We start from the raw sequence: 915,171 nt of genomic DNA, 5'->3' as shown, positions 1-915,171 counted from the left end.
CGAGACGCGGCTCGCCCGCGCCGACCGCACCCCGGCCCGCAACCGCCTCGCGGGCGTGCGCGACGTCGTCGAGCCCGTCATCACGTGGGAGACGCCCGCCTCGCTCGTGGAGCACGGGCGTGACGCCGCGACGGAGATCCTCGGCCAGTGGGTGCCCGACTCGGAGCGCCCGACGGCGATCTTCGCCCACTCCGACCTGCTCGCGGCCGGCGCCGTCATCGCGGCCCGCGAGCTGGGGCTGCGCGTCCCCGAGGACGTCTCGATCGCGGGCTTCGACGGTCTGGACCTGCCGTGGCTGTCCCCGACGTCCTCACGAGCGTCAGCCAGCCGCTGCGCGAGAAGGGCGCGGCGCTCGGCCGCGCCGTCGTCGGGCTGCTGGCCGGCGACGAGCCCACCGTCCAGACGCTGCCGGTGAGCCTCGTCCCGGGGACGACGACGGGGCCGGCACCGCGCGCGTGAGCGCGTGGCACCGGCCCCGGGTCGGTGTGTCCTAGAGGCCGTGCTTCTCGAGGCGGACGACCGCCTGGGCCTTGCCCAGCACGCGGGCGCCCTCGTGCATGACCGTCAGGTCGATGCGCGCGGTGCGCGCCTCGGCGTCCAGCGCGCCGACGGCGGCCGAGACCTCGACGGCGACGACGTCGGCGGCCGGCACCGGGATCGGGCGCGTGAAGCGCGTCTGGTAGTCGACGACGCGGCCCGGGTCGCCGGCCCACTCCTCGACGACGCCGACGGCCGAGCCCATCGTGAGCATGCCGTGCACGATGACGTCCGGGAGGCCGACGCCCGTGGCGAACGCCTCGTCCCAGTGGATGCGGTTGAAGTCGCCGCTGGCCCCGGCGTAGCGCACCAGGCGCGGCCGGTCGAAGTGCAGGGTCGCGGTGGCGACGACGTCGCCGACGGCGAGGTCCTCGAACGACGGGGTGCTCACTTGCCCTCCCCACGGACCGCGAGGGTCGAGGTCACGGTGGAGACCGGCTCGCCCGCGACGGTGCGGATCTCGCAGCGGGTGGTCACCATGGCGATGCCTGCACGGTGGGTGACGGCGTCCACGTGCAGCACCGTCACGAGCTCGTCGCCGGCGACGATCGGTCGGTGGTGCGTGAAGCGCTCGTCGGCGTGGACGACGCGCGAGAAGTCGATGCGGGCGGCCGGGTCCTGGACGTACTGCGCCTCGGCGGCCTGCGCGACCACGACGGCGAACGTGGCCGGCGCGACGACGTCCGGATAGCCGAGACCCCGCGCCACCTCGGGGTCGAGGTGGGCGGGGTGCCGGGCACCGACGGCCGCCGCGAACTCTCGGAGCTTCTCCCGGCCGACCTGGTACGGGGCGGTGGCGGGGTACTCGCGACCGGCGAAGCCGGTGTCAGGCAGCGTGTCAGTCATGTTCTGTTGTGCGCGTGCGCCGCTGGGTCAGCGGGTCTCGCGGTGCGCCGTGTGCTTGCCGCAACGCGGGCAGAACTTCGCCAGCTCCAGGCGGTCCGGGTTGTTGCGGCGGTTCTTCTTGGTGATGTAGTTCCGCTCCTTGCAGTCCACGCAGGCGAGCGTGATCTTCGGACGGACGTCAGCGCTCTTGGCAGCCATGGTGAGTCACCTCTCGCGCCCCCGGAAGACGCCACGTGCAAATCGGAGTCGGCCACGACGCCGGTGGTCGTGCCGTCGGGCCACGAGGCCCATGGAACTGAAGTGGTAGCGAGGGCGGGGCTCGAACCCGCGACCTCACGATTATGAGTCGTGCGCTCTGACCAGCTGAGCTACCCCGCCACAAACGTGACTTAACGCGAGGCCACCGTCCGTCATTCCGGATGGCGGCCCCGCGTCGTGATCACAGAGCCCCGAAAGGGAATTGAACCCTTGACCTTCTCCTTACCATGGAGATGCTCTGCCGACTGAGCTATCGGGGCAGCGGGAGAGACTCTACACGCGATCCGGCGGGCTGCGAAATCGGCTCCGTCACGCGCCTGGCGGCTGTGACGGGCGCCTCGTCCGCCCCGTGGACCGGGTGTGGAGGCTCCCCCACGGCGAAGGGCCCGACCGTCGGGCCGGACCCTTCGCACTGGTGCCAGGTGAGGGATTCGAACCCCCGAAGCTTTCGCGTCTGATTTACAGTCAAACGTTACCGCATCTTCGACCAGCACTGACGCTAGATCGCTCGGTGAGGTTGCCACCGATCAGGCAAATAAGTACGGTGAGACTGCTGCATGGATTGCTGACACCGCAGGAGGTCTCATGACGAAGGAACGCCGGGTCGAGTACGGGACAGGCAGCATCTACCAGCGCTCCTCCGACCACCGCTGGATGGGTGCGATCGGCGCCGGCACCACCATCCGTGGCACGCAACGGCGCATCACCGTGTCCGCCAAGTGCACCTGCAAGGGCGGCTGCCGCGGCGAGAAGTGCGGCGGCTACACCGCCGTCAAGAGGAAGCTCGCGACGAAACGACGCGAAATCGAGACGCACGGCACACCTACCGAGGGTGTTCGCGCCGGGACCACCATCAAGGCGTGGTCCGCCGACTGGCTCGCCGAGCACAGGAAGCATGCCCGCCCGAAGTACTACTCCACCGACGCGTCGTTCGTGCGGCACTGGATCATCCCCACGATCGGCACCCGGCGCTTGACCGACCTCACCCCTGCCGACGTCCGGGACGTGACCCGCGCTGTGACCGCGGGCGGCCGCTCCACCACCACCGCGTCCGGCGTCCAGGGCTGCCTGCTGCGGATGCTGCGCTCCGCCGTCGCCGAAGGCCACCTCGTGCCGCAGCGCGTCTTCCTGACCAAGGCCCCGAAGCTCGCCGTGTCCGACCGGGACGCGATCCCCAACGAGGAGGCGAAGCGGATCCTCGCCCACGCGTCCACCCTCGCCGGCGGGTCACGCTGGGTCGCCGCCCTCCTCAACGGGATGCGGCAGGGCGAGTGCCTCGGCCTGACGTGGGACCGCGTCGACTTCGACAAGGGCGTCCTCGACGTCGACTGGCAGCTGCAGGCCCTGCCCTACGAGCACGGCTGCGACGGAGGCGACGACAGCCCGTCGTGCGGGCGCAAGCCGTCCGGGTGCCCCGCCCGCGCGTTCCGCGTCCCGGACGGGTATGAGGCGCGCCAACTGCACCTGGCCCAGCACCTCGTGCGGCCCAAGTCGCAAGCGGGGTGGCGCATCATCCCGCTCACCCCGTGGATGGAAGCCGCGCTGCGCGAGTGGAAGCCGAACGCGCCCGCCAACCCCTGGGGGCTCGTGTGGCCCTCCACGCATGTCACTGCGTCCGGCAAGTCCCGGGTGCGGCCGCAGAGCTCGACCCGGGACCGTGATGCCTGGTACGCCATCCTCGAGGCGCTCGACATCGAGCACGACGCCGGCCGTGCGTACCTGGTCCACGAGATGCGGCACACGACCGCGAACCTGCTCCTTGAGGCTGGTGTCGACCCGGAGGTCATCAAGGCGATCATGGGTCACTCGTCGATCGTCACGAGCCGCGGGTACATGCACGCGAACCAGGAGATGAAGCGGGCGGCGTTGGCGAAGTCGTCGAGTCTGCTGCTGACCGACGGCACCGAGGCCGCCTGACGTACCGCCCAGTGAACGAAGAGGGCCCCGAACCATTAACCGAGAGTTAATGGTTCGGGGCCCTCTTCGTCGTCTCCTACTGCTTGCTCGTGCGGATCGACCGCACCCGCTCCATGAACGTCGCCGCAGCCGCGGTCAGCGCCTCTGTGAGCTCGCCCGGAGCCAGGTCGGTGTAGTCGCCGGCCTTCAGCGGCAGCTGGAGTTGGCCGTCCGTCGACACGGCCTCAGATGCGTTGGGGATCTTGCCCCCGTCGACGATCCGGTTGATCGCCCCGACCGGCCAGCCAAGCCACTGCTCAAGGCGGGACAGGGACTTCGCGCGAGGCCACTTCTTCCCCCGCAGGAAGTCGAGCACGGTGACGTCCGCCAGGCCGGCTGCCTGCGCGGCCGCCGTCGGCGTGAAGTCGCGTTCGCTGATCGCGGTCCGGACGGCCTCGATGGCCCTCAGCTCTGCGGGGGTGCGGTCGATGCCCTCGGACATGGGTGGTCCCTCAGTTTCATTCGGTTACTCCAGTTGCGCTCATCGTGTCACCTGCTCGGAGATACGGGTACACGAGCACCGTAGGCCCCTGTTGTGGCGTGTCGGAACCCCCTTGCCTCGCGTCGGTGCGCTGCCGACGGGGTGAAGTTCGATGTTCGACTCCCCTCTTACTGGACGTTACCGAGTGTCGGTGGCATCATTGTGCGTGTTGGAGCACCGAGAGATTCGGTCAAGTTCAGCCACACAGGAGGCCACCCATGGCACTGGAGACCGACAAGGTCATCTGGTCCGTCCAGGAGTTCGCCGCCGCCGTGGGCCTGTCCCCACAGGGCGTGCGCGACCTCATCTTCGCGGGCCGCATCAAGGCCAAGCGGCACAACCCCGACCTGGCGCTGCGGTCGAAGTACGCGATCACCACGTCGCCGGTCGAGTACCGCGACTCCCTCGTCGACGCCTGACTCACCCACCCACAGCAGCGGGCCGCCACCCCAGATCCACCACAGATCAAGTCGGGATGACGGCCCACCACTAGCCCCGGAGTGTATCGAATGACCACGTACGAGACCTGGCTTTCCCGCCAGGAGGAAGCCCGGCACCGCCCCGAGCCTGAGCCGACGTGCCTCGTCTGCGAGACCGCCGTCGGCGTCGCCTACGACGTCGACCTGTCCGCGAGCCTGTGCGACGAGCACGACCGCGAGTTCAGTGCCTGGGCCGACGAGAACCCCGGCGCCTACTACGAGGACTGGCCGGTCATCGCGCCGGCGTCGTTCGTCGCCCCGAACGCCGAGCTCGACTCCGTGCTGCCTGCCGACGGCGCCATCGCCGAGGGGTACGCGTCCGCCCACGGTGCCGGGGTTGCCATCGTCGGCGCCGTCATCATGGCCTGCCTCGCTGGCGGGTTCATCGCCCTGCTGTCCATGCCCGCCGGCACGGTCGGTCAGGCCGTCGTCGGGTGGGGCCTCATCGGCTCCGGGCTCGCACTCCTCGCCCGCATCATCAAGACGGGCGCCCTCCAGTGAAGGGCATCCGTGACGCCCTGCGGGCGAACCTCGCGCGGATCGTCGACCGATCCGGGCACTCCCAGGACTGGGTGGCGAAGGCCATGCAGGAGCGCGGGCACAAGTGGCACCAGACCACCGTCTACAAGGTCCTCAACGGGCGACGGAAGGTCGAGGTCACTGAGGCTCTCGACCTGGCCGACGTGCTGGGGGTCACGCTCGGTGCACTGCTCGGGCGGCAGCCGCAGGACACGGCGTCCGAGTACCGCAAGGGCTACACCGACGGCCACAACGCCGCCACCTCCGAGCTCGTGGCGTTCCTCGCGAAGCAGATCGGCGAGGGGGCGTGATGACCGCCATCGACACCCGCCCGGTCCCCCCGAAGCCGGGCACCGACGCGTGGGCGCGGATCTTCACCGCGTCCAAGGCGGCCGCGATCCTCGGCCTGTCCCCGTGGGAGTCGCCCCGGTCCATCTGGCACAAGATGCGCGGCGACGTCCCGTCCGACGACGGGAAGAACACCGACGTCAAGAGCCGCGGCCACTACCTCGAAGACGGCCTCATCTCGTGGTGGCAGGACCGGCACCCGGAACTCAAGCGGGTCCGCCGCCAGTGGTTCGCCGAGCTCGGGGCGTGGGCTGCTGCGACACCGGATGCGGCAGCCTGGACGGTGCAGCGCCCGCGCGACGGGCGTGCACCTGCCGTCGTCATGGACGCGAAGACGTCCCGCAACGACGACGAGTGGGGGGTGCCGGGCACCGACGAGGTGCCCGCGTACTACGCCGCCCAGCTGCAGTGGCAGATGCATGTCACCGGGGCTCAGCGCGCGTACATCGCCCTGCTGACGACCCGCCTCGACTTCCGCGAGTACGTCATCGACTACGACCCGGACACCGCGAAGGCGCTCGCGCGGATCGCGTACGAGTTCTACCTGTCCACCCTCGACGAGCAGGCGGCACCGCCGCTCGACGACCACGTCGCGACGTTCGACACGCTCAAGCGGCTCCACCCGGACATCGAGGCCGACTCGCAGGTGGAGATCCCCGAGGACATGGCACGCGCGTTCGTCGACGCGCAGGCCGCGAAGAAGGCGGCAGAGGCCGCGGAGCGGGCCGCGAAGTCGGCGGTGCTCGACGCGATGGGAGACACCCGCCTCGCCGTGTACGGCGGGCAGGTCGTCGCGAGGCGGCAGGGCAACAAGACCAGCGTCTCCCTGGTCGGGGTCGCGAAGTCCATCGAACCGAAGGAGTGAGCATGTCTACCGAGATCACCACCCGTGGCCCGTCATCGGACCTTGCCATCGCGGACGGGCAGACGTTCTTCACCGACAAGCAGATCGGCGCCCTGCGGCAGCTTGGCGTGCAGGATGCGTCGAACGCCGACCTGGCCGTGTTCTTCCACCAGTCGACCAGGACGGGCCTGGACCCGTTCGCCCGACAGATCTACATGATCGGCCGCAACCAGAAGAACCCTCGCACGAACCAGTGGGAGACGAAGTACACCATCCAGACGGGCATCGACGGGTACCGGCTCATCGCCCGCCGAGTCGTCGACTCCCGCGGGGAGACCCTCGAGTACGAGGACACCGTCTGGTGCGGCGAGGACGGCGAGTGGAAGGACGTGTGGCTGTCGCAGCAGCCGCCGGCAGCGGCGAAGGTGACGGTGCTGCGCAACGGGAAGCGGTTCTCCGCGATCGCGCTGTGGCGCGAGTACGTGCAGACGAACCGTGACGGCGGCCCGAACAGCATGTGGGGTCGTATGGGGTCCGGCCAGCTCGCGAAGTGCGCCGAGGCGCTGTCGCTGCGCAAGGCGTTCCCGCAGGACCTGTCCGGCATCTACACCGCCGAGGAGATGGGGCAGGCGGACAACGTCCAGGCGCCGCACGTGCAGGCCTCGCCGACGCCGGCGCCTGCCCAGGGGAACCCGCGGTCGGGGTCGTCGAAGCTCGCAGCTGCGGTGGCCGCGCACCCGGCCGCGCAGGGCGAGGAGATCGTCGACGCCGAGGTCATCGAGCACCCGATCACCCCGGCGCAGAAGGCCGCCATCACCCGCCTGATGAAGCGGGAGGGCCTGACGAAGAACGCCATGCTGACCCTCGCTGAGGACGTCACCGGGCGCGAGATCACCGGCGCGAACGACCTCACGGAGGACGAGGCGATCGCGGTCGTCATGCGGCTCGAGAACCCGCCGACGGCACCGGAGCAGGTCGACCTGCCCGAGGACGTGTTCGGTGGGCGCGAGCCGCAGACGGCGGCGTCGTGATGGGCAAGTACCCGCACGACGACGGCGACTGCCACGGCACACGCTGCGAGGACTGCGGCTGCTGCATGCACACCACGACCGTCTGCCTCGGCAGCGCGCGTGACGGCGAGCGGTGCCGCAACACCTACTGCGGGTGCTCCGAGTGATCCCGATGGCGCCCACACCCATCGAGTACGGGCGGATGGTCGAGCGGAATCGCCGCGCGGCTGTCGTCCTCGCCCGCACCGAGCACGACCTCATCGAGGCGGCGGCTGAGCGGCGCCGGGCCCGGGTCGAGGAGACCCGCACCGCCCTGCGCCGTCAGGCCCGTACCGAGACCGCGGCGCTGATCGCTGAGGCGACCGCGCTGCTCCCCCAGATCGTCGCCGCCCACGGCGACACCCCGACCTTGCAGGCCGCCCGGTGCGCGGCCATGCAGGACTGACCCCGGAAGGAATCACCATGGCTGGAGAGACCGTCGTCACGGTCGTCGGCAACCTGACCGCTGACCCGGAGCTGCGCTTTACGAGCTCGGGTGCTGGTGTCGCGTCGTTCACCGTCGCGTCGACCCCTCGCACGTTCGACAAGAACGCGAACGAGTGGCGCGACGGCGACGCGCTGTTCCTGCGGTGCTCGGTGTGGCGCGAGGCGGCGGAGAACGTCGCCGAGTCCCTGAGCAAGGGCATGCGCGTGATCGTGCAGGGACGTCTGACGCAGCGTTCGTACGAGACGCAGCAGGGTGAGAAGCGCACCGTCGTCGAGATGCAGGTGGACGAGGTCGGGCCGGCGCTGAGGTACGCGACGGCGAAGGTGACACGCGCGCAGCGGCAGGACGGTGGCGGGCAGCGCCAGCAGCGCGGCGGTGGACGGCAGCAGGACGACCCGTGGGCGACGGACGGGCGCCCGTAGGGCGGCGGCCAGTTCAACGACGAGCCGCCGTTCTGACCATGACCGACACGATCCAGATCGCGCCCTACACGTACACCTGCACGGGGTGCGGCGCGCAGTTCCACGGCTTCACCGAGGCCCGCGCCCGGAACGACTTCCACCAGCACGTCCAGGCGAAGCACCCGCGTGCGCTCGTCGTCGTTATCCCGCCGACTGCGGACGGTACGAAGTGACCGCGCCAACCACCTCCCGACCAGCAGTGGACGTGGCAGCGATCGGAGCCCGCTACCAGCGCGCCTTGGACGCCAAGCCGTCCAAGGGCGAGTACACGCAGAAGGGCATCGACGCGCTCACGGACTCCGTGTGCGACGTGCCCGATCTGCTCGCCGTCATCCAGCGGGTGCGCGACCTGGCCGCCGAGTGGGAGCGCGACGCCGTCGTGCTCAGCAAGGAGGACAACCTCTCGTACGCCAACTGCACGGCCCTCGACGCCCGGGCCCTGCGTGAGGCGCTGGGGGTCGACTCGTGAGCTACGACGTCTCGTTCCGCCGACCGACCGTGGAGCCGCACCAGGACTGCAGGGCGCACCACGTCGACCCGGCAACCGCGCCCGACCTCGCCTGGCACAACCACACCTCGAACACCGCGGGTGTGTGGCGTGCCGTTGGCCTCGACCTGACCCTCTTCGACCGTCGACCGGCGGGAGCCCTGATCGCCCCGCTCGACGACGCCATCACGAGGATCGCCGCCGACCCGTGCGCGTTCGACCGGCACGTCCGCGGTGGCGGGTCGTGGGGAACCGTCGAGTCCACGCTCGGCTTCCTCCGCGCCCTGCGTGCATCCGCCGAGGAGTACCCGGCTTCGACCGTGGAGGTGTCCTCGTGACCGCCACGAGCGAGCCACGGTACGGCGCTGGCTCGGCGATCCCGACCGACGTCGGGTACGTCGACGCCAGCGCCCCGCAGCGCATCCAGCTCCGCCGCACGCGCGGCTGGCGCAAGCCCGAGGGCGCGATCAAGGTCGACCGGACCACCGTGTGGGGCAACCCTTTCAAGGTCGGCGCCGTCGCGCCTGCCGCGAACTGGCCCGAGAGTGACCCGCGGTTCAGCAGGGACGGCAACCACACGGTCGCCGACGCCGAGGAGGCTGTGGACCTGTTCCGGGAGATGGTTCGCCGGGGTGGCTGGTACCTGTGCCGCTCCTATGGGAAGCCCGACGGCCAGATCCTCACGGTTGGGCCCATGTGGCAGCCCTGGGAGCCAGCGGCTCGCCTTGCCGGGCACGATCTCGCCTGCTGGTGCCCGCTGCCAGAGCCTGGCGAGCCCGACCACTGTCACGCGGCGGTCCTGCTGGCCATCGCCAACGGGGGTGCGTCATGAGCCGCGCGTTCGAGGCCCGCTACCCCGGCCGCTGCACGGACTGTGGCGGGGCGATTGAGCGCGGGCAGATGATCCGCTACTCGGCCGGCGACTCCAACACCATCGCCGTCGGTGGATTCGTCCATGACGGCTGCGAGGACGCCGACCCGGAGCAACCACCGGTCATCTGCACGACGTGCTGGCTTACGAAGCCGTGCGACTGCGAGGCCGGCGCATGACCGCGCTCGACGTCGACCTGACGCTCACGCTCACGTGCGCCGCCGACGGGTGCGCCCGACCAGCCGTGGTCTCCGGGGTGACCATCTGCCCTGGGGCCCACGGCCCGGCCCCGGTCTGCGGGGGACACCAGGCCGCACTGCTCGCCGCATGGCTGGACGTCCTCCTCGACCCGGACGGGCTCATCGTCTGCGACGAGCACGAGGTCATCCTCCCCGTGCCGCCCGTGCAGTGGCGTGACCTCTGATGGCCGTCACCGGAACCGAGGTCAAGAAGGCGCTCGCCCTCCGCCACGAGGTCGATGCGATGCTCGCCGACCCGGACCTGACCGGGGACCTGCTGCTCGTCGCGCTCATCCTCGTGGCCCTGCTGCACGACCCGGCCCGGAAGCGTGGCGTGTCCTGGCGGCAGATCGCCGAACGGGCAGGCATGGACGTCAACCAGCGGCTCAGGTTCATCATCGCCCGCGACGTCCCCCGCTACGAGCCGCCCAACGGTAACGGCTGCACGGCCGCGATGATCCGCCGTGACGGACCCTGCGGGAAGCGCACACACGCCTCGGGCTACACGATCGACCCGCTCACTGGTGTGCGGACACCGTGGGGTCGCTGCACCCGCCACTACAGCATCCCCGACGAGCGAGCCCGAGCGGCCACGTTCCAGGCGTGGGAGGCGAACGGGAGGCCCGAGCCGCCGGCGAACGCGGGCGGCATCCTGCCCCGCTACTTCGACACGGACTGGATGGCCGTGTGGGCGTGGGCCGCCCCGTACCGCAAGCCGCTACCCGACGGGAAGCCTCCCACACCACCGAAGCCCGTCCTGCGACTCATCCGCGGCGGTGCGGCATGAGCACCACGACCGACGAGCTCGCGCACCTCGACGTCGACCTGGACGAGACCGTGCCGTGCTCCGTCGTCGACTGCGACCACGACGCCGACTGGGCGCTCTACCTCCACGACTGCCGCCACACCCTGCCCACCTGCACCGCATGCCGCGACTACCTGAGCCAGATCGCGGGCCTCATCGACGGCCCGTTCATCACTCACAAGCCTGCCTGCCCCGCCCACAACTACCACTGGACCTGGAGACCGCTGTGACGATCGCCGCGAACTTCGCACCCCCGAACCGCACCGAGCAGACCCTCCGCAGCGGCCCCGACGAACGCGCCGCCTACACCGCCGAAGTCGGAGCCACCCGCGTCCGCGCCGACCTGCACGCCCTGCTCGGCAAGCTCAAGGACCAGCGCACCATCAAGGCCAACCAGCGTGTCGCCGGCGACCTCGCCGTGCAGGACCACGCCCGGTGGCTCGCCGGGCAGAAGGCGTACGAGATGCACGTCAAGGCGTGGCTTGCCGACCTCGACGAGGCCCACCCCGTCGTTGTCCGGGACGTGGACGAGCAGCACGCCCGCCGCAGGGCCGCGCTCACCCACCACATCCACACCATCGACACCCTGGCCCTCGCCATCCACACCTACCTCGAAGACGAGGACGCGTCCGAGGACATCCTCGAGGACGCCCTCGACGCCACCCTGTGGATGGGCGCCGACCGACCAGCCGTGCCGCTCCGCGACGCCATCGCCCAGGGCCTCCTGCCGCACACCCCAGGGCGGTGACCCGTGACCGTCGACCTGTTCACCGCCACCGAGCCGGCCAAGGCGCCGGACCGCAAACTCGACGCACACGCGGTGCAGGAGATGCTGCGCCGCCACTACCTGCCCGACAACCGGCCCGCGTCGGGCGCGTTCGTCACGGAGATCCAGGCGCCCGAGGGCTCCCGTCGCGCCGACGCCCTGTGGGTGCCGCTCACGATCGCCGGCGGGTACGAGATCGTCGGACACGAGATCAAGGTGTCGCGCTCCGACGTCCTCGCCGAGCTCGCCGACCCGACGAAGGCTGAACCGTGGGCGAAGCACTGCACCCGCTGGTGGCTCACCGTGTCAGACCCCGCCCTGGTCGCCGGGCTCGACATCCCCGAGGCGTGGGGCATCATGGCGCCCCCGTCCGGCCGCCGAACCCGCACCATGACCGTGATCCGGCAGGCTCCCCGCCTCCACCCGGCCGACACCGGACCTGCGTTCCGGCGCATCCTGGCCGCGACTCACTACCGCACCCAGGACCGCATCGGGGAACTCGAACGTGAGCGCGACTACCAGAAGCACCTCGTCGAGTCGGCCGAGGCACGCGCACAGAAGGCGGCCGATCGTGCCGCCGAAGCGGGCGCCGCCTGGTCGTCACCGCACACCGACCGCATCCGCGCGATCGTCCGCGCCGTCGAGAAGGCGTCCGACGACTGGGCTGGTGGCTGGTTCTCGATCGGCGACGGCGTCCACCACGACCTGAGCGACTCGATGATCGTCGACGGCATCGTCGACTACGCCCGCACCCGCAGCCTGGCCCGACACATGCAGGACGACCTGCGCCGACTCGCAGCACGGTCCAAGGAGACGATCGAGTCGATTGCGCAGACGGCCGCCAAGGTCGCCGCAGAGGCCGCCGAGGTGTCGCGCTGATGGCCCGCGAGTACGCCCAGCTCCGCCCCGCGATGTGGTCGGACGACGACTACACCGACCTGTCGTTCGGCGCGCAGTGGCTCTACGAGTACCTGCTCACCTCGCCGACCCTGACGTTCGCCGGCGTCGCGGACTGGCGTCCCGGACGGATCGCGACGAAGGCGAAGGGACTCACGGCCGACCTCGTCCGGACGTTCGCGGCTGAGCTCGAGGTCGGGCAGTTCATCCTCATCGACCACGAGAACGAGGAGGTCCTGATCAGGTCGTTCGCGAAGCACGACGGGCTGCTCAAGCATCCCAAGATGGCCGTCGCATTCGCGAAGGCCGTCGAGGCGATGGAGTCCAAGGCCCTCCGCCAGGTCCTCATCGGGCAGTTGGTGCGCCTGTCGAAGACGTTCCCGGACTGGGCGGCCTGGCGGGTCGACAAGGTGTCCGAGCTCCTCGATCGGCGTTCCCTGTCGTTCGAGGAGGGGCACGCGGTCCTGTCCGTTTCGGCACCGGTTTACCCATCGGTTTTGCCAACGGTTTCGGCATCGGTTTCCCCGAACACGATGGCACCTGGTTCCACACCGGTTTCCACACCCCGAACACCAGCACCTACACCAGCACCTCTACACCAGGCACCGAAGACTTCGTCTTCGGGGTCGCGGCTGACGCCGCTCCGACGACGACGCGGAAGCCTGCGGCATCGAAGGGCACCCGCCTCCCTGAGCCGTTCACGATCACCCCGGAGATGGTCGCCTGGGCGCAGAAGGAGTGCCCGGGCGTGGACGGACGCCGGGCCACGGCCGCGTTCATCGACTACTGGCGGGCCCAGCCAGGGCAGAAGGGCGTCAAGCTCGACTGGGTGGCGACGTGGCGGAACTGGCTGCGACGCGAGACCGAAACCGGAGGGACCCGCCCGGCCCAGCAGCAGTCCGTAGCCCCTCGCGTGCCCCACGTGTCCGAGGTCGACACGTACGGTTTCGGACCCGGGATCCGCTGCCACCACGGCACGACGTTCCACGACCCAGAGTGCGAGGAGTGCGATGCGGAGCAGGCGGCCCGACGTGCGGCCAGGAAGGCCGGTGGCATGTGGCCGTGATGACCGCGGACCACGCCCTGATCGGGCTGGCCCTCCTGCACGCTGACGTCGCCGACGACATCGCCGTCGACCCGGACGACTTCACCGACCCGCGGTGCTCGGCCGTGTGGGCCACGATCCGCGGGCTGCGCGGCCTAGGGAAGCCGACCGACCCGATCACTGTCCTGGACGCGCTGCCCGGGGACGTGCGCGGCGTCGACGGCGTCTGGCTGGCCGAGGCGGTCGCCGCCGCCCCAGTCCGGGCATCGGCGGAGCATCACGCGTCCCTCGTCCTGGAAGCGGCGACCCGGCGGCGCCTCGTCGAGACCGCGGGCCGGATCCGGCAAGGCGTCGAGGAGAAGATCCCTGCCGCCGACCTCGTCGAGATGGCCCGCGGGTGGATCGACACCACGACCCGTGACGTGTCCGCCGGCGGGTACCTGGCGGACATCCTCGGAGACTTCGTCGACCAGCTCGAAACCCAGCCGAAGGTGGTCCCGACCCCGTGGGCTGACCTGAACCACCTGATCGGCGGGTGGCGGCCGGGCTGCATGTACGTCATCGGCGCCCGACCCGGTGCGGGCAAGACCCTGATGGCCGTCCAGGCCGCTCTCGGGCTCGCCGCGACCGGGCACGTCGCCCTGAACAACCTCGAGATGTCCCGCCACGAGGTCATGGCCCGCATCGTCGCGCAGACCGCCCTGGTGAACCTGGGAGCGATCATCGACCACCGGCTCACCGAGGACGACTGGGCGAAGGTCGCCCGCGTCGTGCCCGACGTCAACGCTCTCCCGCTGTCGATCGACGACAACCCGAGGGTCTCGACAACAGACGTCCGATCCCATGCGCGCACCGTCGCCCGCCGCGGCCACCTCGCCGGCGTCGTCGTGGACTACATCCAGCTCATGCGCGATCCCTCCGGTGGGAAGCGCATGCGGTCCGAGGTCGTCGCCGAGTTCTCGCGCGACCTGAAGATCCTCGCCAAGGAGCTCCACGTGCCGGTCCTCGTCCTCGCCCAGCTGAACCGTGGGCCGATGGCCAGGGCTGGCGCGAAGCCGATGATGTCTGACCTGAAGGAGTCCGGGGCCCTGGAGCAGGACGCCGACGTCGTCATCCTGCTCTCGGAGAACCCGGACCACCCGGAGGAGACGCTGACGATCGTCGACAAGAACCGGTGGGGCGCCAAGGGCGACTTCCTACTGCTCAAGCGCGGCCACTACGCGCGCCTGGACAACTTCCAGCGCTGACCCGACCGCCGTCGGGAAGCTCACCGGGGCGGCTGGCATGTCGCTGAGGCTTCACCCACTGACACCGCAGGTTCGAGGTTGCATCGTTCGGTGACACTCGGTAACGTGAGGGTTGTTGCACCAACCCACCACAGATCACCGGAGTGAACCACCATGAACGAGTCCCCGACGTACGGCAAGACGATCCTGCGGGCCCTGCAGGGCAAGCACGTCTACGGCGGCACCGTCCCCGCCGCGACCGTCGCCAAGCGCCGCGCCGCGAACCGCGCCGCCCGCCGCTCCCGCGCCATCAACCGCGGCCGCTGACCATGGCCACCACGACCCGGCCGCAGCACCGTGGCCGCCACCTCGCCCCCATGACGGGGGCGCAGGAGGTGGCCGACCAGCAGGCGTACACCGCCTACCTCAACGCCGAGAGCGCGACTGCACGCGGTGCCCACCACCACACCGCGCTCCACCTCGAGGTGCGTGCCGCGCGAAACGCGTTCGAGACGACGTTCCACGGCCGCATGGCCCTCAACGAGCGCGCCCGGCGCGCCGAGCAGCGGCGCTGGCAGGACGGGGAGGCGGCCTGATGGGCGACGACTACTGGGCCCCGCGTGATGTCGCCGCCCGCGCCATCTGCCTGCAGAGGAAGTACCGGCGCCCGCACACCAACGCGTTCGACATCCTCACCGTCGCCGCTGACCTCCTCGCCGAGCGCGCCGCCGACTACCTGGCCCTCGAGATCGACAGCGATGACGAGGACTACAAGGCCACCGCGCTCAACACCGCCCGCGCGCACACCGCAGCCCGCGAGCTCGTCCTCGCGTCCCGGCGCCGCCTGATCGCCCGCCAGCGCCGAACCAAGGTCGTGGCCGAGTGAGCGGCGTCGGGCGGCACCACGACCCGGCAAACCCATCCATGGGGTTCGGGTACGCCTCCACGATCGACGGCGCCGAACCCGCCGTGCGGGGTTCGGGCCGCCACGCCGCCGCGCCCTGCACCGGAGACGACACGTGGACGGTCGACATGTGGCGGCACATCGCCACCACCCGGGACACCTACCCGACGACGGCGGACACCGCCCAGTACTGGGCCGACTTCGCCGTGTTCAAGCGGGGCGTGTCCCGCGCACTCGACGAGATCGCCCGCCGCGAGTTCGAGACCTGGCTCTGGCCGCAGATCACAGACCTCGGAGGAACCCGATGACCTACCAGACGATCACCGTCACCACCCAGGCCGACCTGGACGCCGCGCTGAAGGAGCACGGCGCCGACTGGCGGACCACGATCCTGATCGACTCCCCCACGGGGGTGTGGCTGAAGATCAGCTCGTCCGGCTCGGCCACCGTCCGGGCGTCCGGCTCGGCCACCGTCCGGGCGTCCGGCTCGGCCACCGTCCGGGCGTCCGGCTCGGCCACCGTCGAGGCGTTCGACTCGGCCACCGTCCGGGCGTCCGGCTCGGCCACCGTCGAGGCGTTCGACTCGGCCACCGTCGAGGCGTTCGACTCGGCCACCGTCCGGGCGTTCGACTCGGCCACCGTCCGGGCGTTCGGCTCGGCCACCGTCCGGGCGTCCGGCTCGGCCACCGTCGAGGCGTTCGGCTCGGCCACCGTCCGGGCGTCCGGCTCGGCCACCGTCGAGGCGTTCGACTCGGCCACCGTCGAGGCGTTCGACTCGGCCACCGTCCGGGCGTTCGACTCGGCCACCGTCCGGGCGTTCGGCTCGGCCACCGTCCGGGCGTCCGGCTCGGCCACCGTCGAGGCGTTCGACTCGGCCACCGTCCGGGCGTCCGGCTCGGCCACCGTCGAGGCGTTCGACTCGGCCACCGTCGAGGCGTTCGACTCGGCCACCGTCCGGGCGTTCGACTCGGCCACCGTCGAGGCGACGCCCTACGTGGCCGTGCACCTGCACTCCGCGCGCGTCACCCTCACCGGCGGCGTTGTCATCGACGTCACCGGGCTCGACCTCACCGACCCGCAGACCTGGGTCGACTACACGGGCGCCGAGGTGATCGATGACCGCGTGGTGCTCTACAAGGCCGTCGACGACGAGCTGCGCGCCGGGCACTCCTACCGCCTCACCGCGTACCCGGTCGGCGAGGACGTCACCGCCCCTGACTGGCGCGACGACCACGGGTGCGGGTACGGACTCCACGCGTCCCCGCACCCCCACCAGGCGCTCGCCCACTACGGCGACGCCAAGCGGATGCTGCGCGTCACCGTCCCGCTCGCCGACCTGCGCCCCATCCCCGGCGGCACCGCCAAGGCCAAGGCCGCCACGGTGCACGTCCTCGACGAGGTGTCGCTCGACGGCGAGCCGCTGAGTGGTGTCCGATGAGCCACCTGCCCGAGACCGCCTACGACGGCCACCGCGCCGAGCACGTCCACCACGCTGGGCAGATCGCGAACGGCACCCGCGTCACCGTCCTGGACGCGCAGGGCACACCGTGCGGGTCTGGCGTCGTCACCTCCTATGACCCGGACGACCGCCGCTACCGGATCTCCCTCGACAGCGGGTACGAGACGTACCGGTACTGGGACGGGTTCCTGCCCGCCTCCCCTGACTGCGTCACCTGGTCCCGCGCCGACACCCGCCGACCAGCCGCGGGCCCAGCGAGCCTCCCGCCGATCGGCGCGCACGAGACCCTCCACCGCGTCCCCGCGCACCGGGTCGCTGTCGGCCCGACCGGGCGGCGCAGCATCGTCGAGCTCGACGCTGTCGAGTCCGCCGTCAAGGCAGTCCTCGACGCGGCTGGTCCGCTCGTGACCGACCTCCTCGTCATGGACGGCCCGAAGGCCATCGACCTCGATGCCTGGCCGGCCGCCCGCGCCCTCATCGACGCCCACCGCGCACTGACGGCGGTGCAGGGATGAGCGCCCCTCAGATCGGCGACACCGTCGCATTCGAGCAGCACCACGGCATCACCCTCACCGGCACCGTCATGGCCGAGGAGCTGCGCGGAATGTCCCGGTGGCTCGAGGTCGACGTCGACGGCGGGTTCCACTTCCACCCCGCGGCGCGGCTGAGGGTCGTGACCCCGGCCGCCAGGGCGGTGCCCTCCCCTGCCCTGGCGGCCGGCACCAGCCAGGACCAGCCGGTCGGTGAGGTCCCGCCCGGGCTGGAGCACCTCATCACCAAGGCCGTGGGTCGCGCCAGCGTCGCCGCCCTCGCGTTCGTCGAGGCGTTCCGTGTGTCTGGCCTCGACCCGGTGTCCATCACCGCGCTCGTCGACGCCGCCAACGCCTGGGAGCGGGCCCGCTGATGGCCCAGCGACACAGCGACCCCGACGAGCGCGCCTACTTCCTCGCCGCACTCGAAGAGGACGTCAGCCCCCTCATCCCCGGCCGGCCGCTCCCCACACGGGCGCCCGTCACCAACACCGAACCCCGCACCGGAGGTACGAAGTGATCCCCCAGCACGGCAAGTCCACCCACCCCGACGTGCTCGCGGCCGTCGATCTCTGGTGGTCCGAGCGGAAGCGCGGCCACGACCAGGTCCTCGCGTTCGCCGCGAAGTACTCCGACGCGGAGAAGCCCAGCGCCTATGCCGGCGTCCGCATCGACTGGTTCAACGCCGACGGCATCACCGGGCCCATCAAGCCCGGCAACGGCCAGTGGAAGGTCAACGGACACGGGTACGCCCCGTACAAGTCGAACCCGGTCAACAAGGAGTTCGAGGCGACGTTCGTCAAGCTGCCCGCCATCCCGGGGCTTCCGGCGATCATGTTCTCCGCGGACCAGAGCCACTTCCTGTACCCGCGCGCGTTCGTCTGGGACGGCGCCGCCTACTACAGCCTCCCGCAGCCCGCCCATCACGACGAGGGCGATACCGAGCGGACCGCCGACTACTGGACCGAGATCCTCGCGTCCGAGTACCACCGCGCCCACGAGTTCTACACCGGCAAGGCGGTGGCGGCATGACCCGCTACTTCGAGTACCGCGGCGGCGCAGTCGTCCCCGTGCCCGACGGGTCCAACCTCGCCTACGAGTACGACATGGGCCAGCGGCGCGACCACACCGAGGTCAAGATCGCCCCGCTTGACGCCATCGTCATCAGCCGCAAGGACCTCCCGCCGGTCGAGTACATCGACGGTGGCGAGCAGGTGCACGCCAACACCTACGTCGAGTCGTCCGAGAACCCCGCTCAGCTGCGCGAGTACGCCATCGCTCTTCTGGCGATGGCCGACCATGTCGAGAAGCACCCGCCCGTGGACGAGGAGCAGGTCAAGGCGCTTTCGACCTTGCTCTGGGGCATGTCGCTGACCGCTGATGCCACGGTGCTCGCCCGCCGCCTCGTCGAGCGCGGCGTCCGCGTGGAGGTGACCGTGTGACGCACCTCGACGACATCCTCGACCCAATCGACCTCGAGCAGGCGATCGACGGCGGGTTCGTGCGGGAGCGCACCCACCCTGACGACCCGGCGCTGCGGATCCTGAACTACACCGAGCGCGCCCAGTACGAGAACGTGTGGACGCCCGCGACCCGCAACTGCCGGGGACTGATCCACCGCGACGGGTACGTCGTCGCCCGCCCCTGGGCAAAGTTCTTCAACTACGGGCAGCACCCCGACAAGGCGCTCGACCTGCAGGCCCCCGTGCAGGTGACCGACAAGATGGACGGCTCCCTCGGGATCCTCTACTGGGCGCCCGACGGCGAGCCGGCGATCGCCACCCGCGGGTCGTTCGCCTCCGAGCAGGCGATCCATGCGACACAGCTGCTGCGCACGAAGTACGCAGACTGGCAGCCGTCCGATCCGTGGTCGACGTACCTGTTCGAGATCGTGTACCCCGAGAACCGGATCGTCGTCGACTACGGGCAGCGGGACGACCTCGTCCTCCTCGGCGCGGTGGACATCGAGACCGGAGCCGACGCCTGGCTTCCCAACACCGAGCCCGACTGGCCCGGCCCCCGCACCACAGTCTTTCCTGCGGAGACCCTGGCCGACGCGCTCGCCATGCCGCCGCGCCCGAACGCAGAGGGAGTCGTCGTCCTGTTCGAGGGCGACATGCGCGTGAAGGTCAAGCAGGACGACTACCTCGCCCTGCACCGCATCATCACCGGCCTGTCCGAGCGCTCCGTGTGGGAACACCTCGCCAGCAACGGCGGCACGTACACCGGTCTGCTCGAGTCGATCCCCGACGAGTTCCATGGGTGGGTCACCGACAAGGCCGAGGCGCTGCGCGACCGGCACGCGATCGCATTCGGTGCCGCCCAGGCCCGGCACGAGGAGATCCTCGACGTCCTCGGTGACGGTTTCGAGCGCCGCGAGTACGCCGCCGCGGCCGCCGAGTCTCCGCACCGTGCGCTGCTGTTCCAGCTCCTCGACGGCCGCGACCCCTCCCCTGCCATCTGGAAGACCCTCCGCCCCGTCGGCGCCACGCCGATGCGCCCATCCTCCGAGGAGACGGCATGACCACCCTCGCCATCACCCGCGGGTACCCAGGCTCCGGCAAGACAACCCGCGCCCTGCAGTGGGTCAACGCGAAGCCCTCCGACCGGGCCCGCGTCAACCGTGACGACCTGCGCCACGCCCTGTACGGCAGGCACACCGGACTCACCTACGAGCAGGAGCAGGCCGTCACCAAGGCGCAGCACGCCGCCACCGAGGCGCTCCTGCGCACCGGACGCGACGTCGTCATCGACGACACCAACCTGCGCCTCCGTAACGCCCGCTCCTGGGCTGACCTCGCGGTCCGGCTCAGCGTCGACTTCGAGGTCTGGGACATCACCACCACTGTCGACGAGGCCATCGCCCGCGACGAGCACCGCGGCATGACCGGGCACCGCAACGTCGGCGCCGACGTCATCAGCAACTTCGCCGGGCGCTACCCACAGCCCTGGCCTGAGGTGAAGCCCACCCCGCGGCAGCCTGACGACGCGCCGGCGCGCTACGTGCCCGACCCGAACAAGCCTGAGGCGATCATCGTCGACCTCGACGGCACCCTCGCCCGCAACGTCACCGGCCGGGAGTTCTACGGTGTCGGCCTCGACCGCGTGTACGAGGACGACGTCGTTGCCAACGTGCGCCTGGCGGTCGCCCGCCTCTCGGACGGGCCTGACGAGCCCGTGCACATCGTGTTCATGTCCGGGCGCAACGAGCGCGCCCGCGCCGAGACCACGCGCTGGCTCCTGGACAAGACCGGCTGGAACCCGGCCGGCGACCCGACCGTGCATCTGTTCATGCGCGCCGACGGCGACACGCGCCCCGACTACATCGTGAAGGCCGAGCTCTTCGACCACCACGTACGCGAGACGTTCCACGTCCTGTGGGCGCTCGACGACCGCGACCAGGTCGTCAAGCTCTGGCGCGCCATGGGCCTCACCTGCTTCCAGGTCGCGGAGGGGACGTTCTGATGACCCACGAGATCACCGTCGATGTCGACCGCCGCCTCTCCCCCCACGGCCGGCAGGAGGCAGCAGAGTGAACGCCGAGTACCGCGCACTTCTGGAGCGCAAGGCGCAGGCGGCCGACACCGGCGGGTTCGAGCCAGCCAACCTTCCCGACCACCTGTTCGGCTTCCAGCGGGCCCTGGTCGAGTGGGCGGTGCACTCTGGCCGCGGCGCCATCTTCGCGGACTGCGGCCTGGGGAAGACTCCGATGGAGCTCGCCTGGGCAGAGCAGGTGCATAGGCACACTGGGCGCCCCGTGCTGCTGCTGACCCCGCTGGCTGTCGGGTTTCAGGTCATGGGCGAGGCGGAGAAGTTCGGTCACGACGCCGGACTCTCCCGGTCCGGTCGAGTCGCCGCGGCGATCACGGTCACGAACTACGAGCAGCTCGTTGCGGGGAAGTTCGACCCGTCCGACTTCGCAGGCGTCGTCGCGGATGAGTCGTCCGCGATCAAGGCTTTCGATGGGGTGACCCGGGCCGCTGTCACCGAGTTCATGCGCCGCATCCCGTACCGGCTGCTCGGCACCGCCACAGCGGCACCGAACGACTGGACTGAGCTCGGCACCTCGTCGGAGTCGCTCGGCCGACTCGGGTACGTCGACATGCTGTCGAGGTTCTTCGTGAACAACCAGCGCACGACGACGAACCGGGCTAGGTTCGCGGCCGCCGGACGGGACGTCGGTTGGCGACTCAAGGGCCACGCTGCGGAGCCGTTCTGGCGGTGGGTCTCTTCATGGGCCCGCGCCGTTCGCCGCCCCTCGGACATCGGCTTCGACGACGACGGGTACGTGCTGCCCGAGCTGCTAGAGCGGCAGACCGTCATCGAGGCGACCCACCCCCGCGAAGGCACGCTGTTTGACGTGCCGGCATCGGGTCTGGCTGAGGAACGTGAAGAGACCCGCCGCACCCTGACCGAACGCTGCGAAACCGCGGCCGCCACACTCGAGCACACCGACCGCGCGGTCGCATGGTGCCACCTCAACGACGAGTCCCACCTGCTCACGCAACTGATCGACGGAGCGGTGGAGGTCGCCGGAGCCGACAGCCCAGGCGAGAAGGAGGACAAGCTCGCCGCGTTCACGCGCGGAGAGATCCGTGTCCTGGTCACGAAGCCGTCAATCGGAGCGTGGGGCCTGAACTGGCAGCACGCCCACCGGATGACGTACTTCCCCAGCCACTCGTACGAGCAGTACTACCAGGCCGTACGCCGCATGTGGCGCTTCGGTCAGACCAGCCCTGTCTACGTCGACGTCATCACCACGACCGGCGGACAGAAGGCGCTGGCGAACCTGCAGCGGAAGGCGACACAGGCCGACGGCATGTTTGCCGCCCTCATCGAACACATGAACGGCGCCCGCGACGTCGCCCGCCACACCTACGACCAGCCTCTGGAGATCCCGTCATGGGTGCACTGAACCAGCGCGTTACCGACCGGTACGCGATCTACAACGCCGACTGCATGGACGTCCTCGCCGCCCTGCCAGACGAGTCCGTGCACGGGTCGATCTACTCCCCGCCGTTCGCCGGGCTGTACCACTACAGCAGCGACGACCGGGACTTCTCCAACGCCCGCGACTACGACGAGTTCCGCGAGATGTACGGCTACCTCGTCGCGGAGAAGCTGCGCGTGACTATGCCGGGGCGAACCACCGGGGTCCACGCCGCCGTCGTCCCGACAGGGAACACCGGCAAGGACGCCCTCACCGACTTCCCCGGTGACGTCATCCGCATCCACCAGGCCGCCGGCTGGCAGTTCGTCGCCCGCCACGTCATCTGGAAGGAACCCCTCGCGGTCCGCAACCGAACCATGGCGAAGAACCTGGCACACAAGACCATCGTCACCGACTCCTCGTACGGCGGTGTCGCAGCGCCCGACGAGCTGCTGATCTTCCGCAAGCCAGGCGACTCCGTCGTACCACTCGAACACCTACACGGGTTCGAGAACGGGTACGCCGGCGCAGAACCGATACCGTCCGACCTCCTCAAGTACCGAGGGTGGGACGGAGACCAGAAGTCCAACCGCTACTCCCACTGGATCTGGCGCCGCTACGCGTCAAGCGTGTGGGACGACGTGCGCATCGACCGCGTCCTGCCATTCCGTGACGCCCGTGACGAGGACGACGAGAAGCACGTCCACCCGCTGCAGCTTGACGTCATCGAGCGATACCTCGACATGCGCACCCTTCCCGGCGAGCGTGTCCTGACCCCGTTCATGGGTGTCGGGTCCGAGGTCTACTCCACCGTGCGCATGGGCCGGTACGGGATCGGCGCTGAGCTCAAGCCGTCCTACTTCACACAGGCGATCCGCAACCTTGCGGCCGTGGACGAGGACATCGACATGCAGGAGAACGACCTCGGCCTGTTCGATCTGGGCACTTCCGACCCTGCCGGCGACTACGAGGGAGGCGCAGCATGACCGCCAACCTCACGCTCACGGACCTGTTCTGCGGCGCCGGCGGCAGCTCGACGGGCGCCGTGGCGGTCCCAGGGGTGACCGTCCGCCTGGCCGCGAACCACTGGGCGCGGGCCATCGAGACGCACAACACGAACCACCCCGACACCGACCACCTGCAGGCCGACATCTCGAACACCGACCCCCGGTACGTGCCCCACACGGACATGCTCTGGGCGTCACCCGAGTGCACCAACCACTCGCGGGCCAAGGGCCGCAAGATCGCCGCGCAGCCGGACCTGTTCGGCGAGACGATCTCCGAGGACGCCGTACGACGCTCCCGCGCCACCATGTGGGACGTCGTCCGCTTCACCGAGGCGCACCGGTACCGGGCCGTCATCGTGGAGAACGTCGTCGAGGTCGCCGACTGGGGTGACGACGGCACCGCCCGGGGCGGCCTGTTCGACGCGTGGCTCCTCGCGATGCGCAACCTCGGCTACCAGCACCGCGTCATCTCGCTCAACTCGATGCACGCGCAGCGCCTCGGTCTGCCCGCACCGCAGTCCCGCGACCGGGTCTACATCGTGTTCTGGCGCCGCGGCGAGCGGGCCCCGGACTTCGAGCAGATGCTCCGCCCGCAGGCGTGGTGCCCCACCTGCGAACGCGTCGTGGAGGCGCGGCAGTGGTGGAAGAAGGGCGACGGCCGCCGACCAGGCCGGTACCGGGCCCAGTACCTGTACCGCTGCCCGAACACGGCGTGCCGCAACCAGGTCGTCGAGCCGGCGTGGCTGCCCGCCTCGAGCATCATCGACTGGTCGAACCTGGGTGTGCGCATCGGTGACCGGGACAAGCCGCTGTCGCCGAAGACGATGCGTCGCATCGAGGTGGGGATCGAACGGTACTGGCAGCCGTTGACGGTCGAGATGGTCAACGGGTACGACGCTGCAGACCCGAAGCACCCGGGGTTCGGGGACCCGTCGTCCTACTACCGGGCGTGGCCGACGTCGGACGTGCTGCGCACCATCCCGGCGACGGACGGCACCAAGGCGATCGCCACACACCCGATGCTGGTGCCGGTTGAGGGACGGGCTGCGGAGGATCGGGCACGGTCCATGCTGTACCCGTCGCGGGCCATGACGACCCGCTCGGAGACGGGCATCGTCTACCCGCCGTTCATCGCCGAGCTGCGCGGTGGCGGGTCGACCGCGCGTCGTGCATCTGACGCGTTGGCTACGGTCACGGCGTCGGGCAACCACCACGCGCTTGTCATGACCAACACGCACAGCAACCGGGCCAGACCGGCGTGGGAAGCGGCGCCGACGATGACGACTGCCGGCGGCGGCGGCCACGCGCTCATCACCCCGTCGGGCGGTACATGGAACGAGGACGCCCGATCAGCCGCAGGCCCCATGCCGACGATGCTGACCCGGGAGGCGTACGGGCTGATCCACCGCAACAACGGCGGTGGCCCCGAGATGACCACACCGGCGCGCGAGCCGATACGCACCGTCACGACCGCCGGCCACCAGTCGGTCCTCACCGCCGACCGCCCCACCGTCGACGTCAACGACGTCTACTTCCGCATGCTCGAGCCCTCGGAGATCAAGCAGGCGATGGCGTTCCCCGCGGACTACGTGATGGTCGGCACCCGACGTGAGCAGGTCAAGCTCTCCGGGAACGCAGTCACCCCGCCGGCGGCTCGCGACCTGATCGCGACGGTCGTCGAGGCCATCACAGACGAGGCGGTGGCCGCATGACCCGGGAGCGTCTGCCGCGGATGAACGTGTGGCCGGCCGACTTCCAGCCGCGCCGCTGGCTGACGGACGACGAGGCCGCCCAGGCTGCGTGCGCGCAGGCTGACCCGGATGCGTGGTTCCCGGAGCGGGGAGGTTCCACACAGGAGCCGAAGCGACTCTGCGCGACCTGCCCGATCCGCCTGGCGTGCCTCACAGTCGGTCTGACGCGGCGGGAGCCGCACGGGATCTACGGCGGCACGACAGTCAAGGAGCGGACTTCCATGCTGAAGCGATCCGCGCTGGACTCACCAGGACTTCCAACTGAGTCGGCCGGACTGACTTCCGAACGCTCCCCATTGGTTGCTGGTAGTTGCTGAATCTCCAACTAGGTCAGCAATGCACGTGCAGTTCAGAGCGTTTAAACGCATTCCGTGTTGCTAGCAATGAGGAGCCAGCAACCTGAGTCCCTGCTTGGAGGTCCCAGCTTCGAGGTTCGCAAGTCCCAACCGATCTGCGTCCAGTCGGAGCTCCCTGGGACCAACTCGCTTGACTCCACCCCGCTCCAACTGGCCAGACGCTGCGTTCGCTGAGTTCGGAGACAGTTGAAGCGGATTGGTCAGGAGCAGTCCGGTTGAATCCAGTTCCGGCTCGCCGCACGCGCCATTGCGGTCGCTGCCGGGACGGCGACGAGGGGCGGGAGCCGGCGGGTGATGGGCCGCTCCGTGGGAGGCGTTCACGAGCACGTGAATGTCGCGCTACGATTCTTGTCGTCAGACAGGAATGGCGGCCTGCGACCTCGGTGAGTCTTGGCGGAAACACGAGGTGCGCAGGCCGCCCCTAGCAACCGGAAGTTGGTCACCAGCAACATGCACCAGCACTCTACAGGGTGTGCGATCCGAGGCACCTTCGAGTCCCTCACCGTCAGGGACCACGAGCGGCGTGACGCGCTCATCGCGATCGCCCTCACCAGCGATGCCGACGCCGAGACCCGCTGCAAGGTGGCGCTCGCGATCCTCTTCAGCGCCACTGGCGACGAGCCGATCCCGCTGATGTAGGCGCCCCTGGACAGATGGTCGGGTCGGGCAGCAGTGACTGCTGCCCGACCCGACCATCCCGAGGGGAGCCGTCTGCGATCGCGATGACGGACCCCCGTCACAGCAGCGGAGCAAGGCTCTCCGAGCGGGTGAAGATCCGCTGATCTCGCCTACTGCCATCAGTGTGGTATCTAGCGCCCAGATCGTCCGGAAGCGGACCTGCCGCGCCAGCGAACGGACGAAATCGAACTCCTGTTCGATGCGAGGTCCGCCAGGCACCCCCAAAGGGGGCGCACCTGCTGGCATACGATCGCTGGGCACCAGCAAGAGAGCGACCCTCACTCAGACGCTCCCGCCAAGAAGGTATGAGTGAGGGCCGCACATGAAACCAGAGAGGTTTAGCCGATTGTCACACATCCACGCCAATGACGGCGACGTCACCGTGACCACCGTGCGGTCGCTCGCGACCCGCGCCTACCCATCCGTCAAGAACGACGACCGCAGCTGGTCACCATCCCAGATCGACACCTACACGACCATCGAGCACAAGCTCGGGGCAACGTTCGTGCACGTCAGGCTCAACGACGACCGGACGCTCATCCTGCCCATCGACGAGGCCACCACCCTGCGTGACAACATCACGCTGTCCCTCGCCGACGCCGCCGCACTGGACGCCGCCGCTGGCACCGCGGGCGCGAGGGTCTCGCCGATCGCGGCCTGACCCAGCCAACACGAAGACCCCGACCCGGCGCCGTAGTGGGCGTCCGGGTCGGGGTCTTCTGGCGTGGCAGCGGAGCCATACCAGCCTCCCATGGGGCGAGCGCGCGTAGGCCTGGTACCTGCTCATTCAGTTCACTCGTGCATGCCTCGGGGCCAGGCTGGTGGCGGGCGGGGCCTGATCTGGACCATGCTCCGAAACTAACCCCCGTCACCGAACTTCTACCAGCAAAACATGGGGTGAAACTCGGTAACGTTCGGTAGTATGAGGGTGTGACCGCACGAACCACCCTCGACGCCCTAGCAGACGCTGCCACCGCCGTCGACCACGCCACCGAGCAGCTGCGACAGTCACGCGCACGCCGAGACCACCACCTCCTGCGCGCCCACGCCGCCGGCCACACCCGGCAGGAACTCTCCGAAGCCGGACACCTGTCCCAGCCCGGCGTGCAGAAGATCCTTGCCGCCGCCGGAGCGACCAACCCGGCACTGACACGCAAGCCCAAGGCCGCCTGAATGGGTGCCGTCGCCGCCGGCTGGGTCGTCGCCACCGTCGCGCTCGCCCTCCTGACCTGGTACGCCGTCTGGGACGAACGGACCCGCCGGTGAACCGGGCCGAGTACGCGGCCGCTGTCGCGAAGGACATGCCCGAGAAGGTCCTGCAGGCGCACGTCGAAGCGCTCATGCGTGAGACGTCGTGGCGGTTCTTCCACGCCGCCGACAACCGCCCGAACGCGCGCGGCCACGTCCAGCGCATCAACGCCGGATGGCCCGACCTGTTCGCTGTCCACGTCCGCCAGGGCCGCCGCATCGCGATCGAGCTCAAGCGGCAGAACGGGCGGGTGTCCGACGACCAGAAGGCGTGGCTTGCCGACCTCGAGGCCGTTGGCATTGAAGTGCACGTGTTCCGACCGGACGACCTGCTGTCCGGCCGCATTCTCGCCGCGCTCGCACCGCGGATCACCACCGAGACGAAGGAATGACCATGACGAACCTGACGCACATCTTCGGCGCGTCCGACGACCTGATCGAGGTCGAGGGCGAGATCTCCGACGAGCTGTACCCGCGCCTGCGCGACGCGATCCCCGACACCGTGTCCGTCGGCCTCGCTGACGGCCGTGAGGTGCTCATCAACGTCGAGTACGGCTACGACGGCATCTGGCGGCTCACCCCGACCACCCACGTCGACCTCGTGACGATCACCGCGGCGCGCGGTGACGGCGAGCCCGACGACGTCGACGGCTGCCCCGGCTACTCCGACAAGGCCAGCATCGCCGGCGCCACGTCCGTGCACCTGCTCTCCCAGGAGGGAGCCCGGTGAGCACCCCCGCCATCACCCTGTTCGACCACAACGACGCCCTGTGCGCGGCCTGGCGCGAGGCCTTCGCCGACGTGCCCGACGTGACCGTCGCGCACACCAGCCTCACTGACCTGCCCGCACACGACGTCCTCGTCACCGCGGGGAACTCCCACGCGATCATGGACGGCGGCCTCGACCTCGCCGTGCGTGACCTCCTCGGCCAGCACGTGCAGGACCGGGTGCAGTGGCAGGCGGCGGCCAGCCTCGGCGGGACCATCCCCGTCGGCGCGTGCGTCACCGTGCGCACCGGGCATGAGCGCTTCCCGTGGCTGGTCTACGCACCGACCATGCGGACCCCGCAGACCATCCCGCCGTCGAACGTGCTCCTCGCGACGCTCGCCGTGCTCACCAACCCGTACGACGACGCCCAGCACACGATCGCGATCCCCGGCCTTGGCGCCGGTGCGGGCGGTCTCGCACCCGATGTCGTCGCCCGGACCATGCGCACTGCCTGGGACCTCACGCGAGGTGCCCGATGACCTGGCCCAGCATCGCCCTGATCACGTACCTCGCCCTCAGTGCGCTGATCGTCATCGCCGGCGTCGGCAAGCCGCGGGAGCCGATCACGCCCGGCCTCGCGGTCGGCACCGTCGTGACCACCGCAGCGCTGATCACCCTGGTGGTGATCGCATGAACACCACCGACGACCTGCGGGCGATCCGCGAGCACCTGGCATCCGGCGGACTGGCAGGGCAGGTGCGCCGCCTGATCGATGTCCTGATCGCCGAGCGCGAGGTGGCCGAGCAGATGGAGCGCTACGCCCAGGATCACCGCTCGGAGCCCACCCCGACCCCCGACCAGTCGTCGTCTGCCGCGCCCGCGCAGGGGACGCCGCTGGAGCGGGCCATCGAGCGAGTGCGGCTCTACTACGCCACCGAGGAGGGCATGCTCATCGGGGACGCCGGGGCGGCTCGCAGCATCCTGGCCGCCGCGCTGTCTGACGTCGAGGGGATGCGCGCCGTCATGCGCCGCCACCCCGTGCTGACCGTCCTGCCGAGCGGGCCGGGCTGCAACTGCGGGGCGCCGTGGGACGAGTCCGTGGACCGAGCGCCGACGTTCTGGTTCGCGGCTCACCAGGTCGAGATGCTCCGCGCGCACCTGATGGACGGTGCCCGATGACCGCCGAGCGCATCACGAGCGCGGCCGAGACGCCCGCCGAGATGTCCATCGAGGGCACGTGGCTCGTGGAGGCGGTCGACGGCTGTACCTGTGGTGTCGGTCCTCACGGCTACTACGGCGCCCATGAGCCGGGCTGCGGGAGCGTGCCGCTGGTGAACCTCGCCACCCTCGCCGGGTGGACCGACCTGCTCGCGGGGGCCGAGGCGCGCGGGGCACGGGAGGCGACGCGCGAGGCCAGCGCGCTGCTGCGGCGGTGGGAGTCCACCCCGGCACTGCGCCGCGGGACCGCTGCCCGTGAGCTGCGCGCCGCACTGCCGCGCACCACCCAGACCGGAGGCACCGATGACTGAGCAGACCCCGCTGGACCTGGACGCGCTGCCCGTGGGGAGCGTGGTGCTCGACCGGACCGGTGTCGCGTGGCAGCAGGTGGACACGGAGGCCGGACCACGGTGGGCCGATGCGACCGGTGAGCCCGGTCGCGTCAGCGGGACCCTGCTCGGACGCAAGGGCGGGCCGCTGAGGCTCCTGGGTGATGTGGCCGAGGCGGAGGCGCGCGGGGCACGGGCGGCGGCCGAGCGGATCGCGCAGGCGATCGAGGCCGTCCCCCACGGGCACCGCGCCCTGTACCCGGCCGCGCACTTCGCCAAGATCGCCCGCACCACCGGAGGCACTGATGACTGAGCAGACGACCCCGCTGGACCTGGACGCGATCACCGAGCGGGTGGACGACCTCACCTGGGCATTCGATGAGGAAACCCGTGACCTGAGGGCCGAGGTGCGCCGCCTGACCGCCGCGCTGGCAGAGGCGCGGGCAGCGCGATCCGCGTGGCAGGAGGCTGTCGCACGCATCGGAGAGAGGCGCGGCATCGCATGGGAAATCGAGCGTGCCCGTGCCGAGCGCGCGGAGGCGGCGCTGGCGGAGGTCGCGGCGCTGGCGGCGACCCATGACCGGGGTCGGGGAGGGTGCGTGTGCGACCTGTGCGCCGTCATCGCCCGTGCCGAGCAGACGGAGACCGACCGATGAGCGCGCCCCGACCAGCCTGCCCACACTGCGGCAGCGAGCAGGGCTACCCGACGATGCCCACGCTCATGGGCCACCCGGTCTTCATCTGCGCCTGGTGCAAGCGGGTCGCGCTGGCGTCGGAGTGGGTTGGGTCCGAGCAGACGGAGGCCGACCGTGGCGAGTGACTGGACGCCCACCGACGAGCAGGTGGAGGCGGCGGCACGGGCGGTGTGCCGGGACAAGTACACCACCTGGGACGAATGTGAGATGAGGGGCGCGCACCGACGTGATGCCCGTGCCACCCTGCTCGCTGTCGGCCCCGCCATCCGGGCGCAGGCGTGGCGGGAGGCGGCGGCGTCGGCGCGCGCGTACTCGAACCTCGGGTTCGTGGGCGACTTCCTCGACGCCCGCGCCGACGCCGAGGAGGCCAGCGATGCCCGCGCCTGAGTCCATCACCGACCCGGACGAGATCGACACCCTGCCGCCCGGGTCCATCATCCTGATCCGCCGCCCCGACGGCTTGGACCGCGTGTTCCGGCTCGACGGCGCCGACTGGGTCGGGCTCAGCGAGTGGGGCCACTGGCAGCCCCTCGACCGCGACTGGCTGGTCTGGCCGACCTGGTTGATCTGGCACCCCGACTATGCGACCGGCGAGGGGGCCCGCGATGCCCACTGACCCCTGGACGTGCGGCACCTGCGGCCGCCAGCACCCCGTCCCGTCCCTCGCCCGCGACTGCGAGACCAACCACCACACCGAGAGCGAGGCCGCCCTCATGGACAGCACCCGCGGTCGGGCACCTCACGGATGGGGCGCCTGATGGCCCGGTGTGCGGCGATGTCGAAGCAGTCCGGGGAGCAGTGCAAACGTGCCGCGATCGTGGGCGGGGTGACGTGCAGCATCCACGGGTCGGGCACGAAGGCGGCGAGGGCGGCTGCGGCGCGTCGGGTCGAGGAGGCGAAGGCGGCCGAGGTGGTCCGCACGCTTGGCCTGCCGGTGGACATCACGCCCACGGATGCGCTGCTTGAGGAGGTGCGGTGGACGGCCGGTCACGTGCAGTGGCTGCGCGCCAAAGTGCAGGAGCTCGACGAGTCGCAGCGTGACGGTGACGACGGCGAGCACCAGCTCGTGTGGGGCACCACGAAGGTGAAGACCGGTGGAGACGACTTCGGTACCACGCAGGAGGCGAAGCCGTCGATCTGGTACGTCCTGTACGAGGCGGAGCGCAAGCACCTCGTGGCCGTGTGCTCGGCCGCGCTCAAGGCTGGCGTCGAGGAGCGGAAGGTGCGGCTCGCAGAGCAGCAGGGTGACCTCGTCGCGTTGGTCATCCGCCGGATCCTCGACGCACTGGACCTGACCCCGGAGCAGCAGGCCCTCGTGCCGCAGGTCGTCCCGGCGCAGCTGCGACTCATCGCCGGAGGTGCCGCATGAGGGTCGTCATGGTCGTCGCGGGCCTCTACTGCGCCGTCGTCGCCGGGGCCCGCATCTTCGACCACCGCGAGTCCGGGGTGCGTCTCGCGTCCGGGCTCATCATCCTCGCGATCGGCTACGTCGTCCTGGCTGGTGCGGCGTGAGGTGGGTTCTCGCCGCCCTGGCCGCCGCGTGGCGCAACCGGCACCACCGTCGCATCTGGCGCCGAGCCCACCGCGTGCTGCGGCAGGTCGCACGCCCCGCACGGCATGACCATGCCGCCCCGCACCACCGACACCAGAGCGGTGAACGGCCTGTGACCCCCTACGTCGCCCAGGTGGCCGAAGCCGCCCACCAGCTCACGCTCCTTGGCGGTCCGGACGCGGTCGTCGAGGCGGAAGACCTGGCCCGCACACGCAACATCTCCATCCTCGACGCGCTCCACCACGTCCGTGACCGCATCACCTCCGCACCCATCACCACGACGACGAAGGGCGACAGCCTGTGAACCAGCACCGCTCGATGCAGCCCTGCACGGTCGACGGCTGCGACCGCGATGTGCCGGATACGACCTATGCCTGCGAGGTCTGCGGCGCCCGCCTGACCGAGCTGCTCGCCGCGCTCGGCGATACCCGCGAACCCGACGTCCGCGTGCTGACGTACCCGCACAAGCCGCACCACGAACACTGCCCCGACTGCGACCTCCCCCTCGAGCAGCGCCGCACCCTGGGCCACCCCGACCTCAACCCGCTGCGCCGCACCGGCCCCGCCCGCATCCGACCAGGCCTCCTGTCCGACGCCGAGGACCGCATCGCGCACGGGCAGACCGTGACCGTCGGCGAACGCGACGGCATGACCACCGACGCCGGACCCGTCACCCTGCCCTACCGGTACACCCCGGCCGAAGCCAGGTGGGAGCTGCTGAACACGCTCACCAGCGTGGCCGACGACATCGCCCGCAGGCGCGGCCTGTTCCGCCCCCTGAACACCCCACAGGCCCTGACCGGGTTCCTCACCGGCAACATCGGCTGGATGCGCGCCCAGCCCGACGGCGGCGACCTCATCGGCGAACTCCTCGACGCCATCACCCACATGAAGCACGCCATCGACGTGCCCGCCTCCACGCGTTACGCCGGGCCCTGCACCGCCGACGTCGAGTACGTCGAGGAGCACCAGGAACGCCCTCTCGCACAGATCGGGAACGTCACCACCCTCACCACCCGCCCCTGCACCGGCGAGCTCTACGCCCGCCCCGGAGCCACCCAGGTCGACTGCCCCGACTGCGGCGCCACCTACCAGGTCGCCGACCGCCGCGCCTGGCTCCTCGACCAGATCGCCGACCGCCTCCTACCCGCCCGCGACATGGCCCAGGCCGTCCATGGCCTCATCGGCGTCGACGTCACCGCCACCACCCTCGACAACAACATCCGCGGGTGGAAGCACACCGGAAGGCTCACCGCCCGCGGCCTCACCCGAGACGGGCGCCCCACCTACCGCATCGGCGACGTCATCGCCCTCGTCATCAACTCCGCCAAGCGCCGCCCCCGCAGCAAGACCGCCTGAGGAGACCCCGTGAGCACCACCAAGACCAGCCCGGTCAAGACCGTCTACCGTCTCTCGACCGACGAGAAGCCCGGCCACTACCTGCCCTGGCTTCAGGAGCACGCAGAGCAGTTAGCGCGCCGCGGCGTGAACATCGAGCAGATCAGCGTCAACGGGTTCTTCTTGTACGAGCGCGAGGACGGCACGATCTCGATGACTTTCCGCGAGTTCGTCCTGTCCGAGAACGGCCACCGCATGCTCGACACGCACGAGCAGGACGGGTGGTTCTACGGCCCGCACGCGCGCTACGTCGCCCGGCCGCGCGGCGGGTTCATCGCCAAGTCACTCCCGCCGTCAGCCGTCGTCGTCCCACCGGATGACGTCCCCGCCGACGTGGAAAACCCGTACTCTGGACCGTCGCTGGCATGAACACGTCAGCCGCGCCGACGTCGATGACTTCCGAGCGGGCAGAGCTCGAACGCCTCGAGCGGGCACACTTCCACGACGGCACCGCGACCCGTGAGGACGTGGAGCGGGCGCGGGCCGCGTACATCGCCACGTACCGGCCGATGTCACTCAGCGCTGACATCGGGTCGAATGTCAGCGATCGGCTACACCAGGTCCACAACCACGGGCCCGAGGATGCGGCGGGGCTCGCGTGCCACGAGCTCCGCATGCCCGACGGGACGCTGCGCGGCCAGTGCATGCGCCCGACCACCAGGGAAGGATGACCGCTGTGCCGTCGTACATCATCAAGGCCGACCCGGACACCGACCTGTTCGTCGAGTGGTCCACCGTGGTTGAAGCGCCCACCCGGTGGGGCACCCGCGCGCAACTGGAGGCCGCCGGGTTCGACGCTGACCGCCTCGACCGCGCCGCCACCAAGGGTTCGTCCTGCCGGGGCGACATCGCTGACTGGTACGTGTGGGGTGAGGGGTTCATCTACCAGCAGCAGGGGTGGCTGCCGCGCGCTCGCCTCGCCGCGCTCGTCGAGCGACTCGGCAGCGATGAGCACGCCAACGTGACCGACCTGCTCGACCCGTTCGGCGACGGGGAAGGATGAGCGCCATGACGCTGACCGAGTTCCTGCTGGCCCGCATCGACGAACACCAAGAGCGATGCCAGGCGATGCTCGACCCAGGACACCCCATCAAGGCCCTCGTCTCGCAGCAGACGATCCGTTCGTCCCTCGACGCCCTAGCGGAGACGCGACGGATCGCGACGGCACACGCCGAAGGAACACAGGGCACGTTCTCCGACTCCCACGCGGCGGGGAGTTGCTGGCCGAGGACTGCGTCGCACGGCAGTGTCAACGGGCCCTGCGAAGTCCTGCGGCGCCTCGCCGAGCCCTACGCCGACCACCCGGACTACGACGAGGCGTGGCGACCCAGCAGGTCACAAACCCGGGAACGTCAGAGGTAGGCCCTACCCTCGCCGGCATGATCATCGCGTACTCCGCTCGCCCCATCCCGGCCGCGGACCTCAACGACAGCTTCATCGGTAGGCCGCTCGCGATCGAGGTCGACGGCCTCGCCCACTACGTGCGCCTCGACGGCATCCAGGAGCGCCCCAACGGCATCGTCCGCCTGTTCGTAGGCGTGCCCGTCGGCCCGGCCGGTGAGACGTGGCTTGACCTGCCACGCATGCACGACACGTACTACGACCAGAACAACGACCGCGCGAACTGACATGGCCGCCGCAGCGTTCATCATCTCGGTACTGGCCCTCGGTGTCGCCGCATGGGCCCTGCTCTACTCGCACCGGCAGGCCGTCGCCGCCGAGCGGTCCGCGGACGCCGACGAGCGGGCCGTGGCGCTCGCCGAGGCTCAGGCTGAGCGGTACGCCCCACCCTGGGCCCTTCAATGGGAGAACGGCGACGCCTACGTGCTGACCAACGAGAGCGACGAGGCGGCGCACGACGTCCGCATCGACCTTGCCGACCTTCAGTTGCTCCGCGGAGAACTTGAGCACGCGCAGATTGGCCCCCGATCGGGCATGAAGCTCATCGTCGTACGCACCTGGGGCACTGACGACACCGCGACCGTCACCTGGTCGCGCACGCCCGGCGGTCCGCGGCTCGAGTGGAGTCACCCGTTCCCGCGCAAGCCGAGGTAGGCGTGTCGGTGGGCGCACCTACCGTGTTACGTGCACGAACCACCGAACCGAACGGAGACACCATGGCTGCCACCGTCGTCCTCCCGGCCGACCCCGACGTCAAGCACGAGACCGCCACGCACGCGCAGGTCAAGGACGGACACCTCCACCTCTACCGCGGCAACCCGACCTCGGACCTCGCGGCCTATGCCGTCGCGATCTACGCGCCGAACGCTTGGATCTCGGTCACGGTCGAGAAGAACCCCCGAACCTGATCTGGGGAGCAACGTTGCGTTGCCTTGCTTCGTTGCAGGTAACCCCACCAACGCGGTAGATTCCTACAGTCACCAGAGGTAGGTCAGGCCCAGGAACCCCAACGTTCCTGGGCCTTCCTCATGCCCGGAGGAGGCACGCCATGGACTGCCCGACCTGCGGCAAGCCCACCACCCGCACACACTGCACGAGCCCGGCCTGCCCGTGGCGGCGGTGCACCACCTGCAAGACCGAGATCGACGCGGGCGGACACACCATCCCCCAGCACGCCTGAACGAAGTCGAGGCACACCGTGTCCCTCGACTTCCTGCTTCACGCCGCCGCCGCGTTCGAACCCAAGCCGGACCCGTACCCGACACCGGGTGCGCTTGCGCAGGCCGTTACCCCGGGCACGATCCAGACCCCCGCACTCGACGTCATCGACCAGGCGCTCGTCGATGTCGAGGCCGGGAAGATCGACCGGCTCATCATCTCGATGCCCCCGCAGGAGGGGAAGAGCACCCGCGTCACGAAGACCGGGCCGCTGTGGTTCCTGACCCGCAACCCCGACCGGCGCGTCGTCGTCGCGTCGTACGCCGAGTCCCTCGCCCAGGAGTTCGGGCGTGACATCCGCCGCTTCATCACCGACAACTCCGGCGCCGACGGGTCCCTCGACCTGGGCCTGCGCATCGCACCCGATAACGGTGCCGTTACCGCCTGGCAGCTCGCCGGTCGCCGCGGCGGTGTCCGCTCCGTCGGTATCGCCGGTGGCCTCACCGGACGCCCCGCCGACGTCCTGTTCATCGACGACCCGATTTCCAACATGGAGCAGGCCGAGTCCCCGACCTACCGGGAGCGGGCCTGGTCGTTCTGGACGTCGGTCGGCCGCACACGCCTCGCCCCAGGCGCACCAGTCATCCTGATCCTGACCCGCTGGCATCACGACGACCTCGCCGGCCGCCTCATCGCATCCGAGGAAGGGCACCGCTGGCGGGTCGTCAACATCCCCGCACAGGCCGACTACGACCCTGATGCTGGGGAGAGCGACCCCCTCGGACGTCAGCCCGGCGAGTGGATGGAGTCGGCCCGCCGCGAAGAGAGGTCCGGTCGGCAACGGTCCGCTGAGGACTGGGAACGCACCCGCCGCGAGGTCGGGCCCCGCGTGTGGAACGCGCTCTACCAGGGCCGCCCCACCGCGGACAAGGGGAACCTGTTCCCGAAGGACTGGGCCCGCTACGACCAGCCCCTGTGGATCGAACAGGACGATGGGTCCCGGTGGCTGCCCGGCACCGGGAACGAGGTCGCCATCTCGGCCGACTTCACGTTCAAGGACAAGCCGACGTCGGACTACGTCGTCCTACAGGTGTGGGCGCGCATCGGCGTCCACGTGTACCTGCTCGACCAGGTCCGCGCCCGCATGAACTTCAACGACTCCGTCGCGGCGATGAAGACTCTCGCGGCCAGGTGGCCACAAGCGACCGCGAAGTTCGTCGAGGACAAGGCCAACGGGCCCGCCGTCATCAACGCCCTGCAAGCCACGATGCCCGGCCTCATCCCGATCGAACCGCAGGGCTCGAAGTACGCGCGAGCGTCCGCCATCTCGCCCCTCGCGCACTCCCGCAACATCGTGCTCCCCGACGTCGCCCTGGCGGCGTGGGTGGACGAGCTCACCGAGGAAGCCAAGGCATTCCCAGCCGGCGCGCACGACGACCAGGTCGACGCGATGTCGCAGGCCGTCAACCAGCTGCTCCTCCTGCCGATCCTCGAAGAGCACGACGACACGACTACCGGTGAAGACCTGATCGACGACGACCCGCACACCTGGATGGGCGGCTACTGAGAGGTGGTGGGGTCGTGGGCCTCGTCAACACTGTGCGCCGCACCTTGCGCCTGACCGAGTCCGCGTCGACGTCGACCGCGCTCGTCCGTGCGACGGCCGCCGAGGCGAACATCGAACTCCTGTCCGAGGCGATCGCCGAGCTCGAACTGTCCCTGGAAGACCAGGGGTGGGAGCGGCTCACCGCGCAGGCCGTCGACCAGTTCTCCCGTGAGGGTCTGCAGCGTGCGGTCGTCGTGTCCCGCACCATGGCGGTCATCGACCCGCTGATCTCCGCGGGCCTGACGTTGCGGCACGCGTACATCTGGGGGCAGGGCGTCAACGTCCAGGCCAGGGCGCAGGGCGGTGATGATGGCGAGCAGGACGTCAACGCGGTCGTGCAGGCCTTCTGGGATGACCCGGGGACCCGGCGGTCCCTGTCCGGGGACCAGGCGCACGAGATCCTCGAGAAGGCGGCCGGCACGGACGGCAACGTCTTCCACCTGCTGTTCACGAACCCGCGCACGGGGAAGGTGCAACCGCGCACGATCCCGTTCGACGAGGTCACCGACATCCTGTACGACCCGCAGGACCGGGCCACGCCCTGGTACTACCGGCGGCAGTGGGTGCAGCAGACCCTGCAGGCGGGTGGCACCACAAAGTGGCAGACGCAGGTGGCGTGGTACCCGGCCGTCGGGTACATGCCCCGCCCCGCCGACCGGATGCGCACCATCAACGGCGCCCCCGTCATGTGGGACGCCCCGATCGTGCACACGAAGGTCAACGCGCAGCAGGGCTGGGACTTCGGTGTCGGAGACGTGTACCCGGCGCTGCGGTTCGCGCGCCTGTACAAGGACTTCCTCGTCGACTGGGCCACCCTCGTCAAGGCGCTGTCCCAGTTCGCGTTCCGGATGACGGCGAAGTCGAAGGGCCGCGCCCAGCAGGCACGCCAGGCGTTGGCCCGCCGCCCCCAAGCGCACATCCCGGGCAACGAGAACAGCGTCGGCGCGACCGCTGTCATGACCGAAGACCAGACCCTCGAAGCGATCCCGAAGACGGGCGCGACGATCGACTCCGAGTCGGGCCGGCCCCTCGCGTCCATGGTCGCGTCCGCGCTCGGGCTGCCCGTCACCATGCTGCTCGGCGACCCCGGAGCCACCGGAGCCCGCGCCACCGCGGAGACCCTGGACGAACCCACCCGCCTGCGTCTCGTCGCCCGCCAGTCCGTGTGGACGGAGACGATCCGCACCATCGTGCAGTACGTCATCCTGCAGGCCGTCAAGGCGCCGCAGGGCCCGCTGCGTGGGCGTGTCGAGCGTGACGACCAGACCGGGTACGAGTCCGTCATCCTCGATGGCGACACCGACGCCACGGTCGAGATCGACTGGCCGTCGCTCGAGAAGACGCCGCTGAACGCGATCGTCGAGGCCATCGCGAAGGCGGACGACACGGGCAAGCTGCCGCCGCTGGTGATCGTGAAGTTGCTGCTGCAGGCGCTCGGGGTGAAGGACGCTGACGAGATCCTCGACGACCTAACGGATGAGGACGGGAACTGGGTGGACCCGTACCGCGAGGTTGGGGCCCAGGTCGGGCAGGCGGCTGTGAACGCGTTCCGGCGCGGGCAGGACCCGACAGCGATGACCGCCCGGACTGAGCCGCCGACCGCGGCCGACCATACGGAGCAGAATGCCTGACGTCGTGCAGGGCCGCCGTCTCCCGGACGTGCAGTGGCCGAACCTTCCCGACCAGGTCGAGATCGTTGAGGGCCCCGACGGGAACCCCGTCGAGGCTGGCCTCACGCCCGGCGACTACTGGAAGTGCGTCGGGCTCGACCTCGGGGACAGGTACCCGACGAACCTGACCCGCACCGTCTGGCAGTTCTACAGCCCGGACGGCCACGGCATCGGCACCCTGATCTCGCACACGGTGCGGGAGAACGCCGACGGCACGATCACGGTCGCACCCGGCGACGGGTCCTCGAACTCTGTTCTGCACCACGGCGGCGCTGCGGGGAGCACGTGGCACGGGTACGTCGACCACGGCGTCTGGAAGCCCTGCTGACGTGCCGGTCACCGACCGCACCGTGCGCCTGTCCCGGCAGGCGCGCACGGCCCTCGACACCATCGTCGACCAGGCCACCCGCGACCTCGTCGTCGCCTGGGCCACCGCCTGGGACGAGATCGCGCAGACCTGGCAGGCGGCCGTCGACGACCTGATCGCCTACCAGCAGCAGACCGGGGTGTGGCCGCCCGCATGGCGCATCGCCCGCGCCGAACGCGCCCAGGCCGCCCTGCAGGCTGCCGCGAAGGCCCTCGTCGGCGTGTCTGACGCTGCCGGGGCGCGCATCACCCAGGACCTCGACAACCTCACCGCCGCGGCCGCCGACTGGGAAGCCCGGATCATCGCCTCCCAGATGCCGCCCAAGCCCGTCGCTGGCGACATGGGCGTGGCGGCGACGTTCAACCGGGTCGACCCGAACTCGCTGACCGCGATCGTGGAGCGCACCACCGGGCAGGTCACCGCGCTGACGTACCCGCTCGCCGTCGACGCCGTCACCGCGATGAACCGGGAGCTCATCCGCGGCATCGCCGTCGGCGACAACCCGCGCACCGCGGCCGCCCGCATGCTCGCCCGCGTCGAGGGCGGCTTCAACGGTGGCCTCGCCCGCGCCATGACGATCGCGCGCACCGAGATGCTCGACGCGCACCGCGAAGCGTCCCGGGTGCAGCGGGGCGCGAACACGGACGTGCTCGCCGGGTGGCGGTGGCTGGCGACGCTCGACCGCCGCACCTGCCCTTCCTGCCTCGCGCAGCACGGCACTCTGCACGCCGTCGACGAGCAGGGCCCGACCGATCACCAGAACGGGCGTTGCACGGCTGTCCCGGAGACGAAGTCGTGGCGGCAGCTCGGGTTCGACATCGACGAACCGCCGTCCACACTGCCGGACGCTCGCGCCTGGTTCGACAGCCTGCCCGAGACTGAGCAGGCCAAGATCATGGGCCCCGGCCGTCTCGACCTGCTGCGCACGGGCCGGATCGGCTGGGCCGACCTATCCACCCGCACCAGCACCCCCGGGTGGCGGGACTCGCACCACGTGCGCAGCCTTCGCGACCTGCAGGGGCTCGCCGGCGCCGCTGACGGGTCCGGCGGCGGGTCCGGATCCTGGGTCACCCGGGCCGGGTCGCCCGACGACCTGCCCGACCGGTACCGCGACCCCAGCATCCCGTTCACCCGGTCGACACGGCCGCGGGCCGACATCATCGCGGCATCCCATGCACTCGGGAAGCACGCCTACGACGCCCCGCCTACGGAGCGGACGCACTACTTCCCACAAGGCTGGTTCGGGGACGGCGACGACGACGTCTTCGCCGTCCAAGCACTCATGGACCGTGTCACCTACGTCGCCGAGCCCGCATGGGACGACCGGGGCAGGCTCCGCTTCGACGCGTGGATCGGCGGGGTCCTCGTCCGCGTACCTGCACGCCCTGACGCCGACGGCGTGTGGCTCCTGCGGACCGCGTTCCCGCTCCGGGGTGAAGGCGTGCGTCAGCACGTCAACGGGCGCTACACGGACGTACCATGACGGGTATGCGCTACTACGACGATCGTGAAGAGGAGATGCGGCCGCTCATCGCCGAGCTGGCCACCCTCGTCACGGACGACGGCGCAGCGGAGATGCTCGCCTACGGTGAGGTGCAGTTGGCGTTGGAGGACTACCTGGCCGCCGCTGCGCAGGACCGGGTTCCCGTACCTGCCGACCTGATCGAGCGGGTCCGTGCCATCGGTGAAGACCTCGTCCGCCCGGACCTGGTCATCCGCCAAGCCGCCTGACGACGCCGATCCGCGTTCGTCTAGTGGCAGGACCCCCGCCTTTGGAGCGGGTCACCGAGGTTCGAATCCTCGACGCGGAGCCACACATTCCAACGCGCGTGCCGCTAGACTGACGTCAGCAGCACGAATGCACAAGGCCCCGATCACCGCTGGTGACGGGGCCTTTCGCATGCCCGGGGTCAGCGCAGCGGCTCGACCATCACGCCCGCGCAGTTGACGCACTCGTACTCCACGACCGTCTCCCCCGCGCGCAGCACGACACCCACCAGCCTCCAGGCGTGCCCGGCGCAGTCGTCATCGTCGTCTTGACCCATCCCCCGATTGTCCACCTCAGGGAGGTGCCATGTCCCGCACGCTCCTGCACGAGTCCACCTCCCTCGTCGAGGCGGCCAAGCCGACCGACGGGCCGGGTCGTCTGCGCGTCAAGGTCATCGACGCCGGCACCGGCTCGTCCGGCGTGTACACGGAGGCGCTGCTCAAGCAGGCCGCGAAGGACAGGGTGTTCCACGCTGGCCTGCACTGCTACATCGACCACCCGTCGGAGTCGGAGCAGTGGGAGCGCCCGGAGCGGTCCATCAAGGACCTTGCCGGTGTCCTCGCCACTGACGCCGTGTTCGAGAACGGTGGCCTGTACGCCGACGTGAAGGTGTTCTCCGCCTGGCGCAAGCCCATCGCGGACATGGCCGAGTCCATCGGCATGAGCATCCGCGCGCAGGCCGAGGTCGGGTCCACCGATGACAACGGGCGCCCCGTGTTCTCGAAGATCCTGTCCGCCGAGTCGGTCGACTTCGTCACCCACGCGGGCCGCGGCGGCGCCGTCCTGTCCGTCCTGGAGTCGGCGCGCGTGCAGGAGGCCCGCAACGTGGGCCAGTGGATCGAGTCGCGCATCCACCGCGACTTCACCGTACTGGCCGACGACATGGCCGGTGAGGGGCGCCTGACCCGCGAGGAGCGCATCGCCCTGTCGTCCGCGATCGGGGATGCCCTGGCCGCGTTCGTGAGCAAGATCGAGGACGCTGCCCCGCAGCTCTACTCCCGCGACCTGTGGGCGGAGCCGGGCACCGCGACCGCCGCAGAGGCTGCCGTGGCTGAGGCGTCTGCGGAGCAGCGTGGCGAAGAACTGCGGATCCTCGTGAAGGACGCGCACAAGGCCGGCCCCGACGAGTACGTGTGGCTCATCGACTACGACGAGACCGCCTGCATTGCCCTGTTCTCCCACGAGACGAAGGCCGGTGTCCGCGTCATGCGGCAGGGCTACACGCTGACCGGCGACGTCGCCACAGCCCTGACCGGAGATCCCGTCGAGGTGCGCCGCGTCATCACCTACGAGCCCGTCACCGAGGCCGCCACGACCGCTGTCGAGGCCGTGCAGGTGAGCGAGTCCGCCACCACCCAGACCACCGACACCACCCCGGTGCCGGCCCGCGAAGCCGCGCCCGCGGCCGAGCCCCACCCGCCCGCCGTGGAGGCGGGAACCAACCCGCCCCACAAGAAGGAGGAGGCCCCCATGCCTCAGATCCCGGTTGACGAGGCTCGGCTGACGAGCCTCCAGGAGAAGGCCGAGCGTGTCCCCGCGCTCGAGGCCGCCAAGGAGGCCGCCGACAAGCGTGCCGAGGCCGCCGAGTCCGAGCGTGACGAGTACAAGCGTCGCGCCACCCAGGCCGAGGCGAAGGCCAAGGCTGACCGCTTCGCCCGCAACCTCATCGGCGAGGCCAACAAGGACCTCGTGCCCGCGTCCGTCGAGCTCATCCTCACCGAGGCCATGCGCGACGACCTGCCCCTCAACGAGGACGGCAGCCTCGACACCGACAAGTTCGCCGGCGTCGTCAACGAGTCCCGCAAGGCGCACGAGACGTTCCTCGCGACCGTCGCCGAGGAGTCCGGCCTGGGCACCGTCCGCGGTCTCGGCGCCACCCAGGCGGCCGTCGTGAGCGAGGCCGACTTCGACAAGGCCGTGGCTCGCGCCTTCGGCCGGAAGGACCAGTGACCCCATGGCCAAGAACATCACGTTCCGGGACGTCGACTCCCTGACCCTGCCCGTGCCGTCTGGCACCCTCTCCGGGGCCCCTGTCGCCGTCGGCGGCATCGCCGGTGTCGCCCTCACCTCCCGTGACACGGCGGGCAACGCGACCGTCCTGATCTCTCCGTCGCACGTCGCCGAGGTCACCACCGCGGACGCTGTCGCCTCCGTCGGTCTGGCCATCTACGTGACCTCCGCCGGTGTGGTCACGACCACCGCCACCAGCAACACGCTGCTCGGCTACGCGCTCGCCACCAAGGGCGGCACCTCCGGCATCGTCCCCGTCCTGTTCGCCTGACCCCGGAAAGGAGTCACACCCATGAGCGTCACCATGGACGCCCCGCAGATCCTGACCGGGGCCGCCGCCGAGGCCGTCGCCTCGGAGAACCTCAACGCGGGCGGCTTCCGTAAGCCCGCCGTCCGCGACTTCACCAAGCTGGTGGAGACCGCCAACCTGTGGCACGACTTCCTCCACGGCTCGATCCGTGAGTCGAAGCGCGCCGGCCTGTACATCCAGGAGAACATCACCACGTCCGACCTGCCGTACCTGCTCGGTGCGGTCCTGGACCGTGAGCTCCTGAACAAGTACGAGGAGTACCCCACGGTCTGGCAGGGCTTCGCGACGAAGTCGCTCGTGAGGGACTTCAAGCCGAAGAAGCTCAACGACCTCCTCGGCGGTCGCGCGATCCTCGACGTCGTCGGTGAGGGCGCCCCGTACAAGCGGGTCCCCCTGTCGGACGCCGAGTACTCCCTGTCCGTCGCGAAGCGCGGCAACATCATCCCGGTCACGTTCGAGGACCTCGTCAACGACGACCTGGACGCGCTGCGCAACCTGCCCGACCGACAGGCATCGGCGGCCCGCTTCACCGAGGACTACGTCGCCACCTCCGCGATCGTGGACGCGGCGGGCTCCAAGACCGCGTTCTTCGTCACGGTCGGCACGGACAAGCTCACCGCGGCGAACATCGCGAAGGCGGTCTCGACGGTCACGGCCCGCAAGGACTCGGAGGGTCTGCCGGTCATCCTGCCGAAGCTCGTCCTCATGGTCCCCCCGGCCCTGCAGATCACGGCCCTGGAGATCCTCAACGCGGTCGAGATCGAGGTCTCCGCGGACTCGACGGCGGCCGCCCCGCGCGGCGCCAAGACCGTGCGTGCGTCGAACTACCTCAAGGCCATGGTGACCCTCGTGGTCAACCCGTGGCTGACGGTCATCGACAAGTCCGCCAACGCCGGGTCGACGTGGTACCTGCTGCCCGACCCGAGCGGCCCGCGTCCGGCTGTCGCTGTCGGCTTCCTGCGTGGTCACGAGACCCCGGACCTGCGCGTGAAGGCTGACACCGGCCAGCGCATCGGCGGCGGCGCCATCAGCCCCGAGGACGGGTCGTTCGACGACGACTCGATCGAGTACCGCGTCCGCCACGTGACCGGCTCGACGACCGTCGACCCGCTCGGCGCGTACGCGTCCAACGGCTCGAACTGACGGGCAGGAGGAGGAGACGTGGCCTACACGACGAACGCCGGCTGGCTGCGTCTCCTCCTCGCTGACGTCGGTGCGTCGCAGGTACTCGCCGACGACCAGGTCGGCGGGTACCTCGGCGCGTACGGTCTCAACCCGGAAACAGACGTCACGGTGCGCGGGGACGTGCGCCGTGCCGCCGCAGACGCGCTCGACGCGATCGCTACCAGCGAGTCCCTCATCGGGAAGGTCGTCCGCACCGCGGACGGCCTGTCGACTGACGGGACGAAGGTGGCCGCGGACCTGCGCGCGCACGCCGCCCGCATGCGCGACCTCGCTGTGCGTGACGACGACCAGCAGGGCATCGACGACGGCGGGTTCCTCGGCATCGCCGAGTTCGAGCCCTACCCCTGGTAGCCGGAGATGCCGTTCGACACCACCCGCCCCGTGCACCCGGACTGGGCGGCCCACCACATGCCCGTCAGTGAGGGCTCACTGAACTGCACTGTGAGCGTCACTGATGGGAGCACTGGCGGCGGCTGGGACCCCGTGAGCGGGCCCCTCCCCGACGCACCGGTGGTCGTCTACACCGGGCGCGCCCGCGTCACGTACAAGCCAGTGCGGGCTGAGGACCGGGACGCCGCCGGGCAGCAGGTCACCGTGCGCGACGTCATCGTCGCCGTCCCCCGGGACGCCTGCCCCGAGCTCGCTGCCACCGCCCGCATCACGGTCACCGCCGTCGACGGCAACGCGCCCGCCACCCTGGCCGGTCGTGTGCTGGCCGTGCAGTCCACCGCCTGGTCCTCCCACGCGCTCGAGCAGGTCATCACCTGCACCGACGACCAGAGCAACCAGGGGGCGTGATGGGCTTCGACGTGCGCGGCATCCGCCGCATGGCCGCCGACCTGCGTGACGTCGCCGAGCAGGCTGGCCCCGTCGTCGAGCTCGTAGTCCGCAAGACGGCGCTCGACGTCGAGCGTGATGCGAAGACCCTCGCCCCCGTCGACACCGGCAACCTGCGCGCGTCCATCTCCATGGACGTCGAAGCGACCGACTCGACAGTGTCCGCCGAGATCGGCCCCACCGCGAGCTACGGCCTCTTCCTTGAAGTCGGCACCTCCCGCATGGCGCCACGCCCGTTCATGGGCCCGGCCCTGGACCGGAACGCGCCCGCGTTCGACGCCGCCATGGCGCAGATCGTGGACCGGTTCCAGTGACCTCCCCCGAGGCCCTGCACGCCGCCCTGGTGGCCCGGCTGCGCACGATCGCGTCGTTGCAGGTGTTCGAGTTCCAGGTGCCGGACAAGCCAGCCGCCGACGGGCAGGGCCGCGTGTACCCGTACGCGATCGTGTGGCCCGGCGCCGGCACACCCGGCGCCGAGAGCAGCATCACCGGCGCCGCCGGTGAGCGCTGGGCGGCCACCGTGAACGTCGCCGCCGGTGACCCCGCCTGGGTGCTGCCCGCGACCCGCCTCGTCCGGGCGACCCTCTCGATGGTCGAGCTCGCCCCTGGGGTGACGCTCACCGAGGTCCCGCTCGGCGCCGTCATCACCAAGGACCCCGACACCACGCCGCTGCGCTGGTTCCTGCCCACCCAGTGGGCCGCGCTCACCCCCTGAGCACCCCTCCCTGATCCACCCCCACGGCACCCGGCCGTCGGGGGCCATCGCCATGCCCCCAAGGAGGACCCGATGGCGAAGCACACCCCCACCCCGGCCGGGTTCCAGCCCATCGAGGTCACCCCGGTCACCCAGGTCGGCTTCAAGCCGATCGAGGTCTCCCCCGTCCCCGCGCCCGCGGAGCCGAAGCCGGTCGCCCCGGCGCCCGTCCCCACCCCGCCCAAGCCCGCCAAGCCGGCGGAGAAGGAGGCCTGACGGTGCCCTGGTCCCAGACCTGGACACCGAACGACTCCACCGTCTGCACCATCTCGTGGTGCGGGCGCAGGGCCTCAGTCCGCGGACTGTGCAAGGCCCACAACGCGCGAGTCCGGGCCGGGTTCGATCCTCGCGTTCCGGCGTCCGAAGCCCGCTTCTTCATCCACGTCACCGAACAGGACGACGGCTGCTGGGCATTCGATCACGTGGACCCGCGAACTGGCTACGCAACGTTCCGCCAGCAGCGGGCACACCGCTGGGCCTACGAGTTCTTCCACGGGCCCATTCCCGACGGTTTGCACCTGGACCACCTGTGCGCGAACCGCCGTTGCGTGAACCCGGATCACCTGGACCCGGTCACGGTCGCCGTCAACAACCGGCGGCAGAAGGCGTCGCTCGACACGTGCAAGCACGGGCACCCGTGGACGCCGAGCAACACGTACATCCATCCGCAGCGAGGCCACCGGCAGTGTCGTGCTTGCCGGGCCAACGCTTCGAGGCGCCAGCGGCGCCTTTCCCTCTCGAGGAGTTGATCCCCTTGGCACGAATCGTCGACCTTGGCGTCACCCAGTACACGTGGGTTCCCGGCGTGGCCGGGCTCACGACCCCGTCCGCGCCGCTCCTGACGGACCTGGCCGCGGTCGGTGCGAAGAACATTTCGCAGTACGTCGTCACCACGACCGACGTGAACCCCGACCCGTCCGACACCGTCAACGAGCGCGCCATCACCGATGTGTCCAACGCGGTCGTCCCGACCGTCGGGAACTACCACGGCTCGCTGGTGCTCTTCCGCGACTTCGCCGCTGGCATCCCCACCGTGGACGACCCCATGGCCATGTTCGACAAGGGCGCCTACGGGTGGCTCGTGCGCCGGCTCGGGAAGGCCGCCACGGTTGCCCTGGCCGCGTCCGACATCGTCGATGTCTTCCTGTTCCTCGTGGACAACGTCACCAAGACGGGTGGGCAGGGCGACGGCTACCTCAAGGCGAACATCACCCTCCTGCAGCAGGGGCAGTTCTACACCGACGTGGTCGTGGCGTCCGGCTCCTGACAGACCCCCGGCGGCGCGCGCACACGGGGTCACGCGCCGCCGGGCACCACCCCAACCCCGTGCCCTCCATCCCCGTAGGAGAACCCCCGTGCCTTCCGAGAAGTCCATCACCGACGACGCCGCCCCCACCGGGCAGGACCACGCCGTGGCCGCGCCAGCGTTCGACCTCGACTCGTGGATCAGCGGTCTCGCCCCCACCGAGCGGTCCGTCGACATCTACGGCAACACGCAGGTTTTCGGCGAGGCCGAGCACCTCAAGCGGGAGCTCGCTACCCTCGAAGCCGACCAGGCTGCCGGGATCGACGAGCAGTCCATCGTCACCGACGCCCGCGTGCAGGAGATCCTCGACCGTCTCGGCGTGCTGTGGGAAGTCCAGCAGGCGTCCAAGACAACCTGGTACGTGACCGCGCTCGACGGGGAGACCGTCAAGGCGATCAACAAGGCGCACCCGGTCCCAGACTCCCTGCCGGAGCCGGAGGCCCCGTCGAAGGGTGTACCGCCCGCCGTCCGCGGACAGTACGAGAAGGCGCACGCCGACTGGGCGAAGAAGAACCCCAAGCACGAGGAGAAGCGGGCGGCCGCGCTCAACGAACGCAACCTCGCACAGGTCGCCGCGGCCGTCGTCCGCATCGAGGACCGGCACGGCAACGTCGTCGCCGACCACGTCACCGTCGCCCAGCTCAAGGCGATCGAGGCGAAGCCGCACGGCCCCCTGCAGGTCGGCCGGCTCCTGCAGGCGGCCGCGCAGGCGAAGTTCGGTGAGCCGGTGATCGACGCCCCTTTCTCCTCGGCTACGTCCAGGAGCGGCCGGGTCTGATCCTCTCCCTCGAGACGGCGCGGGCGTGGCAGGTGCGCCCCACCGTGTACCTCGGAGTGGCGGAGCCGGGCGGGGCATGGCTGGACCGGGACCGGGCCCTGGCCGAGGTGCTGCTGCTGTACGAGCGGTCGGCGTGCCCCGGCTGCGGAATGCCGAAGAACAGTGCGTGGGATCCGCGCTCCGAGGGCGAGTTCACCGTAGAGCGGCACACCTGCCAGGCGTGTGCGGAGAAGGACAGGGTGTCGTCGGCGTCGAAGGACACGCCCGGCCAGTACCTGACCGTGCACCCCTACCGGGACGGTGACGTCACGGCTGCGCAGACGTCAGCCACGACGGCGATGCAGGCCCACGACAGGACCGCCGCCGCGCAGCACGCCGAGGCGCACCGGCGGGCTGCCAGCGAGAAGGCGGTCTAGTCGGGCCCCGGCCAGGGCACCTCAGTACTTCTTCGGGTCCTTCGAGGCGACGTAGCTCGCCCCATCGAGGTAAGTGCACCAGAGGTGATGGGCCGAGTAGTCACGTCCGAGCCGGAGCCTGCTGCAACCCACCCACGTGCAGATCTCGACCGTCGAACCACCAATGTCCATGACGGTCTCGATCGCAGGCATCAGGTCCGTGTCGCGGGAGGCCAGGATCAGGACGTCGGCTGACTTCTCGATGCCGGCCCGCACGAAGTCGATCGCGAGCTTGACGTCGACACCCTTCTCGCGGGCCCGGTTGTTCGGCCAGTCCCTCGGGTATCGCAGCGGCCGGTTGAACATGGCGACGCGAGGATCCCGGGACCACTCCGCGCTCTGTGCCTTGTTCCACGCGGCCGGGTCCGGCTCATGAGTCGAGCTCGGCTGTCCGCGGTACACGTGGATGCGCTCGAGCGTGCCCGTGCGCCCCTTGGCAGCTCGCGCTGCCATGAGTGCGTCACCGAACCTGCCGGGGTGGATGAGCGTCGTGTGCGCCGGGGTCCCGGGCGGGGCGAACGCCTCGCCGACGGACAGGTGGACGTTCTGGTAGTCCATGAACAGGTGCACGCGCGGCTCTGACACGTCGCCTCCGGGAAAGAAAAAGCCCCGCCAGGCCCGGAGGACGGCGGGGAACTATGTGAGGACCGTACGCAGGAGGCGCCTTACGCGTCAACCGTGAGGCGTCCGCTGAGGCGCGAATCACGCCGTTTCACCCGCCCACCGCCGGCGTGCCGGTCTTCACCTCACGGCCGGTGGCCTCAGCCCACGCAAGCATGCCAGCCGCGCTCACCTGTCGCGGGGGTCGAACTCCTCGACCGCGGTATCGACCGCCCGTCCCGCTTCGATCGCCCACTGCATGACGTCGGCGGTGCGCCAGACCTTGCCCATCTTGAGTTCAGCCACAGGGGCCGGGAAGTCGGGCCGGCCAGTGAGTTGGTAGGTGCGCTGTTTGGACACGCCAAGTAGGGCGGTCACCTCTGCGCTTCCCATGAACTCCTGCATGATTCCATGCTACAGGACAGCGTGCAGTTGACAGTTGTGCAGTAGTGATGTTGACTCTTGTGCAGTCCCTCACCGAGGGCGGCCCCACCCGGTGTTCGTACGAACGCCCGTTCGTGACCGGATCGACACTCGATCTGCCCGGATTCACCCGGGGTGCCCGTACGGCCTGGTGTAGCGTTGGAGCCATAAACACCGGCCCCGCTCGCAGCCACCGACCCCACGTCACCGGCTGTGATGGGCCGGTTTTCTTTTCGCCTGAAGGTCTACGTGGACTACACCAAGCCGCACAAGAACTACGCCGAGCAGGTGCAGCTGCTCACTGACCGGGGCCTGGAGGTCTCAGACCGCGCGGTCGCAGTTCGCGCGCTCAAGCGGCTCGGCTACTACCGGCTCTCCGCCTACACCTACCCGCTGCGCCGCCCGTCAGAGGACGGTCAGGGGCGCGCACCCGAGTTCGTCGACGGTGCCAGGCTCGACGACGCGCTCACCCTCTGCGACTTCGATGATCGCCTTCGGGCAACCCTGCTGTCAGGGCTCCAGAAGCTCGAGGTGGCGATGCGGGCCCAGGTCGGCTACCAGCTCGGCAAGACACACCCATTCGGCCACCTGGACCCTAAGCACCTCGACACGGCGCGGTGCCAGAAGCCGCCGGCGCGCCGGGGGCCGAACGATGAACGGGACGCGCACGCCACGTGGCTGGACCGCTACGAGCAGCTCCGCAGCGAGTCCAAGAACGAGGACTACGTCCGACACTTCATCCTGACCTACGACGGGCAGATCCCGGTCTGGGTCGCGACCGAGTTCATGACCTTCGGATGCCTGACCGCACTGTACGACCTGGTCTCCGATCGTGACGCTGCCGCGATCGCGAGGAACGTCGCGGTCAAGAACCGTGACGTCGTCTACGGGTGGCTCAAGGCCCTCAACGTGCTGCGGAACCACTGCGCCCACAACGCCCGTATCTGGAACCGCAAGACCATCTACCCGCCGAAGCGACCCGGGACGGCCTTTCTGCCCGAGCGGCTGGCTCACCTGAGCACGGCGGACAACAACCGTGTCTACTTCCTCGCAGCGATCTGTGCGCACTTCCTGATCGAGCTCGACCCCAGCACTGGGTGGCCCCGCCAGTTCCGGGAGACGATGCGCAAGTTCCGTCCGGTGCACGGCATGACCGCCGAGAACACCATGGGGTTCCCCGCGGACTGGGAGTCCCTGGACATCTGGCGCTACCAGCCCGAGTGAACGACCAACGCAAGCGTTTGCGCCAGGCCAGTCGCTGCCAACGAGGTAGCCGCCCCTGAGGCCGCCCACCGATCGGGCGCTCACCAGCGGGCCGCGCACGAACGGGCCGTGTGGAAGCCGCGCTCACCGGTCGCGCGGGTCGAACTCCTCGACGGTGTCGTCCACCACACGTCCCGTGGCTACCGCCCATGCCATGACATCGTCTTCGAGCCACACCTTGCCCATCGCAAGGGTGTCAACGGGCTCGGGGAAGTCGCGCCGGGCCGAGATCTGCGACGCGCGCTGACGAGAGACGAGCAGCAGATCAGCGATCTCCTTGACACCCATGAGCTTCACGCTAGACAGCGTAGCGCAACGCCACCCCTTGACGTTGTTGCGCTACATGAGCAATACTCAGGGTGTCCTCGAGACGGGGGCGGCCCCGCCCGGTGTTCGAGCACCGGGCAGGGCCTCGGAGCACCACCTGACTGGCCCAGGAGCACACCGTGAAGACGATTGTCCCATCCCCGATCCCCTGCACGACCCTCAGCGACGGCTTCACCGCAGACGGCGTCACCTACACCGCGCAGCGCGGGTTCGTCACCGACCTGTACCCCGCCGAGCAGGCCCACGACGGCACCTGGGAGCAGGCCACCATCGAGACCTACGGTGCGACCGAGGCCGACGGCACCACCCGCGTGCGCGTCCTCCTCAGCGAGACCCCCACCCTCGAGCTCACCCAGACGCAGGCCGTCATCCTCGCCACCCACCTCCTCGCCACCCTCACCGAGCAGGGCATCACCATCCAGCACGGCGGCACCCTGTGAACGCCGCGGTGCAGCAGTTCAACTTCCACGGCGCTGGCGTCCGCATCATCACCGACGAGAACGGTGACCCCTGGTTCGTCGCCGCCGACGTCACCCCGCTCCTCGGGTACAACCACAACCCGAGCGCGATCCGACGCCTCGACGAAGACGAGTACCGGCAGGTGCCGTTTTCGCAGGTCAGCCCCAATGTACGTCAGGAGCCGGGGCGGCCGCCGCACCGCCCGATGACCGTCGTCACCGAGGCTGGCCTCTACTCGCTGATCCTGTGGAGCGAGAAGCCCGAGGCGGTCCGCTTCAAGCGCTGGGTGACGCACGAGGTGCTGCCCGCGATCCGCAAGACCGGGTCGTACGCGGTCCCGCAGACCCGCGAGCAGCAGCTCGCCGCCGCCATGCTCGTCGCCCAGCAGGTCCTCGACGAGCAGCAGGCACTCATCAAGGTCCTCGAACCCGCCGCGACCGCGTGGAACGTCCTCGCGTCCACCGACGGCGACTACTCCCTGCGGGACGCCGCGCAGATCCTGTCGCGAGACCATGGCATCGACACCGGGCAGAACCGCCTCAAGCGGCAGATGCAGGACCTCGGCTGGCTCGACAAGCGTGGCATCCCCTACCAGCGGCACGTCGACCTTGGACGCCTCCGCTCCCGCATCCGCTACTACGACAACCCCCGATCCGGGGAACGCACCCTCGCAGACCCGCAGGTCCGCATCACCCCCAAGGGCCTCGAAGGGCTCCGGGTCGCGCTCGCCACCGGGCAAGGTGTCCTCGCCCTAACCTCATCCACCAACGCGGTCAGCAGGTAGTCTGTCGACACAGGTTCAGCATGACGAAGGGCCAGAGGTTCATCCTCTGGCCCTTAGTCATGTCACGGCACTGCGGACTTGGGCCTCAGCCGAGGTACGACGCAACCCAGGCGCCGTCATCCTCCTCGACGAGGCATGTCAGCGGCCTGTTCGCATCGATGTCAACGATCCGGTACTCGAATCGACCGGGGTCGGGTTCGCCCACATACGTGCGGAAGAGCGTCGTGCCCGGTGGGTACTTGTACGCGGCCTGTTCCTCGCACGCGCGACCCGCAGCCTCACGGTCCTGCCCATGCTGGTTAACACCCACCCCGGCAGCCACGAGAAGCACCAACGTGATCGCTGCGCTGATGACGACGCCGCGGCGCGCCCACAACGGTCGCCTCTCTTCTGCCACGAGCCCATTCACTGACTGACCATCGCGCACCAGCGTGACATCTGCATAGCGACCTCGGGGGTGATTCTGTGACGACTCGCTCCTACGCCGTCCGTCTCGAAGCCGAGTACCAGGCCCTCGTCCAGGGGTTCAACGAGGGCGCGAAGGCGGCCGACAAGCTCGCCGACAAGGTCGAGCATGCGGGGCAGCGGGTCGAGCGTGCGCAGAAGGCGCAGGCCGACGCGGCCGGGCGTCTCCGCACCGCTGAGCAGCAGCTCGCGCAGGCACGGCAGAAGGGTGCCGCTGACTCGGCGCAGGTCGTCGCTGCGGAGGAGCGGTCGGCGAAGGCACGTCGTGACCTCGACCAGGCGACGAAGGACGTTGCCGCGGCGGAGGCGGCGCACCGGTCCGCGCAGGCGGCAAACGAACAGGCCACCGCCCGGCAGACCACCGCCGTCGGGAAGCTCACCGGGGCGGTCGACACGAACCGGGAGGCGATCGACCGGGCCGGGACCACCCTGGCGGCGTTCGGCGCAATCACCACTGCAACCGTGGGCGCGACCGTCGCCGCGGCCGTGCAGTGGGAGTCGGCATGGACCGGCGTCACCAAGACGCTGCCCAACGGCGCCGACCTCAAGGCCACCGAGGATGGGTTGCGGAGCCTGGCCAAGACCCTCCCATCGACGCACGAGGAGATCGCTGCCGTCGCAGAGGCGGCCGGCCAGCTCGGCGTAGCAGCCGACTCGATCGTGCCGTTCACGAAGGTCATGATCGACCTGGGTGAGACGACGAACCTCACCGCCGACGAGGCAGCCACCTCGATCGCGCAGCTGATGAACGTCATGCGGACAGCGCCTGACGAGGTCGACAACCTCGGCGCCTCCCTCGTAGCCCTCGGGAACAACGGCGCCTCCACGGAGCGCGACATCATCCAGATGGCCCAGCGCATCGCCGGCGCAGGCGAGATCGTCGGGATGTCCGAAGGCGATGTCATGGGGCTCGCCAACGCGCTCGCCTCGGTGGGTATCGAGGTCGAGGCCGGCGGCTCAGCCATCTCCGCCGTCATGACCGACATCGCCACGGTCGTGTCAACCAACTCGAGCAACCTCACCACCTGGGCTGCTGTCGCGGGGATGTCTGCGTCAGACTTTGCCGCAGCGTGGCGTGACGATCCTGCTGACGCTCTCGCAGCGTTCGTTGAGGGCCTTGGCAAGATGCAGGCCGCCGGTCAGGACGTGTTCACCACGCTGTCCGACCTGGGGCAGAAGGACATCCGCGTATCGCGAGCCCTGCTGTCCATGGCGACCTCCGGCGACCTGCTGCGCAAGTCCATCGAGCTCGGCAACCAGGCCTGGGAGGACAACACCGCCCTCCTCGCCGAGGCAAACAAGCGGTACGACACGGCCTCCGCGAAGATGGAGATCGCCCGCAACTCGATCCAGGACTCTGCCATCACAGTCGGGCAAGAGTTCCTGCCAGCCCTGGCGCGTGGCGCTGAAGCTGTCGCCGGGCTGGCGAACGCGTTCTCTGACCTCCCGGACTGGGCGCAGCAGGCCGTTGGCGGCCTCGGCGGCATCGTCGGTGCTGCTGCACTCGTGGCCGGCGGGCTCCTGGTCGTGGCACCGCGCGCGGTCGACACCGTCAAGGCGTTCAAGCAGCTGCGGGACATCTCTCCTGGTGTCGCATCTGGGCTTGGGAAGGTCGGCAAGGCCGCCACCGTTGCGGGCGCTGCGCTCGTCGCGCTCGAGGTGCTCGACACGATCGGGTCGACGTCCGAGAAGGCCGCGGCCGGGATGGAGCAGACCACTGCGGCGGTGCTTGAGGGCGCTGACGGGTACGACCGCCTCTTCGCTGCGATAGATGCCGGGCGGCGCGAAAGCAAGACGTGGGACTGGGGGCAGTTGTTCTCCTCGCGCGGGGACCAGGCAACTGAGATCAACACCCTGGCTGACGCGATCGACCGCCTGGTCAACCCATCCATGAAGCAGAAGATCGGCGACTGGGCCGAGAGCGTCCCAGTGCTGAGCAGCATCGTGTCAGTCAACGATGGGAAGAACGCTGCGGCCCAGTTCACCGCAGTTGGTGAGGCCCTCGCGTTCATGGTCGAGCAGGGTCACGCCGACGAGGCGGCAGCCCAGTTCAAGTACCTCTCGGACCGGTGGACTGCGGCGGGCGGCAGTCTTGATGACCTCAACGCGCGCATGCCCGCCTACGCCACCGCCCTCGCCGGCGTGGACAACGAGCAGACGCTCGCCGCCAAGTCCGCCCAGGGCGTTGCCGACGGTGTCGGGCAGGTCGGGCAGATGTCCGATGAGGCTATCGAGGCGCTTGAGAAGTGGCGCGAGATGGTGTCCGGGGCCAGCACCTCATTCCGCGACCTGGGCGGGGCGTGGCAGGCCGCGATCGACCAGCAGCGCACCTTTGCCGAAGAGGCCGCGGAAAAGACGAAGACGACGAAGGACTCCTGGGAGGACTTCTACGACGGCGTCTCCGTCTCGGCGGATCAGTGGATCGAGCAGCTGCAGAAGCAGGCCGAGGCGCAAGCCAGGTGGCGGGACAACGTCCTGACGGCGTCACAGCAGGTGCGTGACGAGCTGCCGGCGAACATGGCCGCCGCAGCAGACGCGATGATCGATGACCTGATCGCACGCGGCCCCGAGGGTGCCGCGATGCTCGAGTCGTTTGTCACCGCGGGCCCTGAGCGGCGCGCGAAGATCGTCGAGACCTGGCAGCAGATGGGCCAGGACATCACCGGCGCTCTGGAGAACATCCGATCACCCCAGATCACCGTCGAGGCGAACACCGATCTGGCCACCGAGCAGACCACCGCGCTGCTCGGGGTCATCGACTCTGCCACCGGTACCGTCACGGTGTACGGCAACGGAGCCCCCGTGCTTGCCGAGCTCGGAGACGTGACGACCAAGGTCGACGAGGCATCGGGGACGGTCACGATCTTCGGTGAGGACGGGCAGGCGCTGACGACGCTGTCTGGGTACGTCGCCACAGTCGATGGTGCTGACGGCACCGTACAGATCCGAGGCAACGACGAGAACGGCCGGTCGGTAGTCGTCGGGCTGAAGAACTGGGTCACGCAGCAGAGCGCGACGATCACCGTCGATGCGTCAACGACCAAGGCACAGTCTGCGCTCGACCGTGTGATCGCATCGAACTCGGGGCGCACCATCACCGTCGGCACCCGGGTCATCGGTCCTGGTGCGGCTACAGGGATGCGGCTGCCTGCATTCGCTGGTGGTGGCCGGTTCCCCGGTGTCGCGCCGGCGAACCCCGCGTCGGACAACCTCCTCGGAGTCGACGAGACGGGCATGCCGCGCGTGCGGGTCCGGTCCCGCGAATGGGTCGTCAACGAGCCGGCCGCGGACTACTACGGCGACGCGATCATGGGAGCGATGAACTCCCGCGCCGTGCCGCGAGACCTGTTCTCGGCGCTTCCGGGCCTCGCGGCTGGTGGCGGCATCTACACGACGTTCGGGATGCCGTCCCTCGACGGTAAGGACGCCGCGTACTGGCGTGACGCGTTCATGGACTTCCCCGACCGGTACCGGCTCCTCGACCAGATCAACACCATGCAGGCCGACCTGGGCGGTCTGAGCGGGCTGGCACGCTCCGCATCCGAGCAGGAGATCGCTGAGGCGAAGACGAAGCTGTCCGAGGCGGAGTACGCGGCCACGATCGCGGGCGGCAACCCGGGCTACTGGGACGGGGTCGTCGCAGCACAGGACGTGCAGAAGAGCGCCCGCCGCGGTGACTACACCGACCAGGCCACATCGGGCCTCTCGGGTGCGTACGGGCTCGTCGATACCCTGTATTCCGAGTCGAGGAACGCTGGCCTGTCCACGTCGGGCAAGCAGGCGCTGACCGGTGCGGCGTCCGCTGCGGAGGCCCAGTTCGCTTCGCTGTATGGGCAGCTCGACCAGGTCAACGCGGCGATCGAGAAGCAGCGTGACCTGATCGGTGACCTGCAGCAGGCGTACGACCAGGCGAAGTCGGCGATCTCGGGTGCGTTCGACCTGCAGGGTGTGGCCCGGCAGCAGGACCAGCTCGTCGCCGCGGCGCAGACGGCGCGGGAGAGGGCCGACAGCCTGAAGAACGACTACGTGTACGACGCGCACACGAACGACCAGGGTGAGACGTACTACACGTCACGCCTGTCGGACCAGGCGGTGCAGGCAGAGACGGACGCGCAGGCTGCTGAGACGGCTGCCGCGGGCGCCGGCACGGGCACGTCGTACCTGCTCGCAGCCCAGCAGTACGCGGCGAACGTACGGTCGCTGGCCGGGAAGATCGACACACTGGTGCGGCGCGGGGTGCCGCAGCGGGTCATCTCCGAGATCCTCGGCATGGGCATCGACGGTGGCGCGCTTGACGCGGCAGACGCGATCGCGTCCTTGTCGGACCAGCAGTTGGGGCAGTTGACGACGGCGTACTCCGACATCGACCGGTACTCGGGGCAGATCGGGCAGTCCGTCACGGCGACCATGTACACGGGTGGGCTCGCGGCCGCGAACACGGGCCTGCTGTCGTTGACGGGGCAGCAGGCGTCGCTCGAGGGACAGATCACTGCCGTTGGGCAGCAGATCTCCGACCTGCTCGCGGACGTGTTCGGGGTGCCGCGGCGTGCTGATGGTGGTGCCGTGTGGCCGGGGCAGACGTTCCTGACGGGTGAGCGGGGGGTCGAGCTCGCGGTGCTTGGTGCGTCCGGACCGCAGTACGCCCGCTTCACCAAGCCCGGGTACGTGCTCGACGCGGCCACGACCCGCAACCTCGCCAAGGCGACGGCCGTCGGTCTCGGGGTCGGAGGTACCGGCGGGTCCGTCACCCAGGTGACGAAGACCTACCAGGCCAACGTCAACACCTTGCAGGCCACGCCGGCGCAGGTGCTCGCCGCGGTCCGGCAGGCCGAACTACAGGACGTGATGCCATGACCTACTTCGTCCTCGCGTCAGTGCTGTCCCGCCCGGTGCCCACGGCGCCGCTGGCGTCCGACCAGCGGAAGTTCTGGCTGGAGTCGTGGGATGGGACGGTGACGATCCCGATCACGACGTCGCGGGTGTGGTTCGGTCCGCTTGATGGGTCGACTGGCCTGGACGTGGCTCCCACGCAGGTGCTCACCGCGGTGCAGCCCGGTGTGGCCGGGTCGATGGTCACGGACGTGCTCACCCTCGAGCGGCCCGTCGTGCTGGCCCTCGACCTGCGCACGACGTCGAAGGCCGAGCAGGACGAGCAGATGGCGTTCCTGCGCGACCTTGTGAACCCGTCCGCGGGAATGACCAGGGACGGGAACTTCCGGCTCCTGTGCGCGTCCCCGGCCGGGGTGCGACGCCTGGGCCTGGCCTACCAGTCGGGGCTGGAAGGTGACGGGAAGGAGACCACCACGTTCCAGCGAGTCGTGCTGAACTGTGTGGCCCCGCAGCCGTTCGCCGAGGACCTGAACGACCAGTCCGTGCCGTTCCAGATCGCGCCGGACACGATGCCTGGCATCGGCGCGAACTGGGGGTCGGTCGGACTGGCGACCACCACCGTCCTGTCTGAGGACACCCCGGTGCAGATGCAGTCCGCGACCCCTGTCTATCCGACGCTGACGCTCAAGGGCCCGGCGACATCCATCCTCATCGAGGGCGACAACGGGCTGCGCGTCGACATCCCCACGGCCCTGTCCGCCGGCGACACCTTCGTGATGGTCACTGACCCGCGCCGCAAGTCGATCCGCCTGAACGGCGCCCCGGCGGCGGGGAAGGTCGCCCGCGGGAGTAGGACCCCCGCGTTCAACCTGGGGACGACACTGATCTCCGTAACGGCCCCCGGGGCGACCAACGCGACTACTCTTACCTTGGGGTGGCGTGGGCTCCACGGGAGCCTCTCCTAGAGCGAGTCCGACACGCCGCCCCTTCGCGCATCTTCCCTCGACCACCCGCCGCGACACCTCGGGTGAGACTCCCGGGGAGGTGTCATGGCTCTGTGGGAGGTCTGGCCGCGCAACGCGGACCTCACCCGAACCGAGGACCCGGTCACTGGGTGGGACCAGTTGACGTTGGTCGAGCGGGACTCACTGCCCCACACGTGGACGATCACAGCCCCCACCGCGGAGGCCACCGCCTTCCTAGGTGGCGGCGGGTGCATCCTCGACCGGGACGGGCAGCAGATCGTGTCCGGGCGGCTGACCGGCGCGACCGGCGACCTGGTCACCGCGACCCTCACCTTCGAGGGTGACAAGGCCCGCTACTGGGACCGGCTCGCGTGGCCCGTCCCCACCCACGCCCTCACCTCGACGCCGTCGAACTTCGGCGCCGCGTACGACACCCGGTCTGGTGCCCGGGAGACGGTGCTGCTGGCGTACCTGGCCGCCAACCTGGGTGCCACCGCGCTGACCTCGCGCCGCATGACCGACGTGACCCTGCCAGCGTCCCTCGGTCGGGGTGGGTCCACGCAGATCAGCGCCCGAATGGACATCCTCGGCGACCTCGTGACCAAACTCGCTGAGAACGGCGGCCTGATCCTCGACCTGGCACATGACGAGTCCACCGGAACGCCCCGCCTGCTCGCCACCGTGACCGCCCGAACCGACAGGTCAGCCGACGTCGTCTTCGGCGACCCCCACTCAGCGCTGGCGACCTCGTTCGTGTCGAACCTGCGGTGGTCGATCCAGCGACCCGAGTACACCGACGCGGTCCTGTTCGCGGCCGGCGACCAGTCCGCCCGCACCGCGGCGCTCTTCCAGGACGCGGACGCGATCGCCGACTGGGCCATGCACCGTGAGGGCCTGGTCGACTACTCGATCAGCAGCAACACCACCGAGATTACCGAGCGGGCGACCACGGCCCTCGCAGACGCCGCCCCCCCAGTCCAGGTCACGTTCGACGCCGACCAGAACGGCGACCTGACCTACCGCGTCGACTACCAGCTCGGCGACGCGCTCGGCTTCGAACTACCCGGCGGGCTCGACGCGCTCATCCTCGACAACTGCCTCCGCGAAGCGACCACGACCGTGACAGCAGCCCAGGCCGAGCAGGTGCGCCTCACGATCGGCACCCCCGGAGCGGGTGCCACCGGCACCCAGTCCGCACGCATCCTGCGCGCCGCACTGCGGCGCATCACCAACCTGGAGAGGACCCGCTGATGGCTACAGGTGTGGAGGCGTCAGGCCCGATCACGGGGCAGCCGTGGACCGAAGGCATGCTGCGGATTCAGATCGGCACCGAGGCTGGCATCGTCGGTGACACCAACGGGAGCGCGTACTCCCTGACCCTGCCAACGGGGTCGGACGTGGCTGAGCTCGGGTCGACGACGCTGGAATCGGCTGCGGTGGTGGCCGGGTTCGCGCACTGGGTACCGCAGGGGTCAACGCAGTCGGTCACGATCCCCGCGGCGACGAACGGCACGAACGGCCGCACGGACATTGTCGCCCTGAAGTACGACCCATCGCTTGGTGGGACGAGCCCTGGCCCGGTGCGGGTGGTCTGCGTCGCCGGGGTGGAGGGGTCGGCAGACCTGCCCACGATCGACGAGGGACGTCCCGGGGTGGAGTTCCTGCCGCTGTGGGCCGTGACCCGCAGGGCCGGGCAGTCACTGAACCAGGCATCGAAGGTGGACCTGCGCCGGTGGACGGGCCCGAACCTGTACACGCCTGCCGGTGCAGCCCTGCCGACCGATGTGCCGTTGGGCACGCAGGTGCACCGCGACCCGGCGGAGAAGTTCGTGCGGGTGCTGTCCGGATCAAGTCCGACGTGGGCACGCCTGGCCGTCGCTGCAGCCGACCTCGCCCCGGCGCTGAAGGCTGCGATCAACGCCGCCTGCCCGGTCGGCATGGAGGCCGAGTTCCACACGGTGCCGACGGGGTGGCTGGAGAAGAACGGGCAGGCTGTGTCGCGCACGACGTACCCGGAGCTGTTCGCGATCTACGGCACGACGTACGGCGCCGGGGACGGGTCGTCGACGTTCAACCTCCCCAACGCGGGAGGGCGCTCGAGCGTGGGCCTCGACACCTCCCAGACCGAGTTCAACACGGTCGGGAAGACGGGCGGCGCGAAGACGCACACGCTCAACTCCACCGAGATCCCCGGCCACACGCACGCGATCAACCACGACCACGGCGCCGTCACCACGTCCACGGAAGGCTCCCACCAGCACGGGCAAGTCGTGGTGGCTGGCAACCCCGCCGTGATCAACACGAGGTGGAACTACGTCGGCGAAGGCTGGGGAGCGACTTATGCGCAGCCCGGTGTCCTCACCGACCCCGCCGGCAGTCACAGCCACACCGTCGACCTGCCCAACTTCACTGGCGCGTCCGGGTCGACTGGTGGCGGCGCCGCGCACAACAACCTGCCGCCCTACATGGTGCGACGCCTCTGCGTGCGCGCCCTACCCCTGCTGCCATGACCGGCCCGGACGCAGTCCACGACGCCCTCCGGGTCACCACGGACGTCTCCCGCCTCGCCGAGTCCGTCCAAGCCCTCGCGGTCCAGGTTGCGGAGAACAACGCGATCCTGCGCACCTCCATGGAGAACCTGACCCGCCGCGTCGAGAACACCGAGGAAGACGTGGAAGACCTCCAGGCAGCCGACACGAAGCTGCGTGAGGAGCTCGCCGCGCTGGCCCTGACCGTCTCGAGCACCGCTGGCCTGCTGGCCGCCACCATCAAGGTCGCCCTGTGGGCGCTGGGTGCGATCGCCACCGTCGGTGGCATCGGCCTCGCCTGGGCGCTCCCGCACATCGCCTGGTCCTGAGCAGGCACCACACCCCGTTGGCCCGTCCAGAGTGGCGGGCCTTTCGCATGCCCGAAGGAGCCCACCATGGTCACCACCACGATCAGGATCAAGAACCGCGGCAAGGTCGTGCTCAGCAGCTTCGACATCATCGGCATCCACACCATGGAGGCCCCGGAGCTTCCGCAGACCGCGGAGAACGTCGCCCGATACTTCGACAGCCAGCAGGCCGACGCGCACTGGTGCACCGACTGCGACTCGCGGGTGCGGGTCATCGAGGACCAGTACGTGGCCTGGACGATGCCCGGCGTCAACTCCCGCTCGCGCAACATCGAGATCGCCGGGTATGCCCGCCAGACCCCGGAGGACTGGGCGGATGCCTACTCGCTCGCCGCGCTCGAGGTCACTGCCCTGTGCGCGGCCGAGTGGGTCATCGAGGGCGGCATCCCGATCCGGCACCTGACCGACGAGCAGATCCGCGCCGGCCAGAAGGGCTTCGCCGGGCACGTCGACGTCAACCGCGTCTACAAGAAGTCGACGCACTGGGACCCGGGCCCCGCGTTCCCCTGGGACTACTTCCTGGGCCGGGTCGCCGCGCACGTCGCCCAGCTCCGCGGGTCGACTCAGCCGGGCACGGTGCCGGTCGCGCAGGCCCCGACGCCGTCGTGGGACAACCGCGGCTACTCCCAGGAGTGGATCGCTGCGCAGCAGGCCAAGCTCATCCGGCTCGGGTACGACCTCGGCGCCGATGGCGCCGACGGCAAGCGCGGCCCGAAGACGATCGCGGCCACCACCGCGTTCCAGGCGTCGCACGGTCTCACCGTCGACGGCATCCCTGGCCCGGACACCGCGAAGGCCCTCGATGCCGCACTCGACGTACCCGCCCCGCTGTGCCGGCGGAGCCGCGCAACGCGGACGGGTCGGTGCGCCTCGACGAGGACGGCAAGCGCGGCCCGAAGACGATCGCCCGCTGGCAGGAGGTCATGGCCACCCCGATCGACGGTGTCATCGACGGTGAGGACTCGGCGCTCATCAAGGCCGACCAGCGCTTCCTCAACGGGGTCGTCGCCGCAGTGCACATCCGGGACCTGACTGGGAGGCCTGCCCTCGATATCGATGGCGACGAGGGTCCCAAGACCGTCAAGGTCCGTCAGTTCTGGCTCTACAACACCCAGGCCCCCGCCATCCTCGGCCGGGGCGCGCGCGTCGAGGACTTCGACGGCGAAGCCGGCCCGGAGACCACCAACCTGCACCAGCACGCCCTCAACCTCGCCACCGCCCGCTCGGGCCGGTACTGACAGGAGGAACCCACCATGTCTGACCGCATCGTCTCCCTGCTGCGCACCTACGTCCCCAAGGCGTGGGGCCTGGTCGTCGGCGCGCTCCTCGCCTGGCTCGGCATCCATGCCCCGTGGGCCGTCCACGTGCTCGACAGCCTAGGCATCGACCTGACGTCCCCCGCAGCCGTCCTCGTCGTCGTTGCCGGGTCTGAGTCGGCCTGGTACGCGATCTGGCGTGCGCTCGAGCCGCGTCTTCCCGACTGGATGACCCGCATCGTCCTCGGCTCCGCGAAGCCCCCGATTTACACGCCGCCCGAGGCCTGACATGGCAACCCCCGACGGCGCAGCACGCCATGAGTGTGAGGAGTGCGGCGCCGAGTACCGGTCCCAGAAGGCAGCCGAGCAGTGCGCTGTCTGGGACGTCGAGACCGACTTCTTCGACTAGGAGCCGACCATGGCGCAGTGGACGATCAACACAGCGATCGTGCTCAACCAGGCGACTGGGCAGGTTGCGATCAACCTCGCTGGGCAGCGCATCCAGGTGGTAGTGCGGGGCACCACCACCGCTTACCCGATCATCGAGACGGGGTCGCTGGACCCAATCCCGTCGTCGCTGCTGACGGTGTCCCCGATCGGTACGCTGCCGCCGTTCATCATCGAGACGGACACCCCGGAGGACCTGTACCTCGACTGGCGTGATCCCGGGTCGACACTCCAGGGAGGGATCGGCTTCGAGGAGGTCATGCGGGAGGTGGCGCTCGCGGCGCGGAACGCTGCGAGCGTGGCGAGCTCGGATGCGGAGGTGTCGCGCGCCGCGGCGCAGGCCGCGCAGGCCGGTCTTGCCGGTGCCGTCGACGCGGTGACTGCGACAGCTCTCGCGACGGTCTCGGGCGCTGTGGGCGGCATCCCCGCGCAGGTCGGTGCAGCCGTCACCGCGCAGGTGACTCCGATCGCGGCGGCCGCGCAGGCATCTGCGACCGCAGCGGCGGCTGCGCAGGTCGCGGCTGAGGGCGCGTCCTCGGCTGCAGCGGCATCGGCCGTGGGCGTGGTGCGCACCGTCAACGGCGCCTACCCGGACGCATCCGGCAACGTCACGGTCGCGACTGGGACGGGCGGGAGCGGGTCGGGCGGTGCGGTGACCTCAGTGGCCGGGAAGACAGGCGCTGTAGCGCTCGTCAAGGGCGACGTCGGTCTTGGTCAGGTCGACAACACATCCGACGCCGCCAAGCCCGTGAGCACCGCGCAGGCTGCTGCGCTGGCGGGCAAGGCGTCGGTCGTGCACACGCACACGGTCTCTGACGTGACCGGGCTGCAGGCGGCGCTCGACTCGAAGGCCGGGGTCAACAACCCCGTCAACGCGTCCCAGGTGAACGCGGGCACGGGTGTGATCTCGCCCGCCCGGCTGGGCTCCGGAACCCCCGGCGCGGGGGTGTTCCTGCGGGGTGATGGCACCTGGGCTACTCCGCCGGCGGGCGGAGGCACGGGCGGCGGTGGGGCGGTCGACTCCGTCAACGGCAAGACCGGCACCGTCAGCCTCGACGCGGGCGATGTGGGTGCACTGCCCACCTCGACCGTCTACGTGGCATCGGTCGCCGGGCGTACCGGCACCGTGATCCTCGGCGCGGCAGACGTCGGCCTAGGGTCCGTCAACAACACGTCCGACGCCGCCAAGCCCGTGAGCACCGCGCAGGCTGCTGCGCTGGCGGGCAAGGCCGACGACACCGCGGTGCTCCACAAGTCCGGGGCGGAGACGGTGGCCGGCGTCAAGACGTTCGCGGCAGCACCTGTCGTGCCTGACGGCGCATTCCCTGTGGCGAAGACCGCTGGGCTGCAGGCGGCGCTTGACGCAAAGGTCGGGGGCACCGGCATCACTGCGATCACCTCGATCACGCAGGCCGCCTACGACGCCCTCAGTTCCAAGAGCCCGACGACGCTCTACGTGATCGTGGCGAGCTGATGACGTCGATCCTCAACGTCGTCGCCCACCAGGACGACGACCTGTACTTCCTGTCGCCGGACATCCTGCACGACGTCGACCAGGCCGGGACCACAACCCCGATCGGCACCCTGTACCTCACCGCTGGAAACGCCGGCCTGACGTGGGCGTCAGGGTATGCGCAGTCGCGCGAGAACGGCGTGCGCGCCGCGTGGGCGCAGATGGCCGGTGTCGCCAACACCTGGACGACGTCGACGGTCACCCTCGCGGGCAAGGCCGTCACGGTCTCCGCGCTGGCGGGCACGCAGATCAAGCTCGTGTTCGTGCGCCTGCCCGACGGCGGCGAGCCGACCGTGCCGGGCGAGCCGGACACCGCGTCCGCGTACCTCATGCGGCTGTGGACGGGAGCGACCGCCTCGGTCGTGTCCCTCGACGGCGCCAACGAGTACACGCGGGCCGGGCTGATCGCGCTGATCGCCGCGGCAATCGACTACTACGGCGCGACCGTCATCCGGCACCTGAACCACCTGGCGCCCTACGGCATCGACCACGTCGACCACGTCGCGTCCGCGAAGTTCGCGTCGGCGGGCGCGGACGCCGCGTCCACGACCCCGGCCCGGCAGGGGTACATGGGGTACGGGCAGGAGGTCGGGCCCGTCAATGTCTCCGGGGCCGACTACACCCGCAAGATGTCGGCGGCGTCGACCTATGTGCCGTTCGACACGCAGTTCAGCCAGGTGCTCACGCAGTACATCAGTCACCAGCGGCCCGTGCTCGAAGCGCCCACCGCGATCCCCGCTCCGGGCGCGCCAGAGATCACGGCGTTCACCCAGGCGCAGCGCAACGCCCTGGTCGTGCAGGACGACGACGCGCGCGTGCTCGGCACCGCGTTCTACATCGACGGGGGCGCCGAGCCGCTGCTCGCGACCGCTGCGGCGTGCTGGCTGCCGTCCGGGTACCTGCACGGGCCGGCACGCCACTACGCCGCCTTGATGACCGCGTCGTCGCCGTCGGCGACACTGCCCGACACCTACCTCGCCGGCGGCACGGTGGCGTCCGTGACCCCCGGGTCTCTGGCGAGGATCGCGTTCGAGCGGCCCGTGCTGCTCGAGCCCGGCCGCATCTACTGGGTGACGTGGTTCTTCCCGCAGGGCGGGTACCCGTCCGCAGCGGACTTCTTCGCCACGTCGGATGCAGTCTCGGCGGCCGAGCCGCGCCTGCACGTCCCCGGCGCTCACACCGACACCGGCGACACCTACGTCACCGTCCCACCCAACGGCCAGTACAGGTACACCGACTCCGCGCTCTACGCGACACCCGGCGTCGACAACTCCTACGGGCCGATCTCGACCTGGTACGGCGTCGAGCCGGTCCTGATGTCCGCCGTGGCCGCCTCGGCGCCGCACGCCGTCGGCAACAACCACGTCAGCGGGTTCGCTCTCGGCTCAGCGATCGTGCCACGCCTCTATCTCGGCGCGACCAAGATCTACGGCGCCTGACCTAACCCGACATCGCCCCCGCTCACCCGCACGGGTGAGCGGGGGCGCTTCTTCGTGCCCGGACTTCACCCGGGACGGACGGGGATCTGGGTGTGACGATTGGTGGGCGGGCCATCGCGTGCGATGCCGTCCACTCAGAGCGCTACGGGACCGCGGTCAGGGTGGGCGGCATCGTCACGTCCGGTGGTCAGCGGCGCCAGACGTTGACGTGCTCGACGCGCAGGAGCGGAGCGCCCTCGGGGCCCTTGACATAGGATGGCACCCAGGTTGGCCGGCGCAACGACCGGCCTGGGCCTGCTGTCGCCAGTGCCCGCGCACGACCCACCGGTGGTGGTAGGTGCGGCTGGGCTCGGCGCCGTCGTCGTCCTCCCGGTAGGTCTGCATGCGGCGCAGGTCGATGATCGACACGGTCGGGGCGGGCTGCCCGGCACGTCGGGCGGCACGGGCGGCACGGCCGTTCGGGGTGACCTCACGTGGGGCGGAGACGGTGGGCTGCTGCATCAGTGTCCACGTCGCGCCGAGCACCGTGCACATCACCGCGGCGCTCCCGCTGGATGTCGCCGACGCCGATCTGAACTGCGCCACACTTCTTTCTCGCACACCTGTTCGAGTACCGTGGGGAAGATGACCGGAGAGGGCCGAGGACTGCGCGAGCCGACACCGGGGCGACCGGGGTACGCGGCCGAGTACCTGCCCGCTCCCAGCCCGCTCAACCAGCGCCCTGTGCCGTCGACCGTCTCGGTGCGACCGCAGGGGCACATCTACTGCATCGTGCGACTGGAGTGGGACGGCTGGGACGAGATGGTGCCCGGGTGGGCGATCCGCTGGACCGACACCCTGGTCCTCGTCATGATCCCGCCGCCCGGGGCCCCCTCGAGCACGCGCGAGCTGCTCCTGTGGGTCGACGCCGACGACGTCTACCGCACCATCCCCCGCCGGCCAGTGCCCTGGCGCGGGCCCGACGGCGCCGAGCAGCACGACGGCCCGCCGTCGGTACGCGACGACGCCTGAGCGCCCGTCGACGGGGTCAGAGCCGGTCGTGCTCGCCGGTCTGCGCGAGGCCGGTCAGGAGGCGGTCGGCGGAGGCTCGGGTCACGAGCCATCGGTGGGTCGTGCCGCGCTCGATGCCGTCGAGCTCGCCGAGGTCCTCGAGGTGCGCGATCGCGCGAGCCTCGAGGTCGACGGCGTCGATGTCGTGCTCGGCCGCCCAGAGGGTCACCCACTCGTGCAGCGGGCGCAGGTCGACGGCCATCACGGCACCCGGTAGACGACGGTCGCGCCCGGGCGCACCGCGAGCACGCGCCCGACGGCGGCGCGGTGCCACGCCGCCGGGTAGCCGGCCACGTCCGGGGTGCCGATCGCATCCGCGTCCGCGTCCGTCCGGTACGTGACCAGCAGCGGGTCGGGCAGCGCGTCGACGTCGGCCAGGAGCGCTTCGACGAGCACGTCGTGCCGGGCGGTCAGGAGCTCGACGGCGAGGCGGACGCCGTCGGGCACCGGCCACTCCCCCGACTCCCAGCGGTGCACGGACCGCTCGGCGACGTCGAGGTGGTCGGCCAGCCACCGGGTCGTCAGGCCGAGGCGCTCGCGGGTGCAGCGCAGGGCCGCACCGGTCATGGGGTCGCGCTCGAGCGCGCGGGGCTCGGTCATCGGGTCTCCTTCGTCTGGGTCTTCCAGTCGGTGAGCAGCGCAGCCTCCCGCGCCTTCCAGCCGTCGTCCCACGCGGCGGCGGCGCGGGTGACGAGGTCGTGTGCCTCGGCGGTGGCGCCGCGCCTGAGGTAGTACGCCGCGGTGCGCAGCGCGAGCGCGGCACGGAAGCTGGCCTTGTCCTCGCTTCCGGTGGCCCACGCGTCGCGGATGAACGCGACGTCGCTGGGGATGTGATGGGTGCGGATGGCGTGCAGCTCGGCCGACGTGTACGGGCGGGTGTCGATGTCGCTCATGGTGGGTCACCTGGTGCTGTGCAAGGTCGGTGGGGGCGGCCCCGCCCGGAGGCGGGGCCGCCGTGCGATCAGGACCTGATCGCGATGCCGAGCGCGAACTCGCGGCGCCGGGTGTCCTCGCCGCGCATGTACGCGAACTGCAGGACGTCGGCGGCCTCGTGCGAGTACTCGGGCACCCACTGCTTGACGACGGCGGCGATCTCGTGCTCCTCGCACACGATCGCGGTGCCGTCCTCGACCTTGATGATCATCAGCATCTGGTGTTCCTCCCCTCTATGGGATCCGGTCTGGCCTCGTGCCTGACCTCGTACCCACAGTCTATGTCAGGAAGTCGGACATTGGCAGACCTGGGGCTCCATCGAGCGGGTGAAATCCGAGCGGCCTCTGCGCCACCCTGACTGACCGGCCAGACCCGCGGCGCCAGCGGCCCCATGCCTGCGCGCGAGGACGCGCACGTCGCCCTGGGGAGATTGCTGACAGGATTGCTGAAGTAGGCAGATCGGCCTACGCGCGGCACCTGGGAACGCAAGAACCCCGGGTCACCGTTGCTGCTGGTGATCCGGGGTTCCGGCCTTGCTGGTGCCAGGTGAGGGATTCGAACCCCCGAAGCTTTCGCGTCTGATTTACAGTCAGATCCCATTGGCCGCTCGGGCAACCTGGCGTGGTTGGTGCGTGCCCCGCACAGCAGGGCGGGAGCAACCATAGCGCGGGGTCGGCCTGCGCGTGAAATCGCGGCGCGGTGACGGCTACGGTGGACGCCAGATGCCCGTACACCTACCCCGTGAGGAGACCCCCGTGGCTGACTCGTCGTTCGACATCGTCTCCAAGGTCGACCGTCAGGAGGTCGACAACGCCCTCAACCAGGCCGTCAAGGAGATCGCGCAGCGCTACGACTTCAAGAACGTCGGCGCCTCGATCGCCTGGAGCGGCGAGTCGATCCTCATGATCGCCAACTCGGCCGAGCGCGTGCTGGCGATCCTCGACGTCTTCGAGACCAAGCTCGTCAAGCGCGGCATCAGCCTCAAGTCGCTCGACGCCGGCGACAAGGAGCCCAAGCTCTCGGGCAAGGAGTACCGCCTGGCCGCCTCCATCAAGGAGGGCCTGAGCAGCGAGAACGCGAAGAAGATCACCAAGATCATCCGCGACGAGGGCCCCAAGGCCGTCAAGACGCAGATCACGGGCGACGAGGTGCGCGTCACGTCCAAGTCCCGTGACGACCTCCAGACCGTCATCGCGCTGCTCAAGGGCGCCGACCTGGACGTCGCCCTGCAGTTCACCAACTACCGGTGACGGACGCGCGCCCGGCGACGCTCCCCCGCCTCGTCGCCACCGACCTGGACGGCACGCTGCTGCGCCACGACGGCACGCTGTCGGCGCGCACCCGCGAGACGCTGGCCGCCGCCGAGGCGGCCGGCGTCGAGGTCCTCTTCGTCACCGCCCGCCCGCCGCGCTGGCTCGGCCCGCTGGCCGACGTCGTCGGCGGGCACGGGCGCGTGGTGTGCCTCGGCGGCGCGGCTGTGTGGGAGCTGGACACGGACCGGGCGCTCGACGTCTGCGGGTTCGCGGACGACGACGCCGCCGCGCTCGTCGCCGACCTGCGGGCCGCCGTGCCCGGCGTCGCGTTCGTGCTCGAGCGCGTCGACGGCCCCACCTTCGACGACGTCTACGCGGGCGTCGAGGCGCTCGAGCGGATCCACCCCGCGTGGCTGCGGCCGCACGTCGAGGAGACGTTCTTCGTGGGCGCGCCGCCCGTCGGCAAGCTGCTCGCCATGACGGACGCCGACCTGCGCGCCGCCCGCGCGTCCGGCCCCGTGACCGCGCCGCGCGTCTCGACGGCCGCGCAGGAGGAGTTCTTCGCCGTCGTGCGCGACGTCGTCGGCGACCGGGCCGAGCTGCACTACTCGGGCGGCGGCGGGCTCGCCGAGCTGCTCGCGCCGGGCGTGAGCAAGGAGACCGCGCTGGCGCGCTGGTGCGCCCGCGAGGGCATCGACGCCGCCGACGTGTGGGCGTTCGGCGACATGCCGAACGACCTGCCCATGCTGCGCTGGGCTGGGGTCGGCCACGCCGTCGCCAACGCCCACCCGGACGTCCTGGCGACCGCGGACGCCGTCGTCGCGTCCAACGACGACGACGGCGTGGCACGCGCCCTGGAGGCCGCGCTCTCGGCCTAGTAGCGCGGGATCCCGCCCTCGCCGAGGCCCGTGCCGCCCGCCATGCCCTCGAGGCGGCGGATGCGCTCGGCCATGGGCGGGTGGGTCGAGAACAGCTTGGCCATGCCGGCGCCGCGGAACGGGTTGGCGAACATCAGGTGGCTGACGTTCTCGAGCTCGCGCGTCTGCGGCAGCGGGGCCGCCGCGGTGCCCTGGTCGAGCTTGCGCAGCGCCGACGCCAGCGCCATCGGGTCACCCGTGAGCTTCGCCCCGTCCTCGTCCGCGTCGTACTCGCGCGTGCGGGAGATGGCGAGCTGGATGAGCGTCGCCGCGATCGGGGCCAGGATGACCATCGCCAGGCCTGCCAGCGGGTTGCCGCCGCCCTCGCGCCGGTCGCCGCCCCCACCGAAGAACATGAAGAACTGCGCCAGCGACGTGATCACGCCGGCCAGGGCCGAGGCCACCGACGAGGTGAGGATGTCGCGGTTGTAGACGTGCATGAGCTCGTGGCCCAGCACCCCGCGCAGCTCGCGCTCCGTGAGGAGGGTCAGGATGCCCTCGGTGCAGCAGACCGCCGCGTTCTTCGGGTTGCGGCCCGTCGCGAACGCGTTCGGGGCCCGCGTCGGGGAGATGTACAGCCGGGGCATCGGCTGCCGCGCCGCCGTCGACAGCTCGCGCACGATGCGGAACATCTCCGGCGCCTCGAGCTCGGTGACCGGATAGGCGTGCATCGCCCGGATCGCGATCTTGTCCGAGTTCCAGTAGCCCACGAACGTCATCACGAGGCCGATGACCGTGAACAGCCACAGGAACCGCGGCGTCCCGCCGCCCATGAGCCAGCCCAGGCCGAGGACCACGGCCCACATCACGCCGAACAGCGCCGCCGTCTTCACGCCGTTGAAGTGCTGCCTCTGGCCCATCGGTCCTTCTTCCTTCGGTGGTGCACCTGCGTGAGGAGAACGCAAAGGGGGCGACGACGGTTCCCACCGTCGTCGCCCCCTATCGTCCTGCGTCGGGGCCGCTGGCGCCGATCAGGCGTCCGTGCGCCGCTTCGCGACGGCGATCATCTCCTCGCGCGGCACCACCTTGATGCGCTCGCGGCCGTGCGGCTCGCCGAGCTCCTGCTCGTGCGCGTCCAGCAGCTCGAACTCGTGCCACTCGACGAAGTCGACGCCACGCTCGGCGAGGAAGTCGAGCACCGCCTGCGGGTCGCCGTGCGCGGCCGTCCGGCCGCCGGCCAGGTCGCCCGTGGCGACGTCGCCGCCGTCGCCGACGCCCGTGACGTCCTCGACCAGGTGGCGGATCGTCTCGGACGCGTCGGACTTGGTGTGGCCGATGAGACCCACCGGGCCGCGCTTGATCCAGCCGGTGGTGTACACGCCGGGCAGGTGGTCGCCCACCATGTCGACGACGCGGCCCTCGCGGTTGGAGATGACGCCCCGGTCCTGGTCGAACGGGATCTCGGGCAGCGGCGAGCCGAAGTAGCCGACGGCGCGGTAGACGGCTTCGACGGGCCAGTCGTGGAACTCGCCGGTGCCCTTGGCGGTGCCGTCGCCCTGGAGCGCGGTGCGCTCGGTGCGCAGGGCCTCCACCTTGCCGTCGCCGAGGATGGCGGCCGGCTGGTGCAGGAAGTGCAGGTGGATGCGGCGGCTCGCGGTCTGCGACGCCGGGTCCGTCAGGGTCCAGTCCGTGAGGGTCTTGACGACCTGCTTGGTCTGGTTCGACGACTCGATCGCGGCCATCGAGCCCTCGTCGAAGTCGTAGTCCTCGGGGTAGACGACGACGTCGACGTCGGGGACGTGGCCGAGCTCGCGCAGCTCGAGCGGCGAGAACTTGACCTGGGCGGGGCCGCGGCGCGCGAACACGTGCACGTCCGTGACCGGCGAGGCCTTGAGGCCCTCGTAGACGTTGGCCGGGATGTCGGTGGGCAGCATGTCGTCGGCGTGCTTGGCGAGCACGCGGGCGACGTCGAGCGCGACGTTGCCCGCGCCGAGCACCGCGACGGTCGTGGCCTCGAGCGGCCAGGTGCGCGGCACGTCGGGGTGGCCGTCGTACCAGGAGACGAAGTCGGCGGCGCCGTAGGAGCCCTTGAGGTCCACGCCCGGCAGCGGGAGCGGGGCGTCCTTGATGGAGCCGGTCGAGAAGATCACGGCGTCGTAGAACTGGCGCAGGTCCTCGAGCTTGACGTCCACGCCGTAGTCGACGTTGGCGAGCAGGCGCACGTCGCCGCGGGCGAGCACCTTGTGCAGCGCCACGATGATCTGCTTGATCCGCGGGTGGTCCGGGGCGACGCCGTAGCGCACGAGGCCGAACGGCGCGGGCAGGCGCTCGTACAGGTCGATCGAGACGTCCAGGTCGGTCTTCGACAGGATGTCGGCGGCGTAGATGCCGGCGGGGCCGGCGCCGACGATCGCGACGCGCAAGGGGCGGGTGCTGGTCACAGCAGGGGATCCTCCCGGATCGGGGGCGGTGCAGGCGCGAGGCGCCCGGAGGTGCTTCTCGGCCTCCCAGTTTACGGCCGACCCGGTCGGGCCCCACAGGAAGTGGACACTTGTCCCAGGATCTGGACAGGACGTTCACGCATCGGTCTCGCGACCTGGTCATCAAGGCTGGGCCTATCGCTGCGCAAGGCGGCGTGTGTCTGTGGACGGCGGCGGCGCGGCGGCGCGCGCCGCCCTACCCTCAGGAACCATGCCCGCTCCCGGCTCGACCCTCACGCGCACGCGCTGGTCCGCGCGGGTCGCCGCGGAGGTCGCGCCGCACCGCAGGGCCGTCGCCGCGCTCGCCGTCGTCGGCGTCACCTGGGCGCTCTGGGCCTCCGGGCCGGGGTGGGCGACGCCCGCCTACGTCGTCGTCGGGCTGGCCGGGGCGGCCCATGCGGTGGTCGACGCCCGGACGCACCGGTTGCCCGACGCGGTCACGCTCCCGGCCCTCGCGCTCACCGCGGGGCTGCTGGCGCTGGCCGCGGCGGCGGGCGGCGACGGCGGGCGGCTCGTGCGGGCGCTCGCCGGCGGGGCGGTGCTGGGCGGCGCCTACCTGCTGCTGCACCTGGCGCAGCGGCGCGGGCTCGGGCTCGGCGACGTCAAGCTCGCCGTGCTCCTCGGGCTGCCCGCCGGGTGGGCCGGCTGGGACGCCGTGTGGTGGACGGGCGTGCTGCCCTTCCTGCTGGGCGGCCTCGCGGCCGTCGCGCTCGTCGTCGCGCGGCGCGCGACCCTGGCGACGGCGATCGCGTTCGGGCCGTGGATGCTGCTGGGCGCGGCGGTCACGCTGGCGCTCGCGCGGGCGTAGCCGGCCACCGCTCTGCTCGGCGGCGTCGCGGCGCTCACCGCGAACCTGTCAGCGGCGGGCCGCGACCGCCCCGTAACGCCGGCGGAGCGCGCGCGTGAGCAGGACGACGGACAGCGCCAGGCACGCGAGGCCGACCAGCGCGACCACGACCCGCAGGCCCGTCGGCACGCCCGGGTACACGAACACCACGCCGGCGAGGTGCGCGACGCCCAGCGGCAGCGTCGCGACGAACGTGCCGCCCTGGACGAACCAGCCCGCGTGGTACGCCTTCACGACCCGGCAGGTGAAGGCAGTTCGGCGTACGGGGAGGCATGACATCGCCAGACCGCGGCCGTCGGGTCCGGGCACATGGAACATGAGCGTGTCCGACGGGCGCGCCCAGGACGTGCCCGTGAGCTTCTCCGCCCGATACGCCGGGTCGAGCGAGCGCACGAACGCCGTCGTCGCCAGCAGGGCCGTCGACCAGGCCAGGAGCGGGACGTGGAAGAGCGCGAGCGTTCCGGCCGAGGGTGCGTAGAGGACGACGAGGACGACCGTCAAGAGCACCGCGAGCGCCGGACCTTGAGACGTCGACACGGTGTGCACGAGCTCGTCCCACGGAGGCAGCCCGGAGTCCACCGCCTCGGTGCCCTCGATGGCCAGGAGCAGGAACACGAAGACGTGCAGCCCGACGACGAAGGCGAAGCAGACCCAGAAGAAGGCCGCGTAGAGCAGGTAGCCGACCGGCCGCAGCGCCACGGCCACGGCCGACGGCGTCGTCCCGTCAGCCGTCTGCGGCGCAGCCAGCCACAGCGGCTGGCTCGGGTTCGGGTCCCAGGGTTTCATCACACCTCCGCGACCGCCGGAGCGGGATGCTGGTTCGAGTCGATGACCGCGTCGAGCGTCCCACGGCTCAGAACGCGGAGTCCGCGATGTCGCGCAGCACCTGCTCGTCGAGGCCCGGCCCGCCCGACGCGACGACGCCGACCCCGTCGTTGACGCCCACGACCACGGTGTAGACCTTGCCGTCCACGCCCGTGCCCGAGAAGACGTACCGGTCCGCGCTCGCGTCGAGCTCGACGGTGTCGGTCATGACGTGCGAGATCGCCGCCGCCTGCTCCTGGAGGAAGGAGGCGTCGGCATCGGCCTGGACCGAGACGGTCACCTGCGGGTCCTGGCCCGCCGGGGTCTGCCACAGGCCGTCGTAGGCGTCCGACGGGTGCTTCTCCATGCCCCGCAGGACGTCGACCATGACGGAGTCGTCGTCGGTGTAGACCGTCGTCGTCTCCGGGGTGTCGGCGTCGTCGGCCGTGTCGGCCGCATGGGCGTCGTCCGCCGGCTCGGCGTCGGCCGCCCTGGCGTCCGAGGGCTCGATCGAGTCCACGACGTGCTGGAGCACCCCGCCGGAGACGCCGGGACCCGCGGACATGACGACGCCCGTCGTGCCGCGCACCGCGACGATGCCCGTGTACTCGTCGCCGTCGACGCCGGTGCCGCTGAAGGTCGCGGAGCCGTCGTCGCCCTCCGTCGACTCGAAGCCCTTGAACGTGGTGCCCAGCGACGCGAGCTGGTCGGCCACGAAGCCGGAGGCGTCGGCGTCGGTGGCGATCCCGATGGACACCCGGGACGTGCCCGTCCGGCTCTGCCAGAAGGTGGAGAAGCCCGCAGGCGCGTTCGCCTCCGTCATGCCGTCCAGGATGTCCAGCTGCACGCCGTCGGCCTCCACCGGGGTGTAGTCCGGGATCTCCACGACGTCGCCGATCTGCGCCGAGCAGCCGGCGAGCGCCAGGGCTGCGAGCGCCGCGGCGGCGGTCGTCCTGAACGTCGTCCTCACGTGTCCCCTCATCGTTCGAACAGGCGCGCGCCGGCCCAGTCCGCGCGGGGGCGCCACCCGTGGTTCCGGAGCGTGGTGAGCACCGGGACCTTGGCGTCGGCCGGGCGGATCGAGACGGCGCCGACCCACGACGTGCGGGGGCCGTCGAGGCCCTGCGTCGTCGTCCCGACGGAGCCGGCCGGGGTCATCACCACGTGCAGCGTCATCTGCCCGGCCGTCTTGCCGACCGTGCCCTTCCAGTCCCAGTCGGCGCGCGGCGGCCAGACGCCCTCCTCGTGCCGCGCCTGCGACGTGTACTCGAGGAAGCGGTACCGCGCCCTGGCCGCGTCGAGCCTGACGACCATCTTCCAGTTGGTGACGTACGACCCCTGGGTGAAGAGCGTCTTCCAGCGCAGCTCCTCGACGCGCCACCGGACCGTGACGACCGCGCCGTCGGGCGTCGGCTCGGCGCCGATCTCGAAGGGCAGGTCCGGGTCGTTGAGGTCGTCCAGCGCGGCCAGCACGGCGTCCAGCGGGGCGGGCGCGGCCGGGGTCGCGATGACGCCGGCCGCCGTCGCCCGCGGGCGGCGTACGGCCTGCGCCAGGCCCGTGCGGACACCGGTCACGGCGACGACGACGGCCCCCGCGACGGCGAGGCCCCACAGGGCGAACGCCGCCGGGGTGCTCCCGAAGAGGTAGGCCAACGTGCCGCCGACGGCGCCGGCCAGGACGGTGCCGTGCAGGACGCGGTACGAGCTCTGGGTCATGCGGTCACGCCTCGACCGTCACGGAGTCCTGGATCGTGCGGATCCACGGCCAGACGACGTCCACCTGCGTGCCGCGGGCGGTGCCGGTCACCTGGACGAGGTCCCGCACCCCGTCGTGCTCGACGACGGCGAGCCGCACCGCCTGAGCGACGGTGCCCGCGGTGGCGTCCGCCCAGGCGCACTCGAGGCGGAACCCCGGGTGCCCGGCTACCTCGGCGGCCTCGCGGCCCGCCTCCTCGTACCCGTCGAGCCCCGCGAGGTGGGCCGTCATGGCGGCGACGGTCGACTCGAGCGTCTGCCCGTCCGCCATCCGGGTGAGGACGACGACGACGTTGGGGCGGAACTTTCCCTCCTCGACGTCGGCGGCGAGGGCGAGGTGCGCGTTCGCGACCCGGAGGGGCGACCACCCCTCGGGGCAGTCGATCGTCACCGCGGGCAGCCCCGGGAACTGCGGGCTGGGGTACGCGAGCTTCATGCGTGCTGTCCTTCCAGTGGTTCCGTGCCGGTCCGGCGCGCCGGACGGCACACGGTAGCGCCGATCACCACGGCGTCAGGTCGAGGTCCGGCAGGAGGTCGCCGAGGTCGTCGGCGAGGCCCTCGATCGCCGCGACGGTGTCCTTGGGCGAGAAGTCGACGGAGAACGAGATCCCGCCGCCGAGCCCGAGCGCCGCGCCGAGCTCGACGTCGAGCTCCGTCTTGTCCCAGCCGAGCGCGAGGTCGGCGCTCGCCTTCACGCCGACGCCGGCGTACCCGGAGACCTCGGCCCCGCCGGTCACGCCCAGGACCGTCGCCGAGGCCTCCGCTGACGCCTCGGCCCCGGCGAACGCCTCGACGCCCGCCTCCATGCCGACGCCGTCCGGGCCCACCGTGAGGGTGCCGTCGGCCGTGGCGCGCGCCCCGACGAACGCCGCGGCCGTGCCCGCCACGGCGGCGTAGTCGTTGCCGACCGAGGCCGACGCCTCGCCGCCCGCGCCGACGGCGACCTCGACGCTGCCCTCGGCGACGAGGTTGCCCTCCTCGTCCACGCCGGCGGAGGCCTCGCCGTCCACGCGGCCCCCGTACCAGCCGCTCGCCTCCGCTGCGCCGAGCCCGCCGGCGAACGTGGTGCTCGCCGAGCCCTGGTCGCCGAGGAACTGCCAGGAGCCCTCGACCTCGCCGAGCGTGACGCCGACGTCGATCTTGTCGTCGATCCGGTCCGGCTGGCCGTCGCCGTCGTCGTCCTCGTCGCGGAAGTCGGGGACGCCGTCGTGGTCCGTGTCGTCCGTGTCGGTGACGCCGTCGCCGTCCTTGTCCGGGTCGACGTCGTCCGTGACGCCGTCGCCGTCCTGGTCAGAGCTCTCCGGGCGGGGCAGGACGGTGTCGCCGTCGAACCCGCCCGTGCCGGAGCCGGGCGGCTCGTCGGCACCGCCCGCCGTGCCGCCGTCCACGCCGCTGGCCTTCTCCTGCGCGGTCGCCTCGTCGCGCAGCTGCCGGGCGGCGTCGGCGAACGCCTTCGCGACGGACAGGAGCGCGGGGCGGTGCGCGGTGTCCCACGCGCTGCGGTACCGGGCGGCGTCCGCGCCGTCCCAGCCCGACGCCGCGATGCGCCGGCCGACGCCGCGCGCGTCGTCCTCGAGCCCCTCGCCCGCGCGCTCGATCGCCGCCGCGAGCCGGCGCAGCTCGGCGGGGTCCGCCCCGAGCCTGGTGGTCATCGATCCCCTCCGAGATCCGTGTCGTCGTCGCCGCACCGCGGGTGCGGGGCCCCTGCGCCCCGCACCCGCGGTGCCGCGGTCCGCGGGGTCGCGGACGGGACGGGACAGGACGGGTCAGTGGGACGTCTTGTCCTGGTCGTCCGCGTTGGTCTTCGCCAGGTGGCCGAAGTCCTGGAGCGCGGCGGCGACCTGCTTGAGGGCGGCGCGGTGCGTCTGCTCCCACTCGCCGCGGAAGCGCTCCGCGTCGGCGCCCTTCCAGAACACGCCGTGCAGCTGCTGGGTGATCTTCTGGCTGATCGTCGTGAGCTCGTCGGCGTCCGTCTGCAGGCTCCTCGCCAGCGCCCGGACCTCGGTCGTGATCATGCCGAGCTTGTTGCTCATCGCTGTCTCCTTCGGTGGTCGGTACGTGTCGGGCGGCGTCGGTCAGTGCGACGTCTGCGTCTGCTGGGTGAGCTCGCGGTGCGCCGACCGGGCGATCTCCTCGAGCGCGTGCGCGACACGCTGCAGCTTCTTCGCGTGGTCCGAGTCCCAGTCGCTCTTGAAGCGCTCGGCGTCCGGGCCGTCCCACGTCGTCGAGCGGACCAGGCTCGACAGGTGGGCCTGGATCTCCTCGATCCGCTTGGCCTTGCTGTTCAGCAGCGCCACGAGCTGCTTCATGTCCTCCGGGTTCATGCCCAGGTAGCCGCTCACCGGCGTCTCCTCTCGTTCCCGGTGCCCCCTGCGGGCACCTGTCGGCCGTGCTGCGGACATGCAACCAGAGGGGTTGCCGCCCGGTCGATGGGGAGCACTCCCCATCTCGGAAAAGGCACTATTCGGGCAGGGCCACCTGCACCTTGCGCGGCCGCCCGCCCGCCACGAGGAAGCCGCGCCCGGGCGGGAGGTCGGCGCGCCGGAGGCGTCCGAGGCCCGTGTTGAGCAGCGCGTCGCCGTCGAGCTCCCCGGGGACCAGCAGCAGGCCCGCGCGCCCCGCCTTGAAGGGCTGCGCGAGCGTCCACGACTGCCCCCACGTCGACGTCTCCGCCTCCCCGACGACGAGCAGGTCCGCGCGCACCGCGGCCCGCACGAACCGGTCGAGCGGCCCCTCGGCGGCCGAGTCCGTGAAGTCCGTCAGGCCCTCGACGAGCACCGTGAGCGTGCCCGGCGCGTACGTGCCCGCCTCGACGTCGGAGCGCAGGTCGCGCACCAGGTCGGCGACGTCGTCCTCGCCGTACGCGCTGCGGTCCCAGGCGCCGAGCCCCGCGAGCGGCGTGCGCCGCAGCGCGACGTGGACGAGCGGGCCGCGCCCCGCGCGCGCGAGGGCCCGGGCCATGGTGGCCAGCGCCGTCGTCCTGCCCGACGCCGGGGGGCCGGCGAGCAGGAGCGTGCCGCGCCGCGGCAGGCCCACCGGGGCGACGTCGAGGTCGTCGAGCGCGAACGCGGCGCCGCCGCCCGCCGTGGGCGGGAGGTCGTCGAGCGCGAACGCGTCGGGCAGGCGGCGCAGGCCGGGAGCGGGCCGCACGCCCAGGCGCTCCATCGTCTGGCGCAGGCTCGTCGCGGCCCGGGCCTGGAGCGCGACGTTCGCGTCGCCGCCCAGCACGGCCACCTGCAGCTCGTCGCCGTCGACGACGGCGCGCCCGGGCGGCGACGTGACGCCCAGGACGTCCGCGGGCTCGCCGAGGGAGGCGTACTCGTCCGTGGTGGCGAGGCGGTGCACGAGGCGCTTCTGGATGGTCGAGCCGAGCGACGCCGGCACGGCCGACGCGCGGTCTCCCGCGACGACGAGGTGCACGCCCACCTGGCGGCCGTCCGTGGCGACCTGCGTGAGCTGGCCCCACGCGGGGCCCCACTCGTACGCCTCGCGGAACGGCCCGACGCCGTCGACGAGCAGCAGGATGCGGGGCTCGTCCGGCGCGTCCGCGAGGCGCCGGTACGCGCCGATGCTGTCGGCCCGCACGGCCGCGTACCGCGCGGACCGCTCCTCGACGACGTCCGAGATCAGGCGCAGCACGCGCCCGACCATCTCCTCGTCGTCGCCCGAGACGACCGCGCCGACGTGCGGGAGCTCCTCGAGCATCCGCAGGCCGTTCGCGCCGAAGTCCAGCGCGTACACGTGGACGGGCCCGCCGCGGGCCGTGATCGCCGCCGAGACGGCGATCGTGCGCAGCGTCGTCGACTTGCCCGAGCCGCCCGTGCCGAACACGGCGAGGTTGCCGTCGCGGTCCGGCTCGTAGAAGTACGTCGGCTGGGCCTGCGAGCGTGGGTCGTCCAGGACGCCCAGGAGCAGCTGGTCGTCGGTGCGCGGGTTGGGCAGCAGCGCCAGGTCGTACGTGGGAGCGAGCTCGTCGAGCCACGGCCGGCGCGGCTCGGGCACGCCCGCCGAGCGGGCGGCCTGCGAGACGGTGGCGACGACGCGCGCGATGTCGTTGGGGCCCGGGTCGCGGACCTCCTCGACGTCGCCCGCGGGCACGTCCCAGCGCGCGTTGGTGCCAAAGCTCATCTCCTCGACGTCGACGCGCGGCCGGTCGGGCCGGTCGAGGGTCCAGCCGCCCGCGTACCCCGTCTGGAACGGGGTGACGCGGCCGGGGCCCGTCTTGGCGGCGCCGCGGCCCGGGATCGACGGGTCGAAGTGGGCGGCCATCGGCAGGCCCAGCACGTCGGCGGAGTCGGACTCGTCGGCCATGCGCAGCGCGATGCGCAGGTTGGTGTTGGCACGCAGGTTGTCCTTGATGACGCCCGCGGGGCGCTGCGTGGCCAGGATGAGGTGCAGGCCCAGCGAGCGCCCGCGCTGCGCGACGTCGACGACGCCGTCCACGAACTCGGGCACCTCGCCCGCCAGGGCGGCGAACTCGTCGACGACGATGACGAGGCTCGGCGGCGCCTCGGGGTCGCCCGTGCGCTCGAGCGAGGCGAGGTCCTTGGCCTTCTTCCGGTTCAGCAGGTGCTCGCGGTACCGCAGCTCGGCGCGCAGCGACGTCAGCGCCCGGCGCACCAGGTGCGGCGAGAGGTCGGTCACGAGGCCGACCGTGTGCGGCAGGTGCACGCAGTCGGCGAACGCGGCGCCGCCCTTGTAGTCGACGAGCAGGAACGTGACCCGGTCGGGGCTGTGCGCGGCGGCCATGCCGAGCACCCACGACTGGAGGAACTCCGACTTGCCCGCGCCGGTGGTGCCGCCGACGAGCGCGTGCGGGCCCTGCGTGCGCAGGTCCAGGTGGAACGGCTCGACGCCGTTGTGGCCCACGAGCGCGCGCAGGTCCGTGGCCGTCCTGCGGCGCTGCGGCGGCGTGCCGTCGCGGGGCGTGAGCGACCCGTTCTCCTTCCAGCGCTCGACGACGGACGCGGCCTCGTCGCGCAGCGCGGTGCCCGTGAGCGCCAGGTAGGACACGGACCGGGGCAGGTCGGAGTCGTCCTCGACCGGGGCGCCGACGTCGATGACGGGGGCCATGAGCCGGGCGACCTCGTGCGCGGTGGGCAGGTCGACGGTCTCGCACACGACGGGGTAGGTGAGGCGGCCCTCGCGGACCTCGCCCGTGGTGCCCGTCGCGGCGTCCTGGACGAGCACGAAGGTGCGGCAGCACGCGGGCAGCTGCTCGACGGTGGGGGCGACCCACAGCACGTGGACCCCGGCGTCGGGGCCGCGCTCGGCCAGGCGGGTCAGGCGGGCCCGGTCCACGGGGGCGTCGTCCTCGACCAGGACGACGACGCTGGGCAGCACGGGCGCGGGCAGGTCGGCGGGCTTGTCCTCGTCGACCGGGCCGCGCGGCGCCGCCCGCTCCTCGAGGCTCGCGCCGCGGGCCTGGACGAGGTCCTCGAGGCGCGCGAGCAGCGCGAGGGCCGTCCCCGGGTTGTCGGCGAGGTGGTGCGACGAGCCGAGCGGGCTGTGCGGGGAGCCGGTGTGGGGCGCCCACTCGAGCCACTCCCAGCTGGTGCGCGAGCGCGGGGAGGTGACGGCCGCGACGACGAGCTCGGCGGGCGAGTGCAGCGCGACGAGCTGGAGCAGGGCCGCGCGGCCCACGGCGTCGGCGGCGGCGTCGGGCCCGGCGATGCCGAAGCCGCCTGCGACGCGCAGGCGCGCGACGACGGGGACGTCCGTGATCGTGGCGGCCTGCGCCTGCAGCTGGTCGATGCGGCGCCAGAACTCGGGCAGCGTGTCGTTCTCGGCGGGGCCCTCGACCGTGGTGCGCGACGGGGCCGCGCCCAGGCCCGTGCGGACCGTGAGGAACGCGGGGTGCTCGGGGCGGTGCGTCCACATGAGGCCGCCCAGGCGGCGCACGGCGTCCAGCGCCTCGGCGACCGACGGCGCCTCGGCGAGCCGCACGGCCCGCTCGACGGCGTGCGTGCGTGCGATCGTCTCGGACAGCGCGTCGGCGGACGCCCGGAACGCCTCGGACTCCGTGCGGAAGCGGCGCTTCTCGGTGATGAGCGTGTCCGCGTACATCGCGACCATGAGCACGGGGCTCAGCGCCATGAAGACGACCGAGGTGACGCTGCGCGTGATCGCGAACAGGACCCCGCCCAGGATGAGGGGGGCGACCATCGCGAGCCACGGCAGGTGCATCGCCTGCATGGGCTGGGGCGGCTTCGGCGCGCGCAGCGTGCGCTCCGGGAACCGGGCCACCACGCGCGGCGACCGGTTGAGCTCCACGACGGGGCTGGTGGGCGCGATGCTCGTGCTGCGGTGCAGGGCCACCACGGCGAACGTCGTGTCCCCCGCGCCGACGACGTCGGACGACGTGACGACGGCCCGCGTCATGCGCGCGCCGCCCATCGTCAGGCCGTTGGCGGAGCCGAGGTCCCAGACCTCGACCGCGTCGCCCACCGTGATGCGCGCATGCCGCTTGGACACGAGCGGGTCCTCCAGGCGCACGTCCATGCCGCGGTCGCGGCCCAGGTAGCTCGTGCCGGCGGGCAGCGGGAACTCCTTGCCGGCGTCCGGCCCACCGAGCACGCGCAGCACCGCGACGGCCGCGCCGCGCGCCTGGCCGGGCGCCTCGAACTGCTCCGAGACGCGCACGATCGAGACGGCGGTGCCGGAGCGCAGGCCCGCGGTGACCAGGTCGCTCGACGGCGGCAGGACGCGCGGCTGACCGCCGTCGGCTGACGGCTCGACCTGGAGCGTGAGGCGGTCGGGCACGGGCGAGCCGGCGCGGACCGGGTCGCCGCCGAACAGCGCGACGGCGACGTCCTGCACCGAGGCGGTCGCGTCGGCGGTGACGGCGACGTCAGCGACGCTCACGTCGGGGCGGGTCAGGGTGAGCTTGATGCGCAACGGGCTTCCTCGGGCGCTCGGCGGTCGGGTGGGGCGGGGTCGGGGCTCGTCAGCCGTCGTCGGCGACGTCGAGCAGCGGGAGGTCCTCGAGCGTGACGATGCGGGACGTGACCGCGTACTCGACCAGCCGCGCGCGGCGGTTGGTGGCGAGCGCGCCCGGGCCGCCGCGCAGGCCCTTGACGCCCAGGCGGTCGAGCTTGTCGCACACGTTGTCGAGCTTGCGGTTGAACCGGGTGGCCGCCCAGCCCAGCCGCTGCGCCGCGGCGGCCGACGACGGGATCTCCGAGAGGCTCGTCCCCTCGCGGCGCAGCATCGGCTCCGCGAGCGCGAGGATGAGCTGCTTCTGGCTCACCGTGAAGACCGCGGCGCCGATCGTCGTCTCGCCGGCGGGCGTGTCGTCGCGGCCCACCGTCTGGTAGGGCGCGCCCTCGAGGTGCACCTTGAGCTCGTACGTCGTCGGGCCTGCGGTGAAGACGATCGACGTCGTCGGCACGACGAGCGGCAGGCGGTTGCCCGGTGAGAGCCACGACTGCACGCCGCCGCCCGCCTGGCTCACCGTCGCCGACAGCATCGTGCCGACGTTCGACAGCCACCACATGCCGGCCTCGAACGTGAAGCGCAGGAACCGGCGGTGCAGGTACGGGTTGTCGTCGACGTCGAGGTCGGCGTCGCGGCCCACGTCGAACGGCTCGGCCGGGTCGGGCCGGAACCACTCGCCGCAGAACTCGACGGCGAGGCGCGGAAGGTCCGTCTCGGTCACGGGACGTCCCCGCACGCCTGCTGCGGCTCGTACGAGAACCGCCCGTCGCGCACGACGACGACCTCGACGCACACCTGGCCCGGCGCGGTCGCCTCGACCGTGACCGACGAGCCGTCGACGGGCTGGTAGGGCGCGTCCCCGGTGAGCGACAGCTGCCGCCAGGCGAACGTGTCGCCGTCGGCCGCCTGCTCCGGCGCCTGCCACGTGAACGTGAGCCGGCGCCCGTCCGGGGCGCCCGCGGTCAGCCCGACGACGGGTGGCACGAGGGTCCCGAGGTTGTCCTGCGGGACCGTCCGCGACGTCGGGGTGTCATCGGCGGGGGTGGTGGGATCGGCTTCGCCGTGCAGCAGCGACGCGCCGACGACGACGGCCACCGCGACGAGCGCGACGGCCCCGACGACGGCCGGCCGGCGGCGGGCCGGGGCTGCCTCGGGTGCGGGCGGCGCCTCCGTCTCCGGTGCGGCGTCGCGGTGGACGGTCTCCTCGATGCGCGCGTCCCAGCCCGCCACCACGGGAGCGAGCGTCGGCACGTACGACGACGCGACCGGGCGGGCGGGGGCTCCGATCTGAGGTGCTCCGGTCTGCGCGGCTGGGACCTGGCCGGCTGGGACCTGGCCGGCTGGGACCTGGTCGGCTGGGACCTGGCCGGCTCCCGGGGCGAACCCGCTCGGTCCCCGGCGGGTGGGCGCGGGCAGCGGCGGCGCCTGCGCCTCGATCGCGACGACGCTGCGCAGGCGGGTGCCGGGCTCGTCGTCGGCCTCGTCGGCCTCGTCGTCGGCCTTGACCTGGCCGGAGTCGTCGAGGATGTCGACGGGCGTGACGCCGAGCCGGAGCTCGTTCTGCACGTGCTGGAGCGCGCGGGCGAACGCGAGCACGGTCGCGTACCGCGACGTCGCCGTCTTGGCCAGGGCGGTGGCGAGGATGCGTTCGAGCGACACGGGCACGTCGGAGCGGCCCACGGGCGCGAGCCGGGCGCTCTCGATGCGCGCGACCAGGTCGGCCGTCGAGTTCGACCCGCCCGGCACCTCGAACGGCGAGCGTCCAGCGAGCAGCGTGTACAGCGTCGCGGCCAGGCCCCACACGTCCGTCGCGACGCCGGTGCGCGGCGGGTCGAGGAACGCCTCGGGCGGCGACCACGGGATGGACATGCCCTCGGCGCGCGTCGCGTCGTCGAGCGTGGACGAGATGCCGAAGTCCGTGAGCGCCGGGTGCCCGTACTCCGTGACGAGGATGTTCGCGGGCTTGATGTCGCGGTGGATGATCCCCGCGCGGTGGGCCGTCTCGACGGCGCCCGCCACCTGGATGGTGACGCGCAGGGCCTCCGCCACGGAGAAGCGCTCGGTGCGGTAGCGCGACCCCAGGTTGGGGCGCGAGCAGTACTCCATGGCCAGGTACGGGCGGCCGTCGGCGGCGATGTCGGCCCCGTACATCGTGACGATCGACGGGTGGCTCGACAGCGTCGCCATGAGGTCGGCCTCGGCCTCGAACGCCGCCGCCTGGCTCGCGCTGCGCTCCGAGAGCAGCACCTTGACCGCGACGCGACGGCGCGGGCGCAGCTGCTGGTAGAGGAAGACGTCGGAGAAGCCGCCCGACCCGATGACCGAGACGTACTCGAAGCCGTCGATGTGCGGCGGCGCCGACGGTGCCCGCTTGCTGCTCACCAGATCTCCTCGAAGCTCAGGGTGGCCCCGTCGCCGAGGTCGACGACGTCGCCGTCGACGACGAGGGTCGCCTCGCCGGGGTGCAGCCGCTGCGGCGACTGCCCGCCCCGGTGCAGCACCGTGCCGTTGGTGGTCGCGAGGTCCGTCACGAGCACGTGCCAGCCCTCGAGCCGCACCTCGACGTGCGAGCGCGACACGTCCTGGTTCGGGCTTGCGACCGTCACGAGGCGCGGCATCTCCCCCGCCGTCGACCGCGGCGTGCGGGGCCGGCGCCCGACGACGAGCGGGCGGTCGAGCGCGAGCGCCGGCCCGCCGGCGACCTGCACGCGGCCCAGCGCCGGGCGCGGCGCCGGGCCGGCGTCGCCCTCGAGCGGCTCGCCGCACGCACGGCAGGCCTCCCGGGAGGGCGGGTTGGCGTGACGACCCCGCGCGCACGTGCGGGCGAGCACCTGCGGGCCTGTCGCGACGGGCTGTGCGGGGGTGGCAGGTTCGGGTGCGGCGCCCGCGCGCAGCCCGGCGAGGGCGGAGGACATGACGGTGTGGCCGTCGTGGTCGAGGGCGGCGGCGTCGGGCGGTGCGGGCGACGGGCTGTCGCCCCACGAGCGCGGGACGCCCGCGATGAGACCCGGCGTCCCGGCGTCCGCCGCGGGCGGGGCGGGGAGCGGCACGGCGAGCGGTGCGGGTGCTGCGGGCAGCGGGGCCGCGACGGCCTCGGGCTCGTCGTCCTCCTCGTCCGGGCGGACCGCCGCGTCCTCGACCGACCGCATCACGGTCTCGCCCCACAGGTGCGCGTAGCCGTCGTCGGCGACGTCGACCGGACCCGCCTGGGTCGCCTCGAGCGCGGCGGCCGGGGCCCGAGCAGGATCGGGGAGCGGCTCCGTCCCGACCACGGGTCCGGGCGCCCGGGACGCGTCGGGATCGTCGCGCCCGTCGGCCCGCCTGGCGTCGGCCCTTCCGGCGTCGGCCCGCCCGGCGTCGAGCCTCCCGGCGTCGACCCTTCCGGCGTCGAGCCGCCGCCCGGCGTCGTCCCGCCCGGCGTGGGCCTCCTGCGCACCGGGCCCCGGGGGCGTGCGCAGTCCGGGCGCGCCGGGCTCCGTCTCGGCGGCGGGCAGGACCGTCTCGACCTCGGGCACCGACAGCGCGACCGGCGTCGACGCCGTGGCACGGGAGCCCCGGCCGGGCAGCGGCCACGGCGGTGCCGGCTCCGGGGCGCTCGCCGGCGTCGGGGCGCTCGCCGGGGCCGGGGCGCTCGCCGGGGCCGGGGCCGGGGCCACAGTCGTCGAGCGAACCCGCGCGGCCCCGCCCGCGACCACCTCGAGCGCGACCTCGCTCGCCCGGACGACGCCCTCGACGAGCGGCAGGGCCGCGTCGTCGGCGAGGACCTCGCCCGCCGCGCGCGCCCGCACGCCCAGGACCAGCGCCGACACCCCCGTGACCCGCCGCTCGTGCCACGTGCTGACGTCCTCCCCGTCGACGACGACGTCGCTGGACACGGTGCTGAGCACGGCCCGCACGCGCCCGCGGACCAGCACGTGCGCGGCGCCGTCGTCGGCGACCGTGACGGCGGCGAACGGTGGGAGCGTCGTCAGGCTCGCGCCGGGCAGCCCGGCGAGCGCGTCGAGCACGGCCGTGACCGCGGAGGCGGCCGTGAGGCCGTCCCAGACCCGGCGGGCGGCCCCGGCGGGCTCGTCGGCGAGCAGCACGGTCGTGCGCCCGCGGCGCACCACCGTCGCGTCCGCGCCCGTGTAGCAGGCCACGGCGTCCGTCGTCGGCGTCACCGCTCTCCCCCCGTCAGCACCGCGCCGCGCGGGCGCGTGTCCTCGTCCGTCAGCCCGACGACGCGGTGCGGCGCCGTGCGCGCCGCGTCGCCCTCGCCGGCCGTCGCCACGTCGACGACGACGACGGTGATGTTGTCGCGGCCGCCCGCGGCGAGCGCCTCGCCCACGAGCCGGTCGGCGGCCGCCTGCGCGTCGGCCTCGTCCAGCAGCACACGGGCGATCCGCGCGTCGTCGAGCTCGCCGGTCAGTCCGTCGGAGCACACGAGCACGCGGTCGTGCTCGCCGACGGGCACGAACCAGAAGTCGGCGGGCGTCGGGGCGCCGGGGCCGAGCGCCCGCGTCACGACGTGCCGCCGCGGGTGCGTGCGCGTCTCGTGCGGCGTGATGAGGCCCGCCTCGACGAGCTCCTGGACCTCGGAGTGGTCGACGCTCACCTGCTCGAGCTCGCCGTCGGTCAGCAGGTAGGTGCGCGAGTCGCCCAGGTTGACCACGAGCCAGTACGGCACGCCGTCCTGCTCCGCGAGCACGACGCCGGACACCGTGGTGCCCGCCTCCTTGCCGGGAGCCGTCGCGATGGCCGCCACGCGGGCGTGCGCGTCGGCGAGCAGCCGCTCGACGCCCGTGGCGCCGCCGCCCTCGAGCGCGTCCTGGATGCCCGCGCGCAGGGGCGCGAGCGCCGCGATCGCCGTGCTGCTCGCGACCTCGCCCGCCTCGTGCCCGCCCATGCCGTCGGCCACGAGGAACGCGAAGCCGTCCGCGAGGAAGAAGTCCTCGTTGAGCCTCCGTCGCGCGCCCGTGTGCGTGGCGCTCCCCCAGCGCAGGGCGACCGTGTCCAGCCCGCTCACAGCGCCTCCGGGTGCACGACGATCCGCGCGTCGCCGACGTGCAGCGTGGCTCCGGCCGTGACGCGCACGCGCGCGCCCGGGGCCGCCACCTGGGGCGACCGGCCCGGCACGGACACGACCGTCCCGTTCGTCGACCCGCGGTCGACCACCCACAGGCCGCCCGGGTCCGGGTGCAGCTCGGCGTGGGTCTTGGAGACCGACCGGGTCGGGTCCGGCACGGTGAGGACGTCCCAGGGCTCGCCCGTCGGCGCCTGCGGGTTGCGTCCCAGCAGCGTGCGGCCCGTGACGGCGTACCGCTCGCCGGTGGCGAGCTCGAGCACGAGCACGCGGGCACGCGCGGGTGCCATGCGGGTCTCGCCGTCGACGTCGTCGTCGTCGTCGACGTCCGACGACGCGGCGGCGGACGGGGAGACGGGTCCGGACGCGGAGGCTGGAACCGGGGCGGGCGCGGACGCCGGGGCTGGGACCGGGGCGGGCGCCGGGACCGCAGCCGGAGCCGGAGCCGAGGGCGACGACGCCGTCGCCGCCCTGCCCGGGACCCCGGTGATCAGGCCGGGCGTCACCGTCCCTGCGGCAGGAGCCGCCGTCGGGAAGCCCCACGGGTCCGGCGAAGCCGCGGCCGGAAGGTGCCCGCCGGCGGGCACCGGTCCGGCGGACGACACGGCCGGCGCAGGCACGGCCGGCGCAGGCCGCCCAGGCGCTCCCGCGCCCCAGCCCGTCGGCGCTGGCACCCCGGCAGGCCCCGCGAACGCCGTCGGGTCCACCGGCGCCGTCCACGGTCCCCGGTGCCGCAGCACCACGGAGCGGACGGCCTTGTCGTGCCAGCCCTGGTGGCGCGAGCCCGCGTCGAAGGCGGGGCTGAGCAGCACGACGACCTGGAGGATCCCGGCGCCGAGGCCCGACGCCCCGACGATCAGCCACCTCAGCAGCGAGCGCCCCACCCCGATCGGGCGCAGGGTCTCGGCGTCGACAGTGCGCAGGCCCAGCACCAGCCCGCCGAGCGAGCGCCCGGTGCGCCCCTCGACGACGACGAGCGCGAGCCAGCACGCGAGGGCGAGCACGGCGGCGAGGACGTAGGTGCGCTGGACCTGCGCGAAGATCTGGTCCGCCTCGGCCTGCGTGACCGTGCGGATCTCGCCGTTCAGCGGTACACCGGCGCCGACGAGCCCCACGAGCACCACGACGAGCGGCACGACCGCGAGCGCGGCCGCGTCGACGACGTACGCGGCGAACCGGCGCCCGGTCCCGCCGTACCGGGGTTCGACGGAGGGCACCGGCGCGGGGGGTGCGTAGCCGCGCACCGTCGCGACGGCATGCTCGGGCTGCGTCGTGCCCGTGTGCACGGGGACGACGTTGCCCGCCCCCGGACCCGGGCCGGGCCCCGGCGCAGCAGGCCCGGCCGTGGCCGCGAGCGCCGCCGCGGGCGCAGGCCCCGCCGCGGCCGCGCCGTCCTCCGTCCCCGTGCGCGGGAACGCGGCGCCGCACACGGCGCACCAGGCCGCCCCGGCCGCCTGCGCGCTGCCGCACGCGGTGCACGTCAGCTGCGTCATCGGCTCTTCCTCCTCCACGGGGTCACCTGCGGGAGCCGCAGCGCCGGCAGGGCGCGGCCCCACCGCACCGACCGCAGCGACAGCGCCGCACGCAGCCGCGCGCGCCGGGTGACGCTGCCGGCCATGCTCCCGACGACGGCGTCGACGTCCTGCCAGTACGCCTCGACCTGCTCGGGCGTCGGGTCGACGCCGCCGAACACCGTCGCGTCGGCCCGGTGGGCGAGGGCGACGTGCCCGTGGTCGCCGAGCGCGTCGACGAGCGTGCCGGCGGTCTCGCGACGCGTGGAGCCGGCGGGCACGGCCGTGCCGAGGTCGGTGGCCCGGTCGACGACCTCGCGCCAGCCGCCGCTCACGCGGTCGGCGTAGGGGCCCGTGGTCCGGCGCCGCGTGCGGCGTCGGGACTTGTAGGCCAGGACGGCGACGACGGGCGCCGCGACGACCACGAGCGGCACGCCCACCGAGACGGCGATGAGCCCGGCGAGCCGCCAGTCGAAGCCCTGGGCGTCCTGGTCCTGGCCGTCGTCGTCCTTGACGTCCCCGGGGACGTCGTCGGCCGGCTCTTCCGGCGGCTGCGGGTCCTGCAGCACCGGCGGCTTGGGCACCTTCTCGCTCTTGGGCTCGGGCTTGATCTTGTTGTCCTGGTCCGGGACGGCGTCGATCGGCACCCAGCCGTAGCCCTCGAACGGCACCTCGGCCCAGGCGTGGACGTCGCCGCCGACGACGGTCCACGGCTCGCCGTCCGTGCGCTGGTCCTTCTCCGGGTCGACGTAGAAGCCCATCGTGACGCGGGCCGGGATGCCGGCCTCGCGGGCCATGAGGACGAGCGCGACGGCGAACTGCTCGTCGTCGCCCACCATCTCGTCGCCCTCGAGCAGGGTGTCGATGCGCTCGACCGAGTGGCCGGGGCGCGACGGCGCCTGGTTCTCCAGGCCGCTCGAGTAGATGCCGGAGGCCACGAGGCCGTCGCGCAGCGCGAAGAGGCGCTTGACCGGGTCGGTCTCCTCGCCCATGAACTGCGCGGCCTTCGACCTCGCGGACGCCGGGACGAGCTGGTCGTCGAGCGGCGGCTCGGGCGTGTCGGTCAGGATCCGCCCGGCGAGCAGGTCGGCCTCGGCGGGCTGCGGCACGAGCTGCGCCCGGAGACGGTAGGTGTCGCCCTCGCGCAGGCCGGACGTCGTCAGCGCGGTGCGCGTGACCGCGTCGTAGTACGTGCCGTCGAGCAGCTCGCCCGCGCGCGCCCCGGTCCAGGTGATGCCCGTCAGCGCCCCGGCCGCGGGCACCCACGGCCCGCTGTAGCCGAGGATCTGGACGTCGAGCGGCGTGCTCGGCGACCTGTCGGGCGTCGCGATCTCGTCGCCCGCGCGCGTGTACGTGCCCGAGCCGGGCTGGTCGCTCGAGGCGTCGAAGACGACGCCGTCGTACGTGTCGAGCGTGGCCAGGCGGACGCGCTGGCCCGCGGGGAGCCCGTCGATGCGCAGCAGCTCGGTCTCGCGGTCGTCGTTGGCGTACCGCCGGAACGCGGTGAGCGGGCTGACGAAGTCGTGCACGTCGAGCGGCGGCACGACGACCTCGCGCAGCACCGTGCGCGGCTGCTCCGGCAGCACCGCGGGCGCGGCGAACGCCGCCGCCACGGCGCCCAGGCCCAGGATGGTCGCGCCCGTGCGGAACCGGTACCAGCGCAGGCGGCGCGACGCGGCCGCGGAGGCCTCCGTCGTGACGGTGTGCTGCCCCACACGGTTCTCGACGACGCGCAGCGCGCCCCACAGCAGCCCGACGACGCCGACGACGAGGCCCTGCGGGACCGGGCGGGCGACGTCGACGGTGCCGAGCAGGATCACGGCGACGAGCCCCGCGCCCACGGGCACGAGCGCCCACGCCGCGAGCCGCGCCCGCCACGCGACCGTCCCGGCGGCGACGGCGACGGCGTAGAGCACGAGGAACGGCACGAGCGCGAGGTCGGGGAACGAGTGCAGGGGCGGGACGGTGGTGACGAACTCCTTCCACCCGTGCACCGCGCCGAGCGCGAGCCCGCGCACCGTGCCGAGCGTCGGCACGACGCCGGACCGCGTGGTGGACGGCAGCGCGAGCGGCCCGCCGACGGCCAGGTAGGCGACGACGACGGCCACCGCCGTCGTGAGCACGGACCAGCGGCGCGCGGCCGCGAGCCAGGAGACCAGCAGGCCGAGCACCGCACCGCCCGCGGCCGGGAGCCAGAAGCCCGCCGAGCCCCACACGGGGCCGAAGCCCACCGCGACCGCGGCGAGCAGCACGGCGAGCACGGCGGCGTCGACGGCGCCCGCCCCGGTCAGGGCGCGCGGGCGGGTCGGCCCGGACCGCGCCGCGGGCCGGGGGCACCGGTCGTCGTCGTGCCGCTGACGCCGCGCACGCGCCGCGACGCGCGCGTCGTGCCGCGGGCAGCGCTCCCGGCGCTCGTCCCGGTACCCGTCTCCGTACCCGTCTCCATGGTCGTGGGAGTGCTCATGCGTCGGCCAGCCGTCGCATCGCCAGGGGCAGCTCGCCGAGGCTGCCGAGCGTGAGGACGGTCAGCTCCGCGATGCTGTGCTTGCTCATCACGGCGCCCGGCACGCACTGCAGGGCCATGACCGAGACGTCCTGCGGCAGCCGGGCGGACGCGGCGCGCAGCTCCGCCGGCGGGACGCCGCTGCCGACGACGAACGCGACGACGGAGGCGTCGGCGACGGTCGCCGCGGCGACGCGGGCGACGTCGGCCAGCCGCGCCTTCGACGGCGAGAGCTCCACGCGGGCGAGGTCGTCGAGCAGGCGCGTGCGGTGGTCGCCCCGCAGCGAGCCGCTGTTGACGAGCACGGTCACGCCGCGGTCCTCCTTGATGGCCTGGAGGCCGAGCGAGCCGCAGACGCTCACCGCGAGCTCGAACTCCTCGCCGTCGGCGTAGTCGGCCGTGCGCGTCGAGAGCATCACCGCGAGGTGCGAGCGGCGGGTCTCCTCGAACTGGCGGACCATGAGCTGGCCCGTGCGGGCCGTCGTCTTCCAGTGGATGTGGCGGCGGTCGTCGCCCGGGACGTAGTCGCGCAGGGCGTGGAACGAGACGTCGGAGCTCGAGATGTCCTGCGTCGCACGCCCTTCGAGGTCCTTGAGGAAGCCCGTCGACGAGCCGGCGAGGCTCTTGACCACCGGGTGCACGAAGAGCTCCTGCGGCTGCGACCACGTCACGGCGCGGCGCAGCAGGCCGAGCGGGTCGGCACGCACCGAGCGGACCGGGCCGACCACGATGACCGAGCGGCGGCGCGTGGGGATCGTGAAGACCTCCTCGTGCTCGGCGCCGGGCCGCAGGCGCGGCACGGGGAACGCCGCGGAGCCCAGCCCCACGGGCACCTCCATGACCGACGGCAGCAGCGCCCGCGCCGAGGCGTTGCCCACGACGAGCCGCCCGACGGCGCGGTCCCCCACGGTGACCCGCCGCGTCGCGAGGCCGAGGTCGACCGTGTACCGGAACGTGCCGAGCACGAACACGACGGCCGCGGCGAGGCTCGCGGTGAGCAGCACCGCGACGACCAGCACCTCCAGCCACGAGTACGCGAGCCCCGCGGCCCACGCCGCGAGCGCGACGACGACGGCGGCGACGCCGTACGGGCTGACGACCGCGCCGACCGGCTCCCACCCGCGGCGCGCCGCCGCGGCGAGGACGCCTCCGGCCCGCCTGGCCGACCGCGCCGGCGCGGCGGCCCGTCCGAGCACGCGCGCGAACGGCGCCGGCAGCGCGCGGCGTCCCGTCCGCAGACGCGACGCCCGGACCCCCTCGCTCATACGCGGGCCTTCTCCTGGGGCGCGGCCACCGTCGAGACGATGCGACCGAGCACGGCGTCGGCGGTCGCGCCGGCGAACTCGGCCTCGGGGTCGAGCGTGAAGCGGTGCGCCCACACGGGGTGCACGAGCTCCTTGACGTCGTCCGGGAGCACGTAGTGGCGCCCGTGCGCGGCCGCCCACACCTTCGCGCAGCGCACGAGCGCGAGCGCGCCGCGCACGGAGACACCGACACGGACCTCGGGCGCCTCGCGCGTCTCCTCCGCGAGCTGCGAGACGTACTCGAGCACGGCGGTGTCGACGTACGTGGACGCCGCGAGGTCGGCCATCTCGGCGAGGGCCTGCGTCGTGACGATCGGCGTGAGCGCCGTGGAGCGGTCGCGCACGGCGGAGCCCGAGAGGATCTCGACGGTCGACGCCCGGTCGGGGTAGCCCACCGACGTCTTCATCAGGAACCGGTCGAGCTGCGCCTCCGGCAGGCGGTAGGTGCCGGCCTGCTCGATGGGGTTCTGCGTGGCGATGACCATGAACGGGCGGCCCACGGAGTGGGGCACGCCGTCGACCGTGACGCGGCCCTCCTCCATGACCTCCAGCAGCGCCGACTGCGTCTTCGGCGAGGCGCGGTTGATCTCGTCGGCCAGCACGATCGACGCGAACACGGGGCCCTGGTGGAAGTCGAAGCGGCCGGTCTTCTGGTCGTAGATCGTCACGCCCGTGACGTCGGAGGGCAGCAGGTCCGGCGTGAACTGGATGCGCGTGTTCGTGCCCTGGACGCTCGCCGCCATGGCGCGCGCCAGCGACGTCTTGCCCGTGCCGGGGGCGTCCTCGAGCAGCAGGTGCCCCTCGGCGAGCATGCAGGTGAACGCGAGACGCACCACGTCGGCCTTGCCGAGCAGCGCTTGGCCGACGTTGCCGACGAGGCGGTCGAAGGTCTGCGCGAACCAGGTGGCCTGCTCCGCGGTCATGGTCGTGCTCATCTGTGCGTCCTCCGGGGTCGTGGTCATGGTCACCAGCGCAGGCGGTTCGAGGAGATGGAGTTCTGGGTGCCGTCGAACTTGCGGACGACGACCCAGTAGTCCTCGTTGCCCGACAGCCCCATGCAGGGCGTGAAGCTGACCGCACCGCTCGCGTTCGTCGTCTCCCCGGCGTTGTAGCCGGACCAGGCCGGTTCGAACTGACGTGAGTCCGCGTTCATCCCGGGCGGCACGGCGGAGTCCCAGTGCTCGGTGGTCCAGCAGCCCCAGTAGACGGTGGCGTTCGGCTGCGCGTTCGACACGTGCACGGTGATGTCCCAGCAGGTCCCCGTGCCCGGCCGGAAGCAGTTCCGGTTCGCGTCCTGGCTGCCGCCCCGCGTGATCGACACCTGCATGTCGTTCGGGTTCGGGTCGGTCTTGCCGGTCACGTAGCCCGACCACGGTCCCGGACCGGCGTCGTTGACCGCGCGCACGCGCACCTTGAACGTCTGGTCGTACCCGGTGCCGACGTCGAGCGAGCCGCCGACGCCGCCCGACGAGACCGCGCCGTTGACGTCCCACTCGTACGAGCGGAGCGTCGAGCCGCCGTCGCTCGACGGGGCGGACGTGGTGAACCGGCCCGTCGTGGTCCCGGTCCGCCCGTAGGCGAGGCCCGGTGCCGTCGGGGTCGTGTACGGCGTGACCGCGGTCGGTGTCGCCGTCCACGCCGTGCTGCAGATGTTGTCGTTGCAGGCCACGACCTCGAACGTGTACGCCGTGCCGTTCGTCAGGCCGGTCCACACGAAGGAGGTGTCCGAGGCGTTCCGGGTCGCGGTCGTGCCCGCGACCCGCACCTTGTAGTACCCGCCGGTGCCGTGGAACGCGGCTGCGCTCAGCCCGGGCCAGCTCACGGTCGCCTGGCCCGACGTCGAGCCCGCGACGATCTTCGCGCTCGCGCCGGCCACCTTGTCGGGCGTGCCGTACGCGGGCACGGCCGCCGAGCGGGGCGAGGCCGGCGACGTCCCCGCCTTGTTCGTGGCGGTCACGGTGAAGGTGTAGCTCTTGAGGTCCTGGAGGCCGGTGAACGTGTAGGTCGTCGCCGTGCCCAGCACGGCGCCCGAGGTGCCGACGGCGGGCGTCTGGGCGGCGACGGTGCTCCCGTCGTAGGCGGTCACCTGGTAGCCCTTGATCGCGTCCCCGTTGGTCGCGGGCGCGACCCACGTGACCTTGACCTGCCCGCCGAGCGACGTGTTCGCGTTGGTCGCCGTCGGCGTCGCCGGGGCGGCCGGCGGGGCGGCCGGCACCATGGGCGCCGACTCCGCGCTCCACTCGGACGGGTCGGGCGCCGCGTTCTTGGCCCGGACCCGCACGGTGTAGCCCGTGCCGTTCTCCAGCCCGGTCCACGTGGTCGACGTCCCCGTGACGCACGGCTTCTGCACCGCGCCGGACGCCGGGGCGGGCGAGATCTCCAGGTCCACGCACTGGATGGCCGACCGGTCCGTGTACGTCTTGTTGACCCACGTGATGGTCAGGCTCTTGTCGCCGAAGGCGAGCACGGGCGGCGCCGGGGCGTCGGGCGCCTCGTCGGGGCGCGCCTCGGCCGAGGCGGGCGACGAGCTCGACGTGCCGACGTCGTTCGTCGCCGTCACGGTGAACGTGTAGGTCACGTCGTTGGTGAGCCCATCGATGGTGCACGTGGTCGCGGCGCACTCGCGCGTGTCGCCCTTGCTGCTCGTCAGGGTGTAGCCGGTGATGGGCGACCCGTTGTCGACGGGCGGCTCCCAGGAGAGCACCACGGTCTTCGAGCGCACCTCCTCGACGACGGGCGCGCGCGGCGCCTCGGGGCGGCCGAGCACCGTGAGCTGGACGCGGCCCTCGACCTCGCGGTCGGGGTCCTTCGTCGCGTCCTGCACGCGGTAGCGCACCACCATGCGGCCGACGAAGTCCTGGTCGGGCGTGACGACCACCTTGTCGCCCTCGGTCCGCACGGTCCCGACGCCGGTCTCGACGGCGGCAGACAGGAGCGTCAGGTCCTTGCCCGGGAACGGGTTGGCGTCGTTGGCGAGCACGGGGACCGTGACGGCCTTGCCCTGGTGGGCGTCGTCGACGGTGTCGTCGTTCGCGACGACGAGCGGGCGCGTGGACGCCACGACCGTGACGCCCACCTGGGCGTCGACGGGTGCCGTGACGCCGTCGGAGATGCGCACGGGCACCTGGAGCTGGCTGCCCTTGGGCAGGGCCACGTCGGCCTGCGCGGTCACGCGCGTGCCCGCGACCGTCGTCGTCAGGCCGTCCACGGCCCCGGTGACCTCGACGGACAGCGGGTCGCCGTCGGGGTCGGACGCGAACCGGGCGACGTCGACCGTCGCCTCCTCCCCGGGGGCGACCTCGATGACCGGCCGCCCCGTGAGCACGGGCGGCAGGTTGGCGGGGGCCACGACCGTCATGGGGACGGTCAGCACGGCCCGGCGCCCGTCGACGTCGTCGGCGCTCGTGCCGTCGGTGACCTCGAGGTTGAGCGTGGCCGGGCCCACGTGATCCGCGGGCGGGGTGTAGGTCAGGTGCGTCGCGTCCTGGACCTGGACGGCGCCAGGGACGGCCTTGACCTCGTTCTCGTCGACGAGGCGCGCGGTGCGCCCGGCCGCGACGACGACGACGTCCGCGAGGTCGAGCGGCAGGTCCTTGCCCTGCTCGACGCGCAGGTCGAGGCCGTCGCGCAGGCGCGGGGCGACGCCGTCGCGCGGCACCCGGACGAACGCACGCGCGGTCAGCCCGTCGGCGTCGGTCACGGTGTAGGTGAGCACCTGCGAGCGCGGGGTCAGCGGCACGACGAGGGCACCGGCGTCCGTGACGTGGACGCCCGCGGCCTTCGCGGCGTCGTCGACCGTGACCGTCAGGTCCTCGGCGGTGCCGTCCGGGTCGGCGTCGTTCGCCAGGACGTCGACCGTCACCTCGGCGCCCGTGACGTCCGTGCTCGTCACGACGTCGTCGTGCGCGACGGGGGCGAGCAGCGGCGCCTCGGGGTCGACGTCCACGGTCACGGCGCCCGTCGCGCGGGCCGCGAAGGTGTCCTCGACGCCGTAGAACATCGTGTGGACCCCGGCGTCTCCGGGCACCTTGACGACGAGCCTGCCGTCGACCACCTGGGGGTCGAGCTCCGAGCCGCCCTCGACGGACCCGGGCACGAGGCCGACGCGGTCGCCGTCGGGGTCCGAGTCGTTGGCCACGGCGTCGATCGCGACCGTGCGGCCCGGCCGCACGCGCACGGCGTCGTCGACGGCCACGGGCGGCTGGTTCGTCCCGGACGGCCGCGCGATGCCGACGCGCACCGTGCCGATCGCCGTCGCGCCGCGCGTGTCGACGGCGCGGTACGTGAAGGTGTCGACGCCGGCGGCCGTCGCGTCGGCGGTGTACTCGACGAGGCCGTCGACGACGGTCGCCGTGCCCAGGCTCGCCGTCGAGGCGATCTGGTCGACGGTCACGAGGTCGCCGTCGGGGTCGGAGCCCTCGAGCGGCGGGGTGATCCGCACGGTGCCGCCGGCGATGACGCGCGCGGTGGCGTCGGGCAGCAGCGGGGCCGCGTTCTCCTCGCCGCCGAGGACCCGGACCGTGACCTGGGCCGCGTCCTTCTGCCCGTTGGGGTCGACGACCTCGTAGACGAGGTGGGCCGTGCCCGCGGTGGCGGCCGCCTTGAAGCGCACGGTGTCCTGCGCGACGAACGCCTCGCCCAGCTCCTCCTCCGGCTGCTCGACGAGCTCGGGGGCGAGCGCGAGCTCCAGGCCGTCCGGGTGGGTGTCGTTGGCCAGCACGCGGGCCGTGACGACGTCGCCCGTGTGCACGGTGACCTCGTCCGGCTGGGCGTCCGGCGGCCGCAGGCGGTCGGGCTCGGGGATGGGGACGACGCGCAGCTCACCCGTGGCGACGCGCTCGCCGTTGGAGACGGTGTACGTCACGGTGACCGGGCCGGTCAGGCGCCGCGTCTCGGTCACGCGCAGCACCTGGTGGGCCAGCACGGCGACCGTGATCCCGGCGTCGGGCGGCACCTGGACGCTCTGGACCACGAGCACGCCGCCCGCGGGGTCGGTGTCGTTGGCCAGCACGTCGACGAGCGCCCGGCCGCCCGCGGGCAGCAGCACCTGGTCGCCGACGGCGACCGGGTCGCCGCCCGCGCCCGGCGGGGCGACGACGTCGACGCGCACCAGCCCCGTCGACGCCGACGGGCCGTCGCTGACCTGGTAGGTCAGGCCGTACGAGCCCGGCTCCGGGCTGACGAACCGGAACGTGCCCGTCGCGTAGTTCGGCGTGACGGTCGCGGGCGCCTGCTCCGCCACGGAGACCAGGCGCAGCGGGTCGCCGTTGGGGTCGGTGTCGTTGAGCAGCGGCTCGACGGTGACGGCCTGGCCGGCCAGCACGGTGACGTGGTCCTGGCCCGGCACGGGCGGCACCTGCTCGGCGACGACGTCGACCAGCAGCCTGCCCTGCACGGTGAGGCCGCGGTCGTCGGAGACCGTGACGTCGACGATCTTGCGGCCCGTCGCGCCGCCGCCGTCGCGCAGCGTCACGGTGCCGTCGGGGCGGAACCGCACCTCGTCGGCGGCGTCTCCCGTCGTCGCGCTGTCGAGCACGATCGAGTCGCCGTCGGGGTCGCGGAAGTACGGCAGCACGTCGATCGTGGCGGTGCCGCCGCGGCCGACCGTGAGCACGGGCTCGCCCGTCTGCACCGGCGGGTCGTTCTCCTGCGGTGGCACGACGCGCAGCTGCACGGTGCTCTGCGCGGTGCCGCCCGCGCGCCCGTCGGAGACGGTGTAGCCGAACGACACGACCCCCGCCGCGTCGGCGGGCACCTGCGCCTGGAGCGCCGCGCCGCCCAGCACCGGCACCACGGGCACCGCGTCCGGGGCCTGGTCCACCGTGGCGGTGATGACGTCGCCGTCGGGGTCGGAGTCGTTGCGCAGCACGTCGAGCACGGTCGAGCGGCCCGCGCGGACCCCGAGGTCGTCGGGGTTGGCGACCGGCGGACGGTTGGGCTGGGACCGGTCCGCGACGAGCTGGTCCACCAGCTCGGGCGTCGTCTGGTCCGACTCGGACTCCTCGCCCTCCGCGTCCTTCGGCGTCGTCTGGTCCCAGTCGTCGACCAGCTCGTAGTCCGACGCCGCCATCCACAGGGTGCCGGCGGCGAGGTCGTTGAGCACGATCGCGTGCCGGTTGACGCGGTAGGCGAGGCGGGAGTCGGCCCCGAGGCCGTCGAGCCGCTTGTCGACGTCGTCGCCGCTGCCCTCGCAGTCGCGCAGCACCTGGCCGGTCTGCGACCAGGCGCCGTACGAGCAGCCGTCGAGGCGCACGGGGGCCGCGGGCAGGCCGCTCGCCCGGCGCACCTGCGGGTCGCCGCCGCCGGCCGGCGCCGAGACGAGCCCCGACGGCGTCGCGACGAGGACGACATCGTCGTCGAGGGACGGCTGCTGGAGCTGCGCCTCGGCGGCGTCGTCGATCGTGACGGTCGTGCCGCCCGGCAGCAGCAGCGTGCCGGCGGTGCGGTCGAGCACGACGGCCCGGTCCCCCGCGGCCGAGACCTGGAGGTCGTGGCCCGCGGCGGCGTCCAGCCCCGACCGCTCGGGCTCGCGCGGCGTGCCCGTCGACGTGGTCGGGACGCGGTAGAGCGCGCCGTCGTCGCCCGGGACGGCGACGAGCACGGTGCCCGCGCGGGACACCGCGAGGGCGGTGGCGCCGTCGGCGTCGAGCACAGGGTCGAGCTCGTCGGCGTCGAAGCTCGCCGCGGAGGCGAACGGGAGCACCCACAGCTTGCCGTCGTCGCGGTCGAGGATCGCCACGGTCTCGCCGCCGGCCACGACGAGCGCGTGCTCGGGCGCCACGATCGCCGGGCCGAGGGCCAGGTGCACGGGGTCGACCGACGACGCCGACGCCGTGCTCGGCTCGAGCATGAGCACCTGCTGCGCGTCCTGCTGGAGCTCGAACGTCGAGGAGCTCGCCAGCAGGGTGCCGTCGAGGGCCTGCGACTGGGTGTTGAAGCGGCCGAGGAGGCCCGCGGAGGCGTTGCTGACCCACACGCCCGAGTCGTTGAGCTCCACCTCGGCCTGGGCCTCGCCGTCCCAGAGCACGGCAGCAGCTACCAGCCCGGCCACGGCGACGGCGAGCGCCGTCGACGCCGCCACCGTCTTGCGAGCCCCGGTCCCTGCACCCGGCGTTGCCATGCGCCCCCCTGTTGGCGCGGGGCGATCGTCCCCGCGGCACGCCACAGGGTAGCCGGGGCACCGGATATGTCCGAACTGCCTGGTAGAACGCTCGAAATGCGGACAGCGCGGGCAGAGACCGGGCTGTCCGCCCGGTCGGGGTCAGGCGGCGCGGTGCGCCAGGGCCGTCGCGAACGCCTCCAGCGCCTCGCGCACGGGACCCTCGGGCAGCGGGGCGAGCTCGGCCGCCGCCTCCCGCGCATACCGCGCGGCGAGCTCGCGCGTCTCGGTCAGCACGTCGTGCGCGCGCAGCCGCCCGACGACGTCGGCCAGCGTCTCGTCGCTCGTCAGGTCGCCGTCGAGCGCGGCGAGCAGCGCCGCGTCGGCGGCGGACGCCTCGCCGCGGGCGACGCGCCGGCGCAGCAGCAGCACCGGCATCGTCGGCACCTTCTCGCGCAGGTCCGTGCCCGGCGTCTTGCCCGACTCGTCGCCCGTGGAGGCGAGGTCCAGCACGTCGTCGGCGAGCTGGAACGCGATGCCGACCTTCTCGCCGTACCCGGCCACGATCTCGACCTGCTCGTCCGGCGCCCCGCCGAACCACGCGCCGAACCGCGCGGACGTCGCCAGCAGCGACGCCGTCTTGTCCGCCAGGACCTGGAGGTAGTGCGCGACGGCGTCCTCGTCCCCGGCGGGACCGGTGGTCTCGTGGAGCTGGCCCAGGCACAGGCGCTCGAACGTGGCCGACTGGAGCAGCACCGCCTCGGGGCCGAGGCTCGCGACGCGCGACGAGGCCCGCGCGAACAGCAGGTCGCCGACGAGGATCGCCACCGAGTTGCCCCACACCGAGTGCACACTCGGCGCCCCGCGCCGCAGCGGCGCGGAGTCCATGACGTCGTCGTGGTAGAGCGACGCGAGGTGCGTCAGCTCGACGACGATGGCGGCGTCCACCAGCTCGGGCCGCGCCCCGTCGCCCAGCTCCCCGGTGAGGAGCGTGAGGAACGGGCGCAGCCGCTTGCCGCCGGCCGCGACGAGGTGCCGGGCGACGTCGTCGGCCAGCGGGTCCGCGATCGCGACCGCGTCGGCGAGCGCGGCCTCGACGGCGGCCATCCGCTCGGCAAGCCGCGCCGCCAGAGCCGGGTCGGACAGCGGGAAGGCCAGCGCGGAGGACGCGGAGGTGGAACCTGTGGGACTCACGGGACGAACTTAACCGCCCCGGCGGCCAGATCGAGAACCCACGACGGCAGCACGCCGAGCAGGATGACGCCGATCGCGCACAGCGTCACCACGACCGTCGCCGGACCCCACCCGGTCATGACCGTCACGACCGCCCGGGCCACGGGCCGGGCCTGCGTGAGCGTGCCCGTCCCCTCGCCCGGGACGGGCGCCGCGGCGCCGCCGTCGTGGCCTTCCACCGCCGCGTCGGCCGCCGGTGTCAGAACCATGAGCACGATGATCCGCACGTAGAAGAACACGGCCACGGCGGAGGCGATCACGCCCGCGAGCGCCAGGGGCCACGCCCCGGCGTCGACGGCCGCGGAGAACACCTGGAACTTCCCGATGAAGCCGGCGGTGAGCGGGATGCCCGCCATCGACAGCAGGAAGAGCGCGAACGCCGCGGTGAGCCACGGCGCCTTGCGGCCGATGCCCGCCCACTGGGCGAGGTGCGTCGCCTCGCCCAGGATGACGGCGTCCGCCTCGCCCGCGCCCGTGGCGAGGCGCTCGCGCACCAGGCCCACCACCGCGAACGCGCCGACGGTCGCCAGGCCGTAGGCCAGCAGGTAGAACAGCACCGCGCCCGCGCCCGGCTCGGCGAAGCCGACGAGGGCCACGAGGACGAAGCCCGCGTGGGCGATCGACGAGTACGCGAGCAGGCGCTTGATGTCCGTCTGCACCACGCCGACGATCGTGCCGATCGCCATCGTGAGGAGCGCGACGGCCCACAGCAGCACCTGGACCTCGTGCCGGGTGGGGGCGTCGAAGCCCTGGCCCAGGTAGAAGAGCACGCGCACGAGGGCGCCGAAGGCGGCGGCCTTGGTGCAGGCCGCCATGAAGCCCGTGACCGGCGTCGGCGCGCCCGTGTAGACGTCGGGCGTCCATGTGTGGAACGGGGCAGCGCCCACCTTGAACAGCAGCCCGGCGCTGACGAGCAGGATGCCCGTGACGGCCAGCACGTGCAGGCCCTGGAGCGGGGTGTCGCCGCGGCCCGCGAGGGCGTCCGCGATGACCGGCAGGTGTACGGAGCCCGCGAAGCCGTACAGCAGCGCGATGCCGAAGATCGTCAGCGCGGAGGCGAACGCGCCCAGCAGGAAGTACTTGAACGCCGCCTCCTGGCTGAGCAGGCGACGCCGCCGCGCCGTGGCGCACAGCACGTAGAGCGGCAGGCTCAGCACCTCGAGGGCGATGAACAGGATGATCAGGTCGTCCGTGGCGGCGAACAGCAGCATGCCGCCCGTGGAGAACAGCGTGAGCGGGAAGACCTCCGTCTGCTGGAGGCCCGCGCGGCGGGCCTCCTCCTCGTACCGGCTGCCCGGCACGGCGGCGGCCGTGGGCGCGAACGCGTCCTGGCCGCTGCTGCGGTCCGCCATGACGAGCACGGCGAGGAACGCGAGGATCGCGACGATCCCTTGGATGCCGAGCCCGAAGGGCGTCAGGTCGTAGCTGTCGCCGACGACGAGGAGCGCGTGGTCGTGCACGGTCTCCCACAGCAGCGCGACGGCGACGACGGCCCCGGCCAGCGCGCCGAGCGACAGCACGAGCTGCACCGTGCGGCGGGCCCGCGCCGGCACGAACGCCTCGACGAGCACGCCGACGACGCCGGCACCCAGCACGATCAGCACGGGCGAGACGGCCGCCCAGTCGATGTGGGGCGGGATGAAGTCGTTCACGCCGCGACCTCCTCAGGAGTCGTCGATGCGGGGGCCGCGCCCAGCACGGGGGGCGGGTCGTCGTGGCCGACCTGCTCGATCGTCGTCGACGCGGGGGCGTCGACATAGCGCAGGCCGAGGCTGGGCACGAAGCCGAGCAGGAGCAGCAGCGCCACGAGCACGCCGGCGACGGTGCGCTCGCGCGCGTCGAGGTCCCGGGCGTCCGCGACGCTCGGGGCGACCGCCCCGGTGAACATGCGCTGGTAGGTCAGCAGCACGTAGACCGCGGCGAGCACGACCGCCGGGACGGCGACGACCGCCGCCCACTGCACGGCCGAGAACACCCCGAGGAACACGAGGATCTCGGAGACGAACGTCGACAGGCCGGGCAGCGACGCGAGGCTCAGGCCCGCGACGAGGAACGTGCCGCCCAGGACGGGCGCGACGAGCCGCAGGCCGCCGTAGTCGGCGATCCGCTGGCTGCGCTCCGGGTGCCGCGCGATCGCGAACCCCGCGACGAGGAACATCGCCCCGGTGGAGATGCCGTGGTTGAGCATCATGAGGCTCGACCCGGCGGTGCCCGTCGAGGTGAACGTGAAGATGCCCAGGATGATGAACCCGAAGTGGGACACCGAGGTGTAGCCGACCAGGCGCAGCAGGTCGGTCTGCCCGATGGCGAGGATCGCGCCGTACAGGATCGAGACCACCGCGAGGATCACCACGAACGGCGCGGCCCAGCGCGACGCCTCCGGGAACAGCGGCAGGCACAGCGTGAGCATCCCGAACGTGCCCACCTTGTCCAGCACGCTGATCAGCAGGGTCGACGTGCCCGGGGTCGCGTTCTCGGCGACGTCGGGCAGCCACGAGTGCACCGGCACCATGGGCGCCTTGATGGCGAACGCGAGGAAGAACGCGGCGAACATCAGGCGGCCCGCGGTGGTGCCGAGGTCCAGGCCGGTGAGGTTCTCGGTGAGGAACGTCTGCGGCCCGCGGTCCGCGGCCGGCACCTGCAGGTACAGGGCGATGACGGCCACGAGCATGACGAGGCCGCCGGCGAGCGAGTAGATGAGGAACTTCACCGCGGCGTAGCGACGCTGCGCGCCCTGCCCGAACCCGCCGATGAGGAAGTAGACGGGGATGAGCATGGCCTCGAACAGCACGTAGAAGAAGAAGACGTCCCGCGCCGCGAACACGGCGACCATGAACGACTGCAGCACCAGTACGACGGCCAGGTACTTGCGCAGGCGGCCGAGGTCCCCGCCCTGCTCCTTCCACGCCGCGAGGATCACGAGCGGCACGAGGCCCACGGACAGGCCCACGAGCAGCAGCCCGACGCCGTCGACGCCGACGGCGTAGCTCGCGCCGATGCTCGGGATCCACGAGTGCGTCTCGAGCAGCTGGTGCTCGGCGGCCCGCGCGGTGTCGAACGCGACGAACGCGCCGACGGCCAGGCCGACCTCGACCAGGGAGCCGAGGAGGGCCACGGTGCGGGCCTGCCCGGCGCTGCCGGTCGCGCCCGCGCGCCCACGGCCGGTCAGCGCGGTGGCCAGCGCGGCCAGGAGCGGCCACACGATGAGGGCGGTCAACCAGGGGAACATCGTCGTCGTCCTTCCTCAGCCGGCCAGGGCCCACACGACGGCGGCGACCACGAGCAGGCCTCCGAGCGACGTGGCCGCATAGGTCCGGACGTAACCGTTCTGGGCCTTGCGCAGCACGTCGCCCGCCCTGCGCACGCCGGAGGCGAGCTGCAGGGCCGAGGCGTCCACCGCGGCGCGGTCGGCGTAGACGAGGGTGCGCGTGACCACCTGGCCGGGCAGCATCGCCACGGCCTCGTTGACGGGGTCCTGGTACAGGTCCCGGCGCGCGGCGCGCACCAGCACGTTCGACCGCGGCGCCTCGACGGGCACGGCCGCGATCGCGTACTGGCGGAACGCGAGCCAGACGCCCAGCGCGACGAGCAGCAGCGTTAGCGTCATGAGCACGGGGACCGGCAGCACCGGCTCGTGGTGCTCGGCGTGGCCCGTGACCGGCTCCAGCCAGGTGGTGAAGCGGCTGCCCAGGGTCAGGAACCCGCCCAGGGCCACGGAGCCGATCGCCAGGACGATCATGGGCCACGTCATGAGCGCGGGCGCCTCGTGCGGGTGCGGCTCGTGACCGTCCGCGGTGGCGGCCCAGCGGCGCCGGCCCGCGAAGGTCATGAAGAACAGGCGCGACATGTAGAAGGCCGTGATGCCCGCGCCGACGAGCGTGACGATGCCGAAGACCCACGGCCGCCAGCCCTCGCCCACGAACGCGGCCTCGATGATCTTGTCCTTCGACCAGAAGCCCGAGAACGGCGGCACGCCCAGGATGGCGAGCCAGCCCAGGCCCATCGTGACCGCCGTGACCGGCAGCGCGCGCGACAGCCCGCCGAACCGGCGCATGTCCACCGAGTCGTCCATGGCGTGCATGACAGAGCCGGCGCCGAGGAACAGCCCGGCCTTGAAGAAGCCGTGCGTCACCAGGTGGAAGATCGCGAACGCGTAGCCGACCGGGCCGAGGCCCGCGGCGAGCATCATGTAGCCGATCTGGCTCATGGTCGACGCCGCCAGGGCCTTCTTGATGTCGTCCTTCGCGCAGCCGACGACGGCCCCGAAGACCAGGGTGACCGCGCCGACGATGACGACGACGAGCTGGGCCGTGGGGGCGGCCTCGAGGATCGCGTGGCTGCGCACCAGCAGGTACACGCCCGCGGTCACCATGGTGGCCGCGTGGATGAGCGCCGACACCGGCGTCGGACCGGCCATGGCGTCGCCGAGCCATGCCTGGAGCGGGAACTGCGCCGACTTGCCGCACGCGGCCAGCAGGAGCATGAGCCCGATGGCGGTGGCCGCGCCCTGCTGGAGGCCGCTCGCCCCGCCGAGCACGTCCTCGAACGAGACCGAGCCGAACTGCCAGACCATGAGCATCATCGCCACGATGAGGCCCATGTCGCCCACGCGGTTCATCACGAAGGCCTTCTTGCCGGCCACCGAGTTCTCGATCCTGTGGTCCCAGAACCCGATGAGCAGGAACGAGGCCAGGCCCACGCCCTCCCAGCCGACGAACAGCAGCAGGAACGAGTCGGCGAGGACGAGCAGCAGCATCGCCGCGACGAACAGGTTGAGGTAGGCGAAGAACCGCCGCCGGTCCTTGTCGTGCTCCATGTAGGCCACGGAGTACACGTGGATGAGCGTGCCCACGAACGTCACGAGCAGCACGAACGTCAGCGACAACGGGTCGACCCGGAACGCCGCGTCGAGGGTCAGGGGGCCCGCCTCGATCCACGTGCCGAGCGAGGTCACGTGGACGCGGTCGTCGGCCGCCTGCCCCAGCAGGCCGAGCAGCAGCGCCAGCCCGACGCCGAAGCTCGCAGTCGAGGCGAGCACGCCGAGCCAGTGCCCCCAGCGGTCCAGGCGGCGCCCGCCCAGCAGCAGGACCGCGGCCCCGACCAGCGGGAACCCGACGAGCCAGGGTGCGAGACCCAAGGTCTGCATGGTCGTACTCCCCCTCAGCCGTTCAGAAGATTGACGTCGTCGACCGAGGCCGAGCGGCGGGTACGGAAGATCGTCACGATGATCGCGAGGCCCACGACCACCTCGGCGGCGGCCACGACCATGACGAAGAAGGCGAGCACCTGCCCCGTGAGGTCGCCGTGGATGCGCGCGAAGGTGACGAACGCCAGGTTGGTCGCGTTGAGCATGAGCTCGATGCCCATGAACACGACGATGGCGTTGCGGCGCAGCAGCACCGTGGTCGCCCCGATGGCGAACAGGATCACCGCGAGGATCAGGTAGTTGGTGACGGGCATCAGTCCCGCGCCTCCTCGTCGTCGCCGGGCACGGGGGGTGCCACCACGTCGTCGCTCTCGAGCGACTCCAGCAGCTCGCCGCTGGTGTCGGCCTCGGCCGTGGCGACGGCGGGCAGGCCCAGGCGGGCCCGCAGGGTCTCCTCGGCGCCGAGCACCTCGGCGGCCGTGCGCTGCTGGCCGCGGATGCGCAGCACGCGGGGCACCGAGTGCTCCAGGGGGTGCCCGTCAGGCCCGAGCGCGGGGGTGTCCATCGCGTTGTTCTGCGCGTAGACGCCCGGGGCCGGCAGCGGCGTGAGGATCGTGCCCTCGGCCAGCCCGGCGACGCGCTCGGCCGCCATCGTGCGCTGCGTGCGGCGGGCGCCCAGGCGCTGCCGGTGCGTGAGCACCAGGCCCGCGAGCGCCGCGGTCACCAGCAGGACGCCGATGACCTCCATGCCGATGACGTACTTGCCGAACAGGATGCCGGCCAGCCCGGTGGGGTTGGTCTGCGCGTTGGCCAGGTCGAGCCCGATGGCGGCGGGCAGGTCGCTGGCGGAGACGACGCCGAGCAGCACGACGAGCAGGCCGAGGCCGAACAGGACGCCGATCCAGCGCTGCCCCTGATGGTCTCCGTGAGGGAGTCCGCCGCGTCGACGCCGACGAGCATGAGCACGAAGAGGAAGAGCATCATGACCGCGCCGGTGTAGACGACCACCTGCACGATGCCGAGGAACGGCGCCTCGTTGGCCACGTAGAGGATCGCCAGGCTGATCATCACGAACACGACGCACATGGCGGCGTGCACGGCGCGCTTGGCGAACAGCAGGCCGAGCGCGGCGATCACCATGAGCGGGGCGATGATGCCGAAGAGGGCGGCCTCGCCGCCGGTCGTCGTCATCGGATGCCTCCGTTTCCTGTCTGGCCGGGTCCGGCGGTCGCGGCCGCGCGGGCGGTGGACCCGGCCGCGTCGAGCGCGGCCGAGAGCGGGCCGCCCGGCGTGTCGTGGGTGAGCTCGCCGGCGTGCCCGCCGCGGGCGGCCTCCCGGGTGGCCGTGGCCTTGGTGGCCGGCGGGCGCAGCGTGTGCACGGTCGGCGCGGGCGCGGGGCGTGTGCCCTCGACGACCGCGGTGGCCGCCTCGAGGGTCGCGTCGTCGGGGCGGTGCTCGCGCACCCAGGCCACCTGGTCCGCCGTGGGCGCGGTGACCTTGCCCTGGTAGTAGTCGGTGTCCGTGGTGCCCGTGACCATGGGGTGCGGGCCCGCGAGGGCGCCCTCGGCCACGGGGGCCAGCAGGTCCTGCTTCTCGTAGATCATCCCGGCGCGCGTGGGGCCGGCGAGCTCGAAGTCGTTCGACATCGTCAGGGCGCGCGTGGGGCACGCCTCGACGCAGAGCCCGCAGAAGATGCAGCGCAGGTAGTTGATCTGGTAGACGCGGCCGTACCGCTCGCCGGGGCTGACCTGCCCGCCCCCGGTCTCGACGAGGACGTCGGCGTTGTCGGCGCCCTCGACGTAGATGGCGTCGGCGGGGCACGCCCAGGCGCACAGCTCGCAGCCGATGCACTTCTCGAGGCCGTCGGCGTACCGGTTGAGCTGGTGGCGGCCGTGGTAGCGCTTCGCGGGCGGCACCTTCTCGAAGGGGTACTGCTCGGTGACCGTCGGGCGGAACATCGAGCCGAGCGTCACGCCGAACCCCGCGACGGGGGCGAGCAGCTTGCCGATCGGCCCCTTCGCCTGGGGCCGCAGCGGCTGGTAGTCGCTCATCGGGTTCCCTCCTCGGGGGCTGCGGACGCGTCGTCCGACACGACGGTGGCGTCCACGGTGACGGGCCGGCGGTGGGCGCGCGGCGACGGCGGGAGGGTCTGGCCCGGCAGCGGGGGCACGGGGTAGCCGTGGGCGTGCGCGTCGAACGCCACCGTCGCCGGCTCCTCGGGTCTGCGCTTCTCGGGCCAGAACGTGATCAGGGCGACGAGCACGAGCCCGACGACGACGAGCACGGTGACGAGCGAGCCCGTCCCCACGCCCTCGCCGAGGCGCACGTACTGGAGCACGGCGAGCAGCACCAGCCAGCCCAGCGCGACCGGGATGAGCACCTTCCAGCCGAACACCATGAACTGGTCGTAGCGCAGGCGCAGCAGCGTGCCGCGCACCCACACGAACACGAACATCAGGATCCAGACCTTGGCCAGGAACCAGAGGATCGGCCACCAGCCCTCGTTGAGCATGCCGTCGTTGATCGCGCTGAGCGGCCAGGGGGCACGCCACCCGCCGAGGAAGAGCGTGGCGCACACGGCCGAGACGTTGAGCATGTTGATGTACTCCGCCAGGAAGAACCAGGCGAACTTCATCGACGAGTACTCGGTCATGTAGCCGGACACGAGCTCGCCCTCGGCCTCGGGGAGGTCGAACGGCAGGCGGTTGGTCTCGCCGATCATCGAGATGACGTAGACGACGAACGCCGGCAGCAGCGGGATGAAGAACCACCGCGTGGTCTGCTGCTCGACGATCATCGACGTCGACATCGAGCCCGACAGGATGAACACCGAGACGAGCGAGAGGCCCATGGCCAGCTCGTAGGAGATCACCTGCGCGGTGGAGCGCACCGAGCCGAGCAGCGGGTACGTCGAGCCCGACGACCAGCCGCCGAGCACGATGCCGTAGACGCCCACCGAGGCGCAGGCCAGCACGTACAGCACCGCGACGGGGAAGTCGGTGAGCTGCGCCGGCGTCGACCAGTCGGTCCAGGGCAGCCGCACCGACGGCCCGAACGGCACGACGGCGAACACCAGCAGCGAGCAGAACACCGAGATCATCGGCGCGAGCAGGTAGACGATCCGGTCGGCCGCGGTGACGTTCATGTCCTCCTTGAGCAGGAGCTTCATGGCGTCGGCGAGGGACTGGAGCAGGCCGAACGGGCCGTGCACGTTCGGGCCGGGGCGCACCTGCATGCGGCCGACGACCTTGCGCTCGAACCAGATGGCGATGAGCACGCTGACCAGCAGGAACACGAGGATGAGGACGGCCTTGACGAGGAACGTCCAACCGTTGTCGTTGCTGAAGTCCGCGTGGACCCCGGGGATCATGCGGCACCTCCGTGCGAAGCGGCCGATCCGGCCTGGACCGTCACGACGTCGCCGGGAGCGACGCCGAGCGTGTCGTGGACGCGGCAGCCCTTGCTGGCCAGCGGCAGCCAGACGACGTGGTCGACCATCTCGGTGACGATCACGGGCAGCGTCAGCGACCCGCGGTCGGTGGAGACGGTGACCTCGTCGCCGTCGAACACGTCGACGGCCGCCGCGGTGGCCGCGCTCATCCGGGCGATCGGCCGCTTCGCGGTGCCGGCCAGGTGCGGCTCGCCGTCCTGGAGGGCGCCGTCGTCGAGCAGCAGGTGCCACGAGGCGAGGACGGCGGTGCCGGGCTCGATGCGCGGCACGGCCTCCGCCGTCGCGGTGGGCGCGGGGACGCGGTCGCCGGCCCACGGGCCGAGCTCGGGCGCGGGGTCGAAGGGCGCACCGGCCCACTCGGCGAGCTGCGCGAGCACGCGGTGGTCGGGCAGCGCGGCCGACTCGAGCGCCTGCGGGAAGGAGCGCACGCGGCCCTCCCAGCTCACCCAGGCGCCGGCCCGCTCGACGGGCGGGGCGACGGGCAGGACGACGTCGGCGATCTCGGTCACCTCGGACGCCCGGACCTCGAGGCTCACCACGAAGCCCGCCCTGGCGAGGGCGCGGCGGGCGGCCGCCGGGTCGGGGAGGTCGGCGAGCTCGAGGCCGCCCACCAGGGCGCCGCCGAGCGTGCCGGCCTCGAGGTCCTGGAGGATGCCGGCCAGGTCGCGGCCGGGGCCGGCGGGCAGCGAGGCCTCGTCGACGCCCCACGCCGCGGCCACCTCGGCCCGCGCGCGGGCGTCGGCGAGCGGGCGACCGCCGGGCAGCAGGCCCGGCAGCAGGCCGGCCTCGACGCCGCCGCGCTCTCCCGCGCGACGCGGCACCCAGGCCAGGCGGGCACCGGTCGCCGCGGCCAGGGCCAGCGCCGCGGTGTACGCGCCGGGGGCGCCGGCGAGGCGCTCGCCCACGAGGATCACGGCGCCCGGCTCGGCGAGCCCGGCCGCCGCGTCGGCGATGGCCTGCGCGTCGTCGGCCGGCAGGTCGGCCGGCAGCAGGTCGCCGGTCGCCTTGGCGGCGACGGCGCCGAGCCACTCGGCCTCGCGGCCGGGGGCGGACGCGAGCAGCGTGCCGTGCAGGCGCTCGAGGCCGCGGCTGGCGAAGGGCGCGAGTCCCAGGACGCGCAGGCCGCCCTGGCGGACCGCCTTGCGCAGCCGCAGGAAGAGGTAGCCGCCCTCCTCCTCCGGCTCCAGGCCGGCGAGCAGCACGAGCGGCGCCTTCTCCAGGTCGCCGAAGGTGACGCCGATGCCGGTGCCGGCGACGGCGTGGCCGAGGAACGCGGCCTCCTCCGCGGAGTGCACGCGGGCGCGCTGGTCGACGTCGTCGGTGCCGAGCACGGTGCGGGCGAACCGGGACCAGGCGTGCGCGTCCTCGAGCGTGAGGCGGCCGCCGGGCAGGACGCCGACGCCGCCCTGCTCCTTCGCCGCGGCGAGGCCCTCGGCCGCGAGCTCCAGGGCCTCGACCCAGGAGGCCGGGCGCAGCGCGCTCGTCCCGTCCGCGTCGGCCTCCCGGACGAGGGGGGTGGTGATGCGGTCGGGGGCCGACTGCCACTGGAACGCGAAGCGGTCCTTGTCGGTGATCCACTCCTCGTTGACCACGGGGTCCTCCCCCGCGAGGCGCCGCATCACGGTGCCGCGGCGGTGGTCGACGCGGATCGCCGCGCCCGACGAGTCGTGCTCCGAGACGCCCGGCGTCGAGACGAGGTCGAACGGGCGGGCCCGGAACCGGTACGAGGCGTTGGTGAGCGCTCCCACCGGGCAGATCTGGATGGTGTTGCCCGAGAAGTACGACGCGAACGGGATGCCGTCCGGCGTCTGCGCGCCCTCGAAGGCGGTCGCCTCGGCGACCACGCCACCCTCGCTCGCGAAGCCGAGCACGTCGACGTCGAACCGGCCGATCTGCTGGGCCGCGCCGCGCTTCTGCAGGGCGATGAACGCGTCGCCCGCGATCTCGTCGCTGAAGCGCGTGCAGCGCTGGCACAGGACGCAGCGCTCGCGGTCGAGCAGGATCTCGGTCGACACCGGGATGGGCTTCTCGAACACGCGCTTGACGTCGATGAACCGCGACTCGGGGCGGCCGTTTGTCATGGCCTGGTTCTGCAGGGGGCACTCGCCGCCCTTGTCGCAGACGGGACAGTCGAGGGGGTGGTTCATGAGCAGCAGCTCCATGACCCCCTCCTGCGCCTTGTCGGCGACGGGCGACGTCGACGCCGTCTTGACGGCCATGCCCGCGGTCGACTCGAGCGTGCAGGACGCCTGCGGCTTGGGCATCGGGCGCATGCTGCCGTCGGGGCCGGGCGTGGCCACCTCGACGAGGCACTGCCGGCACGCGCCGACGGGCTCGAGCAGCGGGTGGTCGCAGAACCGCGGGATCTCGATGCCGAGCTGCTCGGCCGCCCGGATCACCAGGGTGCCCCGGGGCACGGTGACCTGGATGCCGTCGATGGTGAGCGTGACCGTCTCCACCGGGGCGGGGGCGCCCGTGGTCGTGTCCGCGGTCGCAGTCATCAGTGGCCTCCCGCCGCTCCGGCCAGCAGGCCGGTCCTCTGCTTGGGCGTGTAGTCGAAGAGCGCCGACCGCACCGGGTCGAAGGGGCACCCGTGGTTGTCGATGTGCGCCTGGTACTCGTCACGGAACAGCTCGATCGAGCTGGTCACGGGTGAGGTGGCGCCGTCGCCCAGCGCGCAGAACGCGCGGCCGAGGATGTTGTCGCACAGGTCGACCATGAGGTCGATGTCCGCGTCGACGCCGCCGCCGTTCTCGACCCGGGCCAGCACCTGCTTGAGCCAGAAGGTGCCCTCGCGGCACGGGGTGCACTTGCCGCACGACTCGTGCGCGTAGAAGTCCATCCACCGGCTCACGGCGCGCACCACGCACGTGGTCTCGTCGAAGATCTGGAGGGCGCGCGTGCCGAGCATCGACTTGGCCGCTCCGACCGACTCGTAGTCGAGCGGCACGTCGAGGTGGGCGTCGGTGAACATCGGGGTGGACGAGCCGCCCGGCGTCCAGAACTTGATCCGGTGCCCCTCGCGGATGCCGCCCGCCATGTCCAGCAGCTCGCGCAGCGTGATGCCGAGCGGGGCCTCGTACTGGCCGGGCCTCGTCACGTGGCCGCTCAGCGAGAACAGGCCCATGCCCTGCGACTTCTCGGTGCCCATGCTCGCGAACCACGCGGCGCCGTTGCGCATGATCGCGGGGACCGAGGCGATCGACTCGACGTTGTTGACCACCGTGGGCCGGGCGTAGAGGCCCTCGACGGCGGGGAACGGCGGCTTGAGGCGCGGCTGGCCGCGGCGGCCCTCGAGCGAGTCGAGCAGCGCCGTCTCCTCGCCGCAGATGTAGGCGCCCGCCCCGGCGTGCACGGTGACGTCGAGGTCGTAGCCGCTGCCCAGGATGTTCTTGCCCAGGTAGCCGGCGTCGTACGCCTCCTGCACCGCGTTCAGCAGACGGCGGTAGACGTGGAGCACCTCGCCGCGCACATACACGAACGCGTGGTGGCAGTTGATCGCGACGCTCGTGATCGCCACGCCCTCGACGAGGTGCTGCGGGCTGGCCATCATCAGCGGGATGTCCTTGCAGGTGCCCGGCTCGGACTCGTCCGCGTTGACCACGAGGTAGCGCGGCTTGCCGTCGTCGGGGGGCAGGAAGCTCCACTTGAGGCCCGTCGGGAAGCCTGCGCCGCCGCGGCCGCGCAGGCCGGACTCCTTGACGGCGGTGACGATGTCGGCCGGGTTCATGGTCAGGGCCTTGCGCAGGCCCGCGTACCCGTCGGCCGTGGCGACGTACGTCTCCAGCGACCAGGAGCGGTCCTTGTCCCAGGTGTCCGTGAGGACGGGGGTCAGGGGTGTCACTTCGACCCTCCCTTGTCGGTGGGAGTGAGGGGCTTGCGCTCGGCGCTCGAGCCGGGCTCGCCCGCGGCGGGCGTGCCCTCGCCCGCGGCGGGCGTGCCCTCGGCGGTGCCGTCCGCGCCCGCGGCGGCGGCCAGGGGCGCGGGGGCCGTCCAGCCGTTCTCACGGGCCACCTTCAGGCCGGCCAGCGTGGGCGCGCCCGCGAGGCCGCCCTCGTTCGCGCGCCCGTCGGGGAACCCGGCGAGCACGCGGCTCATCGCCTTGAACGAGCAGACGCTGTGCGCGCCGCGGGTCGGTGCGACGGGCATGCCCGCCTGGAGGTCGTCCACGACCGCCGTCGCCGACTCCGGCGTCTGGTTGTCGAAGAACTCCCAGTTGACCATCATCACCGGCGCGTAGTCGCAGGCCGCGTTGCACTCGACGCGCTCGAGGGTGATCGCGCCGTCGTCAGTGGTCTCGTCGTGCCCGACGCCGAGGTGCTCGCTCAGCTCGTCGAAGATCGCGTCCCCGCCCATGATCGCGCAGAGCGTGTTGGTGCAGACGCCCACCGTGTAGGTGCCGTTGGGGTGCCGCTTGTACTGCGTGTAGAACGTGGCGACCGCGCTGACCTCGGCCGGCGTCAGCTCCAGCCGCTCGGCGCAGAACCGGATGCCGTCCGGGCTGACGTAGCCGTCCACCGACTGCACCAGGTGCAGCATCGGCAGCAGCCCCGACCGCGGGTCGGGGTAGCGCGCGACGATGGCCTCGGCGTCAGACCTCAGGGACGCGAGAGTCGAAGCGTCGTACGTCATCGGTCCACACCTCCGAGCACGGGGTCCAGGGACGCGACGGAGACGACGACGTCGGCCACCTGGCCGCCCTCGCACATCACCGACACGGCCTGGAGGTTGTTGAACGACGGGTCGCGGAAGTGCGCCCGGTACGGCCGCGTGCCGCCGTCGGACACGACGTGGACGCCGAGCTCCCCGCGGGGGTGCTCCACGGTCTGCCACACCTGCCCGGCCGGGACGCGGAAGCCCTCGGTCACGATCTTGAAGTGGTGGATCAGGGCCTCCATCGAGGTGCCCATGATCGTCTTGATGTGCTCGAGCGAGTTGCCCTGGCCGTCGCCGCCGACGGCGAGCTGGGCGGGCCAGGCGATCTTCTTGTCGGCGACCATGACGGGCTCTCCGGTCGTGGCGTCCAGGCGCTCGAGGGTCTGCTCGACGATCTTGAGCGACTGGTAGCACTCCTCGATGCGCAGCACGACGCGGTCATAGCAGTCGGCGTTGTCGGAGACGGGGACGTCGAAGTCGTACGTCTCGTAGCCGCAGTACGGGAACGCCTTGCGCACGTCGTACGGCAGGCCCGCGGAGCGGAGCACCGGGCCGGTGATCCCCAGGGCCATGCAGCCGGCGAGGTTGAGCGACCCCGTGCCGACCAGGCGGGCCTTGAAGATCGGGTTGGCCAGCATGAGGTCGCCGAGCTGGCGCAGGTAGTGCTTGACCTGCGGGACGGCCTTGCGCACCTGGTCGGTGGTGCCCTCGGGCACGTCCTGCGCGACGCCGCCGGGGCGGACGTACGCGTGGTTCATGCGCAGGCCCGTCACCGCCTCGAAGACCCGCAGGATCTCCTCGCGCGCCGTGAACGCGATGGTCATCACCGTGGTGGCGCCCATCTCGTTGCCGGCCGTGCCGAGGCACACCAGGTGGGAGGCGATGCGGTTGAGCTCCATCATCAGCACGCGGATGACGGACGCCCGCGCCGGCACGTCGTCGGTGATGCCGAGCAGCTTCTCGACGCCCAGGCAGAACGCGGTCTCCTGAAAGAACGGGGCCAGGTAGTCCATCCGGGTGCAGAACGTGGTGCCCTGCGTCCAGGTGCGGAACTCCATGTTCTTCTCGATGCCGGTGTGCAGGTAGCCGACGCCCGCGCGGGCCTCGGTGACCGTCTCGCCGTCGATCTCGAGCATGAGGCGCAGCACGCCGTGCGTGGACGGGTGCTGCGGGCCCATGTTGACGACGATGCGCTCCTCGCCGACGACCTCGCGGGCGATCTCGTCCCAGTCGCCGCCCGAGGCCTCGAAGAACGCCGCGCCGGCGGGCATGGCCTCGTCGGCCGGCCGGGTGGCGTGGAAGGTGCTCATGCGTAGCTCCGTCGCGTGTCGGGGGGCGGCACCGTCGCGCCCTTGTACTCCACCGGGATGCCGCCGAGCGGGTAGTCCTTGCGCTGCGGGTGGCCCGGCCAGTCGTCGGGCATCTCGATGCGGGCCAGGCCCGGGTGCCCGTCGAAGACGATGCCGAAGAAGTCGAACGTCTCGCGCTCGTGCCAGTCGTTCGTCGGGTACACCGACGTCGTCGACGGGATGCGCGGGTCGGCGTCGGGCGTGGCGACCTCGAGGCGCAGGCGGCGGCCGTGCGTCACCGAGGTGAGGTGGTAGACGGCGTGCAGCTCGCGGCCGGCGTCGTCGGGGTAGTGGACGCCGCTGACGCCGAGCGAGAGCTCGAAGCGCAGGTCCTGGTCGTCGCGCAGCGCGCGGACGACCGTGAGGAGGTGCTCGCGCGCGACCCACAAGGTCAGCTCGTCGCGGTCGACGACGACGCGCTCGACCGCCTGGCCGAACTCGTCGCCGAGGATCTCCGCGAGGACGTCGACCGCCTCGTCGAACCAGCCGCCGTAGGGGCGCTCGCTCGCGCCGGGGAACCGGACGGGGGCGACGAGGCCGCCGTAGCCGGACGTGTCGCCCGAGCCGCCCGTGCCGAACATGCCCTCGCGGGTGCCGAACACCTCGCCCTGGGGGCGGGACCCGAGGGGTGCCGCGGCGTCGCGCGGGACGACGGCGTCGTCGCTGCGCGGGGTGTCGCTCATCGCAGCAGCCCCTTGAGCTCGAACGTCGGGGTGGCCTCGAGCGCCGCCGCCTCGGCGGCCGCGGCGGCCTCCTTGCGGTTGACGCCCAGCGGCGAGTCCGCGATCTGCTGGTGCAGCGCGAGGATCGCGTTGATGAGCATCTCGGGCCGCGGCGGGCAGCCGGGCAGGTAGATGTCCACCGGCACGATGTGGTCGACGCCCTGGACGATCGCGTAGTTGTTGAACATGCCGCCGCTCGACGCGCACACGCCCATGGAGAGCACCCACTTGGGCTCGCTCATCTGGTCGTAGACCTGCCGGACGACGGGGGCCATCTTCTGGCTCACGCGGCCGGCGACGATCATGAGGTCGGCCTGGCGCGGCGAGGCGCGGAACACCTCCATGCCGAACCGCGACAGGTCGAACCGGGACGCGCCCGCGGCCATCATCTCGATCGCGCAGCACGCCAGGCCGAACGTCACCGGCCACAGCGACGCCTTGCGGAGGTACCCCGCGAGGTCCTCGATCGTCGTCAGGAGGAAACCTGACGGAGCTTCTTCGATCCCCATGTCCCCTTACAGCCTTTCAGACCCAGTCGAACCCGCCGCGCCGCCACTCGTACACGAACGGCACGGTGATCAGCGCGAGGAACACGAGCATCGCGACGAGGCCGAAGCCGGCCAGCCACGCGAAGCTCACGGCCCACGGGTAGAGGAAGACGACCTCGATGTCGAAGACGATGAAGGTCATCGCGACGAGGTAGTACTTGACGGGCAGCCGCCCGCCGCCGACGGCGTGCGGGGTGGGCATGATGCCGCACTCGTAGGCCTCGAGCTTGGCGCGGTTGTAGCGCTTCGGGCCGATGACGGCCGACGCGCCCACACCGCCGAGCGCCAGCACGGCGGCCACGGCCATGAGGACCAGCACCGGGACGTACGGGTTGGTCATCCCTGCTCCTCCTGCCTCATGCTTCGATCACTTCCTTGAGATCGTGCTGTGACGTCCGGGCGCTCGGCACCCGGGCTCTAGGCCGCCGGTGCCACCCGGGCCAGCGCGGCGATGAGCCGGTCGACCCAGTCCCCGCCGCGGGGCTCGTAGCAGTCCGACAGCAGCTTCACCACAAACTGCATGACGACCGGGACCGGCAGCGCGTAGCGCGTGCCGAACCGCATGATCGCCGGGTGCTCGATGAGCCGGACGAACGCCCGGCCCAGCGTGTAGTAGCCGCCGAGGTCGGCGCGCATGCGCTCGGCGTAGCCGCCGAGCACCGCCTCGCGGGCCGCGTCGGTGGTGCGCGTGCGGGCCTGGGCGATCGCGTCGGCCGCGACCCGTCCCGCCTGGAGCGCGTACGCGATGCCCTCGCCGTTGAAGGGGCTGACCATGCCGCCGGCGTCGCCGACCAGGGTCGTCCCGTCGCGGTACAGGGGCGTGCGGTTGAACCCCATGGGCAGCGCCGCCCCGCGGATCGGCCCCACCTGGTTCTCGGGCGTGAAGCCCCAGTCCTCGGGGGTGTTCTGCGTCCACTGCTGGAGCAGGGCCTTGTAGTCGTGCCCGACGGCGGACTGCCGCGCGGGCGTGCTCGACACCGAGCCCAGGCCCACGTTCACGGTGCCGTCGCCGAGCGCGAAGATCCAGCCGTAGCCGGGCAGCAGGTCGGACTTCCCCGGGGCGCCCGACCAGAGCTCGAGGTGGGACTCCATCCAGGCGTCCTCGTGGCGGGCCGTGCCCTCCGACCGGAAGTACGTCCGGTAGGCGGTGCCCAGGGGGCGGTCGTCGCGCCGCGTGATGCCGAGCGCCGTCGCGAAGCGGGAGCTGACGCCGTCGGCGGCGACGACGACGGGGGCGCGGTAGACGACGTCGCGCCTGTCGGCGGTCTGGGCGCGGACGCCGACCGTGCGGCCGCTGCGCTCGTCGAGCAGCGGGCCCGTGACCTTGGTGCGCTCGAGCAGCTTGGCGCCGCTGCGCTGCGCGTGCTGGGCGAGCCGGTGGTCGAGCGTCGCGCGGGCCATGGCCGAGCCGTAGCCGGGGAACGCCGTGACGTCGGGCCAGGGCAGCTCCCACGAGCGGCGGCCGGCGAAGACGCGCAGGCCCTCGTTGCGGATCCAGCCGTCGGCGGGGTCGAGGTCGACGCCCATGCGGGCCAGCTCGGCGACCGCGCGGGGGGTCAGGCCGTCGCCGCAGATCTTGTCGCGCGGGAAGGCGGACTTCTCCAGCAGCAGCACGTCCAGGCCGGCAGAGGCGCACCAGTGGGCGGTCGAGGAACCAGCGGGACCTGCGCCCACGACGATCACGTCGGCGTCGTCGCGCGAGCCTGCGCGCACCGCTCCCACCTCCTCGGACGTCCTCGTCGACCGGTCCTTTGTGAACCGGTTCACGAGAGCCTCGGTCACCTTAGCCATTCGACGCCCACCTGGGAAGCGGTAGCCGCCACGCACCGTGCACCACTCTCGTGGATCGTACGTTTCAGCACGTCAGGCCACCTGGGCTGGCCCCGCGTGTCTCTGGCTGCGCGGTGCGGCGCGGCAGGTCAGGAGGGCTTGCTCGCGCGGTGCAGGGCGACGATGCCGCCCGAGAGGTTGCGGTAGGCGACGTGCTCCCAGCCGGCCTCGATCATGAGGTGCGCGAGGCCCGTCTGGTCGGGCCACGAGCGGATCGACTCGGCGAGGTACTCGTACGAGCCCCTGTCGCGCGTGACGGCGCCCGCCACCACCGGCAGCGCCCGCATCAGGTACTCCTGGTACACGGTGCGGAACGGCCCCCAGGTCGGCGTGGAGAACTCGCACACGACGATCCTGCCCCCCGGCCGGACGACGCGCAGCATCTCCGTCAGCCCGCCCAGGGTGTCCACGACGTTGCGCAGCCCGAACGAGATCGTCACGGCGTCGAACGAGCCGTCGGCGAACGGCAGCGCCGTCGCGTCGCCCGCCACGAAGGGCAGGTCAGGGCGGCGGCGCTTGCCCACCGAGAGCATCCCGAACGAGATGTCGGACGGGACGACGTACGCGCCGTCGAGCTCGAACGGCTCGCTGGAGGTTCCGGTGCCCGCGGCGAGGTCGAGCACCTTCTCGCCCGGGAGCGCCGCGACGGACTCCCGCACGACCTGGCGCCACCGCCGGTCCTGCCCGAGCGAGACGAGGTCGTTGACGAGGTCGTAGCGCTCGGCGATCCCGTCGAACATCGACGCGACCTCGGCGGGCTTCTTCTCCAGGGATGCGCGGGCCATGCCGCAATGCTCGCACGCCTCCTGCGCGGGACTACGCTGGACGGCGATGTCCGCAACCGCTGTCCCCCCGCCCGCCGGTCGTCCGGCCGGCCGGCGCGACGACGTCGCGCCCGGGTCCCAGACCAGACCCCTCGTCGTCCGGACCGCCGCGATCGACCTGCCCGACGGCGGCCTGACCACGCTCGTCGACCTCCTGCCCGACGCGAAGCCGCTGGCGTGGGTGCGCCGCGGCGACGGCATCGTCGGCTGGGGCGAGGCGCTGCGCGTCACGACCGGCGGCGAGACGCGCTTCGCCGACGCCGACGCCGCGTGGCAGGCCGTGCTCGAGCGCGCCGTCGTCCGCGACGACGTGCGGCTCCCGGGCACGGGCCCGGTCGCGTTCGGCTCGTTCGCGTTCGACGCCACGTCCGCCGACGGCGGCGTGCTCGTCGTCCCGCGCGTCGTCGTCGGGCGGCGCGGGGACCGCGCGTGGATCACCACGATCTCCTCCGGGCTGGGAGCGGCCCCCACCACGGCGCTGCTCGACCCCGCGCACCGCACGCCCGTCACCGGGCCGGGCGCCGTCACGGAGGCCGACGGGGCGGTCGCCGCCGCCGACTGGCCCGCGATCGTCGCCGACGCCGTCGCGCGCATCCAGGCAGGCCGCCTCGAGAAGGTGGTGCTGGCCCGCGACGTCGTCGCGACGACGGGGCGAGCGCTCGACCCGCGCTGGCTGCTGGGCCGCCTCGCGGCCGCGTACGAGACGACGTGGACGTTCTCCGTCGGGGGCATGGTGGGCGCGACGCCCGAGCTGCTGGTGCGCTCCGAGAAGGGCCTCGTGGCCTCGCGCGTGCTCGCCGGGACGATCCGCCGCGAGCCTGGGATGACCGACGACGACGCGCTGCTGCGGGCCGCCCACCTCGCCCGCTCGTCCAAGGACCTCGAGGAGCACGAGCACGCCGTCGTCTCCGTCGCGCGGGCCCTGGAGCCCTTCTGCACGTCGATGAACGTGCCCGAGCAGCCGTTCGTGCTGCACCTGCCCAACGTCATGCACCTGGCGTCCGACGTCACGGGCGTGCTCGACCGGCCCGCCGACCGGCCCGGGCCGTCGTCGCTGGCGCTGGCGGCGGCGCTGCACCCGTCGGCGGCCGTGTGCGGGACGCCGACGGCGCCCGCGCGCGAGCTCATCCGCCAGATCGAGGGCATGGACCGCGGCCGCTACGCCGGCCCGGTGGGCTGGACGGGCTCCGACGGCGACGGCGAGTGGGGCATCGCCCTGCGCTCCGCGCGGCTCGACGACACAGACCCGCGCCGCGTGCGGCTCTTCGCGGGCTGCGGCGTCGTGGCGGCGTCGGACCCGGCGGCGGAGCTGGCGGAGTCCGAGGCGAAGCTGGTCCCGATGCGCTGGGCGCTGCGGGGCTGACCCCGGCCGCCTACGCCGGGGCGACCTCCGGGGCGGGGGCCGCAGCGGGGGCCGGTGACGGGACCTGCGCCGAGGCAGGGGCCTCCGTGCGCTCCAGGTCCAGGAGCTTGCGGCGCTGGCGGAACCACGCCAGAGCGACCGGGGTCAGGGCGCCGAACCAGGCCAGCGGGGCGGCCCACGCGACGCCGAGGAACCCGAGGTGCCCCACCAGGAAGAGCGCCGCCGCAGCGCGCATGACGAGCTCGAGGGCGCCCGCGATGGTCGGCACCGTGGACAGGCCCATGCCCTGCACCACGTTACGCAGCACGAACAGCAGGGCGAGCACCGGGTAGAGGCCGCCGCTGACCAGGAAGAACGTCCGCCCCATCGCCATGACCTCGGGCTGGTCCGGCCCGACGAACAGGCCGATGACCGGCTGCGAGAACGCCACGAGCACCGCGCCGAGCACCAGCGCGACGCCCGCCGCGACGAGGCTCGTGCGGAAGGTCGCGACGCGGATGCGGGCCCACTCCCGCGCGCCGCGGTTCTGCGCCGCGAAGGTCACCATCGCGACCCCGAACGAGTTGAGCGGGGCGACGGCGAGCTGGTCGACGCGCGACGCCGCGGTGAAGGCCCCGACGGCCGTGGCGCCCAGGCCGTTGACCGACAGCTGGAGCACCAGCGCGCCCACGGCGATGACGGACATCTGGAAGCCCATGGGCAGGCCCGTGCGCAGCGGGTCGCGCAGGGCGTAGCGCCCGGCGACCCAGTCCTCGCGCGTCAGGTGCAGGGCGGGCATCCGGCGCACCACGAGCACCACGCACGCGGTGACGGCGGACGCCTGCGCGAGGATCGTCGCGGCGGCCGCGCCGGCGACCCCCCAGTGGAACACCCCGACGAGCACCGCCACGAGGATCGCGTTGAGCACCGACGACGCGATGAGGAAGTACAGCGGCGTCTTGGAGTCGCCGAGCGCGCGGATGGTCGCGGACAGGAAGTTGAACGCGACGGTCACGCTCGCACCGGCGAACGTCACCGCGAGGTAGACGGCGGACTGGTCGATGATCTCGGGCGGGGTGTTGAGCAGGCTCAGCAGGTCGCGGGCGAACACGACGCCGAGGGTCGTGACGACCGCGGCGATCGCGGCCGAGACGTACGCCCCGGCCGCGACGTAGCGCCGCACGCCGGCCATGTCTCCCGCGCCGAACGCGCGGGCCACGGGGATCGCGAGGCCCGCCGACGCGCCCCACGAGAACCCGATGAGCAGGAACATGAGGCTGCCCGACGCGCCCACGGCCGCGAGCGCGTCGAGCCCCAGCAGGCGGCCGACGACGGCGGCGTCGGTGAAGACGTAGACCTGCTGGAAGACGTTGCCGACCAGCAGGGGGACGGTGAAGGCGAGGATGAGGCGCGTCGGCGGCCCGACGGTGAGGTTCTGCACGGTGGCCCGTCTGTCTCAGCGGGCGGCGTCCGCGCCCGTCAAATCGATTCGACAAGACCATCGTACGCCGCAGGAGCCGTCGTGCCACTGCGTTTTCGGTGAGGTTGCCCGCGACGCGCCGGCCAGCCGCTCAGCTCGCCCAGACCCGCTCGTGGAACCCCGCCCACTCCTGCTGGTCCGACGTCGCACCCAGCAGCCCGACGGTGGGCCGCACCGCCGCGAGGACCAGCGACGTCAGGGTGCGCGGCGGGTCGTCGGCGTCGACCGTGAAGGTGCTGCCGTCCGGGCCCGACGCCGTCAGCGACGTGATGTACATCGTCGCGCGCCCGTCCATGGTGACGTGGTCGGCCGTGGTGTCGGTGCCGCCCGACCGGTCGTCCGCGCCTGCGAAGGTGCGCAGCCGGAAACCGGTGACCTTCACATGGTCGGCCACGAGCTTGAGCGCGTTGCGGCGCTCGTCCGACCCCGGGCGCACCGGCACCGAGACGAGCGCGACCGCCCGGATCCCGGCGATCTCCAGGTCGGTCGCCGTGAGCTCGGCGGGGACGGCATAGACGTCGGCGTCCTCGTTCCCGCCGAGCACCACGGGCAGCCCCTCGTCGGCGGGCAGCGGGACGTCCTGCGGGACGTCGACCGTCAGGCCCGGGGCCGCCGCTGCCGCCGCGGGGTCGCCCGCGGCACTGTCGCCCGCAGCACCGTCGCCCGCGCCGGCGCCGCCAGCGGGGGCTCCGGCTGCGCCGTCGATCACGTCGCCGACGCCGCCGACCGCGTCGCCGACCGCGTCCCCGACGCCGCCGACCACGCCCCGACGGCGTCTCCGATCGCGTCCCCGACACCGCCCACGTCAGACGGCGAGGGCGTCGGCGTGCTCTCGGGAGCGGCCGACCCCGACGGGGAGGCCGACGGAGACGGCGACGCCGTCGTCGGCACGTCGCACAGGATGAACCCGAGCAGGCACGGGCCCTCGCCGGGAACCCCGCCGGCGAGGCCGCCCGCGACGAGGACGACCGACAGCGCGGCAGCGGTGGACCGCCGCAGGGACGGGTCCGGCTGGGGTCCGTCGTCGAACAGCAGGAACGGGTCGCCGTCCTCCGGCGGGGGTGCCGCCGCCGGAGCGGGCGGCGCCTCGGCGTCCGCCCGCTCCAGCCACGAGACCACGACGATCGAGCCCACGATCCCGGCGACCGCCCCCACGCCGAGACCGCCCAGGTTCACCGCGACCAGCGAGTACACCGACAGCGCCAGCGTGATCACGCCGTAGAAGACGTGGTGGACGGGCTGGACCATGGCCAGCGCCCCGGCGAGCACCATCACGACCGGGATGATCGTCGTCTGCAGGCCGGGGACCCCCAGCTGCAGCACCATCCCGCCCACGGCGATGTCGAGGCGCGCGGACAGGAAGAGCTCGAGGCCAGCCAGGATCGTCAGCGACGCACCCCAGAAGGGGCGCCCCCGCCGCCACCGACGAAACCGCTCCATCAGGGGCACTCCTCGCCGGCCAGGTTGATGCCGAGCTCGAGGTCGGTCAGCGTGAACGTGGCCGCCTGGGTGCTGTAGGCGACCTGGTGAAGGTTGTCGATCGTCACCTTCGTGGAGTCCATCGCGAAGTCGTTGACGTTGCCCCGCGCGGCGGTCACGACGGTCGAGGCGTCGACGCCGATGCGGATGTTCTCGAACCTCGCGGTGCCCGACAGGTTGTCCATGCCGATCTGCAGCCCGTCGGCCTCGGCCGGGCGCCCCGGCTTGGTGCCGGCGTGGATCAGCAGGCTCGGCCCGAAGGGCGTCTTGATCGACTGGCACAGGTTGGTGAGCGTGGCGTGGCCGATGTTGGCGATCGCGACGGGGTGCTGCTTGGTCTTGTCGGTCTCCAGGGCGACCCCGGCGTACTGCGAGAAGTCGGTGCCCTCGAGCTTGTCGGCACTGATCGTGAACTCCTGGCCGGAGACCGACATGGACACCTGGACGACACCCTGTGCCACGGCCGTCCCGGTGAAGGCCAAGGCCGCGACGGTCGGGACCGTCACGAGCAGGACGCGCCCTCCGCGCGTCCGGGTGAGCGAGCTGAGCTTCATCTGAACCCCACATTCCCCACGGGCGACGCCGATGTCGCCGGACAGTGGCCGAACGTAGACCGTTACTGACGGTGCGTCAATAGATTGTTGACGCTCCCTCAACAACCGCCCGACGGCACGGCGGCGGCCTATGCTCACCCCATGCCCCCGGCACTCCAGGGCCCGTCGGGCCGCGCGCCACGCACGCGGCTGAGCCCTGTCGAGCGCCGCCGGCAGCTCCTGGCCCTCGGCGTCGACCGGCTCGCCGGCTCCCCGCTCGAGGCGATCACGGTCGAGGACCTGGCCGGGGCCGCCGGCGTCTCCCCGGCCTGGTGTTCCACTACTTCGGCACCCGCCAGGGCCTGCACCTGGAGATCGTGCGCACCGCGCGCGACGCGATGCTGCACGCCACCGACCCGGACCCCGCGCTGCCCGCCCGCGAGCGCCTGCGTGACGTGCTCGCGCGGTTCGTGACGTTCGTCCAGGATCACGACGCGACGTTCTACTCCGTGGTGCGCGGCGCGTCGTCGGGCGACCCGCGCGTGCGCGAGACCGTCCAGCACGCGCGCGACGTGCTCACGCGGCACGCGACGGCCATCGTCGTCGAGCTCGGTGTGACGCCGTCGCCCCTGGTCGACGTCGCCGTCCGCTCGTGGATCTCGCTCGCCGAGCAGGCGCTCGTGGACGCCGCGGCCGACGCCGCGATCCCGTCCGAGGAGCTCGTCGCGTTCCTGGAGCGCAGCGCGTACGCGACGGTGGCCGCGGCCGCCGGGACGACGACGGGGCCCGGCGTCGTCTGACGCCGGGCCCCGTCGCTGTCACGCGGTCAGTTGCCGCCGAACAGCCAGTCCCACAGGCCGCCGCCCTGGGTCGAGCCGTCGCCCGACCCCTGGTTCGGCTGGTCGCCCTGGTTCGGGGCCTGCGGCTGTTGCGGCTGCTGCGGCTCCTGCTGCTGCGACGACTCGTCGCGCACGGCGAGGGTCACGTCGACCTGGATCGCCTTGCCGTCGCGCACCACGGTCAGGGTGACCTTCTGGCCCGCCTGGTGCTCGCGGACGAAGCCCGTCAGCGCCGAGGCGCCGTTGACCGGCTGGTCGCCGATCGCGACGATGACGTCGCCCGTCTGGAGGCCGGCGGCGGCCGCGGGCGAGCCCGCCACGACGTTCATGACCTGGCCGCCGCGGCGCGTGACGCCGTCGGCGGTGGCGGTGCCGTCCTGCATGCTCACGCCGATGAACGCGTGCTCCGCGGAGCCGTTCGCGATGAGCTGGCTGCTGACGTTCTTGGCGAGGTTCACCGGGATGGCGAACCCGAGGCCGATCGAGCCGGACTGGCCGCTGCCCGTCAGGCCGCCGCTCGAGAGGCTCGCGATCGACGACGTGATGCCGATGACCTGGCCCTGCGCGTTGAACAGCGGGCCGCCCGAGTTGCCGGGGTTGATGGCCGCGTCGATCTGGATCGCGTTGGTGGTCACGGGCTCCTGCGTGTTCTCGCCCTGCGCGGACACGGGGCGGTCGAGCGCGGAGATGATGCCCGTCGTCGCGGTGTTGGCCAGGCCGAGCGGGTTGCCGACGGCGAGCACCGGGGCGCCGACGGTCAGCGTGTCCGAGTCGCCGAGGGCCACGGGGCGCAGGCCGCTCGGCGGGTTCTCCAGCTTGACGACGGCGAGGTCGGTGGTCGGGTCGGTGCCGACGATGTCGGCGTCGAAGATGCGGCCGTCGGACAGCGTGACCTGGACCTTGTTGTCCTGGGCGCCCGAGACGACGTGGTTGTTCGTCAGGACGTGGCCGTCGGTGTCGAGGATGAGGCCCGAGCCGAGCGAGGTGCCCTGCTGGCTGCTCGTCTGGATCGAGACGACCGACTGCGCGACGGCGGCCGTGACCGCCTCCCAGTCCGGGTTCGTCACGGTCGAGTCCTTGACCGGGGCGGTGTCGACGCGGCCCGGGTCGCCGATCTGCTCGATCGACGCCGTCCGCGTGCCGTCGTTCATCGCGTTGACGGCGAGGGCGGTGCCACCGCTGGCCAGGATCGCCGCGATGGCGGCCGCGCTGACCACGGGGACCCAGCCGCGCGGCTTGCGCTCCCGGCGCCCGGACGGCGTGCCGGGCTCGCCCGGCTCGCCGGGCGAGCCTGCCGACGCCGTGGCGTACGGGTTGCCGAAGGCCGCGCCCTGCGGGGCCGGCGGCTGCTGCGCACCCTGCTGCGGGTACGGGGCACGCGGCGGCACGGGGGCCGTGTGCTGCTGCGGGTGCTGCCCGTACGGGGCGTAGCCGTAGTGCTGGGCGTACTGGCCGTACTGCGGCTGCGTGCGCTGGCCGTACTGCTGCGGGTAGGGCGCCGTGGCCTGCTGCTGCGGGTGGAGCTCCTGCGTCACCTGGGCCTGCGGGTGGGGCGCGCTCACGGTCTGGACGGGCTGCGGCAGCTCGGGCACGGGGGCGGCCTGCGGCGCAGGGGCGGCCTGCTGCGCAGGGGCGGCCTGCGGCGCGGGGGCGGCCTGCGGCTGCGGCGCGGCGGCCGGGGTCGCCTCGCCGGCGGGGCGGCCGGGGTCGCGAGTGCGGCCGGGGTCGTGGTCTCGGACCCAGCGGCCGACCCTTCGGGGGCGGCGGGCTGGTCGTGGTTCTCGGTGCTCATGGTGTTGGCCTCCTCGATCTCCTGCTGACCCGAGATAACACCATCAGACTGGCGCGGTTCTGGATCGTGCCTGTGAGTTTCCTGCGGATCGCTCACCGTGATGGCGCGTCCTGCACGGGGGCCACCGCGGCACGGGCCGCGGCGACGATCTCCTGGTGCAGCGCCCGCGACTCCGCCAGTCTTCCCGCCCGGGGCACGCGCACCTCGACGACGTCGACGCCGGGACCCGGCGCGGCGAGCGCCGCGCGCAGCCCGGCCAGGTCCGTGACCAGCCGGTATCCGGCACCGTACCCGGCGCACAACGGGCCGAGGTCGACGCCGTGCGGCGTGCCGAAGACGCGCTCGAACGTGCGGCCCCCGGCGTCGGACGCCGCGGCGAGCTCGCCGTGCTCGAGCGTCGCGAAGATCGAGCCGCCGTCGTCGTTGACGACGACGACCTGGAGGTCGGCCGCGGGTTCCAGCGGGCCGTGCAGGAGGCCGCCGACGTCGTGCAGGAACGTGAGGTCGCCCAGCAGGGCGCGCGTGCGCCGCCCGCCGGCGAGCGCGACGCCGTAGGCGGCGGACACGGTCCCGTCGATGCCCGCGAGGCCCCGGTGGGCGAGCACCGTGCCGGGCTCGCCGTCGAGCCCGAGGACGAGGTCGAGGTCGCGCACCGGGTTGGAGGAGCCGACGACGAGGACGTCGTCGGGTCCGGTCGCGGCGGCGACCGCACGGGCGACGGCGAGCGCGGCGAAGGGCGCCGCGCCGAGGGGGATGTCGCGGGTCGAGGTCTCCTCGTCGACGACGACGGCGGCCGCGCGCGAGGCGGCGAGCCAGCGGTCCAGGAAGCCACGGTCCGCCGACGCGCCCGGCTCGAACCACCGCGCGTGCAGCGCGTCGACCACGCGCTCGGCGTTGCGCGGCGCGTCGGTCCAGGGCGCGCCGCCCGGGGCGACGACGGTGACGGCGACGTCGGGCCGCCCGAGCAGCCGCTGCACGGGGCGGGACAGCGTCGGCCGGCCCAGCACCACGACGTGCTCGACCTCGCGGGAGAGCTCGTCGACGCCCAGCACCGACCGGTACGCACGGACCGCGTTCGGCCCGCCGCACGCGCCCGAGGAGGGCTCGGCGAGCAGGGGCCAGCCCTGCGCCTCGGCGAGCGCCCGCGCGGCGGGCCCGGCGCCGTCGCCGGCGACGACGAGCGTGCGGGCAGGGTCGCCGTACAGCGCGGGGTCCGCGCCGGGCCCGGGAGCGGGCGGCGCGACGGTGCGGCGGGTCCCGGCGGGCCACGGCGCCGCGACGGCCGGGATCGTCGGGTGCAGCGGGTGCAGCGGGTGCAGCGGGTCGCGGTACGCGAGGTTGAGGTGGACCGGGCCCGGGTTCCGGTCGCGCAGCCCGAGGGCCGCCGCGAGCGCCCGTCCCGTCGTCGCGAGCAGGTCGCGGACCTCGCCGTCGCGGCCGTCGGGGGCGGGGACGTCGGCGGCGTAGCGCACGGCCGTTCCGAAGAGGCCGACCTGGTCGGTGGTCTGGGACGCGCCGGTGCCGCGCAGCTCGTGCGGCCGGTCGGCGGTGAGCAGCACGAGCGGGACGCCCGTGTGGTGCGCCTCGAGCACGGCCGGGTGCAGGTTCGCGACGGCGGTGCCCGACGTCGTGACGACGGCGACGGGGCGCGGGCCCACCACGGGGGCGCCGGCAGGGCTCGACGCCTCGTCGGCCGACGGCCCGCGGTCCTCGCGCAGCGCCCCGCCGCGCGCGAGCCCCAGCGCCAGGAACCCGGCCGCGCGCTCGTCGATGCGCACGTGGAGCCGCACGGTCCCGGCGTCGGCGGCCTCGGCGAGGGCGTAGGCGAGGGGCGCCGAGCGCGACCCGGGGGCGAGCACGACGTCGCGCACGCCCTGCAGGCCCAGCTCGAGGACGAGCGCCCGGGCGGCCGTGACCGCGGGCGCCTCCGTGCCGCTCACCGCGCCCCCTCCCGGTCCGCGGACGGCACGGCCGGGGCCGCGTCGAGCAGCGCGCCGAGCCGCGCGGCGCGGTCGTGCCAGCGGGCGCGCACCGCGTCGGAGGGCGCGGCACCGGCGAGGGCGGCGGCGTCCGGCTCCAGGCGCGGGTCGCCGGCGGGGAGCACGGGCAGCGCCCCGTCGACGGGCAGCAGCGGGTCGGCGACGACGTCGTGGGCGAAGAGCTGCGACGTCGCGAGCCCGCACGCGTACGGCAGCTCGGGCAGCGCGGCCGCGAGCGCCACCCCGGCCGCGAGGCCGACGGAGGACTCCAGCGCGGACGACACGACGACGGGCAGACCGACCTGCTCGGCGAGGTCGAGGCAGGCGCGCACGCCGCCGAGCGGCTGCACCTTGAGCACGACGACGTCGGCGGCGTCGAGCGCGACGACGCGCAACGGGTCGGACGCGCGGCGGATCGACTCGTCGGCGGCGACGGGCACGTCGACGAGCCGGCGCAGCGCGGCGAGCTCCTCGACGGTGGCGCAGGGCTGCTCGGCGTACTCCAGCCCGCCGGCGGCGGCGTCGATCTCGCGCAGGTGCGCGACGGCCTCGGCGACGGTCCAGCCGCCGTTGGCGTCCACGCGGATGCGGCCGACGCCGGGGCCGTAGAGCTCGGCGAAGGCCTCGCGGACCGCGGCGACGCGCTCCACCTCGGCCGCGACGGGCTCGAGCTCGCCCGGGCGCGACCCGTCGACGGCGTGCAGGGAGGCGCCGCCGGGCAGGGAGCGCTGGGCGACCTTGACCTTCGCGGTGCGGCACCCGCCGGAGGCGAGCACGATGGCGCGCGCCTGCTCGGGCCCGACGGCGGGCACGGTCACGTTGACGGGGACGGCGGAGCGCACGGGGGCGGGCCAGCCGACGTCGGCGGCCTCGCGCGCGCAGCGCAGCCAGGGGGCGGACTCGGCGTCGTCGTAGTCCCAGAAGGGGCTCAGCTCGCCCCAGCCGGCGTCGCCGCGGAGCAGCACGCCGTCGCGCGTGTCGAGGCCGCGGAACCGGGTCCGCAGCGGCGTCGACCAGACGACGGGCGAGGGCACAGGACCGCGAGTCACGGTGCCAGCGTACGGGCCGGGGTCAGCGGACCGTCCCCGCGTGCGACCGGGGGCGCGCGTCAGTCGGTGAACTCGCACAGCCAGGGGTGGAAGTCCAGCGTGCCGATCACGCGCGGGTGGTCGTCCTCGGTCGCGCGCCCTCGGACCTGGGCGGCATAGGTGTACAGATCATGCGAGAGGTCCCGATCGATCACTGCCGAGTCGAGCACCTCGCGGGTCAGCAGGTTGCTCATGTGTCTATCGTCACTCCCCGGCGCCCGCCGAACCCGCTCCTGACGCGAAAATGCCCTTGTGAATGTCGTCACAAGGCGGTGGTCGCGCGGCCCGACCGTAGGCTGGCCCTCGTGAGCAGCCCCCTCCCGCCCCGCGTGTCCGAGACCTTCGACCCCGCCCGCTGGCGGCTCGTGGCGGGCTTCGAGGACCTCACGGACCTCACGTACCACCGGGGCGTCGAGCGCGCCGACGACGGGTCCGTGACGCGCGACCTGCCCGTGGTCCGCGTCGCGTTCCACCGCCCCGAGGTGCGCAACGCGTTCCGCCCCCACACGGTCGACGAGCTCTACCGCGTGCTCGACCACGCCCGCATGACGTCCGACGTCGGCACGGTGCTGCTCACGGGCAACGGCCCCTCGGAGCGCGACGGCGGCTGGGCGTTCTGCTCGGGCGGCGACCAGCGCATCCGCGGCCGGTCGGGCTACCAGTACACGACGGCCCCGGACGGCGGTGGTGAGGTCGAGACGCGCGACGCCGTCGATCCCGCCCGCGCCGGGCGGCTGCACATCCTCGAGGTGCAGCGCCTCATCCGCACCATGCCCAAGGTCGTCATCGCCGTCGTCGACGGCTGGGCCGCGGGCGGCGGGCACTCGCTGCACGTCGTCGCCGACCTGTCGATCGCGTGCCGCGACCACGCCCGCTTCAAGCAGACCGACGCGAACGTCGGCTCGTTCGACGGCGGCTACGGGTCGGCCTACCTGGCCCGCCAGGTGGGCCAGAAGCGCGCCCGCGAGATCTTCTTCCTCGCCCGCGAGTACTCCGCCGACGACGCCGAGCGCTGGGGCGCCGTCAACGAGGTCGCCGAGCACGCCGACGTCGAGGAGCTCGCGCTGGAGCACGCGGCCATCATCGCCACGAAGTCACCGCAGGCGATCCGCATGCTGAAGTTCGCGTTCAACCTGGCCGACGACGGCCTCATGGGCCAGCAGGTCTTCGCCGGCGAGGCCACGCGCCTGGCGTACCTGACCGACGAGGCCGTCGAGGGGCGCGACGCGTTCCTGGAGAAGCGCGACCCGGACTGGAGCCGGTTCCCGTACGCCTTCTGACCTCGGGGTCAGGGGGCGACCGTCCAGGTCCCCGTGCTCTTGGGGACGAGCTGCACCCACGTGTTCCCGGGCTGGAGCGTGATCGGCGACCCGTCGGCGGCCGTCAGCAGCAGCGGGGCGTCGACCGCGGGCTTGGACCAGTGGACGGGGACGGTCTTGCCCGCGCTGGCGACGAAGCCCTCGCCGGAGTCGACCATCTTCGTCTCCAGCACGGCGGTGCCCGACGGGTCGACGGTGCCGGTGTCGACCTGGTTCACCGTGAGCGCGACCACGTTCGTCGCGGCCAGGCGCACGCCGGCCGACGAGACGGACGGGGTGTCGCCGTCGCTGCGCTGCCACGTGCCCGACGCCGCGTCCCAGCTCCACTTCGTGCGCTGCATGCGCGAGAAGGTGATGTCCAGCAGCGACGCCGGCGTGCCGGCGGTCTCCGCGGACGACGGCTCGCCCGGCTTCGCGAACGCGAACTGGGCGGGCGGCGGCACCTTGCGGTCGTCGCGGGCCTGCCCGAGGAACGTCTGGATGTTGCCGACGACGTTGTGCGGCGCACGCCGCGACCGGTCGCGGGAGAACCCGCCGTTCCCGGCGTCCATCGACACGATCTGGACGCCCGCGTCCCTGACCTCGTTGACGAACCGCGCCTGGCCGCCCGAGAAGGCCAGGAGGCCGCCCAGCGGGGCCACGATGCCGGCGTCCATGGGCCGCACGGAGCGCACGGGCTCCACCGTGTCGGGCAGCTGCGACTGGTAGACGGCCACGAAGCGGGTGATGCCGCCCTCGACGGTCTGCTCCCACACCGTGTCGGCCTTCTCCAGGCCCGTCAGCGGGCGTGCCTCGCGCGCGTTCTCCACCTTGACGGCGAGCGCCGGGCGCTGCGCGACCTCCGCGGTCTCCACACCCGTGAGCGGCCACACGACCGGCTCGGCGGGCACCACCGGCTCCGGCGGGGCGACGCGTGTCGCGTCGGGGCTCGGGGTGGCCGTCACGGTCACGGCGGCGGGCTCGTCGGCCGAGCACGCGCTCAGGGTGAGCGCCAGGGCCAGCACCCCGCTCAGGGCTGCCAGGGGTCGCCTCGTCATCAAGATCCTCCTCGGTTGGCGCCACCCTATGCGGTGCGACCGGCGCCGCCCGTGCACGCCGTGACACTTACCCTGATCGGCGTGGAACACGCGCCTCTGCCCGCCAGCGTCGGGACGATCGCGCGCCAGCTGCGCGGCGCGCTCGACGGCGGGCCGGCACTCGCCCCGCTCGCCCGGCTGCACGCCGGCGACCTCCCGGACGGCACCGCCGTCGTGGTGCGGACGTCCGGCTCGACGGGCACGCCGCGCGAGGTCGCGCTCACCGCCGCGGCCCTGCGCGCGTCCGCGACGGCCACGCACGAGCGGCTCGGCGGCCCCGGCCGCTGGGTGCTGTCGCTGCCCGCCACGCACGTGGCCGGCGTCCAGGTGGTCATGCGCTCGCTGCTCGCCGCCGACGCCGGAGTCCCGACGCCCCTCGTCGCCGCGGAGCCCGGCGCGCGCTTCACGCCGGACGGCCTCGCCGCCCTGCTCGCGCCGGCGCTCGTCGACGACGCGCCCGTCCACGTCTCCCTGGTCCCCACGCAGCTGCACCGCGTGCTCGCGGCCGCCGACGACGGGGCGCCCGCAGGGCTCGAGGCCCTGGCCCGGTGCGGCTCGGTGCTGCTGGGCGGCGCAGCGACGCCGCCCCCGCTCCTGGCCCGCGCGCTCGCGCTCGGCGTGCCCGTGGTGCGCACGTACGGCATGTCCGAGACGGCGGGCGGCTGCGTCTACGACGGCGTCCCGCTGACGGGGGTCCGCCTGCGCCTCGCCGCCGCGGGCGGCCCCGGCGTCGTGGAGATCGCCGGCCCGACGCTCGCCGCCTGCTACGTCGGCGACCCCGACGCGACGGCCGCCGTGTTCCGCACCGACGACGACGGCACCCGCTGGTTCCGCACGTCCGACCTCGGCACGCTCGACGCCGGGGTGCTCGCCGTGCTCGGCCGGGCCGACGACGTCGTCGTCACGGGCGGGGTCAACGTCGCCCCGGCGGCCGTCGAGGCGGTGCTGGCCGAGGTGCTCCCGGGGGTGCTCGGGGTGCGGGGCGCCGAGGTCTGCGTCGTCGGCGTACCCGACGCCGAGTGGGGGCAGGCGCTCGTCGCCGTCGTCGCGACGCAGGACGCGCCGAGCGGGGCGTTCGCGCCGCTGCCCCCCGAGGTGCTGGCCCCGGTGCGCGCCGCCGTCGCGGCTAGGCTGGGGGCGCCGTCGGCCCCGCGACGGGTCTACGTCACCGGCTCCCTGCCGCTGCGCGGCCCCGGCAAGGTCGACCGCCGGGCGGTCGCCGAGGCTGCCGCCGCGCACTGACGCGGCGCGCCACCGGGGCCGCCCGCCCCCGCACGACGACGCACGAGGAGCACCACCACCATGGCCACCCCTGCCGAGTGGGTCGCCGGGGCCCGCCCCCGCACCCTGCCCGCCGCCGCCTCGCCCGTGCTCGTGGGCTCCGGGGCCGCGGCCCTCGCCGGCGGGTTCTCGGCAGGCCGGGCGCTGCTCGCCCTCGGCGTGGCGCTCGCGCTCCAGGTGGGCGTCAACTACGCCAACGACTACTCCGACGGCGTGCGCGGCACCGACCTCGACCGCGTCGGCCCGCTGCGCCTGACGGCGTCGGGCCTGGCCCGGCCGGGGCACGTCAAGGCGGCCGCGTTCGCGGCGTTCGGCGTCGCGGCCGTGCTCGGCCTGCTGCTGACGTGGCTGAGCGGCCAGTGGTGGCTGCTCGCCGTCGGCGCGGCCGCGATCGTGGCAGCCTGGTACTACACGGGCGGCAAGCGCCCGTACGGGTACGCGGGGCTGGGCGAGGTGGGCGTCTTCGTGTTCTTCGGCCTCGTGGCCACGCTGGGCACCACGTTCACGCAGGCCGGGCGCGTCACCGGCCCGTCGGTGCTCGGCGCCGTCGGCGTCGGGCTCATCGCGTGCGCGCTGCTCATGGTCAACAACCTGCGCGACATCCCCACCGACGTCGTCGCGGGCAAGCGCACGCTGGCCGTGCGGCTGGGGGACGCGCGGGCGCGCCAGGCGTACGTGACGATGCTCGGGGTGCCGCTGCTGCTCGGCGCCCTGGCCGGGATCTGGTCGCCCTGGGCGCTCGGGGTGCTGCTGCTCAGCCTGCCGGCGGTGCTGCTGTCGCTGCCCGTCCTGGCGGGCGCCCGCGGCAAGCTGCTGGTCCCGGTCCTGGCGGGCACGGGCATGTACGAGCTGGCCTACGGGGTCCTGCTGGCGGTCGGCCTGGCGCTGGGCGCCTGACCCGGGTCGCCGCGGGCGTCAGCTCGCGGCCTCGTCCTCCGCCGCCTCGTCCTCGGCCACCGCGCGGGAGAACGCGGTCTGGTGCTTCGTGCGGGACGCCACGCGCTGCGCGATCCAGGCGGCGCTCGCGTCGCGCTGCCGGCGCAGCAGCAGGTAGCTCACCAGCGCGGCGACGACGACGGCGACGACGCCCGCGAGCAGCGGGTCCGCACCGGCCGCCCACACGACGACGAACACGACCGCGAGGAGCGCGAGCCGCCAGAGGGAGTACACGACGAGTGGCACGGAACCAGGGTAAGCGCCCCCCACGGGGCTCCCGGACCGGCCTACGCTGTGGACATGCCCCGCGTGATCCTCACCCTCGCCATCATCGGCCTCGCCGTCTACGCGCTGGCCGACCTCGCCGGCGCGCGCAAGGAGGAGACGGGCGGGCTGCCCAAGTGGCTGTGGGCGGTGCTGATCGTGGTGGTGCCCGTGATCGGCGGGCTCGCGTGGATCATCTTCCGGCGCGCGTCCGGCCCCGCGGCGGCACCGCAGGGCGGGCGGGGCCGGCAGAGCAGCGGCCCGCGCCGCGAGGGCCCCCTCGCACCCGACGACGACCCCGAGTTCCTGTGGCGCCTCAAGCAGCAGGCGGAGCGGGAGCGCCGCCGCCGCGAGGGCCGCACCGGCGACCCGGGCGACCCGACGCACTGAGCCGCCCCGGGCTCGCGGAGACGGCCGCGGACGGTCAGAGCCCTGAGTAGCTGTGCTTGCCGTTGAACACCAGGTTCACGCCCGTGAAGTTCCACAGCACGCACGCGAACCCGACGACGACGAACCACGCCGCGCGCGAGCCCGACCAGCCGCGCGTCGTGCGCGCGTGCAGGTAGGCGGCGTAGACGACCCAGATCACGAACGACCAGGTCTCCTTGGGGTCCCAGCCCCAGTAGCGGCCCCAGGCGTGCTCGGCCCAGATGGCCCCGCCGATGATGGTGAAGGTCCACAGCACGAACCCGACGGCGTTGAGGCGGAAGCTCAGCGCCTCGAGCGACGCGGGCGCGGGCACGCGGTCGAGCCAGTGCCAGGTGCCCAGCCAGCCGGAGCCGGCGTCGCGCGCGGTGCGCAGCAGCTGGAGCACCGAGGCCGTGAAGGCCACCGTGAACACGCCTGTCGCGGTGATCGCGACACCCACGTGCAGCACGAGCCAGTAGGACTGGAGCGCCGGCTGCACGCCCATCGCGGCGATGTAGAAGACGTTGAGCCCGAGCGTGAGGAACACGGCGGCGAGGCCCGTGACGAACGCCCCGAGGAACCTCACGTCGCGGCGCGCGTTGACGACGAGGAACACCGCGACCGCCACGAACGACCCGACGAGCGTGAACTCGTACATGTTCGCCCACGGGGTGCGGCCCGCGGCGATGCCGCGGGTCACGATCCCCGCGAGCAGCAGCAGCGCGCCGAGCGACGTCGTGGACATGGCGATGCCGGCGGCCCGACGACGCGGGGGCGCGGTGGGGAGGTCGGCCTGCGCGCGCGGGGCGGCGTCCTGCGACGCCCCGACGAGAGCGGGCTCGGCGACGCGGTGCTCGGCGCGCACGTCGGTGCGACGGGCGAGGTCGACGGCGAAGGCGACGAGCGCGATCGTCAGCGACACGAGCGCGCCCCAGACGAGCAGCGTGGACAGCTCGCCGATCTGCGCGGTGGTCATCGGGGATCCTCCTGGTGGTGCAGGTCCGTGGCGGCGGGGGTGGTGTCCCCGGGCGGGTCGGTGGTGGCGGCGGCGCCGGTGTCGGTGGCGGTGGCGGCGTCGGTGGCGGCGTCGGGCAGGCCGGGGACGGCCGCGAGGGCGCGGTCGACCTCGCCCTGCAGCCCGGCGTCGTCGCCGCGCGCGAGGCCGGCGAGCTCGACGCGCGTGCCGCCCTCGGGCATGGCCCAGGCGCGCAGCCAGACGCGGCGGCGCGGCGTGAAGAGCGAGACGCCCAGCCCGGCGAGGGCGAGCAGCGCGAAGGTCAGCACCCAGACGAGCGACGGGTCGTAGCGCAGGTCGAGCGCGACGTAGCGCGGCACCTCGGCGCCGAGCGAGATGGTGCCGAGCCCGTCGGGCAGGTCGACGGTCTGGCCAGGCTGGAGCAGCACCTGGGAGCGCGTGCCGTCGTCGTCGGTCGCCGCCGTCATCGACGCCGTGTCGAGCTTGTACACGTTCTGCGGCACGCCGCCGTCGAGCCCGAGGTCGCCCGTCCACACCTGGAGCACGAGCATGGGGTTGTTCGGCTGCGGGAACACCGAGCGGGCGTTGCCGGCGTCGTCGACGACGGCGGTGGGCAGGAAGTAGCCCGTCAGGCCGATCTGCTCCAGGCCCTTGCTCACGTCGGGCACCTTGATGACGCCGCGCGAGGTGTACATCGTGTCCTGCGGGATGAACGGCACGCGCCCGGAGAACGCGACCTCGCCCTGGGCGTCGCGGACCGTGACCTCGGGCGCGAAGCCGTTGCCCTGGAGGTAGATCTTGGCGCCGTCGATCGTCAGCGGATGGTTGACCTTGATGGTCGTCCTCTCCGGAGCGGCGCCGTCCGCGCCGCTCACCGTGACGTGCGCGGTGAAGTCGCGGGCCTGCGCGAACGCGACGGTGTCGCTGGCGAACTCCGAGGTGAACGAGTCGAGCGTGAGCGAGAACGGCCGCAGCTCCTCGGCCCGGAACCACGCGCCCTTGTCGAACGTGTCGTAGTCGACGACGGCGTTGGCGAACCCGCGCCCCTCGGTGACGATGGCCTGCCCGCGGTAGTGGAAGAGCTGCCCGAGCGCGACCGAGACGAGCAGGCCGAGCAGCGCGACGTGGAAGACGAGGTTGCCGCTCTCGCGCAGGTACCCGCGCTCGGCGGCGAGCGTCCGGGCGGCGGGCCGCCGCGTCGTCGCTTCCTCGTGCCCGACGTCGACGCGGAACGTGCGCCCGCGCCGCAGCCGTCCCGCCACGGCGGCGACGACGTCGTCGGGCGACGCCGGCGTCGTGCCGGACGCCTGCGCCGGGAAGCGCGTGAAGCGCGCGGGCGTGCGCGGCGGGCGGCCGCGCAGGTTGCGGGCGTGCTGCGCCGCGCGCGGCAGGATGCACCCGACGAGCGAGACGAACAGCAGCAGGTAGATCGCGCTGAACCACGGCGACGTGTAGACGCCGAAGAACCCGAACCGGTCGAGCCACTGGCCGCTCGTGGGGTGGTCGCCCAGGTACTGGAGCACCTTGTCGGGGTTGGGGCCGCGCTGCGGCAGGATCGAGCCGGGCACCGCGGCCACGGCGAGCAGCATGAGGAGCAGCAGGGCGACGCGCATCGACGTGAGCTGGCGCCAGGTCCAGCGCAGCCAGCCGACGACGCCGAGCGCCGGGAGCCGCGGCTGACCGCCCTCGCCGGGCACGCCCGCCGGGACCTCGTGCTCGACCGGGGCCGCGACGAACTCGTCGGCGATCCCCTCGGGCCGGTACTGCGTCCGCTCGCTCATCAGACCACCGTCTCCCAGCCGCCGATCCAGCCCTGGATCGCCCGGATCACCGCGCCCCACAGCCCCGTGACGAGCGCGAGCCCGATGAGCACGAGCAGCCCGCCGCCCAGGCGCAGCATCGCCAGCCGGTGCCGGCGCAGGAACCCGAGCATGCGCTGCGAGGACTGCAGCCCCAGCGCGACCAGCAGGAACGGCACGCCGAGCCCCAGACAGTACGCGACGCCGAGCGCGACGCCGCGCCCCACGGACGCCTGGTCGAGCGAGAGGGCCGTGATGGCGGTGAGGGTCGGGCCGATGCACGGCGTCCAGCCCAGGCCGAACACGACGCCCAGCAGCGGGGCACCCCACAGCCCGGCGCGCGGGCTCACGTGGAAGCGCCGCTCGCGCTGGAGGAACGGGATGCCGCCCAGGAACGCGAGCCCCATGAGCAGGACGACGACGCCGAGCACGCGCGTGAGGGTGTCCTCCCACTGCACGAGCCGCGACCCGACGGCCCCGGCCGCGCCCATGAAGGCGACGAACACGACGGTGAACCCGGCGACGAACAGGGCGACCCCGCCCAGCACGCGGCCCCGGCCGACGCGGCGCGACGCCGTTCCCCCGACCGACGACGCCGCCATGCCGCTGACGTACCCGACGTAGCCGGGCACGAGCGGCAGGACGCACGGCGACGCGAACGACACCAGGCCGGCGAGGATCGCCACCGGGACGGCGAGCAGCATCGACCCGGAGAAGGCGGTGGTCTGGAAGGCCTCGCCCATCAGCCGGCCGCCGGGGTGGCCGTGCCGGCGGGGCCCTGCTCTGCGAGGAGGTCGTCGACCAGGGCCTTCATCGTCGACGCGTCCGCCTTGCCGATGACGCGTGCGGCCACGCGGTGCTCCTGGTCGAGCACCACCGAGGTGGGCACGGCCTGGAGCGCGACGACGCCCGACAGCTTCGCGATGACGGAGCCGTTCGCGTCGGCGATCGACGGGTAGGGCACGTCGAACGTCCGCTCGAACGCCTGGGCGGCGCCGGCGTCGTCCTGCGTGTTGATGCCGAGCACGCGCACGCCGTCGGCGGCGCGGCCGTTGGCGAGCGCGACGAGGTCGGGCGCCTCGGCCCGGCACGGCGCGCACCCGGCGTACCAGGTGTTGACGACGACGACGTCGCCGGCCCAGTCGGCCGTGCTGACGGGGTTGCCCGCGAAGTCCGTGCCGGCGATGGTGACGGGGTCCTCGCGGTCCCCCGGCGCCCACTCGCGCACCGACCCGTCGCCGGGGACGAACCCGGTGTCGACGGCGTCGCCCGCGCCCGAGTCCTGGGCGCAGCCGGCCATGAGCAGCGAGGCAGCGAGAAGCATCCCGGTGGCCGCGGCCACCCGACGACGGACGGCGTTCACTTGACCGACCACGCTCCCTTGCTCAGGGACGTCGCGAGGTGCCCGGCCGGTTCGGAGTACTCGATGCCGACGAGCTCGTCGTCGTCGAAGTGCAGGCTGGTCAGGGAGCACAGCGTGCACTGGCGCTTGCGGGGGTCGTGCCACAGCCGACGGTCCTCGTACCCGAGGCGCGTGACCCAGATGGGCAGCTGGTGGCTGACGAGGACGACCTCGTGCCCGGCGTGCGCCGCGCGGGCGTCCGCGACGGCAGCCTGCACGCGGTCGGCCTGCTCGCGGTACGGCTCGCCCCACGACGGCGTGAGCGGGTTGCGCAGCAGCGGCCACCAGCGCGGGTTGAGCAGCTGCCAGGGCTTGGCCCCGATCGTCGTGCCCTCGAACCGGTTGCCGGCCTCGACGAGCCGCTCGTCGGTGCCCGTGGCGAGCTTGAACGCCGCGGCGATCGGCGCGGCCGTCTCCTGCGCGCGCTGCAGCGGGGAGGCGATCACGCCGACGACGTCGCGGCCCTGCTCGGTGAGCGCCGCCGCGACGATCCGGGCCATCTCGTGGCCGCGCTCGGACAGGTGGTAGCCCGGGATGCGGCCGTAGAGCACGCGGCCCGGGTTGTGCACCTCGCCATGGCGCAGCAGATGGACGGTGGTGGTCACCATGGCGCCAGTGTCCCACGCGCCACTGAGCGTTCAGCCGGCGCCAGTCGCTGTGAGACCAGGGTCACGCGGCGCCTCAGCCGAGGGCGCGCCTGGCCTCCCGGGCCACCTTGGCCATCGCCCGCCCGAGCACCTCGAACTCCTCGGGCGTGAGCACGTCCACCATGTACCGGCGCACCGCCTCGACGTGGTGGGGTGCCGAGGCGACGAGCAGGTCCCACCCGGCGTCGGTCATCACGCAGTTGACGCCGCGCCGGTCGCCGGGCACGGGCTCGCGCCGCACGAGGCCGCGCCGCTCCATCCGGTCGACGGTGTGGGTGAGGCGGGAGCGGGACAGCGCGAGGCAGTCGGCGAGCTCCGACATGCGCAGGGTGCGGCCCGGCGCCTCGGACAGCTGGACCATGAGGTGGTACTCGCCGAGGCTGAGGGGGACGCCGTCGTCGTGGGCGCGGTCGAGCGCGTCCACGAACCGCGCGGTCCCCTCGAGGTAGGCGCGCCACCATCGTTGCTGGTCGTCGCTGAGCCAGCGAGGCTCTGTCATGGGAATACGCTACCGAACCGGATGGTTACACGTTCAACCAGGCTGGTAGTTGAGGATTCAACTGTGCCTGGCCCGATCATGCCGATCGACACGCTGACCGACCAGACCAGGAGAACCACCATGGCCACGCCGCTCCCCACCGACCTCACCGCCGGCACCTACGTCATCGACGCCGCGCACTCGACCGCCTCGTTCCAGGTCCGCCACGCGGGCATCGCCAAGGTCCGCGGCACCATCGCGATCACGTCGGGCGCCATCACGGTCGGTGACGACCTCGAGGCCTCGTCGGTGACCGCCGTCCTCGACCCCGCCTCGGTCAGCACGGGCGACGCCAACCGCGACAACCACCTCAAGTCGGCCGACTTCTGGGACGCCGCCACGAAGCCGGAGTGGTCCTTCGCGTCGACGACCGTCAAGGTCGCGGGCAACGAGATCCTGGTCGTGGGCGACCTGACCATCAACGGCGTGACCCGCCAGGTCGAGCTCCCCACCGAGTTCACCGGCACCGCCACCGACCCGTTCGGCAACGCGCGCGCCGGCTTCGAGTCCGAGCTCGAGATCTCGCGCGCCGACTACGGCCTGACCTGGAACGCCGCGCTGGAGACCGGCGGCTTCCTGGTGGGCGACAAGGTCAAGATCGCCCTCGACGTCTCGACGATCAAGCAGGCCTGACACCCGCGACCCCCCGTTTCACCGTCGTACTTTCTTGCGTTCTGCCGTTCAGAACGCAAGAAAGTACGACGGTGAAACGGGGGGTTCGGCGTTCGGCGTCAGTGCGTCGCCGCGCGGGCCGCCGCGTGGAACGCCAGGATCTGCAGCTCGCCCGCCACGTCCACCGACCGCACGACGGCGGTGTCGGGCAGCTGGAGCGCCACGGGCGCGAAGGACAGGATCTCGTGCACGCCGGCCGCGACGACGCGCTCGGCGACCGATTGCGCGGCCGGGCCGGGCGTCGCGATGACCACCATCGTCACGGACTCCCGCTCGAGCACCGCCTCCAGCGCGTCCAGCGGCTCCACGGCCAGCCCGCCGGACGGGCGCGAGCCCACGACGGCCGGGGACACGTCGAGCAGCGCCACGACCTCGAAGCCGCGCTTGGTGTACCCGGAGTAGTTCGCCAGGGCCTGGCCCAGGTTGCCGATGCCGATGATCGCGAGCCGGTGCGTCGTCTCCAGGCCCAGGGCGCCCGCGATGACGGAGCACAGCGAGCCGACGTCGTACCCGACGCCGCGCGTGCCGAACGAGCCCAGGTACGACAGGTCCTTGCGCAGCTGCGCCGAGCCGACGCCCGACGCCTCCGCGAGCTCCGTCGACGACGTCGTGCTCACGCCCGACGCCTGGAGATCGCGCAACGCGCGCAGATAGTGCGGCAGGCGCGCCACCGTCGCCGCCGGCACCGCTGCCTCGCCGGTCTCGATCACCGCATCCTCCTGTCCGCCGCGGGCCCGTGCGTCGTCATCGGCGCCCCGCGAGCCGCCGCGCCAGCCGGTCGCCGTCGACCTGCCAGAACCCCTGCTGGACGCCGTCGACCTCGACGACGGGCACGTAGTCGCCGTACCGGTCACGCAGGGTAGCGGAATCAGGCCCGGCGTCGACGTCGACCTCACACCACGTCTCACCGGCCGCCTCGCACACCCGGGCCACGACGGCGCGTGCGTCGTCGCACAGGTGACAGCCCGCGCGGGTGAACAGGACCACCCGGGCGGTGAGCGTCGGCGGCCTGTCCACAGCCACAGCGTACGCGCGCGGATAAGGTGGGCGGCATGTCCGACGCTCCAGGGGTCACGCCGCGCCGGCAGGCGGCCGCGTTCTTCGACGTCGACAACACCGTCATCCGCGGCGCCAGCGCGTACCACCTGGCCAGGGCGCTCTACCAGCGCAAGTTCTTCGGCACGGCCGACCTCGTGCGGTTCGGGATCATCCAGGCGCGCTACCTGCTGTTCGGGGAGTCCAAGGACCAGATCGACCAGGTGCGCTCGCGCGCGCTGAGCCTGATCGCGGGCCGCTCCGTCGCCGAGATCACCGCCGTCGGCGAAGAGGTCTACGACACCGTCCTCGAGCTGCGCATCTTCCCCGGCACCAAGAAGCTCATCGACCAGCACCTCGCCGCGGGCGACCAGGTGTGGCTCGTCACGGCCACGCCCGTGGAGATCGGCCGCCTCATCGCGCTGCGCGTGGGCGCCACGGGCTGTCTGGGGACGGTCGCGGAGCACAAGGACGGGTACTACACGGGACGCCTGCTGGGCGACCTCATGCACGGCGCCGTCAAGGCCGACTCGGTGCGCCGGCTGGCCGAGCGGGAGGACCTCGACCTCGAGGCGTCCTACGCGTACGGCGACTCGCTCAACGACCTGCCGATGATGGCCGCCGTCGGGCACCCCTGCCCGATCAACCCGGACCGGCGCCTGCGCCGTCACGCACGCGACGTCGGCTGGCCCATCCGAGAGTTCCGCGGCCGGGGCCACCGCGTGGCCGGGCGCAGCGTCCGGACGGCGTCGTGGGCGGGCGCGGCGTGGGTGTTCGGGCTCGTGGTCCGGGCCGTGCGGCGCCAGCTGCGCAAGCGCCTGGAGCGGTAGCCGCCCCGCAAAGCACGAGGCCCGGCCTCCCTCGGGGAGCCGGGCCTCGGTACGTCACTTCTTGTTACGACGCTGGTGGCGCGTCTTGCGAAGCAGCTTGCGGTGCTTCTTCTTCGCCATACGCTTGCGGCGCTTCTTGATGACGGAGCCCATGTGGCCCTCCCGAGTGCGAGTTGGTCGGTGGAACAGCCGGTTGGTCCACCGACCAACACGAGAAAAGTCCGTCCCCCAGGATACCCGACGCCGCGCGTGCGTCGAAACGGCGGCGTCGAGGACGTCGTCGCGGCGGCACGTCTCGCATCGTGAGCACCGCTCGGCATTGTCGAGCATCACGCTCAACAAGCCGTACGGTCGCGGCATGCCCAGGGCCCCCCGACACCGCTCCCGCCGGTGAGCACCATGCCGGACGACACCCTGCCCGACGACACCCTGCCCGACAGCACCCTGCTCTGGTACATCCCGAACCAGACCCACCCGGGCCACCGGGGCGAGCCCGCCGTCGCGGAGCACAACGGCCTCGACCACCTCACCGAGCACGCCCGTGCCCTCGAGGACGACGGCTGGGACGGGGCCCTGCTCGGCACGAGCTGGGGCCGCCCGGACACCTTCACGGTGGCGACGGCGCTCGCCGCCCGGACGACGACGTTCCGCCCGCTGATCGCGGTGCGCCCGGGCTACTGGCGGCCGGCGCACCTCGCGGCGTCGGCCGCGACGCTGGACCACCTCACGGGCGGGCGCGTCGACGTCAACATCGTCTCGGGGCAGGACGACCTCGCCGCGTACGGCGACGCCGAGGGCGACCCGGCGCACCGCTACGCGCGCACCAGGGAGTTCCTCCAGATCGTCCGCCGGCTGTGGACGCAGGACGAGGTCACCTACGAGGGGGAGCACTTCTCCGTGCGGGGCTCCCGGCTCGGCATCCGGCCCGCCGACGTCGCAGGGCGGCGCCACCCGCGGCTGTACTTCGGCGGGGCGTCCGACGCCGCCCAGCGGGTCGCGGCCACCGAGGCCGACGTGCAGCTCTTCTGGGGCGAGCCGCTCGACGACGTCGCGGAGCGCATCGCGCGGCTGCGGGCGCTCGCGCTGGAGCTGGGCCGCGAGCACGACCCGCTCGAGTTCGGGCTGCGCGTCACCACGGTGGTCCGGGACACCACCGAGGAGGCCTGGGACGCGGCCGAGGCGAAGGTGGCCCAGATGGCGGCGGCCGCCGGCGCCCAGCCGAGCGCCGGGCACCGGCCGGCCGCCGTCGGGCAGCAGCGCCTGCTGGACCTCGCGGCCCGCGGCGAGGTGCTCGACGGCAACCTCTACACGACGCCCGGCCGGTTCGGCGGCGAGGGCGCGGCGACGACATGGCTCGTCGGGTCCCCTCAGGACGTGGCCGCGTCGCTGCGGCGGTACCAGGACCTCGGGGTGACGCACTTCGTGCTGTCCGACACCCCGTACCTCGAGGAGATCCGGCGGCAGGGCCGCCAGCTCCTGCCGCTGCTGCGGGGCTGAGGCCGCGCCTCAGTCGTGGTACGGGTCCAGGCCCCACAGCGGGAACACGGCCTTCCGCGCCGCGAGCACGGCGCGGTCGACGTCGTCCGCGGGGTCGTAGCCCGTCGCCCAGCGGCGCCAGTCGGCAGTCTCGATGCCCAGGTAGCGGGCCGCGGAGAGCCCCGAGACCTGCGCGACGTGCTCGCGCCACGCGGGCGGCAGCGGCTGGGCGAGGTCCAGCGGCGCGTGCAGCGCCTCCGCGAGCAGCGACGACCACACGAGCGGCACGACGTCGACCACGGCGTACCCGCCCCCGCCGAGCGCCACCCACCGGCCGTCGGCCAGCTCGTGCGCGAGGTCGTGCAGCACGCGGGCGGCCTGCCGCAGCGCGTCGACCCCCACGCGCAGGTCGCTCAGCGGGTCGCGCGCGTGCGCGTCGGCCCCGTGCTGGGACACGATCACCTGCGGCCGGAACTCGCGCAGCAGCGCGGGCACGACGGCGTCGAACGCCCGCAGCCAGCCCGCCGACGTCGTGCGCGGGGGCAGCGGGACGTTCGCGGCGAACCCCTCGGCGCCCGGCCCCCCGACGTCGGACGCGCGGCCCGTGCCCGGGAAGAGCGTCGAGCCGTCCTGGTGGACCGAGACCGTCAGCACGCGCGGGTCGTCCCAGAACTCGGCCTCGACGCCGTCGCCGTGGTGCGCGTCGAGGTCCACGTAGGCGACGCGCTCCGCCCCGGCGTCGAGCAGGCGGCGGATCGCGGCGGCGGCGTCGTTGTAGATGCAGAAGCCCGAGGCGACGCCCCGGTGCGCGTGGTGCATGCCGCCGGCGATGTTGAGGCCGTGCAGCACGCGGCCGTCCCAGACGGCGTCGGCGACGTCGACGGAGCCGGCCACGAGCCGGGCCGCGGCGTCGTGCATGCCGGGGAACACCGGGTCGTCCTCCGTGCCCAGGCCGCGCTCCGGGGCGGGCGTGCCCGCGGCCGCCGCGCGGACGGCGGCGACGTAGTCGGCGTCGTGCACGGTCTCCAGCACGACGTCGGGGGCGGGCGGCACGGAGACGACCTCGAGGTCGCGGGACGTGAGCAGCCCGAGCTCGTCGGCCAGGCGCATCGTCAGGTCCAGCCGGGCGGGCGACATCGGGTGCCCTGGTCCGAAGTCGTAGCGCAGCAGCGCTGGGCTCCAGACGAGACGGGCGAGAGGCATGCCCGTCACGGTATCTGACGTTGTGCCAGAGTTGGCCGAGCGTCCCGGACGACGAGGTGAGGAGGCACGCATGGCCGCAGCGCAGGGCAGCCTGCTCGGGCTGCGCGAGCTCGTCGACCGTGTCGCGCGCCGCTCCCCCGCCCGCCTGGCCGTCGCGGTGTTCCTCGGGGTCTGCGCCGTCTTCACCGTGCTGCTCGCGGCGCCGTGGGCCACCGCGTCCGGGCGGGCCGCGCCGTTCGTCGACGCGCTGTTCACCGCCGTCTCCGCGGTCTGCGTGACGGGCCTGACCGTCGTCGACACCGGGACGTACTGGTCCACGTGGGGACTGGTCGTGATCATGCTCGCCATCAAGGTGGGCGGCTTCGGCGTCATGACGCTCGCGTCGATCCTGGGCCTCGCGGTGTCGCGCCGCATCGGGCTGACGCAGCGCATGCTCACGGCGTCGGAGACCAAGACGGACCGCCTGGGCGAGGTCGGCTCGCTCGTGCGCGTGGTCATCGTGACGACGACGTCGCTCGAGCTCGTCGTGGCGGTGATGCTCCTGCCGCGGTTCCTCGTGCTGCACGAGGGCCTCGGCACCGCCGTCTGGCACTCGCTCTTCTACGGCATCTCGTCGTTCAACAACGCCGGGTTCGTCCCGACGCCGGAGGGCCTGACGCCGCACGTCGGCGACTGGCTGCTCGACCTGCCGATCATCCTCGGCGTGTTCGTCGGCGCGCTCGGCTTCCCCGTGGTGCTCAACGTCATGAACACCCAGCGTCGCCGGCACCGGCACTGGGCGCGCTGGTCGCTGCACACCAAGCTGACGATCGTCACGTCGCTCGCGCTCGTGGTGCTCGGATGGCTGCTCATGGCGGCCATGGAGTGGCGCAACCCGGCGACGTTCGGGCCGCTGGCCACGCACGAGAAGGTGCTGGCCTCGCTCTTCGCGGGCGTCATGCCGCGCTCGGCGGGGTTCGCCGCCGTCGACGTCGGGGCCATGCACGAGGGCACGTGGGTCATCACGGACGCGCTCATGTTCGTGGGCGGCGGCTCCGCGTCGACCGGTGGCGGCATCAAGGTGACGACGCTCGCCGTCATGCTGCTCGCCATCCGCGCCGAGGCCCGCGGCGACCGCGACATCGAGGCGTTCGGCCGCCGCATCCCGCCGGACACGCTGCGCGTCGCGATCGCCGTGGTGTTCCTCGGCGCGACGGCGGTGCTCGTCGCGACGCTGGGCCTCATGCAGGTCTCGGGCCTGCCGCTCGACCGCGTGCTGTTCGAGGTCATCTCGGCGTTCGCGACGTGCGGCCTGTCCACGGGCATCACGCCCGGCCTGCCCGACGCCGGCAAGTACCTGCTGTGCGCGCTCATGTTCGTGGGGCGCACGGGCACGATGACGTTCGCCGCGGCGCTCGCGCTGCGCGACCGGCGTCGGATCGTCCGGTTCCCCGAGGAACGCCCCATCATCGGTTAGTCACCCGGAAGGAGAGGTTGTGCCGGACAGGACCAAGAAGGAGCCCGAGCGCGACGCGGGCGTGCTCGTCATCGGGCTCGGCCGCTTCGGCTCGGCCATCGCGACGACGCTCGACCGGCTGGGCCAGGACGTGCTCGCCGTCGAGCGGGACGAGACGCGCGTGGCCCAGTGGTCGGGCCGCCTGCCGCTCGTGCAGGCCGACGTCACCAACCCGGAGGCGCTCGACCAGATCGGCGCGCGCGACTTCGGCGTCGCCGTCGTCGGCATCGGATCGTCGCTGGAGGCCTCGGTGCTGGTGACGGCCAACCTCGTCGACCTGGGCACGCCGCAGATCTGGGCCAAGGCCGTGACGTCCGAGCACGGGCGGATCCTGCAGCGCATCGGCGCGCACCACGTCGTCTTCCCGGAGTCCGACGCCGGGGCGCGCGTCGCGCACCTGGTCAGCGGCAAGATGCTCGACTACATCCAGGTCGAGGACGACTTCACGATCGTCAAGATGCGCCCGCCCAAGGAGATGCAGGGCTTCACCCTCGCGCAGTCGGACGTGCGGCGCCGCTACGGCGTGACCGTCATCGGCGTGAAGTCCCCGGGCCGGGAGTTCGTCTACGCGACCCCGGAGACGCGCGTGGCGGCGTCGGACATCATCGTGTGCAGCGGCCAGGAGGAGGTCCTGGAACGCTTCGCGGCAAGGCCGTGAGCGACTGATCGTCGGTTCGGGGTCTGATCGTCGGTCGCTTCCGACGATCAGAACCCCAACCGACGATCAGACTGGGTCCCCTACTCCGTGCGGCGGCGCAGCGTCAGGACGCCTAGTGCTACCGCGGCCACGATCCACACCGCGATCACGCCGATCGCGCCGCGCACGTCCGCCCAGCCCGCGCCCGCCGCGAGCTGCTGGAGCGACTCGACCGCGTACGTCAGCGGCAGGACGCGGCTGATCCACTCCAGCACATGCGGCATCTCGTCGCGGGGCATGAGGATCCCGCACGTGATGAGCTGCGGGATGATCACCGCGGGCATCATCTGCACGGCCTGGAACTCCGTGCGGGCCACGGCCGACGCCGCCAGGCCCAGCGTGCACCCCAGCACCGCGTCGAGCAGCGCGACGAGCAGCACCAGCCCCAGCGGGCCGGCCACGTCCATCCCGACGAGCAGCGCGAAGCCGACGACGACGACGGCCTGCACGGTCGCGAGCGCCCCGAACGCGATCGCGTACCCGGCGACGAGGTCGCCCTTGCCGAGCGGTGTGGTCATGAGGCGCTCGAGGGTGCCGCTGGACCGCTCACGCTGCATCGTCACGCTCGTGACGAGGAACATCACGAACAGGGGGAAGAACCCGACGAGCACGGGCCCGAACTGGTCGAGCACCGGGGTGCCGTCGAACATCCAGGCCACGAGGCCGACGATGAGGCACGGCAGCAGGATGATGAGCGCGATGGTGCGGCGGTCGTGCCGCAGCTGGGACAGCACGCGGCCGGCGGTGGCGAGGGTGAGGCTCATCGCGCGGCCGCCTTGTCGATGAGGGCGAGGAAGGCCTGCTCGGCGTCGGGCGCGCCGGTCTCCGCGAGCAGCGCGGCCGGGGTCGTGTCGGCCACGAGCACGCCCTGCCGCAGGAGCAGCAGCCGGTCGCAGCGCGTGGCCTCGTCCATGACGTGGCTGGAGACGAGCAGCGTCCGGCCCTGCCCGGCGAGGCGGTGGAACATCGCCCACAGGTCGCGCCGCAGCACGGGGTCGAGGCCCACCGTGGGTTCGTCGAGCACGAGCAGCTCGGGGTCGCCCACGAGGGCCGCGGCGAGCGAGACGCGCGAGCGCTCGCCACCGCTGAGGGAGAGGACCTGCTGCTTCTCGTGCCCGCCGAGGTCGACGGCGTCGACGGCCTGGGCGACGGCGGCGGTCGCCGCGGCCCCGCGCAGCCCGGCGAGCACCGCGAAGTGCCGCAGGTTCTCGACGACCGACAGGTCGGTGTAGACCGACGCCGCCTGGGTCACGTAGCCGACGCGGTGGCGCAGCGCGGCGTCGCCCGCAGGCATGCCGAGCACGGTGAGCTCGCCGGTCACGTTGGCCTGGACGCCGACGACCGCGCGCATGAGCGTCGTCTTGCCGGAGCCCGACGGCCCGAGCAGGCCGACCACCTGCCCGGCGGGGACGTCGAGGTCGAGGCCCTCGAGGATGGTCGTGCCGCCGCGGACGACGCGGAGGCCGCGGACCCGGACCGCGGCCGAGTTATTCGCCATGCGAGGAATTCTGCTCCTGCCCCGGCACCACGGCAAGAGGCACGCCGTCGAGGCTGCCCACGAGGTACCGCTCGAGCGTCGGCCCCACGAGCTCGGCCACCCGGGCGGCCGGCAGCGACGCGATCGGCTCGACGCCGACGACGTACCGCGCGAGAAGGACGCCCACCATCTGCGTCGCCGCCAGGGAGGCCCGCAGCCGCGCGCTGCCCGGGTCGAGCCGCGCGGCGAGCGGGCCTAGCACCTCCGCGCCCAGGAACTGCGGCAGCAGCGCCCTCCGCGCCGGGTCCGCGAGCGCCACCGGGAGGGCCATGCGGATGCCCGCCCCGCCGTCGTCGGCGTCCCAGACCTCCAGGACGTGCCGGACGAGCCGCGCCCCGATGCCGTCGAGCGGGCCGTCCACGGCCGCGCGGGCGACAGCGCCCGGGTCGACGTCGGACAGGCCGATCGCCGCGGCGAACAGCCGCGACTTGTCCCCGAACCAGTGCCGCACCGTGCCCGGGTCGACGCCCGCCCGCCGCGCCACCCCGCGGATCGAGGCGGCGTCGTACCCCTGCGCGAGGAACTCGGCGCGCGCGGCCAGGACGATCTCGCCGCGGGTGTCGTGCCCCGCGGGCCGCCGCCCACGCCGTGCCACGGACTCGTCTGTCACCAGGCCATTCAACCGCGGCGGGCCCCCGCGTTCAGGCCTTCCCGAGGCGCAGCATCGTCCAGCTCACGGGCGGCAGCGTGGCCGTCGCCCGGCCGTCCGCCACCGCCGCGGAGTCGTTCGTGCGCGGCAGCACCGACGTCGCGTCGTCGGCCGTCGCCGACCACGTGTGGTCCGGGTTCGACAGCGTGACGGCCTCGACGACGCGCAGCCCGGCGAACCCGCGCAGCGCGACGTCGAGCGCGAGCGGCTCGTCGAGCGAGCGGTTGACGGCGAAGACGACGACCTCGCCCGTGGCGGCGTCGTGCGTCACGGTCGCGTCGACGAGCGGCACATCGCCGTACTTCGTCGTCGTCGTCGCCGGCGCGTCGACGGCGACGCGGAGGACCGAGCCGGCGGCGTGCCGGGCCGTCAGGGCGAACGGGTGGAAGATCGTCTGCTTCCACGCCCGGCCGCCGGGCTCGGTCATGATCGGGGCGATGACGTTGACGAGCTGGGCCTGCGACGCGGCGTGGACGCGGTCGGTGTGCCGCAGCAGCGAGATGAGCAGGTTGCCGACGACGACGGCGTCGGCGACGTCGTAGACGTCCTCGAGGAGGCGGGGCGCCACGGGCCACTCGTCGTCCACGGCCTTCGGTGCGGTGGCCTCGGAGTCCTCGCCGCCGGTGCCCATGTACCAGACGTTCCACTCGTCGAACGAGACGGCGATGCGCTTGTCGTGCTTGCCGGCAGCCCGGACGGCGTCGGCGGTGGCAACGACGTCGTCGATGAAGCGGTCCATGTCGACGGCCGACGCCAGGAACGAGGCCGTGTCGCCGTCGACGGGCCAGTAGTAGGCGTGCGCGGAGACAAGGTCGACCTGGTCGTAGGCCTCGGTGAGCACGGTGTTCTCCCACGCCCCGAACGTCGCCATGCCACGGCCCGACGACCCGCAGGCGACGAGCTCGATGGTCGGGTCGACCTGGCGCATCGCGCGCGCGGTCTCCGCGGCGAGGCGGCCGTACTCGTGGGCCGTCTTGTGCCCGGTCTGCCAGGGGCCGTCCATCTCGTTGCCCAGGCACCAGAGCTTGATGCGGTACGGCTCCTCGCGGCCGTTGGCGCGGCGCAGGTCGGAGAAGTGGGTGCCGCCGGGCACGTTGCAGTACTCGAGCAGGTCGAGGGCCTCCTGCACCCCGCGGGTGCCGAGGTTGACCGCCATCATCGGCTCGACGCCGGTCTTCTCGGCCCAGCGCAGGAACTCGTCGAGGCCCACCCAGTTGGGCTCGGTCGAGTGCCATGCGAGGTCGAGGCGGCGGGGCCGGTCCGCGACCGGGCCGATGCCGTCCTCCCACCGGTAGGCGGAGACGAAGTTGCCGCCCGGGTAGCGCACCGTGGTCACGCCGAGCTCGCGCACCAGGTCGACGACGTCGCCGCGGAACCCGTCGGCGTCGGCGGTCGGGTGGGCGGGGTCGTGGATGCCCGTGTAGACGCAGCGGCCGAGGTGCTCCACGAACGAGCCGAAGGTGCGCGGGCGGACGGGGCCGACGACGAAGGCGGGGTCGACGGTGACGGTGGCGTGCAGCATGGGGTCTCCTCGGGGGTCGGGCGGGTCAGAGACCCTGGGCGAGCCGGTAGTACGCCTTGTTCCAGTTGACCTGGTCCTTGAACCCGCGGCGCGTGGTGTCCTCGTCGATGACGAGCAGCTCGACGCGCGCGATCTCGGCGAAGACCTCGAACGCCTCGACGCCCGCCGCCGTCGACATCACGGTGTGGTGGGCGCCGCCCGCGGTCAGCCATGCCTCGGCCGACACCTCGAACGACGGTCGCGGCTTCCACACCGCGCGAGCCACGGGCAGGTGCGGCAGGTCGGCCGGGGGCGTGACGACGTCGACGACGTTCGCGGTGAGCCGGAAGCGGTCGCGCATGTCCGCGAGGGAGACGACGACGGCACCCGAGACGGCGTCGGCGTTGAACACCATGCGGACCGGGTCCTCCTTGCCGCCGATGCCGAGCGGGTGGATCTCGACGCGCGGCTTCGTCGTCGTCAGCGACGGGCAGATCTCGAGCATGTGCGCGCCGAGGATCAGCTCCTCACCCGGGGTCAGGTCGTAGGTGTAGTCCTCCATGAGGGAGGCGCCGCCGGGCAGGCCCTCGCCCATGACCTTGGCCGCGCGGACCAGCACGGCCGTCTTCCAGTCGCCCTCGGCGCCGAAGCCGTAGCCCTTGCCCATGAGGCGCTGGACGGCCAGGCCGGGGAGCTGGCGCAGGTCGCCGAGGTCCTCGAAGTTGGTGGTGAAGGCCTTCGCGCCCACGCGCGTAAGGAAGGACTCCAGGGCGATCTCCTGGCGGGCCGCGTAGCGCAGCGACTCGTGCCGCTCGCCGCCCGCCCGCAGCTCGGGCACGACGTCGTACAGCTCCTCGTACTCCGCCACGAGCGCGTCCACGGCGTCGTCGGCGACCTCGTCGACAGCAGCGACCAGGTCGTTGACGCCCCACGTGTTGACCGAGACGCCGAAGCGCAGCTCGGCCTCGGTCTTGTCGCCCTCGGTGACCGCGACGTTGCGCATGTTGTCACCGAAGCGGACGAGCGTGAGCTCGTGGGTGGCGGCCCACCCGGCCGCGCCGCGCACCCAGGTGCCGACGCGGCGCTGCACGGCGGGGTTCGACACGTGACCGACGACCGTCGTCCGGGAGACCCCCAGGCGCGCGGCCAGGTACGCGTACTCGCGGTCGCCGTGCGCGGCCTGGTTGAGGTTCATGAAGTCGAAGTCGATGGTGTCCCAGGGCAGCGCGACGTTGGCCTGCGTGTGCAGGTGCAGCAGCGGCTTGCGCAGCGCGTCGAGGCCCGCGATCCACATCTTCGCGGGGCTGAAGGTGTGCATCCACGTGACGACGCCGAGCACGCGGTCGTCCGCGTTGGCGTCCAGCATCGCGCGGCGGATCGACGCCGAGTCCTTGAGGACCGGCTTCCACACGATCGTCGCGGGCACGTCGGCGGCGGCGTCCAGGGCGGCGGCCACCTCCTGCGACTGCGCGGCGACCTGCTCCAGCGTCTCGGGGCCGTAGAGGTCCTGCGAGCCGGTGAAGAACCAGATCTCGCGGTCGGCGTAAGGCTTCGTCACTTCTGTCTCCTTGGGTGCGGGCAGCGTCAGTGCTGGCCGTAGACGTTCTGGTAGCGGTGGTAGAGCGAGTCGATCGCGTCCTGCGGGATGGGGATCAGGTCGCCGCCCTGCTTCGCGACGTGCACCGCGCGGGCGACCTCCTCCAGCAGCACGGCGGCCTTCACCGCGGACCTCGCGTCGCGTCCCACGGTGAACGGCCCGTGGTTCTGCATGAGCACCGCGGGGCTGCGGTGACCGTCGAGGGTCTCGACGATGCCGCGGCCGATCGAGTCGTCGCCGATGATCGCGAACGGCCCGACAGGGACGGGCCCGCCGAACTCGTCGGCCATCATCGTCAGCACGCAGGGGATCTCCTCGCCGCGGGCCGCCCAGGCGGCCGCGTACGTCGAGTGCGTGTGCACGACGCCGCCGACGTGGTCCATGTGCCGGTACACGTAGGCGTGCGCGGCGGTGTCCGACGACGGCGAGCGCGCCCCCTCGACGAGGTTCCCGTCGAGGTCGCACACGACCATGGCGTCGGCGTCGAGGTCGTCGTACCTCACGCCCGACGGCTTGATGACGAGGTAGTCACCGACCCTCTCGGAGACGTTGCCCGCGGTCCACACGACGAGCTCCCAGCGGGGCAGCTCGGCGTGCAGGGCGGCGACACGCGCCTTGGCCGCGTCGACCGCAGCCCGCATCGACGTGGGAACGCTCATCTTCGGGTCCTCCGAGGTTCAGTGGATGGCGCCGACGGCGGCGCGCTGGATGGCCAGTCCGGCCGAGTACGTCTCGAGGTAGGCCTCGAGGCCCGCGACGTCGCGCGGGTCGGGCTGGGCCACCACGGTCTGCGCGTCGGCGAACACCTGCTCGTCGAGCCACGCGGCGAGGGGGCGGGTCTCCCCCGCGGCGACGGCCGCCGTGTAGGCCGCCAGGACGGCGATGCCCCAGGAGCCGCCCTCGCCCGCGGTCGACGCGACGGCGACCGGCGCCCTCACCGCGGCCGCCAGCAGGCTCTGCGCCACACCCTGCGTGCGGAACAGGCCGCCGTGCGCGAGCAGCGAGTCGACCGCCACCCCCTCGGCGGCGAGCGTCCGCATGCCGAGCGCCAGCGTGCCGAAGATCGAGTAGACCTGCGTGCGCGCGAAGTTCGCGAGCGTCAGGCGCGAGCCCGGGGTGCGGACGACCAGCGGCCGGCCCTCGTCGAGGCCGGTGATCGTCTCGCCTGACAGGTAGTTGTAGGCGAGCACGCCGCCGCCGTCCGGCTCGCCCTCCAGCGCTGCGGCGAGCAGCGCGGCGAAGACGGCGTCGTCGCCGACGTCGGAGCCGATCGCCGTGGCGAACTCGCCGAACACCCCGGCCCACGCGCCGAGCTCGGACGAGCCGTTGTTGCAGTGCACCATCGCGACGGGGTCGCCCGCGGGCGTGGTGACGACGTCGATCTCCTCGTGCACCTGCGCGAGCGCCCGCTCGAGCACGACCATCGCGAAGATGCTCGTCCCGGCCGAGACGTTCCCGGTGCGGGGCGCGACGGCGTTCGTGGCGACCATGCCGGTGCCGGCGTCGCCCTCCGGCGGGCAGAGCGGGACGCCGGCGGCGAGCGTGCCGGTGGGGTCGAGCAGCGCGGCGCCCGCGGGGGTCAGGTGCCCCGCCGTCGCGCCGGCGGGCAGCACGTCGGGCAGCAGCGCGCGCAGCGGGGTGGCGAAGCCGTGACCGGCGGCGAGGCCGTCGAACGTGGCGAGCATGGCGCCGTCGTAGGAGCCCGTGGCCGGGTCGATCGGGAACATGCCGGAGGCGTCGCCGACGCCGAGCACGCGCTCCCCCGTCAGCAGCCAGTGCACGTACCCGGCGAGCGTCGTCAGATGGGCGATCTGCCCGACGTGCTCCTCGCCGTCGAGCACCGCCTGGTAGAGGTGGGCGGCCGACCAGCGCAGGGGCACGTTGAACCCGAGGGCCGCGGTCAGCTCGGCGGCGGCCGGTCCCGTCGAGGTGTTGCGCCACGTGCGGAACGGGACCAGCAGCCGGTCGTCGGCGTCGAAGGCCAGGTAGCCGTGCATCATCGCCGAGACGCCCAGCGCGCCCACCGTCGTCAGCGGCACCCCGTAGCGCTGCCGGACGTCGGCGCCGAGGGCGGCGAACGCACCGGCCAGGCCCTCGCGGACGGCGTCGAGCGAGTAGGTCCACACCCGGTCGACGAACTGGTTCTCCCACGTGTGGGAGCCCACGGCGAGCGTCGCCGCACCCGGTCCGACGAGGCAGGCTTTGATGTTCGTCGAGCCGAGCTCGACACCCAGGGTCGTGTGGCCGGCGACGACGGCGGCGGCGGCGCTCTGAACGGTGATCACTCCGGAATGTTAGCGTTCACACGACCGTCTGACACGATCCTTCGGGCGTCCTGACCGGAACTGACCGTCGTCGCCATCGTCGCTTGCACCCTTCCTGGGGCGCGGCACGTCGCCGCGGCATCGTGCGGCCGCTCGGCCGGAGCGCACGGGCCCGGCACGACCCCGCGGGTCGCGCCGGGCCGGGACGGCTCAGGTGCGGCGCCGGACCGCGGTCACGGCGCGCTGGATGAGCACGAAGACGAGCAGGACCCCGCCGGTGATGATCGTCGTCCACGCCGGCGGGATGGTGCCGTCGCGCGTGATGAGCACGTTCATCAGACCCAGCACGAGAGCACCCACCACGGACCCGAGCACGAACCCGGCGCCGCCGGTCAGCAGGGTGCCGCCGATCACCGCCGCGGCGATCGCCTGCATCTCCCAGCCCTCGCCGATGATGTTCTGCCCCACGCCGATGCGCGTGGTGTAGACCACCGACGCCAGGCCGGCCAGCGTGCCGCTCAGGGTGTACAGCCACAGCTTCGTCCGGTTGACCGGCAGGCCCATGAGCAGGGCGGACTGCTCGGAGCCGCCGATGGCGTAGGCGGTGCGGCCCAGGCGCGTGCGGTGCAGCAGGAAGAAGACCCCGGCGACGACCAGCAGAGCGATGATGACTCCGGCCGTGGTCTCCAGGTCGTTCACCTTCGGCCCGTCGACGATCGTGATCGTCTCGGCCAGCACCCGGATCGACGCGTCCGGGTCGAGCTGCTCGGCGTCCGTGGACAGGATCGCGGCGAGCCCGCGGGCCAGGAACATCGACGACAGCGTCGCGATGAACGGCTGGACGTTGAAGTACTGGATCAGGATGCCGGAGAACAGCCCGAAGGCGGACCCGATGAGAACCATGAGCCCGACGGCGAGCCACGGGTCCAGCCCCGCGTTCACCGACATGACGCCCGCGACCGACGTGAGAGCCACCACGGCACCGACGGACAGGTCGATCCCGCCGGTCAGGATCACCATCGTCAGACCCGCGGCGAGGATGATGATGTGCGCGTTGTTGATGAACAGGTTCGAGAGCGTGGAGTACTGGACGATCCGGCCGTAGGCGGACTCCCCGTACGCCAGCATGCCGACGAAGATGACGAGCGACGCCAAGGTCGGCAGCGTCGACGGGTTGGTCGTCAGCTTCTGCACGAGCCGGCGGCGGGTGCCGAGGCGGGCCGCGGACCGGTCGACGACGGATGCGGGTTGGACGCTCATACCGTCACGCTCCCCTTCACGGGCTCAGCGGCAGTCTCGACGGCGGTGCGCCGACGCCGTCGGGCGAACAGGCCGCGCACGCGCTGCGACTGGAGCAGGCAGAGCACGACGATGACCACGGCCTTGAACGCCGGCGTCGCGGCGCCGGAGACGCCGAGGAAGAGGACGGTCTTGTCGAGGGTGGCGATCAGCAGGGCACCGACCAGGGCCCCGCGGATCGAGAACTTGCCGCCCGCGAGCGACGTCCCGCCCACGACCACCGCGAGGATCGCGTCCAGCTCGGCCTGGTAGCCCGTCTTGGACACGTCGACCACCATCACCGAGCCGACGGAGAAGACGCCGGCGAGCGCCGCCAGCACGCCCGAGACGACGTAGACCGTCAGGAGGATCCCGGCGGGGCGGATGCCGGCCATCCAGGCCGCCTTCGGGTTGATGCCGATCGCCTCGACCACGAGGCCGAACGCGGACCGGCGCACCCACAGGCCGACGATCCCGACGACGGCGAGCGCGACGAGGAACACCACCGGGAACCCCAGCACGGTGCCGTTGACGAGCCACTTGAACGGGGCGTTGGTGGCCGAGGTGTTCTGGCCGTCGGTGATCACCTTGGCGATGCCCCGGCCGGCCATCATCATGACCAGCGTCGTGATGAACGGCTGGAGCTTGACGTAGGTGACGAGCAGGCCGTTGACCGCGCCGATCGCCCCGCCGGTGAGGATCGCGAGGAGGACGGCGACCGCGGCGTCGCCCGCGGACGTCGGGTTCGCCGCCGAGAGGAGCTGCAGCGACGCGGCGCCGCCCGCCACCATCGACGAGCCGACCGACAGGTCGATGCCGCGGGTCGCGATGACGAGAGCCATGCCGGTCGCGATGAGCATGGTCGGCGCGGCCCAGCGGACGATGTCGAGGAGGTTGCCCACCAGACGCCCGGTGGAGTCCACGTAGTCGATCGCGAGGTAGCCCGGGTCCTTGAGGAGGTTGAGGCAGAGCAGCACGATGATGGCCACCACGCCCCAGAACCACTGGTTCCGGTAGAGCTTGAAGACCGCGCCCGCCGCGATGAACGCGGCGAACAGGACCAGCCCGACGACCAGGCTCATGCTGCCGCTCCCTCGACGTTGTGGGTGGCGATCGTCTCGACGATGGACTCGACGGTGACGTCGGGCCCGGCGACGAGCTCGGCGATCTTCTCGCGGTCCTTGAGCACGACGATGCGGTCGCACAGACGCACCACCTCCTCGAGCTCCGAGGAGATGAAGATGACCGCCGTCCCTTGCTCGGCCAGCCTGACGACGGCTGCCTGGATCTCCGCCTTGGCGCCGATGTCGATGCCGCGGGTGGGCTCGTCCAGGATGAGCAGCTCCGGGTGGGTGGCCAGCCAGCGGCCCAGGAGCACCTTCTGCTGGTTGCCCCCGGAGAGGTTCTTGACCATGCGGTGCGGGTCGGCCGGGCGGACGTTCAGCTCCCGGACGTACGTGCCGACGATCGCGTCGGCGTCCTTGCCCGGCAGCGGCCGCATCCAGCCGCGTCCCGCCTGGACGGCGAGGACGAGGTTCTCGTGGACCGAGAGGTCGCCGACGATCCCCTCGTCGCGCCGGTTCTCCGTCGAGTAGGCGATGCCTGCGGACAGGCCCGCGATCGGCGAGCCGAGCGAGACCGGCTCGCCCTTGACCTCGATCGTCCCCGTGTCCGCCTTGTCGGCCCCGTAGAGCAGGCGCGCGAGCTCCGTCCGACCCGAGCCGAGCAGGCCCGCGAACCCGACGATCTCGCCGGGGTAGACGTCCACGTCGGTCGGCGCGATGACTCCCCGCTTGCCGACGCCGCGCGCTGCCAGGAGCGGGACGGCGCCCTCGGCGCGCTCCGGGCTCTGCCGGTTCGAGCCCAGGCCCGCGAGGGTGCCGAGCTCCTTGCCGATCATGAGCGAGATGAGCTCGTTGCGGGGCAGGTCCTTGGCGAGGTGCTCGCCGATGTACCGGCCGTTGCGCAGCACCGTGATGCGGTCGCTGACGGCGTACACCTGGTCGAGGAAGTGCGAGACGAACAGGATCGCGACGCCCTGGTCGCGCAGCCGGCGGACGACCCCGAACAGGGTCTCCACCTCGTTGGCGTCCAGCGACGACGTCGGCTCGTCGAGGACGAGCACCTTGGAGTCGAGCACCATGGCCCGGCTGAGCGCCACGAGCTGCTGCATGGCGATCGACAGCGTCGACAGCGGCTGCCTCGTGTCGAGGTGGCCCAGCCCCATGCTCTCGAGCGCCTCGGCCGCGGCGGCGTGCGTGGCCTTCCAGCTCACGCCGAGGACCCCTCGCACCTCGTGCCCCAGCATCACGTTCTCGCCGATGCTGAGGTTCGTCACCAGGTTGACCTCCTGGTAGACGGTGGAGATCCCCGCGCGCTGCGCGTCCGCCGTGCCGCCGAGCCGGGTCTCGACGCCGGAGACCGTGATGGTCCCGGAGTCGATGGCGTACACCCCGGTGAGCGCCTTGATCAGCGTCGACTTCCCGGCGCCGTTCTCGCCCATGAGGGTGTGCACCTCACCGGGGAACAGCCGGAAGTCGACGTCGTCCAGCGCCTTGACGCCGGGGAAGGTGATCGAGATGCCCCGCATCTCGACGACGGGCTCGCTCGCCTCGTCCATGGTCGTGCCTCCGCTTGCCGTCAGGTCGTTCCGTCGGTGCGGGGCGCACCCGTGGGCACGCCCCGCACCGATGAGCAGGTGGTCACGGGCAGAACCCGTGACGACGGCTCAGTACTTGCGGTCCGGAAGGGCCGCCTTGGCGGCCTCGGGCGAGTCGAAGGTCGTGGAGGTGACCTCGATGGAGGACGGCTGGTCCTCACCGGCCAGCGCCTTCTTGACGGCGTCCAGGAGCTGGTCGCCGAACAGCGGGTTGTACTCGGCGACGAAGGAGAGGCGACCCTCCGACAGCGCCGTCATCGCGTTCTTCGTGCCGTCGATCGTGGCGATGAGGACGCCGTCGGGACCGACGGTCTTGCCCGCCTCGAGCACGGCCTCGGAGGCGCCCAGGCCCATCTCGTCGTTCTGGGCGAAGACGAACTTGAGGTCGGGGTTCGACTTCAGGAACGTCTCCGTGACGGACTTGCCCTCGTCGACGGCCCAGTTGGCGGTCTGCGCGCCGACCTTGACCCACTCGGGGTGCTTGCTGATGACCTCGTCGAAGCCCTGGTTGCGCTCGTCGACGACGCCGACGCCCGCCGGGCCCTCGATCGTGATGTACTCGCCGCCCTCAGGGTGGTTGTCGACCAGCCAGTTGGCGATGTTCGCCGCCACGGCGACGTTGTTCGGCGCGAGGCGCGTCACGTAGAGCGAGGTGTCGTCCGGCTCGATGCCGCGGTCGACGAGGATCACGGGGATCTCCGCCTCCTGGGCCCGCTGGAGCGAGTCCTCCCAGCCCGTGGCCTCGGTCGCCGACAGCAGGATCAGGTCCACGCCCTCGTCGACGAACGCGGTGAACGCGTCGATCTGCGACTTCTGGTCGAGGTTGGCGGCCGGCGCGTACTTCAGGTCGAAGCCGGCCTCCTTGGTGAACGTGTCCTGGACGTTCTGCTCGTTGGCGTTGCGCCAGGCGCCCTCCGGCCCGACGGCCACGAACCCGATGGTGGTCAGGTCGCCGTCCCCGCCGGCGTCGCCCGAGCCGCCGGCGTCGTCACCGTTCCCACCACCGCAGGCCGCCAGCGCCGCCATCGTGAACGCGGCGACGGCAGCGATGCCGGCATGGCGCATTCCCCCAGTAACCATTGCTCCTCCTTGAGACATGGACGTTCAGCGGGGCCCGTCCCGACCCCGACAACGGCCTCGACGCCGTTGTGCCGTCAGCGATGTTAGCGATCACATGACGGCGTGGCGAGACCTCGGGATCACCGTTCGGTAACAACCTCGGCCCGGAAAAGCTCGCTCACGGGGCGTGCGCGGAGGCACGGACCGCGCCGGACGAGCGAGCGGACGCCGACGGTCCGCGCGCGATGTGTTAGCGGTAACACGACGCAGGGCCCAGCGGCGTCGTCAGCGCGGGCGGGGCACCCCGGTGCTGGCCCGCAGGACGAGCTCCGGCTCGATGCGCGCCGGCACCAGGACGCCGCCGTCGACCGCCGTCAGCAACAGCCCCAGCGCGTGGCCGCCGAGCGCCGCGAAAGGCTGGCGCACGGTGCTCAGCGGCGGGATGAAGTGTGCCGCCCCGTCGACGTCGTCGAACCCGACGACGGACACGTCACGGGGGACCACCACGCCCTGCTCCCAGAACGCGCGCAGCATGCCCAGCGCGAGCTGGTCGTTGCCGGCGAACACGGCGGTAGGCCCGGAGCCGGAGCGCACCTGCTCCGCCAGGCGCAGCCCGATCGTGTACCCGTCGCTGGCGGACCACGAGGCAGGGATCGGCTCGGGCACCGGCGCGCCGTGCGCCAGCAGCGCCTCACGCCACCCGGTGAGGCGCTCGACGGCGTCGAACCAGTCGAGCGGACCGCTGACGTGCTCGACGGTGCGGTGCCCGAGCCCCAGCAGATGGTTGACCGCGAGCCTCGCCCCCAGGCGCTGGTCCACCGAGACCGGGATCGTGGACACGCCCTCGACCTGCTCACGGGCGGCCACGAGGATCACCGGGACGGGCGCCTGGAACTGGTCGACGGCCTCCGCCACCGCGGACTGCGGGGCGACGACGAGGATCCCCTCCACCGCCTGGTCCATGAAGTGGTCGAGGACTCGTCGCATCGTCGGGGCGTCGTAGCTGGAGAGCGTGGCGACCGACGTGAAGTAGCCGCGCTCCCGCGCCGCCTCTTCGATGGCGATGACCGTGCTCGCCGGGCCGTACAGCCCCGACCCCGGCGTCACCACGCCGACCGTGCTGGACCGCGCCGTCACCAGGGCTCGGGCGGCGACGTTGCGGCGGTACCCCAGCTCGCTGATCACGGCCAGGACGCGTGCGCGCGTCTCGTCGCGGACGCTCGGGTGGTCGTTGAGGACTCGCGAGACCGTCTGGTGCGAGACCCCGGCGCGGGCTGCGACGTCCGCCATCGACGGGCGACGCCGGCGGGCCGTCATGGTGCGACCGCGGCCGGGAGCGCGTCCGTGTGAGTCACAGCCCGCATCGTACGCGGAACGCGTCTGCGCACGTGGGGGCGGGGCGTCCTGTCGGCTCCGGCCCGTGGACGTGCCGCAACGGCACCCCGCCGGCTCAGGCCTCCAGCTCGGCCGCGATCTCGTTCGTGCGGTCGCGGGCCGCCTCGACGGCGGCGATGAACGCCGCGCGCACGCCGGCCGCGTCGAGCGCCCGCAGGCCCTGCACGGTGGTGCCGCCCGGCGACGTCACGCGCTCGCGCGCGAGCGCCGGGTGCTCGCCCGTCTCGGCGACGAGGCGCGCCGAGCCGAGCATGGTCTGCACGGCGAGGCGCGTGGCCAGCTCGCGCGACAGCCCGACCGCGACGCCCGCCTCGGCGAGCGCGTCGAGCACGTAGAACATGTAGGCGGGCCCGGAGCCCGCCAGGGCGCCCGCCGCGGCCTGGTACGCCTCGGGCACCTCGACGGCGTCGCCCGTGCCCGACAGGATCGCCAGCACCGTGGCGACGTCGGCGGCGGACGCGTGCGTGCCGGCGCTGACGGCGCTCATCCCGGCGCCGATGGCGGCGGGCGTGTTGGGCATGACCCGCACGACCGGCTGCCCGGCGGGCAGCCGGTCCTCGAAGAACGCGGCCGAGAGCCCGGCCGCCACGGACACGACGACGGCGTGCGGGGCGAGCGCGTCGCCGACGCTCGCGAGGAGCCCCGCGACGTCCTTCGGCTTCACGGCGACGACGACGACGTCGGCGTCGCGGACGGCCTCGACGTTGTCGAGGATGCCGCGCACGCCGTGCCTCTCGGCGACCTCGGCGACCCGCCCCGCGCGGCGTCCGGTGGCGACGACGTGGGCCGGGACGACGCCCGCGCGCAGCGACCCGGCGAGCACCGCCTCGCCCATGTTGCCGGTGCCGAGCAGCGCGATACGGGTGTTCTCGAGGTTCACAGGCGCAACGGTAGCCCGCTCAGAGCGGGTACTCGGCGTAGAAGTCCTCGAGCTGGTCGGCCGGCCCCTCGGCGCGGATCACGACCGTCCCGTTGCGCCACCAGATGACCGCGCCGTCCCCCGCGGGGAAGAGCGCGTAGGTGCCCGTCACCGTGCCGTCGACCGTGACGTCGCCCGTGTTGGCGGCCGTGCCGGCGGCGGCGACCTGCGCGTCCGCGAACGACTGCGCCATGGCGTCGTCGGCCCACTGGCCCACCTGGACGGTGATCGTCGCGGCGTCGGAACCGACGGCGTCCGCGTACGTGACGGTCCAGGCCTCGGTCGCGTGGTGGTCGTCCTGCCACTCCGGGAGGTCCTGGATGCCCTGCTGCGTGAACTGCCGGACGACGTCCGGGAGAGCGCCCGTGAGGGCGGTCTGCTCGCCCGTGCGCTCCGCCGGGGTCGTGGTCGGCGTGGGCGCCGGCGCCGTGATGGTCACGGTGGGGGTCGGCAGCGGCTCGGGGACGGCGTACCCGGGCCACACGAACGCGGTCAGGGCCGCGACGCCGAGCACGAGCACGCCGGCCGCCACCGCGACGGCGATGCGCCGGCGGCGGAACACCGCGGCCGAGGGCCGGTTGCCGCGCATCGCCGCGCGGGACCTCGGCTGCTGATGGTCGACGGACATCCCGTGCCTCCCTGGTCGGTTGGCGGCAGCCTAGCCAGCCTGGGCGCCGACGCCGCGGAGGCGTGTCGGGGGCGGCCCATACGGTGCTGTCGTGAGCACCACGACGACGTCGCGCGGCCGGTCGGCCGCCGCCAAGGCCGCCCGCCCCGCGTTCCGCTGCACCGAGTGCGGCTGGGCGACCGCCAAGTGGGCCGGGCGCTGCGGCGAGTGCCAGGCCTGGGGCACCGTGGCCGAGGACGGCCCGGCCGCCGCCGGGCCGCGCACCGTGGCCGTGGCCCCCGTGCGGTCGGCGGCCCTGCCGATCGCGGAGATCGACGTCGACGCTGCCAAGGCCACACCCACGGGCGTCGGCGAGCTCGACCGGGTGCTGGGCGGCGGGCTCGTGCCCGGGGCCGTCGTGCTGCTCGCGGGCGAGCCCGGTGTCGGCAAGTCGACGCTGCTCCTCGAGACGGCGTCGAGGTTCGCGCGCGGCACCGACGCCGGCGGCCCGCGCACCGTGCTGTACGTGACCGGCGAGGAGTCGGCCGGGCAGGTGCGCCTGCGGGCCGAGCGCGTCCGCGCGCTGGCCCCGACGCTGCTGCTCGCGGCCGAGACCGACCTCGGGACCGTGCTGGGCCACGTCGAGGCCACGGCCCCGGCGCTCCTCGTCGTCGACTCGGTGCAGACCGTCGCGTCGGCGGAGGTCGACGGCATCGCCGGCGGCGTCTCGCAGGTGCGGGAGGTCGCGGCCGCGCTCATCGCCGTCGCCAAGGAGCGGCAGGTGCCCGTGCTGCTCGTCGGCCACGTCACCAAGGACGGCACCGTGGCCGGCCCGCGCACGCTGGAGCACCTCGTCGACGTCGTGTGCCAGTTCGAGGGCGACCGGCACTCACGGCTGCGCATGGTGCGGGCCGTGAAGAACCGGTTCGGGCCCACCGACGAGGTCGGCTGCTTCGAGCTGACGGAGACGGGCATCACCGGGCTGACCGACCCGTCCGGGCTGTTCCTGTCCCACCTCGGGGCGGGCGTCCCCGGGTCGTGCGTGACCGTCACGCTCGAGGGCCGGCGCCCGCTCGCCCTGGAGATCCAGTCGCTCGTCGCGCCCTCCGCGCTGCCGAACCCGCGCCGCACCACCAACGGGCTCGAGTCCTCGCGGCTCGCGCAGATCCTCGCGGTGCTGCACCGGCACGCGTCGCTGCGCCTCGCCGACCAGGACGTGTACCTGTCCACCGTGGGCGGCGCCCGGGCGACCGAGCCCGCGGCCGACCTCGCGGCCGCGCTCGCCATCGTCTCCGCCCGCACGGGCGACGCCGTGCCCGCCGGGACCGTCGCGTTCGGGGAGGTGGGGCTCGCCGGGGACGTGCGCCCCGTGTCCGGCATCGACCGCCGGCTCTCCGAGGCGGCCCGGCTCGGGTTCGTCCGCGCGGTCGTCCCGCCCGGCACGCGCGCGGGGCTCTCGGCCCGCACGGCGCCCGGCATCGAGCTCCTCGATGCCGCCCACGTCGCCGAGGCGATCGACGCCGTCGCGCTCGGCCGGTCCGACCGCTGACGCCGACCGGCGCCAGCCACCGGACCGGACACGCGCATTCCCCTGCCCATACGGACTCTTGACCTCTAGGATTCTCCCGTGGCATCCACCCCCGCACACCGCGACGACCTGCTGCGAGAGACTCTCGCCGCCGTCGCACCCGGAACCGAGCTCCGCGACGGCCTCGAGCGCATCCTGCGCGGCCGCACCGGCGCGCTCATCGTGCTGGGCCTCGACCGCGAGGTCGAGGAGATGTGCTCCGGCGGCTTCGTCCTCGACGTCGCCTTCTCCGCCACGCGCCTGCGCGAGCTGTCCAAGATGGACGGCGCCGTCGTCCTCGACCGCGACGCGACCCGCATCCGCCGCGCCGCCGTGCAGCTGCTGCCCGACCCGACCATCGAGACCTCGGAGTCCGGCACGCGGCACCGCACCGCCGAGCGCGTCGCCAAGCAGAGCGGGTTCCCCGTCATCTCCGTGTCCCAGTCCATGCGCATCGTCGCGCTCTACGTCGGCGACGCCCGCCACGTCCTCGAGGACTCCGACACCATCATGGGCCGCGCCAACCAGGCCCTCGCGACGCTCGAGCGCTACCGCTCCCGCCTCGACGAGGTCTCCGGCACGCTGTCCGCCCTCGAGATCGAGGACCTCGTCACGGTCCGCGACGTCTGCTCCGTGGTGCAGCGCCTCGAGATGGTGCGCCGCATCTCCGAGGAGATCGACGGCTACGTCATCGAGCTCGGCGTCGACGGCCGCCTGCTCGCCCTCCAGCTCGACGAGCTCATCGGCGGCATCGGCTCCGACCGCGAGTTCGTGGTGCGCGACTACGTCGAGCTCGACCGCGCCGGCAAGTCGTTCGTCGACGTGCAGGCCGACCTGTCCAGCCTCGACTCCAGCCAGCTGCTCGACCTCGGCCAGATCGGCCGCGTGCTCGACCTGCCCGGGGCCGGGCTGGCGCTCGACGCCGCCGTGGCACCGCACGGGTACCGGCTCCTGTCGAAGGTGCCGCGCCTGCCCGGGGCGATCATCGACCGGCTCGTGGCGCACTTCGGCGGCCTGCAGAAGCTGCTCGCCGCCTCCGTGGACGATCTCATGGCGGTCGACGGCGTCGGCGAGCAGCGGGCCCGGGCGGTACGCGAGGGGCTGTCGCGTCTGGCGGAGTCCTCGATCCTCGAGCGGTACGTCTGACGCTGCTCGCTCCGGCTTGCCGCGGCCCGTGTGGCTTGGTCCGCGGAGGGACCGCCGTCGTGCGCGCGGTCCCGTTCACGCGCCCCAGGGGGCGCTCCACTTCGGGAGAGACAGGACCGCGCGCACGACGGCGGTCCCTCCGCTCCCTGCATCGGCTTGCGTCCGGCTCGCTCGGGTCGTTTCTCCGGGCCTTCGCGGTCTTGCGGTCAGTCGGCGATCTGGGCGGCGGGAGGCTCGTCCGCACCGGCCTCGGCGTCGGCGGGTGGGGCGTCCGTCGGAGGGGTGTCCGCGGGGGCGGCGTGTCGGCGGGCGGAGCCGTCGTGTCCGTCGGCGCGGCGGGCGTCTCCGTGACGGGCGGGGGTGTCGGCTCGGGCGGGGGCGGCGGGGCCTCGACCGTGATCGTCACCGGCGTGCTGGTCGCCCCCGGCACGTTCGGCATGACCAGCTGTGCCGTGAACTCGCCCGGTGCGACCGTCCCCTGTCCCGTCGTGCAGGATCCCGCCGCCGACGGCCTGCCGTTCCAGCGCATCGAGTCCTGCCGGACGTCGCCGGGGCCCAGCAGCAGGTCGCGCGTCGTCGCCCCGCAGTGCGCGCTCGACCAGACGGTCGCGCCCGCGGCGTCCGTGATCACGAGCTGGCGGGAGGCGTCGCCGCCGTTCACCAGGCACGGGCGGCGGCCCGAGTTGGTGATCGACAGGTCGAAGCTGACCAGGGCGCCGGGCTGCACGCTCGTCGCGTCGGGCCTCGCCACGAGCGTGAGGCTCGTCGCAGGGCACACCTGGCTCGGCCCGCCGACGGCCGCCGGCTCGGGCGCGGCCACCTTGTCGGCGCCGAGCGGCGGCACCGGGTCGGGCCACGCGTCGCGCACCCAGCCGACGCCCTGCCCGATGCCGTAGCCGGTCAGCCAGCCCACGCCCACGAGCAGCGCGACCACGACGACCGGCATGGCGGGGAACCGCCGCTGCGGCTGCGCGGGACGGCGCGGCGCCGGGCGCTGGCCTGGACCTCCGGGACGCGCGCCGGTCCTCGGCCTGGGGGCGGGTGCTCCGGGCGCCTGGAGGCGGTTCGCCGAGACGACCCGCTGACCGCTCTTCGCGCCCGTTGCGCGCGGAGCCGAGCGCGCGCCCGACGACGGCTTCGCCCCGGACTGCCGCGGCGCCTGCGCCGCGCCGGACGGACGGCCCGCCGCTCCGGACTGCCGCGCACCGGGCTTCGCCCCCGACGGACGCGGCGCCGACGCGGCGCCCTGCTGCTGCGCGGGCTGGGCCGTCTGCTGACGCGTCGCCGAGGCGCCACCGCTGCCGTGCTGGCGCGGCTGCGTCGCGCCGGCCGGGCGCTGAGCCGGCGTCGACCCGCCCCGGCCCGCTCCACCCTGACCGGCCGCGCGCTGACCGGCCGCGCGCTGACCGGACGCGTTCTGGCCGGCTCCGGCGTGGCCGGTCCCGCGCTGGCCCGTCCCGTGCCCGGTCCCGTGCGCGCCGGCGCCGCGCGGGGTGCGCTCGCGGTCTGCGGGTGCCACGGAACCTCCGGTCGTCAAGGGGGACGCGCACAACGTACGACGCCTCCGGCGTCGGGCCGGGGAGCCGCGCCGCCAGGCACGATGCCCCGGCGCGGCGCCCGGTTACGGTGTGCCCGTGCGTGAGTCCGAGGAGCTGGTCACCCGCGTCGTCCTCTGGTTCGACGACGCCCGACGGGACCTGCCCTGGCGAGCGCCCGACCGCACCCCGTGGGGCGTGCTGGTCAGCGAGGTGATGCTGCAGCAGACGCCCGTCGTGCGGGTCGAGCCGGCGTGGCGCGCCTGGCTGGAGCGGTGGCCGACGCCGGCGGACCTCGCCGCGGCGAGCACGGCGGACGTGCTGCGCGCCTGGGACCGCCTCGGCTACCCGCGCCGCGCGCTGCGCCTCCAGGAGTGCGCCCGTGCGCTGGTCGAGCGGCACGGCGGCGCGGTGCCCGACGACGAGACGGCGCTGCGTGCCCTGCCCGGCGTCGGCGAGTACACGGCGGCGGCCGTCCGGGCGTTCGCGTTCGGCCGGCGCTCCGTCGTCGTCGACACGAACGTGCGCCGCGTCCTGGCGCGGGCGGTCGGCGGCGTCGCGCTGCCCGCCCCGCACCCGACGGCGGCCGAGCGCGCGACGGCCACCGCCGTCGTGCCGGCGGACGACGCCGAGGCGGCCGCCTGGGCGGCCGCCTCGATGGAGCTCGGGGCGCTCGTGTGCACGGCGCGGTCGCCACGCTGCGGCGAGTGCCCGGTGCGCGACCTGTGCGCCTGGCGACGGGCCGGCTTCCCCGACGACGAGCATGCGCACCGCCGGAGGACCCAGGCCTGGCACGGCACCGACCGGCAGTGCCGCGGTCGCATCCTGGCCGTGCTCCGCGCGGCCCACGCCCCGGTCGCGCACGAGGAGCTCGACGGCGCGGGCACCGACGACGCGCAGGTCGAGCGCTGCCTCGGCTCGCTCGTCGTGGACGGGCTCGTGGCCCGTCGGCCGGACGGGCGGTACGCGCTCCCGACCGGCTGACCGGCCGCCTGCAGACCGCCGCCCGGGCCACGGCCACAGCAGGTCACGGCCGCAGCAGGTCCCAGCCGGCGCCGGTCTCGGGCGCCGTGGAGCAGGCCGCGGGGTGGGGCCCCGCGGCGTCGTGTCAGTCCTGCGGCCTCCACAGGAGGACGGCCTGCAGGCCGGCGATGACCACCAGCGCTGCGACCAGACCGAGAACCACGAAGACCTGCGCACCCACACCCGCCTGTGTCTCCGCGAGATCGCTGTACGTCGCCAGCGCGCCGACCGCGTGCACCATCGTGATCACCTTCCGAGCATCGTCGCCAGGAACGTCAGAACGTCTGCGTTCGCCTCGATTGTCCCAGGCGAGGCGCCCCGGGATCCAGGCGCTGACCCGGAACGAACGGCGGAACTGCGCGGAACCGAGCCTGCGGGCGCCGCGTCAGAGCGTCAGCAGCATCCGGGTGTTGCCCAGCGTGTTGGGCTTCACCCGCGCGAGGTCGAGGAACTCGGCGACGCCGTCGTCGTGCGAGCGCAGCAGCTCGGCGTAGACGTCGAACGGGACGGGCGTGCCCTCGATCTCCTCGAAGCCCTGGCGGCGGAAGAAGTCGACCTCGAAGGTGAGGCAGAACAGCCGGCTCAGGCCCATCGCGTGCGCCCGCTCGACGAGGGCGTTCACGAGCTGGTGCCCCACGCCGGTGCCCAGGTGCTCGGGCGCGACGGCCAGCGTGCGGATCTCGGCGAGGTCGTCCCACATGACGTGCAGGGCCCCGCAGCCGACGACGACGCCGTCGACCTCCGCGACGAGGAACTCCTGCACGGCCTCGAAGTACCCCACGAGCTCCTTGGCGAGCAGGATGCGGCGCTCCGCGTAAGGCTCGACGAGGGCCCGGATCCGCCGGACGTCGGAGGGGAGGGCGGGCCGGATCGTCGCTTGCACGGCGTTCACTGTACGGCTGCGCTGCAGCGATCCGGTTGCGGAGGCACTCGGCCGGTGTGACGTTAGCAACGTCAACGAGCGAAAGGGTCCCCCACATGGCCACGAACCGGCTCACCGCCGACTCCAGGGAGCAGGCCCTCGCGGCGCTCGAGGCGTCCACGTCGTCGGCGGGCGAGCTCGACGTCCTCGTCGTCGGCGGCGGCGTCACGGGCGCGGGCATCGCGCTCGACGCCGTCACGCGCGGCCTGTCGACGGCGATCGTCGAGGCGCAGGACTGGGCGTCCGGCACCTCCAGCCGCAGCTCCAAGCTCGTGCACGGCGGCCTGCGCTACCTGCAGATGCTCGACTTCCACCTGGTGCACGAGGCCCTCACCGAGCGCGACCTGCTCATCAACCACCTCGCCCCGCACCTCGTCCGGCCGGTCGCGTTCCTGTACCCGCTGGAGCACCGCGTCTGGGAGCGCGCGTACGTCGGCGCGGGCATCGCGCTGTACGACACGCTCGCGTCGCTGGCCCCGGGCAGGCGCGCGATGCCGATCCACCGGCACCTGACGCGCAGCCAGATGGCCAAGAAGTTCCCCGACCTCGCGCACGACGCCGCGATCGGCGCGGTCCAGTACTGGGACGCCTCCGTCGACGACGCCCGCCTGGTCACCACCCTCGTGCGCACGGCCGCGGGGTACGGCGCCCACGCCGCCGCGCGCACCCAGGTCGTCGAGCTGACGCAGACGGCGACCGGGACGGTCAACGGCGCCGTCGTCGTCGACCTCGAGACGGGCAAGCGCATCACGGTGCGCGCGCGCTCCGTCATCAACGCCACCGGCGTGTGGACCGAGAAGACGGAGGCGCTCGCGGGCAGCGAGGGCGGCCTGCGCGTGCTCGCCTCGAAGGGCATCCACATCGTGGTGCCGCGCGAGCGCATCCGCGGCAAGGTCGGCCTGATCCTGCAGACCGAGAAGTCGGTGCTGTTCATCATCCCGTGGTCGCGCTACTGGGTCATCGGCACCACCGACACCCCGTGGGTCGAGGACCTGCGCGACCCCGTCGCGTCGGCGGCCGACATCGACTACGTCATCGAGCACGCCAACGCGGTGCTCGCCCACCCGCTCACGCGCGACGACGTCATCGGCACGTACGCGGGGCTGCGCCCGCTCCTCCAGCCCGGCACCAAGGAGGGCACGAGCAGCGCGAAGGTGAGCCGCGAGCACACCGTCGCGAACCCGAGCCCCGGCCTGTCCGTCATCGCCGGCGGCAAGCTGACCACCTACCGGATCATGGCGAAGGACGCCGTCGACCACGCCATCGGGCAGCGCGCCGCCGCCCTGCCCTCGATCACCAACACGATCCCCCTCGTGGGCGCCGTCGGCCTCCAGGCCGTGCAGCGGCAGGCGCGCGCCTGGGCCAAGCGGTACGGGTGGACGCCGCCCATGGTGGACCACCTGCTGCACCGCTACGGCTCCGACCTCGCCGAGCTCGTCGAGCTGTGCGAGGCGGACCCGTCGCTCGCGGCGCCGCTCGAGCACGCCCCCGCGTACCTGCGCGCCGAGATCCACTTCGCGGTCACCCACGAGGGTGCCCTGCACCTCGAGGACGTGCTGCTGCACCGCACGCGCCTCGTCTACGAGGTCTCCGACGCCGGCCTGGCCGCGCTGCCGGAGATCGTCGACGTCGTCGCACCCCTGCTGGGCTGGGACGACGCCACCAAGGAGTCCGAGGCCGCGGCCTATCGCGCGCGGATCGACGCCTACGACACCGCGGCCACGCTGCCCGACGACGCCTCCGCACAGGCGGCCCGCCTCACGGTGGACGACGTCGCCGGGATGGTGCCGCTGGAATCTGACTGAAAGGAACGACGATGCTCCTGGACGCATTCTGGTCGGAGGTCATCGGCACGGCGACACTGATCCTGCTCGGTGCCGGCGTGGTCGCGAACGTGATCCTCCCCAAGAACAAGGGCTTCGGCCCGGACTGGCTCCTCATCAACTTCGGATGGGGTTTCGCAGTCTTCGCCGGTGTCTACGCGGCGTTCAAGTCCGGCGCCCACCTCAACCCCGCCGTGACGACGGGCCTGTGGGTGGCGGACCTGCCCTTCTTCTCGGGCGACGCCGGCACGATCGAGCCCACCTTCGGGCACGCCCTGGTCTACTACGCCGGCGAGCTGCTCGGCGCCTTCATCGGCGCGATCCTGGCCTTCCTCGCCTACAAGAAGCACTTCGACGAGGACGCCGACCCGGGGACCAAGCTCGCCGTGTTCTCCACCGGGCCCGCCATCCGCTCCTACGGCTGGAACCTGGTCACGGAGGCCCTGGGCACGTTCGTGCTGGTCTTCTGGGTCATCGTGGCCGGCAAGACGCCGTCCGAGCTCGGCCCGCTCGCCGTGTCGCTCATCGTGGTGGGCATCGGCGCCTCGCTCGGTGGTCCCACCGGGTACGCCATCAACCCCGCCCGTGACCTCGGCCCGCGCATCGCGCACTTCGTCCTGCCGATCCCGGGCAAGGGCTCGTCCGACTGGGGCTACTCGTGGGTGCCTGTCGTCGGGCCGCTCGTGGGCTCGGTCCTGGCGGGGCTGCTCGGCTCGGCCCTCATCTGACCCGCCCCGACATGCTGGACCTGACGAAGGAGACACATCCCCATGCCTGACTACGTACTCGCCATCGACCAGGGCACCACGAGCTCGCGGGCGATGGTCTTCGACCACAGCGGGAAGGTCGTCTCGACCGGCCAGCTCGAGCACGACCAGATCTTCCCGCAGCCCGGCTGGGTCGAGCACAACCCGGACCAGATCTGGAACAACGTGCGCGAGGCCGTGGGGCTGGCCCTGACCCGCGCGAACGTCACCTACACCGACATCGCCGCGGTGGGCATCACCAACCAGCGCGAGACGGCGGTGGTCTGGGACAAGACGACGGGCAAGCCGGTCTACAACGCGATCGTCTGGCAGGACACCCGCACCCAGCCCATCGTCGAGGAGCTCGGCGGCGCGGCCGGCGCCGACAAGTACAAGGCGATCGTCGGCCTGCCGCTGGCCACCTACTTCTCCGGCCCCAAGGTCAAGTGGATCCTCGACAACGTGCCCGGCACGCGCGAGGCCGCGGAGCGCGGCGACCTGCTGTTCGGCAACACCGACGCGTGGGTGCTGTGGAACATGACCGGCGGCGTCGACGGCGGCGTGCACGTCACGGACGTCACCAACGCCTCCCGCACGATGCTCATGGACCTCGACACGCTCTCGTGGCGCGAGGACATCGCCGCCGACATGGGCATCCCCCTGTCGATGCTGCCGGAGATCCGTTCCTCGTCCGAGGTGTACGGGCCCGGTCGTCCCGGCGGCCTGCTGCCGGGCGTGCCGATCGCGGGCATCCTCGGCGACCAGCAGGCGGCCACGTTCGGACAGGCGTGCTTCGAGGTCGGCACGGCCAAGAACACCTACGGCACCGGCAACTTCATGCTCCTCAACACGGGCACGGAGAAGGTCCCCTCGAAGAACGGGCTGCTGACCACGGTCTGCTACAAGATCGGCGACCAGGAGGCCCGGTACGCGCTCGAGGGCTCCATCGCCGTCACCGGGTCGCTCGTGCAGTGGCTCCGCGACAACCTCGGCATCCTCTCGGACGCGCCCGACGTCGAGTGGATGGCCCGGAAGGTCGAGAACAACGGCGGGGCGTACTTCGTCCCGGCGTTCTCCGGGCTCTTCGCCCCTACTGGCGGCCGGACGCCCGCGGTGCGCTCGTCGGGCTCACCCGGTACGTCAACAAGAACCACATCGCGCGCGCGGCCCTGGAGGCCGTGGCGTTCCAGACGCGCGAGGTGCTGGAGGCCATGCGTGCCGACTCCGGCGTCGAGCTCACCGAGCTCAAGGTCGACGGCGGCATGGTGGCCAACGAGCTGCTCATGCAGTTCCAGGCCGACCAGCTCGGCGTGGACGTCGTGCGGCCCGTCGTCGCCGAGACGACGGCGCTCGGCGCCGCCTACGCGGCCGGCATCGCCGTCGGGTTCTGGTCCGGCGAGCCGGACGTGACCGCGAACTGGGCCGAGGACCGGCGCTGGACGCCGTCCATGGAGCAGGGCGAGCGGGAGCGGCTGTACCGGCAGTGGAAGAAGGCGGTCACCAAGACGTTCGACTGGGTGGACGCCGACACGCAGTAGCGGGTCCCCTCGACGGCGGTCCCCTGCGGAGACGTTCCGCGGCGGGGCCGTCGTCGTGCGTCACCGCCGCGGAGCGCTGGGGCCCGGGCCGCGGGCCGCGTCAGGGGACGGGCGCGTGGATGGCGTCGACGAGCGCGGAGAGCTCGGGGACGTCGGACGCCTCGGTGAGCGCGTCCTCGAGCACGCGGTCGTGCGTCGGCCGGGCGTGGTCGAGCAGGGCGTGACCCGCCGCGGTGAGCTCGGTGTAGATCCCCCGGCGGTCGTCGACGCACAGGATGCGCGTGAGCAGGCCACGATCCTCCAGCCGGGTGACGAGCCGGGTGGTGGCGCTGCTGGAGAGGGCCGCGGCGCGCGCGAGCTGCTGCATCCGCATGTGCCAGCCGTCCTGGCGGCTGAGGGCGTCGAGCACCGTGAACTCGACGACGGAGAGCTCGTGCGCGGCCTGGAGCTCGCGTTCGAGCCTGGTCTCGATGAGCCCGTGGAGCGCGACGAGCGTGCGCCAGCCGCGCGCCCGGACCTCCACGGCATCGTCGGCGATACCCATGCGCCCTCCTCACTGCCGAGCGTCAGCCTACCAGACTTGCGCGCATAACGAGCGCGTGCAACTATCTCGTTGCGTCTGCAACTAGTGCACACGCGGCCCAGTACCCATCACTCGGAGGATCCCTCATGCCCGCTGCTCTCTACGCGCTGGCACTCGGCGGGTTCGGGATCGGTCTGACGGAGTTCGTCATCATGGGGCTGCTGCCCGAGGTGGCGTCGGACTTCGGCGTGACCGAGACCGTCGCCGGCTACCTCATCTCCGGCTACGCCCTCTCGGTCGCCGTCGGGGGCGTCGCGCTCACGGCGCTGCTGGGACGGGTCGACCGGAAGAAGGCCCTGCTCGGGCTCCTGCTCCTGTTCATCGCCGGGAACCTGATCTCGGCCGTCGCGCCCGGTTACGGGCTCATGCTCGCGGGCCGCGTCGTCGCCGCGCTGTGCCACGGCGCGTTCTTCGGCATCGGCGCGGTCGTCGCCACCGACCTGGTCCCCGAGAACCGCCGGGCCGCGGCCATCTCCATGATGTTCGCCGGCCTGACGATCGCCAACGTCGCGGGCGTCCCGCTCGGCACCTTCCTCGGCCAGGCCGCCGGCTGGCGCTCGACGTTCTGGGCCATCACCGCCATCGGCGTCGTCGCGTTCGTCGGCATCCTCGCCCTCGTCCGGCCGACCCCCGTGGCGCGCGGCGGGCACGGCGTCCTGGCCGAGTTCCGCATCTTCCGCAGCGGGCAGGTGTGGCTCTCCATGCTGGTGACCGTGCTCGGCTACGGCGGCATGTTCGGCGCCTTCACCTACATCGCCTTCACCCTCACCGAGGTGGGCGGCTTCGACGCCTCGGCCGTGCCCTGGCTGCTCGTGCTGTTCGGCGTCGGCCTGTTCGCCGGCAACCTCCTCGGCGGACGCTTCGCCGACCGCAACCTCGTCGCCACGCTCGTCGTGCTCATGTCGGCCCTCACCGTCATCCTCGCCGGGTTCGCCCTGACGGCATCCTCGCACGTGGCCACCCTGGTGGCGCTCGTGCTCATGGGCGGCTTCGGGTTCGCCACCGTGCCCGGGCTCCAGATGCGGATCATGAACCACGCCTCCGACGCGGCGACCCTCGCCTCCGGAGCCAACATCGCCGCGTTCAACATCGGCAACGCCTTCGGCGCCTGGGTCGGCGGCCTCACGCTCGCCGCCGGGCTCGGGTACACGTCGCCGCTGTGGGCCGGTGCCGCCGTCACGCTCGCCGGGCTCGTCGCCTACCTCGTCGCGGCCCGCGTCCGCGGTGGCGAGCTCGCCACCGCCACGCCGGTGCCGGCCCTCTGACCCTCTCGTCCCACCACCGACCACCGCAGTCCCTCCACCGACCACCGCAGTCGCTCCACCATCGCAAAGGAACCTCGTGCCCGTCATCCCCGAGATCACCCTCAACAACGGCGTCGTCATGCCCCAGCTCGGCTTCGGCGTCTTCCAGGTGCCCGACGACCAGGCGCAGCGCGCGGTCGAGACCGCGCTCGAGGCCGGCTACCGCAGCATCGACACCGCCGCCGTCTACGGCAACGAGCAGGGCGTGGGCCGTGCCCTCGCCGCGACCGGCCTCGCGCGCGACGAGGTCTTCGTCACCACCAAGCTCTGGGTCGACGACCTCGGCCGCGACCGCGCCCGCCCCGCCCTGGAGGCCAGCCTCGACCGCCTCGGCCTCGAGCGTGTCGACCTCTACCTCGTCCACTGGCCGGCACCGGCGACCGACGCCTACCTCGACACCTGGCAGGGCCTCGAGGCGCTCGCCGCCGCCGGCACCGCCCGCGCGATCGGCGTGTCCAACTTCCTGCCGGAGCACCTCGACCGCGTCGTCGCCCTGGGCGGGACCGTGCCGGCGGTCAACCAGGTCGAGCTCCACCCCGCGCTCCAGAACCGTGACACCGTCGCCGCGAACGCCCGGCACGGCATCGCGACCGAGGCCTGGAGCCCGCTCGCGCAGGGCGCGGTGCTCGACGAGCCCGCTGTCACCCGGGCCGCGGCACGGCACGCCGTCTCGTCCGCCCAGGTCGTCATCCGCTGGCACCTCCAGCACGGCACCGTCGTCATCCCCAAGTCCGTCACGCCGGCCCGCATCGCGAGCAACCTCGACGTCTTCGGCTTCGAGCTCGACCCGGCCGAGGTCGCCGCGATCGACGCCCTCGACCGCAACGGGCGCACCGGCCCCCACCCGGCCCGCTTCCACGGGTGATCCCGGCGTGGGTGCGGGCGGCCGGCCCGCACCCACGACCGCCGTCGGACGGGCACCGCGGGTAGCCTCCGAGTGAGACGTGGTGTCTCACGTGAGACGTCCCGACGCCCCGCGGGCTGCCGACCGTAGACTGGTCGGCCCCCGGCGACGGTTCGCTCGCCTCCGTGCTCGAGAAGGACGACCGCGCGTGCCCACGCTGTCCCCCCTGCTCGCCGGTGATCGCGCGGCGACCCCGCGCACCCTGGTCGAGCTCCTGGCCGCGACGGCGGCCGCCCACCCCGACGCCCCCGCCATCGACGACGGCGTCCGCGCCTGGTCGTACGCCGAGGTGGTCGCCGAGGTGACGGCCCGTGCGAGGGCGCTCGCCGACGCCGGCGTGCGCCGCGGCGACCGCGTCGGCGTGCGGGCGACGTCGGGCCGCGCGGACCTGTACCTCGCGATCCTCGCCGTGCTGCACGCGGGCGCCGCCTACGTGCCCGTCGACCGTGACGACCCGGAGGAGCGCGCCGAGCTCGTGTTCGGCGAGGCGGGCGTGGTCGCCGTCGTCGGCGACGACGGAGCGATCGACGTCCCGACGGCGGCTCCCCCGGCGGCCCGGGTCGCCGGCGCGCCCGGGCTCGACGACGTCGCCTGGATCATCTTCACGTCCGGGTCCACCGGCGTGCCCAAGGGCGTGGCCGTCACGCACCGCAGCGCGGCCGCGTTCGTCGACGCCGAGGCGCGCCTCTTCCTCCAGGCAGACCCGCTGGGACCGGGCGACCGCGTGCTCGCCGGGCTGTCGGTCGCGTTCGACGCGAGCTGCGAGGAGATGTGGCTGGCCTGGCGGCACGGCGCCTGCCTCGTGCCCGCGGACCGCGCGCTCGTGCGCACCGGCCTGGACCTGGGCCCGTGGGTGGCCGCGCAGGGCATCACCGCGATCTCCACGGTGCCGACCCTGGCGGGCCTGCTGCCCGCGGCGGACCTGGCGAGGGTCCGCCTGCTGATCTTCGGCGGCGAGTCCGTGCCGCCCGAGCTCGCGACGCGCCTCGCCGCGGACGGGCGCGAGGTGTGGAACACGTACGGCCCGACGGAGGCGACCGTCGTCGCGTGCGCCGCGATCCTCGACGGCGTCGGGCCCGTGCGCATCGGGCTGCCGCTCGACGGGTGGGACCTCGTCGTCGTCGACGAGGCGGGCGAGCCGGTGCCCGAGGGTGCGGCGGGCGAGCTCGTCATCGGCGGCGTCGGGCTGGGGCGCTACCTCGACCCCGCCAAGGACGCCGAGAAGTACGCGCCGCTGCCGTCGCTCGGCTGGGAACGCGCGTACCGGTCCGGCGACCTCGTCGTGAACGACCCCGCGGGCCTGCTGTTCCTGGGGCGCGCCGACGACCAGGTCAAGGTGGGCGGGCGGCGCATCGAGCTCGGCGAGCTCGACGCGGCCCTGCTCGCGTCGCCGCAGGTCGAGGCCGCGGCCGCGGCCGTGCGCACCACCGCAGCCGGCAACAAGGTCATCGTCGGGTACGTCGTCCCGTCGCACGCGCCGTCGTTCGACGCCGCCGCGCTCACCGCCCACCTGCGCGAGGTGCTGCCCGCCGCGCTCGTGCCGCTGCTCGGCGTCGTCGGGGAGATCCCCACGCGCACGAGCGGCAAGGTGGACCGTGACGCGCTGCCGTGGCCGCTCCCCGGCGTGGCCACCCCGTCGGACGACGACGTCGCCGCCCTCGCCGACCCCGTCCAGGAGTGGGTGGCCGAGGTGTGGGGCCGCGTGCTCGGCGTCCCGCCGACGTCGGCCGACGACGACTTCTTCGACCTCGGCGGCGGCTCGCTGACCGCGGCGCAGGTGGTCTCGGCCGTGCGCGAGCGCTACCCGCTCGCCACGGTCGCCGACCTGTACGCCAACCCGACCGTCGCGGACCTCGCGACGTTCCTCCAGGTGACGTACGGCGCCGGGGACGACGACGCCGCCGCGCCCCCGCCCGGCACGCCGACCCCCCGAGGGACCCAGGCCTTCCAGGTGGTGGCCTTGATCCTGCTCCGGCTCGTGGCGGGGCTGCGGTGGGCCACGTGGGCCGCCATCGTCGTCGGGCTGCTGCGGCTCCCGGGGGACGCGTGGCTCGGGCCCGGCGCCGAGCGCGTGCTCGCGTCGCTGCCCGCGGTGTCGTGGCCGTGGCTTGTGGTCGCCTGGCTGCTGCTCGTCGCGGCGCCTGGCCGCCTCGCGCTCGCCGCGGGCGCCGCCCGGCTGCTGCTGCGCGGCGTCGGGCCGGGCGACCACCCGCGCGGCGGCTCGGCGCACCGGCGGCTGTGGCTCGCCGAGCAGCTCGTCGAGGCGCTCGGCGGCATCACGGTGGCCGCGGCCCCGCTCGTCGGCCTCTACGCCCGCGCGCTCGGCGCCCGCATCGGGCGCGGCGTCGACCTGCACACGCTGCCGCCCGTCACCGGGCTGCTCACCGTCGGCGACCGTGCCGCGGTCGAGCCCGAGGTCGACCTGTCCGGGCACTGGCTCGAGGGCGACGTGCTGCACGTGGGCCGCGTCGTCGTCGGGGCGGACGCCACCGTCGGGGCACGCAGCGTGCTGCTGCCCGGGGCGCACGTCGGGCGCGGCACGGACATCGCGGCGGGCTCCGCCGTCGTCGGCGGCACCGGGACGAACGAGTACTGGGAGGGGTCGCCCGCGACCCGCCGCCGCAGCGAGGTCAAGCACCCGTGGCCCGACGAGCGGCCCGCGCGCGGCGGAGGCTGGGTGCTCGCCTACCAGGCCGGCGGCGTGCTGCTGGGACTCCAGCCGGTGCTCGCGCTCGCGGCCGGCGTACTGGTGTTGCTGGGCGGCGCCGGCGACGCGGCGACCCCGGCGGACGCGCTGCGCTCGGCGGCGGCGTGGCTGCCCGTCGCGATCCTCGCCGCGTTCGCGGCCTACGCGGTGCTCACCGTGGTGCTCGTGCGGCTGCTCGCGCTCGGCATGCGCGCCGGGTTCCACCCCGTGCGCAGCCGGACGGGCTGGCAGGCGTGGTGCACCGAGCGCGTCATGGACGCCGCCCGCACCGTGCTGTTCCCGCTGTACTCGAGCATCGCCACACCCGCGTGGCTGCGTCTGCTCGGCGCGCGCATGGGCCGCCACGTCGAGGCGTCCACCGTGGTGGGCATCCCGACGATGATGGAGGCCTCCGACGGCGCGTTCCTCGCCGACGACACCATGGTGGCCCCCTACGAGCTGGGCGGCGGCTGGCTGCGCGTCGCCCCGGCCAAGGTGGGCCGGCGCGCGTTCCTCGGCAACTCGGGCATCACGGCGCCGGGCCGCTCGGTGCCCAAGAACGGGCTCGTCGCGGTGCTGTCCGCGGCCCCGCACAAGGCCAAGAAGGGCTCGTCGTGGATCGGCAGCCCGCCCGTGCTGCTCCCCCGCACCGTCGGCGGGTCCGACGACGAGGGCCTCACCTACGAGCCGCCCGCCCGGCTGCGCTGGGCGCGCGGTGGGGTCGAGGTGCTGCGGCTGACGGCCACGGTCGTCTCCGGGGCGCTCGGCGCGGGCGTCGTCGTCGCGGTGCTGGAGGTCGCACACCTGGGCGGCTGGGGGCTCGGCGCGCTGGCCGCCGGCGGGGCCCTCGTCGTCGCCGCCCTCGTCGCGGCCGCCGTGACGACGGGCGCGAAGCGGCTGCTCGTGGGCCGGTTCGACGCGTCCGAGCACCCGCTGTGGAGCTCGTTCGTGTGGCGCAACGAGCTGGCCGACACGTTCACCGAGGTGGTCGCCGCGCCGTGGTTCACCAACCACGTGCTCGGCACGCCCGTCCTCACGGCCTGGCTGCGCACCATGGGCGCGCACATCGGCCGCGGCGTCTGGCTCGAGACGTACTGGCTGCCGGAGGGCGACCTCGTCACGCTCGACGACGGCGCCGCCGTCGGCCGCGGGACGGTGCTCCAGACGCACCTGTTCCACGACCGCGTCATGTCGCTCGACGGCGTGCGCGTCGAGGCAGGTGCCACCGTGGGGCCGCACTCCGTGGTGCTGCCCGCCGCCCGGCTCGGCGCGGGCACCGTCGCGGGCCCGGCGTCGCTCGTCATGCGCGGCGAGGTGCTGCCGCAGGGGTCGCGCTGGCAGGGCAACCCGGTCGCGCCCTGGGCGGCCCGGCCCACTGCCCGGGATCGGTAGAGTCACCGGCCATGCCGCACCGTCGTGACCCGGACCCCTATCTTCCGAACCACGGCTCGGCGGACTACGTCGTCGAGCACTACGCGCTGGACCTGCGCTACCGCGTCGAGCCCAACCGGCTGGAGGGCACGGCGCGCCTCGGCGTGCGCGCCGTCGAGGCGTGCACCGACCTGCGGCTCGACCTCATCGGGCTGCGGGTCGCGCGCGTGGAGGTCGGCGGGAGGCCGGCGAAGTTCGCGGCCAACAAGCGGTCGATGCGGGTGCGCCTGCCGCGACCGCTCGCCCCAGGTGCCACGGCCACGGTCGCGATCACGTACGCGGGCAACCCCCGCCCGGGCCGGGGCCCGTGGGGCGAGACCGGCTGGGAGGAGCTGGGCGAGGGCGTGCTGGTCGCCGGGCAGCCCGACGGCGCCCCCACCTGGTTCCCGTGCAACGACCGGCTGGGGCCGAAGTCCACGATCGACCTCACGCTGACCACCGACGCCCCGTACACCGTGGTGGCGAACGCGCCGGTCGCCAAGGTCACGCGCCGGGCGGGGACGCGCACGTGGGTGTTCCAGCGGACCGAGCCGCTCAACGTCTATCTGGCGACGGTGCAGATCGGGCGGTACGACGTCGTCCCGCTCGACGTCGTACCCCGCGACGAGACACCCCGCGACGAGGCACCTCGCAGCGGGGCGCCGGCGACGTCGTCCGGCGCCCGCGCCACCCCGCTCGTGCAGGTGGCGCGCCCCGCCCCGCAGGCCGCCGCCGTCGCGCACGACCTCGACCGGCACGGCGCGCTCCTCGCCGTCTTCGAGGAGCTCTTCGGCCCGTACCCGTTCGCCGCGTACACCGTCGTCGTCACGCCCGACGAGCTCGAGATCCCGCTCGAGGCGCACGGCACGGCCGTGTTCGGCGCCAACCACCTGGACGGGTCGAAGCCCGAGGACCGGCTCGTGGCGCACGAGCTCGCCCACCAGTGGTTCGGCAACTCGGTGACGGCCGCGCGCTGGAGCGACATCTGGCTGCACGAGGGCTTCGCCTGCTACGCCGAGTGGCTGTGGTCGGAGCGGTCGGGCGGGCCGTCGGCGGCCGAGCACGCGGCCGAGCACCACGCGCGGCTGGCTGGGCTCCCCCAGGACCTGCTGCTTACCGACCCCGGGCCCGACCTGATGTTCGACGACCGCACCTACAAGCGCGGCGCCCTGACCCTGCACGCGCTGCGCACGGTCGTGGGCGACGACCGCTTCTTCGGCCTGCTGCACGCCTGGACCGAGCGGTTCCGCCACGGCACCGCGACGACGTCGGACTTCCGCGCGCTGGTCGCGGAGCGCTGCGGCGCCGCGGCCGCGGGCGCCCTGACCCCGTGGCTGGACGCCCGCCCCCTGCCGGCGCTCCCGGCCTGATCAGCCGAGGCCGCGGACGCGGCGGGAGCACTCATCCCACGATCCCCGCTGCGACCAGCAGCGCATCCATGGCCCTGCCCGACCGCACGGCCCGCTCAGGCGTGACCGGCTCGTGTCCGTACCCTGCCTGGGTCTTCATGCCGAGCAGGACGTCCAGGTCATAAGCATCGAGGAGGTCGGCCTGACCGCCAGCGAGGGCGTGCACGATCTCGGCAGCCTCAGCGAACTGCCGGGCCTTGGCGAGGCGACCCCTGCGGGCGTGCTGGTCGGTGGAGACCGTGCGCGGGCTCATGCGATCCTCCTGGCGGTGCGGATCTGGCGGCTCAGCCACGCGGACGGTCCGGCAAACGCGATGCCCTCCCTGGCGATGTCCTCCAGGACCGGCTCGACGAGGCCGTCGTCCGTCGGGGCCACACCGGCTGTGACCTCGGATCGCGACATCACCAGCGGGCGGACGTCGTTGCCGGTCCACCGGCGGGCAGCGAGGGCCAGGTCTGCGACCTGCTCGTCCCACTGGTCAGCCCTGGAAGCCTCAGGGCGGACCAGGAACAGGTCGATGTCGGAGTCGGAACGCATCTCTCCCCGAGCGGCCGAACCGAAGATCGCCGCATAGGTCGGCGCCGGCGTCCATGCGGCCACCGTCTGGGTCAAGCGGACGATCAGCGTCTCTCGCAGCCGAGCGAGCGCGACGATCGGCTCGGCGGCGAGATGCTCGTTGTTGAGGCGGTACGTGTAGGCGTTGCCCGCCCGGTCCGCGATGACGGTCCCCTCGTCGACCAGCCGGTTGAGGGCCTTGCGGATGCCGTCGACCGAGCCGCCGGGAACCAGGCGGGACACCTGCCCCGGCGTGAAGGCCGCGGAGGCGCGAGCCAGCACCGTCAGCACGTCGCCGTCGAGCGTCGGCGTGACGACCGCCATCGGGCGCTGAATCCTCATGACGTCGAGGATAGTCCACGAACGTCGAAAATAGTCGACGGAGGCTCGGGGCATCCCGGACGCGTCCATCGTCATGCGGCCGGATGCATGGCCTGCCTCGTGGGCCTGAGCGCGACCGCGCACACCCACGACGCGGGCAGCCCGAGCCCATCGCTCCGTTCCTCGGTCCACGCTCCCGGGACCGGCGCGACGCCCGGGCCGTCCCAGCCGAGCAGCCGCGGCTCGCCGTCGCCCGGGAGGCTCAGCGTGACCGCCGACGGCGGCACGTGCAGCCCGTGCCCGGTGGCCTTGAGCAGGGCCTCCTTGCGCACCCACGTGCGCGTGAGGGACTCGGCGTCGAGCGGGTGCCCGGCCGCGCGCTCGGCGTCGGACAGCAGGACGTCCGCGACCGGGTGCGCGGCCACGGCGGCGACGTCCTCGACGTCCACGCCCACCGGCCCGCGGGCGGCGGCGGCCACCAGCCGGCGCCGCGTGTGCGCGAGGCTGACGTGCACGCCCACCGCGAGCGCCGCCGCGACCTCGGGCTTGCCGTGCTCGGTGGACCCGCACACGCGGCACCGCCGCACGAGCGCGACGGGCTCGCCGACGTCGACGCCGGCCTCGCACAGCACGGCGACCAGCAGGGCCGAGCGGCGCGCCGCGTCCAGCAAGGCCGAGCGCGGCGCCGCGTCCAGCGGAGACGAGCGCCGCGCCGCGGCGGGCGGGCCGCCGTCATCGTCGGGAACCTCCAGCACGCGCAGGACGATCACGCCCCCTCCTTGGGCGCGTGCCGGTCCAGGAACGCGAACAGCTCCGCGTCCTCGACGCCCGGGAACCGCCCGCGGGGCAGCGCAGCGAGGATCTGCTGGTGCATGCGGGCGCTCGGCCACGCGGCGCCGGACCAGCGGTCGGCGAGGTCGGCCGGCGGGCGCTGGCAGCAGGCCGGGTCCGGGCACGTGGAGGTGCGGCGCTCGCGGGTGTCACGACCGCGGAACCACTTGGCGTCCGCGTACGGCACGCCGAGCGTGACGGAGAAGCCGCCGGCGTCGTCGGGACCCTGCGTCCCCATGGCGACGGAGTCCCAGAACGTGCCCGCGGGCGTGTCGATGTACTGGTAGTGCTCGGTGGCGCGGTCGCGGCGCTCGAACACGGCGCGCGCGGCCCACTTGCGGCACACGAGCTGGCCCTCGATCGCCCCGGTGACGTCCTGCGGCAGCGGCATGCCGTCGTTGGCGTACCCGCGGAACAGGGCGCCGTCGGCGCCCACGCGTAGGAAGTGCAGGGGCATGGCGAGGTGCACGGTGGCGAGGTTGGTCAGGCGCATCGCGGCGGCCTCGTGCGTGACGCCGAACGCGTCCCGGAAGTCCTCGACGGCGAGGTCCTTCTCGCGCTTGCGCTCGGCGAGGAACGTCGTCGACGCGGTGAGCGGCATGAGCGCGGCGGCCGCGAAGTACGTGATCTCGACGCGCTGCCGCAGGAACTCGCCGTACGAGCGCGGGCGCTCGTGGCCGAGCACGCGGTGCGCGACCGCCTGGAGGGCGAGCGAGCGCAGGCCGTGCCCGCCGGGCGTGGAGGCCTGCGGCAGGTAGATGCGGCCGTTCTTGAGGTCGGTGACGGTGCGGGCCGAGCGGGGCAGGTCGGCGACGTGCAGGATCCTGAAGCCGAGCGCCTCGGCCACGCGCGCGACCGTGCGGTGGGACACGGCCCCGCCGCCCGGGTACCCGGCCCGCGTGACGAGCTGCTCGGCCACGGTCTCGATCTCGGGGAAGTAGTTGCCGCGCTCCTGACGGCCGAGCCGCAGCTCGGTGTTGGCCCGCCGCGCCTCCTCCGGGGTCGCGATGGCCTCCTCCTCACGCCGGGCCAGCTCGGCGTGCAGGCCGACGAGCTGCTCGAGCACCGGCATGGGCAGCTTCTGCGACGGCCTGACCTGCGGCAGCCCGAGCTCCCCGAAGAGCGGGCCGCGCTGCGCGCGCTCCAGCGCGATCTCGAGGGCGGCCCGCCGGTCGGGCGCCTCGGCGGCGAGCAGCTCGCCGACGTCGACGCCCAGCGCCTCCGCGAGCTGGCGCAGCAGGGAGAGCCGGGGCTCACGCTTGCCGTTCTCGATGAGCGAGAGCAGCGACGGCGCCGCACCCACGGCCGCGCCCAGCGCGTCGAGGGTCAGGCCGCGGCGCGTGCGCAGGTGGCGGACGCGGCGGCCGAGCGTCAGCAGGTCGGGAACGTCGGGCATCTCTTCACGATACGTCAAGATCCGCTGATCTTGACAAGAGTTTCGGTGGAAATCGCGCCTCTGGTTGCGGAATCGTCGAAGACGTCCAGCCATGGTCCTACCCCGGAGGGTCCTTCTCATGTCGACCACGATCGACCACCACGCCAGCACCACCGCCCGCGCCGTCGTCGTCCCCACCGACGGCACCGTCGAGGCGTGGGTCGCGGAGGTCGCCGCCCTCACCCAGCCGGACGACGTCGTCTGGTGCGACGGGTCGGAGGTCGAGAAGCAGCGGCTGCTGGACGAGATGGTCGACGCGGGCACCCTCGTCAGGCTCGCGAAGCGCGAACGCTCGTACCTCGCCCGCTCGCACCCCTCCGACGTCGCGCGCGTCGAGTCGCGCACGTTCATCTGCTCGGAGCGCCAGGAGGACGCCGGCCCCACCAACAACTGGCGCGACCCGCGCCTCATGGGCCGCGAGCTGCACGCCGTCTTCGCGGGCTCGATGCGCGGCCGCACCCTGTACGTGGTGCCGTTCTCGATGGGTCCGCTGGGCGGCCCGATCTCGCAGGTCGGCGTCGAGATCACCGACTCGCCCTACGTCGTCGCGTCCATGCACGTCATGACGCGCGTCTCGCGCGACGTGCTGGCCCTCATCGACGCCGGGCACGAGTGGGTGCCCGCCGTGCACAGCGTGGGCGCTCCCCTCGGACCCACGGACACCGACGTCGCGTGGCCGTGCAACGACACCAAGTACATCGCCCACTTCCCCGAGTCCCGCGAGGTCTGGTCGTACGGCTCCGGCTACGGCGGCAACGCGCTGCTGGGCAAGAAGTGCTTCGCGCTGCGCATCGCCTCCGTGATGGGCCGCGACGAGGGCTGGCTCGCGGAGCACATGCTGCTCGTCCGCGTCACCGCCCCCACGGGCCGCCGCTACCACCTCGCGGCCGCGTTCCCCAGCGCGTGCGGCAAGACGAACCTCGCGATGCTCCAGCCCACGCTCCCCGGCTGGTCGGTGGAGACGCTCGGCGACGACATCGTGTGGATGCGTCCCGACGACGACGGCGCGCTGCGCGCCATCAACCCTGAGGCGGGCTTCTTCGGCGTCGCGCCCGGCACCGGCGTGGACACGAACCCCACCGCGATCGCCACGCTCGAGCACGACGTCATCTTCACCAACGTGGCCCTCACCGACGACGGCGACGTCTGGTGGGAGGGGCTGACGCCGGAGGCTCCCGAGCACCTGGTCGACTGGACGGGCGCCGACTGGACCCCGGGCTCGGGACGCCCGGCGGCCCACCCCAACTCGCGCTTCACGGTCGCCGCCGCACAGTGCCCGTCGATCGCGCCCGACTGGGACGACCCGGCCGGCGTGCCCGTCGACGCGATCGTCTTCGGCGGTCGGCGGGCCACGAACGTGCCGCTCGTGACGCAGGCGTTCGGCTGGGACCACGGCGTGTTCCTCGGCGCGACCATCAGCTCCGAGCGCACCGCCGCGGCCGAGGGGACCGTCGGCGAGCTGCGCCGCGACCCGTTCGCGATGATGCCGTTCTGCGGCTACGCCATGCCCGACCACTGGGCCCACTGGCTGACCATGGGCGACCGGCTGAACCCCGCCCGCCTGCCCGCGGTCTTCCAGGTCAACTGGTTCCGCAAGGGCGCCGGCGGCCGCTGGCTGTGGCCGGGCTTCGGCGAGAACTCGCGCGTGGTCGCGTGGATCGCCGAGCAGGTCGACGCCGCCCACCACGTCCGGCCCGACGCCGGCGCCGTCGACTCGCCCCTCGGGCGGGTGCCGGCCCCCGGCGCCCTCGACGTCGACGGCCTGGGGCTGCCGGCCGCCGACCTCGCCGAGCTGTTCCACGTGGACCGGGCCGCCTGGCGGCACGAGGCCGACCTCACGGAGGCGTTCTTCGCCGAGCTCGGGCACGTGCCGGACCGGGTGCGGGCCCAGCTCGACGCGCTGCGGGCCCGCCTGACGCCCTGACGCGGGCGAGGTGCCCGGGGCGTGCGCGCGATCCTCCCCGGGGCGTGCGCGATGCTGTGCGCGTGACTCTCCCCGGCATCCTCGGCCGCGACCCCGAGCTCGCGCGGCTCGACGACCTCGTCGCCGGCCGCGGCCGGGGCGCGCTGCTCGTCCTCGGCGACCCCGGCTCCGGCAAGACGACGCTGCTCGAGCACGCCGCCGCCGCGGCCCGCGCCCAGGGCCAGCGCGTCCTCGTCGCCACCGGCACCGCGCAGGAGCACGACGCCGACCACGCCTGCCTGCACCGCGTGCTCCGCCCGCTGCTCGGCCGGGTCGCCGCCCTCCCGGCCGGGCAGCGCGCGGCCGTCGAGTCCGCGTTCGGCCTGACCGACGCGCCGCCCGACGCCGGCGGCGACGCCCTCCGCCTCGCCCTCGGCGTCCTCACGCTGCTGTCCGACGCCGCCGAGGACGCCCGGGTGCTCGTCGTCGTCGACGACCTGCACTGGGCCGACGCCGCGAGCGTGCGCATCCTCGACTTCGTCGCTGCCCGCCTCGAGGGCGAGCGGGTCGCGCTGCTCGGCGCCGCACGGCCCACGGCGCGCGACACCCACCACGTGGCGACCATCGAGCTCGGCCCGCTCGCCCCCGAGGCCGCGCGCGCCGTGATCGACCTGCTGCCCGACGCGCCGCGCGGCGAGCACCGCCGCCGCGTCCTCGCGCACGCGGAGGGCAACCCGCTCGCGCTCGTCGAGCTCACGCGCGCCGGGTCGCTGCCCGTCGACGACGCCGCGCCCGCCCCGCTGACGGCCCGGCTCGAGCGGGCGTTCGCGGCGCGCACCCAGCTGCTGCCGGCACGCACGCGCGAGGCGCTGCTGCTCGCGGCGGCCGCGGGGCCGGACGACCTGGCCGCCGTCGTCGCGCACCAGGACCTCGCCGACTGGGCGCCCGCGGAGGTCGCGGGCCTCGTGCGGGTCGGCGGGGCGGCGCCGCTCGCGTTCCGGCACTCGCTCGTGCGCTCCGCCGTCTACCAGGGCGCCACCGGCGTCGAGCGCGCGGCCGTGCACCGCCGGCTCGCGACGCTCGTCGCGGCCGACCCCGACCGCTTCGCCTGGCACACGGCCGCCGCCACGGCGGGGCCCGACGCCGAGGTCGCCGCCCTCCTCGACAGCACGGCCGAGCGCGCCCGTGCCCGCGGCGGCTGGGCCGGCGCCGCCCGCGCCCTCGAGCGGGCCGCCCAGCTCACGGCCGACCCCGCCGCGGCCACCGAGCGCCTCGTGCGCGCGGCCACCGCGGCCATGTACGCCGGGCAGCACCGGTGGGTCGAGGACCTCATGGCTGCCGCGCGGCCGCTCGCGGTCGGGCCGCAGCGCTCCCTGGTCGACTCGCTCTCGGCCTGGGCGCTGTCCCAGACCTTCCGCCACGCCGACGCCGTCGACCTCGCGCTGAGCGCCGTGCGCGAGCCCGTCGCGGGCCTCGGCCCGCTCGTCTCCGCGGCGGTGGCCGCCTACCAGGCCGGCGACCCGCGGCTCGCCGCGCGCACCGCCCGCGCCCTCGACGACCTCGCCCCCGGCGCCGACGACCCCGCCGCGCTCTGGATCCGCGCCTCGACCGACCCGCTCGGCCAAGCCGTGCCCACGGGCGCCGCGATCGACGCCCTGCTGGCCGCCGTCGACGGGGTCGCCGCCCGGCTCGGGCACCTCGCGCTCAACGCCACCTCGGGCACGGCGTACGTCGTCGACCACCCGCGCGCCGTCGACATCACCGCGGCGTTCCTGCACCTGCTCGGGCAGCCCGGCACGAGCGGTGTCAACGCCCTCGTCGCCAACACGGCCGGCGCCGTCCTCGTCGACGCCGGCCGCTGGGACGAGGCGTGGTCGCGCATGACGGAGGCCGTCTCCGTCGCGGAGGCGACGGGCGGCGAGCTGGTCGCGCGGCAGGCCGGCGCCAACCTCGCCCACCTCGCCGCGCTGCGCGGCGACCCCGAGGCCGCCGACCTCGCGACACGGGCGCTCGCAGGCGTCGACCCGGACGTCACGCGTGCCGTCGGGGTGCGCGCCCGGTGGGCGCTCGGCCTCGCGGCGGCCGGTGCCGGCGACTGGGAGCGCGCCTACCAGCACCTGCGCCTCCTGCTCGACGACGGACGGCCCGCGCACCCGCACCTCGCGCTGTACGCGCTGCCCGACCTCGTCGCGGCCGCCCTGCGCACGGGCCGTCCGGCCGAGGCCCGTGCCGCCGCCCACGCGCTCGGCACCGCCGTCGGGCCCGGGACGTCGGTGCGGCTGCACGCCCTCGCCGCGCACGCCGCCGGGCTCGTCGCACCCGACGGCGCCGCCGAGCGCCTCTTCCGCGCGGCGCTCGACGGGCTGCACGGCGAGCCGTTCGAGCGCGCCCGGGCGCGGGCCGACCTCGGTGCGTGGCTGCGGCGTCGGCGGCGGATCTCGGAGGCGCGCGAGGAGCTGGCGCTCGCCGCCGAGACCGCGGCGCGGCTCGGTGCCCGCCCGCTGGCCGCGTTCGTCGCGGGAGAGCTGCGCGCCGCGGGCGTGCGCGAGGCGGACGCCGCCCCGGACGCGCTCGAGGACCTCTCGGCGCAGCAGCGCCAGATCGTGCGGATGGCGGCCTCGGGCCTGACGAACCGGCAGATCGGCGAGCGGCTCTACCTGTCCCCGCGCACCGTCGGCTTCCACCTCCACCAGGTGTTCCCACGGCTCGGCGTCACGTCGCGCACGCAGCTGCGCGACGTCGTCGGCGCCCGACCGGTCACCTGACGGATACCGGCGGCCGGCGGCGTCGCCGCAGGCTGGGGGCTACCCGGCCGCGCCGCGGCCCCCGACGGAAGGACGTCCCATGCCCTACATCACCACGCCCGACGGGATCGACCTCTTCTACAAGGACTGGGGCAGCGGCAGCCCCGTCGTCTTCAGCCACGGCTGGCCCCTCGGCGCGGACGCGTGGGACCGCCAGCTCAAGGCGGTCGCCGACGCCGGCTTCCGCGGCATCGCGCACGACCGCCGCGGCCACGGCCGCTCGACGCAGACCGCGACGGGCAACGACATGGACCACTACGCCGACGACCTCGCCGCCCTGCTCGAGGCGCTCGACCTCACCGACGTCGTCCTCGTGGGCCACTCCACGGGCGGCGGCGAGGTCGCCCGCTACCTGGGCCGCCACGGCTCGGCGCGCGTGCGCAAGGCCGTGCTGCTCGGCGCCGTGCCGCCGCTCATGCTCCAGACGCCGGAGAACCCCGAGGGCACGCCGCTCGCCGTGTTCGACGACATCCGCGCCGGCGTGCTGAGCGACCGGTCGCAGTTCTACCAGGACCTGTCAGTGCCGTTCTACGGCGGCAACCGCGAGGGCTCGACCCTCACGCAGGGCGTGCGCGACCAGTTCTGGCGCCTGTCGATGCAGGCCGGCCTGGCCCCGGCGTACGACTGCGTCGCGCAGTTCTCGGCCGTCGACTACACGGCCGACCTCGAGAAGATCGACGTCCCCGTGCTGGTCGCGCACGGCGACGACGACCAGATCGTGCCGATCGCCGCGGCCGCGCTCAAGACGGCCCGGATCGTCAAGGACGCCACCCTCAAGGTCTACGCGGGCGCCCCGCACGGGCTGCACGGCGCCTACGAGGAGGAGTTCACGAAGGACCTCGTCGACTGGATCGGCTGAACCGCGCCGGGGTGGGGCCGGACGGCCCCACCCCGCCGGGTCAGACCAGCTCGTCCTCGCGCTCCTCGGCGGTCGTCTCGGCGGTCATCCTGGTCCGCACCGGGCTCACCCACGTGCCCTTGCCGCTGTACCCGAGCACGCCGCGCACGGCCGGGACCAGCGTCGTCGCGACGGTGATGGCGTTCATCTGCCAGTACCAGACCATGTACGCGGGGGCGAACAGCAGGTATCTGAGCTTCGCTCCGTGGTTGTCGAGCGCGAGCGCGGCGACGAGCTGCCACCACCCTACGAGCGAGATGACGGCCGAGAACACCAGCACGATGTCGACCGTGTGGAAGAGGTCCTCGGTGTTCCCGGTGACGATCGACAGCACGAGCCGCGCCGCGAGCCAGAGGCTGAACAGCAGGTAGTAGAGGCTCCAGACGATCGACCCGGTCTGGTCGAGCAGCAGGACCACCTTGGGCACGTTCCGCAGGGGGTGCCGCACCACGCGCCCGACGTTGGTCAGCCACGACTCCGTGCCGCCCTTGGCCCACCGTCTGCGCTGGTGGTACAGCATGGTGAGCGTGTTGGGCACGTTCATGTAGAACATGATGTCCGGCGCGAAGTCGGCCTTCCAGCCCGCGTACTGCTGGTCCCAGCAGATCGAGATGTCCTCCGTCGCCCGGTCCTGCCGGAACAGCCCGACGTCGTACAGCGCGTCCCTGCGGTACATCGTGTTCGCGCCCGAGTAGGCGTACATGCTGCCCAGCACGCCGATCTGCGACCGCTTGATGATGCCGACGATGCTGGAGAACTCGACCGTCTGGGACTTCTCCACGAGCAGCGAGCGGTTCTGGACGTCCATGTTGGCGGTGACGGCGCCGATGTTCTGCCCGGCTGGGCTCAGGAAGTAGTTCAGGTACTTCCACAGCGCGTCGCGCTCGGGCACGGTGTCGGCGTCGTTCGACAGGATGTACTCCCCGCGCGCGAACGCGACCCCGATGTTGAACGCGTGCGCCTTGCCCTGGTTCGCCTCGATGCGCAGCACCCGCAGCCTCGGGTACCTCAGGGACAGGCGCTCGAGGATGTCCGGCGTCGTGTCCTTCGACCCGTCGTCGCAGACCAGCACCTCGTAGTTGTGGTAGTCGAGGTCGTTCATGAGGTAGTCGATGGTCTCCTCGATCATCACCTCCTCGTTGTGCGCGGGGATCATGATCGTGACGAACGGCTCGTCCTGCGGCGCCATCCGCACGAAGTCCTGCTGCCGAAACTTGCCGACGTAGAAGAACCGGTAGAACAGGCCGCCGACGGTCCACGCGACCGCACCCAGGATCGGGTAGAGCGAGAGCACCACCGCGGCGGGGCGCCACCAGAGCTCGTAGCCCCAGGCCAGGAAAGCACTCACTCGGTCACCTCCGGCCCGGCGTCCGTCAGGTCGCCGAGCAGCTCGTGGACGAACCCTGTCGGCAGGTTCTGCTCCGGTGCCACGGCGTAGTAGCGGGCCGAGCGCCGGAAGTCCTCGTCACCGAACCGGTCGTGGTACATCGCCTCGAGCGCCGCCTTGCGGCGTGCCGCCCCCGCCGCGTCGTACGTCGTGCGCTCCGGGTAGACCTTCCGCTCGCGGTGGTTGTTGCGCAGCAGCAGGGCGGTGCTGGACAGCAGGACGACGACGACGACGACGATCGCCACCGCCCGCGCCAGGAACCGGACGAGCTCCTCCCCGTCCTCGTACGCGCCGTGGTAGAGCGCGGACCAGATCGGCGCGTCGGGCGCCACGGAGTTGGCGAGCACCGCGACCGGGTACAGCAGCACCACCCAGAGCACGAGGATCATGAGCGTCTCGCGCACCTTGAGCCGCCCGTGGCCGCGCGCGAAGTAGCGGTCCTCGACGAAGGTCTTGGCGGCGCCGTGCTCCTGCTGCTCGCTCACGGCTGGCCTCCCTCGGTCGGGTGGCCCGCAAGCCGCTCCCGTTCCCGCGAGGCCGTCGTCTCGGCCGGGACGAGGTTGCGGTAGTGCGCCGAGCCCCGGAGCTCGGCGTCGAGCATGTAGACGGCGGACTCGAGGAACGTCGCCTGACCGGCGTCGAAGAACCGCAGGAGCATCGACACCATGCGCGGCGACAGGTACCGGTCCGGGATCCGGCCCTCGGAGAGCGTGGGCTCGGCAAGGATCCGCCGCGCGGCCGCGTCGGCGGCCGCGACCTCGCGCGCGTGCAGGCCGCGCGGCCCCCGCGCCGCCTGGTCGCGCACCCCGGCGAACAGCCGTGTCGACCCCAGCCCGGCGGCCGCGACCCACCCGACGACGAGGAGGAACACCGACGCCACGAGGACGCCCGCCGTCCGGGCGGGGAACTGGTGCAGGTGCGCGAACCCTGCCTCCGAGGCGAGGAAGTACGCCCAGACCAGCACGGGAAGGACCAGCGCCACACCGAACGACCACGCCGTCCAGCGACGCCGCGCCTGGCGCTCGAGCTCCCGCGCCGCCTCGTTGCGGCGGTAGCGGTTCGCCTCCAGCCGGCGCAGCGCGTCCAGGGCGTCGACGCAGTACGCCCGGTCCTTGCTCCCGGCAGCTCCCCCGGTCACCGGACGATCACCTCAGCGGGTCCTGTGCGCGCACGACGTCGGCGAGGACGTTCATGATCCCGGCCGGGTTGCGGAACCCGTGCCTGAAGTAGAAGTCCGTGAACTCGAGGTCCTCGACCGTGCGCCCCTGCTCGATCGCGAGCGACACGAGGTCCGCGTATGCGCTGATGCCGTCCGCCGTCCCGCGCAGCTGGATCCCCAGGATCTTGTGGGTGCCGCGCTCGTACGTCAGCCACGCCTTGTAGAACTTGTCCGACGCGAGGTAGTCGTTCCGGACGAACGCCACGGCGGAGTCGTACCCCTCGTACAGCGCCCGCCGGTGGTTGATGCCCGACGTGCACAGCGTCCGCTCCCCGATGTTGAGGTTGTAGGTCGCCTGGGACGGGCCGATCCGGCGCCGGGGCCCCGCGAGGTTGACCGCGGCGACCTCGCCCTGGCGCAGGGCGTCGCTCGCATGCGGGATGTACACGGGCTCGGCCACGTGCGACACGCGCGTCGTCGCGCAGTCCCCGACGGCGAACACGTCCGGCACGGACGTCCGCATGTAGTCGTCGACGACGATCGCGCCGCGGTCACCCAGCGTGACCTGGGACCCGACCAGCATCGTGTTCGGCCGGAACCCGGTGGCGTAGATGATGCCGTCCGCCGTGAACACCTCCCCGGACCGCGTGGTGACGGCGGCGACGGCACGCCCGTCGACCGTCCGCTCGCTGATGTCGACGATGAGCGCGGACGTGTGGACCTCGACGCCCGCCTCCAGGAGCGCCGCCTGGACCTCGGCGGCGACGTCGTCGTCGAGATACCGGTTGAGGATCGACGACGACGCCTGGACGAGCGTCGTGGCGATGCGACTGTCTGACATCACCTTCGCCATCTCGATGCCGATCGCACCGCCGCCGATGACGATGACGCGCCGGGCCGTGGCCATGAGCTCCTTGATCCGCACGGCGTCCGCGTAGCTCTTGACGACGAGGAGCTTGTCGCCGTACTCGCCGGCGGCGAGCGGGATCGACGGGTACGACCCCGTCGCCAGGACGAGCCTGTCGTACGTGTCGTCCAGCACCTCGTCGCTGCCGTTCACGACGTACCGCAGGGTCTTGGCCGCGGTGTCGACGCCGCGGACGACGGTCTCGGTGCGGACCTCGACGCCCTTGGCCCGCAGCTCGTGCTCCGTGGTCGAGCTGCTGAGCACCAGGAAGTCGCGAGAACCGCGCAGGTAGTGCGGGATCGACTGGGCGACGAACCCGACCACGCCCTGCTTCTCGTACAGGACCACCTGGGCGTCCGGGAACTCCTCCCTGGCCCGCAGCGCACAGGCGATCCCCGCGTGGGACCCACCGACGATGACGACGCGCAAAGCGACCCCCTGGCGACAATGCTCGGGACGCCGTCACCGCCGGCCGGCGGTGACGAGGTGGCCGAGTCTCACACGGCGGCCCCGTCCGCTGCTCCGTTCGGTGCGCGCTGGCGCGGACCGACCCATCACCGACCCGGCGCGGGCCATAGGGTTCGACCATGAGCGCAGGTTTGCTGGGGCTGCTGGACGACGTCGCCGCCATCGCGAAGGCGGCGGCCGCCTCGCTCGACGACGTCACCGCAGCCGCCGGGAAGGCCACCGCGAAGGCCGCCGGCGTCGTCATCGACGACACCGCCGTGACCCCCCAGTTCGTCACGGGCGTCACCCCGGACCGCGAGCTGCCCATCGTCAAGAAGATCGCGCTCGGGTCCATCCGCAACAAGCTGCTCATCATCCTGCCGGTGGCGCTGCTGCTGTCGTGGGTGGCCCCGTGGGCGCTCGCGCCCATCCTCATGCTGGGCGGTCTCTACCTGTCCTACGAGGGCGCCGAGAAGATCTGGGAGCGGATCCGCGGGCACGAGGTCGCGCACGAGGAACCAGGCGCCGTCGACACGTCCGCGCCCGTGGCCACGCAGGGCTTCGCCGCCGAGAAGACCCTGATCAGCGGTGCCGTCCGCACCGACCTCATCCTCTCGGCCGAGATCATGGTCATCTCGCTCAACGAGGTGGCCCACGAGACGTTCTGGGACCGGCTCGTCATCCTCGTCATCGTCGCGCTCGTCATCACGGCCGGCGTGTACGGCGTCGTCGGGCTCATCGTGAAGATGGACGACATCGGCCTCGCCCTGTCCCGGCGCCGCTCGCGCGGTGTGCAGGCCCTGGGCCGCGGCCTCGTCGTCGGGATGCCGAAGATCCTCGGCTTCATCGCCACCGTCGGGACGGTCGCCATGCTCTGGGTGGGCGGCCACATCCTGCTCAACGGCGTCCACGAGCTCGGGTGGACCGCCCCCTACGCGTGGGTCGAGCACGTCGCCGAGAACATCCATCACGCCGTCGCCGGCGTCGGCGGCGCCCTCGGCTGGCTCTTCGACACGCTCGTCTCCGCCGTCGTCGGGCTCGCCGTCGGCGCCGTCGTCATCGCCGTGATCCACGTGCTCCCGTTCGGCCCGAAGCACCACGCGCCGTCCGCCGACGACGACGCGGCGCACGCATGAACCCGCACGACGACGCGCCCGCGGCGCCCGGCGAGGCGTTCGCGCACATCGTCTACTTCGAGCCGCGCATCGCCGGCAACACCGGGTCCGCGATCCGGCTCGCCGCCGTCACGGGCGCGCGGCTGCACCTCGTCGAGCCGCTCGGCTTCGACCTCGAGGAGTCCAAGCTGCGCCGCGCCGGGCTCGACTACCACGACCTCGCCGTGCTCTCGGTGCACGCCTCGTTCGACGCCGCGATGGATGCGCTGCCCGGCCGCCGCGTCTTCGCGTTCGAGGTGGGCGCCGCGACGTCGTACGCCGACGTGGCCTACGCGCCCGGCGACGTGCTGCTCTTCGGCCCGGAGCCCACCGGGCTGCCGCCGGAGGTGCTCGACCACCCGCGCGTCACCGAGCGCGTCGTGCTGCCGATGCTGCCGGGGCGCCGCTCGCTCAACCTCACCAACGCCGCCTCGATCGCCACCTACGAGGCGTGGCGGCAGCTCGGGTTCCCGGGCGCACCCTAGGGCGCGTCAGGACAGCAGCCAGAGCGCCGCGCACGCCAGCAGCTCCTGGTGGCTCGGCGACTCGTACGACCGCGCGTCGTGGCCGAGCGCGCTGTAGACCGTGCGGCCGCCGTGCGCCTCCGTCACCCACAGCGCCGGGTGCGGCTCGCCGTCGTCGTCGTGCACCCACCCCAGCACCTGCGACCCCGGGGCGACGCGCAGGTTGCAGTAGCGCTCGTCGAACGCGGACACCGCGCCGAGGCCGGCGGTCAGCGGGTGCACGCCCGTCGCGAGCGTCAGGCGCATCGGGCCGATCTCCGGGTGGCCGCTCACACCCTCGACCCAGCGGCCGCCCAGCAGCTCCTCGAACCGCTCCTCGCCGGGCAGCGCCAGCGCCGTCTGGTGCACCGCCAGGATGCGGCCACCCGCCCTCGCCCACGCCTCGACGGTGTCGTAGGTGCCAGCCCAGTCCTCCTCGGCACCGTCGATCGCCGCCTCGACGTACCCAGGCATCGGGCCGCCGATGTTGAGCACCAGCAGGTCGACGTCGTCCAGGTCCACGAGCACGCCGAGGAACGCCGAACGGACCATGACGTCGACGTCGCCGAGGGCGGCCATGACGTTCGCGAGCTCGTGCGACGTCGCCGCGTGGTCGTGCCACGAGTCCTCGTGCCGGCCACGGCCGGTGAGGATGACGACCCTCGTCCGCTCGCTCATGACACCAGGCCCAGCCACGCGCGCGGGCCCACCTGGGTGACGCGCGTGCTCGCGACCCGGGCGGCGCGGGCCGTCGCCGCGGGGAGGTCCTCGCCCTCGGCGAGAGCGACGGTGAGGGCGCCGTGGAAGGCGTCACCGGCCCCCAGGGTGTCCCGGGCCTGGACCGGGGGGACGGTGACGTAGCCGGTGGTCTCGTCTTTGGCCTCGTCTGGAGCGAGGGCCGGTTGCGTCCGCAGGGCGACGTCGCCTGGAGCGAGGGCCGGTTGCGTCCGCAGGGCGACGTCGCCTGGAGCGAGGGCCGGTTGCGTCCGCAGGGCGGCGTCGCCTGGAGCGAGGGCCGGTTGCGTCCGCAGGGCGGCGTCGCCTGGAGCGAGGGTCGGTTGCGTCCGCGGAGGGACAGACGTCGTGCGCGCGGTCCCGTTCACGCGCCCCAGGGGGCGCTCCACTTCGGGAGAGATAGGACCGCGCGTACGACGTCTGTCCCTCCGCTCCGTCGTCTCCGTTGCGTCTGCCGGCGCGTTCCTCCGCTCTGTTCCGTCCGCCGCGTCCGGCGGCGTGGACGGCCGCTCCGTGGTGTCTGTTGTGTCTGTCTGCGGGTCGGGTGCTTCCTGGTGGTGCGTGGTCGCGTGGTGGCGGGTGTGCCACTCGATGGGGCGGGGGCCGTGCGTGATGACGACGGCGGTGGCGCCCATCGCCAGGGCGGCCTCGGCGACGCGGGTGTCGGAGTGGGTCGGGATGCGGAAGTCGGCGCTGAGGGCGGCGACGTCGGCCTGCGGGACGAGGTCCTCGAAGACGGGACGCCAGCGGCCCGCGTCGAGGACGACCCGCGGGCGCGGCGGCGTCGTCGTGACGTGGGCGAGGACGGCCCGGGCGATGCTCGGGTGGTGGCCGTCGAGGAGGACGGCGTCCGGACGGGGCAGGGCGGCGAGCGCGTCCGGCGTCGGCGCGGGGGCGACGGCGAGCGCGCCGTCGGGGCTGACGACCGAGCGGTCTCCGGTGGCGTCGTCGACCAGGACGGCGGAGACCGCGAGCGCGAAGCCGGGGGCCGCGGTGTCGAGGATCTCGACGCCGTGCGCCTCGAGGTCGGCGCGCGCGGCCGCGGCGACGGGGCCCTGGCCGAGGGCGGTGACGAGGACGGCGCGTGCACCGAGCGCGGCGGCCGTGACCGCGGCGTTGGCGGCAGGGCCGCCGGCGGCGACGTCCTGGCGCGTCGCGGTGACCTTCTCGTTCCGCGTGGGCGGCACGACGGCGCGGTGGACGACGTCGAGCGTCGTCAGCCCGGCGAACCAGCACACGACCATGGGCCGTCTCCTTCCTCCCCTCGTCCTCCGCAACCTCCCTTTCGATGTCGTACTTCCTTGCGCTTCGGCGGCCGGAACGCAAGGAGGTACGACATCGAAAGGTGGGGTGGTCAGCGGCCGGTGCCGTGGACGGCGTACGGCTCGATCGCCGCGATCTCGTCGGCCGTGAGGGCCGGTGCGGCCAGGGCGCCCACCGTGTCCTCGAGCTGGGCGACGCTCGACGCGCCGACCAGGGCCGAGGTGACGCGGTTGTCGCGCAGCACCCAGGAGACGGCGAGCTGGGCCAGGGTCTGGTTGCGGCCCCGGGCGATCTCGTCGAGGGCGCGGGCGCGCTCCAGGTAGGTCTCCGAGAGGTTCGACGCCGACAGGAACGGGCTGTCGGGGCGCGCAGCACGCGAGCCGGCCGGGGCCGAGCCCGACAGGTAGCGGCCCGTGAGCAGGCCCTGCTGGAGCGGGCTGAACACGATGGTCCCGACGCCGAGGTCCTCGACGACGTCGAGCAGCGACTCCGACTGCTGGCCGTCGTAGCCGTCCACCAGGGAGGCGTTCTCGACGTGGCGGTTGAACATCGAGTAGCTCGGCTGGTGGATCAGCAGGGGGGCGCCCAGGTCGTCGAGGATCTGCGCGGCCTCGCGCGTGCGCGCGGCCGAGTAGTTGGAGACGCCGACGTACAGCGCCTTGCCGCTGTGGACCGCCGCCGCGAGCGCCCCCATGGTCTCCTCCAGCGGCGTCGCCGGGTCGGGGCGGTGGTGGTAGAAGATGTCGACGTAGTCGAGGCCCATGCGCTCGAGCGACGCGTCGAGGCTGCTCAGCAGGTACTTGCGGCTGCCGTGGTCGCCGTACGGGCCCGGCAGCATGTCGTAGCCGGCCTTGGTCGAGACGATCAGCTCGTCGCGGTACGGGTGCAGGTCCTTGTCGAAGATCCGGCCGAAGTTCTCCTCGGCACTGCCGTAGGGCGGGCCGTAGTTGTTCGCCAGGTCGAAGTGCGTGATCCCGAGGTCGAACGCCCGGCGCGCGACGTCGCGCTGCGTCTGGAACGGGGTCGTGTCGCCGAAGTTGTGCCACAGGCCCAGCGACAGCGCGGGCAGGTCGAGCCCGGAGCGGCCGGTGCGGCGGTAGGTCATGGACGCGTAGCGATCCTCGGCGGCGAGGTAGCGGGATGCGATCGGCATGGGGCCAGCCTCTCAGCCTTCGCCGGGTTCGCGCGACGCCACTGTGGCCTCGGCGTCGGACCCCACCGCGGCGGCCGCGCCCGGCTCGGCCTGGGCGCCCGCCTCCGCCGCGGCCTCGGCGTCGGCGATCGCCCGGTTGGTGACGACGAGCAGCCCGAGGGCCGTCAGGGCCGAGAGCGACGCCGCGACGACGAACACCGGGCGCAGCCCGAACGCCTGCCCGATCACGCCGCCGAGGAACGCCCCGACGGGCTGGAGTCCCCAGGCGAGCAGGCGGTAGCAGGCGTTGGTGCGGCCCAGGAGCGCGTCGGGGGTGACCTGCTGCCGCAGCGAGACGGCGATGACGTTCCACACCATGACCCCGAGCCCCGAGACCAGGAAGACCGCCCCGACGACCCACGGGTTCGTGGTGACGGCCGGGGTTCCTGCCATGACCGTGAAGGTCACGACGCCGAACGCGAGCGAGGCCGCACGCCCGAACGTCGCGGCCACGCGCGTCGCGAGCAGCGACCCCAGCACGGCCCCGACCGACGTCGTGGCGAGCAGGATGCCGTAGGTCGCGTCGGTCAGCCCCAGGGGCGACGACGGCCCGACGGCGAACAGCACGAACACCGCGAACACCATGCTCGACGCGAGGTTCGCCAGGCCCGTCATGGCCGCGAGCGTCCGCAGCACGCGGTGCCGTGCCAGGTAGCGCAGGCCCTCGCCGATGTCCGCGCGCACCGTCGTCGTCGGGCCGGTGCGGGCGACGCGGAACTCGCCGCGCACGCTCGCGAGTGCGACCACCGCGAGCGCCCACAGCGCCGCGGGCGCGCCGAGCGCGAGAGCGGCGGCGACGCCGACCAGCAGGCCGCCGAGCGGCGGCCCGGCGAACTGGTTGGCGACCATCTCGACGCCGTAGAGCCGCGCGTTGGCGCGGGGCAGGTCGGGGCGGCGCACCACCTGCGGCAGGATCGACTGGCTGCTCGTGTCGTAGAGCACCTCGGCGATCCCAGCCAGCAGCGCGGCCGCGTAGAGCAGCGCGATGGACTCGACGCCGGCCGCCAGCACGACGGCCAGCAGGCCCGCGACGAGGGCGCGCGCGCCGTTGGCGGCGAGCATGATGCGCCGGCGGTCGAGCCGGTCGGCGAGCGCGCCGGCGGGCAGCGAGAGCAGCAGCCACGGCAGCGTCATGGCGACGCCGAGCCCGCCGAGCGCGAGGGGCGAGTCGGTGAACCGCACGGCGACGAGCGGCACCGCGACCTTGGAGACGCCGTCGGCGAGGTTGGACAGCCCGGTGGCGGTCAGCACCCGCACGAAGCGGGGACCGAGCGGTGCCGTGTCATGTCGACCCATGCCCCCAACATCCCCGAACGCCCGACCCGCACCAAACCTGCCGGTCCCCCGTGTCGCGTTCGACCCGCTCCCCCCGCCCGAACCGGCCCCGCCCCACCCGCGCCGCGCCAGCCGCGCCGCGCCAGCCCGCCTGCGACGCCTCCGACGCCCGCGACGCCCGATCGGAACGTGGGTTCGGGATCGGAACGTGCTTTGCGATGCACGTTCCGATCCCGAACCCACGTTCCGATCGCTGGGCCGATCCCCGTTCGGCCGCGCGGGTCCCGTCAGGGGGCCGGCGGGATCGGGAAGTTGGAGCGGAACAGGCACTCCGGGTCCCACTGCGCCTTCAGCGCGCGGAGGCGGTCCAGCGTGCGGCCCGGGAACGCGTCCGCCAGCCGCTCGGGGCGGGTGTCGGTGTCGAACGACAGGTACAGGCCGTCGGCGTGCGGGCCCATCACCTCGTCCCAGAGCGGGTCGAGCCGCGGCTGCGACGAACCCATGGCCGTGAGCAGGAAGTTCTGGTGCCGGTGCGCGTAGGCGGTGGCGTCCGGGGCGACGTCGTGCGCCGCGCCACCGGTGGCCCGCACCTGCAGGAAGTACGCCTCGCCCGACCAGGCGACCTTCTCGAAGGAGCGCGCGACGTCGTCCGTCAGGTGGGTGACGAGCGTGGACCGGACCGCGGGGTCTCCCCCGCCCGCGTGGTGCTTCTCGGCGGGCTGCACGACGCCGGTGTACGGCAGCAGGTATGCCTGGTGCTGGAGGAGTGGCCCGGTGTCGGCGAGGGCTTCGAGCTGGGTGATCGCGGCGTCGGTGTCGTCCCCGGCCCACACGGTCATGAGCTGGGCGACGGGCTGCTGCCCGCGTCGGGCGGGCGACAGGATGAGGAACGAGGTCAGCTCGCGCGGGGCGGCCTCGACGACGGCTCCCCACCGCTGGAGCAGCCCGGCGGCGTCGGCGGCGTCGAGCGTCATCTGGGAGTAGACGACGTCGCCGAGCGCCCCCGCCTCGAGCTCGAAGGAGGTAACGACGCCGAGGTTGGCCCCGGCGCCGCGCAGCCCCCAGAACAGCTCGGGGTTCTCGTCGGCCGAGGCGCGCACGAGGCGCCCGTCGGCGGTGACGACGTCGGCGGCGACGACGTGGTCGATCGTCAGGCCCTGCGACCGGCCGAGCAGGCCGATGCCGGCCGTCGTCGCGAGACCGCCGACGCCGACGCCGCCGTAGTCGCCCGACGTGATGGCCCAGCCGTGCGGCTGGAGCGCGGCGGCGACCTCGCCCCACGTCGCCCCGGCCCCGACGCGCACGCGGCGCGTCGCCTCGTCGAGCACCTCGATGCCGTTCAGCGCGCCGAGGTCGACGACGACGCCGCCGTCGTTGGTGGACCGCCCGCTGATGCCGTGCCCGCCGGACCGCACGCCGAGCTCGACGCCGCGGTGGCCGGCGTCGGCCGGGCCCGCGCTGGCCCCGCCGGCCCCGCCGACCCCTCCGGCCCCGCCGACCCCGCCGACCCCGCCGGCGCCGCGGCCCGCGCCGGCCTGGGCGCGCGCAAATCCGATCGCCTCCGCGACCTCCTCGGCGTCGCGCGGCCGCAGCACCAGGCCGGGGGCGCCCGAGCGCAGGTAGTTGTGCCGGAGCCCGGCGTAGGCCTTGTCCCCCGGCTCGACCGCCCGGTGCTGTAACGACCGCGGGACGTCGTCGTACGCGATGCCCTCGCGCCGCAGCGCGACGGCGGCGGCGCCGCGGCGCGACGCGGCGGGCACGGTGCCGCGCGACGCGCGCTCGGCGGCGACGGCCTCGCGCACGGCGGGCGCGACCTCCTGGCCGAAGCGGCGGATGGTGTCGGGGTCGTCGCCCATGGCGATGAACGTGCCGACGCCGTCCTCGAGCGCGAGACGCACGAGCTCGTCGACCCACTGCTCGGTGCCCCCGGCGGGGGCGGCCAGGTTGAGCAGGCGGCGGATCTCGGCGGGCTCGCGCCCGGCGGCAAGGGCCGCCTCGTCGATGACGGCGTTGCCGCGGGCCAGATCGCCGTCCTTGAGGTAGGGCGCGGACGGCAGCCAGCCGTCCGCCTTCGCCCCGACGAGCCGCAGCATGCGCGGCTTGTACGCGCCGAGCCAGACGGGGACGTCGTGCGCGGGCGCGGGCCCACGCTTGGCGCCGACGACGCGGTGGTGCTCGCCCTCGACGCGCACGGCCCGGCGGTCGGCGGTGTCCCACAGCTCACGGACGACGTCGATGGCCTCGCTCAGCGCGTCGACCGACTCGCCGGGCGTCAGGCGCGTGCCGCCCATGGCGACGATCGGGTCCCAGAAGCCGCCGGCGCCGAGCGCGAGGGCCGCGCGGCCGCCGCTGAGCAGGTCGAGCGACGCGACCGCCCGGGCGAGCACGGCCGGCGGCCGCAGCGGCAGGTTGAGCACGTTGCCGGACACGGTGATGCGCTCGGTGGCCGCGGCCACCCAGGTCAGCAGGGTCCACGTGTCGAGGAACGCGGGCTGGTAGGGGTGGTCCTGGAACGTCGCGAGGTCGAGGCCGACCTCCTCGCTGAGCTGCGCGAGCCGGACGGGCTGCCGCGGGTCCTGGTGGGTGGGCGTGATGAAGCTGCCGAAGGCCAGGTCGTGGCCGTAGTCCGTCATGCCCGCGTCAACGGGTACCCCCGGGTGGTTTGTTCCGGGTCAGTCGGCCTCGGAGGCGAGGCCCGTCTGCGCGTAGAAGCCCCAGATGTGGTCGTGCGCGAGCTTCTCGGCCTGACCGGCGTCGCGCCCGACGACGGCGGCGAGCAGCGCCTGGTGCTCGGTGCACAGCCGGCCGCTCAGGGGGGCCCAGGACTCGATGCGCTCGACGCCCGCGGTGACGTAGTCGCCGACGGCCGTGCGCAGGCCGCCGAGGATCGCCTCGACGAGCTGGTTGCCGCCCAGCTGCACGAGCGCGAGGTGGAACTGCTGGTCGAGCTGCACGAACTCCGCGGCCGTGAGGTCCGGGTCGTCCATCTCCGCGAGCAGGCGCTCGATCTCACCCAGGTCCGTCTCGGGGTCGAAGCGCGCGGCGGCCTGGCCCACGGCCCACGTCTCGAGGGCGGCACGCGTCGCGACGACGTCGCGGACGGGCAGCGTGCCGGACGCGATGTGCAGGCGGACGGCGGCGCCGAGCCCCGCGGCGGGTCGGTCGACGACGGTCGCGCCGGCGTCCGGGCCGGAGCCGACGGCCGTGCGGACGATGCCCATGGCCTCCAGCACGCGCACGGCCTCCCGGACCGACGGGCGCGAGACGCCCATCTGCTCGGCCAGGGCTCGCTCGCCGGGCAGTCGCTCACCGAGGGCCCACGCGCCGGTGCGCAGGTTCTCCTCGATCTGGGCCAGGACTCGCTCGTGGGTACGCACCACCCAAGTCTAGTGCTGTGGACGGACCACACGGGGGGACCACGGCGCTGGCCGATGCGGCCTGCCACGCGTCGGCGGGCACCCGCGCCGTGCCCGACAATGGCGGGCGTGACCACCCCGCCGCCCTCTGCCGTCCCGCACCCGCGCGTCCGCGTGGTGCTGCTGACTGGCCCGTCGGGCAGCGGCAAGACGGCGCTGACGCGCCGGCTGGGCCTGCCCGTGGTGCGGCTCGACGACTTCTACCTGGACGGCGACCACCCCGACCTGCCGCACCGGTTCGGCATCGTCGACTGGGACGACCCGCGCTCGTGGGACGGCGCGGGCGCGCTGGCAGCCCTGTGCACGCTCGCGGCCGAGGGCCGCACCCCGGTGCCCGTCTACGACATCCCCTCCAACTCCCGCACGGGGACGGGTCTTGTCGATTCGGCGGGCTGTCCTGTGGTGATCGCAGAGGGGATCTTTGCCGCGCAGCTCGTCGCGGCGTGCCGCGAGGCGGGCATCCTGGCCGACGCGATCTGCCTGCACCGCCCCCGCGTGGTGACGTTCTGGTTCCGGCTGCTGCGCGATGTCGCCGAGGCGCGCAAGCCCATCCCCACGCTGATCCGCCGCGGGTGGGCCCTCATGCAGGCCGAGCCGGCCCTGGTCCGGGGGTGGGTGGCCCTGGGCTGCCGGGCGGACTCCGTCGCCGAGGCGGAGGCCGCGATCCGGGCCCTGGCAAGTCAAGATTCCACCAAGTCGTCATAGAGAGTTAACCTCTGCGACACAGGCACCACATCGGCGCCGCTGACCCTGGCACCAAGGAGGTGATCCCGTGTCCCTGAACTCGTCCCCGCACGGGCTGCGCGTGCTCTCGCTCTACGAAGGCTTCTTCTCGGGCGGCGCGCGGCAGCTGCACTCGACCGTCGTCGCCGGCCTCCATGCCGGCGGCAGGCAGCGGCACGCGGCCCTCTCGATCCACTCCGAGGTCCGCCGGGAGGCCACGCTCCAGCGCATGGCCGACGACCAGCGCTTCCGGCTCCTGCGCTCGGCGGGCGTGCACGTGAGCAGCCTGGGCCGGTCCACCGACGACGGGCTCGACCCGCGCACGTTCTCGCCGCGGGAGCTGCACCACGCCGCGCTCGAGGTCCGCGCCGCGCACGTCGTCATGTCGCTCAAGGAGCAGCCGCTGCGCCTGACGAACGCGCTCGACGTCGACCGTCCGGTCGTCGCGTGCCTGCACCGCTCCGACCCGGAGCACCAGGGCACCGCCCTGGACGACCTGCTGCTCGCCGCCGGCGAGGGCCGGCTGGCCGCGGTCGTGTGCTGCGCGGAGTCGACCCGCGACGCGTACGCCGCCGCGGGTGTCCCCCGGTCGCTGCTGCGCGTCGTGCCCAACGGCATCAACCTCGCCCGGTTCCGGCCCGTCTCCGACGCCCGGCGCCGCGCGCTGCGCGGCGGGTTCGGCCTGCCCGTCGACGCGCACGTCGTCGTCTTCGCCGCCCGCTTCGACACGATGAAGAACCCCGGGCTGTTCGTCGCCGCCGCCCGGCAGTACCTCGAGCGCGACCCCGCCGGGCACGTGGTCATGTGCGGCGCCGGTATGTCCGACGCCAACCCGGACCTCGTCGTCGAGCTCGGCCTCGCGTTCGGCGACCGCCCGGACCTGCTCGCCCGCGTCCACGCCCTCGGCGTGCGCCCGGACATGGAGCTCGTCTACGCGACGGCCGACGTCGTGGCCCTCACGTCGGTGTTCGGCGAGGCGGCGCCCCTGTGCCTCATCGAGGGCGCGATGTGCGGGGCGATCCCCGTGACGACGCCCGTGGGCGACTCGGCGCGCATCGTCGAGGGCATCGGGTTCGTCACCGGCTTCGACGCCGCGGAGATCGCGGCGACGTGGATCGAGGCGACCGCCCGCCGCGGCGAGCTCGCGGGCGCGCTGACCGCCGCCCGCCCGCGGTTCAGCCACGTCCGCATGCTCACCGGGTACGCGACCGTGCTCGAGACGGTGCACCGCGGCGCGGGCGCCCAGCTCGCGCCGGTCTGACGCCGCCGGACGGCCCGACGACGTCAGCGCGGCGCCGGCCCGGTCGAGTCGCGCACGCTCAGCGTGCCCGGCAGCACCGTGACCTCGCGGGCGCCGGGGGCGCCGCCCAGCCGCGCGACGAGCAGGTCGGTCGCGCTGCGCCCCACCTCGCGCAGGTCGGACCCGACACTCGTCAACGGCGGCGACGCGAGCGCCGCCAGGTACGTGTCGTCCCAGCCGACCACCGACAGGTCCTCCGGAACGCGCAGCCCGCGCTCGCGCACGGCCCGCACGAGCCCGACGGCGACGACGTCGTTGAACGTGATCGCAGCGGTGGCCCCCGACTCGGCCACGGCGACGGCGGCCGCGGCCCCGCCCGCGACGGTCGGCGGGTAGTGCCCGAGCGCGACGACGTCGGCGCCCGTGGCGGCCGCCTCGCGCAGCGCGCCGCGGCGCCGGGCGTCGGACCACGAGCTGGCCGGCCCGCCCACGTACGCGATGCGGCGGTGGCCGAGCCCGCGCAGGTGCTCGAGCGCCAGCCGCATGCCGCCGTCCGTGTCGGTGACGACGGCGAGCGGCCCGTCCTGGTTGACCACGACGACGGGCCGCGGCCCGATCACGTCGACGTCGGCGTCGATGGCCCGCGGCGAGGCGAGGATGACGCCGTCGGTCTGGTGGACGAGGTGGCGCAGCAGGTCGACCTCGGCGGCCGGGTCTTCGTCGGAGTCGACCACGAACACGCCCAGCCCGTGCTCCCGGGCGCGCTCGGCGACACCCTTGGCGACGGCGGCGAAGTAGGGGTTCGCGAGGTCGGGGACCAGCAGGCCGAGGGCGCCCTTGCGTCCCGCGCGGAGGCTGGCCGCGGCGCGGTTGGGCTGGTAGCCGAGCTGCTCGGCGATGGCGGCGACGCGGTCGCGCGTGCCGGCCGCGACCATGCCGGGGGCCGACAGGGCGCGCGAGACCGTCGAGATCGAGACCCCCGCCGCGGCCGCGACGTCACGCACCGTGACCACCAGCACCTCCCGTTCGTCGCCCGGCCGTGCCCTGCGCGCCGTGACAGCGGTCCGATCCGCTGCCCACCGGGGCCGCCGTATGTGGCTGCCATTATGCTGCAAACGTTCTCAGACAGCGGCTGACCGCCGCGCCCCCACCCCCGAGGAGCACAACGACGTGAGCACCCCCGCGCCGGTCGCCGACCCCGCCGTCCACCCCGCCTGGCTGCCCGACGCCGCGTTCGCGCCGCTCGGCTCGCGCCGCATCGCCGTCGAGATCCCGGCGCGCGACTGGTCCACCCTCTCCGCGCAGGTCGCCCAGACCGTCCGGGCCGAGGTGGCCGCGGCCGTCGCGACGCACGGCGGCGCCGTCGTCGACGCGTCGGACGCCCCCGACGTCGCCCTCGTCGTCATCGCCCACAACGACCAGGACCCCGAGGCGTTCACGGTCGCGCACGGCGGCGGCGTCACGCGCGTGACGGCGGCGGACCCGCGCGGCCTGCTCTACGGGCTGTTCCACCTGGTGCGCCTGGGCGAGGCCGCCTTCGACGGCTCCGCGATCGGCGAGGACGTCGAGCGGCACGCGCCCGCCACCGCGCTGCGCATGCTCGATCACTGGGACAACATCGCCGTCCACCCGGTCATGGGCCAGGTGGAGCGCGGCTACTCGGGCGGCTCGATCTTCTACCGCGACGGCGTGGTCCGCGAGGACCTCACGCGCGTGGCCCGGTACGCGCGGCTGCTCGCGGCGTCGGGCATCAACCACGTCGCCGTCAACAACGTCAACGTCGGCCCGCTCGAGACGCGCCTGCTGGGCGACCTGCTGCCCGACGTCGTCCGCATCGCCGACGTGTTCCGCCCCTACGGCATCCAGACGCACGTCTCGGTGTCGTGGGCCGCGCCCGGGCGCCTGGGCGGCTTGGAGACGTCGGACCCGTTCGACGCCGGCGTGCAGCAGTGGTGGGCCGACGCCGCCGACCGCGTCTGGGCCGCGATCCCCGACTTCGGCGGGTTCGTCATCAAGGCCGACTCCGAGGGCCAGCCCGGCCCGTTCGTCTACGGCCGCACGCACGCCGACGGCGCGAACATGCTCGCGGCGGCCGTCGCGAAGCACGGCGGCCTGATCCACTGGCGGGCCTTCGTCTACAACCACGAGCAGAACTGGCGCGACCGCAAGACCGACCGCGCCAAGGCCGCGTATCAGCACTTCGCCCCGTACGACGGCACGTTCGCCGAGAACGTGGTCGTGCAGATCAAGCACGGGCCGCTCGACTTCCAGGTGCGCGAGGCGACGTCGCCGGCCATCGCCGCGATGCCGAACACCCGCGTCGCGGCCGAGTTCCAGGTGACCACCGAGTACCTGGGCCACCAGAAGCACGCCGTCTACCTGGGCCGCATGTGGAGCGAGCTGCTGTCGTTCCCCTACTGGGGCGAGGGCTCGGCCACGATGGCGGACATCGCGACGGGCCGCGGCCCGGGAGGTCGCGCGGGCGGCTTCGCCGCCGTCTCCAACGTGGGCGACGACGTCTTCTGGACCGGGCACCCGTTCTCGCAGGCGAACCTCTACGCGTGGGGCCGCCTCACGTGGGACCCGACCGCCGACCCGATCGCGATCCTCGACGAGTGGATCGGCCTGACCTTCCCGGGTCTGTCCGCCGCCGGTCGCCAGGTGGTGCACGCGATCCTCGACGAGTCGTGGGAGACGTACGAGATGTACACGGCCCCGCTCGGCGTGTGCTTCATGGTCTACCCGCACAGCCACTACGGACCCTCACCCGACGGCTACGAGTACACCCCGTGGGGCACGTACCACTTCGCCGACCGCGACGGCATCGGCGTCGACCGCACCGTGGCGACCGGCTCGGGCTACACCGCCCAGTACCCGGCCCCGTGGGCGTCGGTCTACGAGTCGCTCGACACGGTGCCCGACGAGCTCGTGCTCTTCTTCCACCACGTGCCGTACACGCACGTGCTGCGCTCGGGCAAGACCGTGATCCAGCACGTGTACGACACGCACTTCGAGGGCCTGGAGCGCGTCGAGGCCTCGATCGCCGCGTGGGAGGCGGCCGCGGCGGAGTTCCCCGCCGACGTCGCCGGCCGGGTCACGGAGCGGTTCGCCGAGCAGCTCGGCTCGACGACCGACTGGCGCGACATCGTCAACACGTACTTCCTGCGGAAGTCCGGCCTCCCGGACGAGCAGGGCCGCCGGATCTACTGAGATGTAGGTGCCGCACACGACACCGCCGCCCGTCAGCAGCTGCTGGACGGGCGGCGGTGTCGTGTGCGGTGCGAGGACTACTTCTTGGCCGCCTGGTAGGCCGTGTTGTAGTCGTCGACGATCTGCGAGCCGCCGAGGCCGTCGAGCTGGCTGACGAACGCGTCCCAGTCGCTCAGCGGCTTCTCACCGGTGATGAACGAGGCGATGCCCGTCTGCGCGGCGTCGTGGACCTGGGTCTCCAGGAGGGCCAGGGCCTCACGGGTGTCCGCGTCCATCGGGGTCGGCGGGTTCGCCGGACGCAGGTCCGAGCCGTCGATGATGGTCTTGGTCCAGCCACGGATCTCGTCGTTCATGGTCGACTGGACCAGGTCGGCGGTCGAACCGGTGCCGGCCATGAACACGCCGTTGTAGAAGCCGAAGTCGGCCTGGAGCTTCTTGGCGCCGTCCGGGTTCTGGTTGTTGCCGTTGATGTCGGCGTTGAGCACGCGGGCGCCCGAGGCGTCCTTGGTGAAGGTGTTGGCGTCGCCCCACACGGCGAACTCGATGCCCTCGTCGGAGAAGTACAGCCAGTCGACGAACTGCAGCAGCGCCTTGAAGTACGGCTTCTCGGCGACGTCGGCGTTGAGCACGACACCCTGGGCGAGACGCGAGCCGGCGATCACGTTCCCGGCGGGGCCGCCGGGGATGACCATGAGGTGCGTGTTGATCGTCTTGCCGGTGTCAGCGGCCTTCTTGCGGATGTCGTTCGTGATGCCCTGCGTGTTGCAGGAGATCGTGGCCGACTCGCCGTTGAGGAACTTGGCGTTCGCGGTGTCGTCGTCCTGCGTGATCTGCGGGTCGAGCAGGCCGTCGGAGACCAGGCCGGCCAGGTAGGTGACCATGTCCTTGGTGCCGGCCGACGTGGCCGTCAGCTCGAACTTGCCGTCCTTCTTGTTGAACGACGTCGGCGCGTAGCCCCAGCCGCCCACGGTGTTGAAGGTCGGGCCCATGGTCTGCATGAGGGCGCCCAGCGGGCCCCAGTTCGACGAGGTGTTCCAGCGCTCGGACATCGCGAACTTGATGGTCGGGTTGGCGTCCTTGACCTTCTTCAGGTCAGCGGCGAACTCGTCCCACGTCTTCGGGTCCTCCGTGATGCCGGCGGCCTTCCACATGTCGTCGTTCGGGCACACGGTGTACTGGACGTCCGGGACCTCGCGCAGGCCGGGCAGCAGGTAGAACTTGCCGTCGGACTGGCGCAGGGCGTCGAGCTCGCCCGACAGGCCCCACTTCTCGACCTTGTCCGAGAAGTTCGGCATGTACTGGAGGTAGTCGGAGACCGGCAGGAGCGCACCGGAGGCGACGAACTGCGACTCCTGGCCCGGGTACATGACCGAGGTGATGTCCGGGAAGTCGCCGGCGCCGAAGAGCAGCGCGCGCTTGTTGTCCCAGTCGGACAGCGGGATGTCGGTGCGGGTGAACGAGACGTTCTGGTTCGCCTTGAGCGCGGTGAAGAACTCCCAGTCCTCCTTCACCGGGTAGTTCGGGTGGTCGCGGTACATCAGCGAGAAGTCCACGGGCTCGGTGGCCTTGAAGGTCGTGCCGACCTTGAAGTCCTCCATGGCGCCGACGGACTGCTCCGGCTTGATGAGCTCCTCGGCCGAGGGCGACGCGGCGGGCGTGTCGTTCGCCGCGGCGTCGTTGTCCCCGCCGGACGAGCAGGCGGTCAGGGCCAGGGCGAGAGTGGCGACCGTCGCCACCGCAGCCGAGCTCCTGCGGATGTTCTTCATGGTTCTCCTTCGTTGGAACGTCGTTGTCCGACGTGGGCGTCCTCGCCCGGGGAAATGGGTTCCGTCAGCCCTTGACGGAACCGAGCATCACGCCCGAGACGAAGTACTTCTGGACGAACGGGTAGACGCAGACGATCGGCAGGACGGTGAGCAGCATGGTCACCGACTGGATGTTCTGGCCGATCTGCACGGCGTCGTTCGCGTTACCCGCGATGTCCACGGATCCCGTGGCGCCGGCGATGAGGTTTCGCAGGTACATCATCACGGGGAACTTGGTCTTGTCGTCGAGGTAGAGGAAGGCGCCGAACCAGCTGTTCCACGCACCGACGGCATAGAAGAGGGTCATGGTCGCCAGGACGGCCTTCGACAGCGGCATCACGACGCGGAAGAACACGCCGTAGGTGGACAGGCCGTCGAGCGACGCGGCTTCCTCGAGCTCCGTGGGGAAGTTCTCGAAGAACGACTTCATCACCAGCAGGTTGAACACGCTCAGCGCACCGGGCAGGACGATCGCCCAGATGGTGTTGCGCATGTGCAGCCACTGCGTGACCAGGATGTAGTTCGGGATCAGGCCGCCGCCGAAGAACATCGTGAACACGGCGATGCCGACGAAGAACCCGCGGCCGCGCAGGTTCGGGCGGCTGATCGCGTAGGCGAACGTCGTCGTGATCGCCATGGCGATCACGGTGCCGAGCACCGTGTACACGAGCGTGTTGCGGTAGTTCAGCCAGAACATCGGGTCGGTCAGCACGAAGTGGAACGTCGTCGTCGTGAAGCCGCGAGGCCACAGGTTGACGTGCCCGGCGGCGATCTCGCCGTCGGACGAGAACGCCTTGGCGACCAGGTTGACGAACGGGTAGATCGTCACCAGCGAGAGCAGCGTCAGGAAGATCGTGTTGAAGACGCGGAACGCGACCGTGCCCGGCGTGGGCTTGATCTGCGTGAGCGAGGAACGGACATGCGCGATGTCCGGGGCGGTGTCAAAGTCGGTCACCACAGCGAAGATCCCACCAGTCGGCGCGACGTGAAGTTCGCGGAAAGAACGAGGACAAGGCCGATCACTGCCTCGAAGAGGCCGATGGCCGTCGCGTACGAGTACTGGCCGGAGTTGACGCCCACCCGGAAGAGGTACGTGGTGATCACGTCGGCGGTCGAGTAGATGGTGGGGTTCTGCAGGAGGTAGACCTTCTCGAACCCGACGGCCATGAACGAGCCGATGTTGAGGATGAGCAGCACCATGATCGTCGGGCGGATACCCGGGAGCGTGATGTGCCAGGTCTGCTTCCACCGGTTGGCGCCGTCGATCCGGGCGGCCTCGTAGAGCTGGTCGTCGATCGTGGTCAGCGCGGCGAGGTAGAGGATCGTTCCCCAGCCCACCGTCTGCCAGGCCTCGGAGACGATGTAGACCGAGCGGAACCACTCCGGCTTCTGCATGAACGTGATCGGCTCGACGTGGAAGAAGTGCAGGATCTGGTTGATCGTGCCGTCGGCGTTGGTGAGCTGGAACACGATGCCCGCGACGATCACGATCGACAGGAAGTGCGGCAGGTACGTGACCGTCTGCACCGTGCGCTTGAACTTGCGCGAGCGGACCTCGTTGAGGAGGAGCGCGAGGATGATCGGCAGCGGGAACCCGATGAGCAGCCACAGGCCGCCCAGGATCACGGTGTTCCAGAAGACGGTCCAGAACTGGCCGTTCGTCAGGAACATCTCGAAGTAGTGGAAGCCGCTCCACTCCTCGCCGAGGGGGCTGCCGCCCGGCCGGAACTTCCGGAACGCGATGATGTTTCCGAACATCGGCGCGTACCGGAACACCAGCAGGAACAGGATCGGCACCACCACGAAGGTGTACAGCCGCCAGTCCCGGCGCAGGGCGGTGCCCCACGTGTTCGTGTTGCGGAGCTTCTGCTCCACTCGGTGCCCGGGACCTGCGCCGGCGGCAGCGAGGCTCGTCCCCGAGCTCACCCCCGTCGTCGCGAGGTCGACCACCTCGTTCTGATGCGCCACTCTGCACTCCACCTCGGTCACGGCATCGTGAGCCTGGATTTCGAAACTTGCGATCAACGGGTTCGATCGCTTGCGAGGCCAGACGTTAGCCCCGTGGCCGAATCTGCGTCAACGCGTGGCGCCTCCCGGCCCGGTCACGGGCGTATAACGATTTCGAAGGCCCTGATCAGGGCGCGTATCGCTCGAAAGTTCGTCGCTCGGTGTACCGTGTGCCCTCGAAAGTTGCGAACCAAGGAAGACGATGACGTCACTCACGCTGGAACCTCCGCCGGACCGCGGGGCGACCATCGCGCAGATCGCGCAGGAGCTCGGGGTCTCCGTGCCCACGGTGTCGAAGGTGCTCAACGGGCGCTCCGACGTCGCGGCCGAGACGCGCGCCCGCGTCGAGGAAGCACTCGAGCGCCACCACTACCAGCGCCGCAAGGCGGCGCCCCCGCAGGCCGGCACGGGGCTGATCGACCTCGTGTTCCACCGGCTCGGCTCGTCGTGGTCGATGGAGATCATCCGCGGCGTCGAGGACACCGCGGCCGCGGGCCGCCTGAGCGTGATCCTGTCCGAGCTCGGCGGCGTCCACCGCCTCCCCCGGACGTGGCTCGACGCGACGCTGCTGCGACCGCCGCTGGGCGTCCTCACCGTGTCGTCGCGCCTGACGCCCGCGCAGCAGCGCCAGCTCGAACGTCGCGGCATCCCGTTCGTCGTCATCGACACCGACGGCGAGCCGACGCCGGACGTCCACACCGTCGGCTCCGACAACTGGAACGGCGGCCTCATCGCCACCCGGCACCTGCTGGCCCTCGGCCACCGGCGCATCGCCGCCGTGAGCGGCCCGGCCGACATGCTGTGCTCGCGCGCGCGCCTCGACGGTTTCCGGTCCGCGCACGCCGAGGCCGGCGTGGCGATGGACGACGACCTCATCCTGCCCGGCAACTTCTACGTCGAGTCGGGGTACCGCGCCGCCCACGACCTGCTCACGCGCGCCGACCGCCCGACGGCGATCTTCGCGGGCTCGGACATGGCCGCGCTCGGCGTGCTGCGCGCGGCCCACGAGCTGGGCCTCAACGTCCCCCGCGACGTCTCCGTCGTCGGCTACGACGACCTGTCGCTCGCCGCGTGGGCGACGCCGGCCCTCACGACGGTGCGCCAGCCGCTCGCCGAGATGGGCGCGATGGCCACGGGCATGCTCATCGACCTCATCGAGGGGCGGCAGCCCTCGACGCGGCGCATCAACCTCGCGACCGAGCTCGTGGTGCGGGAGTCGACGACGGCGCCCGCCTGACGACCGGCCCGCCGCGGCGAAGGTCAAGGGATGGCACGCGTTGCGCCAAAGGGCGTCGTCGAACGGGTGCCCGAACGTACCGTTCACGTCATGAAGAACCGCACCCTCTCCCGCATCAGCGCCGCTGCTCTTGCGGGGCTGCTCGCGGTCGTCCCGGTGGGCGGGGCGGTCGCGGCGGCCCCCGCAGCCGCCGCCGACGTCGCGGCCGTCGTCGCCGTCGCCGTCGCCGAGACCGAGCCCGTCCCGGGCGAGGTGGACGCCGAGCCCGCCGCCGAGGACACCGGCATCGTGCCCGGCGGTGACGGCGTCGGAGAGGACGTCGAGTCCGAGGACGAGGCCGACTTCGCGGGCAGCCTGCTGCTCGTCGGCATCGTCGCGTTCAGCTCGCTCGTCTCGATCGGCGTCGCGGGCTTCCTGCTCTTCCGCAGGCCGCCGGTCCGCAACCAGGCGACCTGAGCCGCGACCACGCGGCCCCGCCGCGTGGTGGGATGGGGCCATGACCTCCCGCAACCCGAAGTCCGTCCTGTTCGTCGGCGGCAGCGGCATCATCAGCCACGCGAGCGTCGCTCGCGCCGTCGAGCAGGGCCACCGCGTCACGCTGCTCAACCGCGGCAAGTCCTCCCAGCGCCCCCTGCCCGACGACGTCGAGACCCTCGTCGCCGACGCCACCGACCACGACGCCGTGGACGCCGTGCTGGCCGGGCGCGACTTCGACGTCGTCGCCCAGTTCCGCGCGTTCGGCACCGACCACGTGGCCCGCGACGTCGCGCGCTTCACCGGCCGGACCGGCCAGTACGTGTTCATCTCCAGCGCGTCGGCGTACCAGAAGCCCGTCGGACGCCTGCCCATCACGGAGTCGACGCCGCTGGTCAACCCGTTCTGGCAGTACTCGCGCGACAAGATCGCGTGCGAGGACCTGCTGGTCCGCGAGCTGCGCGAGAACGGGTTCCCGGCCACGATCGTGCGCCCGTCGCACACGTACGACCGCACGCTCATCCCCACCCTGGGCGGCTGGACCGACGTCGCCCGCCTGCGCGCGGGCAAGCCCGTCGTCGTGCACGGGGACGGCACCACGCAGTGGACGCTGACGCACACGGAGGACTTCGCGGTCGGCTTCGTCGGCCTGCTCGGCAACCCGCTCGCCGTCGGCGACACCTTCCAGATCACGGGCACGCACGCTCCTACCTGGGACCAGATCTACACGTGGCTGGCGGCCGCGGCCGGCGTCGACGCCCCGGACCTCGTGCACGTCGCGAGCGAGACGATCGACCGCGTGCTGCCCGAGGACGGCCCGGGCCTGCTGGGCGACAAGGCGCACTCCGTGGTGTTCGACTGCTCGAAGGTCACGGCGCTCGTGCCCGAGTTCGGCACGACGATCACGTACGACGAGGCCGCGTTCGAGCAGGTCGCCTGGTACGACGCCCACCCGGAGGCGCAGCGGGTCGACGCGCGGCAGGACGCCGGCTTCGACCGGCTCGTCGCCCACGCCCGCTCGGTCTGAGCGGGGCGCGGTGCACCTCGTCCTGCTCGACCTCGACGGCACCCTCATGGACTCGGCGCCCGGCATCACGGCGTCGGCGGCCCATGCCTACCGCCGGCTCGGCCTGCCGGTGCCGGACGCCGCGGCCCTCCGGTCGTTCGTCGGCCCGCCGATCGGCGACTCGCTGCTCGCGCACGGCGTCCCGGCCGCCCGCGTGCCGGAGGGCATCGCGGCGTACCGCGAGATGTTCCGCGAGACGGGCATGTGGGACAACGCCGTGTTCGACGGGATCCCCGCCCAGCTGGAGCGGCTCCGCGCGGCGGGCTGCACGCTCGCCGTCGCGACGTCGAAGCCCGAGGTGTTCGCGGTGCCGATCGCGGAGCGGTTCGGCCTGGCCCCGCTGGTCGACGCCGTCTTCGGCGCCCCGCTCGACGAGAGCGGCTCGAAGGCGCAGGTGATCGGCACGGCGCTCGCGGCGCTCGGCTGGTCGGGCGGCCCGGCACTCATGGTCGGCGACCGCGTGTACGACGTCGTCGGCGCGCGCGAGCACGGCATCCGCACGCTCGGGGTCTCGTGGGGCTACCCGACGGGCGACGAGCTCGCGCAGGCGGGCGCGGTGCGGGTCATCGACCACGTCGCGGACCTCGCCGAGACCGCCCTCGAGCTGCTGGGCCGCTAGGACGGACGCCGGGGCGGCAGGCCCCTCGGGAGGGACCTGCCGCCCCGGGCGCGCGTCACTTGAGGTTCGGCTCGACCTGGGTCGTGTAGATCTGCTCGAGCTTGCCCTTGAGGTCCGTCATCGCGTCCTTGACGGGCACCTGCTGGGTGGCGATCGACTGGATCGCGCTGTTCATGGCCTGGTCGCCACCGGGCAGGAACACGCGGGCCCAGTCCTGCGAGCGCGTCGCGTCCGCCTGGTCGATGGCGACGCCGATGACCGGCTTCGCCGCGCGCAGCGCGGTCGTGTCGGCCGACTTGTCCACGGGGATGTAGCCCGTGGCGCCCGAGAACTTCACGGTGTTCTCCGGGTTCGTCAGGAACGCGATGAACTCGGCGGCCGCGAGCTGGTTCGCGGCCGGGATGCCCTTCGGGATCGCGACGCCGGTGCCGCCCGTGGGGCTGACGCCGTCGGACGCGGCGGGGCCGCCGGGCAGCGGCGCGGCACCGAGCTCGAACGGGTTGCCCGCGGAGTCGAGCGTCTTCTGGATGCCCGCGAAGGAGCCCGACGACGCGATCGTGGCCGACGTACCACCCGCGGCGAGGTCCGCGCCCGCGTCCTTGGCGGCCTGCGCGGCCCACTTGTCCGTGTAGATCGAGTCCTGGAGGAACTGCAGCGCCTCGACCGACTTCGCGGAGTCCGCGGTGACGTCGAACGAGTCCTTCGCCGACCAGGAGCCGCCCCAGCCCCACAGGAGGTCCTGGGCGATCCAGCCCGCGTAGCCGGCGATGTCCGGCCACTCGAAGGCTGGCTTGCCCCCGTTGACGGCGGCCAGCTTCGGGGCCCACTCGGCGAACTCCTGCCAGGTGGCCGGGCCGCGGTCGGGCAGGCCGGCGGCCGCCCACTGCGCCTTGTTGTAGTAGAAGAGCGGCGTCGAGCGGGCGAACGGCACGGCCCACTGCTCGCCGTCGTACTGGTAGTCGCCGTAGAAGACCGGCAGGTAGTCGTCGGTGTCGGCCTTGGCGGCCTCGAGCGCGTTGCCGAGCGGGATGATCTGGTCGTTCAGGTAGTAGCGGTACCACCAGACGTCCGAGAGCGTGAGCACGTCGGGCAGGCCGCCGCCGGCCTGCGCGGCCTGGAACTTCTGGGCGACGTCCTCGTAGCTCGCGGCCGGGACGAGCTCGACCTCGATGCCGGTCTTCGCGGTGAACGCGTCGATGATCTCCTGGGTGACGTCGCCCGACCCGCCGGGGTTGGATGACCAGAAGGTGATCTTCTTGGCCGGCGTCACGCCGGTGAAGTCCGGGCCGCCGGTCGCGGCGGAGGGGCTGGTCGACGCGTCGTCGGAGGCGGCGCCCACGCTGGGGCCCGAGCAGGCGGCGAGCGCGAGCGAGGCCACCGTGACCGCGGCCGCGGCCGCGACGGCGGAGAAGCGGGTTCGCTTCATGGGGATTCTCTTTCCCTTCGGATGGGTGGTGCTGAGGAGAGGAGGCGCGCTACCGCACCGCACCCTGGGTGAGGCCGGCCACGATGTAGCGCTGGAGGAAGGCGAACAGGATCAGGACGGGCACGATGACCACGACGGCGCCGGCCATGAGGACGGGATAGGCGCTGACGTCCCCCTCGCTGTTGCGCAGCAGGGTGAGGCCCACGGGGAGGGTCATCATGCGGGCGGAGCTCGTCACGACGAGCGGCCAGAGGTAGTCGTTCCACTCGTTCACGACCGTCACGAGCGCGACGGTCGCGATCGTCGGCGTGCTGACCGGGACGATGACGCGGAAGAGCCGGGTCAGGTGCCCCGCGCCGTCCATCTCGGCCGCCTCGACGAGCTCCTTGGGCAGGGAGAGGAACTGCTGGCGGAGCAGGAACGTGCCGAAGGCCGTGCCGAGCCCGGGCAGGATGATGCCCCAGTACGTGTTGACGCCACCGAGCGCCGCGATGAGCGTGTAGTTGGGGATGAGCGAGACCTGCGCGGGCACCATGAGCGCCACGAGGATCACCGCGAAGATGAACCGCTTGAACGGGAACTGCACGAACACGAGCGCGTAGGCGGTCGTGAGCGCGAGCAGCACCTTGATGGTCGCGCCCACCACGGTGACGATCGTCGAGTTCAGGAAGAGCTGCCGGAAGTCGATCTGGTCCGACGCCGTCGTGTACGCGTCGAGCGACGGGTGGGCGGGGAACAGGACCAGGCGCTGGGTGACCACCTCGCCGGGCGTCTTGAGCGAGCCGATGACCATCCAGACGAGCGGCAGCGCCACGATGAGGGTCGCGACCACGAGCGGCAGGTAGCCGCCCGCCAGGTCGGTCAGCAGGCGGCGGCCGCGCGGCGCCCGCCGTCCCGCGACGGGGAGGGTTGCGGTCACGAGTAGTGCACCCGCCTCTCGAGGAAGCGGACCTGCAGCAGGGTGACCGCGACGAGGATGACGAACAGGACCGTCGCGAGGGCCGAGGAGTAGCCGCCGCGGTTGTAGCCACCGAAGGCCTGCAGGTAGACGTCGTACATCAGGGTCGTCGTGCCGGGGTTGAGCGGCGTCATGATCCGGATGAGGTCGAACGACTGCAGCGAGCTGAGGATCGTCGTGATGAGCAGGAAGAACGTCGTGGGCGACAGCAGCGGCAGGGTGATCCGCCAGAACCGGCGCCAGGAGCCGGCGCCGTCGAGCGCGGCGGCCTCCAGCACGTCGCCGGGCACCGACTGGAGCCCGGCGAGGTAGATGACCGCGCAGTAGCCCAGGTTCTTCCAGACGAAGACGATGCACACCATCGCGAGCGCCGGCCCCGGCTGGAGGAACCACTGCGGCATGTGGACGTGGAGCCTGCCCAGGACGTTGGACAGCACGCCCACGGTCGGGTCGAAGATGAACACCCACACGAGCCCCACGCCCACGCCCGAGAGCACGAACGGCGCGAACACGGCGCTGCGCGCGAACGTCGTCCCGACGAGCCGCCGGTTCAGCGCGAGCGCGAGCAGGAGGCCGAGCAGCATCGACCCGCCGACCGTGAACACGGTGAACAGGAGCGTCGTCCACAGCACGCGCCCGCCCTCGCCCGTGAAGAACTCGACGAAGTTGCCGAGGCCGACGAAGCGGGCCGTCCTGTTGCCCAGCGTCCACTCGAGCGTGGAGTACTGGAGGTTCTGCACGACGGGCCGCCAGCAGAAGGCGACGATGAGTGCGACGTTGGGCCCGGCGAGGAGCAGGAAGACCCAGAGGTCCCTGCGCCGCCGCGGGCTGCGCCAGAGCGCGAGCGGGTCGCGCCGCCCGGGGCGGGACGTGCGCGGCTCCCGGGCCCGGGGCCAGGCGCCGTCGACGCGCGCCTGAGCGGTCGCCGTTCCTGATGACATGCCGGTCACCCTAGGGACGGGCGATGACGAGACATGGCCGCAGGCTGTCGCCCAGGTAAACAGTGGGACAAGACTTCACGGGAGGTCCCCGTGACGCCTCCCCACCCCCGCAGACCGGGCCGCGGACCGGGCCGCGGACCGGGCCGAGCACCAGGCCGCGGACCGGCCCGCGCCCGTCAGCGGTAGCGGTAGAGCCGCACCCGCTGCACCGTGAACCGGCCCGGCTCCAGGCGCACGTGGCGGCCCTGGTGGGTCTGGTCGCCGTTCAGGTGCCGCAGCCGCTGCCACGACCCGTCGGCGGCGTAGCGGCCCTCCTCGCACGCGAGGATGCCGACGGTGTCCCCGCCGCCGGGCAGGTCGTGGAACGTGAGCGTGACGCCGATGCCGGCGACGACGAGCTCGTCGCGCCCGGTGCGGATCACGATCGCCGCGGCGGGCAGCCGGGTGGTGCCGGCGGCCTGACCGGTCTCGTTGATGACGCCGTCCGCGAGCGAGGGTGCGGGCACGCGCTCGTAGGTCGCCTCGAGCACGACGTCGTCGAGCCGCACGCGGTGCGGGGAGCGCATGTCGTCCGTGGGCGGCAGGAGCCCGGTCGTCGACCCGTCGCCGGCGTGCTCCGCGAGGAGCGGGGAGAGCTGCGCGACGACGTCGTACGCCCCCGCGAGCATGGCGGCCTCGTTCCCGGCGACGGACTCGATGCCGAAGGGCGAGAACCCGATCGCGGCGTGCCTGCCGAACGCGTACAGCGCGTTGGCGGCGGCGTCGACGGACCGCAGCGCCTCGGGGACGAACAGCGGGTTGCCGGACTCGACGTACGCGTCGGCCCAGTGCGCGAAGTCCGGGAAGTAGATGTCGGGAGCGATGAGGTCGAGCGCCGGGGCGCCCGCCCGCCAGACGTCGGCGAGGTGCGGCAGCGGGCCGGCGCTCGGGTACTGCCCCGGCTGCGCGCCCGGGCGCACCAGCGCCGCGTTGGTGTACATCGGCAGGTCGAGCTCGGCCTTCCCGGCCGCGGCGACGACGTCGACGTAGCGGGCGAAGTGCCACGCCTGGAAGATCTCCTCCGTGGCCGCGGAGTCGCCGAAGACCGTGGTCCACGTGCCCTCCTCGTGGCCCCCGGCGGCCTGCCACCGGGCGGCCAGCGCCGACCCGAGCGTGGCCCGGTGCTCCACGAGGTGGCTCATGAGCGGCTCGGGCACGGGGGCCTCGAACGCGGCGACGGCCTCGGGAGTGTGGTCGCGCGCCTCGGGGATCATGCCGATCTCGTTCTCGACCTGCACCATCACCACGGTCGACTCCTCGTCGACGTCGCGCAGGTGCGCCATGAGCGCGGCGAAGGCGCGCGCGTCGGCGTCCCGGTTGGCGGGGCTGAACGGGGACAGGATCTCGAGGGCCGCGCCGCGCGGCGTGCGCGCCCGCGGGAACCGCTCCACGTCACTCTTGACCCAGCCGGGCGCGTAGCACGACATGGAGTTCTTCCACGACCCGAACCAGAGCAGCACGAGCCGCATGCCGTGGGCGCGGGCGTCCTCGACGAGCTCGTCGACGGTGGTCCAGTCGAACCGGCCCTCGGCCGGCTCGACGAGCTCCCAGTACACGGGTGCGACCACGGCGTTGAGGCCCATCGCCTCCAGCCGCTCCCAGAACGGGGCGAGGTAGGACCGCTCGGCGGACGAGTTGCCGAGCTCACCGCCTCGGATCCAGAAGGGCTTCTCGTCGACGACCAGCAGGGTGGCGGAGCCGCGTCGCTCCAGGCGGGGCAGTGAGGTGGTCACGCGCGGGATCCTACGACGAAGGCCCCGGTCCCCCGACAAGGGGACCGGGGCCTTCGAGGCCGTGAGGTCAGGCGCCGGCCTGCAGCTCGCCCGACGGCGGCAGGTCGCTGGAGCCCGAGCGCGGCACGTCCGTGCCCGACGGCACACCCACCGCGACCGGCTCCTTGCCGGACGGCTTGGGCTTGCCCTCGAACGTGAACTCGCCGAGGATCCCTTCGCCCTGGCCGTCGACCACGACGATCTCGCCCGGCTTGAGGTCGCCGAACAGGATCTTCTCCGACAGCGTGTCCTCGATCTCGCGCTGGATCGCGCGCTTCAGAGGACGGGCGCCGAGGACCGGGTCGTAGCCCTTCTCCGCGAGCAGGTTCTTGGCCGCGGGCGTGAGCTCGATGGCCATGTCCTTGTCGCGCAGACGCTTGTCCAGCTTGGCGATCTCGAGGTCGACGATCTCGACGATCTCCTTCTGGGTGAGCTGCGGGAACACGACGACGTCGTCGACGCGGTTGAGGAACTCGGGGCGGAAGTGCTGCTTGAGCTCCTCGTTGACCTTCGCCTTCATGCGCTCGTAGGAGGTCACCAGGTCGCCGCCGGCCTGGAAGCCGGTCTGGACGCCCTTGGCGATGTCCCGCGTGCCGAGGTTCGTGGTCATGATGATGACGGTGTTCTTGAAGTCCACCACGCGACCCTGCGAGTCGGTGAGGCGGCCGTCCTCGAGCACCTGCAGCAGCGAGTTGAAGATGTCGGCGTGGGCCTTCTCCACCTCGTCGAACAGGACGACGGAGAACGGACGACGGCGCACCTTCTCGGTGAGCTGGCCACCCTCGTCGTAGCCGACGTAGCCGGGGGCGAGCCGAACAGGCGCGAGACCGTGTGCTTCTCCGAGAACTCGGACATGTCGAGCTGGATGAGCGCGTCCTCGTCCCCGAACAGGAACTCTGCGAGCGCCTTGGCCAGCTCCGTCTTCCCGACGCCCGTGGGGCCGGCGAAGATGAACGAGCCACCGGGACGCTTCGGGTCCTTCAGGCCGGCCCGCGTGCGGCGGATCGCCTGCGACAGCGCCTTGATCGCGGCCTCCTGGCCGACGACGCGCTTGTGCAGCTCCTCCTCCATGCGCAGCAGGCGGCCCGACTCCTCCTCGGTGAGCTTGACGACCGGGATGCCGGTCGACATCGCCAGCACCTCGGCGACGAGCTCCTCGTCCACCGTGGCGACCGAGTCGAGGTCGCCCGACTTCCAGGCGCGCTCGCGGTCGGCCCGCTTGGCGGTGAGCTGCTTCTCCTTGTCGCGCAGGCCGGCGGCCTTCTCGAAGTCCTGCTCGTCGATCGCCGACTCCTTCTCGCGGCGCGCCTCGGCGATCTCCTCGTCCAGGGTCTTGAGCTCGGGCGGCGCCGTCATGCGGCGGATGCGCAGGCGGGCACCGGCCTCGTCGATCAGGTCGATCGCCTTGTCGGGCAGGAACCGGTCGTTGATGTACCGGTCGGCCAGGGTGGCGGCCGTGACCAGGGCACCGTCGGTGATGGACACGCGGTGGTGCGCCTCGTAGCGGTCGCGCAGGCCCTTGAGGATCTCGATGGCGTGCTGCAGCGACGGCTCGGCCACCTGGATCGGCTGGAAGCGGCGCTCCAGGGCCGGGTCCTTCTCGACGTACTTGCGGTACTCGTCGAGCGTGGTCGCGCCGATGGTCTGCAGCTCGCCGCGGGCGAGCATCGGCTTGAGGATCGACGCGGCGTCGATCGCGCCCTCGGCGGCACCCGCACCCACGAGGGTGTGGATCTCGTCGATGAACAGGATGATGTCGCCGCGCGTGCGGATCTCCTTGAGCACCTTCTTGAGGCGCTCCTCGAAGTCGCCGCGGTAGCGCGAGCCCGCCACGAGGGCGCCCAGGTCGAGCGTGTAGAGCTGCTTGTCCTTGAGCGTCTCGGGCACGTCGCCGCGCACGATGTCCTGCGCCAGGCCCTCGACGACGGCCGTCTTGCCGACGCCGGGCTCGCCGATCAGCACCGGGTTGTTCTTGGTGCGGCGCGACAGCACCTGCATGACGCGCTCGATCTCCTTGCCGCGGCCGATGACCGGGTCGAGCTTGCCCTCGCGGGCGGCCTGCGTCAGGTTGCGGCCGAACTGGTCGAGCACCGCGGAGCCGGAGGGCTGGCCCTCGGCGGGGCCGCCGGCGGCGACCGGCTCCTTGCCCTGGTAGCCGCTCAGCAGCTGGATGACCTGCTGGCGGACCTTGTTCAGGTCGGCGCCCATCTTGGTCAGGACCTGGGCGGCGACGCCCTCACCCTCGCGGATGAGGCCGAGCAGGATGTGCTCGGTGCCGATGTAGTTGTGGCCGAGCTGCAGCGCCTCGCGCAGGGACAGCTCCAGCACCTTCTTGGCGCGCGGGGTGAAGGGGATGTGCCCCTGCGGCGCCTGCTGGCCCTCGCCGATGATCTCGGTGACCTGGGAGCGCACGCCGTCGAGCGAGATGCCCAGCGACTCCAGCGCCTTCGCGGCGACACCCTCACCCTCGTGGATGAGGCCGAGCAGGATGTGCTCGGTGCCGATGTAGTTGTGGTTGAGCATCCGCGCCTCTTCCTGGGCGAGGACGACCACCCGGCGGGCACGGTCGGTAAAGCGTTCGAACATGGGCTGCTCCTTACACGGGCCTGCAGTCGACTCTATGCGCTCCCAACTCGCCGACCCCTCGAGATGTGCCCATGTTCGCCGCAGGCGTGACGGCTGACACCGTGGTGCCCCACGCGCGGCGCGCCCCGTTGGACAGCCACCGGGTCGCGTTGCACGCTCACACCAGGACGTACCGGGACGTCGCCAGCACAGCAAGGGGGAGCCATGGACCGCTCATGGGAGGAGCTCGTCGCGAGGTTCGTGCGCCTGTCCGGCGTCGTCGCCGAGATCGACGACCCCCTGACCTGGGGCCTCGACCTCGAGGAGGAGACCGTCACGGGCGACGAGCACCCGGACGACCCGACGTCGCAGCGCTTCCTGCGCGCGTACCGCACGTACGACGGCGAGACCCTCGAGGTCGAGACGCTGCACACCCCCTGCCCGGAGTCGATGGTCGACGACGTCGTGCGGGCCGCGGCGTCGGGTGCGCTCGCCGCGCCCCTGCACGCCGACCTGCGCTCCCCCGACTTCGCCGAGGAGTTCGACGACTACCGCAGCGCGATGCGCGCCGTCGTCGAGGCCGTCGACGCGGTGCCTCTCGAGCAGGCCGCGTTCCGGCTCGGCGGGGCCGAGATGCCGTGCACGCGCGTCGTCGTCAAGGGGGTCGCGGCGGTCTACGTGCCCGTCGGCGACCGTGCCGTCGTCGTCGCCGGGTCGGCGGACCTGCTCGGCTGCGTCGACGTCGTCATGCGGCCCGTGCGGAGCCTGCTGCAGCAGGCGGACGACGCCTGAGACGATCGCGCGGCGCCGACCGGGCGAAGTCCGGCGCAACGGACGACGGACTCTGCCGCCGGGCTCCACGGGCGCTCTATAGTGCGGCGCATGACGCCCCTCGCGGGGCGCCCCGAGGATGGGAGACGTGTCGATGCACGGTGTCGTGGTCGGTGTGAGCGGGTCGGCGGAGTCCGACGTCGCGCTGGACTGGGCCCTGGCCGAGGCCGCCTCCCGGCACGTGCCGCTGACGGCGATCATGGCGTGGACCGGGCCGCGCGGCGTGCAGCCGCACGAGTACCAGGACCGGCTGGACCGCTGCCGGGAGGACCTGCTCGCCCTCCTCGACGCGTCCGTGCGCCGGACCGGCCTCACGGACGTCGAGGCCACCGCGGCCGTCGCCGAGGGCGACGCCGCGGAGTCGCTCGTCGCCGCCGCCCAGGACGTCGAGATGCTCGTCCTGGGCCGCCGCCGCCTCGGGCGGTTCGGCCGGCTCGTGCTCGGCTCGGTCTCGTCCGAGGTGGTCGAGCGCGCCGACGTCCCCGTCACCGTGGTGCGCACCCCGTCCGACGACGACGGGACCGACGCCGACGCCGAGGGGGCGACCCGCGTCGTCGTCGGCGTCGACACGTCGGGATCGTCGATGCTGGCGCTCCAGCACGCCGCGGAGGTCGCCGAGCGCACGGGCGCCGTGCTGGAGGCGCTCTTCGCGTGGCAGATCACCACGCTCGCCCCGCTGCCCGGCTCGTGGGGCTGGGCCCTCCCCTCGACGACTACGAGGCGTTCGCCGCCGACCGGCTCGACGACGCCATCGAGGCGGCCGGCGTCGTCCTGCCGCCGGAGCAGCTCGTCCGGTCGGTCGTGCACAAGTCCCCCGCCGCGGCGCTCGTCGAGGCGTCGACGGCGGCCGGGCGCGTCGTCGTCGGCGCGCGAGGGCTCGGCGGGTTCGACCGGCTGCTGCTCGGGTCGGTCAGCCGGCAGGTGCTCGAGTACGCGGCCTGCCCCGTCACCGTGGTGCGCTGACGCGGCCGTGACCACCGTCGCCGGCCTGGTCCTCACGCCGGGCGCCGGCGCGTCCCGCGACCACCACACCCTCGTCGCGGTCGAGGGGGCGGTGGCGCCGCTCCCCGTGCTGCGGCTCGACTTCCCCTACCGGACGGCAGGGAAGCGCATGCCCGACCGGGCGCCCGTGGCGGTCGGGCACGTGCGCGACGCCGCGGCGGCGTGGTCGACGGAGCTCGGCACGACGACGTCGGGCCTCGTGCTGGGCGGCCGCTCCTACGGCGGGCGCATGTGCTCGATGGCCGTGGCCGAAGGGCTGCCGGCTGCGGGCCTGGTGCTGCTGAGCTACCCGCTGCACCCGCCGGGCAGGCCGGACCGGCTCCGCGTGGCGCACCTGCCCGCCCTCGAGGTGCCGGTGCTGTTCGTCTCCGGTGACCGCGACCCCTTCGGCACGCCGGAGGAGCTCGCGCAGCACGCGGCGACGATCCCGGGTCCGGTCACGCTCGTGACGCTGCCGGGCGCGCACGACGTGCGCGGGCGCGACGGCGAGGTGGCCGCGGCCGTGGCGGCCTGGCTCGCCGCCCTCTGACCGACCTGCCGCCCGGACCTACCTGCCGCCCGCCGGCTCCTTCGGGTACTCGGCCGGGCGCTTCTCCAGCTCGATCGCGATCTCGCGGCGGTTCGCGAGCACCTCGGCGCGCTGCTCGTCGCGCTGCCGCAGCGCGTCGGCCTGCTGCTCCGGGGTGAGGTGGTCCCAGTAGAGGAGCCCGTCGAGGTGCTGGGCCTCGTGGATGAAGCAGCGGGCCAGGTAGCCCGTCGCCTCGAGCTCCACGGGCGCACCGTGCTGGTCGACGCCGCGGATCGTGGCCCCTCCCGGCCGCTCGAGCGGCACGTACGCACCCGGCACGGAGAGGCAGCCCTCGTCCTCGGTCTCCGTCTCGGCTTCCAGGTCCATCTCGAGCACCGGGTTGACGACGGCGCCGACGTGACGGTCGCCCTGGTCGTCGGTGAGGTCGTAGACGAACACGCGCAGGTCGACGCCCACCTGCGGGGCCGCGAGGCCCACGCCCTCGGCCACGTCCATCGTGGCGAACATGTCGTCGATCAGGCGGGCCAGCTCCGGGGTGCCGAGCTCCGTCACCGTCCGCGCGGGCGTGTGCAGCACGGGCTCGCCGATCTCCGTGATGCGCAGGTCGTGGCCGCGCTGCGACTCGGGCGCGTAGGCCGGGTAGTCGTCCACGCGCTCGCCGAGCAGGAAGGTCGCGGGCTTGCGCCGAAAGATCCGAGCCATGGTGACGAGGGTAGTGCGGCGCCCGGCGTCAGACGCCTCGCGCGCCGCCCGCGGCGTCCCTGCCCGCGGCGTCCCTGCCCGCTGCCTCCCTGCCCGATGCCTCCCTGCCCGCGGCGGCGATGTCGGCGCCGAGCCGCGGGAGCACGCCGAGCACGCGCGTGGTGATGACCCACACCACGGCGGCGACCGGGAGGATCGCAGCCGCTACCCACAGGCGCAGGTCGGACGGCACGGCGTCGCGCACGACCTGCGCGCGCGGCACGCCGCCGACGTCGGCGGGCAGCCACTCGGTCATGAGCTTCGCGACGAGCGTGCCGGGCTCGAACGGCCCCACCGACGTCGCGAGCAGCAGCGCGACGACGGTCAGCAGCAGCGCGAACGGCCAGGCGAAGATGCGCGACTCGCTGTCCAGGATGTCGGCCGCGGCGCGCATCGACTCGACGACGAACCCCACCGCGAGCACCACGAGCAGGACGCCGAGCTGCGCGGCCAGCAGGTCGTCGAGCACCGACGTCTCCAGGTCGGCGGACCGCCGGGCCGGCAGCCCGAACGACAGGGCCACGAGCCCGGCGATGAGCGAGAGCAGCGTGATCGTCGAGGTGAACCCCGAGATGCGCTCGAACGAGTCCCGCGTCGCCCGGCTCACGGAGCGCGACGCGCGCCGCGGCGGCTCGCGGTACACGACCAGCACCCCGAGCCCGGCGAGCAGGATCGCGAGCAGCCACGCGACGGCCGTCGCGCTGATCGCCGCGAGCGCCGCCGACGCGAGCAGCGGCCCGAAGGTGGTCGCGTCGCGGTCGTCGGCCATGCGGATGCCGAGCAGGGGGACCAGGCCGACGAGCGCGAGGAGCACCAGGCGAGCCACGAGCGGGACGACGAACGTGCCGAGGTCGCTCGCGTCGACCTCCGGGTCGCGCGCGCGGATGGTCGCCACCTCTTGCCGCAGGGCGGCACGCAGGTCCCCGCTCCAGCGCCGCGCGGTCATGGGCTGCTCCTGTGGTCGTCCGTCCGCCGATGGCTGAGCCGAGGGTATGACGACGCCGCGGGAGCGTCGCGACGACCGTCTCCGCGCGTCCGCCGGGGCCTGCGGCCGGCGCCGCGCTCGTCGCGCACGCGGGGCACGTGGCGCCCGGCGCACTCGGAACGACGAACCTCGACCTGGCGGCGGCGCCGGCTGGCACGGAGTCGCCGGGCGCTCTCGGAGCGACGGATTGCGGCCAACGCCCCCGCCGGGCCGCCCGCGGGCGGTGCACTGGGAGCGACCCGCACCACGGCGAAAGGCCGGACCGATGCTGCAGAAGCTGTTCTACGAGGGACCCGTCGCGACGACCGTCGAGTCGTACGCCGAGCGGATCGACTTCGCCCGCACGATGACGGTGGTCGCGAGCGTGCTCCTCGCCGTGATGACCACCGTGTTCGTGTGGTCCGCGACGACCGTGTTCCCGCTGGCCGACGGCACGCACGGCCTGCTCGCGACGGCGATCGTCGCGATCAAGGGGGTGGCGGGCGCCGTCATCGTGGGCGACGTCGTCTTCCTGGCGACGTCGCTGCGCGACTGGCGGCGCCTGTCGCGCGAGCTCACGGCGTTCCGCGGCCGCTGACGGGCGTCGCGGCTCGGCGGCTCGTCCCCGTATCGGAACGTGGGTTCCGTATCGGAACGTGCGATGCGATGCACGCTCCGATACGGAACCCACGTTCCGATCGCTCGTGCCGCTCACCTGCCGCCCGCCGGCGGCGGTGGCGCATACGCCAGAAGGCCCGGAATCCAAGGGATTCCGGGCCTTCTGCCTGAGCCGCCCAGGAGAATCGAACTCCTGACCTATTCATTACGAGTGAATCGCTCTGCCGACTGAGCTAGGGCGGCGTGCTGGTCCGTGGCCTTGCAGCCCGGGCAGCGACGACTAGGTTACCCGACGACGGGCGTGGTTCCCAAACTCGATCCACATCCCGCCAGCCGACGGCGCTGACCTGCGCGGACGCGTCAGCAGCGCAGCCCGTCGGCGGGCACGACGCCGTCCACGAAGAAGCTGTCCACGGCGTCGAGCACGCAGTCGTTGGAGCGGGCGTAGGCGGTGTGGCCCTCGCCGTCGTACGTGACCAGCACGCCCGAGTCGAGCGTCTTCGCGAGGCCCTCGGCCCACGCGTACGGCGTCGCCGGGTCGTGCGTGGTGCCGATGACGACGATGGGCGGGGCGCCCGTCGCGTGGAGGTCGAACTCCTGCGCGACGACGGGCACCGGCCAGTCGCGGCACACGAGGCCCGTGAAGCCGAAGAACGTGCCGACCGTGGGGGCGGTCTTCTCGATGTCGGCGAGCTGCGCGCGCATCTCGGCGACGTCGGTGGTGCCCCGCGAGTCGAGGCAGCCGACGGCACGGAACCCCTCGGCGGAGTTCGAGGAGAAGGTCCCGTCGTCGGCGCGGTCGTTGTAGAAGTCGGCGAGGTACAGCAAGGTGTCGGCCGTGCCCTGGGTGAGGACCTCGTCGAGCGCCTGCGTGAGGCTGGGCCACGACTCCTGCGCGTACAGCGTCACGGCGATGCCGTAGAACGCGAGGTTCCGGGTGACGCGTCGACTGCCGCTCGTCGGGTACGGGTCGGTGAGCGCGCGGTCGAGCACGTGGCGCACGGTGCGCATGCCGTCGTCGACGTCGCCCTTCAGCGGGCAGCCGTCGCCGCCCTGGCAGTCCGCGACGTAGTTGCGCAGCGCCTGCTCGAAGCCGGCGGCCTGGCCGGCCGAGATCTGGTCGGCGTCGAGCGTGGTGTCGATGGCGCCGTCGAGCACCATGGCGCCCACGCGGTCCGGGAAGAGGCCCGCGTACGTGGCGCCGAGCTGGGTGCCGTAGGAGAAGCCCAGGTAGTTGAGCCGGCCCTCGCCGAGCACGGAGCGCAGCAGGTCCATGTCCCGGGCGGCCGACTGCGTGTCGACGTTGGCGAGCAGCTCGCCCGTGTTCTTCTCGCACGCCGCGCCCCAGGCGGCGTACTCGGCCGCCATCGCCTCCAGGCCCTCGTCGGTGGTGGTGTCGAAGTCCTTGGCGAGCGAGACGTCCTTGCGCGCGTCGTCGAAGCACGTCACCCGCGTCGACCCGCCGACGCCGCGCGGGTCGAACCCGACGACGTCGTAGGCCTCGCGCAGGCGCTCGCCGAACGTCGGCCACGCGTAGCCGACGTAGTCGACGCCGGAGCCGCCGGGGCCGCCCGGGTTGACCAGCAGCGCGCCCTGCCGGTCGCCCGTCGCGCGGTGCCGCTTGAGCGCGAGGTCGATGGTGCCGGCTGCGGCGTCGTGCCAGGACAGCGGCGCCTTGACGGTCGCGCAGTCGAAGCCGTCGCCGCAGTCCGCCCAGTCGACCGCCTGCGCGTAGAGGTCCTCGAAGCCCTGCGGCGCGCCCTCGGCCGACGCCGTGGGGGACGCGGCCGGCGCCGCCGGCGGCTCCGCACCCGGGTCCGCGGCCGTGCATCCGGCTGCCAGCGCGACGACGGTGGCGGCCGAGACGAGGGTGCGCGCGAGGGCGGGGCGAGACTTCACCCGGCCAACCTACCGGGCCTCCCGGCGCGCCCTGACACCGCCCTGGCGCTGAGCGGGCGCCTGCGGGCGCCTAGCCCTGGGGCCGCAGCGCGACCGCCATCGCCTCGAGCGCGAGCAGCGGCGCCACGTTCCCCTCGAGCCTCTCGCGTGCGACGCCGATGGCGTCCATGCGCCGCACCGTCTGCTCCGGGGTGGAGTCTGCGGCGAGCGCGCGCACCACGGCCAGGTCGGCCGGGTCGAGCCCGTTGACGAGGTCGACGTCGGCGCCGAGCTGGACGACCAGCACGTCGCGGTAGAGCGAGAGCAGGTCCACCATCGACCGGTCGAGCACGTCGCGCTGGCGGCGCGTGGCCCGCCGCTTCTGGTCGTCCTCGAGCTGTTTGACCTGGCTGCGCAGGCGCGGCGGCAGCGTCTCACCCTCGCCCGCGCCCAGGGCACGCAGCAGCTCGGCACGCTCGACGGCGTCGCGCTCGACCGTCGACGCCGTCGCCTCCGCCTTGGCGACGTCGACCAGCTCGCCCGCGGCGAGCACCGCGTCGCCGACGCCGCGGATCCGGCGGGCGACGTCGAGCACCGCGCTGCGACGTCGTCGGGCGTCGGGGTCGCGGGCCAGGCGGCGCGCGAGGCCCACGTGGGACTGCGCGGCGCGCGCGGCCGCGAGCGCGACGGCGGCGTCGGCGCCGTCGCGGCGCACCACGAGGTCGGCGACGGCCTCGGGCGGCGGGACGCGCAGCGGCACGGCCCGGCAGCGCGAGCGGATGGTGGGCAGCACGTCCTGGACGCTGGGGGCGCACAGCACCCAGACGGTGTGCGGCGGCGGCTCCTCGATGGCCTTGAGCAGCACGTTCGTGGTGCGCTCGACCATGCGGTCGGCGTCCTCGACGAGGATGACGCGGTACCGGCCGAGCGACGGCGTGCGCGCGGCGGTGCCGATGAGGCCGCGCACCTCTTCGATGCGGATGGTCACCTGGTCGGTGGCGACGACGGTGAGGTCGGGGTGGGTGCCGGCGAGCGTCGTCGTGCACTGGTGGCACGTGCCGCAGCCGCCGCCGGCGCCGTCGTTCCCGGTGCACTGGAGCGCGGCGGCGAAGGCGCGGGCCGCGACCGAGCGGCCGCTGCCGGGCGGGCCCGTGAGCAGCCAGGCGTGCGTCATGGAGCGCTGGTCGGCGACCGCGCGCCGGAGCACGTCCACGGCGGCCTCCTGGCCGACGACCTCGTCCCAGACGGTCATGCGCCGGCGTCCCGCGGGGCGGCCTCGACGGCGTCGGGGACCGCGAGGCGCTCGGCGACGGCTGCCCGGACCGCCGCCTGGATCTCCTCGACCGTGCCGCGGGCGTCGACGACGGCCCACCGGGCCGGGTCCGCGGCGGCCCGGCGGAGGTACGCGTCGCGGGTGCGCTGCCGGAACGCGTCGTCGACCCGCTCGAGGCGGTCGAGGTCGCGGGCCATGCGGGCGCGCGACGTCTCGAGGTCGACATCGAGCAGGACGGTCACGTCGGGCAGGAGCCCCTGGACGGCCCAGAGCGAGAGGTCCTCGACCTCCTGCTCCGAGAGCTCGCGACCGCCGGACTGGTAGGCGACGGACGAGTCGAGGTAGCGGTCCGTGACGACGACGGCGCCGCGTTCCAGCGCGGGGCGCACGAGGGAGGCGACGTGGTGGGCCCGGTCGGCGGCGTAGAGGAGGGCCTCGGTGCGCGGGTCCATGTCCTCGCTGTGGAGCACGAGGCGGCGGACCTCGAGGCCCAGCGTGGTGCCCCCGGGCTCGCGCGTCACGACGACCTCGCGACCCGTCGCCGCACCGAGCCAGTCGCCCAGGAGGCGCGCCTGCGTCGTCTTGCCGCTGCCGTCGCCGCCCTCGAACGAGACGAAGTACCCCGGGTTGCTCACGGCCTCCACCCTAGCCGCGGGCGCCGACACGCCCTGTGGTCAGACCAAGAGTGGCCAGCATCACAGCCGGTGTCGCGACCCTCCGTGTCGCGCACGGGGCCCGGCGGTCCAGACTGGAGGCGGTACCGAACCCCGAGCACTGGAGGTCCACCGTGTCGCTGAACGTCACCGAGCTCACCGAGGCAGAGTCCTGGGAGTTCCTCGGCCTGCAGGACGTGGGTCGTCTCGCGACCGCCGCCGCGAGCGAGCCGGAGATCTTCCCGGTCAACTACGCCGCCTCGAACGGCCGCATCTTCGTGCGCACGGCCCCCGGGTCGAAGCTCGCCGAGGTCGCCGTCAACGGCAAGGTGGCCTTCGAGGTCGACCAGCTCGGGCCGGAGCTCGCGTACTCCGTCGTCGTCAAGGGCTCGGCCGAGATCCTCGAGCACGACGACGACCTGGTCGACGCCGAGCACACAGGCCTCATGACCTACCAGGAGAACGAGGACGCCCCGAAGAACGTGTGGCTGCGCATCAGCGTCTCGGAGGTCTCGGGCCGCCGGTTCGTCAGGGTTGCCTGAGTCTTGCGGTGGTTGAGCCTGCCAGCACAGGCTCAACCACCGACGCCCGTCACTCCCCGGGGTAGACGACCCCCAGGTCGGCGCGGACGCCGTCCATGAGCTCCATGATCTCCAGGGTGTCGCTCCACGGGTGGCGGGCGGACTGGACGTCCCCGGCGGTGATCCGCCGGGCCACCTCGGCCGCCTCGTAGGCCTTGCCCTCGCCGCGCGGTGACTCGAAGGTCGTCACGGTGCCGTCGGCGGCGTGGATGGTGATGTCGGCCGGCGTGAAGAAGTCGCGCGGGATCTCGATGCGCCCGGTGCTGCCCACGATGGTCGCGGCGTGGGGTCCCGCGGACCGCGACGACGTGTGCAGGAGCGCGTGCCGCCCGCCCGGCCAGGTGGCGAGGATCGCGACGGCGTCGTCGACGCCGGTGGGGGCGAGGGTGCCGCGCACGACGACCTCGTCGGGGCGCCCGAGCAGGTCGTGGGCGAACGCGAGCGGGTAGACGCCCAGGTCCAGCAGCGCGCCGCCGGCGAGGTTCGGGTCGAGGATCCGGTGCGTGGGGTCGTACGGGAAGGCGACGTCGAAGTCGGCCTGGATCGAGACGACCTCGCCGATGTCGCCGCGCGCGATCGCGGCGCGCAGGGCGGCGACATGCGGCAGGAAGCGCGTCCACATGGCCTCCATGCAGAACACCCCGGCCTCGCGCGCGGCGTCGATCAGCTCGCGCGCCTCGGCGGCGTTGCGCGTGATCGGCTTCTCCACGAGCACGTGCTTGCCCGCGCGGATCGCGGTGAGCGCGTGCGCGAGGTGGTGCGAGTGCGGCGTCGCGACGTAGACGACGTCGACGTCGGGGTCGGCGACGAGCTCCTCGTAGGAGCCGTGGGCCCGCGCGCCGGGCGCGTGCTGGTCAGCGAAGTCCTGCGCCTTGGCGACGTCGCGGGAGCCGACGGCGGTGATGGTCGAGCGCGTGCGCGCGAGCACGCCGTCCGCGAACGACGAGGCGATGCCGCCGGCGCCGAGGATGCCCCAGCGCACCGCGGGCGCGTCCAGGAGGTCGGGCACGGTGCCGTCGAGGTCGGCGGCGGTCAGACGCGGGGCGAAGGCGGAGGGCTCGGGCATGCGCAGAACGTACCGCGTCGCGGTGAGACGGGATGAGCCAGGACTTGTTGTCACGCTGACCCGAAGTGATAGGCTGTGTTCTGGTCTGAATGACTTTAACTCACGCCGAAGCCTCGGCGAACAGTCGGAGGGGACATGAACGGGATCGGCCTCGCCGTGTCCACCGTCATCTTCGCGCTCCGGCCGCACCCCGAGACCGGGCGCCCCGTGCTCTCGATCCCGCTCGTCAGGCGCACGCGCGCGCCGTTCGAAGGGCTGTGGTGTCTGCCCGGCGGCTGGGTCGACCCCGCCGAGAGCCTCGCGACGTCGGCCGGCCGCACGCTCGTCGAGACCACCGGGGTGCGCCCCTCCTACCTGGAGCAGCTCTACACGTTCGGCGCCCCCGACCGCTCGCCCGGCGACCGCGTGGTCAGCGTCGTCTACTGGGCCCTCGTGCGGCCAGACCAGATCGGTGAGCGCCCTCCGTCAAGCAAGGGTCCTGCCTTCGACGCCGAGAACGTCGCCTGGTTCGTCGCCGACTCCCTGGGGTCGCCGCGCGGGAGCGACGGGCTGCACCTCGCGTTCGACCACGACGCCGTCGTCGCCTACGCCCTGTGGCGGCTGCGCACCAAGGTCGAGTACTCGGCCATCGCCCAGGGGTTCCTGGGCTCCACCTTCACGTTGAGCGAGCTCCGCCAGGTCCACGAGGCCGTGCTGGACCGCGAGCTCGACCCCGCAAACTTCCGCCGCCAGGTGGAGGGCTCCGGCACCATCGTCGCTACCGGGGAGCACGTCTTGGGCGGGCGGCACCGGCCGCCCCGGCTGTACCGCTACGACACGTCGGCGCCCCTCGTGGACAACGGTCCCCTGGGCGAACTCACTCCCGGAGAGATGTCATGACCTCGGTGAACCTCCAGATCGTCGCCACCCCTGGGGCGACGTGCGACCCCGACCTCGCCGCGGGGCCGTGGGACTTCGACACCGTGCCCGGCTACGGCCCGGGTGCGTCGCTCGACGACGTCGCGCCCCCGTCGGCCCCCGGCAGGGCACGCTCCCGGCCGAGTACCGCGAGGCGAGCGACGCCGAGCTGCACGCCCGCATCGTGGCCGCGCGCGAGACGCTCGGCTCCCGCGTCGTCGTGCTGGGGCACTTCTACCAGCGCGACGAGATCGTGCAGCACGCCGACTTCCTGGGCGACTCGTTCCAGCTCGCCAACGCGGCCCAGACCGCCCCCGACGCCGAGACCATCGTGTTCTGCGGCGTGCACTTCATGGCCGAGACGGCGGACATCCTCGCGAAGCCCGACCAGGCCGTCGTCCTGCCCAACCTCGCCGCAGGCTGCTCGATGGCGGACATGGCCGACATCGACTCCGTCGAGGCCGCCTGGGCCGAGCTGTCGGCGCTCTACGGCGAGGAGCCGGACGAGGACGGCCGCGTGCCCGTCATCCCCGTGACCTACATGAACTCCGCCGCCGACCTCAAGGCGTTCTGCGGCCGCCACGGCGGCATCGTCTGCACGTCGTCGAACGCCGAGACGGTGCTGGAGTGGGCGTTCGAGCGCGGGCAGCGCGTGCTGTTCTTCCCCGACCAGCACCTGGGCCGCAACACGGCCAAGAAGATGGGCGTGCCGCTGGAGCAGATGCCGCTGTGGAACCCGCGCAAGCCGCTCGGCGGGTCCTCCGAGCAGGAGCTGCTGGACGCCCGCGTCATCCTCTGGCACGGGTTCTGCTCCGTCCACAAGCGGTTCACCGTCTCGCAGATCGAGGCCGCGCGGGCCGAGCACCCGGGCGTCCGCGTCATCGTGCACCCCGAGTGCCCCGCCCCGTCGTCGACGCCGCGGACGAGGCCGGGTCCACCGACTACATCCGCAAGGCCGTGGCCGCCGCGACCGAGCCGACGACGTTCGCCATCGGCACCGAGATCAACATGGTCAACAGGCTCGCCGCCGAGTACCCGCAGCACACGATCTTCTGCCTCGACCCCGTCGTGTGCCCGTGCTCGACCATGTACCGCATCCACCCCGGCTACCTCGCCTGGGTGCTGGAGGAGCTCGTCTCCGGTCGCGTGGTCAACCAGGTCACGGTGCCCGACGACGTCGCCGCCGACGCCAAGGTGGCCCTGGAGCGCATGCTCGCCGCGAAGCCGAAGGCCGCCTGATGCGCGTCGCCCTCACCCCACCCGCCTCCTCGCTTCGCTCTGGGGGCGGGCGGGGACCCCGAGTGATCGTCGTCGGCTCCGGTGCCGCCGGGCTGCTTGCCGCCTACCGGGCGGCCTCGCGCGGGCACGACGTCGTCCTCGTGACCAAGGCGGACCTGCCCGAGTCGAACACGCGCTACGCGCAGGGCGGCGTCGCGGCGGTGACGTCCCCCGACGACTCGATCGAGTCCCACGTCGCCGACACCCTCGTCGCCGGGGCCGGGCTGTGCGACGTCGAGGCCGTGCGCCTGCTGTGCACCGAGGGCCCCGACCGCGTGCGCGACCTGCTCGCGCTCGGCCTCGAGCTCGACCGCGTCGACGGTCCGGGCTCGCCGTTGGCCCGGGGGCGCGAGGCCGCGCACTCCGCGCACCGCGTCCTGCACTCGCACGGCGACTCGACCGGCCTGTCCCTCGAGATCGCGCTCATCGACGCGGTGCGGTCGGTGCCCCTCGAGGTGCACGAGCACACGTTCCTGCGCGACCTGGTGGTCGCGGAGACGGAGCTGCCCGGCAGTTCGTCGACTGTCCGTGCGCTCGGGGCACGGACAGTCGACGAACTGCCGGGCAGTCGCGTGGAGGCCCCGGCGGGCGCCGTGTCGTCGGCGTCGACGTCGTCCACGCCGACGGGACGTCGTCGACGCTGCGGGCCGACGCCGTCGTGCTCGCCACGGGCGGCGCCGGGCAGCTCTTCACGCACACCACGAACCCCGACGTGACCACGGGCGACGGCGTGGCCGCCGCCCTGCGCGCCGGTGCGGTCGTCGCGGACCTGGAGTTCTACCAGTTCCACCCGACGGCGCTGGCCGTGCCGGGCACGCCCCTGATCTCCGAGGCCGTGCGCGGCGAGGGCGCCGTGCTGCGTGACGCCGCCGGGCGGCGCTTCATGCTCGACGTGCACCCCGACGCGGAGCTCGCGCCGCGCGACGTCGTCGCCCGCGGGATCGCCGCCGCGATGGCGGCGCAGGGCGGGGAGCCGGTCGTGCTGGACGCGACCGCGCTCGGTGCCGAGCGCATGACCCGCCGTTTCCCAGGCATCACGACGACGCTGGCGCGGCACGGGTTCTCCTGGGACGCGCCGGTCCCCGTCACCCCGGCCGCGCACTACTGGATGGGCGGCATCCGCACCGACCTGTCCGGGCGGACGTCGCTGCCGGGGCTGTTCGCGGTCGGCGAGGCCGCGTGCACCGGCGTGCACGGGGCCAACCGGCTCGCGTCCAACTCGCTGCTGGAGGCGCTGGTCTTCGGGTGGCGCGCGGGCGCGGCGATCGAGGACGCGCAGTGGCCCGCGGCCGCCCCGGCCCGCACGCTGCCCGACCACGACGTGCGCCGCGGGCCGGAGCCCGCGCTGCGCGGCACGTTCCGGCCCCACCGGCACACCCCTCAGGTGGACCGCGACGCGCTGCAGGCGCTCATGTGGGAGCGAGCGGGCCTCGTGCGAGACGCCGCCGGGCTACGCGACGCGCTCGCGGGACTCGCGGCGCTCCCGGCGCCCGCCGAGCCCGCGGCGCCCGCGGCGCCCGCGGCGCCCGAGCAGATCGTCGGTCTGGGTTCTGATCGTCGGTCTGAACCGACGAGCAGAGCACAGACCGACGATTCGATGACGGTGGCCGCCGGCGTGCGGGCGCTCGAGGATCGGAACCTTGTCGAGCTCGGGCGCGCCGTCGTCGCCGCTGCGCTCGCGCGGACCGAGTCGCGCGGCGGGCACGCCCGTTCCGACTTCCCGCAGACCGACCCCGCCCTGGCCGTCTCGACCGGCTGGCGTCTGCCCGAGCACGCGCTCGTCCCTGTCCTCCCGGCCGCGGAGAAGGTGTCCGCATGAGCCGGGCCGCCGCTCTCTCCGGCGCCGCTCACCCTCGCCCCGTCGCGCGCACCACCCGCCCGACCACCCACTCGACCGGCCGCCCGACCACCCGCTCGACGGGCCGGCCGACCACGCGCCCGACCACCCGCTCGACCACCGGAGGCCACGCATGACCCCGCTCAGCGCCGTCGACGACATCCTCACGCGCGCCCTCGCCGAGGACGCGCCCTGGGGCGACCTCACCAGCGAGGTGTTCCTCCCCGCCGGAGCCCGCGCACGGGCCGCGCTCGTGGCGCGCGAGCCGGGCGTGCTCAGCGGCCTGACGGTGTTCGCGCGGACGTTCACGCTGCTCGACGCCGACGCGTCGGTCGAGCTCAAGGCCGCCGACGGCGACCGCTTCGAGACCGGCGACGTCCTCGCCGTCGTCTCCGGGGACGCGCGGGCCGTGCTGCGCGCCGAGCGCATCGGCCTCAACCTGGTCCAGCGCCTGTCCGGCATCGCGACGGCGACGGCCCGCTACGTCGCGGCCGCGGCCGGGACGGGCGCCCGCGTCGTCGACACCCGCAAGACGACGCCCGGCCTGCGCGTGCTGGAGCGGGCCGCGGTGCGCGACGGCGGCGGGCACAACCACCGCTTCTCGCTGTCGGACGCCGTGCTGGCGAAGGACAACCATCTGGCCGTGCTGGCCGCGGCGGGGGTGAGCGTCGGGGACGCCATCCGGGCGGCCCGGGCGAGGCTGCCGCACACCGCGACCATCGAGGTCGAGGTGGACCGGCTCGACCAGGTCGAGGAGGTCGTCGCCGCCGGGGTCACCACGATCATGCTCGACAACTTCTCGAACGACGACCTGCGTGCGGGCATCGAGATCGTCGCGGGCCGAGCGGTCGTCGAGGCCTCGGGCGGCATCACGCTCGACACCGTCCGCGGCGTCGCCGAGACCGGCGTCGACGTCATCTCGGTCGGTGCGCTGACCCACGGGGTCCGGTCGCTCGACCTGGGCCTCGACATGGACGTCACCGGGGCGCCGAGCGGGCGGTAGCCCGCTCGGCGCCCCGGGGGATGGGGGGACACCATGATCTACGCCGACACCGCCGCGACCACCCCCGTGCGCCGCGAGGTGCTCGAGGCGATGTGGCCGTACCTGACCGGGGAGTTCGGCAACCCGTCCTCGACGCACGAGCTCGGGCACCGGGCATCGTCGGCGCTCGCCGACGCGCGTGCCGCCGTCGCACGGGCGTTCGGCGCCCGGCCCGGCGAGGTCACCTTCACGAGCGGCGGCACCGAGGCGGACAACCTCGCGGTCAAGGGCCTCGCGCTCGCCGCGACCGACCCTGCGCGTGGCGCCCGCGCTCGCGCCCGCCACCTGGTCACGACGGCGATCGAGCACGAGGCCGTCCTGGAGTCCGCCGACTTCCTGCGCCGCCGGCACGGGTTCGAGGTGACCTTCGTCGACCTCGCACCCGACGGCACCGTCACCCCGGACGCCCTGCGCGCCGCGCTCCGCACAGAACCCGGGGCGGGCACCGCCCTCGTGACGATCCACCACGCCAACAACGAGGTCGGCACGGTCCAGGACGTCCGGGCGCTCGCCGCGGTGGCCCACGAGACGGGCGCGCTGTTCCACACCGACGCCGTCCAGGCCGCGGGCTGGCTGGACGTGTCGTTGCGAGACGCCGACGCCGTCTCGGTCTCGGGCCACAAGCTCGGCGCCCCCAAGGGCGTCGGCGCGCTGCTGCTCCGGGCCGGCGTCCCGATCGAGCCGCTGATCCACGGCGGCGGCCAGGAGCGCGGCCGCCGCTCGGGCACCGAGAACGTCGCGTTCGCCGTCGGGCTCGCTGCCGCCGTCGGCGCGCTGCCTGCGCTGCGCGCCCGGGCCGACGACGTCGCGACCTCCCGCGACGCGCTCGTCGCGGGCGTGCTCGGCCGCATCCCGACGGCGATCCTCACCGGCGCCGACCCGCGGCGGGGGGCCCACCCCACGCACGCGGACCTGCGCCCTGCGGCAGCCCCCGACGTCGCGGACCCCCGGCCCACGACCCACGGTGACCCTCGTCCGCAGCCGCACATGGCCGACGCCGACGCGGCTCCGCGCCGGGCCACCGCCGATGCGTCGACGTCCAGCCGCCTTCCTGGCCACGCGAGCTTCTGCTTCCCCGGCACGAGCGGCGAGGCCGTGCTCCTGGAGCTCGAGCGGTCCGGGGTGATCACCTCGTCGGGCTCCGCCTGCGCTGCGGGCCGCGACGAGCCGTCGCACGTGCTCCTCGCCCTGGGGGTCCCTCCGGAGGTCGCGCAGACGTCGGTCCGCTTCACGTTCGACGCCCCGTTCGACGCCGACCCGCTGGTCGAGGCGGTCGTCGCCGCGACGACGGCGCTGGGCCGCCTGGGCGCGTGACCGCTGGGCCGCCTGGAGCCGCCTGGGCGCCTGACCGCTATGCCGACGGCGGGAGGTACGCCGGCCGGACGTCGGTGTGCACGAAGTCGTCGCCGACGAACAGGAGCGGTTGGTCCGCGACCGCTGCCAGGGCGTACGCGTAGCAGTCGCCGAGGTTGAGGCGAGCCGGGTGGCCGCTGGCCCGGCCGTAGTCGCGGTAGGCCTGCCGCGCCACCTCGGCATGCCGCGCCGTGAAGTCGGCCACCTCGACCTCCGCCGACCGCAGGAGGTTCTGCGCGGCGCGGGCCTCGTCCACCCCGCCGCGGTGCTCGAGCACGGCCTGCAGCTCGACGAGCGTGGGGCGGCGATCATCACCTCCCGCGCGGTCGCGAGGATCTCTGCGAGGGCGTCCGCCGCGGGCTCCCGGGCCACGATCGCGACGACCGCTGAGGTGTGGACGATCACCGGAGCAGGCCGTTCTCGTCGTACAGCGCCTCGTCTGCCTCCTGGCGGACATGGAGCGGTACGTGCACGGTGGCCGCGATCTGCGCTCGGACCAGGTCGATCCGGGCGCGCCTGGCCGCGACCCGGTCCGCCTCCGTCTGGTCCGCGTCCTTCGCGGTCAGCTCCCGCAGGTACCGCACCACCGCCTCCTCGACCGCGCTCGTCTGGGACAGCCCCGTCCGCTCGGCGAGCTCACGGACGAGCGCGTGCGTGCGCTCGTTCTTGATGTTCAGGCTCACGAGACCAGTTTCTACCCTAGGTAGACTACGTGTCTACCCTCGGTGTGCCTCTCCAGAACGGCGAGGTGGCTCGCTGTCGCGTCCGCGTCGCACCGACGGACCCAGGTACGGCGTCGCTGCGGAACACTGAGTGCCCCTGATCGTCGTGATCAGGGACACTCAGCGTTCCGCGGTCCTGGTGTCAGCAGCTGACGAGCGGCACGGAGCCCGGTCCGCAGAGCGGCGGCTGCGCGGCAGGTGCCGAGTCGCGCGGACCCTGCTCCACAAGGGTGTAGGTGAGGGGACGGGAGCCGTCCTGCTCGGTCGCCCTCCACTCGAGGAGCATGCCGGTGGTCGGGTCGAGCGTCATCGTGGTGACGTACCAGTCGGGGAACTTCACCTCGACCGCGGTCCCCTGCCGGCCAAGCGCGTCCGTCCGACCGCCCAGCAGGGTCACCTCGTCGATCCCGGCAAGGACCGTCCACAGCGCTCGCCGGAGCTCGGGCCGGGCGGGGCTGCCGAAGAGCAGCCACTGAACTGAGTCGAAGAGGTCGTAGTTGCGCCCGTGCCCGGAGCTGGGCGTCGCCGCCAGGAGCGCAGCACGAAGCTGCACGGGGTCGGTCGGTAGCGCGTCGAGCTCGTCCCAGGTGAAACCGCTGAACGTCCTGGCGGCCGGGGTTCCCGTGTCGTCGATGGTGTAGTTCTCGAACCTGACGTCGGCGGGGTCGATGGTCGTGCGCCCGTCCTCGACGGCCTTGAACGCCGCCCCCTGCTCGTCGCGCATGACGCCTCGCTCACGCGAGCTCCAGTCCTCCCGCTGATAGGTGATCGGCACGAACTCTCCGCTTCCGGGCTTCCTCTCGAAGTGGTCGGTGATCTGCCAGTGCACGTACCAGTACTCTCCGGTCGCCTGCGGCTGCAGCGCCGCGGCGTCGGCGGCCTGGAGCAGCACGACATCGGCCGACGCGCTGGTGGGGCGAAGATCGCGACACCGACGACGGCGACCGCCGTGGCCGCGGCCGCGGCGAGCCGCGTCGTGAGCGTCCCAGGCAGCCGCCGGGAGCGCGCGGCGGCGCCGCGCGGCGCCGCCTCGATCCGGGCGAGCAGCGCCTCGGAGCGGATCGCCTCGGCGTGGGTGAGGCCGACGGCGGGGACCGGGTCGGCGGCGGCGACGCGCCGCAGGACCGGGTCGGTGAGCGGGGTGTTCATGACTGTCCTCCGTGGCTGAAGGCGGGTGCGGATGTGGCGACGGCCCGCGGGTCGGGGTCCGGGTCGAGCACGACGCCGTCGAGGAGCTTTGCGAGACGCCGCCGGGCGCGGCTGAGACGGACCGAGAAGGCCGCCCGGGTGCAGCCGAGCACGGTGGCCGCCTCGGCCCCGGTGAGCCCGTCCCAGGCGACGAGCGCGATGGCCTCGCGGTCGGCGTCGGGCAGCCGACCCCAGGCGAGGCGCAGGTCGAGCGCGGCCAGCCCGTCGACGGGGTCGCCGTCGGGAACCCAGGGCGCGGCCCGCAGCTCCAGGCGGCCCCGGCGGCCCGAGGCCCGCACGTGGTTGGCCGCGACGTTGCGTGCGACGCCGAACAGCCAGGGGCGCACGTCGTGCGGGACGGTGTCCCAGCGGTCCCACGCGATCGCGAAGACCTCGGCGACGAGGTCCTCGGCGTCCGACGGCTGGACCCGCCGGCGGACGAAGGCGAGCACACCGGGGTAGTGCGCGCGGAAGGCGTCCCCGAAGTCGGGGCGAGGCGGCTGACCCGGTGTCATGGCTGGCTCGTTGCTCTCATGCCCACACATGGTCGGCGGGGCGCGAAGTGCAACAGGCAGGCTCGCGGAGGCCGGTGTCAGCGTGGCGCTGCGGTGACACCGTGGGGACGCGCAGCAGGGCCCCCGGCGTCAGCGGCGCGGCGTGCGCGCCTCCACCAGCACGGCGACTCCCCCGGCCGCTGCGAGCCACAGCACCCAGTACCAGGCGGGGATGCGCGCCACGTCGTCGAACACGACCCAGCCGACCAGGTACGCGGTGCCGAGCGCCACCGCGCCGAGCGCCCACCAGCCGATCCGCAGCGCCCGCTCGCGCGGCGTCGGGACCGCCTCCCCGCGCACGACGTCGGGGTCGACCTGTCGCATCGAAGGCATCGGCTCGCTCACGAGCCGACCATCCCAGCCGCGCGTCCGCGCCGCAAGAGCCCGTCGCCCGGCCTCATGGGCCCCGCCTGCGTGGCGTGAGCCACGTCGTCGTGCCGGGGCGCCACTCGCAGCGCGGCCCGCACGGCTCTGGGCGAGCATGGTGGGCATGGATCCGGCCCGCGGGAGACACTCCCAGCCCGACGCTCCCGCCGAGCAGCCCCCCGCGCAGGCCTCGGCCCGGGACCTCGTCAAGACGTACGGGTCCGGCGAGACCGAGGTGCGTGCCCTCGACGGCGTCTCCGTCGACTTCGCGCAGGGCCGGCTCACCGCGATCATGGGGCCGTCCGGGTCGGGGAAGTCCACGCTCATGCACTGCATGGCCGGGCTCGACACGCCGACGTCGGGCACCGTGGTGGTCGACGGCGTCGAGATCTCGTCGATGAGCCAGCGCGCGCTCACGCGGCTGCGCCGGACCCGGGTCGGGTTCGTGTTCCAGGCCTACAACCTGGTGCCCACGCTCACGGCCGAGGAGAACATCACGCTCCCGCTCGACATCGCGCGCGCCCCGGTGGACCGCGAGTGGTTCGACGCCGTGGTCGACGCCGTCGGGATGCGCGCGCGGCTGCACCACCGGCCGAACGCGCTGTCGGGCGGCGAGCAGCAGCGCGTCGCGTGCGCCCGGGCGCTCGTGAGCCGCCCGTCCGTCGTGTTCGCCGACGAGCCCACCGGGAACCTCGACTCGAAGAGCTCGCGCGAGGTGCTGACGTTCCTGCGGCAGTCGGTGGACGAGCTCGGGCAGACCGTCGTCATGGTCACGCACGACCCGCGCGCCGCCGCGTACGCGCACCGCGTGCTGCTGCTCGGCGACGGGCGCATCACGGCCGACCTCGCGAACCCGGGCCGCGAGGAGATCCTCGCCGCCGTCGGCGCGGAGGACGACGACGAGCCGCGGCCCGCGACCGGCCGGTACGCCGCGGTGCCCGCGCCGGCCACCGGGCCCCTCGCCGTCGTCGGCGACCCGCTCGGGGTGGTGCGGGGACCGTCGCGGGCGCGTCGCGCGCGCGACGCCGGGGAGCCCCCGGCATGATCCGCGTCGCCCTGCGCGGCGTCCGCGAGCACCTCGTCCGGTTCGGCCTGTCGGTGCTGGCCGTCGCCCTCGGGGTGGCGTTCGTCGTCGGGACGTTCGCGTTCCGCGGCATGCTGTCCTCGACGTTCCAGGAGATCATCGCCACGTCCGTGAGCGCCGACGTGTACGTGCGCGGCGCGCAGGCCGTCGCGTCGGACCCCACGGCGGCGGGCGGGTCCTCGACGTCGTCGACGGGCTTCGGGCAGCAGCGCAACCCCGTCCCGGCGTCGCTCGCGGACGCCGTGAGCGCCGTCGACGGCGTCGACCGGGCGCTGCCGGACTACTCGGGTCCCGTCGTGCTCGTGGGCGCGGACGGCACTGCCGTCGTGACCCAGGGCCCACCCTCGCTCGCCTTCGGCATCGACCCGGAGTTCCCCACGGCCCACCTCACCGCGGGCACGTGGCCCGGCCCGGGCGAGCTGGTGCTCGAGACGGGCGCGGTGCGGGCCTCGGGCCTCGCCGTCGGCGACACGGCCACGGTCGTGCTCGGCGACGCCCCGCGGCAGCTCACGGTCTCGGGCACGTTCGCGATCGACGCCGCCGCCGCGGGCGCGGTGCTCGTGGGCGTCGACGCCGACACGGCCCGCCAGACCTTCGCGCCCGACGGCCAGGTGCCGCAGATCGCCGTGTACGCGGAGCCCGGGCAGTCCCCGCGGGACCTGGCCGAGCGCGTCGCGGAGGTGCTGCCCGCCGACGCGCACGCCGAGTCGGTCACGGGCGACGTCGTGCGCGCCGAGGCCGAGGAGTCGGTCCAGCAGCTCCTCGGCTTCCTCCAGACGTTCCTCCTGATCTTCGCCGCGATCGCGCTCGTGGTGGGCACGTTCATCATCACCAACGCGTTCGCCATGGCCGTGCGGGAGCGGCAGCGCGAGAACGCCCTGCTACGGGCCGTGGGCGCCTCGCCCGCGCAGGTGTTCGGCCTGGTGCTCGCGCAGGCGCTCGCCGTGGGGCTCGTCGGGTCGGCGGCCGGCGTCGGGCTCGGGCTGCTGCTCGTGCGCGGCATCCGCCTGGTGCTGGACCGCCTGGGCATGCCGTTCGCGGGCAGCGTGCCGCTCTCCGGAGCGCAGCTCGCCGCGGCCATCGCGCTGGGCACCGTCCTGTGCCTGGTCGCGGCGGCGGTCCCGGCGCGCCGCGCCGCGCTGGTCCCGCCCGTCCAGGCGATGCGCGACGACGTCGCCCCCGAGCGCGGGGTGCGCCTGCGGGCCCTGGCCGGCGTGGTCGTCGCACTGGTCGGCGGCGGGCTGCTGTACCTGGCGTCCCGCCTCGGGTCCCGGCTGGGCGACCGCCTCACGGGTTGGCGCTGGGTCGACGACCTCAGCCCGCGCTGGGTGCTCGGGTTCGGCGCGGGGCTGCTGCTGCTCGGCGTGCTGGTCGGCTCCCCCGCCGTCGCGCGCTGGGTGCTGCGGGCGCTCGGCGCCCCCGCCGCATGGCTCCTCAAGCCCCTGGGCGGGCTCGCCCGCGGCAACGTGACCCGCAACCCGCGCCGCACCGCCGCGACGGCCGGCGCGCTGACCATCGGCATGGCCCTCGTGGCGTGCACGGGCGTCATCGCCGCCTCGACCGAGGCGTCCGTGCGCACCGTGGTGCACACCGAGCTCAGCGCCCCGCTGCTGGTCGACTCGGCCACGTTCCGCGTCCCCGCCGACGCCGTCGCCGCCGTCCAGGCGGTGCCCGGCATCGGCGCGACGGAGGTGGTGCGCCTGGCCAGCACGGCGGCGACGTCGTCCGACGACGATGCGACGCACGCCATCCCCGTCGCCGGCGTCTCCACCTCGTTCTTCGTCGACGCGGTCAACGCCGAGAAGCTCCAGGGCGACCCGACGACGGCGCTCGTCGGCGGCAAGGCGGCCGTCGTGCGCCGCACCGCGCGCGACCTAGGCGTGCAGGTGGGCGACGAGCTGACGCTCGGGCTGGGCGACCAGACGCGCACCGTGCAGGTGGGCGCGGTGTTCGAGAGCCAGGTCGTCGGCACCGGCGTGCTGCTGCGCAACGACCTGTTCGACTCCGTCGTGCCGCCGTCGCAGGAGAGCGTGCGGGCGATCTACGCCAACCCCGCCGACGGCACCGACGTCGAGACCCTGCGTGCCGACCTGCGCGAGGCCGTCAGGCCGTTCCTGGTGCTGACGGTGCGCGACCGCGACGAGACGGCGTCGGCCGTCGCCGACCAGGTCGACCAGGCCATCGCGATCCTCTACGCGCTGCTCGCGCTGTCGATCGTCATCGCGCTGCTGGGGATCGTGAACACGCTCGCGCTCTCGGTCATCGAGCGGACGCGCGAGATCGGGCTCCTGCGGGCCGTGGGGCTCGGGCGGTTCCAGCTCGCCGTGGTGATCGCGCTCGAGTCGGTGCTCATCGCCGTCTACGGCACGGTGCTGGGTGTCGCCACGGGCATCGCCGTGGCCGCCGCCCTGCCCGGAGTGCTGGCCGACGAGGGCCTGTCGCGCCTCGCGATCCCCTGGGGGCAGGTGCTGCTGGTGCTCGGCATCGCCGTCGTCATCGGGCTCGTCGCGTCGATCGGGCCTGCCGTGCGGGCGGCCCGGCTGCCGGTGCTCGACGCCGTGACGGTCGACTGAGGGTCGCCCGCTACTTCGCCGCCGTCCGCTTGCGGGGGGTCGCGGCCTTGCGCGTCGTCGTGGTCCGCTTCTTGGCGGGGCCCGCGGCGCGCTTCTCGGCCAGCAGCTCGATCGCGCGCTCGGGCGTGATCGACTCGGGCGTGAGGTCGCGCGGCAGGGTCCGGTTGGTCTCGCCGTCGGTCACGTAGGCGCCGAACCTGCCGTCCTTGACCACGATGGGCTTGCCCGACGTCGGGTCGTCGCCCAGCTCGCGCAGCGGCGGCTGCGCGGCACCGCGGGCGCCGCGGCGCTTGGGCTCGGCGTAGATCTTCAGCGCCTCGTCGAGCGTCACCGTGAAGAGCATCGACTCGGACGCGATGGTGCGCGAGTCCGTGCCCTTCTTGAGGTAGGGGCCGTAGCGGCCGTTCTGCGCGGTGATCTCGGCGCCGTCGGCCGGGTCGACGCCGACGACGCGCGGCAGCGACAGCAGCCTCAGCGCGTCGTCGAGCGTGATGGTCGCGAGGTCCATGTCCTTGAAGAGGGAGCCCGTGCGCGGCTTGGGGAGGGCGGCGAGCGCCTTCTTCTTCGCGGCGGCGCTCAGGCCCTCCGCGAGCTCCGGCTCGGGCAGCACCTCGGTGACGTACGGGCCGTAGCGGCCTGCCTTGGCCACGATCTCGTTGCCGGAGACCGGGTCGGTGCCGAGCGAGCGGCCGTCGTCGCCGCCCGCGGCCAGCAGCTCGCGGGCCCTCTCCACGGTCAGCTCGTCGGGCGCGAGGTCGTCGGGCACCGACGCGCGCGGCGGGTTCGTGCCCTCGGGGACCTCGGCGGCCAGGTCCTCCACGTACGGGCCGTAGCGGCCGACGCGCACGCGCAGGCCCTCGCCGATCTCGATGGAGTTGATGACGACGGGGTCGATCTCGCCGAGGTTCTCGACGAGGTCCTTCAGGCCGCCACCGGCCGGCGCGTCGGCCCCGTCGGCCCCCGCGGGCGAGCCGCCGCCGAAGTAGAACTCCTCCAGCCAGGCGACGCGCTCGCGCTCCCCGGCGGCGATCTCGTCGAGGTCCTGCTCCATCTCGGCCGTGAACCGGTAGTCCACAAGCGAGCCGAAGTGGTCCTCGAGCAGCTTCGTCACGGCGAACGCGAGCCAGGTGGGGACGAGCGCCTGCCCGGACGAGCGCACGTAGCCGCGGTCCTGGATGGTCGAGATGGTCGACGCGTACGTCGACGGGCGCCCGATGCCCAGCTCCTCGAGAGCCTTGACCAGCGAGGCCTCGGTGAAGCGCGACGGCGGCGTCGTCGCGTGCCCGTCGGCGGCCAGGTCGCGCGCGTCGAGCGCGTCGCCCTCGGCCATGCGCGGCAGGCGCGCGTCCTTGCCGGACGACGCCGCACCGGCGTCGTCGGACTCCGTGTCGGTGCTCTCCTCGTAGGCGGCGAGGAACCCGCGGAACGTGATGACGGTGCCGGACGCCGAGAACACGGCGTCCTTCCCGGCGTGCGCGCCCGCGGCCGCGGAGAGCGGCGCGGCGAGCCGCACGGACGCCGTCGAGCCCTTGGCGTCCGCCATCTGCGAGGCGACCGTGCGCTTCCAGATGAGCTCGTAGAGGCGGAACTGGTCGCCGGACAGCTCGCGGGCCACCTGGGCGGGGGTGCGGAACGAGTCGCCCGCGGGACGGATGGCCTCGTGCGCCTCCTGCGCGCCCTGGTTCTTGGCCTGGTACAGGCGGGGCGCGCCCGGCACGAACTCGGGCCCGTACAGCTCCGCGGCCTGCCGGCGGGCGGCGTCGATCGCCTCGGCGCTCAGCGACGGCGAGTCCGTACGCATGTAGGTGATGTAGCCGTTCTCGTACAGCGACTGCGCGACGCTCATCGTGATGCGGGCGTTCATGCGCAGCTTGCGCGACGCCTCCTGCTGGAGCGTCGACGTCGTGAAGGGCGCGGCGGGCTTGCGCGTGTACGGCTTCGTCTCGAGCGACCGCACCGCGAAGGCCGCGTCCGCGAGCCCGGCGACGACGGCGTGCGCCGTCGCCTCGTCCAGGTGCACGACGCCGGTGCGGACCTTGAGGCGCCCGCGGTCGTCGAAGTCGCGGCCCGACGCGACGCGCTCGGCGCCCACACCCGACAGGCGGGCCGTGAACGACACCCCGGCGTCGTCGCCGGACTCGGGCGCGAACGCGCCGGTGACGTCCCAGTACGACGCGACGACGAACGCCATGCGCTCGCGCTCCCGCTCGACGATGAGGCGCGTGGCGACGGACTGCACGCGGCCGGCCGACAGGCCCTGGCGGACCTTGCGCCACAGCACGGGCGACACCTCGTAGCCGTAGAGGCGGTCGAGGATGCGGCGCGTCTCCTGCGCGTCGACGAGGTTCGTGTCCAGGTCGCGCGTCGAGGTCAGGGCCCGCTGGATCGCCTCGCGCGTGATCTCGTGGAACACCATGCGGCGCACGGGCACCTTGGGCTTGAGCTCCTGGATGAGGTGCCACGCGATGGCTTCGCCCTCGCGGTCCTCGTCGGTGGCGAGGTAGAGCTCGTCGGCGTCCTTGAGGAGCTTCTTGAGGTCGCGGACCTTGGCCTTCTTGTCCGCGTAGACGACGTAGTACGGCTCGAAGCCGTTGCCGACGTCGACGCTGAACTTGCCGAACGGGCCCTTCTTCATCTCGGCCGGCATGTCGGACGGCTGCGCCAGGTCACGGATGTGGCCGACGCTGGCCTCCACCTCGTACCCGGCACCGAGGTAGCCGGCGATCTTGCGAGCCTTGGTGGGCGACTCGACGATCACAAGCTTGGTTGGCATCCGTCCCTGCTCTCCACAGTCGATGTGCGGTGCTGTGCGCTGCCGCTCGTCGGGGCACCTTACCCGCGGCGGCGGGTACCTGCCTCAGTGGCGCGGTCGCGACGTCGCCTGCCGTACGAGCAGCAGGGCCGCGAAGACGAGCGCCGTCGCCGCGACGACGCCGGCGACGCCGCCCGCGTACGCGGTGACGTCCCCCTCGAAGGGTACGTTCCGCACGCCCGTGCCCAGGTCGACGAGCGCGACGCCGGCGACGGACGCGGCGGCCAGCCCGCCGAGGGCCAGGAGCCCGGCGGTCGCGTACGAGCCCGGCGTCGCCTGGGTGTCCCCGGGCCGCACGGGCTCGTCGAGCGTCGAGCGCGATCCCAGCGCGCAGACGGCCGCACCCCACACGGCCACGACCAGCACGGCCGCGACGACGTCGGAGGGGCGGTGCCACTGGCCGATGAGCGTCGAGACGCCCGTGGCGGCCGTCCACGCGGCGCCGAGCACGGCGACGACGGGGCGCCACGCGCGCGGCACGGCGACCAGGAGCGCGACCGCGACGGACGCGGCCACCGTCGTGTGGCCCGACGGGAGGGAGTTGTGGCCGGTCCAGCCCGGCAGCAGGTGGGGCCGGTCGTAGACGGCGTACTTGAGCAGCTGGGTCGTCGCGTTGGACCCCGCGACCAGCACGGCGACCTGGGCCGCGAGCACCCAGCGGCGCCGCACCAGGCAGATCGTCATCGCGGTCAGGATGCCCAGCACCACGAACGAGACGGAGACGACGTCGAGCAGCGGCTCGGCGAGCGACCACAGGCGGTGCTGGCCGTGCTGGGCGCCGAGGCGCGCGAGGTCGTCGACCCGCTGACCCGTCTCCCCGGCGACGAAGACGCGCCACGTGAGGTGGACGCCCGCGGCGGCGACCAGCGCGAAGAGCGCCGCGACCACGCGCGGCGCGGTGCGGGGCGCACCTGCCGTCGCGGGCGCGGAGACCTGCGGCGCGGTCCGGGGGCGTCGATCATGGCGTCCACGGTAGCGGTGCGATGTGAGGGGTCCGTGACCGTGAGGGTCGGGGCGCGCGGCGAGAGGGCGCGCGGGGACCGGGTGCGACGGCGAGCGCGCCGGGTCGCCGTCAGGCCGGGCGCAGGAACCCGTCGCGCACCAGGCCGCGCACGGCGGGCAGCAGTTCCGCCCGCACCGCCGCGGCGTCGACGTCGAAGAGCGCCGCGATCGCCCCGGCGATCTGCCCGACCGCGAGCTCGCCGTCGCACGCACCGACCAGCGCGGCGAGCGCCGTCGAGGCGTGCACGCCGCGACCGAGCCCGTCGCCCTGCCGGATGACGACGACGTTGGGGTCGGGCATGCCGGGCGTGAGGTACCGCTCCTCGGTGACGTCGGGCGCGACCTCGAGGTGGGCGTCGAGCAGGTCGGCGTCGGAGCGGGCGGCGAGCCAGGCGTGCGCCGCGAGCGAGGCGGCGAGGTGCGCGCCGAGCGGCTGGCGGACGGAGCCCGTGTGCTCCTCGGTGCGGCGCAGCGTCGCGGCGCCCTCGGGACGCCGCAGCGTGACGATGCCGAAGCCGATCGCCTCGACGTCGCGCGAGGCGAAGTCGTCCAGCCACGCCCCGTAGGCGGCCGCCCAGCCGGCCGGGTCGCGGTCCGGGGTGGTGCCGCCGTCGCGGATCCACGTCTCGGCGTACTCGGCCGGGTCGAGCAGCTCGCGCTGGATGACCCAGCCGTCGAGGCCGCTCGCGTCGAGCCAGGCCCCCACGCGGTCCTGCCACGGCTCGCCGCGGCGGTGCTCCCAGTTGCCCAGGAGCTGCGCGGTGCCACCGGGGGCGAGGACCGCGCCGACGTGCGTGACGAGGTCGCGCACCAGGTCGTCGCCCGCGCGGCCGCCGTCGCGGTACTCGAAGTCGCCGAGCGCGTCGTGCACCGCACGGCCCGCGGCGCCGGAGTGCGGCGTGATGACGAAGGGCGGGTTGCTCACGACGAGGTCGAACCGCTCCCCCGCGACCGGCTCCAGCATCGACCCGAGCCGCAGGTCGAAGGCGCCGGAGTCGCCGAGGTTGAGGCCCGCGTTGAGGCGCGCGAACGCGAGCGCCCGCGCGGAGATGTCCGTCCCGACGACGCTGCCCGCGTGCCGGTGCGCGTGCAGCGCCTGGATGCCGCAGCCCGTCCCGAGGTCCAGCACCCGGCCCACCGGGTCACGCATGGTCACCTGGGCGAGCGTCAGCGACGCCCCGCCCGCGCCGAGCACGTGGTCGGTGGCGATGGCGCCGCCGCGGGCGAGCTCGCCGAGGTCGGACGCGAGCCACCACGACACGTCGCCGGAGGCGTCCGTCGCGGTGTAGGGCGCGAGGTCGACGGCGGCGCGCACGGCGTCGTCGTCGCCCGCGCCGGCCGCGACGGCGAGCCCGGCCCGCAGCAGCCCGTCGGTCCCGGTGGCCGGGAGGGCGGCGTCGAGCGCGGCGCGCGGCACCTGCCCGCCGAGCAGGAAGAGGCGCGCGAGCGTGGCACGCGGGTCCCAGCCGGCCGGGGCGCTGCCGCCGACGGCGGCCTCGACGGCCCGCCGGGCGGGTACCGCCTGCTCGCGGTACAGGGCCTGCGTGGCGAGGTCCCCGAAGAGGTCGGCGACGCCGTCGACGGTGAAGGAGGCGGCGGCGAGGTCGCCGCGCAGCGCGGCGAGCGCGGCGTCGGACGCGGCCGGGGCGGGGGTGCTCATCCGGCCTGGCAGTCGGCCGAGACGAACACGGTGATCCGGCTCTGGGCCGTCGTCGCGCGCTGGAGGTCCTCGGCGGAGACCGCGCCGGCGAGCGCCGTCTGGACGGCGGCGGCGTCGGTCACGTCGACGTCCGCGAACGCCGCGTTGACGCGCGAGAGGTAGTCGGCCATGGCCGCCCAGTCGTCGGCGACGGCGTCGGGCGCCGTCACGCTCGCCATCGACTCGGCCGCGACGCGGAAGCTGTCGACGAACGCGCGGGGGTGGTCGGGGCTGAGGTTCACGAGCGCCTGGTTGGTCGCGCTCCACGCGGCCTGGAGCGCGGAGCACTCGCCGGTCACCTCGGACCCGGCGGGCGGCTCGGCCGGCTCGGACTCCTCGGGGGACGGCGAAGCCGGCGCCTCGACGCTGCCGCCGTCCGACTCGGGGACCACGGCGTCGGGCGCGACGACGACGGACGTCGCCTCGGGCGCGGGGGCCACCGACGGCTCGGAGTCGGCCGCGCCGAACGGCCCGCTGCAGCCGGCGAGCAGCGCGGCGGTCAGTGCCGTCGCGGCCGCGAGGCGCGCGCGGGCGCGGCGGCGGGGCGGGGTCGGCTGGACGGACGGCACGTCTCCATCGTGACTCACGGGAGGCCGGAGGCGGTAATCGTGAGCGCCGCGACGTCGCGTCGCGGCACGGGCGCCTCAGCCCGTGCACCCGCTCTTGAGGTACGCGGTCACGCGGGCGGACGCGGCCGTCACGGCCGGCGTGTCCAGGCCCGCGAGCGCCGTGCCGACGGCCGCGGTGACCGCTGCGCCGTCGGCCGGGTCGACGGGCTCGACCGCCGCGGCCACCGTGCCCAGGTAGGTCGCGACGAGGTCCCAGTCCGCGGCCGCTCCGGACGGTGCGACGACGCCGTCGAGCGCGTCGCGCGCGCCCAGGAAGCCGGTGCGCAGGGAGGCAGGGTCGTCCGCCGTCATGCCCACCTGGCTCGCGGCCGCGTTGGTCCAGGCGGCCTGGATGGCCGCGCACTGCTGCGGCGTGGGCGGGGGCACGTCGGACGTGGCCCCGGCCTCCCGCACCAGGCCGCTGACCGCGTTCGCGCCGACACCCGCGGCCAGGCCGACGACGACGGCCGCGACCAGGGCGAGACGGCGGTCCAGCAGGCGCGGGACGGCGAGGCGACGCCGGGGGGCGCGCTTCGGCGCGGAGGGGGCCGGTTCCGGACCGGGTGCGTCGGCGGCAGGGGCGCCGGGCACCGGGCCGAAGGGCGAGGCCGACACGGGACGGAACGGGGAGGCGGGCCGCTGCTGCGGCGCGTCGGGCAGCGAGGCGGCGGGGCGTTCCGGAGGCGCTTCCACCGTCGTCGGGAAGGGCGAGTCGGACGCCGCCCCGAACGGCGCGACGGCGTCCGCACGTCCGAGAGCCGGCGCACCTGCCATGGCGGCTGGGGAGACGGCTGCGGGCTCGCTCGGCGAGCCCGCTCGCACCGGTCCCAGGAAGTCGCGGAACGAGAACGGCCCGCCCGGCGCGGGCGCGGGTCGGGCTGCATCCACGCTGGTCGCGGCGTCGTCCGCGGGGTCCGACACGGGGGTCCACTGCGACGCCTGAGGCCGTCGCACGCTGCGACGCGTACGCCCCCCGGACGCGGGCGACGTCGCAGTTCCACTCATGGCCGGGAAGGGTAGCGCGGCCACCGGCTGCGGATGAAGTCCCCTACTCGTGGCCGCCTGCTTGACCGGAGGGGCTCGAGGCGCGATTCTCCGCGCGTGACGTCCGTGACGACTGGCCTGTGGGTCGACCCTGAGCACGACCCTCGCACCACCGGCGCCGAGCCCGTGGGCGAGAAGGAGACGGTGTGGGAGTACCTGTGCCGCTACCGGATGACCTTGGTGATGAAGTGCGAGGGTCTCGACTCCGCGCAGCTCGCCCGCCGCTCGGTGCCGCCGTCGTCGCTGTCGCTGCTGGGGATCGTGCGGCACCTCGCCGACGTCGAGCACCACTGGTTCCAGCGGGTGCTGAACGGGCAGCAGACGCCGGGGCCGTTCGAGCTGCCGGGCGTGCCGGACCACGACTTCGACGCCGCGCTGCCCACGGACGCGTGCGTGACCGAGGCCTGGGGTGAGTGGCACCAGGCGGTCGACGCGTCCGACGACGTGTTCTGGTCGCTCGACATGGACCGGGAGGTCCCCTACCAGGACGGCACCGTCGAGGTGCGCGACATCCTCATCCACATGGTCGAGGAGTACGCCCGTCACATGGGCCACGTGGACCTGCTGCGCGAGTGCATCGACGGCCGCACCGGCCTCTGAGGCCGCACCCGCGCGACCCCAGACCACCCGTTCAGACCAGACCCGTTCAGACGACGAAGCCCGGGGCTCACCACGCCCCGGGCTTCGTCGCGTGCAGGGTCAGCCGCGCAGGGCTGCCGCGGCCTCGGCCTCCGCCTCGGCGGCCGCGACGGACTCCTGGTCGGCGCGGGCCGCGCGCAGGCGGCTCGCGATGACCGCGCCGAACGCGATGGCCGCGGCCACGCAGGCCAGGCCGATGCGCAGCCAGTGGTTGGCGTCGTCGGGGACGGACATGGCGACGACGGCGGGTGCGATGAGCACCGCGACCAGGTTCATGACCTTGATGAGCGGGTTGATCGCGGGGCCCGCGGTGTCCTTGAACGGGTCGCCGACGGTGTCGCCGATGACGGTCGCGGCGTGCGCCTCGGAACCCTTGCCGCCGTGCGCGCCGTCCTCGACGATCTTCTTCGCGTTGTCCCAGGCGCCGCCCGAGTTGGCCAGGAAGATCGCCATGAGGACGCCCGCGCCGATGGCGCCGGCGAGGAACCCGGCGAGCGGCCCGACGCCGAGGCCGAAACCGACGGCGATGGGCGCGAAGGCCGCGAGCAGGCCGGGGGTGGCGAGCTCGCGCAGCGAGTCCCGGGTGCAGATGTCGACGACCTTGCCGTACTCGGGCCGCTCCTCGTACGTCATGATCCCGGGGTGCTCGCGGAACTGGCGGCGCACCTCGTAGACGATCGCGCCCGCGGCGCGCGTCACGGCGTCGACCGCGAGACCGCTGAACAGGAACACCGTCGCCGCGCCCAGGATGACGCCGACGAGCGTGACGGGCGAGATGATCTCGAAGCTCAGCATGGCGTTGACCAGGCCGCTGCCGCGGTGGCCGACCTCGCCCAGCGCGCGCTCCACGGCGTCGGCGTACGAGCCGAAGAGCGCGGTCGCGGCGAGCACCGCCGTCGCGATGGCGATGCCCTTGGTGATGGCCTTCGTGGTGTTGCCGACGGCGTCGAGGTCGGTGAGGGCCTTGGCGCCCTCCTCGTCGACGTCGCCGGACATCTCGGCGATGCCCTGCGCGTTGTCGGACACGGGCCCGAAGGTGTCCATGGCGACGATGACGCCCACGGTCGTCAGCAGGCCGCAGCCCGCCAGCGCGATGAGGAACAGCGCGAGCCACACCGAGCCGCCCGCGAGCAGGAACGCCGCGCAGATCGCCGCCGCGATGATGCCCGCGGTGTACACGGCCGACTCGAAGCCCACGCCGATGCCCGAGAGCACCACGGTGGCCGCACCGGTCCGGGACGTGGCCGCCACGTGCAGCGTCGGCTTCGACGTCGTGCCCGTGAAGTAGCCCGTGATCCACAGGATCACGCCCGCGAGCACGACGCCGATGACGACGGCGAGGGCCGCGTCGAGGCGCGGGTCTGCGGAGATCGCGTTCATCTCGCCCAGCTCGGCGGTGCCGTTGAGCTGGTCGAACGACCCCGGCAGGTAGACGTAGGCCGCGATCGCCGAGAGCACCGCGCCGGCGGCGGCCGAGAGGTAGAAGCCGCGGTTGATCGCCTTGAGGCCGTTCTCGTTGCCGCGCACGCGCGTGACGAGCACGCCCAGCAGGGCGACGAACGCGCCGATCGCGGTGACCATGAGCGGGAACACCATGCCCCGCTCGCCCATCGCGGCCTTGCCAAGGATGAGCGCGGCGACGAGGGTCACGGCGTAGGACTCGAAGAGGTCCGCGGCCATGCCGGCGCAGTCGCCGACGTTGTCGCCCACGTTGTCGGCGATGGTGGCGGCGTTGCGCGGGTCGTCCTCGGGGATGCCCTTCTCGACCTTGCCCACGAGGTCGGCGCCGACGTCGGCCGCCTTGGTGAAGATGCCGCCGCCGACACGCATGAACATGGCGAGCAGCGCGGCGCCGAAGCCGAAGCCCTCCAGCACGACGGGCGCGTTCTCGCGGTACACGAGCACCACCAGCGCGGCGCCCAGCAGGCCCAGGCCCACCACGGACATGCCGACGACGCCGCCCGTGCGGAACGCGATGCGCGCGCCCTCGTTGCGCCCGCCGCGCTGCGCGGCCGCCGCCGCGACGCGCACGTTGGCCCGCACCGCCAGCCACATGCCCAGGTAGCCGATCGCGGCGGAGAAGGCCGCGCCGACGAGGAAGGCGATCGAGCGCCCGAGCCGCACGCCGCCGTCGCCCGGCAGCAGGAACAGCAGCGCGAACACGACCACCGCGAACAGGGCCAGGGTGCGGAACTGACGGTTGAGGTAGGCGGCCGCGCCCTCCTGCACCGCCTTGGCGATCTCCCGCATCGAGGGCGTGCCCTCGTCGGCGGCGAGAACCTGCCGCCGCAGCACAAAGGCGCAGGCCAGCGCGGCCAGCGCGATCACGGCGATCACCGCGACGATCGCGATGCTCCCGGTTCCGAGCTCAAGCATCCGTCCTCCTTGACGACGCCCCGTGGCTGAGGCGGGAAAGGCCCCGCCGGCGCCGTTGACGGCGGGATGCGGGGAGTGTACCCACAATGTGACGGTCGTCACGAGGGCCCCCTGACCGTCCCACCCAACCATTCCCGGCGCCCGAGCGTTGGATGGGCGAGGAGAGGGGGCGCGCGGCAGGCCGAGGACCTCACGGTCCCGCAGCGGGCTGACCGTCGCCACGACCGGGTGCAAGACTGCAGGCATGCCCAGCACCCCCGTCCCCGCCGAGGCCCGAGCCCACACCGAGGACCTGGGGGTGTTCGTCCAGGCGTCGCCGTCGTCGTTCCACGCCGCCGCGGAGATCGCCCGCCGGGCCGTCGCGGCGGGGTTCACGACGTTGGCGGAGACCGATGCCTGGCCCGTGGTGCCGGGCGGCCGCTACGTCGTCGTCCGCGACGGGTCGGCGGTGGCGTTCGCGCTCCCCGACGACGCCGCGGCGACGACGCCGTTCACGATCCTCGGCACGCACACCGACTCCCCCGGCTTCAAGCTCAAGCCGCGCCCGACGACGGGCGGCCACGGCTTCTGGCAGGCGGGCGTCGAGGTGTACGGCGGGCCGCTGCTCAACTCGTGGCTCGACCGTGAGCTCGAGCTCGCCGGGCGGCTCGTGCTGCTCGACGGCACCGAGCACCTGGTGCGCACCGGGCCGCTGCTGCGGCTGCCGCAGCTCGCGATCCACCTCGACCGGTCGGCCAACGACGGCCTCACGCTCGACAAGCAGCGCCACACGCAGCCCGTGTGGGGGCTGGGCTCGGTCGACGACGCCGACCTGCTCGCCGCGCTCGCGCCCGCCGGCGTCGACCCGGCGGCCATCGGCGGGTACGACGTCGTCGTCGCAGACACGCAGGCACCGCGGGCGTTCGGGGCGGGCGGGGCGCTCTGGGCCTCCGGACGGCTGGACAACCTGCTCTCGACGCACGCGGCGCTCACCGCGCTGCTGTCCCTCGGCACGCCGACCGGGACGATCGCCGTCGTCGCCGCGTTCGACCACGAGGAGATCGGGTCCGAGTCGCGCTCCGGGGCCGCCGGGCCGCTCCTGCAGGACGTGCTCACGCGCGTCTGCGCGGCGCTCGGCGCCACGGCCGACGAGCGCGGGCGGGCGTTCGCCGCATCCTTCCACGTCTCCTCCGACGTCGGCCACGGCGTGCACCCCAACTACCCCGAGCGGCACGACCCCGCCAACCAGCCGCGCGTCGGCGGCGGCCCGATCCTCAAGATCAACGCCAACCAGCGCTACTCGACCGACGCGCACGGGGCCGCCCGCTGGGCCGCCGCCTGCGCCGCGGCGGGCGTGCCCTCCCAGGAGTTCGTGTCCAACAACGCGATCCCCTGCGGCTCGACCATCGGGCCCATCACCGCGACCCGCCTCGGGATCCGGACCGTCGACGTCGGGGTCCCGATCCTGTCGATGCACTCGGCGCGCGAGCTGACCGCCGTCGTCGACCCCTGGTACCTGTCACGGGCGATGGCGGCGGTGCTGCGGGCAGCGGACGCCGCGGACCGGGCCTGACGCGCCCCTTGACCGGCACCCCAGGTGCCGGACCGCCGCGCGCACCGGGGCGCGGACGCAGCCGGTGTCAGCACCGGTCCGTGTGCGCGGTGCCCCGTGTCAGCGCCGCTCGGCGCGATCGCGAACACCGCGCAGCATCCGCTGCGTCATCAGGAAGCTGACCGGCTGCACCGCCTCGACGAGCGCGCGTGATCCTGGCCCGTGCGGCACATACCGCTCGCGGACCAGCAGGCGGGTGCCCGTGCCGACGCGACGAAGCACGAACGACCACGTGAAGTCGTAGGGCGCCGCACCCGCGCCCGGGAGCTCGTCGGACCCCCGGAGCACCAGATGCCGGTCCTGCTCGAGGTCCGCCACCTGGAGCACGACACCGTCGGCGAGCAGCACCGGGTCGCCGACGGCGAGGTCCTGCCAGCGGTCCTCGACGGTGTCCGCGCTGTGGATGTCGAGGCCGATCATCCGCTCGAGCGCGTCGTAGGAGTAGAAGCCCCCGCGGCAGTAACCCAGCTGCACGAGCCAGGGCCACACGTCGCGCGGCGGGGCGTCGACGCCGATGCCCCGCGTGGCGACCACCCGAGCGTCCGGCAGCAGGTCGTCCCCCGGCAGGGCGGTGTCGGCCTCACCGGCCAGGGTGCCCCACGTCTGGGTCATGCGCCGCGTGAGCAGCGCGGCCCCGACGACGACGCCCGCGACGACGAGGGCGCGTACGCTCCGGCGGACCGGGCAGGTCTGAGAGGTGCGAGCCATCCCCCGATCGTGTCCGACGATCGGACACTCCACCAGGGTCGGTGGTCCTGCGAGGATGGCCCCGTGTCCGACGACGCCCCCCACCCGCTGCTCGACGTGCTCCTCGCGGGCGGTGCGCGGGCGGACCGGCTGACCCACGTGCGGACGCTCCCCGCCCGCGAGGGCGTGACCGCGGACTGGCCCGCGTGGGCCGACCCCGCCCTGGTCGCGGGATACCAGACGCTCGGCGTCGCGCGACCCTGGGTGCACCAGGCCGACGCCGCCTCCGCCGCATGGTCCGGACGGCACGTCGCCCTCGCGACGTCCACCGGGTCCGGCAAGTCGCTCGCGTTCTGGCTCCCCGGCCTCACCGCCGTCGGGCGGACCCTGCCGGCGCAGCAGCGCGGCACCGTGCTCTACCTGTCCCCCACCAAGGCGCTCGCGGCGGACCAGCTCGCCGCGCTCGAGCGCGTGCTCGCGGCGATGCCGTCCGACGCCGGACGCACGCTGCGGGTGACCACGTGCGACGGCGACACCCCCACGGACGAGCGGCGCTGGGTGCAGGACTACGCCGACGTCGTCCTCACCAACCCCGACTTCCTGCACTTCTCGCTGCTGCCGAACCACCGGCGGTGGTCGCGGTTCCTGCGGGCGCTGCGGTACGTCGTCGTCGACGAGGGGCACACGTACCGCGGGGTGTTCGGGGCGCACGTGTCGCTGGTGCTGCGGCGGCTGACCCGGCTCGTGGAGCACCACCGCGGCGGCTCCCTCACCTTCGTCGTCGCGAGCGCCACGTCGGCCGAGCCCGCCGCGAGCGCCGCCCGCCTGCTCGGCGTCGGTCCCGACGACGTCGAGGCGGTCACCGACGACGCGTCGCCGTCGGGACGCCGGACGGTGGCGCTGTGGCAGCCGCCGGAGATCGCGTCCTTCGCGTTCACGCGGGCCGACCCCGACGCCGAGGACCCGTGGGCGCTGCCCGACCCGCTCGACGCCGCGCACGAGGAGACCGAGCAGACCGCCGTCGTCACCACCGACGGCGCGGGCGAGCACCCGCGACGGTCCGCGACGGCCGAGGTGGCCGACCTGCTCGCCGACCTGGCCGCGGCCGGGGCGCGGACCCTCGCGTTCACGCGGTCGCGGCGTGGCGCGGAGTCGGTGGCGCAGGCGACGCGGGACCACCTGCGGCCGGTGTCGACGGACCTGTCCCGGCGGATCGCCGCCTACCGGGGCGGGTACCTGCCGGAGGAGCGTCGCGAGCTGGAGCAGGCGATCCGCACGGGGGCGCTGCTGGGCCTGGCGACGACGAACGCGCTCGAGCTCGGCGTCGACATCTCCGGGCTGGACGCCGTGCTCATCGCCGGCTGGCCGGGCACGCGCATGTCGCTGTGGCAGCAGGCCGGGCGGGCGGGGCGCGCAGGCGCCGACGGGCTGGTCGCGTTCGTCGCCCGCGAGGATCCGCTCGACACCTACCTCGTGACCCACCCGGAGGCGGTGTTCGACGCCCCGCTCGAGGCGACCGTGTTCGACCCGTCCAACCGGTACGTGCTCGCCCCCCAGCTGTGCGTCGCTGCGCAGGAGGTGCCGCTGCGCGCGGACGACCTCGCCCGGTTCGGCGACCCGGACCACGTGCGGGCGGTGCTCGACGAGCTCGTCGACGGCGGGGCGCTGCGTCGTCGGCCGTCGGGCTGGTACTGGACGCACGCTCAGCCCGCGGCATCGCTCGCGGACCTGCGCGGCTCCGGCGGGCGGCCCGTCCGCGTGGTCGAGGCGACCACGGGACGCCTTCTCGGCACGGTCGACGCCGGGTCCGCGGACGGGCAGGTGCACGACGGCGCGGTGTACGTGCACCAGGGCACGACGTTCGTGGTCGACCACCTGGACCTCACCGACCGGGTCGCGCTCGTCGTGCGACGGGACGTCGACCACGGGACGTGGTCGCGCGAGGTGATGACGATCGCGATCGAGGAACCGCACCCGGCGCTGCCGGCCGACGACGACGCGCATGCAGCCGGTCCCCGCACCGGCCCTGGCCGTGGCCCCGACGCCGCGACGAACGGGGCAGGCCCGTCCGGTGGCAGCACGGTGACCCGCCCCCTCGCCGACACGAGACGCTCCCGGGCCTGGGGTCCGGTCACCTGGGGCCTCGGCCCGGTCGAGGTCACGAGCCAGGTCATCAGCTTCGAGCGGCGCCGGCTGCCCGACCTGCAGGTGCTCGGCACCGAGCCGCTCGACCTGCCCGAGCGTTCGCTCGCGACGACGGCGGTGTGGTGGTCCGTCCCCGCGTTCGTGCTGCGCGCGGCGGGGCTGGACCCCGACGTCGTGCCTGGTGCGCTGCACGCCGCGGAGCACGCGTCGATCGGCCTGCTGCCCCTGCTCGCCACGTGCGACCGCTGGGACCTGGGCGGCGTCTCCACCGACCTGCACCCGGACACGGGCGAGGCGACCGTGTTCGTCTACGACGCCTACCCCGGCGGGGCGGGCTTCGCCGAACGCGGCTACGAGCTGGGCGCCACGTGGCTGCGCGCGACGCGTGACGCCATCGCCGCCTGCCCCTGCGACCACGGCTGCCCCGCGTGTGTGCAGTCCCCCAAGTGCGGGAACTACAACTCGCCCCTCGACAAGGCCGCGGCCGTCACGTTGCTCGACACGGTGCTGAGTCACGCGCCCCAGGACGGGCGCGTCTCCGCCGCAGCTCGCCGCCCTCATGGTCGATGACGACTCCGTTCGTGCGGGCAGGGTGCGGCTGATGTCGACGGTCTCCCCACGACCGACGATGCGGCCTGTGGACGCTGTGACGCCTGGCCTCGGACACGACGGGGAGGCTCAGCTGACGGGCGTTCCCCGATCTGGCTCGGGACGCGGACCTGCGCGGGCCGTCGCGGTGGCGTCGCGGGTGGCCCAGCCGGGCAGGCCCGCCGTCGGCCGGGCGACCGTCACGTCGACGACCCCGGCCCCCTCGACGACGCACCCCGCGAGCGTCCCTCCGTTGCGTTCGACGGCGTCGCGCGCGGTCGGGCACGGCTCAAAGCCGTCGCGGAGCGCCGTCGCCGCCGCCAGGGCACCGAGGTCGGCCGCGGCCTGCGCGGTCCCTCGTGCCTGCTGCGCCGCGCCGAGCGCCGCCAGCGCCAGCCCGGCCAGGAGGACGACGGCGGCGACCCCGAGGAGCAGCACCGTCCCCGCACCGCGTTCCGCGTCGCGGTTCCCGCTGGCCGCCTGACCGGAGGTCGCGGCCGTCACGGCTCCACCCACGCCGTCGCCGTGCCGGTCGCCCGGAGCGGCACGTGGGTGAACCACCCGCCGCCGACCGGCTTCGAGACCGCCACCTCGACCCACTCGCCGTCGCGTTCCAGCCGCACCCCGCAGCCGTCGCCGCACACCTTGCCGACCGTCGTGCGGACCTCGCCCTCGTCCTGGCCGATCGCCACGCCGCGCGCTCCGGCACGGGCCGCGTCCAGCGCGCGGAGCTGCGCACCGGACGCGGCCGCGATGGTGAGCACCGCGACGAGCAGCAGGACGACCACCGGCAGCCCGACGGCCAGCTCGGCCGTCACCGCGCCGCGTTCCCTCGCCGCTGTCGTCATGGCGGTGTCACACCACCGACAGCGCGGTCTGGATGATGCCCTCGAGCAGTCCCTTGACCATGTCGCCCTTGAGGATCACCACCAGCAGCCCCGCCAGCCCGACCGCGGCCAGCGTCGCGATCGCGTACTCGGCCGTCGCCATGCCGGCCTCGTGGTCGGTGAGCGACGACGCCTCGGTCTCCTGCACCAGCTCCTGCCTCATGCCAACCCCTCTCGTCTGCGCCCGACGTTCGTCGAGACGCCCCTGCACCGCGGCACTCACCGCGATGCGCCCGACGTCGCGGCGGTCGCCACGACGTGCCTCCTGCCCGGCCGACAACCGGGTCGTCCCTGAAGCGAGCGGTCACCCGGCGAGCACCCCGCTCCCGAGCGCCAGCAGCACCGGGGCGAGCCCCACCAGCACGAACGCCGGGAGGAAGCACGTTCCGAGCGGCAGCACCAGCCGCACACCCAGCCGTCCCGCCGCCGTGCGGCCGGCGTCGCGGCGCGCCCGCAGCAGCTCGTCGCCCGCGGCGCTGAGCGCCTCGCCCGGTGCCGCGCCCTCCTCCCACGTGGGCCGCAGCGCCCGCGCCACCACGTCGAGCCGCGACGGCGCGTCCGCCCACGCGGCGGTCCACGGCGCGCCGAGCCGGAGAGCCGCCGCGACCGGTGCGAGCACCGCACCGTCCACACCGCCGACGGCGTCTGCCACCGCGGCGAGCGCCCGCGGGATCCCCGCTCCCGCCCGCAGCGCAGCGCCGACGAGCTCGAGCACCACGGTCGGGTCGACGAGCTCTGCGGCCTCGGGCTCACGCCGGGAGGGTGTCGCGCGCGCGAGCGCCGCACGTCGCCGCCGACCGGTCCACGCCTCCAGCGCCCACGGAGCCACGGCGACCAGCGCCAGCGCGGCGATCACGGTTCCGCCCCGGCACGCCGTGCGACGGCGACCAGCCGTCCCGTCCACCAGCGGCCGACGGCGGCGAGCGCGAGCCCCGCGGTGACGGCGGCTGTCCCCGCACCGCCGTCGGTCGCGACCGCCACGGGGTCGGCGCCCAGCGTCCAGCCGAGCAGGGCACCCGCCGCGGGCAGCCACAGCAGCACCCGGGCGGTGGTCCGCGGGCCGGCCAGCGCGGCCTCGCGCTCTGCGGCGGCCTCGGCCTGCGCCACGAGCGCGTCGGACACCGCCTCCAGCACGCGGCCGAGCGGGGCCCCGACGGTCAGTGCGAGACGCGTCGCGGCGCACACGGCCCGCGCAGGTCCCTCCCCGACGACGGTAGCCAGCGCCCCGACCTCGGGCACCCCGAGCGCGTCGACCGGCACGCCGGCGGCGCGCGTCCACGCGGCACCGGGCGGGGCGCCCGCCCGCAAGAGCGCGGAGACCTGGGCGACCACGACCCGCACGCGGACACCGTCCTCCGGCCGCCGCCACGGCAGCGCCTGGAGACCTCGCCGCACGCCGCCCCACGCGCCGGCGGGTCGTCGCGCACCGAGGACCCGCAGCGCGCCGCGCCCACCGGGCGCGAGCGCCGCCGCCACGGCGACTCCTACGGCGACGCCGGTGACCATGGCCGCAGCGGCCCCGCTCACGCGACCCACCTCGCGAGGAGCCCGTCCCAGCCGTCCGGGTCCGTGACCGTCGCCGCACCCGACCCGTCCCACCGCGCGACCTCCCGCACCGCGAACCCGCCACCATCGCGTGCGGCCAGGCCACCGCGCTCCACCGCACCACGGCCTGCGACCACCGCACCGCGCCCGACCACCCCGACCGCCTCGACGAACCGCCGCCCGCCCGCCCGCCGCACGTGGAGCACGACGTCCACCGCCGCGACGGCCTGCGCGGCGACGGCGTCGCGGGACATCCCGGCGAGCGCCGCGAGCGCCTCCAGGCGCGCGGGCACGTGCTCGACGGCGTTGGCGTGCAGGGTCGCGAGGCCGCCGTCGTGCCCCGTGTTGAGCGCGAGCAGCACCTCGCGCACCTCCGCGCCGCGGCACTCGCCGACGACGATGCGGTCGGGCCGCATGCGCAGCGCGGCCCGGACGAGCTCGGTCAGCCCGACGGCCCCGGCGCCCTCGACGTTGGCCCGCCGCGTCACGAGCGGGACCACATGCGGGTGCGCGGGCGCGAGCTCCCGGGCCTCCTCGACGGTCACGACGCGCTCGTCGGGCGGCACGAGGCCGAGGAGCGCGGCGAGCAGCGTCGTCTTGCCGGTGCCCGTCCCGCCGCTGATCAGGACGTTCGCGCGACCCGCGACCAGCCCGCGCAGCAGCGCGTCCCACCCGGGGGCCAGCGACCCGCCCGCCGCCAGGTCGGCGAGCCCGAGCCCCGACTGCCGCAGGACGCGCAGCGAGATCGCCGCGCCGGCCGGGACGAGCGGCTCGACGACCGCGTGCAGCCGGGTCCCGTCCGGGAGCCGCCCGTCGCACACGGGTGCCGCGTCGTCGAGCCGCTGCCCGGCGAGCGCCGCGAGCCGCACCGCGAGCGCGCGGGTCGCGCCGGGCGTCCCGAGGTCGACGTCGGTGCGCTCGAGCCCGCGGCCGCGGTCGACCCAGACCTCGCGCGGGCCGTTGACGACGACGTCGGTGACGTCCGGCAGCTCGAGCAGGGGTTGCAGCGGACCGGCCCCGGCGAGCTCGGCCCGCGCCGCCCGCGTGAGCTCGCGCAGCGCGGCCGACCCGAGCACTCGCCCGCTGGCCGTGAGCGCCGCACCGACGGCGGCGTCGTCGATCTCCCGGTCCGCGAGGCGCCCGCGCACGTCGGCGAGCAGCCCGGCGTCGAGCCCGGTCACGACGCGCTCCCTCGGGGGAGCACCGCGGCGCGGACCGCACCCGACCAGGCATCACCCGCCCGACCACGCCCACGTCCAGCCCCAGCGCCGCGCCGATCCACCACAGCTCGCCAGTCCCCCGCCGTCCGCCCGTCCAGCGCCGTTCGCCCGTCCACCACCCGGGCGAGGTCCCCCGCCAGCCGCCCGAGCCGCGTCCCGCGCCCGACCCGCGGCCCCTCGCCGCGCTCGACCGCCGCCGCCAGCCCCCGGTCGTGCCCGACCTCGGCGACGACCTCCAGCCCGGTCAGCTCCTCGAGGTCCCCCGCGGGCGACCCTCCGGTCTGCGTCCGGCGCGCGACGATCCGTCTCCGCCCGCCCGTGACCTCGGCGAGCGCCCGCGCGACCGCCACGGCGCCCGAGGCACCGACGACGTCGGTTCCCGCCACGAGGAGCACGTCGTCGGCGTCGGCGAGCAGCGCCCGGGCCGCGGCCGTCCACGCCCCCGGCCGCGGGAGGTCCAGCACGACGGCCTCGCCCACCCGGAGCAGCGCCGCGCACACGTCGAGCACGACGTCGTCGTCGGGACCGGTCGGCGCGTGCCGCGTGCCGGAGAGCACCGGGACGCTGCCCCACCGGGGCAGCGCGGCGAGCAGGCCGCGGCCGTCGACGTCGCCGCGCGCGTCGACGAGCTCGGGCCAGCGGGCGCCGGGCTCGTCCTCGATCCCGAGCAGGACGTCGACGCCGGGGCCGCCGGCGTCGAGGTCGAGCAGCACGCCACGCCCGGACGCGCGCCGCAGCCCGTGCGCGAGCGCGGCGGCGACACAGGACGTCCCGGCGCCGCCGGTGGCGCCGACGACGGCGACCAGAGGAGAGTTCATGCCGCCACCCTGACCGCGGGCGGCAGCCTCGCGGCGCGGGTCCGCGGGGCCTGTGCACAACCGCGCGCGGCCCCCTCCTGGGGGCCGTGCCCCGGGCTCCTACACCCGGGCGGCGACCGCCCCCAGCTCCCGCTCGCGCCGCAGCGCGGGGACGAAGCAGACCGCCCCGAGCACCGAGAACGCCCCGCCGAGCACCATCGCCACCGGCGTCGACACGCTCTGGGCCGTCCACCCGAGCGCCGGCGAGGCCACCGCGAACGACGCGAAGCCGAGCATCGACGCCATCGACAGGACTGTCGACCGGTTGCTCGCGGCGGCCTCGCGGTGCAGCAGCGCCTCGTACACGGGCCCGCCCGACCCGTGCAGCCCGTAGGTCACCAGGTAGGCCGCGACGAGCGCGACCGGCCCGGCCACGAGCCCCATCCACACCGCGCCGAGGCCGTTGAGCACGCGAGAGGCGAGCGCCGTCCTCGCCACCCCGAACCGGCCCGACGCCAGCCCCGCGAGCCCGGCGCCCGCCGCGAACACGGCCCAGCCCACCGCGGCGACGACGCCCATGAGCGCGCCCGCGCGCTGCGTGGACCCCAGCACCTCCCCGAGCCGCAGCGGCATGAGCGACTCGAACACGACCATCGCAGCCGCCCAGAACACCTCGACCAGCAGCAGCCCCCGCAGCACGCGGTTGTCGCGCGCGAGCCGCAGCCCGTCGGCGACGACCCGCGGCGCCCGCCGTGCCTCGCGCAGCGCCGCGCCCCAGCCCCGCCGGGGCCGCTCGGCGGCCGGCACCGGGCCCCCGCCCGTCGCCGCCGCCCCGCCACGCCGGGGCACGTCCGCGTCCTCCCGCAGCAGCGTCGCCGTCGCCACCAGGTGCACGACGGCGAGCACGGCGTAGACGACGTAGGGGAACGTGAGCGCGGACCACGCCACCACCGGGTGCCACCACACGAGCCCGCCCGAGACGAGCGCGCCGAGGGCGATGGAGACGCCGAGCACCGCGCTCGACTGCGAGAGCGTGCGGTCGACGTCGGCGCCCGGGTGGGTGCGGTGCACCGTGTCGACGAACCAGGCCGTCAGCGGCCCGGAGTCGAGCGCCCGGAACACGCCCGTGACGACGGCCCCGACGGCGAAGGCGACCGCCGAGTGCGCGGTCGCGTAGAGCACCGGCACCGCCACCTGCAGCGCCGCGGCGGTCACGAGGAGCGGCTTGCGTCCCATCGCGTCGGCGATGCCCGACGTCGGCAGCTCCAGCAGGAACACGACGATCCCGGCGAACGACATGTTCGTCAGCGCCTGCCCCACGGACAGCCCTCGCTCGACCATGAGCAGCACCGTCACGCTGACCACGAGCCCGATCGGGAACCACCGGGTGACGGTGAGGGTCAGGAAGACGCGGCGGGCGGCCTCGACGGTCACGGCTCGTCCTCGGTGGGCGGCGCGAGCTCCGCGTCGAGCGGCATCGAGGTGCGGTACAGGGCGATGCGTCGCGCCCGCGGGTCGCCGGCGCCCGCCTCGTGGTAGCGGAGCACCACCGCCTCGATCTCCGCCTTGAGCGCCACGAGCTGCTCCGGCGTGACGGTCACCCAGGTGTCCTCGAGCCCGAGGGCGTCCTGCCAGGCCGCCGGCCAGGTGTCGGCGACGTCGATCCAGTCGTTGAAGCGCTGGTCGTAGGTGCGCTGGTACTCCCGCTCGAGCCAGCTCATCGCGGTGCGGGCGTCCTCGTCGTCGGCGAACGCGCTGTTGCGCCAGCCGTGGCTCTCGGTGCTCGCCGCCCACAGCCGCTCCTTGCCGCGCCCGCGGCCCGTGTCGACGACGAGGCCGACGCCCTCGAGCCGCCGCAGGTGGTAGCTCGTGGCGCCGGAGTTGGTGCGCAGCGCGGCGGCGAGCGCGGTCGCCGTGGCAGGCCCGCCGCGGCGCAGCTGGGAGAGCAGCCGGGAGCGCAGCGGGTGGGCGAGCACCTTCACGGACTCGGCGGTGAGCTCGACGTGACGGATCTCCATCTCGGCACCGTACGCCCGCACATTTTCTGTGCACAAGAGTTATGCACCCTCGGACCGTGCCTCCGCTAGGCTCGCCACCGTGACCCGCGTCGCCGCCTTCTTCGACCTCGACAAGACGATCATCGCTACGAGCGCCTCGGCCGCCCTCTCGCGCCCGTTCTACGAGGGCGGCCTGGTCACGCGCGGCGACGTCCTGCGCTCCGCGTACGCGCACTTCCTGTTCGTGGTGGGCTCCGCCGACGCCGACCAGACCGAGCGCATGCGCAAGCACCTCTCCGAGCTCGCCGCCGGGTGGGACGTCGAGAAGGTCCGCCAGATCGTCGCCGAGACCGTCCACGACGTCATCGACCCGTACGTCTACGCCGAGGCCGTCGACCTCATCGCCGAGCACCACGAGCTGGGCCACGACGTCGTCGTCGTCTCGGCGTCGGGCGCCGAGCTCGTCGAGCCGATCGCCGCGGTGCTCGGCGCCGACCACACGATCGCCACCCGTATGAAGGTCTCCGAGGGCCGGTACACGGGCGAGATGGACTTCTACGCGTACGGCGAGAACAAGGCGGTCGCCATCCGCGAGCTCGCTGAGAGGTACGGCTACGACCTCGAGCGCTCGTACGCCTACACGGACTCGATCACCGACGCCCCGATGCTCGACGCCGTCGGGCACGGCTTCGCCGTCAACCCGGACCGCACGCTGCGCCGGCTCGCCGCCGAGCGCGGCTGGGGAACGCTCCAGTTCACACGCCCCGTGGCCCTGCGTACCGCGCTGCGCCCGCCGACGCCGGTGCTCGCCGTGCTGGGCGCCGCCGCGGTCGCGGTCGTCGCGTTCTGCGTGTGGCGCAGCGTCCGCCGCCGCTGACCGATCACGCCGACCGACCACGTTGACCGATCACACCGTGCCACGGTGGCTTGCGGTTCCCCGCACCCGGGCGTTCCATGGAGTCACAGCAAGAACTCGGCAGGGCACGGAACCCACGCCAAGGTAGTCCGCTTCTCAGGACACTCCGGCGGGCCAGGTCCCGTGACGGAGCAGGACATCGGCGCCTGCTACCCGTGCCCCCCGGCGAGCGCGGCACCCGGTCGACAAAGACTCCCGGGTGCCGCAATCGTGTCCGCTTACCGCCACGCCCCCCGCTCGTACTGCTTCGCCCACGCGACGTCGCCGCCGAGCTCGTGCGCCGCGCGCAGCGGCCAGTGCGGGTCGCGCAGCGCCTCCCGGCCGACCAGCACGGCGTCGGCCGCGCCGTCGCGCAGGATCGTCTCCGCCTGGAGTGCCGACGTGACCAGCCCGACGGCCGCCGTCGGCAGCCCCGAGACGTCCCGCACGCGCCGCGCGTGCGGCACCTGGTAGCCGGGTCCCACGGGGACCGTCGCGGGCACGAGCCCGCCGGTCGAGACGTCGACCAGGTCGACGTCGAGCCCCTTGAGCACGCCGGCGACGTCGTCGGCCTCGAGGCCGCCGGGCGTCCAGTCGGTCGCCGAGACGCGCACGAGCAGCGGCTTGCCGTCGGGCCACACCTCGCGCACGGCGGCCACGGACTCGACGAGGAGCCGCGCCCGGTTCTCGGGCGTGCCGCCGTAGGCGTCCGTGCGATGGTTCGTGAGCGGCGAGAGGAACTGGTGCAGCAGGTAGCCGTGCGCGGCGTGCAGCTCGACGACGTCGAACCCGGCGGCGTGCGCGCGGCGGGCCGCGGCGGCGAACTGCTCCGGCACGTCGGCCACCTGCGCCGGCGTCATCGCGGCGGGCGCCGCGTACCCCGGGAAGGCCAGGTCGGTGGGCCCGAGCGTCGTCCACCCGCCCTCCGCGGCGGGCACCGAGCCCTGCACGGGCGACCACGGCCGGAACGTGGACGCCTTGCGCCCCGCGTGGGCGAGCTGCACGCCGACGGCCGCGCCCTGCGCGCGCACGAAGTCCGTGACGCGCCGCCACGCGGTCACCTGGTCGTCGTTCCACAGCCCGGCGTCATGCGGCGTGATGCGCCCCTCCGGCGCGACGGCGGTCGCCTCGGCGAGCAGCAGCCCGAACCCGCCGACGGCACGGGCGCCCAGGTGCGCGAGGTGCCAGTCGCCGACGACGCCGTCGACGGCCGAGTACTGGCACATCGGCGCCAGCCAGGCACGGTTCGGGACGGTCAGGTCGCGCAGCCGGTACGGCTCGAGGAGGAGGGTCACCCGACCGACCCTAGGTCGGAGCCCTGGGGGCGCGGACGTGCTCACGGTGTGATCTCGGCCTGTGAGCGCGGTCACGTCGTGGGTCTACACTCACGACCGCGGCTCCGCAACGGAGCGGTGCCGCGCCCGCAACGACGCTGGAGGACTCCGTTGACCACGAAGCCTGAGGCCCCGAGCCTCGAGAACCTGCTGCACGAGACGCGGGCGTTCCCGCCGGCCTCCGCGTTCGCCGCCCAGGCCAACGCCCAGGCCTCGCTGTACGACGAGGCCGCGGCCGACCGGCTGGGGTTCTGGGCCACGCAGGCCCGCGAGCTCGTCTCCTGGCACACCCCGTTCACGCAGACGCTCGACTGGTCCGACGCCCCCGTCGCCCGCTGGTTCGCCGACGGCACGCTCAACGCCGCCTACAACGCCGTCGACCGGCACGTCGAGGCCGGGCGCGGCGACCGCGTCGCCATCCACTTCGAGGGCGAGCCGGGCGACACCCGCACCGTCACCTACGCCGACCTCCAGCGCGACGTCGCCCGTGCCGCCAACGCGCTCAACGCGCTCGGCGTGAGCAAGGGCGACCGCGTCGTCATCTACCTGCCCATGCTCGTCGAGTCGGTCGTCGCGATGCTGGCGTGCGCGCGCATCGGCGCCGCCCACTCCGTCGTCTTCGGCGGCTTCTCCGCCGACGCCCTGCGCAGCCGCATCGCCGACGCCGAGGCCACCCTGGTCATCACCGCCGACGGCGGCTACCGCCGTGGCGCCCCCTCCGCGCTCAAGCCGGCGGTCGACGAGGCGCTCGCCGGGGAGGGCACCGACACGGTCCGGCACGTGCTCGTCGTGCGCCGCACCGGCCAGGAGACCGCCTGGACGCCGGGTCGCGACATCTGGTGGCACGACGCCCTGGAGTCCGCCGACACCTTCCACGAGCCCGTGTGGGTCGACGCCGAGCACCCGTTGTTCATCCTCTACACCTCCGGCACCACGGGGAAGCCCAAGGGCATCCTCCACACCACGGGCGGCTACCTCACCCAGGCCGCCTACACCCACAGATACGTCTTCGACCTCAAGGACGACGACGTCTACTGGTGCACCGCCGACATCGGCTGGGTCACCGGCCACTCCTACGTCGTCTACGGCCCGCTGACCAACGGCGCCACGCAGGTCATCTACGAGGGCACCCCCGACACCCCGCACCGCGGCCGCTGGTGGGAGCTCGTCGAGAAGTACGGCGTCTCCATCCTCTACACGGCCCCCACCGCGATCCGCACCTGCATGAAGTGGGGCGAGGACATCCCCGCCGCCTTCGACCTGTCCTCGCTGCGCCTGCTCGGCTCGGTGGGCGAGCCCATCAACCCCGAGGCGTGGATGTGGTACCGCCGCGTCATCGGCGGCGACACCGCCCCCATCGTCGACACCTGGTGGCAGACGGAGACCGGCGCCATCATGATCAGCCCGCTCCCGGGCGTCACCGCCACCAAGCCGGGCTCGGCCCAGGTGCCGCTCCCCGGCATCGCCGCCGACGTCGTCGACGACGAGGCGCACCCCGTGCCCGACGGCGGGGGCGGCTACCTGGTGCTCACCGAGCCGTGGCCGGCGATGCTGCGCGGCATCTGGGGCGACCGCCAGCGGTACGAGGACACGTACTGGTCGCGCTTCCGCGGCATCTACTTCGCGGGCGACGGCGCCAAGAAGGACGACGACGGCGACATCTGGCTGCTCGGCCGCGTCGACGACGTCATGAACGTCTCCGGCCACCGCCTGTCGACCACGGAGATCGAGTCGGCGCTCGTGTCGCACGACATCGTGGCCGAGGCCGCCGTCGTGGGCGCGTCCGACGACATGACGGGCCAGGCCGTCGTCGCGTTCGTCATCCTGCGCGGCGAGCACGCCGACCGGGCGTCCACCCCGGAGGGTGCGGAGGCCGTGCAGCAGGAGCTGCGCAACCACGTGGCCAAGGAGATCGGGCCCATCGCGAAGCCGAAGCGCATCCTCGTCGTGCCGGAGCTGCCGAAGACCCGCTCGGGAAAGATCATGCGCCGCCTGCTGCGCGACGTCGCCGAGAACCGCACGGTCGGGGACGCCACCACGCTCGCCGACTCCTCGGTGATGGAGCTGATCTCGGCCGGGCTCTCGGCGGGGAGGTCCCCGGAGGACTGACTGGCGTCTCCGGGGGACGACCCGTCGGTGATGATGGGAGCGTGCGCATGCCCTCCCCCCTGTCGATCGGTCCCCTGAGCCCTCCCGACGTCGACGGCGTCCGGGCGCTGGCCGCGGCGTCGGCGGCCGCCGACGGCGTCGAGCCCCTGTCCGAGCAGCCCCTGCTGCGGCTCGGGGTCGACGAGGGGTGGCTGACGCACGCCGTCGCGCGGTCGAAGGCCGGGCAGGTCGTCGGGTACGTGCAGGTCGACCGGGGCGGGGAGGACGCGAGCGCCGAGCTCGTCGTGCACCCCGAGCACCGGCGCGGCGGCGTCGGGCGGCTGCTGCTGCGCACGGCCGAGCGGGACGCGACCCTGCCGCAGTTCGGCGGGACGGCCGGGCACCACGGGAAGCGGCTGCGCGTCTGGGCGCACGGGAACCTGGGGCCCGCGCGGGCGTTCGCGGCACGGGCCGGCTACGTCGTCGTGCGCGAGCTGCTGTTCCTGGCCAGGCCCCTCCCGGGGGCGGCCGAGCCGGCGGGAGCGGCCGTGCCGCCCGGGTACCGCGTGCGCACCTTCGAGCCGGGGCGGGACGACGACGCCTGGGTGGCGCTCAACGCGCGGGCGTTCGCCGCGCACCCCGAGCAGGGCCGCCTCACGGTCGCCGACCTGCACGACCGGATGGCCGAGCCGTGGTTCGACGCGGCCGGGTTCTTCCTCGTCGAGGACGCCGACGGAGGCCTCGCGGCGTCGCTGTGGACGAAGGTCGAGGGCGGGGACGGGGAGATCTACGCCGTCGGCGTCGACCCCGACCACCAGGGCCGCGGGCTCGGCCGGGCGCTGACGTCGACCGCGCTGGAGCACCTCGCGGGGCGCGCGACCCGGGCGACCCTCTACGTCGACGGCGACAACTCCGCCGCGCTCGCCGTGTACGACCGCGCCGGGTTCGCGCGCGCGGCGGTCGACGTGCAGTACGGACCGTCGAACGGTGCGATCATCTAGCCCATGGACACCCCGGAGACGGAGACGCGTGCCCGTGACGAGCACGGTCGGTTCGCCCGCGTGATCGACCCGGAGCTCGCAGCCCACATCGCCGAGCACATCGCCGAGGACGGGGACACGGACCACGCGCCCACCAGCCCCGAGCGGGCCCCCCTGCCGGACGACCGGTTCGCCGACCGGGAGCTGAGCTGGCTCGCGTTCAACGAGCGCGTGCTGGAGCTCGCCGAGGACCCCGATCTGCCGCTCCTGGAGCGCCTGCGGTTCCTCGCGATCTTCGCGTCGAACCTGGACGAGTTCTTCATGGTGCGCGTCGCGGGCCTCAAGCGCCGCATCGCGATCGGCATCGCCGTCACGGCGGCGTCGGGCCAGTCGCCGCACCAGGTGCTCGAGGGCATCGGCGCGGCCGCCCACAAGCTCATGGACCGGCACGCGCAGGTGTTCCGCACCGACGTGCAGCCCGCGCTGGCGCGCGAGGGCATCACGATCGTCCACTGGGACGACCTGGAGACGCGCGAGCAGGACCGCCTGCACAAGTTCTTCCGCAAGCAGATCTTCCCCGTGCTGACACCGCTCGCGGTGGACCCCGCGCACCCGTTCCCGTACATCTCCGGCCTGTCGCTCAACCTGGCCGTGCTGGTGCGCAACCCGCTGACGGGCAAGGAGCACTTCGCCCGCGTCAAGGTGCCGCCGCTGCTGCCGCGCTTCATCGCGGTGGACGAGCGCGGCCGCCCCAGCGACCCGGCGTCCGGCGGCGCGGCCCAGCGCCCGACGTCGTTCGTGCCGCTGGAGGAGGTCATCGGCCAGCACCTCGACCACCTGTTCCCGGGCATGGAGGTCGTCGAGTCGCACACGTTCCGCGTGACGCGCAACGAGGACGTCGAGGTCGAGGAGGACGACGCCGAGAACCTCCTCAAGGCCATGGAGAAGGAGCTGCTGCGCCGCCGCTTCGGCCCGCCCGTGCGCCTCGAGCTCGCCGAGGGCATCAGCCCCCGCATCCGCGACCTGCTGGTGCGCGAGCTGGACGTCGTCGAGGACGAGGTCTACGAGCTGCCCGCCCCGCTGGACCTGACCGGCCTGAACATCGTCGCCGACGTCGAGCGCCCGGCGCTGCACTTCCCGCCGTTCGTGCCGACGACCCACCGCCAGCTCGCCGAGGTGGAGTCCGCGACACCCACGAACGTGTTCGCGGCGATCAAGCGCCGCGACGTGCTGCTGCACCACCCGTACGACTCGTTCTCGACGTCAGTGCAGACGTTCCTGGAGCAGGCTGCCGCCGACCCGCGGGTGCTGGCGATCAAGCAGACGCTCTACCGCACGTCGGGCGACTCCCCCATCGTCGACGCCCTCATCGACGCCGCCGAGGCCGGCAAGCAGGTGCTCGCGCTCGTCGAGATCAAGGCACGCTTCGACGAGCAGGCCAACATCTCGTGGGCGCGCAAGCTCGAGGAGGCCGGCGTCCACGTCGTCTACGGCATCGTCGGCCTGAAGACCCACGCGAAGCTGAGCCTCGTGGTGCGCCAGGAGTCCGACGGGCTGCGCCGCTACTGCCACGTCGGGACGGGCAACTACCACCCCAAGACCGCGCGGCTCTACACGGACCACGGCCTGCTGACGTGCGACCCCGACGTCGGCCAGGACCTGACCCGCCTGTTCAACCAGCTGTCCGGGTACGCGCCGCAGTCGCGGTTCCACCGCCTGCTCGTGGCCCCGCGCTCCGTGCGCGCCGGCCTCATCGAGCGCATCGAGCGCGAGGCGGACGCCGCACGGGCCGGCCACGAGGCGTGGGTCAAGCTCAAGGTCAACTCCGCCGTCGACGAGGCCACGATCGACGCGCTGTACCGGGCCTCGCAGGCCGGCGTGCAGGTCGACCTGGTGGTGCGCGGCATCTGCGCGATCCGGCCGGGCGTGCCCGGGCTGAGCGAGAACATCCGGGTCCGGTCCGTGCTCGGCCGGTTCCTCGAGCACAGCCGCATCTTCGCGTTCGCGAACTCCGTCGGCCCGGCGATCGGCGAGGGTCCCGAGTCGGGGCCCGAGGTGTTCATCGGCTCGGCCGACCTCATGCACCGCAACCTCGACCGCCGCGTCGAGGCGCTCGTGCGCATCACCGACGAGGGGCACGCCACCGAGCTGCTCGACCTGCTCGAGGTCTCGACGGCCGACACGACGTCGTCGTGGCACCTGGGCCCGGACGGCACCTGGACGCGGCACCACAAGGACGCCGACGGCAAGCCGCTCGCCGACCTCCAGGCCGTGCTCGTGAGGCGGCACCGCCGTCGGAGGGAGTCCGCGCGGTGACCGCGCGGGTCCCGGCCGTCCGCACGGCGGGCGGGCTGGTCTGGCGCGTGCGCGACGGGAGGCTCCAGGTGCTGCTGGTGCACCGGCCGCGCTACGACGACTGGTCGTGGCCCAAGGGGAAGCTCGAGAACGGCGAGTCGCACCAGGCGGCGGGCGCGCGCGAGATCGCCGAGGAGACGGGCAAGCCCGTGGTGCTGGGCGTCCCGCTGCCGAGCATGCGCTACCGCATGCCGGACGGGCGCTGGAAGACGGTCAGCTACTGGGCCGCGCGCCGGTCGCGGACGGTGGACGACTTCGCCGCCCTGGCGGCCCGCCACCCCGTCCCGCGGGCGTCCGTCGACGAGATCGACCGCGTGCGGTGGTTCGACGCCGACGCCGCGGCCCAGCGCCTCACGCGGCGCACCGACCGCAAGCCGCTCGTCGCGCTCGTCGAGGAGTTCACGCAGGGGCGCCTGCCCACGCACTCCGTCGTCGTCGCGCGGCACGGCAAGGCCATGGCCCGGGCCACGTGGCCGGGCGACGAGGCGACGCGACCGCTCACCCCGATCGGCCACGCGCACGCGGCCGCCATCGTCCCGGTGCTCGCCTCCTACGGCGTGACGCGCGTGGTCAGCTCCCGGTGGGAGCGCTGCGCGGCGACCGTGGCCCCCTACGTGACGGCCGCCCGGCTCAAGCCCTGGTACTCCGAGCACCTCACCGAGTCCGACCACGAGCGCTCCCCCGCGCGCGTCGCCGCCACGGTGCGCGAGCTGCTGGAGTCGCCGTCGTCGGCGGTGCTGTGCACGCACCGGCCCGTGCTGCCCACGGTGCTGGACGTGCTGGGGCAGCACTCACGCCGCGCGGTGGCCGACCGCCTGCCGTCCGCGGACCCGTTCCTCGAGCCGGGCGAGCTGCTGGTCGCGCACGTGGCGTCGACGAGCAAGGGGCCGCGCGTCGTGGCCGTGGAGCACGTCGTCCCGCCGCTGAGCTGACGCCCTGCGCCGGCTCCCCGTGCGGCCGGCGGACGTCACCACAGGGTGATGAGCCACGTGGCCAGCGCCGACACCGCGGCCGCGGCCGGGATGGTCAGCACCCACGCGACGGCGATGTTCTTCGCGACGCCCCAGCGCACGGCAGAGACCCGGCGTGTCGCGCCGACGCCCATGATCGCCGAGGTGATGGTGTGCGTCGTCGACACGGGGGCGTGCAGCACGAACGCGTTGGCGTAGAGCACGACGGCGGACACGCACTCGGCCACGAAGCCGCGCGCCGGGTCCAGCTCGATGATGCGGCGGCCGAGCGTGCGCATGATGCGCCACCCGCCGGAGTAGGTGCCTGCGGAGATCGCGGCGGCCGCGCACAGCTTCACCCACAGCGGGATGCCGGTGTCGGGGTTCGCCCAGCCGATCGACAGCAGCGCGAGGTAGATGACGCCCATGGTCTTCTGCGCGTCCTGGAGGCCGTGACCCAGGGCCATCGCGGCCGCCGACGCCGTCTGCGCGATCCGGAACTGACGGTGCGTCCGTGCGGGCGCGGCCTTCCGGAACGCCCACAGCAGCCCGATCATCACCGCGAACGCCAGGCCGAAGCCGAGCAGCGGCGAGATCACCATGGGGAGCACGACCCGCTGGACGATCTGGTCCCAGAAGACCGGCAGCCCGCCCGCCAGGCCGGCGCCCACGAGCCCCCCGATGAGCGAGTGCGTCGACGACGACGGCAGGCCGAACCACCACGTGACGAGGTTCCACGTGATCGCGCCGAGCAGCGCGCACAGCACCACGGTCAGCTCGGTCGTCGTGGACGCGTGGCCGAGGTCCACGATCGAGCGCGCGATCGTCTCGGCCACCGCCGTGCCCAGGAGCGCTCCCGCGAAGTTCATGACGGCGGCCATGCCGAGCGCGACGCGGGGCGTCAGGGCCCGGGTCGAGACCGAGGTCGCGATGGCGTTCGCCGCGTCGTGGAAGCCGTTCGTGTAGTCGAACCCGAGGGCGAGCGCCACGACGAGGACGACGAGCGCAACCTCCACCGGTCAGGACTCCTTGTTCGTCTGGTCGGCCTGATGCGGCACTCCGCTCCGGCGAGTGCCTCGTCCCTCGGCTCTCACCTCCGCTGCGCGCCGCATCAGGACTCCTTGAGCGCGATGGTCTCGACCAGCGTGGCCACGCGCTCGAAGCCGTCGCACGCCTCCTCGAGGACGTCGACGACCTCCTTGAGCTTGATGAGCGCGATGGCGTCGGTCGCGTTGTCGAAGAGCTCGGCGACGAGCTGGCGGTGCAGCTTGTCGGCCTGGTTCTCCAGCCGGTGGATCTCGACCCAGTAGCTGCTGAGCTCCTCCATGGTGCGCAGCCGGGGCATGGCCTCCGCGGTGAGCTCGGCGCAGCGCTGGAGCACCTGGACGACGGCGGAGACGCGCGCCGGCAGCTCGGCCAGCTTGTAGAGCACGATGAGGTCGCACGCCTCCTCCATCGCATCGACGACGTCGTCGAGCGCGTTGGCGAGCGCGTAGATGTCGTCACGGTCGAACGGCGTGACGAAGGTCTGGTTGAGCCGCTTGGTGATGGCGTGCGCGGCGTCGTCGGCGGCGTGCTCCGCCTCGACGAACCGGTCCGCGATGGCCTTGCGCTCCACCCGGTCGGCACCCAGCAGCTCGGCGAGCAGGCCCGTCCCCGTGACGATGTGCCCGGCGAGCTCCGTGAACAGATCGAAGTAGGTGGTGTCGCGCGGGGTGAGTCGCAGGCGCACGTCGGGACTCCTGAGGTGGGTGAACGCGATGCGAACACAGGGTAGACGCCGGGGGCGGCGTCGCCACCATCAGGTGGCACTGAAAAGCGACGTCGGACCGGGAGCGCCTCTCGGCGCGTGGCCGCTCGTAGCGGCTGAAGATGGAGCCCGGGGCTGCCGCGGCCCGACGCCGCGTGGTGAAGTCTAGTCCAGCGCGCCGGTGCGCCAGTACCCCGCCGCCTTCTCGAGCTCCTCGGCCGTCCGCAGGAGACCGGCTCCGCCGCGCGTGAGGCGGTCGGCGCCGTCCGGGTCGGCGGCCTCGCGGGCGTCGGCGTCGAACGCGGCGCCCGTGGCGAGGATGCGGCAGAAGGACGCGGCCCGCTCGAGCGCGACGGCGAGGTCGCCGGCGTACACCCCGGACAGGACGGCGTCCGCGAGCGCCCGCAGGTCCTCCGGCCCGGGCGGGGCGGCGACGCCGGCGACGGCCTCGTGCACGGGCGCGGCGCCGACCCCGAGCCGGTAGCGCAGGGCGACGGTCTGCGGGTCGCGGCGCACCCACTCGCGCAGCACGTAGAGCCGCCAGAGCGCCCCGGGGAGGGAGACGGGGGCGGCGTCGGCCCACAGGGCGGCGACGGCGTCGAGCCCCTCGGTCTCCACGAGGTGCACGAGCCGCTCGACGAGCGCGGGGTCCTCGGCGGCGCGCGCCCGGTGCACGACGGCGCGGGCCGTGGTGTGGGCCACCTCGTCGCGCAGCGCGGGGTCGGACGCGCCGACGAGCTCCTCCGCGTCGCGGGGGTCGAGCCGGGCCGGGCGCCGGAATCTGCCTTCGCTCATGGGCCCAGTGTCTCTCTCCTCACAGCCCGCCGAAAATAGTTGCTTGGTGCAAGCAACAGGCATATGGTTGCGTTCAGCAACCAAGGAGTGTCATGAGCATCCACGAACCGCTCGCTCCGGTCGCCCCGTCATCCCCCGCAGAGACGCTCTACTCCGCCCTGGAGGAGCTCGGTCGCGCCCAGCGCGAGGCCTCTGCGCTGATCGCGCGACGACTGGACTGGCCCCGCGCCGGGGTCGGTGTCCTCCGCCTGCTCGCCGTGTGCGGGCCAGCGCAGCTCACCGACGTCGCCGCGAAGCTGCGCGTCGACCCGTCGGTGGCGAGCCGCCAGGTCGGCCAGCTCGTCGACGCCGGCTACGTGCGCCGCACCGTGGACGCCGACGACCGCCGGGCCCGCGTGCTGGAGCTGACCGACGAGGGCCACGACCTCGCCGACCAGCTCACCGCCCAGTTCGCCCGGCTGTTCCAGGAGACGTTCGTCGGCTGGACCGACGAGGACCTCCTGGACACCTCCGACCGGATCCGTCGCGTCGCCGCGGCGATCTCCACCACCCGCACCCTGAGCCACGAAGAAGAAGGCACCCACTGATGTCAACCACCACACCGGACGTCGCGCGCAGCGCCGCCGGGATGACGCACCGGGAGACCCTCGAGGCTCTCTCCGGGATCATCCTCGGCATGTTCGTCGCGCTGCTCGCGGCGACCATCACGTCGTCGTCGATGCCGCGCATCGTCTCCGACCTCGGCGGCTCGCAGAGCTCGTACACCTGGGTCGTCACGGCCACCCTGCTCGCCCAGACGGTCTCGACGCCGCTGTGGGGCAAGTTCGCCGACCTCTTCGGCCGCAAGCTGCTCGTGCAGATCGCGCTCGTCATCACCGTGCTGTCCGCCGCCGCGGCCGGCTTCTCGCAGGACATCGGCACGCTCATCGCCTGCCGCGCCGTCCAGGGCCTCGGCGCCGGCGGCCTCATGGCGCTGGCGACCATCCTCATCGCCGACATCGTCTCGCCCCGCGAGCGCGGCCGGTACATGGGCCTCATGGGCGGCGTCATGGCCGTCTCGCAGGTCGGTGGCCCGCTGCTCGGCGGCGTCCTGACCGACTCGGTCGGCTGGCGCTGGAACTTCTTCGTCGGCATCCCGTTCGCCGTCGCCGCGATCATCGTGCTGCAGAAGACGCTGCACCTGCCGCAGCGCCCGCGCCGCGTCGCCAAGATCGACTACTGGGGCGCCGCGCTCATCACCGTGGGCGTCTCGCTGATCCTCGTGTGGGTCACCTTCGCCGCGTCGGGCAGCTACGCGTGGCTGTCGTGGCAGACGTACCTGATGGTCGGCGTCGCCGTCGCCTCGCTGGTCGCCGCGGTGCTCGTCGAGCGCGTGGTCGCCGAGCCGATCATCCCGCTGCACCTGTTCCAGAACCGCACGTTCGTGCTCGCCGTCGTCGGCTCGATCGCCGTGGGCGTCGCGATGTTCGGCACCGCCGTGTTCCTGTCGCAGTACCTGCAGATCTCGCGCGGCAAGACGCCGACCGAGTCCGGTCTGCTGACCATCCCGATGGTCGTCGGCACCATGCTCGCCGGCGTCGTGCTCGGCCGGATCATCTCCCAGACCGGCCGCTACAAGGCGATCATGGTCGGCGGTGGCGTCGTGCTCATCGGCGCCCTGGTCGGCATGGGCACCATCGACGCGCACACGAGCTTCGTGCTCATCGGCGTCTACCTGTTCGCGCTCGGCATCTCGGTCGGTGCGCTCATGCAGAACCTGGTGCTCGCGGTGCAGAACACGCTCGACGTCAAGGAGATGGGCTCCGGCACCTCCACGGTCGCGTTCTTCCGCTCGCTCGGCGGCGCCGTCGGCGTCTCCGCGCTGGGCGCGGTGCTCGCCACCACGGTCAAGGACGACATCGTCCACGGCCTCTCGAAGCTCGGCGTCCCGCTGGACGCGATGGGCGTCGGCGGCACCGTGCCGAACATCGCCACGCTGCCGACCCCGATCGCCCGGGTCGTGGAGGACGCCTATGCGGACGGCATCTCGGAGATCTTCCTCATCGCCGTGCCGATGGCCGTCATCGCGCTGATCTGCGTGATCTTCCTCAAGGAGGTCCCGCTGGGGAAGCGCTCGGGCATCCAGATGGCGCTCGAGGACCAGGACGGCACCGAGCGTGCGCAGGTCGCCGCCGCCGCCGAGGCCGACGTCCTCGGCGAGGAGATCGCCGCGGAGGTCGCCGCCCAGCGCGCCGCCCGCTGACCGGCACGTCCCTGCACCACCGACGGCGAGGCACCTCCACGAGGTGCCTCGCCGTCGGTGTGTCTGCCACGCACTTCCTGGTCGGACGCCCGTGCACGGGCCATGATGTGCTGCATGACGCACGCGACCGCGGCTCCCGACCCCGCGACCGACCCCATCAGCGCTCTCGAGCTCGAGCTGCGCATCCTGGTGCGCCGCGCGGCGTCGACGGCGGCGCAGACGGCCCTGCGGGTGCACCCGGGGCTCGACGCGAGCGCCTACCCGCTGCTCGCGCACATCGCCCTGTACCCGGGCACGCGCGGCTCGGACCTCGCGGCCCAGTTCGGCGTCGGGCGCGCGACGATGTCCCGCCAGCTGTCCAAGCTGGCCGGGCTCGGCCTCATCCACCGCGAGGTGGACCCGGACGACACGCGCGGCCAGCTCATCACGCTCACCGCCGACGGACAGGCGCGGTTCCTCGCCGCGCGCGACGGACGCCGCGACGCCCTGAGCCACGCCCTCGAGGACTGGTCCCCGGACGACGTCGCCCAGCTGGCGACGCTGCTGCGCCGCTACTCGGAGGACTGGGTCCGCTGGCGAGACGAAAACCCGTACGCCTAACGGTGGGCCCACGCGTAGGCCCGAGCGTGCTGATCGTCGGTTCGGGGTCTGATCGTCGATCGCTTGCGACGATCAGACCCCGAACCGACGATCAGAAGCGCTCGTGGCCGCCCTACGCCGTCTCGAACGTCAGGCTGATCGAGTTCATGCAGAAGCGGTCGCCCGTCGGGGTCTGCGGGGCGTCGTCGAACACGTGGCCCAGGTGGCTGCCGCAGCGCGCGCAGCGCACCTCGGTGCGGACCATGCCGTGGCTGCGGTCCTCGAGGAGCTCCACGCGGTCGCCCGCGAGCGGGCTGTAGAAGCTCGGCCAGCCGCAGTGGGAGTCGAACTTGGTCTCGCTGCGGAACAGCTCGTTGCCGCACGCGCGACACCGGTAGACGCCCACGCGCTTCTCGTCGAGGAGCTCACCCGTCCAGGCGCGCTCCGTGCCCGCCTTGCGCAGGACGGCGTACTCCTGCGGGTCCAGCTCGTCCTGCCACTGCTCGTCGGTCTTGGTGACCTCGTAGTTGCTCATCTGGCACCTCCGCCCCGGGAAACCCCGCGCTGGGCAGGGGTGTTCCCGCCGCGCTGCACCGTCTCGCGGCCCGGGGCCGCGACCGGCGCCGCGGCGCCCTGGGGGCGTCCGGCCCGACGACGACGGGCCTGCCCGCCCGGCGCCGACGACGCCGCCGCGCGCGGCGTCTCCCCCGCGGGCTGCGCAGGGCGCGACCCCTGCTGCGGGGCCCGGACCGGCCGGCTCGCAGCGGCCCGGCGCGGCTGCGGCTCGCGCGCCTGCCCGTGGTGCGCGCCGCGCGCCTCGCCGGGCTGGGCGCCGCGCACCTGACCCTGCTGGGCGTCCCGCGCCTGGCCCCGCTGCGCGCCGCGCGCCTGACCCTGCTGGGCACCGCGCGTCTGGCCCTCCTGCGACTCGCGCGACCGGCGCGGGCGCTCCTCGACGGGCTGGCCCGGGACCGGCTTGCGCGAGCGGACCGGCTGCTCCCCGCGCGTCGCCGCGGCGCGTGCCTGCTGGGCGCGCGTCGCGTCGGCGCGGGCGCGCGCCTCGCGGATCTCCGGCGTGACGACGGGGGCCGCGACCTCACCCACGAGGGCCGTCACCACGGCGTCGCCGGGGGTGACCTTCTGCGGCGGCGCGGTGATCTTCGCCTTGCGGGTCAGGTCCGCTACGTCGCCGCGCTGCTCGGGCAGCATGATCGTGACGACGTCGCCGCCCGAGCCCGCGCGGGCCGTGCGGCCGGAGCGGTGCAGGTACGCCTTGTGCTCGGCCGGCGGGTCGACGTGCACCACGAGCTCGACGTCGTCGACGTGGATGCCGCGCGCGGCGATGTCGGTGGCGACCAGCACCTTGACCTCGCCCGACGTGAAGGCGGCGAGGTTGCGCTCGCGCGCGCCCTGGCCGAGGTTGCCGTGCAGGTCGACGGCGGGGACGCCGTCGAGCGTGAGCTGCTTGGCGAGCTTCTTGGCCTGGTGCTTGGTGCGCGTGAACAGCACGCGGCGGCCCGTGCCGGCGGCGAGCTGGCGCACCACGTCGCGCTTGGCGCCGGCGTCCGCGACGGCGAGCACGTGGTGCGTCATCTGCGGCGGGGGCGCGGCGGCCTCGTCGACCGAGTGCGTCACCGGCTGGTGCAGGTAGCGCTTGACCAGCACGTCGACGCCGTTGTCGAGCGTCGCGGAGAACAGCAGGCGCTGGCCCTGCTTCGGCGTCTTGTCCAGGAGGCGCTTGACCCCGGGCAGGAAGCCGAGGTCGGCCATGTGGTCGGCCTCGTCGAGCACCGTGATCTCGATGCCGTCGAGCGTGAGCACCTTCTGGTTGAGGAGATCCTCGAGGCGGCCGGGGCACGCGACGAGGATGTCCACACCGGCGTCGAGCGCGGCGACCTGACGGGACTGCGCGACGCCGCCGAACACCGTCGTCGTGCGCAGGCCCATGGCCTGGGCGAGCGGCGACGTCGTCGCGTCGATCTGGAGTGCGAGCTCGCGCGTCGGGGCAAGGATCAGCGCGCGCGGGCGGCGCGGCACGCGGCGCGGCGTGCGTCCGGAGCCCGCCGCCGGGGCGGCCAGGCGCGTGACGACCGGCAGCGCGAACGCGACCGTCTTGCCGGAACCGGTGCGGCCGCGGCCGAGCACGTCCCTGCCGGCGAGGGAGTCCGGCAGCGAGGCCGCCTGGATCGGGAACGGAGAGGTGATGCCGCGCTCCGCGAGGGAGGCGACGACAGGCGTGGGCAGACCGAGGTCGGAGAAGTTCATGGTGCCTTTCGGGGCGTTCTCGCCGCGCGAGACCCGGGAGCGGACACCGGTCACCACGACGTCGGCGCCGCGTGGTCACGGCGCGCAAGGCTGCCATTTTCTCACGGGACCGTGGTTGCATGTGCGCCGTGAGCTTCGACAGCGTCGGCGACGTCTTCACGCGCATCTGGCAGGCCGCCACCACGCCCGTGCCCGCGCCCGCCCAGGCCGTGGTGCTGGCGATGGCCCTCGCGGCGCTCGCCGTCGTCGTCGTGACGCCCGTGTGGCGCGTGGCCCGGCACGTGATCACCATCGCGCACGAGGGCGCGCACGCCCTCGTGGCCACCCTCACGGGGCGGCGGCTGGACGCGATCCGGCTGCACTCGGACACGTCCGGGCTGACGATCTCGGCGGGGCGGCCGCGCGGGTTCGGCATGGTCGCGACGACGTTCGCGGGGTACGTGGGCCCGGGGCTCGTCGGGCTGGGCGCCGCGCGGCTGCTGCGCGAGGGCTACGCCGTCGGGCTGCTGTGGCTGCTCGTGGCCCTGCTGGCGCTCCTGCTGCTCAAGATCCGCAACCTGTTCGGGCTGTGGTCGGTGCTCGTGGCGGGCGTCGCGCTCGTGCTCGTCTCGTGGTTCCTGAGCGAGCCGGTGCAGTCGGCGGTCGCCTACGCGGTGACGTGGTTCCTGCTCGTCGGGTCGGTGCGGCCCGTGCTCGAGCTCCAGACGCAGCGGTTCCGGCGCAAGGCCCGGCAGTCCGACGCCGACCAGCTCGCGCGGCTCACGGGGCTGCCCGGGCTGTTCTGGGTGGGCGTGTTCCTGCTGGTGACGCTGGGCGCGCTCGTGCTGGGCGCGTGGTGGATCGTCGTCCCGTGACCGGTCGGCGGGTGCGGGGCCTATGCCCGTGACGCGTGCAGCACGAGGTTGTCCGGCGCCCGCGTCGGTCCGCCGGGCCGCTGGAGGCACGTGAGGACGACGAGACGTACGTCGCCGTCGTCGCGCACCCCCCAGATCGACGCGTCCCGTTCCGCGGCCTCCTTGGGAACGACCTCGACCGTGTCGACGACGTACAGGTCGCCGTCGACGTACAGGCGATCGCCGGGCGCGGCGAGGACCTCCCCGGAGCTTGCGGCGAACGCGTTGCCCGGGGCGCGTCCGCCGCGGACGGCGTGCATGGCGACGATCCGAGGCCGGCCGCCGGCACCGTCGGCCGCCGGGGCGGGGTCGCGGACGACGAACGCGTCGGTGAGCGTGGGCGGGTTGAGCACCGAGCCGTCCACGCTCATCCACACCAGTGGGACGTCCAGGCCGTGGTCCGGGGCGACGAAGCGGCCACCCGTGGGCTCCACGGCCGCCGCCTCAAGGTCCGGGGGCAGGTCGAGCTCGACGCGCCGGCCGTCGAGGTCGCGCAGGGTCGTGGCGGCGTCGGGCCGCAGGTGCTGCTCCCAGAGAGTGAGGCCCGCGCCGGCCAGCGAGAGCGCGAGCACCGCCACGAGGACGAGGCGAAGGACGCGACGCACTGGCCACCTCCAGGATCGGTCGGTACGGGCGACGCGCACGGGGCCGCCGCGGGAAAGGCCCCGGCGGGGAGGTGCTCACGGACGAGCCGCGAGCACCTCCCCGACGGGGCCAGGTGCGTCAGTCGCGCGAGGCGACCTCACGACGACGCAGGACCATCAGGCTCACCAGGGCCGTCAGCCCGAGCCCGCCGAGCGCGGCGAGCACCCAGCCGTTGCCGCCGAGGGCGGTGCCGCCCGTCTCGGCGCTGACACCCGGGAGGGTGGGCGCCGGGGTGGCCGGAGCCGGCGGCGTCGGGTCCGGGGTCTCGCCCGGCACGTACACCGCGCTCATGACCCGGATCGTCGTGCCGTCGTGGTCGTCCTCGTCCTGCTCGCCCACGGACTGGTTGATCTCCATGTCGACCCACCGCACGCTCACCGCGTCGAACGGGACCCGGTGGTCGGCCGTGCCCGGGACCGAGTCGACGTCCTCGACGAGGCCACCCGGCGTCGACTCCACCCAGGAGCCCAGGACGCCGTCGTGGACCTCGGCGAGCGGGGTCGCCTCGGCGCGCGACGTCATCCCGACGCCGTCCGAGAAGGCGAACGCCACCGGTGCGACGACCTGCTCCGTCACGACGGGCTCCTCGTGGACCCAGCCGCTGAAGGCCGCGATCTCGGTGAACGTCCGCACCTCACGGAACGGACGTCCGGCGTCGTCGAACTGGTCCTCCAGCGTGTCGTCGTCCTGCAGCTCGGACGTCACACGCTGGAACGCGTGCATCGTCTGGTACTGGCCCGGTGCGAGCACGATGCCCTCGTCGAAGGACAGGTACGCGTCACCGGAGTCGCCGATCTCCCACTCGGCCAAGGTGTCGTCGTGCCCTGGCACCGCGGCAGAGCTGGTGAGCTCGAGGCCCGGGTACATGTACTTGACCATCCGGTCGACCCGCGCGGTGCGGTTGCCCTGGTTGAACACCCGCACGGTGCTGATGATGATGTCGCCGACCTGGACGTCCGCATCCGGGTTGTCGTAGGTGACGAACGGGACCGGGGCCGCCGGAGCACCCGGCCTCTCCGCAACCTCGAAGCGGGTGCTGATGACACCCACGCCCGGTCGGTACAGCTCGGAGACCCAGGAGCGCAGGGCGAGGTCGTAGACCACGGGTGTCCGCACGATCACGACTGCCGTGTCCTCAAGGTCGCCCTCGGGCTGGTCGTCCTCCCACTCGTCGGTCGGGGGCGTGCCCAGGTCCGGGACCACCGTCGCGACGTTCGGGAACGCCTCCGCACCGCCGTCGGGAACGGTGGCGCCGCGGTTGGCCGTGTACGCGAACTCCCAGCGGTCCGCCTCGGCGGCGTCGAGCCATACCTCACCCTTCTCGTCGCCGAACTGCTCCGCGAACTCCGGGAAGGAGTCACGGACCTCGGCGGTCTGGTTGGTCACGGTGCGCTCGACGTCGTCGGCGCCCAGCTCGGTCTCGGCGGTCTCGGTGGCCGGCTGGCCGTCCGGGAGCGAGACGACGGTAGCGACGACCGGCAGCGGCAGGTCGCTGTCGACGAGGGTGCCGGGGAGCGTCGCCGTGAACCCGATGCGGGCCGAGCCGACACCGTCCGGGCCTCTGGCGGGCACCGCGGTGACGACGCCGTCAAGCGTCGCCTCCACGCCTCCGACCATGACAACCACGCTGTCGACGTCGATCGCGCCGCTGGACGGGTTGGTCAGGGTGACCTCACCCGAGACGTAGAGGTTCTCCACCTGGCGCTCGGACGTGACCGTGAGCAGGTAGGCGAACTCGACGTCCTCTCCGGCAACCGTCTCAACGTCGTCGTCCGACGTGACGGTCTTGGTGATCGCCCAGTCGTAGTCGACGTGGTTGGTGCCGTCGATCACCGGGATCGCCGCAACCAGGCCCGCCTCGACGACCACGAGGGCGTCGTCCACCCACGGGTTGTCCGTGTCGGGCGTACCGTCCTCCGCGGCTGGCGGACCCTCAGACTCCGGCGCATCCTCACCGTCCACCGGCGTCTGCAGCCAGGTGACGTTCAGATGCTCCCCGACCCCGGCATCCAGCGTGTACGTGAACACCGCATGCCGCTCAGCACCCGACCCGGTCCACCCAGGCTCGGCCACCGCGACACCCGCTGCCACGCTGGTCACACCATCCATCCAATGGACCGTGCCCAAGTACACGGGCTCGTCCGGGTTCGTCATGTCATCGAAGACGTGCACGACGTGGTTGGTGAACGACCATTCCCAGGTCACCTCGACGTCGTCCGGTGCCGTCGCGGTCGCGGACGACGCCGGCGAGCCGAGCTCCCCGCCGTCCCACGCGATCTCCACGTCGAAGCGGAAGTCACCGGCGCGCAAGGCGTCCACGGTGTCTGCGTCGACGACGACGGACTCGACGGCGAAGGTCGCGACCCCGGCAGTCGTGACCCCGTCACCGGACTTGGTCGCCGCCGGGACGACCCACGGGCCGGGCTCGTTCACTTGGAACGTCTGCGACACGGCGTCATCGATCGTCACCGTCGGGGTGATGCTCGTGAGCTTCACGTCGACCGGGTTCGGGTTCGTCACCTCGATGCCGTCGAAGGTCGCCACGAAGCTCGAGTCGCTGATCGGTCCTGGCGTCACGACGAGCCGGTACTCGAACTCACGCGTGCCGTCGGCGCCCGCCACGACCGGACCCGCGGACGGGCCCCACACGCCGTTGGAACCGGCGAGGCGGACGAGCTTCTCGATGCTCCAGTCGAACGTGCGCTGGGCCTCGACCGTGACGTCCGCGGTGACCGCGAGGTCCTCGCGGGTCACGAGCGTCGTCGTGGTCTCGTCGACGATCGGGTCGCCGTCCTCGGGCGTGAGGATTGCGACGTTCGTGAACTCGAACGTCTCGCCCGCGTTCAGCGGGCCAAGCTTGCGCTCATAGACGAACTGCCACGTCGGCGTGCCCGCCGCCGTGACCGCGCCCTCCTGGTCGCGCCAGCCGTCGACGTCGAGGGTGATGTCGTCGAAGTGGTCGGCCAGAAGGGGGAACCGCTCGAGAACCGCGTCCGCGAAGGCGTCGGCCAGCACGGCCGTACGGTTGCGCTCCAACCCAGTGAACGTCCCGACGGTGCCCGGCTGGTCGACGCCGTCGATCGTCACAAGGACGTTCAGCGGCCGCGGATCGGTGGATCCGAAGGTCCGTTCCCAACGCAGCGCCACCGACGTCTCCGCTCCGACCTGCGTCGGCCCGCTCAGCTCCACGGCAACCCCGTTGACGAGAACCTGGACGCCGTCGAGAGGCATCGCGTCGCCGTTGGGGTTGCTGACGACCACCTCGCCGGACGCCGTAAAGTTCGCGTTCGTGGGCGTCGCGGCGACGTCAAGGGTGTACGTGACCGGAAGCGCCGTACCCGGGACCAGCGTGACGGTCTTGCCGTCGTCCATCGAGCTCTTGTCGAGTTCCCACGACCAACCCGTGTCGTACTGGCCGACCGCGGTAGCGCTCGCCGTCAGCGGCGCCGGGGCGCGGTTGACCACCCAGCAGGTCACCATGGACTCCCCGATCATGCTGAGGTCAGCACCCGGGTTCGCCGTGCCGAAGCCGGTGTCCATCACGCCGATCCGGGTGAAGCCGCCCGCGCCGACCGTCGTGTAGATGCACGATGCGTTGTGGCCGTCCTGCGGAACGATCTCCCAGCCAGGCTTGAGCTCCTCGCTGATCGAGATCCTGCCCGGATCGGTCTGGTTCGCCTGCGGACTGACATCCAGCGGGATGTTGACGGACCCGGAGGCGTTGGTGACGAACGGGCCGCTGCCTGCGACCTTGAACGGCGCGTCGTCCGCCGGGACAGCGGAGAACGACCATCCAGCGCCCGGCTGCCCGCCGTTGACGAGCGGGCGGCCGTCGGCGTCGAAGGAGATCGTCGACGCGTCGAAGTCGGCCGGAACCTCGATCTTGTTGATCGACAGCGACGGTGTGCACGACTCCACGGCGAAGTCTCGAAGGGCTGCTCTGAGCGCCGACCAGTCGTTGGACCGGAACACATCGGCATCGCCGAGCGATGTGCCGGCCGCGAACTGGGTCTGGCCCGAGATCGCCGTGAGGTTGTGCACGGACGCGGCGTCGGTCACCGCGGTTCCGACACCGGCGGCGAGGATCCGGGTGCCGCTGGCCTTGAGCGCGTTGGCGGCAAAGACCGCGGCCTCCACGTCGATCCGAGCGTTCTGGCTCCCGCGGCCGTTCGTCGTCGAGGTCGAGGTTCCGAGCAGTCCGTACGCCGTCGGGTTGCCGTCGGTCATGAAGACGACGAGGTCGTACGTGTCGGCGGCCGCACGCTTGGCGTTCTGCTGATGGACGGTCCACAACGCCTGGTCCCAGTTCGTCGCGTGCGTCCCCGACCGCGTCGCCCAGCTGCGATAGGCGGCCTTGAACTTGGTAGCGTCAACCTGAGAGGCGATCGATCGTGCGGGCCCGTTCGCGTCACCCGAGACGTTCGCATGGCTTCCGCTGATCGGCGAGTTCCAGCCGAAGTTGTACGCCGAGATCCGCGTCGGCGTCCCGACGAGCGACTGCACGAGGCCGTCTGCCGCGTCGAGCATGAGCGGAACCTGGTTCGGGCTTCCGGCCACCGTCATCGACGACGACAGGTCCATGACCAGCGCGACGTTGAGTCCGCACTGTGCCGGCAACGACGGGTTCTGGCGCGAGTTCTGCCAGACGCCGCCGGAGCGCAGCCGGAGGTTGTCGGTCGACGTGGACTCCTGGTGCATGAAGTCGACGCCCGAGGCTTGAGGGTTCGCGGCGGTCTGGTTCGACGAGATCGCTGCCGTCAGAAAGCGGTACTGGAAAGCGTCGGACGGCGACGGACCGGTAGCGCCAGTCCGCAGTGTCTGGTTCATGAACCAGTCGTTGGTGGCGTCCACGGTGGCGCCGTCGGTAGCCTCGAAACCCTCCTGGATGACCCAGAAGCGCGCGTTCGCGAAGGCACCCGACTCGTCGAAGCAGGCGCGGTCCGTCGAGTTCGCCGGGATTGAGTTCTGCGAGCCTGCCAGCGTCGAGCCGACCGCCTGGGTGCAGCTGAGGCCGGTGACGATAGGGACGCGGAACGTCGCAACGCCGTTGGCGTCGGTGACGGCGCGTGCCCAGTCGTAGTCGACTGGCGCGTCGACGGTGCCGGCGGCGCTCGCGCCGGTCGCCCGGTGAAGTCGGAGCACGACGCCGGCCAGCCCAGTGACCTCGTCGAGCGGAAGCCGACCCGTGGACCAGGCGCTCAGCCCGGTCCGGTCGGCTCCGGCGTCGACGCGGATGTGTGCGTAGACCGGGTCTGCAACAGGCAGGGCCTCGGCAGCCGCAGGCGCGTAGGCCGGCGGGGCGTGGGTAAGGGCCGTCTCGATCTCGACGAAGCCGTCCTGCGCCGCCGGGGGAGCGTGCGCGCGGGCTGACGTGCCGGCCTGCATGTCGACGCTCCTGCCGTCCTCATCGCCGTCCCCGTCCCCGTCGTCGGCGGGCGACGAGCCGTCCGACGTGCCGTCAGGCATCGTTGCTGCTTCGTCGTCACGAACCTCGTCGTCAGGGGCCGGCTCCACCGGCGCGGTCACCTCGGCGGACTCGACCGCGACAGCGGTCGGGTCCGCGTCGTCGGCGGCCGCCGACGTCACGAAAAGCCCTCCCGAGACAAGGGTGAGGGCGAGTGCGGTCACGCCGCTGATCACGCGCCAGCCTGTCGGCCGGCGTTGTGGGCGACGCCTCCTGTGGTCAGTCATGGTCTGCTTCCTTCCGCGACCCGTGGGCCGCCTGCATCGATCTGGCAGCGCCAGAGCCCGCGGGCCGGAGGGTGACGTCGCTCACCGCGACGCGACCTCCGGGTCGTCCTCGGCCTCTGCGGGGAACACGCCGGCACGGAGCTCGTCCGTCATCCCGACGCCGTCGGGACCGTCCTTGGCATCGGTGCTGAAGAGCACCTCCCACGGCACGTCGAGACGTGTCGCGATCGCGAGCGCGAAGTCGTCGCTGATGCTGCGGAGCTTGCCGGCCTCCACCGCGTGGATCGCCGCCTGGGTGCGGCGGACGAGGAAGGCCAGGTCCCGCTGCGAGTAGCGGCGCTGCTCACGCGCTCGCCGGATCAACGCGGCGTCCTTCACCCACATGTCGCCCTCCAGGTTTCTCGCGCCCGGGACCGGACGCGTCCTGACCGAGCATGCAGGGTTCACAAGTGCGGTGCGGACCACTTGTCATCAGGTTGTCAGGAATATGCCTCCAAAGATGGCCCTCTACCTGCGATGATGTGTGAGCAGGTTGTCAAAGGGTGATGTGGCGCGATTCGACCGTTGCCCGGGAGGAATGCCATGAAACCGAGAGTTCGGACATTGCAGGACCTCGCGCGGGCCGCACAGGCAGATGCCGGGACGTCGATGCGCCAGCTCGCCAGGCGCGCACAGGAGCACGGCTTCAAGATCGTCGACACCACGCTCAACGCGATCGCCGCGGGGACCTACAAGTCACGCCCGACGTCGGAGACCATCCGCGCGATCGCCTGGTTGTCCCACGTCACGGACGACGAGGCCTTCGCGGCCGCGGGCCAGCCCGTGCCCGGGCCTCCGTTCGCCAAGGAGCTCCCGCCCGACGTCGACCACCTGTCGCCCCGGCACCGCAAGATCGTCGTCGAGCTGCTCCGGGTGCTGATCGACGACGACCTCCGGGCGTGCAGCAGCGAGGGGACCGCCAGCCAGGCGTCGCCGGCGAGCGACGTCGTCGACGTCGCGACCTCGGGCGCGGCGACGTCGAGGACGAGGCGCGCGCCGGACCGGCGGCGGGCCGCCGCGCGCGGCCAGGAGCCCGAGGACCGCGCGGGCGACGGACCCGCCTGAGCGCGGTCGCCCCCGACGACGACGGCCGCCGCCCGGCAGGGGCGGCGGCCGTCGGAGTGCGGGCCCTCAGGCCTGCGGCGTGAGGACGAACCCCGGGCCCTGAGCGGCGGGGTCGGTGTCGAGAGTGAGGGCGTCCAGGGCGTCCGCGGCCTCCTTCTCCACGAAGACGTGCGTGGCGCCCGACTCGTCGACCACCTGGTCGTCGGGCTGCGGAGCGGGCACCAGGGCCAGCTCGAAGTTGCCGGGGACCCCGGCGGACTGGGCGATCCGCAGACCACCTTCGCTGGGGACGCCGGCCTGCTGCGCCAGGTCCTCGACTGCCGCTCGCGCGTTGTCGGTCACAGTGAGCACGCTGAGCTCCTCTCGTTGGTTCTTGCGGGCCGTTCCACCGAAGCAGAGGGGGTCACGAGATGGCAACGCTGAGACGCGGTTGAGCCGAAACCTCCCGAATGGCGAGACCTCGCGTGACACCGGTCACACCTGCGCACTAGGGTCCGCCGCTCGTCTCACACTGCTGTCCGTGTCACTCCCCCGTGCCAAGATCGCCGGGTGCACCCCTCCCTCACGCCGCCCGGGCCGGGCGCCATCGCGGGGTACGTGGGCCCCGGCGCGTTCGCGCGCGGCGCCGCGTACCGCGACCAGGGCCGGGTCACGTCGCTGCACTGGGACCCGAGGGTGCTGCGGCTCGAGGGCACGGTGCGCGGGAGCCTGCCCCTGTACCGGGCGTCGGTGTGGTTCGCGCGGGCCGGACGGACGCTGGAGATCGACGACTCGTCGTGCACGTGCCCGGTCGGCTCCGACTGCAAGCACGTCGCCGCGCTGCTGCTCGAGGCGTACCACGCCGGCCAGGACGGCGGTCTCGACGACGCTCCCGGCCCCGCGGCCGCCGTGACGTCGAGCCCGGCGTGGCGGCGCACGCTCGACCGCCTCCCCGCCACGGCTCCCGCGACCACGCCGGGCGAGGCACGCGTGACCCCGCTCGCACTCCAGCTCCGCCTCGACGGCAGACCCGGCTCCGGCGTCTCCGTCCGCCCGGTCAAGCAGGGCGCGAAGGGCGGCTGGTCGGGCGGGTACGAGGTGAGCTGGGACCTGCTGCCGCACGAGTACTACGGCGAGCGCTGGGAGCCGGTGGCGCGCGACTGGCTCCTGGAGCTCGCCGCGATGCGCAGGCCCACGGGCTACCGGTACGGCTCCAGCACGTGGGAGAACCTCGCCGGGTTCACGTCCCGGGTGCTGTGGCCGCACCTCGCGCGGGCCGTCGAGCTCGGCGTCCCGCTCGTCGCGGCCGGCAAGGGCTCGCTCCGTCTCGCGGGCGGCGCAGCGGCCGCCCTCGACCTCACGGCCGACGCCGGCGGTCTGCGCCTGACGCCCACGATGACGTTCGACGGCCGCCCGACCACCGCTCCCGTGCGCGGCAACGTCGGGGACGGCGGCCTGTTCGCCCTCGAGGACGACGTGCTGGTGCTCGGCCCCACGCCCGCGCCGCTGAGCCTCGCCGCGATCGAGCTGCTGCACGCGGACCCCGTCGTGGTGCCCGCCGCCGACGTCGCCGACTTCTGGTCCGGCTACCACCCGCGGCTGGCCCGGCAGATCGCGCTGACCAGCAGCGACGCCTCCGTCGCGCTCCCCGCGCCCGCGCTGCCCACGCTCGTGGTCACGGCGTCGTTCGAGGGGCCGCCCCTGCTGCGGCTCGCGTGCGCGTGGGAGTACGCGACGCCGTCCGGCCCCGTGACGTACCCGTGGCGGGCCACGACACGCGACGCCGCGAGCCGCGACCTCGTCGCCGAGCAGAAGGTGCGCGACGCCGTCGCGCAGACCGTCCGGGCGCTCGACGCGCTCGCGGACCTGACGCTCGGGGACGAGCTGACGCTCACCGACGTCGACGCGCTCGACGCGGCCGAGGTGCTGCTGCCCGCGCTCCGCGACGTCCCCGACGTGCGCGTCGACGTCGTGGAGCAGCCCGCCTACCGCGAGCTCGCGGGCGCCCCCACCGTCGCGCTCACGACGCTCGACACCGAGCGCACCGACTGGTTCGACCTCGCCGTGTCCGTCCAGGTCGCGGGGCACGAGGTGCCCGTGCGCTCGATCATCGAGGCCCTCGGCTCGGGCAAGAAGCGGCTCGTGCTCGTGGACGGCACGTGGCTGCGGCTCGACCACCCCGCGCTGGAGCGGCTGCGCGACCTGCTCGACGAGGCGTCCCGCCTCTCCGACCGACCCGGACGCCCGTACGCGCCCAGCATCAACCGGTACCACGCGGGCCTGTGGGAGGACCTCGACGAGCTCGCCGACGTCGTCGACGTCCCGGAGCGCTGGCGGGCGTCCGTGGGCGGCCTGCTGGCCCTGACCTCGGACGGCGCTGCGGCGCGCCCGCAGACCCGCCCGGTGCCGGACGGCCTCCGGGCGGACCTGCGGCCCTACCAGCAGCAGGGGTTCGAGTGGCTCGCGTTCTGCCACGAGCACGGGCTGGGCGGGATCCTCGCCGACGACATGGGGCTCGGCAAGACGCTCCAGACGCTCGCGCTCGTCGCGCACGCCCGCGCCGCGTCGCCGCAGGCGCCGCCCTTCCTCGTCGTCGCGCCGGCGTCCGTGGTGAGCAACTGGGCGGCCGAGGCGGCACGGTTCGCGCCGGGCCTGCGCGTCGTCATCCGCACGACGACGTCGACGCGCGCCGCGGCGCCCCTCGCGGACGAGGTCGCGGGGGCCGACGTCGTCGTGACGTCCTACGCGATCTTCCGGCTCGACTCCACCGCCTTCCACGACCTGCCGTGGGCGGGCCTCGTGCTCGACGAGGCGCAGTTCGTCAAGAACCACGCCTCCCGCGTCAACGCGTGCGCGCGCTCGCTGCCCGCGCCGTTCAAGCTCGCGATCACGGGCACGCCCATGGAGAACGACGTCGGCGAGCTGTGGGCGCTGCTCGCCGTCGTCGCGCCCGGGCTGTATCCGTCGCGGCGGCGGTTCGCGGAGGACTTCGTCAAGCCGCTGACCGCCGCGGCCCGGCCGGGCGCGGCGCCCGCCGTGCGCGCGCACGCGGCGGCGCGCGCGGACCTGCTGCGGCGGCGCGTGCGCCCGCTGATGCTGCGACGCACCAAGGAGCAGGTGGCCCCCGAGCTGCCCGAGCGGCAGGAGCAGGTGCTCGCGGTCGACCTCGCGCCCGGGCACCGCCGCGCCTACGACGCCCGCCTCCAGCGCGAGCGCACGCGCGTGCTGGGGATGCTCGACGACGTCGACGGCAACCGCCTGGCCATCTTCAAGTCGCTCACGACGCTGCGCCGGATGGCACTGGACGCCTCGCTCGTCGACCCGGAGGCGTACGACGGCGTGCCGTCGTCGAAGCTCGACGTGCTGGCGGACCAGCTGCTCGAGGTCGCGGCGGAGGGGCACCGCGCGCTCGTGTTCTCGCAGTTCACGAGCTACCTGTCGCTCGTCTCCGCCCGCCTGGACGCGCTGGGGCTGCGGCACGCCTACCTCGACGGGACCACACGACGCCGGGCCGACGTCATCCGGAGCTTCAAGGACGGCGACGCGCCTCTGTTCCTCATCAGCCTCAAGGCGGGCGGGTTCGGCCTCAACCTCACCGAGGCCGACCACGTCTACCTGCTGGACCCGTGGTGGAACCCCGCGACCGAGGCGCAGGCCGTGGACCGCACCCACCGCATCGGCCAGACCCGGCCCGTGAACGTGGTGCGCATGGTCGCGGCCGGGACGATCGAGGAGAAGGTCATGGAGCTCAAGGAGCGCAAGGCCGCCGCGGTCAGCGCGGTCCTCGGCGACGGCGACGACGTGTTCTCGCGCAGCCTCGACGCGGACGACCTGCGCGCGCTGTTCACGCCGCACCACTGACGGCTGCGCCCCGGGTCCCGGGGTTGTCCACAGGCCTCCTTCGCGCAGGCCGCGCGCTCGTTACGGTGACCGGCACCCGGCCGTCCGGCCAGGCCACAGCCCACGGGGGAGCCCACTGATGAACCTCAACATCCGTCGTCACGTCGGCATGGCCGGCGCTGCCGCTGCCGTGATCGCCGTCCTGGGAACGGCAGCCGCCGTCGCGCACCACCAGGACGCTGCCGCACGGGACCACGCCGCCGCACGGGACCACGCCACCGCGGCGGCCCCTGCTCCGATCGCGTCCACGGACGAGGACACGTCGGCAGCGTCCCGCGGCGACCTGCCGCTCGACGCCAAGCCGTCGCCCGGACGCGGCGGTGCCCGGGACCTCGTCGCTCGCGACCGCACCGGCGGTGCCGGCGACGGGGCGTCCGTGGTGCCGCCGCGCCCTGCGGCGATGGCCGTGGCGGACCGCGAGGGGGCGATCGCCACCGCCGAGTACTTCCTCGAGCTCAGCAACGCGATCTACCTGTCCGGCGACACGACCGCCTGGGACGCCCTGTCCTCGCCCGACTGCTGGTGGTGCACGAAGGTCAGCGACGCGACGCGCACCGCTGCCGCCGAGTACCCCGTGCGGTCGGGCGGCGCGCGGGACGCCGCCGTGCTGGAGACGCTCTCCGAGGAGGTGGCGGCAGCGAGGTGGTCGTTCCTCGTCCAGGTCCACACGGAACCGTCCACCTCGACCGACGGGGACCTCCATGCCTACGTCGACGGAGGCGGGGACGTCATCTCGGGGATCGACCTCGGCGTCGAGGACGGCGACTGGATCGTCTACGAGTACGTGCCCGAGGTGGACATCGAGGCGGTCGGGTGACGGGACCGTCCTCGCCGCCCGCGACCTCGTGCGGAGTTGCGGGACCTGGGCGCGACGCACGCCGCACCGGCATCGCTGCGTGCCGCTCGTCGTCCTGCGCGGCGTCACAGCACCCAGGCGCTGGCGCGGGCCGCGCGCCGCGCCAGCGGGCCGGACACCCGGCCGCTTCCCGGCGAGGCTGAGGCCATGCAGTCGATCCCGCCATCCTGCGAGCCGCTCGGGCCCGCGTTCTGGGTGCAGCCCGCGAGCGCCTGGTCGAGCCTCGCGTTCGTCGTCGCCGGCGTCGCGATCCTGGCCGTCGCGTGGCGTCGGCGTCACACGCCTGCCGGCGTCCTGCAGGTGGCGCTCGGCGTGCTCACCGCGCTCAACGGGGTCGGGTCGGTGGTGCAGCACGGGCCCGCGCCCGTGTGGAACCCGGTGCTGCACGATCCGCCGCTCATGGGCGCGCTCGCCCTCGTCGCCGCCGACGGCATCGCGGACCTCACGGGGCGGCGGCTCCGGCACGGGTGGTGGGTGGCACCGACGGCGGCCTGCGTGGTCCTGGCGGCGCTGTGGCCGGGGGTGTCGGCGGCGGCGCAGAGCGCGGTCGCGGTCGTCGCGGTCGGGGTGACGCTGCTGCGCGCGGGGCGCCGGCCGGCGATCCGGGCTCGGGCCGTCACGGCGATGGCGCTGCTCGGCGTCGGCGGGGTGGTCGGGACGTTGAGCCGGCCGGGCTGGCCGTGGTGCGACCCGTCGAGCGCGTGGTTCGCGGCCGGCTGGTCGGGGCACGCCGTGTGGCACGTGCTCGCGGCGGTCGCGCTGTGGGTGCTCGCGCCGGCGATCGGCCGGCGGACGTCACAGGGCGGCTAAGCACGACAGGGCCCACGGTGCTCGAGTCGTTGGCGAGCGTCCGCGGCGACGCAGCCGCGGACAGACGTGACGCCCGACGGGTGAGCCTGCCGAAACCCCGCTTGGTGAGGCGTCGGCAGGCTCACCTGTCACAGGGGTCGTCACGCCTCGTCGGCGGCCTCCAGCGTCGACAGCTCCGCGATGTCCGCCGCGACGAGCTCGGCGATCTGGATCGCGTTGAGCGCCGCGCCCTTGCGCAGGTTGTCGTTCGACACGAACAGCACGAGCCCACGGCCGTCGGGCACCGACTGGTCCTGCCGGATGCGGCCGACCAGCGACGGGTCGACGCCGGCGGCGGCCAGCGGCGTCGGGACGTCGACGAGCTGCACGCCCGGGGCCGACGCGAGCAGCGCGGTCGCCTGCTCGGGCGTGATCGGGTTCGCGAACTCCGCGTGGACCGACAGCGAGTGCCCCGTGAACACGGGCACGCGCACGCACGTCCCGGCCACGGCCAGGTCGGGCAGCGACAGGATCTTGCGCGACTCGTTGCGGAGCTTCTGCTCCTCGTCGGTCTCGTTCGAGCCATCGTCGACGATCGACCCGGCCAGCGCGACGACGTCGAACGCGATGGGCGCGACGTACTTCACCGGCGCGGGGAACTCGACGGCGGACCCGTCGTGCGTCAGCCTCTCGAAGTCCTGGGAGACGGCGGCGCGCACCTGGTCGGCGAGCTCCGAGACACCCGCGAGCCCCGACCCGGACACGGCCTGGAACGTCGTGATCCGCAGGCGCTCGAGCCCGGCGGCGTCGGCCAGCGGCTTGAGCACCGGCATGGCGGCCATGGTGGTGCAGTTCGGGTTGGCGATGATCCCGAGCTCCGCCTCGGCGATGGCGTCCGGGTTCACCTCGGAGACCACCAGCGGCACCTGCGGGTCGCGGCGCCACGCGGAGGAGTTGTCGACGACGACGGCGCCCGCCTCGGCGAACCGCGGCGCGTGCTCCTTCGAGGTCCCGCCACCTGCAGAGAACAGGGCGATATCCACGTCAGCCAGGCTGTCCGCGTCCGCGAGGGCGACGTCCTCGACGACGACGTCGTACCCGGCGAACGGCAGCGTCGTCCCGGCGGAGCGGGCCGACGCGAAGAAGCGGATCTCCTTGACGGGGAAGTCGCGCTCCTCCAGCAGGCGGCGCATGACGGCGCCGACCTGCCCGGTCGCGCCGACGACGGCGACGTTCACACCCTCGGTGTTGATCTGGGCCATGTCAGCGCCCCGTCCCGGCGTAGACCACGGCCTCGCCCTCGTTCGAGTCCAGCCCGAACGCCGAGTGGACGGCCTTGACGGCCTCGTCCAGCGAGTCGGCGCGGGTCACCACGGAGATGCGGATCTCCGAGGTCGAGATCATCTCGATGTTGATGCCGGCGTCGCGCAGCGCGCCGAACAGGCGGGCCGAGACGCCGGGGTTGGTCTTCATGCCGGCGCCGACCAGCGAGAGCTTGCCGATCTGGTCGTCGAACTGGAGCGACTCGTACCTGATCTCCGCCTGCACGCCCTTGAGCGCGGCGAGCGTCGAGGGGCCGTCGCCCTCGGGGAGCGTGAACGAGATGTCCGTCAGCCCGGTGTGGGCGGCCGACACGTTCTGCACGATCATGTCGATGTTCGCGCCGGCGGCGGCCACGACCTCGAAGATGCGGGCGGCCATGCCGGGCACGTCGGGCACGCCGACGACGGTGATCTTGGCCTCGCTGCGGTCGTGCGCGACGCCGGAGATGATCGGTGCTTCCACGTCAGCCTCCTGGCCGTGTGCAGGTGCGTTGGGGTCGATGAGGTCGCCGTAGGTACCGGCGACCATGGTGCCGGTGGCGTTCGAGAACGACGAGCGGACGTGGATCGGCACGCCGTAGCGGCGCCCGTACTCGACGGCGCGCAGCGCGAGGATCTTCGCGCCCGACGCCGCCAGCTCGAGCATCTCCTCGTAGGTGAGGCGGTCGATCTTGCGGGCGCTCGGCACGATGCGCGGGTCGGCCGTGAACACGCCGTCGACGTCGGAGTAGATCTCGCAGACGTCGGCGCTCAGCCCCGCCGCGATCGCGACGGCGGTCGTGTCGGACCCGCCGCGGCCCAGCGTCGTCACGTCGTTCGACGCGACGTTGACGCCCTGGAAGCCGGCGACGATCGCCACCTGCCCCCGGTCGAGCGTCTCGCGGATGCGTGCGGGGACGACGTCGACGATGCGGGCCTTGCCGTACACGGCGTCGGTGATGACGCCGGCCTGCTGGCCCGTGAAGGACTTGGCCTTCACGCCGAGGTTGTTGATCGCCATCGCGAGCAGCGACATGGAGATGCGCTCGCCGGCGGTGAGGAGGATGTCCAGCTCGCGCTGCGGCGGGAGCGGGGTGACCTGTGCTGCCAGGTCCAGCAGCTCGTCCGTGGTGTCGCCCATGGCGCTCACGACGACGACGACGTCGTTCCCGGCCCGCTTCGCCTCCGCGATGCGCTTGGCCACGCGCTTGACGCTGGCCGCGTCCGCGACCGAGGAACCGCCGTACTTCTGCACGACTAGTGCCATGCTCAGCTCTTTCTGTCGCCGGCCTCCGTCTCTCTCAACGGCCCGCCGGGTGCTTGTGCTTGCCCGACGATGGTACGCGGCCGACGTCGCGGCCCGCCGGGCTGTCTCACCCCGTCGCGTCGGTGGCGCGGGGCCTGCCGTACGCGCGCGTCACCGTCGCGATACGCACCTCGTAGTCCTCGTACCAGGTCGACCTGCCGCGCTCCTGCGCGACCACGTGCTCGTGCACCCGCTTCCAGGCTGCCGCGGCGTCGTCGTCGGACCAGTAGCTGACCGTGATGCCCAGGCCCTCCCTGGCGGACTCCACGCCGAGGAACCCGGGCTGCTGCGCGGCGAGCTCGACCATGCGCTCGGACATGCGGGCGTACCCCCGGTCGCCCGGCGTGCGCAGCGACGTGAAGATGACGGCCGTGTACGGCGGCTCGGGCGTGCGCGCGATCGACATGCAGCCGAGGCTGCCAGGTTCAGGACCCGGTCACCACGTCATACCCGAGCCGCAGGATCAGCGCCCCGACGACGACGACGAACACGACGCGCACGAACCGCGACCCGTGGGCCACCGCCATGCGGGCGCCCAGGTAGCCGCCGACGAGGTTCGCGGCGCCGACCGCGAGGCCCAGGTGCCAGATCACGTGCCCGGCCGGGACGAAGAAGATCAGCGCGCCCAGGTTGGTGGCGAAGTTGGTGATCTTCGCGAGCGCCGACGCCGGCAGGAACGCATACCCGAGCACACCGACGAGCGCGATCACGAGGAACGTCCCGGTCCCCGGGCCGAGCACGCCGTCGTACACCCCGATGACCAGGCCGGTCGCGGCCGCCGTGACGCGGTGCCGGTTGCCCTCCCAGCGCAGCCGGGTGCGGTCCCCGAGCGACGGCCTGAGCAGCGTCCAGACGAACACCCCGACGAGCACCACGAGGATGATGGGCTTGAACGCCTCGGCCGGGATGTGCGAGGCGAGCGCCGCTCCCCCGACGGCGCCCGCGAGCGCCGCGGCCGCCATCGGCCCGGCCGTGGTGAAGTCCGGGTGCACGCGCCGCGCGTAGGTGATCGACGACGTCGACGTCCCCATGATGGAGCCGACCTTGTTGGTGGCCAGGGCCTGCACGGGCGCGACGCCGGGCACGAGCAGCAGCGCGGGAAGCTGGATCAGCCCACCCCCGCCGACGACGGCGTCCACCCACCCGGCGGCGAACCCGGCCACGACGACGAGGACCCAGGTGAGGACATCGAGCTCAGGCACGGCCCACATGCTCGCACCCCGCGGATCGGAACGTGCCCTGCGGCGTCGGGGCGGCCGGTTCAGTGCCGGAGCGTGCGATCGGAACGTGCTTTCGGTATCGGAACGTGCATCGAAGCGCACGTTCCGATACCGAAAGCACGTTCCGATCGCGGGCCAGACGGGCGCGGCTGGGCGGCGAGGCGGCAGCGGGCTGTCACCGTTTTGCGCCCATTTCTGTTACTGATCGGGACGTTCACCCGGCGGGTTCGGGGCGATCTGGGGCGTGGGCCAGTACGGTCCCGTCATGAGCACCGTAGGGGGCATCGACGCCCGCGGCGTCCGGCGTGCGTTCGGGCCGGTCCGGGCGGTCGACGGCGTCGACCTCGTCGCGCGGCCCGGCCGGGTCACCGCGCTGGTCGGTCCGAACGGCTCCGGCAAGACGACGTTGCTGCTGGTCCTCGCGGGTCTGCTCGTGCCCGACGCCGGGGAGGTGTCCGTCGCGGGGTTCGACCCGGTGACGCAGGGTCTGGAGGCCCGACGCCGGACTGGTTGGATGCCCGACGTCTTCGGCACGTGGGACTCGCTGACCTGCCGTGAGGTGCTGACCACGGTGGCGGCCGCGTACCGGCTGCCGCGCGACGTCGGCACCTCCCGCGCGGCGGAGCTCCTCGACCTCGTGCACCTGGGCGAGTACGCCGACGCCCCCGCGCACGTGCTCTCGCGCGGGCAGAAGCAGCGCCTCGGCCTGGCCCGCGCGCTCGTGCACGACCCCGACGTCCTGCTGCTCGACGAACCCGCGTCTGGCCTCGACCCCCGCTCGCGCGTGGACCTGCGCGAGCTCGTCCGCCGGCTCGCGGCCCGGGGCAAGACGGTGCTGATCTCCAGCCACGTGCTCACCGAGCTCGACGAGATGGCCGACGACGCCGTGTTCCTCTCGCGCGGCAGGACGGTGGCGACCCGGTCGGTCACCGGCGCCGCCGCGGAACGGCGGCCGTGGCGGATCACGGCCCTGGACACGGTCGCGCTGCGGGCGTGGCTCACGGAGAACGGTTACCTCCCGCCCGCCCCGGCGGCGGAGCCCGGCCCCATGGCAGAGCCCGGAAGCCCGGCGGCAGAGCCCACAGGGAGCGTGCCCCCTGACGAGGTGCTCGTCGACCTCGACGGGGAGGCCTCCGCCGCTGCCCTGCTGCGTGCGGCCGTCGCCGACGGCGTCGCGGTCTCGTCCCTCGCGCCCGCGGGCGGCGTGCTGGAGCAGGCGTACCTGGCCCTGGAGGAGGAGCGGCGATGAGCGCGGACCTGGCAACCTCGGCGACGCCCGGCCCGACGACACCGGGCTCGACGACACCCGGCGCGGCGACGGGCCGCGGCGACTGGCACCTCACCTGGCACGGCGTCCGCACCGTCGCGCAGCTCGAGCTGCGGCAGCGCGTCCGCTCCACGCGGTGGAAGGTCGCGCTGGTCGTGTGGTTCGTCGTCGTCGGGGCGATCACGGGGCTCACCACGGGCGCGCTGTACGCGCTCTCGGACGACGCGGCGAACCGTGACCCCTTCGGGCCGCTGATCTTCGGCATCGTCGTGTTCTTCGTGCTGTTCCTCGGGCTGCTCGTCGCCCCGACGCTCAGCGCCGCCGCGATCAACGGCGACCGCAACGCGGGGACGCTCGCCACCTTGCAGGCCACGCTGCTGAGCCCTGCCGAGATCGTCGTGGGCAAGCTGCTCGCCGCGTGGGCGGCGGCGCTGGCGTTCCTGGTGGCGAGCGTGCCGTTCATCGTCTGGGCGCTCGCCGCGGGCGGCGTGGCCGTCCTGTCGCTCCTCACGACGCTGCTGATGCTCGCGTTCGTGCTGCTCGTGGTGTGCGCGATCGGGCTCGGCTTCTCCGCGCTGGTCACGAAGACCTCCGGGTCGGCGGTGCTGACCTACCTGACCGTCGGCGGGCTCGCGGTGCTCCTGCCGATCCTCTTCGGGCTGACCGCGCCGCTCGCCATGCAGAACGAGGAGGTGCGCGTCTGGGCGTCGGTGGCGACCGTGGACGGCTCCGTGGCGCCCCGCTGCGAGTGGCAGACCCAGACGCAGACGGTGTTCCACACCGAGCGCACCTGGTGGCTGCTCGCGCCGAACCCGTTCGTCATGGTCGCGGACGCGCAGCCGCTGCCCGACCCCGACGACGACGCCGCGCTGGGTGCCTCCAGCCCGCTCACGGCGCTCCAGCTCGCGGTCCGCCTGGCCCGGACGGGGCCGGCTCCCGAGATGGACTGGTGCTCGGGATCGTTCACCGTCCTCGACTCCGACGGCAACGTCACCGGGTCGCCCGAGTCTCCCGTCGTCGAGCCCGAGCCGAGCCGCAACCTCGTGTGGCCGTGGGGCATGGCCTTCCAGGTCCTGCTGGCCGCCGGCGCGGTCGTCGTCGCGGTCCGTAAGCTGCGGATCCCGACGCGCAAGCTCCCGAAGGGCACGCGCGTCGCCTGACCCCCGGGGCGCTGCTCAGGCGTGCAGCGCGTCGTACTCCGCCTCGGCCGCCACGTCGTCGTCGACGTCGAGGCGCAGGTGCGCGAGGAGGGCCTGGAGCACGCGGACCGCCGAGGCGGCGCGCTCGCCCCACAGGCTCAGGAAGCTGAACTGCCACCACCACAGGGCCTCGAGCTCGTGCCCCTCGTCGTAGTGGGCGAGGCCCTTGGCGAGCTCCTCGACGACGCAGGCGATGTCCCCGGAGAGGGTCGCCGGGCCGACCTCCGACGACAGCACCGGGTCGACCACCTCGAGGTAGTCGTCGAACCCGTCGAACATCTGGGCCAGGGCCACGCGCAGCGGGTCGACGTCGGTCTCGTCGTCGGCGTCGGGCTCGAAGCGCTCCGCCGGGACGACGTCGGTGATCGCCGCGAGGTGCGCGCCGCACGCGAGCAGGTCGCTCGTGGCGAGCAGGAGCAGCCCGAGCTCGGCGCCCGGCGCGCCGCCGGAGGCGACCTCGCTGACGGTGGAGAGGTACGCGCGCACGTGCGACTGCGTCCTCTGAGCGACCTCGCGCAGGTCGCTGCCGGTCTCGATCTCGCCCATCTCCACTCCCCTGTCGCGCGTGCTCTCGGCGGCCGCGGCTATCGCCCGACGACGCGGCGTCCTTCGAACGCCCGGCCGAGCGTCACCTCGTCGGCGTACTCCAAGTCTCCCCCGACGGGCAGCCCGGAGGCGAGGCGGGAGACCGTGACGCCCATCGGCCCGATGAGCCGGGCCAGATAGGTGGCCGTGGCCTCGCCCTCGACGTTGGGGTCGGTGGCGAGGATGACCTCCTGCACGCGGCCGTCCGCCAGGCGCGTGAGCAGCTCCTTGATGCGCAGGTCGTCCGGGCCGACGTTCTCGATCGGGTTGATGGCCCCGCCGAGCACGTGGTAGCGGCCGCGGAACTCTCGCGTGCGCTCGATGGCGACGACGTCCTTCGGCTCCTCGACGACGCAGATCACGTCGTCGGACCGCCGCGGGTCGACGCACACCCGGCACCGCTCCGCCTCCGCGACGTTGCCGCACACCTCGCAGAACCGCACGCGCGCCTTGACCTCCAGCAGCGCGTCCGCGAGCCGGCGCACGTCGCCCGAGTCGGCCGCGAGCAGGTGGAACGCGATGCGCTGGGCGCTCTTGGGCCCGACGCCGGGGAGGCGTCCGAGCTCGTCGATCAGGTCCTGGACCGCGCCTTCGTACACGCCCGCCAGCCTACGGGGCGCAGGTGACAGGCGGGCGCCGCGGCGTCCCCGGTGCGACGGGCGGGGCCGTTCCTCACCTCGCCCGTCGCACCGCGCGGATCAGCGCGGATCGGCGCGGATCGGCGCGGATCAGCCGCGGCCGGACTGGACGAACGCGCCCCCGCCGGAGAAGCCACCGCCCGAGAAGCCGCCCCCCGAGAAGCCGCCGGAGAACGTGCCGCCGAGCTCACGGCTCCGGGAGTCGCCGCCCAGGCCGCTGAGGCCGGACCGCTCGGTGCCGTCCGAGCTGGTCGTGACCGCCTGGGACAGATCGGCCAGGACCACCTGCTGGCCCGCCGCGACGCCCGACGTGATCTCCGTGAGCTCGGGCCCGACGGCGCCGACCTCGACCGGGACCGTCGACACGACGCCGTCGTCGAGCACCCGCACCGTGTGCTCGCGCCCGGAGGCGCGGACCGCCGACGTCGGCACCACGACGACGCCGGAGGCCGTCGCGACCGCCACCGACACCTGGGCGGACGAGCCGTCGAAGAGCGTGCCCGACGAGGCGTCGAGCGCGATCGTCACGGTGTACGACGGCGCGGACGTCTGCGACTGGTTCACGACGCCGACGCGGCTCACCGTGCCCGTGACGGGGGTGGTCGTGCCGGCCACCGCGGCGGTCGCCTGCTGGCCCGTCGCCAGGCGCTGCACCTGGGTGAGCGGGACCGTGACGTCCACCAGGTACCCCGACGTGCCGAGCACCGTGACGGCCGTGGTCGAGGCCGACGCCGACCCACCCGGCGTCACCGAGACCGCGGCCACCGTCCCGGCGATGCGGGACGTCAGGGCGGTCCGGGTCGCGTTCGCCTGCGCGACGGCGAGGTTCGCCTCCGCCGCGTCGACGTCGGCCTGGTCGGCGAGGATCTGCTCCGCCGAGATCGTGACCTTCGAGGTGTCCTGCGTCGCCGACGAGCCGCTCGGGGTGCCGGTCGTGCCGCCGGCGCTCGGGGTGGCCGTGCCGGACGTGCCCGTGCTCGGACGCCCCGTCTGGTTCTGACCGGTCGCGTTCCCGCTCGTGCTCGGGTCGCTCGTGCCGCCCGTGCCGCCCGTGGCGGAACCGTCCTGGCCCGGGGTGGTGCCCGCACCGCTGTCGGACTGCGCAGATGCGGCCGCGAGGGCGCTCACGGCGTCGTCGAGCGCCTTCGCGTCGGCCAGCAGCTCCTGCTGGGCGGCCTGGGCCGCCGACTGACCGTCCTGCACCGCACCGAGGGCGGTGCTGCACGCGTCGAGCTTCGCCTTGAGGTCGGCCAGGGCGTCGCCGGTAGACGCGCCGTCGGCCGACGCGGTGTCACTGGTCGCGTCGCCACTGGCCGCGTCGTCGCCCGTCGCGTCGCCCGTGGTCTGGTCGCTGGCGTCTGCGTCGCCCGCGTTCGGGGCGTCGCCGCCCGACGACGCGGCGGTCGCGTCCGGCTGCGGTGCTGACGTCGCCCCCGACGACGAGGTGGCCGCCGTCGTGAAGTCGTCTGCCGCGCCCAGGAAGGCGGCGCACGTGACGGTGGAGCCGGTCGTCCGGTCGTCGATGGCCGCCTGCGAGCCCGCGAGCGCCGCGTTCACGGCGTCGTACTGGTCGAGCAGCTTCTGCTGCGCGTCCTTGACGGCCTGCTGGAGCGCGGCGACGTCGTCACCGGCGGGCGCCGACGGAGACGCCGTCGCGCCCGGGTCGGGCGTCCGGTCAGCAGCGGGTACAGCGGCGGGCACAGCAGCGGCCGCGGCGGCGGGCACGACGTAGGCGACCGTCGACGCCGTCGCCACGGGAGCGAGCGCGGTGTCGTCGACCGCCGACGTGGTGACCGAGGCGGGGTCGGCCGTGCCCGTCGTCGCGGACGTCTGCCGCGCGGTGGCGCTCGTGCCCGACGACGACGCGGACGCCACACCCGTGGCCTGCGTCTCCAGGTTGTCGGCGAGGGTCTGCTGCGCCTGGGTCAGGGCGTCCTGCGCCTGCTCGACGGCGTCGGCCAGCGCCTGCGGGTCGAGCGTGGCGAGCGTCTGCCCGGCGGCGACGACGTCGCCGACCTTGACGTCGACGGTCGCCACCGTGCCGCCGACGGCGAAGGCGGCGTCGTCGCGGTCGGCGGACGCGACGGTGCCCGTCGCGGACACGCTCTGCGCGACGTCTCCCGTCGTCACCTCGGCCGTGCGGTAGCGGGTGCCGGGCTGGCGCGTCGCGGCGTAGACCGCGCCGCCCCCACCGGCCACCGCGACGGCGACGACGGCGGCGATCACCCGCCGCCGACGCGTGCCGCGCCGTCGGCGGAGCACCGCGTCGCGGGTGAGCTCCGGGAACGCCGCGAGCCCTGCGCCGACGGGGACGTCGGTCGGCCCGGCGGGGACGAACAGCCCGGCGCTCAGCGACGCGTCGCGCGCGGTCGACCTGGCCTTACGCATTGCCGCCTCCCTGCGCGGTGCTCCGGCCCTGCCCGCCGCCGGGGAACCCGCCCTGGCCGGACCGGCCCCCGCCGAACCGCGAGGTGCAGCCGTCCTCGCCCTTCGCGGAGAGCGCGATGGTGTCGGCCGTGATCGTGCCCGAGCCGTCCTCGGTGCCGACGGCCGTCAGGCACTGCCCGACGGCGATGGCCGAGGTGTCGGCGGTCTGGGTGGTGGTGTACGTGGTGTCGGCCGCGACGGTGACGTCGCGCGTCGTGGTGGCCGGCTGGGCCGAGGCGTCCTGCCCGCCGGGGCCGGCGAAGGCCGTCTGCTCCACGGTGAAGCCGGTCGCGGAGACGGCGGTGACCGTACCGAAGACGCCTGCCGCGAAGCCGCGGCGGCCCGCGCCGTCGCCGCCACCGGGGAAGCCGGAGGGCATGTCCGACGGGAGGTCGGACGGCCGGTCCGTGGGGAAGCCCGAGGGGACGCCGTCGGGCACCTGCCTGCCGTCGGCGGACGATCCCGGGCCGCGGCCGCCCGCGCCGCCGCGTGCGCACGTGCCGTCGTCGCCCGCGGGGGTGACGGTCACGGTCGTCGCCGCGACGGCGGCGCTCTCGTCGGACGACGCGTCGCCGGAGGCGGCGAACGCCGAGACGCACGACCCGACGGTCACGTCGGCGAGCGTCCCGGCGACCTGCCGGGTCACGACCGTCGCTGCCGTCCACGTCACCGCCGTCTGCGAGCCGCCGCCCTGCACCTGGGCGATGTCCCCGGTGACGGCGGCGACCTCGCCGGACGCCCCCGGGAACTGCTGGGCGGCGCCGGCGCGCGCGGCGCCCGCGTCGTCGGGCGCCTGCGTGGTGCCGGAGGTCGCGGTGGGAGCCGGACCGGCCGCGCCGCCGCTGCCGCAGGCAGCGAGCGTGAGCCCGACGGCGAGGGCCGCGCCGACCATCCCCGTGCCCCGCACGAGCAGGGCGGCGCGGGAGGACGGGCGAGGAGGACGAGTGATCACGGGAGACTCCTTGGCTTGCGACGAGACGACGTGCGACGAGTAGAAGGGCGGGCAGGTGGCGTCACTGCGACCGCAGCGCGTCGATGGGCGCCAGGCGAGCGGCGCGCACGGCCGGGTAGACGCCGAACACGAGCCCGATGGCGAGCGCGACGGCGATCGAGCCGCCCACCGCGAGCGGCGAGACGACGATGGACGAGCCGACCATGCCGGGCAGCACCGTGGCGGCCACGATCCCGAGCGCCGCGCCGACGACGCCGCCGACGAGCCCGAGGATCGACGCCTCCACGAGGAACTGCCGCCGGATCGCGCCGGGCGGGGCGCCGAGGGCCTTGCGCAGGCCGATCTCGCGCGTCCGCTCGGTGACCGAGACGAGCATGATGTTCATGACGCCGATGCCTCCCACCAGCAGCGACAGGGCCGCGATGCCGGTGAGCAGCACGGTCAGCGTCTGGTAGACGCCGGTGGCGGTGTCGACGAGCGCGTCCTGGCTGGAGACGGTGAAGTCGGCGCTGTCGGCGTCGGTGATGCCGTGCAGGTTGAGCAGCAGCGCGGTGACCTGCTGCTGCGCGGCCGAGATGGTGTCGGTGCCCGTGGCCTTGACGTAGACGGTCGAGACCGCGGTGCGGCTCGTCCCGCCGACGAGCGTGGTGAGCAGGGTGGGCAGCGGGATCACGGCGGTGTCGTCGAGGTTGTCGTCGGTGCTGGAGCCGGCCGACGCGAGGACGCCCACCACGGTGTACTGCGTGCCCGAGATGGTCACGGTCCGCCCCACGGCGAACGTGGTGCCGAACAGCTCGGAGGCCGTCTCGGTGCCGAGGACGACGTTGGCGGCCTGCGCGGTCACGTCCTCGTCCGTGAGGAACCGCCCCTGGAGGAGCGTGCGCGAGCGCACGTCCGCCCACGAGGGGGTGGTGCCGACGACGGTCGTGGTCCAGTTGGCGTCGCCCGCGGTCAGGCTCTGCGAGCTGGTGCGCTGCGCGGCGACCGCCGCGACGTCGGGGGCGACGACGGGCGAGGCGATGGCCTCGGCGTCGGCGACCGTGAGCGTCGTCGCGGAGCCGAAGCCGCCGCGCACCCCGGCGGACGACGTCGACGACCCGGGCGTGACGATGAGCAGGTTCGAGCCGAGCGAGCTGATCTGGGCGCTGACGTCCTGCTGGGTGCCGAGGCCCAGCCCGACGGTGAGGATCACCGCGGCGATGCCGATGAGGATGCCGAGCACCGTCAGCAGCGACCGGGTCACGTGGGTCCGGATGGCCTGCCAGCCGGTGAGGAGGGTCTCTGACCAGGTCATCGCGCGTCCTCCTGGATGAGCCCGTCGAGCACGCGCACCACGCGGGCGGCGCGGGCGGCGACCTCGGCCTCGTGGGTGATGAGCAGGATCGTGCGGCCGGCGGCGTGCAGCGCGTCGAGCAGCCCGAGCACCTCCTCGGTGGAGGTGGAGTCGAGGTTGCCCGTCGGCTCGTCGGCGAGGATCATCGCCGGGCCGCCCACGAGCGCCCGGGCGAACGCCACGCGCTGCTGCTGCCCGCCGGAGAGCTGGCCCGGGCGGTTCTCCAGCCGGTCGCCCAGGCCGACGCGCTCGAGGGCCTCGACGGCCAGCGCGCGACGCTCGGCGCGGCCGAGCCCGCGGTAGACGAGCGGCAGCTCCACGTTCTGCACCGCGGAGAGCGATGTCAGCAGGTGGAACTGCTGGAACACGAACCCGATCTGGGTGTTGCGCACCGCCGCGAGGTCCACCTCGTCGAGCTCCCCGACGTCGTGCCCGGTGAGCCGGTACGTGCCCGACGTGAGCACGTCGAGACAGCCGAGCACGTGCATGAGGGTCGACTTGCCGGACCCGGACGGGCCGATGACGGCGACGTACTCGCCGGCCTCGACCCGCAGGTCGACGCCGCGCAGGGCCTCGAAGCTCAGGCTCCCGGTCTGGTACGTCTTGCGGCCGCCGACGAGCTCGATGACGGGCGCGGGGGGCGGGGGGGTCGGCAGCGGGGTGGGCAGCGCGAGCCCCGCCGGCGCCGCGGCGGTCACTGGCCACCGCCGCGCGTGCCGCCCTGCACCGCGCCGCCGGGGAACCCGGTCCCGTCGGGCGGGGTGAAGCCTTCGGGGAACCGGACGCCGTCGGGGATCTGGAACCCCTGCCCGCTCTGGCCGCGCTGCCCGGTGCCGCCCGCGCGGCTGATCGTGGTCTGCGTGTACTGGACCGTCTGGCCCGCGCTCAGGCCGTCCGTGACCTCGACGTCCTGGCCGTTGCGGTCGCCGAGGGTGACGGTCGTGGGGGTCGTCGCGCCGTCGTCGCCGACGACGTCGACGGTCGTGGTGCCGTCGTCCGCGGTGGTGACGGCCGCCGACGGCACGGCGAGGACGTCGCTGCGGCGCTCGTAGATGATGGTGGCCGTGACGGAGACGCCGTCGTGCAGGCCCTCGGGCGTGCCCGTCACGGCGATGGTGACGGGGTAGCTGACGGCGCCGGAGCTGGTCGTGGGGAGCAGGGCGACGGACGTGACGGTGCCGAACACCGTGTCGGCGAGGCTGTCGCCCGTGAGCTCGACCTGGTTGCCCGCCGCGATGTCGGCGACGTCGTTCTCGCCCACGTTCACGGTGACCTCCCAGGCGTCGGTCCCGACGATCTCGAAGGCGGCGGTCGAGGTGTCCGCGGCGGCGTTCGCGCCGTTGCCGCCGATCCCGCCGCTGCTGCCGCCGCCGACGGTGTCGCCGACGGTGACGTTCACCGCGGTGACCAGGCCCGCGTGGGTCGCCGTGAGCGTGGCGTCGGCGAGGTCCGCCTGGGCGGCGTCGTCGGAGGCCTGGGCGACGTCGACGGCGGCCTGCCGCGAGGCGACCTGGGCGTCGGCGGCGTCGGAGCCGTCGTCGTCGGCCTGCGCGCTGGCGAGCTGCGCCTGGGCCGTCGCGAGCGTCGCCTTGGCAGCGGCCGCGGCGGCGTCGAGCTGGAGCGTGTCGATCGTGGCGAGCACCTGGCCCGCGGCGACCGTGTCCCCGACGGCGACGTCCACGGCCGTCACGGTGCCCGACGCGCCGAAGCTCAGGGAGTCCTGGACGGTGGGCGCCAGGGTGCCCGTGCCGGTGACCGACTTCTGGAACGTGGACGTCGCCACCGTCGCGGTGACCTTGGTCGAGGTGATCTCCGGTCCGCCGGAGGCCGCGGTCTGGCCCCGCATGACGAGCCAGACGGTGGCGGCGGGCGCCGCGAGGACCGCGAGCGCCACGACGAGGACGATGGCCTTGCCCAGGGGTCGGGACCAGATCCGGGAGAGTCGCGGGACGCGGCCGCGGCGTCGGGTCCGGTTCCCCGGACCCTCGACCTCGGTCGACTCGGCAGCAGCGAGCGTGGTGGTCATGCCCGCGACGGTAGGGACGCGGTCTGGGAGGACAGGTGGCCTCCGCCTGGGAGGAGGCTATGACCTGCGCGGATGCGACACGGCGTCAGGACCCGGTGTCAGGACGCCGCGTCGGGTCGCCGCTCAGATCCAGCGGCGGAGCCGGAACACGCCCCACAGCACGACGCTGACCGCGACCATCAGCCCGAGCGCGAACGGGTACCCGAACGCCCAGTGCAGCTCGGGCATGACGTCGAAGTTCATGCCGTAGATGCCGCCCACGACGGTCGGGGCGAACAGGATGGCGGCCCAGGAGGAGATCTTCTTGATCTCGTCGTTCTGCGCCTTGGCCTCCTCGTTCTGCCGCTGGGCGACGAGCGTCGCGTTCACGGTGAGGATGTCGCGCAGGGCGCCGCGGTGGGTCTCGACGCGCTCGGCCACCTCCGTGAGGTGGTCGGCGACGTCGCGCAGGTGGGCCTGCTGCTCCTCGTCGACCTTGTACTTGGTGAAGCCCTGCGTGAGCGCGTGCAGCACCTGTCGCAGCGGGCGCACGGCCCGCTGGAAGTCGGCGACCTCGCGCGAGAGCTCGTAGATGCGCCGCGACGCCTCGGCGCCCATGGCGAACACCTGGGACTCGATCTCGTCGATGTCGTTCTCCAGGCCCGCGACGACGGGGGCGTACCCGTCGACGACGGCGTCGAGGATCGCGTACAGCACCGCCTCGGGGCCGCGCGCGAGCATCGCCGGGTCGGCCTCCATGCGGCGGCGCACCGCCGACAGGTCGGGCGAGGCGCCGTGGCGCACGGTCACGACGAAGTCGGGGCCGACGAAGACGTGCAGCTCGGAGAACTCGACCTCCTCGGCGGCGTCGTCGTACCGGGCCGCGTGCAGCACGACGAAGAGCGTGTCGCCGTAGCGCTCCAGCTTGGGGCGCTGGTGGGCCTGGATGGCGTCCTCGACGGCGAGGGCGTGCAGGTCGAACTCGGCGGCCAGCGAGGCGAGCTCGCGCGGGTCGGGCCGCTCGAGGCCGATCCACGCGAGCTCGCCTCGCTGGCCGCCGGGGCGCGAGCGCAGGGCACGGAACGTCTCGCCGAGCGTGGCGTGCGACGAGGTGCGCACGCCGCCGTCGTAGATCGCCGACGTGACGAGGGCGTTGCGGCGCGCGGGCGCCGCGTCGACGACGCGGGCGGTGCCGTCGGGGCGGCGGCGCGGGCGCAGCACGCCGGCCAGGCCGGGGCGGGTCGTACGGGTGGGCAGGGTCGTAGCCAAGGGAACCTCCGCGGGGGCGCGCGCCTGCGGGCACGACGAGTCGTGCCTCAGGCGATTCTGGGGAGCGCGGATGCCGGGCGTCAGCCGCGGCTGGGACTACTGGGGGGCTCGCTGCGCATGGCGTGCCACCTCCTTCGTCCCGGGCCCCTTGGCGGGCCGCGGGTCATTCTAGACCCGGCGGCGACCGCCCCGCCAGACCCGCGTCCCTGTCAGCGCAGCTCGCCCGCGGCGAGGGCGCGGGCCACCGTCGGCGCGAGCGGGAGCCGCGGCAGCAGCGTCGCCTGGAGCGCGTGGTAGACGTCCGGCTTGCCCGGCCAGACGGTCGCCGCGGGCCGGTTGGCCGGGTCGAGCTCGTGGTGCCAGGAGCCGTGCTCGGCGTCGACGAGGTACCGCTCGGCGTAGTCCCACCATGTCGCGTACAGGTCGGCGAACCGCGTGTCGGTGGTGCGCGTGTGCAGCGCGGCGGCGGCGGCGATGGCCTCGGCGACCACCCAGTGCATGCGCGTGCGGACCACGGGCGTGCCCTGCCAGTCGGTCGTGTAGACGAAGCCCTCGGCGCCGTCGGCGGACCAGCCGTCGGCGACGGCCCGGTCGAAGAGCGCGACGGCGGCGCCGAGCCACGGGCCGGGCCGGACGGCCTCGAGGTGGAGCAGCAGGCGGGACCACTCGAGCCCGTGGCCCGGGGTCGCGCCGTACGGCTTGAACTGGTCGCCCGGGCGGTCCGCGTTGAGGTCGAGGTCGGGCGTCCAGTCGGGGCCGAAGTGCTCCGGCAGCCGGCCGTCGTGGGCGGCGGCGAGCTCGACGACGAACGCGGTCGCGCGCGCGGCGCGGTCCCGCCACGGGCCGGCCGCACCGGGCTCGACGGCGTCGGCGACCGCGAGCATCGCCTCGACCGAGTGCATGGTGGCGTTGAGGCCGCGGTACGGGTCGAGGGTCTCGAAGGCGACGTCCCACGTGTCGACGGGCCGGCCCGCCGCCTCGTCCCAGAAGCGCTCCAGGTACACGGCCGTGGCCTCGGCCAGCAGGTCGGAGGCGCCGGGGCGGTCGGCGACCGTGGCGGAGGCGGCCGCGAGCATGACGAAGGCGTGGTCGTAGGCGCTCTTGCCCGCGGCGCGGTCGGGCTCGCCCGTCGTGGAGACGGCGTGGAACCAGCCGCCGTGGGCGTCGTCGCGCAGCGCGCCGGTCAGCCCCGCGAGCGCGGCGTCGGCCACGGCCCCCGCGCCGGGGACGCCCAGCAGGTGCCCGAGCGCGTAGACGTGCGCGGTGCGGGCCGTGATCCACGTCTGCACGCCCTGGGCCGGGTCGGGCCGCCCCCGCTCGTCGAGGTAGGCGGCCCCGCCCTGGGGCAGGGCGGCCGCGGCGCCGAAGTCCAGCAGCCGCCGGGTCTCGGCGTCCAGCCAGGTGCGGTGCGGCGTGGTGGTGGGGATCACTGGGGGTTCCTTCCGTCGAGCAGGTCGTTGGCGCACCGGACCGTCGCCGCGAGCGCCGCGGGGTCGTCGGCACCGGTCACCGTCCAGGTCACGCTCCGGCCGGCGGTCAGCGTGACCATGCCGCCGTCGACGCGCGCCCGCGGGTCGACGACGTCGACCAGGGCCATGACGTCGCGGGCGTAGGAGGTCGCGGTGACGGTCAGCGCGTGGCCGCCGGCGACGGGTTCCACGGTGACGCGCAGCGGCGCGGGGTCGAGCGCCTGCCCGACGACGTCGGCGCCGTCGAGGTATGCGGTCGCGAAGCCGGCCGCGGCGTCGTCGGGCGTGACGACGACGACCTCGCGGGCGCGGTCGCCGAACGCGGCGACGTCGGCGGGGAGCACCACGGTGGCGGTGCCGCGCGCGGGCACGGCCACCTCGAGGCCGGCTTTGGCGAGCACGGTGCCGTCGAAGGCCTGGCGGGTGGCCGTGAAGGTGCCCGCGAACGGGGCCGCGGTGTCGTTGACCAGCACGAGCGCGGTCTGGTCGGGCTCGGGCGGCAGGCCCTCCCAGGCCGCGTCGCGGGCCGCCTGCGACGCGCGCGGCTGGATCGTCGCCAGGCGCGGGGCGTAGGCGTCGCGCAGGGCGTGCCACAGCGGCTTGCGGTGCCCGTCGTGGTCGACGGCGGCCCACGAGACCACCGGCCAGCTGTCGTTGAGCTGCCACAGGATCGTGCCGGTGGTGTGCGGCGTCAGCGACCGCCAGTGCTGGACGCCGAACCGGATCGCCTGCGCCTGGTTGAGCTGGGTGGTCCAGTGCCAGTCCTCGACGGTGGCCGGGTCGGGCAGGTGCCCCTGCCAGCCGCGCTCGAGCTTCGTGTTGCCCAGGGTGGCCTTCTGGTGGACGAGCATCTGCGGACCGAACGGGTCGAGCGGCTCGTCGTGCACCACGCGCGTCAGGGTGGACCAGGCGGGCGGGGCCTGGAAGCCGAACTCGCTGACGAACCGCGGCGCGTAGTCGCGGTACACGGTGTAGTCGACGCGGTTCCACACGTCCCAGACGTGCATGGTGCCGAAGCGCTCGTCGTTGGGGTGGCGGTACTCGCCGAACGAGTACGGGCTCGCCGGGGAGTAGAACCGTGTCGGGTCCAGGTCCGCGAGCACGCCCGGGAGCAGGTCGCGGTAGTAGCCGTCGCCCCACGGCCGCCCGCCGAGCCGCCCGCCCCAGCCCCAGTCGGTGCGGCCCCACGTGTTCTCGTTGTTGCCGTTCCAGATCACGAGCGACGGGTGCGGGGACAGGCGCGTGACGTTGTCCCGGGCCTCGGCCTCGACCTCGGCCGCCATCTCCGCGGACTCGGAGTAGGCCGCGCACGCGAACAGGAAGTCCTGCCACAGGAGGATGCCGGCCTCGTCGGCCAGGTCGTACAGGTCGTCGTTCTCGTAGATGCCGCCGCCCCACACGCGGAACAGGTTGACGTTCGCGCCCCGCGCGTCGTCGATCGCGCGGGCGTAGCGCTCGCGGGTCACCTTCGTGAGGAACGCGTGGTCCGGGATCCAGTTGACGCCGCGCACCAGCACGGGCTCGCCGTTGACACGCAGCGCGAACGGGGCGCCCGCGGCGTCGTCGGCCGTGTCGACCTCGACGGTGCGGAAGCCGACCCGCCCGGTCCACACCGCGTCCGCGGCGCGGACCTCCACGCCGTACAGCGGCTGCTCGCCGTGGCCGACCGGCCACCAACGCCGGACGTCCTCCTTGCCGACCGTGACCGTCGCGCGCGACTCGCCGGCGGGCACGACGCCGACGACCCGCAGGGCCCAGCCGCCCTCGGGTTCCGCGAGCGTCACCTCGACCGGGACCTCGCCCCGCGTCATGTCGTCGCGCTCGATCTCCACGTGCGCGGTGAGCACGCCGTCGTGGCCGCCGTCGGGCCGTGTGACGACGTCGACCAGCGGCCGCACCGACGCGATCCGCACGCCCGACCACGCGTCGATCCCGACCGGCTTCCAGATGCCGGCGCCCGCGACGTCGATCCCCCAGTCCCACCCGAACGAGCACGCCATCTTGCGCAGCTGGTTGTACTCGTGGTGGTTGACGCGCGGCAGCGCGCCGTCGCGCTCGGCCCGGGCGAGCGCCTCGGGCACCGGCGCGGCGAACGTGACGGCGAGCGTGTTCGCCCCGGCCCGCAGCAGCCCGCGCACGTCCCAGCGGTACGTGCGGTGCATGTTCTGGGTGGTCGCGACGACGACGCCGTTGAGCTCGACGGTCGCGACGGTGTCAAGGCCGTACGCGACCAGGTCGTGCCGCGTCGCGTCGCCCGGGGCCAGGTCGAACGTCGTCGCGTACCGCCACGCGGTGTCCCCGATCCACTGCTGCGCGGACTCGTTGTCGCCGTCGAACGGGTCGGCGACCAGCCCCGCGGCGACGAGGTCGAGGTGGGCCTCCCCCGGCACGACGGCGGGGACGCCCGCGGCGAGCGCAGCCCGGGCCTCGGGCGGCACCGGCCCGTCGACGGCGGTGACGGTCCAGCCCTCGTGAAGAGGGCGGAAGGTGGTCGGGACGTGCGTCATCGTCAGGTCCTCCGGGCGGTCGAGGTCAGCGCGCCGCGCTGGCCAGGGTCAGGGTGTTGAACTGCCGGGGCACCAGGCACTCCTGCATGACGAGCGCCGCCGCGCCGACGGCGGGCGAGCGCCGCGCGTGCCGCGAGACCTCGACGCGCACCGAGCGCCCCTCGGCCGCCGCGAACGAGCGGGCGAGCCGCTCGCGCACCGCGGGGAGGTAGAGGTCGCCCGCGAGGTCGAAGCCCGCCCCGGTGAGGAGGAGCAGGTCCACGCCCATGAGCGCGCACAGCGTCTGCGCGCCGACGGCGAGGTGCTCCGCCGAGCGGCGCACGATGCGTCCCGCCACCGGGTCGCCGCCGCGAGCCAGCCGGACGACGTCGCCGAACGCCTCGACCACGGTGCGCCCGGACTCCGCGACGTCGATGCCGGCCGCGCGCGCCTCGGCCACGACGGCCCCGGGGCCGGCCACGGCCTCGATGCAGCCCGACGACCCGCACCAGCACTCGGGCCCGTCGAGCTCCACGCACACGTGCCCGACCTCCCCGACGCTGAGGCTCGCCCCGCGGTAGGGCACCCCGTCGACGACGGTGCCCGAGCCGATGCCGGTGGCCATGTAGAGCGCGGCGAACGCCGTCGACCCGCGCGCGCCGCCCGTCCACAGCTCCCCGACGGCCGACGCCGTCGCGTCGTTGTCCACCATCACGGGCAGCCCCGACGCCTCCCGCAGGCGCTCCGCGAGGGGGAACCGCACCCAGCCGCGCATCGCCGGCCGGGACAGCACGATGCCCTCGCCGGGCGTCATCGGCCCCGGGGAGACGACGCCGATGCCGAGCAGCCGCTCGCGCTCCGCCCCGACGCCGTCGAGCATCACGTGGACGCGCGCCACCATGGCGTCGACGACGTCCTGCGGGGCGATCTCACGGGTCCAGCGGACGTGCTGCTCGGCGACGACGGCGCCGCCGAGGTCGAGCAGCACGCCGGTGACGCCGTCGTGGTCGAGGTGGACGCCGGCGGCGTAGCGCGACGGCTGGTCGAGCTGGAGCAGCACCTGGGACCGGCCGCCCGTCGAGGGTGCGTTGCCGGTCTCGACGAGGAGGCCCTCGTCGAGCAGGGTCCGCACCTCCTTGGAGACGGTCGCTGCCGTGAGGCCCGTGGCGGCCACGAGGCGGGTCCGGGTCACGACGCCCGCCTCGCGGATCGCGTCGATGATCGTCGACCGCGCGTTGGCGTGGCCGGGGCCGATCCCATGCACTGTTGCTGCTCCCCTGGTCGTCGGTGGTGCGTCAGCCGCGCGGGCAGGCGTCGTCGGGTCCGAGGCGGAAGCAGCCCACCTGGTGACCGTCGGCGACCTCTACGAGGCCCTCGGCGTCGGCCGGCGCCGACGGGTCGGCCTCGTGGAACGCGCACGTCCCGGCAAGTCTCGCCGATCGCTCGGCCTCACGGGCCTCGACCTCGTCCCACGTGGCGTCGAGCTGCGGCACGGAGGCCAGCAGGTCGCGCGTGTAGGGGTGCAGCGGGTCGTCGAAGACGGCGCGGGTGTCGCCCGCCTCCACGACGCGGCCCCGGTAGAGGATCACCACGCGGTCGGACACGTAGTTGCCGAGCGAGAGGTCGTGCGTGACGAAGAGGACGGCGATGCCGCGCTGCTTGAGCTCGACCAGCAGGTTGAGCACGTCGATGCGAGTGGACGCGTCGAGCATCGAGATGATCTCGTCGGCCACGAGCACCTTGGGGTCGAGCATCAGGGCGCGGGCCACGAGCAGGCGCTGGAGCTGGCCGCCCGAGAGCTGGTGCGGGTACTTGCCGAGGATCTCCTCGGGCCGCAGCGTCACCGAGCTCAGCGCGTCGTGGACGCGCTGGTCCCACTCCTGCCGCCGCACGCGCGGGAACCAGGAGCGGCGGACGGTGTCGAACACCCGGTCCACCTTGTAGATCGGGTTGAACGACGAGAACGGGTCCTGGAACACGCCCTGGACGTCGCGGTAGTAGTCGCGCAGCGCGCGGCCCCGCAGCCGGGTGACGTCCTTGCCGCCCATGCGCAGCGTGCCGCCGTCGGTGGAGACGAGCTTGAGGACCATCTTGCCGAGCGTCGACTTGCCCGAGCCGGACTCGCCGATGAGCGAGACCACCTCGCCGGCGCGGACCTCGAACGTCGCGGAGCGCACGGCCCGGAGCTCTCCGGTGCCGAACGTGCCCACCTTGTAGACCTTGTCGACGCCCTCGAGCGACAGGACGGCGGTCATGCCGTCACCTCCCAGCAGGCGACCTGGTGGCCCGGGACCACCTCGACGAACGGGGGCTGCTCCACGCACTTGGCGCTCGCCAGGGGGCAGCGGTCGCGGAACCGGCAGCCCGTCGGCGGGTCGAGCAGCGACGGCGGCCGGCCGGCGATGCCGGTCAGCTCCTGCTCGCCGTAGCGGTCGCCCACCTTGGGCAGCGCGCCGATGAGCATCTGCGTGTACGGGTGCAGGGGCCGCTCGATGATCGTCGTCGCGGGCGCCTTCTCGGCCAGGTGGCCGGCGTACATGACCATGATCGTGTCGGCCACCTGGAAGAGCACCGAGATGTCGTGCGTGATGATGATCATCGAGCCCACGAACCCCGCGTCGCGGAACTCGACGAGCGCCCGGGCCACGGCCTTCTGGCTCGTGACGTCGAGGGCCGACGTCACCTCGTCACCGATGAGCAGCGACGGGTTGAGCAGCGTCGAGAGCACCAGCACGACGCGCTGCTTCATGCCGCCCGACAGCTCGATCGGGTACCGGCCCAGCACCTCGGGGTCCAGCCCCACGAGCCGCAGGCGCCGCTCGAGCTCGGGCGTGAGCTCGGCGTACGAGCGGCCGTGCGCACCCACGAGGTCGGCGATCATCCTGCCGATCTTGCGCGTCGGGTTCATCGCGCTCATGGCGTACTGCGGGATGAGCGAGACGTCCTTGTAGCGCCGGCGGCGCATCGCGGGGTCGTCGTCGATCAGCAGCTCCTCGCCGTCGAGCGTGACCTTGCCGCCCACGTGCCGCATGCGGGAGTCGAGCCGGATGAGGGCCTTGCCCAGCGTCGTCTTGCCGCAGCCGGACTCGCCCGCGACGCCCATGATCTCGCCGTCGGCCACCTCGAAGCTCACGCCGTCGAGCGCCTTGACGTCGCCCTTGAGCGACGCGTAGTAGACCCGGAGATCCTCCACCTTGAGGCTCACGTCACATCTCCCTCAGCTTGGGGTTGAAGACCTCGTCCAGCCCGACGTTCATGATGTAGAGCGCGCCGACGATGATCGTGATCCCCGCGCCCGGCACGATGAACCACCACCACATCTGCAGCGTCAGGGCGCTCCACTGCACGGCCTGGTTCATCATCAGCCCGAGCGACATCGAGTCGGGGCCGGTGGGCCCGAGGCCGATGAAGTCCAGCGCCGCCGCGGTGAGCACCGAGCCGCCGAAGAGCAGCACGAACGTCATGAAGAGGTACGAGTACATGTTCGGCGCGATCTCGCGGCGGATGATCGCCCCCGTGCGCAGGCCGGACATGCGGGCCAGGTCGATGTAGTCGCGGCTGCGCAGCGACAGCGTCTGCGAGCGCACGGCCCGGGCCACCCACGGCCACGACGAGAGCCCGATGAACAACGCCTGCATGGGCAGCGACCGCACCCCCAGGTAGGCGTTGATGATGATGAGCACCACGAAGCCGGGGATCACCAGCACGATGTTGGTGAGCATGTTGAGCAGCTCGTCGAGCCAGCCGCCGCGGTAGCCCGCGACGAACCCGATGGTCAGGCCGACGGCGCCCGCGATGGCGGCACCGAGCACGCCCACGAGGAACGTGGAGCGCAGCCCGACGACGAACTGGGACAGCACGTCCTGGCCCTGCATGGTGGTGCCGAACCAGTGGTCCCCCGACGGCGGCAGCATCGTCGCGCCCGGGGTGCGCTCGGTGGGCGAGAACGCGACGAGCGACGGCCCGAGGACCGCGGCCAGCAGCATGACGCCGACGACGACCGCGGCCCCGACCACCTTGGGGTTCCGGAAGGCGAAGTACAGCGTCTCGTTGACGCGCTTCGGGGCGCTCATGCGGTCGCTCCTTGCATCCCGGTCCGCGTGCGCGGGTCGACGAGCACGTAGACGAGGTCGATGACGAAGTTGGCCACGAGCACGCCCAGCACGATGAACAGCAGCGCGCCCTGGAGCAGGAAGTAGTCCTGGTTCTGGATGGCCGAGAGGATGAGCTTGCCGAGGCCGGGGTAGGCGAACACGACCTCGGTGACCAGGGCGCCGCCCACGATGGTGCCGAGCTGGAGCGCCAGGCCCGTGACCTGCGGCAGCATCGCGTTGCGGAACGCGTACCCCCGCACGAGGCGGCGCGGCGCGCCGAGGGCGTCGAGGTAGTTCGTGTAGTCCGACTCGAGCTCGTAGATGATCAGGTTCCGCATGCCGATCGCCCAGCCGCCGAGCTGCACCACGAACAGCGACAGGAACGGCAGGAACCAGTGCTGCAGCAGGTCGACGGCGAACTTCCAGGTCCAGGTGGGAGCCAGCGTGAAGTCGTAGCCGCCCGCCACGGGAAACCAGCCGGCCACGATGCCGAGCGACCAGGCCAGCACGATCGCGAGCCACATGTACGGCATCGCGGTGAGCACGTAGCCGACGGGCAGCACGGTGTTGTCGAGCCACCGGCTGCGGGCGGCGAGCGCGCCGATCCGGTTGCCCACCACCCACGAGAGCAGGATCGACGGGAGCATCACGGCCAGCGTGTAGGGCACGGCGCCGCCGATGATCTCGGAGACGGGCGCCGGGAAGAGCCACACGGAGGTGCCGAGGTTGCCGCGCAGCAGCTCGCCCCAGTAGTTGACGTACTGCTGCCAGAGCGGCAGGTCCAGGCCGAACACGCGCTCGTAGTAGTCGCGCATCGCGGCGATCGACTCGGGGTGCGCGACGGCGGCGCGGCTGAGCATGGTCTGGATGGGGTCGCCCGGCATGAGGCGGGGCAGGACCCAGTTGAGCGTCACAGCGACCACGAAGGTCAGCACGTAGATCGCCAGCTTGCGAAGGAGGTAGGTGCGCACGGCGGCCTTTCCCGACGTCGGCGTCGGACGGGCGGAGCGGGGTGACGGCCGGGCGGCGGCAGGTCGCCGCCCGGCCGTCAGACCGTCACTTCGCGGGCTTCAGGTTGGCCAGGGTGGTGAGACCACCCATCTGGAAGTAGCCGCCCCACGTGCTCGGGTAGGCGGTCGAGTCACCGCCGTCGGCCGGCCAGTTCGTCCACACCTTCTCGGTGGACTGCGCCCAGAGGCCGTTGTACCAGAGCGGGATCATCGGCATCTGCTCGAGCGACGCCCGCTGGAGCTGGCTCATGACCTCCTGGAAGTGGGGGTCGTCGGCCTGCGTCCGCGCGAGCTCCTCCACGAGCTTCCACGCGTCGGTCGAGTCGACGCGACCGAAGTTGCCGGAGAGCTGCTGCTCCTGGATCGGCATGTGGAAGAGGTAGTTGTAGTAGCTCCACGGCGTGTTCGAGATCTGCGCCCAGTTGTTGATGAGCAGGTCGAAGCTGCCGGTGGCGCGCGCGTCGTCGACGGCGCCCGAGTCGGGCGTGGCGTCGGTGATCTTGATGCCGGCCTCGGCCGCCGACTCGGCGATGATCTTGGCGGCGTCCATCCAGTCGGTCCAGCCGGCGGGCACGATCAGCTCGAGGTCCATCGCCGAGCCGTCGAGGTTCTCGACGAACCCGTCGCCGTCGGTGTCCTTGTAGCCCGCGGCCGCGAGCTGTGCCTTGGCCTCGTCGGGGTCGAACGAGAAGCCGACGTCGTCGATGACGTCCTTGTCGTAGTACTTCTCGTACGCGGGGAGGAGGCCCGTGGGGCTCGCCTTCTTGACGATGTCGCCGTAGGCGGTCGAGACGATGGTGTCGACGTCGATGGCGTTGGCCAGCGCGCGGCGGAACGCGGGGTCGTTGCCCGGCGCCTTGGTGGCGTTGGGGACGAGCATCGCGGTGTTGGCCGAGAGCATGTACGGGGCCTTGTCGTAGTACGTCACGACCTGACCTGAGTCGACGAGCTGCTTGATGCCCGGGAGGAAGTTGTTCGACAGGTCGAGCGAGCCCTGGATGAGCAGGCCGAGGGCCACCTCGTTGGACGGGTTGACGATGTCGACGACGTACTTCATCGGCATCTTCAGGCCCAGCGCGTCCTGGCCCCACCAGTCGTCGTTGCGCTCCCACACCATGCGGTCCTGGCCGTGGGCCTTGTACTTGAAGGCGCCCGACCCGACCGGGTTCTCGTTGGCGTTCGAGAGCAGCTCGTCGGCCGACCACGCCGACATGATGTGCTGCGGCAGGATCACGCGCGTGTAGAGGAAGTTCTCCCACTCCTGCGGGCGCGGGTCGGAGAAGTCGAAGGTCACCGTGGTGGCGTCCACCTTGGTGACGGCGGAGAGCCAGGTCCACAGGTTCGACCACGGCACCTCGGGGTTCTTGCCGAGCTCGACGGTGAAGACGACGTCGTCGGCGTCGAGCGCCTCGCCGTCGGTCCACGTCACGCCGTCGCGCAGGTGGAGCGTGTAGGTGTCGGCATCGGTCCACTCGCCCGACTCGGCGAGGAACGGCGTGAGCTCGAGCGCCTTGGGGTCGAACTGGAAGAGCGGCTCGTAGAGCAGGCCGCGCACGCCGGTGGCGTCGCCGGAGCCGGGGATCGGGTTCCAGCTCGACGGCGGGCCCCACTGCTGGCCCGAGGTGAAGACCGTCTCGTTGCGGGGGTACTCGCCGACGAGGTCCTGGGCCTCGCCCAGGCCCTCGACCTCGGTGGCGTCGCCCGTGGGCGACGGGTTGGTGTTCGCGTTGCTGGCGGGCGAGCAGGCGGCCGTCAGGACCAGCAGGGAGGACACGGCCACCGCTGCGGCGGCTCGCCTCCGGGTTCGAGTGCGGAACATCGTCGATTCCTCTCTCAGCGCGACAGTGCGCATCGGCGGGCATCCGTGACCGCCGCCGCGGCGGGACTGTCCCGCCACCTCGATGATTATTTTGATGAAGAAAGAAAGCCCACAAGGGGGACGTCGAAGGTGTTACCAAACCGAGATGCGCTGTGACGTGCGTCTCCGCTGGCAGAATCCGGGGCCATGAGCACCGCCCCCTCCCACGTCGCGCTCCGGCGCGACGGCGTCGGCGTCGTCCTCGCGTTCCCGGCCACCGGAGGGCTGCCCGCGGTGCTGCACTGGGGCGCCGACCTGGGCCCGCTCGACGCCGCGCAGCTCGCCGCGCTCGACACCGCGACCGCGCCGCAGACGCCGCCCGCGACGCTCTCCGCCGCGTGGCGGCTGCCGCTGCTCCCCAGGAGTCGGACGGCTGGTCGGGCCGCCCGGGCGTGCTGCTCGCCCGCGACGGACGCCCGGTGTTCCCGCGCTGGCAGGTCACCGCCGTGACCCACGGTCGCCCGCCGCAGGCTCCTCCCTCCGACGCCCCGCTCCCTCGTCACGATCCCGACGCCGGCCTCCGTCGTCCTGCCCGCGGCCCCGGGGCACCGGAGCCGACCGACCCCACGGCCGTCACCGTCGAGGCCGTCGACGACGCCGCGGGCCTCCGCCTCACCACCCGCCTCGAGATCGGCGCGGGCGGCCTGGTCCTCCTCGCGCACGCCGTCACCAACACCGCGGCCGACGCCGCCGCAGCCCTCGAGGTGACCCACCTCGAGGCGGCCCTCCCGGTCCCCGCAGCGCCGACCACCTCACGTCCTTCGGCGGCCGCTGGAACCGTGAGAAGTCGCCGACGACGACGTCGATGCCCCGCGGCACCTGGCTGCGCGAGTCGCGCCGCGGGCGCCCGGGCCACGACCAGCCGTGGGTCACGCTCGCCTCGGCCGGGGCGCCGCGGAACCGCGACGGCGAGGTCTGGGCGGTGCACCTCGGGTGGAGCGCCGACACGCGGCACGTCGTCGACCGCGTGACCGACCAGGTGGCCCGGCTCGGCGCCGGCGAGCTGCTGCGGCCGCACGAGGTACACCTGGCCTCCGGCGAGACGTACACGACACCCGCGGCGTACTTCGCCTGGTCGTCAACCGGGCTGGACGGCGTCTCCGACCGGTTCCACACGTGGGTGCGCTCCCGCGCGAGCCACCCGCGGACACCTCGACCGCTCGTCCTGAACACGTGGGAGGCCGTGTACTTCGACCACGACGTCCCGCGGCTCGAGGCGCTCGCGCGGCGCGCTGCCGAGGTCGGCGTCGAGCGGTTCGTGCTCGACGACGGCTGGTTCCTCGGGCGCCGTGACGACACGACGTCGCTGGGCGACTGGGAGGTGGACCCGGCCGTCTATCAGGACGGCCTCGAACCGATCGCCGACCTGGTGCACGGCCTGGGGATGCAGCTCGGCCTCTGGTTCGAGCCCGAGATGGTGAGCCTGGACTCCGACGTCGCCCGCGCCCACCCCGAGTGGATCCTCGGGAACCCGGCGTCGGTGCCGTCCCCGACGGGCTGTCGTTCCGCAGCCAGTACGTGCTCGACCTCGCGAACCCTGAGGCGTTCGAGCACGTCAGGGCGCAGATGTCGGCCGTCGTCGAGCGGCTCGGCGTGGACTACGTCAAGTGGGACCACAACCGCGACCTCGTCGAGCCCGTCCACGACGGGCGGCCCGGCACGCACGAGCAGACGCTCGCCGCGTACCGGCTCATGGACGCCCTCCGGGAGGCCCACCCGGGCCTCGAGATCGAGTCGTGCTCGTCGGGCGGCGCTCGCACCGACCTGGGCGTGCTCGCGCACACCGACCGTGTGTGGGCGAGCGACGACAACGACCCCGTGGAGCGGGTCGAGATCCACCGCTGGACCGAGCTCGTGCTGCCGCCCGAGCTCGTCGGGGCGCACGTCGGGCCCTCGCCCGCGCACTCCACGCACCGCACGACCGACCTGTCGTACCGGGCAGCCGTCGCCCTCCAGGGCCACTCCGGCCTGGAGTGGGACCTCCTGACCTGCACCGAGGCCGAGACGGAGGCCGTCACGGCCTACGCCGCGCTCTACCGCGAGCTGCGCCCGCTGCTCCACGGCGGCACGGTGGTCCACCCGGACGTCGCCGACCCGGCGCTGCGCGTCCGCGGCGTCGTCTCCCCCGACCGCACGACGTCGGTGTGGACGGTCGCGAGCCTCGGCGCGCCCGAGGAGGCGCTGGCCGAGCGCCTGCGCCTGCCGGGTCTCGACCCGTCGCGCTCCTACACGGTGCGCGTGCGCGACGACGTCGGCGCCGCCCGCTGGGGCTGGGTCACGCCCGGCTGGCTCGGGAAGGAAGCCGCGGTCGTCCCCGGCCGCGTGCTCGCCGACGTCGGGCTCCAGCTGCCCACGCTGTGGCCGGCACAGGCGCTCGTCCTCCAGGTGACGGCAACCTGACGGCCGGGCGCCACGCCGGGACCCGAGCGATCGGAACGTGGGTTCGGGATCGGAGCGTGCGTCCCACTGCACGTTCCGATCTGGAAGGCACGTTCCGATCGGCGATGCCCCAGGTCGGCACGCGTCGGCCCGAGGCACACGGCGACGGGTCGGCGGGCGGGAGCGAGCCAGCGCGCGGCGGCGGGTCGGCAGGAAGCGAGCGATCGGAACGTGGGTTCAGGATCGGAGCGTGCGTCTCGTTGCACGTTCCGATCCCGAACCCACGTTCCGATCGGTCAGGCCCCGAGGTCGGCGCGCGTCGGCGGGTCGGCTCCCGGGCGTGAGACCGTGACGGCGGCGGCGCGGGCCGCCCATGAGGCGGCCTCGGCGAGCTGCTCCGGGGTGAGGTCTTCGAGCACCGACCGTGCGCGCGGGCCGTGCGCGCCGGCTCCGGCGAGGGCGTCGAGAAGGGCGCCCATGAACGTGTCGCCAGCCCCGATGGTGTCCGCGACGTCGACCTTCACGCCCGCGACACGCACCACGGTGTCCCCCGCACGACGACGGCGCCGTCCCCGCCGAGCGTCACGACGACGACCGCCGGGCCGCTCGTGGCCCACGTGCGGGCGGCGTCGACAGGGTCCGTGCCGGGGTAGTACCAGCCGAGGTCCTCCTCGGAGACCTTGACGACGTCGGCGTAGCCCACGAGGCGCTCGACCCGCGCGCGCGCCTCGTCGACGTCGGGCGTGATGGCGGGGCGGGCGTTGGGGTCGAACGAGACGAGCGCGCTGCCGCGGGCCGCCCTGAGGGCTGCCTCGACCACGTCGGCTCCCGGGGCCAGGACGGTCGCGATGGACCCGGCGTGCACGACGTCGGCGTCTCCGGTGGCGTCGGCCAGGAGTGCGGCGGGCAGGTCCCACGCGACGTCGAACTCGTAGGTGGCCCCGCCGTCGGCGCCGAGGACGACCGCCGCCGTGGACGTGCGTCCCGTGGCGGGCACGGCGGCGCGCACCTCGACGCCCGACGCCGCGAGCCAGCCACGCACCAGGGAGCCGCGCGCGTCGTCGGCCAGCGACGTGACCAACGTGGGGCGGTGGCCCAAGCGACCCAACGTGACGGCGACGTTGGCCGGGCTGCCGCCGGGCAGGTCCCGCGTCCCCGACCCGTCCGGCACCACGTCGACCAGCGCCTCACCGACGATCACGAACCTCATCGCAGCTTCCCTTCGCGCAGGACTCCGCCCGGAGCCGTGGGGACGCGAGTCGGCGTCACCTGGAGCGCATGCTAGACGCCCGACGCGCCCGGCCACCTGGTCACCGCCGGCCGCCAGACCCCGCCCGGCCCGCGCGCCCGTCCCGGGCGGTGCCGGGGCACTCACCGGGCGGTCGCGCGCACCAGCTCGGTCGGGCCGAACGCCACGTTCTGGTCGATCGCGACCTCGACGGTGTCGTCCTCCGTGAAGGTCAGGCGGACGGTCCAGACGAACGGCGTCCCAAGGCCCGCGAGGCGGACCTCGAGCGTGCGCTCGGCGGTCCACGCGTACGTCGACGCGCTCGGGAGGCCGAGCTCCTCGCCCTGCTCGTCGCCCCACGCGCCGTAGGCAGCGCGCCCCTGCATGGGTCCGGCGTCCAGCAGGACGACGTCGCCGTCGCGCCGCACCGTGACCGTGCGGACGGGCGGGACCTCGGGCGGCGCACCGGGGAGGAACGCGTCGGCGTCGAGGCGGAACGTGCGACCGTCGACCTTGTCGCCGACGGCCTCCCACGCCGTGCCGGACGGCATCGCGAGCGCGGCGGGGCCGCCGCCGACGGCGTCGCCGTCGGGGAGCGTCTCGGGGTCGGACGGGCCGAGCGCGGGGCCGAGGCACGTCCAGACGGCCGTCAGCTCGTCGTGCATCTGCGGCGCGCCGGACGTGATCGCGACGACGACGTCGTGCTCCGGCCACAGCACGATGAACTGCCCGTGTGCGCCGTCGGCCCGCACCGCGCCCGACGTGCAGCGCCACATCTGGTAGCCGTAGCCGGCGCTTGCCTCGGGGCCCCAGCCCTGCGGCGAGTTGTCGACGTGGACGGCGGTCGCCTCGTCGACCCACGCCGCGGGGATGAGCTGCGCGCTGCCCCAGCGGCCGCGCTGGAGCAGCAGCTGGCCGAACGCCGCCATGTCCTCCGTGGTGATCGACAGGCCGAAGCCGCCCATGTCGATCCCCCGCGGGTCCTGCTCCCAGGTCGCGCCGCGGATGCCGATCGGGGCGAGCACGCGCGGAGTCAGGTAGTCGAGCAGGCGCTGCTCCGTGAGCCGGTGGAGGATCGCAGAGAGGAGGTAGGTGGCCCCGGTGTTGTAGACGAACCGGGACCCCGGCTCCATCGGGACGTCCGCCGCGAGCAGCGCGCGCGGCCAGTCGTCGCCGGTCCCTGGCTCGTCGACGACGGACATCAGGTCGCCGGCGTGACCGCTCGCCATGGTCAGCAGGTGCTTGACCCGCATCGCCGCGAGGTGGTCGCTCACCACGTCGGGGGCGGCGTCGGGCAGCAGGTCGACGACGCGGTCCTCGACCGTGAGCAGGCCCTCGGCGACGGCGAGGCCCACGGCCATGGCCGTGAACGTCTTCGACACCGAGTACATCTGGTGCGGGCGCTCGAACGTGTGCGGCGCCCACACCTGCTCGGCGACGACGTTGCCGTGCCGCAGCACCAGCAGGCTGTGCGCGCCGAGCGGGCCGAGCGCGTCGACGAGCTGCGTGATGCCGGTCCGGTCGATGCCGGCCGCCTCGGGGGACGTGCGCGGCAGCCGCCGCCAGGTCTCGGTCATGGTGCGTTCCTACTCTCGCTCGACGTCGAGCGGCTGGGGGTGGCGCGCCCTGCGCGGGCGCCCGAGGGTCAGGCCTGGTCGATCTGCTCGTCGATCACGGTGCCGTCGAGCACCGTGACCACGAGCGGCACGCCCACCAGGCCGGTGCTCGCGATCTCGGGGTCGTCCCGGGCGGCGTCGTCGTACGGGTCGGGGCTCGCGGCCGACGCCGCGAACGGCGCCGGCGAACCTGCGACGGACGACGGACCGGCGTCCGACGACGGCGCTCCGTGCGTGCGGGCCTGGAGGGCGTGCCGCTGCACGGCCTCGACGGGAGTCTCACGGCGCGGCATCCCGGGACGGGTCGCCACGACGGGCGGGGCAGCGAGCGGCGTGCCGGCGGGCGCCGTGACGGTGCCGACAACGCGCCGGGCCGGACCGGGGTCGCCGGGGCGCTCCGGCTCCAGGTCGTCGAGCGGCGGCTCTGGTTCGTCCTCGGCGGGCGGCTCGTACATGGACGCCCCGGCGAGCCAGGCGGCATCGGCCTCGTCGAGCGCTGCCGGCACCTGGACCGGGGAGGACAGGCCGCTTCCGGAACGACCCGTCACGGCCGCAGTCCCGTTCCGGCTCACATCGCTGCGCTCACCGGCTGCGCCAGAGCCGGCGGGGTCGGGACCGACGGCGTCGGGGCCAGCGGCGTCGTGGCGGGTGGGGCTGGAGCCGAGATCGCTGATGCCGGCCGGGTTGAGGCCCGCAGCGTGGGGGCCCGCAGGGTCAGGGCCCGCGGGGTTGGGGCCGACGACGTCGGCACGGCGAGCAAGGTGGTCGTCAGCGGGTTGCGCGGGGTCGTCCGGATCGGACGGGTCCTCCTGCGGGTGCTGCGGCGCAGGGTCGCGCGGCCGGGCGCCGGAGGCGGCGTCGATCTCGACGATGTCGACGGCGACCGCGATACCCAGCGTCCCGTAGACGGCGTCCGAGATCGTCGCGGTGTTGCCGCGTCGCGCGGCCGCGACGAGGCTCGACCCGAACCCGAGCCGGAGCACGCCGTCCTCGATCGCGAGCACCTGGGCGTGCTCCTTGAGGAACGCGCGCGCGCCGGGGCTGGCGACGCTCCCGAGCACCTCGTCCCAGCGACGCCGGACCACCTCGGTCGTGATGCCGCCGGCAGGGGCGGGGGCGGCCGAGCGCACCGACGCCGCGTCATCGAAGCCAGCGGTGGCTGACCCGGTCGGAACCGCGTCGACCGGCCCGGGACCCCCGGCGGGTGAGCCTGCGGGAACGTCGCCGAGCGCAGCGTCCGGCGACTCTCCGACGGCGTCCTCCGCTGCGGAGGGCCGCAGGGACGCCTGCGTCCGGGCAATCTCGACCGGCTCCGAGACCGAGACCGGCGCAGCGGTCACGGACTCCACCGCCCGCTCCGGGGCGGAAGCGGTCTCTCCTGGCTCCACCGATGACGGAGCCGAGGCCCGTGCAGCGTCGACGGGCTCCACCCGACCCGAGGCCGGGGCCGCATCGACAGGCTCCGCCGGGCCCGTAGCCGGGGCAGCCTCGGTCGCCGGACCCGGTGTCGGAGCAGCTTCGACGGGCGCCACCACCGGAGCCGCGGCCGCGGCCGGCCCCGTCGGCCGCCGGATCGCCGCGCGCACGGACGCCACCCCCGTCAGCCCCCCGGCAGCCTCCCCGGCTGCGGGCGCCGACACGTGCGTGTCGTCCGCCGTCGCGGACCCGGGCGGCGGCCCCACGCGCCCTGCCGCCGCGAGCCCGCCGCGCTCCAGCCGCTCGACACGGGCCGCGAGCCCCGCGGTGCCCTCGTCGGCACCGGGCAGCAGCAGCCGCGCGCACAGCAGCTCGAGGTGCAGGCGCGGCGACGTCGCGCCGGTCATCTCGGTCAGCGCGGCGTTGACGAGGTCGGCGGCGCGGGACAGCTCCGCAACCCCGAGCCGGGAGGCCTGGGCGCCCATGCGCTCGAGCTGGTCGGCGGGCTGGCCGCGTAGCACGGCGCCCGCGGCGTCGCCGGAGACGGCGATGACGATGAGGTCGCGCAGCCGCTCGAGCAGGTCGTCGACGAACCGCTGCGGCGCGTGTCCCGACGCGATGAGCTGGTCCACCACGCGGAAGAGCGAGGCGCCGTCGCGCGCGGCGAGCGCGTCCACGACGTCGTCGAGCAGGGAGGAGTGCGTGTATCCGAGCAGCCCGACGGCGAGGTCGTAGTCGACCACCCCGCCCGAGGCGCCTGCGATGAGCTGGTCGAGCACCGACAGCGAGTCGCGCACGGACCCGCCGCCGGCGCGGACGACGAGCGGGACGACGCCCCCGCCGAGCGTCACGCCCTCGGACGCGCACAGCGACTCCAGGTACGGCGCGAGCACGTCCGGCGGGACGAGGCGGAACGGGTAGTGGTGCGTGCGCGAGCGGATGGTGCCGATGACCTTGTCGGGCTCCGTCGTCGCGAACACGAACTTGATGTGGGGCGGGGGCTCCTCGACGATCTTGAGCAGCGCGTTGAACCCGGCCGACGAGACCATGTGCGCCTCGTCGATGATGAAGATCTTGTACCGGTCGCGCGCGGGCGCGAACGTCGCGCGCTCGCGCAGGTCACGGGCGTCGTCGACGCCGCCGTGCGAGGCCGCGTCGATCTCGACGACGTCGAGCGACCCGCTCCCGCCCCGGGCGAGCTCGACGCACGACGGGCACACGCCGCACGGGGTGTCGAGGGGCGTCTGCGGCGTGTTCGCGTGGCAGTTGAGCGTGCGCGCGAGGATGCGCGCCGACGTCGTCTTGCCGCAGCCGCGCGGGCCCGAGAACAAGTACGCGTGGTTGACGCGCCCGCTGCGCAACGCCTGCATGAGCGGTCCGGTGACGTGCTCCTGCCCGATCACCTCGGCGAACGTCTCGGGCCGGTAGCGGCGGTACAGAGCAGTGGTCACGCCGCCCACCCTAGTTGCCGCCCCCGACACCGCGACCGCCCCGTCCTCCGCGGCACGGTCCTGCGCGACGCAGCCGGAGGGTCAGGCCGGAAGACCCCACGAGGCGAGCAGCCAGACCATCCCGGCGAGCCAGGCGACCGTCACGAGCGCGACGACGACGCCGAGCACCGACACGCCCCACAGGACGGCGGTCTCGCCACGGCTCCGCCGAGGCCTGGGCTTCATCCGACCAGTTCTACCGCCGCAGCGCCCGCCGCGCGAGCGTGTTGCCGAGCACCTGCACGAGCTGGACCACGGCCACGATGATGACGACGACCACGAAGATGATGGACCAGTTGTACTGCTGGTACCCGTGCACGATCGCGAGGTCGCCCAGGCCGCCGGCCCCGAGGTAGCCGCCGATGGCGGACATGTCGAGCACGACGACGAACAGGAACGTGTACCCGAGGATGAGCGGCGCCAGCGCCTCGGGGACGAGCACCGTGCGCACGATGCGCAGCGGCGTCGCCCCCATTGCCCGGGCCGCCTCGATGACGCCCGGGTCGAGGCTGACGAGGTTCTGCTCGATCAGCCGGGAGAACACCATGGTGGCCATGACGCACATGGCGAACGTGAACGCCTCGATGCCGATGGTCCGGCCGGTGACGAACCTCGTCACCGGCATCAGGAGCGCCAGGAAGATGATAAACGGGATCGGCCGCACCAGGTTGATGATCACGTTGAGGACCGCGAACACGACCCGGTTGGCCAGCAGGTTCCCGGCGCGCGTGAGGTAGAGCCCCAGGCCGATGAGCAGCCCGAAGAGCCCGCCCGCCACGAGCGTGATGAGCACCATGTAGGCGGTCTCGCCGGCGGCCTGCCCGAGCAGCGGGCCGAAGGTGGCCCAGTCGATGCCCATCAGAGGTTCCCTTCGGTGAGGCCGGTCGGGCCGCCGAACGGCCCGCCGCCGGGACGGCGGTCCGTGGTCGGGGCGAGGCTCGCCGGGCCCGGCCCGGCGTCGTCTCGGCCGCGCGCCGCGAGCGACGGCGCCCGCCGCGGGTGGGCCGCGGTCCCGAGGTCGTCGACGTCGGTCACCGCGCGCAGCCGCTCGACCGCGGCGTCGACGGCGTCGTCGGGGCCCGTGAGCTCGAACGTGAGCGAGCCGTAGGGCTTGTCGGCCACCTCGGTGATGCCGCCGTAGATGACGGCCGGCTCGACGCCCTCGCCGCGCAGCACCTGTGAGATCGCGCGCGTGGAGCCCGTGACCTCGTCGATGCCGACGACGACGAGCCGCGCGGGGTGCCGCTCGCGGAGCCGCGCGAGCGTCTCGTCCGACGGGCGGTCGCGCAGCGACGTGCCGACGAAGCGCTGGGTCACGGCCGCCTGGGGGCCCGAGAACACGGAGTACGCGTCGCCCACCTCGACGACGCGACCGTGCTCCATGACGGCGACGCGGTCGCACGCGTACCGCACGACGTCCATCTCGTGCGTGATGATCACGACCGTGATGCCGAGCTCGCGGTTGACCCGCTGGAGCAGGCGCAGCACGTCGCGCGTCGTCTCGGGGTCGAGCGCGCTCGTGGCCTCGTCCGCGAGCAGGATGCGGGGGTTCGTCGCGAGCGCCCGCGCGATGCCGACGCGCTGCTTCTGCCCGCCGCTGAGCTGCGACGGGTAGACGTCGGCCTTGTCGGCGATGCCGACGAACTCGAGCAGCTCGCGCACGCGCGCCTCGCGCTCCGCCTTGGCCCAGCGCGCCACCTCGAGCGGGTAGGCGACGTTCCCCGCGACGGTGCGCGAGGAGAGCAGGTTGAACTGCTGGAAGATCATGCCGATCCCGGCCCGGACCTCACGGAGCTGGGACTCGCCCAGCCCCGTGAGGTCGCGGCCGCCCACCACCACGGCGCCCGACGTCGTCTTCTCGAGCGCGTTGATCAGCCGCACGAGCGTGGACTTGCCGGCGCCCGAGTAGCCGATGACGCCGAAGATCTCGCCGGCCTCGATGTCGAGGGTGACGCCGTCGACGGCCCGGACCTCGGGCCGCCGGCGCCCGCCCGGGAACACCTTGGCGGCGTCCCGGAACCTGATGATGGGTTCGCTCACGATGCTCAGGATCTCAGCCCTGGGCCTTCTGGTTCTTCTCGATCGTCGCCAGGATGTCCTGGAGCTCGGCCGGGGTGTTGTCCTTGATGACGCCCGTGCCGCCCGACGCCTCGATGACGCCGTCCGTGATGGCGCTCTGGTGGTAGAGCTCGACGAGCTTCTTGAAGGTCGCGTTGCCGGCGTCGGCCTTCCGCGAGACGAAGATGTTGATGTACGGGTCGTTGGCCGTCGAGTCCGCGTCGGTCGTGTAGACGGGCTTCTGGCTCTCCGCCGGGAGGTTCGGCACGTAGTCGTTGTTGACGATGGCGGCGTACACCTTCGGGTCGCCCAGGGCGGCCGGCGTCTGGTCGGCCTTGAGCGCGGTCACGGTGACCTTCGACTTGTCGGCGACGACGTCGGCCGGCGTCGAGAACGAGGTGCCGCCGTCCTTGAGCGTCACGAGGCCGGCGTCCTGGAGGACGAGCAGGGCGCGCGCCTGGTTCGAGGCGTCGTTCGGCACGGCGACCTCGGCACCCTCGGGGATGTCGGCGATGTCGGTGACCTTGGTGGAGTACAGGTCCAGCGGGTAGACGGCGGTCGCGCCGACCGGCACGAGGTCGTTGCCCGTCTTGACGTTGAAGTCGGCGAGGAACTGCAGGTGCTGGAACTCGTTGAGGTCCAGGTCGCCGTCGGCGAGGCCCTGGTTGGGCAGCTGGTAGTCGCTGAAGTTCTTCAGCTCGACCGTGATGCCGGCCTCGGCGGCCTTGTCCTGGAACGTCTTCCAGTAGCTCTCGCCGGAGGACACGATGCCGATGACGATCGGGTCCTCCTTGGTGCCGGCGGACACGGCGGCGTCGCTGGAGGAGGCGCAGCCGGTCAGGCCGACGGAGGCGACGGCGGCGAGGGCCGCGAGGGAGCGGGCCGTGCGGGTGAAGCGAGACATGGGGTTCCTTCCGTGCCGTGGTGACGGCGTGGCGGTGGCGTGGTCAGGGGGCGCGCCGTGGCGTCACGAACCGCCCGGATGCGGGGGCCCGGCGCGATGCGCAGGTTCAGGAGGGGCCGACGTCGTCGGCGCGGCCGCGAGGGCGGCTGCTGTTCAGGTCAGCAGGCCGGGCTCAGCGCGCCGCGCGACACATTCGCCCGGGAGCCACGACGCGGCGACCCAGGGCGCGGCACATGACGACGCGCTGGAAGGAGCGCATGGTCGGGGCTGCGGGCGTCGGCGTGGCGGGCATGGCGCCATCATGGGCCGAGATGCGTCGCTGCACCTAGCCAGGAGCCGGGAAATCTCGGCATCTGAGCCGATTTCGTCTCACGAACCGGGAAAGCGCAGGTCAGGGGCTTGGAGTCCGGGCATGAAAGGACCCCTCGCACACCCGACAGAGCGCACCTACCCTTGCTGCCTTCCGGCCCTGGGGAGTTCGGCACGATGTCGCCGCACGAGGGGTCTGCCCACCAGCCTAACGGAGCGAGGGCCGCTGGCCGAAATCCGACGGTCCGGTTCGGGACCACCGCCGTCCTCGGGGTATCCTTCTCAGGCTGCCCGCGCCGTGCACGGCCGGGAAGCGCCACCAGGAGGATTCGCCTAGCGGCCTATGGCGCACGCTTGGAAAGCGTGTTGGGTTCACGCCCTCACGGGTTCAAATCCCGTATCCTCCGCCGACGAAGCCCCGGGTTCCCTTGGATCCCGGGGCTTTCTCGTGTCGTCACGCGGTCGGCGGGTGCTCGGCGAGGAGCGCCATGAGCGCGGCGCGGTGTGCGCGGAACGCCTTGGTGCCCTGCCGAGTGATCACGAAGGTGGTCACCGACCCGGGCCCGCGCCCCTGCTTGTGCGACTTCACGTAGCCGGCGGCCTCCAGCGCCGACATCTGCTTGGACAGGTCGGAGTCGGTCAGCTCGAGGTTGTCGCGCAGGTAGGCGAAGGTCGCGGACTCGGCGCCGGAGAGGATGCCCATCGCGGCCAGCCGCTTCGGCGCGTGGATCACGGGGTCGAGGTCGGCGAGGCTCACGCGGCGTCACCGTCCTGGATCCCGAGCCGCTCCCGGGCGAGGGCCGCCATGCCGGCGTAGTGGGACTCGTAGATCGCGAGCCCCGCCGTCACGAGCCCGAAGGTCACCGCGGCCGCCACGAGCGGGCCGGCCCCCCACCAGACGAGCGCGACCACGACGGCGACGATCGCGAGGCCCACGATGCACCTCTTGTAGGCGCTCCGGATCTCGGGCGGCGCGCTCGGCCCGGGCGAGGGGAAAGCGCCGTAGCGGGACTTGACGAGACCGAGGACCAGGGCCTCGAAGACCACCACCAGGGCGATCACGAGCGGGAACACCGGCTTGCCGGCGAGCGAGAAGGCCCCGACGAACCCCGCGAGGACCAGCCCCATGGCGGGCATGTACCACCCCGGGGTCTTGGGGTAGACGACGTACGGCAGGGCCTCGGCGCGCTCCAGCTCGCGCAGCTGCTGTGCGGGGTCGAGATCCTCCGGGCGAGCACCAGTGGTTTCCATACCGGAAACCATAGAAAGAACTTTCCACTTTCGCAAGAGTTAAGTTCTTGAGAGAGCGCGGGGCCTGCGCGGGGAACCAGACGCCCGCGGCGGGGTCGACCGTCCCGCGCTCCGGGTCGGCCGTCCCAGGCACCCCGCGCTGGCACGAGCCGTCCGACTCGCCCGGCACCTTGATCCACTGGAAGCCGGCCACGAGCGGGTCGCCCGTCGTCAGCGTCGGGCGCAGACCGAGGCCGCGTCCGGGCGGGTTGCACCAGTCCTGCTTGTCGGCCCCGGCGGGGTAGGCCGGGTACGTCGACGTCGCCGGGTCCCACGGGCCGAGCCCGTTGCGCGACGTGTCGACGACGAACCGCGTCGTCGGGACGACGTCGCCGAGCTGCGACGCGTACTTCGAGTCGACGCCGGCGGAGTACTGCGCGCAGTCGCGGAACGGGATGTTGTAGGCGACGAGCGTGGGCACGCCGCCGGCGTCGGCGGCGCGGCGGACGACGTTGTGGACGTCGTTGCGCACCTCCTTGGCGGTGCCGCCCGTGAACCACGAGGCGCTCGCGTAGCCCGCGAGCGTGCGGGCGTCCTCGCGCGCCTGGCCCTTGAGGTGGAGGTCGGCGACGGCCTGCTTGGTGGTGCTGTTGTTGTTCACCCAGAGGGTCTCGCCGCCGGCGGCGGAGGCCGCGGGGCTCGCGACGAGCGCAACGGTGGCCGCGAGCGCGGTGGCCGCGGCCAGGGTTCGGGTCGTGCTGGCGCGTCACGCGTCAAGGGTGGCCCGCCCGCGGGACCACGTGTGGCGATGTCGTGTGGACGCCGTGACCATCGGCCGGTGCGCCGCGGAACGCCCCCTACGGTGGTCGCCATGATCTTCAAGTCCGTGGGCGAGGGCCGCCCGTACCCGGACCACGGGCTGGTGAGCGCGAAGGACTGGTCCGACGTCCCGCCGCGCCAGGTGCGCCTCGACGAGCTCGTCACCACCAAGCGCACGCTCGACCTCGACGTCCTGCTCGCGGAGGACTCGACGTTCTACGGCGACCTGTTCGCCCACGTCGTCGAGTACCAGGGCGTCCTGTACCTCGAGGACGGGCTGCACCGGGCGGTGCGCGCGGCCCTGCAACAGCGGCCGGTTCTCCACGCCCGCGTCCTGACCCTCCGGTAGTTTGCTCGCGTGACCTCCCCCGCCCAGGACCCCGCCCGCATCGCGCGCCGCCGCCGTGAGCACGAGCGGCAGGCGGTCGTCTACGGCGTGCTCGTCGCGGTGCTCGCCGTGGTGGGGCTCGGCGCCCTCGCGATCTTCACCGGCGCGGTGGACGCGCCGTTCGCCCGCGGCTTCACGCCGTCGGACCCCGAGGACCCGTTCACGCCGCCGTGCCTGCCGGCGGTCGAGGGCCAGCCCGACGGGGCCCTGCCCCTGGCCTACGGGGACGTGCACGTCAACATCCTCAACGCGACGGGGCCCGACGGCGTGGCCGGCATCGCGGCGGCGAACCGGACGGTGCTCTTCCAGCGCGGGTTCGCCATCAACAGCGTGGGCAACCACACGCCCATGCTCAACCACAGCGAGCTGCGGTTCGGCGAGCAGGGCATCGTCGCCGCCTACACGCTCGCGCTCCAGTTCCCCCGGATGCGGCTCGTGATGGATGCCCGGGAGGACGCCACGGTCGACCTGCTCGTGGGCCTGAACTTCGACCGGCCCCTCGACCAGGACGCGGTCAGCACCGGCCCGCTGACGAACATGGACGGCTGCAAGCCCGCCGCCGAGATCACCAAGCTCCCGGCGCCCACGGTGGAGCCTCCCGCCCAGGGCTGATCCTTCGCATGCGAACGGCCGCGGGCAGGCTGCCCGCGGCCGTTCGCGTGACGGGACGTCAGTGCTGCAGCTCGGCACCCGCGGGGGCCGACGCCGGGGTGGCCGGCTCCTGGTGCGCGCCCGTGAGGCGCGAGAGCGCCCGCATGCCGTGGTAGATGACCAGCGCGGCGCCGGAGCCCAGCGCGATGCCGGCGAACGACAGGTCGCCCACCACCCAGGTGAAGTTCGCGATGCCGATGATGAGCGGCACGGCGGCGGTGGTGAGATTGATCGGGTTGGAGAAGTCGACCTTGCTCTGCACCCAGATGCGCGCGCCGAGGATGCCGATCATGCCGTAGAGCATGGTGCCGGCACCGCCGAGCACGCCCGCGGGCACGGTGGCGATGAGCGCCCCGAACTTCGGGAAGAGCGACAGCGCGAGCGCCCCGACCGCCGCGACCCAGTAGGCCGCCGTCGAGTACACGCGCGTGGCGGCCATGACGCCGATGTTCTCCGCGTACGTGGTGGTGCCCGAGCCGCCGCCGAGGCCGGCGAGCGACGTCGCCAGGCCGTCGGCGAAGAGCGCCCGGCCGGTGACCTTGTCGAAGTTCTGGCCCGTCATGGCCGAGACCGACTTCACGTGGCCGACGTTCTCGGCGATGAGCACGAGCACGACGGGCAGGAAGTACCCGAGCACCGAGGCGTCGAACGACGGCGCGTGGAAGGTGGGCAGGCCGATCCAGTCGGCGTCGCGCACGGCGTCGAAGCTGACCTGGCCCTGGACGATCGCGGCGACGTAGCCGACGACGACGCCGACGAGGATCGACAGGCGCCCGAGGATGCCCTTGAACAGCACCGACGACAGGATGATCGCGCCGAGCGTGATCGCGCCCGTCAGCGGCGCCGTCTTGAAGCCGCCCGTGCAGACGTCGACGAAGTTGACCGCCTGCCCGTCGAGCTCGCCCGTCGCGGGCGTGCACCAGGCCGCGCCGGCCAGGTTGAAGCCGATGAGCGCCACGATGGTGCCCGTGACGATGGGCGGCATGACGGCGTCGATCCAGCCGCCGCCCGTGAAGTGCACGACGAGGCCGACGACGGCGAGCAGCAGACCGGTGGCGAGGATGCCGCCGATCGCGGTGCCGAGGTCGCCGCCCGCGGACGCCTTGGCGGCCATGATCGGGGCGATGAACGCGAAGCTCGAGCCGAGGTAGCTCGGCAGGCGGTTGCCCGTGATGAGCAGGAACCCGATGGTGCCGATCGCGGAGAAGAACAGGGTCGTCGACGGCGGGAAGCCCGTGATGAGCGGGACGAGGAACGTCGCGCCGAACATCGCGACGACGTGCTGCAGGCCGATCCCGACCGTGCGCGGCCAGGTCAGCCGTTGGCCGGGTGCGACGACGTCGCCGGGTGCGAGGGTCTTGCCATCACCGTGCAGGGTCCAGCCGAAGGGGGCGCGCGGCGTAGCGGCCATGGTGCTCCATTCCGTGAAGGTCGTGTGAACGAGCCGATCACGGGTCACCGTAGTGGCTCGCGTGACGCCGCGGGAGGCGCGTCGCTGCGCACACGACGACGACCTCAGCGGCCCGCGGCGCGCGTCAGCCGCCCGCGGCGCGCGTCATGGCCCAGGCGAGGAGCCACGCGCGCGTCGAGCCGTCGTCGATCCGCTCGTCCGGCAGCTCCCGCAGCAGAGCGGCGGCGTGCGCGGCGTCGTCGGGGCCGGCGAGCGCCGCGTAGGCGAGCAGCTGGTCGCCGAACGGGATGTCCCACGCGGACGGGTCGGCCCAGAGGTCGGCCGGGGCGACGCCGAGCGCCTCGGCGAGGTTCGCCCGGACGCGGGCGCCGCCGTCGGGCGGCGTCCCCTCCGGGCCCGCGAGGTAGCCCGAGGACGGCGTCACGGGGAGCACCTGGATGCCGAGCGCAGCGCTCGGCGCCGGTGAGAACCAGGTCGCCCGCTCCCGCTTGCCGCCCCACACGAGCGACGCGAACGACGTCGGGCCGCCGTCGGGCTCGAGCCAGTAGGCGCGGGCCGAGGCGGCCTCGGAGGCGAGCAGCCAGCGTGCCTCGTCGCCCAGCGCGGCGTCGTCCCGCACGGACGCCCACAGGGCCAGGCCGTGCCACGCGGCGACCGCCTCGGAGGAGGACTCCTGGTTGTTGCCGTCCGCGAAGGGGGCGTAGCCGGAGGCCCACGAGTGGCCCGCGAACGCGTCGAAGGTGCGCAGCGCGGGGATGGCAGGGCCGTCTCCGGCGGGCACGGGGCCGGCCGCGGCGACGTCGGCGGCCAGCAGGTCGGCGACGGGTGCGAGGGCCGCGGCGAGCGTCCCGTCGCCGTGCGCGGCGTCGTCCGCGGCGGCGAGCGCCGCGGCCTCCAGCAGGTACCCGTCGTGGAAGTGGTGGTCGTTGCCCTCCTCGGAGCCGAACCCTGCCGGCAGCCCGACGACGGTGGCGAGCACCGGGTCGAGCACGAAGCAGCGCTCGGCCCGGCGGGCACAGCCGTCGGGCTCGGCGCGCAGGCGCAGCTCCGCCCCGAGGCGTTCGCGCAGGCGTGCCGCGGGCTCGTCGAGGCCGAGCGCGGTGGCGAGCGTGAGCAGGTGCGCGTCGCGCGCGAGGGCCTTCCCGCCGAAGTACGTGTCGGCCGGGTAGGCGGGCGCGGCGTCCCCGGCGAGCCGCTCGGTGTCGGCCGTGACGGCGTCGGCGAGCTCGGCCCGCTCGGCCTCGGGGAGGGCGGCGACGTCGAGCGTGGCGTCGACGGCGACGGCCGGGACGGACCAGGCGGCGGTGCGGCCGGCGCACGCGGTGGCGGCGCCCAGCACGGTCGCGTACGCGCCGAGCCCGTCGCAGTCCAGGTCGTCCGCCGGGGCGAGCGTCGCCTGGTGCGGCAGCCGGACGACGGCGGTGGGGGCGCCGAGGTCGAGCTCCGTGGTGGCGGTGCCCGCGGAGACCGCCCAGCGCAGGGTCGTGGGCGCGGGCGGGTGCGCGGCGGCGTCGGCCAGCGTCCGCGCGGCCGCCGACCCGGCGGCGACGCCGTCGGGCAGCGCGAGCCACGCGAGGCCGCCGCCCGCGGGGACGTCGGCGGACCGGCCGTCGGCCGCGAGCGCCGGAGCGGCGGGGGCGCCGTCGGGGTCGGTCGCCAGCAGGAGCCACGTGCGCCCGCCCACGGCGGCGACGGCGGAGCCCGCCGGTCCGCCGGGCTCGAACGGGGTGTCGAAGCGTGCCGCCCCGGGGTTGGCCGCCGTCCAGTGCAGCACCGGGGAGCCCTCGACGACCGTGAGGGCGCCCGTGCCGAGGTCCATGGTCACGGACGCGGCGTCGTACGCGGAGACCTCGGGGTCCCGCCCGCCGACGTCCACGGTGAGCTGGGGCGCGTACGGGCCGAAGACGCCGGTCGCCGTCGTCGTCACCTGCGGGACGCCGACGCCGAAGCCGGTCGCCGTCAGGGCGACGGCCAGCGGCAGCGGGAAGACCGGCTGCGGCGCGTCGCCGAGCGCGAGCGCCGAGAACCAGCGGTTCGTGGGCGGCGAGAGTCCCTCGGCCAGCCGCATCCCGGGCGTGGGTGCGACCTGCCGGGCCGGGAGGATCGTCAGGTCGACGTCGGGCGGGCGGGGCGCGGGGACGGCGGACGGAGCGGCGGGCGGGCCGCCGGGCCCGGCCTCGGAGGTGGCCGTGCAGCCCAGCAGCACGGCCACCGCGAGCAGCGCGACGGCTCCCCGCAGGCGGCGGGTCACAGGCCCGCCACCTTCTGCCGGAACCCGTCGAGGGCCTCGAACAGGGACGAGAGCGGCCCCTGCGGCGCGAGCCGCACGCTCGCGACGACCGGGGTGCCGGGCTGCGTGAGCACCCCGCCCCTGCCGTCGGCCAGGGCCTCGGCGGCGACCTCGGCGGTGACGACCGCCTTGGCGTCGGCGTTGTCGACGGCCAGCCCGCTCACGGTCCCCTGGAGCCGGTGGCGGTCGGGCAGCGCGATCGTCACGGGCGCGCCCACCGCCAGGCGGGTGAGGTCCGTCGGGTCGAGCAGGAACCGCGCCTCGACGTACGTGGTGGCGGACACGTCGATCGTCGCGAGCACCTCCCCGCCCGGGATGTACTGCCCGCGGGTGACCAGCACGTCGGTGACCGTGCCGGCGGCGGGCGCGAGGACCGTCGTCGTGCCGTCCTCAGCCACCTGGTAGGCGTCGGTGCTGGCGGGCAGCAGCCCCTCGGCGATGTCGTGCGCGAGGCGCAGGCTGGCGACGGCGAGCAGGGGGTCTCCGGCCTCGACGTGCCCGCCGGGCGCGACGAGCGCCTGCGTCACCGTGCCGGGGTAGTCCACCCCGACGTCGACGCTCTGCGAGCGCACCGTGGCCAGGAAGCTGGTGACCTGCCCGTCGCGGCGGCCCAGCACCCAGGTGAGCCCCGCCACGACCACGGTGACCGCGAGCACCCCGCCCACCAGGCGGGCCCACGCCGCCCGGCTCACGACGCCCTCCGGGCGGCGCGCCGACCGGCGACGTCCTCGCGGGCGGCGGTGACCAGGAACCCGCCGAGGATCGCCGTGTTGACGACGTTCCACACGAGCGCCGCGGTGAGAGTCGGCTCGCCCGCCTGGCGCAGCACGCCCACCGCGGTGGTGAGCAGCAGGAAGACGAACGTGACCGTCTGCGGGACGACGAACTCGAACGGCGAGCGGTGCCCGCCCTTGCGACCGGTGACGTGCCAGGCCTGCTGCCTGCGGGTCAGGGCGTTGCAGAACGCCTTGAGGTAGATCGGGAACGACACCGAGGCGAGCAGCAGCACCTCCCAGCGGAACGAGCCGAGCGTGAACGTCGCGATCGCGACCTGCAGGACGTAGAAGCCCAGGTAGCTCGCGGCCCACCTGCCGGGCCCCAGGGTGGTCGCCATGGGCGTCAGGTCGAGGAAGATGTACAGCGGCGGCACCAGCAGCAGGATCGCCGGGACGATGCCCGACAGGTAGTGCGTCGCGGTGACCAGGTACTGGAGCCGCTGGTCGACCGTGAGGCGCCGGCCCCGGGCGAGCGGGTTGTGGTGGAGCAGGATCTCGAACCCGCCGGTCGCCCAGCGCAGCTGCTGCTTGCAGTACGCCTCGATGGTCTCGGGCGTGTCCCCGACGGCGAGCGTGGTCGGGATGTAGACCGACCTCCAGCCCCGCTCGTGCAGGTGGATCGACGTCCACACGTCCTCCGACTTGGAGTCGGTGTACATGCCGCCGACGTCGTCGATCGCCGCGCGGCGGAACACCACGTTGGTGCCCACGCAGAACGCGGCGTTGAACCGGTTCCGGCCCGGCTGCACGAACCGGTAGAAGAGCTCCTGCATGTACCCGGCCCCGCGCGAGATGACGGAGCGCATGTTGCCGTAGGTCTGCGGCGTCTGGACGAACGCGACCTGCGGGTCGGCGAAGAACGGGATGGTCTCGGTGAGCAGCTCGGGCCGGGGCACGAAGTCGGCGTCGAGGATGACGTAGAAGTCGCCCTTGGCCACGGTCAGCGCGTGGTTGACGTTGCCGGCCTTCTGCCCGCCGCCGCTCAGGCGCCGCACGTAGCGGGCCCCGAGCCGCTCGGCGAGCGCCTGCACCGCGTCGTCCTGCCCGTCGTCGAGCACCCAGGTGCGGTGCTCGCCGCGGACGGCGACGGCGGCCGCGACGGTCGCCTCGATCGTGGTGAGCTCCTCGCCGCACGTGGTGACGAGGATGTCGACGGCGACCGGCGCGTCGCGCAGGTGCATCGTCCAGCGGGCCGGCTCGTCCTCGGCACGGTCCGCGAGGATCGCCGGGACGTCGAAGAGCCGGGAGGTGGCGTCGTGGAAGCGGAAGTCGCGCGGGTCGTGCCCGCTCGACAGCACCGTCCACATGGACGCCAGCGCCTGGGCGACGAGCACGGTCTCGGCGAGCACGACCAGCAGCCACGGCAGCAGGTCGCCCCGGTTGGCGGGGTTCAGCAGGAAGCCGGCGTACGCGACGATGCCGAGCGTCGCGAGCAGCACCAGCAGCATGAGCGACGGCGAGCCGGCCGAGGCGTCCTGCCGGCGGCGGGCCTCGGGCTCGGCCCAGGCCGGGGCGGACCCGGCCTGGGCCTGCGGGGACATGACGAGAGAGTCGAGCACGGTCATGCTGTCCTCCTGACGGGAGGGCGGGCACGAACCGGCGGCTCGGCTGCGGCGGTGGCACCGCGACGCGGAGCGTGGCAGTGACACCGCGACGCCGAGGCGCGCCGGGAACGGCGACGTCGTCGGCGTCGGGACGGATCAACCGCGGCCCGGGGCGGTGTCGCTACCCCGGACCCGACCACGGTAGGCACGGGTCGCGACGGCTGTCACGACCCGTGCCTGTAAACATCACGTGAACTGGGGGCTGCCCGTCCGCGAACGCTTCAGCTCGAAGAAGTGCGGGAAGCTCGCCAGCGCGACCGCGCCGTCGAAGATCCGCACGGCGTCGTCGCCACGCGGGACGACCGTGAGGACCGGGCCGAAGAACGCGACGCCGTCGACGTGGATCGTGGGGGTGCCGACGTCCTGGCCGACGGGCTTCATCCCGGCCTCGTGCGAGGCGCGCAGGGCGGCGTCGTAGGCGTCCGTGCCGGCGGTGTCCGCGAGCGCCGCGGGCAGCCCGGCCTCGGCGAGCGCCTCGAGCGCGACGGCGTCGTAGTCCTTGCGCTTGCCCGGGTGGATGCGCGTGCCGGCCGCGGTGTAGAACGCGGAGAACGCGTCCGGGCCGTGGTCCGTCTGGACGGCGGCGGCGACGCGGCCGATGCCGCGGCCCGCGTCGAGCATGGCGCGGTAGCCCGCGTCGAGGTCGCGGCCCTCGTTGAGCCAGTAGAGGCTCATGAGCTTGAACGTCAGGTTCACGGGGCGCTGCGCGGCCACCTCGAGCGCCCAGCGGGACGTGACCCAGGCGAAGGGGCACAGGGGGTCGACGTAGACGTCGACCTCGGGCGAGCGGGACGCGGAAACGGCGGTGTCGGTGGTCACGTGGCGACAGTAGCCCGACCCGCGGTTGCCGTGGGCACCTTGGGGCGGGGGCGGGCGATAGCCTCCCCTCATGACCGCCGTCCGGACGTCGCACACCCACGCCCAGGCCGTCGACGCCGCCATCGCGCTGTTCTCCCGGCAGGGGTACGAGCAGACCACCGTCGAGGAGATCGCCGACGCCGCCCAGGTCAGCCGGGCCACGTTCTTCCGCCGGTACCGCTCCAAGGAGGACGTCGTCTTCGCCGACCACGAGCTGCTGCTCGAGGAGGTGACGGTGCTGCTGGCCGCCACGCGCCCCGAGGCGCTCGTGGACGACGACCACGCCTGGGACCCGGCCACCGACCCGTACCTCGAGGTGTGCCGGGCCGCGCGGCTCGTGTTCGACCACCACCTGGGCCAGCGCGAGACGTCGCTCGCCCGCTACCGGCTCCTCCAGCAGGTGCCGACCCTGCGGGACCGCGAGCTCGTCACCACGCACCGCTACGAGCGGCTCTTCACGCGCTACCTGCGCGACACCCTGCCCGCCGACCGGTCCTCGACGGTGCAGTCGATCGCGTTCTCGGCCGGCGTCGTCGCCGTCCACAACGCGATCCTGCGGCGGTGGCTGCGCTCCCCCGACCGGGACCTGCGCCCCGAGCTGGAGGAGGCGCTCGCCGAGCTGCGCCGCGGCGCGACGGCCGACCTGCGCCGGCGCCGCGAGGCGTCCGCCGGCCCGGGCGCCGCCACGACGGTCTCGACGACCGACGGCGCCCGCGTCGTCGTCGTGCAGGTGGACGCCGGGACGACGCCCGACGTCGTCGCCGCCGCGGTGCGGGACGCGCTGACCTGAGCCGCCGGGAATGCGCCGCGGTGCACTACGGTTTGGCACTGCAAACGAACACGCACGACGTGCTCCGGGGTCGGTGAAATCCCGAACCGGCGGTGACAGCCCGCGACCCGCGCCCGCACCCGACTACGGGGAAGGCCCGGTTGACCTGGTGGAACTCCAGGGCCGACGGTCAAAGTCCGGATGGGAGGCAGCACGGCGTCGCTCAGGAGAGCGACGGCCGGGTCGTGACGCCGACGTGGCCGCAGCACGCGGCCGCGCGCCGTCGACCGCTCCCCTCACGTCCGGTGCATCGACGCACCGACGAGAGAGGCCGCGGGGATGGACATCTTCGAGCAGTTCCTGAACGCCAAGCTGACGATCGGGAACGACCACATGCTCTGGCGAGAGATCGTCGGCAACGTGTTCGGCCTGGTGTCCGCGCTGGGCGGGATGCGCCGCAAGGTGTGGAGCTGGCCGGTGGGCATCGTCGGCAACGTCCTGCTGTTCACGGTGTTCCTGGGCTCGTGGTTCGGCATGGCCGGCGAGCACCCGGACATGCTCGGCCAGGCGGGCCGGCAGATCATGTTCGTCCTCGTCTCCGTCTACGGCTGGTACCGCTGGAACCAGACCCGCCGGACGGGCGGCGCGGACGCCGTGGCCGTGCACCCGCGCTGGGCGTCGTGGCCGCAGCGCCTCGGGCTCGTGGCGGCGATGGCGACCGGCACGGCGGCGTTCGCGTGGGTGTTCCAGCAGCTCGACTCGTGGGCTCCCGTGCCCGACGCGTGGATCTTCATGGGCTCCGTGCTCGCCACGTACGGCATGGCGCGCGGCTGGGTCGAGTTCTGGCTGATCTGGGTGGCGGTCGACGCCGTCGGCGTCCCGCTGCTGTTCCGCGGCGGGTACTACGCGACCGGCCTCATGTACGTGTTCTACGGCGTCTTCACGATCGTCGGGTTCGTGGTCTGGTGGCGCATCAACCGCCGCGAGTCGGCCGCCCCGGCGATCTCGGCCGACAGCCCGGCGGCGGCCGCGATCTGACCCCGCCCGGGTTACCGTCGGGTCCGTGAGCGGACTCTTCCTGACGCCGGCGCCCCGCGACCCCGCCCTCCCCCGGCCCGTCCGGGTCGGCCTCGTGGGGTCCGGGTTCCGGGCCCGCACCATGCTGCGCGTGCTCGACGCGCTGCCCGCGTGGTTCGAGGTCGCGGGCGTCGCCGCCCGCAACGCGGGCGACCGCGAGCTGCTCGGCGCCCACGGCTTCCCCGCGTTCCCGACGCTCGACGCGCTGCTGCGCGACGGCGCCCCCGACTTCGTGGTCCTCACGCTGCACGCGGGCGCCGCGCAGCCCGTCATCGGCGACCTCGCCGACGCCGGCGTCCCCGTCCTCACGGAGACCCCGGCCGCCGGGTCGGTCGACGAGCTCCTGGCGCTGCACGCGCGGGTCCGGGCGGGCGCCTGCGTCCAGGTCGCGGAGCAGTACCACCTCGAGCCGCTCGTCGCGGCCCAGCTGGGCGTGCTCGGCGCGGGCACCCTCGGCCCCGTCACCGACGCCCACGTGTCGGTCGCGCACGACTACCACGGCCTGTCCGTGCTCAAGCGGGCGCTCGGGGTCACGTTCGAGGAGCCGCTCGTCACGGCCCGCCGCGACGAGCGCACCGTGCTGCCGAGCCCGTCGCGCTACGAGGACCCGGCCTCGTCCGACGTCGTCGGCACGGTCCGCACGACGGCCTGGCTCGACTACGGCGACCGGCTGGGCGTCTACGACTTCGACGACGTCCAGTACCGCTCCTGGGTGCGCTCCCCCGCGCTGCTGGCCCGCGGCCCGCGCGGCGAGCTGCGCGACGACGTCGTCCGCGCGGTCCACGACGGGCAGCCGCGCGTGTCCCGCCTGGAGCGGGTCGCCGCCGGCGGGGCCGGCAGCCACGAGGGCCTGTTCCTGCGCGGCTACACGCTCGACGGGACGTGGCTCCACCACAACCCGTTCCGCCCGGCCCGCCTGGCCGACGAGGAGCTCGCCATCGCCGCGCTCTTCGCGCGCATGGGAGCCCACGTGCTCGCCGGCGGCCCCGCCCCCTACGACGTGGCCGAGGCCGCGCAGGACCAGTACCTCACCCTGGTGGTCCGCGAGTCCGCCGCGCGCGGCGAGCCCGTCCGGGCCGCCCGCCAGGGGTGGGCCGACGGCACGGGCTGCCGCCACGCGCACTGAGCGGTCGCGCACGGGCGGCCGCGCGTGGACAGACCCCGGTGCCGGGCGCAGACTCAGGAGAGCCAGGCGCCCACTCGAGGAGGAGTCATGAGCCAGCCCACGAACCCGGTCCCGGTCCCTGCGCGGGAGGCCGACGACCCGATCACCGAGGACGAGGCCTACGCGCTCGCGGTCGACGAGGCCGAGGCAGCGAGCGACCTCGACGAGGCCAAGGAGGTCCAGCGGCGCCTGGAGACCCAGGCCGAGGACTTCTGAGGGTCGGCGCCCGCGGCCGTCCCGACGGCTAGCGAGCGCCGACGGTCAGGCGAACGCCGACAGCCCGGTGATGTCGCGCCCGACGATGAGCGCGTTCATCGACTCGGTGCCCTCGTAGGTGTGCAGCGCCTCGACGTCGGCGAAGTGGCGCGCCACGCGGTTCGCGAGCAGGATCCCGTTCCCACCCAGCATGTCCCGGGCGAGCGCGGCGACCTCGCGCGCCCCGCGCGTGCACGAGTACTTCGCCAGCGAGGCCTGCGCTCCCGTCAGCTCGCCCGCCTCGGCGAGGCGCGTCAGCCGGACGACGAGCAGCTGGAGCTGCGAGATGGTCGAGAGCATGCGGGCCAGCCTCTCCTGCACGAGCTGGTTCGCGGCGAGCGGCCGGCCGAACTGGATGCGCTGCCCCGCGTACTCGACGGCGGCCTCGTAGCACGCGACGGCGTGCCCGACGGCGGACCACGCGACCGACAGCCGCGTCGCGAAGAGCACCTCGGACGTCGCCTTGAACGACGTCGCCCCGGGCAGCGCAGCGTCGAGCGGCACGAACACGTCGTCGAGCACGATGTGGGCCTGCCAGATGGCGCGCAGCGCGACCTTGCCCTCGATCGTCGTGGCGGTGTAGCCGGGGGCGTCCTGCGGGACGATGAACCCGTGGACCTGGCCGTCGTCCTCGAGCCGGGCCCAGACGACGGCGATGTGGCCGCACGACCCGAAGCCGATCCACTTCTTCTCACCGTTGATGACGTAGCCCTCGACGCCGTCGCGCGTCTCGCGGCGGGCCGACGTCTCCAGCGAGACGGAGTCCGAGCCGTGCGTGGGCTCCGTGAGCGCGAAGGCGCCGAGGACGTCGCCGTTGGCCATCGGCTCGGCGTACCGGGCGATCTGCTCGGGCGAGCCGTGCATCATGATCGAGCGCAGCGCGAGCCCGCCCTGCACGCCGCAGACCGTGGCGATGGAGCCGTCCCCCCGCGACATCTCCATCGCGGCCAGGCCCTCGGCGACGAACGAGACCTCGGGCCGTCCCGGCACCGTGACGCCGTCGCGCAGGAAGTCCCGGGCGGCGAGCTCCTTGACGAGCTCGAACGGCACCTCCGCGCGCTCCCAGTACCCGTCGATGACCGGCAGGACGTGCTCCTGGACGAACTCCCGCACGGCGAGCTGGTGGGCCCGCTCTTCGGGGGTGATGTCCGCGAACGCCCCGACGTAGTCGAGGTCGAGGGGCTGGGAGACGTCGTACGTGGGTGCCGTGACGCCGGGCTTGACGGGCTGCGCTGCGCTCATCCCCCCATCGTGGACCCGCGACGGAGTCTCACGCAAGGGGAGACGCGGTATCAGGCGGCGTCTCAGCGCCCCAGGACCGTCAGGGTCAGCAGCGCGACGTTGAGCACCACGATCACGCCCGCGACCGTCCAGGCCAGCACCTGCGTGAGCGTCCCGTTGCGGTACCGCCCCAGCAGCGAGGCGCGGCGCGTGAGCACGACGAGCGGCACCGCCGCGAACGGGATGCCGAAGCTGAGCACCACCTGGCTCAGCACCAGCAGCCACGTCGGCGAGACGCCCGTGGCCAGCAGCACGACGGCCGGGACGAGCGTGACCATCCGGCGGCCGACGAGCGGCACGCGCACGTGCAGCAGCCCGGCCATGATCTCGGCGCCCGCGTACGCCCCCACGGACGACGACGCCAGCCCCGACGCGAGCAGCCCGACGGCGAACAGCAGCGCCACTCCCCCGCCCAGCGTCGACGCGATGGCGGAGTGCGCCCCCTCGATCGAGTCCGTGCCCGCCCGGCCCGGCAGGTTGGTGGCCGCGACGAGCAGCATCGCGATGTTGACGCCGCCCGCGAGCACGAGCGCGCAGACGACGTCCCACCGCGTCGCGGCCAGCAGGCGGTCCGTCGAGGCGGCCGTCTCCGGGACGCCCTGCCGCGCGCGCACCCCGGCGTCGTGCCGGCGCCGGTCGCGGGCCAGCGCGGAGTGCAGGTAGATGGCGTGCGGCATGACCGTCGCGCCCAGCATCGACGCCGAGAGCAGCAGCGAGTCGGTGCCCGCCAGGCGCGGCACGAGCCCGCCGAGCACGGCACCGCCGTCGGGCGCGGCGAAGAGCAGGCCCGCGCAGAAGCCCACCGTGAGGATCAGCAGGAACGAGGCGATCACGCCCTCGAAGACGCGCTGGCCGCGGCGCTGCTGCACCGACAGGACCAGCAGCGAGACCACGCCCGTGATGACGCCGCCCGCCAGCAGCGGGACGCCGAACAGCAGGTTCAGGGCGATGGCCCCGCCGATGACCTCGGCGAGGTCGGTCGCGGCGGCGACCACCTCGGCCTGCACCCAGTAGGCCAGGCGGGCCGGGCGCGGCAGCGACGCACCGAGCACCTCGGGCAGCGAGCGCCCCGTGACGACGCCGAGCTTCGCGGACAGGTACTGGACGAGCACGGCCATCACGTTCGCGACGACGAGCACCCACACGAGCAGGTAGCCGTACCGCGCGCCGGCCGTGAGGTTCGCCGCCACGTTGCCCGGGTCCACGTACGCGATCGCGGCGACGAACGCCGGCCCGAGCAGCGTGACCAGGCGCGCCCGGGCCGCGCTCGTCGGCGACGACGGCGGCATGCGCGGCGGCCGCGGCGGTGCGGTGGTCATCGACCCTCCCCCGGGCGAGATTTTTCGGTGAACCGAAACCTTACGCCGATCAGTCCCCGACGGACCTCCCAGCGAGTACCCCGGCACGTCTGGGACGATGGGCCGGTGACCGCCGAGACCGCCGTCGTAGACCGCACGCACACCTCCGTCGGCGACGTCGTCCTGTCCCGCTGGAGCCTCGCCGGCGCGTTCGTGCTGGTCCACGCCTGGGTGGTGTTCGGCGCGCTGTCGCGGTCCGGGGAGATCTACGGCGACGTCTCCCTCTACGCGTGGTGGGCGGACCGCGGCCTGAGCACCGGCTGGTGGCCCGTGCTCAACGAGGCGTGGGTGTACCCCGCGGCCGCCCTGATCCCCGTGACGCTGCCGGCGCTCGGCACCTCCGGGTGGTACGCGTACGCCACCGTGTGGTCGGTCATGGTCGTCCTGCTCAACGCCGGCGCCCTGTGGCTGCTGGCCCGCGTGGGGCGCCGCGGCCGCGTCGCCGCCCTGTGGTGGCTCGGGTTCCTCGTGGTCCTCGGGCCCATCTGGCTGGGACGGCTCGACGGCGTCGTCGCGCCGATGATCCTCGTCGCGCTGCTGCTCGCCCACCGCCGTCCGGCGGTCGCGGCGGCCGTCGCGACGCTCGGTGCGTGGATCAAGATCGCGCCCGGCGCCGTGGTCGTGGCCCTCGCGGCGACGTCGCGGTCCGTGCGCGGCTTCGTGCGCACCGTCGTGGTGCCCGGGGCGGTCGTGAGCGTCGCCGTCGTCGGGCTGGCCCTCGCGGGCGGCGCCGGGGAGCGGGCGTGGAGCGTGTTCGGCGAGCAGTCGGACCGCACGCTGCAGGCGGAGTCCGTGTTCGCCACCTGGTTCAGCGTGGCCCGGCTGTGGGACCCGTCGGTGCACGTCGAGTACAACCGCGTGATCTTCACGTACGAGATCGGCGGCACGTCGGCGCGCGCCGTGGCGAACGCCCTGGACGTCGTGCTGCCCCTCGCCGTCGTCCTCATCGGGCTGCTCGCCTTCGTGGCGACGCGGCGCCGGCCCGAGCTCGCGCAGGACGTCCTGCTGCTCAGCGCGGCCGCGACGCTCTTCGCGCTCGTCGTGTTCAACAAGGTGGGCTCGCCGCAGTTCATCGCCTGGCTCGGCCCGGCCGTGGCGGCGGCCCTCGCGCTCGCCGGGCCCGCGACCCGGCGGCTGTGGGTCGCGCCCGCGGCCGGGATGCTCGGCGTCGGGCTGCTGACGCAGGTGCTCTACCCGCTCGCGTACGGGTACTTCCTCGCCGGGGAGACGTGGATGGTGGGCGTGGCCGCGGTGCGCAACCTCGCCGTCGTGGTGCTGCTCGTCGGGGCCGTGTGGCGCCTGGCCCGCCTCGCCCTCTCGACGGCGCCCGCCCCGGCCAGTTCGCCTGCCGTTCCCTCAAGGTTGGGCTAACCGACCGCGGCGCTTCTCCGCCCGTGCGACGCGGCGTCACCTGGACCTGATGACCTGTCGTCATGAGGGTGGCGATCGTCGCAGAGTCCTTCCTGCCGCACGTCAACGGCGTCACGAACTCCGTGCTGCGCGTGCTCGAGCACCTCGAGCGCCGGGGGCACGAGGCGATGGTGCTCGCGCCCTCCCCGGGGTCCCCAGGAGTCCTCGCGGCGGAACGCGGAGACCCCCGGGGCGGGGGTGCCGACGCGGGCATGGTGCCGCCGTTCGTCAGCGGCGCGCCCGTCGTCGAGATGGAGTCCGTGGGGCTGCCCGGGTACCCGCAGGTGCGGGTCGTCGTCGGGCAGCGCGCCCGGATCCAGCGCACGCTCGAGGCGTTCGGGCCCGACGTCGTGCACCTGGCCTCGCCGTTCGTGCTCGGCTGGCACGGGGTCCGCGCCGCCGAGAACCTCGGGCTGCCGACCGTCGCCGTGTACCAGACCGAGGTGCCCGGGTACGCGGCCCGGTACGGGATGCGGCACCTGGAGCCGCTGCTGTGGCGGCGCGTGCACCACGTCCACGAGCGGGCCACGCTGACGCTCGCGCCGTCGTCGGCCGTGCTGGCCTCGCTCGCCGAGCGCGGGCTGCCGCGCCTGCGGCTGTGGGGGCGCGGCGTGGACACCGTCACGTTCCGGCCGTCGGCGCGCGACGCCGCGTGGCGCGCCGCGGTGGGAGCGGGACGCCCGCTGCTCGTCGGGTACGTGGGCCGCCTGGCCCCGGAGAAGCAGGTCGAGGACCTGCGCGCGCTCGCCGGGCTGCCGCACGTGCGCCTCGTCGTCGTCGGCGACGGGCCCGAGCGCGAGCCGCTCGAGCGGCTGCTGCCGGACGCGCACTTCACCGGGCTGCTGCGCGGCGCGGAGCTGTCGCGCACGATGGCGAGCCTCGACGTGCTCGTGCACCCCGGCGAGCTCGAGACGTTCGGGCAGACGCTCCAGGAGGCCGCGGCGAGCGGTGTGCCCGTCGTCGCGCCGGCCGCGGGCGGGCCCCTCGACGTCGTCGACCACTCGCGCACCGGCTGGCTGTACGCGCCCGGCGACCTCGACGCCATGCGCGAGCGCGTCGCCGACCTGCTCGGCGACGACCGCAAGCGGCGCGCCTTCGGCGCCGCCGCCCGGGCGCGGGCCGTCGGGCGCACGTGGGCGGCCGTGTGCGACGAGCTGCTGGAGCACTACCGCGACGCCGTGCGCGCCGACACCCCCCTGGGGGTGTGACGGTGCGGATCGTCCACGTCGCCAACTTCTACGGGCCCCGCTCCGGCGGGATCCGCACGGCCATGCACGCGCTCGCCGGGCAGTACCGCGAGCACGGGCACGACCCCGTGCTCGTGGTGCCCGGGCCCGCGTCGGACGTCACGTGGCAGGACGGCGTCCCCGTCGTCAGCGTCCCGGCACCCGTGGTGCCGGGCATGGGCGGCTACCGCGTCGTCGTGCGCCCGACGGCGGTGGAGCGGCTCCTGGACCAGCTCGCGCCCGACCGGCTCGAGGTCTCCGACCGCACCACGCTCACGTGCCTCGGCGACTGGGCGCGCGCGGCGGGCGTGCCCTCGGTGCTGTGGCTGCACGAGCGCGTGGACGGCGTGCTGCGCGCGGCCGGGCCCGGGTGGGGCGCCGCACGCGTGACACCCACCGTGGGGCGCGGCCTGCGCGGCGTCGCGAGCTGGCACAACGCGCGCACGCTGCCGCGGTTCGACCGGCTCGTGGCGACCACGGCGTTCGCCGCCGGGGAGGCCGAGCGGCTGCGGGCGCTCCAGGTCGCGCGGGCGGGTGGCATCCCGGGTATGCCTCGGGCCGTGCCGCCGCTGCACCGCGTGTCGCTCGGGGTGGACCTCGCGACGTTCGGCCCCGACCGGTTCGACCCCGCGATGCGCGCCGACCTCGGGCCCGGCGGGGAGGCGGTCGTGCTCGTGGTCAGCCGGCTCTCGCGCGAGAAGCGCGTCGACCTCGCCGTCGACGCCGTCGCGCGGCTGCGGGCCTCGGGGCGGCCGGCGCGGCTCGTCGTCGCGGGCGCCGGCCCGCTGGCCGCGGCGCTCGAACGGCGGGCCGCCGTCGCCGGGGTGCCCGCGCGGTTCCTCTCGTTCGTGCCCGACCGCGCCCGGCTCGCCGCGCTCCTCGCGAGCGCCGACGTCGTCGTCGCCGCCGGGCCCATCGAGACCTTCGGGCTCGCCGCGCTCGAGGCGCTCGCGTCCGGCACGCCCGTCGTCGCGTCGACGACGTCGGCGCTGCCCGAGGTGGTCGGGGACGCCGGCGCGGTGGGCGCGCCCCGGCCCGAGGCGCTGGCGCTCGCGCTCCAGGAGGTGCTGGACCGGCCCGTCGCGGAGCGCCGCGCGGCGGCGCGACGTCAGGCGGAGCGGTTCCCCTGGTCGGCGGCCGGCGAGGCGATGCTCGCGCTGCACGGGGCGCCCGTGCGCGTCCCCGCCGCGGTGCCGGCGTGACCAGGCACGCGCCCGCGGGCGACCCGCCCCCCGACACGCTGAGCTTCGGCGGGTCGCACGGGCCGCGCGTCGTCGCGCTCGGCGACTCCATCAGCGTCGGCGTCGGGGACGCCGCCGGGGAGGACGCCCTCCACGGCATCGGCTGGGCCGCGCACCTCGCGCAGCTCGCCGGGGCGTCCAGCTTCACCAACCTCGCCCGCAACGGCGCCCGCGCCCGGCACGTCGTCGCCGAGCAGCTGCCCCACGCGCTGGACCTGCGGCCCGACGTCGCCACGCTCGTCGTGGGCGGCAACGACGTGCTGCGCTCCGACTTCTCGGCCCACGAGGTGGCCCGCGAGCTCTCCACCGCCGTGACCGCGCTGCGCGACTGCGGCTGCTCCGTCGTGCTCGCGCGGCTGCCCGCGATCGAGCTGTTCGAGCTGCTGCCCGCCACCGTGCGGCGCGTCATGCGAGCCCGCGTCCTGGCCGTCAACGCGGCCGTCGACGCCGTCGCGCTCGCCGCCCAGCCCCGCACCGTGGAGCAGGTCACCGCCGCGCGGCGCACGCCCGACGGCCGCCGGCCCCTCCAGGGCACCGTCGTCGTCGTCGACATCGGGGGCGCGGCGCGCGAGCTGGGACCCGTCGCGTGGCACTCGGACCGCGTGCACCCGTCCGCGACCGCGCACCGGCGCGTCGCCGCGCACGCGGCGCTCGCGCTCGGCAGGGCCGGCGTGCTGCGCGTGCGCGACGCCGACGGGGCGGACGCGCTCGCGGCCGCCCTGCCGGCCATGCCGCCCGCGCCCTCGTTCGGGGCGCGGACGGCGTGGCTGGTGATCGCCGGGATCCCCTGGTGCTTCCGGCGCGGGCGGGACTTCCTGCCCGGGCTGGTGCGCGCGGTCTACGACGACCGGCGCGAACGCCGTCACGCCTCCCGGTGGATGGCCACCTTCAGGGCGTCCCACCTCGGGGCGTCGGAGAAGACCTCGTAGGCCTTGACCATGTCGTCCAGCGCGAAGCGGTGGGTGACCATCTGCTCGGGCTGGAGCCGGCCGGCCACCATGAGGTCGATGAGCATGCGCGAGCTCGTCGCGTCCACCAGACCCGTGGTCAGCCTCAGGTTCTGGATCCACATCGACTCCATCGGCAGCTCCACGGGCTTGCCGTGCACGCCCGCGTTGGCGACGTGACCGCCTGGGCGCACGATGCGGACGCAGTCCTGCAGCGTGCGCGGCACGCCCACGGCCTCGATGACGACGTCGACGCCGAGCCCGTCGGTCTGCGCCATGACGGCGTCGACCCAGTCGGGGTCGTTGGTGGAGACGCCGACGTCGGCGCCCATCCGCAGCGCGTGGTCGATGCGCGGCTGGCTCCGGCCCACCGCGATCACCTTCGACGGGCCGTAGAGCTTCGCCGTCGCGACGGCGGCCAGGCCCACGGGCCCGACGCCGACGACGGCGACGACGTCGCCCGGCTTGATGTCGCCGTACTGGACGCCGATCTCGAACCCGGTGGGGAAGATGTCGGAGACCATGACGGCCTGCTCGTTGGTGAGCGCGTCGGGGACCTTGTGCAGGGACGTGTCGGCGAACGGGGTGCGGACGTACTCGGCCTGCGTGCCGTCGATCAGGTGGCCCAGCACCCAGCCGATGCCGCCCATGCCGAGGCAGTGGGACGGCATGCCCTTGCGGCAGTAGGAGCAGACGGCGCACGAGCTGATGCACGAGACGATGACGCGGTCGCCGGGCCTGACGGTGCCGACCGCGGCGCCCACCTCGACCACGGTGCCGACGCCCTCGTGGCCGAGCACCGTGCCGTCCTTCACCTCCGGGCAGTCGCCCTGGAGGATGTGCAGGTCGGTGCCGCAGATCGTGGTGGTGTCGATCTGCACGATCGCGTCCGTGGGGGCGAGCAGCGTCGGGTCGGGGACCGACTCCCACTCCTTGTGACCGGGACCGTGGTAGACGAGGGCCTTCATCGTCGCTCCTCCCTGAGCTGCGGACAGTCCGCCCACGGTAGGAGGGGCGGCGCGTCCCCGACGGCGGGTGTCCCCCGGTGAGCGGTGCCGACGTCGTCGCCTGCGGCAAGCGTCCCAGGGATCACCCCCGTATCACCCGGCGTTCACCTGGGTTTTCCCTGGAATGCACGGCACGCGCCTAGCCCAGAGGCGTGCGGCGGAGCGTCGCACTCCCCAGCCCAGAAGGGAGTGCTCCTGTGCGCAGGAACACCCGTTCGATCACCCTCACCTCGGCCCTCGTGGGCGCGCTCGTGCTCGGCGCGGGCGCCGGCTACGCGGCGTGATCGTGTCGGCCGACCACGCCCACAGCTCGCAGATCATCGAGGCGGGCTCGACGACGCCGGGCCTGACCCGCACGCTCCTCACCAACGAAGGCCAGCCCATGACGATGTCCTACGGCACCGCCGAGACGGGCGGCTCGCAGCAGCACACCGGCGCGCAGGTGCGCGTGGCCACGTACGGGCCAGGGGCGGCGGACTTCGTCGGGCTGACGGACCAGTCGGACACGTTCTTCACGATCAGCCGGGCGCTGCGGCTGTCGCACTGACGCCCACGGGGGCCGAGGGCCTCCCGGACTCCCGGACTCCCGGACTCCCGGACTCCCGGACTCCCGGACTCCCGGACTCCCGGACTCCCGGACTCCCGGACGATCGAAACGTGCATACGGGATCGGAACGTGCCCAGAAAGCCACGTTCCGATCCCGCATGCACGTTTCGATCGGCACCGTCAGCCCCGCGGCGGCCCGGCGGCGGCCCGCGACGGTGCCTACCTCACGTGGGGCAGCACGTCGCCGGCGAGACGCTCCACCTGGTGGCGCTCGTCCCCGAGCGGCCAGAAGTGCACCCGGCGGCAGCCCGCGGCAGCGTACCGGGACAGGATCTCGGCGCACTGCTCGGGGCTGCCGATGCAGAGCCGTCCCTGGAGCTCCTCCGGGTCTCGCCGCAGGAGCGGGGCCACGACGTCGGCGAGCGCACGACGCGCGCCGGACGCGCTGTCGGTGACCCAGGTCCACATCGTCACGAGGGCGTGGGGGAGGTCCGCGCTCGTGCGGCCTCGCTTGCCGAGCTCGGCGCCGAGGACGCCGAGGCTCGCCGCGAACAGCTCGGGGCGTCGTGTTGTAGGCCGAGGCGAGCCAGCCGTCGCCCAGACGCGCGACGCGGCGCAGGCCCGCCGGCGACCCCCAGCTGCCGAGCCACACCGGGATCCCGTGGGCGGACCTCGGCTCCAGCACGCTGTCGGGGCCGAGGAGCTGCACGAGCTCGCCGACGACGTCGTCGAACCGGCTCCACCGCCCGTCGAACGGCACTCCGACGGCGTCGTAGTCCGCCCGCGACGACCCCGGACCGACACCCGCGACGACCCGGCCGCCGGAGAGGACGTCGAGCGCCGTGAGCGCCTTCGCGAGCGGGACCGGGCCACGCAGGCTCACGAGGGCGAGAGTCGTCGCGAGCGTCAGGTCGCCAGAGCGGTCGACCACGGCCGCGAGCGCCGTCGGGCCGTCGAGCCACGGGGTGGGGAACAGGAAGTGGTCGTTGGCGGAGACGGCGACGAAGCCGTTGTCGCGGGCGGCGTCGACCGTGGCGACGAGACGGCGGAGCGAGAGTCCCGCGCCGTCGACGTCGATGAGCGGCAGGTGGATGCCGGCTTCCATGAAAACCATGGTCGGCCTGGGCCGGGGGCGGTGAAAGCCCTAGCACCTCGACCCGGGCGACGTGCGCACGGCCGAGCAGTAGTCCCGGTAGTCCCAGCGGTCCCGCTCCGGCGAGACCGCCGGGGTCGGGGACCGGTCGAGGCGGGTGCCTGAGTAGGGGACGACGGCGTAGCGTCCGTCGGGTCGGAGCTCGATCGTGAGACTCATCGTGAGATGGTCCTCCGGAACGGGTCCTCCTGGGAGGGTCGTGTGATCGACGGCGGTGAGGATCCCGGCTGCCGCGGAACCGCCGACGAGTGCGCCGACGAGCACAGCCGCGACGGGGCGGTGCCGCATCTGTGGAGTGCTTGGCTCGGGCGCCTGGGCCGGGGCTTCATCGCCGGCCCACACGTCGAAGGTGAGAGGCTGCACGGCACTCATCTCGCACGCACCGATGACACGGAGAAGTCGAGGAACCGCGCGGAGCTCGCGTTGCCTTCGCCCGCGCCAGGTCTCGGGTACATGAGGAGGCCGACGATCCCGCCAGGCAGCACGACGTCGGTCGACGCCTGCAGGACCAGCACACCGTCCACGGTCAACGACAGGTCCACGCCGCGGGTCTCCTCGCCGACGCACGTGGCTTGGATCGCGATCTCCTCGCCTCGGGGCAGCGAGAGCCGTCTCGTCTCGGCGAGGACGTCGATCTGCACGTTGTTGTCGGCGATCCGGATCGTCGCGTAGCCGTCGCGGACCATGAACTCGTAGTGCTGGAAGTCGGAGTCCGTGTCGGTGCCCTGCCGGCAGTAGACGCCGGCGACCTCCCCGCGCTGCTCCATCACGATCGTGGACTCGATCACGACGTCGGTGAGGTCCACCTCGCCGCTCTCGACCGACCGGACGAGCTCATCGGGGAAAGCTCCGACGAGGGGCGCGCCGGTGGCTTCCGTGACGTACGCGCCACGGTCGAACCTGGCCCTCCCGACCCCGTAGTCGCCTGTCCCCATCCGTTCGCGTCGTCGTCCAGCGGGTCGCTGAACAGGACGTGACCGGGCGAGGGGGCCGCCGTGGGTGTCTGGGACGGGCCCGGTTCAGCGTCGGCCTCTGCCGTGCACCCGCCGACGACGGCGAGGAGGAGCACTGCGGCGAGAATCCACCCTGTCTTCATCGGAACCTCCCTCGGCTCTGTCATGCAAGGTAGTGCCGGGAGGATGCGATGACATCGGAGCCAGCCCGCCGAGGACCGAGGGTTAGCCCTCTGCTCGTCCCGGCCCACGGTGAGCCAGCATGGGCTCATGTGCCCGACGGTTCTCATCGTGGACGACCATGCGGAGTTCCGGCGCGTGGCGCGCGAGCTCCTCGAGGCCGACCGGTTCACCGTCGTGGGTGAGTCCGCGGACGCGGCGGACGCCCTCCGCGCGGTAGAGGCGCTGCAGCCGGACGTCGTCCTGCTCGACGTCCGGCTGCCCGACGGCAGCGGGCTCGACGTCGCCCAGGCGATGAGCGCGCTGCCCTCCGCGCCCCACGTCGTGCTGACGTCGACGGCAGACTACGCCTGGGCGGCCTCGGCGAGCGGGGCCGTCGGGTTCGTCGCGAAGGCCGGGCTGAGCGGCCCGGCGCTACGCGCGTTGATCGAGGTCGCCTGATGCGTGGCGCGATGCGCAATGCGCCCTGGCTCCTCGTCCCGGCGGGCCTCGCATGGGGTTGGTTCGCCCTCAACCATCAGGGTTCTGGGCACGCACTCGCCGCCCCCTTGGGCGAGCCGCTGATCGGCTGGGTGTGCATCGCCTCCGGACTGGCCATCTGGCGGTTCCGGCCGCAGAACCGCTGCTGGTGGCTCGTCACGGCCGCGGGGTTCGCCTGGTACGCGGTCCTCCTGAACTCTGCGGGCAACGGTTCGCTGGGCCTGGTCGCGTTCGCGCTGGTGGGGTGGTACAATGGCCTGCTCGTCTGGGCGCTGCTCGCGTACCCCACGGGACGGATCGCGACGCGCGGCGAGCGGATCGTGCTGGTCCTGATCCTGGGTGTCGTCGTCGCACGGACGACGGCGCGCGCTCTCCTGTACGTCCCCGCGGACCTGACGGGATGCGGCTGCGTGACGAACCGCCTGATCCCCGCCGTCACCGACGACCGGTGGTGGCAGGGGACCGAGGCAGCCTTCCGCATCGTGTACCCGGCGCTCGTGGTCCCCGCTGTGACCGGCGTGGCGCTGCGATGGCGACGAGCCAGCCGTCCCGTACGACGCATGCTCCAGCCAGCGCTCGTCGCCGGCACGGTCATGGCGGTCTCGGCGATCCTCGGCAGCGTCGCCGGACTCAACACGGGCCCGACCCTGATCCCGACGTACGCGCTCACCGACTGGGCGACGGCTGCCGTGGCCGTCACCCTCGCCGTCGGGTTCTCCCGGCTTCGCCAGACCCGGGCATCGGTCGTCGACCTCGTGTCGGAGCTCGGCGACGACGCTCCGCCGGGCCGGCTGGCAGACGCCCTCCGGCGGGCGCTCGAAGACCCGAACCTGACGCTGCTCCCATGGTCGGCGGAGCGGGGCGGGTACGTCGCGGACGATGGGACCCCCGTCGGGCCTCAGGCGCTCGACCAGCGCACCGTCACACGGATCGAGCGCCGCGGCGAGCCCATCGCCCTCCTCGTGCACGACGCCGCGCTGCTCGAGGACCCCGGGCTGGTCCGTGGCGTGATGGCAGCCGTCCGCCTGTCCGTGGACAACGACCGCCTCCAGGCCGCCATGGAGGCGCAGGTCGCGGAGGTCGCGGCGTCTCGCGCACGCATCGTCGTCGCCGGCGACGCCGAACGCCGGCGCATCGAACGCAACCTGCACGACGGCGCCCAGCAGCGGCTCGTGACGATCGCGCTCTCCTTGAAGCTGGCCGAGGCACAGATGGACGGCACGGACCCGGCGACCCGCGCCGCGCTGCAGCGCGCGGTCGACGAGCTCGGTGTCGCGATCAACGAGCTGCGCGACCTGGCGCGCGGCATCCATCCGCCGTTGCTCACGGAGTCGGGGATCGCGGCGGCCGTCGAAGCGCTCACCGACCGGTTCCCGGTTCCCACCACGCTGACGGTCGACCTGGAGCGCGAGCCCTCCCCGCTCGTGTCGGCCACGCTGTACTTCGCGATCGCGGAGGCGCTCACCAACGTGGCGAAGCACGCGCACGCGGAGCACGTCCACGTACGCCTGCGGGCCGACGCGCACGAGGCGCGCGCAACGGTGGAGGACGACGGGATCGGAGGTGCCGACGCGAGCGGTGGGACCGGGCTGCGCGGCCTCGCCGACCGAGCCGCCGCGGGAGGTGGCTCCATGTCCGTCTCCCCAGGGCCGGCCGGCGGGACGACGATCGAGGTCAGGATGCCATGCGCGTAGTCGTCGCCGATGACAACCACCTGCTGCGCGCCGGGCTCGTCGAGCTGCTCCGGAGGGCCGACTTCGAGGTCGTCGGCGAGGCTGGGGACGCCGACGCTGTCGTGAGATCGGTACGGGAGCATCGTCCCGACGTTGCGCTGATCGACATCCGCATGCCCCCGACGCACACGCTGGAAGGGCTCGAGTGTGCGCGCGCCATCCGGGCCGAGCACGGCTTCGCCGTCGGCATCCTGCTCTTGTCCCAGTATGTCGAGGCACGTCACGCGGCCGACCTGCTGGGGAACGGCGCTCGAGGCGTCGGATACCTGCTCAAGGACCGCGTCCTCGACCCGGCCGAGCTGGTCGAGGCGATCCGTCGCGTCGGGCGCGGCGGGACGGCCATCGACTCGCACGTCATCGAACAGCTCCTCCGGCGGCGCGCCGACGACGACGCCCTCTCGGCGCTCGCTCCCCGCGAGCGCGACGTGCTCGCGGCCATGGCGGAAGGCCGCTCGAACGTCTCCATCGCCAGCACCCTGTACCTCAGCCCCAAGACGGTCGAAGGCATCACGAGCCGGGTGTTCCGCAAGCTGGGACTCCCCGAGACCGCCGACGACCATCGCCGGGTGCTGGCAGTGCTGTCGTATCTCCGGGCGGTCGCGTCGGGGTATGACGGCGCCTGATCCGGGCGCCCGCAGGCTCCTGACGCGCGAGGCTGACTTGCGGACCTACGCTCGGTCCACCTGGCCGACCTGCCGGTAAGGGCGTACTCGGGTTGTCCCCGCTCGCGGGGTTCAAGAAGGGCAGGAAGTAGACCCCGGTGCGACGCCAGGCATGAACAGCACGTTCCGATCTCGGTCGCACGTTGTCGTCTCGGCGTCAGCCTCAAGCCGGCGTGTTCGACCGGCGTCAATAGCCCCGTTCCCCGTCGGTCAGCTCGCGCAGCAGGTCGAGGTGCCCGAGGTGCCGCGCCGTCTCGTGGACGAGGTGCCCGAGGATCCAGCGGAGGGTGACCAGCGGCAGCCCGGGCGGGGCCGACCGCTCGAGCGCGTCGAGCTCGTGGGCGTCCGCGACCGCGCGAGAGATCTCGCACTGCCTGTCGTAGGCGTCGAGAAGGTCCGGCAGCGCGATGTCGGTCGGCTGCCAGTCGGGCGTCGGGTCGGGCGCCGCCGCTTCGCCGAGGAACGACCGCACCAGCCAGTGGTGCTCCACGTTGGTCAGGTGCGCGACGACGCCGGCGATCGTCAGGCTCGGCGACGTCACGACGAGGGCCCGGCGGGCCGATGCTTCGTCGAGCCCCGTGCACTTGGCCCGGACCGTGGCGCGCTGCCAGTCGAGCCACTGGGTGAGCACCTGACGCTCGTCGGGGACCGGGACGGGGAACGAGCGGCCGGTGGTGTCCACGGCGCACATCGAAGCACGTGCGCCAGCCGCCAGAAAGCTAGAGCCAGCGGCGCACCCGCCGCGCGTACGCGTCGTACTCCGCACCGAACCTGTCGCGCAGGAACCGCTCCTCGGGGCGGATCGCACCCCAGGAGACGAGCAGCACAGCCACCGGGAACAGCACCAGCCCCCAGACCGTCGGCATCAGTAACGACACGCCGAGATAGAGCGCGAGCAGACCGACGTACAGCGGGTTGCGGGAGATCCGGTACGGCCCCTCCTCCAGCAGCGCGCGCGTGGCCTGGCCTGGCAGCAACCCGGTCTCGTGCCGCCGGAAGAGCCACAGCGACCAGCCGTTCCAGCCCACGAACAGCAGGACCAGCGCCCAGCCGAGCGTGGTTCGCCACGCGCCGAGCTCGAACGGGTCACCCGCGCCCTGGGTGACGAGCCAGCCCGCGAGCAGCGGCGCACCGATCGCGACCGGCGGCCAGAGCCGGAACGCGACGATCTCCGCGGCACCGCGCACCATGCCTCGATGGTGCCAGCGGTGGACCGGCACAGGAAAGACGAAGGACCCCAGATCCGCAAGGTTCTGCGGCTGGGGTCCTTCTGGGGCGGTAGCGGTGAGGTTCGAGCGCGCCGTTTTGACGGGGTTGGTCGGGCTGGACGATCTGGCATCTGACCTCGGCCTACGCCTCGCCTCGCCGTGTAACGCGTTGTACGTTATCGCGCTGGTTTGGCTGGCAAAGAGGAGTGAAAAGGGTGAGTTGGCGGGGAAGAGCCGTCATGTGGACCTGGTGACCGGCCAGGCACGCGATAACACCGCCTTCAGCTCTCCTACGCAGTATCACCCTCGCGGGCATACACGGTCGGCTCCTCGGCCAGACCGGACCAGAACACGTGCAGGTGGTCACAGGATGGGCAGCGGAACGCATGCTGAGCGGCTGCATAGACGTCATCCGCCGTTGCGTTCCCATGGAGGTCGTCGAACGCAACATCTGCGACAACCAGCCACTCAATCGGGTTCGGGATCAACTCGCTCGACCGGAGGATCGGTTCCGCAGTTGCACAGCCACTTCGCCATGCACGGGAGTCTTGCAGGTCAAGGTGGGGACACTCCGAGGCGCCGTACCGATTGCGGAGCACAGGAGGACGGCGGAGTCCCGGGTCAAGGGTGGGCGCAGCCCATCGCGCAGCGACGCCGTAGGCGCCCTTGACGCGGGGTGGAGTCGGCCGGATGCTCGGCTGTCGGTGCGGGGCCGGGACGCGAGTCGACAGACGGTCCGGCGTGGCGCTTCTGCTCTCTTGGCGCGAGAGCCAGCGCCCCATAGCATCGCCGCCATGGGAGCCAGTGGAACCGGCCCGTTCGAGAACGACGCCGCAATGGACATGCTCGATGACATCGTGACCGGCAACTTCAACGGCGTTGAGTCCATCGAGTGGGCGTTCGACGATCCGGACTATCTCGAAGTCGACGGCGGACAGATGGCCATCGCGCTCGGGGCGCTCATCCGATCGGAGCGCGGCGAGCCTGGACCGGAGGTCCCTGAGGTTGAGCGAGCCGACTTCAGGTTCGACATCACTCCCGAACTCATTACGTGGGTGCGCACCCAGATTTCGCGTGCCCTCTCGGGGCCCGAGACGTCGGAGGCGTACGGACTATGGGCGGAGTCGGATGGGCTCGACGAGTGGCTCAAGGTGTCGCGCAGCGCGATGCCGTCAGTGTCGTAGGCGGGACGGACGCAGCGGCGGCGGGCAAGCTGCGGGCAGACGACGTATGGGCGGTTCGGGACTGACTCCCCGAGCCGCCCTTCATCATGCCTGGCCGGCCGGACCTGACTTGGGTCAAGAGCCTTAGTGCCTTGCGGGCTTCCTGATCGCGTCGAGGATGGCCTGCTTGTCGGCGGGGATGGCGGGTTCGGCGTCGCGGATGACGCCGTTGATCTCGATGGTCGCGGAGCGCAGTGGTCGTAGCTCGCGCAGGACTTTCCGGATGGACAGTCCGGTGCGGTCCTGGATCGTGCGGGAGACGGCCAGCGCGGTGAAGACGATGGTGAGGTGGGCTTCGATCGCGTCGCGTGTCCTCGCGAAGAAGGGTCTGGCCTGCAGGTCTGTCTTCGACATCCGGAAGGACTGCTCGACGTGCCACAGATCGTGGTAGCTGGAGATGACCTCGCCTGGGGCCATGACCGTGGCGGGGATGTTCGTGACGTAGCCCTTGAGGCCGGCGACCTTCCGCGCCCTGGCCAGGGCGGTCTCGTCGAGGGTGCGGGCGGTTCCGGTGGTCTTGACGAACCGGGTGGCGCGGGCGGGCTTGTCACCGTCGATGACTGATCGGGCGCGGTCCTCCTGCGCGGTCAGGGTCCGGTTGTCTCTCGCGAACCTCTTCGCGGAGTAGGCCCACACGGCCCGCCATGACGCCGGGGTCCCGGTCTTCGTCCACACGGGCTCGGCCTTGACGTTGACGTCATTGACGGGCGTCGCGCCGCGGTGCTTGGGGGTGATCGTGTCGATCATCTGCCCGTCGGTGAACACGGTGCCGTGCCACCGGTAGTGCGAGGCCAGGTCGAGGGGCGCGGTGGTCTGGCGGGAGCCGACGATGAAGGAGAACCCGGCGTCGTCGAGCTCGCGCAGGTTCGCACCGGAGAGCATGCCGGCGTCCGCGACGATGACCATGCCCTCGATGCCGTGCCTGGCTTGGAAGGACTTGATGACGGGCAGGATCGTGAGCGTTTCGGCCTTGTTCCCCTCGAAGCAGCCGATCTCGAGGGGGAACCCGGTCCTGTCTACGAGGAGGCCGACGACGATCTGCGGGTCGACGCGACGTTCTTTGGAGTAGCCGACCTTGCGCAGGTCGTCTTCCTTCTCCGCTTCGAAGTAGAGCGTGGTCACGTCATACAGCACGAGGGACACATCATCGCTGGCCTGCGCGAACGTGAAGCACGCCTTCGCGATCAGGTCCCGGTACCGGCCGTCCTGCGCCCGCTTCAACGTCCGCTTCCGCGTGGACAGCGACGCGGCGACCCGGCCCAGGTCGGACAGGACCCGGTCGACGTCGAGCAGCGAGGTCGGCTCCACGATCCGCGCGATCACCAGGTCGCGGAAGGTGTCGTCGCCGACGATGTCGAAACCGAGCTCGTCGAACACGCCCCCGATCGCGTCGTACAGGATCCGGGAGAACGAGCGCCGCAGCAGGGGCGCGGGCATCCACCCACGCGCACGGGAGGGCGTCTGCCCGAACAGGGCCGGCGGCTGCGGGACGGGAATCAACGGGGCGTACCTCGACACGGCCTGCAGGCCAAGGTCGAGCTCCAACTGCTGGTCACCCTTGATCAGATCGGCCGCCTCATCCATCAACAGGCCGAGCGCGACCTCGTCATGCGCCGACCCGACATGCCGCACGATCCGCCGCCGCCCGTTCACGGACTCGACGATCTGGACCGCCGTCGCACCCGACGCCGTCCTCACCCGCCGAACCCACACCACCCCGGCAGCGTACTTAGTGCCTCCAGGAGGACACTAACCCACAGAGCCACGACCATCACCGCAGGTCAGAGAACTGCGGATCGCGGGCTGTGGAGAACCTGACCGAAGTCAGGCCGGACGGGTGGGGTGCGCGGAGGCGCGCAGCGCCGGAGCGCGGGGCCCCGCCCGGTAGGCCGGCCCGCGCGGCGGGAGCCGCGCGCTTGAGCCAGTAAGGAAAGTTCTCACGGGCTAGAAGCGGAGGATCCCGCGCACGGCGACGTTGGCAGCGGCCAGAACGACATCCCGAAGCTCGGGAGCACCGTGCCCAGTCGTGATGTCGGTGTCGACAAGAGGCGCGTCAACCTGAACGTTCGCCGGACCAGCGACGATGACGCTGAACGACCAGGTCGCGCCACGCTTGAGGAGACTTGGGCGGATCGCCACCTGAGCATCGTCCCCCGTGGCGCCCACGCCAGCAGACACCGTCTTCAGCGCCGCGTCCCGCTGAGTGAGCCCAAAGAACATCGCGTCGAACCGAATGATGATCGGGCGTCCACGGTCGAACATCTCGGACGAGACATCACGCGGACCGATGTTCGCGATCACGACAGTCACCAGATGCGGTTCGTTCACAGGGATGCCGCGGAAGGTGACTTCCACCAAGCCTGACGTTGCCTCGGGGAGGAGCGAGATCGCGTCCGAGACAACAGAGATCTTTGCACGACGGCTTCCCCATCTGCGGGTCGCGAAGACGGCGATGGGGATTGCGATGATGGCAACCGCGAGTGCCGCCAGGGCGACGACCGTCCCCAAGTCGAGTTTGTCCGGGGTCGCGTTCGTGCTGTGAAGAAGTGCTGGCACAGGCGCAGCGTAAGTCCGAGCGACCGCGAAGCCTCGCACCCTCCGGTGGTGATCTCGCAGTTCACCCACCGTCGTTGGCCACACTGGGTGTCGGTCGAACACCGTCGTCACTCAGTCGCGTCCTACGCAGACTGGAACTCCTCCTCGACCGCAACCAACTCGGCGATCTTGGCGGCAACAACTGCCAATGAGTCGTCTGACGTGCTGAGTCCGTTGCGCGAGGCAAGCAGAGGGCTGACCTTGCGGAGTTCCTCATAGGTCGTCTCGTGCACGACTGGAATCAGCAGGTCGCGCGCAAGGAGCTCCGAGAGCTCCCTGTCCGAGACTCCCCGGCTGTCGACACGTGTCAGCAGCGCAGGGGTAACGAGGACAGCGCCCGTCCGCGACTTTGCCAAGCCCCTGTCGATCTCCCGGAGGAACGGCTGCCCCAGGACGATGTCCTTCTCACTGAACCAAACGGACACTCCCTGGGCTTCGAGAAGGCGGTGCAGTTCCGTGGCGACGCCCCGCCGGTCATCCCATGCGTGGCAGAGGAAGAGATCACGAAGGTCAGGCTGCTGTCGTGCCCGCAGTTCGACCGTGCGGCGAACTGGTGCCAACGCCCGCACCTCAGCGGGCGTGTACGTCAAAGCGGAGCCAGCGGGTGACCAGCTAGGCCCAATGCCGCGAAGTTAGGTGGGCGTCGGTTTTGTCAAGATCGTGATGGTCAGGGTGGTCTTGTAGGTCTTGCGGTCGATGTTGGGGCCGCGGGCGTTGTACTTGGAGATCGCTCGTTTGACGGTGCGGGCGTTCGTGCGGGGGCGGGTTGCTGGCAGTGGTCGTGCGGTGACCGCGGCGCCGATCACGCCGAGCAGTTCGATCGGGGGATCGGTGGCGTCGGCGTGCCGGTTGGCGGTGATCTGGTCGCGTGCGGCGTTCAGCGCGATCGTGAAGCTGGCGCGGTCGGGCGGGATCGCGGTGGTGGTGGTCGCGTCGGCCATGGCGGTGCGTAGGGCCTGGTAGGCGATGAGCAGGGCGTAGACCTCTTGCTCGATCCCGTCGGGGGTCCGGGCGCGCAGGACCCGCCCGCCCAGGATGGTCGACTTCAGCTCGAGGTAGGCGGTCTCGACCTGCCAGCGTTGGTGGTACAGGCCCGCGAGCTGGTCGGCCGGGTGGGTGCGGGGGTCCAGGAGCGTGGTGACCAGGCGGTAGTGGCTGGTCGTGGTCGCAGCCGTCGTGGCCGAGGTGATCTGAGCGTCGATGACGCGCACCCGTGTGGCGCCGAGCATCGACAGCCACGAACCATCGTCCAGCGCTCGGGTGACGGGCAGGGCGGGACCGTTGGCGGCGGCGGTACGTGCTCGCACCAGCACGTGGGCTCCCCTCGCGTGGGCTGCGGCGACCAGCGCCGCCGAGCTCAGGCCGCGGTCGGCCAGCAGCAGCATCCCGGCATGCAGCGAGCGAGTCAGGACCTGCGCGTAGACCGTCTCCCCGGTCGTGGTCGGGCCGAACGTCGCATCGATCAGGGTGCGGGTCCCGCACGCGACGAGCGCGACCAGCCGCAGCCCGGGGTAGGACCCGCCGCCGGTGGGCCCGCCGCGCTGCTTGACGTACCGGATGGTGTTGGCCGGGCTGTCAGGCACCGAGGTGACCGTCCCGTCCAGCGCGCACACCAGCAGTCCCCGCCACCGGGTCGAGCCTGGTGCCGGGCAGGCCAGGACCTCGAACAGCGACCGCAACGGGCCGGGCCCGACCCGGCGCAGCGCGAGCGCGATCGCGGTGCGCGACGGACAGGAATCGACATGCCCGAGGCCGGCGACCAGCCGGTCCCAGACCTGCTGCCAGCCCAGGCCCGCGAACAACGCACCCGCGACCAGCAGGTAGACGACCACCCGTGAGGGCAGCAGCCGTACGCGCTGCTCGGTCGCCCGGTGACGGGCCAGCACCTCATCGACGAGCTCGACGGGAACCAGGGCGCTCAACTCGCCCAGGTGCCCCGGAGCGAAGGCGCGAGCGACACGATCGATGGCAGACTGCGGCACGGCAAAGCTCCTGTGGTGAAGGCATGTCTTGGCGGACAGCCCTCAACTACAGGAGCTTCGCTGCTATGACCAGCACCAACACCCCTTGACAGCCAGGTCAGAGCCCTAACTTCGCGGCATTGCAGCTAGGCCTTGTCTTTCCGCTGACAACCCCAGCCGCCCCGTAGATTCGTGGCGTGTATGACGCCGATGGGTAAGGCGGCCGGAACGAGGTGTACCCGTAGCCTCTGCCGCCACAGGCGGGGCAGGCCGCCGCCCCGCTGGCAGTTCGGTGGCCCTGGACGGGCGCCGTACACATAACCATGAAGCGATGCTAGGCGGTGCCCCCGACAAGGCCAGCGCCCGCGCGGCGCTTGCGGTTTGTCGAGCTTCGAAACCTGCGGCCACGACGTAAGTGGACGGCCCCGACGACTACGCAGCCCCTTGTCTCCGCGCCTGCCACATGGTGTGCTCCCGGCTGAATGCTGCCTCGGCATCGTGGACGAGCTGCGCCCACAGGCCCTCGTCATCACCAGGCCGCAGCGTGTCGCGCACAAGGTTGACTTCATGACTTGTCACAGCGTAGGACTCAGACAGAAACGTGTACTTCTTGGCCTGCGTCCACGCGACAAGCCCGGCAGCAATCGCTGCCGCGGCGCCGAGAAAGTCGAGGCTGCTCCCCGTTGCGACCCGGAGTATCCCTGCAACGACAGCAGCAAGCTCAACGCCGATAACAACAAGTCCATACACGCGGGCGCGCTGCTTGTTCCATTGCGCCTTCCTCGCATACCACTTCACTTGCCCGGCGACACGCTGTTCGAGATATACGCCGGAACGTTCCACGAGCGAAAGAGCGCGAATGGAACGCATCGACGTTGTGATTGTTGGGGCGTCATCGGTGTCTGGCCCGATATCCAGCCCCGGGACCGCGTCAAGTACTCTCACGAGTACCTGCCTAAACGCCGCGTCGGCTTGGTCATTCTCGAGGCGGAATGCCTCACCGCAGGCGGCGTACTGCCAAGCTGACGACCTGATGGACTCCGCCGCGGCGCGTGCGTCATACCATCGACGTTCGGCCGTCGCGGAGATTTTTGTGACCTGAATCACCAAGGCCACAAGGAAAAGCAAGAGCGCGAAGATCGGCCCGGACCCGCCAAGAAGCGATGATGGCAGTAGCGCCGCCATAGCACCGCCAGCGAGCGCTCCCACCTCGAGCCCCTTGGACACATAGAAGGCCCTCTGCCGCTCAGCAGCTTTCCGGTCTGCTGCTTGGAAGAGGGCTGGCAGTTCGATCTCGGTGACGCCCGTCTGTCGCGCCCCAGTCATGGCCGCACCTTCGTCTTGTTAGCGATCGGTGCGGACCGCTTGCCGAACGCGCGGTCGATCCAGCCGTTCGGATCCGCGTCGAACGCAGCCCACGTGGTCAACACGCAGTATCGGTCGTCCTCCGCCCATGCACACTTGTTGTTGGGAATGTAGTAGTTATAGGAGAATTCGGTCACGGTTGTCGAGTCGTCCACTCGGACGATGTTGTGGGAGTTGTCACACACCACGCACTGGATCGTGCCGCGAAACACTCGGTCATGGACCTCGGGCAGCACGATCCCCAGAAGTCCGCTCTTCCGGCTAATGCTGGAGTCCCACAGCGACGCCTGCAGTTCACGCTTGATGTATTGCTGTTCCCACGCACCCAGGTTCTCGGCCGAGTGGGCTCCGATGAGAAAGATCGTCACAGTAGAGTCATGCAAGTACAGTTCGCGGATCCTACGCATGATGTAGTCGGGATCCAGCGAGTTGATGGGCTCGTCCAACGATTTGTCGACGAAGTCGAGATGCGGCATGGCTTGGATCGCCCTCTTGTAGGACTCGTCTTCCGTCTTGAACGAGATGTAAACCTTGTGCCCCACAAGTGCCTCCCAATCGGTCGCGTGATCCTGAGGTTGCCACACGCCACCGACAGCCCGCGCGATGGAGCAGCGCCCAGGCTGACGGACTTGTCGCCCCTCTGTCCCACTGAACCCGTAGGCTGCAGCGCGTGAGCCTGAAGACGAAGGCATGGGCGTACTTCGATCGCATCGTCGCTGATGCCGCACCGGGCGGAGTCCACAGCAACCCGTGGACGATCGATCCCGAGGGTCTCCTCGCGTACGCCCCCGACTTCGACACTCTCGAGCGCCTCCTTGGCGTCCCGCTCTACTTCAAGGCGCCCACCACCACCGGAGTGCCGGCGCTCGCGCTCGACGTCTGGCTGAGCTACGAGCTGCGGCGGGCGGGCTTCAGCAAGGATGGGGTCTGGCCGCGCGCCGAGCACCCTCGGATCCTGCCGCAGGCTGTGGCGAACCTCATCGATGGCGCCCCAAAGAAGCTCCGGGCGGAGATCTCGAACCTGCTGACGGCGAAGACGTCGATCACCGGTGTGACATCGTCGTCGGCGAGCATCCTGGGGAAGAACTACCTCAAGCAGGTCGACGTCATTATGACCGACTGGCAGACGGGCCCCGAGATCCTGATCTCGACGAAGCGGATGGACTCGTCGTTCGGGAAGAACGCGGCGAACCGAGTCGAGGAGTCGTACGGGGACGCGAAGAACCTTCGCCTGCGGCATCCGCTCGCGGCATTGGGGTTCGTCTTCGGTCTGCGGTCGACGATCCTTGACGAGGAGCCGGACAAGGCCGAGTGGCTCATCGACCTGCTGGAGAAACTTGGCCAGGAGGACGACGCGTACCACGCGACGTGCCTGGTGATGATCGAGTACAGCGACGGCGTCGCGCCGGCCGATGAGGACTCGATCGATACCGAGGACGCGCTCGTGGCGGCCGGCCTCGAGGAGGCGTCGGACGAGGAGGACGTGCTCCCAGTCGAGCCCGCTTCCGACATCGATGTAGTGCTGGCATCACTGCCGGACGTGACCATCCTTCACTCCAAGATTCCGACCGGACTCTCACCGTCACGCTTCTTGGGGACAATGGTGCGCCGAGTGATTGCAGCGACGCCCGTCACGATGCACCGGGCGGTCCGAGCGCGGATCAACGAGGTCGTCAACGGCGCCTGACGTTGGGCGCCGGCTCGCGCGACTCCGCCGCGTGGCCATCGCGAGCCCGATTCCCCCGTCATCGTTTCATTTGCCCGTCCGATGAAAGCCCGTGACGACCAGCGGCCGCAGCGAAGGCAAAATCGCGGCGTTCGGTCAGTGCCCAATTGCCCGTGGACCCAATAGGCTCGGCGTATGAAGAGTCCCCAGCGCACCGAGCGCTTTGCGGGTGTCCCTATTGCGGAGCTTCGCAAGTTGTGCCTCCAGGCCGCCGAGGACGCCAGCTACCGAGTCGTGGCGTCAGACGAGCCTCGCGCCCTCCTTTTCAGGACCGGACGGTCACGTTGGTTGTGGACGTGGCACGGGCAGGACGTCGCCGTCCACCTTCGCCCGCTCCCGGGCAACGGCTCCGAGCTCGGAGTGTCGGCCACCATGACTATGGGCGACCAGGTATACGACTGGGGCGAAGGCCGGCGAGCGGTCCACGGGTATATGGATCGCGTCGTCGGTCTGGTCGAAGGGCTCGGCGTCGCCCGTGATGGCAGACGAGACGACGCCTCTGACGAGGGCCCCGTCTACTGGGCGACAGGCAACTACGACCCCGAGCGCTATCACCGCGGGACCCGCGGAATGAGCCGCCAGTACCGCGACTACGTCAAGGATGCCTACGGCGATCTCGACACCTACGAGTCGAACCGCCCTGACTGACGGTCGTCAGAACTGGCACCAGGGCATTGCCGCCATGAGGATGCCCCCACGAGCAGCAGGATCGCCGTCACCCACGGATCTCAGAACCCGCCGATGAATCCCGAGGCTGGCGGGAGGCCCTGCCCTAATCGGTGACCGTGCCGAGTAGGTCCGGATCGACGGAGCACGGAACGTCTCGGCTCGGCACGGCTGGACCCAGTACGTCCACCACCGGGAGTGGGGGTACTTCGATCGCATCGTTGCCCATGCCGATGCCGCATTTGGCGGCATCCACACGGTCCCCTCGACGCTGATTCCGAGGGACGCGACGTGCGTGGTGATGAACGATTGCAGCGAACGAGTCATCGCGCCGGGCGGCGAGGACTCGAGCGAGGTACTCCCGCTCGAGCCCGCTTCCGACATCGACACGGTGCTGGCGTCGCTGCCGCGCGTGACCATCCTCCACGAGAAGATCCCGACGGCGCTCTCGCCGTCTCGTTTCCTCGGGACGATGGTGCGTCGCGTCGTCGCAGCGACTCCGGTCACGATGCACCGCGCGGTTCGGGCTCGCATCAACGAGGCCGTCAGCGGCGCCTGAACCTCAGGGCGAACGCGCCCTACGCGGCCGGGTCGCCGAGCGGGTTCCGAACCCTGCTCATCGTTCCCTCTGTCAGCCCGTAGGCGGCTTCGGCTGCGCGCGTGGCTGCGGCCCGATCGCGGTTGCGGAACGCCTTCCGGAGCTGTGACTCGACCTCGGGTGCGATCGAGGCTGGCTCGGGGACGCGGATCTTGCGCAGGTACTGCGCCTGGAACCGCAGCGTCCCGCCGCGCATCTTGACCCCGTAAGCGTCAACGAACGCTTCGGCGACCTCACTCATGAGAATGCCCCCGAGCACCTCAAGATCCCAGCCCGTCGACACGATGTAGTACAGGTTGTGGTGCGGGTAGAGGCCACCGGGCTCGAGCACGGGAGTGATGCGAGCCTTCATGTCCTGGAGTAGCAGCTTGGGTCGCTCTGCGAGTCCGGGGTAGACCTTGTCGATCGTGCGGTGCCACCGCTCCGGATTCTTCCGGGCGACGAAACGCTTCTTCACCGCGGGGTGTCCGGCGAGGGTCCGCGCAAGCCGCGGGTACGCGGCCAGGTCGACGAGCTCGCCTCGCTCGTTCCACGGATTGATCAGCATTCGCTGCGCGTTCCCGAGGACACCCGTGCGGATGTCGTCGGCCATGACGAGCGGGAGCAGGCGGTCCGGCTCGACGTCGGCGTCCGTGTCGACGATGTACGCCTTGTCCGCGCCCGAGGCGACGCCGATCGAGATCTTCGTCGCGCCGCCCGTATCCTCCAGCGCCGGGAACCTGTCGTTGAGGCGCTCAAGCACTTGGATCATCGCGGGCGAGCCGGCAGGCCAGAGCTCGTGCCCTTCGAACCAGTCGTTGAGCCGAGATCCGGCCCAACCGGCACCGTGTCCCTCCACTGCCCCCGAGAGCGAGAAGTGCCGGGCCTCGACAGCACTTGTCGGCCCAAACTCTGCCGTCGTGTCGAGCATGGAGACCGGGCCCTGCTCGTGCCGGGCAAGAATCGTGATGGCCGGGTACGCGGAGACGTCGGCCTCGAATGCGTCGACGTCGTGCATCTGCCACAACGTCTCGACGGCGTAGCGGTCGCTGATCAGTGCCCGGAGCCGCGCTCCATACGCGTTTCGCATCCAGCGGTCTGCGCAGATGAACCCGAGCTTGCCGTCCGGCTTGAGCATCGCGAGCGCGCGCTCGTAGAAGCCGACGAAGATGTCCGCGCGGCCCCACATCGTGGTCCACCGTGCGCGGTACGCGGCTTCGGTGGCGTCGTCAAGGTCGTCAGCGCGGATGTACGGCGGGTTGCCGACGACAAAGTCGGCGGGCATGTCGACGTCGTCGATGAGGAAGTCAGCGGTGTGGATCCACGCCGCGGCGAGCTGGCGTGCGACATCGTCGGTCGCTCCGTGTGCGCGGAGCGTCGCCGCGGCGAGCGCTCGGCACGATGCCACGTGCTGGGGCTGAAGGTCGTACCCCCGGATGGCGTTTTCGAGATTCACGAAGGGCACGCCGCGCTCACGGGCGGTGGCGGCGAGGCGCTCTACGACCGGACCGATGAAGGCTCCAGAGCCGACTGACGGCTCGACGAGCGTGGTGGCTGTGAGGTCGCGATCGGTCGTGTACCCGACGAGGTCGAGGATGGACTCGACCACCCACCGGCGGGTGAACACCTCCCCGAACTCGACGAACCCCGCTTCTGCCACAGCCATGCACGGGATCCTTCCATGACCATCCGACACGATCCAGGAACCTGGCCGACGTGCAACATACTGCACGTTACAGGGCTATCGTCGAGACATGGTTGGGCAAGACTCGACGTATATCGAGCATCGCACTCGGGCTCGCGCAGCGATCGCACGCCAGGCGAAGGCGGCAGAACAGGACCGCCGCGCCAGGGCGGCTCGCGACGCCGAGGTCGTGGCGATGCTTGCGACCCCCGGCGCCTCTCTAGCCTCCGTCGCCGCCGACGTGGGCCTCTCGAAGAGCATGGTCGCCTACATTCAGCGGACTACGCAGGCCACGTTTGAGAGTGCTGAGCGAGCTCGTGACTACCTCTCGCAGCACCGTGAGGCCTGAGGACATCGCGGTCAACGAGTGTGTCGGAGCCACTCATCAGACTGTCTGACCGTGGACGAACACTGGCACCTGACCTTGATCGAGCAAGCGCAGCCACGCGGCAGCAAGTTCACCCAAGGTCGGAGCATCGACGCGGTCGACGTCGATCGAGTTTCAGCCGCAGGCGCGATGCTTGCGACTGTTCGCGGGCAGACCCTCATAGGGCCTTTGGTGCGCGCCCGAGACCGTCTTTCACGGGTTGTGAGCCACGTGCTCGCCAACCCATCGATTCACGCGAACGATCCGGACGTACGCACTGACTGGGCAATGGCACTCGATGAGTGGCTAGTTCACCTTGCGATGTGCCGTCGTCGGACTGAGCGTGAGGTCGAAAGTGTGCTCGGCTCGGAAGCAGGCGACCACGCGAAGTCGACGTTCAGCAGGCTGTACGGGGAGCACGACTCGTTCCGTTTCGCGTGGGAGTGGCGCAACGAGGCTCAACACCATATGAACCCGCTGAACATCTCGAAAGTCAATGCTCACGCCGCCACTCCCAACGGGCACGAGCTTCGGTGGCAACTGGACCCCGCCCAGGCGAGCAGGCTCGGCCGCGGGTGGTCTCACGGTTCGATGAGGCTGCTCGCGGAAGGACGAGACTGCCTCGCCATAGTCGACGATGCCTTGCGAGGCTGCGAGCAGGCAATCGCCGAGATCCTCGTGCACAACGAAGAGCGGATCGGCGAGGGAGCCGACCTCGTGCTGTCCTTATGCCGAGAACTCCTTGAGACGGTGACAGACGAGACGCAGATGCCGATCTCCTACGCCCTGACCTCTCTGGAACGCAAGGCTGACGGGGGCTCGGCAGATCGCGATAACGCTCATCTCATGATCGCGATGCATGTCCTCCGGTTCGATCATGCGACCGCAGCGATGCTCGCCGTCAACGGGGGGCGCCAGGTGTTGGGGCTGCCCGCGCGGTTCGAGCTCTGAACTGCCCGGTGTCGCTCAGACGCGCGACCGCTCCAAACCCGCGAGAACCGCGCCGCCACAGGCCCGCGCCTTCCTCGCACAGCACCCCGACGCGTAACCAAGCGTTCATCTCCACCCACGGCGCGCCGCCGCCACCACGCCCACCCCATGCGCTGAAGTGAGTGTGAAGTGAGCACGCCGCCAAGCGGCGCACCGGCGGACACCGCCACGTTCTGGGACAACACCAGATTGCTTCATTCCCCCGAGCTCGGTGACCCCAACGTCCCGAGTTCGGGGCCGGACGACACCTCATCCCAACCAACCCGAACCCGGGCTATCCCGCGCGGATCGAGGGGTGTAAAGTGTAATCCGTTGTACGGCAACGTTCGACGAAGGAGCACCTCATGTTCGGTACTGGCGGCATCGCTCAGTGGATCCAGGACAACGTGGTTCCGCTCATCCTGATCGTCATCGCGATCGGCATCCTGTGGGCCGGTAACGCCGGCAACATCTCCAAGGCAGTCACGAAGTTCGGCGTGACGCTGATCGGCGTCCTGTTCCTCGCGCTGGTCGTCACGGGCAGCTACGACGACGCCGGCCGCTGGCTGCTCGGCCTGATCAAGGGCGCCTGATCATGCGTCTGCCGGACGACGACGAGATCTACGACGTCGACCAGACATGCAGTGGTGGCCCGTCGAGTACGCGTGGGTGTACCAGGACGCGGTGGCGCCTGATGCTGAGGCCGCCGCTTCGGATCCTGATGATGGTGCTCGATCGTGGCTCGACCGGGTTCGCGCGGACGCCGCCCAGCCTCCGGTGCTCCACCCTGTCGCCGCCCGCGAGGCTGGCTCGCTGACGGGCCGAACGTTGCGCGTCCGCAACGCGTCAGGGCAGTGGTTCTGGTTCGTCGGCGTCTCCGAACCCATCAGCGTCGACGGCGACATCTGCGTCCAGGCCGTCCCGCCGTCGCACTGGTGGCTCCACCAGCTCAGCTACTACGAGGAACTCCAGGAGAGTGTGCGAACGATCGCGCTGCACCGGTTGCTTGCCTACGCCTGAGGCTCGCGTAGGAGACGGGAGTTTGGCATGCCGACAGCCCGGATGGGAGGCGGTTCCTCGGCCCCTACGGGATCGGCGTCGCGTTGTGCTGGGCTCGGACGGTCGACAAGGGCACCTTGCCGGTCTCCGACTCGATCGCCCAGAAATCCCATCCGTTGGCGGCACCGCCCTCCTTTGCCGCCCCAGCCGCGGCCGACGGGCTTGGGTAGACGACGCCCGCGAACTCAATGCCACCAGGAACGACAACCGCGTCGGCAGGCCAGGCACCGTTCGTAGACACGAGCCGCGTCCCAACCGTCAAGACGCCAGCCGCCACAAGGTCAACGAGTGCCACGCCGAAGTACCGCTTACCTGACGGCTGACGCGGAGTCCGCTCGTCCGAAGGGGCAGACTCGTCCGCCGGCGCAGGGTCGTAGCCGAGCAGCCGCAGTAGCCGCCGGATTGGCAGGATCGTCTGCTCGAGCATGTTGCGGTCGAACAATGGCAGCGTCTCGTCGCTCGGCCGGTTCAGGTTGTGCAGTCGCGCAAACTCAGCGGCGTACATCAAGTCGTACAGCCGTCCCTCGAGCCATCCGACCTGAGCAGAGTTGAACCCCAAGGTCGTGTCCCGCTGGATGACGACCGCTCGGGTCCAGTGGTCCTTCGTCTTGATGTGGGACATCAGACGTGATCGCACGCCGCCGGGTGCCGCTTTCCCGACATATGTTCCGAAGAACCCGTCCACATCGCGTGGGTCGAGAAGGATGTAGTTGCCGGGCTGATCCCACTCTGCGCCGAGCCGTCCGATACCGGCGCGCTCGACGACGGCGAAGCGGAGGGCTGCACTCGGGTCGTAGACGACCACCGGATCGGCCGCAGTCTCGGGCAGAAGCACCTGCAATGGGAGAAGATCGGCGTGCGGATCAGCCACCTCAGGCCACCACCCTCGCAACGCGCGCCTCGTCGGCGGCGTCCCACAGTCGAGCTTCCATCTCTTGCCGTGTGATCAACGTCGTTGTCCCTCTGTTTGCCCTGGCAGCAGCCTTCCCGCGAGTCTACGAACGGCCACTGACCCGCCCGGCCAGATGGCGGGTGATTCGCAGTCCCACACATCGTTCTCCGACGCGAAGAACGCTTCGAGCTCCGTCCCGAACCCTTGACCTGCGCTTCGTCGCGCCGGCGTCCCGCATCGGACTGGGCGACGGGAATCGGCCGAGCTCGCGCCCGGTCGCTCCAGAAGAGACGTCACCAGTCCTCTGACACCGGGTGAATCGAGACGGCCGATGCCGCCGTGGTGTGCGGAAGGAGTCCGAGACGGTCGCTGTACGTGAACAGCAGCAGCCCCCGCGACTCAGCGAGGTTCTTTGCGTCACGCGAGTAGCCGCTCTCGGCCACGACGATGACCGGCTTCTGTACCCCGAAGATCTCACCGAGCCGGCGAAGCAGCGCTGGCTTGCCAACAGGCTTCTCGCCCTCGAAGGAGAGGACGACGGCATCCGGGAGCTCGCGGATGCCCTCGTCTGGGTGGTTGTACCGGCCGGCTCCGCGCAGGCCCCAAGACCCAAGGGTTGTGAGGGCGTGGCGAATCGGCAGTGAGACGAGGGGCACCTGCCCGAGGTGTTCTTCCCAGTAGTCATCCTCCGACAGGCGCGCCCGCTCGACCACGACGTCGGCCAGCGCGTCGATCGACCCGAACGCTGGAATCGGCCGACGGTCAAGCAGCGGGACGGTGAAGCGGTCCGGCAGGGGCCACCTGTCCGGGAGGCGCCCGAACCGGTAGTTCCCCGGGGTCTCCATGACCCAGCCCAGCCCAGCACGGAGCGCGATCGTCGGACTCCCCCACTGGCACTGGATCTCGACCGCGTGACCAACTGCCGCTGGCACCTCGATGTTGACGAGCTGGCCTCCGCGGCGTTGCTGCGCGAGTCGGTTGACACCGATCACGTTGGTGACCCTCACTCCTCGAGCGTCGAGCGCGTCAGCGAGGTCCGTCGCAGGACCGTGCTCGGGTTCTGCCCATCTCACCGGGCTGGTCAGTGGCGAGACACGGTGCGTCGTGGGATCGACATGGTCAAGCGTCGCAAGGACCGCCTCGACGATCGCGGACTGCGGAAGCGCTGGACTCCAGTACGTGCGGATATCACCGTCGTACCCCTGGCCTGCGATCAGCCACGCGCGGCATCCACCGGGAGACTCGATCCCAAGCCCTACCGCGACTCCGTGGTCTCCGCCGGTGTCCACTTTGAGCAGTGACTGCGACCTGCCAGCGACCGTCACCGCGTCGCGAAGGTCGGGACGCGCGGCTACGACACCTTGCCCAAGCTCTCGCATGAGGGAGGACTTCATGAAGGCATCGAGGGCCTGCGTCATCGACATGCGTGGACCCTATTGATCCCCGGCGACGAGCGTGGTTTCCATTGGGATCTGCATCGGGCGAAATCGCTGCTGAGCAGGCAATTCACCCGTCGAACGAGCCCGCGCTGACACCGCAGACCGATACGGTCGCGCCCGTGATCGGACTCTTCATCGACCTCATTGTCATGCTCGTCCGGCTCATGGTGTGGCTTCTGGTCTTGTTTGTGAAGCTCACGTTCTGGCTCATTCAGGCGCTCGTCGCGGTATGCGTGGGGATCTTCGCCATGCTCACGCGAAGGGTCTGACGTCTCGTGCCATGCCGGATCCTAGCGACGCGTCGATCGATCAGCGCGTGAGCTCCTGTGACGAGCGACCTTCCGTGCGGCGGGCCACCAGTGGAACGGCGACACAGGCTTCCACGTGGTCTCACCGCCCCAAGCCCGACGGCCGACCTGAGTGACGATGGACCCATGTGGCGTCGCGACTTGGCACCCAAGATCGCGGTCGAGTACCTGTCAGGGCTCGGCCGTCGCTGGCGTCATGTCCAAGCGGTAGGCCAGCGCGCCAACGAGCTCGGCTCGGCGGGCCTGATCTCCCCTGACGTCGTGGCCGCAGCATGGCTGCACGACCTGGGCTACGCGGAAGAACTGATGATGACCGGGTTCCATCCCCTCGACGGCGCTGTCTTCCTCGTTGAGGAGGGTGCTGACGATGAGGTCGTTGGACTCGTCGCGTTCCACACCGGCGCATCGTTCGAGGCCGAGGAGCGTGGACTGCTCGGCAGTCTTGCGGAGATGCCAACGCCGGACCCTGACAACCTCGACGCCTTGACTCTGCTCGACCTCACGACAGGTCCCGACGGGTCCCCGACGGACCCGGAAACGCGTGTCGAGGAGATCCTGGGCCGGTACCCCACGTCGAACCCGGTTCACCGCGCGGTCACACGGTCCCGTGATGAGCTCCTTGCGTCGGCACGACGCGCGCGACGACGGCTCGGTCTACCCGATGACTGGCCGGCCGGAGTAGCGGAGCGCGTGCTCGAGCCGTAGGCGCATCGACGGGTGGAGCTCGAGCTCGTCGATCTGGCCAGGTTCGAGCCACTCGACGACGTCGCTCTCCGAACTGGTCCGCTTCTCTCCCCCAATGAGCCGCGCCCGGAACGCGATCGAGAACTGCTGGCGGACCTCGCCGTCGTCGTACGCCATGACGTGATGCGGGTTGGTGTACGTCCCCGTGATGGTGTCGACCTCGACGTCGTAGCCGGTCTCTTCCTTGACCTCGCGGATCACGGTGTCGGCGATGCTCTCGCCAGGCTCGTGGCCACCGCCGGGGAGTGCCCACTTCCCGTTGTCGGTCTTGTGGATCATGAGGACGCGGCCGTCGTCGTCCTGGACGATCGCGACGACAGACGGCACCACGGAGTTGATCGCCGGGGCGTTGGGATCATCGATGTAGTCGATGCGGGCCATGCTTCGAGGGTACGGGAGGCCCCCACCGGTGCGGCGGAAGTCAGAGCCGAGATGCGCCCCACTCTCCGCGACGACGGCCCCCACCTGGGGCTACGCTCCGCCCATGGCTTCCTTGGGCGATGTCTTCGGGATCGGTGCTGCTGTTGAGAGCCCGTCATACGTCGACCGTGGCCAACTTGACTCGCGGTTCACCAACTCTGTCGCGGCCAACCGGCATGTCGCGGTACATGGGGGTAGCAAGCAAGGAAAGTCTTGGCTGCGCTCGAAGGTGCTTCCCGACGATCAGGCGGTCGTGATTCAGTGCACGCCTCATTCAACGCCAGACTCACTGCTCAAGGAAGCCCTGGGGCGCCTGGGCGTGAGCGCTACCTTGTCGATGACGAAGACGCGGGAGCTCACAGGGACGCTCAACTTTGAGGGCAACGTCGAACTCGGGAAGATTCTGGCAAAGGCCAAGGCGCAGGTCGGAGCGAGCGGATCCATCGCCACATCGAGCGAGACCGAGTTAGCACCGATCGGAACGACCGCGGCAGACCTCTCATGGGTGTCAAGCACAATTAGCATGTCTGGTCGCAGACTCGTCCTGGAAGACTTCCACTACATCGACGAAGCCGCACAGAGAACCCTGGCATTCATGCTCAAGGCGATGGGCGAATACGGCCTGTTTGTGGTTGTTATCGGCGTGTGGCCTAGAGACCACCTGCTGACGTACTACAACGGCGACCTCGAGGGCCGCGTCGATGACATCCATCTGACCTGGAATGACGCTGAACTGGAGCAGGTGCTGGTTCAGGGCGCAAATGCTCTGAACATCTCGTTCAGTGATGACCTGCGCGCTTCAATCGTCAAGGAGGCGTTCGGCAACGTCGGGCTCCTACACCGAATTGCCGCACGGTTCTGCGAGAAGGAGAGTGTCGTACAGACGCTGCCACGTGGTGCCGACCGCGTTCTCGACGCCGGGAGATCACTCACGATGGCGCTGTCCGAAGTCGCCGGCGAGATGGCGGGACGCTATCAGGCGTTCGCCGACAACTTCGTACGCGGAATGCGACGACTTTCGTCGGGCCTCGAGGTGTACCGGCACTTGCTCGAAGCGGTCACCGATGCGACAGACAGCGAGTTACTCGCCGGGATTGACTCCGCCGTGCTGTTGCAGCGCATTTCCGCGCAAGAGGGAGGTAGCGGAATCCGTGCATCAGACCTTACGCAGGCGCTCGATCGCATCGATCGCTTGCAGGTCAAAATCGGGGTCAATCCGTTGGTTCTCACCTACAACCGCTCAAGTCGGAAGCTATTCCTGGCGGACAACTCGTTCCTGTTCTTCCGTCGGCACGGACAGACCGTGTGGCCATGGAGCGACCCGGCTGCTGTGCTGACGAACGACCTTGCGATCCAGGACCCGCTTGACTTCGACTTCGCCAGTTTTGATCTCTAGTCTGTACCTGAACGTCGAATCTTCTTCCGCGTCAGCGCGCTGACGCCGCCTGCCAGGTTTGCTCGAACGACTCCATGTAGTGCGCGAACAACCGCCCCCCAGGGATCCGGTTGATGTGCAGGATTGGCGAGTGCCCGGCCGGCGCGCCCAAGGCGTGTGGGTTCACCAGCAACGCGTCGTCGAACCGGAACAGCGACGCATAGAGCGTGCTGCCGTGCTTCCGCGCCTCGATCCCAGGAACGCCGGTCATCAGCGGCGCAAGGTAGTTCCACGTCAGCCGACACCGAGCGGCCATAAGCTCGCCGATCCCCTCCTCCTCTCCGCGGAGCGCGACGGCTGCCGAGTCCGGGTCGCCGAACAGCAACCGCACCCGCACCCCGGCGCGAGCCCTGACAGCGAGCCTCTCAGCGAACTCCGGGATGCTGTCGTGCAAGAAGCTCCCCGCGAACGCAAGCAGGTCGATTGCCTCCGTCGCGTTGTCGATGAGCGACTCCCACGTCGACACGGGCACCGACGCCCGGCTGGGCAGCATCTCCACGAACTCGGCCCGCGTCGCCGAGCGCGTCCGCGGGTCCGCCTCTGTCGCGGGCCAGAGAAACACGTCGCTCTTGCCGAGGATGTGGGCCGCCTTCATGCGGTGGGTCCGGTGCGGGATCCGGTCTTTGGTGATCCACCGTTCGACGGTCTTCGGGTCCACTCCGACCTGCTCGCCGAACGCCGCGAGGGTCAGCCCTGCATCGGTGATCGCGGCTCTCAGCCGTTCGTTCGGCGTCATCACGCACCCCCAGGGGCGTCTCGGGACGTTTCTTCTACGGTAGGACGTCCCTAAACGTCCCGCAAGGTGGTGACGACGTCCTGTCATCTCCATGTGTCGTGGTTTCTGGGCAACCAGCCCGAACGCGACACAACCGAGTGGAGATCATCATGGCTATCGCAAGGCGCTTCCCGATCGCGCACGCCGCGGTCTTCCCCAACGGGGCCTTCCTGCACGGTGTCGTCGAGCCGGTCACGGACTTCCAGGTCGAGCAGCGCAAGGACGGCTCCCGTCCCCAGCAGCGCGACAAGGAGACGGGCCTGCCGATCTGGCAGTGCACCGTGATCGACGGCGACGAGGACGCCCGCGCCCGCAACGTCGGCGTCGTCGTCAAGTTTGCCGCCGAGGTCATCCCGGTCCCCCCGAAGAACACGTCGGGGCTCCCGTGGACGCCGGTGGAGTTCGTCGGGCTGACGGCGATGCCGTACGTCGACACCAACGGACAGAACCCGCGCCTCGCCTGGTCCTTCCGGGCCGACGGGTTCGCGTCCCCGAACCACGCGGCCCAGCCGGCACCGTCGGCCAAGCCGCCCGAGCCGAAGGCGGCGGCCTGATGTCCACGACCAGGTGGGGCAACGAGCCTGATGCGACGATGCGCGAGCTCCTGGAGATCGTGGGCGACATCGTCAACTGGGTCGACGGTCGGGTCGAGGCCGTGCACATCAGCCTCACCGCGCTGTCGTTCCACGTGACCACCCAGGCGGACGCGGAGTACCTGGCCCGCCGCCTGCGTCTCGGGCACGTGAGCGACTTCCCGTCGACCTTCGAACGAGGCGCCTTCACCCTGTGGTGGGGCGCCGAGTGGCCGTGCCCGCTCTTCCAGGTGTTCTGCGGTGGAGAGATGGTTCGGCCGGTGCGGGCGTTCCCGGACTCCGACGCTCGCGTCATCGAAGGGGAACTCGTCGGGAGCGAGGCGGCCTGATGGCCACCCTTCGGATCGTCTGGCTCGTCGTGAGCCGGCTCGGCACCGCGGTCTGGAACTCCATCGCCTGGACCGTCCAGTCGTGGCGCGCGGTCTGCGTCTGCCTCGTGATCGGCGACCTGCTGTTGATCGCCGATCACGAGGCGGCCGGGCTCGCGGTGCTCTGGTCCGTCCCGGTGTGGAGCACTGTCCGCGCTGCGTGGGACGCTGTCAGCCCGCTCAGCTACGAGACCGTCCTCGGGGGGCCTCTGCGTCGTCGTGCGTGGCGTCGTCGGGTGCGGAAGGACTGGGCCAAGATCGCCCGGCGGTGCGGGCTCGTCTGGCCGTGGGAGAGCAGCCGGCGGCAGGACGTCGCGCGTCTGCTGCATGTCCGCACGCGGGGGAACACCCTCACTCTCACGGTCCGCGCCGTGATGGGCCAGACCGTCGACGTCCTGATGGACGCGGCCGACGCCATCGCTACCGCGGTGCAGGCGGAGGCCGTGGAGTCCCGTCGGGTGGGCCCCGGCGTCGTGGAGATGGTCCTGACGATGCGCGAGCTCATCCACGAGCCGACGACGCCACGCGTGCCCACCGAGCTCGAGACCGAGGGCGTCACCCTGGGCCGGCGGTCGGATGGGCACCTTGGCGGCTTGAACTCTCGGGTAGCCACACCCTCGTCGTCGGCCGTTCCGGTTCCGGTAAGGGCTCCGTGTTCTGGGGCATCGCGGGCAACCTGGCGCCGGCCGCGCACGCGGGCCTCGTGCGGCTGTGGGGCGTCGACCTCAAGGGCGGCGTCGAAGTGGCCGTCGGCTCGGCGATGTTCTCGCACGTCGCGATGGACGAGCAGGCCGCGCTGCGACTACTTCGGTCGCTGAACCAGGTGATCGTGGCCCGGCAGGCGGGCATGCGCGGGCATGCGCGCACGTTCGAGGCGACGGCTGGCGATCCTGCCCACGTCCTGCTGATCGACGAGCTCGCCGTGCTCACCGGGTACGCGTCGCGCGACGTCGTCAGCGAGGCTTCGGCGCTGCTCAAGCGGATCCTCACGCAGGGTCGTGCGCTCGGCGTCATGGTCGTCGCGTTCGTGCAGGACCCGCGCAAGGAGACCGTCGCGATGCGCGAGCTGTTCACGCAGACCATTGCGCTGCGCGTCGCGTCGACGTCGGAGACCCGCATGGTGCTCGGTGACGGGTACGCGGATCTCGCCCCGGCGCACCGGATCGACCGGACCATGCCGGGGGCGGGGTACGTCGTGGGCAACGACGGCGTCGTCGAGCGTGTGCGGGCGGACTTCTGGAGCGACGACCTCATCCGGCTCGTCGCGTCGCGGTACCCCGCTCCTCCTGAACCTCCGACCACGACGGAGAACACAGTGCCGGGCGAGCTCATCACGCTCTCGTCTGACAACGTGCGTCGGACTCCTCGCACCCCGCGTGGCGGGGACGACCCGGAGCCGGCCTGATGTCGGCGGCCCGCGATGGCTTCTGGGGTCACTCCCCCGACGCTCCCCTCGACCTGGGCGACCTGGCGGCGTTCGAGGCGGAGTCCATCGTGGGTCGCCTGGCCGACCGGACGATGCCGGCCCTGGCCGACACGCTCGCCCGCGCGGGCAACTGCTCGCACCCGGTCCGGCTGGCGGGCCGCTCGACGACGATCGACCGCTACACCGGGGAGATCCTCAGCGTCTTCCGCTCGGCCGACGAGCCGTTGGGGCTGCTCTACAAGCCGTGCGGCAACCGGCGCGACGAGGTCTGCCCGGCATGCTCGCGGATCTATGCGCGCGACACCTTCGAGCTGATCTCGACCGGGCTCTACGGCGGCAAGGGCGTGCCCGAGTCCGTCAGCGCGAACCCGCTGCTGTTCGTCACTCTGACGGCACCGTCGTTCGGGGCGGTGCATCGGGCGCGGAAGGGCAAGCGGCCGTGCCGGCCCCGCGCGCGGATCGGCGCCTGCGAGCACGGGGTCCGGCTGAGTTGCTGGGCTCATCACGACGACGGCGACCCGGTGATCGGCTCGCCGCTGTGCCCGGAGTGCCACGACGTCGACTCCGCGGCGGTCTGGCAGTGGCACGCGCCCGAGCTGTGGCGGCGGTTCACCATCGCTCTTCGGCGGCACGTCGCAACGACGCTGGGTGTGCGTGAGTCAGAGCTTCGCAAGCATGCGCGCCTCGAGTACGCGAAGGTCGCCGAGTTCCAGGCTCGCGGGCTCGTCCACTTCCATGCACTGGTGCGGATCGACGGCTCCGACGGGCCCGGCTCGCCTGCGCCGATCCCGGCGTCGAGGCTGACGGACGTGGTGCGCGAGTCGGCGGCGTCCGCGTACACGACGGCCCCGCCGGTGGATGGCCGCGACGTCGAGCGGGTGCTCCGCTTCGGTGCGCAGACCGACGTGCGGATCGTGCGCGAGGGCGGCGTCGTCGGCGACCAGATCACCGCCGAGCAGGTGGCCGCCTACCTCGCGAAGTACTCGACCAAGTCGGCCGGTGTCGACCCGACCAGGCCGCTCCCGCATCACGCCCGGCTGATCGACGCGTGCCAGCGGTTGGCCGCCCGCGCCCTGGCCGGCTGCCCGTTCGAGTGCGGCCAGCGCGTCGCCGACCGTCACCCGCGGCTCTGCGGCGTCTGCGTCGAGAACCCGTACGCGCTGCTCGGCAAGTGGTCGAGGATGCTCGGGTTCCGGGGTCACTTCTCGACCAAGTCCCGCCGGTACTCGGTCACGCTCGGCGCGCTCCGCCGCGCCCGGCGTCGGTACCAGCGCATCGCCACCAATCCGCGCCTCGCGGCCGCCGCGAAGCTCGACACACGCGAGCTCGAGATCCAGCTCATGGCCGACGACGAGGAGACCACGCTCGTCGTCGGCGCGTGGACCTACCAGGGCACAGGCTGGCCGAGGGCGGGCGACAAGGTCCTCGCCGACGCGGCCGCCGCACGTGCCCGCGAGTACGCCCGCTGGCGAGCCGAGAACCGCAACGCGCCGACCGCGCACCACTGAGCAAGCCAGCAGGGGGACAGCAACGAGGAAGCGGGGGGAACCCGAGATGAGCAGCATGAGTGTGGAGCAGACCGCCCGCCGACGCCTGATGACGCCGGAGGAGCTCGCCGAGTACCTGGGGGTGTCGATGTACTGCGTGTACTCGTGGTCGAGCCGCGGCGGCGGACCGAAGGTGATCCACGTCGGCGGCCGGCTGAGGTACCGGCCCGACGACGTCGAGGAGTGGCTCGACGCGGTGACCGACGATCGCGGGGGGGGCTGAGGCATGGCACGTGTTCCGCTCGAGCCCGGCCGGTGGGGCGGCATCACGCGGCAGGAGCTCGCACCCAATGTCTGGCGTGCCCGCGCGACCTACCGTGACTTCGCAGGCGTGGTCCACAAGTACGAGGCTCGCGGGGCGTCGGGGGCCGAGGCCCAACGTCGGCTTGAGGACAAGCTGCATCGCGCGGTCACGGACGCGACCAGCGACGGGCTCATGCCGATCGCGCCGGACACCCGGATGAACGCTGTGTTCGACCAGTGGGTGACGGAGAAGCAGGCGGAGGCGCAGGTCGTCCCGCAGTCGATGGAGAAGTACGTCGGCGTCATCGACCGCGACCTTCGGCCGGCGCTCGGTCAGCTCCGGGTCCGGGAGTGACGCCGGTCGCCGTGAACCGCGTGCTCATGGCGCTGACCAAGGCCAAGAGGTACGCGACCGCCCGGCAGTGCCGCAACGTGATGCAGCAGGTCATGATGCTCTGCGTCCGCTACGGGGCCGCGCCCTTCAACCCGGTGCGCGACGCGATCACCGTGCGCACACCGAAGCGCGGCGACGTCGAGACCATCGCGCTCGAGGACATCGCTCTGCTCCGCAAGGCCGTGCGCGTCTGGGAGGACCGACCAGCGATCCGTGGCCTGCGGAACGTGTCGCTCCTGCCGCAGATCGTCGACACGATGCTCGGCACGGGCCTGCGAATCGGCGAGTGCCTCGCGCTCCGGGAGGTGGATCTCGACCTCGACGCCGAGGTTCCCACCCTGACTGTCGATGGCACGATCGTGCGCGCGAACGGCAGACTCTTCCGGCAGTCCAGCCCCAAGTCGGACTCGTCCCAGCGGACCGTGACGCTGCCGAACTTCGTGGTGGTCGCGCTGCGCGAGGCGCTGGACCTCGGCCTCGACGGTGGGCCGGACGGTCTCGTCTTCCCGACGTCCACCGGTCGGCCGCGCTCGCCGTCGAACGTCCGGACGCAGCTGAAGCACGCGCAGGCGGGCACGGGGCTCAGGGTCCGGCCGCACGACTTCCGCCGCACGGTGGGCACGGCCGTCGCCAACTCGACCTCGATCGCGAGCGCGTCCGCACAGCTCGGCCACGCCGGCGAGGCGACAACTCGCCTGCACTACGTGAAGCGGAACCGCCTGGCTCCGGACGTGCGCGACGTGATCGACCGGCTCGTCACCCGGGCGTCCGCAGACCTGCTCGCTGAGGGGAAAAAGCAGTGAAAAAGCAGTACGGGGAAAGACGAAGGACCCCAGATCCGCAGAATCCTGCGGCTGGGGTCCTTCGAGGGGCGGTAGCGGTGAGATTCGAACTCACGGTGGACTTTCACCCACACACGCTTTCGAGGCGTGCTCCTTAGGCCACTCGGACACGCTACCTAGCCGGTCCTGATGGGGACCGGCCGTCCGAGGATACCCGCTAGGACCGCTCGTCCCAAATCCCGGCCGTGCCGCCGGTCAGCGTCGGCCAGCTCTACGCCGTCTCGTCCGGGTGCGGCTGCTCCTTGATGTACTCCCAGGCGTCGTCGCTGAGGAGCCGGGCGTCGGGCAGCTCGTCGGGGTGCCGGTCGGGGTCGGCGCGGTACGGCCCGCCGGCGCCGATCACGGCGTCGAAGACGGTGGTCGTGAGCTCGGAGCGCGGGTTCTCCTTGAGCCAGCGCTGGACGTCGGCGCTGAGCCGGTGCCACCAGCCGTGCTGCGGGTGCTCGCTCATGCTCGGAGTATGCCGGGCGCGCTGCGGACCTGCGCGACGGGGCGCAACCGCCCCCGCGTACGCTCGACGCGTGCCCTCAGGTCCCCGGCCTCTCGCCCCCACGTACCAGCAGCGCCGCTGGACGCTCCCGCCCGACGCCGTCGTGCACCACGGGACGGTCGACGACGCCGTCGCCCTGCTGACGGGCCGGACCGTCACGGCGTTGACGGGCGCCGGCATCTCCACCGACTCCGGCATCCCGGACTACCGCTCCCCCGACTCCCCGCCCCGCAACCCGATGACGTACGAGCAGTTCGTCGGCGACGAGGCCTTCCGCCGCCACTACTGGGCACGCAACCACGTCGGCTGGCAGCACGTGCGACGCACGCACCCCAACGCCGGGCACCGGGCGCTGGCCACACTGGAGGCTGCTGGCGTCGTCCGCGGCGTCATCACGCAGAACGTCGACCTGCTCCACGAGGACGCCGGCTCCCGCCACGTCATCGACCTGCACGGCCGCTACGACCGCGTCGTCTGCCTCACGTGCGGCCGGGTGATCTCGCGCGAGCACCTCGCGGAGCGCCTCACGGCCCTCAACCCGCGCTTCCTCGAGGACGTGCTCGGCGAACGCCTGACGGTCGCCGACATCGAGGTCGCGCCCGACGCCGACGCCGTCGTCGAGCAGACCTCGCACTTCGTCCCGGCCCCGTGCGAGCTCTGCGGCGGGGTGCTGAAGCCGGAGATCGTCTACTTCGGCGAGACCGTGCCGCGCGAGCGCGTCGAGCGCGCGTACGCGATGGTCGACGACGCGGACGCACTCCTCGTGGCGGGGACGTCGCTGACGGTGCAGAGCGGGCTCCGCTTCGTGCGCCACGCCGCGACGTCGGGCAAGCCCGTGGTGATCGTCAACCGCGGCGAGACGCGCGGCGACCCGCTCGCCACCCTCAAGATCGACGCGGGCACGAGCGAGACCCTCACCGCGCTGGCCGCCGCCCTCGTCGGGGGCTAGGGCCAATGCCGCGAAGTTAGGTGGGCGTCGGTTTTGTCAAGATCGTGATGGTCAGGGTGGTCTTGTAGGTCTTGCGGTCGATGTTGGGGCCGCGGGCGTTGTACTTGGAGATCGCTCGTTTGACGGTGCGGGCGTTCGTGCGGGGGCGGGTTGCTGGCAGTGGTCGTGCGGTGACCGCGGCGCCGATCACGCCGAGCAGTTCGATCGGGGGATCGGTGGCGTCGGCGTGCCGGTTGGCGGTGATCTGGTCGCGTGCGGCGTTCAGCGCGATCGTGAAGCTGGCGCGGTCGGGCGGGATCGCGGTGGTGGTGGTCGCGTCGGCCATGGCGGTGCGTAGGGCCTGGTAGGCGATGAGCAGGGCGTAGACCTCTTGCTCGATCCCGTCGGGGGTCCGGGCGCGCAGGACCCGCCCGCCCAGGATGGTCGACTTCAGCTCGAGGTAGGCGGTCTCGACCTGCCAGCGTTGGTGGTACAGGCCCGCGAGCTGGTCGGCCGGGTGGGTGCGGGGGTCCAGGAGCGTGGTGACCAGGCGGTAGTGGCTGGTCGTGGTCGCAGCCGTCGTGGCCGAGGTGATCTGAGCGTCGATGACGCGCACCCGTGTGGCGCCGAGCATCGACAGCCACGAACCATCGTCCAGCGCTCGGGTGACGGGCAGGGCGGGACCGTTGGCGGCGGCGGTACGTGCTCGCACCAGCACGTGGGCTCCCCTCGCGTGGGCTGCGGCGACCAGCGCCGCCGAGCTCAGGCCGCGGTCGGCCAGCAGCAGCATCCCGGCATGCAGCGAGCGAGTCAGGACCTGCGCGTAGACCGTCTCCCCGGTCGTGGTCGGGCCGAACGTCGCATCGATCAGGGTGCGGGTCCCGCACGCGACGAGCGCGACCAGCCGCAGCCCGGGGTAGGACCCGCCGCCGGTGGGCCCGCCGCGCTGCTTGACGTACCGGATGGTGTTGGCCGGGCTGTCAGGCACCGAGGTGACCGTCCCGTCCAGCGCGCACACCAGCAGTCCCCGCCACCGGGTCGAGCCTGGTGCCGGGCAGGCCAGGACCTCGAACAGCGACCGCAACGGGCCGGGCCCGACCCGGCGCAGCGCGAGCGCGATCGCGGCGCGCGACGGACAGGAATCGACATGCCCGAGGCCGGCGACCAGCCGGTCCCAGACCTGCTGCCAGCCCAGGCCCGCGAACAACGCACCCGCGACCAGCAGGTAGACGACCACCCGTGAGGGCAGCAGCCGTACGCGCTGCTCGGTCGCCCGGTGACGGGCCAGCACCTCATCGACGAGCTCGACGGGAACCAGGGCGCTCAACTCGCCCAGGTGCCCCGGAGCGAAGGCGCGAGCGACACGATCGATGGCAGACTGCGGCACGGCAAAGCTCCTGTGGTGAAGGCATGTCTTGGCGGACAGCCCTCAACTACAGGAGCTTCGCTGCTATGACCAGCACCAACACCCCTTGACAGCCAGGTCAGAGCCCTAACTTCGCGGCATTGGGGCTAGGGCTCGACGCGGGTCACCCGGGAGGTCACGCCGGAGGCGGTGGCCCCAGCGGTCGTGCGACGCGGCCGCCTGCGCGGCGCGACAGCAGGGCTGCCCACGGCGCGAGACCCGTCGGCAGCGCCACGGCGGCCGCGGTGAGCACCCACGCCGAGTAGTCCAGCCCCAGGCAGGCCCAGATGCTCGTGTGCATCACCGCGACGGCGAGCGCGAACGGCGCCCGCGTCCACCGCCCGTACAGCAGGAACGGGGCCGACAGCTCGAGCAGCAGCGCCCCGCTAGCGAGGAGCTGCGGCATCACCGGCAGGTTCGCGATCGTCTGCGGGAACGCCGCCCCGAACGGCGAGGTGTGCGCCCCTTCGAGCAGCACCCAGCGCATGTTGTCGGAGTAGGCCCAGCGCGGCCCGCTGTGCACGAGCTTCTGGAAGCCCGTGAGGAAGTAGATGCAGCCCAGCACGGCGAGGCTCGCGCGCGGCGGCCACCCCCAGCGCACCGCCCGTTCGCCCGGCGGCACCGCGCGGGCCGGCGGGCCGGCGAACAGCCACACGGCGCCCACCCACACCGTCAGCACGTCGTTGTGCATGACCTTGCCGGAGCTCGACCACAGCCCGCACAGCACCAGGTAGCACGCCCACGCGACGCCGAACGCGAGCCGCGGCCGCCACCGCGCGACGGCCGCCACCGCGGCCAGCACCCCCAGCACCTGGACCGCGACGAGTCCCGCCGCGGGCAGGTCCGGGACCCAGCCCAGCAGGTTGGCGTGCGTCCGCAGCTCGGGCGCCCGGTCCGCGAGCACCGTCCAGTCGCGCACCGCGAGGCGCCACCCGACGACGGCGGCGACGCCCGCGTGCACCCAGCGCGCGGTGCGCGCCTCGCCCGGGGCGACGAGCGCGCTGTCGAGCCGGTCCCGCAGGCCCGCGAGGCGGCCACGGCCCGCCGCGGTCACGGCTGGACCTCCAGCACGACGTCGCGGTCCGTCTCGTGGGTGGTCAGCGTCTCGGGGTCGAGCTCCCACGTGGAGCGCTCCAGCACGACGACGTCGAGGGCGTCGGCGGCGAGGCCCGCGTCGTCGAGCCAGGCACCGACCTGGGCGGCGACGGCGTCGGGCGCGGCCTGGGGCAGCTTCGCGACCAGCTGGTGGTTCGTGGGGACGACGGTGCGGGTGCCGTCGGTGGCGACCGCGATGAGCTCGTAGGTGGCGCCCGTCCCCGTGCGCAGACCGCTGAACAGCCGGAACGACGTCAAGGGCCACAGCTCGAGGTGCGCGACCGCCGTGACGGCGAGCACGGCGACCATGCCGTAGGTGACCTGCCGGGCGCGGCGTCGCTGCCGCGCATCGATCGCGCTCATCCCGTCTCCATCGCTCAAGGGCGTGCGAAACCTAGCACCTGCGCCCACCGCCCGGGCGGGCGGTCCGAGCCCGTCCTGACGGGCGGATCCTCTAGTCTCGGGTCCTGCGGCCCCAGGCTCCACGCCCGTGCGGCCGCCTAGGCAAAGGGGCAGTGCATGGAGGACGCCGTCGTCGTCGGCTCGGGGCCGGGCGGGCTCGCCGCCGCCGTGACGCTCGCCCGCGCCGGGGTGCGCGTGACGGTGCTCGAGGCGCAGGACACCGTGGGCGGCGGGGCGCGCACGCTCGACCTCGGGCTGGCGCCGGGCGTCGTGCACGACGTGTGCTCGGCGGTGCACCCGATGGCATGGGCGTCCCCGTTCTTCCGCGCCTTCGGCCTGGACGCGCACGGTGTCGACCTGCTCACGCCGGAGGTCTCGTACGCGCAGCCGCTCGACGGCCGGTCACCGGCGGTCGCGTACCGGTCGCTCGCGCGGACCGTCGAGGGGCTCGGCGTCGACGGCGGTGCCTGGCGTTCGCTCGTGGGCGCGGCGTCGGAGCGGTGGGAGGCCGTCACGGCCGTCGGGATGGGCGACAAGCGGTCGGTCCCGCCGGGGCTCGGCACGCCGGGGGCGCTGCTCGCGGCGGCGCGGTTCGGGCTCGGCGTGCTCGAGCAGGGGACGCGCGCGTGGGACCGGCGCTGGCGGACGCCCGGCGCGGCGGCCCTGCTGACCGGCGTCGCCGCGCACTCGATCACGCCGCTCCCCTCGCTCGCCGGTGCGGGGACCGCGCTGCTGCTGGCGTCCCTCGCCCACGCCGGCGCCGGGTGGGCCATCCCGCGCGGCGGCTCCCAGGCCATCGCCGACGCGCTCGTCCGCGACCTGCGCGCCCACGGCGGCGACGTCGTCACCGGGGTGCGGGTGCGGTCGCGGGCGGACCTCCCGGCGGCCCGGGCGTACCTGTTCGACACGACGCCACGCACGCTGCTCGACGTCCTGGGCGACGAGGTGCCCGCGGCCGCGCGCGCGGCGCTGCGACGGCTCCGGCACGGCGACGCCGCCGCCAAGGTCGACTTCGTGCTGGACGGCCCGGTCCCCTGGGCCGACCCGGACGGCGTCGGGGCGGTCGCACGGGCCGGCACCGTGCACGTGGGCGGCACGCGCGAGCAGATGGTCCGGGCCGAGGCCGAGGTCGCCGCCGGACGGCACGCCGCACGGCCGATGATGCTGGTCAGCGACCCGGCCGTCGTCGACCCGGGGCGGGAGGTGAACGGCCTGCGGCCCCTGTGGACGTACGCGCACGTCCCCGCCGGCTCCGACGTCGACGTCACGGAGGCCGTGACCGCCCAGGTCGAGCGGTTCGCCCCGGGGTTCCGCGACGTCGTCGTGGCCGCGCGGTGCGTGCCCGCCGCCCGCATGGCGGACCACAACCAGAACTACGTCGGCGGCGACATCGCCGCCGGCGCCGTGACGATGTGGCAGATGATCGCGCGCCCCGCCCTGCGGGCGAACCCCTACCGCGCGGCGGGCGGCGTCTACCTGTGCTCGGCGTCGACGCCGCCCGGCCCGGGCGTCCACGGGATGCCGGGCTTCCACGCGGCCCGGCGGGCGCTGCGCGAGGTGTTCGGGGTGCGGGTCCCGGCGCTCTGACCCGGCGGGGCCGGCAGCACCGGGCCCGCCGGCTCACGGCGCCAGGTATGCCACGTCCCCGTTCGAGGAGCGGATCTCGACCGTGCGTGTCGCGTCCGGGTCCGTCCTGCCCCGGACGGTCTGGCTGCCGTTCGAGGTGCTGATCGTCAGCCGCACGGGCTCGTCCGTGCCGCGCACGGTCACGCCGCCGTTCGACGTGCGCGCGACGACGTTCCCCCTCACGTTCTCCATGTCGATGCGGCCGTTGCTCGTGGTGGCCCGGGCGTCGCCGTCCACGCCGCGCACGTCGACGCGGCCGTTGGAGGTGTCCGCGACGAGGTCGCCCACCACGTCCACCGCCTCGATCGACCCGTTGGACGTGCGCAGCTCGGCGCCGTCGCCCGCGTTGCGGGCGGCGATGTCGCCGTTGCTCGTGCGGACCGTCAGCGGGCCGGCGATGTTGGCGGCCTCGACACGGCCGTTGCTGCTCCGGAGGTCCGTCGTCCCGGTCAGGCGCGACGCGGTGACGTCGCCGTTGGCGGTCCGCACGACCACCTCGGTGCCCTCCGGCACCGTGACGTCGAGCCCGCCCGAGCACTTGACGGTGCCCCAGCCCCACCAGCCGCACCGGTGCGTCACGACGAGCCGGTCGGCGCGCTCCTCGGCCGAGTAGCGCGGCGAGCGGATCCCGGAGTGCGCGACGGCGTCCACCTCCACGCCGCCGGTCCCGACCGACACGTTGACGTCGCCGTCTGCGACGAGCTCGACGACGGCGACGGCGTCGTAGGACTCGTGCGTCGTCGTCACCTTCGACAGCGCCAGGTCGACCAGCAGCACGGCGGCCTGCGCGACGAGCAGCAGCCCGACGACGAGGCCGATCGTGAGGAAGACGCGCTTGTGCGGGCGGCGGGGCGGGGCGGGCGGCGGGTACGGCCCGGGCGGCAGGTACGGCCCGGGCACGGAGGCGACGGGCGGCTGCTGGTCGTGGCTCATGGTCGGTTCCCGTTCTGGTCGAGCCACCTCAGGACGGCGAGCACGCGGCGGTGGTCGTCGGCGTCGGGCGGCAGGCCGAGCTTGGTGAGGATGTTGGTGACGTGCTTCTCGACGGCGGCCGGCCCGACGACGAGCCGGTCGGCGATGGCGGAGTTGGACCGGCCCTCGGCCATGAGCGCGAGCACCTCGTGCTCGCGCGGCGTGAGGGTGTCGAGCCCGGTGTCGCGGCTGCGGGCCAGGAGCTGCGTGACCACCTCGGGGTCGAGCACGGTGCCGCCGGACGCGACGCGGGCGACGGCGTCGAGGAACTCGTCGACGTCGGCCACACGGTCCTTGAGCACGTAGCCCAGGCCCCGGGCGCCCGCGGCGAACAGCTCGGACGCGTACCTCTGCTCGACGTACTGCGAGAGCACGAGCACGGGCAGGGCGGGGTGCAGCGAGCGCAGGTGGACGGCCGCGCGCAGGCCCTCGTCGGTGTGCGTGGGAGGCATGCGGACGTCGGTGACGAGCAGGTCGGGCAGGTCGCCGTGGGCGAGCGCCCGCACCGTCTCGTCGGCGGTGGTGTACCCGACGACGTCGTGACCCTCCGCGGTGAGCAGACGGGTGAGGCCGTCGAGCAGGAGGACGGAGTCCTCCGCGATCACGATGCGCACGGCACCTCCACGGTCAGTCGGGTGCCGGCGCCGGCCGGGCTGTCGAGGTCGAAGGTGCCGTCGAGCGCGGCGACGCGGCCCCGGAGGCCCGCCAGGCCGCTGCCGGGAGCGGCGGTCGCGCCGCCCTGCCCGTCGTCGGCGATGCTCACGCGCAGCCGGCAGCCGTCGTCGCCGTCGGAGAAGAGCCCGGCGGTCACGAGCGCCGACGAGGCCTGCGCGTGCTTGGCCACGTTCGTCAGCGCCTCCGCGACGACGAAGTAGGCGGCGGCCTGCGCGGCGGGGGTCGCGGCGGCGAGGTCGCCGTCCACCTGCACCCGCACGGGCACGGTGCTGCGGGCCGCGAGCGCCGACAGGGCCGCGTCGAGGCCGCGGTCGCTCAGCACGGCCGGGTGGATGCCGCGCACGAGGTTGCGGAGCTCGGCGAGCGTCTCCTTGACCTCGGCGTGCGCGTGGTCGAGCGCGGCGGCCGCCGCCTCGGGGTCCTGCGCGGCGAGGCGCTTGGCCACGCCCAGCTCGACGCCGAGCGCGACGAGCCGCTGCTGGGCGCCGTCGTGGAGGTCGCGCTCGATGCGGCGGCGCTCGCCGTCGGCGGCGGCGACCGCGCCGGCGCGCGTCTCGGTGAGGACGACGGCACGCTCGCGCGCGGTGCTCGCCTCGGCGACGGCGACCTGCGCCTCCTGCTCGGCGCGCACCGCGCGGGCCTGGGCGGCGTCGGCGACCGAGGGCCCGAGCAGCTGCTGGGCGAGCTGCACCTGGAGCAGCGCGCCGTACTGGGCGAGCAGCGCGGCGGTCCACAGGAGCGCGACGCCGAGGGCGACGGCGACCGCGACGGTGAGCGGGAAGGGCGCTCCCAGCCAGTCGACGACGACGGAGTCGCGCCCGACGAACAGGAGGGCGACGGCGGCGACGGCCCCGCCGGCGGCGGCCGTGACCAGCGCGACGAACACGGACGTGAGGAACATCGAGAGGAACGCGTACACGGTCGCGGCCCAGCCGCGGCCGTCGCGGCACGCCGCCCACATGGCCGACCACCACGCGCCCGGCGTGCCGGGCCGCCGCGCGAGCAGGGGCGAGGGCTCGGCGAGCCGGACGGGCAGCTGGAGCTCGAGCCGGGCCCGCTCCGCCGCCCCGTACAGCCGCGCGCCCGCGAGGGACGCGGCAAGCAGGGGCAGCCCGATGCCGAGCGCGGGCACGAGCCCGGCCGACACGACGACGCAGATCCACAGGGTGAGCCCGGCGCTGATCGCCCACACCCACCCGACGGCGAGCTGCGCGAGCGCCCGCGCGGTCGCCGCGCTGAAGGGCGCCCGGACGAACCCGGCCGCGCTGGTGAGCGCGGGCGCGACCCGGTCCTCGATCGCCGAGACGTCTGTGCTGGTCATACGGCAACGCTAGGCGCGCCCGCGTCGCAGCAACACACAGCCGTCCCACGGAGACCGGGTAGGGCTACCCCCACCGGCCGCCGGCCGGTCTCACGTCAGGTGGGCGAGGAACAGGCTGACGAACGAGAAGTAGATCATCAGGCCCGCGATGTCCTTGATGGACGTGATGATGGGCGCGGAGCCTGCGGCCTGGTCGATGTTGAGCCGGATGAGCACGAACGGGACGAGGAACCCGAGCAGCGCGGCGAGCGTCATGGCGGCGACGAGCGCGAGCCCGACGGCGACGCCGAGCAGGGGCAGGCCCTGCCACACGCCGGCGACGACGCCGGAGATCGTCCCGACCAGCAGCCCGAGGCTCAGGCCGACGCGGAGCTCCTTGAGGAAGTGCCGGCGGAACTGGCTCATGTGGATGTGGCCGAGCGCCACCCCGCGCGCGAAGAGGGTCGAGGACTGCGTCCCGACGTTCCCGCCCATGTCCATGATGAGCGGGATGAACACGGCGACGGCGGCGATCGACTCGAGCGCCTCCTCGAAGCCCTCGATCACCAGGCCGGCGAGCATGCCCGCGACGAGCGTGATGAGCAGGAACGGCAGCCGCACCTTCCAGATGCTCCACAGGCTGCCCGAGATGAGGACGGAGGACCGGTCGGCCTCGCCGGAGGTCACGTCGGCGAGCCCGGCGTTGTCGTACAGGTCCTCGGTGGCCTCCTGCTCCAGGATGTCGATGGCGTCGTCGACGGTCACGATGCCGACAAGGCGGCGCTCCTTGTCGACCACCGGGACGGCCAGCAGGTCGAGCTCCTGGAGCAGGTGGGCGACCTTCTCCTGGTCGGCGTCCGTCACGACGGAGACCACGGGCCGCGACATGACGTCGGCCAGCACGGCGTCGGGGTCCGCGAGCAGCAGCTCGCGCAGGGACAGGACGCCCTCCAGCACCCGGGCCGGGCTGGTGACGTACAGGGTGTAGATGGTCTCCTTCTGGTCCGCGAGCTCGCGCACGCGATCCAGGGCCTCGGCGGCCGTGAGGGTGCCGCGCAGGGAGACGAACTCGGGGGTCATGATGCGTCCGGCGGTCTCGGGCGCGTACCCCATGAGGGTGTTGGTCGCCTCGCGCTCGGCCGGGGAGAGGGCGTCGATGAGCCGGGTGGCCACGGTGGCGGGCAGCTCGTCGAGCAGCCGCACGCGGGCGTCGGGTGCCAGCGCCTCGACGACCTCGGTGGCCGCCTCCGCGGTGAACGAGCGCAGCAGGCGGTGCTGCTGGTCGGTGTCGAGCTGCTCGAACAGCGCGAGCGCGTGGTCCTTGGCGAGCAGGCGGAACGCGACCCCCTGCTCGTCGGTGGGCAGGGAGTGCATGATCTTCAGGGTCTCGATGGCGCCGGCGCCAGCGAGCTCGGCCTTGAGGGTCTCGACGATCGTGAGCGCGTCAGGGCGCGCCACAGCCTCCATCAGCATGGGGGGCCTCCGGTCTGTGCGGTGGGGTCGATGATGACGGGGGTTGCGGGCAGCTACTCGCAGGTTCCACGTGGATCACCTCCTCGACCGGGACCGGAAACGGCCGCGCCCACGCTAGCGGGCGGGCACGTCAGACCGGGATGTCTGGCTTGGGATGGCCCTGCACGCTGGCCAGGAGTGATCCGTCGGTGAACCGGACCGCGTCCGCCAGGCGGGCCTCGACCTGCCCGCCGCCGAACTGCTCGGCGTAGAGCCTCGCGTACAGGCCCCCGCGCTCCAGCAGCTCGGCGTGCGTGCCCTGCTCAACGAGCCGCCCGTCGGCGATGCCGAAGATGACGTCGGCGTTCATGATCGTCGACAGCCGGTGCGCGATCGCGAACGTCGTCCGGTCGGCCATGGCCCGTTCGAGCGCCTGCTGCACGAGCCGCTCGGTCGCGGTGTCGAGGGCCGACGTCGCCTCGTCGAGGATGAGGATCTTCGGGTCCTTGATGAGCACGCGCGCGATCGACAGGCGCTGCTTCTCGCCGCCGGAGAGCCGGAAGCCGCGCTCGCCGGTGACGGTCTCGTAGCCGTCGGCGAACGACATGATCCGGTCGTGGATGTTGGCCGCCCGGCACGCCTCGACGATCTCGGCGTCGGTCGCGTCGGCCCGGGCGTAGCGCAGGTTCTCGGTGATGGTCCCGTGGAACAGGTAGGGCTCCTGCGTCACCATGCCGACGACGTCGGCGAGGCTGCCCAGGGTGACGTCGCGGACGTCGGTGCCGTCGATGAGCACCGCCCCGCGCGTCACCTCGTGCAGCCGCGGCACCAGGTAGGTCAGCGTCGTCTTGCCCGAGCCGGACGGTCCGACGAGCGCGGCGAGCTGCCCTGCGCGCACCGTCAGCGACAGGTCCGCGAGCGCCCACTTCTCGGCGTCGGAGATGCGGCCGTCGGCGTCGAGGTCCTCGCCCACCTGGGACAGGTCGCCGACGTCGATGTCGAGGTACTTGCGGGCCTCGGGCAGCGGCCCGCGGTCGTCGGCCGCCTCGGGCGCGCCGAGGTCGACCGACGCCTCCTCGACCGGGACGGCGGCGGCGAGCACGGGCATCGACGTCGGCGGCAGCACGTTGGCGCCCGCGGCGTCGGTGAGCGCGGTGACCATGGGCACCTCGAGCGCCCGGTAGCCGCGACCGGACCGGGCCGACCGGCCCGCGCCCCGCCCGCCGCCGGACGCCGCCGCCCCACCCGGCGCCGACGCCTCGCGCGTCTGCGGGTAGCGGAACCACACGTCGCGCAGCTCCACCTCGCCGCGCACCGACTCCTTGGTCAGCACGCGGGCGCCGGGCCGGTCCTGGATCGACGGCTCGAGGTCCAGGTACTCGAAGAGGCGCGCGAACAGCGCGAACGACGTCTGGATGTCGAGGGTCACGCGCATGAGCTGGACGAGCGGCTGCTGGAGCCGCGACTGGAGCGTGGTGAACGCGACGACCGTGCCCGCGCTCAGCACGGCCCCGCCCACGAGCGTGCCGCCGTTGATGAGGAAGCCCGCGACCAGGTAGACGATCGCCGGCGTCAGGCCGAAGAACGTGGAGACGATCGAGAAGAACGTCTGGCCCGTCATGGCGTTCTTGACCTGGAGGCGGGTCTGGCGCCGGTTCTCGCGCTGGTACCGCGCGACCTCGGCGTCCGCCCGGTTGAACACCTTGGCGAGCAGCACGCCCGAGACGCCGAGCGACTCCTCGGTGATGGCCGTCATCTCCGAGAGCGACTCCTGCGTGCGCCGCTGCAGGACCTTGCGCCGCTTGCCCACCTTGACCTGGATGACCATGAAGAGCGGCATGAGCACGAGCGTGATGATGGTGAGCTGCCAGCTCAGCAGGATCATCGACACGAACGCGGCGATCACGGTGACGACGTTCTGCAGGATGGTCGTCGCGGTGCTGGTCAGCACGTTCTTGACGCCGCCGACGTCGTTGGCCAGGCGCGACTGGATGTCGCCCGTGCGCGTGCTCGTGAAGAACGCGAGCTCCATCTTCTCCAGGTGCGCGAACAGCGCGACGCGCAGGTCGGCCATGGCCCCGTTGCCGATGCGGGTGGTCAGGTAGGTCTGCCCGACGCCGATGAGCGCGCTCACGAGCGGGATCGCGACGAGGCCGCCCACCAGCCAGAACAGCAGCGTCATGTCCGGCTGTCCGCCCGGCGGGAACAGGGCGTCGTCGAACACGGACCGCGTGAGGAACGGCGCGGCGCTCGTCAGGGCCGCGCTGACGACGACGGCGACGCCGACGAGCAGCAGGTGGGCCTTGTAGGGCGCGAGGAGGGTGGCGATGCGGCGGACGACCGGCTGGTCGGGGCTGCCGGCGATCCGGGTCGCCGGCAGCGGGGTCGTCGTCGCCGTGGGGGCTGCCATGCCCCCATGCTCACGCCTCCGGGTCGGGTTCGCTCGGGGTGCCCTCCTCCGGAGCCGCGCTCCTCTCCGGCGTCGGCGGCCCTCCCGTCCCCGGGACGGCGTCGGAGCCCGCGGCCGCGGACCCGGGCTCCGCGAGCTCGGGCAGGAGCTCGTACCGCGTCCGGTAGATGTCCAGCAGCGTGAGCAGCATGGCGACGACGGGGATCGCGAGCAGCGCACCCGCGATGCCGAACATCGACGTGCCGAGGATGACGGACCCGAAGCCGACGGCGGGGTTCACGTTCACGGCGCGGGCGCTGATGCGCGGCTCGATCGTGAGGTTCTCGACCTGCTGGTAGAGCACGCCCCAGCCGAGCGCGATGAGCCCCAGCCACGGGTTGGGGCTGAGCGCCCCGACGAGCGTGGGCAGCGCGATCGCGATGTACGTGCCGATCGCGGGGACGAACTGGGCCACGATGCCCGTCCACAGGGCCAGCGCCAGCCAGGACGGCAGGCCGATGATCGCGAACACGATCGCGGTGCACGTCGCGTTGACCGTGGCGAGCAGCAGGCGGGCGCCGACGAACCGGCCGGTCTTCTCGGCCATGGTGTCCCAGGCCGTGAGGGTCGCCTCCTGCGCCTTGGGCGGGAAGAGGGAGGCGATCCAGCGGCGCAGCCGCGGCCCGTCGGCCGACAGGTAGAACAGCATGAGCGCGAAGACGAAGAACGTGCCGACCGCGCCCGCGAGCGTCCCGATGAAGCTGAGGATCCCGCCGGCGAGCGTCCCGGCGAGGTTCGCGGCGCTGCCCGCGTTCTGCTGCACCTGCGAGAGCAGGTCGTCGAGCGAGTAGCGGACGCCGAACTGGTCGTAGGCGAGGTCGAGGGCCCGGTTCACGAGGTCCGGGATGGCCTCGACCAGGGTGGAGACCTGTTGGACGACGAGGTTGCCGAACAGGGCGAGGAAGGCGCCGAAGAAGATGATGACGCCCAGCATCACGAGGCCGGTCGCCGCGCCGCGCGGCATGCGCCTGGCCAGGCGCCCGACCGCCGGCTCGATCGCGAGGGACACGAACCAGGCCGTGAACACGGTGAACAGCAGCGAGCCGCCCGCCCGGAACACGAACATGACGACGGCGGCGAGCGCGATGAGGGCGAGCACCACGAGCCCCACCCGCCACACGTTGCGGGGCTCGAACAGGACGGTGCGTGCCGGGCGTGGCGCGTCGTCGGTCATCGTGGACCCTCCCGGTGAGACTCGAAGAACGCGCGCAGCACGGCGCCGCACTCGTCCTCGCGGACGCCGCCGACGACCTCGACGGCATGGTTCGCGCGCTGGTCGCGCACGAGGTCCCACACGGAGCCCGTGGCGCCCGCCTTGGGGTCCCACGCCCCGAGCACGACGCGCCGCACGCGCGCGGCGACGAGCGCGCCCGCGCACATGACGCACGGCTCGAGCGTGACGACGAGCGTGCAGCCCTCGAGCCGCCACTCCTTGCGCGACATCGCGGCCTGCCGCAGCGCGAGCACCTCGGCGTGCGCGGTCGGGTCGCCGGTCTCCTCGCGGCGGTTGCGACCAGCCCCGAGCAGCCGCCCGTCGGGCCCGACGACGACCGCCCCCACGGGCACGTCGCCCGACGCGAGCGCGTGCGTAGCCTCGTGCAGGGCCATGCCCATGAGGGCGTCCCACACGACCTGGCGCTGGGACAGCGTGGGGGGCGGAAAGGTGCCAGCGCTCCAGGGCAGCGCGATCCCGTGCACGTCGTCGCCCACCGCGCCTCCTCGCCCCGTCCGCCTCCGGCGAGCCTATGTGCTGGTGCGTGCGCGGGACGTCCGTGGCACCGCCGTGTCGGGGCCCGGCCGGGCGGTCGCCCGCGCCGTGCCCCGCGACGGCGGGCCGGGCGCCGTCCGGCGCGTCGCGGGCCGCCGCCGCCGGTAGCGTGAGGGCATGCGCCTCCACGTCGCCGACCACCCGCTGGTGGACCACAAGCTCACCGTCCTGCGCGACAAGAACACGCCGTCGGCGACGTTCCGCCTCCTCGTCGACGAGCTGGTCACGCTGCTCGCCTACGAGGCGACGCGGCACGTGCGGACGGTGCCGCACCAGATCGAGACGCCGGTGACGACGACGACGGGCGCGAAGATCGCCGACCCGGCCCCCATCGTCATCCCGATCCTGCGCGCCGGGCTGGGCATGCTCGACGGCATGACGCGCCTGCTGCCGAGCGCCGAGGTCGGGTTCCTGGGCCTCCAGCGCGACGAGACCACCTACGAGGCCGTCACCTACGCCAACCGCCTGCCCGACGACCTCACCGACCGCCAGGTGTTCCTGCTGGACCCGATGCTCGCCACGGGCGGCACGCTCGTCGCGGCCATCGACTACGTGTTCGAGCGCGGTGCCCGCGAGGTCACGTGCGTGTGCCTGCTGGCCGCGCCCGAGGGCCTCAAGGTCGTCGAGGAGGCGATGGGCGGCCGGGTCGACGTCGAGATCGTCGTCGCCGCGGTGGACGAGCGCCTCAACGAGAAGCGCTACATCGTCCCCGGCCTGGGCGACGCGGGTGACCGCCTCTACGGCGTCGTCTGACGGACCCCGTCTGCTGACGGCTGCCGCCCCAGGTGCCCCGGGCGCCTGGGGCGGAGTCGTCAGCGGGTCTCGCAGGAGCCCGTGGCCTGCCAGGCGTCGTTCCACGCGGGCGGGGTGACCCACGAGCCGAACTGCGGGACGATCCCGACGACGCCGCGGGAGAACCCGGCGCCCGTGCCGTGACCCCAGCCGTGGCCGCCGCGGGCGTTGCCGCCGAACCCGTTGCCGCTGGGTCCGTTGCCGCCGACGCCACCTGTCTGGCTGGTCCCCGTCTGAACCGCTCCGGTCTGGCTCGTCCCCGTCTGGCTCGTCCCCGTCTGGCTCGTCCCGGTCTGGCCGACGATGCCGTCGCTGCTCCGGTCGCCGTCACGGCTCGCGCGGTCGGCGCCGACGTCCTTCGGGGTGCCGGGGCCGACGTACCGGTAGCTCGTCGCGCCGGCGCTCACGACGTCGCCGACCGCGTAGCCGCCGCGGGCTTCGGTCGCCCCGCTCCACGCGGCCGCGCACCAGCCGGCGGTGCCCGTGAACGGGTCGACGGCCAGGGTCGTCGACCAGGAGCCGGACCGGATCGTGTAGCTCGCGCCGGTGCGGCCGGTGACGGTGCCGAGGTCGACCGTCCGCGACTCGCCGGGCGGGACGGTCCGGTCCGCGGCGGCGCCGCCGGAGACGAAGAACCGCAGGGGCACGTTCGACCGGGAGTTGTCGAGCACCACGGACGCGGGGCGGCTCGAGGTCGGCCGCCCGTTGCCGGGGTCGACGACGACGTCGCCGAGGGCCAGGCTCGCGTCCGGCGCGACGACCACGCAGCTCACCGGCCCGTAGCCCGCGGACCTGCTCACGGTGAACGGCTTCCCCTCGATCACCCGCGTCAGCTCGACGACGACCGTGCCGCCGCGGGACCGCAGCCCGTCGCCCAGCCCGAGGTCGGTGGTCGTGGTGCTGCCGGCCGCGATCGTCGTGGGGTCGCTCCAGGCGCTGCGCCCGAGCGACGTGCGGACCTGGTAGACGCGCGCCCCGGCGTCGGCGACGGTGAGGGTCACGGTCGGAGCGCTGTCCGGGCCGTCCGGCGGCACGCAGCGGGACTGCGCCATCAGGGTGACGTCCTCGGGCCACGGGAGCGACGCGCACGTGTCCACGTGCGTGGGCACGTGCGCGATCGAGCGGCCGTCGGCGGTCACGTCCAGCGCGCCGGTCCCCGGGGTGACGGGCACGCGGACCGTCCGGGTCTCGCCGCCGGCGAGCGTCACGGGGGACCCTGCGACCGTGAACTCGACGGGGAGGGTCGAGCCGGTGTTGTCGAGCGTGACGAGGGCCGTGCGCGTGGAGGTCTCGGTCGCGGGGTCGTAGGCGCAGTCGCCGACGTACGAGGCCGTGCCGCCCGCGCCCACGGCCGGGGCGATCGTGGCCCCGGTGTAGGACGCCTCGACCGGCGCCGACGGCTGGGCGGTCACCGCCGGCAGGTCGCCGTCGACGTCGGGCACCCAGCGGGACAGCCCGAACGTCGCGACGCCGGCCGGGAGGCTGCTCTGGTGCGTGTCGAGCGTGAGCGTCGTGGTCGCGCCGGCGTCGAGCGTCACCGCGCCCGAGGTGCCGCCCTGGGCGCGCAGCTCGACGCGCATGGGGTCGGTCGAGGTGTTGGTGACCGTGCCCACGAGCTGTACCTGGCCGCCCGCGTTGCGCGGCGTCACCGCCGCGGTCACGCCCCACCCGGGGGTGTAGCACTCGGTCTCGACGACCGCGCCGCCGGAGACCGACGTCGAGTAGTCGCTGCCGGCCACGGCCGTCGTGAGCGTCCATGTGGCCGCGCCCGCGGGGACGCGGAGGCCGTCGTGCACCACGAGGTCCGCCTGCTCGCCCGGGAGCAGGGTCCGCGAGACGTCCGTCCCGCCCGCGGCGTCGAGCCGCACGGCGACCGCCTGCGAGGTCGTGTTCCGGAACGTGCCGCCCACGACGGCGTCGGCCGTCGCCAGGCCTCCGGTCGCGAGGCAGCGCGTCGTGACCTCCGGCGCGGACATCCCGTCCCACGGCGCCTGCACGGTGACGGCGCCGCTGCCGGAGACGACGTGGACGTCGTCGGTGGCGACGGGCACGGCGGCGGCCGCGAGGGTCCCGCTCGTGGCGGTCGCGGGGGCGAGCACCTGGAGCGTCCCGGACGCCTCCTCGCCCGGGGCGAGCGCCCGCGGCGTCGCGGCCGTGCACGTCACGGACTGCGCGTCCGTCGCGTCGGCGGTGCACGCCAGCCCACCCCCGGAGCCCGCCAGCAGGAGCCCGTCCGGCAGCGTGACGTCGACGGACCAGCCTGCGGGCGCCCCGCTGTCGCCGGAGTTCGCGACGGCGACGGGCAGGTCGCCCACGCCGGGGTTCGGCAGGTTCGCGAGCGTCCCGACCTCCGCCGTCAGCTCGGCGCCGTACGTCTCGACGGCCGCGGGCGGCACCTCGATCGCCGCGGGCTGCACGCCCGTCGCCCACACCTGGCCGCCGATGTCGTAGCTGCCGCCGTTGCGGGCCACGACGTCGAACGCGAGCGTCTGGGTGGCCCCGCCGGGCACGTCGCCGAGCGAGCAGAGGACGTCGCCCGTGCCGTCCTTCGCGGGACGGCAGCGCAGCGCGTCGGCGTCGAGCGGGAGGCCGGCGGCCGGGGCCCCCATGGCACCGGTCGACAGGGCGAAGGTGGGCGTCAGGCCGCTCTCGAGCGAGAACCGCGCCGTCGTGCCGAAGGCCGTCTGCTCGCCGGAGTTGGTGACCTCGAGCTCGACGCGCTGCGGCACGCGCGGCTCGAGCGTCCCCGTGCTGACGGGCGCGACCGTGAGCGCGGCGGGGTCGCCGAGCGGCAGGGGCGTCGCCTGGTCCAGCACCGACACGTCGGACGGCGAGATCTCCGGCGTCGGCAGCGTCACGGGTGGCGCGAGCAGGTTCTGCACCGGCGCGGCGACGACCGCCGTCGGCGACGGCGCGGGCGTGACGCTCGCGGCCGTGTCCGGCGGCGCGAGCACCCCGAGCACCGTGACGACGCCGACGGCCGCGACGGCGACCGCGCTCGCCGCGGCCGCGACGCCCGAGGTACCGACGACGGCGCCGGCCGAGGTGACGACGATCGACGAGACGGCGGCCGACGCGCTCGCCGCGGTCGCCGAGGCGGCAGCGGTGGCCGAGGCGGCCGCCGTCGCGGCCGTGGCTGAGGCGGTCGCCCCGGCCGCGGCGGTCCCGGCGGCGGTCCCGGCCGCGGTCCCGGCCGCGGCGGTCCCGGCGGCGCCCGCGGCGGTGGCGCCCGCGCCCGTCGAGCCGCCCAGGACGCCGGCGGTGAGCGACCCGGCGTGCAGCGTGGCGGCCGCACCCCCCGCCCCGGCCCCCGTGGACCCCGCGAGCCCGGCCGCCGCGGCGCCCGTGGCGGCTCCGCCCACGGCGCCGCCGCCCGCGATGCCGGCAGCGCCCGCTCCGGCGACCACGCCGAGCGGCAGCGCCCCCAGCAGGCCCAGGCCGACGACGCCGAGCACGAGCGGCGCGACGACCCCGCGCATCCCGTGCGCGACGTCGGAGAGCTCGAGCACGAGCGTGCGGCACTCGCCGCACGTCTTGAGGTGGCCGTCGACCTTGGCGATCTCGCGGTTGGCGAGCGCCCCGCGCACGTACGCGCCGAGCAGCGGGTTGACCGTGCGGCACGCGTCGGCCGAGGACCCGGCCAGGTGCTGCTGGAGGTACCCGACGCGCAGGCCCTCGCGCGCGCGGTACGCGAGCGCGGACACGCCGTTGGCGGTGAGCCCGAGGATCGGCGCGATCTGGGCCGGGGTGTACCCCTCGACCTCCGTGTACCAGAGCACGGCCTGCCACCGTTCGGGCAGGTTGCGGTACGCGCGCGAGACGACGGTCTTCTCGAAGCCGGCGAGCGCCGGGTCCTCCGACGTCGCGGCCGAGAACAGCGCCGACTCGAACGTGGCCTCGTCGGCGGTGGGCTGCGTGCGCTGGTGCCCCTTGGCGAGCTCGATGGCGGCGTTCTTCACGACGGTGAACAGGTACGGCCGGAACATCTGGTCGGGACCGCGGCCGGACTGGAGCACGCGCAGCACGCGCGCGAAGGAGTCGGCGACGACGTCGTCGGCGTCCGCAGCGTTGCGGACGTAAGACAGCGCGAGGCGGCGGGCAGCGGCGGCGTGCCTCTCATAGAGCGCGCCGTACGCCTCGAGGTCGCCTCCTCGCACCTCGAGGATCAGCTCCGCGTCGCTGGGCGACGTGGGCTGGTCGCCCGAGCCGATGTAGACGTCAGTCACGTCCCCCGCCGATCTGACCGTTGCTGTCGATTCCACCGGTTCGCGTAGTCCGGCAGCGCCGTCACTATACGGCGCATTCACCCGCTCGCCGAGGGTGAAACTGATCTGTGGACGGACGCGGCAGTGGTTGTGAGGGGCCCGCTGCGGGAGAATGGTCGCCCGTGGAGGTGAACAGAACGTGAACCGCACGCCGGCAGGGGCACCGGGCGATGCTGACCTGCGCGAACGCTGGCGGGCGGCGAGCCTGGCCGACGTCTGGCTTCGACCCGGCGACTGGTACCACCCCGCGGTCGACGCCCTCGTGGAGGCCGTCGAGGCTGGTCGTGGGCCTGAGGCCGCGGCGCACCGGCTCGGCGCGGCACGTGGCAGCGCGGGCGTGGGCATGGGTGAGGCGCTCGACGACGTGACCTGCCTGTACCGCGCTCTCGGCCGGCCCGTCGACGTCGAGGCGGTGCGCGCCCTGGCGGTCGGCTGGGCCGAGGGGCACGAGGCGGTCCCCGCCCACGCGGTGGTGCGTGACCCGGGGACGGGCCTGGCGACGGCCGAGTACCTCGGCGAGCGCCTGCGCGAGACGTACGGCCAGGCGGAGCGGGAGGGCAGCACCGCGAGCGAGACGTCGTGCCTCGTCGTCCTCGACGTCGCGCTCGACGACCTCGACGCGTGGCGGCGCATGGCCCGGGCGGCCACGGTGGGACGCACGCTGGACCAGGTGTTCGGCACCGGGCACCCGATGGCGGTGCTCTCCGACGGGATCTACGCGGTGCTGTGCCCGCGCAGCCAGGGCACGCCCCAGCTGGCGCAGACGCTGCGCCGGGTGGTGGAGAAGAACGCCGAGATCCTCGGGCTCGCCGGGGCGATGCGGCGCCCGACCCGCGTATGGGTCGAGCACCTCCCTGCGGCGCACGCCGACGCCGTCGAGCTGCTCGGCCAGCTGGGCCGGTAGCTCAGTCCTCGCGCGTAGCTCAGTCCTCGCGCGGGGGCCGGGGCCGCCACAGCACGAGCGCGCCGCGGTCCTCCGTACCCGGCTCGAGGTACAGGTGCTCGCGGTGCGCGCGCCGCCCCGCTGAACGACGACGACGTCGCCCTCCGTGCCGGCGGTGAACACGCGCCGCTCGGCCTGGTACTGCTGCGCCTGGTAGGCGAGGAGCTTCGCGAGCTGGTCCTCGAGCACGGACACGTGCCGCTGGAGGTCGAGGATCCGCTTGATACCGGCGAGGTTGATGCCCTCGCCCTGCGCTAGCCGCTGGACCTCGAGCAGGTTGGCGACGTCGCGCCGCGAGTAGCGCCGGCCGCGGCCCAGGGTGCGGCGGGGCACGACGAGGCCGAGACGGTCGTACTGCCGCAGCGTCTGCGGGTGCATCCCGGCGAGCTGGGCCGCCTGGGTGACCGTGAGGATCGGCGCGTCCTCGCTCATGGCGTGCCTACCCCGCCGCCGCCCGTGCCGCCAGGTCGGCGCGCACGTCCTCGCCGTCGGCCTCGGCGGCGAACGCCTCGAGCGCCTCCTTGGCCTTGCGGCTGAGCTTCTGCGGCACCGCCACCTGGACGGTGACGAGCAGGTCGCCCGTGCCCTTGGGCGTGACGACGCCGCGGCCCTTGACGCGCAGCACGCGGCCCGACGGCGTCCCCGCCGGGACCTTGAGCCGCACGGTCTCGCCGCCGAGCGTGGGCACCTCGATCTGCGCGCCGAGCGCCGCCTCCGCGAACGTCACGGGCACGGTGGCGCGCAGGTCGCGGCCTGCGAGCGTGAAGACCGGGTGCGGGCCCACGTGGACCGTGATCACGAGGTCGCCCGCGTCGCCGCCGCCCGCGCCGGGCCGGCCCTTGCCGCGCAGGCGCAGCTTCTGGCCGTCGTTGATGCCGGCAGGGATGCGGGTGGTGACCTTCTTGCCGTCCACGGTCATCTCGACGAGCGCGCCCTCGACCGCCATGCGGAACGGGAGGGTGTGCTCGGCCGCGAGGTCGGCGCCACGCTCGGGGGCCTGGAACCCGGCCCGGCGCCCGCCGAACCGGGCGCCACCACCGCCGCCGCCGAACATCTGGCCGAGTATGTCCTCGAACCCGCCGGCCCCGCCCGTCTGGAACTGGGGCCGGGCGCCGCCGCCCGCGGGGGCACCGCCGCCGAACATGGCGCCGAAGATGTCCTCGAACCCGCCGGTGCCGCCCGGGCCGCCGGCCTGGAAGCGCGCACCGCCGCCGGCCATGGCGCGCAGGCCGTCGTACTGCTTGCGCTGCTCGGCGTCGGAGAGGACGGCGTATGCCTCCCCGATCTCCTTGAACTTGGCCTCGGCCTTCGCGTCACCCTGGTTCTGGTCCGGGTGGTACTGCCGCGCGAGCTTGCGGTACGCCTTCTTGATCGCTGCGTCGTCGGCATCCTTGGGGACGCCGAGCGCGGCGTAGAAGTCCTTCTCGATCCAGTCCTGTCCGGTCACGACGCCTCCTCTCGTACGAGTGTCCCGGTGGTCGGGCCCGTCGTGACCATCCCGCCCGCGAGCGCGGGATGGTCACGACAGGCCCGACCACCGGGCTCTGGTCTACTGCGGTCCGACGACGCCGACGCGCGCCGCGCGGACGACCCGCTCACCGATCCGGTACCCCGGCTCGATGACGAGCTCGATCGTCGGCTCGATGACCGTGTCGGTCTCGCGGTGCATGAGCGCGTCGTGCAGGGTCGGGTCGAAGACCTCGCCCACGGCGCCGAACCGCTCGATGCCGAACTTGGCCAGCGACGCGTCCAGCTTCTCCGCGATGGCGGCCATCGGGCCGGCCAGGTCGCCGTGCGCCTTGGCCCGCTCGACGTCGTCGAGCACCGGGAGGAGTGCCGTCAGCACGTCCTCCAGGCCCCGGGCGCGCGCGGCCTCCTGGTCGCGCAGCGCCCGGTTGCGGTAGTTCGTGAACGACGCCCGCTCGCGCTGGAGCTGGTCGAGGTGCTCGGCCGCCTCGGCCTTAGCCTTCTCGAGCTCCGCCGTCTCCGGCGAGGGCTCGAAGTCGAGCCCGGCCAGCGGGTCGGGCTCCCCGGCGGCGCTGCCCTCACGGGCAGCACCCGTCTCCGGGTCGACCTTCCGCTTGTCGGTGAACGAGAACGGCTGGTCCTCCGGCGTGCCCTGCGGCTCGTCCGTCGTCACTTCGTCGAGTCCTCGTCGTCGACGATCTCGGCGTCCACGACGTCGTCGTCCGACGACGACGGCGCGGTGCCCTCGGCGCCCGGGGCGTCGCCCGCGGGGGCGGCCTGCTCCGAGGCGTACAGGGCCTGGCCGATCTTCTGCGAGGACTGGCCGAGCTTCTCGTACGCGGACTTCACCGCAGCGGCGTCCTCGCCCTCCAGGGCGGTCTTCACCGCGGCGACGTCCGCCTCGACCTCGGTGACGACGTCGGCGGGGAGCTTGTCGCGGTTGTCCGCGATCTGCTTCTCCATCGAGTAGGCGAACGACTCGGCCTGGTTGCGGGTCTCGGCCTCCTCGCGGCGCTTCTTGTCCTCCTCGGCGTGCGCCTCGGCGTCCTTGATCATCCGCTCGATGTCCTCCTTGGGGATCGCCGAGCCACCGGTGATCTTCATGGATTGCTCGCGGCCCGTGCCACGGTCCTTGGCGGACACGTGCACGATGCCGTTGGCGTCGATGTCGAAGGTGACCTCGATCTGCGGCATGCCGCGCGGGGCCGGGGCGATGCCGGTCAGCTCGAACGTGCCGAGCGGCTTGTTGTCGCGCGTGAACTCACGCTCGCCCTGGAACACCTGGATGGCGACCGACGGCTGGTTGTCCTCGGCCGTCGAGAAGACCTCGGAGCGCTTGGTCGGGATGGCCGTGTTGCGCTCGATGAGCTTGGTCATCACGCCGCCCTTGGTCTCGATGCCGAGCGACAGCGGGGTGACGTCGATGAGCAGGACGTCCTTGCGGTCGCCGCGGATCACGCCGGCCTGGAGCGCGGCGCCGACGGCCACGACCTCGTCCGGGTTGACGCCCTTGTTGGGCTCCTGGCCACCGGTCAGCTCGCGCACGACCTCGGCCACGGCCGGCATGCGGGTCGAGCCGCCGACGAGCACGACGTGGTCGATGTCGGCCACCGAGATGCCCGCGTCACGGATGACGTTGTGGAACGGGGCCTTGGTGCGGTCGAGCAGGTCCTGCGTCATCTGCTGGAACTGCGCGCGCGTCAGCTTCTCGTCCAGGTGGATGGGGCCGTTCTCCGACATCGACAGGTACTGCATCGAGATGTTGGTGCTCGTCGCCGACGAGAGCTCCTTCTTGGCCTGCTCGGCGGCCTCGCGCAGACGCTGGAGCGCGATCTTGTCCTTCGACAGGTCGACGCCGGCCGAGTTCTTCACCTGCTTGATGAGGTGCTCGACGACGCGCTGGTCCCAGTCGTCGCCGCCGAGGCGGTTGTCGCCGGAGGTGGCGCGCACCTGGATGGTGGCGAAGCCGTCGGTCTCGTCCTTGCCGACCTCGAGGAGCGAGACGTCGAACGTGCCGCCGCCCAGGTCGAAGACGAGGATGAGCTCGTCCTCCTTGCCCTTGTCGAGGCCGTAGGCCAGGGCCGCGGCGGTGGGCTCGTTGACGATGCGCAGCACGTTGAGGCCGGCGATCTGGCCGGCGTCCTTCGTGGCCTGGCGCTCGGCGTCGTTGAAGTACGCCGGGACGGTGATGACGGCGTCGGTGACGGGCTCGCCGAGGTACTCCTCGGCGTCGCGCTTGAGCTTGCCGAGCACGCGGGCGCTGATCTCCTGCGCCGTGTACTTCTTGTCGTCGATCTCGACGCTCCAGTCGGTGCCCATGTGGCGCTTGACCGAGGAGATGGTGCGGTCGACGTTGGTGACGGCCTGGCGCTTGGCGACCTCGCCGACCAGCACCTCGCCGGTCTTCGAGAACGCGACGACGGACGGCGTCGTGCGCGAGCCCTCCGCGTTGGCGATGACGGTGGGCTCGCCGCCCTCCAGGACGGAGACGACGGAGTTGGTGGTGCCGAGGTCGATTCCGACTGCTCGTGCCATGGTGAGGTTCCTCCGGTACTGCTGGGGTTGAGTCTGCTGCACTCAACTTAGACGCCACCCTTTCGCGGCGCAAGCCGCAGGCGGCAAAGTTGAGCCTGCTTCACTCAACTTTCACGCAGCGCGAAACCTTCCCGGCGGAGACCGGACCACCGCCGGCCAGTTCACGCTCACCCAAGCCGCGCAGATCATGCAGGTACCGGCGTCGACGGTGCGCAACCACTACCAGCGGGCCAAGCGCGAGCTGCGCGCCGCGCTCGCCGGCGAGCGCAACCCCTCTTCCTGCGCTGCTCCCGTGCTGCCGTCCTCACGGTCGTGATCCGCTGGCAGGAGGTGAGACCCGATCGAGCGCTCGCGCTCGGCGGCGGCGGATCGACCGGCAGACGGGTCACCCCTCTCGCTCACACCAGCCCGACCGCTCACACCAGCTCGACGCCGTCGGCCTGCGGTCCCCGGTCGCTCTGACGCACCTTGAACCGGACCCGATCGCCCTCCTCCAGGACCTCGATGCCCCGCAGGACCGACACGTGCACGAACAGGTCCGCGCCCCCGGCATCGGGCGTGATGAAGCCGAACCCGCGGTCGGCGTCGTAGCGCGCGACGACGCCCTCGCCTCCGCGCACGGGCCCGCCAGACGCCGGGCTACGGCTCGACCGACCGCGGTCCGTGGCCGTGCGCGCGCTCCCGGCGCCGCGCACGAGCTGCACGTTGCGGGCGTTCGGCCCCCTGTCGCCGTCGACGACGTCGTACGTCACGCGCGCACCCTCGGACAGCTCGGTCAGCCCCGAGCCGAGCGCGCGGACATGGACGAAGACGTCCTCGCCGCCCGCGTCAGGGGTGACGAACCCGAAGCCCTTGGCGTCGTCGTACCAGGACACCGTGCCGTCGGCGCCGTCCGATGCCGGCCGCGCAGCCTCGTCGCCGAGCGGCAGCAGGTGGTCTGCCTGCGGCCCCTTCTCCCCGTCGACGACGAGGAACGCGACCCGCTGCCCCTCCGAGACCACGCCACCGCCGACGATGGCGGAGCTGTGCACGAAGACCTCGCCGCGACCGCCGTCGGGAACGACGAACCCGTATCCCTTGGCCGGCTCGTACCAGGCGACGGTGCCGAGCACGCCCACGGGTGCGTCAGCAGCCCTGTCACCCATGACGCGGACGTGGCGCGCCTGCGGGCCACGGTCACCCTCGCCCACCTCGAACTCGACGACCTGCCCCTCGCGGAGCAGTCTCGGTCCGTCGTCGCCGACGATCTCGGACGCGTGCACGAACAGGTCCTCGGCCTCGTTCCCGAGGTCGATGAAGCCGAACCCTCGGTCGGCGTCGAACCATTGGACAGTTCCCTGGGGCACTAGGACTCCTCGTCTCGGCAGACATTGCTGCCATCCAGTGTCCCCGACAGAGCCGCGGACGGGCGGGTCCGCGATGCCGGACTGCCAGGCGCTGCGACGGTGACGCGCACCGACGGCGCGGTCGACGTCGCGCCCATCGCAGCCGAGAGCTGACCAACAGGTCGCGGGCGGCTCGAGCCGCCACCTCGTGCTGCCGAACGTAGGGTGGTTCGCGTGCCGACCTCGAAGGTCCTGGAGGTGGCCGGGCGCGAGGTGACGATCACGCATCCCGACAAGATCGTCTTCCCCGCGGTCGGCCTCACCAAGCTCGACCTGGTGCGCTACTACGTCACCGTGGCCGAGGGTGCCCTGCGCGGCGCCGGCGGCCGCCCGATGATGCTCAAGCGTTTCGTCAAGGGCATCGACGAGGAGGCGTTCTTCCAGAAGCGCGTCCCGGAGAACCGGCCGCCGTGGGTCGAGACGGCACGGCTCGACTACGCCCGCGGCACGTTCGCGGACGAGGCCGTCGTCCGGGACGCCGCCGGGCTCGCGTACGTCGTCAACCTCGGCTGCGTCGACCTCAACCCGCACGCCGTCCGCGCCGAGGACCTCGACCACCCCGACGAGCTGCGCATCGACCTCGACCCCATGCCGGGCGTCGGGTGGCAGCAGATCGTGGACGTCGCCTTCGTGTGCAGGTCCGTGCTCGACGACCACGGGCTCGTGGGCTGGCCCAAGACATCCGGCTCGCGCGGCATCCACATCAACGTGCGCATCGAGCCGCGGTGGACGTTCCAGGACGCCCGCCTCGCCGCCCAGACCCTCGCACGCGAGGTCGAGAACCGCGCCCCCGACCTCGCCACGGCACGCTGGTGGAAGGAGGAGCGCGAGGGCGTGTTCGTCGACTTCAACCAGAACGCCAAGGACCGCACCGTCGCGTCCGCCTACTCGGCGCGCCCCCGGCCCGACGCCCGTGTCTCGACCCCGCTCACCTGGGACGAGGTCCGCGACCGCCGGCCCGAGGAGTTCACCGTCCCGACCGTCCTGGAGCGTTGGGCGGCGATCGGGGACCCCGCCGCCGGCATCGACGACGCCGCCGGCTCGCTCGACAGGCTCCTGGAGCTCGCCGCACGGCTCGGCCCGGCAGAGAAGCCGCCCCGGGGCAGCGGAAGCCGCCAGCAGACGATGCCGCTCGTCGAGGTCGCCCGGGCCAAGACGAAGGACGAGGCGCTCGCGGGACTCGAGCGCTGGAAGGAGCGGCACGCCGACGTCGTCGGGCATCTCGAGCCGGTCGACGTGCTCGTCGACGGGATGCGCGGCCGCAGCTCGCTCTGGTACCGCGTCCGGGTCAACCTCCAGCACGTCCCGGAGGCGCAGCGCCCGGCGCAGGAGCCCCTCGAGGTCGACTACGACCCGTGGGCCGGGGCGGCGTGGGCGGGCCGCGACCGCACCGCCGCGAGGGACGTGGGCGGACCGCCGGAACGGTAGCGTTGGACGATGCGTCGCCTCTCGCTCCCCCGTGCCGTCGCCGCCGTCTTCTGGCGGTTCAGCCGCTGGACCCCGGTGGACGAGGCGTTCCCTCAGCAGCCCGGCATCGTCATCGGCGCCCCGCACACGTCGAACTGGGACTTCGTGCACATGCTGGCGCTCGCGTGGAAGAACGACGCCCCGATCCGCTGGCTGGGCAAGGTCTCGCTGTTCAAGGGCTGGCGGGGCCCGGTCATGCGCCGCCTCGGCGGCATCGCCGTCGACCGGGCCAACCCGTACCGCGTCGTCGACGAGGTGCTGGCCGAGGTCGCGGCGGGCCGCGTGTTCCACCTGATCATCACGCCCGACGGCACCCGCTCCGCGACGGGCCCGTGGAAGAGCGGCTTCTACCGGATCGCCCAGGAGGCGCACCTGCCGGTGACGCTCGGGTTCGTCGACCGCACCACGATGACGCTGGGCATCGGCCCCACCATCGAGCTCACGGGCGACGTCGGCGCCGACATGGACGTCATCCGCGCGTTCTACGCCGACAAGGCGGGCGACGACCCGACGAAGCGACGCGAGCCACGCCTCGCGAACGAGCGTCGCGCCTGATCCGGAGGCCCTGCAGGCTCCCTCTACAGTGACCTGGTGCCCCGTACCTCGATCCTGCCCGCCCGCATCGCCGACGACGTCGTGCTGCGGCTCGCGCGCACGGGCGACGGGCGGGCGATGGCCGCCGCCTACGAGCGCAACCGTGAGCACCTGGCGCCGTGGGACCCGGAGCGCGCGCCGGAGTTCTCCACCGCCGCCTGGCAGGAGCGGAACCTCGCGACGCTCCTGGCCGACCACGCCGCGGGCCGGTTCTGGCCGCTGCTGCTCGTCGCCGACGACGGCCGCGTCGTCGGGCGGCTGAACGTGGCGAACGTCGTGCGCGGGGCCTTCGACTCGGCGGCGGTCGGGTACTGGGTCGACCGCGAGCGCACCGGTCAGGGCCTCATGAGCGCCGCCCTCGGCGTCGTCGTCGCCCTCGCCCGCGACGAGCTGGGGCTGCACCGCCTCGAGGCCTCGACCCTGCTGCACAACGAGGCGTCGCAGGCCGTCCTGCGGCACCACGGGTTCGTACGGTACGGGCTCGCCGAGAAGTACCTGCGCATCGCGGGCCGCTGGCAGGACCACGTCCTGTTCCAGCGCATCCTGACGGACTGACCGGCGCAGAGGGCGCCGGTGCGCGCCCGTCGCGCCTGGTCGGCGGGCGAAACCGCGCCCGTCCGCGTGCGACGTGACACGCCGTGCGGAACAGTGGACCCAACGAGGGGGGTCCCCAATGAACGACACCGACGCCGGGTCGCTGACCATCGCGCTGCTGACCGCCTGCTCCGAGCCCGACGGGCCCGGCATCCACTCCCGTGTCGTCCAGGAGCTCCTCGACGAGGCGGTCGCCGACCCGCAGCTCGCCCGCGCCGTCCTGACGACCATGCTCACGGCGTCGGTGGTGTCGCTGCGAGCCTTCACCGACGCCACGCACCGCGACCGCGAGACGGTGCTGCACACGCTCGGCGTCGGCTGGGAACGGCACCGCCTGGCGCTCTGAGGCCGCTAGGTTGGGCGCCGTGCACATCCCGCCCGGCACACCCCCCGGCGACGCGGAGACGCTTCTCCTGGAGGCCGTCGTCGACGTCGGGCGCGGGCTCGAGCTCGGCGCCACGCTGCAACGGCTCGTCGAGGCGGCCGCGCACCTCGCGGACGCCCGGTACGCGGCGCTCGGCATCCTCGACGACGCGGGGCACATCGGCCAGTTCCTCACCGTGGGGATGGAGCCCGGGCAGGTCAGCGCCGTGGGGCACCACCCGACGGGACGCGGCATCCTCGGCGAGCTCATCCGCGACCCGCGCCCGCTGCGCCTGAGCGACCTCCAGCAGGACCCCCGTGCGGTCGGGTTCCCGCCGAACCACCCGCCGATGCACACCTTCCTCGGGGTGCCGCTGCAGGTGCACGGGGCGCCCTTCGGCAACCTCTACCTCACGGGCAAGCGCGGCGGCACCGACTTCACCGACGCCGACCAGCGCCGCATCGAGGCGCTCGCCGCGGCCGCGAGCGTCGCCGTCGAGAACGCGCGCCTGTACGACGACGCCCGCCTGCGCGAGCGGTGGGCGGTCGCGAGCGACGAGATCTCGCGCCGGCTCCTGGCCGGCGACGCCCCCGACGAGGTGCTCGACCTCGTCGCGTTCCACGCCGCGCAGGTGGCCGGCGCCGACGTCGCCGCCCTCACGGTGCCCGACGACGCCGGCCTGCGCGTCCGCGCGGTCTTCGGGGCGGACGACGTGCTCGGCGCCGTCGTGTCCGCGGAGGGGTCGTTCGCCGGCGAGGTGTACCGCACGGGCCTGCCCGTCGTCGTGGTGGACGCCGCGGCCGAGCCGCGCGGGGCGTTCGCGCTCGGCGCGATGGACGAGCAGGTGGGCCCGCTGGCCGCACTGCCGCTCGGCGAGCCGGGGCACACGCGCGGCGTGCTGTCCGTGGGCCGCAGGCAGGGCCGGCTGGCGTACACCGACATCGTCGTCGAGGCCCTCCAGGGCTTCGCCGCGCAGGCGGCCGTCGCGCTCGAGCTCGCCGAGCACCGCCGCGACGCCGAGCGCCTCGCCGTCGTGCGCGACCGCGACCGCATCGCGCGCGACCTGCACGACCTCGCCATCCAGCGCCTCTTCGCCACGGGGCTCGGCCTCCAGGGCGTCGCCCGGCGCCTGGACCGCGCCGACGACCCCGACGATGCCGCCCGCGTCTGGGCCGCCGTCGACGAGGTGGACGAGACGATCGGCCTCATCCGCACCACGATCCGCGGCCTCCAGCCACCCGACGACGACGCGCGGCGCGTGGGCGTGCGCTCGCGCGTGATCGCGGAGGTCGAGGGAGCCGCCCGCGCGCTGGGGTTCCCGCCGGCCCTGCGGTTCGAGGGACCCGTCGACGCCCTGGTGCCCCCGGTGACGGCCGACCACCTGGTCGCCGTCGTGCGTGAGAGCCTGAGCAACGTGGCCCGGCACGCGCACGCGACGCGCGTCGAGGTGCTGCTGTCGGCCGGCGAGGACCTCACGCTCACCGTCGCGGACGACGGCGTCGGGATTGCGCCGGGAGCGCGCCTGAGCGGCCTGGCGAACCTGCGCACGCGCGCCCGCGAGCTGGGCGGCACGTTCGCCCTCGGCGGGGACCCGGGCACGCGCCTGCGCTGGCAGGTGCCCCTCCCGACGGACTGACCCGACGGCCGGCACGGTGCCCCGACCCGCGAGCGTCAGGGCACCGCCTCACCCGGGCGCGGCTACGTCGGCAGGGTGCCGCGCCCCAGCTTGGTCGCCAGCACGGCGACCTGGGTCCTTCGTTCGAGACCGAGCTTGGCCAGCAGGCTGGAGACGTAGTTCTTCACCGTCTTCTCCGCGAGGAAGAGCTCCGCCCCGATCTGCCTGTTGGTCATCCCCTGCCCGATGAGGGTGAGGATCCGCTGTTCCTGCGCGGTGAGCGCAGCGAGCGGGTCGTCCTTCCTGGCCTGGGCCCGCAGCCGCGCCATGACGCGCTCCGCGGCGTGCGGGTCGAGCATCGACCCTCCCGCCGCGACCGTGCGGATCGCGTGGACCAGGTCCGTGCCGCGCACCTGCTTGAGCACGTAGCCCGACGCGCCCGCGAGGATCGCGTCGAACAGCGCCTCGTCGTCGTCGAACGACGTGAGGATCAGGCAGGCCACGTCCGTCGTCGCCCGCAGGTCCCGGCAGACGGAGACGCCGTCCCCGTCGGGCAGCCGCAGGTCCAGGACGACGACGTCGGGGGCCAGCACGGGCACGCGCGCGAGCGCCTCCGCCGCGGTGCCGGCCTCGCCGACCACCTCGACGTCGGGCTCCGCGCCGAGCAGGTCGGCCACGCCGCGCCGCACGACCTCGTGGTCGTCGACGAGGAACACGCGCACCGGGTTCACGGCGCCCACGCTAGCCCCCTCACCGTCCGCCCGGTCAGCGCAGCCAGGGGTTCTTGCGGACGAGCGGGAGCGCCGCCCACTGCTTGCCCAGGCCCCACGTCTCGCCGATGTTGCCCCAGGCCAGGCCGACGATGGCGATGGCCTCGAGCCAGTGCTCGTCGAGGAACGGGTTCGTGGCGATGGGCAGCGACGCCGCCCACATCATCATCAGGAGCACGGCCGCGCACACGGCGGCCACGCGCATGCCGATCCCCAGGGCGAGCGCCAGGCCGATGCCGAGCAGGCCCAGCATGAACAGCACGTCGACGAACGCGTTGCCGGACAGGCCGTTGAAGAAGCCCTTGAACGGGCCCTCGACGCCCTTGAGGAAGCCCGCCGTCGGCTGGCCTCCGTTGACCCACGCGCGCTCCGACGGCGTGGACCTGCCGAGCCCGAGCAGCTTGTCGAAGAACGCCCAGAGGAACTCGAAGGCGAGGACCAGCCGCAGCACCGCGAACGCGGAGCGCGCGACGGTCGGCAGGCTGGGGGTGGCGGCGGAGAGCGCACCCTCCCGGCGCTCTGTCACTGCACTCATGACGACCTCCATTGGTCGGTGGCCGGGAGGTTCCCGGCTCTGCGACCAGCGTCGTCGCTGCGGTCAGACCTCACCAGGGCGCGTGGTCCCGGCCGCGCAGGACCTTCGTCCCGGCGCCGTCAGTCCCTGCGGTCCCCGCGCAGGCGGTCGATCTCGCGGCGCTCGCGCTTGGTAGGCCGGCCCGTCCCGCGGTCGCGCACCCCGACGGCGAACCGCTCCTCCCGGGTCGGCAGCGCCGGGCTGTGGTCCACGTAGGCCTTGACGGCGAGCGGCGCCCCGACACGCTTGGGCAGCAGCTCGACCACCTCGACGTCGCGCTCGCGCAGCGTCTCGCGCCAGGTGACCCGGTCGCCAGGCTTGACGTGCGCGGACGCCTTGACGACGAACCCGTTGACGCGCACCCGCCCGGTCCGCAGCAGCCCGGCCGCGGACGAGCGCGACTTGAAGAGCCGCACCGCCCACAACCACACGTCCACGCGCATGCCCTCACCCTAACGACGCGAGGCGCCGGCCCCCGAAGGGACCGGCGCCTCGCGTCAGATGCGGCGGGTCAGGAGATCGTTGCCTTCACCCAGCGCTCGTCCGCCGTCGTGACCTCGTGCAGCGGGCCCGTGATCGCGACCGTCGCGCGCGGCGTCGCCGTGCCCGGGATCTCGACCTTCGCGGCCTTCTTCTCGTTGACGATGGCACCGGCGGTCGTCTCGGCGACGTCGGACGACGTCTCCGCGGCGGACGAGTGCGAGGCGACCCACACCTCGACGTCGCCCGGCTCGACGATCTTGACCATGCGGCGGTCGGAGAACGCGAAGCGCGTCGTCGGGATCGCGAACGTGAGGCGCTTCGACTCGCCGGCCTCCAGCGCGACGCGCTGGTAGCCGAGGAGCTGCACGACCGGACGGGCGATCGAGCCGAGCACGTCGCGGCCGTACACCTGGACGGGCTCCGCACCCGCGACGGCACCGGTGTTGGTCACCGTGACGGCGGCGGTGATCGTGCCGCCGGCCTCGACCGAGGAGGAGACCTCGAGGTCCGAGTACCCGAACGTCGTGTACGACAGGCCGAAGCCGAACGGACGCGTCGGCGTCGAGTCGGTGTTCGTCACGTCGGACGGGCCGCCGAGCATCGGGTGCAGGTACGAGTACGGCTGCGAGCCCGAGGAGCGCGGCAGCGACAGCGGCAGGCGACCCGACGGGTTGACGTTGCCCTTGAGCACGTCGGCGATCGCGAGACCGCCGCCCTCGCCCGGGAACGCGGCGTGGATCACGGCGGCCGGCTTGGGGCCGGTGCCGTCGAGCGCCCAGTCGATGACGTACGGGCGACCGAGCGTCATGACCATGACGACGGGCTTGCCGGTGGCGAGCAGCGCCTCGATGAACTGGCGCTGCACCCCGGGGAGCTCGAGCGACTCGGCGTCGTTGCCCTCGCCGACCGTGCCACGGCCGAACAGGCCGGCACGGTCGCCGACGACGGCGACGACGACGTCCGCACCCTCTGCGGCCTCGACCGCGGCGGCGAAGCCCGACGTGTCGGTGCCCTCGACGTCGCAGCCGTGCGCCGTGACGAGCTCGGTGCCCTCGAAGACCTCGGCCATCGCCTCGGCGACGGTCGGGATGTGGAAGCCGATCTCGTGGTCCGGGTAGTGCGCGAGCACGTGGTTCGCGAACGAGTAGCAGCCCTGGAGGGCCTCGACGGCGGCGGCGTTCGGGCCGACGACGGCGATCTTCTTGGCGGCCGTCAGCGGCAGCGTGCCGTCGTTCGACAGCAGGACGATCGACTCCTCGGCGAGCTTGCGCGCGATCGCCTGGTGCTTCGGCGAGTCGAGGTCGATCTCGGTGGGCGGCTCGTCGTCGAAGGCGTCGGGCTCGAGCAGGCCGAGCTCCTCCTTCTGCTTGAGGTGACGCGCGAGGGCGCGGTCCACGAGCGCCTCGGGGAACTCGCCCGAGCGGACCTTCTCGGCCAGCAGCGGGAAGGCGTCCATGCCGGGCAGCTCGACGTCCAGGCCGGCGCGCAGCGCCTGGGCGGCGGCGTCGGCGCGGTCGGCGGCGACGCCGTGCATGACCTCGAGGAACGCGACGGCGAAGTAGTCGGCGACGACGGTGCCCTCGAAGCCCCACGTGTCGCGCAGCACGCCGGTGAGGAGGTCCTCGTTGGCGGCGCAGGGCACGCCGTCGACGTCGGTGTAGGAGTTCATGACCGACTTGACCTTGCCGTCGAGCACGGCCATCTCGAACGGCGGCAGGAACGTGTCGGCGAGCTCGCGCGGGCCGGCGGAGACCGGGGCGTGGTTGCGGCCGGCCTTCGAGCCGGAGTAGCCGACGAAGTGCTTGAGCGTGGCGTGCACGCCGGAGTCCTGGAGGCCCTGGACGTAGCGCGTGCCGATGGTGCCGACGACGTAGGGGTCCTCGGAGATGGCCTCCTCGGTGCGGCCCCAGCGCGCGTCGCGGATGACGTCGAGCACGGGCGCGAGGCCCAGGTGCACGCCGAGCTTCTTCATCGACTCGCCGATGACCTGGCCCATCTCGTAGACGAGCTCGTCGTCGAACGCGGCACCCCAGGCCAGCGGGGCCGGGAAGGTCGCGGCCTGCCATGCGGCGAGGCCCGTGAGGCACTCCTCGTGCACGAGCGCGGGGATGCCGAGGCGCGTCTCCTTCTTGAGACGGCGCTGCTCGCCCCACAGCCACTCGGCGCGCTTGATCGGGTCGACCGGGCGCGTGCCGTAGACGCGGGTGTACTGGCCGAGGCCGTGCTGGGTGATCTCGGCGAGCGACTTGGCGCCGCTCTCCGCGGCCATCTCGCCCTGCATCGGGGCGACGACGTTCCCGCCCTGGTCCGGCCAGAAGCTGACGATCTGCGCGAGCTTCTCTTCGATGGTCATCTGCGCGATCAGGTCGCGGACACGGTCCGACACCTCGGGCATGTGCGCGGGAGCCGGAGCCTGGGCGGCGTCGGTCACGGGGGTCTCCTTAGACGCGGGCGGGGGTCACGGGGCGGCCCCGTAGCGGGTTCAACGCTACGGGGCCACCTTCGATATGGGGGTGTTCGTGGCGCAACCGACATCGGCCGGTGGCAGCGTCAGCCCTTCACGGCCCCTTGGAGGCCGTTGACGATGCGCTTCTGCATCGCCAGGAAGAACACGAGCGCCGGGATCATCGCGAGGCTCGTGAAGGCGAAGACGCCGGCCGTGTCGGCGCTGTGCTCGGACGAGAAGTCGGCGACGCCGAGCGGCAGCGTCTTGTTCTCCGGGCCGAGCAGCAGCAGGGGCAGCAGGTACGCGTTCCAGGAGCCGACGAACGCCAGCACGCCGACGGTCACCATGCCGGGACCCGACAGCGGCAGCAGGATCCGCCAGAAGAACCCGATCCGGCTCGTGCCGTCGAGCTGCGAGGCCTCCTCGAGCTCCTTGGGCAGCGACATGAGGAACGGCCGCAGGATGACCACCGTCGTCGGGAGCGCGAACGCCGCCTGGGGCAGCGCGATGCCGATCCACGTGTTGCCGAGGTGGAAGTTCTGGGTGATGAGGATGAACAGCGGGATGATCGCGACGGCCGCGGGGAAGAGCAGGCCGACGACGAACACCATGAACAGGCCCTCACGGCCCTTGAACTCGTACCGCGCGAGCGGGTAGGCCGCCATGACGCCGAAGACGACGACGAGCGCGGTCGTGATGAGCGCGATGCCCGAGGAGTTCAGCGCGTAGCGCCAGAAGTCCGGGTTCTGCAGCACGCCCAGGTAGTTGTCGAGGACGAACGGGTCGGGCATGCCGGCCGGGGACTCGGCGATCGCGGCGTTCGTGCGGAAGCCGCCCAGGACGCCGTACAGCACGGGCCCGAGGGTGAGCGCGACGACGACGAGCGCGACGAAGTACACGATCGCGGTCGAGGGCCGCAGGTCGAACCGGCGGCTGGGCCGCAGGCTCTGCTCGACACGGTGCCCGCTGAGGGTCTGCGTCGCCATCACTTCGCCTTCTCTCGCTGGGAGCGCTTGCGCTTCGGGGTGTCAGGCTGCGTGTCCCGCTTGAGGACGAGCTGCTGGTAGACGACGGCGAAGAAGAGCGCGATCACGAAGAGGATCACGGACGCGGCGCCGGCGATGCCGAAGTTGCTGGCCTGGGTGCCCTGGGCGATGAGGTAGGTCGCCATCGTCGTCGTGGCGCCCGCGGGGCCGCCCTTGGTGAGGATCCACACCATGTCGAAGACCTGGAGGGAGCCGATCATCGACAGGAACGCCCACGTGCGGATCGTCGGGCCCATGAGCGGGAAGGTGATCCTGCGCTGGACCTGCCACCAGCTCGCGCCGTCGAGGGCGGCGGCCTCGTAGAGCTCGTCCGGGATGCCCTGCAGGCCGGCGAGGAAGAGGATCACGGCGAGGCCGAGGTACTTCCACGTCAGGACGAACAGCACCGTCCACAGGGCGAGGTCGGGCGTCCCCAGGAAGCCCTGCTCGGGCGTGGGGATGTGGAGGGCCGCCGCGAGGGCGTCGATCGTGCCGTACTGCGGGACGAGCAGCGCGCCCCAGACGACGCCGGCGATGACCTCCGCCAGCACGTAGGGCACGAAGATGATCGTGCGCAGGATGCTCTGGCCCCACAGCTTGCGGTTGAGCAGGAGCGCGAGACCGAGGCCCAGCGGCAGCTGCAGCAGGATCGAGCCCACCACGATGATCAGGTTGTGGCGGAGCGCGTCGGTGAAGAGCTCGTCGGTCAGCACCGTCACGTAGTTCTTCAGGCCGACGAAGTCGACGAGGGGACCGATGCCGGTCCACTTGAACAGCGACATCTGGACCGCGGTGATGATCGGCCAGATCACGAACATGAGGAACAGCGCGAGGGCGGGCGTCACGAAGAAGGCGATCTCCGCACGCTTTCGCCAGGCGCCGGACATCGGCTTTCGACGGCGACCGCCCGGGGCGATGCCCGCCACCCCCTGCACGGGGGTGGCGGGCATCGACGGGGACGACGCAGGCGAGGCGGCCGGGCTGAGGGTCACATCGTCTGCCACGGTCGTCAGCCCTTCAGTGCCTTCGTGATCGCGTCGAGGATCTCCTGCGAGCCCGGCTCGCCGGCGAACACCTTGGCGATCGCGTCGTTCATCGGGCCACCCACGGCGCTGCCGAGGCGGGTGTCCAGGTAGAGCTGCGTGTTGCCACCCGCGTCACGCACCGGCAGGAGCTGGGCGAGCGCCTCGTTCTTCAGGTCGCCCGTGGCGGCCGGGTTGGTCGGCAGACCCATGTCGAGGGCCGCGAAGCCCTTCTGGACCTTGTCGGAGAGCAGGTACTTGGCGAAGTCGACCGCGACGTCGGGAGCCGAGGTCGAGACCTCCCACGCGTCACCGCCACCCATCTGGTCCTTGGGGTCGCCGGCCTCGCCCGGGAACGTCGGGTAGGCGAACCAGCCGAGGAACGACGGGACCTTGCCGTCGGCGGTGAGGCCGCCGGTCACGCCGGGCTCCCAGTGGCCCGCGAGCTCCATGCCCACCTTGCCGGTGGCGAGGAGGCCGGAGGCCGAGGTCGGGCCGGCCTGCGCGCCCGTCGAGAGGAAGCCGGGGTTGAACGGCTGCTTCGCGACGAGGGCCTGCAGGTCGTCGCCGGCCTTGGTGAAGCACGGGTCGGAGAAGTCGACGTCGGCGATCGCGTTCTCGACGGTGTCGAACGCGCACTCGCGGACCACGTTGTAGTACCAGTAGTGCGCGGCCGGCCACTTGTCGCCGGCGCCCACGGAGATCGGGTCGATCCCGGCGGTCTTCAGCTTGTCGACGTAGCCGTTGAACTCGTCGATGGTCGGCGCGGAGTTGACGTCCGTGATGCCGGCCTGGGCGAAGAGGTCCTTGTTGTACCAGAAGCCCACGAGGCCGATCGAGTAGGGCAGGGCGTAGACCTTGCCGTCGACCGTGTACTGGCCCGTGAAGCCCGAGATCTTGGAGATCTCGTCCTTGGCGACGTCGGTGAGGTCACGGGTGACGCCGGCGTCGACCTCGTTCTTGAGCTCGCCGCCACCGCGCGACATGAAGACGTCCGGGATCTGGGCAGCGTCGCCCGACTGGAGGACGGCCTTGAGCTTGGTCAGCATGTCCTCGTGCTGCATGGCCGAGACCTCGATCTTGACACCGGGGTGCTCGGACTCGAAGTCGGCAGCGACCTGGTCGTAGTAGTCCTTGCCCTCACCGGTGTTCGAGTTGTGCCACCAGGTGATGACCTGGTCGTCTCCGGCCGACGCGGCCGTGTTGTTGCCGGTGGCCGCGCCACCCGAACCAGCGCAGCCGGCCAGCAGCGTGATGCTCGCGCCGAGGGCGACGAACGCCCCACCACGCATCTTCCTCGTCATCGTGGAAACCCCTTGGTCGTCGTCGACGGGTTGACAGGGAACTCTGTCAACCCGGACTGTCGCAGGATGCTCGATCGAGTGTCAATCGTTGTCGATAACGATTTCGTATCGTGACGCCACGTCGAGATCACGGAGGCCGTCCTCACGCTACGGTTCGACGGTGAGCACCGACGCCCACCCCTCCCGCCTCCCCGCGCGTCCTGTCGGACGCGTCACCATCACCGACGTCGCGCGCGCCGCGGGGGTGTCCGTGGCGACCGTCTCCAAGGTCGTCAACGGGCGCTACGGCGTCGCCACCGCGACGGCGCAGCGCGTGCTGGAGGTGATCGCCGACCTCGGCTACGAGACGTCCCTCGTGGCCTCCTCGCTGCGCCGCGGCCGCACCGACGTCGTCGGCATCCTGCTGGCCGGGTTCGACCCGTTCGCCACCGAGCTGCTCAAGGGCATCTCGGCGGAGGCGGTCGGCAAGGGCTACGAGCTGCTCGCCTACTCGGGCGCCATCAGCGACGACAACGCCGTCGGGTGGGAGCGCCGGTCGCTCTCGCGCCTGGGCGGCACGCTCATCGACGGCGCGATCATCCTCACCCCCACGGTGAGCCTCGCGGGGACGAGCGTCCCGGTGATCTCCGTCGACCCGCACACCGGCTCGGGCGGCAGCCACGTCGTCGACTCCGACAACGTCGAGGGTGCGCGCGCGGCGACGCGCCACCTCATCGAGCTCGGGCACCGCCGCATCGCCCACATCCGCGGCCGCACCGACCTCGAGTCCGCGCACCGCCGCGAGCAGGGCTACCGCCTCTCGCTCGCCGAGGCCGGCATCCCGTTCGACCCCGACCTGGTGCGCGACGGCGGCTACCGCGCCGCGTGGACCACGGAGCCCGCCCGCGAGCTGCTCACGATGCCGGACCGGCCCACGGCCGTCTTCGCCGCCAACGACCTGTCGGCCTTCGGCGTCATCGAGGTGGCGCACGAGCTCGGCATGCGCGTCCCGCACGACCTCTCCGTGGTGGGCTTCGACGACATCCCCGAGGCCGCGAGCGCCAGCCCGCGCCTGACGACGATCGCGCAGCCGCTCCAGGCGATGGGCGCGCGCGCCGTGACGATGCTGTTCGCCCTGCTCGACGGCCAGGAGGCGGAGACGCACGTGCGGCTCCCGGCACGGCTGGTGGTGCGCAAGTCCACGTCGCCGCCGCCCGTGCTGTAGCGGACCTGCGAGACGACGAAGGACGCCGCGCCCCCACCGGGGCGCGGCGTCCTTCGTGTCACTCGGCGTTGGCCGCGGCCGTGACGGCGTCGACGATCGCCTGCGGGCTGCCGTTCCCGGCGAACAGGTCCGCGATGGCGGCCTTCATCGGGTCGCCGACGGCGTTGCCCAGCCGCGTGTCGAGGTAGAGCTGCGGCGCCTGGCCGACCTTGTCACGCGCGGCGACGACGTCCTTGAGCGTCGGGAAGGCGACGGAGCCGGCCGCGGCGGGGTTGGTAGGCAGGCCCATGTTGAGGGCGGCGAAGCCCTGCTGGACCTTGTCGGACAGCAGGTACTTGGCGAGGTCGACGGCGACGTCGGGCGCCGACGTCGAGACCTCCCACGCGTCGCCGCCGCCCACCTGGTCGACGGGGTCGCCGGCCTGGTTCGGGAAGGTCGGGTAGGCGAACCACTTGAGGAAGCCCGGCACCTGGCCGTCGGCGGTCAGGCCGGCGAGGATGCCCGGCTCCCAGTGGCCCGCGAGCTCCATGGCCACCTTGCCGTTCGCGAGCAGGCCGGACGCCGAGGACGGGCCCTGCTGGGCCACGGTGGTCATGTAGCCGTCGTTGAACGGCTTCTTCGCGACGAGCGCCTGGAGGTCCTCGCCGGCCTTGACGAAGCACGGGTCCGTGTAGCTCTTCGCGGCGACCGCGGCGTCGATGGTCGTGCGGGCGCACTCGCGGGCGACGTCGTAGAACCAGTAGTGCGAGGCGGGCCACTTGTCGCCGGCGCCCACGGAGAGCGGTGTGATGTCGGCCTCCTGGAGCTTGTCGACCCACTCGTCGAACTGGTCGATGGTCGGGTTGGGCACGACGTCGGTGATGCCCGCCTGGGCGAACAGGTCGGCGTTGTAGTAGAAGCCGACGATGCCCATCGAGTACGGCAGCGCGTACGTCTTGCCGTCGATCGTGTAGTCGCCGGTGAACTGGCTCGTCTTGGCGAGCTCGTCGGCCGCCACCTTGGTCAGGTCGCGCGTCACGCCGGCCGCGACCTCGCCCTGCAGCTCGCCGCCGCCGCGGGACATGAAGACGTCGGGCACCTGCTCGGGGTCGTTCGAGCCGAGCGTCTCCGAGAGCCGGGCGAGCATGTCGGAGTGCTCGAGCGCGGTGACCTCGACGTTGACGCCCGGGTGGGCCTTCTCGAAGTCGTTGGCGACCTGCTCGTAGTAATCCTTGGCCGCGCCCGTCGTCGAGTTGTGCCACCAGGTGATGGTCTGCACGTCGTCGAGCCCGCCCGGAGCCTCGCTGCCCGCGCAGCCGGCGGCCAGGAGGGCGACGGTCGCGCCCACCGCGAGGGCTAGGGAGGTGCGCTTGGTCGTCGTCATGGGTGAACCTCGGTGCTCGCTCGGGGGTCGACAGGCAGGTGTCGCGCGTGAGGGTTGCAGGCCGCGACGCGCCGTGTCAAAAACGGGTGACATCGCCCGTGCGCCGGCCGACCCTCGTGGTATGGCGAACGCGTCGTGGCGGCTGCTCGAGGTGGCCCCGGACCCTGCGGGCTCCTCCCCCGGCTGGGCGCACGAGGGCGTCGCCGCGCTGGACCGCGCGGTCTGCGTGGCCCGCGACGGGCACGACGACCAGGCGGTGCGCGCCGTCGAGTCCGCGAACCGGCTGGCGCACCAGGAGGACAGCGCGCACACGCTCGTGGTCGCGCTCGACGACGCCGACACCGTCGTCGGGCGGCTGGGCGTCGACCTGCCGCTGCGGGGGAACCGGCACACCGCGTGGGTCGAGGTGCAGGTGCACCCCGACCACCGCCGCCGAGGCCTCGGTGCCGCCCTGCTGGAGCGCGGCGAGCGGGTCGCGGCAGACGCCGGCCGCGGCACGCTCCAGGCCGAGAGCGAGTTCCGCGAGTCGCCGGGGTCGCCGCCGCTGCTCCCGCCGACCGGCTCGGGCGCCGCCCCCGCCGACGACGCGGGCGTGCGGTTCGCCCGCGCGCACGGCTACGAGCTGGCCCAGGTGGACCGCCGCTCGCTGCTCGAGACGCCGGTGGCGCCCGGTCTCCTCGACGCTCTCGAGGCCGACGCCGCGGGCCGCACCGGCGGCTACCGCCTGCACCGCTGGGACAGCACGGTCCCCGAGCGGTGGCTCGACGCGTTCGCCCTGCTGGAGACGCGGATGTCCACCGACGCGCCCGTCGGCGCCCTCGACTTCCGCGAGGACCCGTGGGACGCCGAGCGCGTGCGCCGCATGGCCGCCCGGCAGGTGGAACAGGGCCGCGAGTACGTCATCACCGCCGCGGAGCACGTCGCCTCCGGCGAGCTCGCGGGCATGACGATGCTGGCGTGGCTCCCCGCGCAGCAGTGCGCGTTCCAGTGGGACACCATCGTGCTGGCGCCCCACCGCGGTCACCGCCTGGGCATGGCCATGAAGGTGGCGAACCTGCGCCACCTCGCCGCGCTGCGCCCCGACGTCCGGCGCGTGCACACGTGGAACGCCGAGGAGAACGACCACATGCTCGGCATCAACGTGGCGATGGGGTTCCGGCCGGCGGGCGGTGCGGCGATCTGGCAGCGGCTGACGTGACGGCGGAAGCCGCGGCCGCGACGACGTCGGCGTCCGTGACGTCGTAGCCGGCCGGGCCGCCGCCCGGGCCGGCCGCCTCCGCGACGGCGCGCCGCGCCGAGAGGTGGACGGCGTCGACGCCCGCCGCGACGAGCGCGGCGACGTCGCCCGGCCGCACGCCGCCGCCGGCCATGAGCTCGACGCCCAGGCCGGTCGCGAGGGGCGCGAGGCGTCGCAGCTCCGCGAGGCCGTCGGCGGCGCAGGGCGCCCCGCCCGACGTCAGCACGCGCCGCACGTCGGCCTGCCGCAGGTCCGCGAGGGCCTGGCCACGGTCGGCGACGACGTCGAACGCCCGGTGGAACGTCAGGTCCGCGCCGCCCGCGGCGTCGGCGAGCGCCGCGAGCGCCGCCTCGTCCACCGCGCCCGACGCCGTCAGCGCGCCGGCGACGTCCTGGACGGCGATCTCGAGGGCGACGGGGCGGGGCACGACGCGAGCCTGCCGCGCGGCGGGCGCACCTGTCCACGCGCGACGCCGGTGGGACACGTGTCACGAGACCATGCGCCGGAACCCTGCGCGGACCACTCCTCCCGTCGTTACCGTGGACCCCATGACGACGCCCGCACCCGTCGACCCCACCAGCACCAGCGCCTGGGCCGACCTCGCCACCCACCACCAGAGCCTGACCGCCGACCTGCGCGGCTGGTTCGCCGCCGACCCGGAGCGCGCCGAGCGGCTCACCCTCGAGGCCGGTGACCTGTTCGTCGACCTGTCGAAGAACCTCGTCACCGACGAGACGCTCGCGCTGCTGGTGCGGCTCGCGCAGGAGGTGAACCTCACCGAGCGCATCGAAGCGATGTTCACGGGCGAGCGCATCAACGTCACCGAGGACCGCGCGGTGCTACACACCGCGCTGCGCCGCGCGCCGGGCACGCAGCCCGCGCTCGTGGTGGACGGCCAGGACGTCGACGCCGACGTCGCCGCGGAGCTGGACAAGCTCTCGGCGTTCGCCGACAAGGTGCGCTCGGGCGAGTGGACGGGCGTGACCGGCCGTCCGGTGACGACGGTCGTCAACATCGGCATCGGCGGCTCCGACCTGGGCCCCGTGATGATCTACGAGGCGCTCGAGCCGTACCGCCAGGCGGGCCTCACGGTGCGCTTCGTCTCCAACATCGACCCCACCGACGTCGCGCAGAAGACGAAGGACCTCGACCCGGAGACGACGCTGTTCATCGTCGCCTCGAAGACCTTCGGGACGCTCGAGACGCTGACGAACGCGCGCCTCGCGCGCGCCTGGCTGCTGGACTCCCTGGTGGCCAGCGGCGTCGTCGAGGACACCGCGGAGGCGCGCCGCGCCGCGGTCGGCAAGCACTTCGTCGCCGTCTCCACGGCGCTCGACAAGGTCGCGGCGTTCGGCATCGACCCGGCCAACGCGTTCGGGTTCTGGGACTGGGTCGGCGGACGCTACTCGGTCGACTCGGCGATCGGCACCTCGGTCGCCATCGCGATCGGCCCGGACCGCTTCCGGGAGCTGCTCGCGGGCTTCCGGGCGATCGACGAGCACTTCCGCACGACGCCGCTGGCCCAGAACGTGCCCGCGCTCATGGGCCTGCTCAACGTCTGGTACGTCAACTTCCTGGGCGCGGCGTCGCACGCGGTGCTGCCCTACGCGCAGCAGCTCCACCGCTTCGCGGCCTACCTGCAGCAGCTCACGATGGAGTCGAACGGCAAGTCGGTGCGCTGGGACGGCACACCCGTCACCACCGCGACCGGCGAGGTGTTCTGGGGCGAGCCGGGCACCAACGGCCAGCACGCCTTCTACCAGCTCATCCACCAGGGCACGCAGCTCATCCCGGCCGACTTCATCGCCGTCGCCAAGCCGGCGTACCCGCTGGTCGACGCCGAGGGTGACGGCGGCGCGGTCGCCGCGGGCGCGGACGTGCACGAGCTGTTCCTCGCGAACTTCTTCGCCCAGACCAAGGCGCTGGCCTTCGGCAAGACGGCGGCGGAGGTGCGAGAGGAGGGCACGCCGGAGCACATCGTGCCCGCGCGCGTGTTCTCCGGGAACCGCCCGACGACGTCGATCCTCGCCCCGGCGCTGACGCCGTCGGTGGTGGGCCAGCTCGTCGCGCTCTACGAGCACATCACGTTCACGCAGGGCATCGTCTGGGGCATCGACTCCTTCGACCAGTGGGGCGTAGAGCTGGGCAAGAAGCTAGCCCTCGAGGTAGCCCCGGCGGTCCAGGGCGACGAGACGGCCCTGGCCACCCAGGACCCGTCGACGCAGTCGCTGGTCCGCCGCTACCGCACCCTCCGCCACTCCTGACGGACGGCCGAGCGACTCTGGATGTCCGCGTACGACAGCCCGTACGCGGACATCCAGAGTCGCTCGACGGTTACTCCGCCTGAGGCATGTCGTGCTGCTTGACGTCGTCGTACGTCCGCGCCTCGGGGGGCGTCGTCGGGGTGTAGACGAGGCGGACGACGCCGGTGCCGAACGCCTCCGCCGAGAGCAGCCGCAGGGCGTAGCGCTCGTCGCCGTCGTCGAACAGGCGGGTGCCCTTGCGGGCGGCGACGGGGTGCACCAGGAGCCGCAGCTCGTCGAGCTGGCCGGCTGCGAGCAGCTGCCGGACGACCGAGACCGACCCGGGGACGACCACCTTGCCGACGCCCGGGTCCTCGCGCAGCCCGCGGGCCGTGGCGACGACGTCGGCCGTGGCCTCGACGTTGCGCCAGCCGAGGTCGGCCGTGCCGCGTGTGGCGACCACCTTGCGGGTGTCGCCCAGGAGCTTGGCGAACTGCGCGTCCTGCTCGCCCGCGGCCTCCCGGTCGGGCCAGGCGCCCACGAAGCTGTCGTACGTGACGCGCCCGAGCAGGACGACGTCGACGTCGGCGTAGTCGTCGGTGACCGCGGCGCCCATCTGGTCGTCGAAGTACGGGAAGTGCCACTCGGGGTCGATCTCGACGACGCCGTCGAGCGAGCAGAACAGGGTCGAGACGATGGTGCCCATGGGGGTCCTCCGGTCGTGGTCGATGTCACGACGGTAGACGTCCACGGGCCTGACATCTCGTCGGCCGCGGGTCTATCGTCGTCGTCGGAACGATTCGACAGACGACACAGGAGTCACCTCATGCAGCAGCGCACCATCGGCGGCCGCCAGGTCGGCGCGATCGGCCTCGGCGGCATGCCGATGTCCCTCGAGGGCCGCCCCGAGCGCGAGCGCTCGATCGCCACCATCCACGCCGCGCTCGACGCCGGCGTGACCCTCGTCGACACGGCCGACGCCTACCACCGCGACGCCCACGAGGTGGGCCACAACGAGGAGCTCATCGCCGAGGCGCTGCGCACCTACGGCTCGGACGTCGGCGACGTGCTCGTGGCCACCAAGGGCGGCCACCTGCGCCCCGGCGACGGCTCGTGGACGCTGAACGGCCGCCCCGAGTACCTCAAGGAGGCCGCCAAGGCGTCCGCCAAGCGCCTGGGCGTGGACGCCATCGGCCTCTACCAGTTCCACCGCCCCGACTGGGACGTCCCCTACGCCGACTCCGTGGGCGCGATCCGCGACCTGCTCGACGAGGGCGTCATCCAGATGGCCGGCATCTCGAACGCCAACCCCGAGCAGATCCGCGAAGCGCAGGAGATCCTCGGCGGCCGCCTGGTCTCGGTGCAGAACCAGTTCTCGCCGCGCTTCCGCTCCTCGCTGCCCGAGCTCGAGCTGTGCGCCGAGCTCGGCATCGCGTTCCTGCCGTGGAGCCCGCTGGGCGGCATCTCGCTCGCCCGCTCGGGCGAGCTCGGCGACACGTACGCGCCGTTCGTCGAGGTCGCCGAGGCCCACGGCGTCTCCCCGTTCCAGGTCTGCCTGGCCTGGGAGCTCGCCCTGGCCCCCGTCGTGATCCCGATCCCGGGCGCCTCGCGCCCCGCCTCCATCGAGGACTCGGCCGCAGCGACGACGCTGACGCTCACCGCCGAGGAGATCGCCCGCCTCTCGGCGGCCTGACGGTCGCCCGGCACCACCGGGCTGGCCCGGCCGGGCACGACCGGCCGGGCAGACCGGCCGGGTCAGTCCGTCGTCGGCACGACGGCGCAGCCCGCCGGGTCCAGCCCGACGACGACGGCAGAGCCCGGCTCCGCGCCCGTCCCGCCGTCCTGGAGGGCGACGACGCGCTCAGCACCGGCGCCGAGGTCGACGTCGACGGTCACCTCGGTGCGCCCGCGCCGGAACGTGCCGGCCACGACCCGCCCCGGCCACCCGGTCGCCTCCGCGCCGGGCAGCACCCGCAGGCCGGTCGGCCCGACGGCGAGCACGCCGTCACGCTGCGGCACGAACGCCTGGTAGCCGAGGAACTCCGCGACGGCGCGGGACGCGGGCGCCCGCCACAGCTCCTCGGGCGCCGCCACCTGGAGCAGCCTCCCGGCCTTCATGACGCCCACCCGGTCCGCGACCGTGAACGCCTCGTCGTGGTCGTGCGTCACGAACACCGCCGTCGTCCCGGTCGCGCGCAGCACGTCCCGGACGTCGTCGGCGAGGCGCTCGCGCAGCGCGCGGTCCAGTGCGCTGAACGGCTCGTCGAGCAGCAGCAGCCGTGGCCGCGGCGCGAGCGCCCGCGCGAGCGCCACGCGCTGCTTCTCGCCGCCCGACAGCGTGGACACCGCCCGGTGCGCGTACCCGCCGAGCCCTACCGCGTCGAGCAGCTCGCGCACCCGCCCGACGCGCTCGGCCCGTGGCATGCCGGCGATCTCGAGCCCGTAGGCGACGTTCCGCTCGACGTCGCGGTGGGCGAACAGCTGCCCGTCCTGGAACAGCAGGCCGAACCCGCGCCGGTGCACGGGGACCCCGGCCAGGTCGACGCCGTCGAACGTGACGGTGCCGCCCGCGAGCGGCTCGAGCCCCGCGACGGCGCGCAGGAGCGACGACTTGCCGCACCCGCTCGGCCCGAGCAGCGCAAGGATCTCGCCGTCGGCGACGTCGAGGTCCACGCCGTCGACCGCGACCGTCGTCCCGGCGCCGCCGCGCCCGCCGTCGTCGTACCGCACGACGGCCCCCCGCACGGAGAGCCCTCCGCCCGCCGTCGTCTCGTCCACAGAGCCCATCAGAACTCCCCTCCGGCCGCGCCCGAGGCGCGGTCCCCCCGTAGCCGCTCGGCCAGCATCATGACGACGGCGGTGAGCACCGCCAGGACCACGGACGCGGCCAGCGCCATGCCGTAGTTCTCCGCCCCGGGCCGGCCGATGAGCCGGAAGATGACGACGGGCAGCGTCGCGGAGTCGGGCCGGGCGAGGAACGCCGTCGCGCCGAACTCGCCCAGGGACACCGCGAACGCGAACCCGATCGCGAGCCCGAGCGACCGCAGCGCGATCGGCAGGTCGACGTCGCGCAGCACGCGTCCGGGCGCGGCGCCCAGCACGGACGCCGCCTGCCGCAGGCGCGGGTCGATCGCGCGCAGCACGGGCAGGACCGTGCGCACCACGAGGGGCACGGCGACGACGGCCTGCGCGATGGGTACGAGCAGCCCGGACGTGCGCAGGTCGACGTCGAGCCCGAGCGGCCGGTCGAGCGTGATGAGGAACCCGAACCCGACGGTCACCGCGCTCACCCCGAGTGGCAGCATGACGACGGCGTCGAGCAGCCCGACGGCCCTCCGCGCGACGCGGGCGCGCGGCCGACGCGACACCACCAGCGCGACGAGCCCCCCGACGACGACCGCGATGACCGTCGCGACGAGGGCCGTGCGCACCGAGTTCGCGAGCGCCTCCCACACCGTCACGGCGAGCGCGTTGCGCCCGCCCGTGGTGCCGAGGGCCCGGTAGTTCGCGAGCCCCCAGGCGCCGTCGGGCCCCCGGAACGAGCGCCCCACGAGCCCGGCGAGCGGCAGTACGACGAGCCCGCCGACGACGACCGACGTCGCCACCGCGGCGGCGACGTCGGGCACGCTGCGCACGCTCCACCGGTGCGCGGCGACGTCCTCGTGCTCGAGGTGCAGCGCGCGCTCGCGGCGCGCGCGGGCGCGCCCGGCGACCCACAGGGCGAGGGTGACCACCAGGAGCTGGAGGATGGAGAGCACCGCGGCGGTGCGCAGGTCGAGGAACTGCGTGGTGCGCCGGTAGATCTCCGTCTCGACGGTCCCGTACCCGAGCCCGCCGAGCACCAGCACGACGCCGAACGCCGTCGCGCAGAACAGGAACACGACGGCCGCGGCGGAGGCTAGGGCCGGGCTCAGCGCGGGCAGCGTCACGGTGCGGAACGCCCGCGCGGGCGACGCCCCGAGCGCCCGCGCGGCCTGCTCGGCACGCGGGTCGAGCCGCTCCCAGAGCCCGCCCACGGTCCGCACGACGACGGACACGTTGAAGAACACGAGCGCGACGACGACGGCCACGAAGGTGCCGTCCAGGTGCGCCCAGCCGAGCAGCCCGCCGGTCTGGAACAGCGCCCGGAACGCGACGCCGACGACGACGGTCGGCAGCACGAACGGCACCGTCACCAGGCCGCGCAGCAGCCCGCGCCCCGGGAACCGCGTCCGGTACAGCAGGTACGCCACGGGCAGCCCGAGCAGCACGGACGCCGCGGACCCGGCGGTCGCCTGCGCGAGCGTCGTCCCGACGAGCCGCCACGTGCGCGGGTTGCCCAGCACGTCGCGCAGCCCGCCGAGGTCCACGCCACCGCCCTCGGCGAGGAACCCGCGCGCGACCAGCGTGACCGCGGGCCAGGCGAAGAACACGCCGAGGAAGGCGAGGGGCAGCAGCACGGCCACTCCCCACCACACGGCTGAGGGTGCCGAGACGGCGGCCCGGGCGCGGGTCATCCCGGCCATTGCAGCACCCCCAGCCGCGTCGTGTGCGGTCAGCCGCCGACGGCGGCGGTCCACTGGTCGAGCCAGGCGTCGCGGTTCGCGGCGATGTCCGCGGGGTCGACCTCGAACGGGGCGTCCGAGAGCGGCGCGAACTGCGTCCACTCGGCCGGAAGCTCGACCGAGGAGTCGGCCGGGTACATGTACATCTGACCGGGGATGTCGGCCTGGAACGGCTGCGAGACCAGGAAGTCGAGCAGCGCGCGGGCCCCCTCGGGGTTCTGGGCGCCGGCGAGGACTCCCGCGAACTCCACCTGCCGGAAGCACGTGCCGAGCAGGGCACGCGTCGTGGTGGCCGTGCCGTCGTCGGTCACGGTGAACGCCGGCGACGTCGAGTAGCTCACGACGATCGGTCGCGTGCCACCCTCGCCCGCGCCGGAGAACTCCGTGTAGTACCCGTCCTCCCACGAGTCGGCGACCTTGAGGCCGTTGGCCTTGAGCGCCTCCCAGTAGCCGGTCCAGCCCTGGCCGCCGAACCCGTCGTCGCCGAACGCGCCGATGGTGGCCAGCATGAACGCCATGCCCGGCGACGACGACGCGGGGTTCAGCGCGACCATGAGGTCCTTGAACTCGGGCTTGGCGAGGTCCTCGAGCGTCTCGGGCTCGGCGAGCCCCCGCTCCTGGAACCACGCGACGTCGGTGTTGACGCAGACGTCGCCCAGGTCGATCGGGATCAGCGCCCCGTCGCCGAGGACGAGCGGCGTGGCCGACTCGGCCAGCCCGGCCGGGACGTGGGGCTCGAGCGCGCCGGCGTCGATGACGCGCGACGCGAACGTGTTGTCGATGCCGAAGACGAGGTCGCCCACGGGCGAGCCCTGGGTCAGCACCACCTGGTTGGCCAGGGTGCCGGCGTCGCCCATGGCGACCTGCTTGACCGTGAACCCGCTCTCCTGCTCGAACTTCGCGATGACGTCGTCCGAGACCGCCCACGAGTCGTGCGTGACGAGCGTGACGGTGTCGCCGCCGCTCGGGCTCGCACCGCCGCTCGGCGTACCGCTCGAGCACGCGGCCAGGGCGGGCAGCAGCCCGACGGCGACGACGGCCGCGGCGCGGGCGCGCAGTGACTTGGCTGTCATGGTGATCCTCCTCAGGGTCGAGAAGGGGGCCCGTGCACCGTCGTCGCGTGAGCGCGCTGACAGCGCACAGGGATCGAGAAGCCCGACTTCCTCCACCGGTGCTAGCCGGATCAGGTTCGAGGGTCTGCGGTGGTCCGCACTCTCAGCGCCCGGTGGCGCTCCCCTGTCGTTCCCCACCAGCGTAACGCCCCAGGTCCGGACCGCTCGACCGTGTCTCGCGGATGACCGGTCCGGGGGCCCGCCCCCGGGCGCCCGCCTCCGGCCTGGGGATACCGTGGACCAGCGACGACGACCACCGTTCGGCGCAGAGCCGGGAGGACGCACGTGACCACGAGGGACGAACCCTTGACCGTGAAGATCGGCACGGCGGTGCTGACGCTGGCGGCGGGCTGGCTGGCCCAGAAGGCCGTCGGGATGATCTGGGAGAAGAGCACCGGCCGGTCCGCCCCGAAGGACCTCGACAACGACGAGATCACCATCGTCCAGGCCGTCACGTTCGCCGCGGTGTCCGGCGGCGTCGCCGTCCTCGCCCGCCGGCTCGCGCACCGGGGTGCCGCCCGCGCCGTCGCACGCTTCGCCGCGAAGCCGGCCGCCTGAGCCGTCTCTCGTCCGGGACTCCCGATCCTGGGTGTGCGAAAGACCCCGCACCGGTGGGTGCGGGGTCTTTCGTTGAAGGGTGTCCGGCGGCGTCCTACTCTCCCACCCCGTCTCCAGGGCAGTACCATCGGCGCTGTAGGGCTGAGCTTCCGGGTTCGGAATGGGACCGGGCGTTTCCCCTACGCTATGACCGCCGTAACAGTATCGAGTTGTCGGGTGCCCCCGTGTTCCCGCCCTGGTCGGGGGCGGGGGTGGGGGTGGTTGCCCGTTTCTCGGGAACCGCACAGTGGACGCGTAGCAAGTGTAAGTGTGTGTGTTGAAGTTGTTGGCTGATTAGTACCGGTCAGCTGCGGCAGTCGTTGGTCCTGCCTTCCACATCCGGCCTATCTACCCAGTGGTCTCGCTGGGTGCCTTCAGAACTTGCGTTCATGGAAACCTCATCTTGAAGCAGGCTTCCCGCTTAGATGCTTTCAGCGGTTATCCTTCCCGAACGTAGCTAACCAGCGGTGCACTTGGCAGTACAACTGGCACACCAGAGGTTCGTCCGTCCCGGTCCTCTCGTACTAGGGACAGCCCTTCTCAAGTTTCCTGCGCGCGCAGCGGATAGGGACCGAACTGTCTCACGACGTTCTAAACCCAGCTCGCGTACCGCTTTAATGGGCGAACAGCCCAACCCTTGGGACCTACTCCAGCCCCAGGATGCGACGAGCCGACATCGAGGTGCCAAACCATGCCGTCGATATGGACTCTTGGGCAAGATCAGCCTGTTATCCCCGGGGTACCTTTTATCCGTTGAGCGACGGCGCTTCCACAAGCCACCGCCGGATCACTAGTCCCGACTTTCGTCCCTGCTCGACCTGTCGGTCTCACAGTCAAGCTCCCTTGTGCACTTGCACTCGACACCTGATTGCCAACCAGGCTGAGGGAACCTTTGGGCGCCTCCGTTACATTTTGGGAGGCAACCGCCCCAGTTAAACTACCCACCAGGCACTGTCCCTGATCCGGATGACGGACCGAGGTTAGATATCCGTTGCAGTCAGAGTGGTATTTCAACGTTGACTCCCCCGAGCTGGCGCCCGGGGTTCATAGTCTCCCACCTATCCTACACAAACTGCACCGAACACCAATACCAAGCTATAGTAAAGGTCCCGGGGTCTTTCCGTCCTGCTGCGCGTAACGAGCATCTTTACTCGTAGTGCAATTTCGCCGAGCTCGCGGTTGAGACAGCGGAGAAGTCGTTACGCCATTCGTGCAGGTCGGAACTTACCCGACAAGGAATTTCGCTACCTTAGGATGGTTATAGTTACCACCGCCGTTTACTGGGGCTTAAATTCTGGGCTTCACCAAAGGTTGACCCGTCCTCTTAACCTTCCAGCACCGGGCAGGCGTCAGTCCGTATACATCGTCTTGCGACTTCGCACGGACCTGTGTTTTTAGTAAACAGTCGCTTCTCCCTGGTCTCTGCGGCCCTCCCCGCGTCCCCACGCTAGGTGGTTGACGGTTCAGGCCCCCCTTCTCCCGAAGTTACGGGGGCATTTTGCCGAGTTCCTTAACCACGATTCGCTCGATCGCCTTGGTATTCTCTACCTGACCACCTGAGTCGGTTTGGGGTACGGGCGGCTAGAACCTCGCGTCGAGGCTTTTCTTGGCAGCAGAGGATCACCCGTTTCCCGCATACGCGGTCACTATCAGCTCTCACCCTGTGTGACACCCGGATTTGCCTAGGTGTCGGGCTACGGCCTTGGACGTGGACTACCATCGCCACGCCGGGCTACCTTCCTGCGTCACCCCTGTTAATACGCTTACCTACTGCCAGGTCGGGTCACGCGCCGCCGGCGCCGGTGTGGTCCGAAGACCACGATGGCGCCCTTGGGGCGTTTAGCATTCCTGGGTTCGGTATGGGCGGTTCTTCGCCGGTAGGAGAATATCAACTCCTTGTCCATCGACTACGCCTGTCGGCCTCGCCTTAGGTCCCGACTTACCCAGGGCGGATTAACCTGGCCCTGGAACCCTTGGTCATTCGGCGGACGGGTTTCTCACCCGTCATTCGCTACTCATGCCTGCATTCTCACTCGTGTAGTCTCCACCACTGGGTCACCCCGCGGCTTCACTGTCCACACGACGCTCCCCTACCCAGCACAGCCCCTGAACCAACGAATCAAGTTCGCGGCTTGGGTGTCGCTGCGCTGCCACGGCTTCGGCGGTGTGCTTGAGCCCCGCTACATTGTCGGCGCGGAATCACTTGACCAGTGAGCTATTACGCACTCTTTCAAGGGTGGCTGCTTCTAAGCCAACCTCCTGGTTGTCTGTGCAACTCCACATCCTTTCCCACTGAGCACACGCTTAGGGGCCTTAGCCGGTGATCTGGGCTGTTTCCCTCTCGACTACGGAGCTTATCCCCCGCAGTCTCACTGCCTCGCTTAAACTTACCGGCATTCGGAGTTTGGCTGACGTCAGTAACCTGGTAGGGCCCATCGGCCATCCAGTAGCTCTACCTCCGGCAAGAAACACGAGACGCTGCACCTAAATGCATTTCGGGGAGAACCAGCTATCACGAAGTTTGATTGGCCTTTCACCCCTAACCACAGGTCATCCCCCAGGTTTTCAACCCTGGTGGGTTCGGCCCTCCACACTGTCTTACCAGTGCTTCAGCCTGCCCATGGCTAGATCACTTCGCTTCGGGTCTAGACCCGGCGACTATCACGCCCTGTTCGGACTCGCTTTCGCTACGGCTACCCCGCACGGGTTAACCTCGCCACCGAGCACTAACTCGCAGGCTCATTCTTCAAAAGGCACGCCGTCACCCCAGCTAGGGAGGCTCCGACGGATTGTAGGCACACGGTTTCAGGTACTATTTCACTCCCCTCCCGGGGTACTTTTCACCTTTCCCTCACGGTACTAGTCCGCTATCGGTCACTAGGTAGTATTTAGGCTTAGCAAGTGGTCTTGCCAGATTCACACGAGATTTCTCGGGCCCCGTGCTACTTGGGATCCCCTCCACCAGGCCGCATCATTTCGTCTACGGGACTAGCACCCTCTACGGTCCGCCTCTCAATGCGGTTCGACTATGACGCGGCTTTCTCACTGGTTGGGAGACTGTCAGATCTCCCCAGAAGGTCCCACAACCCCGCACACGCAACGCCTGACAGCTTTAACACGTGTACGGTTTGGCCTCATCCGCTTTCGCTCGCCACTACTCACGGAATATCTCTTCCTGCCGGTACTGAGATGTTTCACTTCCCGGCGTTCCCTCCACACACCCTATATATTCAGGTGCGGGTACCTGCACATGACTGCAGGTGGGTTCCCCCATTCGGACATCCTCGGATCACAGCTCGTTTGCCAACTCCCCGAGGCTTATCGCAGGCTACGACGTCCTTCTTCGGCTCCTAGTGCCAAGGCATCCACCCTGTGCCCTTAAAAACTTCAACAAAAGCGTTGAGTCGTTAAGTACTCTTTGCGTTTCACACTACAGAGACATTCAGGAACACCCTCCCACAAGGAGAAGGTGCTTGAACATCTTGGATGCTCGCGTCCACTGTGCAGTTCTCAAGCAACGGACAGACCCACCGACCAGACCCGCCAACCCCAACCCCCACCCCGAGAAGAACTCTCGAGACGTGGTGGAGCGGTCCGGGCCATCTGGTGACCTGTACCAAGACTCCCGACCAGACCCACCCCTGACAGGGGCACGTCCCGCGGCCGGTTGCCTCAGGACCCAACAGTGCGTCCACGACCACCACCCGAACCCGTCACCCCGCGTTCCCACCCCCCAAGAGAGGCGTACTAGCAAGCTCACGACCGAGCAGCAGTCTTCTAGTCAATGTTCCACCCAGAGCACCACCACCAGCACGTTCGGCCGGCGCGTGGTCCACCATGAACACCCACCCCAGGCAAGCCTGCACGGCGGATGTTGGTGAGCTCCTTAGAAAGGAGGTGATCCAGCCGCACCTTCCGGTACGGCTACCTTGTTACGACTTAGTCCCAATCGCCAGTCCCACCTTCGACCACTCCCCCTCTTACGAGTTGGGCCATGGGCTTCGGGTGTTACCAACTTTCGTGACTTGACGGGCGGTGTGTACAAGGCCCGGGAACGTATTCACCGCAGCGTTGCTGATCTGCGATTACTAGCGACTCCGACTTCATGGGGTCGAGTTGCAGACCCCAATCCGAACTGAGACCGGCTTTTTGGGATTCGCTCCACCTTACGGTATCGCAGCCCTCTGTACCGGCCATTGTAGCATGCGTGAAGCCCAAGACATAAGGGGCATGATGATTTGACGTCATCCCCACCTTCCTCCGAGTTGACCCCGGCAGTCTCCCATGAGTCCCCGGCATAACCCGCTGGCAACATGGGACGAGGGTTGCGCTCGTTGCGGGACTTAACCCAACATCTCACGACACGAGCTGACGACAACCATGCACCACCTGTGAACCGACCTTACGGGAGCACATCTCTGCACTTTTCCGGTTCATGTCAAGCCTTGGTAAGGTTCTTCGCGTTGCATCGAATTAATCCGCATGCTCCGCCGCTTGTGCGGGCCCCCGTCAATTCCTTTGAGTTTTAGCCTTGCGGCCGTACTCCCCAGGCGGGGCACTTAATGCGTTAGCTGCGGCACGGAACCCGTGGAATGGGTCCCACACCTAGTGCCCAACGTTTACGGCATGGACTACCAGGGTATCTAATCCTGTTCGCTCCCCATGCTTTCGCTCCTCAGCGTCAGTAGCTGCCCAGAGACCTGCCTTCGCCATCGGTGTTCCTCCTGATATCTGCGCATTCCACCGCTACACCAGGAATTCCAGTCTCCCCTACAGCACTCTAGCCTGCCCGTACCCGATGCAAGCCCGAGGTTGAGCCTCGGGATTTCACACCAGACGCGACAGACCGCCTACGAGCTCTTTACGCCCAATAATTCCGGACAACGCTTGCGCCCTACGTATTACCGCGGCTGCTGGCACGTAGTTAGCCGGCGCTTCTTCTGCAGGTACCGTCACTTACGCTTCTTCCCTGCTGAAAGAGGTTTACAACCCGAAGGCCGTCATCCCTCACGCGGCGTCGCTGCATCAGGCTTTCGCCCATTGTGCAATATTCCCCACTGCTGCCTCCCGTAGGAGTCTGGGCCGTGTCTCAGTCCCAGTGTGGCCGGTCGCCCTCTCAGGCCGGCTACCCGTCGACGCCTTGGTAGGCCATTACCCCACCAACAAGCTGATAGGCCGCGAGCCCATCCCCCACCGAAAAACTTTCCAACCCCACCCATGCAGGCAGAGCTCATATCCGGTATTAGACCCCGTTTCCAAGGCTTATCCCGAAGTGGAGGGCAGGTTGCTCACGTGTTACTCACCCGTTCGCCACTGATCCACCCCGAAGGGCTTCACCGTTCGACTTGCATGTGTTAAGCACGCCGCCAGCGTTCGTCCTGAGCCAGGATCAAACTCTCCGTAAAAGAATATCGCCACCCCGGACAAAACCCAGGATAACAACCATACGGTGCTTGAAAACTGGCCAGACGAGCTGAACTGCTCATCTGTCCAAAGGAATCCTCCCGAACCACCACAACGGTGACCCGACGAGGGTTATATTTGGCATTGACTATCAAACGCACTGTTGAGTTCTCAAACAACCGACGCACACCATCCGAAACCGAACCACTCTTCGCAGCCGGCCCCGTCCGGGGCAACCCTTCAACCTTACCCGATCCGCTTCTCCGAGTCAAACTCGCTCGCCGTGAGGCGAGAAGTTCGATCCGGGCGCACCGGTCCTGACCGGAGACGCAGAACGTCCCCGAGAAGAAGGAGTCAGGATCTCGCCCCGGGACCGGCCACTCGCTCTTCGCGGTGTCCGTTCCTCCCTGCCGGGCGAACGTTGAGAACATTAGTCAGACGGTTGGCCGAACGTCAAAACGGCGAGCGGCGACCTGCGTCACACCGCGCCCCAGGTCGTCGTCACCAGCGGCGGAAAGGGGCCGTGACCAGCGGAGTCACAGCGCGCGACGCGCCTCGAACGTCCATTCACGGTCGGTCAGCATGCGCGACACGGCCAGTCCGATGGCCAGCGCGCACACCACGAGGCCGGCGTCGACCATGAAGCCGAGCGCCCGCGTCGTGTCTCCGCCGTTGAGCTCGAAGACGCCACGCATCGCCGCGACGCCCGGGACCATGATCACGACGGCGGGCACGGAGACGGTCAGGCGCGGGACGCGCAGCGGCGTCGCGATCCACCGGGCGAGCAGGCCCACGAGGAGCGCGGCCGCCGCGGCGGCCGCCTGCGGGGCCAGGTGGACCTCCTGCACGAGGAAGAGCCGCAGGACGTTGGCGACCATGCCGATGAGCGCGGCGCCGAGCGCCATGTGCCACGGGCTGTTGAACATCAGGGCGAACCCCAGCACGCCGACGAAGCTCGCCACCGTCAGCAGCGACCAGCGCAGCACCGGGTCGATCGCCAGCGCGACGGGGGGTGTCGGTTCGAGGCCGACCGTCGCCGACACCGCCCACAGGGCCAGCGCCGCGGAGAACAGGATCATCAGGGCATACGCCAGCCGTGAGATGCCGGCGGAGAAGTCGAGCCGGGCCAGGTCGAGCGCCCCCGTCACGAGCGGGAAGCCCGGGACCAGGAAGAGCACGGCCGAGACGTAGCCCGCGAGGTGCCGGCCCGGGGTCGCGATGGTGCTGCCGAGCGCCCAGATGAGGCCCAGGTAGGTCAGGCACGCGAGCGCGCCCGCGAGCATCGTCACCCCGAACGGGTTGATGCCCCGGTGGATGAGGCTGCGCCGCACGTACTGACCCAGGGTCGCCGCGACCAGTACGCCCGCGCACTCGAGCGGGCCGCCGTTGTTGAGGAAGGCGAACGCGCCACAGGCCGCTCCGGCCGACAGGGCGTTGGCCCACGACGGGTACAGCGGCGGCTTCGCGGCGATCCGGTCGAGCTCCCGCTCGATCGTGGCGACGTTCTCGCGCTCGGGCAGGTCGCCGATGTAGTTCTCCAGCTCGGCGAGCCGGTCGGCGTTGATGCCGACCGTGCGGACCTCCGAGACCTCCGTGCGGAAGATCTGGTCGCGCACCGACGTCGTCGTGATCTCGGTGAGGGCGACGGACGCCTTGACGTCGTCGAGACCCAGGGCGCGGCCGACCCGCTCCATGTGGGACTTGACCCGGTAGCTGCCGTGACCCGACGCGAGGGCCAGGCGGCCGGCGCGCTGCACGGTGCCCGAGTGCCGGATGAGCTCGACGGGCTCGAGCCCTGCCTCGCCGGCCGCGTCGTGCTGAGGGTTCTGGGTGGTCACGGGGCCATGATCCTCCGTGCGCACGCGGCTCTGCAGCGTGAGGCGTGCGTCGAACGCGGGCCCGCCCACCGGTGATCCGGCGGGCGGGCCACGCACGCGGAGGGCGCGGGATTCGAACCCGCGGTGCATTGCTGCACAACGGTTTTCAAGACCGTCACCTTCGGCCGCTCGGTCAGCCCTCCTCGCCGTCGGCCCAGGGCCACGGCGCGGGCCAGTCTAGTGGCGAGACGGCGACGGGCCCGCAGCCAGACCGGCTGCGGGCCCGCCCCGCGGTGCGCGGGACGCTCAGACGGCGGAGCCCGAGCGGAGCTGACGCATCGCGAGCTGCACGAGCGAGATGAGCGTCTGCTTGGTGGCCGCGCGCGAGCGCGCGTCCGTGTAGAGCATCGGCACGTGCGCCGGGATCTGGAGCGCCTCGCGCACGTCCTCCAGGCGGTGCTTCGCGACGCCGTCGAAGCAGTTGACCCCCACGACGAACGGGATGTTGCGGGACTCGAAGTAGTCGATCGCCGGGAAGCACTGCTCGAGCCGGTCCGTGTCGACCAGGACGACGGCGCCGATCGCGCCACGCACCAGGTCGTCCCACATGAACAGGAAGCGGTCCTGGCCGGGCGTGCCGAACAGGTACAGCCACAGGTTGCCCGGCAGGGAGACGCGGCCGAAGTCCATGGCGACGGTCGTCGTGACCTTGCGGTCCGTGACGCCGCCGGCGTCGTCGACACCCACCGAGTGCTCCGTCATCGCGGCCTCGGTGTTCAGGGGCTCGACGTCGGAGATGGAGCCGATGAACGTCGTCTTGCCGACGGCGAAGCCACCCGCGACCACGATCTTGACGACCGTCGGGGCCGTGCGCGGCGCGGCCGGGGCCGCGGGCTCCACGGCGACCGGGCGGGCCTGGGCCTGCGGGAGCGGCGCGGTGCCGGTGCCGACGGCGGGCTGCTGCGGCGGTGCCGAGACGGTCGCGACGGGCGCCGCCGCCGGGGCAGCCGGGCGGGCCGGCGCGGCCGACGTCGTCGGGGCGAACGTGGCGGCGGGAGCGGCGCCCCCGAGGACGCTCGTGCGCGCGGGGTTCGCGGGCGGGGCCGCGGGCGCCGGGCTCGGCGTCGCACCCCCGCTGACGGGGGCCCAGGCGGGTGCGATGCTGCCGCTCGCCTGGCCGTTCACGCGGTCAGAGGGCGGAAATGCCATTGAGAACACTCTCCAAGACGCTGAGGGACAGGCCCGAGTGGGTGCTGCCGTGCCCGGTGTGCACGTTCACCGGGGTCGAGGTGTGCACCGTGAGGTGACCCGCTTCCTGCAGGTCGGCCACGAGGATGCGGACGACGCCCAACGGGAGGCGCAGCAGGGCCGAGAGCTCGGCGATCGAGACGTACGTGTGCGCGGCGTGCTGGAGGATCGCGCGCTTCTCCGGCGTCAGGCCGTAGCCCGAGACGGCGCCCGGCAGGACCTCGACGAGCGCCTCGAGGGGCAGGTCGGACAGCGCCGACTGCACGCGCCCGCCGGTGACGGCGTACGGGCGGACCGTGGCCGCCTCGTAGGCGTCGGCCGAGTGGGAACCGAGGTAGCCGGACCCCTGAGGACCGTAGGGCATCGTCGTCTACCTCATCCCACCGAGGCCGTGCGCTGGGCACCCTCGACCGGGAGGTTGCCGCGCATCTCCGAGATCAGCTGCGGCGTGAGCGTCTGCTCCGTCCGCGCGACGAGCAGCGCCATCTCGTAGCCGATGAGGCCGATGTCGCACGACGCCTCGGCCACGACGGCCAGGACCGAGCCGTTCGAGACGTTCATCAGGAACAGGAAGCCGTTGTCCATCTCGACGACGGCCTGCCGCACGTTGCCGCCGTGGAGCTGGCGGGACGCACCGCGGGTCAGGCTCGACATGCCCGAGACGATCGCCGCGAGCTGGTCGCCGCTGACGCGGTCGAGCTGGTCGGACATCGCCATGAGCAGGCCGTCGGCCGACACCACCAAGGTGTGGCGGCTCCCGGGCACGGTGCGCACGAAGTTGTCGAGAAGCCACCCGAAGTTGGTCGCTTCAGTGCTGAGGGTCACGATTCCTCCTGGTCAGGGCGCCGGACGGTCGCCATCATTCACGGTGCCGGGGCCCACGTCGAGGGCCCTTCGCCCTCGGTCGCGGACCGGCCACGGGTAGTCGCGGACTGGAACGCCGACAGCCGCGAGCGAAGCTGCTCGGGGTCCCGCTCGATGCGGGCGGTGAAACGGTCGGTCGCCGGGTTGACGGTCGGGCGCGACGTGCGACGGACCAGGCCTGAGGTGTCGGCGGCGGGAGCAGCCGAGACCGGGCGGTAGGTGTCGTCGTTCTGGGTCACGGACTTCTCCTCGAAGACCCCGCGCCGCAGCAGGGACGACATCTCCTCGTAGAGGACGGCCGAGGCCATCCACTCCGAGCGTGCCTCCACGGTGTCGGGGATGGCGTACGGGTCCAGCGGGTCGGTCAGGGCGTCCGCCGACGACGAGCGCAGCGGCAGCGCGGAGCCGCCGTGCGAGCTGCTGGCCGTCGTCCCGCCGGACCACGCGTCGCGCACGACCGGCTCGTCGGCCATCGTGGGCGCCGCGACCGGCGTCGGGGCGTCGTACGGGGCTTCCGGCCGGACGTCCTGGGCGGCGAACGGGCGCAGCGGCGCCGGGGCGGAGGCCGGGGCTGCGGGCTGCGCCGCGAACGGCAGCGGGGCGGGGGCCGGGGCCGTGACGGGCGGGAACGCGCCGCGGTCGAAGGCCGGGAGCGGCGCGACGGGCGCGGGCGCGACGAAGGCCGCGGCGGCAGGCCCGTCGGCGGCCTGGAGCGGGATGGCCGACGTGGCCGTCTCGTCCTGGGGGCGGCGGCCGAAGAGCCCGCGCCGGCGGTCGGGGAGGGCGTGCTGCTCGCGCACCGTCTGCTCGCGCACCGTACGGCGGGTCGGGAGGTCGGCCATGAGCGCCTCGAACGCCGGGGCAGCCTCCGCCGCGACGGGCGCGGGAACCGGAGCCGGCGCCGCGAGGACGGGCGTCACCGGGGTGAACGGGGCCGGGGCGAGCGGGGCCGGGGTGAACGGGGCCGGGGCGAGCGGGGCCGGGGCGAGCGGGGCGGGCGCCGCGTCCACCGCGAACGGTGCCGGGACCGTGGCCGGGTCCTCGGCGCTCGCCTCGAGGTGGAGCGTGCCCGTCACGGTGTCGTCGAGCTCGCCCAGCGAGCGGAAGCTCGCGAACAGCGCGGAGCGCTGCTCGACGGCGAGCACGGGCGTGCTGGGCAGCTCGGGCTCGGGCGCCGCCACGGCCTCGGCGCGCTGGCGGCTCGGCAGCGCGCGCTCGCTCGCCTCGACGTCGGCCGGCGGGACCCAGGACTCGTTCGACACCCAGGACTCGTTGGAGAGGTCGAGCGGCAGGTCCGGCGTCTCGAGCGGCGGCAGCACGAGCGCGTCGGACGCCGCCTCGGGCTCCGGCCGGGCGGTGCGCCGGCGCGGCATGCCCGTCGCCGTCGTGCCGTCCGTCAGCGCGTCGAGGTCGACGGGCACCGCGAGCGGCGGCTCCGGGGCCAGGGCCTGCGCGGAGGTCAGCGCCTCCTGGGCGACCTGGCCGAAGGCGGCCAGCGGGGCGGCGTCGGCGTAGGCGGGAGCGGGGTCCGCGAAGACCGGGGCCGGGTCGGCGAACAGCGGCGCCGGCGCAGACACCTGGCCGAGGGCCGCCGACTGGCCGAGGCTCGCGGCCTCGCGCTGCGTGCCGGCCTCGAGCGGGTCCGTCGGCTGGGGCAGGGGCACGGCGTCGTCGGGCAGGAACAGGCCGGCCGGGAAGACGACCGTGACCATCGTGCCCGTGCCGTCGGGGCCGCTGCTGAACGCGATGGCCGCGCCGAGGCGGTCAGCGAGGCGGCCGACGACGTAGAGGCCCAGGCGTTGCGCGCCGACGGCGTCCTGCGCGGAGCGGGACGCGACCTTCGTGTTCGCGTCCGCGATCTCCTCGGGCGTCATGCCCAGGCCGTGGTCGCGGACCGTGACGACGACGCCGCGGTAGTCGTGGGCCGTGGCGACCTCGACCGGGGTGTGCGGCTCGGAGAACATCGTCGCGTTCTCGAGCAGCTCCGCCAGGAGGTGGGCGGCGTTGAGGGCGTTGTGGCCCAGCATGAGCGGGTCGACCTGGAGGTCGAGGCGCACGCGGTCGTACAGCTCGATCTCGGAGGACGCCGTACGGATCACGTCGGACACCGGCATCGGCTGGCGCACGCGGCGGCCGGTGTCGATGCCCGCGAGGACGAGGAGCGACTCGGCGTTGCGGCGCATCCGGGTGGCGAGGTGGTCGAGGCGGAAGAGGTTCGACAGCGTCGACGGGTCCTCCTCGGAGCGCTCGAGCTCGTCGAGGAACGCCAGCTGGCGGTTGAGGAGCACCTGGTCGCGGCGGGCGACGTTGACGAACATCTCGGCGATGGAGCCGCGCAGGGCGGCCTGCTCGCGGGCCACCTGCACGGTGGTGGCGTTGACGTCGTTGAAGGACTGGGCGAGGCGGCCGATCTCGTCGCGAGACTCGACCGGGATCTCGAACAGGTCGATGGTCGACGTCTGGCCGGGCACGGCCATCTGCTCGACCATCTGCGGCAGGCGGTCGCGGATCTCGCCGGTGGCCGTCGTGAGGCGGCGCAGCGGGTTCACGATCCGGCGGGCGACCGTCAGGGCGATGATGAGCGACAGCGCGAGGATGCCGAACGCGGCGGCGCCCGTGGTGATCGCCTGGGTGCGCGCCTGGTCGGCGAGCCACTGCGCGTACGCGGACGTCTCGTCACGCACGCTGTCACGGATGGGCTGCGACTGCGTGACCCAGTCCTGGGTCAGCTGGCTCCACTGGGCGGCCGCCGCCGGGTCGAGCGCGGACGGGTCCATGCGGCCGACGGCGTTGCGGACCGCGCCGAGGTCGCCGTCGAGGGCCGCCAGGCGGTGACCGTTCGGGAGCCGGTCGAGCATGGCCTTGGTGGCGTCGAACTGGCGGTTGGTCGCGTCGATGGTGTTCGCCGCGCGCAGGGCGACGGCGGGGTCGACCTGGCCGGTCGCCGCGCCCGCCAGGACGCCGCCCACGATGGGGCGCTCCAGGACGACGTCGAGCATCGTCTCGTCCATGGCCACGTACGCGTCGAGGCTGAGGGCCAGCGAGCGGTTGTCGGTGGTGCCGCCGAGCTCGCGGGCGACCGCGAGGGCGTTGTCGATGTAGACGCCCCACTGCTTGGTGGCCTCGGACTCCGGGATCGTGCCCGCGACGATCTGCTCCTCGAGGCGCTCGATCTGCTGCATGTCCGCGCGGGTCGCGGAGATCGCGCGGCGCACGCGCACGTCGAGGGCGTCGGTGGGCACCTCTCGCAGGGCCGCGTCACGCGCCTCGAGCGCCTTCGTCGTCTGGTCGACGGCGGCCTCGAGGCCCTCCTTGGCGCCCGGGATGCCCATCGAGGCGGCGATGTTGAGCGAGCGCATGGCCGCGGCCGCGGTGCCCGCGCCGTCCTGCTCCGCGAGGCTCGCGACGAGCTGTGCCGTCTGGTCGGCGGCCCGCGCCGTCTTGAGCGAGTCCCACGAGAGCCAGCCCGCGGCGAGCGCGAGGACGAGGATCGGCATGGCGAGAGTCGCAAGGATCTTCCCGCGAACACCCAACCTGCGGAGCATGTGGCCTGCCTTCCTTCGCCCGCGGGGTGTCCGCGGCACGTCGCTGCTTGCACGGCTCCGGCGCCGTCTGCCCTAGTCGCAGGCGCCCATGAGTAGGCTCCGGGTGTGCGAGCGGTCACGATAGCCTCCCAGGCAGGCGCAGGGAAACTCGCCCTCATCGTGACAGATCCGCCCGAACCGGACGACGGCGAGGTCCTGGTCCGGGTTGCCGCGAGTGGCGTGAATCGTGCTGACCTGCTACAACGCGCGGGAAACTATCCCCCACCTGCGGGTGCGCCGCCCTGGCCCGGCATGGAGGTCTCCGGAACCGTCATCGCCGCAGGTCACGGCGTGTCGTCCCCGCGTGTCGGCGACGAGGTCGTCGCCCTCCTCGAGGGCGGCGGCTACGCCGAGCTCGCCGTGGTGCGCGCCGCGCAGACCTTGCCCGTGCCCGACGGCGTCGGGCTCGTCGACGCCGCGGCCCTGCCCGAGGCGGTGTGCACCGCGTGGACCAACCTCGTGGACACCGCCCGCCTGCGCCCCCGGGAGCGCGTGCTCGTCCAGGGCGGCTCGGGCGGCGTCGGGAGCGTCGCCGTCCAGCTCGCCAAGGCGCTCGGGGCGTTCGTCGTCGCCACCGCCGGAGGTCCGGAACGCGTCGCGCGCGTGCGCGCGCTCGGCGCCGACGTCGTCGTCGACCACCGGGCCGACGACGTCGTCGCGGCCGTGCGGGACGCGACCGGAGGGCGCGGCGCGGACGTCGTGCTCGACGTCCTGGGCGGCGGCGGGCTCGCCGACAACGTCCGGGCGCTCGCGCCGGGCGGGCGGCTGGTGGTCATCGGGCTGCAGCGCGGGCGACGCGGGGAGCTCGACCTGAGCGCGCTGATGGCCAAGCGCGCGGTCGTGACCGGGAGCCTCCTGCGGTCGCGGACGGCCCAGGAGAAGGCGGCGATCGTCGCCGCGGTGCGCGAGCACGTGTGGCCCATGGTCGCGGACGGACGCGTGCGGCCCGTCGTCCACGCCCGCCTGCCGCTCGCCGACGCCGACGACGCCCTCGGCCTGCTCGAACGCGGCGAGGCGTTCGGGAAGGTGCTCCTGGTGCCGTGACCGGGCGGCGCGTTGCTGGTGCCCCGCGCGCGCCGTCCGCGCGAGGATGGGCGCATGAGCGAGCCCGAGCAGAGCACTGCCGACGAGCAGCAGCCGGAACAGCACCGCGTGGTCACGCCGGAGGGCGAGGAGGTCCCCGATGCGACGGTCGAGCCTGAAACCGACGACGACGTCTCACGCATCGAGGAGCCCGCGAAGGTCATGCGCATCGGCGGCATGATCAAGCGGCTGCTCGACGAGGTGCGCGACGCCCCGCTCGACGACGCCGCCCGCTCGCGCCTCGCGGAGATCCACGAGCGGTCGCTCCACGAGCTCGAGGACGGCCTGTCCCCCGACCTGGTCGACGAGCTGCACCGCATCACGCTGCCGTTCGCCGACGACGGCACGCCGCCGTCGGACGCGGAGCTGCGGATCGCCCAGGCGCAGCTCGTGGGGTGGCTCGAAGGGCTGTTCCACGGGATCCAGACCGCGCTCGTCGCCCAGCAGATGGCCGCGCAGGCGCAGCTCTCGCAGATGCGGCGCGGGCTGCCGCCGGGGGCGTTCCCGGGCGGCGCGACCGGGCCCGGGATCGGCGGGCACGCGGCGGCCCACACCGAGGACGGGCGACCCTCGCCGGGGCAGTACCTGTAGGACGGGCCAACCGGCGACCATTCCCCGGCACAGTTGGGCTCCCGGTCGCGCCTGCGCCGTCGGGCGCTGGCAGGATCGGGACCATGCACGCACGCGCCGGGCAGGTTGCCCTTCCTGAGGACCTCATCGACGTCGACCTGCTGGTCGGCGCGTACTACGACCTGACGCCCGACGTCGACGACCCTGCGCAGCAGGTCGTCTTCGGCACGTCGGGCCACCGCGGGTCGTCGCTCGACCACGCGTTCAACGAGGCGCACATCGTCGCCATCACGCAGGCCATCGTCGAGTACCGCACCGCGCAGGGCACCGACGGGCCGCTGTTCATCGGGCGGGACACGCACGCGCTGTCGCTGCCCGCGTGGACGTCCGCGCTCGAGGTGCTCGCGGCGAACGGCGTCACCGTGATGATCGACGCGCGCGACTCGTTCACCCCGACGCCCGCCGTGTCGCACGCGATCCTCGTGCACAACGGGGCCGTGTCGCCGTCCGGCGTGCGCACCTCCGGGTCCGGGCTGGCGGACGGCATCGTCGTCACGCCGTCGCACAACCCGCCGCGCGACGGCGGCTTCAAGTACAACCCGCCGCACGGCGGGCCCGCCGACTCCGACGCGACGTCGTGGATCGCGAACCGCGCGAACGAGATCGTGCGCGGCGGCGTCGCGCAGGTGAAGCGCGTCGACGTCGAGCACGCCATCGCGGCCGACACGACGTTCCGGTACGACTTCCTGACCACCTACGTGGACGACCTGCCGAACGTGCTCGACATCGACGCGATCCGCTCCGCGGGGGTGCGGATCGGCGCCGACCCGCTCGGCGGCGCCTCCGTCGAGTACTGGGGCGCGATCGCGGAGCGGCACGGGCTCGACCTCACCGTCGTCAACCCGCAGGTGGACCCGCGGTGGGCGTTCATGACGCTCGACTGGGACGGCAAGATCCGCATGGACTGCTCGTCGCCGTACGCCATGGCCTCGCTCGTCTCGCGCATGGCGGCCGGCGACGCGCTGTTCGACGTCGCCACCGGGAACGACGCCGACTCCGACCGGCACGGCATCGTCACGCCCGACGGCGGGCTCATGAACCCCAACCACTACCTCGCCGTCGCGATCCAGTACCTGTACGGCGGGGCGCGGCCCGCCTGGCCTTCCGACGCGGCCATCGGGAAGACGCTCGTGTCGTCGTCGCTCATCGACCGCGTGGGCGCCGGGCTCGGACGGCAGGTGCTCGAGGTGCCCGTCGGGTTCAAGTTCTTCGTGCCCGGGCTGCTGGACGGGTCCGTCGGGTTCGGCGGCGAGGAGTCCGCCGGGGCGTCGTTCCTGCGCCGCGACGGGCGCGTGTGGTCCACCGACAAGGACGGCATCCTGCTCGCCCTGCTGGCTTCCGAGATCATCGCGACGACGGGGAAGTCGCCGTCGTCGCTGCACCGTGACCTCGTCGCCCAGTACGGGGAGAGCTGGTACGCGCGCGTCGACGCCGCAGCGTCGCGCGAGGAGAAGGCGAAGCTGGCGGCGCTCTCGCCGTCGCAGGTCACCGCGACCACCCTGGCCGGGCAGGAGATCACCGACCGGCTCACCGAGGCGCCCGGCAACGGGGCCAAGATCGGCGGGCTCAAGGTGACGACGGCGGACGCGTGGTTCGCGGCCCGGCCGTCCGGGACCGAGGACGTGTACAAGATCTACGCGGAGAGCTTCGTGTCGCCGGAGCACCTCGCGGAGGTGCAGGCGTCGGCGAAGGACGTGGTGAGCGGGGCGCTCGCGGGCTGACGCCGCGGGGCGGGCCGGCCGGGCGTCGGGGCGGTCGGGCGGCTGGGCGCGGGGCGGCGTCCGGGCCGGGCCGGGCGCGTCGTCGGCGATCGGAACGTGGGATACGGATCGGAGCGTGCGATGCATCGCACGCTCCGATCTGCTGTGCACGTTCCGATCGGCGGCGCCCAGCTCAGCGGCGCGCAGTTCAGCGGTGCGCAGCTCGGCGGTGCCCAGCTCGGCGGCGCCCGGCTCAGCGGTGCCAGACGTAGGGGGTCGTCGTCGATGCTCTCAGCAGGCCGCTGCGCTCCAGGATCGGGCGGGAGTACTCCGTCGAGTCGCTGTGGAGGTAGCGGCGGCCCAGGCGCAGCGCCTCGCGGGCGCGGGCCGACGTCAGCGCGCGGTAGATGCCCTGGCCGCGCCACTCGGGGCGCGTCGCGCCGCCCCAGATGCCGGCGAACTCCGTGCTCGGGACCGGCTCGAGACGGCCCGCGCTGACGATCACGCCGTCGGCCTCCGCGACCCAGACCTGCATGCCGTCCTCGCGGGCGGACTCGTTCCGGAGGCGGGCCAGGATCGGCTCGACGTCGCGCGGGTCGCCGAACACCTCGTCGACCATGCGGGCCATGGCGCGCACGTCGGCCTCCTCGGTGACCCGGCGCAGCGTGACGCCCGCGGGCAGCGGGACGTCGGCGACCAGGCCCGCGGCCTCGCCGAGCATGATCGACTCCTGCTCCTCGGGCTCGAAGCCGTGCTCCAGCAGGGCATCGTGCAGGCCCGGCGCGTGGTCGTGGCCGCGCGTCTTCCACTCCGCCTGGGCGAACGCGGGGTCGGCGCGGAAGTGGTCAGCGGCGGCGGCGACGAGCTCGCGGACCCGGACGGCGTCGACGGGGGTGCCGTCGGCGTCGTCGAGCGTGCGGTACGTGACGAAGCCGCGACCGCCCGCGAAGGTGACGAGGCGGAGCGGGCCGACCCGGGTCACGGCGAGGGCCGACGGGGTCTCGGCGTCGGTGCGGAGCTGGGCGTCGTAGGCGGCGAGGAGCGTCGCGGCGTCAGGCATGGGGCCAGCCCACCACATCGCCGGCGATCGGAGCGTGTGTTTTGGATCGGAACGTGCACCGGAAGCCACGTTCCGATCCGGAAACCACGTTCCGATCGGGGTGCCCCTGTCTCGGGGCGCGTCCAGACCGGGGCGGGCCGGGCCGTCAGCCCAGCGCCTCGCGCTGGTAGTCGCGGATCGCCTTGGCCGGGTCGACGCCCTTCGGGCAGGCGCGCGTGCAGGCGCCGACCTGGGTGCAGGGCCAGATGCCCTCCTCGTTCTCGGCGAGGGCGAGGAAGCGGGTCTCGTTGCCGTCGTCGCGCGAGTCGAGGTCCCAGCGGCGCGCCGTCGCGACGGCGGCCGGGCCCGTGAAGCCGGCGACGTCGTCGAGGACGGGGCAGGCCGCGTAGCAGAGCATGCAGTCGATGCACTGGGAGAGGCCCCTGTAGGCCTCGACCTGGCCGGGGGTCTGACTGTGGACGGCGAGGACGTCCAAGGACGGGACGGCCGACGGGTCCTGCGACTCCGCGTCCGGCGACGGGTGCGGGCCCGGGGCCCCGGCGGGCTGGAGGACCGGCGGGGTCGGCAGCATCCACGGGGAGACGCCGCGCAGCTTGGCGAGGAACTCGTCGGTGTCGACGGCGAGGTCGCGCTGCACCGTGGCGTGGGCCATGGGGCCGACCGTGAGGCCCGACGTGCGGTAGCCCGCGACCGTCGTCTCGCAGCCGAGCACCGGGCGGCCGTTGACCATGACGCCGCACGAGCCGCACACGCCCGAGCGGCACGACCAGCGGAACGTCAGCGACGGCGCGCTGTGGTCCTTGATCCAGTCGAGGGCGTCGAGCACCGAGGTGCGGTCGTCGAACGGGACGTCGAAGGTCTCGTCGCGCGGCTCCTCGCCCGGCTCCTGCCGGGTCACGGTGACGCGCAGGGTCTGGTCGGTCATCGGTGGTCCTTCCCGGGCGTCGCGGCGGCCGCCGCCGACACCGCGGCGTCGACCGGCTGCCAGCGCACCTCGACGGCGCCGGCCGCGTCCAGGGTCACCAGGGAGTGCCGGGCGACGTCGTCGGTGTGCGGGTGGTCGAGGCGCTGGTGGGCGCCGCGGGACTCCGTGCGCCCGATGGCGGCGGCGACCGCGCCGCGCGCGACCGCGAGCATCGCGCCGAGCTCGAGCACCTGGCTCCAGTCGGTGTTGAAGACGGCGGCCGTGTCGGCGACGCGGACGTCCTGGTAGCGGGCGTGCAGGTCCTCGAGGGTGGCCGCGGCGCGGGCCAGTCCGTCCGCGTCGCGGAAGATGCCGACCTCGGCGTCGAGGACGGTGCCCAGCTCGCGGCGGATCTCGGCGGGCGACTCGGTGCCGCGGCCGCGCATCGCGAGCCAGTGCTCGGCGCGGGCGCGGGCGCGGTCGACGAGGGCGGCCTCGCCGGGGTCCTGCGACTGCGATGACGGCACGGCGGACGACGGAGGCGCGGACGACGCCGGGCGCGCGGCGGTCGACGGGGGCCCGGACGACGACAGGGGCTCGGACGGCGACGACGGCGCGGCCGCCAGCGTGCCGGCGGCGCGGCCGACCACGAGGGTCTCGACGAGGGAGTTCGAGCCCAGGCGGTTCGCGCCGTGCAGGCCGGTGCTCGCGCACTCGCCCGCGGCGAACAGGCCGGCGACGGGGGCGCCCGCGGCGTCGAGCACCTGACCGTGAGCCGTCGTGACGATGCCGCCCATCGTGTAGTGGGCGGCCGGTCGGACGGGGATCGGTTCGCGGACCGGGTCGACGCCCCCGAAGCGCCGCGCGAGGCCCGCGACGAGGGGCAGACGCTCGTCGATGACGGCCTTGCCGAGGTGGCGCAGGTCGAGGTGGACGACGCCGCCGTCGCGCGTGGGGATCGTGCGGCCGGCGCGGTCGGCGTGCCAGAACGCCTGGGAGAGCTTGTCGCGCGGGCCGAGCTCCATCTGCCGCGCGGCGGGCTCGCCGACGGGCGTGACCGGGCCGAGCCCGTAGTCGGCGAGGTAGCGCTCGCCCGCGGCGTCGACCAGCACGCCGCCCTCGCCGCGGGCCGCCTCGGTGATGAGGATGCCGCTGCCCGGCAGGCACGTGGGGTGGACCTGGACCATCTCGAGGTCGCGCAGCGGCAGGCCCGCGCGCAGCGCCATCGACAGGCCGTCGCCCGTGACGATGCCCGCGTTGGTGGACGTGCCCCAGGCACGGGCATAGCCGCCCGTCGCGAGGACGACGGCGGCCGCGAGGATCGTCACGGGCTCGCCGCGCTGCTGGTCGTAGGCGACGACGCCGCGGGCGGCGCGGCTCGCGTCCGCGGGGCTCTGCGACCCCGCACCGGACGACGGGCGGCTCGCGCCGGACGACGGGGCGTCCGACGACGGGGCGTCCGAGAGCAGCAGGTCGAGGACCACGTGCTCGTCGTAGCGGCGGATCGACGGCTCGCGCAGCGTCGTCTGGAAGAGGGTGTGCAGCAGGTGGAAGCCGGTCTTGTCGGCGGCGAACCACGTGCGCGGGTTGGTCATGCCGCCGAACCGGCGGACCGCCGGGTCGCCGTCCGCGGTGCGCGACCACGGCATGCCGAGCCGCTCCAGGCGGGCGAGCTCCGCGGGCGCGCGGTCCACGACGAACCGGACGGCGTCGTCGTGGCCCAGGCCCGCGCCGCCCCGGAGCGTGTCCGCGACGTGCTGCTCGGCGGTGTCCGCCCCGCCGGGGACGACGCCCGCCGCCCCGCCCTCGGCCGCGACCGTGTGCGAGCGCATCGGGTAGACCTTCGAGACGAGGGCGACGACGGCGTCGTCGCGTCCCTCGGCGGCGAACGTCTCGACGGCCGCGAGCGCCGCGCTCAGCCCGGCGGCCCCCCGCCGACGACGACGACGTCGGCACGATCCACGCGCATCCGGTCACTCCCCCGCGGCGGGCGCGGGCTTACCGGCGGCGGGCGCGGCGGGCCCGCCTGCGCCGGGGCCGCCCGTGCGGGTGCCGAAATCGGTGAACGTCTTGAGGAGGTCGTCGTGCTCGGGATGCTTGGCCATCCAGCCCCGGACGAAGGGGCACAGCGGGACGACCTTCCCGCCGGCCGCGCGCACGAGCCCGAGGGCTCCCGCGGCGAGGCGCGAGCCGATCCCCTGGCCCTCGAACGCGGGGTCCACCTCGGTGTGCGTGAAGATCACGGTGCCACCGAGCCGGTGGTAGTACGCGCCGCCCGCGACGGTGCCGTCGTCGAGCGTGGCGACGAAGACGGAGCGGGCGGGGTCGTCGGTGACGGTGACGGTGACGTGCGGGCGGACCTCGGTCATGCGCCCATCGTGGCGTGCGGGGCGCGCACGGGCCAACTCCGCGCGCCGCGCCGTCGCCGCCGCGTCGTCAGACCTGGAGCGAGTAGTAGCGCGGGTTGCGCTCGATGAACTCGGCCACGTACCAGCACAGGGCGTCGACCTTCTTGCCGTCGTCGATGGCGTCCTCGAGCGCCTGTCGGGCGAGCATGGCCGCGACACCGCGCCCACGGAACTCGGGCACCGTGACGGTCTGGGGGATGACGACGACGTCGCCCTCGACGCGGAAGTTGAGCCAGCCCATGACGCGGTCGGACTCCGGGTGGTGCGCCTCGTACCGCGACTGCTCGGGGAGCCGCACGACGACACACACCGGCGACTGGTCAGCGGAGGCCGTCGGATGCGTCATGCCGGGTACCGTACCCCGAGGACCCCCCGGTCCGGCTGAGAGAATCGGCCGGTGAGCCGCAACCCGTACCTCGACGTGCTCCGGGTCCCCGGCGCAGCAGCCTTCTCCGCAGCAGGCGGGCTCGCCCGGCTCCCCAACGCGATGGTCGCCATCGGCACGGTGCTCATGGTGCAGACGTCCACCGGGTCGTACGCCGTGGCGGGCCGCGTGTCGGCCGTGCTCGTGGTCGCGCAGGCGGTCGGCGCGCCGCAGGTCGCCCGGTTCGTGGACCGGGCGGGGCAGCGCCGCGTCCTGCTCCCCCTGCTGCTCGTGACGACGGCGGGCCTGCTGGGCCTCGTCGCGGCGGCCACGTCGCACGCCCCGGAGTGGACGCTGTGGCTGCTCGCGGTGGTCGCGGGCGGGACGCAGGGCTCGTACGGCGCGTACGTGCGCGCCCGCTGGACGCACGCGGTGCGCGAGCCGCGCCAGCTCCACACGGCGTTCTCGCTCGAGGCGTCCGTGGACGAGCTCGTGTTCATCGTCGGCCCCATCGTGGCGACCGTGCTCGCCACGGCCGTGGTCTCGTCCGGCGGCCTCGTGGTCGCCGCGGTCGCGGGCCTCGTCGGCGGGCTCGCGTTCCTGGTGCAGCGCCGCACGGAGCCGCCCGTACGGCGTCCGTCCGAGCCCTCCCCGGACACCGCGGCCATCGAGGTGGTCACGCGCGGCGACGACGGCGCCATCGTCGGTGCCGCCCCCGTCGCGCCGGGGACCCGGCAGCGGCCCGCGATCCTCGTGCCCGGCATGCCCGTGCTCGCCGTCGTGTTCCTCGCGATGGGCACGATCTTCGGCGCCGTCGACGTGTCCACGGTCGCGTTCGCGACCGAGCAGGGCGCGCGCGGCATGGCCGGCGTGGTGCTCGCGGCGTTCGCGCTCGGGTCGCTCGTCTCGGGCCTGGCCTACGGGGCGGTCCACTGGCGCTCGCGGCTCTCGACGCGGTTCGTGGTCGGCACCGCCGTGATCGCGGCGGGCGTGTCGTTGTTCCTCACCGCGCACTCGAAGGTGGCGCTCGCGGTCGCCATGTCGCTGACCGGCCTGGCCATCGCGCCCACCCTCGTCAACGGCAACGCGATGGTGCAGGCGCTCGTGCCGTCGAACCGCCTGACCGAGGGCCTGGCCTGGATCGGCACCGCGAGCGGCTCCGGGGCGGCGCTCGGGTCGTGGCTCGCGGGCACGCGCATCGACGCGGGCGGGTCGGAGGCCGGGTTCCTCGTGGCGATGATCGCCGGGTGGGCGTGCGCGGCGCTGGCGCTCGCGGCGCTGCCGGACCTGCGCAAGCGGTAGGGGCCGCGTCGCCCACCCGGCGGCGTCGGCGGCTCGACGGCGTCAGACGGCGCCCCTACGGCGTCAGACGGCGTCGAGGGCCTGCTGGACCTCGTCGACGACGACGGCCATCGCGCGGCGGGCGCCCTCGGCGTCGCCGGCGGCGACGGCGCGAGCGACCGCCTCGTGCGCGTCGAGCGCGACGGGGTGCGGCGACGCGGGCATGAGGCCGAGGCTGGTGCGGCCCGACAGGACGGCGGCGACGACGCCGGACAGCGCGCCGAACAGCTCGTTGCCGCTGGCGCACAGCAGCAGCTCGTGCATCGCGACGTCGGCGGCGAGGAACTCCGCGTGGTCGCCCTCCCCGGCGTCTCCGAGCGCGCGCAGGCGGGCCGCGACGGCGACGAGCTCGGCACGCTGCTCGTCGGTCGCGTGGCGGGCGGCGCCGGCCGCGGCGAGCGGCTCGACGGCGTGGCGCAGCTCGGTGAGCGAGCGGAGCTGGTCGACGCGGCCGTCGCCCTGGAGGCGCCAGCCGATGACGGTGGGGCTGAGCACCTGCCAGGCGGACATGGGCAGGACGACGAGCCCGACCCGACGACGCGGGCGGACGAGGCCGTAGCCCTCGAGCAGCCGCATGACCTCGCGGGCCACGGTGCGGGAGACGCCGAACTCCTGGCTGATCGCGTCGAGCGTCAGCACGGAGCCTTCACGCAGGTCACCGCCCGTGATGCGACGACCGAGGGCGTCGAGGACGGTGGTGTGGAGGACGTCGGCGGGCACAGCCTCAGGGTACGTGGCACACATTAGGTATTACCATTGGTTGCGAAAGGTGCTACCAATACTCCATACTCGTCGGGTGGACATCGACGTCGCCCCCCTCCCGCCGCCCCTCGTCGTCGTCATGGGCGTCGCAGGCTCCGGCAAGACCACCGTCGCAGCGCTGCTGGCCGGTCGACTCGGCGCCGCGTTCGCCGAGGGCGACGAGTTCCACTCGGCCGCCAACGTCGCCAAGATGTCGGCCGGCCACCCGCTGACCGACGACGACCGCTGGCCCTGGCTCCGCGCCATCCGCGACTGGCTGGCCGCCCAGCACGCCGCCGGGCACGCGGCCGTCGTGCCGTGCAGCGCGCTCAAGAAGTCCTACCGCGACGTGCTGCGCGACGCCGGACCCGTGCACTTCGTGCACCTGACCGGCACCCCGAGCTCCTGGGCGAACGCATCCAGGGCCGCGCCGGGCACTTCATGAAGCCCGAGATGCTCGCCAGCCAGCTCGCCATCCTCGAACCCCTCGCCGACGACGAGCCCGGCATCGAGCTCGACGTCGCGGCGCGGCCCGAGCAGCTCGTCGACGCCGCCCTCGCCTACCTCCACACCCCCACGACACCGACGTCACGGAGAACACGCACTGATGCTCACCCCCGCAACGACCCTCGCCGCAGCCCTCCCCGCCGGGCTGCGCCTCGCCGACGCCGCCGAGCCGACCGCGTCCACCACGCGGCTCGTGATCGCGGCCGTCGTCGGCATCGTCGCCATCGTCGCCCTCATCGTGTGGGCGAAGCTGCACCCGTTCCTCGCGCTCGTCATCGGCTCCGGCGTCCTCGCCGTCGTCGCCGGGACCGACCTCGTCGACGCGTTCGGCTCGTTCACCACCGGCCTCGGGAGCACCGTCGGCGGCGTCGGCGTGCTCATCGCGCTCGGCGCCATCATCGGCAAGCTGCTCATCGACTCCGGCGGCGCGGACCAGATCGTCGACACGATCCTCGCGCGGACGCCCGCCCAGCGGGTGCCGTGGGCGCTCGCGTTCATCGCGTTCATCGTGGGCATCCCGCTGTTCTTCGAGGTCGGCGTGGTGCTGCTCATCCCCGTCGTGATGCTCGTCGCGCGGCGCGCCAAGGTCTCGCCCATCCTCGTCGGCATCCCGGCGCTCGCCGGCCTCTCGGCCCTGCACGGGCTCGTGCCGCCGCACCCCGGCCCGCTCCTCGCCATCGACGCGCTGAACGCGGACCTGGGCCGCACGCTCGGGCTCGGCCTGCTCGTCGCGATCCCGACCGTCATCGTCTCCGGCCCGGTGCTCGCCAAGATCCTGGTGCGCTGGGTGCACCTCGACCCGCCGACGACGGTGCTCGGCGTCCCCGACACCGCCCCGGACGAGGAGCGCCGCCGGCCCTCCTTCTGGGTGTCCATCGGCGTCGTGCTGCTGCCCGTCCTGCTCATGCTCGTCCGCGCGGTCCTCGAGATCACGCACACCGAGACGACGACGGTGGGCAGCGCGTTCGAGTTCCTCGGCGAGCCGCTCGTGGCCCTGCTCGTCACCGCCCTGGTCTCGCTGCTCGCGTTCGGCACCGGCGTCGGGCGCACGCGCGCCCAGCTCTCCGACCTCGTCGGGGCGTCGTTCCTGCCCATCGCGGGCATCCTGCTCATCGTCGGCGCGGGCGGCGGCTTCAAGCAGACGCTCGTCGACTCCGGCGTCGGGCAGGTCATCGCCGACGGCATCACGTCCGCGCACCTCGACCCGCTGCTCGCGGGCTGGCTCGTGGCGGTGCTCATCCGCGTCGCCACCGGGTCCGCGACCGTGGCCACCATCACCGCCGCCGGGATCATGGCGCCCATCGCGGCGGGCCTCGACCCGACGCACGCGGCGCTCATGGTGCTGGTGATCGGCGCCGGCTCGGTGTTCCTGTCGCACGTCAACGACGCCGGGTTCTGGCTGGTCAAGGAGTACTTCGGCATGACCGTCGGCCAGACGTTCAAGACGTGGTCCCTCATGGAGACCGTCCTGTCCGTCGTCGCCGGCGGCGTGGTGATGCTGCTGGGCCTGGTGGTCTGAGCCCGCCGCACCAGACGACGATGCCCGTCCCGGCCTGAGCCGGGGCGGGCATCGTCGCGTCCGGACCTCCCGGTCAGGACACCGTGGTGCCGAAGGCGAGGCCGAGCACGTACGTGACCGCCGCCGCGCCGAAGCCGATCGCGAGCTGGCGCACGGCCCGGGACAGCGGCGACGTGCCCGAGAGCAGGCCCGTGACCGCACCCGTCGCGAGCAGCGCGACGCCGACGAGGGCGGACGCGACGACGACCGCCGTCGTCCCGTGGAGCCCGAACAGGTACGGGACGACCGGGATGACGGCGCCCGAGGCAAAGAAGCAGAAGCTGGAGATGGCCGCGCCCCACGCGGTGCCGTGCGTCTCGAGGTCGTCGTCCTCGCCCGCGACGCCGGCCGCCTCCTCGGCCGCATGGCTCGCGTGGAGGTCGGCCTCCGTCGCGCCCGACGTCGTCCCCGCCGCCGCGAGGCGGGCGAGCACGGTGTCGGCGTGCGCCTGGGCGTCGTCGACGGCCATGCCACGGGCCCGGTAGACGAGCGCGAGCTCGTTGGCGTCGACGTCGAGGTGCGGCAGGGCGCGCGCCGCCGACGGCGCGGGCGTGGACGCCTCCAGGAGCTCGCGCTGCGAGCGGATCGAGATGAACTCGCCCGCGCCCATGGACAGCGCGCCCGCGAGCAGGCCCGCGAGGCCCGTGAGCAGCACGGTCTGCTGCGAGGCGCCCGACGCGCCGATGCCGAGGACGAGCGCGAGGTTGGAGACGAGGCCGTCGTTCGCGCCGAACACCGCGGCGCGGAACGTGCCCGACAGGCGGTTGCGGCCGCGCGTCGCGAGGCCGCGCACGACCTCCTCGTGGATCTGCTCGTCCGCGGCCATCGCGGCCGTCGCGTCGGCCTCCTCGGCGTACTCCGAGCGCGCCTCGGCCCGCTGGGCGAGCGCGAGGACGAAGACGCCGCCGAACCGGCGGGCGAGCCAGCCCAGCAGGCGCGTGCGCAGGTCGCCGGGCAGCGGGCGGCCGACGTCGTCGCCCAGCAGGTCGAGCCAGTGCTGCTCGTGGCGGCCCTCCGCGGCCGCGAGCGCGAGCAGGATGTCGCGCTCCTCGCCCGTGCGACGGCCCGCGAGGTCGCGGTAGACGGCGGCCTCCGCGCGCTCGTCGGCGAGGTAGCGGCGCCAGCGGCGGATGTCCGCGGGCGTGCGGGGGCGGGCAGGGTGCTGCCCGGCCGATCGCTCGGCGGGCGTGGGGGTGGTCATGACCAGGATTCTCCGGGCCGCCGGGCGCCGGAGGTTTCGCCTGCCCCCAACCGCTCACCGGGCGGTCGACCGCCCCCGGGCCGCGCGGGGTGCGCCCGGGGCTCGACGGTGTCGGTGGGCCGGGGCAGAATCGCGGTCGTGATCATCGTGAGCACCGACGGTTCGTGCCTCCGCAACCCCGGGGGTGCGATCGGCTGGGCGTGGATCGACCACGAGGGCGGCCGCTTCGACTCGGGCGGCGCCGCCAGCGGCACCAACCAGGTCGCCGAGCTCACCGCGGTGCTGCGGGCGGTCGAGGCGCACCCCGGCGACGAGCCGCTGCTCATCGAGTCGGACTCGCAGTACGCCATCCGCTGCTCCTCGGAGTGGCTGGAGGGCTGGAAGCGCAAGGGGTGGCGGACGGCGTCCGGCAGCCCCGTGAAGAACCTCGAGCTCGTGCAGGCGATCGACGCCGCCATCGCGGGCCGCGGCGGTCCCGTGCGGTTCCGCTGGGTGCGCGGCCACGTGGGCAACCCGTTCAACGAGCGCGCCGACGAGCTCGCCGGCCTCGCCGCCGCGGACTGGGCGGCCGGGCGTGGCCACGTCGGGTCGGTGCTCCTCACCGACGCCGAGGAGCTGGCGGCGGCCGAGCCCGCCCGCCGGCCGGCGGTCGTCGGGGCACGCCCGGCGACGGAGCGCCCCGCGGCCGAGCCGCAGTGGGAGCTCGGCACGCTCTTCGACTGAGCCGCCCGTGCAGCGGACGGCAGGCCGGTTCGACGCACCGCTGACGGTGCGTCACGAGTCGGCGCGCCCGCTCGACGTCGCGCTGACGCTCGGACAGCTCGGGCACGGCCCGTTCGACCCCGCGGTGCGCCGCACGCCCGACGGCGTCCTGTGGCGCACCTCCCTGCTGGCCACGGGGCCTGTCACGCAGCGGATCGTGCAGGCGGGCCCGCGATCCGCCGTCGTCGACCTGTGGGGCGAGGGGGCCCGCGAGGCCGCCGACGGCGTCGCCGCGCTGCTCGGCGAGGACGACGACGCCGCCGGCTTCACCTACCCCGCCGTGCTCCGCGACGCCGCCCTGCGCGCGGCAGGGATGCGCATGCCGCGCACCGGGAGGGTGCTGGAGTCGCTCGTCCCCGCGATCTTCGAGCAGCGTGTGCAGTCGGTGACGGCGCACCGGGCCTGGCGCTGGCTGCTGACCCGGTACGGCTCGCCCGCTCCGGGGCCCGCGCCCGACGGGATGCGCGTGGTGCCCACGCCGCAGCAGTGGGCCGCGATCCCGAGCTGGGACTGGCACCGCGCCGGCATCGACGCCGGGCGGGCCCGGACGGCGGTCGCGTGCGCCCGCCTGGCCGGCCGGCTCGAGGAGGCGGCGCTCCTGGCAGGGCCCGCCGCGCGGGCGCGCCTGGAGGCGGTCCGCGGCGTCGGCGTGTGGACGTCGGCCGAGGTGGCGCAGCGGGCCTTCGGCGACGCCGACGCCGTCTCCGTCGGCGACTTCAACCTGCCGGGCGCGGTGGGCTGGACGCTCGCCGGCGAACGCACCGACGACGCCGGGATGCTGGCCCTCCTCGCCCCGTACGCGCCGCACCGGCACCGGGTGGTGCGGCTCATCACGACGCGCGGGCACGCGAGCGCGCCACGGCGGGGGCCGCGGACCCGCCTGGTGGACCACCGACGGTACTGACGGCGGCCGGTCACCGGGGAGGCACCAGCTCCGCTGCGAGGTCGAGGCGCGGCCGTATCCTCGGGCGTGTGGTTGCAGCCGGCGAGACCAGCCAGGGCAGGCGCCCCGCGGCGGAGACTGACGTCTCGGCCTGGGCTGTCATCCGCGACGAGCCCGGAGGACGAGACCCGAACAAGCGCTGGGTCGCTCCTGATGCCGACTCGCCGCGACACGAGCACTGGCTGTGGAAGTCTCGGCAACCCACAGGTGACGGTTCCGAGTACGCGCTGACGGACTGCGCAGAAGTTGTGGTCTCGCTGCTCGCCATGACGCTCGGCATCCCGGCGGCGGAGTGTCGATACGCGGTCTGCGACGGTGAACTTGGCCTGATCTCCAGGAACGTCGCTCCGGAGGGTTACAGCCTGAACACCGGACGGACGTACCTGCCGGAGGTCGACGGCTACGTTCGACTGCCTGAGCGCGGGGCCGAGGACGGAGCGGCTGGCCGGATGCGACTCGATCGGGGCTACACGCTCGAGTCCGTGCGCACCGTTCTTGCGGACGTGGCACCTCCGCCCGGCGTCGGCGGGTACACGGCGTTCGGCGTTTTCGCTGGTTATCTCGTCCTCGACGCCCTCGTCGGTAACAGCGATCGCCATCCGGGCAACTGGGCGCTCCTGGAGTCGGGCGAAGGTGCTCGGCACCTCGCGCCGACGTACGATCACGGCACAGCGCTCGGCGCCGGACTCACGGCATCCAATCGCGCGGTTCGTGACCCTATTGCCTTCGCTCGCCGCGGCAGGGCGAATCCGTTCACCCCCGCACGGCAGTTGCTGGTAGATCTTGCGCTCGACGCCGTCCACAGATCCGGTGCATACGGCTGGTTGGACGGTGTCGCCACACTGGACGAGGTGCGCATCAGAGCGACACTTGAAGCGCCAGGCGAACGATTGTCAGTGGATGCGTCTACGTTCATGAGGCGAGTCGTGCTTGAGAACCGGAGGAGGTTGTGCGATGGCGACACTGCTGAAGACTGACCAGCTCCTCGTAACGCGCCAGGATCCGGCCACGCGACGGTTCGCGCGCGTGGGGACGTTGACGTTCGACGGCGGGACGTACACGTTCTCGTACGACCCCACCGCGAAGCGCCCGCTCCCGGGGCTTCCGATGGGGAAGACCCACCAGAGCCAGACGCTCTTCCCGATCTTCGCGGAGCGGGTGATCGATCCCCACAGGCCTGAGCGCTTCGAGACCCTTGAGCATCTTGGGCTACCTCGCGAAGCCGGCCCGTTCGAGGTCCTCGCGGTCTCCGGTGGCGGTCGAACTGGCGACACGTACGAGCTCACCCCGTTGCCCCAGCGTGGCGACGTGAGCCTGCCGTTCCTCGTGCACGGTGTTCGTCACCTCACGCCCGGAGAACGCGGAGCCATCGACCTCCTCGCGCCAGGAGATCGCCTGTCACTGCGGTTCGAGCCCGAGAACCCCGTCGACGACCGTGCACTGCTCGTGACTCAGGACGGAGGGCGCCTCGGGTACGTCCCCACGCCGCTGCTCGAGTACGTGCACGAGATCATCAAGCGTGAACACGACCTGATCGTCGAGCGTGTCAACCCTGCAGAGGCCGGGCTCCACATGCGCCTGCTCGTCCGCCTTGTCGGACGCTACGAGGGCTGACGTTGCCGGGGCCACGCTTGGAGGTCCGGCGGACCTCCAGCGGCACTGACGACCGGTCAGAAGAGCACCTGCTCGACGTCGGCGCTCGCGAGCGCGAGGCCGCTGCCGTCCGCAGGCAGGCCTGCGAGCGCCCCACCGGTCGCGAGGCTGCCGGCTGTCGCGGAGCGGTGGGCCGACGCAAGGCTGCCGGCGGGGTAGGCGCCTTCGCGGGCTCGCAGGTCGTCCTCGTACCGGCCCGTCGCGCCCGACCTCGAGCGGTGCCCGGACGAGCCGAACCCGCGCTCCTCCAGCAGCGGCCGGACCCGCTCCCAGAGCCACTCGCGGTACGCCTTGAGCGCGTACGTGCGCGCGTAGACGCGCCCGTACCCGGCCACGAGGTGCGGGTGCTCGCGCTCGAGCCACGCCAGGTACCACTCGCGCGTGCCGGGCTTGAGGTGCAGCGGCAGCACCGTCACGCCCGTGGCGCCGGCGTCGGCGACCGCGTCGAGAAGGCGGCGCAGATGGTCGGTCGAGTCGGTGAGCCACGGCAGCACCGGGGCGACCATGACGCCGCAGGGCAGGCCCGCCGCGCGCACGGCACGGACCAGGTCGAGGCGGGCGCGCGGCGCCGGGGTGCCCGGCTCCACCGACTGTTGCAGGGGCTCGTCGAGCATCGCGAGCGAGACACCGAGCCCGACCGCCACGCGCTCCTGCGCCTCGACCAGCAGCGGCAGGTCACGGCGCAGCAGGGTGCCCTTGGTGAGGATCGAGAACGGCGTGCCGGAGTCCGCGAGCGCCCCGATGATCCCCGGCATGAGCCGGTACCGGCCCTCGGCTCGCTGGTACGGGTCGGTGTTCGTGCCGAGCGCGACGGGCTCGCGGGTCCATGACGGCCGGGCGAGCTCGGCGCGCAGCACCTGGTCGACGTTGACCTTGACGACCACCTGGGTGTCGAAGTCCTTCCCCGCGTCGAGCTCGAGGTACTCGTGCGTGGGGCGCGCGAAGCAGTTGTGGCTGACGACACCGTTGGCGACGAAGTCGCCGGTACCGGTGGTGATGTCGACCATCTGCTGGTCGAAGCCGAGATCCTCGACGCTCACGACGCCGAGGTCCGACGTCGACCTCACGGCCCGACCAAGGATGTCGAGCTTCCGGGTGATCGCCGGACCTGTGACGCCCGCGAGAAAGCCGAACCCCATGAGCGCGTCGCCTGTCGTCAGGTGGGGCCTCCGGGCGTCTTCGGCGGTGGCACCCGTCACGTGCTTCCATCCGCGGACCGTCAGGAACCGGTGGTCGCCGCTCGCGACGATCTCCGTCCCGTCCCGCAGCGTCACCCGGTAGGCACGCTTCGTCGTCGACCATGCCGCATGGACCTCCGTCTGGACGAAACGCCGGGACTTGCCGTCCGGCTCCGTGCCGACGACGAGATCGCCGACCCGGATGTCGCGGATGGGTTTCTGCCGCCCGTCAGCCAGAAGGACGAGCGTCTCCGGGCTCAGGCAGTAGGTGCACGCGTGGCTGCAGCCTCGGTACGGGTTGACCGTCCAGCGGAACGGCATCTTCGACGCCGCCGGGACGTGCGAGAGGGCCGACTTCGCGTGGACCTCGTGGAACGTGATGCCCGCGAACTCGGGCGTGCGCACGCTCCGCACGAGCCCCGCCTGCGCCAGGCCCGCGAAGTCCAGGCCCGGCAGCGCGCCGTCGTCGGCCGTGATCGCTTGCCCGTCCCATCTCATCCACTCATTAGAACATGTGTTCGAACGATGGAACAGGTCCCGGAGACGACGACGCCGGGCTCCGACGTCCGTGTCGGGCCCGGCGTGCGTGCTGACGACCTCAGCGGTCGACGTCGTCCTCGCTGCCCAGCGGGGCGGGCTGCTGCAGCGCGACGACCTCGGCGTGCGTGCGGCCGGCCAGCGTGGTGCGGCGGGGGTTGGCGATCGATCGGTACAGGTTCTCGGTGTCGGTCATACGTGGCTCCTCCTCAGGGCGCGGCGAAGGCTCGTGGACCGGCCGCGTCCCGCTACGTCGCGGGGTAGGTCGCCCATCTTCGCGTGAGACGGCGTCTCGGCGCCACCCCGTCTCACGGTGAGGAGCCTCACTCACCCGGCGGTTCACCCGCAGGTGAGCGACGATCGACGCATGCCGATCGAGCCCACGAAGGACCCGCAGCTCGTCCTCCTGCGCCACGGCGAGACGGAGTGGTCGGCGAGCGGCCAGCACACCGGCCGCACCGACATCCCGCTGACCGCGGCGGGCGAGGAGCAGGCCCGCCAGGCGGGCCGCGCGCTGGGCGGGTACGACTTCGCCGCCGTCTACGCCTCGCCCCTCCAGCGCGCCCGCCGCACGGCCGCGCTCGCCGGGTTCCCGGACGCCGTCGTCGACGAGAACCTCGCCGAGTGGGACTACGGGCCCGTGGACGGGCGTACGGCGAAGGACCTCAGCGCCGTCCTCGGGCGCGAGTTCCTCATCTTCGACGACGGCGTCCGCTGGCTGCCCCCCGACCCGGAGCACGGCGACGGGCGGCCCGGCGAGCGGCTCGAGGACGTGTACGGGCGCGCGCTCGCCGTCGTCGCGCGCGTGGAGGAGACGCTGCGCGACGGCGGCCCCGTGCTCGTCGTCGCGCACGGGCACCTGCTGCGCGTGCTCGCGACGGCGTGGCTCGGGGTGGACGCGCGGCTCGGCGAGCGGCTCGAGCTGGGCACGGCCGCGATCTCGCTGCTCGGCTACGGGCACGCGCTGCGCACCATCGAGGGCTGGAACCTGCCGCCCACCCTGTGAGCGGCACTCGCTCCCGTGGGAGCATGCGGGCATGGCTCTGCGGGACCGAAACCTCATCGACGACGAGCAGGTCGTGCTCCGGCTCCACACGCACGCGAAGGCCATGCTGTGGCCGTTCGTGCTGTTCCTGGCGCTGGTCGCGGGCGCGGTCGTCACCCTCCTGACGTCGACCGACGACACCGTCACCTGGGTGGTGCTCGGCGTGCTGGTGGTGGTCGCGCTCGCGGGCGTGCTCTGGCCGTGGCTCAACTGGCGCACGCACTCGTACACGATCTCCACCCAGCGTGTCTCGGAGCGGTCTGGAGTCGTCACGCAGAAGGGGCGGGACATCCCGCTGTACCGCATCAACACCGTGTCGATCGAGAAGGGCCTGCTCGACCGGATCCTGGGGTGCGGCACCCTCGTCATCGCCGACGCGAGCGAGAAGGGCGGCATGGTGCTGCACGACGTGCCGCGCGTCGACCGCGTCCACCGGACCGTCCAGCAGCTCCTGGCGAGCATGGACGACGGGTCCGACGACGGGGAGTTCCCGCCGAACGAGCCGCCGCGGCGCGGCCCGCGCCGGTGAGCCCGACGACATCCGCCGATCCCGGTCCGGCGTCGGCGCCGGCGTCGGGCAAGGCCTGGTTCGTCACGGGAGCCGGCCGCGGCATCGGCCGCGCGATCGCCGTCGCGGCGCTGCGTCGCGGCGACCGGGCCGCCGCGACGGCCCGCGACCCGCGCGCGCTGGACTCTCTCGTCGCGGAGTTCGGGGACGCCGTCGTGCCGCTGCGGCTCGACGTCACCGACGCCGACGCCGCCCGCGCCGCCGTCGCGGAGGCGCACGCCCGGCTGGGGCGCCTCGACGTCGTCGTCAACAACGCCGGGTACGGGCTGTTCGGGTACGTCGAGGAGCTCGACCCGCAGCAGCTGCGCGACCAGCTCGACGTCAACCTGTTCGGGGCGCTGCACGTGACGCAGGCCGCGCTGCCGTTCCTGCGCGAGCAGCGCACCGGGCACGTCGTGCAGATCTCCTCGTCCAGCGGGCTCGCGGCGTGGCCCGCGCTCGGCGGGTACCACGCGTCGAAGTGGGCGCTCGAAGGGCTCAGCGACGCGCTCGCGCAGGAGGTCGCGCGGTTCGGGATCGCGGTCACGCTCGTGGAGCCGGGGCCCGTCGACACCGCGTGGCGCGGCGCGTCCGCCGTCCGCGCGCGCGAGCTGCCCGCGTACGACGACGCCCGCGCGGCGGCCTGGCACCCGGCCGGATCGACCGCACCGGAGGCGGTCGCCGACGTCGTCCTCGCCGTCGTCGACCACCCGGAGCCGCCGCTGCGCATCCTCGTGGGCGACCTCGCGGCGGACGCCGTCCTCCCGATCACCCAGGCGCGGCTCGACGCGTGGCGCGCCTGGGAGGCGCTGGGACGCAGCGCGGACCACCCTCCCGAGGGCTGACCGGGGTGGCACCCGGCGCGAGAGCGCCGCGGGTGCCAGAGTTCTCCCATGGATCCCTCGGTCGACCTGTGGGTGCGGCTGGCCTGCGAGTTCATCGGCACGGCCATCCTCATCATCATCGGCAACGGCACCGTCGCCAACGTCCACCTCAAGGGCTCCAAGGGGTACCGTGGGGGCTGGTCGCTCATCGCCATGGGCTACGGCCTGGGCGTGATGATCCCCGCGATGATGTTCGGCGGGATCAGCGGCAACCACATCAACCCGGCGTTCACGCTGGGGCTCGCGGTGTTCGGGATGTTCCCGTGGCACCTCGTGCCGCTCTACTGGGGCGCGCAGCTCCTCGGCGCGATGGCGGGACAGCTCGCCATCGTCGTCACGCACAAGCCCTACTACGACCAGACCGACACCGCCGAGGACGTGCTCGCCACGTTCTCGACCATCAACGCGGCCGGGTCGCGGCTCAACGGGTTCCTGTCCGAGACGCTCGGGTCCGTGGTGCTGTTCTCGTGCGCGCTCGCGCTCGTGCACTCGCCGCTCATGGTGGACGAACAGGGTGTCGCGCACCTGGGGATCGGGTTCCTGGTGTGGGCGCTCGTCGTCGGGCTCGGCGGGCCCACCGGGCCAGCGCTCAACCCGGCCCGTGACCTCGGGCCGCGCCTCGTCCACCAGCTCCTGCCGACGTCGGTGCTGCACCACAAGGGCGGCTCGGACTGGCGCTACGGCTGGGTGCCGATCGCCGCGCCGCTGCTGGGCGGGGTGCTGGGCGTGGGCGGCTGGCACCTGCTCCTGGGCTGACATCGTGGGTATACGGTAGGTATATCCACGAGGGGGACCCATGTCGACCACGCGACTGTTCCGCAGCAACACCACCCAGGCTGTCCGCCTGCCCAAGCCCGTCGCCTTCCCCGAGACGGTGCGCGACGTCGAGATCCGCGTCGTCGGGCAGTCCCGTGTGATCACCCCCGTCGGCTCGTCCTGGGCCGACTGGTTCGACCACGGGCTCGTGGTCCCCGACTTCCCGGCCGAGCGGGAGCAGGGCGTCGCCCCGGAGCGCGGGTCCTGGTGACGACGCTCTACCTCCTGGACACGAACATCCTCATCGATCTCCTGCGCGGGCGTGGAGCCCTCGCGCGCCCGCGCCTCGAGGCCGCCGAGGGCCGCGTCGGCGTGTCGACCATCAGCACCATGGAGCTGGACTACGGCGTCGAGCGCTCGTCCGACCCGGCTCGGAGCCGCCAGGCCCTCGACGGGCTCCTGTCCCTCATGGACGAGATCCCGTTCGACGCCCACGCCGCCCTGCACAGCGGCCGGATCCGCGCGCACCTCGCCGCCGCCGGCACGCCGATCGGACCGTACGACGTCCTGATCGCCGGGCACGCCCGGTCGCTCGGAACCGTGCTCGTCACGCACGACGTCGACGAGTTCTCCCGGGTCCCCGGCCTGGAGGTCGAGGACTGGCTCGCGTAGGTCAGGCGGCTCGGCGTTCGACGTCCGGGAGGTCTTCGGGGTGCAGGAGGTCGCGGAGGTGCCAGCCTGCGAAGGCCGCCGCGTGGTCTGCCGCGAGGCCGTCCGGGCGGGCCTCCTGGATCGCGTGGTGCTGGACGCCTCGCGCCGCGAGGCGGGCCGCGAGGGCGAGGATGTCGGCGCGGGTGTGGACGGTCGGGTCGACCGTCGTGCGCACCTCGTGCGCGACGCCGCTCGCCAGCAGCGCATCCAGGGCCGCCCACGCCGCGCGGCCCGACGACGGGACGCCCGTGACCGCCGCGTAACGCTCGGGCAGGTGCTTGACGTCGAGGCCCACCCAGTCGAGGACGCCGTCGTCGAGCAGGGACGCCAGCCGCTTCGGCCAGGCACCGCCCGTGTGCAGGCCCACCGCGAAACCTCGCTCGCGTACCTCGGCGATCGCGCCGGGCAGTGCCGGCGAGAGCAGCGGTTCCCCGCCCGAGAACACCACGCCGTCGAGCAGGCCGCGGCGTCGGTCGAGGAGCTCGACCACGTCGGACCACGGGACCTGGCCGGGGGCGCGGGGGTCGAGGATCGCCTCGTTGTGGCAGTAGACGCAGCGCCACGGGCAGCCCTGGAGGAAGACGACGGCCGCCAGCCTGCCGGGCCAGTCCACCGTGGAGAGACGGACCAGGCCGGCGACGACCGGTGTCCCGTCGTGCGCGCCGCTAGGCGTGGGCCGGCTCACGGAAGGTCACTCGCTCGTGGTACTCGCCCTGCTTGCCCGTGTTGAACGACGACACCGGGCGCAGGTAGCCCATGACGCGCGTCCACACCTCGGTGATGCGGCCGCAGCGCTCGCACTCCGTCTGCTCGCCGGGCAGGTAGCCGTGCAGCTCGCACACCGAGAACGTCGGGGTGACCGTGATGTACGGCAGGCGGAAGCTCTCCAGCGAGCGACGGACCAGCGTCTTGCAGGCCTCGGCGTCGCTGATCCGCTCGCCCATGTACAGGTGCAGCACGGTGCCGCCCGTGTACTTGACCTGCAGCTCCTCCTGCTGCTCGAGCGCCTCGAACGGGTCGTCCGTGAACGACACCGGGAGCTGCGAGGAGTTCGTGTAGTAGGGCTCGTCGTCCGTGCCGGCCTGGAGGATGCCCGGGAAGCGGGCGCGGTCCTCCTTGGCGAAGCGGTACGTGGTGCCCTCGGCCGGGGTGGCCTCCAGGTTGTAGAGGTGGCCCGTGCGCTCCTGGGCCTCGACCATGCGGGCGCGCACGTGGTCGAGGATGTCGAGCGCGAGCACCCGGCCGGCCGGCGTCGTGATGTTCTCGGCGTCCCGCGTGAAGTTGCGGACCATCTCGTTGATCCCGTTGACGCCGATGGTGGAGAAGTGGGCGTCGAGCGTGCCGAGGTAGCGGCGCGTGTACGGGAACAGGCCGTCGTCCATGAGCTTCTGGACGGTGACCCGCTTGGTCTCAAGGGAGTCGACGGCGAGGTCGATCAGCCGGTCGAAGGCCGTGGTGAGGTCGCCCCACGAACCGGAGTGCAGGTAGCCGAGGCGGGCCATGTTGACGGTCACGACGCCGATCGAGCCGGTCTGCTCCCCCGACCCGAACAGGCCGTTGCCGCGCTTGAGCAGCTCGCGCAGGTCGAGCTGGAGGCGGCAGCACATGGACCGGACGTCGCCGGGGTTCAGCTCGGAGTTCAGGAAGTTCTGGAAGTACGGGGTGCCGTACTTGGCGGTCATCGCGAAGATCCTGTCCGCGACCGGGTCGTCCCAGTCGAAGTCCTTCGTGATGTTGTACGTCGGGATGGGGAACGTGAAGGCGCGACCCGCGGCGTCGCCGGCCGTCATGACCTCGACGAACGCCATGTTGATCATGGCCATCTCCGCGGCGAGGTCGCCGTAGGTGAAGTCCTGCACCTCCTCGCCGATCAGGGGGTGGGTGTCGCGGAAGTCGTCCGGGCACGTGAGGTCGAACGTCAGGTTGGTGAAGGGCGTCTGCGTGCCCCAGCGCGAGGGGACGTTGAGGTTGTGGACGAGCTCCTGCATGCCCTGGAGCACCTGGTCGTAGGTGAGCCCGTCGCGGCGGACGTACGGGGCCAGGAGCGTGTCGAAGCTCGAGAACGCCTGCGCGCCGGCCCACTCGTTCTGGAGGGTGCCGAGGAAGTTCACGATCTGCCCGAGGGCGCTGGAGAAGTGCTTCGCGGGGCCGGACTCGATCTTGCCCGGGACGCCGCCGAAGCCCTCGTGCAGGAGCTGGCGCAGCGACCAGCCCGCGCAGTAGCCGCCGAGCACGTCGAGGTCGTGCACGTGGATGTCGCCGTTGCGGTGCGCCTCGCCGACCTCCGGCTCATAGACCTCGTCGAGCCAGTAGTTCGCGGTCACCTTGCCGGCGACGTTGAGGATCAGGCCGCCGAGCGAGAAGCCCTGGTTCGCGTTGGCGCGCACCCGCCAGTCGGACCGGTCCAGGTACTCCCCGATGGTCGAGGCGACGTCGATGCTGCGGCCCATGCTCGTTTCCTCACCGTTGAAGTGCGGCGGTTCCGACCGTCGCGGAGAACACCAGGTCTATCACAACATCTAGTTGCCTTCCTAGCGGCACAACACAAGATGTTGTGGTTTGCTGACGCGGCGTCGGTTCGCCTCGGAGGGCGTCCGGGCGCGGCGGCACCGCCGCTCCCCACGCTACGGAGGGCGCCCGCCCGCGAGGCGGGTGTGGCCCGCGGGCGCGCCTGGTGTGGCGCGCGATGACGGACCACGCGCCGCCGAGGCAACGCCGCCTCGCCGCTCGGGGACGCCCTCGGTGCGTCGCCGCGCCCAGGGCGTCCCCGACGTCGTCGGCTCACCGGCCCGAGGTTCCGGACCGACGTCGGGCCGTCGCTCGGAGCCCGACCCCGACGCCGATCGCGAGCAGCGCGCCCAGCACCAGCAGGAGCGCCTCGGACCCCGTCACCGGCAGCGACGGCACCGGCGGCCGGACGCCGTCGCCGGGGGCCAGGTCGACGACGTCGACGGCGACGACCCGCACGGTCTCGTCGTCCCGGATCTCCGGAAGCTCCGCGATCCACGCCGTGTTGACGTGGTCGACCGACCCGTCGACGTCGTCGGCCGAAGGAGCAGGGACCGTCAACCAGTAGTCGAACGACGTCGGGACGCCGTCGTCGTTCCAGGTCGCGGTGCCGAGGCGGTAGACGCCCGGCTCGACCCGGACCGGCTGCCGACCTCCGGCGGCCCAGGCACCGTCGGACAGGACGACGGCGACGCCGGGGCCGTGACCGGCGAAGTCGTCGAGGACGACGATCTCGCGGTGGCCCAGCTCTACGGTGTCGAGCGTGGCCCGCGAGGTGTCGACGACGTGGAACGCGGTGCCCGCGGCGGAGAACGCCTGGTCGGGGTCCCACGTGATGATGGTCGCCGTCGTGGAGCCGGCGACGACCGGCTGCGCGTCGAACGTGCAGGTGAAGGCGAACGTCCTCGTGGCGCCGGCCCCCAGCCGGGCGGTGCCCGGGCCGTCCAGCGCGCACGCAGCACCGAGGACGAGCGGGGAGCTCGTCACGGACAGCACGTCCACGCACCAGGCGTTGGGGTTGTGCACGACGACCTCGCCGCGCACCTGCCACATGCTCTCGACCATCGGCAGCGGGGTCACCGTGACGCGGTACCGGAAGGTCGCGGTGCCGTCGGCACCGGCCGGCAGCACGCTGTCGCCCAGGACCTCCTTCTCGAGGTCCCACGGGAACACGCGGGTGACGTCGAGCCAGAGGGCGCCGGCGACCGTCAGGCCGCGGCCCGTGGACACGAGCACGGTCTCGTCGTCGGTGAGGTCGCCGTCGTCCTGCGGGTCGTTCCACGGGCCCGCGGGCTCCTCACCACCCTCCGGCGTCACCGTGGCGACGTTCGGGAACCGGGCGTCCTCGACGCCCTCGCCGAGCTCGGTGCCCTTCCGAGCCGTGTAGGTCAGCACCCAGGTGTAGCTGTCCTCCCCCTCGGGGAGCGTCTCGGGGAACGCGAGGAGGACGGCGCCGCCGTCGACGTGCCACGCCCCGGCGAGCGCCTCGAGCCACGGGGACCACGAGTCGGTCACGCGGGCCGAACCGTGCGTCACGTCGCCCGCGACCTGTGCCAGCGGCACGTCGTGCGTGCTGGGCGGCAGGCCGGGGAGGTCGACCGTGACCTGCGCCGACGTCGCGGTCGAGGGGATCACGACGCCCGGGATCGTCACCGTGACCGTGGCGCCCGGGCCGACCAGATCGGGGCCCACGACGGGGACGGCCGTGCCGCCGTCGACGGAGGCCGTGACGCCCGCGAGCGCCATCCCCACCGGACCTGGGTTGGTGAACGCGAGCGCGAGGTCCGCGACCCGGGGGGAGACCTGGCGGACGGCCGTCACCGTCAGGGTGTAGACGAACTCGGCGCCCTGACCAGGGCGAGCCCACTCATGGTGCCGGTCGGCCGACTTCTCGATCCGCCAGTCGTGGTCGACATGCTCGGTCATGGTCCCCGTGACGACGGGAGGCGGCGGCTGCTTGTTGACGAACTGGCAGCTGACCATCCACTCGCGGTGCATGGCGAGCTCGACGAACGGGTTGCCGCCGTCGTCGACCCCCTCGGCCGTGGGCGTGATCCTGCCCTCGTGGAGCTCGCCGCCACGGAACGTCCGGTAGGAGCAGAACGCCGACCGGCCACCTTGGGTCACCGGCCGCCATCCCGGCTGCTGCGTCTCGGTGATCCGGACGCTGGTGTACTCCGCGCCGAGATCGGGCACGAGCGGGAAGGTGACCGCGCCCGAGTCGTCCGTGGTCCGGGTCATCGGGTCCGGCGACCCCGGAGGGAACGCGAGGCTCTGGCCGGTGAGCGCGGCCGTCATGTCCCAGCCGGCGCCGTCCCGGCCGCCGGGGACCGACGGGGCGGTGACCTGGCCCGAGGTCACCGTGATGTCATCACCTGCGTCGTGCGGGGCCTCGACCTTGTTCACGTTGAGCGAGGGCGTGCAGCCCTCGATCGCGAACCGGCTGAGGGCCGCGGCGAGGTGTCCCCACTCGGTGACGCGGATGACGTCGGCGTCGAGGATGCCCCGCCCGTCGGAGCCGGCAACCGCGTCGTAGCGCGCCGGACCGGAGACGGCGTGGAGGTTGGCCATCGAGATCTCGTCCAGGAACGTCGGGCCGCCGACGCCGACGGCGACGACGCGCGTGCCCTGCGACTTGACGAGGTTCGCGGAGAAGATGCCCTCCTCGACGTCGCGCAGCCGGTTGTTCACCGTGCCCGTGCCCCCGTCCAGGAACCAGGTCGGGTTGCCGTCCGTGATGAAGAAGACGTAGTCGTACCGTTGGTCCGCGGGGCGGTTCGCGTTGGCCTCGGCGACCTGGGCAAACCCACGGTTCCAGTTCGTCGCCTCACTGCCGGCACCTGCCTCACCACCTGCCCGCCAGCGGGCGAGCTGCTCGACGAACGCCTGCCGACCCGCCTCGGAGGCGACCGACTGGCGCGTCAGGTGCGCGTCCGTGGGCACGCTGGACGACGGAGCCGTCCAGCCGAACGAGTACGACGAGACGTACGACGGCGTGCCGGTCAGCGCATTGACGAACGCCTGGGCGGCCCCCGTCATCGTCTGGCGGTGGGCGGCGCCGACCGAGCTCGACATGTCGACGACGAGCGCGACGCCGATCCCGCACTGCGGAGGCATCGCGGGGTTCGCCCGGACGTTCTGCCAGACGCCGTTCGACTGGGTCCGGACCGCCGACGACGGCGTCCCGGCACCCCCGGCGAAGTCCGAGCGGTTGACGCCGTCGGCGTTCATGAAGTGGTCCCCGCTGACCTGCCGGCCGTCCACTGCGACGCCCGCCGTGAGGAAGGTGTAGGGCGTGGTGCGCGAGGTGCCACCGGCGCTGGTGCCGCCGGTCCGCAGGCTGTCGTTCACCGACCAGCCGTCAGGGGCGGCCGTCTGCACGACGAAGAAGCGAGCACCCGCGGTCGCGCCCTCCGCGGACACGAGGCCGCGGTTGTGGAGGCTGCCGGTGTCCGACGTCGACGCCGTCTCCGTGCCGTCGACCAGCGCGACGACGGGTACCTCGAAGCGGGCGACGCCGTCGGCGCCGGACGTCGCGCTCGCCCAGGGCGCCTCGACCGGCACGCCGGGCCGGAACGCGGCGGTGGTCCCGCTGCGGACCGCCGTGGACAGCCGGAACGTCGCACCGGGGAGCGGCACGACGTCCGTGACGGTGCCCAGGGCACGTACACCACCAGCCCTGACGTCGATGTGGGCGAAGCCGATCGGCTCGGCCAGCGGCTCGGTCTCGCGCGGCTCGGTCTCGCGCGCCGCGCCCTCGGAAGGCGGGGCGGGGAGCCCGAGGCTGTACCGGTCGGGGCACTCGCGGCCCTCGTCGTCGCCGTCGGGCTCCGGCGCGGGCGGGCCCAGAGGCTCGCCCGCCTCGGGGTCGGCTGCGGGGTCAGACGTGGGTTCGGCTTCGGGTGCGGCGGCCTGCAGCTCGTCAAGCGTGGCCGCGTCCCCGGGGACGCCGTCGATGCTTGCTGCGATCTCGTCATCGACGCCGTCGGCCACGGCCACCGTGGACATGCCTCCCGAGATCAGCGCCACCGAGAGCGCTATCAGCGAGGCGACTGCGCGGCGGTGCCGCCGCGCGAAGGTCTTGCGTCGGTTCCGGTTCCGGTGATGGGTGTCCATGATCGTTCCTCTCGAGCGCGACACTGAGCCGAGAGACCCAGTTCCCCACGATAGGAAGGCACTGACGGGGTCCTGTATCACCTGTCCACCGAGACTGCGACGCGATGGCGCAGAACGGCGTCTTGCCGCGGCCAGTTATGCACGTCGGATGAACCAACCGCAAGAGAGACGCCCGGGTGGTGAGGTCTCACCACCCGGGCGCCATGCGGTCCGTCGCCTCTTCAGGCCTCCGTCATCCGGCGTTCCGACGACGGCGAGTGACCATCAGGACCAGGCCGAGCGCGACCATGGCCGCCGCTGCGACGAGGACCGGAACCACCTCGGCACCCGTGACCGGGAGCGGGCTCCGCGGCGGCTGGGTCGGCGTCGGCGTCGGGGTCGGCGTCGGGGTCGGCTTCTGCGGGTCAGGTGTGTGGTGCGTCGTCGTACACGCCTCGTCCTGGCCTGCGACGGGCACGCACTGTCCGTCCGGGCTGGCCGGGGTGGCCACATTGCGGATCAGCACACCATTGGCGTCGTCGTCCACCGTGACCCTATAGGTCACCGAGACGGTCGCTCCGGGATCGACCGTGCCCGCGTTCCACGTCAGCGACAGGCCGTCATCAGACGCGGTGACCCCTTCCGGCAGCAAGCCAAGGCTGGCGTGCGCCACGACATCGGACAGGTCGTCGGTGACCGTCACAGGGACCGGGACGTCCCCCGTGTTGACCGCCGTGAGCGTGTACGCGATCTCGTCACCCGGATCCACCTGGGTGCCAGACACCGGGTCCGAGGTCTTGGTCAGCTCCCACGAGGGCGCCTGCTCTTCCACGGGTTGGAGGACGTTGTGGAAGGGGATGAGAGGCCAGGTCCGCGAAGGCTCGTCGACTGCGATGGCGTAGGTCTCGGCAGAGACCTCCTCGCCGTCGACGGTGCCCGTGACGGTGGCAGTCAGTGACACGGGCCCGTCTCCGCCGTCAGCCACGTCGAAGCACAGTGTGTACACAGTCTCGTCGTAGACGACGTCCGGCAACGGTTCCGCCGGCACGACCTCCGAGTAGGTATAGCAGTAGTGCGTCCCCACGTCGGCGAGCGTGAGCGGCACCGCAAGGATGCGCGACATCACCGAAGGCTGGCCGTCGGCCGCGCCGTCGATCGTGCTGAACACGAAGCCTTCGGCCGGCAGGCCAGCGAGCTGGGCTGAAGCATCGTCGGCCGGGAGCACCCGGAAGCTGAACTCTCCGGCCTCCTGGTCTCGACCCGTGAGCGTCTTGGTGACGTCCACGCGCCAGCCGTCGAAACGGTTGTCGTAGTGGTTGGAGAACGCCTGGTTCCCGTCGTAGGTGACGGCGGCCTGCAGCACGCCGGACCCATCGTCGGTCACCGTCACCGTGACGATCGCCGGGATCGCGTCATAGGTGAGGTGAGGGGCAGGAAGTGCGGGTATCACCTCGCGCACTGCGTACACGTAGGTGCCCGGCTCGGCGAAGGAAATCGTGCCGAAGTCGAACTGCGCGATACCCTCCGGCCGCTCGACGGTGACCGCCGTGACCTCGGGGAGAGGCGCCCCCGGAGTGACGGCCTCGAGCTGGAACTCGAACGTCTCGCCCTGGAGCCACTGCCGACCCGCCAGCACCTTGCTGAACTGTGGGGTTGCAGCACCGGGGCCCGGGACATAGGCGTTGGCGAAGGTCACCGTGGGCTTGCCATTCGCACGGGCCGAGTACGTTGCCGGAGCGCAGTCCTCCGCGGGAGCGCAGTCCTCCACGGTGACCGTCGTGCGGACGTCGAGGAGTCCGCTCACCTCGTCGTAGTACGGGGCCAGGACGACGGTATAGCTCGTGGCGTCGTAGATCACACCACCGACCTGCCCCGGGTCCTCGACAACGGTATACGTGAACTCCCTGCCGAGGTCGAGCTGGGTGAAGACGATCGGGCCGAGGATCGAGGCCCGACCCGGGTCCGCGTCACCTCCGCCGTTGGCGACCGTCCCGCCTGTCAAGGGCAGGCCAGCGCGGTCGGCAGAGCCCTGGTCCTCCGGGGTCACGGTGAACGTGAACTCCCCTGCGGCGAGCTCGCGGCCGGTCAGCGTCTTGAGCAGGTCGACGCCCCCGTAGGTCAGCGTCGAGGTCCAGCGGTTGACGAACGCCGCGGCTTCGGAGCCTCCCTGGGCAGCGACCTGGACGTCGAGATCGCCGTCGAGGTCGGGGTCGGTGACCGTCACGTCGTAGACCAGCACGTGCTGGTCGTAGATGAGGCCGGGCGAGTCTGTCGGCGGTACCTCGGTGACGCTGAACTGGTACGTGCCCTGCCGCGTGAAGGTGACGTTGTCAAACACGAACGGCGCGGTGCCGGCGTCACCGACGTTGTCGGCGTGCGCCTCTGCAGTCGTGTTCGTCGGCATGATCACCGACTTGTCAGCGATCGCCGCGAGGGTACCGGGATCGGTTGCCGTCAGCGCGAACGCGAAGGCTTCGTCATCATGCCAAGGGCGGCCGACGAGCGCTTTCGTGCCACCGAGCGCCGCGGAGACCGACGCGGCTTTGTAGACGTTGGTGAAGACCGGGTCAGTCCCCTCCGTGTACATCGAGTCCTCGGTGCACGTGCCCAGAGGCGCGGTCGCGGTGATCGCCGCCCGGGTCGTCTCGCACCGAGTCGGGGTGACGTGGACCGTCAGCTTGTCGCCTGACTCCTGGCCTTCCGCCGGTCCCGTCACCGCGAGGCGGTAGATGAAGGCTGCGTTGTCGTACTCGATGCCCTGGTAGGTGCCGGGAATCTCGGCCACGGCGTAGTAGTAGGCGTGCCCGACGTGCTGCCGCTCGAATGTCAGCGAGGGAGAGACCACGCTCGAGCTGCCCGGCGTGGACTGGACCTGGACGTCAAGGCTCTCACCACCGAAGACAGGCGGCTCCGGTGGCGCGTCAGTATCCGCCTGCAGGTACCAGTAGCGGAAGGTGTGCGACTTCGCGGGCGGGAGGGTCGGGTTGCCGGGTCTGGTCGTGTCCTGCACGAGCTTGGTCGCCTGGAGCGTGCCGCTGACCGAGTTGACGTTGTAGTGGTTGGTGAAGGTGGCAGTCTCGGCCGTCGCCGGAGACATCTCCACGCCGCCGTCCGTACGGACCTGAGCCTGAATCCACCGTCGATGGTTCTTGATGGTCGTCGGTGGCGTTTCGGGGAGCGTGGTTGTGGATAACCGGAGATGGGCGTGCGGAACCCGCCGCTCTGGACGGCTCTTCCACTGCGGTTCTCCGGTCGTGCCCGTCGGGGCTGGGTGGTCAGGACGTTGCTGGGGCGGGTGGGCCGACGGCGTGGTCCCACAGGCTGGTCCACGCGGCCTGCCAGGGCCACCGGTCGGGGAGGTGCATGACCAGCCGCCTCCCGGTGGCCGCGAGGCGGGCCGGGGTGGAGATGATCGTGCGGAGCATGGTGGCCATGCGGGCCTTGCCCGTGCCGGCGGCGACGGCCGCGGCGCGGGAGATGTTGAACGCCATGACCGCGAAGGCGAGCCAGGCGGCGTTCGCGGCGAACTTCCCCGAGGGCAGGTGGGCCAGGGGGCCGGCCTTGAGCTCGGCGATGACCTGCTCGACGATCGCATGCCCTCGGTGATACCGGTCTGCTTCTACCGCGGGCAGGGTGGTGTTGGTGATGAAGGCGTGGTGGCGGTAGACGTCGAACAGTTCGCCCTGCCCGGTGGCGGGCGCCTGCCCGAGCCGCTTCACACGCCGCACGACCAGCCGGCAGACCACCTGCTCGGACTTCTTCTTGGAGACGAACGCGGTGAACGAGGTCTCGGCGACCTCGGCCTCGGAGACCCACTGCCCGGTCTCCTCGTCGAGGATCGCGTTCGGGTACTGGATCGCGGTCCACGCCTGCTCGGGGATCTGGGAGATCGCCGTGGTCACGGTCCTCCACGCCGGGATCGTGAAGGAGAACCACGCCCCCGCCTTGAGCGCGGCTGCGACGTTCTTGGCCGTGGCGAACGCGGAGTCCCCGCGCACCCACACCCGCTGGGCGGGGCCGGTCACCGCCTTGACGGTCGTCAGGGTTCGCTTGAGGTGCCAGTCGGCGCTCTTGCCCGACCTCGTCGACCCCTGACGCAGCGAGCACTCCGCGATCAGCGGCGCCGTGGACGGCGTGCTGATCGTCGTGATCATCGCGTTCAGCCCGCGCACCCCGGAATACCCGAACCCGGCACCATCCTTGGCGTACCCGTGGACCTCGCGGATCGTGTCGTCCACGTCGACGAACACCAGGTCGTCCTCCCCGACCAGGGCGGGGACCTTCGCGGCAAGCCCGCCCAGCAGGCGACGGTGCGCGGCGTGCAGTTGCAGCACGTGCCCGTGGGTGAACGAACGCAGGAAAGTCCCGATCGTCGACGGCGCCCGCACCGGACCCAGCACCCGGGCGGTGCCACCCGCGCGCAGCAGGTTCAGGTCATCGATGCTGTCCGCCCCGGCCAGCATCCCCGCAACCACCGTGCGCACCTTCGCCGCCAGGTTCGCGGCCGGCAGCGTGCACGCCTCGTCGATCGCCTCGGACAACCCGGCCGACTCGGCCAGTTCCAGCACCGGTACCAGGCCTGCTGCGGACACGAGTTTGGGATCGTCGAACACCGGCACGACGCCGTGGCATGCTCTCACTTACCGGGTGCCCCTCTGCTTGGACTGATGCTGTCTTCGCAACCAACATCATCCCAGTCAGCGGGGCACTCCGGCGATCTAGGCCCGGCGCGCCACACCGTCCACGGACCCGCCGCGGATCGGGGCTGAAGCTAACGCAATCCGTCCGGTTCGACGGTCAGATGCGGACGGCGTCGGCGGGCTGGGTGCGGGCGGCGATGACGGCCGGGAAGGACGCAGCGGCGAGCGAGAAGACAAGCACCGCGGCGAGGGGGATGAGCGCCAACTTGGGGTCGAAGACCGGCTGCCAGCGGGCGACGGCGGTGACGACCATGATGGCGGCGAACCCGACCGCGAACCCGAGTCCGGCACCGAGCAGCCCGAGCACCCCGCATTCGGCGACGACCAGCCCGACGAGTTCGCCGCGCCTGGATCCCAGTGCTCGGCGTAGCCCGAACTCCGGGATTCGGCTCGTCACCGACAAGATGTTGACGAGGACCACCCCGGCGAGTCCGGCGAGGGACGCGACGACGGCCAGCACCTGCAGGGCCACGGACACCGATGCTTCGAGCTGGCCGCGGTAGGCGTCTGCGCCGAGTACGGGGTCGACGGTCAGGCGATGCTCTTCGAAGGGGTCGGCGAGCAGGCCGATCCGGGTGGCGAGCAGGCTGGCGGCGCCGGGCTCGGTGAGGGCGAACACCGTGGTGGTGTAGGACGGTGGCAGCCCGGAGACGGTGTCCGGGGTGACGAAGGCGGCGCCGACGGCGGTCCCGGGACGGGCTTCGGTGAGGATCCCGGACACGCGCAGCCGTTGGCCGGCGATGGTGATCTCGGGGCTGAGGTCGAGCTGTGTGACGCCGAGCCGTTCGGCCAGGACTTTGCCGAGCACGACCTCCCCGGGCCGCAGATGCGTGTCGGCCGAGGTGGCCCAGCGGATCCGCGCGTCCGAGCCCGACGCCGGGGTCGCGTCGACGGCGTTGAGCTGGGCGTCGGTGGCGGCTACCTCGCCGTTGCTCATCGCGATGAAGTCCCATTGCCGCCACCGCTCGGCTGCCGTCACGCCGGGGAAGGCGCGCACCGAGTCGATGTCGAGGTCCCAGCGCGGGGTGCCGGTGTCGTGGGTGAACGTCGCGGTCACCTGCGAGGCGCGGCGAGCGTCGAACATGGCCGTGACCTGGGTGGCCGCGCTCTGCGAGAGCCCGAGTGCGGTCACCGTGAGGGCGACGGCGAGGGCAGCGGCGAGCATCCCGGCCCGCGTCCGTCCCGGCCCCGCCGCGAAGCCCTGCCGCACGAAGCGTGCCGTGCGGGCGACCTGCCGACGGATCCTGCGAGACGTTCTCGCACCGGCGGGCAGGGCCGCGTGGCGCTCGGGGACGACGCCCGATGAGGCCAGCACCTTCTCGTGCCGCGCGCCCCCGGTGCGGTCACCGGTGTCCGACACCACCCGTCCGTCGCTGAGCGTGATCACACGGTCCAGCAGGGCGGCGATGTCGGGCTCATGGGTGACGACGACGAGCGCTGCGCCGTGCTGGCGGGCGCGCAGGCGCAGCAGCTCGATGATCTCGGCGGACTGCGTGGTGTCGAGGTTCCCGGTGGGCTCGTCGGCCAGCCACAGCCGGGCTCCGCGCACCAGCGTGCGCGCGATGGCTGCCCGCTGCATCTCCCCACCGGACAGGGTCGAGGCGCGCGCGTCGGCGCGGTGGCCGAGGTCGACGTCGGCCAGTGCGGCGTCGACGCGGGAGGTGAGGGATCGTTCGTCGCCGTCCCAGGTGGCGGCGTAGCGCAGCCCGAGTGCGACGTTCTCGCGGACGCTGAGCCCGCCGATGAGGTGCGAGCGCTGGAAGACGAACCCGAGCGCCGCCGCCCGCCACGCGGTGCGGGTCGCGTCGTCGGTGCGGGTCAGCGGCTGCCCGTCGACGACGACCGTGCCCTCGTCCGGGGCGTCGAGCAGGCCGAGGATGTTGAGCAGAGTGCTCTTCCCGCTGCCCGAGCGCCCCACGATCGCCACGGTCTCACCAGGGGCGATTGTCAGGCTCACGCGGTCCAGCGCGACCGTGTCCTGCCCGAAGCGCCGTGTGACACCGTCGAGCCGGATCAGTGCTTCGCTCGCCTGGTCCACCGCCCGTACCTGGCGGCAACCCTCGCCGAGGTCGGCGCCGCGTGCCTCACCCATCGGTGGCGTCCGCCGTGTCCGCGGGAGCACCTGCGGCTTCCGGGCCGATCCGCACGCTCGCCCCCGCTACCAGCCCGGCATCCGGGTCGAGCGCCTCCACCGCGGCCACCCCGCCCTGTTGCCCCGCGACCGTCACGGCCACCTCCCGGAACGAGTCCCCGTCGGCGACGTACACGCTGGACACCCCGCCGCGCGAGACGACGGCGGTCACAGGCACGAGCAACCCGGCCTCATCCTCACCTGCGGGGTTCTCGATGGTCACCGTGTAGGTGATGCCCGCACTGATGACGCCCTCGGACACGGTCAGCACGATGCGCGCATCACCAGTCTCCGCGTCGTGGTCGATAGCCGTGACACTCGCCCTGGCATCCCCCTCGTCGCCGGCGAACACGGCCTCGGCACCGACAGCGAGCACACCAGCCGACGCCCCCGGCACGGTCGTGGCAAGGACAAGGTCCCCGACGGTGACGTCGAAGACCGCGGCACCTTCAGCCAGCTGTGAGCCCACAGCGGCCAACGACCGCACCGTCGCGGGCAGCCCGCCAACCATGAGCACCTCAGAGCGCAGCACCCGCGGCCCGCCCGGCACCGTGCGCGTCCCGGCCGGGTCCGGGACGTCGGCCGGGACGGCGTCAGCCGGAACGCCCTCGGCCTCCGCGGCGTCGCCGCCGCCCGCCGCAGCGCCGGCTTGAGGGTCAGCGGCGGGCGGGACGGGGACCTCCACAGTGGCCCGCGGCACCTCGTACCCCGCAGCCTGGTACATCGCCTTGACCGCCGCCTGCGTCCGCGGCCCGTAACTCCCGTCGGTGCGCCCCGCGAAGAACCCGGCAGCACGCAGCCCTTCCTGCAACGCGGCGACATCATCGCCTTGATCACCCGGCTCGATGTCGCGGTACAACGGGAAGTCGCCCGGCAGCACGAACAACGGCCGACCATCCACCCGCAGTACAGGAGCACCGGGCCGCAGCACATCACCAGGGGCGACCACCTGGGCGGTGACCACTCCCGTGAGCGCCGCAGGCGCCACCTGCGAACGCACCTGCTGCGGCTCCACCGTCACCGCGATCGTGACCGCGCCGTGCAAGTACCCGGCCCGCACGACGGCAGTCAGCGGGGCCGGGGCAGGCGGCTGAGCGTTCGCCGCCGCCTGATCAGGCGACTCCAAGCGGGCCGCCGCAGCCCACGCCCCCACCCCGACAACGACGAGCGCCAAGAGCGCCACCAACCACCTACGCACTCAACTCTCCCTCGTCACGCCGACAGGGCCCGCCCGGGTCGCCCACAGCTCAACCACCGAGCTCCGCAATGACGGCGTCGACGCCCTTCTGATACTCGACATACTCCGCGCGGGCAGCCTCGAACCCCTCGATGTCGGCGCCGATGGCCGCCAGTTCCGCGGTTGTCCGCGAGACGTGCACCGCCCGGTCGTATCCGCTTGTAGTGCGGCAGTGCGCGTCAGCTACTGCGATGCCGCGTTCCCACTCGGAGGCAGCGACCGAACCGCTGTCCGACTCGTCCTGACCCGTCGGCGATGCAGCGTTCCTGATCGAGTCAGTAGGCATGAGCTGAGGCCGATCCGGAAGGTCGATCAGGCCAACGGGAGCCATGCACTCGCGCCATCGGGTGGTCGCCTGAGCCACAGCGTCGTCGTCCTCGACCCCCATCCAGGCCGTGGCTTCGATGGCGTTGAGCAGTCGCTGCGGAGCGACGCCAAGTCGCTCATCGGCTCGCTGCCCGCACTCGACCATCCGGGCCTGAATCTCAGCGGTGATCGTGACCGAGTCAGGTATGGCAGTGTCGGGCTGCGGGATCGTCCGTAGTTGCGGGTAGCCGAACTGCTGTGCGATCTCCTCGGTGAACACGATCTGCATCGTGCGTTCGTCGAATGTGGGGTTCGTGTCCTCACCGGGCCGAGAGGGACGGTACTCGACCACCCCGGCCAGGCACTCGCGTCCGAGCAACTCCCGGGCGTAGATGTCGTCAGGATCACGAAACTGCGGGACCAGCGCGTACACGGGGGTTGTCGTCTCACGGTCGATGTCATAGCCGTAGCGGGCCGCCACCTCTTGGGCCGTGAGAGCTTCGCTGCTCGATGCGGGACTCTGCTCGCACGCGGTGATCAGACCGCCTGCGAGCAGAGCCCCAGCCATCACGAGAATGGCCGGGACTTTGTGCCGTGTCATGTCTTTGCTTGTCCTCTTCCTGGGCCGACTCCTACTGGAACCGGGCAGACTCGATCCGGTTGGCGAACGCGATCGGGGTCGCGTCCGTCCCGTTCGAGAGGTTCGGATCCCGCCACTGGCCCCCGATCACCGGGTTGCCCAGGAAGACGACGGCTCCGCTGTAGTCCAAGTTGTCGTAGAAGTACGCCATCTTCTTGGTGCCGTTGTTGACGATGGAGTTGATCTTGTTGCGGGAGGTGGAGAGTTTGACTTCCATCGAGAACGACGAGTTGGGGCTTCCGGAGTAGCTCGTCGACTGCCACATGCACGCGTACCCGCTGGCGCAGTCGGTGTACGCCGCCTGTGCCGGCGCGGTGCTCAGCACGACTCCGGCGGCTGCGATGCAAGCCGCCACGGTCGTGCGGAGCAGCGGTCTCTTGATGGTGCTCATTGCTGTCCCTCCTTGCCGAGTGACGCCGGGTATCTGACCCGGTGTGAGCGTGGCCGGTTGGCCCGCTCACCCTGTACGTGACATCTGGGCCTCGGATTTACGCAGGATTCCGTATGGCGTGCGTCACATCACGGGCCGGGTGTCCCGATCGTGTCGACCATCCCGGTGCTCAGCCAGACCTCGAACCCGGTCACCGTGGGTTCCGTGACGTCGAGTGCCGGGTCGGTGACGGTGATGGTCTCGGTGCCAATGAGCTGACCGGTGGTCGTCGAGACGTGGAGCACGAAGACCTGGTGCGCGCCCGTGTCGGGCCGGTCCCAGGCGATGGCGAACCCGTGAGCGGGTCGCCCGTCGCGTGCCGTGGTGAGCCCGAGGAGACGGACAGCGGGCTCGTCGGCGAGGACCTCCCACATGGCGGCGGCGAGGTCGGACGGGATGACGTAAAGACCATGAAGGTCCGCGATCTGGGCGGCGAGTGTCCAGGCTCGCTCCGCAGCGCTTGCGGTGGCAGGCAACGCCGAACGGTCCAGGAGGGCTACTCGAAGGGTCTGCGGGTCGCGGGGCAGCGTGTCGGGCAGGTGCGGGTCGAAGGTCCCTGCTTCGGCGGTGTCGGTGGACTCCAGGACACCCGGTGCTGGGGTGTCGGTCGACTTGAGCAGACCGTCCAGGTCGAGGGGGGCGCCGCGTGACTGGTCCATGCGGGCCGACCCGTCTGGTCCCAGCCACATTTGCGTGACGGTCGGGACCAGGTCGGCCTCGACGTCGTCGCCCGCGTCCACGGACATCAGCCATCCCGAACGTGCGACATAGTGCACGTCGCCCGTGCCCGACAGCGGGTAGTTCCGTGCGGCTAGCGCCGCCTCGCGGAGCTCCTCGTGTGCGCCGGGAGCATCAGCCGCGCCCTGCGGGGTAGCGATGGTGTACTCCAGGGGCGCCGGGAACGCCATCGCAGGAGCCGACCCGAACACCATGGTCATCGCGAGCGTGACCGCAGTCACCACGGCGGCCGCCGACGCCAGCCACGCCCCCCGCGTGACCTTGCGGCGCCGATCGGCGGCCCGGATCCGCCACAGCATCCGCTCGACGTCGTCGGGGTCCGGGAGGTGCTCGGCAGGCAACGGCAACACGCCTTGCTCGCGAAGGAGCGCGCGCAGCTCGGCGACAACCTGCTCATCGTCCGAGGCCACGACCGCTCCCTTCCATCTGCGTGTTGACCAGCGCCATCTCGGTGTCGCCGGATGCCATCTCGGTGTCGGCGAGCGGGCGCATCCGCCGCAGCGCGCGGGTGACCCGCGCACTGATCGTCGAGGTCGGGTGCCCCAGGATCATCCCCACCTCGGCGAGGGTGAACCCGCAGATCGCCACCAGGTACACCGACGCCCGTTCATGCACTGGCAACTCGCCGAGCCAGCGCTGCACCCGGTCCGTGGCCACGACGTCGTCGACGGCCGCAGACGCGCCAGGCGGCTGGGCCGCGACGGCATCCACGACGCACCGGTCCCGGTCGCGGGCGCGGTACAACTCGAGGACCTTCTTGTGGGCGATCCCGAACACCCACGCCCGGCACCGGTCCCCCGTTGGCGGGCGGTCGCCCCAGCGACGCCACGCCACCGTGAGTGCCTCAGAGACGACGTCGTCGACATCGTTCGGGCCGACCTGGCGCAGCACGTACCCGTGAAGACAGGAGTACACGCAACGCGCAAACTCCTCGAAACCGTCGAACTCAGTCTGAGGACCAGGGCCGTGACGGAAGCGATCTAGCACGACGTCGTGGTCAAGAACCGCACCGATCCGGCGGGCACCGACACCGACGCAGACTGCACCCCGGCCGCGAAGCACTGGGACGTGCCGGTGCCCGCAGCACCCGAGAACACGCGGACGGCTCGCCCAGACCGGTTCCACACCGACTTTGCGCTCGACAATCCAGTCACGTTCTGGTTGCCAGTCGTGCCGTAGAACGTACCGGCATACATGCTGCCCGACCACAGGCAGAAGCGACCGGCAGCACACGAAGCCGAACTCAAGGGCATCACTTCCGGCGCAGATGCCGCCGCAGGGGAGGCAAGACCGAACGACAGCGTGCACAGAACAAGCAGGGCTGCGGCGAGTCGAGGAAGGCGGATGGGCGGACGGCGCATCGAACGGAGCATGGTCGAGTCTCCGACACGCGGCCCGCCCGATGCCGTGCTGACGCTGACCGAACGGTTCGACAAGCGGGAGATCGCTCGGGCGCGGTGGCGGTCAGCCAGTTGTCCGCTCGCGCTGGTCGACCTCGGCCTTCAGATGATCCGTCAAGAGCGACTGGGCAACCTGAGGCGAGAGCCTGCCGCACCGCCAGTGCCGCGATCGCCTGCCCGAAGCCTCTTCACCCACAAGGTGACAGGGCTTCACCGCGGACCAGTCCATGCCAGAGGTACCCATTTTCGCAGATCAGCGGCCACACCCGCGGCTCTCGGGCACAAGACAGACCCACCCGGACAGCCGCCGAGCGGTGGATTTGGGCTGAGTGAGAGCAGAACTGGCGTGCAAGGTACCCGTGCCGTCGTCTGTCACGGTCACGACCCAGCGGTAGGCGGCGCCCGAGTAGGAGAAGCCGAGAGCGAGCCCGTCCACCTCGGTGATCGTATAGCCGTAGGTTCCTGGCGCCGAGAACTCCTTCTGACCGAAGGCCGCGGTAGTCGACCCAGGCCCGAGCGGAACGGTCTCGCAGGCTGCCGCTCCACCGACGTCGGGGCACATCTTCGCGGAGAACGAGTCGCCTTCCGCCCAGCCGCGCTCCGGAATGACCTTCGCGATCGTCGGGGTGGCGACGGCGGGCGTCCCGGCGGGCGCGTAGGTGTTCACGAACGCCGCCAGCGCAGGCCCACTCTGCGGCACGGTGATGATCCCGGACGGGCTCTCGGTCGGGGAGGTCCGCGAGTAGGCCGGTGGCAGCCCACCCTCCGTCACCGTGTACGTCGCCCCGTTCGGCAGGCCGACAACCTCTGCCAGCTCACCACCCGCGAGCGCGATCTTGCCCCCGGAGGACACCGTCCCACCACGACCTGGCAGCGGGGTCGTGGTGTCGCCTTGCCGGTACACGCTGTAGGGGAACGCGGCGCCGGTTGGGACCGTTCCACCGAGACTCACCGTGAACTCGAACCGCTGGGCGGGGTTGGGGTTCAGACCACCGGCTGAGCTGACCTGCTTCGTGATGGTGAGCCGGCCCGGGACCGGGTACTCGAGGTACCCGTCGTTCCCGAGCGCGACTCGCACGGCCTGCCCGTCGAACGCCGTCCTGCGAGCCATCGGGTCGGTGCCGGTGGGGTTGGTCGCGACGCCACGCGCCACGGCACCGCCGCACGTCGGAAGGTTGGCGACCCACACGAGTGCGTCGCACTTGACGTGGTCTAGGTTCATGGCGCGACCGGAGAAGTTACGCATGCCAGCGGGTGCGGTCATCCGGGACTGGGCGTCGGCGAACAGCACGCGACCACCCTCCAGACCTGGCGTGAGCAGCGCCTGCTTGGTGGTGGACAGAACCACGCTCTCCTTGACGACGGAACCCGGCGTGTGGGCGGTGAGCCGATAGACGTCGACGCGGTAGTAGATCGTGGTACCCGCGCCCAGGCCGTTCCACTGGGTCTGCGTGATGGTCGTCGTCCCGGCAGCGTCGCTGTAGAGCAGCGAGTCGCGAGCGAACCGGTAGAAGTCGTTGCGCTCGGCCGGCTGGAACGTCGCGAAGCTCTTGGCGACGCCCACCCCGCCAGCGTCGACGTCGTAGTCGTTGGAGTAGAAGCGCACCTTCCCGCCCACGGTGTGGTCGCGCACGTACTGGGCGAGGGTCGTCCCGGCGGTCGATCCCCCGACGTTCAGCGCATACGGGTTTCCGAGGTTCTCCACCACCCCAGGCTTGGGTGCCACCTTGTAGTACGCGTGGACCGGATGGGACACCGAGACAGTCATCGACTTCGGGTTGCCGTCGACGTCCTCCGTGATGCGAGTGTCTCGCAGGGGAAGCAGCGAGGCAGGAATACTGACCGTGACCACGTCACCGACCGCCAGGTCGTTGCTCGTGGCGACGGTCACCACGACGTTAGACACGTTGGTCGCCGGGTACATGTCATTGGCCTGGTAGAGCCCGCTGAAGGTGTAGGTCGTGAGCGTGCCTGTCGGCGTCACGTCCGTCTTCGACGCCGGGGAGAGGAACGTCCGCTGCGTGCACTCCGTCGGGTCGGCCTTGCTCACCGAGCAGAACGTGAGCCGGTTCATGTCCGTGACGCGCATGAACGGACCGAGCGGGTCGGTGAAGGTCACGTATCCGGAGGTCGTCGCCTCGCCGTTCTGCATCTCGACCGGGAAGTTCGGTGCGGCATCGACGATCTGCTGGGCGATACGGCGGAACACGTCGACGAGGTCGTCCTGTGTCACCGGCGAGTAGTACGCGTCGTTGTAGCGCAGGTCCGTCGGGTCATGAGCGGCCGCTGCGTCGGTGGGATGTGCCACGGTGTGATAGGCGCTGGGGTCCGGGACGTTGTTGCGCAACTGCCCGTCCACCGGCACCGAGACCGAGCCTCCGGCGAGATATGACTTGAAGGCGTTGGTGAAGCCGGTGGTCATGGTGTTGCTGGTGTCGCCATAGTTGCCACGCGGGTTGAGGGTAGCCAGCGCGAGATTCTTGCCGTTGGTGGTCAGCGCATTGATGCCGAGCCCGACCGTGTATACTTTGGGCGTGGCGTCGATGTCGTCCTGCGGGTTGGCGTCATAGACGGCCTTGACCCGGTTCTTCTGATACGCCGCCGTCATCGCAGCCAGGAAGCCGTTGCCGTAGTACTGGTTCGCTCCAGGGGACGATGGTCCCTGCGTTCCTGTCCCGGGCGTCCACCACGAGGACGACGTGGACGAGTACGTGGGCTCTCCGTCAGTGAAAAGGATGACGTTCGGCAGGCGCTGGTTGTCCCCCGTCACGTTGGTCTGGCCAGCGAGCACGTTCATGCCGGTGTAGATGCCGAGCTGGATGTTGGTGCTCTGGATCTGATTACCGGATCGGCCGACCGTAATGGTCCCGTTCGTGCCTGTCGCGTACCGGAAGACGAGGTTTCCGCCGCTGTACGTAAGCTCGGTGTACCGGTCGGTCCCCTGGATCTTCTGCGGAGCCGCCAGGGACCGCAGGACACCCGAACCCGTACCGAACTGGACGAGCGAGACCTTGTTGTCAGGGTTGTCCCTGGCAATGATGTCGAGGGCGACGTTCACGGCCTCGGCCATCGCATATGCGCGCGACTTCGTGTAGTTGTTCTGGTCGTCGCAGTAGCCGTCGGTGGCATCTCTCGCGTCGACGCACTGCACCATCGAGTACGAGTTGTCCAGGACAAGGACGACGTCGATCGGCACCTGCTTCTCACCGGTCACATGACGCGTCGCGCCCAGGGCCGAGAGCGCCACCGCCAGCTCGTCCTGTTCCAGGACCAGCTCCGTCGCGTTCGGCTCGCCCGGGGGGACAGGGACGTTCTCGGTGAACACCGACTTGTCCGTCCAGATCCGCCCAGGGTTGCGCGAGGACTCGAAGTAATTCTCCGGATCCTGAGCACCGGGGTACTCATGGTGGGTCTGCGGGTCCGCCTCCTTGACCGGCCCAGTCGCCGGATCGGCCGCCATCGCCGGCGCGGCCAGATCTCCGACGCCGGCGACGGGGACGACGCCGGAACCGACCAGCCCGAGTGCCAAGGCTGCCGCGACCATGACCGCTGGGCGCGATGCCATTCGCCGTCGTGAAGTGCTGGTGCGCATCATGGTCATCTCCCTCGATCCCGCGTGCCGCGTGGAGGGCGCGGCCGCCGTCCGAGGCAGCTCCGCCATCCGCCACCTGAACGGCATTCCACGCTAGGACCAGGGCTTTCCCTGACGTCGCCTACGTGGCACGGCGAGATCGGTGACCTCACCATCTGTCCGGAGGATGCGACATGCGTGGGCCCGGCCGGTTCGGTTCTCTTCCCACGTCAGACAGCAGAAACACCCCGTCTGCGGAACGCTGCGAACGCTCGATGACCAGGACGGCCACGACGCCACACAGCCCGGCTGTCGGCGCAGAACGAACGCCTCCCTCCGGTACGTCGGCCACCCAGGGAGACGGGGACCCGCTGCGCCCACTCGGGCAGGTCGAACATGGAGGCGAACATCCCGGCCACGACAGACGGCCGTGGCTTCACTCCCGAGCGCAGGGGACCACTGCCCACACCTCGTTCGGGTCACGGCACGCGACACGGCGCCCAGCCTCGCCCGCCCGTCGCCGATCGGGTGTCGCACCGCGCCCTGGGCGCGCACTCATCCCTGCGGGTTGTCGCCGCCGTCCGAGACTGCGACAGGTCAGCGGTCCGAGAGCCGCTCCAGCCGGGCCGCCGTGTCCGCGTTCGCGCCCACGATGGTGACGCGCTTGCCGCGCGCCTCGTACCTGGCGCGGACGGCGTCGAGGGTCGCCACGGTGGACGCGTCCCAGACGTGCGCACGGCTCAGGTCGACGACGACGTCGTCGGGGTCGTCGGCGTAGTCGAACTGGTGCACCAGGTCGTTCGAGGAGGCGAAGAACAGCTCGCCCTCGACGACGTACGTGCGGCGTCGGACGGCGGCGTCGAGAGCCGTCCCGGCGACGTCGTCCACGGGCGTGACCCTGGTGAAGTGCGCGACCCGCCGCGCGAACATGACCATCGCCACCAGCACACCCACGACCACGCCGACCGCGAGGTTGCTCGTCGTGACGGTGACGACGACCGTCGCGACCATGACCGTCGTCTCCGAGCGCGGCATGCGACGCAGCGTCGCGGGGCGGACCGAGCGCCAGTCGAACGTCATGACAGCGACCATGACCATCACCGCGACGAGCGCCGCCATCGGGATGCGCGCGACGACGTCGCCCAGGCCCACCACGAGGACCAGCACGAACACACCGGCCATGAACGTCGAGACGCGCGAGCGCGCCCCGGCGCCGCGCACGTTGATGACCGTCTGGCCGATCATCGCGCACACGCCCTGGCCGCCGAACAGGCCCGCGAGCACGTTGGTGACGCCCAGGCCCCAGGCCTCGCGGGACTTGTCGGAGCGGGTGTCGGTGACGTCGTCGACGAGCTTGGCCGTCAGCAGCGACTCGAGCAGGCCGACGAGCGCCATGCCCGCGACGTACGGGGCGACGACGCGCAGCGTGTCGAGGTTCAGCGGCACGTCGGGGACCAGCAGCGACGGCAGCGACTGCGGCAGCGCGCCCTCGTCGCCGACGGTCGGGACACCGATGCCGCCGGCGACCGTCACGACCGTGAGCAGCGCGATCGCGACGAGCGGCGCCGGCACGGCCCTGGTGAGGCGCGGGAACAGCACGACGACGGCGACGCCCGCCGCGACCAGCGGGTACACGGCCCACGGCACGTGCACCAGGTGCCGCATCTGCGACCAGAAGATGAGGATCGCCAAGCCGTTGACGAACCCGACCATCACCGAGCGCGGGATGAACCGCATGAGCTTCGCCACCCCCGCGAGCCCGAGCGCCACCTGGAGCAGCCCGCTGAGCACGACGGCCACGACGAGGTAGTCGGCGCCGTGGTCGCGCACCAGGGGCACCGCCACGAGCGCCACCGAGCCCGCGGCCGCCGAGACCATGGCCGGCCGCCCGCCGAGGAACGCGATCGCGACCGCGCCCACGACGCTCGAGAACAGCCCCAGCCGCGGGTCGACGCCCAGCACGATCGAGAACGCCGTCGCCTCCGGGATCAGCGCGAACGCCGTGACGAGCCCCGCGAGCACCTCGGTGCGCAGCAGGCGGGGAGAACGCAGGACGGATCGGACGGAGGGCACGAGACATTGTCGGGCACGGTGGCCGACACGCTGGCGAGCGACTGCCGGGTCCGTTCCCCGTCAGCCGCGCGGACCGCGTTCCGCCGCCCGCGCGGCGGACGCGCACCGGGTACACCCGGCGTTCACCCCGCTGCGCCACGATTCCTGTGTGACCTCCCTCGCCCGCCGCCTCACCACCACGGACGCCGTCGTCGTCGGCCTCGGCTCGATGATCGGGGCGGGCGTCTTCGCCGCGTTCGCGCCCGCGGCGCGGGCCGTGCTGCCCGTCGGGGCCGGGTGGGCGCTCCTGGTCGCGCTCGCCGTCGCCGCCGCGGTCGCCTACGCGAACGCGACGTCGTCGGCGCAGCTCGCCGCGCAGTACCCCGTGGCCGGCGGCACCTACGTGTACGGCCGCGAGCGCCTGGGTCCGTGGTGGGGCTTCCTCGCCGGGTGGGGGTTCGTCGTCGGCAAGACGGCGTCGTGCGCGGCGATGGCGCTCACCTTCGCGACGTACGCCGTGTCCGACGACGCGCCGACGGCGGTGCGGCGGGGCGTCGCGGCGCTCGCCGTCGTCGTGCTGGCGGCGGTGAACTACCGGGGCGTGACGCGCACTGCCCGGGCGGCGCGGTGGATCGTGGCGTTCGTGCTGGTGGCGCTCGTCGTGACGCTCGTGGTGGCGTGGACGTCGACGTCCGCTCCCGAGGCGGCCGACAACGTGGGCGCGGGCGGCGTCGCGGGCTCGGGCGGCATGGGCTTGGGCGGGGTGCGCGGCGCGTACGGGGTGCTGCAGGCGGCGGGCCTGCTGTTCTTCGCGTTCGCGGGGTACGCGCGCGTCGCGACGCTCGGCGAGGAGGTGCGCAACCCACGCGTCGCGATCCCGCGGGCGATCGGCGTCGCCCTCGCGGTGGTCGTCGCGCTCTACGCGGTGGTCGCGGTGACCCTGCTGGCGACCCTGGGGCTCGACGGGGTCGCGGCCACCGCCTCGCCGCTGGCCGCCGCCGTCGCCGGGCTGTGGGTCTCCCCGCTGGTGCGGGTCGCGGCGGCCGCGGCGTCGCTGGGGGCGCTGCTCGCGCTCGTCGCGGGCGTGGGGCGGACGACGCTCGCGATGGCGCGCGAGGGCGACCTGCCCCGGCCGCTCGCCGCGGTCCACGCGCGGTTCCGGGTGCCGCACGTGGCCGAGGTGACGCTCGCCGTGGTCGTGGTCGTGCTGGTGCTGACGGTGGACCTGCGCGGGGCGATCGGCTTCTCGAGCTTCGGCGTGCTCGTGTACTACCTGGTGGCGAACCTGGCCGCGTGGACGCAGACGGGCGCCGACCGGCGTCACCCGCGCGCGCTCCAGGCGTTCGGAGCGGCCGGTTGCGTCGTCCTGGTGGCGACGCTGCCGTGGACGTCGGTGGCGGCGGGCGTGGGCGTGCTGGCGGCGGGCGTGCTGGTGCGCGCGGCACGCCTGAGCCGGGCCTGACGCGGGGCCCGGTCCGGGGGCCGGCTCGGAACGTGGGTTCGGGAGCCGGATCGGGAGCCGGACCAGGAGCCGGATCGGAACGTGGGTTCGGGATCGGAACGTGGGTTCCGATGCACGTTCCGATCCCGAACCCACGTTCCGATCTACGTTCAGCGCCCGCTGACCCACGTCCGGCAGGCGCTGGGCGTCCGGCGGGCGGTCTCTCGCCGTTGGCGAGTGTCGGTGGGTCGGCGGATCGTGGGGCGTGGCGCCGACGGCGGCGCCACGGGTCCGGCGGGCGCCCGACGGCGGCGCCGCCAGGAGGGGGTCGGTGATGAGCGAGACCAAGGGGATCGGCGTCGTGGAGTCGGTGGTGCTGGACGTGCCCGACGTCGCCGTGGCCGGCGCGTTCTGGGAGGAGCTGCTCGGCGGGCGGGTGATCCAGGAGCCGAGCGACGACGGCGCCTGGCTGGTGGTGGGCACGCGGGAGGGGTGGCTCGTGGCCGCCCAGCCCGCGCCGGACCTGGTGCCGGCGCGGTGGCCCAGCCAGGAGCACCCGCAGCAGCTGCACCTGGACCTGCGCGTGCCCGATCTCGCCGCGGCGACGTCGGCGGCGGTGGCGCAGGGCGCGACGCTGCTGCGGGAGAACGCCACGTGGAACACGCTCGCCGACCCGGCGGGGCACCCGTTCGACCTGTGTCTGAGCGACGAGGTGGACCGCACCACCGTGTGGGGCGTGACGTTCGACGTGCCCGACGCCGCCGTGGCGGCCCGGTTCTGGTCGGGGGTGCTCGGCGACGAGATCGCCTACGAGGGCGACGGGATGGCGATGCTCGGCGGGCCGCGCACGGTGATGTTCCAGCAGGTGGAGGACTACAACGCGCCCGCCTGGCCCGACCCGGCACGGCCGCAGCAGGTGCACCTGGACCTGGGGATCGGTGACCGCGACCCCGACGAGGCAGAGGCCGCGGTGCTCGCCCTCGGCGCCACCCGGCTGCCCGGCGGCGGCGACACGTTCCGCGTGTTCGCCGACCCGGCGGGGCACCCGTTCTGCCTCTGCTGGGGGTGACCAGCGCCAGCGGGCCGTGCGGTGGTGACGCGGGCGGGTCCGGTGCGCAAGACTCTGCCGCGAAGCCGAAGGAGATTTCGTGACCGACCCGTTCGCCCCGCCCCCGCCCGCCGGATCGACACCCCCCGGGCCTACGCCTCCCGGGTCCACGACTCCTGGGCCCACGCCTCCTGGAGCGACGCCGCCCGGGACGCCCTACGTATCCGGCGCCGGCTACCCGCCGCCCACGGACCCGTCCGCCGGCTACCCCGGCTCGCCGCCGGCCGCCCACGACCCGTACGGGCAGTCGCCGTACGGGCAGTCGCCGTACGCACAGGACCCCGCGCTGTCCCCGCAGGAGCCGTCCGCGCAGGCTCCCTACGCTCCGGGGCCGCACGCCCAGCCCCCGTACGAGCAGGCGCCGTACCCGCAGTCCCCGTACGCGCAGTCCCCCTACGCGACGTACGGCGCCCGCCCGGTCCCGCCGGGGACCGACGGCATCTCGATCGCGGCGCTCGTCACCGGGCTCGTGGGCCTCGGCGTCGTGCCGCTGGTCCTCGGCATCGTCGGGGTGCGGCGCACGTCGCGCTCGGGGCAGGCGGGCAAGGGGCTGGCGATCGCCGGCATCGTGCTGGGCGCCCTGCAGGTGCTGTTCAGCATCGCCGTCGTCCTCGTGCTGGTCGTCGCGGGATCCCGGGGCGTGTTCAACGACGGCGCGACGGAGCCCGGGACGTACTACGGCGACAACGCCACGCTCGACCGCCTCTGGGACGCCTGCGAGGCGGGCGACATGGCGTCCTGCGACGACCTGTACGACCTGTCCGAGGAGGACAGCGACTACGAGTACTTCGGCTGGACGTGCGGCGAGCGCACCGACACGGGCGACTACTGCACGAAGCTCGACGCCACGAACTGAGGCCCGAGACACGCACGAGCCCGCCGAGACCTGGTGAGGTCCCGGCGGGCTCGTGCGTTGCGGCCGCGTCAGGGAGACGACCGCGGGTCCCTGCGGCTCGGCGCAGGTGGGCGGCGGGCCGGGCGGCTGCGCGGGCGAGGCGCCCTCGTCCGGGCCGCACCAGTCGACGTTGCCGCTCTCGACGGCGGCGTTCGGGGCGTCGCAGTCACCGGCGACGACGTCCTCGACCTTGGGCTGGTTCTCCTTGACGGAGACCTTTACCTAGGTGCGGACGTGCTCGGCCGGGTTGGCCTTGACGCCGTTGCGGATCTGGTACGAGCGCGAGTACGAATGGTCGTGGCCCTGGAGCGCCGGAGACGGTGTTCGCCCCCGACCGTGGCGGTGAAGGCCAGTGCATTGGCCGGGAACTGGCCCTTGACCAGGGATTTCGTCCGCACAACCTGCACGACCTGGGTACCCACGGTGGTATCCCGTCAGAGCTGGACGGGCCTGGGAGACTCCCGAGAACAGGTGGTGGCCAGGTGAACGAACCCGGAACGCGCCGGTAACACTTGCTCTCAGCAGCAGTCCCCGCAGGTCACCGGCGGTTCACGCGGGGCGGGTAGAAACCGGGGATGCCCCGCATCCCCTCGTACGTCGGCCTCGCGCTGGCCGTCGCGCTGACGGTCGCCGCCTGCGCCCCCGCGGTGACGCCCGCCGCCACGCCCGCCCTGCCCGACGGCTCCGAGCGCACGCTCCCGCCGAGCGCCGCGATCCTCGGCGACGGCTTCGCCGCGTCGCTGCCCGCGCCGGGCGGCACCATGACGCCGACGCCGTCGTCGTACGACGACGTGACGCCCCGCGACGGCTACCACGTGGTGCTGCTGCGGCAGGGCTGCGCGTTCTCCGCCGCGAAGGCGCAGGCCGCCGTCCGCGCCGGCGTCGCCGCCGTCCGCGGCGGCCTCACCGGGTTCGTGGTGGAGGTCTGATGCGCGCCCCCGCCCGCCTCGCCGTCGTCGGCGTCCTGGCGCTCGCCGCGCTCGCGCCCGCTGCGACCGCCGACGCCCACGGCTTCAGCTCCACCGTCTACGCCGACGTCACGTCCCCCGCGGACGGCGTCGTGCGCACCGAGCTGAGCCTCGAGTACGACCTGCTCGTCGTGTCTGTCGCCGAGCACGCCCACGAGCCCGCGTTCTACGACGACGGCATCGACCTCGTCGGCACGGGCAAGGAGCTCGGCGCCGTCGAGAAGCACGCTGACGCCGTCGCCCGGTACGCCGGCGAACAGTTCGTCGTCACGGCCGGCGGGCAGGCGTGCCAGGCCGCGCTCACGGATGTGCCGCCGCGCATGGAGCAGCGCGAGGGCGTGCCGTACGCCGTCGTCACGCTCGACCACACGTGCCCCGCGGCGGACGACCACCAGATCGCCTCGTCGCTCTTCGCCGACGACGAGGGCTACGTCACCGGCACCGTCACCGTCGTGCAGTACGACCTCGACGGCCGCTCCGGGAGCGCCGCGCTCAAGCCGGGCACACCGTCCTTCCACACCGGGCAGACCACCTGGCAGCGCTTCGGGGAGTTCTTCCTGCTGGGCGCCGAGCACCTGCTCGGCGGGATCGACCACATCCTGTTCCTGCTCGCGCTCATCGTCGGCTCGCGGCGCCTGCGCGAGGTGGTGCTCGCGGCGACGTCGTTCACGGTCGCGCACTCGGTGACGTTCGTGCTCGCGGCGCTGGGGCTGGTCAAGGCGCCGGCCGCCGTCGTCGAGCCGGTCATCGCGGCGTCCATCGCCGTCGTCGCGGCGTGGCACCTGGTCACCCTGTGGCGGGAGAGCCGCGGGGCCGGGTTCGTGCACGTGGGCGCGCTCGAGCCGGCCCGCACCCCCTGGTACGCGCTCGACCGCGCGGGCCTGCTGCGCCTGGGCGTCGTCTTCGTGTTCGGGCTCGTGCACGGGCTCGGGTTCGCGGGGGCGCTCGGCATCGACGAGGCGTTCTCGTGGCGCCTGCTGTGGTCGCTGCTCGTGTTCAACGTGGGCATCGAGGTGGTGCAGATCGGCATCATCGCCGTCGCCTTCCCGCTGCTGGTGCTGCTGCGCCGCCGCGCCCCGCGGCTCGCGGCCGCCGTCGGCGCGGGTGTCGCCACGCTCGTCGCCGGCATGGGCCTGATCTGGTTCGTGCAGCGCCTCGTCGGCGCCTGAGTCGGCGCCTGAGTCAGCGCCGCAGCACCAGCGCGGGGTGCCGCGGGTCGTCGTAGCGCACGACGACGTCGGCGGCCCGCTCCGGGGCGACCTCCTGCCGGTAGCGGTCGTACGCGGCGAGCTGCCACGCGTCGGCGAGCGGCGTGCCGCGCGTCTCCGCGGGCCGCGTGAGGGCGAGGTGCACGGTCAGGTCGACGTCCAGCCACAGGCCCAGCGCGAGCGACCCCGAGACGACGACCACCTGCCCGGGTGCGGCCTCGACGTACGCGGCCCGCGTCGACCGGTCCGTCACGGGGTCGCGCAGCGAGGGCAGGTACCGCCCGGACTCGACGACGGCGGTGAGCACCTCCCGGTTGAGGGCGCCGGCGTCGACCCAGCCGTCGAGCAGCGCGTCGGCGTCGCGCCGCCCGTGCTCCAGGCGCAGGGAGGCCGGGCGCAGGAAGTCGTCCGTGTGGATGCGCGCCACCGGGCGGCCCGCGGCGCGCAGCGGCTCGACGAGCGCGTCGGCGAGCGCCTCGGGCCGGGTGGCGGGGTGCCCGTCGACCAGCACCCGCACGGGGCCGGGGCCGTGCCGCGACGTCACGCGCTCCACGACGTGGTCCAGCAGGGCCGCGACGGTCACCGGTTCCACGCGCACCGCGCCATGCTGTCACGCGAGGCCACCTGGCGCGGCGCCGCGAGGCCGCCGGACGCGCAGGATCGCACCGCCGAGCGTGCAGACCGCGCCACCAGGGCAATCAGGGCATCACGTCAGTGGTTCCCGGCGACGACCTCCGAAATACCATCGAACGATGGACCAGGAGATCAGGGTCGGCATCGTCGAGGACGAGGCGCTCATGCGCGGGATGCTCGAGCAGACGCTGTCCGCCGAGGAGAACCTGCGCGTCGTGCACTCCGTGCCCGGCGCCACCGAGGCGCGCCTCGTCTTCACGCCGGGCTCCGTCGACGTCGCCCTGCTCGACGTGCACCTCGCGGACGGCAACGGTGTCGCGCTCGGGGTCCAGCTCCAGCGGCAGGACCCCAACCTGGCGGTCATGCTCCTGTCGTCCGAGGACGTCATGGGGCTCTACACGTCCGTGCAGAACGAGGCGCCGAAGGCGTGGTCGTACCTGTCGAAGCGGTCGAGCTTCGCCCGCGACGTGCTCGTGCGGGCCGTCGCCGCGACCGCCCACGGGCAGGTCGTGCTCGACCCCTACCTGGTCCAGCGGTCCGAGCCGCGCGCCGGGTCCGCCGTCGCCGACCTCACGCCCGCCCAGTTCGGCGTGCTGCGCCTCGTCGCGGAGGGCCTGTCCAACCAGGCCGTCGCCGAGCGCCTCGGCATCAACACGCGCTCCGTCGAGTCCCACCTCAAGTCGATCTACCAGCGCCTGGGCATCGACGGCGACGGCTCCAACCGCCGCGTGGCGGCCGTGCTCGCGTTCATCGAGCAGACCGGGCGAGCCTGGCGGACCTGATGGCCCGCCTCCCGCGCGACGGGCGACGACGTCGGCCCACGCTCTACCGCACCGTGAAGGACCTGCCGCTGCACGACCCGACGCGGACCGGGGTGCTGCTCGCGACCATCAACGTGGTCCTCTACTCGCTCATGTCGCTGGCCACGTGGGCCGGCTGGGGCGGCTGGTACATCGCGGCCAACTCGGGCGCCGGCATCCTCGCCGAGGCCCTCGCCGTCACGGTCATCAACCTCACGTACGGCCTGCTCGTGGTGGGCGGGACGTTCCTGCTGCACCCGCGGCGCTGGCCGCCGCGCGTGCGGTACGTGCTCATCGCGGCGGTGTCGCTCGTCGCCTCGTTCCCCCGCACGCTCGCCATGCGCGGCGTCCACTCGACCCCCGCCGACACCACGTACATGCTCACCGAGTGGGTGGCCGGCTTCACCGCCGGGTTCGTCGCCGTGGCCGCGGGCGTGTTCACCGCCGAGCTCGTCAGCCGCGCCCGCGCCGAGGAGGCCCGCCGCCTGCGCGCCGCGCGCAGCGCCGCCCGCGCCGTCGCCGAGCTCCAGTCCGAGGAGATGCGCGTGCGCCGCATGGTCGCCGACCGCCTCCACGGCACCCTCCAGTACCGCATGGTCACCGTCACCGCGGGCCTCGACGGCGTCGCCGCACGCCTCGACGACGGCGCCCCCGCCGCCGAGGCCGCCGCCGACGTGCGCCAGTGGGCCGAACGCCTCGAGGAGATCCGCGAAGAGGAGATCCGCTCGCTGAGCCACGCCGTGTTCCCCGCCGGCATCGAGCTCGGGACCGTGCGCGCCCTCGAGCTCATGCTGCGCCGCCTGCCCCCGCAGATCGAGGCGCACCTCGACATCGGGCCTGCCCTCCAGCGACTCGTCGACGAGGTCGAGAAGCCGATCCCGCCCGCCGAGCGCCTCGTCGCGGTCTACGCCATCGAGGAGGGCATCACCAACGCGCTGCGGCACGGCCGCGCGTCGCGGATCTGGCTCGCCGCCGAGGTGGTCCCCACCGACGACCCCCTCGCCTGGGTGCTCGACGTCACCGTCGACGACGACGGCAGCGGCCTCGCGCAGGCCGAGCCCGAGCTGAGCGGGCTGTCCCGGCACGCGGAGCGTCTCGAGGGGCGCGGCGGGTACCTGACGCTCGGGCCCAGCCCGCGCGGCGGGGCACGCCTGCACTTCCAGCTGCCGTTCACGCGGACGCTGCACGGCGAGGGGGCCGCGGGCGCGCTGGGCTCGCCGGCCTGAGGCCGACGAGCGCCGCCCCTCCGGCAACACGAGGGGGCGCCGCCCTCTGGCAACACGTAGGGCAGGCGCGGTGCCGTGCTGCTCGCGGGCCTGCGCCGTCGCGTCCTCCGTCGACCCGGTCGGCCCGGTCGGCCCGGTCGGCCCGGTCGGGCCGCACGGTGCCCTACTCGCAGGCGACGCCGTCGTCGTCGCCGTCCATCTGCGAGCGGTAGCCCGGGTCGCCGCGGTGCAGCGGGGCCGCGCCCGCGGCGCGCGCGGCGGCGCAGTTCTGGAAGGAGACGTCGCCACCGGCCGGGGCCTCCGGCGCCGCTGCCGGCGCGGGCTCCAAGGCTGCCGGCGGGGGCACCGGGGCGGCCGGCGCCTCCTCGGGCCCGCCCGTGGGCAGCGGCTCGTCCGGGCACGCCGACAGGACGCGCACCATCGCGTCGCGCTCCGCTTCCGTGACCCACAGGCCGTAGGCGTGCTTCACAGCGACCTGCCGCGCGACGTACGCGCAGCGGTACGCCTTGCTCGGCGGCAGCCACGTGGCGGCGTCGCCGTCGCCCTTCTGGGAGTTGAGCGAGCCCTTGACGGCGCGCAGGTTGAGCGGGTCGTTGGCGAGCTGCCGGCGGGTCTCGGGCGTCCACTGCTGGGCACCCTTCTGCCAGGCGTCGGACAGTGCGACGACGTGGTCGATCTGCACGAGCGAGCTCGTCGTCTCGCCGCGCTCGAACGCGACGACCTCACCCGAGTAGGGGTCGTGCAGCGTGCCGGTCTGCACCACGCAGCCGTGCGTCCCCGGGCGGGTCGTGACGTCCACGAGGTCGCGGTGCAGGACGTCGTTGCGGGTGTCGCAGCCGTTGCGGTCGACGTCGGCCCACGCCGGGCCGAACGCGTCACGGCTGTAGCCCGTCTTCGGTGCGCGGCCCTTGACGGCCAGCTCGGCGACGGCCGCCAGCGCCGAGCCCTGCGCAGCGGGCGCGTCCGCCTGCGGGCCTGCCGGCGCGGCGCCCGACCCGTCAGTGGGACCGCCTGCCGGCGCGGCGCCCGACGCGTCCGTAGGCCCGTCTACCGGCGTGCCCGCGGGTTCGTCCTGCTGGGGCTCGGCGGGGACCTGCGACGTCGGGCTCCCTGCGTCGGTGACGGCGAGCGTCGCGGACGCCGACGGGACCGGTGCGGCGTCGTCGTCGGCGTGGGCCGACCCCACGGCGACGACGATGCCGACGACGACAGCGGACAGGACGGCCCACCACGGAGGGCGACGGCGGGATCGTGCGGCGTTCACGGCCCTACTGTGCACGGTGCCGCCGACACGCCCGCATCAGCGAGCGCCCTGGTCAGCGGGGGTGAGACGGGCGAACCCGGGCAACGTGGCACGGGGTGAGCACAACTCGCCGTCTCCGCCCTCCCTACCGTCGCCATCCACGACGAAGGGGTTCCTCATGTCTGTCACTCAGTCCTCGGCGGCCGTACGGCCCGGCATGGACGCCGTGAGCAAGGTGATGGCCGGCATCGGCGCCGGCCTGCTGGCCGGGCTGGTCGGCGGCGTCGTCGCGCGGGTCATGATGCGGTTCGTCGCGCTCGTCATCGGGGAGGTACCGGGGTTCAACCTCGGCGCCACCCTCATGATCTGCGTCGCATTCGGCATCTTCGTCGTCCCCGGGGCGGTCGCCGCGGCGTTCCGCGCCCGGCGCACCACCGTGGCGCTCCTCGTCCTGGGCGCCGGGGCGGTGGCGTTCGCGACCGTCGCGGAGGCCGTGACGGTCCTGGAGGACCGCGTCCTGACGACGGGCCAGGGCGTCACCCTGCTGGTGGTCGCGGTGGGATTCCTGGCGGCGGTCCTCTCCCTGGCGGTGGCCGCCTGGTGGTTCGCCCGCCGCTTCACGACGCCGCGCTGAGCGCCCGGGAGACAGGCTCAGGCCAGCGTGCGCCAGCCCGGGAGGACGCGTTCCAGGGCGATCGGCAGCTCGACCGACTCACCGTCCTTGCCGCCCTCGCCCAGCACCATCGGCGGGCGCGCCGGGGTGGGGTGGACGCCGCGCAGGCGGTCCACCGCCGAGAGCGGGGCGATCAGCGTGTAGAAGCTGCCGTCCGTGGCGAGCGCGGCCGTCCGGTCGAAGCGCAGGTACCAGCCCTTGAGCGGGGTCCGGGCCTCGCCGCGGCCGCCGTAGCCGCGCACGCGCAGCGGCACGGGGTCGGGCCCGTGCGCGGTGACGACCGGCAGGAACTCCGCCAGGAGCCCCTCCGCCTGCGCGTGCACGGCGTCCTGCCGCGCACGCAGCCGCTCCGCCTGCACGCGCGCCGCCTCGGTCCGCTGCGCCACCCAGTCATCGCTCACCCCCGCAGTTTCCCACCCGCCCCGGGGCCGCACCGCTCCCCGAGGTGCCCCCGCGACGCGGCGCGGCGCATCCAGGCCGCGCGACGCATCGCCTCGCGCGGCGGGTCAGGCGCGGAACGCGCGCAGCGCCTCGACGGCGAGCGCGTGGTCGTCCGCCTGGGCGAGCCCCGAGACCGTCACCACGCCCACGATGCCGACGCCCTCGACGCGGACCGGGAACGCGCCGCCGTGCGCCACGTACTCCTGGAACGGCAGGCCGCTCGCCTCGTTGAAGTCCTTGCCCCCGGCCGCGTGGCGGCGGCCCACCAGGTACGACGACGCCCCGAACCGGTAGACGGTGTTGACCTTGCGCTGCACCCACGAGTCGTTGTCCGGCGTCGTGCCGGAGCGGGCGGCGTGGAACACCTGCTGGGTGCCCTTGCGGATGTCGACCGTGACGGGCAGGTCGCGCTCCTCGGCGAGCTCGACGAGCAGGCAGCCGAGCCGCCAGGCGTCGTCGTGGGTGAACGCGGGGAGCACGAGCTCGCGCTCCTCCTCCTCGACGCGGGCGATGACGGCGGCGAGGTCCTGCGTGGTCTCGGTCATGCGCCCAGCGTGGCACGCCGGCGTCGCGGACGGCGGGGGGACCGGAGCGTGGCCGCCGGGCGTCGTGTACGTAACGGCTACGGATCCGCTCCTGAGGTGGCAGGTGGTGGGCTGGGCCCGCCACGCGACGTCCGCCCCGGCGGCTCCCCGAGGAGGTTCCGACGAACGGTTCCGCGACGCAGCAGCGCCACCCCGCACCGGGTGCGCTCGTGTGGCTCGCCGTGCTGACGGGCTGCGCGGACGCGACGCGCCCGACGGCCGACGTCCTCGCCTGGGGCGGCGTCACCTCGGCCGGCCTGTGCGGTGCTCTGGCGGCGCTCGACCTCGACTCCCTCGCGGGCGAGCCGCTGACCCCGCCGTCCGGCGACGACACCGTGCCCGTGTTCCCGTTCGCGTCGGCGTTCGGCCCGACGGGCGGCAGCGTGATCGCGGGCGTCTACACGGGCGGCAGCCGCTGGGCGTTCGAGGACTACCGCACCATGTCCGGCGGCCTGAGCCAGGCGCTGTCGACGGGTGACGGCTCGCTGCGCATCACGCGCGGCGACGCGGGCGTGCTGTGGAACCTCGACACGTGGGTCGCGGGCGTCGGCATCACGCTCTCCGTCCAGACGACGTCGACGACGGTGCACGTCACGCTCCCCCGCGCGGAGCGCGTCCTGGCCGGCCTGATGGGGGCGCTCGGGATCGACCACGGCACCGGCCCCCTCACGATGTAGGGCGGGTCGCCGCCCCCGGCGGCGGGCGACCGGCCGTCCGCGGCGTCGTCAGCCGCGGAGCCCGAGGGCCGCGGGCAGCTCGCGGCGGGACGTGATGCCGAGCTTCGCGTACACGCGCGCCAGGTGCGTGTCCACGGTGCGGACGGACAGGAACAGCGCCGCCGCGATCTCCGCGGAGGTCTGCGCGACGGCCCGCTCGGCCACCTCGCGCTCGCGCGCGGTGAGGGTCGCCGCGCCGTCGTCGGGGGCGGCGCGGCGCAGCAGCGGCGTCGGCGGGGAGCCGACGACGGCCGCGAGCCCCGCGCTGCGGCGTCGGGCGGCGGTGGCCTCGCGGCCCGACAGGACGCGGGAGGCGACCGCGGCGGCCTCGGCCGCGAAGAGCGGCATGCCGAGCTTCTCGAAGCCGTCGCACGCGCGGAGCAGGGCGGCGCCGTCGGCGGCGTCGACGCCGCGGGCGAGCAGGACGCGGGCCGCGAGCAGCAGGTCGTCGTCGGGCGTGCCGGGGCCCGGCGCGAGCCGCTCGAGCGCCGTGGACACCCCGCGCTCCCCCATGCGCACGCGCTCGTGCGCGATGAACGCGGCGTCCCTGACGGCGCCGTCCGCGAGCGCCGCGTCGAGCGCGGCGCTCATGACGGACGACGCCGCGGCGACCCGGCCGGCGGCGTGCGCGCGCCACGCGTCGCCGATGGGGATCTGGTGCCACAGGAACCCGGTCGCGAGCGGGAGCGGGTCGAGCCGCGGGTCGTCCGCGACGCCCGACGCGAGGCCGCGCGAGCCGTAGGCGATGTCCAGGTACGACTCGGCGAGCCGTCCGGCGGCGCTCATCCGGCCGCCCGCCGCGAGCGCCCGGGCGCGGCGCCCCCACGCGGCGGCGTCGTCGAGCCGGCCGGTGACGAGGTCGGCCATGGTGTGCATGAGCGCGGCCCAGGCGCGGGCCTGGACGAGGCTGAGGTCGTCGGCGGCCTGGTAGGCGCGCTCGGCCAGGTCGCGCGACAGGGCCGCGTCCCGCGTCACCCAGGCGTGCGCGCGAGCGTTGTCGACGTCGGCGCGCCAGCTCGGCACCTGCTCGTCGAGCGTGGCGGCGTGCCGGACGAAGACGTCGTCGTCGAGGGCGGCGAGGGCGTCGTCGGGGCGCGCGAGCTGGATGAGGCACTGGGCGCGGGCCGTCGCCATGCGCGACTCGAGCTGGGGCGCGAACCGGGACAGGTGCGCGACGCGTGCCAGCAGGGCCCCGGCCCCGCGCACGTCGCGCTCGTCGAGCACGGCGAGCGCCTCGCCGGGGCGGCCCTGGTAGGAGATGCGGTCGGACTCCAGGATCGCGACGAGGTCGCCGACCAGGGGCGTCCAGGTGGGGTAACGCCTCGCCTGCCGCGCGAGCATGCGCCCTGCCGCGGCCGGGTCGCTGCGTCCCCACGTGAGCACGACGTGCAGCAGCCCGGTGAGCAGCAGCGCGCCGGGGCCGGGCTTGGTGCGGTCGAGCGCGCGCTCGAGCAGGGCCTGCGCCTCCTCGGGGCGGCCACGCTGCATGAGCGCGTCGGCGGCGAGGCCGAGCGCCTCGATGCGCAGGTCGCCGCGGGCCGTGCGCAGCGCCTCGAGCGCGAGGGTCAGCGCCGTGTCGGTGTCGCCGCCCGTCATGGCGAGCTTCGCGGCCCGGAAGAGGGCTGCGGCGGGCATCACCTCGTCGATCTGGGTGGCGAGCAGCGCCAGGCGCACCTCGTCGGGTCGCGCGGAGGAACGCTCGGCGGTGAAGTGCTCGCGCAGCAGCGCGCGGCGCCGCAGCGGGTCGAGGGGCGCCCACACGACCTCGGCGAACAAGGGGTGGGTGAAGGCGACGGATCCCGCTCGCGACGTCGTCCGCCGCGTCGCCCTGGGCGTCAGGGGGACGGGGGCGGCCGGCAGCATCGTCACGATGTCCGCCGTCATCAGCGCCCGCAGCGCCTCGCCCCGCCCCGACGCCTCGAAGCGGGCCAGCGGGGCCGTCTCCGTCGCCGCGAGGAGCTCGGCCGCCTCGCGCGCCGCCGGCCCGAGCGCGACGACGCGGTCGAGCAGCGCCGACCGCAGCGACGGCGGTGTGGCCAGCGTGCCGACGGCGGCCCACCCGTCGTCGGTCGGGGCGATGCCGCCGGAGTCGCGCGAGGCGAGCAGGAGCTGGTGGACGAACAGCGCGTTCCCGGCCGTGGAGCGCCACACGTCGTCGGCGAGCGCCGGCTGGAGCGGCCCGCCGAGGATCTCCGCGCCGAGCCGCGCGGTCTGCTCGCGCGTGAAAGGCCGCAGCGTGAACGTGCGCGCGTAGGGCAGCGCGGCGAGCGGCCGCACCGCCTCGGGCAGGCCCGCGCCGTCGGACCGCGCCCCGCCGTCGGACCGCACCGTCGCGTCGGACCGCACGGTGGCGACGACGACACGGCCGGGCTCGCGCACGAGCCGCTCCACGAGCGCGAGCGAGAGCGGGTCGCACTGGTCGACGTCGTCGACATAGAGGAAGCGCGACACGGTGCGCAGCACCGCGTGGACCATGGCGGGCAGGGCGGGCGCGGGCGCGACGAGGTGGGCGAGCGCACCGCCGGGCACCTCGCGCAGCGCGGCGACGCCCCACGCGCGGTCGGCGTCCAGGCCGTGCGCGCGGGCCTCGGCGGCGAACGCGTCGAGCAGGTAGGACTTGCCGACGCCGGCGGCCCCTGTGAGCAGCACGAGCCGCGCGCCCGAGCGCACCGCCGCGCGCACCGCGACGGCGACGTCCTCCCGCGAGACGGAACCGGCCACGGGCAGATTGTGGCGCCGCCCGGGGCCGCCCGAAAGTCGTCGCGGCTACCCTTCGTCCATGGCCTACGAGAACGTCACCCTCGACCCCACCGCGAACGTCTACTTCGACGGCAGGTGCGTGAGCCACACGTTCTTCCTCGCGGACGGCACCCGGAAGTCCGCGGGCGTCATCCTGCCCTCGGAGCTGACGTTCGGGACGGCGGCGCCCGAGGTCATGGAGCTGCACTCGGGCGCGTGCCGGGTGCGCCTGGCCGGGGCGGACGTTTGGACGTCGTACGCGGGCGGGGACACGTTCTCGGTACCGGGCGACTCGTCGTTCGAGATCGCGGTCGCCGAGGCTGTCTCGTACGTCTGCCACTACGGCTGACGCCTGTCGCATCCTTCGCGGTGCTGTCAGGATTCGCTGTATGGAGCCCGAGTCCGCCGAGTCCTTCTACGCCCGCGTCGCCGCCGCCACCGGTGCGGACGGCCGCCTGCCCGTCGACCCGGACGGCGACCTGGGCTGGGACGTCTTCCCGTTCGAGGCCGGCTCGTTGCGCGTCAAGCCGCTCGGCCCGCTGGCCGACGCCGACCCGCCGCGCCGCGGCGAGGACCCGGCGGAGTGCTGGTGCGCGTCGGCGCCGCCGCTGACGGACGCCACCATCTGGCACAACGAGCGCTGGCGGCTGAGCGTCGCGGAGCCCACGAGCCTGCCCGTCTCGCTCGTCCTGGGGCCGCTCGAGCACCACGACCTGCCGGGGCTGCCCGCGGAGCTGGCCGCCGAGATGGGTCAGCTGGTCGTCTCGGTGAGCGCCGCGATGGAGGCGCTGCCGAGCGTGGGCCGCGCCCAGCTCGGCAAGTTCGGCGACGGTGGGGCGCACCTGCACCTGTTCTTCTTCGGCCGCCCGGCGCGCATGCCGCAGCTCCGCGGCTCGCCGCTGCTCGACTGGTCGGCCTGCCTGCCGGAGCTCCCGGCCGACGTCCACCGGGCGAACGCGGCGTACGTCGCGGGCCGCGTCGCGGTCGACATGGGCGGCACTGCGGTCACGCCGGCCTGACGGCGGCCCTCAGGCGAGGACGATGCCGTAGTCGAGGATCACGCGGCCCAGACGGCGGCGTAGCTGCCGTCCACGAGGTCCGCCTCGGTGTACCGTCGGCCGACGAGGCGCAGCGCGGGAAGTGCCTCGGTGTACGTCCTGACGATCTCGGGGGCGGTCATGCCGAGACCGTAGGCTGGGCCCCGGGAGCCACGTGACGGTGGCGCTGCGTGCGCCGCCCCTCTACCGCCCGGGAACGCTCCCACGCGAGCCGCTGGCCGCCCCCGATCCGCCCCCTGGCCCACTTGGCCGAACCCGCCAAAACGCGCGCGGGACGCTGTACGGATGCGGCGCGCCCCAGGCCCGGTCGCTCTTCCATCCTGGTGACATGCTGAACGAGACGACCGTGCCCCTGCGGCTCACGCTGCCGCCGACGGCCAACATCGACGCGATCCTGCGCGAGCGCCTGACCTCCGAGCCGGAGGCCGCGCTCGCCGAGGTGCAGCGCGCCGACGGCACGTGGGAGTCCGTCACGGTTGCCGATTTCAACAAGCAGGTCGTCGCCGTCGCCAAGGGCCTCGTCGCGATGCGCGTGGACCCGGGCGACGCCGTCGGCATCATGTCGCGCACCCGCTACGAGTGGACGCTGCTCGACTTCGCCGCCTGGGCCGCCGGTGCCGTCCCGGTGCCGATCTACGAGACCTCGTCGGCCGACCAGGTCGAGTGGATCCTCTCGAACTCCGACATCTCGGTGCTCGTGGTCGAGACCGCCGCCAACGCGGCGCTCGTCGCGGGCGTCCGCGACCGCACGCCCATGTGCCGCGAGGTGCTCACGCTCGACGACGACGCGGTCGCCGCGCTCGTCGAGGCCGGCAAGGACGTGCCGGACGAGGAGATCGAGCGCCGCCGCCGTCTGGCCACGACCGACGACCTGGCGACCATCATCTACACCTCGGGCACCACGGGCCGCCCCAAGGGCGTCGAGCTCACGCACGGCAACTTCACCATGACGGCCCTGAACACCGTCGCGGACGTCCGCGAGGTGTTCAACGGCCAGGGCCGCACCCTGCTGTTCCTGCCGCTCGCGCACGTGTTCGCGCGCTTCATCGAGGTCATCGCCGTCGCGGGCGGCTCGGTGCTCGGCCACTGCGCCGACATCAAGGCCCTCGTGCCGAGCCTCAGGGCGTTCAAGCCGACCTACATCCTCGGCGTGCCCCGCATCTTCGAGAAGGTCTACAACGCGGCCGAGCAGTCCGCCGCCGCCGACAAGGCCCGCAGCTACTTCAACTGGGCCGCCCGCGTCGCGATCTCCTACTCGCGCGCCCTGGACACCGAGGCAGGCCCGTCGCTGTGGCTCCGCTTCCAGCGCCTCTTCGCGGACGGCCTGGTCTACGCCAAGCTGCGCGACACCCTGGGCGGCCGGGCCAAGTACGCCGTCTCGGGCGGCGGCCCGCTCGGCGAGCGCCTCGGCCACTTCTACCGCGGCATCGGCCTGAACATCATCGAGGGCTACGGCCTCACCGAGTGCACCGCCCCCACGTCGGTGAACCGTCCCTCGAACACGAAGATCGGCTCCGTCGGCACGCTGCTGCCGGGCGCCTCGGCCCGCATCGCCGACGACGGCGAGATCCTCCTGCGCGGTCCGCACGTCTTCCGCGGCTACCACAAGAACCCCGACGCGACCGCCGAGGCGTTCGTCGACGGCTGGTTCCGCACGGGCGACCTCGGCGCGCTCGACGACGACGGCTTCATCAAGATCACCGGCCGCAAGAAGGAGATCATCGTGACGGCGGGCGGCAAGAACGTCGCCCCCGCCGTCCTCGAGGACCGCGTGCGCTCCCACGCGCTGGTGTCCCAGTGCGTCGTCGTCGGCGACAACCAGCCGTTCATCGGTGCGCTCGTCACCCTCGACCCCGAGGGCCTGGCCGGATGGCTCGTCATGCACGGCAAGCCGCAGATGACGGTCGAGCAGGCCATGTCCGACGCCGACGTGCGCGCGTCGCTCGACGCCGCCGTCGCCCGCGCGAACGAGGCCGTGTCGAAGGCCGAGTCGATCCGCAAGTACGAGCTGCTGAGCGGCGACTTCACGATCGAGAACGGGTACCTGACGCCGTCGATGAAGGTGAAGCGCAGCGAGGTGCTGCGCGACTTCGCCGCCGACGTCGACCGGATCTACGTCCCCGCCGCCGACCGCCAGCCCGCCACCGCGCGCTGACCCTCAGTCAAGGAAACGAATCGTGGACTCCTTCCTCGGAATGCCCCTCGAAGTCGGCATGGACCGCTTCGTCCTCGCGCAGGTGTTCGGCCTGCTGACGCTGCTCTTCAACTTCTGGTCGTACCAGAAGGAGGACCAGCGCCAGTACTTCGGCCTGTTCACCATCGGCAGCGTCTTCTGGCTCGCGATGTACATCGCCATCGGCGCGCAGCTCCCCGTGATGCTCGTCGCGATCTTCTCGACGCTGCGCGGCATCGTCTTCTACTGGGCGCTCGGCCAGGACACTCCGTTCGCGCGCATGCTCGCCCGCCGCACGCTCTACACGACCATGGCGATCGCGTTCACCGCGTCCGTCGCCGTGATCCCGAGCATGCGCCCGGAGACCATCCCGCTCCAGGTCTTCCTGGCGATCTCGGTGCTGTTCTTCGTCGTCGGCCAGTACATGCCCGGCGTGTACCTGGTGCGCATCTTCGCGGTCGTCTACGCGCTCGCCGTGCTGCTCCTCAACACGCCGCTCGACACGTTCAACCCGATGGGCATCATCATCGAGCTGAACAACATGGCCGCCGTCGCGGTGTTCTTCTTCTTCTTCGCCCGACGCCGCCGCGAGAGCCGCCGCCTGGCCGCGATCCCGCCCAAGGCGCTGTCGCTCGGCACGCCCGCGCCGGGGGCGCCGGCGCTCGTCTGACGCCTGACGGGAGCGTGTGCCCGGCCGCCCGGAAGAGCTCGTACCGCTCCGGGCGGCCGAGCGTCACGTCCGACCCGTCCGGGGCGCCTTCGCCAGGCGCCAAGAGCGCCGACGGCTGACCCCGGTTCTCTCGGCCCAGATACGCTCGTGGTCAGGGACTTCCGCAACGCAGCGAGGAGAAGACGATGACCATGATGCGTCCCCCGATGGCAGCACCGCCGCCACCGCCCGACTTGACTGGTGGGTTCGGGAAGAAGGGTAAATGGCGGACGACGGTTGTCGGGAAGGTACTGAGGACGAGTTTCTGGGTCCTGGCATTCGCGTTCCTGGGCTACGTGGTAGCCATGTCTGCGCTGTCCATGACCCGCTGAGCATGCGAAGACCGACGGTGTTCGGTGGCGTGGCTCAGACGACGTCGGCGAAGTGCTCGACGACGGGGAACGGGTCGTAGAACCGGTGCAGGAGCTCCCGCCAGCGCGGGTAGCGGTCGCTCCCCCGGAACCCGACCGTGTGCGCCTCCACCGACGCCCACTCCACGAGCAGCAGGTACGACGACGGCGACTCGAGCGAGCGGGACAGCGACAGCCTCAGGAAGCCGTCGGTGGCCTCGACGAGCGGGCGCGCCTGGGCGAAGGCGGCCTCGAACTCGGCCTCGCGCCCGGGGACGACGGGGAGGATGGCGTGCTCGCGGATCACGGGGAGGAGCCTACGGGCTCGGACCACGGCGGCCCTCGATGACGCGAGGCGAAGGGCGGCACGAGCAGCGCCGATGTGGCGGGACGGCACCGCGGCGTGGTGAGCTTCTGCCGTGGACACGGCGCTCGAGGCGGAACTGCGCAAGCGCATCATCGCGTGGGTGCGCGAGCGCGCCGAGGCCAACGGTGGGTTCCTGCACCGCGCGGAGCTGCTCCGGTTCGAGGTCGGCGGCGATCCGCTCCCGATCATCGACTACAGCCGAGGGATCCGTAACCCCGCGTCGTTCTCGTCGACACTCTCGATCGTCAGCACGGCGGACGGACCGTACGACGACGCCGAGTCCGACGACGGGCTGCTTCACTACGCCTACCGCAAGGGCGACCCGTGGAGCGGCGACAACACGAAGCTGCGCAACGCCATGGCGACCGGTATGCCCCTGATCCTCTTCCGCAAGGAGGTGAAGAACATCTACACGCCGGTCATGCCCGTCTATGTCGTCGACGACTATCCCGAGGAGCGCACCTTCGTCATCGCGCTCGACGAGTCGTTCACTTTCATGAAGGACGTGCGGGAGATGGCGCCCGCGCAGCGGGAGTACGCGCTCCGGCTCGCCAAGCAGCGACTCCATCAGCCCGCGTTCCGCACCCGGGTGATGGTCGCGTACGAGACGCAGTGCGCGGTCTGCCAGCTGAAGCACGGCGCCCTGCTCGATGCCGCACACATCGTCCCCGACGGGCACGAGATGGGATCGCCCACGGTGTCGAACGGCCTCGCCCTGTGCAAGATCCACCACGCGGCGTACGACCAGAACATGCTGGGCGTCACGCCCGACTACGAGGTCCGCATCGCGGTCGACCTTCTGAACGAGATCGACGGACCCATGCTCAGGCACGGGCTCCAGGAGATGCACGGGCGGACCCTGCACCTGCCCCGGAGGGTGTCCGACCGACCCGATCCGGGGCACCTGGCGTGGCGGTTCGCCGCGTTCATGAGCAACCTCCCGTCGCGCTAGAACATCCAGCCGTCCAGCAGCTGCCCGAAGTCCGGGTGGTCTTGCGGGCGGTGCCCGTGCCCTGGCATCTGCGCGTGCCGCGCGCCGCGCCACGCGAGCGCGGCGGCGATGGCCTCGTACTCCTCGTTCCAGGCGCCCGTGACGACGACGGTCGGCGTCCCGTCGATGTCCGACGCCGCCAGCCCGTGACCCCACGGCGGCTCGACGGCGGCGATGTGCTCGGCCGTCGCACGTTCGGCGGGCCACTGGTCGACGTCGAACGGGCCGCCGAACATCAGCGGGCGCACGATCGTCCAGAAGCCGAGGAGGTCTCCTTGCGCGGCGCGCTCGCGGGCCGTCGACATCGTGGCGATGTGCGCCTCGACGGGCGCCGCCCCGCGGGCGACGTCGTACAGGGCGGGTTCGAGCAGCACGAGGGCATGGGGCATCGCGGCACCAGCCTTGACGGCGAGCAGCACCGGGACGGCCCCGGCCGAGTGGGCCACGACCGTGCACCCCTGCGACGGCACCGCGGCCGCGACGACGTCGACCTTCTCCTCCATCGTGGACACCGTCGTCAGGTCGAGGAAGACGGCGTCGTCGTCGGACTGGCGAGGCCAGGCCTCGCGGCCGGAACGGCCGGCACCGTGCACGAACACCCTCATGAGGTAGGGATACACGTGTCCTGCGATGCCGCTCAAGCCAAGACCGGGCGCTGCCTCGCCGTGCCTGCGAGCCTGGACGCACGAGCGAGCTCCCGCCCAACCCGCACGACCACCCGCGACGTCTGGTCCGTGCCGCCGTCGAGCGCATCGGGCACGACGACGTCGTGCGGTGGTGCGAGGAGCTGCTCGCAGGCCACGCGACCGCCGACGACGGCCGCCGCTCACCGGACGGACCGCAGCGCCTCCTCGAACGCATCGAGGTCAGCCCCGAGAGTCGCGGCGATGATCGCAGGATCGACCGACACATAGGTGTGGGCGATGTGGTTCCGTGTCGCCCAGATCGCAGGCCACGCACCACCGAACAGCAGCTCGCGGGTGCGACATGGGATCGCAGCCGACCGATGTGCTCGAGTGCGGTCTGCGCGGCCCGGCGGTCGCGCGCGCTGCTCACAACGGCACCGCTTCAACCGTTGCGGCAACCTCTGGGCGGAGCGACCCAGCGGGCACGACATCGACCTTCCTTCCGAGGATCCGCTCCAGCTCGACCTCGAGGGCGCCCAGGGCGAAGAGGCCGACGCCCGGGTTCAGGTCGACCAACAGGTCGACATCGGACCCCGGGCCGTCGTCGCCCCTGGCGACCGACCCGAACAGCCGCACGTTCCGGGCTCCGTGGTGCATGGCGGCCTGCACGATCTCGTCCCGCTTGTCGCGGAGGACCACGGAAAGGAGGCGGTCAGCCGCGGGATCCCCAGCGAGCGGCGAACCGACAGGTTCTTCGCGGAGCAGCCTGGCCACCTCGGGCTGACTCCGGCCGAGAGCCTTGCCGATCCTGCGCTGGGTCCAGCCGAGGGACTGCGCCTGCCGCACTGCGAGCGTCAGTGACCGGCTCGCCTCACGTCGCAGCTCGTCGGCGCGACGAGCGGTCGCGGCGAGATGCTCGGCCATCGCACGCTCGACAGGCGACTCCTGATCGTCCACGGGACACCTCCTTGATAGGAGATCCTATCAAGGAGGTGTCCCGTGCCACCGTCAGGCGGTCCGCGTCGGCTGCGCGAAGCGCAGCACGTTCTGGTTGGGGTCGACCACCGTCATCGTCGGGCCGCCCGGCGCTTCCTCGTCGACGCCGGGGCGCATGTGCTGGTAGCCCGTGGCGAGCAGCTCGCGCTGGAGGCCGCGGACGTCCGCGACCGGGATCCACACCACGCTGCCCGGGGTCCCGTCGCCGTGGTGCTCGGACAGGTCCAGGCGCGTGCCGTCGCGCTCGACGCGCAGGTAGAGCGGCAGGCCGGGCTCGAAGCGGTGCTCGAGCACGACGCGGAACCGCAGGAAGCCGACGTAGAGCTCGCGCGTGCGCTCCACGTCGGACATGCGCAGCACGGGCACCGGGGCACCGAGACCCGCGGGCTCCGACATCGCAGCGGCCGTGTTCCAGTCCTTGTAGCCCCGCTGGTGCGCGACGAGCTCCAGCGCCCGTGAGTGCGTGATCCCGAGCTCGGTGCGCAGCACGCGTGCGGCGCGCTTGAGGTCTTCCGTCGTCATCGACATGGCGTCCACCGTTCCGGTGCCGTGGTCCCCGGTGCCCGCGTTGCCGGCGTCGGCACCATGGGGCGGTGAGGACGGGGCGACGTACGACGGCGTGTTCACCATGCCGGGATCGGCGCGGGCGGCGGGCCACGTCGAGCCCTGGGGCGAGCGTAGCCGCGGGAGCCCCCGCCGGCGAGAGCGTCGTTCACGTCCAGCATCGTGCGCAGCCCGGATGCTCGGCGAACGGCGCGGTCCGTCCACAGCCTGTGCGCAAACGGTCTTGGTCAGACGACGGGGCCGCCCGGAACGGTCGCGACGCGAGGGACCCGGGGGCGACGTCGTCGCGGCGGGGACACGGCACGGACGGCCCGCGAGCCCTGGCGGGGGCTGGGCGTCGGCGGCGCTCGCGCGCATCGCGGTCGTTCGACCTCGGGTCGCGACGAGCGGCTCGCCCGTCGTCTGCGTGGTCGAGGGTACGGGCCGGCACCGACGGTCATCCAGGTGTTTCTCGGCAACTCGTGCCGAGCTGGCGGAACCTGCTCTCTGGATGGTTCAGGTGCTGCTGGAACAGGTGCGGCTGATCTGCTGTCATCCCCAGGGTGGAGCCCGCCGCCGGCACGTTCATCCACAGGGCCGACGACGTCGTCGGCGCCGGTCCGTAGCGTCGAGGACATGACAACGCACCTGCACCGGCTCAGCCCCCGCGAGGTCGCGAGCCTGACCACCACCACCCGTCCCCACACCGAGTCGGTCGCCGCCGGCGTGCTGGCCGCAGCGTCGGGTCTCGCCGTCGTCGCCGCCGGGCTCGCCGCGCTGCTGCGCTGAGCGCGCCCCGCGGCGAGCACCGGGCGAGCACGCCGAGCGCGCAAGCGCGATCAAGCGCGCCCGCGCCGCGGGCGCGACGATCGAGGCATGACCGCGACCGACACGTTCTCGCAGTTCGTCGACCACCTCGTCGAGGTGATGGACGACGGCGAGCACCTGTCGGGGGACGGGTGGGCGCGCAGGCTCCACTTCTCCCGGTTCCACCTCGACCGGATGATCCGCGGTGTCGCGGGCGAACCGCCCGCGACGCTGCGCCGCCGGGTGCTGCTCGAGAGGGCGGCGTTCCGGATGCTCACGACGACGGCGCCGCTCATCGACGTCGCCGTCGAGGCCGGGTACTCCTCGCACGAGGCGTTCACCCGGGCGTTCGCGCGGGCCTACGGCACGCCGCCCGCGGCGTGGCGGCGCGACCCGGGCCAGATCCGCATCGAGGCGCCGAGCGGCGTCCACTTCCATCCGCCGGGCGGCCTGCGCCTGCCGGCGAGGACAGACAAGAGGGTGACGGCGATGGACCTCCTGACCGCGATGGTGGAGCACCACGTCTGGCTGACCGGCGAGCTGATCAGCCATGCGGGGCAGCTCACCGAGGACCAGCTCGACCAGAAGATCGTGCTCGACGTCGACGAGGACGAGCAGACCGTGCGCAGCCTGCTGTCCCGGCTCGTCGGGCAGATGGGCATGTGGAACGCGGCGATGGCGTCGCGCGACTACGACTGGTCGGTCGAGGAGCACGAGCCGCTGCTCGCGGCGCGCGACCGGCTGGCCGTCGAGGGGCCGACGTTCCTGGCGCACGTGCGCGACGTCGTCGAGCGCGGCGCCCTCGACGAGACGTTCGTCGACGCCCTGTGCGACCCGCCCGAGCTGTTCACGTACGGCGGGATGATCGCCCACGTGCTGACGTTCGCGGCCCACCGCCGCACGCTGGTCGCGCTCGCGCTGGCGACGCACGGCGTCGAGGGCGTCGGCTGGGGCGACCCGATGCGGTACGTGGGCGAGGCGCTCGCGTGACGGGCGCCGGCCGGACGGGCGGGCGTCCAGGGCTGTCCGCCGCCCGGGCCTGGGGAGGGAGGCTCCTGTGAGCGTCTACGTCGTCCTGCTGCGGGCCGTGAACGTCGGCGGCACCGGGAAGCTGCCCATGGCCGACCTGCGGCGGCTCGCCGAGGACGCCGGCTTCACCGGCGTCGAGACGTACATCGCGTCCGGGAACCTGGTCGTCGAGTCCGACGACGGCGAGGCCGCCGTCGGGCGGGCGCTCGAGGAGGCGCTGGAGGCGTACGCCGGCAAGCCCGTCGGGGTGCTCGTGCGCACGCCCGACGAGGTGCGGCGCGTGCTGGAGGCCAACCCGTTCCCGGACGCGGCCGGCAACCGGATGGCCGTGGTGTTCCTGCCTGGGGCGCCGCCGCCGGACGTGCTCGACACCGTCCGCCGGGCCGACGACGGCGAGGAGGTGCGGCCCGGCGAGCGGGCGCTCTACGTCCACTACCCGAACGGGATGGGCCGCTCGAAGCTCGTCGTGCCGGCAGCGGCGAAGGGGACCGCGCGCAACCTCAACACGGTCGCGCGGCTCGTGGAGCTGTGCGACCGGCGCTGAGGCGCGGGTCCGGGAAGGCGGAGGGCCGGAAGGTCAGACGACCCGCAGGAACATCGGGTTGGACTGCCAGATGTTCGCGGTGCGGACCCGCCAGCCACCGGGGCGGGTGGCCTCGATCTGGCGGCCGCCGCCCAGGTAGATGGACACGTGGCCGGGCGACCAGATGATGTCGCCGGGGCGCGCCTCCGAGCGCGAGATGCGCACGGTGCGGGCGGAGTCGCGGATGCGCGTCGACTGGTGCGGCAGGCTCACGCCGAGGTGGCGGAAGACGTGCACGACCAGGCCCGAGCAGTCGAGGCCGACCGCCGGGTTCGAGCTGCCGAAGACGTACGGCACGCCCAGGTATCGCTGCGCGATCTCGGCCGCGGCACCCCAGGTGCCGGACGGGGAGGCAGGGCGGTCGGCGGTGCGGGACGCGGCCGGGGCGGCGGCTCGCGCGGTCGCCGGACGGGGCGCGGGGGCGGGGGCAGCGGGGCGGGCGTCACCTGGATCGCGACGACGCCGTCCTCCGTCTTCCGCTCGACGTCGACGACCGCGTCGGCGGACACGACGACGGCCGGGGCGACCTCGAGCGCGGCGCGCGCCTGGTCGGCGAGCTTCTCCACGTAGGCGTGCGCGTCGGCGCCGTCGACGGCGGGGGCAGCGGGTCGGCGGCGGCCGGCGCGATCGCCGACATCGCGATACCACCGGCGGTGGCGACGACGACGGCGCTGCGGCTGGCGCCCTTGGCGTCGACGGCGACGGTGCGGATGGCACCGGTCAGGGTCGACAGCGTGGTGCGCTCTGCCCGGTGACGGGCGCAGGGTCGGGAAGTCACAGGCAACGACCGTACGGATCGCACGCGGGGCCGTCGACGCGCTGGCGTGACGAGATCGTTATCAAGTCGACCATCGACCGGTGATACCCCCTAGGGGTATAGTCGACGCATGGTGAACACCAGGCACGACCACACGGACCAGCGCGCTCGGACCCCCCATGAGAACCACGAGGGTGTCGAGCACGGTGTTCACGCAGGTCACGGCGCCGCGACGGCGACCGGCCACGGAGACCACGGAGGCTCCGCCGCCGGACGCACCGACCATCCGAGCCACGACCACGGTGACCACGAGGCGCACGACGCGCACACGGGTCACGACATGCACGCCGGCCCTGAGGGGCACACGGGCCACGCCGGCCACCACGCCCTCCTCTACCGCCGCCTCTTCTGGATCGCCCTCGCCCTCGCGGTCCCGACGGTCCTGCTGAGCCACATGTTCGCGACCCTGCTCGGCTACGGGCTGCCGATGTGGCCGTGGCTCGGCTGGGTCTCCCCCGTGCTCGGCACGGTCGTCTACGCCTGGGGCGGCCGCCCGTTCCTCACCGGGGCCGTGGGCGAGGTCCGCTCCCGCCGCCCCGGGATGATGCTGCTCGTCGCGATGGCGATCACGGTCGCGTTCGTCGCGTCGTGGGGCGCGACGCTCGGCCTGCTCGACGGCGACCTCGACTTCTGGTGGGAGCTCGCGCTCCTCGTCGCGATCATGCTGCTGGGCCACTGGCTCGAGATGCGCTCGCTCGCGCAGACGTCGTCGGCGCTCGACTCGCTCGCCGCGCTGCTGCCCGACGAGGCCGAGAAGGTCACGCCCGACGGCACGGTCACGGTGCCCCCGGCCGCGCTCGTGGTCGGCGACGTCGTCGTCGTGCGGCCCGGCGGGCGCGTCCCCGCCGACGGCGACGTGGTCGCGGGGGCGGCCGACGTCGACGAGTCGATGATCACCGGCGAGTCGCGGCCGGTCGCCCGGGGCGTCGACGACCGCGTCGTCGCCGGGACCGTCGCCACCGACGATGCGCTGCGTGTGCGCGTCACCGCCGTCGGGGAGCAGACGGCGCTGGCCGGCATCCGGCGGCTCGTCGCCGACGCGCAGTCGTCGACGACGCGCGCGCAGCTCCTCGCCGACCGCGCGGCCGCGCTGCTGTTCTGGTTCGCCGTCGGGGCGGCCGTCGTCACAGCCGTCGCGTGGACCGTCCTGGGGACGCCGTCCGACGCCGTGATCCGCGCGATCACGGTGCTCGTCATCGCGTGCCCCCACGCGCTCGGCCTGGCGATCCCGCTCGTCGTGTCGATCTCGACCGAGCGCGCCGCCCGCGCGGGCGTGCTGGTCAAGGATCGCGCGGCGCTCGAGCGCATGCGCTCCGTCGACGCCGTCCTGTTCGACAAGACCGGCACGCTCACGGCCGGTCGGCCCGTGGTGCACGACGTCGTCGCCGCCCCGCTGGTGAAGCCCGCGCCACGGGACCCGCGGGGCGGTCCCGACGACCCCGGCCACCGCGGCCCCGCCGCGGACCGGGTGCCCGCCCTCGCCGCGGACCGGGTGCTCGCGCTCGCCGCGTCCGCCGAGGCGGACTCGCAGCACCCGCTCGCCACGGCGGTCGTCGAGGCGGCGCGCGCGAGGGGCCTCGCCGTCCCGACGGCTTCCGGGTTCTCGTCGTCGACGGCCGTGGGCGTCCGCGCCGACGTCGACGGGCAGGAGGTCGCCGTCGGCGGCCCGAACCTGCTCGCCGATCGCGGGCTGGACCCGCTCGGGGAGACCGCGACGTGGTCGGAACGCGGCGCGATCGTGCTGCACGTGCTGGTCGACGGCGTCGTCGTCGGGGCGCTCGCCCTGGCCGACGAGGTGCGCCCGCAGGCACGCGCCGCCGCCGACGCGCTGCACCGCCGAGGCGTCCGCACGGTGATGATCACGGGCGACGCCGAGCCCGTCGCGCGCGCCGTCGCCGCCGAGCTAGGCATCGACCAGGTGTTCGCGGGCGTGCGGCCGGAGCACAAGGCGGCCCGCGTCGTCGAGCTGCAGCGAGCGGGTCGCACGGTCGCCATGGTGGGCGACGGCGTGAACGACGCGCCCGCGCTCGCGCAGGCCGACGTCGGCATCGCGATCGGCGCGGGCACGGACGTGGCGATCGCGTCGGCGGGGGTGATCCTCGCGTCCGACGACCCGCGGTCGGTGCTGTCGGTCATCGAGCTGTCGCGGGCCGGGTACCGCACGATGCGGCAGAACCTGTGGTGGGCCGCGGGCTACAACCTCGCCGCGGTGCCGCTCGCCGCGGGCGTGCTCGCGGGCGTCGGGTTCGTCCTGCCCATGGAGGTCGGGGCGCTGCTCATGTCGGTGTCCACCATCGTGGTCGCGGCGAACGCGCAGCTCCTGCGCCGCCTGGACCTGCGCCCCGGGGCGGTCACGGGCTGAGGCGGCCCGCGCCTGGGAGCACCCTGCGCGCTCCCTGACCATCAACTGTTGCTCCAGCAAACAATTGGTGCCAGACGAGGGAACTCTCGGCAAACTCCCCGGAGGCGCCGCTCGGCGGCCGTAGGTTCACCCAGGCGCAGCCACCGGGGCCGCCGCGACGGGAGGACGGGCGGTGCGGCGACACGGACAGGGCGCGACCCGACGGTCGCTCCTCGCCACCGGCGTCGTGCTCCTGCTCGCCGCGTGCGGCGGGCCCGGCGCCGCCACCCCCGCGGCTGACGACGCCGCCACCGGCATCCCCGTGAGCGCCGGCCCGGACGACTGCGGGCTCGGCTGGGACGGCGGCACGGCCGGCGACCTGACCTTTGCCGTCGCCAACACCGCGACCACCGGCATGAGCGTGTACCTCCAGGACACGCAGGCCATGCCGCGCACCTCCCTGGTGCTCGACGCGATCGGGGCGGGAGCCACCGCGTCGGCGTCGGTGCGGCTCGACGGCGGCGCGTACCGGTTCGTCTGTCTCCAGGCCGACGAGGAGCCCGTGCTCGGCGCGCCCGTCACCGTGACCGGCCACGCTGCCGGGGCCACGCCGAGCATCGTCCTGCTCAGCCAGGCCGACCTGGTCCCGGCCACGCAGGCCTACTCGGCCTGGGCGCTCGGCCGCGCGCAGAGGCTCGCGCAGCAGGTCACAGCGCTCGACGCCGACGCCGCGCGCGGCGACCTCGCGGCCGCGCGCCACGACTGGCTCGACGCGCACACCACCTACGGCACGCTCGGTGCGGCGTACGGGGCGTTCGGCGACCTGGGCGAGGCGATCGACGGGCTGCCCCCGCGCGGGGTCTCGGCCGCCACCTCGACCACCGGGTTCCGACAGGTCGAGGCGCTGCTGTGGCCGGGCGCCGGCGCGGGCTCCGACGCCGACGTCGCACGCGCCGCCAGCCCCGCGACCCAGCGGCTGGCCTCCGACGTCGGCGAGCTCGTCACGCAACTGCAGGACCCGCGCATGGACCCCCTGGAGCTGGGGCTGCGCGCGCACGAGATCCTCGAGGACGTCCAGCGCATCACCCTGTCCGGCGCGGCCGACGGCCCGTCGGGCACGACGCTCGCCGAGGTCGCGGCCGCCGTCGACGGCTCCCGCGCGGCGATCGACCAGCTCCGCCCGGTCCTCGCCACCGAGGCGGGCGACGCCGGGGCCGACGGCGCCGGGTCCGACGACGGCGCCGGGTCCGACGCGCCAGACAACAGCGGGCCCGACGACGGGGGCGACGAGCTCGCGGTCGTCGACGGCGCCCTCGACGACCTGGCCGCCGTCGTCGCGGCCTTCCACCACGACGTCCCCGCGGGCGAGACGGGCTGGACGCCCCTGCCCGCGCTCACTCCCCCTGAACGCGAGCTGCTCGACGCCCGCCTCGACGCGGCCCTCGAGCCGCTGGCGCGCGTCGCGGCGACGACGGAGCCGAGGAGGCACCCATGACCGCGAGCGACGCGACCCCCATGACAGGCGGGTGTCCCGCCCACGTCGGCCGGCGCGGGTTCCTGCGCGGCGTCGTCGGCGCCGCGGGCGCCCTGGGCCTGGGCGCGGTGGCCTCCGGCGCGGCCGCCGCCCCGCACGCCTCCCCGCTGCACGCCTCCGCCTCCACGGAGTCGCAGGGCTCGACGGAGCCGCCCGGCTCCGAGCACACCGGCGCCACGCACGGCCACGTCCCCGCCGTCGTCCCGTTCCACGGCCCGCACCAGGCCGGGATCACCACGCCCGCCCAGCGGGCGGCCGCCTTCCTCGCGCTCGACGTCGTCGTTGCCACGCGCGACGAGCTCGCGCAGACCTTCCAGACCCTCACCGCGGCCGCCCGCCTGCTCGCCGGGGGCGGCGTCGCGCCGGCCGCCGGACCGGGCGCGCCGCCGTCGGACAACGGGATCCTCGGCGTGGTGCCGACGCCGAAGGACACCGACGGGCTGACCGTCACGGTCTCGGTGGGCGCCTCGCTGTTCGACGACCGGTTCGGCCTCGCCGCCGGCAAGCCCGCCCGCCTGCGGGTCATGGACACGTTCCCCGACGACGACCTCGACCGCGCGACCTGCGACGGCGACCTGCTGCTCCAGGTGTGCGCCGACGAGCGGGACACCGTGCTCCACGCCGTCCGCGAGCTGCTGCGCGCCACGCGCGGGGCGCTCGCGCTGCGGTGGCGGCAGGACGGGTTCCTGCCGCCGGCCCGCCCGTCGGGCGCCCCGCGCAACCTGCTCGGCTTCAAGGACGGCACCGTCAACCCGCCCACCGCGAGCGCCGACGCCATGGCCGACGTCGTCTGGACGACGGCGGGCCCCACGACGCCGCTCGACGACCAGGCCGCCCGCGCGTTCGGCATGCGGCCGGACGACCTGCCCGACGCCGTCGAGCCCGCGTGGGCCGCGGGCGGCAGCTACCACGTGGTGCGCACGACGCGCATGTTCGTGGAGTTCTGGGACCGGGTCACGCTCGACGAGCAGGAGCAGATGATCGGCCGGCGCCGGGACACGGGCGCCCCGCTGACGGGCTCGCACGAGGACGACGTGCCCGACTACGCCGCCGACCCGACGGGCGACGCGATCAAGCTCGACGCGCACATCCGCCTGGCGGGCCCGCGCACGCCCGGCAGCGAGGCGATGCGGATGCTGCGGCGCCCGTACTCGTACGACAACGGCTCGGACGCGAGCGGGACGCTCGACGTCGGGCTCGTGTTCGTGTGCTTCGTCCAGGACCTCGACAGGCAGTTCGTCGCCGTGCAGAACCGGCTCGCGGGCGAACCCCTCGTCGACTACGTCTCCCCGGTCGGGGGCGGGTACTTCTTCGCCCTCCCCGGGGTCCTGGCGGCGGACGACTGGTACGCCAGCGGCCTGCTCGCCTGACCTCCGCCGCGCCCGCGCCACGGCGGACGCGGCTGCCACCTGAGTACAGAAAGGCACACCCATGCAGGGTCTGCTCTCCACCTCTCGCGGGCGCTATGCGTCCGTGGGGACGGCGGCCGTCGCGGGTCTCGCGCTCGCGGGCGGCCTGTTCGCCCCGGGCGTCGCGCTCGGCCACCCGAACAACGGCGCGTCGTCGGACAAGACGACGACGCCGATCAAGCACGTCGTCGTCCTGTTCGACGAGAACGTCTCGTTCGACCACTACTTCGGCACCTACCCGGACGCCGCCAACACGGACGGCACCGCCTTCAAGGCAGCCGCGGGCACCCCGAAGGCCGACACGATGGGTGCGGCGGGCCTCATCGAGAAGAACCCGAACCTCTACACGCCGCAGCGCCTCACGCCCGACGAGGCCGTGACGTGCGACCAGAACCACGGCTACACGCCGGAGCAGAACGCGCTGAACGGCGGCGCGATGGACCAGTTCGTCCAGAAGACGAACGTCGACACGTGTTCCGGCCTGTTCGGCGAGCCGGGCCTGGTCATGGACTACTACGACGGAAACACCGTCACCGCGCTGTGGAACTATGCCCAGCACTTCGCCATGAGCGACAACAGCTGGGACGCCACGTTCGGCCCGTCCACCCCGGGCGCCCTCAACGTGGTCTCCGGCCAGACGCACGGCGGCCAGGCCTTCGACCCGAAGACCGGTGCGCTCCTGAAGACCTCGACCGCCGTCGCCGACCCCGACTCCGACGGCGTGGGCACCGTGACGGGCGACCCTGACCCGGTGTTCGACGACTGCGCGGACAACAACCACACGTCCACGTCGGCCCTCGTCGGCATGCAGGGCAAGAACGTCGGTGACCTGCTCAACGCCAAGGGCCTGACCTGGGGCTGGTTCCAGGGCGGCTTCGCCCCGTCGACGTCGGCCGCCGACTCGGCGACCGGCTACGCGCTGTGCGACACCACGCACGTGAACGTCGCCGGCGGGTCCTCGAAGGACTACTCGCCGCACCACAACCCGTTCGCGTACTACAAGTCGACGTCGAACCCGCACCACCTGGCCCCCACCAAGGCCGTCGGCCAGACCGACCGGGCGAACCACCAGTACGACCTGTCGCTCTTCGAGCAGGCCGCGAAGTCCGGCGCCCTGCCTGCCGTCTCGTACGTGAAGGCCGCCGAGTACCAGGACGGCCACGCCGCCTACTCCGACCCGACGGACGAGCAGGACTTCCTGGTCCGCGAGATCAACCTGCTCCAGCAGTCGCCCGACTGGGAGTCGACCGCCGTCGTCATCGCGTACGACGACTCGGACGGCTGGTACGACCATGTCGCCCCCGAGGTCTCCAACGGTGGCGCCGGCTCGGCCGACACGACGCTCTGCTCGTCGGTGTCCACGGTGCTCGGCGGCTACGCCGACCGCTGCGGCCCGTCGCAGCGCCTGCCGCTGCTCGTGATCTCGCCCTACGCGAAGCAGAACTACGTGGACCACACGGAGACCACGCAGGCCTCGGTCGTGAAGTTCATCGAGGAGAACTGGAGGCTCGGCACCATCGGTGACGCGTCGTTCGACACGACAGCCGGGTCGCTGGACGGCATGTTCGACTTCAACGAGGCGGCCCACAAGAAGGCGCCGCAGGTCCTCCTCAACGAGGACGGCTCGGTCGCGTCGGTCACGCCGGTGCTGCCGGCCGGGCTGGCCAAGAAGGGCTGAGCCCCGCTCCTGGGCCGGGCTCGGGGTCCGGTCGTGCTTCCTGTCGCACGGCCGGGCCCCGAGCCGTCGGCCCACGTCCTCCCCCGGGGTGCTGGTCAGCAGCCCGACGGCGGTGCCGGCGCCCCGGCGAACCGTGCCTCGGTCCACGTCATGAGCTCGGGCAGCAGCGGCGACCCCGGCAGCACCACGCCCATGTGGGACAGCCCCGGCAGCTCGGTCTGCTCCAGCGGCACGCCGGCCGCGCACAGCCGCGCGACGTAGTCGTGCTGGAGGTCGGCGGGGATCACCTCGTCCTCGCTCCCCCAGGCCAGCAGGAGCGGCGCCCCGAAGGGCCCGTCGGTCGCGTTCTGCCCCAGGCGCGCCCCGACGGCGCCGCCCGTGAGGTCGCCCCGGTACAGCGGCTGCGCCGCCGCGACCCCGGCCCCGGCGAGCGCTGACACGATCAGTCCCGGCTGCGACGTGCAGCGCTGCGACATCTCCCGCACGAGCGGCCGCGCGGGCAGCGGCACGTGCGCGTCGAGGTCGACGTCGTCGTACGTCGCGCTGTACGGCAGCAGCACCCAGGCCACGGCGACGGACAGCAGCGCCGACGACGGCGGCTCCAGCAGCCGCCGCGCGAGCGCCCGCGGCTCGGCGGCCGGGGAGATCGCGGCGGTGCCGACGACGTCGAGCTCGGGTGCGTACGACGACGCCAGCGCCGCCGTCCACAGGGCGGCGTGCCCGCCCTGCGAGTGCCCCCACACGGCGACCTGGTCGCCGAGGTCGAGCCCGGGAAGCTCGTGCGCGGCCCGGACGGCGTCGAGCGACGAGCGCGCCTCCCCCTCGCCGATGAGGTAGGGGAAGATGCCCTCGGCGCCCTGGCCGGAGTAGTCGGTCGCGACGACGACCCACCCGGCCGCGACCGCCTCGTCGACCGCGGGGATCGACTCGGCCGTCGCACCGTTCTCGAGCAGGCTCGGGGCGCACGCCCGGGCGATGCCCGTGGTGCCGTGGTTCCAGGCGACGACGGGACGTGGGCCGGGCGGCGGCGTCGTCGGCGCGACGACGAGCCCGCTCGCGACCGCCGGGGCGCCATGGGCGTCCGTCGTCGTGTAGAGGATCCGGCGGACGGTCGCCCCGGCCGGCGCCTGGCCGGGGAAGTCCCCGTCACGCAGCAGCCGCCCGGGCTGGCCGGGCACCTGAGCAGGCGTGTCGTAGAGGGCGGGGACGGCGACGTCGTGCGACCGGAGCTGGCGGCTCACGGCGAGCGTGCCGACGACGGCGACGACGAGCAGCGCGGCGGCCGCCCACCGCACTCCGTCGGCGATCCGGCGAGGGCGCGGTGCCGGCGGGATCGGCCTGCGGCCTCGCGCGTGACGCCACAGCAGGAGGACGCCGAACGCCGTCGTGCGTAGGGCGAAGACGAGAGCGGCGAGCACCACGGTCGCGTCGCGCCAGAGCAGCGCGAGCACCGCGAGCGCCACCTGGGCCAGCGCCCACGCGGCTGCCAGCGCCCGCTCCCCGCGGCCCGCGCCGCGCGCGAACGCGTCGCCCGCAGCAGCGACGGCGCCGGCCACGAGCAGCAGGGCGACCACGAGAGGCAGGAGCGCGACGGCCGTCTCGAGCCGGGCCAGCAGCAGCACACCGACCAGCACCCACACGACGGCGAGCGCCCGCCTCCAGCGCGGCCGACCGGCGTCGGCGACGTCCGCCGCCCCGGTCAGGACGCACGCCACGCCGACCGTGACGGCGAGGAGCACGAGGGACGTGAGCGGACGGACGGCGAGCACGAGACCGCCGACGACGAGCAGCACCGCGACCGCGACGACGACCGCGCCGGGTGCCCGCCGCAGCCACCCCTCGACCCCCGGGCGGTGCAGACGGACGGGACTCATGGGCCGAACCTAGCGACGACGGCGCAGTTCGGCACGGGGCGGCGTGCGCTGTCGGCTCTCAGCCGAGCAGCTCCCGGAGCCGGGCCGCGAACGCGTCAGGCTTGCCGACGAACCCGTACTCGCCGCCCTGGAAGGCGCCGTGGTCGCCGGGGAAGACGGCGGGCTCCAGCCCGAGCTCGTCGCCGAGCGCCCGCGCGGCACGCGCCGCCATCGTCTCGCCCGAGTCCTCGCCGTAGGCAGGGATCACGTGCGTCGACGCCGCCCGCACCGAGGCGAAGGCGGGCAGCCAGTGCTGCATGGTCTTCATGTTCACGCCCAGCAGGGCGTCGCCGCGGGTCCCGTCGTCGTCAGCAGGCAGGCCGAACGCGGCCGGGTCGGGGGCGGGCCGGGCGAGGTAGTCGCCGTCGATCTCGCCCTGGACGGAGACGAGCGCGATGAACCTGGCCATGCCCGCGCCGAAGCCGTGCGCCTCGTAGGTGGTGTGGACGTCGTCCATCGCGGCGGCCATGACGTCGCTGTCGGGCAGCACCTTGGCCAGCGGCGGCTCGTGCAGGACGGCCGTGGCGAGGTCCTCGTGGAACTGCTGGACCCACGCCAGCCCGTCGACGGCACCGCCGCTCGACCCGAAGAAGTCGTACGGGCCCTGCCCGACGGCCTGGGCGACGGCGTGCAGCACCGCGCCGCGGTTCATCGGGTCCGGGTCGGGCCCGGTGCCCGTGAGGGTGGACCGGTCGGCGCCCGGCGGGTCGTACGTGACGACGGTGCGGTCGGTAAAGTGGCTGATCAGGGTCGCGAAGCCGCCGGCGCCCATAGGGCTGCCGACGACGAACAGCGGGCGGACGCCCGACGGCATCTCGGGCTCGTGGACGTCGTAGGTGACGACGGCGCCGGGCACGTCGATCGTGGCGGTGGTGGTAGGCACGGGAGGCTCCTTCGCGTCGGGCACCGGTCGATGCTGCGCGGTAGACGACGTCCGCGCGCCCGACTCATCGCCTGCGCCGATACCCTCGGGACGGTGACCTCCCCCGCCACCCCCGGCATCGTCGACCCGCGCCGCGCGAACGTCATCCTCGTCGCGATGGCCGTCTCGACGTTCCTGTTCGTGCTCGTCGAGGGCCTGCCGAGCGGCCTGCTCACCCTCATGGCCCCCGACCTGGACACGACGACGTCGCGCATCGGACTCCTGGTCACGGGCTACGCGCTCGTGGTGCTGGTGGCGACCGTGCCGCTCGCCATGGCGACCAAGCGCGTGCCGCGCCGCTGGGTGCTGTCGGCCACGGTGCTGCTCGCCGCGGTCGGCACGCTGTGGGCCGGGCTCGCCGACGGGTACGGGTCGATCATGGCCGCCCGCCTGGTCACCGCGCTGGCCCAGGCGCTGTTCTGGGTGGCCGTGATCCCCGGCACGGCCGGGCTGTTCCCGCCGCGCGTGCGCGGGCGCGTCATGGCCCGCCTCGCGCTCGGCAACTCGATCGCGCCCGTGCTGGGCCTGCCCGCCGGCACCTGGCTGGCCGAGCACACGAGCTGGCGCACCACGTTCTGGGTGGTCTCGGCGCTGTCGATGGTGATCTTCGTCGTCGTCCTCGTGCTGTTCCCCACCGTGAGGCCGTCGGAGGGCGGGGCGTCGCGCGCGCCCTTCCCGAGCCGGCGCCGGCTCGTCACTCAGCTCGTGACGACGGCCCTCGTGGTCACGGGCGCGTTCGGGCTCATCACGTTCGTGACCCAGCTGCTCCAGGACGTCTCCGGGTACGCCCGCGCGGACATGCCGTGGTTGCTGTCCATCCAGGGGGCCGCGGGCGTCGTGGGCGCGATCGTGGTCGGGCGGTTCCTCGACCGGCACTCGTGGGGCAGCCTCACCACGGCCATCGTCGTCGTCACCGTGGCGCAGGTGCTGCTCTTCGCGCTCGCCCCGAACCACCTGGTCGCGATCGTGGGCATCGCCCTGTTCGGCGGGGCGTTCGCGACCATCCCGCCCGCCCTCTCGCACCGCGTCATGCTCGTGTCCCCCGGGTCCACCGACATGGGCGTCGCGGTGTCGTCGGCGATCTTCAACCTCGGCATCGCGGCCGGCTCCGGGCTCGGCGCCGCGCTCACCGCGGCCGTCGGCGTGCGCTGGGTGCCGCTCGCGGGCGCGGTGCTGACGGCGCTCGCGCTGGCGGTCAACATCTGGGAGCACCGCACCAACCCGCCGTTCCCGGCGGCCCGGCAGGCGGTGGAGGAGGCGCTGGCGCCGACGGCGGCGGCGGAAGCGGCGGAAGCGGAAGCGTAGGCGGGCGGCCGCAGCCGGTGCCGGTGCCGGTGCCGGTGCCGGTGCCGGTGCCGGTGCCGGTGCGAGCGGCAGCGATGCCAGATCGGAACGTGGGTTCGGGATCGGAGCGTGCCTCTGATTGCACGTTCCGATCCCGAACCCACGTTCCGATCGCCAGCCCGCCGGGCCGCCGGACCGGCAGCCGGGTCGGCGGCCGGGCGGGCGGGCGGCCGGGCGGCCCGGCGGCCCGGCGGGCGGCCGAGTCGAAACGGCGGGCGGCCGGGCGAGCGGGCTGCCCGGGCAGCGACTCGGGCCGGCCGCCCGGGCGCGGCACGATAGGCGCATGACCCGCTGCCCCTGCCTCTCCGGCCTCCCGCTCGCCGAGTGCTGTGGGCCCGTGATCGCCGGCGACCGGCCCGCGCCGACCGCCGAGGCGCTCATGCGCTCCCGCTTCACGGCCTTCGCGACGGGCGACGTCGCCTGGCTGCGCACCTCTTGGCATCCCACCACCCGCCCCGCGGACCTCGACCTCGACGACGACGTCGACTGGCGCCGTCTCGACATCCTGGGCACGCGGGCGGGCGGCCCGTTCGACGACGCGGGCGAGGTCGAGTTCGTCGCCTCGTGGCGCAGCCGCAGCACGCGCGAGCGCGGCCGCCTCCATGAGCGCAGCCGCTTCGTGCGCGAGGACGGCCGCTGGCTCTACGTCGACGGCGACGTCGGGGCCTGACGGCTCGCGGCCCGACGAACACGACGAGCACGACGAGCACGACGAGCACACGGTGTACCACCTGGTCGTCGGATCGGTGGTCCACGTGTGGCATGCCCACCGTCCATCCGCGCACCCAGATCACGCGCGGTCCGCGTGTCGAGCGGATCGTGAGCATCGGCGCGACCCGTTTCCCGGACCGCAGCCCTGGCGAGATCCTCGTCGAGCTGGCAGCGGAGCGAGCCGCCGAGATCGAGCGTGCCGACCTTGACTACGACCCCCTGGGTAGGCTCGTGACGATCACCGCCCGCGGCCACCACGTGACGAGGCAGATGGTCGAGGACGCCCTTGCCGAGGACTGAGCTGCCGGACGTCGACGTGCTCGTGGCGGTGGCGCTCGAGGCGCACGAGGATCATCCGGCCGTGCTGCGCTGGCTCCGCGACACGCCAGCCTTCGCCACGACGCCGGTGACCGAGATCGGGCTGGTCCGCCTGGTGATGAACCCGTCGGTCGTCGGCCGTCAGGTCAGCGTCACGGAGGCGATGGCGACGCTGCGCAGCATCAAGGCGCTGCGCCACGCGTCGTTCGTGCCCGACAGCACCTCCCTGGCGGACCATCGCGCTCTGACAAGCCATGTGACCGGGACGAAGCAGGTGACCGACACGCACCTGCTGAACCCTCGCCATCGCGGCGGGCACCTCCTCGTCACGTTCGACGGCAGGCTCGTGACGTCGCTGGGCTCCCAGGCGCGCAGGCACGTGCGTGTTCTCGGCTGAGAGCCACATCGGCTGACGGCACGGAGCCCTGGCCCGCCGTCCGTGCGGGCCAGGGCTCCCTCCTCCGTCCAGGGCGTCACGCCGCGAGCAGCTCCAGCGTGTCGACCACGCGGTTCGAGAAGCCCCACTCGTTGTCGTACCAGGCGACGACCTTGACGTGCTTCCCGTCGACGCGGGTCAGCATCGAGTCGAAGATCGACGACGCCGGGTTGCCGACGATGTCGGACGAGACGAGCGGGTCCTCCGAGAACTCGAGGATCCCCGCGAGGCTCCCCGCGGCCGCGGAACGGTAGGCGGCGATGACGTCGTCGCGCGTGACGTCCCGGGCCACGGTGGCGTTGAGCTCGACGATCGAGCCGACCGGGATCGGCACCCGGATCGAGTCGCCCGAGAGCTTCCCGTCGAGCTGCGGCAGCACGAGGCCGATGGCCTTGGCCGCCCCCGTCGTCGTCGGCACGATGTTCTCGGCCGCGGCGCGGGCGCGCCGCGGGTCGCGGTGCGGGCCGTCCTGCAGGTTCTGCTCCTGCGTGTACGCGTGGACGGTGGTCATGAAGCCGTGCTCGATGCCCGCGAGCGTGTCGAGCACGGACGCGAGCGGTGCGAGCGCGTTCGTGGTGCACGACGCGTTCGAGACGACGGTGTGCACCGCGGCGTCGTACGCCTCGGTGTTGACGCCGAGCGCGAGGGTCACGTCGGCGCCGTCGGACGGGGCGCTGACGAGCACCTTGCGCGCCCCGGCGTCGAGGTGGGCACGGGCCGCCTTGGCCGCGGTGAAGCGGCCGGTCGCCTCGACGACGATCTCGACGCCGAGCTCCTTCCACGGCAGGTCGGCGGGCTCGCGCTCGGCGAGCACGCGGATGCGGCGGCCGTCGACGACGAGGGTGTCGCCGTCGACCGTGACCGGCCGCCCGAGGCGCCCGGCGGTCGTGTCGTACGCGAGCAGCCGGGCGAGCGCGGCCGGGTCGGTGAGGTCGTTGACGGCGACGACGTCGAGGTCCGTGTCGCGCTCCAGGAGCGCGCGCAGCACGTTGCGGCCGATGCGGCCGAACCCGTTGATGGCGATGCGAGTCATGCTGTCCTTCCGGTCGTGGCGGGCCGGTCTGGCGGCCCGCCGGTGGCGGCCGGGAGATCGTGGGCTCCGCGGCCACCACCAGGTTCGCCCGGCGGGAGCGCAGCAAACAGTGGCCGGAGCGCCAGGGTTCGCAAGGATCTCGCCAACGCTTCGCCGCCGAGCAGGCGTGGTCGCTCCGGCATCGCTCGCAGGGGCGACCGTCTCCGGACCGGGCCTGCGCTCCCGCCGCGGTGGCTCCCGCTCAGCCGCTACTCGCCGCGCGCGAACGTCCTCCGGTACTCGCTGGGCGACGTCCCGAGGATGCGCTGGAAGTGCAGCCGGAGGTTCGCGCCCGTCCCCAGCCCGACGTCGGAGGCGACCTGCTCGACGCTGCGCTGCGAGAGCTCGAGGAGCTCACGTGCCGCGTCGACGCGCGCCCGCATGACCCACTGGAGCGGCGTGTACCCGGTGTCCGCGACGAACTGCCGGGAGAACGTGCGCGGCGACACGGCCGCGTGCCGGGCGAGGTCGTCGAGCGTGAGCGGGTCGGCGAGGTGGTGCAGCACCCACTCGCGCGTCGCGGCGAACCGCTCGCCGAGCGGCTCGGGCACGCTGCGCGGCACGTACTGCGCCTGGCCGCCGCTGCGGTAGGGCGCCGCGACGAGCCGCCGGGCCGCGTGGTTGGCGGCGGCGACGCCCAGCTCGCCGCGCAGCACGTGCAGGCACAGGTCGATGCCCGACGCCGCCCCGGCCGAGGTGAGCACGCTGCCCTCGTCGACGAACAGCACGTTCTCGTCCACCCGGATCTGTGGATAGCGGGTGGCGAGCGCCCGCGTGTAGTGCCAGTGCGTGGTCGCGCGGCGACCGTCGAGCAGCCCGGTCGCGGCGAGCGCGAAGGCACCCGTGGAGATGGCGGCGAGCCGCGCACCCCGGGCGTGGGCGGCGACGAGCGCGGCGACGACGGCGGCAGGCGGGTCCTCCTGGTCCGGTCTGCGGTACCCGGGGATGAAGACGATGTCGGCCCAGGCGAGCGCGTCGAGCCCGTGCGCGACGTGGTACGAGAGCCCGTCGCCACCCGTGACGAGGCCGGGCGCCGGCCCGCAGACGCGCACCTCGAAGGGCATGCTCGGCCGGGTCGTGAACACCTGGGCGGGGATGCCGACGTCGAGCGGCTTGGCGCCGTCGAGCACGAGGACGGCGACGCGCCGCAGGCGGCCGGCGTCGGGCTCCGCCACGTCACGCCCCCACGAGCCGCGCGAACGCGCTGAGCTGCGCGAGCGCCTGCGGCGTCGCCGGCAGGTGGTCGAGCAGCGCCGGACTCCACACGAGGTACGCGGCCCACTGGGCACGGGAGATCGCGACGTTGAGCCGGTTCTTCATGAGGAGGAACTCCATGCCGCGCGGCACCTCGGCAGCGTCCGAGGCGGCGAGGCTCACGATCGCGACGGCGGCCTCCTGCCCCTGGAACTTGTCCACGGTCCCGATGCGCGCGGCGTCGAACCCGGCCGCGTCGAGCGCCTCGCGCACGCACTGCACCTGCGCGTTGTAGGGCGTGACGACGACGACGTCGGCCGCGGTGAGGAGGCGCCCGCCGTCGGACCGCGTCAGTGACCGCCCGCCGTCGGCTGACGTCACCGGCAGCCCGCCGGCCCCGCTGTCCCATCGCTTGCCGACCAGCGACCGCACGATCTCGACCACCTCGGCGGCCTCCTCGGGCGACGCGGTGGACCGGCCCTCGTGCCGGACGCGCCGCAGGTGCAGGCCGGGGGTGACGTGCTCCAGCCAGCGCTGCGAGGCGGTCGCGTGCGAGTGCAGGCGGCCCTCGTACGACAGCTCCGAGACGGGCCGCGCGACGGCGGGGTGCATGCGCCGGCTCGCGGCGAGGAAGTAGCCGAGCTCGGCGGGCAGCACGTCGTGACCGTCCGCGACCCAGCCGAGCGCGGACGTGTCCACCGGCTCCGGGTGCGTGCCCTGGGAGACCTGCGGGAGCTGCTGCGGATCGCCGAGCAGCAACAGGTTCCGCGCCGCGACGGACGCCGCGATCGTGGTGCCCAGCGCGTACTGGCCGGCCTCGTCCACGACGAGCAGGTCGAGCGAGCGGCGGGGCACGCGGTCGGCGGCGGCGAAGTCCCACGCGGTGCCGCCCAGCACGAAGCCGCTGGTCGCGTGCTCGTCGGCGAACGCCGCGTACCCCTTGCGGGGCACGGCGGTGAACGCGACGTCCGCCTCGGCGTCGGAGGGTTCCTTGCCCACCAGGCCGGGGTCGAGCCCGGCGCGCACGACGCCGTCGAGGACGTTCTCGACGACGGCGTGCGACTGCGCGACGACGCCGACCCGCCAGCGGTGCCGTTCGACGAGCGTGCGGATCACGCGGGCGGCGAGGTACGTCTTGCCGGTCCCGGGCGGGCCCTGCACAGCCAGGTACGAGTCGTCGAGGTCGAGCACGCTCGCGACGACGGCGGCGATGTGGTCGCCGTCGCCGTCTCCACCCGGACCGGGCCCCGGGAGCACGGCCGCGAGCGCGCCGGAGCGCGTGCGCGGCGGGGTGCGCCGGAGCACGTCGACGACAGCGTCCCTCGGCCACCGCGCACCACCGCCGGGATCGGACGCCCCGCCGACGTCCACGAGGCGCGCGGCCCACTCGGCGACCGCGGCGGCGAGCGTCCGCGTGTCCGGCGGCGACGCCGGCGTCAGCGCGATCGGCACCGCGTCGTGCGGGTCGGCGCCGCCGGGCAGCCCCTCCTCCACCAGCACGGTCGCGTCGTCGACCACCTCCAGCACGCGCACGCGCAGCGCCGAGCGCGCGCCGGGGTCCGCCGTCGGGCTCGGGTACGGGCCGGGGTGCTCGTACAGCAGGTACGGCCCGGGGTTCGCGGACGTGCTCGGCCGCGAGCCCGGCGCCCACTCGCCGCGCAGCTCGAGCACCCGCCGCGGGTTCTTCTGCCGGCCCTCGACCGTCCAGCCGCGCACCACGCGCACGCCGTCCACGCGCAGCACGTCACGCGTGTCGAGCCAGGCCGCCGGCGGTTCGACGAGCCGCGCGAAGTGGCCCCACCAGAACGACTTGCTCTCGCGCCGGTGGTAGTCGATCGCGGCCGCCGCGAGGCCCAGCGCGCGCTGGTCCGCGGACCGGTCCGGGTCGAGCGGGTCGCCCGCAAGCGCCGCGAGCCGGTCCGCGAGGGGCGAGTCGTCGACCGCCGGCCCGGGCGCGTCGTCGGGGGCGCCCAGCGGCACGACCCCGTGGGCGTGCGCGAGCCCCCGGAGCCAGTCGCGCAGCCGCAGCGTGGAGCGGCAGTCGTAGGCGTTGTAGTCGGCGATGGCGTCGAGCATCTTCTGTCCCTGCGCGGCGTCGCCCCGCAGGACGGCGTCCCGAGCGGCGGCGTACTCCTCGATCGACGCGGCGGCCGTCTGCACGTCGCCGCCGCGCAGGTCGTCGCCCATGTAGAGCGGCTCGAGCTTCTTGATGGAGTACGACCGGCTGCCCACGCGCACCGCGCGCCGCACCACGGGGTACAGGTCCACGAGCACGTGCTCGCGCAGCAGCTGGTCGACCTCCTCCTCGCCGACGCCGTGCCGGGCGGCCAACGAGAGCAGGTGCGTCCGCTCGTACGACGCGTAGTGGTAGACGTGCAGGTCGGGGTGCTGCGCGCGGCGCTCGCGCAGGTAGTCGAGGAACCCGCGCAGCGCGACGCGCTCCTCCGCGAACGAGTGCGCCCACCACGCACGGAACGTCCCGTCCGCCTCGACGAGCCCGAACAGGTAGTCCAGCCCCCACTGCGTGGCGGCGCCCTCGGTGTAGAGCGGGTCGCCCTCGAAGTCGAAGAAGACGTCCCCTGCGCTCGGCTCCGGGACGACGGCGAGCCCGCCGGCGTCGACGACGCGGACGGCGGGGACGTGCACCGCGCCGTCGCCCCGCTCCGACTCCAGCTGGAGCGCCGCCTGCTCCCGCAGCGCGGTCAGCGTCGCCGCCCCGATCCCCTCCACAAGCCCGTCCGACGCCGCCAGCCCGTCGATCGTCGTGATCCCCGCCGCGGCGAGCCGCGCCCGCTGGGTCAGCCGCAGCCCGGCGACGAGCAGCACGTCGCGGTGCGCGGCCACCTCGGCGTCGCACACGGCGCACCGCCCGCAGGCGGCGTAGCGGGGGTCGCCCCACGCCGCCGCGCCCTCCTCCGCGAGGTGCTCGACGACGAGCCGCTCCAGGTGCGCGCGCCGCAGCCGGTACACGGGCTCGATGTCGGCGAGCCGGTGCGTGCTCACGGAGCCGTCCCCGAGGATCAGGTCGACCTCGTCGTCGACCTCCACGCCGAGCGCTCGCAGCCGCCCGGCGTAGGCGGCGAGCTGGAGCAGCGCCGTGACCTTCGCGTGCCGCGCGAGCTTGGAGTCCTGGATCCGGTAGCGCCCGTCGGCCTGCCGCACGACGAAGTCGGCGAACCCGACGAACCCTGGCCGCCGGACGCCGTCCGCACGGGTGGCCGGCGACTCCGCGAGCATGGCCTGGTAGACGACGTCGGCGCCGTCGTCGAACGCCGCCCGCGTGGCCGCGAGCGCCGCGGCGACGGCGTCCGGGTCGCGCAGCGCGGGCCGCTCGACCGCGACGACGCCGACGCCGGAGCCGGGCCCGTGCGCCGTCCCGAACCGCTCCTCGTACGCCGCGAGCAGCCGCAGCTCGTGCGCCTCCCCGAGGCTCGCGGTGCGGGCGAGCATCGGGTCGTCGGGGACGTCGAGCGCCTCGGCCCGGCCGAGCCGCACGTCGAGCGTGCGCAGGAACGCGTGCTCGCACGTCGCGGCCGCGGTGAGGTCGCTCGCGGAGAGGACGACGTCGTCGCCGATCAGGTACACCGCGCTCCTCCACGCTCTCGAGAGTTCGCGTCGCGGTCACCGCGACGTCGCCGTCCCGCCACCTTCGCATGCGTACCGTCGACCCGACCGCTCATCCGCGAAAGGGACCACGATGACCCTCACCCTCACGCTCGTGCGCCACGGGCAGACCCACTTCAACGCACGCCAGATCCTCCAGGGATCCTCCAACTCGCCACTGACGAAGACCGGCCGGGAGGGCGTGCGCACCACCGCGCGGCACCTCGCGGCGTCCGACTTCGCGGCGGCGTACTCGTCGCCGTCGGGCCGCGCGGTGACGACGGCCGTCGAGATCCTCCACCACCACGAGCGCCTGCCGCTGCGCGTCGACGCGGACCTGCGCGAGTACGACTTCGGCACGTTCGAGCGCCGCCCGGAGCGCGAGCTGGAGGCGCACCAGCCCTGGGCCGAGCTCGTCCCGGCCGTGCTCGCGGGCCGTCACCCGGGCCTGCCGCACGGCGAGTCCGGGGCGGCGTACATGGCGCGCGTCGCCGCGGCGTTCGCCCGGATCGTCGCCGCGCACGACGACCCGTCGGCGGGCTCTGGCCGGGGTCCCGAGGTGCTCGTCGTCGGGCACGGGCTCACGCTGGGCGCCTACCTGTGGACGGTGCGGCCCGGCCCGCTGGTCCCGCTGCCGAACGCGTCGGTGTCGACGGTCCGCATCGCCGACGGCCGGGCCGAGGTGGTCGAGGCGGGCCTGGACATCGCCGGCCACGGCCACCTCGCCGCCCGCCCGGCGCCGGCGCCCCTCGCGGCGCCGTGACGGGGCCGGCCGGGCGCCGGGCGGTCAGGGTGTGGACCGCCCCGACTGCCGGGCGGCCCGCACGAAGCCCTTGACCGCGTCGGCCACGCACAGCACCACCACGGCGACGACCGCGACCGTCGCCAGCGTGCCGCCCGGGCCGACCAGCTCCGGCCCGTCGGCCCAGCCCGCGGACGTGAGCGCGCCGGGGTCGAGCAGGCGCCCGGTGGACAGCACCGGGACGAGCACGGCCACCGTCGCAGCGTTGACGGTCGCGTTGACGCCCGCGAACCACCAGGTCCAGCGCCTGCGGGCGAGCGAGACGAGGACCAGCACGAGCTCGACGACGACGAGCGCCAGCAGCGCCCACCGCAGCCACGACCACGTGCCGGCGTCGAGGAACTGCGTGTGCGCGTCGCCGCCCCGGACGAACGAGAGCTGGTTCCCGAAGAAGACGAGCGCGCCGAGGATCGCGAGCCAGACGACGTCGCCGATCTGGTCGTTGCGCACCGTGCGCGCCGACGGCGTCTGGACCTCGGGGAGCTGCTCGGGCCGCCAGCCGGCGGACGGGTCGAGGTCCTTGGCGGGGACGTTGCGCTCCATGACGGCGAGCACGAACGTGATGCCCGCGGCCACGTACACCGCGATCTGCACGCCGGTGCCGATCCCCGCGCCGATGACCTGCGCGGCGCCGAGCCCCTCGGTCACGGCGCCGACGGCGCTGCCCACCGCGGCGACGACGCCCGCGATCGGCACGACGACGCGCACGAGCCGGCGCCACAGCAGGTAGTAGCGCGGCCCGATGAGCTGGAGGGGCCGGTCCAGGTAGTCGGCCGCGAGCGCGGCGGGGTGGCCGAGTGCGGCGAGCGTCGCGTACTCGGCGTCAGCGGGCGCCGCGCCGGCGGCGACGCGCGCGTCGACCGTGTCGGCGATGCGCTCGGCGAGCTCGCGCCGCAGCGCGTCGCGCTGCGGCTCGCGCACCTGGGCCGCGGCCGCGTCCAGGTAGCGCGCGGTGAGGTCCGTCCGGTTCGTCATCTCAGGCTCCTTCCCGCAGCCGGCGCAGGGCGGCGTCCAGCTGGTCCCAGTCGGCGGTGAGGACGGCGGCGAGCTCGGTGCCCGCCGACGACGTCGTGTAGAACTTGCGCGGCCTGGCCTCGTCGGTGTTCCACTCGCTGGTCACCAGGCCCTGCTTCTCGAGCCGGCGCAGCAGCGGGTAGAGCGTGTTGGCGTCGACGTCGAGGCCGTCGGCAGTGAGCGTCTCGAGCAGCGCGTACCCGTAGCCGGGCGTGCGGAGCCGGATCAGGCACGCGAGCACGACGGTGCCGCGCCGCAGCTCCTGCAGATGCTGTGCGTGATCCGGGTTCATGCGACACACCTTACTGTGTGTCACACACTATTGCTAGTCGCGCATGCCGGTTCGCGCGAACCGCGCCACGAGGACCGCAGCGACGCACGCCCCCAGCAGCCCGCCGCCGCCGTTGAGCAGCACGTCCTGGAGCGTCGAGACCCGCCCGGGGATCAGGAGCTGCGTCGTCTCGATGGCGCCCGAGAAGACGAACCCCGCCAGCGCGACGGCCCCGAGGACGGCACCCAAGGACCACGCCCGGCGGGCGTACGCCAGCAGCACGACGCCCAGCACGCCGAACGGCAGGAACATCACGAGGTTCGAGAGCGCCTCGAGAGCGGCCACCGACGTGTGGATGCCGATGCGGGCCAGGGCGGCGACCGTCGAGGTCGCCCACCCGGGCACCGACGTCTGGTCGAGCGACGGCCACAGGGTCAGGCCCAGCACGGCCGCGAGATACAGGACGAAGACCCACCGCACCCAGCGCATGGGCGAACGCTATCGGCGCACGGCGCCCGGACGGCAGGCCCGCCCCCGGACGCTCAGCCGCTCGTCGCACCCCGCCGCCACGCCAGGGGCGTCGTCCCGTGCCAGGCGCGGAACCGCCGGGTCAGGTAGGCCGCATCCCGGAACCCGGTCCGCGCGGCGATCACGCCCAGCGGCAGGTCCGTCTCCGCGAGCAGCCGCCGCGCCTCGGCCATGCGCCGCTCGGTGAGCCAGTCGAGCACCGTCCGGCCCGTCCGCTCGCGCATCACCGTGGTCAGGTGCCCGGCCGTGTACCCGAGCTCGCGCGCCACCGACCCCGTCGACACGGGCTCCGCGAACCGGGCCTCGACGACGGCGAGCACGCGCTGCACGAGCGGGTCCGCGACGCCCGACCCGCCACCGGGCCCCGCGGCCCCCGCGGGAGCGAGCCGTGCGAGGTCCACGAGCAGGCGCGTCAGCACGGCCCGCGCGGCGGCGTCGGCCCCGGGCCGCGACGGGTCCGTCGTCTCGGCGTGAAGCTCGGCGAGCAGCCCCACCCACGCCGCGCCGCGCTCCGGCGGCACGACGACGCGGCGCACGTCGTCGAACGCCGCGAGCAGCGGGTGGCCGGCCCAGGCCACGGGCGGCACGCCCGCGAGCGCCGGCACGGCGTCGGGCAGGAACGACACGGCCCACGCCCGCGACCCGTCGGGCTGGTGCCGCCCGACGCCGACGACGTGACCCGGCGGCACCGTGATCGCCTCGCCCGCGCGCAGCGGCTGGACGACGCCGTCGATCCGCAGGTCGCCACCGGCCCCGCCGCCCGCCTCGCCGCCGCCCGCCTCGCCGCCGCCCGCCTCGCCGCCGCCCGCCTCGCCGTCGCCCGCCTCGACATAGATGAGCACGTGGAAGTCGTGCGCGTGGCGGTGCTCGGGCAGCTCGCCGTCCTCGTGGGGCGTGCCGCCGAACCGGACGACGGCGACGGGTGGCACGCCGGGGACGCCGTCGAACCGGTAGACGGGCGTGCCGTCGGCGCGCACGGCGCGCAGGCGGGCGCGCGACCCGGGCAGCCGCGGGCGCAGCGACCCGGCACCGGCCGACGAACGTGCCATCCTCACCGACTTCCGTCCTGCCCGGCCCGCGGCGCGGGCCGCAGGCTGGTCCTACCCACCATCACGGAGGAACCATCATGAGCGACACCACCCAGGTCAGGATCGTCGACGACGCGGCCGTGGGCGACCGCGCGTTCCTCCCCGGCTCCGGCAAGGCGAGCCTCCTGTGGAGCTACGACCTCATGACCGCGCTCGCGGGCGTCGGCGCGCACCTCGACGCGCTCGTGCGGACCGCCGGGATCGCGTCCGGCGACCGTGTTCTCGAGATCGGCTGCGGCACGGGCAACCTCGCCCTGCGCGCCGCCGCGGCCGGCGGCGTCGTCACGGGCCTCGACCCGGACCGCGGCGCCCTGGACCGCGCCGCGCGCAAGGCGCGCCGCCGCCGCGTCGGGGTCACGCTCGTGCGCGGCTACGCCGACCACCTGCCCGCCGACGACGCCGGCGTCGACCACGTCATCAGCTCGTTCGCGCTGCACCACGTCCCCACCGACCAGAAGGAGGCGATGGCGGCGGAGATCCTGCGCGTCCTGCGCCCGGGCGGCCGGGTCACGATCCTGGACTTCGCCCAGCCCGACGACGGGGAGCACGCGGGGCACGGTGTTGACGACCACGGACATGGACACGGGCACGGGCACGGGCACGGGCGGCGGCACGGCGGCGCGGGCGGCGGCTGGTTCGCCCGCAAGCAGGCCGGCCTGGCGTACGTCGCCGACAACCTCGACCACGGCGTCGCGCGGCTGCTCGAGGGCGCCGGCCTCGTGGGCGTGACCGAGCAGGCGGGCACGGCGATGCGCGGTCGGGTTCCGGTGGCCGTCGTGCAGGCCCGCAAGGCGTAGCCCGCACGGGGCCGCGTCGCGGGTCGGCGGCCCTGCGGGCTGCGTCGCGGGTCGGCGGCCGTGCGGGCCGCGCCCGCCGTCGGCCGTCGCGGACCGGCATACCCTGACCCCGTGCTGCCTCCCTTCGGCTCCGACAACTACGCCCCCACGCACCCCGAGGTCCTCGCCGCCATCGCCGCGGCGAACGAGGGCTACGCCGTCGCCTACGGCGACGACGCGTGGACGGCCCGCCTCGCCGACCGCGTGCGTGACGTCTTCGGCGCCGGAGCCACCGCGTTCCCCGTGCTCAACGGCACGGGCGCGAACGTCGTCAGCCTCATGGCGACGACGTCGCGCTGGGCGGGCGTCGTCGCCTCCGACGTCGCGCACGCGCACACGGACGAGAACGGGGCGCCGGAGCGCGTCGGCGGCCTCAAGCTGCTCACGCGCCCGGCGGTGGACGGCAAGATCGAGCCGCTCGACGTCGCGGCGTGGTTCGGGGAGCTCGGCGACGTGCACCGCGCGCAGCCGCAGGTGCTCACGCTCACGCAGGCCACGGAGCTCGGCACGGTCTACGACGTCGAGGAGCTCACCGCCCTGGTCGAGGTCGCGCACGGCATGGGCCTGGCCGTCCACGTGGACGGCTCGCGGCTCGCCAACGCCGCCGCGCACCTCGGCGTCGGGCTGCGCGCGCTCACCACCGACGTCGGCGTCGACGTCGTCTCGCTCGGCGCCGCGAAGAACGGCGGCCTGCTCGGCGAGGCGGTCGTCGTCCTGGGGCCCGACGACGCCCCGACGCCCGGCGCGGCCGACGCCCGGCGGGCGGCCGCCGCGGCGGTGCCGTTCCTGCGCAAGTCGACGATGCAGCTCGCCTCCAAGGCCCGGTACGTCTCCGCGCAGCTGCTCGCGATGCTGGACGGCGACGAGCCGCTGTGGCACCGCAACGCGTCCGCCGCGAACGCCGCGGCGCAGCGCCTGCGCGCGGGCGTCGAGGCCCTCGGCGGCGACGTCGTCCGCGTCACGCGGCCCACGCAGTCCAACGCCGTCTTCGCGACGCTCCCCCGCGCCGCCGCCGACCGCCTGCGCGAGCGGACGCGCTTCTACGACTGGGCCGACGGCGAGACCCTGGACCGCGTCGAGGTCCGCTGGATGTGCAGCTGGGCGACGACGCCGGCCGACGTGGACGCGTTCCTGGCGGCGCTGCGGGCAGCGACCGCCGCCTGACCGCGCGACGCCCGGGCGCCCCGCAGCGGTCGTCCGGGAAGCATCCAGGACGACCGGCGTCGCGCACCGTCCCCGGCGGCCGCGACCACCCTGCGAGCCACCCGCGACCCGCTTCGACGGCGGACCCGCGCCGCGTTAGGTTCGACCCCATGAGCACCGACGCCCGGCACACCGTGACCGCCTCGACCTTCGTCGCCGAGCCGCCCGAGCGTGTGTGGGCCGAGCTCCTGCACCCGGGCGCCCGCTGGATGCTGGGCGCCAACATCGAGACCGACTTCCAGGTCGGGAGCCCGGTGACGTTCGAGGGCCACTTCTTCGGCCGCCAGTTCGCCGACCACGGCACGGTGCTCGCGTTCGAGCGCCCGCGCCTCATGCACTTCACGCACTTCTCGCCGCTGTCCGGCCTCGAGGACGTGCCGGGCAACTACCACGACATCGCCATCACGCTCCAGGCCGTCGACGGCGGCACGCGCATCGAGGTGGTGCAGCAGAACATCCAGTCCGCGGAGCGTGCCGGCAACGCGGAGCACCAGTGGACCCAGGCCCTGTCCACGCTCGCGCACTCCGACCGGAGGCGCAGGAGCTGATGTCCCCCGGCGGGACCCGCCCGGCGCGCGCCGCCACCCTGGCGGTGGCGGCGGTGGGCTTCGCCCTCACGGGGCTGCTCGTCGGGCTGCTCGCGGCGTGCACCGGAGGCGGTGCGCCGTCGCCGGCGCCCACTCCGCCGGTCGCGTCCTCGTCCCCGGTGTCGTCCCCGTCGGCGCGCCCGACGACGACGAGCCCGACACCCCCGCCGTCTCCGTCGCCGGCCCCCACGCCGTCCCCGACCCCCACGCCGACGCCTCCCCGCCGCCTCCGCCCGCCGACCCCCTCGCGGGCTGGACGCTGGAGCAGAAGGTCGGCCAGCTCCTCATGGTGGGCCTGCCCGTCCGGGGTTCGCGCGACACGACCGCCGCGCTGGTGCGCGACCGGCACGTCGGCGGCGTGTTCCTCGCGGGCCGCTCGCAGGCCCCGGTGCAGAACGTCCTCAACCTGGTCGACGCCTTCCGGGCCATGAGCCACGACCCGGTGCGGCTGCTCGTGGCCACCGACCAGGAGGGCGGTCAGGTCCGGGTGCTCCAGGGCCCCGGCTTCACCGCCGCCCCGCCCGCGACGCAGCAGGTCACGCTCCCCGACCTCGCCGCCCAGGCCACGACCTGGGGCACCGAGCTGCGCGCCGCCGGCGTCGACGTCGACCTCGCCCCCGTGGCCGACCTCGTCCCGCCCGAGCTCGGCACGGGCAACGCCCCCATCGGCCGCTACGGGCGCAACTACGGCAGCACGCCGGAGTCGGTGGTCGCCGGGGCCGGGGCGTTCGCCGCCGGGATGCGCGCCGCCGGCGTCGTGCCCACGGTCAAGCACTTCCCGGGCCTGGGCCGCGTCACGCAGAACACCGACACGACGGCCGGCGTCCACGACAGCGTCACCACCGCCGACGACGCGTCGGTCGGCGTGTTCCGCGACGTCGTCGCCGCGGCGTCGCGGGGGGACGGCCCGCGCCCCTGGGTCATGATGTCGACGGCGGTCTACGACCGCATCGACCCGACGCTGCCCGCGGCGTTCTCGCCCACCGTCGTCGGCCTCCTGCGCGGCACGCTGGGGTTCGACGGCGTCGTCGTCACGGACGACGTGTCCCACGCGGCGCAGGTCCAGGCGTGGTCGCCGGGCGACCGCGCGGTCCTCGCGGTCGAGGCGGGCGTCGACGTCGTGCTCGCGAGCGCCGACCCGTCGACAGCGAACGCCATGCTCGACGCCCTGGTCGCGAAGGCGCAGGCCGACCCGGCGTTCGCCGCGAAGGTCGACGCCGCCGCGCGCCGCGTCGTCGCGGCGAAGGGCTGAGACGCGACGCGGCCCGCCTCCGTCGGTGACGGAGGCGGGCCGCTGGGGTGGGCCGTCACTGCTGGCGCAGGCGCGAGCCGAGCGCGGCGGCCGCGACGACGGCGGCTCCCGCGACGAGCACGACGTCCTTGAGCACGTACTGGCCGAGCAGGGTCATGCCGTGGCCGAACAGCTCGTCGGCGAACAGGACGGTCGGCGAGAGGATCCCGACGAACGCGCCCGCGAGGACGACCAGGCCGGTCTTGAGGAGCCTGCCGGTCAGGAGGGTCACGCCGATGAACATCTCGAGGACGGCCGTGAGGTAGACGGCCGCGTCGCCGTGGACCAGCCCGAGGGTGAGGGCGTCGATGGTGCGGGCGGCGATGTCGGCGGCGGGGCTCGCACCGGGGATCGCCTTGAGCGCCCCGAAGCCCAGGAACACCAGGCCGAGTGACACGCGCAGGGCCGGGACGGACCAGCGTGTGAGGAACCGGGCGAGGCGGCCGACGGCGACGTCGAGCGCGAGGGCGAGCCGTTCGACGAACGGGGCCCGCGAGGTCAGGGTGCGCGGCGAGCCGGACGCTCCCCGAGCGGGGTTGTCGAGGCGGCCGCCGAAGGTCGGGGCCGGGTTGCTCTCGCGGGTGGTCGAGGTCGTCTCGACCGTGCGTGAGGTGGCGGTGCTCATGGTGGTGCCTCTCTCGGATGGGGTGCTGTCGCGGCCGTTCTCCCGGCCACATGCCTCGACAAGAGAGGCCTTCCCCGGACCCGTGACACGGGGTCTCAGGTTTCACCCGTTCGGTGCGACGCGGTCCGCGCCGGTCCTGCCCCGCCGTCGGCGCCGTGGTCGGCCCCGCCGTCTGCACCGTGGTACGACGGGGCATGGGCACCCGCGCGTCCGACCTCCTCTCCGCCGCGCTCCGCGACCACGTCGCGGCGCTCGCCGCCGCCGAGGCGGACCTCCTCGCAGGGGGCCCCGACGCCGTGCACGACGCACGCGTGACGCTCCGCCGCCTGCGCGCCGACCTCGGCGAGTTCCCCCGGCTCGTGGACGCCGACGTCGCCGCCGACCTGCGCGACCGGCTCCAGGCGTGGGGCCGCCTCCTCGGCGAGGCGCGGGACCTGGAGGTCGTCCTCGGGATGCTCGACGACGACGCCGTGCCCGAGGCGACGCGCACGGCGGCGCGGGCCGCGTGGACGGCTCGCTGGGACGCCGCCCGCGCCGCCGCGGTCGCGCACCTCGGGACGGCCGAGCACGCCCGCCTCACCGCCGACCTCGCGGCGACGGCGGCGCACCCGCCGCTCACCCGCAGGGCCGGACGGTCGTGGAAGGACGAGCTGCCCCGCGGGCTGCGCCGGTCCCGGCGACGCGTCGAGCGCCGCGACCGGCGCCTGGCGGACCTGGCCGCGGGCAGCCCCGGCGCCTCGCTCGACACGGCCGAGCACTCGGTGCGCAAGGCCGTGCGCCGCGCGCGCTACGCCGCCGAGGTCCTCGCGCGCGGCACCGGCCGCAAGGCCGCCCGAGCCGCCGACACGGCGGCCCGCCTCGCGAGACGCCAGGACGACCTCGGCGCGGCCCACGACCGCACGCTGCTGCGCCAGGCGCTCGAAGAGGTCACCGACCGGGGCGCGTAGCCTCCGTCGCCCCGAGCACGTCCAGCAGCCAGGCGTTCTCCTCCGCGATCTGCCGCCAGCGCGAGTACCGCCCGGACACGCCCCCGTGCCCTGCGGACATCTCGATGCGCAGCAGCGCCGGCGCCCCCGCGGCGCGCAGCCGCGCCACCCACTTGGCGGGCTCGACATAGAGCACGCGCGTGTCGTGCAGCGACGTCGTCGCGAGGATCGGCGGGTACGCGGAGGCGTCGTCGGGCACGTTCTCGTACGGCGAGTAGCCCTTCATGTACGCGTAGACGTCCGGGTCGTCGAGCGGGTTGCCCCACTCCTCCCACTCGGTGACGGTCAGCGGCAGCGAGGGGTCGAGGATCGACGTCAGCGGGTCCACGAACGGCACCGCCGCATGGATCCCGGCGAAGAGCTGCGGCGCGAGGTTCGCGACCGCGCCCACGAGCAGCCCGCCGGCGGACCCGCCCTCGGCTGCGAGCCGCTGCGGCGTCGTCCACCCGGTGTCCACAAGGTGCTGCGCGACGGCGACGAAGTCCGTGAACGTGTTGCGCTTCGCGAGCAGCTTCCCGTCGTCGTACCACCCGCGGCCGAGCTCGCCGCCGCCGCGCACGTGCGCGACGGCGAACACGACGCCACGGTCCAGCAGCGAGAGCCGGGGCACGGAGAACCAGGGGTCGAGCGAGTACTCGTACGACCCGTACCCGTACAGCAGCACGGGAGCGGGCCGCGCGGGGCCCGCAGGCAGCGCCGGGTCGCGCTTCCACACCAGCGACACCGGGACGCGCGTCCCGTCGGGCGCCGTCGCCCAGTCGCGGCGCTGCTCGAAGCCGGCCGGGTCGTAGCCGCCCAGGACCGGCTGCCGCTTGCGCAGGAGCAGCTCGCCCGTCGCGAGCACGACGTCGTAGACGGTCCGGGGCGTGACGAACGACTCGACGACGACGCGCACGACGGGCTGGTCGACCATGGGCGAGGCGTCGAGCTGCACCCCCTCGAGCGCCTCCCCGGTGGAGACCTCCCGCCAGGAGAGCCCCGCCGACGCCGCCCGCGAACCCGTCCCCGTCATCCTGCGCGGAGCCGCGGGACCCCGCGCGGCCACGGCGACCCGTGGTGTCGCGTCGCGGCGGTAGCTCAGCACGAGGTGACTGGCGAACGCGTCCACCCCCTCCAGCCGCACCGCCGGGTCGTGCGGCACGACGACGTCGGCCCCCGCCGCGTCGAACGCGCCCGGCGCACGCAGGTCGTCCGGCACGGTCACCGAGACGAGCTCGAAGTTCTCCGCGCCGTCGTTGTGCAGCACGAGCAGCTGGTCGCCGGCGTCCTCGACGCTGTACTCGACGCCCTCGCGACGCGGCCACACGACCACGGGCTCCGACGTCGGCGCGTCGGCCGGGACCAGCCACACCTCGGTCGTCAGCTTCGACGCGAGCTCCACCTGCACGAACCGCCGCGACCGCGTGAGCCCCACGCCCACCCAGAACCGCTCGTCGGGCTCCTCGAGCAGCAGCACGTCGTCGGCCGCGGGCGTGCCGAGCTGGTGCCGCCACACGCGGTGCGGCCGCCACGCGTCGTCGACGGTCGTGTAGAAGACGTAGCCGCCCGCGGCGGAGCCCGGCGACCCCGGGCCGGGCGTCAGCGCCACCCCGGGCGACGTCTCCTCGACGACGTCGGGCAGGTCCTCGCCCGTGGCGAGGTCGCGGAACCGCAGCACGTACCGCTCGTCGCCCTGCACGTCGACCTGGTAGGCGAGCAGCCGCCCGTCCGCGGACACCTCCGTGCCGCCGAGCGCGAAGAACTCGTGTCCCTCGGCCAGCGCGTTCTCGTCGAGCAGCACCTGCTCGTCGCCCCCGCCCGGACCCCGGCTCCCCGGGTCGGGCGTGACGCCCGGCTCCAGCGTGGGCGGCGTCCACGCGTCCGGCGCGGCCGGGACGCGCGCGTGGATCGCGTACTGGCTGCCCTCCACGGTGCGCGCGTAGTACCAGTGGTCGCCGAGCCGCACGGGGACCGACAGGTCGGTCTCCAGCGTGCGGTCCTTGATCTCCGTGAAGAGCCGCTCGCGGAGCGGCTCCAGGTGCGCGAGCCGCGCTCGCGTCCATGCGTCCTGCGCCTCCAGGTGCGCGACGACGGCGGGGTCGTCGGCGTCCCGCAGCCACTCGTAGTCGTCGACGACGACGTCGCCGTGGTGGGTGCGCTCGACGGGGCGGCGCGGCGTCACCAGGGCGGCTGTCACGGGGGTCGCTGTCACGGGGGTCGCTGTCACGGGGGCGAGGGGCTCGGACACCCGGTCAGGCTACGCGCCACGCCCCCGCGCGCAGGCCTGGTGGAGGCACCCGCGACGACGCCTCGTGTGACGCGCGCGGACCCCGTGCGTCACAACGCGCCCGGTCGTGACGCAACTGTGACCACACCCAGGGATCAACTCGGTGCCGTACCCCGCGATGGGGTAGCGCCGCCGGGATCCGTCGCGTAGCGTTCTACCTCGTTGCAGTGCCTCAGTTGTCCGGACGGTTCCCGTCCTGCGCTGACGGTCAGGCAGAAGATGTGCCAGGCCCGACGCGAACCTTGTTCTACCAAGAGTTGACGACGAACACCGTGATGAGCGACCTCGACGTTCGAGGTCGTCACTCTTGAAGGAGAGCAAGACATGGCTACCGGAACCGTGAAGTGGTTCAACGCGGAGAAGGGCTACGGCTTCATCGCCCCCGAGGACGGCTCGCAGGACGTCTTCGCGCACTACTCGGCCATTCAGACCAACGGCTACCGCACCCTCGAGGAGGGTCAGCGCGTCGAGTTCGACACCGCGCAGGGCCCCAAGGGTCTGCAGGCGGAGAACATCCGCGCGCTCTGATCCTCGAGCGGGACGCGGGCTGACTCCGCGGACCACGAAGATCGCATCGAAGGCCGGTCGTCCCCACGGGACGGCCGGCCTTCGGCGTGCCCGGGGGCTTCGGCCTGACCCGGGCTTCAGCGCGTCCCTGCGCGCCCGCGTGTTCGGCACGTCTCGGGGCGTGGCGCCAGCCCGGCGCGTGACGGGCGACGACGCTGCGACCTGGGCGTCTGGACCCGATGGGTGGAAATCCGTCATAGTGGGCGCCGCCACGACTGGAGGAGCACCGATGGCAGCGCGTTTCAACCCCCCGCCCGGCTGGCAGGTCCCCGCCGGGTTCCGGCCCGAACCGGGCTGGTCGCCCGACCCGGCCTGGCCCGTGGCACCCGCCGGCTGGGAGTACTGGATCGAGGACGCCCCCGTACCTCACGAGCAGCTGCACGAGACCCTCCACCTCGGCACGGTCGCGGCCCCACCCGCCCCGCCGACCGGTCCGGGCGCCCCGGCGGCGAGCCAGCCGCGCACCCGCTCGGTCGCCCGCGAGGGTGCGGCCATCCCGCTGCCCGACGGCCCGCTCGGCCACCTGCGCGACGGCGGCGTCCCCGCGTCGACAGCCGCGCCGTCGTCGGCCGCCCCGTCAGGTGCCGCGCCGTCGCGGGCCCGCCGCAGGCCCCGGTACCTCGTCCCGATGGTGGCGGTCGCATGCTTCGCGCTCGGCGTCATCGTCGGCGTCATCGTGTCGCTGGCTCAGGCCACGGACGCCAGCCAGGCCGCCCTGGACGCGTCACGCGCCCAGGAGAAGGCGGCGGCAGAGCTCGCCGACCTCCAGGCGCAGCGTGCCGACCTCGAGTCCGACACGAAGGCGCTCGACGACCGCGAGGCGGACCTCACGGCGCGCGAGTCCGCGGTCGCGCAGAAGGAGGCGGACCAGGCGTCCCGCCAGACCCAGCTCGACCAGCAGGCTCAGCAGGCCCAGCAGCAGAACCAGCAGAACGCGCAGCAGCCCGCGCAAGGCACGGGCGGCACCAAGCACGGCGGCTTCCAGACGTGCGACGACCTGCGCGCGGCCGGCGTCGCGACGCCGATCAAGCGCGGCGACCCCGGCTACTCCCGCCTGCTCGACCTCGACGACAACAACTACGCCTGCGACTGACGGCGCCCGTCCCGCGTGACGGCGCAGGGCCCAGCACCGCTCCCGCGACGCCGCTGCCCGCGCGCAGGACGACCCGCACGCAGGGGCGGCCTGCGCGCGGGCCGTCACCGGAGGCTCAGGGACGCGAGGATCTGGTCGAGCAGGGCCCGGCCACCGGACGACGCGGGCGGCAGGCGCAGGTCCACGACCTGGGCGGGACCGCCGACCGTCTTCCGGACCACGACGCGCGCCTCCAGCAACGTCCCACCGCTGCCCGTCGACCGCTCCGTCGTCGCGAGCGACGCCTGCCGCGCACCCGGGACGGCCACGGCGTGCTCGTCGGACCAGCCGCCGGTGGCGTCGTCCCACGAGGCCGGCAGGGCCGTGACGGCCAGCTGCGCGGGGAGCTTGCCCGGCCCGACCAGGTCGGCCAGGCTGCGCCAGCCGTCCGCGGGCGCGCCGTGGTCCACCGCGGGCCAGGGCGTGTCGTCGTGGTCCCAGGCGGGCGGGACGGCGAGCGACAGGCCCGCGACCTCCTCGACGCTCCAGCCCTCGGGCACGACGGCGGTGCCACCTGCCGGCTCGACGGCGCGGGGCGCCGGGCGGACGCCGCCACCGGGCGCCTGGGACACGACGGCGGTGACGTGCGACTCGTCCGCGGGCGCCGCGGTGCGCAGCACCGCGGCGCTCGCGGGACCGTCGTCGTGCGTGGTCATGGCGTAGGCCAGCACGGCCACCACGCCCCAGACCACGAGCAGCCCGACGACGACCCCGACCCACACCGTCACCCAGCGCCGCACACCGGCCTCCTCGTCCGGGCACAGGCTAGCGGCACGGCGGGCGCCCCGGTCGCCCGGGCCGGTCGCGCGGGCCGGGCGGGCATCAGCGGAACCGCATCGACCCGACGATGCCGCGCAGCGTGGCGAGGCCCGCGTCGTCGTGCGGGACGTCGATGGTGAGCGACAGGCGGCCGCCGCGGTGCGCCGCGTGGACCACGATCGTGGAGCCGTAGGAGGAGATCGTCTCGTCGCCCCAGAACGGCCCGGCGGAGGACGTCGCCTGCGCGAGGTCCGCCCCGGGCACGTCGAGCGCCTGCGCCCGCGGGTCGGCGTCCCACAACGAGCCGCCCTTGCCCCAGTACTGGGCCAGCACCCGCCAGTGCAGGTCGACGGTGCTGCCGTCGGCGACCTGGAAGCCCGCCGCCGCGACCGGCCCGTCGAGCTGGACGACCTCCTCGGCCAGGCTCCCCTCGCCGGGTTCGGTCGGTCCCCCGGTCCAGCCGGCGGGCACCGCGAAGGTCAGGTCGCCCGCGGTGACCTCCCGCCAGCCCGCGGGCGTGACGCCGTGGGCGAGCCCGTCGAGGGTCACGTCCTCGTAGGTCGGCTCGAACCACGCCGGGGCCCGGTCGTCGACGGCGACCCACAGGTTGCCCACGAAGTCCGCCGCGAGGCCCGCGCCGACGTCGTCGGCGGTGAAGTCGAGCGTGAAGAGCCAGCCCGCGTCGCCCGCGCGCACCCTGACCGTCCACACCTCGCGTCCCGGAGCCTGGGACGGCCCGCGGGTGACGACCACGAGGTCGGCGCCCGGGACGTCGGCCGTCCAGGCGCCCGAGTCCCGCGCGGGCACCTGCCACGACACCGCGTCCTCGGCCGGGTAGGCGTCGATGCGCGCCCCGGACCCCGCCATGGGGGCGGGCGTCCAGTCGTCGGGGTAGACCGCCCCGGGCGGCTCCTGGGTGATCGGGGAGACGTCCCAGGTCGACCCGTCGAGGAACGACGCGTCGCTCCCGTCACCCGCCACGATCTCCCAGCCGCCCGGCGGCAGCGTGTAGGTCAAGCCGCCCCGCAGGTGGTACTCGGAGTGCGAGACGGGCACGGCACCGTGCCGGAGGCCCGGGAGCTCGGGCAGCTCGCTGCCGCCCGTCGGCAGGTGGCGCGGCGCGGGGTCCGCCGACGACGGCGTGCCGGCCACACCCGTCGGCGCGGGGTCCGTCGAGGCGGACGCGGTCGGCGACGCCGACGTCGTCGCGTCCGTCCCGGGGCCGACCGGCCCCGGGCGGCCGACCCACGGCGCCAGGGTCAGCGTGAGCGCGAGCGCCCCCGTCGCGAGCACCCCGGTCGTGCCGAGCACCGCCCGCCGCGCCCGCACGCGCCGCACCGCGGCCCGGGCCATCGCGGCGCCGTCGGGAGCGGGGGCAGGCCGTCGTCCTCGACCGCCCGCAGGAGGCGGACGAGGGCGTCCTCCTCCTTGCTCGCTCCGCCCAGGTGGCCCGCCGGGCCGAGGGGCGCGTGGTCCGTGGTCACCGCAGGTCCTCCTTCGGGGGTACGTCGGCGGGGGTCAGCAGCGTGCGCAGCTGCTGCAGGGCGCGCGAGCTCGTCGACTTCACTGTGCCGACCGCGATGCCGAGCTCGGCGGCCGTCTCGGCCTCGGAGCGGTCGAGCAGGTAGCGCAGCAGCACCACGCGGCGCTGCTTGACCGGCAGCGCGAGGAGCGCCCGCAGCACCCGGTCCCGCTCGGCGACGCTCGCCGCGGCGTCGGGCACGGTGCCGTCGGGCAGCGTGAGGCCACGGACGGCGTCGTCGGAGAGGTGGGAGTGCGGGGCGAGCACCTCCGAGCGCGTGCGGCGCCACGCGTCGACGCGCGCGGTGGCGATGACGCGGCGCGCGTACGCGTACGGGTTGCCGTCGCCGACCCTCCCCCACGCGCGGTAGGTCCGCTCGAGGGCGAGCTGCACCAGGTCGTGGGCGCGGTGCTCGTCGCCGCACAGCAGGTACGCGAGGCGGAACAGGCTGGGCGTGCTGGCCTGGGCGAACGCCGTGAAGCGTCCGACGGCGCTCTCGTCGGCCCCGGCGACCACGACGGGCAGGGTCCCCGTGGCGACGCCTGTCATCGGCGCGCCCGGCGGGAGGTGGTGTGGCTCACACCCCTAGGACGCAGCAGGGGGCCCGCAGGTTCCACGAGGCTCCGCACGCCCGACAGCCGCCCCGGCCGTCCTAGAGGACGTGGGAGAGGAAGTCCCGGGTGCGCGCGTTCTGCGGGTTGTCGAGCACGGCGCTCGGCGGGCCCTGCTCGACGACGACGCCCTGGTCCATGAACACGACCTCGTCGGCGACCTCGCGGGCGAAGCCGATCTCGTGGGTGACCACGATCATCGTCATGCCCGACGCCGCCAGGTCCTTCATGACCGCCAGCACCTCGCCCACGAGCTCGGGGTCGAGGGCCGAGGTCGGCTCGTCGAAGAGCATGAGCTCGGGGTCCATCGCGAGGGCGCGGGCGATGGCCACGCGCTGCTGCTGGCCGCCGGAGAGCTGGGCCGGGTAGTGGTTCGCCCGGTCGCTGAGCCCCACGCGCTCCAGGAGCGCCAGCGCCTGCGTGCGCGCGTCGGACCGCGAGAGCCCGCGCACCTGGACGGGCGCCTCCATGACGTTCTCGGTGGCCGTCATGTGCGGGAACAGGTGGAACCGCTGGAACACCATGCCGATGCGGCGACGCTGGCGGGCCACCACCTTGGGGTGCAGGCGGTGCAGCACGCCCTTCTCGTCGAGCCGGTAGCCCATGCGCTCGCCGTCGACGACGACGGAGCCGGCCGTGATGTCCTCGAGCTCGTTGACGCAGCGCAGCAGCGTCGACTTGCCGGAGCCCGACGGGCCCAGGATCACGGTCACCGAGCCGCGCGGGACTGTGAGGTCCACGCCGCGCAGCACGTGCACCGCGGAGTGGCCGTGGCCGAACTCCTTGTGGATACCGGTCAGCTCGACCATCAGGTCAGGAGTCGTCGTCATGGCGTCACGTCCAGGAAGGGGTCGACCGTGGTGGTGCCTGCGGCCTGGATGGCCTGCTGCTTGGTGGGGCGTCCGCCCGGCCCGCGGCGCCGGCGTCGGGCCTCCGTGCCGAAGCCGCGGCCGTAGTACTTCTCGAGGTACGACTGGCCGACCATGAGGACCGACGTGATGACCAGGTACCAGATCGACGCGATGACCAGCAGCGGGATCGGCTGGAAGAGCCGGTTGCCGATGGCGTCGGTCGCGTAGAACAGGTCGAGCGTGAACGGCACCGCGACCACGAGCGACGTCGTCTTGAGCATGGAGATCGTCTCGTTGCCCGTCGGCGGCACGATGACGCGCATGGCCTGCGGGAGCACGACGCGCCGCAAGATCGTCGAGTCCTTCATGCCGAGCGCCTTGGCGGCCTCGGCCTGGCCGGGGTCGACCGACGTCAGGCCGGCCCGGACGATCTCGGCGAGGTACGCAGCCTCGTTGAACGCGAGGCCGAGCAGGGCCGCCCAGAAGGCCGTGACGACGGCCTTCGTGTCGAAGGACACGAGCTCGGGCCCGAACGGGATGCCGAGCGAGAGCCGCGGGTAGAGCACCGAGAGCAGGCCCCAGAACACGAGCTGCACGTAGACGGGCGTGCCGCGGAAGAACCAGATGTAGAACCAGCTCACGCCGCGCATCACCGGGTTGTCGGAGCGCCGCATCACGGCGAGCAGGATCGCCATGACGATGGCGAGCGCCATCGACCCGAAGGTCAGCACCAGCGTCCAGCCGATCCCGCGGACCACGACGATGTCCCGCACGTACAGCCAGACGGTGTCCCACCGGAACGTGTCGTTGGTGACCAGGCCGTTGACGGCCATCGCGGCGAGCACGAGCACCACCACGGCGCCCACCACCCGCCCGGGGCGCGGCACGGGCCGCGCGTGGAGGCGGTCAGGGATCGGGTCGCTCATGGGCGCTCCTTCTGGGACGAGCGTGGGTCGGCCTCGACCGCCCGGCGGGGTTCGGGGCCACACCCCCAAGGATGCCGGATCCTGGCGCAGACGGAGGAACCTGGCCCCTGGAGACGCGTGAAGCCCGCGGAGCGCCGCCGCCCTGACCGGGCGGCGGCGCTCCGCGGGAGGGCAGGTCAGCCGACGCTGGGGTTGACCTCCGACGTGCTCAGCACGCCGTCGGCCTGGCCCCACACCGCGGCGATCGCCTTGAGGTCGCCGTCGTCCATGAGCTGCTGGAGCGCGGCGCGGACGGCCTCGGCGAGGTCGGTGTCGTCCTTCGCGACGACGATGCCGTACGGCGCGGAGTCGTGGATCTCGCCGAGGGTCTCGATGTCGCCGCCGGCCTGCTCGACGGCGTAGGCGGTGATCGGCGAGTCCGCGTACATGACCTGGACGCGGCCCTCCACGAGGTTGGTGGTGACGTCGGCCTGCGACTCGAACGGCAGGACGTCGATCGTGTCGTCCCCGCACGCCGCCTGGGCGGCCTCGAGGGCCTCCTGCTGCACGGTGCCCGTCTGGACGCCGACGGTGACGCCGCACAGGTTCTGCGGGTCGATGCCGTCCGGGTTGCCCTTCGCGACGGCGAACAGCGAGCCGGCGTCGAAGTAGCTGACCATGTTCACGGTCTGGAGGCGGTCGGCGTTGATGGTGAACGAGGAGATGCCCACCTCGTAGCGCGTGCCGATGCTGGGGATGATCGCGTCGAAGGCGGAGGACTGGACGTCGACCTCCAGGCCCATGAGCTGCGCGACGGCCGTGATGATGTCGATGTCGAAGCCGACGGCGGTCTTGCCGTCGGTGCCGACGAACTCCGCGGGGGCGTACGTCAGGTCGGACCCGACGGTCAGCTTGCCGTCCGCGGCGATGGCGTCCGGGACGAGCGCGGCGATCTCGTCGTTCTTGACGATGCTCGCGAGGTCGAAGCCGCCGCCGGTGCTGCCACCGTCGCCGCCTTCCTGCGAGGCGGACGAGCAGGCTCCGAGGGCGAAGGTCGCTGCGGCGACGAACGCGACCGAGAGGGCGGGACGAGTACGCATGAAGGGCTCCGTGTGGCTGGTGGGGTCCGTGGTCGAGGTCGGCGCGGCTTCGGGCGAGGCGCGATCCGACCTAGTGTGTCGCTCCGTGCGCGAGGACTGAAACCCCCGTGCACAGATCGTTACCCGCGCCGAGGCGCGAGGTCAGAGCGCGGGGTTGATCTCCGCCGTCGTCAGGGCGCCCTGCTCGTTGCCCCAGTGCGCGGCGATGGCGGCGAGGGTGCCGTCGTCCATGAGCTGCTGGAGCGCGGCGCGGACGGCCTCGGCGAGCGCGGCGTCGTCCTTCGCGACGACGACGCCGTAGGGCGCGGCGTCCCGGATCTCGCCGAGCGTCTCGAGGGCGCCGCCGGCCTGCTCGACGGCGTAGGCGGTGATGGGCGAGTCCGCGTACATGGCCTGCAGCTTGCCGCCCACGAGGTTCGTGGTGACGGTGGCCTGCGAGTCGTACGGGAGGATCTGGATGGGCGTGGCGCAGGCGGCGCTGAGCTCCTCGAGCTCGGTCTGCTGGACGGTGCCCGTCTGGACGCCGACGGTCATCCCGCACAGGTCGTCGGGGTTGACGCCGGCGGGGTTGCCGGCCTGGACGGCGAGCTGCGAGCCGGCGCTGAAGTAGCTGACCATCGTCACGGCGTCGAGGCGCTCGGGCGTGATCGTGAACGCCGAGATGCCCACCTCGTAGCGCGTGCCGATCGCGGGGATGATCGAGTCGAACTGGGCCGACTGGATGTCGACCTCCAGGCCCATGAGGTTCGCGACGGCGGTGGCGATGTCGACGTCGAGGCCCACGGGGGTCTTGCCGTCGGCGTCGACGAACTCCAGCGGGGCGTACGACAGGTCGGCGCCGACGGTCAGCCTGCCGTCCGCGGCGACGGCGGCCGGGACGAGCGCGGCGATCGCCGCGTCCTTCGTCACGGCGGTGGGCGTGGCGCTCGGGGCGCTGCCGCCCAGGTCCTGGGACGCAGAGGTGCAGGCGCCGAGGGAGAGGGCCGCCGTCAGGGCGGTCGCGAGGACGAGGACGGGACGCTGACGCATGTGTGGTGCTCCGTAATGGGTGACTTCGCTGCGGTATGCATAAGTATGCACGCGACGTCTACCGGGCCAGGTCACCCAGGCTCACGTCGCGCGCCTCGATCGTCAGCCGCACCCCGTCCGGCTCGCCGTCCACGCCGGTCAGCGTGACGCCGGCGGGCAGGTCCAGGGGGATCCTGAGCCCACCCAGGGCGTCCCCCAGACCGCCGGGGAGCGCACCGACGGGGACGTCGAGGCCACCCAGCGACACCGTCCTGACCTGCACCGCGAGCGCCCCGTCGACGACGTCGGGCACCACGACGGCCCGGACGTCGACGGTCGCGCCGAGCACCGTGACGGGCAGGCCGAGCGTCAGCGCGCCGGGCTCGCCGGGCGCGGCGCCGACCGTCACCTCGGTGTCCAGGCGGTCGGACGCGGTCCGGGCGAGCGTGTCGAACGCCACAACGCCCGTGGCACGCGCCTCGCTCGTCCGCCACGGCGACCGCGGCGAGACGCCGCGGGCGTCGACCGTCACGTCGGTCACCGCGTACCCGCCGAACGACCCCGCCGCGAGCGACCCCGACACGTGCTCCAGGCTGCCGGCGGCGAGCTGCGTGAGGAACGGGAACCCGTGGATCTGCACGTCCGCGTCCACGACACCGGTCCCGCCGAGCCGCACCGCCGTCGCCACGCTGCGGCTCGTGGCCCACGCCGCGCCGCGGTCGGCGCCGACGGCGACGACCGCCAGCAGCAGCAGCGCGACGAGGAACGCCGCCGCGGACCGCCTCTTCTCGCCGTTCAGGACTCGTCGCCCGACTCGTGGACCACGGGGATGCGCCCGCCGATGCCGACCATGTCGAGCACCTCGGTGACCGCGTCGGACGGGTCGCGCAGGCTCACGGGCGTGCCCGTCTCCTGGCCCAGCACGTAGACCTGGAGGATGAAGGCCACGCCGGAGGAGTCGATGAACGTGACGTCCTTGGCCTCGATGACCACCGGGACGCCCCCGAGTGCACGGCGAGCATCGCCATGACCTCGCTCGCGGCCTCGCGCAGCGCGGCGTCGACCTCGCCCCAGAGGGTCACGAGGGTGCCCTCCGCGGTGGTCCGGCACGCGATGCCGGAACCCGTCGCCGTGCGCTGCTCCGTCTGCTCGAGGTCCATGTCTCCGCTTCCGCCCGTCGCCGGCTCGCGCCGGCGGTCGCCCTGCGTCGAACCGACTATTCCCTCTTCCCGGCGGTCACGTCCAGGGTCGAAGGGCGTGGTGTCGCCCTCAGTCGGAGCGGGCGCCGCCCGCCGTCCTCAGGACGCGGGGTCCGCCGACGGGTCCGCCGGCGCCTGAGACGAGGCCGGGTCGACGCCGGGGTCGCCCTCGGGGTCGGGGTCCTGAGACGTGGCGGGGGACGGCGTCGTCGTCGGCTCCGGGGTCACCGCGGGCTCCGGGGACGGCGACGGGGCGGGGGTCGGCGCGGGGGTGCCGGACGGTTCCGGAGACGGGGCGGGCGTCGGGTCGGGCGTCGGCGACGGGGTCGGGTCGGGCGTCGTGCTGGGCGACGGGTCCAGCGTGGGCGACGGCGTCGGGTTCTCCGTGGGCGACGGCGCCGGGTCGTCGCTGGGCGTCGGTGCGGGCGTCGGTGCCGGGTCCTCGGTCGGGGCCGGGTCCGGGGTGGTGCTCGGTGCCGGGTCGGCCGGCGTCTCGTCCGGCGTCGGCGTCTCTCCCGGCGTCGGGGACTCGCTCGGCGCGGGCGACGGGGTCGCGGACGGGTCGGCCGGGGTCGGCACGTCCGCCGGCTGCGTCGGGTCGGCGACCGGCTGCGTCGGGTCGGCCGGCGTCGTCGGGACCGCACCCGGCGTCGTCGCGGACGTCTGGCCGCCCGGCGCGGCGCTGGCCGCGCGGAACAGCGCGACGTCGGCGGGCGACAGCGCGCGGTTCGGGATCGGGCCGCCGGCGAAGAACTCGAAGTGCCACGGCTCCGGCTTCGCGCCGTCGAGGCGCGCCCAGGAGGGGTTGTCCCAGCCGTACTCCGGGCCGTTGAGCCGCAGCCACAGGTACTCCGGCGACGTCCCGGAGCTGATGGGGCGGAGAGGTCGACGGCCAGCCCCCAGCCGTGCATCGAGTTGCCCGGCGTCGCGGCCAGGTGCGGCTTCTGGATCTTCAGGGCGACCTGCGTCTCGAACGTGCGGTACGAGTCGGTCATCGGGATCGGGCGCCCGAAGCGTGCCTCGAACGCCGCGTCCAGGGCGACGAGCTGGGCGGCGGCGTCGCAGCGCAGCCGGTGGCCGGGGGCGAACGGGAGCGGGCACAGCACGTCGGCCGGGATGCGGCCGTTCGCGTACCCGGCGGTGCTGGTCCCGTACTGCGCGACGGCGTCGCGCAGCATCGTCGTCAGGGGCGTGGCGCCGGGGCTGAGCGGCGCCGCGAGGACGGCGACGCGGTAGGCGCCCTCGGAGTCGAGCAGCGTGGCCAGGCGCATCGCGGCGAGCACGACGTCGTCGAAGGTGACCTCCGGCTGCTCGTCGGCGGACGTGGCGGGGTCGGGCGCGGGGACGGGCTCGTCGGCGGGCGCGGGGTCGGGCGCGAGGTCCGCCTGCGGCGCGACGACGCCGGGGGCCTCGGCCGGGGCGGCACGGGCGCGCCGGACGTCTCGGGCGGGGTCTCGCCCGCGTCGGGCAGGTCCGCGGGCGCCGGGTCGGGCTGGGCGGGATCCGCGGGGACGGGGGCCTCGGCGACGACGTGGTCGGTCTGCGTCGCACCCTCGGCGCCGACCGGAGCCTGGTCGGCCTGCTCGGCCGGGACGCCGGGCTCAGCCGGGTCCGGCGTCGCGGGCGCGACGGGCGCCAGCACCGCCGGGCCGGGCACCGGCTCCTCCAGGACCAAGCCCTCCGGGGCCGGCGCGGCCGCCCCCGCGGGGTCCTGCTGCGCGAGGTACGTGGTGAGCAGCATGCCGAGCTCGGCCGCCGCCTGGCTGATCGCCGGGGTGATCTGCCGACCGCTGTCGTGGGCGGCGTGCTCGGCGCGCGCGAGGAGGGCGAAGATCTGGTCGAGCGTCTGCGGGGTGGAGGTCAGCGACCCGCCCACGCGGCCGATCGACAGCGGGGCGTCCGCGCGGGGGGCGGCGGCCGCGAGCGCCGTCCCGTCGAGAGCGCCGTCGCCCGAGGTGCCGGGGAGGCCGCTGGCGGCGGTCCCGCCGAGCACGCCCGCGGCGAGGATCCCCGCGGCCAGCCCGGCGACCGCCCGGCGCGTCGCGGGGCGGCCACCGCCGCTGGGGGGCGACGTCAGCACGGGACGGGGCTTCGCAGTCACAGACACAACCTTCCGGGCGGCCTTGCAGGTGCTCGCGCATACTCGCACAGCCGCCGGCGTCGGAGGCGACAGGCACCGACTCCCACTGTGTGCCGCCGCTGCGCCAGATGCCAGCCCGGAGGCGCTGAGTTCACTCATGCTTCATCCGGTGGACGCCCGGGGCCGGGGCCGGACCCGCCGCCGCCCGGGCGCCGCGCGGGCGGCGAACGCGCAAGTCAGGTGCCAGGTCCGGCCCCTCGCGGCAGGCCGGGCGGGCACACTGGGTCCATGGTCACGGTCGATCTCAACGCGGACCTGGGTGAAGGGTTCGGTCGCTGGACGCTCGGTGACGACGAGGCGATGCTCGACGTCGTCTCGAGCGCCAACATCGCCTGCGGGTTCCACGCGGGCGACCCGGCCGGGATCCGCCGCACCGTGCGGCTCGCCGCGGAGCGCGGCGTCGTCGTCGGGGCGCACGTGGGGTACCGCGACCTGGCGGGGTTCGGGCGGCGCGCGATGGACGTCCCCGGCGCAGAGCTCCAGGCGGACGTGATCTACCAGCTGGGGGCGCTCGCAGGGCTCGCCGCCGCCGAGGGGACCGTCGTGCGGTACGTGAAGCCGCACGGGGCGCTCTACAACACCGCGCAGGGCGACGAGCGCGTCGCGCACGACGTCGCGGCGGCCGTCGCGGCGGTGGACCCGTCGCTCGTGATGCTCGGGCTGCCGGGGTCGGTCGCGCTGGCCGCGGCGGCCGAGCACGGGCTGCCGACGGCGGCCGAGGCGTTCGCCGACCGGGCCTACACGCCCGCCGGGACGCTCGTGCCCCGCCGCGACCCCGGCGCCGTGCTGCACGACCCCGTGCTCGTGGCCGGCCGGATGGTGCGGCTCGTGACCGAGGGCGTCGTCGAGGCGGTCGACGGGACGCTCGTCGCCGTCGCGGCCGACTCGATCTGCGTGCACGGCGACTCCCCCGGCGCGGTGACGACGGCCCGCGCGCTCCGCGCCGCGCTGCGCGAGGCCGGGGTGCGCCTCGCCGCGTTCGCCCCCGGGGCGTGAGGCGTGCGCATCCTTCCCGCGGGCGACGCGGCGCTCCTCGTCGAGCTCGCCGACCTCGCCGAGGCGACCGCGCTGCGCGCCGCGCTCGCCGCACGCCCGGTCCCCGGCGTCGAGGAGCCCGTGCCCGGCGCGCGCACCCTCCTGGTCCCGTTCCGCCCGCACGTGGTCACGGCGCCCGCGCTCGCCGCCGCGCTGCGCGCGCTCCCCCTCGTGCGGCCCGACGACGTCGCCGCCCGCGTCGTCGCGGTCCCCACCGTGTACGACGGCGCGGACCTCGCGCCGCTGGCCGCCCTGCTCGGGTGGTCGCCCGAGGAGCTGGTGCGCCGGCACACGGCCGCCCGGTGGACGGTCGGGTTCATGGGGTTCGCCCCCGGGTTCGCCTACCTGACGTGCGCGGACGCCGCCGGCGGCGGGCCGCTGGACTGGCCGCACGTTCCCCGCCTGACGTCGCCGCGCACGCGCGTGCCGGCGGGCTCCGTGGCGCTCGCCGGCCCGTACGCGGGGGTCTACCCGCGCGTCAGCCCCGGCGGCTGGCAGCTCGTGGGCCGCACGGACGCCGCCGTCTGGGACGCGGACCGCACCCCGCCCGCCCTGTGGGAGCCGGGCGACGAGGTGCGCTTCGTCCAGGTGGCCGCCGCGGGCGTCGAGGTGCGCGGGCCGGGGGCGGCGGGAACACCCGGACCAGCGGAGGCACCCGTGCCGGCGGGGGCCGGGCCGAGCGACCGCGCCCCCGCAGCCCGGGCGCTCGCCGTCGTCGCGGCCGGCGTCGGGACCGTCGTCGAGGACCTGGGCCGTCCCGGCGTCGCGCACCTGGGCGTCGGGCAGTCCGGGGCGGCCGACCCCCGCAGCCTCCGGGCCGCCAACCGCGCCGTCGGGAACCGCCCCGGGGCGGCCGCCGTCGAGACGGAGGGCGGGCTGCACGTCCGGGCGCGCGGCGACGTCGTCGTCGCGCTCGCGGGCGCCCCGTCCGCCGCGCGCGTCGAGCGGGCGCGGTCCGGCGCCGAGCCCGGCGCGACGGCCCCCTTCGGCGTCCCCTTCGTCCTCCGCGGCGGCGACACGCTCACGCTCGGCGCCCCCGCCCGCGGCCGGCGCACCTACCTCGCGGTACGCGGCGGGCTCGACCTGCCCGCCACCCTCGGCAGCCGGGCGACGGACACGCTCGGCCTCGTCGGGCCGCCCCGCCTCGCCGCGGGCGCGACGCTCCCCGCCGGCACCGACGTCGCCGCCGCCGTCGACACCGGCGACGTCGGCGCACCGGACCCGGGGACGCTCCCCGCCGCCGGGCGCACCACGACGCTGCGCGTCGTCGCCGGGCCGCACGACGACTGGTTCGACGACGGCGTCGCCACCCTCACCGGGCAGGACTGGGAGGTGACGGCGCTCGCGGACCGGGTGGGGGTCCGGCTCGCCGGCGAGCCGCTGCGGCGCGCGGCGACCCACGCCGACGCCGAGCTGCCGAGCGAGGGCATGGTCACGGGCGCCGTGCAGGTCCCGCCGAACGGGCAGCCGATCCTGTTCCTCCCGGACCACCCGGTGACGGGCGGCTACCCGCCGGTCGCGGTCGTCGTGACCGCGGACCTGCCCCTGCTGGGGCAGCTCCCGACGGGTGCGCGGGTGCGGTTCGTGCGGGCCGGTCAGCCCGTCAGCCCGGCGGCGGCGAACGCGCGGGCGTAGATCTCCCGGACCACGGCGTGCTTGCGGCGGTTGTACGCCGTGCCGTCCTCGTCCGCGTCGTTCGTCGCGGCCGCGGCCTCCCGCTTGACGCGCGCGTAGAGCGCGCGGTCGTCCGGGTTGCCGCGCAGCCAGTCGCGGAACAGGCGGTGGCGCCACACCTCCGGCGAGTCGGGGCCGAACACGTGCAGGTTCGCGCGCGGCGCGGGGTGGCGCAGCAGGCGGTGGCCGTACCACCACGGCTCGCGGACGTGCAGCACGAACCCCGCCCGCTCCAGGGCGGGCACGTAGGCGTCCTCGTCGTCCGGGTCGGCCACGGTCAGGTCGACGTCGACGACCGGCTTGGCGGGCAGGCCGCGCACCGACGTCGACCCCACGTGCTGGAGCCCGAGCACGCGCAGCCCGAGCGCCCCGCGCACGTGGGCGACGACGTCCAGGTACCAGGTGGCCCAGACGTCGTCGGGCTCGGCGATCTCGACGCCCCGCTCGGGGCCTCGCCCGGCCACCCACGGCGACGTCGCGGGGTCCGGCGGGGTGTCGTCGAGGAAGGTGACGATCTGCTCACGAGTGGGCATACCCGCAGGTTAACGGCGTGCCGACGGCGTTCCGAACCGCGTCCTGGGCCGGTGGTGGGTGAACTCAGAAGATCCGCACCCCGATCTCCGCGGGCGCCGCGAGCAACCGCTCGATCTCGTCGTCGAGCCGGACCAGCGTGATCGACGCCCCCGCCATGTCGAGCGACGTGCAGTACTCGCCCACGTAGCTGCGGCCGATCTCGATCCCGCGGTCGGTGAGCTGCTGGTGCGCGCGCCCGTAGAGCAGGTAGAGCTCGCTGATGGGTGTGCCGCCCAGGCCGTTGATCATGAGCGCGACCCGGTCGCCCGACGAGAACGGCAGGTCCTTGACGACGGGCTCGAGGATCTCGGCCAGCATCTCGTCCGCGGTGCCGAGCTTGCCGCGCCGGCGGCCCGGCTCGCCGTGGATGCCGACGCCGATCTCGATCTCGTCCTCGGGCAGCTCGAAGAGCGGCGAGCCCTTGGCGGGCGGCGTGCACGGCGTCAGGGCCAGGCCCATCGTGCGGGTCACGGAGTTGACCTTCTCCCCGACCCGGATGAGCTCGTCGAGGTCGGCGCCCTCCTCGGCGGCCGCGCCCACGGCCTTCATCACGAAGAAGTTGCCCGCCACGCCACGGCGCCCGACGGTGTAGGTCGAGTCCTGGACGGCGACGTCGTCGTCGATGAACAGCGTCTTGACCTTGAGGCCGTCGGCCTCGGCCAGCTCGGACGCCATCTCGAAAGCCATCCGGTCGCCCGTGTAGTTGTTGACGAGCAGCAGCACGCCGGCGGGCGAGGCGAGCAGCTTCGCCGTCTCGTACACGTAGTCCATGGGCGGGGCGCTGAACACGTCGCCCGGGCAGGCGGCGTCGAGCATGCCCTTGCCGACCGTCATGACGTGCGCCGGCTCGTGCCCCGAGCCCGAGCCCTGCACGATCGACACCTTGCCGTCGCGGGGGGCGTCCTTGCGCATGATGAGGTTGTAGTCCGGCACGTAGGTCAGGGTGTCGGGGTTGGCGAGGGCGAGGCCCTGGAGCATCTGGGGCACGAACTGCTTGGGGTCGTTGACGAACTTCTTCACGGCGGTCTCCTCTACGGGCTCAACCAGCGGCGGCGACGCGCCCGGCCCACTCGGCCGCCAGGCGCTCGGTGATGACGGCGACGGCGACGGCGCCGGCGTCGGGCGAGCCGATGGAGCGCTCGCCGGTGTACGCGGCGCGGCCGCGCCGCGCCAGCATGGAGGTGGTCGCGTCGGCGGCCGCGCGGGCGGCCGCCGCGGCCTCCGCGACGACCGCGGCGGGCGGCTTCCCCGCCGCGACCGCGGCCTCGACCGTGTCGGTCAGGGGCACGAGCGCGTCCAGCAGCGTCTTGTCGCCGACGTCGGAGGCGCCGCGCTGCTTGATGCCCTCGACCGCCGCGCGCAGCATGTGCACGACGTCGTCGCCCGTCAGGTCGGTGCGGCCCTTGACCTGGCCCGCCGCCCGCAGGAACGCCGTGCCCCAGATCGGGCCGGACGTGCCGCCGATGCGGCTCGTGATGGTCACGGCGATCTTCTGCAGGAACGTACCGATGTCGGTGCGGTCGAACGAGTCCCAGTCGTTGTCGACGATCTCGAACCCGCGCGCGAGCGAGTAGCCGAAGTCGCCGTCGCCGACGACGGCGTCGAGGTCCCCGAACTCCTTCTCGTTGTCCAGGCACGTGCGCGCGATGCTGCGGACCACGAACTCGACGTCGGCGAAGCCTGGGGTGGTCATGCGTCCTCCTGGAGCAGGCCGGCGAGGGTGGCGACCGTGACGGGACCGCCAGACCCGTCCGGTCCAGGGCCGTGGTCGAGGTCCGGCACGACGAGCGCCGCCCCGGTGAAGTCGTCGTCGGCCGTGTACGCGCTGACCGTGACGACGGTGCGCAGGCCGGCCGCGACGGCCGCCGCGAGCCCGCCGCCGGAGTCCTCGACCACGACGGCGTCGTCCGCCGTGGCCCCGAGGCGGTCCAGGGCGAGCAGGTAGATGTCGGGAGCGGGCTTCTTGCGGGGCACGACGTCGCCTGCCAGCACCGTGAAGTGCCGGGCCAGGTCCTCGCCCACCGCGTGGGTGAGCACCGCGCGCACGCTGGGCTCCGCGGACGTCGAGGCGACCGCGAGCTGCCAGCCCGCGGCGTGCGCCTCGGCCACGAGCCGCGGGATGCCCGGGCGCGCCGGCAGCTCTCCGGCGTCGACGAGCGCGGTGTACGCGGCCGTCTTGTGCGCGTGCCACTCCTTGAGCAGCGCGGCCTGGCCGTCGTCGTCGACGGGGTAGCCGTTCTCCCTGACGAAGGACGGCGTGAGCAGCGTGCGCATGCGCTCCTTGCCGCCGCCGATCCTCACCAGCTCGCGGTACTCGTCGTCGGACCACTGCACGGGCACGCCGAGCTCGGCGAACGTGCGGTTGAACGCGGGCAGGTGGCCGGCGCGCTCGGTGTCGGCGAGGACGCCGTCGCAGTCGAAGATCAGGGCGGGCATCTCACGCCTTCCCCGCGGAGCCGAAGCGCTGCGCGAGGCTCACGGTCATGTCGACGACGGCCTGCCGGACGTCCTTGAACAGGCTCGGCGGGTCCCACCTGTCGGCGGGCTCGGCGACGTCGCGCAGGAACGCCAGGTTGGCCTGCATGTAGGTGATCTTGAGCTGCGTGGAGATGTTGACCTTGGCAGCGCCGCGGCCGATGAGGTCGGCGAACTGGTCGTCGTCGAGGCCGCTGCCGCCGTGCAGTGCGATGGGCACCCCCGTGGCCTCGACGAGCTCGGTCACCCGCTCGAAGTCGAGGTCGGGGCGGTGGCTGTAGACGCCGTGCGCGTTGCCGATCGCGGGGGCGAAGACGTCCACGCCCGTCTCCCGCAGGAACGTCAGCGACGTCTCGAGGCTGTGGCGCTGCGGCTCGGTGTCGGAGCCGATGCCGTCCTCGACGCCCTTGATGGACTCGATCTCGCCCTCGACGTGCGCGCCGTGCCGGCGCGCCTCGGCGACCACCTCGACGGTCTGCCGCTGGTTCTCCGCGACCGGCATGGTCGAGGCGTCGAACAGCACCGAGTTCCAGCCGATGTCGAGGCACTCGGTGATGACGTCGCGCTCCGGGCAGTGGTCCAGGTGCAGCGTGACGGGCACGTCGATGCCCTCGGTCATGGTCTGCCACATGCCGAACAGCACCGCGGCGCCGTACGACTTCACCGTCTTGACCGACGTCTGCACGATGAGCGGGCTGCGCGCCTGGGAGGCCCCGGCGAGCACCGCCTCGAGCGTCAGGTCGTTCACGATGTTGATGGCCGGCACGCCGTAGCGCTCCGCGAACGCGGCGTCGACGAGCTCCTTGAGCGGTACCACAGGCATCGTTGCCTCCCCTCGGTGGTCCTGCCGGTGAGGCTAGGCGGGGTCCGCGCGCCGACGGCATGGGGTGTTCCCCCCACGCCGCGTGGGGGTCCCGGGTAGGGCCTACGGGAGCGCGTTCAAGGCCGCCCGGCTGGGCGCCCCCGTCTTGTGCAGCACCGCGCTGACGTGCTTCTCGACGGTCTTGATCGAGATCCCCAGCCGGCTCGCCACCTGCTTGTACGCGAGCCCCTCCTCCAGCAGGTCGCGCACCTGGCGCTCGCGGGGCGTCAGGCGCTGCACGGGCGGTGCCGCCCCGAACAGGTCGGCAGCGACGAGCTGGTCGCCGCGCGCGGCCGCCACGACGGCGCGCGCGAGCCCGCCGGCGTCGACGTCGGGGGTCACGAACCCGACCGCCCCGCCCGAGGCGGCCTCGCGCACGCGGTCGTCCGCGACGGAGTCGACCACCAGCACGACGGCCGCGTGCGGGTCGGCCGCGCGCAGGTACGACGTGAGCTGGACGCCGTCGACGTGCGGCATGTGCAGCGGCGTGAGCACCACGTGCGGGTGCAGCAGCCCGTACGCGTCGACGGCCTGCGCCGGGTCGGCGATCTCGCCCACCACCTGCACGTCCGGCTCGGCGACCTCGAGCATCCGGACCAGGCCCGCGCGCACGAGGGGGCTCGGGTGCACCACGAGCACGCGCCAGCGCTCGCGCCCGGGCCGGCCGACGCCGTCGGGCGCGTACGGCACCTCGGCGCGCACGCGCGTGCCCCAGCCCGGCGTGGAGTCGACCAGCGCGGTGCCCCCGAGGTGCCGGGCACGGGCGACGAGCCCGCGCAGGCCGAGGGCGGCGGCCCCGCGGCGCAGGACCTCCGGGTCGAAGCCGCGCCCGTCGTCCTCGACCAGGGCCGTCACCGACGCGTCGCCGTACACGAGCCCGACCCGGACGGTGCGGGCGCCCGCGTGCTCGACGACGTTGGTCAGCGCCTCCTGCACGATGCGGAAGAGCTGCCGGGCGACGTCGGGGGGCAGCGCACGGGGCTCGCCCACGGCGACCAGGCGCGTGGCCACGCCGGCCGTCGACTCGACCCACGCGAGCTCCAGCCCCACCGCCTCGCCCAGCGACCGCCCGTCGAGCAGCTCCGGGCCCAGCCCCAGCACGGTGCGCCGGGTCTCCGCGAGCGCCGCCCGGGCGGCGGCGCGCGCGGCGGGGATCCGGGCGGCGTCGAGGTGCAGCAGGACGGCGGCGAGCCCGCGCCCGACGGTGTCGTGCACGTCGCGCACCACGCGCTCGCGCTCGGCGGCGGCCGCGGCCTCGGCCGCCCGCTCGGCGGCCTGCGCGTGCAGCCGCGCGTTGGTGATGGCGACGGCCGCGTGCGCGGCGAACAGCTCGAGGAGCCGAGCGTCGTCGTCGCCGAAGCGACGGCCCGGGTCCCGGCTGAACAGGACGCACGCGCCGACGATGGCGTCGTTCCACCGGATCGGGACGCCGATGACGCCGTGGAGCGCGCTGCGCTCGGGCTCGGGGATGTGCCCGCCGGGCACCTGGGCGTACTCGTCGAGGACGACGGGTGCCCGCGCCCGCACGACCGCGCCCGTGACGCCCTCCGCCAGCGGGAACGTGCGCCCCGCCTCGCAGACGACGCCGAGGTCGACCTCCTTGCGGTAGGTGCCCGCCACCTCGTCGACCGTGCAGACCGAGCCGGAGTCGCAGCCCAGGAGCTCCATGGTGTGCCGCAGGATGCGGTCGAGCAGCGGGACCAGCTCGAAGTGCCCGGCCAGGTCGTTCGCCATGGCCGCCAGGGAGTCCAGGCGGCGCTGGGCGCTGGCCGTCGAGGCCAGGCCCTGGGCCGTGATGGCCGCGGTGCTCGTCATCGTGCACGCTCCTCGTCCGGCGGGACGACGACGCCGGCGCCCGCCTCGCGCATTGTCACCCCGGGAGCCGTCCCCGGACCAGGACGTCACGCCGGTCCAATCACCTTGCGGCGCTTGCGACAATGGGAGGCCGTGAGCACCGCAGACCCCGTCCCGCACCCGTCGTCGTCGCCCGACGACGGGCGGCGTCGCGACGGCGGACGTCGCCGCCGCGGGCGACGCCCCGGCGAGGGGCGGCAGCGTGGCCAGGCCCGCGGTCCCCGACGCGTGTCCCGCGCCCACCTCGACAAGGTCGCCGCGGCGCGGGCCGCCGTCGTCGTGCCGCCCATCACCTACCCGGAGCAGCTGCCGGTCAGCGCGCGGCGGGACGACATCGCCGCGGCGATCCGCGACCACCAGGTCGTCGTCGTCGCGGGCGAGACCGGCTCGGGCAAGACGACGCAGCTGCCGAAGATCCTGCTGGACCTCGGGCGGGGCCGGGCCGGGCAGATCGGGCACACGCAGCCGCGGCGCATCGCGGCACGCAGCGTCGCCGAGCGCATCGCCGAAGAGCTCCAGACGACGCTCGGCGAGATCGTCGGCTACCAGGTGCGGTTCACGGACCAGTCGAGCGAGCAGACGCTCGTCAAGGTCATGACCGACGGCATCCTGCTGGCGCAGATCCAGCGGGACCCGGAGCTGCTGGCCTACGACACCATCGTGATCGACGAGGCGCACGAGCGGTCGCTCAACATCGACTTCCTGCTCGGCTACCTGTCCCGGCTGCTGCCGCGGCGGCCGGACCTCAAGGTCGTGATCACGTCCGCGACGATCGACTCGGAGCGGTTCGCGGAGCACTTCTCGCCGTCGCACCTCGCCGCCCTGGGCGGGGCGCCCGAGGCCGTCGTCGACGTGCTGCCGAAGGCGGCGCCCGTCGTCGAGGTGTCCGGGCGCACGTACCCGGTGGAGATCCGCTACCGACCGCTCGTCCCGGAGGCCGGGGAGAACGGGCTGGCGAAGAAGGGCGAGGAGAAGGACCTCGTCACGGGCATCGTCGAGGCCTGCGACGAGCTCATGCGCTGCGGGCCCGGCGACATCCTCGTGTTCCTCTCGGGCGAGCGGGAGATCCACGACGCGCTCGACGGCCTCGAAGGGCACCTCGGCGCGCGCGCCCGCGACCCGAAGCACCCGCAGCACGTCGAGATCCTGCCGCTCTACTCGCGGCTCTCGGCCGCCGAGCAGCACCGCGTGTTCGCGTCCCACCCCGGGCGGCGCATCGTCCTGTCGACCAACGTCGCCGAGACGTCGCTGACCGTGCCCGGCATCCACTACGTCGTCGACACGGGCCTCGCGCGCATCTCGCGCTACTCCAAGGCCACCAAGGTGCAGCGCCTGCCCATCGAGGCGATCTCGCAGGCCTCCGCGAACCAGCGCTCCGGGCGCTCCGGGCGCGTGGCCGACGGCGTCGCCGTCCGGCTCTACTCGCAGGCCGACTTCGAGGCGCGGCCGGAGTACACCGAGCCCGAGATCCTGCGGACGTCGCTCGCGTCCGTGCTGCTGCAGATGATCGCCGTCGGCGTCGTCGAGAGCCCGGACGAGATGGCGCGGTTCCCATTCGTCGAGAAGCCCGACACGCGTGCGGTCCGCGACGGCGTCATGCTGCTGCGCGAGCTCGGGGCGCTGGCGTCGGACGACGCCGGCACGCGCCTCACGGCCGTCGGGCGACAGCTCGCCCAGCTGCCCATGGACCCGCGGCTCGCGCGCATGATCGTCGAGGGCGCCCGCCTGGGCGCCGCCCGCGAGGTGGCGGTCGTCGCCGCCGCCCTCTCGGTGCAGGACCCGCGCGAGCGCCCCGCCGAGGTCCGCGAGCGCGCCGACCAGCTGCACTCGCGGTTCGTCGACCCGACGTCGGACTTCCTGTCGTACCTGAACCTGTGGGAGTACCTGCGCGAGCAGCAGCGCGACCTGTCGGGCTCCGCGTTCCGCCGGCTGTGCAAGGCGGAGCACCTCAACTTCCTGCGCGTGCGCGAGTGGCAGGACGTCGTCGCACAGCTGCGGCAGATGTCGAACGACCTGGGCATCGACCTCTCCGCCCGGGGGCGCGGCGCGTCCCGCGTGGCCGAGCCCGCCGAGGCCAGAGAGCCGCACGACGAGGCGCAGCCGCGCAGCGGCGAGTGGCGGCGCGTCTGGGACGGGGAGACCATCCACCGCGCCCTGCTCTCCGGCCTCCTCTCGCAGGTCGGCATGCAGGACACGGGCGAGATCAAGGCCTCCTCCGTCGCGCACCTCAAGGGCGAGGCACGGGCCCGCGCGCTGCGGCAGCAGGCCAAGCGCGCGCGCAACGAGTACCTGGGCGCGCGCGGGGCGCGGTTCGCGATCTTCCCCGGCTCTCCGCTGAGCAAGAAGCCGCCGGAGTGGGTCATGGCGGGCGAGCTCGTCGAGACGTCCCGCCTGTGGGGCCGCGACGTCGCGCGCATCCAGCCCGAGTGGGCCGAGGCGCTCGCCGGCGACCTCGCGCGCCGCACCTACTCCGACCCGCACTGGTCCACCAAGCAGGGCGCCGCGATGGCCACCGAGAAGGTGCTGCTCTACGGCGTGCCGATCGTGGCCGACCGGCCCGTGCTGTTCGCCAAGGTGGACCCCGAGGCGGCCCGCGAGATGTTCGTCCGCCACGCCCTCGTGCAGGGCGAGTGGACCACGCACCACAAGTTCTTCGCCGACAACCGGCGCACCCTGGAGGAGGCCGAGCAGGTCGAGGCGCGCTCCCGCCAGCGCGGCCTGGTCGCCTCGGAGGACGACCTGTTCGCGTTCTACGACGAGCGCGTCCCCGCGTCCGTCGTCAGCGCGCGGCACTTCGACCAGTGGTGGGCCGCCGCGCGCCGCACGACGCCGGACCTGCTCACGTTCCGCCTCGAGGACCTCGTCGACGTCGAGGCCGTGGACCCGTCGCAGTTCCCGTCGTCGTGGGCGCAGGGCGAGGTCACGCTGCCGCTCACGTACCAGTTCAGCCCCGGCTCCGACGCCGACGGCGTCACCGTGCACGTGCCCCTCTCCGTGCTGCCGCGCGTCTCGCCGTCGGGGTTCGACTGGATGGTGCCCGGGCTGCTCGAGGAGCTGTGCGTCGCGACCATCCGCTCGCTGCCCAAGGCCGTGCGCGTGCAGCTCGTGCCCGCGCCTGACGTCGGCGCGGGCGTCGCCGGGTGGCTGCGCGCGAGCACGCCCGCGTGGGAGGACATGGCCCGCGCCGGCGACATGGCCGAGCCGTTCCACGTCGCGTTCACGCGCGCGGTGCGCGCGCTGCGGGATGTGGTGGTGCCCGACGACGCCTGGGACGCCGAGCGGGTCGAGCGCCTGCCCGCGCACCTGCGGGTCACGTTCCGCGTGGTGGACCTCGCGGGGACGACGCCGGCCGGTGGCCGCGGGGGACGCGGCACGCGGGGCGGCGGTCCCGGGCCCGGCGCCGCCGTGGACGAGTCGAAGGACCTGCTCGCGCTCCAGCGCCGCCTCGCGCCGAAGGCCGAGGCCGCGGTGCGGGCCGCGGTCAAGGGCGCGGTGGCGGTCGCACTGGAGGAGGCCCAGCGCCGCGACGCCGCCTCCCGCCAGCCGGCGCCCGCCGGCGCCTCCGACGCCACGCGTCGTTCTGCGCCGCGTCCTGCGGCCTCGCGCGGGACGACGGGGGCGATCGCCGAGCGGCTCGGGCTCACCACCTGGCCCGACGGCCTGCCCGGCGGCCGCCTGCCCGACGTCGTCTCCACCGACCTGGGCGGGGGTGTCGTCGTGCGCGGCTACCCCGCGCTCGTCGCGGAGCCCGGGCCCAGGCAGGAGCCCACGGTGGCGCTGCGCATCCTCGCCGACGCCGTCGAGCAGCCCGGCGCGCACGCGCGCGGCGTGCGGCGGCTGCTGCTCGCCGAGAACCAGCTCGCCGCCGGACGGGTGACGTCCCGGTGGAGCGGCACGCAGGCGCTCACGCTCGCGGCGAGCCCGTACCGGAACACGAACCTGCTGGCCGAGGACCTCCAGCTCGCGGCGGTCATCGCGCTGACCAGCCCCGCAGCCGAGGTCGCCCCCGGCATCCCGGCGAGCCCCGTCATCGCCGTACAGATCCGAGACGCCGAGTCGTACAACCTCGTCAGGGCGCACGTACGCCGTCACCTGGAGGACGAGACCCACCGGGTGACGGGCCATGTCGTCGCAGCCCTCACGGCCTGGCGCACGCTCGAGTCGGAGATCCGCACGACGTCCTCCCTGGCCCTGCTCACCACGCTGCAGGACATCCGCGAGCACGCGGCCGGCCTGGTCTACGACGGGTTCGTCGCGGCGACCCCGCCGCGACGCCTCCCGCACCTGGTGCGGTACCTGCGCGCGGCGTCGTACCGGCTGGAGAAGGCGCAGGCGGCCCCGCACCGCGACGCCGAGCTCGCCTGGCGCATCCGCGACGTGGAGGAGGCGTACGCGAAGGCGCAGGCCGCCTACGCGGCCGGTCCCGCCGACGCGGCCCGCGCGGCCGAGCTCGCCGAGGTGCGCTGGCAGGTCGAGGAGCTGCGCGTGAGCCTCTTCGCGCAGCAGCTCGGCACGGACGGCACGGTCAGCGAGAAGCGCATCCGCAAGACGCTGGCCCCCACGTCCTGACTCCCCGCCACCCGTCCCCGTTGTCGCGCGCGCACGGGAGGAGGTGGCGGTCCGCCGGCGCCGCGGCCTCGCGGCGTACCGTCGTGACGTGCTGATCACGACCGAGCTCGGCGACATCACGCGCGTCGACGCCGACGCGATCGTCAACGCCGCCAACACGACGCTGCTGGGCGGCGGCGGGGTGGACGGCGCGATCCACGCGGCCGCCGGGCCGCGGCTGCTCGAGGCGTGCCGGCGCGTGCGCCGCACCGCCTACCCGGACGGCCTGCCCGTCGGTGACGCCGTCGCCACCCCCGGCTTCGACCTGCCCGCTCGCTGGGTCGTCCACACCGTCGGCCCGAACCGGCACCGCGGCCAGACCGACCCGGCCCTGCTCGCGTCGTGCTTCACGCGCTCGCTCGACGTCGCCGCCGACGTCGGCGCCCGCTCCGTCGCGTTCCCGGCGGTGGGCGCGGGCGTCTACGGCTGGTCGCCGGGCGACGCGGCGGCGGCCGCGGTCGGCGCGGTCCGCGGATGGGGGGGCGACGGCGTCGAGCACGTGCGGTTCGTGCTCTTCAGCGAGCGCCTGGGGGACGCCTTCGACGCGGCCCTCGGCCGTCCATGATCGCCTTCCGTCCCGGCCGGGCGGCACCGTAACGTCGGCGACGTGATGCACGACGACGAGGTCCGGGTGACCGTCGACGACGCCCGCCGGCTGGTCGCGACCCAGGTGCCGTGGCTGGCCCACCTGCCCGTGACGCCGCTCGCCGACGGCGGCACCGACCACCGCCTCTTCCTGCTCGGCGACCCCGCCGACCCGCCGTACCTGGTGCGGCTGCCCAAGATCGAGTGGGCGTCCGCGCAGGCCGTGAGCGACGCGCGCTGGCTGCCGGCGCTCGGTCCGCGCCTCCCGCTCGCGGTGCCCGCACCGGTGGCCCTGGGCGAGCCCGACGACGCGTACCCGTTCCGCTGGTCGGTCGTGCCGTGGCTGCCGGGCCGCTCCCCGGGCGACCCGCTGGGCGGCGAGCCGCTCGGCGCCCGCGGCGTCGCGCGCGACCTCGGCCGGTTCGTGCGCGCCCTGCGTGACGTCGACCCCGCAGGCGGCCCGGTCAAGGAGGGCACGTCCCGCGGCGTCCCGATCGCGCGGCTCGACGCCATCGTCCGCGAGAACCTCGCGGCCGTCGCGGCGGGCGAGCCCTCCGGCGACGCCCCCGTCGACGTCCCGGCCGCCGCCGCGCTGTGGGAGCGCGTGCTCGCCGCGCCCGCGTCGTCGGAGGCCGTGTGGATCCACGGCGACCTGCTGCCCGGCAACCTGCTGGTCCACGACGGTCGGCTGAGCGCCGTGATCGACTGGGGCGGGCTGGGCGTCGGCGACGCCGCCGTGGACCTGGGCCCGGCCTGGTGGCTCTTCGCGGGCGAGGAGCGCAAAGAGTTCCTGGCCGAGGCGACCGCGGGCCTGTCCCCCGCCGACGCCGCGGCCGCCGTCGAGCGGGCCCGAGGCTGGGTGCTGGTCCAGGCGGTGACGGGCATCCCCTACTACCGCACCCGCTGGCCTGCGTTCTCGCTCGCGTGCCGCCGGCGCCTGCGGGCCGTGCTCAGCCCTTGACCGCCCCGCCCAGCCCCGCGCCGCCCAGGAACAGCCGCTGGAACGCGAGGAACATCGCCACGGGGATGACGGTCGCGATGGCGAGCGCGGCGAGGAAGACGCCCAGGTCGGTGGTGCCCTGGATGGACGGCAGCCGCACGGACAGCGGCTGGATCGCCGGGTCGCGCAGCACGAGCAGCGGCCAGAGGAAGTCCTTCCAGCTCGCGATGACGGCGAACACCGAGACGACGCCGAGGATCGGCTTCGACATCGGCAGCACCACGGACCAGAACAGCCGGTACGGCCCGGCGCCGTCGACGCGCGCGGCCTCGAACACCTCGCGCGGCAGCGAGTCGAAGAACCGTCGCACCAGCAGCAGGTTGAACGCCGATGCGCCCGCGGGCAGCCACACCGCCCAGAAGCTGTTGACGAGCGACGTCGTGAGCAGGGGCGGGTCGAGGATCGTCAGGTACAGCGGCACCAGCAGCACCACGGCCGGGATGAACATCGTCGCGAGCACGAGCGCCTCGACCACCTTGCCGTACGCGGGTCGCAGCACGGACAGCACGTACCCGCCCGTGGTGGCGACGAGCAGCTGCGACGCCCACGACCCGGCCGCGAGCCACACGGTGTTGAGGAAGTAGCGGCTGATCTGGACGTCGTTCCATGCCTCGTCGAGGTTCGACCAGGCGATCCCGTGCGGGAAGACGTCCATGGGCGTGCGCAGGATGTCCTGCGTCGGCGTGACGGCGAACCGGGCCAGCATGAGCAGCGGCCCCAGCCCGACGACGACGAGCAGCACGAGCAGCACGACGTGCATGGCGCCGAGGCCCCAGCGCACGTCGGGCCGCCGCCAGTCGGACGCCGAGACGACGGCGCGGTCCGCGGACGACGCCGCGGCCCGTGCGCCGCGGCGCGCGACCGCAGCGGTGGTGGCGGGCGTGGACGTCGTCGTCATCACTGGCTCCAGCTCTTCGTGAGGCGGAAGTACAGCAGGGAGAACAGCGCGAGGACCACGGCGAGCATGAGCGAGAGCGCGGTGGCCGCCCCGTAGTTGCCGCCCAGCGAGTTCTGGAACGCGTACCGGTAGATGAGCAGCAGCACCGTGAGCGTCGCGTTGGCGGGGCCGCCGCCCGTGAACAGGTACGGCTCGAGGAACACCTGCGCGGTCGCGATGACCTGCAGGATCAGCGTGATGAACAGGACGCCGCGCAGCTGCGGCATCGTCACGTGCCACACCTTGCGCCAGACGCCGGCGCCGTCCACCTCGGCGGCGTCGTACAGCTCGGGCGGGACGGACACGAGCGCGGCCAGGTAGATGATGATCGTCCCGCCCGCGCCGGCCCAGGTGGCGGCGAGCACGAGCGAGGGCATGGCCCACGTCTGGTCCTGCAGCCAGGGGTACGGGCCCAGGCCCACCCAGCCGAGGATCGTGTTGAACACGCCCGTGGGCGAGGCGTTGTAGAACACCCGCCACAGCAGCACGGACACGACGGGCGGCACGACGACGGGCAGGTAGGCGAGCGCCGAGTACAGCCCCTTGGCCCGCCTCACCTCGCTCATGAGGACGGCGACGACGAGCGGCACGGGGTACCCGATGATCAGCGCGAGCAGCGCGAACCACAGCGTGTTGCGCACCGCGGTGCCCAGCAGCGGGTCGTTCAGGACGAACTGGAAGTTGTCCCAGCCCACCCACGTCGGGGGCGTGACCAGGTTCGTCTTCTGGAAGCTCATGACCACCGACCGCACGATCGGGGTCCAGGAGAACACCCCGAAGATGACGAGCGTCGGCAGCAGGAACACGAGGTGGTGCGGCCCGCCGCGCCGGACCCACGCCGCGACGCTGTCGACGAGAGCGCGGGCGGAGGTCCGGCGCGGACGGGGCGCGAGTGCCCCGGCCGTGGAGGGAGGGTTCGGCGCGAGATCGGTCGGCGTCGTCGTCTCGGGCACGGTGGGGCGGCTCACGTCAGTCCTGGTCGAGCAGCGCCTGCGCCTGCTGGTCGGCGTCGGCGAGGAGGGACGCGATGTCGGCGTCCTGATCGGTGAGCACGGCCTGGACGACCGGGTCCATGAGCGCGTAGATCTCCTGCGTGTGGCGCGAGGGCTCGTTGACGAGCGGCAGGTCGAACATCGAGTCGATGTACGACTGCATCTGGTCGAGCGGGACGTTGATGTAGTCCTTGATCCACTCCTGGTTCTGCTCCCACTGCTCGCGCCCGAACATGGGCAGCACGGGCGTGCCGACCGGCTGGTCGTCGGCGACGAGGGTCCGGGCGTCGGCGACGGCGCGGTCCTGGTCCACGAGCTTGGCGGTGTAGAAGAAGTCGATCCACGCGATGGCCGCGTCCTTGACGGCGTCGGAGGCACCGGCGGGCACTGCGGCGAGCGTGCCGCCGGACAGCACGCCGGCGTCGGGCGCGTCGCTCAGCGGCAGCGCGGCCAGGCCGTACGTGGCCGGGTCGAGGCCGTTCGACTGGACCATCGACGTGAAGACGTCGGAGCCCGACGTGTACATGGCCACCTGCCCGGCGGCGAAGGCCTCGTTCATCGTGCCCCAGTCGAGCAGGAAGTTGGACCCGAGCGAGCTGTCCTGCCAGCGCATCTTCTGGAGCCACTCGAGCGCCTCGACGGTGGCCGGGTTGTCGATGGTCGACGTCGCCGTGGCGCCGTCCGCGCTCAGCTCCTGCACGCGCCCGCCGCGCGCGTAGGTCTGCACGGTGAGCTGCCAGCCGCCCGTGCCGTTCTGCGACATCTGCATGTAGCCGGCCACGCCCGGGTTCGCGTCGGCGATCTTCTTCGCGTCCTGCGCGACCTGGTCCCACGTGGTGGGCGGCTGGTCGGGGTCGAGCCCGGCCGACTCGAAGAGCTTGCGGTTGTAGTGCAGGCCGATGCCGTAGACGTTCTTCGCCGGGATGGCGTAGACCTTGCCGTCCTCGCTCGAACCGGCCTCGACGATGGCGGGGTTGAACTTGTCCGCGTACGGCAGGGTGCGGAACTGGGCGTCCATGTCGGAGAGCTGGCCGTTGGCGATGAGCGTCTTGGCGTCCGTGAACGGGATCTCGAACACGTCGGGCAGCGTGCCGCCGGCGAGCTGGGCGGCGAACGTGGTCGCCTTCCACTCGTACTCCTCGGGCACGACGTCGATGTCGGGGTTCGCCGCCTCGAACTCGTCGACCTGCTTGTCGAAGGCGTCGATGGCGGCCTGCTCGGACCCGGGCAGCAGGGACACGACGCGCAGCGTCGTCTTGCCGGCGCCGTCGGTCGAGCCGGCGTCGGCGCCGTCGGAACCGCCGGACGAGCAGGCGGCGAGGCTGAGCGCCAGGGCCCCGGCAAGGCCGAAGGCCGCAGCGCGGTCGGTGGACTTCATCGTCTCTCCTTGGGTTTCGGTCAGGACCGGAGCCAGACGGCGGTGTCCTGCGGCACCGCGCCGTCGGGCGTGAGCGGGCCGCTGGCGAGGAGCACCTCGCCGTCGGGCAGGACGGCAGGCGTGCTGCCGAGGTTGACGACGCAGGCGAAGCCCGCGCCGCGACGGAAGGCGACGACGTCGTCGGCGCCCGGTGCGAACCAGGCGAGCCCTCCGGACGCCAGCTCGGGGACGGTGCGCCGCAGGCGCAGCATCGTGCGGTACAGCGTGAGCATCGAGGCGGGGTCGTGCTCCTGGGCCTCGACGGAGCAGCCGCCCCACCAGGACGGTTGCGGCAGCCACGGCTCGGCGGGGGCGGCGTCGGGACCGAAGCCGAACGACGCCCCGCCGCGCGTCCACGGCAGCGGCACGCGGCAGCCGTCGCGGCCCGGGTCGACGCCGTGCGAGCGGAAGTGCATGGGGTCCTGGAGCACCTCGAGCGGCAGGTCCTCGACCTCGGGCAGGCCGAGCTCGTCGCCCTGGTAGACGTACAGGGCGCCGGGGAGCGCGGCCGTGAGCATGGCCGCCGCGCGGGCGCGGCGGGTGCCGACGGCCAGGTCGGTGGGGGTGCCGAAGCGCTTGCGCGCGAAGTCGAACGACGAGTCCTCGCGGCCGTAGCGCGTCACCGGGCGTGTGACGTCGTGGTTGGACAGCACCCAGGTGGCGGGCGCGTCCACGGGCGCGTGCGCGGCGAGCGTCGCGGTGATCGACTCCCTCAGGGCCGCGGCGTCCCACGGGCGCACCATGAAGTCGAAGTTGAACGCGGTGTGCATCTCGTCGGGGCGCAGGTACTTCGCGAACCGCTCGGTGTCGGGCAGCCACACCTCGCCGACGAGGATGCGCGGGTCGGCGTACGAGTCGGCGACGGCCCGCCACGAGCGGTAGATCTCGTGCAGCTCGTCGCGGTCCAGGTGCGGGTGCTCCCCCGGGCCGTGCATCTCCGGCACCTCGGGCAGCGCGCGGTCCTTGACGGGCAGGGCGGCGGAGTCGATGCGCACGCCGGCAGCGCCCCGGTCGAACCAGAAGCGCAGCACGTCGAGGTGCTCCTGGCGCACCTCCGGGCTCTCCCAGTTGAGGTCGGGCTGCTCGGGCGTGAACAGGTGCAGGTACCACTGGCCCGGCGTGCCGTCCGGGTTCTTGGTGCGGGTCCACGTGGTGCCCTGGAAGCTCGACTGCCAGTTCGTGGGCATCGTGTCGCCGTGCTCGCCCAGGCCGTCGTGGAACCAGAACCGGGCCCGCTCCGGCGAGCCGGGCCCCGCCGCGAGCGCCGCACGGAACCACGCGTGCTCGGAGGAGACGTGGTTGGGGACGACGTCGACGACGGTGCGGATGCCGAGCGCGGCGGCCTCGGCGATGAGCGCCTCGGCCTCCTCGAGCGTGCCGAACTGCGGGTCGATGGCGCGGTAGTCGGCGACGTCGTAGCCGCCGTCGGCGAGCGGCGAGGCATACCAGGGGGTGAACCAGACGGCGTCGACCCCGAGCTCGGCGAGGTACGGGAGGCGGGCGCGCACGCCGGCGAGGTCGCCGGTGCCGTCACCGTTCCCGTCGGCGAAGCTGCGGGGGTAGATCTGGTAGATGACCGCGTGGCGCCACCAGGGGTGCGCCGCGGCGTCGTCGCCCGCGAGACGTGACGTCGTCGTCATGCCGCGAACGTAAGCCTGCGACAACCTCTGCGCAAGAAATCGACAGAGAGCGTGACTGAATCGTCATCTACCGCGGTTCGGCCGGCGAGCGCGGCGCGACCGCCGTCGAGCCGCGCACCACGAGCTCCGGCTCGAAGAGCAGCTCCTCGTGCGGCACGGCCTCCCCCGCCACGAGCGCGGCGAGGATGTCGACGGCCGCGCGGCCCATGGGCTCGATGGGCTGGCGCACCGTCGTGAGGGCCGGGTCCGTGAGGTTCATGAGCGCCGAGTCGTCGAAGCCCACCACCGACAGGTCGCGCGGCACCGACATCCCAGCCCGGCGCGCGGCCCGCACGGCGCCGAGCGCGAGCGGGTCGGACGCGGCCAGGACGGCCGTCACCCCGGCGTCGAGCAGGCGGTTCGCGCTGGCCTGGCCGGCCTCGAGCGAGTACTGCGAGTGCACCACCACGGCGTCGTCGAGCGGGAGGCCGTGCCGGTCGAACCAGCCCCGCGCGGCCGCGAGCTTGCGCTCGGACGGCACGTGGTCGGTGGGGCCGAGCAGCAGGCCGACGCGGGTGTGCCCGAGCGACGCGAGGTGGTTCAGGCCCAGGTGGACGGCCACGAGGTCGTCGCACGAGACGCGCGGGAAGTCGAGGCTCTCGATGGCCCCGTTGATGAGCACGGCCGGCAGGCCGCGGTCCTCGAGCAGCCGGTAGTGGGCGTGGTCCTTGCCGCGCTCGGCGTAGAAGCCGCCCGCGAAGATGACGCCGGAGACCTGCTGGGCGAGCAGCAGGTCCACGTACTCGGCCTCGGAGACGCCGCCCGCCGATCGCGTGCAGAGCACGGGGGTGTAGCCCTGCTGGGCGAGCGCTCCGCCCACCACCTCGGCGAACGCCGGGAAGATCGGGTTGACGAGCTCGGGCAGCACCAGGCCCACCAGGCGGCCGCGCTCGCCGCGCAGCTTGACGGGCCGCTCGTACCCCAGGACGTCGAGCGCGGTGAGGACGGTGGCACGCGTCGCCTCCGACACCCCGGGCTTGCCGTTGAGCACGCGGCTCACGGTGGCCTCGCTGACCCCGACCTTCTTGGCAACCTCGGCAAGACGTCTCGACATGGCTCCAGACTGTACGCGCGCCGCCGTAAGAAATGCGCAACAGTCCGCAAGCGCTTGCGTGACCTGCGCCACTCGTCCCTGGCTCCGGCGCGGCGGCCACCACCGGGACCTCCGGGTGCGGTTCCAGGGTCGAATCGGGGGCTGTCCCGATATCCGCGGGGCGGTCCGCGCGGGCATCGTGGACGGCATGAGCACGCAGACCCCGAACCCGCACCCCGCCTACGCCATGCCGGCTCCCGCGCCGAGCAAGCCCTTCTACCGCCCCTCCCAGGGCCGGATGCTCGGCGGCGTGTGCGCCGCCGTCGCCGACCGCTTCGGCTGGGACCGCACCCTCGTGCGCGTCGTCACCGTCGCGTCCGTCCTGCTCCCCGGCCCCCAGGTGGTGGCCTACGTCGCCGCCTGGATCCTCATCCCGGACGAGCAGCGCTACTGGGAGCGCCAGGCCGCCGCCGCGGCCCCGTACCCGGCGCAGCACCACCCCGCCGCGCCCTCAGGAACGTACCCGACCGACCCTCCGGCCTCGCCGCAGGCATGACACCGCCCGGGGCCCGCCGGCCCCATGCGTGAGCGCCGCCCTCTCCCGACGGAGGGGGCGGCGCTCACGCGTGGTCGGACTGGCGGGGGTCGCTCAGCGGCGTCGGCGGAACGCCAGTCCCGCACCGACCGCGAACACCGCGGCGATCCCCAGGCACCAGGCGACGGCGAGCAGCGCCGTCGACCCGAGCTCGTCGCCTGTGACCGCACCGGGCGACCCGGGCACCAGCAGCCCCCGCACCGCCTCGATGAGCGGCGTCACCGGCTGGTGCTCCGCGAACCCGCGCAGCCACGTCGGCATGGTGTCGACGGGCACGAACGCGCTCGACACGTACGGCAGGAACATCACGGCGAAGCTGAAACCGCCGGCCGCGTCGGGCGATCGGACCATGAGACCCGTGAACGCGGCCGCCCACGCGATGGCGTGCACGAACAGCAGCAGCAGCCCGACGGCGCCGAGCCAGCCGAGGAGCCCGGCGGTCGGCCGGAACCCGATCGCCACCGCGACGGCGAACACGATCGCCGTCGTCAGCAGCGTCTTGGCGAGCGAGGCCACGACGTGGCCCAGGACGAACGTCCACGACGTCATCGGCAGCGAGCGCAGCCGGTCGACCATCCCGCCCGACATGTCCTGCTCCACGGCCATGGCCGTGTTCGCCGCCCCGAAGCCCGCACAGAGCAGGATGATCCCGGGCGTCGCGTACTGCACGTAGTCCACGCCGACGTCGATGGCGCCGCCGAACACGAACGTGAACATGAGCAGGATGACCACGGGCAGCACGGCGGCCGTGATCATCGCGTCGACGTCGCGCGCGGCGAGGCGCACGGCGCGGCCCACCATGGTCGCCGCGTCAGAGAGCGTGTCGCGAAGGGTGGCGGCCGCGGTGGTCGCGGGGCTGGTGGCGACGGCGGTCATGCTGCCTTCTCCTCGGTCGGGGTGGTCGCGGCCGCGTGGCCGGTGAGGGTGAGGAAGACGTCGTCGAGCGTGGGCTCCCGCAGCCGCCACGACGTCGGGACGACGCCGGCGGCCTCGACGCGCGCGAGCAGCTCGCGCACGTGGGCGACGGAGCCGTCGGTGGGGACGGCGACGAGCGCACCGTCGTCGGAGCCGGACCCGGAACCGGAGCCGGGCCCGGAGCCGGCGAGCGCGGTGCGGACGCGGATGGCCGCGGCCGCGTCGGGGAGATCGAGCTCCACGCGGGCCTGGCCCACCTGGCGCTTGAGCGCATCGGCGGTGCCCTCGGCCGCGACGCGGCCGCCGTCGATGAGGGCGATGCGGTCGGCGAGCTCGTCGGCCTCCTCGAGGTACTGCGTGGTGAGGAAGAGCGACGTCCCGCCCGCGACGACGTCGCGCACCAGGTCCCACAGCGCGCGCCGGCTGCGCGGGTCGAGCCCCGTGGTGGGCTCGTCGAGGAACAGCACGCGGGGCCGGGCGACGAGCCCGGCGGCGAGGTCGAGGCGGCGGCGCATGCCGCCCGAGTAGGTCGTGACGCGGCGCCCCGCGACATCGGTGAGCCCGACGCCGTCGAGCAGCTCGGCGACGCGCGCGCGGACCTCGCGACGCGGCGTCCGCGCAAGGCGGGCGATCATCGTGAGGTTCTCCAGCCCGGTCTGCTTGAGGTCGAGGGCGACCTGCTGGCCGGTGAGGCTGACGACCCGGCGGACCCGCGCGGCGTCGCGGACGACGTCGAGACCCGCGACGGTGGCGGTGCCCGCGTCGGGCGTGAGCAGCGTGGACAGGATCTTGACGGTGGTGGTCTTGCCGGCCCCGTTGGGGCCGAGCAGGGCGAGCACCTCGCCCTGGTGCAGCGTGAGGTCGAGCCCGTCGAGCACCTCGACGCGGCGGGCGCCGCGGCCGTAGGCCTTGCACAGGCCCTCGGCGCGGACGACGACGTCGTTCATGTCCCCTCCTGGGGTGGTCGTCGGTGGGCGCGGCATGGTCTATGGCGTCCACTGTTTACGATGTATACCGCATTGTTTGCGGTATACACGGAAGGTGTCAAGGGCTCGGCTGCCCGACGATGGGACCGTGTCCGCGGCCGCACGGCACGCTGACGGCAAGGAGGGTCATGAGCACCGACGACGAGCGCGCAGCGGACGAGCGCACCGCTACCGAGGGCACCGAGGGCGCCCGGCCGAGCACCGAGAGCCTGGTCAGCCGCCTGTGGACGCCGCTGACGCCGTCGCGGCGCGGGCCGCGGCCGACGCTGAGCGTGGACCGGATCGTCGAGGCCGCGATCGAGCTCGCCGACGCCGAGGGCATCGGCGCCGTCTCGATGGCCCGGGTCGGCAAGGCGCTCGGCGTCACGCCGATGGCCCTGTACCGGCACGTGAGCAACAAGGACGAGCTCCTGGCCCGCCTCGCCGACACCATCGCCGCCGACCCGCCCGTCATCCCCGAGGACATCGGCTGGCGTGCCGGGCTCGAGCTGTGGATGCGGGCGCAGATCGACATGGTCGTCGCGCGGCCCTGGTACCTCGACCTGCCGCTGACGATCGTGCTGCCCGGCCCGAACCGGCTGCGCTGGATCGACCAGGCGTTCCGGCTCTTGGAGGGGCTGCCCCTGGAGGCCGACGAGAAGCTCGCGCTCATCGGCACGCTCGCCCAGCACGTGCTCGGCGAGTCCCGCGTGCAGGCCGAGTCGGTGGCCGCGGGCGAGAACCCCTACGAGGACCTCGAGCTCATGCTCCAGCGGTGGGCGGACCCCCAGACCTACCCGCACCTGTTCGCCGCCATGGCGACGTTCGGGGCGCCGGCCGAGCCGACGGCCGAGGCCCCGGCAGAGCCGACGGCCGAGCCGGACCAGGACGACGTCGGCTTCGGCCTCCAGATCGTGCTCGACGGCGTCGAGGCGTACGTCGCGCGCAAGACGGCCGGCCGGTCGTCGTGAGGCGCCCCGTGCGCGGGCCCCGTCCCCCGGCCCGTCCCGGGCGGCGTCGTGCACAGGACGCGCTGCGCGGCGCGACGGCGTCGGTGCCGCAGGGCAGGCTGGGCGCATGACGACTCCTGCGCGCTGCTTCGGCGACGGCGACCCGCTCTACGAGGCGTACCACGACACCGAGTGGGGCGTGCCCGTGCACGGCGAGGCCGCGCTGCTCGAGCGCATCGCGCTCGAGGGCTTCCAGTCGGGGCTCTCGTGGATCACGGTGCTGCGGAAGCGCGACGCGTTCCGCGAGGTGTTCCACGGCTTCGACCCCGAGGCCGTCGCGGGCCTCGGGGCGGACGACGTCCTCCGCCTGCTCGGGGACGCCCGGATCATCCGCAACCGGCAGAAGATCGAGGCGACCGTCGGCAACGCCCGGGCGGTGCTCGCGCTGCACGAGGACGGCCGCACCCTCGACGAGGTGTTCTGGTCCTTCGCTCCCCCGCCGCGCCCGACGCCGCTGGCGTCGTACGAGCAGATGACGTCGACGACGCCGGAGTCGGTCGCGATGGCGAAGGCGCTCAAGAAGCTCGGCTTCCGCTTCTTCGGCCCCACGACGGCGTACGCGGCGATGCAGGCGTGCGGCCTGGTGGACGACCACCTGGCGACGTGCCCGGTGGTGCTCGCCCGGGTCCGCTGACCGAGAACGCCCCTGGTGACGCCCAGCCGCCGCGCGCATGATGCGGGCATGAGACTTGGTGCCCACCTGATGCGCTTCGACTCCGTCGAGCCGGCCGCCCTGCGTCGCGAGCTCGGCGACACCGCCTCGTACGCCGAGGAGGCCGGCCTGTCCTGGCTCTCCGTCATGGACCACTACTGGCAGATGATGCGGTCCGGCTTCCCGGCGGACGACCCGATGCTCGAGGCCTACACGACGCTCGGCTACCTGGCCGGCCGGACGGAGACCGTCCAGCTCGGCACGCTCGTCACGGGCGTGACCTACCGCTACCCGGGGCTGCTGGCGAAGATCGTCGCCACGCTCGACGTCCTGTCCGGCGGCAGGGCCACCCTGGGGCTCGGTGCCGCCTGGTACGAGGAGGAGCACGCCGGCCTGGGCGTCCCCTTCCCGCCGCTGCGCGAGCGGTTCGAGCGGCTCGAGGAGGCCGTGCAGATCGCCCGCCAGATGTACTCCGAGGAGAACGGGCCGTACGACGGCAAGCACTACCAGCTCGCCGAGACGCTCAGCAGCCCGCAGCCGCTGAGCAAGCCCGAGATCATGATCGGCGGCTCGGGTGAGAAGAAGACCCTGCGCCTCGTCGCCCGGTACGCCGACGCCTGCAACATCTTCGCCTCCACGCCCGACGAGCTGAGCCACAAGCTCGACGTCCTTCGGGCGCACTGCGACGACGTGGGCCGCGACTACGCCACCGTCCGCGTCACGGTCCTGGCGGGCAGCGAGAGACTCGTCGCGGGCGACGTCGACGGGTTCGTGGACGACCTGAGGCCCGTCGCGGCCCAGGGGGTCGACACGGTGATCCTGCGCCCGCCGGCGACGTCGCTGGCGGCCTGGGTCCGCGACGCGGTCGCCCCGGCGGTGGCCCGGGTCGCGGAGCTCTGAGCGCCTCGGCCCCGGCGCGACGCACCGGGGCACGGACCGACGCGACGCACCGGGGCACGGACCGACGCGACGCACCGGGGCGCGGCCGGCGGCGCGCGCCGCATCCACGCGCCCCGGCCCGTGCCGTCGCACGTGGTGGCACCCGCTGACCGGCCGACGCCGTCCGGCGCGCACTGTCGTCCGGGGCCGTGCAAGGTGGAGCCGTGAGCGAGCTCCCTGGTCCCGGCCGTGCGGCGGCGCGCTCCGCCCATCTGGCGGCGCGGATCGAGGACAGGTTCGTGGCCGCCTCGGGCACGGTCCTCCGGCGGGTCTTCGGCTGGCTCCCCCGCATCGAGCCGTACACCGGGTTCGGCACGCCGCGCCGCGTGCGGGTGCTGGGCCGCGTGCTGCTGGGCCCGCAGCGGCTCGGCCGCGGACCGCGCCAGCCGGTGCAGCGCGGCTTCCGGTCGTTCCTGGCGATGCCCGCGCCCGGGCACCGCGTCGTCGTCACCGTGGGGTCGACGACGGTCGAGACCGTCACCGACCGCGCCGGCTACGTCGACGTCGAGGTGGACCTGCCGCCCGACGCCCCGCTGCGCGCGGGCTGGCAGAGCGCCACGCTGCGCACCACGCACACGCACGCGTCCGAGGTCCGCGCGGGCCTCGTCGTCATCGGCGACGACGTGCGTCTGGGCGTCGTCAGCGACATCGACGACACCGCCATGGTCACGGCCGTCCCGCAGCTCCTGGTCGCGGCGTGGAACATGCTCTGGGTCCGCGCGGCCGCCCGCCGGGCCGTGCGCGGCATGCCCGAGCTCTACGAACGCCTCGCGACGGCGCACCCGGACGCGCCGTTCGTCTACCTGTCGTCGGGCGCGTGGAACACGGCGCGCACGCTGCGGCGGTTCCTCGCGCGGCACGGCTACCCGCCCGGGCCGCTGCTGCTGACGGACTTCGGCCCCACGGCCACGGGCTGGTTCCGCAGCGGCCGCGTCCACAAGACGACGTCGCTCGAGCGGCTCGTCGCGACGTTCCCGCAGGTCCGCTGGCTGCTGGTGGGCGACGACGGCCAGGCCGACCCGGAGATCTACGCGGCCGCCGCGCAGCAGCACCCGGACAACGTGGCCGCTGTCGCCATCCGGACCCTGACCCGCACCGAGCGCGTCATCGCGACGACGGGCGCCGCCAAGGACGACGCGCCGAGCCTCCGCCCAGGCCCGTCCCGGGCGCCGGGCGGGCTGCTCAGGCACGACGTGCCCACCGTCGTCGGCGCCGACGGCGACGCGCTGGCGGCGGGGCTGGAGCAGGTGCCGGGCCTGCTCGCCCCCCAACCCGCCGTTTGAACGTAGTACCTGGTTGCGTTCTGGCGCCCAGAACGCAACCAGGTACTACGCCGAAAGGGAGGGGTCAGCGCGGGGCGCGCTCCTGGCCGCTCATGCGCTGGATCGACGTCATGACCTGCTCCGTCAGCTCGCGGCGGGCCTGCGCGGGCTTGACCCCGGCCGTGAGCTGGCGGGCCGGGTCGATCGGGGCGCCGAACTGGATCTGCACGCCGCGGTACGGGCGCGGGAACCGCTTGCCGACGGGCTGCACCTTGTCCGTGCCCACCAGCGCGACCGGCACCACCGGGGCGTGCCCGGCCAGGGCGAGCCAGGCGACGCCCGTGCGGCCCTCGCGCAGCAGCCCGTCGCGCGAGCGCGTGCCCTCCGGGTAGATGCCGAACGCTCCCCCGCCGTCCAGCACCTCGAGCGCGTCCTCGAGCGACCGCTGCCCGGCGCGCGGGTCGGTGCGGTCCACGGGGATGTTGCCCATCGTGGTGAAGAACCACTTCGAGATGCGGCCCTTGATCCCGCGACCCGTGAAGTACTCGGCCTTCGCGATGAACGAGACGTGCCGCGGCACCACGAGCGGGATGAGGATCGAGTCGACGAACGACAGGTGGTTGGAGGCCAGGATCACGGGTCCACGGCGCGGCACGTTGTGCAGCCCGCTCACCTGCGGACGCAGCGCCACGTAGGCGATGAGCGACAGGATCAGGCGCAGCAGGCGGTAGGTCACCGAGGCATTGTGCCCCGAAGCCGGCGTCGGGCGGCAGTCACGCCACCGTCAGGCCGCCGTCACGAGGTAGTCGTCGGCATCGTCGTCCCACGTGAGCGCGACGGCGCCGGCGGCCTCCGCGGCCCGGCAGAACTGCAGGAACCCGCGGAAGCCGAGGGCCTTCTCGGAGAAGTCGGGGCGCCGCTTGCGGAGCCGGTTCTTCAGTCCGGACAGTGGGACGGCCGCCCCGGCCTCGACGACGACGTCGCGCACCAGGGCGAACGTCTCGTCGCTCGTGCCCTGCTTGGGCAGGGAGACCTCGGGGTCGCCGCCGGCGGGCCCCTCGGACAGCGCGACGAGCTCGCGCTCGGCGAGGAACTCGAGGAACTCGGTGAAGGTGCGGAACCCGTAGTCGGACTCGGCGAACGTGGGGTCCTTGCGCAGCAGCGTCCGCTTGAGCATCGACGCGGTCACCGCGCCGCTGGTCGACGCGGCCAGGTCGGCGAGGGTCTGGGCCACCTGCACCTCCATGGTCGGCGCCTCGACGGCGTCGTGGTCGCCGGCCGGCGCCTCCTCGGCCGCGGGCTCGACGACGTCGACGGGTGCGGGCTCCGGTGCCGGGCTCGGCGCGGGCTCCGCCGCCTTCGACGCGGAGGGCTTGCGGCGTCCGCGCGACCGTGCCGGCGTCTCGGCAGGCGCAGCCTCGGGGGCGGCGTCCGGTGCCGCGGCGGCGTCCGGCGTCGGCGCGGCACCCGCGAGGACCTCCGCGACGGCCTCGGCGGCCCGCGTGGAGCGGTGCTTCGGCTCGGTCCGCCCGCGCCCGCGGCCTCCGCGGGCGCTGCGCACGGCGGTCTCGTCGACGTCGGGCACGTCGACGCCCTCGAGCCGGTCGTAGAACAGGAACTCGTCGCACGCCGCGGGCAGCAGCCGCGACGTCGACTTCTCGACGCCCACGCCGATGACGCGCTTGTTGAGCTCGCGCAGCTTGTGGACCAGCGGCGAGAAGTCCGAGTCTCCTGTACACATGACGAACGTCGAGATGTACTCACGCTCGAACGCCATCTCGATGGCGTCGACGACCATCTTGATGTCGGCCGCGTTCTTGCGGGAGGCGCCCATGCGCTGGGTCATCTCGATGAGCTCGACCTGGTGGCGGGTGAGCGCGCGCCGGTCCTCGTCGAAGTACGACCAGTCGGCGTACGCGCGGCGCACGACGACGCGGCCGCGCACCGCGAGCGCGTCGGCGATCGGGCCGAAGTCGAACTGCATGCCCCCAGGTGCTCGCGCGCGCCGAGCGCCAGGTTCTCGTAGTCGATGAAGACGGCCAGGCGCTCCTCGGTATCCATGCAGGCCACGGTAGTTGCCCGCGAGGTGCGGCGTCGCTCGGGAGGCGCTGAGCCCCTCCGTCTCATCCCGCGGGCCACTTCCGTCCATCGAGCGAGAACCGCGGTAGCATCGGCCCACCGACGGAAGCCTCCCGAGGAGCCAGTGCTGGCGCGGGCCCGAGCCCACCCGGCAGAATTCCGCACGGAGGCGAGGTAGCGACCATGGTCGACGAGGCACACCCGACGCGCACTGCCGCGCAGCGCGGCAACCACCGCCCGACGGTCTCGTTCGAGCTCATGCCCCCACGCCGCCCCGACGCGGCGCCCAACTTCTGGGAGACGGCCCGCCGTCTGGTGGCCGTCCAGCCCGACTTCATCTCGGTCACCTACGGCGCCGGGGGCGGCGACCGCGCCACCGCACGCGGCGTCGTCGCGACGCTCCTGGCCGGCACGCCGGTGCTCCCGATCGCCCACCTGACGTGCGTCGGCGCGTCCCGCGAGGACGTCTCCGAGGTCATCGACGACTTCCTCGACGCCGGCGTGCGCGCGTTCCTCGCCCTGCGCGGGACCCCCCGAAGGACCAGCCCGACTGGCGACCGCCCGCCGACGGCGTCCACTCCGCCGACGAGCTCGTGCGCCTGCTGCGCGAGGTCGAGAGCGCCCGTGCGGCCGCCGACCCGAGCTCCGCCCTGCGCGGCGCGGCGCACCCGCTGTCGATCGCCGTCGCGACGTTCCCCGACGGGAACCCCGGAGCGGGCACCACGCGCGCCCAGGAGGTGCAGCGGCTCCTGGAGAAGCAGGCGTCGGGTGCGAGCTTCGCGATCACGCAGCTCTTCTACGAGGCGTCGTCGTACACGGAGTTCGTCGCCGCGGCGCGCGCCGCCGGCGTCACCATCCCGATCCTCGCCGGCCTGCTTCCGACGACGGAGCCGCGCCGTCTGCGCCGTGTCGAGGAGCTCACGGGCGTCGTCGCACCCCGGCACCTCCTGGAGGCCCTGGAGGCCCTGCCCGACCCCGAGGCGCAGCACGCGTACGGCATCGCGCGGTCGGTCGAGCTCGCGCAGGCCGTCCTCGACGCCGGGGCGCCGGGCCTGCACGTCTACACGTTCAACAAGCACCGTCCCGCGCTCGACCTGCTGGCCGGCGTCGGGCTGCTGGACGGGGCGGAGCGCCCCGAGAGCGAGCTGGCGCCGCACCGGGCGTGACGGCCGCACGGCCCGTGTGAGGCAGAACGGCCCGTGTGACGCAGGACGAGGGATGACGCGCGACGAGGGCCCTGACCGTGACGGTCAGGGCCCTCGTCGTGGCGGCGGCTAGCGCTGCGAGGCCCCGCGCATCGGCAGGCCGAACGCCAGGGCCACGCACAGCAGGCCGAGGACGAACCACAGCCAGGGGACGGACCCGGAGCCCGAGGCGCCCGAGCCCATCAGCACGAGCCCGGCCGCGAACAGCACGAACGACACCAGCACGCGCCCGACGACGGTCGCCGTGGGCTCCGGCTTGATGCGCCGGGTCACATGGAACTCACTCATGCCCACAAGGTAGGGCGTCCCCGTGGCCGGCGTGCAACTCCCCGCGTACGTGAGATACGCGACGTCGACCGATCAGTTCTCGCCAGCGGCGGGATACCGCCCGTAGAATCGATTCGACCGTGATCCGGGGCGCCCCTGGGATCACCCGCCACTCCCCGACCGAGGCTCCTGTGCCCAGCACGCACACCCCCGTCCTGCCCGTCCCGACGACAGCCCAGCTCCAGCGCGTCCGCTGGTCGCTCGTGGCGATGTTCGGCCTCTTCGGCATCGTCCAGACGTCGTGGATGGGTCGCCTGCCCTCGGTCCGCGAGAGCCTCGGCATCAGCGCCGGGCAGCTGGGCACGCTCCTGGTGGTCGGTGCGGTCGGCTCGCTCGTCGGCGTGACGCTGACCGGCACGATCATCGTGCGGTTCGGCAGCCGGGCGACCCTCGTGCTCGGCATGGTCGGCACGATGGCCGGCTTCACGCTGGTGGGCCTGGCGACGGCGCTGGGCGACGTCGCCCTGTTCTCGGCAGGCCTCCTGGTCAACGGCCTCGTGGTCGCCGCCACGAACATCCCGATCAACCTCGAGGCGGCCCGCGTCGAGAAGCAGCTCGGGAAGTCGATCCTCCCCCACGTCCACGCGTCGTTCTCGGTCGGGGCGCTGCTGGGCAGCGCCGTGGCCGCGACGACGTCGACCCTGGGCATGCACGTCGTGTGGCACATCGTCGGCGTCGCCGTGGTCGTCACGGTCGGGCGCGCGCTGCTGATCCGCCCGGGCACCGAGCTCGCGGACCAGCCCGTGCGCGCCGTCCGGCCCGCCGCGGGTGACGGCGCCGACATGCGCAAGGTCCAGCGCCGCCACGGCGCCGGCAGCGCCATGAAGGCCTGGACGGAGCGCCGCACCCTGCTCATCGGCCTGGTCATCCTCGCCGCGTCGATGTCCGAGGGCGCGGCCGCCAACTGGCTCAACCTCGGCGTCGTGGACGGGTTCGCGACGCGCGAGGCCGTCGGCGCCGCGGCCTACGGCACGTTCGTCGTCGCCATGCTGGCCGTGCGGCTCCTGGGTGCCGGGCTCATCGACCGCTTCGGCCGCGTCGCCGTGCTGCGCGTCTCGGGCGTGTCCGCGCTCGTGGGCCTGCTGGCGTTCGGCCTCTCGCCGAGCCTGCCGCTCGCCTGGGCGGGCATCGTCCTGTGGGGCCTCGGCGCCGCGATGGCGTGGCCGCTGGGCACGGCCGCCGCCGCGGACGACCCGACCAGGGCCGCCGCGCGGGTCTCCGTCGTCGGCTCGTTCGGCTCGATCGCGTCGCTCTCGATGCCGCCCGTGCTCGGCCTGCTCGCCGACTCCTGGGGCGTGCGGCACGCGCTGCTCGTCATCACGGTCGCGATGGTCATCAGCCTCGCCGCCGCCGGCCAGGTGCGTGCCGAGAAGGGCGCGGCGGACCCCGCCGGGGCTCCGGAGGCGACGCTGACGGACGCCGCGCCCGACCGCACGCCGACCGCCGTCGCCGCCGTCGACGTGCGGCACGCGTCAGGCGCTGCGCCGCTCCAGCAGCAGGGCGAGGGTCTCGACGATGCGGACGTCGCCGTCGAGCCAGTGCACGCCGAAGAGGTCGTCGGCGTCTAGCCAGCGCAGCTCGTCGTGCTCGACGAGCGGCGCCGCCTCCCCGCGCGCGACGCGGGCGAACCAGAGCCGCATGACGTGCCGGTCGGTGATGATCCAGGCACCGTCGTCGGGCCCCGGGAGCTCGTCGCCGAGCTCGACCGCGATGCCGAGCTCCTCGCGCAGCTCACGGTGCAGGCCGTCGACGGGCGTCTCCCCCGCGTCGACCTTGCCGCCCGGGAACTCCCAGCGTCCGGCGAGCTCGGCGGGACGCGAGCGGCGCGCGGCGAGCAGCCGCGTGGGTGCGGTGACGTCGTCGACGATGACGGCCGCGACCACGAGTCGTCGCCGGGCGGGCTCGAGCGCTGCGGGGCCCTGGGTCATGCCACGAGTCTGTCATCCCCGACGGAGTGCTCCGTGACGAGCAGATGACGGCGACGTGACGCCGCCCGGGACGTCGAACGCCCGGCGCTCGTGGCGAGCGCCGGGCGTCGGCGGATGTGGTGGCGGGCCGGGCAGCACGCGCCGCCGGCCTCGCGGTGCGGCTCAGGCGTAGATCCCGGCCGAACGTGCCCAGGCGACGGCGTCCGCGCGGGTGGACACGCCGATCTTGCGGTACACGCTGCGCACCTGAGACTTCACGGTGTTGCGCGTGACGAACAGCTTCGTGGCGATCTGCTCGAGCGTGACGTCCTCCGTGAGGTTCGACAGGACGACCTGTTCACGGCGGGTCAGGGGGTTGATGGACGCAGCGGGAGCGGTGCGCTCCAGCTCGATGATGCTCATGGTGCTCCTCCAGGGGCAGCCGGCCGGCCTCGGGGGTGACCGTCCTGCGATCTGCTGCTGACCATTGAGAGGAGTGACCGGGGTGGTCATGACGCGAAATGCGCAAACTTGTCGAGCATTCCGCGCCACGACTCTCTGACCAGGGGATTTGTCGGGCTATTTCACCCGCTTCACCCGATGGTCAGTCGGCGAGCGCCGCGTAGGCGGCCGCGTCGAGCAGCTCGCCGACGGCGACGACGTCCACCTTGAAGAGCCAGCCCTCGCCGAACGGGTCGGCGTTGACGACGGCGGGGTCGTCGACGGCCGCCTGGTTCACCTCGACGACGGTGCCGGTCACGGGCGAGAACAGCTCCGAGACGGACTTGGTCGACTCGATCTCGCCGACGACGGCGCCGGCCTCGATCTCGGCGCCCACCTCGGGCAGCTCGAGGTAGACGACGTCGCCGAGCGCGTCGGCCGCGAGCGACGTGATGCCGACGACGGCGGGGGCCGACGCGTCCACCCACTCGTGCTCGCGCGAGTACTGCAGGTGCTCGGGATAGGTGGCCATGGCTTCTCCTACGAAGTCGATGCTGACGGATCGAGGGTACGGGGCTACGCGGTCGCGCGGCGGTAGAACGGGAGGTCGACGACGACGAACGGCTCCTGGCGGCCGCGCACGTCGACGGCGAGCGCCGTGCCGGGCGCGGAGACCTCCGGGGTCACGTACGCCATCGCGACCGGGTGGCCGAGGGTGGGCGACGGCGCGGCCGACGTCACGGTGCCGACGCGCGTCCCGGCCGGCGTGACGACGTCGTACCCCGCGCGGGCGGAGCGGCGCCCCTCGCCGCGCAGGCCGACGAGCACGCGCGCGGGCGGCGACACCTTGCGGGCGGCGAGGGCGGCGCGTCCGACGAACTCGACCGGTGCGCCGTCGGCGCCGGTCTTGTCGAGCCGGACGACACGGCCGAGGCCCGCCTCGTACGGCGTCGTCGTCGTGTCGAGCTCGTGGCCGTAGAGCGGCATGCCCGCCTCGAGGCGCAGCGAGTCGCGGGCCGCGAGGCCCGCGGGGACCAGGCCGAGCGGCTCCCCCGCAGCCAGCGCGGCACGCCACAGCGCGACGGCGTCGGAGGTGCCGACGAACAGCTCGAAGCCGTCCTCGCCCGTGTAGCCCGTGCGCGCGGCGAGCGCGCGCGCCCCGGTGGCGAGCGTGACGGGCGCGGACGCGTAGTACGGGAGCGCCCGCAGGGTCGCGGCGTCGGCCTCGGTGGCGAGCGCGACGACGATCTCCTCCGCGCGCGGCCCCTGGACGGCGACGAGCGCGGTGCTCGCGGACCGGTCCGTGACGACGACGTCGAAGCCCGCGGCGCGCTGCACCAGCTCGCGGGAGACGAGGTCGGCGTTGCCCGCGTTGGCGACGACGAGGAAGTGCTCGTCGGCCAGCCGGTACACGATGAGGTCGTCGAGCACGGAGCCGTCCTCGGCGCACATCATCGAGTACTTGGCCCGCCCGACGGCGACGGCCGTCGCGCTGCCGACCAGCGCGTGGTCGAGCGCGGCAGCGGCCGCGGGCCCTTCGAGGTGGATCTCCCCCATGTGGGACAGGTCGAACAGGCCGGCCGCCTCGCGGACGGCCCGGTGCTCGGCGAGGTCGCTCGTGTAGCGCAGCGGCATGTTCCAGCCGCCGAACTCGGTCAGGTGCGCGCCCAGGCGCTGGTGCTCGGCCTCGAGCGGCGTGGACCGCAGGTCGCTGGGCGTCGGGTCGCTCGGCTTCAGATCACTCACGGTCGCCTCCTCAGGCGTAGGACTCGGGCGGCGGGCACGAGCAGATCAGGGTGCGGTCGCCGCGGGCGGCGTCGATGCGGCGGACCGGAGGCCAGTACTTGGCGGACCGCAGCGCCGGGACCGGGTACGCGGCGAGGCTGCGCGCGTACGGGTGCGTCCACTCGTCGGCCGTGACGGACGCGGCCGTGTGCGGGGCGTTGTGCAGCGGGTTGTCGTCCGCCGGCCACTCCCCGCGCCGACGGCGTCGATCTCGGCCTTGATCTGCACCATCGCGTCGACGAACCGGTCGAGCTCCGCGAGGTCCTCCGACTCCGTGGGCTCGACCATGAGCGTGCCCGGGACGGGGAAGCTCAGCGTCGGGGCGTGGAAGCCGTAGTCCATGAGGCGCTTGGCGACGTCCTCGGCGGTGACCCCCGTGGCGGCGGTGATCGGGCGCAGGTCGAGGATGCACTCGTGCGCGACCAGGCCGCTCGGGCCCGTGTAGAGCGTCGGGTAGTGGACCGCGAGGCGCTGGGCGACGTAGTTGGCCGCGAGCACGGCCGTCTTGGTCGCGTGCGTCAGGCCGTCCGGGCCCATGAGGGCGACGTACGCGTACGAGATCGGCAGGATGCCGGCCGAGCCGTGGCGGGCCGCGCTGACGGGGACCGTCCCCGTGCCGCCGGCCGACGGCGTCGGGTCGCCTGGCAGGAACGGGACCAGGTGCTCGGCCACCGCGACCGGGCCCACGCCCGGGCCGCCGCCGCCGTGGGGGATGCAGAACGTCTTGTGCAGGTTCAGGTGCGAGACGTCGCCGCCGAGCTCGGCCGGACGGGCCAGCCCGACCAGCGCGTTGAGGTTCGCACCGTCGATGTACACCTGACCACCGACCTGGTGTACGGCGTCGCAGACCTCGCGGACGTGCTCCTCGTAGACGCCGTGCGTCGACGGGTACGTGATCATGATCGCGGCCACCTGGGGACCGTGCTGCTCGAGCCTCGCGTGCAGGTCGTCGAGCTCGATCTCACCGTTCCCCGCCGTCCTGACCACGACGACGCGCAGGCCGGCCAGGGCCGCCGAGGCCGCGTTGGTGCCGTGGGCGCTGGCTGGGATCAGGACGACGTCCCGCGCCTCGTCGCCCCGGGAGCGGTGGTAGGCCTTGATGGCCAGCAGGCCCGCGAGCTCGCCCTGCGAGCCGGCGTTGGGCTGGACGCTCACGCCGGCGTACCCGGTGATCTCGGCGAGCTGGGCCTCGAGGGTGCTGACGAGCTCCTCGTAGCCTTCGGCCTGGTCAGCGGGGACGAACGGGTGCAGGTCGGCGAACTCGGGCCACGAGATGGGCTCCATCTCGGCGGTGGCGTTGAGCTTCATCGTGCAGGAGCCGAGGGGGATCATCGTGCGGTCGAGCGCCAGGTCCTTGTCGCTGAGCCTGCGCAGGTAGCGAAGCATGGAGGTCTCGTCGTGGTGCTTGTGGAAGACCTCGTGCGTGAGGATCTCGGTCTTTCGCTCGAGCGCATCCGGGAGCTGTGCGGCTGAGTCGGTCTGCAGGTCGCCCTCGTGCACCGTGCTGGGTGCCGGCGCGCTCGCGAAGGCTTCCAGCACCCTGGTGAGGTCCGACGTCGTCGTCGTCTCGTCGCAGGCGATCTGTACGTGGTCCGCGTCCGGGCTGTACAGGTTGATGCCCGCCGCTGCCGCGTTCGCGACCACGGTGGCGGCGTTGCCGGGGACGACGGTGCGGACCGTGTCGAAGAACGTGTCGTGCTCGACCGTGATGCCTTCGGCGCGGAGGGCGTCCGCGAGGGCGGCGGCGTGGGCGTGGGTGCGGCGGGCGATCGCCTTGAGGCCGTCGGGGCCGTGGTGGACGGCGTACATGCTGGCCACGATCGCCAGGAGGGCCTGAGCCGTGCAGATGTTGCTCGTCGCCTTCTCGCGGCGGATGTGCTGCTCACGCGTCGAGAGGGCGAGGCGGTAGGCCGTGGCGCCGTCGGCGTCGACCGAGACGCCGACCAGGCGGCCCGGGAGCTGGCGCTCGAGGCCCTTGCGGACGGCGATGTACGCGGCGTGCGGGCCGCCGTAGAAGAGGGGGACACCCAGGCGCTGGGCGGAGCCCACGGCGACGTCGGCGCCCAGCTCGCCCGGGCTGACCAGCAGGGTCAGCGCGAGCGGGTCGGTGGCCATCGTGACCAGGGCGGTGCGCTCCTTGGCCTCGGCGACGACCTGGCGGGCGTCGAGGATGCGGCCGCTCGCGCCCGTCTGGGCGACGACGACGCCGACCGCGTCGCCCTCGGGGAGGGTGCCCGCGGCCGCGTGCGCCGCGAGGCCGGCGGCGAGGCCGGCGTCGAGGCTCGCGACGACGACGGGGAGGCCGACGGCCTCGGCGCGGCCCTGGGCGACGGCCAGGGTCTGGGGGAACAGGTCGGCGTCCAGGACGACGTAGCCCGTCGTCGCGCGGGACGCGCGCCACATGAGGGCGACCGCCTCGGCGACGGCGGTGGCCTCGTCGAGCAGGGACGCGCCCGCGACCTCGAGGCCCGTGAGGTCCTCGACCACCTGCTGGAAGGTGAGCAGCGCCTCGAGGCGGCCCTGGCTGATCTCCGGCTGGTACGGCGTGTAGGCCGTGTACCAGGCGGGGGACTCGAGCACGTTGCGACGGATGACGGCCGGCGTGTGCGTGGGGTAGTACCCGAGGCCGATCATCTGGCGCTTGACCTGGTTCTTCGCCGCGATCCGGCGCAGGTGCGCGAGCACCTCGGCCTCGGTGCGGGCGGCCGGGAGGTCGAGCGGGCGGTGCGTGCGGATCGCGGCCGGCACGGCGGCGTCGACCACGGCGTCGAGCGTCGGGTAGCCGAGCACGTCGAGCATGCGGCGCACCTGCTCGCCGGCGGGGCCGACGTGGCGGTCGACGAAGAGGTCGGGGGAGTGGCTGGTCACGGGCGCTCCGGTCGTCAGGCGTGGCGGGACTGCTGGGTCCCTCCCCGCTCTGTCATCGGACCTGAGAGTTTTGCCGTCGTCCCTGGTCACAGGGATGGCGACTTGCACCGTCGGTGGGCCGACGCGGGCCGTGGGTGCCCGCGAGGACCGCTTTTCAGAGTTGCCTCGTCACGACGGTACGGGGGCCTGAGAGATTCCCGGGGAGGGGTTTGCTCCTTCGGCGTCGTCGTCCGGCGGGGCCGGCGGCGAGCTCTCCCGTCGCGACTCGATCGGCGGTTGTGCGCGTTCTGCGCGGCCGATCTTACTCAGGGTGCGGCCGGGCGTGGCCCGTGTCTCACGCGAGCTCGAGCTGCGCGGCGACCTCGCCCATGACCTCGACGACGGCGCGCACGGCCGGGCTGGGTTCGTGGCGGGTCGCGCGGTGCCGCACGAACAGCTGGCGCTCGCCGAGGCCGGGCAGGCGGACGACCTGGAGGTTGTCGGCCAGCGCGCCGCCGTGCAGGGCCAGCGCGGGCAGGATCGCGACGCCCTGACCTGCGGCGACGAGCGCGAGCATGGTGTCGAAGTCGTACGAGGCGTGCCGCGTGCGGATCTGCGTGCCGAGCGTGCGCGAGAGGCGCTGGAGCGCGCGGTGCGACGCCGTCCCGTCGGCCGCGGCGACGATCGTGAGCTTGCCGAGGTCCTCGAGCGTCGTCGGCGGCTTGATGCCGGCCGGGACGACGAGGCGCCACGGCTCGTCGACGAGCGGGACGTCGTGCGACCCGGCGGGCGCCGGGTTCTTGTTCTCGGAGTCGCGCTCGAGCACGACGACGTCGAGGTCGCCGGCGCGCAGCATCCGCACGGACTCCACCGGCTCGTGCTCGCGCACGTCGAGGATGACGGCGGGGTAGCGCTCGGCGAGCGGCTCCAGCGCGGGCGCGACGACGGCGCGGATCGCCGTCTGGAACGCGCCGATCGCCACGCGCCCCGCCACCCCGTCGCCGAGCGCGGCGATGGCCTGCCGGGCCTCGACGAGCTCGCTCTCGATGCGCTCGGCGGCCTCGGCGAGCACCCGGCCGGCCGGGGTGAGCGTGACGCCGCGCGGGCCGCGGTCCAGCACGGGGAAGCCCTCCTCGGCCTCGAGCCGCGCGATCTGCTGCGAGACCGCGGACGCCGTCACGCCGAGCAGGTCGGCGGCGGCGAGCACGCCGCCGGCGCGGTGCACCGCGAGCAGGAAGGCCAGGCGGCGGGGGTCTGTGGACATACAGCAATGCTACATGCTGGATCCAGAATCATTCGATTGTGCTGAAGCGTCAGATGCGTCACCATGGGCGTGCGCACCGCGCCAGGCCCGCTCTCCGGAGCCCGAGCCGCACGGGGCGTCCACACCTACCACGCCCCCGGGGTGCGCCGCAGCATGCCCGGGAGCCAGCAGCACCGCCGCACCACCAGCCCTGCCGTATCACCAGCACTGCCGTATCACCAGCACTGCCACGCCACCAGCCCTGCCGCGAGACCCGGAGCCCCGTCATGTCCCTGATCGATCTGATCACCGCCCTCGGCTGGGTCGGCGCCGTCGCCGGGATCGTCGCTTACGGCATGGTCAGCAAGGGGCACTGGGGTCCGGGCTCGTTCGCGTTCCAGCTGACGAACCTGGGCGGCGCCACCGCCATGTTCCTCGTCGCGCTCGTCAACGGCGTCTGGCCGTCGGCCGCGGCCAACGTCGCGTGGATCGTCATCGGCGCGCACTCGACCGTCACCATCCTGCGCAAGCGCGCGCTGGCCCGCGTGCACGCGCCGGCCCCGGCGACGACGGTCCCGGGCCAGGTCACGGTCCAGGTCTCGGGCCCGGCCGCGGTCGCGCACGCCCTCGACCTCGTCGCCTGAGGTCTCCCGCAGGGCCGCGCCGCTACGGCGCCGCGTGCCGCGACCGGACCACGGCCGGCACCACGGCCCAGAGGCCGACGAGCACCACGATCCCGACGGCCACGGCGACGACCGCGGCACCGTGACCGACCACGACGTCGAACACCAGCCCCGTCACCCCCGTGACGAGCACGGCGAGCAGCAGGAGCGCGGCACGCGTCATGCGGTCGGCCGTCGTCACGAGCCGCGCCTTGACGTGCCGGCGGAACAGGCCGCGGTGGAGTGCCACGGGCGCGACGGCCAGCCCCGTCGTGAGCGCGGACAGCACCATGAGCACCAGGTAGTACCCCCGCTGGAACGAGGTCAGCGTCTCGAACCGGGCCTGGAACGGCACCGTGAGCAGGAAGCCGCTGAGGATCTGGACGCCGGTCTGCATGACGCGCAGCTCCTGGAGCAGCTCGACCCAGTTCCGGTCGGAGCGCTGCTCGGTGGTCTCGTTGCGGCCCCCGGCGCGCTCGTCGTCCATACGGCCGACGGTAGCCCGCGGCCCCGCTCAGGACCCGGCGGCGGGGACGAGGAAGATGTCGTTCGCCGTCGAGCGCAGCCACTCCTGCTGGGCGGGACTCAGCGGTGCGCTGCCCGCGGCCGTCGTGCCGATGCTCTGGCCCTCGTCGGACGCGACGTAGTCCACGAACTCCTTGACCACCTCGCCCTCCGCCCGGTCGGCGTAGCGCGAGCAGACCACCAGGTAGGAGACGAGCACGAGGGGATACACGTTCGGGTTCGTCGCGGTGCGGTCGAGGTCGTAGGACAGGTCGTCCTCGTAGCGGCTCGGGTCGCGCGGCGAGACGGCCGCGGCGCCCGCGGCACCGGCCGCGCTCGACGCGACCCACTGGTCGCCCACCCTGATCGACGCCGTGCCCAGGGTGCCGACCTGCGAGGCGTCCGCGTAGGTGACCGCGCCAGGCGTGGCGGCGACGGCGGCGACGACGCCGCCCGTGCCCTCGGCAGCGGTGCCGCCGGGAAGCGGCCACGAGCTCGCGGCGTCGTAGGGCCAGGCGCGGGGCGCGGTGGCGTGCAGCCAGTCGGTGAAGTTCTCCGTGGTGCCCGACGACTCGGAGCGGTGCACCGGCACGACGCGCAGCGCGGGCAGCGCGACGCCCGGGTTGTCCGCGGCGACGGCGTCGTCGTCCCAGGACGTGATGTCGCCGCCGAGCAGGCCGGCGACCGTCGTGGACGACAGGTGGAGCGACGTGACGCCCGGGACGTTGAAAGCGACGGCGATCGGGCTGATGTAGACGGGCAGGTCGATCGCGTTGCCGCCGTCGCACGCGGCGCCCGAGGCCGCCATCTCCTCGTCGCTCAGGGCGACGTCGGACGTGCCGAAAGTCGCCTCGCCGCTGAGGAATGCCTTGCGGCCCGCGCCCGAGCCGACGCCGTCGTACGTGAGCGTGACGTCCGGATGCTTCGCCGTGAAGCCCGCGATCCAGGCCTCCATGGCCTTCTGCTGCGAGGTGGCGCCGCTGCCCTGGAAGGTCCCCGTGAGCGTCGGTGCGGCGTCCGTGCCGAGCGCCTGCGCGGTCGGGTCGACGGTGCCGCAGCCGGCCAGCGGGGCGAGCGCGACGGCCAGTGGGAGGAGGACGGCGGACCGTGCGGCGATGCGCGCGCGGCGCGTCTGCAGTGGCTTCACGAGCGGACGACCCTAGCGGTGCCCGGGGTGCGGCACACCGGCCCGCGATGAACGGGCCGTGAACGTTTGCCCCCGTCAGGGTGAACGCGGCCTCATCCCGCGGGATCGAGGCGGACGTCGACGACGACCGCACGGTGGTCGCTGACGCCCAGGTCGACGGTCTCCGCGGGGGCGAGCAGCCGGAGCGTGCGCCCGGCGCCGGCGTCGACGAGCACGTCGTCGTCGACGAGCACGTGGTCGAGGCCGAGCGACGGCCGGTGACGGGGGTACGTCGCCGCGTCGACGAGGTCCCGCCACCCGGTCAGCGCGGCGGGCTCGGCACCGCGGAGGTTGAGGTCGCCCAGCAGCACGAGGGGCCGCGGCGCCCCACGCAGCCCGTCCACGAGCCAGCGCAGCTGCGTCCTGTTCCACGTGGAACCGTTGGACAGGTGCGTGGTCGCCACCGTGAGCGGCCCGTCCGGCGTGCCGACGACGGCGCACACCGCCACGCGCGGCTGGTCGGCGCCGAGCTGGAACCGGTCGAACAGCCAGGGGGACGCGAGCGGGAGCCGCACGTGCCGCCACTCCCGCACGGGGTGCCGGGAGATCAGCGCGATCCCGTAGCCGGGGACGTGGTCGGGCTCGTCGCCCCGCGCGCGACGCCGGGAGAACCAGGTGGCGGCGTACGCCCGGGCGGCGGCCCGGCCGGCGGGGGAGCGGAGCACTCGCGCCGCGGCCGGGATGCGGTCGCGGCCCGTCGCCTTGGCCACCGGGGCGAGCGCGCGCGCCGGGTCGTCGGCACCGGGCGCCTCGCCGGGCGCGGCGCGCGGCGGCTCGATCCGCCCGGCGACGGCCGGCACGTACCGGAGCTCGGTCGCACCCATCGCCTCCGCGACGAGCCGCGCCAGGTGCGCGCCCCCCGACCGCACCTGACCTCGGTCCACCTCCTGGAGCGCGACGACGTCGGCGTCCAGGCTCGCGACCGCAGCGGCGAGGAACGCGGGGTCCACCCGTCCGTCGGGCATCCGCCCGTGCTGGACGTTGAAGGTGGCGAGGCGCAGGCTCATCGCCCCCATCGTCGCGTCGCGCCCGGCCCGCGGCGACCCGGCCCGCGTCACACCCGCGGCGACCCGGCCGGGACGCGCCGTCCCAGCCGCTCAGAGCGCGCGCTGCCAGGCCGCGATGCGTTCCGCCGCCCGCGTGACCGTCTGGGGCGACGCCGCGAACGACAGCCGCACCCACGCGTGCCCGTTCACCGCGTCGAAGTCCGTCCCGGGCGTGATCGCGACGTCGGCCTCCTCGAGCAGGCGGGCGCAGTACGTCCGCGAGTCCAGGCCGGTGGCCGCGACGTTGCCGTAGAGGTAGAACGCCCCGTCGGCGGGCGCCACGGGGTCCCAGCCGAGCTCCTGCGCCCGCTCCAGCAGCGCCGCGCGCGAGACGGCGTACCGCTCGACGTTGGCCGCCGCGGCGGCGTACCCGGCGTCGCTGAACGCGGCGACGCCCGCGTGCTGCGAGAGCGCCGGGGGAGACAGGGCCACGTTCCCGGCCAGGGCGTCGACGGGAGCGACGAGCTCCTCGGGCAGCACGAGCCAGCCGAGCCGCCACCCCGTCATCGCCCAGTACTTCGAGAACGAGTTGACCACCACGGCGTCGTCGTACACCGCCGCGGTCGCCTGATGTACATCGCCGCCATAGGCGATCCCGTGGTAGATCTCGTCGCTGACCAGGCGCACGTCGTGCTCGGAGCACCAGCGCGCGGCGGCCTCCAGCTCGGCCGGCGCGATCATCGTCCCCGTGGGGTTCGCGGGGCTCGCCACGACGACGCCGTCGAGCCCGCCGCCGTAGTACGCCTCCATGAGCTGGGACACCGTCGGCTGATAGCGCGTCTCCGGCCCGCAGTCGAGCTCCACGACCTCGCACCCGAGCGCCGCGAGGATGTTCTTGTACGCCGGGTACCCGGGCCGGGCGAGCGCGACGCGGTCGCCGACGTCGAACGCCGCGAGGAACGCGAGCACGAACCCGCCGCTCGACCCCGTCGTGACGGCGATCCGCGCGGGGTCGACGTCGACGTCGTACCAGCGCCGGTAGTGCCCGGCGATGGCCTCGCGCAGCGCGGGCACGCCGAGCGCCTCGGTGTACCCGAGGTCGCCGTCCTGGAGCAGCTCGATCGCGCGCGCCCGCACGACGTCGGAGGCGCCCGTGGACGGCTCGCCCGCGCACAGGTTGAGCACGTCGCGCCCCGCGGCGCGACGCTGGTTGGCGGCCGCGAGGATCTCCATCACGGCGAACGGGGGCACGTGCGAGCGGCGGGAGACCTTCATGCGCCCATGATGCCCGGGCCGCGCGGGGGCCGTTGCAGGACCGGAGGACGCCGCACCCGCGACGACCCCGCGCACCCGCCCACGCGGACACCGTCCGCGCGCCCTGACCAGCACGTTGTTACCGTCCGAAGGGTGACCGCGACGGACAGCACCTGGGAACCCGACGTCCTGCCGGGCTTCGAGCGCCTCACGCTCCCGCTCGCGCCCGACGACGAGGGCGACGTCGTCGCCACCCTGGTCCGCCGCGAGCGCCGCGGCGAGAGCGACGCCGGCGTCGACCTGCTCTACGTCCACGGCTGGATCGACTACTTCCACCAGGTCCACGTCGCGGACTTCTGGGAGGCGCTCGGCGTCCGCTTCCACGCCCTGGACCTGCGCAAGTACGGCCGCAGCCTGCGGGAGGGCCAGACCCCGGGGTTCGTCACGGACCTGCGCACGTACGACGAGGACCTCGCGGCGGCGCTCGAGGCGATGGGCCACGGGGACGGTGCGGCGCGACGCCGGCTCGTGCTCATGGGGCACTCCACGGGCGGGCTGATCGTCGCGCTGTGGACGGACCGCCACCCGGGCCGGGCGGCCGCCCTGGTGCTCAACGCCCCGTGGCTGGAGTTCCAGACCCGCTACCTGGGCCGGCGCGTGCTGGAGGGCCCGGTCCGGGCGCAGGCCGCGGTCGCGCCCCGCAGCCACCTGGTGAACCTCGACCAGGGGTTCTACGCGCGCAGCATCTCGAGGCGGTTCGAGGGGGAGTGGGACTACGACGAGGCGTGGCGGCCCGACCTGGGCTGGCGCGCGACGCCCGCCTGGCTCGCCGCGGTGTTCAGCGGGCACGACGCCGTGGCGCGAGGGCTGCACATCGACGTCCCGATCCTCGTGCTGCTCTCGGCGCGGTCGGTGCCGCCGGTGCGCTGGTCGGAGGACCTCCGGCACGCCGACTCGGTGCTCGACGTGCCCGGCATCATGCGCCGTGTGCCGAACCTGGGCTCGCTCGTCACGCTCGCCCGCTTCGAGGGGGCCCTGCACGACGTGACGCTGTCGGAGAAGCCGGTGCGCGAGCAGGTGTTCCGGGAGCTGTCGCGCTGGTTCCGCGGCTACGTCGCCCCGCCGGCGCCCGTCCCGGCCGCGCCGCGCAGGCCCTGGTGGCGGCGCTGGTTCGCCTGAGCTCTCAGACCGCCTTCGCGAGCTCGACCTCGGGCCCGACCGTGCTCTCGAACGTCTCCCCGGTCACCACGAACCCGGCCTTCTCGTAGGCGGCCTGCGCCCGCGGGTTCTCGGCGTGCACGTAGAGCCGGGCCCTCGTGGCCCCGTGCTCGCGCCCCCACGCGACGACGGCGCCGATCGCCTCCTGGATGAGCCCCCGCCCGCGGTGCGCGGGGTGCAGCCAGACGCCGACGACGTGGACCTGCCGGGCGTCCACGACCTGCCCGGCGAGGTCGGACGCGCCCGGTTCCTCGAGCAGGCCGGTCGCCGACCCGACCCAGCGTCCGTCGGGGTCGACGACGACGTACTGCGCGACGGCGCCGCCCGTGGCGGCCCCTGCGGCCCGCTCCTGCCAGAACCCGGGGGCATGTGCGGCCGCCTCCTCGTAGCTCGTCAGGAACGCGAGGTGCGCCACGGCGTCCTGGAGCGCCTCGAGCCGTACCGCGCGGACCGCTTCCCACTCCTGCGCACGCACGCGCCGCACCGTGTACCCCATGGCCGCAGTCTGGCAGACCGTGCCAGGCATGTCGGACGTGTTAGGCGGCCAGGCGGGCCCGCACGTGCTCGACGATCCCGGGCGTCGCCGCCTCGATCTCGCGCAGGCACACCTCGAAGTCCTCGGCGCCCCCGTACCAGGGGTCCTCGACGTCGAGCAGGTCCTCGCTGCCGGCGTTCGTGGGCACGGGCGCCTCGGGGTCGAACGACCGGAACATCCGGATCTCCGGCCCGCTCGACGCCGTGTGCGGCCCGGAGAGCTCGCCGCCCTCGTCGAACCCCGCGAGGCGGCGCAGCGCCCGCGCGTGGTGCGCGGTCATGGCGAGCACGAGGTCGCTGTCGCGCAGCTCCGCCGCGGTCACGCGCCGCGCGCGGTGCGCGTCGCCCACGGGGTACCCGTGGGCGGCCAGGACGCTCCGGGCACGCCGGTCCACCGGGTTCCCCTGCTCCTCGCCGGAGACGCCGGTGGAGTCGACGACGACGGCGCCGTCGAGCCCTGCCGCCGCGAGCGCTTCCCGCAGCACGATCTCGGCCATGGGGGACCGGCAGATGTTGCCGGTGCAGACGGTCATCACACGGAAGGGCACGCTCATGGCACGCATCCTCCCCCAGCGGGGCCCGGAGTGAGACCGCGCGGCGCTTGAGCGCCCGTCATACCGTGAGTCCATGACCCGCCAGGGGGACGACGTCGTCGCCGTCACGGGCGCGAGCGGGCGGCTCGGCACCCGCCTCGCCCTGCGCCTCGCCGCGGAGGGCGCGCAGCAGCGCCTCGTGGTGCGCGACCTCGCCCGCATCCCCCGCCTGCCGGACGGGACGCTGCTCCCGGACTCCGACGTCGCCGTCGCCTCGTCGTACGCGGACCGGGAGGCGATGCTCCGGGCGCTCGACGGCGCGCACGTGATGTTCCTGGTCAGCGGGCGTGAGACGCCGGACCGTGTGTCCCAGCACTTCGCCGCGATCGACGCCGCGGTCGCGGCGGGGGTCGAGCGCGTCGTCTACACGTCGTTCGTCGGAGCGGCCGCCGACGCCGTCTTCACGCTCGCGCGCGACCACTTCGCCACCGAGCAGCACCTGCGCATGTCGGGCCTGCGGTGGACCGTCCTGCGCGACAACCTCTACCACCACGCCCTCACCACGTTCGTCGGCGACGACGGCGTGATCCGCGGCCCCGCCGACGCCGGACGTGTCGCGTCCGTGTCGCACGACGACGTCGCCGACGTCGCCACGGCCGTGCTGCTGGACGAGCGCCCGCACGCCCACGACGCCCGCACCTACGACCTCACGGGCCCGACGGCGATCACGCTCGCGGAGGCCGCCGCGACGATGTCGGAGCTCGCGGGCCGCGCCATCCGCTACGAGGTCGAGACCACCCAGCAGGCGTACGCGTCGCGCGCGCACCACGACGTGCCGCGGGCGGAGGTCGAGGGCTGGGTGACGAGCTATGCGGCGATCGCCGCGGGGGAGCTGGAGCACGTCTCCGACGACGTCTCGCGCCTGGTGGGACGCCCGGCGCGGTCGTTCGCGGACTGGCTGGACGACTTCCCGGACCAGTGGGCGCACCTGCGGCGGTGACGGGCCGGTACCGCCGTCGGCGAAATCCGTGGACCTCCCCGGGCGCGCGGCGTAGCGTCGCAGCCACATCAGAAGGGAGGTGATCCGAGAACATGAAGTTCCTTCGGACCGATGAGGTGGTCGCGCGCTAGCGCGTCCTGATTCTCCCGCCGCCGGCACCCGTCAGGGCCGGCGACGACAGGACCTGGTGGCGACCTCACCGTGACCACCGGAGCCCGCGGGCGCCGTGCCCTCGTCCAGCACGGCAGGGGGACCCACCCCCGGCCCGCGGGCTCTCCTGCGCCCGCGGGAAGGACGCCGGGGCGGCGGACCTCGGCGAGCCGGCGCTACGGTCGACCCGTGCCCGACTCCCGGTTCCCCCGCTCCGTCTACTCCGAGGGCACCGAGCCCGACCCCCGCTTCAGCCTGGCCAACGAACGGACCTTCCTCGCCTGGATCCGCACGAGCCTGGCCCTGATCGCCGCGGGCGTCGCGCTCGAGGCGCTCGACCTGCCGCTCCAGCACGCGCTGCGCCTGACGGCGTCGCTGCTGCTGCTCGTGCTGGGCTCGACGCTGCCGGTGCTCGGCTACCGCGAGTGGACCCGCGCGGAGCGGGCCATGCGGCAGGGGCTCCCGCTGCGCAGCTCGCTCGCGCTGCCCGTCCTGACGACGGGCCTGGCGGCGGCAGGGTTCCTGCTGATCCTCGCGGTGCTCTGGCCCTGACCGCCCCGCGCACCGGGCGCGCCGAGCACCGCTGTCACGGGAGCAGTCGCCACGCCACGAGCGTCGCGTCGTCGTGCGGCTTCATCGCGACGTCGGTGAACAGCGTCGTCGACCGCTCCGCGGCGCGGATCTCGCCGATGACGGTCGCACCGTCGCCGGCGAGAGACCGCCGGACGACGTCGTCCGGCGCGTGCACGCCCAGGTGCTCGTAGCCCCGGGTGGCGCCGTCCGACGCCACGACCACGCCGGCGACGGCGTCGCGGGGGACGCTGCCGGTCAGGGCCTCGGCCGCCGCCGCGTGGTCGGCGTGGGCGCACCAGAACCCGCCGGACCGGTTTCTCGTCCGCTCCAGAGCGGCGCGGCGGGCGTCGAGGATCTCGTCACGGGACGGAACGAGGCCTCGGTCGCGTCTCTCGTCGACGAACGCCCTGACGACCGGTTCGACGACGCGAGCGAGCCGGTCGTCGGTGACCACCGTGACGACGCCGTCCACGGCAGCGAGCAGCACGGTGGCGTCACCGAGGACCAGGTGCTCCAGCCGGTCGCCGCTGGTCCGCCATGCGGCCACCGTGCCGCTCGGCGAGCCGCGGCCCAGGTCGCAGCCGGGTCCATGGCTCGCCGCGACCGCCGTGAGCGCAGCAGCGAGCGCCTCGGCAGGGCGGACGGCCCGGTCGGACAACGCATCCCTGAACGCCGTGGCGAGCTCGGTCGCGTACCAGGCCACCGAGTGGCGGCAGCCGCGGCGCATGCTCGCCGGCAGGCCCGCGCCGTCGACCAGCACGGCCACACCGGGTCCGAGCGCGACGGCGTCTTCGTTGACCGTGGCCTCGCTCGCGGGACGGGTGGCGACGACGGGCTGCACTGTCGGCACGCTAGCGGCACCGCCCGTCCGCGACCTCCAGGCCCATGACCGTCATGTCCCCGAAGGCGCGCCCCAAGGGCGTGAACCCGAGCGACTCGTAGAGCGCCCGTGCCGGCAGCGCTCCGTCGCGGACGGTCAGCAGCGCTCGGCGGGCGCTCGTCGACGCGACGGCGGAGCCGAGGAGCCGGGCGGCGATCCCGCGCCGGCGAAACGCCGGACGGACGACGAGCTCGACGATCTCCAGGTGGCCCCCGAGCCACTCCTGGCCGACCCCCGGCGCGAGCGACTCCTGGACCGCGTCGGTCCAGTACTGCCCGGGACCGCCGAGGTAGCTCCAGATCAGCCCGGCGACGTCGTCGCCCTCGCGCGCGACGCACAGCGCGAACTCCGCACGGCTGCGATGGCGCGCCCACTGGCCGTCACGCCACTGCGAGAAGTCCGGTCCCGGCGGGTACTGCTCGGCGTAGACGCCGTGGACGAGCTCGCTCAGCGCCGCGGCATCGGCGCCGTCGTACCTGGTGAGGGTCAGCACGAGGGCCACGGTAACGACGGGGCTCGCTGTACGTCCGGTCCCGCAGACCGTCCGCGTTGTCGACGTCGTCCTCCGGTAGCAGACGGTGGTCCCACGCCTCGTGGACACGGGAGAGACGTTGGCGACGGCCGTCCGCGCGACCACCCGCCTGTGCTGGACCTCGTCGGCGGTGACCACGCGGTGCATCTTCGTCTCGACGAGCGATCCTCGACGAACACCCGCGACCTCCTCTCGTCACTACCCGTTTTCGTCTGAGTAGACGGTTCTCAGCTCAAGGACTCCTGCGATCGCGTCCAAGAAGTCTGCGTTCGTCAGGAACCATTCCCGGCCGACCTCGTTGCGCGTCCGCCGCAGTGACTCCTCACGGCGGGGGTTGCTGTGGCCCGCGGTCCCCAGGAGTCGGTGGAAGTCTCGCTCAGTCCGATCGAGGTCACGCGAACCTGTCTCGTACACGCGAATGGTCACGAGAGGTTCTGGGATGTGCGCCCTTGCGCCTTGCCGGTGCTGGTCGAGGCGACTAGCTACGTCCTCGGCCTTACCGACCTTGATCAGGGTGTTGCCGCCCTCCGGATCGATCGGGCTCTCGAGATACCAGCCGTAGGAGAAGGCGTAGATGCCCGCCGTGTGAATGGCCGCAAGCTCGCGCTTCTCGATGGACTCGGCGGCTGCGCTCGCCTCTGCGGCCTCCTCGACGTCAACCTCATCTGCGGCGGCGATGATGAGCGCCCTGTTCGTCTTGAGCAGATCGATCGCGGCCAGGCTCAGGGTGCCCCGCCCCTTCTTCAAGAGCGAGTTGAGGCTGCCGATGGTCTGGCGGAGAGCGGTTGGGCCGTTGGGGACTGCGCCGTCGAGCGCGGCCTCCCATGCTCGCTTCCAGCCGTAGATGTAGCCAACGCTCGCGACGTTCTGCTGATCGGCGATCCAGCGAGCGTCGGGACGCTCGTGCCAGAGGCGGTACACCTCGCCGAGCCGACCGTCCTGAACGGCGATGAACTCGCCGAGCTCGTCGCGTGGCGAGAGTGGGAGCGAGGGGGGACCGTCGACAACCTCGTCGGCGAACTCAGACATGGCGACCTCCGTTAGTCCATCCGGTCTCTAGAGTCACCCACGCCTCCAAGGAAGCCTGCCACATCATCGTGGCGGACCTCCTTGCATTCACATCCAACCAGCGACGGTCAGCGCGGTCGCCGCAGGATCAGCCGTCGTGGGGACGGCCCACCAGGCGCGACCTGCTCCGGTTCCCGGTAGAGCACCCATGACGTCATCTCGAGCCACTGGGCGGTGCTCGTCTGATGGTGCTCGCACGCGGTCCGCACGGTCACGGAGTACCTCCCGGTGTCAGGGTCCACGTGCGGGTCGGCGACCACCTCGTCGATGGCAATCGTGAAGTGGGAGCCGTCGTCCGCGAAGACTTCCTTCTCGGGGCCCGACGCCATCGCCAGGATCGAGGCGGTGGTCGAGTGTGCGAGCTGGTTACCAAGAGGCACATCGCGGTCGAACTCGGGGATCACCAGATGCGTTCGGACAACTGAGTCAACGCGGTGCATCGTCCCGTCAGAGATGGGTCCGCTGCCTATGAATGCGCGCCCACGAACCACTGCCAAGGTGTTGAACGGCGAAGGTCCGGCCACGGGGATCTTCAGCACGGGCTGCGCAGGACCATCCACGGAGGTCAGGGGCGGTGGCGTGTGGTCGATGTTCGGATCCCAGGGTGCGTACAACTCGTACGGCGGCAGCTCCCACGTGTCGGTCATCGGATCACCTCGTCTGCCGAGACGAAGAAGTCCACGCCGGTTCGACTGGCGTGGGACAGATCGAGCGTGAAGATGTCCGCACCCGGCCTGTCCGGTCCGGCCGACACAGTCCCGGGGCCCGGGAACCCGACAGGCTTGACCGTGACGCGCAGTTCGGCTCCCTTCGGGGGAGCGACGATCCTGTAGCGGACGGAGACATCCGTGTCGGAGGCGCTGACGGCGACCACCTCACCTGCGCCGATAGGACTCAGGTGCTCGATCACTCCTCCGAAAGGGCCGCCGGCCGGGCTCGTCGTGCGCTCGTTCAACATGATCGCCAGATGGCCGCTCACGACGGACGGGAGCGGCTCGGGTGCGAACAGGGCCTTTGGCCAGTGGATCGTGCCAGCGACTTCCGGGGTGTCTCGCGAGATCGCCGCGACCACCTGGTACGAGTACCGGCTGAGGCTCGACCACTCGCCCATCAGCGCCGACTTCACCGACAGCACCAACTCGCCTGTGGCCTCATCTACCGCGACCCGTGCCTCGTCGACGGCGAAGGTGTAGGACGAGTCGTCGTTGGTGATGCTGGCCAGGCCAACGTGGACGGAGACCTGCTCGACCCTGTCCGCCGGAATGTGCAACAAGATCGTGTCGGCGCCATGAGCGACTTCGTCGGTGTCGATCTTCCACTCGGGACAGGCGATGCCGGACGCGACGATCAGCCGTCGTCCACCCACACCGAGGTCGACGTCAAGGACCTGCGCGGAGAACACTTGCTTGGGATCATGCGTGTCGAGCGTGGCCATGGTGCCTCCGGTTTCGAACACAGGGGAGCAGCGGCGCCCATCCATTTCGGTAGTGCCCGCGGCACACGTCTCGGGCCAATGAACCTCGATCATTGATCCACCGCGCACTGAAACCACTCTCAACGTCGAAGTTCACCCGCCGCGGCCGCCGTCGCCGACCTGTGCTGTCACGGCCTCGGCCTCGACGACAACCCGACGATAGGTCTCCCGCGCCCGCGCGACAGCGACGTCGAGCTCGCTCGTGCCCGCAAGGTGGTCGATCAGGGCCGCGCGGACCGCGTCCGGCGATCAGACGCACCAGTCCACGAGCTCACGTCCAGGGACGCCCGGGAACGACGGAACCCCCGGCCGGATCAACCGGCCGGGGGTTCCGGCAACGCTTCCCACTGGGAGACGTCCTCACGTGCGCGAGGGGGGAGTTGAACCCCCACGCCCTCACGGGCACACGGACCTGAACCGTGCGCGTCTGCCTATTCCGCCACTCGCGCGTGCTGGAGAAACCTAGCACGGGTGGCCCGCGTTCCCCGAATCGCAAGGCCAGACCGCCTTCGGGCGCCGATTTCCCCCACCCGTCCGCCAGTCGTTCACACGTTTCCGGGTCATCACCCTGTGCCGCTGCCTACGATCTAGGTAGTCTGCCCGCGGCGTGTGTCGGGCGTGCGAGAGGAGGTGGCGATGGGCGTCCTGGATCGGTTCGAGAAGGGTGTCGAGCGTGCCATGAACAGCGCGTTCTCCAAGGTCGGCCGTGGCGAGGTGAAGCCGGTCGAGCTTGCTGCCCGTCTGCGCCGGGAGCTCGACGACCGTGCCGCCGTCATGGGCCGCGACCGCACGGTCGCGCCGAACGAGCTCACGGTCGAGCTCTCGCCGGAGGACTTCGCGCAGATCGAGGCGTGGGGTGCGGAGGCGCTGGCGGACGAGCTCGCGACGAACCTCACCGAGTACGCCGCGTCCCAGCACTACGCGTTCGTCGGCCCGGTCTCCGTCTCGTTCGAGGAGCACGAGGACCTCACGGGCGGCCGCTTCCAGGTCCGTTCGGCGTCGGTCCGTGGCGCCGTCGCGCCGGCGACGACGTCGGCACCGAGCACGCGCCACCCGCTCATCGACATCGACGGTCAGCGCTACCTGCTGACCGGCCCGGTCACGGTCATCGGCCGGGACGCCGACGCCGACATCGTCGTCGACGACCCGGGCGTGAGCCGCAGGCACCTCGAGATCCGCGTGACGCCCGACGGCGTCGTCGCCACGGACCTCGGCTCCACGAACGGTCTGTATGTCGAGGGCCACCAGGTCCCGGCGGCGACCCTGCTCGACGGCAACACCCTGACGATCGGCCGCACCCGGATCATGTTCTGGTCGGGCACGGCCGCCACCGAGGAGTGGTGATCATCCCGACATGAGTGAGCTGACGTTCACCCTGCTGCGGCTGGGCTACCTGGTGCTGCTCTGGGTGTTCGTGCTCACCGCGATCGGCGTGCTGCGCCGTGACCTGTCGACGCGCGCGTCGGGCGGCCGCGCCGAGCGGCGCCGCACCCGCACCGCGACGGCGCCGCCGTCCATCGCCGGCGCTCCTGCCCCCGCGGCTCCGCCTGCTCCCGCACCTGTTCGCGGCGGCGCCCCGACGCGGCTCGTCGTCGTCGCCGGCCCGCTGCAGGGCACGTCGCTGCCGCTGACCGGGTCGAGCATCCTCATCGGCCGCTCGCCCGGGTCCACGCTCGTGCTCGACGACGACTACTCGTCGTCGCGCCACGCGCGGATCTTCCCGCAGGGCGGGCAGTGGTACGTCGAGGACCTCGGCTCGACCAACGGCACGTTCGTCGGCGACCAGCAGGTCACCGGCGTCGTCCCGCTCGCGCCGGGCGTCGGCGTGCAGATCGGCCGCTCCGTCGTCGAGCTGCAGGGATGACGCGCGCGTGACCGTGTCCCTGCGCTACGCCGCGCGCTCCGACGTCGGACTGGTGCGTTCCAGCAACCAGGACTCGGCCTACGCCGGCCCGAACCTGCTGGTCGTGGCCGACGGCATGGGTGGGCACGCGGGAGGCGACATCGCCTCGCGCATCGCGATCGAGAACCTGCGGCACCTCGACACCGACACGCACACGCCGGCCGCCGCCCTCGACGACCTCGAGGCCGCCGTGGAGGAGGCCCGCCTCGGCCTGGTCCGTGCGAGCACCGCCGCACCGGACCTGGCGGGCATGGGCACCACGGTCACGGCGCTGCTGCGCACCGGGTCCACGCTGGTCATGGCCCACATGGGCGACTCCCGCGCCTATCTGCTGCGCGACGGCGCGCTCACGCAGGTCACGGTGGACCACACGTTCGTCCAGCACCTGGTCGACACGGGCCGCATCACGGCCGACGAGGCCGAGACGCACCCGCAGCGCAACGTCGTCATGCGCGTGCTCAGCGACTTCGACCTCGACCTGCACCCCGACATGTCGATCCGCGAGGCCAAGCCCGGCGACCGCTGGCTGCTCTGCTCGGACGGCCTGAGCGGCTTCGTCCACCTCGACCTGCTCGGCGAGATCCTCACCGACGCCAAGGACGTCGGCGAGGCCGCCGACCTGCTGCTCCTCGCCGCGATGCACGGCGGCAGCACCGACAACATCACCGTCGTGGTCGCCGACGTCGTCGACGACGACGCGGCCGCCGCCGACGAGAGCGCCGAGGCTGTGGACGCCAAGGCTGTGGACGCCAGGGCCGTGGACCCGGGGCTGCCCGCCGCGGCGGCGACCGGCGTCGGCGGCGTCCAGGTGGTCGGCGCGGCGACGGGCACGAGCCCGATCCCAGGCTCGCCCGCGCCGTCCGCGGACGTCCCGGCCACGCCGTCCGACGACGCCGCGGCGTCCGAGGGCACCCCCGCCTCCCTGGCCTCCGCGCCCGGCGACGGTGACGGCGACACCAGTGACGGCGACGACGAGGAGGAGGCCGACGACGCCGACGCGCGTCCCGCCCCCCGCCGCCACCCCGTCATCGCGACGCTCGTGACCCTCCTGGCCCTCGCCGTCGTCGGCGTGGGCGGCTGGGGCGCCTACCGGTGGACGCAGCAGCAGTACTTCGTCGGCGTCTCGGAGGACCAGGTGGCGATCTTCCGGGGCATCCCGGCCTCCGCCGGTCCCCTCACGCTGTCGACGCCGGTCGAGTACACCGGCACGCCCGTCAGCGACCTGCCCGCGTTCTTCGCGAGCCGCCTGGACGGCACCATCCGCGCGTCGTCTCTCCAGGACGCGCGCGACCGCGCGGCGCGCCTCATCGCGCAGGCGGAGCAGGAGCAGGAACCGACGCCCGAACCGACGCAGCCGCCTGCGGAGACGCCGGTCGAGCCGCCCGCGGAGCAGCCTCCGACCGACGTGCCCGCCGACACGCCCGTCGACCAGCCCGTGGAGCCCGTCGGATGAGCGCTCTCGAGCAGGGCGCCGGCCTCGAGCCCGACGTCGTCGAGCCCCGGGTCCGCCGGCCGCTGCGGATCGCCGAGCTGTGGCTCCTGGTCCTCGCGGTGACGGCGGGCGTCGGCGCGTTCGCGCTGGTCGGCATCGGGGTCCACGACTCGCTGCCCGACCACTTCTGGCGCGAGTCGGCGGCGCTGGCGGGCCTCGCCCTGGTGGCCCACGTCGTCGTGCGCGTCAAGGCGCCCTTCGCGGACCAGACGATCCTGCCCGCCGTCGTGCTGCTCAACGGGCTCGGGCTGGCGATGATCCTGCGCATCCAGGAGTCCGGGGCGCGCGGTGCCGCGGGCGCCGACGTCGTACGCAACACGCAGTGGTCGGCGCTGGGCGTGGTGCTCGCGTGCCTGGTGATCTGGTTCCTCAAGGACCACCGGGCGCTGCGCAAGCTCACGTACACCGCGATGTTCTCCAGCCTCGTGCTGCTGGTGCTCCCGCTGGTCCCCGGCATCGGGCTGCGGGTCCGGGGCGCGCAGATCTGGATCAGCATCGCGGGGTTCACGATGCAGCCGGCCGAGTTCGTCAAGATCACCCTGGTCATCTTCTTCGCCGGCTACCTCGTGTCGAACAGGGACACCCTCGCCCTGGCCGGCCCGAAGGTCCTCGGGCTCCAGCTGCCGCGGATCCGCGACCTCGGGCCGCTGGCCCTCGTGTGGATCGCCTCGCTCGGCGTGCTCGTCTTCCAGCGCGACCTCGGCACGTCGCTGCTAGTCTTCGGCATCTTCGTGGCGATGCTGTACCTCGCCACCGAACGCTTCAGCTGGGTGCTCATCGGCATGGTGATGTTCGCGGGCGGCGCGGTCGTCGCGGCGCAGGCGTTCTCCCACGTGGGCCAGCGCATGACGGGGTGGCTGCACGCCTTCGACCCCGCGGTGTTCAACGCGCGCGGCGGCTCGGGCCAGCTCGTCGGCGGCCTGTTCGGCATGGCGAACGGCGGCATGGTCGGTACCGGCTGGGGCCGCGGCTTCCCGTACCTCGTGCCGTTCTCGTTCTCCGACTTCATCTACACGTCGCTCGCCGAGGAGCTCGGGCTCACGGGGATGCTCGCCATCCTCATGGTGTTCCTCATCTTCGTGGAGCGCGGCCTGCGCACCGCGATCACGGTGCGTGACGGGTTCGGCAAGCTCCTCGCGGGCGGCCTCGCGTTCACGGTCGCGCTCCAGACGTTCGTCGTCGTCGGCGGCGTCACGCGGCTCATCCCGCTGACGGGCCTGACCCTGCCGTTCATGGCCCAGGGCGGGTCGTCGCTGCTGTCCAACTGGATCATCGCGGCGCTGCTCATCGTGATCAGCAACAACGCCCGCCGCCCGTCGGCGCTGCCGATGCGCGGCCAGGTGGGCCAGGGCCGCATCGTGCCCGACGCCGGTGCCGCCGCCGAGGTGACCTCTCCCAGCACGGCGGCGACGCAGGTCATCACGCCGGACCTGACCCAGGACGGTGACCGATGAACACGACTCTCCGACGCCTCTCCGCCGTGATCATGGTGATGTTCCTGGGGCTCATGGTGGCCACCACGTACACGCAGTTCCTGCGGGCCGACCAGCTCAACCGCGACCCCCGCAACGTGCGCAGCATCTTCCGCGAGTTCAACGTGGCGCGCGGGCCGATCGTCGTCGCGGGGCAGCCGATCGTGGAGTCCGTCCCCGTCGACACGCCGTTCGGCTTCCAGCGCGTCTACGCCGGCGGCGATGCCGAGAAGGCGCAGATGTACGCCCCCGTGACGGGCTTCTTCTCGCTCGTCAACGGCTCGACGGCGGTCGAGTCCGCCGCGAACTCGTTCCTCAACGGGCAGGCCGACGCCCTGTGGGTCGACCGCCTCCAGAACCTCCTGACGGGTCGCAAGACGCAGGGGTCGTCCGTCGAGCTGACGATCGACCCGGCCGTCCAGCAGGCGGCGTGGGACGCCCTCGGCGGGCAGCGCGGTGCCGTCGTCGCCGTCGAGCCCAAGACGGGCCGGATCCTGGCGATGGTCTCCAAGCCGTCGTACGACCCGAACGTGCTTGCGGTGCACTCCACGGGCCAGGCCGGGCAGGCGTACCAGGACCTGCTCAACGCCGAGAACGACCCGCTGATCAACCGCACGATCGGCGCCCTGTACCCGCCGGGCTCGACGTTCAAGATCGTGACGGCCGCGGCGGCGCTCGAGAAGGGCGGCCTGACGCCCGACTCGGTCATCCCCGCGCCGGTCACGTTCCGCCTGCCCGGCACGAGCACCGACCTGCCGAACTTCGGCGGGGCGGCCTGCTCGCCGACGGGGGAGCAGACGCTCACCGACGCCCTGCGCATCTCCTGCAACACGGCCTTCGCCGGGCTCGCCGTGTCGCTCGGCGGCGACGCCATCCGCGAGACGGCGGAGCAGTTCGGGTTCGGCGACCCGTTCCAGGTGCCGATGCGCAGCGCGGTGAGCCGCTACCCGGCCGCCGAGGGCTTCACGGACGACCGCGTCGCGCTGTCCGGCATCGGCCAGGGCGACGTCACCTCGACGCCGCTCCAGATGGCGATGGTCTCCGCGGCGATCGCGAACCATGGCACGCTCATGCAGCCGTACCTCATCGACACGATCCGCGACCCCGACCTCGAGGTCGTCCAGCGCACCGAGCCCCAGGCGATCCGTGACGCCGTCTCCCGCACCACCGCCGACGAGCTGCGCGACATGATGGTCGCCACCGTCGAGACGGGTTCCGGGACGGCCGCGCAGATCCCGGGCGTGCAGGTGGCCGGCAAGACGGGCACCGCGCAGACCGCGCCCGGCGTCGCGCCGCACGCGTGGTTCACCGCGTTCGCCCCCGCCGACGACCCGCAGGTCGCGATCGCCGTCATCGTCGAGCACGGCGGCGACCTGGCCCAGGGTGCGACGGGTGGGCGCCTGGCCGCTCCCATCGCGCGGGCCGTCCTCCAGGCGGCGCTGAACCGATGAGACCTGCAGCCGGGCTCGCCCTGGGCGACCGTTACCGCCTCACCCGCCAGATCGCCGTCGGCGGCATGGGCGAGGTGTGGGTGGCCGACGACGCGGCCCTGGGCCGTGACGTCGCCGTCAAGGTGCTGCGCGAGGAGTACACGGGCCAGGAGGACTTCCTGCGCCGCCTGCGCACGGAGGCCCGCAACTCGGCCGCGCTCTCGCACACCAACATCGCCCAGATGTACGACTACGGCGAGCAGGACGGCACGGGCTACCTGGTCATGGAGCTCGTCCTGGGCGAGCCGCTGGCCGACCTGCTGGAGCGGGAGCCCGTGCTGGCGCCGCGGCGGCTGCTGCCGATCCTCGCGCAGAGCGCGCGCGGCCTGCACCACGCGCACGAGGCCGGCGTCGTGCACCGCGACGTCAAGCCCGGCAACATCCTGCTCGAGCACCCGAGCCGCGGCTCGGGCGGCCGTCCGGTCGTCAAGATCACCGACTTCGGCGTCTCGCTGGCGGCCAACCAGGCCGCGATGACGGCCACCGGCATGGTCATGGGCACCGCCCAGTACCTGTCGCCCGAGCAGGCGGTGGGCCAGCCGGCCACGCCGCTGTCCGACGTGTACGCGCTCGGCGTCGTCGCCTACGAGGCGACGGCCGGCAAGCGCCCGTTCACCGGCAACACGCCGGTCGACATCGCCGTCGCGCACGTCAACAACCCCGTGCCGCCGCTGCCGACGACGGTGCACCCGGAGCTCGCCGCGCTCGTCTACCGGCTGCTCGAGAAGGACCCGGTCCGGCGGCCGACCTCCGCGGGCGCGCTGGCCGACCAGCTCGACGCGCTCGCCGTCGAGATCGCGGCGGACCCGCTCGGGGCCCGGTCGCGCAGCGCACGCCGGCTGCGCTCGGCGGGTTCGGCAGGTTCGGCCGCGACGCCCGTGCGGCCGCGGTCCGCCCCGACGACGCCCGCCACCCCGCCCGCGGTTCCGCCGGCCACCGGCTCGCCTCGGGCCGCGCGCCGCGACGACGGCGCCGCGCTGAGCTTCGGCGAGCTGGTCGGCGAGCAGCCCGCCAGCCGTGCTCCCCGCCCGGCGCCCACGCCGGAACGGGGTGCCCCCGCGCACGCGGGCGGCCGGCAGCTCCCGCTGCGCCGCGACGTCCACGGCTCGCGCCCGGCGGGCCGGTCCGAGGAGGCGGCGCGCACGGTGGACGCGCTCCGCCGCGACCTCGCACGTCACCGGGGACCCCGGGACGCCGCGCACCGGGACGAGGAGGCGCGCGGTGCGGCCCGCCGTCCGGCAACCCCGGCGGCTGCCCGCCAGCAGGCGGGACCGGCCACCCCCGTCGAGGGACAGAAGCGCACGTCGACCACGACGGGTCTGCGCCTCGGCCGGCTCGGCCGTGTGTCCTGGCCGCTCGTCGGCCTCGCGGTGCTCCTGGCGGTGCTGCTGCTCGCCACGCTGATCAACGGTCTGACCGGCGACGACGCAGCAGCCGCCGCACCACGCGTCGACCAGGTCGCGGCCACGGCGTCGAGCCGGCCGGACTCTGGGATGATGCTCCAATACGTGTCGCGCGGCGGGTCCGTCGCGACCATGACTCCGAAGGACGTTTGAGTTGGTGGACAACACGCCCCGTGTGCTCGCGGGCCGGTACGAGGTCGGTGAGCTCATCGGCCGCGGAGGCATGGCCGAGGTTCACATCGGTCACGACGCCCGCCTGGGCCGTACGGTCGCGATCAAGGTGCTGCGCTCCGACCTCGCGCGCGACCCGTCCTTCCTCGCCCGGTTCCGGCGCGAGGCCCAGGCTGCCGCCGCCCTGAACCACCCCGCCATCGTCGCCGTGTACGACACGGGCGAGGACGTGCACACGGACCCGGCCACGGGCAACCAGGTGCACATCCCGTTCATCGTCATGGAGTACGTCGAGGGCCACACCGTCCGCGACATCCTCCAGGACGGCGCCGCGGTGCCGATCGAGGAGGCCGTGGAGATCACGGCCGGCGTCCTCTCGGCGCTGGAGTACTCGCACCACGCGGGCATCATCCACCGCGACATCAAGCCGGCCAACGTGATGATCACGCCCACGGGCGCGGTCAAGGTCATGGACTTCGGCATCGCCCGCGCGGTCGCCGACTCGGCCGCGACGATGACGGCGACGCACGCCGTCATCGGCACGGCCCAGTACCTCTCCCCGGAGCAGGCGCGCGGCGAGCAGGTGGACGCCCGCAGCGACCTGTACTCCACGGGCTGCCTGCTGTTCGAGCTGCTCACGGGCCGTCCGCCGTTCGTCGGCGACTCGCCCGTGGCCGTCGCGTACCAGCACGTGGGCCAGGCGCCGCAGCGCCCGTCGGAGATCGCGTCCGACGTGCCCGAGGTGCTCGACCGCATCACGCTCAAGGCCCTGGCGAAGGAGCGCGGCACGCGCTACTCGTCGGCCGCGGAGTTCCGCGCCGACCTCGAGACCGCGATGCGCGGCGGCGCCGTGAGCGCGCCGACCGTGAGCGCGGGCCTCGCGGCCGCCGGCGCGGCCCTGGGCGGCGCCCCCACCGTGGCGTTCGGCGCCCCGGGCTACGGCGACGCCGGCACTCAGCTGCTGACGCCCGACGTGGCGCCCACGCAGCAGTGGGGTGCCCCGGCCGCGACGCAGGCGATGCCCCCGGCCGGGGTCGGCGGCGGGCCCGCGGGCCCGGTCGTCCCGTCCGGCCCGAGCCGTCAGGAGCTGGCCGAGAAGCGCCGCAGGAAGACGCTCGTGGGGTGGCTCGTCGGTCTCGGCGTCCTCGCGGTGGCCGTCATCGTGGGGATCGTCCTGTGGAACGGTCGCGGGCCGGCGACGCCGGAGCTCGTGGAGGTGCCGACCGTCCAGGCGGGCATGACGCGCGCGCAGGCGGAGGAGCTCGTCACGAGCAAGGGCTTCCTCTTCAGCGACGCGATCGACCCCGACTCCAACGAGCCCGAGGGTACGTTCACGCGCCAGGACCCCGCGGGCGGCACCACGGCGCGCAAGAGCTCGACGGTGACCGTCTACTTCTCGGGCGGGCCGAGCTCGCTCGGTGTCCCGGACATCGCCGGCAAGACGCAGGACGAGGCCCGCCAGACGATCGAGGCGGCAGGGCTCGTGTGGGGCGACGTCACGCCCGAGCCGAGCATCGACGTCGCGCAGGACAAGGTCACCCGCACGGACCCGCCCGCGAACCAGTTCATCCAGTCGGGCGCGACCGTGAACGTCTTCGTCTCGGACGGCACCGTCGAGCTGCGGGACCTCGCCGGGATGACGCAGGACGAGGCCAACACCGAGCTCACGCGCGTCCGGCTGACGGGCACGTTCCAGGAGGTCGAGAGCGCGACCGTCGAACCGGGACGCGTCGTCGACCAGACGCCCGCCGCGGGCTTCGTGAAGCAGGGCACGCGCGTGACCGTCCGCATCGCCAAGGCCCCGGCGATCGAGCAGGTGCCGGTGCCGAACCTCGTCGGCAAGCCGTGGAACGACGCGATGGAGCTGTGCGCGCCGCTGAACTGCTCGCCGAGCTTCGAGCACAGCACGACGGTGCCGAACGCGTCCGTCATCCGCACCAGCCCGCCCGCGGGCACCATGCTGGACGAGGGGTCGACGATCTCGGTCGTCATCTCGCTCGGCCCGGAGGCGCCGACCAACGGCAACAACAACGGCACCAACCCGCCGTCGACGCCGCCGCCCGCCGACCCGAACGGCTGACGGGACCCGGTTCATGACGAAGGGCTCGACCTCCTCGCGGAGGTCGAGCCCTTCGTCGTTCGTGGGTCAGCCCGCGTGCACGAGCGGTGCCATCCCGGCCGACCGCTCGACCGCGTCGGCGTCCCCGCAGATCTCGAGCCAGTTCGCGAGCAGGCGGTGGCCGCCCTCCGTCAGCACGGACTCGGGGTGGAACTGCACCCCGTGCAGCGGCAGGTCGCGGTGCTGGAGGCCCATGACGATGCCCGACGCCGTCGCGCACGTCACGGTCAGCTCGGCGGGCACCGTCTCGGGCTCGACGGCGAGCGAGTGGTAGCGCGTCGCGGTGAAGGGCTGCGCGAGCCCGGCGACGACGCCGCGGCCGTCGTGCTCCACGAGGCTCGTCTTGCCGTGCATGAGCTCGGGCGCGTGCGAGACCGTGGCCCCGAACACCTCGGCGAGGGCCTGGTGGCCCAGGCAGACGCCCAGCATGGGCGTGCGGGTGCGGGCGCACGCGCGGATGACGTCCTCGGACGACCCGGCGTCGTGCGGGGTGCCCGGCCCGGGGGAGACGAGCACGCCGTCGAACGGCACGCCGTCGGCGTCGGTGAGGCGACCGCCCTCGGGGGCGTCGGTGACGGAGGCGGGCACGGCGTCGTTGCGCACCACGACCGTGGTGGCCCCGAGCTGGTCGAGGTAGCCGACGATCGTGTAGACGAACGAGTCGTAGTTGTCGACGACGAGGATCCGCGGGTTCACGGGCCCAGCCTAGGGGCTCGGGGCGACGTGGACTCCCTGCCCGACCGTGTTCTCGTTCAGCTCGAGGTACGCGGACAGCCACGGGAACACCCACTGGAAGCACACCCAGACCACGCCCGCGGCCAGGATCAGCAGGAACACCACCCGCAGCCACACGGGCCCGGGCAGCACGCGCCACAGCGCCCCGTACATCAGCCGTTCCCTTCCGCGCCGACGACGTCGACGCCGGCGTCGGTGAGCACGGCGGGGACGCCGTCGGACACCGGCATCCAGAAGTCGAGCTCGGCGTGCACGACGTACCGCTGGCGCGCCGAGAACATCGGGTGGCAGGCCGTCATCGTCATGAGCCGCTGGGTGAGCGGCGGGACGGGGTCGCCCGGTTTGAGCCCGGGGATCGGCGAGACGACCTCGACCTGCCACGGCATCACGATCTCGTGGCTGGTCACGCGGTACACGTACCAGGTGGTGGCCGTGCGCACCACGACCGGGTCGCCCTCGACCAGGTCGGCGATCTGGTGGAACGGCCGCCCGAACGACGTGCGGTGGCCGGCGACGGCGAAGTTGCCGAGGTCGCCGGGCATGGCGGTGCCGGGGTAGTGCCCGACGCCGAGGCGGTCGAGGATCTGCCGCCGGTCGACGCCGCCCGCGACGGGTACCACGTAGTCGGACCCGAACCGCGGCACGTACAGCTGGGCGAAGACCTCGCCGAACGCCGGCTGTGGGTCGACGGGCGGCGGGTCGCGGCGCTCCACGGGCGCGGGCGCCTCCTCCGCCGGGGCGGGGACGGGCGGCGCCTCCCAGTCGAGGCTCGCGAGCACCTGCTGGTGCTCGCGCATCGCGACGACGTCGGTCCACCAGAGCTGCCAGACGACGAACAGGCCGAGCAGCACGCCCGCCGTGATGAGCAGCTCTCCGACGACGCCGACGGCGACGGTGCCGGCGCTGCGGCGCTGCGGGCGGCGGGGGCGCACGTGGGTGGCGGTGGCGGTCATCGCAGCGGGTCCGTCCCCTCGGGCAGCTGGGCGAAGCGCAGCTCGGTGGACCCCGTGTAGGCGGGCAGCTCGAGGTCGTCGGCCTCGCGCACGTTCCAGCCGAGGCCCACGGTGTTGACCCACTCGATGTACCGCTGCACGCCCGGCGCGGCCCGCAGCGCGGCCCGCAGCGCCGCCGGGTCGCCGACGGCCTCGATGACGTAGGGCGGGCTGAACACCTTGCCGTGCAGCGTCAGGATGTTGCCGGAGCAGCGGAACGCCGAGGTCATGATCACGCGCTCGCCCTGGAGGGTCATCGCCTCGGCGCCCCCGGCCCACAGGGCGTTGATGACGTGCTGGATGTCCTGCTGGTGCACCACCAGGTCGTCGACGCCGACGCCGGGGATCGAGATGTTCGACGGCGGAGCGTCGTCGAGCTGCACGCGCAGCCCGGGCCCCCCGACGGCGACGGTGCCGACGGCGACGCCTTCGCGCTCGACGGCGGCGGGGTCCTCTGCCGCGGGACCCGGGGCCGACGCCGCGAGCTCGTCCACCTGCGTGCGCAGCTTCTCGGCCTCGGCGGTGAGCCGGTCGACGCGCGCGGTCTCGCCCGAGACGAGGTCGGCAAGGTCGGTGGGGTGCCGCAGCCCGGAGGTGCCGCTGGCGAGCTGGGCGCTGGCCGTGAACATGATCCCGGCGAGCGCGGCGACGACCGCGACGGTCACCGCGGGACGCACGCGACCGGCCGAGGAGGGCAGCCGCAGGAGACGGGGGAGCGCAGGGCGCGTCACGGACACACCTCCTGTCGGGCGGCTGGCACGAGGCCTGTGGGTCAGACCACTACGCTAGTCGACAGAATGTCGTCCACGGCCGGTCAGACGCCGGTCGCACACCCAGATCGAGGAGCGCGTCGCCGTGCCCGAGTCGAAGTCCCGCAAGAAGAAGGTCCGGCCCTCCGACCCCGAGTTCCTCGACCGCATGGCCAAGGCCGAGGCGAAGGAGAAGGCGGGCAACCCTGCCTGGCTCGTGCCGGTCATGCTCGGCCTCATGGTGCTCGGTCTGGTGTGGATCGTCGTCTACTACCTGTCGGCGTCCCGCGTGGGTGGTGGCTTCCCGATCCCGGCGCTGCACCAGTGGAACCTGGCCATCGGATTCGTGCTGATCATCGCGGGCTTCGGCCTGACGACGCAGTGGAAATGACGCTCTCCTAGAGCCAGCCGGCGCCGGCGTACTTCGCCAGGGCCGCCGCCACCAGCAGCACCCCGACCGCGGTCGGCAGGAGCCACCCGTAGAGCTTCTGCCGGCCGCGCGGTGCGTGCGCGAACCCGTAGCCCAGGGCGAACCCGACGACGAGCCCGCCCAGGTGCGCCTGCCAGGAGATCCCCGGCACCAGGAAGCCGATGACGCCGTTGATGGCGATCAGGCCGATGATCTGCGCCGCGTTGCCCTGGAGCCGTCGCAGCACGGGCACCATCGCGCCGAAGAGCCCGAACACCATGCCCGAGGCGCCGACGACGGCCGGGCCCCACGTCCAGCCGGCGGGCGTGAGAACGGGGTTGCTCAGCAGCAGCACGCCGACGGACGCCCCGACGGCGCTCAGCAGGCACAGCGCGATGTAGCGCGCCCGCCCGAGCACCGGCTCGAGGAACTGGCCCGTGATGTACAGGGCGTACATGTTGAACAGGATGTGGCCGTAGAAGCTCGTCGAGTGCAGGAACGCCGCGGTGAGGAACCGCCACGGCTGGTCGACGCCGACGACCGGGGCGAAGAGGAACCGGCTCGTCCAGGCGCCCTGCGTGACGATCTGGAGCAGGAAGCTGACGACGCAGATGCCGATGATCGTGTACGTGACGGTCGGCTGACCGCGCCGCGCCCGCCCGCCGACCGCCGTCGTCGTCGGACGTGCCGCCTTGGACGCCTGACGCACGCAGTCCACGCACTGGATACCGACGGCAGCGGGCCGCTGGCACTCCGGGCAGGCGGGCCGCCCGCAGCGCTGGCAGCGCACGTACGAGACGCGGTCCGGGTGGCGCGGGCAGACGGGGACGTCGGCAGGCAGGTCGGTGGAGATGACGGCTCCTGGTGTGCTGCGGGGTCGGTGTGCCTCGTCGTCCTGCCGGCGTCGCGGCACCCAGCTCGCGTTGCTGGGCCCGCGACGCCGCGCAGGACGACGACGAGGGTCAGTCCTCGATCGTGATCGAGCTGATGACGACGTCCTCGACCGGGCGGTCGCCCGGGCGCGTGCGTGTGGTGCCGATGGCGTCCACGACGGCCTTGGAGGCGTCGTCCGCGACCTTGCCGAAGATCGTGTGCTTGCCGTTGAGCCACGGCGTCTCGGTCGTGGTGATGAAGAACTGCGAGCCGTTGGTGCCGCCGATCTCGCCCGTCACCGGGTTGCGGCGCTTGCCCGCGTTGGCCATCGCCAGCAGGTACTTCTCGCCGAAGCCGAGCTCGGGGTGGATCTCGTCGTCGAACGTGTAGCCCGGGCCGCCGGTGCCGGTGCCCAGCGGGTCGCCGCCCTGGATCATGAAGTTGTCGATGACCCGGTGGAAGATGACGCCGTCGTAGAGCGGGGTCGTCTTCTCCTCGCCCGTCTTTGGGTCGGTCCAGGGCTGCTCGCCCGTGGCGAGGCCGACGAAGTTGCGGACCGTCTTGGGCGCGTGGTTCGGCAGCAGCTCGATGCGGATGTCGCCGAGCGTCGTGTGCAGGGTTGCGAACATGCCGCAATCCTCGCACGCGACCGTCCGGCGCCCCACCTCCTGCGACCGTTCCTGGGCGGTGGCATTGTGGGGTCATGGTGCGTAAGAGCGTGACGGAGACGGTCCAGTCCATCGACGCCGAGGCCCTCAAGGACTCCGCTGCCCGCGCGGCCGCGACGCTGTCCGACGCCTCGTCCAGAGCGGCCAAGGAGGCGAGCGTCCTTGCCGTCCAGGCGAAGGATGCCGCGGTCCAGGCGAAGGACTGGGCCGAGCCCCACGCACGCGACTTCCTCGCGTGGCTCAAGCCGCGCGCCGAGAAGGCGTGGCACGAGTCCGTGCAGGCGGCCGCGCCGCGCGTCGAGAGGCTCGCCGACCAGGCCGCACCTCTGATCGACACCGCGCACGACAAGCTGGTGCCGCTCATCGACACCGCGCACGAAAGGTTCGTGCCGTTCGTCGACGTCGCGCACGAGAAGGCCGGAGCGGCTGTCGACGTGGCGCACGACCGCATCGTCGACGACTACCTGCCGCGGCTCGTGACGGCGTTCAACGACGCCGCGGCGAAGGCGTCGGCCACGACGGACGGGGCGGCGGCGGTGCTGGCTGCCGCCGTCGAGCCGAAGCGCAAGCGCAAGGGCGGCTTCTTCTGGCTGCTCGTCGCCGGCGCGGCCGCGGTCGCCGGGTACGTCTTCTGGCGGCGCGCGCAGCCGCAGAACGACCCGTGGGCCGAGCCGTGGGAGCAGTCGTCCTCGCCCGACTACGAGGGCGTGGCCCGTGAGGCGCGGCACCGCGCCGCCGAGGCGGCGGAGGCCGTCGGCGAGGCCGCGGGGGCCGCCGTCGCGATGGGCCGCGGGGCCACCGAGAAGCTCGCCGACAAGGCGGCCGAGGTCCGCGACGACCTCGCGGAACGGGCGGCCGAGGTCCGCGAGGACCTGTCGGACCGCGTCGAGGAGGTCGTCGAGCGCGCGACGGAGGCGACGAAGAAGGCCACGACGCGAGCCCGCACGACGACGAAGAAGGCCGAGGAGACTGCGGCCGACGAGGCTGCCGACGAGGCCGACGAGGCCGGTCCTGACGAGACGGCCGCCGGCACGAAGGACTAGCCGGCACGAAGGACTGGCCGGACGCTGCGATCCGTCACGCTCATCCCCGGAGCGTGGCGGATCGCCTGCTTTCTGGCGGTGGAAATCACGTGGAGCCGCGCGCCGCGCGCGTCCTAGCGTGCTGCCCACCAGGTCTCCGAGCCGAGAGCCGACCCTTGTACACCCTGTGAGAACCCCCGAGAGCTGAGTCTCGCGCGTCGCAGCGCTGCGCCGCGCTCCTTCCTGCTGCGGACCTCTCACTGAGATCGGTGTACCCCTGTGCATACCACCTGGGTCGTCGTGCCCACCTGCCTGCCCTCGATCGTCCGTCGTTGCCACGTCTGCTCGTCCGACCGGTTCCAGACCGACGGCGCGTTCCGTGTCAACGCCCACCACAAGATCCTCGACGTCTGGCTCCTCGCGCTGTGCACGACGTGCGAGGAGACCACCAAGATCACCGTCCTCGAGCGCGTGAACGTCCGGTACGTCGACCCGGACCTCCTCGACCGGTTCCACGAGAACGACGTCGCCCTCGCGGCGACGCTGCTCCAGGACCCGGCCGTCCAGCACCGCAACCGCTTCACCCTCGACTGGGGAGAGGGCTGGCGCCTCGAGACCGGGGGGTGGGAGCACCCGGACGAGGGGGCCATCGACGTCTCGGTCCGCTTCGCGGCCCGCGTCCCCGTCCGCCCGGTCCGCCTCGTCGCGGAGGGTCTGGGCCTCACGCGAGGCAGCGTCGAACGCCTGATCGCGGACGGAAGTCTCGTGTCGGCCCACCGCCTGACCGGTCGGAGGTCGAGCGACTTCACTTTCACGCTCAAGAGGGGTTGACGCGCATCGAGCACCATGGTTCATTAGTCAAGTAACGAACCGATGAGGCGGCGCCGCCTCGACAGCAGCAACCCGAGGAGCACGCCGTGGACGATGCCCGTCCGATCTTTCTCCAGGTCGCGGAGAAGGTGGAGAACGACATCATCTCCGGCGTGCTCCCCGAGGACTCCCAGATCCCGTCGACGAACGACTTCGCCGCGTTCCTGCGCATCAACCCGGCCACGGCCGGCAAGGGCGTGAACCTGCTCGTCGACTCCGGGATCCTCTACAAGAAGAGGGGCATCGGCATGTTCGTCTCACCCGGCGCCAAGGACCAGATCCTCGCGGAACGTCGCGAGCGGTTCCGAGCCGACTACATCCTCCCGATCGTCGCCGAGGCGGCGAAGCTCGGGATCTCACCCCGGGACCTCGCCGGGATGATCGACGTCGCGGACCTGGGGGCTGTGCGATGAGCGCCGTCGCGCAGGTCCAGGGCCTCACCAAGCGCTACGGCACGGTCACGGCCGTCGACGACGTCTCGTTCCGCATCGAGGAAGGCAAGGTCTACGGCCTGCTGGGCCGCAACGGCGCCGGCAAGACGACGATCATGTCCATGCTCACCGGGCAGGACGTCCCGAGCGAGGGCAGCATCGAGGTCTTCGGTGCCGACCCGTTCGAGCGCCGCAGCGTCCTGGAGAAGCTCTGCTTCATCCGAGAGAGCCAGCGCTACCCGGACGACTTCAGGCCGTCGCACGTGCTCACGACGTCGGCCTACTTCTTCCCCGGCTGGGACGCCGAGCTCGCGGCCCGGCTCGTGGAGGACTTCCGGCTCCCCGTCGACCGGCGCATCAAGAAGCTCTCGCGCGGGCAGCTCTCGGCCGTCGGCGTCATCGTCGGCCTCGCCTCGCGGGCGCCGCTCACGTTCTTCGACGAGCCGTACCTGGGGCTCGACGCCGTCGCGCGCCAGCTCTTCTACGACCGGCTCCTCGCGGACATCGCGGAGCACCCGCGCACCGTCGTGCTCTCCACGCACCTGATCGACGAGGTGGGCGACCTCCTCGAGCACATCCTGATGGTCGATGACGGCCGGCTCGTCCTGGACGCGGACGCCGACACGCTCCGCGGCTCGGCGACGAGCGTCGCGGGGCCACGCTCCGCCGTCGACGCCTTCGTGGGCGACCGCGAGGTGCTCCACCGCGAGGGACTCGGCTCGCTCGCCGCGGCGACGGTCGGCCGGCTCTCCGCGGCGGACCGCGAGGCGGCCGTGGGCGCGGGCCTCGACCTCAGCCCTGTCTCCCTGCAGCAGCTCGTCGTCCGTCTCACCGGCTCGGCCTCGAAGGAGCTCGCACGATGACCGCCACCACGCTCGCCACGGAACGGCCGACCACCCGGGCGGTGCCGCGGGTCTCCCAGGGCGGCGTCCTGGCCGTCGTCCGGCTCCACCTCGTCAACCGGATGCAGCTCGTCTGGCAGCCGCTGATGATCTTCGGGTTCATCTTCGCGGTCAACGCCGCGATCTGGGCGATCGTCAGCTCCGCGACGAGCGCCTCGGCCGCGGGCATCTCCGAGGGGACGCTGTGGAGCGGCGGCACGTCGTTCGTGCTCGTCTGGCAGCTGATGGTCGCGGTCCAGGCGATGAACCGGACGTTCGCCTTCGCCCTGGGAATGGGCGCGACCCGCCGTGACTACTACCTGGGCACGGTCACCGCGCTCACGCTGACGTCGGCGTGCTGGGCAGTCCTCATCGGCGTCCTCGGAGCGGTCGAGGACGCGACCGACGGCTGGGGGCTCGGCGGTCACCTGTTCTCGGTCACCTACTTCGGCGACGACGGACCCGTCGCCCGGGCCTGGTACTTCTTCCTGCTCGCGATCTTCTTCGCGTTCCTCGGGACGGTGGCCGGGGCACTGTTCGTCCGGTGGCACACCTGGGGGGTGCTCGCGTTCTCCGCGACACTCACCGTGCTGCTCCTCGGTGCGCTCGCGTGGCTCCTCGTCGGGCACGGGTGGCACGACTTCGCGGGCTTCCTGAGCCGGCTGGGTTTCGCGGGCTCGTACCCCTTGCTGCTGGTCCCGACGGTCCTGAGTGGCGTTCTCGGCTGGCTGGCCCTGCGCGGGGCGACGGCCAAGTCGGGCTGACCGCCAGACGCCGCGAGAAAGACGGATGACCTGGGCCGAACGTCTCGGCCCAGGTCATCGTCGTCGGTGGAGCCAAGGGGACTCGAACCCCTAACCCCCTGCTTGCAAAGCAGGTGCGCTACCAATTGCGCCATGGCCCCGCGCGCGGTCTCCCGCGCTCAGTCGAGCGTGTCCGTGACCTCCGACCACAGGTCACGCTCGGTCGTGCCCTCGGTGTACTTCTTCCAGACCGCGTACCCGGCAGCAGCCGCGAGCAGGAGCAGGATCAGCTTCTTCATCGAACGCCTCCCTCGTCTGGGCGAAACCCACCATGTGCACCGACGGCGTCCTCGCGATGCTCGCCAGGACGCCGTGCTGGTGGGGCTACGAGGACTTGAACCTCGGACCTCTTCGTTATCAGCGAAGCGCTCTAACCGCCTGAGCTATAGCCCCATCGCCCGCGTCCCGTGGGGCGCGTGCAGCACGAAACGTTACCGTAGCGACCGCCCATCGCCAAAACGGCGGAGCGTGACGTGCGCCGCGGTGCGGTCGGTGCGCGTCAGTCGTCGGTCAGGGTCACGTGCACGCCGCCCACGAGCGCGGCGGTGATGTTGTACAGGATCGCCATGATCGTCGCGATCGCGGTCATCAGGACGATGTTCACGATGGCCACGAGCGTCGCGAGCGACACCACGCGGTCGAACGCCACGAAGTCCTCCAGGTTGACGGCCGTGTTCTGCCCGACGACCTGGTTGATGAACTGCTGGATCTTGTCGAACGTGCCGAGCCCGTCGACGACGAACCAGAACACGGCGGCCGCGACCACCGTCATGATCGCGATGGCCACCGCGAGCAGGAACGCGAGCTTCATGACCGACCAGGGGTCGATCCGCGAGACGGTCAGCCGCACGCGGCGCGGGCCGCCGAGACCGGAGGGCTGCGCGGGACGCGCCGGCGCGGGCTGCGTCGGACCGCCGGGCGCGCCGGGGCCACCCGCCGTCGGCGGGGGCACCGGCCGGCCGTCGACCGTGAACCGCACGCCCCCGGCCGTGTAGTGCATGTCCTGCCGGGGCGTGGCCCCGGTCGGCGGCTTGGTGCCGGACGCCGCGGGCGGCACCGACGGGGGAGCGGCCGGTGCGTCGTGCCCGTCCTCCGGGTCCGCCGTCGCGACGGCCTGGACGCGCTTGGCGGCGTCGCGGGCGGCCGCGAGGGCGGCGCGAGCCGCCTTGACCGCGCTGGTGCGGACGCCGTCGCCGGCGTCAGCCTCCTCGGTGGGAGGAGGCGGGACGCTGTCCTGAGGGGTGGCCGCGGGCGGCGGAGGCACGGGCGGCACCGAGCTCGGGGCGCTCTTCTTGGTGTCGTTCTCCGTCGTCATCGTTCCCTCACTTCTCGGCGGCGTCGCTGGCCTCGGCGTCACTGGCCTCGGGGCCGGGGACCGTTCCGTCCACGCTAGCCGACTCGTCGTCGTCACGTCGCTCGACGTTCCGCGCGACGGCGATGATGCGATCACCCTTGTCGGGCTTGGCGAACGTGACTCCCTGGGTGGTGCGGCCCGTGGCCCGGACCTCGGCCACCGCGGAGCGCACGATCTTGCCGCGCTCCATGATGACCAGCACCTCGTCATCCTCGTCTACCACGAGAGCGCCGACCAGGTCGCCCCGGTCCTCCGGAAGGTTCGCCACGCGGATGCCGAGACCGCCACGGCCCTGCTGCCGGTAGTTGTCCACGGACAGCTCCGTGCGCTTGGCGAGGCCGGACTCGGTCACCGTGAAGAGGAAGGCGTCCTCGCGCACGACGGCAGCGGTGAGCACCTCGTCGCCCTCGCGGAACTTCATGCCCGTCACGCCCGACGTCGCACGCCCGAGCGCGCGGATGCTCTCGTCGTTCGCGGGGAAGCGGATCGACTGGCCCTTGCGCGACACCAGGATGATGTCGTTGTCCGAGTCGACCAGCATCGCGCCGATGAGCTCGTCCGGGCTGCCGTCCTCGTCCTCGCGCAGGTTGATGGCGATGAGGCCGGCCGAGCGCGGCGAGTTGTACTCCTGCAGCCTGGTCTTCTTCACGAGGCCGCGACGCGTCGCGAGCACGAGGTACTCGGCGGCGTCGTAGTCGCGCAGGTCGAGCACCTGCGCGATGGTCTCGCCCGGCTGGAACGCCAGCATGTTCGCGACGTGCTGGCCCTTCGAGTCGCGCGCGCCCTCGGGCAGCTCGTAGCCCTTGGCGCGGTACACGCGGCCGAAGTTCGTGAAGAACAGCAGCCAGTGGTGCGTCGTCGTGACGAAGAAGTGGTCGACGATGTCGTCCTCGCGCAGCTGCGTGCCGCGCACGCCCTTGCCGCCGCGCTTCTGCTGGCGGTAGGCGTCCGACCGGGTCCGCTTGGCGTACCCGCCGCGCGTGATCGTGACGACGACCTCCTCCTCAGGGATGAGGTCCTCCATCGACATGTCGCCGTCGTACGGGAGGATGTGCGTCCGGCGCTCGTCGCCGTACTTCTCGACGATGCCGTCGAGCTCCTCGCCCACGATGGCGCGCTGCCGCTCCGGCTTCGCCAGGACGTCGCGCAGGTCGGCGATCTCCGTCTCGATCTCGTCGTGCTCGTCGATGATCTTCTGCCGCTCGAGGGCCGCGAGGCGGCGTAGCTGCAGGTTGAGGATCGCGTTCGCCTGGTCCAGGTCGACGTCCAGCAGCGCGATCAGGCCGGCGCGCGCCTCCTCGACGTCGGGGGAGCGGCGGATGAGCGCGATGACCTCGTCGAGCACGTCGAGGGCCTTGAGGTAGCCGCGCAGGATGTGGATGCGCTTCTCGGCGTCGGCAAGCAGGTACTCGGTGCGACGACGGATGACGTCGATCTGGTGCGTCGTCCAGTGGCGGATGAACGCGTCGAGGCTCAGCGTGCGCGGCACGCCGTCGACGAGCGCGAGCATGTTGGCGCCGAAGTTGTCCTGGAGCTGCGTGTGCTTGTAGAGGTTGTTCAGCACCACCTTGGCGACGGCGTCGCGCTTGAGCACGATGACGAGGCGCTGGCCCGTGCGGCCCGAGGTCTCGTCGCGGATGTCCGCGATGCCCTGGAGGCGGCCCTCGTTGACGAGGTCGGCGATCTTGGCCGACAGGTTGTCGGGGTTGACCTGGTACGGCAGCTCGGTGACCACGAGGCAGATCCGGTTCTGGATCTCCTCGACGTTGACCACGGCGCGCATCGTGATCGAGCCGCGGCCGGTGCGGTACGCCTCCTCGATGCCCTTGGTGCCGAGGATCTGCGCGCCCGTGGGGAAGTCCGGGCCCTTGATGCGCTGCATGAGCGCCGCGAGGAGCTCCTCGCGCGACGCCTCCGGGTGGGCCAGGTGCCAGCGGGCGCCCTCGGCGACCTCGCGCAGGTTGTGCGGCGGGATGTTCGTGGCCATGCCGACGGCGATGCCCGCCGAGCCGTTGACCAGCAGGTTCGGGAACCGCGCCGGCAGGACGACGGGCTCCTGCTCCTCGCCGTCGTAGTTGTCCTGGAAGTCGACGGTGTTCTTGTCGATGTCCCGGACCATCTCCATGGCGATGGGGGCCATGCGGCACTCGGTGTACCGGGGGGCGGCGGCGGGGTCGTTGCCGGGGCTGCCGAAGTTGCCCTGGCCGGCCACCAGCGGGTAGCGCAGCGACCAGTCCTGCACCAGGCGCACCAGGGTGTCGTAGATGGCCGAGTCGCCGTGCGGGTGGTACTTGCCCATGACGTCGCCGACGACGCGGGCACACTTGCTGAACCCGCGGTCGGGGCGGTAGCCGCCGTCGTACATCGCATAGATGACGCGGCGGTGCACGGGCTTGAGGCCGTCGCGGATGTCCGGGAGCGCGCGGCCCACGATGACGCTCATCGCGTAGTCGAGGTAGCTGCGCTGCATCTCGAGGTTGAGGTCGACCTGCTCGATACGGCCGTGGTGCACGGCGTCGCCGCGCAGGGGCAGGGCGTTGTCGTCCGGCGTCATGTCAGACATGCCAGGTGTCTCGTCCGTCATCTCTTCGTGTGTCCCTTCCTGTTCTCCGACATCGATCAGATGTCGAGGAACCGGACGTCCTTGGCGTTGCGCTGGATGAAGCTGCGGCGGGACTCGACGTCCTCGCCCATGAGCATGGAGAACACCTCGTCGGCCGCGGCGGCGTCGTCCATGGTGACCTGCCGCAGGGTGCGGTGGTCAGGGTCCATGGTGGTCTCCCAGAGCTCCTGGTAGTCCATCTCGCCGAGACCCTTGTACCGCTGGATGCCCTTGTCCTTGGGCATCCGCTTGCCGGCGGCGAGGCCCTCGCGCACGAACGCGTCGCGCTCCTTGTCGGAGTACACGTAGTCGTGCGGGGCGTTCGACCACTTGAGCCGGAACAGCGGCGGCATGGCCAGGTACACGTGGCCCTGCTCGATGAGCGGGCGCATGTAGCGGAACAGCAGCGTGAGCAGCAGCGTGGCGATGTGCTGGCCGTCGACGTCGGCGTCGGCCATGAGGATCACCTTGTGGTACCGCAGCTTGGAGGCGTCGAAGTCCTCGCCGATGCCGGTGCCGAACGCGGTGATGAGGCTCTGGACCTCCTGGTTCGACAGCGCCTTGTCGAGACGGGCGCGCTCGACGTTGAGGATCTTCCCTCGGATCGGCAGGATCGCCTGGTTGTGCGGGTTGCGTCCGCGCACCGCGGAGCCGCCGGCGGAGTCGCCCTCGACGATGTAGATCTCGCACTCTTCGGGGCGGTTCGACTGGCAGTCCTTGAGCTTGCCGGGCATGCCGCCGCTGCTCAGGAGGCCCTTGCGACGGGTCGCCTCGCGCGCCTTGCGGGCCGCGAGCCGGGCCTGCGAGGCCTGGATGGCCTTGCGGATGACGTCGCGCGCCTCGTTCGGGTGGGAGTCGAACCAGTCGGTGAGCTGCTCGCGCACCACGCGCTGCACGAACGTCTTCGCCTCGGTGTTGCCGAGCTTCGTCTTGGTCTGGCCCTCGAACTGCGGCTCGCCGAGCTTGACGGAGATGACGGCGGTCAGGCCCTCGCGGATGTCGTCGCCCGTGAGGTTGTCCTCCTTCTCCTTGAGGATGCCCTTGTCGCGCGCGTAGCTGTTGACCAGCGTGGTCATCGCCGCGCGGAAGCCCTCCTCGTGCGTGCCGCCCTCGGTGGTCGAGATGGTGTTCGCGTACGTGTGCACGGACTCGCTGTAGGCGCTCGTCCACTGCATCGCGATCTCGAGCGAGATCTTGCGCTCGGTGTCCTCCGCCTCGAAGTCGATGACCTCCGGGTGGATGAGCTCCACGCGCTTGCCCGCGTTGAGGTGCTTCACGTAGTCGGTGAGGCCGCCGTCGTACCGGTACGTCACGGTGCGGACGGGGGGGTCGTCGTCGTGGTCGCCGACGACGACGCCGTCCGCGTCGGGCGCCTCGGGCTCGCCGACGATCTCGTCCTCGACGACGACGTGGCGGGCGCGCTCGTCGGTGAGCGTGATCGACAGGCCCTTGTTGAGGAAAGCCATCTGCTGGAAGCGGGCGCGCAGCGTCTCGAAGTCGAACTCGGTGGTCTCGAAGATCGCCGGGTCGGCCCAGAAGGTCTGGGTGGTGCCGGTCTCCTCGGTGGGCTCGAGGCGCTGGAGCTCCCCGACCGGGTGGCCGCCGCCGCCGAACTCCATGCGCCAGCGGTAGCCGTCGCGCGCGATCTCGCTGACCACGCGCGTGGACAGGGCGTTGACGACGGAGATGCCGACGCCGTGGAGGCCGCCCGAGACGGCGTACCCGCCGCCGCCGAACTTGCCGCCCGCGTGGAGGATCGTCATGACGACCTCGACCGTGGGCTTGCCCTCGGTGGGGTGGACGGCGACGGGGATGCCGCGGCCGTTGTCGACGACGCGGACGCCGCCGTCGGCGAGGAGCGTCACGTCGATGGTGTCGGCGTAGCCGGCGAGGGCCTCGTCGACCGAGTTGTCGACCACCTCGTAGACGAGGTGGTGCAGGCCGCGCTCGCCGGTGGAGCCGATGTACATGCCCGGGCGCTTGCGGACGGCCTCGAGACCTTCCAGGACGGTGATGTTCCCGGCGTCGTATCCGCCGTCGTTCCGATTCGCCACAGGCCGGTTCGCTCCTCGCAGTCCGTCCGCACCGGTGTCGGTGCGCGCTTGCCCGGGGCGGGCCGCACCAGGCGCAGCACGAGCCGGGATGCGCGGGTCGCGCAAGAGCGGGGAGCTGGTCCGGAGGGGCCCGGGAAACCCCGGGACAACCCTTCCAGTCTACCTTCTCGCGGCCAAAAACCTGGGATCACGGCGCCTTTGGCCTGGGCGGGAGCACCCCGTGTCCACAGAGTTCTCCACACCTGCGGACAGTCGCCCACAGGCCTGTGGACGGCAGGTGCCCGGCCCGCCGTCGCGTGAGCGACCGTGGGTTCCGTCAGCCCCAGGTGTCGCGGGGACCACGGCCGCCGCGGACCGAGCGGGGACCACGGCCGAAGCCCGGCCCCGCCGGGCCCAGCACCTTGACGTCGTCGACGACGCCGTCGCCGATCTCCTCCGCGAGCCGCCGCAGGAGCGTGGGCGCGAGCAGCCGGACCTGCGTGGCCCACGCGGTCGAGCTCGCGCGCACGACGAGCACCTTGTCCTCGAAGGTCTCGGGCGTGCAGTGCTCGGCGATGTCGTCGCCCACGACGTCGCGCCAGCGGCCGATGACGCCGCCGACCGACACCTCCTCGCGCCACCCCTTGTCGCGCAGCAGGCGCCCGACGACGTCGGACAGCAGCTGCGGGTCGCGGGCCGAGGGACCCGAACCCGAGGTGCGCGGCTCGGCGAGCGGGGAGCGCCGGGCGGGCGACCCGGGGCGCAGGCCCCTCGCCCGCGCGGCGGCCTTCGCCCGGTTGAGCGCGGCGCGCGCCACCTCGGCCGGGGGGACGTCGGCCTTGTCCACAGGCTGCGGATCGGGGCGGTCGCGGTCAGGACGCACGGGTCACCTGCCCGGTCGCGACCTCGAACCTCGTCGCCAGGAGGTCCGGCGGCACGTCGTCGGGGACGGCCGCCGTGATGAGCACCTGCCGGGCCGGGGCGACGAGCTCGGCCAGGCGCTGCCGCCGTCGGACGTCGAGCTCGGCGAAGACGTCGTCGAGGATGAGGACGGGGTCGGCGTCGGGACCGAACTCCTCGTTCCAGAACCGTCCCGGCAGCGGCGCGACGTCGGGCACGGGCTCGCCGGCGTCGCCGTCCACCGTCGGGGCGTGCCCGCCGAGCAGGTGGTAGGACGCGAGGCGCAGCGCCAGGGCGTAGGACCACGACTCGCCGTGGCTCGCGTACCCCTTGGCAGGCAGACCCCCCAGGGTCAGCACGAGGTCGTCGCGGTGCGGGCCGACGAGGCTCACGCCGCGGTCCACCTCCTGGCTCCGCGCGGCCGCCATGCCGGCCAGCAGGAGCTTCTCGAGCTCGACGGCCGACGCCGGCGGGACGGCCGGGTCTTCGGGGAGCACGCCACCGGCCTCGGACGGGCCGGAGGAGAACCCTCCGTCGTCGGGCGCGAGCGTGTCGAGGCTCGACCGGTAGCCGAGCTCCGCGTGCCCGTCCGCGTCGCTGACCTGGGCGTACGCCGCTGCGACGTGCGGGCGGAGCGCCTGGACGACCTGGAGGCGCATACCGAGGATCTGCGCCCCGAGCTGGGCGGCCTTGGCGTCCCAGACCTCGAGCGTCGTGAGGTCGGCCGTCCGGCCCGCGGCCCGCGTGCCGCGGAGCGACTTCAGCAGCGCGGAGCGCTGCCGGATCACCCGCTCGTAGTCGCTCAGCAGACCCGCAGCCCGGGGGAGGAGCTGGACCACGAGCTGGTCGAGCAGCCTGCGGCGGCCGTCGGGGTCGCCCTTGACGAGAGCCAGGTCCTCCGGGGCGAACAGGACGGTGCGCAGGATGCCGAGCACGTCGCGGGCCCGGCCGAGCTGACCGCGGTTGATCCGCGCCCGGTTCGCGCGGCCGGGCGTGATCTCGAGCTCGACCGTCGACGCACGGTCGCCGCGCACGATCCGGGTCCGCACGACGGCGCGCTCCGCGCCGGCGCGGACCAGGGGGGCGTCGTTGGCGACGCGGTGCGAGCCGAGGGTGGCGACGTAGCCGATCGCCTCGACGAGGTTCGTCTTTCCCTGGCCGTTGCGTCCCACGAACGCGGTGGGCCCCGGCTCGAGCTCGACGTCGACGGCCGCGTAGGAGCGGAAGTCGAGGAGCGAGAGGTGGGAGACGTACATGGAACCTGCTATCCGGTGGTGGAGCCTGTGGACACCGTGGTGGTGTCCACAGGCTCCACCACCGGGGAGGTCACTCCGCGGCCTTGACCGCGTGGCCGCCGAACTGCTGGCGCAGGGCCGCGACCGCCTTCATCGCGGGCGACGCCTCCTGACGGGAGGCGAAGCGGGCGAACAGGGCGGCCGAGATGACGGGGAGCGGGACGGCAGCCGCGATGGCCTCGTCGACCGTCCAGCGGCCCTCGCCCGAGTCCTCGACCCAGTCGTCGAGCTTCGCGAGCTTCGGGTCGTCCTCGAGGGCGCGGACCATGAGGTCGAGCAGCCAGGACCGCACGACCGTGCCGCGCTGCCACGCCTTGAACGTGCCGTGGACGTCGGTGATCAGGCCCTTCGCGGCGAGCAGCTCGTAGCCCTCGGCGTACGCCTGCATGAGGCCGTACTCGATGCCGTTGTGCACCATCTTGGCGAAGTGCCCGGCGCCGACGGGGCCGGCGTGCACGAAGCCCTCCTCGCGCGGGCCCTCGGGGCGCAGCGCGTCGAACACCGGCATGAGCGTCGCGATGTCGTCGTCCGAGCCGCCCGCCATGAGGCCGTAGCCGTTCTCGAGGCCCCACACGCCGCCCGAGACGCCGACGTCGACGTAGCCGATGCCGTTCTCCGCGAGCTCGGCGGCCCGCTCCTGGTCCTCGACGTAGTGCGAGTTGCCGCCCTCGATGACGATGTCGCCGGTGGTCAGCACCTTCTTCAGCTCGGCGAGGACGCCGCGCGTCGGCTCCCCGGCGGGGACCATGACCCAGACGACGCGCTTGCCGGCGGGCAGCGCCTCCACCAGCGCCGCGAGCGTCGGGACGTCGGTCACCTCGGGCCGCGGGTCGTAGCCCGTGACCTCGATGCCGCCCTGGCGCAGACGGGCTCGCATGTTCGCGCCCATCTTCCCGAGACCGACCAGACCGATGTGGCTGACCATGCTTGTGCTCCTTGCGTGACGTCGTGACGTCCGTCGTATGGCGGACGGTTCGTGGAACCGGCCCGACGGTGCCCTTGTTCCGGGGCCCCTGCTCCGGGCGGGTACCGGTCGACGCGTGCGGCGAGCGTCGTGACCGCCCGCCGTGCGTCAGCCGGCGAAGCGGATGGGGACCAGGAGATACCGGTAGTCGGACGAGTCCTCGCCGTCCAGCGACTCCTGGCCCGTGAACTCGACGGGCTTGTTCGGGTGGGTGAACGACAGCCGCGTGAAGTCGGTGCCGAGCGCGGAGAGCCCGTCGAGCAGGAACTGCGGGTTGAACGCGACGGTGATGTCCTCGCCCACCAGCACGGCCTCGAGCGCCTCGGAGGCCTGCGCGTCGTCGCCCTGACCGGCGTCGAGGACGACCTGGCCCTCGGTGAACGCGAGCCGGATCGGCGTGTTGCGCTCGGCGACGAGCGAGACGCGCTTGGCGGCGTCGATGAGCGCCTGGGTGGGGACGACGGCGTGGATCGGCGTCGAGTCGGGGAACAGGCGGCGGACGGCGGGGTAGTCGCCGTCGACCAGCTGCGACGTCGTGTGGCGGCCGCCGGCCTCGAAGCCGATGAGGTCCAGGCCCGCGCCGGTGGACAGGCCGATGTTGACGAAGCCGCCGCCCGCGCCGAGCGACTTCGCGACGTCGGTGAGCGTCTTGGCCTTGACGAGCGCGACGGCGGAGAAGCCCGGCGTGGCGGGGGTCCAGGTGAGCTCGCGCAGCGCGAGGCGGTAGCGGTCGGTGGAGAGCAGCGTGATGCGCTCGCCCTCGATCTCCATGCGCACGCCCGTGAGCAGCGGCAGCGTCTCGTCCCGGCTCGCGGCCACGGACACCTGCGCGACGGCGAGCGTCAGCGCGTCACCGGAGACGGTGCCGGACAGCTCGGGCATCTGCGGGAGCGTCGGGTAGTCCTCGACGGGCATCGTGAGCAGCGTGAAGCGCGAGGCGCCGCACGTCACGACCACCTTGGTGCCGTCGAGCACGACGTCCACCGGCTTGTGGGGGAGCGCCCGCGCGATGTCGGCGAGCAGTCGGCCCGAGACGAGCACCGTGCCGGGCTCGGAGACCTCGGCGGGGATCTCGGAGCGGGCCGAGACCTCGTAGTCGAAGCTCGAGAGGCTGATGACACCCGTCGCGTCCGCCTCGATGCGGACACCGGCGAGCACCGGTGCCGGTGGGCGGGTGGGCAGGGTGCGTGCAGTCCAGGTGACGGCATCTGCCAGGACGTCGCGGTCGACCCGGAACTTCATCCCACTCCCTCGCTCGTTCCTTGTGGTTACTCGAACCCTACGCGAGTCACAGCCCTGGCGGCACCCGAGTGGCCCGGGTGTGCATCACGTGGTCTCGCCGGGGATCCGCGCAGGTCATGCCACGGCGTGCCGAGGGTGGTCGAGGCGGTCGGCACGCGCGGTCGGTCGGCCTGATGAAGGCGCGGTGGATTTCTTCTTCTGAGTCAGACGTCATCGTCATCGGTGTTGTGGAACTTGTTGAAATCGCGTGTCTGCGCAGGTCAGGACACATTCTTGGGTGTGGATGCCCTGGGGGTCCGGCTGTGGGTGACCTAGGGGACGGTGTGGACGGCGTGGTCGTCCCCCCACAGCCGTCCACCGGCGGGCCCCGACCGGTCCACAACTAGGTGCCCTGTCGTCCACACCCGTCCACAGGCTTGTGCACAGTTGTGCATGGCAGGGATGGCCGGCCGAGGCCGACCTGTCCACACAGTTGTCCACACCTGTGGGTGGAATGTGTACGGACCGGACCGGGCTCCTGACGACAGAAGGCCGTCGTCGTCGGACGTTGGTTCCTGACGACGACGGCCTTCGGGGGTCGCTATCCCCGGTGCTGCTGCCGGATGCGGCTCGTGAGCTCGGTGACCTGGTTGTACGTCGACCGGCGCTCGGCCATCTGGCCGGCGATCTTCTTGTTGGCGTGCATGACCGTGGTGTGGTCGCGGCCGCCGAACTGCTGACCGATCTTCGGCAGGGACAGGTCCGTCAGCTCGCGGCAGAGGTACATCGCGATCTGTCGCGCCGTGACAAGGACGCGGGAGCGGGAGCTGCCGCACAGGTCCTCGATGCTCAGGCCGAAGTAGGCGGCGGTCTGCGCGATGACGACGGCCGGCGTCACCTCGGCCGGGTCGTCGTCGATGATCAGGTCGCGCAGCACGATCTCGGCGAGCGGCAGGTCCACCTGCTGGCGGTTGAGGTTCGCGAACGCCGTCACGCGGATCAGGGCGCCCTCGAGCTCGCGGATGTTGGTGGAGATGCGCGAGCCGATGTAGCTCAGCACGTCCTGGGGGACGTCGAGCTTGTCGCTCGCCGCCTTCTTCCGCAGGATCGCGATGCGGGTCTCGAGGTCCGGCGGCTGGACGTCGGTGATCAGGCCCCACTCGAACCGGGACCGCAGCCGGTCCTCGAACCCGTTGAGCTGTTTGGGCGGGACGTCGGACGTGATGACGACCTGCTTGTTGGCGTTGTGGAGCGCGTTGAAGGTGTGGAAGAACTCCTCCATCGTCTGTTCCTTGCCCTGCAGGAACTGGATGTCGTCGATGAGGAGGACGTCGACGTCGCGGTAGCGGCGCTGGAACGCGCCGGCCTTGCCCTCGCCGATGCTGTTGATGAAGTCGTTCGTGAACTCCTCGGAGTTCACGTAGCGCACGCGCACGTGCGGGTAGAGGTTGTGCGCGTAGTGCCCGATGGCGTGCAGCAGGTGCGTCTTGCCCAGGCCGGAGTCGCCGTAGATGAACAGCGGGTTGTAGGCCTTCGCGGGTGCCTCGGCGACGGCGACGGCTGCGGCGTGGGCGAACCGGTTGGACGCGCCGATGACGAACGTCTCGAAGACGTAGCGCGGGTTGAGGCGGGTCGGCTCGGCGGCCGTCGGCTTCGGCGTCGGCTGGGGGAGCGGCGGGGCCGGCGTGTCGACGTCGTCGTCGACCGGCTCCGTGTAGTCCTGCGCGGGCCCCGCGAGCGACTCGGCGCTGATCTCCGGGTCCACCGTGATGCCGAACCGCACGTCGTAGCCGATGACGGACGAGAGGGCGGAGATGAGCTGGTCGCGGACGCTCGTCTCGAGGTAGGTGCGGGTCTGCTCGTGCGGGACGGCGATGAAGGCGGTCCCGTTGAGGATCGCCATCGGCTTGGCCAGGCGGACGAACGCGAGCTGCCGCGCCGTCATGTCCGGACGTGCCTCGAGCACCTCGAGCGTCTGGGCCCAGACCCGGCTGATGTCCTCGTCCGCCACGCGGGCACTCCTTCGGTCGGTTTCGTCCACTTGGCTCACCCGGCTGCGCACGGCAGTCTCGACTTGCGCACGAGCGGTGAGAACTGGGAGTGTGTCACGCCGCGCGCCCCCTCACATCCTGTCTGTCCACAAAGTTCTCCACACCCTGTGGAATCTGTGGATCCGGGTGTGGAACATCACTCACCTGACCGCGCCGGCGCGGATGTGGTGAGCGTCTCCCCGTCCGCAGACCTCGCGGTTTGACCGCCAGGGGTGCCCCCGCGTAGCGTTGGACAGCCGTACCCGGGTGTTTTCGCGCGCCATCGCGCCGAAGCCGCACCTGGATCGGCACGGTCGGTCCTCCGTCCGGACACCAGGTCCGGGCACCCGGCCACGACCAGCATCGTCGACCCCCGTCGGGCGGCATGCCCTCACCCGACGTAACCAGGAGCACCTCGTGAGCAAGCGGACCTTCCAGCCGAACAACCGTCGTCGCGCGAAGACCCACGGCTTCCGCCTGCGTATGCGCACGCGTGCCGGCCGCGCCATCCTCGCTGCGCGCCGCCGCAAGGGCCGCTCCGAGCTGGCTGCCTGATCGCCTGATCACACGTGCTCCCCTCGACGCACCGGCTGCGTCGTCCCGCCGAGTTCGGGCTGACGGTGCGTCGAGGTGTGCGTGCAGGACGATCGACCGTGGTGGTGCATCTCCTTGTGGACAACGAGGGGGACGCCACGCCACTGGTCGGTTTTGTCGTCTCCAAGGCTGTGGGTAACTCTGTGCAGCGAAACCTCGTGAAGCGCCGACTCCGTGAGATCGTGCGCCCGCTGCTCGGTGCCCACAGCCCTGTTGCGTTCCCGGACCACACGCGCGCCGTCGTCCGTGCGCTCCCGGCGGCGTCGACGGCGACGTTCGCCGAGCTCGGCCGCGACGTGCAGGCCGCCCTCGAGAAGGCGGTCCAGCGGGCCGCCTCGGTGAGGCCGGCATGAGGCTCGAGAACCTTCGCGACCTCCCCGCCACGCTGCTGGTCGGGGTGATCCGCGTCTACCAGGTCGTGATCTCCCCCATGACGGGCCCGACCTGCAAGTACTACCCGTCCTGCTCCCACTACGCCGTCGTGGCGATTCGCACGCACGGCGCCCTGCGGGGAACTGGGCTGGCGCTCTGGCGCATCCTGCGCTGCAACCCGTGGAGCCTCGGCGGCGTGGACGACGTCCCGCCAGCCCGGCCGCGCTCGCGCCGCACCGTCACCGGTGCGGACGACGCCGCGGCCACCCCAGGCGCCCACGGTGACGCGGCGATGCACGCGCACCAGCACTGACCTTCCCCGGCCGCGCCTCCGGGTCCACAGACTTTTCCACAAGGAGACACGACCGGTATGGACACGATTCTCAGTCCCATCATGTGGGTGGTGGCCTGGGTCATGTACGGAGCCCACTGGGTGTTCGCCCGGCTCGGCTTCGGCGACGGCCCCGGCTTCGCCTGGGTGCTGGCCATCATCGCCCTGACCCTGATCATGCGAGCGGCGATGATCCCGCTGTTCGTCAAGCAGATCAAGGCTTCGCGCGGCATGCAGATCATGCAGCCCGAGCTGCAGGCCGTGCAGAAGAAGTACAAGGGCAAGCAGGACCCGGCGTCCCGCGAGGCGATGACCCGCGAGACCATGGAGCTCTACAAGAAGCACGGCACGAACCCGTTCGCGTCCTGCCTCCCGATCCTGCTCCAGTCCCCGATCTTCTTCGCGCTGTTCCGCGTGCTGACCCACCTGAAGGGCATCGCGGACGGCACCGCGCCGATGACGCACATCGGCCCGATCGACCAGGCGATCGCGAGCGACTTCGAGCGGTCCAGCCTGTTCGGTGCCCACCTCTCCGAGGTCTTCCTGCACACCGACAACACCGCCGCCCGCGTCGTGGTGATCGTGCTGATCGTCGCGATGTCGGTGACCACGTTCACCACGCAGCGCCAGCTGACGATGAAGAACATGCCGAAGGCCGCCCTCGAGGGCCCGATGGCCGGCACGCAGAAGATGATGCTGTACGTCCTGCCCCTGGTCTTCGCCTTCTCCGGCGTGAACTTCCCGGTCGGCGTGCTCATCTACTGGACCGTCACCAACCTGTGGTCGATGGGCCAGCAGTACTACACGATCAAGCGCATGCCGGCGCCGGGCTCCGAGGCGGAGCGTCGCCTCCAGGAGCGCAAGGCTCGCAAGCTCGCCGCCAAGGGCATCGTGCCTGAGGTCGTGGCCGAGCAGGCGAGGCCGACGGGCCAGCGCGTGCAGCCGCAGCGCAAGAACCGCAAGAAGAAGGGCTGACGCGCGATGACGAACACGACCCCGCAGGACGCGAACCCGCGCACGACGCAGCTCGAGGAAGAGGGCGAGATCGCGGCCGACTACCTCGAGGAGCTGCTCGACATCGCCGACCTCGACGGTGACATCGACATCGACGTGCGTCACGGACGCGCCGCGGTCGAGATCGTCGCCGAGGACCAGGAGTCGATCAAGCACCTGGTCGGCAACGGTGGTGAGGTGCTCGAGGCGCTCCAGGACCTCACGCGTCTGGCCGTCCAGGCGCGCACGGGCGAGCGCAGCCGTCTCATGCTCGACGTCGCCGGGTTCCGCGCCCAGCGACGCGCCGAGCTCACGGAGCTCGCGTCGCAGGCCGTCGAGAAGGTCAGGTCGACGGGGGCCGAGGTCGAGCTGGAGCCGCTCAACGCGTTCGAGCGCAAGGTCGTGCACGATGTCGTCGCCGCGGCGGGCCTGGTCAGCGACTCGCGCGGGCTCGAGCCGCAGCGCTACGTCGTCGTGCAGCCCGCCGCCGAGTGACGTCGTTTCACGTGGAACACGGTGGCGGGGCGATGAGCGAGCAGTTCGGTGAGGTGATCGTCGACGACACCGCGGACCGCGCGCTGGGCGAGAGCCCGGAGGTGCGCGAGTACCTCGGCTCCGCGTACGACAGCGTCGCAGGGTTCGGCGACCTGCTGCGCGAGCAGGGCGAGCTGCGTGGGCTCATCGGCCCTCGCGAGGTGTCGCGACTCTGGGAGCGGCACCTGCTGAACTCTGCCGCGGTCGTGCCGTACCTTCCTGAGACCGGCACGCTCGTCGACGTCGGGTCCGGCGCCGGGCTCCCCGGCATCGTCGTGGCCATGCTCCGCCCGGAGCTTCAGGTGGTGCTCATCGAGCCCATGGAGCGCCGTACCACGTGGCTCGAGGAGGTCGTCGACACGTTCCGCCTGGGCAATGTCGACGTGCGTCGCGGCCGTGCGGAGGAGTACCACGGCGCGTTCGAGGCCGACGTGGTGACCTCCCGCGCGGTGGCGAACCTGGCGAAGCTGGCTCGGATGAGCCTCCCCCTGGTACGCAAGGGCGGCGAGATGGTGGTCCTCAAGGGTCGCAACGTCGCGCAGGAGATCGAGCCCGCGCGCAAGGTGTTGCGGAGCTTCAAGGCAGGCGAGCCCGAGATCCTGCTGGGCGCGACCGTCGACGGCGTCGAGCCCACGACCATCCTTCGGGTGCGGCGCGGCTGAGCGCTCTGCAGCTTTCGTGTCTTCGAAGGGCTTCTCCCCTCAGGGAGGAGCCCTTCGTCGTTTCGATGGTCCGGTGTTTCACGTGAAACAGAGCGTGGATCGACGACCGCCGCGTATGCGCGGGGCTTCGTGGGGTTTCGTCCGTGGCGGCTACCGCCTCCACGTGGCTCGTCCTGAGAGGGCGCGTCGCGGTCGTGGTCGGATCTCCTCGGCGCCGACGAGGGTCGAGTTCGCCGTGCATCATCGGGCACGGGTGATGCCGCGTTTCACGTGAAACAACGCCGCGTCAGGACTCCGTCCACAGCGGAGTGTGGCGGCCCGTTGTGACGGTGCCAGGCCGTAGGCTGTCCGCGAGGTTGTGGCGCGGCCCGTGGATGCGCCCCTGACGTGCTCGAACGGACTCCGCAACCCGTACTGCCAACGAGGAGAGGGACGGGAGAGCATGGGATCCGAGGAGCGCAGGTGGCCGTGGAATCGCGTGACCTCGCACCCTGCGTCTGTCGCGGAGCCGGCACCGGTGGTCGTAGAGTCCGCGCCTGAGCCTGCGAGTGACACTCCTGTCTCTACCGGAGACGACGCGTCACGCTTGGGGCAGGGGAGTGTCTCCGGGAACGGCACGACGCGGCACGACGGGCAGCACGAGGGCTTGACTGCTGCGCCCGTCTCGGAGCCTGGGTTCGTCCCGCGGCCGCTGGGCATGGTCTCCCTCCCGGCGGAGCCGGAGCCGGACGTCGTTGCGGAGCCGGATGCCGCGGGGCTTGCCGTCGCCGACGGCTCGGACCACGCTGTCGCGTCGCTGGCACCCGGTCGGGAGACCCAGCGTGCGGCGCTGATGGACACCATCCCTGAGGCGGACGACGACACGCCGCTCGCCGCGCAGCTTGCGGTCGACGCGCGCCGACGGATCGACCTGCACGGGCGCAGGTTCCCGCGACCGGATCGGACGCGGATCCTGACGGTCGCCAACCAGAAGGGCGGCGTCGGCAAGACGACGACGACGGTCAACCTTGCTGCCGGCCTGGCGCAGGCGGGGCTCAACGTGCTCGTCATCGACAACGACCCGCAGGGGAACGCGTCGACCGCGCTGGGGATCGACCACCGCGCGGGGACGCAGTCGATCTATGAGGTGCTCGTCGAGGGGGCGCCGCTCTCCTCGGCGGTACAGGCCTGCCCCGACGTTCCTGGGCTCTGGGGCGTCCCGGCGACGATCGACCTGTCGGGCGCGGAGATCGAGCTCGTGTCGCTTGTTTCACGTGAAACACGGCTGCGTCGCGCGCTGGACCACTACCTGGAGGAGCGGGTCCAGAACGGCGAGGAGCGGATCGACTACGTCCTCGTCGACTGCCCGCCGAGCCTCGGCCTGCTCACCGTCAACGCCTTCGTCGTCGGACGGGAGGTGCTGATCCCGATCCAGTGCGAGTACTACGCGCTCGAGGGACTGAGCCAGCTTCTCAAGACCATCGAGCTCATCCGGGCACACCTCAACCCTGATCTTCAGGTCTCGACCATCCTCCTGACGATGTACGACGGCCGGACGAACCTGGCCCAGCAGGTCGCCGAAGAGGTGCGCACACACTTCCCGGAGCAGACGCTGCGCACGACCGTGCCGCGCTCCGTCCGCATCTCCGAGGCACCGAGCCACGGGCAGACGGTGATGACGTACGACCCCACGTCGACCGGCGCGCTGGCCTATCTGGAGGCCGCGCGAGAGCTCACGGAGCGCTATGTTCAACGCGCTGACCTGCGATAACGCGCGTAGCCTCGTGATGGCGGACGGAACGAGAAGCGCCGCGCGCGCGTCGCTCGGCGGTCGTGTCGAACGCCGCGACGACGCGACAGTCCGCCCCGACGGCGTCTGCGGAAGCAGTCGGAGCACCGCGGCGACAGCGACATCTGATGAGGGACTTCTGGTGAGCGAGACGAAGGAGCGGGCATGAGTGCTCAGAAGAAGCGAGGGTTGGGACGAGGTCTTGGCGCCCTCATCCCGTCGGGTCCCGAGGGCGACCGCCCGGTCGACGTCTTCTTCCCTGCCGGCGCGCGCGTCGAGTCAGAGGAGGGCCAGCAAACGGCTAGCGTTCTTCCGCCTCTCGCAGCTCCCGCGGAGGGCAGGGCGGCGGCGTCGACCGGCCGCTCGGGCTCCTGGGATGCGGCCATGTCGAGCGGACGGCTCGCTATTCGCACGAGCGGCGTCGCTCGCCCGGCGACGGCGTCTGACGGGTCGGGGGACCCAGTGCCGGACCAGGAGCTGGACGAGGCGGTGGCAGGTTCCGTTCTGGTCCTCGAGGAGACGGGGGCAGCGACCCTGCCGATCTGAGCGTCGTGACGGGGTCGCTGGCCGCCGTCGAGGCGCCCTTGGCGACGGTGACGCAGATCGGCTCCGTCCGGGTGCCGCACGACGCGTTGGCCAGTAGGGGAGCGACCGACGCCGTTGTCGACGCAGCCTTCGCGCGGATCGGGACGGTTTCACGTGAAACGGCTCCCGAGTCGACCGACGTCGACAACGAGCTCACGGCTGCCGATGATCTCCTCCCGGTCCCCGGCGCCTCCTTTGCTGAGCTTCCGGTCGGGGCGATCCGGCCGAACACTTGGCAGCCGCGCACTGTCTTCGACGAGAGCGAGCTCGACGAGCTCGTCGACTCGATCAAGGAGATCGGCGTCCTGCAGCCGATCGTGGTCCGGCCAGACAAGACCGGAAGCGGCCAGTACGAGCTCATCATGGGCGAGCGCCGCTGGCGCGCGACCCAGCTCGCGGGTCTGGAGACCGTTCCGGCGATCATCCGCGAGACCGACGACGCGGACATGCTGCGCGACGCCCTGCTCGAGAACCTCCACCGCGCGCAGCTCAACCCGCTCGAAGAGGCTGCGGCGTACCGGCAGCTCCTCGATGACTTCGGCTGCACGCACGAGGAGCTCGCGACGCGCATCGCTCGGAGCCGCCCGCAGATCTCCAACACGCTCCGTCTGCTCAAGCTGCCCCCGCTGGTGCAGCGTCGGGTCGCCGCGGGGATCCTCTCCGCGGGCCACGCCCGGGCACTCCTCAGCCTCGCCGACGGGGCGGAGATCGAACAACTCGCGCAGCGGATCGTCTCTGAGGGTCTCTCGGTCCGCGCCACGGAGGAGATCGTCGCGCTCCTGACCCAGGGGGCTGACGAGCTGAAGCGCCGCACGCCGCGAGCCGGTCAGCGCAGCGCGGCCGTCGACGATCTGGCGGGCCGGCTGTCGGACCTCTTCGAGACCCGGGTGAAGGTCTTGGTGGGGAAGTCGAAGGGTCGCATGACCGTGGAGTTCGCCTCGGTGGAGGACCTGAACCGCATTCTCGCCGTCATGGCTCCGCAGGATCCGGGTCTGCTGAAGTAGCCTGCCGCTCGGCGACGCGAGGCCCCTGTTTCACGTGAAACAGGGGCCTCGCTGTGTCTTCCACGAGTGGATGTTGCGGTGACGAGCGACGGCAGCAGCCAACGGGTGGCGAAGGCGAACCGGCCTGGTCGCTGACGTGCACCAGTTGCCGAGCGCCGCATACCGCAAGTGTCCAGTCGGGCTGGCTGATCTCAGCTACGTTCCTGCTGGGCGAGAGGCGGCTCAGCGCCCCGACCCTCGCGGGCGGCTGAGACTCAACTCCGGTTCAAAGGCGTGAACTCAGTCATGCAGACACGGACGAGGCGTTAGGTATCCCGTCCAACGCGGAGCCGGGTTTCACGTGAAACACGTCCGTCGACTGCGGCGCGACTCGGACGGCGCCGTCTGGCCTGCAGTTCACCCGCGGACATCGGAGCGCATACTCCCGGCAAGCCCGTCGACGGAGGTCACGTCGACGAAGCCCGCCCCTGGTTTCACGTGAAACCAGGGGCGGGCGTTCGCGTCCATCATCCGCCCGGAAACCACATGACTGTGGTTTCACGTGAAACAGCGGCTCACACGCGCTGTCGGCTTCCCGCGACCAGCTCGACGACCCTGCGGTAGAGGGCGCCGAGATCGTGCCCGGCTGCCACCGCGGCCTGCGGCAGGAGCGACGTCTCCGTCATGCCCGGGGCGACGTTCACCTCGAGGACCTGGGCGGTGCCGTCCGCCTGGAGGATCAGGTCGGTCCGCGAGAGGTGTCGCAGGTCGAGTGCACGGTGGGCTGCCACGGCCACCTCGGCGACCTGCTCGGCCTGGGCCTTCGTGAGCCGGGCGGGCGCGAAGTACTCGACGCGCCCGGGGTTGTAGCGGGCGTCGAAGTCGTAGGCCCCGTCCACCGAGATCTCGACTGCCGGCAGCGCCACGGGCCCGTCCGGACCGTCGATGACGGAGACCGCAAGCTCGATGCCGTCGACGGCTCGCTCGATGAGGGCGCTGCCTCCGTACGCGAAGCAGTCGACCATGGCCCGCGCCAAAGCATCTTCGCTGGTCACGCGTGTGACGCCGAGGGCGGACCCGCCGCGTGTCGGCTTCACGACGACGGGGAGACCGAACCGCTCGGCGACGATGGACAGCACGCCGTGGGCGCCCAGGTCGCGGAAGAGCTCCTGCGGCAGGGTCAGCCAGTCGGGCGTCGAGAGCCCCGCGGTCAGCAGCCGCTCCTTGGCGATGGGCTTGTCCCAGGCCAGGCGGCTGGCGCGGGGGCCGGTTCCGACGTAGGGCACGCCGGCGAGCTCGAGCACGTCCCGCAGAGAGCCGTCCTCACCGCCGGCGCCGTGCAGGAGCGGCCACACGACGTCGGGGCGGGACTCGTCGAGGTCGCGCAGCAGGCGCGCGTCGACGTCGTGGACGGAGACGTCCACGCCCGCGGCCCGGAGGGCCTCGGCGACGCGGCGACCCGAGCGCAGCGAGACGTCGCGCTCGTGCGAGAGGCCGCCGGCGAGGACGACGACGCGGGGCGCCTCCGCGTCGACGGGATGCTCCGAGCCTGCGACGCCGCTGAGCCCGGGAGCGACGACGTCGGGGTGGGTGGTGGGGGACTGGGTCATGGGCGCTTCACCTGCTCTGTCGGGGGTGAGTGCTGTGTCGGCCTTGGTCAGGCCAGGTTCGGGGCGGGGTACTCGGCGTCACGGGGGTCGTCGTCGAGCTGGGCGCTCGTCCCGAAGAGCTGGACCAGCTCGGACTCCGCGTTGACGACGTTCGCGAGGCGCCGGACGCCCTCGCGGATGCGCTCGGGCGTGGGGTAGCAGAACGAGAGACGCATGTGGTCGGCGCCCTGGCCGTCGTAGAAGAACGCGGTGCCGGGCACGTAGGCGACACGCTCGGTCACGGCCCGGGGGAGCATCGACCGGGAGTCGAGGCCCTCAGGCAGCTTGACCCACACGTAGAAGCCGCCGTCGGGCACGTTCCACGTGGCCGACGGCAGGTACTCCGCGAGGGCGCCGATGGTCGCGTCGCGCCGCTCGCGGTAGAGCTCGCGGTACGACTTGATCTGGCCCTTCCAGTCGCACGTGTCGAGATAGGTCGTGATCGCCATCTGCGACGCGTTGGAGGGGGAGAGGATGGAGGACTCGCTCGCGAGGACGAGCTTCTCGCGCACGGCGTGGGGGGCGATGACCCAGCCGACGCGGTAGCCGGGCGCGAACGTCTTCGAGAACGACCCGAGGTAGAGGACGCCCTCGTCGTCGAACGCGCGCATCGCCGGGAGGGGTTCGCGGTCGAAGCCGAGCAGGCCGTAGGGGTTGTCCTCGACGATGAGCACGCCGAACCGCTGGCAGATCTCGAGCACCTGGTGGCGGCGCTCGAGGGTCAGGGTGACGCCGGCGGGGTTGTGGTAGTTCGGGATCGTGTAGAGGAACTTGACCTTCTTGCCCGCCCGGCGGGCCTCGACCAGCGCCGCCTCCAGCGCCTCGGGGACCAGGCCGTGGGCGTCCATCGGCACGTGCTCGACCTCGGCCTCGTACGACCTGAACACGCCGAGGGCGCCCACGTAGGAGGGGGCCTCGGCGAGGACCACGTCGCCCGGGTCCACGAAGATGCGGGTCACGAGGTCGAGCGCCTGCTGCGAGCCGGTCGTGACGACGACGTCGTCGGGGTGGGCGTTGGTGATGCCCTCCAGCGCGCAGACCTCGAGGATGCGCTCGCGCAGCTCGACGTCGCCCTGGCCGGAGCCGTACTGGAGCGCCGTGGCGCCCTTGGTCATGATGAGGCGCTTCATCGACTCGCCGATCACCTCGAGGGGCAGGCCCTGGATGAACGGCATGCCTCCGGCGAGCGAGACGACCTCGGGCCGGTTCGCCACGGAGAACAGTGCGCGGATCTCCGAGGCGCGCATGCCGTGCGCGCGCTGCGCGTAGGCACCGAACCAGGGGTCGAGCCGGGTGCCCTCGCCGGCACCTGCCGCCGCCACGTCCGCGGCGGCGGCTGCGGCGCCGCCCAGCTGCTGCGGGTGCGTCGGGTGCATGGGCTGCTCGGTCATCGCGGCCTCCGGCTCTCTGATGATCCCGGTGTCGATCCCGGGTCGGGCGGGGACGAGGGTCCATCCCTCGTCCTGCTGATAGGTGATCACCTGATCCGTCTCGCGCAGGGTGCGTTCGACGTGGTCGAGGTTCCGGCGCTCCTCGCCGGTGAGGGTGCGGCCCTGGGCCCGTCGCTCGAACGCGAGGATGGCCCGGCGGTAGCCGCTGGAGCGGTGCTCCGGTCGGACGTCCCACGGGATGACGCGACGCGTCGAGTGCTGCGCCGGCACGCCCGTGTGCCGCTTGCGGAACGTCGAGATCGCCTGGGGGGAGACCTCGATGCCCTCGTGCTCCCGCAGGTGGTCGACGATCGCGCGTGGGCCGAGGCCCTCCTCGAGGAGGCGTGTGACGAGGTCAGCCGGGAGCTTGCGGGCCATGCGCGTCAGGGTACACCCGACGCAGACCACTCACAAACCTCGCGAGGCGTCGAACGATCGAATGTTGTGAGTGTGTTGTGATGTCTGTGCAACCGGGAACGACGAAGGCCGGTGACCTGTTCTCGCAGGTCACCGGCCCTCGGGTGGAAGTGTTCTCAGACCGCCGGGGTCAGCAGCGGCTCGATCTCGGCGAGCAGCGCCTTCTTGGGCCGGGCGCCCACGATCGACTTCACGAGCTCGCCGCCCTGGTAGACGTTGAGCGTCGGGATCGAGACGATCCCGTACGCCATCGTCGTGGCCGGGTTCGCGTCGGTGTCGAGCTTCGTGACCTTGAGCCGGTCGGCGTACTCCTCGGAGATCTCCTCCAGGATCGGCGCGACCATGCGGCACGGGCCGCACCAGGTGGCCCAGAAGTCCACCAGCACGGTGCCCTCGGCCTCGAGCACCTCGGCCTTGAACGTGTCGTCCGTGACAACAACAGTCATCGGTTCACTCCTTCGACGAAGAGGCTGCGGCGGCGCCCACGAGGGCGTCGTCCAGCGTGGTGAGGTAGGCCTGGGCGTCGAGGGCCGCCGAGCAGCCCGAGCCCGCGGCCGTGATGGCCTGGCGGTACGTGTGGTCGACGGCGTCGCCGCAGGCGAACACGCCCGGCAGGTTGGTGCGCGTCGAGCGGCCCTCGACGAGGATGTAGCCCTCGTCGTCGAGGTCGACCTGGCCCTTGACGAGCTCGGTGCGCGGCTCGTGGCCGATGGCCACGAAGAGGCCCGTGACGTCGAGCGACCGCGGCTCCCCGGTGACGGTGTCGCGCAGCGCGAGCCCGCTGACCTGCGCGTCGCCGTCGATGCCGGCGACCTCGCTGTTCCAGGCGAACTCGATCTTCGGGTTGGCCAGCGCACGCTCGGCCATGATCTTCGACGCGCGCAGCGCGTCGCGGCGGTGGACCACCGTGACCTTGGAGGCGAACCGCGTCAGGAACGTGGCCTCCTCCATCGCGGAGTCGCCGCCGCCGACGACGGCGATGTGCTGGTCGCGGAAGAAGAAGCCGTCGCACGTGGCACACCACGAGACGCCGCGGCCGGAGAGGCGCTTCTCGTCCTCGATCCCGAGCTCGCGGTAGGCGGAACCCGTCGCGAGGATGACGGTGCGCGCGAGGTAGGTCTCGTCGCCGCCCGTCACGATCTCCTTGACGTCACCCGTCAGCGAGACGCGCTCGGCGTCGTCCCAGACCACGGTGGCGCCGAACTTCTCGGCCTGCTCGCGCATCTTGTCCATGAGGTCCGGGCCCAGCACGGCCTCCGGGAAGCCCGGGAAGTTCTCCACCTCGGTGGTGTTCATGAGCGCCCCGCCGGCGGTCACCGACCCGGCGATCACGACGGGCGCGAGGCCCGCGCGGGCGGCGTACACCGCGGCGGTGTAGCCCGCAGGGCCGGAGCCGACGATGACGACGTCGTGGACGATGGGGGTGGCCTGCTCAGTCACTCAGATCTCCTTCTGTGCGGCGCCTGCCGACCGTCCGGCGGACGGCGACGGCGGTGCACCGCCTGGGTAACACGCCCGGGGGCGTCGATGTTCCTCCGGCGGCACGAACCGTACGACCCGTGCCGCCGGGCGCCTACTGGAGGGTGATCTCGTTCAGCTCGAGCCGGTTGCGGCCGGCGGACTGCGGCAGCTCGGTGATCCACAGGACGAACGTGTCGCCGACCTCGGGCTGCGCGAACTTCAGCTCCGTCGTCGGGGCGAACGGGCCCTCGGCGAGGACCGGTCCCTCGGTCGGCTTGTCGGCCGTCGTCTTGCGGACCTGGACGTTCCCGCCCGTGCTGTTCGTGAGCAGCGTGATCGAGTTCACGGGGGCGGGCTCGCGCAGCGTGATCACGTAGCCGACGCCCTCCTTCAGCCCGCCGAACTGCGGCGAGTTGTAGGTATACGTGTACCAGAACGTCGACGGGTCGCCGTCCCAGGCCAGGGGCGCGGCCTCGGGCTTCTCGCCCTGGCCGTTGCCGAACGGGTCCACCTGGTCGCCGGACTGGATGATCGGGCGCACCTCCGTGGCCGGCGGGGCGGCGGCCGTCGCTCCGCCGTCGGCGGGCGCCGTGGTGCCGTCCGCCACCGACGGCGAGACCGAGACGTTCGCCTCCGCCGTGCCGTCCGACGGCGCCAGGGCCGTCCTGATCGCCCACCCCGCCGCGAGGATGACGGCGACGAGGAGGATGCCCAGCACGATCGGGGTGGGGTTGACGCCCCGACGTCGTGGGACGGCCTCGGTCGTGAACGGCGTCGCGCCCGTCGGCGGGCCGGCGGTCGCCGCGGGCGGGGGCGCATACCCCTGGGGTGCGGCGGCCTGCGGGGCGTAGCCCTGCGGACCGGCCGCGGGCTGGCCGTAGCCCTGCTGCGCGTACTGCGGGTCCCACGGCGGAGGCGTCTGCTGGGGTGCGGCGCCGGGCTGGGCGTACGCCGCACCCTGCGGGTACCCGGCCGTCGCGGGGTAGGCGGACCCGGGGTAGGCGCCCCCGGGGGCCGCGTACCCGGGCGGGGGCGGGGGAGGCGGCGGGACGGCCCCGGAGGCGGCAGCCCCGGCCACGCCTGCGGCTCCGGCGGCCGGGATGCTCGACGCCCGGGCGATACGCCCCGTGGGCCGCCGCACGGGCGCACCACCGGGAGCCGTGCCGACGGCGCCGGGCGCCGGGCGCACCGACTGCCGCACCGGCGCGCCGCCGGAGGGCTGCACGAACCCGGGGAGCGCGGCGACGACGGACACCTCGCCCCACGGGCGCAGGGCGGCGGCGACGTCGCCCGGGCCGGTCGGGCCGTCCCCGGCGGAGCCGAGCGCGCGGCGCACGAGGCCGTCGAGCACCGGGTCGACGTGCGGCACGAGCGACGTGAGCGGCACGGGGACGCCGTGCTCGTCGACCTGTGCGGGCAGCGGGCGCACCACGTCGGACGCGAGCCACGGCTCGTCGAGGCTGTCGCCCGCCCAGCGTGCGGTGAGCGCGTAGTAGGCGAGGGCGGCGAGGTCGCGCGCGTCGGAGGCGGCGCCGTCCAGGCCCGCGCCCTCCACGCCGGCGAGACCGGCGTCGAGCCCGAGGCCCGTGACGACGACGCGGTGGCCGTCGACACGGACGGCGTCGGGCCGCAGTGCGAGGTGGTGGACGCCGCGCTGCGCGGCGAGGTCGAGCGCGGCGGCGGCCTCGCCGACGACGGCGCGCGCCTGCTGCGCGTCCACGAGCCCGCTGGAGACGATCTCCGTGAGCGTCGACCCGGTGTACGGCTCGGTGACGACGTACGCGAGCTGCACGGCGGAGATGCGGGTGGTGCCGACGTCGAGCACGCGCGACAGGCGCGGGTCGGAGACGAGCGCGGCGCGGCGGGCGGCGTCGAGCGCGGACGTCGCGTGCGACCCGTCGAGGAAGGTCACGCGGACCGGGCGGTCCAGGATCGTGTCGCGCGCCTGCCAGACGGAGGCGTCGGCGAGGTCGGTCACCGCGGGCTGCTCGAGGCGGTAACGGTCGACGACGACGCTCCCGGCGGTGACGGCGGGGACGGAAGCAGCTCCGGGCATGGGGCCGCCGGGCGGGACGGTGCTCACCTGGCCTCCTCGTTGGGGTCTCGGCGGGCTCGGGCCCGCTGCGGTCCATTCAACCGGACGGGCGTCGGGCGCTCGATCGGGCGTCCGGTCCGCTCATCGTAGGGGTGCGGCGCCCGGCGCACGGTCATCGCCGCTCACCGGCGCCGCAGACGGCGCAGAAGCGGTCGCAGCGCGTCGTCGAGCTCGCGCACGTGCAGGGTCCGCAGGGCTACGAGGTAGAAGCCGAGCATGACGGCCCCGGCGCAGGCGCTGACCAGGAGCGCGCGACCCCAGGTCAGCGGGCCGTCCGCGCCCAGCATCGCGGCCACGCCCCAGCCCGCGAGCCCGGCGACCGCGGCGGCCAGGGCGGCGCGCACGTACAGGCGCAGGATGCGGGGCCCGTCCATGCCGCGGAGCTTGGCGCTCATGCCCCGGATGCGCAGCAGCACCGAGATCCAGGTGGACAGGGCGTAGGAGCCCGCCGCGGCGACCGCCCAGTACTGCTGGGGGAGGAACTGGGTGGCGACGAAGAGCGCGACGACCATGCTCAGGGTCGCGAAGACCTGGATGACGAAGATGCCGCGGCCGTCCTCGAACGCGAAGTACATGCGCTTGACCATGACGGTCATGCCCAGGGCGACCAGCCCCAGCGACATCGCCTGGAGCACGGGCGCCACGACGTCGACCATCGCGAGGCTCATGGTCGGGAAGAGGGACTTGACGAGCGGCCGGGCGAGCACGAGCAGCACCGTCGCGGAGATCACCGAGAAGATGCCGGCCGTGCGCAGGCCCGTCGACATGTCGCGGCGGACGGAGTCGAGGTCGCCGCGGTTGGCCGCCGCGCTCATGCGCGGGAACAGGGCGGTGACGAGCGAGACGACGGCCAGGGAGTGCGGCAGGAGGTAGATCGTGAGGGCACTCGAGTAGGCCGCGTTGCCCGCGACGACGGGGCAGGCGGCCTGTGCCGCCGCGCGGGCGACGTCGTCGACGATCCTGCTCGCCGCGTCCGCGCACTCTGCCGCGGACTGGCCTGCGGCGGACGTGTAGTTGGTGAGGAAGAACGTGCCCACCTGCTCGAGCACGACGGCGCCGAGCGTCCAGCCGACCACCTTGCCCGCCGAGCGGAGGCCGATGCCGTGCAGGCCGAGGCGGAAGCGCCAGCGGAAGCCGCTGCGCCGCAGGGGGATGATCAGCAGCAGGGCCTGGGCGGCGATGCCGAGCGTCGCCGTGCCGGCCAGCAGCGCCGTCTGCGCCGTGGTCCACGCGGAGACGTCCTGGATGCCCGTCTTCGGGGCCGATCCCCACAGGACGACGAAGGCGCCGAAGCCGATGATCGACACGATGTTGTTGGCGACCGGTGCCCAGCCGTACGCCCCGAACCGGCCGCGCGCGTTGAGCACCTGGCCCAGCAGCGTGAACAGGCCGTAGAAGAACACCTGCGCGACGCACCAGTACGCGAAGACGACCGCGAGCTCGCGGTTCTCGGGCGTCCAGCCGCCCTTGAGCGTCATGAGCCGCACGATCCACGGCGTCAGCGCGGCCAGCACGACCGTGATGACCAGGATGCCCAGGCCCGACAGCGTCAGGAGCTTGTCGAGGCGCACCTGGGCGTCGTGCGCCTTCATCGCGCGCAGGATCTGCGGGATGAGCACGGCCTGGAGCACGCCGGCCGCGATGAGCGCGAACAGGATGTTGGGCAGGCGGTTGCCGATGTCGAACGCGTCCGCGACCGTGCCGACGCTGCCGACCGCGGCGACGAGCAGCGCCGCACGGACCTGCCCCGAGGCGCGCGAGGCGAACGTGCCCAGCGACATGAGGATCGAGCCGCGCCGGAGGTTCGCGTCCGACGTGGCGGTGGCGTCGGTCATCGGGACCTCTCGGCGTCGCTGGGGATCACGGGGTCGGTCACCGCGGAGTCGACGGTGCGGCGGGCCGAGCGGCCCCGCTTGACCGTGCGCCAGATGCCCGCCACGAACAGCAGGCCCACGGCGACGGCGGCGACGGCCGTGCCGGCCGTCTCCCACCCGGCCTGGACGTTGAGGCGCAGCGTGATGGGCGCGGCCGCCTCGGCCCCGTTGGGGGTGAGCACCTGCACCGTGACCTCGACGTCGCCCGACCCGAGCGCCCGCACGGGCACGTCGAAACGGGCCTGGCCGTTCGCCGGCACCACCTGCGTGGGGTGGGAGTCGACGACGAGGCGCTGCGTGTCGGGGCGCAGCACGACCGTGACGGTCGCATCGGTCGGCAGCGTGTTGGTGACGATGACGGGCAGCGCGCCGGAGGCCGAGATGAGGGTGACGTCGGTGGCCGAGACGGACAGCGAGCCGCGGGTGCCCTTGACGGCGTCGACGGCGGCGGTGACGGCGGCCGCGCGGGCCTCGGGCGCCGCCCGCCACGCGACCGACGTCGGCGCGGCGAGCGCGGGGGCGAGGGGGGCGATGATGTCGTTCGGGTCGTGCGCGACGGCGGCGAGGTCGTCGAGCTCGGTGCGGGCGACGTCGAGCCGGCGGACGTCGCCGGGCGACAGCTCGTCGTCCTGCGGCTCCGAGTCCCGCAGCGGGATGCGGTTGACCTGGGGCGGGTCGGTCGCGAGCAGCGCGGACACGGGGGCGGCCTGCACCCAGCCGCTGGAGGTCAGCGCCGCGAGGGTGGTGCGCAGCGCGTCGACGTCGGGCGCCCAGCCGCGGGGGAGGACGGCGAGCAGGTGCGGCTCGTCGCCCGCGCGCTGCGTGGCGACCACCGACGTCTCGGCGAGCAGGCGCTGGACGGACTGGGCGGTGGACTCCGCCGCGGGCGCGGAGGCCGTGTCGGTGGCCTCGGTCAGGACACGGGACAGGGTCCGGTCCGCGACGAGCGCGGCGACGTCCCCCTCCGGGGTCGGGACCGTGGCCCGGCCGGTCACGGTGCCGGACGTGGGGCCGAACCCGGTGGGCAGGACGGCGGTGCCCAGCCCGGCGGTGCGCGCCGCGGCGAGCGTGACGAGGTCGGGGGCCGTCGTCCCGGCCGGCCACGCGAGCGGCGGGCCCCACGTCGGCGGCACGGTCCAGCCGCCGGGGAGCGGGGTCGACGTCGCGGCTTGGAGCGCGGCGTCGGAGAGCTTGCCGTGGGCCAGCGCCGCGAGGTCCGGGTCGTACGGCGGCAGCGGGTAGACGTCGGTGACGTCGCCGCGCTGCGCGACCGCCCCGGCCCACGCCGAGATCTGGGCGTCGTCCGAGGCGGCGGCCGTGGCGACGAGCGCAGGGTCGACGGCGAGGGCCAGCGCCCCGTGCGTGCCCGTGGACTGCTGCGCGACCTCGACGGCGGCGAGCGTGCGCGCCAGCGCCCCGCCGGGGGCGGTCACCCCGGCGAGCCGGTCGGTGCTCAGGGGGTTCGCGGGGTCGACCGCCGGGCCGGTGACGGGCGCGAGCAGCGAGAGCCGGACGGGGTCGGTCGCGTCCGCCGCGGCGTCGTCGGCGGACTGCGGGTCCCACAGCAGGAAGGTGCGCAGCTCGGCGACGGTGTCGCCGCCGTGGTGCAGCGTGACCGCGAGGGCGCGCGGCCCGCGCGCGCCCTGCCCGAGGTGGAGCGCGTCGACGGCCAGCGCGAGCGTGACGGTCGTGCTCGCGCCGGGCGCGAGCTCGGGGACCGGCTCGTGGAGCTGCGTGCTCAGCCGGCGGGTGGAGTCGCCGTCGGCCCAGTCGGCCAGGGCGCTGCGCTGGGTGATGCGGGCCCAGTCGACGGCCAGGTCGAGCGTCGCGCCCTTGAGGGCGCGCGGCGTCGGGTTCGTGACCTTGACGGTCAGGGTCAGGTGGTCGCTCGGGCGGGCCACCGCCGGCGTCAGCGTCTGGAGCGTGAGCCGGGGTGCGGCGTCGGCCGCCTCCGCCGTCGCGGCCGCCCCGGAGGAGGCGGCCGACGGCGTCGGCGAGGGCGCGGCCACGGCCGCGGGGGCCAGGCCCGCGAGCAGCGCGACGGCACCCGCGAGCAGGGAGGCGGGCAGCCGCAGACGGCGGGACCGGCCCCCCGCCCGTCGCGGCGTGGCGGTGCGCCTCACCGCGACGGACCGGGCGTCGCCAGGCCGGGGGCCTGGCCGAGCAGCTGCCGCGCGACGACGGCGAGCCGCTGCTCGTTCGGGTACGAGAGGCGGTCGGGCAGGGTCGCGACGGGGACCCAGAACGCGTCCTCGGCCTCGCCGTCGGGGTCGTCCTCGACCGTGAGGCGCCCGCCCGTCATGGCCAGGAGGTAGTGGTGCACCACCTTGTGGACGCGGCGCGTCTCGCCCGAGAACCAGTAGTCGATGACGCCGAGGTTCGTGCGGATCTGGCCGGCGATCCCGGTCTCCTCGCGCACCTCGCGCACGGCGGCCTGCTGCGGCGTCTCGACGCCCTCGAGGTGCCCCTTCGGCAGGCACCACTCGAGGCGGCCCGCGCGGTTGCGGCGCACGATCACGGCGGCCTGCGGGCCCTCCTCGCCGTCGTCGGCCGGGCGCACGACGACGCCGCCGGCCGACGTCTCCTCGACCACGGGCAGGTGGCCGGCGTGCGGGGCGGGCGCGGGGAACGGGGCGAGGCCGCCCGAGCCCGGCGCGGACCCGGGGGAGGGGCGCAGGGTGGTCGGGTCGACCCGGAGCGGGCTCCCGCCCGGAGGTACGGGCGGAGAGGCAGGACGCGGGTCCCGCTCGTCGCCCGCCGTCGCCTGCCCATGCATGTCCACAACCCTACCGACCGCGGGAGGAGGTTCGGCCCGTTCGTCCGTGGCCGGGGCGTCGCGGGACGCCCCGGGCGGTCCACGCGGCGCGCATCGGGGAGAATCGTCCCGTGCCGACCCCTGAGCAGGACCTGCTGCTGCGCGCCCTGCGCACCCTGACGTCCATGGCCCCCGCCGCGATCGAGCTCGGGACCTTGTTCCGGTCCGCCGGCCACGAGCTCGCCCTGGTCGGGGGCCCCGTGCGCGACGCGTTCCTGGGGCGCGCGTCGAACGACCTCGACTTCGCGACGTCGGCGACGCCGGACGAGACGCAGGACATCCTGGCGCGCTGGGGCGACGCGCACTGGGACATCGGCAAGGAGTTCGGCACCATCGGGGCGCGGCGCTTCGCCCGCTCCGGAGGGACCGCCGACGTCGTCGTCGAGGTCACCACGTACCGCACCGACGAGTACGACCCGGCGTCGCGCAAGCCCGTCGTGGCGTTCGGCGACACGCTCGACGGCGACCTGTCCCGCCGCGACTTCACCGTCAACGCGATGGCCGTGCGCCTGCCGGACCTGACCTTCGTCGACCCGTTCGACGGGCTCGGCGACCTGGCCCGCGGCGTGCTGCGCACCCCGGTCGCGCCGGAGCGGTCGTTCGACGACGACCCGCTGCGCATGATGCGCGCCGCGCGGTTCGCGGCCCAGCTCGGGTTCGAGGTGGACCCGGGGACGCTCGCGGCGCTCGTCGCGATGGCGGGCCGGATCTCGATCGTGTCGGCCGAGCGCGTGCAGGCCGAGCTCTCCAAGCTGCTGCTCTCCGACCGGCCGCGCCGCGGCCTCGAGGTGCTCGTGGACTCCGGCCTGGCCGACCACGTGCTGCCCGAGCTGCCCGCGCTCCAGCTCGAGATCGACGAGCACCACCGGCACAAGGACGTCTACCAGCACACGCTCACGGTGCTGGAGCAGGCCATCGCGCAGGAGACCGGGCCCGACGGTCCCGTGCCCGCGCCCGACCTCGTGCTGCGTCTCGCCTCCCTGCTGCACGACGTCGGCAAGCCCGCCACGCGGCGCTTCGAGCCCGGCGGCGGCGTCTCGTTCCACCACCACGAGGTGGTGGGCGCCAAGCTCGTCGCGCGCCGCCTCAAGGCGCTCAAGTACGAGAAGCAGGTCGTGAAGGACGTCTCGCGCCTCGTGGAGCTGCACCTGCGCTTCCACGGGTACGGCGACGGCGTGTGGACGGACTCGGCCGTGCGCCGGTACGTGACCGACGCCGGACCGCTGCTCGAGCGCCTGCACCGCCTCACGCGTGCCGACTCCACGACGCGCAACAAGCGCAAGGCCCAGCGCCTCGCCGACTCCTACACCGACCTCGAGCAGCGCATCGAGGCGCTGCGCGCGCAGGAGGAGATCGACGCGATCCGGCCCGACCTCGACGGCACGCAGATCATGGCGATCCTGGGCATCCGCCCCGGCCGCGAGGTGGGCGAGGCGTACCAGCACCTCCTCGCGCTGCGCATGGAGCACGGCCCGCTGGGCGCGGAGCGCGCCGAGGCCGAGCTCCGCAGCTGGTGGGCGGCGCGCGCGTAACCGCACGTCCGCCGGCCGGGCCGGCCTGGTGGCCGGGCCTGGCAGGCGAGTCGCGCCAGTGAGACCGGCCGGTCAGTGCCCGCCGGTCAGTGTCCGCCGATCGGGACGTCGTCCTCCGACGCCGGCGGCCTGCGCAGCGTGACGGCCAGCAGGGCGCTCGCCGCCATGACCGCGGCGCCGACGACGAACGCCAGGCTCGCCCCGCCCGTCAGCGCCTCGGCGGGGTGGGCGCCGGACTCGGCCAGCGTCGTGGAGCGGGCCGTGAGCAGCGCGACGAACATCGCCGTGCCCGCGGCGCCCGCGAGCTGCTGCACCGTGCCGACGGCGGCCGAGCCGTGCGAGTACAGGTGCGGCTGCAGCGAGCCGAGCGCCGTCGTGAACAGGGGCGTGAACAGCAGCGCGAGGCCCAGGCTGAGCACCACGTGCGCGGCCAGGACGAACCACCACTCCGTCGTCGGGCGCACCATGGCCAGGCCGGCGAACGCGACCGTGGCGAGCACGACGCCGGGGACGACCAACGGGCGCGGGCCGACGCGGTCGTAGAGGTTGCCCACCACGGGGCCCAGCAGGCCCATCGCCAGGCCGCCGGGCAGCACGAGCAGGCCCGTGGCGAGCGGCTCGAGGCCGAGCGCCCGCTGGAGCACCAGCGGCAGCACGATGAACGAGCCGAACATCGCGAGCATCGCGACGGCGAGCGTCCCCAGGCCTGTGGAGAACCCGCGCGACGCGAAGACGCGCAGGTCGAGCAGGGCGTCGTCGACGCGCTGGAGCACGAGCTGGCGCCACACGAACAGCCCGAGGAACGCGACGCCGACGGCGAGCGGGACCGCCGGGGGGACCGGCACGTGACCGGCCGCGGCCTCGCCCAGCGAGGACAGCCCGTAGACGAGCCCCCCGAAGCCGAGCGCGGCCAGCGCCAGGGACAGCACGTCGAGGCGTTTGTGGTCGCGCTCCGAGACGTCGCGGATCAGCACGGCGCCAACGATCAGCGCGGCCAGCGCGATGGGCAGCACGACGCCGAAGACCCCGCGCCAGCCCAGCGGGTCGAGCACCGCGCCCGAGAGCGTGGGCCCGAGCGCGGGCGCCGCCGAGATGACGAGGGAGACGTTGCCCATGACCTTGCCCCGCTGCCGCGCGGGCACGAGGCTCATGACCGTGGTCATGAGCAGCGGCATCATGATCGCGGTGCCGGTGGCCTGCACGACGCGCGCGACGACGAGGACGCCGAACGCGGGCGCGACGACGGCCAGCGCGGTGCCGGCGGAGAACAGCGACATCGCCAGCAGGTACGAGACGCGCGTGCCGAGCTTGGTGAGCAGGAACCCGGTCGCGGGGATGACCACGGCCATGGTCAGCATGAACACCGTGGTGAGCCACTGGCCCGTGGCGGCCGTGATGCCCAGGTCGGCCATGATCGGGGGCAGCGCGACGCTCATGGTCGTCTCGTTGAGGATGACGACGAACGTCGAGGCGAGCAGCAGGGCGATCGCGGTGAAGTGCGCGCGGGGCAGTCGTGCGGCGGCCGTGTCGGTGGCGACGGCGGCGGGGGCTGACAGGGGTGGGGCGTCCATGGGTGTCCTCCTCGTGGCAGGGGGGCGGTGCGGTCGCGGCGGCGCCGGCCACGACCTCTGGTGCCTACACCCGACGGCGGCGAGGTATTCCCCCGGGGGTTTCGACTCCCGTGGGGCGCGGACTCATCGGGCGCCGTCGAGCGCGGGGTGGGGAACCTTGCGGCGCGGGGACGCGAGCAGGGTCTCGTAGGCGTCGACCGTGGCGTCCGCGATGCGGTCCCAGTCGAACGCGCCGAGGTCGCAGCGGTCGGGCCGGTCCTGGCCGGCCCAGTCGAGGGCACGGGCGAGCGTGCCCGCGTCGAGGTCTCCCTCGTAGCAGCGCACCCACCGCGGCCCGACGGCGCCGGCGAGCTCGGTCATGGCGCCGATGGCGGGCACGAGCACGGGCCGGTCCGCGGACAGGGCGAGCAGCGCCGAGCCCGAGTTCTGGATCTGCCGGTAGGGCAGCACGACGAGGTCGGCGGCGCGCAGCCACAGCGCGAGCCGGTCGCCCGTGAGGAACGCGAGCTCGGTGACGATGCGGGCGTCGGCCGCGGCGAGCTCGCGCAGCGTGGCGGCGCTGACGCCGCCCGCGGGCTTCCCGACGACGGCGAGCCGCGCGTCGGGGGCGTCCACCTGCGCGAACACCTCCATGAGGCGCGGCACGTTCTTGTACGGGCGGATCTGGCCCACGGTCACGACGAGCCGCGCCCCGGGAGCGACGTCGAGCGCCTCGCGGGCCCGGTCGCGCGGGACGGTCAGGTCGTAGTCGTCGCGGTAGTGGCCGTGCGGTGTCACGAACGTGGGCACGTCGCCGAGCTCCGGGTGCGCGGCCTGCACCGCGGCGGCGCCGTCGTGCGTGAGCGTGAGGATGCCGTCGATGTTGGCCACGAGGAGCCGCCGGTAGAGCGTGCGCAGCGCGGGCGTCGAGCGTGTCTCGTGGCTCGCGAGGTTGTGCGCCGTCCAGACCAGCCGCGTGCCGCGCAGGCGCGCGACCCCGAGCGCGGCGAAGAACGACGCGAGCCGCACGAGCACCGCGAGGGGGCGGTGCGAGGACAGGAACGTGAGGTCCGGCCAGTGCAGGTGGACGACGTCGACGTGGCGGGTCAGGAGCCGGCGCAGCGAGAGGTCGTGCACCACGACGCCGCGACGCTGCACGGCCCGGTACAGGCTCGCGTTGTACGGGTTGGCGTGCGCGGTGCGGAAGGCGGGCTCGGCCTCCACCACGAGGGGCCGCGGCCGCCCCGGTGCTGCGGCGCGGCTCATGCCGCAGCCCCCGCGGTGTGGCCCGGCGCCGCGGGGTCCGGTGCGGGCCGGTCGGGCTCGCCGAACAGCGCGCCGCGCGCGTGCGGGTACCCCGGCAGCCAGTCGGCGCGCCGCTCCCACACCAGGGCCCAGTGCCCGTCGCGCCCGCGCCGCGTCTCGAGACGGGCGCGCAGCAGCACCCCCGTCGCCAGCATGGCGACGCCCGCCCGCGCGGCCACCGGGTGCCACGTGCTCCGCAGCAGCGTCGTCTTGCCGGCCAGGACCATGCAGAGCTTCCGACCGCTCGACGCCGTCGAGCCGCCGACGGCGTGCACGATCGTCGCGTCCGGCACGACGACGGGCCGCAGCCCGCGCCGCCGCGCCCGGACCGACAGCTCGGCGTCCTCCCCGTAGAGGAAGTACGTCTCGTCGAGCCCGCCGAGCGCGTCCCACACCGGGCGCGGCGCGAAGAGCAGGCAGCCGGTGACGACGGGCACCTCGCGCACCGTGTCGCGCTCCCACCGGCCCAGCGACTCCGGGTCGAGCAGCCTCGAGCGGCGGAACGCCGTCGTGAGCCCGAGGGCGAAGCACGCGAGCGACCACAGCGACGGCTCGCCCCAGCACGACGACGGGTCGGTGGTGCCGTCGGGTCGCAGCGTGCGCCCGCCGTACAGGCCGTGCGCCGGGTGGGCGTCGGCGAAGTCGACGAGCCGCTGGAGCGCCCCGGGCAGCACCTGGGTGTCCGGGTTGAGCAGCAGCACGCCGTCGCCGCTCGCGTGCGCGACGGCGAGGTTCACGGCGGCCGCGAACCCGACGTTCGCGCCGGGCTCGACGACGACGCCGGGCAGCTCGGCGCGGACGGCGTCGGCGGTGCCGTCGGTGCCGTTGTCGACGACGACGAGCTCGTGCCCCGTCGTCGTGAAGCCTCCGGCGACGGACCGCAGCGCGACGAGGGTCTCGTCCCGCGTGTCGTACGTGACGACGACGACGCTGACGAGCCGCGTGCGCGCGGTCGTCACGGTGCCACCTCCGTCGCCGGGACGGGCTCGGGGACCCCGTCGCGCGCCGCGGCCGGCCGCCAGCCGATGACGCGGGCCGGGACGCCCGCGGCGACGCAGCCGGGCGGCAGGTCGTGCGTGACGACGGCCCCGGCGCCCACGACGACCTCGTCGCCGATGGTCACCCCGGCGGTGACGACGACGTTGGCGCCGAGCCACACGTCCCGGCCGAGCACGATGTCACGCTCGACCGTCGGCTGGTCCATGACGGGCGTGCCGAGCTCGATCCCGTAGTTCGACGCCGTGAGCGTGACGTGCGGCCCCAGCAGGCACTTCTCGCCGAGCACGACCCGGCCCGTCCGGTTGCCCGCCCAGATGACGCCGTGCTCGCCCACGTGGGTGCCCGCGCCGAGCGTGATGCGCTCCGCGTTGCGGAACGACACGTTGGGCGCGAACGTCACGCCCGGGCCGCGGCGCAGCAGGCGGACCTGCCGCACGTGCGCGTACGCGCTGAAGTGCGCGAGGCGCAGCGCGTGGAGGTACACGCGCCCGTCCGTCAGGGAGCGCAGGGCTCCGGGCCATCGTCTGCCGTTCATGACTCACCGTCCCGGGGGGTTGCGTCGTGCACGAGCTGGTCGATGACCTTCTCCACGGCGTCGACGTCGACGCTCGTGGACCCGACGACGGCGAGCGTGAACGTGTCGGCGTACGACGAGCCGAAGACGGCGATGTCGTCGGCCGGGTCGAGCACGGGCCACAGCACGGCGCCCTCGACGAGCGCGGGCCCGAGCCGGCGCGGGCGCGGCTGCCACGGGACGAAGCTGGCGTACCCGTGGTGGGTGCGGGGCGCGGCCGCCCCCGGCGCCGTCGTCGTCGGGGCGGGGGCGGTCGCGGCGGCCGCGGCCACCGCGGCGTGCACGAGCGGCACCGCGTCCTCCAGCGTGCTGCCCGCGGGGATCCCGACGACGGTCATGCGCACGTGGTTGCGCCGGTCGCCGCGGGCGGACCGGTGCGAGATCGGGACGCCGAGCCGCGGCCCGGCGGGGTCCCGCTGCACGCGGTCCAGGGCGACGAGCGCGAGCGCGACCGTGAGGTCGTGCACCGACCCGCCGAGCGCGTGCGCGCGCCGCGTCACGGACCGCAGGTCGTGCACCGTGAACGCGTACCGCCGCCCGGGCACGAGGGTCGCGGCGAGCCCGCGCGCCTCGATGGCGCGGTTGCGCAGAGGGCGCACCAGCCGCCCGCCCCAGCGGCGCAGCCGCCGGCGGAAGGGCTTGCGCCAGTACTCGTGCCAGGCGCCCGTGAACCCGGTCTGGTGCCGCCGCCACTGCGACCATGCGACGAGCAGCAGCTCGCCGCCCGAGCGCGGCGGCCGGTGCGTCCGGGTCACGGGCGGCGCGTCGGGGTCGGTGATGGCGTCGAGCAGCCGCATGCCGTACAGCCCGTCGCCCACCGCGTGCTGGATGCGCCAGGCGACGGCGACGCGCCCGTCGTCGACCTCCGCGACGACGGTGTTCCACAGCGGGCGGCGCGGGTCGAGCGGGGCGTTGAGCCGGCCCGCGAGCAGCCGGGGCAGCTCCGGCCCGTCGGCCGCGACCACGTCCGGGTGGAACCGCACGTGGGCGGCGACGTCGACGTCGTCGTCGGGCACCCAGGCCGGCGTCGTGAGCCCCAGCGGCGCGGGCCGCAGGCGGCGCAGCAGCTCGGGCGCCGACCCGAGGCCGCGGGCGAGCGAGCGGAGCACCAGGTCGCGGTCGAGCCCGCCGGAGGGCGTCCGGAACGGGCCGCCGTCGAGCAGCAGGCCCGCGCAGGGCGTGGCGTGCTCGAACACCAGGACGTTGGCGACGAACTTCTCGTCGAGCGTGCCGAGCAGCTCGACGGACACGGGGCGGTGGTCACGGGGCACGGTGCGCTCCCGAGGTGGTCCCTGCGGTCCCTGTGACGTCGGCGGCGAGCGTGACGGGCGCGGGCGGTGTCACGTCGACGAACACCGTGCCGCGCAGCGGCAGCCGCCACGCGGTGCGCCACCCGCTCACCACGCCGTGCAGCAGCGCGCGCTGCGCGGCCGCGGTGCGGCGGTCGCCGCCGCTCACCAGGCCGCTGACCAGGCTGCCCAGCCCACCGCCGTGCATCCCACCGCCGTGCATCCCGCTGCCCTGAAGCCCGGCGCGCGCCCGCAGCCAGCGTCGCACCGCCCGCCGCACCACCGTCGCCGCGAGGCGGGCCCCCGTGCGCGGCCGCAGTCGCAGCCACTTGGCCACCAGGGCCCCCAGCCCGCGCCCGTAGCCGCGGTACAGCGCGGCGTGGTCCGCGCCGGCGCGCGTGTTGGCGTGGAGCACCACGCCCGCCTCGTCCGCGACGACGACGCCGCCCGCGGCGAGCAGCCGCACGAACATGTCCAGGTCCTCGGCCCCCGCGAGCGCCCGCCCGGCGCCGAGGACGGTGTCGAAGCCGCCGGCGTCGAGCACGCTCGCCCGGCGGAACGCCATGAGCGCCCCGTGGCCCGCGTCGAGCCCGTCGACCGCGCGCGTGACCCGGCGCGGCGGGCGGGGGGCGTCGGCGTCGGCGGCGAGCTCGTGGTCGAGCATGCGCCCCGTGACCGCGACGACGGCCGGGTCGGCGAACCACCGCAGCGCCGCGCCCGTCCACCCGGGGACGGCGAGGCAGTCGTCGTCGGTGAAGAGGACGAAGGGACGCGCGGTCGCGGCGAGCCCCTCGTTGCGGGCGATCGACAGGCCCGGCACGTCGCACCGCACGACCCGGACGCCCGCCTCGGCCGCGACCGCGGCCGTGTCGCCCGTGCGCGAGCCCGAGTCCACGACCACCACCTCGACCTCGGCCGGCGTCGCCGCCGCGACCGCCGCGAGCGCCCGCCGCAGCAGCGCCGCCCGGTCGCGCGAGCACACGACGACGGCGAGGTCGGCGGGCCCCGGCGCGCCGCCGGGCGGGCCCGCCAGCGGCAGGGTGCCAGGCGGCGGGGCGTCAGACGGCAGGGCGTCAGCCGGCGTGGTGTCAGGCGGCCTCGGCACGCGCGCCTCCCGCCGTCAGGAGCATCGCGTCCCGGTACGCCGCGACGAGCCGCACGCTCGCGGCCGCCCACGTCAGGTCGGGCGCGTGCGCTGCGGCCGCCGCCGCGAGGCGGTGCAGCAGCGCGGGGTCGTCGGCCAGCCGGTCGAGCTGCGCGGTGAGCGTGGCGACGTCGCCGGGCGCGTGGAGCAGCCCGTGGACGCCGTCGTCGAGCACGGCACCGGCCGCCGTCGAGACGAGGGGGACGACTCCGGCGGCCTGGGCCTCGTACGTGACGAGGGCGCTGCCCTCCTCGAGCGTGGGCAGCAGCAGCACGTCGGCGTCGGCGAGCACGGCCGGGACGTCGGACGCGAAGGGCCGCACCTCGACGCCGGGGACCGTGAGCAGGGGGGCGAGCAGGTCCCGGTACGCGGGCACGAGGTCGAGGTTGCCGTGGACCAGGAACCGGCCGCCGCGGACCGCGACGCGCGAGCGCGCCCAGGCCTCGAGCGCGTGGTGCAGCCCCTTGCGCGGCTCGCCCCGGCCGAGGAACACCGCGGTGAAGGGCCGCCCGTCCCGGGCGCGCGCGGGACGGGTGGCGTCCCCGGCAGTGTCGCTGGGGGGCCGGTAGCCGTACCGGTGGCGCAGCAGCCGTTCCGGGGCGGTGCCGCGGTCGAGGAACGTCCGGCGCACGTGCTCGGCGGGGACGAGGAGGGCCGTGGCGGCGCCGAACTCCGCCTCCTCGAGCGCGAGCCGCTCGGGGGACCCGGCGTGCGCCAGGCCGTCCGGCAGCGCGACGCCGAGCCGCGCGCACTCGGCGGCGACCACCTCGAACGCGTGCGCGGTGTGCGTGTTGGGCACCTCGCGCACGGCCGCGACCCCGGCGGACCGGGCGGAGCGGAGCGTCTCGAGGCAGGCCGCGGGCCAGGCGTGGACGACGTCGAGGTGCCCGGCGGAGCGCGCCGCGAGCCGCCCGGTCATGCGCGCCGCGACCCGGTCGTGGTGCCGGAACGCGCGGGCCCGCCCGACCGCCCGGTGCGGCACGCGCAGCCCGGCGACGGCGAGCGTCGTCGTGAGCGAGGTCAGGCCGGGCACCGGCCGGACGACGCTCGTGGTCACGAGGTGGACGCGGTGCCGCGCCGCCACGAGCTCGGCGACCTGGTTCCAGGCCGTCCACCCGATGCCGGCGCTGCCGAACGGGTGCGGGAAGCTGTAGAGGACCGTGAGGCGGTCGGGTTCGGTCCCGGGACCTGGGGGGTCGAGCGAGGAAGGGGCCACGATCGTGCTCCGTCCGGTGCGGGGGAAAAACCGGGTGCACTTCGGTGTCTCTGCTATCACACCTTGCGGTGCGGGCGGGCGTGGGTGCAAGGTTTCACCGTCGGATCACCCGCTCTGGACCCCTCGTTGACCGCCCCGCAGCCGTCCGGCGCAGGCGCGGCTAACACGCGTCGCCCACGCTGACCTCAGGTCGGGCGTCGAGACCCCTCCCCGTCGACCCGTGTGAACGGGTAGCGATCGGAAGGAGCGTTCCGCCGTGGACGTGCCCAGATACCTCGAAGTGCTGTGGACCCACCGTCGGCTGCTGCTCGCCGGAGCCGTGGTCGCCGTCCTCGCCGGCCTGCTGGCCGGGTTCACCCTCCAGGGCGGCCGGGTCGTGTCCCGGGCCGTCCACTCCTACTCCGCGTCGACGACGGTGCTGGTGGGCAGCCCCAGCCAGCCGCTGTACCAGGCCCAGGTGCCCGGCCAGACCGTCACCCAGGGGCAGACCGCGCCCGTCCAGAAGGACCTCACGCAGGCGGCCGTCGTCTACGCGTACGTGGTCGCAGGGGCGCAGGTGCGCAAGACCGTCGAGGACCAGCTCGGCCCGCTCGCCGACGACGAGCAGATCACCGCGCTGCGCCGCACCACGCAGCCCGGCGGGGACGAGACGTTCCCGGGCCGCATGTCGCTGCCGATCCTGGACGTCGTCGGCGTCTCGAGCGATCCCGACCGGGCCGAGGCGATCTCTGCCGCCGCCACCGACGCGTTCGTGAACGAGGTCGAGGGCCAGCAGGACGCGGTCGCGATGCCCAAGGACGAGCGCGTCGAGCTCAGCAGGCTCGACGCGGAACCGGCCACCGAGGCCGACGCGTCCAACCCCGCGATCCCCGTCGTCGTCACCGCGGGCGGCGTGCTGCTCGTGTTCGTGGCGCTGGCGTTCATCCTCGAGAACGCGCGCCAGCGGCGCGGCGTCGGCCCCGAGCGGGTCCGGCACCTCACGCGCCGGCCGCGGGCGCGCCTGCCGCTGCGGCGCCGCGTCCGGGAGGTCGCCGAGCAGCCCGGCGAGCGTCCCGGCGACGCCGTGGGCGCGGAGCACGTCCCCGCGGTCACCGGCGAGCGCTGACCAGGACCCGGGATGACGACGCCGACCCTGGCCGCCCGGCCGACGCGGCGCGAGACGGCCTGGATCGTCGCGGTCGCGGTCGCCCTGCTGGCCGCGGCGTGGGCCCTGCCGCCGCCCTACACCGGCGCGGCCGCGCTGCTCGTGGCGGGCCTCTACCTGGCGCGCGGCCTGCTGCGCCGCCGCGAGACATGGCTGTTCCTGCTGGTCGCGGTGGTCATGTTCGTGCCGATCCGCCGGTACGCGGTCCCGATCCCGCTGCCCTTCGCGCTCGAGCCCTACCGCGTGCTGGTCACGCTGACGCTGCTCGTCGTCGTCGCGGACCTGCTCGTGAACCCCGCCTTCCGGTGGCGGCCCGTGCGCTTCGGCGTGCCGGTGCTGGTGTTCCTCGCCACCATGCTCGTGTCCGTCGTCGTCAACATCCGCTCGCTCTCCGACCAGGGTCACGTCGGCGACGCGCTCGGCGGCCTGGTCAACCTGCTCATCGCCCCCGCGGTGCTGGTCGTGGTGCGCCAGGTCGCGCGGACCCGGCAGGTCGTGACCGTGCTGCTCACAGGCCTGTCCTGGTCGGGCGCGCTCATCGGGCTCGCGGCCGGGTTCGAGCGCGCGACGCACGTCAACGTGTTCCTCAAGCTGGGCAGCGTGCTGCCGCTGACGCTCCTGCGCGACGCCGACGAGTCCCTGCGCGCCGGCGGCGCCCGCGCGTACGGCTCGGCGCAGCACCCCATCGCGCTCGCCGTGCTGCTGTGCATGCTGCTCCCGGTCGGCGTGTACCTCGCCCGGTACGCCGTCTGGCCGCGGCACCCCGTCAACCGGCGCCTCTTCTACGCGGGCGTGCTCGCCTGCACGCTGCTCGGCGTGGCCGCCGCGATCAGCCGCACCGCCGTCGTCGTGCTGGGGACGATGTTCCTGCTCGCGGCCGTGCTGCGCCCGCAGCTCGCGCGGCTGCTGTTCGTCGTGGGCGTGCCCGTGCTGCTCCTCGGCACGGTGGTGCAGCCCAAGGTCTTCGGGTCGCTCGTCGGCTCGTTCCTCGACCCCGAGGAGCTCGTGGCCTCGCAGTACACCTCGGCGGGCTGGACGGGCGCCGGCCGCCTCGCCGACCTCGGCCCTGCCACGGGCCTGGCCCTCCAGCACCCGTTCTTCGGCACGGGCGTCGGGTCGCGCGTCGTGGTCGGCGACGACGCCAACGCGTTCATCCTCGACAACCAGGTGCTCGGCACGCAGCTCGACGCCGGGGCGCTCGGCGTGGCCGGCCTCGCCGTGCTCGTGATCGTGCCCGTCGTGGCGCTGCTGCGGCACGCGCTGCGCAAGGACGTCCCGGAGCGGGACGCGATGCTCGCGTTCGCGCTCGCGGCGAGCGTCCTCGGGTACGGCGTCGCGCTGTTCTTCTACGACGCCTTCGGGTTCCTCCAGACGTTCCTGCTGCTCGCGATCCTGCTCGCCGTCGGCGGGTGGCTGCTCACGGACGGCAGCCCGCCGCACGCGCCCGTGCCGGTGGCGCGGGAGGCGGACGTGCCATGACGCCCGCCGCCTCCGTGATCGTCCCGGCCCACGACGAGGCCGCCGTGCTGCCCGCGCTGCTCGCCCGCCTCGCCGGGGCCGTCGGCACGGGGGCGCTCGACGTCGTCGTCGTCGCCAACGGGTGCACGGACGCGACCGCACAGGTCGCCCGCGACGCGGGCGTGCGGGTCGTGGAGGTCGCCGCGGCGTCCAAGACCGCCGCGCTCGACGCCGGGGACGCCGCCGCGCGCGCCTTCCCACGGATCTACCTCGACGCCGACGTCGTCGTCGACGGCGCGACGCTCCTCGCCCTCGCGGACGCCCTGCGGGAGCGGCCCGGCGCCGCCGTCGGGGCGCCGACGATGCACGTCGACACCACCGGGTCCGGCTGGGCCGTGCGGCAGCACTACCGGGTGTGGGCGCTGTCCGAGTACCGCCGCACCGACCACGTCGGCTCCGGCGTCTACGCCGTCAACGCGGCGGGCCGCGCACGGTGGGGCACGTTCCCCGACGTCGTCGCCGACGACCGGTTCGTGCAGCAGCGCTTCGCCCCCGCCGAACGGCTCACGCTCCCGGACCGCACGTTCACGGTCCGCGCGCCCCGCACCCTGCGCGCCCTGCTGCGGCGCGGCACGCGCATCCACCGCGGCAACCACCAGCTCGCGGCGCTCGGCCTCGCCCGGCCGCCGGGCGACTGGCCGTTGGGTGACTGGCCGCAGGGTGACCGGTCGCCCGGCGGCCGCACCGGCCCGGGGCGCCTCGCGCTCGCGCGGCGCGTCGCGGCCCGGCCCACGCTGTGGCCCGCGTTCGCCGTCTACTGCGTCGGCTACGGGCTGCCGCTGCTCCGGGCACGGCTCGACGCCGTCCGGCGCGCGCCCGTCACGTGGAACAGGGACGACACGAGCCGCGGCCTGGCGGTGCGCCCATGAGCGCCCCCGCGCCCGGCACCTCCGCGCCCGGTACCTCTGCACCCGGCACCTCCGCGCCCCGGGGCGGTCTCGCGCACACCGCGTCGCGCGGCGTCGCGCTCACCATGGGCGGCCTGTGGACGCGCTCGCTCCTCCAGCTCGGGTCCACCGTCGTCCTCGCACGCCTGCTCGTGCCCGCAGACTTCGGCCTCGTCGCCATGGTCATGGCGATCGTCGGCGTCGCCGACCTGCTGCGCGACTTCGGCATGACGGGCGCCATCATCCAGGCGCGCGACCTCGACCAGCGGACGTGGCAGGGCGTGCTCTGGTTCTCCGCGGGCCTCGGCCTCGCGCTCTCCGCGCTCGTCGCCGCCGCCGCGCCCCTCGTCGCGAGCCTGTACGGCGAGCCGCGCCTCGTCGTCCTGACCCTCGCGATCGCCCCCACGCTGCTGCTCAACGGCCTCGCCATGCCGCTCCAGGCCGGCGCCCAGCGGAGCCTGCGCTTCGGCCTGCTCGCCCGCATCGACGTCACCTCCACGGCCGCCGGGGTGCTCGGCGCGGTCGCCGCCGCCCTGGCCGGGTGGGGCGTCTGGTCGCTCGTCGTGCTCGCCGGCCTCGGCCAGGTCACCCGGCTCGTCGAGCTGTGGGTCGCCGTCCGCCCCCGCTTCGGGCGGCCCCACGTCGACCGCGACGTCCTGCCCCTCGTCGGCACCGGGGGGTCCATCCTCGGCGTCCAGGTGCTCAACTACGCCGCCCGCAACCTCGACAACGTCATCGTCGGCCACCAGCTCGGGTCCGCCGTGCTCGGCCAGTACTCGCGCGCCTACTCCCTCTTCCTGCTGCCGCTCCAGCAGCTCACCGGCCCCCTCGGCCGCGTCGCCCTGCCCGTCCTGTCCGCCCTGCGCGACGACGCCGACCGGTTCCGCCGCTACGTCCGCTCCGCGATGCTCGTCATCGGGTACGCCGCCCTGCCCGGGTACGCGCTGCTCGCCGGCACCGCCCGGCCCCTCGTCGCCGTCGCCCTCGGGCCGCAGTGGCACCTCGCCGCCACGATCTTCGCGCTCCTGGCCATCGCGGGCGTCGCCCAGGCCGTCGGCAACGTCCAGGGCTGGCTCTACATCGCGCTCGGGCGCGCCCACCGCCAGCTCGGGTACTACGCCGTCACCCGGCCCCTCGTCGTCGCCGGGTTCTTCGCCGGCATCGCCTGGGACGGCGTCCAGGGGCTCGCCCTCGTCTACGGCATCGTCACGTGCGCCCTCCTCGTGCCCGGGTTCGCGTACGCCATCCACGGCACGTTCGTCACCGGGGCCGACGTCGTCGCGCCCCTCGTGCGGCCCGCCGTCCTCGTGCTGCCCTGCTTCGCCGCCGCGTTCGCCGTCTCCCGGCTCGTCGTCGCGCCCGACGCCGTCGTCCTCGCGCTGGCGCTCGCGGCCGGGGTCGCGGTGCTCGGCGCCGCGCTCGTCCTGCCGGGCTACCGGCGCGACGTCGCCCGCATCGTCTCGTTCGCCCGGCAGGTCCGGCGCCCGCGCCAGGACCGGTCCGCCCCCGACCCGACCGTGAGGACCGCCGCATGAGAACCGCAGCCCGCACCGCCCGCAGCTCCGTGAGCCGCCGTGCCGCCCGCCGCCCCGTGAGCCGCCGCGCCGGGGTCGCCGTCGTCGCCGTCCTGCTCGTGGCCTCCGCGGCCGCGTGCACGGGCGGCGGGTCCGCGGCCGCGCCGCGGTCGCCCGACGCGGCGCCGTCGTCGTCCGCGCCGCGCCCGTCCGCGTCGCCCGACGCCGGGGCGGTCGCGTCGGTCGCGGCCGTCGGCGACTCGATCACGCTCGGCGTCAACGCCTGCGACGAGCCGGGGCCCTGCCTCGACGACTCGTGGGCGCTCGGCACGGCCCCCGGCGTCGACTCGTTCGCGACGCGCCTCGGCGGCTCGGGCAGCGCCCGGCCCGCCACGCTGCCCTTCGCCATGGAGGGCGCCACGGTGGGCGAGGCGCTCGACCACGTCCAGGAGATCGTCGACCGCAAGCCCGACGTCGTCACCGTGCTGCTCGGCGCGAACGACGCCTGCGCGCGCACCTTCGACGACATGACGTCGGCCGAGGAGTTCGCCGCGAGCATGACGACCCTGCTCCAGGAGCTCGCCGACGGCCTGCCCGACGCGACCCTGCTCGCGATGTCCGTGCCCGACCTCAACCAGATCTGGGAGCTCGGCAAGGACGACCCCGACGCCGTCGGCCTGTGGAGCAAGAGCCCGAGCTGCCGCTCCCTGCTGTGGCACGCCGACTCCACGTCGTCCGACGACGCCGCCCGGCGCGCGGCGGTCGACCAGCGCGTCCGTGACTTCAACGCCGCCATCGCCACCGCGTGCACGGCGCTGCCCACGTGCGTGTCCGACGGCGGGGCGCTGCACGACGTGCGGTTCGCCCCGGAGGACATGTCGAGCATCGACCACTTCCACCCGTCCGCGACGGGGCAGGCCAGGATCGCGGAGGTCGCCTGGCAGGCGTGGACGGCCGGCCAGGCGGCGGCCGGGGGAGCGGGATGAGGGCGGCGTCGCCGGCACGGGCGGTGCTGGTCGCGGCGCTGCTGCTCGGGGGAGCGGCCCTGGCGGGCTGCACGGGCGGGCCGCCGCCCACGGCAGGGCCTCAGTCGTCGGCCCCGGTGTCGCCCAGCCCCGACGCCGGCTCCGGGGACGCCGGGACGATCTACGCGAGCCCCGGCGGCGCGGGCGACTGCCAGGCGCCGCAGACGGCGTGCGCGCTCGCGTCGGCGCTGGGGATCGCCGAGGCGGGCACCCGCGTGGAGCTCGCGGCAGGCGAGTACGGCTCCATGGACCTCGCCGCCGACGACCGGCTGGCCGCGCTGGACCCGCCCGTCGTCGTGGAGGCGCCCGAGGGCGTGGTCGCGAGCTTCGACCGGCTCGGCCTCGACGTCCCCAACGTGACGTGGCGCGGCCTGACGGTGACGGGCGTGTGGTTCGTCAACGGGCCGGCGGAGCACACGCGCATCGAGCGGGCGCACGTCGACGGCACGGGGCTGTTCGTCCGGTCCAAGCACGTGACCGTCGTCGACTCGCTGCTCGAGAACGGCAGCTCCGTGGACGGCATCCAGATCGGCGGCGCGGAGGACGTGCTCATCGAGGGCAACACGGTGCGCGACTACGACCAGGCGAAGGACAACGGCCTGCACGCCGACTGCATCCAGATCTTCGACTCGAAGCAGGTGACGATCCGCGGCAACCGGCTGTCCAACTGCTACAACGCGGGGCTGATCATCTCGCCCGGACGCCGCGAGGGCAGCGACGGCCTGCTCGTCGAGTCGAACTTCATCCAGGGCTGCGTGGTCAAGACGGAGCGGTGCCGCGGCGGGTCGGCGACCGACCTGCGCGAGCTCACCGTCAAGAACGTCACGGTCCGCAACAACACGTTCATGGACGGCTCGGTGCGCGTCGACCCGCTCGAGGGCATGGTGTTCGACCGCAACATCGTCGAGTACATCTCGACGTGCGACGCGCCCGTGACCAACTCGATCATCGAGAAGTGGAACGCCAAGGCGTGCGCGGTGCCCGCCGTCGTGGGGCGGGACGGCAACCGGACGGGCCAGGTCCGCGTCGCCGACCGGGACGCGGGCGACCTGCGTCTCACGGACGTCTCGTCGGCCCGGATCACGCCGTCGGGAGACCGCACGCCGGCCGCGACGTCGATCGAGGGGACGCCGATGAGCCCGGACGTCGCCGGGGCGTCGATGGGGTGACCCCCGGCCTCGATCGGCGGACTCCGGGCAGGGGCAGGGCCAGACGGGGCGTCAGGCCGGCGCGGGGGCGTCCAGGTCGATCGGCGGGGCCTCCACGCGGCGCACCGCGCGGGCGGCCGCCTCCTCCAGGACGTCGAGCGTGAGGTCCTCCGGGCTGCGCGTGACGGCGAGCCCGCGGCGCTCCAGCTCGCGCGCGATCTGGAGCTGGTGGTCGTCGACGTGCTCGCCGTGCTGGGCGAGCCGGGGCACCAGGACGGGGCACCGCCCCTGCTCGAACGCCGTGAGCGCCGAGCCCGTTCCGGCGTGCGCGACGACGACGTCCGCCTCCGCGATCGCCGCGGAGAGCTCGTTGTGCGGCACGCCGACGCGGGCGTCGGGGACGCCGAGCTCGGCCGCCTCGTGGGCGCCCGTGACCCCGACCTGCCACAGCACCTCGCACCCGCGCAGCAGCGGGACGAGCGCCCGCAGCAGCCGCGCGAAGCCGTACCGCTCCTGTGTGCCGAGCGTGACGACGGCGCGGCGCAGCCTCCGGGTGCCGCTCTGCGGCGCGGGGGCGAACCCGTCGAAGATCGACCCGTGGTAGCTCCACTCGGCGTCCGCCCAGGCGGGGTACTGCGTGTAGGTCGCGACGCGCGGGTCGTGGCCGAGGATGCGGCCGCTCAGGGACGGGCCGTCGGCGCGTGCCGCGCTCTCGATGTACAGGGCGCGCGCCCCCCGCCGGGCGGCCCACGGCAGGAACGTCACGGCAGGGCTCGAGCCCGTGCTCACCGCGAGCTCGAAGCGGCGCGAGGCCACGATGTGGTGCGCCCGCCCGAGCGTCCGCAGGATGCCCGCGGCGTCGCGCGGGCCGGCGTACGGGATGTGTACCACCTCCCGACCCCGCAGCAGCGAGCGGCTGAGCGGGTTGTCGAACGTCGCCCAGACCTGGTCGCCGGGCGTGATCCCGAGGCGGGCCGCGAGCGTGAAGAGCTGTTTCAGGTGCCCGCCGCCGGAGCAGACGAGAAGAGCAGGACCGGACATGGTCGTTCCTTGCCTCTCAGAGAGTCTCTGGTGGTGAGGCGTGCGACGCCTCAGTAGGCGCCGTCGCGGGCGACGACGGCGCGGACGGTGCGGAGCAGCACGAGCAGGTCGAGGCCGAGCGACCAGTTCTCGACGTAGTAGAGGTCGAGCCGCACGCTCTCCTCCCAGGTGAGCCGCGAGCGGCCGCTCACCTGCCACAGGCCGGTGACGCCGGGCTTGATGAGGAGGCGCCGCGTGGTGTGCCCCTCGTAGCGCTCGACCTCCCTCGGGAGCGGCGGGCGGGGGCCCACCAGGCTCATGTCGCCGCGCAGCACGTTCCACAGCTGCGGCAGCTCGTCGAGGGACAGGCGCCGGATCAGGCGCCCCACGCGCGTGGTGCGCGGGTCGGCGCGGAGCTTGAAGAGGACGCCGCCGCCCTCGTTCGCGGGCTCGAGCCCGCGCTCGACCCCGCGCTCGACCCCGTCCTCCAGGCCGGCGCGGCGCTCCTCGGCGTCGACCACCATGGAGCGGAACTTGTACATCGTGAAGCGGCCGCCGCGCTGGCAGACCCGCTCCTGCCGGAAGATCACCGGGCCGCCGTCGTCGAGCTTGACGGCGAGCGCGACGGCCACGAACACGGGCGCGAGCAGCACCTGGGCCACGAGGGCCCCGACGACGTCGAACACCCGCTTGACCACGTGGTTGACCCCGGAGTGCCGGGCGAGGTCGACCTGGACCATGGGCAGCCCGTCGAGCGGGCGCAGGTGGACGCGCGGCGCGGCGACGTCGGTGAGCTGCGAGACGAGGATGAGCTCGGCCCGGGCGTCCTCGAGCGACCACCCGAGGTCGCGCAGCCGGGCGGGCCCGCCCGGCAGCTCGCCCGCCACGATGACCGCCCGCGTGCGCGTACGGCGGGTGACGTCGACGAGCTCCTCGAACGGGACGGACGGCAGGGGACCGGGCTCCGGCACGCCCGGCCGGCGCGCGACGGGCACAGGCCCGCTCGCGAGCGTCTCCCGGAGCCCGTCCGTGCGGCACACCGCGATGGGCCGGTAGCCGGCGCGCAGGTTGGTGCGGAGCTGCTCGACGACGCGGGCGACGTCGGCGGCGGGCCCGGCGACGACCGCCCCGGTGAGGCAGCGGCCGGCGCGGCGCATCCGGCGCAGCGCGCCCCGCCAGGCCCAGCGGCCGAGCAGGAGCAGCACGACCCCGAGGGGGAGGGCGACGGCGAGGTACCCGCGCGCGATCTCCAGCCGCCCGAGGAACGCGACGATCGCGAGCCCGCCGAACGTGAGCATCGTGGCGCCGAGCACGCGCTGGTACTCGGTGAGGCCGACGCCGACGACGCGCACCTCGCGAGACCGCCCGAGCGCGAGCAGCCAGGCGAGCCCGATGGCGGCGCCGGCCCAGCCGTAGGAGACGGTCTCGCGCACCTCCCACGTGGTGCCCCCGAACCGGGCCAGATAGGCGATGACCAGGGACGACGTGATGGCCGCGGCATCGGTCAGCAGCTGCGACGCGACGAGCCGGCGCCGCCAGGCGGGTGCCCGCGGTTGCCACTCGACGGCGGCCGCCTCGGCGTGCGCGCCGGCGCTGGTGGCCGGGCTGGTGGCCGGATGGGCCGTGGTGGTGGCACGCGGTGCGGTGGTGGTCGCGGCGATGGGAGCTGGGCTCATCGCGCCCCCTTGGTCGGCTCCTGCACAGACGGACAGGCGTCTTCCGCGGCCACGAAGGCGCGGCGGACGTGTGGTCGACGTCGACGTTTGCGTGGTGCGCTCCGGGCCGTTCACGGACTCCGCACGATCCGGCCCGTTGTCCATCACACACGGGGCTGCCCGGGTGCGCAAGGGGTTCCGGCGCACCAACCTGACGGCCAAACCAGTGTTCATCACGCCGAAACGGGAGCAACGACCCGGCTCCCAGGGAGGTCAGGACCGCAGGAGGAGGTCCATGACGGTCCGGTGGCGGACCTCCCAGGAGCTCGCCGCGACGAAGGCCGTGCGGTCGTCCTCCGCCAGCGGTCCGGCGGCCAGCGTGGCCGGGGCGGCGTCGGCGAAGCCGGCGACGTCGTCGAGCAGCGTGACGCGCGGGTGGATGCCGCGCACGGGCGGCAGGTCCGTGGCCAGCACGGGGAGCCCGGCGGCGAGGTACTCGTAGACCTTGAGCGGGCTCATGGCCTCGGTGAGCCGGGTGCGCCGGTGCGCCAGCAGGGCGAGGTCGCACGCGCGCAGCGCGGCGACGAGCTCCGCACGCCCGACGCCGCCGTGCACGTGGACGCCGGGCAGAGCGCCCAGGGGGGCGACGTAGGCGGGGTCGGGCAGCGGCCCGAGCAGCACGATGCTCAGCCCGGGGCACGCACCCGCGAGCGCGGCGATCCCGGCGACGTCGAGCCGCTCGTCGAGCGTGCCGACGTAGATCGCGCGGGGCCGGGGGACGGCGTCGAGCCAGGCGGGCGCGGGCGGCGGCGGGCCGAGCCACTCGGCGGGCTCGACGCCGTTGGGCACCACGGCGGCGGGGCCGCGCGGGGCGATGCGGTCGAGCAGCTCGGCGCTCACGGCGGCGACGGCGACGCCCGCCTCGGAGATCCGTCGGTACGCGGCGCGGTAGGCGTCCCAGTACGCGCGCCGGGCGGCGGAGGAGAGCCAGTCGTCGCGCGCGAAGTACGTCACGGGGCCCGCCCACCGCAGGGGGCGAAGCCCGCGACGAGGGGGTTGGTGGTCAGGACGGCAGGCCGTTCGTGGTCGCGCGCGGCGCGCCGCACGGACCGGTCGTAGGCGACGTACTGCTCCGCGAGGGCGGCGACGTCGACGGGGTCCGCGCGCCGGAGCCGCGCGGGCCGGTGGAGGCGGGCGTGCGCGGTGGCGGGGAAGGGGACGTCGCGGCGCAGCAGCCGCCGCGCGGCGAGCGTGGGCGCGGACCGCCACGGGTTGGCGACGAGCAGCCGGCGCACCCGGTCGCTGCGCAGCAGCGTCGCGAGCAGCCGGTCGGGGGGCCGCATCATGCCGCGCCGGGCGGCGTCGTCGTACGTCTCGTAGGAGAACGTGAAGACGACGTCGCTCACGACGCGAGCTCCCGCACCACGCGGGCGGGCGTGCCGACGGCGACGGTCCGCGCGGGCACGTCGGAGCGCACGACGCTGTTGGCCCCGATGACGGCGCCCGCGCCGATGGTCACGCCGGGCAGCACGACGACGTTCTGACCGAGCCACGCCCCGCGGCAGATCCGCACGGGTGCGACGCGCGTGAGCGGCTGGTCGCGCACGAACGCGTGCGGGTCGTCGAACCCGTGCGCGTGGTCCGCGACGTAGACGCCCCGGGCGAGCGCGACGCCGTCCTCGATCACGACGCTCTCGACGGCGCTGATCGACGTCTGGTTCATGCGGACCCGGTCCCCGAGGGTGAGCGCGACGTCGTCGCCGGGGGCGGGGACGATGAGCCACGACCCCGCCCCGATGAGCACGCGCGACCCCACCGCGATGCGGTGCGCGTTGCCCCAGCGGAAGGGCAGCAGGATGCGGGACCCGGCGCCGAACTGCGCGAACCCGCGTGCGGCGACGACGCTGAACGCCGCGTCGCGGCCGCGCTGGAGCGCCTGGAGCACGTCGAGGCCGTTCACGGGCCCCCCGGGACGGTCGAGGGGACGCGCCACAGGTCGGCGGGGAACGCCGCGAGCAGCGGCTCGGGGTCCCAGCGCGGCGGCGGGGCGCCGCCGCGCCGCACGGCCTCCTCGACGGTCGCGGCGGCGTCGGCCCCGTCGCGACCGGTGCCGCGGTAGTAGTCGTCGTACTTGAGGGGGTGCTCGTGCCCGGCGACGACGGCGCGCGCGGGGATGCCGAGTGACTCGGCGACGACGAGGCCGTGCAGCGACGACCCGACGACGAGCCGGCTGCGCGCGACCCGCTCCAGCACGGCGTCGAGGGGCGCGGTCGGCGCGACGACGGCGGGATGGTCGGCCAGCGCGGCCAGGTCGTGGACGTTCGGCACGACCGTGAGGTCGTGCACGGGCGTGGCGGCCCAGGCGCGCAGGCGCGGGTCGACCAGGGGCAGCAGCAGCGCGGGGTCGCCGTAGACGGCCGGGGCGTCGATCCCCAGGCCGGCGAGCACGTCGCGCGTGCGCGGTCCGCGCACGGCGCGGACGTCGAGGCGCCGGGCCCGCAGCGCGGCGAGCGGGATCTTGCCGTTGACGCCGCTGCCCCAGACGACGTCGCCGTCGCGCGCCAGGTGCAGGATCGACCCGACGGCGAGCAGCCGCCGGCCCGGCCCGGTCCCGCCGTCGGCGGGCAGCCCCCGGGAGCGCCGCAGCAGCTCGACGACGAGCGGTCCCAGCAGGTCGCCGAAGTTGTCCACAGGCGTGGTGGGGTGCCTCCCGAGCAGGCGCTCGGCGAGCGTGCGCCGCCGTCGTCGTCGGGGGTTCCAGTGCACGACCTCGACCTGGGGGGCCATGAGATCTCCCGATGCAGGGCACCGCCCCGTCCCGGCGGCGCTTGTCATGGGAGCGTAGGCGAGATCTCCGGATCGCGGGAGGTGACGGGGCGGGTGACCTCGGTGGGCGTTCGCGCGCCCTGCGTCCACAGGACGACGGCCACGAGGACGTAGGCCACGGCGAGCGTGACGAAGAGCGGCCGCGACCACCCGGAGTCGGGCACGAAGAGCGCGGCCAGCACGGCTGCCCCGACGAACGCGGCGTTGAACATGACGTCGTACAGCGCGAACGCCCGCCCGCGGACGTCGTCGACCGTGTCGCGCTGCACGATGGTGTCGACGGCGATCTTGGCCGCCTGCGCGGCCATCCCCAGCAGCGCGGCCCCTGTGAGCACGACGCCGCGCGCCGGCGTCGTCGTCATGAGGAGCTGCGACGCCGCGGCGAGCAGCAGCATGAGCGCGATCCACACCTGCGGCCCGGTGTACCGGGACAGCACGGGCGTCACGACGACGGCGCCCGCCCCGCCGACGGCGGTCAGCCCGAGGATCACGGCGAAGTTCGCCAGGCCGCCGGCGGCGTCGCCGGGGGAGGAGAGCAGGTTGCGCGCGATGAGGATCGACGCGATGAACACGACGCCGTACAGGAACCGGTGCGCCGCCATGACGGCGAGGGCCTGCATGGGCGTGCGGCGCGCGGCGAGGTAGCGGGCCCCGGCGGCGAGGTCGCGCACGACGACGGCGAGGTCGTCGCGCAAGGGCACCGACCGCGGGTGCTCGGGGCCCAGCTGGTCGCGGCGCAGGCGCCCCGCGGCCAGCGCCCCGCACGTCATGACGGCGGCCGCGCACACGAGCGCCGTCGCGTCGGCCCCGCGCCCGGGCGGCAGGAGCCACGCGACGACGAACCCGATGCCGCCGCCCAGGAACGCCGCCCCGGACCCGAGCGTGGGCGTGATCGAGTTGGCCGTCAGCAGCAGCGGCCCGCCGACGACGTTGGGCAGGCCCGCGGACAGCCCGGCGAGCAGGAACCGGTTGACCGAGAGTGCGGCGAGGCCGAGCACCAGGACGCCCCAGTGGTCGGGGGACAGGCCGAGCATCACCCCGGCCATCGCGAGCGTGACCGCCGCCCGGGCGAGGTTGCCGAGCAGCAGCACCTGGCGCCGGCGCCATCGGTCCAGGAACACGCCCGCGAACGGCCCGACGATCGTGAACGGCGCGAGCATGAGCGCGTACCGCCCGGCGACCGACGCGGCCGACCCGGCGGCGTCGGGCGAGAAGAACCACGCCGACGCGAGGCCCACCTGGAACATCCCGTCCGCGACCTGCGAGACGAGCCGCACGGTCAGGAGCCTGCGGTACCCGCTCAGCCGGAGGAGCTCGCGCAGCTCCTGGATCACACCCACAGGGAGAACCTCTCAGAAAAACGACCGGCGGCCGAGCCAAGGCTCGGCCGCCGGTCGTGATGGCGCATCAGCGCGGGATCAGCGCTCGATGTCACCCTTGATGAAGGCCTCGAGCTGCGCGCGGCCCTCGGTGTCCTCCATCTGGACGGGCGGCGACTTCATGAAGTACGTCGACGCCGACAGGATCGGGCCGCCGATGCCGCGGTCCTTGGCGATCTTCGCGGCGCGGACGGCGTCGATGATGATGCCGGCCGAGTTGGGGGAATCCCACACCTCGAGCTTGTACTCCAGGTTCAGGGGCACCTCGCCGAACGCGCGGCCCTCGAGGCGCACGTACGCCCACTTGCGGTCGTCGAGCCAGGCGACGTAGTCCGACGGGCCGATGTGGACGTTGCGGTCGTCCTTCTTGCCGGCCAGCGGGCCGTCGTGGAGGTTCGACGTGACGGCCTGCGTCTTCGAGACCTTCTTGGACTCGAGGCGGTCGCGCTGCAGCATGTTCTTGAAGTCCATGTTGCCGCCGACGTTCAGCTGGTACGTGCGGTCGAGGATGACGCCGCGGTCCTCGAAGAGGCGGGCCAGCACGCGGTGCGTGATCGTGGCGCCGACCTGCGACTTGATGTCGTCGCCGACGATCGGGACGCCGGCGGCCTCGAACTTCGCGGCCCACTCGGGGTCGGACGCGATGAAGACGGGCAGGGCGTTGACGAAGGCGACGCCCGCGTCGATCGCGCACTGGGCGTAGAACTTGTCGGCGATCTCCGAGCCCACGGGCAGGTACGAGACCAGCACGTCGACACGCGCGTCCTTGAGGGCCTGGACGACGTCGACCGGCTCGGCGTCCGACTCCTCGATGGTGGCCGAGTAGTACTGGCCGAGGCCGTCGTTCGTCGGGCCGCGCTGGACGGTCACGCCCAGCGGCGGGACGTCGGCGATCTTGATGGTGTTGTTCTCCGAGGCGTAGATGGCCTCGGCGAGGTCGAAGCCGACCTTCTTCGCGTCGACGTCGAACGCCGCCACGAACTCGAGGTCCGACACGTGGTAGTCGCCGAACTGCACGTGCATGAGGCCCGGGACCTTGCCGGCCGGGTCGGCGTCGCGGTAGTAGTGCACGCCCTGGACCAGGGACGATGCGCAGTTTCCGACACCGACGATGGCGACGCGGATGGAGGTCATCCTCGCTCCTTCTGATTCTCTCGGGGGTCGCGCAGCACGCGGCCCCTTTCTTGGGTGATGAGGCCGTCCAGCCAGCGCACCTCGCGCTCGACCTGCTCGAGCCCGTGTCGTTGCAGCTCGAGCGTGTACTCGTCGAGCCGCTCACGGGTGCGAGCCGCGGACTCCTTGACCGCCTCCAGCTTCTCGGTGAGCCGGGTGCGCCGGCCCTCCAGGATGCGCAGGCGGGTGTCGGCGTCGGTCTGCGCGAAGAGCGCGAAGCGGACGTCGAAGTTCTCGTCCTCCCAGGCGGCGGGGCCGCTGGAGGACAGCACGGTCTGGAGGTGTTCCTTGCCCTCGGCCGTGAGCTCGTAGACGATGCGGCCGCGGCGGCCGGCCAGCGGCGGCACGGCCTCCCGCCCGGCGGAGCGGCGGGCAGCCGAGGTGCGCGGTGCGGCGGCGGCCGGGGACGGCTCCGTCGTCGCGATGAGGCCGCGCTCCTGCAGGGAGCGCAGCGCGGGGTAGAGCGTGCCGTAGCTGAAGGCCCGGAAGGGGCCGAGGAGCAGCGCGAGGCGCTTGCGCAGCTCGTAGCCGTGCAGCGGCGAGGAGCTGAGGAGGCCGAGGACGGCGGTCTCGAGCACTGTCGAGCGACTGCGCACAAGGCCTCCTCGGTCGTCCTGGCAACGGGGTGGAGCCGACGTGTGGTGAGATGCGACCTGTCGCGCCGGACTATCGTGCAGTGGTATCGACGCGCGGTATCGGATCAGACCTATCGACTCGATACATCGTAGGAAACGGCACCGTACGCCTCCGAGGTCGCTGGCGCAATGTCCGGTACGGCCTGTCGTTTGTGAAGGTTCGGCGGAGCGCCTCGGGTCCGTGCGGGGAGACGCCGCGAGGAAGGGTCGCAGCGGGCGCCCGATGACTCAGTTCGCGACAGGCGATCCCCTAGGGTTCTGAGGCGTGGCCACCTCAGGAAGCGCACGCCGTCCGGCGACGAGACCGACGAAGGGTCTTCGTCGGTTCTTCAACTACCCCCGCCGCGGCAAGGGGCCGATCCACCGCTGGATCCCGTCCTGGCGCATCGTCGTCGGGACGGTCCTGGGCTTCTTCGCGCTCGGCGCGGGCGCGGCCTTCGCCGCGTACGCGGCCACCGACGTCCCCGACAACCTGGGCAACATCAAGGACCAGATCACCACGATCTACTACGCCGACGGCGTCACCCCGATCACGACGATCCAGAACGAGAAGCGCATCCTCGTCACGTACGCGGACCTGCCCGACTACGTCGGCAACGCCGTCGTCGCCTCGGAGGACGCGACGTTCTGGACCAACGCCGGCGTCGACCCCCGCGGCCTGCTGCGCGCCCTGTGGACCAACCTCACGACCGGCGCGCGGCAGGGCGGCTCGACCCTGACGCAGCAGTACGTGGAGCGCACCAAGCTCGACTCGACGACGAGCTACACGGGCAAGATCCGCGAGATGATCATCGCGCTCAAGGTCACGCGCACCACCCCGAAGGAAGAGATCCTCGAGGACTACCTCAACACGATCTACTGGGGCCGGAACGTCAACGGCATCGGCGCCGCCGCGCAGGCCTACTTCGGCGTCGACGCCAAGGACCTGACGCCCTCGCAGGCGGCGCTGCTCGCGGGCATCATCCCCTCGCCCAACAACTGGGACCCGGACAAGAACCTCACGCAGGCCGAGCGGCGCTGGACGCGCTCCATCAACCGCATGCACGACCAGGGGTACATCACCGACGCCCAGCGCGCGGAGGCGGCGTTCCCCGCGTTCAACCCCAGGGCGGAGAAGACCGACGCCCTGGGCGGCCAGAAGGGCTACATCCGGGACCTCGTCGTGTCCGAGATCGGCAAGATGGACCAGTTCAAGGACGACCGCCTGCAGACGCGCGGCCTGAGCATCTACACGACGATCGACCAGAACCTGCAGAACAAGGCCGTCGAGATCGCCCAGACCGCGTTCACGGGGGACCACCCGGCCGACCCGAACCGGCTCTCCGTCAGCCTCGTGTCGATGGACCCGACCAACGGCGAGCTGCGCACCGTGTACGGCGGCGCCGACTATCTCGGGACCCTGCCGAACAGCAAGTTCAACTTCGCCACGCAGGGCACCTCGCAGGGCGGCTCGACGTTCAAGCCCATGACGCTGCTCGCGGCGCTCGAGGACGGCCACAAGCTCAACGAGACGTTCAACGGCAACAACAGGATCCCGACTCCCGGCTGGGACGACCGCGGCACCGGGCTGGGCCCGCGCAACTTCGGCGGCATCAACTACGGCACCATCGACCTCGTCAAGGCCACCGCCAACTCCGTCAACTCGGTCTACGCGGCGCTCAACATCGAGATCGGACCGCAGCGCACGGTCGACACGGCCCACAAGCTCGGCATCCCCGACTCCGTGGACATCCCCGACGTCCCCTCGAACGTGCTCGGGTCGGCGAGCGTGAGCGCGCGCGACCTCGCGACGGCCTACTCGACGCTCGCGGGCGGCGGGTACCGCGTGACCCCGCACGTCGTGCGCGAGGTCAAGGGCCTGGACGGCTCGCTCATCTACACCGGCCCCACCGACCGCACGCGCGAGTTCGCGCCCGAGAACATCGCGGGCGTCACCTACGCGATGACGCGCGTCATCAAGGAGGGCTCGGGCAAGACGGAGATCAAGCTCGACCGCCCGGTCGCCGGCAAGACGGGTACCTCGAACGACAACTACTCTGCCTGGTTCGCGGGCTTCGTGCCGCAGCTCGTCACCGTCGTCGGCCTCCACCAGGAGGACCCGGCCACGCACAAGGTCGAGCCGATCACCGGGTTCGGCGACAAGAGCTGGATCAAGAACGGGATCACCGGCAGCACCTTCCCGGCGCGCGCCTGGAACGAGTTCATGGAAGTGGCGCTCCAGGGCGTCGACGTCCAGGAGTTCCCGCCGTACACGCCGCCGCGTCCGTCGCCCTCCCCGTCGCAGACGCCGTCGGAGACGCCCACCACGGAGGCGCCCGTGGAGCAGCCGCCGGCCGACCCGCTGGCCGGCTTCGTGGACGTGCCGGGCGACCTCGTCGGACGCCAGGTCAGCGAGGTGCAGCACCAGCTCGAGAGCCTCGGCCTGCGCGTGATCCCGAACGCCGTCGCGAACGACAAGCCGAAGGGCACCGTGCTCGACGTGCAGCCGCAAGGGCAGAAGGTGCCGCCGGGGTCGTCGATCACGGTCACGGTGTCCACGGGGAAGAGCGACAACGGCACCAGCGGTGGGAACACGCCGCCGCCGACGTCGACGCCCACGCCCACGCCAGACCCGTCGGCGTCGTCCGTCATCGACCCGCTGACGCCGCCGGGCCAAGGCCACTGACCCTCCCCGAGGCCGACGGCGGCGTGAAGGCCCGGTGAAGCCCGCCGGGTCTTCCGGGGAAGGCCGCCACGGACGCGTGTGAACCGCGCCGCCGCAGGTCGGTGGCGGCGCCGGGTCTCCTAGCGTGCTGGGTCGAGGCGGAGCCCTGCCATCCGGGGCCCGCCGACCGGGGCCCCTCCCGGTCGCCGACCCGGGAGGAAATCAGCCGTGGCCACCTCAGGCAGCCGCCAGACGCCCCGTCGCCGTGGGCTGTGGGACTACCCGCGCCGCGGCAAGGGCCCGATCCGCCGCTGGCTCCCGTCGTGGCGCGTCGTCCTCGGCACGTTCGTGGGCGTGCTCGCGCTCGGCACGGGCACGCTCGTCGCGGCGTGGGTGACGACGACGGTCCCGGAGAACCTCGGCAACATCACGAACCAGACGACGACGATCTTCTTCTCCGACGGCGAGACGGAGATCGGCCGGCTGGGCGCCCGCCGCCAGCTGGTCAGCCTCGAGGACCTGCCGAGCCACGTCGGCGACGCCGTCGTCGCCTCCGAGGACGCGACCTTCTGGACCAACCCGGGCGTCGACCCGCGCGGGTTCGCCCGCGCCCTGTGGAACAACGTGCGGGGCAACTCGACGCAGGGCGGCTCGACGCTGACGATGCAGTACATCGAGCGGACCAGGACCGACTCGGTCTCCGACCTCGTGGGCAAGTTCCGTGAGGCGATCATGGCCCTCCAGATCACGCGCACCACGCCCAAGGAGGACATCCTCGAGGGCTACCTCAACACCATCTACTGGGGCCGTGGCGTGTTCGGCGTCGAGGCGGCGGCGCAGGCGTACTTCGGCACGCCGGCCGCCGAGCTGACGCTGTCCGAGGCGGCGCTCCTCGCGGGCATCATCCCGTCGCCCAACAACTGGGACCCGGGCGTCAACGAGGACCGCGCCCGCACGCGCTGGCACCGCAACATCAACCGCATGTACACGCAGGGGCTCATCACCGCGGAGGAGCGCGCCGAGGCGGAGTTCCCGGAGTTCCTGCCGCGCCCGACGGCCACCAACACGCTCGGCGGGCAGGCGGGCTTCCTGGTCAACGAGGTGATCCGTGAGCTCTCGGACACCGACCAGTTCCGCGACCGCCCCGAGCTGCTGCGCACGCGCGGGCTGCACATCGTCACGACGATCGACCCGGTGCTCCAGGACGCGGCCGTCGCCGTCGCGCAGTCCGCGTTCGAGGGGAACAACCCCGCCGACCCCGACGCGCTGTCCGTGAGCCTGGCGTCGATGGACCCCGCCACGGGCGAGATCCGCGCCCTGTTCGGCGGTCTCGACTACCTCCAGCGGCAGTTCAACACCGCGACGCAGGGCAGCGCCCAGGCCGGCTCGACGTTCAAGCCGTTCACGCTCGTGGCCGCGCTGGAGGACGGGCACTCGCTCGGGGACCGGTTCGACGGCCGCAGCCAGAAGGTCATCCCCGGCTGGGACCCCGCGAACGGCAACGTGGGCCCGCGGAACTTCGGCGGCACGAACTTCGGCAACATCGACCTGGTCGACGCCATGGCCGACTCCGTCAACACCGTCTACGCGCAGCTCAACGTCGAGATCGGGCCGCAGCGCACCGTCGACGTCGCCCGCCGCCTCGGCATCCCCGAGTCCGTCTCCATCCCCGCGGTGCCGTCGAACGTGCTCGGCCCCTCGAACGTGAGCGTCGTCGACCTGGCGACCGCCTACGCGACCATCGCGAACGGCGGCGGCCGCGTGACGCCGCACATCGTGCGCGAGGTGCGCGGCCTGGACGGGTCGCTCGTCTACACCGGCCCGACGGAGCGTGTCCGCGAGTTCGACCCGCAGGTCATGGCGGCCACCACGCACGCGCTCGCGCAGGCCGTCGAGAACGGCTCGGGCCGGACGGCACGCGAGCTGCGCGGGCCGAACGGCGAGCGACGCCCGGCCGCCGGCAAGACCGGCACGAGCAACGGCAACGTCTCGTCCTGGTTCGCCGGGTTCGTGCCGCAGCTCGTCACCGTCGTCGGGCTCCAGCAGGAGCGCGACGGGCGGCTGGAGGCGATCACGCCCTTCGGGCAGTGGGCCAACAACCGCACGGGCATGACGGGCAGCACGTTCCCGACGCGGGCGTGGACGGACTTCATGCACGTCGCGACCGAGGGCATGCCGGTCCAGCAGCTCCCCACCTACACGCCGACGCGCACCGCGCCGCCGGAGGAGCCCGTCGAGGACCTCGAGCTCGAGGACGGCGACGAGGAGCAGGCCGACCCCATGGAGGGCTGGGTCACGGTCCCCGAAGGCCTGGTGGGCCAGTCGACGAGCCAGGTGCTGCCCGTCCTGAGCGGCCTCGGGCTGCACGCCCGGATCGAGACGGTGGAGTCGAGCCAGCCGCAGGGGACCGTGCTCGGGGTCACCCCGGGCGGCGTCCTCGTGCCGCCGGGGTCGACGGTCACGGTCGTGGTCTCGGGCGGTCCGCCGACGCCGTCGCCGACGCCCACGCCGCCGCCGGGCGGCGACCCCGGCAACGGCGGCCCCGAGAACGGGCCCGACGACGACGACGGCGACCCCGGGAGCAGCCACGACGACGAGGTGTGACGCCGTGGCGTGACGGTGGGCGTGACGCCAGGGTGTGACGCCCGCGGCCCCGGGGCGGACGTCCGCGCCCCGGGAGTCGGGTATCCTGGACGACTGTCTGTGCTCTGCCGCACCCCGCTCGGGGCCGAGGCGGGCACAGCGACGCACGAAACCCCTTCTGTCACGGATGGACCGTGACCGCACAGACCAGAGGAGGTGGGTATGAGCATGCGTCAGTACGAACTGATGGTGATCCTGGACCCGGAGGTCGAGGAGCGCACCGTCGCCCCGTCGCTCGAGAAGTACCTGTCGGTCATCTCGACCGAGGGCGGCTCCGTCGACAAGGTGGACATCTGGGGTCGTCGCCGCATGGCGTTCGACATCAACAAGAAGTCCGAGGGCATCTACGCCGTCGTCGACTTCACCGCCACGTCCGACACCGCGAAGGAGCTGGACCGCCAGCTCGGCCTGAACGAGGCCGTGCTGCGTACCAAGATCCTCCGCACGGACGCTCGCTGAGACTGATCTAGAACCCCCAACGCGCCCGTCGGGTAGCCACGTGTCAGTGGTTCCTGATGGGATCGCCCCGATACCTGTCTCGGACGAACGAAGGAGCTTGCCATGGCCGGTGAGACGATCATCACCGTCGTCGGAAACCTGACGGCGGACCCGGAGCTGCGGTTCACCAACTCTGGTGCTGCGGTCGCGAGCTTCACCGTGGCCTCGACGCCGCGGACGTTCGACCGTCAGGCGAACGAGTGGAAGGACGGCGAGGCGCTGTTCATGCGGTGCTCGGTGTGGCGCGAGGCGGCGGAGAACGTCGCCGAGTCGCTCACCAAGGGCATGCGCGTGATCGTGCAGGGCCGCCTGACCCAGCGTTCGTACGAGACGCAGCAGGGCGAGAAGCGCACCGTCGTCGAGATGCAGGTGGACGAGGTCGGGCCGGCGCTGAGGTACGCCTCGGCCAAGGTGACCCGGACGCAGCGTTCCGGCGGTGGCGGCGGCTTCGGCGGCCAGCAGGGCGGCTTCGGTGGCGGCAACCAGGGTGGCTACGGCCAGCAGGGTGGCGGCTTCGGCGGCGGCCAGCAGGGCGGGGGCTTCCAGTCTTCCGGTGGCGGTCAGCAGAACGACCCGTGGGCCTCTGCAGGCCCCGCGTCGTCGGGCGGCTCGTTCAACGACGAGCCTCCCTTCTGATCGCCCCTTCTCCCCAGATCACACTTTTCCTCACGAAGGAGCAACACCATGGCGAAGCCTGTGGTGCGCAAGCCCAAGAAGAAGTCGAACCCGCTGAAGACGGCGAAGATCGAGTCCGTCGACTACAAGGACACGGCTCTGCTGCGCAAGTTCATCTCTGACCGCGGCAAGATCCGTGCCCGTCGCGTGACCGGCGTCTCCGTCCAGGAGCAGCGCCAGATCGCCCGTGCCGTCAAGAACGCCCGCGAGATGGCCCTGCTGCCGTACTCGTCGTCGGCCCGCTGAGTCAGGAAGGACTGGACAACCATGGCTGTTTCCAAGCTGATCCTGACGCACGAGGTCACCGGTCTCGGTGAGCCCGGCGACGTCGTCGAGGTCAAGTCGGGCTACGCCCGCAACTACCTCATCCCGCGCAACCTCGCGACCCCGTGGACCAAGGGCTACGAGTCGCAGGTCGCCGCCATCCGCAAGGCCCGCAAGGCCCGCGAGATCGCGACGCTCGACGAGGCCAAGGCGATCGCCGCCTCGCTCGGCGCGAACGCCGTCGTCGTCACGGCGAAGGCCGGCGACGCCGGTCGCCTGTTCGGTGCCGTCACCACGGCCGACATCGCTGCTGCGGTGACGGCTGCCGGCGCCCCGGCCGTCGACAAGCGCAAGATCGAGATCGCCCAGCCGATCAAGTCGACCGGTGAGTACACCGTGTCGGTGCGCCTCCACCCCGAGGTGTCGGCGAAGATCAACGTCAAGGTCGTCGCCGCCTGAGACCGGAGTGAAGCGAAGGGTGAGGGCCGAGGAACGAGGCACTCGCCCGTAGCGGAACGCCAGGTCTCAGGCAGCCTCAGGAACTGCCTGAGGCTGCCGTCCAAGCGTTCGAAGGGTCCTGGCTCCCGGTTCTCCGGGGGCCAGGACCCTTTGTCATGTGCCGGTGACCATCCAGCGCGTGCCGCGCGCCCGCAAGCCCGTGGTCAGGGCCCGGGCCGCCATGAACACGCCCGCGAAGGCGGCCCACAGCCACGCCAGCCCGGCGGCCCCCGCTGGCGCCCAGGCGCCGACGGCCAGCGCCGCCGGGACGTAGACGACGAGCGTCAGCATCCCGACGGCGGCCAGGTACCGCCCGTCGCCCGCGCCGATGAGGACGCCGTCGAGCACGAACACCCAGCCCGCCATGGGCATGAGCAGCCCGACGACGACGAGGCCAGCCGTCGCGGCGGCGCGGACGCCGTCGTCGGACGTGAAGAGCGGGGCGATCCACCAGCCCGCCGCGGCCAGGACGACGCCGATGGCGGCGCCGGCGGCGACGCCCCAGCGCAGGCACCGGCGCAGGACGGCGCGGACGCGCGGCAGGTCGCCCGCGCCGAGGCCCTGGCCGACGAGCGCCTGCGCGGCGATGGCGAGCGCGTCGAGCGCGAAGGCCGCGAGGCCCCACAGGCTGCCGACCACCTGGTAGCCGGCGAGCGTCACGTCGCCGAGGCGGGTCGCGACGGCGACCGTCAGGAGGATGGCGAGCCGCAGCGACAGGGTCCGCACGAGCAGCGGCAGGCCCGCGCGGGCGTTGGCCCAGACGCTGCCCGCGGCAGGCCGCAGGGAGGCGCCGCGGCGTCGGGCACCACGCACGACGACGGCCGCGAGCGTCGCACCCATGGCGAGCTGCGTGAGGGCCGTGCCGAGGCCCGACCCGGCGATGCCCATGCCGACGCCCCACACGAGCGTGATGTTGACGACGGCGTTGACGACCGCCCCGGTGGACGCGACGACGAGCGGGGTGCGCGTGTCGCGCAGGCCGCGCAGCACGCCCGTGGCGGCGAGCACCACCTCCATGCCCGGCAGGCCGATCGCGGAGTAGCGGATGTAGGTGACGGCGTGCTCGGCGAGCTCGCCCGTGCCACCCATCGCGGACACCGCCCAGGGCGCGGCGGCCCACACGAGCACCCCGAGGACGACGCCGACGCCGAGCGCGAGCCACATGCCGTCGACACCCGACTGGAGCGCCTCGCGCTCGCGCCCCGCGCCGACGAGCCGCGACACGGCCGCCGTGGTGGCGTAGGCGAGGAACACGCACAGCCCGACGACGGTCACCAGCAGGTTGGAGGCGAGCGAGAGGCCGCCGAGCTGGGCCGTGCCGAGGCGCCCGACGACGACGGAGTCGACGAGCACGAAGAGCGGCTCGGCGACGAGCGCCCCGAGCGCGGGCACCGCCAGCGCGAAGATCTCGCGGTCGATCCGACCGATCGCCGGTCGTCGCACGGCCGGCGTGCGACCCACCTCACTCAACTTCTTTTCCTCCACAGGCTGAGGGAAACGTCCCTGCAGGTCATCCACCATGCGCACGGTTGTACACAGGCGAAGTCCTCCGTTGTGCACACCGTTGTCCACGGACTGTGCACAGTCTGGGGGCTTCGTCCACACCCCGGTCCACACCCGCATCCACAGGGCTCGTTGCACAGGGGTCGCAGCGCGCCTAGCGTCGACGGGAATGTCGGTGGTCCACGGTAGAACGAGGGACACCGCAGGGTCGAAGCCGGCCCTCCATGTGGACGAGATCAGGGGCAGCATGTCGATCGAAGAGCTCGAGTCGTCGTACTCGGCCGCACCAGCGTTCGACCGCACCCCGCCGCAGGACATCAACGCCGAGATGTCCGTCCTGGGCGGCATGCTCATCTCGAAGGACGCCATCGCCGACGTCGTCGAGACCATCCGCGGCAACGACTTCTACCGCCCCGCGCACGAGACCATCTACGACGCCGTCCTCGACCTCTACGGCCGCGGCGAGCCCGCGGACGGCATCACCGTGGCCGACGAGCTGCGCCGCCGCGGCGAGCTCGAGCGCATCGGGGGAGCGGCCTACCTGGCCGACCTCGTGGCCGGCGTCCCGACCGCGGCCAACGCCGGCTACTACGCGCGCATCGTGCGCGAGCGGGCCGTGCTGCGCCGCCTCGTGGAGGCTGGCACGCGCATCGTCCAGCTCGGCTACGCGCGCGAGGGCGGCGAGGTCGACGACATCGTCAACACCGCCCAGGCCGAGATCTACGCTGTCACCGAGCGGCGCACCTCGGAGGACTACCTGCCGCTCGCCGAGATCATCGGCGGCACGATGGACGAGATCGAGGCGGCGGGGCACCGCAAGGAGGGGCTGACGGGCGTCCCGACGGGGTTCGCGGACCTCGACCGGCTGACCAACGGGCTGCACCCGGGGCAGATGATCATCATCGCGGCGCGACCGGCCATCGGGAAGGCGCTCGCGCTCGACACCCCTCTCCCCACGCCGGCCGGCTGGACCACGATGGGCGCCGTGAGCGTGGGCGACGAGCTGCTCGGTGCCGACGGACGGCCTACACGGGTCGTTGCCGCGACTGAGGTGATGGTCGACCGGCCCTGCTACGAGGTCGTGTTCGACGACGGCACGGTGATCGTCGCGGACGCCGAGCACCTGTGGGCGACGAGCCCCAGCGGCCGCTCCGACGACGTCGAGGTGCGCACGACGGCGGCCATCGCGGGGTCGCTGGTCCGAGGGGAAGCACACTCCGTGTCGACCGCCTCTGCGACGTGGAAGATCGTCGACGTCCGGCCAACCCCGTCGGTCCCCGTGCGCTGCGTCCAGGTCGACAACGCCGACCACCTGTACCTGGCGAGCCGATCGATGATCCCCACGCACAACTCGACCCTCGCGATCGACATGGCCCGGTCCGCGTCGATCCGGCACGGGCAGACGTCCGTCGTGTTCTCGCTCGAGATGGGCCGCAACGAGATCACCATGCGTCTTCTCGCCGCCGAGGCGCGCGTGCACCTGCAGAAGCTGCGCAACGGCAACATGGGCGACGACGACTGGCAGAAGCTCGCCAAGGTCATGGGCAAGGTGTCCGAGGCGCCGCTGTTCATCGACGACTCGCCCAACATGTCACTCACCGAGATCCGCGCCAAGGCGCGACGCCTCAAGCAGCGGCACGACCTCAAGCTGATCGTCATCGACTACCTGCAGCTCATGTCATCGGGCAAGCGTGTGGAGTCGCGTCAGCAGGAGGTCTCGGAGTTCTCGCGTGCGCTGAAGCTGCTCGCCAAGGAGCTTGAGGTTCCGGTGATTGCGTTGTCCCAGCTGAACCGTGGTCCGGAGCAACGCGGGGACAAGAAGCCGCAGATGTCGGACCTTCGCGAAAGTGGCTCTATAGAACAGGACGCCGACATGGTGATCCTTTTGCATCGCGAAGATGCATATGAAAAGGAGTCGCCTCGGGCTGGTGAGGCCGACCTTATCGTGGCGAAGCACCGTAATGGTCCGACGGACACGATCACGGTCGCCTTTCAGGGGCACTACTCGCGGTTTGTGGATATGCAGGCTTAACGCTTATGTGGACGTGCAACCTAGTTTGCAAAATGGTCCATCTTTGTTACAAAGCCGCTGGCTGACAGCGGACGGGCACCTGTCGGCGTGGTGTGACAGGTGGTGTGCGCCCGGTGGGCGCGGACCTCCTGGCAGTTGAGAGTCAGCGTTCGAGATACTCGACCTGTGGCAGCCTTCGACCCCAGTGACGACGCTCCCCAGCTCGACTTCGTCCTGCTGAGCAGTGGGCCAGCAAGCCTCTTCTGGGACCCGTCCGTGCTCGACTCGGCATGCGCGACCCTGACCTCGCTCGGTTACCACCTGGTGCAGCTCGACGCTGGCGCTTGGGACGACAAAGTCGCCATGCTCGATGGCGTCGCCGAGGCGTTGAGCTTCCCCGGCTACTTCGGCCGCAACCTCGATGCTCTCAACGACTGTCTCTTCGACGTTGCGTCGGGGGACAACTGGGTGCCGGAGGAAGCCGCCGGGCTCGTTCTCGTGCTGACCGGCTTCGACTCGTTCGCGACCAAGGATGCCGATGCGGCCCACGCGCTCGTCGACATCTACGCGGCCCAGTCGCGCTACGCGATGCTCTTCGGTCGGCGGATGCTGTGTCTCCTGCAGAGCGATGACCCACGCCTCGAGTTGCCGCTCGTCGGGTCGACGGGCGTCTCGTGGAACCCTTCGGAGTGGCTGAGCTCCAAGCGGGGCCCGCGACCCTGAGGACGCCGCTCGCGCTTGTTGCGTGCGACTTCCCGCTGCCATACTTGTCCGAGCTTCTGTACCTCGTGCAGGGGTAGACGCCGGGCCTCTGTAGAGGTCGGCGCGCATAGCCGGGGCCTAACCACCCCTGCTGATCGGCCTGACCAACCGAACGGATGGATCTACGGATCCAGTAGTTCGTGTTGTGTCGGTTTCGAGAGCAGGTGGGGAGCATGGCGGAAGGCAAGAGCGGATCGGTCGTGATCCCGTCGACGAAGACGGGGCGGCCTCCGACGCGCGATCGCGTCTACGGCGCCGACGGGTTCTTCCGGTTTGACGCACGCATTCCTGCGCCTCTGGCCTGACTTCGGTCAGGTTCTCCACAGCCCGCGATCCGCAGTTCTCTGACCTGCGGTGATGGTCGTGGCTCTGTGGGTTAGTGTCCTCCTGGAGGCACTAAGTACGCTGCCGGGGTGGTGTGGGTTCGGCGGGTGAGGACGGCGTCGGGTGCGACGGCGGTCCAGATCGTCGAGTCCGTGAACGGGCGGCGGCGGATCGTGCGGCATGTCGGGTCGGCGCATGACGAGGTCGCGCTCGGCCTGTTGATGGATGAGGCGGCCGATCTGATCAAGGGTGACCAGCAGTTGGAGCTCGACCTTGGCCTGCAGGCCGTGTCGAGGTACGCCCCGTTGATTCCCGTCCCGCAGCCGCCGGCCCTGTTCGGGCAGACGCCCTCCCGTGCGCGTGGGTGGATGCCCGCGCCCCTGCTGCGGCGCTCGTTCTCCCGGATCCTGTACGACGCGATCGGGGGCGTGTTCGACGAGCTCGGTTTCGACATCGTCGGCGACGACACCTTCCGCGACCTGGTGATCGCGCGGATCGTGGAGCCGACCTCGCTGCTCGACGTCGACCGGGTCCTGTCCGACCTGGGCCGGGTCGCCGCGTCGCTGTCCACGCGGAAGCGGACGTTGAAGCGGGCGCAGGACGGCCGGTACCGGGACCTGATCGCGAAGGCGTGCTTCACGTTCGCGCAGGCCAGCGATGATGTGTCCCTCGTGCTGTATGACGTGACCACGCTCTACTTCGAAGCGGAGAAGGAAGACGACCTGCGCAAGGTCGGCTACTCCAAAGAACGTCGCGTCGACCCGCAGATCGTCGTCGGCCTCCTCGTAGACAGGACCGGGTTCCCCCTCGAGATCGGCTGCTTCGAGGGGAACAAGGCCGAAACGCTCACGATCCTGCCCGTCATCAAGTCCTTCCAAGCCAGGCACGGCATCGAGGGCATGGTCATCGTCGCGGACGCCGGCATGCTCTCCGGTGCGAACCTGCGCGAGCTCGACGACGCCGGGTTCTCCTTCATCGTCGGCTCCCGCCAGACCACCGCGCCCCTCGACCTGGCCTCGCACTACCGGTGGCACGGCACCGTGTTCACCGACGGGCAGATGATCGACACGATCACCCCCAAGCACCGCGGCGCGACGCCCGTCAATGACGTCAACGTCAAGGCCGAGCCCGTGTGGACGAAGACCGGGACCCCGGCGTCATGGCGGGCCGTGTGGGCCTACTCCGCGAAGAGGTTCGCGAGAGACAACCGGACCCTGACCGCGCAGGAGGACCGCGCCCGATCAGTCATCGACGGTGACAAGCCCGCCCGCGCCACCCGGTTCGTCAAGACCACCGGAACCGCCCGCACCCTCGACGAGACCGCCCTGGCCAGGGCGCGGAAGGTCGCCGGCCTCAAGGGCTACGTCACGAACATCCCCGCCACGGTCATGGCCCCAGGCGAGGTCATCTCCAGCTACCACGATCTGTGGCACGTCGAGCAGTCCTTCCGGATGTCGAAGACAGACCTGCAGGCCAGACCCTTCTTCGCGAGGACACGCGACGCGATCGAAGCCCACCTCACCATCGTCTTCACCGCGCTGGCCGTCTCCCGCACGATCCAGGACCGCACCGGACTGTCCATCCGGAAAGTCCTGCGCGAGCTACGACCACTGCGCTCCGCGACCATCGAGATCAACGGCGTCATCCGCGACGCCGAACCCGCCATCCCCGCCGACAAGCAGGCCATCCTCGACGCGATCAGGAAGCCCGCAAGGCACTAAGGCTCTTGACCCAAGTCAGGTGGCGACGAGGTAGGCGTTCATTGCGCACCGGGAGTTCTCAGATACGCTCGTGGCGGCCGGGGTATCGGTGACCAGCGCGAAGACCAGGAGATCGGTGCTGTGAGCTATCGGAACAAGACCTACGTGGCGTTCGCCAGCGAGGACATCAACTACTACTGGATGATGACGGCCTGGCGGGCCAACAAGCACATCGACTTCAACTTCCATGACGCCCATGACCTGAACACGGCGCGCGATACCTCGACCCCGGAGACGATCAAGCGCCGTCTGCGTGAACGGCTCGCCAACACCAAGCAGGTTGTGCTCCTCGGTTCGCCGGACGGCAAGCGCAAGGGTGGCAACGGCACCTCGTTCTTCGCATACGAGGTCGAGACGGTGATCTCGCTGGGCCTTCCGGTGGTGATCGCGAACCTTGACGGGTCGCGCACCGTGAAGCGCTCGAACATTCCCGATCCCCTCCTGACGTCCGGGTACTACACCGAGTCAGTCTCGTTCGGGGCGACAATCATCAAGTACGCATTGGATGACTACGCCTCCAGGTTCGCGAGCAGCAGCCAGACGGGGCCCTACTACTACAACAACGACGTCTACGATCAGCTCGGCCTGAGCAAGTGACCCGCGTTCGATCGGCGCGCCGCACGGCGCGGCGGGTGATCTCCGGGTTTCTGCAAGCCTTCGGTGTCGTTGGGCTTGTGCTCAGCTGCCTCGCCGTCTTCTCTCCCGGCCTTCTCGTCGGGAGGTGGTGGCTGCTGGTCCTGGGAACTGCCTCGGCGCTGGGATGGTCTCTGTCGGGACTTCGTGTGCCGTCAGTCGAGCAGATCTTCCAGCCCAACTTCGCTATTCGGCTGGTTGAGGGCGACCTCTTTAAGCAGGGTGAATCGGCGGTGGTCGGGATGACGACAACCTTCGACACCCTCGTCCCTGACGTCATCTCGAGGACGAGCGTCCAGGGAGCCTTCCTTAGCCAGGTGTACGGCGGCTCCTGTAGCCGGCTGGATCAGGACCTCGATGTAGCCCTGCAGGGGCGCGAGATCGTCAAGACGATCGAAAAGCCCGGCAAGACGCACGCTTACGAGTTGGGGACAGTCGCGGTGCTGCCTGGGACGGGCGAGCAGCGTTACTACTGCGCCGCGTACGCCGAGATGGATGAGCACAACCGGGCGCAGGGCACGATCTCGGGGATCCTGCACACCCTGGACAACGTCTGGGACGAAGTGGACAGGCACAACAGTGGCGAACCGATCTGCGTCCCACTGATCGGCCAGGGGCAGTCACGGATCCCGGAGCTCACCCCAGAGGTCTCCGTGCGGCTGATCGCGTTCTCCTTCCTGCTCCGGAGCCGCCGCTCCCGGGTCTCCCGCGAGCTGCGGATCGTGGTGCACCCCACCGAGATCAAGAAGATCGACCGGGTGGAGTTCCAGGCCTTCCTACAGACGATTGCCCACACATGAGCCAAGCCGAATCGAATCTCACCCTGCCCCAAGATGGGCGATGCGCGTTCTGCGACTACCTAAGTGGTGCCCGCCCCTACACAGTCCTGAGTCGAGACGACCTCGTAGCAGTCCTAGTTACCCGCGAGCAACGTGGCATCGGGCATCTGCTCGTTCTCCCAGTGCGGCACTGTCCAACCCTGCTCGAGGCGACGGAACCTGAGCGTCACGCGCTGATCGACACGATTGCCCGCGCCGCTCATGCAGTCGATGAGGCGTTTGCGCGCCCGGGCATTGCGGTCTGGCAGAACAATGGGACTGCTGCCCACCAGGCCATCGGGCACCTTCACTTTCACGTCGCAGGGACGCTGCCTGGAGGTGGCACAGACTTCGGTGACGTCCCCGAGCTCTCCGTGGAGGCGACCGACCTTATCGGCGAACGGATCCGCAAGGGGGCCCGCCGAGCAGGATCGTGGCCCTTGTAGGTCCGCCGATACGACACTTCGCCTCGAAGTCTCGCTCGTGCCTGCTGTCGCGGAGGACCCTTCGCCCGCGCGCAGGTGCTCGGCGCCGACGCTCGAACCAATCGGGTGCAAGCTACTTTTCGTAGTCTTCGCGACACGCCCCGGTTCGTGCACGGTGCGGCGGCGTGTCTGCGAAATCTAGGCTGCACGTCGACAGTCGGATCCACGGGCGCCGCGGCACGATGCGAGACCCCGACGCGGTGGCGCCGACGACTTCAACCCACCTGCATATGACGAGCCCGGCATCTCCTGACTGGCAAGCCCAGCACCCCGAGACACACCAACGGCCGCGGCCTCTCAGCGGTGGACGTTGAGTGGGACGCCGAACCCGTCGTGGTGGTTGATGACGTTCTCGATGCGTCGGCGCTCATCCTGCGTGGTGTAGGTGATGTCGATGAGGTACTCGTCGTTGCCGTGGCATCCGGGCGAGGCGGCGCGCACGACGATGCCCGGGCCCTGCCCGGTGATATCGGTTAGGAGGTCGGGGTGTGCGGTGAGTGCGGCGCGGACCTGTGCGGACGTGGGCAGATCGACGCAGACGGGGCGCGCGGGAGCGCTACCGCGCGGCAGGACGCCGCCCAGCATCAGCGCGCCGACCACGACCAGGCCGACGGCGAGAACAGCGGTGAGCGCGCCGATCGACCTGCGCTGACGCGCTGTGGCGGTCACGGTCGGCCCTCGGGTGCCGCTGTTGCGTTGGACGCGTTCAGGTGGTGGCGGTGGTCGCAGGTGGCGATCAGGTCGTCGTCGTGGGTGGCGACGACGACGGTCGCCCCGCGCTGCGCGATGGCGGCGAGCAGGTCGATGACCAGGTCGCGGTTGGCGGCGTCGAGCGACGCGGTGGGTTCGTCGACGAGCAGGACGTGTGCGTCGCGGTAGAGGGCACGGGCCAGGGCGAGGCGTTGCTTCTCCCCGCCGGACAGGTGGCTGGCCGGTTCCTTCTCGCGCCCGGCCAGTCCCACCTTGTCCAGTACTGCCGTGAGTCGCGGGTCGGCGCGGCGCGCGCCGCGGCGCATGAGGGCGTTGAACGCGACGGACTCGTCCTCGACGATGCCGTACTCCTGCAGGACGACGGCGGCGTGGTCGCGCCAGAACTTGCGGCGGGCGCGGTGCCCGGTGGCAGAGACGACGGCGCCGTCGGCGGTGATCTGCCCGCCGGTGGGCGTCAGGAGGAGGCCGAGCGTGTACAGCAACGTGGTCTTGCCACAGTCGGAGGGGCCGACGAGCGCGGTCATCTCTCCGTGGCGGCAGCGTACGGACTCGCCGTGGAGGATCGTGCGGTGGTCGATTGTGACGGCCACGTCGTGGGCTTCGAGGATCACGAGCGGTCTCCCTTCTACAGGTGTCGGTGGGTGAGTCGGGTGAAGACGGCGGCCCGGGCCGTGCCGTGGCTGGCGTAGAGCACGCTCAGCCCGACGATGGCGGCCGCAGCGGTGGCGGCCAGAGCCCCGGGGTCGGCGTGCCGGATCGCCAGCGCGACGGCGGCGAGCAGGGCGCCGACCAGGAGGTCTGCCAGGGCCCGGGGTCGGGCGACGGCTTCCCAGGTCGCTCCGGCGAGTCGTAGGGGCAGGTCACGGCGAGCGTGGATGAGCGCCGAAATCGTGGCGTTGACGCCTGCCGCGATGAGGAACGCGATCGCGAGCACGATGAGCGAGGCGGTCAGGGAGCGGGCGCGGTAGGTCGCGTACTGGGCCCGGAGTATGCCCTGCTCGGCCATGTACAGCGGGGTGATGGAGCCGTCGATGCCGCGTGCGGCGAGGTCGTCGATGCTCAGCCCGGCAGCGGCGAGCCGCGCCTGGGTCGGCTCGACGCCGGTGAGCACGATGTTGGCCGTGGTCGCGATGCTGGTCAGGTTGGTGTCGTCGAAGGCGGCGCTGATCGTGGGAGCGACGAGGACGAGCACGTCGCTCCGGAAGATGAGGTCGCCCCCCGTCCCACCCCTGAGAACGGGGTAGGACACACCGGGCGCCGGCGTCAAGAGCCGGAGCGCTGCGAAGACGTCGTCGCCGTCGGTCCCGGAGCCACGGCGCAGCAGGTCGAGCTGGGCCCCGAGCTCGCGGCGCACCATCTGTCTGGTCGACGGTGTGTCGGCGTCGGCCAGTGCGTGCGGCCCGAGGGTGTGGCCCACCAGGTCGACCCAGCCCGGGTTCACGATCGAGATCGCCGAGTACGGGCGGAAGTCGCCCGACCAGCTTGCCGCGTCGAAGGTGTAGGACATGGCGGCGGCCCCGTCCCGTTCGGCGACGCTGGTCATGCGCGCGAGATCCGGGGCGATCACGTCGAGCGGTCCCTCGCCGAGCGCGAATGCGAGCGCGACCTGGTCGGCGAACGAGTTCCAGGTCGCCAGTTGTCGCGACTGGTCCGCGGCGTCGTGCGCGGCCGACCAGGCCGGGCCCGCACACACCAGGAGCGCGAGCAACGCGACCGCCTGCACCACCGCTGCCGGTCCGCGCAGCACAGCCACCGGCGGGCGGCGTGCGGCGTACAGGTCGGGGTTGGGCCACGCCATCATCGACACCAGCGGGACGACGACGGCGAAGGCGGCCCCCGCGACGCCACCGAGCAGTCCGAGGCTCGTGGCGTATGCCGGGACGTACACCCAGCCGCGCAGCACGCCGACCAGCACGCACCCGCCGGCCGCGACCACCGTCGTGCACCCGAGCAGGACGGCGAAGAACCCGCCCAGGTCCTGGGCCTGGACCCGCCACGAGCTCGTACCGGCCAGGACGCGCAGTGCGCGAGAACGTGCCCGCGACGCGATCCAGAACACCGCGAGCCCGCCCGCCAACAACGCGGCTGCGGCGACCGGGGCGGCGAACCCCGGTTCGAGCAGGAGGTGCCGCACGGTGTCGACGACGCTCGCGTCCGTGCGCACGACGGCGACACCGTGGGTAGACAGGTCGGCGATCGCCTCCGCCAGGTCCGAGGCGTCGCGGACCAGGTAGGTACCGTCTGCGGGCGAGTGAGCCAGGCGCGCCGCATCGACGACCACGGACGGCGCCTGGTCGCCGAACCACGAGACGCTCGACGCCGGCTGGCCGGCCAGCGCGACGAAGACCTCACGGCTCGGGTCGTCCAGGTCCGGGACCCGCTTGAGCAGCCCGAGGTGGTGGGCGCGTCCCACCGACGCGACCAGATCGCGCGCGGCGTCGTTGTCGAGCGGCGCCTGCGCGAAGTCGAGGGTGACCTGAGCCTGGGCGCGCAGGGCCTGCGGCCAGGCCCGGTCGTGAAAGTCGGTGACCATGACCGCGACGAACGCGAGCAGCACGAACAGCACGGTCATGGCGGCGGCAGCGATCCGGTTGCGCATGCACCCACCCCACCGCGCTCGCGCACGGGCCGTCATCGGGCCGTGGCTCCCGGCTCGCACCCCGCAGCGGACCACGGTCCGTAGGCCCCTGGTCCGATCCGCTCAGGCGGCCAGGCCAATACGATCGGATCGTGGCACCCCATCGCAGTCCCGACGTCGCGATTGAGCGCTCCGGTCGCGGGCCAGGTCACGCCGTCGCCGTCGTGGGGCTCGGCGCCGCCGCCGCCATCGGGCTCGGCATCGCCGTCGTCGGGATCGTGTCGGTCGGGGCGGTGATGGGTATCGACCCCCGCGTCACCGCCGTCGTCGTGCTCACCGCGATCCTCGCCACCGCAGCGTGGCTGCTCCTGCGGGCCCGCCGCGAACGGGCCCGACTGGCCGCCCAGGTCGACGACCTCGAAGTCTCGGCGCTGCTGCTCGCCGAGCGGGTCCGGGTGGCCCGCGACGTGCACGACCTCGTCTCGCACGGTCTGGGCATGATCACGGTGCGCGCCGCCAGCGCCGCCTTCCTCGCCCAGCAGGGCGCGGACCCACCCCCCACCGCGCGCGAGACCGCCCTGCTGGACGCGCTGGGCGACATCGAACGCATCAGCAGGGAGGCGACCGACGGGTTGCGGCGCACGCTCGACGCGCTGCGCAACCCCGACGACGCCGCGCTCGCGCCCATCGACTCCCTCGACACCATCCCCGCGGTCATGAAGCATGCCCAGGCCGCGGGCCTGCGCGTCGGCTACACGTACGGCGGCGCCGAGACCATCATCCCCGCGAGCATCCAGCCGACGATCGTCGCCGTCGTCCGCGAGGGCCTGGCCAACGCGGCCCGCCACGCAGGCCCGACGTCCGTCGAGGTCACGATCGACCACGATCCTGGGGCTGTGACCGTCCTCGTGCGCGACGCCGGCCCCACCCCGGGCTGGGCGGCCGAGCCCGGCGCGCGCCACGGGCTCCTGGGCCTGCGCGAGCGGGTCGCGGCTCAGGGCGGCAGGCTGCATGCCGGCCCCACAATGCCCGGGTACGAGCTGCGTGCCGTGTTCCCGCAGATGCCACAGGTGTCGCAGTGAGCGGGACCGACGAGCCGAGCGGCGCCATCCGCGTCGTCCTGGTCGACGACCACCGGCTGCTGCGCGAAAGCCTCGCCGCGGTGATCGACTCCGACGCGCAGATGAGCGTCGTCGGGCAGGCGGCTGACGGCGTCGAGGCGCTCGACGTCGTGGCCGCGACAGTGCCCGACGTCGTCCTCATGGACGTGCGCATGCCGCGCCTGGACGGGCTGGAGGCCACCCGCCGGATCTGCGCCGACCCGCGCCTCGCGCACACCCGCGTCATCGTGCTGAGCATGTTCGCGCTCGACGAGTACGTCCACCGGGCGCTGCGCAACGGCGCGAGCGGGTTCCTGCTCAAGGACGCCCGCCCGCCCGAGCTCATCGACGCGATCCGGCGCACCCACCACGCAGAGTCCCTCTTCGCGCCCCGCATCCTCGCCCGGCTCGTCGAGACCTACCTTGACGCACCAGCAGGCAGGCCACCCTCCCGCGGGCTGGAGCGGTACGTACTGACCCCGCGCGAGACCGAGGTGCTCGCCCTCGTGGGCGCGGGCCGCACCAACGACGAGATCGCCGCCGACCTGCACCTCGCCGTCAAGACGGTCAAGCACCACATCGCGCACCTGCTGAGCAAGACCGGCGCCCGAGACCGCGCCCAGCTCGTCATCACGGCCTACGACACGGGGCTCGTGCAACCGCGGCTCGCAACGAACGACCCGTGACATGGACCCCGCGTGGACTGAAGCGTTTGCCAGTCGGTAGCCCGTGGGTAGCCCGGACCTGAAACCCCTCCTGTTCCGGGGAGCGAGTCCGGCCGGATCCTTCCTGGAACCCACGTATGCCCTGAACATTCTGGCGCCGGTGTGGCCAGAACTACGCGCCTGATCCCCGGCTCTGAGCCGGTCAGTTGCCTGGTCCGCGCCAGCCGAGCCGTGCGTCGGTCGGGTCGACGACCTGGATCGTGCGGGCGAGGGCGAGCATCTCGTCGAACGATCCGACGGCGGCGGTAAGCCTGTAGTAGGCGCCGTCCTGGACCCAGGCGAGTTGTGCGCCGCCCTGGCCGTGCATCGTGAACCGGGCGACACGGCCGTCGAAGTCGACGAGTCGGTCCGCGAAGGCTGCAACACCGGCCTCGATCGGCGCCAGGGCGGGCGTGGTGATCTCCAGGTAGACGTAGTCGTCGGTGTCACGGCCGTACTCGACCGTCCACATGTAGCTCGGCTCGGCGCCTCGGTTCGCGTCGAGAGTCGGTGCGGACGTGAAGCCCACGGGCACGCTCGCCGCGTCCAGGGAGCCGTTCGCGTCGAACGTCAGGCCGTCGAGGATGGTGATCGTCTCCGCCGGCGTCATCCCGTCGGCGACCGCATACCAGCGCACTCCCTCGGTATCGACCCACGCGATCCGCTGGCGGGGGCGTTCTCCGCCCCACTCCGGCCACTCGTTGACCCAGCCGTGGACGTACCCCGTGACACCCCGGATCGTCTCCGGCGTCGCCTGGCCCTCGAAGCCTCCGGGGGCATCAGAGGTCAGGCCGACCAGTGCCGCGATGTCGGTCTCCTGGGTCTTGGCGACGTTGCGGTACACGTTGACGCCCACGGAGCGGGCGGGGTCGTACACGACGGCGGAGGGCACGGCGGACGGGCACGTCGGATCAGTCCGGCGCACCCAGACGTTGTCAGGCGCGCGGTCTCCCACCAACGCCATGACGGAGGCGAGGGGCGAGGCTGCCCACTGGTCCCGCGACACGTACGTGGAGTCGTCGAGCTCCATGCTGGGGGCCGTGCAGCCCTCGGCGGCCGCGGCAGCAGGCATGAGGCCAGCGGCGAGCACTCCCGTGCCGTCCCGGCCGGTCTCGCCGACGTGCGTCGGCAGGACGATCACCGCAGCCGTGATACCGACTGCGGCAGCGGCGGCGATCGCCAGACGAAGCGCTGGACGCCGCCAACCGCCGATGCTGGCAACTCGTGTCGCGCGACGGGTGGGGGCGAGCCGGACGCGGTCGAAGGCGGCCCTTGCGAGCACGAGACCGTCCGGGTCGACGGGCTGCTGCGGGGCGAGAGTGGCAAGTCGGTCCAGAGCGTCGGCGTTCATCGTGTTCCTCCAGGACGTACGGGCTCAACGACCATCAGGCGGCGGGTCGGAGCCGGGTTGTGGCCAGCGTCGGCGAGCAGCTCGGCTAGACGTTTGCGGGCTCTCGAGAGGCGCACGTCGAACGTCCCGACCCGGCAGCCGGCAACCTCGGCCGCCTGCTCGCGGGTCAGTCCGTCCCACGCGATGAGGAGCAGCGCTTCCCGGTGCGAGTCGGTGAGCTGAGCGAGGGCGAGGAGCATCTCCTCGCGCGCGGTGACCGCGACGTCAGCGGACGGGTCTTCGCGGTCCTGCACTGTCACGTATGCGAGACGTTGCACGAGTGCCTCCGCGCGCCGCGCGGCGCGGCGTTGGTTGCGGATCACGTTGCGCGCGACGCCAAAGAGCCAGGGCAGGACGTCGCCCGGGACGTCAGAGTCACGCCGCCAGGCGATGAGGAACGTCTCGGCGACGACCTCCTGCGCGGAGTGCGGGTCGACGTGCCGCAGGGCGTATGCCTGGACTCGGCCGGCATGGTCGCGCCACCACTCCGTCACACGATCGTCCGCGGACTGCCCAGGTCGGGGTTGGGGCAGCAGTTCCGCCCACAAGTCGTTCATACCTGGATCTGTCCGGCCACGACTCGGAACTTACCAACGCCTCGAGCAAGCGCGCCGACGAGGTACCACGCACTACCGATCATCCAGTCGTGAACCGGGACCGCGCGGAAGTGCTCAGCAGAGGACGGCGACAACCTCACGCCCGACCCCGGGCACCGACACCCATACGAAGCCCACGTCGGCACGGGTCGGGCACTCGGGAAAACTGCTGTGGAGCTCTGCGCTGAGCCATTCGCGCGCCCTGGCGTACCGGCCGTGGGCCGACGCCCCGAGCCCCACCATCTGCCCTGCCTCGGCAATGCCGAACCCGTCCCAATGGACGAGCATCGAGTTCGCGCTGCTGCGCGGATGGGAGTTCCTGCCGGCTCGGTCGACACATCGACACGATTCGCAGCCTACTTTTCTCAACTACCGCGACACGCCCGGGATCGAGAAGAGTGCGGCGGCGTGTGCGCGCAATCTGCGGTGCACATCGACGCAATTGTTGTTGTCGACCTGCGACCTACTTTTCGCGACCGGGCACGCATTTCATCAGCACCGCTGCGCCCCTCGGCAGGAGATGCTGAACCGGCCCACGCGGGATGGGCCCTGAGTCGGTCGAAGGTTCGCTTGGCGGTCCGAGCCGCGTCGTCGCCGGGCTAGGGTGGCGCCCGCTCGGTGGTCGCGGTCGATGCGGAGGTCAATGGTGTTGCGCACGGTCTACGTTGAGCAGCCTCGCGTCATGGGCGTCTCGTTCGGGGGCGTTCTGCGCAGCGGCGTCGACTCCTGATCCGATGACGCGGGCGCGGGGGATCTTCTGGGGCGCGGTGGTCGCGTGCTTCCTCATCGGTGCTGGCATCGGGTATGTGTCCTCACAGGCGTCGCAGCACCCTGAGAACCACCAGGACGCCCTCTACCTGTTGGCGAACCACACCGCGCTGACGTGGATCTGCGCGCTTGTTGCGGCGCTGCTGTTCTGCGCTGCCGTCGCCGTGGTGAGCCTGACGCGGCTGGTTGGCCGGCACGGGACGGGCTGCCTGCCGTTGTTCGGTGCCGGGCTCCTGATCCTCCTTGCTGCCGTCGCGGTCGTCTTCGCCTGGTTCTCCACAGATCGGAGGTACGTCGTCGCGCACTGCGGAGAGGGCGACACGTCATGGATCGCGGTGGAGGAACGTCCGGCGAACCCGTGGACCGAGGCGCCCCGCTGGTGGGTGCTGACCGGCGGACCCTCATGGTTCACGTACACCGGAGACCAGGTCGATGGCCCGACCTACGGCGACAGCGATCTGGCACGCGGAGACTACGAGGTGACGTGCGCCCCTGACGGGACCGGCACCCTCACCTTCGGCGACCACTCCGTACCGATCCCCTATCCCTCGCACTGAGGAGACGCTGGCCGCGGCCGCGGCCGTGAGCGGGACTGCAGTGCTGTGCAACGATCCTGCGGTGATCAGTCGCCAGGACCTGCCCGCGCCGCCGGTTCCCGGCGTTGTCCCTGCCCGCGTGCGCACGGTCTACGTGGTGACCCATCCGGAGGCGACGCATCACGTCGACGGACTGGTCGGCGGCCAGTTTGACTCGGAGTTGACTGCGAGGGGTAGTGAGGACGCAGGGTGGATCGCTCGGGCGCTGCGGACCGGTGTCGGCAGCCAGGAGACCGCGGCAGTCGTTGCTTCGGATCTGCGCAGGACGGTCCAGACGGCCCCGCCGTTCTATCCGGCAGGCGTCGCGCAACTGGCTGCAGCGCTCGACGGCTAACCTCCTGAGGTGATGTGGACCCCGGACCTCGTGCTCGCAGCGGCAGCCGAGTGGCTGTGGTTGCCCGAGGGCGCGGAGATGGAGCAGACCGACCATCGGATCGTGTGCTATCCCGCGTGGTCCGGGATGGGTGTCGTCGCGGACTCCGTCGACTCCGACCATGCAGCGGATGACGTGATCGACCGCGTCGTCGATCGCGTCCGCGCCTGGGGACGGCCGACCGTCGGCATCTGGGTCAACGGCACGGAGCGGCCGACGGACTTCGAGGACGCCTTGAAGCGCCGCGGCGCCGTCCATGAGGACGTCACGGACGTCCTTGCCCTGCCTCTGGACGTCCTGCCCGACCTCGGCTGTCGACAGGCCGGCGTCGAGGTGATGCGAGTCGACGCCATGGCAACCCGACGCGGCGTCGACGAGGTCGACGTCCGTGTGTGGGGGCAGGAGCCGCTGACGGCGGAGCGCCTCGAGGCGGAGGCGGCCGTGCTTCGGTCGGACTGGGAGTCGCGCACCGGCTTTCGGGTTCTGGCGACGCTTGACGGACGTCCGGCGTCGACCGGCGGCGTGACGATCGCCGGCCCACCTTCGGGCGGGCCCGGAGCGGTGGCCCGGCTGTGGGGTGGGGCGACGGTACCGGAAGCACGACACCGCGGGGCCTACCGCGCCCAGCTCTTCGAGCGGCTGCGCATCGCCCGTGATCTCGGCGCGAGCGTCGCGTTGGTCAAGGGGCGCGCCGAGACATCGGCGCCGATCCTCGCGCGGGCAGGGTTCCAGCGCTTCGGGAGCGAGCGCCTCTACCGCATCACTGCCGACGCCTGAGCCCCTCCCTGATGGTCCGGGCGTCGGGCCTGACCAGCAGCTCGCCCTGGTGCCACCGACCCGTCGGGCCGGTCGCACCAGGGCGAGCAGAGCCCGGGCTACGCGCCGTCGTTGATCCGCAGGTTGCTCATGAGCTCCTGGTACAGCGCGTCCGTGGCGAGCAGCTCGGCGTGCGTCCCCGTGGCGCGGACCCGCCCGGCCTCCATGACGACGATCGTGTCGGCGTGGCGGACCGTCTCCTCGCGGTGCGCGATGGTGACGACGGCACGGTGGGCGGCGGTGGCGGCGATCGCCTCGTGGATCGCGTCCTCCGTGGAGCCCGCGATCTGGGAGGTGGGCTCGTCGAGGAGCAGCACGTCCGGGTTGCGCAGGAGCGCGCGGGCCAGCGCGAGGCGCTGGCGGCCGCCGCCGGTCATGGTCGCCCCGATGAGCGTGGTGTCCAGGCCGTCGGGGAGGCTCGCGACGTCGGAGTCGAGGTGGACGGCGGCGAGGACGTCGTGCAGCTCGGCGTCGGTGGCGTCGGGCTTCGCGGCGACGAGGTTGTCGCGCACGGTGCCCGGCAGCACGGTGGGCTCCTGCTCGACGTACGCGAACCGTTCGCGCACCTGCGCGAAGGTCAGGTCGTCGTACGAGACGCCGTCGAGCAGGATCTGCCCCGCCCGCGGGGCGAGGAAGCGCAGCAGCAGCGACATCGTGGACGTCTTGCCGGCGCCCGACGGGCCGACGAGCGCGACGTGTCCCGTGCGCGGGATGGTCAGGTCGAGGCCCGTGACCACGTCGCCGTCGCGCGGGTTGTACGCGGCGGTCACGCCGCGGAGCTCGAGGATCGGGACGTCGCCCCGGGCCGGCGCGGTGGACGACGTCGCCGGGGCGGCGTCGTCGGACTCCTCGAACGGGATCTCCTCGGCCTCGGCGATGCGCTTCGAGGCGGCGAGGCCCTGCTGGATCGTCTGGAAGCCGGAGGCGACCTCCATGAGCGGCATCGTGAAGTTCATCGCGTACATGATGAACGCGACGAGCGCGGCGATGCTCAGGTGGCCCTCGCTCACGCGCCAGGCGCCGAAGCCCAGCATGACGACGGTCACGATGGCCATGCCGCCGAGGCCGATCTCGAAGGCGAGGGTCTCGGTGACCATCGCGGCGATGCCGTGCTTGCGCGCCTTGTGCGCGGAGTCGAGCGCGGCCTGCCCACGGGAGTCCTCGGCGCCGAGGGACTTGATGGTCCGCAGGGCCTTGATCGTCCCGTCGAGCTCGCCGCCGAGCGCGCCGACGGCGTCCTGCGCGAGCGCTCGCTCGCGCCCGGCGCGCGGCATGAGCAGGCCCATGAACACGGCGAGCACCGCGACGGCAGCCAGCGTGATGCCGAGCATGACGCCGTCGATGACGCCCATGAACACGATGGTGCCGATGACGCCGGCGATCGCGGTGACGAACGAGACGAACCCGGTGCTCACCGCGAGCTGGAGCAGCGGGGCGTCGGCGGTGGCCCGCGAGACGAGGTCGCCGGAGCTGCGCGAGAGCACCTCGGGCACCGAGCCGCGCAGGATGCGCTTGACCAGCGCGGCGCGGACGTCGAAGACGACGGTCTCGCCGGTGCGGCCGAGCACGATGAACTGCCCCAGCAGCCCGGCCAGGCCGACGAGCGTGACGATGCCCGCCGCGACGAGGTAGCCGGTCGTGGACCGGCCGGTGGCGAGGGCGTCGATGACGTACTCGGTGAGGCGCGGGAACCAGAGGTTGGCCACGGTGGCGATCACGCCGAGGACCGCGCCGACCGAGATCATCGCCCGGTAGGGCCGCATGAACGACAGGAAGGTGCGCCAGGTGCGTTCCGGGTTCGCCGGCGTCGCGGAGGTCTTGGGGTTGCTCATGAGCCGAAACGGTACGTTGATGTTCCATTTCAGTCCAGCGGTGCGCCAGATCAGCGATCAGATGCCCCCTTCCGGCACCTCAGACGGCTATCGTGATCGGCATGAACACCACCGCAGACGCCGCGGCGCCCGCGCTCACGGGGGCCCGGGCCCGCACCCACCGGCTGATCCTCGACACGGCGGTCGCCCAGCTCGCGAAGGACTCGTCCGCGTCGCTGGGCCAGATCGCCGACGCCGCCGGCATCGGGCGCACGACGCTCTACCGGTACTTCCCCGAGCGGGCCGACCTGCTCGCAGCCCTCGGCGAGGATGCGCGGGCCAGGTTCGCGGCGGCCCACGAGCGCGCCGCCCTGACGGAGGGATCGGCGATCGGCGCGATCGAACGCCTCTGCCAGGAGTACGTCGAGCTGTCCGACCTCCTCGCGCTGTACTTCACCGAGACGCTCGGCGACAACGGGATCTTCGACGAGGACGCGTTCGTGCAGGCCGACCTCCGGGCCGTGGTCGAGCGCGGCCGCGCCGACGGGACCATCGACGCCGAGCTCTCCACGGAGTGGGTCGTCAGCGCCCTGGGCGCGTTCTTCTACGCGACGTGGGAGGTGCTCTCCGGGACGACGGCGTCGCGGTACGACGTCGTCCGGCAGCTGCTGCGCACGGTGCGCAAGACCCTCGCGGCCTGATCACCGGGCCGAGTAAGCACTTGCCCCGGCGTCGCCCCGTCGGCTGGCATACGGGAGTGCGCATCCTCTCCGAGACGGTCGCCGACGGCGTCCGCGAGCAGCTCTTCGCCGTCGGCGACATCCCCGGGGCCCTCTGGACCCCCGACGGCGGCGACGGCCCCCGGCCGCTGGTGCTGATCGGGCACGGCGGCGGCCAGCACAAGAAGGGGTGGGAGGTCGTCTCGCGGGCGATCCCCTACGTGCGGTCCAGCGGCTACGCCGTCGCCGCCATCGACGCACCGGGCACCGGCGACCGGCCGGAGCACCCCGAGATCCGGCGGCTCGTCGCGCTCCTCGACGAGCGGAGGGCCGCCGACGAGCCTGCCGGGCAGGCCTGGCCCGACCTCTGCGAGACCGTCGCGGCCGAGCTCGTCCCCGACTGGCGGACCGTCCTGGACGCGCTCCAGCGGCTGGACGTCGTCGGTGCGCACGGGCCCGTCGGGTACTACGGCCTGTCCCAGGGCGGCGAGATGGGCATCCGCCTCGTCGCGCAGGAGCCGCGGATCACGGCCGCGGTGCTGGGCCTGGTCGCCAGCCCCTGGCTCGCCGAGGCGGCCGCGCGGATCACGGTGCCGGTCGAGTTCGTGGTCCAGTGGGACGACACCGGCGAGCCGCGCGACGGCGCCCTGAGGCTCTACGACGCGCTCGGGTCCGCCGAGAAGACCCTGCACGCCAACCCCGGCAGCCACTTCCGGGTGCCGATGTTCGAGATCGACAGCTCCGTGCGGTTCTTCGCCCGGCACCTCGGCGTCGTGCCGGAGAGCGGCGGACGGTAGCGCGGACGGGGCGCGGGGCGAGGGTCAGGTGGCGCTCCCCGCATAGAGGAAGACGCCCAGGGTCTCCGGCGTGCCGTCGAGCCGGATCGTCATGTCCTCGGCGGCCGCCCGCGTCATGCCCTGCTTCTCGTAGAACCCGTACGAGCAGCGCGTGTCGGTGTACAGGTAGAAGTCGCTGCGGCCGTGCTCGCGCAGGTGGTCCAGGTAGGTGTCGTAGAGCGCCTTGCCGACGCCGAGCCCGCGCGTGGAGGCGTCGACGGCGAAGAGGGTGAGCTCGTCGGTGGTCGGCGCGGTGGCGGCCTTGCGCAGGCGGGCGTAGACGGCGTCGAACTGGAAGTACTGGCGCAGCGACCTGTGCTCCGTGACGCCGAGGACGGCGAGCCGTGCCATGTGCGACCCGGTCAGCAGGCGGTTGCGGAGCCGGCCGGGGAGCCGCTCGTGCCCGGACACGCGACCCATGAGGATGCCGACGACGCGGCCGTCCTGGACCGCGACCCGCGCGTACGTGCTGGCGAGCAGGCAGGTGCGCAGGTAGACCTCGAGCGCGCCGCCCAGGAGGCGGGGCTCCTTGACGAAGCGGTCGATGGAGAACGCCTGGTTGATGATCGCCTTGACGTCCTGGGCGTCCTGCTCCAGGTAGGGGCGGTACTGGATCTCGGTCACGGTGTTCCTCCGGTCGGGGTGGTCAGGGTGGCCAGCAGGCCTGCGAGGTCGGTGAGGGTCGCGCGGGCACGTTCGTCGTCGCGATGGCGCAGCCATGCGCGGGCGACGCCGTCGAGCGTCGAGACGACGAGCTCTGCGACGGCGCGCGCGTCGCGGACGAGGCCGAAGCCGCCCTCGGCGGTGAGGCGTGCGACGGCCTCGGCGGCCTTGTCGACGGCGGCGCGCTGCTCCCACTGGGCCAGGTCGTGCAGGTCGGGGTCGCGCAGCGCGAGGTCGCCGAGCTCGTAGAGGACCAGCTGCGCGTCGGGCGCCGCCTCGATCGCAGCCCAGTGCGCGAGGAGCAGCGCGCGGATGCCGTCCTCGGGCGGCATGCCGGGGGCGACGCTCGTCCACAGGTCGTCGAGGTCCACCTCAACCTCGGTCGCGAGCAGCGCCGTGTAAAGGTCCTTCTTGCCGTGGAAGCAGTAGTGGAACGCGCCGTGCGGCATCCCGGCCTCGGCGCAGATCGCGCGCGTGGTCGCGGCGCCGACGCCGTCGCGCCGCATGACCCGCAGCGCGGCGGCGACGAGCAGCCGACGGCGCTCGTCGGCGCTGACGCGCTTGCGGGGTGCGTTCGGGTTCTCGCTCATGCCCCCACCGTACGGCGAGCAGGTCACCTGACTTGGTCAGTTGGCCAACTATGAGCGTGAGGATGGCCTCCGCTACGGTGCGGGCATGACGAGGCGCCCCCGTGCTTGAGCCGGCGCCCCTGATCGACGCCCTGCCGTGGACGGGCTGGGCCGTCGCGGTGCTGGTCGCGCTGCTCGTCGGCTTCTCCAAGACGGCGCTCGGCGGCCTCGGGCTCATCGCGGCCGCGCTCATGGCGCTCGTCGTCCCCGCCCGCGACTCGACGGGCGCGGTGCTCCTGCTGCTGGTCACGGGCGACCTCGTGGCGATCTGGGCGTACCGCAAGCACGCCGACTTCCGCGTCATCGGGCGGCTCCTGGGACCCGTGATCGTGGGCGTCGCCCTCGGGGCGGTGTTCCTCGGCGCGGTCAGCGACCAGGTCATGCGCCGCACCATCGGCGCGATCCTGCTCGTCCTGCTCCTGCTCAACCTGGGCCGCAACCGTCTGCGCGCCGACTCGCGCACCGCCGCCGCGGGGTACGGCGGCCTCGCCGGGTTCACCACGATGGTGGCCAACGCGGGCGGCCCGCCCATGAGCCTCTACCTGCTCGCCACGGGGTTCGAGAAGTGGCGGTTCCTCGGCACGACGGCGTGGTTCTTCTTCACGGTCAACGTGATCAAGCTGCCCGTCGCGGTGGGCGTGGGGATCGTGCGCGCCGACACGGTGGCGCTCTGGGCGGTGCTCGCGCCCGTCGTGCTCGTGGGGACGTGGATCGGCCGGAAGGTCGTCGGCCGCGTGGACCAGCGCCTGTTCGACCGCCTCGTCACGGTGCTCGTCGTCGTCGCGTCGCTCAACCTGCTCCTGCTGTAGCGATCCGGCGCCAGCGTGCCCGCGTCCGACGCCCTGCGCCGTCCGTGGAACGCTGGGCTCATGAGCCACGACCACGACCATGCCCCCGGCGGGCCCGGCGGGCCCGGCGACCATCGCGGGCGGCTCGCTGTCGCCTTCGCGATCACGGCGACGATCCTGCTGGCCGAGGTGGTCGGCGCGCTCCTCACCGGGTCGCTCGCGCTGCTGGTCGACGCCGCGCACATGCTGGTCGACGCCGCGGGCCTCGCCCTCGCGCTCTTCGCGGCGCACCTGTCGCTGCGCCCGGCGACGTCGCAGCGCACGTGGGGGTTCCGCCGCGCTGAGGTGCTCGCCGCGCTCGGGCAGTCGGCGATCCTGCTCGCCGTCGGCGTCTACGTGCTGGTCGAGGGCGTGCAGCGGCTGTTCTCGCCGCCCGAGATCGCCTCGGGCGAGCTCGTCGTCTTCGGCGTCGTCGGCCTCGTGGGGAACGTCGCGTCGCTGCTGGTCCTGGCGTCACGGCGGGCGGCGAACCTCAACCTGCGGGCCGCGTTCCTCGAGGTGCTCAACGACGCCCTGGGCTCCGTCGCCGTCATCGTCGCAGCGGTCGTCATCGCCGCGACCGGGTGGCAGCAGGCCGACGCCGTCGCGGGCCTGCTCATCGGCGTCCTGATCCTGCCGCGCGCCGCGAAGATCCTGTGGGAGACGACGTCGGTGCTGCTCGAGTCGACCCCGCCGGGACTCGACCTCGACGACGTCCGCGCCCACCTGCTCGAGGTCGACCACGTGCGCGAGGTGCACGACGTGCACGCGTCGCTCATCGCGACCGGCCTGCCGGTGCTGTCCGCCCACGTCGTCGTCGAGAGCGAGTGCTTCAGCGACGGGCACGCCGGGCGGATCCTCGACCAGCTCCAGGAGTGCCTCGCGACGCACTTCGCCATCGCCGTCGAGCACTCCACGTTCCAGATCGAGCCGGCCGAGCACGTCCAGCACGAGCACCCCAGCCACGCGTGAGCCCCGCTACGGCGTGCCGTAGCGCTCCACGAACGCCCGCAAGATGCGGTGCGGGGCGGTGATCTCGCGCGACGTCGCCCGCGCCAGCACCTCCGCGTGCTCCGACGGCTCGAAGTACCCGTGGTCCCGGTACACCTCGATACGCTCCAGCAGGCCCGCGACGTCCAGCTCCGGGTGGAACTGCGTGGCGTACAGGTTGCTGCGGATGCGGAACATCTGCACCGGGCAGTGCGCCGACGACGCGAGCAGCACCGCGTGCGCGGGGAGCGCGCGCACCGCCTCCTTGTGCCCGACGAGCGCGTGGAACCGCGGCGGCATCCCGGCCAGCAGCGGGTCGGCGACGCCCTCCGGCGTGAGCGTGACCTCCACGGGGCCGATCCGCTCGCCGTACGTGCGGTCGATGATCGCGCCCTCGTGCGCGCCGAGCGTCCCGACGCCGTAGCAGGCGCCCAGGAACGGGAAGTCGCGGTCCACGACCTCGTCGAGCAGGGCAGCGAACTCGCGCTCGACGCGGCGCTGCGTCGGCGACTTCGACGTCTCCGGGTCCGAGGAGTTGAACGGGCCGCCGCCCACGACGATCCCCGCGTAGTCGTCGAGGTCGATGCGCGGCATGGGCGCCTGCTCGAGCCGCACCCGCCGCACCCGCTCCGGCGCGAGCCCGCCGAAGCGCAGCACGGCCGCGTGCTCGCCGTCGGCGGCGACGTCCTGCGCGCGCGTCGCCAGCAGCAGGAAGGGTTTCACACGGCCAGTGCACCACGCGGGGACGTGCGCAGCGCGACAGACCGCGGGCCCGCCGCGGCCAGCCGTCCCCGGGCGCCGCCGTTTCCCGTCATGGTCGAAGGGTCGACCGAGAGGAACCCCGGATGTCTACCCCCGCCGCGCCCGCCGGCTCCGCCACCATCGCGCCGTTCATCATGTCCGACGACGCCCGAGGGCTCATCGAGTTCCTCGTCCAGGTGTTCGGCGCGGTCGAGGTGCCGGCGGCCCGCACCGACGACGTCGACGGGCTCGTGCTGCACTCCGAGCTGCTCCTCGGCGACTCCCTGCTCACCGTCGCGGACCGCAAGCCGCACTGGCCGTACACGCCCGCGTTCGTGCGCGTCTACGTCGACGACGTCGAGGCGACGCTCGAGCGTGCCGTCGCGCGTGGCGGCCGCGTCGTCACGGAGCCCACCGACTTCTGGGGCGACACCTTCTCCCGCTTCGCCGACCCGTTCGGCCACCTGTGGTGGGTCTACAAGCACAACCCGCAGACGACGATGTGGGACGAGCCCGCCGCCGAGGAGTCGTGGGGCGACGTCGACGACCTCTCCTGGGAGAGCTTCGCGACGCCCGAGCTCACCTACATCCAGGCGAGCCTCCTCGACGCCATGGACGACCTGACCGACCCGCGCAGCACCGTCGCCTCGCCCTGACGCCATGACGTCCGCACTCGACCTGCTCACCGGCGCCGACGCCGGTGACCTGCTCGCGGCCGCGCTCGACCGCGCCGGCGGCGAGCTGGTCGACTGGTCGGTGCGGCAGGTCGACCACCGCCCCGGGACGTCCACCACGGTGGCGTACCGCGGCGACGTGCGCTGGTCCGACGGCGTCCGCCGCGAGACGCTCGGCGCGAGCGTCGGCCGCCCCGCGCACCACAGCGCGCCCGGCGTCCTCACGCTCGAGCGCGGCGAGCGGCGCGCCGCCGTCTGGCTCTTCCCCGACGACCCCGGCCTGCCCGCCCTGCGCACCGCGCACGACGAGGACGCCGTCGCCGCCCTGCTCGAACGCTTCGGCGTGCCCGCGGCGGCGAGCCGGCCCGTCGACCTGACCCTGCGCGCGTACCGGCCCACGCGGCGCGCCGTCGTCGAGGCGAGCGCCCCCGGCGGGCGGCTCTACCTCAAGGTGCTGCGGCCCACGAAGGTCGACGAGCTGCGCCGCCGCCACGACCTGCTCACCGCGGCCGGGCTGCCCGTGCCCGCCGTGCTCGACTCCACCGCCGACGGCCTGCTCGTGCTCACCCCGCTGGACGGCACCACCATGCGGGCCGCCGTCCAGTCCGGCCGCCCCGTGCCGTCCCCGCGCGAGGTGCTCGACCTCGTCGAACGGCTGCCGCACGAGCTGTGCACCATGCCGCGCCGCGCCCCCTGGAGCGAGCACGCCGACTTCTACGCCTCCCTCATCGGCGCCGCACTGCCGCGCGAGGCCGGGCGGGCGGCGGCGCTCGCGGACCGGATCCTCGACCGCACGGTCGGCATGCCCGACGACGCGCCCACGCACGGCGACCTCTACGAGGCGCAGCTGCTGCTCGCGGGCGGGCGCGTCACGGGCCTGCTCGACGTCGACAGCGCCGGCCCCGGCCGCCGCGCGGACGACCTCGCCTGCCTCGTCGCGCACCTCGAGACGCTGTCGCTCATGCGCGGCTGGGACGGCCCCGCCTGCGCGCCCTCGCCCGGCAGTACGCGACCGCGTTCGCCGACGTCGTCGACCCCGCGGAGCTGTCCGCGCGCGTCGCCGGGGTGCTCATGTCGCTGGCCACGGGGCCGCACCGCGTGCAGGAGCGGGACTGGCAGCGCCAGACGAGCCGCCGGCTCGACGCCGTCGAGCGGTGGCTCGGGTGTTCTCAGGCGAGCGGCTGGATGAGGTCCCACGGCTGGCCGTAGAGGTCCTCGAACACGACGACGGTGCCCCACGGCTCGTGCCGCGGCTCCTCGCGGAACGTCACGCCGTGCGCGGCCAGGCGCGCGTAGGTCGCGTCGAAGTCGTCCGTGTGGAGGAAGAACAGGACCCCGCCGTCGGCCTGCCGGCCCACCTGGGGCGAGCTCGGCGCGGGCTTGAGCACCAGGCCTGGCCCGCCACCGTCGGGACCCACGACGACGCGGCGGCGCCCGGGGGAGACCTCGTCGGAGCGGACCTCGAAGCCCAGGGCGTCGACGAAGAACGTGATGGCCTCGTCGAGGTCGCGCACGAGGTAGGTCAGGTCGGAGATCCGCAGCACCCGCCCAGGCTAGCCGCGCGCCGGCCCGCCCGGGCGGAGGTGCTCAGAGGCCCAGCAGCGTGCTCGCGACGACGAAGTAGATCACCAGGCCGAGCACGTCCACGACGGTGGTGACCACGGGCGCCGACACGAGCGCCGGGTCGATGCCGAACCGCCGCGCCACCAGCGGGAGATCCCGCCCACGAGCGCCCCGAGCAGGGCGATGAGCATGAGCGACACCCCGACGACGACGGCGACCTCCAGCCCCGTGAAGAACAAGCCGGCGCCGATCGCGAGCACGCCCAGGCCCGCGCCGAGCAGCAGCCCGGTCGCGGCCTCGCGCAGCGTCACGCGGGCGATGTCCGAGGGCCGCACCTCGCCGATGGCGATCGCGCGCACGCACGCCGACGACGCCTGCGTGCCCACCTTGCCGCCCGTGCCGATGAGCAGCGGCACGAACAGCGCGAGCGCCGCCACCTGCTCGAGCGCGTCCTCGAAGTGGTGCGCGACCGTCACCGTGAGCAGCGAGACCACGAGCAGCAGCACCAGCCACACCGCGCGGGCGCGCGCCATCTGCAGCACCGACACCGCCATGTAGTGGCCGTCCCAGTGCTTGGCGCCACCCTGGCGGGAGGCGTCCTCGGAGTCGGCGTCCTCGATGACCTCGTCGGCGTCGTCGAACGTGAGCAGGCCGAGCAGGCGGCCCTCGCAGTCGATGACCGGCAGGTCGAGGACGTTCTCGTCGGCCATGAGGCGGGCCGCGCGCTCGGCGGGCTCGGTCGCCTTGACGTGCGGCGGGCTCGTGACGACCAGGTCCGCCACCGTCGCCTCGGCGTCCGCGAGCACCAGCTCGCGCAGGTCGACGACGCCGGTCAGACGGCGCTCGGTGTCGACGACGGGAAGCGTGTAGATCGTCTCGGCGTCGGCCCCGCGGTTGCGGACGTGCGTGAGCGCCGCAGCGACGGACAGGTTCTCGCGCAGCACCACGACCTGCGGGGTCATGTAGCGGCCCGCGGAGTTCTCGGGGTAGCCGAGCAGGGTGGCCGTGAGGGCGCGCTCCGCGGGGCTCAGCCCGGCGAGCACGCGACGAGCGACGCGCGCGGGCAGCTCGTGGAGCATGCGGGCGCGGTCGTCGGGGTCGAGGGAGTCGACGAACTCGCTGAACTCGGCCCCGCGCATCACCTCGAGGATGGCCTGCTGGCCGTTGGGCTCGAGGTCCTCGAAGACGTCGAACGCGCGCTCGGGGTCGAGCAGGCGGAAGGCGGCGACGGCGTCGACCGGGCGCATGCGGTCGATCTCGTCGACGACCTCCCCGACCTGGCGCTCGCGCGCCCAGTCCTGGGCGGCGGCGAAGTCGCCACGCTCGATCAGGTCTCTCAAGGTGCTGGCCTTGCCCGAGGCGAGGCGGCTCTCGACGGCGGGGCCCTGTGTCGTGGCAGGGACCTGGGCCGTGGGCGGCTTCGGGGCATGGGTGACCGGCGGCGTCATGGGTGGGCTCCCCCCGTGGGCGCGGACACTTTCCTGTTCATCGTCCCTGCCGCGGCCCTCGGGGCCCGACATCTGGCCCGCCGTGATGGGCGTTCCGGCGGTCTGGCGGCGGGTCAGGGCGCCGGGCGCGGCCGATCAGAACGTGCATTCGAGATCGGAACGTGCGCTGCGATGCACGTTCCGATCTCGAATGCACGTTCCGATCGTGAGGGGGCGGAGCCGGCCCGGGGCGCGGGCTGGCGTGCGGCTCGGGGTTGCTGCCACCATGGCTCGCGTGTCGAGCACCGCGGCCCTTCAGCTCTGCGTCCTCCTGTGGGCCCGCCCCGGCCAGGACGACGCGCTCACCGCCTACGAGGACGCCGTCCTGGCCCTGCTGCCGGACCACGGGGCCCGGCTCGTCACCCGCGTGCGGCGGGCGACGTCGTCGACTGTCGTCCCGCTCGACGTCCAGGGCTGGACCGACGACGTGACCGACCCGCTCGAGGTGCAGGTCATCGAGCTGCCGTCGCGCGCGGCGCTCGACGCCTATCTCCGCGACCCGCGCCGCACCGCGCTGGACGCCGACCGCGACGCAGCGGTCGACCGCACCCGGATCCTCGAGGTGACCGCGCGGACAGGCGCCTGACCCGGTGACCGACCGCGGCCTGACGTCGGGGGAGATGTCGCGTGCGAGCGGCCTCTCGCCCAAGGCGCTGCGCCTCTACCACGCCAACGGGCTCCTGGTCCCGGCGACCGTGGACGACGTGACCGGGTACCGCACCTACGGCCCGGACCAGGTCGCCCGCGGGCGCACCATCGCCCTGCTGCGCCGGCTGGAGCTGCCGCTCGAGCGTGTCGCCGCCGTCGTCGACGCCCCGCCCGACGACGCCCGCGACCTGCTGATGCGCTGGTGGGGCGAGCGGCGCGCCGCCGCGGGCGAGGGCCGCGCCGCCGTCGAGGCGCACCTCGCCGCCACGATGCCGGTGCGCGACGACGTCCGTCGGCGGACCGTCCCCGCGCGCAAGGTCGCGACCCTGACGAGCGAGCCGGACCAGGCCGCCCTCGTCCCGACGTTCACCGCCGACGTCCTGACCGTGCGAGCGCACCTCGCGGCCCAGGGCGCGCGCTTCGGCGACGAGTACTGGGTGGTGTACCGGGAGCTGACCGGGCCGGGCGTCACCGGGCGGGTCGAGACGTGCGTGCCCTACGAGGGCACGGTCGACCCCGCCGGCGCCGTCGTCCTGCGGGAAGAGCCCGCCGGCGAGGAGGCGTTCCTGCCCGTCACCGTGCGCGAGTGCGCGTTCCCGCAGATCGTGGACCTGCACGCGGCGACGGTCGCCGCCGCACGGAGGGCGGGCGTCGCCTCCCCGGTGCGGCGCGAGATCTACGCCGTCCCGTGGTCCGACGACGACCCGGACGCCGTCGTCGCGGAGGCCGCCGTGCGCTGGTGAGGCGAGGGCGGGTGGTTGCGCGCCGGTGAGGCCGCCCTGGCGCCGTGCGGTGCGCTCGCGTGGACGCCGGAGGCAGGTCCGCCGCCGGCGTTGACCCTGCCCCAAGGGCAGGGCCCACCATCCCGTGCATGGACCTCACCGCCACCGGGCCGCTCGCCTCCGCCGGGCCGCTCACCGTCTACGACCCTGCCCGCGCCGCGTACGACGGCACGGGTCCGCGTCCCGTCCGCGTCACCGTGTGGCGGGCGGCGCGCGACGACGCCCCGCTGATCGTGCTGTCCCACGGCACGGGCGGCTCCGTGCGGGAGCTGGAGTGGTGGGCGACGGCGCTGCGCGACGCGGGGTGCGACGTCGTCGGGATCGACCATCACGGCAACAGCTACGTCGCAGGCAAGACGGCCCTGGGCTTCGTCAGCTGGTGGGACCGCGCGCTGGACGTCTCGGTCGCCCTCGACCACGTCGCGGCCCGGGGACCGGTCGGCGTGGCGGGCTTCTCGCTCGGCGGCTACACCGCGGCGGCCGTGTGCGGCGCGCGGCTCGCCCAGGCGATGGTGGAACGGCTGGGCGGTGGCGACGTCGAGCTGCCGCCCCCACCGGAGTACCCGACGCTCCTCGAGGAGCTCACCGCCCTGGACCCCGAGGTGCTCGCGTCGCTCCCGCGCCGCGCCGCGGCCGACCTGCGCGACCGCCGCGTCCGCGCCGGCTTCCTGCTGTGCCCGGCGCTCGGCCCGCTGCTCGACGACGCCGCGACGACCGCCGGCGTCGACGTCCCGGTGGCGGTGCGCTGGACGGCGTCGGACGTGATCGCGCCCCCGGCGGAGAACGGCATGCGGTACGCCCGCGCGATCCGTGGCGCGGACGCGGCGACGGTCGGCACGCCGGCTGCGGGCCACTACGGCTTCGTGCTCGAGGAGCACGACGACCCGGCGGCGAAGGCGGACACCGCTCGCGACTCGATCGCGTTCTTCCACCGCACGCTGGGCTGACGAGCCCGCCATCGGAACGTGGGTTCGGGATCGAAACGTGCGATGGAAGGCACGTTCCGATCCCGAACCCACGCTTCGATCGCCGGATCGCCGGATCGCCGGATCGCCGGGTCGCCGGGTCGCCGGGTCGCCGAGTCGCCGGACCGGCGCCCGGGCCCCGGCGCGCCTGAACTCGGCCGGCGTCCGGCTCCGGCGGGCGGCAATCCCGGGGCGGCGGTGCGCGGCGACGTTGTCCACAGGTCGTCCGCGCGCTCGGTGCTCGGCCGGGATGCTGGGGCGCGTGACAGCGGACAGGGTGGTGCTTGCCAGGGAGCGTGAGCAGGGGGAGCTGCGGCGTCTTGTGGGCGCCGGGGATCTTCGGCGAGTGCGGCGTGGTGGCTACGTCGTCGGGCTCGGTGACGGGCCGGGCGACGGGCGCGTCGCCGGCGACGTCGCTGCCGCGCTCGCTCACGTCGCCGTCGTGCACCGGCAGCTGCGGGCGCCGCACGTCATCAGCCACGGGAGTGCCGCGCTCCTGTGGCGACTACCGGTCTGGCGCGTGCCTGCGGTGACGCACGTGCGGCAGGCGTCGAGCATGAGCGGCACGCGGTCGGCGGACGTCGGCCGCCACGTGGGCCTGCCGACGTCGTGGGTGGAGGTCGACGGGATCCCGGTGACGACACTCGAGCAGACCGTCGTCGACTGCCTGCTCACGATGCCGGCGCTCGACGGGCTCGTCGTCGCCGACGGCGCGCTGCGGCAAGGCCTTCGCCTCGACGAGGTGCGCGAGCGGCTGGCGGCGTTGACGCAGCGCAACGGGCGGGCGCGCGCGGGCCTCGTCCTCTCGCTCGCCGACGCCGGTGCCGAGTCCGCGTGGGAGACGTGGCTGCGCTACCTCGCGCTGCACGCCGGCCTGCCGCGGCCGACCACCCAGTGGGCGGTCCGTACGCACGCAGGGGTATACCGCGCCGACCTTGGCTGGCCGGAGCACCGCGTCCTCGCCGAGTTCGACGGGCAGGTCAAGTACACCGACGGGGCGTTCGGTGCGGCGTACAGCGGCCGTCGGGCGCTCGTCGAGGAGAAGCGCCGCGAGGACGCCATCGCGGAGGCGCTCGGCGTCCGCCCCGTCCGCTTCATGGCGTCCGACGCGCGGCGCCCGGAGGCGGCTGTCCGCCGCCTGGTGTCCCGCTTCCCGAGCGCGGTGACGACCCACCTGCACCCCGACCGGCACCTCGCGCTCCACCCGGCGCCCGCACGCTGAGCCGAGCCGTTGGATCGGAACGTGGGTTCGGTATCGAAACGTGCGATGCAAGGCACGTTCCGATACCGAACCCACGTTCCGATTGCGGCCTGCGGCCCGCCATCCGCCCCGCCCGCCGCCCGCTGCCGCACCGCCGTTCAGCGTCAGACTTGACTCGTTCCAGACAAGTGGCCACGATGAGCGCATGCTCACCCAGGACGACGTCGCGGCCATGCTGCGCCAGGCGTCGCTGCGTGTGACGAAGCCCCGTCTCGCCGTCGTCGCCGCCGTCGACCGGCTGCCGCACGCCGACACCGAGTCCGTCATCGCTGCCGTCCGCGAGGAGCTGCCCGGCGTGTCGCACCAGGCCGTGTACGACTCCCTGCACACGCTCAGCGCCCTCGGCATCCTGCGCACCATCAAGCCCGCCGGCTCCGTCGCCCGCTACGAGACCCGCACGGGCGACAACCACCACCACGTGGTGTGCCGATCGTGCGGCGCCGTGGCCGACGTCGACTGCGCCGTGGGAGAGACCCTGTGTCTGACGCCGTCGGACACGCACGGCTTCCGTGTCGACGAGGCGGAGGTCGTGTACTGGGGGCTCTGCCCGCAGTGCGCGGCCGCCACCGACGACGCCGACGCGCACGCCTGACCGCACTCCGAAGCCCCCGCGGGCCCGGCACTCCGGCAGACCCGCACCGCACGCCCGAACGGAAGGAAGCACATTGACCGACAACCCTGAGGCGACCTGCCCCGTCACCGGCGCCGGCCGTGCCCCGCACCCCACGCAGGGCGGCGGCAACCGGGGCTGGTGGCCGAACCAGCTCAACCTCAAGATGCTGGCCAAGAACCCTGCCGTCGGGAACCCGCTCGGCGCGGACTTCGACTACGTCAAGGCCTTCGAGGCGCTCGACCTGGCGACGGTCAAGAAGGACATCGTCGAGGTCCTGCACGACTCGAAGCCCTGGTGGCCCGCCGACTTCGGCAACTACGGCCCGTTCATCATCCGCATGGCGTGGCACTCGGCCGGCACGTACCGCAGCTTCGACGGCCGCGGCGGTGGCGGCGAGGGCCAGCAGCGCTTCGCCCCGCTGAACTCCTGGCCCGACAACGTGAGCCTCGACAAGGCCCGCCGCCTGCTGTGGCCCGTCAAGAAGAAGTACGGCCAGGCGCTGTCGTGGGCCGACCTCATGATCCTCGCCGGCAACGTCGCGCTGGAGGACATGGGCTTCCCGGTCCTGGGCTTCGGCGGCGGCCGCAAGGATGTGTGGGAGGCCGACCAGGACGTGTACTGGGGCCCCGAGACCACGTGGCTCGCCGACGAGCGCTACACGGGCGAGCGCGACCTGGAGAACCCGCTGGCCGCGGTCCAGATGGGCCTCATCTACGTCAACCCCGAGGGCCCTGCGGGCAACCCGGACCCGATGGCCTCCGCGGTGGACGTCAAGGAGACCTTCCGCCGCATGGGCATGGACCTGGAGGAGACCGTCGCGCTGATCGCGGGCGGCCACACCTTCGGCAAGACGCACGGCGCCGCGAACCCGGACGAGCACGTCGGCGCCGACCCGGAGGCCGCCGATCTCGCGGAGCAGGGCCTCGGCTGGCGGAACTCGTTCGGCACCGGCCACGGGGACGACACGATCACGTCCGGCCTGGAGGTCACCTGGACCTACCACCCGACGCGCTGGGACAACGAGTTCTTCCACATCCTCTTCGCGTACGAGTGGGAGCTCATGGAGTCGCCCGCGGGTGCGAAGCAGTGGCGCCCGGTGGACGGCGGCGGCTCCGACATGGTGCCGCTGGCCCACTCGGACGGCCGTCGCGAGCCGCGCATGCTGACGAGCGACCTCGCGCTGCGCGTCGACCCCGAGCTCGAGCCGATCTCGCGCAAGTTCAAGGACGACCAGCAGGCGTTCTCCGACGCGTTCGCGCGCGCCTGGTTCAAGCTGACGCACCGCGACATGGGCCCGAAGGTCCGCTACCGCGGCGCCGAGGTGCCGGCCGAGGACTTCGCCTGGCAGGACCCGCTGCCCGCTCGCACCCACGCGGACCTCACGCCCGCGCAGCTCGACGCGCTCAAGGAGACCATCAAGGCCTCCGGCCTGACGGTCTCGCAGCTCGTGAGTACCGCCTGGGCGGCGGCGTCGTCGTACCGCGACTCCGACAAGCGCGGCGGCGCCAACGGCGCCCGCCTGCGCCTGGAGCCGCAGCGCTCGTGGGAGGTCAACAACCCGGCGCAACTCGCGCAGGTGCTCCCCGTCCTCGAGCAGGTCGCCGCCGACGCCGGTGCGTCCGTCGCCGACGTGATCGTGCTCGCGGGCAACGTGGGCGTCGAGCTGGCCGCGCAGGCGGCCGGCGTCACGGTCGAGGTGCCCTTCACGCAGGGCCGTGTCGACGCGACGCAGGAGCAGACCGACCTGGAGCAGTTCGCCTGGCTCGAGCCGGTCTCCGACGGGTTCCGCAACTACCAGGGCCGCTCGCCGCTGCCCGCGGAGTACTCGCTGGTGGACCGCGCCAACCTGCTCGGCCTGTCGGCGCCGGAGATGACGGTGCTCATCGGCGGCCTGCGCGTGCTGGGCACGAACTACGACGGCTCGTCCTACGGCGTCTTCACCGACACCCCGGGCGTGCTGGACAACGCGTGGTTCGCGAACCTGCTCGACATGGAGACCGAGTGGACGGCGCTCGACCCGGGCAAGCACGCCTACCAGGGCTCCGACCGCGCGACGGGTGAGCGCCGCTGGGTGGGTACCCGCTCCGACCTGGTGTTCGGCTCCAACTCCGAGCTGCGCGCCCTGGCCGAGGTGTACGCGTCCGACGACGCCGCCGAGAAGGTCGTCCACGACTTCGTCGCCGCCTGGACGAAGATCATGGACGCCGACCGGTTCGACCTGGTCTACGCCGGCTGACGCACCGGGCGGCCGTGCCCGTCACGGCCGCCCCGGAGCGGCGCACGCCCCGCCCTGACGGCTCCTGCCGCCCGGGCGGGGCGTCGTCGTCCCCGCTGGTACGGTCGGCCCCCATGAGCTCCCAGGTCACCCCGGAGATCGACGAGGCCATCCGCGTGGGCTACGAGCGACGCGACCGCGCGGACATGGCGCCCACGATCGCCTACTTCGCGGACCTGCTCGCACAGCACCCCGGCCATCCCGTCCTCACGTACGAGCTGGCGGGCGCCTACGACACGGCGGGCGAGGAGGCCACCGCGCGCGCCCTGTACGAGCGCGCGCTGGACCTCGGCCTCGAGGGCGACGCGCTGCGCCGGTGCCTGTGCCAGTACGGCAGCACGCTGCGCTGGCTGGGCGAGCTCGGCGCGTCGCGCGCCGTCCTGGACCGCGCCCGCCGGGAGTTCCCGGAGTCCGACGCCGTCCGCGTCTTCTCCGCGCTGACGCACCTGGACGCCGGGGTGGCCGACGCCGCGGTGGGCGAGCTGCTGACGGTCGTCACGGCGCACGCCGACGTCACGGACCTCGGCCGCTGGGCGGAGGGCCTGCGCGGCGTCGCGGGGTGGCTCGCTCAGGGGCGGCCGGGGGCCTGACGGCGCCCGCCACCAGGGCACCCCGGCAGTCCGCCCTGCGGCACCGCGCCGCCACCCGGGCGCCCGTCAGCCCGGCCCGCGTCAGCCCGGCCCGCGTCAGCCCGGCCCGCGTCAGCCCGGCCCGCGTCAGCCCGGCCCGCGTCAGCCCGGCCCGCGTCGGCGCCGCACGCCGAGCAGCGCCGCGCCCGTCCCGGCGAGCGCCAGCGCCGCGGCGACCAGGCCGAGCACCTCGGCGCCCGTCCGCGGCATGCCCGGCGACGGCGGCACTCGTCCGGGCGCGGCGGGCCCCGGCCCGGGCGGCGGCGTCTCGGTGGGCGGCGTCGGGGTGGGCGGGGGAGTGGGCGTCGGCTCGCCCACGATGCGCAGCACCGCGTCGTCCGCGTCGTTGGGTGCGACCGGGTCGGGCTCGCCGTGCGTGGTCTGCCCGGCGACCGTCAGCACCGTGCCCGGCGCCCCGGTGACCGTCCCGACGATCCGGTACACGACCTGCTCGCCCGGGGCGAGGTCGCCGACGTCGAACGTCAGCGAGCCGACCACGCCGTCGGGCGGCTGCGGCCTGCCGGCGGGCCACTCGACGGCGACGCCGGTGTAGTCGGTGAGGCCCGGCGGGATGTCCAGGGTCGCGACGACGGCGGTCGCCTGACCCGGCCCGTCGTTGCGCACGGTCGCGGTCAGCTCGGCGCGGTCGCCGCTGTGGTACGTCCGGTCCGGCGGGGTGAGCGTGATGAGCACGTCCGTCGACGGCGGGGCCACGGCGGTGCCGCAGGCCTCGGCCTGGTTGTCGGCCGCGTCCGGGTCCAGCGACCCGGAGCCGACGAGAGCCGCGTTGCACAGGTCGGCCCCGGCCTGGTCGGCGTCGATACCGAACGTGACCAGCACCGACGCCTCCTGGCCCACCGCGAGCGTGCCCACGGGGCAGCGCAGGATCGTCTCGGTGTCGCCCTCGGCCGTGTCGTAGCTCTCGGGCGGCGGGCACGCCGCACCGCCCTCAAGCTGCGCCGCGACGTAGGTCATCCCGTCGGGCACGTTGTCGGAGACGACGACGTCGTCGGCGATCGACGGGCCGTCGTTGGTGACGGTCAGCCGCCACGTCGCGGGCCGCCCGCGAGCATCGGGTCTGGCTCGACGAGCGTCTTGACGAGGCGCGTGTCCGACACGTGCGCGACGACGACCGTCTGCGCGGTCGTGTTGTTGTCGGTCGTCACCTCGGGCGTGGGCGTCTGCACCACGGCCTGGCCCGCGTAGCTGCCGGCGGGGGTGTCGCCGGGGATGTGCATGACGACGACGGATGTCGAGGCGACGCCCGGCGGGAACGGGGTCGACGGGTCGAGGGGCACGCAGTCGAGCACGTAGGAGAAGTCCTCCCACGCGACGCTCGCCGGGTCCGCGGGCGGCGTCCGGTTCCAGGTGCAGGTGTTGAGCGGCACGTCGGCGCTCACGGGCACGAAGCCCGGCGGGAACGTCGTCGTGCCCGTGACGTCCCACGCCGACGACGGGCCGTTGTTGATGGTGAAGGCCGTGTAGGTGATCTCGCCGCCCGCGGCGGGCGTCGTCGTGCTCACCGCGGAGGTGATCGAGGGGTCGGCGAGCCGTTCGAGGGTGACGTCGGCGGTCGCCGTGTTGTCGGCGGCGTCGGCCTCGTTGGCGAGCGAGCCCACGACGGCGGTGTTGGTGAACGTGCCGGGCGCCGCCGCGGGGTCGGTGGTGGCGACGACGTGGACCGAGCGCGTCGCCCCGGCCGGGACGGCGCCGACACGGCACGCGAACTCCTGCCCGGGCCCGTCCGCGACCCGGGGCAGCGCCTGGGTCTCGTCGTCGGGCTCGGTCTGCGGCGCGGGGCAGCCGACGGGGTCGGGGACGAGCGTGAACCCGACGGGCAGCGAGTCCGTGACGACGGCGTGCTCGACGCCGGACGGCCCCGCGTTGACGACGGTCAGCGTGTACCCGGCGGTGCCGCCCGCGTTCACGGTGGGGGAGTCGGGGGTCTTGACGACGGTGAGGTCGGCGATCTCGGCGATGTCGACGACGACGCCGCCCTCGACCGACGTGGCGCCGCCCGGCAGCGCGGTCGCCGTGGTCACGACGGCGGTGTTCTCGACGGCCTCGGCCCACTTGTCGCCGCCGTGGAGGTTGTTGGCGTCGGGGTCGAGCACGCCGTGGACGCTCACGATGGCCGGCTGGGCCGGCGTGCCGCCCGTGAACCCGGCGACCGTGCCGAGCTCGCAGCGGATGGCGTACCCGGCCGTGAGCGGGTCGGCGGGCGGGGTGATCGTGCAGGGGCCGCCGGGCGCGGTGGCCTGCTGCACCACGAACCCGACGGGGAGCGTGTCGGTCACGACGACGTCGCGCGCGTCGGCCAGGCCCGTGTTGCCCGCCGTGACCTCGGCGGGGTCCTGCCCGGGGACCTCGACGGCGATCTGGTACGTGAACGGCCCGCCCGCGACGAACGACGGGTGCGGGTCGCCCTCGAAGTCCGGGTCGGCGGCCTCGTCCGGGTTGGGCACGGTGCCCAGCGCCGTCTTCGTGACCGCGAGGTCGGTCACGGCGGCGGTGACGTCGAACGTCGTCGTCAGCCGGTTGTTGGCGAACACCTCGGGGGCGCCGTGGTTCGGGACGTCCGCCGCGAGCTCCGGGGTCGTCGTCGAGATCTGGGCGAACCCGTCGTACGTCCCCGGCTCGGCGTAGCCGGTCACCGTGAACGTGAACGTCAGGTCGCGCGTCTCGTCGAACCCGATGTCGCCCAGCGGGCAGACCAGCTCGGTGCTGGCGACGGTGCACCCTGCGGGGAGGCTCGCCAGGTCGACCCAGGCGTCGACGACGGCGAGCCCGATGCGCACCTCGGTGTCGCGGGCGGTCGAGGGGCCGTTGTTCCCGGCGGTCAGCGCCAGCGTCCAGGTCGACCCGGGACCGGTCCGGGCGGGGTCGAGCGGGGTGATCGCGAGCGACCTGACGGCGGCGTCGGCCAAGGCCAGCACCGTCGTCGTGGCCTGCGCGGTGTTGTTGGCGAGGTTGTTGTCCGGGTTCGCCTCCGGGTCGCCCGTCGCCACCGAGGCGGTGTTGACCAGCGTCGTGCCGGCCTCCGCGTCGTCGTCGATCGTCACGGGGACAGTGAGGGTCGCCGTGGCCTGCGCCGCGAGGTTCTCGCCGAGCTGGCACGTGAGCACCTGCCCGGCGACCCCGCAGGTCAGGGGTAGGGTCCGGTCGCCGATCTGCGCGGTGACCGCGCCGGTCCCGCCGCGCAGCGTCACCCCGGCCGGGAGGGTGTCGGTGATGACGGGCCGGATCGCGTCCTCGTCGTCGCCTCCGGTGTTCGGGGTGTTGTTGGTGACGGCGATCGTGTAGGCGGGGGTGAGGGCGCTGCCGGGCGGGAGGCTGCCCGCGTACGCGGTCGCGGGGCCCGTCTTGGTGATCGCGAGGTCCGTGAACGGCTCGCCGGCGAGCGTCCACTGCGCCGTGTCGTTCGCCGGGTCGGTGTCTCCGGCGGCCGCGACCGACACCTCCTGGACGATCGCGTCGAGGCCGGGGACGTCCGTGAGCGGCACGTCCGTCGACATCGTCACCGTGATCGTCACGGCGTTGGCGGCCCCCGGCAGGATCTCGGGGACCGCGCACGTCACGAGGCCCTGGGCGTCGTCCGGGGCGGGCTGCGGGGTGTCCGCCTGCGAGGTGTCGCACGTGACGCCGGCGCCCGACGACGTCACGCCGTCGAGGTCGAGGACGAGCGGCACCAGGTCGGTCACCGTGACGTCCCGGGCGGTCGAGGGGCCGTTGTTGACCACGCGGACGACGTACGGGATCGTCGACGCCTCGGCGGGGATCGTGGTCCGGTTGGCGGTCTTGCTCACGGCGAGGTCGACCTGCGACTGGACGGTCGTCGACGCCGTCGCGGCGTTGTTGGCCGGCGCGGGGTCCGTGGTGGCGGCCGACTCGGTCGCCGTGTTGGTCAGCGTCCCGGTCGCGCTGGCGTCGACCGTGCCGGTGATGGTGACCGTGACCGCGCCGCCCGCGACACCGGCCCCGTTCGACAGCAGCGTGCCGATGCCCGTGCAGGCCACGTCGCGGCCCGTGACGGTGCAGGCCCCGCGCGAGGGCTGGGCGGCCGACGGCGTCACGCCCGCGGGCAGCGGGTCGGCGAGCACGACGTCCGCCGCGTCCGAGGGGCCGTAGTTCGTGGCGGTCACGGTGTAGGTGACCTGCCGCCCGGCCACGACGGCCGCCGGGCCGGTCTTGGTCACGCGCACGTCCGCCTGCGGGGCGGTCGTGACCACCGTGGCGCTGTCCTGGTTGTTCGCGGTGCCCGGGTCCGGCGTGTCGGAGGCCGCGCGGACCGTGTTCACGACCGTGGTGCCCTCGGCCAGGCCCGCCGCGAGCACGCCCGTGACGGTCACCGTGGCCGTCGCCCCCGCGGGCAGCACCGCCACCGCACAGCGCACGCTGCGCCCGACGGCGCGGGTGCACGACGCGCCCTGCCCGGCCGAGACGCTGACCGTGGCGCCCGTGATCGTCGCGAGCCCCGCGACGTCGAACGCGTCGTCGATGCGGACGCCGCTCGCGTCGGACGGGCCGTCGTTGTGCACCGTGAGCGTCCACGTGACCCCCGCGCCGGGCGCGGCCGTCTGCTGCTCGGGCGTCTTGCTGACCGTCAGGTCGGCCAGGCGGGTGAGCGTGACCGCGTCGCCCGCGACGTTGTTGGCGGGCACCGGGTCGGAGGCCGTCGTGCTCACGGTGGCGACGTTGGTCAGGGTCGTCGCCGTCGAGCTCGCCGCCGTGGTGCCGGTGAGGGTGACCGTGCGGGTCGCGCCGTCGGGCAGGTCGCCGAGCGAGCACGTCACGGTGCCGCCGCCCACCGCGCACGTGCCCTGCGCCGCCGTCGCGGTGACGCCCGTCCAGCCCGCGGGCACCGGGTCGGTGACGGTCACGGCGGTCGCCGTGTTCGGGCCGGCGTTGCGGACCGTCAGGGTCGCGGTGACGGCCGACCCGACGGGCGCCGGGTCGGGGGACATGACCTTCTCGATCGACACGTCGGCCTGCTGGACGACGTCGATGCTCGCCGGGTTGGTCGTGTACGTCGCGGAGATGCCGGTCGTCGCCGTGCGGTAGTCGAGCGTCGCGACGTTGGTGACCGTCGTGCCGCCCGCGGCGTCGTCGAGCGTGACCTGGAACGTGTACGCGGTGCGCGAGGTGCCGTCGTCGGTGCAGCCGGTGCCCGAGCAGGCCATGGTGCCGCCCGCGGCGGCGGCCGTGCCCGCCCCGGCGCCGAGACGCACGCGCACTGTGCGCCCTGCGAGCTCGCCGCGGTCGTCGCCCGCGGCGTCGCTCAGCGGCGTCGTCGCGCCCGTGAGCGGGTTGACCAGCGCGAGCGAGCCGGGCACGAACGTCGTGTTCGGGGGCAGGACGTCCTGCGAGACGACCCCGACGGCCGGGTCCTGGCCCGTGTTCGCGTAGTTGAGCGTGTACTGCAACGTGTCGCCGGGCTGGGCGGGGTTGTTCCCGGCGAGGTCGACGACCGTCTTGGACGACGCCGTGAAGTCGGGCGCGTACAGGTTGATCGCCATGCCGACGACGCCCGGGTAGTAGACGTCGCCGTTGCTGGAGAACGTGAACTGCGCGCTCGTGGCACCGTTCGGGATCGCGCCGGACGCGCCGAGGTTCTTGATGTCGAACCCGAGCATGTTGCGGTCCGCCGGGTTGCGCGTGGTCACCGACGCCGCGTTGCGCGAGTTGATCGAGTCGAAGAAGTTCGAGCCGGGGGACACGGCCGTGGCGAGCTGGGTGTTGTTGAGCCGCGTGAAGTCACCGGTCTGGGACAGGTCGCCCTCGTACGCGACCATCGTGAGCTGGGTGTCCACGGTGCCCGCCTGCGGCGCCTGGAACCCGGACACGGTGATGGTCTGCGGGCGTCCGGCCTCGATCACGTCGAAGCCGTCGAACACCGAGAGGTTGCGCAGCGGCAGCCCGGGCGCCGTGTACACCACGGTCAGGGCCCAGCCCGCGTACCGGTCCTGGCCGGTCGCGGCGGCCACGTCCGCGCCCCAGTAGTCGCCGTTGCCCGCCGCCTGCACGATCGCGGTGACGTCCGCGAAGCGCTGGTAGGCGTTGTAGCTCGAGCCGTTGGGGCCGAACTGGTCGCGGGCCGCGTTCGACGCGGGCACCGTGCGGTAGGCGGCGTCGCCCGGCGCGCGGAACGACATCTGGTTGAACGCGAGCCCCGCCGACCCCTGCCCGCCGGTGCCCGGCTGCATGCGCGCCCCCCAGTACAGGCCGGCCCACAGCACGGTGGAGCCGGCCGGCAGGTCGAGCGACGACGACGAGGAGTTGACCGTCGACGCCACGCCGTCGACGTCGAGGTTCACCATCGTGAACCCGTTGTCGTCCGCGACGGCGCCCGCGCGTGCCGCCGCGCAGCCCGGCGCCGAGGCCGGGCAGGTCAGCAGGTTGTTGCCGACCGTGAGGATGGCGCCGTTCGCGTTCGCCGTGAACTTGGGCGTGAACGCGACCGTCGCGGCGGCGCTCGCCGGGCCGGCGGGCACCGCGAGCACGACCAGTCCCAGGACGACGGCGCAGACCGCCGCGAGCACACGCCTCCACCGGAGCCCCATGGGCACACCCCCGTCGCGAGGCTATGGCGGGGTGCGGCGGCTGGCATCTGGAGTCAGTGCGCGAGCAGCCGCTCCAGCACCTGCACGACCCCGTGCTCCGCGGCCGGCGGGGCCACGTGCCGCGCCCTCGCGAGGACCTGCGGGTGGGCGTCGGCCATCGCGAAGGACCACGCGGCGGCGTCGAGCATCTCGACGTCGTTGAGGTAGTCGCCGAAGGCGACGGTCTGCTCGCGCGTGACGCCGAGCTCGGCCTGGAGCCGCTCGACGGCGGCGCCCTTGGTCACCCCGGCGGCCATGACGTCCACCCAGTTGCGCCCCGAGACCACCACCTGCTCGGTGGCCCGCAGGGGTGCGAGCGCAGGGGCGACGGCCGGGCCGACGTCGTCGAAGTCGAAGACGGCGACCTTGAGGATCTCGTCGTCCACCGCCTCGAGCGAGGCGACAGGGGCGAGGTCGGGCACGGCCTCGAGCGCCGTGTAGTAGCGCGCGGCCTCGGTCCAGAAGGCGTCGTCGGTGCGGTCCACGTAGGCGGTGCGCTTGCCGCACACCACGATGCCGGCGTCGCGGCCGGCGGCGACGACGTCGCGCACGCGCCGGACGACGTCGGCCGCTGCCTGCGGGGACAGCGGGGCCGCGCTGAGCTCGACGCCGTCGCGCACCACGAACGTGCCGTTCTCCGCGATGACGCACATGCCGTCGAGGTGCCCGGCGAACGTGCGGGCGAGCGTCGCGTACTGCCGCCCGCTCGCGGGCGCGAACGCGATGCCACGCTCGCGCATGAGGTCGAGCAGCGGCCAGAAGCCCGCCGGGACGCGGCCGTGGGAGTCGAGCAGAGTGCCGTCCATGTCCGCGACGACGAGCCGGACGTCCGGAGCGGCGTCGTCGAGGACGGCGGGGTCGACCGGGCTCGGGGCGGGGGAAGGGCTCACGCCCCTGATCCTCGCACCGGGCCGCGGCGGAGAGGCCGCGCGCGGCGCTCCGGCCGCCTCGGCCGCCGGACCGTCAGGAGCCGAGGCGCTCGCGCAGCAGCGAGACGACCTTGCCCACGTTGACCGTCCACCCGACGCCGAACACGCGCGGCCCGACGACGCTCGACGCCTCGGGGTTCCACAGGCGCTCCTTGGCGCGGGCGACCGTCGGCATCCGGAAGTCGTACGGCACCACGGAGGCGACCGTGCCGTTCCAGGTGCGCTCGTCCCCGGGCTTGCGCAGCTCCTTGACCACCGCGGCCGCCGCCAGCGCGATGGTCGCCAGCGTGACGAGCCGCTTCAGCCCGCCGCCCTTCCTCTTGCCGGTCATGTCGTCCTCCGGGTGCTCGATGTCGGTCCCTTCCCATCCTGGCGCAGCCCGGGGGCCGCGTGCCCGGCGAGCGGGCCGGTACGTCGTGCGCCGCCGGGAAGACGGGCGCCGCCCGCGGTGTTGCCCGTGGCGACCGTCCGGAAGAGAGAGGTTCGCCATGAGGATCACCGTCGTCGGAGGCACCGGGTACGCGGGTGCCGCCATCGTCGCGGAGGCCGCGCGCCGTGGCCACGAGGTCACGGCGCTCAGCCGTCGCACGCCCGGCGAGCCGGTCGCGGGCGTGCGCTACGTCCAGGGCGACACGCTCGCCGGTGACGCCGTCGCGCAGGCGGTCGACGGCGCCGACGTCGTCGTCGGGACGCTGTCGCCCCGCGGCGACCTGGAAGGGCGCCTCGCCGAGGCGTACGCGCGCGTCGTCGAGCGGGCGCAGGCCGCGGGGGCGCGGTTCGTCGTCGTGGGCGGGTGGAGCACGCTGCGGCTGGAGGAGGGCGGGCCGCGCGTCGTCGAGACCGGCCAGGTGCCCGCGGAGTTCGCGGCCGAGGTGCACGAGGGCGCGGCGCTGCTGCCCTGGCTCCAGGCCGGGGACGCGGCTCTCGACTGGCTGCTCGTCAGCCCGGCCGCCGCCTTCGGGGCCTTCAACCCGGGTCCGGCGCGCGGTCGGTACCGCGTGGGCGGCGAGGTCGCGCTGTTCGACGCGGAGGGCAGGTCGGAGCTCTCCGCCCCGGACCTCGCGCTGGCGATCGTCGACGAGCTGGAGCGCCCGGCCCACCACCGCGAGCAGATCGGCGTCGCCTACTGAGCCTCGCGCGGCTCAGTGTCCCGGTCCGTCACGCCAACGCCCTGTTGGCGTGACGGACCGGGACGCTCGCCCGCCGTCGTCCGGCAGCGGGCGGCAGCGGCCGGGTGGCGGCCGGGTGGCGGCCCGACGACGGCCCGCCGTGCGCCCGTCCGGCAGGTCAGGCGCCCAGGAGCGCCAGGACCTCCGCGGTCGTGCCCGTCTCCGCGAGGCGCGGGAAGATCCGCGTCACCGCGTGCTCGTGGTCGACCGTGCTGCGGTCGGCGACGGCGTCGGTCGCGACCGTCACGTGGTAGTCGTGCTCGTGGGCCTGGCGGGCGGTCGACTCGACGCCGATCGACGTCGCGATGCCGGTGATCACCACGTGCGTGACGCCGCGGCGGCGGAGCTGCACGTCGAGGTCGGTGCCGTAGAAGGCACCCCAGTTGCGCTTGGTGACGACGATGTCGCCGTCCTTGCCGGCGGGTCCGCCGAGCTCGTCGACGATGACGTCCCACCCGGCCGGGCGGGCAGCTGCCGCCTGGCCCGCCGGAGCGGCCGCGGTGAGGTCGCTGCGCCCGCGGACGGCGTCGGCGCCGTCGGGCAGCGCCGTGACGCGGACGAGCACGACGGGCAGGTCCTTCGCGCGGAACGCGTCGGCGAGGCGCGCCGAGCGCGCGACGACGTCGGCCGCGGCGTGCGGCTCGGTCGGCATGCCGGCGATGCCGGCCTGGAGGTCGACGACGACGAGCGCGGAGCGGGGGTCGAGGGTGGTGACGGGCACGGATTCTCTCCTGAGGGTGAAGGTGGCCGCGAGCGTCCCGGTACGTCACGGCACAGGGCCGGATCGTGTGACGTACCGGGACGCTCGCGTTCAGCGAGACCGGCGGCGGAGCAGCAGCTCCGCGACGACCGTCGCCAGGAGCAGCGCGGCGCACGCCGCCGCGAAGACGGCGAGCGCGTGCAGGCCGCTCGTGTCGGCCGCCTCGCGGAAGGCGGAGGCGGTCGCGGCCGACGACGTCAGCGCACCGAGGTACATGAAGGTGCGGAACAGGCCGGACGCGGCGCCGATCTGGTCGGGCGTCGCCTGGTCGTACAGCGCGTTCTGGTTGGCGAGCCCGTTGAGGGCCTGTGGCAGCCCGAACAGGGCCATGATCACCAGCAGCACGACGACGGGGGTGCTGCCGTGCACGGCGAGCAGCGCCACGCACGCGGCGAGCTGCATCGCTGAGCCCAGCAGCAGGCGGCCGAGCACGCCGCGCTGCTTGCGCGTGACGACGGTGCCGACCATCGCGGTGCCGAACATCGGCAGCAGGATCAGCCCGGTCTGCGAGGGCGTGAGCCCGCGCCCGTGCTCGAGCCACTGCGGCAGCCCGTACACCACCGAGTACATGACGACGCCGGTGAGCAGCTGCCGCGCGTAGGTGACCAGCAGCGGCCGGTTCTGGCCGAGCACCCGCACGTCGAGGAACGGCTCGGCCGCGCGCAGCTCGCGCAGCACGAACCCCGCCCCGGCCGCGACCGCCAGGCCCAGCATCCACAGGCGCGCCGCCGCCGGGTCCATCAGGAACAGCAGGAGCGCGACCAGCGCGACGGTGAACAGCCCGATCCCCAGCAGGTCCCAGCGCCGCCGCACCCGCGCGGTGCCGGGTGCCGGCCTCGGCTCGCGCGGCAGGTGGAGCGCGCCCAGCACCAGGCACGCGACCGCGAACGGCACGTTGACGGTGAACACCGCACGCCAGCCGCCGACGTCGACCAGCAGCCCGCCGAGCGACGGCCCGACGACGGCGACCACCTGGTTGGCGAACGAGAGCGCCGCGAGGAGCGAGGCGGGCGACGCCTGGCCGGTGCGCGAGGACTCCCGCTTGATGAGCGACATGGACGCGGGGTAGCCCGCGCACGTCCCGAGCCCGATGAGCACGCGCGCGGCCACGAGCACGCCCAGGTGCGGGGCGAACGCGCCGAGCAGCCCGCCCACGCCCACCATCGCGGTGCCGAGCAGGTACAGCCGCCGCGGGCCGTAGGCGTCGATGAGCCGGCCGGTCACCGGCTGCCCGACGGCGCAGGCCAGGTAGAGCGCGCTGACCAGCCACGCCGTCTCCGACGGGGGAGCGCCGAACGCGACGCCGATGGGGACGAGCGCCACCGCGAGCAGCGAGGTGTTGAGGGGGTTGAGCACCGAGCCCAGCACCATCGGCGCGACCAGGCGGCGGGGGAACCGGGCCTCGGCGGCGGGCCCCGTCGCGGGTGCCGGGGCGAGCGTCGTCACGCGAGCACCCGCTCAAGGATCGCCACGGCCCGGGCGAGCACCCGCAGTTCGTCGTCGTCGGCGTGCGTGCGGACGGCGTCGGCGAGCCACTCGCGCCGGGCCTGGCGCTCGCCGTCGAACGTCGATCTCCCCGTTTCGGTGAGGGAGAGGAGCTGGCGGCGGCCGTCCTCGGGGTCGGCGTCGCGGCGGACCAGGCCGCGTTCCTCGAGCGTCGCGAGCGTCGCGGCCATCGACTGCGGCCGCACGCCCTCGAGCGCGGCGAGGGCGCTCGCGGAGCTCGCCTCGCGCTTGCCGATGCGGGTCAGGGCGGCGACCTGCGACGGCGTGAGGCCGTCGGAGGTGGCGACCTCGCGCAGGCGGCGGTGGAGCCGGGAGATCACGGCGCGCAGGTCGCGCGTGACGACGGCGGCGGGGTCGGTGGTGGGGGCAGCCGGGGGCGCGGTCAGCGGTTCGGGCACGCCTCACGGTAACTTTGCCAGGGCAAACTGTCCAGTCTGAACTGACTATGTCCCGAGTCAACCAGACGCTGTCTCAGTGCTTGTCCCCGGGCCGCCGCCGCAGCGCGCGCACGGCGGCCCCCAGCCCGACGAGCAGTGCCGCGGTCAGCGCCGTCAGGCCGATCTCGGCTCCCGTCCGGGGCAGACCGCCCGACGGCGGCACGGCTCCCGGCGGCGAGACCGGCGGCGGGACGGGCGTGGGCGTCGGGTCCACCGGCTCGGGCGGCGTCACCTGCGTCGTCGTCCGGCAGTCGGGCTCGGCGGCGGGGCAGGGCTGCACGCCGCCCCCGGTGACGACGTTCGTGAGCGTGGCGGCGTAGGCGTCGTCGTCGACCACCACCCGGTAGGTGAGCGTCGCGGTGCCGTCGAGCAGGGGGATGCTCCAGGTGAGCGACGCGCCGGTCACGGACGCGGTCCCGGTGCTCGGGCTGATGCTGCCCGCGTCGAGCGTCGCGTCGTCCAGGACGCCCGCGAGGTCGTCGGTGACCGTGAGGTCGTGCGGGCGCTCCGCGCCGCCGCCGAGGTCGGTCGCGGTGATCGTGTAGGTGATGACGTCGCCGGGCTGCACGGTCGAGCCCGTGGCGGGGTCGCTCGACTTCGCGACCGTCCACGACGACGGGTCGGCGACGTTGCGGAACGTGCAGAGCACCCCGGCGAGCGGGTCGACCTGGACGGTCACCGGCTCGGCGGCGCGCGGGACCGGCCCCGCGCCGCACCGGACGTCGGCCAGCGTGTACCCCGCGAGGGCGTCGGGCGGCGCGGTCTCGGTGAGCTCGTAGGTGACGCCGGGCCGCACGAGGAAGCGCGCCCCGAGCCCGGCGGCCGTGCCGGTGACGGTCACGGGACCGAGCCCCGCGGGCAGGTCGTCCCCGACCGGGGTCGCGGTGAGCGACCAGGCGGACGGCGGGTCGGGCTCGCCGTCGGCGTTCTCGACGACCTTGCGCAGGCTCAGCGTCGCGGTGAGGTTCAGGAACTCGCACCGGGTGCGCTGCCCGAGTTGCGGCAGCACCCCGCCGTCGAGCCCGTCGACGACGTCGGAGACGAAGGAGTCGTCGGCGGCGACGGTGCGGCAGTACGCCGAGCCGGACGCGCCCGGGTACTGCGTGACGGTGCTCCGCAGGTCGGTCTGGGCGTAGCGCGGGTCGCCGCCGGCCTCGGCGAGCACGTACGGCGCGCCGGCCGTCACCTCGACGTCGGTCACCTCGGGCGCGGTGGACGGCCCGCTCGGCCCGCTGCCGTCGGGCCCGGCGGCGGACAGCGTCCACGACATCGGGTTCGCGGTGCCGCCGCCGAGGACGATCTTGGTCAGGGTGAGCAGCGTCCGGCAGGTCACGGTGTTGGTGACCTCGACCGTCGTCGTCGGCGCCGTGAGGGCGACGTCGAAGAAGCCGTCCACGGCGGGTGGGGCGTCGGGGTCGGCCGGGTCGCGCATGGCCGCCGGGAAGGGCACGGGCGGCGGAGCGCCGTCGACGGTCACGGTCGCACCCACGAGCTCGCACAGGTCCCGCGACCCGAACGACACCGACTCCGCGAGCCCCACGGTGTCGCCCTGGAAGAACTGGTGGCCGGCGCCCCAGCCGTCGGCCGGGGCCGGGTCGCCGTCGGGCGGGTCGACCCACAGGTCGGCGTCGATCTCGGGCGGCTGCTCTCCGTCGGGGTACGCGACGCCGTCGACGACCCACGTCTTGCTCACCGTGAGGGTCGCGGGCGGCGTCGGCGCCCGGTTGTAGACGACGCAGCTCACGCCCGTGGCGGAGCCCATCGTGAAGGAGAACCCGGGGCTCGCCGGGTCCGTGCCGTCGTTCGCCACCTCGAGCGGCGTCCCGTCGGGGAACTCCGCGGACCGCAGGGTGCACGACGCGTTGACCTCGCCCTGCGGGACGAGCTCGTACCCGTCCTGCTGCTGCTCGTGGACGGTGACGGTCGCGGAGCCGTCGACGCCGAAAGCGAGCGGGAAGTTGACGGCGCCCGTGCCGTCGGCGGTGGTCGGCAGCGTCTCGGGCAGCCCCTGGAGCACGTCGGTGTCCGCGGTGTCGGCCGTGAACGTCCACCCCGCGCCGGCGGGCACCGCGTCCTCGATCCCGCCGTCGGGCGGGACGATCGCCTTGACCACCGTGAGCGACGGCATGCACTTGGAGAAGGCGAGGCTCTGCAGGGCCTCGCCGGCCGCGGCGAAGTCCGCCGTCTGGTAGTAGTCGGCGGTCTCCGCGTTGGCCCCCGTGAAGGGCTGCGTCCCCGAGATGGCCTGGAGGTTGAGCGCCGCGTTCGGGTCGCTGACGCCCGCGCCGACGCCGACGGCGAGCACGCGGGTGCCCTGGGCCTTGAGCGCGTTCGCCGAGAAGATGCCGTTCTCCACCTCGCGGAACCGGGTGTAGGTGCCGTTGTTCTGGGCGGGGTCGCTGTAGAGCGTCGGGTTCCCGTCGGTGATGACGACGGCGACGTCGTAGTGCTCGTTCGCCTCGGCCGCGGCGGCGATGCCGCGGTCCCAGTTGGTCGCGTTGTCGAGGGCCCAGCCGGCGTAGAGCGCCTTGAACTCGGCGGCGTCGGCCGTGCGGGAGATGGGGTGGTGCGCGGTGGCGTTCTGCGTGCCGGCGGCGGGCGAGACCCGGGAGAACGAGAACAGCGACATGCGCGAGGGCGTGCCCGTCAGGGCGTCGACGAAGGTGTCGGCGGCCGACTTGAGCTGGGGCAGCGCGGCACCCACCGACAGCGACAGGTCGAGGATGATCGCGACGTCGAGCCCGCACTGCTCGGGCAGCGGCGGGTCGACCCGCGACTGCTGCCAGATCCCGCTCGACGCGTTCCCCGTGTTCTGCGCCTGCGACACCATGAACGTCGAGCTGCCGCCGGGCTGTCCCGTCGTGGACGTCTGGCTGGCGTACACCGCGGGGGTCTGGAACTCGTAGGCGAGGGCCGTCGTGGGCGGTGGGTTGGGTCCGGTGCCGACCGCGCCCGTGCTGAGGGTCGGGTTCGCGAAGAATCCCGCGGGGGCGCTGGTCTGCCGCACCCAGAAGCGGTCGCCGCAGTTGGCTCCCGCGTCCGCCGCGGTGCATGTCCCGTCGCCGCCGCGCTGCGCGTCGGGCACCTGGAAGGAGCAGTCGCCGTCGTCGTCGGACGTGCACGTCCCCCATGCCTCGGTGACGGGGTTCGCCCCGTTCGCGCCGCGGAAGAGCTGCAGGACGACGCCGGGGAGCCCCGCGACGGCGTTGACGCCCGTGCGGTCGCCCCCGGTGCGGACGCTGACGACGGCGCTGTCCGCTGCCGGCTCCGGGACCGCGGCCTGCGCGTCGCCGCCCTGCCCGGGAGCGAGGACCCACAGGAGCAGCGTGAGCGCGGTGAGCACCGCGAGGGTGCTCCGCACCCTCCCCGTGTCGTCCCGTCGCACCGCAACTGGCCCCACGCCTTGCCATCCTGGGCGCATTTCCGGCGGCTCACCACCGGAGGTCGGGGCGAGGTCCCGGGCGCGTCAGGAGGCGACGGCGCCCACCCACAGCACGACGACGGCGCCGAGCGCCGCGACCGCGACGGCGGCGAGGAGGCGCAGGGGCAGCGCCCAGCGCCCCGCGAGCACCGTCGCGGCGCCCGCGGTGGCGGCGCCGAGCACGACGCCGAAGAGCCAGCCGATGCTGCCGCCCGCGACCCACCCGACCCACAGCAGGGTGACGACCCCGGCGAGGACGGCCAGGGCGCGCGGCGGCAGCGGCTGCTTGGACAGGAGCGCGGTCGATCCGGCCGCACCCACGGTGACCAGCACCGGGAGCATCGCCAGCAGCATGATCGAGTAGACGACGAAGATGCCCAGGCTCGGCCGCCCGCCCTCGGCGTCGGGCCGGGTCGCCGCGAGCTGGACGGCGGCCTGCGCGCCGATCACCAGGACGATCGCGAGCGCCGGCCACAGGACGTGGCGCAGCGCCACGGTGAGCGCGTCGGCGCGCTGCTGCGTCGACGCGAGCGCACCGCGCGCGGTCGCCGGGGGCCGCGGCGCGGCGGCACCCGGGTCCGTCGTCGGCTCGTCGGGCATGGTCCGACGCTACCCGCCCGTGGGCCTGGCTACCCGCCCGTGGGCCGCGCCGGCCGGTCGATCACGCGCGACATCACCACGGACGTGCGCGTGCGCTCCACCCGCCCGCTCGCGCGGATGCGCTCGACCGACGCCTCGATGCCCGCCATGCTCGCGGCCATGACGTGGACGATCGCGTCGGCGTCGCCCGTCACCGTGGCGACCTCGACCACCTCGGGGATGGTGCCGAGGTCGCGCGCGAGGGCGTCCGGGCTGACGTTGCCGTGGCAGAAGATCTCGACGTAGGCCTCGATCTCCCAGCCGAGCACGTGCGGGTCGACGACGGCCGTGAACCCCGCGATCTCGCCGCGCGCCCGCATGAGGTCCACGCGCCGCTTCACCGCCGGCGCCGACAGCCCGACGGCGTCGCCGATCTCCTGGAAGGTCGCGCGCCCGTCGCGCAGCAGGTAGCCGACGATGAGGCGGTTGAGGTCGTCCACCCGGCCAGGATAGGAACGGATCGTTGCGCCGGAGGGACGACAGGCAACGAACCGCCGCCGATCGCGCAACGAACGAGGGTCTGTTGTGCAACGCACCGTCCGTACCGTGGGACGCATGACGATCGAGCTCGCCCTCCCGGACGTGGTGGCCCCCGGCCGCACGGCGACCCCGTGCACCTTCCTCATGTGCCCGCCCACGTACTTCGACGTCGTGTACGCCATCAACCCGTGGATGGACCTGGGCGTCCCCGTGGACACCGCGCGCGCCGTCGCGCAGTGGGAGGCGCTGCGCGCGACGTACGAGCGGCACGGGCACACCGTCCACGTCGTCGAGCCGGAGCCGGGGCTGCCCGACATGGTCTACGCCGCCAACGGCGGCCTCGTCGTCGGTGGGCGGGCGCTCGCCCCGCGCTTCCTGCACCCGGAGCGGCACGCGGAGGGACCCGCGTACGCGCGGTGGTTCGACGCCGCGGCGCGTGCGGGCGTCCTCGGCGCCGACGGCGTCTCGCTCGGGCAGGCCGAGGAGCTCAACGAGGGCGAGGGCGACATCCTGCTGGTCGGCGACCTGCTGCTCGCCGGCACCGGGTTCCGCACCTCGCGGGCCGCGCACGCCGAGCTGGACCGTCGTCTGCGGCTCGCCGAGCAGGGCATCACCGTCGTCTCGCTCGAGCTCGTCGACCCGCGCTACTACCACCTGGACACCGCGCTCACGGTGCTCGACGCCGCCGCCGGGCTCGTCGCCTACCTGCCCGAGGCGTTCTCCCGCGAGTCGCTCGACACGCTGCGCGACCTGTTCCCCGACGCGATCCTCGCCGACCCGGACGACGCCGCCGCGCTGGGCCTCAACGCCGTCAGCGACGGCCGCCACGTCTACCTCAACGCGGCCGCGACCGGCATGCACGCCAAGCTGCGCGAGCGCGGGTTCGAGCCAGTCCCCGTCGAGATCGACGAGATCCTCAAGGGCGGCGGCTCCGTCAAGTGCTGCACGCTCGTCCTCCGGCCCTCGCGGGAGGCGCCATGACCCGTGTCCCGTACCTCGACGTCCCCGCCACCGCGCGCTGGGTCGCCCGCCGCGGCGCCGAGGCCGTCATCGCGGACCTCACCGACGCGCTCGAGCGCGACTTCGCCCGCTGGCCCGAGCTCGAGACCCGCCCGCGCCTCGCCTCGCACAGCCGCGACGGCGTCATCGAGCTCATGCCCGCCGCCGACGCCCGCACGTTCGGGTTCAAGCTCGTCAACGGCCACCCGCGCAACCCGTCGCGCGGGTACCAGACCGTCACCGCGCTCGGCATGCTCGTCGACGTCCACAACGGCTACCCGTCCTTCCTCGCGGAGATGACGATCCTCACCGCGCTGCGCACCGCGGCGACGTCGGCGCTCGCGGCCCGCTACCTCGCGCCGCGCGGCGCGCGGACCCTCGCCCTGATCGGGGCCGGGGCGCAGGCCGAGTTCCAGGCCCTGGGCATGCGTGCGGAGCTCGGCGTCGAGCACGTGCGCGTGTTCGACGTCGACCCGGCCGCGACCGCGAAGCTCGTCCGGAACGCCACCGCGCTCGGGTTTCACGTGGAACCGTGCGCCGACGCCGCGCAGGCCGCGCGCGGCGCGGACGTCGTCACCACGTGCACGGCCGACAAGCGCAACGCGACCGTGCTGCACGACGCCGACGTGCGGCCCGGTCAGCACCTCAACGCCATCGGCGGCGACTGCCCCGGCAAGACGGAGCTGGAGCCCGCCACGCTCCGGCGGGCGTCGGTCTTCGTCGAGCACGAGGAGCAGACGCGCGTCGAGGGCGAGATCCAGAACCTGCCCGGCGACTTCCCGGTGACCGAGCTCTGGCAGGTCGTGACGGGCCGCGCCGCGGGGCGCCGCTCCGACGACGAGATCACGGTGTTCGACTCCGTCGGGTTCGCCGTCGAGGACGTGGGCACGCTGCGGTTCGTGCACGACGACCTGCTCGCCACGGGGGCGCCCGACCCGCTGCTCCAGTGGCTCGACCTCGTCGCCGAGCCCGCCGACCCCAAGGACCTGTTCTCGCTGGTCGCCGCGGTCGACCGGGAGCCCGTGCCGGGGAGCACGGCGGCGCCGGTGCGGTAGCCGGGCCCGGACCCGTGCGTCGTCCGGTGTCCGCGGCGGACGGCTCGTCCGCGCGATGGACCCTGCACCCTGGCCGCTGGCATCATGGGGCGCCGCGGGGGCGGTCGACGCCCCGGCGTGACCGGTCGGGGGGCCGGTCGCCGGTGCGTGCGAGGCACGCGGAGTCGAGGGGTCGTCGCGGTGGTCACGAGGGGTCAGGAGCCGGCGCGCACCGGGGTGCGTGCGGTCGACGACGCTCTCGGCCGGATGCGCGCCCTCGCGCCCGGCCTGGCCCCGGGCGACCCCGGGACCGCCGACCCCGACCTCGTGCGCGCCGCGCTCGCCGCGCTCCCGCACGACGACCAGCGCCTGCTCTGGCTCAAGCACGTCGACGCCGCCGACGACGTGGCCATCGCCAAGAGCCTCGGCCTGTCCCTCGCTGCCGTGCCGCGCCGCCTGCGCCAGGCCGAGCGCAACCTGGCTGCCGGGCTCGCCGCCGTGCACACGCGCGCCGCCGCGGCGGAGGCGGGCGCGTGCACGACGACGCGGGGCGCCCTCGGCGACTACGTGCGACACCGCCTGCCAGCCCGCACGCGCCAGGTGCTCGAGGCGCACCTGTTCGGCTGCCAGGACTGCATGCGCGCCTTCATCGACGTGCGACAGGCCGGGTGGGCGCTGCGCGACGCGGCCCCGCTGCTGCTGGCCGGCAGCGCCGGGCTGGCCACGGCCGGTCCCGTCGTCGCAGGCGCCCTGGGTGCTCCGGCGGCCGGGGCGGGCGGCGTGCTCGCGCTGGCCGGTGCCGGTGCCGGGCTCGCCGCCCTGCGCGACCGCGTGGTCGACGCCGTCCGCGAGGTGCTCCTCGCAGGGCCGCGGGCGGCGCTCGTCGTGGGCGGCTCCGCCGCGAGCGTGGTCGTGGTCGCGGGCGTCGCGGCGGCGGTCGTGCTCTCGGGCGGCGCGCCCTCGCCGGTGCCCGCGCCCGCGCCCGCACCGAGCGCGCCGGTGATGGCGGCCCCGGCCGCGTCGCCCGCACCGGCGCCGCGGTCCGTCGAGGCCGTGGCCGAGCCGAGCCCAGTGCCGTCGCAGCCGACCTCGCCGCAGCCGACGCCGCCGAGCCCGACGCCCGGGCCGTCGCTGCCTGGTCCGTCTGTGCCGGTCCCGACGACGCCTGGTCCGACGAGGCCTGGTCCGACGAGGCCTGGTCCGACGACGCCTCGTGAGACGCCGCCGATCCCGACGACGCCGAGCCCCGCCCAGCCGTCCGCCCTGCCGCCGGCCGAGCAGCAGCCCGCCGTCGTGCCGGCGGCCCCCGACACCCCGGCCCCCGACACCCCGGCGGCCGAGGCCCCTGTCGCGCCGCCTGCCGTCGCGCCGCCTGCCGTCATGCCACCTGCAGCCACGCCGCCCACCGTCACGACGCCGCAGGACCCTCCCGTCGCCCCACCGGAGCCGGCCCCCACCCCGATCCCGGCGCCGCCCGCGCCCACGACCCGCACCGTCGTCGTCACGCTCCCGGGGGCGTGCACCGTGCACGGCCCGCAGCAGCTCACCGTCACGGTGGACGGCACGAGGCTCACCCGCGGCAACGCGGAGCCCGTGCTGCGCGGCCTGCCGCGCGACGGGGTCCTGGTGTGGCCGGCGCACGGCACGCCCGGCGTCCCGACGGGCACGTGGGTGCTGCTGGACCTGACGTGCGACCCGCACGACGTGACCTTCATGCTGAGCGAGCCGGTGCCCGCCCCCGCGACGGCGGCGCTCGTCCCCGTGCGCGGCGGGCGGTCTACGCCCGTTCCAGGGGCGCCCGTTCCAGGAGCGTGAGCACCTCGTAGTGCCGCGTCTGCGGGAACATGTCGAGCAGCCGCACCTGGGTGGGCCGCAGCGACGGCATGCGCTCCAGGTCGTGCGCGAGCGTGACGGCGTTGCAGCTCGAGTAGAGCACCCAGCGCGCCGACCGGGGGTTCCTCCCGCCGGCGGGGGCCGCCTCCAGCCAGTCCGCGAGCTCCGGCCCGATGCCGCGCCGCGGCGGGTTGACCACCACGAGCTCGGGCACGTCCGCGGGGTCGGAGCCGAGCGCGAAGGCCGTCGCGTCCGCCGCGGCGAACCGCACGCCCGTCATCGCGGCGAGCCCGCGGTCGGTCGCCTCGAGCTCGGCGCGCGTGACCTGCGCGGACGCCACCGCCTCGGCGGAGATCTCGATGCCGGTCACGCGGCGTCCCGGTGCCGCGCACGTGAGCGCGAAGCCGCCGACCCCGCTGTACAGGTCCCAGACGCTCGCGGGCGCGACGGCGTCGACCCACTCCTTGGCCTGCCGGTAGAGCGCGGCGGCGACGTCGGTGTTGGTCTGGAAGAAGCTCTGCGGGCGCAGGTGCAGCGTGAGCCCGCCGGGCAGGACGTCGAGCGTCATGGGCAGCGTCTCGCGGTCCGTGAGCACGATCTCGACGTCGCCCTCGAGCACCGCCTTGTGCTCGGGCTGGACGTTGACGGAGAGCACGGCCAGGGCGGGCAGCGACGCCTGGAGCCAGGGGAGGTGCTTGCGCAGCCGGGCCACGGGCTCCTGCGAGCGCAGCACCAGCCGCACCATGAGCTCGCCGGCGGGGGAGACGGTCACGAGCAGGTGCTTGAGCTCGCCGCGTCGCGCGGCGTCGCGCGGCGTGACCCGGCCGCGCGCGGGCGTCAGGTCGTACGGCTGGAGCCGGGCGCGCGTGACGAGCTCGGCCAGCGGGCCGAACGCCTCCTGGAGCGCGGGCGGGTAGAGCGGGCAGTCGGTGAGGTCGACGCCCGTCGGTGCGGCGTCGGCGGGCAGCGCCCCGAGGATGCCGATGACGGGCTCCTCGACCGTGCCCGTGACCACCATCTTGGCCTTGTTGCGGAACCCGCCCTCGGCGCTCGTGACGGGCGGCAGCCACCGCGCGCCGGGGGCGAGCGGGTCGAGCAGCTCGCGCACGTGGTGCTCCTTGTCGGTCACCTGCGTGGGGTAGGCGACCTCGAGCAGCGTGCACGAGCGGCACCGTCCGGCGTCGTAGTGGTGGCACTGCACACGGCCATTCTCGCCGATACGTTGGTCTCGACAGGCTCGGCCGCCGGAGAGGTGACACCGATGGGCAGCTCGCACCCGCTGATCGCGCAGGTGGTGCTCGACACCACGGACGTGCGCGTGCTCGCGGAGTTCTACCGCCTCCTGTTCGGCCTCACGTACCGCGCGGGCGACGAGCCGTCCGAGCCGGACGTCGCCGACGTCGCGCCCGAGACCAAGGACTGGCTCGTGCTGCGCAACCCGGGCGGCATCCAGCTCGCGTTCCAGCAGGTGGAGAGCCTCCCGCCGTCGACGTGGCCGTCGGACGAGATCCCGCAGCAGCTCCACCTCGACACCACGGTGCCCGACGTCGAGACGCTCGACGCGCAGACCGAGCGCGCGGTCGCGCTGGGCGCCTTCCTGCTGCTGGACCGGTCCGGCGACGCCGAGGAGCCGCTGCGGGTCTTCGCCGACCCGGCAGGGCACCCGTTCTGCATCTTCGTGGCGTGAGGGCCTGTCGTCGCGGCGTGACGGCCCGTCCGCGCTACTCCTGGAGCGCCGCGACCGCCTCGATCTCGACGAGCGCGCCGGGCACGGCGAGGCTCGCCACCATCACGCCCGTCACGGCCGTGCGGTGCTCGCCCCAGGCCTCGACCGACGCCGCGTAGGCCTCGCGCGGGTCGACGCGATGGTCGAGGTAGATGGTGAGCTTCGCGACGTCGTCGGGCGTCGCGCCCGCGGACTCCAGGACGGCGAGGACGTTGGCGATCGCCTGCTTCACCTGGGCGACCACCCCGGCCGCCATGGTCCCCGCGGCGTCGACGCCGTTCTGGCCGCCGACGTAGAGCGTGCGACCGGCGGGGGCGATCGTGCCCTGGGAGAACACCGGGCTCTGGTAGAGCGACGGGGGGTTGATGCGCTCGATCATGGCTGGACCTTCCGGACGAGACGGTTCCGCTTCGCACCCTAGGGCCGCTCGCGCCGAGGGGCGAGACGTCCGGTATCGGGCTTGCGTCCCGTGCGACGGTGCGGGAGCATCGCGACGACTCTGCCCGAGTCTCTGCGCGCGAAGGAGCCGCCGTGTCCCGCACCCGCCTTCGCCTCGCGATCGCGTCGCTGCTCGTGGTGCTGCCCGTGGTGCTGGTCAGCAGCGCGTGCACGCCCCGGCCGCAGCCCGTGGCGCTGCAGCCCGAGGTGGACGCCGTCGCACCCGTCCTCGACGGGTGGGACCTCCTCACGGCTGCCGCGGCGTGCGTGCCCGAGGGCGCCACGGAGCGGCCCGCCGTCCCGACCCCCGCCGGGCCGGTGACCACGTGGACGGCGGTCGACGCGTGCCGGGCGCTGGCGACCGGCCCGGACGGTCTCCAGATCGTCACCGCCTCGGGACGGCTGGAGGTGCTCGACCCGCTCGCGGGGATGACCCGTGCCACCGCCGTCGCGACGAACGAGGGGCGCGTCTGGGTCGCCGGGCTCGAGGGCGAGACGCCCGTGCTCCGCGAGCTGGGCGCGGGCGGCTCGCTCGCGCTGTCCCTGCGGCAGGACGCGACGGCCGTCGTCGGGCTCGTCGCCGACGACGAGAGCCCGTGGATGGCGATCGCGACCCCCGACGGCGGCGAGGTGCTGCGCGTGACGACGGCGGGCCAGCGCGAGGCCGTCCACCTCACGCGCACCCCGACGGCGCTCGCCGCGGGCGGCGGGTTCTTCTCGGTGGCCGTCCGGGGCGAGGTGGGGGCCAAGATCGTCCACGGGACGATGCGCCTCGAGACCGACGAGCTCGCAGCCGGCACCACCGTCCCGCTCGCCGCTGCCGAGGGCACGCTGTCGGCCGCGGTCGTCGTGGGCCCCGACGGCGCGACGACCCTGTGGCGCGATCCTGGGGAAAGGGCTGCGGCGACGTGGGCGAGCCCGGGGGCACGGACCTGGCGGACCTGGCGCTGGGGCGCGAGGGGACGGTGACGGGTCTGACGATCGCCGGGGGGTCGCTGTTCGTCGTCGTCACGCACGACGGCGCTCCCGCCCAGGTGCTCACGGGCAGGTTCGGGGACGATGCGCTCGTCCCTGACGCGCGCATCGCCGTCGGCGCGACGACTCCGCTGGTCAGCGGCACCGACGACGCGCTGTGGGTGCTCGGTGACGCCGTCCAGGTGCTGCCCGCCGGCTGAGGCGCGTCAGCCCGCGGGGAAGCGCTCGGCCAGCGCGCGCAGGCGCGCGACGTAGGCGGGCCGGTCCTCCTCGGCCGTCCACAGGTTGGTGCGGCCCTGGGCCACGCCCGCGGCGCCGTCGATGCCCTCGCGCAGGATGTCGGCGTGGCCGGCGTGCCGCTGGAGCTCGGCGACGACGTGCACGAGCACGTGGTGGAGCGTGACGTCGGCGCGTGTGGGGTCCCACCACGGCACGCGCCCGGGGGAGTCGAGGTCGAGCGCGGCGATGGTCGCGTCGCCGTGCGCCCACACGCGGCGGTAGAGGGCGACGAGCCGGGCGGCCGGCTCCGACTCCGTCGCCCACATGTCCTCCTCCAGCACCTCGGGGACGGAGGGGTCCACCCAGGAGAGGGCCCAGGGCGCCTCGGTCTCGATGGCGGGGAAGGGCCGCCCGAAGGTGTGCCCCAGGTAGCCGATCTCGACGGCGGTGCAGTGCTTGACGAGCCCCAACAGGTTGGTGCCGGTCACGGTGCGCGGCATGCGCAGGTCGCGTTCCGAGAGCCCCTCGGTCTTCCAGACGAGGGCCTCGCGGGCTTCCTGGAGGTAGTGGCGGAGTGTCTCCTTGGGATCCCTGTCGGTCATCCCTCCACCGTGGCACGGCCGCGCCGCCGTGCCACCGCGGAGCCCGCCGCCCCGGGGTGTCGTGCCTGGCCAGGGGGCGAAAACGGGGTGCGCGGGGGCGGGACCCTACACCACAGCGCCATGTCCGATGTGTGATGCAATCGTTATGATCACGCACAAATGGCGCCTCACCTGCGCAGACATCTCGGACAGTGAGATCGAACCCGTCGTCTGCGTTCAGACCACACTGATGGGGGCTTTAGGTTTCGACGTTGTGCGGTTCCTTGCTCGACGCCTCGTCAACTACGTGTTGATGCTGTTCCTGGCGACCTCCCTGGTGTACTTCCTGGCGTCCTTCTTCATGGACCCGCGATCCAACTACCTGTCGCGCAACCCCCGGCCCCCGATGGCGTCGATCGACGCGTCGCTGACCGCGGCGAACATCAACGACAAGACGCCGATCTTCGAGCGCTACTGGAACTGGATCACCGGCATCGTCCTGCACTGGGACTGGGGACTCAGCCCCACCCAGGAGCCGGTCAGCGGAGCCATCACCTCCCGCATCGGCGCGTCCGTCCAGCTCCTCAGCCTCGCCACCGTGCTCGGCATCGTCATCGGCGTCGGCCTCGGCGTGTACACCGCGACGCGCCAGTACAAGTGGCAGGACCGCGTGCTGGGCGGCATCTCCACGTTCTTCCTCGTCGTGCCCACCGCCGTGCTCGCGCTCGGCGTGGTCATCGGCGCGATCTGGCTCAACCAGGCCGTCGGGTTCCGGCTCTTCTACGTCACGGGGCTGCACAGCTACGAGGGCCACAACTGGCTGCTGAAGCTCAGCGACCTGGCGCAGCACCTGATCCTGCCCACGATCGTGCTGACCGTGATCACCGCCGTCACGTACCACCTCACGCAGCGCACCTACCTGCTCGACACGATGAACGCCGACTACGTGCGCACCGCGCGGGCCAAGGGCCTGCCGCTCAACGTCGCGATCCGCAAGCACGCCCTGCGCACGTCGCTCATCCCGACGACCGTCAACGTCGCGTTCACGGTCGCCGGCGTGTTCACCGGCGCCGTCATCACCGAGACGATCTTCGCGATCAACGGGCTCGGCAAGTACTTCATCACGTCGCTCGTGAACAACGACATCAACGCCTCGGTGGCCATCGCGGCGTTCGGCGGCGCCTGCGCCCTCATCGCCGCGCTGCTGGCCGACGTCGCCGTCGCCTGGATCGACCCGCGCGTCCGGATCAGCTGAGAGGACGGACCATGGCTGACATCGAACTTGCCGTGACCGCCGCGGCGGCCGCCGAGGTCGTCGCCGACGAGCAGGGCACCACCCTGCGCCGCACCGGGCGCCTCGCCCTCATCGCGCGCCGCTTCGTGCGCCGTCGCTCCGCCGTCGTCGGCGTCGTGATGCTGCTGCTGCTCGTGGTCTTCGCGTTCGTGGGCCCGATGATCGCGCGGTGGGGCTACGACGAGCCCGACTTCCTCGCCCTCGCGCAGCCTCCCGGCGCCGAGCACTGGTTCGGCACGACGACGGGCGGCTCCGACGTCTTCGCGCTCGTCGCCCGGGGCCTGGGGCGCTCGCTGCTCATCGGCATCCTGTCGTCGCTCGCCACCACCGTGGTCGCGGCCCTCATCGGCACCACCATCGCCTTCTTCGAGGGCTGGGTCGAGCGTGTCGGCATGTGGATCCTCGACATGCTGCTCGTCGTCCCCTCGTTCCTGCTCATCGCGATGATCACGCGCTCGGCGTCGGGCACGGGCGGCTGGCTGATCCTCACGCTCGCCCTGACCGCCTTCGGCTGGATCGGCTACGCCCGCGTGCTGCGCACGCTCACGCTCCAGCTGCGCGAGCTCGACTACGTGCACGCGGCCCGCTACATGGGCGTCGGCTCGTTCACGATCATCCGCCGGCACCTGGTCCCCAACCTGGGCTCGGTGCTCATCATCCAGACGGTGCTCGGCGTCGTCGGCGCCGTGAACTCCGAGACGGCGCTGTCGTTCCTCGGCCTGGGCGTCAAGGCGCCCGACACGTCGCTCGGCACGATCCTCCAGGCCGGGCAGTCCGTGGTGCTGACCTCCCCGTGGGTGCTGCTCGCGCCGTCCCTGTTCCTCGTCGCCCTGACCTTCTCGATGCAGCTCATCGGCGACGGCCTCCGCGACGCCATCGACCCCTACTCGCGCTCGGGAGGCAAGGCATGACCACGACCGCGACCCAGCACGTCCTGCGCGACTTCCGCGCGGACGCCGAGCCCGTGCTCTCGGTCCGCGACCTGCACGTCAGCTTCGCCTCCGAGGCCGGCACCGTCCGCGCCGTGCGCGGCGTGAGCTTCGACCTGCTGCCCGGGCGCACGCTCGGCATCGTCGGAGAGTCCGGCTCCGGCAAGTCCGTGACCTCGCTGTCCGTCATGGGACTGCTCGACAAGAACGCGCGCGTCGAGGGCTCGATCCGGCTCAAGGGCCGCGAGCTGCTCGGGCTGAGCGAGGTCGAGCTGTCGAAGCACCGCGGCAACGACATGGCCATGGTGTTCCAGGACCCGCTGTCGGCCCTGACGCCGGTGTTCTCCATCGGCGACCAGCTCGCCGAGGCCCTCGACCTGCACCAGGACTACACGCGCAAGCAGGTGCGCGAGCGCTCGATCGAGCTGCTCGACCTCGTGGGCATCCCCAACCCGGCCGAGCGCCTCAAGTCGTTCCCGCACCAGTTCTCCGGCGGCATGCGCCAGCGCGTCATGATCGCGATCGCCATCGCGAACAACCCCGACGTGATCATCGCCGACGAGCCCACCACCGCCCTCGACGTCACCATCCAGGCCCAGGTGCTCGACGTGCTCAAGACGGCGCAGCGCGAGACCGGCGCCGCCGTCGTCATGATCACGCACGACCTGGGCGTGGTCGCCGGCGTCGCCGACGACGTGCTCGTCATGTACGCCGGCCGTCCCGTGGAGCGCGCGTCGGTCGACGAGCTCTACGCCCGCCCGGCCATGCCGTACACCATGGGCCTGCTCGGCGCCGTGCCGCGGCCCGACCGCGGCGAGAACCGCCGCCTGGTGCCCATCCAGGGCACCCCGCCGTCGCTCGTCGACCTGCCGGTCGGCTGCCCGTTCGCGGCCCGCTGCCCGCTCGTGACCGACGCGTGCCTCACCGCCGAGCCGGCGCTCGCGCCCGTCGCCGGACGCCCGGACCAGCTGGCCGCGTGCATCCGCGCCGACGAGATCGCCGAGCAGGGCCTCACGTTCGAGGACGTCTTCCACGTCGAGGAGGCCGCCGAGTCGAAGCTCGCGGGCGTCCCGCGCGAGAAGCGCGCCACGGTGCTCGAGGTGACCGACCTCAAGAAGCACTTCCCGCTCACCAGGGGCGGGCTCCTGCGCCGCCGCGTCGGCACCGTCAAGGCCGTCGACGGCGTCACGTTCGACGTGCGCGAGGGCGAGACGCTCGCGCTCGTCGGCGAGTCCGGCTCCGGCAAGACGACGACGCTCATGGAGATCATGAAGCTCGCCGCCCCGCAGGGCGGGCAGATCGCCGTGCTCGGCAAGAACCTCGCCGACCTCGGCCGCACCGACCGCGCCGCGCTGCGCCGCGAGCTGCAGATCGTCTTCCAGGACCCGATGAGCTCGCTCGACCCGCGCATGCCCGTCTACGACGTGCTCGCCGAGCCGCTGCGCGTCCACGGCTGGTCCAAGGAGCGCATCAACGAGCGCATCGCCGAGCTGATGAAGCTCGTGGGCCTCAACCCCGACCATGTCGACCGGTTCCCGGCGCAGTTCTCGGGCGGCCAGCGCCAGCGCATCGCCATCGCCCGCGCGCTCGCCGTCGAGCCGAAGCTCGTCGTGCTCGACGAGCCCGTCTCCGCGCTCGACGTGTCCATCCAGGCCGGCGTCATCAACCTGCTCGAGGACCTGCAGGCCACCCTCGGCGTCGCGTTCCTGTTCGTCGCCCACGACCTCTCGGTCATCCGGCACATCTCCGCCCGCGTGGCGGTCATGTACCTGGGCCAGGTCGTGGAGCAGGGCGACACGGAGGCGGTCTTCACCGCCCCGCGTCACCCGTACACCGAAGCCCTCCTGTCGGCGGTGCCGCTGCCCGACCCGACGCTCGAGCGCGACCGCAAGCGCGTCGTGCTCACGGGTGACCAGCCCAGCCCCGCCCAGGAGATCACGGGCTGCCGGTTCGCCGGCCGCTGCCCGGTGCGTGCCCTGCTGCCTGCCGAGAAGCAGCGGCGGTGCGACACCGAGCTTCCCGTCCTGGTGGGCGCGGACCACGCCGCCGCCTGCCACTACCCCGTCACCCCGGGAACCCCGGGTCAGGACACCAAGGAGAACTGATGAAGAGCATGCGGAAGACGGCGGCCCAGGCCACCGTCGTCGTCGCGGCGCTGGCGCTCACGCTGTCCGCGTGCGCGTCGGGCAGCAACGGCGCAGACGGCGACAAGAGCACCGGCGAGCACAGCACCACCGCGAAGCAGCCCGCCGCGGGCTTCGACGCCAAGACCATGGGCACGGACTACCCGATGCCCGAGGAGGGCGTCGCGTACGACAACGCCCAGGACCGCGACAAGCTGAAGCAGGGCGGCACGCTCACGCTGGCGACGTCCGAGGTCGGCCCGAACTGGAACGCCTTCAACACGGACGGCAACACCGGCTACATGGCCCAGTTCTGGACCTACTACCAGCCGCAGCTGTGGGACTACGACGTCTCGGGCAACCCGACGCCGAACCCCGACTTCCTGAGCAAGGTCGAGGTCACCTCGACCGACCCGCTGGTCGTCACCTACGACATCAACGAGAAGGCGACCTGGAACGACGGGACGCCGATCGACTGGACGGCCTTCGAGGCCACGTGGAAGACGCAGTCGGGCAAGGACGAGGCGTACAACCCGCCGTCGACCGCCGGCTACGAGCAGATCGCGTCGGTGACCCAGGGCACGAGCGCGAAGCAGGCCGTCGTCACCTTCGACACGCCCTTCTACCCGTACCAGTACCTCTTCATCAACCTCGAGAACCCGAAGGCCATCGACCCGGCGACCTTCACCGACGGGTGGATCAACAACCCGCACAACGAGTGGGCTGCCGGCCCGTTCGTCGTCGACTCGTTCGACGACACGCAGGCCACGTTCGTGCCGAACCCGAACTGGTGGGGCACCAAGCCGCTGCTCGACAAGGTCCAGTTCAAGGTCATGGACGACTCGGCCTCGATCAACGCCTTCCAGAACGGTGAGATCGACGCGACCGGCGTCGCCACGGCCGACCGTCTCAAGGTCGCCCAGAGCATGGACAACACGCAGATCCGCGTGAACACCGCCACGTCCACGGGCGTCGTCACCTTCAACACGAAGGCCGACTCGCTCAAGGACCTCGCCGTGCGCAAGGCGATCACGCAGTCGATCGACGTCGCGAAGCTCGCCGAGATCAAGTACCAGGGCCTCAACTGGACCGAGGACCCGCTGGGCTCGGAGATCATGTTCCCGTTCCAGGACGGCTACGCGAACAACATGCCCGCCGACTCGAAGTACTCGGTGGAGAACGCCGGCAAGACGCTCGAGGGTGCCGGCTACGCCAAGGGCTCCGACGGCTACTACGCCAAGGACGGCGCCAAGGTCACGGTGAAGTACACCTTCTTCGGTGACTCGCCGATCCAGGCGGCCATCGCCAACGCCGTCCAGGCCATGGGCAAGGCGGCCGGCATCGACATCCAGCTCGACAACCAGGACCCGTCGCAGTTCTCCGACGTCGTCGTGGGCGGCACGTACGAGATGCTCATCATGGCGTGGTCGGCGTCCGACCCGTACGGCTACTCGACCTCGGGCTGCCAGCTCTACTGCTCCGACTCCGACTCGAACTACGCCTACATCGGCGACCCGAAGGCGGACGAGGGCTTCAAGAAGGCCGGCCAGATCGAGGACACGGCCGACGCCATCAAGCAGCTCAACGAGGCCGAGTCGCAGGCCCTCGCGCTGTACGGCACCTTCCCGCTCTTCAACGGCCCGGTCATGATGGCCGTCAAGACGGGTCTCGCCAACTACGGCGGCAGCGCGATGGCGTCGACGAGCGGCTTCAAGGCGCTCAACCCGCACGTCGAGAACATCGGCTGGGAGAAGTGACGACACCCCGTCGCTGACCTCGGTCGACACCGGCCCCGTCGCCTCCAGGAGAGGCGGCGGGGCCGTTGCCGTCCCCGGGCTCCTGGACAACCGGGTGACCCAGGCCACTATGGTGTGACCCGGCAGTCCGGTCAGAGTCGTCCGGATCTGCGGCATTTCAGAGGCAAGGAGGCCCCTGTGCGCTCGCCAGAGCTCGTCGACCTGGTCCGGACCGATCCCGACCAGCCCCCCGTCGCCGTCATCGACCGACGGCCCATGACCCCCGGCAAGAAGGCGGTGTTCGCCGTCGTCGGCCTCGTGGCCGCCGTCGCGTGGGCGCTCGTGGCGTTCGCGCGCGGCGAGACCGTCAACGGCGCCTACTTCGTCCTGGCCGCCGTCGGCACGTACGTCATCGGCTACCGCTTCTACGCCCGCCTCATCGAGTACAAGGTGGTGCGGCCGCGCGACGACCGCGCGACGCCGTCGGAGCAGCTCGAGAACGGGCGCGACTTCGCGCCGACCGACCGCCGCGTGCTGTTCGGCCACCACTTCGCCGCCATCGCCGGCGCCGGCCCGCTCGTCGGCCCGGTGCTCGCGGCGCAGATGGGCTACCTGCCCTCGACCATCTGGATCATCGTCGGCGCCGTCGTCGCCGGCTGCGTCCAGGACTACCTGGTGCTGTGGATGTCCACGCGCCGCCGCGGCCGCTCGCTCGGCCAGATGATCCGCGAGGAGATGGGCACGGTCGGCGGGGCCGCCGGCCTCATCGGCGTCTTCGTCATCATGATCATCATCCTGGCCGTGCTGGCCCTCGTGGTGACCAACGCCCTCGCCGAGTCGCCGTGGGGCGTGTTCTCCGTGGGCATGACCATCCCGATCGCGCTCTTCATGGGCGTCTACCTGCGCTACCTGCGTCCCGGCCGCGTCGCCGAGGTGTCGGTCGTCGGCGTCGCGCTGCTGCTCCTCGCGATCGTCGCGGGCGGCTGGGTCGCCTCGACCGACTGGGGCCAGGACGCCTTCACGCTCGACAAGGTGACCGTGGCCTGGCTCATCATCGGCTACGGGTTCCTCGCCTCGGTGCTGCCCGTGTGGCTGCTGCTCGCCCCGCGCGACTATCTGTCGACCTTCATGAAGGTGGGCACCATCGCGCTGCTCGCCGTCGGCGTGCTCATCGCGCGGCCGGTCGTGGAGGCCCCCGCGCTGTCGTCGTTCGGCATTCACGGCGACGGGCCCGCGTTCGCCGGGTCGATGTTCCCGTTCCTGTTCATCACCATCGCCTGCGGCGCCCTGTCCGGGTTCCACGCCCTGATCTCCTCGGGCACCACGCCCAAGCTCGTGGAGAAGGAGGGCCAGCTCCGGATGATCGGCTACGGCGGCATGCTCGTCGAGTCGTTCGTGGCGATCATGGCGCTGGTCACCGCCATCTCCATCGACCAGCACCTGTACTTCTCGATGAACGCCGCCGCCGGCCTCACGGGCGGCACGCCCGAGACCGCGGCCGCGTACGTCAACGGCCTCGGCCTGTCCGGCACGCCCATCACGGCCGCCGAGCTCCAGGCGGCGGCCGACAGCGTCGGCGAGGCGTCGATCATCAGCCGCACCGGTGGCGCCCCGACGCTCGCCCTCGGCATGGCCGGCATCCTCGGCAAGCTGTTCGGCGGCGGGCTGACCGCGTTCTGGTACCACTTCGCGATCATGTTCGAGGCGCTGTTCATCCTCACCACGGTCGACGCCGGCACGCGCGTCGCGCGCTTCATGCTCACCGACACCGTCGGCAACCTGGGCGGCCCGCTCAAGAAGTTCCGCGACCCCTCGTGGCGCCTCGGCGCGTGGATCGCGTCCGTCGTCGTCGTGGGCCTGTGGGGCTCCATCCTGCTCATGGGCGTCACCGACCCGCTGGGCGGCATCAACACGCTCTTCCCGCTGTTCGGCATCGCGAACCAGCTCCTCGCGGCCATGGCGCTGTCCGTGGTGACGGTCGTCGTCGTCAAGAAGGGCCTGGTCAGGTGGGCCTGGATCCCCGCCGTCCCGCTGCTGTGGGACCTCGCGGTGACGCTCACGGCGTCGTGGCAGAAGATCTTCAGCGACGTCCCGGCCATCGGCTACTGGGCCCAGCACCGCGCGTTCGTGGACGCCAAGGCCAGCGGCGCCACCGAGTTCGGCACGGCCAAGACGCCCGAGGCGATCGACGCCGTCATCCGCAACACGACCATCCAGGGCGTCCTGTCGATCGTGTTCGCGCTGCTCGTGGTGATCGTCGCGCTCGTCGCGCTGTGGGTGTGCGTCAAGGCGTTCCGCGCCGGCGGCCTCCCGACGACGGAGGAGCCCGACGTCACGTCGCACCGGTTCGCACCGCGCAGCCTCGTGATGACGGACGCCGAGCGCGAGGTCGCCGCGCAGTGGGCCGCGCACGACGCCGCCACGGGCGCCGTCCGGGCGCCGGCGGGGGCGCACTGACCGTGGGCGGCGTCGTGCGCCGGGGGTGGCGGGCCGTGGCCTGGTACGTCAAGGGCGTGATGGGGGAGAGCGACTACGAGCGCTACGTCGCCCACCTGCGCCGGCACCACCCGACGGCGCCCGTGCCGACGGTCGGTGCCTACTGGCGGGACCGGTACGCCGCCCAGGACGCCAACCCCGGCGCGCGCTGCTGCTGAGCGCCTGAGCGCCTGACCGCCGCCGAGCCCGGCGGCCGAGCCTGCCCGCAGGTCTGGCCGCCGGGCTCCGGTGCGTGCGGGCTCCGGTGCGTTCGGCCGACGTCTCCCGGGCGAGGCCTCCCGTAGGCGGGCCTCCGCGGGCTGCCTACGCTGGACGGGTGGCACACGACGGCGGCCAGGACGTCCTGGCCTTCGAGCTCGTGCCGGACGACGAGGCGCCGGACGACGACGTCCCGGGCGCGGGCCTCCCGGGCGGGGCCGCCCCCGACGGGGGCGACCCCGGGTCCGGCGACGCGTCCCGCCGCCCCGGAGACGGCCCGGCGGTCGCCCCGTCCCTCCTGACGCGCGCGGGCCGCCGGGCGGGGGCGTGGCTGCGTGCCCGGACGCCCGCCCAGCTCGTCGCCGGGAGCCTGGCGGCCGCGCTCGTCGTCGGGAGCGGCGCGGTGACCGCGGTGCTGCGCGACCGCGCCGACACCGCCCGGCTGCTCGCCGCGACCGGTGCGGTCGCCGACCTCAGCACGCCCGTCCGCACGCGGTGGAGCCAGACCCTCGCCACGACCGAGGACCCCGCCGCGGCGCCCCTGTGGACGGTCGGCGTGCTCGACGGTGCGCAGGACGACGTCGTCGTCGTCGCGGTGCCGGACCCGGACCTGGCCGAGCCGCCCCCGGCGATCGTCGACGACCGCCGCGACTCCGGCTGGTGGCTGCACGGGCTCGACGTCGAGACCGGCGAGCGGCTGTGGCGGGTGCCCGTCGGCGACGCGACCGGGTGCGGCACCGGGTCCGTCAACCTGGGCTGGGACCGGTCCGCCGTGCCCGCCGTCGCGCCGCGGCTCGTGTGCACGACGGGGCGTGGGCGGACGTCGCGCGTCGTCGTCGTCGGGCCCGACGGGCACCTCATCCGCCGCACGCCCGACGGCCTCGACGAGACCACGCGGCTGCTGCCCGGCCCGGGCGGGACGGTGTGGCGCACGGAGCGGCACGGGCCGCTGCCCGCGGGGCTCGAGTTCGTCGAGGACCCGGCCTGGCTGTGGCGGTTCAGCACCGCGTTCGACGCACCACCCGTGACGCTCACGGCCGAGGACGCGGTCAGCGGCGAGACCCTGTGGACCACCACGGTGCCCGTCGGGCGCGTCGAGGACGAGGGCGACTGGTCGGGCTGCGTCGACGACGGGCGCCTGACGACCGTGTTCGACGTCGGGGCGCTGTCGTCCGCCGTCACGGAGGACGGCGTGCAGCTCGACACGTGCGGGATCTCCGTCGTCGTCGCGCCCGACGGCGTCGTCCTGTCGCGCTACCTGACCACGCCGCGGCCCGTCACCGCCTGGCCGCGCGTGCGGACGCTCGCGGGTGGCGGCGTCGCCGTGAGCGAGGGCTTCGTGGGCGAGCCGTGGGACGTGCCGTGGACCCGGTCCACCGACGTCTACGACCGGACCGGGCAGCGGGTGGCGCGGCTGCCCGGCGGCGTGCTCGACCCGCTCGCGACCGACGGCACCGGCGGGCTCGACGCCGCCGGCGTCCTTCTGGTGCGCGACGGCGAGCGCCTCTGGGCCGTGGGCCCGGACGGCACGACCCTCTGGTCCGCGCGCGACGAGCCCGCGACGGTGGGCGCCGTCGCCGAGGCCGACGGCGTCATGGTGCTGGTGCGGCACGGCGCGGAGGCGCGCGGCGAGCTGGTCGGGCTGGACGTCGCGTCGGGCGCGACGCTGTGGACGGCCGGCCCCCTCGGCGGGATGGGTGCCGGCCTGGACGCGGGCATGTACCTGCAGGGTGCGTGGACGGACGGGCGCGTCGTCGTCGTGGTCACGCCGAGCAGCCGCGGCTCGCGCGCGCCACGCACGTGGACGGCGTACGCGGTGCGCACCGGGGCGCGGGTCTGGCAGCTGGGCCCGGACCGGCTCGACGCGATGATGTCGCCCGACGCGGAGTGTCTCGCCGTCACGGGCCACCTGCTGTGCATCGACGGCGCGACGGTGTCCCGGGTGGCGTGACGCGCCCCGCCCTCACGTCAGGTGGTCGTGGTCCCCGTCCGCCCACTCGCGGTGGCGGCGCGCCGAGCGGACGACGACGTCGCGGGCGTCACGCGGGACGACGCCGTCGAAGTTGTTGTAGAGGCGCTCGAAGCTGAAGCGGGCCACGTGGGCCGCGACCCGTTCCGCGACGCGGCCCGAGAGCGGGATGCGGTTCGGGTACGAGCGCATGAAGCTCACGGACACGCGGTCGGGATTGGCGAAGATCGTGTCGCCGCTGAGCAGCACCCCGCGCCCGCCCGCGCCGCCCGCCCAGTGCACGACGGCGGAGCCGGGGAAGTGACCGCCCGGCTGCGTCAGCGTCACCCCAGGCAGGAGCTCCCGCTCGCCCTCCCACGCCTCGAGCGCAGCGCCGGGCCGGGCCACCCAGTCGAGGTCCGCCCGGCTGACCAGCACGGGCACGCCGCCCAGCAGCCGCGACCACTCGAGCTGCGCGCCGAACATGTGCGGGTGCGACGCCGCCACGGCGACCACCCCGGCGTCCCCGGCGAGCTCGCGCACGCGGGCCGCGGCGGCGTCGTCGACGAACGGCAGCGGGTCCCACAGGAGCGCCCCTGCGGGCGTGACCAGCAGCTTCGACTGCTGCCCGATGCCGATCGAGACGCCCGCGACCTCCAGCGCCCACAGCGACGGCTCGAGCTCCGCGACCGTCACGGACGCGCCCGCCGCGGCGAGCTCCTCGAGCGTGGTCCAACGCTGGCCGTCAGCCGGCACCCACTGGCGCTCGTCCGCGCAGATCGCGCAGACGGGCGGGCGGGACGCGTGCTCGACGCCGCAGGTGGCGCACAGGGAGATGCTCACGAGGACTCCTTCCGGACGGGTGCTCCTAGCCTGCACCGGGACCGGCCCCGCGGCCAGGGGCTCGGGCAGCGACCAGGCACCGCCCTTCCCCCGCACAGGCGGAGGCTCTAGCCTGCGCGGATGGTTCGCCGCGACACCATGCTCCTGTTCGACCTCGAGCCCGACGAGGCCGGGCCGGACGCCGCCGCCGTGACCGGCTCCGTGACTGGCACCGGACCGGGCGCCGGGCCCGAGGACGGATCTGGCGCCGGTCCGGGCGGCGCTCGCGGCGGCCGGGTCCCGGCGCTCGCGGACCCGGTGCGGGCCGCCGCCCGGAGCGCCCGGGCGCTCCTCGCGCGGCAGCCGCGCCGCCGCCTGGTCGCTCTCGGCACGGCGGTGGCCGTCGTCGTCGGCGGGACCGCGGGCGTGACGGTCGCGGTCCGGCACGCGCGGGCGGACGCCGCCGAGCGTGCGCGGGTCGCGGCCGTCGTCGCGTCCCCGGGCGGGGTGCGCGACCTGGGCCACGGCGGCCTCACGGCCGCCTGGACGACGCCGCTCACCGGCGAGGTGCTCGGCGCGCTCCCCGGGACGGTCGTGACGGCCGACGGCGGCGACGTCGTCGGGCTGCGCCTCGCCGACGGTCGCGAGGCGTGGCGGCACGCGCTGGGCGGGCAGGTCGACTGCGGGCCGGCGGCCGTCGCCGGCGAGCGCGCGGCAACCCCCACGACGCTGACCTGCCTCGCCGGGCCCGCCGCGGACCGGCGCGTCACCGTCATCGACGCGCGCGGCGACGTCGTCGGGCAGCGCGACCTCGGCGACGCGACGGGCCACGACCTGCACCCGCTGGCCGGCGGAGGGCTGCTCGACGTGCAGCGCACGGGCGAGGTGCCGCCCCCGGCCCCGATCCTCGACGAGAGCGACCTGACCGCCTTCTACCCCGACGGGCTCCTCGTGGGCCAGGGCGTCCGGCTGACCGTGACCGACGCCGTGACCGGGGACGCCCGCTGGGTCGCGGACATCCCGTTCCGGCCCGTCGCCGACGTCCGCACGTGCGGCCTGGCCCCGGACCAGGATGCCGGGTTCCGCGTGCACACGGAGGCCACCGTCCGGGTCTCGGCGACGGTCGTGGACGTCGAGGGCTGCGGCGTCGCGGCGGACTACCTGCCCGACGGGGCGCCCCTGACCGCGCCGCCGGGCTCCGTGCAGGACGCCCTGGTGCCCGACCCGTCCGGCGGGTTCGCGCGCGTGGGCGACACGTCCGCGTTCCTCGACGCGCGCGGCGCCGTCCGGTTCACGGTGCCGTCCGTGGCGGCGCTCCCCGTCGCCACGGACGGCCCGGCACCGCAGCGGCTGGTGCTCGACGGCTCCGGGCACCTCGTCGCGCTCGGTGCGGACGGGGCGCGCGTCTGGCCGGCGGGAGGCCGGTCCGGCACCGGCCCGCGCGTCACCACGGTGCTGGCCCGGGCGGGCGGCGTCGTGCTGAGCCTCGGCGCCGACAACCGGACGCTCGTCGCCCAGCGCGCCGACGACGGCGCCGCGACCTGGAACGTCCGCCTGCCGGGCGGCCTCACGGCGGTCGGGCAGCCGGAGGTGGTCACGGACGGCCGTGTCGCCGTGCTCGCGGTCGGCACCGGGATGGGCCAGGGTGCCGTGACGCACGTCGTGGGCGTGGACCTGCGCACGGGCGAGACCTGGACCGCCGCGCCCCCGGCGACCGGCGACCCGCTGCGGCTCCTCGCCGTCGACGGGCGCCTGCTCGCGTACACCGCCACGGACACGGTGGTGGCAGGCACGCTGCCCGGCGGGGAGACGGCGTGGGCGCGGGAGGGGACGCTGACCCTGCTCGCGCCCCGCGCCCCGCGATGACGGCGGCGTGACCGTGGGGACTGCGGGGTGACCCGCGGCTCGACCGCCGCGCGTCCGCCTGGCTGCCTACGCTGGAGGCGTGGCACGCCGTGACCTCACGGAGGGGCTCGTCTTCGAGCTCGTGCCGGACGACGACGTCCTCGTCCCCGGCGCGCCGTCGTTCGCGCCGGAGCCCGGGTTGCCCGTCCTTACGGTGCCCGTCCCTGGCGTTCCCGCCTTGCCCGTCCAGGTCGCGCCCGCCGTGCTCACGCGCGCGGCTCGCGGCGCGAGCGGCTGGCTGCGCCGGCGCACACCCTTCCAGCTCGTCGCCGGGGTGGCCGCCCTCGTGCTCTTCGCCGGGGCGGGCGCCGGCGCCCAGGTGCTGCGCGAGCGGGCCGCGGAGGCCCGGCTGCAGGCCTCGGCGGGCGGGGTCGCCGACCTGTCGGTCCCGGTCAGCGCGCTGTGGAGCCGGTCGTTCGACGCCGCTGCGCGGCCGCCCGGGCAGCGCGCGACGCAGGTGACGCCCGTCGGCGTGCTCGACGCCGGGCGCGGCCCCGTCGTCGTCCTGGCCGTCCCGCCCACGGGCGCCCGGCCGGAGACCGTGCTCCACGCCCTCGACCTCGACTCGGGCGCCGAGCGCTGGGAGGTGCCCCTCGGCGGCTACGCCGACTGCGGCGTCGGGGCGGTCAGCCTCAGCTACGAGCGCCTGGCGCTGCCCCGCGCCCAGCCGCGGCTCGTGTGCACCACGGGCCGGGGCGTGCGCTCGCGCGTCGTCGTCGTCGCGCCGGACGGGACCACCACCACGCGGGCGCCCGACGGCGTGGACGCGCGCACGAGCGTGCTGCCGGGTCCCGGCGGGGTGCTGCTGCGGGTCGACCACGTGGGCGCGGAGCCGGACGGCGTCGGGGTGCGCCAGCTCTTCACCGGGTCGCAGCTCACGGGCGGGTTCACGGCACCGGTGCACCACGTCACGGCCGAGGACGCCGTCACGGGCGAGGTGCTGTGGCACGTCTCGGTGCCCGGCGGCTGGGTCTCGCAGGGCTCCGGCCCCGACCGCTGCACCTCGACAGGCCCCGACGGGTCGCCGCGCCTCGACGTCGCGGCGACGTCGAGCCGGGTCGTCGACGACGGGATGATCCTGCGCCTGTGCGGCGTCGACCTGGTCGTCACGGCTGGCGGCGGGGTCGTCGCCACCGTCCCGACCGGGCGGAAGGCGGCGTCGCCCGGGCCGATCGTGCAGTCGCTCGCCGGACGCGGGCTCGGCGTCGTCACGGGCCGGTCGCCGTCGGGGTGGACCGTCGCCGGGACCCGGCCCACCACGGTGTACGACCTCGCGGGCCGCAAGGTCGTGGGGCTGCGCGGCGGCGTCCTGGACCCGTGGGCCACGGACGGGCGCGGCGTCCTCGACCTGACGGGCGAGCCCGACGCCCGCGGGCGCGGCGTCCTCGTGGCCCACGACAGCGCCCGGCTGTGGGCGGTGTCCGCAGCCGGGACCGTCCGGTGGGAGGTGCCCGACCAGCCTCCGGCGCAGGGCGCGGTCGCGAGCGCCGACGGCGTGGTCGTGCTCGTGCGCAAGCCGGCCGAGGGCGGCGGCGAGCTCGTCGCGCTCGACGAGCGCGTGGGGGTGGCGCTGTGGCGGGTGCCCGTCGCCGGGTTCGGGTTCGGGGCGTGGTCGTTCCTGCGGGGCGCGTGGACCGACGGGCGCCGGCTCGTCGTCGTCACTCCCGGGTTCTACGGCCCGGTCGCGCAGCCGGAGTGGACCGCGTACGACGTCCGCACCGGCACGGTCGCCTGGCACCTCGACGCCGCGGCCGCCCAGGAGGTCGTCGCGCCGGAGTCCGTGTGCGCGGCGGTCGTCGGGCGGCTGCTCTGCTTCGACGACGACCGCGTGGTGCGCGTGGCGTGAGCCGCGCGCCTCAGCCGACCCGCTCCCGCAGCCAGGCGATGTCCGGCCCCATGTCGCCGTGCGTCTCACACACCACGGGCGCCCCCGCGGCCGTGATCACGCCCGTGAGCAGCTCTGCCGGGATGGTCCCGTCGCCGAAGTGGGCGTGCCGGTCGGCGCCCGAGCCCGCGGTGTCGCGCGAGTCGTTGGCGTGCACCAGGTCGATGCGGCCCGTGATGGCCGTGATGTCGGCGACGGCGGTGGCGAGGTCGAGCCCGCCCGCCCACGCGTGGCACGTGTCGAGCGTGAACCCGACGACGCTCGCGTTGGGGCTCGCCTGGACGGCCGCCCACAGCTGCTCGATCCGCTCGAGGTGGCGGGCCATCGCCAGGTCGCCGCCCGCGGTGTTCTCGATGAGCACGGGCACGTCGGTGTCGAGCGAGTCGACGGCCTTGCGCCAGTTGTCGAACCCGACGTCGGGCGCGTCCTTGGCGGTCACGTGCCCGCCGTGCACGACGACGCCCTTCGCGCCGATGGCCGCCGCGCCCTCGAGCGTGGCCTGGAGCAGCTTGCGCGACGGGATGCGGATCCGGTTGTTGGTGGACGCGACGTTGATGCCGTACGGGGCGTGGACGTACAGGTCGATGCCCGCCGCCGCGGCGTCCTCGCGCAGCCGGTCCTCGCCGCCCGCGTAGCCCGAGCCGGTCACCTTCCACGACTGCGGGTCGCCGAGGAACACCTGCGCCACCTCGGCCCCGATCGCCTGCGCCTGCGCGACGGCGTCCGCGCCGTCGACGTGCGCCCCGATGCGGATGCTCATGCCGACCACCCTAGGGGCGGGGCCCGACACCGGCCCGGGCGCCGCCCGGAGGCGCCTGGTCAGTACCCCGGCATGCTGCTCGTCGTCGGCATCTGGGTGACCTCCTCGCCGCTCGGCGCCAGCACCCACCAGAGGTCGTTGAGCCCCTGGCCGGCGACGTCGCCGGGGGAGCCGTCGCCCGCGTAGAGGTAGAGCGGTCGCCCGTCGAGCGTGACCTGGAGCTCGCCGTCGTTGCCCTGGATGGTGCCCAGGTCGCCCGTGACGCCCTCCGCCTTCGGGGTGTCGCCGTCCGCGTGGACGGGCGGCCACGCCGCCAGGCAGTCGCCCGTGCAGGCGCTCGCGCCCGAGCCGGGCGTGTCCTTGCCGAAGACGTAGACGGCCATGCCGTCCTTGTCGACGACGATCCGCCCCAGGTCGCTGTCGGCCGTGGTCAGCACCGTGCCCGCCGCGACGCTCGGCGCCTCCGTGGCGCCCGAGTCGCCGCTGTCGCCGCTGCTGCCGCTCGCGCAGCCCGCCAGCCCGGCCACGACGGCTGCCGCCGCGAGCGCGTAGGTCACCTTGCGCATGCTCTCGTCCCCTTCCGTTGTCGTCCCCTACGACGACGGCGCCGGCGGCCGCGCGGTTCACCTGCGGCGCCGTCCCGGGCACATCGGTGCACAGTTGAAGATGCACAGCTGAACCAGGAAGCATGTTCCGACGTCGTCGTGCTGAGAGGGCACGACGTGGAGGGGGACGACGGTGCGCACGCGAGGCAAGGTGGCGGTCTGGGCCGGCGGGGTGCTGGCGGCGGTGGTGGTCGCGGGCGTGGTGTGGGGGCCGGGCCTGTACGCCGACTGGCAGAACCGCAACGCGGAGGCCGCGCCCGTGCTCGACGCCTCCGGGGACGCCCTGGCCGAGCCGACCTCGCTCGACGGGACCTGGACGGCACAGCCGGGATCGTTCGCCGGGTACCGCGTCGACGAGGTGCTGCGCGGCAACCACGCCACCGTCACGGGCCGCACCGAGCAGGTCGAGGCGTCCGTGACGCTCGACGGCGGCGCGCTCACCGAGGCCACGGTGACGGTCGACATGACGTCGGTCCACACCGACCAGCCGCCCCGCGACCTCTACTTCCGCACGTCCGCGCTGGCCACCGACCAGTTCCCGACCGCCACGTTCACCCTCACCCAGCCCGCCACGCTCGACGCGGGCGCCACCGTCGTCGACCTCACCGGCGACCTCGCGATCCACGGCGTCACCCGCCCGGTCACGGTCGAGGCGGAGATCGGGCAGCAGGGCGACGACGCCGTCCAGGTGGTCGGCAGCGTCCCGCTCACGTTCGCGGACTACGACGTCGCGGCCCCGTCCCTCGGCTTCGTCGAGGTGGAGCACACCGGGTCGGTCGAGTTCTCCCTGCTCCTGGCGCCGGCAGGCTGACATGCCCGGCCGGGGGCACCGCCCGCCCACGGGGGACGCGCTGCTCGCCGCCGTCCACGGCACGCACGCCGCGGCGCTGCAGCGCTACGTGCGCCACCTGACGAGCGACGAGGAGCAGGCGCAGGACGTCGTGCAGGAGACCCTGCTGCGCGCGTGGCGGCACCCGGAGGTGCTCGAGCGCTCCGAGGACAGCGTCCGCGCCTGGCTGTTCACCGTGGCCCGGCACCTGGTGGTCGACCAGTACCGCAGCGCCCGGCACGCCCACGAGCGCTCCACCGGCGTCGTGCCCGAGCGGGCCGAGCCGGACCGGACGCAGGAGGTGCTCGACCAGTGGCTCGTCGCCGACGCCCTCGCGGGCCTCAGTGCGGAGCACCGCGCGGTCGTCGTCGGCGCGTACTACGGGGGCCGGTCGGTCGCGGAGCTCGCCGACGAGCTCGAGATCCCGCCCGGCACCGTCAAGTCCCGCATGCACTACGCGCTGCGCGCGCTGCGGCTGTCGCTCCAGGAGAGGGGGGTCACGCCATGACCGACAGGTACGCGGAGTGGGACGCCGCCTACGTGCTGGGCGCCCTCGCCCCCGCCGAGCGCCGCGAGTACGCGGCCCACCTGGGGACCTGCGAGGCGTGCCGCACGGCCGTCGCGGAGCTCGCGGCGCTGCCCGGGCTGCTCGCGTCGGTGCCGCTCGACTCGCTCCCGTACGGCCCGCCGTCGTCGGGCTCGCTCCCGTACGGCTCGCCGTCGTCGGGCTCGCTCCCGTACGGCTCGCCGTCGGCGGGCTCATCGTCGTCGGGCTCGCAGCCGTCGGGGTCCGCGTCGTCGGGCTCGCAGCCGGCCACGTCCGCCACCGGGGCCGGGGCGCCCGCGCCGGGCCGTGCGGGTGCTCGGGCCCGGGGGCCCGAGCCCACGGCCCGGTCCCCGGCCTCGGTGGCCCCTCTGGCGTCCCCGACGACGACGTGTCGGGTGTCTCTGGCGCGGCTGTCTCCGGCGTGGACGCGGCCGCGGCCATCCGCGTCCGCACCGCGCTCGCTGCCGGTGCCTCCACGGGCGTTCCAGGTAGCGACTTCCCCGGCACCGCGCTCGCCGCCGCCCCCGCCGACGTCGTCCCGATCAGCGCGCTCGCCGCCGCGGCCCGGCGGCGGCGCTCGCGGCGGCGCGGGGGGCTCGTCGCCGCGGCCGCCGGCATCGCCGTCGTCGCCGGGGTGGCCGGAGGCCTCGCGGGCGGGGGCTGGTGGTCCGACGAGACTCCGCCGTCGTCGGGCACGACGGCGCCGCCCGCCGCCGCGGTCGCACGCGACGTGGAGCTGCAGCCCGTGGGCGGCACGGGCCTGCGTGCGACCCTGACGGCGACGCCCATGGCCTGGGGCACGCGCCTGGCGTGGAGCTGCCGGTACGACGGCCCATCGGGCACCCCGCCGCCGGACGCCGGGTACGGCCCGGACGGCGGTCCCGCCGCGCCGGAGCCCGTCACGTACGAGCTCGTGCTCGTCGACCAGGCGGGCACGCGCGTCGTCACGGCGACGTGGACGACGGCGGGCGGCGAGGTCACGGGCCTGGGGGCGTCGTCGGCGGTGCCGCTCGCCTCGGTGGACCGGATCGAGATCGCGGTCGCGGGCCGCCCGGAGCCGCTGGCGTCGGCGACGCTGTAGGGACGCGGCGATCGGAACGTGGGACTCGGATCGGAACGTGCATTCCAAGGCACGTTCCGATCCGAGTCCCACGTTCCGATCGCTGCCGTCGCCCGCCGATCGCTGCCGTCGCCCGCCGATCGCTGCCGTCGCCCGCCGATCGCTGCCGTCGCCCGCCGCTCGCTGCCGTCGCCCGCCGATCGCCAGCGCGCTCGTCAGTCCTCCAGCACGTCGACCTGGTCCTGCCACGCGAAGCGCGGCTCGTACCCGAGCACGCGGCGCGCCTTGTCGATGCTCAGCAGCGTCTCGCGGCCCTCGACCGGGCGCTTGAGGGGGACGTCGGGGAAGTGCTCGGCGAGCAGGTCGGCCGAGTCGCGCTCCATGACGGTGTCCGCGTTGGCGACGATGAACGCCTCCCAGCCCGTGAGGTCGGCCTCCAGCGCGAGGCGCACGGCCTGGGCGCCGTCGCGCGCGTCGATGTAGCCCCAGAGGTTCCAGGCGCGCTTGCGCGGGTCGTCCTGCCAGCCGGGGAACCGGTCGTAGTCCTCGGGGAGCATGACGTTGCTGAACCGCAGGCCGACGAGCTTGAGCGCCGGGTCCCAGCGCGTCAGGTGCCGCGCCATCTCCTCCTCGACCGCCTTGCCGAGCGAGTACGTCGTCTCGGGGCGCACGGTGTACTCCTCGTCGACGGGCACGTAGGGCGGCGGCACGTCGAACGGCAGGCCCAGCACGGTCTCGCTCGACGCCCACACCACGTTCTTGACGCCCGCGACGCGCGCGGCCCGGAACACGTTGTAGGTGGCCGGCACGTTGTTGGCGAACGTCGCGGCGTCGGGCGCCAGGCCGGGCGCCGGGATCGCGGCCAGGTGCACGACGGCGGTGACCGGCGCCGACTCGTCGAACCCGGTCAGGATCTCGACCACCTGGCCGAGGTCGGTGAGGTCCGCGCGCACGAACTTCGCGGGCTGCGGCTCGCGCGGCGGTGCGACGTCGACGGCGACGACGTCCCAGCCGTGCTCCGCGAGATGCCGGACGACGGCGGGCCCGAGGCGCCCGCTCGACCCGGTGACGACGACGCGGCCCGACGTGGCGTGATGGGGGTGAGTCATGGGCACGTGTCTACACCGTCGTGACCACCGGCGGCAGGCTGCCGGACACCGCCCGGACGTCGTCCGACGTCGCCGGGCAGACTCCCCAGCGACCATGGAGCGGACGCGATGTCCGCGATTTGACCTCCTCGGCATAGTCTCTTGGCCGTGAGCGAGATCTATCCGCAAGCCACCGAGCGTGTCGTCGCGCGCTACGAGATGCCCGACCCGCTGCGGGACGACATCCGCCTGCTGGGCGGCCTGCTCGGCACGATCCTCAAGGAGGCCGGCGGCCAGGACCTGCTCGACGACGTCGAGCACCTGCGCGAGCTGACCATCCGCGCGTTCGGGGACGACGCCGACGCGCTGGCGGCCGCGGCCGCGCACGTCGAGTCCCTCAGCCTGGACCGGGCCGACCACGTCGCCCGCGCGTTCACGTGCTACTTCCACCTGGCGAACCTCGCCGAGGAGTACCACCGCGTCCGCGTGCTGCGTGCCCGCGACCACGAGCTCGAGGCCTCCGTGATCGAGGAGACCATCCCGCGCGCGTTCAACCAGCTCGCGTCCGAGGTGGGCCGGGACGAGGCGCTCCGGCGGCTCCAGGAGCTCGAGTTCCGCCCGGTCCTGACGGCGCACCCGACGGAGGCCCGCCGTCGTGCGGTGTCCCGCGCGATCCGCCGCATCGGCGACCTGCTCGCCGAGCGCGACACGCTGCACCCCGCCGGCACCGCCCTGGCCGAGCTCGACCGCCACCTCCTCGCGGAGATCGACGTCCTGTGGCGCACCCAGCCGCTGCGCCCGGCCAAGCCGACCGTCATCGACGAGGTCAAGTCGGCCGTCGGCGTGTTCGACCAGACGCTCTTCCAGACGTTCCCCGAGGTGTACCGCCGCCTGGACGACTGGCTGCTGGGCGACGAGGCGGGCCGCCACACGCCCGTGGTGCGCCCGTTCGTACGCCTCGGCACGTGGATCGGCGGCGACCGCGACGGCAACCCGAACGTCACGTCGTCCGTCACCCGGGAGGCGGCCGCGCTGGCGTCCGACCACGCCCTCGCGGCGCTCGAGGGCGAGGCGTTCGCCACCGCCCGCAAGCTCACGGTGGCCGCCGGCGACACCCCGCCGTCGGACGCCCTCGTGGGGCTCTGGAACCGGCTGCGCCAGCTCTCCGCCGACGCCGCCGCGCGTGCGCAGGAGGAGTCGCCGAACGAGCCGCACCGCGCCGCGCTGCTCGTCATCGCCGAGCGCATCGCCGCCACGCGGCGTCGCGACGCCGACCTCGCCTACGCGACGGCCGAGAGGCTCGAGGCGGAGCTGCGCACCGTGCAGGACTCGCTCGTGGCCGCGGGCGCCCCGCGCCTGGCCTACGGCAGCCTGCAGAAGCTCATCTGGCAGGTGCAGACCTTCGGGTTCCACCTGGCCGAGCTCGAGGTGCGCCAGCACTCGCAGGTGCACGAGGAGTCGCTCGCCGAGATCGCCGAGAAGGGCGTCAACAGCCCTGACCTGAGCGACCGCACGCGCGAGGTGCTCGACACGTTCCGCGCCCTCGGCTACGTGCAGAACCGGTACGGCGAGCGCGCCGCCCGCCGCTACATCGTGTCGTTCACGCAGGCGCCCGAGCACATGGCCGCCGTCTACCAGCTCGCCGAGCTCGCGTTCCCGGACCCGGACGAGCGCCCCGTCATCGACGCGATCCCGCTCTTCGAGACCTTCGCCGACCTCGAGGGGTCCGTCGAGATCCTCGAGGCGATGCTCGAGCTGCCGCAGGTGCAGGAGCGCCTCGCCGCCAACGGCCGCAAGGTCGAGGTCATGCTCGGCTACTCCGACTCCTCGAAGGACGTCGGCCCCGTGGCCGCGACGCTCGCGCTGCACACCGCGCAGTCGCGCATCGCGGAGTGGGCAGACCGGCACGACATCGAGCTGACCCTGTTCCACGGCCGCGGCGGCTCGCTCGGCCGCGGCGGCGGCCCCGCCAACCGCGCGGTGCTGGCCCAGCCGCCGCACTCGGTGGCCGGACGCTTCAAGCTCACCGAGCAGGGCGAGGTCATCCTGGCCCGCTACGGCGACCCGGCCATCGCGATGCGCCACATCGAGCAGGTCGCCGCGGCGACCCTCCTCGCGTCCGCGCCGTCGGTCGAGAAGCACAACGCCGAGTCGACCGCCCGGTTCGCCGAGCTGGCCGCCGCGCTCGACGTCGCCTCGCGCGAGCGGTTCCACCACCTGGTGCGCTCCGAGGGCTTCCCGCAGTGGTTCGCCCAGGTGACCCCGCTCGAGGAGGTCGGCATGCTGGCGATCGGCTCGCGCCCCGCCAAGCGCGGCCTGTCCGTCAACTCGCTCGACGACCTGCGCGCGATCCCGTGGGTGTTCTCGTGGTCGCAGGCGCGCATCAACCTGGCCGGCTGGTACGGCCTGGGCACCGCGCTGAGCTCGTACGCCGCGTCGCGTCCCGACGGGCTCGAGGAGCTCCGGGCGGCGTTCCGCGAGTGGCCGCTGTTCAACACGCTGCTCGACAACGTCGAGATGTCGATCGCGAAGACGGACGAGCGCATCGCCCAGATGTACCTGCGGCTCGGCGACCGCGACGACCTCGCCCAGCAGGTGCTCGACGAGCTGCGCCTGACGCGCGAGTGGGTGCTCAAGGTGACGGGCAACCACTGGCCGCTCGAGGGGCGCCGCGTGCTCGGCCGCGCCGTGCAGCTGCGCTCGCCCTACGTCGACGCGCTCTCGCTGCTCCAGGTGCGCGCCCTGCGCGCGCTGCGCACCGACGGCGCCTCGGAGTCGTCGCAGGACGCCGCCGCGCGCCGCGAGCGCTGGCAGCACCTGCTGCTGCTGACCGTCAACGGCGTCTCCGCGGGCCTGCAGAACACGGGCTGACGCCCGCCGCACGACGTGTGCGATGCCCTCGCGTGGTCTCACGCGAGGGCATCGCGCGTCTCACACCGAGATGAGCTGGAACCACGTCCCGTGCGGGTCCGCCACGGCGATGCGGCGGCCGTACGGGGTGTCGACGGGCTCGCCCGGCGCCGTCCCGCCGAGCTCGCGCGCCCGCGCCGCGGTCGCGTCGACGTCGTCCGCGCCCAGGTAGACGGCCCAGCCGGACGAGCCGCCGTTGGCGGCGAGCTCGGCCGTCGCGTCGTAGATGCCGGCGACGGCGTCGCGGCCCTCGCCGTACGTGGTGTAGCGGAGTTCCGGGGTGTCGGACAAGGTGGCGACGGGCCAGCCGGCCGCGTCGGCGTAGAACGCGACGGCCTTGTCGTAGTCGTTCGTCCACGTCTCGAACCAGGCCGGGGCGCCGTGCTCGCCCACGAGGGCGAAACCGTCCTGGCCGCCCGGCTGCCAGAACCCGATCTCGGCGCCGGCCGGGTCGACGGCGTTGAGGAACCGGCCCTGCCCGGGGATGTCCTCGGGTCCGAAGGACACCTGGCCCCCGGCGGCCCGGACCTTCTCGGCCGTCGCGTCGGCGTCGGACGTGCGCAGGTAGACGCCCCAGACGGCCGCCTGCTCGGGGTACATGAGCGGCCCGACGCCCGCGATGACCTGACCGTCCTTGGTGAGCTGGCCGTAGTCGCCGAACTCCGCGCCGTAGGACGTGTGCTCCCACCCGAACAGGGCGGTGTAGAACGCGACGGACCGGTCGAGGTCCGGCGTCGCGAGGTCGAACCAGACGGGGGCGCCGTCGGGCACCGGACCGCGTGCGGGCATGTCTCCTCCAGGTGATGGCTCTTCCGTCAGTACCCCAGACGACGGGACCGCCCGCAACTGAGCGGCGGACCGCCCGCAACCGGGCGGCGGCTCAGCCGGCGAGGGCCGCGAGCACGCGGGCGACGCTCGAGCGCAGGCCCCAGCGGTCGGTGAGCAGCCCGAGCGCCTCCGGGAACGCGGCCGCGCGCGGCAGCGTGCCGTCGACCTCGGGGAGCGGGGCGTCGCGGGCGACCTGCACGACCTTCGGGGCCACCGCGAGGTACTCCGCGCCCTCGGTCAGCCGCCGCTGCTGGGCGGGGGTGAGCCCGAACCCGGCGTCGCGCGCGGCGAGGATCCCGCCGAGCGTGCCGAACCGCGCGAGCAGCCCGGCCGCCGTCTTCTCCCCGATCCCGACGACGCCGGGCAGCCCGTCGGACGGGTCGCCGCGCAGCACGGCCAGGTCGGCGTACGCGGCGCCCGACGGCACCCCGTACTTCTCGGCGAGCCGCGCCTGGTCGACGACGTCGGGGTCCCGCACGCCGCGCGCCGGGTACAGGACGCGCACGCCGGCGGCGTCGTCGACGAGCTGGAACAGGTCGCGATCGCCCGTCATGATCGACGTCGGCGCGCGCCCGGCCGCGACCTCGCGGGCCACGAGCGTGCCGATGACGTCGTCAGCCTCGTAGCCGGGTGCGCCGACGCGGGCGATGCCGAGGGCCTCGAGCACCGACGCGATGACGGGAACCTGCGGGGACAGCAGGTCGGGCACCTCCTCGACGTCGGTGCCGCCTGCCCCGGCGCCGGGCACGGCGACGCGGTGCGCCTTGTACGACGGGATGAGCTCGACGCGCCACGCCGGTCGCCAGTCGTCGTCCCAGCACGCGACCACGCGGTCCGGACGGTGCTCGGTGACCAGGAACGCGATGGTGTCGAGCAGCCCGCGGATCGCGTTGACGGGCTCGCCGCGGGGCGAGCGCAGCGTGTCGGGCACGCCGTAGAACGCGCGGAAGTAGAGCGACGCGGTGTCCAGCAGCAGGAGGCTCACGGCAGCAGGGTCCCACGCGGGCCCGACGCCCCGCCGGGGTTCCACGCCACGCGCGCCGGTGCCGGCGCCGCCGAGCGGCACAATGGGGCGCGTGACCAGCCCCGTCCCGCCCCCGCCACCGCACCGCGACCCGCGGCTCCTCGGGCTCGTGGCGCTCGGCGGGGCCGCCGGGTCGGTGGCCCGGTACGCCGTCGCGCTCGCGCTGCCGCCCACCGGGTCCGGGTGGCCGCTCGGGACGCTCGTCGTCAACGTCGTCGGCGCGCTGCTGCTCGGGTTCCTGCTGGAGGCGCTCGCGCGGCGCGGGCCGGAGTCCCGGCGCCTGCAGCGCCTCCGCCTCACGCTCGGCACGGGCGTGCTGGGCGGGTTCACCACGTGGTCCTCGTTCGCGCTCGAGACCGAGCGCCTGCTGCACGACGGCGCGGTGCTCGTCGCGGTGGGGTACATGGCCGCGACGCTCGTCGCCGGGACGCTGGCCGCCGTCGTCGGCGTGCTGCTGGCGCAGCGCGTCCCGCCGTCGTCGACGGGCCGGCTGCTGCGCGAGGCGGGCTCGCCGGGGCGGGACGACGCTGCCGCGCCGGGGCAGGGCGACGCTGCCGCGTCGGGGCACGACGGCGTCACGGCGCCGCGGCAGGCGGGGGCCGGGGCATGAGCGCGCCGCTCGCGTTCCTCGTCGTCGCCGTCGGCGGCGGGCTGGGTGCCGCCGCGCGGTTCTGGCTCGCGGACACCATCCGCACCCGGCGCCGTTCCGTCATGCCGCGCGGCACCATCGTCGTCAACGTCCTGGGGTCGCTCCTCATCGGTGTGATCACCGGGCTGGTGCTGACCGTCGGGGCGGAGCAGTTCGAGCCGTGGCGCCTGTTCCTCGCGACCGGCATCTGCGGCGGGTTCACCACGTTCTCCACGGCGACGGTCGAGAGCGTGACGCTCGCCCGCGGCGGTCGTCCGTGGCGGGCGCTGCTCAACACCCTGGGAACGCTGGTGCTCACGGTGGCGGCGGTGGCCGCCGGGATCGGCGTCGTGCTGGCGGTGGCGGGAGGCTAGGGGCCTCCGCGGTCACGCCGCGTCGTCGTCGAGGCGCAGCGGCAGGCCGAAGCGCGGAAACCACGCCTCCGTGTCCAGGAAGGCCGTGATGCCGCGGACCAGGCCCTCGGCGTCCACCTCGAGGACCGTCAGGCCCCACGCGTAGTACCCGCCGTGGGCGAGGTCCGGGCGGTACTGCCCGAACGCCGGCGAGCCGTTGGCCCGCACGGGGATGCACCGCGAGCCGCGGCACTCCGCGCCCGGGCCGAGCATCCACGTGACGACGTTGCTGCGGCCCTGGACCCACATCGAGTACGGCGGCATGTTGAGCAGCGCGTCCTCGCGCAGCAGCTTGACCAGCTCGTCCATGTCGTAGCGCTCGAACGCGTCGAGATAGCGCTCCAGCAGCGCGTCGCGCCACGCCTCGCCCGGCAGGGGTGCGGTCGTCTCGGGCGTGGGCGCCTTCTCGCCCAGCGTCGCGCGGGCCCGCTGCAGCGCGGAGTTCACGGCCGCCACGCTCATGTCGAGCAGGTCCGAGACCTCCGCGGCCGACCAGCGCAGCACCTCGCGCAGCACGAGCACCGCCCGCTGGCGCGGGGGCAGGTGCTGGAGCGCGGCGACGAACGCGAGCCGGATCGACTCGTGGCCGACGGCCATCTGCGCGGGGTCGCCCGACCGGGGCAGCACGGCGTCGTCGGGCACGGGCTCGACCCAGCGCTCCTCGGGCAGCACGTCGCCGAACCGCTCGAGCTCTGGGGGCTGCGCGGCGCCCAGCCCCATGGGCCGCTCGCGCCGGTGCGCGGCGGAGCCGAGCTGGTCGAAGCACACGTTGGTCGCGATCCGGTACAGCCAGGAGCGCAGCGACGAGCGCCCCTCGAACCGGTCGTAGGCGCGCCAGGCGCGCAGCATCGTCTCCTGGACCGCGTCGTCGGCGTCCGAGGCGCCGCCGAGCAGGCGGTAGCAGTACCCGGTCAGCTCCGACCGGTACGCGTCGAGCGTCGACGCGAGGTCTTCGTCCGCGAGCGTCTGTGTCATGGGTCACACGCTACGCCCGGGGTCTGACACGCTGCCCGGGTCGCAGCTCGAACCACACCGTCTTGCCGGTGAGGTCCTGACCGTGCCGTCCCACGGTCTCGGTGCCCGCGTGGTCGATGACGCCCCACCGCGCCGCGAGCCGCTCGAGGAACTCCACGCCGCGTCCCGACAGCTCGTGCGGCTCGGGGTGGCGCAGCTGCGGGCGCACGCGGGAGGCGTCGCGCACGCCCACGCGCACGAGCGCGGTCACGGCGTCCACCTCGACCATCGCCGTCACGGGTCCGCCCCCGTGCTCGAGGGCGTTGGTGAGCAGCTCGCTCGAGAGCAGCATGGCGGTGCGCCGCTCGCGCTGCGCCACCCCGGACGTCTCGAGGATGTCGTCGATCCAGCGCCGCGCGGGCCCCAGCTCCGCCAGCGACTCCGCGACCCGCCGCTCGGCCCGCACCACCGAGCCGACGGACGGCGCCGCGTCGTCGGGCGACGGTGGAGTCGACGCCGACGCCGCGGACGCCGCCGACTCCTCCGAGAGGACGGCCAGCGACGCCGCCGCCTCCGAGGACGCGAAGTCGGGGACGGCCGCGACGCGCGCCCGCACGGCGAGCACCGCGACGTCGTCGCGCTGCGGCGCGAGCGCGGGCACGAGCGCGCGCACGAGCGTGCCCGGCAGCGCGGCGGTCGCGACGGACGCCGACGCGCGCAGCGTCCGGGCGAGCAGGTCGATCCGGTCGATGAGCATCGTCCCGCGCGCCTCGACGAGCCCGTCCGTGTACAGCAGCAGCGTCTCGCCGGGCCGCAGCATCGTGGCGTGGTCGGTGCGCTCGACGGCCGGCACCACCCCCAGCAGCAGGTCCGACTTCGGGCGCAGCACCTCCACGGTGCCGTCCGCGCGCAGCACGAGCGGCGGCGGGTGCCCGGCGTTCGACCAGGTCACGGCGTACGTCCCCGGCGTGTGCGGGTGCTCGCCGACGACGGGCAGCCGTTCCAGCCGGACGACGACGGCCGTCGCGCCCGCCCGCGGCCCGAGCTGGTGGTTCACCCGGTCGAGCAGGGTCAGCAGCACCGACGGCGTCTCGTCGTGGCTCCACGCGAGCGCGCGCAGCATGGAGCGCAGCTGGCCCATGTGCGCGGCGGCCTGCATGTCGTGCCCGGCGACGTCGCCGATCATCAGCAGCGTCGTGTCGTCGTCGACGGCGACGACGTCGTACCAGTCGCCGCCCACCTGGTCGGTGCGCGTCGCGGGCTCGTACGTCGTCGCGATGTCGAGGTGCGCGACCGCCGGCGGGTCGGTGAGCAGCGCGTCCTGCAGCGTCGTGGCCACCTGCCGGCGCGCCTCCAGCAGCGCGACGCGGTCCAGGGCGTGCGCGACGTACGGCGTCAGCGTCGCCTCGAGCGACGAGGTGTCGGCGTCGTGCGCGCGCGGCATGTCCCACCGCGTGCAGACGACCGCGACGACGCGGCCGTCGGCGTGCACGGGCAGGACCGAGCACGCGCCGTCGTTGCGCAGCAGCCCCGCCAGGCCGGGGTAGCGCGCGAGCAGCTCTCCGGCCCCTGCGAAGAACAGGGGGACGCCCGTGCGGGCCACCTCGCAGACCGGCAGGTTCGAGTCGGTCCGCGCCCGCAGCGGGTTGATCGACCCGCCGCCGCCCGCCGCCTGGGGCGCGATGTCCGGCACGCCCGAGACGAACGTCACCCCGCGCCCGTCGGGCTCGACGAGCGCGAGGTAGCTCGCGGACGCGCCCGTCCCGCGCGCGACGACGCCGCGCAGCGCCCGCTCGACCTGCACGGCCGTCGTCGCGCCCGCGAACGCCTCCGACAGGCTCAGCAGCAGCTGCGAGCGCCGCTGCTCCCGGCGGGCCGCGCGCTCCGCCTGCCGCGCGCGCTCGCGCTCCGTGCGCAGCCGGATCTCGCCGGAGCACGACGCCGCGAGGTCGGCGAGCGTGGCGAGGTCGGCCCCCGTCCACTCGCGCGGCGAGGTGTCCATGGCGACGAGCGCGCCGACGGGGACGTCGTCGGCCGCGTGCACCGGCAGCACGACGACGGCGCCGTTGCCCGCCCCGAAGAGCCGGCACACCGCGGCCGCCTCGGGGTTCGTCGTGACGTCCCGGAGCACGATCGGGCTGCCGGTCTCGACGACGCGCTGCGTGAGCGTGGCCGCGTGGTCGAGGCGGCGCGTGGTCTGGTACGGCTCGGGCATGCCCAGGGCGCCGGGGAGCACGAGGCCGTCGGGGGCGACGAGCGCGACGGTCGCCATGGAGACGTCGAGCTGGCGGCGCACGAGCCGTGCGATGCGGTCGAACGCGTCGTCGGCGTGCGTGAGGCCCAGGCGGGGCTGCGAGGCAGCCTGCGCGTTCGTGGCCATCGCCCCAGGATGGTGCAGATCGCGGGTTCGCTCCACCGACGGCGCGGAACGTGCGCCCCTGCGGACCGGCCCTGTCACACGCTCAGCAGCCCGCGCCGGTGGGCGACGTCGACGGCCTCGGCCCGCCCCGAGACGCCGAGCTTCGCCAGCAGGTTGGACACGTGGACGCTCACCGTCTTGGTGCTGATGAAGAGCCGCTCGCCGATCTGCCGGTTGGACAGCCCCTCGGCCACCAGGGAGAGCACCTCCTCCTCGCGGTCCGTGAGCACGGCCTCGTGCGCCCGGCGCGGCGTCCCGGGCACGACGACGCGGGCCCGGCGCGCCCACTCGCGCACGGCCCCGGCCAGCGGCGCGGCACCCATGGCGTCGGCCTCCGCGAGCGCGACGGCGGCCTCTCGCGCGGCGGCCGCGCCGTCGGCGACGGCGTGCAGCGCCTGCGCCCAGCGGAACCGCGAGCGGGCCTCCTCGTACCGGTAGCCGTAGCCGAACTCGCGCACCGTGGCCTCCCACAGCGCCGGGTCCGCGGGGGCGCCCGACGCCGCGGCGCGCAGCCGGGCCAGCTCGGCGTCGGCGCGCAGCAGCCACGCGCGGCCCTCGGGCCCGAGCTGCCCGCCGCGCGGGCGACCGCGGACGGCGGTGGTGTGCGCGACCTCGCCCAGCGTGCCGCCCACCTCGAGCAGCCGCGCCCGGGCCGCGTCGCGCTCCCGCGCGCCCGAGCCCGCCGGGACGAGCTCGGCGGCGTCGGCCAGGGCGGCGAGCGCGAGCGCGCTGATCCAGATGCGGCCCAGGAAGAACTCGGACCACACCGTGCCGAGGAACTCCGCGACCTCGACGGCGGTCGCGACGGCGTCGTCGTGCCGGCCCGCCCAGGTGAGCGCGTCCACGAGCGTGCCGCCCGCGTACAGGGCGATCTGGCCGTCGCGCTCCCACGCGGGGCGCAGCGCCTCGCAGCGGGCGATGGCGTCGGCGTCGCCGCGCGCGACGGCCGCGTAGAGCTGCACGGACGCGAGGAACGGGACGGCCGGGGCGGGCAGGCCCGCGGGGAGCGGCCGCGCGGCGAGGTCGCCGCGCACGTAGCGGAACAGCTCGTCGAGCACGTGGAGCTGCTGCCCCGCCGAGCTCCACGACAGGCCGGTCGAGTCCGCGCGCTCGACCCCCTCGGAGACCACGGCGTCCGCGCGGTCGAGGTCGCCGCCGTAGAAGTGCGTGGTCGACAGGTTCTGCGTCGTGCGCAGCTCGGCGAGCAGCTCGCCGGCGTCGGCCGCGCGGGCGCGGGCCGTGGCCAGGAGCGTGGCCGCGGCGTCCGGGTCGTCGGCCTCGAGGATCGCGAGCGTCGTCAGGGCGTCGGCCTCCGCGCCGGGCGCGCCCACCGCGAACGCGACCTCCACGGCCTGCGTCGCGGCGGCGGCGGCCTCGTCGTCGCGCTCCAGGTTGAGCAGCACGCGGGCGCGCCGCGCGGTGGCCCACGCGAGGGCCGGCGACGGGTCCTCCGCCTCGAGCTGCGCGACGGCGAGCTCCGCCTGCTCGTACGCGTCGTCGATGCGGTCCTCGTCGAGCAGGTGCCGCGCGAGCAGGTCGCGTGCCACGGCCTGCCGGTGCTTGTCCTCGTCGAGATGCTCGACGGCGCGGCGCGCGAGCTGGTCCGCGCGCGAGAACAGGCCGGCGCGGCTGGCCGCCTCGGACGCGGCGAGCGCGACGTCGGCCTTGTCGGCGCCCGTGAGCGCCTCCGCGTCGGGCACGGCGTCCCACAGCGAGAGCACCTGCTCGAGGTGGCGGAGCTCCTCGTCGGGGGCGAGCACGCGCGCCGCCCGGGCGGCGGCCTCGTGGGACGCGGCGAGCGCCGTCGGCAGGTCGTGGCCCCGGAGGGCGTGGTGCGCGCGCTGCGCGGGGCCGCCCAGCGACGGGTCGTCGGTCAGCGTGGCCAGGTAGGCGCGGTGCAGCCGCGACTGTTCTCCCGGCAGCAGGTCCAGGTAGAGCGCCTCGGCGAGCAGCGCGTGCCGGAACGCCAGCTTGCTGCCCTCGACCTCGAAGACCTGGTGCGCGACGGCGTCGCGCAGCGCCGCGTCGAGCACCGCGGGGTCCTCGAACGTGCGCGTCCGGGCCGCCGTCGCGCGCAGCAGGTCCTCCTTGACGAGGCGGCCCGCCACCGACGCGACGCGGGCCAGCTCGTGCACCGTCGGGTCGAGGCGCTGGAGGCGCGCGTGCAGCACGTCGCTGAGCGACCACGGCAGGCCCTCCGACGGGCCGTCCGCGCCGAGCAGCTCCTCTGCGAAGAACGCGTTCCCCTCCGACCGGCTCCGCACCTGCTCGAACTCGGCGTCGGGCAGCGGCGCCTCCGCGAGCGCGGTGGTGAACCGGCGCAGCTCGTCGGCCGTGAACGGCTCCAGGTCGACGCGCTCGACCGCCGGCTGGCGGTACAGCTCCGCGAGCACCGGCCGCAGCGGGTGGCGCCGGTCCAGGTCGTCCGTGCGGAACGTGCCCACGATGAGCAGGTGCTCGGCCCGCAGCCGCGCCACGAGGAAGCGCAGCACGTCGCGCGTCGACGGCTCCGCCCAGTGCAGGTCCTCGAGCACCAGCACGAGCGGTGCCCCGGCCCGGCCCGCCTCGCCCAGGCAGCAGCGGATGCCGTCGAGCAGCTGGAGCCGCTCCGCGACGTCGTCCACCTGCGCGGCGGGCGCGACCCCGGGGTCGAGGAGCCGGCCGAGCGCGGGGCGCTCGCGGATCGCCGCCTCGACGGCGCCGCCGTCGTCGCGCAGCAGCGCGAGCGCCTCCGAGAACGGCAGGAACGGGATGCCCACCTCGCCGAGGTCCACGCAGTGCGCGACGACGACGCGCGCGCCCGCCTGCTCGGCGAGCCCGGCCAGGTGCGTGACGAGGCGCGTCTTGCCCACCCCGGCGTCGGCGCCCACGAGCAGCACGCCCGGCCGGCCCTCGCCCGCGCGCGCCAGGGCGCGGCGGAACGTCGCGACCTCGGCCTCGCGGGCCACCAGCGGCACACTCGTGGAACGGCGCACGTCCCTGATCGTGCCACCGCCCCCCGACACGGCCGAAGGCCGAATCTCAGCAGCTGGTCACCGCGGGGCGGACGTCCGATTGCGATCTGCGTCACACCGCGCGCACACTGGAGGTCAGCCCGCAGGACTCCAGGACGCAGGTGGTGGTGGGAAATGCAGACCTTCGACGCGCTGCCCATGCTCGGCCGCGGCAAGCACCGGAACCCGAAGAAGGGCGCGTGCTTCATGGAGCTCGCGTCGTTCCTCGCCGGGGAACGATGGAGCGACCACCCCGTGTGCACGCACCCGCTGCTCGCGATGCTCGCCCGCGCGGTCAACGACCTCACGTCCGACGAGTCGCGCCCGCAGCTCGCGCCGCTCATCCCGAGCGTCATCGGCCTGACGAGCGAGGACCCGGCGTGGGACGTGCGGATCGCGCTGCGCGCCGCGCGCACGGCCATCGCCATCAGCCCCGCCGACCGGCAGCAGACCCTCGCCGTGGCGATCTACGGCTGCGAGCGCATGCTCGACGAGCTCGAGGGGCGCCCCTCCGGGACGCTCGAGCCCGCGAGCGTCGCGGCGCTCGCCAGCGTGCCGCGCACGGCGGAGTGGGCGCGCCGGTTCCTCGCGGACACGCACGTCAAGCCGCGCCGGTTCGTCCGCGACGCCGCCCCGTCGGTCGTGTCGACGGCCGTCCAGGGCATCAGCGAGGCGTTCGTGCCCGACGCCGACGGGCGGCTGCGCGAGCTGCTCGCGGCGACGGTCGCCGAGGTGCGCGGCTGGGCCGGGCGTGTCGACGAGGACACCGCGCCGCTCGTGCGCGAGGCGTGGGAGCCGGTCGTCAGGCCAGCGCCAGCGGTCTGAGGTCTCCCTGTCCGATGTCGGGGGGTTCCGCTAGCCTGCCGACGTGCGTGCGACCACCTCGTCCGGTATCGCCCGGATCCAGCGTCCCCGTCCTGAGCGAGACCGCGCCCTGCGCCCGGGCGCCGTGGCGCGGCGCCGTCGCCCGCGCATCGTCGCGCTGGTGCTGGGTCCCGTGCTCGCGCTGCCGCTCGCGGCCTGCACCGGGTCCGACATCCCGTCCGTCGACAAGGCCGCCGACGCGTTCGTGGGCGCCCTGCAGAGCGGCTCGTTCGACGGTGTCGACCTCCACCAGGACACCTCGGCCGACCCGCAGACCCAGCGCAGCGAGATCCTCGAGCCGCTGCTGACCGCGGCGGGCGCCGAGAAGCCCGACGTCGTCGTCCACAAGGTGACCACGGTCGAGACGGGCGACGACAAGGGGCGCAAGGCCACCGCCGAGCTGCAGTGGACGTGGCCGCTGGGCGGCGACGCCACCTGGACGTACCTGACCGACGCCGAGCTCACCTACGTCGAGCCGGAGAAGGACTCCGACCAGCCGGGGTACTGGTCCACGCTGTGGCAGCCCGACGTCCTCGTGCCCGGCCTCCAGCCGGGCGAGCGCCTCAAGGTGGACCGGGTCGCGCCCGTGCGCGGCGACATCCTCGACGGCGCGGGCGAGCCCCTGGTCACGACGCGCGACGTGCTGCGGATCGGCATCGACAAGACGCACGCCTCGGCGGCCGAGTGGGACGGGGCCGCGCGCGCGCTCGCCCAGCTCGCCAACGACGGCGGCATCACGGTCGACGCCGACGCCTACGCGGCGAAGGTCGCCAAGGCCGGCGCCAAGGCGTTCGTCGACCTCGTGACGGTGCGCAAGGAGTCGCCGCAGATCGACGTCGGCGCCGCGCGGCTGACCAAGGGCGTCGGCGTCATCGAGGGCCAGGCGGCGCTCGCTCCGACGTCGACGTTCGCCCGCGCCATCCTCGGCCGGTCGGGCGAGGCGACCGAGGAGATCATCACCGGGTCGGACGGCCGCGTGAAGCAGGGCGACGTCACCGGCCTCTCGGGCCTGCAGAAGCAGTACGACGTGCAGCTCACCGGCTCGCCCGGGATCCTCGTCACCGCCGTCGACCCGCAGGACGACGCGACCGAGCCCCGCGAGCTGTACAAGAAGGAAGCGGTGAACGGTACGTCGCTGCAGACGACGTTCGACGTCGGCCTCCAGGAGCGGGCGGAGTCCGTGCTCGCGAGCACGACGTCGGCCGCGGCGATCGTCGCGATCCGGCCGTCCACCGGTGACGTGCTCGCGGCGGCGTCGGGCCCGGGCAGCAAGGGCCTCGACACCGCGCTGCTCGGCAAGTACGCCCCCGGCTCGACGTTCAAGGTCGTGGACGCGCTCGCGTTCGGCCGCAAGGGCATCACGCCCGACACCACCATCCCCTGCACGCCGACCATCACGGTCAACGGGCGCGAGTTCCAGAACGTGCCGGAGTACCCGTCGAGCGCGCTCGGCGACATCCCGCTGCGCACCGCCATCGCGCACTCGTGCAACACGGCGATGATCAGCCAGCACGACGTCGTCGCGCAGCAGGACCTCGTGACCGCCGCGCAGGACCTCGGCCTGGGCGTCGAGACGCCCGTCGGTGCCCCGGTGTTCTACGGCAACGTGCCGAGCGACGCGACGCCCGCGCAGCACGCGGCCACCCTCATCGGGCAGGACCGCATCGAGGCGTCGCCGTTCACGATGGCCCGGATCGCGGCGTCCGTCGCGGCCGGCAAGCGCGTCGACCCGGTGCTCGTGAAGCCCGCGACGCCCGCCACGGCGAAGGACGTCCCGACGTCGGCGCTCACGGCGGCCGAGGCCGACACGCTGCGCCAGCTCATGGGCGGGGTCGTGGAGAACGGCTCCGCGTCGGTCCTCCAGGACGTCCCCGGCATCGTCGGCGCCAAGACCGGCACGGCCCAGTTCGGCGACGGCACGCAGCAGCACACGTGGATGATCGCCATCGCCGGTGACCTCGCGGTGGCCGTGTTCGTCGAGGTGGGCGACCGGGGGTCGACGACGTCGGGGCCGCTCATGCACGCGTTCCTCACGGGCAGCTGACCGCCCGTCCCGCGTTCTGGCGCGTCGCCCGTCGTCCCCGGGTGCCACCCCTCCCTTTCGATGTCGTACCTCCTTGCGTTATGGGGCCCAGAACGCAAGGAGGTACGACGTTGAAACGGGGGGTCAGGCGTCTGCGACGAGCTGTTGCAGCGCCGCCAGGTGGCCCCTCAGCGCCGCCCGCCCCGCAGGCGTGAGCCGGGCGCGCAGCCGGTGGCGGCCGCCGTCCAGCACCCGCTCCGTCGTCACGTAGCCCGCGTCCTCCAGGGCGCTGAGCTGCTTGGACAGCGCCGAGTCGGACAGCCGGAGCTTCTCGCGCAGGAAGGCGAACTCCGCCCAGTCCGCCGCGGCGAGCGCCGCGGCGAGCTGGAGCCGCGTGGCCGGGTGGATCAGCTCGTCGAACCGGGGGACGACGGCGGCGTCGGCGTCGGCGTCGGGCCGCGGGGCGTGCGCGCTCACCGCCGTGCCGCCCGTCGGGCCGACCGCTGGGCCGACCGCTGTGCAGCCCGTCGTGCCGACCAGCGCACCAGCGACGGCCCGCCTGCGACGACGACCGCCGCGGGCAGCACGGATGCCGCGAGCGTGGCGTGCGCCGCGCCGTCGGCGTCGAGGAGCAGCGCGAACACCACCGTGACGACGACGAGCGCGACCAGCAGGAGCCACACCGTGAGCAGGGTGTGCCGCCCCGCGACCGTGCGGCGCACGCTCACCAGCCCGGTGCGGTGCCGCCCGCTCGCGACGCGGCCGAAGACCCACGCGTGCACGGTGCCGAACAGCAGCGTGGCCACCGTGGTCAGCCACCAGACGTCGAGCTCGGCGACCGCGCCGAGCCCGACCCAGCAGGCGGCGAGGCCCCACCAGTACCAGCCGGGCACCCCGACCTCGTCGGCGACGGCGTGGTGGCCGGCGTCGGCGGCGGCGAGCGCGGCGCGCGCGTCGTCCGGAGAGATGTTCATCGCGGTCCCCTCTCTTTCCTCCATGGAAAGAGAGTCCACTTTCCCGTCGGGAAAGTCAACGGGTCGCGGGAACGTTCTCCAGGTCCGCCAGCCACGCCGCCGCGGACGCGTCCGACGGCATGCGCCAGTCGCCGCGCGGCGAGAGCGTGCCACCGGCCGAGACCTTCGGGCCGTTCGGGATCGCCGAGCGCTTGAACTGGTTGGCGAAGAACCGCCGGAAGAACAGCTCCATCCACGACCGGATGGTCGCCAGGTCGTACGCGGACCGATCGTCGTGCGGGAACCCGGGCGGCCACTCGCCTGCCGCGGCGTCGTGCCACGCGTGCCACTGCAGGAAGGCGATCTTCGACGGGCGCAGGCCGTGGCGCAGCGTCCAGTAGAGCGTGAAGTCCTGGAGCGCGTACGGGCCGATCTTCGCCTCGGTGGACTGCAGCGCCCCGTCCGCGCCCGCGGGCACGAGCTCGGGGGAGATCTCCTGGTCGAGGATCTCGGCCAGGACGTCGTCGGTGTCGGAGCCGAACTGCGACGTCGAGATGACCCACCGGATCAGGTGCTGGATGAGCGTCTTCGGCACCCCGGAGTTGATGACGTAGTGCGACATCTGGTCGCCGACGCCGTACGTCGCCCACCCCAGCGCGAGCTCCGACAGGTCGCCCGTGCCGAGCACGATGCCGCCGAGGTGGTTCGCGAGCCGGAACAGGTAGTCGGTGCGCAGGCCGGCTTGTACGTTTTCGAACGTCACGTCGTACACGGGCTCGCCCCGGCCGAACGGGTGGCCCATGTCGGTGAGCATCTGCGTGGCCGCGGGCCGGATGTCGATCTCCTCGAAGGCGACCCCGAGCGAGCGCCCGAGCCGCCACGCGCGGTCCTTCGTCGCCGTCCCGGTCGCGAAGCCGGGGAGCGTGTAGGCGAGGATGTCCGACCGGGGCCGGCCGAGGCGGTCCATCGCCTTGGCCGCGACGATGAGCGCGTGCGTCGAGTCGAGGCCGCCCGAGACGCCGATGACGATCTTCGGCTGCCCGATCGAGGTGAGCCGCTGCTCCAGCGCGGTGACCTGGATGTTGTAGGCCTCGTAGCAGTCGAGCGCGAGGCGCTCGGCGTCGTCGGGCACGAACGGGAAGCGGTCCACCTTGCGCCGCAGCCCGATGTCCGACGACGGCGGGGCGAGCTCGAAGCCGACCGTGCGGAAGCCGTCGGCGCGGGCCGAGAGCGCCCGGCGGTTGTCGTCGAACGAGCCCTGGCGCAGGCGCTCCTGCCGCAGCCGGTCCAGGTCGACGTCGACGACCGTGCGGCGCGGCCCGTCCGGGAACCGCTCGGACTCGCCGAGCAGGTCGCCGCACTCGTAGACCATCGTCTGGCCGTCCCACGAGAGGTCCGTGCTCGACTCGCCCTGCGACGCCGCGGCGTACACGTAGGCGGCGCTGCACCGGGCGCTCGCGCTGCGCACGAGCAGCCGACGGTCCTCGGCCCGCGCCACCGTGATGGGCGACGCCGAGAGGTTGAGCAGCACGGTCGCCCCGGCCAGGGCCGCCTCCGCCGACGGCGGGACGGGCACCCACATGTCCTCGCACACCTCGACGTGCACCTTGAGGCCCGCGACGTCGGACGCCTCGAAGACCAGGTCGGGGCCGAACGGCACGTCCTCGCCCAGCACGCGGACGGTCGCCCCGCGCCGGTCGTCGCCGGGCGCGAACCAGCGCCGCTCGTAGAACTCGCGGTAGTTCGGCAGGTACGACTTGGGCGCGACGCCCAGCACCTGCCCCCGGTGCACGACGGCGGCGCAGTTCAGCACCCGGTTGCCCGCCTCGAGAGGCAGGCCCACCACGAGCACCGTCATGAGGTCGACGGAGGCCGCGACGACGTCGGCCAGCGCGTCGGCCGCGGCCTCCAGCAGCGGGTCCTGCAAGAGCAGGTCGTCGATCGCGTAGCCCGTGAGGCACAGCTCGGGGAACACCGCGACCGCGACGCCCTCGTCGTGGCACGCCCGCGCCTGCTCGACCACCGCAGTCGCGTTGGCCGCCGGGTCGGCGACCCGCACCGGCACGGTCACGGCCGCGACCCGCGCGAACCCGTGGGAGTACGAGGACCAGAAACCACCAGAACCCATGCCCCGAGTCTGCCGGACGGGGCCCCGACCTGCCGCGTCGTCGCGGCCTGCCGGTCGTGCGGACCGCCCGGGCGAATCTCACACGGGCGCGGTGACCAGGGCGGGCCGCGGCGGGCCTAGGGTTCCCCGCATGGCGTTCCAGCGTTCTGCCCGGGTCCTCCTGCTGAGCCTCGTCGGTGCGGGCCTCGCGCTCGTCGGGCTCGCCGGCCCGGCTGCCGCGCACGACAGGCTCGTGTCGACCGACCCCGCCGACGGGTCCACCGTCGTCGTCCTCCCGGCCGCACTCACGCTCGAGTTCAACGAGGCCGTGCTGCCCACCGGCACGCAGGTGGTGGTCACCTCGGGCGGCGCCGACGTCGGGGCATCCGCGCCGCAGGTCGACGACGCCACCGTGACCGTCCCGCTGCCGCCCGACCTGGCGAACGGCGACTACGACGTCGCCTGGCGCGTCGTCTCCGCCGACGGCCACCCCATCGAGGGCTCGTTCCGGTTCGTGCTCGCCGTCCCGGGCGCGGACCCGGAAACGCCGACGCCCGTCGCGACGCCGACGCCCGTCGCCTCCGAGGCGGCGGACCAGCCCACGGACGCCGCGTCCGCCGTCGCGGCCGGGGACGCTGCGGCGTCCCCGACGCCGACCGAGGCGCCCGCCCCTGGCGACGCCGGCGCTCGCGGCCCGCTCGTCGGGGTGGTCGTCGCCCTGGCCGTCGCGGGCACGGTGGCCGCGCTGATGCTGCGCCGCCAGCGCGGCTCGCGCGTCTACGGCCCGCCCGGGCAGTCCTAGCCAGCTCGAGCCCTTGGCGTTGCGGGACCGGAGGCGCGGGACCGGAGGCCCTACGGGACCCGGTCCTCGAGGATCGCACGCGCCGCGGCGTACTGCGCGTCGCTGAACGAGCTCGCGTACCGGACCGACTTCGCCCCGAGCAGCAGCGCGACCGCATCGGCCGACTTCTCGATACCCTGCCCGCCGAACAGCGCGTCGAGCCGTGCCTCGTAGTCGGTCAGCGACATGCCCGTCGCCGCCATCGTGCGGTTCTGGTGCACGTGCCCGATCTCGTGCCGCAGCACGTCCTTGGTCTGCGCGAGGCGCCCGTCGAGCCGGGTCGCGTTGAGGATGATCGTCTCCGAGCCCGGGATCCACACGCCGCCCAGGTGACCGTCCGGGTCGCCCCACTCGATGCGCGCGGACGCGCCGCCGGGCAGCGTGTCGAGGAAGGCCTCGGCCTCCGCCCGGTAGTCGACCTCCGGCGGGGCCGGGGGCGGCGGCGTCGGAGCGGGCGGCGCCGGGTCGGCCGGTGGTGCCGCCGGGGCGCGTCGGAGGATGGCGGGTCGGCGGCCGGGGGCGCCGGCGGGGTGGGGCTCGGCGCTGGGGGCGTCGGCGTCGGCGTCGGCTCGGGCGCGGGCACCACGGCGGGTGCCGGCGCCACGGGCACCGGCGGGTGCGCCCGGAACCACGCCTCCGCTGCCGCGGTCAGTCGCTGCGCCCAGGCGGCGTCCGCCCTGGTCAACCCAGGTTCGCCGGCCGACCCGGGCTCGCCGGCCGACCCGGGCTCGCCGGCCGACCCGGGCTCGCCGGCCGACCCGGGCTCGCCGGCCGACCCGGGCTCGCCGGTCGGGGCGTCCGGCCGCCGCGTCCCGGACCGGGAGGCCGCGTCGCCGTCGTGGTCGGGCACGACGAGCCCTGCCGCAGGCACCACGAGCCCTGCCGCAGGCGCCACGAGCCCGGCCGCCGTCGCCGCACGCCCGACCTCGCCGGGTGGCGACGGGGCCGCCCCAGCGGTCCAGCTCGCCGCCACGACGAGCAGCGCCGTCGTCGTGCCGACGACGGCGCTGACGGACCGCGAACGACAGCGGTGCAGCGGGACCTCCCAGGTGGGCCTGGCCCCATGCTCACCCCGTCGTCGCCGTCTCGCGCGGCGAGACGGCGACATCGGCGCGACCGGATGCGGCACCACCAGCCAGACACAGCCGCGAGAAGTCGCGGATTTCCGCCGATGTTCCCTAGGGTGGGGGTCAGTCTCCCGGCGGAAAGCCGTGGAAGGCTCGAACGTGACAACGAAGGGAACCGCATGTCGCTCAACAAGTCCGAGCTCGTCTCGGCGATCGCCGCCAAGTCTGAGCTCACCAAGGCTCAGGCCGAGGACGCCCTCAACGCCTTCCAGGAGGTGCTGGTGGAGTCGCTCGCGAAGGGCGAGGCCGTGAAGCTCACGGGCCTGCTCTCGGTCGAGCGCGTCGAGCGTGCCGCCCGCACGGGTCGCAACCCGCGCACGGGCGAGGAGATCCAGATCCCCGCCGGCTTCGGCGTGAAGGTCTCCGCCGGTTCGGTCCTGAAGAAGGCCGTCTCCGAGTGATCTGACTGACCCCCGGGTCAGGACGTCGTCGGCCCGCCCTCGCAGCAGCGAGGGCGGGCCGACGCCTGTCTACAGGTCGTCCTTCGACTCCAGGTAGCGCATGGCGACCCAGCCGATGGGCACGCGCGCCCAGTACGACACGAAGCGGAACAGCAGCGTCACGGAGAGCGCGATGGCCGACGGGATCCCGGCGGCGGTGAGGCCGCCGACGAGGGCGAACTCGACACCGCCGACGCCGCCGGGCGTGGGGACGAGCGCGCCGAGGGTGTTGCCCACGAGGTAGATGACGGCGACGTCGACGATGGGCAGCGACCGCCCGAAGCCCTGGAGGGCGGCGTGGAACGCGAGCACGTAGCCCATGGTCATGATGACGTTGCCGCCGAGGCCCGCGGCGAGCCGCGCGGGCTGCCCGAGCATCTGCGACAGGCGCGGCCACACCTGCTCGAGCGTCGGGCGGGACTTCTCCCACGCCCAGCGCCGGATGCCCGGCACGAGCAGCAGCGCGACGACGACCGCGCCCGTGACGCCGATGCCGATGAGGATCGCGTTGGACGGCACCTGGACGAGCGCGCCGGACCCGGTCGCCAGCGAGATGACGATGAGCAGCACGACGGTGACGACGATCTGCGAGATCTGCACGAGCGCGACGGTCGCGACCGCCATCGGCACGGAGACGCCGCGGCGGGACAGGAAGCGCATGTTGAGGGCGGCGGGCCCGATGCCGGCGGGTGTCGCGAGGGCGACGAACGACCCGGCCATCTGCGCGAGCGTGGACCGCAGCAGCGAGATGCGGCCGGGCGTGAACGCGACGAGCGTGAGGGCCGCCCCGAACCACGTGATGCCCGAGAACGCGAACGACGCAGCCACCCACCACGGGTTGGCCTCGGCGACGGCGGCGCGGATCTCCTCGAAGTTGATGGTCGTGACGACGATGGCGACCGCGATGATGGTCAGGGCCAGCGTGATGACCGTGCGCGCGCCGAACCGCGCCAGGCGGGTGGGCTGCACGCTCGTCTCGGGCAGCCGCTCGACGATCGCGGTGCGCAGCTCGTCGATGAGCCCCTTGGCGCGCCGCATCTCGACGCGAGTGTCCGACGGCAGGGCGATGGTCTGGAGCAGCGGCCCGATGGCGCTGATGTCGGCGTCGGGCAGCGACCGCACCGCCGACGCGACGGCCCGGCGCGCCCCCACGCGCAGCGCGAGGAGCGAGAGCAGCTGGGTGAGGTCGAGGCGGCGCGCGAGCGTCGAGGACGCGATCTCGCCCTGCTCCCACCCCGTGATCCACACGTGCGGACCGTCGTCGTCGTCCCGGTGGACGAGCAGCACGTCGGCGGTGAGCTGGTGGTGCGTCAGGCCGGCGGCGTGGGCACGCTTGAGCTGCTCCCACGCCTCGGCGAGCACGGCGTCGCCGCGTTCGCCCGCGAGCTCCTCGTCGGGCAGGTCGCGCAGCGAGACCGCGCCGCGCGCGTGCTCCTGGACGAGCGCGACGGAGTCGTCGGCCATGCCGATGCCCAGCAGGCGCGGCGTGCGGACGCCCGCGCCTGCGGCCGCGTACGACAGGAGGGCCGTGCGCTCGGCCACCGACTTGAGCGACATGGCCGCGCGGCCTTCCAGCCCGCGCATGCGCAGCGCCCGCCACAGCCGGGTCACGACGCCGACCACCTGCCGGTCGCCGTCGAGCACCACGACGTCGCGACGGACGCCGTCGTCGGTGAGCATCGCGTAGACGCGGTTGTCGCCGGCGCGCGTGAGCGCGACGGCCGCCGGGTCGGAGGAGCGCGTGACGGCGACGACGTCCTCGAACCGGGCGAGGTCGTCGACGCCGGAGGCGGCGCCGAGGTCGCGCACGCGCACGAGCGCGGTGGGGCGGAACCCGGCGCGGCGCACGGCCTGGACCAGCGCGGGCCCGTACGCGCGCTCCGAGCGGACGCCCGAGAGGTACTGCACCGCCTGGCCGGCGAGGCGGCCCAGCAGGAGCGTGAGGAGCGCGCCCGGCAGCGTGACCTGGTTCGTGATGAGCACGATGAGCAGGGCGACGATGAGCACGTTCCAGCCGATGCGCACCGTGCGACGGCGCGTGCGCGGGCCTGCGACCGTGAGCATCGCGGCGATGGCCGAGACGTAGGCCGGGATCTTCAGGCTGGTCACGTTGTTGACGTCGGTGACCGAGAGCCCGCGGATGAAGTCGTCGGTGCCCAGGTGCCGCACGAGCAGCAGCGTCGCGACGCCGAGCAGCAGGCCGAGCGCCGCCGCGGCGATCGACTCGACCACCTGCCGGCCCAGCCGCCGCACGCCCAGCTCGATGACCACGGCCACCGGCAGGATGATCGTGACCAGGCCGTCGATGACGTTGATCGGGATGTGGAGGATCTGGCCCAGGAGGTCCGCGAAGCCCTGCTGGACGTCCGCCGTCACGCCCTCGGTGGTGCGGTGCGCGACCACCGACAGCAGCAGCACCAGGCCGATGCCCAGCGCGGAGGCGATCATCCCCAGGACGTCGGAAGGGTGCCGGACGCGGCGCTCCGGGGTGTCGACGACGCGGACCAGGTCGGCGTCGGGGGCGGCCGCCTCGTCGAAGAGCACGGCCCGCAGGGCAGCGGTCTGCGGGCCCGAGGGGGTCGCAGCCGCGGCAGGAGGAACCGTCTCGGGCATGACTCGCAGTCTATGCAGGGCGCCCGGCGGCGGCCGGAGGTTGGCGTCTCCAGGGTCCACGGTCGGGGTCTCTCAGGTGATCCCGAGCGCCGTGCGCCAGCTCGCGGGGATCAGCGCGTACCCCACGAAGGCGACGACGTCGAGCAGCGTGTGCGCGACGACCAGCGGGATCACGCGGTTCCTGCCCCAGCGCGACCGGTACCACCACGCGAACAGGACGCCCATCGCGGCGTTGCCGAGGAACGGCCCGATGCCCTGGTAGAGGTGGTAGCTGCCGCGCAGCAGCGCGCTGGACACGAGGAACCGCCAGTCCACGCGCGCGGTGGGCGACCAGCCGAGGTCGCGCGTGCGCTCGAACAGGTAGGCCACGACGATGACCTCCTCGAGCGCCCCGTTCTGGAACGCCGCGAGCACGAGCACGGGCACGGTCCACCAGTGCTCGGCCAGCGCGCTGGCCTGCACCGACACCGTGATGCCCAGCAGGCGGCCCAGGGCGTAGAACGCCAGCCCGGGGATGCCGATCGCGGCGGCGAGCGCGACGCCCCAGCCGACGTCGCGACCGCGGCGGGCGCCGCGCCGGTGCCAGTCGAGGCCGATCGCGTCCGTGACGGGCGGCGACCCGCGCCGGATCGCGAGCAGGTACACCGCGAGCAGAACGGGCACCACAGCGAACGCGACCTGGAGCACCTGGTAGGTGAGGTCCAGGTACGGCCGCGGGGAGCGGGACGGGTTGAGGGTGGCGGTCTGGTCGGCCAACGCGACGCCCGAGGTGAGGCGCGCCGCGATGTCCACGACCGCGTACACGCCCGAGCGCCCCAGGCTCAGCGCGAGCAGGAGCCAGATCTCCCAGAGGACGCGACGCCGTTCGGCGACGTCGACGGCGGCGGCAGCACTCACGGCCCCAGGCTAGGCCGCGGGCCTGGGCGGACGCTGGCCGGATCAGGCCGTCTCGTGCTCCAGACGGTCCCGCAGGCCCGCCGCCTCGATCTCCACGAACCGTCGGGTCTTGCCGCCCAGCATCACGCCCACGAGCGGCGCGAGCGGGCCGTGCTGCTCGATCGTCAGGGTCACCCGGCTGCCGGAGGCCGTCGGGGCCACCACGTGCGTGCCCGACGTCGTCACCCCCGGGCTCTTCGACACCCACGTGAAGGACGCGCCGGGATCCACGGCCGTGACGGTCCAGTCCGCCGCGGGGAGCCCCGGCTGGCGGACCTTGACGTGCTCGCCGGGCAGCAGGTGCCCGGCCGCCGTGCGGCGCACCGAGGTCATCGACCGCGTCCACCGCGGCCACGCCTCGACGTCCTCGAGCACGCCCCAGACGGCGTCGGGCGAGGCGGCGATGTCGACGGTCGTGTCGTACCGCATGACTCCACCGTGCCCCATCCGGCGCCCGCGGGCACGCGGGGCAGCGCGCCCCTCAGCCCGCGCCCCTCAGCCTGCGCGCCGCAGGCGGAGCGAGTTCGCCACCACGAGCACCGAGCTCGCCGCCATCGCGCCGCCCGCGATCATCGGGTTCAGCACGCCCGCGGCCGCGAGCGGGATCGCCGCGACGTTGTACGCGAACGCCCAGAAGAGGTTCTGCTTGATGATCCGCAGGGTCGTGCGGCTCAGGCGGACGGCGCTCGCGGCGGCGCGCAGGTCGCCCCGCACGAGCGTGATGTCGCCCGCCTCGATCGCGACGTCGGTGCCCGTACCCATGGCGAGGCCGAGGTCCGCAGTGGCGAGGGCGGCCGCGTCGTTGACCCCGTCGCCCACCATCGCGACGGTGCGGCCCGCGGCCTGGAGCCGGGCCACGGCGGCGGCCTTCTCCTCCGGCAGCACGCGGGCCACGACGTCCTCGGGCGCGATGCCCACGGCCGCGGCGGCCGCGCGGGCCGCGCCCTCGCCGTCGCCCGTGAGCAGCACGGGCCGCAGCCCGAGCGCCTGGAGCTCGGCGACGGCCTGCGCCGACGTCGGCTTGGGCGGGTCGCGCAGCTCGAGCACCGCCTGCGCGACCCCGTTCCACGCGACGACGACGGTGGTCGCGCCGGCGTCCTCGGCACGCGCGACGGCGGCGGCGACGTCGTCGGGGACGGTGACGCCCTGCGTGGCGAGCCAGGACGCGCGGCCGACCACCACGCGCCGGGCGTTCCCGCCGCCGAGCGGCGAGAGCCCGGAGTGCGCGACGCGCACGACGCCCTCGACACCCCCGCCGGAGGTGGCGAGGAACCCGGACACCTCGAGCGCGGCGGCGCCGTCGTCCCCGCCGGGGACGGTCGCCGTCGCGATCGCCTGGGCGATCGGGTGCTCGCTGAGCGCCTCGACGGCCGCCGCGTAGCGCAGCGCCTCGTCGGGGTCGACGCCCGCGGCCGGCGTCACGCGCTCCAGGGCCATGCGGCCCTGCGTCACGGTGCCGGTCTTGTCGAGGACGACGGTGTCGATGGTGCGCGTGCGCTCCAGGATCTCCGGGCCCTTGATGAGCACGCCGAGCTGGGCGCCGCGCCCCGTGCCGACGAGGATCGCGGTGGGCGTCGCGAGCCCCAGCGCGCAGGGGCAGGCGATGATCAGCACCGCGACCGCGGCGGTGAAGGCGTGGTCGACGTCGCCCGTGACCACGATCCAGCCCAGCAGGGTCAGCACCGCGAGCACGATGACGATGGGCACGAACACGGCCGAGATGCGGTCGCCGAGGCGCGCGATGGGGGCCTTGCCGGTCTGCGCCTGCGAGACCAGGCGGCCGATGCGGGCGAGCGTCGTCTCCGCGCCGACGCGCGTCGCGCGCACCAGCAGGTGGCCGGACGTGTTGACGGTGCCGCCGACGACGGCGTCGCCCACGGTCACGTCGACGGGGACGGGCTCGCCCGTGACGAGCGACGTGTCGACGGCGGAGTCGCCGTGGACCACCGTGCCGTCGGTCGCGACGGTCGAGCCCGGCCGGACCACGAACACGTCGCCGACGTGCAGGTCCTCGATGGGGATGCCTGTGGCGTCCCAGGCGCCGTCGGCCCTGCGGAGCGGCTCGCCGGCCGCGGACAGCGCGACCCGCTCGGCGTCCTTGGCGCCGAGCTCCAGCAGCGACCGCAGGGCGTCGCCGGCGCGGTGCCGCGAGCGGTGCTCGGCGTACCGCCCGGCCAGCAGGAACGTCACGACGACGGCGGCGACCTCGAAGTAGATCGGCGGCATCGTGCCGTGCCCGCCGTGGGCGCCGCGGCCGGGCCCGCGGACCACCTCGACGAACGACCACGCCATCGCCGCGACGACGCCGATCGACACGAGCGTGTCCATGGTGGACGCGCCGTGGCGGGCCGCCTTGACGGCGGCCTTGTGGAACGGCCAGCCCGCCCACGCGGCGACCGGGAGCGAGAGGATCCCCACCACCCAGTACCAGCCGGGGAAGTGCCACGGCATGACCATTGAGATCGCCGTCACGGGCACCGTGAGGACCGCCGCGACGACCAGGCGGCGCAGCAGGTCCTGGCCGTGCAGGTCGATGTCGCCGGCATAGCCGCGGTGGCCGCGCGGGCGCACGGCCTCGGGCAGGTCGCGGTCACCGTCCGGCGTGCCCGCCTCGTCCTGCGCCGAGCCGGGGACGGTGGCGCCGGTCACCGTCGCGCCGTACCCCGCCGCCTCGACGGCGGCCACGAGGGCGGCGTCGTCGTGCGGCTCCGTGAGCACGACGTGCGCGCTCTCTAACGGCAGGTTGACCGTGGCGACGACGCCGGGCAGCTTCTGCAGCTTGCGCTCCACGCGGGCCACGCAGGAGGCGCAGGTCATGCCGGTGACGGCGAGGTCGACCTCGCGCAGGGTCTCGGACGTGGTGTCGGTGCTCATCTTCGCCTCGGTCAGCGGGTCTCGGGGGCGCGCCAAGGCGCGTCGGCGCACCCGTCGCCGGGTTCCTGGCGACGGGTGCCGCGGGGTGGGTCAGTTCAGCGGGACGATCGGCAGGCCGATGCCCAGGCCCTGGCGGCCCTGGCCGCCGCAGCCGCACGCGCAGCCGCCGTGCGCCTGGGCGGGCGCGTCGGCGGCGGCCTCGACCGCAGCCTCGCCGTGGCCGCCGCAGCCGCAGCCGCCCGCCCCGTGCGCGTGGCCGTGCTCGCCGTGTGCGTGCCCGTGCTCGCCCGCCGGGCGCACGCCCGTCGCGCGGTACTGGTCGGCGCGCTCGGTCATCTGCGCGGCGAGGGCGTTCTCGAGCACCTCGACGCCGACGACGTCGTAGCCGGCCTCGTCGATCGCCTCGCGCAGCGCGGCCTCCGCGAGCGGCGCGGCCGAGTGCACGGAGACGGACGACGTGGCGCCGTTGCGCAGCTCGACGGCGACGCGCTTGACGCCCTCGACGGCGTTGAGCTCGCGCGTGACCGCGGAGACACAGTGCTCACAGGTCATGCCGTCGACGGAGAGGGTGGTGAGAGTCGTCATCGGGGTGTCCTCACGGGGTGGGTCCTGCGACGTCGCGCAGGACGACGGGGTGGAGCGGGCGTGCGGGCGACGGGCGGTTCAGGAGCGGACGAGGCGGCCGATGGCCTCGGCGGCCTCGCGCACCTTCTCGGCTCCGGCGTCGTCGGACTGCCGGGCGGCGTCGACGACGCAGTGGCCGAGGTGGTCCTCGACGAGCGCGAGGCTGACGGCCTGGAGCGCGCTCTTGACCGCCGACACCTGGGTGAGGATGTCGATGCAGTACACGTCCTCGTCGATCATGCGGGCGATGCCGCGCACCTGGCCCTCGATGCGGCGCATGCGCTTGAGGTACGCCTCCTTGTCGGAGGCGTAGCCGTGCGCGCCGTCGTGGCTGGCGTGGTGCGTGTGCTCGGTCATGGCTCTGGTTTATACCCCTAGGGGGTAGGGGGTCAAATAGGCGGCGCGGCGTGCGCCGCCCCGTGGCGTGGACGACCCGGCGCCACTCGACGCGACCCGCTCGCGCCCGGCCGGTCGAGATTCCACCAAGACTCGGTAAAACTCCTGGTAGCCCACCGCCGCCACCGGGAGACGCCATGCGCACCAGACTCCGTATCACCGCCGCAGCGTCGCTCGCGCTCGCGCTCCTGCTGGGCGCGTGCGGCGCGTCCCGCGCCGAGCACCCGGAGGCGGGCGTCGCGGTGGCCGACGACGTCCGGGCGGAGGCCGCGGCCGGCGAGGCCGACACCGCCGTGGTCCACGACGACGCCGCGCCCGACGACATCTGGTGGTGGCTCGACGCACCGCCCAGCCACGACGCCTCGGCGGTCGTGACGGGCGTGCGCGCCGGCCTCCACGACGGGTTCGACCGCATCGTCGTCGACCTGGCCGGGCAGGGCGTGCCCGGCTGGGGCACCGAGCTGGTCGAGACGGCGACCGACGAGGGCTCCGGGTACCCGGTCGACGTGACCGGCGACCAGTTCGTGCTGCTCCGCCTGGCCGGGATGGCGTTCCCGCCCGACGCCGACCCCGCGCACGTCGACCCGTTCGTGCTCGACGTCGGCGGCGAGTCCGTCTCCCAGGTCGCGGTCCGGTTCTGGCACGAGGGGAACCTGAACGTCTTCCTGGGCCTCGTGGGCGACGCCGAGCCGTCCGTGACGGTGACGCTCCAGGAGGACCCGCTCGCGCTCGTCGTCGACGTCGCGCGCCCGGTGGTCTGACGACGCCTCGGGTCCTCGTCTCAGGAGGTGGGGGTCGCCTCCGCGGCCGCACGGGCCGCCGCGGGGAGCGCCTCGACGATCCGCGACAGCGCCGCGTCGTCGTGCGCGGACGAGAGGAACCAGGCCTCGAACACCGACGGGGGCAGGTTGATGCCCGAGTCCAGCATGCTGTGGAAGAAGGCGTTGTAGCGGAACACGTCCTGCTTCTGGGCGTCCGCGTAGTCCCGCACGCCCGACGACGCGGCGTCCGCGCCGAAGAAGACGCTGAACAGGTTCCCGGCGTGCTGGACGCGGTGCGGGACGCCCGCAGCATCCAGGGCGCGGCCCACCTCGGCGGACAGCGTGGCGGCCGCGCGGTCGACGTGCGTGTAGACGGCGTCGTCGGCGAGGCGCAGCGTGGCCAGGCCCGCGGCGACGGCGACCGGGTTCCCGGACAGCGTGCCCGCCTGGTAGACGGGGCCCTCGGGCGCGAGCTGGGACATGATCGCGGCCGGGCCGCCCAGCGCGGCGACGGGCATGCCGCCGCCGACGACCTTGCCGAACGTGAACAGGTCGGGCGTGTAGTCCTCCCCGGCCGCCGTCTCGAGCCCCCAGTGGCCCGACGGCCCGACCCGGAACCCGGTGAGCACCTCGTCGAGGACCAGCAGGGCACCGTGCGCCGCGGTGACGGCCCGGAGCCCCGCGTTGAACCCCGGCGCCGGCGGGACGACGCCCATGTTGGCGGGGGCGGCCTCGACGATGACGGCCGCGATCTGGTCGCCGCGCGCCGCGAAGGCCGCCTCGACGGCCGCGAGGTCGTTGTACGGCAGCACGAGCGTCTCGGCCGCCGACGCCGCGGTGACGCCCGCGGTGCCGGGCATCGCGAGGGTCGCGACGCCGGAGCCTGCCTCGGCCAGCAGCGCGTCGACGTGCCCGTGGTAGTTGCCCGCGAACTTCACGACGAGCGGGCGGCCGGTGACGCCGCGCGCGAGGCGGATCGCCGTCATCGTCGCCTCGGTGCCCGTGGACACCAGGCGCACGCGCTCGGCGGCGGGGACGCGGCGGCGGATCGCCTCGGCGAGCTCGACCTCGCCGACCGTGGGCGCGCCGAAGGACAGACCGCGCGCGGCCGCCTCCTGGACGGCCTCCACGACCGACGGGTGCGCGTGGCCCAACAGCGCCGGGCCCCACGAGCACACGAGGTCCACGTACTCGCGGCCCGCGACGTCGTACACGTACGCGCCCTGGGCGCGCGCGAGGAACCGCGGGTCGCCGCCCACCGAGCGGTACGCGCGCACGGGGGAGTTGACGCCGCCGGGGATCGCGGCCTGGGCGCGGACGAACGCCTCGTGGTTGGTGACGGTCACTTGATCCACTCCGCGATCTCGAGGGCCCAGTAGGTCAGGACGATGTCGGCGCCCGCGCGCTTGATGCTCGTGACGGACTCCAGGACCGACGCCTTCCGGTCGATCCAGCCGTGGGCCGCGGCGGCCTCGATCATCGCGTACTCGCCGCTGACCTGGTACGCCGCGACGGGCACGTCGGACCGCTCCGCGACGGCGTGCAGCACGTCGAGGTACGAGCCCGCGGGCTTGACCATGACGATGTCGGCGCCCTCGGCGAGGTCGAGGTCCGCCTCGCGCAGCCCTTCGCGCAGGTTCGCGGCGTCCATCTGGTACGTGCGGCGGTCGCCCTGGAGGGCGCTGTCCACAGCCTCGCGGAACGGCCCGTAGAAGGGGCTCGCGTACTTCGCGGAGTAGGCCAGGATCGACACCCCGGTGAACCCGGCGTCGTCGAGCGCGTCCCGGATCACGGCCACCTGGCCGTCCATCATGCCGCTCGGGGCCACCACCTCGGCGCCCGCGCGGGCCTGCGCGACGGCCATGGCCGCGTAGCGGTCGAGCGTGGCGTCGTTGTCGACCTCGCCGTCGGCGGTCAGGACGCCGCAGTGCCCGTGGTCGGTGAACTCGTCGAGGCACGTGTCGGCCATGACGACGGGGCCGGGCCGGCCGGTCTCCGCCTCGACCTCGGCCACCGCGGCCCGCGCGACGGCGATGCCGCGCTGCAGGATCCCGTCCGGCGCCTCGCCCTGCGACCCGACGGCGTCGCGCACCGCGGGGATGCCGAACAGCATCACGCCGCCCAGCCCTGCCCGCGCCGCGGCCGCGACGGTGTCGCGCAGCGTGCCGAGCGTGTGCTGCACCTGCCCGGGCATGGAGGTGATCGGGGCGGGCTTGGTGAGCCCTTCCTTGACGAACAGCGGCAGCACCAGCTCGGCCGCGTGCAGCCGGTTCTCGGCGACGAGCCGCCGCATGCGCGGCGTGGCCCGCAGCCGCCGCGGGCGGTAGACGATTCCTGAGCTCACGCGTCACTCCTCGTGGTCGGTGCTGGGTGGGCCGCCGCGCACAGCGCGTCGGCGAGAGCGTGGTCGGTGGGGTGGTCGGCGACGCCGACGACGGTCAGCCCGGCGGCCCGGGCGGCGTCGGCGGAAGGCTGTCCGATGGCGACGACGGGGGGAGCGGCGTCCCCGAGCTGCCGCGCGAGCTCGCGCGCGGCGGACCCGGCGGCGACGACGGCGACGTCGACCCGCCCGGCGCGGGCGAGGCCGGCGACGTCGTCGGGCAGCGCGACGGGCACGGTGCGGTAGGCGACGACGACGTCGACGTCCCACCCGGCGGCGCGCAGCCCGTCGGCGAGCACGGTGCGCGCGAGGTCCCCGAGGGGGAGGAGCACGCGGCGGCCCGGCCCTGTGCCGTCCGGCGTCGCCGCGGTAGCGGAAGCGGCCGCCGAGCCGGGCGTCGCGCCGGCCGCGAGACCGGGCGCGGCATCGATCTGGGGTGCGGGCGCGCTGCTGGTCATCGGTGCGGCACCCGTCTCGGCCGCCGCACCGCGTGCGGGCGCGGCGGGAAACGCGGCGACGAGCTCGCCCGCGGTCCCGTGCGCCTCCAGCGCGACCGCCACGCCGGCCCCGCGCAGCGCCCGGGCGGTAGCCGGCCCGACCGCGGCCCAGCGCGTCGCCCCGGCCCCGTGCCGATCGGAACGTGCATTCGGGATCGGAACGTGCGCCGCAACCCACGTTCCGATCCCGTCCGCACGTTCCGATGCGCGCGGCGGAAGGCCCGCGAGCGTGACGCCCGTCCGGGCCGCCGCCGCGACGACGGCGTCGACGGCGTTCACGCTCGTCACCGCCACCCACGCGTACGCGTCGAGGGCTCGGACCGCCGTGTCCAGCGCAGTGACGGACGCGGGCGGGGCCGTCGCCGTCACCGGTGCGACGAGGACGTCGGCGCCCAGCGCGCGCAGCCGCTCGGCGAGCGCGCGCGAGCGCTCCGGGGCGCGCGTGACGAGCACCGTGCGGCCGGCGAGCGGGAGGTCCAGGTCGGTCACGATCCGGGAGCGCCCGCCTCGGTGGGGTCGGCGAGCGCGGGGTCCGGCGTCGCCGGGGCGGGCCGCGCGACCGTCGCGGCGAGCGGGGCGAGGCGCTCCGCGCCGTCGGCGAGCAGGGCCTCGGCGACGCGCACGCCCAGGTCGCGGGCGGCGTCGTCGTCCGCGACGTCCTGCCCGAGCGCGACGGACGCGCGGTGCCCGAGCGTCTCGGTGCCGTCCACGCGGGCGACGACGGCGTCGAGCGTCAGCTCCCCGTCCGACGCCCTGGCGAGCGCTCCGACCGGCGCGGCGCAGCCGGCCTCGAGCCGGGCGAGCACGGCCCGCTCGGCGATCACGGACAGGCGGGTGGCGCGGTGGTCGAGGGCGGCGAACGCCTCGGCGAGCGGGCCGCCCTCGGCGACGTCCGCGGTGCGGGCCTCGACGGCGAGCGCGCCCTGCCCGGGGGCCGGGGCCACGAGCGCGGGGTCGAGGGCGTCGGTCACGGCGTCGAGGCGGCCGAGCCGGGTCAGGCCCGAGCAGGCGAGCACGACGGCGTCGAGGTCGGCGTCCGGGCCGAGCGCGCGCCTCAGGCGCGTGTCGACGTTGCCGCGGATGTCGACGACGTCGAGGTCCGGGCGGGCGGCGCGCAGCTGTGCGGCGCGGCGCGGCGAGCCCGTGCCCACGCGGGCGCCGCGGGGCAGGGTCTCGAGCGTGAGCCCGTCGCGGGCGCACAGGGCGTCGCGCGGGTCCTCGCGCTCGGGCGTGACGAACGTGAGCCCCTCGACCGCACCCGTGGGCAGGTCCTTGAGGCTGTGGACGGCGACGTCGCAGCGCCCGTCGAGCAGCGCCTCGCGCAGCGCGGCCACGAACACGCCCGTCCCCCGAGCGAGGCCAGGGACCCGGTGAGCACGTCGCCGTCGGTGCGGATGTGGATGAGCTCGACCGGCCGCCCGGTCAGCTCCTCGAGGCGCTTCGCCACGAGGCCCGACTGCGTGGTGGCCAGCAGGCTGGCCCGGGTGCCGAGACGGAGGGGTGCGGTCACGCCCCCATCCTCGCGCGCGGCCCGCGCTGAACGAAACCAGGTCGCTGCGTGGCTGGTCACACCCCGGCAGTTCGTCGTCAACCCGTGCGCCCGGGGGCACGGGTTGACGACGAACTGCCGGTCAGACGTGTCGCCGAGGCCGGCTGCTACAGGTCCGCCGCCGCCGTGCGGGCGTGCGTCACGATCGACGCCAGGCCCGTGCCGGCGATCCAGCCGCCCACGACCGTCAGGCCGTCCTGGGCCGCCACTGCGTCCGTGAAGCCTGTCAGCGCCGCCCGGTAGGCCGGGGTGGGCGGCGGGAGAGAGCCGTCCCAGCGCTGGACCAGGTGGTCGCGGACGCGGCCGCGCAGGTCGACGCCCAGCAGGACGCCGGCGTCGTGCGTGGCGCGCTCGACGTCGGGCTCCACGACCGTGTCGCCCAGGCGGCCGTAGCTGAGGCGGACGACGTGGACGCCCTCGCCGGCGGCCGCGCGGACGCGGGCCGCGAGCCAGGGCCACTTGGCGGTCGCGTGCGTGAACGCCTTCGCGGCCACGCCCGTGCTGCCGCGCGAGTCGGGGGCGATGAGCATGCCCGTGCCGCGCGGGGCGGCGTCGAGCTCGGGGGCGTCGAGGAGCAGTGCGACGAGCGCGATGGGTGCGCCCGGCGTCGCCGTCGGCGGGTCCACGCCCACGACGGGGGCCAGCAGGGGCGCCACGGCGGGCGTCGCGACGACGAGCCGCGGCGCGACGACGACGGCGCCCGTCGCGGTGGTGACCTTCCAGCGGCCGGCGGCCGCGGAGCCGCCCAGGCCCGCGACGCGCTCGATCCCCACGACCTTCTCGGTGCAGCGCACGCCGGCGCTCGTGGCGGGCGACCCCTGCGCGTCCCACTGCTCGGCGTCGGCGTTGAGCTCGCCGACCATCGCCTCGATGATCGCGTGGATGCCGCCGTCGACGCCGCGGACCATCGCCCCGGCCGGCGCGGCCTTGCGCAACGAGCCGACGGCCTTCGACAGCGAGCCCTCGCGCGCGAACGCGTCGAGCAGCCCGGGGGCGACGGCGCCCACGTCGAGCGCGTCGACCGTCGCGGAGTGCACGCCGGCCGCGATGAGCGTGACGAGCCGGTCGGTGACGCGGCGGCCCATGCGCGAGCGCACGAGCGCCCCGAGGGACGACGTGTCGGCGAACCGGGCCGGCAGCACGCGGTCGAGCGAGGCCCGCAGCGCGCCGGGCCACCCGACCGCGCGGCGCACGTCGGCGGCCCACGGCGTCGACGGGATGCCGAGCATGCCCGCCGCGGGCAGCGGGAACGTGCGCCCGGCCGAGTACCCCCACGCCTGCGCGGCGGCCGGCACGGCGCCCGTCAGCCCGAGCTCCTCCGCGAGCTCGGTCACCGCGACGCCGCGCGCGGCGTACGACTCCACGCCCACGTCCACGGGCACCGACGGCAGCGACGCGAAGTGCCCGCCGCGCACCGGCCCGCCGGGCAGGGCGTCGGCCTCCAGCACGACGACGCGCAGCCCGCGCCGTGCCAGCGTCCGCGCGGCCGTGAGCCCGCCGATGCCGCCGCCGACGACGACGGCGTCGACCTTCTCCTCCGCCGTCACAGCGAGTGCACCAGCTCGACGACGCGCGTCAGCACGGTCGGGTCCGTCTCGGGCGGCACGCCGTGCCCGAGGTTCACCACGTGCCCGGGCGCGCGACGCCCGCCGGCCGGTCCCGCACCCCCGGCCCCGCGGGCGACGACGTCGCGCACGTGCGCCTCGAGCACGTCCCACGGCGCCGCGAGCAGCGCCGGGTCGATGTTGCCCTGGATGGTCACGCCCTCGCCGATCATGGCCAGAGCCTCGTCGAGCGGGGTGCGGTAGTCGACCCCGACGACGCGGTCCGCGATCCCGGCCGACGTCAGGACGTCCCGCATCGCCGGGAGCAGGTGCCCGGTGCCGGTGCCGAAGTGGATGCCGGGCACGCCGAGGTGGGCGACGGCGGACAGCGCCTGCGCCGACGCCGGCGCCACGCGCGCGGTGTAGTCGCCCAGCGACAGCGACCCCGCCCACGAGTCGAAGAGCTGCACGGCCGAGGCGCCCGCGAGCACCTGGGCGCGCAGGAAGTCGCCCGTGAGCGACGCCGTCCACGCGACCAGGCGGTCCCACGTCTGAGGGTCGGCGTGCATGAGGGTGCGCGCGGCGAGGTGGTCGCGCGACGGCCGCCCCTCGACCAGGTAGGCGGCCAGCGTGAAGGGTGCCCCGCCGAACCCGATGAGCGGCGTGCCGCCCAGCTCCGCGACCGTCAGCGCGACGGCCTCGCGGACGGGCGCGAGCGCCTCCGGCGTCAGGGTCGCGGAGACGAGCCGGTCGACGTCGGCGGGCGTGCGGTACGGCTGGTCCATGACGGGCCCGACGCCGGGCACGATGTCCACGGCCACGCCCGCGAGCTTGAGCGGCACCACGATGTCGGAGAAGAAGATCGCCGCGTCCACCCCGTGGCGGCGCACGGGCTGCAGTGTGATCTCTGTCGCAAGGGCCGGGTCCAGGCACGAGTCGAGCATCGCGTGCCCCTCGCGGACCTTCCGGTACTCCGGCAGCGACCGGCCCGCCTGCCGCATGAACCAGATGGGGAGCCGTTCGGGGCGGTCACCCCGCAGAGCCCTGACCAGCGGCGACGCGGCGGTGCGCCCGTCGGCGAGCGGATGGTCCGACGGCAGCGGGGTCGTCGTCGCGACGTGCGTGGCACCGAGCGGCTCGGGGGCCGGAGTGTGGGAGGTCACGAGCAAGGATTCTGCCCCGGCGCGGGCGGGCAACTACAGTCCAGAGCTGTGGTGCTGCTCTCCCTGACCGCTTCCCACCGGGAGCTGGACCTCGACGCGCTCGAGCGGCTGTCGTCGGGGTCCGCGTCGGTGGCACGCACGATCGTGGGCTCGTGCCAGCCCGTGCAGGGTGCCGTCGTCATCTCCACGTGCAACCGGTTCGAGCTGTACCTCGACGTCGAGGCGCCGATGAACGGGCACACGCTGGAGCACGCGACGACGCACGTGGCCGAGCTGGTCGCCGCGGCGTCCGGCGTCCCGGCGACGACCGCGACGGGCTCCTTCACGGTGCGCACCGCGTCCGAGGTGCCCGAGCACCTGTTCGCCGTCGCGGCCGGGCTCGACTCCATGGTCATCGGCGAGCGCGAGATCGCCGGGCAGGTCAAGCGGGCGCTCGCCATCGCCCGCGAGGAGCACACCACGTCCAAGACGCTCGAGCTGCTCTTCCAGACGGCGTCGCGCACGTCCAAGCGCGTGGGCACGTCGACCGAGCTCGGCGCCACCGGCCGCTCCGTCGTCAAGCTCGCGCTCGACCTCGCCGCCCGCGCCCTGCCCGCGTGGCGCAACGTCCGCACGGTCCTCATCGGCACCGGCTCGTACGCCGGAGCGACCGTCGCGGCGCTCGCCGCGCGCGGCGCCGACGACGTCCGCGTCTTCTCCCAGTCCGGCCGCGCCGAGCTGTTCGCCCAGTCGCACGACGTCGAGGCCCTCGGCCCGGACGAGGAGTCGCTCGTCGAGGCGCTCGCCGAGGCCGACCTGGTCGTCTCGGTCTCGGGCGCCCGCGGCCGCGGGCCGACGCTCGCGACGCCGACCGACCCGGCGCCCGCGCCGTCGCGCTCCCACGTGGAGCCCGACGTGGAGCCCGGCGCGGAGCCCGACGCCGACCGGCGCGGCCCCGAGGCCTCGATCGAGTTCGTGCTCGACGCCGCGGCCGTCGCGCGGGCCCGCGTCCGGGCGACCGAGCGCGCCGCCGCCCGCGCCGGCTCCGCCGACCGGGGCACGCCCCGCCCGCTCGTCGTGCTCGACCTTGCGCTGCACCGCGACGTCGACCCCGAGGTCGCCGACGTCGAGGGCGTGCTCCTCTACGACCTCCAGGCCCTCAAGGCGCACGCGCCGGCGACCGCCACCTCGGTCGTCCGGCATGCCCGCGAGCTCGTCGACGCCGCGGCGCGCGAGTTCGCCGACCACCAGGTGGGCCGCGCGGCCGACGCCGCCGTCGTCGCCCTGCTGGACGAGGCCGAGCGGCAGGCCGAGGCCGAGATCGCCGCCGCCGTCGACCGCCTCCGCGCGGAGCTCGCCGCCCACGGCGACCCGTCGGAGCCCGACGAGGACGACGTCGACAAGATCTCCCGCGACGTCCGCAAGCGCGTCCACACCGCGCTCCACACGAAGATCGTCGCCGCGCGCGCCGAGGCCCTGGCCCGCGCCCGGGCGGCGGAACGCGACGTCGTGACGGAGGCCGAGGCGGCCACCGCGGAGCCGAGCACCCCGCGCCGCTGACCGGCGGCACTGCGCCACGGCCCCGAGGGACCATGCGCTCCGCGGCGCCGCGCAGGTGCGGAAGGCGCTCCGTGCTGAGCGTCTCCGCGTGATGCGAGCCGGGCCGCTCCTCGTCGTCCTGCGCGCCGTCGCAGGACCCGGGCCCCGGCACTGCCACCAGCCAACGACCCCGCGGTCACACCGTCGTCGTCGCCCACGCCGCGTGGTCGGTGCCCCACGGGTGCGCGGGCGACGCGTAGTCGTCGAAGCCCGGCAGCGCCGGGCGGGACGTCGTCACCTGGGGGCCGTGCCCGTGGCTCACCGTCGCGTCGCGCGGTAGCGGCGCCGGCGCCGGGTGCTGCGGGTCGCGCCCCGGCGCGTCGAGCAGCCAGGCCGCCGTCCGGGCCAGCGAGACGACGACGTCCCGGCCGCGGCCGTCGGCGGAGCGTGCCCGCAGCGCGTCCACGACGCCCGCGGCGAGCAGGTACCCGGTGGCGTGGTCGAGCGCCTGCGCGGGCAGCACGCCGGGACCGGTCTTCTCTCTCGCGTCGCCGCCCAGGGACTCGATGATCGAGATGCCCGTCGCGGCCTGCACGATCGAGTCGAACCCGCGCCGCTGCGCCCACGGACCCGTCTCGCCCCATGCGGAGACGCGCGCGTGCACGATCCCCGGCGGCACGCGCAGCCGCGCGAGCTCGTGCGCGCCGGGGCGGTAGCCGGTCACGAGCGCGTCGGCGTCGTCGAGCAGCGCCTGGGCGCGGGCGAGGTCGCCGTCGTCGTGCAGGTCGAGGAGCGCGGTGCGCTTGCCCTGGCCGGTGTCGAGGTGCATCCAGCGGATCTCGGCGGGCACGGGCGGGTCGACGCGCAGCACGTCGGCGCCGAGCAGCGCGAGCGAGCGCGTCGCGACGGGCCCGGCGATGACGCGCGTGAGGTCCAGGACGCGCATCCCGGCGAGCGGCGCGGCGCCGCCGCCGAGCGGCCGCGCGGGCCCGATGTCGTCGCGCCGCGTCACCTGGACGACCGGCCCCGACGCCGCGGCCTCGCCCTGGGCCGAGGCCCGCCACTCGTCCTCCGTGCGCACGCGGACGACCACGGCGCCGCCCGACGCCGCGGCGTCCTCGAGGTTCTGCGAGCGGTACCCGGCCACGGCCCGCGCGAGCACCTCCGGCCCGGACCCGGGCAGCACGGTGCCGGTCTGCCCAGGCCCGGCGAGGCCGTGCAGCCCGGACTCGCCGAGGCCGTGCAGCCCGAGGATCGCGAGCAGGCGGTGCGCGTGGTGGGGGTAGTTGGCGTGCGTGCGCACCCAGCCGTCGGCGCTGCGGAAGAAGCCCGACATCGGGGCGAAGCCCTCGACCTCGTGCCCGTCGAGCCGGAAGAGCCGCTCGGAGGAGAACGACGCGGCGACCCGCCCGAGGTCCAGCGGGCCGTCGACGACGGGTCCGGAGGCCCCGGCGCGCTGCGCGGCGCGCCGCAGCGCCTGGACGGACCCGGCGGCCAGGTCGAGCACGGGCAGCGTCGCCGCGAGCCAGGGCGGTCCGTCGTCGGGCGCGGCGCCGGTCCAGTCGGCGGCCGCCGGGGGCGGCCCGACCTCGGCACCCGCCTCGTAGTCGGCGACGAGCGACGCGCCGACGCGGGGAGAGTCCATCTGTCGACGGTAAGCACGAGCGGGCGCGCGCACCAGCGGTCCGCGTCCCGGCCGCGCGGGTCTGAGCTGATGCGGCGCGGTGCCGATAGGATCGGTCGCATGTCCAAGAGCACCGCCAACGACTTCGTGCTGCGTCCCTTCGAGGGCCTCCCTGGGGAGCCCGACTGGGTCGCCTTCCGAGAGATCGTGCCCGCCGCCACCGGCACCGCGCGCACCACGAAGAAGTTCGGCGCCAAGGACGTCGTCGTCGTCACGATGCTGCCCGGCGGCTACGCCGCGATGCACCGCCCGGACGGCACGATCCTGCTCGCGCTGCAGGGCGCGCTGTCGTCCACGGACCCGTCGCGCGACCTGGCCGGCGCGCTGCTCGAGGCGATCGACGCCGAGCCGGGCACCGCGATCGTCGCCAAGCCCGCGCCCGACGGCCCGCGCCTCCAGGAGGTGCTGGACGCCAAGGTCGCGTTCGACGTCACGGTGCACGACGACTACGAGTTCTGGGTCGACGCGACCGCCGAGCGCACCGCCGAGATCGACGCGTCGCTGGCCGAGGCCGCCGAGTCGACCATCCCGACCGTCCGCCTCGCGTCCGTCGAGCACGCGTACTGGTGCGACATGGGCAAGCAGTTCCTGCGCTGGGCACGCACCGAGGACGAGGACGACGTCGTCGCCGCGCTCGCCCGCCTGCACGCCCGGCGCGAGTCGGCGCTCCAGCTCGCCGACGGCGGCGAGGCCCGGTTCCTGGGCATGTTCCGTGCCGCGGGCCTCGTGGTCCCGGTGTGGGAGCTGCCGGCGGGCACCGAGGCCGCCGACGTCGAGAAGCCGGCCGCCGAGCTGGGCAAGCGCCTCGACGCCGCCCTCACGGTGACCGAGCCGCTCGACGCGAACGAGCGCCGCGCGAAGGCGGGCATCGTGTCCCGCCAGGTCACCCTGCGCTGAGCCCTGGCGGGGCGGCGCGGGTCACGGCGAGCCGACGCCACGTGGCAGGGAGTTCCCCTACCGGGGGAGTAGCATTCTGCGGGTAATCCTTTGCCCTACCCATCCCTTTTCCTTCGACGCAGGCAGGACGTGTGAACGCGGACCACGTACGGGGACGCACCCAACCCGATCTGGTGACGAGCCCGGCCGACGACCCGGTGGACGGCCGCTCGGGAGCGGAGCTGCCCGTCGCGAAGACGCCGCGGCCGGAGGGCTCGCGCGGCATGCGTGACGTGCAGCGCGTCGCCGTGGTGATCCCCGCGAAGGACGAGCAGGACCGCATCGCCGCCACTGTGCGGTCGGCGCGCGCGATCCCGCACGTCGACCTCGTGCTCGTCGTGGACGACGGGTCGGAGGACGACACGCAGCACGCCGCCCGCGAGGCCGGCGCCGTCGTCGTGCGGCACTCGCACAACCGCGGCAAGGCGGCGGCGATGGAGACGGGCGCCGCCGTCGTCGCGATGCGCGACGCGCCGGGCCGCCCGGAGCGGCTGCTGCTCTTCGTCGACGGCGACCTGGGCGACACGGCCGTGAACACCGCGCCGCTGGTCACGCCGGTGCGCGAGGGCGTGGCCGACCTGGCGATCGCCCTCCTGCCGCCGCAGCCGGGCGCGGGCGGGCGCGGCATCGTCGTCGGCGCCGCGCGCCGCGCGATCCACGCGCTGACGGGCTGGACGCCGACGCAGCCGCTGAGCGGCATGCGCTGCCTCACGCGCGAGGCGTTCGAGGCGGCGACGCCGCTGGCGCGCGGCTGGGGCGTCGAGACGGGCATGACGATCGACCTGCTCCGCCAGGGGTACGTCGCGGTCGAGGTGCCGTGCGACCTCAAGCACCGGCCGTCGTCGAACGACCTCAAGGGCAACCTGCACCGGGCGGCGCAGTACCGCGACGTGCTGGTCGCGGTGAACGCCCGCCGCGTGCGCGGCGCGTTCGACGCGGTCCGCGGCGTGAAGGCCGACTCGGTCCGCCGCTGAGCCGGCCCCGCGTGGGACGTCGGCCCCCTGCACGGGACGACGTCGGCCCCGCGGGGCAGGACGTCTCAGCGTGGCGCGTCGGATCCGCGTGGCGCGTCGGGTCCCCGCGTCACCAGGAGCCCGATCAGCGGCACCGCGGTGAACAGCATGATCGTCACGATGCGCACGCCGTAGTCGTTGGCGAACGCGCCGCCGAGGCCGCCCACGACCATCGCGGCGAGCAGCGGGACCACCACGGGCCAGTCGGCGCGGGCACGGTCGAGCCAGCGCGCCCGCACGACGCCGAGCAGCACGAGGATGACGGCGACGAGGACGGCCAGCGTGATCCAGGCCTCCGCGCCGCGCGTGACGGTGCGCAGCGCGAACCCGGCCTTGCGCCACACGGTGTCGAGCGCCGTCCCGTCGATGACGGACTGCACGAACGTGCCCAGGTGGGTGCGGTCGGCGGGCGGGCGACGCCAGTCCAGGATGCCGATCCCGGCCACCAGCACGACGCCCGCGACAGCCACGGCCGTCAGCCGCGTCCACGTGACCCGCAGGCCCGAGACCACGAGGGCGAGCACCGCGAACGTCGGCAGCACCACGAGGCCGCCGCCGACGTCGGCGCCGAAGTCGGGCCACAGGCTGATCACCATCGCGACGAGCCCCAGGACGGCGACGACGACACCCGCCCACGTCCGGCCGAACCGCTGGGCCACGAGCGTGCCGAGCCCCGCGGCCGCGACGAGCCCCGCGGCGACGTACACCGAGTACGTGGGGTTGCCGAAGCCGAAGAACCGGCCGCCCAGCGTGACGGCCGGCCCGAGCGGGCTGCCGCGGTGCAGGGGAGTGCCGAGCACGGCGTCGAGCGTGAGCAGCCCGAACGTGATGGTCGCGAGGACGGTCGGCGCCGCCCAGGCCGGACGCCGTGGCGCGAGCGCGGCGACGCCCGCGACCAGCAGCGTGCTCACGACGAGCGCGGCCCACATGCGGCCGGGGCTCGTCGACGGCAGCCACCAGGCCCAGGCCGTCATGAGGAACTGCCCGGCGGGGATGGACGCGAGCACGAGGAACAGCGCGTCGAGCGCGCCGCGCCCGCGGCGGGAGCCCCGCACGCGGGGGACGAGCACGAGCGCCCCGAGCGCGGCGAGCCCGATCCACAGGGGGATCGCCGTCGTCGTGCCGGTGACGCGGCGCAGCGCGCGGTCGCGCGTGGTGAGCAGCTCGAGCTCGTCGGCGGCCTGGCCGCCCGGGGGACGCGTCCCTGCGGACACGATCGGGCTCCCGCTGAAGTCGGCCGGCTGCGGCACCCCGAGCGCCGCGGTCAGCGACAGGGGCAGGTCGAGGGCCCGCACGACGCCCTCCCAGCGGGTCGCGGCGCTCGACAGGTAGCGCGCCGCGGTGGGGCCGGAGCCCTGGAGCAGGCCGACGCCGAGCGCCTGCGGCGCGGTGGTGGGGTTGCCGACGTCCATCACGAGCACGGTGGCCGCCTCGGGGGCGGCCGCGAGCACGCGGCGCACGGTCGTGTCCACGGCGGTGAGCGCGGCGGGGCGGTCGGGCGCGCCGGCCGGGGCGGACCCGGCGTCGACCATCGTCAGCGGGCAGGAGAAGGCGTCGGCCGTGAGGTCCTCGAGCGGCAGCCAGCGCGGCACGGTGCCGTCGCGCTGCGCGAGCGCGAGCCCGGCGCCCGGCCCGACGGCCGTGGCGCACACGCCGGCGTCAGCGAGCGCGGAGCCGAGCGTCCCGGGACGCGGGTTGAAGGGCGAGCGGGACTGCGCGGCGGTGAGGTCGTCCCAGCCGGTGACGCCGGCAGCGTCGTCGCCGGCCGCGACGACGGACCAGGGCAGGCAGTCGACGCCGCCCGGGCGCGGCGTGCTCGTGATGACGGTGCGGCCCGCGGACAGGCCGAGCCAGCCGGCCCCGGCGCACTGCCGCTGCCCGTCCACGACGGCGGGCGTCACGCCGCCGGCGTCCGCGCCGTCGCGCAGCAGCGACCACAGGGTGGGGGTCGCGTCGGGCGTGACGTCCGACCACCGCACGCCCTCGGTGCCGACGACGACGATGGGGCCGGGCGCGGCGAGCACCTCGGTGCCGGTGCGCGTGACGGCGCCGGCCCGGGTCACGGACCCGGTGGCGGGCGCGACGACGGCCCCGACGAGGAGCACGCCGATCATCCCGGCGGCGACGGCGACGAGCGTCAGCCCGCCGAAGCGGGCCCTCACGGCGACGCCGTCACCGGCCGCGACCTCGCCGTCGTCCTGCGCGGAGTCGAGGGACCCGGACCCCGCCGCGACCCGTCGCACCAGCAGCGCCGCCCCGAGCGTCGGCACGGCGGCCAGGTGCACCACGAGCGCGACGACGATGCCGGAGTCGTTGACGACCGACCCCAGCACGGCCACCGTCCACAGGGCCGCCACGAGGCCGGGCAGCCACGGCACCTCCCGGTACGCCCGCGCGAGCGCCGTCCACCGGAACCGCTCGGGCCGCCACGTCGCCCACCCGCTGACCAGGCAGAACACGACCGCGACCGCCCCGGGCGCGGACGCGACGGTGGCCCACGCCCCGGCCGCCTTGGAGCGCACGAGGGCCAGCGCACCGCCGTCGACGATGCGCTGGACGAACGACCCGAGGTGCGACCCGTCGCCGGGCGCGAGCCACGCGAGCAGCGCGATGGTGGCGACGACCACCACGGTCACCGCGCCGACCAGCAGCACGGCCCGCACGGGCGAGACCCGCCGCCCGAAGAACCGGTACGCGAGCACCCCGAACGCGGGGATGAGCGTGACGAGCCCGCCGGCGTCGGCGCCGAACGTGGGCAGGGCTGTGACGAGCGTCGTGACGGTGCCGAGCCCGACCAGCGCGGCGAGGGCAGCGCGGGACAGCCCCGCCCGCGCGAGCGCCGCGACGACGCCCCACGTGAGCACGAGCGCCGCGGTCGCGTAGACCGCGAACACGGTGTTGCCGAACCCGAAGAACCGCGCCCCGAGCGCGGGCGACGGCCCGAGCAGCGACCCCTGCTGGAGCGTGGTCCCCGTCAGGCCGTCGACCGTGAGCACCAGCCAGGTCACGGCCGCGACGGCGACCGCGAGCGGCAGCGGGGTGCGCGCCGCGAGCCGCCGCCCGTACCAGGCGGCCAGGGCGACGGCGACCGTGCCGAGCGTGACGGCCACGACGAGCGCGCTGGTCGGGGAGGGCCACACCCACCAGCGCGAGAGCGTGGCGAGCGTCGCCCCCGCCGGTGCCGCGGCCGCCGTGTGCAGCACGAGGGCGGCCAGGCGGGGCCGGCCGGTGTCGGTGCGACGCCGCCGCAGCCCGACGACGAGGAGCGCGAGCCCGGCCGCCGCCCCGATCGACGCCACCAGCACGGGCGTGAGCTGGGCGACGGTGTCGGTGAGCACCGTGAGGTACTTGCGCTGGTCCACGGTGCGCGACGTCGTCATGCGGCGGGCCTCGCCCTGCGCGAGCTCGCTGCCGTCGCCCGTCCCGGAGCCGGCACCGGCGAGCGTCGCGGCGACGTCGTCGAGCACGGCGATGCCCTGCCAGCGCGAGGAGCGCGAGTCGATCCAGGTGGCCTCGCCGCCGGGCGCGGTCCAGTCGACGACCACCTGGAGGGTGGGCGCCCCGAGCGGGGTGTCCGCGACGCCGGACACGATCACGCGCGTGCCCGGCGCGGCGGCGCGCTCGACGGTGCGCAGCGTGGCGTCGAGGTCGCGCAGCGCGTCCGAGCGCGCCGTCGCGCGGTCGGGCAGCACGCCGCCGTCGACGACCGTCACGGGGCAGGCCGACAGCTCGTCGGGCGTGAGGTCGGCGAGCGTGGGGGCGTACCGGGCGACGTGCCCGCGGCCGTCCGCGAGCGCGAGCGCGGCGCCGGGGCCGACCGCCGTCGTGCACACCCCGGCGCCGGCGAGCCGCTCGCCGAGGGTGCCGGGCGTGCCGAGCGAGCCGCGCTGGTCGGAGACCTGCAGCGTCGCCCAGTCCTCGACGACGGCGGGGCCGGGCGCGTCGCCGGACGGCACCGGCAGGGGCACCTCGCGGCAGGTGTCGGTCTCGGTGTCCTCCGTCGGGCGGGGCGGGGACACGAACCGGCTCTCGGCGGAGACGGTCAGCCACGCGTCGCGCGGGCACGTCGGGGTCAGCGTGCGCACCGCCATCGAGCCGACGGAGCCGCCGCCCACGAGCCGCCACAGCGTGGGGGTTCGGTCGGCGTCGACGTCGGACCACTGGAGGCCGGCCACGCCGACGAACACCACGGGGGTGCGGTCCGGGGCGGTGGCCAGCGCGGTGGACGCCGCGGCGGGCGGCGTCACGCCGAGCAGCGCCAGGGCCACGAGGAGGACGCCGACCAGCGTCGAGAGGGCGGTCCGGGCGCGGAGGATCACGCGCCACAGCCTAGGCGGAGCCGCTCACACGGTCCGGACGAGCAGCGCGCCAGGATCGACCCACGCCTCCAGCTCGATCACCCGGCCCATCGGGTCGCCGTCCACCTGGGCGTGCTCGCCGCCCTCCACGCGGATGCGCGTGCGGCGGGCGCGGGCGTGGTCGATGCGGCCGATCTTGCCCGGCAGGTCGTTGTGCAGCCCGGCGCCCTGCATGACCACCTCGCCCAGCAGCTGGGCCCAGCCGGCCAGCCCGCCGCGCGTGTCGATCGCGGCGACGTCGAGCACGCCGTCGTCGATCTCGGCGTCGGGCAGCAGGGTGACGCCGCCGGGCAGGCGGCCGCAGTTGCCCACCATGATGCTGCGCAGCCGCGTCGGGACGGGCTCGCCGCCGTCGATGCTCACCTCGGCGCGCATGCGGCGGCCGTGCAGGTGGCGCACCCCGGCGACGAAGTAGGCGATCCAGCCGACGCGGCGCTTGAGCGTGTCGTCGGCGTCGGCGACCATCGCGGCGTCGAAGCCCAGGCCCGCGATGACGAGGAAGAGCTGCGTGTCGCCCGGGACGGCCGCGTCGGGGCGCGGCTCGCCGTCCAGGCCGACGTCGGTCTCGGCGACGCGCGCCCAGCCGACGTCGATGTGCCGGTCCCGGCCGCCGAGCACGACGGCCATCCCGTCCTCGACCGACGAGAGGGGCAGGTCCAGGTTGCGGGCCAGCAGGTTGCCCGTGCCGACGGGGATGATCGCCATCGGCACGTCGCCACCGGTCAGCGCGCCCGCGACGGCGCGCACGGTGCCGTCGCCGCCCGCCGCGACGACGACGTCCGCGCCCGCGGCCACCGCGCGCCGCGCCTGCGGCCCGCCCGGCTCGTCGACCGTCGTCTCGAAGAACAGCGGCTCCGGCAGCGCGGCGTCCGCGCACACGCGCGTCACGGTCGCGACGAGCTCCGCGGCGCCCTCCTTGGAGGGGTTGACGACGACGGCGACCTGCTGGCCCTTCCCCGGCTCCTCGGCGTCGGCGGCCTGCGGCTCGACCACGCGGCGCGGGTGGGTGCGGCGCCACACCGTCACCGCGACGGCGAGCGCGGCGCACGCGATCGCCACGGAGGCGATCGTCAGCCACAGCTCCCAGCCCATGAGGGCACCGTAGACGCCCGGCACGCCGACGGCCCCGGATGCGGCGCGAGCCGTCACCTGGCGTAACCCTTCGTCATCCGTCAGGGCGCCCCGTTAGGCTTCCGTCCGTGATCGACCTTCGTCTGCTGCGCGACAACCCCGACGTCGTCCGCGCGAGCCAGGTGGCTCGCGGCGACGACCCCGACCTCGTGGACGTCGCGCTCGACGCCGACGCCCGCCGCCGCTCCTCGCTGGTGGCGTTCGAGGAGCTGCGCGCCGAGCAGAAGGCCATGGGCAAGAAGGTCGCCCAGGCGCAGGGCGCCGAGAAGCAGGCGCTGCTCGTCCGCACCAAGCAGGTCGCCGAGGAGGTCAAGGCCCGCTCGGCCGACGCCGACGCCGCGGCCGCCACGCTCGACGAGGTGCTCTACAAGATCGCGAACGTCGTCGAGGGCGCGCCCGCCGGCGGCGAGGACGACTACCTGGTGCTCCAGCACGTCGGCACGCCGCGCGACTTCGCCGCGGAGGGCTTCGAGCCGCAGGACCACCTCGCGCTCGGCGAGGGCCTGCGCGCCATCGACACGCAGCGCGGCGCCAAGGTCTCGGGCGCCCGCTTCTACTTCCTCACCGGCATCGGCGCGCGCCTCGAGCTCGCCATCCTCAACGCCGCCATGGACCAGGCCGTCCAGGCCGGGTTCACCCCCGTCATCACGCCCACCCTGGTCAAGCCCGACACCATGCGCGGCACCGGGTTCCTCGGCGCGCACGCCGACGAGATCTACCGCCTCGAGAAGGACGACCTCTACCTGGTCGGCACCTCGGAGGTGGCGCTCGCGGGCTACCACGCCGACGAGATCATCGACCTGTCGGACGGCCCCGCCCGGTACGCCGGGTGGAGCGCCTGCTACCGCCGCGAGGCGGGCTCGGCGGGCCGGGACACGCGCGGCATCATCCGCGTGCACCAGTTCCACAAGGTCGAGATGTTCAGCTACTGCCGCCCCGAGGACGCCGCCGAGGAGCACCAGCGGCTGCTCGCCTGGGAGGAGGCCATGCTCGCCAAGGTCGAGCTGCCCTACCGCGTCATCGACACGGCGGCGGGCGACCTCGGCTCGAGCGCCGCGCGCAAGTTCGACTGCGAGGCCTGGCTGCCCACGCAGAACCGCTGGCTCGAGCTCACCTCGACGTCGAACTGCACCACGTTCCAGGCCCGCCGCCTGGGCGTGCGCGAGCGCACCGAGGACGGCACGACGCGCAACGTCGCCACCCTCAACGGCACGCTCGGCACGACGCGCTGGATCGTCGCGATCCTCGAGAACCACCAGCAGGCCGACGGCTCGGTCCGCGTCCCGGAGGGCCTGCGGCCCTACCTCGGCGGCCTGGAGGTCCTGGAGCCGGTCGCATGACCGACCCCTCCGTCCCCACCCCCTGGCTCGTCGCCCTCGACATCGACGGCACGCTGCTGCACTTCGACGACACCCTGTCGGACGCGGTGCGGTTTGCGGTGGCCGACGTCGTCGCGGCGGGCCACCACGTGGTGCTCGCGTCGGGCCGCTCGCTCGTCTCGATGATCCCGGTGGCCGCGCGCCTGGGGATCGCCGACGGCTGGATGGTCTGCTCCAACGGGGCGGTCACGGTCCGGCACGACGATGACGCGCCGACGGGCTGGACGATCGAGGCGATGGTCACGTTCGACCCGGAGCCGGCCCTGCGCCGGCTGGCCGAGCGCATGCCGCGCGCGCGGTTCGCCGTCGAGGACGTGGGCGTCGGCTTCCGTCTCACCGAGCTGTTCCCCGAGGGCGAGCTCGACGGCGACCACACCGTCGTCGGGCTGGAGGACCTGTGGAGCGGCGACGTGACCCGCGTCGTCGTGCGCGCGCCCGAGGCCACCAACGAGGAGTTCCACGCCTCCGTCGCCGAGCTGGGCCTGGCGGACGTCACGTACGCGGTGGGCTGGTCGGCGTGGATGGACATCGCGCCGCTCGGCGTGACGAAGGCCGCCGCGCTGGAGAAGGTCCGGGCCGCCCTGGGCGTCCCGCCCGAGCGCACGCTCGCGATCGGCGACGGCCACAACGACGTCGAGATGCTCCGCTGGGCGGCCCGCGGCGTCGCCATGGGCGACGCCGACGACCTCGTCCGTGCGGCTGCCTCGGAGTCGACGGCGACGATCACGGAGGACGGCGCGGCGCTCACGCTCCGCACGCTGCTTTAGCGGCCGGCCTCGGGTCGGCGGTTCCGTTCCGGATCGGTCGATGCATCCACCGATCCGGAACGGAACCGCCGACGCGGTCGGTCAGGCCTGCGCGTCGTCCGGTCTGAACATCTCCTCGATGCTGGCACCGAACATCGCGGCGATGCGGAACGCGAGCGGCAGCGACGGGTCGAACCGGCCGCGCTCGATCGAGATCACCGTCTGCCGGGACACCCCAAGACGCGTCGCCAGCTCCGCTTGGGACCACCCGAGGGCGAGGCGTCGCGCGGCGACGTCGTTGTCCACTACGCGCGCTCCTCACGACGGCGCAGCAGCCACAGGCGCACCGCGAAGTCACCCTGTGCGAGGAGGGCGACGGCGATGAGGACGAGCGACGGGCGGACCTGGTCGCCGGTGACGGACACGACGAGCGCCGCCACTCCGACCAGGGCGAACACGTCCCAGAACGCGCGCGACGCGGCCTGCTGGAACCAGGTGTGCTCGACGCCGTCGAGCGACGCCGAGGCGCGGTCGTCGTCGTTGGCCTCGTGCGCCAGGACCAGGAACACCCAGCCGGTCCCGACGAGCAGCAGCAGCCACATCCCGGCGAGCGAAGCGAACGTGACTGCCGTCCGGCCTCCGTCGTCGCCCGAGAAGAAGCGAAGCAGGGCGGCGACTCCCGCGCCGAGCACGATCGCGGCGACGGGGGAGCCGGAGAGAATCACGGGCCACGCCCACGCACGCGACGCCCTCCAGCGCTGCTCGACGCCGAGGACGGGGTGGCGCCGGGCGGCGCGGGCGTCGAGCACCTCACGCAGCGCGAGCACCATCCCGGGTGTCGCGCTCGCGGACGCGACGAGCCACAGCAGCGTCGCCGGCGAGACCTCCTCGACCCGCTCGCGCAGCGCTGCCGCCTGCGAGGGATCGAGGAAGAGCTCGCGCCCGACGAGCATGACGACGGCGCCGTACACGCTCGCGGCCATCACCCCGAGGACGACGGCAGCTACCCACCGCCGCCAGGGCGTGCGCGGATCGGGGACGTCGTCGGGCGGCGGCGCGAAGACGGACTGCGGTGTGGTGGCGCTCATCGGATGCCTCCGGTGTGGTGTCAAGTTCGCTTGACACCACGATGGACTCGATCCCCTGCGAATGTCAAGGTCACTTGACAACCCGGGCTCGAGGGCTCAGCGGGCCGTCAGGATGATCGGCCCGTCCTGCGTGATCGCGATCGTGTGCTCCGAGTGCGCGCCGCGCGAGCCGTCCGTCGAGCGGAGGGTCCAGCCGTCCGGGTCGGTGTAGATCTCGTCCGTCGTCTCGAGGAACCACGGCTCGACGGCGATGACCAGGCCGGGCTTGAGCGGGAACCCGCGGCCCGGGCGGCCGTCGTTGGGCACGTGGGGGTCGCCGTGCATGGTGCGCCCGACGCCGTGGCCGCCGAAGTCGGTGTTGATCTCGTAGCCCGCGGCCCGCGCGACCTCGGCGATCGCGAACGAGATGTCGCCGATCTTGTGCCCCACCGTGGCGGCGGCGATGCCGGCCTCGAGGGCCTCCTCCGTGGTCCGGATGAGCTTCTGGTCCGCGGCCAGGCGTTCGGCCGACGGCGCCGTCCCGACGACGACGGACAGCGCCGAGTCGGCCACCCACCCGTCCACCGACGCGGCGAAGTCCACCGAGAGCAGGTCGCCGTCCTGGAGCGCGTAGTCGTGCGGCAGGCCATGCAGCACCGCGTCGTTGACCGACGTGCAGATCACCTTGCCGAACGGCATCGCGCCGAAGGACGGGTGGTAGTCGATGTAGCAGGACTCCGCGCCGCGGTCCTTGATCATCCGGTGCGCGAGCGCGTCGAGCTCCAGCAGGTTCACCCCCGGCTTCGCGGCGTCCCGGCAGGCCTCCAGGACGTCGGCGACGAACCGGCCCGCCGGTCGCATCTGCTCGATCTCCTGCGGGGTCCTCAGCTCGATCATCGGGGTCCTCTTCCTCCACCAGCGCACGGGTCCAGTCTGCCGCGCCTGATCCTACGGTTCGCGACGACGTGGCGGCCGAGCGAGGTCTGGGCAAGGTCACGGTTCGGCCAAGACCACGATAAAGCGGTCATACCAGGCGGTGTGCGGTTGCGGCAGCGCTTCCAGCGGGGTCAGGTGGACTCGGAGGGTGGTGCGCGCCACACGCGCCGCCCGTGGGGGCCTCAGTGCACGACGACACGGGGCACGACGACACGGGAAGGACACACGATGACACGCACACCCAGGAGCGCCCGCAGGCGGCGGCCGCTCGTCGCCGGCGCGAGCGCCGCGACCCTGGCCTTGATCCTCGCCGCCTGTTCGGGGAACGGCGACGACGGCGCCTCGCCGACGCCCACCGGCGGCGGTGCCGCCGCCGGCTCGATCGACTGCTCGGTCTACGACCAGTTCGGCGACATCTCGGGCAAGACGGTGCACGTCTACACCTCGATCGTCGACCCCGAGGGGCAGACCCAGATCGACTCCTACAAGCCGTTCACCGACTGCACCGGCGTCGAGATCAACTACGAGGCCTCCCGCGAGTTCGAGGCCCAGCTCCCGGTCCGCATCCAGGCCGGCAGCCCGCCGGACATCGCGTTCGTCAACCAGCCTGGTGCGCTGCGGACGCTGGTGAACCGTTTCGACGCCGTCGTCCCCGTCCCGGACGTCGTCAAGACGGAGGCCCAGGACAACTTCGCGCAGTCCTGGATCGACTACGGCACCGTGAACGGGACGCTGTACGCCGCCCCGCTGGACGCCAACGTGAAGTCCTTCGTCTGGTACTCGCCCAAGGCGTTCAGCGACGCCGGCTACGACATCCCCAAGACGTGGGACGACCTGCTCGCCCTGACCGACAAGATCGCGGACGACACCGGCCTGCCGCCGTGGTGCGCCGGCGTCGAGTCCGGCGACGCGACCGGCTGGCCCGGCACCGACTTCATCGAGGACATGGTGCTGCGCACCGCCGGCCTCGACGTCTACAACCAGTGGGTCACGCACGACATCCCGTTCAACGACCCGCAGATCGTCGCGGCGTGGGACGAGGCCGGCAAGATCCTCAAGAACGACAAGTACGTCAACGCCGGTCTCGGTGACGTCCGGTCGATCGCGACGACGGCGTGGTCGACGGCCGGCCTGGGCATCCTCGACGGCACGTGCTGGATGCACCGCGCGGCGAACTTCTACGCGGCGCAGTGGCCCGAGGGCACCAACGTGGCCGAGGACGGCGACGTGTGGGCCTTCTACCTGCCGGCGAAGACCGAGGACGAGCGCCCGACCCTAGTGGGCGGCCCGTTCGTCGCGGCGTTCAACGACAAGCCCGAGGTGCAGGCCTTCCAGACGTACCTCTCCAGCACCGACTGGTCCAACGAGAAGGCCAAGGTCAGCCTGCCGGGCTGGGTCAGCGCCAACAAGCACATGGACCCGTCGCTGCTCAACAACGACTTCGACCGGTACGTCTACGGGGTCCTGACCGACCCCGCGACGGTCGCGGGCTACGACGCCTCCGACCAGATGCCGTCCGAGGTCGGCTCCGGCTCGTTCTGGACCGGCATCGTCAACTGGCTCACCGGCCAGAGCACGCAGCAGGTCGTCGACCAGATCGAGAGCACGTGGCCGTCTGACTGACCGCCCGCCACCGGCCGAGGGCCGACGCCGGACGGGACCGACCCCGCCCGGCGCGGCCCTCGGCCGCACCCGCACACGCTCCAAGGAAGGAGTGGCATGGACTGGCTCACCGCGGCCGGCAGCCCGGCCCAGAAGTTCACGCTCATGGCGTTCGCCATCGCCCTGTTCGTCGTCGTCGTCGGCGTGATCCTCTTCCTCGTCGACCGCCCGAAGAACCCCAGGAAGTGGGTGCTGGTGCTCGGGTTCCTGGGGCTGCCGGTCCTCGGCCTGGGGTTCGGCCTCGTCTACCCGGCGCTCGACACGATCCGCAACTCGTTCCTGAACCGTGACGGCACGCGGTTCGTCGGGTTCGACAACTACGTCACCGCCTTCACCACGAGCGAGTTCCTGCTCGTGCTGCGCAACACGGCCATCTGGGTGCTGGTCGTGCCGGTCGTGGCGACGTTCGTCGGGCTCGTGTACGCCGTCGTCGTCGACCGCAGCCGGTTCGAGAGGTTCGCGAAGGCGCTGATCTTCCTGCCGATGGCGATCTCCATGGTGGGCGCCAGCATCATCTGGCGGTTCGTCTACGAGTTCCGGCCCCTCCAGGGCGAGATCCAGCAGGTCGGCCTGCTCAACCAGGTGCTGGTGTGGCTCGGGATCCCGCCGCAGCAGTTCCTCATCAACCAGCCGTGGAACACGTTCTTCCTCATCGTGATCCTGATCTGGATCCAGACCGGGTTCGCGATGACGCTGCTGTCGGCCGCGATCAAGGCCATCCCGGACGACATCGTCGAGGCCGCCCGCCTCGACGGGCTCGCAGGCATGGGGATGTTCCGGTACATCACGATCCCCAGTATCCGGCCGACGCTCGTCGTCGTGCTGACGACGATCGCCATCACCACGCTCAAGGTCTTCGACATCGTGCGCACGACGACGGGTGGCCAGTTCGGCACGTCCGTCGTCGCCAACGAGTTCTACCGGCAGTCGTTCGTGTCGCTCAACACCGGGCTCGGTGCCGCGCTCGCCGTGCTGCTCTTCGTGCTCGTCATCCCGATCATCTGGTACAACATCCGCCAGCTCCGCCTCGCCGAGGAGGTCCGATGAGCGCCGACGGCTCGACCCCGGTGGCCACCCTCCCGCCGCGGACCACGACGCTGACGCAGCGGGCCGGCAAGGTCCGCCGCCGCCTGTCGAACCCGTGGGCGTCCGGCATCGCCATCGTCCTGGCGATCCTGTGGACGCTCCCCACCCTGGGCCTGTTCATCAGCTCGTTCCGCGAGCAGGCGGACATCAACCGGACCGGCTGGTGGACGATCTTCGGCAACATCCTGACCGGCGACGCCAGCTTCACGCTGGACAACTACGACGCCGCGCTCAACGGCAGCTCGACCAACCTGTCGCAGTTCTTCGTCAACTCGATCGTCATCACGCTGCCCAGCGTGATCATCCCGATCAGCGTGGCGCTGCTCGCCGCGTACGCGTTCGCGTGGATCGAGTTCCCCGGCCGCGACTGGCTCTTCGTCGTCGTCTTCGCGCTCCAGGTGGTGCCCATCCAGGTCACGATGATCCCGCTGCTGCGCCAGTACGTGAACTGGGGCCTCGCCGGGTCGTTCTGGACGGTGTGGCTGTCGCACTCGATCTTCGCGCTGCCGCTCGCGATCTTCCTGCTGCACAACTTCATGAAGGAGATCCCGCGGTCGCTCGTCGAGGCGGCGACCGTCGACGGCGCGGGGCACGTGAAGATCTTCTTCCGGGTCGTGTTCCCCCTCATGGTCCCGGCGATCGCCGCGTTCGGGATCTTCCAGTTCCTGTGGGTGTGGAACGACCTGCTCGTCGCCCTCGTGTTCGTGGGCGGGCAGCCCAGCGTCGCGCCCCTGACGGTGCGCGTCGCCGAGCTCTCGGGAACCCGCGGCGGCGCCTGGCACCTGCTGTCGGCGGGCGCGTTCATCTCGATGATCGTGCCGCTCGTGGTGTTCCTCAGCCTCCAGCGCTACTTCGTCCGAGGGCTCCTGGCGGGGTCCGTCAAGGGCTGAGGTCCGCGGCAGCGACGACGACGGCGGCGGTCCTGGTTCGCCCGGGACCGCCGCCGTCGTGGTGGGTGATCAGACGGCGGCGGGCACCTTCGCCGCGGCCGAGACGGCCTTCGGGTCGGGGCCGAAGCGGTTCGCGCCGACCGTGCCCGCGGTGGCGAACCAGACGATGAGCATGATCGGGCCGACCACCGGGACGAGGGCGAAGAAGATCCACCCGCCCGACTTGTCGACGTCGTGCAGGCGGCGCACGTAGACGGCGAGCGTCGGCAGGAGGAGCGCGAGGGTCAGCACCCACACCGGGACGAACGCGCTCGTGTACGTGGTGAGGGCCGAGACGGCGCCGTCGGTGTCGTCGGGGGAGAGCGTCGACATCGTGTCGACGTACTCCACCGTCGCGGAAGCGACGAAGGCGACGTTCACGACGGCCTGGAGGGCGGCGTAGGCGAGCAGGTACCACCACAGCTCGGAGCGACGGGCGCGGCCCGAGAACTTGGCGTACTTCTTCAGCACGGAGACGACAGCGGCAGGAAAGGACATGAGGACCTCGTGGTTGACGACGGGCGGACGGCGCTGTGCCGCCCCGGCGCCAGAACCTAGGGCACAGCGAACTCTCAGAACAGACCTTGTGCGCGACGTCCTGCGCCCGGTATACGCGCGGGTCTAGCGTGGCCCTCGTGCGTCTGGGAGTCATCGACATCGGGTCCAACACCGTCCACCTCGCCGTGCTCGACGCGGCCCCCGGCGTGCGGCCCGTGCCCGCGGCGTCGGAGTCGATGGAGGTGCGGCTCATGCGCTTCCTCGAGCCGGACGGCTCCATCAACGACGAGGGCGTCGCCGCGCTCGACGCCGCCGTGACGCGGGCCGCCGCGATCGGGCGTGCGCAGGACGCGGAGCAGACGCTCGCCATCGCGACGTCCGCCCTGCGGGAGGCGACCAACGGGCCCGAGGTGCTGGCCATGCTCGAGGAGCGGGCGGGGGTGCCCATCGAGGTGCTCGCGGGCGTCGACGAGGCGCGGCTGACGTTCCTCGCGGCCCGCCGCTGGTACGGCTGGGGTGCCGGGCGGCTGCTGCTGCTCGACATCGGCGGCGGGTCGCTGGAGATCGCCGCCGGCAACGACGAGAACCCGGAGCTCGCGCTCTCGGTGCCGCTCGGCGCCGGCCGCATGACGCGCGAGTTCCTCTGGGAGGCCGACCCGCCGACGAACGGCGACGTCGCGCGCCTGCGCGAGCACGTGCGGCACACCCTCGGCGGGTCGCTCGGCGCGGGTGCGGCCGAGCTCGTCGGCGACCACGTCGTCGCCACGTCCAAGACGTTCCGGTCGCTCGCGCGCCTCGCGGGCATGCCGCGCGAGGTGCTCGGCGCCGGGCAGCGGTACCGCATGCGGCTCGCTCACCTGGACGACTGGACGCCGCGCCTGGCCCGCCTCTCCTCGGAGGACCGCACGGTGCTCCCGGGCATCGGCCCGCGCCGCTCCCGCCAGATCGTGGCAGGCGCCGTGGTCGCGGCGGAGGCGATGCGCGCGCTGCACGTCGACGAGGTGGAGATCTGCCCGTGGGCCCTGCGCGAGGGCGCGATCCTGCGCCACCTGGAGCGGCTCTGAGGAGCGTCGGCCGGTGACGCTGACGGGGCGTCGGCCCGGCAGTCCGTCGTCAGACCGTGCGCCCGGGCTGCCGGTCCGACGACGGACTGCCGGGTTGCCTCGGCATGGGCTGTGGACGTGAGCGTCGCCTCCTGGCCGGCGCGGGTGCCGGCGCCTGGGGTCTTCGTCGTCTCCGGGGTCACGCTCTATGCCGGGGCGGCCGTGGCCGTCGGGCTGTTCCCGCGGATCGGGGCGCCTGCCGTCGGGTGGTGGCGGATCGTGCTGGCCGCCGTCGTGCTCGTGGCCTGGCGGCGGCCGTGGCGACGGCGGTGGACGCGTCGTGAGCTGACGCTCGCGGCGGCGTTCGGCGTCGCGCTCGCCGTCATGAACGTCGTGTTCTACATCGGCATCGACCACCTGCCGCTGGGCGTCGCCGTCGCGATCGAGTTCAGCGGGCCCGTCGCCGTCGCGGCCGTGACGGGCCGCGGGTGGCGCGAGCGCGGCGCCATCGTGGTCGCCGCCGCGGGTGTCGCGCTGCTCGCCGGCGTCACGCTCGAGTCGCTCGGCGACGACGCCGTCGTCGGGCTCCTCGCCATCGCGGCCGCGGCGGCCTGCTGGGCCGGGTACATCGTGCTCGGCAAGCGCGTCGCGGGCGCCGGTGCGGGCATCGACTCGCTCGCGGTCGGGATGGTGGCGGGTGCGCTGGTGCTGGCGCCCTTCTTCGGGCACACCGCGGCCACTGTCGTGCCGGATCTGGGGCTGCTCGCGTTCCTGCTGGTCGTGGCGCTGTGCTCGTCCGTGGTGCCGTACGTGCTCGACCAGGTGGTGCTGCGTCGCGTCGGCACCGCGACCTTCGCCGTGCTCACCGCGCTGCTCCCGGCCACGGCCGTCGTCGTCGGCGCCGTGGTGCTCGCGCAGGTGCCGACGTGGCCCGAGACGGCGGGGCTCGCGCTCGTCTCCGGCGCGATCGTGATGACCGCGCGGGCGCGCCGATGACCCGCGCTTTGGCTCCGGGCCGCGGGCCGGGTAGCCTAGCCGTCGCGGTGGCTGTGGCCCCGGCTGATGCCCACCGCGAGGAGACGTCGCATAGTCAGGTCTAGTGCGCCACCCTGCTAAGGTGGTAACGGGGCAACCCGTTCGAGGGTTCAAATCCCTCCGTCTCCGCCAGGAAGGTCCCGGTGTCCGCGAGCCCGGGGCCTTTTCTGTTGCCCCGTGCCTGTTGCCCCTGTGTCTGTTGCCCCGTGCCTGTTGCCCGCGTGGCGTCGCCGGTCACCTGTTGGCCACGTCACGCGGCGCCGGTTTGGGGAACGGTCCGGAGTCGTTGTAGTGTTCTCGACGGCCGGTCAACCGGCCAAGCGCCCGTAGCTCAACGGATAGAGCATCTGACTACGGATCAGAAGGTTGGGGGTTCGAATCCCTCCGGGCGCACAGAGCGAAACCCCAGGTCAGGACACATTCTGACCTGGGGTTTCGTCGTGCCTGCGCCTCGCACTCGCCTCTCAGGCCTCCATGGTTCCCGTATCGGCTTCGGGAGCGGTGCGACGGACAGCGTGCTGACGGCCGCGAGCCGAACCGCCCCGCCGGGAGGCCTCCCGCTCGTCCCTTGCCTGGGCTCACACCGCGCACCCGTAAAAGGTGATGGCGCCGTAGGGTGCCCGGTCGACTGTCACGATGACCGAGTCGATGTCCTTGCCGTCGGCGTCACGCACGACAACATGGACATCCTGCGGGGTCTTGTCGACAACCCATCCAGAATGCAGCGCGTTGTCGATGGAGAGGCTGTATTGAGGACTGTCCCCACTCAGCCCGTGATCCTCGAGAAGATACTGATCAGAGGAAGTGCGAAGGACGACGTGGTACGCGGTACTCAGCGGCTGCATCGTGCGCAGTACATTCCAGGTGATCATGATGTTGTAGGACGGAACGCTACCGACGGTGCACGTTGCTGTTCCTGTTCTCGGCGGCTCGACCGGCGGCGTGGGTGGGTCCGTCGGTTCGGCGGGACCGGCGTGCTTGATGGTGACGCTCGGCATCGAGAGCGTAGCCTGCTGTGACCACAGCGCACCGCTGACTCCGGTGCTCGCGATGATGGTGGGGATCGCGAGCGCGGCGACGGTTGCGGCGGCCAGGGTGACGTGCTTTCTCCTCATCGTGCGCGTCCCTCAGATGCAGTACTCGGGCTCAGGGGCGGGGCGTCGCCACCCGATCGCGTAGTAGACGGCGGCCAGCGCAAGAACGGTCGCAGTTCCGATGGCGACCCACCGCAGGTGGTGGCCGGTCTGGGCGGTGTTGATGAGATACCCAACTTTGGGGACGTGATACATGACGACGCCCTTCATCGCCCGTGCGGGCAAGGGTGGGTCGTCGGTGTTGTTGGCGTCACCGCGCGTCGTGAAGGAACAGTTCTCGTACTTCTGGTCGGAGTAGCCGTCGGGTTCGATGCCACTGCTGTGAATCGCCACCACTCGGTGCGTCACCAGGTCGCCGTGCTCCGCGTGCGGCATGAACGTGACGATGTCCCCGACCTGGACGGTCCCGTCGCAGACCTGGTGCGGTTTGATGCCCTTGACGGCGACGACGTCGCCCGGGTTGACCGTCGGACGCATCGACCCCGTCAGGATCGTCAGCCCGGACCCGGCATGGGCCTGGGGGATGACGAAGACCAGGACCGCGACCGCGACCACGGCCACCATGACCGCCCAGGACAACAGGGAGGCGGCGCGTCTCACTGCTCGCGCCCACAACGGCTTGCGGGCGCCGGCGTACCTGACGGGTGGGGGTGCGATGGTCCGGAGCGAGGGAGACATGACGGATGGTCCTTCGGGGGTGTCGGCGCGCGGGCAGTCGGTCCTCTCGTGACCTTCGGGACCTGCGATGCCAGCGGCCAGAGAGCTGTGATCAGCTGTCGTCGCCTGAAGGGGCGACGCCGGCTGGGCGTACCTGAGTGACCGTCACGGTGTAGTTGCCGAGGTTGACCACGGAGAATCCTTTGCCGACCTCTTGGTCGTAGTCGACGGCTGTGTCTGGATACTCGACGACGATGGCCATTCTGTTGGCACCCGCAGTCGGGATGATCGAACTGACTACGAGCGGCGGATCCGCTGATTCTCCAGACTCGCTCACTGAGTAAGCGACAGTCACCTCGGCGCGCAAGTTCTGTCCATCGAGCACGGTGAGGTGGGCGGCGACCGTGAACACGCCGGTGATCCTGTCGCCAGGGACCATGTGGAAAGCCTCGAGGTCGATCGGATACCCGCTGAAATCGGTGCCTTCGATGTTGCTGACCCAGTTGCCATTCCAGGTGTTGGCCCACCCGAGATTCTCAAGTCCCGTCAACTCGGCGGATAGAGAGTCATCCACGAACTCCGTTCCATCATGCTCTACGGACGAGTCGTACCACGTGATCTGGCTTGCCTCGATGCTCCATTCCCAACTTCCGGCGGTGATCGAGATGTCGTCCTCGATGTCGCGACTACCTGTCTCGGACCACAGTGCATAGGTCGATCCGCCGCCGATGAGGACCGCGGCTGCCGCACTTGCGCACAGGAGCGCGCGGACGCGCTGAGGGTTTCTGCTCTTGGTGCTCATCTCTGCTCCTTGGGTTCGGGCGGCTCTGAGGCGTTCCTGGAACGCTGGCTCGTCTTGTGGGAACGCAGCCCATGAAAGACGAACACTCGCGGCAGCGATGGTGCAAGGGTGGCTCGGAGCGACCCGTTGGTGCGGCGTCGGAGCATCCTCTGCATCCCTTGAAAATGGTGCCGCCGCCTCAGCGCGAGTTGTCACCGGCTCGGACATCCGTGCAGAGGTACGAGGTGCTATCTGGTCCGGCTCATTGTCGCCAGCAGCCGACGTGACTGCGGCAGCACGCGCCTGCCGGCCGTGCACCCGAGGGATCCTGGTATGACGAACCCCACATGACTCTTGCCCGTGACGCAGCGCGAGGAGCGTGGGTGCCGGGTGGCAAGGTGGCGAGCACCGCCAGCGGTTGCGCGAACCGGTCTCAGCGAGTCCACCGGCAACCCTCTGGGAGTGGGCCGTGCGTGGCTCACGCCGCCGCGCGCACCTGCACCGCCGCCCGCCCTCGCAGCGCCTGTTCGGCCGTCAGTAGGACCACGAGCATCCCTGCCGTGAGCCCGACGGCCGCCGCGGGCGGTGCCGCCGCGAGCGCGGGCACGAGGCCCAGCGCGACCACGGCCCCGACGGTCCGTGGCATCGTCCACGAGCCCGACACCCGCAGCCAGAACAGCACCGTCCCGGCCAGGTAGAGCGCCGTGCCGCCGCCCAGCGCCGCGCCGGCGAACCAGCCCAGCGGCTCGGACGCGGGCACGTGCACCATCGCCTCCTCGATGCCGACGGCGACGAGCACGATGCCGGCGACGAGCAGCAGGTGCAGGTAGGTGTAGGCGTCGACGGCGAGCGCGGCCCGTTCGGCGTCGTCGTGCCGGGAGACCTCGTGCTCGGCCCGGGCGGCGAGATGGTGGAAGTAGCTCCACCACAGCGCGACGGCGAGCCCGACGGAGAGCAGGGCGACGCCGAGCACCGGCCACGCGATGGGCTCCCGGGCGGCCAGCGCCCCGGCCGCGATGACGGACTCGCCGAGCGCGAGGATGATCACCAGGCCGTACCGCTCGGCGAAGTGCGTGGCGGACTTGAGCCGCCAGCTGCGCCCGGCGCGCGACGTCACGTAGACGAGCAGCAGGTCGACGACGACGGCCGCGACCCACAGCCCGAGCTGCCACGCCCCGCCGACGAGCGCCCCGGCCACGAGCAGCGCGGCCGACGGCGTGAGGCTGACGCCGATGCTGACCAGCACCTGGCGCCGCAGGCCGCGGTCGGGGCCGGCCGCCACGAGGTAGACGACGCCGTGCAGCGTGCGCACCAGCAGGTAGCCGACGACGAAGACGAGCGGCCCGTCGAGCCCGCCGGGCAGGTCGTGCCACGCCTCGGGGATCGCCAGCGCGACGACGAACATGATCGCCGTCGCGCCCACGACCCCGATCCGCACGACGCCGTCGCTGGCCCGCGCCTGGTTGCCGAGCCACGAGTACGACGTCCACGCCCACCACACGAGGGCGAGCGTCACCAGCCCGCGCACCACGCCTGCGGCGTCGGCGTCGTGCGTCATGATCTCGCTGACCTGGCGGAACGCGAAGACGAACACCAGGTCGAAGAACAGCTCGAGCGTGGTGACGCGGTCGCCGTCGCGCGAGGTCACCGCGCCGAGCAGCCGGCCCGCCCGGCCCTGCGTCGGCGTCATGACGACGACGGTACGTCGGGGCCGTGCGGGCGGCACGGCGTCGTCAGGCCAGGTACTCCCGGACCAGGCGCGCCGCGAGCCCGGTGTACGACGCCGGGGTCAGCTCCTGGAGGCGCGCGGCGACGTCGTCGGGCAGGCCGAGCGTGCCGACGAACTCGCGCATGCGGGCGGCGTCGACGCGCTGGCCGCGCGTGAGGTCCTTGAGGCGCTCGTACGGGTTCTCCATGCCGGGCACGCCCGCGACCGAGGCGGCGCGCATGGCGGACTGGATGGGCTCGCCGAGCACCTCCCAGTTCTGGTCGAGGTCGTCGGCCATGAGCGCGGCGTTGGCGTGCAGGGCCTTGAGGCCGCGCTGGACGTTGTCGATCGCGAGGAGCGAGTGGCCGAACGCGGGGCCGATGTTGCGCTGCGTCGTGGAGTCGGTGAGGTCGCGCTGGAGGCGGCTCGTGACGAGGGTGGCGCCGAGCGTGTCGAGCAGCGAGGACGAGATCTCGAGGTTGGCCTCGGCGTTCTCGAAGCGGATCGGGTTGACCTTGTGCGGCATCGTGCTCGACCCGGTCGCACCGGCGACGGGGATCTGCGTGAAGAAGCCCATCGAGATGTACGTCCACACGTCGGTCGCGAGGTTGTGCAGGATGCGGTTGTAGCGGGCGACGTCGGCGTAGGCCTCGGCCTGCCAGTCGTGCGACTCGATCTGCGTGGTGAGCGGGTTCCAGGTCAGGCCCAGGCCCTCGACGAAGCGCTTGCTGACGCCGGGCCAGTCGGCGCCCGGGACGGCGACGACGTGGGCGCCGTAGGTGCCCGTGGCGCCGTTGAGCTTGCCGAGGAACTCGGCGGCGGAGACCCGGCGGAGCTGGCGACGGAGGCGGTGGGTGAGCACCGCGAGCTCCTTGCCCAGCGTGGTGGGCGTGGCCGGCTGGCCGTGCGTGCGGCTGAGCATCGGCACGTCGGCAAGCTCGCGGGCCATGTCGGCGACCTGGTCGGCCAGCGCGGTGGCGGCGGGCAGCCAGACGTCGCGGATCGCGCCCTGGACCATGAGCGCGTAACTCAGGTTGTTGATGTCCTCGCTGGTGCAGGCGAAGTGGACCAGCTCGGAGGCCGCGGGAAGGGTCGTGCCCGGGATGGCCTGGGGCGCCGCCGCGATGCGGCGCTTGATGAAGTACTCGACCGCCTTGACGTCGTGCACCGTCTCGCGCTCGATGGCGGCGAGCTCCGAGATCTCGTCCGCGCCGAACGTCGCGGGGATCTGGCGGAGGTAGGCGACCTCGTCCGCGCTGAGCGTCGGGGCGCCGGGCACGACGGCGTCGTTGCACAGCGTGATCAGCCACTCGACCTCGACGTGGATGCGCGCGCGGTTGAGCGCGGCCTCGCTGAGATGGTCGACCAGCGGGGCGACCGCTCCGCGGTACCGCCCGTCGAGCGGGCCCAGCGCGATGGGCGGGGTGACGTCGGCGAGGGACACGCGAGCGGGGGAGGTGGAGGTCACGAGCCGCATTCTCCCACGGCGGCTGCGGCCGCTCCGAGGCGGTCGGCACGGCGGACGGCGTCGCGGGGGCGTCGTCCCCAGGCGTCCCGGTCGCGTGGTCGTCCACAGGCTGTGCGGCGTGGACGACGCCGCTCCCGACCAGCCACCTAGCGTCCTGCGGGTCGGTGCGGGAGTCGAGAGGGGGCGGGTCGGTGGCGACTGGTGGATGGAGCAGCGGGCCGGGCGCGGCGGCGGAGCTCGGGGTGGCGCACGACGCCGTCGGCGACGCGCTCGACGCGCTGCGGCGAGCCGGCGTGCTGGCGTGGGACTCGCGCGCCGGGGACGCGTTCCGCGCCCGGCTCGAGGAGGTGGTCGTGAGCGTGCACCGCGACGACGGCACCGGGGCCGCGCTGCGGCGTGCGGCATGGGCGCTGGAGCCCGGACGATGACGGATCCCGCCGACACCGTCGTGGTGCTGGGCGGGCGGTCGTTGTCCCGCGTCGACGCCAAGGACGTCCGGGCGGCAGCCGGGCAGGTGAGTCGCGCCGCCGACCGGATGCGGGCCGCGTCGTTCCAGGTCACGACGGCCGCGCAGCGCCTCGAAGGGGCCGCGTGGGGGACGGGCGTCGCCCTGGGCCAGGTCGGCGTCTCCCTGCCCGCGGCGGACAGCGGTGCGTCCGGTGCCGGTAGGGCGGGTGCCGGTGGGGCTGGTGCGGGCGCCCGGGCGCTCGCGTCCGACGCGCGAGAGCTTGCACGACGGCTCGGCGCCCGCGCCGACGACTGCGCGTGGATGTCCGGCCGCCTGCTGCGCGCCGCAGGGCTGTACGAGGAGAGCGAGTCGCTCGTCGAGCGCGGTGTCGAGGAGGTCGGCGCGCTGCTCGTGCGCCAGGCGACGGTCGCGCTCGCCGACCTCGTGCGCCGCTGGCTGCCGCAGACCGACGTGCGCGTGCAGGAGGTGTGGCCTGAGCTGGGCGGCTCCTGGGGCACGACGCCGACGGGAACGGTCGGCGAGGCGCTCGCCAGGCTCACGAGGCTCTCCGACACCGACGACGAGGGCCTCCCGCCAGGCACGCTCGCCGTCGAACGCGTGGAGCACGCGGACGGCTCCGTGAGCTGGGTCGTCCTGATCCCCGGGACGAAGGCGCTCCTGTCCGCGTCACACCCGTTCGACGGGTCGACGGACGTCAGGATCATCGCCGAGCACACCGCCGAGACCACGGTGGCCGTCGAGGCCGCGCTGGCCGCGGCGGGCGCCCGGCCGGACGAGGCGGTCGTGCTCGTCGGGCACAGCCTCGGCGGGATCACCGCGGCAGCGCTCGCCGAGTCGCCGGCGTTCCGCCGGAACCACCGGGTCGCGGGCGTCGTCACGGCGGGCTCGCCGATCGCGGGCTTCCGGACGCCGGACGGCGTCCCCGTGCTCCACCTCGAGCACTCCGACGACATCGTGCCGCAGCTGGACGGCCGGCTCGCCGACGGCAACCCGCGCGGCGAGCACCGCGTCACCGTCGTGCGGCGCGTGGACGCGTCCTCGGACCCCCGGGACCGTGCGCTCGCGGACGGTGCCCCCTTCGCCACGCACAGCCCTCGACGGCTACCGGCGCACGCTGGACGCGGGGCTCGCGAGCGACAACGTGCAGCTGCGCGCCGTCGTCGACGAGATCGAACCGTTCCTGACCGGGACGACGGCGAGCACGCAGTTCTACGCGGCGACGCGCGTGGCGACCGGGCCGCCACCGGCCCTGCGAGGACCCCGGCTGCCGGTGATCGCCCCGGGGCCGGCGCTCGGGACCGAGTCGCTCGTCCCGAGCGTGCCGAGCCTCCCGGAGGTCCGAGGCCTCGGCGACGCCGGCACCCTCGGGACCGTGGCGCCGCTCAGCGGCGCCGCGCCTTCTTCGGCGCGAGGCGGCTCAGGATGACCTGGAAGACGGCGATGATCAGCGCGGCGAGCACGTACCACCAGAAGCCGCCGTCGACGTCGAGGCCCCAGGGCTGGTCGCCGAACCAGCCCTGGTCGGTGATCCACGTGACGATCCCGAGGAGCGCCGCGTTGACCACCAGCGAGAACAGCCCCAGCGTCAGCAGGTACAGCGGGATGGACAGCACCTTGATGATCGGCTTGATCACGGCGTGGACGAGGTTGAAGATCAGCGCCACGACGAGCACCGCGACGAGCGTGCCGCCCTTCGTGCCGTCGTCGACGATGTCGACGTTGTTCGGGATGACGAGGCTCGTCAGCCACAGGGCGAGGGCCGTCACCAGGACGCGCACGACGAAGTACATACCTGCATCGTGGCATGCTGAGCGCCGTGGAGACAGGCCCCGACCGCACTTCTGACACCCCCGCGCACGTCCCGCTGCGCCCGGCCGTCGAGGCACTGCCTCCGTACGTCCCCGGGGCACGCCCGACGTCCGGCGAGCAGCTGTGGAAGCTCTCGTCGAACGAGAACCCCTACGCTCCGCTGCCCTCGGTGGTCGAGGCCATCGCGAGGGCCGCGGCGGAGACGAACCGCTACCCCGACATGTACGCCACCGAGCTCGTCGAGGCGCTCGCGGCCTTCGTGGGCGTCGACCCGGAGCAGGTCGTCGTGGGCAACGGGTCCGTCGCGGTGCTCGCGCACCTGCTGAACGCCGTCGTCGACGCCGGCGACGAGGTGGTGTTCCCGTGGCGGTCGTTCGAGGCGTACCCCATCGCGGTGTCCGTGGCGGGCGGCCGCTCGGTCACGGTGCCGCTCGGTGCTGACGGGCGGCTCGACCTGCCGGCCATGGCGGCCGCGGTCACCGACCGCACGCGCGTGATCCTCGTGTGCACCCCGAACAACCCGACGGGCCCCGTGGTGCACGCCGACGAGCTCGACGAGCTCCTCGCCGCGGTGCCGCAGGACGTCATGGTCGTGATCGACGAGGCGTACCTGGAGTTCGTGCGCGACGCCGCGGTGCCTGACGCCGTCGCGCTGCTCGCCCGTCACGACAACGTGGTGCTGCTGCGCACGCTGTCCAAGGCGTACGGCCTGGCCGGGCTGCGCGTCGGGTACGCCATCGCCGCGCCGCGCCTGGCGGCCGGGATCCGGGCCGTGTCGACGCCCTTCGGCGTCTCGCACGTGGCTCAGCAGGCCGCGCTCGCCTCGCTCGAGCCCACCGCGCAGGCCGAGCTCATGGAGCGCGTGGACGCGCTCGTCGCCGAGCGCGCGCGGGTCCAGGCCGCGCTGCGCGAGCAGGGCTGGGACCTGCCCGACTCGCAGGCCAACTTCGTCTGGTTCCCGCTGGGGGAGCGGACCATGGAGTGCGCCGCGCAGGCGCGCCGCGCCGGGGTGCTGGTCCGCCCGTTCGCGGGCGACGGGCTGCGCGTGAGCATCGGCGAGGTCGAGGCGAACGACGCGTTCCTCGAGGTCGCCGCCACCTGGCTCTGAGCCTGTCGCGAGGCCCCGCGCCGCATCGGTGCGGGGCCTCCGTCGTTGTGGGATCCCTCCAACCAGCAGCCCCGGATTGTGGGGTTCCCTGGGGCATCGCTGTCGGGCTTCGCTAACCTACGCTTGCGTAGGCTACGAAACCGTAGGTTCGGCAGAAGGAGACCGCGTGAGCGACCAGGCAACCGGCGAGCAGGGGCTTGTCCAGCTGCTCGACCCCGCCGGCGTGCGAGTGGAGACAGATCAGAACGCGGCCTACCGCGAGCGGGTCGCCCACCTCCAGCCCGACCACCTGCGAGCCATGTACCGCGACATGATGCTCACCCGCCGCTTCGACGACGAGTCCACGGCTCTCCAGCGCCAGGGCGAGCTCGCGCTCTTCGCGCAGGCCCGCGGCCAGGAGGCGGCCCAGGTCGGCTCCGCGTACGCGCTGGCCCCGCAGGACTACGTCTTCCCCTCCTACCGCGAGCACGGCGTGCTGCACGTCCGCGGCGTCGACCCGGTCGACCGCCTGCGCCTCTTCCGCGGCGAGGACCACGGCGGCTGGGACCCGGCCGACCACAACGCGCACCTCTACGCACTGGTGCTCGGTTCGCAGGTGCTGCACGCCACCGGGTACGCGATGGGCGTCCAGCGCGACGGCCTGGTCGGCACCGGCGACCCCACGCGCGACACCGCCGTCGTCGCCTACTTCGGTGACGGGACCACGTCGCAGGGCGACGTCCACGAGGCCATGGTGTTCGCCGCGGTCAACGACGCGCCCGTCGTGTTCTTCCTGCAGAACAACCAGTGGGCCATCTCCGAGCCGACGACGCGGCAGGCCAAGGTGCCGCTCGCGCACCGCGGCCTCGGCTACGGCATCCCCAGCGTGCGCGTCGACGGCAACGACGTCCTCGCCTGCTACGCCGTCACGCTCGAGGCGCTCGAGCGCGCGCACTCCGGCGGCGGCCCCACCCTCGTCGAGGCGTTCACCTACCGCATGGGCGCGCACACGACGTCGGACGACCCGACGCGCTACCGCGACCGCGAGGAGGAGGAGCGCTGGCGCCGCCGCGACCCGCTTGACCGCCTCGAGGCGCACCTCAAGGCGACCGGGGCGTGGGACCAGGCCTGGTGGGACGGCGTCGAGGCCGACGCCGAGGCCCTCGCCGAGCGCATCCGCGTCGAGACGCGCGAGCTCGGCGCCCCGCCCACGTCGGCGATGTTCGAGCACGTCTACGCCACCCCCCACGCGACCGTCGCCGACGAGGCCGCGTGGCAGGCCGAGTACGAGACCGAGACGGAGGCAGCGCGATGACCGCGACCGCAGTACGCACCAGCACCCCGGCCGTGACCGGCAGGCAGACGATCACGTTCGCCAAGGCCATCACCCTCGGCCTGCGCTCCGTGCTCGCCGACGACCCCAAGACGCTCGTCATGGGCGAGGACGTCGGCAGGCTCGGCGGCGTGTTCCGCGTGACCGACGGCCTCCAGGCCGAGTTCGGCGAGGACCGCGTCGTCGACTCCCCGCTCGCCGAGTCGGGCATCGTCGGCTCGGCCATCGGCCTCGCGCTGCGCGGCTACCGGCCGGTCTGCGAGATCCAGTTCGACGGGTTCGTGTTCCCGGCGTTCGACCAGATCACCACGCAGCTCTCGAAGATGCACTACCGCTCGCGCGGTCGCGTCACCGTGCCCGTCGTCATCCGCATCCCGTTCGGCGGCGGCATCGGCGCCGTCGAGCACCACTCCGAGAGCCCCGAGGTGCTGTTCGCGCACACCGCCGGCCTGCGCGTGGTCTCGCCGTCGACGCTGCAGGACGCGTACGACATGATCCGCGCCGCGGTCGCGTCCCCCGACCCCGTCATCTTCTTCGAGCCCAAGGGCCGCTACTGGTCCAAGGGCGAGGTCGACCTCGACGCACCGCCCGCGCCCGGGATCCTCGACACCGCGCGCGTCGCCCGCACCGGCGACGACGTGACGCTCGTCGCGTACGGCCCGAGCGTGCAGACGGCGCTCCAGGCCGCGGACGCGCTCGCCGCCGAGGGCACGTCGGCCGAGGTCGTCGACCTGCGCGCGATCTCCCCGCTCGACATCCCCGCCGTCGTCGCCTCGGTGCGCAAGACCGGCCGCTGCGTCGTCGTGCACGAGGCCCCGACCGTCCACGGCATCGGCGCCGAGGTCGCGTCCCGTGTGACGGAGGAGGCGTTCCACCACCTGGAGGCGCCCGTCATCCGCGTCGGTGGCTTCCACGCCCCGTACCCGGTCGCCAAGCTCGAGCACCACTACCTGCCCTCCGTGGACCGCGTCCTCGACGCCGTCGACCGCTCGCTGGCGTACTGAAAGGACGAGCACTCGTGTCCATCCAGAGGTTCCCCCTGCCCGACGTCGGTGAGGGCCTGACCGAGGCCGAGATCGTCGAGTGGAAGGTCGCCGTCGGCGACGTCGTGGCCGTCAACCAGGTCCTCGTCGAGATCGAGACCGCCAAGTCCCTCGTCGAGCTGCCCTCCCCGTGGGCCGGGACCGTGACGGCGCTGCTCGCGGGCGAGGGCGACACGGTCGACGTCGGGACGCCGATCATCGAGGTGTCGTCGGAGGCGTTCGCGCCCGCGGAGCCGGCGGCCCCGGCGGCCCCGGCGGCTCCCGGGACGCCGTCCGCGCAGCCCGCGGCCGACCCCGGGGGCTCCGGGTCGGTGCTCGTCGGGTACGGCACGGCCGAACCGGGGGCGGCGGGCCGGCGTCGTCGCCGCGGGGCTGGGGTCGCTGCACCGGCCGGCGCGCCGGTCGCCCCAGCCGCCGGTCCGGCGGCTTCGGCCGCCGCTGCCGCGGCCGCGCGCGCGCTCGCTCCGGTGGCGCGCCCGCAGGCGCCCGCCCGCCCGGCCGCGCCCGCACCTGTCGCCGCCCCCGCCGCGACGTCCCCCCGCCCGCCCGCACCCTCCGTCGTCGGGCCGACGACGCCGGCGGCCGTCGACGAGCAGCACGTCGGGCCGGACCGGGGGACCATCTCGGTGCCCGCCGTCAACGGCAACGGCGCCGCCGCGCACGGCCGCGTGCTTGCCAAGCCGCCGGTGCGCAAGCTCGCCAAGGAGCTTGGCGTCGACCTCGCCACGGTGACCCCCACGGGCCCGGGCGGCATCGTCACGCGCGAGGACGTGGTCGCCCACACGGAGGCGGCCAGGCCGCAGGTCCTGGCCACGTACCCGGACGACGACCGGCCGTGGCTCGCCTCGGGCTCCGTCTCGTCGGACGGCCGCCGCACGCGCGTGCCCGTGAAGTCGGTGCGCAAGCGCACGGCCGAGGCGATGGTCGCGAGCGCGTTCACCGCGCCGCACGTCACCGTCTTCCACACGGTCGACGTCACCAGGACGATGAAGCTCGTCGCGAACCTCAAGGAGGACCGCGACTTCGCGGGCGTGCGCGTCACGCCGCTCCTCATCGCTGCCAAGGCGGTGCTCCTGGCCGTGCACCGGCACCCGGAGATCAACGCGAGCTGGGACGACGCCGCGCAGGAGATCGTCTACAAGCACTACGTGAACCTCGGGATCGCCGCCGCGACCCCGCGAGGCCTCGTGGTCCCGAACATCAAGGACGCCCACCGTCTCGACCTGCTCCACCTCGCCCGTGCGATCGCCGACCTCACGGCCACCGCGCGCGCCGGCCGCACCACCCCCGCGGACATGTCCGACGGCACCTTCACGATCACCAACGTGGGCGTCTTCGGCATCGACACCGGCACGCCGATCCTCAACCCGGGCGAGGCGGGGATCCTCGCCTTCGGCGCCATCCGGCAGACGCCGTGGGTGCACCACGGCAAGATCAAGCCGCGCTGGGTGACCAACCTGTCGCTGAGCTTCGACCACCGCCTGGTGGACGGCGAGCTCGGCGCCCGGTTCCTCTCGGACGTCGCCCGGGTCCTGGAGGACCCGGCCCGCGGCCTCGTCTGGGGCTGACCCCTCCCTTTCGATGTAGTACCCCGTTGCGTTCTGGCCGCGTTCGCGCAACGAGGTACTACATCGAAACGGCGGATGGCGGAGCGACGGCGTCCGGAGCGGCTCCGCGGCGCGCCTACCCTGGGCAGGTGACCGCGCGTTCCCTCCCCGACGTCGCCACGCCCGACGACGTCGCCCTCACGACAGCCGCCGCCCGGCCCTGGTGGCAGGTGGCCGCGGCCCCGGCGGCCGTCGTCGTGGCGCTGGCCGCCGCGCTGGCCGCCGGCACGTACACGCGGGCGTTCGCGCCGGGCGCGTTCGCGGACCCTGGCGTCCTCGTGCGGTGGGGGCTGCCGCTCGCCCAGACGCTCGGCAACCTCGCCGCGGCGCTCACGCTCGGGGCGCTCGTCACCGCGGCCGCGTTCGTCGGGCCCGGGCGCGCGCAGCGCACCGCGCTCACCACGGCCGGGGCCGCCGCCGGGGCGTGGGCGCTCGCGGGGGTGCTCGGCCTCGTCCTCCAGTACGCCGACGTGGTCGGCACGCGCATCGACGACCCCGGGTTCGGCGCCGGGCTGGGGCAGTACCTCACCGAGATCGAGCTGGGCCGCACCTCGCTCGTCATCGTGGGGCTGGCCGCCGTGACGTCGGTGGTCGCGCTGGTGGTGCGCGGCGCCGTCGGGGCGATCTGGGCGTGCGTGCTGCCGCTCGCGGCCCTGGCGTACCAGTCGTCGACGGGCCACGCGGCGAGCGCCGGCGGGCACGCGCTCGCGATCGGAGCGATGTACCTGCACCTCGTGGGCGCGGCCCTGTGGGTGGGCGGGCTCGGCGCGATCGCCGTGCTCGTGCTCGCCGCGCGCCGCGCGCCGACGGCGGAGCGCGACCTGTGGACGGTCGCCGTGCCGCGGTTCTCGGTCGTCGCCTCGTGGTGCCTCGTCGCCGTCGGGTTCTCGGGCGTCGTGAGCGCGTGGGTGCGGCTCGGGTCGCCGTCGGACCTCGTCGGGACGCGGTACGGCTGGCTGCTGGTCGTCAAGGCGGTGCTGCTCGCCGGGCTCGGGGCCCTGGGGCTGGCGCACCGCCGCCGGGTGGTGCGCGGCCTCGTCGACCGGGCGCACGCGCGGGCCGGCCTCGTCGACGGGGCGCGCACGCGCGCCGGACGGGTCCCGGCAGGCGAGCCGGCTCCCGCCGGAAGGCTCGCCACGTCGTCGTCCGCCGTGCGCGCCTTCGTCCGCCTCGCGGCCGGCGAGCTGCTCGTCATGGGCGCCGTCATGGGCGTGGCCGTCGGGCTTGCGGCCTCCGCGCCGCCGACGCCCGACACGCCCCTCGACACGAGCCCCGCCTTCCAGCTCACCGGCTCGCCGCTGCCGCCCGAGCTCGCCGGGGCCCGCTGGATCACCGAGTGGCGGCTCGACCCGCTCTTCGCGTTCGCGTGCGCGGCCGGCGTCGTCGTCTACCTGATGTGGGTGCGGCGCCTCGCCCGGCGCGGCGACCGGTGGCCCGTGGGGCGGACGGTCTCGTGGTGCCTCGGCGTCGGCGTCGTCGGCTGGGTGACCAACGGCGGGCCGGCGGTCTACGGCGAGGTGCTGTTCTCCGCGCACATGGTGGCGCACATGGTGCTGGCGCTGCTGGTGCCGATGCTGCTGGCGCTCGGGGCGCCGGTCACGCTGCTGCTGCGGGCCGTGCCGGGCCGCCGCGACGGGTCGCGGGGGCCGCGCGAGTGGGTGCTCGGGTTCGTGCACTCGCGGTGGGGGCGCGTGGTCGCGAACCCGGTCGTCGCGGCCGTCGTGTTCGTCGCGGGGATGCTGATCTTCTACTACACCCCGCTGTTCGACTGGTCGCTGCGCAGCCACGTGGGGCACGTGTGGATGGTCGTGCACTTCACGCTCGCGGGGTACCTGTTCGCGAACGCGCTCGTGGGCGTCGACCCCGGGCCGAGCCGGCCCAGCTACCCGATGCGGCTGGTGCTGCTGTTCGCCACGATGGCGTTCCACGCGTTCTTCGGCGTGGCCCTCATGAGCCAGACGACGCTGCTGGCCGCCGACTGGTTCGGCAACATGGGCCGCCCGTGGGGTTTCACGGCGATCCAGGACCAGCAGCGCGGCGGCGACATCGCCTGGGGCATCGGCGAGCTGCCCACCCTGGTGCTGGCGATCGCCGTCGCGGTGATGTGGACGCGGTCGGACGAGCGCGAGGCCCGCCGCCGTGACCGCAAGGCGGAACGTGACGGCGACGTCGAGCTCCAGGAGTACAACGCGATGCTGGCGGCGATGGCCCACAGGGACGAAGCGGACCGATAGGGACGTCGTGGGCGGCGGGCCCGGCCGAGATGCGAACGGAAGCGCAGGACCGGTGCGAATAGTCTTGTAGATGGCGTGCTAACAGTCGCTTAGAATGTGTGCGAACGGTAGCGTAGCCTCCGTGACCTATGTCCGGCGGATCATCGACGACACCCTTGACGACCTCCAGCCGCACCTCCGCGCCCTGGCGATCTTCGGACCCAAGTCCGTCGGGAAGACGGCGACCGCACTCCAGCGAGCCAGCTCGGTCTTCGACCTGTCGGAGACCAGCCAGCGCCAGATCGTCGCCGCCGACCCGAGCGTGCTCGTCGCCGCGCGCGGACCGGTGCTGGTCGACGAGTGGCAGCGCCTCCCGGAGGTCTGGGATGCCGTCAAGCGCGCGGTCGACGCCGGATCCCCGCCAGGTCACTTCCTGATCGCGGGAAGCTCGGCTCCGCGCGGCGCGGTGATCCACTCCGGAGCAGGGCGCATCGTGCCTCTGCGCATGCGCCCTCTCTCCGTGGCCGAGCGCGGGATCGAGAGTCCCACGGTGTCGCTGAAGGCGATGCTCGACGGCGAGCGCGAGCTCCAGGGCCGGACGAGGCTCACGCTCACGGACTACGTCGAGGAGATCACCGCGTCAGGCCTCCCCGCACTGCGGGGCCTCCCCGTGCGGGCGCGGAACGCGGAGCTCGACGCCTACGTCGAGAACGTGGTGCAGCGAGAGTTCCCCGAGCAGGGCTACCCCGTGCGACGCCCGGCGACGCTGCGTGGCTGGCTTGCCGCGTATGCGGCCGCCACCGCCACGACGACGAGCTACAGCAAGATCCTGGACGCGGCGACGCCGGGTGCTCCCGACAAGCCCGCGAAGTCGACGACGATCAGCTATCGCGACGCTCTCACCTCGCTCTGGCTCCTGGACCCGGTCCCGGCATGGACTCCAGCACGCAACCACCTCGACAGACTCGGTCAGGCGCCGAAGCACATGCTCGCCGACCCGGCGCTCGCCGTCAGGCTGCTCGGCCTTGACGCGTCTGGACTGCTGCGGGGTGAGCAGGGCAACCGTCAGCTCGTGGAGGGTTCGATGCTCGGCAGGCTCTTCGAGACGCTGACGGCGGTCAGCCTCGCGACCTACGCCGAAGCCTGTGACGCGCGACTGGGCCATCTGCGCACCCAGAACGGGAACCGCGAGGTGGACCTCGTCGTCGTCCGACCGGACGGCCGTGTCCTGGCCGTGGAGGTCAAGCTCGCGTCGTCTGTCGAGGACGCTGACGTCACCCACCTCCACTGGCTCAAGGAGCGCATCGGCGACGACCTGGTCGACGCCGTCGTCGTGACGGCGGGACCGGACGCCTACCGTCGACGGGACGGCATCGGCGTGGTGCCGCTGGCTCTCCTGGGCCCCTGACCGACGTGGCTCACGCCTCCGTGATCACCAGGTCCACGAGCGTCTCGAGCGTGCGCGGGTCCGGGGTGTCCCGGCCCACGACGTAGGCGTCGCGCGCGGCGGCCTCGTAGGTGCCGAGCAGCAGGTCGACGGCGACGTCGGCGGCGACGGCGAAGCGCAGCCCGACGCGCGCGAGCAGGCGCGTGAGCGCCTCCGCGAGCTCCGTGCGCATGGTGCGCTGCTGGTCGCGCCAGGCGGCGGCGACGGCGGGGTCGCGCATGGCGAGCAGCTCGAACTCGACGCCCACGAGGTGCCACCGCGCGCCGGGCGCCTTGCCCTCGGTGACCAGCGCGAGGACGGTGCGGATCGCGCTACGGTCCACGTGCCGGTCGTGCACGACGTCGGCGCCCACGCTCGCGACGGCCGCCTCGAGCGCCACGACCTGCTCGCGGAACTGCCGGTCGGTGAGCGCGAGGAACAGGTGCTCCTTGCTCTCGAAGTTCGAGTAGAACGCGCCCCGGGTGAACCCGGCGGCCTCGGCGATCGCCTCGACGGACGCGGCCCCGAACCCGACGCGCGCGAAGACCTGGACGGCCGCGTCGAGCAGCCGTTCGCGCGTGCGCTCGCGCCGGGCGGAGACGGGCGGGTTGATCATCCGGCCAGCGTATCCAATACAGTCCTGTATCGGATACAGTCGTGTATCAATCCGCGCCGTCGCACCCCAGGAGACGTATGTCCTCCGTCCTGTACCAGCTCGGTCGCTGGGCGCTGCGCGCCCGCCGCCTCGTCGTGCTCCTGTGGGTGGTGGTGCTCGCCGTCGTCGGTGGCGGAGCGGGCCTGCTCATGCAGGGCCTCGACAACGAGGTGAGCATCCCCGGCACCGAGGCGAACGCGGCGCTCGAGCGCCTCGCAGCGACGTTCCCCCAGGTCAGCGGCGTCTCCGCGCAGGTGGTCGTGGTCGCTCCTGACGGCGGCACCGTCGCCGACGACGACGTGCGAACCCCCGTCGAGGCCGCTGTCACCGCGCTCGGCGGCGTCGACCAGGTGGCCGCCGTGACGTCCCCGTACGACGAGCAGCTCGCCGCCGCGACCAACGACGCCGGCACCGCGACCATCCTCCAGGTGCAGCTCGACGGCGACCTCGGCTCCATCACCGACGCCACCAAGGCGGCCCTCACCGACCAGGTGGACGTCCTCCGGGCGGCGCTGCCCGACGGCGCCCGCGCCGAGCTGGGCGGCCAGCTCTTCGCCACCGAGTTCCCCGCGATCTCGGTGACCGAGGGCCTCGGCCTCGTCGTCGCGCTCGTGGTGCTCGTGCTGACGCTCGGCTCGTTCGTCGCCGCGGGCCTGCCGCTCGTCAACGCCCTCGTCGGCGTCGGCGTGAGCATGGGCCTGCTGTTCGCCGCGACGTCGGTGGCCACGATCGGCTCGACGACGCCCATGCTCGCCGTGATGCTCGGGCTGGCCGTCGGCATCGACTACGCCCTGTTCGTCGTGTCCCGGCACCGCGACCAGCTGCGCGACGGGCTCGACGTCGAGGAGTCGGTCGCGCGTGCCAACGCGACCGCGGGCTCCGCCGTCGTGTTCGCCGGGCTCACCGTGATGATCGCGCTCGTCGGCCTCGGCGTCGCCGGGATCCCGTTCCTCACCGTCATGGGCGTGGCCGCGGCCGTAGGCGTCGGCATCGCGGTGCTCGTGTCGCTCACGCTGCTGCCCGCGCTGCTCGGGTTCGCGGGGGAGCGGCTGCGGCCCAAGGCGGGCCGGAAGGCGGCGCGCAAGGCGGCTCGCACCGCTCCGCGCCGGTTCCAGCCCGCATCGGCGGGGCCAGCGACGGCGGCGCCCGCCGGGGACGGCCAGGGCGACGGCAGCCCGACCGGGGCCGCGCGCGAGCGCGGCGTCTTCGCCGCCTGGGTGCGCGGTGTGACGCGCTGGCCCGCCGTCACCGTCGTCGTGGTCGTCGTCGCGCTCGGTGCGCTGACCTGGCCCGCCACCGGGCTGCGGCTCGCGCTGCCCGACGCCGGCGTGCTGCCGCGCGACTCCGACGCCCGCATCACCTACGACCTCATCTCCGACCAGTTCGGCGAGGGGTTCAACGGCCCGCTCATCGTCACGGCCCCGATCGTCACGAGCACCGACCCGGTCGGGCTCATGAACGCGCTCGCCGACGAGATCCGCGCCCTGCCCGGCGTCGCCGACGTCCCGCTCGCCACCCCTAACCAGTCCGCCGACACGGGCATCGTCCAGGTGATCCCCGAGGGCGGCCCGACGTCGGTGGCCACCGAGGACCTGGTGCACGAGATCCGCGCGCTGCGCCCGCACCTCCAGGAGAAGTACGGCGTCGAGATCGCCGTCACCGGGTTCACCGCCGTCGGCATCGACGTGTCCGCCAAGCTCGGCGAGGCGCTGCTGCCGTTCGGCATCGTCGTCGTCGGGCTGTGCCTCGTGCTGCTGACGATGGTGTTCCGCTCCGTCTGGGTGCCCGTCAAGGCGTCGCTCGGCTACCTGCTCAGCGTCGGTGCTGCGTTCGGCGTCGTGACGCTCGTGTTCCAGCACGGGGTCCTGGCCGACGCCCTCAACGTCACCCGCACCGGCCCGGTCATCAGCTTCATGCCCATCGTCCTCATGGGCGTGCTGTTCGGCCTGGCCATGGACTACGAGGTGTTCCTCGTGTCCCGCATGCGCGAGGACTACGTGCACGGCTCCGGGCCGGGCCGCGCGCGGCGGGCCGTCCACAGCGGGTTCCGCGGCTCGGCCCCCGTGGTCACCGCGGCCGCCGTCATCATGTTCGCCGTCTTCGCCGCGTTCGTGCCCGAGGGCGACATGAACCTCAAGCCCATCGCGCTGGGCCTCGCCGTCGGCGTCGCCGTCGACGCGTTCGTGGTGCGCATGGTGCTCGTGCCCGCGGTCATGGCGCTGCTCGGCGAGCACGCCTGGTACATCCCGCGGTGGCTCGACCGCCTGCTGCCGCACTTCGACGTCGAGGGCGAGGGCATCACCAAGGAGCTCGCGCTCGCCGACTGGCCCGAGCCCGGTGCCACCGACGTCGTCGTCGCGCACGAGCTCGTGGTCGACGGGCCGCGCGGGCCCGTGGCCGGCCCCGTCACGGTGCGCGTGCCCGACGGCGGGGCGCTCGTCGTGCGCGGCGACACCGGGGCGGCGGTGGACGCCGTCCTGCTGTCCCTCGCCGGGCGCCTGCGGGCCGACGGCTCCGGCGGGGCGGTCAAGGTGGCCGGGTTCGTGCTGCCCGAGCGGGCCGGTGCCGTGCGCCGCCGCGTCGCCCTCGTCGACGCCGCCACGCCCCGGCCGTCCGCCGCGGACGCCGTGCGCGCCGCCGCCCGCGCCGGCGTGCGCGGGCCCGTGCGCGCCGTCGTCGTGCTGCACGGCGAGGCGCTCGCGGAGCGCGACCGGCGCGACGACCTGGCCGCCGCGCTGGCGGCCGCGCAGGCCGCCGGGGTCGCGGTGCTCGTGGGCACCACGGGCGCCGACGCCACGGACCTGCTGCCCGGGGCCCCGGTCGCCGACCTGCCGGGTCGCGCGGTCGCCGAGCCACCCCGGACCCCGATCCCCGTCCCCGTCGACACGGTCCCCGACACCGACGACACGGAGGTGTCGCTGTGAACGCCCTGACCCGCCTCGGTTCCCGCGCCGGTACCCGGCGCGGCATCGCGCGGCTCGTCGCCGTCGCGCTCCTGCCGCTGCTCGTGCTCGGCCTGCTGCTCACCGCCCTGTGGAACCCCGCCGAGCGGCTCGACACCGTGCGCGCCGCCATCGTGAACCTCGACGAGCCCGTGACCGTCCAGGGGCAGCTCGTGCCGCTCGGGCGGCAGCTCGCCGCGGGCCTCGTCTCGGGCGCGGCGCCCTCCACCGAGCAGAAGGTCGCGGCCGCGCCGGCCACCGACCTCGGCTACGAGTGGCAGATCACCAACGCCGCCACGGCCCGCGCCGGGCTGGCCGACGGGACGTTCGCGGCCGTCGTCACCATCCCGCAGGACTTCTCGGCCGCCGCGACGTCGTTCGGCGGCGACGCCGCTGCCGCGCGCCAGGCCACGATCGACGTCGCCACGCCGCCCGGCGGCCGCGTCGCCGACGCGCTCATCGCGCGCTACGTGGCCTCGACGGCCACGTCCGTCATGGGCTCCTCCCTCACGCAGACGTACGTGGACAACGTGCTGGTCGGGTTCGGCACGCTGTCCGAGCAGCTCGGCCAGGCCGCCGACGGCGCGTCGCAGCTCGCCGCGGGGGCGACGTCCGCCTCCGACGGCGCCGCCCAGCTCGCCGAGGGCGCCCAGCAGCTCGCCGACGGCGCGACGTCGGCCGCCTCCGGCGCGGACCGGCTCGCGGAGGGCGCGGGGCAGGCGGCCTCGGGTGCCGGCGGCCTCGTCTCCGGCGCGCGACAGCTCGCGACCGGGGCCGGGCAGGTCGCCGACGGCGCCGGCCAGGTGGCCGACGGGATCGGCCGGTCCCGCACCGGGGCGGACCAGCTCGCCGCTGGCGCCGGGACGCTCGCCGCGCAGCTCGGCACCGCCGCGGGCGGTGCGTCCGAGGCGGCCACCCAGATCGGCGGCGCGGTCGGCGCGCTGCGCGCGAGCACGTCGGCGACGAACGCCGCGCTGGCCGCGTTCCTCGCCGAGAAGGGGTGCGACGTCACCGCGCCCGGCGCGGGCTGCGCCCCCTACGCCGACCTGCTGACCGCGATGGGGACGACGCCCGTCGCGCTCGACGGGCTCGCGGCCGCGGTCGGCACGGCGGGCGACCCCGCGACCGCGCCGACCCTTCACGCGCTGGCCGGCGGCCTGACCGCGGCCTCCGCCGGGGCGGGCCAGCTCCAGTCGGGCATCGCCGGGCTGTCCACCGGCCTGGGGCAGCTGGCCACGGGCGCCGGGCAGGTCAGCACTGGCGCGGACGACCTCGCGGACGGCGCCCAGCAGCTCGCCTCCGGCGCGACCACGCTCCGGGGCGGCCTCGACCAGGTCGCGGGCGGCACCCGGGACCTCGCGGGCGGCATCGGCGACCTCGCCTCCGGCGCCGGCGGCGTCGCCACGGGTGCGGGCGGTCTCGCGGACGGCGCCCAGCAGCTCGCCGACGGGGCCGGGACGCTCTCCGACGGGCTCGGCCAGGCGGTCGACCAGGTGCCGACCTACTCCGACGGCGACCGGGCCACGCTCTCCTCCGTCGTCGCGACCCCCGTGCGGGCACCCGGCGACGACTCCCTCGACACCGGGTCGACCGGACCGCTCTTCGCCGTCGTCGCCCTGTGGCTCGGCGCGCTCGGCCTGACGACCGTGCGGCGGCCCTCACGGGAGCGCCTGCTCGGGTCGACGCGGGGCGCGCTGGGGCTCGCCCTCGCGGACCTGGGCGTCCCGGTGGCGGTGGGCGCGGTCACGGGCGCCGCCGTCGGCGCGATCCTCGCCGGTGTGGAGCACCTGTCGACGGGCGGCTGGTTCGGCGCCGTCGGCGTCGGCGCGCTCGTCTCGGTCGTGTTCGTCGCGCTGCACCAGGGCTTCACGCTGCTCGCGGGCGACTACGCGCGCGGGGCCTCGCTGCTCGTCGCGGTGCTGGTCATCGCCACGGGCGTCGTGGCCACGGTGCCCGCCTGGCTCGACGGCGTCGCGGACTTCCTGGCCGTGGGCGCGGCCCGCAAGGCCCTCGTGGGCCTCGTGGTCCCGGCCGCGGGGGGCACGGCGGCGGCCGTCGTGAGCCTCGTGGTGTGGGGTCTGGCCGGCGCCGCGCTCGCGGTGCTCCTGACGGCGCGCGCCCGCACGGTGCGCGTGACGAGGCTGCTCGCCGCGGCGTGAGGGCCGGTGTGGCGGGCAGCCGTCGCGACGGCCGCTCAGGCGGTGAGCGGGGCGCGCTCCTGCGGCACCGCCCGGCGCCACCGCGCGACCAGGTCGGCGTCCGACCGGCGCCGCTGGGGCTCGTTCGCCGTGTGCGCCACCTGCCGGTGCTGCGCGAGCACGCGCACGTCGTGGTCGAGCGCCCAGTGGATCGCGGCGCGCACCTCGTCGCGCGTCACGGCACGGCCGGTCACCGTCTCCATCGTCCCGTCCTCGCCCTCGGCCTCGCGGAGCGCCGCACCGTGCTCCGCGCCGTTGCGGGGTACGCCGTCCTGCCGTGAGGACGGCGCAGCACCCCGTTCATGACGCGAGAAGTCGAAGGACAGGCGCCGGCCGGGCGCGAGGGGTGCGGGCATCACGCGGGGAGGGAGCCCCCGGCGCCCGGTTCGTGACACGCAGCCCGCGTCTCAGGCCAGCGAGGCGCGGTGCCGTGCGACGAGGTGCCGGTCGGCCGCGGTCTGGGCCTCCCACGAGGCCCGGGTCAGCAGCGCGAAGCGGTGGGCGAGCAGGGCCTGGTGGTCGTGGTCGAGCGCCCAGAGCCGCGCAGCGGCGATCTCGTCCCCGGTGGGGATCGTCTCGGACGGTCGCGGCGGTGCGAAAGTCATGCTGGTGGTCCTCGTGCTGATCCGGCGACACCCCCTGTGCCGCCGTCGGCTGTTGCGGCAGGGTACGCAGGTCCGCGGTTTCCGCGACCGGGCGTGGCGCATCCTGCGCCCCGGCGCGCCCATGACGCCGCGTGCCGCGGGCTGCGCCAGGATCGGGCGCATGAGTGGCCAGGAGCTGACCGAGGTACGCCAGATCAAGGCCGAGCTGGGCGCGTTCGCGCGCGAGCTCGCGGAGCGCTACGGCGCCGTCACGGCGTCGGCCGTCGCCGGGGAGGGTCCGTCCGACGGCGGCCTGACGCCGTCGGACGCGGTCCGGTCGCCCACGCTGTCGCTGGGCCTCGCCCCGTCCGACGACGGCGGGTACGCGCTCGCCGTCCGGTACCGGCTGGGGCTGCCCGCCGCCCGGGCCGTGGTCAAGCGCGTCGCCGCCGAGGCCGGGGCCCACGCCGACGTGCGCCGCACGGGCCGCATCCGCTCGCTCGCCACGGTGCGGCAGCGCCCGCCGGTGGCCGGCGCGCAGGCCCTCGTCCGCCGCGAGCGCCCGCTGCGCCCCGGGGTGTCGGTCGCGCACGTCGCGGTGACGGCGGGGACGCTGGGCGCGTTCGTCACCGGGGCCGACGACGCCGGCACGGAGCGGTTCGTGCTGTCCAACTGGCACGTGCTCGTCGGGTCCCCGGACGCCGCGGCCGGCGACGTCGTCGTGCAGCCGGGGCCGGCGGACGGTGGCCGTGCGCCGCGCGACCGGATCGGCACGCTGGCGCGCTGGGCGCCGATGGCGGCGGGTGAGCACCACCTGGTCGACTGCGCGCTGGCGCTGCTCGACGACGAGATCGAGGTGGACCCGGCCTACCCGGTGGGCCGCGTGACGACGACGGCGCAGGTGCTGGGCGGGGAGTCGGTGGCAAAGCTGGGCCGCACGACGGCGCTGACCCAGGGCCGGGTGAGCGCGATCGAGCTGGACGACGTGCTCGTGGGCTACGGCGACGACCTCGGCGTGCTGGGCTTCGACGGGCAGATCGAGGTCGAGTCGACGGGCGACGGCCCGTTCTCCCGCGGCGGGGACTCGGGCTCGCTCGTGTACCGCGAGGACGGCGTGGCGGTGGGCCTGCTGTTCGCCGGCTCGGAGACGGGCGGCCCGGACGGCACGGGGCTCACCTACGTCAACCCGATCGACACGGTGCTGTCGTCGCTCGCGGTGACGCTCCTCTGAGCGTCAGGATGGGGGCGTGACGATCCCCCGCGTGACCCTCAACAACGGCGTCCAGATCCCGCAGCTCGGCTACGGCACGTACAAGCTGCCGCCCGCCGAGACGCGCGACCTGGTGCTGCGCGCGTTCGACGCCGGCTACCGGCACGTCGACACGGCGCAGATGTACCGCAACGAGCGCGAGGTAGGGCTCGCCGTCGCGGCCTCGGGCCTGCCGCGCGACGAGGTGTTCGTCACCACGAAGCTCAACAACGCGTTCCACGCGCACGACGACGCCCTCGCCGCGTTCGACCGCTCGCTGACGGAGCTCGGGCTGGACTTCGTGGACCTGTTCCTCATCCACTGGCCGCTGCCCGCGGTCGGCCTGTACACGCAGGCGTGGGGCGCGCTCGAGGAGATCTACGCCTCGGGCCGGGCGCGCGCGATCGGCGTCTCCAACTTCCAGCCCTCGCACCTGGCGCGCGTGCTCGAGACGGGGACGGTCGTCCCGGCCGTCAACCAGGTGGAGGTGCACCCGTACCTGCGCCAGGACGAGGTGCGCGCGTTCGACGCCGCGCACGGCATCGTCACCGAGGCGTGGTCGCCGCTCGGCCGCGGGACGGTGCTCGCGGACCCGGTCGTCGCCGTCGTCGCGTCCCGGCACGGGGTCACGCCCGCCCAGGTGGTGCTGCGCTGGCACGTGCAGCGTGGCGACGTCGTCTTCCCCAAGTCGGCGACGCCGTCGCGCATCGCCCAGAACGCCGACATCTTCGGCTTCGCCCTCGACGACGACGACATGGTCGCGATCGACGCCCTCCACCGCGACGAGCGCACCGGCTCGCACCCGGACACGGAGAACCGCACGGGGCGCTGAGCACGGTGTAGACGTAGGTCTACACCGTGGCTACGCTGGCCGCATGCACACGGCAAGCACCCGCGAGCTCAAGCAGAACCCGGCTGCGGTGATCAAGCGCGTCCTCGAGACGGGAGACGAGGTGGAGATCACCGCCCATGGGCACCCGACCGGTGTGCGCCTGGTCCCGGATGCGCCCGGCGGTCCGGCGCCCTGGGTCCAGGGATCGGTGCTGATGGAGGTCAGGCCACGGAGTCGTGCCAGCCGCGCCGACGCCGAGGACCTGAGGGCGCTGATCGACGCGGCCCGTGACGAGGACGGCGACGTCGTCGACCCGTGGGAGCGTCCATGATCCTGCTCGACACCACCGTGCTGATCGACCTCGACCTGTACCGGTTCGACGACGGAGCGGCGTACGGGGCGAGCGTCCTGTCGCGCGCCGAGCTCGAGTTCGGGGTTCGCCTGGCACGCACGCCGGCGGCGATCGCCGACCGCGTCCAGACCCTCAACGAGCTCGACGCGCGCTTCGACTGGCTGCCGTTCGACGTGGAGTCCACGCGTTCCTACGGGATCGTCGCGGCAGGCGCCCGGACCTCGGACGGGCGGACCACCGGGGCGCGCGTCCGTGGCAAGGACGCGCTGATCGCTGCCCAGGCGCACCGCCACGGTGCGGCCGTCATGACGGCGAACCTCGACGACTTCCGTCCCTTCGCGCACCTGGTCCAGGTCCTGGCGCCCGTCCGCAGGTGAGGCGGGAGCCCGAGCCTGCAGGGACCGCCGGGGCGGGGGACAATGGGGAGGAACCACGGGAGGTGACCATGGCGACGATCGACGCGGCCCGTGCCGCGAAGCCCGCGCTGCGGGACACCCTGGCCCGGGTCGAGGGCATCACCGGCGTGGGGCTCGCCCAGCGTGGCGGCCCCGCCGACTGGGTGCTGCAGGTGAACGTGGAGACGGTGAGCGCCCGCAAGGACGTGCCCCCGCTGGTCGACGGCGTGCCCGTGGTGGTGCGCGTCGTCGGTGCGGTGCGGGCCCTGTGACGGCCGGGCGGCCTGCGGTCCGCCGTGCGGGCCGCCCTCAGGGACACCGTCGCGGCGTCGCCCCGTCGACGTGGGCCAGAATGGCGCGGTGACGTCCGGCCCCGCCCTCGCGCCCGTGATCGTCCGGCCTGCGCCCGGGCGCCGCACGGCCGTGCGCACCGACATCCAGGGGCTCCGCGCCGTCGCGGTCGTGCTCGTGGTCGTGTTCCACCTGTGGCCCGGACGGCTGACCGGCGGGTACGTGGGGGTCGACGTCTTCTTCGTCCTCTCCGGCTTCCTCATCACCAGCCACCTGCTGCGCAAGCCCGTGCTCGGGGTGAGCGACCTGCTGGAGTTCTGGGCACGCCGCGTGCGCCGCCTCATCCCGGCCGCGTCGGTCGTGCTCCTGGCGACGACGGCCGCCGCCGCGGTCTGGCTGCCGGCGGGCGTCCGCGCCTCGCTCGGGTGGGACGTCGCCTCCGCCGCGGCCTACGTCTCCAACTGGCGGTTCGCGACGTCGGAGACCGACTACCTCGCGGCGGGGCAGCTTCCCTCGGCCGTGCAGCATTTCTGGTCGCTGTCGATCGAGGAGCAGTTCTACGCGCTGTGGCCCGCGCTCCTGGGGGTCGCGACCGTGCTGGCCGTGGCGTGGGCGAAGCGGGGGCGGCGCCTCGGCTCGGCGTCGCCGAGCGCCGCCGAGCAGCGCCGCGCGGCCTCACCCGTCGTCCTCGGCGTGGTGGCGGCGACGGTCGCCGTCTCGCTGGCCTGGTCGGTGTGGTCGACGCACGTCGACCCGGCGCCCGCGTACTTCGTCTCCACCACGCGGGTATGGGAGCTCGCCCTGGGCGGCCTGCTCGCCGCGGTCCCCGCCGCCGCGACCGTGCGCCTGCGGGTGTCGCCCGCCGCGCGGGCGGTCACGGCCTGGCTCGGTCTCGCGATGGTCGCCGCGGCAGCCGTGACCTTCGACGACGCCACCGCGTTCCCCGGCGCCGCCGCGCTGCTCCCCACGCTCGGCACGCTGCTGGTCGTCGCCGCGGACGCCGACGACGCCCGGCTCGGCCCCGGGCGGGTCCTGGCGACGCGTCCCGTGCAGTGGCTCGGCGACCACTCGTACGCGATCTACCTGTGGCACTGGCCGCTCGTCGTCGTCGTGCCGTTCGCACTCCGCCGGCCGCTCACGGGCGCCGACGTCGTCGGGGTCGTCGTCGCCACCCTGGTGCTCGCGGCCCTGTCGCGGCACTTCGTCGAGGAGCGGCTGCGGTGGCACCGGCGGCTCGTGGGCAGCCGCCGGGCGACGTTCACGCTGCTGGCCGCGTGCGCGCTCGTCGGCGCCGGAGCCGGCGTCGGGCTCACGCTCGGAGCGCACGCCGACCAGCGGGCCGCGTTCGCCGAGGCGCAGGCGGCGATCGCCGCGGCCGACCCCTGCGTCGGGGCGGGCGTGGCGCTCACGCCCGGGTGCGCCGACCCCGGGATGCTGATGACGCCCGACCTCGCCGCGGACGACAAGCCCGCCGTCTACGCGGACGGGTGCTGGAACAACACGCCCTTCACGTCGCGGAACACCTGCCGCTACGGGGCGGGGACCGGTGCGGGCGGGCGCGTGGACGCCGGCACGGAGCCGGGGGCCGCCGCCGCCCGGATCGCGCTGGTCGGCAACTCCCACGCCGGCCACTGGCTGCCCGCCCTCCAGGACGCCCTGGTGACGCACGACTGGCAGCTCACCACCTACCTGCAGTCGGTCTGCTACACCGTCGACGCGCCGCTCGCCTTCCCCGGGGCGCAGGAGTCGGCCGGCTGCCAGGCCGTCAACAGGTGGGCGGTCTCCTCGGTCGTCGACGGCGGCTACGACCTCGTCGTCATGTCCGACCGCACCGACCAGCCCCTCGCCGGCGTCGCACGCCAGGACCAGGACCGGGCCGCCCAGGACGCCTACCGTGCGACCCTGGACCGGTTCACGAGCGCGGGCCTGCCCGTGCTCGTGCTGCGCGACACCCCCGCGATGAGCGGCAACGTTCCCGACTGCCTCGCCCTGCACGGCTCCGACGCACAGGCGTGTGCTGCCCCGCGGGACACCGCCGTCGAACCCGACCCGCTCGCCGCGGCGGCGCTCGCGGACGCCTCCGGCCTGGTCTCGGTGCTCGACGTGAACGACCTGCTCTGCGACGCCCAACGGTGCCACGCCGTCGTCGGCGGCCTCGTCACGCACTTCGACCACGGGCACCTCACGGCGTCGTTCGCCCGCACCCTCGCCCCGGAGGTCGTCGGAGCCGTGGAGAGGGCCCTGGCCGACCACCCCCGGTGAGCGCGGCACAGGAGCCCTGGCACCTGGTCGAGAATGGGGCGGTGAGCGAGATCCGTACCCCGCGTGTCCGAGCGTCCGAGCTGGTCGGGCGGGGGTGGCTGAACACCGGCGGTCGGTCGCTGGACCTCGCAGACCTGCGAGGTCGTCTGGTGATCCTGGACTTCTGGACCTTCTGCTGCGTCAACTGCCTGCACGTGCTCGACGAGCTGCGGGAGCTCGAGGCCAGGTATCGCGACGTCCTCGTGATCGTCGGCGTGCACTCGCCCAAGTTCGAGCACGAGGCCGACCCGGTGGCGCTCGCGGCCGCCGTCGAGCGGTACTCCGTGGAGCACCCGGTGCTCGACGACCCCGAGCTGGTCACCTGGGGCGCGTACACGGCGCGGGCCTGGCCGACGCTCGTCGTGATCGATCCCGAGGGGTACGTCGTCGCGCAGATGGCGGGGGAGGGGCACGCCTCCGCGCTGGAGGCGCTGGTCGCCTCGCTCGTGGCGGAGCACGAGGCCAAGGGGACGCTGCACCGCGGCGTCGGCCCGTACGTCCCGCCCGCGCCGACGTCGGGCACGCTGCGGTTCCCGGCGAAGGCGGTCGCGCTGCCGGGCGGCACCCTGCTGGTCGCCGACGCCGGCCATCACTCGCTGGCGGAGCTCGGGCCCGACGGCGAGACGCTCGTGCGCCGCATCGGCTCCGAGGAGCGCGGGCTCGTGGACGGGGGGCCGGGGGAGGCTCGGTTCTCCGAGCCCAACGGCCTGTGCCTCGTCCCGTCCGGCCTGCGGGAACGTCTCGGCTACGACGTCGTCGTCGCCGACACCGTCAACCACGCGCTACGCGGCGTGCGGCTCGCGGACGGGCTGGTGACCACGCTCGCCGGGACGGGCGAGCAGTTCATGGTGGGCGGTCAGGAGAACGTCGTGCTCGGCGGGCGGCCGCGCCCCTACGACGGCACCGAGCTGCCGTCGACGGCGGTGCGGCTCTCGTCGCCGTGGGACGTCGCCTGGTCGGACGTCGCGGGCGGGTTCGTCGTCGCGATGGCGGGGACGCACACGCTGTGGCTGTTCGACCCGACGGCCCCGCGGCCGGGTGCGCCGGGCACGGTGCGGCTCTTCGCCGGGACCATGAACGAGGGGCTCGAGGACGGGACAGGAGAGACGGCCTGGTTCGCACAGCCGTCGGGGCTCGCGCCGGCGACGCGCCCGACGGACGCCGGGGGCGACGGCCAGGGCCCCGCGGCGTCGCGCAGGACGGGGACCACGACGGTCGCGGCGACGCGCGGGGCGGCGGGCGCGCGCGTCGCTGCGGGTGTCTCTGCGGACCAGGAGACCTTCTGGGTGGCCGACTCCGAGACGTCGGCGCTCCGGTCCGTCGTCGTCAGTCGCCCGGTGGGAGGGCCCGCGGTCGCATCGGTGCGCACCTCGGTGGGTGCCGGGCTGTTCGACTTCGGTCACCGGGACGGCGACCTCGCCGAGGCGCGCCTCCAGCACCCGCTCGGCGTCGTCGCGCTGCCCGACGGCTCCGTCGTCGTCGCCGACACGTACAACGGTGCGCTGCGCCGCGTCGAGACCTGGTGGGACGACGCCGCGCAGGTCGAGGCGGGCCGGGTCACCACGGTCGCGACGGGTCTCGCGGAGCCGAGCGACGTGCTCGTGGAGGTCTCCGACGACGGCCGGGTGACCCTCGTCGTCGTCGAGTCGGCCGCGCACCGTCTCACGCGCGTGCCGCTGCCCGCGAGCCTCGCGGGCGAGGTCCTCGACCACGGGGCGCGCCGCACGCAGCGGCCGGCCACCGCCGTCGCGCCTGGGACGCTGCGGCTGGAGGTCCCGTTCCTGCCGGCGCCGGGCCAGAAGCTCGACGACCGCTGGGGGCCGTCGACGTCGCTGCAGGTCAGTGCGACGCCGCCCGAGCTGCTGCTCTCCGGGTCGGGCGACGGCACGGACCTGTTCCGCGACGTCGTCGTCAACCCGGCGATTATGGAGGGCGTCCTCCACGTCACGGCGAAGGCCGCAAGCTGCGACGCCGAGGGCGACTTCCCGGCCTGCCACCTGGCCCAGCAGGACTGGGGCGTCCCGCTGACGGTGACGCCCGCGGGCGAGGCAACGCTGACGCTCCCGCTGCGCGGCTGACCCCGCCCGACTGAGCCCGCCCGACTGAGCCCGCCCGACTGAGCCCGCCCGACTGAGCCCGCCCGACTGAGCCCGCCCGACTGATCGTCGGTTCGGGGTCTGATCGTCGGTTCGAACTGACGATCAGACCCCGAACCGACGATCAGTCGGGCCGCCTCCGGCGGAGGGGTCAGCCGTCCAGCGTCGTGCGGGCCGCCGCCAGGCGGGCCAGCGGGACGCGGTACGGGCTGCAGCTCACGTAGTCCAGGCCGATCTTGTCCAGGATCGCGATGCTTGCCGGGTCGCCGCCGTGCTCGCCGCACACGCCCGTCTTGAGGCCCGGCTTCAGCGAGCGGCCCTTGTCGACGCCGATCCGCACCAGCTCCGCGACGCCCTCGGCGTCGATCGACGCGAACGGGTTGGCCGGGACGATGCCCGCCTCCAGGTACGCGGCGAGGAACGAGCCCTCGGCGTCGTCGCGCGAGATGCCGACGGCCGTCTGCGTGAGGTCGTTGGTGCCGAACGAGAAGAAGTCGGCGTGCTCGGCGATCTTGTCGGCGGTGAGCGCCGCGCGCGGCAGCTCGATCATCGTGCCGACCGTGTAGTCGAGCGCGCGGTCCGCGGCGGCGACCTCCTTGTCGGCGGTCTCGACGATGACCTCGCGCATGCGGCGCAGCTCCTCGGCGAACCCGACGAGCGGCACCATGATCTCGACGTGCGGGTCGAACCCGCGCCCCAGCACGGCGAGCGCCGCCCGGACGATGGCCCGCGTCTGCATGACGCAGATCTCCGGGTAGAGCAGCGAGAGCCGCACGCCGCGCGTGCCGAGCATGGGGTTCTGCTCGTGCAGCCGCTTGACGTGCGCGAGCAGGCTGCGCGCCGCGGCCAGCGCCCCGTCGTCGTCGGACGACGACGGGGCAGCGGCCGCCTCCAGGCGCTGCACCAGCAGCGACTGCTCCACGAGGTCCGGCAGGAACTCGTGCAGCGGCGGGTCGATGAGCCGGATGGTGACCGGCAGCCCGGTCATGGCCTCGAAGATCTCCTCGAAGTCGGCCTGCTGCATGGGCAGCAGCTCGTCGAGCGCGGCCTGGCGGGCGGCGGCGTCGGTCGCGAGGATCATGCGCCGCACCGCGGGGAGCCGGTCGACGGCCATGAACATGTGCTCGGTGCGGCACAGGCCGATGCCCTCGGCGCCCAGCTCGCGGGCCTTGACGGCGTCGGGCCCGGTGTCGGCGTTGGCGCGCACGCCGAGGCGGCGGACGTCGTCGGCCCAGCCGAGCACCTCGCGGAAGTCGTCGGTGATCTGCGGCGGCACCAGGTCGAGCGCGCCGACGTACACGTCGCCGGTGGACCCGTCGAGCGTGATGGTGTCGTCCTCGGTGAGCACGTGGCCGCCGATCGTCAGCGTGCGGGCCGCCGCGTCGATGACGAGGTCGCCCGCGCCCGCAACGCAGGGCTTGCCCATGCCGCGTGCGACGACGGCCGCGTGCGACGTCATGCCGCCGTGCGCGGTGAGCACGCCCTGCGCGACGACGAGGCCGTGGATGTCGTCGGGCGTCGTCTCCCAGCGGACCAGGACGACGGCGTCGCCGGCCTTGCCGCGCTCGGCGGCGGTGTCGGCGTCGAACACGATCTGCCCGACGGCGGCGCCCGGGGACGCGTTGAGCCCGCGGGTCACGGGGTCTCGCCGTGGGCGGCGGAGAGGCCCGGGTGCAGGAGCTGGTCGAGCTGTGCGGGCTCGATGCGCCGCAGCGCCGTCGTGCGGTCGATGACGCCCGCCTCGACGAGGTCGCGGGCGACCTTGAGCGCGGCGGCGGCCGTGCGCTTCCCGTTGCGGGTCTGGAGCAGGTAGAGCTTGCCCTCCTCGATGGTGAACTCGATGTCCTGCATGTCGCCGTAGTGGTCCTCGAGGAGGGTCATCGTGGCGAGGAACTCGGAGTACGCCTCGGGCAGCACGGCCTCGAGCTCCGCGAGGGGGCGCGGCGTGCGGATGCCGGCGACGACGTCCTCGCCCTGCGCATTGACCAGGAACTCGCCGTAGAGCTCCTTGGCGCCCGTGGACGGGTTGCGCGTGAACGCGACGCCCGTGGCGGAGTGATCGCCGCGGTTACCGAACACCATCTGCTGGATGTTGACCGCGGTGCCGAGGTCGTCAGAGATGTCGTTGAGGCCGCGGTAGACGCGGGCGCGCGGGTTGTCCCACGACGCGAAGACGGCGTTCACGGAGCGGCGGAGCTGCTCGCGCGGGTCGGTCGGCAGGTCGGCGCCGTGCGTGCGCGCGACGCGGCGGAAGGTCGCGACGAGCTCCTGGAGGTCCTCGACGCCCAGGTCGGTGTCGTTGGCGACGCCGCGGCGGCCCTTGAGGGCGGTGAGCTCGTCCTCGAACGCGTGCGCGGGCACGCCCTCGACCACCTCGCCGTACATCTGGACGAACCGGCGGTAGGAGTCCCACGCGAAGCGCGCGTTGCCGGTCTCGGCGGCGAGCGCGGCGGCGGCCTCGTCGCTGATCCCCAGGTTGAGGATGGTGTCCATCATGCCGGGCATCGAGAACACCGAGCCGGACCGGACCGAGACGAGCAGCGGCCGCTCGGCCGCCCCGAGCCGGCGGCCCGTGCGGGCCTCCAGGGCGTCGAGCCGCGCCTCGACCTGGGCCCACAGGTCGGCGGGCCACGTGCCGCCGGCCTTCATGGCCTCGACGCACGCCTGCGTGGTGACGGTGAACCCGTCCGGCACCGGGACGCCGATGCGGGTCATCTCGGCGAGGCCGGCCCCCTTGCCGCCCAGCAGCGGCCTCATCTCGGCGTTGCCCTCCGAGAAGTCGTACACGTACGTCACGTCAGTCGTCATCCGACCGGTCCTTCCATGGGGGTGGGCGCGGCGAGGTGCGCCCGACGGCGTGCGGAGACGAGCTCGATGACCCGGCCTGCGGCCTCCTCCAGCGCGAGGCTGGTGGTGTCGAGGACGGGGCACCCGAGGCGCCGCTGGATGCGGGCGACGTCGTCGAGCTCGTCGAAGATGCGGGCCAGGTCCGCATAGCCCCCGAGCCGTCCGCCGTCCTGCGCCTGGGCTCCCATGAGGGAGACCCGCCGACGGCGGATGGCGAGCAGTCGCTCGGGGTCGATCGTGAGGCCCACGATCTTCCAGGGTGCAGCCTGGAAGAGCTCGTCCGGCGGGGCCACACCGGTCACGAGAGGCACGTTGGCCGTGCGGTACCCGAGGTAGCCCAGGTACATCGACAGCGGCGTCTTGCCCGTGCGGCTCGCGCCCACCAGCACCACGTCGGCCTCGCTCAGCGAGTCGGTGAGGTTCCCGTCGTCGTTCGCGACGGCGAACTCCATGGCGTGGATGCGCTCGAAGTAGTCGGCCGCGAGCCCGACGGGCTGGACGACGCGCGCGGGGTGCAGCCCCGTACGGGCGATGACGGCGTCGAGCGCGGGCGCCATGAGGTCGGCGCACGGCACGCCCAGCTCGGCGCACGTGGCGGCGACGCGGGCGTTGAGGCCGACGTCGACGAGCGTCACGAAGACGACGGCGTCGGCGTGGTCCTCGCGGAGCGTCTCCAGGGCCCGGTCGACGCCGTCGACGTCGTGGATGCGCGGGTGCCGCACCACGTTGACCTCGAGGTCCGGGTACTGCGCGCCGACCGCGCGCGCCACGCGCGCCCCCGTGTCGCCGGTCGAGTCGGCGACCACGTGGATGTCGACAACTCGCTCCGGCGCGGCCATACCTGCCAGGCTAGGCCGGTCCCTGCGGGATGGCAGGAGCCATTGGTCCGGGCCGTCCGCCAGGTGTCGCGCGATGGCGCTTCGCCTGTCGCGCAGTGCAGCCTCGTCAGCGAGGCCGCCGCTGTCGTCACCGGTACGCGTCGGCGCGGTAGGCCGGGCGCATGACGTAGCCGGTCGTGCGTCGTCGTCGACGCGGACCAGCACGCGGAAGCCGACCCCGACGTACCCGGCGCGCAGCCCGGCGAGCTCGTTGCCGAGCGGCTTGGTCACGCGGTACGGGCTCGTGGCCAGCGGCTCGTCGCAGAACCGGAGGACCGCGTCGGCCAGTCGCGGCGGGAGCGTGTGCAGGATATGGACCGCCGGTGGGGTGAACCTCACGGCCCACCGGGCCCGAGTGCGCTGGCTCAGCTGCCCGCGGTCAGCAGCCCGGGGAGCTCCAGGAGCGAGTCGACGACGTGGGCGCGCGCGGCCTCCGGGCGGGTGGCGTGCAGGTAGCCCCAGGGGCCGCGCCGGACGAGCACCGCGAGCATGCCCGCGTCGGCCGCGGGGAGCACGTCGTTGTCGGTGCGGTCGCCCACGTAGGCGATCTCGCGGACGGGGGCGCCTGCGAGATCGGCAGCGGCCGCGAAGAACGCGGGGGCCGGCTTCTCGACGCCGAGCTCGGCGGAGTTGCGGATCTCGTCGACCGGCAGGTCCATCGCCCGCAGGGCGGCCAGCGCCCGCGGCGGTTGGTTCCCCGCGACGACGAGGCGCAGCCCGGCCGCGCGCAGCGCGGTGAGCGCGGGGATGACATCGGGGTAGAGGTCGTCGGCGTCGAACCCGCTGCGCAGGCCGTCGGGGTCGTCCACAGCCCAGGCGGCCTCCTCGGTTTCCAGGTTCAGGCCTGGACGGACCATCGCGAACGCGTCCGTGACCGGCCGGTCGAGCGCGGCGCACGCGCCGATCAGCCCGAGCATCGTCAGCCGCGTGACGCCGAGCCGGTCGGCCCAGCGGGTCCAGATCCGGGTCTCGTCGACGAGCGTCTCGCCGACGTCGAACACCACCGCGCGCACCATGGGCGCCACCCTAGCCGGGCGGCCGCGGCGGCGACCCGCGCCGGCGACCCGGCGCCGGCATGGGAGCGTCAGGCGATCGCGAACAGCACGTCCGACGTCGTCAGCGTCGTGCCGACCGCCGCGAGGCCCGTCAGCTCCGACTCCTCGGCGTCGAGGGCCACCACGGGCACCACGGGCGAGCGGCCGCCGGCCCGCACCGCGGCCGGGTCCCAGCCGACGACCGGCTGCCCCGCCGCGACGCGGTCGCCCTCGGCGACGTGCAGCTCGAACCCGTCGCCGTGCAGCTCGACGGTGTCGATGCCCAGGTGCACCAGGACGGCGCGCCCGTCGTCGGCGGCGACGACGAACGCGTGCGGGTGGAGCTTGACGACGACGCCGGCGATGGGCGCGACGGCGACCCTGCCCGCGACGGGGTCGGGGGCGATCGCGGCGCCGGGGCCCACGAGCGCGGCGGAGAACACCGGGTCGGGGATGTCGGCGACGGCGATCACCGTGCCCGCGACGGGGGCGAGCACGGCCAGGGCGGCGGGGGCGGGCGTGGGCTCGCTCATCGGTGTCCTCCGGTCCGCTGCCCGCACGGTGGCGGGATCGCCTCGACGGTACCGCCGCGCGGCGCTCCGCTGCGGGGGCGTCGTCGCTCGTCCGGCAGCCGGACGGCCGCGCCGGACGGCCTCGCGGGCGGCCCGCCGGAAGGCCCCCGGGAGCGGTCATCCGCCCGGGTGGGCCATGATCGACCCATGACCTCGCTCCACGGCGTCCCTGTCAGCCCAGGTCGCGCCGCCGGCGTCGTCGTCACGATGCCCGCGCCCGTGCCGGCGCCGGTGCTGGCACGGCTGCCCGAGGGCGCCGACCTCGAGGCGGCCGCCGACCGTGTGTCGCAGGCGGCCCGGACCGTCACGGCCGACCTGCTCGAGCGGGCCGGCCGCGCGTCCGGCACGGCGGCCGACGTCCTGACCGTCACGGCGGCCATGGCCGCGGACCCGACCCTGGCGGAGGCCGCCGCGCGGCTCGTGCGCGAGGACCGCGAGACGCCGGAGCGCGCGGTCTGGGACGCGGCGCAGGGCGTCGTCGACCAGCTCGAGTCCCTGGGCGGCCTCATGGCCGAGCGGGCCCGCGACGTGCGCGACGTGCGCGACCGCATCGTCGCCGCGCTCACGGGCCAGCGCCCCCCGGGCGTGCCCGAGCCCGGCCACCCGTTCGTGCTCGTCGCGCACGACCTCGCGCCCGCCGACACCGCGACGCTCGACCCCGCCCAGGCGCTCGCGCTCGTCACCGAGGGCGGCGGCCCGACGTCGCACACCGCGATCCTCGCGCGCGCGCTCGGCATCCCCGCCGTCGTCGCCGTCGCCGGGGCGGGCGATCTGCGCGACGGCGAGACCGTGCTGGTGGACGGCGGCCGCGGCACCGTGGAGCGCGACCCCGCCGCGGAGGCCGTCGCCGCGGCGTCGGCGCCGCGCGTGCAGCGCACCTTCGCCGGGCAGGGGCGCACCGCCGACGGCGTGCACGTCGAGCTGCTGGCCAACGTGGCCGACCCGGCCTCCGCCAAGGCCGCCGCGGCCGCCGGCGCGGAGGGCGTGGGCCTGTTCCGCACCGAGTTCCTGTTCCTGGGCCGCCCCGACGAGCCCGGCGTCGACGAGCAGACCCGCACCTACCACGCGGTGCTCGACGCGTTCGCGGGCCGCAAGGTGGTGGTCCGCACGCTCGACGCCGGGGCCGACAAGCCGCTGCCCTTCCTCACCGCCGAGGGCGAGCCCAACCCCGCCCTGGGCGTGCGCGGCCTGCGCACCGCCGCCCTGCACCCGGACGTGCTGGAGCGGCAGCTCGAGGCGATCGCGGCGGCCGCCGCGCGCTCCGACGCCGACGTGTGGGTCATGGCCCCGATGGTCGCGACGCCGGACGAGGCCGACCGGTTCGTGGCCCGCTGCGCGGCGCACGGGCTCGCGCACGCGGGCGTCATGATCGAGGTGCCCGCGGCGGCCCTCCAGGCCCGCTGGATCCTCGAGGAGGCGACGTTCGCGAGCCTCGGCACGAACGACCTCACGCAGTACGCCATGGCCGCCGACCGCGAGCTCGGCGCGCTCGCGGAGCTGTCGACGACGTGGCAGCCGGCCGTGCTGCGGCTCGTCGCGGCGGCCTGCGAGGGCGCGCACGTCGCCGAGCGCGCGCACGAGGACGACCGCGGCGCGCAAGGCCCGCGCGAGCGTCCCGTGGGGGTGTGCGGGGAGGCCGCGGGCGACCCGGCGCTCGCGCCGGTCCTCGTGGGCCTCGGCGTGACGTCGCTGTCGATGGCCCCGGCCGCGCTCGGCGACATCGCCGCGGTGCTCGCGACGACGACGCTCGAACGGTGCCGCCGGCTCGCGAGGCTCGCGCTCGGCTCGCGCGACGCGTGGGCTGCCCGCCAGGCCGTCCGCGCGGCCCTGCCGGAGCTGGACGCGCTGGGTCTCTAGAGCGCTGGGCCTCGGACGCAGAGCGCTGGGCCTCGGACGCCGGGTCTCGATACCCGGCTCCAGGCTCAGGACGGCGTGGCCTGCACCAGGTAGCGCTCCAGCGCGACCAGCGCCGTCGCCGCCTCGGGGCCGTCGGCCGCCGTCGTGAGCACCACCTCGTCGCCCGCCGCGACGTCGAGCGTGAGCACGGCCAGGATGCTCGCGGCGTTCGCCGGGACCCCGCCGGGCCGGGCGATCGACACGGGCACGGGCTGCCGCCCGGCCTCCTGCACGAACAGCGCCGCGGGACGGGCGTGCAGCCCCTCGCGCAGGCCGACGACGACGACGCGTTCCATGGCGGCGAGAGTAGCGCGGCAGCGCCCCGCCCAGCGGTCGTCCGGGACGGGCACGTATCGTTCGAGCATGGCCCCGCCGATCCCGGTGACCCTGTCGACCGCCTCGGTGTACCCGCGGCGCGCGGCGTACGCGTTCGAGTCCGCGGCGGAGCTGGGGTACGACGGCGTCGAGGTCATGGTGTGGTCCGACCCGGCCACCCAGGAGACGGCCTCCCTCCAGCGGCTGTCCCGGCACCACGGCGTCCAGGTCCGTTCCCTGCACGCGCCGACCCTGCTCGTGAGCCAGGGCGTGTGGGGCCGCGACCCCGCCACCAAGCTGCGCCGCACGGTCGACATGGCGCTCGAGCTCGGCGCCGGCACCGTCGTCGTGCACCCGCCCTTCCGGTGGCAGTACCGCTACGCGCGCGGGTTCCAGGACCAGGTGCGCGAGCTGACGGCCGAGAGCGGCGTCGTCCTCGCCGTCGAGAACATGTACCCGTGGAAGGCGCGGTCGCGCAGCGACCGGCACTACGTGGCCTACCTGCCCGGCTGGGACGCCACCGAGTTCGACTACGCCAACGTCACGCTCGACCTGTCGCACGCGGCCGTCGCCCAGCAGGGCGGCATGGACCTGGTCCACGCGTTCGGCGACCGGCTGCGCCACCTCCACCTCGCGGACGGCACGGGCGCGCCGCGCGACGAGCACCTGGTCCCCGGCCGCGGCTCGATGGACTGCGCGGCCGTCCTCACCCACCTCGCGCGCACCGGGTGGCGCGGCGACGTCGTCGTCGAGATCTCCACGCGGCGCGACCGGTCGGCGCACGAGCGGCACGTCGACCTCGAGATCGCGCTCGCCTTCACGCGCGCCTACCTGCGGCCCGACCCGGTCGAGTACCACCCGCCCGAGCCAACACACAGGCATCTTCCGGCCGACGCCTGGTAAAGCACTGGTAGTTCAGCCGCCGTACGCAATTTCGGGCGCCACGAGCGGGCGCCTTCGGTGCCACCACAGAGGGGGTCTCCGTGTTTTCCGGGGCACTGTGGTGGCACCGGGCACGCACGGCCCGGGACCTTGCACCCGGAGGCGACCATGACCCACACGCACCGCACCCGCCGCACCGTCAGCGCCGCCGACCACGCGACCCTGCTCGAGATCGCCGACGTCCTCGACGAGGTCGCCGCGTGCCGCGCCGAGCTCTACACCGACGCCGCCGTCGACGAGGGCGCCCTGCGCGTCGCGCTGTTCACCCTGCTGGACAAGCCCACGCAGGAGACGTGGGAGAAGGTCCGCGAGGTCGAGGTGGTCCCCGCGTACCTGCCGGGGCTCACGACGCCGTCCCCGCTCGGCCTGACGCTCGCCGACATCGTCTACGCGTGCGGGCTGCCCGACGTCGTCTGCCCGTCCCGCGCCGCGCTCCTGCGGGCCCTGCGCCGCGTCGTCGACGAGCACGGAGCCCCCATGCAGGGCTGATCGGGCCTGCTACAGCACCTCCGACCAGGGCTGACGCCCGCCCCGGACGGGTGCAGGAGGCGCCAGTGCGGCGCGAAAGGCACGCGTCCCTGGCGTGGTCGTACTCAGTTCGGCGCCGAGTGACACTCACATGGCCGCCAATGCACGTCCGCGTGCCCGTCCGAGGACCGAGGGTCATTCCTGTACCCGAGGAGGACGACACCATGACGATCACCACCCCGATGGCCCCCGTGACGACCCGACGTCCGGCCCAGCCCGCGCCGGCCAACCGCGCCGTGCGCCAGGCGCGTACCACCACGACCACGAGCCCGTTCGAGCCGGAGCCCAGCGCCACCGTCTCCGTGCGCGAGTGGCGCGGCGAGGAGGACCTCGCCCGCTTCCAGAGCTTCATCACGACGTCGGCGAAGCCCGACACCTTCCACCTGCAGTCGCGCACCGCGCGCTTCGGCTCGTTCGACGTCACCTACATGGTGCACGGCCCGCTGCGCTTCGAGGCCACCGCCGACAACTTCGGCCACGGCACCAAGACGCTGCGCATGGTCGTCGTCCTCGACGGCGAGGTCGTGCTGCGCACCGGCGACGCCACGCACGGCGAGCACACCACGCTGCGCCGCCGCGACGGCGCCCTCGTGCTCGGCTGGGCCCCCGTCAGCTACACCGCCTCGGCGCCCGCCCGCGTCGTCGTCGTCGACGTGCCGTCCGACCACGACGCCCTCGTGGGCCTGCCCGAGACGGCCCCGTTCGTCGTCGGCGGCTCGGAGACGGCGCTGCTCTCGGCGCTCGCGGCGTTCGCCCTCGACCTGCTCCGCCAGGACATCGAGACGCTCACGCCGGCCGTGCGCGCCCAGGTGACCGACTCGCTCGAGTCGCTCTTCTCGGGCACGGTCTCCACGCTGGCCGTCCCGTCGGGCGGCGACTGGAACCGCCGCAGCCAGCGCATGCACGTCGTGCGCTACATCGCGACGCACTACGCCGACCCGCAGCTTGGCCCGACGACGCTCGCCGCCCACCTGGGCATGTCGAAGCGCTCGCTCCAGCGCCTCTTCGAGGGCGAGAAGCTCTCGGTGTCGCAGCTCGTGCAGGCCAAGCGCGTCGACCAGGTGCTGCTGCGCCTGCGCGACCCGCGCTACGCGGGCACCTCGCTCGACGAGCTCGCCGTGCTGACCGGCTTCGGCTCGGCCCTGGCCCTGCGCCGGGCCGTGCAGGCCGCCACCGGCCGCACGCCGTCGGCGCTGCGCCAGGAGGCGCTGTCGGGCTGGTCCGCCTGAGCCGCAGGCTCGGGCGGCATGGACACCGCCTGAGCCAGGGTCGCAGACTCAGGCGGCACCACACCGCCTGATGCACGCCGAGACGCCCGTGACCTGGTCACGGGCGTCTCGGCGTTCTGGGCCCTGCGACTCCGCGCAGGGTGACGGGTCATTCTGCGCGCAGTCGCAGAACCCCAGGTCAGCTCGACAGCACGCGGGACATGTCCGACCGGTTGTCCACGCCCAGCTTCCGGAACACGCGGTGCAGGTGGTTCTCCACCGTGCGCACCGAGATGAGCAGCCGGCGGGCGATGTCCTGGTTCGTCATACCCGACGCCGCGAGCCGCGCGATCTCGTCCTCGCGGGCCGTGAGCTCGGCCCCCTCCGCCGCCGAGCGCAGCCCGGCGGCGGCCTCGTCGCCCCAGGCCTCCAGGCGGCGTCGGGCCTCCTCGTGGACCTGCCCCGCGCGGGCGGCGGCGCCCGACGCGCGCAGCGCCGTCAGGCCCGCGGTGTAGGCGATCGTGGCCGTCCAGACGAGCCCCAGGTCGGCGTGCCGGTCGGCGACGGCGAGCAGCCGGTCGGGGTCGCCGTCGCACAGCGCGGTGACGAACGTGTCGTACGCCCGCAGCACGGGCGCCGGGATGCTCGCGGCCACCTCGGCGAGCGCAGCCCCGCGCTCCGGCGTCGGCTGCTCGACGACGGCGAGCATGCCGCACGTGTACCCGGAGACCAGGTAGCCCTTCTCCAGCAGCGCCTGCGACTCGTCCCAGAGGCGCTCGGCCGCCATGGCGCGGGCCTGGAGCGGCGGGAGGTCGGCGCCGTCGAGGTGCGCGATCGCCTGCGTGGGCGACCCCAGCGCGTACGGCCCGGGGCCGGTGCGCAGCGCGAGGGCCTGCTGGGTCAGCGTGCGGGCCGTCGTCGCGCGGCCCTCGTCGGCGGCGAGCGTGGCCGCGATCGACAGCAGGGCCACGTGCTTGGACCGTTCGAGCGCCGGGATGACGCCCGCGGACAGCACCGACCCGAGCAGGTTGCGCAGGTCCGTGGACCGGCCGCGCATGATGAGCACCTGCGCCGCCACGTACGCGGACCCCACGATGCCCTCGACGTCGTGCTCGCGCCGCGACTCGGCGAGCAGGTCCTGCGCCAGGACGAGCGCCTCGTCGAGACGGCCCTCCAGCAGCAGCGCCTGTGGCTTCGAGGACGCCCGCGCCTGCGCGAACGTCGAGGTGACGGGGCCGAGCGCCTCGATCTCCTCGAGCGCCTCGGCGGAGCGTCCCTGGGCGAGCAGCAGCTCGGCGCGGGCCATGCCGACGATCTCCCGGGTGTCCTGCGGGGCGTCCTCCTGCGGGTCCACGGGCGGCAGCTCGTCGGGGTCCGGGGCGTGGTCGACGAGCAGCACGACGAACGCCTCGATGCCGTCGATGAGCCGCACCCACTCGTCGGCCTCCTCGCGCGCCTGCTCCAGCACGTCGTGCACCCACTCGACGTTGTGCTCGACGGCGCCCAGGAACAGCGCGTACCAGTCGTCGAACGCGACGAGCTCGCGGGGGTCGCCCGTGCGCGGCGTGGCCTCGCGCACCGCGAGCACGGCGGCGGCGTCGGCGCCCGTGACGAGCATGGTGCGCAGCAGGGCGGCGGCCGTGCGCGGCGTGGGCGTGCGCTCCCACTCGGTGCGCCGCAGCAGCAGCTCGCGGTGCCAGTGCTCGAGCAGCAGGCGGTTGACGATGACGTCGGACTCGCCCGCCGCGCCCAGCGGGGAGCGGGTGCGTCCGCCGGCGTCGGCCGGGCCGATGAGGCGCCACGGCGCGAGCGGGGTGGGCGTGCGCCCCGTCGGCGACCCGCCGAACGCCTCGGTCACGGCCTCGTCGACCTTGAGGTGCCGGGCGCCGACGCCCAGGTGGCGGAAGTACTCGACGATCGCCAGGGGGAAGAGGCTCACGAGCATCTCGTCGTCGCGCGGCACGAACCGCAGCAGCCGGTAGCCGTCGAGCTCCTCGAGCACGTCCCACGTCATCATGCGCCGCGCCGTCGTGACGTCGACGGTGCCTGCGAGGGCCAGCGAGTGCAGCCCGTCGATGCCCTCGGGGCTCAGGCGCTGGAGCAGCGGGTCGATGGCCCGCATCATCTCGCCCGACCACAGGTCCGCCCCGGCGGTCCACACGCCGTCCGCGAGGCGCATGGAGCCGTGCTGCCGCGCCCCCGAGACCAGGGGGAGGGACAGTCCGGGCAGCCCGCCGGAGGCGGCGAAGACGCGTGAGACGGCCTGCGAGTCGATGGGCCCGCCGAGGGCCTCGACGAGGAGTGTCTGCGTGTCGACGAACCCGAGGGGCGCCACGGCGAGCGTGACGCCCGGCTGCACCGTCACGGGGATGCGCGACGGTGAGCGGCGCGCCCGGGGCGTGTGCCGCGACGTCGTCAGCAGCGGGAAGGGGCTCTGGGCGTGCGCCGCGGCGATCGCGCCCGCGGAGATCTCGTCGAGGTCGTCGACGTCGTCGACGACCATGAGGGTGCTCCCGCCGCGCACCGCCGCGACGATGCCCTGCACGGCCGCGGAGACCGCCGTCGCGGGGCCCTGCGGCCCGCCCTGGCGGGCCATGAGCCCGGCGACGGCGAGCGCCTCGAGCGGGCGGTCGTTCAGGGCCAGCACGCCGTGCGCCTGGACCACCTGCCAGCCGGCGTCCTCGAGCTCGGCCGCGACGGCGCGCACGAGCACGGAGCGGCCCGACCCGGGCAGGCCCTGGAGGTCGACGCTCGTGCCCGCCGCCAGGTGCTTGACGGCGTCGTCGCGCACGTCGCCGTGGAGGGTCCCATGGAGGGTCATGGTCCTCATCGTGTTACAGCGGGGCAGGCGGTGCCAGGCGGCCGCTCAGGGCGCGCCACCTGCGTCTACCTGCACGTGGGCCCGGCCAAGGTTGAGGAACCGCGGCGGGGAGCGATCCTCAGGCCCGGGCGGCACCGTCCCCTCGCCGCCCTGCCGGTCACGCCGCGAAGGGTCGGCGCCCGCGCGACATCCCCCCGTGCGCGCGGGCGCCGCCCGCCCCCGACGTGCGTGTCCCGCCCGCCGGCTTCCTCCGACGCCCCCCAGGGGAGGCAGACCATGACCGCGACCGTTGTGAAGCACGTCCGACGCCCGTCGGCGCGGCGTGCCGTCCTGCCTCTCGTCCTGTCCGTCGTCGTGGCCGGCTAGGGCGGTCGACATGGTCACCGGGCAGAAGGAACGCCGGCGTTCAGCGCGGTTCGGCGCCTACCTCGTCTCGCTCGTGCAGACGGGGCCGCTCACCACGCGCCTCCCGGGCGACAACTTCGGTCACCCGTGGCGTGCGGTGCGGCTCATGGTCGTGCTCGACGGCGAGGTGACGCTCAAGACGGGCGGCACCATCGAGGCGCTCGGCCCGCGGGGTGCCGTGCTGGCGGTCGGGTGGCGTCCGCTCGAGATCAGCACGCAGGGCGCGCTCGTGGTCGAGGTCGACATCGCCGTCGAGCGCACGGCGATGCGCGGCACGTTCGACGAGGCGCCGCTGACCGTGTGGGGCCCCGAGGCGGTGCTCCCGGGCGCGACGGCGTCGGCCCTGCGCGAGCTGGTGTGCCAGCCGGGCACGGTGCCGGAGGTGCGTGCGGAGACCGTGCGCGTCGTCGAGCAGCTCGTGGGCGCGATGGCGACGTCGCGGCCCGAGACGCGCACGACGGTGCTCCTCGAGCAGGTCGAGCGCTCGCGCGTGGTCCAGTACATCGCCGCGCACCACGCGGAGAACGACCTCACGCCGGCGAGCATCGCCACCCACTTCGGCGTCTCGACGCGCACGCTGCACCGGCTCTTCGAGGGCGAGGAGCGCACGGTGTGCGGCTGGATCTCGCACGAGCGGCTGCGCAGCGCGCTGGCCCGGCTGCACGACCCGCGCTACGCGGGCGTCACGCTGGAGGACCTGGCGGAGCTGTGCGGCTACGGCTCGGCGCTCGCGCTGCGCCGCGCGGTGCAGGCGGCCACGGGGTCGACGCCGTCGGAGCTGCGGTCGCGGCTCGCGAGCTGAGCGCACGCAAGAGAGGGCGGTCTCCCGACGTCGGGAGACCGCCCTCTCTTGCGTGCGCTCGGGTTCTGTGGGCGAGGGTCTCAGGCGGCCGCGCGCGAGCCCACCGCGCGCAGCACGAACCGCTCGGCGGCGTTGACCGCGCGGTCGCGCCCGACCGGGTCCTCGGGGATGAGGCGGCCGGACAGGCACGCGTTGACGAGCTGCACGGTGGGGTCGATGTCCTGGTCCGGGAACACCCCCGTGGCGATGCCGGCGGTGAGGATGCGGCGCAGGATCGACTCGACGATCTCGGCGTGCTCGCGCAGCCGCTGGAGCGTGGGGCGCGACAGGATCGTGCGCAGGTCCGGGCCCGGCGCCAGGTGGAACATGCGCGCGAGCTGGGCCTGCTGGCGGATGTACGTGCGCAGCTGCTCGACGGGGTCGTCGATGCCGTCGAGCGCCCGCTGGAGCCTGACCGCGTACTCCTCGGTCTCGTGGGTGATGAACCCGAGGAGCAGCGCCTCCTTGTCGGGGAAGTGGTTGTAGACCGCCGTGCGGCCGACGCCCGCCTCCGCGGCGATGTCGGCGAGGGTGATGGTGTCGAAGCCGCGCTCGCCCATGAGCGTGGAGAGTGCCGTGAAGAGTCGCTGCCGCGTCATCTGGCGGTGTTCGTGCAGGCTCTTGCCGATGATCTTGGGCATGCTGACATCATAGGGTGAGACCGTCAGTACCAGGTACAAGGGCCCTCGTGCTCCGTACGCTGGCCCGATGCAGAGCGATGGCATCACCCCGGACACCGTCACTCCGGACACCGTCACCCCAGACACCAAGGACTGGACCTGGGTGCTGGAGCGCCCCTGCCCGGAGTGCGGCTACGACGCGGCCGCGGGCGACCCGCTCGCGGTCGGTGACGTCACGCGCGGCACGCTGCCGCGCTGGGAGGCCGCCCTCGCCCGGGCCGACGTCGCCGTGCGCCCCGCCCCGGGCGTCTGGTCGGCGCTCGAGTACGGCGCCCACGTGCGCGACGTCTTCCGCGTCTTCGACGGCCGCCTGCGGTCGATGATCGAGGAGAACGACCCGCAGTTCCCGAGCTGGGACCAGGACGCGACGGCCGTCGCGGAGGACTACGCGCACCAGGACCCCGAGGTCGTCGCGGCCGAGCTCGTCGCCGCGGGCGCGGCCGTCGCCGACCGGTTCGACGCCGTCGGGACCGACCAGCTCGACCGCCCCGGCCGCCGCTCGAACGGCTCGCTCTTCACCGTGCGCACGCTCGGCCAGTACTTCCTGCACGACGTCGTCCACCACCTGCACGACGTCCGCGCGTAGCGCCCGATCCGGGCCGCGGGACGGGTCTCCCCGGCGCGCATGCCGGGACGATACGGTTCCCGGCATGACCGAGCCGCACGTCCTGGTGGTCCCCGCAGCCCGGGGCGACGCCCTCCCCGAGCTGGCGGCCGCCTGGTTCGCCGACGTCGCCTGGCTGCGCGAGCCGACCGCGGCGGCGCCCCGCACGCGCGGGGGGCTGTTCCGCACCGCGGCCGAGACCGAGGCCGTGCCCGGCGTGCTGCGGCTGGGCGAGCGGCACGCGCTCACCGGTCCGTCGCCGGTGTCGGCGGAGCAGGCCGGCGGCGTCGGGCTGACAACCGACACGGCGTGGGCCGCGTGGTCGATCGCGTCCGCGGACGGGCGGCCGGAGGCGCGGCTGCGCCGGCCCGCGTCGTACGACGACCGGGACGGGATCTCCCGGGCGTTCGCGGCCGGGCTGCCCGAGGCGGAGGAGCTGCGGGCGGTGCAGTGGGGCGTCGCGGTGGCCCGCAAGGTGGGCGGTGGGCTGGTCGCCGACGGCGTGACGCCGCTCGTGCCCGACCGGGGCGGCGCCGTCGACCTCGCGCTGTACTCGTCGCACGCCCTCGACCCCGCCGACCTGCTGCACCAGGTGCGCGGCCTGGTCGCGACGGCGGAGCTCGGCACGCGCGGGCAGGCGGCCGACGGCTCGCTCACGTACACGGTGCGCGCCCGCACGTCGTACGACGGCGAGCTGCTCGTCCGGGTGGAGCACGTCGACCGGGTTCCGCGCGCGCTCGGGGTCATGGAGTGGCGGCAGTACGGGCCGTTCGCGTACCGGATGTCGTGGGTGCCGCAGGACCCGTACGAGCTCCAGACGGAGCACCCCTCGGGGCTGCACCTCATCGCGCGCAGCCGCATGGCGTCGATCGTGGCGCGGCTGGCGACGGCGTTGCAGGCCCGGATCGCGGGCGTGCTCGTGGACGACGGCGGGTTCGTCGCGACGGCGGAGGAGCTGGGCGCGCGGATCGACGGGCAGCACAGCGGCGCCCAGGCGTGGGTCTGACCCGCACGTTGTCCACAGGCTGCGTCCACAGGGCTGTGTGGACAGCGCGGCCAGGGGACGCTCACCTGCGGGAACCGTCGTCCACCGGCTGTCCACCGGGCATCCACCTCGGCGTCGCCGGCGGGCGCGGGGACCCTCCCGGCGGGCGCGCGACAGGGTCGCACGCCTGCGTCGCCCGACCGCGGGGCGGCGCCCGCCGCTGCGCAGACCGTGAAACCGCGAGATTCCGCGGTTTCGTACGCATTTCTGGCGACGTTCCCGCCGCGTCGGCCACGTCGGGCGCCCGCGCAGGGGCCCGTGCGAGCGCTGCCCGTCCCCTCCGCGGGCGCCCCGACCGCCGCCGGACGCCGTCGTGCCGTTCACCTGGCGTCCACATCTTTTGTCCCCAGGGCTGTGGACGGTGTGGGGATTCCGCGGCCCCGCCTGTGGACGACGTTGTGTCTTGTTCACAGGCCTGAGAAAGACGTGCTAGGCGTCTTGCACAGCGGGTTCCCGGCAAGTAGAAACGACTCCAATGGTCTCGACGAAGAGGACGCTCCAACCCCAGCTGCAGCGGGTTGGCATACCCCGCCGAAGAGACAAAGGTCGACCGGATAACGACGGGCCGTCCCGCGCCGCGGTGTGGGGCTGTGGGTGACGACACAGGTGCTCGAGCGGGGCCGGAAGACCACCCGCGTCCGGCGGTCCGTGGAGAACGGGTCAGGGGTCCCTCGCGAGGACCGATCCCTGAGCTGACGGGTTGCCGGGGCCGTGTCGTCGACACACGGCGCTCTGGTCGGTGGGACCCACGACCAGCGGTGCGCGGTGCACCCGAGGCCCCCCGGCCGTCCCGGGGGCCTCGGCCATCCCCGCCGCGTGACCCGGCCGTAACGAGCGCCCGGGTGTCGGAACGTGGGTTCCGGATCGGAACGTGCGGCGGGATGCACGTTCCGATCCGGAACCCACGTCCCGACAGGGAGCGCTTCGACCGGAACCCAGGCCGGCGGCGAGCGCGCCCCCCGGCCCGTAGGTTGCCGTCATGAGCAACCTCGAGTCGCGTCCCGCCGAGCAGGTCTGCGCCGCTGGCGACGCCCCCGCCGGCGTGCAGCTCCTCACCGCGCGCGACGTGCCGCTCGGCGGCCCGCGCGCGATGGCCGTGCGGCGCACGATCCCGCAGAAGGTGCGCTCCCTGGTGGGCGCCTGGTGCTTCTGCGACCACTACGGGCCGGACGACGTCACGGCGTCGGCGGGCATGCAGGTGCCGCCGCACCCGCACACCGGGCTCCAGACGGTGAGCTGGCTGTTCGCGGGCGAGATCCTGCACCGCGACTCGGTGGGCTCGCTGGAGACGGTGCGGCCGGGGGAGCTCAACCTCATGACGGCGGGCGTCGGCATCTCGCACTCGGAGGAGTCCCCCGCGGGCGTGCGGCCGCCCACGCTGCACGGCGTCCAGCTCTGGACCGCGCTGCCGGGCGACGCGCTCGGCGTCGAGCCGCACTTCGAGCACCACGCCGACCTGCCCGTCGCCGAGCACGCCGGCGGCCGCGTCCAGGTCTTCCTGGGCGCCCTCGGCGCGCTCGTCTCCCCGGCGCGCACGTACACGCCGCTCGTCGGCGCCCAGGTCGACCTCGTCCCCGGCGGCCGCGTCGAGCTCGACGTCGACCCCGCCTTCGAGCACGCGCTCCTGATCGATGCCGGGGACGTCACGTTCGCCGGCGTCGTCGTGCCCCCGGACCAGCTCGGCTACGTGGCTCCCGGCCGGGACCGGCTCGTGATCGAGGCCGGGCCGGACGCCCCGGCCCGCACCGTCCTCCTCGGCGGCGTCCCCTTCGAGGAGGACATCGTCATGTGGTGGAACTTCGTCGGCCGGTCGCACGACGACGTCGCCCGCGCCCGCGCGGACTGGATGGCGCAGGTGGCCGACGACGGCGCCGGTACCCGGTACGCCGACGGTGCGGCCGGCCGCCGCTTCGGCGAGGTGCACGGCTATGCCGAGGGCCCGCTGCGCGCCCCCGTCCTCCCCGACGTGCGCCTGCGCCCCCGCACACGCCCGCGCTGAGCGCCCGCGCGGCCGGCCCGCAGGAAAGCACGAGAGGCCGGCCCGCAGGAAAGCACGAGAGGCCGGCCCGCAGGAAAGCACGAGAGGCCGGCCCGCAGGAAAGCACGAGAGGCCCGACCGAAGACGGTCGGGCCTCTCGCACGTGGAGCGGACGACGGGAATCGAACCCGCGCTATCAGCTTGGGAAGCTGAAGTTCTGCCATTGAACTACGTCCGCGCTGCCACGCCCACGGGGGGTGTGCGCCCCGATCATACCCACATCCGCTCCGGGGTCGAGGAGCCGGGGCCGCGTGCGCCCCGCTCCGCGCCCCGGGTCCGCGTGTCGCTGACCTTCCGATTACGGTGGGCACGTGCTGCTCTCCGACCGTGACATCGCCGCCGAGCTCGACGCCCAGCGGGTCGTCATCGACCCGTACGACCCGGCGATGCTCCAGCCGTCCAGCGTCGACGTGCGTCTCGACAAGTTCTTCCGGCTCTTCGACAACCACAAGTACCCCTTCATCGACCCGGCGCAGGAGCAGCCCGAGCTGACCCGCCTGATCGAGGTCCCCGAGGGCGAGCCGTTCGTGCTGCACCCGGGCGAGTTCGTGCTCGGCTCCACGTTCGAGACGATCACGCTGCCCGACGACGTCGCCGCGCGCCTCGAGGGCAAGTCGTCCCTCGGCCGCCTGGGCCTGCTGACGCACAGCACGGCCGGGTTCATCGACCCGGGGTTCAGCGGGCACGTGACGCTCGAGCTGAGCAACACCGCGACGCTGCCGATCCTGCTGTGGCCCGGCATGAAGATCGGCCAGTTCTGCTTCTTCCGCCTGTCCAGCCCGTCCGAGCACCCGTACGGCTCCGGCGCGAACGGCTCGCGCTACCAGGGCCAGCGCGGCCCGACGGCGAGCCGGTCGTGGCAGGGCTTCCACCGGAGCACGGTCTGAGATGAGTTCCGAGCACTCTGACGGAGAGGGGCCGGCGCACCGCTACGCTCGGTCGCGCCACGAGGGTCTGCGACGACGTCGCGCGCCCTTGCCCTCCCGGAAGGAGCTCAAGCGCATGGCGCAGCCCGCGACCCACCCGACGCTCCCTCGCACCGTGACGCGCGGGCACGAGGCCCGGCACCTGCTGGCGCTGCCCGGCGACGTCGTCGTCGACGAGGTCGAGGTGCTCGCGCTGTCCCGGTTCACGGCGACGCGCTGGGAGGTGGTGCCGCGCGACATGCCCGGCGCCGACGTCCCCGTGGGGCGCATGGCCGGCCCCGGTGAGCCGGGCGTGCTGCGCCTGTCGCGGCACTCCGCGCTGAGCGGCCCGTACGCGCCCGCCGGCCAGGGCTTCGACCCCGGCCTGCCGGCCGGCACCGCGATCGTGTTCGACGTCGTCTGCCCGCGCGAGCGCTGGGACGACCCCGTGCCCGCCGACGGCGGCGACAAGGACGGCCTCGCCCGGTCCTTCCCCGCCGGCCTGCCGAACCGCGAGGAGGAGCGGGTCGTCCTGTGGCTCGTCGCCGCCGCACGCCGCCTGGGCGGCAGCGTGCGCCTCGACGTCGGCGGCCTGTGGTCCGACGACGCCGAGCAGCCGTGGGGGGCGGGCGTCGTGCTGACGCCGGACCCGGGCGCCGCGGTGAACCTGACCCTCTACTCGGACGTGTGGCTCGACCCGCAGGCCTGCCACCGCGTCATCCAGGCCGTGCACCCGCGGGCGCACCTGGCCACACAGGGCGCGCCCTACCAGGGCCCGCCGCCCGGCATCGCCGAGCGGCCGCTGTACCCGGGCGAGCCGCTCGACCCCGACGAGCGCCGCGCGCTGCACGCCGCCGCCGACGACTTCGACATCGCCGCCCTCCAGGAGCCGCACGTCCTGGACGGGTTCGGCGTCACGATCGACCTGGGGCTGGACGGCTGGGTCACGGTCGAGGTGGCGGGCGAGGACGTCGTCCCGCTGCTGCTGCGCGACCTGCCCTGGGTGCGCTCGGGCTGTGTCGCCTACCGCGTGATGTGGGACGCTCCGGACATCGTCGACGCGAACCGCGAGCGCCCCTCGCACACCCACCTGGTGGCCCGGAAGCGGTCCGCCGAGCTGGTCGCGCGGGTCGCGCGCGCCCTGTGGGAGGCGGCGGGCGGCGAGCTCGCCGACGAGTCGGACTTCCTGGTCGACCCGGACGACCTGTAGGTCGTCGTGCTGCCCGTCGTCGTCGCCCACCTGCTGCTGGCGCTGGCTGCGCCTGCCCTCGTGGGGTGGCTGGGCCGCAAGGCCTTCTGGGTGCTCGCGCTGGGCCCGGCGTCGGCGGCCGGGTACGCGTTGTCGCAGGCGTCGGCGGTCATGGACGGGCGCGTGCCCGTGGAACGCATCGAGTGGGTGCCCGCGCTCGGCCTCGCGCTGGACTTCCGGCTCGACACGCTGTCGTGGCTGATGCTGCTCGTGGTGGGCGCGGTCGGGGCGCTCGTGCTGCTGTACTGCAGCGCCTACTTCTCGCGCGGCGCCGTGGGGATGAGCCGGTTCGCGGGCGTGCTGGTGGGGTTCGCGGGTGCGATGGCGGGCCTGGTCACCGCGGACGACCTGCTGCTCATGTTCGTGTTCTGGGAGCTGACCACCGTCTTCTCCTACCTGCTCATCGGGCACCACGCCGACCGCAAGGCGTCGCGCCGCGCGGCCATGCAGGCGATCGTCGTCACGACGGCGGGCGGCCTGACGATGCTCGTCGGCGTCGTGGTCCTCGGGGTGAGCGCGGGCACGTGGCGGGTCTCGGAGATCCTCGCGGACCCGCCGTCGGGCGGCGTCGTGACGGTCGCGGCCGTGTGCCTGCTGGCCGGTGCCGCGACGAAGTCGGCGCAGGTGCCCACGCACTTCTGGCTGCCCGCGGCCATGGCCGCGCCGACGCCCGTGAGCGCCTACCTGCACGCCGCCGCGATGGTGAAGGCCGGCATCTACCTGGTCGCCCGGTTCGCGCCCGCGTTCTCCGACCTCGCCGCCTGGCGGTGGGTGGTGCTCGTGCTCGGCTCGGCCAGCATGCTGCTGGGCGGGTACCGGGCGCTGCGGCAGCACGACCTCAAGCTCGTCCTCGCCTTCGGCACGGTGTCCCAGCTCGGCCTGCTGGTGCTGCTGCTCGGGTACGGCACGCGCGCGGCGGCGCTCGCGGGGCTCGCCCTGCTGGGCGCGCACGCGATGTTCAAGGCGTCGCTGTTCCTCGTCGTCGGCGTCGTCGACGCCGCCACCGGGACGCGCGACCTGCGGCGGCTGGCCGGGCTCGCGCGGCAGCTGCCGCTGACGGCGGCGGCCGGCCTGCTGGCGACGGCGTCGATGATCGGGCTGCCGCCGTTCGCCGGGTACGTGGCCAAGGAGGCCGCGCTGGAGGCGTGGGCGCACGACGACGACCCGCTCGGGCGGGCGCTGCTCGTCGTCGTCGCCCTCGGGTCCGTGCTGACGGTGGCGTACGGGCTGCGGTTCGCGTGGGGCGCGTTCGGGCGCAAGGCGCCCGCGCAGGCGGAGGACGCCGGGGACGTCGTCGTCAAGCGGCCGCCGCTGCTGCTCGTCGCGCCGCCGTTCGTTCTGGCCGTGCTGGGGCTCGCCGTCGCCCTGCTGCCGCAGGTGGGCGACAACCTGCTGGCCCCGCACGCGGACACCTACCCGACCGGCGAGACCGGGCACCTGACCCTGTGGGCGGGGTTCACGCCGACGCTGCTCGTCACGGTGCTCGTGCTCGCGGCGGGCGCCGCGCTGTTCTGGCAGCGCGAGCGCGTCGAGCGGCTCCAGGCGCGCGCCTGGTCGCCGCTCCCGGCCGACCTCGTCTACCGCCGCTCCATGCGCCGGCTCGACGACGTCGCCGCCGACGTCACCGGTGCCACGCAGCGCGGCTCGCTGCCCTTCTACCTGGGCGCGATCCTCGTGTCCGTCGTCGCCGGGCCGGGCCTCGCGCTGGCCTGGGGGCTGCGCGGGGCCGTGCTGCCCGGCGCCGCGGAGGCCGGGGGCGACGCGTGGCACGTCGGGCCGCTCGCGCTCGTGCCGTTCGACCGGCCCGCGCAGCTCGTCGTCGTGGCCGTCATCGGCGTGGCCGCGGTGCTCGCCTCGCGCGCCCGGCGCCGGCTCAAGGCCGTGTTCCTCGTGGGCGTGGCGGGGTACGGCAACGCCGTGCTGTTCCTGCTGCACGGGGCGCCCGACCTCGCGCTGACCCAGGTGCTCACCGAGACGGTCACGCTCGTCGTCATGGTGCTGGTGCTGCGCCGCCTGCCCCCGTACTTCTCCGACCGGCCGCTCGCCGCGAGCCGCTGGGTGCGCCTCGCGATCGGCGTGGGCGTGGGCGCGGTCATGATGCTGCTGGTCACGGCCGCTCCGCTCGCCCGGACGCACCCGTCGATCGCGCAGCTCTTCCCCGACCTGGCGCTCGACGGCGGCGGGCACAACGTCGTCAACGTGACCCTCGTGGACATCCGCGCGTGGGACACCGTGGGTGAGATCTCCGTGCTGCTCGTGGCCGCGACGGGCGTCGCGTCGCTCGTGTTCCTGCGGCAGCGCTCCGCGCGGGCCCCGCGCGTGCGCGACGAGGGCGTGCCCGTGCGCACGCCCCTGCCCGCGGCGTCCGAGTCGCGGGTGCAGCGCCGCAGCTGGATCGTCGCGGCCCCCACGCTGGCCCCCGAGCGGCGCTCGATCCTGTTCGAGGTGGTCACGCGCGTCGTGTTCCACGCCATGATCGTGTTCGCCCTCTTCCTGCTCTTCCGCGGCCACAACGGGCCGGGTGGCGGGTTCGCGGCCGGCCTCGTCGTCGGGCTCGCGCTCGCGGTGCGCTACCTCGCGGGCGGGCGCTACGAGCTGGGCGAGGCCGCGCCCGTGCACCCCGGCCTCGTGCTCGGCACGGGGCTCTTCCTGTCCGCCGGCGTGGGGCTCGTGTCGCTGCTGTCCGGGCAGCACGCCATCGAGAGCTTCCTCGTGGACCTGCACCTGCCCCTGTTCGGCACGGTGCACGTGGTGACGTCGCTCTTCTTCGACCTGGGGGTGTTCCTCGTCGTCATCGGGCTCGTGCTCGACGTGCTGCGCTCGCTCGGCGCCGAGATCGACCAGCAGGGCGACCTCGAGGGCCGCCAGGGGCGCACGCTCGGCGGGAGGGCCTTCTGATGGTCGTCCTCGACAACGTCCCCTCGTTCGCCCTCGTGCTGGCCGTCGGCGTGCTCTTCGCCACGGGCGTGTACCTGCTGCTGGAGCGGTCGCTCACGCGCGTGCTGCTCGGGTTCGTGCTGGTGGGCAACGGGGCGAACCTCGCGCTGCTCGTCGCGGGCGGGCGCGCCGGGGCCGCGCCCATCCTCGGGGCGGCCGACCCGGCCGTCCAGATCTCCGACCCGCTCGCGCAGGCCATGGTGCTCACGTCCATCGTCATCACGCTCGCCCTCACGGCGTTCGTGCTCGCGATGGCGTACCGCTCGTGGCAGCTCAACGGTCACGACGAGGTCCAGGACGACGACGAGGACCGCCGCATCGCCCGGCTCGCCGCGCGCAACGAGGCCGTCTGGACCGACGTCGACGCCGCCGAGACCGGCGAGACGCTCGACGAGGAGGCCGCCGAGGTGCACGACGACATCGAGGAGAGCCTCGCCACGAGCGCGCCCGCCGCCAGCGCCGCGGGCGAGGCCTCCGCCGGCGCCGCAGGCGCGGCCGAGGGCGGTGACCGGCCCTGATGTGGTCCGCCGCGACGCTCCTGCCGCTGCCCGTGCTCGTCCCGCTCTTCGCGGCGGGGCTCACGCTCGCCCTGCACCGCCACCCGCGCGCGCAGCGCGTCATCGCCGTGACCGCGCTGGCGGTCGTCGTCGCCACCGCCGCCGTGCTCGTGGGGCTCGCCGACCGCGGGCCCGTCGTCGCCGTCATCGGCGACTGGCAGGTGCCCGTCGGCATCGACCTCGTCGCCGACCGGCTGTCCGCGCTCATGCTGCTGGTCAGCGGCGTCGTGCTGCTGTGCGTGCTGCTGTACTCGATGGCGCAGGGCGGCGCGGACGGGTCCGACGACGTCGAGGTGGTGGGCGACGGCGACCGCGCCACCGACGCGGCGGGCGACGCCGACCTCGCCGAGCGGCGCGACGTGCTGCCGGTCGCGATCTTCCACCCCACGTTCCTGGTGCTGGCCGCGGGCGTCGCCAACGCGTTCCTCGCGGGCGACCTGTTCAACCTCTACGTCGGGTTCGAGATCCTCCTCGCGGCCTCCTACGTGCTGCTGACCCTGGGCGGCACGGGCGACCGCATCCGGGCCGGGTCGGTCTACGTGGTGGTCGCGCTCGTGAGCTCGGTCGTGTTCCTCATGGCCGTCGGGCTCGCCTACTCCGCGACCGGCACCGTGAACCTGGCCCAGCTCGCCGAGCGGCTGCCCGACGTCGACCCGGCGGTGCGCCTGGGCATCCAGCTCCTGCTGCTGCTCGGCTTCGGCATCAAGGCCGCGATCTTCCCGCTCTCCGCGTGGCTGCCCGACTCCTACCCGACGGCGCCCGCGCCCGTCACCGCCGTGTTCGCCGGGTTGCTCACCAAGGTGGGCGTCTACGCCGTCATCCGCACGCAGACGCTGCTGTTCCCGGCCGGGGGAGCGGGCAACGGCCGCGTCGACGAGGTGCTCATGGTGCTCGCGCTGCTCACCATGCTCGTGGGCATCCTGGGCGCCGTCGCGCAGGACGACATCAAGCGCCTGCTCTCGTTCACGCTCGTCAGCCACATCGGCTACATGATCTTCGGCGTCGCGCTCGCGGGGTCGGCGTCGACGGCCGCCGCGATCTTCTACGTCGTGCACCACATCACCGTGCAGACGGCGCTGTTCCTCGTCGTGGGGCTCATCGAGAGACGCGGCGGGACGACGTCGCTCGACCGGCTGGGCGGGCTCGCCCGGGTGGCGCCCGGGCTCGCGATCCTGTTCTTCGTGCCCGCGATGAACCTGGCCGGCATCCCGCCGCTGAGCGGGTTCCTCGGCAAGGTGGGCCTGCTCGAGGCGGGCGTGCGCAACGGGTCCGGGCTGGCGTGGGTGCTCGTGGCCGGGTCGGTGCTGACGTCGCTGCTCACCCTGTACGCGCTGGTCAAGGCGTGGAACAAGGCGTTCTGGCAGGAGGCGCCGCCCGAGGTCGTGGCATCGAGCGCGCGCGTCCCGCTCGGGATGGCGCTGCCCGCCGCCGCGCTCGTGGGCGTGGGGCTCGCGCTGACCGTGTTCGCCGGTCCCATCTACGGGTACGCGCAGCGCGCGGCCGACAGCCTCACGGACGGGCACACCTACCAGCAGGCCGTGCGGGACGACGGCGGGCTCCCGCCCGGCGACGACGTCGCGGGGGCCGACGAGTGACCGCGGGCCAGGCGGCGGCCGTCGGCGTCGCGCGGCGGCGGGTGCGGCGCGTCGTGGCGCAGTGGCCCACGATCCTGCTCCTGTCCGGGCTGTGGATGCTGCTGTGGGCCACGTTCGCGTGGGGCACGTTCGTGGCCGGCCTCGTGCTGGGCGTCGTCGTCGTGGCGGTGCTGCCGCTGCCGCCCGTCGGGGTGGACGCGGCGTTCCGGCCGGGCCGCGTCGCGGTGCTCGCGGGACGGTTCGTGGGCGACCTCGTGGTGGCCTCGTTCCAGGTGGCGTGGACGGCGCTGCGGCCCGGGCCGCAGCCGCGCGGCGGCGTGGTGTCCGTGCCGCTGCGGCCCGCGCCCGACGTGCTGTTCGCGATGACGGCCGTGCTGTCCTCGCTCGTGCCGGGGTCGCTCGTCGTCGAGGTCGACACGCGCACCGCCGTGCTCTACCTGCACGTGCTCGACCTCGACGCGGCCGGTGGCGTCGCGGGCGTCCGGGCGCAGACGCTCCACCTCGAGGAGCGCGTGCTGCGCGCGTTCGCCGCCCGGGGCGACCTGGTCCGGGCCGGGCTCGCCGCCGACGACGGAGGAGGACGCGCATGATCGTCGTGGCCGTCGTCGCGACGACCCTCATCGCGGCCGCCGCCGTCCTCGCGCTCGTGCGGCTCGAGCGCGGTCCGTCGATGCTCGACCGGACCGTCGCGTTCGACGTCCTGACCACCACGATCGTCGGCGCGGTCGCCGTCGAGGCGGCCTGGTCGCGGCGCACCGAGTCCATCCCGATCCTCGTGGTGCTCTCGCTCGTCGGGTTCATCGGGTCGGTGACGATCGCGCGCTTCGCGTCCGTCGAGCCCGAGAGCGAGAAGCGCATCCGCACGCGCGAGGAGGTCCGCGCCGAGGACGCCGCCCGCGAGGCCGCGCTCGAGGCGGAGCGCCGCGCCCGGCGCCGGGGGAGCGTGCCCCGCCCGGCCGACCGGACGTCGGCCGCCGACGACGGGGAGGAGCTGTCATGACGCCCGAACCGGGGTTCTGGACCGGGCTGGCCGACGTCGCCGCGGCCGTCTGCCTGCTGCTTGGAGCGTTCCTCACGTTCTCCGCGGGCGTCGGCGTGCTGCGGTTCTCGAACCTGCTGGCCCGCATGCACGCCGTGACGAAGCCGCAGGTGCTGGGCCTCATCCTGCTGCTCGCGGGCGTGGCGCTGCGGCTGCGCAGCGCCACCGCGGTGACGCTGCTCGCCCTCGTGGTCGTGTTCCAGCTGCTCACGAGCCCCGTGGCGGCCCACATGGTGGGCCGCGCCGGCTTCCGCACGGGCAAGGTGCGCCGCGAGGACCTCGACGTCGACGACCTGTCGGACCGGTAGCCGGCCCTCAGAACAGGGCCGGCTCCGGGTCGAGCGACCGCTCGCGCGTCAGGAGCGACTCCTTGATCGGCAGGCCGTAGCGGAAGCCGCCCAGGGAGCCGTCGGTGCGCAGCACGCGGTGGCACGGCACGAACAGGGCCGCCGCGTTCATCGCGCAGGCCCCCGCCGCGGCCCGCACGGCCGCCGGCCGGCCGGCGCGCTCCGCGTACTGCGTGTAGGTCACTACCTCGCCCGGCGCGACGCCGCGCAGCACGTCCCAGGCGTGCGCCCGGAACTCGCCGGACACCTGCCGCACCGGCACGGCGCCCGGCGCGGCGAGGTCGCCCGCGTAGTAGGCGCGGACGGCGGAGAGCGCGGCGGCAAGGACGTCGCCGGTGCCGGGGCCGCCCGGCGCGGCCTCCTCGTGCGCGGCCTCCTCGTGCGCGGCCTCCTCGTGCGCGGCCTCCTCGTGCGCGGCGTCGTCGTGCGTGGTCTCGTCTCGCGTGGTCTCGTCTCGCGTGACGTCGTCGGGCGTGACGTCGGATGGCGTGACGTCGGAGGGTCGCAGCGTCGGGTGGACGAGCGCGACGAGCGACGCGACGTCGTCGGTCCACCCGGAGGCGAGCACGGCGGCGTCGTCGGCGACGACGGTGAACGGGCCGTCGGGCGTGACGACGGTGGCGCTGCGGGCGATGGTCATCGGACTACCTCTCGTGCGGGGGTCTCTCGTGCGGCGGCGTTCTGGGGGGACGCGGCGCGCCACAGGTGCATCGCGGCGTAGGAGCGCCAGGGTGCCCAGGCGGCGGCGCGCGCGGCGAGGTCGCGGTGGCGGCGCCCGGGCGGCGTCGGGCGGGAGTCGCCGACGCCCGCCGCCGTGGCGCCCGCGAGCAGTGCGACGTCGCCCTCGAGCCAGGCGTCGGGGTCGCCGAGCACACGCATCGCCACGTAGGCGGCGGTCCACGCCCCGACGCCCGGCCGGGCCACGAGCGCGGCGCGCAGGGCGTCCGGGTCGGCGCCGACGTCGACGGTCAGGTCGCCGTCGGCGAGCGCCCGCGCGGCGCCGACGAGGGCGGCCACGCCGCGCGCGGGCAGCCGCAGCGGCCGCCCCGGGTCGGAGGCCTCGGGGGTGCCCGGGGCCGCGACGGGCACCCCCTCGGCGATCGCGGCGGCGGTGGGGAAGAGCGTCGTGAGCCCGGCGAACGACGACGCGGTCGGCGTCCCGAGCCGGGCCGCGAGCCTGCCGAGGTGCGTGCGCGCCGCCGCGACCGAGATCTGCTGGCCGACGATCGCGCGCACCACGAGCTCGTGCGGGTCGACGGCCCCGGGCACGCGGATGCCGGGCGTCGCGGCGACGAGGGGTGCGAGGGCGGGGTCGGCGCCGAGGGCGGCGTCGACGGCCACGGGGTCGGCGTCGAGGTCGAGCAGGCGCCGCACGCGCGCGACGGCGGTGGCGACGTCCGCGAGGGAGGCGAGCTCGACGCGCACGCGCACCACCCACGAGCCCCGCGCCGGGGTCGCGGTCACCTCGCACGCGGCCGGGCCGTGGGGGAGGGCGAGCGTGCGCGCGTAGCGCAGCGTGCCGTCGTCGTCGGTCGACGCCGTCTCGACGCCGGGGACGGCACGCACGGCGAGGAAGCCGAAGACGCCGGGGGCGTCGAACGGCTCGCGGACCGGCAGGCGGAGCTCGAGGCGCACGGGCTCGGCGCCGGCGCCTGGCGGTACGGCGCCGGACGGCACGAGACCGGACGGCGCGGGACCGCGCGGCCCGGGCGCGTCGGCGCGGCGGGCGGTCGCGCGCAGCGTGCTCGGCGCGACGCCGAACACCTCCTGCACGGTGTCGTTGAACTGGCGGATCGAGCCGAACCCGGCCGCGAACGCGACGTCGGCGAGCCGGAGCGGCGTGCCGACGAGGAGCGCTCGCGCCGTCTGGGCGCGCTGGGCGCGGGCGAGGGCCAGCGGCCCGGCGCCGAGCTCCGCGACGAGGAGCCGGTGCACGTGCCGCGGCGTGTACCCGAGGCGCGCGGCGAGCCCGGGCACCCCCTCGCGGTCCACGACGCCGTCCGCGACGAGCCGCATCGCGCGTCCGGCCAGGTCACGGCGCAGGTTCCACGCCGGCGTGCCGGGCGCCGCCTCGGGCAGGCAGCGCTTGCAGGCCCGGAAGCCGGCCTCGTGGGCGGCGGCCGACGTCAGGTAGAACGTCACGTTCTCGGCGCGCGGGGTGCGGGCCGGGCACGACGGGCGGCAGTAGATGCCGGTGGTGTGCACGGCGGTGAAGAACTGCCCGTCGAACCGGCGGTCGCGGGCCGCGATGGCGCGGTAGCGCTCGGTGAACAGGTCGGCCATGCAGGCATCCTCCCTCGCCCGCCGGCGGCCCGGCTAGCGGGAATCGGACGTGGCGGCGCGCGGAGTTCACGCGTCCGTCACCGCCGGTTCAGGGCATGTCGGCCCGATGCCCACCATGCGGAACAAGGATCGCGTCATCGATGTGAGCGCGTGAGGGAGGCCTAGAGTCCGCCACCACCGCACGATCCTGGAGGCCCCGACATGACCCTCACCGAACGCCCTCCGGCCCGCGTCGAGCCGGCCGGGGTGCCGGCGGCGCTGGCCGCGGCCGCGCGGGCGGCCGCCGGCCTCGCCACCGCGACCGCAGCACGTCCCGGCTCTACGCCGCGTCTCGGCTCTACGCCGCGTCCCGTCTCCGCGTCGCGTCCCCGCGGGCTCGCCACCGAGCAGCGCGCCGTCACCGGCTCGACCGCGCGCGGCGCGGTCCCGCTGGGCGTCCCCGCCGCGCTCGCCGCGCGCTGGGACCTGGCGAGCGGCTTCCAGGTGCGCACCCTGCACCTCGTCCGCGAGGGCCAGACGGTGCTCGGCGTCGCCTACACCGTGCACCGACCGTGCGCGGCGTACGAGAAGGTCGCCGGCTGGTGGCTCGCCGACCCCGCCGCGGGGCCCGAGCTGCTCGACGCCGTCGTCGAGCACGCCCGGGCGGGCGGCGCCGCCGTCGTCAAGGTGGAGGTCGACGAGCGGTCCGTCGCGGACCCGGCCGCGCTCCTGGCCACCGCGCTCGCGGCCGGCTTCGAGGAGCTGCCCGCGCCCGTCAGCGGCGCCCCCATCCCGCCCGGCCCCGACGGCGTCCCGTCGGGTCTCGCGCTCTGGCTCGACGGCGCGCGGCCCCACGCCGCCGTGCCCTACTACCGCCAGACGACGGAGCTGACGGGCGGCGCGGTCGCGCTCGCGACGGCGCTCGCGGCGGGCGGCGACGCCTCGCTGCTCGGGCGCCGCGAGGAGCTCGACCTGTACCGCGAGGTCAACATGATCTCGGGCTGCGACCCGTTCGGGCTGGCCGTCGCCGCGGCCGCCCGCGGCGCGCGGCCCCGCGTGCTCATCACGACGCCGGAGCCCATCCTGCTCGAGGGCGTCACGGCCGACTGGGACCGCGACGTGCGCGCCTTCATCCAGCGCGACTTCCGCGCGCGGGCTCTCGCGGCGGGCCTCGCGGTGGAGACGCGCGAGTTCGGCATCGCCGAGGTCGTCGCCCACGTGGCGGCCGGCGGCACCGCGCTCGTGCTCATCGACCAGCACCCCCTGCTCGCCGAGCCGTACCCGCACTGGGTGACGGTGCACGCGGTGCGCGGCGACGTCGTCGTCGTGCACGACCCGTGGACCGACGCGCACCTGGGCGAGTCGTGGCTCGACGCCGCCGACCTCCCGCTGCCGGCCGCGACGCTGGACCGCATCGCGGCGTGGGGCGAGCCCTTCTACCGGGCGGCGCTCCTGTTCCCTGCCGCCTGACCGCGCACGGCCCGGTCAGGCGGTCGGGGGACGCGCTTCGCCAGCCAGGTCGTGACCACGCGCAGGTACTCCTCGCGCGCCGGCGACGGCGACAGCGCCAGGTCGTGCGCCCCGCCGTCGACCTGCTCGAACGTGATGTCGGAGCCGATGCGCTGCGCCCCGGCGCGGATGTGGTCGACCGACAGCACCGAGTCGGTCGTGAGCACCTCCGGGTGCGCGGTCTTGTGCGGGCCGGAGCGTGCCGACGCGACAACGAGCGTGGGCACGCCGACGTCGAGCGCCCCGGTGCCGAGCCGCCGTTGCGCGGCGCGCACCGTGCTGATCCACCCGGCCCGCACGGGGAAGCCCTCGTGCGGCTTCCAGGCGGGGTCGAAGTCCCACTCGCCGCCGCTGTCCGCGTGCAGCGCCCGGCCGTAGTGCTCGTGGAGCCCGCCGACCACGAGGCGCGGCGCCACGCGCCCGACCGCGGCGAGCGCGCGCGTGACGGGCCCGCGCATCAGCCAGCTCTCGTTGAGGTCGAACCAGGGGGAGTTGAGCACGAGCGCGTCGGCGCGCCCGGGACGCCCGGCGGCCCACAGGGTGGTCACGAGGCCGCCCATCGAGTGCCCGAGGACGACGAGCCGCTCGTGCCCCGCGCCCCGGACCGCCGCCGCGGCGGCGTCGAGGTCCTGGGCGTGCAGGGCGAGGTCGGGGGCCAGGTTGGGGTCCTTGCCCGCCGCGGTGTGCGCGGCGAGCGACCGCCCGAACCCGCGCAGGTCGACGGCGTAGAACGCGTACCCGGCGCCCCCACCCCGCGAGTCTCCTCGCTCCGCTCCGGGGACTCGCAGGGACTCCGGGGAGGCCAGCGCGCGGGCGACATGGGGGTGGAAGAAGTAGTCGACGAACCCGTGGACGTACAGCACGGCCACCCGCCTCGGGGTCGCGTCGCGCGTGGACGGCACGTGGCGCACCAGTGTCGCCTCGGACCCCGGCAGGGGGAGGGTGCGCTGCTCGAAGTCGGCTCCCAGCACGTCCTCGTGCCACTCGCTGCTCTGCATGCGTTCATGGTGCCAGTCGCGGATGCCGACGCAAGTTGAGCGGAATAGACTCAACTTGGCTCACGTTCCCAGGTCAGGACCCATCCCTGAACGCCCCGGAGTACCCATGGACACCAAGCTCACCACCATGTCGCAGCAGGCCCTCGGCGACGCCGTCCAGTCGGCGTCCGCGGCCGGCAACCCCCAGGTCGAGCCCGCGCACCTGCTCGCCTCGCTGCTCGCGCAGCAGGGCGGCGTCGCCGTCGGCCTGCTCGACGCCGTCGGCGCGAACGTGCAGGAGGTCGGCCGTGCCGTGCGCGCGGGCCTCGTCGCGCTGCCCACCCTGAGCGGCACGACCGGCGCGCAGCCGTCCGCGAGCCGCGCCACCGCCGTCGTGCTGGAGAACGCGCAGAAGGAGGCGCAGGCGCTCGGGGACGAGTACGTCTCCACCGAGCACCTGCTCCTCGGCATCGCCGCGGGCACGTCGACGGCGGCCCAGGCGCTGCAGGCCGCCGGGGCGACCGCCGACGCCCTGCGCGCCGCGCTGCCCGCCGTGCGCGGGTCCTCGCGCGTGACCAGCCCGAACCCGGAGGGCACCTACAAGGCCCTCGAGCAGTACGGCACCGACCTGACCCAGCGCGCCCGCGACGGCAAGCTCGACCCCGTGATCGGCCGCGACGCCGAGATCCGGCGCGTCGTGCAGGTGCTCTCGCGGCGCACGAAGAACAACCCCGTGCTCATCGGCGAGCCCGGCGTCGGCAAGACGGCCGTCGTCGAGGGCCTCGCGCAGCGCATCGTCGCGGGCGACGTGCCCGACTCCCTGCGCGGCAAGCGGCTCGTGTCGCTCGACCTCGCGAGCATGGTCGCCGGCGCCAAGTACCGCGGCGAGTTCGAGGAGCGCCTCAAGGCGGTGCTGGAAGAGATTCAGTCCTCCGACGGCGAGGTCGTCACGTTCATCGACGAGCTCCACACCGTCGTCGGGGCAGGTGGAGGTGACGGCACTGGGTCATCACTGGACGCCGGCAACATGCTCAAGCCCATGCTCGCCCGCGGCGAGCTGCGCCTGGTCGGCGCGACGACGCTCGACGAGTACCGCGAGCACATCGAGAAGGACCCCGCCCTGGAGCGCCGCTTCCAGCAGGTGTTCGTCGGCGAGCCGTCCGTCGAGGACACCGTCGCCATCCTGCGCGGCCTCAAGGAGCGCTACGAGGCGCACCACAAGGTCACCATCGCCGACTCCGCGCTCGTGGCCGCCGCGACCCTGAGCGACCGGTACATCTCGGGGCGGCAGCTGCCCGACAAGGCCATCGACCTGGTCGACGAGGCCGCCTCCCGCCTGCGCATGGAGCTCGACTCGTCCCCCATCGAGATCGACGAGCTCCAGCGCGCCGTCACGCGCCTCGAGATGGAGGAGGTCGTGCTGTCCGAGTCCACGGACCCGCCCTCGCTGGACCGGCTCGAGCGCCTGCGCGCCGAGCTCGCCGACAAGCGCGAGGCGCTCGCCGCGCTCACCGCCCGCTGGGAGGCCGAGAAGGCCGGCCACAACCGCGTCGGCGACCTGCGCGCACGCCTCGACGAGCTGCGCGTCGAGGCCGAGCGCAAGCTGCGCGAGGGCGACCTCGAGGGCGCGGCCCGCATCCAGTACGGCGAGATCCCGGCCGTGGAGAAGGAGCTCGGCGAGGCCGAGCGCGCCGAGGAGGCCGCCGACGACGCGGTGCCCGCCGCGGCGCCCATGATCGCCGACAAGGTGGGCGCCGACGAGATCGCGGAGGTCGTCGCCGCCTGGACGGGCATCCCCGCCGGCCGCCTGCTCCAGGGCGAGACCGAGAAGCTCCTGTCCATGGAGTCCGTCATCGGCGCCCGGCTCATCGGCCAGGTCGCCGCCGTCCAGGCCGTGTCCGACGCCGTCCGCCGCGCCCGCGCGGGCGTCGCCGACCCCGACCGGCCCACCGGCTCGTTCCTCTTTCTCGGCCCCACCGGCGTCGGCAAGACGGAGCTCGCCAAGGCGCTCGCGGACTTCCTGTTCGACGACGAGCGCGCCATGGTGCGCATCGACATGTCCGAGTACGGCGAGAAGCACTCCGTGGCCCGCCTGGTCGGCGCGCCCCCCGGGTACGTCGGCTACGAGGAGGGCGGCCAGCTCACGGAGGCCGTCCGCCGCCGGCCGTACTCCGTCGTCCTGCTCGACGAGGTGGAGAAGGCGCACCCGGAGGTGTTCGACATCCTGCTCCAGGTGCTCGACGACGGTCGCCTCACCGACGGCCAGGGCCGCACGGTCGACTTCCGCAACGTCATCCTCGTGCTGACGTCGAACCTCGGCTCGCAGTTCCTCGTGGACCCCACGCTGTCCGACGAGGCGAAGCGCGAGGCCGTGATGACCACGGTCCGCGCGTCGTTCAAGCCGGAGTTCCTCAACCGGCTCGACGACGTCGTCGTCTTCGACGCGCTCTCGCTCGACGAGCTCGGCCAGATCGTGGACCTCCAGGTGCGCGCCTTCGCGGGCCGGCTCGCGGACCGCCGGATCACGCTCGATGTCACGCCCGCGGCGCGCGAGTGGCTCGCCCTGGAAGGCTTCGACCCGGCGTACGGCGCCCGCCCGCTGCGCCGCCTCGTGCAGCGCGAGATCGGTGACAGGCTGGCTCGCATGCTCCTCGCGGGCGAGGTGCACGACGGCACCACCGTCGTCGTGGACCGTCCGGACGACCTGACGCGGGAGGGCCTGACGTTGTCGGCCGGCTGACTGCCTCCCCGGCGGCCGAGCGCCGCGGTTCGTCACGCCATCCGGCCCGATGGCATGACGAACCGCAGCGCTCGGCCCGGGCGACGAGGCGTCAGCGCAGGTCGAGGATCACCGGGACGTGGTCGGACGCGCCCTTGCCCTTGCGCTCCTCGCGGTCGACCGTCACGGCCGCGACCCGGTCCGCGAGGGCCGGGGTCGTCCACGTGAAGTCGATGCGCATGCCCCGGTTCTTGGGGAAGGCGAGCTGCTTGTAGTCCCAGTAGGTGTACGTGTGCTCGGCGGGCAGGTGCTCGCGGGACACCTCGCGGTACCCGGCGTCGGCGAACGCGTGGAAGGCGGCCCGCTCGGCCGGGGTCACGTGCGTCGAGCCGACGAACGCGGCCGGGTCATACACGTCGGTGTCGAGCGGGATGACGTTCCAGTCGCCGACGAGGGCGACCTGGGCGTCGGGGTCGGCGTCGAGCCAGCCCGCCGCCTGGGTGCGCAGCGCCTCGAGCCAGGCGAGCTTGTAGGCGTAGTGCGGGTCGCCGACGGCGCGGCCGTTGGGGACGTAGAGCGACCAGACGCGCACGCCCCCGCACGTCGCGCCCAGCGCGCGGGCCTCGTGGAGCGCGTCGGGGGCGTCCCCGGGCGCCGCGTCCGGCGACGCGAGGGCGGCCGGCGACGCGAGGGCGGCCGGCGACGCGAGGGCGGCCGGCGACGCGAGGTCGAACAGGGCGCCGTCGTCGGGCGTGACGACGGCCGGGGCGGCGGGCTTGCTGAACCCCGGCTGCCCCGAGAAGGCGAGCGCGACGTCCTCGATCCCGACGCGCGACACGACCGCCACGCCGTTCCACTGCGAGAACCCGACGTGCTCCACCTGGTACCCGGCGGCGTCGAACGCCTCGTACGGGAACTGCTCGTCCTTGCACTTGGTCTCCTGGATCGCGAGGACGTCGACGTCCCACCGGTCGAGGAACCCGACCACCCGGTCGACGCGGGCACGGATCGAGTTGACGTTCCAGGTGGCGAGGCGCATGCGCCCACCCTACGGAGGCCGCCGGCCCCCGCGGGACGGCCCGGCGCCGCCGCGGCGTCCTCGGCGAGGCGGCGCGCCTACGCTGGCGCCATGGTCACTGCGCAGCGACGGCGGCGGGCACGCCGCGCCCTGTCCGCGGCCGCCGCGGCCGTCGTCGCCCTCGCGCTCGCGGCGTGCACCGCGGGCAGCACCGCCGTCGACCCGAGCCCCGGCCCGGGCGGCGGGGTCCGCACGGATGTCACGGTCGCCGTCGCGGCCGAGCCCGTGAACCTCGACTTCACCACGACGTCGGGTGCCGCGATCCCGCAGCTCCTCATGAACAACGTCTACGAGACGCTCGTCAAGATCGACCAGGACGGCGCGGTCGTGCCGCTGCTCGCGACGAGCTGGGACGTCTCCGAGGACCGCACGCGGTACACGTTCCACCTGCGCGAGGGCGTCACGTTCTCGGACGGGTCGGCGTTCGACGCCGCCGACGTCGTCGCCTCGTTCGACCGGGTCCGCACGGACTGGCTCAACGCCATCAAGGGCAAGATGGACGTCGTCGCGCGCACCGAGAAGGTCGACGACCACACCGTGCGGGTCACGCTGGACCGCCCGTCGAACGCGTGGCTGGCGAACCTCGGCACGTCGGTGGGCGCGATCTTCCCCAGCGACCTGGACGGCGTCGACCTCCGGACGACGGCGATCGGCACGGGCCCGTACACGATCCTCAGCGTCCGCCCGGGCGACCGCATCGTCCTGGCCGGCCGCCCGGAGTACTGGGGCGGCCCGGCACCCCTGACCACGATCACGGTCCGCTACCTGTCGGACCCGACGGCGGCCGTCAACGCGCTGCGTGCCGGCGACGTCGACATGCTGTTCAACGCGGCGTCGGGCGACCAGGTGCGCCAGCTCGACGCCCTGGGCACGTTCCAGGTCGTCGAGGGCACGTCGACGGGCGACGTCCTGCTGTCCTTCAACAACCGCGTGCCGCCCTTCGACGACGTCCGCGTGCGCCGTGCGTTCGCCTACGCCGTCGACCGGCAGGCGGTCATGGACACGGCGTCGGCCGGGTACGGCACGCAGGTGGTCGCGATGGTCACGCCGCAGGACCCGTACTGCGAGGACCTCACGGGCGTGTACCCGTTCGACCCGGCCCGGGCTCGCGCGCTGCTCGCGGAGGCCGGGCAGCAGGACCTCCAGGTCACGTTCGACGTCCCCAACCTCGCCTACGCGACGACGGCAGCCGAGCTCGTCGCGTCGCAGCTCGCCGACGTGGGGGTGCGGGTGCGGATCGTCACCGACGAGTTCCCCGCCGTGTGGCTCGACAAGGTGTTCACCCGCCACGACTTCCAGATGTCGGTGATCCAGCACTCCGAGGCCCGCGACCTGCTCACGGTGTTCTCCCACGACTACTACCTCGGCTACGACGACTCCGTCGTCGCCCCTCTCGCGGCGGCCGCCGACGCCGGCAGCCCGCAGGAGTACGTCGACGGGATGCGGCGCGTGGCCCGCCAGATCGTCGACGACGCGGGCGGCATCGTGCTCTACCTGGCCCCGACGCTGATCGTGGCCGACCCGGCCCTGACGGGCATCCAGCCGAACGCGGTCACGGAGTCGATGGACCTGACGCGGCTCGCGTGGCGCTGACCCGGCAGGATGGGACCGTGAGGACTCGCGTCGCGTGGCTGGTGGGGCAGGTCGCCGCCACCCTGGCCGTCGCCAGCGTGCTCGTGTTCCTCGTGCTGCGGGTGCTGCCGGGCGACGCCGCCGTCGTCGCGCTGGGGGTCAACGCCACCCCGGACGCGCTCGCGCAGTGGCGGGCCGACCACGGCACCGACCGCCCGCTGATCGCGCAGTACGCGTCCTGGATGGGCGGGCTGCTGCGGGCCGACTTCGGCACGTCGTTCGTCACGGGCCGCGAGCTGACCCCGCTGATCCTGGACCGGGTGCAGGTCACGCTCATCATCGTCGGGCTGGGCATGCTCCTCGCGCTGCTGGTCGCGGTCCCGCTCGGGACGCTCGCGGCGGTCACGCACCGCTCGGCGACGGGGACGCTCATCGCAGGGGCCTCGCAGGTGGGCGTCGCCGTCCCGAACTTCCTGGTGGGCGTGCTGCTCGTGTCGTTCGTCGCGGTGCGCGCCCGCTGGCTGCCCGCCGGCGGCTGGGTGCCGCCCGCGGTCGACATGGCCGAGTTCTGGCGGCACGTCGTCCTGCCGTCGGTCGCGCTCGGCACGGTGCAGGCGGCGATCATCACGCGCTACGTCCGCTCCGCCGTGCTCGAGGTGATGCGCGAGGACTTCCTGCGCACCGCCCGCGCGGCGGGGCACACGCGCGGCTCCGCCCTGGTGCGCCACGGCCTGCGCAACGCGGGCGTGCCCATCGTGACCGTCGTGGGCGTGCAGCTCGCCGCGATGCTCGTGGGCGCCGTCGTCGTCGAGCGCGTGTTCGTCGTGCCGGGCCTCGGGTCCCTGCTCGTCGACGCCGTGCAGCAGCGCGACCTCCAGGCCGTGCAGTCGATGGTCATGGTGCTGGTCGTGCTCGTGGTGGCGGTCAACTTCGTCGTCGACCTGCTCTACACCGTGCTGGACCCCCGCCTGCGGGTGGTGGGCCGGTGAGCGCCCCGTCCGCCGGGTACGTCGTCGGCCCCGAGCGGCGGCCGGGCGTGCACCCGCAGCTCGTCATCGGCGCGGTGCTCGTCGCGCTCGTCGTGGTCGTCGCGCTCGTCTCGCTCGTCTGGACGCCGTACGACCCCATCCACGCCGTCCCCGCCAACCGCCTCCAGGGCCCCAGCGCGGCACACTGGTTCGGCACCGACCGGTTCGGGCGCGACGTGCTCTCCCAGGTCATGGTCGGCGCACGCCTCACGCTCTACGTCGGCGTGGTCGCCGTGGGCATCGCCGCGCTGGTCGGGGTGCCCGTCGGCATCGTCGCCGGCATGCGCGGCGGCGTGCCGGGCACGCTGCTCATGCGCGGCGCCGACGTGCTGCTCGCGTTCCCCGGCCTGCTGCTCGCGATCATCCTGGGCGCCGCGCTGGGCGCCGGGACGACGACGGCGATGGTCGCGCTCGGCATCGGCGCCGTCCCGGCGTTCGCTCGCGTCGCGCGGTCGGGCACGCTCCAGGTGGTGCACACCGACTACGTGCTCGCCGCGCGCGCCGCGAACCGGTCGGCGTGGGCGATCGCGTGGCGGCACGTGCTGCCGAACATCGCCGGGATCCTCGTCGTGCAGGGCTCCGTCACCTACGGGCTCGCCGTCCTGGCCGAGGCCGCCCTGAGCTTCCTGGGGCTCGGCACCGCCCCGCCCACGCCGTCGTGGGGCCGCATGCTCCAGGAGTCCCAGCAGTTCCTCGGCGTCTACGACCACCTCGCGATCGCGCCCGGCGTCGCCATCGCCGTCGCCGTGCTGGGCTTCAACCTGCTGGGCGACGGCCTGCGCGACGTCATGGACCCCCGCCTCAAGGGGATGCGATGACGACGCCTCCCTCGCCGCCCCGCGCGGAGCCGCCGCCCCGCGCGACGCCGCAGGACCCGGGCGCCGCGCCCCCGGCGCTCCGGGTCCGAGACCTCACGATCTGCACGGCGTCGGATCACACACTGCTCTCGGGCGTGTCCCTCACGGTCGCCGCCGGGGAGCGCGTCGGCCTCATCGGCGAGTCCGGCTCCGGGAAGTCGCTCACGGCGCTCGCCGTGCTCGGCCTGCTCGCGGACAACCTCACGGCCACCGGCCAGGTCGACGTCGCGGGCGAGCACGACCTGCTCGCGCGCTCCGACCGCCGCCTCGCGCCCCTGCGCGGGTCGCTCGTGTCGATGGTGTTCCAGGAGCCGATGACGGCCCTGGACCCGCTGGTGCGCGTCGGCAGGCAGGTCGCCGAGGTGATCACGCTGCACCGGGGTCCCGCGGGTCCCGGCGGCGGGGCGGCGCGGGCCGCGGGGCGTCGCGGCGGGCGCAGGGCCGCCGCCCGGGCGCGGGCCGTGGAGCTGCTCGCGGAGGTCGGCCTGCCCGACCCGGCCGCCGCCGCGCACGCCTACCCGCACCAGCTCAGCGGCGGCCAGCGGCAGCGCGTGATGATCGCGATGGCGCTGGCCAACGACCCCGCGCTGCTCGTCGCCGACGAGCCGACGACGGCGCTCGACGTCACCGTCCAGGCCCAGGTGCTCGAGCTCATGGGCCGCCTGGTGGCCCGCCGCGGCACGGGCCTGCTGTTCATCACGCACGACCTCGCCGTGGTGTCGACGGTGTGCGAGCGCGTCGTCGTGATGAAGGACGGCGTCGTCGTCGAGGAGGGGCCGGTCGCGGACGTCTTCGCGGACCCGCAGCACGCGTACACGCGCCGGCTCCTGGCCGCGTCGACGCTGCCGCCGCGCGCGACGGTCCTGCGGGAGGCCGAGCCGCCCGCCGGGGACGACGTGGCCGGGCGAGCCGGCAGGGCGCCGGCCGTCCGGCTCGTCGACGTCACCAAGCGGTACCACCGCTCGGGTGGCGTCGTCGTCGACGCCCTGCGGGGGATCTCGCTCGAGGTCGCCGCGGGGGAGCGGTTCGGCCTGGTCGGCGAGTCCGGCTCCGGCAAGACGACGACGCTGCGCCTGCTCGCCGGCCTGGACGCCCCGATGTCGGGCACGGTCGAGGTCGCGGGCGTCACGCTCGCCGGCCCCGCGGGAGTGGCGAGCGCCCGCGACGTCGCGCGCGTGCGCAGCGACCTCCAGATGGTGTTCCAGGACCCGAGGGGCTCGCTCGACCCGCGCATGGCCGTCGCCGACATCGTCGCGGAACCGCTCCTCAACCCGGCCAACCGCCGCGACCTCCCCGAGGCAGCCACGCGCGCGGGCCGCGCGGGCCTGGTCCGCGAGATCCTCGCGGCCGTCGGCCTGCCCGACGACGCCGCGACCCGCTACCCGCACCAGTTCAGCGGCGGCCAGCGGCAGCGCGTCTCGATCGCCCGCGCGCTCGTCTGCCGCCCCCGGGTGCTCGTCGCGGACGAGCCTGTCAGCGCGCTCGACGTGTCGGTGCGCGCGCAGGTGCTCGACCTCCTGGCGCGGCTCGCCGACGAGCGCGACCTGACGCTGGTGCTCGTCTCCCACGACCTCGCCGTCGTGCGCCACCTGTGCGACCGCGTCGCCGTCATGCGCTCCGGCGAGATCGTGGAGCAGGGCCCGACCGAACGGGTGTGGTCCGCGCCGCGGCACGCGTACACGCGCGCCCTCCAGGCGGCGACGCCGGTCCTCGCGTCGGCGAGGTAGCCCGCCGCCTGCGTAGGGTGGCCCCATGGGTACCGCGCTCGTCACCGGCGCCACCGCCGGTCTCGGTCTGGAGTTCGCCTGGCAGCTCGCCACGGCGCGTCACCACCTCGTGCTCGTCGCGCGCGACGAGGCCCGCCTGGAGGAGGTCGCCGGGCAGCTGCGCGCCGCCGCCGGCGTCGACGTCGAGGTGGTCCGCGCGGACCTGTCCGTGCCCGACGACGTCGCGCGCGTCGCCGAGCGGCTGCGCGTCACGGGCGAGGAGGACGGCGAGACCCGCCGCCCCGTCGGGCTGCTGGTCAACAACGCCGGGTTCGGCATGCGGCACAGGTTCACCAAGGACGACCTCGACTCCGAGCTCCGGGCCCTCGACGTCATGGTGCGTGCCGTGCTGGTCCTCAGCCACGCGGCCGCCGGCCAGATGAAGCACCGCGGCCGGGGTGCGATCCTCAACGTCGGCTCGGTCGCCGCGCTCACGGCCACCGGCACGTACTCCGCGCACAAGGCGTGGGTGCGGACGTTCACCGAGGGTCTCGCCGCCGAGCTCAAGGGCACGGGCGTCACCGCGACCGTCGTCGCGCCGGGGCTCACGCACACCGAGTTCCACGCGCGCATGCACGCGGACACGTCCGGCCTGCCGGAGATCGCATGGCTCGACGCGCCCCGCGTGGTCGCCGACGCGCTCGCCGACGTCCGCCGCGGCGTCGTCCTGTCGACGCCGTCGCTGCGCTACAAGGCGGCGTCCGCGGCGCTGCGCGTCGCGCCACGTCCGACGGTGCGGTGGTTCGGCAAGAAGCGCCGCCTCTGACGCCGGTCAGAGCCAGTCGACGCGCTTGAAGATCGAGTAGAGCCCGAACGCGGCGACCACCATGAGCAGCAGCGCGAACGGGTACCCGAACAGCCAGTGCAGCTCGGGCATGTGCGTGAAGTTCATGCCGTAGATCCCGGCCACCAGGGTGGGCGCGAAGAAGATGGCCGCCCACGACGAGATCTTCTTCGCGGCCTCCGCCTGCTTGAGCGACGCCTCCGTCATGTGCCGCACCTCCTCGTTCTGCTCCTGCGCGACGAGGGTGGCGTGCACGGTGAGCGCGTTGTCGAGCACGGCGCGGAACTCGTCGGCGCGCTCGGCGTAGCGGATGGCGTGGTCGAGCACGTCGCGGAACGCCCGCTCGAGCTCGACGTCCATGCCCGCCCCGCCGTCCTCCGTGACGGCGGCCCCGGCGCCGGGCGCCAGGTCGAACACGCGGCCCGTCTCGAGCGTCCGCACGATCTGGACGAGCGGGCGCGTGGCCCGCTGGAGCCGGATGACCTCGCGCGACAGCTCGTACATGCGCCGCGACACCTCGGGGTCCCGGCTGAAGAGCTGGTCCTCGATCTCGTCGATGTCGTTCTCGAGCCCGGCGACGACGGGGGCGTACTCGTCCACGACCCGGTCGAGCAGGGCGTGCAGGATGGCCAGCGGCCCGAGCCGCAGCCGGTCCGGCCGGGCCTCGAGCGCCCGGCGCACGGGGCTGACGTGCGGGAACTCGTCGCGCCGCACGGACACCACGAACCGGGGCCCGACGAACACGTGCAGCTCGGAGAACTCCACCTGCTCGGGGCTGTCGAGGTAGCGGGCCGGGTGCAGCACCACGAAGAGCACGTCGTCGTACCGCTCGAGCTTGCTGCGCTGGTGGGCGTTGACGGCGTCGTCCACGGCGAGCTCGTGCAGCCCCAGCTCGTCGGCCACCGCCCGGATCTCGGCGGCGCTCGGCTGGAGCAGGTCGATCCAGCCGATGCCGTCGCAGGCCTGCATCGTCTCGAGCGTCAGCTCGAGGCTCGGCGGGTTGTCCGTGCGGTGCCCGTCGACGTAGACGGCGTTGTCGGTGATGCTCACGCGCTCATCATGACCTGCACCGCCCGTAACCTTGTCCCGTGACCCACGCTGACTTCTCCCCGACCCCCCGCGAGCAGCTCCTCGAGCTCATCAAGGAGCTCGCGATCGTCCACGGCAAGGTGACGCTGTCCTCCGGCAAGGAGGCCGACTACTACGTCGACCTGCGCCGCATCACGCTGCACCACCGCGCGGCCCCGCTCGTGGGCCACGTCATGCTGGACCACCTCGAGGAGCTCGGCTTCGGCACGGCGGACGTCGACGCCGTCGGCGGCCTGACGCTGGGCGCCGACCCGATCGCCGACGCGCTGCTGCACGCCGCGGCGTCGCGCGGCCAGGACCTGGACGCGTTCGTGGTCCGCAAGGAGGCGAAGGCGCACGGCATGCAGCGCCAGATCGAGGGGCCCGACGTCGCCGGGCGCCGCGTCGTCGTCGTCGAGGACACGACCACCACGGGCGGCTCGCCCATCACGGCCATCGAGGCAGTGCGCGCCGCGGGCGGCGAGGTCGTCGCGGTCGCGACGATCGTCGACCGCGCCACGGGCGCGGGCGCGAAGATCGAGGCCCTGGGCGTCCCGTACCACCCGCTGTTCTCGCTGGAGGACGTCGGCCTGGCCTGACGCCCCGGCCGTCAGACGAGCGCGACGAGGTCCGCGATCGAGTCCTTCACGTGGCTCGGGCGGAACGGGTACTTCTCCACGTCCTGCGGGCGCGTCGACCCGGTCATCACCAGGAACGTCGTCAGGCCCGCCTCGATGCCGCCGACGACGTCGGTGTCCATGCGGTCGCCGACCATCGCGGTGTCCTCGGAGTGCGCGCCGATCCGGTTGAGCGCCGAGCGGAACAGGATCGGGTTGGGCTTGCCCACGTAGTAGGGCGCCCGCCCGGTGGCCGACTGGATGAGCGCGGCGACGGCGCCCGTGGCGGGCAGCGGCCCCTCCAGCGACGGCCCGGTGGTGTCGGGGTTCGTCGCGATGAACCGGGAGCCGCCCTTGATGAGGCGGATCGCCTTGGTGATCTGCTCGAACGAGTAGGTGCGCGTCTCGCCGAGCACCACGTAGTCGGGGTCCGACTCGGTGAGCGTGTACCCGGCCTCGTGTAGCGCCGTCGTCAGGCCCGCCTCGCCGATCGCGTAGGCCGAGCCGCCCGGGATCTGGTCGTGCAGGAACTGGGCCGTGGCCAGCGCGGACGTCCAGATGTTCTCCTCGGGCAGCTCGATGCCGGAGGTTGCCAGGCGGGCGCGCAGGTCGCGCGGCGTGAAGATCGAGTTGTTCGTCAGCACCAGGAAGGGCCGGCCCGCGTCGCGCAGCGCCGCGATGAACTCGGGTGCGCCGGGGATGGCGTGCCCCTCGTGCACCAGGACGCCGTCCATGTCGGTGAGCCA

Annotated in this window: 844 protein-coding genes, 14 tRNA genes, 3 rRNA genes, 1 other RNA gene, 19 pseudogenes and 3 riboswitches (2 of these 884 only partly in view); of the genes and pseudogenes, 421 read left to right on the top strand and 460 right to left on the bottom strand. The window is 73.4% G+C overall.

Translation table 11 applies throughout. The features are described from left to right. A pseudogene (locus tag ET471_RS08435) lies at window positions 1-459 on the top strand (LacI family DNA-binding transcriptional regulator); it begins 689 nt to the left of the window's first position. A gap of 31 nt (window positions 460-490) precedes the next feature. Here ET471_RS08435 and ET471_RS08430 read toward each other — a convergent pair. The 5 genes from ET471_RS08430 to ET471_RS08410 all read right to left on the bottom strand — a co-directional run bounded on the left by ET471_RS08430 (window position 491) and on the right by ET471_RS08410 (window position 1,901). Next, window positions 491-928: a MaoC/PaaZ C-terminal domain-containing protein gene (locus ET471_RS08430; protein WP_129187570.1), complete on the bottom strand. Its 438-nt coding sequence runs from the start codon at window positions 926-928 to the stop codon at window positions 491-493. Beyond that, window positions 925-1,383: an FAS1-like dehydratase domain-containing protein gene (locus ET471_RS08425; RefSeq protein ID WP_129187569.1), complete on the bottom strand. Its 459-nt coding sequence runs from the start codon at window positions 1,381-1,383 to the stop codon at window positions 925-927. The genes ET471_RS08430 and ET471_RS08425 overlap by 4 nt, the downstream gene beginning before the upstream one ends. A gap of 27 nt (window positions 1,384-1,410) precedes the next feature. After that, window positions 1,411-1,581, bottom strand: coding sequence for a 50S ribosomal protein L33 (gene rpmG, locus ET471_RS08420; RefSeq protein WP_129187568.1), 171 nt, complete (start codon window positions 1,579-1,581; stop codon window positions 1,411-1,413). A gap of 103 nt (window positions 1,582-1,684) precedes the next feature. Then, window positions 1,685-1,761 (bottom strand) — tRNA-Met (locus tag ET471_RS08415). 67 nt (window positions 1,762-1,828) lie between these two features. After that, window positions 1,829-1,901, bottom strand: a tRNA-Thr gene (locus ET471_RS08410). A gap of 325 nt (window positions 1,902-2,226) precedes the next feature. Here ET471_RS08410 and ET471_RS08400 point away from each other — a divergent pair. Next, window positions 2,227-3,558, top strand: coding sequence for a tyrosine-type recombinase/integrase (locus tag ET471_RS08400; RefSeq protein ID WP_129187567.1), 1,332 nt, complete (start codon window positions 2,227-2,229; stop codon window positions 3,556-3,558). Window positions 3,559-3,634: 76 nt separating this feature from the next. Here the strand turns inward: ET471_RS08400 and ET471_RS08395 are convergent, their stop codons facing one another. Continuing rightward, on the bottom strand, window positions 3,635-4,039 hold the full coding sequence (locus tag ET471_RS08395) for a hypothetical protein (protein ID WP_129187566.1): 405 nt from the start codon (window positions 4,037-4,039) through the stop codon (window positions 3,635-3,637). A gap of 257 nt (window positions 4,040-4,296) precedes the next feature. Here ET471_RS08395 and ET471_RS08390 point away from each other — a divergent pair, with 257 nt between their 5' ends. From ET471_RS08390 to ET471_RS08095, 66 genes are all read left to right on the top strand, one after another. Beyond that, window positions 4,297-4,497 carry a hypothetical protein gene (locus tag ET471_RS08390; RefSeq protein ID WP_129187565.1) on the top strand — a complete coding sequence of 67 codons (201 nt, stop codon included), beginning with the start codon at window positions 4,297-4,299 and terminating at the stop codon, window positions 4,495-4,497. Window positions 4,498-4,587: 90 nt separating this feature from the next. Further along, entirely contained in the window at window positions 4,588-5,058 is a 471-nt protein-coding gene (locus ET471_RS08385) for a hypothetical protein (RefSeq protein ID WP_129187564.1), read from the top strand. Continuing rightward, window positions 5,055-5,387 carry a helix-turn-helix domain-containing protein gene (locus ET471_RS08380; protein WP_129187563.1) on the top strand — a complete coding sequence of 111 codons (333 nt, stop codon included), beginning with the start codon at window positions 5,055-5,057 and terminating at the stop codon, window positions 5,385-5,387. Before ET471_RS08385 ends, ET471_RS08380 begins: the two co-directional genes overlap by 4 nt. Further along, window positions 5,387-6,289, top strand: a complete 903-nt coding sequence (locus ET471_RS08375) for a YqaJ viral recombinase family protein (RefSeq protein WP_129187562.1) — start codon at window positions 5,387-5,389, stop codon at window positions 6,287-6,289. Before ET471_RS08380 ends, ET471_RS08375 begins: the two co-directional genes overlap by 1 nt. Before the next feature lie 2 nt (window positions 6,290-6,291). Then, complete coding sequence (gene bet / locus ET471_RS08370) at window positions 6,292-7,299, top strand: phage recombination protein Bet (RefSeq protein ID WP_129187561.1); 1,008 nt, start codon at window positions 6,292-6,294, stop codon at window positions 7,297-7,299. Window positions 7,300-7,450: 151 nt separating this feature from the next. After that, window positions 7,451-7,723, top strand: a complete 273-nt coding sequence (locus tag ET471_RS08365) for a hypothetical protein (RefSeq protein WP_129187560.1) — start codon at window positions 7,451-7,453, stop codon at window positions 7,721-7,723. Window positions 7,724-7,740: 17 nt separating this feature from the next. Continuing rightward, window positions 7,741-8,187 carry a single-stranded DNA-binding protein gene (locus ET471_RS08360; RefSeq protein WP_129187559.1) on the top strand — a complete coding sequence of 149 codons (447 nt, stop codon included), beginning with the start codon at window positions 7,741-7,743 and terminating at the stop codon, window positions 8,185-8,187. 38 nt (window positions 8,188-8,225) lie between these two features. After that, window positions 8,226-8,399: a hypothetical protein gene (locus tag ET471_RS18020; protein WP_165350456.1), complete on the top strand. Its 174-nt coding sequence runs from the start codon at window positions 8,226-8,228 to the stop codon at window positions 8,397-8,399. 32 nt (window positions 8,400-8,431) lie between these two features. Then, on the top strand, window positions 8,432-8,695 hold the full coding sequence (locus ET471_RS08355; protein ID WP_129187558.1) for a hypothetical protein: 264 nt from the start codon (window positions 8,432-8,434) through the stop codon (window positions 8,693-8,695). After that, window positions 8,692-9,051 (top strand): hypothetical protein, encoded by a 360-nt coding sequence (locus ET471_RS08350; RefSeq protein WP_129187557.1) that lies wholly within the window; start codon window positions 8,692-8,694, stop codon window positions 9,049-9,051. The genes ET471_RS08355 and ET471_RS08350 overlap by 4 nt, the downstream gene beginning before the upstream one ends. Then, window positions 9,048-9,545: a DUF4326 domain-containing protein gene (locus ET471_RS08345; protein ID WP_207207358.1), complete on the top strand. Its 498-nt coding sequence runs from the start codon at window positions 9,048-9,050 to the stop codon at window positions 9,543-9,545. The genes ET471_RS08350 and ET471_RS08345 overlap by 4 nt, the downstream gene beginning before the upstream one ends. After that, on the top strand, window positions 9,542-9,763 hold the full coding sequence (locus ET471_RS08340) for a hypothetical protein (RefSeq protein WP_129187556.1): 222 nt from the start codon (window positions 9,542-9,544) through the stop codon (window positions 9,761-9,763). Before ET471_RS08345 ends, ET471_RS08340 begins: the two co-directional genes overlap by 4 nt. Beyond that, on the top strand, window positions 9,760-10,008 hold the full coding sequence (locus tag ET471_RS08335; RefSeq protein ID WP_129187555.1) for a hypothetical protein: 249 nt from the start codon (window positions 9,760-9,762) through the stop codon (window positions 10,006-10,008). The genes ET471_RS08340 and ET471_RS08335 overlap by 4 nt, the downstream gene beginning before the upstream one ends. Continuing rightward, a complete protein-coding gene (locus ET471_RS08330; RefSeq protein ID WP_129187554.1) occupies window positions 10,008-10,610 on the top strand; it encodes a hypothetical protein in 603 nt (200 codons plus the stop codon). Before ET471_RS08335 ends, ET471_RS08330 begins: the two co-directional genes overlap by 1 nt. Further along, window positions 10,607-10,858, top strand: a complete 252-nt coding sequence (locus ET471_RS08325; RefSeq protein ID WP_129187553.1) for a hypothetical protein — start codon at window positions 10,607-10,609, stop codon at window positions 10,856-10,858. The genes ET471_RS08330 and ET471_RS08325 overlap by 4 nt, the downstream gene beginning before the upstream one ends. Next, on the top strand, window positions 10,855-11,376 hold the full coding sequence (locus tag ET471_RS08320) for a hypothetical protein (RefSeq protein WP_129187552.1): 522 nt from the start codon (window positions 10,855-10,857) through the stop codon (window positions 11,374-11,376). Before ET471_RS08325 ends, ET471_RS08320 begins: the two co-directional genes overlap by 4 nt. A gap of 3 nt (window positions 11,377-11,379) precedes the next feature. After that, on the top strand, window positions 11,380-12,273 hold the full coding sequence (locus ET471_RS08315; protein ID WP_129187551.1) for a hypothetical protein: 894 nt from the start codon (window positions 11,380-11,382) through the stop codon (window positions 12,271-12,273). A gap of 766 nt (window positions 12,274-13,039) precedes the next feature. Further along, entirely contained in the window at window positions 13,040-13,357 is a 318-nt protein-coding gene (locus ET471_RS18195; RefSeq protein WP_207207357.1) for a hypothetical protein, read from the top strand. Beyond that, window positions 13,357-14,583 carry a replicative DNA helicase gene (locus tag ET471_RS08305; protein ID WP_129187550.1) on the top strand — a complete coding sequence of 409 codons (1,227 nt, stop codon included), beginning with the start codon at window positions 13,357-13,359 and terminating at the stop codon, window positions 14,581-14,583. Before ET471_RS18195 ends, ET471_RS08305 begins: the two co-directional genes overlap by 1 nt. A 153-nt stretch (window positions 14,584-14,736) precedes the next feature. Further along, window positions 14,737-14,889, top strand: coding sequence for a hypothetical protein (locus ET471_RS18015; RefSeq protein ID WP_165350455.1), 153 nt, complete (start codon window positions 14,737-14,739; stop codon window positions 14,887-14,889). A 2-nt stretch (window positions 14,890-14,891) separates the two neighbouring features. Continuing rightward, a complete protein-coding gene (locus ET471_RS08300) occupies window positions 14,892-15,158 on the top strand; it encodes a hypothetical protein (RefSeq protein WP_129187549.1) in 267 nt (88 codons plus the stop codon). Next, complete coding sequence (locus tag ET471_RS08295; protein WP_129187548.1) at window positions 15,158-15,448, top strand: hypothetical protein; 291 nt, start codon at window positions 15,158-15,160, stop codon at window positions 15,446-15,448. Before ET471_RS08300 ends, ET471_RS08295 begins: the two co-directional genes overlap by 1 nt. Further along, the gene (locus ET471_RS08290) at window positions 15,445-15,774 is read left to right on the top strand and encodes a hypothetical protein (protein ID WP_129187547.1); all 330 of its coding nucleotides are present in this window, start codon (window positions 15,445-15,447) and stop codon (window positions 15,772-15,774) included. Before ET471_RS08295 ends, ET471_RS08290 begins: the two co-directional genes overlap by 4 nt. After that, window positions 15,771-16,904 (top strand): DUF7666 domain-containing protein, encoded by a 1,134-nt coding sequence (locus ET471_RS18520; protein WP_242496475.1) that lies wholly within the window; start codon window positions 15,771-15,773, stop codon window positions 16,902-16,904. The genes ET471_RS08290 and ET471_RS18520 overlap by 4 nt, the downstream gene beginning before the upstream one ends. Beyond that, window positions 16,901-17,440 (top strand): hypothetical protein, encoded by a 540-nt coding sequence (locus ET471_RS08275; RefSeq protein WP_129187544.1) that lies wholly within the window; start codon window positions 16,901-16,903, stop codon window positions 17,438-17,440. The genes ET471_RS18520 and ET471_RS08275 overlap by 4 nt, the downstream gene beginning before the upstream one ends. Continuing rightward, entirely contained in the window at window positions 17,437-17,829 is a 393-nt protein-coding gene (locus ET471_RS08270; protein ID WP_129187543.1) for a hypothetical protein, read from the top strand. The genes ET471_RS08275 and ET471_RS08270 overlap by 4 nt, the downstream gene beginning before the upstream one ends. Then, the gene (locus ET471_RS18010; RefSeq protein WP_165350454.1) at window positions 17,829-17,975 is read left to right on the top strand and encodes a hypothetical protein; all 147 of its coding nucleotides are present in this window, start codon (window positions 17,829-17,831) and stop codon (window positions 17,973-17,975) included. Before ET471_RS08270 ends, ET471_RS18010 begins: the two co-directional genes overlap by 1 nt. Further along, window positions 17,972-18,487 (top strand): hypothetical protein, encoded by a 516-nt coding sequence (locus ET471_RS08265; RefSeq protein ID WP_129187542.1) that lies wholly within the window; start codon window positions 17,972-17,974, stop codon window positions 18,485-18,487. The genes ET471_RS18010 and ET471_RS08265 overlap by 4 nt, the downstream gene beginning before the upstream one ends. Beyond that, window positions 18,484-18,897 carry a hypothetical protein gene (locus ET471_RS08260; protein WP_129187541.1) on the top strand — a complete coding sequence of 138 codons (414 nt, stop codon included), beginning with the start codon at window positions 18,484-18,486 and terminating at the stop codon, window positions 18,895-18,897. The genes ET471_RS08265 and ET471_RS08260 overlap by 4 nt, the downstream gene beginning before the upstream one ends. Beyond that, window positions 18,894-19,979 carry an RNA ligase gene (locus ET471_RS08255; protein WP_129187540.1) on the top strand — a complete coding sequence of 362 codons (1,086 nt, stop codon included), beginning with the start codon at window positions 18,894-18,896 and terminating at the stop codon, window positions 19,977-19,979. The genes ET471_RS08260 and ET471_RS08255 overlap by 4 nt, the downstream gene beginning before the upstream one ends. After that, a complete protein-coding gene (locus ET471_RS08250) occupies window positions 19,976-20,920 on the top strand; it encodes a phosphatase domain-containing protein (protein ID WP_129187539.1) in 945 nt (314 codons plus the stop codon). The genes ET471_RS08255 and ET471_RS08250 overlap by 4 nt, the downstream gene beginning before the upstream one ends. A 67-nt stretch (window positions 20,921-20,987) precedes the next feature. Continuing rightward, window positions 20,988-22,370: a DEAD/DEAH box helicase gene (locus ET471_RS18005; protein ID WP_165350453.1), complete on the top strand. Its 1,383-nt coding sequence runs from the start codon at window positions 20,988-20,990 to the stop codon at window positions 22,368-22,370. Continuing rightward, window positions 22,358-23,371 carry a DNA-methyltransferase gene (locus ET471_RS08245; protein WP_165350452.1) on the top strand — a complete coding sequence of 338 codons (1,014 nt, stop codon included), beginning with the start codon at window positions 22,358-22,360 and terminating at the stop codon, window positions 23,369-23,371. Before ET471_RS18005 ends, ET471_RS08245 begins: the two co-directional genes overlap by 13 nt. Continuing rightward, window positions 23,368-25,104, top strand: coding sequence for a DNA cytosine methyltransferase (locus tag ET471_RS08240; protein ID WP_129187537.1), 1,737 nt, complete (start codon window positions 23,368-23,370; stop codon window positions 25,102-25,104). The genes ET471_RS08245 and ET471_RS08240 overlap by 4 nt, the downstream gene beginning before the upstream one ends. Beyond that, window positions 25,101-25,460 carry a WhiB family transcriptional regulator gene (locus ET471_RS19110; protein WP_129187536.1) on the top strand — a complete coding sequence of 120 codons (360 nt, stop codon included), beginning with the start codon at window positions 25,101-25,103 and terminating at the stop codon, window positions 25,458-25,460. Before ET471_RS08240 ends, ET471_RS19110 begins: the two co-directional genes overlap by 4 nt. Before the next feature lie 474 nt (window positions 25,461-25,934). Then, window positions 25,935-26,138: a hypothetical protein gene (locus ET471_RS08230; RefSeq protein ID WP_129187535.1), complete on the top strand. Its 204-nt coding sequence runs from the start codon at window positions 25,935-25,937 to the stop codon at window positions 26,136-26,138. 385 nt (window positions 26,139-26,523) lie between these two features. Next, complete coding sequence (locus tag ET471_RS08225) at window positions 26,524-26,838, top strand: hypothetical protein (protein ID WP_129187534.1); 315 nt, start codon at window positions 26,524-26,526, stop codon at window positions 26,836-26,838. Window positions 26,839-27,107: 269 nt separating this feature from the next. Continuing rightward, on the top strand, window positions 27,108-27,350 hold the full coding sequence (locus tag ET471_RS08220) for a hypothetical protein (protein ID WP_129187533.1): 243 nt from the start codon (window positions 27,108-27,110) through the stop codon (window positions 27,348-27,350). Window positions 27,351-27,439: 89 nt separating this feature from the next. Next, a complete protein-coding gene (locus tag ET471_RS08215; protein WP_129187532.1) occupies window positions 27,440-27,817 on the top strand; it encodes a VRR-NUC domain-containing protein in 378 nt (125 codons plus the stop codon). Window positions 27,818-27,819: 2 nt separating this feature from the next. Next, window positions 27,820-28,155: a hypothetical protein gene (locus tag ET471_RS08210; RefSeq protein ID WP_129187531.1), complete on the top strand. Its 336-nt coding sequence runs from the start codon at window positions 27,820-27,822 to the stop codon at window positions 28,153-28,155. Further along, on the top strand, window positions 28,152-28,673 hold the full coding sequence (locus tag ET471_RS08205; RefSeq protein WP_129187530.1) for a macro domain-containing protein: 522 nt from the start codon (window positions 28,152-28,154) through the stop codon (window positions 28,671-28,673). Before ET471_RS08210 ends, ET471_RS08205 begins: the two co-directional genes overlap by 4 nt. Beyond that, a complete protein-coding gene (locus ET471_RS18000; RefSeq protein ID WP_165350451.1) occupies window positions 28,670-28,828 on the top strand; it encodes a hypothetical protein in 159 nt (52 codons plus the stop codon). The genes ET471_RS08205 and ET471_RS18000 overlap by 4 nt, the downstream gene beginning before the upstream one ends. Next, window positions 28,825-29,313 carry a hypothetical protein gene (locus ET471_RS08200; RefSeq protein WP_129187529.1) on the top strand — a complete coding sequence of 163 codons (489 nt, stop codon included), beginning with the start codon at window positions 28,825-28,827 and terminating at the stop codon, window positions 29,311-29,313. Before ET471_RS18000 ends, ET471_RS08200 begins: the two co-directional genes overlap by 4 nt. Next, on the top strand, window positions 29,310-29,663 hold the full coding sequence (locus ET471_RS08195; protein WP_129187528.1) for a hypothetical protein: 354 nt from the start codon (window positions 29,310-29,312) through the stop codon (window positions 29,661-29,663). Before ET471_RS08200 ends, ET471_RS08195 begins: the two co-directional genes overlap by 4 nt. Then, window positions 29,656-29,994: a hypothetical protein gene (locus tag ET471_RS08190; RefSeq protein WP_129187527.1), complete on the top strand. Its 339-nt coding sequence runs from the start codon at window positions 29,656-29,658 to the stop codon at window positions 29,992-29,994. Before ET471_RS08195 ends, ET471_RS08190 begins: the two co-directional genes overlap by 8 nt. Beyond that, window positions 29,987-30,337 carry a hypothetical protein gene (locus tag ET471_RS08185; RefSeq protein WP_129187526.1) on the top strand — a complete coding sequence of 117 codons (351 nt, stop codon included), beginning with the start codon at window positions 29,987-29,989 and terminating at the stop codon, window positions 30,335-30,337. The genes ET471_RS08190 and ET471_RS08185 overlap by 8 nt, the downstream gene beginning before the upstream one ends. After that, a complete protein-coding gene (locus tag ET471_RS17995) occupies window positions 30,334-30,501 on the top strand; it encodes a hypothetical protein (protein WP_165350450.1) in 168 nt (55 codons plus the stop codon). The genes ET471_RS08185 and ET471_RS17995 overlap by 4 nt, the downstream gene beginning before the upstream one ends. Beyond that, window positions 30,491-30,763: a hypothetical protein gene (locus ET471_RS08180; protein ID WP_129187525.1), complete on the top strand. Its 273-nt coding sequence runs from the start codon at window positions 30,491-30,493 to the stop codon at window positions 30,761-30,763. The genes ET471_RS17995 and ET471_RS08180 overlap by 11 nt, the downstream gene beginning before the upstream one ends. After that, a complete protein-coding gene (locus ET471_RS08175) occupies window positions 30,750-30,992 on the top strand; it encodes a hypothetical protein (protein WP_129187524.1) in 243 nt (80 codons plus the stop codon). The genes ET471_RS08180 and ET471_RS08175 overlap by 14 nt, the downstream gene beginning before the upstream one ends. Window positions 30,993-31,151: 159 nt before the next feature. Further along, window positions 31,152-31,745 carry a hypothetical protein gene (locus ET471_RS08170; protein WP_242496474.1) on the top strand — a complete coding sequence of 198 codons (594 nt, stop codon included), beginning with the start codon at window positions 31,152-31,154 and terminating at the stop codon, window positions 31,743-31,745. Continuing rightward, window positions 31,742-31,888 carry a hypothetical protein gene (locus tag ET471_RS17990; protein WP_165350449.1) on the top strand — a complete coding sequence of 49 codons (147 nt, stop codon included), beginning with the start codon at window positions 31,742-31,744 and terminating at the stop codon, window positions 31,886-31,888. The genes ET471_RS08170 and ET471_RS17990 overlap by 4 nt, the downstream gene beginning before the upstream one ends. Before the next feature lie 152 nt (window positions 31,889-32,040). Beyond that, complete coding sequence (locus ET471_RS08165; RefSeq protein ID WP_129187522.1) at window positions 32,041-32,232, top strand: hypothetical protein; 192 nt, start codon at window positions 32,041-32,043, stop codon at window positions 32,230-32,232. After that, window positions 32,229-33,287, top strand: coding sequence for a hypothetical protein (locus ET471_RS08160; protein WP_129187521.1), 1,059 nt, complete (start codon window positions 32,229-32,231; stop codon window positions 33,285-33,287). The genes ET471_RS08165 and ET471_RS08160 overlap by 4 nt, the downstream gene beginning before the upstream one ends. A gap of 9 nt (window positions 33,288-33,296) precedes the next feature. Beyond that, window positions 33,297-33,695, top strand: coding sequence for a hypothetical protein (locus ET471_RS08155; protein ID WP_129187520.1), 399 nt, complete (start codon window positions 33,297-33,299; stop codon window positions 33,693-33,695). After that, complete coding sequence (locus ET471_RS08150) at window positions 33,692-33,997, top strand: hypothetical protein (protein WP_129187519.1); 306 nt, start codon at window positions 33,692-33,694, stop codon at window positions 33,995-33,997. The genes ET471_RS08155 and ET471_RS08150 overlap by 4 nt, the downstream gene beginning before the upstream one ends. 5 nt (window positions 33,998-34,002) lie before the next feature. After that, window positions 34,003-34,329, top strand: coding sequence for a hypothetical protein (locus ET471_RS08145; protein WP_129187518.1), 327 nt, complete (start codon window positions 34,003-34,005; stop codon window positions 34,327-34,329). A 5-nt stretch (window positions 34,330-34,334) separates the two neighbouring features. Continuing rightward, window positions 34,335-34,688, top strand: coding sequence for a DUF6221 family protein (locus ET471_RS08140; RefSeq protein ID WP_129187517.1), 354 nt, complete (start codon window positions 34,335-34,337; stop codon window positions 34,686-34,688). A 17-nt stretch (window positions 34,689-34,705) separates the two neighbouring features. Beyond that, window positions 34,706-34,954, top strand: a complete 249-nt coding sequence (locus ET471_RS08135; protein ID WP_129187516.1) for a hypothetical protein — start codon at window positions 34,706-34,708, stop codon at window positions 34,952-34,954. Between the two features lies 1 nt (window position 34,955). After that, window positions 34,956-35,381: a hypothetical protein gene (locus tag ET471_RS08130; RefSeq protein ID WP_129187515.1), complete on the top strand. Its 426-nt coding sequence runs from the start codon at window positions 34,956-34,958 to the stop codon at window positions 35,379-35,381. A gap of 62 nt (window positions 35,382-35,443) precedes the next feature. Next, window positions 35,444-35,635 (top strand): hypothetical protein, encoded by a 192-nt coding sequence (locus tag ET471_RS08125; protein WP_129187514.1) that lies wholly within the window; start codon window positions 35,444-35,446, stop codon window positions 35,633-35,635. A 290-nt stretch (window positions 35,636-35,925) separates the two neighbouring features. After that, a complete protein-coding gene (gene terL / locus ET471_RS08120; RefSeq protein WP_129187513.1) occupies window positions 35,926-37,452 on the top strand; it encodes a phage terminase large subunit in 1,527 nt (508 codons plus the stop codon). Window positions 37,453-37,466: 14 nt separating this feature from the next. After that, complete coding sequence (locus ET471_RS08115) at window positions 37,467-39,122, top strand: hypothetical protein (RefSeq protein ID WP_129187512.1); 1,656 nt, start codon at window positions 37,467-37,469, stop codon at window positions 39,120-39,122. After that, window positions 39,115-39,489, top strand: a complete 375-nt coding sequence (locus ET471_RS08110; protein ID WP_129187511.1) for a hypothetical protein — start codon at window positions 39,115-39,117, stop codon at window positions 39,487-39,489. The genes ET471_RS08115 and ET471_RS08110 overlap by 8 nt, the downstream gene beginning before the upstream one ends. A 1-nt stretch (window position 39,490) precedes the next feature. Continuing rightward, a complete protein-coding gene (locus ET471_RS08105; protein ID WP_129187510.1) occupies window positions 39,491-41,011 on the top strand; it encodes a phage minor head protein in 1,521 nt (506 codons plus the stop codon). Between the two features lie 5 nt (window positions 41,012-41,016). Next, complete coding sequence (locus ET471_RS08100) at window positions 41,017-41,259, top strand: hypothetical protein (RefSeq protein ID WP_129187509.1); 243 nt, start codon at window positions 41,017-41,019, stop codon at window positions 41,257-41,259. Window positions 41,260-41,268: 9 nt separating this feature from the next. Then, window positions 41,269-41,342, top strand: a tRNA-Gln gene (locus ET471_RS08095). A gap of 96 nt (window positions 41,343-41,438) precedes the next feature. On the opposite strand, the gene ET471_RS18835 is transcribed toward ET471_RS08095, so the two are convergent. After that, the gene (locus ET471_RS18835) at window positions 41,439-41,573 is read right to left on the bottom strand and encodes a hypothetical protein (RefSeq protein ID WP_280949925.1); all 135 of its coding nucleotides are present in this window, start codon (window positions 41,571-41,573) and stop codon (window positions 41,439-41,441) included. Between the two features lie 29 nt (window positions 41,574-41,602). On the opposite strand from ET471_RS18835, the gene ET471_RS08090 reads away from it, so the two are divergent. From ET471_RS08090 to ET471_RS08035, 12 genes are all read left to right on the top strand, one after another. After that, entirely contained in the window at window positions 41,603-43,246 is a 1,644-nt protein-coding gene (locus tag ET471_RS08090) for a hypothetical protein (RefSeq protein ID WP_129187508.1), read from the top strand. A 4-nt stretch (window positions 43,247-43,250) separates the two neighbouring features. After that, window positions 43,251-43,577 carry a DUF2190 family protein gene (locus ET471_RS08085; protein WP_129187507.1) on the top strand — a complete coding sequence of 109 codons (327 nt, stop codon included), beginning with the start codon at window positions 43,251-43,253 and terminating at the stop codon, window positions 43,575-43,577. Between the two features lie 21 nt (window positions 43,578-43,598). Then, entirely contained in the window at window positions 43,599-44,759 is a 1,161-nt protein-coding gene (locus ET471_RS08080) for a phage major capsid protein (RefSeq protein ID WP_129187506.1), read from the top strand. Between the two features lie 18 nt (window positions 44,760-44,777). Next, window positions 44,778-45,152, top strand: a complete 375-nt coding sequence (locus ET471_RS08075) for a hypothetical protein (protein ID WP_129187505.1) — start codon at window positions 44,778-44,780, stop codon at window positions 45,150-45,152. A gap of 6 nt (window positions 45,153-45,158) precedes the next feature. After that, on the top strand, window positions 45,159-45,599 hold the full coding sequence (locus tag ET471_RS08070) for a DUF6093 family protein (protein WP_342586096.1): 441 nt from the start codon (window positions 45,159-45,161) through the stop codon (window positions 45,597-45,599). Next, window positions 45,599-45,952, top strand: coding sequence for an HK97-gp10 family putative phage morphogenesis protein (locus ET471_RS08065; protein ID WP_129187503.1), 354 nt, complete (start codon window positions 45,599-45,601; stop codon window positions 45,950-45,952). Before ET471_RS08070 ends, ET471_RS08065 begins: the two co-directional genes overlap by 1 nt. Then, entirely contained in the window at window positions 45,949-46,353 is a 405-nt protein-coding gene (locus ET471_RS08060; RefSeq protein ID WP_129187502.1) for a hypothetical protein, read from the top strand. The genes ET471_RS08065 and ET471_RS08060 overlap by 4 nt, the downstream gene beginning before the upstream one ends. A gap of 72 nt (window positions 46,354-46,425) precedes the next feature. Continuing rightward, a complete protein-coding gene (locus tag ET471_RS08055; protein ID WP_129187501.1) occupies window positions 46,426-46,608 on the top strand; it encodes a hypothetical protein in 183 nt (60 codons plus the stop codon). Between the two features lie 2 nt (window positions 46,609-46,610). Beyond that, window positions 46,611-47,141, top strand: a complete 531-nt coding sequence (locus ET471_RS08050) for an HNH endonuclease signature motif containing protein (protein WP_207207356.1) — start codon at window positions 46,611-46,613, stop codon at window positions 47,139-47,141. Window positions 47,142-47,146: 5 nt separating this feature from the next. Then, window positions 47,147-47,659: a phage tail tube protein gene (locus tag ET471_RS08045; RefSeq protein WP_129187500.1), complete on the top strand. Its 513-nt coding sequence runs from the start codon at window positions 47,147-47,149 to the stop codon at window positions 47,657-47,659. 88 nt (window positions 47,660-47,747) lie between these two features. Next, window positions 47,748-48,476 carry a hypothetical protein gene (locus tag ET471_RS08040; RefSeq protein WP_129187499.1) on the top strand — a complete coding sequence of 243 codons (729 nt, stop codon included), beginning with the start codon at window positions 47,748-47,750 and terminating at the stop codon, window positions 48,474-48,476. 44 nt (window positions 48,477-48,520) lie between these two features. After that, window positions 48,521-48,892, top strand: coding sequence for a hypothetical protein (locus ET471_RS08035; protein ID WP_129187498.1), 372 nt, complete (start codon window positions 48,521-48,523; stop codon window positions 48,890-48,892). 21 nt (window positions 48,893-48,913) lie between these two features. Here ET471_RS08035 and ET471_RS08030 read toward each other — a convergent pair whose 3' ends face one another. Both ET471_RS08030 and ET471_RS08025 read right to left on the bottom strand, forming a co-directional pair. After that, entirely contained in the window at window positions 48,914-49,516 is a 603-nt protein-coding gene (locus ET471_RS08030) for an NYN domain-containing protein (protein WP_129187497.1), read from the bottom strand. Window positions 49,517-49,720: 204 nt separating this feature from the next. Continuing rightward, window positions 49,721-49,936, bottom strand: coding sequence for a helix-turn-helix transcriptional regulator (locus ET471_RS08025; protein ID WP_242496473.1), 216 nt, complete (start codon window positions 49,934-49,936; stop codon window positions 49,721-49,723). Between the two features lie 267 nt (window positions 49,937-50,203). On the opposite strand from ET471_RS08025, the gene ET471_RS08020 reads away from it, so the two are divergent. Further along, window positions 50,204-51,178 carry an Abi family protein gene (locus ET471_RS08020; protein WP_165350448.1) on the top strand — a complete coding sequence of 325 codons (975 nt, stop codon included), beginning with the start codon at window positions 50,204-50,206 and terminating at the stop codon, window positions 51,176-51,178. A 123-nt stretch (window positions 51,179-51,301) separates the two neighbouring features. Here ET471_RS08020 and ET471_RS08015 read toward each other — a convergent pair whose 3' ends face one another. Continuing rightward, the gene (locus ET471_RS08015; RefSeq protein WP_129190818.1) at window positions 51,302-51,505 is read right to left on the bottom strand and encodes a DNA-binding protein; all 204 of its coding nucleotides are present in this window, start codon (window positions 51,503-51,505) and stop codon (window positions 51,302-51,304) included. A 158-nt stretch (window positions 51,506-51,663) separates the two neighbouring features. Here ET471_RS08015 and ET471_RS17985 point away from each other — a divergent pair, with 158 nt between their 5' ends. Further along, the gene (locus ET471_RS17985; protein WP_165350447.1) at window positions 51,664-51,984 is read left to right on the top strand and encodes a hypothetical protein; all 321 of its coding nucleotides are present in this window, start codon (window positions 51,664-51,666) and stop codon (window positions 51,982-51,984) included. Beyond that, window positions 51,981-52,787, top strand: coding sequence for a phage antirepressor KilAC domain-containing protein (locus tag ET471_RS17980; protein WP_165350446.1), 807 nt, complete (start codon window positions 51,981-51,983; stop codon window positions 52,785-52,787). Before ET471_RS17985 ends, ET471_RS17980 begins: the two co-directional genes overlap by 4 nt. 85 nt (window positions 52,788-52,872) lie before the next feature. Here ET471_RS17980 and ET471_RS08005 read toward each other — a convergent pair whose 3' ends face one another. Further along, a complete protein-coding gene (locus ET471_RS08005) occupies window positions 52,873-53,184 on the bottom strand; it encodes a hypothetical protein (RefSeq protein ID WP_129187494.1) in 312 nt (103 codons plus the stop codon). Window positions 53,185-53,252: 68 nt separating this feature from the next. On the opposite strand from ET471_RS08005, the gene ET471_RS08000 reads away from it, so the two are divergent. From ET471_RS08000 to ET471_RS18185, 11 genes are all read left to right on the top strand, one after another. Continuing rightward, the gene (locus ET471_RS08000) at window positions 53,253-58,106 is read left to right on the top strand and encodes a phage tail tape measure protein (RefSeq protein ID WP_129187493.1); all 4,854 of its coding nucleotides are present in this window, start codon (window positions 53,253-53,255) and stop codon (window positions 58,104-58,106) included. Then, window positions 58,103-59,047, top strand: coding sequence for a hypothetical protein (locus ET471_RS07995; protein WP_129187492.1), 945 nt, complete (start codon window positions 58,103-58,105; stop codon window positions 59,045-59,047). The genes ET471_RS08000 and ET471_RS07995 overlap by 4 nt, the downstream gene beginning before the upstream one ends. A gap of 84 nt (window positions 59,048-59,131) precedes the next feature. After that, window positions 59,132-60,298, top strand: a complete 1,167-nt coding sequence (locus ET471_RS07990) for a siphovirus ReqiPepy6 Gp37-like family protein (protein WP_129187491.1) — start codon at window positions 59,132-59,134, stop codon at window positions 60,296-60,298. Next, entirely contained in the window at window positions 60,298-61,557 is a 1,260-nt protein-coding gene (locus tag ET471_RS18190; protein WP_207207355.1) for a phage tail protein, read from the top strand. The genes ET471_RS07990 and ET471_RS18190 overlap by 1 nt, the downstream gene beginning before the upstream one ends. Beyond that, window positions 61,554-61,904, top strand: coding sequence for a tropomyosin (locus tag ET471_RS07980; protein WP_129187490.1), 351 nt, complete (start codon window positions 61,554-61,556; stop codon window positions 61,902-61,904). Before ET471_RS18190 ends, ET471_RS07980 begins: the two co-directional genes overlap by 4 nt. A 66-nt stretch (window positions 61,905-61,970) precedes the next feature. After that, complete coding sequence (locus tag ET471_RS07975; protein WP_129187489.1) at window positions 61,971-62,975, top strand: peptidoglycan recognition protein family protein; 1,005 nt, start codon at window positions 61,971-61,973, stop codon at window positions 62,973-62,975. Further along, window positions 62,957-63,181, top strand: coding sequence for a hypothetical protein (locus ET471_RS07970; RefSeq protein ID WP_165350445.1), 225 nt, complete (start codon window positions 62,957-62,959; stop codon window positions 63,179-63,181). Before ET471_RS07975 ends, ET471_RS07970 begins: the two co-directional genes overlap by 19 nt. 15 nt (window positions 63,182-63,196) lie before the next feature. Then, window positions 63,197-63,487: a hypothetical protein gene (locus tag ET471_RS07965; RefSeq protein ID WP_129187487.1), complete on the top strand. Its 291-nt coding sequence runs from the start codon at window positions 63,197-63,199 to the stop codon at window positions 63,485-63,487. A gap of 130 nt (window positions 63,488-63,617) precedes the next feature. After that, window positions 63,618-65,120 carry a phage upper tail fiber protein gene (locus tag ET471_RS07960; RefSeq protein ID WP_129187486.1) on the top strand — a complete coding sequence of 501 codons (1,503 nt, stop codon included), beginning with the start codon at window positions 63,618-63,620 and terminating at the stop codon, window positions 65,118-65,120. Continuing rightward, window positions 65,120-66,598 carry a PIG-L family deacetylase gene (locus tag ET471_RS07955; protein ID WP_129187485.1) on the top strand — a complete coding sequence of 493 codons (1,479 nt, stop codon included), beginning with the start codon at window positions 65,120-65,122 and terminating at the stop codon, window positions 66,596-66,598. Before ET471_RS07960 ends, ET471_RS07955 begins: the two co-directional genes overlap by 1 nt. Window positions 66,599-67,222: 624 nt before the next feature. Further along, window positions 67,223-67,609: a hypothetical protein gene (locus tag ET471_RS18185; protein WP_207207354.1), complete on the top strand. Its 387-nt coding sequence runs from the start codon at window positions 67,223-67,225 to the stop codon at window positions 67,607-67,609. A 16-nt stretch (window positions 67,610-67,625) separates the two neighbouring features. On the opposite strand, the gene ET471_RS07945 is transcribed toward ET471_RS18185, so the two are convergent. From ET471_RS07945 to ET471_RS07925, 5 genes are all read right to left on the bottom strand, one after another. Beyond that, window positions 67,626-67,850: a hypothetical protein gene (locus ET471_RS07945; protein WP_129187484.1), complete on the bottom strand. Its 225-nt coding sequence runs from the start codon at window positions 67,848-67,850 to the stop codon at window positions 67,626-67,628. Further along, window positions 67,850-68,248 (bottom strand): helix-turn-helix domain-containing protein, encoded by a 399-nt coding sequence (locus ET471_RS07940; RefSeq protein WP_129187483.1) that lies wholly within the window; start codon window positions 68,246-68,248, stop codon window positions 67,850-67,852. Before ET471_RS07940 ends, ET471_RS07945 begins: the two co-directional genes overlap by 1 nt. Continuing rightward, window positions 68,245-68,541 carry a hypothetical protein gene (locus ET471_RS07935; protein ID WP_129187482.1) on the bottom strand — a complete coding sequence of 99 codons (297 nt, stop codon included), beginning with the start codon at window positions 68,539-68,541 and terminating at the stop codon, window positions 68,245-68,247. The genes ET471_RS07940 and ET471_RS07935 overlap by 4 nt, the downstream gene beginning before the upstream one ends. Before the next feature lie 68 nt (window positions 68,542-68,609). Further along, window positions 68,610-68,798 carry a hypothetical protein gene (locus ET471_RS07930; protein ID WP_129187481.1) on the bottom strand — a complete coding sequence of 63 codons (189 nt, stop codon included), beginning with the start codon at window positions 68,796-68,798 and terminating at the stop codon, window positions 68,610-68,612. A 320-nt stretch (window positions 68,799-69,118) separates the two neighbouring features. After that, window positions 69,119-69,202: transfer RNA gene (locus tag ET471_RS07925), tRNA-Tyr, on the bottom strand. 134 nt (window positions 69,203-69,336) lie between these two features. On the opposite strand from ET471_RS07925, the gene ET471_RS07920 reads away from it, so the two are divergent. Further along, entirely contained in the window at window positions 69,337-69,831 is a 495-nt protein-coding gene (locus tag ET471_RS07920; protein ID WP_129187480.1) for a YajQ family cyclic di-GMP-binding protein, read from the top strand. Continuing rightward, complete coding sequence (locus tag ET471_RS07915) at window positions 69,828-70,712, top strand: HAD family hydrolase (RefSeq protein WP_129187479.1); 885 nt, start codon at window positions 69,828-69,830, stop codon at window positions 70,710-70,712. The genes ET471_RS07920 and ET471_RS07915 overlap by 4 nt, the downstream gene beginning before the upstream one ends. Here ET471_RS07915 and htpX read toward each other — a convergent pair. Continuing rightward, window positions 70,709-71,611 (bottom strand): zinc metalloprotease HtpX, encoded by a 903-nt coding sequence (gene htpX, locus ET471_RS07910; RefSeq protein ID WP_129187478.1) that lies wholly within the window; start codon window positions 71,609-71,611, stop codon window positions 70,709-70,711. The two genes, ET471_RS07915 and htpX, sit on opposite strands and share 4 nt — an antisense overlap. 111 nt (window positions 71,612-71,722) lie before the next feature. Then, window positions 71,723-73,132 (bottom strand): FAD-dependent oxidoreductase, encoded by a 1,410-nt coding sequence (locus ET471_RS07905; RefSeq protein WP_129187476.1) that lies wholly within the window; start codon window positions 73,130-73,132, stop codon window positions 71,723-71,725. 250 nt (window positions 73,133-73,382) lie between these two features. Between ET471_RS07905 and ET471_RS07900 the strand changes: the two genes are divergently transcribed. Then, window positions 73,383-73,979, top strand: a complete 597-nt coding sequence (locus ET471_RS07900) for a prepilin peptidase (RefSeq protein WP_129187474.1) — start codon at window positions 73,383-73,385, stop codon at window positions 73,977-73,979. A gap of 48 nt (window positions 73,980-74,027) precedes the next feature. Here ET471_RS07900 and ET471_RS07895 read toward each other — a convergent pair whose 3' ends face one another. From ET471_RS07895 to ET471_RS07730, 34 genes and pseudogenes are all read right to left on the bottom strand, one after another. Beyond that, window positions 74,028-74,804 (bottom strand): hypothetical protein, encoded by a 777-nt coding sequence (locus ET471_RS07895; RefSeq protein ID WP_129187472.1) that lies wholly within the window; start codon window positions 74,802-74,804, stop codon window positions 74,028-74,030. Window positions 74,805-74,871: 67 nt separating this feature from the next. Next, entirely contained in the window at window positions 74,872-75,792 is a 921-nt protein-coding gene (locus ET471_RS07890; RefSeq protein ID WP_129187470.1) for a hypothetical protein, read from the bottom strand. Window positions 75,793-75,800: 8 nt separating this feature from the next. Then, window positions 75,801-76,538: a hypothetical protein gene (locus ET471_RS07885; RefSeq protein WP_129187468.1), complete on the bottom strand. Its 738-nt coding sequence runs from the start codon at window positions 76,536-76,538 to the stop codon at window positions 75,801-75,803. Window positions 76,539-76,542: 4 nt separating this feature from the next. Then, window positions 76,543-77,013 (bottom strand): LpqN/LpqT family lipoprotein, encoded by a 471-nt coding sequence (locus tag ET471_RS07880; protein WP_129187466.1) that lies wholly within the window; start codon window positions 77,011-77,013, stop codon window positions 76,543-76,545. A 64-nt stretch (window positions 77,014-77,077) separates the two neighbouring features. Continuing rightward, window positions 77,078-78,229 carry a WXG100 family type VII secretion target gene (locus ET471_RS07875; protein WP_129187464.1) on the bottom strand — a complete coding sequence of 384 codons (1,152 nt, stop codon included), beginning with the start codon at window positions 78,227-78,229 and terminating at the stop codon, window positions 77,078-77,080. Between the two features lie 114 nt (window positions 78,230-78,343). Further along, entirely contained in the window at window positions 78,344-78,610 is a 267-nt protein-coding gene (locus tag ET471_RS07870) for a WXG100 family type VII secretion target (RefSeq protein ID WP_129187462.1), read from the bottom strand. Between the two features lie 42 nt (window positions 78,611-78,652). Continuing rightward, window positions 78,653-78,919, bottom strand: a complete 267-nt coding sequence (locus ET471_RS07865; RefSeq protein ID WP_129187460.1) for a WXG100 family type VII secretion target — start codon at window positions 78,917-78,919, stop codon at window positions 78,653-78,655. Window positions 78,920-79,037: 118 nt separating this feature from the next. Then, window positions 79,038-83,474 (bottom strand): type VII secretion EssC family protein, encoded by a 4,437-nt coding sequence (locus ET471_RS07860; RefSeq protein ID WP_129187458.1) that lies wholly within the window; start codon window positions 83,472-83,474, stop codon window positions 79,038-79,040. Window positions 83,475-83,523: 49 nt separating this feature from the next. Continuing rightward, window positions 83,524-84,234 (bottom strand): FHA domain-containing protein, encoded by a 711-nt coding sequence (locus tag ET471_RS07855; protein ID WP_129187456.1) that lies wholly within the window; start codon window positions 84,232-84,234, stop codon window positions 83,524-83,526. Further along, a complete protein-coding gene (locus tag ET471_RS07850; protein ID WP_129187454.1) occupies window positions 84,231-85,895 on the bottom strand; it encodes a serine/threonine-protein kinase in 1,665 nt (554 codons plus the stop codon). The genes ET471_RS07855 and ET471_RS07850 overlap by 4 nt, the downstream gene beginning before the upstream one ends. Beyond that, entirely contained in the window at window positions 85,892-87,673 is a 1,782-nt protein-coding gene (locus ET471_RS07845) for an FHA domain-containing protein (protein WP_129187452.1), read from the bottom strand. Before ET471_RS07845 ends, ET471_RS07850 begins: the two co-directional genes overlap by 4 nt. Beyond that, a complete protein-coding gene (locus ET471_RS07840) occupies window positions 87,670-88,518 on the bottom strand; it encodes a PP2C family protein-serine/threonine phosphatase (protein WP_129187450.1) in 849 nt (282 codons plus the stop codon). The genes ET471_RS07845 and ET471_RS07840 overlap by 4 nt, the downstream gene beginning before the upstream one ends. Next, entirely contained in the window at window positions 88,515-90,068 is a 1,554-nt protein-coding gene (locus tag ET471_RS07835; protein WP_129187448.1) for an RDD family protein, read from the bottom strand. The genes ET471_RS07840 and ET471_RS07835 overlap by 4 nt, the downstream gene beginning before the upstream one ends. After that, window positions 90,065-92,347: a transglutaminase-like domain-containing protein gene (locus tag ET471_RS07830; RefSeq protein WP_129187446.1), complete on the bottom strand. Its 2,283-nt coding sequence runs from the start codon at window positions 92,345-92,347 to the stop codon at window positions 90,065-90,067. Before ET471_RS07830 ends, ET471_RS07835 begins: the two co-directional genes overlap by 4 nt. A 199-nt stretch (window positions 92,348-92,546) precedes the next feature. Further along, complete coding sequence (locus ET471_RS07825) at window positions 92,547-93,854, bottom strand: DUF58 domain-containing protein (RefSeq protein ID WP_129187445.1); 1,308 nt, start codon at window positions 93,852-93,854, stop codon at window positions 92,547-92,549. Beyond that, window positions 93,851-94,828, bottom strand: coding sequence for an AAA family ATPase (locus tag ET471_RS07820; protein ID WP_165350444.1), 978 nt, complete (start codon window positions 94,826-94,828; stop codon window positions 93,851-93,853). Before ET471_RS07820 ends, ET471_RS07825 begins: the two co-directional genes overlap by 4 nt. A 29-nt stretch (window positions 94,829-94,857) precedes the next feature. Next, entirely contained in the window at window positions 94,858-101,013 is a 6,156-nt protein-coding gene (locus ET471_RS07815; protein ID WP_129187443.1) for a fibronectin type III domain-containing protein, read from the bottom strand. A 141-nt stretch (window positions 101,014-101,154) separates the two neighbouring features. After that, window positions 101,155-102,099 carry a polyprenyl synthetase family protein gene (locus ET471_RS07810; RefSeq protein ID WP_129190812.1) on the bottom strand — a complete coding sequence of 315 codons (945 nt, stop codon included), beginning with the start codon at window positions 102,097-102,099 and terminating at the stop codon, window positions 101,155-101,157. An 83-nt stretch (window positions 102,100-102,182) separates the two neighbouring features. Further along, a complete protein-coding gene (nuoN, locus tag ET471_RS07805; protein ID WP_129187441.1) occupies window positions 102,183-103,877 on the bottom strand; it encodes an NADH-quinone oxidoreductase subunit NuoN in 1,695 nt (564 codons plus the stop codon). After that, a complete protein-coding gene (locus ET471_RS07800; protein WP_129187439.1) occupies window positions 103,874-105,454 on the bottom strand; it encodes an NADH-quinone oxidoreductase subunit M in 1,581 nt (526 codons plus the stop codon). The genes nuoN and ET471_RS07800 overlap by 4 nt, the downstream gene beginning before the upstream one ends. A gap of 15 nt (window positions 105,455-105,469) precedes the next feature. Further along, a complete protein-coding gene (gene nuoL / locus ET471_RS07795) occupies window positions 105,470-107,371 on the bottom strand; it encodes an NADH-quinone oxidoreductase subunit L (RefSeq protein WP_129187437.1) in 1,902 nt (633 codons plus the stop codon). A 14-nt stretch (window positions 107,372-107,385) separates the two neighbouring features. After that, window positions 107,386-107,685 (bottom strand): NADH-quinone oxidoreductase subunit NuoK, encoded by a 300-nt coding sequence (gene nuoK / locus ET471_RS07790; protein WP_129187435.1) that lies wholly within the window; start codon window positions 107,683-107,685, stop codon window positions 107,386-107,388. Next, window positions 107,685-108,562, bottom strand: a pseudogene (locus tag ET471_RS07785) (NADH-quinone oxidoreductase subunit J). Before ET471_RS07785 ends, nuoK begins: the two are co-directional and overlap by 1 nt. Beyond that, window positions 108,559-109,422 carry an NADH-quinone oxidoreductase subunit NuoI gene (nuoI, locus tag ET471_RS07780; RefSeq protein WP_129187433.1) on the bottom strand — a complete coding sequence of 288 codons (864 nt, stop codon included), beginning with the start codon at window positions 109,420-109,422 and terminating at the stop codon, window positions 108,559-108,561. The pseudogene ET471_RS07785 and the gene nuoI overlap by 4 nt, the downstream one beginning before the upstream one ends. Beyond that, entirely contained in the window at window positions 109,419-110,741 is a 1,323-nt protein-coding gene (gene nuoH / locus ET471_RS07775; protein ID WP_129187431.1) for an NADH-quinone oxidoreductase subunit NuoH, read from the bottom strand. The genes nuoI and nuoH overlap by 4 nt, the downstream gene beginning before the upstream one ends. Beyond that, on the bottom strand, window positions 110,738-113,323 hold the full coding sequence (locus tag ET471_RS07770; protein ID WP_129187429.1) for an NADH-quinone oxidoreductase subunit G: 2,586 nt from the start codon (window positions 113,321-113,323) through the stop codon (window positions 110,738-110,740). The genes nuoH and ET471_RS07770 overlap by 4 nt, the downstream gene beginning before the upstream one ends. Beyond that, window positions 113,323-114,666: an NADH-quinone oxidoreductase subunit NuoF gene (nuoF, locus tag ET471_RS07765; RefSeq protein ID WP_129187428.1), complete on the bottom strand. Its 1,344-nt coding sequence runs from the start codon at window positions 114,664-114,666 to the stop codon at window positions 113,323-113,325. The genes ET471_RS07770 and nuoF overlap by 1 nt, the downstream gene beginning before the upstream one ends. Continuing rightward, window positions 114,663-115,454 (bottom strand): NADH-quinone oxidoreductase subunit NuoE, encoded by a 792-nt coding sequence (nuoE, locus tag ET471_RS07760; RefSeq protein WP_129187426.1) that lies wholly within the window; start codon window positions 115,452-115,454, stop codon window positions 114,663-114,665. Before nuoE ends, nuoF begins: the two co-directional genes overlap by 4 nt. Continuing rightward, window positions 115,451-116,788 (bottom strand): NADH-quinone oxidoreductase subunit D, encoded by a 1,338-nt coding sequence (locus ET471_RS07755; RefSeq protein ID WP_129187424.1) that lies wholly within the window; start codon window positions 116,786-116,788, stop codon window positions 115,451-115,453. Before ET471_RS07755 ends, nuoE begins: the two co-directional genes overlap by 4 nt. After that, window positions 116,785-117,510, bottom strand: coding sequence for an NADH-quinone oxidoreductase subunit C (locus tag ET471_RS07750; protein WP_129187422.1), 726 nt, complete (start codon window positions 117,508-117,510; stop codon window positions 116,785-116,787). Before ET471_RS07750 ends, ET471_RS07755 begins: the two co-directional genes overlap by 4 nt. Then, window positions 117,507-118,058 carry a NuoB/complex I 20 kDa subunit family protein gene (locus tag ET471_RS07745; RefSeq protein ID WP_129187420.1) on the bottom strand — a complete coding sequence of 184 codons (552 nt, stop codon included), beginning with the start codon at window positions 118,056-118,058 and terminating at the stop codon, window positions 117,507-117,509. Before ET471_RS07745 ends, ET471_RS07750 begins: the two co-directional genes overlap by 4 nt. A 16-nt stretch (window positions 118,059-118,074) precedes the next feature. Beyond that, window positions 118,075-118,437, bottom strand: a complete 363-nt coding sequence (locus tag ET471_RS07740) for an NADH-quinone oxidoreductase subunit A (RefSeq protein ID WP_129187419.1) — start codon at window positions 118,435-118,437, stop codon at window positions 118,075-118,077. Between the two features lie 77 nt (window positions 118,438-118,514). After that, complete coding sequence (locus ET471_RS07735) at window positions 118,515-119,810, bottom strand: geranylgeranyl reductase family protein (protein ID WP_129190810.1); 1,296 nt, start codon at window positions 119,808-119,810, stop codon at window positions 118,515-118,517. A 206-nt stretch (window positions 119,811-120,016) separates the two neighbouring features. Then, entirely contained in the window at window positions 120,017-120,712 is a 696-nt protein-coding gene (locus ET471_RS07730; protein ID WP_129187418.1) for a demethylmenaquinone methyltransferase, read from the bottom strand. Between the two features lie 46 nt (window positions 120,713-120,758). Between ET471_RS07730 and ET471_RS07725 the strand changes: the two genes are divergently transcribed. Then, complete coding sequence (locus ET471_RS07725; RefSeq protein ID WP_129187417.1) at window positions 120,759-122,114, top strand: isochorismate synthase; 1,356 nt, start codon at window positions 120,759-120,761, stop codon at window positions 122,112-122,114. Window positions 122,115-122,124: 10 nt separating this feature from the next. Here the strand turns inward: ET471_RS07725 and ET471_RS07720 are convergent, their stop codons facing one another. The 4 genes from ET471_RS07720 to ET471_RS07705 all read right to left on the bottom strand — a co-directional run bounded on the left by ET471_RS07720 (window position 122,125) and on the right by ET471_RS07705 (window position 125,606). Continuing rightward, the gene (locus tag ET471_RS07720) at window positions 122,125-123,534 is read right to left on the bottom strand and encodes an MATE family efflux transporter (RefSeq protein WP_129187415.1); all 1,410 of its coding nucleotides are present in this window, start codon (window positions 123,532-123,534) and stop codon (window positions 122,125-122,127) included. A gap of 130 nt (window positions 123,535-123,664) precedes the next feature. Next, window positions 123,665-124,282, bottom strand: coding sequence for a hypothetical protein (locus ET471_RS07715; protein ID WP_129187413.1), 618 nt, complete (start codon window positions 124,280-124,282; stop codon window positions 123,665-123,667). Further along, on the bottom strand, window positions 124,279-125,013 hold the full coding sequence (locus ET471_RS07710; protein ID WP_129187411.1) for a DUF6114 domain-containing protein: 735 nt from the start codon (window positions 125,011-125,013) through the stop codon (window positions 124,279-124,281). The genes ET471_RS07715 and ET471_RS07710 overlap by 4 nt, the downstream gene beginning before the upstream one ends. Beyond that, entirely contained in the window at window positions 125,013-125,606 is a 594-nt protein-coding gene (locus ET471_RS07705) for a DUF6230 family protein (RefSeq protein ID WP_129187409.1), read from the bottom strand. Before ET471_RS07705 ends, ET471_RS07710 begins: the two co-directional genes overlap by 1 nt. 311 nt (window positions 125,607-125,917) lie before the next feature. On the opposite strand from ET471_RS07705, the gene ET471_RS07700 reads away from it, so the two are divergent. Next, entirely contained in the window at window positions 125,918-126,385 is a 468-nt protein-coding gene (locus tag ET471_RS07700; protein WP_242496472.1) for a TetR/AcrR family transcriptional regulator, read from the top strand. Window positions 126,386-126,411: 26 nt separating this feature from the next. Here ET471_RS07700 and ET471_RS07695 read toward each other — a convergent pair whose 3' ends face one another. The 4 genes from ET471_RS07695 to ET471_RS17975 all read right to left on the bottom strand — a co-directional run bounded on the left by ET471_RS07695 (window position 126,412) and on the right by ET471_RS17975 (window position 131,477). Then, window positions 126,412-128,016, bottom strand: a complete 1,605-nt coding sequence (locus tag ET471_RS07695; protein ID WP_129187407.1) for a S1C family serine protease — start codon at window positions 128,014-128,016, stop codon at window positions 126,412-126,414. A 292-nt stretch (window positions 128,017-128,308) separates the two neighbouring features. Continuing rightward, a complete protein-coding gene (menD, locus tag ET471_RS07685) occupies window positions 128,309-130,156 on the bottom strand; it encodes a 2-succinyl-5-enolpyruvyl-6-hydroxy-3-cyclohexene-1-carboxylic-acid synthase (protein ID WP_129187405.1) in 1,848 nt (615 codons plus the stop codon). Continuing rightward, on the bottom strand, window positions 130,153-131,244 hold the full coding sequence (locus ET471_RS07680) for an o-succinylbenzoate synthase (protein WP_129187403.1): 1,092 nt from the start codon (window positions 131,242-131,244) through the stop codon (window positions 130,153-130,155). Before ET471_RS07680 ends, menD begins: the two co-directional genes overlap by 4 nt. Before the next feature lie 59 nt (window positions 131,245-131,303). Further along, window positions 131,304-131,477, bottom strand: a complete 174-nt coding sequence (locus ET471_RS17975; protein ID WP_165350443.1) for a hypothetical protein — start codon at window positions 131,475-131,477, stop codon at window positions 131,304-131,306. Window positions 131,478-131,588: 111 nt separating this feature from the next. Here ET471_RS17975 and ET471_RS07675 point away from each other — a divergent pair, with 111 nt between their 5' ends. Next, window positions 131,589-132,563: a 1,4-dihydroxy-2-naphthoyl-CoA synthase gene (locus ET471_RS07675; protein ID WP_129187401.1), complete on the top strand. Its 975-nt coding sequence runs from the start codon at window positions 131,589-131,591 to the stop codon at window positions 132,561-132,563. A gap of 8 nt (window positions 132,564-132,571) precedes the next feature. Here the strand turns inward: ET471_RS07675 and ET471_RS07670 are convergent, their stop codons facing one another. After that, complete coding sequence (locus ET471_RS07670; protein ID WP_129187400.1) at window positions 132,572-133,639, bottom strand: DUF3048 domain-containing protein; 1,068 nt, start codon at window positions 133,637-133,639, stop codon at window positions 132,572-132,574. 81 nt (window positions 133,640-133,720) lie between these two features. On the opposite strand from ET471_RS07670, the gene ET471_RS07665 reads away from it, so the two are divergent. Then, the gene (locus ET471_RS07665; protein WP_242496471.1) at window positions 133,721-134,920 is read left to right on the top strand and encodes an AMP-binding protein; all 1,200 of its coding nucleotides are present in this window, start codon (window positions 133,721-133,723) and stop codon (window positions 134,918-134,920) included. 60 nt (window positions 134,921-134,980) lie between these two features. Beyond that, window positions 134,981-135,856 (top strand): 1,4-dihydroxy-2-naphthoate polyprenyltransferase, encoded by an 876-nt coding sequence (locus ET471_RS07660; protein ID WP_129187398.1) that lies wholly within the window; start codon window positions 134,981-134,983, stop codon window positions 135,854-135,856. Between the two features lie 18 nt (window positions 135,857-135,874). Here ET471_RS07660 and ET471_RS07655 read toward each other — a convergent pair whose 3' ends face one another. Further along, entirely contained in the window at window positions 135,875-136,141 is a 267-nt protein-coding gene (locus ET471_RS07655; protein WP_165350442.1) for a DUF4229 domain-containing protein, read from the bottom strand. Window positions 136,142-136,195: 54 nt separating this feature from the next. Here ET471_RS07655 and ET471_RS07650 point away from each other — a divergent pair, with 54 nt between their 5' ends. Continuing rightward, a complete protein-coding gene (locus ET471_RS07650; RefSeq protein ID WP_129187395.1) occupies window positions 136,196-136,549 on the top strand; it encodes a PLD nuclease N-terminal domain-containing protein in 354 nt (117 codons plus the stop codon). Window positions 136,550-136,583: 34 nt separating this feature from the next. Here ET471_RS07650 and ccsB read toward each other — a convergent pair whose 3' ends face one another. The 6 genes from ccsB to ET471_RS07620 all read right to left on the bottom strand — a co-directional run bounded on the left by ccsB (window position 136,584) and on the right by ET471_RS07620 (window position 141,890). Beyond that, on the bottom strand, window positions 136,584-137,543 hold the full coding sequence (gene ccsB, locus ET471_RS07645) for a c-type cytochrome biogenesis protein CcsB (protein ID WP_129187393.1): 960 nt from the start codon (window positions 137,541-137,543) through the stop codon (window positions 136,584-136,586). Continuing rightward, window positions 137,540-139,324, bottom strand: coding sequence for a cytochrome c biogenesis protein ResB (gene resB, locus ET471_RS07640; protein WP_129187391.1), 1,785 nt, complete (start codon window positions 139,322-139,324; stop codon window positions 137,540-137,542). The genes ccsB and resB overlap by 4 nt, the downstream gene beginning before the upstream one ends. Continuing rightward, the gene (locus tag ET471_RS07635) at window positions 139,324-140,085 is read right to left on the bottom strand and encodes a cytochrome c biogenesis CcdA family protein (RefSeq protein ID WP_129187389.1); all 762 of its coding nucleotides are present in this window, start codon (window positions 140,083-140,085) and stop codon (window positions 139,324-139,326) included. The genes resB and ET471_RS07635 overlap by 1 nt, the downstream gene beginning before the upstream one ends. After that, window positions 140,085-140,666, bottom strand: a complete 582-nt coding sequence (locus ET471_RS07630; RefSeq protein WP_129187388.1) for a TlpA family protein disulfide reductase — start codon at window positions 140,664-140,666, stop codon at window positions 140,085-140,087. Before ET471_RS07630 ends, ET471_RS07635 begins: the two co-directional genes overlap by 1 nt. 35 nt (window positions 140,667-140,701) lie before the next feature. After that, window positions 140,702-141,352, bottom strand: a complete 651-nt coding sequence (locus ET471_RS07625) for a histidine phosphatase family protein (RefSeq protein WP_129187386.1) — start codon at window positions 141,350-141,352, stop codon at window positions 140,702-140,704. Window positions 141,353-141,425: 73 nt separating this feature from the next. Further along, window positions 141,426-141,890 (bottom strand): MarR family winged helix-turn-helix transcriptional regulator, encoded by a 465-nt coding sequence (locus ET471_RS07620; RefSeq protein WP_129187384.1) that lies wholly within the window; start codon window positions 141,888-141,890, stop codon window positions 141,426-141,428. A 120-nt stretch (window positions 141,891-142,010) separates the two neighbouring features. Between ET471_RS07620 and ET471_RS07615 the strand changes: the two genes are divergently transcribed. Continuing rightward, a complete protein-coding gene (locus ET471_RS07615; RefSeq protein WP_129190808.1) occupies window positions 142,011-142,562 on the top strand; it encodes a YceI family protein in 552 nt (183 codons plus the stop codon). A 98-nt stretch (window positions 142,563-142,660) separates the two neighbouring features. Here the strand turns inward: ET471_RS07615 and ET471_RS07610 are convergent, their stop codons facing one another. After that, window positions 142,661-143,311, bottom strand: a complete 651-nt coding sequence (locus ET471_RS07610; RefSeq protein ID WP_129187383.1) for a redox-sensing transcriptional repressor Rex — start codon at window positions 143,309-143,311, stop codon at window positions 142,661-142,663. A gap of 34 nt (window positions 143,312-143,345) precedes the next feature. After that, window positions 143,346-143,618, bottom strand: coding sequence for a glutaredoxin family protein (locus ET471_RS07605; RefSeq protein WP_425356577.1), 273 nt, complete (start codon window positions 143,616-143,618; stop codon window positions 143,346-143,348). Window positions 143,619-143,653: 35 nt separating this feature from the next. Between ET471_RS07605 and ET471_RS07600 the strand changes: the two genes are divergently transcribed. Further along, window positions 143,654-144,466: an HAD family hydrolase gene (locus ET471_RS07600; RefSeq protein ID WP_129187381.1), complete on the top strand. Its 813-nt coding sequence runs from the start codon at window positions 143,654-143,656 to the stop codon at window positions 144,464-144,466. Between the two features lie 54 nt (window positions 144,467-144,520). On the opposite strand, the gene ET471_RS07595 is transcribed toward ET471_RS07600, so the two are convergent. Continuing rightward, a complete protein-coding gene (locus ET471_RS07595; protein WP_003792170.1) occupies window positions 144,521-144,619 on the bottom strand; it encodes a 30S ribosomal protein bS22 in 99 nt (32 codons plus the stop codon). Window positions 144,620-144,865: 246 nt separating this feature from the next. Between ET471_RS07595 and ET471_RS07590 the strand changes: the two genes are divergently transcribed. Beyond that, window positions 144,866-145,963: an LLM class flavin-dependent oxidoreductase gene (locus ET471_RS07590; RefSeq protein ID WP_129190806.1), complete on the top strand. Its 1,098-nt coding sequence runs from the start codon at window positions 144,866-144,868 to the stop codon at window positions 145,961-145,963. Window positions 145,964-145,972: 9 nt separating this feature from the next. On the opposite strand, the gene ET471_RS07585 is transcribed toward ET471_RS07590, so the two are convergent. After that, window positions 145,973-147,145 (bottom strand): acetoin utilization protein AcuC, encoded by a 1,173-nt coding sequence (locus ET471_RS07585; protein ID WP_129187379.1) that lies wholly within the window; start codon window positions 147,143-147,145, stop codon window positions 145,973-145,975. A gap of 70 nt (window positions 147,146-147,215) precedes the next feature. On the opposite strand from ET471_RS07585, the gene ET471_RS07580 reads away from it, so the two are divergent. Beyond that, window positions 147,216-148,601 carry a TrkH family potassium uptake protein gene (locus tag ET471_RS07580; RefSeq protein WP_129187377.1) on the top strand — a complete coding sequence of 462 codons (1,386 nt, stop codon included), beginning with the start codon at window positions 147,216-147,218 and terminating at the stop codon, window positions 148,599-148,601. Window positions 148,602-148,620: 19 nt separating this feature from the next. Next, on the top strand, window positions 148,621-149,298 hold the full coding sequence (locus ET471_RS07575; protein ID WP_129187375.1) for a potassium channel family protein: 678 nt from the start codon (window positions 148,621-148,623) through the stop codon (window positions 149,296-149,298). 80 nt (window positions 149,299-149,378) lie between these two features. Here ET471_RS07575 and ET471_RS07570 read toward each other — a convergent pair whose 3' ends face one another. From ET471_RS07570 to ET471_RS07505, 14 genes are all read right to left on the bottom strand, one after another. Continuing rightward, window positions 149,379-150,101 (bottom strand): ABC transporter permease, encoded by a 723-nt coding sequence (locus tag ET471_RS07570; protein ID WP_129187373.1) that lies wholly within the window; start codon window positions 150,099-150,101, stop codon window positions 149,379-149,381. Further along, window positions 150,098-150,835: an ABC transporter ATP-binding protein gene (locus ET471_RS07565; RefSeq protein ID WP_129187371.1), complete on the bottom strand. Its 738-nt coding sequence runs from the start codon at window positions 150,833-150,835 to the stop codon at window positions 150,098-150,100. Before ET471_RS07565 ends, ET471_RS07570 begins: the two co-directional genes overlap by 4 nt. Further along, the gene (locus tag ET471_RS07560; protein ID WP_242496470.1) at window positions 150,825-151,484 is read right to left on the bottom strand and encodes a TetR/AcrR family transcriptional regulator; all 660 of its coding nucleotides are present in this window, start codon (window positions 151,482-151,484) and stop codon (window positions 150,825-150,827) included. The genes ET471_RS07565 and ET471_RS07560 overlap by 11 nt, the downstream gene beginning before the upstream one ends. Before the next feature lie 31 nt (window positions 151,485-151,515). Beyond that, entirely contained in the window at window positions 151,516-153,045 is a 1,530-nt protein-coding gene (gene arfA / locus ET471_RS07555) for an arabinosylfuranosidase ArfA (RefSeq protein WP_129187367.1), read from the bottom strand. Between the two features lie 25 nt (window positions 153,046-153,070). Continuing rightward, window positions 153,071-154,582, bottom strand: a complete 1,512-nt coding sequence (gene araA / locus ET471_RS07550) for an L-arabinose isomerase (protein ID WP_129187365.1) — start codon at window positions 154,580-154,582, stop codon at window positions 153,071-153,073. Window positions 154,583-154,608: 26 nt separating this feature from the next. Continuing rightward, a complete protein-coding gene (locus ET471_RS07545; RefSeq protein WP_129187363.1) occupies window positions 154,609-155,280 on the bottom strand; it encodes an L-ribulose-5-phosphate 4-epimerase in 672 nt (223 codons plus the stop codon). Window positions 155,281-155,298: 18 nt separating this feature from the next. After that, the gene (locus ET471_RS07540; protein ID WP_129190805.1) at window positions 155,299-156,903 is read right to left on the bottom strand and encodes an FGGY-family carbohydrate kinase; all 1,605 of its coding nucleotides are present in this window, start codon (window positions 156,901-156,903) and stop codon (window positions 155,299-155,301) included. Window positions 156,904-157,095: 192 nt separating this feature from the next. Next, on the bottom strand, window positions 157,096-158,145 hold the full coding sequence (locus ET471_RS07535) for an ABC transporter permease subunit (protein ID WP_129187361.1): 1,050 nt from the start codon (window positions 158,143-158,145) through the stop codon (window positions 157,096-157,098). Continuing rightward, window positions 158,142-159,245: an ABC transporter permease gene (locus ET471_RS07530; protein WP_129187360.1), complete on the bottom strand. Its 1,104-nt coding sequence runs from the start codon at window positions 159,243-159,245 to the stop codon at window positions 158,142-158,144. Before ET471_RS07530 ends, ET471_RS07535 begins: the two co-directional genes overlap by 4 nt. Further along, window positions 159,242-160,783 (bottom strand): sugar ABC transporter ATP-binding protein, encoded by a 1,542-nt coding sequence (locus ET471_RS07525; RefSeq protein ID WP_129187359.1) that lies wholly within the window; start codon window positions 160,781-160,783, stop codon window positions 159,242-159,244. The genes ET471_RS07530 and ET471_RS07525 overlap by 4 nt, the downstream gene beginning before the upstream one ends. 108 nt (window positions 160,784-160,891) lie before the next feature. Next, on the bottom strand, window positions 160,892-161,902 hold the full coding sequence (locus tag ET471_RS07520) for a substrate-binding domain-containing protein (protein WP_129187357.1): 1,011 nt from the start codon (window positions 161,900-161,902) through the stop codon (window positions 160,892-160,894). Window positions 161,903-162,166: 264 nt separating this feature from the next. After that, window positions 162,167-163,198: a LacI family DNA-binding transcriptional regulator gene (locus ET471_RS07515; RefSeq protein ID WP_242496469.1), complete on the bottom strand. Its 1,032-nt coding sequence runs from the start codon at window positions 163,196-163,198 to the stop codon at window positions 162,167-162,169. A gap of 133 nt (window positions 163,199-163,331) precedes the next feature. After that, window positions 163,332-164,156 (bottom strand): pyrroline-5-carboxylate reductase, encoded by an 825-nt coding sequence (gene proC / locus ET471_RS07510; protein ID WP_242496468.1) that lies wholly within the window; start codon window positions 164,154-164,156, stop codon window positions 163,332-163,334. 19 nt (window positions 164,157-164,175) lie between these two features. Beyond that, the gene (locus ET471_RS07505) at window positions 164,176-164,823 is read right to left on the bottom strand and encodes a hypothetical protein (protein ID WP_129187355.1); all 648 of its coding nucleotides are present in this window, start codon (window positions 164,821-164,823) and stop codon (window positions 164,176-164,178) included. Window positions 164,824-164,914: 91 nt separating this feature from the next. Here ET471_RS07505 and radA point away from each other — a divergent pair, with 91 nt between their 5' ends. From radA to ET471_RS07485, 4 genes are all read left to right on the top strand, one after another. Next, window positions 164,915-166,351 carry a DNA repair protein RadA gene (radA, locus tag ET471_RS07500; RefSeq protein WP_129187353.1) on the top strand — a complete coding sequence of 479 codons (1,437 nt, stop codon included), beginning with the start codon at window positions 164,915-164,917 and terminating at the stop codon, window positions 166,349-166,351. Window positions 166,352-166,429: 78 nt separating this feature from the next. Then, a complete protein-coding gene (disA, locus tag ET471_RS07495; protein ID WP_129187351.1) occupies window positions 166,430-167,515 on the top strand; it encodes a DNA integrity scanning diadenylate cyclase DisA in 1,086 nt (361 codons plus the stop codon). Between the two features lie 320 nt (window positions 167,516-167,835). After that, the gene (locus ET471_RS07490) at window positions 167,836-168,411 is read left to right on the top strand and encodes a hypothetical protein (protein WP_129187349.1); all 576 of its coding nucleotides are present in this window, start codon (window positions 167,836-167,838) and stop codon (window positions 168,409-168,411) included. A gap of 732 nt (window positions 168,412-169,143) precedes the next feature. Continuing rightward, a complete protein-coding gene (locus ET471_RS07485; protein ID WP_425356576.1) occupies window positions 169,144-170,034 on the top strand; it encodes an HhH-GPD family protein in 891 nt (296 codons plus the stop codon). 124 nt (window positions 170,035-170,158) lie between these two features. Here ET471_RS07485 and ET471_RS17970 read toward each other — a convergent pair whose 3' ends face one another. Beyond that, window positions 170,159-170,323: a hypothetical protein gene (locus tag ET471_RS17970; RefSeq protein WP_165350440.1), complete on the bottom strand. Its 165-nt coding sequence runs from the start codon at window positions 170,321-170,323 to the stop codon at window positions 170,159-170,161. A 135-nt stretch (window positions 170,324-170,458) separates the two neighbouring features. Beyond that, window positions 170,459-170,956 carry an amino-acid N-acetyltransferase gene (locus tag ET471_RS07480; protein WP_129187347.1) on the bottom strand — a complete coding sequence of 166 codons (498 nt, stop codon included), beginning with the start codon at window positions 170,954-170,956 and terminating at the stop codon, window positions 170,459-170,461. A 95-nt stretch (window positions 170,957-171,051) separates the two neighbouring features. On the opposite strand from ET471_RS07480, the gene ET471_RS07475 reads away from it, so the two are divergent. The 3 genes and pseudogenes from ET471_RS07475 to glpK all read left to right on the top strand — a co-directional run bounded on the left by ET471_RS07475 (window position 171,052) and on the right by glpK (window position 175,102). Continuing rightward, window positions 171,052-172,800, top strand: a complete 1,749-nt coding sequence (locus ET471_RS07475; protein ID WP_129187345.1) for a glycerol-3-phosphate dehydrogenase/oxidase — start codon at window positions 171,052-171,054, stop codon at window positions 172,798-172,800. An 11-nt stretch (window positions 172,801-172,811) separates the two neighbouring features. Next, entirely contained in the window at window positions 172,812-173,546 is a 735-nt protein-coding gene (locus ET471_RS07470; RefSeq protein ID WP_129187343.1) for an MIP/aquaporin family protein, read from the top strand. Between the two features lie 42 nt (window positions 173,547-173,588). Continuing rightward, window positions 173,589-175,102: pseudogene (glpK, locus tag ET471_RS07465) on the top strand (glycerol kinase GlpK). A gap of 100 nt (window positions 175,103-175,202) precedes the next feature. Here the strand turns inward: glpK and ET471_RS07460 are convergent. Next, entirely contained in the window at window positions 175,203-175,646 is a 444-nt protein-coding gene (locus tag ET471_RS07460; RefSeq protein WP_129187342.1) for a MarR family winged helix-turn-helix transcriptional regulator, read from the bottom strand. Window positions 175,647-175,771: 125 nt separating this feature from the next. Here ET471_RS07460 and ET471_RS07455 point away from each other — a divergent pair, with 125 nt between their 5' ends. The 4 genes from ET471_RS07455 to ET471_RS07440 all read left to right on the top strand — a co-directional run bounded on the left by ET471_RS07455 (window position 175,772) and on the right by ET471_RS07440 (window position 183,359). Next, window positions 175,772-176,950, top strand: a complete 1,179-nt coding sequence (locus ET471_RS07455; RefSeq protein ID WP_129187340.1) for an MFS transporter — start codon at window positions 175,772-175,774, stop codon at window positions 176,948-176,950. 118 nt (window positions 176,951-177,068) lie between these two features. Further along, a complete protein-coding gene (locus ET471_RS07450; protein WP_129190801.1) occupies window positions 177,069-177,854 on the top strand; it encodes an aldo/keto reductase in 786 nt (261 codons plus the stop codon). 187 nt (window positions 177,855-178,041) lie between these two features. Further along, window positions 178,042-181,971, top strand: coding sequence for a Pls/PosA family non-ribosomal peptide synthetase (locus tag ET471_RS07445; protein ID WP_129187338.1), 3,930 nt, complete (start codon window positions 178,042-178,044; stop codon window positions 181,969-181,971). Window positions 181,972-181,982: 11 nt separating this feature from the next. After that, a complete protein-coding gene (locus ET471_RS07440; protein ID WP_129187336.1) occupies window positions 181,983-183,359 on the top strand; it encodes a M1 family metallopeptidase in 1,377 nt (458 codons plus the stop codon). Between the two features lie 31 nt (window positions 183,360-183,390). Here ET471_RS07440 and ET471_RS07435 read toward each other — a convergent pair whose 3' ends face one another. The 4 genes from ET471_RS07435 to ET471_RS07420 are packed head-to-tail and all read right to left on the bottom strand — an operon-like array spanning window position 183,391 to window position 186,501. After that, the gene (locus ET471_RS07435; RefSeq protein ID WP_129187335.1) at window positions 183,391-183,651 is read right to left on the bottom strand and encodes a hypothetical protein; all 261 of its coding nucleotides are present in this window, start codon (window positions 183,649-183,651) and stop codon (window positions 183,391-183,393) included. Further along, window positions 183,648-184,370, bottom strand: coding sequence for a nucleotidyltransferase domain-containing protein (locus ET471_RS07430; protein ID WP_207207351.1), 723 nt, complete (start codon window positions 184,368-184,370; stop codon window positions 183,648-183,650). The genes ET471_RS07435 and ET471_RS07430 overlap by 4 nt, the downstream gene beginning before the upstream one ends. Further along, entirely contained in the window at window positions 184,367-185,044 is a 678-nt protein-coding gene (locus ET471_RS07425) for a 4'-phosphopantetheinyl transferase family protein (RefSeq protein ID WP_165350439.1), read from the bottom strand. Before ET471_RS07425 ends, ET471_RS07430 begins: the two co-directional genes overlap by 4 nt. Then, complete coding sequence (locus ET471_RS07420; protein ID WP_129187331.1) at window positions 185,041-186,501, bottom strand: helix-turn-helix transcriptional regulator; 1,461 nt, start codon at window positions 186,499-186,501, stop codon at window positions 185,041-185,043. Before ET471_RS07420 ends, ET471_RS07425 begins: the two co-directional genes overlap by 4 nt. Before the next feature lie 118 nt (window positions 186,502-186,619). On the opposite strand from ET471_RS07420, the gene ET471_RS07415 reads away from it, so the two are divergent. The 3 genes from ET471_RS07415 to ET471_RS07405 all read left to right on the top strand — a co-directional run bounded on the left by ET471_RS07415 (window position 186,620) and on the right by ET471_RS07405 (window position 192,106). Next, window positions 186,620-188,464, top strand: a complete 1,845-nt coding sequence (locus tag ET471_RS07415) for a phosphoenolpyruvate carboxykinase (GTP) (RefSeq protein WP_129187330.1) — start codon at window positions 186,620-186,622, stop codon at window positions 188,462-188,464. A gap of 62 nt (window positions 188,465-188,526) precedes the next feature. Further along, entirely contained in the window at window positions 188,527-191,208 is a 2,682-nt protein-coding gene (locus tag ET471_RS07410) for a helix-turn-helix transcriptional regulator (RefSeq protein ID WP_165350438.1), read from the top strand. 79 nt (window positions 191,209-191,287) lie between these two features. Further along, on the top strand, window positions 191,288-192,106 hold the full coding sequence (locus ET471_RS07405; RefSeq protein WP_129187327.1) for an alpha/beta fold hydrolase: 819 nt from the start codon (window positions 191,288-191,290) through the stop codon (window positions 192,104-192,106). Between the two features lie 40 nt (window positions 192,107-192,146). Here ET471_RS07405 and ET471_RS07400 read toward each other — a convergent pair whose 3' ends face one another. From ET471_RS07400 to ET471_RS07385, 4 genes are read right to left on the bottom strand one after another with little or no spacing between them, the layout of a single operon-like run. After that, window positions 192,147-193,493, bottom strand: coding sequence for a glycosyltransferase family 2 protein (locus tag ET471_RS07400; RefSeq protein WP_165350437.1), 1,347 nt, complete (start codon window positions 193,491-193,493; stop codon window positions 192,147-192,149). Further along, a complete protein-coding gene (locus tag ET471_RS07395) occupies window positions 193,490-194,017 on the bottom strand; it encodes a hypothetical protein (protein WP_129187325.1) in 528 nt (175 codons plus the stop codon). Before ET471_RS07395 ends, ET471_RS07400 begins: the two co-directional genes overlap by 4 nt. Beyond that, the gene (locus ET471_RS07390) at window positions 194,014-194,670 is read right to left on the bottom strand and encodes a hypothetical protein (protein WP_129187323.1); all 657 of its coding nucleotides are present in this window, start codon (window positions 194,668-194,670) and stop codon (window positions 194,014-194,016) included. Before ET471_RS07390 ends, ET471_RS07395 begins: the two co-directional genes overlap by 4 nt. Window positions 194,671-194,677: 7 nt before the next feature. Continuing rightward, window positions 194,678-196,027, bottom strand: a complete 1,350-nt coding sequence (locus tag ET471_RS07385; RefSeq protein ID WP_129187321.1) for an NAD(P)/FAD-dependent oxidoreductase — start codon at window positions 196,025-196,027, stop codon at window positions 194,678-194,680. A 158-nt stretch (window positions 196,028-196,185) separates the two neighbouring features. Here ET471_RS07385 and ET471_RS07380 point away from each other — a divergent pair, with 158 nt between their 5' ends. Together ET471_RS07380 and ET471_RS07375 are read left to right on the top strand one after the other, a co-directional pair. Next, window positions 196,186-197,181 (top strand): DUF808 domain-containing protein, encoded by a 996-nt coding sequence (locus ET471_RS07380; RefSeq protein WP_129187319.1) that lies wholly within the window; start codon window positions 196,186-196,188, stop codon window positions 197,179-197,181. Beyond that, window positions 197,178-197,684: a tRNA (cytidine(34)-2'-O)-methyltransferase gene (locus tag ET471_RS07375; protein WP_129187317.1), complete on the top strand. Its 507-nt coding sequence runs from the start codon at window positions 197,178-197,180 to the stop codon at window positions 197,682-197,684. Before ET471_RS07380 ends, ET471_RS07375 begins: the two co-directional genes overlap by 4 nt. Window positions 197,685-197,690: 6 nt before the next feature. Here ET471_RS07375 and ET471_RS07370 read toward each other — a convergent pair whose 3' ends face one another. The 6 genes from ET471_RS07370 to ET471_RS07345 all read right to left on the bottom strand — a co-directional run bounded on the left by ET471_RS07370 (window position 197,691) and on the right by ET471_RS07345 (window position 205,544). After that, window positions 197,691-198,380 carry a ThuA domain-containing protein gene (locus tag ET471_RS07370; RefSeq protein ID WP_129187316.1) on the bottom strand — a complete coding sequence of 230 codons (690 nt, stop codon included), beginning with the start codon at window positions 198,378-198,380 and terminating at the stop codon, window positions 197,691-197,693. Next, complete coding sequence (locus tag ET471_RS07365; RefSeq protein WP_129187315.1) at window positions 198,377-199,681, bottom strand: PfkB family carbohydrate kinase; 1,305 nt, start codon at window positions 199,679-199,681, stop codon at window positions 198,377-198,379. The genes ET471_RS07370 and ET471_RS07365 overlap by 4 nt, the downstream gene beginning before the upstream one ends. 110 nt (window positions 199,682-199,791) lie before the next feature. After that, window positions 199,792-200,853 (bottom strand): aldo/keto reductase, encoded by a 1,062-nt coding sequence (locus tag ET471_RS07360; protein WP_129187313.1) that lies wholly within the window; start codon window positions 200,851-200,853, stop codon window positions 199,792-199,794. Between the two features lie 12 nt (window positions 200,854-200,865). After that, window positions 200,866-202,188 (bottom strand): MFS transporter, encoded by a 1,323-nt coding sequence (locus ET471_RS07355; RefSeq protein ID WP_129187311.1) that lies wholly within the window; start codon window positions 202,186-202,188, stop codon window positions 200,866-200,868. A gap of 266 nt (window positions 202,189-202,454) precedes the next feature. Next, entirely contained in the window at window positions 202,455-204,800 is a 2,346-nt protein-coding gene (locus tag ET471_RS07350) for an LLM class flavin-dependent oxidoreductase (RefSeq protein ID WP_129187309.1), read from the bottom strand. 39 nt (window positions 204,801-204,839) lie between these two features. Then, window positions 204,840-205,544, bottom strand: coding sequence for a FadR/GntR family transcriptional regulator (locus tag ET471_RS07345; protein ID WP_129187307.1), 705 nt, complete (start codon window positions 205,542-205,544; stop codon window positions 204,840-204,842). A gap of 99 nt (window positions 205,545-205,643) precedes the next feature. On the opposite strand from ET471_RS07345, the gene ET471_RS07340 reads away from it, so the two are divergent. Both ET471_RS07340 and ET471_RS07335 read left to right on the top strand, forming a co-directional pair. Beyond that, window positions 205,644-206,288, top strand: a complete 645-nt coding sequence (locus tag ET471_RS07340) for a uridine kinase family protein (RefSeq protein ID WP_129187305.1) — start codon at window positions 205,644-205,646, stop codon at window positions 206,286-206,288. Between the two features lie 67 nt (window positions 206,289-206,355). Beyond that, window positions 206,356-207,567, top strand: coding sequence for a glycosyltransferase (locus ET471_RS07335; protein WP_207207350.1), 1,212 nt, complete (start codon window positions 206,356-206,358; stop codon window positions 207,565-207,567). Window positions 207,568-207,590: 23 nt separating this feature from the next. On the opposite strand, the gene ET471_RS07330 is transcribed toward ET471_RS07335, so the two are convergent. Further along, entirely contained in the window at window positions 207,591-208,565 is a 975-nt protein-coding gene (locus ET471_RS07330; protein WP_242496466.1) for a LacI family DNA-binding transcriptional regulator, read from the bottom strand. Between the two features lie 151 nt (window positions 208,566-208,716). Between ET471_RS07330 and ET471_RS07325 the strand changes: the two genes are divergently transcribed. Continuing rightward, complete coding sequence (locus ET471_RS07325) at window positions 208,717-210,756, top strand: alpha-glucuronidase (RefSeq protein WP_242496465.1); 2,040 nt, start codon at window positions 208,717-208,719, stop codon at window positions 210,754-210,756. A 77-nt stretch (window positions 210,757-210,833) separates the two neighbouring features. Here ET471_RS07325 and ET471_RS07320 read toward each other — a convergent pair whose 3' ends face one another. The 3 genes from ET471_RS07320 to ET471_RS07310 all read right to left on the bottom strand — a co-directional run bounded on the left by ET471_RS07320 (window position 210,834) and on the right by ET471_RS07310 (window position 214,529). Beyond that, window positions 210,834-212,522 carry an ABC transporter substrate-binding protein gene (locus ET471_RS07320; RefSeq protein ID WP_129187303.1) on the bottom strand — a complete coding sequence of 563 codons (1,689 nt, stop codon included), beginning with the start codon at window positions 212,520-212,522 and terminating at the stop codon, window positions 210,834-210,836. 64 nt (window positions 212,523-212,586) lie between these two features. After that, a complete protein-coding gene (locus ET471_RS07315) occupies window positions 212,587-213,519 on the bottom strand; it encodes a carbohydrate ABC transporter permease (RefSeq protein WP_425356575.1) in 933 nt (310 codons plus the stop codon). Next, the gene (locus tag ET471_RS07310) at window positions 213,513-214,529 is read right to left on the bottom strand and encodes an ABC transporter permease (RefSeq protein WP_425356574.1); all 1,017 of its coding nucleotides are present in this window, start codon (window positions 214,527-214,529) and stop codon (window positions 213,513-213,515) included. The genes ET471_RS07315 and ET471_RS07310 overlap by 7 nt, the downstream gene beginning before the upstream one ends. 241 nt (window positions 214,530-214,770) lie before the next feature. Between ET471_RS07310 and ET471_RS07305 the strand changes: the two genes are divergently transcribed. The 4 genes from ET471_RS07305 (at window position 214,771) to ET471_RS07290 (ending at window position 217,964) form a co-directional block, all read left to right on the top strand. Beyond that, window positions 214,771-215,805, top strand: a complete 1,035-nt coding sequence (locus tag ET471_RS07305) for a LacI family DNA-binding transcriptional regulator (protein ID WP_129187299.1) — start codon at window positions 214,771-214,773, stop codon at window positions 215,803-215,805. A 90-nt stretch (window positions 215,806-215,895) separates the two neighbouring features. Next, window positions 215,896-216,261 (top strand): hypothetical protein, encoded by a 366-nt coding sequence (locus ET471_RS07300; protein ID WP_129187297.1) that lies wholly within the window; start codon window positions 215,896-215,898, stop codon window positions 216,259-216,261. A 40-nt stretch (window positions 216,262-216,301) separates the two neighbouring features. Then, window positions 216,302-217,306, top strand: coding sequence for an NAD-dependent epimerase/dehydratase family protein (locus ET471_RS07295; protein WP_129187295.1), 1,005 nt, complete (start codon window positions 216,302-216,304; stop codon window positions 217,304-217,306). A 10-nt stretch (window positions 217,307-217,316) separates the two neighbouring features. After that, a complete protein-coding gene (locus ET471_RS07290; protein ID WP_129187293.1) occupies window positions 217,317-217,964 on the top strand; it encodes an HAD hydrolase-like protein in 648 nt (215 codons plus the stop codon). 55 nt (window positions 217,965-218,019) lie between these two features. Here ET471_RS07290 and ET471_RS07285 read toward each other — a convergent pair whose 3' ends face one another. The 5 genes and pseudogenes from ET471_RS07285 to ET471_RS07265 form a co-directional block, all read right to left on the bottom strand. Then, window positions 218,020-219,390 carry an ABC transporter substrate-binding protein gene (locus tag ET471_RS07285; RefSeq protein ID WP_129187291.1) on the bottom strand — a complete coding sequence of 457 codons (1,371 nt, stop codon included), beginning with the start codon at window positions 219,388-219,390 and terminating at the stop codon, window positions 218,020-218,022. Between the two features lie 49 nt (window positions 219,391-219,439). Beyond that, window positions 219,440-220,309, bottom strand: coding sequence for a carbohydrate ABC transporter permease (locus ET471_RS07280; RefSeq protein WP_242496464.1), 870 nt, complete (start codon window positions 220,307-220,309; stop codon window positions 219,440-219,442). Then, window positions 220,306-221,289 carry a carbohydrate ABC transporter permease gene (locus ET471_RS07275; protein WP_129187289.1) on the bottom strand — a complete coding sequence of 328 codons (984 nt, stop codon included), beginning with the start codon at window positions 221,287-221,289 and terminating at the stop codon, window positions 220,306-220,308. The genes ET471_RS07280 and ET471_RS07275 overlap by 4 nt, the downstream gene beginning before the upstream one ends. 176 nt (window positions 221,290-221,465) lie before the next feature. Continuing rightward, window positions 221,466-223,061, bottom strand: a complete 1,596-nt coding sequence (locus tag ET471_RS07270) for a GH35 family beta-galactosidase (protein WP_129187287.1) — start codon at window positions 223,059-223,061, stop codon at window positions 221,466-221,468. A gap of 67 nt (window positions 223,062-223,128) precedes the next feature. Next, window positions 223,129-225,686 (bottom strand): annotated as a pseudogene (locus ET471_RS07265) (ATP-dependent Clp protease ATP-binding subunit). A 204-nt stretch (window positions 225,687-225,890) separates the two neighbouring features. Here ET471_RS07265 and ET471_RS07260 point away from each other — a divergent pair. The 4 genes and pseudogenes from ET471_RS07260 to ET471_RS07250 all read left to right on the top strand — a co-directional run bounded on the left by ET471_RS07260 (window position 225,891) and on the right by ET471_RS07250 (window position 228,027). Then, window positions 225,891-226,457: a hypothetical protein gene (locus tag ET471_RS07260; protein WP_129187285.1), complete on the top strand. Its 567-nt coding sequence runs from the start codon at window positions 225,891-225,893 to the stop codon at window positions 226,455-226,457. Window positions 226,458-226,575: 118 nt separating this feature from the next. Further along, window positions 226,576-227,115, top strand: a pseudogene (locus ET471_RS18960) (universal stress protein); the annotation flags it as partial. A gap of 32 nt (window positions 227,116-227,147) precedes the next feature. Further along, window positions 227,148-227,459: a universal stress protein gene (locus ET471_RS18510; protein ID WP_242496517.1), complete on the top strand. Its 312-nt coding sequence runs from the start codon at window positions 227,148-227,150 to the stop codon at window positions 227,457-227,459. A 7-nt stretch (window positions 227,460-227,466) separates the two neighbouring features. Further along, on the top strand, window positions 227,467-228,027 hold the full coding sequence (locus ET471_RS07250; protein WP_129187283.1) for an alpha/beta hydrolase family protein: 561 nt from the start codon (window positions 227,467-227,469) through the stop codon (window positions 228,025-228,027). 18 nt (window positions 228,028-228,045) lie between these two features. Here ET471_RS07250 and def read toward each other — a convergent pair whose 3' ends face one another. Together def and ET471_RS07240 are read right to left on the bottom strand one after the other, a co-directional pair. Beyond that, complete coding sequence (def, locus tag ET471_RS07245; protein WP_129187281.1) at window positions 228,046-228,729, bottom strand: peptide deformylase; 684 nt, start codon at window positions 228,727-228,729, stop codon at window positions 228,046-228,048. A 28-nt stretch (window positions 228,730-228,757) separates the two neighbouring features. Beyond that, a complete protein-coding gene (locus ET471_RS07240; protein ID WP_129187279.1) occupies window positions 228,758-229,714 on the bottom strand; it encodes a hypothetical protein in 957 nt (318 codons plus the stop codon). 304 nt (window positions 229,715-230,018) lie between these two features. On the opposite strand from ET471_RS07240, the gene ET471_RS07235 reads away from it, so the two are divergent. Then, window positions 230,019-230,330 (top strand): hypothetical protein, encoded by a 312-nt coding sequence (locus ET471_RS07235; protein ID WP_129187277.1) that lies wholly within the window; start codon window positions 230,019-230,021, stop codon window positions 230,328-230,330. Window positions 230,331-230,520: 190 nt separating this feature from the next. Here ET471_RS07235 and ET471_RS07230 read toward each other — a convergent pair. The 4 genes from ET471_RS07230 to tmk all read right to left on the bottom strand — a co-directional run bounded on the left by ET471_RS07230 (window position 230,521) and on the right by tmk (window position 234,136). Further along, a tRNA-Thr gene (locus ET471_RS07230) sits at window positions 230,521-230,593 on the bottom strand. A gap of 117 nt (window positions 230,594-230,710) precedes the next feature. Further along, a complete protein-coding gene (locus tag ET471_RS07225; RefSeq protein WP_129187275.1) occupies window positions 230,711-232,249 on the bottom strand; it encodes an alpha/beta hydrolase in 1,539 nt (512 codons plus the stop codon). Between the two features lie 70 nt (window positions 232,250-232,319). Then, window positions 232,320-233,480 carry a DNA polymerase III subunit delta' gene (locus ET471_RS07220; RefSeq protein ID WP_129187273.1) on the bottom strand — a complete coding sequence of 387 codons (1,161 nt, stop codon included), beginning with the start codon at window positions 233,478-233,480 and terminating at the stop codon, window positions 232,320-232,322. Further along, window positions 233,477-234,136 (bottom strand): dTMP kinase, encoded by a 660-nt coding sequence (gene tmk, locus ET471_RS07215; RefSeq protein WP_129187272.1) that lies wholly within the window; start codon window positions 234,134-234,136, stop codon window positions 233,477-233,479. The genes ET471_RS07220 and tmk overlap by 4 nt, the downstream gene beginning before the upstream one ends. A gap of 152 nt (window positions 234,137-234,288) precedes the next feature. Between tmk and ET471_RS07210 the strand changes: the two genes are divergently transcribed. After that, window positions 234,289-234,696 carry a pyridoxamine 5'-phosphate oxidase family protein gene (locus tag ET471_RS07210; RefSeq protein WP_129187270.1) on the top strand — a complete coding sequence of 136 codons (408 nt, stop codon included), beginning with the start codon at window positions 234,289-234,291 and terminating at the stop codon, window positions 234,694-234,696. A 49-nt stretch (window positions 234,697-234,745) separates the two neighbouring features. Here ET471_RS07210 and ET471_RS07205 read toward each other — a convergent pair whose 3' ends face one another. Further along, window positions 234,746-235,801, bottom strand: coding sequence for a Gfo/Idh/MocA family protein (locus tag ET471_RS07205; protein WP_129187268.1), 1,056 nt, complete (start codon window positions 235,799-235,801; stop codon window positions 234,746-234,748). A gap of 135 nt (window positions 235,802-235,936) precedes the next feature. Between ET471_RS07205 and ET471_RS07200 the strand changes: the two genes are divergently transcribed. The 6 genes and pseudogenes from ET471_RS07200 (at window position 235,937) to ET471_RS07180 (ending at window position 242,169) form a co-directional block, all read left to right on the top strand. Further along, window positions 235,937-236,680 carry an NUDIX hydrolase gene (locus ET471_RS07200; RefSeq protein WP_129187266.1) on the top strand — a complete coding sequence of 248 codons (744 nt, stop codon included), beginning with the start codon at window positions 235,937-235,939 and terminating at the stop codon, window positions 236,678-236,680. Then, window positions 236,677-237,937, top strand: a pseudogene (gene nadA / locus ET471_RS07195) (quinolinate synthase NadA). The gene ET471_RS07200 and the pseudogene nadA overlap by 4 nt, the downstream one beginning before the upstream one ends. A 62-nt stretch (window positions 237,938-237,999) precedes the next feature. Beyond that, window positions 238,000-238,692, top strand: a complete 693-nt coding sequence (locus ET471_RS18505; protein WP_242496516.1) for an FAD-dependent oxidoreductase — start codon at window positions 238,000-238,002, stop codon at window positions 238,690-238,692. Continuing rightward, on the top strand, window positions 238,635-239,795 hold the full coding sequence (locus ET471_RS18500; RefSeq protein WP_425356573.1) for an L-aspartate oxidase: 1,161 nt from the start codon (window positions 238,635-238,637) through the stop codon (window positions 239,793-239,795). The genes ET471_RS18505 and ET471_RS18500 overlap by 58 nt, the downstream gene beginning before the upstream one ends. A gap of 151 nt (window positions 239,796-239,946) precedes the next feature. After that, window positions 239,947-240,816: a carboxylating nicotinate-nucleotide diphosphorylase gene (nadC, locus tag ET471_RS07185; RefSeq protein ID WP_129187264.1), complete on the top strand. Its 870-nt coding sequence runs from the start codon at window positions 239,947-239,949 to the stop codon at window positions 240,814-240,816. 33 nt (window positions 240,817-240,849) lie between these two features. Further along, window positions 240,850-242,169, top strand: a complete 1,320-nt coding sequence (locus tag ET471_RS07180; protein ID WP_242496463.1) for a cysteine desulfurase family protein — start codon at window positions 240,850-240,852, stop codon at window positions 242,167-242,169. Between the two features lie 37 nt (window positions 242,170-242,206). On the opposite strand, the gene ET471_RS18495 is transcribed toward ET471_RS07180, so the two are convergent. From ET471_RS18495 to ET471_RS07150, 5 genes are all read right to left on the bottom strand, one after another. After that, a complete protein-coding gene (locus ET471_RS18495) occupies window positions 242,207-242,485 on the bottom strand; it encodes a type II toxin-antitoxin system VapC family toxin (protein WP_242496462.1) in 279 nt (92 codons plus the stop codon). Window positions 242,486-242,609: 124 nt separating this feature from the next. Then, window positions 242,610-242,891 (bottom strand): type II toxin-antitoxin system VapB family antitoxin, encoded by a 282-nt coding sequence (locus ET471_RS07165; protein WP_129187262.1) that lies wholly within the window; start codon window positions 242,889-242,891, stop codon window positions 242,610-242,612. A 181-nt stretch (window positions 242,892-243,072) separates the two neighbouring features. Continuing rightward, complete coding sequence (locus ET471_RS07160; protein WP_129187261.1) at window positions 243,073-243,822, bottom strand: CU044_5270 family protein; 750 nt, start codon at window positions 243,820-243,822, stop codon at window positions 243,073-243,075. A gap of 253 nt (window positions 243,823-244,075) precedes the next feature. Further along, the gene (locus ET471_RS07155) at window positions 244,076-244,633 is read right to left on the bottom strand and encodes an RNA polymerase sigma factor (RefSeq protein ID WP_165350436.1); all 558 of its coding nucleotides are present in this window, start codon (window positions 244,631-244,633) and stop codon (window positions 244,076-244,078) included. 129 nt (window positions 244,634-244,762) lie between these two features. Continuing rightward, window positions 244,763-245,017 (bottom strand): hypothetical protein, encoded by a 255-nt coding sequence (locus ET471_RS07150; RefSeq protein ID WP_129187257.1) that lies wholly within the window; start codon window positions 245,015-245,017, stop codon window positions 244,763-244,765. A gap of 145 nt (window positions 245,018-245,162) precedes the next feature. Here ET471_RS07150 and ET471_RS07145 point away from each other — a divergent pair, with 145 nt between their 5' ends. Further along, window positions 245,163-246,083, top strand: coding sequence for an ABC transporter ATP-binding protein (locus ET471_RS07145; RefSeq protein ID WP_129187255.1), 921 nt, complete (start codon window positions 245,163-245,165; stop codon window positions 246,081-246,083). Then, window positions 246,080-248,695, top strand: coding sequence for an ABC transporter permease (locus ET471_RS07140; protein WP_129187253.1), 2,616 nt, complete (start codon window positions 246,080-246,082; stop codon window positions 248,693-248,695). The genes ET471_RS07145 and ET471_RS07140 overlap by 4 nt, the downstream gene beginning before the upstream one ends. A gap of 10 nt (window positions 248,696-248,705) precedes the next feature. On the opposite strand, the gene topA is transcribed toward ET471_RS07140, so the two are convergent. From topA to ET471_RS07115, 5 genes are all read right to left on the bottom strand, one after another. Then, window positions 248,706-251,468: a type I DNA topoisomerase gene (topA, locus tag ET471_RS07135; protein ID WP_129187252.1), complete on the bottom strand. Its 2,763-nt coding sequence runs from the start codon at window positions 251,466-251,468 to the stop codon at window positions 248,706-248,708. Window positions 251,469-251,552: 84 nt separating this feature from the next. Continuing rightward, window positions 251,553-252,395: a phosphatase PAP2 family protein gene (locus ET471_RS07130; protein WP_129187250.1), complete on the bottom strand. Its 843-nt coding sequence runs from the start codon at window positions 252,393-252,395 to the stop codon at window positions 251,553-251,555. A 184-nt stretch (window positions 252,396-252,579) separates the two neighbouring features. Continuing rightward, window positions 252,580-254,169, bottom strand: coding sequence for a DUF7059 domain-containing protein (locus tag ET471_RS07125; protein WP_129187248.1), 1,590 nt, complete (start codon window positions 254,167-254,169; stop codon window positions 252,580-252,582). Continuing rightward, entirely contained in the window at window positions 254,166-254,777 is a 612-nt protein-coding gene (locus tag ET471_RS17965) for a hypothetical protein (RefSeq protein WP_165350435.1), read from the bottom strand. The genes ET471_RS07125 and ET471_RS17965 overlap by 4 nt, the downstream gene beginning before the upstream one ends. A 75-nt stretch (window positions 254,778-254,852) precedes the next feature. Continuing rightward, window positions 254,853-255,770, bottom strand: a complete 918-nt coding sequence (locus tag ET471_RS07115; protein ID WP_129187246.1) for a hypothetical protein — start codon at window positions 255,768-255,770, stop codon at window positions 254,853-254,855. A 147-nt stretch (window positions 255,771-255,917) separates the two neighbouring features. Between ET471_RS07115 and ET471_RS07110 the strand changes: the two genes are divergently transcribed. Further along, window positions 255,918-256,460 (top strand): DinB family protein, encoded by a 543-nt coding sequence (locus tag ET471_RS07110; RefSeq protein WP_242496461.1) that lies wholly within the window; start codon window positions 255,918-255,920, stop codon window positions 256,458-256,460. A 99-nt stretch (window positions 256,461-256,559) separates the two neighbouring features. On the opposite strand, the gene ET471_RS07105 is transcribed toward ET471_RS07110, so the two are convergent. Next, entirely contained in the window at window positions 256,560-258,875 is a 2,316-nt protein-coding gene (locus tag ET471_RS07105; protein ID WP_129187242.1) for a sodium-translocating pyrophosphatase, read from the bottom strand. A gap of 244 nt (window positions 258,876-259,119) precedes the next feature. Between ET471_RS07105 and ET471_RS07100 the strand changes: the two genes are divergently transcribed. Beyond that, window positions 259,120-260,427 (top strand): M18 family aminopeptidase, encoded by a 1,308-nt coding sequence (locus ET471_RS07100; RefSeq protein WP_129187240.1) that lies wholly within the window; start codon window positions 259,120-259,122, stop codon window positions 260,425-260,427. Window positions 260,428-260,526: 99 nt separating this feature from the next. Here ET471_RS07100 and ET471_RS07095 read toward each other — a convergent pair whose 3' ends face one another. After that, a complete protein-coding gene (locus ET471_RS07095) occupies window positions 260,527-261,174 on the bottom strand; it encodes an SRPBCC family protein (protein WP_129187238.1) in 648 nt (215 codons plus the stop codon). 63 nt (window positions 261,175-261,237) lie between these two features. Between ET471_RS07095 and ET471_RS07090 the strand changes: the two genes are divergently transcribed. Continuing rightward, on the top strand, window positions 261,238-263,868 hold the full coding sequence (locus ET471_RS07090; RefSeq protein WP_242496460.1) for a DEAD/DEAH box helicase: 2,631 nt from the start codon (window positions 261,238-261,240) through the stop codon (window positions 263,866-263,868). Window positions 263,869-263,976: 108 nt separating this feature from the next. Here the strand turns inward: ET471_RS07090 and ET471_RS07085 are convergent, their stop codons facing one another. From ET471_RS07085 to ET471_RS07045, 9 genes are all read right to left on the bottom strand, one after another. Further along, complete coding sequence (locus ET471_RS07085) at window positions 263,977-264,390, bottom strand: Rv3654c family TadE-like protein (protein WP_129187236.1); 414 nt, start codon at window positions 264,388-264,390, stop codon at window positions 263,977-263,979. After that, window positions 264,387-264,704, bottom strand: a complete 318-nt coding sequence (locus tag ET471_RS07080) for a TadE family type IV pilus minor pilin (RefSeq protein ID WP_242496459.1) — start codon at window positions 264,702-264,704, stop codon at window positions 264,387-264,389. The genes ET471_RS07085 and ET471_RS07080 overlap by 4 nt, the downstream gene beginning before the upstream one ends. Window positions 264,705-264,741: 37 nt before the next feature. After that, window positions 264,742-264,936, bottom strand: a complete 195-nt coding sequence (locus ET471_RS07075) for a DUF4244 domain-containing protein (RefSeq protein WP_129187232.1) — start codon at window positions 264,934-264,936, stop codon at window positions 264,742-264,744. A 141-nt stretch (window positions 264,937-265,077) separates the two neighbouring features. Then, entirely contained in the window at window positions 265,078-265,629 is a 552-nt protein-coding gene (locus ET471_RS07070; RefSeq protein ID WP_129187230.1) for a type II secretion system F family protein, read from the bottom strand. Beyond that, window positions 265,626-266,300 carry a hypothetical protein gene (locus tag ET471_RS07065; protein ID WP_242496458.1) on the bottom strand — a complete coding sequence of 225 codons (675 nt, stop codon included), beginning with the start codon at window positions 266,298-266,300 and terminating at the stop codon, window positions 265,626-265,628. The genes ET471_RS07070 and ET471_RS07065 overlap by 4 nt, the downstream gene beginning before the upstream one ends. After that, window positions 266,297-267,499 (bottom strand): TadA family conjugal transfer-associated ATPase, encoded by a 1,203-nt coding sequence (locus ET471_RS07060; RefSeq protein ID WP_129187228.1) that lies wholly within the window; start codon window positions 267,497-267,499, stop codon window positions 266,297-266,299. The genes ET471_RS07065 and ET471_RS07060 overlap by 4 nt, the downstream gene beginning before the upstream one ends. Then, a complete protein-coding gene (locus tag ET471_RS07055) occupies window positions 267,496-268,356 on the bottom strand; it encodes a CpaE-like family protein (RefSeq protein ID WP_207207349.1) in 861 nt (286 codons plus the stop codon). Before ET471_RS07055 ends, ET471_RS07060 begins: the two co-directional genes overlap by 4 nt. Before the next feature lie 99 nt (window positions 268,357-268,455). After that, window positions 268,456-269,769: an MFS transporter gene (locus ET471_RS07050; protein WP_129187226.1), complete on the bottom strand. Its 1,314-nt coding sequence runs from the start codon at window positions 269,767-269,769 to the stop codon at window positions 268,456-268,458. Continuing rightward, window positions 269,766-270,353: a winged helix-turn-helix domain-containing protein gene (locus ET471_RS07045; protein ID WP_129187225.1), complete on the bottom strand. Its 588-nt coding sequence runs from the start codon at window positions 270,351-270,353 to the stop codon at window positions 269,766-269,768. Before ET471_RS07045 ends, ET471_RS07050 begins: the two co-directional genes overlap by 4 nt. Before the next feature lie 79 nt (window positions 270,354-270,432). Between ET471_RS07045 and ET471_RS07040 the strand changes: the two genes are divergently transcribed. Next, on the top strand, window positions 270,433-271,209 hold the full coding sequence (locus ET471_RS07040) for an HAD family hydrolase (protein WP_129187223.1): 777 nt from the start codon (window positions 270,433-270,435) through the stop codon (window positions 271,207-271,209). Window positions 271,210-271,466: 257 nt separating this feature from the next. On the opposite strand, the gene ET471_RS07035 is transcribed toward ET471_RS07040, so the two are convergent. Continuing rightward, window positions 271,467-272,522, bottom strand: coding sequence for an NADH:flavin oxidoreductase/NADH oxidase (locus ET471_RS07035; protein WP_129187222.1), 1,056 nt, complete (start codon window positions 272,520-272,522; stop codon window positions 271,467-271,469). A 150-nt stretch (window positions 272,523-272,672) separates the two neighbouring features. Between ET471_RS07035 and acs the strand changes: the two genes are divergently transcribed. From acs to ET471_RS07015, 4 genes are read left to right on the top strand one after another with little or no spacing between them, the layout of a single operon-like run. Next, window positions 272,673-274,670: an acetate--CoA ligase gene (acs, locus tag ET471_RS07030; protein WP_129187221.1), complete on the top strand. Its 1,998-nt coding sequence runs from the start codon at window positions 272,673-272,675 to the stop codon at window positions 274,668-274,670. A 47-nt stretch (window positions 274,671-274,717) separates the two neighbouring features. Continuing rightward, window positions 274,718-275,650, top strand: coding sequence for a mycothiol synthase (gene mshD / locus ET471_RS07025; RefSeq protein ID WP_129187220.1), 933 nt, complete (start codon window positions 274,718-274,720; stop codon window positions 275,648-275,650). Window positions 275,651-275,653: 3 nt separating this feature from the next. Beyond that, window positions 275,654-277,945 carry an RNA degradosome polyphosphate kinase gene (locus ET471_RS07020; protein ID WP_129187218.1) on the top strand — a complete coding sequence of 764 codons (2,292 nt, stop codon included), beginning with the start codon at window positions 275,654-275,656 and terminating at the stop codon, window positions 277,943-277,945. Beyond that, window positions 277,942-278,916: an NUDIX hydrolase gene (locus ET471_RS07015; RefSeq protein WP_129187216.1), complete on the top strand. Its 975-nt coding sequence runs from the start codon at window positions 277,942-277,944 to the stop codon at window positions 278,914-278,916. Before ET471_RS07020 ends, ET471_RS07015 begins: the two co-directional genes overlap by 4 nt. A gap of 35 nt (window positions 278,917-278,951) precedes the next feature. Here ET471_RS07015 and ET471_RS07010 read toward each other — a convergent pair whose 3' ends face one another. From ET471_RS07010 to ET471_RS07000, 3 genes are all read right to left on the bottom strand, one after another. After that, window positions 278,952-279,950 (bottom strand): inorganic phosphate transporter, encoded by a 999-nt coding sequence (locus ET471_RS07010; RefSeq protein ID WP_129187214.1) that lies wholly within the window; start codon window positions 279,948-279,950, stop codon window positions 278,952-278,954. 95 nt (window positions 279,951-280,045) lie between these two features. Beyond that, window positions 280,046-280,666: a DUF47 domain-containing protein gene (locus tag ET471_RS07005; protein WP_129187212.1), complete on the bottom strand. Its 621-nt coding sequence runs from the start codon at window positions 280,664-280,666 to the stop codon at window positions 280,046-280,048. Between the two features lie 183 nt (window positions 280,667-280,849). Then, on the bottom strand, window positions 280,850-281,479 hold the full coding sequence (locus ET471_RS07000) for a hypothetical protein (protein WP_129187211.1): 630 nt from the start codon (window positions 281,477-281,479) through the stop codon (window positions 280,850-280,852). Window positions 281,480-281,571: 92 nt separating this feature from the next. Here ET471_RS07000 and ET471_RS06995 point away from each other — a divergent pair, with 92 nt between their 5' ends. From ET471_RS06995 to ET471_RS06985, 3 genes are all read left to right on the top strand, one after another. Beyond that, window positions 281,572-282,066: a MarR family winged helix-turn-helix transcriptional regulator gene (locus ET471_RS06995; RefSeq protein WP_129187210.1), complete on the top strand. Its 495-nt coding sequence runs from the start codon at window positions 281,572-281,574 to the stop codon at window positions 282,064-282,066. After that, window positions 282,066-283,721 (top strand): MDR family MFS transporter, encoded by a 1,656-nt coding sequence (locus ET471_RS06990; protein WP_242496457.1) that lies wholly within the window; start codon window positions 282,066-282,068, stop codon window positions 283,719-283,721. The genes ET471_RS06995 and ET471_RS06990 overlap by 1 nt, the downstream gene beginning before the upstream one ends. Window positions 283,722-283,835: 114 nt before the next feature. Then, window positions 283,836-284,321, top strand: a complete 486-nt coding sequence (locus tag ET471_RS06985; RefSeq protein WP_129187208.1) for a MarR family winged helix-turn-helix transcriptional regulator — start codon at window positions 283,836-283,838, stop codon at window positions 284,319-284,321. A gap of 112 nt (window positions 284,322-284,433) precedes the next feature. On the opposite strand, the gene msrB is transcribed toward ET471_RS06985, so the two are convergent. Then, window positions 284,434-284,835 (bottom strand): peptide-methionine (R)-S-oxide reductase MsrB, encoded by a 402-nt coding sequence (gene msrB, locus ET471_RS06980; RefSeq protein WP_129187206.1) that lies wholly within the window; start codon window positions 284,833-284,835, stop codon window positions 284,434-284,436. Then, window positions 284,832-286,565, bottom strand: a complete 1,734-nt coding sequence (locus ET471_RS06975; protein WP_129187205.1) for a DEAD/DEAH box helicase — start codon at window positions 286,563-286,565, stop codon at window positions 284,832-284,834. Before ET471_RS06975 ends, msrB begins: the two co-directional genes overlap by 4 nt. Window positions 286,566-286,684: 119 nt before the next feature. Here ET471_RS06975 and ET471_RS06970 point away from each other — a divergent pair, with 119 nt between their 5' ends. After that, entirely contained in the window at window positions 286,685-287,419 is a 735-nt protein-coding gene (locus ET471_RS06970) for a M50 family metallopeptidase (protein ID WP_129187203.1), read from the top strand. A gap of 20 nt (window positions 287,420-287,439) precedes the next feature. On the opposite strand, the gene ET471_RS06965 is transcribed toward ET471_RS06970, so the two are convergent. The 3 genes from ET471_RS06965 to ET471_RS06955 all read right to left on the bottom strand — a co-directional run bounded on the left by ET471_RS06965 (window position 287,440) and on the right by ET471_RS06955 (window position 294,178). Further along, window positions 287,440-288,063 (bottom strand): sortase family protein, encoded by a 624-nt coding sequence (locus tag ET471_RS06965; RefSeq protein WP_129187201.1) that lies wholly within the window; start codon window positions 288,061-288,063, stop codon window positions 287,440-287,442. A gap of 118 nt (window positions 288,064-288,181) precedes the next feature. Then, a complete protein-coding gene (locus tag ET471_RS06960; RefSeq protein WP_129187200.1) occupies window positions 288,182-293,731 on the bottom strand; it encodes a vWA domain-containing protein in 5,550 nt (1,849 codons plus the stop codon). A 144-nt stretch (window positions 293,732-293,875) separates the two neighbouring features. Next, on the bottom strand, window positions 293,876-294,178 hold the full coding sequence (locus tag ET471_RS06955) for a helix-turn-helix transcriptional regulator (RefSeq protein WP_129187199.1): 303 nt from the start codon (window positions 294,176-294,178) through the stop codon (window positions 293,876-293,878). Window positions 294,179-294,397: 219 nt separating this feature from the next. On the opposite strand from ET471_RS06955, the gene ET471_RS06950 reads away from it, so the two are divergent. Next, window positions 294,398-294,898, top strand: coding sequence for a hypothetical protein (locus ET471_RS06950; protein ID WP_129187198.1), 501 nt, complete (start codon window positions 294,398-294,400; stop codon window positions 294,896-294,898). A 66-nt stretch (window positions 294,899-294,964) separates the two neighbouring features. Here the strand turns inward: ET471_RS06950 and ET471_RS06945 are convergent, their stop codons facing one another. Beyond that, window positions 294,965-295,249, bottom strand: a complete 285-nt coding sequence (locus ET471_RS06945) for an iron-sulfur cluster biosynthesis family protein (protein ID WP_129187197.1) — start codon at window positions 295,247-295,249, stop codon at window positions 294,965-294,967. A 198-nt stretch (window positions 295,250-295,447) separates the two neighbouring features. On the opposite strand from ET471_RS06945, the gene ET471_RS06940 reads away from it, so the two are divergent. The 3 genes from ET471_RS06940 (at window position 295,448) to ET471_RS06930 (ending at window position 300,443) form a co-directional block, all read left to right on the top strand. Further along, window positions 295,448-298,738, top strand: coding sequence for a DEAD/DEAH box helicase (locus tag ET471_RS06940; RefSeq protein WP_129187196.1), 3,291 nt, complete (start codon window positions 295,448-295,450; stop codon window positions 298,736-298,738). Window positions 298,739-298,856: 118 nt separating this feature from the next. After that, window positions 298,857-299,594: a DUF6318 family protein gene (locus ET471_RS06935; RefSeq protein ID WP_129187195.1), complete on the top strand. Its 738-nt coding sequence runs from the start codon at window positions 298,857-298,859 to the stop codon at window positions 299,592-299,594. 186 nt (window positions 299,595-299,780) lie between these two features. Continuing rightward, on the top strand, window positions 299,781-300,443 hold the full coding sequence (locus ET471_RS06930; protein WP_129187194.1) for a hypothetical protein: 663 nt from the start codon (window positions 299,781-299,783) through the stop codon (window positions 300,441-300,443). Window positions 300,444-300,583: 140 nt separating this feature from the next. Here ET471_RS06930 and ET471_RS06925 read toward each other — a convergent pair whose 3' ends face one another. The 4 genes from ET471_RS06925 to ET471_RS06910 all read right to left on the bottom strand — a co-directional run bounded on the left by ET471_RS06925 (window position 300,584) and on the right by ET471_RS06910 (window position 304,240). After that, window positions 300,584-301,684: an aspartate-semialdehyde dehydrogenase gene (locus tag ET471_RS06925; RefSeq protein ID WP_129187193.1), complete on the bottom strand. Its 1,101-nt coding sequence runs from the start codon at window positions 301,682-301,684 to the stop codon at window positions 300,584-300,586. 1 nt (window position 301,685) lies between these two features. Next, window positions 301,686-302,990, bottom strand: coding sequence for an aspartate kinase (locus ET471_RS06920; RefSeq protein WP_129187192.1), 1,305 nt, complete (start codon window positions 302,988-302,990; stop codon window positions 301,686-301,688). 106 nt (window positions 302,991-303,096) lie between these two features. Then, window positions 303,097-303,435 (bottom strand): antibiotic biosynthesis monooxygenase family protein, encoded by a 339-nt coding sequence (locus ET471_RS06915; RefSeq protein WP_129187191.1) that lies wholly within the window; start codon window positions 303,433-303,435, stop codon window positions 303,097-303,099. Between the two features lie 19 nt (window positions 303,436-303,454). Continuing rightward, on the bottom strand, window positions 303,455-304,240 hold the full coding sequence (locus ET471_RS06910) for a TSUP family transporter (protein ID WP_129187190.1): 786 nt from the start codon (window positions 304,238-304,240) through the stop codon (window positions 303,455-303,457). A 274-nt stretch (window positions 304,241-304,514) separates the two neighbouring features. Here ET471_RS06910 and ET471_RS06905 point away from each other — a divergent pair, with 274 nt between their 5' ends. Both ET471_RS06905 and ET471_RS06900 read left to right on the top strand, forming a co-directional pair. After that, entirely contained in the window at window positions 304,515-305,498 is a 984-nt protein-coding gene (locus ET471_RS06905; RefSeq protein WP_129187189.1) for an ABC transporter ATP-binding protein, read from the top strand. Beyond that, window positions 305,495-306,676: an ABC transporter permease gene (locus tag ET471_RS06900; RefSeq protein WP_129187188.1), complete on the top strand. Its 1,182-nt coding sequence runs from the start codon at window positions 305,495-305,497 to the stop codon at window positions 306,674-306,676. Before ET471_RS06905 ends, ET471_RS06900 begins: the two co-directional genes overlap by 4 nt. Window positions 306,677-306,691: 15 nt before the next feature. Here ET471_RS06900 and ET471_RS06895 read toward each other — a convergent pair whose 3' ends face one another. The 16 genes from ET471_RS06895 to ET471_RS06820 form a co-directional block, all read right to left on the bottom strand. Then, a complete protein-coding gene (locus ET471_RS06895) occupies window positions 306,692-307,261 on the bottom strand; it encodes a DUF5063 domain-containing protein (protein ID WP_129187187.1) in 570 nt (189 codons plus the stop codon). Between the two features lie 38 nt (window positions 307,262-307,299). After that, window positions 307,300-307,899, bottom strand: coding sequence for a recombination mediator RecR (gene recR, locus ET471_RS06890; RefSeq protein ID WP_129187186.1), 600 nt, complete (start codon window positions 307,897-307,899; stop codon window positions 307,300-307,302). 129 nt (window positions 307,900-308,028) lie between these two features. After that, window positions 308,029-310,326: a permuted SH3 domain-containing protein gene (locus ET471_RS06885; protein WP_129187185.1), complete on the bottom strand. Its 2,298-nt coding sequence runs from the start codon at window positions 310,324-310,326 to the stop codon at window positions 308,029-308,031. Then, a complete protein-coding gene (locus ET471_RS06880) occupies window positions 310,319-311,317 on the bottom strand; it encodes a hypothetical protein (protein WP_129187184.1) in 999 nt (332 codons plus the stop codon). Before ET471_RS06880 ends, ET471_RS06885 begins: the two co-directional genes overlap by 8 nt. A 61-nt stretch (window positions 311,318-311,378) precedes the next feature. Then, a complete protein-coding gene (locus tag ET471_RS06875; protein WP_129187183.1) occupies window positions 311,379-312,611 on the bottom strand; it encodes an ABC transporter permease in 1,233 nt (410 codons plus the stop codon). Next, a complete protein-coding gene (locus ET471_RS06870; RefSeq protein WP_129187182.1) occupies window positions 312,608-313,348 on the bottom strand; it encodes an ABC transporter ATP-binding protein in 741 nt (246 codons plus the stop codon). The genes ET471_RS06875 and ET471_RS06870 overlap by 4 nt, the downstream gene beginning before the upstream one ends. After that, a complete protein-coding gene (locus ET471_RS06865) occupies window positions 313,345-314,676 on the bottom strand; it encodes an efflux RND transporter periplasmic adaptor subunit (RefSeq protein ID WP_242496455.1) in 1,332 nt (443 codons plus the stop codon). The genes ET471_RS06870 and ET471_RS06865 overlap by 4 nt, the downstream gene beginning before the upstream one ends. Before the next feature lie 123 nt (window positions 314,677-314,799). Then, window positions 314,800-315,924: a magnesium/cobalt transporter CorA gene (corA, locus tag ET471_RS06860; RefSeq protein WP_207207348.1), complete on the bottom strand. Its 1,125-nt coding sequence runs from the start codon at window positions 315,922-315,924 to the stop codon at window positions 314,800-314,802. A 209-nt stretch (window positions 315,925-316,133) separates the two neighbouring features. Beyond that, window positions 316,134-317,354, bottom strand: coding sequence for an AGE family epimerase/isomerase (locus tag ET471_RS06855; RefSeq protein WP_129187181.1), 1,221 nt, complete (start codon window positions 317,352-317,354; stop codon window positions 316,134-316,136). Beyond that, window positions 317,351-319,900: a glycoside hydrolase family 2 protein gene (locus ET471_RS06850; protein ID WP_129187180.1), complete on the bottom strand. Its 2,550-nt coding sequence runs from the start codon at window positions 319,898-319,900 to the stop codon at window positions 317,351-317,353. Before ET471_RS06850 ends, ET471_RS06855 begins: the two co-directional genes overlap by 4 nt. A gap of 25 nt (window positions 319,901-319,925) precedes the next feature. Beyond that, window positions 319,926-321,143, bottom strand: coding sequence for an ROK family protein (locus ET471_RS06845; protein WP_129187179.1), 1,218 nt, complete (start codon window positions 321,141-321,143; stop codon window positions 319,926-319,928). A 31-nt stretch (window positions 321,144-321,174) separates the two neighbouring features. After that, a complete protein-coding gene (locus tag ET471_RS06840; RefSeq protein ID WP_129187178.1) occupies window positions 321,175-322,134 on the bottom strand; it encodes an ABC transporter ATP-binding protein in 960 nt (319 codons plus the stop codon). Next, window positions 322,131-323,084, bottom strand: coding sequence for an ABC transporter ATP-binding protein (locus ET471_RS06835; RefSeq protein WP_129187177.1), 954 nt, complete (start codon window positions 323,082-323,084; stop codon window positions 322,131-322,133). The genes ET471_RS06840 and ET471_RS06835 overlap by 4 nt, the downstream gene beginning before the upstream one ends. Window position 323,085: 1 nt before the next feature. Beyond that, entirely contained in the window at window positions 323,086-323,952 is an 867-nt protein-coding gene (locus tag ET471_RS06830) for an ABC transporter permease (RefSeq protein ID WP_129187176.1), read from the bottom strand. Further along, complete coding sequence (locus ET471_RS06825; RefSeq protein ID WP_129187175.1) at window positions 323,949-324,944, bottom strand: ABC transporter permease; 996 nt, start codon at window positions 324,942-324,944, stop codon at window positions 323,949-323,951. Before ET471_RS06825 ends, ET471_RS06830 begins: the two co-directional genes overlap by 4 nt. An 85-nt stretch (window positions 324,945-325,029) precedes the next feature. After that, complete coding sequence (locus tag ET471_RS06820) at window positions 325,030-326,757, bottom strand: ABC transporter substrate-binding protein (RefSeq protein ID WP_242496454.1); 1,728 nt, start codon at window positions 326,755-326,757, stop codon at window positions 325,030-325,032. A 231-nt stretch (window positions 326,758-326,988) separates the two neighbouring features. Between ET471_RS06820 and ET471_RS18955 the strand changes: the two genes are divergently transcribed. The 4 genes and pseudogenes from ET471_RS18955 (at window position 326,989) to ET471_RS18945 (ending at window position 329,241) form a co-directional block, all read left to right on the top strand. Then, window positions 326,989-327,291, top strand: coding sequence for a hypothetical protein (locus ET471_RS18955; protein WP_342586084.1), 303 nt, complete (start codon window positions 326,989-326,991; stop codon window positions 327,289-327,291). Further along, window positions 327,180-327,524 (top strand): annotated as a pseudogene (locus ET471_RS19180) (hypothetical protein); the annotation flags it as partial. The gene ET471_RS18955 and the pseudogene ET471_RS19180, both read left to right, overlap by 112 nt. A gap of 122 nt (window positions 327,525-327,646) precedes the next feature. After that, a pseudogene (locus ET471_RS19175) lies at window positions 327,647-328,258 on the top strand (alpha-galactosidase); the annotation flags it as partial. Between the two features lie 38 nt (window positions 328,259-328,296). Continuing rightward, window positions 328,297-329,241, top strand: coding sequence for an alpha-galactosidase (locus tag ET471_RS18945; protein ID WP_342586083.1), 945 nt, complete (start codon window positions 328,297-328,299; stop codon window positions 329,239-329,241). Between the two features lie 275 nt (window positions 329,242-329,516). Here the strand turns inward: ET471_RS18945 and ET471_RS18830 are convergent, their stop codons facing one another. The 9 genes from ET471_RS18830 to ffs all read right to left on the bottom strand — a co-directional run bounded on the left by ET471_RS18830 (window position 329,517) and on the right by ffs (window position 338,441). Next, window positions 329,517-329,762 carry a PfkB family carbohydrate kinase gene (locus ET471_RS18830; protein WP_280949913.1) on the bottom strand — a complete coding sequence of 82 codons (246 nt, stop codon included), beginning with the start codon at window positions 329,760-329,762 and terminating at the stop codon, window positions 329,517-329,519. Beyond that, on the bottom strand, window positions 329,741-330,430 hold the full coding sequence (locus ET471_RS06810; protein WP_280949912.1) for a PfkB family carbohydrate kinase: 690 nt from the start codon (window positions 330,428-330,430) through the stop codon (window positions 329,741-329,743). The genes ET471_RS18830 and ET471_RS06810 overlap by 22 nt, the downstream gene beginning before the upstream one ends. A gap of 161 nt (window positions 330,431-330,591) precedes the next feature. Then, complete coding sequence (locus ET471_RS06805) at window positions 330,592-332,025, bottom strand: serine hydrolase domain-containing protein (RefSeq protein WP_129187173.1); 1,434 nt, start codon at window positions 332,023-332,025, stop codon at window positions 330,592-330,594. A 68-nt stretch (window positions 332,026-332,093) separates the two neighbouring features. Further along, entirely contained in the window at window positions 332,094-334,931 is a 2,838-nt protein-coding gene (locus ET471_RS06800; RefSeq protein WP_129187172.1) for a DNA polymerase III subunit gamma and tau, read from the bottom strand. A gap of 81 nt (window positions 334,932-335,012) precedes the next feature. Then, a complete protein-coding gene (locus tag ET471_RS17960) occupies window positions 335,013-335,156 on the bottom strand; it encodes a hypothetical protein (RefSeq protein WP_165350434.1) in 144 nt (47 codons plus the stop codon). A gap of 10 nt (window positions 335,157-335,166) precedes the next feature. Further along, window positions 335,167-335,829 carry a methionine ABC transporter permease gene (locus tag ET471_RS06795; RefSeq protein WP_129187171.1) on the bottom strand — a complete coding sequence of 221 codons (663 nt, stop codon included), beginning with the start codon at window positions 335,827-335,829 and terminating at the stop codon, window positions 335,167-335,169. Continuing rightward, on the bottom strand, window positions 335,829-337,013 hold the full coding sequence (locus ET471_RS06790; protein ID WP_129187170.1) for a methionine ABC transporter ATP-binding protein: 1,185 nt from the start codon (window positions 337,011-337,013) through the stop codon (window positions 335,829-335,831). The genes ET471_RS06795 and ET471_RS06790 overlap by 1 nt, the downstream gene beginning before the upstream one ends. 10 nt (window positions 337,014-337,023) lie before the next feature. Continuing rightward, a complete protein-coding gene (locus ET471_RS06785; protein ID WP_129187169.1) occupies window positions 337,024-337,932 on the bottom strand; it encodes a MetQ/NlpA family ABC transporter substrate-binding protein in 909 nt (302 codons plus the stop codon). A gap of 413 nt (window positions 337,933-338,345) precedes the next feature. After that, window positions 338,346-338,441, bottom strand: an RNA gene (ffs, locus tag ET471_RS06780) — signal recognition particle sRNA small type. Window positions 338,442-338,563: 122 nt separating this feature from the next. On the opposite strand from ffs, the gene ET471_RS06775 reads away from it, so the two are divergent. Beyond that, window positions 338,564-338,648: transfer RNA gene (locus ET471_RS06775), tRNA-Ser, on the top strand. Window positions 338,649-338,695: 47 nt separating this feature from the next. On the opposite strand, the gene ET471_RS06770 is transcribed toward ET471_RS06775, so the two are convergent. The 3 genes and pseudogenes from ET471_RS06770 to ET471_RS18485 form a co-directional block, all read right to left on the bottom strand. Continuing rightward, a complete protein-coding gene (locus tag ET471_RS06770) occupies window positions 338,696-338,998 on the bottom strand; it encodes a transcriptional regulator (protein WP_242496453.1) in 303 nt (100 codons plus the stop codon). Continuing rightward, the gene (locus ET471_RS18490) at window positions 338,995-339,492 is read right to left on the bottom strand and encodes a hypothetical protein (RefSeq protein ID WP_242496563.1); all 498 of its coding nucleotides are present in this window, start codon (window positions 339,490-339,492) and stop codon (window positions 338,995-338,997) included. Before ET471_RS18490 ends, ET471_RS06770 begins: the two co-directional genes overlap by 4 nt. Window positions 339,493-339,637: 145 nt before the next feature. Next, window positions 339,638-340,132 (bottom strand): annotated as a pseudogene (locus tag ET471_RS18485) (glycoside hydrolase family 6 protein); the annotation flags it as partial. A 210-nt stretch (window positions 340,133-340,342) separates the two neighbouring features. Here ET471_RS18485 and ET471_RS06760 point away from each other — a divergent pair. Next, the gene (locus ET471_RS06760) at window positions 340,343-340,639 is read left to right on the top strand and encodes a type II toxin-antitoxin system VapB family antitoxin (RefSeq protein WP_129187168.1); all 297 of its coding nucleotides are present in this window, start codon (window positions 340,343-340,345) and stop codon (window positions 340,637-340,639) included. 9 nt (window positions 340,640-340,648) lie between these two features. Next, window positions 340,649-341,290, top strand: a complete 642-nt coding sequence (locus tag ET471_RS06755; protein WP_165350433.1) for a LytR C-terminal domain-containing protein — start codon at window positions 340,649-340,651, stop codon at window positions 341,288-341,290. Window positions 341,291-341,348: 58 nt separating this feature from the next. Here the strand turns inward: ET471_RS06755 and ET471_RS06750 are convergent, their stop codons facing one another. The 5 genes from ET471_RS06750 to ET471_RS06730 all read right to left on the bottom strand — a co-directional run bounded on the left by ET471_RS06750 (window position 341,349) and on the right by ET471_RS06730 (window position 348,229). Beyond that, entirely contained in the window at window positions 341,349-342,740 is a 1,392-nt protein-coding gene (locus tag ET471_RS06750) for a uracil-xanthine permease family protein (RefSeq protein ID WP_129187167.1), read from the bottom strand. A 124-nt stretch (window positions 342,741-342,864) separates the two neighbouring features. Next, window positions 342,865-344,991 (bottom strand): glycosyl hydrolase, encoded by a 2,127-nt coding sequence (locus ET471_RS18825; RefSeq protein ID WP_129187166.1) that lies wholly within the window; start codon window positions 344,989-344,991, stop codon window positions 342,865-342,867. Then, window positions 344,988-345,722, bottom strand: a complete 735-nt coding sequence (locus tag ET471_RS06740) for an HlyD family secretion protein (RefSeq protein WP_165350432.1) — start codon at window positions 345,720-345,722, stop codon at window positions 344,988-344,990. The genes ET471_RS18825 and ET471_RS06740 overlap by 4 nt, the downstream gene beginning before the upstream one ends. After that, window positions 345,719-347,371 (bottom strand): glycosyltransferase family 2 protein, encoded by a 1,653-nt coding sequence (locus tag ET471_RS06735; RefSeq protein WP_129187164.1) that lies wholly within the window; start codon window positions 347,369-347,371, stop codon window positions 345,719-345,721. The genes ET471_RS06740 and ET471_RS06735 overlap by 4 nt, the downstream gene beginning before the upstream one ends. A gap of 225 nt (window positions 347,372-347,596) precedes the next feature. Further along, window positions 347,597-348,229 carry a mycothiol-dependent nitroreductase Rv2466c family protein gene (locus ET471_RS06730; RefSeq protein WP_129187163.1) on the bottom strand — a complete coding sequence of 211 codons (633 nt, stop codon included), beginning with the start codon at window positions 348,227-348,229 and terminating at the stop codon, window positions 347,597-347,599. Window positions 348,230-348,299: 70 nt separating this feature from the next. On the opposite strand from ET471_RS06730, the gene ET471_RS18820 reads away from it, so the two are divergent. The 4 genes from ET471_RS18820 (at window position 348,300) to ET471_RS17955 (ending at window position 351,495) form a co-directional block, all read left to right on the top strand. Further along, window positions 348,300-349,058, top strand: coding sequence for a TetR/AcrR family transcriptional regulator (locus ET471_RS18820; RefSeq protein ID WP_129187162.1), 759 nt, complete (start codon window positions 348,300-348,302; stop codon window positions 349,056-349,058). 57 nt (window positions 349,059-349,115) lie between these two features. Further along, window positions 349,116-349,254: riboswitch (FMN riboswitch) on the top strand. Between the two features lie 122 nt (window positions 349,255-349,376). After that, a complete protein-coding gene (gene pnuC / locus ET471_RS06720) occupies window positions 349,377-350,075 on the top strand; it encodes a nicotinamide riboside transporter PnuC (protein WP_129187161.1) in 699 nt (232 codons plus the stop codon). A gap of 25 nt (window positions 350,076-350,100) precedes the next feature. Then, window positions 350,101-351,240, top strand: a complete 1,140-nt coding sequence (locus ET471_RS06715; RefSeq protein WP_129187160.1) for a Gfo/Idh/MocA family protein — start codon at window positions 350,101-350,103, stop codon at window positions 351,238-351,240. A gap of 87 nt (window positions 351,241-351,327) precedes the next feature. Then, a complete protein-coding gene (locus tag ET471_RS17955) occupies window positions 351,328-351,495 on the top strand; it encodes a hypothetical protein (RefSeq protein WP_165350431.1) in 168 nt (55 codons plus the stop codon). A gap of 45 nt (window positions 351,496-351,540) precedes the next feature. On the opposite strand, the gene ET471_RS06710 is transcribed toward ET471_RS17955, so the two are convergent. Beyond that, on the bottom strand, window positions 351,541-352,776 hold the full coding sequence (locus tag ET471_RS06710) for an acyl-CoA dehydrogenase family protein (protein WP_129187159.1): 1,236 nt from the start codon (window positions 352,774-352,776) through the stop codon (window positions 351,541-351,543). A gap of 62 nt (window positions 352,777-352,838) precedes the next feature. Further along, the gene (locus ET471_RS06705; RefSeq protein ID WP_129187158.1) at window positions 352,839-354,134 is read right to left on the bottom strand and encodes an Nramp family divalent metal transporter; all 1,296 of its coding nucleotides are present in this window, start codon (window positions 354,132-354,134) and stop codon (window positions 352,839-352,841) included. 105 nt (window positions 354,135-354,239) lie between these two features. Between ET471_RS06705 and ET471_RS06700 the strand changes: the two genes are divergently transcribed. The 4 genes from ET471_RS06700 to ET471_RS06685 all read left to right on the top strand — a co-directional run bounded on the left by ET471_RS06700 (window position 354,240) and on the right by ET471_RS06685 (window position 358,979). Continuing rightward, window positions 354,240-355,544: a glycosyltransferase 87 family protein gene (locus tag ET471_RS06700; RefSeq protein ID WP_129187157.1), complete on the top strand. Its 1,305-nt coding sequence runs from the start codon at window positions 354,240-354,242 to the stop codon at window positions 355,542-355,544. Between the two features lie 62 nt (window positions 355,545-355,606). Beyond that, window positions 355,607-356,791, top strand: coding sequence for a glycosyltransferase family 4 protein (locus tag ET471_RS06695; protein ID WP_129187156.1), 1,185 nt, complete (start codon window positions 355,607-355,609; stop codon window positions 356,789-356,791). Continuing rightward, entirely contained in the window at window positions 356,788-358,011 is a 1,224-nt protein-coding gene (locus ET471_RS06690; protein WP_242496452.1) for a glycosyltransferase, read from the top strand. The genes ET471_RS06695 and ET471_RS06690 overlap by 4 nt, the downstream gene beginning before the upstream one ends. After that, window positions 358,008-358,979, top strand: coding sequence for a GDSL-type esterase/lipase family protein (locus ET471_RS06685; protein WP_165350430.1), 972 nt, complete (start codon window positions 358,008-358,010; stop codon window positions 358,977-358,979). The genes ET471_RS06690 and ET471_RS06685 overlap by 4 nt, the downstream gene beginning before the upstream one ends. Here the strand turns inward: ET471_RS06685 and ET471_RS06680 are convergent. Further along, window positions 358,913-359,965: a zinc-binding dehydrogenase gene (locus tag ET471_RS06680; RefSeq protein WP_129187155.1), complete on the bottom strand. Its 1,053-nt coding sequence runs from the start codon at window positions 359,963-359,965 to the stop codon at window positions 358,913-358,915. The genes ET471_RS06685 and ET471_RS06680 overlap by 67 nt on opposite strands. Window positions 359,966-360,284: 319 nt before the next feature. On the opposite strand from ET471_RS06680, the gene ET471_RS17950 reads away from it, so the two are divergent. Next, entirely contained in the window at window positions 360,285-360,551 is a 267-nt protein-coding gene (locus ET471_RS17950) for a hypothetical protein (protein ID WP_242496451.1), read from the top strand. A 219-nt stretch (window positions 360,552-360,770) separates the two neighbouring features. Here ET471_RS17950 and ET471_RS18465 read toward each other — a convergent pair whose 3' ends face one another. The 4 genes and pseudogenes from ET471_RS18465 to ET471_RS06665 all read right to left on the bottom strand — a co-directional run bounded on the left by ET471_RS18465 (window position 360,771) and on the right by ET471_RS06665 (window position 362,639). Beyond that, window positions 360,771-361,025 carry a hypothetical protein gene (locus ET471_RS18465; protein WP_242496450.1) on the bottom strand — a complete coding sequence of 85 codons (255 nt, stop codon included), beginning with the start codon at window positions 361,023-361,025 and terminating at the stop codon, window positions 360,771-360,773. Window positions 361,026-361,116: 91 nt separating this feature from the next. After that, window positions 361,117-361,656 (bottom strand): annotated as a pseudogene (locus ET471_RS19105) (LLM class flavin-dependent oxidoreductase); the annotation flags it as partial. A 39-nt stretch (window positions 361,657-361,695) separates the two neighbouring features. Beyond that, window positions 361,696-361,863, bottom strand: coding sequence for a hypothetical protein (locus tag ET471_RS17945; RefSeq protein WP_165350429.1), 168 nt, complete (start codon window positions 361,861-361,863; stop codon window positions 361,696-361,698). Between the two features lie 209 nt (window positions 361,864-362,072). Further along, window positions 362,073-362,639, bottom strand: coding sequence for a hypothetical protein (locus ET471_RS06665; RefSeq protein WP_129187153.1), 567 nt, complete (start codon window positions 362,637-362,639; stop codon window positions 362,073-362,075). A 288-nt stretch (window positions 362,640-362,927) separates the two neighbouring features. Between ET471_RS06665 and ET471_RS06660 the strand changes: the two genes are divergently transcribed. From ET471_RS06660 to ET471_RS06650, 3 genes are all read left to right on the top strand, one after another. After that, window positions 362,928-363,278, top strand: coding sequence for a LytR/AlgR family response regulator transcription factor (locus ET471_RS06660; RefSeq protein WP_129187152.1), 351 nt, complete (start codon window positions 362,928-362,930; stop codon window positions 363,276-363,278). A gap of 107 nt (window positions 363,279-363,385) precedes the next feature. Continuing rightward, window positions 363,386-365,011: a sensor histidine kinase gene (locus tag ET471_RS06655; protein ID WP_165350428.1), complete on the top strand. Its 1,626-nt coding sequence runs from the start codon at window positions 363,386-363,388 to the stop codon at window positions 365,009-365,011. Further along, complete coding sequence (locus ET471_RS06650; protein ID WP_129187150.1) at window positions 365,002-365,673, top strand: response regulator transcription factor; 672 nt, start codon at window positions 365,002-365,004, stop codon at window positions 365,671-365,673. Before ET471_RS06655 ends, ET471_RS06650 begins: the two co-directional genes overlap by 10 nt. 226 nt (window positions 365,674-365,899) lie before the next feature. On the opposite strand, the gene ET471_RS06645 is transcribed toward ET471_RS06650, so the two are convergent. Next, entirely contained in the window at window positions 365,900-366,394 is a 495-nt protein-coding gene (locus tag ET471_RS06645; RefSeq protein ID WP_207207346.1) for a DinB family protein, read from the bottom strand. A 37-nt stretch (window positions 366,395-366,431) separates the two neighbouring features. Beyond that, window positions 366,432-366,902 (bottom strand): methyltransferase family protein, encoded by a 471-nt coding sequence (locus tag ET471_RS06640; protein WP_129187149.1) that lies wholly within the window; start codon window positions 366,900-366,902, stop codon window positions 366,432-366,434. Between the two features lie 812 nt (window positions 366,903-367,714). Between ET471_RS06640 and ET471_RS17940 the strand changes: the two genes are divergently transcribed. Continuing rightward, window positions 367,715-368,104, top strand: a complete 390-nt coding sequence (locus ET471_RS17940) for a DUF4259 domain-containing protein (protein ID WP_165350427.1) — start codon at window positions 367,715-367,717, stop codon at window positions 368,102-368,104. A 123-nt stretch (window positions 368,105-368,227) separates the two neighbouring features. Here ET471_RS17940 and ET471_RS06630 read toward each other — a convergent pair whose 3' ends face one another. From ET471_RS06630 to ET471_RS06600, 6 genes are all read right to left on the bottom strand, one after another. Then, complete coding sequence (locus tag ET471_RS06630; RefSeq protein ID WP_129186106.1) at window positions 368,228-369,859, bottom strand: IS1634 family transposase; 1,632 nt, start codon at window positions 369,857-369,859, stop codon at window positions 368,228-368,230. Between the two features lie 228 nt (window positions 369,860-370,087). After that, window positions 370,088-370,699 (bottom strand): hypothetical protein, encoded by a 612-nt coding sequence (locus ET471_RS06625; protein WP_129187147.1) that lies wholly within the window; start codon window positions 370,697-370,699, stop codon window positions 370,088-370,090. Window positions 370,700-370,821: 122 nt separating this feature from the next. Then, a complete protein-coding gene (locus ET471_RS06620) occupies window positions 370,822-371,328 on the bottom strand; it encodes a toll/interleukin-1 receptor domain-containing protein (protein ID WP_129187146.1) in 507 nt (168 codons plus the stop codon). Between the two features lie 42 nt (window positions 371,329-371,370). After that, window positions 371,371-372,720: an IS4 family transposase gene (locus ET471_RS06615; RefSeq protein WP_129187145.1), complete on the bottom strand. Its 1,350-nt coding sequence runs from the start codon at window positions 372,718-372,720 to the stop codon at window positions 371,371-371,373. A gap of 411 nt (window positions 372,721-373,131) precedes the next feature. After that, complete coding sequence (locus tag ET471_RS06605) at window positions 373,132-374,025, bottom strand: DUF4231 domain-containing protein (protein WP_129187144.1); 894 nt, start codon at window positions 374,023-374,025, stop codon at window positions 373,132-373,134. Further along, window positions 374,022-374,606 (bottom strand): TIR domain-containing protein, encoded by a 585-nt coding sequence (locus tag ET471_RS06600; protein WP_129187143.1) that lies wholly within the window; start codon window positions 374,604-374,606, stop codon window positions 374,022-374,024. The genes ET471_RS06605 and ET471_RS06600 overlap by 4 nt, the downstream gene beginning before the upstream one ends. 128 nt (window positions 374,607-374,734) lie before the next feature. On the opposite strand from ET471_RS06600, the gene ET471_RS06595 reads away from it, so the two are divergent. The 3 genes from ET471_RS06595 (at window position 374,735) to ET471_RS06585 (ending at window position 377,015) form a co-directional block, all read left to right on the top strand. Further along, a complete protein-coding gene (locus ET471_RS06595; protein ID WP_242496449.1) occupies window positions 374,735-375,751 on the top strand; it encodes a hypothetical protein in 1,017 nt (338 codons plus the stop codon). 174 nt (window positions 375,752-375,925) lie between these two features. Then, entirely contained in the window at window positions 375,926-376,438 is a 513-nt protein-coding gene (locus ET471_RS06590) for a hypothetical protein (RefSeq protein ID WP_129187141.1), read from the top strand. Window positions 376,439-376,757: 319 nt separating this feature from the next. Continuing rightward, a complete protein-coding gene (locus tag ET471_RS06585) occupies window positions 376,758-377,015 on the top strand; it encodes a hypothetical protein (protein WP_129187140.1) in 258 nt (85 codons plus the stop codon). 19 nt (window positions 377,016-377,034) lie between these two features. On the opposite strand, the gene ET471_RS06580 is transcribed toward ET471_RS06585, so the two are convergent. Then, on the bottom strand, window positions 377,035-378,699 hold the full coding sequence (locus ET471_RS06580) for an Eco57I restriction-modification methylase domain-containing protein (protein ID WP_129187139.1): 1,665 nt from the start codon (window positions 378,697-378,699) through the stop codon (window positions 377,035-377,037). 418 nt (window positions 378,700-379,117) lie between these two features. Here ET471_RS06580 and ET471_RS06575 point away from each other — a divergent pair, with 418 nt between their 5' ends. From ET471_RS06575 to ET471_RS06565, 3 genes are all read left to right on the top strand, one after another. Further along, window positions 379,118-380,035: a hypothetical protein gene (locus tag ET471_RS06575; protein ID WP_129187138.1), complete on the top strand. Its 918-nt coding sequence runs from the start codon at window positions 379,118-379,120 to the stop codon at window positions 380,033-380,035. Between the two features lie 383 nt (window positions 380,036-380,418). Continuing rightward, a complete protein-coding gene (locus ET471_RS06570; RefSeq protein WP_129187137.1) occupies window positions 380,419-380,646 on the top strand; it encodes a hypothetical protein in 228 nt (75 codons plus the stop codon). A 76-nt stretch (window positions 380,647-380,722) separates the two neighbouring features. Further along, window positions 380,723-381,073 (top strand): hypothetical protein, encoded by a 351-nt coding sequence (locus ET471_RS06565; protein WP_129187136.1) that lies wholly within the window; start codon window positions 380,723-380,725, stop codon window positions 381,071-381,073. Window positions 381,074-381,137: 64 nt separating this feature from the next. Here ET471_RS06565 and ET471_RS06560 read toward each other — a convergent pair whose 3' ends face one another. Beyond that, window positions 381,138-381,983, bottom strand: coding sequence for a restriction system modified-DNA reader domain-containing protein (locus ET471_RS06560; RefSeq protein ID WP_129187135.1), 846 nt, complete (start codon window positions 381,981-381,983; stop codon window positions 381,138-381,140). Window positions 381,984-382,297: 314 nt separating this feature from the next. Continuing rightward, window positions 382,298-383,428: a hypothetical protein gene (locus ET471_RS06555; protein WP_129187134.1), complete on the bottom strand. Its 1,131-nt coding sequence runs from the start codon at window positions 383,426-383,428 to the stop codon at window positions 382,298-382,300. A 41-nt stretch (window positions 383,429-383,469) separates the two neighbouring features. On the opposite strand from ET471_RS06555, the gene ET471_RS06550 reads away from it, so the two are divergent. Both ET471_RS06550 and ET471_RS06545 read left to right on the top strand, forming a co-directional pair. Continuing rightward, complete coding sequence (locus tag ET471_RS06550; protein ID WP_129187133.1) at window positions 383,470-383,712, top strand: hypothetical protein; 243 nt, start codon at window positions 383,470-383,472, stop codon at window positions 383,710-383,712. 180 nt (window positions 383,713-383,892) lie between these two features. Further along, window positions 383,893-384,456, top strand: coding sequence for a hypothetical protein (locus ET471_RS06545; RefSeq protein WP_242496448.1), 564 nt, complete (start codon window positions 383,893-383,895; stop codon window positions 384,454-384,456). Here the strand turns inward: ET471_RS06545 and ET471_RS06540 are convergent. Next, the gene (locus ET471_RS06540) at window positions 384,406-384,876 is read right to left on the bottom strand and encodes an NUDIX hydrolase (RefSeq protein ID WP_129187131.1); all 471 of its coding nucleotides are present in this window, start codon (window positions 384,874-384,876) and stop codon (window positions 384,406-384,408) included. The genes ET471_RS06545 and ET471_RS06540 overlap by 51 nt on opposite strands. A gap of 103 nt (window positions 384,877-384,979) precedes the next feature. On the opposite strand from ET471_RS06540, the gene ET471_RS06535 reads away from it, so the two are divergent. Next, window positions 384,980-386,311, top strand: coding sequence for a hypothetical protein (locus tag ET471_RS06535; RefSeq protein WP_129187130.1), 1,332 nt, complete (start codon window positions 384,980-384,982; stop codon window positions 386,309-386,311). 31 nt (window positions 386,312-386,342) lie between these two features. Here the strand turns inward: ET471_RS06535 and ET471_RS06530 are convergent, their stop codons facing one another. Beyond that, window positions 386,343-387,086, bottom strand: coding sequence for an XRE family transcriptional regulator (locus ET471_RS06530; protein ID WP_129187129.1), 744 nt, complete (start codon window positions 387,084-387,086; stop codon window positions 386,343-386,345). Between the two features lie 149 nt (window positions 387,087-387,235). On the opposite strand from ET471_RS06530, the gene ET471_RS06525 reads away from it, so the two are divergent. The 7 genes from ET471_RS06525 to ET471_RS06495 are packed head-to-tail and all read left to right on the top strand — an operon-like array spanning window position 387,236 to window position 392,499. Next, window positions 387,236-387,679: a plasmid replication, integration and excision activator gene (locus ET471_RS06525; protein ID WP_129187128.1), complete on the top strand. Its 444-nt coding sequence runs from the start codon at window positions 387,236-387,238 to the stop codon at window positions 387,677-387,679. After that, the gene (locus tag ET471_RS06520) at window positions 387,679-388,047 is read left to right on the top strand and encodes a hypothetical protein (protein ID WP_129187127.1); all 369 of its coding nucleotides are present in this window, start codon (window positions 387,679-387,681) and stop codon (window positions 388,045-388,047) included. Before ET471_RS06525 ends, ET471_RS06520 begins: the two co-directional genes overlap by 1 nt. Next, the gene (locus ET471_RS06515) at window positions 387,959-389,491 is read left to right on the top strand and encodes an FtsK/SpoIIIE domain-containing protein (protein ID WP_342586081.1); all 1,533 of its coding nucleotides are present in this window, start codon (window positions 387,959-387,961) and stop codon (window positions 389,489-389,491) included. The genes ET471_RS06520 and ET471_RS06515 overlap by 89 nt, the downstream gene beginning before the upstream one ends. Then, window positions 389,491-391,020 (top strand): replication initiator, encoded by a 1,530-nt coding sequence (locus ET471_RS06510; RefSeq protein WP_129187126.1) that lies wholly within the window; start codon window positions 389,491-389,493, stop codon window positions 391,018-391,020. The genes ET471_RS06515 and ET471_RS06510 overlap by 1 nt, the downstream gene beginning before the upstream one ends. Window positions 391,021-391,066: 46 nt before the next feature. Beyond that, window positions 391,067-391,282 carry a helix-turn-helix transcriptional regulator gene (locus ET471_RS06505; RefSeq protein ID WP_207207343.1) on the top strand — a complete coding sequence of 72 codons (216 nt, stop codon included), beginning with the start codon at window positions 391,067-391,069 and terminating at the stop codon, window positions 391,280-391,282. A 3-nt stretch (window positions 391,283-391,285) separates the two neighbouring features. After that, complete coding sequence (locus tag ET471_RS06500) at window positions 391,286-391,657, top strand: hypothetical protein (protein WP_129187125.1); 372 nt, start codon at window positions 391,286-391,288, stop codon at window positions 391,655-391,657. Between the two features lie 11 nt (window positions 391,658-391,668). After that, window positions 391,669-392,499, top strand: coding sequence for a site-specific integrase (locus ET471_RS06495; protein ID WP_129187124.1), 831 nt, complete (start codon window positions 391,669-391,671; stop codon window positions 392,497-392,499). 69 nt (window positions 392,500-392,568) lie between these two features. Here ET471_RS06495 and ET471_RS06490 read toward each other — a convergent pair. After that, window positions 392,569-392,655, bottom strand: a tRNA-Ser gene (locus ET471_RS06490). A gap of 94 nt (window positions 392,656-392,749) precedes the next feature. Beyond that, the gene (locus ET471_RS06485; RefSeq protein ID WP_129187123.1) at window positions 392,750-392,989 is read right to left on the bottom strand and encodes a hypothetical protein; all 240 of its coding nucleotides are present in this window, start codon (window positions 392,987-392,989) and stop codon (window positions 392,750-392,752) included. Between the two features lie 70 nt (window positions 392,990-393,059). Here ET471_RS06485 and ET471_RS06480 point away from each other — a divergent pair, with 70 nt between their 5' ends. After that, window positions 393,060-393,977 (top strand): Sir2 family NAD-dependent protein deacetylase, encoded by a 918-nt coding sequence (locus ET471_RS06480; RefSeq protein WP_207207342.1) that lies wholly within the window; start codon window positions 393,060-393,062, stop codon window positions 393,975-393,977. Between the two features lie 16 nt (window positions 393,978-393,993). Here ET471_RS06480 and ET471_RS06475 read toward each other — a convergent pair whose 3' ends face one another. From ET471_RS06475 to ET471_RS06465, 3 genes are all read right to left on the bottom strand, one after another. Then, window positions 393,994-395,343, bottom strand: coding sequence for an IS4 family transposase (locus ET471_RS06475; RefSeq protein WP_129187121.1), 1,350 nt, complete (start codon window positions 395,341-395,343; stop codon window positions 393,994-393,996). A 154-nt stretch (window positions 395,344-395,497) separates the two neighbouring features. Then, a complete protein-coding gene (locus ET471_RS06470) occupies window positions 395,498-396,415 on the bottom strand; it encodes a hypothetical protein (protein WP_129187120.1) in 918 nt (305 codons plus the stop codon). Next, the gene (locus ET471_RS06465) at window positions 396,412-396,819 is read right to left on the bottom strand and encodes a hypothetical protein (protein WP_129187119.1); all 408 of its coding nucleotides are present in this window, start codon (window positions 396,817-396,819) and stop codon (window positions 396,412-396,414) included. Before ET471_RS06465 ends, ET471_RS06470 begins: the two co-directional genes overlap by 4 nt. A gap of 156 nt (window positions 396,820-396,975) precedes the next feature. Here ET471_RS06465 and ET471_RS06460 point away from each other — a divergent pair, with 156 nt between their 5' ends. Beyond that, window positions 396,976-398,445 carry a phytoene desaturase family protein gene (locus ET471_RS06460; protein ID WP_129187118.1) on the top strand — a complete coding sequence of 490 codons (1,470 nt, stop codon included), beginning with the start codon at window positions 396,976-396,978 and terminating at the stop codon, window positions 398,443-398,445. A gap of 33 nt (window positions 398,446-398,478) precedes the next feature. Here the strand turns inward: ET471_RS06460 and ET471_RS06455 are convergent, their stop codons facing one another. From ET471_RS06455 to tadA, 7 genes are all read right to left on the bottom strand, one after another. Continuing rightward, window positions 398,479-399,417: a DUF4097 family beta strand repeat-containing protein gene (locus ET471_RS06455; protein ID WP_129187117.1), complete on the bottom strand. Its 939-nt coding sequence runs from the start codon at window positions 399,415-399,417 to the stop codon at window positions 398,479-398,481. Then, window positions 399,414-400,070 carry a response regulator transcription factor gene (locus ET471_RS06450; protein ID WP_129187116.1) on the bottom strand — a complete coding sequence of 219 codons (657 nt, stop codon included), beginning with the start codon at window positions 400,068-400,070 and terminating at the stop codon, window positions 399,414-399,416. The genes ET471_RS06455 and ET471_RS06450 overlap by 4 nt, the downstream gene beginning before the upstream one ends. Then, the gene (locus tag ET471_RS06445) at window positions 400,058-401,452 is read right to left on the bottom strand and encodes a sensor histidine kinase (protein WP_129187115.1); all 1,395 of its coding nucleotides are present in this window, start codon (window positions 401,450-401,452) and stop codon (window positions 400,058-400,060) included. The genes ET471_RS06450 and ET471_RS06445 overlap by 13 nt, the downstream gene beginning before the upstream one ends. A gap of 90 nt (window positions 401,453-401,542) precedes the next feature. Then, on the bottom strand, window positions 401,543-402,904 hold the full coding sequence (gene mgtE, locus ET471_RS06440) for a magnesium transporter (RefSeq protein ID WP_129187114.1): 1,362 nt from the start codon (window positions 402,902-402,904) through the stop codon (window positions 401,543-401,545). A 130-nt stretch (window positions 402,905-403,034) separates the two neighbouring features. Next, window positions 403,035-405,293: an ABC transporter ATP-binding protein gene (locus ET471_RS06435; protein WP_129187113.1), complete on the bottom strand. Its 2,259-nt coding sequence runs from the start codon at window positions 405,291-405,293 to the stop codon at window positions 403,035-403,037. A 10-nt stretch (window positions 405,294-405,303) separates the two neighbouring features. Beyond that, window positions 405,304-406,506, bottom strand: coding sequence for an AI-2E family transporter (locus ET471_RS06430; RefSeq protein ID WP_129187112.1), 1,203 nt, complete (start codon window positions 406,504-406,506; stop codon window positions 405,304-405,306). Next, complete coding sequence (gene tadA / locus ET471_RS06425) at window positions 406,503-406,946, bottom strand: tRNA adenosine(34) deaminase TadA (RefSeq protein WP_129190767.1); 444 nt, start codon at window positions 406,944-406,946, stop codon at window positions 406,503-406,505. Before tadA ends, ET471_RS06430 begins: the two co-directional genes overlap by 4 nt. 271 nt (window positions 406,947-407,217) lie before the next feature. Between tadA and upp the strand changes: the two genes are divergently transcribed. After that, window positions 407,218-407,853 carry a uracil phosphoribosyltransferase gene (upp, locus tag ET471_RS06420; protein WP_129187111.1) on the top strand — a complete coding sequence of 212 codons (636 nt, stop codon included), beginning with the start codon at window positions 407,218-407,220 and terminating at the stop codon, window positions 407,851-407,853. A gap of 59 nt (window positions 407,854-407,912) precedes the next feature. Here the strand turns inward: upp and ET471_RS18815 are convergent, their stop codons facing one another. Beyond that, window positions 407,913-412,118: a sigma-70 family RNA polymerase sigma factor gene (locus ET471_RS18815; RefSeq protein WP_165350426.1), complete on the bottom strand. Its 4,206-nt coding sequence runs from the start codon at window positions 412,116-412,118 to the stop codon at window positions 407,913-407,915. 178 nt (window positions 412,119-412,296) lie between these two features. On the opposite strand from ET471_RS18815, the gene ET471_RS06410 reads away from it, so the two are divergent. Beyond that, on the top strand, window positions 412,297-413,061 hold the full coding sequence (locus ET471_RS06410) for a hypothetical protein (protein ID WP_242496446.1): 765 nt from the start codon (window positions 412,297-412,299) through the stop codon (window positions 413,059-413,061). A 255-nt stretch (window positions 413,062-413,316) separates the two neighbouring features. Here ET471_RS06410 and ET471_RS18810 read toward each other — a convergent pair. From ET471_RS18810 to dnaK, 4 genes and pseudogenes are all read right to left on the bottom strand, one after another. Continuing rightward, window positions 413,317-413,478: pseudogene (locus ET471_RS18810) on the bottom strand (MerR family transcriptional regulator); the annotation flags it as partial. Window positions 413,479-413,539: 61 nt separating this feature from the next. Then, window positions 413,540-414,547 carry a DnaJ C-terminal domain-containing protein gene (locus ET471_RS06400; RefSeq protein ID WP_129187108.1) on the bottom strand — a complete coding sequence of 336 codons (1,008 nt, stop codon included), beginning with the start codon at window positions 414,545-414,547 and terminating at the stop codon, window positions 413,540-413,542. 102 nt (window positions 414,548-414,649) lie between these two features. Then, window positions 414,650-415,240 carry a nucleotide exchange factor GrpE gene (locus ET471_RS06395; RefSeq protein ID WP_129187107.1) on the bottom strand — a complete coding sequence of 197 codons (591 nt, stop codon included), beginning with the start codon at window positions 415,238-415,240 and terminating at the stop codon, window positions 414,650-414,652. Beyond that, complete coding sequence (gene dnaK / locus ET471_RS06390) at window positions 415,237-417,102, bottom strand: molecular chaperone DnaK (protein WP_129187106.1); 1,866 nt, start codon at window positions 417,100-417,102, stop codon at window positions 415,237-415,239. Before dnaK ends, ET471_RS06395 begins: the two co-directional genes overlap by 4 nt. 187 nt (window positions 417,103-417,289) lie before the next feature. Here dnaK and ET471_RS18805 point away from each other — a divergent pair, with 187 nt between their 5' ends. After that, the gene (locus tag ET471_RS18805) at window positions 417,290-417,418 is read left to right on the top strand and encodes a hypothetical protein (protein WP_280949911.1); all 129 of its coding nucleotides are present in this window, start codon (window positions 417,290-417,292) and stop codon (window positions 417,416-417,418) included. 100 nt (window positions 417,419-417,518) lie between these two features. Here ET471_RS18805 and ET471_RS18800 read toward each other — a convergent pair whose 3' ends face one another. Continuing rightward, window positions 417,519-418,448, bottom strand: a complete 930-nt coding sequence (locus ET471_RS18800) for a cold-shock protein (RefSeq protein ID WP_129187105.1) — start codon at window positions 418,446-418,448, stop codon at window positions 417,519-417,521. A 213-nt stretch (window positions 418,449-418,661) separates the two neighbouring features. Between ET471_RS18800 and ligD the strand changes: the two genes are divergently transcribed. The 5 genes from ligD to ET471_RS06360 all read left to right on the top strand — a co-directional run bounded on the left by ligD (window position 418,662) and on the right by ET471_RS06360 (window position 423,142). After that, window positions 418,662-419,915: a non-homologous end-joining DNA ligase gene (ligD, locus tag ET471_RS06380; protein WP_129187104.1), complete on the top strand. Its 1,254-nt coding sequence runs from the start codon at window positions 418,662-418,664 to the stop codon at window positions 419,913-419,915. Between the two features lie 9 nt (window positions 419,916-419,924). Beyond that, a complete protein-coding gene (locus tag ET471_RS06375) occupies window positions 419,925-420,509 on the top strand; it encodes a 1-acyl-sn-glycerol-3-phosphate acyltransferase (protein WP_129187103.1) in 585 nt (194 codons plus the stop codon). A gap of 36 nt (window positions 420,510-420,545) precedes the next feature. Further along, entirely contained in the window at window positions 420,546-421,103 is a 558-nt protein-coding gene (locus tag ET471_RS06370) for a GNAT family N-acetyltransferase (protein ID WP_242496445.1), read from the top strand. A 118-nt stretch (window positions 421,104-421,221) separates the two neighbouring features. Further along, entirely contained in the window at window positions 421,222-421,488 is a 267-nt protein-coding gene (locus ET471_RS06365) for a hypothetical protein (protein ID WP_129187101.1), read from the top strand. A 19-nt stretch (window positions 421,489-421,507) separates the two neighbouring features. Next, window positions 421,508-423,142 carry a sensor histidine kinase gene (locus ET471_RS06360; protein WP_242496444.1) on the top strand — a complete coding sequence of 545 codons (1,635 nt, stop codon included), beginning with the start codon at window positions 421,508-421,510 and terminating at the stop codon, window positions 423,140-423,142. A gap of 62 nt (window positions 423,143-423,204) precedes the next feature. Here the strand turns inward: ET471_RS06360 and ET471_RS06355 are convergent, their stop codons facing one another. The 7 genes from ET471_RS06355 to ET471_RS06325 form a co-directional block, all read right to left on the bottom strand. Continuing rightward, window positions 423,205-423,861 (bottom strand): response regulator, encoded by a 657-nt coding sequence (locus ET471_RS06355; RefSeq protein ID WP_129187100.1) that lies wholly within the window; start codon window positions 423,859-423,861, stop codon window positions 423,205-423,207. 25 nt (window positions 423,862-423,886) lie between these two features. Next, on the bottom strand, window positions 423,887-424,426 hold the full coding sequence (locus ET471_RS06350) for a DoxX family membrane protein (RefSeq protein ID WP_207207339.1): 540 nt from the start codon (window positions 424,424-424,426) through the stop codon (window positions 423,887-423,889). 119 nt (window positions 424,427-424,545) lie between these two features. Then, window positions 424,546-424,908, bottom strand: coding sequence for an RNA-binding S4 domain-containing protein (locus ET471_RS06345; protein WP_129187098.1), 363 nt, complete (start codon window positions 424,906-424,908; stop codon window positions 424,546-424,548). A gap of 68 nt (window positions 424,909-424,976) precedes the next feature. Further along, window positions 424,977-427,343, bottom strand: coding sequence for a beta-xylosidase/alpha-l-arabinosidase (locus ET471_RS06340; RefSeq protein ID WP_165350551.1), 2,367 nt, complete (start codon window positions 427,341-427,343; stop codon window positions 424,977-424,979). 155 nt (window positions 427,344-427,498) lie between these two features. Further along, window positions 427,499-428,380, bottom strand: a complete 882-nt coding sequence (locus ET471_RS06335) for a carbohydrate ABC transporter permease (protein ID WP_129187096.1) — start codon at window positions 428,378-428,380, stop codon at window positions 427,499-427,501. Further along, window positions 428,380-429,369, bottom strand: coding sequence for a carbohydrate ABC transporter permease (locus tag ET471_RS06330; RefSeq protein WP_129187095.1), 990 nt, complete (start codon window positions 429,367-429,369; stop codon window positions 428,380-428,382). The genes ET471_RS06335 and ET471_RS06330 overlap by 1 nt, the downstream gene beginning before the upstream one ends. Window positions 429,370-429,428: 59 nt before the next feature. Next, window positions 429,429-430,745 (bottom strand): extracellular solute-binding protein, encoded by a 1,317-nt coding sequence (locus ET471_RS06325; RefSeq protein ID WP_129187094.1) that lies wholly within the window; start codon window positions 430,743-430,745, stop codon window positions 429,429-429,431. Between the two features lie 160 nt (window positions 430,746-430,905). On the opposite strand from ET471_RS06325, the gene ET471_RS06320 reads away from it, so the two are divergent. Continuing rightward, window positions 430,906-431,949, top strand: a complete 1,044-nt coding sequence (locus ET471_RS06320; RefSeq protein WP_129187093.1) for a LacI family DNA-binding transcriptional regulator — start codon at window positions 430,906-430,908, stop codon at window positions 431,947-431,949. A 58-nt stretch (window positions 431,950-432,007) separates the two neighbouring features. Here ET471_RS06320 and ET471_RS06315 read toward each other — a convergent pair whose 3' ends face one another. Further along, on the bottom strand, window positions 432,008-433,312 hold the full coding sequence (locus ET471_RS06315; RefSeq protein WP_129187092.1) for an ABC transporter substrate-binding protein: 1,305 nt from the start codon (window positions 433,310-433,312) through the stop codon (window positions 432,008-432,010). Window positions 433,313-433,433: 121 nt separating this feature from the next. Here ET471_RS06315 and ET471_RS06310 point away from each other — a divergent pair, with 121 nt between their 5' ends. Continuing rightward, on the top strand, window positions 433,434-434,510 hold the full coding sequence (locus ET471_RS06310; protein WP_165350425.1) for a GNAT family N-acetyltransferase: 1,077 nt from the start codon (window positions 433,434-433,436) through the stop codon (window positions 434,508-434,510). Here the strand turns inward: ET471_RS06310 and ET471_RS06305 are convergent. Next, window positions 434,449-434,976 (bottom strand): copper homeostasis protein CutC, encoded by a 528-nt coding sequence (locus ET471_RS06305; protein ID WP_165350424.1) that lies wholly within the window; start codon window positions 434,974-434,976, stop codon window positions 434,449-434,451. The two genes, ET471_RS06310 and ET471_RS06305, sit on opposite strands and share 62 nt — an antisense overlap. A gap of 121 nt (window positions 434,977-435,097) precedes the next feature. On the opposite strand from ET471_RS06305, the gene pgi reads away from it, so the two are divergent. Continuing rightward, window positions 435,098-436,813 carry a glucose-6-phosphate isomerase gene (pgi, locus tag ET471_RS06300; RefSeq protein WP_129187089.1) on the top strand — a complete coding sequence of 572 codons (1,716 nt, stop codon included), beginning with the start codon at window positions 435,098-435,100 and terminating at the stop codon, window positions 436,811-436,813. Window positions 436,814-436,883: 70 nt separating this feature from the next. Here the strand turns inward: pgi and ET471_RS06295 are convergent, their stop codons facing one another. Continuing rightward, entirely contained in the window at window positions 436,884-437,498 is a 615-nt protein-coding gene (locus ET471_RS06295) for a dihydrofolate reductase family protein (protein ID WP_129187088.1), read from the bottom strand. Between the two features lie 120 nt (window positions 437,499-437,618). On the opposite strand from ET471_RS06295, the gene ET471_RS06290 reads away from it, so the two are divergent. Continuing rightward, complete coding sequence (locus tag ET471_RS06290; protein WP_129187087.1) at window positions 437,619-438,485, top strand: aldo/keto reductase; 867 nt, start codon at window positions 437,619-437,621, stop codon at window positions 438,483-438,485. Window positions 438,486-438,547: 62 nt separating this feature from the next. On the opposite strand, the gene ET471_RS06285 is transcribed toward ET471_RS06290, so the two are convergent. The 3 genes from ET471_RS06285 to ET471_RS06275 are packed head-to-tail and all read right to left on the bottom strand — an operon-like array spanning window position 438,548 to window position 442,409. Continuing rightward, window positions 438,548-439,579: an ABC transporter ATP-binding protein gene (locus ET471_RS06285; RefSeq protein ID WP_129187086.1), complete on the bottom strand. Its 1,032-nt coding sequence runs from the start codon at window positions 439,577-439,579 to the stop codon at window positions 438,548-438,550. After that, window positions 439,579-441,288, bottom strand: coding sequence for an ABC transporter permease (locus ET471_RS06280; protein WP_129187085.1), 1,710 nt, complete (start codon window positions 441,286-441,288; stop codon window positions 439,579-439,581). The genes ET471_RS06285 and ET471_RS06280 overlap by 1 nt, the downstream gene beginning before the upstream one ends. 38 nt (window positions 441,289-441,326) lie before the next feature. Beyond that, complete coding sequence (locus ET471_RS06275; protein WP_129187084.1) at window positions 441,327-442,409, bottom strand: thiamine ABC transporter substrate-binding protein; 1,083 nt, start codon at window positions 442,407-442,409, stop codon at window positions 441,327-441,329. Window positions 442,410-442,479: 70 nt separating this feature from the next. Beyond that, a riboswitch (TPP riboswitch) is annotated at window positions 442,480-442,584 on the bottom strand. A gap of 176 nt (window positions 442,585-442,760) precedes the next feature. Between ET471_RS06275 and ET471_RS06270 the strand changes: the two genes are divergently transcribed. Beyond that, on the top strand, window positions 442,761-443,006 hold the full coding sequence (locus ET471_RS06270) for a DUF4235 domain-containing protein (protein ID WP_242496509.1): 246 nt from the start codon (window positions 442,761-442,763) through the stop codon (window positions 443,004-443,006). Window positions 443,007-443,087: 81 nt separating this feature from the next. On the opposite strand, the gene rrf is transcribed toward ET471_RS06270, so the two are convergent. From rrf to ET471_RS06225, 9 genes are all read right to left on the bottom strand, one after another. Then, window positions 443,088-443,204, bottom strand: a 5S ribosomal RNA gene (gene rrf / locus ET471_RS06265). A 115-nt stretch (window positions 443,205-443,319) separates the two neighbouring features. Then, a 23S ribosomal RNA gene (locus ET471_RS06260) occupies window positions 443,320-446,437 on the bottom strand. A 498-nt stretch (window positions 446,438-446,935) separates the two neighbouring features. After that, window positions 446,936-448,450 (bottom strand): 16S ribosomal RNA (locus ET471_RS06255). The 16S, 23S and 5S rRNA genes sit together here, the layout of an rRNA operon. 534 nt (window positions 448,451-448,984) lie before the next feature. Next, entirely contained in the window at window positions 448,985-450,286 is a 1,302-nt protein-coding gene (locus ET471_RS06250; RefSeq protein WP_129187082.1) for a threonine/serine exporter family protein, read from the bottom strand. 97 nt (window positions 450,287-450,383) lie between these two features. Then, window positions 450,384-450,468: transfer RNA gene (locus ET471_RS06245), tRNA-Ser, on the bottom strand. 103 nt (window positions 450,469-450,571) lie between these two features. After that, the gene (locus tag ET471_RS06240) at window positions 450,572-451,165 is read right to left on the bottom strand and encodes a GTP-binding protein (RefSeq protein ID WP_129190763.1); all 594 of its coding nucleotides are present in this window, start codon (window positions 451,163-451,165) and stop codon (window positions 450,572-450,574) included. 289 nt (window positions 451,166-451,454) lie between these two features. Further along, entirely contained in the window at window positions 451,455-451,877 is a 423-nt protein-coding gene (locus ET471_RS06235; RefSeq protein WP_129187081.1) for a DUF742 domain-containing protein, read from the bottom strand. 11 nt (window positions 451,878-451,888) lie between these two features. After that, window positions 451,889-452,341, bottom strand: a complete 453-nt coding sequence (locus tag ET471_RS06230) for a roadblock/LC7 domain-containing protein (protein ID WP_129187080.1) — start codon at window positions 452,339-452,341, stop codon at window positions 451,889-451,891. A gap of 35 nt (window positions 452,342-452,376) precedes the next feature. Further along, window positions 452,377-455,874: a HAMP domain-containing sensor histidine kinase gene (locus ET471_RS06225; protein WP_165350423.1), complete on the bottom strand. Its 3,498-nt coding sequence runs from the start codon at window positions 455,872-455,874 to the stop codon at window positions 452,377-452,379. 153 nt (window positions 455,875-456,027) lie between these two features. On the opposite strand from ET471_RS06225, the gene ET471_RS06220 reads away from it, so the two are divergent. From ET471_RS06220 to ET471_RS19100, 4 genes and pseudogenes are all read left to right on the top strand, one after another. Continuing rightward, window positions 456,028-457,005: an NAD(P)H-quinone oxidoreductase gene (locus ET471_RS06220; RefSeq protein WP_129187078.1), complete on the top strand. Its 978-nt coding sequence runs from the start codon at window positions 456,028-456,030 to the stop codon at window positions 457,003-457,005. Between the two features lie 54 nt (window positions 457,006-457,059). After that, window positions 457,060-457,635: a bacterial proteasome activator family protein gene (locus tag ET471_RS06215; protein ID WP_129187077.1), complete on the top strand. Its 576-nt coding sequence runs from the start codon at window positions 457,060-457,062 to the stop codon at window positions 457,633-457,635. A gap of 83 nt (window positions 457,636-457,718) precedes the next feature. Beyond that, entirely contained in the window at window positions 457,719-459,395 is a 1,677-nt protein-coding gene (gene pgm, locus ET471_RS06210) for a phosphoglucomutase (alpha-D-glucose-1,6-bisphosphate-dependent) (RefSeq protein WP_129187076.1), read from the top strand. 120 nt (window positions 459,396-459,515) lie between these two features. Beyond that, a pseudogene (locus ET471_RS19100) lies at window positions 459,516-459,602 on the top strand (hypothetical protein); the annotation flags it as partial. Window positions 459,603-459,627: 25 nt separating this feature from the next. On the opposite strand, the gene ET471_RS06200 reads toward ET471_RS19100, so the two are convergent. From ET471_RS06200 to ET471_RS06180, 5 genes are all read right to left on the bottom strand, one after another. Next, window positions 459,628-460,434, bottom strand: coding sequence for a GNAT family N-acetyltransferase (locus tag ET471_RS06200; RefSeq protein ID WP_129187075.1), 807 nt, complete (start codon window positions 460,432-460,434; stop codon window positions 459,628-459,630). Window positions 460,435-460,579: 145 nt separating this feature from the next. Further along, entirely contained in the window at window positions 460,580-461,359 is a 780-nt protein-coding gene (locus ET471_RS06195; protein WP_129187074.1) for a succinate dehydrogenase/fumarate reductase iron-sulfur subunit, read from the bottom strand. Continuing rightward, window positions 461,356-463,257, bottom strand: coding sequence for an FAD-binding protein (locus ET471_RS06190; RefSeq protein WP_242496507.1), 1,902 nt, complete (start codon window positions 463,255-463,257; stop codon window positions 461,356-461,358). The genes ET471_RS06195 and ET471_RS06190 overlap by 4 nt, the downstream gene beginning before the upstream one ends. Window positions 463,258-463,311: 54 nt before the next feature. Further along, window positions 463,312-463,707 (bottom strand): GNAT family N-acetyltransferase, encoded by a 396-nt coding sequence (locus ET471_RS06185; protein WP_129187072.1) that lies wholly within the window; start codon window positions 463,705-463,707, stop codon window positions 463,312-463,314. A 67-nt stretch (window positions 463,708-463,774) separates the two neighbouring features. Then, entirely contained in the window at window positions 463,775-464,092 is a 318-nt protein-coding gene (locus ET471_RS06180) for a GNAT family N-acetyltransferase (protein ID WP_129187071.1), read from the bottom strand. Window positions 464,093-464,143: 51 nt separating this feature from the next. Between ET471_RS06180 and ET471_RS06175 the strand changes: the two genes are divergently transcribed. Next, window positions 464,144-465,412, top strand: coding sequence for an MFS transporter (locus ET471_RS06175; protein WP_129187070.1), 1,269 nt, complete (start codon window positions 464,144-464,146; stop codon window positions 465,410-465,412). Window positions 465,413-465,475: 63 nt separating this feature from the next. Here the strand turns inward: ET471_RS06175 and ET471_RS06170 are convergent, their stop codons facing one another. After that, the gene (locus ET471_RS06170) at window positions 465,476-466,171 is read right to left on the bottom strand and encodes a FadR/GntR family transcriptional regulator (RefSeq protein WP_242496443.1); all 696 of its coding nucleotides are present in this window, start codon (window positions 466,169-466,171) and stop codon (window positions 465,476-465,478) included. Between the two features lie 121 nt (window positions 466,172-466,292). Between ET471_RS06170 and ET471_RS06165 the strand changes: the two are divergent. Together ET471_RS06165 and ET471_RS06160 are read left to right on the top strand one after the other, a co-directional pair. Next, window positions 466,293-466,759: pseudogene (locus ET471_RS06165) on the top strand (gluconokinase); the annotation flags it as partial. A 40-nt stretch (window positions 466,760-466,799) separates the two neighbouring features. Beyond that, window positions 466,800-468,218 (top strand): GntT/GntP/DsdX family permease, encoded by a 1,419-nt coding sequence (locus ET471_RS06160; protein ID WP_129187068.1) that lies wholly within the window; start codon window positions 466,800-466,802, stop codon window positions 468,216-468,218. A gap of 73 nt (window positions 468,219-468,291) precedes the next feature. On the opposite strand, the gene ET471_RS06155 is transcribed toward ET471_RS06160, so the two are convergent. Further along, window positions 468,292-469,458 (bottom strand): VIT1/CCC1 transporter family protein, encoded by a 1,167-nt coding sequence (locus ET471_RS06155; protein WP_129187067.1) that lies wholly within the window; start codon window positions 469,456-469,458, stop codon window positions 468,292-468,294. Between the two features lie 138 nt (window positions 469,459-469,596). Between ET471_RS06155 and ET471_RS06150 the strand changes: the two genes are divergently transcribed. From ET471_RS06150 to ET471_RS06135, 4 genes are all read left to right on the top strand, one after another. Continuing rightward, window positions 469,597-470,181 (top strand): ribonuclease H family protein, encoded by a 585-nt coding sequence (locus tag ET471_RS06150; RefSeq protein ID WP_129187066.1) that lies wholly within the window; start codon window positions 469,597-469,599, stop codon window positions 470,179-470,181. 7 nt (window positions 470,182-470,188) lie between these two features. Beyond that, entirely contained in the window at window positions 470,189-471,124 is a 936-nt protein-coding gene (locus ET471_RS06145; protein ID WP_242496442.1) for a DNA-3-methyladenine glycosylase family protein, read from the top strand. A gap of 68 nt (window positions 471,125-471,192) precedes the next feature. Further along, window positions 471,193-472,140 carry a hypothetical protein gene (locus ET471_RS06140; RefSeq protein WP_129187065.1) on the top strand — a complete coding sequence of 316 codons (948 nt, stop codon included), beginning with the start codon at window positions 471,193-471,195 and terminating at the stop codon, window positions 472,138-472,140. Then, window positions 472,118-472,777, top strand: a complete 660-nt coding sequence (locus ET471_RS06135) for an HIRAN domain-containing protein (RefSeq protein WP_129187064.1) — start codon at window positions 472,118-472,120, stop codon at window positions 472,775-472,777. Before ET471_RS06140 ends, ET471_RS06135 begins: the two co-directional genes overlap by 23 nt. 56 nt (window positions 472,778-472,833) lie before the next feature. Here the strand turns inward: ET471_RS06135 and ET471_RS06130 are convergent, their stop codons facing one another. Together ET471_RS06130 and ET471_RS18795 are read right to left on the bottom strand one after the other, a co-directional pair. Next, on the bottom strand, window positions 472,834-474,492 hold the full coding sequence (locus ET471_RS06130; RefSeq protein WP_129187063.1) for an Rv2578c family radical SAM protein: 1,659 nt from the start codon (window positions 474,490-474,492) through the stop codon (window positions 472,834-472,836). Window positions 474,493-474,592: 100 nt separating this feature from the next. After that, entirely contained in the window at window positions 474,593-474,727 is a 135-nt protein-coding gene (locus tag ET471_RS18795; RefSeq protein ID WP_280949910.1) for a hypothetical protein, read from the bottom strand. A 171-nt stretch (window positions 474,728-474,898) separates the two neighbouring features. On the opposite strand from ET471_RS18795, the gene ET471_RS06125 reads away from it, so the two are divergent. From ET471_RS06125 to ET471_RS06100, 6 genes are read left to right on the top strand one after another with little or no spacing between them, the layout of a single operon-like run. Continuing rightward, window positions 474,899-475,537: a histidine phosphatase family protein gene (locus tag ET471_RS06125; protein ID WP_129187062.1), complete on the top strand. Its 639-nt coding sequence runs from the start codon at window positions 474,899-474,901 to the stop codon at window positions 475,535-475,537. 31 nt (window positions 475,538-475,568) lie between these two features. Continuing rightward, complete coding sequence (locus ET471_RS06120; RefSeq protein WP_129187061.1) at window positions 475,569-476,105, top strand: PH domain-containing protein; 537 nt, start codon at window positions 475,569-475,571, stop codon at window positions 476,103-476,105. Continuing rightward, a complete protein-coding gene (locus ET471_RS06115) occupies window positions 476,102-476,968 on the top strand; it encodes an SDR family NAD(P)-dependent oxidoreductase (protein WP_129187060.1) in 867 nt (288 codons plus the stop codon). Before ET471_RS06120 ends, ET471_RS06115 begins: the two co-directional genes overlap by 4 nt. 48 nt (window positions 476,969-477,016) lie before the next feature. Next, the gene (locus ET471_RS06110) at window positions 477,017-477,763 is read left to right on the top strand and encodes an MIP/aquaporin family protein (protein ID WP_129187059.1); all 747 of its coding nucleotides are present in this window, start codon (window positions 477,017-477,019) and stop codon (window positions 477,761-477,763) included. Between the two features lie 40 nt (window positions 477,764-477,803). Continuing rightward, the gene (vapB, locus tag ET471_RS06105) at window positions 477,804-478,034 is read left to right on the top strand and encodes a type II toxin-antitoxin system VapB family antitoxin (protein ID WP_129187058.1); all 231 of its coding nucleotides are present in this window, start codon (window positions 477,804-477,806) and stop codon (window positions 478,032-478,034) included. After that, a complete protein-coding gene (locus ET471_RS06100; protein WP_129187057.1) occupies window positions 478,031-478,435 on the top strand; it encodes a type II toxin-antitoxin system VapC family toxin in 405 nt (134 codons plus the stop codon). The genes vapB and ET471_RS06100 overlap by 4 nt, the downstream gene beginning before the upstream one ends. Window position 478,436: 1 nt before the next feature. Here ET471_RS06100 and ET471_RS06095 read toward each other — a convergent pair whose 3' ends face one another. The 13 genes from ET471_RS06095 to ET471_RS06035 form a co-directional block, all read right to left on the bottom strand. After that, complete coding sequence (locus ET471_RS06095) at window positions 478,437-479,159, bottom strand: anaerobic ribonucleoside-triphosphate reductase activating protein (protein ID WP_129187056.1); 723 nt, start codon at window positions 479,157-479,159, stop codon at window positions 478,437-478,439. After that, entirely contained in the window at window positions 479,140-480,924 is a 1,785-nt protein-coding gene (locus tag ET471_RS06090; RefSeq protein WP_129187055.1) for a ribonucleoside triphosphate reductase, read from the bottom strand. The genes ET471_RS06095 and ET471_RS06090 overlap by 20 nt, the downstream gene beginning before the upstream one ends. A 331-nt stretch (window positions 480,925-481,255) precedes the next feature. Then, window positions 481,256-485,098: a vWA domain-containing protein gene (locus ET471_RS06085; protein WP_129187054.1), complete on the bottom strand. Its 3,843-nt coding sequence runs from the start codon at window positions 485,096-485,098 to the stop codon at window positions 481,256-481,258. Window positions 485,099-485,330: 232 nt separating this feature from the next. Next, entirely contained in the window at window positions 485,331-488,087 is a 2,757-nt protein-coding gene (locus ET471_RS06080) for a Spy0128 family protein (RefSeq protein WP_165350422.1), read from the bottom strand. 265 nt (window positions 488,088-488,352) lie between these two features. After that, a complete protein-coding gene (locus tag ET471_RS06075; protein WP_425356557.1) occupies window positions 488,353-489,717 on the bottom strand; it encodes an IS1380 family transposase in 1,365 nt (454 codons plus the stop codon). Between the two features lie 157 nt (window positions 489,718-489,874). Continuing rightward, window positions 489,875-491,869, bottom strand: coding sequence for an ABC transporter ATP-binding protein/permease (locus ET471_RS06070; RefSeq protein ID WP_129186048.1), 1,995 nt, complete (start codon window positions 491,867-491,869; stop codon window positions 489,875-489,877). Further along, complete coding sequence (locus ET471_RS06065; protein WP_165350333.1) at window positions 491,862-493,034, bottom strand: peptidoglycan-binding protein; 1,173 nt, start codon at window positions 493,032-493,034, stop codon at window positions 491,862-491,864. Before ET471_RS06065 ends, ET471_RS06070 begins: the two co-directional genes overlap by 8 nt. Window positions 493,035-493,155: 121 nt before the next feature. Then, window positions 493,156-494,019 (bottom strand): hypothetical protein, encoded by an 864-nt coding sequence (locus ET471_RS06060; RefSeq protein WP_129186046.1) that lies wholly within the window; start codon window positions 494,017-494,019, stop codon window positions 493,156-493,158. Window positions 494,020-494,083: 64 nt separating this feature from the next. Next, window positions 494,084-494,482: a peptidase inhibitor family I36 protein gene (locus ET471_RS06055; RefSeq protein WP_129186045.1), complete on the bottom strand. Its 399-nt coding sequence runs from the start codon at window positions 494,480-494,482 to the stop codon at window positions 494,084-494,086. A 128-nt stretch (window positions 494,483-494,610) separates the two neighbouring features. Beyond that, the gene (locus ET471_RS06050; RefSeq protein ID WP_129187052.1) at window positions 494,611-495,669 is read right to left on the bottom strand and encodes a hypothetical protein; all 1,059 of its coding nucleotides are present in this window, start codon (window positions 495,667-495,669) and stop codon (window positions 494,611-494,613) included. Continuing rightward, window positions 495,653-496,174: an RNA polymerase sigma factor gene (locus ET471_RS17935; RefSeq protein ID WP_162616409.1), complete on the bottom strand. Its 522-nt coding sequence runs from the start codon at window positions 496,172-496,174 to the stop codon at window positions 495,653-495,655. Before ET471_RS17935 ends, ET471_RS06050 begins: the two co-directional genes overlap by 17 nt. Before the next feature lie 65 nt (window positions 496,175-496,239). Continuing rightward, entirely contained in the window at window positions 496,240-496,455 is a 216-nt protein-coding gene (locus tag ET471_RS19095; protein WP_425356581.1) for a hypothetical protein, read from the bottom strand. Between the two features lie 457 nt (window positions 496,456-496,912). Further along, window positions 496,913-500,203, bottom strand: coding sequence for a DUF7601 domain-containing protein (locus ET471_RS06035; RefSeq protein ID WP_129187051.1), 3,291 nt, complete (start codon window positions 500,201-500,203; stop codon window positions 496,913-496,915). Between ET471_RS06035 and ET471_RS17930 the strand changes: the two genes are divergently transcribed. After that, window positions 500,202-500,348, top strand: coding sequence for a hypothetical protein (locus tag ET471_RS17930; protein WP_165350421.1), 147 nt, complete (start codon window positions 500,202-500,204; stop codon window positions 500,346-500,348). The genes ET471_RS06035 and ET471_RS17930 overlap by 2 nt on opposite strands. 479 nt (window positions 500,349-500,827) lie before the next feature. On the opposite strand, the gene ET471_RS06030 is transcribed toward ET471_RS17930, so the two are convergent. After that, on the bottom strand, window positions 500,828-502,303 hold the full coding sequence (locus ET471_RS06030) for a SulP family inorganic anion transporter (protein WP_129187050.1): 1,476 nt from the start codon (window positions 502,301-502,303) through the stop codon (window positions 500,828-500,830). Between the two features lie 148 nt (window positions 502,304-502,451). Here ET471_RS06030 and ET471_RS06025 point away from each other — a divergent pair, with 148 nt between their 5' ends. From ET471_RS06025 to ET471_RS06000, 5 genes are all read left to right on the top strand, one after another. After that, on the top strand, window positions 502,452-503,744 hold the full coding sequence (locus tag ET471_RS06025) for an APC family permease (RefSeq protein WP_129187049.1): 1,293 nt from the start codon (window positions 502,452-502,454) through the stop codon (window positions 503,742-503,744). Window positions 503,745-504,057: 313 nt separating this feature from the next. Next, a complete protein-coding gene (locus ET471_RS06020) occupies window positions 504,058-504,792 on the top strand; it encodes a VOC family protein (RefSeq protein ID WP_165350420.1) in 735 nt (244 codons plus the stop codon). Window positions 504,793-504,871: 79 nt separating this feature from the next. After that, entirely contained in the window at window positions 504,872-505,687 is an 816-nt protein-coding gene (locus tag ET471_RS06015; protein WP_129187047.1) for a DUF4190 domain-containing protein, read from the top strand. A gap of 614 nt (window positions 505,688-506,301) precedes the next feature. Further along, window positions 506,302-506,655 (top strand): hypothetical protein, encoded by a 354-nt coding sequence (locus tag ET471_RS06005; protein WP_129187046.1) that lies wholly within the window; start codon window positions 506,302-506,304, stop codon window positions 506,653-506,655. Continuing rightward, complete coding sequence (locus tag ET471_RS06000; RefSeq protein ID WP_129187045.1) at window positions 506,655-507,863, top strand: HupE/UreJ family protein; 1,209 nt, start codon at window positions 506,655-506,657, stop codon at window positions 507,861-507,863. The genes ET471_RS06005 and ET471_RS06000 overlap by 1 nt, the downstream gene beginning before the upstream one ends. A 13-nt stretch (window positions 507,864-507,876) precedes the next feature. Here ET471_RS06000 and ET471_RS05995 read toward each other — a convergent pair whose 3' ends face one another. Then, window positions 507,877-508,500, bottom strand: coding sequence for a nucleoside/nucleotide kinase family protein (locus ET471_RS05995; protein WP_129187044.1), 624 nt, complete (start codon window positions 508,498-508,500; stop codon window positions 507,877-507,879). A gap of 154 nt (window positions 508,501-508,654) precedes the next feature. Between ET471_RS05995 and ET471_RS05990 the strand changes: the two genes are divergently transcribed. Continuing rightward, a complete protein-coding gene (locus tag ET471_RS05990; RefSeq protein WP_129187043.1) occupies window positions 508,655-509,317 on the top strand; it encodes a response regulator transcription factor in 663 nt (220 codons plus the stop codon). Next, on the top strand, window positions 509,317-510,561 hold the full coding sequence (locus tag ET471_RS05985; RefSeq protein ID WP_129187042.1) for a sensor histidine kinase: 1,245 nt from the start codon (window positions 509,317-509,319) through the stop codon (window positions 510,559-510,561). Before ET471_RS05990 ends, ET471_RS05985 begins: the two co-directional genes overlap by 1 nt. Window positions 510,562-510,724: 163 nt before the next feature. Here ET471_RS05985 and ET471_RS05980 read toward each other — a convergent pair whose 3' ends face one another. Then, window positions 510,725-511,825: a GmrSD restriction endonuclease domain-containing protein gene (locus ET471_RS05980; protein ID WP_242496441.1), complete on the bottom strand. Its 1,101-nt coding sequence runs from the start codon at window positions 511,823-511,825 to the stop codon at window positions 510,725-510,727. 157 nt (window positions 511,826-511,982) lie between these two features. Between ET471_RS05980 and ET471_RS05975 the strand changes: the two genes are divergently transcribed. Continuing rightward, a complete protein-coding gene (locus ET471_RS05975; RefSeq protein ID WP_129187040.1) occupies window positions 511,983-512,438 on the top strand; it encodes a hypothetical protein in 456 nt (151 codons plus the stop codon). A 17-nt stretch (window positions 512,439-512,455) separates the two neighbouring features. On the opposite strand, the gene ET471_RS05970 is transcribed toward ET471_RS05975, so the two are convergent. Together ET471_RS05970 and ET471_RS05965 are read right to left on the bottom strand one after the other, a co-directional pair. Beyond that, a complete protein-coding gene (locus ET471_RS05970; RefSeq protein WP_165350419.1) occupies window positions 512,456-512,878 on the bottom strand; it encodes a hypothetical protein in 423 nt (140 codons plus the stop codon). A 105-nt stretch (window positions 512,879-512,983) separates the two neighbouring features. Next, the gene (locus ET471_RS05965; RefSeq protein WP_129187038.1) at window positions 512,984-513,463 is read right to left on the bottom strand and encodes a heme-degrading domain-containing protein; all 480 of its coding nucleotides are present in this window, start codon (window positions 513,461-513,463) and stop codon (window positions 512,984-512,986) included. Between the two features lie 209 nt (window positions 513,464-513,672). Here ET471_RS05965 and ET471_RS05960 point away from each other — a divergent pair, with 209 nt between their 5' ends. Then, entirely contained in the window at window positions 513,673-514,179 is a 507-nt protein-coding gene (locus ET471_RS05960; protein ID WP_129187037.1) for a hypothetical protein, read from the top strand. Window positions 514,180-514,227: 48 nt separating this feature from the next. Here ET471_RS05960 and ET471_RS05955 read toward each other — a convergent pair whose 3' ends face one another. Next, complete coding sequence (locus ET471_RS05955; RefSeq protein ID WP_129187036.1) at window positions 514,228-516,939, bottom strand: helix-turn-helix transcriptional regulator; 2,712 nt, start codon at window positions 516,937-516,939, stop codon at window positions 514,228-514,230. Window positions 516,940-516,997: 58 nt separating this feature from the next. On the opposite strand from ET471_RS05955, the gene ppnP reads away from it, so the two are divergent. Further along, complete coding sequence (gene ppnP / locus ET471_RS05950) at window positions 516,998-517,306, top strand: pyrimidine/purine nucleoside phosphorylase (protein ID WP_129187035.1); 309 nt, start codon at window positions 516,998-517,000, stop codon at window positions 517,304-517,306. A gap of 40 nt (window positions 517,307-517,346) precedes the next feature. Then, window positions 517,347-517,976: a hypothetical protein gene (locus tag ET471_RS05945; RefSeq protein ID WP_129187034.1), complete on the top strand. Its 630-nt coding sequence runs from the start codon at window positions 517,347-517,349 to the stop codon at window positions 517,974-517,976. Between the two features lie 38 nt (window positions 517,977-518,014). Here ET471_RS05945 and ET471_RS18790 read toward each other — a convergent pair whose 3' ends face one another. Next, window positions 518,015-518,137 (bottom strand): hypothetical protein, encoded by a 123-nt coding sequence (locus ET471_RS18790; RefSeq protein ID WP_280949909.1) that lies wholly within the window; start codon window positions 518,135-518,137, stop codon window positions 518,015-518,017. Between the two features lie 209 nt (window positions 518,138-518,346). On the opposite strand from ET471_RS18790, the gene ET471_RS05940 reads away from it, so the two are divergent. Further along, complete coding sequence (locus tag ET471_RS05940) at window positions 518,347-520,170, top strand: AMP-dependent synthetase/ligase (RefSeq protein ID WP_165350550.1); 1,824 nt, start codon at window positions 518,347-518,349, stop codon at window positions 520,168-520,170. A gap of 22 nt (window positions 520,171-520,192) precedes the next feature. Beyond that, a complete protein-coding gene (locus ET471_RS17925; RefSeq protein ID WP_165350418.1) occupies window positions 520,193-520,858 on the top strand; it encodes a YgjV family protein in 666 nt (221 codons plus the stop codon). A 405-nt stretch (window positions 520,859-521,263) separates the two neighbouring features. Here ET471_RS17925 and ET471_RS05930 read toward each other — a convergent pair whose 3' ends face one another. Further along, window positions 521,264-521,554 (bottom strand): antibiotic biosynthesis monooxygenase family protein, encoded by a 291-nt coding sequence (locus tag ET471_RS05930; RefSeq protein ID WP_129187031.1) that lies wholly within the window; start codon window positions 521,552-521,554, stop codon window positions 521,264-521,266. A gap of 112 nt (window positions 521,555-521,666) precedes the next feature. Between ET471_RS05930 and ET471_RS05925 the strand changes: the two genes are divergently transcribed. After that, window positions 521,667-522,566 (top strand): HNH endonuclease, encoded by a 900-nt coding sequence (locus tag ET471_RS05925; protein WP_129187030.1) that lies wholly within the window; start codon window positions 521,667-521,669, stop codon window positions 522,564-522,566. On the opposite strand, the gene ET471_RS05920 is transcribed toward ET471_RS05925, so the two are convergent. The 4 genes from ET471_RS05920 to ET471_RS05905 form a co-directional block, all read right to left on the bottom strand. Continuing rightward, entirely contained in the window at window positions 522,563-523,210 is a 648-nt protein-coding gene (locus tag ET471_RS05920) for an alpha/beta hydrolase (protein WP_129187029.1), read from the bottom strand. The two genes, ET471_RS05925 and ET471_RS05920, sit on opposite strands and share 4 nt — an antisense overlap. 221 nt (window positions 523,211-523,431) lie before the next feature. Beyond that, the gene (locus tag ET471_RS19090; RefSeq protein WP_129187028.1) at window positions 523,432-523,722 is read right to left on the bottom strand and encodes a HepT-like ribonuclease domain-containing protein; all 291 of its coding nucleotides are present in this window, start codon (window positions 523,720-523,722) and stop codon (window positions 523,432-523,434) included. Next, window positions 523,658-524,188, bottom strand: a complete 531-nt coding sequence (locus ET471_RS05910) for a nucleotidyltransferase family protein (protein ID WP_207207338.1) — start codon at window positions 524,186-524,188, stop codon at window positions 523,658-523,660. Before ET471_RS05910 ends, ET471_RS19090 begins: the two co-directional genes overlap by 65 nt. Before the next feature lie 51 nt (window positions 524,189-524,239). Next, entirely contained in the window at window positions 524,240-524,857 is a 618-nt protein-coding gene (locus ET471_RS05905) for a glyoxalase superfamily protein (RefSeq protein WP_242496440.1), read from the bottom strand. Window positions 524,858-525,406: 549 nt separating this feature from the next. Between ET471_RS05905 and ET471_RS17920 the strand changes: the two genes are divergently transcribed. The 3 genes from ET471_RS17920 (at window position 525,407) to ET471_RS05895 (ending at window position 527,150) form a co-directional block, all read left to right on the top strand. After that, window positions 525,407-525,559 (top strand): hypothetical protein, encoded by a 153-nt coding sequence (locus ET471_RS17920; protein WP_165350416.1) that lies wholly within the window; start codon window positions 525,407-525,409, stop codon window positions 525,557-525,559. 87 nt (window positions 525,560-525,646) lie between these two features. Continuing rightward, window positions 525,647-526,567, top strand: a complete 921-nt coding sequence (locus ET471_RS05900; protein WP_129187027.1) for a helix-turn-helix domain-containing protein — start codon at window positions 525,647-525,649, stop codon at window positions 526,565-526,567. A 67-nt stretch (window positions 526,568-526,634) separates the two neighbouring features. Next, window positions 526,635-527,150: a DUF1697 domain-containing protein gene (locus ET471_RS05895; protein ID WP_129187026.1), complete on the top strand. Its 516-nt coding sequence runs from the start codon at window positions 526,635-526,637 to the stop codon at window positions 527,148-527,150. A 33-nt stretch (window positions 527,151-527,183) separates the two neighbouring features. Here ET471_RS05895 and ET471_RS17915 read toward each other — a convergent pair whose 3' ends face one another. Further along, a complete protein-coding gene (locus tag ET471_RS17915; RefSeq protein WP_165350415.1) occupies window positions 527,184-527,486 on the bottom strand; it encodes a C40 family peptidase in 303 nt (100 codons plus the stop codon). Window positions 527,487-528,076: 590 nt separating this feature from the next. Here ET471_RS17915 and ET471_RS05885 point away from each other — a divergent pair. The 4 genes from ET471_RS05885 to ET471_RS05870 all read left to right on the top strand — a co-directional run bounded on the left by ET471_RS05885 (window position 528,077) and on the right by ET471_RS05870 (window position 534,968). Continuing rightward, window positions 528,077-530,368, top strand: a complete 2,292-nt coding sequence (locus tag ET471_RS05885; RefSeq protein ID WP_129187024.1) for an HAD-IC family P-type ATPase — start codon at window positions 528,077-528,079, stop codon at window positions 530,366-530,368. Window positions 530,369-530,540: 172 nt separating this feature from the next. Beyond that, window positions 530,541-531,842, top strand: coding sequence for an EfeM/EfeO family lipoprotein (locus ET471_RS05880; RefSeq protein WP_129187023.1), 1,302 nt, complete (start codon window positions 530,541-530,543; stop codon window positions 531,840-531,842). Further along, complete coding sequence (locus tag ET471_RS05875; RefSeq protein WP_242496439.1) at window positions 531,839-533,251, top strand: Dyp-type peroxidase; 1,413 nt, start codon at window positions 531,839-531,841, stop codon at window positions 533,249-533,251. Before ET471_RS05880 ends, ET471_RS05875 begins: the two co-directional genes overlap by 4 nt. A gap of 61 nt (window positions 533,252-533,312) precedes the next feature. Next, on the top strand, window positions 533,313-534,968 hold the full coding sequence (locus tag ET471_RS05870; RefSeq protein ID WP_129187022.1) for a phospholipase C: 1,656 nt from the start codon (window positions 533,313-533,315) through the stop codon (window positions 534,966-534,968). A gap of 95 nt (window positions 534,969-535,063) precedes the next feature. Here ET471_RS05870 and ET471_RS05865 read toward each other — a convergent pair whose 3' ends face one another. Next, window positions 535,064-536,842 (bottom strand): lipase family protein, encoded by a 1,779-nt coding sequence (locus tag ET471_RS05865; protein ID WP_129187021.1) that lies wholly within the window; start codon window positions 536,840-536,842, stop codon window positions 535,064-535,066. Window positions 536,843-536,900: 58 nt separating this feature from the next. Beyond that, entirely contained in the window at window positions 536,901-537,764 is an 864-nt protein-coding gene (locus ET471_RS05860) for an alpha/beta fold hydrolase (RefSeq protein ID WP_129187020.1), read from the bottom strand. 93 nt (window positions 537,765-537,857) lie between these two features. Here ET471_RS05860 and ET471_RS05855 point away from each other — a divergent pair, with 93 nt between their 5' ends. The 4 genes from ET471_RS05855 (at window position 537,858) to ET471_RS05840 (ending at window position 540,573) form a co-directional block, all read left to right on the top strand. Further along, the gene (locus ET471_RS05855; protein ID WP_242496438.1) at window positions 537,858-539,108 is read left to right on the top strand and encodes an MFS transporter; all 1,251 of its coding nucleotides are present in this window, start codon (window positions 537,858-537,860) and stop codon (window positions 539,106-539,108) included. A gap of 322 nt (window positions 539,109-539,430) precedes the next feature. Beyond that, window positions 539,431-539,817 (top strand): YchJ family protein, encoded by a 387-nt coding sequence (locus ET471_RS05850; RefSeq protein ID WP_129187018.1) that lies wholly within the window; start codon window positions 539,431-539,433, stop codon window positions 539,815-539,817. A 92-nt stretch (window positions 539,818-539,909) separates the two neighbouring features. After that, entirely contained in the window at window positions 539,910-540,158 is a 249-nt protein-coding gene (locus tag ET471_RS05845) for a hypothetical protein (protein ID WP_129187017.1), read from the top strand. Next, a complete protein-coding gene (locus ET471_RS05840) occupies window positions 540,145-540,573 on the top strand; it encodes a TA system VapC family ribonuclease toxin (RefSeq protein ID WP_129187016.1) in 429 nt (142 codons plus the stop codon). The genes ET471_RS05845 and ET471_RS05840 overlap by 14 nt, the downstream gene beginning before the upstream one ends. Window positions 540,574-540,649: 76 nt before the next feature. Here ET471_RS05840 and gap read toward each other — a convergent pair whose 3' ends face one another. The 3 genes from gap to ET471_RS05825 all read right to left on the bottom strand — a co-directional run bounded on the left by gap (window position 540,650) and on the right by ET471_RS05825 (window position 546,463). After that, the gene (gene gap, locus ET471_RS05835) at window positions 540,650-541,645 is read right to left on the bottom strand and encodes a type I glyceraldehyde-3-phosphate dehydrogenase (RefSeq protein WP_129187015.1); all 996 of its coding nucleotides are present in this window, start codon (window positions 541,643-541,645) and stop codon (window positions 540,650-540,652) included. Window positions 541,646-541,893: 248 nt separating this feature from the next. Then, window positions 541,894-542,859 (bottom strand): GlxA family transcriptional regulator, encoded by a 966-nt coding sequence (locus ET471_RS05830; protein WP_129187014.1) that lies wholly within the window; start codon window positions 542,857-542,859, stop codon window positions 541,894-541,896. A gap of 1 nt (window position 542,860) precedes the next feature. After that, window positions 542,861-546,463, bottom strand: a complete 3,603-nt coding sequence (locus ET471_RS05825) for a TM0106 family RecB-like putative nuclease (RefSeq protein WP_129187013.1) — start codon at window positions 546,461-546,463, stop codon at window positions 542,861-542,863. 112 nt (window positions 546,464-546,575) lie between these two features. On the opposite strand from ET471_RS05825, the gene ET471_RS05820 reads away from it, so the two are divergent. Further along, window positions 546,576-547,244 (top strand): histidine phosphatase family protein, encoded by a 669-nt coding sequence (locus ET471_RS05820; RefSeq protein ID WP_129187012.1) that lies wholly within the window; start codon window positions 546,576-546,578, stop codon window positions 547,242-547,244. A gap of 24 nt (window positions 547,245-547,268) precedes the next feature. Here the strand turns inward: ET471_RS05820 and ET471_RS05815 are convergent, their stop codons facing one another. Genes ET471_RS05815 through ET471_RS05800 form a run of 4 tightly spaced genes read right to left on the bottom strand, consistent with a single transcriptional unit; the run spans window position 547,269 to window position 550,145 of the window. Further along, the gene (locus tag ET471_RS05815; protein ID WP_129187011.1) at window positions 547,269-548,258 is read right to left on the bottom strand and encodes a hypothetical protein; all 990 of its coding nucleotides are present in this window, start codon (window positions 548,256-548,258) and stop codon (window positions 547,269-547,271) included. Between the two features lies 1 nt (window position 548,259). After that, complete coding sequence (locus tag ET471_RS05810; RefSeq protein ID WP_129187010.1) at window positions 548,260-548,589, bottom strand: PadR family transcriptional regulator; 330 nt, start codon at window positions 548,587-548,589, stop codon at window positions 548,260-548,262. A gap of 33 nt (window positions 548,590-548,622) precedes the next feature. Further along, window positions 548,623-549,057 (bottom strand): VanZ family protein, encoded by a 435-nt coding sequence (locus ET471_RS05805; RefSeq protein ID WP_129187009.1) that lies wholly within the window; start codon window positions 549,055-549,057, stop codon window positions 548,623-548,625. A gap of 53 nt (window positions 549,058-549,110) precedes the next feature. Beyond that, entirely contained in the window at window positions 549,111-550,145 is a 1,035-nt protein-coding gene (locus ET471_RS05800) for a helix-turn-helix transcriptional regulator (RefSeq protein WP_129187008.1), read from the bottom strand. Window positions 550,146-550,222: 77 nt separating this feature from the next. Between ET471_RS05800 and ET471_RS05795 the strand changes: the two genes are divergently transcribed. The 4 genes from ET471_RS05795 to ET471_RS05780 all read left to right on the top strand — a co-directional run bounded on the left by ET471_RS05795 (window position 550,223) and on the right by ET471_RS05780 (window position 554,062). Further along, entirely contained in the window at window positions 550,223-550,981 is a 759-nt protein-coding gene (locus tag ET471_RS05795; RefSeq protein ID WP_129187007.1) for a class I SAM-dependent methyltransferase, read from the top strand. A gap of 114 nt (window positions 550,982-551,095) precedes the next feature. Next, a complete protein-coding gene (locus ET471_RS05790) occupies window positions 551,096-552,184 on the top strand; it encodes a threonine aldolase family protein (protein WP_129190752.1) in 1,089 nt (362 codons plus the stop codon). Window positions 552,185-552,333: 149 nt separating this feature from the next. Then, window positions 552,334-552,771 carry an SRPBCC family protein gene (locus ET471_RS05785; RefSeq protein WP_129187006.1) on the top strand — a complete coding sequence of 146 codons (438 nt, stop codon included), beginning with the start codon at window positions 552,334-552,336 and terminating at the stop codon, window positions 552,769-552,771. 97 nt (window positions 552,772-552,868) lie between these two features. Next, window positions 552,869-554,062 carry a glycoside hydrolase family 3 N-terminal domain-containing protein gene (locus ET471_RS05780; RefSeq protein ID WP_242496437.1) on the top strand — a complete coding sequence of 398 codons (1,194 nt, stop codon included), beginning with the start codon at window positions 552,869-552,871 and terminating at the stop codon, window positions 554,060-554,062. A 55-nt stretch (window positions 554,063-554,117) separates the two neighbouring features. Here the strand turns inward: ET471_RS05780 and ET471_RS05775 are convergent, their stop codons facing one another. Beyond that, on the bottom strand, window positions 554,118-554,726 hold the full coding sequence (locus ET471_RS05775; RefSeq protein WP_207207337.1) for a Clp protease/crotonase-like domain-containing protein: 609 nt from the start codon (window positions 554,724-554,726) through the stop codon (window positions 554,118-554,120). Window positions 554,727-554,920: 194 nt separating this feature from the next. On the opposite strand from ET471_RS05775, the gene ET471_RS05770 reads away from it, so the two are divergent. Then, complete coding sequence (locus ET471_RS05770; protein WP_129187005.1) at window positions 554,921-555,673, top strand: CHAD domain-containing protein; 753 nt, start codon at window positions 554,921-554,923, stop codon at window positions 555,671-555,673. On the opposite strand, the gene ET471_RS05765 is transcribed toward ET471_RS05770, so the two are convergent. Then, on the bottom strand, window positions 555,654-557,918 hold the full coding sequence (locus ET471_RS05765) for a S9 family peptidase (protein WP_129190748.1): 2,265 nt from the start codon (window positions 557,916-557,918) through the stop codon (window positions 555,654-555,656). The two genes, ET471_RS05770 and ET471_RS05765, sit on opposite strands and share 20 nt — an antisense overlap. Window positions 557,919-558,302: 384 nt before the next feature. Here ET471_RS05765 and ET471_RS05760 point away from each other — a divergent pair, with 384 nt between their 5' ends. Then, window positions 558,303-558,506, top strand: coding sequence for a cold-shock protein (locus ET471_RS05760; RefSeq protein ID WP_012876889.1), 204 nt, complete (start codon window positions 558,303-558,305; stop codon window positions 558,504-558,506). 268 nt (window positions 558,507-558,774) lie between these two features. After that, complete coding sequence (locus tag ET471_RS05755) at window positions 558,775-559,638, top strand: excalibur calcium-binding domain-containing protein (protein WP_129187004.1); 864 nt, start codon at window positions 558,775-558,777, stop codon at window positions 559,636-559,638. A gap of 104 nt (window positions 559,639-559,742) precedes the next feature. On the opposite strand, the gene ET471_RS05750 is transcribed toward ET471_RS05755, so the two are convergent. From ET471_RS05750 to ET471_RS05700, 11 genes are all read right to left on the bottom strand, one after another. After that, window positions 559,743-560,417 (bottom strand): hypothetical protein, encoded by a 675-nt coding sequence (locus tag ET471_RS05750; RefSeq protein ID WP_129187003.1) that lies wholly within the window; start codon window positions 560,415-560,417, stop codon window positions 559,743-559,745. 82 nt (window positions 560,418-560,499) lie between these two features. Beyond that, a complete protein-coding gene (locus ET471_RS17910; RefSeq protein ID WP_165350413.1) occupies window positions 560,500-561,789 on the bottom strand; it encodes a hypothetical protein in 1,290 nt (429 codons plus the stop codon). A gap of 127 nt (window positions 561,790-561,916) precedes the next feature. Beyond that, window positions 561,917-562,507 carry a SigE family RNA polymerase sigma factor gene (locus ET471_RS05740; RefSeq protein WP_129187002.1) on the bottom strand — a complete coding sequence of 197 codons (591 nt, stop codon included), beginning with the start codon at window positions 562,505-562,507 and terminating at the stop codon, window positions 561,917-561,919. Between the two features lie 103 nt (window positions 562,508-562,610). Continuing rightward, a complete protein-coding gene (locus ET471_RS05735) occupies window positions 562,611-563,399 on the bottom strand; it encodes an amino acid ABC transporter ATP-binding protein (protein WP_129187001.1) in 789 nt (262 codons plus the stop codon). Beyond that, on the bottom strand, window positions 563,396-564,346 hold the full coding sequence (locus tag ET471_RS05730) for an amino acid ABC transporter permease (RefSeq protein WP_129187000.1): 951 nt from the start codon (window positions 564,344-564,346) through the stop codon (window positions 563,396-563,398). The genes ET471_RS05735 and ET471_RS05730 overlap by 4 nt, the downstream gene beginning before the upstream one ends. Before the next feature lie 176 nt (window positions 564,347-564,522). Then, window positions 564,523-565,425, bottom strand: coding sequence for an ABC transporter substrate-binding protein (locus tag ET471_RS05725; protein WP_129186999.1), 903 nt, complete (start codon window positions 565,423-565,425; stop codon window positions 564,523-564,525). A gap of 141 nt (window positions 565,426-565,566) precedes the next feature. Then, complete coding sequence (locus ET471_RS05720) at window positions 565,567-566,454, bottom strand: ABC transporter substrate-binding protein (RefSeq protein WP_129186998.1); 888 nt, start codon at window positions 566,452-566,454, stop codon at window positions 565,567-565,569. 58 nt (window positions 566,455-566,512) lie between these two features. Continuing rightward, the gene (locus ET471_RS05715) at window positions 566,513-567,178 is read right to left on the bottom strand and encodes an LmeA family phospholipid-binding protein (RefSeq protein WP_280949934.1); all 666 of its coding nucleotides are present in this window, start codon (window positions 567,176-567,178) and stop codon (window positions 566,513-566,515) included. 50 nt (window positions 567,179-567,228) lie between these two features. After that, complete coding sequence (locus ET471_RS18425) at window positions 567,229-567,426, bottom strand: STAS domain-containing protein (protein ID WP_242496436.1); 198 nt, start codon at window positions 567,424-567,426, stop codon at window positions 567,229-567,231. Window positions 567,427-567,731: 305 nt separating this feature from the next. Then, the gene (locus ET471_RS05705; RefSeq protein ID WP_129186997.1) at window positions 567,732-568,211 is read right to left on the bottom strand and encodes a hypothetical protein; all 480 of its coding nucleotides are present in this window, start codon (window positions 568,209-568,211) and stop codon (window positions 567,732-567,734) included. Between the two features lie 604 nt (window positions 568,212-568,815). Next, window positions 568,816-569,733: a hypothetical protein gene (locus ET471_RS05700; RefSeq protein ID WP_129186996.1), complete on the bottom strand. Its 918-nt coding sequence runs from the start codon at window positions 569,731-569,733 to the stop codon at window positions 568,816-568,818. Between the two features lie 267 nt (window positions 569,734-570,000). On the opposite strand from ET471_RS05700, the gene ET471_RS05695 reads away from it, so the two are divergent. Both ET471_RS05695 and ET471_RS05690 read left to right on the top strand, forming a co-directional pair. Further along, on the top strand, window positions 570,001-570,768 hold the full coding sequence (locus tag ET471_RS05695; protein WP_129186995.1) for a LamB/YcsF family protein: 768 nt from the start codon (window positions 570,001-570,003) through the stop codon (window positions 570,766-570,768). Between the two features lie 3 nt (window positions 570,769-570,771). Beyond that, window positions 570,772-572,442, top strand: a complete 1,671-nt coding sequence (locus tag ET471_RS05690) for a 5-oxoprolinase subunit B/C family protein (RefSeq protein ID WP_129186994.1) — start codon at window positions 570,772-570,774, stop codon at window positions 572,440-572,442. Here the strand turns inward: ET471_RS05690 and ET471_RS05685 are convergent. The 6 genes from ET471_RS05685 to ET471_RS05660 all read right to left on the bottom strand — a co-directional run bounded on the left by ET471_RS05685 (window position 572,403) and on the right by ET471_RS05660 (window position 578,206). Beyond that, on the bottom strand, window positions 572,403-573,014 hold the full coding sequence (locus tag ET471_RS05685; RefSeq protein ID WP_129186993.1) for a GrpB family protein: 612 nt from the start codon (window positions 573,012-573,014) through the stop codon (window positions 572,403-572,405). The genes ET471_RS05690 and ET471_RS05685 overlap by 40 nt on opposite strands. Before the next feature lie 64 nt (window positions 573,015-573,078). After that, complete coding sequence (gene dhaK / locus ET471_RS05680) at window positions 573,079-574,074, bottom strand: dihydroxyacetone kinase subunit DhaK (protein ID WP_129186992.1); 996 nt, start codon at window positions 574,072-574,074, stop codon at window positions 573,079-573,081. 19 nt (window positions 574,075-574,093) lie between these two features. Then, the gene (gene dhaL / locus ET471_RS05675; protein ID WP_129186991.1) at window positions 574,094-574,747 is read right to left on the bottom strand and encodes a dihydroxyacetone kinase subunit DhaL; all 654 of its coding nucleotides are present in this window, start codon (window positions 574,745-574,747) and stop codon (window positions 574,094-574,096) included. Beyond that, the gene (locus ET471_RS05670; RefSeq protein ID WP_129186990.1) at window positions 574,744-575,490 is read right to left on the bottom strand and encodes an HAD-IA family hydrolase; all 747 of its coding nucleotides are present in this window, start codon (window positions 575,488-575,490) and stop codon (window positions 574,744-574,746) included. The genes dhaL and ET471_RS05670 overlap by 4 nt, the downstream gene beginning before the upstream one ends. A 1-nt stretch (window position 575,491) precedes the next feature. Then, the gene (locus tag ET471_RS05665) at window positions 575,492-576,352 is read right to left on the bottom strand and encodes a class II fructose-bisphosphate aldolase (RefSeq protein ID WP_129186989.1); all 861 of its coding nucleotides are present in this window, start codon (window positions 576,350-576,352) and stop codon (window positions 575,492-575,494) included. Between the two features lie 102 nt (window positions 576,353-576,454). Continuing rightward, window positions 576,455-578,206 carry a response regulator gene (locus ET471_RS05660; RefSeq protein WP_129186988.1) on the bottom strand — a complete coding sequence of 584 codons (1,752 nt, stop codon included), beginning with the start codon at window positions 578,204-578,206 and terminating at the stop codon, window positions 576,455-576,457. 132 nt (window positions 578,207-578,338) lie between these two features. Here ET471_RS05660 and hrpA point away from each other — a divergent pair, with 132 nt between their 5' ends. The 3 genes from hrpA to ET471_RS05645 all read left to right on the top strand — a co-directional run bounded on the left by hrpA (window position 578,339) and on the right by ET471_RS05645 (window position 584,399). Continuing rightward, complete coding sequence (gene hrpA / locus ET471_RS05655; RefSeq protein ID WP_129186987.1) at window positions 578,339-582,814, top strand: ATP-dependent RNA helicase HrpA; 4,476 nt, start codon at window positions 578,339-578,341, stop codon at window positions 582,812-582,814. Between the two features lie 88 nt (window positions 582,815-582,902). Further along, window positions 582,903-583,418, top strand: a complete 516-nt coding sequence (locus ET471_RS05650; RefSeq protein ID WP_129186986.1) for an O-acetyl-ADP-ribose deacetylase — start codon at window positions 582,903-582,905, stop codon at window positions 583,416-583,418. Window positions 583,419-583,463: 45 nt separating this feature from the next. Next, a complete protein-coding gene (locus ET471_RS05645; protein WP_129190744.1) occupies window positions 583,464-584,399 on the top strand; it encodes an aminoglycoside phosphotransferase family protein in 936 nt (311 codons plus the stop codon). On the opposite strand, the gene ET471_RS05640 is transcribed toward ET471_RS05645, so the two are convergent. The 5 genes from ET471_RS05640 to ET471_RS05620 all read right to left on the bottom strand — a co-directional run bounded on the left by ET471_RS05640 (window position 584,389) and on the right by ET471_RS05620 (window position 590,517). Further along, window positions 584,389-585,336 (bottom strand): carbohydrate ABC transporter permease, encoded by a 948-nt coding sequence (locus ET471_RS05640; RefSeq protein WP_129186985.1) that lies wholly within the window; start codon window positions 585,334-585,336, stop codon window positions 584,389-584,391. The two genes, ET471_RS05645 and ET471_RS05640, sit on opposite strands and share 11 nt — an antisense overlap. After that, a complete protein-coding gene (locus ET471_RS05635; RefSeq protein WP_242496435.1) occupies window positions 585,336-586,343 on the bottom strand; it encodes a carbohydrate ABC transporter permease in 1,008 nt (335 codons plus the stop codon). The genes ET471_RS05640 and ET471_RS05635 overlap by 1 nt, the downstream gene beginning before the upstream one ends. A gap of 1 nt (window position 586,344) precedes the next feature. Then, complete coding sequence (locus ET471_RS05630) at window positions 586,345-587,745, bottom strand: ABC transporter substrate-binding protein (RefSeq protein ID WP_129186984.1); 1,401 nt, start codon at window positions 587,743-587,745, stop codon at window positions 586,345-586,347. A gap of 20 nt (window positions 587,746-587,765) precedes the next feature. Next, window positions 587,766-589,424: a glycoside hydrolase family 13 protein gene (locus ET471_RS05625; RefSeq protein WP_129186983.1), complete on the bottom strand. Its 1,659-nt coding sequence runs from the start codon at window positions 589,422-589,424 to the stop codon at window positions 587,766-587,768. 67 nt (window positions 589,425-589,491) lie between these two features. Then, window positions 589,492-590,517 (bottom strand): LacI family DNA-binding transcriptional regulator, encoded by a 1,026-nt coding sequence (locus tag ET471_RS05620; RefSeq protein WP_129186982.1) that lies wholly within the window; start codon window positions 590,515-590,517, stop codon window positions 589,492-589,494. 187 nt (window positions 590,518-590,704) lie between these two features. On the opposite strand from ET471_RS05620, the gene ET471_RS05615 reads away from it, so the two are divergent. Further along, window positions 590,705-591,052, top strand: coding sequence for a PspC domain-containing protein (locus tag ET471_RS05615; protein ID WP_129186981.1), 348 nt, complete (start codon window positions 590,705-590,707; stop codon window positions 591,050-591,052). 93 nt (window positions 591,053-591,145) lie between these two features. Here the strand turns inward: ET471_RS05615 and ET471_RS05610 are convergent, their stop codons facing one another. After that, window positions 591,146-591,967 (bottom strand): ABC transporter permease, encoded by an 822-nt coding sequence (locus ET471_RS05610; protein WP_129186980.1) that lies wholly within the window; start codon window positions 591,965-591,967, stop codon window positions 591,146-591,148. Further along, window positions 591,964-592,953 (bottom strand): ATP-binding cassette domain-containing protein, encoded by a 990-nt coding sequence (locus ET471_RS05605; protein ID WP_129186979.1) that lies wholly within the window; start codon window positions 592,951-592,953, stop codon window positions 591,964-591,966. Before ET471_RS05605 ends, ET471_RS05610 begins: the two co-directional genes overlap by 4 nt. Before the next feature lie 167 nt (window positions 592,954-593,120). Here ET471_RS05605 and ET471_RS05600 point away from each other — a divergent pair, with 167 nt between their 5' ends. The 4 genes from ET471_RS05600 to ET471_RS05585 all read left to right on the top strand — a co-directional run bounded on the left by ET471_RS05600 (window position 593,121) and on the right by ET471_RS05585 (window position 596,855). Continuing rightward, entirely contained in the window at window positions 593,121-593,942 is an 822-nt protein-coding gene (locus ET471_RS05600) for a TetR/AcrR family transcriptional regulator (RefSeq protein ID WP_165350411.1), read from the top strand. A gap of 106 nt (window positions 593,943-594,048) precedes the next feature. Continuing rightward, window positions 594,049-594,615: a DNA-3-methyladenine glycosylase I gene (locus ET471_RS05595; protein ID WP_129186977.1), complete on the top strand. Its 567-nt coding sequence runs from the start codon at window positions 594,049-594,051 to the stop codon at window positions 594,613-594,615. Between the two features lie 48 nt (window positions 594,616-594,663). Beyond that, window positions 594,664-595,533 carry an LLM class F420-dependent oxidoreductase gene (locus ET471_RS05590; protein ID WP_129186976.1) on the top strand — a complete coding sequence of 290 codons (870 nt, stop codon included), beginning with the start codon at window positions 594,664-594,666 and terminating at the stop codon, window positions 595,531-595,533. A 203-nt stretch (window positions 595,534-595,736) separates the two neighbouring features. Continuing rightward, window positions 595,737-596,855 (top strand): App1 family protein phosphatidate phosphatase, encoded by a 1,119-nt coding sequence (locus ET471_RS05585; RefSeq protein WP_129186975.1) that lies wholly within the window; start codon window positions 595,737-595,739, stop codon window positions 596,853-596,855. 64 nt (window positions 596,856-596,919) lie between these two features. On the opposite strand, the gene ET471_RS05580 is transcribed toward ET471_RS05585, so the two are convergent. After that, window positions 596,920-597,570, bottom strand: a complete 651-nt coding sequence (locus tag ET471_RS05580; RefSeq protein ID WP_129186974.1) for a lysophospholipid acyltransferase family protein — start codon at window positions 597,568-597,570, stop codon at window positions 596,920-596,922. A gap of 48 nt (window positions 597,571-597,618) precedes the next feature. Beyond that, on the bottom strand, window positions 597,619-598,818 hold the full coding sequence (locus ET471_RS05575; RefSeq protein WP_242496434.1) for an NYN domain-containing protein: 1,200 nt from the start codon (window positions 598,816-598,818) through the stop codon (window positions 597,619-597,621). A 278-nt stretch (window positions 598,819-599,096) separates the two neighbouring features. Between ET471_RS05575 and ET471_RS05570 the strand changes: the two are divergent. Then, window positions 599,097-600,079, top strand: a pseudogene (locus ET471_RS05570) (methylenetetrahydrofolate reductase). Window positions 600,080-600,187: 108 nt separating this feature from the next. Here the strand turns inward: ET471_RS05570 and ET471_RS05565 are convergent. After that, entirely contained in the window at window positions 600,188-600,406 is a 219-nt protein-coding gene (locus ET471_RS05565) for a hypothetical protein (RefSeq protein ID WP_129186973.1), read from the bottom strand. Window positions 600,407-600,576: 170 nt separating this feature from the next. Between ET471_RS05565 and ET471_RS05560 the strand changes: the two genes are divergently transcribed. Beyond that, a complete protein-coding gene (locus ET471_RS05560) occupies window positions 600,577-602,013 on the top strand; it encodes an MFS transporter (protein ID WP_129186972.1) in 1,437 nt (478 codons plus the stop codon). Here ET471_RS05560 and ET471_RS05555 read toward each other — a convergent pair. The 6 genes and pseudogenes from ET471_RS05555 to ET471_RS05530 form a co-directional block, all read right to left on the bottom strand. Next, window positions 601,918-602,373: a (deoxy)nucleoside triphosphate pyrophosphohydrolase gene (locus tag ET471_RS05555; RefSeq protein ID WP_129186971.1), complete on the bottom strand. Its 456-nt coding sequence runs from the start codon at window positions 602,371-602,373 to the stop codon at window positions 601,918-601,920. The genes ET471_RS05560 and ET471_RS05555 overlap by 96 nt on opposite strands. 162 nt (window positions 602,374-602,535) lie before the next feature. Next, on the bottom strand, window positions 602,536-602,775 hold the full coding sequence (locus tag ET471_RS05550; protein ID WP_129186970.1) for a helix-turn-helix domain-containing protein: 240 nt from the start codon (window positions 602,773-602,775) through the stop codon (window positions 602,536-602,538). A gap of 181 nt (window positions 602,776-602,956) precedes the next feature. Further along, window positions 602,957-603,325, bottom strand: a complete 369-nt coding sequence (gcvH, locus tag ET471_RS05545) for a glycine cleavage system protein GcvH (RefSeq protein ID WP_129186969.1) — start codon at window positions 603,323-603,325, stop codon at window positions 602,957-602,959. A gap of 44 nt (window positions 603,326-603,369) precedes the next feature. After that, entirely contained in the window at window positions 603,370-604,539 is a 1,170-nt protein-coding gene (gene gcvT, locus ET471_RS05540) for a glycine cleavage system aminomethyltransferase GcvT (protein WP_425356572.1), read from the bottom strand. 10 nt (window positions 604,540-604,549) lie between these two features. Next, a pseudogene (gcvP, locus tag ET471_RS05535) lies at window positions 604,550-607,377 on the bottom strand (aminomethyl-transferring glycine dehydrogenase). 233 nt (window positions 607,378-607,610) lie between these two features. Further along, a riboswitch (glycine riboswitch) is annotated at window positions 607,611-607,714 on the bottom strand. Between the two features lie 66 nt (window positions 607,715-607,780). Further along, the gene (locus tag ET471_RS05530; protein WP_129186968.1) at window positions 607,781-608,689 is read right to left on the bottom strand and encodes a LysR family transcriptional regulator; all 909 of its coding nucleotides are present in this window, start codon (window positions 608,687-608,689) and stop codon (window positions 607,781-607,783) included. Between the two features lie 266 nt (window positions 608,690-608,955). Between ET471_RS05530 and ET471_RS05525 the strand changes: the two genes are divergently transcribed. Further along, the gene (locus tag ET471_RS05525; RefSeq protein ID WP_207207336.1) at window positions 608,956-609,312 is read left to right on the top strand and encodes a CBU_0592 family membrane protein; all 357 of its coding nucleotides are present in this window, start codon (window positions 608,956-608,958) and stop codon (window positions 609,310-609,312) included. A 22-nt stretch (window positions 609,313-609,334) separates the two neighbouring features. Here the strand turns inward: ET471_RS05525 and ET471_RS05520 are convergent, their stop codons facing one another. From ET471_RS05520 to ET471_RS05505, 4 genes are all read right to left on the bottom strand, one after another. Further along, window positions 609,335-609,817, bottom strand: coding sequence for a DUF6328 family protein (locus ET471_RS05520; RefSeq protein WP_129186967.1), 483 nt, complete (start codon window positions 609,815-609,817; stop codon window positions 609,335-609,337). 27 nt (window positions 609,818-609,844) lie between these two features. After that, entirely contained in the window at window positions 609,845-610,981 is a 1,137-nt protein-coding gene (locus ET471_RS05515; protein WP_242496432.1) for a phosphate ABC transporter substrate-binding protein PstS, read from the bottom strand. 92 nt (window positions 610,982-611,073) lie between these two features. After that, complete coding sequence (locus ET471_RS05510) at window positions 611,074-612,027, bottom strand: endonuclease/exonuclease/phosphatase family protein (RefSeq protein WP_165350410.1); 954 nt, start codon at window positions 612,025-612,027, stop codon at window positions 611,074-611,076. Between the two features lie 90 nt (window positions 612,028-612,117). Beyond that, complete coding sequence (locus ET471_RS05505) at window positions 612,118-613,281, bottom strand: pyridoxal phosphate-dependent aminotransferase (RefSeq protein WP_129186965.1); 1,164 nt, start codon at window positions 613,279-613,281, stop codon at window positions 612,118-612,120. A 132-nt stretch (window positions 613,282-613,413) separates the two neighbouring features. Here ET471_RS05505 and ET471_RS05500 point away from each other — a divergent pair, with 132 nt between their 5' ends. After that, window positions 613,414-614,439 carry an alpha/beta hydrolase gene (locus ET471_RS05500; protein WP_242496431.1) on the top strand — a complete coding sequence of 342 codons (1,026 nt, stop codon included), beginning with the start codon at window positions 613,414-613,416 and terminating at the stop codon, window positions 614,437-614,439. A 4-nt stretch (window positions 614,440-614,443) separates the two neighbouring features. Here ET471_RS05500 and ET471_RS05495 read toward each other — a convergent pair whose 3' ends face one another. Together ET471_RS05495 and ET471_RS05490 are read right to left on the bottom strand one after the other, a co-directional pair. Next, on the bottom strand, window positions 614,444-614,974 hold the full coding sequence (locus ET471_RS05495; protein ID WP_129186964.1) for a GNAT family N-acetyltransferase: 531 nt from the start codon (window positions 614,972-614,974) through the stop codon (window positions 614,444-614,446). A 40-nt stretch (window positions 614,975-615,014) separates the two neighbouring features. Continuing rightward, window positions 615,015-615,566 (bottom strand): low molecular weight protein-tyrosine-phosphatase, encoded by a 552-nt coding sequence (locus ET471_RS05490; protein ID WP_129186963.1) that lies wholly within the window; start codon window positions 615,564-615,566, stop codon window positions 615,015-615,017. A gap of 73 nt (window positions 615,567-615,639) precedes the next feature. Here ET471_RS05490 and ET471_RS05485 point away from each other — a divergent pair, with 73 nt between their 5' ends. Together ET471_RS05485 and ET471_RS05480 are read left to right on the top strand one after the other, a co-directional pair. After that, window positions 615,640-616,545 (top strand): NmrA family NAD(P)-binding protein, encoded by a 906-nt coding sequence (locus ET471_RS05485; protein ID WP_129186962.1) that lies wholly within the window; start codon window positions 615,640-615,642, stop codon window positions 616,543-616,545. Window positions 616,546-616,884: 339 nt separating this feature from the next. Next, window positions 616,885-617,247, top strand: a complete 363-nt coding sequence (locus ET471_RS05480) for a YidH family protein (protein ID WP_129186961.1) — start codon at window positions 616,885-616,887, stop codon at window positions 617,245-617,247. Window positions 617,248-617,281: 34 nt separating this feature from the next. On the opposite strand, the gene ET471_RS05475 is transcribed toward ET471_RS05480, so the two are convergent. From ET471_RS05475 to ET471_RS05450, 6 genes are all read right to left on the bottom strand, one after another. Next, window positions 617,282-618,109 carry an integrase gene (locus tag ET471_RS05475; RefSeq protein ID WP_129186960.1) on the bottom strand — a complete coding sequence of 276 codons (828 nt, stop codon included), beginning with the start codon at window positions 618,107-618,109 and terminating at the stop codon, window positions 617,282-617,284. Window positions 618,110-618,119: 10 nt separating this feature from the next. Next, on the bottom strand, window positions 618,120-618,641 hold the full coding sequence (locus ET471_RS05470) for a GNAT family N-acetyltransferase (protein WP_165350409.1): 522 nt from the start codon (window positions 618,639-618,641) through the stop codon (window positions 618,120-618,122). Window positions 618,642-618,878: 237 nt separating this feature from the next. Further along, window positions 618,879-619,709, bottom strand: a complete 831-nt coding sequence (locus ET471_RS05465; RefSeq protein ID WP_129186958.1) for a GIY-YIG nuclease family protein — start codon at window positions 619,707-619,709, stop codon at window positions 618,879-618,881. A 107-nt stretch (window positions 619,710-619,816) separates the two neighbouring features. Next, window positions 619,817-620,395 carry a hypothetical protein gene (locus tag ET471_RS05460; RefSeq protein ID WP_129186957.1) on the bottom strand — a complete coding sequence of 193 codons (579 nt, stop codon included), beginning with the start codon at window positions 620,393-620,395 and terminating at the stop codon, window positions 619,817-619,819. Next, window positions 620,392-621,183 (bottom strand): hypothetical protein, encoded by a 792-nt coding sequence (locus ET471_RS05455; protein WP_129186956.1) that lies wholly within the window; start codon window positions 621,181-621,183, stop codon window positions 620,392-620,394. The genes ET471_RS05460 and ET471_RS05455 overlap by 4 nt, the downstream gene beginning before the upstream one ends. A 404-nt stretch (window positions 621,184-621,587) precedes the next feature. Beyond that, window positions 621,588-621,671, bottom strand: a tRNA-Leu gene (locus tag ET471_RS05450). A gap of 187 nt (window positions 621,672-621,858) precedes the next feature. On the opposite strand from ET471_RS05450, the gene ET471_RS05445 reads away from it, so the two are divergent. Genes ET471_RS05445 through pknB form a run of 7 tightly spaced genes read left to right on the top strand, consistent with a single transcriptional unit; the run spans window position 621,859 to window position 631,233 of the window. Further along, on the top strand, window positions 621,859-622,566 hold the full coding sequence (locus ET471_RS05445) for an FHA domain-containing protein (RefSeq protein WP_129186955.1): 708 nt from the start codon (window positions 621,859-621,861) through the stop codon (window positions 622,564-622,566). 10 nt (window positions 622,567-622,576) lie between these two features. After that, window positions 622,577-623,086 carry an FHA domain-containing protein FhaB/FipA gene (locus ET471_RS05440; RefSeq protein ID WP_129186954.1) on the top strand — a complete coding sequence of 170 codons (510 nt, stop codon included), beginning with the start codon at window positions 622,577-622,579 and terminating at the stop codon, window positions 623,084-623,086. Window positions 623,087-623,093: 7 nt separating this feature from the next. Further along, on the top strand, window positions 623,094-624,578 hold the full coding sequence (locus ET471_RS05435; RefSeq protein ID WP_129186953.1) for a PP2C family protein-serine/threonine phosphatase: 1,485 nt from the start codon (window positions 623,094-623,096) through the stop codon (window positions 624,576-624,578). Beyond that, on the top strand, window positions 624,575-626,071 hold the full coding sequence (locus ET471_RS05430; RefSeq protein ID WP_129186952.1) for an FtsW/RodA/SpoVE family cell cycle protein: 1,497 nt from the start codon (window positions 624,575-624,577) through the stop codon (window positions 626,069-626,071). Before ET471_RS05435 ends, ET471_RS05430 begins: the two co-directional genes overlap by 4 nt. Then, window positions 626,068-627,540 carry a peptidoglycan D,D-transpeptidase FtsI family protein gene (locus tag ET471_RS05425; RefSeq protein WP_129186951.1) on the top strand — a complete coding sequence of 491 codons (1,473 nt, stop codon included), beginning with the start codon at window positions 626,068-626,070 and terminating at the stop codon, window positions 627,538-627,540. Before ET471_RS05430 ends, ET471_RS05425 begins: the two co-directional genes overlap by 4 nt. Beyond that, on the top strand, window positions 627,537-629,135 hold the full coding sequence (locus ET471_RS05420; protein WP_129186950.1) for a serine/threonine-protein kinase: 1,599 nt from the start codon (window positions 627,537-627,539) through the stop codon (window positions 629,133-629,135). Before ET471_RS05425 ends, ET471_RS05420 begins: the two co-directional genes overlap by 4 nt. A 1-nt stretch (window position 629,136) precedes the next feature. After that, window positions 629,137-631,233, top strand: coding sequence for a Stk1 family PASTA domain-containing Ser/Thr kinase (gene pknB, locus ET471_RS05415; RefSeq protein WP_129186949.1), 2,097 nt, complete (start codon window positions 629,137-629,139; stop codon window positions 631,231-631,233). Between the two features lie 66 nt (window positions 631,234-631,299). On the opposite strand, the gene ET471_RS05410 is transcribed toward pknB, so the two are convergent. From ET471_RS05410 to ET471_RS05395, 4 genes are read right to left on the bottom strand one after another with little or no spacing between them, the layout of a single operon-like run. Next, the gene (locus tag ET471_RS05410) at window positions 631,300-631,968 is read right to left on the bottom strand and encodes an aminodeoxychorismate/anthranilate synthase component II (RefSeq protein ID WP_129186948.1); all 669 of its coding nucleotides are present in this window, start codon (window positions 631,966-631,968) and stop codon (window positions 631,300-631,302) included. Window positions 631,969-631,977: 9 nt separating this feature from the next. Continuing rightward, on the bottom strand, window positions 631,978-632,160 hold the full coding sequence (locus tag ET471_RS05405) for a hypothetical protein (protein WP_129186947.1): 183 nt from the start codon (window positions 632,158-632,160) through the stop codon (window positions 631,978-631,980). Further along, entirely contained in the window at window positions 632,160-632,960 is an 801-nt protein-coding gene (locus ET471_RS05400; protein WP_129186946.1) for a class E sortase, read from the bottom strand. Before ET471_RS05400 ends, ET471_RS05405 begins: the two co-directional genes overlap by 1 nt. Continuing rightward, on the bottom strand, window positions 632,957-633,730 hold the full coding sequence (locus tag ET471_RS05395) for a DUF881 domain-containing protein (protein ID WP_129186945.1): 774 nt from the start codon (window positions 633,728-633,730) through the stop codon (window positions 632,957-632,959). Before ET471_RS05395 ends, ET471_RS05400 begins: the two co-directional genes overlap by 4 nt. A 124-nt stretch (window positions 633,731-633,854) precedes the next feature. Between ET471_RS05395 and ET471_RS05390 the strand changes: the two genes are divergently transcribed. Beyond that, a complete protein-coding gene (locus tag ET471_RS05390) occupies window positions 633,855-634,139 on the top strand; it encodes a cell division protein CrgA (RefSeq protein ID WP_129186944.1) in 285 nt (94 codons plus the stop codon). Window positions 634,140-634,146: 7 nt separating this feature from the next. Here ET471_RS05390 and ET471_RS05385 read toward each other — a convergent pair whose 3' ends face one another. Further along, window positions 634,147-634,866 carry a rhomboid family intramembrane serine protease gene (locus tag ET471_RS05385; protein WP_342586078.1) on the bottom strand — a complete coding sequence of 240 codons (720 nt, stop codon included), beginning with the start codon at window positions 634,864-634,866 and terminating at the stop codon, window positions 634,147-634,149. 253 nt (window positions 634,867-635,119) lie between these two features. Beyond that, entirely contained in the window at window positions 635,120-635,659 is a 540-nt protein-coding gene (locus ET471_RS05380) for a peptidylprolyl isomerase (protein ID WP_129186943.1), read from the bottom strand. 74 nt (window positions 635,660-635,733) lie between these two features. On the opposite strand from ET471_RS05380, the gene ET471_RS05375 reads away from it, so the two are divergent. The 5 genes from ET471_RS05375 to ET471_RS05355 all read left to right on the top strand — a co-directional run bounded on the left by ET471_RS05375 (window position 635,734) and on the right by ET471_RS05355 (window position 639,666). Continuing rightward, the gene (locus ET471_RS05375) at window positions 635,734-636,741 is read left to right on the top strand and encodes a hypothetical protein (protein ID WP_207207335.1); all 1,008 of its coding nucleotides are present in this window, start codon (window positions 635,734-635,736) and stop codon (window positions 636,739-636,741) included. 258 nt (window positions 636,742-636,999) lie between these two features. Further along, entirely contained in the window at window positions 637,000-637,551 is a 552-nt protein-coding gene (locus ET471_RS05370; protein WP_129186942.1) for a DUF1062 domain-containing protein, read from the top strand. A gap of 86 nt (window positions 637,552-637,637) precedes the next feature. Beyond that, on the top strand, window positions 637,638-638,003 hold the full coding sequence (locus tag ET471_RS05365) for a GntR family transcriptional regulator (protein ID WP_129186941.1): 366 nt from the start codon (window positions 637,638-637,640) through the stop codon (window positions 638,001-638,003). Beyond that, window positions 638,000-638,884, top strand: coding sequence for an ABC transporter ATP-binding protein (locus ET471_RS05360; protein WP_129186940.1), 885 nt, complete (start codon window positions 638,000-638,002; stop codon window positions 638,882-638,884). Before ET471_RS05365 ends, ET471_RS05360 begins: the two co-directional genes overlap by 4 nt. After that, window positions 638,881-639,666 (top strand): hypothetical protein, encoded by a 786-nt coding sequence (locus ET471_RS05355; protein WP_129186939.1) that lies wholly within the window; start codon window positions 638,881-638,883, stop codon window positions 639,664-639,666. The genes ET471_RS05360 and ET471_RS05355 overlap by 4 nt, the downstream gene beginning before the upstream one ends. A gap of 67 nt (window positions 639,667-639,733) precedes the next feature. Here ET471_RS05355 and ET471_RS05350 read toward each other — a convergent pair. From ET471_RS05350 to dnaA, 11 genes are all read right to left on the bottom strand, one after another. Continuing rightward, window positions 639,734-639,806 (bottom strand) — tRNA-Ala (locus ET471_RS05350). Window positions 639,807-639,824: 18 nt separating this feature from the next. Continuing rightward, window positions 639,825-639,944, bottom strand: coding sequence for a DLW-39 family protein (locus tag ET471_RS18415; RefSeq protein ID WP_242496430.1), 120 nt, complete (start codon window positions 639,942-639,944; stop codon window positions 639,825-639,827). A gap of 77 nt (window positions 639,945-640,021) precedes the next feature. Next, window positions 640,022-640,098, bottom strand: a tRNA-Ile gene (locus ET471_RS05345). A 106-nt stretch (window positions 640,099-640,204) separates the two neighbouring features. Further along, window positions 640,205-641,020 (bottom strand): DUF3566 domain-containing protein, encoded by an 816-nt coding sequence (locus ET471_RS18180; RefSeq protein ID WP_207207334.1) that lies wholly within the window; start codon window positions 641,018-641,020, stop codon window positions 640,205-640,207. 7 nt (window positions 641,021-641,027) lie between these two features. Continuing rightward, window positions 641,028-643,643 (bottom strand): DNA gyrase subunit A, encoded by a 2,616-nt coding sequence (gyrA, locus tag ET471_RS05335; protein WP_129186938.1) that lies wholly within the window; start codon window positions 643,641-643,643, stop codon window positions 641,028-641,030. A gap of 35 nt (window positions 643,644-643,678) precedes the next feature. Next, window positions 643,679-645,715: a DNA topoisomerase (ATP-hydrolyzing) subunit B gene (gene gyrB / locus ET471_RS05330; RefSeq protein ID WP_129186937.1), complete on the bottom strand. Its 2,037-nt coding sequence runs from the start codon at window positions 645,713-645,715 to the stop codon at window positions 643,679-643,681. A gap of 316 nt (window positions 645,716-646,031) precedes the next feature. Beyond that, a complete protein-coding gene (locus ET471_RS05325) occupies window positions 646,032-646,541 on the bottom strand; it encodes a DciA family protein (RefSeq protein WP_129186936.1) in 510 nt (169 codons plus the stop codon). A gap of 25 nt (window positions 646,542-646,566) precedes the next feature. Then, entirely contained in the window at window positions 646,567-647,850 is a 1,284-nt protein-coding gene (gene recF, locus ET471_RS05320; protein WP_129186935.1) for a DNA replication/repair protein RecF, read from the bottom strand. Between the two features lie 70 nt (window positions 647,851-647,920). Further along, window positions 647,921-648,814, bottom strand: a complete 894-nt coding sequence (gnd, locus tag ET471_RS05315) for a phosphogluconate dehydrogenase (NAD(+)-dependent, decarboxylating) (RefSeq protein WP_129186934.1) — start codon at window positions 648,812-648,814, stop codon at window positions 647,921-647,923. 147 nt (window positions 648,815-648,961) lie between these two features. Beyond that, entirely contained in the window at window positions 648,962-650,095 is a 1,134-nt protein-coding gene (dnaN, locus tag ET471_RS05310) for a DNA polymerase III subunit beta (RefSeq protein ID WP_129186933.1), read from the bottom strand. A 580-nt stretch (window positions 650,096-650,675) separates the two neighbouring features. Next, window positions 650,676-652,085 (bottom strand): chromosomal replication initiator protein DnaA, encoded by a 1,410-nt coding sequence (dnaA, locus tag ET471_RS05305; RefSeq protein WP_129186932.1) that lies wholly within the window; start codon window positions 652,083-652,085, stop codon window positions 650,676-650,678. 436 nt (window positions 652,086-652,521) lie between these two features. On the opposite strand from dnaA, the gene rpmH reads away from it, so the two are divergent. The 8 genes from rpmH (at window position 652,522) to ET471_RS05260 (ending at window position 658,947) form a co-directional block, all read left to right on the top strand. Continuing rightward, a complete protein-coding gene (rpmH, locus tag ET471_RS05300; protein WP_129186931.1) occupies window positions 652,522-652,659 on the top strand; it encodes a 50S ribosomal protein L34 in 138 nt (45 codons plus the stop codon). A gap of 14 nt (window positions 652,660-652,673) precedes the next feature. Further along, on the top strand, window positions 652,674-653,051 hold the full coding sequence (rnpA, locus tag ET471_RS05295) for a ribonuclease P protein component (RefSeq protein WP_129186930.1): 378 nt from the start codon (window positions 652,674-652,676) through the stop codon (window positions 653,049-653,051). Continuing rightward, window positions 653,048-653,383 carry a membrane protein insertion efficiency factor YidD gene (gene yidD, locus ET471_RS05290; protein ID WP_129186929.1) on the top strand — a complete coding sequence of 112 codons (336 nt, stop codon included), beginning with the start codon at window positions 653,048-653,050 and terminating at the stop codon, window positions 653,381-653,383. Before rnpA ends, yidD begins: the two co-directional genes overlap by 4 nt. Window positions 653,384-653,440: 57 nt before the next feature. Then, window positions 653,441-654,376, top strand: coding sequence for a membrane protein insertase YidC (yidC, locus tag ET471_RS05285; RefSeq protein ID WP_129186928.1), 936 nt, complete (start codon window positions 653,441-653,443; stop codon window positions 654,374-654,376). 6 nt (window positions 654,377-654,382) lie between these two features. Then, a complete protein-coding gene (locus ET471_RS05280) occupies window positions 654,383-654,889 on the top strand; it encodes a Jag family protein (protein WP_129186927.1) in 507 nt (168 codons plus the stop codon). 32 nt (window positions 654,890-654,921) lie between these two features. Then, complete coding sequence (rsmG, locus tag ET471_RS05275) at window positions 654,922-655,590, top strand: 16S rRNA (guanine(527)-N(7))-methyltransferase RsmG (protein WP_129186926.1); 669 nt, start codon at window positions 654,922-654,924, stop codon at window positions 655,588-655,590. 697 nt (window positions 655,591-656,287) lie between these two features. Further along, window positions 656,288-657,340, top strand: coding sequence for a ParA family protein (locus tag ET471_RS05270; protein WP_425356571.1), 1,053 nt, complete (start codon window positions 656,288-656,290; stop codon window positions 657,338-657,340). A gap of 569 nt (window positions 657,341-657,909) precedes the next feature. Further along, window positions 657,910-658,947, top strand: coding sequence for a ParB/RepB/Spo0J family partition protein (locus ET471_RS05260; protein WP_425356570.1), 1,038 nt, complete (start codon window positions 657,910-657,912; stop codon window positions 658,945-658,947). Between the two features lie 554 nt (window positions 658,948-659,501). On the opposite strand, the gene ET471_RS05255 is transcribed toward ET471_RS05260, so the two are convergent. The 8 genes from ET471_RS05255 to ET471_RS05220 all read right to left on the bottom strand — a co-directional run bounded on the left by ET471_RS05255 (window position 659,502) and on the right by ET471_RS05220 (window position 670,628). Then, window positions 659,502-660,536: a D-alanine--D-alanine ligase family protein gene (locus ET471_RS05255; protein ID WP_129186923.1), complete on the bottom strand. Its 1,035-nt coding sequence runs from the start codon at window positions 660,534-660,536 to the stop codon at window positions 659,502-659,504. 47 nt (window positions 660,537-660,583) lie between these two features. After that, window positions 660,584-661,822, bottom strand: a complete 1,239-nt coding sequence (locus tag ET471_RS05250; RefSeq protein ID WP_242496503.1) for an aminotransferase-like domain-containing protein — start codon at window positions 661,820-661,822, stop codon at window positions 660,584-660,586. Between the two features lie 716 nt (window positions 661,823-662,538). Then, window positions 662,539-662,868 carry a thioredoxin gene (gene trxA, locus ET471_RS05245; protein ID WP_129186922.1) on the bottom strand — a complete coding sequence of 110 codons (330 nt, stop codon included), beginning with the start codon at window positions 662,866-662,868 and terminating at the stop codon, window positions 662,539-662,541. A 4-nt stretch (window positions 662,869-662,872) separates the two neighbouring features. After that, the gene (gene trxB, locus ET471_RS05240) at window positions 662,873-663,862 is read right to left on the bottom strand and encodes a thioredoxin-disulfide reductase (RefSeq protein WP_129186921.1); all 990 of its coding nucleotides are present in this window, start codon (window positions 663,860-663,862) and stop codon (window positions 662,873-662,875) included. A gap of 133 nt (window positions 663,863-663,995) precedes the next feature. Next, entirely contained in the window at window positions 663,996-665,966 is a 1,971-nt protein-coding gene (locus ET471_RS05235) for a protein kinase family protein (RefSeq protein WP_129186920.1), read from the bottom strand. Between the two features lie 134 nt (window positions 665,967-666,100). Continuing rightward, a complete protein-coding gene (gene murJ / locus ET471_RS05230; RefSeq protein ID WP_129186919.1) occupies window positions 666,101-667,813 on the bottom strand; it encodes a murein biosynthesis integral membrane protein MurJ in 1,713 nt (570 codons plus the stop codon). Beyond that, window positions 667,810-669,975, bottom strand: coding sequence for a DUF6049 family protein (locus tag ET471_RS05225; protein WP_129186918.1), 2,166 nt, complete (start codon window positions 669,973-669,975; stop codon window positions 667,810-667,812). The genes murJ and ET471_RS05225 overlap by 4 nt, the downstream gene beginning before the upstream one ends. Next, the gene (locus ET471_RS05220) at window positions 669,972-670,628 is read right to left on the bottom strand and encodes an NUDIX hydrolase (RefSeq protein WP_129186917.1); all 657 of its coding nucleotides are present in this window, start codon (window positions 670,626-670,628) and stop codon (window positions 669,972-669,974) included. Before ET471_RS05220 ends, ET471_RS05225 begins: the two co-directional genes overlap by 4 nt. A gap of 110 nt (window positions 670,629-670,738) precedes the next feature. On the opposite strand from ET471_RS05220, the gene ET471_RS05215 reads away from it, so the two are divergent. After that, complete coding sequence (locus tag ET471_RS05215) at window positions 670,739-672,199, top strand: CCA tRNA nucleotidyltransferase (RefSeq protein WP_129186916.1); 1,461 nt, start codon at window positions 670,739-670,741, stop codon at window positions 672,197-672,199. A gap of 86 nt (window positions 672,200-672,285) precedes the next feature. Here ET471_RS05215 and ET471_RS05210 read toward each other — a convergent pair whose 3' ends face one another. The 7 genes from ET471_RS05210 to ET471_RS05180 all read right to left on the bottom strand — a co-directional run bounded on the left by ET471_RS05210 (window position 672,286) and on the right by ET471_RS05180 (window position 680,276). Continuing rightward, window positions 672,286-673,770 (bottom strand): MDR family MFS transporter, encoded by a 1,485-nt coding sequence (locus ET471_RS05210; protein ID WP_129186915.1) that lies wholly within the window; start codon window positions 673,768-673,770, stop codon window positions 672,286-672,288. Between the two features lie 123 nt (window positions 673,771-673,893). Beyond that, the gene (locus tag ET471_RS05205; RefSeq protein ID WP_129186914.1) at window positions 673,894-675,015 is read right to left on the bottom strand and encodes a glycosyltransferase family 4 protein; all 1,122 of its coding nucleotides are present in this window, start codon (window positions 675,013-675,015) and stop codon (window positions 673,894-673,896) included. Then, the gene (locus ET471_RS05200; protein ID WP_165350408.1) at window positions 675,012-676,013 is read right to left on the bottom strand and encodes a glycosyltransferase family 2 protein; all 1,002 of its coding nucleotides are present in this window, start codon (window positions 676,011-676,013) and stop codon (window positions 675,012-675,014) included. Before ET471_RS05200 ends, ET471_RS05205 begins: the two co-directional genes overlap by 4 nt. Continuing rightward, window positions 676,010-676,588 (bottom strand): acyltransferase, encoded by a 579-nt coding sequence (locus ET471_RS05195; protein ID WP_129186912.1) that lies wholly within the window; start codon window positions 676,586-676,588, stop codon window positions 676,010-676,012. The genes ET471_RS05200 and ET471_RS05195 overlap by 4 nt, the downstream gene beginning before the upstream one ends. Next, window positions 676,585-677,898, bottom strand: coding sequence for a wax ester/triacylglycerol synthase domain-containing protein (locus ET471_RS05190; RefSeq protein WP_129186911.1), 1,314 nt, complete (start codon window positions 677,896-677,898; stop codon window positions 676,585-676,587). The genes ET471_RS05195 and ET471_RS05190 overlap by 4 nt, the downstream gene beginning before the upstream one ends. After that, window positions 677,888-679,021, bottom strand: coding sequence for a glycosyltransferase family 2 protein (locus tag ET471_RS05185; RefSeq protein WP_129186910.1), 1,134 nt, complete (start codon window positions 679,019-679,021; stop codon window positions 677,888-677,890). The genes ET471_RS05190 and ET471_RS05185 overlap by 11 nt, the downstream gene beginning before the upstream one ends. Beyond that, entirely contained in the window at window positions 679,005-680,276 is a 1,272-nt protein-coding gene (locus ET471_RS05180) for a glycosyltransferase family 4 protein (protein ID WP_129186909.1), read from the bottom strand. The genes ET471_RS05185 and ET471_RS05180 overlap by 17 nt, the downstream gene beginning before the upstream one ends. A 256-nt stretch (window positions 680,277-680,532) precedes the next feature. Here ET471_RS05180 and ET471_RS05175 point away from each other — a divergent pair, with 256 nt between their 5' ends. Genes ET471_RS05175 through ET471_RS05150 form a run of 6 tightly spaced genes read left to right on the top strand, consistent with a single transcriptional unit; the run spans window position 680,533 to window position 687,533 of the window. Continuing rightward, window positions 680,533-681,381 carry a YveK family protein gene (locus tag ET471_RS05175; protein WP_129186908.1) on the top strand — a complete coding sequence of 283 codons (849 nt, stop codon included), beginning with the start codon at window positions 680,533-680,535 and terminating at the stop codon, window positions 681,379-681,381. Between the two features lie 12 nt (window positions 681,382-681,393). Next, complete coding sequence (locus tag ET471_RS05170) at window positions 681,394-682,899, top strand: O-antigen ligase family protein (RefSeq protein WP_129186907.1); 1,506 nt, start codon at window positions 681,394-681,396, stop codon at window positions 682,897-682,899. Next, on the top strand, window positions 682,896-683,807 hold the full coding sequence (locus ET471_RS05165) for a glycosyltransferase (RefSeq protein WP_129186906.1): 912 nt from the start codon (window positions 682,896-682,898) through the stop codon (window positions 683,805-683,807). The genes ET471_RS05170 and ET471_RS05165 overlap by 4 nt, the downstream gene beginning before the upstream one ends. Continuing rightward, complete coding sequence (locus ET471_RS05160) at window positions 683,804-685,360, top strand: lipopolysaccharide biosynthesis protein (RefSeq protein ID WP_129186905.1); 1,557 nt, start codon at window positions 683,804-683,806, stop codon at window positions 685,358-685,360. Before ET471_RS05165 ends, ET471_RS05160 begins: the two co-directional genes overlap by 4 nt. After that, window positions 685,357-686,325, top strand: coding sequence for an SGNH/GDSL hydrolase family protein (locus ET471_RS05155; RefSeq protein ID WP_129186904.1), 969 nt, complete (start codon window positions 685,357-685,359; stop codon window positions 686,323-686,325). The genes ET471_RS05160 and ET471_RS05155 overlap by 4 nt, the downstream gene beginning before the upstream one ends. Next, window positions 686,322-687,533, top strand: a complete 1,212-nt coding sequence (locus ET471_RS05150) for a right-handed parallel beta-helix repeat-containing protein (protein WP_129186903.1) — start codon at window positions 686,322-686,324, stop codon at window positions 687,531-687,533. Before ET471_RS05155 ends, ET471_RS05150 begins: the two co-directional genes overlap by 4 nt. Window positions 687,534-687,584: 51 nt before the next feature. On the opposite strand, the gene ET471_RS05145 is transcribed toward ET471_RS05150, so the two are convergent. The 9 genes and pseudogenes from ET471_RS05145 to ET471_RS05110 all read right to left on the bottom strand — a co-directional run bounded on the left by ET471_RS05145 (window position 687,585) and on the right by ET471_RS05110 (window position 696,161). Continuing rightward, on the bottom strand, window positions 687,585-688,553 hold the full coding sequence (locus tag ET471_RS05145) for a glycosyltransferase (protein WP_129186902.1): 969 nt from the start codon (window positions 688,551-688,553) through the stop codon (window positions 687,585-687,587). 50 nt (window positions 688,554-688,603) lie between these two features. Then, window positions 688,604-690,208, bottom strand: coding sequence for a sugar transferase (locus ET471_RS05140; RefSeq protein WP_129186901.1), 1,605 nt, complete (start codon window positions 690,206-690,208; stop codon window positions 688,604-688,606). Window positions 690,209-690,460: 252 nt separating this feature from the next. Then, entirely contained in the window at window positions 690,461-691,201 is a 741-nt protein-coding gene (locus ET471_RS05135; protein WP_165350407.1) for a glycosyltransferase, read from the bottom strand. Next, on the bottom strand, window positions 691,198-691,593 hold the full coding sequence (locus tag ET471_RS17905) for a hypothetical protein (RefSeq protein WP_165350406.1): 396 nt from the start codon (window positions 691,591-691,593) through the stop codon (window positions 691,198-691,200). Before ET471_RS17905 ends, ET471_RS05135 begins: the two co-directional genes overlap by 4 nt. After that, window positions 691,590-691,739: pseudogene (locus ET471_RS19085) on the bottom strand (sugar O-acetyltransferase); the annotation flags it as partial. The pseudogene ET471_RS19085 and the gene ET471_RS17905, both read right to left, overlap by 4 nt. A 404-nt stretch (window positions 691,740-692,143) precedes the next feature. Further along, window positions 692,144-692,974 carry a polysaccharide pyruvyl transferase family protein gene (locus ET471_RS05125; protein WP_165350405.1) on the bottom strand — a complete coding sequence of 277 codons (831 nt, stop codon included), beginning with the start codon at window positions 692,972-692,974 and terminating at the stop codon, window positions 692,144-692,146. Window positions 692,975-693,018: 44 nt separating this feature from the next. Beyond that, window positions 693,019-694,353: an MFS transporter gene (locus ET471_RS05120; RefSeq protein ID WP_129186897.1), complete on the bottom strand. Its 1,335-nt coding sequence runs from the start codon at window positions 694,351-694,353 to the stop codon at window positions 693,019-693,021. 78 nt (window positions 694,354-694,431) lie between these two features. Further along, entirely contained in the window at window positions 694,432-695,526 is a 1,095-nt protein-coding gene (locus ET471_RS05115) for an inositol-3-phosphate synthase (protein ID WP_129186896.1), read from the bottom strand. Continuing rightward, window positions 695,523-696,161: a PadR family transcriptional regulator gene (locus ET471_RS05110; protein WP_129186895.1), complete on the bottom strand. Its 639-nt coding sequence runs from the start codon at window positions 696,159-696,161 to the stop codon at window positions 695,523-695,525. Before ET471_RS05110 ends, ET471_RS05115 begins: the two co-directional genes overlap by 4 nt. A gap of 304 nt (window positions 696,162-696,465) precedes the next feature. Between ET471_RS05110 and ET471_RS05105 the strand changes: the two genes are divergently transcribed. The 6 genes from ET471_RS05105 (at window position 696,466) to rplI (ending at window position 703,383) form a co-directional block, all read left to right on the top strand. Then, window positions 696,466-698,865 carry a penicillin-binding protein gene (locus tag ET471_RS05105; RefSeq protein ID WP_129186894.1) on the top strand — a complete coding sequence of 800 codons (2,400 nt, stop codon included), beginning with the start codon at window positions 696,466-696,468 and terminating at the stop codon, window positions 698,863-698,865. A gap of 207 nt (window positions 698,866-699,072) precedes the next feature. Further along, on the top strand, window positions 699,073-701,448 hold the full coding sequence (locus ET471_RS05100) for a penicillin-binding protein (RefSeq protein WP_129186893.1): 2,376 nt from the start codon (window positions 699,073-699,075) through the stop codon (window positions 701,446-701,448). Window positions 701,449-701,649: 201 nt separating this feature from the next. After that, window positions 701,650-701,946: a 30S ribosomal protein S6 gene (gene rpsF / locus ET471_RS05095; RefSeq protein ID WP_129186892.1), complete on the top strand. Its 297-nt coding sequence runs from the start codon at window positions 701,650-701,652 to the stop codon at window positions 701,944-701,946. A gap of 102 nt (window positions 701,947-702,048) precedes the next feature. Next, window positions 702,049-702,621: a single-stranded DNA-binding protein gene (locus tag ET471_RS05090; RefSeq protein WP_129186891.1), complete on the top strand. Its 573-nt coding sequence runs from the start codon at window positions 702,049-702,051 to the stop codon at window positions 702,619-702,621. Between the two features lie 48 nt (window positions 702,622-702,669). Beyond that, the gene (gene rpsR, locus ET471_RS05085) at window positions 702,670-702,906 is read left to right on the top strand and encodes a 30S ribosomal protein S18 (protein WP_129186890.1); all 237 of its coding nucleotides are present in this window, start codon (window positions 702,670-702,672) and stop codon (window positions 702,904-702,906) included. A 21-nt stretch (window positions 702,907-702,927) separates the two neighbouring features. Continuing rightward, window positions 702,928-703,383, top strand: coding sequence for a 50S ribosomal protein L9 (gene rplI / locus ET471_RS05080; RefSeq protein WP_129186889.1), 456 nt, complete (start codon window positions 702,928-702,930; stop codon window positions 703,381-703,383). Window positions 703,384-703,536: 153 nt separating this feature from the next. Here rplI and ET471_RS05075 read toward each other — a convergent pair whose 3' ends face one another. Continuing rightward, the gene (locus ET471_RS05075) at window positions 703,537-704,892 is read right to left on the bottom strand and encodes an MATE family efflux transporter (RefSeq protein ID WP_242496429.1); all 1,356 of its coding nucleotides are present in this window, start codon (window positions 704,890-704,892) and stop codon (window positions 703,537-703,539) included. Between the two features lie 280 nt (window positions 704,893-705,172). Here ET471_RS05075 and dnaB point away from each other — a divergent pair, with 280 nt between their 5' ends. From dnaB to ET471_RS05045, 7 genes are all read left to right on the top strand, one after another. Further along, window positions 705,173-706,957: a replicative DNA helicase gene (dnaB, locus tag ET471_RS05070; protein ID WP_129186887.1), complete on the top strand. Its 1,785-nt coding sequence runs from the start codon at window positions 705,173-705,175 to the stop codon at window positions 706,955-706,957. Window positions 706,958-707,122: 165 nt separating this feature from the next. Continuing rightward, window positions 707,123-707,659, top strand: a complete 537-nt coding sequence (locus tag ET471_RS05065) for a barstar family protein (RefSeq protein ID WP_129186886.1) — start codon at window positions 707,123-707,125, stop codon at window positions 707,657-707,659. A gap of 212 nt (window positions 707,660-707,871) precedes the next feature. Further along, window positions 707,872-708,003 (top strand): hypothetical protein, encoded by a 132-nt coding sequence (locus ET471_RS18785; RefSeq protein WP_280949908.1) that lies wholly within the window; start codon window positions 707,872-707,874, stop codon window positions 708,001-708,003. 108 nt (window positions 708,004-708,111) lie between these two features. Next, window positions 708,112-709,743, top strand: a complete 1,632-nt coding sequence (locus ET471_RS05060; RefSeq protein ID WP_129186106.1) for an IS1634 family transposase — start codon at window positions 708,112-708,114, stop codon at window positions 709,741-709,743. A gap of 120 nt (window positions 709,744-709,863) precedes the next feature. After that, window positions 709,864-710,379: a TIR domain-containing protein gene (locus tag ET471_RS05055; protein WP_129186885.1), complete on the top strand. Its 516-nt coding sequence runs from the start codon at window positions 709,864-709,866 to the stop codon at window positions 710,377-710,379. Further along, window positions 710,376-711,215, top strand: a complete 840-nt coding sequence (locus ET471_RS05050) for a macro domain-containing protein (RefSeq protein WP_129186884.1) — start codon at window positions 710,376-710,378, stop codon at window positions 711,213-711,215. The genes ET471_RS05055 and ET471_RS05050 overlap by 4 nt, the downstream gene beginning before the upstream one ends. After that, on the top strand, window positions 711,212-711,679 hold the full coding sequence (locus tag ET471_RS05045; RefSeq protein WP_129186883.1) for an HIT family protein: 468 nt from the start codon (window positions 711,212-711,214) through the stop codon (window positions 711,677-711,679). Before ET471_RS05050 ends, ET471_RS05045 begins: the two co-directional genes overlap by 4 nt. A 336-nt stretch (window positions 711,680-712,015) precedes the next feature. Here the strand turns inward: ET471_RS05045 and ET471_RS05040 are convergent, their stop codons facing one another. The 3 genes from ET471_RS05040 to ET471_RS05030 are packed head-to-tail and all read right to left on the bottom strand — an operon-like array spanning window position 712,016 to window position 715,028. Then, the gene (locus ET471_RS05040; protein ID WP_129186882.1) at window positions 712,016-712,387 is read right to left on the bottom strand and encodes a hypothetical protein; all 372 of its coding nucleotides are present in this window, start codon (window positions 712,385-712,387) and stop codon (window positions 712,016-712,018) included. Continuing rightward, window positions 712,384-713,040 carry an ATP-binding cassette domain-containing protein gene (locus ET471_RS05035; protein WP_129186881.1) on the bottom strand — a complete coding sequence of 219 codons (657 nt, stop codon included), beginning with the start codon at window positions 713,038-713,040 and terminating at the stop codon, window positions 712,384-712,386. Before ET471_RS05035 ends, ET471_RS05040 begins: the two co-directional genes overlap by 4 nt. A gap of 14 nt (window positions 713,041-713,054) precedes the next feature. After that, window positions 713,055-715,028, bottom strand: coding sequence for a hypothetical protein (locus ET471_RS05030; RefSeq protein WP_129186880.1), 1,974 nt, complete (start codon window positions 715,026-715,028; stop codon window positions 713,055-713,057). A gap of 131 nt (window positions 715,029-715,159) precedes the next feature. Between ET471_RS05030 and ET471_RS05025 the strand changes: the two genes are divergently transcribed. Next, entirely contained in the window at window positions 715,160-716,089 is a 930-nt protein-coding gene (locus ET471_RS05025) for a sensor histidine kinase (RefSeq protein ID WP_129186879.1), read from the top strand. Beyond that, a complete protein-coding gene (locus ET471_RS05020) occupies window positions 716,086-716,793 on the top strand; it encodes a response regulator transcription factor (protein WP_129186878.1) in 708 nt (235 codons plus the stop codon). The genes ET471_RS05025 and ET471_RS05020 overlap by 4 nt, the downstream gene beginning before the upstream one ends. A gap of 181 nt (window positions 716,794-716,974) precedes the next feature. Here ET471_RS05020 and ET471_RS05015 read toward each other — a convergent pair whose 3' ends face one another. Further along, entirely contained in the window at window positions 716,975-717,952 is a 978-nt protein-coding gene (locus tag ET471_RS05015) for a hypothetical protein (protein ID WP_129186877.1), read from the bottom strand. A gap of 206 nt (window positions 717,953-718,158) precedes the next feature. Further along, a complete protein-coding gene (locus ET471_RS05010) occupies window positions 718,159-718,695 on the bottom strand; it encodes an RNA polymerase sigma factor (RefSeq protein WP_242496428.1) in 537 nt (178 codons plus the stop codon). 836 nt (window positions 718,696-719,531) lie between these two features. Between ET471_RS05010 and ET471_RS05005 the strand changes: the two genes are divergently transcribed. The 3 genes from ET471_RS05005 to ET471_RS04995 all read left to right on the top strand — a co-directional run bounded on the left by ET471_RS05005 (window position 719,532) and on the right by ET471_RS04995 (window position 721,311). Further along, the gene (locus ET471_RS05005) at window positions 719,532-720,122 is read left to right on the top strand and encodes a hypothetical protein (protein WP_129186875.1); all 591 of its coding nucleotides are present in this window, start codon (window positions 719,532-719,534) and stop codon (window positions 720,120-720,122) included. Window positions 720,123-720,183: 61 nt separating this feature from the next. Then, window positions 720,184-720,495: a histidine phosphatase family protein gene (locus tag ET471_RS18170; protein WP_242496427.1), complete on the top strand. Its 312-nt coding sequence runs from the start codon at window positions 720,184-720,186 to the stop codon at window positions 720,493-720,495. Window positions 720,496-720,504: 9 nt separating this feature from the next. Next, window positions 720,505-721,311: a hypothetical protein gene (locus ET471_RS04995; RefSeq protein ID WP_129186874.1), complete on the top strand. Its 807-nt coding sequence runs from the start codon at window positions 720,505-720,507 to the stop codon at window positions 721,309-721,311. A gap of 98 nt (window positions 721,312-721,409) precedes the next feature. Here ET471_RS04995 and ET471_RS04990 read toward each other — a convergent pair whose 3' ends face one another. Continuing rightward, window positions 721,410-723,182, bottom strand: coding sequence for an ABC transporter ATP-binding protein (locus ET471_RS04990; protein WP_129186873.1), 1,773 nt, complete (start codon window positions 723,180-723,182; stop codon window positions 721,410-721,412). A gap of 101 nt (window positions 723,183-723,283) precedes the next feature. Here ET471_RS04990 and ET471_RS04985 point away from each other — a divergent pair, with 101 nt between their 5' ends. After that, window positions 723,284-723,862, top strand: coding sequence for a TetR/AcrR family transcriptional regulator (locus tag ET471_RS04985; protein ID WP_129186872.1), 579 nt, complete (start codon window positions 723,284-723,286; stop codon window positions 723,860-723,862). A gap of 56 nt (window positions 723,863-723,918) precedes the next feature. Next, window positions 723,919-724,677 carry a dienelactone hydrolase family protein gene (locus tag ET471_RS04980; RefSeq protein ID WP_129186871.1) on the top strand — a complete coding sequence of 253 codons (759 nt, stop codon included), beginning with the start codon at window positions 723,919-723,921 and terminating at the stop codon, window positions 724,675-724,677. 24 nt (window positions 724,678-724,701) lie between these two features. Here ET471_RS04980 and ET471_RS04975 read toward each other — a convergent pair whose 3' ends face one another. Together ET471_RS04975 and ET471_RS04970 are read right to left on the bottom strand one after the other, a co-directional pair. Continuing rightward, the gene (locus ET471_RS04975; protein WP_129186870.1) at window positions 724,702-725,340 is read right to left on the bottom strand and encodes a GNAT family N-acetyltransferase; all 639 of its coding nucleotides are present in this window, start codon (window positions 725,338-725,340) and stop codon (window positions 724,702-724,704) included. After that, window positions 725,337-725,969, bottom strand: a complete 633-nt coding sequence (locus ET471_RS04970) for a TetR/AcrR family transcriptional regulator (protein ID WP_129186869.1) — start codon at window positions 725,967-725,969, stop codon at window positions 725,337-725,339. Before ET471_RS04970 ends, ET471_RS04975 begins: the two co-directional genes overlap by 4 nt. Before the next feature lie 101 nt (window positions 725,970-726,070). On the opposite strand from ET471_RS04970, the gene ET471_RS04965 reads away from it, so the two are divergent. After that, the gene (locus tag ET471_RS04965; protein ID WP_242496426.1) at window positions 726,071-726,817 is read left to right on the top strand and encodes a sulfite exporter TauE/SafE family protein; all 747 of its coding nucleotides are present in this window, start codon (window positions 726,071-726,073) and stop codon (window positions 726,815-726,817) included. Window positions 726,818-726,877: 60 nt separating this feature from the next. Beyond that, on the top strand, window positions 726,878-727,807 hold the full coding sequence (locus ET471_RS04960) for a cation diffusion facilitator family transporter (protein ID WP_129186868.1): 930 nt from the start codon (window positions 726,878-726,880) through the stop codon (window positions 727,805-727,807). A 6-nt stretch (window positions 727,808-727,813) separates the two neighbouring features. Here the strand turns inward: ET471_RS04960 and ET471_RS04955 are convergent, their stop codons facing one another. Next, window positions 727,814-728,548 carry a glutamine amidotransferase gene (locus tag ET471_RS04955; RefSeq protein WP_129186867.1) on the bottom strand — a complete coding sequence of 245 codons (735 nt, stop codon included), beginning with the start codon at window positions 728,546-728,548 and terminating at the stop codon, window positions 727,814-727,816. A gap of 122 nt (window positions 728,549-728,670) precedes the next feature. On the opposite strand from ET471_RS04955, the gene ET471_RS04950 reads away from it, so the two are divergent. Together ET471_RS04950 and ET471_RS04945 are read left to right on the top strand one after the other, a co-directional pair. Further along, on the top strand, window positions 728,671-729,222 hold the full coding sequence (locus ET471_RS04950) for a VOC family protein (RefSeq protein ID WP_129186866.1): 552 nt from the start codon (window positions 728,671-728,673) through the stop codon (window positions 729,220-729,222). A gap of 4 nt (window positions 729,223-729,226) precedes the next feature. After that, window positions 729,227-730,429, top strand: a complete 1,203-nt coding sequence (locus tag ET471_RS04945; protein WP_242496425.1) for a phosphotransferase — start codon at window positions 729,227-729,229, stop codon at window positions 730,427-730,429. Here the strand turns inward: ET471_RS04945 and ET471_RS04940 are convergent. Together ET471_RS04940 and mgtE (ET471_RS04935) are read right to left on the bottom strand one after the other, a co-directional pair. Beyond that, window positions 730,410-730,784: a VOC family protein gene (locus tag ET471_RS04940; protein ID WP_129186865.1), complete on the bottom strand. Its 375-nt coding sequence runs from the start codon at window positions 730,782-730,784 to the stop codon at window positions 730,410-730,412. The two genes, ET471_RS04945 and ET471_RS04940, sit on opposite strands and share 20 nt — an antisense overlap. A gap of 43 nt (window positions 730,785-730,827) precedes the next feature. Next, a pseudogene (mgtE, locus tag ET471_RS04935) lies at window positions 730,828-732,251 on the bottom strand (magnesium transporter). Between the two features lie 274 nt (window positions 732,252-732,525). On the opposite strand from mgtE (ET471_RS04935), the gene ET471_RS04930 reads away from it, so the two are divergent. From ET471_RS04930 to ET471_RS04900, 7 genes are all read left to right on the top strand, one after another. After that, complete coding sequence (locus ET471_RS04930; RefSeq protein ID WP_242496424.1) at window positions 732,526-732,876, top strand: DUF1330 domain-containing protein; 351 nt, start codon at window positions 732,526-732,528, stop codon at window positions 732,874-732,876. A gap of 4 nt (window positions 732,877-732,880) precedes the next feature. Further along, on the top strand, window positions 732,881-733,681 hold the full coding sequence (locus tag ET471_RS04925; RefSeq protein WP_129186863.1) for a MerR family transcriptional regulator: 801 nt from the start codon (window positions 732,881-732,883) through the stop codon (window positions 733,679-733,681). A 128-nt stretch (window positions 733,682-733,809) separates the two neighbouring features. Next, window positions 733,810-734,667, top strand: coding sequence for an alpha/beta hydrolase family protein (locus tag ET471_RS04920; RefSeq protein ID WP_129186862.1), 858 nt, complete (start codon window positions 733,810-733,812; stop codon window positions 734,665-734,667). A 280-nt stretch (window positions 734,668-734,947) separates the two neighbouring features. Beyond that, window positions 734,948-735,907, top strand: coding sequence for a hypothetical protein (locus tag ET471_RS04915; protein ID WP_129186861.1), 960 nt, complete (start codon window positions 734,948-734,950; stop codon window positions 735,905-735,907). Between the two features lie 184 nt (window positions 735,908-736,091). After that, window positions 736,092-736,538, top strand: coding sequence for a Fur family transcriptional regulator (locus ET471_RS04910; RefSeq protein ID WP_129186860.1), 447 nt, complete (start codon window positions 736,092-736,094; stop codon window positions 736,536-736,538). A gap of 73 nt (window positions 736,539-736,611) precedes the next feature. Next, on the top strand, window positions 736,612-738,795 hold the full coding sequence (gene katG, locus ET471_RS04905; RefSeq protein WP_129186859.1) for a catalase/peroxidase HPI: 2,184 nt from the start codon (window positions 736,612-736,614) through the stop codon (window positions 738,793-738,795). A 113-nt stretch (window positions 738,796-738,908) separates the two neighbouring features. Beyond that, entirely contained in the window at window positions 738,909-739,424 is a 516-nt protein-coding gene (locus tag ET471_RS04900) for a tetratricopeptide repeat protein (protein ID WP_129186858.1), read from the top strand. A 141-nt stretch (window positions 739,425-739,565) separates the two neighbouring features. Here the strand turns inward: ET471_RS04900 and ET471_RS17900 are convergent, their stop codons facing one another. The 4 genes from ET471_RS17900 to ET471_RS04880 form a co-directional block, all read right to left on the bottom strand. Next, on the bottom strand, window positions 739,566-740,480 hold the full coding sequence (locus ET471_RS17900; RefSeq protein ID WP_242496501.1) for a DUF11 domain-containing protein: 915 nt from the start codon (window positions 740,478-740,480) through the stop codon (window positions 739,566-739,568). 23 nt (window positions 740,481-740,503) lie between these two features. Continuing rightward, window positions 740,504-746,023 (bottom strand): DUF11 domain-containing protein, encoded by a 5,520-nt coding sequence (locus ET471_RS04890; RefSeq protein WP_129186856.1) that lies wholly within the window; start codon window positions 746,021-746,023, stop codon window positions 740,504-740,506. A gap of 53 nt (window positions 746,024-746,076) precedes the next feature. Beyond that, window positions 746,077-746,952, bottom strand: a complete 876-nt coding sequence (locus ET471_RS04885) for a Cof-type HAD-IIB family hydrolase (RefSeq protein WP_129186855.1) — start codon at window positions 746,950-746,952, stop codon at window positions 746,077-746,079. 73 nt (window positions 746,953-747,025) lie between these two features. Beyond that, a complete protein-coding gene (locus ET471_RS04880; protein WP_129186854.1) occupies window positions 747,026-747,322 on the bottom strand; it encodes a DUF5808 domain-containing protein in 297 nt (98 codons plus the stop codon). Window positions 747,323-747,479: 157 nt separating this feature from the next. Here ET471_RS04880 and ET471_RS04875 point away from each other — a divergent pair, with 157 nt between their 5' ends. After that, a complete protein-coding gene (locus tag ET471_RS04875; protein WP_129186853.1) occupies window positions 747,480-748,121 on the top strand; it encodes an NAD(P)-dependent oxidoreductase in 642 nt (213 codons plus the stop codon). Window positions 748,122-748,278: 157 nt separating this feature from the next. Here ET471_RS04875 and ET471_RS04870 read toward each other — a convergent pair whose 3' ends face one another. From ET471_RS04870 to ET471_RS04845, 6 genes are all read right to left on the bottom strand, one after another. Further along, window positions 748,279-748,881, bottom strand: a complete 603-nt coding sequence (locus tag ET471_RS04870; RefSeq protein ID WP_129186852.1) for an isochorismatase family protein — start codon at window positions 748,879-748,881, stop codon at window positions 748,279-748,281. Window positions 748,882-748,971: 90 nt separating this feature from the next. Continuing rightward, on the bottom strand, window positions 748,972-750,366 hold the full coding sequence (locus ET471_RS04865; RefSeq protein ID WP_207207333.1) for an MFS transporter: 1,395 nt from the start codon (window positions 750,364-750,366) through the stop codon (window positions 748,972-748,974). Beyond that, on the bottom strand, window positions 750,363-750,824 hold the full coding sequence (locus tag ET471_RS04860; RefSeq protein ID WP_242496423.1) for a MarR family winged helix-turn-helix transcriptional regulator: 462 nt from the start codon (window positions 750,822-750,824) through the stop codon (window positions 750,363-750,365). Before ET471_RS04860 ends, ET471_RS04865 begins: the two co-directional genes overlap by 4 nt. Window positions 750,825-750,897: 73 nt before the next feature. Next, window positions 750,898-754,224 carry a DUF7927 domain-containing protein gene (locus ET471_RS04855; RefSeq protein ID WP_129186851.1) on the bottom strand — a complete coding sequence of 1,109 codons (3,327 nt, stop codon included), beginning with the start codon at window positions 754,222-754,224 and terminating at the stop codon, window positions 750,898-750,900. Window positions 754,225-754,329: 105 nt separating this feature from the next. Further along, window positions 754,330-754,884, bottom strand: coding sequence for a hypothetical protein (locus ET471_RS04850; RefSeq protein WP_129186850.1), 555 nt, complete (start codon window positions 754,882-754,884; stop codon window positions 754,330-754,332). 29 nt (window positions 754,885-754,913) lie between these two features. Beyond that, window positions 754,914-755,363 carry an Lrp/AsnC family transcriptional regulator gene (locus tag ET471_RS04845; protein ID WP_129186849.1) on the bottom strand — a complete coding sequence of 150 codons (450 nt, stop codon included), beginning with the start codon at window positions 755,361-755,363 and terminating at the stop codon, window positions 754,914-754,916. Window positions 755,364-755,478: 115 nt separating this feature from the next. Here ET471_RS04845 and ddaH point away from each other — a divergent pair, with 115 nt between their 5' ends. The 3 genes from ddaH to ET471_RS04830 all read left to right on the top strand — a co-directional run bounded on the left by ddaH (window position 755,479) and on the right by ET471_RS04830 (window position 759,251). Continuing rightward, window positions 755,479-756,384 (top strand): dimethylargininase, encoded by a 906-nt coding sequence (gene ddaH / locus ET471_RS04840; RefSeq protein ID WP_129186848.1) that lies wholly within the window; start codon window positions 755,479-755,481, stop codon window positions 756,382-756,384. Beyond that, window positions 756,381-757,457, top strand: coding sequence for an ornithine cyclodeaminase (locus ET471_RS04835; protein WP_129186847.1), 1,077 nt, complete (start codon window positions 756,381-756,383; stop codon window positions 757,455-757,457). The genes ddaH and ET471_RS04835 overlap by 4 nt, the downstream gene beginning before the upstream one ends. 180 nt (window positions 757,458-757,637) lie before the next feature. Then, window positions 757,638-759,251 carry an RNA polymerase sigma factor gene (locus ET471_RS04830; RefSeq protein ID WP_129186846.1) on the top strand — a complete coding sequence of 538 codons (1,614 nt, stop codon included), beginning with the start codon at window positions 757,638-757,640 and terminating at the stop codon, window positions 759,249-759,251. Here ET471_RS04830 and rlmC read toward each other — a convergent pair. Then, window positions 759,214-760,470: a 23S rRNA (uracil(747)-C(5))-methyltransferase RlmC gene (gene rlmC, locus ET471_RS04825; RefSeq protein WP_129186845.1), complete on the bottom strand. Its 1,257-nt coding sequence runs from the start codon at window positions 760,468-760,470 to the stop codon at window positions 759,214-759,216. The two genes, ET471_RS04830 and rlmC, sit on opposite strands and share 38 nt — an antisense overlap. A gap of 60 nt (window positions 760,471-760,530) precedes the next feature. On the opposite strand from rlmC, the gene ET471_RS04820 reads away from it, so the two are divergent. Continuing rightward, window positions 760,531-760,956 (top strand): VOC family protein, encoded by a 426-nt coding sequence (locus tag ET471_RS04820; RefSeq protein ID WP_129186844.1) that lies wholly within the window; start codon window positions 760,531-760,533, stop codon window positions 760,954-760,956. Between the two features lie 34 nt (window positions 760,957-760,990). Here ET471_RS04820 and ET471_RS04815 read toward each other — a convergent pair whose 3' ends face one another. Then, a complete protein-coding gene (locus tag ET471_RS04815) occupies window positions 760,991-761,374 on the bottom strand; it encodes a RidA family protein (protein WP_129186843.1) in 384 nt (127 codons plus the stop codon). Window positions 761,375-761,526: 152 nt separating this feature from the next. Here ET471_RS04815 and ET471_RS04810 point away from each other — a divergent pair, with 152 nt between their 5' ends. Together ET471_RS04810 and ET471_RS04805 are read left to right on the top strand one after the other, a co-directional pair. Then, window positions 761,527-762,402 carry a hypothetical protein gene (locus ET471_RS04810; protein WP_129186842.1) on the top strand — a complete coding sequence of 292 codons (876 nt, stop codon included), beginning with the start codon at window positions 761,527-761,529 and terminating at the stop codon, window positions 762,400-762,402. After that, complete coding sequence (locus ET471_RS04805; protein ID WP_165350403.1) at window positions 762,399-762,608, top strand: hypothetical protein; 210 nt, start codon at window positions 762,399-762,401, stop codon at window positions 762,606-762,608. The genes ET471_RS04810 and ET471_RS04805 overlap by 4 nt, the downstream gene beginning before the upstream one ends. 6 nt (window positions 762,609-762,614) lie before the next feature. Here ET471_RS04805 and ET471_RS04800 read toward each other — a convergent pair whose 3' ends face one another. Then, on the bottom strand, window positions 762,615-763,229 hold the full coding sequence (locus tag ET471_RS04800) for a DinB family protein (RefSeq protein WP_129186840.1): 615 nt from the start codon (window positions 763,227-763,229) through the stop codon (window positions 762,615-762,617). A 253-nt stretch (window positions 763,230-763,482) separates the two neighbouring features. Here ET471_RS04800 and ET471_RS04795 point away from each other — a divergent pair, with 253 nt between their 5' ends. The 7 genes from ET471_RS04795 (at window position 763,483) to ET471_RS04765 (ending at window position 773,935) form a co-directional block, all read left to right on the top strand. Next, window positions 763,483-764,463 (top strand): ABC transporter permease, encoded by a 981-nt coding sequence (locus ET471_RS04795; RefSeq protein ID WP_242496422.1) that lies wholly within the window; start codon window positions 763,483-763,485, stop codon window positions 764,461-764,463. An 11-nt stretch (window positions 764,464-764,474) separates the two neighbouring features. Then, entirely contained in the window at window positions 764,475-765,413 is a 939-nt protein-coding gene (locus ET471_RS04790) for an ABC transporter permease (RefSeq protein ID WP_129186839.1), read from the top strand. Continuing rightward, complete coding sequence (locus tag ET471_RS04785) at window positions 765,410-767,536, top strand: ABC transporter ATP-binding protein (protein ID WP_129186838.1); 2,127 nt, start codon at window positions 765,410-765,412, stop codon at window positions 767,534-767,536. The genes ET471_RS04790 and ET471_RS04785 overlap by 4 nt, the downstream gene beginning before the upstream one ends. Continuing rightward, window positions 767,536-769,311, top strand: coding sequence for an ABC transporter family substrate-binding protein (locus ET471_RS04780; protein ID WP_207207331.1), 1,776 nt, complete (start codon window positions 767,536-767,538; stop codon window positions 769,309-769,311). Before ET471_RS04785 ends, ET471_RS04780 begins: the two co-directional genes overlap by 1 nt. 177 nt (window positions 769,312-769,488) lie before the next feature. Further along, window positions 769,489-771,747, top strand: a complete 2,259-nt coding sequence (locus tag ET471_RS04775; protein ID WP_129186837.1) for a carbon starvation CstA family protein — start codon at window positions 769,489-769,491, stop codon at window positions 771,745-771,747. Between the two features lie 2 nt (window positions 771,748-771,749). Then, window positions 771,750-771,944: a YbdD/YjiX family protein gene (locus ET471_RS04770; RefSeq protein WP_342586076.1), complete on the top strand. Its 195-nt coding sequence runs from the start codon at window positions 771,750-771,752 to the stop codon at window positions 771,942-771,944. 158 nt (window positions 771,945-772,102) lie between these two features. Beyond that, a complete protein-coding gene (locus ET471_RS04765; RefSeq protein ID WP_129186835.1) occupies window positions 772,103-773,935 on the top strand; it encodes a hypothetical protein in 1,833 nt (610 codons plus the stop codon). Between the two features lie 12 nt (window positions 773,936-773,947). On the opposite strand, the gene ET471_RS04760 is transcribed toward ET471_RS04765, so the two are convergent. Further along, window positions 773,948-774,775: an MBL fold metallo-hydrolase gene (locus ET471_RS04760; RefSeq protein WP_129186834.1), complete on the bottom strand. Its 828-nt coding sequence runs from the start codon at window positions 774,773-774,775 to the stop codon at window positions 773,948-773,950. Window positions 774,776-774,895: 120 nt separating this feature from the next. Between ET471_RS04760 and ET471_RS04755 the strand changes: the two genes are divergently transcribed. Together ET471_RS04755 and ET471_RS04750 are read left to right on the top strand one after the other, a co-directional pair. Continuing rightward, a complete protein-coding gene (locus ET471_RS04755) occupies window positions 774,896-776,620 on the top strand; it encodes an outer membrane protein assembly factor BamB family protein (protein WP_129186833.1) in 1,725 nt (574 codons plus the stop codon). 79 nt (window positions 776,621-776,699) lie between these two features. Then, entirely contained in the window at window positions 776,700-778,505 is a 1,806-nt protein-coding gene (locus ET471_RS04750; protein WP_129186832.1) for a PQQ-binding-like beta-propeller repeat protein, read from the top strand. A gap of 10 nt (window positions 778,506-778,515) precedes the next feature. Here ET471_RS04750 and ET471_RS04745 read toward each other — a convergent pair whose 3' ends face one another. Both ET471_RS04745 and ET471_RS04740 read right to left on the bottom strand, forming a co-directional pair. Continuing rightward, window positions 778,516-779,304, bottom strand: a complete 789-nt coding sequence (locus tag ET471_RS04745; protein ID WP_129186831.1) for a deoxyribonuclease IV — start codon at window positions 779,302-779,304, stop codon at window positions 778,516-778,518. Between the two features lie 59 nt (window positions 779,305-779,363). Continuing rightward, on the bottom strand, window positions 779,364-779,870 hold the full coding sequence (locus tag ET471_RS04740) for a COG4315 family predicted lipoprotein (RefSeq protein WP_129186830.1): 507 nt from the start codon (window positions 779,868-779,870) through the stop codon (window positions 779,364-779,366). 172 nt (window positions 779,871-780,042) lie between these two features. On the opposite strand from ET471_RS04740, the gene ET471_RS04735 reads away from it, so the two are divergent. The 4 genes and pseudogenes from ET471_RS04735 to ET471_RS18400 all read left to right on the top strand — a co-directional run bounded on the left by ET471_RS04735 (window position 780,043) and on the right by ET471_RS18400 (window position 782,366). Beyond that, window positions 780,043-780,720 carry a YceI family protein gene (locus ET471_RS04735; protein ID WP_129186829.1) on the top strand — a complete coding sequence of 226 codons (678 nt, stop codon included), beginning with the start codon at window positions 780,043-780,045 and terminating at the stop codon, window positions 780,718-780,720. 1 nt (window position 780,721) lies between these two features. Then, the gene (locus tag ET471_RS04730; RefSeq protein ID WP_129186828.1) at window positions 780,722-781,246 is read left to right on the top strand and encodes a sigma-70 family RNA polymerase sigma factor; all 525 of its coding nucleotides are present in this window, start codon (window positions 780,722-780,724) and stop codon (window positions 781,244-781,246) included. Then, window positions 781,243-781,314: pseudogene (locus ET471_RS18780) on the top strand (hypothetical protein); the annotation flags it as partial. The gene ET471_RS04730 and the pseudogene ET471_RS18780, both read left to right, overlap by 4 nt. Window positions 781,315-781,673: 359 nt before the next feature. Further along, window positions 781,674-782,366, top strand: a complete 693-nt coding sequence (locus tag ET471_RS18400; RefSeq protein ID WP_242496562.1) for a hypothetical protein — start codon at window positions 781,674-781,676, stop codon at window positions 782,364-782,366. Between the two features lie 194 nt (window positions 782,367-782,560). Here the strand turns inward: ET471_RS18400 and ET471_RS04715 are convergent, their stop codons facing one another. Further along, on the bottom strand, window positions 782,561-783,454 hold the full coding sequence (locus ET471_RS04715; RefSeq protein ID WP_129186825.1) for an NAD-dependent epimerase/dehydratase family protein: 894 nt from the start codon (window positions 783,452-783,454) through the stop codon (window positions 782,561-782,563). Window positions 783,455-783,652: 198 nt separating this feature from the next. Here ET471_RS04715 and ET471_RS04710 point away from each other — a divergent pair, with 198 nt between their 5' ends. Beyond that, window positions 783,653-786,304 carry a phosphoenolpyruvate carboxylase gene (locus ET471_RS04710; protein WP_129190717.1) on the top strand — a complete coding sequence of 884 codons (2,652 nt, stop codon included), beginning with the start codon at window positions 783,653-783,655 and terminating at the stop codon, window positions 786,302-786,304. Between the two features lie 60 nt (window positions 786,305-786,364). Here the strand turns inward: ET471_RS04710 and ET471_RS04705 are convergent, their stop codons facing one another. After that, complete coding sequence (locus ET471_RS04705; protein ID WP_129186824.1) at window positions 786,365-787,132, bottom strand: VOC family protein; 768 nt, start codon at window positions 787,130-787,132, stop codon at window positions 786,365-786,367. Between the two features lie 91 nt (window positions 787,133-787,223). Then, window positions 787,224-788,156 (bottom strand): 5'-3' exonuclease, encoded by a 933-nt coding sequence (locus tag ET471_RS04700; protein ID WP_129186823.1) that lies wholly within the window; start codon window positions 788,154-788,156, stop codon window positions 787,224-787,226. Between the two features lie 91 nt (window positions 788,157-788,247). Between ET471_RS04700 and crcB (ET471_RS04695) the strand changes: the two genes are divergently transcribed. Together crcB (ET471_RS04695) and crcB (ET471_RS04690) are read left to right on the top strand one after the other, a co-directional pair. Then, entirely contained in the window at window positions 788,248-788,805 is a 558-nt protein-coding gene (gene crcB, locus ET471_RS04695; protein ID WP_342586075.1) for a fluoride efflux transporter CrcB, read from the top strand. Continuing rightward, on the top strand, window positions 788,802-789,197 hold the full coding sequence (gene crcB, locus ET471_RS04690; protein ID WP_129186821.1) for a fluoride efflux transporter CrcB: 396 nt from the start codon (window positions 788,802-788,804) through the stop codon (window positions 789,195-789,197). The genes crcB (ET471_RS04695) and crcB (ET471_RS04690) overlap by 4 nt, the downstream gene beginning before the upstream one ends. Window positions 789,198-789,209: 12 nt before the next feature. Here crcB (ET471_RS04690) and ET471_RS04685 read toward each other — a convergent pair whose 3' ends face one another. From ET471_RS04685 to ET471_RS18775, 3 genes are all read right to left on the bottom strand, one after another. Next, window positions 789,210-790,211, bottom strand: a complete 1,002-nt coding sequence (locus tag ET471_RS04685) for a sigma-70 family RNA polymerase sigma factor (protein WP_129186820.1) — start codon at window positions 790,209-790,211, stop codon at window positions 789,210-789,212. Between the two features lie 10 nt (window positions 790,212-790,221). Further along, window positions 790,222-792,570, bottom strand: coding sequence for a SpoIIE family protein phosphatase (locus ET471_RS04680; RefSeq protein WP_129186819.1), 2,349 nt, complete (start codon window positions 792,568-792,570; stop codon window positions 790,222-790,224). Between the two features lie 74 nt (window positions 792,571-792,644). Next, window positions 792,645-795,584, bottom strand: a complete 2,940-nt coding sequence (locus tag ET471_RS18775; protein WP_280949906.1) for a helix-turn-helix transcriptional regulator — start codon at window positions 795,582-795,584, stop codon at window positions 792,645-792,647. Between the two features lie 153 nt (window positions 795,585-795,737). Here ET471_RS18775 and ET471_RS04670 point away from each other — a divergent pair, with 153 nt between their 5' ends. After that, window positions 795,738-796,427: a hypothetical protein gene (locus tag ET471_RS04670; RefSeq protein ID WP_129186818.1), complete on the top strand. Its 690-nt coding sequence runs from the start codon at window positions 795,738-795,740 to the stop codon at window positions 796,425-796,427. Between the two features lie 43 nt (window positions 796,428-796,470). Further along, the gene (locus tag ET471_RS04665) at window positions 796,471-798,510 is read left to right on the top strand and encodes a penicillin-binding transpeptidase domain-containing protein (RefSeq protein WP_242496420.1); all 2,040 of its coding nucleotides are present in this window, start codon (window positions 796,471-796,473) and stop codon (window positions 798,508-798,510) included. A gap of 123 nt (window positions 798,511-798,633) precedes the next feature. Here the strand turns inward: ET471_RS04665 and ET471_RS04660 are convergent, their stop codons facing one another. The 3 genes from ET471_RS04660 to ET471_RS04650 are packed head-to-tail and all read right to left on the bottom strand — an operon-like array spanning window position 798,634 to window position 801,570. Further along, window positions 798,634-798,966 (bottom strand): transcriptional regulator, encoded by a 333-nt coding sequence (locus ET471_RS04660; RefSeq protein ID WP_129186817.1) that lies wholly within the window; start codon window positions 798,964-798,966, stop codon window positions 798,634-798,636. Then, entirely contained in the window at window positions 798,963-799,463 is a 501-nt protein-coding gene (locus ET471_RS04655) for a hypothetical protein (protein ID WP_207207330.1), read from the bottom strand. The genes ET471_RS04660 and ET471_RS04655 overlap by 4 nt, the downstream gene beginning before the upstream one ends. A 55-nt stretch (window positions 799,464-799,518) precedes the next feature. After that, on the bottom strand, window positions 799,519-801,570 hold the full coding sequence (locus ET471_RS04650; protein ID WP_129186816.1) for an NAD(+) synthase: 2,052 nt from the start codon (window positions 801,568-801,570) through the stop codon (window positions 799,519-799,521). Window positions 801,571-801,700: 130 nt separating this feature from the next. Between ET471_RS04650 and ET471_RS04645 the strand changes: the two genes are divergently transcribed. Next, on the top strand, window positions 801,701-802,351 hold the full coding sequence (locus ET471_RS04645) for a copper resistance CopC family protein (protein ID WP_165350402.1): 651 nt from the start codon (window positions 801,701-801,703) through the stop codon (window positions 802,349-802,351). Window positions 802,352-802,401: 50 nt separating this feature from the next. Here ET471_RS04645 and ET471_RS18385 read toward each other — a convergent pair whose 3' ends face one another. Further along, on the bottom strand, window positions 802,402-803,022 hold the full coding sequence (locus tag ET471_RS18385; RefSeq protein ID WP_129186814.1) for a hypothetical protein: 621 nt from the start codon (window positions 803,020-803,022) through the stop codon (window positions 802,402-802,404). 614 nt (window positions 803,023-803,636) lie between these two features. Here ET471_RS18385 and ET471_RS04630 point away from each other — a divergent pair. Next, window positions 803,637-803,918: an HU family DNA-binding protein gene (locus tag ET471_RS04630; RefSeq protein WP_129186813.1), complete on the top strand. Its 282-nt coding sequence runs from the start codon at window positions 803,637-803,639 to the stop codon at window positions 803,916-803,918. 69 nt (window positions 803,919-803,987) lie between these two features. Here the strand turns inward: ET471_RS04630 and ET471_RS04625 are convergent, their stop codons facing one another. The 6 genes from ET471_RS04625 to ET471_RS04600 all read right to left on the bottom strand — a co-directional run bounded on the left by ET471_RS04625 (window position 803,988) and on the right by ET471_RS04600 (window position 811,361). Continuing rightward, window positions 803,988-806,570, bottom strand: coding sequence for a lysylphosphatidylglycerol synthase transmembrane domain-containing protein (locus tag ET471_RS04625; RefSeq protein ID WP_129186812.1), 2,583 nt, complete (start codon window positions 806,568-806,570; stop codon window positions 803,988-803,990). A gap of 72 nt (window positions 806,571-806,642) precedes the next feature. Next, window positions 806,643-807,467 carry a CPBP family intramembrane glutamic endopeptidase gene (locus ET471_RS04620; RefSeq protein WP_129186811.1) on the bottom strand — a complete coding sequence of 275 codons (825 nt, stop codon included), beginning with the start codon at window positions 807,465-807,467 and terminating at the stop codon, window positions 806,643-806,645. A gap of 42 nt (window positions 807,468-807,509) precedes the next feature. Continuing rightward, window positions 807,510-807,935, bottom strand: a complete 426-nt coding sequence (locus ET471_RS04615) for an SRPBCC family protein (protein WP_129186810.1) — start codon at window positions 807,933-807,935, stop codon at window positions 807,510-807,512. 66 nt (window positions 807,936-808,001) lie between these two features. Continuing rightward, window positions 808,002-810,380 (bottom strand): heavy metal translocating P-type ATPase, encoded by a 2,379-nt coding sequence (locus ET471_RS04610; RefSeq protein WP_129186809.1) that lies wholly within the window; start codon window positions 810,378-810,380, stop codon window positions 808,002-808,004. A 90-nt stretch (window positions 810,381-810,470) separates the two neighbouring features. Next, entirely contained in the window at window positions 810,471-810,965 is a 495-nt protein-coding gene (locus ET471_RS04605) for a heavy-metal-associated domain-containing protein (protein WP_129186808.1), read from the bottom strand. A gap of 78 nt (window positions 810,966-811,043) precedes the next feature. Beyond that, entirely contained in the window at window positions 811,044-811,361 is a 318-nt protein-coding gene (locus ET471_RS04600) for a metal-sensitive transcriptional regulator (RefSeq protein WP_129186807.1), read from the bottom strand. 176 nt (window positions 811,362-811,537) lie between these two features. Between ET471_RS04600 and ET471_RS04595 the strand changes: the two genes are divergently transcribed. Continuing rightward, window positions 811,538-812,161, top strand: coding sequence for an AMIN-like domain-containing (lipo)protein (locus ET471_RS04595; protein ID WP_129186806.1), 624 nt, complete (start codon window positions 811,538-811,540; stop codon window positions 812,159-812,161). A 20-nt stretch (window positions 812,162-812,181) separates the two neighbouring features. On the opposite strand, the gene hemL is transcribed toward ET471_RS04595, so the two are convergent. The 6 genes and pseudogenes from hemL to hemE all read right to left on the bottom strand — a co-directional run bounded on the left by hemL (window position 812,182) and on the right by hemE (window position 819,294). Continuing rightward, a complete protein-coding gene (gene hemL / locus ET471_RS04590) occupies window positions 812,182-813,516 on the bottom strand; it encodes a glutamate-1-semialdehyde 2,1-aminomutase (RefSeq protein WP_129186805.1) in 1,335 nt (444 codons plus the stop codon). Continuing rightward, on the bottom strand, window positions 813,504-814,454 hold the full coding sequence (gene hemB / locus ET471_RS04585) for a porphobilinogen synthase (protein ID WP_242496499.1): 951 nt from the start codon (window positions 814,452-814,454) through the stop codon (window positions 813,504-813,506). Before hemB ends, hemL begins: the two co-directional genes overlap by 13 nt. A 47-nt stretch (window positions 814,455-814,501) precedes the next feature. Continuing rightward, window positions 814,502-815,527, bottom strand: coding sequence for a uroporphyrinogen-III synthase (locus ET471_RS17890; protein WP_165350401.1), 1,026 nt, complete (start codon window positions 815,525-815,527; stop codon window positions 814,502-814,504). Continuing rightward, a pseudogene (gene hemC, locus ET471_RS04570) lies at window positions 815,524-816,548 on the bottom strand (hydroxymethylbilane synthase). The gene ET471_RS17890 and the pseudogene hemC overlap by 4 nt, the downstream one beginning before the upstream one ends. A 146-nt stretch (window positions 816,549-816,694) precedes the next feature. Beyond that, window positions 816,695-818,134: a protoporphyrinogen/coproporphyrinogen oxidase gene (locus tag ET471_RS04565; RefSeq protein ID WP_129186804.1), complete on the bottom strand. Its 1,440-nt coding sequence runs from the start codon at window positions 818,132-818,134 to the stop codon at window positions 816,695-816,697. Further along, entirely contained in the window at window positions 818,131-819,294 is a 1,164-nt protein-coding gene (hemE, locus tag ET471_RS04560; protein WP_129186803.1) for a uroporphyrinogen decarboxylase, read from the bottom strand. Before hemE ends, ET471_RS04565 begins: the two co-directional genes overlap by 4 nt. A 48-nt stretch (window positions 819,295-819,342) precedes the next feature. On the opposite strand from hemE, the gene ET471_RS04555 reads away from it, so the two are divergent. Next, window positions 819,343-820,833: a glutamyl-tRNA reductase gene (locus tag ET471_RS04555; RefSeq protein ID WP_129186802.1), complete on the top strand. Its 1,491-nt coding sequence runs from the start codon at window positions 819,343-819,345 to the stop codon at window positions 820,831-820,833. A 175-nt stretch (window positions 820,834-821,008) separates the two neighbouring features. Here the strand turns inward: ET471_RS04555 and ET471_RS04550 are convergent, their stop codons facing one another. Next, window positions 821,009-822,457 carry a CoA transferase gene (locus ET471_RS04550; protein WP_129186801.1) on the bottom strand — a complete coding sequence of 483 codons (1,449 nt, stop codon included), beginning with the start codon at window positions 822,455-822,457 and terminating at the stop codon, window positions 821,009-821,011. A 99-nt stretch (window positions 822,458-822,556) separates the two neighbouring features. On the opposite strand from ET471_RS04550, the gene ET471_RS04545 reads away from it, so the two are divergent. Then, a complete protein-coding gene (locus ET471_RS04545) occupies window positions 822,557-823,393 on the top strand; it encodes a DUF5926 family protein (RefSeq protein ID WP_129186800.1) in 837 nt (278 codons plus the stop codon). Between the two features lie 131 nt (window positions 823,394-823,524). After that, window positions 823,525-824,406 carry a glycosyltransferase family 2 protein gene (locus ET471_RS04540; protein ID WP_129186799.1) on the top strand — a complete coding sequence of 294 codons (882 nt, stop codon included), beginning with the start codon at window positions 823,525-823,527 and terminating at the stop codon, window positions 824,404-824,406. A gap of 65 nt (window positions 824,407-824,471) precedes the next feature. On the opposite strand, the gene ET471_RS04535 is transcribed toward ET471_RS04540, so the two are convergent. Further along, a complete protein-coding gene (locus ET471_RS04535) occupies window positions 824,472-828,764 on the bottom strand; it encodes a hypothetical protein (protein ID WP_129186798.1) in 4,293 nt (1,430 codons plus the stop codon). 24 nt (window positions 828,765-828,788) lie between these two features. After that, window positions 828,789-829,895, bottom strand: coding sequence for a diacylglycerol/lipid kinase family protein (locus ET471_RS04530; protein WP_129190707.1), 1,107 nt, complete (start codon window positions 829,893-829,895; stop codon window positions 828,789-828,791). 107 nt (window positions 829,896-830,002) lie between these two features. Between ET471_RS04530 and serS the strand changes: the two genes are divergently transcribed. Next, window positions 830,003-831,274 (top strand): serine--tRNA ligase, encoded by a 1,272-nt coding sequence (gene serS, locus ET471_RS04525; RefSeq protein WP_129186797.1) that lies wholly within the window; start codon window positions 830,003-830,005, stop codon window positions 831,272-831,274. Next, the gene (locus ET471_RS04520; RefSeq protein ID WP_129186796.1) at window positions 831,271-832,080 is read left to right on the top strand and encodes an HAD family hydrolase; all 810 of its coding nucleotides are present in this window, start codon (window positions 831,271-831,273) and stop codon (window positions 832,078-832,080) included. The genes serS and ET471_RS04520 overlap by 4 nt, the downstream gene beginning before the upstream one ends. A gap of 81 nt (window positions 832,081-832,161) precedes the next feature. Here the strand turns inward: ET471_RS04520 and ET471_RS04515 are convergent, their stop codons facing one another. The 3 genes from ET471_RS04515 to map all read right to left on the bottom strand — a co-directional run bounded on the left by ET471_RS04515 (window position 832,162) and on the right by map (window position 834,023). Continuing rightward, window positions 832,162-832,365 (bottom strand): helix-turn-helix transcriptional regulator, encoded by a 204-nt coding sequence (locus ET471_RS04515; protein ID WP_129186795.1) that lies wholly within the window; start codon window positions 832,363-832,365, stop codon window positions 832,162-832,164. After that, a complete protein-coding gene (locus ET471_RS04510; protein ID WP_129186794.1) occupies window positions 832,365-833,147 on the bottom strand; it encodes a hypothetical protein in 783 nt (260 codons plus the stop codon). The genes ET471_RS04515 and ET471_RS04510 overlap by 1 nt, the downstream gene beginning before the upstream one ends. Before the next feature lie 96 nt (window positions 833,148-833,243). Beyond that, the gene (gene map, locus ET471_RS04505) at window positions 833,244-834,023 is read right to left on the bottom strand and encodes a type I methionyl aminopeptidase (protein WP_129186793.1); all 780 of its coding nucleotides are present in this window, start codon (window positions 834,021-834,023) and stop codon (window positions 833,244-833,246) included. Between the two features lie 267 nt (window positions 834,024-834,290). Here map and ET471_RS04500 point away from each other — a divergent pair, with 267 nt between their 5' ends. The 3 genes from ET471_RS04500 to ET471_RS04490 all read left to right on the top strand — a co-directional run bounded on the left by ET471_RS04500 (window position 834,291) and on the right by ET471_RS04490 (window position 837,700). Then, complete coding sequence (locus tag ET471_RS04500; RefSeq protein WP_129186792.1) at window positions 834,291-835,685, top strand: ABC transporter substrate-binding protein; 1,395 nt, start codon at window positions 834,291-834,293, stop codon at window positions 835,683-835,685. A gap of 96 nt (window positions 835,686-835,781) precedes the next feature. Beyond that, on the top strand, window positions 835,782-836,771 hold the full coding sequence (locus tag ET471_RS04495; protein ID WP_129186791.1) for a carbohydrate ABC transporter permease: 990 nt from the start codon (window positions 835,782-835,784) through the stop codon (window positions 836,769-836,771). Beyond that, window positions 836,768-837,700 (top strand): carbohydrate ABC transporter permease, encoded by a 933-nt coding sequence (locus tag ET471_RS04490; RefSeq protein WP_129186790.1) that lies wholly within the window; start codon window positions 836,768-836,770, stop codon window positions 837,698-837,700. Before ET471_RS04495 ends, ET471_RS04490 begins: the two co-directional genes overlap by 4 nt. A 69-nt stretch (window positions 837,701-837,769) precedes the next feature. Here ET471_RS04490 and ET471_RS04485 read toward each other — a convergent pair whose 3' ends face one another. Then, window positions 837,770-838,237, bottom strand: a complete 468-nt coding sequence (locus tag ET471_RS04485; protein WP_129186789.1) for a DUF805 domain-containing protein — start codon at window positions 838,235-838,237, stop codon at window positions 837,770-837,772. A gap of 137 nt (window positions 838,238-838,374) precedes the next feature. Here ET471_RS04485 and ET471_RS04480 point away from each other — a divergent pair, with 137 nt between their 5' ends. The 4 genes from ET471_RS04480 (at window position 838,375) to ET471_RS04465 (ending at window position 840,708) form a co-directional block, all read left to right on the top strand. After that, window positions 838,375-839,301: a Ppx/GppA phosphatase family protein gene (locus ET471_RS04480; RefSeq protein WP_129186788.1), complete on the top strand. Its 927-nt coding sequence runs from the start codon at window positions 838,375-838,377 to the stop codon at window positions 839,299-839,301. 144 nt (window positions 839,302-839,445) lie between these two features. Further along, window positions 839,446-840,276 (top strand): EamA family transporter, encoded by an 831-nt coding sequence (locus tag ET471_RS04475; RefSeq protein WP_129190705.1) that lies wholly within the window; start codon window positions 839,446-839,448, stop codon window positions 840,274-840,276. A gap of 79 nt (window positions 840,277-840,355) precedes the next feature. Then, window positions 840,356-840,447 (top strand) — tRNA-Ser (locus tag ET471_RS04470). Window positions 840,448-840,635: 188 nt separating this feature from the next. Continuing rightward, window positions 840,636-840,708: transfer RNA gene (locus tag ET471_RS04465), tRNA-Arg, on the top strand. 185 nt (window positions 840,709-840,893) lie between these two features. Here ET471_RS04465 and ET471_RS04460 read toward each other — a convergent pair. The 5 genes from ET471_RS04460 to purB form a co-directional block, all read right to left on the bottom strand. Next, window positions 840,894-841,430, bottom strand: a complete 537-nt coding sequence (locus ET471_RS04460) for a hypothetical protein (protein WP_129186787.1) — start codon at window positions 841,428-841,430, stop codon at window positions 840,894-840,896. Between the two features lie 12 nt (window positions 841,431-841,442). Beyond that, complete coding sequence (locus tag ET471_RS04455) at window positions 841,443-842,087, bottom strand: signal peptidase I (protein ID WP_129186786.1); 645 nt, start codon at window positions 842,085-842,087, stop codon at window positions 841,443-841,445. Window positions 842,088-842,178: 91 nt separating this feature from the next. Continuing rightward, window positions 842,179-842,868 (bottom strand): hypothetical protein, encoded by a 690-nt coding sequence (locus ET471_RS04450; RefSeq protein ID WP_129186785.1) that lies wholly within the window; start codon window positions 842,866-842,868, stop codon window positions 842,179-842,181. A gap of 457 nt (window positions 842,869-843,325) precedes the next feature. Beyond that, a complete protein-coding gene (locus tag ET471_RS04445) occupies window positions 843,326-844,537 on the bottom strand; it encodes a low temperature requirement protein A (protein WP_129186784.1) in 1,212 nt (403 codons plus the stop codon). A 43-nt stretch (window positions 844,538-844,580) separates the two neighbouring features. Continuing rightward, the gene (gene purB / locus ET471_RS04440; RefSeq protein WP_425356569.1) at window positions 844,581-846,023 is read right to left on the bottom strand and encodes an adenylosuccinate lyase; all 1,443 of its coding nucleotides are present in this window, start codon (window positions 846,021-846,023) and stop codon (window positions 844,581-844,583) included. Between the two features lie 191 nt (window positions 846,024-846,214). On the opposite strand from purB, the gene ET471_RS04435 reads away from it, so the two are divergent. Beyond that, entirely contained in the window at window positions 846,215-846,451 is a 237-nt protein-coding gene (locus ET471_RS04435; RefSeq protein ID WP_129186782.1) for a hypothetical protein, read from the top strand. Between the two features lie 1,110 nt (window positions 846,452-847,561). Then, window positions 847,562-847,918, top strand: coding sequence for a hypothetical protein (locus ET471_RS04430; RefSeq protein ID WP_129186781.1), 357 nt, complete (start codon window positions 847,562-847,564; stop codon window positions 847,916-847,918). On the opposite strand, the gene ET471_RS04425 is transcribed toward ET471_RS04430, so the two are convergent. Next, on the bottom strand, window positions 847,875-848,282 hold the full coding sequence (locus tag ET471_RS04425) for a phage holin family protein (RefSeq protein ID WP_129186780.1): 408 nt from the start codon (window positions 848,280-848,282) through the stop codon (window positions 847,875-847,877). The genes ET471_RS04430 and ET471_RS04425 overlap by 44 nt on opposite strands. A 14-nt stretch (window positions 848,283-848,296) precedes the next feature. Between ET471_RS04425 and hisC the strand changes: the two genes are divergently transcribed. The 6 genes from hisC (at window position 848,297) to ET471_RS04395 (ending at window position 856,992) form a co-directional block, all read left to right on the top strand. After that, window positions 848,297-849,409, top strand: coding sequence for a histidinol-phosphate transaminase (gene hisC, locus ET471_RS04420; protein WP_129186779.1), 1,113 nt, complete (start codon window positions 848,297-848,299; stop codon window positions 849,407-849,409). Window positions 849,410-849,575: 166 nt separating this feature from the next. Beyond that, window positions 849,576-850,703 (top strand): pyruvate dehydrogenase (acetyl-transferring) E1 component subunit alpha, encoded by a 1,128-nt coding sequence (pdhA, locus tag ET471_RS04415; protein ID WP_129186778.1) that lies wholly within the window; start codon window positions 849,576-849,578, stop codon window positions 850,701-850,703. After that, window positions 850,700-851,725, top strand: a complete 1,026-nt coding sequence (locus ET471_RS04410; protein WP_207207327.1) for an alpha-ketoacid dehydrogenase subunit beta — start codon at window positions 850,700-850,702, stop codon at window positions 851,723-851,725. The genes pdhA and ET471_RS04410 overlap by 4 nt, the downstream gene beginning before the upstream one ends. A 14-nt stretch (window positions 851,726-851,739) precedes the next feature. Beyond that, on the top strand, window positions 851,740-853,332 hold the full coding sequence (locus tag ET471_RS04405) for a dihydrolipoamide acetyltransferase family protein (RefSeq protein WP_129186777.1): 1,593 nt from the start codon (window positions 851,740-851,742) through the stop codon (window positions 853,330-853,332). 128 nt (window positions 853,333-853,460) lie between these two features. Then, on the top strand, window positions 853,461-855,605 hold the full coding sequence (locus tag ET471_RS04400; RefSeq protein WP_165350400.1) for a bifunctional copper resistance protein CopD/cytochrome c oxidase assembly protein: 2,145 nt from the start codon (window positions 853,461-853,463) through the stop codon (window positions 855,603-855,605). A gap of 121 nt (window positions 855,606-855,726) precedes the next feature. Next, the gene (locus tag ET471_RS04395; protein ID WP_207207326.1) at window positions 855,727-856,992 is read left to right on the top strand and encodes an ATP-binding protein; all 1,266 of its coding nucleotides are present in this window, start codon (window positions 855,727-855,729) and stop codon (window positions 856,990-856,992) included. 10 nt (window positions 856,993-857,002) lie between these two features. Here ET471_RS04395 and ET471_RS04390 read toward each other — a convergent pair whose 3' ends face one another. Continuing rightward, the gene (locus ET471_RS04390; protein WP_129186775.1) at window positions 857,003-857,626 is read right to left on the bottom strand and encodes a TetR/AcrR family transcriptional regulator; all 624 of its coding nucleotides are present in this window, start codon (window positions 857,624-857,626) and stop codon (window positions 857,003-857,005) included. Window positions 857,627-857,703: 77 nt separating this feature from the next. Here ET471_RS04390 and ET471_RS04385 point away from each other — a divergent pair, with 77 nt between their 5' ends. Beyond that, window positions 857,704-860,589 (top strand): MMPL family transporter, encoded by a 2,886-nt coding sequence (locus ET471_RS04385; protein ID WP_129186774.1) that lies wholly within the window; start codon window positions 857,704-857,706, stop codon window positions 860,587-860,589. Next, window positions 860,586-862,766 carry a YhgE/Pip domain-containing protein gene (locus tag ET471_RS04380; protein WP_129186773.1) on the top strand — a complete coding sequence of 727 codons (2,181 nt, stop codon included), beginning with the start codon at window positions 860,586-860,588 and terminating at the stop codon, window positions 862,764-862,766. The genes ET471_RS04385 and ET471_RS04380 overlap by 4 nt, the downstream gene beginning before the upstream one ends. Before the next feature lie 35 nt (window positions 862,767-862,801). On the opposite strand, the gene ET471_RS04375 is transcribed toward ET471_RS04380, so the two are convergent. Next, on the bottom strand, window positions 862,802-863,164 hold the full coding sequence (locus ET471_RS04375) for a hypothetical protein (RefSeq protein ID WP_129186772.1): 363 nt from the start codon (window positions 863,162-863,164) through the stop codon (window positions 862,802-862,804). 48 nt (window positions 863,165-863,212) lie between these two features. Beyond that, complete coding sequence (locus tag ET471_RS04370) at window positions 863,213-863,410, bottom strand: hypothetical protein (protein ID WP_129186771.1); 198 nt, start codon at window positions 863,408-863,410, stop codon at window positions 863,213-863,215. 160 nt (window positions 863,411-863,570) lie between these two features. Here ET471_RS04370 and ET471_RS04365 point away from each other — a divergent pair, with 160 nt between their 5' ends. The 7 genes from ET471_RS04365 to ET471_RS04335 all read left to right on the top strand — a co-directional run bounded on the left by ET471_RS04365 (window position 863,571) and on the right by ET471_RS04335 (window position 870,887). After that, window positions 863,571-864,620: a S1 family peptidase gene (locus ET471_RS04365; RefSeq protein ID WP_242496419.1), complete on the top strand. Its 1,050-nt coding sequence runs from the start codon at window positions 863,571-863,573 to the stop codon at window positions 864,618-864,620. Between the two features lie 16 nt (window positions 864,621-864,636). Continuing rightward, the gene (locus ET471_RS04360; protein ID WP_129186769.1) at window positions 864,637-865,470 is read left to right on the top strand and encodes an aldo/keto reductase; all 834 of its coding nucleotides are present in this window, start codon (window positions 864,637-864,639) and stop codon (window positions 865,468-865,470) included. A 43-nt stretch (window positions 865,471-865,513) separates the two neighbouring features. After that, the gene (locus tag ET471_RS04355; RefSeq protein ID WP_129186768.1) at window positions 865,514-865,801 is read left to right on the top strand and encodes a type II toxin-antitoxin system Phd/YefM family antitoxin; all 288 of its coding nucleotides are present in this window, start codon (window positions 865,514-865,516) and stop codon (window positions 865,799-865,801) included. Continuing rightward, window positions 865,798-866,199 carry a PIN domain-containing protein gene (locus ET471_RS04350; protein ID WP_129186767.1) on the top strand — a complete coding sequence of 134 codons (402 nt, stop codon included), beginning with the start codon at window positions 865,798-865,800 and terminating at the stop codon, window positions 866,197-866,199. The genes ET471_RS04355 and ET471_RS04350 overlap by 4 nt, the downstream gene beginning before the upstream one ends. A 68-nt stretch (window positions 866,200-866,267) precedes the next feature. Then, window positions 866,268-866,489 carry a hypothetical protein gene (locus ET471_RS04345; protein ID WP_165350399.1) on the top strand — a complete coding sequence of 74 codons (222 nt, stop codon included), beginning with the start codon at window positions 866,268-866,270 and terminating at the stop codon, window positions 866,487-866,489. Window positions 866,490-866,577: 88 nt separating this feature from the next. Further along, window positions 866,578-868,770, top strand: coding sequence for an acyltransferase family protein (locus tag ET471_RS04340; RefSeq protein ID WP_129186765.1), 2,193 nt, complete (start codon window positions 866,578-866,580; stop codon window positions 868,768-868,770). Window positions 868,771-868,811: 41 nt separating this feature from the next. Beyond that, window positions 868,812-870,887, top strand: a complete 2,076-nt coding sequence (locus tag ET471_RS04335; RefSeq protein WP_129186764.1) for an NHL domain-containing thioredoxin family protein — start codon at window positions 868,812-868,814, stop codon at window positions 870,885-870,887. A 169-nt stretch (window positions 870,888-871,056) separates the two neighbouring features. Here ET471_RS04335 and ET471_RS18940 read toward each other — a convergent pair whose 3' ends face one another. The 5 genes from ET471_RS18940 to ET471_RS04315 all read right to left on the bottom strand — a co-directional run bounded on the left by ET471_RS18940 (window position 871,057) and on the right by ET471_RS04315 (window position 876,197). Continuing rightward, a complete protein-coding gene (locus tag ET471_RS18940) occupies window positions 871,057-872,544 on the bottom strand; it encodes a putative PEP-binding protein (protein ID WP_342586074.1) in 1,488 nt (495 codons plus the stop codon). After that, a complete protein-coding gene (locus tag ET471_RS18935; protein WP_342586073.1) occupies window positions 872,541-873,713 on the bottom strand; it encodes a PEP/pyruvate-binding domain-containing protein in 1,173 nt (390 codons plus the stop codon). The genes ET471_RS18940 and ET471_RS18935 overlap by 4 nt, the downstream gene beginning before the upstream one ends. Then, window positions 873,710-874,591, bottom strand: coding sequence for a pyruvate, water dikinase regulatory protein (locus tag ET471_RS04325; RefSeq protein WP_129186763.1), 882 nt, complete (start codon window positions 874,589-874,591; stop codon window positions 873,710-873,712). Before ET471_RS04325 ends, ET471_RS18935 begins: the two co-directional genes overlap by 4 nt. Window positions 874,592-874,995: 404 nt before the next feature. Then, window positions 874,996-875,646 (bottom strand): HAD family hydrolase, encoded by a 651-nt coding sequence (locus ET471_RS04320; RefSeq protein WP_207207325.1) that lies wholly within the window; start codon window positions 875,644-875,646, stop codon window positions 874,996-874,998. A gap of 68 nt (window positions 875,647-875,714) precedes the next feature. Next, window positions 875,715-876,197 carry a PTS sugar transporter subunit IIA gene (locus ET471_RS04315; protein ID WP_129186762.1) on the bottom strand — a complete coding sequence of 161 codons (483 nt, stop codon included), beginning with the start codon at window positions 876,195-876,197 and terminating at the stop codon, window positions 875,715-875,717. Between the two features lie 186 nt (window positions 876,198-876,383). Between ET471_RS04315 and ptsP the strand changes: the two genes are divergently transcribed. Continuing rightward, window positions 876,384-878,093, top strand: coding sequence for a phosphoenolpyruvate--protein phosphotransferase (ptsP, locus tag ET471_RS04310; protein WP_129186761.1), 1,710 nt, complete (start codon window positions 876,384-876,386; stop codon window positions 878,091-878,093). 65 nt (window positions 878,094-878,158) lie between these two features. On the opposite strand, the gene ET471_RS04305 is transcribed toward ptsP, so the two are convergent. Continuing rightward, a complete protein-coding gene (locus ET471_RS04305; protein ID WP_129186760.1) occupies window positions 878,159-878,428 on the bottom strand; it encodes an HPr family phosphocarrier protein in 270 nt (89 codons plus the stop codon). A 67-nt stretch (window positions 878,429-878,495) separates the two neighbouring features. On the opposite strand from ET471_RS04305, the gene ET471_RS04300 reads away from it, so the two are divergent. The 3 genes from ET471_RS04300 to ET471_RS04290 all read left to right on the top strand — a co-directional run bounded on the left by ET471_RS04300 (window position 878,496) and on the right by ET471_RS04290 (window position 881,146). Continuing rightward, on the top strand, window positions 878,496-879,350 hold the full coding sequence (locus tag ET471_RS04300; protein WP_129186759.1) for a sugar phosphate isomerase/epimerase family protein: 855 nt from the start codon (window positions 878,496-878,498) through the stop codon (window positions 879,348-879,350). 147 nt (window positions 879,351-879,497) lie between these two features. Then, a complete protein-coding gene (locus ET471_RS04295) occupies window positions 879,498-879,878 on the top strand; it encodes a hypothetical protein (RefSeq protein ID WP_129186758.1) in 381 nt (126 codons plus the stop codon). A gap of 203 nt (window positions 879,879-880,081) precedes the next feature. After that, window positions 880,082-881,146 carry a helix-turn-helix domain-containing protein gene (locus tag ET471_RS04290; RefSeq protein WP_129186757.1) on the top strand — a complete coding sequence of 355 codons (1,065 nt, stop codon included), beginning with the start codon at window positions 880,082-880,084 and terminating at the stop codon, window positions 881,144-881,146. 178 nt (window positions 881,147-881,324) lie between these two features. Here ET471_RS04290 and ET471_RS04285 read toward each other — a convergent pair whose 3' ends face one another. Continuing rightward, window positions 881,325-883,946 (bottom strand): helix-turn-helix transcriptional regulator, encoded by a 2,622-nt coding sequence (locus ET471_RS04285; RefSeq protein WP_129186756.1) that lies wholly within the window; start codon window positions 883,944-883,946, stop codon window positions 881,325-881,327. A gap of 376 nt (window positions 883,947-884,322) precedes the next feature. On the opposite strand from ET471_RS04285, the gene ET471_RS04280 reads away from it, so the two are divergent. Then, window positions 884,323-885,153 carry a helix-turn-helix transcriptional regulator gene (locus tag ET471_RS04280; protein WP_129186755.1) on the top strand — a complete coding sequence of 277 codons (831 nt, stop codon included), beginning with the start codon at window positions 884,323-884,325 and terminating at the stop codon, window positions 885,151-885,153. 80 nt (window positions 885,154-885,233) lie between these two features. Here the strand turns inward: ET471_RS04280 and ET471_RS04275 are convergent, their stop codons facing one another. Further along, complete coding sequence (locus ET471_RS04275; protein ID WP_129186754.1) at window positions 885,234-885,833, bottom strand: TetR/AcrR family transcriptional regulator; 600 nt, start codon at window positions 885,831-885,833, stop codon at window positions 885,234-885,236. Between the two features lie 67 nt (window positions 885,834-885,900). On the opposite strand from ET471_RS04275, the gene ET471_RS04270 reads away from it, so the two are divergent. The 3 genes from ET471_RS04270 to ET471_RS04260 all read left to right on the top strand — a co-directional run bounded on the left by ET471_RS04270 (window position 885,901) and on the right by ET471_RS04260 (window position 889,520). Beyond that, on the top strand, window positions 885,901-886,458 hold the full coding sequence (locus ET471_RS04270) for a DinB family protein (RefSeq protein WP_129186753.1): 558 nt from the start codon (window positions 885,901-885,903) through the stop codon (window positions 886,456-886,458). Window positions 886,459-886,522: 64 nt separating this feature from the next. Continuing rightward, a complete protein-coding gene (locus ET471_RS04265) occupies window positions 886,523-887,482 on the top strand; it encodes a hypothetical protein (protein ID WP_129186752.1) in 960 nt (319 codons plus the stop codon). A gap of 1,018 nt (window positions 887,483-888,500) precedes the next feature. Continuing rightward, the gene (locus ET471_RS04260; RefSeq protein WP_129186751.1) at window positions 888,501-889,520 is read left to right on the top strand and encodes a pirin family protein; all 1,020 of its coding nucleotides are present in this window, start codon (window positions 888,501-888,503) and stop codon (window positions 889,518-889,520) included. A gap of 143 nt (window positions 889,521-889,663) precedes the next feature. On the opposite strand, the gene ET471_RS04255 is transcribed toward ET471_RS04260, so the two are convergent. Continuing rightward, window positions 889,664-889,737, bottom strand: a tRNA-Gly gene (locus ET471_RS04255). A gap of 133 nt (window positions 889,738-889,870) precedes the next feature. On the opposite strand from ET471_RS04255, the gene dcd reads away from it, so the two are divergent. The 8 genes from dcd to mnhG all read left to right on the top strand — a co-directional run bounded on the left by dcd (window position 889,871) and on the right by mnhG (window position 898,149). Then, entirely contained in the window at window positions 889,871-890,446 is a 576-nt protein-coding gene (gene dcd, locus ET471_RS04250) for a dCTP deaminase (protein WP_129186750.1), read from the top strand. 115 nt (window positions 890,447-890,561) lie between these two features. Then, window positions 890,562-891,674, top strand: a complete 1,113-nt coding sequence (locus ET471_RS04245) for a hypothetical protein (RefSeq protein ID WP_129186749.1) — start codon at window positions 890,562-890,564, stop codon at window positions 891,672-891,674. A 6-nt stretch (window positions 891,675-891,680) separates the two neighbouring features. Continuing rightward, a complete protein-coding gene (locus ET471_RS04240) occupies window positions 891,681-894,611 on the top strand; it encodes a Na+/H+ antiporter subunit A (RefSeq protein ID WP_129186748.1) in 2,931 nt (976 codons plus the stop codon). Beyond that, on the top strand, window positions 894,611-895,168 hold the full coding sequence (locus tag ET471_RS04235; protein ID WP_207207324.1) for a Na(+)/H(+) antiporter subunit C: 558 nt from the start codon (window positions 894,611-894,613) through the stop codon (window positions 895,166-895,168). The genes ET471_RS04240 and ET471_RS04235 overlap by 1 nt, the downstream gene beginning before the upstream one ends. Continuing rightward, window positions 895,168-896,802, top strand: a complete 1,635-nt coding sequence (locus ET471_RS04230; RefSeq protein WP_129186747.1) for a Na+/H+ antiporter subunit D — start codon at window positions 895,168-895,170, stop codon at window positions 896,800-896,802. Before ET471_RS04235 ends, ET471_RS04230 begins: the two co-directional genes overlap by 1 nt. After that, the gene (locus tag ET471_RS04225; RefSeq protein ID WP_129186746.1) at window positions 896,799-897,392 is read left to right on the top strand and encodes a Na+/H+ antiporter subunit E; all 594 of its coding nucleotides are present in this window, start codon (window positions 896,799-896,801) and stop codon (window positions 897,390-897,392) included. Before ET471_RS04230 ends, ET471_RS04225 begins: the two co-directional genes overlap by 4 nt. Continuing rightward, window positions 897,389-897,802 carry an MrpF/PhaF family protein gene (locus ET471_RS04220; protein ID WP_129186745.1) on the top strand — a complete coding sequence of 138 codons (414 nt, stop codon included), beginning with the start codon at window positions 897,389-897,391 and terminating at the stop codon, window positions 897,800-897,802. The genes ET471_RS04225 and ET471_RS04220 overlap by 4 nt, the downstream gene beginning before the upstream one ends. Further along, the gene (mnhG, locus tag ET471_RS04215) at window positions 897,799-898,149 is read left to right on the top strand and encodes a monovalent cation/H(+) antiporter subunit G (RefSeq protein ID WP_129186744.1); all 351 of its coding nucleotides are present in this window, start codon (window positions 897,799-897,801) and stop codon (window positions 898,147-898,149) included. Before ET471_RS04220 ends, mnhG begins: the two co-directional genes overlap by 4 nt. 7 nt (window positions 898,150-898,156) lie before the next feature. Here the strand turns inward: mnhG and ET471_RS04210 are convergent, their stop codons facing one another. Together ET471_RS04210 and ET471_RS04205 are read right to left on the bottom strand one after the other, a co-directional pair. After that, window positions 898,157-898,828 (bottom strand): methylated-DNA--[protein]-cysteine S-methyltransferase, encoded by a 672-nt coding sequence (locus ET471_RS04210; protein ID WP_129186743.1) that lies wholly within the window; start codon window positions 898,826-898,828, stop codon window positions 898,157-898,159. Next, a complete protein-coding gene (locus ET471_RS04205; protein ID WP_129186742.1) occupies window positions 898,825-900,471 on the bottom strand; it encodes an AlkA N-terminal domain-containing protein in 1,647 nt (548 codons plus the stop codon). The genes ET471_RS04210 and ET471_RS04205 overlap by 4 nt, the downstream gene beginning before the upstream one ends. 201 nt (window positions 900,472-900,672) lie before the next feature. On the opposite strand from ET471_RS04205, the gene ET471_RS04200 reads away from it, so the two are divergent. Then, on the top strand, window positions 900,673-901,920 hold the full coding sequence (locus tag ET471_RS04200; RefSeq protein ID WP_129186741.1) for a peptidase C39 family protein: 1,248 nt from the start codon (window positions 900,673-900,675) through the stop codon (window positions 901,918-901,920). Here the strand turns inward: ET471_RS04200 and ET471_RS04195 are convergent. Continuing rightward, window positions 901,887-902,957, bottom strand: coding sequence for an alpha/beta hydrolase (locus tag ET471_RS04195; RefSeq protein WP_129186740.1), 1,071 nt, complete (start codon window positions 902,955-902,957; stop codon window positions 901,887-901,889). The genes ET471_RS04200 and ET471_RS04195 overlap by 34 nt on opposite strands. Window positions 902,958-903,063: 106 nt before the next feature. On the opposite strand from ET471_RS04195, the gene clpB reads away from it, so the two are divergent. After that, entirely contained in the window at window positions 903,064-905,676 is a 2,613-nt protein-coding gene (gene clpB / locus ET471_RS04190) for an ATP-dependent chaperone ClpB (RefSeq protein ID WP_129186739.1), read from the top strand. Window positions 905,677-905,767: 91 nt separating this feature from the next. On the opposite strand, the gene ET471_RS04185 is transcribed toward clpB, so the two are convergent. Continuing rightward, complete coding sequence (locus ET471_RS04185; RefSeq protein ID WP_129186738.1) at window positions 905,768-906,694, bottom strand: exodeoxyribonuclease III; 927 nt, start codon at window positions 906,692-906,694, stop codon at window positions 905,768-905,770. A gap of 90 nt (window positions 906,695-906,784) precedes the next feature. Between ET471_RS04185 and ET471_RS04180 the strand changes: the two genes are divergently transcribed. The 5 genes from ET471_RS04180 to ET471_RS04160 are packed head-to-tail and all read left to right on the top strand — an operon-like array spanning window position 906,785 to window position 912,722. Next, a complete protein-coding gene (locus tag ET471_RS04180; RefSeq protein ID WP_129186737.1) occupies window positions 906,785-908,326 on the top strand; it encodes an ABC transporter substrate-binding protein in 1,542 nt (513 codons plus the stop codon). 17 nt (window positions 908,327-908,343) lie between these two features. Further along, window positions 908,344-909,294 (top strand): ABC transporter permease, encoded by a 951-nt coding sequence (locus ET471_RS04175; RefSeq protein WP_129186736.1) that lies wholly within the window; start codon window positions 908,344-908,346, stop codon window positions 909,292-909,294. Then, complete coding sequence (locus tag ET471_RS04170) at window positions 909,291-910,151, top strand: ABC transporter permease (protein ID WP_425356568.1); 861 nt, start codon at window positions 909,291-909,293, stop codon at window positions 910,149-910,151. Before ET471_RS04175 ends, ET471_RS04170 begins: the two co-directional genes overlap by 4 nt. After that, window positions 910,148-911,917, top strand: coding sequence for a dipeptide ABC transporter ATP-binding protein (locus ET471_RS04165; RefSeq protein ID WP_129186735.1), 1,770 nt, complete (start codon window positions 910,148-910,150; stop codon window positions 911,915-911,917). The genes ET471_RS04170 and ET471_RS04165 overlap by 4 nt, the downstream gene beginning before the upstream one ends. Window positions 911,918-911,942: 25 nt before the next feature. Then, window positions 911,943-912,722, top strand: coding sequence for an SDR family NAD(P)-dependent oxidoreductase (locus ET471_RS04160; RefSeq protein WP_129186734.1), 780 nt, complete (start codon window positions 911,943-911,945; stop codon window positions 912,720-912,722). A 6-nt stretch (window positions 912,723-912,728) separates the two neighbouring features. Here the strand turns inward: ET471_RS04160 and ET471_RS04155 are convergent, their stop codons facing one another. Then, entirely contained in the window at window positions 912,729-913,790 is a 1,062-nt protein-coding gene (locus ET471_RS04155; RefSeq protein ID WP_129186733.1) for a magnesium and cobalt transport protein CorA, read from the bottom strand. A 38-nt stretch (window positions 913,791-913,828) separates the two neighbouring features. Between ET471_RS04155 and pyrE the strand changes: the two genes are divergently transcribed. Then, on the top strand, window positions 913,829-914,407 hold the full coding sequence (pyrE, locus tag ET471_RS04150) for an orotate phosphoribosyltransferase (RefSeq protein ID WP_129186732.1): 579 nt from the start codon (window positions 913,829-913,831) through the stop codon (window positions 914,405-914,407). A gap of 11 nt (window positions 914,408-914,418) precedes the next feature. Here pyrE and ET471_RS04145 read toward each other — a convergent pair whose 3' ends face one another. Then, window positions 914,419-915,171, bottom strand: the 3' portion of a protein-coding gene (locus ET471_RS04145) for an HAD-IIA family hydrolase (protein ID WP_129186731.1). Its footprint extends 21 nt past the window's final position; the window shows 753 of its 774 coding nt (coding positions 22-774); its start codon lies beyond the right edge, outside the window — the gene reads right to left on this strand; it ends in the stop codon at window positions 914,419-914,421.

The organism is Xylanimonas protaetiae (genome assembly GCF_004135385.1).
GTDB lineage: Bacteria > Actinomycetota > Actinomycetes > Actinomycetales > Cellulomonadaceae > Xylanimonas > Xylanimonas protaetiae.
The sequence above is the reverse complement of the archived record's forward strand: the minus strand, read 5'-3'. Positions and strand labels throughout refer to the sequence as shown.

Coding starts and splice junctions, on each gene's coding strand:
- ET471_RS08425 (WP_129187569.1), bottom strand. CDS start 1,383: ATGACTGACACGCTGCCTGACACCGGCTTCGCCGGTCGCGAGTACCCC.
- rpmG (WP_129187568.1), bottom strand. CDS start 1,581: ATGGCTGCCAAGAGCGCTGACGTCCGTCCGAAGATCACGCTCGCCTGC.
- ET471_RS08400 (WP_129187567.1), top strand. CDS start 2,227: ATGACGAAGGAACGCCGGGTCGAGTACGGGACAGGCAGCATCTACCAG.
- ET471_RS08395 (WP_129187566.1), bottom strand. CDS start 4,039: ATGTCCGAGGGCATCGACCGCACCCCCGCAGAGCTGAGGGCCATCGAG.
- ET471_RS08390 (WP_129187565.1), top strand. CDS start 4,297: ATGGCACTGGAGACCGACAAGGTCATCTGGTCCGTCCAGGAGTTCGCC.
- ET471_RS08385 (WP_129187564.1), top strand. CDS start 4,588: ATGACCACGTACGAGACCTGGCTTTCCCGCCAGGAGGAAGCCCGGCAC.
- ET471_RS08375 (WP_129187562.1), top strand. CDS start 5,387: ATGACCGCCATCGACACCCGCCCGGTCCCCCCGAAGCCGGGCACCGAC.
- bet (WP_129187561.1), top strand. CDS start 6,292: ATGTCTACCGAGATCACCACCCGTGGCCCGTCATCGGACCTTGCCATC.
- ET471_RS08365 (WP_129187560.1), top strand. CDS start 7,451: ATGGCGCCCACACCCATCGAGTACGGGCGGATGGTCGAGCGGAATCGC.
- ET471_RS08360 (WP_129187559.1), top strand. CDS start 7,741: ATGGCTGGAGAGACCGTCGTCACGGTCGTCGGCAACCTGACCGCTGAC.
- ET471_RS18020 (WP_165350456.1), top strand. CDS start 8,226: ATGACCGACACGATCCAGATCGCGCCCTACACGTACACCTGCACGGGG.
- ET471_RS08340 (WP_129187556.1), top strand. CDS start 9,542: ATGAGCCGCGCGTTCGAGGCCCGCTACCCCGGCCGCTGCACGGACTGT.
- ET471_RS08335 (WP_129187555.1), top strand. CDS start 9,760: ATGACCGCGCTCGACGTCGACCTGACGCTCACGCTCACGTGCGCCGCC.
- ET471_RS08330 (WP_129187554.1), top strand. CDS start 10,008: ATGGCCGTCACCGGAACCGAGGTCAAGAAGGCGCTCGCCCTCCGCCAC.
- ET471_RS08325 (WP_129187553.1), top strand. CDS start 10,607: ATGAGCACCACGACCGACGAGCTCGCGCACCTCGACGTCGACCTGGAC.
- ET471_RS08305 (WP_129187550.1), top strand. CDS start 13,357: ATGACCGCGGACCACGCCCTGATCGGGCTGGCCCTCCTGCACGCTGAC.
- ET471_RS18015 (WP_165350455.1), top strand. CDS start 14,737: ATGAACGAGTCCCCGACGTACGGCAAGACGATCCTGCGGGCCCTGCAG.
- ET471_RS08300 (WP_129187549.1), top strand. CDS start 14,892: ATGGCCACCACGACCCGGCCGCAGCACCGTGGCCGCCACCTCGCCCCC.
- ET471_RS08295 (WP_129187548.1), top strand. CDS start 15,158: ATGGGCGACGACTACTGGGCCCCGCGTGATGTCGCCGCCCGCGCCATC.
- ET471_RS18520 (WP_242496475.1), top strand. CDS start 15,771: ATGACCTACCAGACGATCACCGTCACCACCCAGGCCGACCTGGACGCC.
- ET471_RS08275 (WP_129187544.1), top strand. CDS start 16,901: ATGAGCCACCTGCCCGAGACCGCCTACGACGGCCACCGCGCCGAGCAC.
- ET471_RS08270 (WP_129187543.1), top strand. CDS start 17,437: ATGAGCGCCCCTCAGATCGGCGACACCGTCGCATTCGAGCAGCACCAC.
- ET471_RS18010 (WP_165350454.1), top strand. CDS start 17,829: ATGGCCCAGCGACACAGCGACCCCGACGAGCGCGCCTACTTCCTCGCC.
- ET471_RS08260 (WP_129187541.1), top strand. CDS start 18,484: ATGACCCGCTACTTCGAGTACCGCGGCGGCGCAGTCGTCCCCGTGCCC.
- ET471_RS08250 (WP_129187539.1), top strand. CDS start 19,976: ATGACCACCCTCGCCATCACCCGCGGGTACCCAGGCTCCGGCAAGACA.
- ET471_RS08245 (WP_165350452.1), top strand. CDS start 22,358: ATGGGTGCACTGAACCAGCGCGTTACCGACCGGTACGCGATCTACAAC.
- ET471_RS08240 (WP_129187537.1), top strand. CDS start 23,368: ATGACCGCCAACCTCACGCTCACGGACCTGTTCTGCGGCGCCGGCGGC.
- ET471_RS19110 (WP_129187536.1), top strand. CDS start 25,101: ATGACCCGGGAGCGTCTGCCGCGGATGAACGTGTGGCCGGCCGACTTC.
- ET471_RS08210 (WP_129187531.1), top strand. CDS start 27,820: ATGACGAACCTGACGCACATCTTCGGCGCGTCCGACGACCTGATCGAG.
- ET471_RS18000 (WP_165350451.1), top strand. CDS start 28,670: ATGACCTGGCCCAGCATCGCCCTGATCACGTACCTCGCCCTCAGTGCG.
- ET471_RS08200 (WP_129187529.1), top strand. CDS start 28,825: ATGAACACCACCGACGACCTGCGGGCGATCCGCGAGCACCTGGCATCC.
- ET471_RS08195 (WP_129187528.1), top strand. CDS start 29,310: ATGACCGCCGAGCGCATCACGAGCGCGGCCGAGACGCCCGCCGAGATG.
- ET471_RS08190 (WP_129187527.1), top strand. CDS start 29,656: ATGACTGAGCAGACCCCGCTGGACCTGGACGCGCTGCCCGTGGGGAGC.
- ET471_RS08185 (WP_129187526.1), top strand. CDS start 29,987: ATGACTGAGCAGACGACCCCGCTGGACCTGGACGCGATCACCGAGCGG.
- ET471_RS17995 (WP_165350450.1), top strand. CDS start 30,334: ATGAGCGCGCCCCGACCAGCCTGCCCACACTGCGGCAGCGAGCAGGGC.
- ET471_RS08175 (WP_129187524.1), top strand. CDS start 30,750: ATGCCCGCGCCTGAGTCCATCACCGACCCGGACGAGATCGACACCCTG.
- ET471_RS08170 (WP_242496474.1), top strand. CDS start 31,152: ATGTCGAAGCAGTCCGGGGAGCAGTGCAAACGTGCCGCGATCGTGGGC.
- ET471_RS17990 (WP_165350449.1), top strand. CDS start 31,742: ATGAGGGTCGTCATGGTCGTCGCGGGCCTCTACTGCGCCGTCGTCGCC.
- ET471_RS08150 (WP_129187519.1), top strand. CDS start 33,692: ATGAACACGTCAGCCGCGCCGACGTCGATGACTTCCGAGCGGGCAGAG.
- ET471_RS08140 (WP_129187517.1), top strand. CDS start 34,335: ATGACGCTGACCGAGTTCCTGCTGGCCCGCATCGACGAACACCAAGAG.
- ET471_RS08135 (WP_129187516.1), top strand. CDS start 34,706: ATGATCATCGCGTACTCCGCTCGCCCCATCCCGGCCGCGGACCTCAAC.
- ET471_RS08130 (WP_129187515.1), top strand. CDS start 34,956: ATGGCCGCCGCAGCGTTCATCATCTCGGTACTGGCCCTCGGTGTCGCC.
- ET471_RS08125 (WP_129187514.1), top strand. CDS start 35,444: ATGGCTGCCACCGTCGTCCTCCCGGCCGACCCCGACGTCAAGCACGAG.
- ET471_RS08110 (WP_129187511.1), top strand. CDS start 39,115: ATGCCTGACGTCGTGCAGGGCCGCCGTCTCCCGGACGTGCAGTGGCCG.
- ET471_RS08100 (WP_129187509.1), top strand. CDS start 41,017: ATGCGCTACTACGACGATCGTGAAGAGGAGATGCGGCCGCTCATCGCC.
- ET471_RS18835 (WP_280949925.1), bottom strand. CDS start 41,573: ATGGGTCAAGACGACGATGACGACTGCGCCGGGCACGCCTGGAGGCTG.
- ET471_RS08090 (WP_129187508.1), top strand. CDS start 41,603: ATGTCCCGCACGCTCCTGCACGAGTCCACCTCCCTCGTCGAGGCGGCC.
- ET471_RS08085 (WP_129187507.1), top strand. CDS start 43,251: ATGGCCAAGAACATCACGTTCCGGGACGTCGACTCCCTGACCCTGCCC.
- ET471_RS08080 (WP_129187506.1), top strand. CDS start 43,599: ATGAGCGTCACCATGGACGCCCCGCAGATCCTGACCGGGGCCGCCGCC.
- ET471_RS08070 (WP_342586096.1), top strand. CDS start 45,159: ATGCCGTTCGACACCACCCGCCCCGTGCACCCGGACTGGGCGGCCCAC.
- ET471_RS08065 (WP_129187503.1), top strand. CDS start 45,599: ATGGGCTTCGACGTGCGCGGCATCCGCCGCATGGCCGCCGACCTGCGT.
- ET471_RS08055 (WP_129187501.1), top strand. CDS start 46,426: ATGGCGAAGCACACCCCCACCCCGGCCGGGTTCCAGCCCATCGAGGTC.
- ET471_RS08025 (WP_242496473.1), bottom strand. CDS start 49,936: ATGCAGGAGTTCATGGGAAGCGCAGAGGTGACCGCCCTACTTGGCGTG.
- ET471_RS08015 (WP_129190818.1), bottom strand. CDS start 51,505: ATGGGTGTCAAGGAGATCGCTGATCTGCTGCTCGTCTCTCGTCAGCGC.
- ET471_RS07995 (WP_129187492.1), top strand. CDS start 58,103: ATGACCTACTTCGTCCTCGCGTCAGTGCTGTCCCGCCCGGTGCCCACG.
- ET471_RS07990 (WP_129187491.1), top strand. CDS start 59,132: ATGGCTCTGTGGGAGGTCTGGCCGCGCAACGCGGACCTCACCCGAACC.
- ET471_RS18190 (WP_207207355.1), top strand. CDS start 60,298: ATGGCTACAGGTGTGGAGGCGTCAGGCCCGATCACGGGGCAGCCGTGG.
- ET471_RS07980 (WP_129187490.1), top strand. CDS start 61,554: ATGACCGGCCCGGACGCAGTCCACGACGCCCTCCGGGTCACCACGGAC.
- ET471_RS07975 (WP_129187489.1), top strand. CDS start 61,971: ATGGTCACCACCACGATCAGGATCAAGAACCGCGGCAAGGTCGTGCTC.
- ET471_RS07965 (WP_129187487.1), top strand. CDS start 63,197: ATGTCTGACCGCATCGTCTCCCTGCTGCGCACCTACGTCCCCAAGGCG.
- ET471_RS07960 (WP_129187486.1), top strand. CDS start 63,618: ATGGCGCAGTGGACGATCAACACAGCGATCGTGCTCAACCAGGCGACT.
- ET471_RS07955 (WP_129187485.1), top strand. CDS start 65,120: ATGACGTCGATCCTCAACGTCGTCGCCCACCAGGACGACGACCTGTAC.
- ET471_RS18185 (WP_207207354.1), top strand. CDS start 67,223: ATGACCGGAGAGGGCCGAGGACTGCGCGAGCCGACACCGGGGCGACCG.
- ET471_RS07945 (WP_129187484.1), bottom strand. CDS start 67,850: ATGGCCGTCGACCTGCGCCCGCTGCACGAGTGGGTGACCCTCTGGGCG.
- ET471_RS07940 (WP_129187483.1), bottom strand. CDS start 68,248: ATGACCGAGCCCCGCGCGCTCGAGCGCGACCCCATGACCGGTGCGGCC.
- ET471_RS07935 (WP_129187482.1), bottom strand. CDS start 68,541: ATGAGCGACATCGACACCCGCCCGTACACGTCGGCCGAGCTGCACGCC.
- ET471_RS07930 (WP_129187481.1), bottom strand. CDS start 68,798: ATGCTGATGATCATCAAGGTCGAGGACGGCACCGCGATCGTGTGCGAG.
- htpX (WP_129187478.1), bottom strand. CDS start 71,611: ATGGGCCAGAGGCAGCACTTCAACGGCGTGAAGACGGCGGCGCTGTTC.
- ET471_RS07900 (WP_129187474.1), top strand. CDS start 73,383: ATGCCCGCTCCCGGCTCGACCCTCACGCGCACGCGCTGGTCCGCGCGG.
- ET471_RS07895 (WP_129187472.1), bottom strand. CDS start 74,804: ATGAAACCCTGGGACCCGAACCCGAGCCAGCCGCTGTGGCTGGCTGCG.
- ET471_RS07885 (WP_129187468.1), bottom strand. CDS start 76,538: ATGACCCAGAGCTCGTACCGCGTCCTGCACGGCACCGTCCTGGCCGGC.
- ET471_RS07880 (WP_129187466.1), bottom strand. CDS start 77,013: ATGAAGCTCGCGTACCCCAGCCCGCAGTTCCCGGGGCTGCCCGCGGTG.
- ET471_RS07875 (WP_129187464.1), bottom strand. CDS start 78,229: ATGACCACCAGGCTCGGGGCGGACCCCGCCGAGCTGCGCCGGCTCGCG.
- ET471_RS07870 (WP_129187462.1), bottom strand. CDS start 78,610: ATGAGCAACAAGCTCGGCATGATCACGACCGAGGTCCGGGCGCTGGCG.
- ET471_RS07835 (WP_129187448.1), bottom strand. CDS start 90,068: ATGACGCAGCTGACGTGCACCGCGTGCGGCAGCGCGCAGGCGGCCGGG.
- ET471_RS07825 (WP_129187445.1), bottom strand. CDS start 93,854: ATGAGCGAGGGGGTCCGGGCGTCGCGTCTGCGGACGGGACGCCGCGCG.
- ET471_RS07820 (WP_165350444.1), bottom strand. CDS start 94,828: ATGAGCACGACCATGACCGCGGAGCAGGCCACCTGGTTCGCGCAGACC.
- ET471_RS07815 (WP_129187443.1), bottom strand. CDS start 101,013: ATGGCAACGCCGGGTGCAGGGACCGGGGCTCGCAAGACGGTGGCGGCG.
- ET471_RS07810 (WP_129190812.1), bottom strand. CDS start 102,099: ATGGCCGCCGTCGAGGCCGCGCTCGCCGACGCGGTCGCGATCGCGGAC.
- ET471_RS07800 (WP_129187439.1), bottom strand. CDS start 105,454: ATGTTCCCCTGGTTGACCGCCCTCATCGTGTGGCCGCTCCTGGCCGCG.
- nuoL (WP_129187437.1), bottom strand. CDS start 107,371: ATGCAGACCTTGGGTCTCGCACCCTGGCTCGTCGGGTTCCCGCTGGTC.
- nuoK (WP_129187435.1), bottom strand. CDS start 107,685: ATGCCCGTCACCAACTACCTGATCCTCGCGGTGATCCTGTTCGCCATC.
- nuoI (WP_129187433.1), bottom strand. CDS start 109,422: ATGAGCGACTACCAGCCGCTGCGGCCCCAGGCGAAGGGGCCGATCGGC.
- nuoH (WP_129187431.1), bottom strand. CDS start 110,741: ATGATCCCCGGGGTCCACGCGGACTTCAGCAACGACAACGGTTGGACG.
- ET471_RS07770 (WP_129187429.1), bottom strand. CDS start 113,323: ATGACTGCGACCGCGGACACGACCACGGGCGCCCCCGCCCCGGTGGAG.
- nuoE (WP_129187426.1), bottom strand. CDS start 115,454: ATGACGTACGACGCTTCGACTCTCGCGTCCCTGAGGTCTGACGCCGAG.
- ET471_RS07755 (WP_129187424.1), bottom strand. CDS start 116,788: ATGAGCACCTTCCACGCCACCCGGCCGGCCGACGAGGCCATGCCCGCC.
- ET471_RS07750 (WP_129187422.1), bottom strand. CDS start 117,510: ATGAGCGACACCCCGCGCAGCGACGACGCCGTCGTCCCGCGCGACGCC.
- ET471_RS07745 (WP_129187420.1), bottom strand. CDS start 118,058: ATGGGGATCGAAGAAGCTCCGTCAGGTTTCCTCCTGACGACGATCGAG.
- ET471_RS07740 (WP_129187419.1), bottom strand. CDS start 118,437: ATGACCAACCCGTACGTCCCGGTGCTGGTCCTCATGGCCGTGGCCGCC.
- ET471_RS07730 (WP_129187418.1), bottom strand. CDS start 120,712: ATGGCCCGCGCATCCCTGGAGAAGAAGCCCGCCGAGGTCGCGTCGATG.
- ET471_RS07725 (WP_129187417.1), top strand. CDS start 120,759: ATGTCCGCAACCGCTGTCCCCCCGCCCGCCGGTCGTCCGGCCGGCCGG.
- ET471_RS07710 (WP_129187411.1), bottom strand. CDS start 125,013: ATGGAGCGGTTTCGTCGGTGGCGGCGGGGGCGCCCCTTCTGGGGTGCG.
- ET471_RS07705 (WP_129187409.1), bottom strand. CDS start 125,606: ATGAAGCTCAGCTCGCTCACCCGGACGCGCGGAGGGCGCGTCCTGCTC.
- ET471_RS17975 (WP_165350443.1), bottom strand. CDS start 131,477: ATGAGCAACCTGCTGACCCGCGAGGTGCTCGACTCGGCAGTGATCGAT.
- ET471_RS07670 (WP_129187400.1), bottom strand. CDS start 133,639: ATGACGAGGCGACCCCTGGCAGCCCTGAGCGGGGTGCTGGCCCTGGCG.
- ET471_RS07660 (WP_129187398.1), top strand. CDS start 134,981: ATGGCCACCCCTGCCGAGTGGGTCGCCGGGGCCCGCCCCCGCACCCTG.
- ET471_RS07650 (WP_129187395.1), top strand. CDS start 136,196: ATGCCCCGCGTGATCCTCACCCTCGCCATCATCGGCCTCGCCGTCTAC.
- ccsB (WP_129187393.1), bottom strand. CDS start 137,543: ATGACCACCGCGCAGATCGGCGAGCTGTCCACGCTGCTCGTCTGGGGC.
- resB (WP_129187391.1), bottom strand. CDS start 139,324: ATGAGCGAGCGGACGCAGTACCGGCCCGAGGGGATCGCCGACGAGTTC.
- ET471_RS07635 (WP_129187389.1), bottom strand. CDS start 140,085: ATGGGCGAGGCCTTCCAGACCACCGCCTTCTCCGGGTCGATGCTGCTC.
- ET471_RS07630 (WP_129187388.1), bottom strand. CDS start 140,666: ATGCTTCTCGCTGCCTCGCTGCTCATGGCCGGCTGCGCCCAGGACTCG.
- ET471_RS07625 (WP_129187386.1), bottom strand. CDS start 141,352: ATGGTGACCACCACCGTCCATCTGCTGCGCCATGGCGAGGTGCACAAC.
- ET471_RS07620 (WP_129187384.1), bottom strand. CDS start 141,890: ATGACAGAGCCTCGCTGGCTCAGCGACGACCAGCAACGATGGTGGCGC.
- ET471_RS07615 (WP_129190808.1), top strand. CDS start 142,011: ATGGCCACGCCGCTCCCCACCGACCTCACCGCCGGCACCTACGTCATC.
- ET471_RS07600 (WP_129187381.1), top strand. CDS start 143,654: ATGTCCGACGCTCCAGGGGTCACGCCGCGCCGGCAGGCGGCCGCGTTC.
- ET471_RS07595 (WP_003792170.1), bottom strand. CDS start 144,619: ATGGGCTCCGTCATCAAGAAGCGCCGCAAGCGTATGGCGAAGAAGAAG.
- ET471_RS07590 (WP_129190806.1), top strand. CDS start 144,866: ATGCCGGACGACACCCTGCCCGACGACACCCTGCCCGACAGCACCCTG.
- ET471_RS07585 (WP_129187379.1), bottom strand. CDS start 147,145: ATGCCTCTCGCCCGTCTCGTCTGGAGCCCAGCGCTGCTGCGCTACGAC.
- ET471_RS07580 (WP_129187377.1), top strand. CDS start 147,216: ATGGCCGCAGCGCAGGGCAGCCTGCTCGGGCTGCGCGAGCTCGTCGAC.
- ET471_RS07570 (WP_129187373.1), bottom strand. CDS start 150,101: ATGAGCCTCACCCTCGCCACCGCCGGCCGCGTGCTGTCCCAGCTGCGG.
- ET471_RS07565 (WP_129187371.1), bottom strand. CDS start 150,835: ATGGCGAATAACTCGGCCGCGGTCCGGGTCCGCGGCCTCCGCGTCGTC.
- arfA (WP_129187367.1), bottom strand. CDS start 153,045: ATGCTGCACGCCACCGTCACCGTCGACCCCGCCTTCGTCGTCGGCCCC.
- ET471_RS07545 (WP_129187363.1), bottom strand. CDS start 155,280: ATGAGCGTTCCCACGTCGATGCGGGCTGCGGTCGACGCGGCCAAGGCG.
- ET471_RS07535 (WP_129187361.1), bottom strand. CDS start 158,145: ATGAGCGTCCAACCCGCATCCGTCGTCGACCGGTCCGCGGCCCGCCTC.
- ET471_RS07530 (WP_129187360.1), bottom strand. CDS start 159,245: ATGAGCCTGGTCGTCGGGCTGGTCCTGTTCGCCGCGTTCATCGCGGCG.
- ET471_RS07525 (WP_129187359.1), bottom strand. CDS start 160,783: ATGGACGAGGCGAGCGAGCCCGTCGTCGAGATGCGGGGCATCTCGATC.
- ET471_RS07520 (WP_129187357.1), bottom strand. CDS start 161,902: ATGGTTACTGGGGGAATGCGCCATGCCGGCATCGCTGCCGTCGCCGCG.
- ET471_RS07515 (WP_242496469.1), bottom strand. CDS start 163,198: ATGACGGCCCGCCGGCGTCGCCCGTCGATGGCGGACGTCGCAGCCCGC.
- ET471_RS07505 (WP_129187355.1), bottom strand. CDS start 164,823: ATGTCCGTCGACCATCAGCAGCCGAGGTCCCGCGCGGCGATGCGCGGC.
- ET471_RS07475 (WP_129187345.1), top strand. CDS start 171,052: ATGGCCACGAACCGGCTCACCGCCGACTCCAGGGAGCAGGCCCTCGCG.
- ET471_RS07470 (WP_129187343.1), top strand. CDS start 172,812: ATGCTCCTGGACGCATTCTGGTCGGAGGTCATCGGCACGGCGACACTG.
- ET471_RS07460 (WP_129187342.1), bottom strand. CDS start 175,646: ATGGGTATCGCCGACGATGCCGTGGAGGTCCGGGCGCGCGGCTGGCGC.
- ET471_RS07455 (WP_129187340.1), top strand. CDS start 175,772: ATGCCCGCTGCTCTCTACGCGCTGGCACTCGGCGGGTTCGGGATCGGT.
- ET471_RS07450 (WP_129190801.1), top strand. CDS start 177,069: ATGCCCCAGCTCGGCTTCGGCGTCTTCCAGGTGCCCGACGACCAGGCG.
- ET471_RS07440 (WP_129187336.1), top strand. CDS start 181,983: ATGCCGCACCGTCGTGACCCGGACCCCTATCTTCCGAACCACGGCTCG.
- ET471_RS07435 (WP_129187335.1), bottom strand. CDS start 183,651: ATGAGCCCGCGCACGGTCTCCACCGACCAGCACGCCCGCAGGGGTCGC.
- ET471_RS07430 (WP_207207351.1), bottom strand. CDS start 184,370: ATGACGATGGACGCGTCCGGGATGCCCCGAGCCTCCGTCGACTATTTT.
- ET471_RS07420 (WP_129187331.1), bottom strand. CDS start 186,501: ATGCCCGACGTTCCCGACCTGCTGACGCTCGGCCGCCGCGTCCGCCAC.
- ET471_RS07415 (WP_129187330.1), top strand. CDS start 186,620: ATGTCGACCACGATCGACCACCACGCCAGCACCACCGCCCGCGCCGTC.
- ET471_RS07405 (WP_129187327.1), top strand. CDS start 191,288: ATGCCCTACATCACCACGCCCGACGGGATCGACCTCTTCTACAAGGAC.
- ET471_RS07380 (WP_129187319.1), top strand. CDS start 196,186: ATGAGCGCAGGTTTGCTGGGGCTGCTGGACGACGTCGCCGCCATCGCG.
- ET471_RS07375 (WP_129187317.1), top strand. CDS start 197,178: ATGAACCCGCACGACGACGCGCCCGCGGCGCCCGGCGAGGCGTTCGCG.
- ET471_RS07370 (WP_129187316.1), bottom strand. CDS start 198,380: ATGAGCGAGCGGACGAGGGTCGTCATCCTCACCGGCCGTGGCCGGCAC.
- ET471_RS07365 (WP_129187315.1), bottom strand. CDS start 199,681: ATGGTCGTGTGCTGGTTCGCCGGGCTGACGACGCTCGACGTCGTCCAC.
- ET471_RS07360 (WP_129187313.1), bottom strand. CDS start 200,853: ATGCCGATCGCATCCCGCTACCTCGCCGCCGAGGATCGCTACGCGTCC.
- ET471_RS07355 (WP_129187311.1), bottom strand. CDS start 202,188: ATGGGTCGACATGACACGGCACCGCTCGGTCCCCGCTTCGTGCGGGTG.
- ET471_RS07350 (WP_129187309.1), bottom strand. CDS start 204,800: ATGACGGACTACGGCCACGACCTGGCCTTCGGCAGCTTCATCACGCCC.
- ET471_RS07340 (WP_129187305.1), top strand. CDS start 205,644: ATGGCGGGCGTGACCACCCCGCCGCCCTCTGCCGTCCCGCACCCGCGC.
- ET471_RS07320 (WP_129187303.1), bottom strand. CDS start 212,522: ATGAAGAACATCCGCAGGAGCTCGGCTGCGGTGGCGACGGTCGCCACT.
- ET471_RS07305 (WP_129187299.1), top strand. CDS start 214,771: ATGACGTCACTCACGCTGGAACCTCCGCCGGACCGCGGGGCGACCATC.
- ET471_RS07300 (WP_129187297.1), top strand. CDS start 215,896: ATGAAGAACCGCACCCTCTCCCGCATCAGCGCCGCTGCTCTTGCGGGG.
- ET471_RS07295 (WP_129187295.1), top strand. CDS start 216,302: ATGACCTCCCGCAACCCGAAGTCCGTCCTGTTCGTCGGCGGCAGCGGC.
- ET471_RS07285 (WP_129187291.1), bottom strand. CDS start 219,390: ATGAAGCGAACCCGCTTCTCCGCCGTCGCGGCCGCGGCCGCGGTCACG.
- ET471_RS07275 (WP_129187289.1), bottom strand. CDS start 221,289: ATGTCATCAGGAACGGCGACCGCTCAGGCGCGCGTCGACGGCGCCTGG.
- ET471_RS07260 (WP_129187285.1), top strand. CDS start 225,891: ATGGACCGCTCATGGGAGGAGCTCGTCGCGAGGTTCGTGCGCCTGTCC.
- def (WP_129187281.1), bottom strand. CDS start 228,729: ATGGCTCGGATCTTTCGGCGCAAGCCCGCGACCTTCCTGCTCGGCGAG.
- ET471_RS07240 (WP_129187279.1), bottom strand. CDS start 229,714: ATGACCGCGCGGCGCTGGAGCGGGGACCTGCGTGCCGCCCTGCGGCAA.
- ET471_RS07235 (WP_129187277.1), top strand. CDS start 230,019: ATGCTGCAGAAGCTGTTCTACGAGGGACCCGTCGCGACGACCGTCGAG.
- ET471_RS07220 (WP_129187273.1), bottom strand. CDS start 233,480: ATGACCGTCTGGGACGAGGTCGTCGGCCAGGAGGCCGCCGTGGACGTG.
- ET471_RS07205 (WP_129187268.1), bottom strand. CDS start 235,801: ATGCCCGAGCCCTCCGCCTTCGCCCCGCGTCTGACCGCCGCCGACCTC.
- ET471_RS07200 (WP_129187266.1), top strand. CDS start 235,937: ATGAACGGGATCGGCCTCGCCGTGTCCACCGTCATCTTCGCGCTCCGG.
- nadC (WP_129187264.1), top strand. CDS start 239,947: ATGACCCCGCTCAGCGCCGTCGACGACATCCTCACGCGCGCCCTCGCC.
- ET471_RS07180 (WP_242496463.1), top strand. CDS start 240,850: ATGATCTACGCCGACACCGCCGCGACCACCCCCGTGCGCCGCGAGGTG.
- ET471_RS07155 (WP_165350436.1), bottom strand. CDS start 244,633: ATGACACCGGGTCAGCCGCCTCGCCCCGACTTCGGGGACGCCTTCCGC.
- ET471_RS07145 (WP_129187255.1), top strand. CDS start 245,163: ATGGATCCGGCCCGCGGGAGACACTCCCAGCCCGACGCTCCCGCCGAG.
- ET471_RS07140 (WP_129187253.1), top strand. CDS start 246,080: ATGATCCGCGTCGCCCTGCGCGGCGTCCGCGAGCACCTCGTCCGGTTC.
- topA (WP_129187252.1), bottom strand. CDS start 251,468: ATGCCAACCAAGCTTGTGATCGTCGAGTCGCCCACCAAGGCTCGCAAG.
- ET471_RS07125 (WP_129187248.1), bottom strand. CDS start 254,169: ATGAGCACCCCCGCCCCGGCCGCGTCCGACGCCGCGCTCGCCGCGCTG.
- ET471_RS07105 (WP_129187242.1), bottom strand. CDS start 258,875: ATGCTTGAGCTCGGAACCGGGAGCATCGCGATCGTCGCGGTGATCGCC.
- ET471_RS07100 (WP_129187240.1), top strand. CDS start 259,120: ATGCCCAGCACCCCCGTCCCCGCCGAGGCCCGAGCCCACACCGAGGAC.
- ET471_RS07095 (WP_129187238.1), bottom strand. CDS start 261,174: ATGGCTCGCACCTCTCAGACCTGCCCGGTCCGCCGGAGCGTACGCGCC.
- ET471_RS07075 (WP_129187232.1), bottom strand. CDS start 264,936: ATGAGGCAGGAGCTGGTGCAGGAGACCGAGGCGTCGTCGCTCACCGAC.
- ET471_RS07055 (WP_207207349.1), bottom strand. CDS start 268,356: ATGAACTCTCCTCTGGTCGCCGTCGTCGGCGCCACCGGCGGCGCCGGG.
- ET471_RS07045 (WP_129187225.1), bottom strand. CDS start 270,353: ATGGAGATCCGTCACGTCGAGCTCACCGCCGAGTCCGTGAAGGTGCTC.
- mshD (WP_129187220.1), top strand. CDS start 274,718: ATGCCCTCCCCCCTGTCGATCGGTCCCCTGAGCCCTCCCGACGTCGAC.
- ET471_RS07020 (WP_129187218.1), top strand. CDS start 275,654: ATGGACACCCCGGAGACGGAGACGCGTGCCCGTGACGAGCACGGTCGG.
- ET471_RS07000 (WP_129187211.1), bottom strand. CDS start 281,479: ATGAGCGAAGGCAGATTCCGGCGCCCGGCCCGGCTCGACCCCCGCGAC.
- ET471_RS06995 (WP_129187210.1), top strand. CDS start 281,572: ATGAGCATCCACGAACCGCTCGCTCCGGTCGCCCCGTCATCCCCCGCA.
- ET471_RS06990 (WP_242496457.1), top strand. CDS start 282,066: ATGTCAACCACCACACCGGACGTCGCGCGCAGCGCCGCCGGGATGACG.
- ET471_RS06985 (WP_129187208.1), top strand. CDS start 283,836: ATGACGCACGCGACCGCGGCTCCCGACCCCGCGACCGACCCCATCAGC.
- msrB (WP_129187206.1), bottom strand. CDS start 284,835: ATGAGCAACTACGAGGTCACCAAGACCGACGAGCAGTGGCAGGACGAG.
- ET471_RS06975 (WP_129187205.1), bottom strand. CDS start 286,565: ATGAACTTCTCCGACCTCGGTCTGCCCACGCCTGTCGTCGCCTCCCTC.
- ET471_RS06970 (WP_129187203.1), top strand. CDS start 286,685: ATGTGCGCCGTGAGCTTCGACAGCGTCGGCGACGTCTTCACGCGCATC.
- ET471_RS06955 (WP_129187199.1), bottom strand. CDS start 294,178: ATGTGGGTGAAGGACGCCGCGTTGATCCGGCGAGCGCGTGAGCAGCGC.
- ET471_RS06935 (WP_129187195.1), top strand. CDS start 298,857: ATGAACCTCAACATCCGTCGTCACGTCGGCATGGCCGGCGCTGCCGCT.
- ET471_RS06930 (WP_129187194.1), top strand. CDS start 299,781: ATGCAGTCGATCCCGCCATCCTGCGAGCCGCTCGGGCCCGCGTTCTGG.
- ET471_RS06925 (WP_129187193.1), bottom strand. CDS start 301,684: ATGGCCCAGATCAACACCGAGGGTGTGAACGTCGCCGTCGTCGGCGCG.
- ET471_RS06920 (WP_129187192.1), bottom strand. CDS start 302,990: ATGGCACTAGTCGTGCAGAAGTACGGCGGTTCCTCGGTCGCGGACGCG.
- ET471_RS06915 (WP_129187191.1), bottom strand. CDS start 303,435: ATGTCGATCGCGCGCACGCCCGAGCCGCCGTACACGGCCGTCATCTTC.
- ET471_RS06910 (WP_129187190.1), bottom strand. CDS start 304,240: ATGTGGGCCGTGCCTGAGCTCGATGTCCTCACCTGGGTCCTCGTCGTC.
- ET471_RS06905 (WP_129187189.1), top strand. CDS start 304,515: ATGAGCACCGTAGGGGGCATCGACGCCCGCGGCGTCCGGCGTGCGTTC.
- ET471_RS06900 (WP_129187188.1), top strand. CDS start 305,495: ATGAGCGCGGACCTGGCAACCTCGGCGACGCCCGGCCCGACGACACCG.
- ET471_RS06895 (WP_129187187.1), bottom strand. CDS start 307,261: ATGGGCGAGATCGAGACCGGCAGCGACCTGCGCGAGGTCGCTCAGAGG.
- ET471_RS06885 (WP_129187185.1), bottom strand. CDS start 310,326: ATGCGTAAGGCCAGGTCGACCGCGCGCGACGCGTCGCTGAGCGCCGGG.
- ET471_RS06875 (WP_129187183.1), bottom strand. CDS start 312,611: ATGACCTGGTCAGAGACCCTCCTCACCGGCTGGCAGGCCATCCGGACC.
- ET471_RS06865 (WP_242496455.1), bottom strand. CDS start 314,676: ATGACCACCACGCTCGCTGCTGCCGAGTCGACCGAGGTCGAGGGTCCG.
- ET471_RS06850 (WP_129187180.1), bottom strand. CDS start 319,900: ATGACGCACGTCCCGACCACCTTCCGCCCTCTTCACGAGGGCTGGACC.
- ET471_RS06840 (WP_129187178.1), bottom strand. CDS start 322,134: ATGACCGCCGTCCTGTCGCTCGAGGGCGTCGACAAGGTCTACAAGGTG.
- ET471_RS06830 (WP_129187176.1), bottom strand. CDS start 323,952: ATGAGCGCCCCGAAGCGCGTCAACGAGACGCTGTACTTCGCCTTCCGG.
- ET471_RS18955 (WP_342586084.1), top strand. CDS start 326,989: ATGAGCACCGCCCCCTCCCACGTCGCGCTCCGGCGCGACGGCGTCGGC.
- ET471_RS06810 (WP_280949912.1), bottom strand. CDS start 330,430: ATGAGGTTCGTGATCGTCGGTGAGGCGCTGGTCGACGTGGTGCCGGAC.
- ET471_RS06805 (WP_129187173.1), bottom strand. CDS start 332,025: ATGACCGAGACCTGGCGGCGGCTGCCGCGCACGTCCCCCGAGGCGGCC.
- ET471_RS17960 (WP_165350434.1), bottom strand. CDS start 335,156: ATGAAGCCCAGGCCTCGGCGGAGCCGTGGCGAGACCGCCGTCCTGTGG.
- ET471_RS06795 (WP_129187171.1), bottom strand. CDS start 335,829: ATGGGCATCGACTGGGCCACCTTCGGCCCGCTGCTCGGGCAGGCCGCC.
- ET471_RS06785 (WP_129187169.1), bottom strand. CDS start 337,932: ATGTCTCGCTTCACCCGCACGGCCCGCTCCCTCGCGGCCCTCGCCGCC.
- ET471_RS18490 (WP_242496563.1), bottom strand. CDS start 339,492: ATGGAAACCACTGGTGCTCGCCCGGAGGATCTCGACCCCGCACAGCAG.
- ET471_RS06760 (WP_129187168.1), top strand. CDS start 340,343: ATGATCTTCAAGTCCGTGGGCGAGGGCCGCCCGTACCCGGACCACGGG.
- ET471_RS06750 (WP_129187167.1), bottom strand. CDS start 342,740: ATGGCCGCTACGCCGCGCGCCCCCTTCGGCTGGACCCTGCACGGTGAT.
- ET471_RS06735 (WP_129187164.1), bottom strand. CDS start 347,371: ATGACCGTGCTCGACTCTCTCGTCATGTCCCCGCAGGCCCAGGCCGGG.
- ET471_RS18820 (WP_129187162.1), top strand. CDS start 348,300: ATGACCGCCGTCCGGACGTCGCACACCCACGCCCAGGCCGTCGACGCC.
- pnuC (WP_129187161.1), top strand. CDS start 349,377: ATGGACATCTTCGAGCAGTTCCTGAACGCCAAGCTGACGATCGGGAAC.
- ET471_RS17955 (WP_165350431.1), top strand. CDS start 351,328: ATGAGCCAGCCCACGAACCCGGTCCCGGTCCCTGCGCGGGAGGCCGAC.
- ET471_RS06710 (WP_129187159.1), bottom strand. CDS start 352,776: ATGAGCGCAGCGCAGCCCGTCAAGCCCGGCGTCACGGCACCCACGTAC.
- ET471_RS06705 (WP_129187158.1), bottom strand. CDS start 354,134: ATGACCACCGCACCGCCGCGGCCGCCGCGCATGCCGCCGTCGTCGCCG.
- ET471_RS06695 (WP_129187156.1), top strand. CDS start 355,607: ATGAGGGTGGCGATCGTCGCAGAGTCCTTCCTGCCGCACGTCAACGGC.
- ET471_RS06680 (WP_129187155.1), bottom strand. CDS start 359,965: ATGAAGGCCCTCGTCTACCACGGTCCCGGTCACAAGGAGTGGGAGTCG.
- ET471_RS17945 (WP_165350429.1), bottom strand. CDS start 361,863: ATGAGTCTCACGATCGAGCTCCGACCCGACGGACGCTACGCCGTCGTC.
- ET471_RS06665 (WP_129187153.1), bottom strand. CDS start 362,639: ATGGGGACAGGCGACTACGGGGTCGGGAGGGCCAGGTTCGACCGTGGC.
- ET471_RS06660 (WP_129187152.1), top strand. CDS start 362,928: ATGTGCCCGACGGTTCTCATCGTGGACGACCATGCGGAGTTCCGGCGC.
- ET471_RS06650 (WP_129187150.1), top strand. CDS start 365,002: ATGCGCGTAGTCGTCGCCGATGACAACCACCTGCTGCGCGCCGGGCTC.
- ET471_RS06640 (WP_129187149.1), bottom strand. CDS start 366,902: ATGGTGCGCGGTGCCGCGGAGATCGTCGCGTTCCGGCTCTGGCCGCCG.
- ET471_RS17940 (WP_165350427.1), top strand. CDS start 367,715: ATGGGAGCCAGTGGAACCGGCCCGTTCGAGAACGACGCCGCAATGGAC.
- ET471_RS06605 (WP_129187144.1), bottom strand. CDS start 374,025: ATGACTGGGGCGCGACAGACGGGCGTCACCGAGATCGAACTGCCAGCC.
- ET471_RS06590 (WP_129187141.1), top strand. CDS start 375,926: ATGAAGAGTCCCCAGCGCACCGAGCGCTTTGCGGGTGTCCCTATTGCG.
- ET471_RS06585 (WP_129187140.1), top strand. CDS start 376,758: ATGAACGATTGCAGCGAACGAGTCATCGCGCCGGGCGGCGAGGACTCG.
- ET471_RS06580 (WP_129187139.1), bottom strand. CDS start 378,699: ATGGCTGTGGCAGAAGCGGGGTTCGTCGAGTTCGGGGAGGTGTTCACC.
- ET471_RS06570 (WP_129187137.1), top strand. CDS start 380,419: ATGTTCGGTACTGGCGGCATCGCTCAGTGGATCCAGGACAACGTGGTT.
- ET471_RS06555 (WP_129187134.1), bottom strand. CDS start 383,428: ATGTCGATGACGCAGGCCCTCGATGCCTTCATGAAGTCCTCCCTCATG.
- ET471_RS06540 (WP_129187131.1), bottom strand. CDS start 384,876: ATGGCCCGCATCGACTACATCGATGATCCCAACGCCCCGGCGATCAAC.
- ET471_RS06535 (WP_129187130.1), top strand. CDS start 384,980: ATGGCTTCCTTGGGCGATGTCTTCGGGATCGGTGCTGCTGTTGAGAGC.
- ET471_RS06530 (WP_129187129.1), bottom strand. CDS start 387,086: ATGACGCCGAACGAACGGCTGAGAGCCGCGATCACCGATGCAGGGCTG.
- ET471_RS06525 (WP_129187128.1), top strand. CDS start 387,236: ATGGCTATCGCAAGGCGCTTCCCGATCGCGCACGCCGCGGTCTTCCCC.
- ET471_RS06520 (WP_129187127.1), top strand. CDS start 387,679: ATGTCCACGACCAGGTGGGGCAACGAGCCTGATGCGACGATGCGCGAG.
- ET471_RS06510 (WP_129187126.1), top strand. CDS start 389,491: ATGTCGGCGGCCCGCGATGGCTTCTGGGGTCACTCCCCCGACGCTCCC.
- ET471_RS06505 (WP_207207343.1), top strand. CDS start 391,067: ATGAGCAGCATGAGTGTGGAGCAGACCGCCCGCCGACGCCTGATGACG.
- ET471_RS06500 (WP_129187125.1), top strand. CDS start 391,286: ATGGCACGTGTTCCGCTCGAGCCCGGCCGGTGGGGCGGCATCACGCGG.
- ET471_RS06485 (WP_129187123.1), bottom strand. CDS start 392,989: ATGAGCGAGCACCCGCAGCACGGCTGGTGGCACCGGCTCAGCGCCGAC.
- ET471_RS06465 (WP_129187119.1), bottom strand. CDS start 396,819: ATGAGCGCGATCGATGCGCGGCAGCGACGCCGCGCCCGGCAGGTCACC.
- ET471_RS06460 (WP_129187118.1), top strand. CDS start 396,976: ATGGAGGACGCCGTCGTCGTCGGCTCGGGGCCGGGCGGGCTCGCCGCC.
- ET471_RS06455 (WP_129187117.1), bottom strand. CDS start 399,417: ATGAGCCACGACCAGCAGCCGCCCGTCGCCTCCGTGCCCGGGCCGTAC.
- ET471_RS06445 (WP_129187115.1), bottom strand. CDS start 401,452: ATGACCAGCACAGACGTCTCGGCGATCGAGGACCGGGTCGCGCCCGCG.
- mgtE (WP_129187114.1), bottom strand. CDS start 402,904: ATGCTGATGGAGGCTGTGGCGCGCCCTGACGCGCTCACGATCGTCGAG.
- ET471_RS06435 (WP_129187113.1), bottom strand. CDS start 405,293: ATGGCAGCCCCCACGGCGACGACGACCCCGCTGCCGGCGACCCGGATC.
- ET471_RS06430 (WP_129187112.1), bottom strand. CDS start 406,506: ATGACCGACGACGCGCCACGCCCGGCACGCACCGTCCTGTTCGAGCCC.
- tadA (WP_129190767.1), bottom strand. CDS start 406,946: ATGGGCATGGCCCTGCACGAGGCTACGCACGCGCTCGCGTCGGGCGAC.
- upp (WP_129187111.1), top strand. CDS start 407,218: ATGCGCCTCCACGTCGCCGACCACCCGCTGGTGGACCACAAGCTCACC.
- dnaK (WP_129187106.1), bottom strand. CDS start 417,102: ATGGCACGAGCAGTCGGAATCGACCTCGGCACCACCAACTCCGTCGTC.
- ET471_RS18805 (WP_280949911.1), top strand. CDS start 417,290: ATGCAGGTACCGGCGTCGACGGTGCGCAACCACTACCAGCGGGCCAAG.
- ET471_RS06375 (WP_129187103.1), top strand. CDS start 419,925: ATGCGTCGCCTCTCGCTCCCCCGTGCCGTCGCCGCCGTCTTCTGGCGG.
- ET471_RS06365 (WP_129187101.1), top strand. CDS start 421,222: ATGAACGACACCGACGCCGGGTCGCTGACCATCGCGCTGCTGACCGCC.
- ET471_RS06350 (WP_207207339.1), bottom strand. CDS start 424,426: ATGAGTGCAGTGACAGAGCGCCGGGAGGGTGCGCTCTCCGCCGCCACC.
- ET471_RS06345 (WP_129187098.1), bottom strand. CDS start 424,908: ATGCGCGTGGACGTGTGGTTGTGGGCGGTGCGGCTCTTCAAGTCGCGC.
- ET471_RS06340 (WP_165350551.1), bottom strand. CDS start 427,343: ATGCCCGAGGTGTCGGACCGTGTCCGCGACCTGATCGCGCAGATGACC.
- ET471_RS06335 (WP_129187096.1), bottom strand. CDS start 428,380: ATGGCGACGCAGACCCTCAGCGGGCACCGTGTCGAGCAGAGCCTGCGG.
- ET471_RS06330 (WP_129187095.1), bottom strand. CDS start 429,369: ATGCCCGCCACCCCCGTGCAGGGGGTGGCGGGCATCGCCCCGGGCGGT.
- ET471_RS06325 (WP_129187094.1), bottom strand. CDS start 430,745: ATGACGAGGAAGATGCGTGGTGGGGCGTTCGTCGCCCTCGGCGCGAGC.
- ET471_RS06315 (WP_129187092.1), bottom strand. CDS start 433,312: ATGACGACGACCAAGCGCACCTCCCTAGCCCTCGCGGTGGGCGCGACC.
- ET471_RS06310 (WP_165350425.1), top strand. CDS start 433,434: ATGGCGAACGCGTCGTGGCGGCTGCTCGAGGTGGCCCCGGACCCTGCG.
- pgi (WP_129187089.1), top strand. CDS start 435,098: ATGACGACGCCCGCACCCGTCGACCCCACCAGCACCAGCGCCTGGGCC.
- ET471_RS06295 (WP_129187088.1), bottom strand. CDS start 437,498: ATGGGCACCATCGTCTCGACCCTGTTCTGCTCGCTCGACGGCGTCGTC.
- ET471_RS06290 (WP_129187087.1), top strand. CDS start 437,619: ATGCAGCAGCGCACCATCGGCGGCCGCCAGGTCGGCGCGATCGGCCTC.
- ET471_RS06285 (WP_129187086.1), bottom strand. CDS start 439,579: ATGGGCTCTGTGGACGAGACGACGGCGGGCGGAGGGCTCTCCGTGCGG.
- ET471_RS06280 (WP_129187085.1), bottom strand. CDS start 441,288: ATGACCCGCGCCCGGGCCGCCGTCTCGGCACCCTCAGCCGTGTGGTGG.
- ET471_RS06275 (WP_129187084.1), bottom strand. CDS start 442,409: ATGACAGCCAAGTCACTGCGCGCCCGCGCCGCGGCCGTCGTCGCCGTC.
- ET471_RS06235 (WP_129187081.1), bottom strand. CDS start 451,877: ATGCCCTACGGTCCTCAGGGGTCCGGCTACCTCGGTTCCCACTCGGCC.
- ET471_RS06225 (WP_165350423.1), bottom strand. CDS start 455,874: ATGCCGATCCTCGTCCTCGCGCTCGCCGCGGGCTGGCTCTCGTGGGAC.
- ET471_RS06215 (WP_129187077.1), top strand. CDS start 457,060: ATGAGCGAGCCCGAGCAGAGCACTGCCGACGAGCAGCAGCCGGAACAG.
- pgm (WP_129187076.1), top strand. CDS start 457,719: ATGCACGCACGCGCCGGGCAGGTTGCCCTTCCTGAGGACCTCATCGAC.
- ET471_RS06200 (WP_129187075.1), bottom strand. CDS start 460,434: ATGCCTGACGCCGCGACGCTCCTCGCCGCCTACGACGCCCAGCTCCGC.
- ET471_RS06195 (WP_129187074.1), bottom strand. CDS start 461,359: ATGACCGACCAGACCCTGCGCGTCACCGTGACCCGGCAGGAGCCGGGC.
- ET471_RS06185 (WP_129187072.1), bottom strand. CDS start 463,707: ATGACCGAGGTCCGCCCGCACGTCACCGTCACCGTCACCGACGACCCC.
- ET471_RS06180 (WP_129187071.1), bottom strand. CDS start 464,092: ATGACGCATCCGACGGCCTCCGCTGACCAGTCGCCGGTGTGTGTCGTC.
- ET471_RS06160 (WP_129187068.1), top strand. CDS start 466,800: ATGCTCACCCCCGCAACGACCCTCGCCGCAGCCCTCCCCGCCGGGCTG.
- ET471_RS06155 (WP_129187067.1), bottom strand. CDS start 469,458: ATGACCACCCCCACGCCCGCCGAGCGATCGGCCGGGCAGCACCCTGCC.
- ET471_RS06135 (WP_129187064.1), top strand. CDS start 472,118: ATGGCGACACTGCTGAAGACTGACCAGCTCCTCGTAACGCGCCAGGAT.
- ET471_RS06130 (WP_129187063.1), bottom strand. CDS start 474,492: ATGAGATGGGACGGGCAAGCGATCACGGCCGACGACGGCGCGCTGCCG.
- ET471_RS18795 (WP_280949910.1), bottom strand. CDS start 474,727: ATGACCGACACCGAGAACCTGTACCGATCGATCGCCAACCCCCGCCGC.
- ET471_RS06125 (WP_129187062.1), top strand. CDS start 474,899: ATGCCGATCGAGCCCACGAAGGACCCGCAGCTCGTCCTCCTGCGCCAC.
- ET471_RS06120 (WP_129187061.1), top strand. CDS start 475,569: ATGGCTCTGCGGGACCGAAACCTCATCGACGACGAGCAGGTCGTGCTC.
- ET471_RS06110 (WP_129187059.1), top strand. CDS start 477,017: ATGGATCCCTCGGTCGACCTGTGGGTGCGGCTGGCCTGCGAGTTCATC.
- vapB (WP_129187058.1), top strand. CDS start 477,804: ATGTCGACCACGCGACTGTTCCGCAGCAACACCACCCAGGCTGTCCGC.
- ET471_RS06090 (WP_129187055.1), bottom strand. CDS start 480,924: ATGGGCCGCAGCATCGACGTCGCCTCGACCATCGGGGAGTACCTGGAC.
- ET471_RS06085 (WP_129187054.1), bottom strand. CDS start 485,098: ATGGACACCCATCACCGGAACCGGAACCGACGCAAGACCTTCGCGCGG.
- ET471_RS06070 (WP_129186048.1), bottom strand. CDS start 491,869: ATGGGTGAGGCACGCGGCGCCGACCTCGGCGAGGGTTGCCGCCAGGTA.
- ET471_RS06060 (WP_129186046.1), bottom strand. CDS start 494,019: ATGGCTGGGGCTCTGCTCGCAGGCGGTCTGATCACCGCGTGCGAGCAG.
- ET471_RS06055 (WP_129186045.1), bottom strand. CDS start 494,482: ATGAGCACCATCAAGAGACCGCTGCTCCGCACGACCGTGGCGGCTTGC.
- ET471_RS19095 (WP_425356581.1), bottom strand. CDS start 496,455: ATGTATGCCGGTACGTTCTACGGCACGACTGGCAACCAGAACGTGACT.
- ET471_RS17930 (WP_165350421.1), top strand. CDS start 500,202: ATGACCGCTGGGCGCGATGCCATTCGCCGTCGTGAAGTGCTGGTGCGC.
- ET471_RS06035 (WP_129187051.1), bottom strand. CDS start 500,203: ATGGTCGCGGCAGCCTTGGCACTCGGGCTGGTCGGTTCCGGCGTCGTC.
- ET471_RS06020 (WP_165350420.1), top strand. CDS start 504,058: ATGAGCGAGACCAAGGGGATCGGCGTCGTGGAGTCGGTGGTGCTGGAC.
- ET471_RS06005 (WP_129187046.1), top strand. CDS start 506,302: ATGCCCCGCATCCCCTCGTACGTCGGCCTCGCGCTGGCCGTCGCGCTG.
- ET471_RS06000 (WP_129187045.1), top strand. CDS start 506,655: ATGCGCGCCCCCGCCCGCCTCGCCGTCGTCGGCGTCCTGGCGCTCGCC.
- ET471_RS05990 (WP_129187043.1), top strand. CDS start 508,655: ATGGACCAGGAGATCAGGGTCGGCATCGTCGAGGACGAGGCGCTCATG.
- ET471_RS05985 (WP_129187042.1), top strand. CDS start 509,317: ATGGCCCGCCTCCCGCGCGACGGGCGACGACGTCGGCCCACGCTCTAC.
- ET471_RS05975 (WP_129187040.1), top strand. CDS start 511,983: ATGTCTGTCACTCAGTCCTCGGCGGCCGTACGGCCCGGCATGGACGCC.
- ET471_RS05965 (WP_129187038.1), bottom strand. CDS start 513,463: ATGACCGAGACCACGCAGGACCTCGCCGCCGTCATCGCCCGCGTCGAG.
- ppnP (WP_129187035.1), top strand. CDS start 516,998: ATGGCCTACGAGAACGTCACCCTCGACCCCACCGCGAACGTCTACTTC.
- ET471_RS05945 (WP_129187034.1), top strand. CDS start 517,347: ATGGAGCCCGAGTCCGCCGAGTCCTTCTACGCCCGCGTCGCCGCCGCC.
- ET471_RS18790 (WP_280949909.1), bottom strand. CDS start 518,137: ATGACCGCCCCCGAGATCGTCAGGACGTACACCGAGGCACTTCCCGCG.
- ET471_RS05920 (WP_129187029.1), bottom strand. CDS start 523,210: ATGAGGGTGTTCGTGCACGGTGCCGGCCGTTCCGGCCGCGAGGCCTGG.
- ET471_RS19090 (WP_129187028.1), bottom strand. CDS start 523,722: ATGTCGTGCCCGCTGGGTCGCTCCGCCCAGAGGTTGCCGCAACGGTTG.
- ET471_RS05905 (WP_242496440.1), bottom strand. CDS start 524,857: ATGGTGAACACGCCGTCGTACGTCGCCCCGTCCTCACCGCCCCATGGT.
- ET471_RS17920 (WP_165350416.1), top strand. CDS start 525,407: ATGACAACGCACCTGCACCGGCTCAGCCCCCGCGAGGTCGCGAGCCTG.
- ET471_RS05900 (WP_129187027.1), top strand. CDS start 525,647: ATGACCGCGACCGACACGTTCTCGCAGTTCGTCGACCACCTCGTCGAG.
- ET471_RS05885 (WP_129187024.1), top strand. CDS start 528,077: ATGGTGAACACCAGGCACGACCACACGGACCAGCGCGCTCGGACCCCC.
- ET471_RS05875 (WP_242496439.1), top strand. CDS start 531,839: ATGACCGCGAGCGACGCGACCCCCATGACAGGCGGGTGTCCCGCCCAC.
- ET471_RS05870 (WP_129187022.1), top strand. CDS start 533,313: ATGCAGGGTCTGCTCTCCACCTCTCGCGGGCGCTATGCGTCCGTGGGG.
- ET471_RS05865 (WP_129187021.1), bottom strand. CDS start 536,842: ATGAGTCCCGTCCGTCTGCACCGCCCGGGGGTCGAGGGGTGGCTGCGG.
- ET471_RS05850 (WP_129187018.1), top strand. CDS start 539,431: ATGACCCGCTGCCCCTGCCTCTCCGGCCTCCCGCTCGCCGAGTGCTGT.
- ET471_RS05845 (WP_129187017.1), top strand. CDS start 539,910: ATGCCCACCGTCCATCCGCGCACCCAGATCACGCGCGGTCCGCGTGTC.
- gap (WP_129187015.1), bottom strand. CDS start 541,645: ATGACTCGCATCGCCATCAACGGGTTCGGCCGCATCGGCCGCAACGTG.
- ET471_RS05820 (WP_129187012.1), top strand. CDS start 546,576: ATGACCCTCACCCTCACGCTCGTGCGCCACGGGCAGACCCACTTCAAC.
- ET471_RS05815 (WP_129187011.1), bottom strand. CDS start 548,258: ATGACGAACCGGACGGACCTCACCGCGCGCTACCTGGACGCGGCCGCG.
- ET471_RS05810 (WP_129187010.1), bottom strand. CDS start 548,589: ATGAACCCGGATCACGCACAGCATCTGCAGGAGCTGCGGCGCGGCACC.
- ET471_RS05805 (WP_129187009.1), bottom strand. CDS start 549,057: ATGCGCTGGGTGCGGTGGGTCTTCGTCCTGTATCTCGCGGCCGTGCTG.
- ET471_RS05800 (WP_129187008.1), bottom strand. CDS start 550,145: ATGGCACGTTCGTCGGCCGGTGCCGGGTCGCTGCGCCCGCGGCTGCCC.
- ET471_RS05795 (WP_129187007.1), top strand. CDS start 550,223: ATGAGCGACACCACCCAGGTCAGGATCGTCGACGACGCGGCCGTGGGC.
- ET471_RS05785 (WP_129187006.1), top strand. CDS start 552,334: ATGAGCACCGACGCCCGGCACACCGTGACCGCCTCGACCTTCGTCGCC.
- ET471_RS05775 (WP_207207337.1), bottom strand. CDS start 554,726: ATGAGCACCGCCACCTCACGCACGGTCGAGACGACCTCGACCACCCGC.
- ET471_RS05770 (WP_129187005.1), top strand. CDS start 554,921: ATGGGCACCCGCGCGTCCGACCTCCTCTCCGCCGCGCTCCGCGACCAC.
- ET471_RS05760 (WP_012876889.1), top strand. CDS start 558,303: ATGGCTACCGGAACCGTGAAGTGGTTCAACGCGGAGAAGGGCTACGGC.
- ET471_RS05755 (WP_129187004.1), top strand. CDS start 558,775: ATGGCAGCGCGTTTCAACCCCCCGCCCGGCTGGCAGGTCCCCGCCGGG.
- ET471_RS17910 (WP_165350413.1), bottom strand. CDS start 561,789: ATGGCCCGGGCCGCGGTGCGGCGCGTGCGGGCGCGGCGGGCGGTGCTC.
- ET471_RS05740 (WP_129187002.1), bottom strand. CDS start 562,507: ATGACAGGCGTCGCCACGGGGACCCTGCCCGTCGTGGTCGCCGGGGCC.
- ET471_RS05735 (WP_129187001.1), bottom strand. CDS start 563,399: ATGACGACGACTCCTGACCTGATGGTCGAGCTGACCGGTATCCACAAG.
- ET471_RS05730 (WP_129187000.1), bottom strand. CDS start 564,346: ATGAGCGACCCGATCCCTGACCGCCTCCACGCGCGGCCCGTGCCGCGC.
- ET471_RS05725 (WP_129186999.1), bottom strand. CDS start 565,425: ATGCGTACTCGTCCCGCCCTCTCGGTCGCGTTCGTCGCCGCAGCGACC.
- ET471_RS05720 (WP_129186998.1), bottom strand. CDS start 566,454: ATGCGTCAGCGTCCCGTCCTCGTCCTCGCGACCGCCCTGACGGCGGCC.
- ET471_RS05695 (WP_129186995.1), top strand. CDS start 570,001: ATGGTCACGGTCGATCTCAACGCGGACCTGGGTGAAGGGTTCGGTCGC.
- ET471_RS05685 (WP_129186993.1), bottom strand. CDS start 573,014: ATGCCCACTCGTGAGCAGATCGTCACCTTCCTCGACGACACCCCGCCG.
- dhaL (WP_129186991.1), bottom strand. CDS start 574,747: ATGACCACCCCAGGCTTCGCCGACGTCGAGTTCGTGGTCCGCAGCATC.
- ET471_RS05670 (WP_129186990.1), bottom strand. CDS start 575,490: ATGCCCGCCCTGATCTTCGACTGCGACGGCGTCCTCGCCGACACCGAG.
- ET471_RS05665 (WP_129186989.1), bottom strand. CDS start 576,352: ATGCCTGTGGTACCGCTCAAGGAGCTCGTCGACGCCGCGTTCGCGGAG.
- ET471_RS05660 (WP_129186988.1), bottom strand. CDS start 578,206: ATGACGAGCACCGCGGCCATCACGGCCCAGGGCCTGGCCTCGACGGCC.
- ET471_RS05645 (WP_129190744.1), top strand. CDS start 583,464: ATGCACGACGACGAGGTCCGGGTGACCGTCGACGACGCCCGCCGGCTG.
- ET471_RS05640 (WP_129186985.1), bottom strand. CDS start 585,336: ATGACGACGACGTCCACGCCCGCCACCACCGCTGCGGTCGCGCGCCGC.
- ET471_RS05630 (WP_129186984.1), bottom strand. CDS start 587,745: ATGAAGTCCACCGACCGCGCTGCGGCCTTCGGCCTTGCCGGGGCCCTG.
- ET471_RS05625 (WP_129186983.1), bottom strand. CDS start 589,424: ATGACGACGACGTCACGTCTCGCGGGCGACGACGCCGCGGCGCACCCC.
- ET471_RS05620 (WP_129186982.1), bottom strand. CDS start 590,517: ATGTCGAGACGTCTTGCCGAGGTTGCCAAGAAGGTCGGGGTCAGCGAG.
- ET471_RS05615 (WP_129186981.1), top strand. CDS start 590,705: ATGAGCACGCAGACCCCGAACCCGCACCCCGCCTACGCCATGCCGGCT.
- ET471_RS05610 (WP_129186980.1), bottom strand. CDS start 591,967: ATGACCGCCGTCGCCACCAGCCCCGCGACCACCGCGGCCGCCACCCTT.
- ET471_RS05605 (WP_129186979.1), bottom strand. CDS start 592,953: ATGAACGACGTCGTCGTCCGCGCCGAGGGCCTGTGCAAGGCCTACGGC.
- ET471_RS05600 (WP_165350411.1), top strand. CDS start 593,121: ATGAGCACCGACGACGAGCGCGCAGCGGACGAGCGCACCGCTACCGAG.
- ET471_RS05595 (WP_129186977.1), top strand. CDS start 594,049: ATGACGACTCCTGCGCGCTGCTTCGGCGACGGCGACCCGCTCTACGAG.
- ET471_RS05590 (WP_129186976.1), top strand. CDS start 594,664: ATGAGACTTGGTGCCCACCTGATGCGCTTCGACTCCGTCGAGCCGGCC.
- ET471_RS05575 (WP_242496434.1), bottom strand. CDS start 598,818: ATGCAGTTCGACTTCGGCCCGATCGCCGACGCGCTCGCGGTGCGCGGC.
- ET471_RS05565 (WP_129186973.1), bottom strand. CDS start 600,406: ATGAGTGAGTTCCATGTGACCCGGCGCATCAAGCCGGAGCCCACGGCG.
- ET471_RS05555 (WP_129186971.1), bottom strand. CDS start 602,373: ATGACCCAGGGCCCCGCAGCGCTCGAGCCCGCCCGGCGACGACTCGTG.
- ET471_RS05550 (WP_129186970.1), bottom strand. CDS start 602,775: ATGAGCATCATCGAGCTGGAGCGCACCGCTCCCGCTGCGTCCATCAAC.
- gcvH (WP_129186969.1), bottom strand. CDS start 603,325: ATGGCCACCTATCCCGAGCACCTGCAGTACTCGCGCGAGCACGAGTGG.
- ET471_RS05530 (WP_129186968.1), bottom strand. CDS start 608,689: ATGTCCACAGACCCCCGCCGCCTGGCCTTCCTGCTCGCGGTGCACCGC.
- ET471_RS05525 (WP_207207336.1), top strand. CDS start 608,956: ATGTCCCTGATCGATCTGATCACCGCCCTCGGCTGGGTCGGCGCCGTC.
- ET471_RS05520 (WP_129186967.1), bottom strand. CDS start 609,817: ATGGACGACGAGCGCGCCGGGGGCCGCAACGAGACCACCGAGCAGCGC.
- ET471_RS05510 (WP_165350410.1), bottom strand. CDS start 612,027: ATGAGCCTGCGCCTCGCCACCTTCAACGTCCAGCACGGGCGGATGCCC.
- ET471_RS05505 (WP_129186965.1), bottom strand. CDS start 613,281: ATGAAGGTCTCCCGCCGCTCGCACGTGCCCCCGTTCGCCGTGATGGAG.
- ET471_RS05495 (WP_129186964.1), bottom strand. CDS start 614,974: ATGGGGTACACGGTGCGGCGCGTGCGTGCGCAGGAGTGGGAAGCGGTC.
- ET471_RS05490 (WP_129186963.1), bottom strand. CDS start 615,566: ATGAGCGTGCCCTTCCGTGTGATGACCGTCTGCACCGGCAACATCTGC.
- ET471_RS05485 (WP_129186962.1), top strand. CDS start 615,640: ATGACCCGCCAGGGGGACGACGTCGTCGCCGTCACGGGCGCGAGCGGG.
- ET471_RS05465 (WP_129186958.1), bottom strand. CDS start 619,709: ATGTCTGAGTTCGCCGACGAGGTTGTCGACGGTCCCCCCTCGCTCCCA.
- ET471_RS05460 (WP_129186957.1), bottom strand. CDS start 620,395: ATGACCGACACGTGGGAGCTGCCGCCGTACGAGTTGTACGCACCCTGG.
- ET471_RS05455 (WP_129186956.1), bottom strand. CDS start 621,183: ATGGCCACGCTCGACACGCATGATCCCAAGCAAGTGTTCTCCGCGCAG.
- ET471_RS05445 (WP_129186955.1), top strand. CDS start 621,859: ATGGGCGTCCTGGATCGGTTCGAGAAGGGTGTCGAGCGTGCCATGAAC.
- ET471_RS05440 (WP_129186954.1), top strand. CDS start 622,577: ATGAGTGAGCTGACGTTCACCCTGCTGCGGCTGGGCTACCTGGTGCTG.
- ET471_RS05430 (WP_129186952.1), top strand. CDS start 624,575: ATGAGCGCTCTCGAGCAGGGCGCCGGCCTCGAGCCCGACGTCGTCGAG.
- ET471_RS05425 (WP_129186951.1), top strand. CDS start 626,068: ATGAACACGACTCTCCGACGCCTCTCCGCCGTGATCATGGTGATGTTC.
- ET471_RS05420 (WP_129186950.1), top strand. CDS start 627,537: ATGAGACCTGCAGCCGGGCTCGCCCTGGGCGACCGTTACCGCCTCACC.
- ET471_RS05405 (WP_129186947.1), bottom strand. CDS start 632,160: ATGTACGGGGCGCTGTGGCGCGTGCTGCCCGGGCCCGTGTGGCTGCGG.
- ET471_RS05400 (WP_129186946.1), bottom strand. CDS start 632,960: ATGACCGCCACCGCCACCCACGTGCGCCCCCGCCGCCCGCAGCGCCGC.
- ET471_RS05380 (WP_129186943.1), bottom strand. CDS start 635,659: ATGTTCGCAACCCTGCACACGACGCTCGGCGACATCCGCATCGAGCTG.
- ET471_RS05375 (WP_207207335.1), top strand. CDS start 635,734: ATGGTGCGTAAGAGCGTGACGGAGACGGTCCAGTCCATCGACGCCGAG.
- ET471_RS05360 (WP_129186940.1), top strand. CDS start 638,000: ATGAGCGCCGTCGCGCAGGTCCAGGGCCTCACCAAGCGCTACGGCACG.
- ET471_RS05355 (WP_129186939.1), top strand. CDS start 638,881: ATGACCGCCACCACGCTCGCCACGGAACGGCCGACCACCCGGGCGGTG.
- ET471_RS18415 (WP_242496430.1), bottom strand. CDS start 639,944: ATGAAGAAGCTGATCCTGCTCCTGCTCGCGGCTGCTGCCGGGTACGCG.
- ET471_RS18180 (WP_207207334.1), bottom strand. CDS start 641,020: ATGACGACGGAGAACGACACCAAGAAGAGCGCCCCGAGCTCGGTGCCG.
- gyrA (WP_129186938.1), bottom strand. CDS start 643,643: ATGACGGACGAGACACCTGGCATGTCTGACATGACGCCGGACGACAAC.
- recF (WP_129186935.1), bottom strand. CDS start 647,850: ATGTACGTCTCCCACCTCTCGCTCCTCGACTTCCGCTCCTACGCGGCC.
- gnd (WP_129186934.1), bottom strand. CDS start 648,814: ATGGTCAGCCACATCGGTCTGGTCGGTCTCGGGAAGATGGGCGCGAAC.
- dnaN (WP_129186933.1), bottom strand. CDS start 650,095: ATGAAGTTCCGGGTCGACCGCGACGTCCTGGCAGATGCCGTCACCTGG.
- yidD (WP_129186929.1), top strand. CDS start 653,048: ATGAGGCTCGAGAACCTTCGCGACCTCCCCGCCACGCTGCTGGTCGGG.
- yidC (WP_129186928.1), top strand. CDS start 653,441: ATGGACACGATTCTCAGTCCCATCATGTGGGTGGTGGCCTGGGTCATG.
- ET471_RS05280 (WP_129186927.1), top strand. CDS start 654,383: ATGACGAACACGACCCCGCAGGACGCGAACCCGCGCACGACGCAGCTC.
- rsmG (WP_129186926.1), top strand. CDS start 654,922: ATGAGCGAGCAGTTCGGTGAGGTGATCGTCGACGACACCGCGGACCGC.
- ET471_RS05270 (WP_425356571.1), top strand. CDS start 656,288: ATGGTCTCCCTCCCGGCGGAGCCGGAGCCGGACGTCGTTGCGGAGCCG.
- ET471_RS05255 (WP_129186923.1), bottom strand. CDS start 660,536: ATGACCCAGTCCCCCACCACCCACCCCGACGTCGTCGCTCCCGGGCTC.
- ET471_RS05250 (WP_242496503.1), bottom strand. CDS start 661,822: ATGCGCGCCTCGGAGATCCGCGCACTGTTCTCCGTGGCGAACCGGCCC.
- trxA (WP_129186922.1), bottom strand. CDS start 662,868: ATGACTGTTGTTGTCACGGACGACACGTTCAAGGCCGAGGTGCTCGAG.
- murJ (WP_129186919.1), bottom strand. CDS start 667,813: ATGACCGACGCCACCGCCACGTCGGACGCGAACCTCCGGCGCGGCTCG.
- ET471_RS05220 (WP_129186917.1), bottom strand. CDS start 670,628: ATGCATGGGCAGGCGACGGCGGGCGACGAGCGGGACCCGCGTCCTGCC.
- ET471_RS05210 (WP_129186915.1), bottom strand. CDS start 673,770: ATGGACGCCCCACCCCTGTCAGCCCCCGCCGCCGTCGCCACCGACACG.
- ET471_RS05205 (WP_129186914.1), bottom strand. CDS start 675,015: ATGAGCCGCGCCGCAGCACCGGGGCGGCCGCGGCCCCTCGTGGTGGAG.
- ET471_RS05195 (WP_129186912.1), bottom strand. CDS start 676,588: ATGAACGGCAGACGATGGCCCGGAGCCCTGCGCTCCCTGACGGACGGG.
- ET471_RS05170 (WP_129186907.1), top strand. CDS start 681,394: ATGACGACGCCGACCCTGGCCGCCCGGCCGACGCGGCGCGAGACGGCC.
- ET471_RS05165 (WP_129186906.1), top strand. CDS start 682,896: ATGACGCCCGCCGCCTCCGTGATCGTCCCGGCCCACGACGAGGCCGCC.
- ET471_RS05160 (WP_129186905.1), top strand. CDS start 683,804: ATGAGCGCCCCCGCGCCCGGCACCTCCGCGCCCGGTACCTCTGCACCC.
- ET471_RS05155 (WP_129186904.1), top strand. CDS start 685,357: ATGAGAACCGCAGCCCGCACCGCCCGCAGCTCCGTGAGCCGCCGTGCC.
- ET471_RS05150 (WP_129186903.1), top strand. CDS start 686,322: ATGAGGGCGGCGTCGCCGGCACGGGCGGTGCTGGTCGCGGCGCTGCTG.
- ET471_RS05145 (WP_129186902.1), bottom strand. CDS start 688,553: ATGTCCGGTCCTGCTCTTCTCGTCTGCTCCGGCGGCGGGCACCTGAAA.
- ET471_RS05140 (WP_129186901.1), bottom strand. CDS start 690,208: ATGAGCCCAGCTCCCATCGCCGCGACCACCACCGCACCGCGTGCCACC.
- ET471_RS05125 (WP_165350405.1), bottom strand. CDS start 692,974: ATGGCCCCCCAGGTCGAGGTCGTGCACTGGAACCCCCGACGACGACGG.
- ET471_RS05115 (WP_129186896.1), bottom strand. CDS start 695,526: ATGACCTCCATCCGCGTCGCCATCGTCGGTGTCGGAAACTGCGCATCG.
- rpsF (WP_129186892.1), top strand. CDS start 701,650: ATGAGCATGCGTCAGTACGAACTGATGGTGATCCTGGACCCGGAGGTC.
- ET471_RS05090 (WP_129186891.1), top strand. CDS start 702,049: ATGGCCGGTGAGACGATCATCACCGTCGTCGGAAACCTGACGGCGGAC.
- rpsR (WP_129186890.1), top strand. CDS start 702,670: ATGGCGAAGCCTGTGGTGCGCAAGCCCAAGAAGAAGTCGAACCCGCTG.
- rplI (WP_129186889.1), top strand. CDS start 702,928: ATGGCTGTTTCCAAGCTGATCCTGACGCACGAGGTCACCGGTCTCGGT.
- dnaB (WP_129186887.1), top strand. CDS start 705,173: ATGTCGATCGAAGAGCTCGAGTCGTCGTACTCGGCCGCACCAGCGTTC.
- ET471_RS18785 (WP_280949908.1), top strand. CDS start 707,872: ATGGCGGAAGGCAAGAGCGGATCGGTCGTGATCCCGTCGACGAAGACG.
- ET471_RS05045 (WP_129186883.1), top strand. CDS start 711,212: ATGAGCCAAGCCGAATCGAATCTCACCCTGCCCCAAGATGGGCGATGC.
- ET471_RS05030 (WP_129186880.1), bottom strand. CDS start 715,028: ATGCGCAACCGGATCGCTGCCGCCGCCATGACCGTGCTGTTCGTGCTG.
- ET471_RS05005 (WP_129186875.1), top strand. CDS start 719,532: ATGACGCGGGCGCGGGGGATCTTCTGGGGCGCGGTGGTCGCGTGCTTC.
- ET471_RS04990 (WP_129186873.1), bottom strand. CDS start 723,182: ATGAGCAACCCCAAGACCTCCGCGACGCCGGCGAACCCGGAACGCACC.
- ET471_RS04985 (WP_129186872.1), top strand. CDS start 723,284: ATGAACACCACCGCAGACGCCGCGGCGCCCGCGCTCACGGGGGCCCGG.
- ET471_RS04970 (WP_129186869.1), bottom strand. CDS start 725,969: ATGAGCGAGAACCCGAACGCACCCCGCAAGCGCGTCAGCGCCGACGAG.
- ET471_RS04960 (WP_129186868.1), top strand. CDS start 726,878: ATGAGCCACGACCACGACCATGCCCCCGGCGGGCCCGGCGGGCCCGGC.
- ET471_RS04950 (WP_129186866.1), top strand. CDS start 728,671: ATGTCTACCCCCGCCGCGCCCGCCGGCTCCGCCACCATCGCGCCGTTC.
- ET471_RS04945 (WP_242496425.1), top strand. CDS start 729,227: ATGACGTCCGCACTCGACCTGCTCACCGGCGCCGACGCCGGTGACCTG.
- ET471_RS04920 (WP_129186862.1), top strand. CDS start 733,810: ATGGACCTCACCGCCACCGGGCCGCTCGCCTCCGCCGGGCCGCTCACC.
- ET471_RS04910 (WP_129186860.1), top strand. CDS start 736,092: ATGCTCACCCAGGACGACGTCGCGGCCATGCTGCGCCAGGCGTCGCTG.
- ET471_RS04900 (WP_129186858.1), top strand. CDS start 738,909: ATGAGCTCCCAGGTCACCCCGGAGATCGACGAGGCCATCCGCGTGGGC.
- ET471_RS04890 (WP_129186856.1), bottom strand. CDS start 746,023: ATGGGGCTCCGGTGGAGGCGTGTGCTCGCGGCGGTCTGCGCCGTCGTC.
- ET471_RS04880 (WP_129186854.1), bottom strand. CDS start 747,322: ATGACCGGCAAGAGGAAGGGCGGCGGGCTGAAGCGGCTCGTCACGCTG.
- ET471_RS04875 (WP_129186853.1), top strand. CDS start 747,480: ATGAGGATCACCGTCGTCGGAGGCACCGGGTACGCGGGTGCCGCCATC.
- ET471_RS04850 (WP_129186850.1), bottom strand. CDS start 754,884: ATGCCCGACGAGCCGACGACGGACCCGGGTGCCGCCGCGCCGCGGCCC.
- ddaH (WP_129186848.1), top strand. CDS start 755,479: ATGACGATCGAGCTCGCCCTCCCGGACGTGGTGGCCCCCGGCCGCACG.
- ET471_RS04835 (WP_129186847.1), top strand. CDS start 756,381: ATGACCCGTGTCCCGTACCTCGACGTCCCCGCCACCGCGCGCTGGGTC.
- ET471_RS04820 (WP_129186844.1), top strand. CDS start 760,531: ATGGGCAGCTCGCACCCGCTGATCGCGCAGGTGGTGCTCGACACCACG.
- ET471_RS04815 (WP_129186843.1), bottom strand. CDS start 761,374: ATGATCGAGCGCATCAACCCCCCGTCGCTCTACCAGAGCCCGGTGTTC.
- ET471_RS04800 (WP_129186840.1), bottom strand. CDS start 763,229: ATGACCGACAGGGATCCCAAGGAGACACTCCGCCACTACCTCCAGGAA.
- ET471_RS04790 (WP_129186839.1), top strand. CDS start 764,475: ATGGCTGACATCGAACTTGCCGTGACCGCCGCGGCGGCCGCCGAGGTC.
- ET471_RS04785 (WP_129186838.1), top strand. CDS start 765,410: ATGACCACGACCGCGACCCAGCACGTCCTGCGCGACTTCCGCGCGGAC.
- ET471_RS04780 (WP_207207331.1), top strand. CDS start 767,536: ATGAAGAGCATGCGGAAGACGGCGGCCCAGGCCACCGTCGTCGTCGCG.
- ET471_RS04755 (WP_129186833.1), top strand. CDS start 774,896: ATGGTTCGCCGCGACACCATGCTCCTGTTCGACCTCGAGCCCGACGAG.
- ET471_RS04745 (WP_129186831.1), bottom strand. CDS start 779,304: ATGAGCATCCGCATCGGGGCGCACGTCGACGGCGCGGACGCCGTCGCG.
- ET471_RS04740 (WP_129186830.1), bottom strand. CDS start 779,870: ATGCGCAAGGTGACCTACGCGCTCGCGGCGGCAGCCGTCGTGGCCGGG.
- ET471_RS04730 (WP_129186828.1), top strand. CDS start 780,722: ATGCCCGGCCGGGGGCACCGCCCGCCCACGGGGGACGCGCTGCTCGCC.
- ET471_RS04715 (WP_129186825.1), bottom strand. CDS start 783,454: ATGACTCACCCCCATCACGCCACGTCGGGCCGCGTCGTCGTCACCGGG.
- ET471_RS04710 (WP_129190717.1), top strand. CDS start 783,653: ATGCCCGACCCGCTGCGGGACGACATCCGCCTGCTGGGCGGCCTGCTC.
- ET471_RS04705 (WP_129186824.1), bottom strand. CDS start 787,132: ATGCCCGCACGCGGTCCGGTGCCCGACGGCGCCCCCGTCTGGTTCGAC.
- crcB (WP_129186821.1), top strand. CDS start 788,802: ATGAGCGCGCCGCTCGCGTTCCTCGTCGTCGCCGTCGGCGGCGGGCTG.
- ET471_RS04685 (WP_129186820.1), bottom strand. CDS start 790,211: ATGACACAGACGCTCGCGGACGAAGACCTCGCGTCGACGCTCGACGCG.
- ET471_RS04680 (WP_129186819.1), bottom strand. CDS start 792,570: ATGGCCACGAACGCGCAGGCTGCCTCGCAGCCCCGCCTGGGCCTCACG.
- ET471_RS04670 (WP_129186818.1), top strand. CDS start 795,738: ATGCAGACCTTCGACGCGCTGCCCATGCTCGGCCGCGGCAAGCACCGG.
- ET471_RS04655 (WP_207207330.1), bottom strand. CDS start 799,463: ATGAACATCTCTCCGGACGACGCGCGCGCCGCGCTCGCCGCCGCCGAC.
- ET471_RS04650 (WP_129186816.1), bottom strand. CDS start 801,570: ATGGGTTCTGGTGGTTTCTGGTCCTCGTACTCCCACGGGTTCGCGCGG.
- ET471_RS04645 (WP_165350402.1), top strand. CDS start 801,701: ATGGCGTTCCAGCGTTCTGCCCGGGTCCTCCTGCTGAGCCTCGTCGGT.
- ET471_RS04630 (WP_129186813.1), top strand. CDS start 803,637: ATGTCGCTCAACAAGTCCGAGCTCGTCTCGGCGATCGCCGCCAAGTCT.
- ET471_RS04625 (WP_129186812.1), bottom strand. CDS start 806,570: ATGCCCGAGACGGTTCCTCCTGCCGCGGCTGCGACCCCCTCGGGCCCG.
- ET471_RS04615 (WP_129186810.1), bottom strand. CDS start 807,935: ATGCGGTACGACACGACCGTCGACATCGCCGCCTCGCCCGACGCCGTC.
- ET471_RS04610 (WP_129186809.1), bottom strand. CDS start 810,380: ATGAGCACCGACACCACGTCCGAGACCCTGCGCGAGGTCGACCTCGCC.
- ET471_RS04605 (WP_129186808.1), bottom strand. CDS start 810,965: ATGACGACTCTCACCACCCTCTCCGTCGACGGCATGACCTGTGAGCAC.
- ET471_RS04600 (WP_129186807.1), bottom strand. CDS start 811,361: ATGACCGAGCACACGCACCACGCCAGCCACGACGGCGCGCACGGCTAC.
- ET471_RS04595 (WP_129186806.1), top strand. CDS start 811,538: ATGCGCACCAGACTCCGTATCACCGCCGCAGCGTCGCTCGCGCTCGCG.
- hemB (WP_242496499.1), bottom strand. CDS start 814,454: ATGCGGCGGCTCGTCGCCGAGAACCGGCTGCACGCGGCCGAGCTGGTG.
- ET471_RS04550 (WP_129186801.1), bottom strand. CDS start 822,457: ATGGACTCTCCCCGCGTCGGCGCGTCGCTCGTCGCCGACTACGAGGCG.
- ET471_RS04545 (WP_129186800.1), top strand. CDS start 822,557: ATGTCCAAGAGCACCGCCAACGACTTCGTGCTGCGTCCCTTCGAGGGC.
- ET471_RS04530 (WP_129190707.1), bottom strand. CDS start 829,895: ATGGGCTGGGAGCTGTGGCTGACGATCGCCTCCGTGGCGATCGCGTGC.
- ET471_RS04520 (WP_129186796.1), top strand. CDS start 831,271: ATGACCGACCCCTCCGTCCCCACCCCCTGGCTCGTCGCCCTCGACATC.
- ET471_RS04510 (WP_129186794.1), bottom strand. CDS start 833,147: ATGAGCGCCACCACACCGCAGTCCGTCTTCGCGCCGCCGCCCGACGAC.
- map (WP_129186793.1), bottom strand. CDS start 834,023: ATGATCGAGCTGAGGACCCCGCAGGAGATCGAGCAGATGCGACCGGCG.
- ET471_RS04500 (WP_129186792.1), top strand. CDS start 834,291: ATGACACGCACACCCAGGAGCGCCCGCAGGCGGCGGCCGCTCGTCGCC.
- ET471_RS04495 (WP_129186791.1), top strand. CDS start 835,782: ATGGACTGGCTCACCGCGGCCGGCAGCCCGGCCCAGAAGTTCACGCTC.
- ET471_RS04490 (WP_129186790.1), top strand. CDS start 836,768: ATGAGCGCCGACGGCTCGACCCCGGTGGCCACCCTCCCGCCGCGGACC.
- ET471_RS04485 (WP_129186789.1), bottom strand. CDS start 838,237: ATGTCCTTTCCTGCCGCTGTCGTCTCCGTGCTGAAGAAGTACGCCAAG.
- ET471_RS04460 (WP_129186787.1), bottom strand. CDS start 841,430: ATGAGGAGAAAGCACGTCACCCTGGCCGCCGCAACCGTCGCCGCGCTC.
- ET471_RS04455 (WP_129186786.1), bottom strand. CDS start 842,087: ATGTCTCCCTCGCTCCGGACCATCGCACCCCCACCCGTCAGGTACGCC.
- ET471_RS04450 (WP_129186785.1), bottom strand. CDS start 842,868: ATGAGCACCAAGAGCAGAAACCCTCAGCGCGTCCGCGCGCTCCTGTGC.
- ET471_RS04445 (WP_129186784.1), bottom strand. CDS start 844,537: ATGACGCCGACGCAGGGCCGGGCGGGCCGGCTGCTCGGCGCGGTGACC.
- ET471_RS04425 (WP_129186780.1), bottom strand. CDS start 848,282: ATGTACTTCGTCGTGCGCGTCCTGGTGACGGCCCTCGCCCTGTGGCTG.
- hisC (WP_129186779.1), top strand. CDS start 848,297: ATGCTGAGCGCCGTGGAGACAGGCCCCGACCGCACTTCTGACACCCCC.
- ET471_RS04410 (WP_207207327.1), top strand. CDS start 850,700: ATGACCGCGACCGCAGTACGCACCAGCACCCCGGCCGTGACCGGCAGG.
- ET471_RS04390 (WP_129186775.1), bottom strand. CDS start 857,626: ATGATCAACCCGCCCGTCTCCGCCCGGCGCGAGCGCACGCGCGAACGG.
- ET471_RS04385 (WP_129186774.1), top strand. CDS start 857,704: ATGTCCTCCGTCCTGTACCAGCTCGGTCGCTGGGCGCTGCGCGCCCGC.
- ET471_RS04370 (WP_129186771.1), bottom strand. CDS start 863,410: ATGACTTTCGCACCGCCGCGACCGTCCGAGACGATCCCCACCGGGGAC.
- ET471_RS04365 (WP_242496419.1), top strand. CDS start 863,571: ATGAGTGGCCAGGAGCTGACCGAGGTACGCCAGATCAAGGCCGAGCTG.
- ET471_RS04355 (WP_129186768.1), top strand. CDS start 865,514: ATGCACACGGCAAGCACCCGCGAGCTCAAGCAGAACCCGGCTGCGGTG.
- ET471_RS04350 (WP_129186767.1), top strand. CDS start 865,798: ATGATCCTGCTCGACACCACCGTGCTGATCGACCTCGACCTGTACCGG.
- ET471_RS04345 (WP_165350399.1), top strand. CDS start 866,268: ATGGCGACGATCGACGCGGCCCGTGCCGCGAAGCCCGCGCTGCGGGAC.
- ET471_RS18935 (WP_342586073.1), bottom strand. CDS start 873,713: ATGACGACTGACGTGACGTACGTGTACGACTTCTCGGAGGGCAACGCC.
- ET471_RS04325 (WP_129186763.1), bottom strand. CDS start 874,591: ATGGCCGCGCCGGAGCGAGTTGTCGACATCCACGTGGTCGCCGACTCG.
- ET471_RS04320 (WP_207207325.1), bottom strand. CDS start 875,646: ATGGTGCGCGCGGTGGTGTTCGACGTCGGCGAGACGCTCGTCGACGAG.
- ET471_RS04315 (WP_129186762.1), bottom strand. CDS start 876,197: ATGAGCGAGCCCACGCCCGCCCCCGCCGCCCTGGCCGTGCTCGCCCCC.
- ptsP (WP_129186761.1), top strand. CDS start 876,384: ATGACCTCGCTCCACGGCGTCCCTGTCAGCCCAGGTCGCGCCGCCGGC.
- ET471_RS04305 (WP_129186760.1), bottom strand. CDS start 878,428: ATGGAACGCGTCGTCGTCGTCGGCCTGCGCGAGGGGCTGCACGCCCGT.
- ET471_RS04300 (WP_129186759.1), top strand. CDS start 878,496: ATGGCCCCGCCGATCCCGGTGACCCTGTCGACCGCCTCGGTGTACCCG.
- ET471_RS04295 (WP_129186758.1), top strand. CDS start 879,498: ATGACCCACACGCACCGCACCCGCCGCACCGTCAGCGCCGCCGACCAC.
- ET471_RS04290 (WP_129186757.1), top strand. CDS start 880,082: ATGACGATCACCACCCCGATGGCCCCCGTGACGACCCGACGTCCGGCC.
- ET471_RS04285 (WP_129186756.1), bottom strand. CDS start 883,946: ATGACCCTCCATGGGACCCTCCACGGCGACGTGCGCGACGACGCCGTC.
- ET471_RS04280 (WP_129186755.1), top strand. CDS start 884,323: ATGGTCACCGGGCAGAAGGAACGCCGGCGTTCAGCGCGGTTCGGCGCC.
- ET471_RS04275 (WP_129186754.1), bottom strand. CDS start 885,833: ATGCCCAAGATCATCGGCAAGAGCCTGCACGAACACCGCCAGATGACG.
- ET471_RS04270 (WP_129186753.1), top strand. CDS start 885,901: ATGCAGAGCGATGGCATCACCCCGGACACCGTCACTCCGGACACCGTC.
- ET471_RS04265 (WP_129186752.1), top strand. CDS start 886,523: ATGACCGAGCCGCACGTCCTGGTGGTCCCCGCAGCCCGGGGCGACGCC.
- ET471_RS04260 (WP_129186751.1), top strand. CDS start 888,501: ATGAGCAACCTCGAGTCGCGTCCCGCCGAGCAGGTCTGCGCCGCTGGC.
- ET471_RS04245 (WP_129186749.1), top strand. CDS start 890,562: ATGGCGCAGCCCGCGACCCACCCGACGCTCCCTCGCACCGTGACGCGC.
- ET471_RS04235 (WP_207207324.1), top strand. CDS start 894,611: ATGGTCGTCCTCGACAACGTCCCCTCGTTCGCCCTCGTGCTGGCCGTC.
- ET471_RS04230 (WP_129186747.1), top strand. CDS start 895,168: ATGTGGTCCGCCGCGACGCTCCTGCCGCTGCCCGTGCTCGTCCCGCTC.
- ET471_RS04220 (WP_129186745.1), top strand. CDS start 897,389: ATGATCGTCGTGGCCGTCGTCGCGACGACCCTCATCGCGGCCGCCGCC.
- mnhG (WP_129186744.1), top strand. CDS start 897,799: ATGACGCCCGAACCGGGGTTCTGGACCGGGCTGGCCGACGTCGCCGCG.
- ET471_RS04210 (WP_129186743.1), bottom strand. CDS start 898,828: ATGACCATCGCCCGCAGCGCCACCGTCGTCACGCCCGACGGCCCGTTC.
- ET471_RS04205 (WP_129186742.1), bottom strand. CDS start 900,471: ATGGCCGACCTGTTCACCGAGCGCTACCGCGCCATCGCGGCCCGCGAC.
- ET471_RS04200 (WP_129186741.1), top strand. CDS start 900,673: ATGACCCTCACCGAACGCCCTCCGGCCCGCGTCGAGCCGGCCGGGGTG.
- ET471_RS04195 (WP_129186740.1), bottom strand. CDS start 902,957: ATGCAGAGCAGCGAGTGGCACGAGGACGTGCTGGGAGCCGACTTCGAG.
- clpB (WP_129186739.1), top strand. CDS start 903,064: ATGGACACCAAGCTCACCACCATGTCGCAGCAGGCCCTCGGCGACGCC.
- ET471_RS04185 (WP_129186738.1), bottom strand. CDS start 906,694: ATGCGCCTCGCCACCTGGAACGTCAACTCGATCCGTGCCCGCGTCGAC.
- ET471_RS04180 (WP_129186737.1), top strand. CDS start 906,785: ATGGTCACTGCGCAGCGACGGCGGCGGGCACGCCGCGCCCTGTCCGCG.
- ET471_RS04165 (WP_129186735.1), top strand. CDS start 910,148: ATGACGACGCCTCCCTCGCCGCCCCGCGCGGAGCCGCCGCCCCGCGCG.
- ET471_RS04160 (WP_129186734.1), top strand. CDS start 911,943: ATGGGTACCGCGCTCGTCACCGGCGCCACCGCCGGTCTCGGTCTGGAG.